Annotated in this window: 742 protein-coding genes, 3 tRNA genes, 1 other RNA gene and 2 pseudogenes (1 of these 748 only partly in view); 405 read left to right on the forward strand and 343 right to left on the reverse strand. The window is 49.2% G+C overall.

Annotation, left to right across the window (positions count from 1 at the left end):
* A partial coding sequence (locus tag ACYVK4_RS11565; protein ID WP_461127669.1) for a beta strand repeat-containing protein occupies positions 1–1,943 on the forward strand: 1,943 nt, incomplete at its 5' end.
* 118 nt (positions 1,944–2,061) lie between these two features.
* On the opposite strand, the gene ACYVK4_RS11570 is transcribed toward ACYVK4_RS11565, so the two are convergent.
* Both ACYVK4_RS11570 and ACYVK4_RS11575 read right to left on the reverse strand, forming a co-directional pair.
* Positions 2,062–2,844 carry a LytR/AlgR family response regulator transcription factor gene (locus ACYVK4_RS11570; RefSeq protein ID WP_461127670.1) on the reverse strand — a complete coding sequence of 261 codons (783 nt, stop codon included), beginning with the start codon at positions 2,842–2,844 and terminating at the stop codon, positions 2,062–2,064.
* A gap of 56 nt (positions 2,845–2,900) precedes the next feature.
* Positions 2,901–4,094, reverse strand: coding sequence for a sensor histidine kinase (locus ACYVK4_RS11575; protein WP_461127671.1), 1,194 nt, complete (start codon positions 4,092–4,094; stop codon positions 2,901–2,903).
* Positions 4,095–4,402: 308 nt separating this feature from the next.
* Here ACYVK4_RS11575 and ACYVK4_RS11580 point away from each other — a divergent pair, with 308 nt between their 5' ends.
* The 7 genes from ACYVK4_RS11580 to ACYVK4_RS11610 all read left to right on the forward strand — a co-directional run bounded on the left by ACYVK4_RS11580 (position 4,403) and on the right by ACYVK4_RS11610 (position 11,021).
* Complete coding sequence (locus tag ACYVK4_RS11580; RefSeq protein ID WP_461127672.1) at positions 4,403–5,236, forward strand: SdiA-regulated domain-containing protein; 834 nt, start codon at positions 4,403–4,405, stop codon at positions 5,234–5,236.
* A gap of 551 nt (positions 5,237–5,787) precedes the next feature.
* Positions 5,788–6,927, forward strand: a complete 1,140-nt coding sequence (locus tag ACYVK4_RS11585) for an ice-binding family protein (protein WP_461127673.1) — start codon at positions 5,788–5,790, stop codon at positions 6,925–6,927.
* Between the two features lie 48 nt (positions 6,928–6,975).
* Complete coding sequence (locus ACYVK4_RS11590; RefSeq protein WP_461127674.1) at positions 6,976–7,113, forward strand: lasso RiPP family leader peptide-containing protein; 138 nt, start codon at positions 6,976–6,978, stop codon at positions 7,111–7,113.
* A 347-nt stretch (positions 7,114–7,460) separates the two neighbouring features.
* Positions 7,461–8,264 (forward strand): sulfite exporter TauE/SafE family protein, encoded by an 804-nt coding sequence (locus ACYVK4_RS11595; protein WP_461127675.1) that lies wholly within the window; start codon positions 7,461–7,463, stop codon positions 8,262–8,264.
* Between the two features lie 171 nt (positions 8,265–8,435).
* Entirely contained in the window at positions 8,436–9,008 is a 573-nt protein-coding gene (locus ACYVK4_RS11600; RefSeq protein ID WP_461127676.1) for a YeeE/YedE family protein, read from the forward strand.
* 4 nt (positions 9,009–9,012) lie between these two features.
* Entirely contained in the window at positions 9,013–9,504 is a 492-nt protein-coding gene (locus ACYVK4_RS11605; protein WP_461127677.1) for a DUF6691 family protein, read from the forward strand.
* A 104-nt stretch (positions 9,505–9,608) separates the two neighbouring features.
* Positions 9,609–11,021 (forward strand): MBL fold metallo-hydrolase, encoded by a 1,413-nt coding sequence (locus tag ACYVK4_RS11610; RefSeq protein WP_461127678.1) that lies wholly within the window; start codon positions 9,609–9,611, stop codon positions 11,019–11,021.
* A 121-nt stretch (positions 11,022–11,142) separates the two neighbouring features.
* Here the strand turns inward: ACYVK4_RS11610 and ACYVK4_RS11615 are convergent, their stop codons facing one another.
* Positions 11,143–12,369 (reverse strand): ABC transporter permease, encoded by a 1,227-nt coding sequence (locus ACYVK4_RS11615; RefSeq protein WP_461127679.1) that lies wholly within the window; start codon positions 12,367–12,369, stop codon positions 11,143–11,145.
* A 408-nt stretch (positions 12,370–12,777) separates the two neighbouring features.
* Between ACYVK4_RS11615 and ACYVK4_RS11620 the strand changes: the two genes are divergently transcribed.
* The 3 genes from ACYVK4_RS11620 to ACYVK4_RS11630 all read left to right on the forward strand — a co-directional run bounded on the left by ACYVK4_RS11620 (position 12,778) and on the right by ACYVK4_RS11630 (position 17,159).
* Positions 12,778–14,844, forward strand: a complete 2,067-nt coding sequence (locus ACYVK4_RS11620) for a sialate O-acetylesterase (protein ID WP_461127680.1) — start codon at positions 12,778–12,780, stop codon at positions 14,842–14,844.
* Between the two features lie 76 nt (positions 14,845–14,920).
* Complete coding sequence (guaA, locus tag ACYVK4_RS11625; RefSeq protein WP_461127681.1) at positions 14,921–16,453, forward strand: glutamine-hydrolyzing GMP synthase; 1,533 nt, start codon at positions 14,921–14,923, stop codon at positions 16,451–16,453.
* A gap of 172 nt (positions 16,454–16,625) precedes the next feature.
* The gene (locus ACYVK4_RS11630; RefSeq protein ID WP_461127682.1) at positions 16,626–17,159 is read left to right on the forward strand and encodes a DUF2911 domain-containing protein; all 534 of its coding nucleotides are present in this window, start codon (positions 16,626–16,628) and stop codon (positions 17,157–17,159) included.
* 105 nt (positions 17,160–17,264) lie between these two features.
* Here the strand turns inward: ACYVK4_RS11630 and ACYVK4_RS11635 are convergent, their stop codons facing one another.
* The 4 genes from ACYVK4_RS11635 to ACYVK4_RS11650 all read right to left on the reverse strand — a co-directional run bounded on the left by ACYVK4_RS11635 (position 17,265) and on the right by ACYVK4_RS11650 (position 21,071).
* Entirely contained in the window at positions 17,265–17,627 is a 363-nt protein-coding gene (locus ACYVK4_RS11635; RefSeq protein ID WP_461127683.1) for a YtxH domain-containing protein, read from the reverse strand.
* 248 nt (positions 17,628–17,875) lie between these two features.
* A complete protein-coding gene (gene glmM / locus ACYVK4_RS11640) occupies positions 17,876–19,288 on the reverse strand; it encodes a phosphoglucosamine mutase (RefSeq protein WP_461127684.1) in 1,413 nt (470 codons plus the stop codon).
* 103 nt (positions 19,289–19,391) lie between these two features.
* Positions 19,392–20,222 carry a transglutaminase family protein gene (locus tag ACYVK4_RS11645; protein ID WP_461127685.1) on the reverse strand — a complete coding sequence of 277 codons (831 nt, stop codon included), beginning with the start codon at positions 20,220–20,222 and terminating at the stop codon, positions 19,392–19,394.
* 105 nt (positions 20,223–20,327) lie between these two features.
* Positions 20,328–21,071, reverse strand: coding sequence for a peptidase (locus ACYVK4_RS11650; RefSeq protein ID WP_461127686.1), 744 nt, complete (start codon positions 21,069–21,071; stop codon positions 20,328–20,330).
* Positions 21,072–21,467: 396 nt separating this feature from the next.
* Here ACYVK4_RS11650 and ACYVK4_RS11655 point away from each other — a divergent pair, with 396 nt between their 5' ends.
* Complete coding sequence (locus ACYVK4_RS11655; protein ID WP_461127687.1) at positions 21,468–21,962, forward strand: hypothetical protein; 495 nt, start codon at positions 21,468–21,470, stop codon at positions 21,960–21,962.
* 175 nt (positions 21,963–22,137) lie between these two features.
* On the forward strand, positions 22,138–24,477 hold the full coding sequence (locus ACYVK4_RS11660) for a T9SS type A sorting domain-containing protein (RefSeq protein ID WP_461127688.1): 2,340 nt from the start codon (positions 22,138–22,140) through the stop codon (positions 24,475–24,477).
* A gap of 99 nt (positions 24,478–24,576) precedes the next feature.
* Here the strand turns inward: ACYVK4_RS11660 and ACYVK4_RS11665 are convergent, their stop codons facing one another.
* Positions 24,577–27,021: a prolyl oligopeptidase family serine peptidase gene (locus ACYVK4_RS11665; protein ID WP_461127689.1), complete on the reverse strand. Its 2,445-nt coding sequence runs from the start codon at positions 27,019–27,021 to the stop codon at positions 24,577–24,579.
* Between the two features lie 72 nt (positions 27,022–27,093).
* Here ACYVK4_RS11665 and ACYVK4_RS11670 point away from each other — a divergent pair, with 72 nt between their 5' ends.
* The 9 genes and pseudogenes from ACYVK4_RS11670 to ACYVK4_RS11710 all read left to right on the forward strand — a co-directional run bounded on the left by ACYVK4_RS11670 (position 27,094) and on the right by ACYVK4_RS11710 (position 34,445).
* Positions 27,094–27,234, forward strand: a complete 141-nt coding sequence (locus ACYVK4_RS11670; protein ID WP_461127690.1) for a hypothetical protein — start codon at positions 27,094–27,096, stop codon at positions 27,232–27,234.
* Positions 27,219–27,284: pseudogene (locus tag ACYVK4_RS11675) on the forward strand (hypothetical protein); the annotation flags it as partial. The gene ACYVK4_RS11670 and the pseudogene ACYVK4_RS11675, both read left to right, overlap by 16 nt.
* Positions 27,285–27,536: 252 nt before the next feature.
* Complete coding sequence (locus ACYVK4_RS11680; RefSeq protein WP_461127691.1) at positions 27,537–27,824, forward strand: YciI family protein; 288 nt, start codon at positions 27,537–27,539, stop codon at positions 27,822–27,824.
* Positions 27,817–28,044: a hypothetical protein gene (locus ACYVK4_RS11685; RefSeq protein WP_461127692.1), complete on the forward strand. Its 228-nt coding sequence runs from the start codon at positions 27,817–27,819 to the stop codon at positions 28,042–28,044. The genes ACYVK4_RS11680 and ACYVK4_RS11685 overlap by 8 nt, the downstream gene beginning before the upstream one ends.
* 32 nt (positions 28,045–28,076) lie before the next feature.
* On the forward strand, positions 28,077–28,757 hold the full coding sequence (gene hxpB, locus ACYVK4_RS11690; RefSeq protein WP_461127693.1) for a hexitol phosphatase HxpB: 681 nt from the start codon (positions 28,077–28,079) through the stop codon (positions 28,755–28,757).
* A 45-nt stretch (positions 28,758–28,802) separates the two neighbouring features.
* A complete protein-coding gene (locus tag ACYVK4_RS11695) occupies positions 28,803–29,624 on the forward strand; it encodes a PhzF family phenazine biosynthesis protein (protein WP_461127694.1) in 822 nt (273 codons plus the stop codon).
* A gap of 417 nt (positions 29,625–30,041) precedes the next feature.
* Entirely contained in the window at positions 30,042–31,166 is a 1,125-nt protein-coding gene (gene hemW, locus ACYVK4_RS11700; RefSeq protein WP_461127695.1) for a radical SAM family heme chaperone HemW, read from the forward strand.
* Positions 31,167–31,260: 94 nt separating this feature from the next.
* Entirely contained in the window at positions 31,261–32,154 is an 894-nt protein-coding gene (mtgA, locus tag ACYVK4_RS11705; RefSeq protein WP_461127696.1) for a monofunctional biosynthetic peptidoglycan transglycosylase, read from the forward strand.
* Between the two features lie 248 nt (positions 32,155–32,402).
* On the forward strand, positions 32,403–34,445 hold the full coding sequence (locus ACYVK4_RS11710) for a beta-L-arabinofuranosidase domain-containing protein (RefSeq protein WP_461127697.1): 2,043 nt from the start codon (positions 32,403–32,405) through the stop codon (positions 34,443–34,445).
* A gap of 319 nt (positions 34,446–34,764) precedes the next feature.
* Here ACYVK4_RS11710 and ACYVK4_RS11715 read toward each other — a convergent pair whose 3' ends face one another.
* The 5 genes from ACYVK4_RS11715 to ACYVK4_RS11735 all read right to left on the reverse strand — a co-directional run bounded on the left by ACYVK4_RS11715 (position 34,765) and on the right by ACYVK4_RS11735 (position 40,303).
* Positions 34,765–36,069, reverse strand: coding sequence for a Gfo/Idh/MocA family protein (locus ACYVK4_RS11715; RefSeq protein ID WP_461127698.1), 1,305 nt, complete (start codon positions 36,067–36,069; stop codon positions 34,765–34,767).
* Between the two features lie 26 nt (positions 36,070–36,095).
* On the reverse strand, positions 36,096–36,872 hold the full coding sequence (locus tag ACYVK4_RS11720) for a 3-ketoacyl-ACP reductase (RefSeq protein ID WP_461127699.1): 777 nt from the start codon (positions 36,870–36,872) through the stop codon (positions 36,096–36,098).
* 3 nt (positions 36,873–36,875) lie between these two features.
* Positions 36,876–38,321, reverse strand: a complete 1,446-nt coding sequence (locus ACYVK4_RS11725; RefSeq protein ID WP_461127700.1) for an oxidoreductase — start codon at positions 38,319–38,321, stop codon at positions 36,876–36,878.
* Positions 38,322–38,350: 29 nt separating this feature from the next.
* On the reverse strand, positions 38,351–39,760 hold the full coding sequence (locus ACYVK4_RS11730; RefSeq protein WP_461127701.1) for a glycosyl hydrolase: 1,410 nt from the start codon (positions 39,758–39,760) through the stop codon (positions 38,351–38,353).
* A 189-nt stretch (positions 39,761–39,949) separates the two neighbouring features.
* Positions 39,950–40,303, reverse strand: a complete 354-nt coding sequence (locus ACYVK4_RS11735; RefSeq protein WP_461127702.1) for a hypothetical protein — start codon at positions 40,301–40,303, stop codon at positions 39,950–39,952.
* A 60-nt stretch (positions 40,304–40,363) separates the two neighbouring features.
* Here ACYVK4_RS11735 and ACYVK4_RS11740 point away from each other — a divergent pair, with 60 nt between their 5' ends.
* From ACYVK4_RS11740 to ACYVK4_RS11755, 4 genes are all read left to right on the forward strand, one after another.
* Positions 40,364–40,825, forward strand: coding sequence for an OsmC family protein (locus ACYVK4_RS11740; RefSeq protein ID WP_461127703.1), 462 nt, complete (start codon positions 40,364–40,366; stop codon positions 40,823–40,825).
* A gap of 115 nt (positions 40,826–40,940) precedes the next feature.
* Positions 40,941–41,114 (forward strand): hypothetical protein, encoded by a 174-nt coding sequence (locus ACYVK4_RS11745; RefSeq protein ID WP_461127704.1) that lies wholly within the window; start codon positions 40,941–40,943, stop codon positions 41,112–41,114.
* Between the two features lie 144 nt (positions 41,115–41,258).
* On the forward strand, positions 41,259–42,155 hold the full coding sequence (locus ACYVK4_RS11750) for a DUF3667 domain-containing protein (protein ID WP_461127705.1): 897 nt from the start codon (positions 41,259–41,261) through the stop codon (positions 42,153–42,155).
* A 5-nt stretch (positions 42,156–42,160) separates the two neighbouring features.
* The gene (locus ACYVK4_RS11755; RefSeq protein ID WP_461127706.1) at positions 42,161–42,955 is read left to right on the forward strand and encodes a thymidylate synthase; all 795 of its coding nucleotides are present in this window, start codon (positions 42,161–42,163) and stop codon (positions 42,953–42,955) included.
* Positions 42,956–43,039: 84 nt separating this feature from the next.
* Here ACYVK4_RS11755 and ACYVK4_RS11760 read toward each other — a convergent pair whose 3' ends face one another.
* Complete coding sequence (locus tag ACYVK4_RS11760; RefSeq protein WP_461127707.1) at positions 43,040–43,342, reverse strand: 2TM domain-containing protein; 303 nt, start codon at positions 43,340–43,342, stop codon at positions 43,040–43,042.
* 124 nt (positions 43,343–43,466) lie between these two features.
* Between ACYVK4_RS11760 and ACYVK4_RS11765 the strand changes: the two genes are divergently transcribed.
* From ACYVK4_RS11765 to ACYVK4_RS11785, 5 genes are all read left to right on the forward strand, one after another.
* Entirely contained in the window at positions 43,467–45,200 is a 1,734-nt protein-coding gene (locus ACYVK4_RS11765; RefSeq protein WP_461127708.1) for a helix-hairpin-helix domain-containing protein, read from the forward strand.
* A gap of 140 nt (positions 45,201–45,340) precedes the next feature.
* A complete protein-coding gene (locus ACYVK4_RS11770) occupies positions 45,341–47,752 on the forward strand; it encodes a TonB-dependent receptor (RefSeq protein WP_461127709.1) in 2,412 nt (803 codons plus the stop codon).
* A 94-nt stretch (positions 47,753–47,846) separates the two neighbouring features.
* Entirely contained in the window at positions 47,847–48,920 is a 1,074-nt protein-coding gene (locus ACYVK4_RS11775; protein WP_461127710.1) for a DUF4249 domain-containing protein, read from the forward strand.
* Positions 48,920–50,014 (forward strand): DUF4249 domain-containing protein, encoded by a 1,095-nt coding sequence (locus tag ACYVK4_RS11780; protein WP_461127711.1) that lies wholly within the window; start codon positions 48,920–48,922, stop codon positions 50,012–50,014. The genes ACYVK4_RS11775 and ACYVK4_RS11780 overlap by 1 nt, the downstream gene beginning before the upstream one ends.
* Positions 50,015–50,066: 52 nt before the next feature.
* Positions 50,067–51,062, forward strand: a complete 996-nt coding sequence (locus tag ACYVK4_RS11785; RefSeq protein ID WP_461127712.1) for a glycosyltransferase family 9 protein — start codon at positions 50,067–50,069, stop codon at positions 51,060–51,062.
* 33 nt (positions 51,063–51,095) lie between these two features.
* Here the strand turns inward: ACYVK4_RS11785 and ACYVK4_RS11790 are convergent, their stop codons facing one another.
* Both ACYVK4_RS11790 and ACYVK4_RS11795 read right to left on the reverse strand, forming a co-directional pair.
* Positions 51,096–52,166 (reverse strand): glycosyltransferase family 9 protein, encoded by a 1,071-nt coding sequence (locus ACYVK4_RS11790; RefSeq protein ID WP_461127713.1) that lies wholly within the window; start codon positions 52,164–52,166, stop codon positions 51,096–51,098.
* 68 nt (positions 52,167–52,234) lie between these two features.
* Positions 52,235–52,840 carry a DUF4254 domain-containing protein gene (locus tag ACYVK4_RS11795; protein ID WP_461127714.1) on the reverse strand — a complete coding sequence of 202 codons (606 nt, stop codon included), beginning with the start codon at positions 52,838–52,840 and terminating at the stop codon, positions 52,235–52,237.
* Between the two features lie 242 nt (positions 52,841–53,082).
* Between ACYVK4_RS11795 and ACYVK4_RS11800 the strand changes: the two genes are divergently transcribed.
* The 9 genes from ACYVK4_RS11800 (at position 53,083) to ACYVK4_RS11840 (ending at position 67,634) form a co-directional block, all read left to right on the forward strand.
* A complete protein-coding gene (locus ACYVK4_RS11800; protein WP_461127715.1) occupies positions 53,083–53,706 on the forward strand; it encodes a TetR/AcrR family transcriptional regulator in 624 nt (207 codons plus the stop codon).
* A gap of 82 nt (positions 53,707–53,788) precedes the next feature.
* Positions 53,789–55,105, forward strand: a complete 1,317-nt coding sequence (locus ACYVK4_RS11805; protein ID WP_461127716.1) for a TolC family protein — start codon at positions 53,789–53,791, stop codon at positions 55,103–55,105.
* A 33-nt stretch (positions 55,106–55,138) separates the two neighbouring features.
* On the forward strand, positions 55,139–56,188 hold the full coding sequence (locus ACYVK4_RS11810; protein WP_461127717.1) for an efflux RND transporter periplasmic adaptor subunit: 1,050 nt from the start codon (positions 55,139–55,141) through the stop codon (positions 56,186–56,188).
* A 159-nt stretch (positions 56,189–56,347) separates the two neighbouring features.
* Positions 56,348–59,512 (forward strand): efflux RND transporter permease subunit, encoded by a 3,165-nt coding sequence (locus ACYVK4_RS11815; protein ID WP_461127718.1) that lies wholly within the window; start codon positions 56,348–56,350, stop codon positions 59,510–59,512.
* Positions 59,513–59,609: 97 nt separating this feature from the next.
* Positions 59,610–59,870, forward strand: coding sequence for an acyl carrier protein (locus ACYVK4_RS11820; RefSeq protein ID WP_461127719.1), 261 nt, complete (start codon positions 59,610–59,612; stop codon positions 59,868–59,870).
* A gap of 426 nt (positions 59,871–60,296) precedes the next feature.
* Complete coding sequence (locus ACYVK4_RS11825; protein WP_461127720.1) at positions 60,297–62,633, forward strand: GAF domain-containing protein; 2,337 nt, start codon at positions 60,297–60,299, stop codon at positions 62,631–62,633.
* Complete coding sequence (locus ACYVK4_RS11830) at positions 62,630–66,349, forward strand: BamA/TamA family outer membrane protein (protein WP_461127721.1); 3,720 nt, start codon at positions 62,630–62,632, stop codon at positions 66,347–66,349. Before ACYVK4_RS11825 ends, ACYVK4_RS11830 begins: the two co-directional genes overlap by 4 nt.
* A 17-nt stretch (positions 66,350–66,366) precedes the next feature.
* On the forward strand, positions 66,367–66,939 hold the full coding sequence (locus tag ACYVK4_RS11835) for an HD domain-containing protein (protein WP_461127722.1): 573 nt from the start codon (positions 66,367–66,369) through the stop codon (positions 66,937–66,939).
* A 188-nt stretch (positions 66,940–67,127) separates the two neighbouring features.
* Positions 67,128–67,634, forward strand: coding sequence for a Pycsar system effector family protein (locus ACYVK4_RS11840; protein ID WP_461127723.1), 507 nt, complete (start codon positions 67,128–67,130; stop codon positions 67,632–67,634).
* 10 nt (positions 67,635–67,644) lie between these two features.
* On the opposite strand, the gene ACYVK4_RS11845 is transcribed toward ACYVK4_RS11840, so the two are convergent.
* Positions 67,645–68,838, reverse strand: coding sequence for a molybdopterin molybdotransferase MoeA (locus ACYVK4_RS11845; protein WP_461127724.1), 1,194 nt, complete (start codon positions 68,836–68,838; stop codon positions 67,645–67,647).
* 62 nt (positions 68,839–68,900) lie between these two features.
* Complete coding sequence (locus ACYVK4_RS11850; protein ID WP_461127725.1) at positions 68,901–69,773, reverse strand: diacylglycerol/lipid kinase family protein; 873 nt, start codon at positions 69,771–69,773, stop codon at positions 68,901–68,903.
* Positions 69,774–69,899: 126 nt separating this feature from the next.
* Between ACYVK4_RS11850 and ACYVK4_RS11855 the strand changes: the two genes are divergently transcribed.
* The 3 genes from ACYVK4_RS11855 to ACYVK4_RS11865 all read left to right on the forward strand — a co-directional run bounded on the left by ACYVK4_RS11855 (position 69,900) and on the right by ACYVK4_RS11865 (position 72,038).
* Positions 69,900–70,895 carry an App1 family protein gene (locus ACYVK4_RS11855; RefSeq protein ID WP_461127726.1) on the forward strand — a complete coding sequence of 332 codons (996 nt, stop codon included), beginning with the start codon at positions 69,900–69,902 and terminating at the stop codon, positions 70,893–70,895.
* Between the two features lie 249 nt (positions 70,896–71,144).
* Positions 71,145–71,561, forward strand: a complete 417-nt coding sequence (locus tag ACYVK4_RS11860) for a BLUF domain-containing protein (RefSeq protein ID WP_461127727.1) — start codon at positions 71,145–71,147, stop codon at positions 71,559–71,561.
* Positions 71,562–71,756: 195 nt separating this feature from the next.
* Entirely contained in the window at positions 71,757–72,038 is a 282-nt protein-coding gene (locus ACYVK4_RS11865) for a hypothetical protein (protein ID WP_461127728.1), read from the forward strand.
* 338 nt (positions 72,039–72,376) lie between these two features.
* Here the strand turns inward: ACYVK4_RS11865 and ACYVK4_RS11870 are convergent, their stop codons facing one another.
* The gene (locus ACYVK4_RS11870; protein WP_461127729.1) at positions 72,377–73,144 is read right to left on the reverse strand and encodes a class I SAM-dependent methyltransferase; all 768 of its coding nucleotides are present in this window, start codon (positions 73,142–73,144) and stop codon (positions 72,377–72,379) included.
* Between the two features lie 199 nt (positions 73,145–73,343).
* On the opposite strand from ACYVK4_RS11870, the gene ACYVK4_RS11875 reads away from it, so the two are divergent.
* On the forward strand, positions 73,344–74,840 hold the full coding sequence (locus tag ACYVK4_RS11875; RefSeq protein ID WP_461127730.1) for a GWxTD domain-containing protein: 1,497 nt from the start codon (positions 73,344–73,346) through the stop codon (positions 74,838–74,840).
* Positions 74,813–75,655: a 23S rRNA (guanosine(2251)-2'-O)-methyltransferase RlmB gene (gene rlmB, locus ACYVK4_RS11880; RefSeq protein ID WP_461127731.1), complete on the forward strand. Its 843-nt coding sequence runs from the start codon at positions 74,813–74,815 to the stop codon at positions 75,653–75,655. The genes ACYVK4_RS11875 and rlmB overlap by 28 nt, the downstream gene beginning before the upstream one ends.
* Before the next feature lie 59 nt (positions 75,656–75,714).
* Here rlmB and ACYVK4_RS11885 read toward each other — a convergent pair whose 3' ends face one another.
* Both ACYVK4_RS11885 and ACYVK4_RS11890 read right to left on the reverse strand, forming a co-directional pair.
* Complete coding sequence (locus ACYVK4_RS11885; protein ID WP_461127732.1) at positions 75,715–76,314, reverse strand: HD domain-containing protein; 600 nt, start codon at positions 76,312–76,314, stop codon at positions 75,715–75,717.
* Positions 76,315–76,366: 52 nt separating this feature from the next.
* On the reverse strand, positions 76,367–76,756 hold the full coding sequence (locus ACYVK4_RS11890; protein WP_461127733.1) for a c-type cytochrome: 390 nt from the start codon (positions 76,754–76,756) through the stop codon (positions 76,367–76,369).
* A 173-nt stretch (positions 76,757–76,929) separates the two neighbouring features.
* Between ACYVK4_RS11890 and ACYVK4_RS11895 the strand changes: the two genes are divergently transcribed.
* Positions 76,930–77,667, forward strand: coding sequence for a class I SAM-dependent methyltransferase (locus ACYVK4_RS11895; RefSeq protein ID WP_461127734.1), 738 nt, complete (start codon positions 76,930–76,932; stop codon positions 77,665–77,667).
* A gap of 263 nt (positions 77,668–77,930) precedes the next feature.
* Here the strand turns inward: ACYVK4_RS11895 and ACYVK4_RS11900 are convergent, their stop codons facing one another.
* Positions 77,931–78,479 carry a T9SS type A sorting domain-containing protein gene (locus tag ACYVK4_RS11900; protein ID WP_461127735.1) on the reverse strand — a complete coding sequence of 183 codons (549 nt, stop codon included), beginning with the start codon at positions 78,477–78,479 and terminating at the stop codon, positions 77,931–77,933.
* A 383-nt stretch (positions 78,480–78,862) separates the two neighbouring features.
* Here ACYVK4_RS11900 and ACYVK4_RS11905 point away from each other — a divergent pair, with 383 nt between their 5' ends.
* From ACYVK4_RS11905 to ACYVK4_RS11915, 3 genes are all read left to right on the forward strand, one after another.
* The gene (locus tag ACYVK4_RS11905; protein WP_461127736.1) at positions 78,863–79,030 is read left to right on the forward strand and encodes a hypothetical protein; all 168 of its coding nucleotides are present in this window, start codon (positions 78,863–78,865) and stop codon (positions 79,028–79,030) included.
* Positions 79,031–79,125: 95 nt separating this feature from the next.
* Positions 79,126–79,593, forward strand: coding sequence for an RHS repeat domain-containing protein (locus ACYVK4_RS11910; RefSeq protein ID WP_461127737.1), 468 nt, complete (start codon positions 79,126–79,128; stop codon positions 79,591–79,593).
* Positions 79,590–82,268, forward strand: coding sequence for a DUF6443 domain-containing protein (locus ACYVK4_RS11915; protein ID WP_461127738.1), 2,679 nt, complete (start codon positions 79,590–79,592; stop codon positions 82,266–82,268). The genes ACYVK4_RS11910 and ACYVK4_RS11915 overlap by 4 nt, the downstream gene beginning before the upstream one ends.
* On the opposite strand, the gene ACYVK4_RS11920 is transcribed toward ACYVK4_RS11915, so the two are convergent.
* Entirely contained in the window at positions 82,162–83,850 is a 1,689-nt protein-coding gene (locus tag ACYVK4_RS11920; protein WP_461127739.1) for a VRR-NUC domain-containing protein, read from the reverse strand. The genes ACYVK4_RS11915 and ACYVK4_RS11920 overlap by 107 nt on opposite strands.
* A 51-nt stretch (positions 83,851–83,901) precedes the next feature.
* Here ACYVK4_RS11920 and ACYVK4_RS11925 point away from each other — a divergent pair, with 51 nt between their 5' ends.
* From ACYVK4_RS11925 to ACYVK4_RS11950, 6 genes are all read left to right on the forward strand, one after another.
* Positions 83,902–84,903, forward strand: coding sequence for a DUF2157 domain-containing protein (locus tag ACYVK4_RS11925; protein WP_461127740.1), 1,002 nt, complete (start codon positions 83,902–83,904; stop codon positions 84,901–84,903).
* Positions 84,890–86,080 (forward strand): hypothetical protein, encoded by a 1,191-nt coding sequence (locus tag ACYVK4_RS11930; protein ID WP_461127741.1) that lies wholly within the window; start codon positions 84,890–84,892, stop codon positions 86,078–86,080. The genes ACYVK4_RS11925 and ACYVK4_RS11930 overlap by 14 nt, the downstream gene beginning before the upstream one ends.
* A 45-nt stretch (positions 86,081–86,125) precedes the next feature.
* Positions 86,126–86,341: a type II toxin-antitoxin system VapB family antitoxin gene (locus ACYVK4_RS11935; RefSeq protein ID WP_461127742.1), complete on the forward strand. Its 216-nt coding sequence runs from the start codon at positions 86,126–86,128 to the stop codon at positions 86,339–86,341.
* On the forward strand, positions 86,338–86,730 hold the full coding sequence (vapC, locus tag ACYVK4_RS11940; RefSeq protein WP_461127743.1) for a type II toxin-antitoxin system VapC family toxin: 393 nt from the start codon (positions 86,338–86,340) through the stop codon (positions 86,728–86,730). Before ACYVK4_RS11935 ends, vapC begins: the two co-directional genes overlap by 4 nt.
* A gap of 84 nt (positions 86,731–86,814) precedes the next feature.
* Entirely contained in the window at positions 86,815–88,002 is a 1,188-nt protein-coding gene (locus ACYVK4_RS11945; protein ID WP_461127744.1) for a phosphoglycerate kinase, read from the forward strand.
* A gap of 52 nt (positions 88,003–88,054) precedes the next feature.
* On the forward strand, positions 88,055–88,759 hold the full coding sequence (locus ACYVK4_RS11950; RefSeq protein WP_461127745.1) for a transposase: 705 nt from the start codon (positions 88,055–88,057) through the stop codon (positions 88,757–88,759).
* Between the two features lie 62 nt (positions 88,760–88,821).
* Here ACYVK4_RS11950 and ACYVK4_RS11955 read toward each other — a convergent pair whose 3' ends face one another.
* The 5 genes from ACYVK4_RS11955 to ACYVK4_RS11975 form a co-directional block, all read right to left on the reverse strand.
* A complete protein-coding gene (locus ACYVK4_RS11955) occupies positions 88,822–90,309 on the reverse strand; it encodes a tetratricopeptide repeat protein (RefSeq protein WP_461127746.1) in 1,488 nt (495 codons plus the stop codon).
* Between the two features lie 126 nt (positions 90,310–90,435).
* On the reverse strand, positions 90,436–91,191 hold the full coding sequence (locus ACYVK4_RS11960) for a zinc ribbon domain-containing protein (protein ID WP_097124584.1): 756 nt from the start codon (positions 91,189–91,191) through the stop codon (positions 90,436–90,438).
* A gap of 17 nt (positions 91,192–91,208) precedes the next feature.
* Complete coding sequence (locus tag ACYVK4_RS11965) at positions 91,209–92,309, reverse strand: Nif3-like dinuclear metal center hexameric protein (RefSeq protein WP_461127747.1); 1,101 nt, start codon at positions 92,307–92,309, stop codon at positions 91,209–91,211.
* Positions 92,310–92,498: 189 nt separating this feature from the next.
* The gene (locus tag ACYVK4_RS11970) at positions 92,499–93,806 is read right to left on the reverse strand and encodes a sialidase family protein (protein ID WP_461127748.1); all 1,308 of its coding nucleotides are present in this window, start codon (positions 93,804–93,806) and stop codon (positions 92,499–92,501) included.
* Positions 93,807–93,839: 33 nt separating this feature from the next.
* Positions 93,840–96,269 carry a TonB-dependent siderophore receptor gene (locus ACYVK4_RS11975; protein WP_461127749.1) on the reverse strand — a complete coding sequence of 810 codons (2,430 nt, stop codon included), beginning with the start codon at positions 96,267–96,269 and terminating at the stop codon, positions 93,840–93,842.
* 621 nt (positions 96,270–96,890) lie between these two features.
* Here ACYVK4_RS11975 and ACYVK4_RS11980 point away from each other — a divergent pair.
* Positions 96,891–97,292: a hypothetical protein gene (locus ACYVK4_RS11980; RefSeq protein WP_461127750.1), complete on the forward strand. Its 402-nt coding sequence runs from the start codon at positions 96,891–96,893 to the stop codon at positions 97,290–97,292.
* A 753-nt stretch (positions 97,293–98,045) separates the two neighbouring features.
* Here the strand turns inward: ACYVK4_RS11980 and ACYVK4_RS11985 are convergent.
* The gene (locus ACYVK4_RS11985; protein ID WP_461127751.1) at positions 98,046–98,603 is read right to left on the reverse strand and encodes an RNA polymerase sigma factor; all 558 of its coding nucleotides are present in this window, start codon (positions 98,601–98,603) and stop codon (positions 98,046–98,048) included.
* Between the two features lie 374 nt (positions 98,604–98,977).
* Between ACYVK4_RS11985 and ACYVK4_RS11990 the strand changes: the two genes are divergently transcribed.
* Positions 98,978–102,250: a ligand-binding sensor domain-containing protein gene (locus tag ACYVK4_RS11990; protein WP_461127752.1), complete on the forward strand. Its 3,273-nt coding sequence runs from the start codon at positions 98,978–98,980 to the stop codon at positions 102,248–102,250.
* A 408-nt stretch (positions 102,251–102,658) separates the two neighbouring features.
* Here the strand turns inward: ACYVK4_RS11990 and ACYVK4_RS11995 are convergent.
* The 4 genes from ACYVK4_RS11995 to ACYVK4_RS12010 form a co-directional block, all read right to left on the reverse strand.
* Positions 102,659–102,735: transfer RNA gene (locus ACYVK4_RS11995), tRNA-Asp, on the reverse strand.
* 187 nt (positions 102,736–102,922) lie between these two features.
* The gene (locus ACYVK4_RS12000) at positions 102,923–104,071 is read right to left on the reverse strand and encodes a glycoside hydrolase 5 family protein (protein WP_461127753.1); all 1,149 of its coding nucleotides are present in this window, start codon (positions 104,069–104,071) and stop codon (positions 102,923–102,925) included.
* A gap of 59 nt (positions 104,072–104,130) precedes the next feature.
* The gene (locus ACYVK4_RS12005) at positions 104,131–105,186 is read right to left on the reverse strand and encodes a glycoside hydrolase family 43 protein (protein ID WP_461127754.1); all 1,056 of its coding nucleotides are present in this window, start codon (positions 105,184–105,186) and stop codon (positions 104,131–104,133) included.
* A gap of 102 nt (positions 105,187–105,288) precedes the next feature.
* Entirely contained in the window at positions 105,289–109,989 is a 4,701-nt protein-coding gene (locus tag ACYVK4_RS12010; protein ID WP_461127755.1) for a translocation/assembly module TamB domain-containing protein, read from the reverse strand.
* A gap of 133 nt (positions 109,990–110,122) precedes the next feature.
* Between ACYVK4_RS12010 and tsaD the strand changes: the two genes are divergently transcribed.
* The 4 genes from tsaD to ACYVK4_RS12030 all read left to right on the forward strand — a co-directional run bounded on the left by tsaD (position 110,123) and on the right by ACYVK4_RS12030 (position 113,546).
* Positions 110,123–111,121: a tRNA (adenosine(37)-N6)-threonylcarbamoyltransferase complex transferase subunit TsaD gene (gene tsaD, locus ACYVK4_RS12015; RefSeq protein ID WP_461127756.1), complete on the forward strand. Its 999-nt coding sequence runs from the start codon at positions 110,123–110,125 to the stop codon at positions 111,119–111,121.
* A 127-nt stretch (positions 111,122–111,248) separates the two neighbouring features.
* On the forward strand, positions 111,249–112,127 hold the full coding sequence (locus tag ACYVK4_RS12020; protein ID WP_461127757.1) for an MOSC domain-containing protein: 879 nt from the start codon (positions 111,249–111,251) through the stop codon (positions 112,125–112,127).
* Between the two features lie 132 nt (positions 112,128–112,259).
* The gene (locus tag ACYVK4_RS12025) at positions 112,260–113,072 is read left to right on the forward strand and encodes a hypothetical protein (RefSeq protein ID WP_461127758.1); all 813 of its coding nucleotides are present in this window, start codon (positions 112,260–112,262) and stop codon (positions 113,070–113,072) included.
* An 81-nt stretch (positions 113,073–113,153) separates the two neighbouring features.
* The gene (locus ACYVK4_RS12030; protein WP_461127759.1) at positions 113,154–113,546 is read left to right on the forward strand and encodes a VOC family protein; all 393 of its coding nucleotides are present in this window, start codon (positions 113,154–113,156) and stop codon (positions 113,544–113,546) included.
* A gap of 54 nt (positions 113,547–113,600) precedes the next feature.
* Here the strand turns inward: ACYVK4_RS12030 and ACYVK4_RS12035 are convergent, their stop codons facing one another.
* From ACYVK4_RS12035 to ACYVK4_RS12060, 6 genes are all read right to left on the reverse strand, one after another.
* The gene (locus tag ACYVK4_RS12035) at positions 113,601–114,569 is read right to left on the reverse strand and encodes an alpha/beta fold hydrolase (RefSeq protein ID WP_461127760.1); all 969 of its coding nucleotides are present in this window, start codon (positions 114,567–114,569) and stop codon (positions 113,601–113,603) included.
* 276 nt (positions 114,570–114,845) lie between these two features.
* Positions 114,846–117,419 carry a penicillin-binding protein 1A gene (locus ACYVK4_RS12040; protein WP_461127761.1) on the reverse strand — a complete coding sequence of 858 codons (2,574 nt, stop codon included), beginning with the start codon at positions 117,417–117,419 and terminating at the stop codon, positions 114,846–114,848.
* Between the two features lie 361 nt (positions 117,420–117,780).
* Positions 117,781–118,248 (reverse strand): peptide-methionine (R)-S-oxide reductase MsrB, encoded by a 468-nt coding sequence (msrB, locus tag ACYVK4_RS12045; RefSeq protein ID WP_461127762.1) that lies wholly within the window; start codon positions 118,246–118,248, stop codon positions 117,781–117,783.
* Positions 118,249–118,491: 243 nt separating this feature from the next.
* Positions 118,492–119,310, reverse strand: coding sequence for an anti-sigma factor (locus ACYVK4_RS12050; protein ID WP_461127763.1), 819 nt, complete (start codon positions 119,308–119,310; stop codon positions 118,492–118,494).
* Positions 119,307–119,861, reverse strand: coding sequence for an RNA polymerase sigma factor (locus ACYVK4_RS12055; protein WP_461127764.1), 555 nt, complete (start codon positions 119,859–119,861; stop codon positions 119,307–119,309). The genes ACYVK4_RS12050 and ACYVK4_RS12055 overlap by 4 nt, the downstream gene beginning before the upstream one ends.
* Before the next feature lie 206 nt (positions 119,862–120,067).
* Positions 120,068–121,105 carry a fasciclin domain-containing protein gene (locus ACYVK4_RS12060; protein ID WP_461127765.1) on the reverse strand — a complete coding sequence of 346 codons (1,038 nt, stop codon included), beginning with the start codon at positions 121,103–121,105 and terminating at the stop codon, positions 120,068–120,070.
* Positions 121,106–121,244: 139 nt separating this feature from the next.
* Here ACYVK4_RS12060 and amaB point away from each other — a divergent pair, with 139 nt between their 5' ends.
* The 3 genes from amaB (at position 121,245) to ACYVK4_RS12075 (ending at position 125,068) form a co-directional block, all read left to right on the forward strand.
* Complete coding sequence (amaB, locus tag ACYVK4_RS12065; RefSeq protein WP_461127766.1) at positions 121,245–122,789, forward strand: L-piperidine-6-carboxylate dehydrogenase; 1,545 nt, start codon at positions 121,245–121,247, stop codon at positions 122,787–122,789.
* Positions 122,790–123,218: 429 nt separating this feature from the next.
* Positions 123,219–123,782 carry a GIY-YIG nuclease family protein gene (locus ACYVK4_RS12070; RefSeq protein ID WP_461127767.1) on the forward strand — a complete coding sequence of 188 codons (564 nt, stop codon included), beginning with the start codon at positions 123,219–123,221 and terminating at the stop codon, positions 123,780–123,782.
* Between the two features lie 98 nt (positions 123,783–123,880).
* Positions 123,881–125,068, forward strand: a complete 1,188-nt coding sequence (locus ACYVK4_RS12075; RefSeq protein ID WP_461127768.1) for a tyrosine-type recombinase/integrase — start codon at positions 123,881–123,883, stop codon at positions 125,066–125,068.
* Here the strand turns inward: ACYVK4_RS12075 and ACYVK4_RS12080 are convergent.
* Positions 125,043–125,300 carry a hypothetical protein gene (locus ACYVK4_RS12080; protein ID WP_461127769.1) on the reverse strand — a complete coding sequence of 86 codons (258 nt, stop codon included), beginning with the start codon at positions 125,298–125,300 and terminating at the stop codon, positions 125,043–125,045. The two genes, ACYVK4_RS12075 and ACYVK4_RS12080, sit on opposite strands and share 26 nt — an antisense overlap.
* Positions 125,301–125,622: 322 nt before the next feature.
* Here ACYVK4_RS12080 and ACYVK4_RS12085 point away from each other — a divergent pair, with 322 nt between their 5' ends.
* The 9 genes from ACYVK4_RS12085 to ACYVK4_RS12125 all read left to right on the forward strand — a co-directional run bounded on the left by ACYVK4_RS12085 (position 125,623) and on the right by ACYVK4_RS12125 (position 132,232).
* Positions 125,623–126,171 (forward strand): NADAR family protein, encoded by a 549-nt coding sequence (locus ACYVK4_RS12085; protein WP_461127770.1) that lies wholly within the window; start codon positions 125,623–125,625, stop codon positions 126,169–126,171.
* Positions 126,172–126,454: 283 nt separating this feature from the next.
* Positions 126,455–126,640 (forward strand): hypothetical protein, encoded by a 186-nt coding sequence (locus tag ACYVK4_RS12090; protein WP_461127771.1) that lies wholly within the window; start codon positions 126,455–126,457, stop codon positions 126,638–126,640.
* Positions 126,641–127,619: 979 nt separating this feature from the next.
* Positions 127,620–128,198: a hypothetical protein gene (locus ACYVK4_RS12095; protein ID WP_461127772.1), complete on the forward strand. Its 579-nt coding sequence runs from the start codon at positions 127,620–127,622 to the stop codon at positions 128,196–128,198.
* Between the two features lie 536 nt (positions 128,199–128,734).
* Positions 128,735–129,262, forward strand: coding sequence for a DUF2306 domain-containing protein (locus tag ACYVK4_RS12100; RefSeq protein WP_461127773.1), 528 nt, complete (start codon positions 128,735–128,737; stop codon positions 129,260–129,262).
* Positions 129,263–129,568: 306 nt separating this feature from the next.
* A complete protein-coding gene (locus ACYVK4_RS12105) occupies positions 129,569–129,817 on the forward strand; it encodes a hypothetical protein (protein ID WP_461127774.1) in 249 nt (82 codons plus the stop codon).
* Between the two features lie 293 nt (positions 129,818–130,110).
* A complete protein-coding gene (locus tag ACYVK4_RS12110; RefSeq protein ID WP_461127775.1) occupies positions 130,111–130,371 on the forward strand; it encodes a hypothetical protein in 261 nt (86 codons plus the stop codon).
* A gap of 313 nt (positions 130,372–130,684) precedes the next feature.
* Positions 130,685–130,948: a hypothetical protein gene (locus ACYVK4_RS12115; RefSeq protein ID WP_461127776.1), complete on the forward strand. Its 264-nt coding sequence runs from the start codon at positions 130,685–130,687 to the stop codon at positions 130,946–130,948.
* A gap of 372 nt (positions 130,949–131,320) precedes the next feature.
* A complete protein-coding gene (locus tag ACYVK4_RS12120) occupies positions 131,321–131,554 on the forward strand; it encodes a hypothetical protein (protein ID WP_461127777.1) in 234 nt (77 codons plus the stop codon).
* A gap of 84 nt (positions 131,555–131,638) precedes the next feature.
* Positions 131,639–132,232 (forward strand): hypothetical protein, encoded by a 594-nt coding sequence (locus ACYVK4_RS12125; protein ID WP_461127778.1) that lies wholly within the window; start codon positions 131,639–131,641, stop codon positions 132,230–132,232.
* Between the two features lie 328 nt (positions 132,233–132,560).
* Here the strand turns inward: ACYVK4_RS12125 and ACYVK4_RS12130 are convergent, their stop codons facing one another.
* A complete protein-coding gene (locus ACYVK4_RS12130; protein WP_461127779.1) occupies positions 132,561–132,707 on the reverse strand; it encodes a hypothetical protein in 147 nt (48 codons plus the stop codon).
* A gap of 1,434 nt (positions 132,708–134,141) precedes the next feature.
* Here ACYVK4_RS12130 and ACYVK4_RS12135 point away from each other — a divergent pair.
* A complete protein-coding gene (locus ACYVK4_RS12135; protein ID WP_461127780.1) occupies positions 134,142–135,728 on the forward strand; it encodes a leucine-rich repeat domain-containing protein in 1,587 nt (528 codons plus the stop codon).
* Positions 135,729–137,007: 1,279 nt separating this feature from the next.
* Here the strand turns inward: ACYVK4_RS12135 and ACYVK4_RS12140 are convergent.
* The gene (locus tag ACYVK4_RS12140; RefSeq protein WP_461127781.1) at positions 137,008–137,145 is read right to left on the reverse strand and encodes a hypothetical protein; all 138 of its coding nucleotides are present in this window, start codon (positions 137,143–137,145) and stop codon (positions 137,008–137,010) included.
* A 79-nt stretch (positions 137,146–137,224) separates the two neighbouring features.
* Here ACYVK4_RS12140 and ACYVK4_RS12145 point away from each other — a divergent pair, with 79 nt between their 5' ends.
* Entirely contained in the window at positions 137,225–137,668 is a 444-nt protein-coding gene (locus tag ACYVK4_RS12145) for a hypothetical protein (RefSeq protein WP_461127782.1), read from the forward strand.
* A gap of 347 nt (positions 137,669–138,015) precedes the next feature.
* Positions 138,016–138,222: a hypothetical protein gene (locus ACYVK4_RS12150; RefSeq protein WP_461127783.1), complete on the forward strand. Its 207-nt coding sequence runs from the start codon at positions 138,016–138,018 to the stop codon at positions 138,220–138,222.
* A gap of 680 nt (positions 138,223–138,902) precedes the next feature.
* Here ACYVK4_RS12150 and ACYVK4_RS12155 read toward each other — a convergent pair.
* Positions 138,903–139,064: a hypothetical protein gene (locus ACYVK4_RS12155; protein ID WP_461127784.1), complete on the reverse strand. Its 162-nt coding sequence runs from the start codon at positions 139,062–139,064 to the stop codon at positions 138,903–138,905.
* Positions 139,065–139,077: 13 nt separating this feature from the next.
* Positions 139,078–139,476, reverse strand: coding sequence for a T9SS type A sorting domain-containing protein (locus tag ACYVK4_RS12160; RefSeq protein WP_461127785.1), 399 nt, complete (start codon positions 139,474–139,476; stop codon positions 139,078–139,080).
* A gap of 541 nt (positions 139,477–140,017) precedes the next feature.
* On the opposite strand from ACYVK4_RS12160, the gene ACYVK4_RS12165 reads away from it, so the two are divergent.
* The 4 genes from ACYVK4_RS12165 (at position 140,018) to ACYVK4_RS12180 (ending at position 143,296) form a co-directional block, all read left to right on the forward strand.
* Positions 140,018–141,010: an aldo/keto reductase gene (locus ACYVK4_RS12165; protein ID WP_461127786.1), complete on the forward strand. Its 993-nt coding sequence runs from the start codon at positions 140,018–140,020 to the stop codon at positions 141,008–141,010.
* 89 nt (positions 141,011–141,099) lie between these two features.
* A complete protein-coding gene (locus ACYVK4_RS12170; RefSeq protein WP_461127787.1) occupies positions 141,100–142,047 on the forward strand; it encodes a helix-turn-helix domain-containing protein in 948 nt (315 codons plus the stop codon).
* A 99-nt stretch (positions 142,048–142,146) separates the two neighbouring features.
* Positions 142,147–142,395 carry a hypothetical protein gene (locus ACYVK4_RS12175; RefSeq protein ID WP_461129589.1) on the forward strand — a complete coding sequence of 83 codons (249 nt, stop codon included), beginning with the start codon at positions 142,147–142,149 and terminating at the stop codon, positions 142,393–142,395.
* A 439-nt stretch (positions 142,396–142,834) separates the two neighbouring features.
* Positions 142,835–143,296, forward strand: coding sequence for a hypothetical protein (locus ACYVK4_RS12180; protein WP_461127788.1), 462 nt, complete (start codon positions 142,835–142,837; stop codon positions 143,294–143,296).
* A gap of 480 nt (positions 143,297–143,776) precedes the next feature.
* Here ACYVK4_RS12180 and ACYVK4_RS12185 read toward each other — a convergent pair whose 3' ends face one another.
* A complete protein-coding gene (locus ACYVK4_RS12185) occupies positions 143,777–146,902 on the reverse strand; it encodes a carbohydrate-binding protein (protein ID WP_461127789.1) in 3,126 nt (1,041 codons plus the stop codon).
* Positions 146,903–147,733: 831 nt separating this feature from the next.
* Between ACYVK4_RS12185 and ACYVK4_RS12190 the strand changes: the two genes are divergently transcribed.
* Positions 147,734–148,078 (forward strand): hypothetical protein, encoded by a 345-nt coding sequence (locus tag ACYVK4_RS12190; RefSeq protein ID WP_461127790.1) that lies wholly within the window; start codon positions 147,734–147,736, stop codon positions 148,076–148,078.
* A 161-nt stretch (positions 148,079–148,239) separates the two neighbouring features.
* Positions 148,240–148,884: a hypothetical protein gene (locus tag ACYVK4_RS12195; protein WP_461127791.1), complete on the forward strand. Its 645-nt coding sequence runs from the start codon at positions 148,240–148,242 to the stop codon at positions 148,882–148,884.
* 319 nt (positions 148,885–149,203) lie between these two features.
* On the opposite strand, the gene ACYVK4_RS12200 is transcribed toward ACYVK4_RS12195, so the two are convergent.
* A complete protein-coding gene (locus ACYVK4_RS12200; protein WP_461127792.1) occupies positions 149,204–150,250 on the reverse strand; it encodes a hypothetical protein in 1,047 nt (348 codons plus the stop codon).
* Between the two features lie 548 nt (positions 150,251–150,798).
* On the opposite strand from ACYVK4_RS12200, the gene ACYVK4_RS12205 reads away from it, so the two are divergent.
* A complete protein-coding gene (locus ACYVK4_RS12205; protein WP_461127793.1) occupies positions 150,799–151,533 on the forward strand; it encodes a 3-keto-disaccharide hydrolase in 735 nt (244 codons plus the stop codon).
* Between the two features lie 3 nt (positions 151,534–151,536).
* On the opposite strand, the gene ACYVK4_RS12210 is transcribed toward ACYVK4_RS12205, so the two are convergent.
* The 4 genes from ACYVK4_RS12210 to ACYVK4_RS12225 all read right to left on the reverse strand — a co-directional run bounded on the left by ACYVK4_RS12210 (position 151,537) and on the right by ACYVK4_RS12225 (position 154,999).
* A complete protein-coding gene (locus tag ACYVK4_RS12210) occupies positions 151,537–152,568 on the reverse strand; it encodes an aldose epimerase family protein (protein WP_461127794.1) in 1,032 nt (343 codons plus the stop codon).
* Positions 152,569–152,747: 179 nt separating this feature from the next.
* Positions 152,748–153,521, reverse strand: a complete 774-nt coding sequence (locus ACYVK4_RS12215; protein WP_461127795.1) for a TIGR02757 family protein — start codon at positions 153,519–153,521, stop codon at positions 152,748–152,750.
* Positions 153,522–153,558: 37 nt separating this feature from the next.
* The gene (locus ACYVK4_RS12220; protein ID WP_461127796.1) at positions 153,559–153,771 is read right to left on the reverse strand and encodes a hypothetical protein; all 213 of its coding nucleotides are present in this window, start codon (positions 153,769–153,771) and stop codon (positions 153,559–153,561) included.
* Positions 153,772–153,778: 7 nt separating this feature from the next.
* Positions 153,779–154,999, reverse strand: coding sequence for a LysM peptidoglycan-binding domain-containing protein (locus ACYVK4_RS12225; protein ID WP_461127797.1), 1,221 nt, complete (start codon positions 154,997–154,999; stop codon positions 153,779–153,781).
* Positions 155,000–155,353: 354 nt separating this feature from the next.
* On the opposite strand from ACYVK4_RS12225, the gene porX reads away from it, so the two are divergent.
* Positions 155,354–156,928, forward strand: coding sequence for a T9SS response regulator signal transducer PorX (gene porX / locus ACYVK4_RS12230; RefSeq protein WP_461127798.1), 1,575 nt, complete (start codon positions 155,354–155,356; stop codon positions 156,926–156,928).
* A 134-nt stretch (positions 156,929–157,062) separates the two neighbouring features.
* On the opposite strand, the gene ACYVK4_RS12235 is transcribed toward porX, so the two are convergent.
* On the reverse strand, positions 157,063–158,295 hold the full coding sequence (locus tag ACYVK4_RS12235; protein ID WP_461127799.1) for an ROK family transcriptional regulator: 1,233 nt from the start codon (positions 158,293–158,295) through the stop codon (positions 157,063–157,065).
* A gap of 779 nt (positions 158,296–159,074) precedes the next feature.
* Between ACYVK4_RS12235 and ACYVK4_RS12240 the strand changes: the two genes are divergently transcribed.
* Both ACYVK4_RS12240 and ACYVK4_RS12245 read left to right on the forward strand, forming a co-directional pair.
* Positions 159,075–162,398 carry a SusC/RagA family TonB-linked outer membrane protein gene (locus ACYVK4_RS12240; RefSeq protein WP_461127800.1) on the forward strand — a complete coding sequence of 1,108 codons (3,324 nt, stop codon included), beginning with the start codon at positions 159,075–159,077 and terminating at the stop codon, positions 162,396–162,398.
* Positions 162,399–162,417: 19 nt separating this feature from the next.
* Positions 162,418–164,010 (forward strand): SusD/RagB family nutrient-binding outer membrane lipoprotein, encoded by a 1,593-nt coding sequence (locus tag ACYVK4_RS12245; RefSeq protein WP_461127801.1) that lies wholly within the window; start codon positions 162,418–162,420, stop codon positions 164,008–164,010.
* 89 nt (positions 164,011–164,099) lie between these two features.
* Here ACYVK4_RS12245 and ACYVK4_RS12250 read toward each other — a convergent pair whose 3' ends face one another.
* Entirely contained in the window at positions 164,100–165,659 is a 1,560-nt protein-coding gene (locus ACYVK4_RS12250; RefSeq protein WP_461127802.1) for an FG-GAP repeat domain-containing protein, read from the reverse strand.
* Between the two features lie 253 nt (positions 165,660–165,912).
* Between ACYVK4_RS12250 and ACYVK4_RS12255 the strand changes: the two genes are divergently transcribed.
* The 5 genes from ACYVK4_RS12255 (at position 165,913) to ACYVK4_RS12275 (ending at position 178,614) form a co-directional block, all read left to right on the forward strand.
* Positions 165,913–168,465, forward strand: coding sequence for a carboxylesterase family protein (locus tag ACYVK4_RS12255; protein WP_461127803.1), 2,553 nt, complete (start codon positions 165,913–165,915; stop codon positions 168,463–168,465).
* A gap of 518 nt (positions 168,466–168,983) precedes the next feature.
* On the forward strand, positions 168,984–172,085 hold the full coding sequence (locus tag ACYVK4_RS12260; RefSeq protein ID WP_461127804.1) for a SusC/RagA family TonB-linked outer membrane protein: 3,102 nt from the start codon (positions 168,984–168,986) through the stop codon (positions 172,083–172,085).
* 88 nt (positions 172,086–172,173) lie between these two features.
* Positions 172,174–173,778, forward strand: a complete 1,605-nt coding sequence (locus ACYVK4_RS12265) for a SusD/RagB family nutrient-binding outer membrane lipoprotein (RefSeq protein ID WP_461127805.1) — start codon at positions 172,174–172,176, stop codon at positions 173,776–173,778.
* A 130-nt stretch (positions 173,779–173,908) separates the two neighbouring features.
* Entirely contained in the window at positions 173,909–177,295 is a 3,387-nt protein-coding gene (locus ACYVK4_RS12270; RefSeq protein WP_461127806.1) for a VCBS repeat-containing protein, read from the forward strand.
* On the forward strand, positions 177,292–178,614 hold the full coding sequence (locus ACYVK4_RS12275; RefSeq protein WP_461127807.1) for a vanadium-dependent haloperoxidase: 1,323 nt from the start codon (positions 177,292–177,294) through the stop codon (positions 178,612–178,614). The genes ACYVK4_RS12270 and ACYVK4_RS12275 overlap by 4 nt, the downstream gene beginning before the upstream one ends.
* A gap of 154 nt (positions 178,615–178,768) precedes the next feature.
* On the opposite strand, the gene ACYVK4_RS12280 is transcribed toward ACYVK4_RS12275, so the two are convergent.
* The 4 genes from ACYVK4_RS12280 to galK all read right to left on the reverse strand — a co-directional run bounded on the left by ACYVK4_RS12280 (position 178,769) and on the right by galK (position 182,779).
* The gene (locus ACYVK4_RS12280) at positions 178,769–179,926 is read right to left on the reverse strand and encodes a glycoside hydrolase family 26 protein (protein ID WP_461127808.1); all 1,158 of its coding nucleotides are present in this window, start codon (positions 179,924–179,926) and stop codon (positions 178,769–178,771) included.
* A 119-nt stretch (positions 179,927–180,045) separates the two neighbouring features.
* Positions 180,046–180,726 carry a cell division ATP-binding protein FtsE gene (locus tag ACYVK4_RS12285; protein WP_461127809.1) on the reverse strand — a complete coding sequence of 227 codons (681 nt, stop codon included), beginning with the start codon at positions 180,724–180,726 and terminating at the stop codon, positions 180,046–180,048.
* A gap of 119 nt (positions 180,727–180,845) precedes the next feature.
* Positions 180,846–181,511: a fructose-6-phosphate aldolase gene (gene fsa / locus ACYVK4_RS12290; RefSeq protein ID WP_461127810.1), complete on the reverse strand. Its 666-nt coding sequence runs from the start codon at positions 181,509–181,511 to the stop codon at positions 180,846–180,848.
* Between the two features lie 92 nt (positions 181,512–181,603).
* Positions 181,604–182,779: a galactokinase gene (galK, locus tag ACYVK4_RS12295; protein ID WP_461127811.1), complete on the reverse strand. Its 1,176-nt coding sequence runs from the start codon at positions 182,777–182,779 to the stop codon at positions 181,604–181,606.
* 266 nt (positions 182,780–183,045) lie between these two features.
* Here galK and ACYVK4_RS12300 point away from each other — a divergent pair, with 266 nt between their 5' ends.
* The 3 genes from ACYVK4_RS12300 to ACYVK4_RS12310 all read left to right on the forward strand — a co-directional run bounded on the left by ACYVK4_RS12300 (position 183,046) and on the right by ACYVK4_RS12310 (position 185,040).
* A complete protein-coding gene (locus ACYVK4_RS12300; RefSeq protein WP_461127812.1) occupies positions 183,046–183,765 on the forward strand; it encodes a tetratricopeptide repeat protein in 720 nt (239 codons plus the stop codon).
* An 85-nt stretch (positions 183,766–183,850) separates the two neighbouring features.
* Positions 183,851–184,201, forward strand: a complete 351-nt coding sequence (locus ACYVK4_RS12305; RefSeq protein WP_461127813.1) for a transmembrane 220 family protein — start codon at positions 183,851–183,853, stop codon at positions 184,199–184,201.
* Entirely contained in the window at positions 184,198–185,040 is an 843-nt protein-coding gene (locus tag ACYVK4_RS12310) for a hydroxymethylglutaryl-CoA lyase (protein ID WP_461127814.1), read from the forward strand. The genes ACYVK4_RS12305 and ACYVK4_RS12310 overlap by 4 nt, the downstream gene beginning before the upstream one ends.
* Positions 185,041–185,071: 31 nt before the next feature.
* Here ACYVK4_RS12310 and ACYVK4_RS12315 read toward each other — a convergent pair whose 3' ends face one another.
* The gene (locus ACYVK4_RS12315) at positions 185,072–185,596 is read right to left on the reverse strand and encodes a DUF7935 family protein (protein ID WP_461127815.1); all 525 of its coding nucleotides are present in this window, start codon (positions 185,594–185,596) and stop codon (positions 185,072–185,074) included.
* Between the two features lie 103 nt (positions 185,597–185,699).
* Here ACYVK4_RS12315 and ACYVK4_RS12320 point away from each other — a divergent pair, with 103 nt between their 5' ends.
* Together ACYVK4_RS12320 and ACYVK4_RS12325 are read left to right on the forward strand one after the other, a co-directional pair.
* Positions 185,700–185,978 carry a HesB/IscA family protein gene (locus tag ACYVK4_RS12320; RefSeq protein WP_461127816.1) on the forward strand — a complete coding sequence of 93 codons (279 nt, stop codon included), beginning with the start codon at positions 185,700–185,702 and terminating at the stop codon, positions 185,976–185,978.
* Between the two features lie 135 nt (positions 185,979–186,113).
* Positions 186,114–189,962, forward strand: a complete 3,849-nt coding sequence (locus ACYVK4_RS12325) for a sensor histidine kinase (protein ID WP_461127817.1) — start codon at positions 186,114–186,116, stop codon at positions 189,960–189,962.
* 27 nt (positions 189,963–189,989) lie between these two features.
* On the opposite strand, the gene ACYVK4_RS12330 is transcribed toward ACYVK4_RS12325, so the two are convergent.
* The gene (locus tag ACYVK4_RS12330) at positions 189,990–190,583 is read right to left on the reverse strand and encodes an HNH endonuclease (protein ID WP_461127818.1); all 594 of its coding nucleotides are present in this window, start codon (positions 190,581–190,583) and stop codon (positions 189,990–189,992) included.
* Between the two features lie 357 nt (positions 190,584–190,940).
* Between ACYVK4_RS12330 and ACYVK4_RS12335 the strand changes: the two genes are divergently transcribed.
* Entirely contained in the window at positions 190,941–191,312 is a 372-nt protein-coding gene (locus ACYVK4_RS12335; RefSeq protein WP_461129590.1) for a CoA-binding protein, read from the forward strand.
* Between the two features lie 157 nt (positions 191,313–191,469).
* Here the strand turns inward: ACYVK4_RS12335 and ACYVK4_RS12340 are convergent, their stop codons facing one another.
* The 7 genes from ACYVK4_RS12340 to selD all read right to left on the reverse strand — a co-directional run bounded on the left by ACYVK4_RS12340 (position 191,470) and on the right by selD (position 197,230).
* The gene (locus ACYVK4_RS12340) at positions 191,470–192,477 is read right to left on the reverse strand and encodes a 3-oxoacyl-ACP synthase III family protein (protein WP_461127819.1); all 1,008 of its coding nucleotides are present in this window, start codon (positions 192,475–192,477) and stop codon (positions 191,470–191,472) included.
* A gap of 100 nt (positions 192,478–192,577) precedes the next feature.
* Complete coding sequence (gene purS / locus ACYVK4_RS12345) at positions 192,578–192,829, reverse strand: phosphoribosylformylglycinamidine synthase subunit PurS (protein WP_461127820.1); 252 nt, start codon at positions 192,827–192,829, stop codon at positions 192,578–192,580.
* 88 nt (positions 192,830–192,917) lie between these two features.
* Positions 192,918–193,619: a CDP-diacylglycerol--serine O-phosphatidyltransferase gene (gene pssA / locus ACYVK4_RS12350; protein ID WP_461127821.1), complete on the reverse strand. Its 702-nt coding sequence runs from the start codon at positions 193,617–193,619 to the stop codon at positions 192,918–192,920.
* A gap of 66 nt (positions 193,620–193,685) precedes the next feature.
* A complete protein-coding gene (locus ACYVK4_RS12355; RefSeq protein WP_461129591.1) occupies positions 193,686–194,333 on the reverse strand; it encodes an MBL fold metallo-hydrolase in 648 nt (215 codons plus the stop codon).
* A 145-nt stretch (positions 194,334–194,478) separates the two neighbouring features.
* Positions 194,479–195,180 carry an SAM-dependent methyltransferase gene (locus tag ACYVK4_RS12360; protein ID WP_461127822.1) on the reverse strand — a complete coding sequence of 234 codons (702 nt, stop codon included), beginning with the start codon at positions 195,178–195,180 and terminating at the stop codon, positions 194,479–194,481.
* A gap of 74 nt (positions 195,181–195,254) precedes the next feature.
* Positions 195,255–196,046 (reverse strand): alpha/beta fold hydrolase, encoded by a 792-nt coding sequence (locus ACYVK4_RS12365; RefSeq protein WP_461127823.1) that lies wholly within the window; start codon positions 196,044–196,046, stop codon positions 195,255–195,257.
* A gap of 92 nt (positions 196,047–196,138) precedes the next feature.
* A complete protein-coding gene (gene selD, locus ACYVK4_RS12370) occupies positions 196,139–197,230 on the reverse strand; it encodes a selenide, water dikinase SelD (protein ID WP_461127824.1) in 1,092 nt (363 codons plus the stop codon).
* A 324-nt stretch (positions 197,231–197,554) separates the two neighbouring features.
* Between selD and ACYVK4_RS12375 the strand changes: the two genes are divergently transcribed.
* The 3 genes from ACYVK4_RS12375 (at position 197,555) to ACYVK4_RS12385 (ending at position 203,128) form a co-directional block, all read left to right on the forward strand.
* Positions 197,555–200,920, forward strand: a complete 3,366-nt coding sequence (locus ACYVK4_RS12375; protein ID WP_461127825.1) for a TonB-dependent receptor — start codon at positions 197,555–197,557, stop codon at positions 200,918–200,920.
* Positions 200,921–200,995: 75 nt separating this feature from the next.
* Positions 200,996–201,862: a glycerophosphodiester phosphodiesterase family protein gene (locus ACYVK4_RS12380; protein ID WP_461127826.1), complete on the forward strand. Its 867-nt coding sequence runs from the start codon at positions 200,996–200,998 to the stop codon at positions 201,860–201,862.
* A gap of 15 nt (positions 201,863–201,877) precedes the next feature.
* Positions 201,878–203,128 (forward strand): ComEC/Rec2 family competence protein, encoded by a 1,251-nt coding sequence (locus ACYVK4_RS12385; RefSeq protein ID WP_461127827.1) that lies wholly within the window; start codon positions 201,878–201,880, stop codon positions 203,126–203,128.
* 2 nt (positions 203,129–203,130) lie between these two features.
* On the opposite strand, the gene ACYVK4_RS12390 is transcribed toward ACYVK4_RS12385, so the two are convergent.
* Positions 203,131–204,126: a patatin-like phospholipase family protein gene (locus ACYVK4_RS12390; RefSeq protein ID WP_461127828.1), complete on the reverse strand. Its 996-nt coding sequence runs from the start codon at positions 204,124–204,126 to the stop codon at positions 203,131–203,133.
* Positions 204,127–204,419: 293 nt separating this feature from the next.
* On the opposite strand from ACYVK4_RS12390, the gene ACYVK4_RS12395 reads away from it, so the two are divergent.
* Positions 204,420–205,394: a polyprenyl synthetase family protein gene (locus ACYVK4_RS12395; protein WP_461127829.1), complete on the forward strand. Its 975-nt coding sequence runs from the start codon at positions 204,420–204,422 to the stop codon at positions 205,392–205,394.
* Positions 205,395–205,456: 62 nt separating this feature from the next.
* Here ACYVK4_RS12395 and ACYVK4_RS12400 read toward each other — a convergent pair whose 3' ends face one another.
* A complete protein-coding gene (locus ACYVK4_RS12400) occupies positions 205,457–206,248 on the reverse strand; it encodes a sterol desaturase family protein (RefSeq protein ID WP_461127830.1) in 792 nt (263 codons plus the stop codon).
* Between the two features lie 206 nt (positions 206,249–206,454).
* On the opposite strand from ACYVK4_RS12400, the gene pafA reads away from it, so the two are divergent.
* Positions 206,455–208,125 carry an alkaline phosphatase PafA gene (pafA, locus tag ACYVK4_RS12405; protein WP_461127831.1) on the forward strand — a complete coding sequence of 557 codons (1,671 nt, stop codon included), beginning with the start codon at positions 206,455–206,457 and terminating at the stop codon, positions 208,123–208,125.
* Positions 208,126–208,166: 41 nt separating this feature from the next.
* Here the strand turns inward: pafA and ACYVK4_RS12410 are convergent, their stop codons facing one another.
* Positions 208,167–208,931: a biotin--[acetyl-CoA-carboxylase] ligase gene (locus ACYVK4_RS12410; RefSeq protein ID WP_461127832.1), complete on the reverse strand. Its 765-nt coding sequence runs from the start codon at positions 208,929–208,931 to the stop codon at positions 208,167–208,169.
* A gap of 114 nt (positions 208,932–209,045) precedes the next feature.
* On the opposite strand from ACYVK4_RS12410, the gene rsfS reads away from it, so the two are divergent.
* Together rsfS and ftsH are read left to right on the forward strand one after the other, a co-directional pair.
* A complete protein-coding gene (gene rsfS / locus ACYVK4_RS12415) occupies positions 209,046–209,441 on the forward strand; it encodes a ribosome silencing factor (protein ID WP_461127833.1) in 396 nt (131 codons plus the stop codon).
* 208 nt (positions 209,442–209,649) lie between these two features.
* Positions 209,650–211,677 (forward strand): ATP-dependent zinc metalloprotease FtsH, encoded by a 2,028-nt coding sequence (gene ftsH / locus ACYVK4_RS12420; protein ID WP_461127834.1) that lies wholly within the window; start codon positions 209,650–209,652, stop codon positions 211,675–211,677.
* 50 nt (positions 211,678–211,727) lie between these two features.
* Here ftsH and ACYVK4_RS12425 read toward each other — a convergent pair whose 3' ends face one another.
* The 11 genes from ACYVK4_RS12425 to ACYVK4_RS12475 form a co-directional block, all read right to left on the reverse strand.
* Positions 211,728–212,219: a metallophosphoesterase family protein gene (locus tag ACYVK4_RS12425; protein ID WP_461127835.1), complete on the reverse strand. Its 492-nt coding sequence runs from the start codon at positions 212,217–212,219 to the stop codon at positions 211,728–211,730.
* Positions 212,220–212,331: 112 nt separating this feature from the next.
* A complete protein-coding gene (locus ACYVK4_RS12430; RefSeq protein WP_461127836.1) occupies positions 212,332–214,041 on the reverse strand; it encodes a fatty acid--CoA ligase in 1,710 nt (569 codons plus the stop codon).
* A gap of 177 nt (positions 214,042–214,218) precedes the next feature.
* Complete coding sequence (locus tag ACYVK4_RS12435; protein WP_461127837.1) at positions 214,219–215,460, reverse strand: NupC/NupG family nucleoside CNT transporter; 1,242 nt, start codon at positions 215,458–215,460, stop codon at positions 214,219–214,221.
* Between the two features lie 213 nt (positions 215,461–215,673).
* Positions 215,674–218,040 (reverse strand): polyphosphate kinase 1, encoded by a 2,367-nt coding sequence (gene ppk1, locus ACYVK4_RS12440; protein ID WP_461127838.1) that lies wholly within the window; start codon positions 218,038–218,040, stop codon positions 215,674–215,676.
* A gap of 69 nt (positions 218,041–218,109) precedes the next feature.
* Complete coding sequence (gene gyrB, locus ACYVK4_RS12445) at positions 218,110–220,110, reverse strand: DNA topoisomerase (ATP-hydrolyzing) subunit B (RefSeq protein WP_461127839.1); 2,001 nt, start codon at positions 220,108–220,110, stop codon at positions 218,110–218,112.
* Positions 220,111–220,581: 471 nt separating this feature from the next.
* A complete protein-coding gene (locus ACYVK4_RS12450; RefSeq protein ID WP_461127840.1) occupies positions 220,582–220,986 on the reverse strand; it encodes a hypothetical protein in 405 nt (134 codons plus the stop codon).
* A gap of 139 nt (positions 220,987–221,125) precedes the next feature.
* Positions 221,126–222,337 carry an alanine dehydrogenase gene (locus ACYVK4_RS12455; RefSeq protein WP_461127841.1) on the reverse strand — a complete coding sequence of 404 codons (1,212 nt, stop codon included), beginning with the start codon at positions 222,335–222,337 and terminating at the stop codon, positions 221,126–221,128.
* Positions 222,338–222,433: 96 nt separating this feature from the next.
* The gene (tsaE, locus tag ACYVK4_RS12460; RefSeq protein ID WP_461127842.1) at positions 222,434–222,853 is read right to left on the reverse strand and encodes a tRNA (adenosine(37)-N6)-threonylcarbamoyltransferase complex ATPase subunit type 1 TsaE; all 420 of its coding nucleotides are present in this window, start codon (positions 222,851–222,853) and stop codon (positions 222,434–222,436) included.
* A gap of 187 nt (positions 222,854–223,040) precedes the next feature.
* The gene (locus ACYVK4_RS12465; RefSeq protein ID WP_461127843.1) at positions 223,041–224,753 is read right to left on the reverse strand and encodes a RagB/SusD family nutrient uptake outer membrane protein; all 1,713 of its coding nucleotides are present in this window, start codon (positions 224,751–224,753) and stop codon (positions 223,041–223,043) included.
* A gap of 93 nt (positions 224,754–224,846) precedes the next feature.
* Positions 224,847–228,185 carry a SusC/RagA family TonB-linked outer membrane protein gene (locus ACYVK4_RS12470; protein WP_461127844.1) on the reverse strand — a complete coding sequence of 1,113 codons (3,339 nt, stop codon included), beginning with the start codon at positions 228,183–228,185 and terminating at the stop codon, positions 224,847–224,849.
* Between the two features lie 200 nt (positions 228,186–228,385).
* Positions 228,386–230,143 carry a phospho-sugar mutase gene (locus tag ACYVK4_RS12475; protein WP_461127845.1) on the reverse strand — a complete coding sequence of 586 codons (1,758 nt, stop codon included), beginning with the start codon at positions 230,141–230,143 and terminating at the stop codon, positions 228,386–228,388.
* 334 nt (positions 230,144–230,477) lie between these two features.
* Between ACYVK4_RS12475 and ACYVK4_RS12480 the strand changes: the two genes are divergently transcribed.
* Together ACYVK4_RS12480 and ACYVK4_RS12485 are read left to right on the forward strand one after the other, a co-directional pair.
* Positions 230,478–231,116: a DUF2975 domain-containing protein gene (locus ACYVK4_RS12480; RefSeq protein WP_461127846.1), complete on the forward strand. Its 639-nt coding sequence runs from the start codon at positions 230,478–230,480 to the stop codon at positions 231,114–231,116.
* Positions 231,117–231,121: 5 nt separating this feature from the next.
* Entirely contained in the window at positions 231,122–231,355 is a 234-nt protein-coding gene (locus tag ACYVK4_RS12485; protein ID WP_461127847.1) for a helix-turn-helix domain-containing protein, read from the forward strand.
* A gap of 7 nt (positions 231,356–231,362) precedes the next feature.
* Here the strand turns inward: ACYVK4_RS12485 and ACYVK4_RS12490 are convergent, their stop codons facing one another.
* Positions 231,363–232,664: a DUF4249 domain-containing protein gene (locus ACYVK4_RS12490; protein WP_461127848.1), complete on the reverse strand. Its 1,302-nt coding sequence runs from the start codon at positions 232,662–232,664 to the stop codon at positions 231,363–231,365.
* A gap of 247 nt (positions 232,665–232,911) precedes the next feature.
* Here ACYVK4_RS12490 and ACYVK4_RS12495 point away from each other — a divergent pair, with 247 nt between their 5' ends.
* A complete protein-coding gene (locus tag ACYVK4_RS12495; RefSeq protein WP_461127849.1) occupies positions 232,912–235,308 on the forward strand; it encodes a TonB-dependent receptor in 2,397 nt (798 codons plus the stop codon).
* Between the two features lie 92 nt (positions 235,309–235,400).
* On the opposite strand, the gene ACYVK4_RS12500 is transcribed toward ACYVK4_RS12495, so the two are convergent.
* The 3 genes from ACYVK4_RS12500 to ACYVK4_RS12510 all read right to left on the reverse strand — a co-directional run bounded on the left by ACYVK4_RS12500 (position 235,401) and on the right by ACYVK4_RS12510 (position 239,856).
* Positions 235,401–236,927 carry a 7TM diverse intracellular signaling domain-containing protein gene (locus tag ACYVK4_RS12500; protein ID WP_461129592.1) on the reverse strand — a complete coding sequence of 509 codons (1,527 nt, stop codon included), beginning with the start codon at positions 236,925–236,927 and terminating at the stop codon, positions 235,401–235,403.
* A gap of 565 nt (positions 236,928–237,492) precedes the next feature.
* Positions 237,493–239,487, reverse strand: coding sequence for a sensor histidine kinase (locus ACYVK4_RS12505; RefSeq protein WP_461127850.1), 1,995 nt, complete (start codon positions 239,485–239,487; stop codon positions 237,493–237,495).
* A 237-nt stretch (positions 239,488–239,724) separates the two neighbouring features.
* Entirely contained in the window at positions 239,725–239,856 is a 132-nt protein-coding gene (locus tag ACYVK4_RS12510; protein WP_461127851.1) for a hypothetical protein, read from the reverse strand.
* A 589-nt stretch (positions 239,857–240,445) separates the two neighbouring features.
* Between ACYVK4_RS12510 and ACYVK4_RS12515 the strand changes: the two genes are divergently transcribed.
* On the forward strand, positions 240,446–242,158 hold the full coding sequence (locus ACYVK4_RS12515) for a hypothetical protein (protein WP_461127852.1): 1,713 nt from the start codon (positions 240,446–240,448) through the stop codon (positions 242,156–242,158).
* A 34-nt stretch (positions 242,159–242,192) separates the two neighbouring features.
* The gene (locus tag ACYVK4_RS12520; RefSeq protein WP_461127853.1) at positions 242,193–243,278 is read left to right on the forward strand and encodes a dienelactone hydrolase family protein; all 1,086 of its coding nucleotides are present in this window, start codon (positions 242,193–242,195) and stop codon (positions 243,276–243,278) included.
* Positions 243,279–243,341: 63 nt separating this feature from the next.
* On the opposite strand, the gene ACYVK4_RS12525 is transcribed toward ACYVK4_RS12520, so the two are convergent.
* The 4 genes from ACYVK4_RS12525 to ACYVK4_RS12540 form a co-directional block, all read right to left on the reverse strand.
* A complete protein-coding gene (locus ACYVK4_RS12525; RefSeq protein ID WP_461127854.1) occupies positions 243,342–244,403 on the reverse strand; it encodes an NAD-dependent epimerase/dehydratase family protein in 1,062 nt (353 codons plus the stop codon).
* 129 nt (positions 244,404–244,532) lie between these two features.
* Positions 244,533–246,476: a KUP/HAK/KT family potassium transporter gene (locus ACYVK4_RS12530; protein WP_461127855.1), complete on the reverse strand. Its 1,944-nt coding sequence runs from the start codon at positions 246,474–246,476 to the stop codon at positions 244,533–244,535.
* 578 nt (positions 246,477–247,054) lie between these two features.
* Positions 247,055–249,652, reverse strand: a complete 2,598-nt coding sequence (locus ACYVK4_RS12535) for a sialate O-acetylesterase (protein ID WP_461127856.1) — start codon at positions 249,650–249,652, stop codon at positions 247,055–247,057.
* A 52-nt stretch (positions 249,653–249,704) separates the two neighbouring features.
* Complete coding sequence (locus ACYVK4_RS12540; RefSeq protein ID WP_461127857.1) at positions 249,705–251,045, reverse strand: Nramp family divalent metal transporter; 1,341 nt, start codon at positions 251,043–251,045, stop codon at positions 249,705–249,707.
* 233 nt (positions 251,046–251,278) lie between these two features.
* Between ACYVK4_RS12540 and ACYVK4_RS12545 the strand changes: the two genes are divergently transcribed.
* The 9 genes from ACYVK4_RS12545 to ACYVK4_RS12585 all read left to right on the forward strand — a co-directional run bounded on the left by ACYVK4_RS12545 (position 251,279) and on the right by ACYVK4_RS12585 (position 261,162).
* A complete protein-coding gene (locus ACYVK4_RS12545) occupies positions 251,279–251,935 on the forward strand; it encodes a metal-dependent transcriptional regulator (RefSeq protein WP_461127858.1) in 657 nt (218 codons plus the stop codon).
* Between the two features lie 107 nt (positions 251,936–252,042).
* Positions 252,043–253,119, forward strand: a complete 1,077-nt coding sequence (locus ACYVK4_RS12550; protein WP_461127859.1) for an LptF/LptG family permease — start codon at positions 252,043–252,045, stop codon at positions 253,117–253,119.
* Between the two features lie 91 nt (positions 253,120–253,210).
* A complete protein-coding gene (locus tag ACYVK4_RS12555) occupies positions 253,211–254,158 on the forward strand; it encodes a DMT family transporter (protein ID WP_461127860.1) in 948 nt (315 codons plus the stop codon).
* Between the two features lie 54 nt (positions 254,159–254,212).
* Positions 254,213–255,643, forward strand: coding sequence for a DUF6056 family protein (locus ACYVK4_RS12560; RefSeq protein ID WP_461127861.1), 1,431 nt, complete (start codon positions 254,213–254,215; stop codon positions 255,641–255,643).
* A 7-nt stretch (positions 255,644–255,650) separates the two neighbouring features.
* Positions 255,651–256,388 (forward strand): glycosyltransferase, encoded by a 738-nt coding sequence (locus ACYVK4_RS12565; protein WP_461127862.1) that lies wholly within the window; start codon positions 255,651–255,653, stop codon positions 256,386–256,388.
* A gap of 433 nt (positions 256,389–256,821) precedes the next feature.
* On the forward strand, positions 256,822–257,100 hold the full coding sequence (locus ACYVK4_RS12570) for a hypothetical protein (protein WP_461127863.1): 279 nt from the start codon (positions 256,822–256,824) through the stop codon (positions 257,098–257,100).
* A 376-nt stretch (positions 257,101–257,476) separates the two neighbouring features.
* Positions 257,477–258,478 carry a glycosyltransferase family 2 protein gene (locus ACYVK4_RS12575; protein ID WP_461127864.1) on the forward strand — a complete coding sequence of 334 codons (1,002 nt, stop codon included), beginning with the start codon at positions 257,477–257,479 and terminating at the stop codon, positions 258,476–258,478.
* A 25-nt stretch (positions 258,479–258,503) separates the two neighbouring features.
* Complete coding sequence (locus ACYVK4_RS12580; RefSeq protein WP_461127865.1) at positions 258,504–259,478, forward strand: glycosyltransferase; 975 nt, start codon at positions 258,504–258,506, stop codon at positions 259,476–259,478.
* A gap of 151 nt (positions 259,479–259,629) precedes the next feature.
* A complete protein-coding gene (locus ACYVK4_RS12585; RefSeq protein ID WP_461127866.1) occupies positions 259,630–261,162 on the forward strand; it encodes an MBOAT family O-acyltransferase in 1,533 nt (510 codons plus the stop codon).
* Between the two features lie 81 nt (positions 261,163–261,243).
* Here the strand turns inward: ACYVK4_RS12585 and msrB (ACYVK4_RS12590) are convergent, their stop codons facing one another.
* The 3 genes from msrB (ACYVK4_RS12590) to prmC form a co-directional block, all read right to left on the reverse strand.
* Complete coding sequence (gene msrB, locus ACYVK4_RS12590; protein ID WP_461127867.1) at positions 261,244–261,756, reverse strand: peptide-methionine (R)-S-oxide reductase MsrB; 513 nt, start codon at positions 261,754–261,756, stop codon at positions 261,244–261,246.
* Between the two features lie 64 nt (positions 261,757–261,820).
* Entirely contained in the window at positions 261,821–262,798 is a 978-nt protein-coding gene (locus tag ACYVK4_RS12595; RefSeq protein WP_461127868.1) for an AAA family ATPase, read from the reverse strand.
* A gap of 136 nt (positions 262,799–262,934) precedes the next feature.
* Positions 262,935–263,783 (reverse strand): peptide chain release factor N(5)-glutamine methyltransferase, encoded by an 849-nt coding sequence (gene prmC / locus ACYVK4_RS12600; RefSeq protein WP_461129593.1) that lies wholly within the window; start codon positions 263,781–263,783, stop codon positions 262,935–262,937.
* 146 nt (positions 263,784–263,929) lie between these two features.
* Here prmC and ribD point away from each other — a divergent pair, with 146 nt between their 5' ends.
* Complete coding sequence (gene ribD, locus ACYVK4_RS12605) at positions 263,930–265,012, forward strand: bifunctional diaminohydroxyphosphoribosylaminopyrimidine deaminase/5-amino-6-(5-phosphoribosylamino)uracil reductase RibD (RefSeq protein ID WP_461127869.1); 1,083 nt, start codon at positions 263,930–263,932, stop codon at positions 265,010–265,012.
* Between the two features lie 40 nt (positions 265,013–265,052).
* Positions 265,053–265,259: a hypothetical protein gene (locus tag ACYVK4_RS12610; protein ID WP_461127870.1), complete on the forward strand. Its 207-nt coding sequence runs from the start codon at positions 265,053–265,055 to the stop codon at positions 265,257–265,259.
* A gap of 92 nt (positions 265,260–265,351) precedes the next feature.
* Here the strand turns inward: ACYVK4_RS12610 and ACYVK4_RS12615 are convergent, their stop codons facing one another.
* From ACYVK4_RS12615 to nagA, 3 genes are all read right to left on the reverse strand, one after another.
* On the reverse strand, positions 265,352–265,861 hold the full coding sequence (locus ACYVK4_RS12615; RefSeq protein WP_461127871.1) for a hypothetical protein: 510 nt from the start codon (positions 265,859–265,861) through the stop codon (positions 265,352–265,354).
* 14 nt (positions 265,862–265,875) lie between these two features.
* Complete coding sequence (locus ACYVK4_RS12620; protein WP_461127872.1) at positions 265,876–268,830, reverse strand: TonB-dependent receptor; 2,955 nt, start codon at positions 268,828–268,830, stop codon at positions 265,876–265,878.
* 744 nt (positions 268,831–269,574) lie between these two features.
* Positions 269,575–270,744, reverse strand: coding sequence for an N-acetylglucosamine-6-phosphate deacetylase (gene nagA / locus ACYVK4_RS12625; protein WP_461127873.1), 1,170 nt, complete (start codon positions 270,742–270,744; stop codon positions 269,575–269,577).
* 107 nt (positions 270,745–270,851) lie between these two features.
* On the opposite strand from nagA, the gene ACYVK4_RS12630 reads away from it, so the two are divergent.
* Both ACYVK4_RS12630 and ACYVK4_RS12635 read left to right on the forward strand, forming a co-directional pair.
* Positions 270,852–272,132, forward strand: a complete 1,281-nt coding sequence (locus ACYVK4_RS12630) for a 3-phosphoshikimate 1-carboxyvinyltransferase (protein ID WP_461127874.1) — start codon at positions 270,852–270,854, stop codon at positions 272,130–272,132.
* Between the two features lie 82 nt (positions 272,133–272,214).
* Positions 272,215–273,024, forward strand: coding sequence for a phytanoyl-CoA dioxygenase family protein (locus ACYVK4_RS12635; RefSeq protein WP_461127875.1), 810 nt, complete (start codon positions 272,215–272,217; stop codon positions 273,022–273,024).
* Positions 273,025–273,065: 41 nt separating this feature from the next.
* Here ACYVK4_RS12635 and ACYVK4_RS12640 read toward each other — a convergent pair whose 3' ends face one another.
* The 3 genes from ACYVK4_RS12640 to ACYVK4_RS12650 form a co-directional block, all read right to left on the reverse strand.
* Complete coding sequence (locus tag ACYVK4_RS12640) at positions 273,066–274,469, reverse strand: sensor histidine kinase (RefSeq protein ID WP_461127876.1); 1,404 nt, start codon at positions 274,467–274,469, stop codon at positions 273,066–273,068.
* A gap of 116 nt (positions 274,470–274,585) precedes the next feature.
* Positions 274,586–275,263, reverse strand: coding sequence for a response regulator (locus tag ACYVK4_RS12645; RefSeq protein WP_461129594.1), 678 nt, complete (start codon positions 275,261–275,263; stop codon positions 274,586–274,588).
* A 699-nt stretch (positions 275,264–275,962) separates the two neighbouring features.
* Positions 275,963–279,061 (reverse strand): efflux RND transporter permease subunit, encoded by a 3,099-nt coding sequence (locus ACYVK4_RS12650; protein ID WP_461127877.1) that lies wholly within the window; start codon positions 279,059–279,061, stop codon positions 275,963–275,965.
* Positions 279,062–279,289: 228 nt separating this feature from the next.
* Between ACYVK4_RS12650 and ACYVK4_RS12655 the strand changes: the two genes are divergently transcribed.
* The 3 genes from ACYVK4_RS12655 to ACYVK4_RS12665 all read left to right on the forward strand — a co-directional run bounded on the left by ACYVK4_RS12655 (position 279,290) and on the right by ACYVK4_RS12665 (position 283,871).
* Positions 279,290–281,149, forward strand: a complete 1,860-nt coding sequence (locus tag ACYVK4_RS12655) for a glycoside hydrolase family 2 protein (RefSeq protein ID WP_461127878.1) — start codon at positions 279,290–279,292, stop codon at positions 281,147–281,149.
* Between the two features lie 157 nt (positions 281,150–281,306).
* Positions 281,307–281,513 (forward strand): heavy-metal-associated domain-containing protein, encoded by a 207-nt coding sequence (locus ACYVK4_RS12660; RefSeq protein WP_461127879.1) that lies wholly within the window; start codon positions 281,307–281,309, stop codon positions 281,511–281,513.
* Positions 281,514–281,519: 6 nt separating this feature from the next.
* A complete protein-coding gene (locus ACYVK4_RS12665) occupies positions 281,520–283,871 on the forward strand; it encodes a heavy metal translocating P-type ATPase (protein ID WP_461127880.1) in 2,352 nt (783 codons plus the stop codon).
* Between the two features lie 91 nt (positions 283,872–283,962).
* Here ACYVK4_RS12665 and ACYVK4_RS12670 read toward each other — a convergent pair whose 3' ends face one another.
* Entirely contained in the window at positions 283,963–284,529 is a 567-nt protein-coding gene (locus tag ACYVK4_RS12670) for a 50S ribosomal protein L25/general stress protein Ctc (protein WP_461127881.1), read from the reverse strand.
* Between the two features lie 98 nt (positions 284,530–284,627).
* On the reverse strand, positions 284,628–285,569 hold the full coding sequence (locus tag ACYVK4_RS12675) for a ribose-phosphate pyrophosphokinase (RefSeq protein WP_461127882.1): 942 nt from the start codon (positions 285,567–285,569) through the stop codon (positions 284,628–284,630).
* Positions 285,570–285,749: 180 nt separating this feature from the next.
* Here ACYVK4_RS12675 and ACYVK4_RS12680 point away from each other — a divergent pair, with 180 nt between their 5' ends.
* The 3 genes from ACYVK4_RS12680 to ACYVK4_RS12690 are packed head-to-tail and all read left to right on the forward strand — an operon-like array spanning position 285,750 to position 288,253.
* Positions 285,750–286,928, forward strand: a complete 1,179-nt coding sequence (locus ACYVK4_RS12680) for an acyl-CoA dehydrogenase family protein (protein WP_461127883.1) — start codon at positions 285,750–285,752, stop codon at positions 286,926–286,928.
* A complete protein-coding gene (locus tag ACYVK4_RS12685) occupies positions 286,909–287,673 on the forward strand; it encodes a PIG-L deacetylase family protein (RefSeq protein ID WP_461127884.1) in 765 nt (254 codons plus the stop codon). The genes ACYVK4_RS12680 and ACYVK4_RS12685 overlap by 20 nt, the downstream gene beginning before the upstream one ends.
* Positions 287,666–288,253 carry a class I SAM-dependent DNA methyltransferase gene (locus ACYVK4_RS12690; RefSeq protein WP_461127885.1) on the forward strand — a complete coding sequence of 196 codons (588 nt, stop codon included), beginning with the start codon at positions 287,666–287,668 and terminating at the stop codon, positions 288,251–288,253. Before ACYVK4_RS12685 ends, ACYVK4_RS12690 begins: the two co-directional genes overlap by 8 nt.
* Here ACYVK4_RS12690 and ACYVK4_RS12695 read toward each other — a convergent pair.
* The 9 genes from ACYVK4_RS12695 to ACYVK4_RS12735 all read right to left on the reverse strand — a co-directional run bounded on the left by ACYVK4_RS12695 (position 288,236) and on the right by ACYVK4_RS12735 (position 296,946).
* Positions 288,236–289,411: a glycosyltransferase family 2 protein gene (locus tag ACYVK4_RS12695; RefSeq protein WP_461127886.1), complete on the reverse strand. Its 1,176-nt coding sequence runs from the start codon at positions 289,409–289,411 to the stop codon at positions 288,236–288,238. The genes ACYVK4_RS12690 and ACYVK4_RS12695 overlap by 18 nt on opposite strands.
* Positions 289,412–289,517: 106 nt before the next feature.
* Positions 289,518–290,093, reverse strand: coding sequence for a phosphatase PAP2 family protein (locus ACYVK4_RS12700; protein ID WP_461127887.1), 576 nt, complete (start codon positions 290,091–290,093; stop codon positions 289,518–289,520).
* Positions 290,094–290,096: 3 nt separating this feature from the next.
* Complete coding sequence (locus tag ACYVK4_RS12705; RefSeq protein WP_461127888.1) at positions 290,097–291,011, reverse strand: sugar phosphate isomerase/epimerase family protein; 915 nt, start codon at positions 291,009–291,011, stop codon at positions 290,097–290,099.
* Positions 291,012–291,081: 70 nt separating this feature from the next.
* Positions 291,082–291,849, reverse strand: a complete 768-nt coding sequence (gene deoC / locus ACYVK4_RS12710) for a deoxyribose-phosphate aldolase (protein ID WP_461127889.1) — start codon at positions 291,847–291,849, stop codon at positions 291,082–291,084.
* A 125-nt stretch (positions 291,850–291,974) separates the two neighbouring features.
* Positions 291,975–292,208, reverse strand: coding sequence for a response regulator transcription factor (locus ACYVK4_RS12715; protein ID WP_461127890.1), 234 nt, complete (start codon positions 292,206–292,208; stop codon positions 291,975–291,977).
* Positions 292,209–292,322: 114 nt separating this feature from the next.
* Positions 292,323–293,300 (reverse strand): tryptophan--tRNA ligase, encoded by a 978-nt coding sequence (trpS, locus tag ACYVK4_RS12720; RefSeq protein ID WP_461127891.1) that lies wholly within the window; start codon positions 293,298–293,300, stop codon positions 292,323–292,325.
* A gap of 112 nt (positions 293,301–293,412) precedes the next feature.
* The gene (locus ACYVK4_RS12725) at positions 293,413–295,680 is read right to left on the reverse strand and encodes an NADP-dependent malic enzyme (RefSeq protein WP_461127892.1); all 2,268 of its coding nucleotides are present in this window, start codon (positions 295,678–295,680) and stop codon (positions 293,413–293,415) included.
* A 216-nt stretch (positions 295,681–295,896) separates the two neighbouring features.
* Positions 295,897–296,127, reverse strand: a complete 231-nt coding sequence (locus tag ACYVK4_RS12730; RefSeq protein ID WP_461127893.1) for a hypothetical protein — start codon at positions 296,125–296,127, stop codon at positions 295,897–295,899.
* A gap of 402 nt (positions 296,128–296,529) precedes the next feature.
* A complete protein-coding gene (locus tag ACYVK4_RS12735; RefSeq protein WP_461127894.1) occupies positions 296,530–296,946 on the reverse strand; it encodes a hotdog fold thioesterase in 417 nt (138 codons plus the stop codon).
* Positions 296,947–297,071: 125 nt separating this feature from the next.
* On the opposite strand from ACYVK4_RS12735, the gene ACYVK4_RS12740 reads away from it, so the two are divergent.
* The 6 genes from ACYVK4_RS12740 to ACYVK4_RS12765 all read left to right on the forward strand — a co-directional run bounded on the left by ACYVK4_RS12740 (position 297,072) and on the right by ACYVK4_RS12765 (position 302,709).
* Positions 297,072–297,707, forward strand: coding sequence for a histidine phosphatase family protein (locus ACYVK4_RS12740; RefSeq protein ID WP_461127895.1), 636 nt, complete (start codon positions 297,072–297,074; stop codon positions 297,705–297,707).
* A 183-nt stretch (positions 297,708–297,890) separates the two neighbouring features.
* Positions 297,891–298,979 carry a sensor histidine kinase gene (locus ACYVK4_RS12745; RefSeq protein ID WP_461127896.1) on the forward strand — a complete coding sequence of 363 codons (1,089 nt, stop codon included), beginning with the start codon at positions 297,891–297,893 and terminating at the stop codon, positions 298,977–298,979.
* 71 nt (positions 298,980–299,050) lie between these two features.
* Positions 299,051–299,788, forward strand: a complete 738-nt coding sequence (locus tag ACYVK4_RS12750; protein ID WP_461127897.1) for a LytR/AlgR family response regulator transcription factor — start codon at positions 299,051–299,053, stop codon at positions 299,786–299,788.
* 67 nt (positions 299,789–299,855) lie between these two features.
* On the forward strand, positions 299,856–300,653 hold the full coding sequence (locus ACYVK4_RS12755) for a DUF3298 and DUF4163 domain-containing protein (protein ID WP_461127898.1): 798 nt from the start codon (positions 299,856–299,858) through the stop codon (positions 300,651–300,653).
* Between the two features lie 332 nt (positions 300,654–300,985).
* Positions 300,986–302,410, forward strand: coding sequence for a hypothetical protein (locus tag ACYVK4_RS12760; RefSeq protein WP_461127899.1), 1,425 nt, complete (start codon positions 300,986–300,988; stop codon positions 302,408–302,410).
* Between the two features lie 2 nt (positions 302,411–302,412).
* Positions 302,413–302,709 carry a hypothetical protein gene (locus ACYVK4_RS12765; RefSeq protein ID WP_461129595.1) on the forward strand — a complete coding sequence of 99 codons (297 nt, stop codon included), beginning with the start codon at positions 302,413–302,415 and terminating at the stop codon, positions 302,707–302,709.
* On the opposite strand, the gene ACYVK4_RS12770 is transcribed toward ACYVK4_RS12765, so the two are convergent.
* Positions 302,706–303,191, reverse strand: coding sequence for a group II truncated hemoglobin (locus ACYVK4_RS12770; RefSeq protein WP_461127900.1), 486 nt, complete (start codon positions 303,189–303,191; stop codon positions 302,706–302,708). The two genes, ACYVK4_RS12765 and ACYVK4_RS12770, sit on opposite strands and share 4 nt — an antisense overlap.
* A 91-nt stretch (positions 303,192–303,282) precedes the next feature.
* The gene (gene ald, locus ACYVK4_RS12775) at positions 303,283–304,413 is read right to left on the reverse strand and encodes an alanine dehydrogenase (RefSeq protein WP_461127901.1); all 1,131 of its coding nucleotides are present in this window, start codon (positions 304,411–304,413) and stop codon (positions 303,283–303,285) included.
* A 174-nt stretch (positions 304,414–304,587) separates the two neighbouring features.
* Here ald and ACYVK4_RS12780 point away from each other — a divergent pair, with 174 nt between their 5' ends.
* Positions 304,588–305,052 (forward strand): Lrp/AsnC family transcriptional regulator, encoded by a 465-nt coding sequence (locus tag ACYVK4_RS12780; RefSeq protein WP_461127902.1) that lies wholly within the window; start codon positions 304,588–304,590, stop codon positions 305,050–305,052.
* 133 nt (positions 305,053–305,185) lie between these two features.
* On the opposite strand, the gene ACYVK4_RS12785 is transcribed toward ACYVK4_RS12780, so the two are convergent.
* Complete coding sequence (locus ACYVK4_RS12785; protein WP_461127903.1) at positions 305,186–306,859, reverse strand: catalase; 1,674 nt, start codon at positions 306,857–306,859, stop codon at positions 305,186–305,188.
* Positions 306,860–306,997: 138 nt separating this feature from the next.
* On the opposite strand from ACYVK4_RS12785, the gene ACYVK4_RS12790 reads away from it, so the two are divergent.
* The 3 genes from ACYVK4_RS12790 (at position 306,998) to ACYVK4_RS12800 (ending at position 310,228) form a co-directional block, all read left to right on the forward strand.
* Entirely contained in the window at positions 306,998–307,966 is a 969-nt protein-coding gene (locus tag ACYVK4_RS12790; RefSeq protein WP_461127904.1) for a Kelch repeat-containing protein, read from the forward strand.
* A gap of 136 nt (positions 307,967–308,102) precedes the next feature.
* Positions 308,103–308,999, forward strand: a complete 897-nt coding sequence (locus ACYVK4_RS12795; RefSeq protein WP_461127905.1) for a 3-keto-disaccharide hydrolase — start codon at positions 308,103–308,105, stop codon at positions 308,997–308,999.
* Positions 309,000–309,058: 59 nt separating this feature from the next.
* Complete coding sequence (locus ACYVK4_RS12800) at positions 309,059–310,228, forward strand: DUF1624 domain-containing protein (protein ID WP_461127906.1); 1,170 nt, start codon at positions 309,059–309,061, stop codon at positions 310,226–310,228.
* Positions 310,229–310,324: 96 nt separating this feature from the next.
* On the opposite strand, the gene ACYVK4_RS12805 is transcribed toward ACYVK4_RS12800, so the two are convergent.
* The 5 genes from ACYVK4_RS12805 to pdxH form a co-directional block, all read right to left on the reverse strand.
* Positions 310,325–310,753, reverse strand: a complete 429-nt coding sequence (locus ACYVK4_RS12805) for a DUF1810 domain-containing protein (protein ID WP_461127907.1) — start codon at positions 310,751–310,753, stop codon at positions 310,325–310,327.
* A gap of 176 nt (positions 310,754–310,929) precedes the next feature.
* Positions 310,930–312,825 carry an acetate--CoA ligase gene (gene acs, locus ACYVK4_RS12810; RefSeq protein ID WP_461127908.1) on the reverse strand — a complete coding sequence of 632 codons (1,896 nt, stop codon included), beginning with the start codon at positions 312,823–312,825 and terminating at the stop codon, positions 310,930–310,932.
* Positions 312,826–313,029: 204 nt separating this feature from the next.
* Positions 313,030–313,248 (reverse strand): DUF6814 family protein, encoded by a 219-nt coding sequence (locus ACYVK4_RS12815; protein WP_461127909.1) that lies wholly within the window; start codon positions 313,246–313,248, stop codon positions 313,030–313,032.
* A gap of 43 nt (positions 313,249–313,291) precedes the next feature.
* Complete coding sequence (locus ACYVK4_RS12820; RefSeq protein WP_461127910.1) at positions 313,292–314,872, reverse strand: MFS transporter; 1,581 nt, start codon at positions 314,870–314,872, stop codon at positions 313,292–313,294.
* Between the two features lie 173 nt (positions 314,873–315,045).
* Positions 315,046–315,693, reverse strand: coding sequence for a pyridoxamine 5'-phosphate oxidase (gene pdxH / locus ACYVK4_RS12825; protein WP_461127911.1), 648 nt, complete (start codon positions 315,691–315,693; stop codon positions 315,046–315,048).
* A 94-nt stretch (positions 315,694–315,787) separates the two neighbouring features.
* On the opposite strand from pdxH, the gene ACYVK4_RS12830 reads away from it, so the two are divergent.
* From ACYVK4_RS12830 to ACYVK4_RS12840, 3 genes are all read left to right on the forward strand, one after another.
* Positions 315,788–318,145: a DUF349 domain-containing protein gene (locus ACYVK4_RS12830; RefSeq protein WP_461127912.1), complete on the forward strand. Its 2,358-nt coding sequence runs from the start codon at positions 315,788–315,790 to the stop codon at positions 318,143–318,145.
* A gap of 287 nt (positions 318,146–318,432) precedes the next feature.
* Positions 318,433–318,516, forward strand: a tRNA-Thr gene (locus tag ACYVK4_RS12835).
* Positions 318,517–318,675: 159 nt separating this feature from the next.
* Positions 318,676–319,920 carry a multidrug effflux MFS transporter gene (locus tag ACYVK4_RS12840; protein WP_461127913.1) on the forward strand — a complete coding sequence of 415 codons (1,245 nt, stop codon included), beginning with the start codon at positions 318,676–318,678 and terminating at the stop codon, positions 319,918–319,920.
* Here ACYVK4_RS12840 and ACYVK4_RS12845 read toward each other — a convergent pair.
* Positions 319,915–320,538, reverse strand: a complete 624-nt coding sequence (locus tag ACYVK4_RS12845) for a laminin B domain-containing protein (RefSeq protein ID WP_461127914.1) — start codon at positions 320,536–320,538, stop codon at positions 319,915–319,917. The genes ACYVK4_RS12840 and ACYVK4_RS12845 overlap by 6 nt on opposite strands.
* A gap of 1,732 nt (positions 320,539–322,270) precedes the next feature.
* Between ACYVK4_RS12845 and ACYVK4_RS12850 the strand changes: the two genes are divergently transcribed.
* Entirely contained in the window at positions 322,271–325,915 is a 3,645-nt protein-coding gene (locus ACYVK4_RS12850) for an MBG domain-containing protein (protein WP_461127915.1), read from the forward strand.
* 656 nt (positions 325,916–326,571) lie between these two features.
* Positions 326,572–327,543: a T9SS type A sorting domain-containing protein gene (locus ACYVK4_RS12855; protein WP_461127916.1), complete on the forward strand. Its 972-nt coding sequence runs from the start codon at positions 326,572–326,574 to the stop codon at positions 327,541–327,543.
* Between the two features lie 681 nt (positions 327,544–328,224).
* Here ACYVK4_RS12855 and ACYVK4_RS12860 read toward each other — a convergent pair.
* Both ACYVK4_RS12860 and ACYVK4_RS12865 read right to left on the reverse strand, forming a co-directional pair.
* The gene (locus tag ACYVK4_RS12860) at positions 328,225–330,705 is read right to left on the reverse strand and encodes a helix-turn-helix domain-containing protein (RefSeq protein ID WP_461127917.1); all 2,481 of its coding nucleotides are present in this window, start codon (positions 330,703–330,705) and stop codon (positions 328,225–328,227) included.
* 80 nt (positions 330,706–330,785) lie between these two features.
* Positions 330,786–331,208 (reverse strand): EamA family transporter, encoded by a 423-nt coding sequence (locus ACYVK4_RS12865; protein WP_461127918.1) that lies wholly within the window; start codon positions 331,206–331,208, stop codon positions 330,786–330,788.
* 147 nt (positions 331,209–331,355) lie between these two features.
* On the opposite strand from ACYVK4_RS12865, the gene ACYVK4_RS12870 reads away from it, so the two are divergent.
* The 11 genes from ACYVK4_RS12870 (at position 331,356) to ACYVK4_RS12920 (ending at position 343,632) form a co-directional block, all read left to right on the forward strand.
* Positions 331,356–333,875, forward strand: coding sequence for a phosphocholine-specific phospholipase C (locus ACYVK4_RS12870; RefSeq protein ID WP_461127919.1), 2,520 nt, complete (start codon positions 331,356–331,358; stop codon positions 333,873–333,875).
* Between the two features lie 78 nt (positions 333,876–333,953).
* A complete protein-coding gene (eat, locus tag ACYVK4_RS12875; protein ID WP_461127920.1) occupies positions 333,954–335,294 on the forward strand; it encodes an ethanolamine permease in 1,341 nt (446 codons plus the stop codon).
* Positions 335,295–335,319: 25 nt separating this feature from the next.
* Positions 335,320–336,699, forward strand: coding sequence for an ethanolamine ammonia-lyase subunit EutB (locus ACYVK4_RS12880; RefSeq protein ID WP_461127921.1), 1,380 nt, complete (start codon positions 335,320–335,322; stop codon positions 336,697–336,699).
* Positions 336,700–336,732: 33 nt separating this feature from the next.
* A complete protein-coding gene (eutC, locus tag ACYVK4_RS12885) occupies positions 336,733–337,512 on the forward strand; it encodes an ethanolamine ammonia-lyase subunit EutC (protein WP_461127922.1) in 780 nt (259 codons plus the stop codon).
* Between the two features lie 150 nt (positions 337,513–337,662).
* The gene (locus tag ACYVK4_RS12890) at positions 337,663–338,685 is read left to right on the forward strand and encodes a Smr/MutS family protein (protein WP_461127923.1); all 1,023 of its coding nucleotides are present in this window, start codon (positions 337,663–337,665) and stop codon (positions 338,683–338,685) included.
* A 172-nt stretch (positions 338,686–338,857) separates the two neighbouring features.
* On the forward strand, positions 338,858–340,153 hold the full coding sequence (locus ACYVK4_RS12895; RefSeq protein WP_461127924.1) for a DUF4403 family protein: 1,296 nt from the start codon (positions 338,858–338,860) through the stop codon (positions 340,151–340,153).
* A gap of 113 nt (positions 340,154–340,266) precedes the next feature.
* An RNA gene (gene rnpB / locus ACYVK4_RS12900) (RNase P RNA component class A) lies at positions 340,267–340,774 on the forward strand.
* Positions 340,775–340,936: 162 nt separating this feature from the next.
* On the forward strand, positions 340,937–341,521 hold the full coding sequence (locus ACYVK4_RS12905; RefSeq protein WP_461127925.1) for a 30S ribosomal protein S16: 585 nt from the start codon (positions 340,937–340,939) through the stop codon (positions 341,519–341,521).
* 147 nt (positions 341,522–341,668) lie between these two features.
* The gene (rimM, locus tag ACYVK4_RS12910) at positions 341,669–342,262 is read left to right on the forward strand and encodes a ribosome maturation factor RimM (protein WP_461127926.1); all 594 of its coding nucleotides are present in this window, start codon (positions 341,669–341,671) and stop codon (positions 342,260–342,262) included.
* Complete coding sequence (gene trmD / locus ACYVK4_RS12915) at positions 342,252–342,929, forward strand: tRNA (guanosine(37)-N1)-methyltransferase TrmD (protein ID WP_461127927.1); 678 nt, start codon at positions 342,252–342,254, stop codon at positions 342,927–342,929. Before rimM ends, trmD begins: the two co-directional genes overlap by 11 nt.
* 70 nt (positions 342,930–342,999) lie before the next feature.
* Positions 343,000–343,632 (forward strand): NAD(P)-dependent oxidoreductase, encoded by a 633-nt coding sequence (locus ACYVK4_RS12920; RefSeq protein WP_461127928.1) that lies wholly within the window; start codon positions 343,000–343,002, stop codon positions 343,630–343,632.
* Positions 343,633–343,899: 267 nt separating this feature from the next.
* On the opposite strand, the gene ACYVK4_RS12925 is transcribed toward ACYVK4_RS12920, so the two are convergent.
* From ACYVK4_RS12925 to ACYVK4_RS12940, 4 genes are all read right to left on the reverse strand, one after another.
* Positions 343,900–344,268, reverse strand: a complete 369-nt coding sequence (locus ACYVK4_RS12925) for a hypothetical protein (protein WP_461127929.1) — start codon at positions 344,266–344,268, stop codon at positions 343,900–343,902.
* A 14-nt stretch (positions 344,269–344,282) separates the two neighbouring features.
* A complete protein-coding gene (locus tag ACYVK4_RS12930) occupies positions 344,283–346,565 on the reverse strand; it encodes a transglycosylase domain-containing protein (RefSeq protein WP_461127930.1) in 2,283 nt (760 codons plus the stop codon).
* A gap of 147 nt (positions 346,566–346,712) precedes the next feature.
* Complete coding sequence (locus ACYVK4_RS12935) at positions 346,713–347,165, reverse strand: GNAT family N-acetyltransferase (protein ID WP_461127931.1); 453 nt, start codon at positions 347,163–347,165, stop codon at positions 346,713–346,715.
* A gap of 79 nt (positions 347,166–347,244) precedes the next feature.
* On the reverse strand, positions 347,245–348,297 hold the full coding sequence (locus tag ACYVK4_RS12940; RefSeq protein ID WP_461127932.1) for an RluA family pseudouridine synthase: 1,053 nt from the start codon (positions 348,295–348,297) through the stop codon (positions 347,245–347,247).
* A gap of 131 nt (positions 348,298–348,428) precedes the next feature.
* Here ACYVK4_RS12940 and ACYVK4_RS12945 point away from each other — a divergent pair, with 131 nt between their 5' ends.
* The 5 genes from ACYVK4_RS12945 to ACYVK4_RS12965 all read left to right on the forward strand — a co-directional run bounded on the left by ACYVK4_RS12945 (position 348,429) and on the right by ACYVK4_RS12965 (position 354,932).
* Positions 348,429–349,328, forward strand: coding sequence for a 1-aminocyclopropane-1-carboxylate deaminase/D-cysteine desulfhydrase (locus ACYVK4_RS12945; protein ID WP_461127933.1), 900 nt, complete (start codon positions 348,429–348,431; stop codon positions 349,326–349,328).
* A 521-nt stretch (positions 349,329–349,849) separates the two neighbouring features.
* On the forward strand, positions 349,850–351,298 hold the full coding sequence (gene gndA, locus ACYVK4_RS12950; protein WP_461127934.1) for an NADP-dependent phosphogluconate dehydrogenase: 1,449 nt from the start codon (positions 349,850–349,852) through the stop codon (positions 351,296–351,298).
* Between the two features lie 663 nt (positions 351,299–351,961).
* Entirely contained in the window at positions 351,962–352,354 is a 393-nt protein-coding gene (locus ACYVK4_RS12955) for a hypothetical protein (protein WP_461127935.1), read from the forward strand.
* A 185-nt stretch (positions 352,355–352,539) separates the two neighbouring features.
* Entirely contained in the window at positions 352,540–353,814 is a 1,275-nt protein-coding gene (locus ACYVK4_RS12960; RefSeq protein WP_461127936.1) for an acyl-CoA dehydrogenase family protein, read from the forward strand.
* A gap of 44 nt (positions 353,815–353,858) precedes the next feature.
* On the forward strand, positions 353,859–354,932 hold the full coding sequence (locus tag ACYVK4_RS12965; RefSeq protein ID WP_461127937.1) for a phosphotransferase family protein: 1,074 nt from the start codon (positions 353,859–353,861) through the stop codon (positions 354,930–354,932).
* Positions 354,933–354,938: 6 nt separating this feature from the next.
* On the opposite strand, the gene ACYVK4_RS12970 is transcribed toward ACYVK4_RS12965, so the two are convergent.
* The 4 genes from ACYVK4_RS12970 to ACYVK4_RS12985 form a co-directional block, all read right to left on the reverse strand.
* Entirely contained in the window at positions 354,939–355,889 is a 951-nt protein-coding gene (locus ACYVK4_RS12970; protein WP_461127938.1) for an L-threonylcarbamoyladenylate synthase, read from the reverse strand.
* A gap of 187 nt (positions 355,890–356,076) precedes the next feature.
* Positions 356,077–356,544 (reverse strand): FKBP-type peptidyl-prolyl cis-trans isomerase, encoded by a 468-nt coding sequence (locus ACYVK4_RS12975; protein WP_461127939.1) that lies wholly within the window; start codon positions 356,542–356,544, stop codon positions 356,077–356,079.
* A 458-nt stretch (positions 356,545–357,002) separates the two neighbouring features.
* The gene (locus tag ACYVK4_RS12980) at positions 357,003–359,453 is read right to left on the reverse strand and encodes an alpha-L-rhamnosidase-related protein (protein ID WP_461127940.1); all 2,451 of its coding nucleotides are present in this window, start codon (positions 359,451–359,453) and stop codon (positions 357,003–357,005) included.
* A 126-nt stretch (positions 359,454–359,579) separates the two neighbouring features.
* A complete protein-coding gene (locus ACYVK4_RS12985) occupies positions 359,580–361,178 on the reverse strand; it encodes a carboxylesterase/lipase family protein (RefSeq protein WP_461127941.1) in 1,599 nt (532 codons plus the stop codon).
* Between the two features lie 227 nt (positions 361,179–361,405).
* Here ACYVK4_RS12985 and ACYVK4_RS12990 point away from each other — a divergent pair, with 227 nt between their 5' ends.
* A complete protein-coding gene (locus tag ACYVK4_RS12990; RefSeq protein ID WP_461127942.1) occupies positions 361,406–362,332 on the forward strand; it encodes a LysR family transcriptional regulator in 927 nt (308 codons plus the stop codon).
* Positions 362,333–362,395: 63 nt separating this feature from the next.
* Here the strand turns inward: ACYVK4_RS12990 and ACYVK4_RS12995 are convergent, their stop codons facing one another.
* Complete coding sequence (locus ACYVK4_RS12995) at positions 362,396–363,406, reverse strand: helix-turn-helix domain-containing protein (protein ID WP_461127943.1); 1,011 nt, start codon at positions 363,404–363,406, stop codon at positions 362,396–362,398.
* A gap of 336 nt (positions 363,407–363,742) precedes the next feature.
* Here ACYVK4_RS12995 and ACYVK4_RS13000 point away from each other — a divergent pair, with 336 nt between their 5' ends.
* From ACYVK4_RS13000 to ACYVK4_RS13025, 6 genes are all read left to right on the forward strand, one after another.
* The gene (locus tag ACYVK4_RS13000; RefSeq protein ID WP_461127944.1) at positions 363,743–364,231 is read left to right on the forward strand and encodes a cyclophilin-like fold protein; all 489 of its coding nucleotides are present in this window, start codon (positions 363,743–363,745) and stop codon (positions 364,229–364,231) included.
* A 58-nt stretch (positions 364,232–364,289) separates the two neighbouring features.
* Positions 364,290–364,937, forward strand: coding sequence for a (2Fe-2S)-binding protein (locus ACYVK4_RS13005; RefSeq protein ID WP_461127945.1), 648 nt, complete (start codon positions 364,290–364,292; stop codon positions 364,935–364,937).
* On the forward strand, positions 364,934–365,989 hold the full coding sequence (locus ACYVK4_RS13010) for an FAD binding domain-containing protein (protein WP_461127946.1): 1,056 nt from the start codon (positions 364,934–364,936) through the stop codon (positions 365,987–365,989). The genes ACYVK4_RS13005 and ACYVK4_RS13010 overlap by 4 nt, the downstream gene beginning before the upstream one ends.
* A gap of 2 nt (positions 365,990–365,991) precedes the next feature.
* Positions 365,992–368,232, forward strand: a complete 2,241-nt coding sequence (locus ACYVK4_RS13015; RefSeq protein ID WP_461127947.1) for a xanthine dehydrogenase family protein molybdopterin-binding subunit — start codon at positions 365,992–365,994, stop codon at positions 368,230–368,232.
* 228 nt (positions 368,233–368,460) lie between these two features.
* On the forward strand, positions 368,461–368,856 hold the full coding sequence (locus ACYVK4_RS13020; RefSeq protein WP_461127948.1) for a (R)-mandelonitrile lyase: 396 nt from the start codon (positions 368,461–368,463) through the stop codon (positions 368,854–368,856).
* Positions 368,857–368,913: 57 nt separating this feature from the next.
* Positions 368,914–369,504 (forward strand): sugar O-acetyltransferase, encoded by a 591-nt coding sequence (locus ACYVK4_RS13025; RefSeq protein ID WP_461127949.1) that lies wholly within the window; start codon positions 368,914–368,916, stop codon positions 369,502–369,504.
* A gap of 78 nt (positions 369,505–369,582) precedes the next feature.
* On the opposite strand, the gene ACYVK4_RS13030 is transcribed toward ACYVK4_RS13025, so the two are convergent.
* Genes ACYVK4_RS13030 through ric form a run of 3 tightly spaced genes read right to left on the reverse strand, consistent with a single transcriptional unit; the run spans position 369,583 to position 371,074 of the window.
* Positions 369,583–369,783, reverse strand: a complete 201-nt coding sequence (locus ACYVK4_RS13030; RefSeq protein ID WP_461127950.1) for a hypothetical protein — start codon at positions 369,781–369,783, stop codon at positions 369,583–369,585.
* A 55-nt stretch (positions 369,784–369,838) separates the two neighbouring features.
* Complete coding sequence (locus ACYVK4_RS13035; protein ID WP_461127951.1) at positions 369,839–370,300, reverse strand: RrF2 family transcriptional regulator; 462 nt, start codon at positions 370,298–370,300, stop codon at positions 369,839–369,841.
* Between the two features lie 42 nt (positions 370,301–370,342).
* Entirely contained in the window at positions 370,343–371,074 is a 732-nt protein-coding gene (gene ric / locus ACYVK4_RS13040; RefSeq protein WP_461127952.1) for an iron-sulfur cluster repair di-iron protein, read from the reverse strand.
* Positions 371,075–371,402: 328 nt separating this feature from the next.
* Between ric and ACYVK4_RS13045 the strand changes: the two genes are divergently transcribed.
* The 3 genes from ACYVK4_RS13045 (at position 371,403) to ACYVK4_RS13055 (ending at position 375,897) form a co-directional block, all read left to right on the forward strand.
* Complete coding sequence (locus ACYVK4_RS13045) at positions 371,403–373,778, forward strand: gliding motility-associated C-terminal domain-containing protein (protein ID WP_461127953.1); 2,376 nt, start codon at positions 371,403–371,405, stop codon at positions 373,776–373,778.
* Between the two features lie 143 nt (positions 373,779–373,921).
* On the forward strand, positions 373,922–374,497 hold the full coding sequence (locus ACYVK4_RS13050; RefSeq protein WP_461127954.1) for a fasciclin domain-containing protein: 576 nt from the start codon (positions 373,922–373,924) through the stop codon (positions 374,495–374,497).
* A gap of 191 nt (positions 374,498–374,688) precedes the next feature.
* On the forward strand, positions 374,689–375,897 hold the full coding sequence (locus ACYVK4_RS13055; protein WP_461127955.1) for a L,D-transpeptidase family protein: 1,209 nt from the start codon (positions 374,689–374,691) through the stop codon (positions 375,895–375,897).
* On the opposite strand, the gene ACYVK4_RS13060 is transcribed toward ACYVK4_RS13055, so the two are convergent.
* On the reverse strand, positions 375,867–376,589 hold the full coding sequence (locus tag ACYVK4_RS13060; RefSeq protein ID WP_461127956.1) for a murein L,D-transpeptidase catalytic domain family protein: 723 nt from the start codon (positions 376,587–376,589) through the stop codon (positions 375,867–375,869). The two genes, ACYVK4_RS13055 and ACYVK4_RS13060, sit on opposite strands and share 31 nt — an antisense overlap.
* Positions 376,590–376,697: 108 nt before the next feature.
* Between ACYVK4_RS13060 and ACYVK4_RS13065 the strand changes: the two genes are divergently transcribed.
* The 4 genes from ACYVK4_RS13065 to ACYVK4_RS13080 all read left to right on the forward strand — a co-directional run bounded on the left by ACYVK4_RS13065 (position 376,698) and on the right by ACYVK4_RS13080 (position 381,076).
* On the forward strand, positions 376,698–377,438 hold the full coding sequence (locus ACYVK4_RS13065) for an EcsC family protein (RefSeq protein ID WP_461127957.1): 741 nt from the start codon (positions 376,698–376,700) through the stop codon (positions 377,436–377,438).
* 394 nt (positions 377,439–377,832) lie between these two features.
* Positions 377,833–378,258: a response regulator gene (locus ACYVK4_RS13070; RefSeq protein ID WP_461127958.1), complete on the forward strand. Its 426-nt coding sequence runs from the start codon at positions 377,833–377,835 to the stop codon at positions 378,256–378,258.
* Positions 378,259–378,520: 262 nt separating this feature from the next.
* Entirely contained in the window at positions 378,521–379,492 is a 972-nt protein-coding gene (rbsK, locus tag ACYVK4_RS13075; protein ID WP_461127959.1) for a ribokinase, read from the forward strand.
* A gap of 21 nt (positions 379,493–379,513) precedes the next feature.
* Positions 379,514–381,076, forward strand: a complete 1,563-nt coding sequence (locus tag ACYVK4_RS13080; RefSeq protein WP_461127960.1) for an ADP-ribosylglycohydrolase family protein — start codon at positions 379,514–379,516, stop codon at positions 381,074–381,076.
* Here the strand turns inward: ACYVK4_RS13080 and ACYVK4_RS13085 are convergent.
* Positions 381,073–381,288: a hypothetical protein gene (locus ACYVK4_RS13085; RefSeq protein ID WP_461127961.1), complete on the reverse strand. Its 216-nt coding sequence runs from the start codon at positions 381,286–381,288 to the stop codon at positions 381,073–381,075. The two genes, ACYVK4_RS13080 and ACYVK4_RS13085, sit on opposite strands and share 4 nt — an antisense overlap.
* A gap of 324 nt (positions 381,289–381,612) precedes the next feature.
* Between ACYVK4_RS13085 and ACYVK4_RS13090 the strand changes: the two genes are divergently transcribed.
* From ACYVK4_RS13090 to ACYVK4_RS13145, 12 genes are all read left to right on the forward strand, one after another.
* Positions 381,613–382,155, forward strand: coding sequence for a DUF3237 domain-containing protein (locus ACYVK4_RS13090; RefSeq protein WP_461127962.1), 543 nt, complete (start codon positions 381,613–381,615; stop codon positions 382,153–382,155).
* A gap of 20 nt (positions 382,156–382,175) precedes the next feature.
* Positions 382,176–382,952 (forward strand): crotonase/enoyl-CoA hydratase family protein, encoded by a 777-nt coding sequence (locus ACYVK4_RS13095; RefSeq protein WP_461127963.1) that lies wholly within the window; start codon positions 382,176–382,178, stop codon positions 382,950–382,952.
* Positions 382,953–383,045: 93 nt separating this feature from the next.
* Entirely contained in the window at positions 383,046–384,857 is a 1,812-nt protein-coding gene (locus ACYVK4_RS13100) for a feruloyl-CoA synthase (RefSeq protein WP_461127964.1), read from the forward strand.
* Positions 384,858–384,970: 113 nt separating this feature from the next.
* Entirely contained in the window at positions 384,971–386,080 is a 1,110-nt protein-coding gene (locus tag ACYVK4_RS13105) for a 5-methyltetrahydropteroyltriglutamate--homocysteine S-methyltransferase (RefSeq protein ID WP_461127965.1), read from the forward strand.
* A gap of 206 nt (positions 386,081–386,286) precedes the next feature.
* The gene (locus ACYVK4_RS13110) at positions 386,287–387,414 is read left to right on the forward strand and encodes an alpha/beta hydrolase family protein (protein WP_461127966.1); all 1,128 of its coding nucleotides are present in this window, start codon (positions 386,287–386,289) and stop codon (positions 387,412–387,414) included.
* A 99-nt stretch (positions 387,415–387,513) separates the two neighbouring features.
* Positions 387,514–388,383, forward strand: a complete 870-nt coding sequence (locus ACYVK4_RS13115; RefSeq protein WP_461127967.1) for an amidohydrolase family protein — start codon at positions 387,514–387,516, stop codon at positions 388,381–388,383.
* 154 nt (positions 388,384–388,537) lie between these two features.
* Positions 388,538–389,836, forward strand: coding sequence for an MFS transporter (locus ACYVK4_RS13120; protein WP_461127968.1), 1,299 nt, complete (start codon positions 388,538–388,540; stop codon positions 389,834–389,836).
* A 184-nt stretch (positions 389,837–390,020) separates the two neighbouring features.
* Positions 390,021–391,508, forward strand: coding sequence for an acyl-CoA synthetase (locus tag ACYVK4_RS13125; protein WP_461127969.1), 1,488 nt, complete (start codon positions 390,021–390,023; stop codon positions 391,506–391,508).
* Positions 391,509–391,573: 65 nt separating this feature from the next.
* Entirely contained in the window at positions 391,574–391,969 is a 396-nt protein-coding gene (gene madL, locus ACYVK4_RS13130; protein ID WP_461127970.1) for a malonate transporter subunit MadL, read from the forward strand.
* Complete coding sequence (gene madM / locus ACYVK4_RS13135) at positions 391,944–392,702, forward strand: malonate transporter subunit MadM (protein WP_461127971.1); 759 nt, start codon at positions 391,944–391,946, stop codon at positions 392,700–392,702. The genes madL and madM overlap by 26 nt, the downstream gene beginning before the upstream one ends.
* A 510-nt stretch (positions 392,703–393,212) precedes the next feature.
* Positions 393,213–393,662 carry a hypothetical protein gene (locus tag ACYVK4_RS13140; RefSeq protein WP_461127972.1) on the forward strand — a complete coding sequence of 150 codons (450 nt, stop codon included), beginning with the start codon at positions 393,213–393,215 and terminating at the stop codon, positions 393,660–393,662.
* A 71-nt stretch (positions 393,663–393,733) separates the two neighbouring features.
* Positions 393,734–394,042, forward strand: coding sequence for an oxidoreductase C-terminal domain-containing protein (locus ACYVK4_RS13145; RefSeq protein WP_461127973.1), 309 nt, complete (start codon positions 393,734–393,736; stop codon positions 394,040–394,042).
* Between the two features lie 59 nt (positions 394,043–394,101).
* Here the strand turns inward: ACYVK4_RS13145 and ACYVK4_RS13150 are convergent, their stop codons facing one another.
* Positions 394,102–394,983 carry a helix-turn-helix domain-containing protein gene (locus ACYVK4_RS13150; protein ID WP_461127974.1) on the reverse strand — a complete coding sequence of 294 codons (882 nt, stop codon included), beginning with the start codon at positions 394,981–394,983 and terminating at the stop codon, positions 394,102–394,104.
* 142 nt (positions 394,984–395,125) lie between these two features.
* Here ACYVK4_RS13150 and pcaH point away from each other — a divergent pair, with 142 nt between their 5' ends.
* The 8 genes from pcaH (at position 395,126) to ACYVK4_RS13190 (ending at position 403,715) form a co-directional block, all read left to right on the forward strand.
* Positions 395,126–395,833, forward strand: a complete 708-nt coding sequence (gene pcaH, locus ACYVK4_RS13155) for a protocatechuate 3,4-dioxygenase subunit beta (protein ID WP_461129596.1) — start codon at positions 395,126–395,128, stop codon at positions 395,831–395,833.
* Between the two features lie 11 nt (positions 395,834–395,844).
* A complete protein-coding gene (pcaG, locus tag ACYVK4_RS13160) occupies positions 395,845–396,366 on the forward strand; it encodes a protocatechuate 3,4-dioxygenase subunit alpha (protein WP_461127975.1) in 522 nt (173 codons plus the stop codon).
* Between the two features lie 14 nt (positions 396,367–396,380).
* Positions 396,381–397,697 carry a 3-carboxy-cis,cis-muconate cycloisomerase gene (gene pcaB, locus ACYVK4_RS13165; RefSeq protein ID WP_461127976.1) on the forward strand — a complete coding sequence of 439 codons (1,317 nt, stop codon included), beginning with the start codon at positions 396,381–396,383 and terminating at the stop codon, positions 397,695–397,697.
* Between the two features lie 44 nt (positions 397,698–397,741).
* Complete coding sequence (gene pcaDC / locus ACYVK4_RS13170) at positions 397,742–398,863, forward strand: bifunctional 3-oxoadipate enol-lactonase/4-carboxymuconolactone decarboxylase PcaDC (RefSeq protein WP_461127977.1); 1,122 nt, start codon at positions 397,742–397,744, stop codon at positions 398,861–398,863.
* Entirely contained in the window at positions 398,860–400,077 is a 1,218-nt protein-coding gene (locus tag ACYVK4_RS13175) for a 4-hydroxybenzoate 3-monooxygenase (protein WP_461127978.1), read from the forward strand. The genes pcaDC and ACYVK4_RS13175 overlap by 4 nt, the downstream gene beginning before the upstream one ends.
* Positions 400,074–401,417, forward strand: a complete 1,344-nt coding sequence (locus ACYVK4_RS13180) for a 3-oxoacid CoA-transferase (protein ID WP_461127979.1) — start codon at positions 400,074–400,076, stop codon at positions 401,415–401,417. Before ACYVK4_RS13175 ends, ACYVK4_RS13180 begins: the two co-directional genes overlap by 4 nt.
* A gap of 117 nt (positions 401,418–401,534) precedes the next feature.
* Positions 401,535–402,743 (forward strand): 3-oxoadipyl-CoA thiolase, encoded by a 1,209-nt coding sequence (gene pcaF, locus ACYVK4_RS13185; protein WP_461127980.1) that lies wholly within the window; start codon positions 401,535–401,537, stop codon positions 402,741–402,743.
* 18 nt (positions 402,744–402,761) lie between these two features.
* Entirely contained in the window at positions 402,762–403,715 is a 954-nt protein-coding gene (locus ACYVK4_RS13190; protein WP_461127981.1) for an alpha/beta hydrolase fold domain-containing protein, read from the forward strand.
* A gap of 98 nt (positions 403,716–403,813) precedes the next feature.
* Here the strand turns inward: ACYVK4_RS13190 and ACYVK4_RS13195 are convergent, their stop codons facing one another.
* Positions 403,814–404,227, reverse strand: coding sequence for a response regulator (locus ACYVK4_RS13195; RefSeq protein ID WP_461127982.1), 414 nt, complete (start codon positions 404,225–404,227; stop codon positions 403,814–403,816).
* 199 nt (positions 404,228–404,426) lie between these two features.
* Between ACYVK4_RS13195 and ACYVK4_RS13200 the strand changes: the two genes are divergently transcribed.
* The 8 genes from ACYVK4_RS13200 to ACYVK4_RS13235 all read left to right on the forward strand — a co-directional run bounded on the left by ACYVK4_RS13200 (position 404,427) and on the right by ACYVK4_RS13235 (position 414,847).
* Positions 404,427–404,810 carry a hypothetical protein gene (locus ACYVK4_RS13200; protein ID WP_461127983.1) on the forward strand — a complete coding sequence of 128 codons (384 nt, stop codon included), beginning with the start codon at positions 404,427–404,429 and terminating at the stop codon, positions 404,808–404,810.
* 253 nt (positions 404,811–405,063) lie between these two features.
* Positions 405,064–405,735, forward strand: coding sequence for a response regulator transcription factor (locus ACYVK4_RS13205; protein ID WP_461127984.1), 672 nt, complete (start codon positions 405,064–405,066; stop codon positions 405,733–405,735).
* A 79-nt stretch (positions 405,736–405,814) separates the two neighbouring features.
* Positions 405,815–407,170 carry an ATP-binding protein gene (locus ACYVK4_RS13210; protein WP_461127985.1) on the forward strand — a complete coding sequence of 452 codons (1,356 nt, stop codon included), beginning with the start codon at positions 405,815–405,817 and terminating at the stop codon, positions 407,168–407,170.
* Between the two features lie 335 nt (positions 407,171–407,505).
* Complete coding sequence (locus tag ACYVK4_RS13215; RefSeq protein WP_461127986.1) at positions 407,506–407,796, forward strand: hypothetical protein; 291 nt, start codon at positions 407,506–407,508, stop codon at positions 407,794–407,796.
* A 55-nt stretch (positions 407,797–407,851) separates the two neighbouring features.
* A complete protein-coding gene (locus tag ACYVK4_RS13220; protein WP_461127987.1) occupies positions 407,852–408,943 on the forward strand; it encodes an efflux RND transporter periplasmic adaptor subunit in 1,092 nt (363 codons plus the stop codon).
* Positions 408,944–408,970: 27 nt separating this feature from the next.
* Positions 408,971–412,174 (forward strand): efflux RND transporter permease subunit, encoded by a 3,204-nt coding sequence (locus ACYVK4_RS13225; protein WP_461127988.1) that lies wholly within the window; start codon positions 408,971–408,973, stop codon positions 412,172–412,174.
* The gene (locus ACYVK4_RS13230) at positions 412,167–413,597 is read left to right on the forward strand and encodes a TolC family protein (RefSeq protein ID WP_461127989.1); all 1,431 of its coding nucleotides are present in this window, start codon (positions 412,167–412,169) and stop codon (positions 413,595–413,597) included. Before ACYVK4_RS13225 ends, ACYVK4_RS13230 begins: the two co-directional genes overlap by 8 nt.
* A 362-nt stretch (positions 413,598–413,959) precedes the next feature.
* Positions 413,960–414,847, forward strand: coding sequence for a dienelactone hydrolase family protein (locus tag ACYVK4_RS13235; protein WP_461127990.1), 888 nt, complete (start codon positions 413,960–413,962; stop codon positions 414,845–414,847).
* A 250-nt stretch (positions 414,848–415,097) separates the two neighbouring features.
* Here ACYVK4_RS13235 and ACYVK4_RS13240 read toward each other — a convergent pair whose 3' ends face one another.
* From ACYVK4_RS13240 to ACYVK4_RS13255, 4 genes are all read right to left on the reverse strand, one after another.
* Complete coding sequence (locus tag ACYVK4_RS13240; protein WP_461127991.1) at positions 415,098–416,993, reverse strand: YgiQ family radical SAM protein; 1,896 nt, start codon at positions 416,991–416,993, stop codon at positions 415,098–415,100.
* Positions 416,994–417,167: 174 nt separating this feature from the next.
* Positions 417,168–417,764 (reverse strand): c-type cytochrome, encoded by a 597-nt coding sequence (locus ACYVK4_RS13245; protein ID WP_461127992.1) that lies wholly within the window; start codon positions 417,762–417,764, stop codon positions 417,168–417,170.
* Between the two features lie 343 nt (positions 417,765–418,107).
* Positions 418,108–419,214, reverse strand: coding sequence for a serine hydrolase domain-containing protein (locus ACYVK4_RS13250; protein ID WP_461127993.1), 1,107 nt, complete (start codon positions 419,212–419,214; stop codon positions 418,108–418,110).
* A gap of 88 nt (positions 419,215–419,302) precedes the next feature.
* On the reverse strand, positions 419,303–419,974 hold the full coding sequence (locus ACYVK4_RS13255; protein WP_461127994.1) for a porin family protein: 672 nt from the start codon (positions 419,972–419,974) through the stop codon (positions 419,303–419,305).
* A 111-nt stretch (positions 419,975–420,085) separates the two neighbouring features.
* Here ACYVK4_RS13255 and ACYVK4_RS13260 point away from each other — a divergent pair, with 111 nt between their 5' ends.
* The 4 genes from ACYVK4_RS13260 (at position 420,086) to ACYVK4_RS13275 (ending at position 425,492) form a co-directional block, all read left to right on the forward strand.
* The gene (locus tag ACYVK4_RS13260) at positions 420,086–421,021 is read left to right on the forward strand and encodes an EamA/RhaT family transporter (RefSeq protein WP_461127995.1); all 936 of its coding nucleotides are present in this window, start codon (positions 420,086–420,088) and stop codon (positions 421,019–421,021) included.
* 137 nt (positions 421,022–421,158) lie between these two features.
* Entirely contained in the window at positions 421,159–422,235 is a 1,077-nt protein-coding gene (locus ACYVK4_RS13265) for a formylglycine-generating enzyme family protein (protein WP_461127996.1), read from the forward strand.
* Between the two features lie 155 nt (positions 422,236–422,390).
* The gene (locus tag ACYVK4_RS13270) at positions 422,391–424,022 is read left to right on the forward strand and encodes an ABC-F family ATP-binding cassette domain-containing protein (protein ID WP_461127997.1); all 1,632 of its coding nucleotides are present in this window, start codon (positions 422,391–422,393) and stop codon (positions 424,020–424,022) included.
* 120 nt (positions 424,023–424,142) lie between these two features.
* Positions 424,143–425,492 carry a dihydrolipoyl dehydrogenase family protein gene (locus tag ACYVK4_RS13275; RefSeq protein WP_461127998.1) on the forward strand — a complete coding sequence of 450 codons (1,350 nt, stop codon included), beginning with the start codon at positions 424,143–424,145 and terminating at the stop codon, positions 425,490–425,492.
* 33 nt (positions 425,493–425,525) lie between these two features.
* On the opposite strand, the gene ACYVK4_RS13280 is transcribed toward ACYVK4_RS13275, so the two are convergent.
* The 11 genes from ACYVK4_RS13280 to ACYVK4_RS13330 all read right to left on the reverse strand — a co-directional run bounded on the left by ACYVK4_RS13280 (position 425,526) and on the right by ACYVK4_RS13330 (position 434,129).
* The gene (locus ACYVK4_RS13280) at positions 425,526–425,969 is read right to left on the reverse strand and encodes a (4Fe-4S)-binding protein (protein ID WP_461127999.1); all 444 of its coding nucleotides are present in this window, start codon (positions 425,967–425,969) and stop codon (positions 425,526–425,528) included.
* 54 nt (positions 425,970–426,023) lie between these two features.
* Positions 426,024–426,449: an OsmC family protein gene (locus ACYVK4_RS13285; RefSeq protein WP_461128000.1), complete on the reverse strand. Its 426-nt coding sequence runs from the start codon at positions 426,447–426,449 to the stop codon at positions 426,024–426,026.
* Between the two features lie 116 nt (positions 426,450–426,565).
* Complete coding sequence (gene pyrE, locus ACYVK4_RS13290) at positions 426,566–427,204, reverse strand: orotate phosphoribosyltransferase (protein WP_461128001.1); 639 nt, start codon at positions 427,202–427,204, stop codon at positions 426,566–426,568.
* A gap of 33 nt (positions 427,205–427,237) precedes the next feature.
* Positions 427,238–428,521, reverse strand: coding sequence for a hemolysin family protein (locus ACYVK4_RS13295; protein ID WP_461128002.1), 1,284 nt, complete (start codon positions 428,519–428,521; stop codon positions 427,238–427,240).
* Between the two features lie 88 nt (positions 428,522–428,609).
* Complete coding sequence (locus ACYVK4_RS13300) at positions 428,610–428,837, reverse strand: hypothetical protein (protein ID WP_461128003.1); 228 nt, start codon at positions 428,835–428,837, stop codon at positions 428,610–428,612.
* A gap of 79 nt (positions 428,838–428,916) precedes the next feature.
* Positions 428,917–431,595, reverse strand: a complete 2,679-nt coding sequence (gene ccsA / locus ACYVK4_RS13305) for a cytochrome c biogenesis protein CcsA (RefSeq protein WP_461128004.1) — start codon at positions 431,593–431,595, stop codon at positions 428,917–428,919.
* A gap of 89 nt (positions 431,596–431,684) precedes the next feature.
* A complete protein-coding gene (locus ACYVK4_RS13310; protein ID WP_461128005.1) occupies positions 431,685–432,125 on the reverse strand; it encodes a cytochrome c maturation protein CcmE domain-containing protein in 441 nt (146 codons plus the stop codon).
* A gap of 62 nt (positions 432,126–432,187) precedes the next feature.
* Positions 432,188–432,442: a CcmD family protein gene (locus tag ACYVK4_RS13315; RefSeq protein ID WP_461128006.1), complete on the reverse strand. Its 255-nt coding sequence runs from the start codon at positions 432,440–432,442 to the stop codon at positions 432,188–432,190.
* A gap of 68 nt (positions 432,443–432,510) precedes the next feature.
* Entirely contained in the window at positions 432,511–433,170 is a 660-nt protein-coding gene (gene ccsA, locus ACYVK4_RS13320; RefSeq protein WP_461128007.1) for a cytochrome c biogenesis protein CcsA, read from the reverse strand.
* A gap of 77 nt (positions 433,171–433,247) precedes the next feature.
* Positions 433,248–433,922 (reverse strand): heme exporter protein CcmB, encoded by a 675-nt coding sequence (locus ACYVK4_RS13325; protein ID WP_461128008.1) that lies wholly within the window; start codon positions 433,920–433,922, stop codon positions 433,248–433,250.
* 24 nt (positions 433,923–433,946) lie between these two features.
* On the reverse strand, positions 433,947–434,129 hold the full coding sequence (locus ACYVK4_RS13330; RefSeq protein ID WP_461128009.1) for a hypothetical protein: 183 nt from the start codon (positions 434,127–434,129) through the stop codon (positions 433,947–433,949).
* A 74-nt stretch (positions 434,130–434,203) separates the two neighbouring features.
* On the opposite strand from ACYVK4_RS13330, the gene ACYVK4_RS13335 reads away from it, so the two are divergent.
* The 3 genes from ACYVK4_RS13335 to feoB all read left to right on the forward strand — a co-directional run bounded on the left by ACYVK4_RS13335 (position 434,204) and on the right by feoB (position 437,468).
* Positions 434,204–434,968 (forward strand): sulfite exporter TauE/SafE family protein, encoded by a 765-nt coding sequence (locus ACYVK4_RS13335; protein ID WP_461128010.1) that lies wholly within the window; start codon positions 434,204–434,206, stop codon positions 434,966–434,968.
* 78 nt (positions 434,969–435,046) lie between these two features.
* Positions 435,047–435,280, forward strand: coding sequence for a FeoA family protein (locus ACYVK4_RS13340; RefSeq protein ID WP_461128011.1), 234 nt, complete (start codon positions 435,047–435,049; stop codon positions 435,278–435,280).
* A gap of 70 nt (positions 435,281–435,350) precedes the next feature.
* The gene (feoB, locus tag ACYVK4_RS13345) at positions 435,351–437,468 is read left to right on the forward strand and encodes a ferrous iron transport protein B (protein ID WP_461128012.1); all 2,118 of its coding nucleotides are present in this window, start codon (positions 435,351–435,353) and stop codon (positions 437,466–437,468) included.
* Positions 437,469–437,842: 374 nt separating this feature from the next.
* Here feoB and ACYVK4_RS13350 read toward each other — a convergent pair whose 3' ends face one another.
* Positions 437,843–439,360: an NAD(P)H-hydrate dehydratase gene (locus ACYVK4_RS13350; protein WP_461128013.1), complete on the reverse strand. Its 1,518-nt coding sequence runs from the start codon at positions 439,358–439,360 to the stop codon at positions 437,843–437,845.
* Positions 439,361–439,475: 115 nt separating this feature from the next.
* On the opposite strand from ACYVK4_RS13350, the gene rplS reads away from it, so the two are divergent.
* The 3 genes from rplS (at position 439,476) to ACYVK4_RS13365 (ending at position 441,728) form a co-directional block, all read left to right on the forward strand.
* Complete coding sequence (rplS, locus tag ACYVK4_RS13355; RefSeq protein ID WP_461128014.1) at positions 439,476–439,850, forward strand: 50S ribosomal protein L19; 375 nt, start codon at positions 439,476–439,478, stop codon at positions 439,848–439,850.
* A gap of 130 nt (positions 439,851–439,980) precedes the next feature.
* Positions 439,981–440,754 carry a diaminopimelate epimerase gene (gene dapF, locus ACYVK4_RS13360; protein ID WP_461128015.1) on the forward strand — a complete coding sequence of 258 codons (774 nt, stop codon included), beginning with the start codon at positions 439,981–439,983 and terminating at the stop codon, positions 440,752–440,754.
* Positions 440,755–440,798: 44 nt separating this feature from the next.
* Positions 440,799–441,728, forward strand: coding sequence for a bestrophin family protein (locus tag ACYVK4_RS13365; RefSeq protein WP_461128016.1), 930 nt, complete (start codon positions 440,799–440,801; stop codon positions 441,726–441,728).
* A gap of 35 nt (positions 441,729–441,763) precedes the next feature.
* Here ACYVK4_RS13365 and ACYVK4_RS13370 read toward each other — a convergent pair whose 3' ends face one another.
* Together ACYVK4_RS13370 and ACYVK4_RS13375 are read right to left on the reverse strand one after the other, a co-directional pair.
* Positions 441,764–442,072, reverse strand: a complete 309-nt coding sequence (locus tag ACYVK4_RS13370) for a rhodanese-like domain-containing protein (protein WP_461128017.1) — start codon at positions 442,070–442,072, stop codon at positions 441,764–441,766.
* Between the two features lie 42 nt (positions 442,073–442,114).
* Positions 442,115–442,492, reverse strand: coding sequence for a hypothetical protein (locus ACYVK4_RS13375; protein ID WP_461128018.1), 378 nt, complete (start codon positions 442,490–442,492; stop codon positions 442,115–442,117).
* Positions 442,493–442,652: 160 nt separating this feature from the next.
* Here ACYVK4_RS13375 and htpG point away from each other — a divergent pair, with 160 nt between their 5' ends.
* The gene (htpG, locus tag ACYVK4_RS13380) at positions 442,653–444,527 is read left to right on the forward strand and encodes a molecular chaperone HtpG (RefSeq protein WP_461128019.1); all 1,875 of its coding nucleotides are present in this window, start codon (positions 442,653–442,655) and stop codon (positions 444,525–444,527) included.
* A gap of 109 nt (positions 444,528–444,636) precedes the next feature.
* Here the strand turns inward: htpG and ACYVK4_RS13385 are convergent, their stop codons facing one another.
* Positions 444,637–445,272 (reverse strand): DUF4126 domain-containing protein, encoded by a 636-nt coding sequence (locus ACYVK4_RS13385; protein WP_461129597.1) that lies wholly within the window; start codon positions 445,270–445,272, stop codon positions 444,637–444,639.
* A 122-nt stretch (positions 445,273–445,394) separates the two neighbouring features.
* A complete protein-coding gene (locus tag ACYVK4_RS13390) occupies positions 445,395–446,888 on the reverse strand; it encodes an ATP-dependent DNA helicase (protein WP_461128020.1) in 1,494 nt (497 codons plus the stop codon).
* Between the two features lie 151 nt (positions 446,889–447,039).
* Here ACYVK4_RS13390 and ACYVK4_RS13395 point away from each other — a divergent pair, with 151 nt between their 5' ends.
* From ACYVK4_RS13395 to coaD, 4 genes are all read left to right on the forward strand, one after another.
* Complete coding sequence (locus ACYVK4_RS13395; protein WP_461128021.1) at positions 447,040–447,477, forward strand: CBS domain-containing protein; 438 nt, start codon at positions 447,040–447,042, stop codon at positions 447,475–447,477.
* 105 nt (positions 447,478–447,582) lie between these two features.
* Positions 447,583–448,086 carry an NUDIX domain-containing protein gene (locus tag ACYVK4_RS13400; RefSeq protein ID WP_461128022.1) on the forward strand — a complete coding sequence of 168 codons (504 nt, stop codon included), beginning with the start codon at positions 447,583–447,585 and terminating at the stop codon, positions 448,084–448,086.
* 72 nt (positions 448,087–448,158) lie between these two features.
* On the forward strand, positions 448,159–449,049 hold the full coding sequence (locus tag ACYVK4_RS13405; protein WP_461128023.1) for a DUF3822 family protein: 891 nt from the start codon (positions 448,159–448,161) through the stop codon (positions 449,047–449,049).
* Between the two features lie 58 nt (positions 449,050–449,107).
* Positions 449,108–449,578, forward strand: a complete 471-nt coding sequence (gene coaD / locus ACYVK4_RS13410; RefSeq protein WP_461128024.1) for a pantetheine-phosphate adenylyltransferase — start codon at positions 449,108–449,110, stop codon at positions 449,576–449,578.
* Between the two features lie 50 nt (positions 449,579–449,628).
* On the opposite strand, the gene ACYVK4_RS13415 is transcribed toward coaD, so the two are convergent.
* On the reverse strand, positions 449,629–450,327 hold the full coding sequence (locus ACYVK4_RS13415; RefSeq protein ID WP_461128025.1) for an NUDIX hydrolase: 699 nt from the start codon (positions 450,325–450,327) through the stop codon (positions 449,629–449,631).
* A 117-nt stretch (positions 450,328–450,444) separates the two neighbouring features.
* Here ACYVK4_RS13415 and ACYVK4_RS13420 point away from each other — a divergent pair, with 117 nt between their 5' ends.
* Both ACYVK4_RS13420 and ACYVK4_RS13425 read left to right on the forward strand, forming a co-directional pair.
* Positions 450,445–451,734: a hemolysin family protein gene (locus ACYVK4_RS13420; protein WP_461128026.1), complete on the forward strand. Its 1,290-nt coding sequence runs from the start codon at positions 450,445–450,447 to the stop codon at positions 451,732–451,734.
* 220 nt (positions 451,735–451,954) lie between these two features.
* Positions 451,955–452,281 carry a hypothetical protein gene (locus ACYVK4_RS13425; RefSeq protein WP_461128027.1) on the forward strand — a complete coding sequence of 109 codons (327 nt, stop codon included), beginning with the start codon at positions 451,955–451,957 and terminating at the stop codon, positions 452,279–452,281.
* 22 nt (positions 452,282–452,303) lie between these two features.
* Here ACYVK4_RS13425 and ACYVK4_RS13430 read toward each other — a convergent pair whose 3' ends face one another.
* A complete protein-coding gene (locus tag ACYVK4_RS13430) occupies positions 452,304–454,064 on the reverse strand; it encodes an ABC transporter ATP-binding protein (protein ID WP_461128028.1) in 1,761 nt (586 codons plus the stop codon).
* A gap of 156 nt (positions 454,065–454,220) precedes the next feature.
* On the opposite strand from ACYVK4_RS13430, the gene ACYVK4_RS13435 reads away from it, so the two are divergent.
* Positions 454,221–455,480, forward strand: coding sequence for a DUF2264 domain-containing protein (locus tag ACYVK4_RS13435; protein ID WP_461128029.1), 1,260 nt, complete (start codon positions 454,221–454,223; stop codon positions 455,478–455,480).
* Positions 455,481–455,539: 59 nt separating this feature from the next.
* Here the strand turns inward: ACYVK4_RS13435 and metG are convergent, their stop codons facing one another.
* Entirely contained in the window at positions 455,540–457,588 is a 2,049-nt protein-coding gene (metG, locus tag ACYVK4_RS13440; RefSeq protein ID WP_461128030.1) for a methionine--tRNA ligase, read from the reverse strand.
* A gap of 243 nt (positions 457,589–457,831) precedes the next feature.
* On the opposite strand from metG, the gene ACYVK4_RS13445 reads away from it, so the two are divergent.
* The 4 genes from ACYVK4_RS13445 to ACYVK4_RS13460 all read left to right on the forward strand — a co-directional run bounded on the left by ACYVK4_RS13445 (position 457,832) and on the right by ACYVK4_RS13460 (position 462,211).
* A complete protein-coding gene (locus ACYVK4_RS13445; protein ID WP_461128031.1) occupies positions 457,832–458,872 on the forward strand; it encodes an NAD-dependent epimerase/dehydratase family protein in 1,041 nt (346 codons plus the stop codon).
* Between the two features lie 112 nt (positions 458,873–458,984).
* Entirely contained in the window at positions 458,985–460,388 is a 1,404-nt protein-coding gene (locus ACYVK4_RS13450; RefSeq protein ID WP_461128032.1) for a tetratricopeptide repeat protein, read from the forward strand.
* A gap of 183 nt (positions 460,389–460,571) precedes the next feature.
* Positions 460,572–461,315 (forward strand): TlpA family protein disulfide reductase, encoded by a 744-nt coding sequence (locus ACYVK4_RS13455; RefSeq protein ID WP_461128033.1) that lies wholly within the window; start codon positions 460,572–460,574, stop codon positions 461,313–461,315.
* Between the two features lie 164 nt (positions 461,316–461,479).
* Positions 461,480–462,211, forward strand: a complete 732-nt coding sequence (locus tag ACYVK4_RS13460) for a BamA/TamA family outer membrane protein (protein ID WP_461128034.1) — start codon at positions 461,480–461,482, stop codon at positions 462,209–462,211.
* A 49-nt stretch (positions 462,212–462,260) separates the two neighbouring features.
* On the opposite strand, the gene ACYVK4_RS13465 is transcribed toward ACYVK4_RS13460, so the two are convergent.
* Genes ACYVK4_RS13465 through ACYVK4_RS13475 form a run of 3 tightly spaced genes read right to left on the reverse strand, consistent with a single transcriptional unit; the run spans position 462,261 to position 465,427 of the window.
* Positions 462,261–463,508, reverse strand: a complete 1,248-nt coding sequence (locus tag ACYVK4_RS13465; RefSeq protein ID WP_461128035.1) for an NAD(P)/FAD-dependent oxidoreductase — start codon at positions 463,506–463,508, stop codon at positions 462,261–462,263.
* Entirely contained in the window at positions 463,505–464,509 is a 1,005-nt protein-coding gene (locus ACYVK4_RS13470; RefSeq protein ID WP_461128036.1) for a 4-hydroxyproline epimerase, read from the reverse strand. Before ACYVK4_RS13470 ends, ACYVK4_RS13465 begins: the two co-directional genes overlap by 4 nt.
* A gap of 3 nt (positions 464,510–464,512) precedes the next feature.
* On the reverse strand, positions 464,513–465,427 hold the full coding sequence (locus ACYVK4_RS13475; RefSeq protein ID WP_461128037.1) for a dihydrodipicolinate synthase family protein: 915 nt from the start codon (positions 465,425–465,427) through the stop codon (positions 464,513–464,515).
* A 137-nt stretch (positions 465,428–465,564) separates the two neighbouring features.
* Here ACYVK4_RS13475 and ACYVK4_RS13480 point away from each other — a divergent pair, with 137 nt between their 5' ends.
* Complete coding sequence (locus ACYVK4_RS13480) at positions 465,565–466,431, forward strand: AraC family transcriptional regulator (protein ID WP_461128038.1); 867 nt, start codon at positions 465,565–465,567, stop codon at positions 466,429–466,431.
* 50 nt (positions 466,432–466,481) lie between these two features.
* On the opposite strand, the gene ACYVK4_RS13485 is transcribed toward ACYVK4_RS13480, so the two are convergent.
* The 6 genes from ACYVK4_RS13485 to ACYVK4_RS13510 all read right to left on the reverse strand — a co-directional run bounded on the left by ACYVK4_RS13485 (position 466,482) and on the right by ACYVK4_RS13510 (position 471,094).
* On the reverse strand, positions 466,482–467,510 hold the full coding sequence (locus ACYVK4_RS13485; RefSeq protein WP_461128039.1) for a LacI family DNA-binding transcriptional regulator: 1,029 nt from the start codon (positions 467,508–467,510) through the stop codon (positions 466,482–466,484).
* 188 nt (positions 467,511–467,698) lie between these two features.
* The gene (locus ACYVK4_RS13490) at positions 467,699–468,331 is read right to left on the reverse strand and encodes an NAD(P)H-dependent oxidoreductase (RefSeq protein WP_461128040.1); all 633 of its coding nucleotides are present in this window, start codon (positions 468,329–468,331) and stop codon (positions 467,699–467,701) included.
* A 140-nt stretch (positions 468,332–468,471) separates the two neighbouring features.
* On the reverse strand, positions 468,472–469,176 hold the full coding sequence (locus ACYVK4_RS13495; protein WP_461128041.1) for a DsbA family oxidoreductase: 705 nt from the start codon (positions 469,174–469,176) through the stop codon (positions 468,472–468,474).
* Positions 469,177–469,194: 18 nt separating this feature from the next.
* Positions 469,195–469,728 carry a YceI family protein gene (locus ACYVK4_RS13500; RefSeq protein WP_461128042.1) on the reverse strand — a complete coding sequence of 178 codons (534 nt, stop codon included), beginning with the start codon at positions 469,726–469,728 and terminating at the stop codon, positions 469,195–469,197.
* 88 nt (positions 469,729–469,816) lie between these two features.
* The gene (locus ACYVK4_RS13505) at positions 469,817–470,413 is read right to left on the reverse strand and encodes a TetR/AcrR family transcriptional regulator (protein ID WP_461128043.1); all 597 of its coding nucleotides are present in this window, start codon (positions 470,411–470,413) and stop codon (positions 469,817–469,819) included.
* Between the two features lie 105 nt (positions 470,414–470,518).
* Positions 470,519–471,094: a DUF6962 family protein gene (locus ACYVK4_RS13510; RefSeq protein ID WP_461128044.1), complete on the reverse strand. Its 576-nt coding sequence runs from the start codon at positions 471,092–471,094 to the stop codon at positions 470,519–470,521.
* Positions 471,095–471,255: 161 nt separating this feature from the next.
* Here ACYVK4_RS13510 and sucD point away from each other — a divergent pair, with 161 nt between their 5' ends.
* From sucD to porN, 8 genes are all read left to right on the forward strand, one after another.
* The gene (sucD, locus tag ACYVK4_RS13515) at positions 471,256–472,131 is read left to right on the forward strand and encodes a succinate--CoA ligase subunit alpha (RefSeq protein WP_461128045.1); all 876 of its coding nucleotides are present in this window, start codon (positions 471,256–471,258) and stop codon (positions 472,129–472,131) included.
* 71 nt (positions 472,132–472,202) lie between these two features.
* A complete protein-coding gene (locus ACYVK4_RS13520) occupies positions 472,203–473,363 on the forward strand; it encodes a DUF4271 domain-containing protein (RefSeq protein ID WP_461128046.1) in 1,161 nt (386 codons plus the stop codon).
* A gap of 95 nt (positions 473,364–473,458) precedes the next feature.
* The gene (locus ACYVK4_RS13525) at positions 473,459–474,241 is read left to right on the forward strand and encodes a uroporphyrinogen-III synthase (RefSeq protein WP_461128047.1); all 783 of its coding nucleotides are present in this window, start codon (positions 473,459–473,461) and stop codon (positions 474,239–474,241) included.
* Positions 474,242–474,425: 184 nt separating this feature from the next.
* Positions 474,426–475,400 (forward strand): PorP/SprF family type IX secretion system membrane protein, encoded by a 975-nt coding sequence (locus tag ACYVK4_RS13530; RefSeq protein ID WP_461128048.1) that lies wholly within the window; start codon positions 474,426–474,428, stop codon positions 475,398–475,400.
* Positions 475,401–475,661: 261 nt separating this feature from the next.
* Entirely contained in the window at positions 475,662–476,789 is a 1,128-nt protein-coding gene (gene porK / locus ACYVK4_RS13535; RefSeq protein ID WP_461128049.1) for a T9SS ring complex lipoprotein PorK/GldK, read from the forward strand.
* An 88-nt stretch (positions 476,790–476,877) separates the two neighbouring features.
* On the forward strand, positions 476,878–477,696 hold the full coding sequence (gene porL / locus ACYVK4_RS13540; protein ID WP_461128050.1) for a type IX secretion system motor protein PorL/GldL: 819 nt from the start codon (positions 476,878–476,880) through the stop codon (positions 477,694–477,696).
* A 131-nt stretch (positions 477,697–477,827) separates the two neighbouring features.
* Complete coding sequence (gene porM, locus ACYVK4_RS13545) at positions 477,828–479,414, forward strand: type IX secretion system motor protein PorM/GldM (RefSeq protein WP_461128051.1); 1,587 nt, start codon at positions 477,828–477,830, stop codon at positions 479,412–479,414.
* 57 nt (positions 479,415–479,471) lie between these two features.
* Positions 479,472–480,530 (forward strand): type IX secretion system ring subunit PorN/GldN, encoded by a 1,059-nt coding sequence (gene porN / locus ACYVK4_RS13550; RefSeq protein WP_461128052.1) that lies wholly within the window; start codon positions 479,472–479,474, stop codon positions 480,528–480,530.
* A 52-nt stretch (positions 480,531–480,582) separates the two neighbouring features.
* Here the strand turns inward: porN and uvrC are convergent, their stop codons facing one another.
* The 3 genes from uvrC to porW form a co-directional block, all read right to left on the reverse strand.
* A complete protein-coding gene (gene uvrC / locus ACYVK4_RS13555; protein ID WP_461128053.1) occupies positions 480,583–482,391 on the reverse strand; it encodes an excinuclease ABC subunit UvrC in 1,809 nt (602 codons plus the stop codon).
* A gap of 134 nt (positions 482,392–482,525) precedes the next feature.
* Positions 482,526–484,883 carry a penicillin-binding protein 1A gene (locus ACYVK4_RS13560; protein ID WP_461128054.1) on the reverse strand — a complete coding sequence of 786 codons (2,358 nt, stop codon included), beginning with the start codon at positions 484,881–484,883 and terminating at the stop codon, positions 482,526–482,528.
* Positions 484,884–484,991: 108 nt separating this feature from the next.
* Entirely contained in the window at positions 484,992–487,244 is a 2,253-nt protein-coding gene (porW, locus tag ACYVK4_RS13565; protein WP_461128055.1) for a type IX secretion system periplasmic lipoprotein PorW/SprE, read from the reverse strand.
* A gap of 116 nt (positions 487,245–487,360) precedes the next feature.
* Here porW and ACYVK4_RS13570 point away from each other — a divergent pair, with 116 nt between their 5' ends.
* The 5 genes from ACYVK4_RS13570 (at position 487,361) to atpH (ending at position 490,805) form a co-directional block, all read left to right on the forward strand.
* Entirely contained in the window at positions 487,361–487,636 is a 276-nt protein-coding gene (locus tag ACYVK4_RS13570; RefSeq protein WP_461128056.1) for an AtpZ/AtpI family protein, read from the forward strand.
* Between the two features lie 432 nt (positions 487,637–488,068).
* On the forward strand, positions 488,069–489,190 hold the full coding sequence (gene atpB / locus ACYVK4_RS13575) for a F0F1 ATP synthase subunit A (protein ID WP_461128057.1): 1,122 nt from the start codon (positions 488,069–488,071) through the stop codon (positions 489,188–489,190).
* Between the two features lie 80 nt (positions 489,191–489,270).
* A complete protein-coding gene (gene atpE / locus ACYVK4_RS13580) occupies positions 489,271–489,528 on the forward strand; it encodes an ATP synthase F0 subunit C (RefSeq protein ID WP_100987219.1) in 258 nt (85 codons plus the stop codon).
* A gap of 235 nt (positions 489,529–489,763) precedes the next feature.
* Complete coding sequence (locus ACYVK4_RS13585) at positions 489,764–490,258, forward strand: F0F1 ATP synthase subunit B (protein WP_461128058.1); 495 nt, start codon at positions 489,764–489,766, stop codon at positions 490,256–490,258.
* 7 nt (positions 490,259–490,265) lie between these two features.
* Positions 490,266–490,805: an ATP synthase F1 subunit delta gene (gene atpH, locus ACYVK4_RS13590; RefSeq protein WP_461128059.1), complete on the forward strand. Its 540-nt coding sequence runs from the start codon at positions 490,266–490,268 to the stop codon at positions 490,803–490,805.
* Between the two features lie 116 nt (positions 490,806–490,921).
* Here the strand turns inward: atpH and ACYVK4_RS13595 are convergent.
* A pseudogene (locus ACYVK4_RS13595) lies at positions 490,922–491,836 on the reverse strand (serine hydrolase).
* Positions 491,836–492,297, reverse strand: coding sequence for a GNAT family N-acetyltransferase (locus tag ACYVK4_RS13600; RefSeq protein ID WP_461128060.1), 462 nt, complete (start codon positions 492,295–492,297; stop codon positions 491,836–491,838). Before ACYVK4_RS13600 ends, ACYVK4_RS13595 begins: the two are co-directional and overlap by 1 nt.
* A 1-nt stretch (position 492,298) precedes the next feature.
* On the opposite strand from ACYVK4_RS13600, the gene ACYVK4_RS13605 reads away from it, so the two are divergent.
* The gene (locus ACYVK4_RS13605) at positions 492,299–493,609 is read left to right on the forward strand and encodes a DUF6786 family protein (protein WP_461128061.1); all 1,311 of its coding nucleotides are present in this window, start codon (positions 492,299–492,301) and stop codon (positions 493,607–493,609) included.
* 79 nt (positions 493,610–493,688) lie between these two features.
* Here the strand turns inward: ACYVK4_RS13605 and ACYVK4_RS13610 are convergent, their stop codons facing one another.
* Entirely contained in the window at positions 493,689–494,354 is a 666-nt protein-coding gene (locus tag ACYVK4_RS13610) for a Rossmann-fold NAD(P)-binding domain-containing protein (protein WP_461128062.1), read from the reverse strand.
* Between the two features lie 74 nt (positions 494,355–494,428).
* Here ACYVK4_RS13610 and ACYVK4_RS13615 point away from each other — a divergent pair, with 74 nt between their 5' ends.
* On the forward strand, positions 494,429–496,900 hold the full coding sequence (locus ACYVK4_RS13615; protein WP_461128063.1) for a TonB-dependent receptor plug domain-containing protein: 2,472 nt from the start codon (positions 494,429–494,431) through the stop codon (positions 496,898–496,900).
* Positions 496,901–496,950: 50 nt separating this feature from the next.
* Here the strand turns inward: ACYVK4_RS13615 and ACYVK4_RS13620 are convergent, their stop codons facing one another.
* The gene (locus tag ACYVK4_RS13620) at positions 496,951–498,384 is read right to left on the reverse strand and encodes a Gfo/Idh/MocA family protein (RefSeq protein ID WP_461128064.1); all 1,434 of its coding nucleotides are present in this window, start codon (positions 498,382–498,384) and stop codon (positions 496,951–496,953) included.
* A 140-nt stretch (positions 498,385–498,524) separates the two neighbouring features.
* Between ACYVK4_RS13620 and ACYVK4_RS13625 the strand changes: the two genes are divergently transcribed.
* From ACYVK4_RS13625 to rodA, 3 genes are all read left to right on the forward strand, one after another.
* Positions 498,525–499,553: an SMP-30/gluconolactonase/LRE family protein gene (locus ACYVK4_RS13625; RefSeq protein ID WP_461128065.1), complete on the forward strand. Its 1,029-nt coding sequence runs from the start codon at positions 498,525–498,527 to the stop codon at positions 499,551–499,553.
* Positions 499,554–499,697: 144 nt separating this feature from the next.
* Complete coding sequence (locus ACYVK4_RS13630) at positions 499,698–501,650, forward strand: penicillin-binding transpeptidase domain-containing protein (protein ID WP_461128066.1); 1,953 nt, start codon at positions 499,698–499,700, stop codon at positions 501,648–501,650.
* 96 nt (positions 501,651–501,746) lie between these two features.
* Positions 501,747–503,027: a rod shape-determining protein RodA gene (rodA, locus tag ACYVK4_RS13635; RefSeq protein WP_461128067.1), complete on the forward strand. Its 1,281-nt coding sequence runs from the start codon at positions 501,747–501,749 to the stop codon at positions 503,025–503,027.
* Here rodA and ACYVK4_RS13640 read toward each other — a convergent pair.
* The 5 genes from ACYVK4_RS13640 to ACYVK4_RS13660 form a co-directional block, all read right to left on the reverse strand.
* On the reverse strand, positions 502,978–503,367 hold the full coding sequence (locus ACYVK4_RS13640) for a hypothetical protein (RefSeq protein ID WP_461128068.1): 390 nt from the start codon (positions 503,365–503,367) through the stop codon (positions 502,978–502,980). The two genes, rodA and ACYVK4_RS13640, sit on opposite strands and share 50 nt — an antisense overlap.
* 266 nt (positions 503,368–503,633) lie before the next feature.
* Positions 503,634–504,524 (reverse strand): hypothetical protein, encoded by an 891-nt coding sequence (locus tag ACYVK4_RS13645; RefSeq protein ID WP_461128069.1) that lies wholly within the window; start codon positions 504,522–504,524, stop codon positions 503,634–503,636.
* Between the two features lie 188 nt (positions 504,525–504,712).
* On the reverse strand, positions 504,713–505,297 hold the full coding sequence (locus ACYVK4_RS13650) for a hypothetical protein (RefSeq protein ID WP_461128070.1): 585 nt from the start codon (positions 505,295–505,297) through the stop codon (positions 504,713–504,715).
* A gap of 29 nt (positions 505,298–505,326) precedes the next feature.
* Positions 505,327–505,797 (reverse strand): lipocalin-like domain-containing protein, encoded by a 471-nt coding sequence (locus ACYVK4_RS13655; RefSeq protein WP_461128071.1) that lies wholly within the window; start codon positions 505,795–505,797, stop codon positions 505,327–505,329.
* Positions 505,798–505,900: 103 nt separating this feature from the next.
* Positions 505,901–508,180 (reverse strand): NADP-dependent malic enzyme, encoded by a 2,280-nt coding sequence (locus tag ACYVK4_RS13660; protein ID WP_461128072.1) that lies wholly within the window; start codon positions 508,178–508,180, stop codon positions 505,901–505,903.
* A gap of 442 nt (positions 508,181–508,622) precedes the next feature.
* Between ACYVK4_RS13660 and ACYVK4_RS13665 the strand changes: the two genes are divergently transcribed.
* Positions 508,623–511,415, forward strand: a complete 2,793-nt coding sequence (locus tag ACYVK4_RS13665; RefSeq protein ID WP_461128073.1) for a substrate-binding domain-containing protein — start codon at positions 508,623–508,625, stop codon at positions 511,413–511,415.
* 4 nt (positions 511,416–511,419) lie between these two features.
* Here ACYVK4_RS13665 and ACYVK4_RS13670 read toward each other — a convergent pair whose 3' ends face one another.
* The 10 genes from ACYVK4_RS13670 to ACYVK4_RS13715 form a co-directional block, all read right to left on the reverse strand.
* A complete protein-coding gene (locus ACYVK4_RS13670) occupies positions 511,420–511,800 on the reverse strand; it encodes a RidA family protein (RefSeq protein ID WP_461128074.1) in 381 nt (126 codons plus the stop codon).
* Between the two features lie 54 nt (positions 511,801–511,854).
* Positions 511,855–512,670: a class I SAM-dependent methyltransferase gene (locus ACYVK4_RS13675; protein ID WP_461128075.1), complete on the reverse strand. Its 816-nt coding sequence runs from the start codon at positions 512,668–512,670 to the stop codon at positions 511,855–511,857.
* Positions 512,671–513,025: 355 nt separating this feature from the next.
* Entirely contained in the window at positions 513,026–513,622 is a 597-nt protein-coding gene (locus ACYVK4_RS13680; protein WP_461128076.1) for a 4'-phosphopantetheinyl transferase family protein, read from the reverse strand.
* Positions 513,619–513,879, reverse strand: coding sequence for an acyl carrier protein (locus tag ACYVK4_RS13685; RefSeq protein WP_461128077.1), 261 nt, complete (start codon positions 513,877–513,879; stop codon positions 513,619–513,621). The genes ACYVK4_RS13680 and ACYVK4_RS13685 overlap by 4 nt, the downstream gene beginning before the upstream one ends.
* A gap of 8 nt (positions 513,880–513,887) precedes the next feature.
* Positions 513,888–515,159: a beta-ketoacyl-[acyl-carrier-protein] synthase family protein gene (locus ACYVK4_RS13690; protein WP_461128078.1), complete on the reverse strand. Its 1,272-nt coding sequence runs from the start codon at positions 515,157–515,159 to the stop codon at positions 513,888–513,890.
* Complete coding sequence (locus ACYVK4_RS13695) at positions 515,152–515,598, reverse strand: 3-hydroxyacyl-ACP dehydratase FabZ family protein (protein WP_461128079.1); 447 nt, start codon at positions 515,596–515,598, stop codon at positions 515,152–515,154. Before ACYVK4_RS13695 ends, ACYVK4_RS13690 begins: the two co-directional genes overlap by 8 nt.
* Positions 515,599–515,608: 10 nt before the next feature.
* A complete protein-coding gene (locus ACYVK4_RS13700) occupies positions 515,609–516,406 on the reverse strand; it encodes an SDR family oxidoreductase (protein ID WP_461128080.1) in 798 nt (265 codons plus the stop codon).
* A complete protein-coding gene (locus ACYVK4_RS13705; protein ID WP_461128081.1) occupies positions 516,400–517,452 on the reverse strand; it encodes a type III polyketide synthase in 1,053 nt (350 codons plus the stop codon). The genes ACYVK4_RS13700 and ACYVK4_RS13705 overlap by 7 nt, the downstream gene beginning before the upstream one ends.
* Entirely contained in the window at positions 517,449–518,162 is a 714-nt protein-coding gene (locus tag ACYVK4_RS13710; RefSeq protein ID WP_461128082.1) for a methyltransferase domain-containing protein, read from the reverse strand. The genes ACYVK4_RS13705 and ACYVK4_RS13710 overlap by 4 nt, the downstream gene beginning before the upstream one ends.
* Positions 518,163–518,238: 76 nt before the next feature.
* On the reverse strand, positions 518,239–519,381 hold the full coding sequence (locus ACYVK4_RS13715) for an NAD(P)/FAD-dependent oxidoreductase (RefSeq protein ID WP_461128083.1): 1,143 nt from the start codon (positions 519,379–519,381) through the stop codon (positions 518,239–518,241).
* Between the two features lie 287 nt (positions 519,382–519,668).
* On the opposite strand from ACYVK4_RS13715, the gene ACYVK4_RS13720 reads away from it, so the two are divergent.
* The 3 genes from ACYVK4_RS13720 (at position 519,669) to ACYVK4_RS13730 (ending at position 523,690) form a co-directional block, all read left to right on the forward strand.
* Positions 519,669–520,994 carry a sugar porter family MFS transporter gene (locus ACYVK4_RS13720; RefSeq protein ID WP_461128084.1) on the forward strand — a complete coding sequence of 442 codons (1,326 nt, stop codon included), beginning with the start codon at positions 519,669–519,671 and terminating at the stop codon, positions 520,992–520,994.
* Between the two features lie 11 nt (positions 520,995–521,005).
* Positions 521,006–521,899 carry a carbohydrate kinase family protein gene (locus ACYVK4_RS13725; RefSeq protein ID WP_461128085.1) on the forward strand — a complete coding sequence of 298 codons (894 nt, stop codon included), beginning with the start codon at positions 521,006–521,008 and terminating at the stop codon, positions 521,897–521,899.
* A 261-nt stretch (positions 521,900–522,160) separates the two neighbouring features.
* Positions 522,161–523,690 carry a glycoside hydrolase family 32 protein gene (locus ACYVK4_RS13730; RefSeq protein WP_461128086.1) on the forward strand — a complete coding sequence of 510 codons (1,530 nt, stop codon included), beginning with the start codon at positions 522,161–522,163 and terminating at the stop codon, positions 523,688–523,690.
* Positions 523,691–523,816: 126 nt separating this feature from the next.
* Here the strand turns inward: ACYVK4_RS13730 and ACYVK4_RS13735 are convergent, their stop codons facing one another.
* Positions 523,817–524,125 (reverse strand): hypothetical protein, encoded by a 309-nt coding sequence (locus tag ACYVK4_RS13735; RefSeq protein ID WP_461128087.1) that lies wholly within the window; start codon positions 524,123–524,125, stop codon positions 523,817–523,819.
* Between the two features lie 817 nt (positions 524,126–524,942).
* Between ACYVK4_RS13735 and ACYVK4_RS13740 the strand changes: the two genes are divergently transcribed.
* A complete protein-coding gene (locus ACYVK4_RS13740) occupies positions 524,943–528,806 on the forward strand; it encodes a PAS domain-containing sensor histidine kinase (RefSeq protein WP_461128088.1) in 3,864 nt (1,287 codons plus the stop codon).
* A gap of 58 nt (positions 528,807–528,864) precedes the next feature.
* On the opposite strand, the gene ACYVK4_RS13745 is transcribed toward ACYVK4_RS13740, so the two are convergent.
* Entirely contained in the window at positions 528,865–529,227 is a 363-nt protein-coding gene (locus tag ACYVK4_RS13745; RefSeq protein WP_461128089.1) for a hypothetical protein, read from the reverse strand.
* A gap of 315 nt (positions 529,228–529,542) precedes the next feature.
* On the opposite strand from ACYVK4_RS13745, the gene ACYVK4_RS13750 reads away from it, so the two are divergent.
* The 3 genes from ACYVK4_RS13750 (at position 529,543) to ACYVK4_RS13760 (ending at position 535,761) form a co-directional block, all read left to right on the forward strand.
* The gene (locus tag ACYVK4_RS13750; protein WP_461128090.1) at positions 529,543–529,929 is read left to right on the forward strand and encodes a hypothetical protein; all 387 of its coding nucleotides are present in this window, start codon (positions 529,543–529,545) and stop codon (positions 529,927–529,929) included.
* A gap of 169 nt (positions 529,930–530,098) precedes the next feature.
* A complete protein-coding gene (locus ACYVK4_RS13755; protein WP_461128091.1) occupies positions 530,099–534,496 on the forward strand; it encodes a CusA/CzcA family heavy metal efflux RND transporter in 4,398 nt (1,465 codons plus the stop codon).
* Positions 534,497–534,522: 26 nt separating this feature from the next.
* A complete protein-coding gene (locus ACYVK4_RS13760) occupies positions 534,523–535,761 on the forward strand; it encodes an efflux RND transporter periplasmic adaptor subunit (RefSeq protein ID WP_461128092.1) in 1,239 nt (412 codons plus the stop codon).
* A 218-nt stretch (positions 535,762–535,979) separates the two neighbouring features.
* Here the strand turns inward: ACYVK4_RS13760 and ACYVK4_RS13765 are convergent, their stop codons facing one another.
* The 3 genes from ACYVK4_RS13765 to ACYVK4_RS13775 form a co-directional block, all read right to left on the reverse strand.
* Entirely contained in the window at positions 535,980–536,732 is a 753-nt protein-coding gene (locus ACYVK4_RS13765; RefSeq protein ID WP_461128093.1) for a LytR/AlgR family response regulator transcription factor, read from the reverse strand.
* A gap of 17 nt (positions 536,733–536,749) precedes the next feature.
* Positions 536,750–537,793 (reverse strand): sensor histidine kinase, encoded by a 1,044-nt coding sequence (locus ACYVK4_RS13770; protein ID WP_461128094.1) that lies wholly within the window; start codon positions 537,791–537,793, stop codon positions 536,750–536,752.
* 78 nt (positions 537,794–537,871) lie between these two features.
* A complete protein-coding gene (locus tag ACYVK4_RS13775) occupies positions 537,872–538,027 on the reverse strand; it encodes a hypothetical protein (RefSeq protein ID WP_461128095.1) in 156 nt (51 codons plus the stop codon).
* On the opposite strand from ACYVK4_RS13775, the gene ACYVK4_RS13780 reads away from it, so the two are divergent.
* The 6 genes from ACYVK4_RS13780 (at position 538,026) to ACYVK4_RS13805 (ending at position 547,809) form a co-directional block, all read left to right on the forward strand.
* A complete protein-coding gene (locus ACYVK4_RS13780) occupies positions 538,026–539,108 on the forward strand; it encodes a DUF5694 domain-containing protein (RefSeq protein ID WP_461128096.1) in 1,083 nt (360 codons plus the stop codon). The genes ACYVK4_RS13775 and ACYVK4_RS13780 overlap by 2 nt on opposite strands.
* Before the next feature lie 289 nt (positions 539,109–539,397).
* Positions 539,398–540,123, forward strand: a complete 726-nt coding sequence (locus ACYVK4_RS13785) for an outer membrane beta-barrel protein (protein WP_461128097.1) — start codon at positions 539,398–539,400, stop codon at positions 540,121–540,123.
* Positions 540,124–540,495: 372 nt separating this feature from the next.
* Positions 540,496–542,979 (forward strand): outer membrane beta-barrel protein, encoded by a 2,484-nt coding sequence (locus ACYVK4_RS13790; protein WP_461128098.1) that lies wholly within the window; start codon positions 540,496–540,498, stop codon positions 542,977–542,979.
* Positions 542,980–543,287: 308 nt separating this feature from the next.
* A complete protein-coding gene (locus ACYVK4_RS13795) occupies positions 543,288–545,729 on the forward strand; it encodes a TonB-dependent receptor domain-containing protein (RefSeq protein WP_461128099.1) in 2,442 nt (813 codons plus the stop codon).
* A 197-nt stretch (positions 545,730–545,926) separates the two neighbouring features.
* A complete protein-coding gene (locus ACYVK4_RS13800) occupies positions 545,927–546,544 on the forward strand; it encodes a hypothetical protein (protein ID WP_461128100.1) in 618 nt (205 codons plus the stop codon).
* Positions 546,545–546,582: 38 nt separating this feature from the next.
* Positions 546,583–547,809: a helix-turn-helix domain-containing protein gene (locus tag ACYVK4_RS13805; RefSeq protein WP_461128101.1), complete on the forward strand. Its 1,227-nt coding sequence runs from the start codon at positions 546,583–546,585 to the stop codon at positions 547,807–547,809.
* A gap of 20 nt (positions 547,810–547,829) precedes the next feature.
* Here ACYVK4_RS13805 and ACYVK4_RS13810 read toward each other — a convergent pair whose 3' ends face one another.
* A complete protein-coding gene (locus tag ACYVK4_RS13810) occupies positions 547,830–548,630 on the reverse strand; it encodes a rhamnogalacturonan acetylesterase (RefSeq protein WP_461128102.1) in 801 nt (266 codons plus the stop codon).
* Positions 548,631–548,859: 229 nt separating this feature from the next.
* Between ACYVK4_RS13810 and ACYVK4_RS13815 the strand changes: the two genes are divergently transcribed.
* Entirely contained in the window at positions 548,860–549,336 is a 477-nt protein-coding gene (locus ACYVK4_RS13815; RefSeq protein ID WP_461128103.1) for a RidA family protein, read from the forward strand.
* 3 nt (positions 549,337–549,339) lie between these two features.
* Complete coding sequence (locus tag ACYVK4_RS13820; RefSeq protein WP_461128104.1) at positions 549,340–550,455, forward strand: D-TA family PLP-dependent enzyme; 1,116 nt, start codon at positions 549,340–549,342, stop codon at positions 550,453–550,455.
* Between the two features lie 485 nt (positions 550,456–550,940).
* Here the strand turns inward: ACYVK4_RS13820 and ACYVK4_RS13825 are convergent, their stop codons facing one another.
* From ACYVK4_RS13825 to ACYVK4_RS13900, 16 genes are all read right to left on the reverse strand, one after another.
* Entirely contained in the window at positions 550,941–552,548 is a 1,608-nt protein-coding gene (locus tag ACYVK4_RS13825) for a DUF5060 domain-containing protein (protein ID WP_461128105.1), read from the reverse strand.
* A gap of 178 nt (positions 552,549–552,726) precedes the next feature.
* Positions 552,727–553,536: a class I SAM-dependent methyltransferase gene (locus ACYVK4_RS13830; RefSeq protein ID WP_461128106.1), complete on the reverse strand. Its 810-nt coding sequence runs from the start codon at positions 553,534–553,536 to the stop codon at positions 552,727–552,729.
* A gap of 234 nt (positions 553,537–553,770) precedes the next feature.
* Complete coding sequence (locus ACYVK4_RS13835) at positions 553,771–554,931, reverse strand: aldose epimerase family protein (protein ID WP_461128107.1); 1,161 nt, start codon at positions 554,929–554,931, stop codon at positions 553,771–553,773.
* Between the two features lie 124 nt (positions 554,932–555,055).
* Positions 555,056–555,754: an L-ribulose-5-phosphate 4-epimerase gene (locus ACYVK4_RS13840; protein ID WP_461128108.1), complete on the reverse strand. Its 699-nt coding sequence runs from the start codon at positions 555,752–555,754 to the stop codon at positions 555,056–555,058.
* 93 nt (positions 555,755–555,847) lie between these two features.
* Positions 555,848–557,389, reverse strand: coding sequence for an alpha-N-arabinofuranosidase (locus ACYVK4_RS13845; RefSeq protein ID WP_461128109.1), 1,542 nt, complete (start codon positions 557,387–557,389; stop codon positions 555,848–555,850).
* A 215-nt stretch (positions 557,390–557,604) separates the two neighbouring features.
* Positions 557,605–559,095 (reverse strand): L-arabinose isomerase, encoded by a 1,491-nt coding sequence (araA, locus tag ACYVK4_RS13850; protein WP_461128110.1) that lies wholly within the window; start codon positions 559,093–559,095, stop codon positions 557,605–557,607.
* Between the two features lie 131 nt (positions 559,096–559,226).
* Positions 559,227–560,861: a ribulokinase gene (locus ACYVK4_RS13855; RefSeq protein WP_461128111.1), complete on the reverse strand. Its 1,635-nt coding sequence runs from the start codon at positions 560,859–560,861 to the stop codon at positions 559,227–559,229.
* A 193-nt stretch (positions 560,862–561,054) separates the two neighbouring features.
* Entirely contained in the window at positions 561,055–561,756 is a 702-nt protein-coding gene (locus ACYVK4_RS13860) for an NUDIX hydrolase (protein WP_461128112.1), read from the reverse strand.
* A gap of 174 nt (positions 561,757–561,930) precedes the next feature.
* Positions 561,931–562,920, reverse strand: coding sequence for an alpha/beta hydrolase fold domain-containing protein (locus ACYVK4_RS13865; protein WP_461128113.1), 990 nt, complete (start codon positions 562,918–562,920; stop codon positions 561,931–561,933).
* A gap of 156 nt (positions 562,921–563,076) precedes the next feature.
* Positions 563,077–563,832, reverse strand: a complete 756-nt coding sequence (locus tag ACYVK4_RS13870) for a rhamnogalacturonan acetylesterase (protein ID WP_461128114.1) — start codon at positions 563,830–563,832, stop codon at positions 563,077–563,079.
* 14 nt (positions 563,833–563,846) lie between these two features.
* Positions 563,847–564,827, reverse strand: coding sequence for a pectinesterase family protein (locus ACYVK4_RS13875; protein WP_461128115.1), 981 nt, complete (start codon positions 564,825–564,827; stop codon positions 563,847–563,849).
* Between the two features lie 81 nt (positions 564,828–564,908).
* Positions 564,909–565,910, reverse strand: a complete 1,002-nt coding sequence (gene fbp, locus ACYVK4_RS13880) for a class 1 fructose-bisphosphatase (RefSeq protein WP_461128116.1) — start codon at positions 565,908–565,910, stop codon at positions 564,909–564,911.
* Positions 565,911–566,031: 121 nt separating this feature from the next.
* Positions 566,032–567,351: an MFS transporter gene (locus ACYVK4_RS13885; RefSeq protein WP_461128117.1), complete on the reverse strand. Its 1,320-nt coding sequence runs from the start codon at positions 567,349–567,351 to the stop codon at positions 566,032–566,034.
* Positions 567,348–568,016 carry a beta/alpha barrel domain-containing protein gene (locus ACYVK4_RS13890; RefSeq protein WP_461128118.1) on the reverse strand — a complete coding sequence of 223 codons (669 nt, stop codon included), beginning with the start codon at positions 568,014–568,016 and terminating at the stop codon, positions 567,348–567,350. The genes ACYVK4_RS13885 and ACYVK4_RS13890 overlap by 4 nt, the downstream gene beginning before the upstream one ends.
* Positions 568,017–568,022: 6 nt before the next feature.
* A complete protein-coding gene (locus ACYVK4_RS13895; RefSeq protein WP_461129598.1) occupies positions 568,023–569,051 on the reverse strand; it encodes a sugar kinase in 1,029 nt (342 codons plus the stop codon).
* Positions 569,052–569,411: 360 nt separating this feature from the next.
* Positions 569,412–570,956, reverse strand: a complete 1,545-nt coding sequence (locus tag ACYVK4_RS13900) for a tagaturonate reductase (protein WP_461128119.1) — start codon at positions 570,954–570,956, stop codon at positions 569,412–569,414.
* A 333-nt stretch (positions 570,957–571,289) separates the two neighbouring features.
* Here ACYVK4_RS13900 and ACYVK4_RS13905 point away from each other — a divergent pair, with 333 nt between their 5' ends.
* Complete coding sequence (locus ACYVK4_RS13905; protein WP_461128120.1) at positions 571,290–572,291, forward strand: LacI family DNA-binding transcriptional regulator; 1,002 nt, start codon at positions 571,290–571,292, stop codon at positions 572,289–572,291.
* Between the two features lie 53 nt (positions 572,292–572,344).
* On the opposite strand, the gene ACYVK4_RS13910 is transcribed toward ACYVK4_RS13905, so the two are convergent.
* The 3 genes from ACYVK4_RS13910 to ACYVK4_RS13920 all read right to left on the reverse strand — a co-directional run bounded on the left by ACYVK4_RS13910 (position 572,345) and on the right by ACYVK4_RS13920 (position 578,149).
* A complete protein-coding gene (locus ACYVK4_RS13910) occupies positions 572,345–575,200 on the reverse strand; it encodes a family 78 glycoside hydrolase catalytic domain (protein ID WP_461128121.1) in 2,856 nt (951 codons plus the stop codon).
* 47 nt (positions 575,201–575,247) lie between these two features.
* Entirely contained in the window at positions 575,248–576,663 is a 1,416-nt protein-coding gene (locus ACYVK4_RS13915; RefSeq protein WP_461128122.1) for a sulfatase family protein, read from the reverse strand.
* Between the two features lie 70 nt (positions 576,664–576,733).
* Positions 576,734–578,149 carry a sulfatase family protein gene (locus ACYVK4_RS13920; RefSeq protein ID WP_461128123.1) on the reverse strand — a complete coding sequence of 472 codons (1,416 nt, stop codon included), beginning with the start codon at positions 578,147–578,149 and terminating at the stop codon, positions 576,734–576,736.
* Positions 578,150–578,674: 525 nt separating this feature from the next.
* On the opposite strand from ACYVK4_RS13920, the gene ACYVK4_RS13925 reads away from it, so the two are divergent.
* From ACYVK4_RS13925 to ACYVK4_RS13940, 4 genes are all read left to right on the forward strand, one after another.
* Positions 578,675–579,067 (forward strand): hypothetical protein, encoded by a 393-nt coding sequence (locus ACYVK4_RS13925; protein ID WP_461128124.1) that lies wholly within the window; start codon positions 578,675–578,677, stop codon positions 579,065–579,067.
* A 213-nt stretch (positions 579,068–579,280) separates the two neighbouring features.
* Entirely contained in the window at positions 579,281–579,910 is a 630-nt protein-coding gene (locus tag ACYVK4_RS13930; protein ID WP_461128125.1) for an MCP four helix bundle domain-containing protein, read from the forward strand.
* Positions 579,911–580,263: 353 nt separating this feature from the next.
* The gene (locus ACYVK4_RS13935; protein ID WP_461128126.1) at positions 580,264–580,956 is read left to right on the forward strand and encodes a response regulator transcription factor; all 693 of its coding nucleotides are present in this window, start codon (positions 580,264–580,266) and stop codon (positions 580,954–580,956) included.
* A 10-nt stretch (positions 580,957–580,966) separates the two neighbouring features.
* Complete coding sequence (locus ACYVK4_RS13940) at positions 580,967–582,331, forward strand: HAMP domain-containing sensor histidine kinase (RefSeq protein WP_461128127.1); 1,365 nt, start codon at positions 580,967–580,969, stop codon at positions 582,329–582,331.
* 61 nt (positions 582,332–582,392) lie between these two features.
* Here ACYVK4_RS13940 and ACYVK4_RS13945 read toward each other — a convergent pair whose 3' ends face one another.
* The gene (locus tag ACYVK4_RS13945; protein WP_461128128.1) at positions 582,393–582,584 is read right to left on the reverse strand and encodes a hypothetical protein; all 192 of its coding nucleotides are present in this window, start codon (positions 582,582–582,584) and stop codon (positions 582,393–582,395) included.
* Between the two features lie 611 nt (positions 582,585–583,195).
* Here ACYVK4_RS13945 and ACYVK4_RS13950 point away from each other — a divergent pair.
* The 5 genes from ACYVK4_RS13950 (at position 583,196) to ACYVK4_RS13970 (ending at position 586,641) form a co-directional block, all read left to right on the forward strand.
* Positions 583,196–583,492, forward strand: coding sequence for a hypothetical protein (locus ACYVK4_RS13950; protein WP_461128129.1), 297 nt, complete (start codon positions 583,196–583,198; stop codon positions 583,490–583,492).
* A gap of 13 nt (positions 583,493–583,505) precedes the next feature.
* A complete protein-coding gene (locus ACYVK4_RS13955) occupies positions 583,506–584,291 on the forward strand; it encodes a prohibitin family protein (protein ID WP_461128130.1) in 786 nt (261 codons plus the stop codon).
* A gap of 15 nt (positions 584,292–584,306) precedes the next feature.
* Entirely contained in the window at positions 584,307–584,702 is a 396-nt protein-coding gene (locus ACYVK4_RS13960) for a TerB family tellurite resistance protein (protein WP_461128131.1), read from the forward strand.
* Positions 584,703–584,749: 47 nt separating this feature from the next.
* Positions 584,750–585,139: a hypothetical protein gene (locus ACYVK4_RS13965; RefSeq protein WP_461128132.1), complete on the forward strand. Its 390-nt coding sequence runs from the start codon at positions 584,750–584,752 to the stop codon at positions 585,137–585,139.
* Positions 585,140–585,588: 449 nt separating this feature from the next.
* On the forward strand, positions 585,589–586,641 hold the full coding sequence (locus tag ACYVK4_RS13970; RefSeq protein WP_461128133.1) for an N-acetylmuramoyl-L-alanine amidase family protein: 1,053 nt from the start codon (positions 585,589–585,591) through the stop codon (positions 586,639–586,641).
* Positions 586,642–586,713: 72 nt separating this feature from the next.
* Here ACYVK4_RS13970 and ACYVK4_RS13975 read toward each other — a convergent pair whose 3' ends face one another.
* Positions 586,714–588,348: a glycoside hydrolase family 28 protein gene (locus ACYVK4_RS13975; protein ID WP_461128134.1), complete on the reverse strand. Its 1,635-nt coding sequence runs from the start codon at positions 588,346–588,348 to the stop codon at positions 586,714–586,716.
* Between the two features lie 404 nt (positions 588,349–588,752).
* Here ACYVK4_RS13975 and ACYVK4_RS13980 point away from each other — a divergent pair, with 404 nt between their 5' ends.
* The 8 genes from ACYVK4_RS13980 to ACYVK4_RS14015 all read left to right on the forward strand — a co-directional run bounded on the left by ACYVK4_RS13980 (position 588,753) and on the right by ACYVK4_RS14015 (position 602,580).
* Complete coding sequence (locus ACYVK4_RS13980) at positions 588,753–589,928, forward strand: esterase (protein ID WP_461128135.1); 1,176 nt, start codon at positions 588,753–588,755, stop codon at positions 589,926–589,928.
* Positions 589,929–589,962: 34 nt separating this feature from the next.
* Positions 589,963–591,108, forward strand: a complete 1,146-nt coding sequence (locus ACYVK4_RS13985) for an esterase (protein WP_461128136.1) — start codon at positions 589,963–589,965, stop codon at positions 591,106–591,108.
* A 167-nt stretch (positions 591,109–591,275) separates the two neighbouring features.
* Positions 591,276–592,151 (forward strand): alpha/beta hydrolase, encoded by an 876-nt coding sequence (locus tag ACYVK4_RS13990; RefSeq protein WP_461128137.1) that lies wholly within the window; start codon positions 591,276–591,278, stop codon positions 592,149–592,151.
* 20 nt (positions 592,152–592,171) lie between these two features.
* Positions 592,172–593,299, forward strand: coding sequence for an esterase (locus tag ACYVK4_RS13995; protein WP_461128138.1), 1,128 nt, complete (start codon positions 592,172–592,174; stop codon positions 593,297–593,299).
* A 35-nt stretch (positions 593,300–593,334) separates the two neighbouring features.
* Positions 593,335–597,438, forward strand: coding sequence for a glycosyl hydrolase (locus ACYVK4_RS14000; RefSeq protein WP_461128139.1), 4,104 nt, complete (start codon positions 593,335–593,337; stop codon positions 597,436–597,438).
* Positions 597,439–597,472: 34 nt separating this feature from the next.
* The gene (locus ACYVK4_RS14005) at positions 597,473–599,014 is read left to right on the forward strand and encodes a carboxylesterase/lipase family protein (RefSeq protein WP_461128140.1); all 1,542 of its coding nucleotides are present in this window, start codon (positions 597,473–597,475) and stop codon (positions 599,012–599,014) included.
* 77 nt (positions 599,015–599,091) lie between these two features.
* Positions 599,092–601,431 carry a glycoside hydrolase family 3 protein gene (locus ACYVK4_RS14010; RefSeq protein WP_461128141.1) on the forward strand — a complete coding sequence of 780 codons (2,340 nt, stop codon included), beginning with the start codon at positions 599,092–599,094 and terminating at the stop codon, positions 601,429–601,431.
* 132 nt (positions 601,432–601,563) lie between these two features.
* Positions 601,564–602,580: a zinc-binding alcohol dehydrogenase family protein gene (locus tag ACYVK4_RS14015; protein WP_461128142.1), complete on the forward strand. Its 1,017-nt coding sequence runs from the start codon at positions 601,564–601,566 to the stop codon at positions 602,578–602,580.
* Here the strand turns inward: ACYVK4_RS14015 and ACYVK4_RS14020 are convergent.
* The 3 genes from ACYVK4_RS14020 to ACYVK4_RS14030 form a co-directional block, all read right to left on the reverse strand.
* On the reverse strand, positions 602,570–603,232 hold the full coding sequence (locus ACYVK4_RS14020; protein WP_461128143.1) for a carbonic anhydrase: 663 nt from the start codon (positions 603,230–603,232) through the stop codon (positions 602,570–602,572). The two genes, ACYVK4_RS14015 and ACYVK4_RS14020, sit on opposite strands and share 11 nt — an antisense overlap.
* Positions 603,233–603,379: 147 nt before the next feature.
* Positions 603,380–603,799, reverse strand: coding sequence for a hypothetical protein (locus ACYVK4_RS14025; RefSeq protein ID WP_461128144.1), 420 nt, complete (start codon positions 603,797–603,799; stop codon positions 603,380–603,382).
* Complete coding sequence (locus ACYVK4_RS14030; RefSeq protein ID WP_461128145.1) at positions 603,768–604,058, reverse strand: YbbN family protein; 291 nt, start codon at positions 604,056–604,058, stop codon at positions 603,768–603,770. Before ACYVK4_RS14030 ends, ACYVK4_RS14025 begins: the two co-directional genes overlap by 32 nt.
* A 240-nt stretch (positions 604,059–604,298) precedes the next feature.
* On the opposite strand from ACYVK4_RS14030, the gene ACYVK4_RS14035 reads away from it, so the two are divergent.
* Together ACYVK4_RS14035 and ACYVK4_RS14040 are read left to right on the forward strand one after the other, a co-directional pair.
* Positions 604,299–605,516, forward strand: coding sequence for a PAS domain-containing sensor histidine kinase (locus ACYVK4_RS14035; RefSeq protein ID WP_461128146.1), 1,218 nt, complete (start codon positions 604,299–604,301; stop codon positions 605,514–605,516).
* Positions 605,494–606,546, forward strand: a complete 1,053-nt coding sequence (locus ACYVK4_RS14040) for a response regulator (protein ID WP_461128147.1) — start codon at positions 605,494–605,496, stop codon at positions 606,544–606,546. The genes ACYVK4_RS14035 and ACYVK4_RS14040 overlap by 23 nt, the downstream gene beginning before the upstream one ends.
* A gap of 51 nt (positions 606,547–606,597) precedes the next feature.
* Here the strand turns inward: ACYVK4_RS14040 and ACYVK4_RS14045 are convergent, their stop codons facing one another.
* From ACYVK4_RS14045 to ispG, 4 genes are all read right to left on the reverse strand, one after another.
* The gene (locus ACYVK4_RS14045) at positions 606,598–607,152 is read right to left on the reverse strand and encodes a tetratricopeptide repeat protein (RefSeq protein ID WP_461128148.1); all 555 of its coding nucleotides are present in this window, start codon (positions 607,150–607,152) and stop codon (positions 606,598–606,600) included.
* Between the two features lie 67 nt (positions 607,153–607,219).
* The gene (locus tag ACYVK4_RS14050) at positions 607,220–607,570 is read right to left on the reverse strand and encodes an MmcQ/YjbR family DNA-binding protein (protein WP_461128149.1); all 351 of its coding nucleotides are present in this window, start codon (positions 607,568–607,570) and stop codon (positions 607,220–607,222) included.
* Complete coding sequence (locus ACYVK4_RS14055) at positions 607,567–607,755, reverse strand: DUF6728 family protein (RefSeq protein WP_461128150.1); 189 nt, start codon at positions 607,753–607,755, stop codon at positions 607,567–607,569. The genes ACYVK4_RS14050 and ACYVK4_RS14055 overlap by 4 nt, the downstream gene beginning before the upstream one ends.
* Before the next feature lie 131 nt (positions 607,756–607,886).
* Positions 607,887–609,917: a (E)-4-hydroxy-3-methylbut-2-enyl-diphosphate synthase gene (gene ispG, locus ACYVK4_RS14060; protein WP_461128151.1), complete on the reverse strand. Its 2,031-nt coding sequence runs from the start codon at positions 609,915–609,917 to the stop codon at positions 607,887–607,889.
* A 267-nt stretch (positions 609,918–610,184) separates the two neighbouring features.
* On the opposite strand from ispG, the gene ACYVK4_RS14065 reads away from it, so the two are divergent.
* Complete coding sequence (locus tag ACYVK4_RS14065; protein ID WP_461128152.1) at positions 610,185–610,556, forward strand: hypothetical protein; 372 nt, start codon at positions 610,185–610,187, stop codon at positions 610,554–610,556.
* Between the two features lie 51 nt (positions 610,557–610,607).
* Here the strand turns inward: ACYVK4_RS14065 and ACYVK4_RS14070 are convergent, their stop codons facing one another.
* Positions 610,608–611,480, reverse strand: coding sequence for a lysophospholipid acyltransferase family protein (locus ACYVK4_RS14070; RefSeq protein ID WP_461128153.1), 873 nt, complete (start codon positions 611,478–611,480; stop codon positions 610,608–610,610).
* Positions 611,481–611,602: 122 nt separating this feature from the next.
* Between ACYVK4_RS14070 and ACYVK4_RS14075 the strand changes: the two genes are divergently transcribed.
* Both ACYVK4_RS14075 and ACYVK4_RS14080 read left to right on the forward strand, forming a co-directional pair.
* Positions 611,603–612,256, forward strand: coding sequence for a WbqC family protein (locus tag ACYVK4_RS14075; RefSeq protein WP_461128154.1), 654 nt, complete (start codon positions 611,603–611,605; stop codon positions 612,254–612,256).
* Between the two features lie 62 nt (positions 612,257–612,318).
* Positions 612,319–614,850, forward strand: a complete 2,532-nt coding sequence (locus ACYVK4_RS14080) for an ATP-dependent Clp protease ATP-binding subunit (RefSeq protein WP_461128155.1) — start codon at positions 612,319–612,321, stop codon at positions 614,848–614,850.
* Positions 614,851–614,942: 92 nt separating this feature from the next.
* Here the strand turns inward: ACYVK4_RS14080 and ACYVK4_RS14085 are convergent, their stop codons facing one another.
* Complete coding sequence (locus ACYVK4_RS14085; RefSeq protein WP_461128156.1) at positions 614,943–616,697, reverse strand: GMC oxidoreductase; 1,755 nt, start codon at positions 616,695–616,697, stop codon at positions 614,943–614,945.
* Positions 616,698–616,784: 87 nt separating this feature from the next.
* On the reverse strand, positions 616,785–617,546 hold the full coding sequence (locus ACYVK4_RS14090; protein WP_461128157.1) for a phosphatidylinositol-specific phospholipase C/glycerophosphodiester phosphodiesterase family protein: 762 nt from the start codon (positions 617,544–617,546) through the stop codon (positions 616,785–616,787).
* A 199-nt stretch (positions 617,547–617,745) separates the two neighbouring features.
* Between ACYVK4_RS14090 and fabG the strand changes: the two genes are divergently transcribed.
* A complete protein-coding gene (gene fabG, locus ACYVK4_RS14095) occupies positions 617,746–618,492 on the forward strand; it encodes a 3-oxoacyl-[acyl-carrier-protein] reductase (protein ID WP_461128158.1) in 747 nt (248 codons plus the stop codon).
* A gap of 75 nt (positions 618,493–618,567) precedes the next feature.
* The gene (locus tag ACYVK4_RS14100; protein ID WP_461128159.1) at positions 618,568–620,700 is read left to right on the forward strand and encodes a VWA domain-containing protein; all 2,133 of its coding nucleotides are present in this window, start codon (positions 618,568–618,570) and stop codon (positions 620,698–620,700) included.
* A 266-nt stretch (positions 620,701–620,966) separates the two neighbouring features.
* On the opposite strand, the gene ACYVK4_RS14105 is transcribed toward ACYVK4_RS14100, so the two are convergent.
* From ACYVK4_RS14105 to mltG, 7 genes are all read right to left on the reverse strand, one after another.
* Complete coding sequence (locus tag ACYVK4_RS14105; protein WP_461128160.1) at positions 620,967–621,494, reverse strand: hypothetical protein; 528 nt, start codon at positions 621,492–621,494, stop codon at positions 620,967–620,969.
* Positions 621,495–622,137: 643 nt separating this feature from the next.
* On the reverse strand, positions 622,138–623,178 hold the full coding sequence (locus tag ACYVK4_RS14110; protein WP_461128161.1) for a hypothetical protein: 1,041 nt from the start codon (positions 623,176–623,178) through the stop codon (positions 622,138–622,140).
* Between the two features lie 102 nt (positions 623,179–623,280).
* Positions 623,281–623,901: an L-threonylcarbamoyladenylate synthase gene (locus ACYVK4_RS14115; protein ID WP_461128162.1), complete on the reverse strand. Its 621-nt coding sequence runs from the start codon at positions 623,899–623,901 to the stop codon at positions 623,281–623,283.
* 90 nt (positions 623,902–623,991) lie between these two features.
* Positions 623,992–624,987 carry a glycosyltransferase family 2 protein gene (locus ACYVK4_RS14120; protein ID WP_461128163.1) on the reverse strand — a complete coding sequence of 332 codons (996 nt, stop codon included), beginning with the start codon at positions 624,985–624,987 and terminating at the stop codon, positions 623,992–623,994.
* Positions 624,988–625,288: 301 nt separating this feature from the next.
* Positions 625,289–626,245, reverse strand: coding sequence for a YihY/virulence factor BrkB family protein (locus ACYVK4_RS14125; protein WP_461128164.1), 957 nt, complete (start codon positions 626,243–626,245; stop codon positions 625,289–625,291).
* 114 nt (positions 626,246–626,359) lie between these two features.
* A complete protein-coding gene (locus ACYVK4_RS14130; RefSeq protein WP_461128165.1) occupies positions 626,360–626,773 on the reverse strand; it encodes an acyl-CoA thioesterase in 414 nt (137 codons plus the stop codon).
* A gap of 135 nt (positions 626,774–626,908) precedes the next feature.
* On the reverse strand, positions 626,909–627,946 hold the full coding sequence (mltG, locus tag ACYVK4_RS14135; protein ID WP_461128166.1) for an endolytic transglycosylase MltG: 1,038 nt from the start codon (positions 627,944–627,946) through the stop codon (positions 626,909–626,911).
* A gap of 136 nt (positions 627,947–628,082) precedes the next feature.
* Here mltG and ACYVK4_RS14140 point away from each other — a divergent pair, with 136 nt between their 5' ends.
* The 7 genes from ACYVK4_RS14140 to ACYVK4_RS14170 all read left to right on the forward strand — a co-directional run bounded on the left by ACYVK4_RS14140 (position 628,083) and on the right by ACYVK4_RS14170 (position 636,387).
* Positions 628,083–628,580, forward strand: a complete 498-nt coding sequence (locus tag ACYVK4_RS14140; protein ID WP_461128167.1) for a YybH family protein — start codon at positions 628,083–628,085, stop codon at positions 628,578–628,580.
* Between the two features lie 104 nt (positions 628,581–628,684).
* A complete protein-coding gene (locus ACYVK4_RS14145; protein ID WP_461128168.1) occupies positions 628,685–629,923 on the forward strand; it encodes an MFS transporter in 1,239 nt (412 codons plus the stop codon).
* A complete protein-coding gene (locus ACYVK4_RS14150) occupies positions 629,923–630,339 on the forward strand; it encodes a hypothetical protein (protein ID WP_461128169.1) in 417 nt (138 codons plus the stop codon). The genes ACYVK4_RS14145 and ACYVK4_RS14150 overlap by 1 nt, the downstream gene beginning before the upstream one ends.
* A gap of 327 nt (positions 630,340–630,666) precedes the next feature.
* The gene (locus ACYVK4_RS14155) at positions 630,667–633,144 is read left to right on the forward strand and encodes a S9 family peptidase (RefSeq protein ID WP_461128170.1); all 2,478 of its coding nucleotides are present in this window, start codon (positions 630,667–630,669) and stop codon (positions 633,142–633,144) included.
* A 212-nt stretch (positions 633,145–633,356) separates the two neighbouring features.
* A complete protein-coding gene (locus tag ACYVK4_RS14160; protein WP_461128171.1) occupies positions 633,357–635,624 on the forward strand; it encodes a S9 family peptidase in 2,268 nt (755 codons plus the stop codon).
* 95 nt (positions 635,625–635,719) lie between these two features.
* The gene (locus tag ACYVK4_RS14165) at positions 635,720–636,100 is read left to right on the forward strand and encodes a hypothetical protein (RefSeq protein WP_461128172.1); all 381 of its coding nucleotides are present in this window, start codon (positions 635,720–635,722) and stop codon (positions 636,098–636,100) included.
* A gap of 104 nt (positions 636,101–636,204) precedes the next feature.
* On the forward strand, positions 636,205–636,387 hold the full coding sequence (locus ACYVK4_RS14170) for a hypothetical protein (protein WP_461128173.1): 183 nt from the start codon (positions 636,205–636,207) through the stop codon (positions 636,385–636,387).
* Between the two features lie 3 nt (positions 636,388–636,390).
* On the opposite strand, the gene ACYVK4_RS14175 is transcribed toward ACYVK4_RS14170, so the two are convergent.
* Entirely contained in the window at positions 636,391–638,772 is a 2,382-nt protein-coding gene (locus ACYVK4_RS14175) for a C1 family peptidase (RefSeq protein ID WP_461128174.1), read from the reverse strand.
* 94 nt (positions 638,773–638,866) lie between these two features.
* Here ACYVK4_RS14175 and ACYVK4_RS14180 point away from each other — a divergent pair, with 94 nt between their 5' ends.
* A complete protein-coding gene (locus ACYVK4_RS14180; protein WP_461128175.1) occupies positions 638,867–640,879 on the forward strand; it encodes a tetratricopeptide repeat-containing sensor histidine kinase in 2,013 nt (670 codons plus the stop codon).
* Between the two features lie 110 nt (positions 640,880–640,989).
* Here the strand turns inward: ACYVK4_RS14180 and hslU are convergent, their stop codons facing one another.
* The 5 genes from hslU to ACYVK4_RS14205 all read right to left on the reverse strand — a co-directional run bounded on the left by hslU (position 640,990) and on the right by ACYVK4_RS14205 (position 645,607).
* Positions 640,990–642,375 (reverse strand): ATP-dependent protease ATPase subunit HslU, encoded by a 1,386-nt coding sequence (gene hslU / locus ACYVK4_RS14185; protein ID WP_461128176.1) that lies wholly within the window; start codon positions 642,373–642,375, stop codon positions 640,990–640,992.
* A gap of 102 nt (positions 642,376–642,477) precedes the next feature.
* Positions 642,478–643,524 (reverse strand): type IX secretion system protein PorQ, encoded by a 1,047-nt coding sequence (gene porQ, locus ACYVK4_RS14190; RefSeq protein WP_461128177.1) that lies wholly within the window; start codon positions 643,522–643,524, stop codon positions 642,478–642,480.
* An 81-nt stretch (positions 643,525–643,605) separates the two neighbouring features.
* Entirely contained in the window at positions 643,606–644,307 is a 702-nt protein-coding gene (locus ACYVK4_RS14195; RefSeq protein WP_461128178.1) for a hypothetical protein, read from the reverse strand.
* A complete protein-coding gene (locus ACYVK4_RS14200; RefSeq protein WP_461128179.1) occupies positions 644,304–645,056 on the reverse strand; it encodes an LVIVD repeat-containing protein in 753 nt (250 codons plus the stop codon). The genes ACYVK4_RS14195 and ACYVK4_RS14200 overlap by 4 nt, the downstream gene beginning before the upstream one ends.
* A gap of 17 nt (positions 645,057–645,073) precedes the next feature.
* Complete coding sequence (locus ACYVK4_RS14205) at positions 645,074–645,607, reverse strand: hypothetical protein (RefSeq protein ID WP_461128180.1); 534 nt, start codon at positions 645,605–645,607, stop codon at positions 645,074–645,076.
* Positions 645,608–645,713: 106 nt separating this feature from the next.
* Here ACYVK4_RS14205 and ACYVK4_RS14210 point away from each other — a divergent pair, with 106 nt between their 5' ends.
* Positions 645,714–647,300, forward strand: coding sequence for an acyl-CoA carboxylase subunit beta (locus ACYVK4_RS14210; RefSeq protein ID WP_461128181.1), 1,587 nt, complete (start codon positions 645,714–645,716; stop codon positions 647,298–647,300).
* A 159-nt stretch (positions 647,301–647,459) separates the two neighbouring features.
* Here the strand turns inward: ACYVK4_RS14210 and ACYVK4_RS14215 are convergent, their stop codons facing one another.
* Together ACYVK4_RS14215 and ACYVK4_RS14220 are read right to left on the reverse strand one after the other, a co-directional pair.
* The gene (locus tag ACYVK4_RS14215) at positions 647,460–648,677 is read right to left on the reverse strand and encodes an aspartate aminotransferase family protein (RefSeq protein ID WP_461128182.1); all 1,218 of its coding nucleotides are present in this window, start codon (positions 648,675–648,677) and stop codon (positions 647,460–647,462) included.
* Between the two features lie 232 nt (positions 648,678–648,909).
* Complete coding sequence (locus ACYVK4_RS14220; protein ID WP_461128183.1) at positions 648,910–649,158, reverse strand: hypothetical protein; 249 nt, start codon at positions 649,156–649,158, stop codon at positions 648,910–648,912.
* Positions 649,159–649,426: 268 nt separating this feature from the next.
* On the opposite strand from ACYVK4_RS14220, the gene ACYVK4_RS14225 reads away from it, so the two are divergent.
* Positions 649,427–650,626, forward strand: coding sequence for a hypothetical protein (locus ACYVK4_RS14225; protein ID WP_461128184.1), 1,200 nt, complete (start codon positions 649,427–649,429; stop codon positions 650,624–650,626).
* Positions 650,627–650,813: 187 nt separating this feature from the next.
* On the forward strand, positions 650,814–651,605 hold the full coding sequence (locus tag ACYVK4_RS14230; protein WP_461128185.1) for a LytR/AlgR family response regulator transcription factor: 792 nt from the start codon (positions 650,814–650,816) through the stop codon (positions 651,603–651,605).
* A 17-nt stretch (positions 651,606–651,622) separates the two neighbouring features.
* On the opposite strand, the gene ACYVK4_RS14235 is transcribed toward ACYVK4_RS14230, so the two are convergent.
* The 6 genes from ACYVK4_RS14235 to ACYVK4_RS14260 all read right to left on the reverse strand — a co-directional run bounded on the left by ACYVK4_RS14235 (position 651,623) and on the right by ACYVK4_RS14260 (position 659,131).
* Positions 651,623–652,672: a sensor histidine kinase gene (locus ACYVK4_RS14235; protein WP_461128186.1), complete on the reverse strand. Its 1,050-nt coding sequence runs from the start codon at positions 652,670–652,672 to the stop codon at positions 651,623–651,625.
* Positions 652,669–653,715, reverse strand: coding sequence for a sensor histidine kinase (locus ACYVK4_RS14240; RefSeq protein WP_461128187.1), 1,047 nt, complete (start codon positions 653,713–653,715; stop codon positions 652,669–652,671). Before ACYVK4_RS14240 ends, ACYVK4_RS14235 begins: the two co-directional genes overlap by 4 nt.
* A 288-nt stretch (positions 653,716–654,003) precedes the next feature.
* A complete protein-coding gene (locus tag ACYVK4_RS14245; RefSeq protein WP_461128188.1) occupies positions 654,004–655,329 on the reverse strand; it encodes a glycosyltransferase in 1,326 nt (441 codons plus the stop codon).
* Positions 655,330–655,465: 136 nt separating this feature from the next.
* Positions 655,466–656,014 (reverse strand): hypothetical protein, encoded by a 549-nt coding sequence (locus ACYVK4_RS14250; protein WP_461128189.1) that lies wholly within the window; start codon positions 656,012–656,014, stop codon positions 655,466–655,468.
* Between the two features lie 205 nt (positions 656,015–656,219).
* Positions 656,220–657,560, reverse strand: a complete 1,341-nt coding sequence (locus ACYVK4_RS14255; RefSeq protein WP_461128190.1) for a sensor histidine kinase — start codon at positions 657,558–657,560, stop codon at positions 656,220–656,222.
* Between the two features lie 41 nt (positions 657,561–657,601).
* The gene (locus tag ACYVK4_RS14260) at positions 657,602–659,131 is read right to left on the reverse strand and encodes a right-handed parallel beta-helix repeat-containing protein (protein WP_461128191.1); all 1,530 of its coding nucleotides are present in this window, start codon (positions 659,129–659,131) and stop codon (positions 657,602–657,604) included.
* 279 nt (positions 659,132–659,410) lie between these two features.
* Between ACYVK4_RS14260 and ACYVK4_RS14265 the strand changes: the two genes are divergently transcribed.
* The 4 genes from ACYVK4_RS14265 to ACYVK4_RS14280 all read left to right on the forward strand — a co-directional run bounded on the left by ACYVK4_RS14265 (position 659,411) and on the right by ACYVK4_RS14280 (position 665,495).
* A complete protein-coding gene (locus ACYVK4_RS14265; protein ID WP_461128192.1) occupies positions 659,411–660,979 on the forward strand; it encodes a serine hydrolase in 1,569 nt (522 codons plus the stop codon).
* A gap of 100 nt (positions 660,980–661,079) precedes the next feature.
* Positions 661,080–662,606 carry a M20/M25/M40 family metallo-hydrolase gene (locus ACYVK4_RS14270; protein ID WP_461128193.1) on the forward strand — a complete coding sequence of 509 codons (1,527 nt, stop codon included), beginning with the start codon at positions 661,080–661,082 and terminating at the stop codon, positions 662,604–662,606.
* Positions 662,607–662,968: 362 nt separating this feature from the next.
* Positions 662,969–663,517, forward strand: a complete 549-nt coding sequence (locus ACYVK4_RS14275; protein ID WP_461128194.1) for a YceI family protein — start codon at positions 662,969–662,971, stop codon at positions 663,515–663,517.
* 280 nt (positions 663,518–663,797) lie between these two features.
* Entirely contained in the window at positions 663,798–665,495 is a 1,698-nt protein-coding gene (locus tag ACYVK4_RS14280) for an N-acyl-D-amino-acid deacylase family protein (RefSeq protein WP_461128195.1), read from the forward strand.
* A 17-nt stretch (positions 665,496–665,512) separates the two neighbouring features.
* On the opposite strand, the gene ACYVK4_RS14285 is transcribed toward ACYVK4_RS14280, so the two are convergent.
* The 6 genes from ACYVK4_RS14285 to ACYVK4_RS14310 all read right to left on the reverse strand — a co-directional run bounded on the left by ACYVK4_RS14285 (position 665,513) and on the right by ACYVK4_RS14310 (position 671,523).
* On the reverse strand, positions 665,513–667,879 hold the full coding sequence (locus tag ACYVK4_RS14285) for a gliding motility-associated C-terminal domain-containing protein (protein WP_461128196.1): 2,367 nt from the start codon (positions 667,877–667,879) through the stop codon (positions 665,513–665,515).
* 219 nt (positions 667,880–668,098) lie between these two features.
* Entirely contained in the window at positions 668,099–669,304 is a 1,206-nt protein-coding gene (locus ACYVK4_RS14290) for a DUF3570 domain-containing protein (protein WP_461128197.1), read from the reverse strand.
* 12 nt (positions 669,305–669,316) lie between these two features.
* Positions 669,317–669,535, reverse strand: coding sequence for a DUF4266 domain-containing protein (locus ACYVK4_RS14295; RefSeq protein ID WP_461128198.1), 219 nt, complete (start codon positions 669,533–669,535; stop codon positions 669,317–669,319).
* Positions 669,536–669,565: 30 nt separating this feature from the next.
* A complete protein-coding gene (locus tag ACYVK4_RS14300) occupies positions 669,566–670,519 on the reverse strand; it encodes an FAD:protein FMN transferase (protein WP_461128199.1) in 954 nt (317 codons plus the stop codon).
* Positions 670,516–670,959: a thioredoxin family protein gene (locus ACYVK4_RS14305; protein ID WP_461128200.1), complete on the reverse strand. Its 444-nt coding sequence runs from the start codon at positions 670,957–670,959 to the stop codon at positions 670,516–670,518. The genes ACYVK4_RS14300 and ACYVK4_RS14305 overlap by 4 nt, the downstream gene beginning before the upstream one ends.
* Positions 670,960–670,989: 30 nt before the next feature.
* Positions 670,990–671,523, reverse strand: a complete 534-nt coding sequence (locus tag ACYVK4_RS14310) for a Rieske 2Fe-2S domain-containing protein (protein WP_461128201.1) — start codon at positions 671,521–671,523, stop codon at positions 670,990–670,992.
* A gap of 416 nt (positions 671,524–671,939) precedes the next feature.
* Between ACYVK4_RS14310 and ACYVK4_RS14315 the strand changes: the two genes are divergently transcribed.
* Positions 671,940–674,417: a glycoside hydrolase family 95 protein gene (locus ACYVK4_RS14315; RefSeq protein WP_461128202.1), complete on the forward strand. Its 2,478-nt coding sequence runs from the start codon at positions 671,940–671,942 to the stop codon at positions 674,415–674,417.
* 91 nt (positions 674,418–674,508) lie between these two features.
* On the opposite strand, the gene ACYVK4_RS14320 is transcribed toward ACYVK4_RS14315, so the two are convergent.
* The 4 genes from ACYVK4_RS14320 to ACYVK4_RS14335 all read right to left on the reverse strand — a co-directional run bounded on the left by ACYVK4_RS14320 (position 674,509) and on the right by ACYVK4_RS14335 (position 679,072).
* Positions 674,509–675,849, reverse strand: coding sequence for a DUF4270 family protein (locus tag ACYVK4_RS14320; protein ID WP_461128203.1), 1,341 nt, complete (start codon positions 675,847–675,849; stop codon positions 674,509–674,511).
* Positions 675,850–675,860: 11 nt separating this feature from the next.
* Complete coding sequence (locus tag ACYVK4_RS14325; RefSeq protein ID WP_461128204.1) at positions 675,861–676,220, reverse strand: DUF4907 domain-containing protein; 360 nt, start codon at positions 676,218–676,220, stop codon at positions 675,861–675,863.
* A 1-nt stretch (position 676,221) separates the two neighbouring features.
* A complete protein-coding gene (locus tag ACYVK4_RS14330) occupies positions 676,222–677,208 on the reverse strand; it encodes a Kelch repeat-containing protein (protein ID WP_461128205.1) in 987 nt (328 codons plus the stop codon).
* Between the two features lie 418 nt (positions 677,209–677,626).
* Complete coding sequence (locus ACYVK4_RS14335; RefSeq protein WP_461128206.1) at positions 677,627–679,072, reverse strand: S41 family peptidase; 1,446 nt, start codon at positions 679,070–679,072, stop codon at positions 677,627–677,629.
* 306 nt (positions 679,073–679,378) lie between these two features.
* Between ACYVK4_RS14335 and ACYVK4_RS14340 the strand changes: the two genes are divergently transcribed.
* The 6 genes from ACYVK4_RS14340 (at position 679,379) to ACYVK4_RS14365 (ending at position 687,329) form a co-directional block, all read left to right on the forward strand.
* On the forward strand, positions 679,379–680,557 hold the full coding sequence (locus ACYVK4_RS14340) for a sensor histidine kinase (protein ID WP_461128207.1): 1,179 nt from the start codon (positions 679,379–679,381) through the stop codon (positions 680,555–680,557).
* Positions 680,529–681,299, forward strand: coding sequence for a LytR/AlgR family response regulator transcription factor (locus tag ACYVK4_RS14345; RefSeq protein WP_461128208.1), 771 nt, complete (start codon positions 680,529–680,531; stop codon positions 681,297–681,299). Before ACYVK4_RS14340 ends, ACYVK4_RS14345 begins: the two co-directional genes overlap by 29 nt.
* 117 nt (positions 681,300–681,416) lie before the next feature.
* Positions 681,417–681,932, forward strand: a complete 516-nt coding sequence (locus ACYVK4_RS14350) for a gluconate 2-dehydrogenase subunit 3 family protein (RefSeq protein WP_461128209.1) — start codon at positions 681,417–681,419, stop codon at positions 681,930–681,932.
* Between the two features lie 93 nt (positions 681,933–682,025).
* Entirely contained in the window at positions 682,026–683,738 is a 1,713-nt protein-coding gene (locus ACYVK4_RS14355; RefSeq protein WP_461128210.1) for a GMC oxidoreductase, read from the forward strand.
* 150 nt (positions 683,739–683,888) lie between these two features.
* Positions 683,889–684,779, forward strand: coding sequence for a sugar phosphate isomerase/epimerase family protein (locus tag ACYVK4_RS14360; protein WP_461128211.1), 891 nt, complete (start codon positions 683,889–683,891; stop codon positions 684,777–684,779).
* A 345-nt stretch (positions 684,780–685,124) separates the two neighbouring features.
* A complete protein-coding gene (locus tag ACYVK4_RS14365) occupies positions 685,125–687,329 on the forward strand; it encodes a penicillin acylase family protein (RefSeq protein ID WP_461128212.1) in 2,205 nt (734 codons plus the stop codon).
* A 627-nt stretch (positions 687,330–687,956) separates the two neighbouring features.
* On the opposite strand, the gene ACYVK4_RS14370 is transcribed toward ACYVK4_RS14365, so the two are convergent.
* A complete protein-coding gene (locus tag ACYVK4_RS14370) occupies positions 687,957–688,823 on the reverse strand; it encodes a M23 family metallopeptidase (RefSeq protein WP_461128213.1) in 867 nt (288 codons plus the stop codon).
* Positions 688,824–689,151: 328 nt separating this feature from the next.
* Here ACYVK4_RS14370 and ACYVK4_RS14375 point away from each other — a divergent pair, with 328 nt between their 5' ends.
* From ACYVK4_RS14375 to ACYVK4_RS14385, 3 genes are all read left to right on the forward strand, one after another.
* Positions 689,152–689,976 carry an SGNH/GDSL hydrolase family protein gene (locus tag ACYVK4_RS14375; RefSeq protein WP_461128214.1) on the forward strand — a complete coding sequence of 275 codons (825 nt, stop codon included), beginning with the start codon at positions 689,152–689,154 and terminating at the stop codon, positions 689,974–689,976.
* A 102-nt stretch (positions 689,977–690,078) separates the two neighbouring features.
* Positions 690,079–690,678 carry a YbhB/YbcL family Raf kinase inhibitor-like protein gene (locus ACYVK4_RS14380; RefSeq protein WP_461128215.1) on the forward strand — a complete coding sequence of 200 codons (600 nt, stop codon included), beginning with the start codon at positions 690,079–690,081 and terminating at the stop codon, positions 690,676–690,678.
* A 63-nt stretch (positions 690,679–690,741) separates the two neighbouring features.
* Entirely contained in the window at positions 690,742–692,364 is a 1,623-nt protein-coding gene (locus tag ACYVK4_RS14385) for an amidase (RefSeq protein ID WP_461128216.1), read from the forward strand.
* A 126-nt stretch (positions 692,365–692,490) separates the two neighbouring features.
* Here the strand turns inward: ACYVK4_RS14385 and ACYVK4_RS14390 are convergent, their stop codons facing one another.
* Positions 692,491–694,962 (reverse strand): TonB-dependent receptor, encoded by a 2,472-nt coding sequence (locus ACYVK4_RS14390; RefSeq protein WP_461128217.1) that lies wholly within the window; start codon positions 694,960–694,962, stop codon positions 692,491–692,493.
* Positions 694,963–695,375: 413 nt separating this feature from the next.
* On the opposite strand from ACYVK4_RS14390, the gene ACYVK4_RS14395 reads away from it, so the two are divergent.
* The 3 genes from ACYVK4_RS14395 (at position 695,376) to ACYVK4_RS14405 (ending at position 699,652) form a co-directional block, all read left to right on the forward strand.
* Entirely contained in the window at positions 695,376–696,899 is a 1,524-nt protein-coding gene (locus tag ACYVK4_RS14395; RefSeq protein ID WP_461128218.1) for a sulfatase family protein, read from the forward strand.
* Between the two features lie 478 nt (positions 696,900–697,377).
* Complete coding sequence (locus ACYVK4_RS14400; protein ID WP_461128219.1) at positions 697,378–697,599, forward strand: hypothetical protein; 222 nt, start codon at positions 697,378–697,380, stop codon at positions 697,597–697,599.
* Positions 697,600–698,257: 658 nt separating this feature from the next.
* Positions 698,258–699,652 carry a DUF3500 domain-containing protein gene (locus ACYVK4_RS14405; protein ID WP_461128220.1) on the forward strand — a complete coding sequence of 465 codons (1,395 nt, stop codon included), beginning with the start codon at positions 698,258–698,260 and terminating at the stop codon, positions 699,650–699,652.
* 256 nt (positions 699,653–699,908) lie between these two features.
* Here ACYVK4_RS14405 and ACYVK4_RS14410 read toward each other — a convergent pair whose 3' ends face one another.
* From ACYVK4_RS14410 to ACYVK4_RS14420, 3 genes are all read right to left on the reverse strand, one after another.
* Entirely contained in the window at positions 699,909–701,567 is a 1,659-nt protein-coding gene (locus ACYVK4_RS14410; protein WP_461128221.1) for a carboxylesterase/lipase family protein, read from the reverse strand.
* A 129-nt stretch (positions 701,568–701,696) separates the two neighbouring features.
* Complete coding sequence (locus tag ACYVK4_RS14415; protein WP_461128222.1) at positions 701,697–702,320, reverse strand: class I SAM-dependent methyltransferase; 624 nt, start codon at positions 702,318–702,320, stop codon at positions 701,697–701,699.
* An 88-nt stretch (positions 702,321–702,408) separates the two neighbouring features.
* Positions 702,409–703,287, reverse strand: coding sequence for a helix-turn-helix domain-containing protein (locus tag ACYVK4_RS14420; RefSeq protein ID WP_461128223.1), 879 nt, complete (start codon positions 703,285–703,287; stop codon positions 702,409–702,411).
* Positions 703,288–703,608: 321 nt separating this feature from the next.
* Between ACYVK4_RS14420 and ACYVK4_RS14425 the strand changes: the two genes are divergently transcribed.
* The 6 genes from ACYVK4_RS14425 to ACYVK4_RS14450 all read left to right on the forward strand — a co-directional run bounded on the left by ACYVK4_RS14425 (position 703,609) and on the right by ACYVK4_RS14450 (position 709,501).
* Entirely contained in the window at positions 703,609–705,066 is a 1,458-nt protein-coding gene (locus ACYVK4_RS14425; protein ID WP_461128224.1) for a subtype B tannase, read from the forward strand.
* Positions 705,067–705,092: 26 nt separating this feature from the next.
* Positions 705,093–706,058, forward strand: coding sequence for a VOC family protein (locus ACYVK4_RS14430; RefSeq protein ID WP_461128225.1), 966 nt, complete (start codon positions 705,093–705,095; stop codon positions 706,056–706,058).
* A 64-nt stretch (positions 706,059–706,122) separates the two neighbouring features.
* The gene (locus ACYVK4_RS14435) at positions 706,123–706,842 is read left to right on the forward strand and encodes a PIG-L deacetylase family protein (protein ID WP_461128226.1); all 720 of its coding nucleotides are present in this window, start codon (positions 706,123–706,125) and stop codon (positions 706,840–706,842) included.
* A 98-nt stretch (positions 706,843–706,940) separates the two neighbouring features.
* Entirely contained in the window at positions 706,941–707,540 is a 600-nt protein-coding gene (locus ACYVK4_RS14440) for a 4-carboxy-4-hydroxy-2-oxoadipate aldolase/oxaloacetate decarboxylase (RefSeq protein WP_461128227.1), read from the forward strand.
* 83 nt (positions 707,541–707,623) lie between these two features.
* Positions 707,624–708,397, forward strand: coding sequence for an NAD(P)-dependent oxidoreductase (locus tag ACYVK4_RS14445; RefSeq protein WP_461128228.1), 774 nt, complete (start codon positions 707,624–707,626; stop codon positions 708,395–708,397).
* A gap of 3 nt (positions 708,398–708,400) precedes the next feature.
* Positions 708,401–709,501, forward strand: coding sequence for a 4-oxalomesaconate tautomerase (locus ACYVK4_RS14450; protein WP_461128229.1), 1,101 nt, complete (start codon positions 708,401–708,403; stop codon positions 709,499–709,501).
* Between the two features lie 215 nt (positions 709,502–709,716).
* On the opposite strand, the gene fsa (ACYVK4_RS14455) is transcribed toward ACYVK4_RS14450, so the two are convergent.
* The 4 genes from fsa (ACYVK4_RS14455) to ACYVK4_RS14470 form a co-directional block, all read right to left on the reverse strand.
* The gene (gene fsa, locus ACYVK4_RS14455; RefSeq protein WP_461128230.1) at positions 709,717–710,376 is read right to left on the reverse strand and encodes a fructose-6-phosphate aldolase; all 660 of its coding nucleotides are present in this window, start codon (positions 710,374–710,376) and stop codon (positions 709,717–709,719) included.
* 92 nt (positions 710,377–710,468) lie between these two features.
* The gene (gene xylA / locus ACYVK4_RS14460) at positions 710,469–711,800 is read right to left on the reverse strand and encodes a xylose isomerase (RefSeq protein WP_461128231.1); all 1,332 of its coding nucleotides are present in this window, start codon (positions 711,798–711,800) and stop codon (positions 710,469–710,471) included.
* 268 nt (positions 711,801–712,068) lie between these two features.
* Positions 712,069–712,770 carry an NUDIX hydrolase gene (locus ACYVK4_RS14465; protein WP_461128232.1) on the reverse strand — a complete coding sequence of 234 codons (702 nt, stop codon included), beginning with the start codon at positions 712,768–712,770 and terminating at the stop codon, positions 712,069–712,071.
* Between the two features lie 213 nt (positions 712,771–712,983).
* Positions 712,984–714,084 (reverse strand): endo-1,4-beta-xylanase, encoded by a 1,101-nt coding sequence (locus ACYVK4_RS14470; protein ID WP_461128233.1) that lies wholly within the window; start codon positions 714,082–714,084, stop codon positions 712,984–712,986.
* A 623-nt stretch (positions 714,085–714,707) separates the two neighbouring features.
* Here ACYVK4_RS14470 and ACYVK4_RS14475 point away from each other — a divergent pair.
* Complete coding sequence (locus tag ACYVK4_RS14475) at positions 714,708–715,727, forward strand: LacI family DNA-binding transcriptional regulator (protein WP_461129599.1); 1,020 nt, start codon at positions 714,708–714,710, stop codon at positions 715,725–715,727.
* Positions 715,728–715,814: 87 nt separating this feature from the next.
* Positions 715,815–716,861: a glycoside hydrolase family 43 protein gene (locus ACYVK4_RS14480; protein ID WP_461128234.1), complete on the forward strand. Its 1,047-nt coding sequence runs from the start codon at positions 715,815–715,817 to the stop codon at positions 716,859–716,861.
* Positions 716,862–717,119: 258 nt separating this feature from the next.
* On the opposite strand, the gene ACYVK4_RS14485 is transcribed toward ACYVK4_RS14480, so the two are convergent.
* From ACYVK4_RS14485 to ACYVK4_RS14500, 4 genes are all read right to left on the reverse strand, one after another.
* Positions 717,120–719,297 carry a glycoside hydrolase family 20 zincin-like fold domain-containing protein gene (locus ACYVK4_RS14485; protein ID WP_461128235.1) on the reverse strand — a complete coding sequence of 726 codons (2,178 nt, stop codon included), beginning with the start codon at positions 719,295–719,297 and terminating at the stop codon, positions 717,120–717,122.
* An 8-nt stretch (positions 719,298–719,305) separates the two neighbouring features.
* Positions 719,306–720,103 carry a polysaccharide deacetylase family protein gene (locus ACYVK4_RS14490; protein WP_461128236.1) on the reverse strand — a complete coding sequence of 266 codons (798 nt, stop codon included), beginning with the start codon at positions 720,101–720,103 and terminating at the stop codon, positions 719,306–719,308.
* A gap of 233 nt (positions 720,104–720,336) precedes the next feature.
* The gene (locus ACYVK4_RS14495; protein WP_461128237.1) at positions 720,337–721,878 is read right to left on the reverse strand and encodes a RagB/SusD family nutrient uptake outer membrane protein; all 1,542 of its coding nucleotides are present in this window, start codon (positions 721,876–721,878) and stop codon (positions 720,337–720,339) included.
* 33 nt (positions 721,879–721,911) lie between these two features.
* A complete protein-coding gene (locus tag ACYVK4_RS14500; protein ID WP_461128238.1) occupies positions 721,912–725,043 on the reverse strand; it encodes a SusC/RagA family TonB-linked outer membrane protein in 3,132 nt (1,043 codons plus the stop codon).
* Between the two features lie 763 nt (positions 725,044–725,806).
* Here ACYVK4_RS14500 and ACYVK4_RS14505 point away from each other — a divergent pair.
* The 5 genes from ACYVK4_RS14505 to ACYVK4_RS14525 all read left to right on the forward strand — a co-directional run bounded on the left by ACYVK4_RS14505 (position 725,807) and on the right by ACYVK4_RS14525 (position 734,684).
* Positions 725,807–726,607 (forward strand): 2Fe-2S iron-sulfur cluster-binding protein, encoded by an 801-nt coding sequence (locus tag ACYVK4_RS14505; protein WP_461128239.1) that lies wholly within the window; start codon positions 725,807–725,809, stop codon positions 726,605–726,607.
* Between the two features lie 11 nt (positions 726,608–726,618).
* On the forward strand, positions 726,619–727,653 hold the full coding sequence (locus tag ACYVK4_RS14510; protein ID WP_461128240.1) for an FAD binding domain-containing protein: 1,035 nt from the start codon (positions 726,619–726,621) through the stop codon (positions 727,651–727,653).
* Positions 727,654–727,673: 20 nt separating this feature from the next.
* The gene (locus ACYVK4_RS14515; protein WP_461128241.1) at positions 727,674–729,800 is read left to right on the forward strand and encodes a xanthine dehydrogenase family protein molybdopterin-binding subunit; all 2,127 of its coding nucleotides are present in this window, start codon (positions 727,674–727,676) and stop codon (positions 729,798–729,800) included.
* A 213-nt stretch (positions 729,801–730,013) separates the two neighbouring features.
* Positions 730,014–734,222 (forward strand): hybrid sensor histidine kinase/response regulator, encoded by a 4,209-nt coding sequence (locus ACYVK4_RS14520; RefSeq protein ID WP_461128242.1) that lies wholly within the window; start codon positions 730,014–730,016, stop codon positions 734,220–734,222.
* Between the two features lie 57 nt (positions 734,223–734,279).
* A complete protein-coding gene (locus tag ACYVK4_RS14525; RefSeq protein ID WP_461128243.1) occupies positions 734,280–734,684 on the forward strand; it encodes an Hpt domain-containing protein in 405 nt (134 codons plus the stop codon).
* A gap of 41 nt (positions 734,685–734,725) precedes the next feature.
* Here ACYVK4_RS14525 and solA read toward each other — a convergent pair whose 3' ends face one another.
* Together solA and ACYVK4_RS14535 are read right to left on the reverse strand one after the other, a co-directional pair.
* Entirely contained in the window at positions 734,726–735,904 is a 1,179-nt protein-coding gene (gene solA / locus ACYVK4_RS14530; RefSeq protein WP_461128244.1) for an N-methyl-L-tryptophan oxidase, read from the reverse strand.
* Positions 735,905–735,935: 31 nt separating this feature from the next.
* Entirely contained in the window at positions 735,936–737,297 is a 1,362-nt protein-coding gene (locus ACYVK4_RS14535; RefSeq protein WP_461128245.1) for a GH1 family beta-glucosidase, read from the reverse strand.
* Positions 737,298–737,430: 133 nt separating this feature from the next.
* On the opposite strand from ACYVK4_RS14535, the gene ACYVK4_RS14540 reads away from it, so the two are divergent.
* Positions 737,431–738,453 carry a hypothetical protein gene (locus ACYVK4_RS14540; protein WP_461128246.1) on the forward strand — a complete coding sequence of 341 codons (1,023 nt, stop codon included), beginning with the start codon at positions 737,431–737,433 and terminating at the stop codon, positions 738,451–738,453.
* Positions 738,454–738,560: 107 nt separating this feature from the next.
* Here ACYVK4_RS14540 and ACYVK4_RS14545 read toward each other — a convergent pair whose 3' ends face one another.
* The 3 genes from ACYVK4_RS14545 to ACYVK4_RS14555 form a co-directional block, all read right to left on the reverse strand.
* Positions 738,561–738,962, reverse strand: coding sequence for a hypothetical protein (locus ACYVK4_RS14545; RefSeq protein ID WP_461128247.1), 402 nt, complete (start codon positions 738,960–738,962; stop codon positions 738,561–738,563).
* A gap of 120 nt (positions 738,963–739,082) precedes the next feature.
* Positions 739,083–740,099: a bile acid:sodium symporter family protein gene (locus ACYVK4_RS14550; protein WP_461128248.1), complete on the reverse strand. Its 1,017-nt coding sequence runs from the start codon at positions 740,097–740,099 to the stop codon at positions 739,083–739,085.
* 88 nt (positions 740,100–740,187) lie between these two features.
* Positions 740,188–741,276, reverse strand: coding sequence for a glutaminyl-peptide cyclotransferase (locus tag ACYVK4_RS14555; RefSeq protein ID WP_461128249.1), 1,089 nt, complete (start codon positions 741,274–741,276; stop codon positions 740,188–740,190).
* A gap of 493 nt (positions 741,277–741,769) precedes the next feature.
* Here ACYVK4_RS14555 and ACYVK4_RS14560 point away from each other — a divergent pair, with 493 nt between their 5' ends.
* The gene (locus ACYVK4_RS14560; protein WP_461128250.1) at positions 741,770–744,139 is read left to right on the forward strand and encodes a hypothetical protein; all 2,370 of its coding nucleotides are present in this window, start codon (positions 741,770–741,772) and stop codon (positions 744,137–744,139) included.
* Positions 744,140–744,184: 45 nt separating this feature from the next.
* Complete coding sequence (locus tag ACYVK4_RS14565) at positions 744,185–744,637, forward strand: RidA family protein (protein WP_461128251.1); 453 nt, start codon at positions 744,185–744,187, stop codon at positions 744,635–744,637.
* 17 nt (positions 744,638–744,654) lie between these two features.
* Here ACYVK4_RS14565 and ACYVK4_RS14570 read toward each other — a convergent pair whose 3' ends face one another.
* The gene (locus ACYVK4_RS14570; RefSeq protein WP_461128252.1) at positions 744,655–748,008 is read right to left on the reverse strand and encodes a methylmalonyl-CoA mutase family protein; all 3,354 of its coding nucleotides are present in this window, start codon (positions 748,006–748,008) and stop codon (positions 744,655–744,657) included.
* 248 nt (positions 748,009–748,256) lie between these two features.
* On the opposite strand from ACYVK4_RS14570, the gene ACYVK4_RS14575 reads away from it, so the two are divergent.
* A complete protein-coding gene (locus tag ACYVK4_RS14575; RefSeq protein ID WP_461128253.1) occupies positions 748,257–749,129 on the forward strand; it encodes a TraB/GumN family protein in 873 nt (290 codons plus the stop codon).
* A gap of 200 nt (positions 749,130–749,329) precedes the next feature.
* On the opposite strand, the gene ACYVK4_RS14580 is transcribed toward ACYVK4_RS14575, so the two are convergent.
* Positions 749,330–749,779 (reverse strand): hypothetical protein, encoded by a 450-nt coding sequence (locus tag ACYVK4_RS14580; RefSeq protein ID WP_461128254.1) that lies wholly within the window; start codon positions 749,777–749,779, stop codon positions 749,330–749,332.
* 290 nt (positions 749,780–750,069) lie between these two features.
* On the opposite strand from ACYVK4_RS14580, the gene ACYVK4_RS14585 reads away from it, so the two are divergent.
* Together ACYVK4_RS14585 and ACYVK4_RS14590 are read left to right on the forward strand one after the other, a co-directional pair.
* Complete coding sequence (locus ACYVK4_RS14585) at positions 750,070–752,826, forward strand: PQQ-dependent sugar dehydrogenase (RefSeq protein ID WP_461128255.1); 2,757 nt, start codon at positions 750,070–750,072, stop codon at positions 752,824–752,826.
* Positions 752,827–752,904: 78 nt separating this feature from the next.
* On the forward strand, positions 752,905–754,224 hold the full coding sequence (locus tag ACYVK4_RS14590; protein WP_461128256.1) for a PQQ-dependent sugar dehydrogenase: 1,320 nt from the start codon (positions 752,905–752,907) through the stop codon (positions 754,222–754,224).
* Positions 754,225–754,307: 83 nt separating this feature from the next.
* Here the strand turns inward: ACYVK4_RS14590 and ACYVK4_RS14595 are convergent, their stop codons facing one another.
* The 3 genes from ACYVK4_RS14595 to ACYVK4_RS14605 all read right to left on the reverse strand — a co-directional run bounded on the left by ACYVK4_RS14595 (position 754,308) and on the right by ACYVK4_RS14605 (position 758,073).
* Entirely contained in the window at positions 754,308–756,500 is a 2,193-nt protein-coding gene (locus tag ACYVK4_RS14595; protein ID WP_461128257.1) for an alpha-galactosidase, read from the reverse strand.
* 34 nt (positions 756,501–756,534) lie between these two features.
* Complete coding sequence (locus ACYVK4_RS14600; protein WP_461128258.1) at positions 756,535–757,152, reverse strand: cysteine hydrolase family protein; 618 nt, start codon at positions 757,150–757,152, stop codon at positions 756,535–756,537.
* Between the two features lie 90 nt (positions 757,153–757,242).
* On the reverse strand, positions 757,243–758,073 hold the full coding sequence (locus tag ACYVK4_RS14605) for a hypothetical protein (protein WP_461128259.1): 831 nt from the start codon (positions 758,071–758,073) through the stop codon (positions 757,243–757,245).
* A 209-nt stretch (positions 758,074–758,282) separates the two neighbouring features.
* Here ACYVK4_RS14605 and ACYVK4_RS14610 point away from each other — a divergent pair, with 209 nt between their 5' ends.
* A complete protein-coding gene (locus ACYVK4_RS14610) occupies positions 758,283–759,821 on the forward strand; it encodes a TolB family protein (RefSeq protein WP_461128260.1) in 1,539 nt (512 codons plus the stop codon).
* 330 nt (positions 759,822–760,151) lie between these two features.
* Here the strand turns inward: ACYVK4_RS14610 and ACYVK4_RS14615 are convergent, their stop codons facing one another.
* The gene (locus ACYVK4_RS14615) at positions 760,152–761,078 is read right to left on the reverse strand and encodes a sterol desaturase family protein (protein ID WP_461129600.1); all 927 of its coding nucleotides are present in this window, start codon (positions 761,076–761,078) and stop codon (positions 760,152–760,154) included.
* 317 nt (positions 761,079–761,395) lie between these two features.
* Positions 761,396–762,217 (reverse strand): alpha/beta fold hydrolase, encoded by an 822-nt coding sequence (locus tag ACYVK4_RS14620; protein ID WP_461128261.1) that lies wholly within the window; start codon positions 762,215–762,217, stop codon positions 761,396–761,398.
* Positions 762,218–762,630: 413 nt separating this feature from the next.
* Here ACYVK4_RS14620 and ACYVK4_RS14625 point away from each other — a divergent pair, with 413 nt between their 5' ends.
* From ACYVK4_RS14625 to ACYVK4_RS14635, 3 genes are all read left to right on the forward strand, one after another.
* The gene (locus ACYVK4_RS14625; protein ID WP_461128262.1) at positions 762,631–763,644 is read left to right on the forward strand and encodes a fasciclin domain-containing protein; all 1,014 of its coding nucleotides are present in this window, start codon (positions 762,631–762,633) and stop codon (positions 763,642–763,644) included.
* A gap of 345 nt (positions 763,645–763,989) precedes the next feature.
* A complete protein-coding gene (locus tag ACYVK4_RS14630) occupies positions 763,990–764,871 on the forward strand; it encodes a sugar phosphate isomerase/epimerase family protein (RefSeq protein WP_461128263.1) in 882 nt (293 codons plus the stop codon).
* 108 nt (positions 764,872–764,979) lie between these two features.
* Entirely contained in the window at positions 764,980–767,436 is a 2,457-nt protein-coding gene (locus ACYVK4_RS14635) for a TonB-dependent receptor (RefSeq protein ID WP_461128264.1), read from the forward strand.
* Between the two features lie 113 nt (positions 767,437–767,549).
* Here ACYVK4_RS14635 and ACYVK4_RS14640 read toward each other — a convergent pair whose 3' ends face one another.
* Positions 767,550–767,732: a DNA-binding protein gene (locus ACYVK4_RS14640; RefSeq protein WP_461128265.1), complete on the reverse strand. Its 183-nt coding sequence runs from the start codon at positions 767,730–767,732 to the stop codon at positions 767,550–767,552.
* Between the two features lie 146 nt (positions 767,733–767,878).
* On the opposite strand from ACYVK4_RS14640, the gene ACYVK4_RS14645 reads away from it, so the two are divergent.
* The gene (locus tag ACYVK4_RS14645; RefSeq protein ID WP_461128266.1) at positions 767,879–769,402 is read left to right on the forward strand and encodes a GH3 family acyl-acid amido synthetase; all 1,524 of its coding nucleotides are present in this window, start codon (positions 767,879–767,881) and stop codon (positions 769,400–769,402) included.
* 61 nt (positions 769,403–769,463) lie between these two features.
* Here the strand turns inward: ACYVK4_RS14645 and ACYVK4_RS14650 are convergent, their stop codons facing one another.
* From ACYVK4_RS14650 to denD, 4 genes are all read right to left on the reverse strand, one after another.
* Positions 769,464–770,099: a hypothetical protein gene (locus ACYVK4_RS14650; protein ID WP_461128267.1), complete on the reverse strand. Its 636-nt coding sequence runs from the start codon at positions 770,097–770,099 to the stop codon at positions 769,464–769,466.
* Positions 770,100–770,196: 97 nt separating this feature from the next.
* Positions 770,197–771,768, reverse strand: a complete 1,572-nt coding sequence (locus tag ACYVK4_RS14655; RefSeq protein ID WP_461128268.1) for a M81 family metallopeptidase — start codon at positions 771,766–771,768, stop codon at positions 770,197–770,199.
* 286 nt (positions 771,769–772,054) lie between these two features.
* Entirely contained in the window at positions 772,055–773,524 is a 1,470-nt protein-coding gene (locus tag ACYVK4_RS14660; RefSeq protein ID WP_461128269.1) for a GntP family permease, read from the reverse strand.
* Between the two features lie 4 nt (positions 773,525–773,528).
* Entirely contained in the window at positions 773,529–774,473 is a 945-nt protein-coding gene (gene denD / locus ACYVK4_RS14665) for a D-erythronate dehydrogenase (RefSeq protein ID WP_461128270.1), read from the reverse strand.
* A 118-nt stretch (positions 774,474–774,591) separates the two neighbouring features.
* On the opposite strand from denD, the gene ACYVK4_RS14670 reads away from it, so the two are divergent.
* Positions 774,592–775,992: a four-carbon acid sugar kinase family protein gene (locus ACYVK4_RS14670; RefSeq protein ID WP_461128271.1), complete on the forward strand. Its 1,401-nt coding sequence runs from the start codon at positions 774,592–774,594 to the stop codon at positions 775,990–775,992.
* 42 nt (positions 775,993–776,034) lie between these two features.
* Here the strand turns inward: ACYVK4_RS14670 and ACYVK4_RS14675 are convergent, their stop codons facing one another.
* The 4 genes from ACYVK4_RS14675 to ACYVK4_RS14690 all read right to left on the reverse strand — a co-directional run bounded on the left by ACYVK4_RS14675 (position 776,035) and on the right by ACYVK4_RS14690 (position 778,503).
* On the reverse strand, positions 776,035–776,436 hold the full coding sequence (locus tag ACYVK4_RS14675) for a hypothetical protein (RefSeq protein WP_461128272.1): 402 nt from the start codon (positions 776,434–776,436) through the stop codon (positions 776,035–776,037).
* Positions 776,437–776,543: 107 nt separating this feature from the next.
* Positions 776,544–776,876 (reverse strand): YegP family protein, encoded by a 333-nt coding sequence (locus tag ACYVK4_RS14680; protein ID WP_461128273.1) that lies wholly within the window; start codon positions 776,874–776,876, stop codon positions 776,544–776,546.
* A gap of 302 nt (positions 776,877–777,178) precedes the next feature.
* Entirely contained in the window at positions 777,179–777,832 is a 654-nt protein-coding gene (locus ACYVK4_RS14685) for a hypothetical protein (protein WP_461128274.1), read from the reverse strand.
* A gap of 317 nt (positions 777,833–778,149) precedes the next feature.
* Positions 778,150–778,503 (reverse strand): single-stranded DNA-binding protein, encoded by a 354-nt coding sequence (locus ACYVK4_RS14690; protein ID WP_461128275.1) that lies wholly within the window; start codon positions 778,501–778,503, stop codon positions 778,150–778,152.
* A 163-nt stretch (positions 778,504–778,666) separates the two neighbouring features.
* On the opposite strand from ACYVK4_RS14690, the gene ACYVK4_RS14695 reads away from it, so the two are divergent.
* Positions 778,667–779,335, forward strand: coding sequence for an SGNH/GDSL hydrolase family protein (locus ACYVK4_RS14695; RefSeq protein WP_461128276.1), 669 nt, complete (start codon positions 778,667–778,669; stop codon positions 779,333–779,335).
* 244 nt (positions 779,336–779,579) lie between these two features.
* Here the strand turns inward: ACYVK4_RS14695 and ACYVK4_RS14700 are convergent, their stop codons facing one another.
* A complete protein-coding gene (locus tag ACYVK4_RS14700) occupies positions 779,580–780,422 on the reverse strand; it encodes a LysR substrate-binding domain-containing protein (protein WP_461128277.1) in 843 nt (280 codons plus the stop codon).
* Between the two features lie 104 nt (positions 780,423–780,526).
* On the opposite strand from ACYVK4_RS14700, the gene ACYVK4_RS14705 reads away from it, so the two are divergent.
* The 3 genes from ACYVK4_RS14705 (at position 780,527) to ACYVK4_RS14715 (ending at position 786,577) form a co-directional block, all read left to right on the forward strand.
* Entirely contained in the window at positions 780,527–781,870 is a 1,344-nt protein-coding gene (locus ACYVK4_RS14705; protein ID WP_461128278.1) for a proton-conducting transporter transmembrane domain-containing protein, read from the forward strand.
* A 27-nt stretch (positions 781,871–781,897) separates the two neighbouring features.
* Positions 781,898–784,192 (forward strand): DUF2309 domain-containing protein, encoded by a 2,295-nt coding sequence (locus ACYVK4_RS14710; protein ID WP_461128279.1) that lies wholly within the window; start codon positions 781,898–781,900, stop codon positions 784,190–784,192.
* Positions 784,193–784,693: 501 nt separating this feature from the next.
* The gene (locus ACYVK4_RS14715) at positions 784,694–786,577 is read left to right on the forward strand and encodes a heparinase II/III domain-containing protein (protein ID WP_461128280.1); all 1,884 of its coding nucleotides are present in this window, start codon (positions 784,694–784,696) and stop codon (positions 786,575–786,577) included.
* A 35-nt stretch (positions 786,578–786,612) separates the two neighbouring features.
* On the opposite strand, the gene ACYVK4_RS14720 is transcribed toward ACYVK4_RS14715, so the two are convergent.
* From ACYVK4_RS14720 to ACYVK4_RS14745, 6 genes are all read right to left on the reverse strand, one after another.
* Positions 786,613–787,407, reverse strand: coding sequence for a DUF2490 domain-containing protein (locus ACYVK4_RS14720; protein WP_461128281.1), 795 nt, complete (start codon positions 787,405–787,407; stop codon positions 786,613–786,615).
* A 38-nt stretch (positions 787,408–787,445) separates the two neighbouring features.
* The gene (locus ACYVK4_RS14725) at positions 787,446–788,585 is read right to left on the reverse strand and encodes a DUF3179 domain-containing (seleno)protein (RefSeq protein WP_461128282.1); all 1,140 of its coding nucleotides are present in this window, start codon (positions 788,583–788,585) and stop codon (positions 787,446–787,448) included.
* Positions 788,586–788,715: 130 nt separating this feature from the next.
* Positions 788,716–790,872, reverse strand: coding sequence for an outer membrane protein assembly factor BamB family protein (locus tag ACYVK4_RS14730; RefSeq protein ID WP_461128283.1), 2,157 nt, complete (start codon positions 790,870–790,872; stop codon positions 788,716–788,718).
* Positions 790,873–790,992: 120 nt separating this feature from the next.
* Positions 790,993–792,468: a DEAD/DEAH box helicase gene (locus ACYVK4_RS14735; RefSeq protein WP_461128284.1), complete on the reverse strand. Its 1,476-nt coding sequence runs from the start codon at positions 792,466–792,468 to the stop codon at positions 790,993–790,995.
* Positions 792,469–792,669: 201 nt separating this feature from the next.
* Positions 792,670–793,443 (reverse strand): SDR family NAD(P)-dependent oxidoreductase, encoded by a 774-nt coding sequence (locus ACYVK4_RS14740; RefSeq protein WP_461128285.1) that lies wholly within the window; start codon positions 793,441–793,443, stop codon positions 792,670–792,672.
* 106 nt (positions 793,444–793,549) lie between these two features.
* Positions 793,550–794,365: a phytanoyl-CoA dioxygenase family protein gene (locus ACYVK4_RS14745; protein ID WP_461128286.1), complete on the reverse strand. Its 816-nt coding sequence runs from the start codon at positions 794,363–794,365 to the stop codon at positions 793,550–793,552.
* Between the two features lie 207 nt (positions 794,366–794,572).
* Here ACYVK4_RS14745 and ACYVK4_RS14750 point away from each other — a divergent pair, with 207 nt between their 5' ends.
* A complete protein-coding gene (locus ACYVK4_RS14750; RefSeq protein WP_461128287.1) occupies positions 794,573–795,682 on the forward strand; it encodes a BamA/TamA family outer membrane protein in 1,110 nt (369 codons plus the stop codon).
* A gap of 115 nt (positions 795,683–795,797) precedes the next feature.
* On the opposite strand, the gene ACYVK4_RS14755 is transcribed toward ACYVK4_RS14750, so the two are convergent.
* The 4 genes from ACYVK4_RS14755 to asnS all read right to left on the reverse strand — a co-directional run bounded on the left by ACYVK4_RS14755 (position 795,798) and on the right by asnS (position 800,194).
* Positions 795,798–796,466 carry a phosphatase PAP2-related protein gene (locus ACYVK4_RS14755; protein ID WP_461128288.1) on the reverse strand — a complete coding sequence of 223 codons (669 nt, stop codon included), beginning with the start codon at positions 796,464–796,466 and terminating at the stop codon, positions 795,798–795,800.
* Between the two features lie 200 nt (positions 796,467–796,666).
* Positions 796,667–797,482: an ion transporter gene (locus ACYVK4_RS14760; protein WP_461128289.1), complete on the reverse strand. Its 816-nt coding sequence runs from the start codon at positions 797,480–797,482 to the stop codon at positions 796,667–796,669.
* Positions 797,483–797,527: 45 nt separating this feature from the next.
* Positions 797,528–798,610: a complex I subunit 1/NuoH family protein gene (locus ACYVK4_RS14765; protein ID WP_461128290.1), complete on the reverse strand. Its 1,083-nt coding sequence runs from the start codon at positions 798,608–798,610 to the stop codon at positions 797,528–797,530.
* 144 nt (positions 798,611–798,754) lie between these two features.
* A complete protein-coding gene (gene asnS, locus ACYVK4_RS14770) occupies positions 798,755–800,194 on the reverse strand; it encodes an asparagine--tRNA ligase (protein ID WP_461128291.1) in 1,440 nt (479 codons plus the stop codon).
* Between the two features lie 260 nt (positions 800,195–800,454).
* On the opposite strand from asnS, the gene ACYVK4_RS14775 reads away from it, so the two are divergent.
* Genes ACYVK4_RS14775 through gloA2 form a run of 3 tightly spaced genes read left to right on the forward strand, consistent with a single transcriptional unit; the run spans position 800,455 to position 801,624 of the window.
* Positions 800,455–800,958, forward strand: a complete 504-nt coding sequence (locus ACYVK4_RS14775; RefSeq protein WP_461128292.1) for a SixA phosphatase family protein — start codon at positions 800,455–800,457, stop codon at positions 800,956–800,958.
* 56 nt (positions 800,959–801,014) lie between these two features.
* Entirely contained in the window at positions 801,015–801,209 is a 195-nt protein-coding gene (locus tag ACYVK4_RS14780) for a hypothetical protein (RefSeq protein WP_461128293.1), read from the forward strand.
* Between the two features lie 4 nt (positions 801,210–801,213).
* Positions 801,214–801,624 (forward strand): SMU1112c/YaeR family gloxylase I-like metalloprotein, encoded by a 411-nt coding sequence (gene gloA2 / locus ACYVK4_RS14785; RefSeq protein ID WP_461128294.1) that lies wholly within the window; start codon positions 801,214–801,216, stop codon positions 801,622–801,624.
* A gap of 148 nt (positions 801,625–801,772) precedes the next feature.
* Here gloA2 and ACYVK4_RS14790 read toward each other — a convergent pair whose 3' ends face one another.
* Positions 801,773–802,969, reverse strand: a complete 1,197-nt coding sequence (locus ACYVK4_RS14790) for an aminotransferase class V-fold PLP-dependent enzyme (protein WP_461128295.1) — start codon at positions 802,967–802,969, stop codon at positions 801,773–801,775.
* Positions 802,970–803,052: 83 nt separating this feature from the next.
* Between ACYVK4_RS14790 and ACYVK4_RS14795 the strand changes: the two genes are divergently transcribed.
* Positions 803,053–803,589, forward strand: coding sequence for a hypothetical protein (locus ACYVK4_RS14795; RefSeq protein WP_461128296.1), 537 nt, complete (start codon positions 803,053–803,055; stop codon positions 803,587–803,589).
* A 219-nt stretch (positions 803,590–803,808) separates the two neighbouring features.
* On the opposite strand, the gene xerD is transcribed toward ACYVK4_RS14795, so the two are convergent.
* Complete coding sequence (gene xerD, locus ACYVK4_RS14800) at positions 803,809–804,735, reverse strand: site-specific tyrosine recombinase XerD (RefSeq protein ID WP_461128297.1); 927 nt, start codon at positions 804,733–804,735, stop codon at positions 803,809–803,811.
* Between the two features lie 101 nt (positions 804,736–804,836).
* On the opposite strand from xerD, the gene aroQ reads away from it, so the two are divergent.
* The 7 genes from aroQ (at position 804,837) to ACYVK4_RS14835 (ending at position 817,682) form a co-directional block, all read left to right on the forward strand.
* Positions 804,837–805,265: a type II 3-dehydroquinate dehydratase gene (aroQ, locus tag ACYVK4_RS14805; protein ID WP_461128298.1), complete on the forward strand. Its 429-nt coding sequence runs from the start codon at positions 804,837–804,839 to the stop codon at positions 805,263–805,265.
* Positions 805,266–805,370: 105 nt separating this feature from the next.
* Positions 805,371–806,381, forward strand: a complete 1,011-nt coding sequence (locus ACYVK4_RS14810) for an aminotransferase class V-fold PLP-dependent enzyme (protein WP_461128299.1) — start codon at positions 805,371–805,373, stop codon at positions 806,379–806,381.
* A 73-nt stretch (positions 806,382–806,454) separates the two neighbouring features.
* A complete protein-coding gene (locus ACYVK4_RS14815; protein ID WP_461128300.1) occupies positions 806,455–807,030 on the forward strand; it encodes a MarC family protein in 576 nt (191 codons plus the stop codon).
* A gap of 330 nt (positions 807,031–807,360) precedes the next feature.
* Positions 807,361–808,395 (forward strand): glutamine synthetase beta-grasp domain-containing protein, encoded by a 1,035-nt coding sequence (locus tag ACYVK4_RS14820; protein ID WP_461128301.1) that lies wholly within the window; start codon positions 807,361–807,363, stop codon positions 808,393–808,395.
* A 126-nt stretch (positions 808,396–808,521) separates the two neighbouring features.
* Complete coding sequence (locus ACYVK4_RS14825) at positions 808,522–810,711, forward strand: glutamine synthetase III family protein (RefSeq protein ID WP_461128302.1); 2,190 nt, start codon at positions 808,522–808,524, stop codon at positions 810,709–810,711.
* A 169-nt stretch (positions 810,712–810,880) separates the two neighbouring features.
* Positions 810,881–812,074 (forward strand): M20/M25/M40 family metallo-hydrolase, encoded by a 1,194-nt coding sequence (locus tag ACYVK4_RS14830; RefSeq protein WP_461128303.1) that lies wholly within the window; start codon positions 810,881–810,883, stop codon positions 812,072–812,074.
* 295 nt (positions 812,075–812,369) lie between these two features.
* Positions 812,370–817,682, forward strand: coding sequence for a DUF7379 domain-containing protein (locus tag ACYVK4_RS14835; RefSeq protein WP_461128304.1), 5,313 nt, complete (start codon positions 812,370–812,372; stop codon positions 817,680–817,682).
* A 17-nt stretch (positions 817,683–817,699) separates the two neighbouring features.
* Here the strand turns inward: ACYVK4_RS14835 and ACYVK4_RS14840 are convergent, their stop codons facing one another.
* Positions 817,700–818,623 (reverse strand): hypothetical protein, encoded by a 924-nt coding sequence (locus ACYVK4_RS14840; RefSeq protein WP_461128305.1) that lies wholly within the window; start codon positions 818,621–818,623, stop codon positions 817,700–817,702.
* Between the two features lie 184 nt (positions 818,624–818,807).
* On the opposite strand from ACYVK4_RS14840, the gene ACYVK4_RS14845 reads away from it, so the two are divergent.
* The 12 genes from ACYVK4_RS14845 (at position 818,808) to bioB (ending at position 831,284) form a co-directional block, all read left to right on the forward strand.
* On the forward strand, positions 818,808–819,371 hold the full coding sequence (locus ACYVK4_RS14845; RefSeq protein WP_461128306.1) for a hypothetical protein: 564 nt from the start codon (positions 818,808–818,810) through the stop codon (positions 819,369–819,371).
* 122 nt (positions 819,372–819,493) lie between these two features.
* Entirely contained in the window at positions 819,494–819,967 is a 474-nt protein-coding gene (locus tag ACYVK4_RS14850; protein ID WP_461128307.1) for a pyrophosphohydrolase domain-containing protein, read from the forward strand.
* Positions 819,968–820,039: 72 nt separating this feature from the next.
* Positions 820,040–821,299: a peptidase T gene (gene pepT, locus ACYVK4_RS14855; RefSeq protein ID WP_461128308.1), complete on the forward strand. Its 1,260-nt coding sequence runs from the start codon at positions 820,040–820,042 to the stop codon at positions 821,297–821,299.
* A 76-nt stretch (positions 821,300–821,375) separates the two neighbouring features.
* Positions 821,376–822,344, forward strand: a complete 969-nt coding sequence (locus tag ACYVK4_RS14860; protein ID WP_461128309.1) for an MBL fold metallo-hydrolase — start codon at positions 821,376–821,378, stop codon at positions 822,342–822,344.
* A gap of 125 nt (positions 822,345–822,469) precedes the next feature.
* Complete coding sequence (locus ACYVK4_RS14865; RefSeq protein WP_461128310.1) at positions 822,470–823,108, forward strand: ribonuclease H1 domain-containing protein; 639 nt, start codon at positions 822,470–822,472, stop codon at positions 823,106–823,108.
* Between the two features lie 138 nt (positions 823,109–823,246).
* Complete coding sequence (locus ACYVK4_RS14870) at positions 823,247–823,960, forward strand: tRNA1(Val) (adenine(37)-N6)-methyltransferase (protein WP_461128311.1); 714 nt, start codon at positions 823,247–823,249, stop codon at positions 823,958–823,960.
* A gap of 84 nt (positions 823,961–824,044) precedes the next feature.
* Entirely contained in the window at positions 824,045–825,040 is a 996-nt protein-coding gene (locus ACYVK4_RS14875) for a glycosyltransferase family 2 protein (RefSeq protein WP_461129601.1), read from the forward strand.
* A 51-nt stretch (positions 825,041–825,091) separates the two neighbouring features.
* The gene (locus ACYVK4_RS14880; protein WP_461128312.1) at positions 825,092–825,694 is read left to right on the forward strand and encodes an inorganic pyrophosphatase; all 603 of its coding nucleotides are present in this window, start codon (positions 825,092–825,094) and stop codon (positions 825,692–825,694) included.
* 118 nt (positions 825,695–825,812) lie between these two features.
* Complete coding sequence (sppA, locus tag ACYVK4_RS14885) at positions 825,813–827,582, forward strand: signal peptide peptidase SppA (RefSeq protein WP_461128313.1); 1,770 nt, start codon at positions 825,813–825,815, stop codon at positions 827,580–827,582.
* An 87-nt stretch (positions 827,583–827,669) separates the two neighbouring features.
* Positions 827,670–828,872 (forward strand): helix-turn-helix transcriptional regulator, encoded by a 1,203-nt coding sequence (locus ACYVK4_RS14890; protein WP_461128314.1) that lies wholly within the window; start codon positions 827,670–827,672, stop codon positions 828,870–828,872.
* Positions 828,873–828,989: 117 nt separating this feature from the next.
* On the forward strand, positions 828,990–830,180 hold the full coding sequence (locus ACYVK4_RS14895; protein WP_461128315.1) for an acyltransferase family protein: 1,191 nt from the start codon (positions 828,990–828,992) through the stop codon (positions 830,178–830,180).
* A 111-nt stretch (positions 830,181–830,291) separates the two neighbouring features.
* Positions 830,292–831,284 carry a biotin synthase BioB gene (gene bioB / locus ACYVK4_RS14900; RefSeq protein ID WP_461128316.1) on the forward strand — a complete coding sequence of 331 codons (993 nt, stop codon included), beginning with the start codon at positions 830,292–830,294 and terminating at the stop codon, positions 831,282–831,284.
* Between the two features lie 93 nt (positions 831,285–831,377).
* Here bioB and ACYVK4_RS14905 read toward each other — a convergent pair whose 3' ends face one another.
* Both ACYVK4_RS14905 and ACYVK4_RS14910 read right to left on the reverse strand, forming a co-directional pair.
* Complete coding sequence (locus ACYVK4_RS14905; protein ID WP_461128317.1) at positions 831,378–832,280, reverse strand: Nif3-like dinuclear metal center hexameric protein; 903 nt, start codon at positions 832,278–832,280, stop codon at positions 831,378–831,380.
* A gap of 135 nt (positions 832,281–832,415) precedes the next feature.
* A complete protein-coding gene (locus ACYVK4_RS14910; protein ID WP_461128318.1) occupies positions 832,416–833,186 on the reverse strand; it encodes a hypothetical protein in 771 nt (256 codons plus the stop codon).
* A gap of 281 nt (positions 833,187–833,467) precedes the next feature.
* On the opposite strand from ACYVK4_RS14910, the gene ACYVK4_RS14915 reads away from it, so the two are divergent.
* Positions 833,468–834,241 (forward strand): UDP-2,3-diacylglucosamine diphosphatase, encoded by a 774-nt coding sequence (locus tag ACYVK4_RS14915; RefSeq protein ID WP_461128319.1) that lies wholly within the window; start codon positions 833,468–833,470, stop codon positions 834,239–834,241.
* Positions 834,242–834,340: 99 nt separating this feature from the next.
* On the opposite strand, the gene ACYVK4_RS14920 is transcribed toward ACYVK4_RS14915, so the two are convergent.
* The 4 genes from ACYVK4_RS14920 to ACYVK4_RS14935 form a co-directional block, all read right to left on the reverse strand.
* Positions 834,341–835,069, reverse strand: a complete 729-nt coding sequence (locus ACYVK4_RS14920) for a carboxypeptidase-like regulatory domain-containing protein (RefSeq protein WP_461128320.1) — start codon at positions 835,067–835,069, stop codon at positions 834,341–834,343.
* 188 nt (positions 835,070–835,257) lie between these two features.
* On the reverse strand, positions 835,258–836,091 hold the full coding sequence (locus ACYVK4_RS14925; protein ID WP_461128321.1) for a phosphatidate cytidylyltransferase: 834 nt from the start codon (positions 836,089–836,091) through the stop codon (positions 835,258–835,260).
* Positions 836,072–836,293 carry a putative signal transducing protein gene (locus tag ACYVK4_RS14930; RefSeq protein WP_461128322.1) on the reverse strand — a complete coding sequence of 74 codons (222 nt, stop codon included), beginning with the start codon at positions 836,291–836,293 and terminating at the stop codon, positions 836,072–836,074. Before ACYVK4_RS14930 ends, ACYVK4_RS14925 begins: the two co-directional genes overlap by 20 nt.
* A gap of 112 nt (positions 836,294–836,405) precedes the next feature.
* A complete protein-coding gene (locus ACYVK4_RS14935; RefSeq protein ID WP_461129602.1) occupies positions 836,406–837,296 on the reverse strand; it encodes a lysostaphin resistance A-like protein in 891 nt (296 codons plus the stop codon).
* A 235-nt stretch (positions 837,297–837,531) separates the two neighbouring features.
* On the opposite strand from ACYVK4_RS14935, the gene dusB reads away from it, so the two are divergent.
* The 6 genes from dusB (at position 837,532) to frr (ending at position 842,439) form a co-directional block, all read left to right on the forward strand.
* Positions 837,532–838,521 carry a tRNA dihydrouridine synthase DusB gene (gene dusB / locus ACYVK4_RS14940; protein WP_461128323.1) on the forward strand — a complete coding sequence of 330 codons (990 nt, stop codon included), beginning with the start codon at positions 837,532–837,534 and terminating at the stop codon, positions 838,519–838,521.
* A 41-nt stretch (positions 838,522–838,562) separates the two neighbouring features.
* Positions 838,563–839,471: a DMT family transporter gene (locus ACYVK4_RS14945; RefSeq protein WP_461128324.1), complete on the forward strand. Its 909-nt coding sequence runs from the start codon at positions 838,563–838,565 to the stop codon at positions 839,469–839,471.
* Positions 839,472–839,509: 38 nt separating this feature from the next.
* Entirely contained in the window at positions 839,510–840,007 is a 498-nt protein-coding gene (locus ACYVK4_RS14950; RefSeq protein ID WP_461128325.1) for a biotin/lipoyl-containing protein, read from the forward strand.
* A 16-nt stretch (positions 840,008–840,023) separates the two neighbouring features.
* On the forward strand, positions 840,024–840,977 hold the full coding sequence (locus ACYVK4_RS14955) for a sugar phosphate isomerase/epimerase family protein (protein ID WP_461128326.1): 954 nt from the start codon (positions 840,024–840,026) through the stop codon (positions 840,975–840,977).
* A gap of 62 nt (positions 840,978–841,039) precedes the next feature.
* Entirely contained in the window at positions 841,040–841,774 is a 735-nt protein-coding gene (pyrH, locus tag ACYVK4_RS14960; protein WP_461128327.1) for a UMP kinase, read from the forward strand.
* Between the two features lie 104 nt (positions 841,775–841,878).
* Positions 841,879–842,439: a ribosome recycling factor gene (gene frr / locus ACYVK4_RS14965; protein ID WP_461128328.1), complete on the forward strand. Its 561-nt coding sequence runs from the start codon at positions 841,879–841,881 to the stop codon at positions 842,437–842,439.
* 91 nt (positions 842,440–842,530) lie between these two features.
* Here the strand turns inward: frr and ACYVK4_RS14970 are convergent, their stop codons facing one another.
* Positions 842,531–842,785 (reverse strand): hypothetical protein, encoded by a 255-nt coding sequence (locus ACYVK4_RS14970; protein ID WP_461128329.1) that lies wholly within the window; start codon positions 842,783–842,785, stop codon positions 842,531–842,533.
* A gap of 105 nt (positions 842,786–842,890) precedes the next feature.
* Between ACYVK4_RS14970 and ACYVK4_RS14975 the strand changes: the two genes are divergently transcribed.
* The 4 genes from ACYVK4_RS14975 to ACYVK4_RS14990 all read left to right on the forward strand — a co-directional run bounded on the left by ACYVK4_RS14975 (position 842,891) and on the right by ACYVK4_RS14990 (position 849,410).
* Positions 842,891–844,087, forward strand: coding sequence for a glycosyltransferase family 2 protein (locus ACYVK4_RS14975; RefSeq protein WP_461128330.1), 1,197 nt, complete (start codon positions 842,891–842,893; stop codon positions 844,085–844,087).
* A 285-nt stretch (positions 844,088–844,372) separates the two neighbouring features.
* Positions 844,373–845,107, forward strand: coding sequence for a TolC family protein (locus ACYVK4_RS14980; RefSeq protein ID WP_461128331.1), 735 nt, complete (start codon positions 844,373–844,375; stop codon positions 845,105–845,107).
* A gap of 9 nt (positions 845,108–845,116) precedes the next feature.
* Positions 845,117–845,485, forward strand: a complete 369-nt coding sequence (locus tag ACYVK4_RS14985; RefSeq protein ID WP_461128332.1) for a hypothetical protein — start codon at positions 845,117–845,119, stop codon at positions 845,483–845,485.
* The gene (locus ACYVK4_RS14990) at positions 845,460–849,410 is read left to right on the forward strand and encodes a non-ribosomal peptide synthetase (protein ID WP_461129603.1); all 3,951 of its coding nucleotides are present in this window, start codon (positions 845,460–845,462) and stop codon (positions 849,408–849,410) included. Before ACYVK4_RS14985 ends, ACYVK4_RS14990 begins: the two co-directional genes overlap by 26 nt.
* A 153-nt stretch (positions 849,411–849,563) precedes the next feature.
* On the opposite strand, the gene ACYVK4_RS14995 is transcribed toward ACYVK4_RS14990, so the two are convergent.
* The 3 genes from ACYVK4_RS14995 to ACYVK4_RS15005 form a co-directional block, all read right to left on the reverse strand.
* Positions 849,564–851,003: an MOP flippase family protein gene (locus tag ACYVK4_RS14995; protein WP_461128333.1), complete on the reverse strand. Its 1,440-nt coding sequence runs from the start codon at positions 851,001–851,003 to the stop codon at positions 849,564–849,566.
* A 49-nt stretch (positions 851,004–851,052) separates the two neighbouring features.
* Positions 851,053–853,383, reverse strand: a complete 2,331-nt coding sequence (locus ACYVK4_RS15000) for a T9SS type A sorting domain-containing protein (protein WP_461128334.1) — start codon at positions 853,381–853,383, stop codon at positions 851,053–851,055.
* Positions 853,384–853,455: 72 nt separating this feature from the next.
* Positions 853,456–854,307, reverse strand: coding sequence for a gliding motility-associated C-terminal domain-containing protein (locus ACYVK4_RS15005; protein WP_461128335.1), 852 nt, complete (start codon positions 854,305–854,307; stop codon positions 853,456–853,458).
* Between the two features lie 202 nt (positions 854,308–854,509).
* On the opposite strand from ACYVK4_RS15005, the gene ACYVK4_RS15010 reads away from it, so the two are divergent.
* The 3 genes from ACYVK4_RS15010 to ACYVK4_RS15020 are packed head-to-tail and all read left to right on the forward strand — an operon-like array spanning position 854,510 to position 856,976.
* Entirely contained in the window at positions 854,510–855,337 is an 828-nt protein-coding gene (locus ACYVK4_RS15010) for a 4'-phosphopantetheinyl transferase family protein (RefSeq protein WP_461128336.1), read from the forward strand.
* A 42-nt stretch (positions 855,338–855,379) separates the two neighbouring features.
* Positions 855,380–856,351 (forward strand): hypothetical protein, encoded by a 972-nt coding sequence (locus ACYVK4_RS15015; protein ID WP_461128337.1) that lies wholly within the window; start codon positions 855,380–855,382, stop codon positions 856,349–856,351.
* Positions 856,329–856,976, forward strand: coding sequence for an acyltransferase (locus ACYVK4_RS15020; RefSeq protein ID WP_461128338.1), 648 nt, complete (start codon positions 856,329–856,331; stop codon positions 856,974–856,976). The genes ACYVK4_RS15015 and ACYVK4_RS15020 overlap by 23 nt, the downstream gene beginning before the upstream one ends.
* On the opposite strand, the gene ACYVK4_RS15025 is transcribed toward ACYVK4_RS15020, so the two are convergent.
* The 6 genes from ACYVK4_RS15025 to ACYVK4_RS15050 all read right to left on the reverse strand — a co-directional run bounded on the left by ACYVK4_RS15025 (position 856,973) and on the right by ACYVK4_RS15050 (position 863,770).
* Entirely contained in the window at positions 856,973–858,151 is a 1,179-nt protein-coding gene (locus ACYVK4_RS15025; RefSeq protein ID WP_461128339.1) for a glycosyltransferase, read from the reverse strand. The genes ACYVK4_RS15020 and ACYVK4_RS15025 overlap by 4 nt on opposite strands.
* A gap of 48 nt (positions 858,152–858,199) precedes the next feature.
* Positions 858,200–859,351 (reverse strand): glycosyltransferase family 4 protein, encoded by a 1,152-nt coding sequence (locus ACYVK4_RS15030; RefSeq protein ID WP_461128340.1) that lies wholly within the window; start codon positions 859,349–859,351, stop codon positions 858,200–858,202.
* Positions 859,335–860,798, reverse strand: a complete 1,464-nt coding sequence (locus ACYVK4_RS15035) for an O-antigen ligase family protein (protein WP_461128341.1) — start codon at positions 860,796–860,798, stop codon at positions 859,335–859,337. The genes ACYVK4_RS15030 and ACYVK4_RS15035 overlap by 17 nt, the downstream gene beginning before the upstream one ends.
* 478 nt (positions 860,799–861,276) lie before the next feature.
* Entirely contained in the window at positions 861,277–861,888 is a 612-nt protein-coding gene (locus ACYVK4_RS15040) for a glycosyltransferase family 2 protein (RefSeq protein ID WP_461128342.1), read from the reverse strand.
* Positions 861,867–863,039 (reverse strand): sugar transferase, encoded by a 1,173-nt coding sequence (locus tag ACYVK4_RS15045; protein ID WP_461128343.1) that lies wholly within the window; start codon positions 863,037–863,039, stop codon positions 861,867–861,869. The genes ACYVK4_RS15040 and ACYVK4_RS15045 overlap by 22 nt, the downstream gene beginning before the upstream one ends.
* Before the next feature lie 239 nt (positions 863,040–863,278).
* Positions 863,279–863,770, reverse strand: coding sequence for a response regulator transcription factor (locus ACYVK4_RS15050; RefSeq protein WP_461128344.1), 492 nt, complete (start codon positions 863,768–863,770; stop codon positions 863,279–863,281).
* A gap of 612 nt (positions 863,771–864,382) precedes the next feature.
* On the opposite strand from ACYVK4_RS15050, the gene ACYVK4_RS15055 reads away from it, so the two are divergent.
* From ACYVK4_RS15055 to ACYVK4_RS15070, 4 genes are all read left to right on the forward strand, one after another.
* Entirely contained in the window at positions 864,383–866,977 is a 2,595-nt protein-coding gene (locus ACYVK4_RS15055) for a hypothetical protein (RefSeq protein WP_461128345.1), read from the forward strand.
* A 183-nt stretch (positions 866,978–867,160) separates the two neighbouring features.
* Positions 867,161–867,604 (forward strand): MarR family winged helix-turn-helix transcriptional regulator, encoded by a 444-nt coding sequence (locus ACYVK4_RS15060; RefSeq protein ID WP_461128346.1) that lies wholly within the window; start codon positions 867,161–867,163, stop codon positions 867,602–867,604.
* Between the two features lie 3 nt (positions 867,605–867,607).
* Positions 867,608–868,051: an organic hydroperoxide resistance protein gene (locus tag ACYVK4_RS15065; RefSeq protein WP_461128347.1), complete on the forward strand. Its 444-nt coding sequence runs from the start codon at positions 867,608–867,610 to the stop codon at positions 868,049–868,051.
* Positions 868,048–869,046 (forward strand): NADP-dependent oxidoreductase, encoded by a 999-nt coding sequence (locus ACYVK4_RS15070; protein WP_461128348.1) that lies wholly within the window; start codon positions 868,048–868,050, stop codon positions 869,044–869,046. Before ACYVK4_RS15065 ends, ACYVK4_RS15070 begins: the two co-directional genes overlap by 4 nt.
* 132 nt (positions 869,047–869,178) lie before the next feature.
* Here ACYVK4_RS15070 and ACYVK4_RS15075 read toward each other — a convergent pair whose 3' ends face one another.
* From ACYVK4_RS15075 to dprA, 3 genes are all read right to left on the reverse strand, one after another.
* The gene (locus ACYVK4_RS15075; RefSeq protein WP_461128349.1) at positions 869,179–869,301 is read right to left on the reverse strand and encodes a 30S ribosomal protein THX; all 123 of its coding nucleotides are present in this window, start codon (positions 869,299–869,301) and stop codon (positions 869,179–869,181) included.
* Positions 869,302–869,390: 89 nt separating this feature from the next.
* Positions 869,391–870,398, reverse strand: a complete 1,008-nt coding sequence (locus ACYVK4_RS15080; RefSeq protein WP_461128350.1) for a glycoside hydrolase family 43 protein — start codon at positions 870,396–870,398, stop codon at positions 869,391–869,393.
* A 118-nt stretch (positions 870,399–870,516) separates the two neighbouring features.
* The gene (gene dprA / locus ACYVK4_RS15085; protein WP_461129604.1) at positions 870,517–871,629 is read right to left on the reverse strand and encodes a DNA-processing protein DprA; all 1,113 of its coding nucleotides are present in this window, start codon (positions 871,627–871,629) and stop codon (positions 870,517–870,519) included.
* Positions 871,630–871,923: 294 nt separating this feature from the next.
* On the opposite strand from dprA, the gene ACYVK4_RS15090 reads away from it, so the two are divergent.
* Positions 871,924–872,394, forward strand: coding sequence for a YdeI/OmpD-associated family protein (locus tag ACYVK4_RS15090; RefSeq protein WP_461128351.1), 471 nt, complete (start codon positions 871,924–871,926; stop codon positions 872,392–872,394).
* A gap of 35 nt (positions 872,395–872,429) precedes the next feature.
* Here the strand turns inward: ACYVK4_RS15090 and ACYVK4_RS15095 are convergent, their stop codons facing one another.
* Entirely contained in the window at positions 872,430–872,825 is a 396-nt protein-coding gene (locus tag ACYVK4_RS15095) for a MerR family transcriptional regulator (RefSeq protein ID WP_461128352.1), read from the reverse strand.
* A 151-nt stretch (positions 872,826–872,976) separates the two neighbouring features.
* Between ACYVK4_RS15095 and alaS the strand changes: the two genes are divergently transcribed.
* From alaS to murI, 3 genes are all read left to right on the forward strand, one after another.
* Positions 872,977–875,634 (forward strand): alanine--tRNA ligase, encoded by a 2,658-nt coding sequence (gene alaS, locus ACYVK4_RS15100; protein ID WP_461128353.1) that lies wholly within the window; start codon positions 872,977–872,979, stop codon positions 875,632–875,634.
* Positions 875,635–875,775: 141 nt separating this feature from the next.
* Positions 875,776–877,188, forward strand: a complete 1,413-nt coding sequence (locus ACYVK4_RS15105; protein ID WP_461128354.1) for an amidohydrolase family protein — start codon at positions 875,776–875,778, stop codon at positions 877,186–877,188.
* Positions 877,189–877,190: 2 nt separating this feature from the next.
* Positions 877,191–878,018 (forward strand): glutamate racemase, encoded by an 828-nt coding sequence (gene murI / locus ACYVK4_RS15110; protein WP_461128355.1) that lies wholly within the window; start codon positions 877,191–877,193, stop codon positions 878,016–878,018.
* A 117-nt stretch (positions 878,019–878,135) separates the two neighbouring features.
* On the opposite strand, the gene ACYVK4_RS15115 is transcribed toward murI, so the two are convergent.
* Complete coding sequence (locus ACYVK4_RS15115; RefSeq protein ID WP_461128356.1) at positions 878,136–879,617, reverse strand: hypothetical protein; 1,482 nt, start codon at positions 879,615–879,617, stop codon at positions 878,136–878,138.
* Positions 879,618–880,101: 484 nt separating this feature from the next.
* Between ACYVK4_RS15115 and ACYVK4_RS15120 the strand changes: the two genes are divergently transcribed.
* Positions 880,102–880,239: a hypothetical protein gene (locus tag ACYVK4_RS15120; protein WP_461129605.1), complete on the forward strand. Its 138-nt coding sequence runs from the start codon at positions 880,102–880,104 to the stop codon at positions 880,237–880,239.
* A 344-nt stretch (positions 880,240–880,583) separates the two neighbouring features.
* On the forward strand, positions 880,584–881,267 hold the full coding sequence (locus ACYVK4_RS15125; protein ID WP_461128357.1) for an SRPBCC family protein: 684 nt from the start codon (positions 880,584–880,586) through the stop codon (positions 881,265–881,267).
* 9 nt (positions 881,268–881,276) lie between these two features.
* Here the strand turns inward: ACYVK4_RS15125 and ACYVK4_RS15130 are convergent, their stop codons facing one another.
* The 3 genes from ACYVK4_RS15130 to ACYVK4_RS15140 form a co-directional block, all read right to left on the reverse strand.
* Entirely contained in the window at positions 881,277–881,801 is a 525-nt protein-coding gene (locus ACYVK4_RS15130) for a GNAT family N-acetyltransferase (RefSeq protein ID WP_461128358.1), read from the reverse strand.
* A 59-nt stretch (positions 881,802–881,860) separates the two neighbouring features.
* A complete protein-coding gene (locus ACYVK4_RS15135) occupies positions 881,861–883,756 on the reverse strand; it encodes a redoxin family protein (protein WP_461128359.1) in 1,896 nt (631 codons plus the stop codon).
* Positions 883,757–883,865: 109 nt separating this feature from the next.
* A complete protein-coding gene (locus tag ACYVK4_RS15140; RefSeq protein WP_461128360.1) occupies positions 883,866–885,329 on the reverse strand; it encodes a sodium:solute symporter in 1,464 nt (487 codons plus the stop codon).
* A 113-nt stretch (positions 885,330–885,442) separates the two neighbouring features.
* Between ACYVK4_RS15140 and ACYVK4_RS15145 the strand changes: the two genes are divergently transcribed.
* From ACYVK4_RS15145 to ACYVK4_RS15180, 8 genes are all read left to right on the forward strand, one after another.
* Positions 885,443–885,721: an ATP-dependent Clp protease adaptor ClpS gene (locus ACYVK4_RS15145; protein WP_461128361.1), complete on the forward strand. Its 279-nt coding sequence runs from the start codon at positions 885,443–885,445 to the stop codon at positions 885,719–885,721.
* Between the two features lie 90 nt (positions 885,722–885,811).
* Complete coding sequence (recR, locus tag ACYVK4_RS15150; protein WP_461128362.1) at positions 885,812–886,423, forward strand: recombination mediator RecR; 612 nt, start codon at positions 885,812–885,814, stop codon at positions 886,421–886,423.
* Positions 886,424–886,616: 193 nt separating this feature from the next.
* The gene (locus ACYVK4_RS15155) at positions 886,617–887,312 is read left to right on the forward strand and encodes a superoxide dismutase (RefSeq protein WP_461128363.1); all 696 of its coding nucleotides are present in this window, start codon (positions 886,617–886,619) and stop codon (positions 887,310–887,312) included.
* 161 nt (positions 887,313–887,473) lie between these two features.
* A complete protein-coding gene (locus ACYVK4_RS15160) occupies positions 887,474–888,430 on the forward strand; it encodes an isopenicillin N synthase family dioxygenase (RefSeq protein WP_461128364.1) in 957 nt (318 codons plus the stop codon).
* Between the two features lie 85 nt (positions 888,431–888,515).
* Complete coding sequence (gene chrA / locus ACYVK4_RS15165; protein ID WP_461128365.1) at positions 888,516–889,718, forward strand: chromate efflux transporter; 1,203 nt, start codon at positions 888,516–888,518, stop codon at positions 889,716–889,718.
* 98 nt (positions 889,719–889,816) lie between these two features.
* A complete protein-coding gene (locus ACYVK4_RS15170) occupies positions 889,817–890,860 on the forward strand; it encodes a cupin domain-containing protein (RefSeq protein WP_461128366.1) in 1,044 nt (347 codons plus the stop codon).
* 19 nt (positions 890,861–890,879) lie between these two features.
* The gene (locus tag ACYVK4_RS15175; RefSeq protein ID WP_461128367.1) at positions 890,880–891,701 is read left to right on the forward strand and encodes an alpha/beta hydrolase fold domain-containing protein; all 822 of its coding nucleotides are present in this window, start codon (positions 890,880–890,882) and stop codon (positions 891,699–891,701) included.
* Positions 891,702–891,718: 17 nt separating this feature from the next.
* Positions 891,719–892,249, forward strand: coding sequence for an FKBP-type peptidyl-prolyl cis-trans isomerase (locus ACYVK4_RS15180; RefSeq protein ID WP_461128368.1), 531 nt, complete (start codon positions 891,719–891,721; stop codon positions 892,247–892,249).
* Between the two features lie 98 nt (positions 892,250–892,347).
* Here the strand turns inward: ACYVK4_RS15180 and ACYVK4_RS15185 are convergent, their stop codons facing one another.
* The 3 genes from ACYVK4_RS15185 to ACYVK4_RS15195 all read right to left on the reverse strand — a co-directional run bounded on the left by ACYVK4_RS15185 (position 892,348) and on the right by ACYVK4_RS15195 (position 896,520).
* Entirely contained in the window at positions 892,348–894,246 is a 1,899-nt protein-coding gene (locus ACYVK4_RS15185; protein ID WP_461128369.1) for an IGHMBP2 family helicase, read from the reverse strand.
* 20 nt (positions 894,247–894,266) lie between these two features.
* Positions 894,267–896,066, reverse strand: coding sequence for an AMP-dependent synthetase/ligase (locus ACYVK4_RS15190; RefSeq protein ID WP_461128370.1), 1,800 nt, complete (start codon positions 896,064–896,066; stop codon positions 894,267–894,269).
* 106 nt (positions 896,067–896,172) lie between these two features.
* Positions 896,173–896,520, reverse strand: coding sequence for a LytR/AlgR family response regulator transcription factor (locus ACYVK4_RS15195; RefSeq protein WP_461128371.1), 348 nt, complete (start codon positions 896,518–896,520; stop codon positions 896,173–896,175).
* Positions 896,521–896,789: 269 nt separating this feature from the next.
* Between ACYVK4_RS15195 and ACYVK4_RS15200 the strand changes: the two genes are divergently transcribed.
* From ACYVK4_RS15200 to ACYVK4_RS15210, 3 genes are all read left to right on the forward strand, one after another.
* Positions 896,790–897,179, forward strand: a complete 390-nt coding sequence (locus ACYVK4_RS15200; RefSeq protein WP_461128372.1) for a hypothetical protein — start codon at positions 896,790–896,792, stop codon at positions 897,177–897,179.
* A 156-nt stretch (positions 897,180–897,335) separates the two neighbouring features.
* Entirely contained in the window at positions 897,336–898,043 is a 708-nt protein-coding gene (locus tag ACYVK4_RS15205) for a hypothetical protein (RefSeq protein WP_461128373.1), read from the forward strand.
* Positions 898,044–898,256: 213 nt separating this feature from the next.
* Entirely contained in the window at positions 898,257–898,580 is a 324-nt protein-coding gene (locus tag ACYVK4_RS15210) for a hypothetical protein (RefSeq protein ID WP_461128374.1), read from the forward strand.
* Positions 898,581–898,600: 20 nt separating this feature from the next.
* Here ACYVK4_RS15210 and ACYVK4_RS15215 read toward each other — a convergent pair whose 3' ends face one another.
* From ACYVK4_RS15215 to ACYVK4_RS15245, 7 genes are all read right to left on the reverse strand, one after another.
* The gene (locus tag ACYVK4_RS15215; RefSeq protein WP_461128375.1) at positions 898,601–899,518 is read right to left on the reverse strand and encodes a PhzF family phenazine biosynthesis protein; all 918 of its coding nucleotides are present in this window, start codon (positions 899,516–899,518) and stop codon (positions 898,601–898,603) included.
* Between the two features lie 120 nt (positions 899,519–899,638).
* Positions 899,639–901,009: a LapA family protein gene (locus tag ACYVK4_RS15220; RefSeq protein ID WP_461128376.1), complete on the reverse strand. Its 1,371-nt coding sequence runs from the start codon at positions 901,007–901,009 to the stop codon at positions 899,639–899,641.
* Between the two features lie 65 nt (positions 901,010–901,074).
* Positions 901,075–902,157, reverse strand: a complete 1,083-nt coding sequence (locus tag ACYVK4_RS15225; protein WP_461128377.1) for a hypothetical protein — start codon at positions 902,155–902,157, stop codon at positions 901,075–901,077.
* A 78-nt stretch (positions 902,158–902,235) separates the two neighbouring features.
* The gene (locus tag ACYVK4_RS15230) at positions 902,236–902,955 is read right to left on the reverse strand and encodes a hypothetical protein (RefSeq protein ID WP_461128378.1); all 720 of its coding nucleotides are present in this window, start codon (positions 902,953–902,955) and stop codon (positions 902,236–902,238) included.
* A gap of 103 nt (positions 902,956–903,058) precedes the next feature.
* Positions 903,059–904,345 carry an adenylosuccinate synthase gene (locus ACYVK4_RS15235; protein ID WP_461128379.1) on the reverse strand — a complete coding sequence of 429 codons (1,287 nt, stop codon included), beginning with the start codon at positions 904,343–904,345 and terminating at the stop codon, positions 903,059–903,061.
* A gap of 191 nt (positions 904,346–904,536) precedes the next feature.
* A complete protein-coding gene (locus tag ACYVK4_RS15240) occupies positions 904,537–905,061 on the reverse strand; it encodes a Fur family transcriptional regulator (protein ID WP_461128380.1) in 525 nt (174 codons plus the stop codon).
* A gap of 101 nt (positions 905,062–905,162) precedes the next feature.
* Positions 905,163–907,448, reverse strand: coding sequence for a RelA/SpoT family protein (locus ACYVK4_RS15245; protein WP_461128381.1), 2,286 nt, complete (start codon positions 907,446–907,448; stop codon positions 905,163–905,165).
* 221 nt (positions 907,449–907,669) lie between these two features.
* Here ACYVK4_RS15245 and ACYVK4_RS15250 point away from each other — a divergent pair.
* The 5 genes from ACYVK4_RS15250 (at position 907,670) to hemF (ending at position 913,171) form a co-directional block, all read left to right on the forward strand.
* Positions 907,670–907,751 (forward strand) — tRNA-Leu (locus ACYVK4_RS15250).
* A 140-nt stretch (positions 907,752–907,891) separates the two neighbouring features.
* A complete protein-coding gene (gene tig / locus ACYVK4_RS15255; protein WP_461128382.1) occupies positions 907,892–909,238 on the forward strand; it encodes a trigger factor in 1,347 nt (448 codons plus the stop codon).
* A 1,308-nt stretch (positions 909,239–910,546) separates the two neighbouring features.
* The gene (locus ACYVK4_RS15260; protein ID WP_461128383.1) at positions 910,547–911,026 is read left to right on the forward strand and encodes a hypothetical protein; all 480 of its coding nucleotides are present in this window, start codon (positions 910,547–910,549) and stop codon (positions 911,024–911,026) included.
* A gap of 579 nt (positions 911,027–911,605) precedes the next feature.
* Positions 911,606–912,232 carry an AlbA family DNA-binding domain-containing protein gene (locus ACYVK4_RS15265; protein WP_461128384.1) on the forward strand — a complete coding sequence of 209 codons (627 nt, stop codon included), beginning with the start codon at positions 911,606–911,608 and terminating at the stop codon, positions 912,230–912,232.
* Positions 912,233–912,253: 21 nt separating this feature from the next.
* Positions 912,254–913,171 carry an oxygen-dependent coproporphyrinogen oxidase gene (gene hemF, locus ACYVK4_RS15270; protein ID WP_461128385.1) on the forward strand — a complete coding sequence of 306 codons (918 nt, stop codon included), beginning with the start codon at positions 912,254–912,256 and terminating at the stop codon, positions 913,169–913,171.
* A gap of 338 nt (positions 913,172–913,509) precedes the next feature.
* On the opposite strand, the gene ACYVK4_RS15275 is transcribed toward hemF, so the two are convergent.
* The gene (locus ACYVK4_RS15275) at positions 913,510–914,025 is read right to left on the reverse strand and encodes a response regulator (protein WP_461128386.1); all 516 of its coding nucleotides are present in this window, start codon (positions 914,023–914,025) and stop codon (positions 913,510–913,512) included.
* A 425-nt stretch (positions 914,026–914,450) separates the two neighbouring features.
* Between ACYVK4_RS15275 and ACYVK4_RS15280 the strand changes: the two genes are divergently transcribed.
* Positions 914,451–915,335 (forward strand): cation diffusion facilitator family transporter, encoded by an 885-nt coding sequence (locus ACYVK4_RS15280; protein WP_461128387.1) that lies wholly within the window; start codon positions 914,451–914,453, stop codon positions 915,333–915,335.
* Between the two features lie 434 nt (positions 915,336–915,769).
* Here the strand turns inward: ACYVK4_RS15280 and ACYVK4_RS15285 are convergent, their stop codons facing one another.
* The 4 genes from ACYVK4_RS15285 to topA all read right to left on the reverse strand — a co-directional run.
* On the reverse strand, positions 915,770–916,210 hold the full coding sequence (locus tag ACYVK4_RS15285) for a response regulator (RefSeq protein ID WP_461128388.1): 441 nt from the start codon (positions 916,208–916,210) through the stop codon (positions 915,770–915,772).
* 927 nt (positions 916,211–917,137) lie between these two features.
* Positions 917,138–917,845 carry an SIR2 family NAD-dependent protein deacylase gene (locus tag ACYVK4_RS15290; RefSeq protein WP_461128389.1) on the reverse strand — a complete coding sequence of 236 codons (708 nt, stop codon included), beginning with the start codon at positions 917,843–917,845 and terminating at the stop codon, positions 917,138–917,140.
* A gap of 65 nt (positions 917,846–917,910) precedes the next feature.
* Entirely contained in the window at positions 917,911–920,193 is a 2,283-nt protein-coding gene (locus tag ACYVK4_RS15295; protein WP_461128390.1) for a glycoside hydrolase family 20 protein, read from the reverse strand.
* Positions 920,194–920,364: 171 nt separating this feature from the next.
* Positions 920,365–922,746 carry the 3' portion of a type I DNA topoisomerase gene (topA, locus tag ACYVK4_RS15300; RefSeq protein WP_461128391.1) on the reverse strand. It continues 294 nt past the right edge of the window, so 2,382 of the gene's 2,676 nt are visible here — the last part of the coding sequence; its start codon lies off the right edge, out of view — the gene reads right to left on this strand; it ends in the stop codon at positions 920,365–920,367.

The following is a 922,746-nucleotide window of genomic DNA, read 5'->3' on the forward strand; positions in this document are numbered from 1 at the left end:
TCAACCCATCGGTGACGGCCACCTTGTCGAGCCTGACGATCTGTAACGGCACCAGCGGTACTTTGACAGCCACGGGTGGCAGCAGCTATGTCTTCTCGGACGGCACCACGACGACTACCAATACGACGGGCTTGCTGACGGTAGCACCGACGGTGAACGGGTCCAACCCCTACTCGGTGACGGTCACTTCGGCCTTCGGTTGTTCGGCGGTGGCCACGGGTACGGTGACGGTCAACCCATCGGTGACAGCCACCTTGTCGAGCCTGACGATCTGTAACGGCACCAGCGGTACCTTGACGGCCACGGGTGGCAGCAGCTATATCTTCTCGGATGGTACCACGACGACCACCAACACCACAGGCCTGCTGACGGTAGCGCCGACGGTGAATGGCTCGAACCCGTACTCGGTGACGGTCACCTCGGCCTTCGGTTGTTCAGCGGTGGCTACGGGTACGGTGACGGTCAACCCATCGGTGACGGCTACGTTGTCGAGTATTACGATCTGTAACGGCACCAGTGGTACCTTGACGGCCACGGGCGGCAGCAGCTATGTCTTCTCGGACGGCACCACCACGACCACCAACACCACAGGCCTGCTCACCGTAGCACCCACGGTGAATGGCTCGAACCCCTACTCGGTGACGGTCACCTCGGCCTTCGGTTGTTCGGCGGTGGCCACGGGTACGGTGACGGTCAACCCATCGGTGACGGCTACGTTGTCGAGTATTACGATCTGTAACGGCACCAGCGGCACTTTGACAGCCACGGGCGGCAGCAGCTATGTCTTCTCGGATGGCACCACGACGACTACCAATACCACGGGCCTGCTGACGGTAGCGCCGACGGTGAACGGGTCCAACCCGTACTCGGTGACGGTCACCTCGGCCTTCGGTTGTTCGGCGGTGGCCACGGGTACGGTGACGGTCAACCCATCGGTGACGGCCACCTTGTCGAGCCTGACGATCTGTAACGGCACCAGCGGCACTTTGACGGCCACGGGTGGCAGCAGCTACATCTTCTCGGACGGCACCACGACCACGACTAACACGACGGGTCTGCTGACGGTAGCACCCACGGTAAACGGGTCCAACCCCTACTCGGTGACGGTCACCTCGGCCTTCGGTTGTTCGGCGGTGGCTACGGGTACGGTAACGGTGAACCCATCGGTGACGGCAAATATTACGGTTAGTAGTGCAACCATATGTCAGGGAGAAAGCACAACACTGGTGGCTAGCGGAGGAAATGGTTATCTCTGGTCGACAGGGGAGACTACACCGACGATTTCCGTAACGGTAAGTGGTACATATTCCGTGACTGTGAATAGTGTAGAAGGCTGCAGTGGTGTAGCCAGCACATCCATAACCGTGAACCCGGCCCCACAGCTTACCATCAACTCCCTTACCTTGTGTACGGGAAGTGCAGCTACTTTGACGGTGAATGGATGTGCAGGTGGCGTCCTGCTCTGGGCAACTGGCGATAATACCGCATCGCTGGCTATCGCGCCATTGGTAACGACAACGTACTCGGCAACCTGTACATTCCCGACTGGATGTACGGCGGCCATTGCAACCACTGTTGTTGTCAATGCGGCACCAACCTACAGTGCATCACCAACCGTAACGGCTGCCAGCTGCACAAACGCAGCGGCTAATAACGATGCCCACATTGACTTCACAACCCTGCAAAATGTCGAAAGGGCTGATATCTCGATGGGTAGCACGTATACAGGTCCAGTCTATGGAGCCGCCAGCAACCAGATCGTTAGTGGTGGAGCCGTAAGCTTTATCAATCTGGCCAACCCAACGGCTCAGCAGACCTACACGGTTCGATTGTACAGTGCTAACGGTACCTGCTTTACGGATATAACGCTGGCACTCAATCCTGCCGATTGTGCCTGCCCAGCGCCTAAGTGCGTACCGATCGTGATTCGGAAAACGAGGTAGTACACAGAGATCGATAAACATAAAAAGTCCCGGCTGCACATTCGCTGCCGGGACTTTTTATGTTTATCGATCTTTATTAAGTGGAACCAGAGACTGGATTCGGAAATCTATCGGAAATCTATTTGCCAAGCCATTCTTTAAACTCGGTCATTCGGTCGCCACTCACGAACACTTCCTGCCGTGTTTTAGGAGTCATATCGAGCTTAAGCTTTCCCGCAGAAAAAGTATGGATCGTTTGAATGGACGGTAACGATACCAGAAACTGGCGACTGATGCGAAAAAACTGCCTTGGGTTCAGAAGCTGCGTTAGTTTATCCAGACTGTAGTCGACGGGGAGCGTCAGTCCATCTTTCGTGACCAGAAAGACGACTTTTTCTTCCAGGTAAAAATAAGCGATATCGTTCGTTTCAATACTTCGGATCTTGGTGCCGACAGTAATCATGAACCGCTCTTTATACTCCGTCTGCTTCGATTTGCCAATCAGATTCAGGAGTGTCTCGATATCATGCGAGGAAGTGGGTGCTGCCTGACCAAACTGTTTTTTCAAGGATTTGAATTTCTCGATGGCCGCTGCCAGTTCATCATAATTGATCGGCTTGAGCAGGTAATCAATACTGTTGACCTTGAAGGCCTGAATCATATATTCATCATAGGCCGTTGTAAAGACTACGGGCGTGTTCAGCTGGGTTTGCTCGAAAATACGGAACCCCAGGTCATCTTCCAGATGGATGTCCATAAACACCAGATCAACAGGTCGTCGGTCAGACTCGCCAAACCAGGCCACCGCTTCCGCCACCGACGGAATTCGGGCTAATACAGTAATGGCCGGGTCGTATTTGTGAAGTAAACTTTCAAGCCGTTTGGCTGTCAGGTTTTCGTCTTCGATAATGACTACGTTCATGTTTTTAATGCGAGGAAGATGGAATAATAGAATGTTTTTTCGCGCTGATCATTTTTTTATGACTTCGCCGATAATACGCCGGTGCTCCGGTCACTCCCTGATTCATTCATTCGCTCATTAAGTAATAATGGAATCTTGATAACAAAGCTGCCTTCGCTCTCCCCAACCCAAACGGGCTGATCGGTGAGGAGGGCATATCGGGTAATGATGTTTTGTAAACCCATACCTGTCGACGTTTCGGACTGCGGACGGGGCTGCAGGTTGTTTCTGATAACTAAACAGTCGTTGTCGAGCTGAATATGTACTTTCAATGGCTCTTTTGTCGACATTCGATTGTGCTTCACGGCATTTTCGACGAGCAGCTGCAGGGTTAACGGAGCAATGCTGTATCGGGTCTGGTCGGCTTCGGGAACGGTGATGAGCACATCGAATTTGTTTTCGAAGCGAATGTTCAGCAGAAAACGGTAGGCCTGAATAAACTCCAATTCTGTTTTCAGCAGGACCCGCTCGTTGTCTTTTTGTTCGAGGATATAGCGGTAAGCTCTGGATAACTGGTCAATGAATTTCTCGGACAACTCGGCATCGGCATGCACCAGCGACGATAAAATACTGAGGCTGTTAAATAGAAAGTGCGGATTTACCTGGCTTTTCAGAGCCGCAAACTGAGCCTGTACGTTCTCTTTTTCCAGCCGTTCGGCCCGGACCTGCACAACTTCCAGTTCCCGGTAGGTGCGTCGGTTAGCCGCCAGATAAAAAGCTGACAGCATGGCCATTACGGTAAGACCGTTGTTTACCCGTCGGCGCTGGTCATTTCGTTTACGGCGTTCTTCCAGAATAGCGGGCGACATGGCCGGGCGCTGCGGGCGTATTTCCTGCTCCCGATTGATTCCAATGTTATTTTCCAGAAAGGTATCCAGCCCCCGCCAGATCATGAAAAATGCAAAATTGAATACAAGGGCCAGGGCGCTGGCAATGGCAAGCGTAGCGAGTTGCGCCGGTATTTTGAACTCGATCAGAAACCCTTCACCAAAATGCTTGAACAAGACTTGCTGCAACCACTCCGTCACGGTGAGCCACGCATAAAAGAAGAGAACGGTCAGGATCGTTTCCAGTATCCAGAAGGGCACATTACGAACCATTAACAACCAACTTAGCGACGATACGTTGACGTACAGGCGAATAGGGAAGTATATAACGAATACGCTGATAGCAAGTTGCCACTTTTGCGAGGTCGTCAGGCGGTAAGTCATGGCACGATAGGGTTTATAAACAAATTTACTTATTCCCTATAGTCAGAAAAAAAGAAACCAGCGGAATGCCGCTTTCGGGAATCTGAATGACGCCATTCAGTTTGTAAACAAAGGCCCATAATAGCGGATGGCCGGGTCAAAAGGATACCCGCTTTGGCATTTCTCCGGCCTGAAAAACATACTCTTTGACGAAGTGGATACGGGCAGATGTTAAACCGTCTGATTTGTCAACCTTTTTCTCTCCTGACTGGCCCAGTTTATTAGGTGATCTGACGCAAATCCATACATTTGCTCAAAACCCCGTAGTTATGAATCGCCTATTCTTTGGATTGTTAATTATACTGGCAGGCTGTGGAACCTCATCGAAAAAAAGCGACAGACCCGAAGCCGAAACACGGGCACCCGACTTCAACCTGCCGTATGAGCTCACGTCCCCCAGTCGGACTTATGAGCTGCCAAAAGAATTGAAGGAAATATCCGGCCTGACCTATTATAAAGATGATAAGCTGCTCTGTGTTCAGGATGAAGAGGCTGTAGTCTATGTGTTCGATACAAAAAAAGGTAAAGTTGTCAAGGATTTTGGCTTTGGCGGCTATGGCGATTTTGAAGGGATTGAATACGTAAACGGGCAGGTGTTTGTCCTTGAAAGTAACGGGACGCTATCTCGCTTTGAACCGGAGTCAACCCAGATTGGCAAGACAAAAACCGATCTGCCCAAGAAAACGGAAGTAGAAGGGCTGGGATATGACCCCAAAACCAAGCGCCTGCTCATTGCCGTTAAAAATGGAGAAGGATCAAGCGACAAAGCGGTGTACTCCTTCGATTTGCTGAACCGGGCGGTGTTTAAAGATATGAGTCTCAACGACGATCAGTTGAAAGGAGCCGGTATCGATCCAAAAACCTTTAAACCGTCGGGCATTGCCGTGCACCCCATAACGGGGGAGTGGTACATGCTGACTTCGGCCGGTAAACGGCTGCTGATCACCAGCCGGCAGGCCAAAATCATCTATTCAGAACCCCTCGACCCAAAAGCCTTCCGACAACCCGAAGGCATTTGTTTTGCCCCCAATGGCGATCTGTATATTGCCAGTGAAGGCAATGGCAAGAAAGGCTACATTCTGAAGTTTGATTACCGGAAGTAAGTACACTGTCCAAATGAAATTGGTAGCCGGTAACCATGAATCGACGGTTATGAGGTCTCCCAGCAACTTCCGTTGTTTTGGCATCGAATCAATTAACAAAATCACCTTTTCCCGAGTCGGCGACTTAGGCAGACGTTTTTAGCAAAAAATGGTATAAGGCCGTGTACCTGTAGACTCGACGATCACCATAAATAACCCGAGAAAATTACGAAGCTTTAAACTGCGAAAATAGATAATCGATATTCATTTTATGAATATGCATAAATTTTTATGCTATTTATATAAGCAAATGTGTAGTTAAAGTAGGTTGGAGTTATATATTTAACGGTATGTAAAAATAATAAATTGACGAAAATGCGAAAAGATTTACTTTTCTAGGTCCATTAAATAATATTGATTAAAACATTTCTTCATTTAAGGATCACCTTTATACGTTGTGAAAACTAGTTCACAATTTGAATTCTAAACGTATGACTATGAAGTTAGTGTTTACGCTGATAGTATGTATCTTTTTTGAATTGCCCAGAGTAGCTTTCGGGCAACCTTCCAGCTTGGGTTCAACTGCTAGTTTTGCTCTGTTCACTGCCAATGGAGCTTTAACCAATACCGGCGCTTCGACTATAGTCGGTGACATCGGTACAAATGTTGGTGCTATTAGTGGGTTCAACACCGCTTCCGTAACTGGCAATACCCGTCCGGCAAATAGCGCGGAGTCTATACAAGCAGCAACGGATGTTGTGGCCCTGTATAACTCACTGGCGTCAAAATCTTGTGGAACTATCATTGCTGCGGAGCTTGGCGGACAAACTTTAAGTTCGGGCGTTTCCTGTCAAAATACAGCTAGTCCCACTACTTTGACGGGTACCCTGACATTAAGTGGGTCTGGCATTTTTATTATTCGGTTAAGCAGTGCGTTAGTGACGGCCACTAACTCCAGCATCGTTTTGACCAATGGAGCCATTGCCAGCAATGTATTTTTTCAGATTGATGGAGCTGCCACGCTAGGAACGGGTTCTACATTTAAAGGGACGATCGTGTCTTCGGGAGCGATCACGCTAAATACAACAAACCTTGAGGGAAGAGGACTCTCAACGACGGGAGCAATCACCGTCAATGCCAGTACAATTAATACGGTAGCAGCCCCCTTGCCGGTTACGCTCGTATCCTTCAGTGCTGAGCCACAATCTGACCGGACTATCCGTATTGGTTGGATAACCTCTCTGGAAACCAATAATAAAAGCTTTCTGGTCGAACGCAGCAAAGATTTAATACACTTTGAAACGGTAAGCCTGCTCAGTGAACTGGCACCAATAAGCAATGCTCTCAAGACCTATCATCTGGTGGATCAAACGCCCTATTCAGGTACCAGCTATTACCGACTGACGCAACGGGATCTGAGCGGTAAATCAACAGTTTATCCAGCCGTTTCGGTTGTACTTCGAGAGAGTGCATATGGAGTGTTTCCAAACCCGGTTGTAAGTGAGGGTCGTTTTTCCCTTCGACTGGATGAGCCTGAAACGGCAACGGTAAGTTTATATGGGGTGGACGGCCGTTCGCATCCTATTGAGAAAGCAGGTGTTCAATCCGGTAATCTATTGTTAAAACCAACGGGCAAACTATCTGCCGGGTTGTACGTACTCACTGTAGAGGAACGGGGTCAGGCGCGCGAGCACCGGATTATTATCGAATAATACTTACCTCTTCCACGATTTTTTATTTACTTAACCGTATCATTGCTCATGAAGACAAAGTCTATTGCAATACATCCCTCGCCTAAAAAGGCATATAAATCCCCTACATTGATAGCGTTGGGTACTGTCAGAAAGCTTACATTAAAATCGGGCTCCGCAGTTGATGGCTTTGGTAGTTTCGCTTAAAGTTACTTTTCACGAGTACTGTTAACGCAGGCGTAGTTTTAACGCACTGGGCAAGACCTGCCCTTTTTACTCTTCTGCTTTGCTGTTCAGCGAGTGTGCGTGTCAGGTGTTTTGCGGGTTTATTTCTTAGAGGCCAGTGCCTTAACGGGCTGGATTCAGTTGATAAGGATGGTCGACAGCCAAATGACCAGACTGATCACCGTATTAAATTGATTGAGAAAGGGCTGCCGCCTACAACGGACAGATTCACCGTCAAATAGCCAGCCAGCTCTTATTCAGGACTTCAGTAACAATTGTCACGGAAGTCCCGAACGGTACTGGCGTATTTCGCTTAAAAAGTAAGCGTTATGACGCTAGTACAGTTTGCAGGCTTCACGGCTTCCCTGTTTATAGGAGTCAGTCTGGGGTTATTGGGTGGAGGAGGAAGTATCCTGACGGTGCCTGTTCTGGTCTATCTGCTGGGTATTAACCCGCTGTTGTCAACCACCTATTCGTTATTCATCGTCGGGACGACCTCTCTGGTTGGGTCCGTTACGTATATGCGGCAGCATCTGATAAACTATAAGGCTGCTTTTCTCTTTTCTATTCCCTCATTTTTAGCTGTTTATCTGACCCGGAAGTTCATCATCCCGAACATCCCTGACCCCGTTCTGTCGACCCACACGTTCGCACTCAGCAAAAGCGTAACCATCATGCTTTTCTTTTCCCTGGTCATGATGTTGGCATCCCTGAGCATGATTCGGGATAAAACTTCCAACGGTCATCAACCCAGTGAAAAGCGTCACTTCCAGCGCCTGCTGATTGCCCTGGACGGTATCCTGGTCGGAATCCTGACCGGTATCGTTGGGGCAGGAGGTGGTTTCTTGATTATTCCGGCTTTAGTGTTGATGGTTCGCCTGCCTATGAAAACAGCAGTAGGGACGTCACTACTCATCATTGCCGCCAATGCGCTGACCGGATTCTGGGGTGGTAGTGCCAATGGGCTTATTGACTGGCCCTTTCTGATCAAGTTTACCACCTTTTCGGTCATCGGAATTATACTGGGCACCTTTCTGGGTCGCTTTATTCCTGGCCAGAATCTGAAAAAAGCATTTGGTTACTTCGTTTTGCTGATGGGTATATACATTATTTTTAAAGAGACCTTATTGTGAAATGGCCTCCATCAGGCGGTGAGACATAACCTGATGTTCCACCAGAGGCATGATCGGAGTCTGGCCTATATGCAGTCTGGTCAGTCGAAAAATAGCGTATGAACTGAGTGTTTATCTTACTGGTTTAGTGATTGTTAAAGTTGTTGATATTGAATATACATACCTTACCGCATGGATTTTTTTGATCTAGTTCGGAAGCCGTGGCCCTGGTACATCGCCGGGCCGCTCATTGGGCTTACCGTGCCAACATTATTATTGATTGGCAACAAAACATTTGGTATCTCATCCTCGCTTCGCCATATCTGCGCGGCCTGTTTGCCTGCCAACCTTCCTTTCTTCCGATACGACTGGAAAAAAGAAATATGGAATCTGCTGTTTGTTTTGGGCATATTCATTGGAGGTTTTCTGGCATCGCGGTTTCTGGCAAATCCCGATGCCTTTCAAGTTGCACCGGCAACGGTAGCGGATTTAACCGCGCTGGGGATCACGGATTTTTCCGGATTAATGCCCGCCGACCTGTTCAGTGTAGCCAACCTGTTTACGGTAAAGGGCTTTCTGTTCTTTGGGGTGGGCGGCTTTTTGGTGGGTTTCGGTACCCGATGGGCGGGTGGCTGCACCTCGGGTCACTCAATTATGGGCCTGTCAACGTTGCAGTGGCCTTCGCTGGTGGCTACCTGCTGCTTTATGGCCGGTGGTTTTACCATGACCCAGTTTATTTTTCCTTACTTACTGAAACTGATTTAAACGAATGGATTACCAACAAAAAGAAGACGATTTCAGCCAATTGGTGTGCGACGCGCCCAACGATATGAAAAATAGAGAAACGGGAATGGCCAACCTCAAGTATATGGTTGTTGGTATCCTGTTTGGGGTGGTGTTCGTAAAAGCTGAAATCATTTCGTGGTTTCGGATTCAGGAAATGTTTCGACTGCAAAGTTTCCATATGTACGGGGTTATCGGTTCAGCCGTGGTGGTTGGCATGATTTCCGTTTGGCTGATCAAGCGCTTCAATATCAAAACCCTGTCGGGTGAAAGCATTGTCTTTCGCCCTAAAACCTTTCACAAGGGGCAGATATATGGCGGTTTTATGTTTGGCCTTGGCTGGGCCATTACAGGAGCCTGTCCCGGCCCTCTGTTTGCTCAGATTGGCAGTGGCTATGGGGTGGTGCTTTTTACGCTGCTGAGTGCAATCGGCGGCACCTGGGTATATGGCCTTTTGTATAATAAGCTCCCTAAGTAAGAAACGTTTGCTGATGCAAATCAACCGGGCTGTGTAACAAATATCACTGAATAAGCTCTGCCAGTCGGCCAACTTTGACCTATCAATTTACTTATTGAAACGTCATGAACGTAGAGCAGATTTACACGGGCTGTCTGGCAGAAGCCGCTTATTATATTGAATCGGCAGGCGAGGCTGCTATCATTGACCCCTTGCGTGAAACCAAACCCTACCTTGACCGGGCAAGGGCTGACGGGGCAGCAATAAAATACGTTTTTGAAACACACTTTCACGCTGACTTTGTATCGGGACATCTGGATTTAGCCGCCAAAACCGGTGCTACTATCGTTTTTGGCCCTACTGCTCAGCCCGCTTATGAAGCCTGTGTGGCCAGCGACGGGGAGGAGTTCAGGGTTGGAAACGTGACCATTCGCGTGCTGCACACACCCGGCCACACCATGGAGTCATCGACCTTCCTGCTACTCGATGAAACGGGTAAAGAAACCGCCATTTTTACCGGCGACACACTATTTATTGGCGATGTAGGGCGCCCTGATCTGGCGGTCAGGACCGACCTTACCCGTGAGGATCTGGCCGGGCATCTCTACGATAGCCTGCACACGAAAATTATGACCCTGCCCGATGATGTGATTGTCTATCCCGGTCATGGTGCCGGTTCTGCCTGTGGCAAGAACATGAGTAAGGAGACAACGGATACACTCGGCAACCAGAAGCGGTTTAACTACGCGTTGCGCGCCCAAAGTAAGGAAGCGTTTATTGCCGAAGTGACCACCGGACTGATGCCCCCTCCGCAGTATTTCCCCAAAAATGCGGTGATGAATAAAATGGGCTATGGTAACCTTGATGCGGTCATGCAGCAGGGAACACTGGCCCTGTCGCCAGCTGCCTTCGAAGCGGCAGCCAACACAATGAGCGCACTGATGCTGGATGTTCGTGAAGCACAACTCTTCGGGAAAGGCTTCATCCCCAACAGCATAAACATTGGGTTAGACGGGCAGTTTGCAGGTTGGGTGGGCACGCTCATTCCTGATCTGAAACAGCCCATTCTGCTGGTGATGCCAGAAGGAAAAGCGGAGGAGGCCGTGCTTCGACTGGCGCGTGTGGGATACGATAATTGCATTGGCTACCTGAACGGAGGGATTACCGCGTGGCAAAGGGATGGCCGGGAAGTCGATACTGTCCAGTCAATTACTGCCGATACATTTACCAGCCTGTTCAGGCAAATTCCGGACCTGCCCGTACTGGACGTTCGGCGGAAGAGCGAATACGAATCCGAGCATATTGTTAATGCAGAAAGCCTTCCCCTGGATTCCTTGAATGATAACATGGCTCTGATCGACAAAGCAAAAACCTATTATGTGCATTGTGCGGGCGGGTACCGGTCAATGATTGCCATCTCCATTCTTAAAGCACGGGGATTTGAGAACCTGATTAATGTGGCGGGTGGTCTGACTGCTCTTAAACAAACCAACAGCCTGCCGATTACCAACTACGTCTGCCCTAAAACATGGCTGTAAGATTGTGTGGCTGCCTGAGCAGAGGGCGTTAAAACGGAAATCAAATTCTGTTCAGACAAGACAAAACATACCTTTGGCGGACCTAAAGGCACAAGCGGTTTTTTTGTAGTGTACTGTCGTGCTATTTCTTAAAGGCCAGTGCCTTAACGGGCTGGATTCGGTTGATGAGGATGGTCGACAGCCAAAGGACGAGGCTGATCAGCAGCACCGTAGCCGCGTTGAGGGCCAGAATCGTTTCCCAGTCCCAGGCGATGGGGACATAGCTAACGAAGTAATTTTTTGGGTCGAGGGGAATTAGCTTGAAACGCTGCTGTAGAAAACAGAACGCCAGGCCCACAACGTTGCCAATGAGCAAACCCCAGCCAACCATGTTGAGCCCCACAAACACGAACATTCGCCGAATGAGTGCGTTAGGGCCGCCAAGCGCTTTGAGCAGACCGATCATAGGTGTTCGTTCCATCATGAGTACCAGCAATACCGAAACCATATTGAAGGAGGCAACGAACGTGATCAGCGTCAACAGAATGATCATATTCCGGTCGAGGAGCAGCATCCAGTCGAAGAGGGGTCTGTATTGATCGGTTACCCGTGTCAACCGCATGTAGGGTGTCATAGCCTCAAAGACATTGTCGACAGCCGATTTCAGCTGGTTGAAGTCATTCACGTAAATTTCGTAACTCCCCACAGAGTCGGGACCCCATCGGTTCAATCGCTGAACGAGCCGGATATCGCCCAGCGCAATGGTCTTATCCACTTCTTCAAGACCGGTTTCGTAAATGCCCACCACCGTCATTTTGCGGGCGCGGGGTGGATTGCCCAGAAAGTAGAGCGGAACAGCATCGCCGACTTTCACCTTTAACTGGTTTGCCATGAGCTGGCTCAAGAGTAGCTGCGTGGAGCCCGAGCCCGTGTCGGCTCCCACTACGGGCACCGTTCCGGCTATCAGGGACTCCCTGAATAAATTCCAGTCATAGTCTTTGCCAACCCCTTTCAGAATCACTCCGGTCAGCTCTTCGGGAGTTTTCAGGATACCCGCTTTCAGTGCCACTGCCTGAATATGCCGAACGCCCGGAATGCGGGTGCTATCCTGGTAAAGGCTGGTTCTAAGCGGTAAGGCTGTTTCTTCGTAGGAAGCATTGTTGGTGAATTTGCTGACCTGTAGATGGGCGCCGAACAAAAATATTTTCTGTTCGATAGTGCGCTTGTAGCCAAACAGAACCGCAAAGGCTACGATCAGAATTGCCAGTCCGAGGGCAATACTGGCTATACCCACGCGCGTGACGGTAGCCGAAAAGCTTCCTTCCGGAGCATGACGAACTTTTCGGGCCAAAAAAACAGGAACGTTCAAAATGAAGTTGTTGATTAGCGGTCAATCGCCGTTGGTCAGGTTTGTACGTTAAATGCCAGTCAGTCTCACAACGCTTGACGGACAACTAACGACGGCTGACAAACAACTGTTCTATTATCTGCCGTAAAAGTAAGAGTTTTACAAAGCGTTATTTTCTCCATGGGTAACAGTACGCTCAAAAATGGATAAAAGACAAACTTTGGCCAGCAGTGAGAAAAGGTTTTAATAGAAGCGACATCCTCAAAAGGATAAGTTGAGAAGTTGCTCTCTTTAAACTGTTTAGAGAAAAAAGGACTACAAGTGGTCGTAAAGTAGCGTGTCATTTTAAAGTAACCTATTTGGTCGGTTCTGTCTAAGGAAAATCAATCGAATCCTGTACATTTGCGCTCTATTTTTGACCGTAATCTTGTGAAATTAGTTTTAATTGGATGGCTTGTTTTACTATTTCAGCCTTTTTATGGCTGGGGGCAATCTGTACAGCTCGATAAATGGCCCGCCAAGCTTCAGCTTTATCCCAGAGACGAAACAAATACATGTACTATAGCAATTGCCGGGCGAGTATCCGGCAGCCAGGTAAAAGCTATATCGCTGGTCGTTTTCAGAGATCAGAAGCGCTGTCAGTATGCCAGAGTCTTGCCTGACTCGATAACCGGTCGTTTCACCTTCCAACCAACCATTGCCGCTGAACTGAATCAGTATTCGTTTCAGGTATTTGCCCATCAGGGCTTACCGGGTGATTCTGTCCTGGTTGCGTTCCGTGATAGTATCGTTTGTGGGGATGTTTTTCTGGTTATGGGTCAGTCAAATGCTATTGGACGTTTTGACGACAAGTCACCACCTGATGTGTTTAGCCGTACGTTTGGTGTTAATAACGGTAACCAGAATTATAATGCTGCTGATACGGTCTGGTGCCTGACCAACACAAGCGAAGGATTAAACTGCCTGTGGAGTGTGGAATTACAGCGGTACATCAGAGAGCAGCATAAGATACCAACGGCGGTCATTAATGGGGCCGTTGGCGGAACCGATATTAACAGCCACGCCTATCGGGATGCGAGCCAGCCGGCTTCGCTAAATAACCTCTATGGTCGTTTATTGTATCGAGTAACCAAAGCTGGTGTAGCCAGCCAGGTTAAAGCCATAATTTGGCGGCAGGGAGAAGCCGAAGCGGCCAATGACCCGTCGAATTACGAGAGGGTTTTCCCGCAACTGTATAAAAATTGGAAGAAAGATTACCCCGGCCTCAAAAAGATATATCACTCACAGATCAATCTACTGACGAACAATGTCGTTACAGCGGGGACTTTACGTGATTTCCAGCGTCGGTCAAAAAAGTTATTTCCTGATAACGAGCCCATCGCTACGGTTGGCTTAGCCGGTTACCAGGGCCTGCATTATGATGAAGCGGGTTACCGGCAATTTGGTCTGGAGTTATACCGGCTGGTCGCTGGTGATCTGTATCAATCGGCTGATACCAGTAATATTCGCTCACCGAATATACAGCGAGTCTTTTTCAGCACACCTGAACAGAACGAGATTACCCTCGAGTTCGAGCCTGGTCAGGAAATGAAATGGCCCGCCGATACGATCATCTTGAATCCGGCAACCGGTATTCGATACACACAACGGCTATCAGACTTTTTTTATACGGATTACCCAACGGGCGAAAGCGGTCTTATCAAATCGGTGACCGAACAGAAGAATCGGCTGATCTTAAAACTGACCAAGTCAGTACCTGCCAGTACCCTTACATACCTGCCCTCTTCTTATACAGATAAGGAAGCAGGCTTTTACGTAGGGCCCGTTATCCGTAATCGCAGGGGTATGAGGGCCTTGACTTTTTATAAGGTTCCCATTGCTGCTTCACTACCTACAGCTGCAAATGTATGGGCTGCTTCAAAAGACACAACGGCGATAAGACTCAGCTGGAATTCAAAATCAGATAGTGTTACGCAATGGGTTATTGAACGGGCCGATACCAGTGGTCAATTTAAGTTGATTGCGACTGTACCAGGGAGTGTTAACTCGTTTGAGGATGTGCGAATGGCGAAACCGACCGAAACCCTTGCACTGGGGAAACTGTATGAATACCGGTTGCGGGCTTTGGGCCGACAAGCGGAGTCCATCTATTCCGACATTGTGAAGGCCTCATTACAGCCAATTTTACCTGTAAAAGAAAAGCCGGAACTGGAGTTGGTGAATACGGGATTATTGGTCAACCCGGGTGCATTAGTATTCCCTAACCCAGCCAGTAATCTGGTCAACGTTCGGCTCCCTTTAGACTGGAGTGGCGATGCTGTGTGGTTCAAACTAACAAGCGAAAACGGAACGGTTGTGTTACAGCGTACAAGTCAGATACCCGCCAGTACGCCTTATCTAACCTTTTCAGTGGCCTCCATTCCGACCGGCACGTATATGCTGACAATGCAATACCAATCGAGTCGATTGCAGTGTCGATTATTGATTATGCAGTGAGTATTCCTTGTTAAGCACACTTGATTAGGGCATTTTTAGCAAAAATGCCCTAACTTTGTACTTTAGAGACCTATTCATGGCCACCGAACAGATTCTGATTCTGGATTTTGGTTCGCAGTACACTCAACTCATTGCCCGCCGGGTGCGCGAACTGAACGTTTACTGCGAAATCCATCCATATAATCATCTCCCAACCATTACGCCCGATGTGAAGGGCATCATTCTCTCGGGTAGCCCGTCGTCCGTCCGCGATGCCGACGCGCCCGAAGTTCATCTAGCCGCTTTTCGGCATAAGCTGCCTATTCTGGGCGTTTGCTACGGAGCGCAATTACTGGCTCATACCAGTGGTGGCGAAGTGAAAGCATCCGCTATTCGCGAATATGGCCGGGCTAAGCTTGGTACAGTCGATGGCGAAAATCCATTGATGAAAGGCATCGATCAGCACTCACAGGTATGGATGTCGCATGCCGATACCATCACGAGTGTTCCCGAAAACTTCAGCATTATCGCGTCGACGGATACCGTTCACGTAGCGGCTTTTCAGGTTGATAATGAACCCACGTTTGGGATTCAGTTTCACCCCGAAGTGACGCACTCGCTGCAGGGCAAAATGCTGCTTCAAAACTTCATCGTCGATATTTGTGGTTGTTCGCAAAACTGGACCGCCGAGGCTTTTGCCGAAACGACCGTTGCCAACCTGAAAGCCCAACTCGGCGATGATAAAGTGGTGCTGGGACTATCGGGCGGGGTCGATTCGTCGGTAGCTGCGATGCTGATTCATCAGGCGATCGGCAAGAACCTATACTGTATTTTTGTGGACAACGGCGTTCTTCGAAAAGATGAGTTTTCGGGTGTGCTGGAGTCCTACAAAACGCTGGGGCTGAACGTGAAGGGTGTCGATGCCAAAGATCAGTTCTATGCAGCCCTCGCCGGGTTAAGCGATCCGGAGGCCAAGCGCAAAGCGATCGGACGGACGTTTATTGAGGTGTTTGACCACGAGGCTCATCTGATCGAAGGCGTGTCGTGGTTGGGGCAGGGGACCATTTATCCGGATATTATTGAGTCTGTTTCGGTAAAAGGCCCTTCAGCAACGATCAAGTCGCACCATAACGTAGGCGGTCTTCCCGACTTTATGAAACTGAAAGTGGTGGAGCCGCTTAATACACTGTTTAAAGATGAAGTGCGTGCTGTCGGCCGAACTTTAGGGCTGCCCGAAGCAATTCTGGGTCGGCACCCGTTCCCCGGTCCGGGTCTGGCTATTCGTATTCTGGGCGATGTAACCGCCGAAAAAGTAGACATTCTTCAGCAGGTTGACGCCCTGTTCATCAATGGCTTAAAGCGCGAAGGTCTATACGATAAAGTATGGCAGGCCGGCGCTATGCTGCTGCCGGTGCAATCGGTTGGCGTAATGGGCGACGAACGTACCTACGAACGGGTAGTTGCGCTGCGCGCGGTAACGAGTGTGGACGGAATGACCGCAGACTGGGCACATTTGCCGTATGAGTTTCTGGCCGATATATCGAACGAAATAATTAACCGCGTCAAAGGGGTTAACCGCGTGGTGTACGATATCTCGTCGAAGCCACCCGCAACGATCGAGTGGGAGTAAGCGCGAACAAGGTGCTTATTTATTATGGTTTTAAGACGACAAAACGCCCGGTACTGAACCTCAGACCGGGCGTTTTTGATGCGCGGGGTAATCACAAATAAACCGGATCCCCCGTTACTGTTTTGATTTCCTAATGCTTACTTTTATTATCAGTACCTAACTGTTTTAACAAATGAGCATAACGCATACCAATCGAGTGATAACATTGACACTGGCGGGCGTATTGATAAGTTTGATAAGCCTGGCTCAGGGCGGACAAACTAATCGGCCCAGTCCCCCGGCCATTGCCAGCGGGAAAGTAAAAGAGGCAACGATCTCCATTCATTACGGAAGTCCATCTGTGAAAGGACGGGACGTTTGGGCAGCTACCGGTGCCATTGCCCCTTATGGGAAAATCTGGCGATCGGGTGCCAACGAAGCGACAACGTTTGAAACGGATAAGGCCATTTCGGTAGAAGGGAAGACGCTACCCGCCGGCAAGTATGGTTTCTTTACAATTCCCGACGAAAAAGAATGGACTGTTATTTTCAATAAAGTATCCAGCCAGTGGGGAGCTTTTAAATACGATCCGGCACAGGATGTTCTTCGCGTAACGGCGAAACCCAAAAAGTCGGCTCAAATGAATGAGCGGCTGGTATATGATGTAACGGGTAAGGGCATCGTTCTCCGTTGGGAAAATATCGAACTGCCCATTGCTATAGATTGAGTATCTTTTCTGTTGTTACCTCTGCTACGGTATCAGATATCATAAAAAAGGTGAGCCCTGTTTTTCAACCAGGCTCACCTTTTTTACTGTTTACTTCTGGCTGAACTAGTTCAGTTTGAGTGCGTCTTCAACGGTGTTTACACCCGATTTCGCTGCATCGGCAGCGTCGTCGACTGAATCGTTGTAGTTGGTTTTTGCCCGATCTTTATTCTGGTTATAAGATGATTGGGCTTCATCCTTATACTGATCGAATTTGTTTTCGGCCTGATTAGCGTACTTGTTTGCCGTCGACTGTGCGTTGCCAACTAGTCTATCAACCTGCGATTTTATTTGAGATACGCCTTCTTCCCACTGACTTTGCAGATCGTTGACATTTTGGGTCAGCTTATCGCGGGTTTCTTTGCCGCTGCGGGGTGCTGTTAGATAACCAATAGCCAGACCTGTTAATACTCCTCTTATAAAGCTCATGATCGTGTTAGTTTGAATTTCGTTCTAGGTTTTCACATCTTGTCTAAAAACTATGCCATCTTCACCATTGTTTTATTAATTGACTGACTGGTAAGGTAGTGTACTCCGGTATTTGGTCTTGATGGCTAATAGCCAACTATTTACTGAGTAGTTTATTCTACAGGATAGTGGTTAGAGATGGGCAAAAAAAAGGCCGGTCTCTACAAACCGGCCCGAATAAAGAAGGCTTTATCAAACTGAAGAAAGACCTACAACTGACGGTTTTCGGCCAGTACTTCCCGAATGTCGTTGATAATCTTGCCCGCCAGATGGTCAGCGGTAGCGAGTGTATCGGACTCCGAATAAATGCGGATGATCGGTTCCGTGTTGGATCTACGCAGATGAACCCACTCTTTATCAAACTCGATTTTAACGCCGTCGATGGTATTGATAGGGTTCCTGGCGTATTTCGCCTGAATCCGATCCAATACGGCATCGACATCGATGTCGGGGGTCAGTTCTATTTTATTCTTTGAGATGTAATAGTTAGGGTATGTCCGGCGAAGCATGGATGCCGATTTGCCCGATTTAGCCAGATGGGTCAGGAAAAGGGCGATACCGACCAGCGCATCTCGGCCATGGTGCAGATCCGGGTAAATGATGCCGCCGTTGCCTTCACCGCCGATAACAGCCCCTTTTTCTTTCATCATCTCAACCACATTGACCTCCCCAACGGCCGACGCAAAATGCTGACCGCCGTACTTCCGGGTAACATCCCGAAGGGCAACCGTACTCGACATATTAGAGATGGTGTTGCCCGCATTGCCTTCAGGTCCGTTCTTCAAGACATAATCGGCTACGGCAACAAGCGTGTATTCTTCACCAAAAGCCGAGCCGTCCTCGCAAATGAGCGCCAGACGATCCACATCAGGATCAACAACAATACCCAGGTCGGCATTGCCTTTTTCCATCTCTTTAATGATGTCGCGCAGGTTTTCGGGCAGTGGTTCCGGATTGTGCGCAAAGTTGCCCGTTGGCTCGCAGTGCAATTTGGTGATGTGCTCGACCCCGAGCGCTTCCAGCAGCATGGGAACGGCAATGCCGCCCGTTGAATTTATTGCATCGACTACGACCCGAAAGTTGCGGGTTGCAATGGCCTCCCGATCAACCAGGGGAAGCGCCAGTATTTTGTCGATGTGTTTTTGAAGCCAGGTGTCGTCCGCTTTGTATTTTCCCAGTTTGCGCACCTCGGCAAAGTCGAATGATTCACTTTCGGCAATGTCAAGCACCTCGGCACCGTCCTGAGCGGAAATGAATTCACCCGTTTCATTGAGCAATTTAAGGGCATTCCACTGAATTGGGTTGTGGCTGGCCGTCAGAATGATACCCCCGGCGGCTTCTTCGCCCGTAACCGCCAGTTCAACGGTAGGCGTTGTGGAAAGGCCAAGATCAATTACGTTGAGGCCAAGCCCCTGTAAGGTAGCGGTTACAAGTTTGGACACCATTTCGCCCGACAGGCGACCGTCCCGGCCAATCACAACAGACTGCCGTTCCGGATTGCGCTGCCGAAGCCACTGGCCAAAAGCGGCCGTAAATTTAACTATATCTAAAGGGGTCAGTCCGGTTCCGCTGCGCCCCCCAATTGTTCCCCGAATACCGGAAATAGACTTAATTAATGCCACGTTTTGGGTTGATAAGTAATATTTGATAAGTTACAAAGATAGTCGATAGACGGTCAGCAACGGGTGTTCGTGGAGGGTAAAGTTCAACCAGCAAATAAGTACTTTAGAGAAAGGTAAGTTCAGATCGCAGGGTCGAATTAGCCCGTCCGCGAAAGGTCCCGCTGATGGGTGCCGCCAGTTCGGGTTTGGCGGTCGATGTTAAAAAAATGTGTCGGTTTACCACCAGTGATCCTTCTGTCGGGTCGAAGCCGCGCCAGCCTGCGCCGGGCAGATACACTTCCACCCAGGCATGGAGCTGGTGCTCCTGTTGCGGATTGCCAAACAAATAACCACTCACAAAACGGGCTGCCAGACCCAGGCTTCGGCAAGCGGCCATAAATAAAGTTGTGTAATCCCGGCACGATCCCTTATGCAGTGTCAACGTTTGTTCGGGGGGGAAAGGTGCCCCCACTTCCCGAATCTCGTAGGTAAACTTTCGAATGGCCTGATTCAGTGCAATCAGAAAACCGGTTGTTTTCCAGTTGGCTCCGGCGGCTAGCTCCCGTGCCCAGCGTTCTACCAGATCCGAAACGCCTACTCGTTGCAGGTAAGGCTGAAGCAGATCGTCGATTGGTTTGGGATACCGAAAGGGTACGCGTTTCGTATCGAAGGGAAATAGCACAAAGTCAAACGAATTGAACTCATCGGACTGGAGCTCCATCTCAACCGAAACCCGAAGGTGAGTAGTTGGCCGATTGAAATAGACCATCTGCTGAACATTTCCTTCGACGTCCACATTTCGTACAATTCGTGCCGGTTGCGGATCAATCAAAAGCTCATAATTCAACAAACGCTGGTACGGGTAGGCTCGTGGATACAGATAGAGCGTTTGCGGCCCAAGCGCAACCGGAAAATCGTATGTGTATTCGGATTCGTGCCGAACGTGAAGCTGCATAAGTTGAGAGTTAAGATGTATGATATAGGATGTATGAGGAATTACTGGTATTGCGAAATACCATTTTATTGGCTAGCTCAACAGAATATATCCTACACCTCTACGTCAATCCTGCTTTTTGCTGGAGCGCACCTTCTCAAAAATAGGGTCCATCCAGTAGGTAGGTACTTTGCGAACGGAGTTACCCAGCAGCGCACTCCACTGATGAGAAATTTCGTCCATATCCTCTTTTTCAAGTCGGTATTCGGTCATGTGAAAACTATCCTTTGGGTAGATCACAACATCCAGCGGGTAATCAACATCATTGGCACTCACCCGTGTCGCATCGAAGGCCAGAAAGCCGATTTTCAAAGCATCGGCCATGCTGGATTCGTAAGACAAGTTTCTGAATAACAAAGGCTTGCCGTAACCTGAATTTCCAATTATTTTAAAAGGCGAACCCTGGTCAACCTCCACCCAGTTTCCTTCCGGATACAACATGAACAGCTTATGTTCTTCATCGTCTTCCAACTGGCCGCCAACAATTGCATTCAGATTAAAATTTAAACCGCTGGCAACAATAGATGTTTTGTCTTCCTGAGCTACCCGCTTTACCTGCTCGCCAAATGCGTTAACGGCTTTGTATAATTTGTTGAAGGAACGGTCCTGCTCGGCCAGTACTTCTTTGAAATACGTGATCGCTTTATCGCGAACGGACCGCAGGCCGGATGTCATAATAAACAGCGAGTGATTCTCGACTTCATGAACCGATATTTTTCGATTCGACGACACTTCAGAGCCCGAGGTCAATCGTCTGTCGGCGATGGCAACTAAGCCCGACGCGACTTTAATTCCTAAACAATACGTCATTCTATACAGTGGGAAAAGCGACTGGTAAACCCAACAAATATACAGGATGCCTCCGTTTTTGTTCGAGTCAGGGGGCGGTTTTCTCCAAAATGCTGGCCTTTGGAACGTAAATTCCGAAGGTTAGTGACTTAGGATAAGCGATTATTGGCTTTATTAGGGGAGATAAGCACATTTTGCCATAACGAGCTTTTATTGCCGGAAAGCAGTATTAACTGTTTGTATTAATGTATACTCTAACGTGTTGATGAACATAGTTTTGTAAATCAGCAAAGGGGCATTTAACTGCTTCACAGAGAGGCCGACAGATAGCTTTTTGACGGATAAAGGTTTGTTTTTGGCTGGCGATTGTGTTACTTTGGCAACCAGAAGGTGTTTATTCCCTCTGCCCATTTTACAATGAACTTTGACGACGAAGACGACGACGATAGCTTCATGGATTGGGATGGTTTCGATGAGGACTACGACCCTGAAGAAGCCCGTGCCGAGATGGAAGCCGAAAATCGGCGTATAAAAAATCTGCCAATTTTACGAAAGGCTAACGAATTAATGGAGCTGACGCAAGCTATTGTCGAAACCATTAATAAGGAAGACGATGTGCTGATGATGCATGAGCAGATGCTGGCAAACGCCATGATGCTGGCTCCTAAAATTGTTGGTGCAGAAGGGGGAGATTTATATACGCTCCGGATGGAAAATGCGGTCATTATCAAGATGCACGCGCGTGAACTTCTGGCCCAGACCTCGTATTGCAAAGCCGAAAAGCTGGCCCAAACGGCTTATCTGAACGTATTACGGGAAGAAATAGAGCAATTTCGACTTCTGTTCGTTGAATGGGTGAATAGCTTCGATAAAGACAACGACGCTCCGGATGACTGGGGCCTGTTTTATTGATCAATGAATTTCGTTTAGCGTAAATTTGACGCATGACTACCTGATAACAAGGCCACTCAGCAATTACCTGAGTGGCCTTGTCGATTTAAGCCGTTTTAGATAGCTGACAAGCCAATTTTGGCGGAGCATGATTGGTTCTGTTGACCTACCTTTGCAAGTAACCTAATGTCTGCTTATGCCTCACTATCTACACGCGCTCCTTCAATCGTTACGGCCAACTGGTCAAACCGCCAGTATTTGTTTAGCCCTGCTGGTTGGTATTCTGGTCACTGCACAGGCTGCCCCCAAAATGTCGACGCAGGCCACCCCGACGGTGCTTACCGTATCCGTAAGTTCAGCATCGATATGTTCCGGAACCAGTGCCACCCTCACGGCCGCCGGTTGCCCTGCAACGGGTACTGTTCGATGGTCGGGTACACAAACGGGCGCGTCCATTACAGTGGCACCCGTACAAAGCACAACATACACGGCTATTTGTGAGGTAACCAGTACCTCAGTAGCCACCTCTACGGCCGTAAGTTCAACAGCTACCAGTGCAACCAGCATTGTAACGACCGTTACGACCACCTCTGCAAGAGCTGCAGTTCTGGTGTACACGCCAATTGTTCTGACACCAACGTCATTATCTACCTTATGTAATGGGGGAAAGGATGGCCAGATAAGTATAAACGCCACGGGTGGTGTCGGGAAGCTTCAGTATCAGTTCGGTGATCAGCCTTTTCAGTCAACCAATACGGCATTTGGCAACCTGACGGCAGGAACGTATGCCGTTGCGGTTAAAGATGAAAAAGGATGTACGGTGCAATCGACCAGTACGGTCAGGCAACCCCCTGCCTTGAGTGTGGGTATCACAACCAGCATCCCGAAGTGTGTAGGCGGATCGGATGGTGCCCTGTTTGCGGTAGCCTCGGGTGGTGTAGGCGATTACCGATATATTCTCAACGCAGGCACCCCACAGGTGAGTGGGGCGTTCACAGGCTTAAAAGCCAATACCACGTACATGCTGGCAGTTACTGACAAAAATAGCTGTATCGTCTCTCAGTCGATCCTCATCGGTTCAGTGACTCCGTTTGATATTAAACTGGCCACCAGACCTGCTCGTTGTGCTGGCTCGGCCGATGGGACAGTTACGGTTGCGGCCACCGGTGGCTCAGGGGCTTATCTGTACCAGATTGGGTCCGGGGCCTTTCAAAGCGGCACTTTATTTACAGGGCTGGCTTCCGATACATATGAAGTGACAGTTCAGGATGCCAATGGTTGCCAGGGAAAGCAGACGGTGTCTGTTGGCCAGCCCACCCCTTTACAATTGACCGCCATTACCAAAGCGGTCAATTGTAAAGGAGCAAATAGTGGCTCAATCACCGTTACAGCTTCCGGAGGGACTGGTGCCGTGCAGTACCAGATTACCACCGGTAGCGCCCCGCAGACAAGCCCTACGTTCAGCGGGCTGGCGGTTGGTGACTACACCATTGTCGGGACGGATGCCAATGGCTGCACAAGTCTGGTATCAGTACCTGTTGGGAAAGCAGAGCCCTTGAAAGCGCAGGCTGTTTCCATTGCCGCTACCTGTTGCGTATGCCCTACAGGAGCTGTTCGGTTGATCACAACGGGTGGCACTGGTACAGCCAGGCAGTATCAGATAATTGGGCAGCCTTTTCAGTCCGGTAGTCAGATCAGTGGTCTACGCCCGAATACCTATCGCCTTCGGGTAGTTGACGAAGTAGGTTGTGCCGATTCGACCATTGCCGTAGTTACCGATGGAAACGCTATATCGCTGACGACGGGTACTATAAAAGACGTTACCTGCGTGGGTGGAAAAGACGGTGAAGCAATAGTTCGAATAGCGGGAGGAAAACAACCCTTTACGGTATATTGGGCAACCGAACGCCGGGATACCCTGAAAACGTTTACGGTTTCTCAGACTGGTCTTTCAGAAGGGACCTATACTGTAAGTGTCATTGATAGCAATCGTTGCTCAGCATCAACCCTATTTGTTTCGGTAAAAGCAAAGAGCCCGGTCCCCCCTAAACCAACGGTCACGCAGACCGGTAGTAGCACCCTGCTGGTTGATCAGTCGGCGGGAATACAATGGTATGTCCGACTGGGAAATGATCCGGGGAAGCCTGTTTCCAATGCAACTGAACCAACGTTAGTGCCGTTTCAGAGTGGTCAGTACTATGTTATTGTTACGGTTAATGGTTGCGCGTCGCCCCCGTCAGATGCGGTAAATTTTATACTGACGGCCTTAGCCGAACCCGTTTCCGGCCTTTCGGTTCGGCTGGTACCAAACCCTGTACGTGATCGGTTACGGCTGGAGGTTGAGCAGGTAGAACGGTCGGTGGTTCTGATTCAATTGCTCGATGCCTCCGGGCGAATTGTTTTGACCGGTCAGATACCGGCTTTTACGGGTAAAAAACAGGCCGATTGGCCATTGACCGGTATAACGACGGGTAGTTATTTGTTGAAAGTAAACACCGATTCGCGCCAGTCGATGAGCCGGGTATTCGTGGAGTAAAAAGGGTTGTCACACCGAGAGGCCCGGAGGTTAAAGGCGATACGCAGAATTTTTGTGTATCGCCTTTAACCTCCGGGCCTCTCGGTGTAACAACCCTATCTATAATCGCTCATCAAAGAGCTTCAAGATTCGCTTATATTCATCCATCCAGCTTGTCGGCTCCACAAACCCGTGGTCCTCGACAGGGTAGGGGGCTAGCTCCCAATTCTCTTTTTTGAGTTCGATGAGTCGCTGGGCTAACCGGACGGCGTCCTGAAAATGAACGTTTACATCGACCATGCCGTGGCAAATGAGGAGATGGCCTTTCAGTCCTTCGGCAAAATTTATGGGTGACGAACGACGATAGGCCAGCGAATCGGTTTGGGGTTCGTTCAGGATATTGGCCGTGTACGGATGGTTATAGGCGGCCCAATCGGTTACGGGTCGGAGAGCGGCTCCTGCTTTGAAGACGTCGGGTGTCGTGAACATGGCCATCAGGGTTATAAAGCCACCGTAAGAACCACCATAAATGCCAATCCGCTTGGCGTCAACCCCCTGCGTTTGAACCAGCCATTTAGCCGCGTCGACATGATCTTCTAAATCTTTTCCGCCCATAAACCGATAGATGCCCGTACGCCAGTCGCGGCCATACCCGGCACTTGCCCGGTAATCGATGTCGAGCACCGTATACCCTTTGTCGACCAGCAGATTATGGAACATGTATTCCCGGAAATACTGGCTCCACCATTTGTGGGCGTTCTGTAAGTAACCGGCACCATGTACAAAAACCACTGACTTTCCGTTCGGAGTGGCGGGTTTGTATAACCGGGCGTAAATCAACTGGCCATCCCGGGCCGGAATAGTGACGAGGGAGGGCTCCCGCCAGGGGTAAGCTTTGAAGGCGTCGGAGAGGGAATTTGTCAATTTAATAGCCGTTCCGGTAAGTGCTGTTTTCGCTGTCTTCGCATCGCTGGTGGGCTGGCCAAGATCCGTCACATACAACTCCCACGGCTGGTTGGTTGAAGAGTACCGAATGGCCATCCGGGTTTCATCGGGCGAGAGGGTCACATCATTGGCCCCGGTCATGGTGGTCAGGCGAGTCCGTTCTCCTCCGGTTGTCGACATCCGGTAAAAATGCTGCTCGCCGGGATGAACTTCGTTTGTTTGCAGATAAAAGTATTTTTTATCTTTTGACACCTGCACCTGCTGCACCTCGAACTTACCCGACGTGAGTTGCTTCTTCTCGCCGTTGAGCACATTGACGGTGTAGATGTGCGAGTAACCATCGGCCTCCGATTGAAACCACAGCGTTTGATTATCGCCCAGGAAACCCATGCTGCCCGGCGAGTTGGTCGAGCCAATGCCGGGGCCACCAATCCATGTATCTTCGTGCTGGCGGTCGAGTAGGGATAGCTTCAGCGTTTCGGGCTGAAGCCGCATGATCCAACGATCTTTGTTGTCCAGCGACCGAACCACTACCACACACAATTTGCCGTCCTCCGACCAAACGGGGTTGCTAATGGAAACCGGACGTACTTTTTTGGCTGTATCGGCCTTGGTTGTTTTGGCCGACTGGAGATAAGCAGGCTTGTCTGTGATCCCCGGAATGTCCTTTACCGAAACCGTCCGAACGGTGTCTTTTGCGATGTCATACACATAAAACTCCTGGCTGGCAACGGGAGCGCCTACTTTTGTCCGAGCCGGAATCTCCTCCGTGTAGCCCGATTCGGTTATGTAGTTGGGCACCTGCGCCGTTTTGGCATTGGTGGGGCGTTTGGTGAGTCGGTAGGTGATGAAGCGGCCGTCGGGGCTTAGCGTTGGACCGATAACCGTTTTATCATCCAGGTAAATCTCTTTGGCTCGTTTGGGCTGATCGGCTTTGTTAATGCGCTCGGCTTCGTCCTTTTTTTCTTTCCGTTCTTTCAGTACCGACGACAGGCGAAGCTGGTCCTGTTTCAGAAATTTCTCTTCATCCGTTAGTTTGGCCTCGGCTTTTTTTGTGCCTGCTTTGAAGTCGGTGAGTTGGGTGAGTTCGCCGGTTTTCAGGTCGATGCTGAATAAGTTGGAGCCGCTTCTCCGGAAAATAACCTGCTTTTGATCGCCCGAAAAAACGGGGTCCATTTCCGTTTCGCTGGTATTGGTCAGTTGCCTGACGGCTCCTGATTTCAGATCGAGTAAAAACAGGTCGCCCTGCCGGTCGAATACCCGTTGGGTGTAGGCGACGTTGAAGGCCGAAACCGGGGGCGTGGGCAACGCCCGGCGTTCCGCTGGGCTCACTTTTACGGGTGACGAGGCTGTCAGCGTTTTGGCCCGGCCAGCCCGAACGGGCGTCGTGGTAAATGTGACTTTATAGAGGGAATCCCCAAGGGTACGGTCGGGGTTCCAGCTAAAATAGAGGGTTTTGGAGTCGTCGGACCAGAAGGGATTGGAAGGGGAGGTACCTATCCAGATCTTCGGGTCCTGCATAATAGTTTCGACGGTAAGCGTTGTCGGTTTCGGCGGGGTAGACTGCGCAAAAAGGGATGCACTGATTAACAGCGCGAGCAAAGTAAAGAGACGATGCATTGACGAATGAAGTGAGAGAATGAGCCAAAACCGGAAATTAGGAAGAAAACGCCGAAAGACTTACTTTTCGACATGAAAACGCGCATTAATCCGCCCATCGAACCCATCGTTCGGAAGTTTAATGCAGCTTTACCGGCCCTGTACGGCGACCGGTTGGGCACTATCGTTCCTACGCCCGTGGCGACTACGATGAGGCATCCGACATTGACCTGATGGTTTTATTAAACGATGAACAGGTGGCTCCAGAACAGGTGGATACATAGGCTGAGATTTTTCGTCTGAGTGATTTCACGATGGACTTTATCCTTCGGTATGGCAAGGCTACATCTGTCTGCCGGTACCCGCTAAGCGGTATCAGCAGTCGTTTGATCCGGTTTATCAAAACGCACGTCGAGAGGGTTTAGCTGTATGAAAGAACAGGTCGACCATTGCTTATTTTACCCAAAATCCAGTAAAGTAGTATTGGCTGGACAGGGAAAGATGGTATCTTGCTTAACCAACTTACAATCCATTCGATGAAGTACGTTATACATGCTCACGATCATACCGATGCCGATGCACTCGCCCGGCGTATGACCGCTCGCCCTGATCATTTTGCTTATGTCCGTCAATTAAAAGAAAAGGGACAGTTCATACTGGGCGGGGCGCTCCTCAATCCTGAAGGGACCATGATCGGGTCGATGCTTCTTCTCGAAATGGAAACGGAAGAACAACTTCAGGAGTATCTCAAATCAGACCCGTATATCGTGCAGGGTGTTTGGGATAAAGTGGATGCGAAGCCATTTCGTCAGGCCGATGTATGACCTGTTACGCGACAACGTGCTCGTGAAAAAGAGTACACTTCCTCATCGTTTTTTTTGCCCGCTGGGTGTTGCGCTCCTCCTGATCGGGAGCCTGTCGGCCTGTGGGCAGCCTACAGAAACAAAAACAGTAACCATCCCCGTCGATACGACGGTGGTAGATGATGATACACTGGAAGTCAGCGACACGACCCGTTTTAAACAAACGGAGCATGCCCGTTGATTAAATACGTGTGAACCTAACATGAATTAATTTTGATAAACGCAGCAATATTTGATATGGATGGGCTGCTGGTGGATTCTGAACCCCACTGGCGTGCTATGGAACGAGTTGTATTTGCCACCGTTGGCCTGCACCTAACCGACGATGAGTGTAAACTGACCACCGGGCTGCCAATCCCGGACGTAATTCAATACTGGTATACCCGCGCGAGCTGGACACAGGAGGCCGCGGCCGGTCGTACGCATCAGGATCTGGCCGATGCCATTACCGACGGCGTTCATGAACGAATCGCCAATCTGGCCGAGCCGATGCCCGGTGCCATCGAAGCGCTGCGTTTTTTTGCTGATCGGGGTATTCCAACCGCTATTGCTTCTGCTTCGCCAATGAGCCTGATCGAAGTGGTTGTCGATCGGTTAGGTATTCGGGATTTACTAACGCTCTGGCACTCGGCCACGCTGGAAGCCCGGAATAAACCGGCACCGGACGTTTATTTAGGCACCGCCCGGAAACTCGGTGTGCAGCCCGCTTCCTGTATCACCTTTGAGGACTCCGGAAACGGATTGAAGTCGGCCTACGCAGCTGGTATGCATACGGTAGCGGTACCTGCCGAATTTGAATACAACGATCCGAAATTTGCGATTGCCGACCGCAAAATCCCCTCTTTAACCGCATTTTCATCCGTTATTTTTGATGACTTTCTGGCCAAAGAGTAGTCTATAGTAATTCCTAAACCGTGCCTTGTGCACTCGAAAAAACCTATGAAAATTTACCAACTTGATGCCTTCACCGACAAGTTGTTTGCGGGAAATCCGGCCGCCGTTGTTCCTCTTGATGCGTGGTTGCCGGATGAACAAATGCAGCGGATTGCGGCCGAGAATAATCTCGCCGAAACCGCTTTTTATGTTAAAACCGATCAACAGGATACCTATCATATTCGGTGGTTTACGCCCACGGTAGAGGTAGATCTGTGTGGTCACGCTACGCTGGCTACGGGCTATGTGGTCTTTTACCTGGAAAACGGCCCGTTGGAAACAGAGCATGTTTATTTTAATTCCCGCAGTGGTCCGCTGAAAGTGTGCCGGGGAGAAAACGGCTGGTTAACGCTCGACTTTCCGGCCGACGTGGTGCAAAAAGCCAACGTACAGCCACCAGCTCTGTTGTCGAGTATGAATGAGAAACCGGTGGCTATTTTTAAAGGCAAAACGGACTATTTGCTGGTGTATGAAACGCAGGCGCAAATTGAAGCGCTGACTCCTGATTTTAGGGAAATGAGCAGTGTACCCGCACGGGGCGTTATTGTAACGGCACCGGGTAACGCCGATGGCGATGCCGTCGATTTTGTATCAAGGTTTTTCGGTCCGCAATCCGGTATCGATGAAGACCCGGTAACAGGGTCGGCGCACACGACCCTGGTGCCTTACTGGGCTGATAAGCTTGGCAAAACGGAGCTTACCGCCCGCCAGTTATCAAAACGGGGTGGGTATCTGCGCTGTAAGCTGAATGACAATGGTGAAACCCCGGCTCGGGTAGATATATCCGGACAAGTGCAGTTGTATCTGACCGGAGAGATATTCCATTAAAAATGATAGAAACACGAACTGTACGGATATACCGGATTAAGACAGATTTTAGCCGTACTTACCCGTCTTATCCGTACAACTCGTGTTTCGTTCTAATTTTAATTTGTATTAATTCTAAACAAGTGTAATTTTACATACGTAAACAACGCTTGTGAATGACTATTGACTTTAATAACCAAGAATGTTCGGTTGCCCTGAACAATGCCAAAACGCTCCTGCAAACCAACCCTTTTTTGGGTAATGAGTGCATTTTGAAAAAGTGCTGCAAAAAATATAAAAAGGGGAAACGCTGCAAGAAGTGCCCGGATTGAACGCCCCCATCTTTAGTCTTCCGGATTCTGTTGATCAACTGTTGGCCAGTTGCACAACTTCACCGATTACTGAACCCAACGGACTGCTTTGTTGTCATTAGGATAGATGCATCTCTATCTACATATACCGTTTTGTAAGCAGGCCTGTCATTACTGTGATTTCCATTTCAGCACCAATCTGGAGCAAAAGTCAGCTTTAGTTGATGCGATTTGCCAGGAAATAGTGCTGCAAAAGGACTACCTGCCCAACCAACCGCTGGAAACGATTTATCTGGGCGGAGGCACTCCTTCGTTATTGACTGAACGGGAGCTAGAGGAAATCTTTGCGACGATTCATGCCCATTTCACCGTAACGCCAACGGCTGAAATTACACTCGAAGCTAACCCTGATGACTTACAGCAGGAAAAGCTCCAATTACTTCGCCGGTACGTCAACCGGTTGAGTATTGGTATCCAGACCTTCGATGAAGCGACTTTGCGCTGGATGAATCGGGCGCACTCGGCCTCCGAAGCCGAAACCTGTGTCTTGATGGCACGGGAAGCGGGTTTCAACAATATGAGCGTTGACCTGATCTATGGAATTCCCAACCGGGATAGGATACTATGGCAGCAGGATCTGCAAAAAATTCTGGTCCTCGATGTGCCCCATCTGTCGGCCTATGCGCTGACCATTGAGCCGGATACGGCCTTTGGCCGATGGCAGAAAAAAGGTAAACTACCACCCGCCGATGAGGCTATTGCCGCCGATCAATTTGACGAGTTGGTGCAAACGCTGACCGGAGCCGGTTACGAACATTACGAAATCTCGAATTTTGCTAAACCGGATCAGTATGCCCGTCATAACAGTGCTTATTGGCAACGGCGACCTTACCTGGGCATAGGCCCGAGTGCTCACTCCTATAATGGCCATTCGAGGCAGTATAACCTGGCTAATAACGCTCGTTATACAGCCGCTGTTAAACAGGATGAAATACCCGCCACTATCGAGCTATTAACCGTAGCCGATCAGGTAAATGAATACTTATTAACCGGCCTACGGACAAAATGGGGCTGTTCGCTTACAGAGCTTGACACCTTATTAAGGACTAGTTTCGTTGAGAGACAGGCGCGTGACCTCCGTAAAATGTATGCAACGGGCTGGCTGTCAAGAGAAGGGGATCGACTGCTGCTGACCCAAACCGGTAAGCTTTTTGCCGACCGGGTGGCCGCTACCTTGTTTGTGGAAGAATAGCCGTGTCTCTTTTTTTGAAATTTAGTTGTTAAATCGGAAGAAAAATGTGTTTCCTTCTGATGGACTGTTATTTTCGCAGTATGACAACTCCCCTATGAATCCACAGCGCCCGCAACGTCCAGTCAATACTTTCCGCACGTCACCAGCTCCCACGCCTGTTCCACGACCAAAGGCTGAGAAGTCGTCGACGCAGCGGACGCAACCTGCCGTGCGTAAGCCATCCCCGGACAAAAGGTCGTCGGGCGGGGGAGGAGGTCGTTGGCAGCAGGCGCGTCGGTTCATCCGTGAACGGCCGTTGCTGGAGCGTGTGTACTGGTTTTTGGTGAAAGCTTTTCTGTGGCTTTTCTTCGGCTCTATTGTTTCTGTGATCGTGTTAAAATACGTGCCGGTTTGGGTAACGCCACTGGTTGTTTCGCGCTGGGTGGATACGTTTGGGACTGATGAGAGCAGTCATGTTTACAAAAAATGGCGGCCTTATGAGAAAATTAGCAAGGAAGCTGCGCTGGCCGTCGTTTCGTCGGAAGATCAGGCTTTCCCCACACACTGGGGGTTTGACTTCGACGAGATCCAGGACGCTATAAAAGAAAATCAAACGCGTAAGCGGCCACGCGGAGCCAGTACCATTTCGCAGCAGGTGGCCAAGAACGTATTTCTCTGGAACGGCCGCAGCTACATCCGAAAGGGTCTGGAGGTGTATTTTACCACCCTGATCGAGCTGGTCTGGGGTAAAAAGCGCATACTGGAAGTGTATCTGAATGTGGCCGAAACAGGCCCGATGACGTTTGGTGTAGAGGCTGCCTCGCAGCGCTATTACGGGCACTCGGCTTCATCACTTTCGCGCGATGAAGCCGCTCGCATTGCCGCCGTGCTGCCCAACCCACGGTTGTTTTCGATCAAAAAACCATCAAACTACATCCAGCGCCGAACCCGGCAAATTGCCCGACAGATGCGTTATCTGGGTGGACAGAAGTACATTCGGAATTTGTAAGCGGCTGGCTGTCGTTGATTAATCACATCCGAATAACTCCCAAAACAGCGGTTTGCCACGGATGCTTGTTGATGCATAGCTATGGCTTATCAACATAGTATAAAGCGATAGTCGATAGCCTTTGACAGAAAACGGGAACGCTTTTGCTTACTTTCTTCGTGCGGGAAATAAACAACCCGTATTCCCTGTAAGCTTCGGGATAAAAGCACCCGTAACCCGTCATCGTTCTCAGCCCGCAATCCTACAGTATGCGTATACACGTTTTGGTTGTCATATGCCTTAGCCTGGCTATTCAGACAACGGCTCAAACGCCAGCTATAAAAAAAGATATTCCGCCAGGTTTGTACCAGAATAACCGGAAACCGCTCCGCCCAAATCCTTACATCGAGTTGCCACTTGGCGCCATTAAAGCACAGGGCTGGCTGAAAGAAATGCTCTTACGCCAGAAGAGTGGTGCCTCAGGCCATCTCGACGAACTCTATCCGCTGGTGATGGGAAAGCGAAATGGCTGGCTGGGGGGCGATGGTGACCAATGGGAGCGGGGGCCTTACTGGATTGATGGACTCCTGCCGCTGGCCTATCTGCTGGATGATAAAGAACTAATCGCTAAAACAAAACCCTGGATCGAGTGGGCTCTTAACAGCCAGCAGCCCAACGGTTATTTTGGACCCCAAAAGAATTATACACCTGAACCCGGCGTCCAGCGCGATAATAGTGAAGACTGGTGGCCCAAGATGGTGGTGCTGAAAATCCTAAAGCAGTATTACACGGCAACAAACGATCAGCGGGTTATTCAACTGATGACCCGTTACTTCAGGTACCAGCTTCAGCAGCTACCCACGCATCCACTCGATCACTGGACCTTTTGGGCACGCTACCGGGGTGGCGACAACCTTATGATCGTTTATTGGCTGTATAACCAGACCGGCGATGCTTTTCTGCTCAAACTGGCTGATCTGATTCACAAACAGACATTTAATTATACCGACGGGTTTTTGAAGACAACCATGCTTTCGCAGCAGGGAAGCATTCACTGTGTCAATCTTGCTCAGGGTATAAAAGAGCCATTGATCTATTATCAGCAACATGCCGACTCAAAATACCCGGAGGCTGTCAACAAAGGCTTTGCCGACATTCGTCGTTACAACGGCATGGCGCATGGGTTGTATGGTGGGGATGAAGCGCTGCATGGCAACAACCCAACGCAAGGGTCGGAGTTGTGCTCGGCTGTAGAGATGATGTTCAGTCTGGAGAGTATACTGAACATTACCGGCAACGTTTCTTATGCAGATCAGTTGGAGAAGATTGCGTTCAATGCCTTACCCGCCCAGGTTAGCGATGATTTCATGGGTCGACAGTATTTCCAACAGGCCAATCAGGTGATGCTTACCCGACATATTCGCAATTTTGACCAGAATCACGGCGGTACCGATGGGTGTATCGGCCTGTTGACGGGGTATCCCTGCTGCACCTCCAACATGCACCAGGGGTGGCCCAAGTTTACCCAGAATTTATGGTATGCTACCGCCGACAAAGGTCTGGCAGCTCTGGTGTATTCGCCCAGTGAAGTGAAAGCGTACGTAGGCGGTGGCAAAGAAGTGAAGGTTATTGAAGAAACCAACTACCCTTTCGATGAGACGATCAGGTTTACGCTAACGATGGATAAGACGATTAAGTCAGTTGCCTTTCCTTTTCACCTGCGTATTCCGGCCTGGTGTAAACAGGCAAATATTTTGATCAATGGCCGGTTATGGAAGAATGTGGCGGGCAATCAGGTCGTACAGATAACGCGTTCATGGACGTCCGGTGATGTAGTCGAATTGACGCTACCGATGCATGTTTTTAAAAATCAGTGGTACGAAAATTCGGTTTCTGTGGAGCGTGGCCCCCTTACGTACGCGCTGAAAATGGGCGAGGAGTCGACGACTGTCAAGAATGAAAAAGACCCCATCCAATACGGTGATCAATATATTGAAGTGCGTCCTACCACTCCCTGGAACTATGGTCTGGTCGATGTACCGGATGCAAAGCTGGAGCAGGCCGTAAAGGTGATAAAAAAAGATCGGGTAACGACTTACCCCTGGAATCTGGACAACGCGCCTACCGAAATTCGGCTGAAAGCCAGACAGATTCCTTCCTGGCAATTGTATAACGAAATGACAGGTCCTATTCCCTACAGCATAACCAATGGCCTGATAACAAACCCAAAAGAAGAGGAGATTACACTGGTGCCTTACGGCTGTACGACCCTTCGGATTTCTCAGTTTCCGGTGGTAGAAAAAAGAAACTAAGGCGCAGGCATCGTACCCGTAAGCTTACTTTTGTCAAGACACGCTACAGCTCTCGGGATAAGACAGCTTTGATTTCCTCGTGTCAAAATGGTTTTCGATTAGCGTTTGGGGTAACGCAGTGCTGTTCACTCTAAAACCCGAAGGGATGACAGGATTATAAAAAGAAGGGTAAAATAATGTCACCCTTTCAGGGTTCTAAAAAAAATGGATATACGTTTTTCTATAATCCTGTCATCCCTTCGGGATTAATACTTAAAAGCGCTACGGAGTGGAGGGGCCACGAACCCGCCACTCCGCAAGACAATCGAAAATGTCGGTACTACACCTTCTCCGGCACCACAAATGGCGCGCGGTATTTACGGGTGAGCATTTGGTTCGCTTCTTTGTCGCCGACGAATACTTCGTTCTTCGGGTCGAAATGCAGGGTGCGTCCTAAGCGGTAGGCGATGTTGCCGAGGTGCGCAATGCCCGAGGCAAGGTGTGCTGTTTCGACGGGTCCGTTCTGTTTTTTGGTATCCCTCGCCCGAACGGCTTCGATGAAGTTCAGGTAGTGATCGCCCCCTTCATTGCGGGCCGGGCCGGGTGCCCGTTCTTTACCCAGGAACGTTTTATAATCCGAATAGCCGTTAATGACCATGTAGCCTTTGTCGCCGTAGAAGATGTTGCCGATTTCGACACCGTCCTCCTTATTGGTCATCCAGGGGCGAACCTCAAACTGAATCACTTTGCCCGACGACGGATATTTATACACCGATGTGAGGGTTTCGGGGGTTTCCTTGCAGTCGTTCCAGAGGAATTTACCACCCGCCGAGGTGATCTCTTCGGGGAGGCCTACGTCCAATCCCCACATACACAGGTCGGTTTCATGGATACCCTGGTTACCGATGTCGCCATTGCCATAATCCCAGAACCAGTGCCAGTTATAGTGGACGTAGTTTTTACTGAATTCTTTCGCCTGGGCCGGACCCTGCCACATGTTCCAGTTTAGTTCGGCCGGAACGGGAGAAGGCCCTTGATTGCCAATGTCCGGACGCCACTTATACACCAGCCCTCTGGCCATATACACCTTACCAATCAGCCCGTCGCGCAGGTGTTTGATAGCCTCCTGAATCGCCACCGAACTCCGTAACTGCACACCATGTTGCACAATGCGGTTGTAATGATGGGCCGCTTCGACCAGTTTACGTCCCTCACGAAGGTTGTGCGCGCCGGGTTTCTCAACGTACACATCCTTACCGGCCTGACACGCCCAGATAGCCGCCAGCGCGTGCCAGTGGTTTGGGGTGGCAATGCTCACAACGTCGATGTCTTTGTCGTCGTAGACCTGCCGGAGGTCGGCTATGGTCTTCACTTTTTTGTTGTATTTCTTCTCGAAATCGGCAGCTCCTGCCTGGAGTACATTGCTGTCGACATCGCAGAGCGTAGCGACTTCCACATCTTTCAGGCGAGAGAAGCCCTGAATGTGGTCTTTACCACGGCCGTTGATGCCAATGACGCCTACGCGCACCCGGTCATTGGCACCGAACGCACGCGCCGGAACAAACGTCGGCATACCGATTGCTGCTAGTGAACTGACCGCCCCCGCCTTGAGGACGAACCGCCGGGAAACTTGTTTTTCATTCATGATTTAGAACAGGTTTAGGAAAGGGTTTATAATCTCGGTATCGTCAATCCTCCATCGACCAGAATGACCTGTCCCGTGGAATATGGGAAATCACCTTTGGCAAGGGAAGCAACGGCGCGACCCACATCGTTAGGCAGCCCCCAGCGTTTTTGTACGGTTAATCCACTGTCGATCAGTGCATCGTATTTGGCGGTTACCCCCGCCGTCATGTCTGTTTTGATAACACCCGGCCGAACTTCATAAACGGGAATATTATGCTCACCAAGTCGGGTGGCAAAAAGTTGGGTTGTCATGCTCAGCCCCGCTTTCGCCACGCAATATTCGCCACGGTTCACCGACGCCACCGTGGCTGAAACGGATGATACGTTGATGATACAGCCCCAGAAATCAACCTGATCAGCGCGTTGGGCAATCATCCAGTTGGCGGTTGCCTGGGTCAGGAAGTAAGCTCCCTGCAAGTTCGTAGAGAGCACATACTGAAAACTTTCTTCGGTGGCTTCCAGAATATCCCGCCGTTCTTTGGGTGCTACGCCCGCATTGTTCACCAATACGTTCAATCGCCCGAAATGACCTTTTATGGCCTCAATCATCTCAGCACGTGCCTCGCGCGAAGCAATATCGCCAGGGCAGTAGAGCACATCACTTCCCCGACTTCGTAACCCATCTAAAGCGTCCCGTACGGCGTCTTCCGGCCGGACGCCATTGATGGCCAGATCGAATCCGGCATCGGCCAATTGTTCGGCAATGCCGTAGCCAATACCACGGCTACCTCCTGTTATACATGCTACCGGACGGCGTTTCATCGTTTACAGGCTTTCTTTGATGGCTTTCAACTGTTCGGCTTCGGGACTTTTCTTGTAGAGCGTGTCCAGCGGATAGCAGCCCGAAATCAGGCCATTCCGGGGAGCCGTCGTACAGTCCGAGAAGGTGCGGCAGATGAGGTTACGGACGAGCGACTTGCCCGCCAGCATATCGGCGGGCATGGTCGGGTAGGAGAGTACCATCCGGCCAAAGCCTACGCTATCGGCCATGCCTTTCTGCAATACCTGCTGCGCTACGTTGGGCAGCCATTCCTGCAAGTACGAATAGCCCGAGCCAATAAAAACCAGTTCAGGGAACGCCTGCTTTAACTCACTTGTCACGTCGATTTGCCGCTTCACACCCAGTAGCGGGTCTTCCGGTGGCAGGTAGCCATCCGAAGGAGGGAACAGGGCGGGCCGCATCAGGTGAGGGTTGTAATACGGACTTCCCCCGGTAATGCACACCAACTGAATGCCGAGCGATTCGGCCAGCGCCAGAAAGGCTTTGGTCTCTGTCAGGTCAAGCTCTACGCCATTTTCTTTTCCGCCAAAGGCAAACGGGTACTGTTCCATGGATTCCGGGATTCCCGCCCCTGCCGGTCCTTTCTTAAACGGCAGCATATCGAAGGCACTCAGGCGAATACCAATGCCCAGCCCCGGAGCGGCTTCCCGAATACCCGCAACGATGTTCCGCAAGTAGCGCGTACGGTTTTCAAAGGAACCCCCGTAACGTCCCTCACGGCTAACCGCGCTGAGAAATTCGTGGCCCAGATAGCCGTGGCAGTGTTTTATATCGACAAAGTCATACCCGGCTTTCTGCGCCAGCACAGCCGCTTCTACGTACTGCTCGATGATCCGGTCGATCTCATTATCTGTCAGCGTAGGGTAATCGGCCTCCATACCGAATTTACTATTCAGAAAGGGGTGGCTGTATAGGATTTTTGATTCAAACGCTTTGTGGCTTTTCGGTTTGCAAAAACGCCCTGAGTGCGTGAGTTGAAGGCCAATGACTAAATCGTCCGTTTGGCCGAACGCTGCGGTATGCTCATCGAGGAGCAACTGCCGCAGTTCGACAAAATCGGGGAATGTTTCATCGTTCATCACCAACTGGTTCGGGTTGGCCTTCCCGGAATGGCAGACCGCCACCGCTTCGCAGCCAAAAAGCAGCTTAGCTCCGCTAATGGCAAATTTCTTCCACCGATTCCGGGTGAAGTCAGTGGGTCGGCCATCGAGGGTGCCATCCCAGCCTTCCATAGGTAAAATACAAAGGCTGTTGCCAATGGTCTTCCCTGACTTAAGGGAAATGGACCGGTTGAACGGGCTTTCGGCCGGGGGTAATAAGGTATCGTCGAACGGCAGGTCGATGTCGTTTTTTGTCAGGTAGTTGCGCAGGTCATCAGCCGTTTTCAACTGGGCCATGCGGGGGTAGGCGGGTTTGTATTTTTCACTCATTGCGGTAAAAACGGGTATTTATCCTTCAGTTAGTCATTCTGGGGTTCAGCGATCCGATTGAAGAATGTGTAGTAAGGTTCGTTACGGATAATTCGTTGCAGGTAGAGGGCCACTTCGCGGGCGTGGTAGTCGCCCCACATGCTCGACTCGCCATTGGCAATCTTGCTGCCTGCTGGTACATAATCCCAGCCATTAGGCTGATGATAAATGGAGTGAAGCAGTAAACCCTGATGGGCTGGGTCGGTGCTTAGATACGGCTCATCAAACAAGGTGTTCAGTACCGTTAGGCCCGCCTGATAATACCGTTTTCCAGAGTCGGAGTTCCCTTTTTCGGTCAGGTATTTTCCTAATCGAAGCAGCCCCTGCGCACCTATGGCAGCGGCTGAGCTGTCTACCGGTTCGAAGTCATTGTAAGGGTCGGCGGGGCGGTTGAGGTAATCGCCCAGACGGTGCAGGTTGGGCGCTCCTGTGTCCCAATACGGTATGCCGTCGGTTGGTGTATGGTCAATGTAGAAATCGCAGGTGGCGGTTGCGGCTTTAAGCATATAGGCTTCAATGTGCGCCCGCCCGCCAAACGCATCCAGTTCGGCATCGTCGCGGGTGGCGAGCCACTCGAGTTGTTCAGGGAAGCCGCACATGGCCCAGGCCAGGCCGCGCGTCCAGGTAGTAAAGCCCGAATAGCCCTGTTGTGAATTGGGACAGCGGAAGTTGCCGTCTCGCACGTTAAACACGCTTTCGTGCGCCGTGCGGCCCCATATGTCGTACGAATCGCGGCCTTCGCCATAAAAGACCGAGTAGTCGGCGGTGGCTTTTATGTGCTGAAGCGCCCGGTCGAGCAGGTTGATTTTTACATCACCTTCGCCCTGAAAGACATGGCCCAGCGAATGGCTCAGGACCAGCGCCCGGCATGAACGAATGGTATCTACAAAGAGCGAGTGCGGACCGTTGAATGAGCTAATAAAACCGGCTGCGCCATCCGGGCTGTTTTTGATAGGCGTCCAGCGGCTGGCCTGTACAGCGCCGGATATCTTGAGGGCTAGTTCGTACAGGTTTTTCTCCCATTCATTAAAGTCTATTCGCCCTTCCCGCATTAATCGAAGCAGGTTCCCGTAGGTGCTGACATTATTAAACCCGTGGTCGTGAACGCCGATATGGCTGATGTGAGGAGCCATGACCGTCAACGTTTTCTGACGGCCGGCTTCCAGAAATTCCGTTTCGTTGGTGGCGTCGAACTGTAGAATCGAAGATCCGAACTGAAAGCCCTGTGTCCACTCGGTCCAGCCGCGCGTGGTGTATTTTCCCTGAATGGTAAAAACGGGCGATCCTTTACTTACATCGTACTCGTTGTCAATGAGTTGTATTTTCTGGCCGGAGAGTGTCCAGAAGCGGTTAAGTTTAGCAGAAAGGTCGGCAGCTTGTAAGGATTCGTTAATCAGCATTGAATGGGGGCTTTTCCGGTTTTCAATTGGTACGGGTTTATCGGGAAATAATCTAAACCAGAAAGAGCCGGAAGTCGGAACGCTACTGTACAGCGTGCCCGAAAATGTTTATTCAGACAAACAGGAACCGGCTCGACAGTATCTGCCGACCGATGAGATAAGACATGAGAAGCAAATGCTGCGAAAGAACTAGAAAAGACCCTGCCCGAAGAAAGCCGGTATCGACACGGGCTTGTTATGCAGGATAAGGAAGTAAACCAGCCCGGCCAGGACTAAATAGCTGAATGCCAGCCATTTTCTCTTTTGGGCGAACTCCATAGGGTGATGGTAATAATCATAAATCATGGAAGCCGATAGACCCATGACCATCAAAAAGAACGAGAACACCCCAAAATCTGTTCGGTACATGCGCACAGACTGCATAAAGGTTGCCCCCGAAACGATGTACAGCAGCCAGGCCGCAAATCCTGCCCGATACAGGTAAATGCTGAGCCGCCGGTCGTTTTTAAGGTCGAAAAGGTCGTCTGTGAATTTCTCGGACATGATTTCTGCCGTTTGGGCAGGTGAAAATACGAATTCTTTACTTTAAACGCAAAAAAGACAATGCTTGATACACAACCGGTTGAGACCACTCAGGAATTTAATACCATGCAGGTTGAACTGGTACGCGTCGACGATGGGTTTCATTTTGAAGCAATTGGAAAATCGGGCGTAGCCCAGCACATTGATGCGGCCACCGATATTGGCGGGCATAACGCCGGGGCTCGCCCCATGGAAATGTTATTGATGGGTCTGGCCGGTTGCTCGGCCATCGACGTGATCCTGATTCTCAAAAAGCAGAAACAGGTCATTGACGATTTTCGTCTGAAGGTGGATGGCTTGCGGGAAAAGGACGCGATACCCGCTCCTTTCAAAAAAATTCACATTACTTACCTGCTAAAAGGCCAGCTGAACGAGGATAAAGTGAAACGGGCGATTGATCTGTCGATGGATAAATACTGTTCGGCAACGGCACAGTTTCGCCCATCGGTCGACATTACCTATTCATTTGAGATACAGGCGTAAGTAAGCCTACAAGGCATCGAAAACTTTATAGGTTTGTTTCATAGATGGCGTAGTTTTTGCATAGATTCTGGTCATGCGCGTTAATGCGTCAAGAACCTTAATCACTGCATGTATCATGAAAAAAGCCATTCTGGGTCTTGCCCTGCTGACCACCCTGACAACGATGTCATTTGCCGGTGAAATCCGCAAAGAGAAGAAAACAAAAAAAGCGACTACGACAAATTGTGAGAAAACATCCTGCGATAAGGGTACTACTCATGCCTGCTGCATGAAAAAGGCGCAGGCGTAACCGCTGGCTATTCATAAAAAAGCCTCGCGCTGATCTTATAAATGATCAGCGCGAGGCTTTTTTATGAGCTGAATCTTATTTTTCTGGATTCGTGCCGTTTCGTGTTTACATCATGAGTATTTTTGAAAAAAGCAGAACGTACTGATGACTCCTTCTCCCATTGTCGATTCGAACACACCCCAAACCGACGAGCTGGCAGCCTGTCTGAATTGTGATCACCCGCTCACTGGTCAGTATTGTAAAGAGTGTGGCCAACAGGCTGACACACGTCGTATCAACTGGTACTACCTCTGGCATGAAGTTTCGGAGAGCATGTGGGGCATCGAGCGGGGTATCTTATTTACCCTACGCGAACTCCTCGTTCGGCCGGGGTATACGATCCGCGAGTTTCTGGCCGGGAAGCGGATTAATCATTATCGACCGCTGGCCTTACTACTGATGCTGGGTGCTATTTATGTGTTTGTGTCGCAAGTGCTGCACGTTGACCTATTAAAAGCAAGCCAGCAGGTATATAGCTATCCCGAGCCTAAAGCTGATTCGTCAGGTCAAGCAAAGGAAGTTCTAACTAAATACTTTCAGGTTCTCGATGAAAATCAGCAGTTTGGTGACCTGTTCATGGTGCCATTCATCGCCTTCTGGTGCTGGAGACTGTTTCGGCGAAGCGGATATAACTACCCCGAAATGTTGGTTGCCCAAACATTTATGGCCAATTTTGGCTTGTTTTTCTCCCTGGTCATGCTTCTTGCTTTTTGGGTACTGGGCGACTCGGCTACCATATTGACAGGCATCATGAGCGTTAGTATGCTAATACCGTTAGCCTATAATGCCTTTGCCCATACGCAACTCTTTAAAGGTAAACTAAGACCATTGAGTATTGTGCTGCGTTCTGTAAGCGCTTATTTGCTGGGCTATATAAGCCTTTTACTCGTTATGGGGTTTATTTTGTTTGTATATACCATCATCTTTCTTGTCAGCACTGATCAACACAAAGCACTGCCCAAAAAAACTAAGCCCGCAGTGAGTCAGCATGCCCACTCTTAATACATATGCAACAATACCACGACCTGCTTCGCCACATTCTGGCCAACGGAACCCGCAAAACTGATCGAACCGGTACCGGCACCATCAGCGTATTTGGCTATCAGATGCGTTTCAACTTACAGGATGGGTTTCCATTGCTGACTACTAAAAAAGTCCATACCAAGTCAATTATTCATGAATTGCTGTGGTTCATTAAAGGTGATACCAATATCAAATACCTGAAAGATAACGGGGTTTCGATCTGGGACGAATGGGCCGACGAAAACGGCGACTTAGGGCCGGTATATGGCAAACAGTGGCGCAGTTGGGCCGGTCCGCAGGGGCAGGTGATCGACCAGCTGCAGGATGTGTTGCGTCAACTTAAAAACACGCCTGATTCGCGAAGGATCATCATTTCGGCCTGGAATCCCGCCGATGTGCCCAGCATGGCCTTGCCACCCTGTCATCTGTTGATGCAGTTTTATGTAGCCGATAACAAGCTGTCCTGTCAGCTTTATCAGCGGAGTGCCGATGTGTTTTTAGGGGTTCCGTTCAATATTGCCAGCTACGCGCTGTTGACAATGATGATTGCGCAGGAGTGCGGACTGGAGGCTCACGAATTCATCTGGACGGGGGGCGATACCCACCTGTACCTGAACCATCTGGAGCAGGTAGAAACCCAACTCGCCCGCGACTTCAGGCCCCTGCCAACCATGCGGCTAAACCCCGATGTCCGTTCGGTGTTCGACTTTACCTACGCCGATTTCACCCTCGAAAATTACAACCCGCATCCAGCCATCAAAGCGCCGGTAGCGGTATGAGATTTGATAGAACACAGATCTTTAAGATTGTTATGATAAATAATGATAACCTCAAAAATCATAACAATCATAAAGGTCTGTGTTCTATTGGTTTACCAGCTTCTGGTACTCGCGCTCGATCATGTCCCGTTCGTTGCCGTAATGAATGGCCAGGTAGTGGGAGACCAGCCCGATACCCCAGCCTAACATCGGGAAAACTGGCCACGGAAAAAGAGTATTGGCATGATCACTCGTGGTATTGATAATAAACGCACTGAAGGCCCAGATAAGCCATAGTCCGCCGTTGATAATTAAATAGGCCTGTAAGTGAATCCGAAAACCGACACGGGCTTTCGCTTGTTTCCATAAATAAGGGTCGCGTTGGGGTGTATGCTGGTTCGGTTCCATCGTCGTCTTTGCTAAAGGTTTATTGTCGTTTTGAATTGACCTGACAAAGATGCTCTACCCAACCAACGCGTTTCCCTGAAATCTGACCAATTGCCTAACTTGCGGAGTGAATTCCCCCTTAAGCATGACCAATTCTGAAATCGTTGACCTGCTCGAACTCACCGGCCGGTTAATGGAACTCCACGACCGCGATGCGTTCAAGACGCGCTCTTACCAGACAGCTGCGTTTAACCTCGATAAATCCACTGCCGACCTTGCTAACTTGCCCGTTGATGAACTGGTGAAGCTACAGGGCGTTGGTAAATCTGTTGCTCAGAAAATTCGCGAGATCGCCGAAACGGGTCGCCTGACGGAACTTGATGAATTACTGGCCCAAACACCCCAGGGGGTGCTGGACATGTTTCGCATAAAAGGACTAGGTGTCAAGAAGGTGCGGACCCTCTGGCATGAGTTGGGTATTACCAACCTCCGTGACCTTCAGTTGGCAGGCGAAAACGGTCAGATTGCGAAGATCAAAGGCTTTGGCGCCAGCACGCAGGAGAAGATTCTGGCGGCTCTGGAATTCCTTCAGGAGCAGCAGGGTAAAGTTCGGATGGACAAAGCGGCCATGATCGCCAATAGGCTCGTGGAACAATTGAGTGCCCATTTTGAGCGGGTAGAAATTAGCGGTCAGGTACGACGGAAAGCGCAGGAAGTCGATGGAATTCAACTGCTCATTCAAACCAGCGATCCGGTTTCGGCCATGCTGACGCTGAATGGTTTTGATAATCTGGTGCAGGATGTTCGTGAATCATCGCCGTTTGCGTGGCGCGGGCACCTGACCGGTTTCGACGTGCTGGTGGAACTGCTGTTTTATCCCGCCGAACAACTGAGTCGGCAGTTGTTTATTCAAACGGCCACCGAAGCGCATTTGAAACAAGCCGGGAATGGGGGCGTTCCGTTATTGCAAGTCGCCTATGCCGGTGTTTTGCCCGAATCAACCAATTCTGCCGATGTAACGCAAGTTGAAACAGCTATCTACGAAAAAGCTGGTTTGCCGTATATCGTGCCCGAAATGCGCGAGGATGACTTTGCGTTTCGCTGGGCCAGTCGCTATAAACCTGAAGAACTTGTCACCTGGGACGATCTGAAGGGAACGCTGCATAACCATAGCACCTGGTCGGATGGGAAGCAGTCGGTGGCAGATATGGCCGCCTACTGCCAGAAGCTGGGACTGACGTATTTTGGTATTGCCGACCACTCCAAAACCGCTTCGTACGCGGGTGGACTGGATGCTGAGCGCGTTCGTCAGCAGCAGCTGGAAATTGACGAAATCAATAAAACGTTCGGGGCTGATTTTCGTATTTTCAAAGGTATTGAGTCGGATATTCTGGGCGATGGTTCCCTGGATTACGACGATGAGACACTGGCGACGTTCGATTATGTCGTGGCCTCGGTTCACCAGACACTGACCATGACGCAGGAGAAGGCAACGAACCGGTTGCTTCGGGCCATTGAGAATCCGTATACGACTATTCTGGGACATCCAACGGGGCGGTTGCTCCTTGCCCGCGAAGGTTATCCCATCGACCACCGGGCTATCATCGACGCCTGTGCGGAGCATAAGGTCATCATCGAAATCAACGCCAGTCCGTATCGGCTCGATATCGACTGGCACTGGATCGAATACGCCATGCAGCAGGGCGTCATGCTGAGTATTAACCCCGACGCCCATGATTTTGCCGGTTTGCTTGACATGCACTACGGAGTAGCCATCGGCCGCAAAGGCGGATTAACCAAAGCCATGACCTTCAATGCGCTAACCTTAGCCGAAATGACGGCGTATTTGGAGCGACGACGGGCGGAGATACGCAGGTGAATGCAGGGAATTGGGATAAAGAGGGATTAATTGTTGGTTAATGAATATAGGAAATAGGGTAAATACGTCGCCGTCTCTCCTTAAATCATTATCTTTCAGTTTCATAACTACCCCTTTCCGCACGCCCTAAACCCGTCTCTATGCGTTTTCCACTTTTACTGCTATTTTCCCTTTGTGTACTCAACGGGGCTGTTGCCCAACAACGAACAAATTCCGGAGCCAACCCGGTTACGTTTTCTGCAACGGGTTATGTGCGGGATGCAAAAACGGGTAAGCCGATTCAGGGCGTTAATATTGTCGTGCTAAACGTATCGAAGGGGTACGTGACGGCTAAAGATGGTTTCTACACGATACAATTACCCGTCGGGGATTTTGTTCTTCGCTTTTCACACGTAGGCTATCGTGCCAAACAGGATACCATTTCCCTGCAAAGTACGCTCTTCCGTGAGGTTACGATGGAAGATGATGCCAAAGACCTCGAAGAAGTGGTCGTGACCAGCGAGTCGCCCGATCGTAACGTTCGTAAAGTCGAAATTGGCGTTTCTCAACTAACCATTCGCAGCATTCGGCGGATTCCGCCCCTGATGGGTGAGGTCGATGTGCTGCGGTCGCTGCTCCTTCTGCCGGGGGTGACAACCGTGGGCGAAGGAGCCCCCGGCTTCAACGTCCGGGGGGGCAGTGCCGATCAGAATCTGATCCTGTTCGATGAAGCGCCGGTATTCAATTCGAGCCATCTGATGGGCTTTTTCTCGGTTTTTAACCCCGATGTCGTACGCGATGTTACGTTGAACCGGGGTGGAGTGGCCGCTGCGTTTGGCGGGCGGGCGTCGTCGGTGCTGGATGTGAAAATTAAAGAGCCCGACGCCCAGAAATGGGGGGTCAATGGCGGAATCGGCATTATTTCGAGCCGCCTAGGTATTGAGGGGCCCATTATTAAAAACAAATTATCCTTTCTACTGGCCGCCCGCGCGTCGTTCAACGACTTTCTCTTTAAGCTGGCTCCGCCGAATCTGAAAGGTACACAGGCCAATTTTTATGATCTGACATCGAAGCTCAAATACCAGCCCAACGAAAAGAATACCATAACGCTTACCGGCTATTTGAGCACCGACGTCTTCAAACTGGCATCCGACTCGCTATCTGGTCAGGAGATCAATGCTTCATCGACGAAGTTCAACTACCAGACCATGAACGCCGTGCTGCGCTGGAACTACTTCATGAGCAAACAGGTGAATCTGGCTTCGTCCGTTATTTTCAGCCGCTACCAGGCTGATCTTTCGGCGCCCGATTCGGCCAACGCGTTTCAGCTGAAGTCGGGGGTCTTGCATCGGCAGGTTAAATCCGATCTGACCTTTACACCTAGTGAAGTGCATCAATGGCAGGTGGGAGTCAGCGCTATTGACTACTTGATACAGCCAAATACACGGATACCGGGACCGTACTCCAACGTGTTGCCCGTTGACCTCGCCCGCGAACGGGCCTATGAACTGGCGGCTTACATTCAGGACGAATGGAAACTGAATACGAATGTGGCCATCATTGCCGGGTTACGCTATTCGGCCTTGCTGAACCGGGGACCTGCCGCCGTTCGTACTTATCAGGAAAACGGTCCTAAAGAAGATGAAGCGGTTACGTCGACAAAAACCTACGAAGCCGGGAATGTTTATCACTCAGCGGGCGGCCTGGAACCCCGCCTGGCTATACGCTGGACGGTGGGCGACGGGAAGGCCATCAAAGCGGGGTATAGCCGATTGCGACAATATATTCAGCAGGTAACAAACACGACAGCGGCTTTGCCCACGTCGCGCTGGCACCTGAGCGACATGTATACCAAGCCCGTTATTGCCGATCAGTGGTCGCTGGGGTACTTCACCAACACCACCGATAACGCCCTTGAAGCATCAGGCGAAGTGTATTACAAAACGTTAAACAACGCCATCGACTACCGCGATGGGGCCGAGCTGCAACTGGCGCAGGCCGTTGAAACGCAGATCGTGCAGGGGAGCGGGCAGGCTTATGGTTTTGAGGGATTGCTGCGAAAGAACAAAGGCCGCTGGACGGGCTTCATGAGTTATACCTATGCGCGTACATTTCTGACGATGAACAGCCCCTATGTAGCTGAGCAGGTGAACAACGGTAATCCGTATCCGGCCAATTACGATAAGCCGCATACGCTGAATATTCTGGCCACCCACCGCCCAACAACCTGGTTTAGTATGTCGCTGAATTTTACCTATAGCACAGGGCGTCCTACCACCCAACCCTCCGCCGTGGCCCGCGTAGCCGGGGTACTCATTCCCATCTACCTCGACCGGAATCAGCAGCGCGTACCTGATTATCACCGGCTCGACTTTTCGATGACTTTTGAGCAGAACCCCCTCAAGAAAAAGAAGAATCAGAGTAGCTGGGTCTTCTCAATTTATAACGTGTATGCCCATAAAAATGCCTACTCGATCTTTTATAAGTTGAGTCCGGCTTCGCTCTCGGATGCGTATAAGCTGTCAATTTTTGGAACCGCTTTCCCATCACTGACCTACAATTTTAAATTCTGAGGAAAGGCCGCCAGCCGCCCCAAACGGTGAGTGTCGTCTGGCCCGTTGGTTCGATTGCGCTGGCTGATGCCAATAACGATAATCTCCTGCGTTTATGGGAATACGAAATGACATACTCAGATTAGGGAAATACATGGGGGTGCTGCTTATGCTGCTCGTAGTTTCGTGCGTGACCGAATTTCAGCCGGATACGGTTAGTCTACCACCTTCCCTGATTGTAGAAGGACAGGTAACCGACCAGCCGGGGCCCTACAGCATCAAACTTACCCGCAGCGCCGACTACTCATATAAGAGCCTGAACCTGCTGGAAACGGGCGCCACGGTGACTATTTCGGATAACCTGGGTAATCAGGAAACGTTGAAAGAACAAGCGCCGGGGGGAACCTACCAGACCAATGCCACCGGTCTTCGGGGCGTGGTTGGGCGTAGCTACAAGCTCACGATACAAACCAAGGCCGGCAAACGGTACGAGTCCGATGTGGAAGTGCTGCCCGCTGCGCCACCGATTCTAAAACTGTATTATGAATATACCAATGAGTCCGGCGGGCTAAACCCGGCAAAAAGTCAGGGTTGGGATGTGTATCTGGATACGAAAGACCCGGAAGTAACCGGCAATTATTACCGCTGGACATGGACGCACTTTGAGTTCACCGATGTCTGTTTCAAACGTGAACTGGCCAACGGTTCCCTGACCGGGTTGGGGTGTTGTACGAATTGCTGGGATATAACCCGCTGTTACAACTGCATCAGCATCAGCTCGGATGTGAACATTAACGGGCAGGCAATCAGTCGGCAGTTTATTAGCCGCGTACCGTATAAATCCAAGAGTAAGTATTACCTGGAAGTGCAGCAGCAGGCAATCAGTAAAGGGGCCTATGATTTCTGGAAAAGCGTTCGGCAGTTGACCAGCAATACGGGTGGATTGTTCGATGCCGCACCGTCAATTGTTCGGGGTAATATTCACTGCACAAGCAATCCTGCCGAAAGGGTATATGGGTATTTCGGTGCTACCGGCTTATCGGAACAATACATTTATGTTGACCGAATTAATGGTCAGGGCGTTCCGGATCTAGATCCTCCGGTTTTGGTACCCCAGCCTTCAACTTGCGTTCCCTGCGAAAACAGTCTCTATCGAACACCTAATAAGCCACGCTGGTGGCAGTTTTAATGACAACTGAAAAAACAAAAAATACACGCCGGTCGGTAAAATACGGCATTTTCCTGATCGGGCTAACCGCTTGCCTGGTAGGCTGCATAACACCTTTTCAACCGAATGCCGTTAGTGTATCGCCCCTGTTGATCGTCGATGGTCAGATTACGGATCAGCCGGGCCCTTACACGATCAGGCTTACCCGCACCTCCGATTATACAAATAGAAGCCTTAATTTGCTGGAAGCAGCCGCTACCGTTAGCATTTCAGATAACCTGGGTAACCAGGAGGTACTGAAAGAGCAAGCACCGGGAGGTGTGTACCAGAGTAGTATCAACGGCATTCGAGGGGTGCCGGGTAGACGGTATAAGCTAACCATTCTGACAAAAGCCGGGAAGCGCTACGAGTCCGAATCCGAAGTATTGCCTGCTGTTCCGCCTATCCAGAAGGTATATTCGGAGTCGAATTATACACCGGCTACGGGTACGACCCCTGAAAACCAGTCCTGGTCCGTATACATCGATACCAAAGACCCTGATACATTGGGCAACTATTACAAATGGAGCTGGACGCATTACGAAGTGCCGACGGCCTGTCGGAAAACGTTTGTGGCCGCCAGAAGCAACTATACCGGCATCTCCTGCTGTACAGACTGCTGGGATATAACCCGTTGTTACAATTGTGTAAGTATAAACTCGGATGTAAATATCAATGGGAACGCCATTAGTCGTCAATTTATAGCCGACGTTCCGTTTACGTCGCTGAGTCGATACTATATAGAAGTAGAGCAGCAGGCCCTTAGCAAACGGGCTTATTTGTTCTGGAAAAGTGTTCAGCAGTTGACGGGTAATACGGGTGGCTTATTCGACGTTGCGCCTTCTTCAGTGCAGGGAAATATCAAGTGCATCACTACGCCCGGAGAACCAGTGTATGGGTATTTTGGTGCGGTGGGGCTGTCGGTCAACTATTTATTGGTTGACCGAATCAATGGAAAAGGATCTCCAAAACTCGATTTTCCGACAGTGATTCCGTATCCAACAAACCCGGGCTGTGTTGTTTGTGAAAACAGCCTGTATCGAACACCTAATAAGCCTCGTTTCTGGACTTATTAACTGGTTTGGTGGGGTCGTATAAATAAAATAGCTTTGTGAAAATGACAGTGTTATGGGCTCTACGGTGAAAGTATTGGTTCTTCAATTTGCATCCATTGGCGATGTCGTACTGACATCGCCCGTTGTACGTTGTCTGAAACAACAACTCCCGAAAGCTGAAGTTCATTTCTGCACACGGCTTGATTACCAGTCTGTTATCGCTCATAATCCTTATATTAAGGAGGGACACTTCCTGAACAATAACCTCTACAGCTTAATCAGGCAGCTTAGGGCCCAGCAGTTCGACTACGTGGTCGATCTGCAGAATACGGTTGTCACCAAGTTGATCAAGGCTGCGCTGGCAACACGTTCTTACAGCGTCGACAATCAATTATTCCGGAAATGGCTTTATGTAAGCTGGAAAATCAATGCGCTCAATGAGCAACACATCGTTGATCGCTACCTGGCTACGGTACAACCCCTGGGTGTGGGCAATGATGGTCGTGGGTTGGATTACTTCATTCCTTATAAGGATGAAGTCGAATTTGACTGGTTACCGGACAGTCATCAAAATGATTTTGTGGCTTATGCCATTGGCGGTCAATACATGACCCGGAGGCTCCCAACGGCGCGCATGATTGAGCTGTGTCGGAAGATCAACTACCCAATTGTCTTGCTGGGCGATAAAAAGGACCGTCAGATTGGCGATGAGCTTGTGAAGGCACTGGGTGAAAAATACATTTATAATGCCTGTGGGCATTATAATCTGAACCAGTCAGCCTCCCTGATTCAGCGGGCGCGTGTGGTGTTTAGTCACGATACCGGACTGATGCATGTTGCGGCTGCTTTCGGAAAAAAGGTATATTCCATCTGGGGCGGTACCACCCCCCAGTTTGGGTTTTATCCCTACAAAACACCACACGTACGGCTCGAAACGACGGGTCTGGGTTGTCGCCCCTGTTCCGCTACCGGGCTGGATAACTGCCCCATGAAGCACTTTAAGTGCATGAACGAGCTATCCTTCAACTTCGATGTCAAGGAGTTGCGGTTCAAGAAAAAGAATTTTTAGAGAACTTTGCTACCTTCGCTGAATCGACAGGCGCTAGGGCGCTAATCGGGTTGTCTGCTTTTTCAACATTTGCCGGACCCGTTCAGCGACAGCGTCCACCGAAATCTCATACAAGCAGGCCAGATCCCCCCGCCAGCACGGTTTGTTGCCAAAGACCGAACAGGGACGACAGCTAAGCTCCGTTGGTGGTATCTGGAGAATAGCTTCATCTCCCTGCCCCCACGGCCCAAAGCCAGCGTCGGGATGTGTGGCGCCCCAGATCGACAGGACTGGTACACCGCTCAGGGCCGCCAAATGCATGTTTCCTGAATCCATACAGAGCATTCCATTCAGCTGACGAATGAGCAGCAGTTCGGCGGCCATAGGTAGTTGGCCCGCTACCAGAATAGCCTGTGGAAATTGTTGCTGCAGTGTTTCCAGTTGGGCAATCTCTGCCGAACCGCCCCCAAACAGAAAAATGGTTAGTGGCTGGTGACCGTACAGTTTAGCCAGCAGGGGGGCGAACCGTTCGAAGGGCCACATTTTCTGAGCATGTTGAGCGAAGGGAGCAATGCCCAGCCAAGGACCTTCCAGTCCGGGACCCTCCAGTCCGGGACCCTCCTCTGGTAGTGCCTGTTGACTCAGAAATTCTGAAAGTTGTTCCTGACTACGGGTAAACGGTGCAAACTGAAAAGGCTTTGCTGGTTTGATCGCTAAGCCAGCCGCGTCAAATACCCGGGCATAGCGGTCAACACTGTGTGTTAAGGGTTGACGAATCTTGTTGTTCGTTCGCGTCAAGGCCTTTTTTTCAGCCCGACCTTTATCAATGGTGAAGGCCGGTACCCCAACCAGCCGGAAAAGGCTTTTGATAACGGCCGAGCGAACGTTCTGATGCACGTCGATAAGCACATCGAAGGCCGCTAATTGCCGTAATTCATTAAATAACTTAAATAATCCCCTCAGCCCGTTATGCCGTCCGTCGAAGTCGGCTCCTACCACGCGTACATTGGGAAATTGTTCGAAGAAAACGGCAAATTTAGCCCGTGTTACCAGGGTAATCCGGGTCTCCGGATAGCGTTGCGTAAACGCCTGCACGACGGGAGCCAACAGTGCAACGTCGCCCATAGCTGAAAACCGAAGAAGAAGCAATTGCCTCATACACGTACTAGTGGGGGAGGAAATGGACGTGAGGTTTATTTGGCCTCACTATAAAGCACCGGGTTCAGAGTTGGGTCGTTGTACATTTTCATTTGCCGATACACTTTCATGTAACGGTCGCCATGGCGAATGTCTTCCAGCAGTTCATCGAAGCACTGGGCCAGGTCGCCTTCCTGCTCCAGCAGTACCGTCAGTTTTTGCCGGGCTTTCTGGCGGTGCTCGTCGGAGGCCGAAGGCCGGTCGGACTGTTCCTGGAAGTGGTAAATCTTTAGTTGTAAGATCGACATGCGATCCAGCAGCCAGGCCGGGGTTTCGGAGTTTAGGCGTGCACCTGGTTTGGGACTGATCTTATGAAACTGCTCAAAGAACCAGCCATCCATTTGCTCGACGGTATCGGTCCGGTCCTGGTTCGATTGGTCAATACGACGCTTAACCGCTACCAGTTCATCGGGCCGTATGGTTGGGCTCCGAATAATATCTTCCAAATGCCATTGAACCGTATCGATCCAGTTTTTTTGATAGAGTAGGAAAGCAATATCGGCGGACGAATACGCGTTACTTATGGGTGTGTCGACATGGTCGGTCAGGTGGTAGTCCTGAATACTCCGACGGAAAATACTGTTGGCGAAAGTGGCGTTCATAAGCGGTCAATCAATCGCAAAGATAGTCGATTTAACTGGGAATGCCCGAATCAGCAGACATGAGCCCTTGTCTCTCAACCGTTAACAGACCGTAGGTAAGGCATATATTCTTGGAGAATATGATTATTTATACTTAAATTTGGCTGATTTTTGGAATTTAAACAATTGTTTAAAAAAACCATTTGAAGTTTTTGTTTGTTAGTTTAGCACAACATACTTTTGAGCATTAAATGAAAAATAAAATGGAGTGTTTCTCATCGAAATCAACAGAAGAACGCATTCGGGAAGCCGCCAAGCGGGTTTTCCTCGAAAAGGGATTCGATGGGGCCACATCACGAGATATTGCCGAAGCTGCCAGTATTAACATTGCGTTGACAAACTACTATTTCCGCAGTAAAGAGAAGCTGTTCATGCAAATCTTTGAGGAGATGATTCAATTGTTCTTCAATGGAATGGTTGAGATCATGAACAAGCCGATCAGTTTGCGGGATAAAATTGCGGAGTTGATCGAGCACGATTTTCAGCTGTTAAAGGACAACCCGAGCCTGTCGAATTTTATCATGAATGAAATTCACCGGAATCCGGATCGGATGGTAAGTTGTATTGGTTTGATGAAGGAAATTCATCACTCCGTGTTCGAACAGCAGTTACAGCATGAGATAAGCCTTGGTAACGTTCGGCCCATAAAAGCACTGCACGTTATGCCCATGGCGTTTGCCAATATTCAGTTCCTGTTTATTGGCAAAGCTATGCACATGAAAATGTGGCATATGGATGAGGCTGATTTTGAGAATTTTATTAATCAGCACAAGCAGATCGTCATAGACATGGTTACGACCTATTTGTTTGATTTTAAAAAGGAGTAATCCTTTTTTTTGCCCATTAATTAAACAAATATTTAAAATGTAAAATTAATAATCTCATTTAAAACGAAACAATTAAAATGCTATGAAAGTCTTTCAATGGTATGTTTCCACTGCCCTGTTGCTGGGTTGCTCAGTCGTTAATGCGCAGGATGTTACGCTGGATCAGCTGGTCAGTAAAGCATTGACGGGTAATTACAGTGTTCAGGCAGCCCGACTGGACGAACTGAAAACCGATGCGCAGATTGCAGAAGTAAAAGCGAACGCCCGTCCGCAGGTTAACCTCACCGGCGATTACAAACGGTACCTGAAAATACCGGGTCAGGTGGTACCCGCTTCGGCTTTTGGCGGTCCCGAAGGATCTTATTCGGTATTGGCTTTCGGGTTGCCCTATAATTTCTCCACCAGCGTGCAGGCGTCGCAGGCGCTATATAACCAGTCGCTCATGATCGCGACGAAAGTGGCTAAAACCAGCCGGGATTTATCGGCACTGCAAACGCAGAAGATTAAAGAAGACGTAGCCTATAACGTATCCGCTACATACTATAATCTCCAGACCACGGCTCAGCAGATTGCCTTCCTTCAGAAAAACCTTACTTCGACTGAGCGGCTCATTCAGATTACCGATCTGCTTCGGCAAAACAAGCTGGCTAAAGGTGTCGATGTCGACCGGCTGCAGTTAAGCAAAATATCCTCCCAAACACAGATTGAATCGCTTCAGGCAACGTATAATCAACTGCTGAACACGCTGAAACTGTTAACCGGTATGCCCCAGTCCGATTCGCTCGCCGTTCGAACGGTTGTTGACGAGACGGTTCCTGTAACGCCCGCCAACGAATACACCATCAACCGAACCGACCTTCAGCTACTCGATCGCCAGAAAGACCTGAACGGGCTGGAGCAACGCAACATTAAAGCCGGTTTTGTGCCGACCGTTTCGGCTTATGGCATAGCAAACAGCACGGTATACGCCGTTGGCGGAGATAATTCCTACATCAAGAATGTGCCCGGCTACTGGCTCGGCCTCCAACTCAACTGGAGTGTTTTTGACGGTATGGCCCGCAAGGCCAAACTGGGACAAAAGCGCCTTGACGATCAGAAACTGGACGTCCAGCTTCGCCAAACGCGCGAGTCGATTTCGATGGATATCGCCAATTCACGGAACCAGTTTCTGGTACAGCAGCGCAATCTGGCTACCAACCGGGGGCAGGTGGCCCTGGCCGAAAAGGTATACAACCAAACGCAACTACAATTTAAAGAAGGTACCGTCGACATTACCGACGTGGTGCAGGCCGAAAACTCCCTCCGCGAAGCACAAAATAACTTCCTCAACACACTGGTCAGCCTGCGCACCGCCGAACTCGACTGGAAAAAGGCGACCGGCAGTCTCATCAACCAATAATTGACTCACACACAACCAGAATCACGAAAAGTTATGAAACGAATTATCACAGTACTCGCGCTCGTTGCCACCCTGGGCTTGACGGCCTGGACGTTGGTCAATAACAAAAAAGAAGTTGAAGAAAAAGTTTACAAACCCAACCCCGACCAGAAAGTGGGCGTTCGGACGGCGGTAGCTGCCCTGCAGAACCTGTCGCAGGAAACGGAATTCCTGGGTTCGTTCTCGCCAAATCGGGAAATCGAAATCCGGCCACAGGCGGGTGGCCAAATTGTCTCGCTGCCCATTGAAGAAGGGCAGACCGTTGGAGCCGGTCGCCTGATTGCCAAACTGGACGACGAACAGTTACGGTACCAGATTGAAGGGTTGATGGTGACGCTGGAAGGCTACCAGAACGATCTCAAACGTTATGAGGTGCTGGTGAAAGGGGATGCTACGCCTGCTATCAATCTGGAACGCACGCAGTTGAGCATCCGCTCGACCCAGGCGCAGATCAAACAGCTTCAAAAACAAATAGCCAACACCACCGTAACGACGCCTTTCTCGGGTATCGTCACCGATAAAATGGTTGAGAAGGGCTCTGTGGTTTCGGTAGGATCGCCGATTGCCAAAATAACGGACATCTCGACGCTTAAGTTGGTCGTTCAGGTACCTGAAAAAGCCATCAATCAGTTTCGCGTGGGGCAGTCGCTGCCCATTACGACAGAAGTCTATCCTGATGCCCGCTTCGTAGGTCGTATCTCGATGATTGCCGCTCAGGGCGATGCCGCTCATAATTACCCAATTGAGATCACAGTGCCTAATTCGGGCAAAAATCAGTTGCGGGCGGGTATGTACGGCTCCATTGCCAATACCAACAAGCTGAAAGGACAAACGCTGGCCGTGCCGCGTCAGGCCATTGTCGGTTCGGAAAAACAGCCGCAGGTGTACGTGATCGAACAGGGGAGAGCCGTACTGAAACCGGTAAGCATCGGAACCACTACCAACGAGTATTACGAGATAACGAAGGGGCTAAACGCTGGTGATCAGGTGGTGACCAGCGGTCAGATCAATCTGCAAAACGGCACGCCGGTAATCGCTCAATAAACTAAAGAGTGAAAGAGTGAGATAGCGAAAGAGCGAATGTTCCTGCCTCTAGACCATCCTCTCTATCTGTCACTTAGTAGAAGATTCAATTTGATAGAACTGCTTGGCTAACGCACTCGTTCGCTCTTTCGCTCATTCACTCTTTCGCCCCCTACACGTATGAAATTTGTTGAAACCATCATAAAACGCCCCTCGCTCATTATCGTGTTGTTCGCGATACTGACCATTGGCGGCCTGTTTTCCTATCGGTTGCTGAGTTATGAGTTGCTGCCGGAATTTTCAACGCCGGTCATTACCATAACGACTATTTATCCGGGTGCCGCTCCGTCGGAAGTGGAAACGGAGATCAGTAAAAAGATTGAAGATGCCGTATCAGGGCTGGATAACCTCGACGATGTGAAGTCCAACTCCTTCGAAAACGCATCGGTACTTGTGGTTCAGTTCAAAGCAGGAACCGATATTGACCTGGCCTTGCAGGACGCCCAGCGGGAAATCGACAAAATGGTGAGCGATCTGCCGGATGATGCCGAGCAACCGTCGCTGTCGAAGATATCGCCCAGCGATCAGCCCATCATGCAGTTGCTGGCAACGTCTACGCTGCCCAACGAAGTATTCTACCAGCAGGTTGAAGATAAGTACCTGCCTGTTTTCCAGCAGATAAAAGGTGTTGCCGATATTTCCATGGTGGGGGGCGATAAGCGTGAGATCCGTATCAACGTCGACGATGATAAACTGAACTACTACGGTTTGTCGCTGCTTCAGGTATCGCAGGCCATCAACCAGGCTAACCTCGATTTTCCGACCGGGAAAGTGAAAAGCACGAGCGAGAACATGACACTCCGGCTGGCTGGCAAATTCAGCTCACTGGACGACATTCGGAAGCTGGTCATTGCCACCCCACCCAATGGCAGCCCCATTCGTATCAGCGACGTGGCCAAGGTGACCGACGGATTGACCGAAGCCACCAGCATCAGCCGATTTAATGGACAGGATGGTATCGGGTTGTTCATTAAAAAACAGTCGGATGCGAATGCGGTGGAAATAAGCCGGATCGTACAGGAGAAGCTGGCGCAGATTGAAAAAGAGAACGCGAAGGATAAGGTTCAGTTCGCCATCGCCTACGATAGTAGTGTGTTCACGCTGGCGTCTGTCGAAGCCGTAACCCACGATTTGTTGCTGGCCGTTGGGCTGGTGGCCATTGTGATGCTGCTGTTTTTGCACAGCTTCCGGAATGCGTTCATCGTTATGATCTCGGTACCGGCTTCCCTGATTTCGGCCTTCCTGTTCATGTATGTCATGGGGTACTCGCTCAACCTCATGACCCTGCTGGCACTCTCGCTGGTAATCGGGATTCTGGTCGATGACTCGATTGTGGTCCTCGAAAACATCCAGCGACACCTCGAAATGGGGGGGCCGGCCAACCGGAAGGACCGCTGGCATGCCACCCTCGACGGGGTAAGTGAAATCGGCTTTGCGGCCGTTGCCATTACGCTGGTAATTGTGGTGGTTTTCGTGCCCATCACGTTCGTAAACTCGGTTATTGCAGACTTACTGCGCCAGTTCTCGCTCACGGTAGCGTTTGCCACGATGGTCAGTTTGGTGGTCAGTTTCACGCTGACGCCCTGGCTGACGTCGAAAATGGCCCGGTTGGAACATCTGAATCCTAAAAATCCATTCCAGGCCTTTTTGCTCTGGTTCGAGAAGGGACTGACCGCGCTGACCAGTGTCTATCACCGCAGTTTGGGTTGGGTGTTAACCCATAAACTGGCCTTCACGGGTATACTGGTCGCTATTTTCGTCTTCACCGGTTGGGTCATGAGCTTGGGAATCATCGGCTCGGAATTCGTGGCGCAGGGCGATCAGGGCAAATTCCTGCTCACGATGAAACTCGACAAGAGTGCGTCCCTTCAGCAAAACAACCTGATGGCCCGAAACATCGAAAACTACCTTCGGAAGAAGCCGGAAGTCGAAACGATCTTCGCCAACGTCGGGGGTGCCAGTACGGGTATGAACAGTACCGGGCAGGGCGAGACCAACCGAACGGAACTGACGGTTCAGCTCGCCGATGCCAGTGAACGCCCCGGCCATAAACTCACCGAACAGTACATGATCGACGTACGGCAGGAGCTTGAGAAACAGTTTCCGGCCATTGAATTTAACTCTTCGGTAGTGGGTATGGTCAACTCCGGTTCGGCCCCGATCGAGATTTTCCTGAGCGGGAATAACGTGAGCGAGAACCTGGCCGCTGCGGAGGAACTGGCGAACCGAATCCGGAGAACGCCCGGTGCCAACGACGTAAACGTATCCGTCGAATCGGGTAACCCTGAAGTGCGGGTCGATATTGACCGGGAAAAGATGGCGAAGCTGGGGTTGACGATACAGACCGTTGGCGGTACGCTGCAAAATGCCTTTGCTGGTAACGACGACTCCAAATTTCGGGATGGGGGCGAGGATTACGACATCCGGGTAATGCTCGATGCCTTCGACCGGAAGAACCCCGACGATGTCAAGAACATTAACTTCTTTAGCCCGGCTACCAATCGTCCGGTACGGCTGGCGGAGTTCGCCAACGTTACCCTGAGCAACGGCCCGTCGCTACTGGAACGGAAAAATCGCCGGTCGTCGGTGACAGTAACGGCCAACACGCTGGGCACGGGCTCAGGTACGCTGACCAGCGTTATTCAGGCCGATCTGGCTAAACATCCGCTGCCTGCCGGGGTAACGGTAAGCTGGGGGGGCGACGCCAAGAACCAAAGTGAAGGTTTTGGCTCGCTCGGAATTGCTATGCTGGCCGGTCTGATGCTCGTGTACTTCATCATGGTGCTGCTTTACGACAGTTTCGTTTATCCATTCGTGGTGCTCTTCTCGGTACCGGTCGCCATTATCGGAGCCCTGTTGGCGCTGGCATTGACCTCCTCCAACATCGGTATTTTCGCCATGCTGGGTATGCTGATGTTGATCGGGCTGGTCGTGAAAAACGCCATTCTGATTGTCGACTTTGCCAATCAGCAGAAGGATCAGGGCGTTCCATTCCGGCAGGCGATCCTGCATGCGGGAGAGGAGCGACTACGTCCGATCCTGATGACGACCATTGCCATGGTGATCGGGATGATTCCGATTGCCACGGCATCGGGGGCCGGTGCCGAATGGAAAAATTCGCTGGCCTGGGTGCTGATCGGCGGCTTGAGCAGTTCAATGTTGCTGACCATCTATCTCGTTCCGATGATGTATTATGTCGTCGATCGGATTGGAGAGAAATGGGCCGCTTTTCGCTCAAAAAAGCAGGTCAATGCACCTGTTTCAGCGGCTGAACCGGTTCATTAGACCAGGCTGATCTGACCCGGCTACGGCTTGCTCAGTGGCTGGGTCAGATCAGTTGACGCTCGTACAAGTATACGTGTAAACCTAAAACCATAAAATCATGACACTTTCTCAACTAAACGATCGCCTGCTCAACGTGCTGACGGAGATGGGGATCAATCAAACTGCCTTGACCGATGGCGCTCATTTTAGCCGTGACTTAGGCCTTGATTCACTGGACATTACGGACCTGTTGCTTCAGGTAGAAACGTATTTTGGTATTCGTATTCCGGACGAAGATTTCTGGAAACTGGAAACCTTCGGGCAATTAAAAACATACGTTGCCGGCGAAGTATTCCTCGATGGACGTCAAATCGCTTAACAAAGGCATGGGTACGACCGGTCAGGACGTATACACTTTATCGTTGCTCTGTCGTAGCGCGGACCGTCCGCGCTACGTCACTTTTGTCAGTCCAAAGTCTTCTATATCGGTATTCTTAGTCAATTGTTACGAACTACCGCAGGCTTACCGGTGTTGAAAAAATAGACTTATCTCGCCCGCTATCCAGGCCCGATCCTTACATACCGCTGGACGCCCGTAAATCGGGTCATTCGATTTTTCGTAGGCCGGTCAACAGGCTCGGTGCCAGGTCGTTTGATAAGTCTCTTTATTCAGTTTTTATAGTGGAGTTTTGGATACCGAAAAGGGTTTGTAGCTTCGTTTAGCTCAGAGCGTTGCCGTATTGCCGACCGATACTTTATTCCTGACGAGGGTATTGTATCCGCTCTCCACAGATGTTTATTTGGTATGGAAACAACCTTTACACTGCCTAGATTAGATAAATTATTACTCCACTTCCGGCTATCGTTCAAGCCTTTTGTGCGCTTTTTGAAGGAGCAGCAAACCCTTGTCGCAACCGAAGGGCTCACCGACTTGTACGCTTACCTGATCGACCAGTTTACGTCGGCCGTCGTCCAGGAAGATACCCGCGAGCCCGTTGACGAAGCCCGGCTGAAACACCTTTTTCAGTTGGCTACCATGGCCGTATTACCCTTGAATCACACCCGGCGGGAAATTTCATATGCTTTCGGTATTCCGGTTCCACTGACCTTATTTCACTATTCACCGGCATTTGAGCAGTTAATTCAGCAACATCCTGATTTCCTGATTGACCTGCCCGATCAAATTACGCAGCTTGATCGGCAACAGCTTGCCTATCAGATGATACTGGAAAAGTGCTATGCCGTCAAATTGGATCATTCAGTTGGACAATCATTTCAATTCCAGAAACGATTGAACGGCGTCACAAAGTTTTATCGGCTTGATATCAACAATTCATTCGTTCAGCCCCAGGCAGGTCTGATGCTGCCGCCCTTAAAACGGATCTGGGTCGATTTTGCCAAGGGCCAGGGACCGTTGCCGGTAGGAGAGGAAGCGTTGCTATTGGATCAGTTTACGTTTGAAGGCTTCGCATTTTTTCAACTGGAGGATGTAACGGAGGCTGAAACCGTCAGGCAGCTGCAGGATGTTTTTGTACACCTGCACTCCGATACCGAACCGATGATCTACCATCGGTTCGAGTCGGCCCTGCGCAATCTCTGTGGGCAGGCCGATGCGCAGATCGGCATTATACCCATGCCGCAGGTAAATGGTCATTTTGTGTATCCGCCCAATAGCAAAAGCCGAAGCATTTTCTTTCAATATGCCGGTGCATCTGATATGGATTACAAAGACCCGATGGCACAGAAGATGGTCCGGAAAATAGCCGGCAGCGCGGTGCCGTATCTGTTCCCGGACCTCGCGGGCCTGCCCGATCCGGTTCAGACGGCACTTATCGGAAAGGGCATAAGGAGTTTCCTGCTGTATCCTGTCGTGTCGGGCACCGACGTACTGGGTATTCTGGAAATGGGAAGCCCGCATCCTTTTGCTCTGAACGAAGAGGTACTGACGAAAATTGAGAATATCCTTCCTTTGATTCAGGAGTTACTACGTTACCAACTCAATCAGTTCAACAATAATCTGGAGCAACTTATACGCAAAAAATTTACATCCCTTCAGCCCGCCGTCGAGTGGAAGTTTTACGAAGCCGCCTGGGCATACCTCAATCAGGAACAGCGGAGTGGCAGCCAGAACGAAGCCATTCCAGTCCGTTTTCCGCAGGTGTACCCCCTTTATGGCGCGGTCGATATTCGGAACTCATCAGTTGAGCGACACAAGGCCGTGCAACAGGATCTGTCCCGGCAGATCGCAGCGGTTGACGCTATATTTTCACTTCCCGAATTTCCCTCGAACGGGTCCCGTCCCGAAAAGCTGAGGGACGAGAATTTCGACTGTCAGCACAAGTTAGTGGCCGGACTTCTACCCGACGATGAGCAAACCGTTTCCCTTCTGCTGACCGACGAGGTGAACACTTATTTCCGGTATCTGTTGCTGCACCAGCCCCTGCTCGAAGCCCCTATTCAGGCGTATTTTGCCCAGACAGACCCCGCAACCGGCCTTTTTAATCTGGCGCTGAAGCGCTACGAACGGAGCATGGACTGGCTCAATGCAGCGGTGAATGAGTACATTGACGAAGAAGAAAAGAAGCTTCAAACAATTTATCCGCACTATTTTGAGCGGTATCGAACCGATGGCACCGAGTATTCGATCTATCTCGGCCAGTCCATTGCTCCCGATATGCCTTTTACGCCCGGTATTCGCCTGCGCTTGCTTCAGTGGCAATTAACGTCCATGGTCGAAGTGGCGCGCCTGACGCATCTGCTTTTATCCAGTTTACCGCTTCCTTTACAAACCACCCAGTTGATTCTGGCCTACGCCCAGCCGGTCGACATTGGGTTTCGGCAGGACGAGCGTCGATTCGATGTGGAAGGGTCGTACAGTATCCGGTATGAGGTGCTGAAGAAGCGGATCGACAAAGCGTACATAGAAGGAACGCAGGAGCGGCTTACTCAACCCAATACCATTGCCATTGTGTACAGTCATCTATCGGAAGTGACAGATTATTTACCCTTTATTGCCGACATGCAGGCCCGTGGGGAGCTGCAGCCCGATCTGGAATACCTCGACATCGAACCCCTGCAAGGCGTTCTCCATCTCAAGGCGCTTCGCGTTCGTATCAACTACACAGACTCTGCGAAATTATGAAATATCTGCAGGCAGTAGGGTATTGGCTCATCGGGGCATTCAGTTTCATCAGCAGTCTTATCACGGTATCGGGGCAGTCGGTTCCTGCCGATTCCATTCGGCATCGGGTAATTTTGATTGGGGATGCCGGTCGGTTACGAAACGGTAAGAATCCCGTAGTAGACGCGGTGAGGGCTCGGTATGATTTTAATAATTCGCGCACGACGCTGTTGTATCTCGGCGATAACATTTACCCACACGGGCTATCCGACGAAAGCAGCCGCGATTACGATTCGCTGGTCGCCATCCTGAAGTATCAGGTGAGTCCGGGGTTGCCAATGTCATCAGGCCGGACCCATCCAGGTCGGACCCATCCAGGTCGGACCCATCCAGGCCGGACCAATCCATCGAAAGTTTTGCTCATTCCCGGTAACCATGATTGGGGCAAGGGGCGGCCGGATGGCTGGGAACGGATTGTTCGGCAAGGGAAGTGGATCGACAGCCTGAACGCACCGAACATTCAATTGTTGCCGACGGGTGGGTGCCCAGGCCCGGAAGAGATTCTGCTTAGTGATAACCTTCTGTTGGTCATCATGGACACGCAGTGGTGGCTTCATCCGTATGCGAAGCCGGGTGTCGACTCCGATTGTGGTTGTAAGAGTCAGGACGAGGTCATTGCCCGGCTGTCGGATATTGCGTATCGGAACAAAGGCAAGGCGATCCTCGTGGCGACGCATCATCCCTTCAGGAGTTACGGCATTCATGGCGGCTATTACACCCTCAAGCAGCATATTTTCCCGCTGACGGAGTTTTCTTCGAAGCTGTACATTCCCCTGCCTGTAATCGGGTCTATTTACCCGCTGGCACGTGGGGTATTTGGGAATATTCAGGATTTACCCAACCCGACCTACAAACACATGGTTCAGGTGATGGAAAAAGCCATGGCTCCTGCGCCCAACGTGGTGTTTGTTTCGGGTCACGATCATGCCATTCAGCACATTGTCGATGGTACCCGAAATTACATTGTGAGCGGTTCGGGCATCAACCGCGAGCGGGTGAAAAATGGTGACCTTGCCCGCTTTGTGAGTGGAGAGTGGGGCTATGTCGTCCTGGATGAACTGGTGAACGGGCAGTTGAAAGCCACTTTCTATACCATCGATGAAGCGGCTACGGCTACCCAGGCTCATGCCGCTACACTCTTCACCGTACCTGCGGCTGTCGATTCGGCAAGGGTAAAAGCGCAAATGCCAGCCTGGCCGGATAGCATACGGGTAGCCATTGCACCGGCTTACGACAGCGTTAGTCAGGTGCATCGCTGGTTGTTTGGTACCAATTACCGACAGGAATGGGCTACCCCCGTTACGCTGCCCGTTTTTGATCTGACCCGTACCAACGACGGATTTAAGATTTTACAGCGGGGGGGCGGGCAGCAGACAAAATCGCTGCGGCTCGAAGATGTCAGTGGGAAAGAGTGGGTGTTGCGGAGTATCCAGAAAGATCCGGCCGGAGCCTTGCCCGCTCCCTTGCGCGAAACCATTGCTAAAGATGTGCTGCAGGATGAAATTTCGGCCGGGCAACCTTTTGCGCCCCTGGTGGTGCCAACGCTGGCACAGGCGGCTGGCATTCCCCACGCGAACCCGAAACTGGTTTATGTACCCGACGATCCGGCTCTGGGCATCTATCAGGCCGACTTCGGCAAAACCGTTTGCCTGTTCGAAGAACGCAATCCTGTCGATGGGAAGTCGATCAGTACCGTAAAAGTTCTCGAAGCCCTCGAAAAAGACAATGACGACCGCATCGACCAGCGTGCCGTCTTGCGCGCCCGCATGCTCGATCTGTTCATTGGCGACTGGGATCGGCACGAAGACCAGTGGCGCTGGGGGAGCCGGAAGTCGGCAACGGGCAAAATCTATTACCCGATTCCGCGCGACCGGGACCAGGTGTTTTTTCGGGCGGGGGGCTTATTTCCCGCCATTGCGTCGGTGCCCTGGATACAGCCTAAATTCCAGGGCTTTACGACTAGACTCGGCAATGTGAACGGCTTTATGAATAACGGTCGGTTCTTTGACCGGCTCTTCTTGCATGCGCTTAGCGTTCAGGATTGGATGACCGAAATCACCGCTCTCCGTGACTCGCTCACCGATGATGTGCTGCAACGGGCCATCAATCAACTCCCCGACACCATCCGGCGGGAGTCTGGCAATCAAATACTGGAAACACTTAAAGTCCGGCGGGGCTGGCTACTGGAGAAAGCGCTGGAGTACTACCGGTTTCTGGCCAAAGCGGTCGACATTCCCGGTTCAGACAAAAAAGAACTGTTTCAGATTCGACACCTGAACGACGATCAGTTGGTGGTTTCTGTGTTCAAGCTAACCAAAGACGGGGCTGTTGGTCAGCCGATGTACAGCCGTACGTTCGATGCGTCGGTTACTCGTGAGATTCGGTTGTATGGGCAAAAGGGAGACGACCGTTTTGAGGTGAGCGGTCCCGAAGCCGCCAATATTACGGTTCGACTCATTGGCGGGAAAGGCAAAGATGCCTTTACGGTGGATGGCCATTCGGGCAAGCCGTTTATTTATGACCTGAGTACAGAGGAAAATATTTTACCGGCCCCGCATGAATCCAGATTGCGTTTGTCGACCGATAAAGTCGTCAATCAATATGATCCGCATGCATTCAAATACGATCGGTTACTGCCGCTGGCTACCGCCGGTTATAATCTGGACGATGGCGTGTTGCTGGGCGTGGGCGGTCAATGGATAAAGCAGGGTTTTCGGAAAGCACCTTATGCGGCCATGAATCGCCTGATGATTAGCCGGGCACTGGCTACCGAAGCGCTGTCCATCAAGTACGATGGTATTTTTACCGATGTCATCGGCAGAAATGACCTCTGGGTGAATGCGTCCGTTAAAGCGCCCGATAATGTAACCAACTTTTTTGGTGTCGGCAATGAAACAACCTACGAGAAAGAACGCCGGATTCGCTATTACCGCACGAGATATGATCTGATCAATTTGGCTGTTTTACTAAAACGGGATGTTGGCGCACACATGCAGGTGTCGCTGGGTCCGGTTTTTCAGCAGTTTAGTCTGGATCTGGATGGCAACGAAGGGCGCTTTATTGAAACGTATGTTAATCAACTGCCCCCGTCAGAAAAGTTTCTGAGACGCGAAAGTTACGGTGGACTACAGGCTGGCCTTCAAATCGATAACCGAAACAGACCCGTCCAACCGTCCAGAGGATTCTACTGGAACACCACCTGGCTTGGCCTTCAGGGATTTAGAGAACAACCGAATCATTTCTCGCAGTTGCGTTCGGAACTGGCGGTATATACCAGTTTTAGTCAGGCGGCTAATTTCGTGCTCGTCAACCGGATTGGTGGGGGAGTGACGTATGGAAATCCAGCGTTTTATCAGTTACTTTATCTGGGCGGACAGGATAATCTTCGGGGTTTCCGAACGTATCGGTTTGCGGGTAACCATCTGTTCTATTATAACCTTGAAGCTCGTTTGAAGCTGTTCGATTTTCAATCGTTCCTGTTTCCGGGTAGCGTGGGCCTGTTGGTTTTCAACGATGTGGGGCGGGTATGGGCAACCGGCGAAACGTCTAAGAAATGGCATGACGGCTATGGAGGTGGCTTTTATGTAACACCCGCCAGCTTGCTGCTGGTAACAGCCTCCGTTGGGTTCTCGGAAGAAGGGGCACTGCCGTATGTGTCGCTGGGCTTCCGCTTCTGATACTAACCGTTATTTGTATGACTACCAAGCTTATCCACCAGATCGAGACCTACGTTGTTTACTATTTTAAGGAGCATCCCCGCCCCGATCTGACGTACCATTCCCTCGCCCATACACAGGGTGTTGTAAAGGCCGCTGAGCAGTTGGTCCGGCATTATAAGCTGAAAGAAACGGAGGAGTTGGTGGTTTTGGCAGCTACCTGGTTTCATGATGTGGGGTATTTGAGCGGATCGCCCGAAAATCATGAAGAGCGAAGTGCTGACCTGGCTGCCAGTTACCTGATGGAGTTACATGTTTCCAGTGAGCTGATTGAGCAGGTAAAAGGCTGTATCCTGGCAACCCGATTGCCGCAGTCGCCCACAAATCGGCTCGAAGAAATCGTTTGCGATGCAGACATGTTTCACCTGGCCAGCGATGAGTATACAAACAAAAGCAGCTGCGAAAAGAGAAGGAGAGCCTTACGGGGGTCTCTATTTCGGGTAGCGACTGGCGGCAGCAGAACATTGCCCTCCTCGAATCGCACACCTATTTTACCAAATTCGCCCGGAACCTTCTGGAAGAAGGCCGCGCCAGTAATCTTCGTCGGTTAAAAGAAAAGCAGGCGGAAAAGAACAGCGATAGTAAGCCGTTCGCAGACCCGGCAGCGGTCCTCAGTCCCGCGCCTGACCTGATTCCGGAACCGGTTGGTCCCCTTGACCCATCGCCTATTCCGTTCCCGGCACCACCAACGGACAAAAAAAAGAACAAAGACAATAAATCAGACCGGGGTGTTGAAACAATGTTTCGGACGACATCGGCCAATCATCTGCGGCTAAGCGAAATTGCAGACAGTAAGGCCAATATTATGATTTCGGTGAATTCGATCATGGTGTCCATCCTCGTTTCCATTCTGCCACGTCGAATCGAAGAAAATCCGCACCTGATGATGCCGACGGCCCTGTTCCTGACCACCTCTGTGCTGACCATTGTGTTTGCTATTCTGGCCACCCGACCCAATGTAACCCAGGGAACGTTCAGTCACGAAGACATCCAGCAAAAAAAAGGCAACCTGCTGTTCTTTGGTAATTTCCACCGCATGAGTCTGGGTGAGTACGAATGGGGTATTCAGGAATTGATGCAGGATAGCAGCTACCTCTACGGCACCATGACCCGCGATATATATTATCTGGGCCTTGTGCTGGCGAAAAAATACAAACTGCTTCGGGTTGCCTATACCATTTTCATGTTTGGCTTTGTCACGTCTATCCTGGCTTTCCTGGTGGTATTTCTGTTCTTCGGAAAGTGAAAACAAGATACTAACGGGTTTCCCAGATCTGAAACACATCACCCGCGTCAAATACCGAGCGGTCGGGGGGGAGCTCCATAAAAGCGTTGGTGGCTAACAAATTAGCAAAGTCGGCGGAGCCGGAACCGGGCAAAGGTTGGGCCATCGTTTTGCCGTCGGGGGCCGATGTCAGATGAACGGGCAGGAAATAGGTAATACTTGGTTCGAATCGCACTGTTTCCGCCAATTGTGCATACCGAACGGGAGCCGCCGGTAAGCCCAGTGATGTTTTTACGTACGGTAGCACGTAACGATAGGCGCATAAGACAGTCGATACCGGATTGCCGGGTAAGGCAAAGACCGTTTTGCCAGGGGCCGTTCCGAACCAGAGCGGTTTGCCCGGTCGCTGTTCAATTTTGTGAAAGAGTTTTTTTACCCCTAACTGAGCCAGAACAGCCGGTACAAAATCAGCTTTCCCGGCCGAGACACCCCCGCTCAGGATCAGCATGTCGTTGTCGGCAAGCAAGGTTGCCAGCCGATCCGTTAAAACAGTTTCATCATCCACGATGTGGTGTAACGTAGCCGAAATGCCCAGCGTTGCCAGCGCGGCCCGGAGCATATACGTATTCGACCGGCGAATCTGGTAGGGGAGTGGTGTATCGGCAATATCGACCAGCTCATCGCCCGTTGACACGAGCGCTATCCGGGGCATCGCCGTTACCGTCAGGGTTATCTGGCCCACCGAAGAGGCCACCGCCAATTCGGACGGGCCGATCCGCATGCCTACGGATAGGAGCTCATCACCCGCCCGGCGGTCGATAGCCTGGGGGTGAACATTCAAACCCTGCGGTACATCCTCAATCGTAATTGTCGCCTGCCCATCCGAACTGTCAATATCCTCATACCGGATAACCGTATCAGCGCCCATGGGTAACATGGCCCCCGTCATCACTTCCAGACAGCTATTTTCCTCGGTTAGTGATTGCTGGGGCTGACCGGCACGTTGTACACCTGCGATACGGAAGGTTCGCTGACCGGCTGCAAAATCAGCCTGCCGAATGGCAATGCCGTCCATAGCCACACGGTTAAACGGCGGGAAGTCGCGATCGGCAAAGACCGGGGCCCGCAACACCCGGCCCAGGGCTTCGGTGAGGTGAACCGTTTCGGTAGGGAGGGTCAGGAAATGTTGTTGAGTAATGGCGAAAGCGTCAGCAACGGAAAGCATGGGCGAAAAGTGAAAATTGGCCTGTATAGGAAGCCCGAATGTACGATAAAAACGAATGGCCTCTATGCTTCATTCGGCACCAGTAACTGAAGAGCGCCCGGTTTGATCTCCGCTTTTAAGGAGGTAATACGCCCCCGATATTCACCATCTACCTGAAAGTAAGCACGTCGGTGCATCTCTATATCGACGGACGTAGCCGGATAGATCTCGATTTTATGGGGGTCGAATGGTTTGTATTGCCAGAAAAGCTTAATGATTTCCCAGAACGATAACCGACGGAAAATAACTACTTCAAATTGCCCGTCGAACGGGGTGCCTTCGGGGTTGATCACTGCTCCGGTGCCATACATACGGGCATTGGCCAGCACAACCATAAAAGCGGCCCGTTGTATGCATTCATCCCCTACGGTGATGGATACCCGCAGGAGCCGACGTTTACGAAGAACTTGCACCACGCCCCGCAGATAGCCAAGTTTGCCGCGTAGATTATTTCGCTCGTAGTACCTGACCAGTTGGGCATTCAGGCCAATGTCGCTCAAGTGCAAACAAACGTCTCCATCATTAATGGATAAAATATCCGTTGCTCTGGACATCCCGTTTACCAATACATCCAGGCTGCCCGCCATATCCGCTGGAATGCCCAATTCACGGGCCATGCCATTTGCGGAACCGGCGGGTAGTACCCCCAGGGGAATATCCGTATTCAAAAGGGCTGTTGCCACGATCTTAATGGTGCCGTCGCCCCCAACAGCTACAACCCGATCAGGCTTGTGCTGGTCGATCTGCTGGCGTATGGTTTCTTCATCCGTTTTCCCGTTCAGATGAAACGTATGAACGCGATGGGGTAAGTTGGCAAAGTGATTGTGGATGCCTTCTTCCCAACTGGTTTTGTCTGTGCCCCCCGAAACAGGGTTTATTGCGAATAAAAATGTCAACTTATGAGCAAATTATAGGTTATGAATGGCGAGTCCTGATTGAATGTTATGAAAACGAATCAACCTGTTAATAGTGATAAACAAAAAATAACCCTGAAGGGTAAGGTGAAGCGTTATTTCTTAACAATGCTTCGACTAACCGATCAGCCGGTTGTGAAAATTTACCGGGGTTTTGGCAACGATGCCACCCTTACTGTTTACGGTCACGTTTTTCGTCGAAGCGCCTTGCCGAGGAAAAATTACCGCGACATTGACTTTGTCAATCTGCTGGCCGTGATCCGGTTATTCCTGGTGAAGCCCTATCCCGAAGCAACTGTCCGGCTGCGGTTTGGCGATCAGGTTATGCAGGTTCAGGCTGACGCCGATGGTTGTTTTCAGGCCGATTTACCCCTAACAAATCCGTTGGTGCCGGGCTGGCATACGGTACATGCGCAACTGGTGTCGCAAACGCTAACCCCCGAAGTGGTCCTTGCTGAAAGTGAAGGGGAGGTGCTGATACCTCACCCCACCCGGTATATCTGCATTTCTGATATTGACGATACTTTTCTGGTTTCTCACTCGGCCACAATTACCAAACGGTTGCTGGTACTCTTGACCGAAAACGCACACAGTCGAATTCCATTTGAGGGTGTGGTCGCTCATTATCAACTGCTTGCTGAGGCAGACAGCGGAGAAAATGCCTCGAACCCCTTCTTTTATGTGTCGAGCAGCGAGTGGAACCTGTACGATTACATTGATGAGTTTTCCAGAAAAAACGGCTTGCCCAAAGGCGTATACCGCCTGAGCAGACTGAAACGATTGTCGGAGGTGCTAAAGACAGGAAGGGGTAAGCACCATACAAAGTTTGACCGAATTGAACAGATCATGGACATGTATCCGAAGCAGCAGTTCATTTTGCTCGGCGACGACTCCCAGCAAGACCCTGTTATCTATGAATCAATCGTACAAAAATACCATCAGCAGATACGTTGCGTCTACATCAGGCAAATCCATGGAGAGCACAAAGCCCGAACGGAGAGTTTAATGGCCATGATACAAGCCAGGGGTGTTTCCGCCTGTTATTTTGCGCACAGCGCTGAAGCCCGACAACACTCAATTTCTGTTGGTTTGACTGCTTCCTGAACTCATTTATAGGGATTTTGAAGGTGTTGATTTAGTAAATCAAAAGTATCTGTTAATGTAATAGTGTATTTCTCTAATTTATTTTTAATGCATTTTGGTAAAATATAAGAAACACTTTAGTTGCTTACTTACTATTTTTGGAAACACAACTTCTGACGTTACTCATACATTTGTGTGATGGAAGTCAGATGGTGGTAACCGGTCGATCTCTAGTTTTGAGCCAGCAATTTAGCTTCCTCAACTTATCAGATGGACTATTGTATTGTTTACCTCAGTTCGTTTTTACTCCCCGATGAGGAGTTGTTTCGTGTCATGCAAGAGAGCAAAAGAAAAAATCGTGCTTTAGGTATTACAGGAATTCTTCTCTATTTCAATGGGAGTGTTATTGAAGTACTGGAGGGGCCGGAAACAAACGTAAAAAATTTGTATGAAGCGATTCAGCGGGATCAGCGACACAGGCAGTTGATTCAATTGTACGCATCAACTATTGAGGAACGGTATTTTCCGGATTGGTACATGGGGTATAAAGCCTTATCTGCGGTTGAGTTCGAACGGCTAAAGACGCTCATCCAACTCGAAGATAATCCTTCTTTACAAGTGCCCAATAAGGACAATATTATCCTCGCATTGGTACAGCTCTTTTATAAGAATAACTTTCGGAATTGACCTATAAAGAAGAATTCGTTAAGACCCGATTATTGATTTAGAAGAAATTTTGGTTTTCTGGGATTGGCTTGAGAATGATGGTAAAAACATAAATACATTTTTGTGTTGAACTGAATTTAACTTAGATTTAGTCGGGCAACAGCCTGTTTATCCGTGATCTGTAACAAGTATTTAACCTTTTAACCTATCGTACCAATGAATATGTCTCAGTTCAACCAGTTTTCCCTCCCGGAGCAGGTGGTATTAGTGCCTATAAAGGGAAGTTTTGTGGCCGAACGACAAAGTATGAGTCAGCTATTCAGACTCTATTACTGGGGTGATCACTTTATTGAAATTTATTACCAGTGGCCCGCCGGGCGGGGTGTTGGCGCCCAATGGGAACCTTACTATGTGGGTACATTCACGGATGGACCTGGTTGCTCAGAGCGTTTGATGACCTATGTAGATCATTTGAAATTAGATGCGTGTTGTAATTAAATAGGGATAATTAGTAAAAGTAGGGTAGTCAATAGAGAGCTGATTTTTATGTTTTTAGTGTAAAATAATGTTTCCACCGTTGTTCTTGATTCCTGTTAAAATTGTCGGAAGCATAAAAGTCAGCTCGGGCCGCTAATGGGCGGTGCTATTGAGTAATCATAGTAGTAGTCATACATAGTAGTCTAGTCGTATTCTAAACCGTACCCGCTCATCTATATGCCATGAGCGGGTACGGGTATTTTTGAGCCTATTGAAGCAAAATAACGAATACGTTTTTATAGAAATAGGGGGCCGCAGAATGGGGCCGTCAAGCCAATGCCGATTGCCTGTTGAGGGATTTATTTTGTTGCTACATAAAAGAAATCGAGGCTGCCGGCGGGGTCTTTGCTCACCAGATAATCGGTGTAGTTGATTTCGGCGGCTATACCATCGGCCTGCAGCAGGCGGTTTCGGTTCAGGCGGTTCATCAGGTCGTAAGGAACCTGAAGCAGTCGGCGGGGGAGCCGGTATTGCAGGTTGAAAATATCGAAACGGGTCAGTTTCTTCACCGATTCTTTATTCTGCTCGTAATAGGTCATTACTTTTTTGTTGCCGTGAATGCCCCGGGTGTCAACGACTGGGAAGTACTTCGCCATGAGCGATTTCAGGCCATCGGCATAATATTCCCGCACGTGCCACGGATTCCGGGTAAGCGAAAACGTTTTGTTGACCGTCGTCAACAGCAGTTTGCCGCCCGGCTTCAGGACGCGGTGCGCTTCCTTGATAAACAGATCGTCATTTTCGATGTGTTCGATGACCTGAAACGTTACGATATAATCAAACGTATTGTCGGGTAAGCTTCTCAGGGGGGGGATATTGGCCGCGATGAAGGTCGAGTTGGGGTATTCGGCACTGAGTCCGGCAATCAACTCCTCGTTCTTATCGATACCGGTATAGTGATTGGCTGCTTTGGTGAGCAGTTCCAGCCCCCGCCCCCAGCCACACCCAATTTCGAGTACTTTGCCGCTTACCATAGCAGCCGCTTCGACATACGGGAACAGAAGTCGTTGATGAACCGGGTTATCCGAAGCGATTTCGGCGGAGGTAATTTCAGTTGTCTTATACATGCGTTTGCAATTCAATGGGCAAAATTACTCTTTTGCAGTAAGTAAAGAAAAATGAACCGCCCGGGTAGGCCAAAAGAGGTATTTTTTTCGTTATTAGTGAACCATCTTAAATCAGACAAATTAACCTGTAAGGTTAGTGATGCGGCTACAGCGGCCCGGCTTACAGATTGACGAGGTTATAGATTTTCCATCGTTGTTTATGCGTATTCTATCTGCTTTACTTTTTATTTGTTTTGTAGCGGCTTGTTCCTCCAGCAAAAAAACGCAACAGGCCCGGGCCAACGCAGCGTATGACGCCCGTACGGAAGCCCAGCGAAATCAGCCCAGCCGACCGGCCGTTCGTCCTGACGATACCCAACGGAATAACGCCACAACGCAACGGGATGATACAAAGCGTGCCGACGATTCCCGATCTTCGGAACGTTCGGGTGGTTCGCGCCCAACGGTGACGACCGGGCAAACGCCCCCGCCGGTAAAGACCATGACCGATGGCCCCGCGCTGGGAACGACACCAACCGTTTCGGCTAAAACAGCCGGCGAATGGGTCGTGACGTCCATTAAGGGTAAGTTTCTGGCAACCGACACGACCAGCGTTCGGGTGTACATGGATATAACGGCCCGGACACCTTCGGGTGAGGGGATGGTTAGTCCCACCGACTTCGCCGAGCATTTTCTTATCGCCTATGTGATGTATCCCGACTATAACAACCGGGAACGGCTGGGGTATGGCGTCGTGCCGCTGAATGCCCAGACAGTTGGAGTGCAGGGCGATCATTTGACGCTGACGTTCGACGTAAAACGGCCAAAAGATGCGCTTAACGCTGTTCTGCTTACAGAAATCACCGAAACGACGAACGGAACTAAAGCGCGCAACGACCTTGCCCTGCGGTTTAAAGCGACAAAGCTGAGTGACCGTTTTACGCTGTTCGACAAAGAAGGTAAGCAGCCCCAGTTGCGGAATTATGTGAACATTGGTGATACCGTGGTTATCCGGGATGTGAACGGCACCGTAAAAAAACTGTATGGGTTTCGCTACCGGCATGATTTTGAAGCCGCTTCATCGCCCATGAATACGTCTCCCCGTCCAGCGGCTAAGTCTCTGTCTGAAGACTCAACCCTGAGCGTCATGACCAACACGCCGTTCATCATTCCGCGTGAGGGACTCTATTATTTTCTAGAGGACACGACGGAGACCTCGGGGATTGGCCTGGTGGTCGCTGATAAACGGTTTCCGAAACTGACCCGTCCCGAGAAACTGATAAAACCTGTGCTCTACATGAGTACCAGTACCGAAATCGGCGAGTTAAATCAGGCGCAGGACACCAAAAAAGCATTTGACCGGTACTGGCTGAGTTTAATGTCCGGGAATGAAGAGGTCGCCCGTAAAACGCTAAAAGCCTATTTCGACCGGGTTGAAGAAGCCAACCGGCTGTTTACGAGTTATAAAGAAGGCTGGAAAACCGACAAAGGGATGATCTACATTGTACTCGGCGCACCCGACCGCGTACAACGGAACCGGGAACGCGAAGTGTGGGTTTATAATCGCCGGGCCAATGTCTCGGAAGTAAACTTTACCTTTACGAAAAAACCGAATCAATTTGTCGAGGATCATTACGAACTGGTGCGCTTTATTGAGTATCAGCCGGTTTGGTACCCGATTGTGGAAGCATGGAGAACCGGAACAATTCGCGAGTAAATCGCCCTACTAACTCCCGTCCTGGCGGGAACCGGAACGGTGGGTCAAAACCACAGTTTCGGCCCGAACCAGACGAGATGGTGTTTGGCATTCAATCGGTGATCGAGACGCTCAAGTCCGATCAGCAGATTGATAAATTATATATGGAAAAAGGGTTGAGTAACCCCGATATCCAGAATCTGGCTTTTCAGAAGCGGGTAACTATTCAGCGTGTTCCCGTTGAACGGCTGGACCGGTTTACCCGGAAGAACCACCAGGGTGTCGTTTGTCTGATCGCTCAGGTCCAGTATGTTAAACTGTCGAACGTGATTGCCGATGTCTTTGAGCGGGGGGAAGTTCCCTTTTTCCTCTTGCTGGACCGCATTACCGACGTTCGTAACTTCGGCGCGATTGCCCGAACGGCCGAGTGTACCGGCATTCAGTGCATTGTCATTCCCGGACGGGGGGCTGCGGCCATTAACTCCGATGCCATGAAAACGTCCTCCGGGGCGTTGAACCACATCTCCGTTTGCCGCGAGCCTGACCTGACCGAAACGGTAAAATACTTGCAGGAGTCAGGTATTACGGTTGTGGCCTGTACCGAGAAATCGGCCCGCGACTTGTATGAACGTACTACCGATCTAACCGGCCCAATGGCTATCATTATGGGATCGGAAGAAGATGGTATTTCTCCTGAATTACTTCGGATGGTTGATACACACGTGAAAATCCCCCTATTGGGCGCTGTCGGTTCGCTGAATGTATCCGTGGCTACGGGCGTGATCTTGTATGAAGCGGTGCGCCAGCGAAGTTTGCCGGTTGAAGTAGCGGGATAGTCAATAAAACAAACGGAGCTGCTACGTTGCCGCTCGACATTTTATGTAATCATGGGGGCTTATGCCCCCATTTTTTTTAGGATTCCACGATCGACACTATCGTTCAGTAGTTGCTTGGCATACTGCCAAATCCGGGTAGACCCATTTTTGATAACCTGCTTTTTGGCGAAAACCTGCGCATAGTCAACATCGAATTCCTTCCAGGTTCCTCCTTCATTTGATGCGTTCTGAAGCAACGGCTCCAATCGGTCCATTGACCGGGCAAACCTGGCTTCGGGCGTTTGGCTGGCTTCAAATTCTTCCCAGACAGCAATAAACTCAGCGGCCTGCTCGGCAGGCAACAGGCCGAAAATGCGTTCGGCAGCCAATCGCTCCTCATCGGTATTATCGTGGCTTTTTTGCGTATCGTAAATAAACGTATCGCCGGCGTCGATCTCGACAATGTCGTGTATCAATACCATTTTCAACACTTTTAGTAGATCAATGGGCGTATTGGCGTGGTGCGACAGAACGATAGCCATCATGGCTAGATGCCAGCTGTGTTCGGCATCATTTTCCTGTCTGTCGCTGTTGAAAAGCCGTGTCTTTCGCTGAATGTATTTGAGCTTATCGATTTCTTTAATAAACTCAATTTGCTTGATCAATTCATCTGGCTGCATGGTATGCGGATCAGTATAAAAAAAACACCGGATACTCTCCGGTGTTTCTGTGTTATGATTTTTTGCTTTTGCTTTTTGCCTTGCCAGATCCTGGTTTCTTGGCTGGGGAATCATCCAGCGAATTAATCCAGACTGCCAGTTTGGTCGCGTCTTCCTTTGGAACCTGTTTCATCGGCGCCATTGGGGGATAGCCCGGCCAGTGTGATGGAATCGGGTTATAGATCAGATTGACGATTTCCTCTGTCGAGTATTTCTTCTTGGCTACATCGGCATAGGCTGGACCTACTAACCGTTGGTTAGGGCGGTGACAGGCGATACAGGTGTATTTCGTCATCAGAGCATTCATGTCCGCTGGAATATCGGATGGCGCCTGAGCGTTAGCGTCGATAGAGGCAACGGCAAGCGAAGCCGAAGCGATGAGTATGCCAAATAATTTTTTCATGTGAATCGGGTAAACGGTAAAAAACAAACTGATTGAATGACGGCAATAAGTCAACCTCGCAAAAATAGATGGTTTGGGGTGATAACCCAATTTCGCCAAAGGTTTTTCCTATTAAACCACTGTTTAGACAGTTGTTCTTAAAAAACGTTTAAAATTGCCGAAAAGAAAATTTTATGCAACCACTCGACCGCTTCTCGGGCCATGCCAATCTATACGCCCAATACCGTATCGACTATCCCGCCGAACTATATGATTTTGTGCTACACGACTGCCCCGGTCGGCAGCGGGCCTGGGATTGCGCTACGGGAAACGGTCAGGTAGCCGGTGCCCTGGCCGAGCTATTTGAGCAGGTCGACGCCACCGATATCAGCGAGACCCAGCTAATTCTGGCTGTAAAAAAGCCTAACATCCATTACCAGCTAAGTCAGGCCGAACAAACGCCGTTTGCCGATAACTCCTTCGATTTGATCACCGTGGGTCAGGCCATCCATTGGTTCGATGTACATGCTTTTCATCAGGAAGTTCGACGAGTGGCCAAGGCCGGGGCCGTCATTGCCGAGTGGGGGTATGGGCTCGTACGGCTTGGCGCCGGTCTGGATGCGATCATGCTCGATTTTTACCGAAACCGTGTAGGACCCTATTGGGACCCGCAGCGAATGCACATCGACAATCGGTATTCGGCTTTGCCTTTTCCATTCACTAATGTTAAGCAATCAACGTTCATTGCCAAAAAAAACTGGTCGCTGGAGCGATTCCTGAACTATTTGCGTACCTGGTCGGCGGTGCGGCAATACATTCACGAAAACGAAGAAGATCCCGTCATTGGGTTGGGAGAGGAGCTAAAACCGATTTGGGGTGAAGCAGAACGCGACGTGGAGTTTCCGGTCTTTCTGCGATTGGGTGTGGTGTAATGAGTTATAATTAATTCTACTTAACGTGAATAACGGGGCTGCACCCAGGTTAGATCAGGTTCGTCATTCACGCTTAATTTGTGTTAAATCAATTAGGTATACAATACGAACAAGAACGGCGTATGAGCTAAATATGGATCTGGTCAACCCATTATTCACGTTACTTACACATTTAATCCTATTCATGTTGCGAGATAGTAGCATAGCAACGAGATGTTTATAGGAAAGGCTGTATCGACTATTTTGATCTAGACTTGATTAACTCACTCCTTAACTAAACGGACTGTTCGGGTTATCGTGCCTGTTTTCATCTCTAGCAAATAGACGCCGGTAGGCAGGTTAGTACCCTCAAGTGTCCACTGATGAACGCCGGGCTCCTGCACTATCTGGCTTCGTTCACGCCGAAACACATGGCCATTGACACCCAGCAAGGCCCATTCGATGGTGTTGACGGTCTGCAACTGGCAGGTGATTGTGGCCTGTTGCAGAATCGGGTTGGGAAATACTACAACAGCCAGACTATTGTCTGCCAGGAACCGGATGGGACGAATCTGAGCTTCGAATTGGGCCGCCCTACGCGTATCGAAGCCGGGCAATAATTCGACGGATTGACCCGCCTGATAGTGAACTCGGGCCTGCGCCCCGATTTGGTTCGTAGCCCATAGAAACCGGACGGCCTGCTGGTTCTCCATACCACCCGATTCAACTGGTTTGGTCAGCCACAGTTCATCGGCGAGTGGCTGAGCCTGTGTGGATAAAGAGCGAAGCCCGAATGCCAATACTATGAAATAGGCAAGTAGTCGTAGTCGCATGGTCGCTCGTTTTAGGGTTGTTTATGTTTAGCCTGACGTACTTCTAACTGGCGGATACGGGCCGTTTTTAAACGATCCTGTCGGCGAAGACCAACCACTTCCTTTTTCAAATCGAGGAGATAAAGGGTTAATTCTTCGATTTTTTGAAGTAATAGTGCGTCGGTACGTCCCAGGTCATTGCCCTGTTGTACGATCTGCTGCGCACTCGGTACATCGGGTAGATGGCCATGTTGCCGGATGTACTGGCTTACCGATGAGAGGGGGCGCAGTCGAAAGCCTGATTCGAAAACTTTATCGCTCCAATCGGCGCTGCTGGCTACGGCGACTTTAACCCGTTCGGTCAGTACACCTTTGGCTACATACAGGCTATAGCCTGCCGGGGTTTGGCTTACGTTGCCAATGGCGACGGCACCCTTATTCGCATTACGGAGGAGTTCGCCTTCGGCGGTCCAGCTCCCGTCGGTATGGCTGGCGGTTGCTACGCTGCCCAGAACTACGTTGCCCGAGGCATCGACCGTAAGGTAACGTCTATAAACCTATCGAGACGGTAAGCTTCCGGCGCGAAACGCTGACAGCCGCCAAGGACTACAAAACCGGGCAACTCACTACCTATGCGGCCGTATCGCTCAATGGTCAGTTAACGGCATTGCCCGGCAATATTTACTTGCTGGAGTCGGTGCCGGGTACCTTTACCAGTGCACCCTACGTGTCGTCGCCCAGCCGCTATATCGCCCTGGGGTCGGGCAATACCATTGGCTGGAATGTCAACTACGCCCTTCGGCTGACTTTCAATCAGTACAATGCCAATGGCTACCTGCTTCGCTACAGTGTTTCCGATGGCCCCAGCACGGCCTACCAGTATACGGCCTACGCCCCGGCGGGCGGAATTCCCTTCTCGCTGGTGACGACTCAGATCACCAACGATGGCCTGGCCACGGCCCAGTCTACAACGTATGGCTACCAGCAACCCATGCTGGGGCCGGCCACGGTGACCGACCCCCGTGGCGTGATTACCCGCTACCAGTATGACACGTTCGGGCGGTTGCTGAGCATCAGGGACAAGGACAATTACATCCTTAAAAACTACACCTACCACTATCCCACCGGCCAATGAACGCTCAATTCTTTCGTTTTCTTTGTTTGCTACGGGCCAACGGGGCCTGGCCGTGGCTGTCTGCGCTGTTGCTAAGCGTGCTGGTGCCACTGACAGCCCAGGCTCAACTGACGCCCACGGCTACCTACCCCTATGTGCTGGAACAAACGCCCCGCACCCCTCAGGCTACCGTAACGCGTACCAGCTCATATACCGATGTGCCTGCTACCATTGAATATGTCGATGGGCTGGGCAGGCCCCGCCAAACCATTCAGGTGCTGGGAGCAGGTAATGCCGGACTAGACGTAGCTACGACCTTTACTGAATATGACCCCTTTGGACGACCTATGCAGGTCTATAAATCCATGCCGGGCCTTAACCAGGGCGGTAGTGCATGGGGAGGCTTCCAGTATGATCCTTACGGGTCTGCCACGGGTTTTTACAAAGATGCTTATCCATTTAATCAGACCTATTATGAAAGCTCACCCCTGGACCGGCCCGCCAAGACAATTGGCGCGGGCGTTGCCTGGCGACCGGGCGATAATGGGGTGAAAACCAGCTATGGGGTGGCCACTGCCAATACGGTCATTCGCTTCAAGGCCGATCTGGTGGCCAATAAACTGTATGCCTACCCGGCTTCGGGTGCGGGCTCGGTGGAGTACTATAGAGTCAATGACATCAGCCGACGCGTCATTACCGACGAGCAGTACAACCAGCTTATCGAGTACACCGACCTGCAGGGGCGACTCATCCGGCGCGATGTGCTGACGGGTGCCCCTCAGAATCAGACCCTGACCACCGCCTATGTCTATGACAGCTACGAGCGGCTGGCGGCCGTGATTCCGCCCAAGCTCTATGACTACCTAGTGACCAATGCCCTGACGACGGATTTTCTGTTCTTCACCGATGCGGGCTTCACCACGCCCAACCCGGTCTTTAAAGACAACGGTTATGCCTACCAGTACGACGCCCGGGGGCGGCTGATTCGCAAGCATGTGGCCTCGGCGGGCTGGACCTTCCTGGTGTATGACAAACAGGACCGGCTGGTGATGAGCCAGGACGAGCAGGACCGCCCGGCAGGCAACCCCCAGAACAGCACCTACTGGCGGTATACCAAATACGACAGCCAGAATCGGGTAGTCAGCACGGGCCGCACCGTGCTGACTACCGATGCCGCTACGTTGCGGACGGCTTTTGCCGGGCAGTCGGGCAATGCCTTTCCGGCGGTGGTGCCCAACAATGCCACCGATGTGCTGACCCAAAACGTGTATGACAGCTATACAGGTAATCCGTTGCCCTACCTGACCAGCAACCCCCTTCCGCTGGGCACGCCCTTTCCCTCGGCTGCGGCCCCAAATGCCACGGGTTTGTTGACCTATAGCTACCGGCGCGACCTGGTGACGACTACCAGCAACTATGCCTCGGCCTACTGGTACGACGACAAAGGGCGTATTGTGCAGAGCCGCAGCCAGAATCACCTGGGTGGGGTAGACCGCACCGACAACCAGTTCCGCTTCAACGGCGAGTTGCTCAAGACCGTGCTCACCCACAGCCTGGGGAGCGGAGTACCCCTGTCGCCCATTACCAAAACGTTCACCTACGATCACTGGGGCCGGCCGCTGGGCATCACCCATGCCATTGGCACCAACAGCCCGGTGCGACTGGCCAGCTATGCCTACGACGGCATTGGGCGGCTGATTCAGAAGCAGTTGCAGCCGCCTTCGGTGGCGGGCGCGCGGCTGGCCGCTACCAGCCAGAGCATCAGCCGATTGGGCAGTAAAGGACTGGTGCTGCCCACTGAGGATGTAGCCCCGGCCTATATTGACCTCAAGCCCGATGGGCACTACGTGGACGTGAGTGCGCCGAGCGCGGTGGCCACTGGCTATCAGGCGCGGCTGGCGGCTACGGCGGGAGCCTTGCAGGTGCTCGATTACAGCTACAATGTGCGGGGGTGGCTGCGGGGCATCAACGCGGCTGATTCGATCAACCCCTACGCCAACGGGCGGGGGGATGTGTTTTACCTGGTGCTGGACTATAACCAGATCAACGGCACCTTCAACCGCTACGATGGGTCAATCGGCCGGATGCGGTGGGGCGGCAACCGGGACTACTTTTATGGTCGGGTGTACGCCTACGGCTACGACGGGGCGGGCCGCCTGAGTGGCAGCGAGTACACGGGCAACACGGGGGAGGACTACAAAGTAAGCAACCTCACCTACGACCGGAATGGCAACCTGCTGACTCTCCGGCGGGGTGTGAGCGGGGGCATCGACGCCTTAACCTACAGCTACAGTTCGGGCAACAGCCTTTTAAGCGTTACTGATGCCAGCCCTAACACGGCGGGTTTTAGCGACGGCAACAAGACGGGGAATGATTATACGTATTGGCCCGATGGAAGCCTCAGGAGCGACTTAAACCGGGGCATTACGCAGATTCAGTACAACCACCTGAAACTACCCAGCCAGCTTAGTTTCAGTAGTGGTAAGGTGGTGAGCATCCGCTACGATGCTAGGGGAGGTACTAAAGCCGATTTGGGGCGATGGCGAGCGGGAAGTGGCGTTCCCGATATTTCTTCGGCTGGGGCAGGTTTTATAACTCCCAGATCACCCGCACGACTTTGCCCCGCACACCAATGGTCTGGAAAAACTCCAGCCAGTGCAGTTGCTGCGGACCGAGGTGGTCGGTGGGGGATTTGACTTCCACAAAGTCATAGTCTCCCTGGTCATTCCAGACCAGCAGATCCGGAAAACCACGCGTGTGCTCGCGGACATTGCGGGCCATTTCGAGCAGAATCAAACGGAGTTGCTCAACATCCAGTAACTCGATCATCTGCTGCACCAGTCTCAATAACTCATCCGACCAGTCGACCAGTACGTTGGTGATGCCGTACTTGGCGTTGAACATCCGGCCCGTATGGCGTCGCCAGTCATCTTTCGTATCGAGTTCTACCAGCCGTCTTTTTAACAGGTCCTCCCGTTTCACGTAAAAATCGGGCAGGTAAAAGTCCGACGGAGCGCGTTGCAGCGGGTGGTGAATGGCCGATACATTGGCGTCGTAAATAATATCCCAGAAAACCAGCCCGAACAGGCCGCGCCAGGGGTAGTTTTCGGTAAAGGCCGCGTCGAAATCGTTCTCTAAATAATAATTCATCACCCCCGCTTCGACATGGTGGCGATAGGCGGCCGGGATATTGACGCTTTCGGCATCGGATAAGAAGCGCGTCGTGGCCTTACGGGTACGTTTCTTTTCGCTCAATCCCAGTATTTTCTCCCGAAAATCGGTAGCAAAATAGCGCTCCTCCGCATTCAGGGGATTGACCGCTATTTCATCGCACAAGGCCAGGGCTTCCTCGACTGAGCCGTTTTTGAAGAGCAACCGAACGCGTCGTTCCCGCGCCGGAACCCGGTCGGAGAGTTCATAAACGGCCAGCGCCTGATCGGGTAGCTTTTGCCGCTCCAGAAAAGCCCCAACGCGGCAAACCAGTTTCTGATAACCCGGAATCGCAATTTCAGTTAATTCGGGGCGGGTTTCGTTCCAGTTCAGGAACCAGTTATAAATGTCATCGGCGGGCGTTTCAGCTTCTTTAAGCTCGTAGAACTCCTCGTTCGTAAGCGAGATCAGCAGTTTATCTTCTACCTCTTTACGGGTACGAAAGCGGGCCGTAAGCTTGCTTTCGTCGTACCGCTCGAAGTTGACCATGCCCAGATCACGCACCACAAATTCGGTCATGTTGCTGCCCCGGTTGCCAAAAAACAGGTACTTGACCATCATACCTTCGGCTTCGAAGTTCATCTTCACCACCGTTTCGTGCGTGGTCAGGCTGGTCACGATTTCGGCGAAATTGAGCTCATGGATAGCGTATCGAACAACACCTTCCTTTTTCTCTTTCGCCAGTGGCCGACTTTCTTCCGGTTCAAGTGGCAGGAGGTTCAGGAGTTCCGGTTTCGTGAAAACACCCAGGGCCGCTTCGCCCATAATCTCATGGTGAGCGGACAGCCGCTCAACAAATCCGGAAGATATTAAGGCACCCACAGCCGCCGGGAGGTCAGATATTTCGTTATACTGTAGTTTAGTAGTTCGAAAAAAGAGTCCTTTACGGTTACTAAACCGTACATACAGACATTGAGCGTCGAGGCTCAGAGCCTCAAACCGATGTATAAAATCCCATTCGGCATCATTTAATAAGTTGCCGTACAGCCGTTTAACAAAGTCCAGCACGTAGCGGAAATTGTCGAGGTAGTAATGGGGGGTAAGGATAATCTTTTGTCGTCCAACCATGCTGTAAAGTGGGAGGGAACCCACATATACATAACAAAAAAACAGGCATTTATGTCCCCAGACGACGTTCTGAATACACTACATAAACAAGGGCTTTTGTCAGCTGATCAGCAGTCGAAAATTGCCGAAATTGAGCGAGGTAAGCCATTTTCCCTACATTGGGAATTACGCTCCATGTTGTACATCGGTATTTTGCTGACCAGTTCCGGGCTGGGGTTGCTGGTCTACGATAACTTCGATCAGATTGGTCAGGGAGCGCTGCTGGCGGCTATTGCAGCTGCCTGTGCCGGTAGTTTTTATTTCGCCTGGCGGAATCGTCCCGTATGGACACCGGCCCAAACGAAGAGCAGGTCGACGTTTGGGGACTACGCCCTTATTCTGGCCTGCCTCCTCTTTTTGACCCTCGAAGGCTATGCCCAATATGCTTATAACGTGTTTGGATCGCGTTATGGATTGGTCACCCTGCTGCCTGCTGCTCTGTTTTTGCCACTGGCCTATCGGTTCGATCACAGGGGCGTGTTGAGCATGGCCTTAACAGCCCTGATCTCGTGGGTGGGCGTAACGGTACGCCCGCTCGAACTCTATTTCAAAACCAACTTTTTTGATCAGGCGACGGTTCTTTCTGCCATTGTGCTGGCGCTTGTCCTCATTGGCGGTGCTTTCGTGCTGGAGCAACGGCGCATTAAACCCCATTTTACCTATACCTACCTGACCATTGCCGGTAATCTGTTAATGGTCGCTTTGTTGGGTGGATTGTTCAACTTCAACGATGTACGGCTGTGGTTTGCCGCGGGGCTGGCCGTCGCTTGTTTTGTTTTTGATCGGTACACGCGTCAGCAGCGTCAGTCGGCCAGCGCGTCGGAAGGATCGTTTCTATTCCTGTTGATGAGTAGTGTATACGGGTACATCGGCATCACGTACCTGTTCTTTCATTACCTACGCCCCGATGGTGACGATGTATACTACTGGTATTTTATCGTGACCGGCATTGGATTTGTGTATTACCTCATGAGCCAGTTACCCAAAGGCAATCGAACGAATGAAAGCATATAACGAACAATGGATTTATAACCGGGATGTTCTGATGCAGTCGGAGCGATGGCATCGGCAGGGCCTGTTGTCCGATGAGCAGATGGAAGCTGTACGGAAGTCCTACCCGGTGGAATTTCGCCGGACAAATGGATTTATTGAGATCGGCCTATTTCTCTTTACAACCGTTGCCATACTGGCCTGTTACCTGCTGCCAGCCAGTATTTTTTCCAGTATGATGGACAGTCCAACGGCCTATGGCGTCTTCAATATTGCCTTTGGTTTCGGTGTAGGGATTGTTGGCGGGTTTTTAATCAATCGTCGGCTGTTGTACCGGAATGGTATCGACAATGCCTTTGTGGTTACCCTTACGGGCTTTCTGGCCTTTGGTTTCAATCAGTTTTTTCCCGACGGCCTGTCGCTGGCGAAACATTGCCTGCTTACTTTACCGCTTCTGCTGTTGGTGCTCTGGTATTATGGCGATACACTGATTGCGTTCTTCTCGCTGGCCGCTTTCTACACCGCTATCTTCGACAGCCTACTTAAGGTTAGCGGAGGACGAGACGTAATCCCCTTTGTCATGATGGGCGTTTCGTTGTTGCTGTACATCGGGGTTAGGCAGATCGTTAACCGAACGACTGACCAATCGTATTATTTCGACCCGCTCAATCTGGTGCAGTGGCTGTCGCTGATTATCCTGGCAGCCAGCGGTAACTATTTTATGGTGCGCGAACTGAACGGGCTCCTGCTCGAATCAGGTCCGGGCCGACCTGTTCTGACGGATGCTCCTCAAATCGGATTGCCCGTCCTCTTCTGGATACTGACGTTTGCCATTCCGATCATCTATTTATGGCAGGGATTGACGAAGCGAAACCGGATGCTGATCATCCTGGGTACGCTGGGCCTGATTGCCGCATTTATGACGGTCCACAAATACACAGCGCTCGTGCCGCTGAATGTTGCCCTTACCATTGGCGGACTGCTCCTGATTGGTTTGGCCGTGGCCGGAATTCGTTACCTGTCGACCCCTAAACAAGGCTTTACGGATGCACCCGACGACGATTCGCCAAACGATTTGTTTACCAATGCGGCCAGTATTGCTGTCGTTCAGGCTACCAGTTCTATACCCCACGGGCCGAAAGATGACCTTCAGTTTGGCCAGGGTGATTTTGGTGGGGCGGGGAGCGAAGGGAAGTATTGATGTGTATGGAAATGAATATATTTGTGTATAAACTGGCAGCCAGTTATGCGAACGAATATTGATATAAACGATGAGCTGATTCAACGGGCAATGGAAATTAGCCATTTGAAGACAAAGAAGGCCGTTGTCGAACTTGCTCTTCAGCAGTATATTGAACGGCAGGCCCGACAAAATTTGCTTTCCCTGTTTGGCAAGGTTCAATGGGATGGGGATCTGGAGAAAATGCGTACGGACACTACGCCCAACGACTGGGACCGATGATTGTAGATACATCCGTTTGGATCGATGCATTTCAGCATGCCCAAAGCGAACAGGCTCGTTTAGTAGCTACTTATCTAACGGCTGACAGACAGATTTACATTACGCCAACAATCTTACAGGAGGTTCTACAGGGCGTACGAGCAGAAGATCAGTATGCACTTATCAAAGAAGGCATGTTAGCTCATTCTATGCTCCGGCTTGATCCCGTCGAAGCCGCCATTGGTGCGGCTGATTTGTACCGGTCTCTTCGTAAAAAGGGCGTTACAATTCGCAAGCCCAATGATTGTCTGATTGCGCATTACGCCATTTTCTTCGATATACCGGTCCTGCACCGTAACGTAGACTTCGACCAGATTGCCAGCCATACCGCTCTCCGACTTGCGGTTTAATGCCAACTCCCGCAAACTTACCGCTCGCGTCTGCTAAAAAACCGCTAAGTTTGGCCTCGCAAACCAACGACCATACGCAGTCGCATGAAAACCGTAGATACCTACAATTTTGCCGGTAAGAAAGCCCTCGTTCGGGTAGACTTCAACGTGCCACTCGACAAAGAGTACAACATTACGGATGATACCCGCATTAAGGCAACCATCCCAACCGTTTTAAAGATCGTGAACGATGGTGGTTCGGCCATCCTGATGTCGCACCTCGGCCGACCAAAGGGCGGTCCTGAAGAGAAATATTCGCTCAAACATTTATTACCTGCTCTAAAGGAAGCCTTTGGCCGTGACATTAAATTCGCGGACGACTGCATTGGTCAGTCGGCGACGGATTTAGCCGCCAGCCTGCAACCCGGCGAAATCCTGTTGCTCGAAAACCTGCGTTTTTATAAAGAGGAAGAGAAAGGCGATGTTGCCTTTGCTGAGAAATTGGCTAAACTGGGTAACGTATGGGTGAACGATGCCTTCGGAACAGCTCACCGCGCCCATGCTTCCACAGCTGTCATGGGCCAGTTTTTCGAAGACCGCGTGGCCGGTTACGTGATGAACGCTGAGTTAGCCAACGCCAAGAAGATTCTGGAAGAAGCCGAACGGCCGTTTACCGCCATTATGGGTGGTGCCAAAATCTCCGATAAGATCCTGATTATCGAGAAACTGCTTGATACCGTCGATAACCTGATTATCGGTGGCGGTATGACTTATACCTTCACCAAAGCCCAGGGCGGCAACATTGGTAAATCACTGCTCGAAGCCGACAAGCAGGAACTCGCCCTCGAACTGCTGAAAAAAGCAGAAGCCAAAGGCGTAAAGATCTACATGCCCGTCGACAACCTCTGTGCCGACGACTTCTCGAACGATGCCAACAGCCAGGTGGTACCAACCGGTCAGATTCCTGACGGCTGGGAAGGGCTGGACATCGGTCCGAAAACTATTGAATTGTTCAAAGAGGTTGTGCTCAAGTCGAAAACCATCCTATGGAACGGCCCGATGGGTGTGTTTGAATTTGAAAACTTCGCTCATGGTACCAACGCCATTGCCGAAGCCGTTGTGAAAGCGACCGAAGAAAACGGAGCCTTCTCGCTTATTGGTGGTGGTGATTCGGCATCGGCTGTCAATCAGGCAGGCTACGGCAACCGCGTTAGCTATGTATCGACCGGGGGCGGTGCCCTGCTGGAATACATGGAAGGCAAAGTATTGCCCGGTGTAGCGGCACTGGCTTAGTATAAATTAGACAAGTGGTAAAAACAAAAAACAAACGCCATATCTCCAAGATATGGCGTTTGTTTTTTGTTTTTACCACTTGTCTAATTTATTAGCTATTTTGCTTACAAAAAAAGTGATGTCGGCTTATCGTCAGGAGTACTTTCCGCCTTTGATTGAAGATTGTTTCTACCATATCTACAATCGGGGCAACAATGGTAATAACATATTCTTTGAGCAAAGAAATTATCAATACTTCTTGAAAAAGTATGATTTTTATTTAAGCACCTACCTCGAAACATACACATTCTGCCTGCTGCCCAATCACTTTCATTTACTGGTACGGGTCAAGAATTTTGCTAATCTACCAAAAGAAAGTCAGTCAATTTTGCATGGCAAGCAGATTATAACCTCGCTTGAACGAATCATTAGTGAGCAATTCAGACGTTTCTTCGTATCCTATGCTAAATCTGTAAAGGTGCAGGAACAACGAACAGGTAGTTTGTTTGAGAAGAACTTCAGGCGGAAACGGGTCGATTCTGAGGACTATGTTACAACCCTGATCGCCTACATCCATCGAAATCCGCAAACGCATGGTATTTGTGCTGACTTCGAAACGTATCCGTATAGCTCGTATTCAAAAATAATGAACCCGGCGAGTACCCGATTAAAGAAAGCTGAAGTACTGTCTTGGTTCGGAGGACTAGACGCGTATCAGCAGGTTCATCAAAATAGTAAAGAAACAGCGTCAATCAGCGATTTAATTTTTGAGTCCTAAGTAGTTTGTAGGAGACTAAAACAAATGCCATATCTTGAAGATATGGCATTTGTTTTAGTCTCCTACAAACTACTTAATCCTGCCTTCGCTTTATTATCCACGCTGTTCTTGTATTCGTGGCGTTTAAAGCTGAGGGCTTTCTGAAAAAACGACCGTGCGCGAGTGCGGTCGTTTTTTTGCTGGTAGATATACCCCAGCTGAAGGGCAGCTGTCGCTCCAAACGAAAGCTGGTCGGGTTCGCTGAGCGTCAGGGCGCGCGTTAGCCAGGGGATGGCCGCATCGGGATCATTTCGGCGTTGGAAAATACGGCCCAGGCGATAGGTGTACTCCGCCTTTTCGGGTATGGTGTAGAATTTATTTTCGCTGTAAGGGCGCAAATACGCGAGGGCACTGTCTGTAAAGCCACCGTCTGAAGCCAGTCGAGCCCGCATGAGCACTTTCTGATTGACGGATGCACCTTTGGCTAAATACGACTCCACAAACTTCTGGGCGGCTTTATCCGACTCAACCGTAGTACGGCCAATGGTGATCACTTTTTGGAGAAAAGGGCGGGAAGCCGCATCGGGTTGACCAGCCAGCCAGTGACAAAGAAAGAGTTTATAATAGGAGTCTTTTAAGAAATTCCGGCCTTTATAGGAAGTCAGAAACTGTTGGAAATGCGTTGTTGCAGTTGCGTATTCGCCTTTTTGGAGGTAAATGTCCCCGAGAATGTTTTCAATAATCGGAAGCGCCAGATACTCTTTACCATCAGGGCGACTGGATAGATACATAAGCGCCTGTTCGCTATGGCCATTCTTCTGTTCGATAGTGGCTCCGAAAAAGTGGAGAAGCAGATTATCGGGATGGGCGCTGATGAGTCGTTGCAACGTTTTTCCGTCGGCATCAGTGAACTTAAGTACATAAGCGCGCACCATCAGGTCAATAAGCTGGGCTTCGAGGCCAAAGGTTGAGTCAGATCGGGCACGCTGAAGCTCCTGCTGTCCCTGCTGAATATTGCCGTGTAAGCCCAGCAGATTGGCTACCCAGCTATAACTGTCCGGGACGGAGCCAATCATGATATGAAGCGTACCCAGCGATTTATAGGTTGGCAAAAATGTCGGAAATCGTTTCTGATTCTCGGCCAGTAGTTTATACGCCCGAATCACATCCCAGCTCGCACTTACTTCCTTCCCAAATTTCAACTTGATAAATGCCCAGTGAAGCCGTACTTCGGCCATCAGTACCCGTTGCCAGGGCGACGAGTCGTCGAGTTTTTTAAGGGCATCGAGCCGCTCATCTTCCCGGTCGCTGATCGACGCAAACAGCCGGTCGTCGTCGGAGGTTGCCAGCAGAAGCATATCGGCATAATCGTCGACGAAAATCCGAACTCCATTGGTTGCTGATTCTGCCGCCAACACCTGCCGGGCCGGTTGGACCGCCAGTTTTTGCAGGTCGGCATATGCCCGGTGCAGGCCCGGTGTCCAGACAAAATCCTGTGCGATGCCCACGCGTGGGATGAGCAACAGGATAGAGGCTGTCAAAAGGACAAAGCGGCCTATGAATGTGGGCATGACTGAGACTGAATGGTTGCCGGAAAGCTTGAATAAATAGGACAACAAAGTAACGGTAAACGGCAGGTGCTGCTATAAAAAAAGGTCGCCAGAAGACGACCTTTTTTAACATTAGTTTAGACATGACTACCGACCACGGCCCGTTGGTGCTGGCTCGGGAACACCCTCTACATCGGCAAAAATCCGTCCGCAGTGTTCGCAAACGATGATCTTCTTCTTGTCTTTGATGTCAGCCTGACGCTGGGGCGGCACTACGTTGAAGCAGCCCCCGCAGGCACCACGCTTCACCATCACAACGGCCAGACCGTTCAAGGCGTTACCACGAATTTTTTTGTAGGAATTCAGCAAACGGGGCTCGATGGTCGTTGCCTGCTCATCGCGTTGCTTGATGATCTCCTTTTCTTCTTCCTGGCTCTCTGAGGTAATCTGGTCGAGTTCCTGCTTTTTTGCTTTCAGGTCTTCTTTCCGTTCGTTAAGGGCAGCTGAGGTCGTTTTGATCTCCTCTTCTTTGCCCCGCACCCGGAATTGAGCTTCGTTAGCCCGTTTTTCAACCAGTTCAATCTCAAGAGACTGTAACTCGATTTCTTTCGAAATGGCGTCAAACTCGCGGTTATTACGAACGTTCATCTGCTGATCCTTGTACTTGGTGATCAGCTTTTCAGCGTCCTTTTTAGCCACGCGATTGCGCTCAATTTCTTCCTCCAGCGTCTTGATTTCCGCCTGGAATTTCCCAATCCGGGTTTCAAAACCTGCTATATCGTCTTCAAGGTCACGGACTTCTTCGGGCAGACCACCACGAATTTTGATGAGTTCGTCTAGTTGAGAATCCAGGGATTGCAGTTTGAGAAGAGCGTCTAGTTTTTGCGCAATCGTCAGTTCCATTCGGAATGTAGTTAGTGCTATATGAAGTACCGAACCGGATTCGTGTCCGTTTCTGATAAAATTACCGCAAAAGTAGTGAATTTTTTTGCCAAATGCCCGCAAATCAAGTCTTTCGTATATACTTCGCTTTCATAATGTCCAATATCGCAGATACCAATGCGATTTTCGGCGTCAAAAAACTCGTGGTACTTGTAATCCGCTGTGACAAAAACATCGGCTCCAGCGCGAATGGCATCAGTTAATAGAAAGCTGCCAACACCTCCGCAAACCGCAATCCGGCGGATTGGCCGGTCGGGGAGGGCCGTATAACGAATGAGGTTTAAATGCATGTGCTCTTTTAAATAAGCCAGCCAGGTGGCCCCTGCTAAGGGTTCGGGTAGATCACCAACGGCTCCTGAGCCAACTTCCTGATGCTGATTGTCCAAACCCATCAAATAATAAGCGACTTCGTCATACGGATGAGCCTGCCGAAGTGCCGCCAGTACCTGATGTTGCTGGTGGGTTGGAATGATCACTTCCAATCGATTTTCCGCTTCTTCGTGGTACTCGCCAATGTCGCCAATGACCGGTTGGGCGTTCTCGCCGGGTTGAAACGTGCCCGTGCCGCTAACTCGAAAACTGCAATTCTTATATTCGCCAATTTGCCCCGCTCCGGCGGCATACAGCGCGTCCAGTACCCGCTGGGTGTCGGCTATGGGCACGAACGTGACCAGCTTGGTCAGGACTTGAGTCTTAGGCGCTAGAATCGTTACGTTGGAAAGATTTAGTTTTTCGGCAATTTTAAAGTTTACCCCTCCGGCCACATTGTCGAGATTGGTGTGGGCGGCATAGATGGCAATATCGTTCTTGATGGCTTTAATGATGGTGCGCTCTACATAAGTCTTTCCATTCAGTTTTTTTAATCCCTTGAATAGAATCGGATGATGCGCCACGATGACATTGCACCCTTTGGCAATGGCTTCATCCACAACAGCTTCGGTCACATCGAGCGTAACCAGAACGCTGGTAATTTCCGTCGTTGGATCGCCTACAAGTAAACCGACATTGTCGTACGATTCCTGATAGGCGAGCGGTGCCAGAGCTTCTATATGGGCAGCGAGTTGACGAATTTGCGGCATAATGACTGATAAGTCTGACGGGTTAACGAAACAATACCCCGCAAATTACGGAATCTGCCGGTTGAAAAGACTCAGTTCAGGAATAGATAAAACAACAAAAGCCCCGACATGGGTGTATGTCAGAGCTTTTGCTGATTGATTCAATTGACAAAGAAAAAGAGAAAGGTAATGGGCGACGCGCGTAAATGCCTACAGGTCGATCTGAGCCACGGCCACTGAGTTTTTGTTGTTGGCGTGCTTAACTTCATAAGCCACCAGCAACTGATTGTCGACGATCAAACCGCTCGCGTTGGTTCCATTGATGGCGTTTTTCACCAGCTGCGTGGCCGGATTCTGTTCGGTCTTGATGTTTTTATACGCGATGACCGAGCTTATGCCTGCTTCGGAAGTCTGGTTTTGTTCCCAAAGTAATACGGATGATTTTGGTGCTGCTACCAGATAGGCATTTTTAGCTGTCGGTTCGTCCAGAACGAACAATCGTTTGCCCTGCTGATTCACTACCCGAATCCCCGGCGATTCCTGCGTACCCGAAAACCACGCAATCAAATTCGTGCCTGCGCCAGCGCTGGACGTTGGACCTGAATGAGGGCAACCATTGATCTGCCAGTTGTCCTTGAATAAAATCTCTGATTTGGTGAACGAGGCACCATTGTCCTTCGAACTCATTTTAGCCATATCGCGAATATTGTCCTGATTGTCGCGGTAGTACAGGTTCAGCGTACCCGAATTGTCGACCAGCAAACTGATGTTGCAGCAGTCGCAAACAAACGGATCAATGATGCGCTCACTGCTGAACTGATTGCCTTTCGAACTAACAAACCGCATGTCGCGCTGGTGTTGCTTTCCTTCAATATCGTTGAGGTAGGCGACACCTATTTCGCCGTTGGGCAGTACGGTGGCATCAAAGAAGCCACGGACAATATTGGGTGTTTTATCCGCATGAACCGGCGCTGGCTGGCTCCAGGTTTTGCCCTGATCGTTCGAATAGCTAAAGACAATCTGTAAATCGCTGGGGCGCCCACCACCGCGTGGAGCACTTTTTGCCGGGCCTTCCTTTGGCGCAGCGCCGTGGTCATGTCCGGCCGAAGCCGATTCGTGGTTTGCGTGAGCAGGTTCCGTTTGAGGTGCCTGTGCTGCGGCCTGGGGAGCACCGGGACCCCGCAGCGCAAAAACGGCCACGGGTGTACCGTCTTTTTTGAAGAGCAGTTTAGGCCGCATCAGTCGGGAGTTACCAATGCCCGCCGAGGAAAAGATGAGTTTCCTGTCGCCAAAAGTCTTGCCCTTGTCGGCCGATTCGGCCCAGTAAAAGTACACGACGCCATCGGGGTCTTTCTCCGTCCACGACAACGCAACGGCACCTTTGGGCGTTTTGGTTAGCGTTGGGACCGCATAAGCCCGGGTTGTGTCGCTGAATTTTCCGCTATCAGTTGCGTATCCAGTCAGGCCAACGGTTAAAAGTGCGCCGAAGCAGACGAATGTTCTTACCAGCTTATTCATAGCTAAGTTTAATTTGTGGGTTAATGTCAGAAGTTAAAAACGATAGGAAAGTGTTGTGACAAACTGCCGGGGCGGGATTGGCATAATGCTGTACCGGTCATGAATCAGGTAGTTCAGCTCGTTGGTAATGTTCGACACCTTCGCCAGCAGCGACACTTTACGATAGGTATACCCAGCCGACAGGTCGAATGTGGCAAAACCGGTTAGCGGAATGAGCCGGCTGAACTCCGGCGTTTGGCCGTACGTATTGTTGTTTCCGCCGTAGCGGGCGCCCGTGTAAAAGGCGGAAGCACCTAGCTTAAGGCCACGTAACGGCGACCGGTCAACGGTATAAAACAGGGTGAAATTGGCCGTGTGAGCAGGGTTGTTTGTTAAGCGTTCTCCTTCAATAAATGATCCTTTCACCTGCGTTGTTTTCGTATACCGCATGTAGTTATAGCCATAGCCAGTCATGAAGTAAACGTTTTTCGATAGATTTCCCGTCACGTCTACCTCCAGACCATCGCTGGTGGTCTGGCCGGTAAACTCTTTCACATTTGTGTCAATATTGGGGGAGCCGTCCAGTCTGAACGGGGCCATCAGGGCCAGGTTGCTGTTCACAATGTGATACACGCCAATATTAGCTGTGATTCGTCCATTCAGGAATTCATTCTTAATACCTGCTTCGTATTGGTCAACAATAGAGGGCTTCAAGATTTGCCCGTTTATGTCGACGCCCGTGTTGATGGTAAAGTTATTCGCGTAGCTTCCAAAGAACGAGGTCCCTGTGGTTGGCTGATAAATCAACGCCACTTTTGGCGACAGGGCGGCATCTATTTTGGTTTCCGCCGGTCCCCGCGTTTCAGCCTGGGTTCGTAGATCAAGGAGGGTCGTTTGTATTGTTCTTTGCTGCGACCAGCGTAAGCCAGCCAGTACTTTAAGTTTATCGGTCAGGCTTATTAGATCCTGAGCATAAAAACCAAGGCGGGCAGATGGGGAAGTTGTGCGGGTAATAGCTCTGGTATCCGGAACATCGGATCGGGTTTCGTACTTGCTCGGGTCCAGTATGTTTATTTTGTCGTAGGTGGTTACGGCAACGCCATTGCTGGTGATGGTAAACGCGTTACTCTGGCTAACAATACCTACCTGGTCCGCACCAACCAGTATCTGGTGACCGATGGCCCCCGTATGGAAACGGCCGTTGAAATTTAGTTGACCGGTGTAGTTGTTCTCAACCGTTTTTGTGCGGCTCAGCGACCGATTCCAGTCACCGTTTGCCGCTACGTTATTATTAGGGACACCAGCGCCATAAGCCGATACATGGGTATTCTGGGCTGCGGCAATAAAGGTCAGTTTCCAGTTGTTGTTAAAGGCATGATCGAAGTTCAGTGAGCCACTGGTCTGTTCGACGTTGTTGTAGGCCCAATTCGTATTGATGAATCGGGAACGGGGCACATTCGGTATAATGGCATCCTGGTTAGCATTCAACGAACCAATGCCGTTGTCGGGTGTCAGGTTCGACTTCAGGTAATCGCCCTGAAACAGGATAGCTGTTTTCTGACCAATCTTGTAAACCAATGACGGGTTTACATAAACCCGGTCGGTCTTAACTACATCGCGGTAACTTTTTGCATTTTCAACCGTACCAATTACCCGATAGGCCAGATTTTTTGACAGGGGGCCATAAACATCAACAACTGGTTTCAGCAAGCCAAAGCTCCCCGCCCGCATAGACACTTCGCCCCCGAATTCAAACTTCGGTTTTTTGGTTACCATATTCACAATCAGCCCACCCGATACATTGCCGTACAATAAGGACGAGCTACCTTTCAGCACTTCTACTGATTCCAGCGTGCTTGCTTCGGGAAAGCCCATGGTGTTCGTGATGACCCCATTCTTGAAAATGCTCCCTCCGGCACCAGCAATACCAATGCTATAGCCGCGGGCCGAAAACGTTTCGGCTACTCCACCCCGCTGCTGGGTCAGCGATACACCACTTACATTTTTAAGGGCGTCGCCAAGGCGGGAAATTTGCTGGTTCTCAATAACAAGGCTACTGACAACGCCTGTCATTTGAGGCAGATCAAGGGCGGCAATGTTCGCTTTCCCAAGGGTAACGGCTTTGTTGGCACCCACAACAACAACTTCACTTAACTGAGCGGTAGTCTCAGTCAAAACAAAATCAACAGTTGTTGGCTGGCCTGCTTTTACCGTTATGAGTTTCTCTATTGTTTGAAGCCCTATAGAAGTGACACGTAACGTATAGGAGCCCTCGGTAATGCCTTTTAAGTGGAATGAACCGTCTTCTGCCGTGGTAGAGCCTTTGCGAATCTCCTTTATGCCAATCGAAACGAAAGGAGCTGGATGGCCATCGCTCGTTCGTACGACGCCTGTAAGGGAGCCCTGGTTTTGCGCTTTTAAGGAGTGAGTCAATAGGCTTAGAACGGCCAGGATATATAGCGAGCGAGTAAATAGTGCTTTCATTTATTTAGAATAATTATAATTAAGAGCAAAGCTATAGCTCCTGTCCAACATTGCAATACTTATTTATAATTATTCTTGATAAGGGTGGGATTGTCAAATTATTTCTGTGGATTGTCTTATTGAGTTTATGAAAGAGGAATTGTGCAGTTATTGAGTACCGGGGGATTAAAACATTGCGTTTATTAGTGTGTTCCACTAGTATGCATAAAGCAACTATAGGTGTATAAGGCCAGCCGGAAGCGTAAACAGGTGTCGACCCTAACGAAATGGTTACTCAAAAAGCGACTGACCTGCGTGCTTTGACAAGATGTATAAGAGATGCCTTCGTGTTAACCGTAATTGATTTTCTGTAGCACCTGGCTAACCGCTTACTAACTATATGGAAGTGAGATATTTTAATTTCTTTAATTCCTGTATATATGTCAAAGGTTTACGGATAGTGCCTGTAGATCAGTTTGTTCCGTTGAGCTGATACAGGCGGCCTTTTGATTTGAGGCAGTTAGGTTGCCGGTGTTTTTTACCTGCCGGATTTGTTTGGCGTCAGCTTTCCCTGGTGGAAGGAGAAGGTTTGGTTGACGATACTTGCTTCTTTTTATTTAAATTCTAACGTTCAACGTAATTATGAATACGCAACAGAAAAACGATGTTTTTACTACCATTGAGGTAGCCATCAAGAGGCAGCAGGTTATTCAAATCAAGCATTTTAACACCTGGAGAACAATAGAACCCTATCAGTTGGGGATACACTTCCGGGGTCAGACATTGGTCGTGTATGGGTATTGCCGGGATGTAATTCCCGCACATATAAAGCAGAGCAGATGGCAGGTTTTTAACCTTGAGGAAATTGCTTCTATTGAGTTGACGAATTATTCCTTCCAGACTCATATAGATTATAAAGGGCAGTACAACTTCATGCAAAGCGTTTTTGCCAAGCTAAGGCCACAGTGGGAGCGGTTAGCGCAAGGTTATCTTCCTGTTCGAATGATGAATTATAACACGAAGAAAAATCGGTTTATGAGGTAGGCTTTAAAGAAGATTAATGAGCTGGTCTGGTAGCAGACGGCAAGAAGTTGATAGGCCCGGGGAGTTAATACATGTCGTATAACAAATCAACCGGCCTGCAACAGCAGGCCGTTGAAAACCTTCCTCTTTTTATCCATAAGTATATACGGGTGACAAAAGGGGTTGGATTTGTAAACCCATTGAAAATTTCTGGTTTTCCAGTTAGTGGGGATGAGCCTTATCTTGTTGGCATGCAACACACGTATACGCCGGTAAGAATACACGATGGAAGTAGCCAACCCGTTATTTCCTTGTACTCAAGGAAAACGGCTTCTGGCTTCTAAAAAGACCTTTTTCTGAATGAGTAGCAACGCTTGGTTGACGCCCCGTTGGTAGCTAAGCAATAAGCCAGGTTATAAAGCCTACATAGGTGGTGATCAGACTGGTTAATAGCGCTAGTATTGTTAAACAAGCCGGTACCGATTCTTGCCGTTGCTTTTCACTCATATCCGGATGAAAGGAAACCACTGTTTCTATCAGTTGACGGACTAACCCCTTGCCCAAGATTGAATATGTTACCATACCGATTACTGTTAATATTTTTTATTACCATTAGACGACGATAATTACAAAAAGCAACAGTTTCATAGGTGTTTTGTTTTATTTTTTCATGCTAGAGTCCTTAATCTCTAGTTTAGAAAAAATAATTATGGCTACTTATCTGGTCATTAAGCCCTTATAAGTAGCCAGGGATAGTGAGTATCATAATCAGTTTTATAGATGGCCTTCGTAGTGATTTATACACAGGCGGTGAATTTTCTCCCTGCTGCGTTTTAGTCTCATCTTAACAGCACTGGTCTTGATGGTGTATTGCTGGGCAATTTGCTCAATACTTAGCCCGTCTTCATACTTCAGGCTCAGGAGTGCTTTTTCTTTGTCCGTTAACGTAGACATGGCCTGATTAACCAACTGCAACGTTTCTTCATGAAGCTGAGCCTCTGTCGACTCAGGAATATCATGTCCGGCAACATCATCCAGTGGGCTAAAACTTAGTCGCTTGGCGATTCGTAGCTGGTCTGAGCAATAGTTGAAGGAGATTGAGTAAAGCCAGGTGGAAAAACTCGATCGTTCCTGAAATGCATCCAGTTTATTAAATACCTTTAAAAAGATGTCCTGAGTAAAATCTTCCGCTTTCAAAGGATCCTTTGTCATGGACAAACAGCGCCGATAAACTTTGTTGACATATCGTTTATACAACGTTTCGAAACACTGAGACGATTGATTGATCCGATATTGCCGAATCATCTCTTCGTCGGTTAATGACGTATTCATGAAGTGGAAATAAATTTATTGTTTCTCTATGGGTTCTCTACAGTAAGACAATATGAAGCGTATTTGGATACTGAAAATATATTAAACGGCATATAAAGTAGATTATCTATGGATGGGGTTGACTAAGCGATCTTATTAAGTTTCTTGTTACGAAGCCCTGTCAGACAGATCACGAGTGAAACACAACTAATTAAGGAGTTCATCAATGAAAAAGCTAGTCAAGTAGTGACCTTGTCTGACCTGAAATAAGTATGTGCTTCGTTGATTACTATTTTAGTTACCATATACGACAAAAGCTTATCTATATAGTTGTCAATTAATAAATATTACTATATTTAAGAGATTTTTACTCTATCCGTACCCATCCCGTTTCAATGCTTGTTCGTACACTCAGCCTACTGGTGGTCGTGTTCTGGTTTGTGCAGCGAAGTCAAGCTCAGCCATCAAATGCACGATTTACCTTCCTGACGACCAATCAGGGGCTATCCCAAAACAATGTCACCTGCATTTTACGCGACCGGAAAGGTTTTATGTGGTTTGGTACCCGGGATGGGCTTAACAAGTTTGATGGTTATAATTATACGGTATACCGAAACGACCCCTTTAAGCCCACGAGCCTGAGCGATAGTTTTGTTCATACTTTATTTGAGGATAACAAGGGTCGTTTATGGGTAGGCACCGATAACGGGGGGCTGAGTTTATTTGATCCGGTTTCGGAAACGTTTACCAATTATACACACGCGGCCAATCGACCAGCAAGTCTGATCCATAATAAGGTAGTAGCCATTGCTCAGGATACCACCGGTACCCTATGGGTGGGAACGGGGGGCGGGGGACTGGAGCGATTCGATAGTCGGCAAGAAATCTTTACTCATTTTGTCCATCAGTCAGACCGGCCTGGTAGTCTAAGCCATAATGAGGTAAGTTCGGTCCTGATTGATCGTGATGGGATCATTTGGGTGGGTACGTTAGGGGGCGGCCTGAATAGACTGAATCCGTCTACCTCAACGTTTACTCACTTCGTTCATAACGGACTTGATGATCAATCACTAAGTCAGAATCGGGTTACCGCGTGCCTGGAAGACTCGAGGGGACGTTTCTGGGTAGCTACCGAAGGTGGATTAAACCTGCTGGACCGGCAGAAGGGTACTTTCACGCACTATTTACAGGCTTCCGGTCTACTGAGCCATGATGATGTTAAAGCGCTGGCCGAGGACTCAAACCAAACTTTGTGGATTGGTACCCAAAACGGGGGCATCAATCTGTTACATGCCGACGGTACCTTTTCTTACTACTCCTATCAAGTCGACTCGAATTGGGGACTCAACAGCGGCTCGATTTATTCCCTCTATCGGGACCCGCTGGGTACTATGTGGATTGGTACCTTTTCGGGTGGAGTGAACAAGCTTGATGCGACACCGGTCAAGTTTGATCTCTATCAGCGTTCACCGGGTAACACCCATAGGTTAACGAATAATAATATACTGGCGGTTCTTCAGGATCATCGGGGTGATTTATGGCTAGGTACCGATGGGGGAGGAATTAACCGGCTTATAAACGGAAAAACGGCTTTTAAGGCCTATCAGGACACGGGCCCCTTAGCGGCCTCAACTAGTTATAACTTCGTCTTAACGATCTATGAAGACCGGCAGAAGCGGCTTTGGACCGGTAATTATAAAGGTGGACTTAGGCTGTATAATCCGCTAAAAGATACCTTTGAGCCAAAGGGGAATTTTAGTCCGCTGAGTATCAGCACAATTTTAGAATCCCGTTCGGGCACGCTGTGGCTGGGCACTTACGAGGAAGGATTGATTCGGTATGACCCGGCAACGGGTTCGGTAGTCCGGTATCGACCTCACCCTACTCAGGCAGGCCAGTTGACTTACCACACGATCACCAGTTTGTGGGAAGATCGGCAGGGCAACATCTGGTTGGGTACCGACGGCAGCGGGATCAATGTTTTTCACCCGACCCAGAATAGGTTCACTCAATTTAAGCAGGAGAGCTATAAGACCAGTAGTTTAAGTAACAACCAGGTTCATTGCCTGTATGAAAGTTCCACCGGCCAGCTTTGGGTAGGCACGAATGGTGGCCTTAACCGCTATGATTCCCGTACGCAAACGTTTAAGGCCTACCGTCAGAAAGATGGCCTGGTCAATGAGGTGATTCAGTCTATTGTGGAAGATGAGCGGGGACGTTTGTGGCTAAGCACCAATAAAGGGCTAAGCCGTTTTGATACCAGGACGGGCCACTTCCGACACTATGATGCCCGCGATGGCCTACAGGATAGCCCCTTTAACCAGAAGGCCTGTTTTAGAAGCCCCCGTGGCGAACTATTCTTTGGGGGACAACGAGGGCTGAATCGATTTTATCCCGATTCGATACGGGATAACCCAGTCGTTCCACCGGTTTATCTGACGGACTTTCAGTTGTTCAACCGATCGGTTCAGGTGCAGGATACTCTTTCCGTGCTGAGCAAGCCCATTGGCAATACGCATGACATCACGCTGTCCTACCAGCAATCGGTACTTAGCTTTCAGTTTACCGCCTTAAATTATACCGTTTCTGAAAAGAATCAATATGCCTACAAGCTGGAAGGATTCGATCATGACTGGATCCAGGCGGGCACTCAGCGTATGGCGACTTACACCAATCTCGACCCGGGAGATTATGTATTCCGGGTCATAGCCTCTAACAATGACGGGATATGGAATCGGAAGGGTACCTATGTAAATGTACATATTAAACCTCCTTTTTGGAAAACAAGCTGGTTTGCCGTTTTGGTGATCCTGATGCTGGTAGGGAGCTTGTCCTGGCTTTATCATCTTCGGATAAAGCGTATCCAGGCCACCCAGATCGCTCTTCAGGATCAGTTGATGCTGCAAACCCATCAGGCTAACCAACAAAAAGAATCGCAGCGCATCCTCCAGCAGTCCTTGAATCAGGAAAAGGAACTGAATCGGCTTAAGTCGCAATTTGTTTCCACGGCCTCTCATGAGTTCCGTACCCCGCTGGCGACGATTCAGTCCAGTGTCGATTTAATTAAGCTCTATCTGACTCCCGCTGTGGGGAGTGCGATGGTTTCGGCTCATAAACATCTGAACATCATTGAAAAAGAGATTTTTCAGTTTAATGACCTGTTGACCGATATCTTACTGCTTGGCACAATTGAAGCGGGGCGAGTAAAATTTGTGGCCAGTCCGGTCAATCTCATGGATCTGAGTGAACGCCTAATTAGCACTCATTTTGCAAACCAGCCGGATCAGCGCTGTGTACAGCTACGGGTTGAAGGGGCACCCCGCCTGATTAGTTTAGATGCTAAGTTGATGAATCACGTCCTGGTGAATCTCTTATCAAATGCCTTTAAGTTTTCCACCCGAACGTCTCCTGTGTTAACTCTACGATTTGGCCCTGAGCGTGTGGAGATTCAGGTAACTGATACAGGCATTGGTATCCCCGCCGGTGATTTATCGACATTGTTTCAGGCTTTCGTTCGGGGCAGTAACACCAATGGGATACCCGGCACCGGTTTAGGCTTGGTTATTGTTCGGCAGTTTATTGAACTGCATGGTGGACGTCTCAGTGTTGAGAGCCAAGAGATGAAAGGAACGACTTTTTACATTGAACTGCCTGTTACCCCCAACTGACTGTCTGCTGATCGACAGGCAGCGTACACCCTCACTATGGTACAGGTAGATGTGGAAACTTCTGGCTTAGGCTTTTAAAGGATCAGGTTTAAAAGGCGTGGAGCTACCTGGATAATGAGAATTATTGAGTTAGCGAGTATGGGAAGAATGCCACATGGCAAACCTTACGAAATTGACTCCTGAATGCTTTATACTGATATTAAATGATTCAGCCGAGCCATTCGGGCTTGTGAAATTAGTTGAGGATGGTATACGTAATATGCATGTCTTAGGCTAAAGAAATACAACGCTTTACACATCTGTTGGTGTTGATACATTGATGCCCACACGTCAACGAGCTTTAATTGGATTAGATTTACTACAAACGAAAAAAGCACTTACCATTTCTGATAAGTGCTTGATTTTCAGTGGCGGTCCGGACGGGGCTCGAACCCGCGACCCCCTGCGTGACAGGCAGGTATTCTAACCAACTGAACTACCGAACCAACTTTTGGACTTTCGGTTGACGTTGCCGTCTTCCTTTATCGTGGCACAAAAGTAGGCGTTTGATATATGCTGCGCAAGGGGTAGCCTGAAAAAAAATGTTATTAAATTCAGTGCTGGATGGCTATACGTTGGAAATCAGTTGGTTCGTGGCTCAAAAATTTTTAAATATTTTTTGAAGCCTGAGCATTATTTACCGGTTGCCTGTTTAATCGCGGTAATTTCGTCCGGATCATAAGGGGTACCATCCTGCTTGAAGACTTCATGGAACCACACGGAGGGTTCCCGACCATTCACATAGGGTTTCTGCCAGCTATCCCAGGGCATGAACGTCTGGGTCTTACCAGCCACAAAACCCCAGTTGATCATCCCAATCTTAGCTTTTTTCGCCAGGGGAAGGTGAGTTTGAAATTTGCTGGCTACACCCCGGGCCATGTATTCTGTACATATTACGGGCCGCCCAAATGAAAGCATGGCAGGAATCGTTTTCTCAAACGTTTCAGCGTTAGAGTACTGATGAAAAGTAATAATGTCCGAGTACTCCATTTGTACTTTCTCCATAGGTGTCCATTTGGTCGGGTTTTGCCAATCTTCCGGTGTGCGATATACCCATATGCCGGATGTGAGCGGCTGGGTGGCTCCAGCCGCCCGCGCCCACTCAAAAACGTGTGGTAACAGCTTGGTCACAATGGCTATTTTTCGGGGCTTAGGGACTTCGGTTTTAATCGTGTGGTTCTGGCCATAACTGTTGTCGTTCGTGTTGTCTGGCTCGTTCCAGACATCCCAGGCCAATATACGCTTGTCTTTCTTAAAAGCTCCGACAACCCCTTTTACGTACGCTTCCAGGCGCGGGTATTGCGATACATCCGTCAAGGCATCGGCACCGGGGCTTTGTACCCAACCCGAATTGTGAATACCGGGCGTTGGCTCATGCTGCTTGCCCAGCTTTGGATAAGGGTCCCAGCAGGAGTCGAACAGGACGAGCATGGGACGAATTTTGTGTTTAGCACAAATGGTCAGAAACTGGTCGAGCCGTTTGGTGAAACCGGCAGGGTCCTGCCACAGCAAATCATGCAGGAAAACACGCATGGTATTCATGCCGATACGTTCGGCCATAGCCAGCTCTTTATCAATGGTTGCCGGATCGAAACTTTCTGCCTGAAACATTTCCAGTTCATTGATGGCATTGGCGGGCGCATAGTTGGCCCCCACCAAAAAGGGCTCTTTGGCATACCAGGCGTTAGCTTTGGCCGCCGACCAGCGGTTGGGTCCGTCCGATTGCTGCGCCAGGGTGAAAGTCGAAAAGAACAGCAGTACTAAAAAGGATAATCGATTCATGAGGAATAAATTGGGTATTTAACAAATAAGTGATCCATGTAAACCAGGCCGCAGCCAAACTATTCTCCCGGCACAGGCATGGGTGTTTTGGGAAGTGGTTTGCCAAAATTGGGAGTCCCGTCGGGGTTCCAGGAAAAGGGTTGGATATAAGGGGCGCGTTTATTGCCGCAGCCATCCGTTGCCGAAGGATTCGCGTGGTAGATCATCCAGTCCTGTCCATCAGAAGAGCGGAAAAAGCCACCATGTCCGGGTGCCCATACATCGTTTTCAGGAGCCTGCTTAAAAACGGGACCATCACTCTTTTTCCAGTTTTTAGGGTTGAGCAAATCGCCTTTGCCCGTGTAGGTTAACAAGCCTAAACAGTAGTCGAGCCAGCAGGCATTCGCAGAATAAGCGATGAATAGGCGGTCGTTGTGCATTAGAAATTCAGGGCCTTCATTGACATAAATTTTGGGAACTTCACCGTTCTTTTGCCAGGCCTGCGGAACATCGCCGTGCATCTCCCAGGGTTGGTCAGGTTGTGAAATTTTTACCCGCTTGCCTTCTATCGTCCATGGATTTTTGAGTTTGGCCATGAAAATGTCCTGCCTGCCATTGGTGTTTCCCTCCCAACCCGACCAGGCAGCATAGAGTTGGTCTTTGTACTCAATCACCGACATGTCTATTGCCCAATGGTTGTCCTTATCACCTATTTTGCCCTTCATAGTCCACTCGCCCTGCATCGGATCGGGCGATGGGTTTTCGATGACCCACACCCGGTGGGAGAGGTTATTGAGTGAGTCGGCCGAAAAATAAATGTACCAGCGGGCAGTTCCCCGAGCATCTTTAAACGAGTGAATTTCGGGTGCCCATAGATCCCGTGAATAGGGTAATCCAGCTGGTGGTGTATAAATAACTTTGCTTTCTGCCGTAGACAGATCGGCTATGTTTCTTGTTTTCCAAAGAGTCAGGTTGCTGCCAGTAGTATTCATGTAATAATACCAGCCGTCCTTCTGTATCACCCACGGGTCAGGCCCCGATGGTTTAATGGGGTTCGTGAAGGTTCGCTGGGCGAGCAGAACATGCCCCGTAACAAGGAAATAGGCAACGAGAAAAAGCCGTTGAATGAGATTCATTGAGTCGTAGAATAGTACAAAAAGATAAAGGAAGAAAGTATCTTTTTTAACCCTCAACAGCCAAAGAAATATTTTGGATAAGCCGCCTGCCGACTTATAAGGCTATCTAAATCCACCCCGTCCCATTATACCGAGGATTGGAGTAGGGCTAGGAGAAGAGACGGGCTCTTCGGCGGGTTTGGTTGGTACCAGGCCGGGCGTGGTTCGCTTGCCGCCAAACAGGTGGTTGAACGAACGGGTATAGAGTAAACTCATACCACCGCCTGTTGTAATCGTGCTGTTGAAGCTTGTCTGGCTGAGTATGCTTTGCTGATTTCGGTTGTAAACTTTTGCCCGCAAGTGACCATCGGCGGTTATAAAATATTCAAGGGTCCACTCGCCCAATAAACTGGCTGCGTTATACTGACTTTGTCCATACGTAAAGCCCCCATCGCGACTGATGCGCAGTCGATCATTCAGAAGTCGATACGAAAAGCGGAGCTGTAGATTATTCAGCAGGTTCTCATTCTGGGTACCCGTCGTGAAGCCACCAAAGGAAACGCCGACGTCTAGTTTCTCGTTGAGGTTGGAGGCTAATCGGCTAATCTGGTTGGAAAGCAATTCACTTACACTGTTGGCAACCCCCGTGTTGACCTGACCCTGATCGAATAGGTTTTGGCCTTCTGACAGCAGCTGATTGAACAACAGAACGCTGCTTACCTGCCGGGTCAACTCCTGATCATTGCTCTGAATACGCGACTCAAATGCCGTTACCGCCTGCCGGAAGTCAGATGAAGAGGGGTACTCCTTAATGTCCAGACCATAGTTAATGGCGGGGGCTCCTAATTCACCATTCAGTTTGATCACCAGATCGACAGGGTACCGGCGGGTCTGGTCAGTCCGGTTGTTGGTTGTCGAACTGTTCGTGGCAAGCAAAGGAGCCAGTGAGGTGTATTGAGTGTACGCGGCCGTCACGTTCAGCAGGGCACCGTAAGGATCACCCGTCCAGGTAATTCGGCTGTTCGGGCGGATTTGGAACCGTTTGTTAATGATGTTCTGAAAGGTAAACGTATACTCTCCTTTCTGAATTTCGTAGTTACCCGTCATGGTAAAGTCGCCCTTGGTATCCACTTTCATGGCTAGCCGTCCCTGACCATACGCACTGATAATATCCCCCGTTTGGCGATCCAGCTGAATTTCGCAGTAAGCATCGGGTGTGATGTCGAAGTTGAAATCCATTTGAACGCTGGACAAGTCAATCTCTCCGTCCGATTTGGCGGCCGTTTGACTATTGGGTTTGCCTGGTGTGCCACTTGGTATGCGATTAACAAACCGAATTTGATCATCAGCCGCTACAGATGTGGCACCATCCAGCGGAATATAAATGCGGGTGCCTTTGTTACTGGCTACATTAGCCCGAACCGTTAAGTTATTGATGGGACCATACAGTTCGGCCCGCCCTGTCACAACTGCCTGGCCATAAAACGCATCGTTATCGCTGGCCAGCGTATTCATGATTTTAAAATTCTTCAGGTCAGCGTCGAAACCCAGGGTGAAGTATCGGAATCCATCATGATACACGCCCCCCCGGAGCAGGGCTGTATTACCCTGAGGGTCGCGGAGGGTAAGCTGGCGGGTAATGATCTCATTCTCGCCAAAATAGATCTTATCATCGAACGTAAAGTCTGCCTTTAGGTAATCGAATCGGCCGCGGCCGCCCTTTATTGCAACTTCTCCTTTTAACAGTGGACTTGCGGGTTTGCCGGTAACGGCTACCACCCCGCTGGCAATACCGCCCAGGTTGGAAAACAGCCCTTTTGTGAAGGGCTCCAGCAAGGCTAAATTAGCATCGTTGACGGTAGCCTTCAACGCCATCGGATTGCTTTTCTGCTGAGGGGTAATGGTTCCAGTCAGTGTGACCACATCCGCTCCATTACGATTGACACGGGCGTCGACATTAAGTCGTTGTTCCGCCTGATCCCATTCGCCCTGTCCGCGTATATCGCCGATCAGCGCATCCTCGTAGGAGAGTGCCCGGACGGACAAGGCACTTTCAAGAATGGGGGTTTTATACACATTTCGAATGGCCATAGACCCGTTTAGAACACCGCCGAGTTTGGTGTTGAGGAGCGGGTTGAGAGACGCCAATAAAAAATTCTGCGCTTCGACCGCCAGATGTTCGGCCGTGTCGGCCGAGATCTTGCCTGATGCTTGAATCAGTTGATTTTCGTTGAGCAGTGAGAGGTCGCGGATGGTATATTCATTCCCTACTTTCCGGATCAGGCTTTGTGGGTTTAGTGTCCAGTCGCCGTCCAGAACGCGAAGCTTGGACTGGCGAAACGTTAAGTCGATCGCATCGCCTTTAAAACGCATTTCGCCGTTGAGGTCGGCCCTGTTTACAAACCGGCCGTTGCTGTCGGCCTGCTCAATACGACTGGTGAAATCAATATGATCAACTTCCCAGGAGGCTTCTGCCTGTAGGTTACGTGTGGGTAGGACAGACGTAAAACGCTGGCGTTTGGAGGATATAATTGCCGATGCCAGCACGTCCTGCCCATAGGTAAACTTAGAGGTGGTGAGGTCCATGTCGCTGGGTCCGAAGCTGATTTTGCCAAAGCGCAGCGAGTCTGTTTTTACCGTAGCTGTCAGAAAAGAGGTGTTGTCGACTGTAAAACGACCTTCAAGCCGGGTGGCGGGTGCCATGTAAACAGATGATCCCAAAAAGGCCAGCAAGGGGATACTGTTCTTTGTGATTAATTGGTAATCAACCCCATATCGCTGGGTTGGCCCGGCATAATTAGGCTGGGCCATTCGTTCGGCCTGATGCCGTTTCTGCTCATAGTAGGCCTTCATACCAGCAGCATCACCCGCAAAGTAGAGGGTATATTCTTTGGCTAGTCTGGTCAGGTCGTCGATCGTTCGCTGGGGCTGGAAGGTGCCTTGCAAGCGTGTTGTCAGAAAGTCAGAGTCAAGGTCGAAATAACGTTGCGTTGCCGCTGAATCTGGTTTTCCTCCTCCCCGTTGTTCAATGGTTGAGGCCAGGGTAAGCTTATCGATAACCAGGTTCCGTTCGGGTCGGTTGAGGGTTAGTAGGGCGTCGGTGAATACCGCATTACCGACAATATCGTCAAGCTTGCTACCCTCCAGCTGCACGTTCAGGGTTGTTTTCACGACGAGCGAATCCTTCAGAAACCCCAGTTGCCGAAGGTCGGCATGGTCCACGATGCCGCGTAGATCATAATGATTGCGAGGCCCTCTCAGGTTAAATTCACCATCGAGTTTAAAGGAGAGATTCGGGTCTTTGATGGTCAGAAGTCCCTGGAAAAGAGCTTTCTGGAGATTGCCGTTCGCTGTTACATTCTGGTAGGTATAGCGTTGCCACCCAAATTGCCTGAACTGTCCGTTTATGTCCACAGTAGCCCGCTTCAGGTCTGTACCCTGCCCGGCTATCCGTCCCTCGCCATCAAGTTTGCCAAATTCATCCGGTTGATTTATCAGCTTACCCAGATCCAAATTCTCGCCTTTCAGATTGGCCGTGTAGGTTGTCAAATTCGAATTGTCTGCCAGCCTGAGAGCCAGATCGCCGGTGACATTACCAATAGCCGTAGTGAAAGTTCCTTTCGTCTTAAAATCGTCAAATGCGCCTACAAAGGTGGCGTTGAAGCCAACCGTACCTAACTTCTGAATGGTTTTGTTAAACGATGAATCCGGATAATACTGCCGAATATCGGCCATGTTGACGAGCGAAGGCGTAAACGCAAAGTTGACCGTCGTTTTGTCCATGTCGGGCAATCCTTTCCAGCCCATGTCGCCAGCAAGCTTACTGCGGCCGTTAAGGCCAAAGCGCAGGTCGGTGCGCTGGAGCTGAAAGTCTTTGACGGTACCTCGAAAAATGCCGGTGAGCAGCCAGGTTTCGTTCAGGCCGCGTAAGTATTCCGAAAAGAAGCCAAGGTCTTTCGACTCTACTTTGCTGTTTCGGAAGTTGGCGAACAAAAACACCCGGCTGTTAAAATCACCAAAGGCTGACGGTTTATCATACGAAAAAATCAGCTCGTTTCGGATAATGGAATTGCCGATATGGGCGTATAAACGACCCAGTTCCATTTTGGTGTTGCAGTACAGAAAGCGCGTGTCGAGCTGCCTGATCTTTATTCTGGAGTCACGATCAATACCCGAAAGGCCCTTTGCTTCAAAAGCAATGGTATCACCCAGCACCAGAAAATCACTCACTTCAGCGGTGAGGTGCTGAAGCGTAAAGTGATTATAGTCAAAGCTGGCCCGGTCGCGCATATACGGCTCACGCGGGTCTTCGAGGGTGTAGGCGCCGTCTACCAGATGAATGTGGCCAATGGTGAAGGGTACATTCTGATTTGGAACGCTCGGCTTGGTGGGGTCGGAGGTTAGCTCTTCAATCCGGGCAATGAAGTCATCGAGGTTGGTATCGCCATTGGTCCGGTTTTTAATCATTCTGACATCAGGCTTGTACAAGACCACTTCATCCAGATGAATGTTGTGCGCTGATGAATCGAGTAGATTTTTGAGATTATAGTCGGCATCGAGCCGGTTAACCGTGATCATGGGGCGCCCCTGCCGGTCGTTGATATGAACCCCTTCGAGGGTCAGGGAGTCGAACCACTTGATCGAAACACCATCAATGGTAACTGGAAAGAGAAGTTTTTCGGAAAGCCAGTCAGCGCCTTTCTGAGCCAGTCGCGTTTGGACCGCCGGGAGCTGCAAACTCAGCAGGATGCCCAATGCCAGCCCTACTACCGTGAGTACCAGGTAAAGCAGCGTTTTGAGGAATATGGCGAAAAACTGACGCATTCAGGGTGGAAATGCCTAATCTACAACTATTAGTGGAAACAATGTACACTTTAGACACTACAAACCAGTGAACGGTTTAGTTACAACTTCCATTGTTGTTTTAGTAGAAATCATTATCCATTAGTTTTGTACGGTGAACATTTTAGCCATTGAATCTTCCTGCGACGAAACGTCGGCGGCTGTTTTAGCGAACGGGCATATCCTGTCGAACGTAATTGCTACTCAGTTAATTCATGAACAATACGGGGGAGTTGTGCCCGAACTGGCCTCAAGAGCGCACCAGCAACATATTTTGCCCGTGGTCGAGCGGTCTTTAGCCGATGCAAATCTACCGAAAAATGAGTTATCGGCCATTGCTTTCACGCGTGGACCGGGCCTGCTGGGGTCGTTGCTGGTAGGAGCGTCCTTCGCCAAGGCGCTGGCGCTGGGTCTCAATATTCCGCTTATTGAGGTAAACCACATGCAGGCACATGTACTGGCCCACTTTATTGAGGCTCCCAGGCCAGTATTCCCCTTCTTATGTCTGACGGTCAGTGGCGGACATACGCAGATCGTGCGAGTCAATGGGCCGTTCGATATGGTGGTGCTCGGGCAAACGCAGGACGATGCTGTGGGCGAAGCCTTCGATAAATCTGCCAAGTTGCTGGGACTGCCGTATCCCGGTGGACCGTTGATCGACAAACATGCCAAAGAAGGGAACCCACTGGCATTCCGGTTTCCAATGAGCGAAATGCCTGATCTTGACTTTTCGTTCAGCGGAATAAAAACCGCGATCATGTATTTTCTGCGTGACAATACGAAAAACAACCCGGAGTTTATCGCCCGGAATCTGAACGACATCTGCGCCAGCATCCAGCATACGCTGGTGCAAATGCTGCTCGCCAAGCTGAAGCGAGCCGCCCGGGAAACCGGGATCAACGAAATCGCGATTGCAGGCGGGGTGTCAGCCAATAGCGGCTTACGGTTGGCACTTAGCGAACTTGGTCAGCAGGAAGGTTGGCAGGTTTATGTCCCCCGTTTTGAGTATTGCACCGACAATGCCGCCATGATTGCCATGGCGGCTCAATTCAAATATGAACAAGGAGATTTTACGCCCCAAACCGTTAGCCCATTGCCGCGAATGAGCATGTGATATTAGTCAATAAGTCAGTAAGTCAGTAAGCGGCTTCGCCTAAGTCAGTAAGTGGCAGACTTACCGACTTACTGACTTAGGCGAAGCCGCTTACTGACTTACCGACTTACTGACTTACTGACTAAAAATGACTATCTCCGAACTCTATATTTATCCAATAAAATCACTGGGTGGTATCTCTCTGACCGAAGCGGTTGTGGAAGCGAAGGGACTGCGGTATGATCGACGGTTTATGCTGGTCGATCCCGCGGGTGATTTTATGACGCAGCGAACCAATCACCAGATGGCTTTGCTCGATGTCGCCATTGAGCCAAACGAGGTGTTGCGCGTTTGGCATCGGCAACGTCCCGACGATGTACTGGAACTTCCGTTAACACTTCCGGAGCAGGATGTAACCGGGGACCGCGCCGTACTCAAGGTTAATATATGGGACAGCACCGACGTGTCAGCTTTGACGGTAAGTGACGAGGTTGATCGCTGGTTTACGCGAGTTCTCGAAACGTCGTGTCGCCTGGTGTTTATGCCCGAAACAACGCATCGTGCGGTTGATCCGGCCTATGCCCGTCAGAACGATGCCGTTAGTTTTGCCGATGGGTATCCGTATCTGCTCATCGGCCAGGCATCGCTCGATGACCTGAACCAGCGACTGGCTGAACCAATCACCATGCAGCGCTTCCGACCTAACATTGTCGTTGCCGGTAGTTTACCGTATGAGGAAGATACCTGGCAGCACTTTCAGATTGGCGGAATGGACTTCTTTGGCGTTAAGCCGTGTGCCCGATGTGTGTTGACAACCCTTGATCCTCAAACCGGTCAGTCAGGCAAAGAGCCGCTTCGTACGCTGTCGACATACCGGAAGTGGAAGCACAAACTATTGTTCGGGCAAAATGTGCTGGCTGCGCAAACGAGTGCGCTGGGGGCGGGTGTTTTGCGGGTTAGCCAGTCTATTGAGGTGAGTGAGCGGCAGGAACCCTGGCTGAAGCCGCCCGTTTCCGAAATAAATTAATTTTTTTAATGGCAGACCTTCGGCCCAATTATCGGTTTATAACCGGGAAAGGTGCCGGCTCATAAGTTCATGTAAAAGCCGCTTTATTACGAATTACAGCCATTGCTTACTTATCTGCGTACTGTTTACTATTTGAGTTTCCCCGTTGTGATCGGGGCCGTATTTTCCAATCGCATGGCCGCGCGCCTGTCCGATGTTGATCCCATACACTGGGCAACACCGGTTATGCTGGCGCTGGTGGTCTTCATTATTTACACCGTCGATCGGTTGCTCGACGTTCGAAAGTATCGAATAAATCCGGCCAGTCAGCCCCTTACCGCCCGGCATGCGTTCCATCTGCAACACGCTGCACTCCTGTGGAAAATCGTCATCGGGGCCACGATTCTGGCGTCCATGCTCACATTTTTTTTGCCGGTCAGTGTCATTAAGTTTGGACTTATTCTGGGATTTATCTGTGCTGTGTATGTTGGCGCCGTTTTTCGGTTGCCAGCGCATCATCCGGCCCTGCTCCTGAAAGAGCCTGTGGTGGCTGTGTTCTATGCGGCCGGTATCTGGGGGAGTGTTTGGGTACAGCGACCTTCGGTCAGTATTACTGAAATTGTTCAGGGCATTATGTTTATGGGTATAGCGTTTCAGAATCTGTTGCTGTTTGCGGTCATGGAGCAACTCGAAACCCCTGAGCAGCCAACTTTCTCCCTGGCTACAGCCTGGGGACTTGCAAGTTGTGATGCCATCCTTCGCTGGATGATGTGGATCATCGTTCTGGCGGGGTTGATAATTTGTTTTGTCGCGACAGACCGGTTCGCGCAGCGATCGGCAATCATGCTTTCGCTCATGAGCCTGATGCTTTATTGTATTCAGCGTTATCCAGATTATTTTCTCGAAAACGAACGTTACCGATGGCTGGGCGATGCGGTTTTTTGGATGCCTATACTGGTGTTGTGATGCCAGTTCCGAGCTCCGGCCTGCCTTTCAACCTATATAAAATAATCGCCAAAGGGGGCTTTGCCCTCACACAGATAATCAATGAACATCGACCATCTTGCTATTTGGGTTCGTGACCTCGACCGGATGCGGAGCTTCTACGAAACGTATTTTGCCGCTACCGCCAATGAAAAATATACGAACTCGAAAAAAGGCTTTTCATCCTATTTTCTGACATTTCCAGATGGAGGGACGCGTCTGGAAATCATGCAGATGGACAGCATTCCTGCATCCATGAATGACGCACTGGCTCAGTTTACGGGGCTCATTCATTTCGCTGTGTCGGTTGGGAAAGAAACAGCGGTTAATGAATTGACCAACCGACTTCGGGAAGATGGCTACGCTGTTGTGGGTGAACCCCGACGAACCGGCGATGGGTATTATGAAAGTGTCGTCCTGGACCCGGAAGAGAATCGTATCGAGATTGTTGCGTAACGGCTACTAGTCTGCCAGTTGAATTGAGCTATAAGAAGCTTTTGCAAGTAGTCTTTACAGGCTGCTTGTCTCCGTTTGTTTGGCTTTTACCGCAATCGCTTTGGCTTTCACCGTTTCCTTTACATCGCGTTGGGTCAGGATGTTCAGGATGATCTCCGTCATGTATTCACGCTTATTGAAGACAATGTCGTGCCGGTTCTCGGGAAGTAAAAACTGCTTGACTTCAGCGTTGACCAGATGATTCTGCGCAAAAGAAACGTTGGTTGGATAGACCAGTTCGTCCCGTTGCCCATGCAGCATGGTAATACTGGCCCTGATCTTGGGCCAGTCGGGCAAAATGGCTTCCAGTGCGCGACGATGAGCCAGTTTCTCATCATTGGCCAACCGCAGCAGGGGAGGGACTCCCCAGTGGATTAGCGGACTATCGGCGAAATAACTGATTGGATAGGTGCGCTCAAGACCCGGTCCCAGTGCCGACGATACAAAAACAACGTGGTCGACGATATCCGGGTTGTTCATGGCCAGCCGCGCCGACACCGACCCGCCATAGGAGGAGCCAACGACCATTAAATACGGTGCTTTGCGATACCGATCAATGAGCGGTTGCAACAATTCTGCCTGCCGGATAATCGATGTTTCGACCCGTCCAAAATCGGAATACCCGTAACCGGGCCGATCTACAGCAACGAGCCGGGCACGATTGAGGAGCATCGTATCTTTAAAAAACGCGTTGAAGAAAGAGAGTGAACTGGGTGCCCCATGCACAAAAATGACCACTGGCAGTGTGGAGTCAGCGGGCGAGACCGGAGTCTCCATGAACCGAATAGTCCGCGGCTTTTTGCCGCCCTTTTGGTTCACACGGTAGTAGTGTATGCTAGGATGAATACGCTGATTTCTAAACTCATGGGCTAATTCCTGATCACTCTGGCGTGAATCGACGAACCAGGCAATGACAACCGCACCGACCGCTAATATAAGAACGATAAAGGCTGACCAGCGAACAACGTTTAAGAATAACTTCATAACAAACCTTTGAGTATTTATAACTCCGAATACCCGGTTAAAAGTTTTAAGAATCGATGCACTTATAAGTAGAGCTTATCTATTGGTACACAACCTATACGTTTACTAGGGCAATAATCGAGCCATCCATCAGGTCAGTTCAATCGTTTTTTGAGCGTAAAGACCCCCGTTTTTAGGCGAGTTAAGGAAAAGAAATGCCCTGGTCGGGTCGTGTATTCCGGACGTAAACACCGGAATACACGACCCGACCAGGGCATAAAAAAAAAGACAAGTTTATTACTGATTTCGGACGGTATCCGGTGGCGTCGTTTGATCGGGAACGGGTGCTGCCGGGACAAATGTCGAATCGCCTACCTCTGAAATATCCGTAGAGTCTGACTCGGGTGTTGACTCTTCGTCGCCCGAGTAACCACAGTTCATGTATTCTTTGGTGATGCCGTCGGCTTTTGGAAAAGGTCCCTGAAGGTTCTTGAATTTTGGGTCCCGGTACACCTTTTCCAGAAAGCTGCCCACCAGGGGTAAAGCCGTTTTGGCCCCTTCGCCCAGATCTGTCGATCGAAAGTGAATACTTCGATCGTCGCCACCAACCCAGGCTCCCACAACAAGATTGTTGGAAACGCCTACAAACCAGCCATCCGAGTTGTTGGAGGTTGTGCCTGTTTTACCCCCCATTTCGTTGTGGTTCTTGAACAGATCAAACGACCACAGATTTTGGGACGTGCCACCGGGCTCCTGCAAGCCTCCCTGAAGCATGTATCGCATCAAAAAGGCGGATTCTTGACTAATGGCGCGTTTATGCTGACTGGTAAAGGTCTCGATCACGTTGCCATCCCGGTCTTCAACACGCTGAACGATCATGGGTTCGGTTGATTCGCCGTCGTTGACAAAGGTGCAATAAGCCCCCACCAATTCGTAGAGCGACACGTCCGAAGAGCCCAGGCCAATAGAGGGTACTGCTTCGAGACGGCTCTTGATCCCCATTCGATGGGCGTATTGAGCGACCCGTTCGGGTGTTACGCGGTCTGTCAGCTGGGCGGTAATCGAGTTTACGGAGCGAGCCATAGCCCGGCGCAGGGTCATGTTCGAGTAGGAGTAATAGCCGGTTGAGTTTTTCGGCTCCCATATCTTATCCTCGCCATTTTCGCGGTATTCTTTTCGGAATGGCCGGTCCTGAATACGATCGCAGGGGCTGAGGTTTATCAGGCTGTCGTCAATGGCTGTTGTGTACACAAATGGCTTGAACGTAGAACCCGGCTGGCGCCTGCCCTGCTTAACGTGGTCGTATTTGAAGTAGTCGTAGTCCAGGCCACCCACCCAGGCACGTATGTAGCCCGTTCGTGGGTCCATGGCCACCATGCCCGACTGCAAAAAATGCTTGTAATAGGCAATGGAGTCATAAGGCGTCATTTCAACCGTTTCGTACCCTCGCTTATTGTTCCAGCTAAACACCCGCATTTTGTACTTCACGTTCTTCATGTAGTACATGATAGAGTCTGGATAGAGCGGCATAAAACGCTTTTTGAGGGTCTTATAGCGTTCGGTGCGGTGAGCGACAGAATCAATAAAGCCCGGAAGTTCCTTTCCGTCTTCGTCTATCCAGGGGTTTCGATCCCGCCAGTGATTATCGAAAGAGCGCTGGAGTTGCTTCATCTTCTCGCTGGTTGCCTCTTCTGCATATTTCTGCATGCGCGAGTCGATGGTCGTTACTATACGCAGGCCATCCGTATAGAGGTCATATCGGACGCCCTCTTTCTCTTTCTCCTCTGCCCACTTTTTTACATAATCCAACACCACATTTTTGAGGTAACTGGCCGGGCCTGAATAGGGGTTTTCAGGGGTAAATTCAGTTACCAGAGGCAAGGCACTAATGGAGTCGGCCTGGCCTTTGGTTAAAAATTTATATTTAGCCATTTGCGCCAGTACAATGTTCCGGCGTTCGCGGGAGCGCTGGGGATTCTTAAGCGGGTTATAGCTGGTTGTGGCTTTCTGCAGGCCCACCAGAACAGCACCTTCCTGTACGTTCAGGCTGTCAGGAACCTTGTTGAAGAACGTCCGGGCGGCTGTTTTCAGACCGAAGGCATTGCTGCCAAAATCCACGGTATTGAAGTAATAGGTAATGATATCTTCTTTCGAAAAATTGCCTTCCAGTTTGAGCGCCATGAGCCACTCTTTGGATTTGTAAATGACTTTTCGAATGAGTGGAATTCGGGTTAGAATGCCAGTGCTGGTTTTCTGACGGGTTTTAAAAAGGTTTTTCGCCAGCTGCTGGGTAATGGTCGAGCCACCGCCATCGCGGCCGAAACTAATGACAGCCCGTCCAATTGCCCGTGGATCGACCCCGCCGTGGTCATAAAAGCGTGCATCTTCGGTCGCAATAAGTGCGTTGATCAGCTGTTTAGGGATATTCTCGTACTTAATAGGCGTTCGGTTCTCAGCATAAAACTTACCGATCATCACCCCATCCTGCGAATAAATTTCTGATGCCTGATTCAGTTTTGGATTTTTTAATTCCTCTACGCTAGGCATCGCCCCGGTCAGCCACAGGAAATTGTAGTTCAGAACAAAAACATACAGCCCCAGGGCCAGAAAGGTCCACAGGAATCCTTTTATAGCGCCTTTTATGTACGGATAGTACCAGGATTCAGGATCAATATACCGATGAACGAAGGTGCGAAACTGATTGCGGCTGGAATTATACCCGTTCACCCATGCGTTGACGCGCTCTTCGCCAGCAACCCGAACGATGTGGCGGCCTACTTTACGCCTGACATTGCCTGCTAATTTCTGACGTAGTCGAAATGCGCCAAAAGCGTGCCGAACAGAGCGAAATCGCTCCCTGTATTGACTCATGCGTTAATAGTCGAAGATAATCTGATAACTACCGCTTTAGCCTGCCGGAAGGCTGCTAATTTACCCGTATTCAACGGGTCCGGACTACGGATCTGCTTCTGCTCACGAACCAGGCTTATGGCAGGCCTTTGTTCATTCGCATCCGTTTAATCCAAACCCGGCATGGCAGACCGGGTGTATCCAGCCAGGTGTATCCATACCGGGTCCATCCAGAGCCGGGCTTCAAATATAACGTATTTTCGACCGATGTGATATACGAAAACCGGGCCGCTTGCGCAGCCCGGCTGATTTTGACCGGGTTATTTTTAAGAAAAATCGGAAGCAGAGAATTGCGAGACCGCTCTCGGCCGGTTCATGTTCCTTATTTCTTCTCAAACGTCATCGCTACGCCATTCATGCAGTAACGGAGTCCGGTCGGTTTTGGACCATCATTAAAGACATGGCCCAGGTGACCGCCACAAACGTTACACAGCACTTCAGTGCGAACCATGCCGTAGGTCTTGTCTACATTTTCCTTAACGGCCGTTTTAGCAATAGGTTGATAAAAACTGGGCCAGCCTGTTCCCGAATCAAACTTGGTGTCGGATGAAAACAAAGCCGTATGGCAACCGGCGCAGTAAAAGACGCCATGATCATGAATGTCGTTAAGCGGGCTGGTAAAAGCCCGTTCTGTACCATGTTCGCGCAGAACAGCGTACTGGTTAGGGGTTAAAATCTTCTTCCACTCGGCATCCGTTTTTACCACCCGACGGGGGGGCGTGTCATTAGAGGTAAATGCCAGTGAAGCAAACAGACAGGCCGATAAGGCCAGAGACAGGATGAGTTTCATATCGTTTTTGCTGTAATGATTTGATGTTGATTTTTTGAATGAAAGCGTGATTTCGCTATCAGGAATGACCTATATACGGTTTATCCCCCGGGTAAGATTGATAAACTGAAAGTGAACCGTAACTCCTTTACGCATGCGGGCATTCATTGTGATTGAGCGCGTACCTCACAACAGGGTTACTTTCCCGATCACACGGCATCGGAAAAGTAACCTCCTTAAAAACAAGAAAAAAAAGTATAACGTTCAGGCGTTAATGGGGGCCATTGCCAGTAAGGTAGACAGGGTAGGTGTAGGACTACCGCCCCGCTTTTCGACCGTAACAGCGAAGGCTTCTGCCCGTGCTACCGTGCGATTCATTCGCTGCACGGAAGCAGGCGACACATCGAAAACACCGGCATCGACGGGCTTTCCATCCACCATCGACCAAAGCTGGTACTGTTTGTCGGCTGGCAAGGGGGGCAACGACGCTACCTGAACCGCTACATGATGGGTTTGGGTATTCCAGAACACAAACATCGAACCCTGCGGTGCTTTGTCATTTCCTTTCAACTCCAGAGTTCGGGTGCCCGGTTGACGAACTACAGCCAGAGCCTCATCGGCCTGGGTTACCTGATCACGCAACTGACGTACCTCGGCCACCATTTTGGTGTTGTCGGCCCGGATCGACGCCAGTGCCTTCTGATTTGTGCGTAGTTGTGAAAGCAGAAAAAACGAAAATAACAGCAGCAACAGACCCATTGAGGCCGCCACAATCCAGGTAACCCTAAAGGTAGGTGACGAGTTTGTCACGGATGTATCGACCGGCATGGGCCGAACAATGGTTTCCTTCACAGGTTTTTCGAAGTCAAGCTGGTCGAGTAATTTCGACTTGATCGACTCGGGTGGTTCGACACTGTGCGAGAGGGCATAGTTCTCAAGAACCTCCGATAGTTGATCGAGTTCGCGCCGTATGTCCGGATAAATAGACGATAGGCACTCGACCTCGCGTCGCTCCTGGTCGCTAACCGCACCCATGACGTAAGACTCCAAGATACCAGATGCTATGTATTCCGTAACGTTCATGATTTAAATAGTTGCTTGAGTTCCTGCAAAGCTGCCCTCACTCTGGTCTTAACCGTTCCCAGCGGCAGATTCAGTTCTTCGGCAGCTTCCTCGTGGGTGTAGCCGCCAAAATAGACAAGGTCAATTAACTGTTTTCGCTCAGGGCGCAACTGGTTCACAACTTCCTTGATACCGATATGGTCAGGATTTGGCTGTTCCGTGTTGTGTTGCCGATCGATAATATGTACGTTTTCTTCGTCGGTTCGGATTGCCGAAGCAGGTTGTGTTTTACGGGAACGCAGGGAGTCAATAGCCGTATTGCGGGCAATATTCAGCATCCAGGTAAACAAACGACCCTTTGTGGCATCGTAAGCATCCAGATTCTTCCAAATCTTGACAAATATATCCTGTAAGAGATCGGCGGCCTGTTCATCATCGCGCACAATCCGCAGGACAACACCATAGAGAGCAGGCGAATATTGATCGTATAGCCAATGAAAAGCCTGCTGATCGCGCTGGGTAAGCTTTTCAATCAGGATACTTTCCGAAACTAAAGAAGACTGGCGTTTCACAAGGGGGGTGTTAAGTGAGCCAAATATATAGAGAATTTTAAAAAATGAGCATTTCTGCCCCTTATAATGTGAAGCTATCGTAACCTAAACGCTTTGTTTCGATCCTTACTGTACACGCTGTCATTAAATTTACACAGGGCGCCGAGCGTCAATGCGTGCTCCGGCGCCCTGTGTATCCGTATTCTTTGAAGGAGGTAGGATGGGTTTTATCGAAACGCATCAACACCTGTTTTAGGCATTAATACACTGTTTATGGAGTAAACAACGCCATTCGATTGCGCATTTTCCGTCCCATCGATGGTTGCCTTGTTCCCCTGTTCGTCGGTTACCGTGAGCTGTCCATTCGATTCCTGAAGCATCAGCGTCGAACCTGCCAGTGTTTTCAGGCTGGCCTTTCCGTTACCCGCCTTAATTTGGCTACTTAACGCCGAAGGGGTCATGGAACCACTTACCACATGGTAGGATAGAAGCTGTTTTAAGGAGGCCCGGTTACTGCCTTCCAGCAAGGCTCCCTGGGCTTTAGCCGACAACTTCTTGAACGCAGCATTGGTAGGCGCAAAAACCGTGTAGGGGCCGCTGCCTTTCAGGGTTTCCCATAAATCGGACGATTGCAGGGCGTTCTGAAGGGTAATGAAGTTTGGCGATGACGATACGAAATCACCAATGCTGGTGTTGCGAACGGTACTTCCTGCTTTTACGGCCGGCTCTTTACTGTTTTTTTCGCCCGACACGGCTGCGGCTGTGCCCGCATTTGAATCGGCGACGCCGGTATTTGTCGAGTAACCACTACCCGAACTGCCCGATGAACTGCGGACGGCACTGTTATTTTGTCCGTTGCTTACCTGATCAGCGGGAGTTGGCGATGCGGTGGTGCCCATCGAGTTCGGGTTGCTGCCCACGCCGGTCGGCGATGTCACTACGTTGTTACTGTTGTAGTTGGTTGTGTTGCTGTTGTTAACAGCCGTGCCAACGCTGGAAGAACTCTGCCGGTAAGCAGCATCCTGGGAGGAGGTGTTGGTCGTTGTTCCCGCGCTGCTCCCTTTCTGGTTGGTCATGCGTCGGTTCCGTTTCATGGCTCGTTTTTGTTCCCGGGAGGGTTTGGCCGGTACGGAATCCGCAGCAATGGCTCCCTGCGGATAGGTTGTTGATGTAGCTACGCCTGTCGGCGTTGTTTGTGCCAGACTGGTGGTTGCGATCAGCGCTGTTCCTAACGCTAAAAGGCTAATGGGTTGCTTGATTTTCATAACGTTGTCAGGGGATTTATCCATCAATAATAGATCATGTTTTAACCGAATAGACCACAAAAAGTTTGGTCCGGGCGTTCATAGTTTGCCCAAAGGCGGGTAGCTTTGCTTTCGTCACAACAAACCAGATAAGCCGTTTATGCAATCGATTCTTCCATTACCGACTCAACCCGTTAAGCCTGGTACCAGTACCGGCCAGCACTTCTGGCACAGCCACGATGGATCGACAGACTACAGCAGCAACAAAACAATTGATTCATACTCTCCGGCCGATGGCCAGCTCATTGCCCGTGTAACGCTCACCAGCCGGGCTGATTACGATCGGGTTGTTGAAACGGCAAAGGCCGCTTTTGCCGAGTGGCGGCTGGTGCCCGCCCCCCGACGGGGCGAAATTGTTCGGCAGATGAGTGAACAGTTTCGGCGATACAAACGCGAACTGGGTACGCTCGTCAGCTACGAAATGGGTAAGTCGCTGCAGGAAGGCCTTGGTGAGGTGCAGGAAATTATTGACATCTGCGATTTTGCCGTGGGTCAGTCCCGGCAATTGTATGGACTCTCCATGCACTCCGAGCGGCCGGCTCACCGAATGCTGGAGCAATGGCATCCACTGGGTGTCGTTGGTATCATCTCGGCCTTTAACTTTCCGGTGGCTGTCTGGTCCTGGAATGCCATGCTGGCGTGGGTCTGTGGCGATGTCTGCATCTGGAAGCCTTCTGAAAAAACACCCCTCACGGCGCTGGCCTGTCAACAGATCATTGGTGAGGTGTTACGGAACAATGATGTGCCGGAAGGCGTGTCGTGTCTGGTAACGGGCGGTCGCGATGTGGGCGAATGGCTGGCACGCGACCCGCGGGTTGCCCTTATATCGGCAACGGGCAGTACCCGCATGGGAAAAGCCGTAGCCGAAACGGTGGCCGGTCGGCTGGGTAAAACGCTGCTTGAACTGGGTGGAAACAACGCCATCATCGTTTCGGAACATGCCGACCTCGATCTGGCCATTCCGGCTATTGTATTCGGAGCCGTGGGGACCGCCGGTCAGCGGTGCACCAGCACACGCCGGGTTATTGTGCAGGAAAGTATCTATGACGATGTGAAGAACCGACTGAAAAGTGCCTATGCACAACTACGTATAGGCAATCCGTTAGATGAGTCATTTCATATGGGTCCGCTCATTGACCAGGCGGCCGTTCAGAATTACCAACTGGCGGTTTCGGAAATTCGTAATGCAGGCGGACAGTTTTTGGTTGAACCTGGATTAATTGACGGGTTGGGGTTTGAGTCGGGCTGTTACGTGAAGCCCTGTATCGCCGAAGCTGAAAACGACTGGCCGGTCGTGCAACGGGAAACGTTTGCCCCGATTCTATACCTGCTCAAATACAGTACCCTGGATGACGCCATCCGTCAACAGAATAATGTGCCCCAGGGGTTATCATCCGCCATTTTTACCCTCAACATGCGGGAAGCCGAGCGCTTTCTGGCTGTATCGGGCTCCGACTGTGGCATTGCCAACGTAAATATTGGCACATCGGGGGCCGAAATTGGCGGGGCTTTCGGGGGCGAAAAAGAAACCGGTGGCGGTCGCGAATCCGGCTCCGACGCCTGGAAAGCTTACATGCGCCGACAAACCAATACCATCAACTACGGCACAACCATGCCCTTAGCGCAAGGGATTTCATTTTTTTAGTCAGTAAGTTGGTAAGTTGGTAAGTTAGTAAGTCAGTAAGTCAGTAAGTCAGTAAGTTGTAAGTCGGTAAGTTGGTAAGTCAGTAAGTCAGTAAGTTGGTAGGTTGGTAAGTCGGTAAGTCAGTAAGTCAGTAAGTTGTAAGTAGCTGGTGCGAAAGTGAGCCATGCGTCTGCTACTTACCGACTTGGGCGAAGCCACTTACTGACTTACTGACCACTTCATTACCACTCATATACTCCCTTTTTTGGTCTCCAGGTTAGCCGTCCAGATGCTGGATGGGCGGGGTTCTTTTGTGTTATTTCTCTTAGATTCTGCTCCTTAATTTCCGTTTTTCTGTCAACTTTTTTCTGACTTTTCAAATGAAAAAAAAGCGAAAAAATATATGTATTATTAGTTGTATATAAGTATTGTTTGTATTATATTTAATACATGAAAATGACCGAAAAAACAGCCAAAAAGCACATTGATTTGGGGCAAATTCTGGATAGCGAAACGCTCTTTCAGCCTCATCCGTGCATCTATTATTTGATTGATGCCGAGAATAAAGTTGTCTTTGTTGGGCAGGCGCTCAACCTGCAGTCGCGGCTGCTGGAACACCGGATGGCCGGGGTGAACTTTGTTCGTTTTCGCTATTTTACCTGCGATGGGTCGGATCTGGATCGGCTGGAGCAGGAAGCCATTGCGCGGTTTAATCCGGCTCTTAATAAACCATCTAAACCAAAGTCGACGTCGGGGCTTTTGAGCAAGCAACTCATTTGTCTGAAGCACAACATCACGCCTGTTGCCTTCGAGCGGCTGCGGGATGCGTTCGGCTTAAAACCAGCGGGGTCGTTCGGGAACGCCCGGTTCTACAAACCTGAGGATGTAGATAGCTGGCTCAGGCGTTTCAAAGGGCTGGTCGTATCGGGGCGGCATGTGTTGCAGGACAAGCCCACGTATCTGGCCGTGGGTATCAGCAGTCGTACAAGGCAAATTCAGCTTTTTACCAAATGATCAGTAAGGGGGGGACTTTATCAGATCTATATAGTGACCGATCCAGGCTTTTTGTGTCCATGTGAAATTATTCATTGCCATAAAAAGCCTGGATTCCCATGATTACCATTCGTATAGATAACCGAGATGCTTCCCTGCTGGCAGTTTCATTTCCTGAAGATCCTACAGGTAACGACCTCATCCGTCAGGTACCGGGTCGTCGGTTTAGCCGTTCCCGCCGGTGCTGGCTGGTGGATAACACCCGTGAATCTGTCGTGAAGATTGGGCAACTATTTGGGCGGTCATACTGCCGTTTCGACGAAGCAGTGGTGCATTTGTATAAACCTGATGCTACCCCCGTCGAAATCCAACTGGCAACTACCCCAGTGTGGCCACCCGTCGGCAAGGATAATGTTCGGAAGTCGTTTCGGTATGCTCCACCTTTGCTTGCCTACGACCAGCACCCCGTTATTGTTGCTCTTTGCAACACCTTACAATTGCACCAATACAGTTATAAAACACTGAAGAATTATAAACAGGCCGTTATCGCCCTCATCAGGTATATTTCACCCGCATCAGTTGATGAACTAACTAAACAGCAGTTTCAAAAGTATCTGCTTTTTCTGATTGTGAAAAAACGGTTCAGCAGCTCTACCGTCAACGTTCATATCAACGCCTGGAAGTTTTATTGCGAGAAGGTATTGCTGCGCGACAAAGCATTTTATGACCTTGACTATCCACGTACTCCAGGCAAACTGCCCACCGTTTATAGCGTAACCGAAGTAAAAGCTATTTTCAGGGCAGCGACCAGTTTGACATACCGTACGCTGTTCCAATTGGTGTACGCAACGGGTTTGCGCTTAAATGAAGTAGCTCATCTTCGCCTGGCCGACCTTGACCGTGCCAGGCGACTTATTCATGTTCGGGCTGGTAAGGGAAAGAAAGACCGGATTGTCATGTTTAGTGTTAAGCTTGAAACTATATTGGATGTCTATCTGGCCCGCTACCAGCGTACAGAGGGGGCTACCCAAATCTATCTTTTTGAAAATTCGGAGAACCACGAACCGATCTCGAACCGAACCATTCAGATGGTTTACAGCGACACCGTACGTTTTGCCGGTATTCAAAAAAAAGGGGGCATCCATACATTAAGGCACAGTTTTGCCACTCATCTGCTTGAGTCGGGGCAGGACATTCGTACTATCCAGGTCTTGTTAGGGCACACAAGTATTCTGACAACTATGCGCTATACCCATGTTTCGGCAGACAGGATTAGTTCCTTTAAAAGCCCATTGGATGATCTTTAGATGGCTCGTCCGGGTTATGCCGTCGGAGCATCGGTCGAAGTTGCGACAGGCTGTAGAATCGGCTTTTCAGGACATACCCCTGGGTATATCGTTTCACTGCACGCTTGAGGAGTACTACTTCTCCACGTAGGTTGAAGCGGTAGAATGCCCCTGTTGCATCAAAGAAATAAGACGGGTATCCGTCTATGTCCCAAACTCGATTGACATTAACAATAACCTGCCTTGTTTTCATCTTTTTTTTGTCACTATTAATTGCAGTTAAGGGATATATTTTATTACTTGCTAGCGACCATTGCATTTGCCGGAGAATTTAGCGACTGCGGAATTAGTCATTGCTGATTGATAAGCGCTTGCAGTTCCGCAAGTTCGCGCCCATATATATGTTGGGTGGCCCGGCCAAAATGTGAGTGTAAGGCGGGTTATCGGAGACAGGGGAATCGCCCCGACAGGCCAGTTTTGAGTTTGTTAGTCCGCTTCCGGTTGACAAGCCCAGCGCCTTAGCTTAGAAACTTGACATTATTAGGTAAGTATCCTGCGACAGGAGAATAATTCCAATGACATACAGTTTAGAGTGGCTTATCGAGAATTTTGAGCGGGGAAAACGAATAAAGTACCTTTTCTTTTGGGGGCATCAAAAAAGCAAAAGCGGTGATTTAACCGCTTCTTGTTTCAGTCAGTGGTGGACTTCGCCGTTTACAGTTGACAAGGTCAAGTACAACACAGCTGAACACTGGATGATGGCTCAAAAAGCTTTGCTATTCGGTGACAAAGAAGTGTATGACAAAATCATTGTTGCCAAATCCCCAGCTGAAGCCAAAACATTGGGTAGGCAAGTGCGTAATTTTGACGAAGCTACTTGGAATGCCAAACGCTCTGAAATAGTAGTTCAAGGTAGTTTACAGAAATTTACTCAGCATCCCGACCTCAAGGAGTTTCTACTCAATACCAAAGAACGGGTGTTAGTGGAAGCTAGTCCAGTGGACAAAATTTGGGGCATTGGACTAGCCGCTGACAGCGACAAGGCAGAAAACCCAAAACGTTGGAACGGACTGAATTTGCTTGGTTTTGCCCTAATGGAAGTCAGGGACATACTTAAAAAGTAATCTCTTCATGGGTAGTTGTCTGGCGACAGGCAGCGCGTCCCCAGAGGACAGTTTTCAGCCCAACAGGCAGGGGGTGTAAAGGTTCAAGTACGTTTGTTCAGTTAAGCGACTCCCTCACCCATCAGCCCCCTGGGTCGTTGGGTGAACTAGCTAAAAAGTTGCTTCCATTTCGGGGTTCCGTGCGACAATATGAACGCCCCGGTCGGGTGTCTTTTGGGCTTCCACTTTTGGGTCTCCGCTGACAAGCTACCATCCCTCTTAAGAAAATCAAATTTTTGATTATATGAAAAGAATAGAACTCATTGGAATTGCTTTTACCCTACTTGTCGGCATTGCCAGCCTATGTGCTATTGTCTATTACAAACCCGATCTCCTAATTACCTCGCTATGGGGCTATGGTGGAGTTAGTTGCATTTATTACGGGGTCAAAAACATTGTAGCTTTTCAACAAAAGAGAGAAACGGAATAAAAAACGGTTTTTGTTTTGTGCGCGCTCCGCGGGGGTTGGCCTCTGGCGACAAACAGGATGCACGTCTCGAAGGAGGGTTTGCAGCCCAACCACCACCGTGTTCTAGCGAACAAGCCCCCAACAAATGCAATGTTTCTGTTGGTTGATTATCAGTACGTTAAAAACATTGCATACATCCAAACAGGGGTGTAAAGGTTCAAGTGGCTTGTGTTCAGGTCAGTTGCTCAATCACCATCAACACCCGTTGGCGTTGGGTGAGAGTCCATGATGGGCGTTCAAGGCAGGGTTGTGGGTGACAAGTAGGGCGGTTCGACAGGCCAGCGTTTGGCTTTCATTTCGGCGTTTCGTGCGACAAGTTAAACGACCCCGTTGGGCAGGTTTGAGCTTTCAGTTGGGGGGGGCGGCTGACACGAGAAACACCCCGACAGGCAAGGCGTATTAACAGATGTCAGATTTAATTCTACACTAAAAAACACTTTACAATGAATAAATGGATTTCCTTACTCTTAACCATCGGTTTTGCAATTGCAGGGATTGTTGCCTTTAGGTTAGCTGCGCCGATGACCGAACCGAGCGAAGCGACTACTTACACTGTGTTACGACTTGGCGGACTAGTCTGTATGATAATAGCCGCCTATTCACTGCGTACATACTTTAAGCAAAGTCGTAGTTAATCTCGCTCCGCGTGGGGTCGCTTTCGGGCGACAGGCCGCCCGTCCCGCAGGCGAGTCGACAGCCCAACATAATGAGTGTGTAAAGGTGCAAGTGCGTGAGTTCAGTCAAGTTATGCCCTCACCATCAACACTCATTGGCGTTGGGTGAACCGGCCAAGTCGGTGGGTACTTCACGTAACGGTCGACAGGTTAACTAATTGATAGTGAACGATATTTAGCTGGTTTGCCACGCATTTGTTGACAGGTTAATACTCTTTCGATAGCATGTTTTTTGATAGTGGATTATTAAGTAAAACCCTCGTACAATGATCTCTGAGAAGGACATATCAAAAGCTCTACAAATCATCCTATACACAGCTTTTCTTGTATTTGTGCTGTTTTATGAGCTTCCGAAAGTACTTGATGAACAGTTGAACACGGCAAATGCAAAGTTCTCTTACAAAGAAATTAGCAACCTTTTTGAGATTTTAGGCGTCGTACTTTCTTCGTATACTTTATTAATATCGTTTCGTTCTCGTTGGCTACTCAAACTCATTTTACAGGATGATTTTATAGACGGTAGTTATGAAGGACATTCTTACGAAGAAAACAATACGAATAGACAGATTGAAGTATTCAATATTAAACAGACTTTGATAAGTACTACTATTCATGGTCAATCATTTAAGAACGAAAATTTTTATTCTTCCTGGCAAGGAAAACTAATTGAGTATACAAACAGTGAATACAAATTCTTGGTACACCTAAATACTCCAAATCGGAATAATGCCCTAGAGTATCTCGTGCTATCAATTCAAGGCGATCAATGTAATGGTTTTGGTATACTCATTGAAGGTGGAACTCGAACTCCATCTGTTATAGAAGCTAAGCTTAAATCGGCTTAACATCTGGGGACAGAACGCTGACAACACGTTTCGGCCGACACAGGAACGTACCTGAGTGCTACGGTTTGACAGCCTCGGTTTGTCTGCTTTGGCCTCTCTCGGCTTAATCGGATTGTGTGTTGTTGGTCAGCTTTGCAGGGGCCACTCGCGTTGGACAGGAAACTGTCCGGCTAGCCTAACCCGCACCCAACGTGGGCAAAGGTGTAAAGGTAGCAACGTGCCTGAGTTTGATCTATCTTGCTTCATCCATCAGCCTTTGCGGTCGTTGGGTGTTCGCTTATCAAGTATTTATTTGCCAGCTTGCGGGCGACAGGAAGCGGGCTGCAGAGGTCAGGTTTTGGCTTTAAAGTCCAGCGTCTGGGCGACAGGAAGCAACCCGCAGAAGTCAAGTTTTTTGCTCGTTCGGCGGGTTGCGGTTGACACAAGAATCAGTTTGACAGACAACGTTTTATGGCGGCTTCTTGGCGACAAGCAACACGTCCCGACAGTCAGGGTCTCAGTCTGATATGAAATTGTAAGCTTTTAAAAAATCATATATGAACACGCTGGTAGGAGATAATATTGGATTGACACACCTTATCTCAGGAATCTTTGCGCTTGTCTTTGGGCTTGCTGTACTTGTCATGAAAAAAGGCACCCAATTGCATCGGAAAGTTGGATATGCCTATGCGATAAGTATGCTAATCTTGATTGTTAGCTCTTTCGGAGTTTATCGCCTGTTTGGGAGATTTGGGTTTTTTCATGTCTTGTCGTTGGTTTCTACTTTTTCACTGGTGGCTGGTATGTTGCCGATGTTCCAGAAACAAAGAACGCCCAGTCATTATGAGACTCATTTCAAACGGATGTATTTTTCCGTTGTCGGTTTATATGCTGCGTTCGCTGCTGAAAGTTTTGTGAGGATTCCTAAGTTCGGTAGCTTCTGGCAAGCGGTGGCCTGGGGTTGTGTGTTGATCTTCGTCGTCTGTTTTGTCGGTTTCATACGTATGAAACCTGTTTGGTCGGCCAAATTTGGGAAAGGTCGCGCTCAGCCTGGCATAGCCGCAGCTCCGCCATCTACCCTCTGAAAAACAAAGCGTTGGTGGTTCGCTCCGCATGGGCGTGTCTCCGGCGACAGGCAGCACGCCCCCGAAGGCAAGGCGTTCAGCCCAACGTGGGCAGGGGTGTAAAGGCTCGCTACACTCCCCATCAACCCCTGCGGGCGTTGGGTGAACCAGCCATAAAGTGCTTGCAAGGCAGCTTCCAGGCGACAGGTTACAGGCCAGAGAGGTTAGGTTTCTTGCTGTTTCGGCGGGTTTCGGTTGACACGAGAAACACCTCGGTTTGGTGAATTCAGGCTTGCAAAGTGGTTGAGTAACCATTAAAATATTCCGATGGCTGAAGTTCCTTTAAAGCCAATTGACGATTGGCAAGCTATTAACGACGAAATATCTATCACGCTGTTGGAAGAGATGCTTCTAAACTTGGATAATGATGAATTACTGGAAATAAATGGCGAAGCAATCGAGAAAAGGTACAGAAAACCAACGGGAACAGTCCTGGATTACATTTTCCATGAGGCCATTTTGACCAGTAAGGATTTGCTTACCGAATTGAAGAAGGACACGGTGATATATCTTTGAAAACTGTTTGTTTGGCTTTGCTTGGGCGGCTGTCCGGTGACAGGCAACACGTCCCCGCTGGAAAGTTGGCAGCCCAACAAGCAGGGGGGGTAAAGGTGCAAGCGGCTTGTGATCAGTCAATTTGCGTCCTCATCCATCAGCCTTCTGGGGCGTTGGGTGAACCGGCCATGCTGGGAGTCAAAGGCGGGTCACGGGCGACAGGTTTCACGGCTCAAAAGATTAGCTTTTGGCTCGTTAGGCGGGTTGTGGCTGACAGGGGAACGCCCCGGTAAGGCAGAAAAACTAGTAATCTAATGAAACGACTAAACTTGCGACAATTTGTAATTCGCTACAGCTCTTTGTTGGTGGTGGCGTTCGCGTTCTTACTCATTTCACAAAATTGGGAGATACTCGCCAAGGGCTACTACCAAAAACCAATTTTACTCAGAGGCTTGGGCGGTCTAACACTGTCGGTGCTAAGTGTTGAGTTAGTCGTGCTTTTTAGTGCTTCGTTGGTGATTGGAATTGGAGCAACATTCATGATGTGGATGTTCTACCAAACCCGAACCGACTGAAAGACTTTCTAATGTATCGGTTCCGTGCGTTTGTGTCCGCTCCGCACAGACAGGCTTCCGCTGACAGGCAGCTCGTCCCGCAGGCAGCTCGCAGCCCAACAGAATGAGTGTGTAAAGGTGCAAATACATTTGTTCAGTTGAGGGGCTCGCCCACCATCAACACTCATGGGTGTTGGGTGAACCGGCCAGGATAGGAGTTATATGCAGGTTACCTGCGACAGGGTGCACGGCTTAATAAGCAGCCTTTGGGCTCGTGAGTCGGGTTCCGGCTGACACCAGAAACGCCCCAATAGGAGAACCAAAATATTCAAGAATGGAAGTTGAGTTGATTGAATGTAACGAACATGGAAGCTTACCAATAGCATTTGTCTGTCAACATTTGTTTCACGGTGAGCATTTGGGCTTTCATCAAGGCTACGACGAAGATGATGAACCGACGTTATCAGGCTGGTGTGACAAATGTGAGGAAGTAAGAGCAAAAGACCATGAATGGAATGATGATAACATGGCTTTTGCCGCAATAAAATTGGTATGTTCAAAGTGCTTTGAAAACATAAAGACTATCAATTTGCAGTAACAATCGGACCGTGCTTAGTTGTGCGCTCCGCGTGGGCAGGCACCCGCTGACAAGAAGCCCGTCCCGCAGGACAGTCGGCAGCCCAACATGATGAGTGTGTAAAGGTCGAAAGTACGTGCGTTCAGTTGAGTTATGTGCCCACCATCAACACTCATGGGTGTTAAGTGAACCAAACAAAAAATAGAAGTCAAAGGCGAGTTACCTGCGACAGTATTTACGTCTTATTAGGAAAGTTTTTCATTTATTAGTCGACTTGTGGTTGACAAGTCAAACGTCTAACTAGGAGGCCTGCCCAGATTTATTTTAATTATTAAGTCATTGAGCTTGGTGCTCAATTTTTAATTTATTTTAACCGTAACTCCAACTTTACTCATGATTCTGCTCGCTATTCTCATTCCTGGTCTCTCTTTTATATTGAGAGGAAAGTTCATCTCTGGTATTGTCGCTCTTCTTCTTCAAGTTTTAGCCGTCTTTACTTTTCTAATATTCGGTTTAGGCTTTTTCATTTGGCTTGGTACAGCCGCTTGGGCAGTTATTTCATATAACAACGGAAAGGCTGAAAAACGAAATAAAGAATTAATATCAGCTTTGAAAAGTCAACAATAAAACCAAGCTTAGCCTTAATTTTATTAGGGGTTATTGTAAAAATAATATTGGTTTTTTTTATAATATTTTTAGTCAAATTTTACTATGGTTTTCAATAATAAATTTTATTCCTTAGGAATAGTAGTTTTCTTAATCTTGATAATTTCTTCTTGCAGTTCTAAGGAAACTGAAATAACGTCTGATGAAACGGTTCTAGTTAATTCAGCCATTCCTTCAAATTATTTAGTTGGAACTTATCCCGTGACTTTTATTGGATGGACCACTCCTTCGCTGATAGGTCAATTGGAAGGGGTGAAGCCTAAGTATTCTGATGCGAATGCGTTTAGCTCTTCAATCTATACGTTAACTCCAATGACCAGTCGTTACAACTTAATTGTTGAGCATGGGTTGAGTCAAGACTCTATTCGGGTGTATATTGATGGTTTAGGTCGGGGCCCTGTATTTACTCATAAGTTTCTAGGGGCATACAAAGTGTCTACACCATATCAAGCCGTTTACTTGGTTCAGGATAAATATTATGGGTTAGACTTCTCTCTGAAAGGCACGAGCCAAACTAATCTTGCAATTGCTCTAACTCGTCGGGACTTCACTGATCGTACAGAATTTTCTTTAAATCTTGTAACGAAAGAAGCAGGCTTTTTTTCTACTCGTAACTCATTAGGAATAGTTAAACATTAAAAAACATATTAACTGTTTTAGTATTCAATTTGTCATGACAAGGGTTAGCTTCCCGTCGACAAAGAGCTTGTCCCGCAGGCGAGTCGGCAGCCCAACCAAACAGGTGTGTAAAGGTGCAAATGACTCGTGTTCAGGAAAGTCGTCTAATCACCATCAACCCCTGTGGGTGTTGGGTGGCCCGGCCAAGATGGGCTTACTAGGGGCGTTACCTGCGACAGTTTTCGCGTCTCATTAGGCAAGCATTAGGCTCGTTAGGTAGCCTCCGGTCGACAGGCCAGCCGCCCCAGGGGTTTACTTTGACCGGGGTAGGCGGGTTTCGGTCGACAAGTCAACCGCCCCACAAGGATAGTTGGGCAAAGCGGATGAGGTGCGTGGTTGAGCCGGTTCGCCGGTGCGATTCGCCCGTCGGTATAAAAATCGGATTGTGCGTTGTTGTCCGCTCCGCGTGGGGTCGCTTTCCGTCGACAGGCAGCACGTCCCGCAGGGAAGAGGCAGCCCAACCAAACGGGTGTGTGAAGGTGCAGGTACGTTTGTTCAGTGGAGTTGTGCGCTCACCATCAACACTCAGGGGGGGGTGGGTTCATAGCACAATCATAGGAGTTCAAGGCGGGTTACCGGCGACAGGTTGCATGTCCCAGCGGTCAAGTTTTTAGGCTCGCTGGTCAGGTTTCGGTTGACAGAGGGAAGGCTAGGTTGGACAAGTTTATAAAAACAAATCGTTTGGCTTTCGGTCGACAAGCTGAAGGTCTCAACTGGTCAAGTGGTAGAAAAAACTCGGTCGAAAACGCCAACAAAGACATAGAGCTATGGGAACGACTTTTGTTGTAGTGTTGATCATTTTGGCCGCTGGCTTGGGGGCCAGAGCCCTCAAAAAACGCAATCCTTTATTGTAATCAGGTTTCGACCGTTGGTGCTGAAATCGGAAAGTGCGTTGCTGTCCGCTCTGCGTGGGATAGCTCACCAGCGACAGGGCGCACGTCCCGAAGGAGAGTCAGCAGCCCAACAGGATGAGTGTGTAAAGGTGCCAATTGCTCGCATTCAGTTAAGTGACTCGCCCACCATCAGCCCCTGTGGGCGTTGAGTGCATAGCCAAAATGGGCGTGCAAGTCGGGTCACCAGCGACAGGGTTCACGGCTCGACAGGCAGGTTTTAGGCTCGCTAGGCGGGTTACCTGTGACAGCTTGTAGGTCTCATGCGTAAGCTTTGGGCTCGTTAGTCAAGTTCCAGTTGACAAGGCGCACGTCATGGCAAGAATAAATTTAGAAAACCACTGAAAACCTTTTAAGTCTTTGTAGTGATGAATAAATTATTTTTTGGACTCTTTATTTTGACTTGTCACCGAAGCGCAGCTCAAATGATGACAGGTAGACCAGTATTACCTGATACGTCTAAACACTCATCTATACTGATTGCGCCAGTAAAGCCAGTCTCGCTCAATGTTTATCCAAAGCTTACACCTAACAAAACAATTCGAACTTTGGGATGGGTTGGATTAGGACTTATGATGGTGAGTACTTCGGTTGTTCGACAAAATAGAGAATTAGGGCAAGGAGTGTTTTTAACAGGCGTTGCTATGGGACCCACTGCCCTAAGTTTGGCCATTCGGAATCGGAAGTTACAGCGTCAACGTTCCGTGCGTGGGGTAGCTTCCCGCTGACAGGGAGCCCGCCCCAGAGGGGTGTTTGGTAGCCCAACATGACGGGTGTGTAAAGGTTCAAGTGGTTCGTGTTCAGGTGACTAATTCGCTCACCATCAACATCTTTGCGTTGGGTGCAACATATAAAGTAGTGTCTGTATTTCCGGAATGCGGGCGACAGGTTAAGGGTCGCAGCGGTCAGGTTTGGATCATTTGGCAGCTTTCGGATGACAGATTGACGTACAAGTAAATTGAAATCAAGGAGCAATAGTCATGAGAAATGTAGAAATTATTTTATGCCTACTAGTAATTGCACTTTTTGGCTGTAAGAGGGAAGACATTGAAAGTAAACCCATAGAGCCTTTTACCGTTAATGCCGTCTTAGAACCGAACGGTAAATACGTAAAAGTTAGTTGGGTTCCTACGAGCTACTCTGGTGGAAATGTTCTAAACTACCGCTTAATTGGTGTTGATACAGTTTATATTTCACCATCCGACTTTGATTTTAATAGTGGGACGTATTCATATATATTGAAAAATATTCCTTTTAACACTGAACTGAATGGTAAAGTAATAGCGTGTGACTCGAAAGGTAACTGTGCTGAATCGTCGTTTAAAGTTAGAACGTCAGCAGAAATAAAAATTGCAGACAATGTTCTTGAAAACTTCTTGATTGCAAAAGGGATAGATAAAGATGGAAAAATCGATGGGCTAATTAGTAAAGCTGACGCTGACAAAGTTGTTAACCTTATGCTTGTAGCTTTCAATGATGAGTTAAAAGGTCTACAAGATTTGAGTGGAATTGAACTGTTTCCAAACCTTGAAACTTTATACATCTATGCCAATAACTTGAAGTATGTTGATTTGTCATTTAATACAAAATTAAAATCTTTAAGAATAACGGATGCATCCATCGACAGAATTAATCTGTCTAAGAATTTACTACTTGAAAATCTTGACTTATCAGGAAATGAAAGACTTAAGGAAATAGATATTACAAAAAATCTAAAATTGAAGCGCTTTTTCTTTGGAGGATGTGCCGTTACAAAAATAGATATTTCTAAAAATATTTTAATAGAAGATTTGGGGTTTGATTTGGCTCTGAACGATATAGATTTATCAAAAAATGTAGAACTCAAAAATATTGGCAGATCATCTTATCAAACGACAATTGAAAATCTATCGTATGGATTAGGTAATAATACCCAATCAGGTAGTTTCAATCTAAAAAAAATAGACTTTCAAGCTAATAAAAAACTTGAAAAAATATATTTGGATGGTTTGACTCGTTCTGACAATAATTTATTGATAGAAGTGAACTTATCAAATTGCCTGGAATTGAAAGAACTCGATATGATGAACTGTTCTTTCAACACAATTGATCTTAGTAAAAATATAAATCTTGAACTATTGAATCTTAATAATTCAAAGCTTACCTCAATTAATTTAACTTCTAACACCAAATTAAAATATGTTAGAATAGAGAAAAACTCTTTGGAAAGAATAAACGCTGAGAAACTGAACGAATTAGTTTTATTGGATGTATCTCAGAATAATATTTCAGAAATCATACTGCCCAAAAGTCTTAAATCTTCGCTTTATCTTAATCTTTCTAAAAATAAAGTAAAGAATTTAGATTTGGCAAACACTACGTCGTTATTCGGATTAGAATGTGAGGAAAATAGTATAGATAATATAGACATATCAAGGGTTCGAGATATAGAAAATTTCAGATTATATTGTAGTAAAAACCCTAACCTAAAAACCGTATGCGTTTCTGATGTAGAAAAAGCAAAAAAAGCCTCTTATACATATAAATGGAGAGTAGATTCACAAACAGAAGTAAAAAAATGTAATTGACTTTAAAGTTTCTTTGATATTGTGTTGGTTATTTTTGACCCCGGCAACAGGAAGCGAACAGAAACGTGGAGGTTTTTTGCACGTCAGCAGTTCGGGCGACAGGCAGTAACCCGTAGGGCAACGGTCAACCGGTTTGGATGTTCATGTTGGTGTTTTAGCGCTGCCTGGGCCGCTTTGGTCGACGTGAAGCGGGCAGCGAGGTTAGGTGGGCAGCCTAACATCCCATGTATGTAAATGTCTCGCACGCTCGTCATCAGCTCTTGTGGTTGTTGGGTGGCCCATCTAAGTATATTCTCGGGGCGGCTTCGTGCGACAGACAGCGCGGCTCAGAAGTTAAGATTTAAGTATTCATTTCCCAACCTCGGCTGACAGAGTAAACGCCCCACGGGTTTGGCTTTGGTTGGTTAGGCAGGTTCCGCTTGACAACGCGAACTCCTACTTGGATTGCTACACCACAGTAATTATCTTCTACTTCCTTGCCGATATGCCTGATTCTTTTTCGTCTAAATCATCCTCAGAAATAAGCTTAGAAAGGCTTCAATCCCGAGCGAACCTACTCAAAGCACTTATCTATTTATCTGCAATCTTTATAATTGCGACCATAGGGTATGCTCTTTACCGGCTTGTATCTCACCAAGTCGATTCCATCAGTGAGTTGATAGGCAGAAACAGTTTATCACTGGCTGGGTTTGGGGCTTGCCTACTTCTGTCTACTTCTGTCTTAAAAAAGACTAAAGCCGAAATAAACGCACGGGAGGAGAGAAAAACCAACAATTAACCTTGTTAGGGTCGTGTTGTGGGCGACAGGCCGCCCTAGGGGTCAGGTATTTGTTTAATCGGCAGGTTACGGCTAACAAAATGAACGCCCTGGTTATGCAAGTTTGGGCTTCCATTTTCAGATTGTGTATCACAGTGGGTATTACACTGATTGGTAGAACAACAATAACCGCTTCCGTGAATAAAACACGCACTACTTCAAATTTATAACTTCCATGAAGATCACAAATTCGGTTGTCATCTTATTGTAGTCATTCTGAGTTTGTTAATTCTGTATATGATGGTTGTCAGTACGTACTCATGGCTGCTTCGACTCAGTTCGCTTGGGGTATTGACCTTGATCGGTATGACAGTGCGGTCATTGTCTAAAAAAACAGGAGAAACACATGTAGAGTAATCCGCTCCGCGTGGGCGGCTGTCTGCCGATGGTTAATACGCCCCCGTAAGACGGTTTTGCAGCCCAACATGATGAGTGTGTAAAGGGGCAGATATGTGTGTTCAGTCAAGTGGCTCCCCCACCATCAACACTCATGGTCGTTGGGTGAGGGTCCATTAAATGCGTGAGTGCAAACGTTCCGGCGACAGGCAGCACTTTCCTGAGGTAAAGCTTCTTGCTCGTTTGGCAGGTTACGGGTGACACGAGAATCTATTTAGTTAGGTGCGTTCGACAATAGTTGGGCATGTTTTCTCTGACAAGTAAACTTTGACGAATAGGGGTTATGAAACAGTTGGTAATGTTTTTTCTACTTTTTATCAGCAATGGTCCTTCTGCTGCGGTCTGTGATTGCCTAATGACTCCAGTCGAGAATCATTTTGAAAGTACTAAATACATCATTACTGGCACCGTTGTTGATTTATTAGATACCGAACAAGAGAAAGAATATCAGTTAATAAAAGTGCCTAACACAGCCTCGCGCGTTAAGATTGAAGTGATGGATAATTTCAAAGGGCCTCTTACAAAAGGACAGACCATTGAGATTGATTCAGATTTTAGTAATTGTTCACTCTCCTTTGTAGACAAGTCCTCCTATTTGCTCTTTATCGAAGAGCGTGATGGGAAGTATTACAATCGTTCTTGTTCCTATAGTGATCGGCTAGAAGTAGCACAACAAACGCTAACAAAACTGAAAAAGTGGGTAACACAACGTCAAAAGCATAAGTAAGTCAATGGTTATTGTGTATTGTATCGCTCTGCGTGGGACAATTACCGCTGACAAGACGCTCGTCCTAAAAACAAAATCTCAGCCCAACCAAATGAGTGTGTAAAGGTTCAGGTACGTATGTTCAGGTAAGTTTTCGCCCACCATCAACACTCATAGTCGTTGGGTGAACCGGCCATGCAAGTGGCGCCGGGCGCGTATCGGGCGACAGGATAAGTAACTGACAATGAGTGTTCTTTTGCTGGTGTTTCGCATTCCGGTCGACAGATTAAGTAATTGATAATGAACGATACATCGCCTGCGTTGGGCTGATACTTCCCCTGACAGGTGGGCTACCTGTCGCACAAAAAGTGAAAAACCTTCTATTTTTCTGCCTCTTGCTGGCCGGTTGCCAAGCCAAGAACGAGCAACAATCAAAAGAGCAACCATCAAGCGTCACCATCAACGGCAAGGAATACACCGATTCCGTAGCAGTCGATTCTGCTGGGAATCAAGTTCGGGTTAAGTCTGGTAGTGTCGAGGTGTCGGGCAGTGGTAACAAGGTAGATATTAAGTAGTAGTGTCTTCATGCTCGGCTTGCTTGGCTATGTTCGTTGTTGGTTGGCTCTGCTTGATCCACTTACCTCGGACAGGAAACTATCCGGCTAGCTAATGCGGCACCCAACGTGGCAGAGGGTGTAAAGGTTGTCACGTACCTGACCCGACCGTGAAAACCAGCAGGCTATGAGCCGTTAAGTTTTCCAGTAATAACCATCGCTCCAAGGTTTGTTGGTCAATTGTGAAACCCGGTGTAGTGTTCGTTCAGCGACTTGCTGAATGACAGCCATCTCTTTAAATGATAATTTCAGCAGCTCGGCTCGCTGATCCACTTGCTGAGTTAGCGCGCCCTTTTGGACCTGTTCGAAAGGCGAAGCTAGTGGCTCGCTAAGGTTGGTAAAGGGTCGTTGCTGGCCCGGCTGGTTGAGAAACGCGTGGCTTTAGCGAAGTAGGTGAGGAACCCTGATCAGGCGGCTGAAAGAGAATAGCCATAGAAATAATTATGTACCAATAGTGGTACAGTAAGTCAACTGCAAAAAAGCAGTACTACTGCATGAATAGTCGTTCGAGAGAGATTCTCTTTGAAACGAAAAACGGCTATTTATATCTGCTTCAAAAGCCGGGCCTTTTATCGATCGTTTACAAACTATAGGATCACGAAAACCTGGTTTATCTGACCACTCAGTTGAAACGTGAATGGTCAGATAAACCAGGTTTTCGTGATCAGTTGCCGGTTCCTGCATCGGTTCTCCGGGAAGAAGCCCATCCGAAAACAGGCTTTCGATTCACCCGGACCGATTGAGTACCCCAACCCCGTGTCAGCTGGGAAATCGGCCGGTGCGGGCGGGTTGACGAAGAGCAAGGGTTGCAAAGGCTTAGTTCAGAGCCACCAACCGGTCCGATGTTGCCACCGGCTGGCTTGAGATCGTAACGGAGCGGGTGGTGACGTCTCTGCCATTGGAAATGACCACCTGATAGGCGCCATCGGACAGCTCACTCAGATCAAGCCGCAGACGAGCAGATGTTTGTTGCTTCCCGATTTGTTGATCAAAAAGGACGTCCCCTTTCTGATTCACCAGGCGAACGGTTAGGGCCCCGCCGGTTTGTTTATCGAGGGCAATTTGAAGCTTGCCTTCGGTCGTAGTATAGATACCCGTTTGGTAAGTGGCCACCTGGGTGGGTTTACGAGCAGGTTGGTTTTCGGCCTGGGTAACCGAGGAGCTGGTTGCCGTTAAAGAAGCCGCCAGAAGCAGGGTGGTGAGGAGCGTTTTCATGAGCAATTAAGTTTGGTTGTTTTTATCCGTTTTGGATGAATCAAAGGTCGCTCCGAGGCTCAGAAGAGGCTGTCACAAATGAGTCAACTACTGGTAGTTTTGTGCCATGCGTAGTTGACGATGGTGTTTGGCAATCGTTAAAAAGGAATCGTCAACAATGACGCCCTCAATAGACTTCGACGATTCTACTGTCACAATTGGGCCGTTTGAAAATACGCTTTCATAAAAGGTAGTCTGGGGCTGATATTGGCATACACAAAAAGGACAGGCCGCCCCTGTGGTAAAATTCCAACCACAGCGGTGGGCCGAACCTATCTAAAAGGTGAACGATGTTATTTAACATAAGACACGTTTACTAAAATAATCACTCCTTTTCACTGGCTCACCTCAAAGGGTTCAGGACAGTCTGCTTTGACATATCTGTCTGGATTCGTTGCCGGTGCCACGTTTTGTATTGCATAAACCGCATTTCGTGTAGCTGCTACCGAGGGCCTTCCCCTGACCTTTGTCGTGTAATTAACCAGTCAAACCACAAGACGATATGAATAAGTTAACCAAAGTAGCGCTCGGTAGTCAGGGTTTAGAGGTCTCCGTACAAGGCTTGGGCTGTATGGGCATGTCTGACTTCCCCGGCGGCACTATATATGGTACGCCCGACGAACTCGAAAGTATTGCCACGATTCACCAGGCGCTTGAGCTCGGGGTAACCATGCTCGACACGGCAGACGTGTACGGCCCCTTTACCAACGAACAGCTAGTGGGTAAAGCGCTGGCGGGTAAACGCGACCAGGTCACGATTGCCACTAAGTTTGGTTTCGAAGTTGACGATGCGGGTACGATTACCTACGCGTTTAATGGCCAGCCTGCTTACGTCCGAAAGTCCATTGAGCGATCATTGAGGAACCTCAAAACGGATTACATCGATCTGTTTTATTTGCACCGGTTAGATCCTAATACCCCTATCGAAGATACCGTGGGTGCCATGGCCGATCTCGTGCAGGAGGGTAAGGTTCGCTATTTGGGCTTGTCTGAAGTGCCCTCCGATATTATCCGGCGGGCGCATGCAGTACACGCCCTTACGGCCATCGAGAGTGAATATTCGCTGTTTGATCGGGGCGTAGAAATAACGGGTGTGCTGGAAACAACGCGGGAACTGGGTATCGGCTTTGTGGGCTACTCGCCTTTAGGACGTGGATTTCTGTCTGGTGCGATTAAATCGCCGGATGATTTCGAACCCAATGATTCACGCCGAATGTTTCCCCGCTATCAAGGCGACAACTTTTACAAGAACCTGGAGTTAGTTACTAAGCTGGAATCAATGGCCGAAACCAAAGGGGTTTCCGCTTCGCAACTGGCCCTGGCTTGGGTACTCGCTCAAAACGTAGTGGCTATCCCTGGAACGAAAAGACGGACATACCTGGAAGCGAACGTAGCCGCTGCCGCTATCACGTTGAGCCCCTCGGAGCTCGACGAAATCGATGCGATTCTGCCGGTGGGCAGTGTAGTGGGCTCTGCCTACCCCGTTTTTAGCTAAACTGGAAATTCCAGTTTCGGGTTGTCAGTGAACCCTGTCAGGAAATCTGACAACCCGAAATGGATTGTAATACATGGTGCTATTTACGGATGAAACAAAAGACCAACGACATTCAGACGCTGCACACCGTCACTGAGTATACCCGGTTTTACGGTCTGCCCGCCCCCACGCATCCGTTGCTGACCCTGATTGATTTAGGAGCGGCTAACCAACAGGCGGTGGCCCGGGGTGGTAAGGTGGTACCCAATCCGGTAGCCCTTCGGTTGTATACGATTTTTTTAAAGCGAAATCTGAACGGTTTGCTATACTATGGGCATCGCCCCTACGATTTTAGTGAGGGGGTCATGGGCTTCTCGGCGCCCGGTCAGGTATTCGCGGTCGATCCGTCCCTGGACACCACTCAGGTGACCGGCTGGATGCTGGTATTCCACCCGGACTTGCTGAGGAAATACCCAATAGGCAAACGAATAGGTAGCTATGGCTTTTTCTCATACGCCGTGCATGAAGCCCTCCACATATCGGAGCAGGAAGAGGTTCAGCTTAGCCGATTGCTCGACAACCTGCGGGCGGAGTGCGAACGACCCATCGACGCCTTCAGTCAGGACGTACTGGTAGGCCAGATTGAGTTGCTGTTGACCTACGCCGACCGCTTCTATACCCGTCAGTTTGTTACCCGGCGTTCCGTTGAGCACGACCGTGACGAAGGATCGGTATTGAGCCGATTTGAGACTTTATTGACGGACTATTTCGCACAGGAGGCTGACCAGCCTTTACCAACCGTTCAGTTGTTTGCCGATAAGCTGAACGTATCCCCTGCCTATCTAAGCGATCTGCTGCGCGTGCTGACCGGTCAGAACACGCAGCAACACATCCACCAGGCGCTGATCGAAAAAGCTAAATTGCTGCTGCTGACAACGTCGCTGTCGATCAACGAGACGGCGTTTCAGTTGGGCTTCGAATACCCACAATATTTCAGCCGACTGTTCAAAAGTAAGACGGGACTCAGCCCGGTAGCCTATCGTTTCTCGGTGCAGTAGAGATCGGGTACAAGCAACAACTAACGCATATAATGACCCTGACTGATTACCGCGCACTGGGTCGCTCCGGCCTAGTGGTGACCCCTTTATACCTGGCTTCTGGCCAAACCCGGTGTTGCCGCGCCGATCCTGGGAATTCGCCAAATTGAGCAGCTCGCAGGTAATCTGTTGGTACTTACCACGCAGTTTACGGCTGATCAGCTTGCAGCATTGGAGGCCGTTTTCAAACTAAACCTATTTTGTACGCCAGGCCTGAAAAGATGCTTTTCGGCGGAGAAACGTTCAGGCATGGCCGTAAAAAGCTTTTCATATGCGATGGTTTGCTTTAGTTTGACAGAGATTAACTAGTTAAGGCCTCTTAAAACGTTTCAATCGTTTGACATTCGTCGCATGCCCGTACGAACTGTTTGTAATCTATCAAACTCAATCCATCACTTACGCTACGTTCGCTGGTAGGGCCACGGGCACGGTTATGATCCTATATACTCCCTCTGTCGGGTAACCGGGAGCATATTTGGCTGTGGGCAAACAGCCTAATAATCGCCGTTGTATAAAGGAGTAAGTTATAATCATTTAGTATTATAACTAGTTTTTTTTATCTAGTTTTAGAGTGGTGGATAATCGGCTATAATTCCTATTCGTATGGTTGTCTAATATAAGATTTTTACGGGGGTAGCCTACTGCCGACAGGGTGAAGTTGCTATGATATCAATTCCTTTAATAACTTACTCCATTAGAAAGCCATAACGAATAAATTAATCTTTTAACAAGTAAGAAGAACTTCATCATGACTGACCCTCTCTACCTGTTGGCCTTGGTCGGATTCGCGCCTGCTTTGGTGAGTGTTTTAATTGCCGTCCTGTTTAAATATTATATTAAGCCCCATAAGCCTGATACCTTCAAACAAACGCTCAAATTTGGATTGCTGGGCACACTTCTTGGGCTAGTGATCTTTGGCATCCTCTGGACTATCCACAAAAACGAAACCAACAGCTGGGCAGCACCCGGCGATATCTCCATTATCCCATTTTATACGATGTTGGCCGGTGTCATGTTGGGCGTTTATTTGACCAATCGGACCGCTTTTACTACTGGTAAGGCCAGCAGCTATGGCGCCCTGGGTTTTGTCTATTTAGTTCTGGGTATTGGGTTTGATAATCCTTATTCTAAAGCAGTCTTCCTGATTGTTTCACTCCTGTTCTTTGGCCTTGCCCTCCGTGTACGCCTGAAGAATAAAGCAGCGTCATGAACCCGCTTAGCCAGCCCCACAAGAACAACATCTTTCGAAATGCAAGCTCAAAAGTAGGTGAGGTACCATCGTAAAGCCGCGCCGACTGGCAGACTTCGGGCCCATTGGTGAGTATTCCCATTGATAGGTTAAACGCCCGTTTCGGGATGTTTGAACGGGTGGGGCAGGTTGCGTAAAAACGTAACTGTTTGTATGTTTAAAAAAATACAATGAGTGTTTTGTTCTCACGAGCGGTGTATCGCCAATAGGAAATTACTGGAATGGTAGGGTACATAAACTCAAAACCGATATTTTTTAAAAACCTGAGTCCGGTTGAATACAGGGATACTGTATTCAACCGGACTCAGGTTTAATTCAATGTACTTGTTCAGTGGTCCCTGTAGCACACGACCTTTACCTGGCTGGAGCCAAAGGGTAAAGAAGGGAATTTAGGGTGCTAACCTATGTCGATGACAACGATAAAACAGGTGCTGAAGGTCGTTATTGTACTTTTATCATTTTTCGATATTCAATATTATTACCCTGCTTGATTTCAACGACATAGAGACCAAAGGGTAACGCGTCAATCGAGATTTTTTGAACAAGTGCCGAATCTGATTTTAACAGACTGTGCTGTTGGTGAACCCGCCCGGTGCCTGTATCCAGTATTCGTACCTCTAAGTTATCCACGCTGCCATTGTTCAGGGAGATGGTCACTTCGTCGACAGCTGGATTTGGGTAAAGCTGAAGCGTCTTGAGGGAACGATCAACATCATCTACGGTGGTTTCGGCCACCCGGCCACTGCCCGTCGACGGGATAACAAAAATTGGTGTTTCGGTCACCGTCAACGTTACAGTTCCATTTGAGACGGGAACTGACCGGCTAGCCATCTGGTCACTGTTGGCAGTTGGCGTATAGACGGTAGCGGTTGTCACCGTTGAACCCAGGTTGAGGGTGTAGTTGGCAGCTCGTCCTTTTTCATCCGGCACCACCAGCGCGTAGGCCGATTTGCCGTTCAACTCGTAGCGGTCCACTACCGGATCATTATTAATCGTTTCCTTGAAATTGTATTCACCCAGCAGCTTGTTGGTCTGGAACATGTAAGTGGCTGCCAGAGTAGGAGTTCTGTCAGAATTGATCAAGCCCTGCGAACCGAATCGGGTTTGGCTGGTTGGATCATCGGAATACATCTGGTAGAAGAATACTTTATCGATACCCAGTCGTGCGTATAATAGCGCTGTGCGAAGAATCCAGTCGGCCTGCGTTTGTTTGACTGTCTTATTGCCAACGGCAATTGCCCGTAAGGGGCTGCCCTCGTTCACATCATATCCTGTTTCAGTCACCCAAACAGGCATGTCGTAGGAAGCGTCGTGTGCCAGTTTGAGAAACTTCCTGGCTACATTGGGTACCAGGCTTATTTCAGGGGCTTCACCCCGGGTACCATATCCACTCTGGGTCGAGTTGGCATCATCGGGGTAGAAATGGTAATTGATAACATCCCAGCAAAGATTTACACTGCCATCTGCCTTGTAACCCCGGTATTGCTTGCACCAGTCAATCATCCCGGCAATGTAATCGGTTCCGGTTGTGGCCAGTGCCAGTCCCCCAATAACGACTTTCATGTTGGGATCAGCGTTCTTTACGCCAATCCCACGACCCATCGTGTTTTTGTGGCCGTCGTAGAACGCCGACAGGTTAGCTGCATATTCGCGGGCAGTCTGGTACGCCTTACGGCCCTTCCACCATTTATCGCGTTCGTTATCGCACTCGATGTATTTAACCAGATCCAGACCAATTTTGACCGTGTTGGGCGGGTCGTTCGTCCAGCGTGATTTGGAATTAACGCTCAGCAGCGAAGGGTCCACATTCTTATTGCTTCCGTAACGGGCTGCGTATTGAAAGCCCAATTGTGCCTGCTCCCAGTAAGAATATGGATCGGTAAAACTCTTTCCATAGCGAACCGGTACATTCTCGCTGTCTTTCTCCGAATCCGGATAGGTGTTGATCATCCAGTCGGGCATGGTTTTCAGGCAAGCCAGTACAACTTTTCCCTCCGCTTTGCAGCGCTCATAAATCGCATCGAAGTTCCAGCCACCACTGTAGGAGGGATTGTAGGTAAAGCTGCCAGGGGTCGATTCCAGCTTCTGCCAGTCCAGATAATGGCGAAATCCCGTAAAGTATTTAGCTGCCTGCCATCGATTTTCATCAATTTGAGTTGGGGTGTTGGGGTGCTCAAAATCCCACTCAAAAGCGTTAATGCCAAACATGTCTTTCAGCTTGACGGATTTTCTGGGAACGGGAGTTGGCTGTTTGCCGGCTACGTACGAGCCATAAAACTCAATTTCGGTTGGATAAACGTTGTTGGTGGTTGTGAGCACCAAATAGCGAGCGTTTGTAACGTTTATATCTAATTTATAGAGCGCATCGCCACTTCGCTGCCGGTTGAGGTACGGTCCCATCCAGGTGTTATACTGACCACCTACGTAGTTTGCAATGACCGTACGCTGCCATTGATCATTGATGACCGACAGGACCATGGGTGTTTCAGCTGCCCCTCCCTGACCGCTGTAGAGCCGGATGCTTTCAATCGTCATTGACTCGCCATCTGCCAGTGGGTAAAAGGCGTCAAAGCTAGGCAGTATTTTACCCCAGCCGGTTGTTACGCCCACATCGGTCTTCCCGTCGAATAGGCCTTCCAGTCCATTACTGGTATTGTTGAGCTGGTACCACCGGGAGCCGTCAATGGGAATTTTACGATTCGCCGTCAACGATGTTGCGGGTAACATGATCTGCATCCGGCTCACAGGGTTAGCATCCAGATACGTATCGTTGCCGAGTTGAGAAGCCGTTATAATGGCTGATCCGGCTGATACGGGAGTTGCTTTCCAAACGCCCGTAGCATCCGAAACGGAAACAACGGCTGGGTTCGATGAGCTGAAGGTAATGGGCGTTGCGGTATTGTTGCTGGTCGCTACCAGGTTGAACGGTGCCGCATTGAAAGGCTGATCGACCAGTGGGTCAAAGGTAATGGTTGCTGGTGTCGTGGCGAGCCGACCACTGGTGACGTTCATCCAGTTGAAGTTGAACAACCCTCTGACGGCGTAAACACGCAGCGTTTGTGTACCGGCGGGCAGGTTAGCTGTGGCATTAACGGTTTTCCAGAACTGAAAGCCACCGGTCAGGGGCACATCAAAGCCGAGTAAAGGGCCGCCGTTGGCATTACGCAATTCAATTCGGCCATTTCCATAGCCATTGGCAACGCGAAACTGAAATGTGTAAAGTCCGGCTGCCGCTACATTGACGGTATAATCCATCCAGTCGTTATCGTCGATCCATCCTACGTTAAGTCCCCCGCCCGCATCGGTGGTTGTTTCGGTCTGGACTCCTTTCATCGCACTGTAGCCTTCCGCTTCGATTTTACCGGGAATATTGAAGGTTGCTGTGGGAGCTAACTCCTTCTGGCTGGACTGAACGAAGGATGTATGCGTCTGATGACTGTTACTGAAAGGCTCGCTTATGAATTGCGCAATTGGTTTTGGCAAACTGCCATTACCTGATTTTTGTGTTGATACACCTAAATTTAGAAAGTATAACGCGAAGGCTAAATAAAAGGAAGTTACGTTCATGAATCGTTACAGTGAGGGCTGGTCCCTTCATTAAGTAGTTGGAAAAATCAATTGGAAAGTACGTGGGAGAACGACTAGAAATGGGTCTGGCTTTTAGGTAATAAAGCACAGACTTTAGCAGTTTTAGAAGAGCGATTAATGTAACGTCAGATCAGTACGGTATACAATCAAGAGGACTGTAATTAGCTAACCAGGAATGATTGGAAGGGATAAGGCCAGACGAATCGGTCAGGCAACTTGTTGCATTAAGGTAAGAATAGTGGTAATTCATTGGATAAAAATAGAGATTGATAGTTAATAGGTTATACCATTTAATCAACAAATATAGGGAGCTGGACTGAGACTGGATTAATAAAAAATGAAACTCTATTAAAGATTTATTTGAATAGTAGTTTAGTAAACTTAGTGTGTTGTAAATATGTATATCTATAAATCTTATAAGGCATTTTTTGTATATAAAAGAGTCAGTTGTTGTCATATGGTAATATCAAGGTATTAGTACTCATGAGGTTAGGTTTGGTAAAAAGGTGGGTAATTACGGCCTTGTCGTCAAACGGATACCTATATAGGTAATGGTGCAAGTTTGACAAAAACTAAATGGAGAAAATCAATAGACATTACAGCCAGGCATTTAACTAGGTTATTCTGAAGTTGCCAAATGCATCTATTTCGTTGCCTTAATTAAGTCTATATTTGTGGTGGACCGTTTGCTTACAAAAGCAGTGTTTTAAAACAGTAATTTCTCCTCTACAGTACTCAAGTGACAGTTAAGAGTCGGTAATAGCCTTTAAGTGTAGGCTTTGAAATGAATAACAACAGTTAATTAATAACATGCCACAACCAACCCTTGAAACACCGATAGCTACTCAATCTGAATGGAAAGTTGGTGATTTGCTCCACGTTCAGTACACACCCTCCCCAGCGTTGAAGATTGCAGAAGTAGCCGAAAATGGAATTGTTTATGCCATCTATGATGATGATGATACCGATCATCCTGTTGGTATCCTGACCAGGTCAGGCCGGATTATTCGTATGCCAGGTTCAGGCGACAAAGTCAGGTTTATTAAAACGACATCATTCGATTATCCCTTTACAGATTTACCGCAATTAAGAGCCGACTGGAAGAAAGGGATGTTTGATGGCTACTTTGGCGAGGAGGATGAAAGAAGTGAATAAGGAAGTGTTAGCAGTTCTATCAATTCTATAAGCAACCCTGCTCCAACAACTGAGATACACTTTTTTCGGGTAAGCCTTAGGTGGCCAGTACCTTGAACGGGAAGCTACATTTACATTCATTTGTCATTCGACTGTTTATCCGTAAAACGTGTATTTCCATCATGCGCTTCCCTTCTATCATTGCGGCCCTTGTTCTGGTCACCGGCCTCTCGTGTGCCTCCCGGGAAAAAGAATCATCTCGTTCAGTAAATGCTATTACGGCGACAACCGCCGATAATATCGTGCAGACCATAGCAGCTAAATCTGTTTCGAATAAGCGGATTAGTAACGAGACGGGTGTGCTCAAACAAGTTGAAGACTCAGGCTACCCGCTTGCCACGCTGACGATCGAATCCCCCGACGGGAAATCGACTGAAGAGTTTACGGTAAATATGGAAGAGGTAGAGGGGGCTCAGTTGCCCACCCTTACAGAGTGGGTAGGTAAAATCGTGTCTTTCACCTACACCAGTGAGCCTGTCAATGCGTTGCTCGATCTACAGGTGGGTGGGAAGTCGATACTGAAGGACAACGATGTGAGGATTGATGCGGATACGAAAAAGATAGCAGGAATACTTAAAGGAGCCGATGAAGAAACAGCGGGGGATCTTCCGGGGATGATTACCATTACCACTGCTGCCAACCTAACGCTGCGCTTTCCCTTTTTCATCACGAAAGAGCTCGTAGATGCTAACGGGTCTGTTGTGGTGGGTTTCTATGAAGAGCGTACGGAGAATACCATTACGGCTATTAAGTTGGTGTCTAAGTAAGTAAGGGGGATCTTGTCGTATTATTCCTGAGATTACGTATCACACCAATCGACTTTAAGTATGTATCAAAAAATAGCTTTTGTGCCGGTTTAAGTATATTGATTCTATACGGGAATGATATAATTTAAAATCCAGTTTTACTCCCTAAAAATGAATGCTGGTTTCGTATTCATTTATTTCAGAATGTATGATAGTACTTATAACGTATAACTGTCCTGCCTGAAAAACGTGAAATTTTAAATAATAATATCTTTCAAGAATTAAGCACAAAACAACTAAAATTCAGTTGAGTTGTTTTGTGCTTAATTCTTGAAAGATATTACTGATTCTGTCCGTTACAACCTGGAGTTACAATATTGATACTACTAGTTACACTGAAGCCTATATCTGCAGTTGCTGAATTTCCCTTTATTTTCCCAGTAAGGTTAATCGTATGGGCACCTTCTCCCAAAGAGTAAGGAATTGCATCTACTAACGCAGAAGCTAAGTCTTTACCACCAACGCCACCATTATTATTACCTGGCTGAGAGTCGTTATTTAAAATAGATGTAGCATCGCCATCTACAAGAAGGCTTGTAGTTCCGTTTGAGCCTGCGTTTGTTACATACATAAAGTTCTGACCAAATACGAGGTGTGAAGACACACTTGTGGGCACGCCATCGACAGTAAGAACTAAATCCTGGACACGACTAATCGGGTCGCCATTTATATCCACGCCTTCGTCCAAGCTGAAAGAATATTTTTTAGGAAATTGTTTCGACGACATAGCCGATTCCCCAGCAATGGTTGCACTGACTGGAATTGTTGCTGTTCCATCAGTATTGTCTTGAAATAAAGGCCATGCTGTGTAGGGTGCAACGGGGTCACTAGTGGTAGGGGCGATTGTATAAGTAAATGTAAATTCAAAATTTCCTCTGCCATTCAAACCAGCAGCTGTTTCAGTCTGTGTGTATGTGGTACCTGATAATGTTGCACCACTTAGAAATCTGCATTTGTTGTCGCTGATTAGAGCTTTAAGTTTATTGACATTAGGGGCTGGAGCTAATGGGGCTGCTGGTGTGTTTGAGATGTTGCAGTTGGTTGGGCTGCCATTACAGTTTGTTGGTACGCCTGGGCTGATAGTTGTGGTGAAATAAGTTGCGGCAGCAGTCTCATCAAATTTGTAAACTTTTGATCCAGATACTGAGTAATCGCCGGATGCGAGCAATTTAACCATAATTCCTTGGCCCGTACTTGTGCCGCCACCACCAGCGGCAGCTACCCGGCCTGAACCGGTTGCTTCATCTGTTGGTAAGTTCTTCTCACAGGAAAGGAAGCTAAGGCAACAAATGCCGATAGCCAGGGCGGGGATAAAATTAACCTTCATATTTATTATGCGTTTTAGTATGATACCAGCATACAGTGTCTGGTTTACGTTATGAAGTAAGCTGTATTGTCCAACATATTATAAGGCTATCATTTCTGTAGATAAAGTATTATTTATTATAAGGTTATTTATATATGACTTGGAGTATGTATATATTATATGTAAAAATGGTTTATATATTTAAAAAGTAAAGTTTATATTTATTAATTAACTAATAGTAAACTATTAGTTAATTAAATATTCAATATGAAAAATTATTTATGTGATTAAAATATTATTAAAAGGTAAGTGTTTTTTTAAATTTTAATTACTTTTTAATGTGACTAAGGGTATTTATTGGCGTGTTAAAAAAGCTAAAATTCCTGTTACTTTTTTATAAGGAGTAAATAGTAAATCTTTGCTTTACTGTCTTATATCAAATGGTTAGCTTCGGGAAAGTGATTTTACATACGGATTAATCGCTTCACGTTCTATGTATATAAAAATTGCCATATAAGGAGTTATACAGTTTATGTGTCTTTTGTTCGCTTAATACAATCCAATTTATCATGCTCCCCAAGCTCATTTCTATCAGCTTTTTGTTATGTCTCTTCATTATAAGTACACAGGCCCAGCCGCTCAATACGTTGTCGGCCCAGGAACAAAAGGAGGGCTGGAAACTCCTGTTTAACGGTCGTGATCTATCCGGCTGGCATAAATACGGTGCCAAAGGAGCCAAAGTGGGAACATCCTGGAGAATCGATCAGGGAGCTTTGAATCTGAACGTGCCCAACCGGGTAGGTAACAAAGCGCCTGATGGGGGCGACCTGGTGACGGATGCTGTTATCACCGGTGATTTTGAGCTCAAGGCTGAGTGGAAAGTAGAGCGGTTTACCAATAGCGGTATCTTCTTATTTGTTCAGGAAGAGCCGCAATTCAAAAATATTTTCGATACTGGTCTGGAGCTTCAGGTGCTGGACGATGCCATTTATGAAGGTGCCGATGAAAACAAGCACCGGGCGGGTGATTTCTTCAGTGTGGCCAATGCCCGTGTGCGGGAGTTACAACCGGTTGGTGGCTGGAACAAAGTGCACGTTGTCGTTAAAAAGAACAAACTGACCGTTTCGCTGAATGGGTTCAGTATTCAGGAACACGACCTGACCAGTGCCGAGTGGAAACAGCGTGTTGCTTCCAGCAAACTCAAAGATGCCCCAATCAGTAAAGGTCGCTTTACCGGGCGTATTGGTTTACAGGATTGGGGCAGCAGTGTCTGGTTTCGAAATATCAAGATGCGCTCGCTCTGAAGGTTAGTCGAGTCGCACCCAGATCGTACCCGAAAGGGCTTCGCCGGGGTTCAGGATAACAAGTCCGTCGCCATTGTTGAAGGCGTCGACATTGGCCGTAAGCGGTTCAATGGCAATGCCATCGCGCCGTACGGGGGTAAAACAAACCAGGTAGTTGAGTTTCCCTTCACCGGTTTCCTGCCCAACAATCAGGCGAACGCCTGTGCTGCCTGACGTAAGAACCGTTTCGGCGAAAGATTCAGGACTGGCCGGGTCGCTGGTTGGTTCAATGGCAAACGCCGTGTCCAGCTTCTGGTCGCGCAAACTGATCTGACCTGCCTGTTCGGTTGCCATCTTACCGTCCGGAATCATTCGCTCGTTGAGGATAACCGGCGTACGGGTTGGTAACGATAAACTCATCTCGTCGATCAGCTCTTCGGAAAGTGAGAAGTAGGGATGCCAGCCAAAAGCGGCCGGACAACGCGTAGTGCCCGTATTGATGGCCGAATAACTAACCTCCAGCGCACACATGCGGTCGTCGGCAGCTGCGCTCCCACGCGCCAGCAGATTGGCCTGAACTAGTTTATACGAAACAGTCAAAATAAACGGGAAAGGATAACCAACGGTATCTCCTTTGTAAGTATACCGAATAACCAACTGGGCGTAGGTCGACGTAACTTCCTGACTGATCACCGAAAAATCGCGGCCGTGCACAAAGCCATGCAGGGCGTTATCATGCTTTACCTCATTCAGCTTTAATGCGTAATCTTGCCCTTCGAAGTGGTAGATACCATGCCGAATGCGGCTTGGAAACGGATACATCAGGGCACTTGCGTAGCCTTCGTCGGTAACCAACGCCTGTGGTGAATCGGGGGCGATGATCAGGGGAAGGAGGTGCTTTCCCTTTCGCAATACCAATCGGCGGAGAATACCGCCATAGCCCGGTAAAATTGTGATAAACTCACCCGTTTCGGTATGTTCGAGTATATATTCTTTGAGCGGTTCGGTAGCGGAAGGCAGTGTGCCAAACGGCTGGGTTGATATCTGAAAGGGCATAAGATATACGTCACAGTCTGAAAAAACAGGTCTTATGCCGGAGCACCAGACCACTTAAGCTTATCAAAGATAGATCGTCGTCTCAAACGAACGTCTGACAGGATAATCGGTTCGGCCTGTGTATTGTTTAATTAGAAGACTCAAAAATATCTACTGACCCGCTGGTTTGTGCCGGAATCTCACAGTTCGCCTTCTACACCTAAACCAAAGAGGGCAAAGTCATACCGAATAGGGTCAACAGGGTCGAACTGACGTAGAGTTTCGGTGAGTTCGAGCGCGGCTTTCCAGTCGGTTTGCGGACGGTTGAGCAATTTTAAATGGCGCGCCACACGGTTTACATGCACGTCGATCGGAATGACTAACTGATCGGGGCGGATTCGGGACCAGATCCCAAAATCAACTCCCCGGTCGTCCTGCCGCACCATCCATCGCAAAAACATTAATAAACGCTTGCAGGATGAGTTTCGGGCGGGAGTGGCAATGTGTTTGCGGGTACGCTCCGGAAAGAAATCCGTTAAGCCACAAAAACGGTCATGGAAAACAATGAGCGCAGATTCGACGGTTTGGCCTTCGTTTGTTGTCAGAAAGGCATCTTCCAGGGAGTCGTGTTGCTGGAAATAGTGTCTGAAGAAGTGAATAAAATAAAGCGCGTCGGTGGCGTTGAACGTTCGGTGTTTGAACTGGAGAAACCGCTTTACGTCGCTTTCTTCATGATGCCGGATGAAGTCGAACGGAGCGCCATCCATCAAGTCGACCAGCTCGGCGGCTTTCTTCAGAATAACGGGTCGCTGTCCCCAGGCGAGTACGGCTGCCCAGAAGCCCATAATCTCAATATCCTGTTTCCTGCTAAAGCGGTGGGGAATACTGATCGGGTCGCGATCAATAAATGAAGGCCGATTGTACTGATCGGCCTTCTCATCTAAAAAGTCTTTTACGGATTGGATTGTCTGCATGCACGCGTAGGTCACGACTGGAACACCAGCGTCTGGATCATTTGCTTTTCCCCCCGCTAACGATCCAGGCCAGTCCTCGCGAAATGCCCGAGAATGTGGCTAACAGCGTCGACATGATAAACGTGAAGACCGCAATGAATGGATAAGCCAGCGTGAACATAATGCTGAAGGTCAGGTAACCAGGGGTGGCTTTCATCTGGGCGTCACGTTCCCGATGACGACGGGCAATACGTTCTTCTTTGGTTTCCATGATTGAGCTATCGAACAATGTAACTAACCTCAGCTCGAAAACGCCGATCTTCGGGTGAAAGTTTCGCGAAGGCCTGCTTCGATAATTTTATTAGAATCTTGTCATTGACGCCTGTGTCGGGTAAACGACCGATGACTTTAACCCAAAGACTCTGGTTATTAAATTCGTTTCGTACCTGAACCAGTGTCCCGATGGGGGCAGTACGGTGTAGCGCCAGGTATTTGCCCGAGCCATCGTTTCCATCAATTATTTCGGCTATACCGCTGTTCGAAATACGATGACCACGGGTTGGCATAGGCGCGTCGTTGCCGGGGCGGGGCGATTCAATGACCTCAACTGGTTTCTCCGCGACTTTCTCCGTTGGTTTCTCCGTCACTTTTTCTGCCGCTTTTTCCGCAGGCTTTGCACTGCTCCGATTCTCTGAATCGGTGGGTTTGGGAGCAGACGCTATGTCGCGGGGATGCTCGGCTTTGGTTTCTGGGGGTGTCGACGGGCGAGGGTCACTTGTGCGGGGTTCTGCTGGTCGAACGGCTACATGCGGTGCCGCTTCAGCATCGGCCCGGTGGGGGACTGGCTCTGGTGTCTTTGTCGTTGAAGCGGGTTGAGGGGTCGATGGCATCCGGGCCTGATAGGCCTTTTCGGAAACAATAAGTGCCTGGCCGATCAATACATTATTGCCGGGAAGGTTATTCCATCGACGAATATCAGCCTGCGAGATGCCGTACCGGCTGGCCAGACTATATAACGTTTGTTTGGGCTCCACCACATGAATACCTGCTTTGGCCGGGTCGTCTGCTTTCAGGATTTGTTTGTCGGCGGGTTTTGTAGTCACCGGTTTTGAGGTGTCTTTCTCGGCCAGCTTTGCTTCTTTCTTCTCAACTTTTTCCTGTTTCCTGATCGCTTTGTCAATTACTTTTTCCTCTTTCCGGCTTAACGCACCGTCCGGAATGGGAACTCTGACAATCTGAGCATATTTGACGGCATCTTTCAAGGTAGGGTTGGCGGCTCTTATATCGGCAACAGACCGCCCATATCGCCGGGCAATGGCGAAGAGTGTCTGGCCCTCATCGACACGATGGAGGATAAATCGTTTCCCATCTTTTTTTTCAACCCCAACCGAGTCGATCAGGGAGGTTGGTACAACTTTTGCCGAGTAGGCATCAACAGGGTGTATATGCAGTATACCGCCGAACAGCAAAAAAGCGGCACAAACAGGAAATTTCTTCATGGGTTCTTGATAGCCAAAAATGGTCGGACGCATAAGCAACGACCACCTATACTAACGGCGTATAGTCTAAAATTGAGGTAAAAATAGGTCTGTTTTTGTCAGTAACGCACCTTATTGGCTTGTCTTCTCACAGTCAGGGATCAAATAGAGTTAACTATTTTGACTTGGGTTTGACTAAAAAGTCTTTTTGAGCTGTTAAAAAACCTTAACGTAGAACCACCTGAACAGAAGCGGGCGTTTGATGTTTAACTATAAAGTAGTGAAAGGGTAGGTATGACGGGTTGCCAGAGTCATTTAATACAGGCGCCCGTAACGCCAGATGCCACGCAACACGCTTCCAACTCCTTACTAATTATGCAAAATTATTCGATACTTTGGGCCGACGACGAAATTGATCTTCTAAAACCCCATATCCTGTTTCTGAAAAATAAAGGATACGATGTTACGTCTGTAAATAGCGGGGCTGATGCACTCGATCAGGTTGAACAGGCGAATTATGATGTTGTGTTTCTGGACGAAATGATGCCGGGTATGACGGGTCTTGAAACGCTCGCCCAGATTAAGCAGGTACGGCCTAATCTACCCGTCGTTATGATTACCAAGAGCGAAGAGGAGCATATTATGGAAGAGGCCATCGGCTCCAAGATCGCTGATTACCTCATCAAGCCCCTCAACCCGAATCAAATTTTGCTGTCCGTAAAAAAGATACTCGATAACAAGCGGCTCGTGACCGAGCGGACCAACATCGGCTATCAGCAGGATTTTCGTAATATATCTATGCAGTATAACGACCGCATGGATTTTGACGAGTGGGTCGATGTTTATAAGAAGCTCATTTATTGGGAACTGGAACTCGACAGCTCTCAGGATAAGAGCATGTCGGAAGTGATGAACATGCAGAAGAGCGAAGCCAATTCGGAGTTCTGTAAGTTTGTGATCGACAATTATGAAGACTGGCTGAACGACCCCAAAACGGAAAGCCCTATCATGTCGCATCAGCTGATGCGTAAAAAAGTATTTCCGCTGGTCGAATCAACTCCTGCCTCGTCGGGCTCGGCTCCGCTGTTCTTTATACTGATCGATAATCTGCGGTACGACCAATGGAAAGTTATTCAGCCGTTGCTGGCCGAGTACTTCACCGTTGAGGAAGAGTCGTCGTATTATTCGATTTTGCCAACCACGACCGGTTTTGCCCGTAACGCTATTTTCTCCGGCATGATGCCCAGCGATATGGAAAAGAAGCATCCTGATTTGTGGGTAAATGACGACAGTGAAGATGAGGGTTTGAATAACCACGAAGAGGAGTTTCTGCGTCGACAGCTCGACCAGAGCCGCCTGAATATCAAGATGTCGTACCACAAGATCCTGAATGTAAACCAGGGTAAATCGCTGGTCGATAACTTCAATAACCTGTTGCAGAATCAGCTGAACGTAGTGGTTTATAACTTCGTGGATATGCTCTCCCATGCCCGTACAGATATGGCCATGATCAAGGAGCTGGCTCCTGACGAATCCGCTTATCGGTCCATTACCCGATCCTGGTTTCTGCACTCGCCTTTACTGGAGTTTGTGCAAAAAATAGCCTCCAAAGGGGGACGGCTGATCATCACGACCGATCACGGTATGATTCGCGTCCAGAAACCCGCTAAAATTGTCGGCTACCGCGAAACCAACACCAACCTTCGGTATAAGCAGGGGAAAAATCTGGGTTTTGATGATAACCACCTGTTCGTTGGTCGTAAGCCTGAGCGGTTGTTCCTGCCGAAGCCACACGTGTCAACGGCTTACGTCTTTACGCTGGAAGACTACTTCTTTGCGTACCCCAATAATTACAACTATTACGTAAATCACTACCGCAACACCTTCCAGCACGGCGGAGTGTCGCTGGAGGAAATGATCATTCCATTCGCCTATCTGAAAGCAAAGTAGGGGAGTCGTTAATGAGTGAAAAGTGAAGTGGGTGGCGTAAGTGCAGTGAGGAAAACAGATAGAACTGATTTCAGCGACTACACTTACTCCACCCACTTTACTTTTCACTTACTGCACAAACCCCACCCACTTCACTAATAATTGGCGAAAATGTCTTCCATCATGTAGGCATGCGTGCCGAGCCATTTAGCCGTGCCGTTAAGCTGGGTTACTTCAATGGTCATATCGTTTCTGAAGTCACTCAGGCAGTATTTGCTAATGGCCTGTTCAATGGTGTTCAGGATAAAGGCGGCTGCTTTTGACAGAACCCCATCGACAATAATGATTTCGGGGTTGAACAAACTAATGGCAATAGCGAGGCCTTTGCCCAGCTGGTAGCCCGTTTCATGCAAAATATCAATGGCGTATGAATCGCCGGAGTGGGCGGCATTGATGATTTCGTCGATTTCCAATTGATCGATCTGATCCCGGAAGGACGCCAGTTTAGACACCTGGCCCGCCATAATATCCCGCTGAGCCCGTTTAACCAGCGCCAGGGCCGATGTGATGGTGCTCAGGCAACCAATTTTGCCGCAGAAACATAACTCGCCGTCCGGGTCGACCTGAATATGACCTAATTCACCTGCAAATCCACTGGCTCCCTGAAATACTTCGCCATTAACAACGATGCCTAAACCGACACCCCAGTCGATATTGATGGCCAGCACCTGCTTCTTGCCCTGGGCACCGCCAAATCGACTTTCGCCTAATACAGTGGCTTTGGTATCGTTGATTAAATAAACGGGCTTGTTGAGCTGGCTGGATAGCCATTGAGTGAGAGGCTCGCCCGTCTGATTCAAATTCTTGTAAGTCAAGTTCAACCCCCTGCGGGCGTCTACGAGGCCCGGCATGGAGACACCTACCGCAATCAGATCATTTACATCGATTTCCGAGTCGACCAGGGCGTTGTTAAAATAATGAGCCAGTGATGCGAGAAAGCCCGGGTTGTCATCTAACCTTAGATCATAATCTCCTCTATAAATAACTTTCCGCTGCACATTCATAAAGAGGATCTTGGTATCATGAGTGCTAACATCCAGTACCGCAACGTAATTGCTCTTTGTATTCAAACCGAACAAAACAGGCCGGCGGCCATTGCTCCCTGTAGCTGTGCCGATAGGAGTTACCCATTGATTGTCAATGAGCTCTTCGACCAGACTGGTAATTGATGGTACGCTGCTGTGTAAGATCTTGGTAAGGTGAGCCAGTGTACAAGTACCCTCAGTATATAGATGGGCGAGCACTTTCCGTTGTTTCTGATTCTTTTTGTAATCAACAACCGACTGAGAGGCTGGTGTTTCTTCGTCAATGGTAAAGGATGTATTCATTTCAAAGGGACATGAAATAGTCGTTACGGTAAGTACAGATGTACAGCAGGATAAAGTTTAGTTTTAAAGCATAGGCTATACTTGAACTACTTATATAGATGTTGGCTAATTATTTTAAGAACTAATCTATATAATGATGTAAGCCTTGGGTAATGGTATGTAATTAATAAAAAAATAATTAAAGTAAGTGATATTTCTATTTGTTGGATTTATATGCTGGCTACTAGGACTTATTTACCTGGTAGGCTGGATTACTTCCTGAGTAGACCTCTCTTCCTCTATCTGCCGGTCAGACAAGTGAGTGGAGCCCGGCCAACCAGATCATAAAATACGGTAAATCAATTGAATTATAGGTAATACATATTAAAACGAAATTTGGTTTTACTGATCTAATGCGCTGCCCGAAGTAAGATCATTGACCTTGTGTTTTACAGTCAAACGGTGTGCATCTCTAGAAAGTATAGAAAATTACCCCTTGATGAGTGTGAGCCTATTTTGATGATTAGACAGAAAAATATTTTATAAATAATAAAGATTGACATATAAAATATACTCTTACTGGCATTAATATTAAAAAAAATTATAAATATGATTCTTGAATTTATATATTTGTCAAAAGGATAATTGAGTATAAATGCTGGTTTAAAAGCGGCACCAGCAGAAATAGGGATACGGTTTGGGGATCCATTTACAAGATATAATAAAATAGACCTCCAACAGTAATCCTATGCGTTTAATTATAAAAAATTCTCCCTAATGCAGTTTAAACGAATAATTCTATGGCAAAAAGTTTACAAAGGCTTATTATCTTGATGTGGGTGATAAGTACCCCCGTATTCGCTCAGACGATTTCGGGTAGGGTTACGGCAGCCAATGACGGCCAGCCACTACCAGGAGTCTCCATTCTGGTAAAAGGAACAAACTCAGGTACAATTACCGATACCGACGGTAAGTACACCATCTCTGCGGCCAGGGCCAAAATACTGGTATTTTCGTTTATTGGTTACAAGAGCAAAGAGGTCACTGTGGATAACAAATCAACAGTCGACGTTTCATTAGACGAAGATGCGTCTATGATCAATGAAGTTGTTGTAACGGCCCTGGGTATTCCTAAAGAGCAGCGTGCCCTTGGTTATGCCACAACGGTTGTCAATAACGAAGCACTGATAAAAACGGCTACGCCGAACTTTGCAACAGCCTTATACGGTAAAGCTCCCGGCGTAACAATCAATGCCACACCGGGTGGTGCTACCAGTGGAGTGAGTATCAGCATCCGCGGGTTAAGCTCAATTACGGGCAACACTCAGCCCCTTATCGTGATGGATGGTATCCCCATCCGGAATGGCGAATCCCGGAACAACGACTTCTGGGGCGATCAGCGTATACGAGGTAACGGTCTTCTGGATCTGAACCCCGCCGACATTGAGAACATTTCTATTCTGAAAGGAGCATCTGCTGCGGCTCTCTATGGCTCGGAAGCCGTGAACGGGGTTGTACTGGTAACCACCAAAACCGGTAAAGGAAAAAAAGGTCTGGGTGTTGATTTCAGCGCGAGCTACAGTAATGATAAAATAGCCTACCTGCCCCGTTACCAAAATGTTAGAGGGCCCGGCTATTTCCAGAACTACGCAAACGGCGGTCAGGATGCTAACGGCTTCATCTCATACGACACGGATGGCGACGGCAAAGGGGATACCCGCGGACTGCTGGGGGCTACGGTTAACTTCGGTCCCAAGTTCGATGGTCAGCCGGTTATGGCCTTTGATGGTGTTATTCGGCCTTATGTAGCCTCTAATAACAGCTACGCCAACCTGTTCCAGAACGCCAACAGTTCAAACATCAACCTGGCAGTATCCAAAGCAACGGATAATTCGACGATTCGCTTTTCGTACACGCGGCAGGATAATGGCATGATCAGCTATGCGGCAAAGAACGAAAAGAATATCATGAACCTGAATGCCAGCTTTAAGATCAACAATAAGCTGACAACGGATCTGATGGTCAACTATGTGAATCAGTACACGCACAACCGGCCGTACAAAGTGGATCGTATGATCAACAACTTTTCGGGGATGATGAACCGGTTTGAATCGGCGGACTGGTATTTCGATAAATACCAGACCAGCCAGGGCTACAAATACGTAACCGGAACGAACCAAAGCCTCACACCTAAAGAAAACATCATTCGAAATGGTTTCAAAGGGGACATTGGTGATTACGTATGGAGTACACGCGCTAATACATACGATGAATATAGTAACCGGGTCATTGCCAGCATTACGCAGCATTGGCAAATTCTGGACAACCTGAAACTTAGAGGCCGGATTGGTACCGACCTGACTTCAGAACGAATCGAAGACAAGCAGCGGAGCGCTATCCCGCTGGCCTTTGGCTATTCAGGTTCCTTCGCTATGAACAACAACCAGTATAGCAATGTATATGGTGATGTCCTGCTTACATACACGAAAAAACTGAATCCTGATGTGACCGTAATGGCATCGGGCGGGTATACAGCTAACAAAATGCTGAATACCTATGTAGGCCGTTCGACTAACGGTGGACTAAGTACGGAGAACTTCTTCGATATCTCAGCGTCGGTAAACACACCGGGAGGTAGCAACAGTCGCGACAAGTCAATCCGGGACGCTTTCCTGGGTACGGTGAATTTTGATTACAAAAACTTCTTCTTCATTGAAGGTACCCTCCGCCGGGACCGTACATCTACCCTTGCGCCGGGCAACAACGCTTTCGTTTATCCGTCTTTGAACTCAAGCCTTGTGTTCAGCGATATGTTCCGGTTACCCGCCGTTATCAATTACGCGAAACTGAGAGCTTCCTGGGGAATCGTGGGTAACTACCCGCTTATTTACAGCGCCAACAATGCTTACAACCAGGGTAACCTGAGTACGCAGCAAACCGGTGGTAGTTCGGTATTGTATACCAACATCAGTGGCGATTATGGTAATGATAAAATCCGGCCCGAGCAGAAGCATGAATTTGAATTCGGTCTGGAGACTAAACTGTTCAGAAATCGCCTGGGTGTAGACCTGTCGTATTACAACGCACAGATCGTTGATCAGATCCTGCCCCTAACGATTGCTGCTACTTCTGGCGCCCGGTCAATTCTGGCCAATATTGGTACGCTGAGAAACCAGGGTGTAGAATTAGGGTTGAACTTCTCGGCCTTGAAAAGTGCGGACCTGAACGGCCTGAACTGGGATATAACCTTGAATCTGGCCAAAAACAGCAACAAAGTAGAGAAGTTGACAAACAACTCGACCGAACTGTTGCATGCTGACTACGATGGTAATGCTGCTCAGTTGCGTTCGGTAGTTGGCCAACCAATGGGTGACATTTATGTGCACGGTATTTTAAAAGACGCCAGCGGCCGCAATATTGTTGGACCGAACGGTATTTACCAACTCGATGGTGCCAACTGGATAAAGGCCGGTAACGCCATGCCTAAACTGACGGGTGGTTTCATCAACAGTATTGGCTATAAAGGCTTCAGTCTGGACGTGGTCGTTGACTTCCGGTATGGTGGATCGATCATGCCCACGGGTATCAACTGGCTGACATCGCGGGGTCTGACTGAAGAAAGTCTTACGGCAATGGATGCCGAGCGTGGTGGTCTTCGGTATTACCGGGATGCCAACGGCAAAGGTATTCAGACAACGGCCGCTGCCGGACCAAACGGCGAAGTTGTTTATAACGATGGTATGCTGATGAGCGGTGTACTGCCAACGGGCGAAGCCAATACCAACGTCATCTCGCAGGCAGTTTATTACAACAGCACTTATAACTGGGGTGGGCCTCAGTACAGCAGCTCACGGTACGAGTTGTATGTGAAGGAGAATACCTACGTCAAAATGAGAGAGCTCTCGCTGAGCTACCGAATTCCGGCCAGCCTGACTCGCAAAATCGGTACCCAGAATCTGACCCTGTCGGTGTTTGGCCGTAACCTGTTTTTCATCTACAGAACCATCAAGGATATGGATGCCGAACAAGCCAACTCAAGTACGCGCTGGGCTGAAAACATTAGTAACGCTGGTAACAACCCATCGTTCCGTACCATGGGGGTAATGCTGCGGGCCAGTTTCTAATCCTAATTCAATCATGAAAATGAAAAAGATATCTTTCCTTTTATTCGCGGGGCTGTTTGTAGGGAACATCTCCTGCAAGGAGGCTGAGTTCACGGAAGCTTACCCAAACCCGGCCAAGATTGCTGAAACAACCGTCGAAAAACAATTTACCGGCGTTCTTTTTGCTAACAAAGATTACGTACTTCCAGCCTACCGGCATTATTTCGTTACGCTGAGAACCTCCCTGAACCACTATAATCAGGCTACGGGCTGGATCAATTCGTCCGGGCAATATGTGCCGGGTTCGTCGGGGGTAGAGGATGTGTGGTACAACTACTACAATATGCTGGCGCAGTACCGCGAACTGCAAAAAGTGTACGCATCGAGACCCGCGGATCAACAGGCAGACCGGAAAATATTCATGCTGACAGCGGCTGTCTACGTGTATGATTACACCCAGAAGATGGTCGATGTGCTGGGTGCTATACCGTTCAGTGCCGCCGGGATGCTTAGTACAAACGGGGGCGACTACCTGACGTCCAGCGCCAAATTTGATACGGCCGAAGGCATATACACCTTCCTGCTCGATGACCTGAAGCGTATTTCAACGGAGCTGAATGGCATTACCTTGAATGCCGGTTATCAGAAATCGTTCACCACGCAGGACTTCGTCAATAAAGGCGACTTGACAGCCTGGAAGCGGTATTGTAATTCACTTCGGCTTCGGTTGTTAAACCGGGTTTCGGATGTGGAGAGCTTCAAAGCCAGATCCAGCGCCGAAATGGCTGAGATTCTGGGTAATGCAACGACCTTCCCAATCGTTGAAACCAATGCACAGAACATCCAGATCAATGTCTTTAATATCAACACAGACATTAACTCGAAAGGGTTTCAGGATGGGTTAGAGTCGGCGGGCTGGTTTGGTAACACGGCGGGCAAGGCAATGATCGACAACATGAATGCGAACAACGATCCGCGTTTACCACTGCTTTTTGAGCCAGGGGCAAATGCCGGAGGAAAGTACATTGGTATTGATCCGACTGCTACAGAGGGTGCACAGACAACGCTCTTCAACGCGGGCCAGGTAGCAATTTATAACCGCTATACGTTGAGCCGGAACCAGTTTTTCCCCGGTATTCTGATCAATGCTTCGCAAATGAATTTGATCAAAGCAGAATATTATCTGAGAACAGGTAATGACGCGCTGGCGAAAACGTCGTACGAAACGGCTATAACGCAATCTGTGCAGTTCTACAATGGTCTACTGGCGCTATCTAACGCCACGGGTCTTACCGCGATTCCAACGGCGGCAACACCAGCTTCCATCAGTACGTACATTGCGAATCCGGCTGTAAGCTGGAGCAGTGCCACAACCGGCGCCGATAAACTGAAGCTGATCGCTACGCAGAAATGGCTGCACTATAATCTGGTTCAACCCTATGAAAACTGGGCCGACATCCGCAGACTGGACTTCCCGGTGCTGAGCTTCCAGGTCGATAATGCGAATAATCAGACCGTGCCTCCGGTCCGGTGGACGATTCCAGGCAACGAGGTAACGTACAATGCAGCCAATTACGCAGCTGTAAAAGCGACGGATAACCTGAAGACTAAAATTTTCTGGGATGTGAAGTAAGGGACGGCTCTGTTCTAAACTCAGCGTTCGATTAGCGTAATACAGAGGAGGCAGGCCAGTTGGTTTGCCTCCTCTTGTGTTATAACGATCTATTTGCTCTGGTTTTCCAGCACCAGCAGCTGCGGAAAGGAAGTTATACCTTTGAAAAGTAACTGGGTCATCTCGCCAACCGTGTGAAAATAAGAACCCAGGATTAGGTCTACATCGCCGTCCCGGTCAAAATCGGCGGCTTCCATCGTCAGCCATTTCCCGCCCGCACCGGCGGGAGTACTAAACGGTGTAAACGTCAACGAACCCTGGTTGGCTAAGTAAATAAAGCCCTGCTCCGGTTGTTCCAGAGTGGTGTAAAAAGAGGTAGCCGCTATATCAAGATCGCCATCCTTGTCGAAGTCGCGGGCAATGGCTTTTGCTGCTCCATACATCGGGTAAAACCAGGCTTCTTTAAAGTTATCCTTCCTGTCGTTGAGGTATATACGAACACCATGGTAGTTTTTATGGATGGAAGAATAATCCCAATTGTCGCCGTTGGTCAACAGGATATCCTGAAACCCATCTTTATTAAAATCAACCAGTTCAAAATAGCTGGAGCCAAACAGGGGAGAGAATTGCAGAATGGTCTTCTCTTTGAATTTGCCGTTCCCCAGATTGTAAAAGATAGAAACCTCTTCCCTCGCCTGAGCCATCAGGACCATAATGTCGGGCTTTTTGTCGTGGTTGAAATCCGCGATTTCGACTTTTCTGGCTCCGGGAAATGCTTTCAACACGTGTTCTTTAGCCGGGTCTAAGCCGTCGTACCAGAATAGTTTCCCGGCATTGTTGCCAAACCCGCAGACGAGTGCATCCTCTTTCCCGTCGCTGTTAAAGTCGCTTGTCAGAAACTGAACAGGGCGGGGTAGCTGCCGGATATTGACAGGTCTGGAACCCGGTTTGGCAGCCCTTTCCAGCGTCATAAGTCGGCCGAGGTGCTGGTCTGACGGGCTAAAAATGCCGATAGTGAGTAGCCGTGGTGCGGCATTTTTCGGGAAGTCGATATCCGTTGGGGGGGTGTCTATCCACCATGTATCAGCCAGTTGAAGCTGTGAGTTAAGAACATACAACGCATTTTGTGCATCGCCTACATAGAGCTGACCGCTTTGTGCATCGTATTTCAGCAAGGTTGTTTGTGGCACAGGTTTATCGCCAATTATCACTTCTTTGGCCGCAAATAAGGTAAGTTCATTGGTTACCGGCGTATGAGATTTCTGCGGAATCGGTACTTCGGGAGCCATCTGTTCGTAGTATTGAACGATCTTCTCCCAGTCGGACAGGGATAAGGCAGCTGTTTCGGGGTAAATCTGCAGCTGGCTAATGGCTTTTTCTTCTTCGGGCGAAAGTGACTTCAATGTATCCTGTCCCGGTAGCTTGAGACCAAGGCGCATGGCCATATTAGGCAGCACCCCCGTAACCCAGGTCTTTTTGTCCAGAAGTTCGGGCTCTGGAAACAGGTGACAGCTCCCGCAGTATTGATGCGCCAGTTGCTTTGGCGTGGGGTCGCTTTCGTTTGCTTTACCGTTGGCAGGCGTTCTATCCGTTTCCTGTTTTGACGGAATAGAAAACGAAGCGATAACCAGAAAGAGCAGCAGAAGTAACCCGGTTCTAAGCGATGGCATTGGCGATGAATTGACTGTATAAGAAACGAAACGAACCGGGAACAAGGACGAAGTGCGTCTACCGGAATGTACAATGTACGCCGAATATACTAGATGTATAGAAGGTATTCCGCCAACTAATCCCGCACTTATCAATTATTTTTGCAAAATAGAGTCTGTATTTTTAAAAAATTAAAATAACTATATCTTTGTTAATCTCTCATTTTTCAATGAGCTGGTAACTCGTCATTAGCCAACGTTCAGGCCATTCATTATGCGTACATCTTTTACCATACCTGTCCTCTTCTTACTGTCGGTTAGCTCTCTGCTGGCTCAGCAGACTCCCGGAACAACTCGCCCTAAGTCGTATGCGTTTACAAAAGGGCTGGTGGCGCTGACAGGTAGCCGCTACGGGCGCGAAGCCATTTATACTGATCCGCTGGCCTATCAACTATATACCGGTTCACTCAAACAACCCGCCGAAGGTGCAGTGTTTGGTAAAGATGAACAAGGCGGGGATATTAAATGGATTGCAGTAACGGCCGATAGCCTCAACCGGCTTCGGCTGCGGGGTGGTTTTCGGGGTAATGGAGGTGCTCCTGCGGGCCCCGGCGTAGTAGCTGGCAGCTTCCGGGGAGGTATTGGTGGGGGTGGGGGGTATACCTACCTGACTTATCCATCGGCGCAGGAACAGATTGCCCTGCTGAATATAAAAGGAAACAGCAATGTCTACGTAAATGGCGAGCTGCACATGGGTGACGCCTATAGCATGGGGTATCTGCACATCCCTATAAAGCTTAGGAAGGGCGTAAATGAGTTTTATGTACGGGGTGTCATGATTACCGCCAGCCTGAGCTTTCCGGACAAATCCGCTCTGCTGGCTACCGATGATCCAACCTTGCCAAGTATTCGGTTAGGCGAACCGAACACGTCGCTCCAGGGAGCGGTGGTGGTCGTCAATACGTCATCGACACCGCTGCTGGGTCTGCAACTTACCAGTAAGCTGGCCGGTAAGACACTGGTTACCCCGGTACCCGTTATTCCTCCCCTGTCGAGCCGGAAAGTTGCGTTTATGTTCGACGGGAGCGGGGTTAACCTGAAAGGTGCACAGTCCTGCGAATTAACCCTCGTTCAAAAAGGCAAATCGCTTGATGCCGGAACCATTTCGGTGGATGCCGTTCCGGCCGGGGCATCCTATAGCCAAACGTTTATCAGCCATATCGACGGTAGTTTACAATACTATGCCGTTACCCCCCAATCATCAGCAACGACCGCGCCTTCAGCCCTGTTCCTGTCGGTGCACGGCGCGGGCGTGGAAGCCAGCGGACAGGCTCGGGCTTACAAACCAAAAGACTGGGGCAATTTGGTGGCCGCCACCAATCGCCGGCCACGCGGCTTCAACTGGGAGGACTGGGGCCGGTTAGATGCGCTCGAAGTACTGACTATTGCCAAAAACCGATTTAAACCCGATCCGCAACATATTTATTTGACCGGCCATTCCATGGGTGGGCATGGCACCTGGTTTCTGGGCGCTACCTACCCCGATAAGTGGGCGGCTATTGCCCCCTGTGCGGGTTACCCCACGCTTAAGGAATACGGTTCTGCCGATGGAGTGATCCCCGAAACCAGCAATGATCCATTGGAACAGATGCTATTAAGGGCCGGTAATCAAAGCGATGTATTGAAACTGACAAGCAACTACAAACCGCTGGGTGTTTACGTCCTGCATGGCGATGCCGACCGAACGGTTCCCGTAACGTATGCGCGACAGATGCGCAAGCTGCTGGGCGAATCGCAGCCCGATATGAGTTATTATGAATATCCCGGCGGCAGTCACTGGTTTGGTGATGAGAGTGTTGACTGGAAGCCACTATTCGACTTCTTCAAATGGCACCGGATTGCCGTGGACTCGACAGTGAACGACATTGATTTTATAACGGCTAATCCGGGTATATCATCTGCGTTTCGCTGGGCCGCCATTGAGCAGCAAAGGCAGCCACTGCTTTACAGTCGGATGCAGCTCACTCGTCGGGGAAAGACGATTAGCGGTACAACATCGAACATAGCCCTCCTAAAGTTGGCGCTCAATGCCTTTAATGCCAAAACACCGGTGACAGTTACGCTGGACGGCTCCCCGGCAATCACTTACACGACTAGCAGTGCGCAGGACACGCTGTTCCTGAGCCGGGAAAACGGGCAGTGGAAGCAGACACAACGGCCTGCCGTCACCCAAAAAGGCCCCCATCGGAATGGTACATTCAAAGATGCGTTCAATAACCGGATGGTCTTTGTGTACGGAACGAAAGGTACAAAAGAAGAAAACGAGTGGAACTGGCAGAAAGCACGTTACGATGCTGAAACCTGGTATTATCGGGGTAATGGGGCCATTGATCTCATTCCGGATAACGATTTCTCATTGGCAAAATACACGGATCGGGGCGTTGTACTGTTCGGCAATGCAACCACTAACGGAGCCTGGAAGTCACTTTTGGCCGATTGCCCGATCCAGATGGAACGTAACAGCATTCGGGCGGGCGACCAGCAATGGCAGGGTGACGATCTGGGTGCGTATTTCGTCTGGCCCATCAAAGGCTCGGCTGTAGCATCGGTAGCGGTCATTGGCGGAACGGGTCTGAAGGGAATGCGGGCAGCTTCCGCCAATCAGTATTTTGCCGGTGCCAGCGGTTTCCCCGACTTCATGGTTTTCGGTCTTGACATGGTTCGTGAAGGTAGCAAAGGAGTTCGAATGGCGGGTTTTTTCGACAATAATTGGAAACTGGTTCCTGAACACGTAGTGGTAAGCCGTCAGACGAACGGTACAGAATAAGGACATTGATGGCCGATCGTAGGTACGACCACATGAATTTGAAAAAGTAGATCTGAGTGTGCAGTTTTATTACTAAAAAATATAATAAAAATACTTATTGGCTCAGTGTGCACGAAAAGTTTCAGACCAGTTAGTGTTCTTGGTAAAATTCATTAAATGAATGAATGATTGTATAATTGTTGGAAAGAATTATATTACCTGAAGGTGCAGTAGTTATTAAGATTGATAGTGTACATTTGTTTAAAAGCAATCTTAAAAAATATTACAAACTTAGTCGTTCAGTCTATATATTTGTCAAAGTAAGTGCATGAGTAAAATAGCTCTAACTGAAAGGAAGGCATTGCCTTATTTTATTTGGTAAATAGCTGATTTTAAACGAATATTTTAACTGTGCTTATTGACGGGATATAGTCAGACTGGTACTCTTCATGCCTTAAAGCCGCCTTGGCGGTGATCACTACCCCACCACTTATCTCAAAACAATGCGTTTTATTAACTTAATCAAGTGTCAAACTACTATGAAATCAAAATTACGTAGGGCCATTCCAGGGCTATTACTCTTTTTGGGAGTATGGATTTTCGGAGCTGTGTCTACCGCCTTCGCTATCGATAGTGAAGTAACGGGACGGGTCTCCGACGAGAAAGGAAATGACGTTGTTGGTGCATCAGTCACCATTAAAGGAACGAACCGTGGTACCAACACAGATGCCAGCGGTAAGTACAGAATTGTCGTGCCCAATGGAAGCGCCGTTCTGGTGTTTTCATACATCGGCTACAACAAGCAGGAAGTAACGGTCGGCAACCGCTCGGTTGTCGATGTAAAGCTGGAGCCAGGCAGCTCGGTTCTCGACGAAGTGGTCGTAACCGCCTTAGGGGTATCGAAAGAAGCCCGGAAGGTAGGTTATGCTGTAACCACCATCAATGGTGATGCCTTAACAAAGGCACGGGAAACGAACGTTGGTAATTCACTGGCAGGCCGGGTTGCCGGTTTGAACGTGAAAGGTACCAGCGGTGGTCCCGGCGGTACGGCCAAAATTCTGATGCGGGGTATGCCCAGTATCAACTCGGCCGGTTCGCCCCTGATCGTCCTGAACGGAATACCCATCGACAATACCCAGCGCGGTAGCGCCGGTGAGTGGGGTGGTGCCGATGGTGGTGATGGTATTGGTAACCTGAACCCGGACGATATTGAAACGATGACCGTTCTGAAAGGACAGTCGGCTTCGGCCCTGTACGGCGCCAGAGCGTCTAACGGGGTTATTCTGATCACGACCCGCAGAGGGAAGAAAGGTGATTATGCTATCGAGTATAACACCAACCTAACGGCCGATAGCCCGGTTAACTTCACGGATTTCCAGTACGTATACGGACAGGGAACGGGTGGTACCAAGCCAGCTACGATAGCCGCAGCGCAACAAACGGGTCGTTTTAGCTGGGGAGCGAAACTGGATGGTTCGCCCATCACACAGTTTGATGGAAAGCAGTACGCCTACTCGGCTCAGAAAGACAATATCAAAAACTTCTACCGGACAGGCACTAACTTTACGAACACGGTTTCGGTAACGAAAGGTGGCGACAACGGATCTTTCCGCCTGTCGCTGTCAAATCTTGATACCAAATCCATCGTACCGAACAGCGGACTGGCTCGTAAAACATTCAACCTGACGGCAGATCAGAACATCACGTCGAAACTGAGCGTAAGTCTGCTGGCTAATTATATCGACGAGAAGATCACGCTGAAACCGCAGTTGAGCGATGGTCCAATGAACGCCAATAACGGTTTGTTCCTGGCCACTAACATTGATCAGCGGATTCTGGACCCCGGTTACAATACGACAACCGGTCGGGAAATTATCTTCAGTGATGACGAATATGTAACGAACCCATATTTCGTTATTAATCAGTATGTCAATGATGTAAGCCGGAAGCGGTTGATCTCCATGATTTCGACCAAGTATCAGTTCGCTCCCTGGCTCTATGCGCAGGGACGGGTGGGTTACGACAACTCGAATGACCGGACATTCCGCGTAACACCTTGGGGAACGGCTTATTCGCAGGATGCCAAAGGTGGATTAGACGAACAGTCGACGGCTCAAACGACAGAATTGAATATCGACGGATTGATTGGTGTGAACAAGGCTATCACGCCTGACTTCACGATCGACGCTATCATTGGCGGCAACATCCGGAAAAATAACTACGAGAAAATTGGTATTGGTGGTGGTCCATTTGTATTGCCTTACCTCTACAGCTACAATAACGTGGTGAACTTTAACCGGAGTTATGGCTTTAATAAATCGGAGGTTCAGTCGGCTTATTACAATGTCGACTTCAGCTATAAAGGCTTCCTGAACATCAGTACAACGGGTCGTTATGATGCGTATTCGACCCTGCCCAGCTCGGCACGGAGCATTTTCACACCATCGGTTACAGGATCGTTCATCTTCTCCGATTTCCTGAAAGTACCCAACCTGAGCTTTGGTAAATTACGGGCTGCTTACGCTGTAACCAGTGGTGAGCCAACGACGGCTTATGGAACCAGTGTTTATTATGGTGTAGGAAGTGCGCTGAACGGTGTGCCAACGGGTAACTTCAGCTCCAGCCTGCCAAACCTGTTCCTGAAGCCATTTACGAAAAGCGAGTTTGAGGTTGGTTTAGAATTGAAGTTCTTTGGTAACCGCTTAGGGTTCGACCTGGCCTACTACGACCAGAAGACACAAAACGAAATTCTGCCTGCTAACTATAGCCCGGCAACCGGCTATACAAGTGGTGTGGTGGCAACGGGTTCTACCCAAAACCGTGGTCTGGAAGTACTGGTAACCGGTACCCCGATTAAAACGGCAAAACTTGGCTGGAATGTTTCGTTCAACCTGACATCGGTGAAGAACAAAATCCTTCAGACGGACGCCAACAACAACCCGATCGGACTGGGATCAAACCGTGCGACACTGGGCAATGCGACCACCGCTTTCGTCGTTGGTGAATCAGGTCCACAGATCCGGGCGTACGACTACAAATATGCGTCGAACGGACAGATCATCGTGGATGCATCCGGCCTTCCGGTTCGGGGTAATTTGATCAATATGGGCTCGGTGCTGCCAACACTCTATGGTGGATTGAACAACGAATTTACGTTTGGCAGTTTCAACCTGGCGTTCCTGGTTGATTACAACTACGGAAACAAGATTCTTTCGGCTACCGAAAACTACGCGTACCGTCGTGGTCTCCATCAGGCAACCCTGGTTGGCCGTGAAGGTGGAATTACCACGGGTGTTGTAGAAGGTGGTGCTGCCAATACGGTTACGGCTACTGCTCAGAACTACTACACCGCGCTGGCCAACAACGTAACCAAGATCAGCGTAGTGGATGGCGATTTCATCAAGATGCGTCAGCTGACGTTTGGTTATAGTGTTCCTTCAGCGCTGTTAACGAAGGTGCCTCTGATTCGTGCGGTGAACATTTCTTTTGTGGCTCGGAACCTGTTCTACATCATGAAGAAAACTACCAATATCGATCCTGAAGCAACATTTGGCGCTAACTTACGCTACGCAGGTATTGAAGGTACCAGCCTTCCATCAACGCGTAACTACGGGGTTAACCTCAACATCCGGTTCAAGTAAGGTATTCCTTTAATTATTTCGGTGGATCATACATGCCGGAGAACTCAGTAACATTCTCCGGCATGCACACCCAACAAAGACAAGAATCATGAAAAAAAGACTGATAGCATTAACCCTTTTAGCGGGGTCTCTACAGGTTTCGTGTACCGATAATTTTGATGCGATAAATACCGACCCGACCCGTGCTTCGGCGGCTACATTCGATCCAAACCTGTTGTTGCCCAGTGTCCAGTTTGGCCACGTGAGTGCCCATGCCGGGTACAGTGGTCCAATTTTGTTCCAGAGTATGTGGGTGCAGATTTTTGCGTCGACATCATCCGGGGCGGCCAACTACTACTCCAACGCCGATAAGTACGTCATTTCGAGCAACACGAACTCATACCTGAGTAGCACCTGGAATGGTGATTATAGTGCGGCCAGCTATGCCTATGAGATGGAGCAACTCACCAATGGCAAACCAGCCCTGGCCAATCTGAATAATATCGCCAAAATCATGCAGGTGCAGTGCCTGTCGGCTATTTCGGATACCTACGGTGATCTGCCTTATTCGCAGGCACTACAGGCCAAAGCGTCTGGTACGACTTTGCCGGTTTATGACACCCAGGAGAGCGCCTATAAAGCCATGCTGGCCAAACTCGAAACGGCCACAGCAGCCCTGAGCCCAGCTACCCTGCTGCCAACCAATGATGCGTTTCCTTACAAAGGTGACGTTACCAAGTGGAAAAAATATGGCTATTCGCTGATGCTAAAGCTGGCTATGCGTTTAACCAAAGCTGATCCGACGACGGCTAAAACATATGCCGAGAAAGCGGTTGCCGGTGGTGTGTTCACGAGCACGGATGACGATGCCTACGTTATGGCCGATAATGCCAACGGATACGGAAATGGAAACGGCGCTGCTCTGAGTACGCTCGCTGACATTTATCAGGTTCGGTGGAGCAAAACCATGATCGACTATCTGAAATCGACGAACGACCCTCGCTTGAGCGTAGCGGCAGAAGTACCTGCCGATGGCCTGGCCGCCAACCAATCGATCACGGCAGCCGGTAACACAACGCCAAGTGCACAAATTGGCCTGCCCAACGGCTATGACCTGAATGGGGGTGCTACGGATATCACCAAATCGCCCGGCTATCCCGGTGGAACAGGCGCAGGCGCTGATGCTACGCCTATCGGTAAGTATTCGCGCCCAACGCAAATTTATCGCAGCCGTAACGCTCCGTTGTTTGTGTTGACCTATGCTGAAGTTGAATTACTGCTGGCAGAAGCCGTTACCCGAGGTTTCTCGGTAGGCGGAACAGCCGCTGGTCACTACAAAAATGGTGTTGTGGCTGGTATTACAGCCTTGTCGCGTTATGGATCGGCTGCCGCTATAAGCGCAGCTACAGCAAATGCCTATGCAGATGCCAACCCACTCGTGGCTGCCAACGCGCTGAAACAGATCAACGAGCAATACTGGGCAACTACCGGTCTGTTCCTGAATTTCTCAGAAGCCTGGAACAACTGGAAACGGTCGGGATTCCCGGTCTTGACACCGGTGAACTACGTGGGTAACTTCTCGAACGGAGCCATTCCCCGTCGTCAGCCTTACCCAACGGGAGAGGCTACCCTGAACTCAGCAAACTACGCTGCGGCAGTAGCTAAACTGTCGGGTGGCGATACCTGGACAGCCCGCACTTTCTGGGATAAGTAAATCGATTTTATGCTCAAAAAAGGTAAGATGGCATCGTGCTATCTTACCTTTTTTGGCTTATATTGACTGGCTAAAATGATGAATACTACTGCCGGTTCGTGGTTACTCCACGTCGAAAACCGATTAAGTGATGAATAGTCGATTTCTTCCTAGTTCGTTTATCGCCCTGATACATTTACTCCGTGGTTCAGTGCGTTATTTTACGCTACTGCTGTGCCTGTGGCATCCGACTGCGTTTGCGCAGAGTCCACTCTTTCAACTCCTCGCCCCCAAACAAACCCATATTGATTTCCAGAACGACATTAACGAAAATGAAAGCCTGAATGTACTATCCTACGAATACTTTTATAACGGTGGGGGCGTAGCTGTTGGCGATATAAACAATGATGGCTTACTGGATTTGTTCTTCACCGCCAACTTAAAATCGAACAAGCTTTACCTTAACTTGGGCGGGCTGACCTTTAAAGATATTACAAACGATACCGGCGCCGAGCTGGGCGGACGGGCCGGTGGCTGGAAAACCGGCGTGAGCATGGCCGACGTGAACGGCGATGGTCTGCTCGATATATACGTTTGCTACTCGGGGAAAGGCGATGAAAGCAAGCGCCGAAACCAGTTGTTTATCAACCAGGGAGTCGGGCCAAAAGGAACGGTCCGGTTTGTGGAGAAAGCGAAAGAGTATGGCGTCGATGATAACGGCTATAATACACAGGCTACCTTTTTCGACTACGACCGGGATGGGGACCTCGACCTGTTTTTGCTGCACCATAATGTTAAAAAATACGACAATATGGAGCTTGCCAAACTGCACGGCGAAACCGACCTGCTGGCAGGCAATAAGCTGCTGGAAAATAGAAACGGCCATTTTGTCGATGTCTCCCAGAAAGAAGGCATTCACCAATATCCACTTACGTTTGGGCTGGGAATGGCCGTTGCCGATGTTAATAAAGATGGCTGGCCGGATATTTACGTAACCAACGATTATAACGAACCAGACTACCTCTACATCAATCAGAAAGGAATCGATCTGGCAGCCCGGCGGTCGGGTGGGCCCGCTTTCAAAGATGAGACGGAATCGTACTTTCGGCACCTGTCGCAGTTTTCGATGGGGGTTGATATTGCCGATTATAATAACGACGGCTTACCCGACATCATGTCGCTGGATATGCTGCCAGAGGATAACCGGCGCCAGAAATTGTTGCAGCTTCAGGAAAATTACGAGTCGTTCGAGTTGATGCAGCAGCAAAAGCTACAGCGGCAGTACATGCGGAATATGCTGCATCTCAACAACGGAGATGGCACATTCAGCGAAATTGCCCAGACAGCGGGGGTGTCGAATACGGATTGGAGCTGGTCACCTTTGCTGGCCGATTTCGATAATGACGGCTATAAAGATCTGTTCATTACAAACGGTTACCTCCGCGATTATACCAACAAGGATTTTTTGAAATACTGGGGCGACTACAAGATTCGGAAAGCGATTGACAGGGAACCCGTCCAACTGATGGATCTGGTGAAAGCCATGCCATCGACCAAGATTCCCAATTACATCTTCAGCAACAACCACGATTTAACCTTCACCAACAAACAGCGCGACTGGGGGTTTCAAACACCCGCTATTTCCAACGGGGCCATTTACGCCGACCTCGATAACGATGGCGATCTGGAACTCGTTGTTAATAACATTAACGAACCGGCGTTCGTGTATAAGAACATGAGCCGCGAGCAGTCCAAAAATGGCTACCTGCAGCTCAAACTGGCTCCTTCAAAAAACAGGACGGCCGTCGGTGCCAGAGTGACACTCTATGCCAACGGAAATTTGCAGTATCAGGAGGTTAACCCCATACGTGGATACCTGTCCAGCCAGCCGCAGACGCTCAATTTTGGGGTAGGTATGGCAACGAAAATTGACTCTCTCACCATTATTTGGCCCGACCAAACGGTGCAGAAACTCACCAATGTGACTATCAACCAGCAACTGGTCGTCCAGCAAAAGGGAACACCACCTAACGCTGATGGGGCATCGGCACTAAAAAAAGCACCGGCTGTTTTCGCCAAAGTAGAGCCGGTACTATCCCATACGCATGACGGCTTCACCGAAAATGATTTCAAGCGTCAGCCCCTCATGCTCTGGATGTATTCGCATACGGGCCCAATTCTGGCAAAAGGAGATATTAATAAAGATGGCCTGGAGGATGTGTTTATCAGTGGCGACCAAAGCAAGCCCGCCGGTGTCTGGATGCAGCAGCCGAACGGTACCTTCAGACAAAAAGAGGGGTTGGTCATTGGCGACGAGTCGATTTCATCCATTTCGGCCGCTGTCTTTTTCGATGCCAACGGCGATGGCTTCGATGATTTGTATGTAGCGAAAGGAGGCTATTCACTTTTCGAGGTGAATACCACATCTTTTCAGGATGAACTGTACATGAATGATGGAAAGGGGAATCTGTCAGTAGCAAAAACAGCCCTGCCCAATTTGAGTGCCAGCAGTAAATCTTGTGTTCGGCCCTGTGATTATGATGGCGATGGTGACCTCGATTTATTCGTTGGTGGCCGTGTTGTGCCTGGACGCTACCCCGAAGCGCCGGTTTCCTACTTACTTCAGAATAATGGCGCAGGCCAGTTCAAAGCAGTACCCATTCCTTTTGCCAAAATAGGCATGGTAACCGATGTGAAATGGGCCGACATGGATAAGGATGGCCGATCGGATCTGATCTTGTGTGGCGAGTTTATGCCCATAAAAATCTACCTGAACACGAAAGACGGCTTCGTCGATCGGACCAAACAGTACTTCCCGGAAGATGAAAAGGGCTTCTGGCTCTCGCTAACCATTGCGGATGTGAACGGGGATGGTCAAAACGATATTCTGGCTGGAAATCTGGGCACGAATTCGCAGATCAAGTTTTCGTCGAAAGAGCCCGTTGAGCTTGTCTATGCTGATTTTGATGACAACGGGTCCATCGATCCCTTTTTCAGTTTTTATGTGCAGGGAACGGCTTACCCGTTTGTGAGTCGGGATGAACTGAACGACCAGATTTACGGGATGCGAAAGAAATTCGCCTTCTATAAAGATTACGCGAACGCAACCATCAGCGACATTTTTCCAGCCAGTGATTTATCCGGGGCACAAAAGCTGACCGCATCGGAGTGCCACTCGGTCTGTTTCCTGAATGAGAAAGGTAAGTTTGTAAAACGTGAGTTACCAATTCAGGCCCAGTTTGCACCCGTAACAAATATTCTATGCGATGATTTTGATCAGGATGGTCAACTGGATGTGCTCCTGCTGGGCAATAAGTCGGATAACCGCTTGAAACTGGGTAGCATGGATGCCAACTATGGCTGTCTGCTGACAGGAAATGGCAAAGGAGACTTTACGTATGTCAGCCAGCCTACTTCAGGTCTATCGATTATCGGCGATGTGAAATCGGTCATTGACATTGGGATTAACAAAAACAGATATCTGCTGATTGGCGCCTTCAACCAGCCCTTACAGGTTTACAAAATGCAAAAGCCATGAAACGGATTCTATTTGTTTGTTTATGGCTATGTTTGGGTCAGTCAGGAAAAGCTGGTGATCGCAAACCGGACCTGGGTCATCACCTTCAGCCAACGGTTTTTGCCGTAACCATGGTAATGATCCATGATGTGGTGAACCCACCCGCAGCCAGTCGATTCTACACCTATTGTTTACTGGGAGCTCACGAGATTGTCGCTCAGCATCAGAAAACAACAGTGTCCCCATCCGCTTTTGTCCAAAGTTTAGGAAAGGTAAGTCTGGACGTTCCCAAAGCGGATAACTATCAGATCGCTGCTCTTTACTGCATGCTGGAAACGGGACGACTGATTCTGCCGTCGGGCTACATGCTGGAGGAGGAAGAAAAAAAGTTGGTTGATCAGCTACGTAAGGAAAAATACACCGAATCGGTTATTCAGCAATCGGTAGGGGTGGCGCAGGAGATGGCCAAAAAGATACTGACGTATGCAGCCGCTGACAATTATCGAAACCTGAGTGCCCGCACTCGCTATCGACCCAGCAAAGCCGATGGTTTCTGGTATCCAACGCCACCTGGCTATATTGAAGCCATTGAGCCCCACTGGCGCATCATACGCCCTATGCTGATCGATTCCTGTAGTCAGTTTAAACCCCGGCCACCAGTGGCTTTCAGTAAGGACAGCACCAGCGCCTTTTACAAACTGGCCAAGGAAGTGTTTGACATAGGCAATCAACTCACCGACGAGCAACGGTTCATTGCCTCGTACTGGGATTGCAATCCATTTGCCATCAACACCGCGGGGCACATGTCTATTGGATTTAAAAAAATAAGCCCCGGTGGTCATTGGATGAACATTACCAGTCTGGCCACCACGAAAGCCAAACTGTCGTTCGATCAAGCAATAATGGTTCAATCACTGGTGGCTATGACGTTGATGGATGCGTTTATCAGTTGCTGGGATGAAAAATACCGCAGTAGCCGAATTCGCCCCGAAACGGTTATAAATCGACAAATAAGCTCGCGCTGGCAGCCGCTTTTGCAAACGCCACCCTTTCCGGAATATACCAGTGGGCACAGCGTGATTTCTACGGCCGTGTCTGAACTATTGACCTACCTGATGGGTGATAATTTTGCTTTTACTGACAATACAGAAGTGATATTCGATTTGCCGGAGCGCTCGTTCAAGTCCTTCCGGCAGGCAGCCGCTGAAGCCGCTATTTCCCGACTATACGGCGGCATCCATTACCGGGACGCCATTGAAAACGGCCAGGAGCAGGGCAAAGCCATCGGTACGTTTGTCATTGACCGATTAAAGAAAGCAGGGGTCAAACCAGTTTTTTGAAAGCTACTTGGCCAATGCGCCTGTAGCGTTTGAATGAACTCTGTCTGGGCCAAGCTCCAGCTTGGCCTTTGAATTCCATAAGTTGACGGCCAAGCTGGAGCTTGGCCCAGACAGAGCCACTAGCTTTTAATAAACGCCCTATTTCAGAAAGGTACTAAAACAACCCTCTCCGTTTATACATGCTCGGTAAATCATTTTCGAACAGCGTATACGGGTCCTGATAGAATTTAAGGAAGTCAGGAACGCTGGCCTGACCGGGGTAGGGAGCGTAATAATGGGTGGCACTTTGCTTATCATTCCGCCAGACAAGTACATACGAAAGCTTCATTTTCTCCGACTTTAATGCTTTTAGCAGCGTGTTGGTCCACCAGGTGGTATCCGGAATCGACTCCAGACCCGTTTCGGTAAACGCGGCCAGTTTACCGGACTTCTCGGCGTAATCCGAGACGATCTTTAGTTTTTGAATCCCAGCGGCCATGTTGTATCGTCCATTACGGCCAAAATCGGCATAATTGTCTACGCCAAGCATATCGACCCACTCATCACCCGGAAATCGCTCCAGGTAGTCAGCTTCGGTCTTGAACAGGCAATCGGGTGAGAAGGCGTAAATGAAATTATGTACCTGAAGGGTATCGCGCAGATAAGAAACCGTAAACTGCCATAGTGAAATAAAATCTTCCCGTTTGCAATGGGGCTTTCCCCACCAGAACCACCCCCCGTCGAATTCGTGGTATGGCCGAAAAATCATGGGTGCCAGCGTACCATCTTTTCCTTTCACTGAGTTAGCCAGATCGGCAATGGTGCGTAGGATTTCTTTATACTGCTCGTGGTGAGAGCCACCAGGTATCAACAACGAAACAGCAGGCACCGAAACCGTATCGACCCAATAGAAGCCCCCTTTTGAGGCCGGGTTCGAAAAATGCCAGGCCACGGTCGTAACACCGCCCCGGTCATACGTATCAATGATCTGTTTTCTAAGCGACTCTTTGGCCGTTTCAATAGCAGCAGGCGGCCTACCCGACAACCCACTGAAGTCGACCCCAATAACAGCCGGATGTGACCCACTCACAGACTTAACATCGGAGCGATTAACGTCGCCCGCCCAGCCATGCCCATATTCAGTAGCATGCTGATGACCGAAAAGGATATGCTTTTTGGCCAGTCTGTGTAAATTCCGGTAGAGCGCCTTTGTCTCCTTTGTGGCTTTTGGATCGACGAGTTTATTTTTGACGTTGTCGGCAACGAGTGTTGTTGTGCCTAAAAGAGGTACAAGAAGAAAGCACAAGGCAACCCGCCCAAGATGTACGTACATGCTGACTGTATTTTGACGATTCGGGATTTAAAACTCCGTAGTAATTATCAAAAATAAGCTGGCAGTGCGTGTCTTGATTATGGGTAGTTGAAAATTTGGGGTTTATACTAGGGGAGGGGTTACCCTTTCAATTCAATAACCTGTCCATCCTGGCAGCGAAGTACGCGGGCCGGATATTTATTCAACAGGTCGTAGTTGTGAGTAGCCATGAAAACAGCCGTTCCTGAATTATTGATGGCTTGGAAGACCTTCATGATCTGATCGGCCACCGAGGGGTCCAGATTGCCGGTAGGTTCATCAGCAATAAGTATTTGGGGTTCGTTCAGCATGGCTCGGGCCACCACCACCCGCTGTTGTTCGCCCCCGGAAAGTTGATGGGGCATTTTCTTTTGTGCAGTACCAAGTCCCACCTGCATGAGCACATCAGCAATGCGGTTATTCATGTCCGTCTTATTGCTCCAGCCGGTTGCTTTCAGCACGAACTTCAGGTTGTCCTCAACGGAGCGGTCGAAGAAAAGTTGAAAGTCCTGAAATACGATACCTATTTTTCGGCGTAATTGAGGCACGTCACGCGGTTTGAGCGCATCCAGCGCATAACCCGCCACCATCCCTTTGCCGTTTTGCAGCCAGAGATCAGCGTATAAAGTTTTCAGCAAAGACGTTTTACCACTGCCCGTTCGGCCAATAAGATAGGCGAAATCGCCTTTGTTAATCTGAAAGGATACGTCGCCCAATACCAACTTTTTACCCTGGTAAATGTCGGCATGAGTAAGCGTAAGAACGGGTTCCGTCGAAAACATAGATGGGTATGGGGTTTATGGTGGTCAGAATATGGTATGTGGTTTATAGTTAGCTGACGCAAAATTACTTGCTCATCAGCTAACTATAAACCACAATCAGTAAACCGTATACCGTAAACTTATTTTACAGGAAGATTGGCTTTCTCGTGGTCGGCCAGAAATTTAGCCAGACCGCTGTCCGTCAATGGGTGGTTGAGCAACTGCTTCATAACACTCAATGGAGCCGTCATAATATCGGCACCAATCTCAGCGCACTGGATCACGTGCATCGGGTGACGAACAGAAGCGGCCAGCACTTCGGTGGTATATCCGTAGTTCGTGAAGATCGTAACGATCTGTTCGATCAACGCCATACCGTCGGTCGAAATATCGTCTAACCGGCCTACGAATGGAGAAACATAGGTAGCCCCGGCTTTCGCGGCTAACAACGCCTGACCCGCTGAGAAAATAAGGGTACAGTTGGTGCGGATGCCTTTTTCGGAGAAATATTTGATGGCTTTGATGCTATCACCGCTCATGGGCACTTTCACAACGATGTTCTCGTCGATATCAGCCAGTTCTTCGCCTTCTTTAATCATCTCATCGTATTTTACGGAGATAACTTCGGCGCTGACATCGCTCTGCACGATTTCGCAAATCTGTTTGTAATGGCGCATTACGTTGTCTTTGCCCGTAATACCTTCTTTCGCCATCAGCGAGGGATTGGTGGTTACACCGTCAAGAATCCCCATATCCTGGGCTTCGCGAATGTCAGCCAGATTGGCTGTGTCAATGAAAAATTTCATGGTTAAACAGTTATACAGTTAAACAGTCGAGTTGTCAATCAGAGGAGTCTGGTTTGATTGTAAAAGAAGAGTTACCTACTCAAACTACCTGACTACCTGATTACATTCGTCCCGTCCTGGATTTTGCAGACGTGAAGGTACGTATCTTTCCCCGTTCGGGCTTTATATTGTTCGGTAATCAGGTTTGTAAAATCATCAAGGGCCTCTTCGCGGACCAGATTTATGGTGCAGCCACCGAAGCCGCCCCCCATCATCCGGGCACCAAGTACACCGGGGTGTTGCCGGGCAATATCCACCAATATATCTAACTCAGGACAACTAACTTCATACCAGTGGCTTAAACCCTCATGAGAGCCGTACATAAGCTGACCAAAGGCGTGAAGGTCATCGGCTTCCAGAGCAACAACTCCGTCGAGCAGGCGTTGATTTTCCTGTACGACATATGCGCACCGACGATAGATGAGTGGCTCTGTATCACGAAGATGCTGATCCAGCATCGGCATGGTTACGTCGCGCAGGCTTTTAATTTCGGGATAAAACGTTTGTAGAAATCTTACACCCGCTTCGCATTCGGCCCGGCGCGTGTTGTATTCTGAGGTTACGAGCGAGTGCTTCACGCGTGAATCGCAGAGGACGATCCGGATACCGTCCATTTGCAGGGGGGCGTATGTATACTCAAGCGAGCGGCAATCGAGTTTGATAACATGATCGGCTTTCCCCATCATGCTGGCAAACATATCCATGATACCGACTTTAGCCCCCACAAAATCATTCTCGGCCCGCTGAGATAGTTTCACCAGTGTGATGCGGTCTACCCCCAACTGAAAAAGTTCGTTCAGGGCGAAACCAACGCCATTCTCCAGCGCTGCCGACGATGATAGTCCCGATCCCATTGGAATGGTACCGCCAAATACACAATTGAAACCGCCCATTTGGTGACCTGCCAGCCGAAACTGGGCAACAACACCAAGCAGATAGTCGGCCCAGGTATTCGTCGGAGTCAGCTCATTGATTGAACCCTGGAAGGTTTTGTTCAGGTCGTGCGCTATAAAATGAAGTTCATCATCTGTGCGGGGACCAACGGCCAGATAAATCGCTTTATCGATAGCGGCCGGAAGAACGAATCCCTCATTATAGTCGGTATGCTCACCAATGAGGTTGACACGACCGGGAGAGCAAATCAAAAGGGGGAGATTCGTCTGCTGGTCGGAAGATTCCGCCGGAAAGGCCTGCTGATAGGAATGGGTGAGCTGACTGAGTAGGTCCATGTTAGGCTTGGGAAATTTAGCGGTTTACTACAGCTAAACGCATGACCCGCTAAACAGGGTAACCGTGCCGGAAAATGAAACCTTACGGGACGGAAACAAAAAATGGCAAACCAATGTCTCACCGCTACGACCACCTACCCTTGCTTCGGTCAAGACCTGGGGGATTCAGCAGGAGCTGGTAGCACCGATTTGCCGATGCAAAGTTAAGTAATTCTTCGTCAAACGACCAAATTTCACCCGTACCTTTGCTGGCAAATTAAGAAAGTATGAAGCGTTTAGTTGTTGTGTTGGCCAGTATTGTATTCAGTATCAGTGCCTGTAGTTCTTCCGATAAATATGTAGAACAGGGCCGAAATTATTTAAAAGAGGGTAAATTCAGAGAGGCTGTGCAGGTTTTGAACCAGGCGATCGAGGCTGATGACAAAAATGTTGAAGCATTTAACTCGCGGGGGGTGGCTTATTTTGAGCTGAAAGAATACGCCAATGCCACGCTCGATTATGATCAGGCCATCAAAATCAAGCCGGAGTTTTATCGCCCTTATTACAATCGCGCCCTCCTGAAAATAGCCCAGAATGACCAGGCCGGGGCGCTGAAAGACTACTCAGACGCCATCCGGTTCGTGCCGGATACGAGCCGGGCAATTGGGGCCGAACTTTATCTGAACAGGGGACAGTTGTTTGCCACACAGGGGCAAATTCAGCCTGCTCTGACTGATTTTACAAAAGCCATTTCCCTTAACCCCAATAATTCGCTGGCGTTGTATAACCGGGGTAATTTGCGGTTTAAAGAGAAAGATCTGGCGGGAGCCATTGCCGATTTTCAGGAAGCTGTTCGGGCCGATCCAAAGTTTGGTAAGGCTTTTTACGGATTGGGGATAGCGCAGATGATCAATAACGAACGGGAAAGCGGCTGTTTGAGTCTAAAGCAGTCCCAGACATTAGGGTATGCTGATGCAGCAACGGCGGTAGCTGAATATTGTCAGTAAGGTTTTGGTGAATCCGATACGTTAAATTCAGTAAGTCGGTCGTTTTAAGTTCTTATAAAGGCGAATTTATCTGTTATCCATTCAAATGAAAAAGACGTTTTCAATCGTTTTTGGCCTGCTATTTATTCTGTTTGCCGCTTTTCAGTACAACGATCCCGACCCGGAGGTCTGGATTCCGATTTATGGAATGGCGGCCGTGGCCTGCTTTATGGCCTATGCCGGCGTAGGTAAATGGTGGTTTTTTGTGGGTATGGCGCTATTGTTCGTGGTGGCTGCCGTGTATCAATGGCCTCCCGTTTTCGAGGGGTTTCTGTTCAGCGAAGTAGGAATGCGCAGCATGAACATTGAAATGGCCCGTGAGGCTGGCGGTTTAGCCATTTGCGCGGCAGTGATGGCTATTCTGGCTGTGCTCACACGTCAACCCGTCCGGGCATGAAACTAATTGAGTGCCCACGCGATGCCATGCAGGGACTGGCTCATTTCGTACCAACGGACTTGAAGATCCGTTACCTGAACGCGTTGTTAGTGGTCGGCTTCGATACCCTCGATTTTGGCAGTTTTGTGTCGCCCAAAGCCATTCCACAAATGCGCGACACGGCCGAGGTGCTGGCTGGTCTGGACTTAACCAAAACTAATACAAAGCTACTGGCTATTGTTGCCAACACACGCGGAGCCGCTGAAGCTGTAGCCCATCCGCAAATTCAGTACGTGGGCTTTCCTTTATCAGTGTCAGAAACGTTTCAGCAACGAAATACCAATAAATCCATTGAGCAGGCTTTTACGGAGGTGGCCGAAATGCAGTCCCTATGCATTCAGACTGGAAAACAATTGGTGGTATATCTGTCGATGGGCTTCGGAAATCCTTATGGCGACGCGTACAGTCCTGACCGGGTGGGCGACTTTACTGACCGATTAAGCCAGTTAGGTATTCAAATCATTGCGCCTTCCGACACGGTTGGCACATCGACGCCCGAAGCGATTGAAACCTTGTTTCGCCAGTTGATTAGCCGATTCCCACAGGTTGAGTTTGGTGCCCATCTGCATGGTCTGCCGGGTGAAGGACCCGCAAAGGTCCGGGCGGCATGGCGGGGGGGTGTACGTCGTTTGGATGGTGCCCTTCGGGGCTTTGGCGGCTGCCCAATGGCGACTGACCAACTCACCGGAAATTTGCCAACCGAGGAAATAATACAGACCCTGGCTCAGGAAGGTTTAAGTCTGCCAATTAATCAGGAAGCCTTTCAGAAAGCCCTGACCTTATCAGCAGGCGTGTTTTAATGTAGCGCGGGTGAAAACCCGCGCTACTCCGTTACATAAACATCACCTGAATTTCTTCTTTTACGGCTTTTAGGGCTTCGTAAGTAGGCTGTTTGTCGGTTTGGATTATCCGCTCGAAAATTCGCTTGGACAGTTCAAGGGCCGGAGCATCGGGGCGCGTATCTCCCGAAGCCTGATTGATCAGGATCATTACGTCGTTCATGGCTGCCTGAATCTGGTCCCAGGTTGCCTGGCTCATGTACACCTGCTGCGACAGGTTATGGTTATACTCATCCCGAATTTCCTGTAAGAGCCGCTGCTGCAACTCCAGTACAGTTGTTGAACTTCCCCCCAAACGCAACAATAAGTTGTTAGGGCTAATACGTTCCAGAAATAGCACCATTCGTTCGAAAGCCTGTAGCCGAATTGGAACGACCGTTTCAGTGTAACGGTTTTTTACTTCGTACTGGTGTCGGCTGGCTTCGCGATCAAGTAATAGTTTAACGGTCAGGTACATGCCATATAAGACCAGCGAAGCTGGTACAATCAACTTTAAAAAATCACTTACTAGCTCCATAAAAAGGGAAATGTTGTTAAAGGAAAACGGTAATTTTAAAGATACTTACTACTGCCTGACACTTTTTTTGGTCTAAACAGGTGCTTACTTCGTACGTTTTGCTATGCTTGAAAATCCTGTTCTTGTTAAGCCTGAAGCGCGTCAACAGATTATCGACACCTTACAGGCGAATAAAATTCCCGGCGAATACGGCCTGCGTGTTGGTATTCGGGGGGGAGGTTGTGGTTCATCCTGGCTATTGGGTTTCGACCTTCCAGGCCCCGCCGACGAAGTCTATAACGTGGAAGGTGTACAGGTCATTATTGATAGAAAACATTTACTCTATGTGCTTGGGGCAGAAATTGGCTATGAAACGGGAGGGTTTACGATCGAAAAGGTTTGATAATTAGTTGCTTATCAGATTTTCCTGCAAATTTAGTTACGACGCCAGTTTATTGAGGACTGTCAAATATACCCGAACGTCAGAAATTTTGGCACGATTTTAGGACTATTAGAACAAAGCCATTACCTACGTTTTGTGAAGCGCATTGAAGAACATATTTTCTTACTCTTAGCTGTATTAGCAGTAGCCTTATCGGTTATTTGCTTCTTCCTGTTGGAGCAAAACGCCCCAGGGGCTACAGATGAGCAGTACATAAGTGCTGTTCAGCAACGCGTAAAAGAAGAGCTCCAAACCAGCGCTACTGAATTGGACAGCGTATCGGCCTTACTAAAGCGAAAACCAAAACCCACATTTGCTGATTTAAGCGTACCTACCGAATATCCTTACTTCATTTTTCGAAACGAGAAGCTCGTTTACTGGTCCGACCATCGCTTTATTCCCGAGTATAGCCGACTTTCGTCGGTGACGACGCCGAAGCTGGTAAGTCTTGGAAAAGAGCGATACATCGTTAGTCAGCATCGGGTAGCCAATGGCTCCGAACTACTCGAAGTATTTTCTCTAATCAACATCTACAGGTATTATCATAGCAATAACACCTACCTGCAATCCGGCTATAATCCAGATTTATTTTCCCTCGACCCGGTCGGCCTGTCAGATCAAAGGCTAAACACATTCCAGGCGATTTATGATAATGACTCCGCCTTTTTATTTTCGGTCGTACCGCCCAAGGTAGAGGCTTACCGGAATCATTCAACGCCCGTCAACACAGTTATATTAGCCACATTAGGCATAATTTTCCTGGGCCTGTACATCATTCAACTGATGTTTCGGTTGGAGCAAAAACGAAAATTTGAAGCAGGCTTCATCTGGTTAGCGGCTTACCTGCTCCTGCTACGGGCCGTTATGCTGTATTTTGGCGTACCATTTTTGTTTATTGAGTCAGATCTGTTCAATCCCAAGTTCTACGCATCGTCCATACTGGTTCCGTCGCTGGGTGATCTACTCCTGAACGCACTTGTTATTGTAGCGCTGGCTTTTTACTGGGTCAGGCATTATTATCATTCGCGTATCTATGCCTACTTTCTGGTCTTGCCAGTGTGGCTGAAAACAATTATCTCAATTGTTTGTGTCGTTGTCAGTTATGCGGTATTTACGCTTTGCTACATCGAACTGAATAATATTTACGAAAAGTCTCAGTTTACACTTGACATCACGCTTAATATTCGGTTCTCGTTCCTGAAAATAGTTTGTCTGATCGTTTTCATCACGATCTCGTTTATCTATTTTCTGATTACGCACCTACTGGCGAGTTTATTTTTACGATATAATCGCAAACAGGTTGGCATGGGTGTCATCCTGATTTTAGCAGGCACACTCACGTCAGCAGGGCTATGGTACTTGATAGGCTGGCCGCTCAACAGTGTCTTTCTGCTGAATGGCCTTTATTTTCTTATCGTTTTTGTCAGTCAGTTCACAAAAACGCTTTATGTATTTCGGTATAAAACGTCAATATACTTTTTTCTGTCTGCTTTTATCTATGCAGTTATGACAGCCTATGTTGTTTATAATCAAGAGATTAAAAAGCAATTGATTCATGAGCAGGAGTTTGCTGCTCAGCTTCTGGCCGAAAATGATGAGTTTGGTGAATTCCTGATGAGTAAAGCCCAGGAGTCTATCCAGCAGGATGATGACATAGGCCGTGCTCTGCAAACCGACACGCTGCTTGTTCGGGAGCGTATTCAACAGCGGGTTAAAAGTGTACACCTCGACAAATATTTTGACAAATACGATATTCAAGTCTTTTCGTTTCGTGCCAACGGGCGTCCACTCGACATTAGTCCCAATGCCGTTTCATTTGCCGGCTTTGCAAGCAGATATCGCCAGGCTGATTACCAGACTGAATACCCTGGCGTTTATTTCGTCAATGAGGCTGGTAATGAATTTGTTAAGCAATACCTGTGCTTTATAGCGATTCGAAGGGCTGGCCAGGAATTGCAACCGGCTCATTTACCGGGAACCGTCTCATCGGATACATTAGGTTATGTGGTTCTGGATCTTCGCTTGCGAAATGAGCGACCTAAAAGTGTGTATCCCGAACTTTTGGTCGATACAAAATTTACCCAAAATCCCGACACCCAGGCCTATAGTTACGCCTTTTTTAGCGGTACTCGTCCTGAAAACCGCATGCCGGGTCGGGCCGATAAGCACCAGTTGCTGTATAGTGCCGGTAGCTACAATTATGATCGGAAGTTCGAATTTCCATTCCTAAATAATTCCAGCCTCTACGAAAATGGCATTTCGAGCAACGGGTATCAACACGTAGCAAAGCGGGGGCAGGATGGACGAATTGTAGTTGTCTCGTCGGCCGAATATCCATTTCGGAATATATTTTCCAACTTCTCATTTCTGTACCTTTTGCTGGTGCTAACAGTCATCACGGTCATACTTGGTTATGCTATCAACTACGGGTTTTCGCAGTTTAGCATTAACTATTCGACCCGGATCCAGATACTGTTGAATGTGGCTTTCTTTCTGCCTTTGTTGTTCGTTATAGTGATCATTGTCAACGTGATCGGCTCCAATTACATCGCTAATCAGGAAAGTACCTATATCAGTAATACCCGAAATATTGCAGCTAATTTCCTGACCTATCTGGACGAACATCTTCATGAGAAGAAACGCAGCAAAGCTTCGATGGAGGAGGAGCTAAGTAAAATTGCCCGGGATGCTGATATTGATATAAACCTGTTCGATACACAGGGGCGTCTATATACATCTACCCGGCCGCTTATTTACGAAAGCGGTTACCTTTCCAAATACATAAATCCGGAGGCTTACATTCATATTATTGAGGACAAGGAAAACGAGCGGCTGCTGAATGAATCGCTGGGTAGTAAACAATATCGAACGGCCTATGCAGGTATCAAATCATACGATGGCCGACTTCTTGGCGTGCTTAGTATACCTTATTTTTACGCGCGTCCTGAACTTGACCGCCAAATAATTGAAGTGATTGCTTCGGCGCTGAGCATTTTTACGGCCCTGTTCCTGTTCTTCCTTATCCTGTCCTATTTCGCGTCGCATGTCCTGACAAAGCCGCTTCGTTTATTAACGCAGAAAATACGAAAAACGAACCTTGAACTGCCAAACGACCCTTTGCACTGGCAGTCGGACGATGAGATAGGCTTGCTCATTCGGGAATATAACCGGATGCTGGTCAAGTTGGAAGAGAGTAAATTGGCCCTGGCACAAACGGAGAAACAATCGGCCTGGCGGGAAATGGCAAAGCAGGTTGCTCACGAAATCAAGAACCCGTTAACACCCATGAAGCTTACGCTGCAACATTTGCAGCGAACGTTTCCGAATCCTAAAGAGTCAACGGGAGAGACAAATGATCCGGCCCGCCGAATCATGCTTCGGACGTTTGATTCGCTGTTAGATCAGATAGATAACCTCAGTGACATTGCCACGTCTTTCTCGGAGTTTGCGAAAATGCCTTTGCCTAAAAAAGAGGTTTTCGAGGTAACGGGGGTATTCAATAAAACGGCGGATCTGTATGCTGATGATAAACGAATCAAGCTGAACCGACAAATAACGAATGGCCCTATTATGGCAGTCGGCGACAGGCAATTAATTGGCCGCATTTTGACCAATTTGCTGATCAATGCCATCCAGTCTGTTCCACCCGGACGGAAACCTGAAATTGATCTTAAATTATACACGAACACCGACGCGGTACAGATTGAGATTCACGACAATGGAGCCGGAATTCCCGAAGCGATTCGAAGCAAAGTGTTCCTGCCGAATTTTAGTACCAAGCGGGGTGGTTCCGGTTTGGGTCTCGCCATTGCCAAACGGGGAATTGAACATGCGGGCGGCACGATCTGGTTCGAGTCTACCGAGGAGGTAGGTACTTCCTTCTTTGTGTCGCTTCCTTTGGCTGGTGTTCCCGGGCCCTTGGTTGGCGAGTCAGTCAATTATTGACACAACGATTAGATACCGTTGAACGGATCAATCAATTTTAACGTGCTTCCAGTTTTCGCCCGAGCGGATTCGGTTGAGCTGAGTGTGGGTAATACCAAATTGCTTGGCAATCATTTTCAGCCTGTTCTTATCGTTAAGTAACAGCTTCTTGATGATCCTGACTTTACTCTCGGTTAGCTTATAATTTCGGGTTTGCCGGGGCAGTTGCCGGTTTTTGAGACTAGGATTATTCCGATTGTGTTCAATCATTTCATCCTTCGTTACCCACCGAAGATTCGGGTAATAATTATTTTTTTTATCGTGGTCGACATGAATAACGAAGATCTGTTCTGGTTGATCCCTTTTCACGAAGTGTTCCGCTACTAGTTTATGAACATACCGGTTCAGGGTTTTCCCCCCTGAGCGTATATTCAGAGATCTATAGCCTTGAATGACAGAGCCTTTTATGAATTTGCTGGTTGGTTGACTTGGGCTAACACCAGCGCGGGTAGCCGATGCTGATTGAAAACTACGTAAGCGACCGTAGTTCGAAACCTCATAATGAGGTGGATTTTCAATTCCTTCAAACAGAATAGGTACCCACTTCTCATTCCAATAACTTTGGCTCTCTTTAGCATTCATGAATGAAGCAAATTTCAGGCGTAGCTATTTACATAACTTACTGCCAATCTAAATAAACGTACTTACTTACAGGCAAAAAAGAGTCAGGCAGACAATATACAAAAATCATTAGTATGTAGAACTCCGCTTGCCGCTTCCCCTCCCTATCTTACAGATGGATTCTTAACTAGAATAAACTGAAATGGTTATTAAGGTAACTGAAATAATACGGAAAATTGACTACACAATGACTCATTTCGATCATGAGATGAGCGCCAATTTCAGTAAAGTGCCTCTGGTTTTAAACTGCTTGCATTCTGTTTTTGTTAACGATAGAATGGAGCTTTACGGGTAACGCGTACGGCTTTTACCAGTATGATGGAAAGAGAACTTAAAAAGACGGTCATTGTGGGGGCCACGGAGAAATCGGGCCGATACGCTAATCTGGCTGCTTATAGCCTCCTACGACACGGCCACGATATTGAATTGATCGGCTCCCGGGAAGGGGAGATCGAAGGGCGTCCGATTCAAACGGGTCAGCCGGAATTGGTGGATGTTGACACGGTAACCTTGTATGTGGGTCCGCAGAACCAGCCACCCCTTTACGACTACATCAAGAGCTTAAAGCCAAAGCGGGTCATCTTTAACCCGGGTACCGAAAACCCTGACTTTGAACGCCAGCTACAGGCCGAAGGCATTGAACCTCTCGAAGCGTGTACGCTGGTTATGCTATCTACAGGAACGTATTGACATAGAGTTGGTAAGTTGATAAGTCGGTAAGTTGGTAAGTCAGTAAGTGGCTGACGCGAAAGCAATCTATCGCGTCAGCCACTTACTGACTTACTGACTTACTGACTTATCAACTTACTGACTTGCCAACTTAGGCGAAGCCACTTACCGACTATTTTCACCACTTCATCAAGGCCGAAGCCCAGGTGAAGCCGCTGCCAAAGGCGGCTAGGCAGACCAGATCACCGGGTTTGATTCGACCTTGCTCGAAAGCTTCGGTCAGGGCGATGGGGATGGAGGCTGCCGTGGTATTGCCGTACTGCTGAATGTTATTAAATACCTTTTCGTCGGGCAAATTCATTTGTTGCTGCACATAGCCCGAAATACGAATATTTGCCTGGTGGGGTACCAATAATGAAAGGTCATCGGGTTGGAAACCATTGGCCGTCAGACTTTCATTAATCACTTCCATAAATCGAACGACCGCATGTTTGAATACGGCATTACCATTCATGGTAACGTTGTAATTTCCCTCTGCTACGGTTGCTTCGGTTATCCACTGACCATCGCGGCTACTACCGGGGTCACGTATATAGAGTTCCTCGGCGTATCGTCCATCAGCATGGAGGTGAGTCGAGAGAATACGGTGCTCAGGATCAGTGGTGGCTTGTACAACAGCAGCACCCGCTCCATCGCCAAAAATGACGGCTACCCCGCGACCTTCATTACTTTTGTTGAGTAATGAAGACTGTATTTCTGAGCCAACCACCAGAATGGTTTTGTACATGCCCGTTCTAATAAACTGATCAGCTATAGAAAGCGCATAAACGAAACCGGAGCACTGGTTGCGAATATCAATCACACCGATGCCATCCAAGCCTAACTCACGCTGCATCAAAAAAGCCGAGCCCGGAAAATAATAGTCCGGCGTTATAGTGGCATAGACAATGAGGTCAACCGCTGAAGCCTCCAACCCGGCTCGGTCGAGTGCCATACGCGATGCGGCCGTAGCCATGCTGGCATTTGTGTCTTTTCCGTATGTAAAATACCGCCGTTGTTTGATACCCGTTCGTTCCTGAATCCAGGCGTCGGAAGTATCCATATACTGGGTCAGGTCATCATTCGTGACAACATTATCTGGCACGTAAAAGCCTAGCCCTTTAATACTGGAGTAAACCGTATTCATTTTCAACTTGTCAAATAGATCGTAAACGTAGCACTTTTAGGGCAGTAAGCAGCCACAATAACAGAGTTGCCCGTTAAACGAAAACAAAACCACGACCTGATTAAGCCGTATGGAGTTCAAAAGAATACTCCTCCATAATCAAATTAGCCAGCAATTGACGGCAGGCAGCATCGACTGTGGTACGGGCTTCCTCTTCACTGGCGGCATCTACTTCCAGGCGAATGTGTTTGCCAATACGAACATTGTCGATTGTATCCATGTGCAGGTTATGAAGTCCCAGTTTGACAGCTTTGCCCTGGGGGTCCAGGATCTCCGAGCGAGTCATGATGTTAATTTCAGCGATGTATTTCATTATAAAGAGTAAAAGAGCGAAAGGCTGAAAGGGTAGAAGAGTGAAGGAGCGAAAGAATAAAAGCTATTTAACTTATTTTCTCGCTTCTTCACTCTTTCACTCTTTCGCTCTTTCGGTCTTTCGAAAAAAGTGAAACAAGAATGTAAAGAAGAATAATTAATGGAATGGCTGCAAAGTGCAAAAATAGCAATAGCAACGCGGAAGCTATCAGAAAACTGAATTTAATGCGGTTTTCGGCCCAGCCAAAGGTCTTAAATTTTAGTGCAAAAAGGGGAAGTTCCGATACGAGCATGAACGAAAAAGCGATCATCATCCCCAGGGCAATGTCATTTTTCCAGATTGAATCGAACTGAGGCTGATAGCGTTCCATAAGGGGGAAAGCACCAATGAGCATGGCATTGGCCGGAACCGGCAGGCCAATGAAGGATTCCGACTGACGGGTGTCGATATTGAAATTGGCCAGCCGTAAAGCCGACAAAACCGCAATCAAAAAAGCACCGTACGAAATGGCTCCCAAGTCCTGAAACCAGCAAAGTTGAAAAACGATCATGGCTGGGAGGGCACCAAAGGTGACGACATCAGCCAGGGAATCAAGCTCTTTGCCAAATGGGCCGGAGACCTTTACCATTCGGGCTACAAACCCATCGCCAAAATCAAGAATAGCGGCTAATCCAATTAACCAGGCAGCTGTATCCAGATGACCTCGCAGGGCCATTACCATACCGATACAACCACACAGCAAATTGCCGCAGGTCATGGCATTGGGAAGGTGTTTGAGTAAGGCGTTCATAAATGAAAAATGAAGATTTATACATGAATACGGGTCGAATGCCGATTTTACTCGGTAACCCTCATTTTAATTCTTCATTTCTTTAACAAAGGGGTTCGTGCGTTTCTCCTGACCAATCGTTGTTGGTTCCATGTGGCCTGCATACACCACATAGTCGTCAGGAAGGGTGAAAAACTTGGTTCGTATGCTGTTGATGAGGTCGGCGTGGTTACAGTATGGAAAGTCGGTGCGGCCAACACTTCCGTTAAAGAGAACATCTCCACCAATTATATACCGTTCTGCATGGTTGACAAAAGCCACATGACCCGGCGCGTGACCCGGTACAAAGAGAACATCTAAAACCGTATTACCAAACGTAAACTGATCACCTTCTTTTATATGCCCGTCGATGGTCGATGGCTCGTAGCCACGCAATCCATAAATCGCACAGCGAGTCGGCACATCATTAAAAATTACCATGTCAGATTCGTGCAGGTAGGCTTTCACGTTGAATTTTCGCTTCACATAGGCTACGCCAAACACATGGTCCAGATGGGAATGTGTGAGCAGGAGGTACTTAATGGTGAACTTATGGCTATCAATAAACCGACCGAGTGCTTCCTTTTCAGCCTGTTCATAACAACCAGGGTCAATGATGACGGCATCACCTGTTGTATCGTCAGCAATGACGTAGGTGTTTTCGTGAAAAGGAGAGAATTCGAAGGTTTGAATCATAAAGGAGTTGGTAAGTCGGTAAGTCGGTAAGTCGGTAAGTCGGTAAGCGGCTTCGCCTAAGTCGGTAAGTGGGCGATGCACGGGTTGCTCGTAGCCTATACTTACTGACTTACCGACTTAGGCGAAGCCGCTTACTGACTATTTATTACAAAAGTAGAAACACCGTTGGTTTTTTGCGTAAATCGGGGACCTGTGTTTTCCATTCCTTTATTGTCATCGTACGAACGAATGCGTCAGGAGCGGTGAGATTACAGGCGACACACAAGCGGGTATTACCCTGACAATTCGCCAGGGTATCGGCAAAAAGGGCATCGTTCCGGTAGGGCGTTTCCATGAAAATCTGGGTCTGCCGACGTTCCAGTGCTTCTTTTTCCAGAAAACGTATGGCGCGGGCTCGGTCCTGCCGTTCGATGGGTAGGTACCCATGAAACACAAAGGACTGTCCGCTCATGCCCGAGGCCATCAGGGCCAGTAAAATCGACGATGGGCCAACCAGTGGCTCTACCCGCCAGCCCAGTGTGTGCGCCATGGTTACAACCACAGAGCCAGGATCAGCAACACCAGGGCAACCCGCTTCCGACAAAACACCGGCATTCCGTTTTCGCTCCATCAGCTCCTGAATCTGCCGCCGGGTGTCGGCAGCGGGGGTGTCTTTATCAAGATCGAAAAATGTTGTTTCGTCAATGACGCGGCTAGTCTTCAAACCACTGATAAACCGACGGGCTGAGCGGGCGTTTTCGACAAAATAGGCGTCCGTTTTTTCGATAACGTTCCGGATGTGTGGCGGAAGCACCTGCTCGGCGGTATCATCGGCGAGTAGAGTAGGAATGAGATATAAAGTTGGCATATGATTTAACGCAAAGAGCGCAAAGGTAAGCCGCACCGGCCATAAAGAATACGCTGGCTTGCAATACGTCTCGCTTATGCCTTTGCCGCCTGATTATTGGAGTGGATAAACGTCATCAACATATCAACAAACTCAGCGGGCTTTTCGGCCTGTACCCAATGGCCAACACCCTGAATGGTTTCGATCCGGGCGTTTGGGAAAATGCGCTTGATGTTGGGGATGTCTTCGTCCAGAATGTAAGGCGATTCGCTGCCCCGGATAAATAAAGTAGGATCGTTTACGATACTGGGATTGGTCAACTCTTCGCCTATGCCATGCAACTCCCGTTCGATAACGGGGATATTCAGTCGCCAGTCGAACACGCCCTGATCGTTTCGGTACAAGTTTTTGAGCAGGAACTGCCGAACGGATAAAATAGGTTCGTAGGCCTGTAAAACAGCATCGGCCTCCGTTCGGCTTTTGATCCCCAATAAATTGATCGCTTTCAACCCACGGATAAGCTCAGCGTGATGGATCGGGTAAAATTTGGGCGCAATATCGACCACAACCAGTTTATCGAACGAGTGCGGGTACGACATGGCGTATTGCATAACCGTTTTACCCCCCATCGAATGACCAACCAGAATGGGTTGCTCAATTTGATGATCGATCAAAAACTCATGCAGATCGGCGGCCATATTCTGATAATCCTGATCATCGGCGCGGGGCGATTGACCATGATTTCGCTGGTCGATAAGAAACACGCGATACCCTAGAGCGGCAATCGTTTTGCTGATGGTCAGCCAGTTATCTGAGGAACCAAAAAGACCGTGTAAAATAACAATGGCCGGCCCGGTTTCGCCGGTTTGACGGAAGAATAATTTCATCGACTTCAAGAGTGAAAGAGTGAAAGAGTGAAAGAATGAAAGAGCGGTCTGATGCATATATCCGCTCTTTCATTCTTTCGCTCTTTCACTCTTTAATGTACATAAACTACTTTTTCACGTTGCTCAATCAGTTCACCGAAGCTTTTCAGGTCGAAGCCGTTTTCGCGGGCTACGCGTTCAAACTCGGTTGAACTGCCGGATTCAACCGCAATTAATAACCCGCCCGATGTTTGAGGGTCGGCGAGCATATATTTCTGGGTCTCGGTCAGTTCACTGATCTTGTGGCCGTAACTGTCCCAATTGCGAATTGTGCCGCCCGGAAAACTTTTCTGAGCCAGGTATTCCTCGATCATCGGTAGGCGGGGTACATCTTCAAAAGAAAGAACAGCACTCAAGCCAGCGCCCTCTGCCATTTCGGTGAGGTGCCCCAGTAAGCCAAAGCCCGTTACGTCGGTAAGGGCTTTTACATAGGGGAGTTTTCCCAGGACCGCACCAAAGCTATTGAGCTTTACCATTTGGTTGGGGGCTATGTCGGCATGTTCGGGTTTCAGAATTCCCTTTTTCTGAGCTGTTGTCAGAATGCCTACACCAACTGGTTTGGTCAGATACAATTTACAACCCTCCGTTGCGGTATTATTCTGCTTTAGATGATCGAGCCGGACTCGTCCGGTAACAGCCAGTCCGAAGATGGGTTCGGGGGAGTCAATGCTATGGCCCCCGGCCAGTGGAATGCCAGCTTCGCGGCAAATGGCTCTGGAGCCTTCGAGAACTTGTGCGGCCACTTCGGGCGGGAGTTTATCGAGTGGCCAGCCCAGAATAGCAATGGCCATAATGGGCTCGCCCCCCATAGCGTAGACATCGCTGATGGCATTAGCTGATGCAATTCGTCCAAAATCATACGCATCATCGACGATGGGCATGAAAAAGTCGGTAGTACTAATAATGGCCTCTCCATTACCGATGTCGAGTACAGCGGCATCATCGCGGGCGTCGTTTCCCACCAGCAGCGTAGACGGAGTAGGGGAGGGTGTCAGCAACGAGATGGAATCGGCGGTTGCGCTGCTGGGGCCACTTGTTTGGCCGTGCAGAATCTTATCCAGGATTTTGGGCGAGATCTTGCATCCGCAACCCGCTCCATGACTGTATTGGGTAAGCTTAAAAGCTGTTGTTTCTGTTAACATCATAACGAGACAAAACTAAGATAGAATTAGGAGATAGACGCAAGGAACGGCTCATAGATGTACATCACTTTAAGCGGAATGGTTCTGTAAACGCATGAAGCTATGTGAGTGGTTATGTGGGCTTAACAATTTAGTAATAGACTATTATAGAATGTATTTTAACTATAATTGGGTTATTCTTAGAATTTAGTCTATAGTCTAGTAAATAGTGGTACTTTTTTAAGACTACCTATTAAACAGCTCAAAAAAATGACTCATATTTGTCGTTAAATTAGAAACGTAACGAAGCGAATACCTTCAAGAATTTAACAACTAACAAACACTTCTATGTCTAAAAAACTACTGCAATTTCGAGTAGCATTTTTGCTGATCGGCAGTATTCTAATGGCGGTGCTCGGTGGGAGCAATGCCATGGCTCAGGTAACGACATCCGTTATTAATGGCCTCGTAACCGATGATAAGGGCGGAGTTTTGCCGGGTGCTACGGTTGTAGCCATCCACGAACCATCGGGTAGCCGCTACGGTACAACGACCAACGCATCCGGGCGTTATACCCTTCCCGGCGTTCGCGTAGGTGGTCCGTTTAAAGTGACAGCCACGTTTGTAGGCTTCAAAGATCAGGTTGTAGAAGGTGTGTTTACAAACCTGGGTACTTCATCCGACGTCAGTTTTAAAATGGCTGATAACAGCACACAGTTATCAGAAATAGTTGTTTCGGGTAACCAAAATGGTATCATTAGCTCGAACCGTACGGGTGCCGCTGCCTCATATGGCCGGGCAACGATCAATACGATCCCAACCCTTGGCCGTACCATTGCTGACATCACCAAGTATAACGCGTATGGTAACGGACAGTCGTTTGGTGGTCAGGATGCCCGTTTTAATAATATTACGATTGACGGCGCTGTATTCAATAACGGTTTCGGTTTAGGTAACAGTGCCTCAGCTGGTGGCCGGACAGGTACAACGGCCGTATCGCTCGACGCGCTTGACGAAGTTCAGCTGAACGTAGCGCCTTTCGACGTTCGCCAGACCGGCTTCTCGGGTGCAAGTATCAACGCTGTAACGCGTTCCGGTACGAATGATTTTTCGGGCTCTGTTTACCATTTATTCCGCAACAATAGCCTGGCAGGTAAGCAAGCGGATGGCAAAGATCTGCCTCCGGTAACGATTGACCAGAAAACAACCGGTTTCCGGATTGGTGGTCCAATCATCAAAAACAAACTGTTCTTCTTCGCTAACGTGGAGCAGTTCAAAAGCAGCCAGCCTGCTCTGGATTGGGTAGTTAACCGTGGCGCAGGAACGACCGGTAACGTATCTCGGGTAACGGAAGCTGATTTAACGGATCTGAATCAGTTCATGCAGTCGAAATTCAATTACTCACTGGGCGCTTTTGATAACTTCAATAACGAAGTAAAAAGTACAAAAGGGTTGATTCGTCTGGATTATAATATCAATGACAACCACAAATTGTCGGTACGTTACTCGCACCACGATTCGGAGTCAGGACAGATCATCAGCAACAGTAACAGCAGCAACACGGCTGGTAATGGTAACCGCACCAACTCACAACTGGCGCTTTCTGCCGAAAATACGGGTTACATCATTGCTGACAACACCCGGTCTATCGCAGCTGAGTTAAACTCTACCTTTAGTGGTAAGTTTGCCAACAAACTGGTGGCAACCTACAACAAGCAGATCGAAGATCGTACCTATAAGACGGCTGTATTTCCAACAATCGATATCCTGAAGGACAATACAACCTACACGACGGTTGGTTTTGACCCGTTCACGCCGAACAACAAGCTGAACTATTCGACACTGAATATCACGGATAACTTCAGCTATTTTGCGGGTAACCATACGCTGACGCTGGGCCTTTCGTACGAGAAGTTTACATCGAACAACGTATTCTTCCCGGCTTCGAACGGCGTGTATGTATACAACTCGATTGCCGATTTCAAAACTGCAGCGCAGGCGTTCCTGGACAACCCAAATGCAACGACTTCGCCTGTATCGGCAGCTCGTTACAACCTGCGTTATTCGCTGCTACCCGGTGGTGCTGAGCCGCTGCAAACGCTGAACCGGAACACTTATAGCGCCTACATTCAGGACGAATTCCAGGTACGGCCAAATTTCAAACTGACGGCTGGTGTTCGCGCTGATATCTTCGCCTACGATAATTCGACGGCTAAGGATTTCTACAACCCGGTGGTTGGTGCCCTTAATTTCCGCGATGAGAATGGAGCCAATTACGGTATCAACACCGGTGCTTTTCCAAAAGCTCGTTTGCTGATTTCGCCCCGTGTTGGCTTCAACTGGGACGTAAAAGGTGATAAAATGACCCAGCTGCGTGGTGGTAGTGGTTTCTTCGTATCCCGTATTCCTGAAGTGCTGGTATCGAACCAGTTGGGTAACAACGGTGTGAACACAGCTGTTATTAACGTTACCAACACAACGGCTTACCCGTTTACCACGGACCCAAGCCGATTCGTGCCTAATACGACCGATATTACAAAACTGCCTCCTTACGTTATCAACGCTACAGACCCGAACCTGAAATACCCGCTCGTGTGGAAAACTAACTTGGCTATTGACCAGCGGTTACCATGGGGCTTAGTTGGAACGCTCGAAGTGATTTACAACAAAACGCTTCAGGGTCTGCGCTACATCGATGCCAACCTGAAAGCGCCGGATCGTACATTGAGTGGTGCAGATACGCGCGGTCGTTTCCCTGCATCCGGCGTTGCCAGCTCGGGTTCGGGTGCTAACAACACGGTGAACATTGCCCGTTTCTACAACACCGCAGTTACGAACGCCTTTATTCTGAAAAACGCGAATCAGGGTGATGCCTATACCTTCACAGCTAAACTGGAAAAACCAACGTCGAATGGCTTTGGCGGTATGCTGGCTTACACGTATGGTCTGGCCAGAGATTTACAATCGGTTGGTAGCACAGTACAGGCCAACATTCCTGGCGTACAGGGTCAAAACTATTTGGGCGTTTCCTTTGCTGATAATGACCTGCGCCACCGGATCATCGGTTACGTAAACTACCGCCTGAACTACGGTGGTAAGTTTGGCGGATCAACGACCTTTACCCTAGGTACACAGTCGACCAGCGGCTACAAAGTATCGTACGTAGTGGGTGGTGACCTGAACGGCGATGGCCAGACAACAAATGATCTGATCTATGTACCTAAGAGCGCTTCGGAACTCACCTTTTCACCGCTTACTGTAGGTTCGGGTGCCGCAGCACAGACGTTCTCGCCAGAACAGCAGCAAGCCGCTTTTGATGCCTACATCGAGAATAACGACTATTTGAAAACTCGTCGTGGACAGTACGCTGAGCGAAATGGTGGTTATGCTCCCTGGCTCACCCGTTTCGACTTCACGGCAATTCAGGAGTTTTACATTGCAACCGGAGCTAAAGGTACGCGTCATACGATCCAGTTCCGTGCCGACATCCTGAACGTTGGAAACATGATCAACAACAAGTGGGGTGTAGGTAATGCAAATACATCTACGCAGCCTATTTCTTTGGCAAGCCTTAGTGCTGCTGGTGTTCCTTCGTATCGTCTGGGTACGCAGAATATCAATGGTAGTACTGTTCTGTTGAAAGATTCATTTGTGAAAAGTATTACGATCGATAACGTTTGGCAGGCTCAGCTTGGCGTTCGTTACTCGTTCTAATCATTTGCTGATTTATGCAAAAATCCCCCGCACAGTAATTGTGACGGGGGATTTTTTGTTTCCCGCAAGAGCCGTATGAAAACGTGTTTAGTCTTATTGTTAATGGCCCTCATCGTAAATGAAGGCATGACACAATCACTCAATCGGTTTAACAACAGTCAGTCGATTGATGCTTTCTTCTCTCCCAAATCAGTTCGTAAGCATCCGCTTATTCTCGCCCATCGGGGTGGCCCAGGGGCGACAGATACTGAGAATTCCATTGAAACTTTCGAGAAGGTGGCGAAGATTTTGCCCAACGCTATTATCGAAATGGACGTACGAATGACCGTGGATAGTCATTATGTGTTGCTGCACGATCCAACCCTGGATCGGGAATCGGATGCCAATGGACCGGTAGCCCAAAAAACTATCCAGGAACTGAAAAAAGTCAGGCTGAAAACCCTGTCCGGCGAACAGACCCATCAATCAATGCCAACCTTTGACGATGTGCTCCAGTGGAATAAAAACCGATATATGCTGGCGCTGGATATTAAGCCGGGTACCGACCCGCTACAGGTCATGCGTATAGTAGAGATGAATCGGGCTGTACATTCCGTCTTTGTCATTTGCTATTCCATGGCAGAGGCTCAGCGTATGCGGGATCGGTACCCTACGCTCTGGTTAGCTGTTGGTGTAAACAACATGGTTGATCTGGAGCGGCTTGAAGGTAGCCCCTTGTCGCAGGGACGGTTGATAGCACTTACACCCCAGAAACTTCAGCCGATCTCCTTTTACGAACGCTTGCATAAATTGGGCATACTTGCTTCTGTGGGTACGTATGGAAAGGATCAGTTAGATGAAAAACCTATGACCGATGCCGCCACTGGGTACCGGGAGATAGTTCATCAGGGCGGTGATATTCTGACCACTGACCGACCAGTTGAGGTCTCTGCTTTATTTTAAATGAGCTGTGTTCAAATGCATATTGTCAAGCTTCTTCACCTGTGTTTTCTAGCCTTATTAAGCCTCCATGTCGTCGGGCAGCAAGTCGGGAAGCCGTTGCCCGGTTGGAAGGAGGGTCAGCTGGACATTCACCACATCAACACCGGTCAGGGGAATGCCTCATTCATTGTCTTTCCGGATGGCACAAGTCTGCTGATTGACGCTGGAGCCATTAATTCGTTGGATTGGCGAACCAGTAAGCCCCGGAATATTCCGGTTAAACCTGGCTCAGATCGCCAGGCGGGCGAATGGATTGCCCGCTATGTCCGCCATATACTTCGTTTCCAGCCTCGCCCGGCTATTGATTACGCTATTATTACCCATTTCCATGATGATCATATGGGAACGCCCCTGAACGTAACGAAACGGGCAAGTGGCGGATATGTGCTGGCAGGTATTACGGAAGTTGCGGAATATATCCCGATTCGAAAAATAATCGATCGTGGCTGGCCGGACTATGCCTATCCGCGCCCATTCGTTGGCGATTCGATGGTGATGAATTACCGTAAATTCCTTGATTGGCAAATAGCGAACAAGGGTCTGCAAGTGGAGCGGTTTGTAGCGGGCCGAAATCAACAAATCTCCCTTCTGAAAGATCCTGAAAAATATCGGGTGGAGGTTCGGAATCTAATGGTGAACGGTGACTTATGGACAGGTAAGGGGAATACTTCCCGGCAGCTTTTCCCGGAGTTAGCTTCCTTAAAAGCAGCAGAATTTCCGAACGAAAATATGTGCAGTATTGCCCTTCAAATCCGGTATGGCGCTTTCGATTACTTCTCTGGTGGCGATATTCAAGGGGTATTGCAGTATGGGGCACCTGCCTGGCATGATGTAGAAACTCCATTGGCTACCGTAGTGGAGCCGGTAGATGTTCAGTTGGTTGATCATCATGGCTATGCTGATTCGCAAAATGGAGCACTTTTGGCAAAGTTGAGACCGCGCGTTTTTGTCATTCCTGCCTGGGCGGCTTCACATCCGGGTCGCGAGGTGCTGGAACGTCTCCTGTCGGAGCAGCTTTATCCAGGCCCCCGAGATGTCTTTGCTACTAATCTGCTGGAGGAGGCCAAAACTGGAATCAGTGATTTATTGACCAGTTTAAAAAGCCAGGCAGGTCATGTGGTTGTTCGGGTTGAACCTGGTGGTAAAGTGTACCGGGTAATCGTTTTGGATGATAATGATGAGCGGAACAATATAAAATTAATAGTAGGACCTTATCAAGCCAGATAATTTTAGTGCAAAATCGATGTACTACCGTCCTGTCTGTTTTGCTTAAGTTTATCCGTACCGGCCTGATAGCCCTGCACGATCATTCGGCCAATATCGTCGGAGGTAAACTTCATCATGTTCAGGAAAAGCGGTTCTGTTGGACGGATGATCGTTAAGTCGAGGTTGCGGCCATTAAGGTGTTCGCGATTGGCAAAGCGTTCGGCCCAGGCAATGTCATTATTGACCAGTTGATTGACCGTAATATCTTTCACCCGATCCATTAGGTTGAGCAGGTTCCGGTAGTTGAATTTTTCGTTGTAAATTTTTTTGGCATGGCAGGCGACACAGGCAATTTCAGTAGCCCCATCTTCAATGGCCACCCGAAGGGGAGCCACTTCCCGTAAGCCGCCGTCCAAAAAGGCCCGCCGGTGATCGCCCCCTATCTGAACCGCAGGCATCAGAAACGGTAGTGAACTACTGGCATACACGAAATCAAGAAAGTGAGGATCATGGGCGTCGGCATAGAACATATCGCCTTCAATAATATCGACTGCCCCCACCTTGATCTTCACAGGTCCGTTCTTAATGGCTTCCAGGTTAACATGATGGCGAATGAGATTCTGAATGGGCGAATTATCCAGCAATCCATCGAACCGGCTCATCAGGGTATTGTATCCCATGCGAAACCGTGACCGGATTACGGCAACATCATCCGGTTTCGTGATGTTGCGAATCCAGAATTCAATCAAATATTTGCCGATTTTTACCCAATCGACCTGGCCTGTTTCTGTTTGCTGGCGGGCGGCTTCATTGGCCATGAACGTAGCATTGAGACTCCCTACGGAGATGCCATACAATTGATCTGGAACGAACCCCGACTCGAATAGGGCCATAGACGCCCCTACCTGAAAGGCTCCCTTGAGCGAACCGCCCCCTAACACCAGGGCCCGTTGAGGAGTATTGGCAGAAGCTGGATGAATGGCAGGACGTGGAAGTGAGGGGTTGGGGTTATCAATCATACGAAGTATATCAAGTGACGTTAGTAACACTCAATTGCGGAAAGTTGACGTTTTTCGCTCAATAAACAAACGAAATGGCTGAGGCTATAGTTATGAAATGGACGTCTGGTTTTCTAAACGGCTTTTCGGCGTCTGCTCATTCCTTAGTATACTTGCCGGAAATTTAGTTGGTAAGGTTAGTCAGTGAATACAGCAATACGTAAACAGAATAGTGTACTAATTACTTGTTGACTACACGAGCGGTCCCGTTATCAGCCCATTAACGTATCAACCCACCGACTTATTAACGCCAAATGCCTCTTACCGTCGCCGATATACAAGCCCCGATTGCTGCTGAAATGGAATTGTTTGAGCAGAAATTTAAAGGGCAAATGAAAAGCGATGTTATGCTGCTCGACCAAATCATGAACTACATCGTGAAGCGGAAAGGCAAGCAACTGCGTCCCATGTTCGTTTTTTTAATGGCAGGTGTATGCGGTTCCATTTCAGAAGCTACGTATCGGGGGGCCTCTCTGATTGAGTTGTTGCATACGGCCACCCTCGTTCACGACGACGTGGTGGATGAATCCAACTACCGGCGCGGTTTTTTCTCTATCAATGCCCTCTGGAAAAATAAAGTCGCCGTGCTGGTAGGTGATTACCTCCTTTCTCGCGGCTTGTTACTTTCCGTCGATAACAACGATTTCGATTTGCTTCGGATTGTGTCGACGGCTGTTCGGGAGTTGAGCGAAGGCGAACTGCTACAACTGTACAAAGCCCGTCGGCTGGACATCACGGAGGATATTTATTACGAGATTATTCGGCAAAAAACGGCGTCGCTCATTGCGGCCTGCTGCGCCGTTGGGGCACGGTCGGTAGGAGCAGCCAAAGAGATTGTTGAACAGGCACACGCTTTCGGGGAGAAAGTAGGCATTGCTTTTCAGATAAAAGACGATCTGTTCGATTACGGAACGGCCGAAGTCGGAAAGCCGCTGGGCATTGATATCAAAGAGAAGAAGATGACGCTACCGCTCATCTATGCGCTTAACAAGAGCGGGTTTCTGGAAAAACGACGGATCATCAACATCATCAAAAATGAGAGCGAGAAGCCAAAGAAGGTCAATGAAGTGATCGCCTTTGTCAAAAACTCGGGTGGTATTGAATACGCTACCCAAGCCATGAATCAGTACGTTGCCGAAGCCCAGACCCTCCTCAATGCCTTCCCGGAATCCCCTTACCGGCAATCCCTGCATCAGCTGGTGCAGTATACGATTGACCGGAGCAAATAAACGAGTGAAGAATGTAGAGTGAAAAGTGAAGAATAATTACTGGACAAGTTACTCTTCACTTTTCATTCTACATTCTTCACTCGTTTATTTGTTTTCTCCCCAAACAGTCGGTGAAAATCCGGGCTTTCGGTATTCATCCACTTATCCCAAAAGGTAAAATAAAGACCGTAATTAAACCGGAATTGAGTGTGGTGGAGGCTGTGGTGGGTAGCGCCGATAAGCCAGCGGCCCAGCCAGTGCCGATTGAAATCCTGGGGGTAGATCTCTGTATTCAAGTGATTGATGGCACTTGATAACGTCATAATTATTAAGATCAGGCCAACCGCCGAAATGTGCAGCGGCAACACAAATGTCAGGGCCGGAATCACAATCGCTTGTAACGTACTCTCTGTCGGGTGGAAGGAAAAAGCCGTCCAGGGTGACGTAGTGATACTATCGTGATGTGTTTTGTGGACCAGTTTATAAACACCGGGTCGATGCATCCAGCGGTGAAGCCAGTAGTAATAGGTCTCGTGAATGAAAAGCACAACGATGATGCTGATAGGGTACCAGATCAATGGGTACGCGTTGATGTCGGTATAGATTGCTGTGTAACCCGCCTGATAGGCCAGTATGACGGCTAGAGCAATACCCGTAAAAATCAGCGAAGTAATGACCGACCAGCCAATTTCCCGCCAATCCTGACCGGCTTTGCGGGGACGAGTCTGTACGGCCCTGTGAGCAAACTGGTCTTTTAACGAAACGTTGAAAAGCCACCAGAAGCCAAGAGAGAACAAAACATATCGTCCAAAAATAGCTACGAAGAAAAGCAAGGCTGTGATTCCTAACGTAGCCGGGTTGGTAATCTCAATCATAAGATACTATAAACTGATTCGGTATTGAGTCAACTTGAATAAAACAACATTGTTGCCAATATCGACTGTTAATTAGGAATACGAACTTTCATGGTTTCTGGTTTCATTCAGGTGTGTTCATATTCCCTTAATTTACGGGTTCGTTGACCTGTCAATTTGTTTGTACCTTTGCGGCCAGTACTCATATTTCAATAATAATGGCTTTTATGCGCCTATTCTTTTCCATTCTGGTCGTGGCATCGGTCCTGACTGCCTCCTACGCTCAACCAAAGAAACCCATAAGCGGTGCTCCCAAAACCATAAGTCAAGGGCAGGGGCTGCCTAAACCAAAATTAGTAGTTGGCATTGTCGTAGACCAGATGCGTTATGATTATTTGTATCGCTATTACAACAAGTTCAGCACTGGTGGCTTTCGCCGGATGATGGATGGCGGATTCAATGCCCGCAACAATCACTATCATTATGCAGCAACGTATACCGGTCCTGGGCATGCTGCGATCTACACCGGATCGGCACCAGCCCTGAATGGTATTGTTGGTAATGATTTCTATGAGCGGAACATTGGGCGGTTGATGTATTGTGCCGAAGATACAACGGTGAACACCGTTGGAAATACGGGAACGGCCGGTAAAATGTCGCCCAGAAATTTGCTCGTTACTACCATCGGCGACCAACTTAAACTGGCTACTGATGGACGAGCAAAAGTCATTGGGATAGCTCTGAAAGACAGGGGGGCTATATTGCCCGCCGGTCATGCTGCCAATGCTGCCTATTGGTACGATTCGAAAGATGGTAACTTCATCAGCAGCACATTTTATCAAAATGAATTGCCCAAATGGGTGCAGGATTTTAATGCCCGTAAGTTATCAGATCAGTTTTTGGCGCAAAAGTGGGAGCCTTCACTGCCCATGAATCAATATAGCGAAAGTACGGTTGATGATGAACCGTATGAATCGGTACTGGCGGGGGAGACGAAATCCGTTTTTCCGCACACATTTGCCATTCAGGCAGGGGGTAGTAAGTATGAGCCACTCCGTACCAGTCCTTTTGGTGATTTGATCACCAAAGAATTTGCACTGGCAGCCCTTAAAGGCGAACAATTAGGCCAGCGGGATGTGACAGACATGCTTTGTGTAAGCTTCTCCTCACCTGATTATATTGGTCATGCATTTGGTACACACGCTATTGAAACTGAAGACCAGTATCTCCGTCTGGATCTGCAGTTGGCCGAACTGTTTAATCAGTTGGATGCAACGGTTGGAAAAGGACAATGGGTGGCGTTTCTGTCAGCCGACCACGGCGTAGTCGATTCACCGGGTTTTCTGCAGCAGAACCGGATTCCGGCGGGCTTTCGTGGGTACGGTGAAATAGGTGAATCAATAAAATCAACTCTCGAAAAAGCTTATGGGCCGGGTCAATGGATGCTTTCTTATTTTAATCAGCAGGTGTATCTCAACCATACCCTGATGACGGAAAAGAAAATAGCCATGCAGGACGTGTATGAATTGCTGCGGACAATGCTTTTGAAGCAGAAAGCCATCGTCAACGTAGTGAACTTGCACAACCTGGGTGCCGAAGCGTTGCCGACCTTACAGGAGAACTTATTCCGGAATGTGTATCACCCAAATCGAAGTGGAGATTTCTATGTGATGCAGCAGCCGGGCTGGCTTGAGGGGCGCAGTAAAGGTACCACCCACGGTACCACCTATGCCTATGATACGCACGTACCCTTTTTGCTGTATGGATGGGGTATTAAACCCGGTCAAACACTCCGCCGGACCCATATTCATGATATTGCCCCAACTATTACAGCCCTGCTCGGCATCCTTGAACCCAGCGGCTGTATCGGCGACCCGCTGGAAGAAGCGATTAAATGATATAGGATATATGATGTAGGATGTATAGACTACTTCCTACATCATATAGTGAAACTTACTTCTTTAAACCCAAAGTACCTTACTTGGCCCTCGGTGCTAATGGCTAATCGTCCGTTGGCATCAATGCCGCAGATGGTCCCTTTGAAGGGCTTCCCCTCGCTTTCAAACGTATGTTCTTCCTGGTAGCGGTATAAGATTTGCAGGTAATTAATCTTTAGGGCTTCACGCTGACCGGAGAGAAGTTGAAGGTATCGTTGCTCCAGCGTTTCGCACAGTCGACTGAGTAAGCCGGGCAGATCGTATGTGTTGGGTAAAGGCGACTCATTTTGCAGGGAGGTTGCAGTGCCATAACCGAAGGCTGTCTGGTTGACGTTCAGTCCAATGCCCACGATCGACCAGGCAATGCCGTACCCGTGTAGGGTATTTTCGATTAGAATGCCGCCTAGTTTTCGATCATCTACATAAATATCATTGGGCCATTTTATACGAAGTGAAGAGCCTACGAGCGGTTGTAATGTATCGTATATACCCAGCGAAATGGCCATATTCAACCAAAACTGGTCTGTCGCCATTAAGAAAGCCGGCTTGAGAATCAGCGAGAATGTCAGGTTTTCGCCCGGTTTTGCTTCCCATTGATTGCCCCGCTGTCCTCGCCCAGCCATTTGATTATCGGTTATGACAAGTAGTCCTTCGTTAGGGTCTTTTTGCGCAATCAAAGCAGCCGCTTCGTCGTTAGTTGACTGACAGCTTGGCAGATATTGGATTATTTGTCCAATAAAAAGCGTTTTGGGATAGATTTTGTACAAAATATTGTATAGTTTAGTAGTAGAGAGTTAATGAATGATACGGTGGGCTATTTTACTTGGCCCTTTGGCAACGTACCCGCTGATTGGCTTATCGTGCAATGTTAAACCGAAAGCATGAGAATTAACAAGAACAATGAGTTTACCGCCGAGCAGATACGTGATTTCGTTGTGCGCGGTATGCAAGAGAAAAAAGCACAGGATATTGTAGTGATGGACCTGCGCAAAGTTAAAAATGCCATCTGCGATTATTTTGTTCTTTGTTCGGGTAATTCCGACACACAAATAGACGCCATATCAACGTCTGTTGAGGAGGAAGTCTACAAGGCAAGTAAGCAGGATCCGTGGCATAAAGAAGGAAAATTAAACCGGGAGTGGATTTTGCTTGACTACGTTGATGTAGTCGTTCACGTGTTTAAAAAGGATCGTCGATCGTTCTATGACCTTGAACAACTTTGGGGAGATGCTGAAATTCAGGTCATTGAAGACAACGACTTTGCCGTAGCCTCCTAAGCGTGAGTGTTTGGTTAAATGCCTTTTCTTAAAAGACTGATTGTCAATAAGCTTTTAACCAAACACTTCATAAACAGTTATATATAGAAAAGGCTCTTTTAGGGCCGCTTGTGGGGCTGACAAACCGTTTGTCCTAACCTACTCGCCGTAGAAACAATCATTCGTGAAACGGTGTTACCCTTGAAATCCGTTAGTACAACCTGAGGAAATGGCAGAAAATAATAAAAATCCGTTAGTACCCCGTGGTGGGCCACGTAAGCCCAACTTTCAGGGCTGGATTGTTGCAGTGCTGATTGCCGCCATTCTTGGCATTACATTTTTTAACCGAAGCTCAGCTACCCAAGAAATCTCGCAGAAGCAGTTTGAGCGAATGGTGAAAGACCATGAGGTCGCCGAAGCTATCGTCGTTAACGACAAAATTGCTGAAGTGACCCTCACGCAGCAAGCTGCTCAGAGCCCAAGATATAAGAGCCGGTTTGCCGACAAACCGTATTTTGGAACTGGTCAGGGTCCGCATTTCCAGTTTCAGATTGCTTCTGGTGAAACGTTCAAGAAAGATTTGGATCAACTTCAGCAGAACCTTCCTGACAATGAAAAAATCGATCTTAAGTTTGAAACCCGAAGTGACTTCGGCAGCATAATCAGCACATGGGGCTTCCTGATCGTTATGATCCTGGCCATGTATTTTCTGCTGGGTCGTATGTCTGGTGCCGGTGGGCCAGGAGGGCAGATCTTTAATATTGGTAAATCCAAAGCTGCACTCTTTGATGCTGACAATAAGGTGAAGATTACCTTCAACGATGTGGCTGGCCTGGACGAAGCGAAAGAAGAGATTAAGGAGATTGTCGATTACCTGAAAAATCCAACCAAATTTACCAAGCTTGGTGCTAAAATACCGAAAGGTGCTTTATTGATCGGCCCTCCGGGTACGGGTAAGACGCTTCTTGCAAAAGCTGTAGCTGGTGAGGCCGGTGTTCCGTTCTTCTCGCTGTCAGGCTCTGATTTTGTTGAGATGTTCGTCGGTGTAGGCGCTGCCCGCGTTCGTGACTTGTTTAAACAAGCCAAAGAAAAAGCACCCTGTATCATCTTCATTGATGAGATTGATGCCGTTGGTCGTTCACGGGGTCGGGGTTCTATGCCCGGTGCCAATGATGAACGCGAAAACACACTCAACTCACTGCTCGTCGAAATGGATGGTTTTGCAACCGATTCAGGCATTATTATCCTGGCAGCAACCAACCGCCCCGACGTACTGGATACAGCATTGCAGCGTCCTGGCCGTTTCGACCGTCAGATCAGCATTGACAAACCCGATATTATTGGTCGGGAAGCGATTTTCCGGGTTCACCTAAAGCCAATCAAATTATCGGCTGATGTTGATCCGAAAGAATTAGCGGCTCAGACACCTGGATTTGCCGGTGCTGAAATTGCCAACGTTTGTAACGAAGCGGCTCTTATTGCAGCCCGTAGTGATAAAGAGGCCGTTGATATGAAAGACTTCCAGGATGCGATGGATCGCGTCATCGGTGGTCTGGAGAAGAAAAACAAGATCATCTCGCCGGAAGAAAAAGAGATTGTCGCTTATCATGAGGCCGGGCATGCCGTTGCGGGTTGGTACCTGGAACACGCTGATCCACTCGTTAAAGTAACGATCGTGCCCCGTGGTGTTGCCGCTCTTGGGTATGCCCAGTATCTGCCCCGCGAGCAGTATTTATACCGGACCGAACAGCTAATGGACGAAATGTGCATGGCACTAGGAGGCCGAGCTGCTGAAGACCTGATCTTTGGTAAAGTATCGACCGGTGCCCTGAGCGATCTGGAACGTATCACCAAACTTGCCTACAGCATGGTAACCATGTATGGCATGAACGATAAGATTGGTAACGTGTCATTTTATGACTCCAAGCAGTCAGACTATAACTTCAATAAGCCTTATTCAGAAGAGACGGCCAAGCATATTGACGACGAGGTTCGTAAGATTGTTAGCTTGGCTTATGAGCGTACAAAAGGGCTGTTGAGCGATCATAAAGACGCTCTGGAGATTTTGGCCAAGGAACTACTTGAAAAAGAAATTCTGTACCAAAATGATCTGGTTCGTTTGATTGGCAAACGCCCATTCGAACGCGAGACCGTCTATCAGGCATACAAGAACAAAGGTGTTGCCGAAGAGGTGAAGGAGCAAATTGGTACGGAATCAAAGCCTGCCGAAACGGAGCCCGAATCGCTGCCGATCTAATGTGGTTAAGTAACAAAAAAAGGGACGCCCAAACAGGTGTCCCTTTTTTGTTACTTCTTGCCAAGCTCAATAACCTGCATATCCATGATTCGACCATCATCAAGTGAAAACCGGATGGCTGTCCGCATTTTGTGAAAACCGGTTTTGCCTGCTGCTCCGGGATTGATAAATAACAGGTTTTTTAAGGCCGGGTCCCGAACAACTTTGAGGATGTGCGAGTGCCCGCAGATAAATAAGTCGGGTGGGTTCGCTTTTAGAAGGGGCCGGGTAACCGGATTATAATTTGGGGGCGTTCCTCCTATATGCGTCATCCATATATCGAGGCCTTCAAGGGTAAACCGTTGATTGAGGGGAAGCTCATTACTCTCGGAATCAATGTTCCCACTGACAATACGTAGGGGCCGAAAGTTTCGTAACTCGTCGGCTACTGTCAGTAACCCTACATCTCCGGCATGCCACACTTCATCACAGGCCTCAAAATGGTTAAAAATCTGCGGGTCCAGATAACTATGGGTATCGGATAAAAGGCCAATGCGTGTCATGAGAGAGTAGATAAGTTAGTCAGTAAGCCAGTAAGCGGCAATGCCCAAGTCGGTAAGTGGCTGACCCAAGAAGTAGGCACGCTTACTGACTTACCGACTAAGGCGAAGCCGCTTACTGACTTATTGACTCATTTCGCCCTAAAATTAAGTCCTTCATGTCGATACGGATTTTCTTTTTGTCAATTTTCCCGACACTGGTTTTAGGAATTTCCGGTACAAATACGATTCGATCCGGGACATACCATTTATGTAGGTCACCCCGCTCCACTTTTGCTTGCAATTGAGCTTTTATACCGTCAGCCGTTAGCGAATAACCAGGTTTCTGAACAATGAGGGCATGCGGCCGTTCGCCCCATCGGTCGTCAGGCAGGCCAACCACAGCGGATTCCGCTACTCCTTCAATTTGAGACAATACATCTTCCATATCCAGTGAAGAAACCCATTCGCCACCCGTCTTGATGACGTCTTTCGTTCGGTCGGCGATGATGACCCAATAGTCAGATGTAATGCTGGCAACATCGCCCGTATGCAACCAACCGCCTTTCCATAAATCACCGCTCCGTTCCGGATCATCATAATACCCTTGCGTGAGCCACGGACCACGGGCTACAATTTCACCTAATGAATGCCCATCATGCGGGACAAACTGGCCGTTGTCGTCCATTAAGCGCATTTCGATAAAAGGGGATATACGACCAGCCCGGGTGCGAAGCTCAAGTTGCTCTTCCGACGAAAGCGCTTTCTCCTGTTCGTTTAGGTAACCAACGGCCATAACCGGGGCGGTCTCTGACATGCCATATCCCGACATGACCGTTATACCTAACTCAGTAGCGGCTTTGGCCAGACCTTTGGTGAGTGCAGAACCCCCGATCAACACCTTCCAGCGACTAAGATTTTCTTTGAACTTCGGAGCCGCCGGACTGCTGACCAGCATATTTAAAATGGTAGGTACACAATGCGACAGCGTAACGCCTTCTTTAATGAGCAGCTTGAGCAGTAGTTCGGGTTCATACCGCCCGGGATAAACCTGCTTGGCCGACATCATCGTGGCTAGAAACGGAAAACCCCATGCGTGGACATGAAACATGGGCGTAATGGGCATATATACATCCGAAGAGCCTTTAAATGGCATGGCCTCATAGCCTATAATGTAGGTGAGAAGTCCCATCGTGTGCATGAACAACTGCCGGTGGGAGAAGTAAACCCCTTTCGGGTTGCCCGTTGTGCCTGTTGTATAAAAGGAAGTCGCCCAGGTATTCTCGTCGAAGTCAGGGAAATCGTAGGCAGCTGAAGCGCTTAGTAACAAGGCTTCATATTCGCCCGCAAAACCATCTGGAAGTTGTTCAAGGGGTATTATGTCGTTAGAGCCATTATATACTTTATCGCTCAGGACAACAAATGTTTCTACAGTTGTCAACTGATCTTTAATAGCTGACAGGATGGGCAGGAAATCTTCGTGAATCAGGACAATCTTATCTTTTGCATGATTCATAGTGTATAATATCTGCGCGGGCGATAAGCGAACATTTACCGTGTGCAGGATGGCCCCAATACTGGTTACCCCAAAGAAGCATTCCAGGTAACGGTGGCTATCCCAGTCGAACACCGCCACCATATCGCCCGGCTTTATAGTTAAATCCGTCAATACATTAGCTAACTGCCGAACGCGTTGATTAAAGCGCGTGTAATCCATTCGGAACAGGTCCCGATAAACGATCTCGCGTTTTGGTTCATATTTAAGTGACTGCGCCAGCATGTTTTTTATAAGCATTGGTGGCTCGTGAGCGTCCGGGGTACGGGGAATGAGCTTTGTCTGAATCATAGTGAGATGACCGTAGTTGATGGGAACCAATAAATCGAAGGTATAATTGAATAATGGAAAGAAAAAATAGTACCCTATAAAATTAGCCCGGCCTCCATTTAACTGGAAACCGGGCTATATATTGTTTGAACTGGCTACATCAAGGTTTGTGCTGGACGAGTTTTCCCCGTATGTATTTTACAACAGCAACCCTGCAATTGTCGCAGACATATAACTGGCTAGCGTACCACAAATTAGTGCTTTAAAGCCAATTCGGGCCAGATCGCTTCGACGCTTAGGGGCCAGCTCACCAATGCCGCCTACCTGGATGGCAATCGAGCTGAAATTAGCAAATCCGCAAAGGGCAAAACTGACAATTGCGATGGTTTTCGGGTCGAGTGTCTGCTTGATCTTAACCAGATCGAGGTAAGCAACAAACTCGTTGACAACCATTTTTGTCCCCATCAGGGCACCCGCTGCCTGAATGTCTTTTGCAGGAACGCCCATTGCCCAGGCAAATAGAGAAAAGAACTTGCCAAGTATAAAATTAAGGCTCAGGTAGTCAACATTGAAAATGTAAAAGCCAATGCGAAACATGATACTGTCGAGTAGCGCAATCAGAGCGATAAAGCCAATCAGCATGGCAACTACGTTGAAACCTACTTTCAATCCTTCACTGGCACCAGCGGCAATGGCGTCGAGTAAATTGGCATAAATCTTTTTTATTTCCACTTTCACCGTTCCCTGCGTCTCTGATACCTGTGTTTCGGGCATTACTATCTTACTGATGACCAATGCACCGGGTGCCGCCATGATACTGGCCGCCAACAGATAAGGGGCTGGAACGCCCAGCGAAATGTAAACCGCCAGAACCCCCCCGGCTATACAAGCAAAAGAACCCGTCATGCTAGCCAGTAACTCGGAGTTAGTCATGCCGTTTAAGTACGGCTTGATCATAATCTGCGCTTCTACCTGACCAACAAATGTACTGGCTACATTAGAAAGGGCCTCTGCTCCACTAACACCCATCAGCCATTTCATTGCCTTGGCCATAACAGCTACAATCCGCTGCATTATGCCAAGGTGATAGAAAATATTGACCAGCACGGCCACAAAAATGATGGTTGGAATGACTTTGAAGAAGAAAATGAAGCTGTTTTCCGGTCCGAAAGCTCTGGTCAGTACGTCAGGTCTGACAAGCGATGAAAAGACAAATTCGGCCCCGATGTTGGCCTTTTGAAGTAACCGGTCAACGTAGTAACCAAGGCCCTGAAATAGATTTTGGCCAACATCAGTCTTCAGGACAAACACCGCTAACCCAAACTGAAGGGCTAGCCCAACACCTACAGTACGATAATTTATTGCTTTACGATTATCAGAAAGGGCATAGGCGATACCCAGAATCAAAACAACGCCAATTAATCCAGTAAAACGCTCCATTCAGTGACGACACAATTACAGTTAGGTTGGCGAATATACAAAAAGAAGGGATGGAACGAACCCATAAAAAAACGGCGTAAAGGAAAACCGGCTGATTCAACAAATCATATTCGTTGAATCAGCCGGTTGTTTATGTTAAAATTTGTTTAGACGACGCTTGTCAGATCGAGTACAAAATTCGGGAATAGATCTACCTTCGACGACATGTTTACGTCAAATATCAGCGATTGCCCGTTCGGCACCTTCCTGAAATTCCTCCTCAATTTGCGCTATATCAGCCGGTTTAGTTTCTTTATCGAAAAGGCGGGCTTCCATGGCTTCTTTTTCCGTTATGTCGAAGAAGCGCTGATGCATATTAAAGGGCGCATCACCTTCAGCTACTTCACATTTCTTGAAACTACCATCTTCCTTCAATTCATAAGCATTGATATTGTCGAGCAGGTTATCCTTCAAAATCAGGATCGCTTGTTGCTTGACTCGTTTGTCTGCCAGAATAAATAAAGACTCGATGCGTCGGTCAAAGCTCCGTACCATGACATCGGCGCTTCCGCCATACACTTTAGGGTCGCCGTTGTTGTGGAAGTAATAAATACGAGTGTGTTCCAGAAAATCGCCGACAATGGATCGAACTGTAATGTTATCACTCAAACCAGCTCGGTGTGGACGTAGACAGCAAATGCTGCGTACGATCAACCGAATAGGGACACCCGCCTGCGAGGCTTTGTATAACTCGTCAATCACCTGCTTGTCTTCCAGCGAGTTAACTTTAATACAAATCCCACTCATCAAACCGCGTTGTGCATTATCAGCTTCTATGCGAATGAGTCGCAATAACTGCTCGCGCATGTCGCGGGGGGCCGTAATCAGGTATTGGTACTCGTTTGGGACTGAGTGACCGGTAATTACATTGAAAAACTCGGAGATATCGTGCGTATACGTCTCATTGGTTGTCAACAGACCGATGTCGGTATACAATTTCGACGTGTCTTCATTGTAGTTGCCGGTAGCCATATGGGCATAGCGAACTACGCGGCTCCCTTCGTTTCGAACAACCAACAGCAGCTTGGTGTGGGTTTTAAATCGGCTGATGCCATAGATCACGAAGCAACCGGCTTTTTGCAGACGTTGTGCTTCCCGAATGTTATTTTCCTCATCGAAGCGCGCCTTCACTTCAAACAGTACCGACACGTGTTTGCCATTCTCAGCGGCTTTCAGCAACGCTTCCGTGATGCGTGATCGTTTGGCCAATCGATAGACTGTTATCTTGATCGCCAAAACGTTCGGGTCTTCGGCTGCCTGTTCGAGCAGCTGCAGCACCGGTTCAAAGTTATTGTAAGGATGGTGCAGGAGTAGGTCCCGCTGCTTGATCAGCTCAAAAATGTCATCGGTTTTGTCCCGACTCACACCCAGCGGTGGAACCGGCGAATGGGGTAGGGGCATATCATCCTTAAACTCGGGATTCCCGATAATCTGCCACATGGACGAGAAATCAAGGAGCGTATGTGATTCGAAAATATTTAGATCGTCAATTTCCCAACGCTTCTTTAACAAATTCAGCATCCATGGAGAAACCAGTGTAGACTGGCTGTCGACCCCACTGCCTTTGGTTTCAATTTCGAGTCGGGTAACCCGTCCCAAACGTCGGTTTTTAATTTTCTGACGAACCTCATCAATAAAATCAACTTCGTCATCATCGTTTTCATCGAGGGTGAAATCGCCATTCCGGGTGATACGGAATAGGTTTACTGACAGGATTTCGACATTCCTGTACAGTTTTTTGATGTTCTCCCGAACGATTTCCTCGATTGGTATAAAGACAATGGTGTCCTCACGTTCAAAAGAGATAAAGCGGGGCAGGTTGGCGGGAATTTGAACGAAGGACAGCCGCTGACGGTCGTCTTCGTCTTCAGAGGGTAAACTTTTCAGTTCACTTTCGTCCGGGTTTTGCGTAACAACCCCAAAAATCAGCACTTTCGCCAGTAGCACCGGAAATGTATGTGTATAGTCATACAACATGGGTGTCAGCGTTGGATAGATAGCCCGGTCGAAGTAGTTGGTTGCTTCAGCCTGCTCCTCCGGTGCCATGCTGGCATAGGTGACCAGTTGAAGGCCATTTTCGGGAAATAACGGTAGTAGTTGCTCCGAAAATACTGCTTGCTGCTCCTGAAAAAACTGGTGAGCTGTGGTATATAACGCCTTTCGAAAAGGTACTTCCCGTAAGCCTGAGTAGTCAACCCGTTGTTTGTGGTAGTCCAGATAATTGTACAGGCTCCCCACCCGAATCATGAAGAACTCATCCATGTTTGAGGCTGAGATGGCCAAAAACTTCAGCCGCTCCATCAGGGTACGATTATCCAGCGGAGGCTTGGTCGTACGGGCCTGGTCAAGCACCCGCTCATTAAATTTAAGCCAGCTCAAATCGCGGCTTAAATAATCGCTCTGGTCAATAACGCTGGTGACTTTTTCGCTAACCTTCGCCAATTTGTCTGTTCCTTGAGCAGGAGCACTCGCCTGCCGGTTGGTGAAACGGGAAACCAAGTTTCCTAATATGGTGCGGTTTGAGTTTAGGGGATAACGCATACGCTTATTGAAAGGTTGAAGTACAACAAAAAAGCGGACTAAAAAAGCCCGCTTTATGTTATCATTCGGTTAAACATCCACACGGGCATATTTCGCATTTCGTTCAATGAACTCGCGCCTTGGTGCCACTTCATCGCCCATCAGGGTTGAGAAGACGTGGTCAGCGTCGGCCGCTGACTCAACCGTTACCACTTTCAGCGTTCGGCTGTCTGGGTTCATGGTGGTGCTCCACAACTGTTCGGCGTTCATCTCGCCTAAACCTTTGTAACGCTGAACACCCACATTTTCTTCTTTTCCGCTACCGGCGAGTTCTTTTACAGCCGCTTCACGCTGGGCTTCGGTCCAGCAGTAGCGTTCCTCTTTCCCTTTTTTAACCAGGTATAAAGGCGGTTGGGCAATGTAAATGTAGCCATTGTCGATGAGCGCCTTCATGTTGCGGTAGAAGAGCGTCAGGATCAACGTACGGATGTGACTGCCATCGACGTCGGCATCAGTCATGATAATGATTTTATGGTACCGGAGTTTATCCAGATTCATCACTGTCTCATCATCTTTCTTTTCGAGTCGTACGCCGAGTGCTGTCCAGATATTCTTGATTTCTTCGTTTTCGTAGATACGGTGTTCCATGGCTTTCTCTACGTTCAGGATCTTACCGCGAAGGGGAAGAATCGCCTGAAACGCCCGGTTCCGGCCTTGTTTAGCCGTTCCACCAGCCGAGTCACCCTCTACAAGATACAGCTCACATTTCTCCGGATCCGTATCCGAGCAGTCGGCTAACTTGCCGGGAAGCCCCATGCCGCCCATGAAGTCTTTCCGCTCGGTCATAATGCGCTTGTAGGCCAGATCAGCCGCAATACGCGCCTGTGCCGATACAAGCACTTTCTTGACAATGCCCTTCGCTGTATTAGGATTCTCTTCCAGCCAGGTTTCGAGCAGGTCGGCCATTGCCTGACTCACCGCACTCACTACATCCTGGTTACCTAATTTGGTCTTTGTCTGCCCTTCAAACTGAGGCTCAGCCACCTTTACCGAAATTACAGCGGTCAGGCCCTTGCGGAAGTCCTCTCCGCTGAAAGTCACCTTCCCCGAATTCTTTGGAAGAACGCCCGGGTTCTTGTCTGCATAGTTTTTCAATACCCGAGTCAGCGCTGAGCGGAAACCCTGTACGTGCGTACCACCTTCGTGGGTATTGATGTTATTTACGTACGACAGTACGTTTTCACCAGCTTCATAGTTGTACACCAGGGCGACCTGAACAGGCGTTGATCCTTTCGTGCTTTCCATGTAGATTGGCTTCATGCCATCGAGGGCAGGTCGTGTCTGATCCAGGTATTCAACGAATTCAACCAGACCACCCTGCGAGAAGAAATCATCTTTCCGGAGGGGTTCGCCGTTTTCGTCCAGCTCACGCATATCCGTGAGGAAAATATGAATGCCTTTATTCAGGTAAGCCAGTTCACGCAGACGACCAGCTACGGTGTCGTATTTGTAGACTGTTTCGGTGAAAATGCTGGCGTCAGGCTTGAAGTGTACGGTGGTGCCGGAATCTTCAGCGGTGCCAATCAACCGAACGGGATACTGCGGATGGCCGGTTTTATATTCCTGTTCAAACACCTGGCCTTCGCGGTGAACTTCTACGCGCAGGTCGGTCGACAGGGCATTCACGCAGGATACACCAACGCCATGCAACCCACCGGAAACTTTATAGTTGTCTTTATCGAATTTACCACCAGCGTGCAACACGGTCATAACCACCTGAAGCGCCGACACACCCATTTTTGTGTTGATACCCGTCGGGATACCCCGGCCGTTGTCCTGCACAGTAATGGAATTGTCTGGATTAATCGTGACGCTGATCTTGTCGCAGTAGCCCGCCAGTGCTTCGTCGATAGAGTTATCGACAACTTCCCAGATAAGGTGGTGGAGACCGCGTGTACCAACGTCGCCGATGTACATAGATGGGCGTTTGCGGACGGCTTCCAGGCCTTCCAGCACCTGGATGTTATCAGCACCATAATTGCTTAACGCGGTTTCAATAGGAGCATCTGCTTCAATAAGTTCGTTGGTCATATCAGAATGGGAGCGTGTCAGAAATTTGTTGTTTCAAGCCCGAAAACAGGCTGTTTGTATGGGTCTAACAGATTGTAAAAATACAAAAAAAAATCATCTTTTCCTACCCCTTTTTGCGGAGATCAGCTGAAGAAGTAAAAAAACAATTCAATCCGAAATATACTCTTTAGGGAGGGCGTTTACGTTTGTCAGATGCCCTTTCCGTGAAGTTTTTAAGGCGTATTTCGTTTGCCTGACTAATTCATAAAAGACAAGTTAAGCGGCCTGTCTGCTAAAAGAGTGATTTCCCGAAAAAGTATCATTAAACGGGACAAATCATTTAGACCATTTAGCTTGAAAACAAGCTACAACATGGTCTTGTTCAGTGACAAACGGCTGTTGTCTACTGACTGATTACGCCTAAACCAGTGACAAAAAGAAAGGCCGAATCGAATCGATTCGGCCTGGCGCAGTACGGGTAAAAATAGTGTGTTAGTCTTCGGGAAATGGGATATACACAAAGCCCGCAAAATCACCATGAACAACGAATAAACAGCAGTATTCGTCAGCCGCCTTATAGTTCTCTTTCCATAGATCCAGTGACTCCGGGCCGATCAATTCGCGCTGAATGAACTCGTCAACGAACGAAGCTCTATAATTCCACTGGTTCTCCAACTCACTGGCGGCAATCAGCAGTTGGCCCAAAGGAACTTCGCGCCGGGACGCTACAAAAATCGGAAAATCGGAAAAGCCGCGTTTCCTGATCTGATAGGAGGCTTCTTTTAACTGGTCGGCCACCTTTACGAAATCGGATGAGATCATACCCATCAACTCTTTATTGACGTCATACGAATTGGCATCGTCGAGCAGGGTATTTTCGTTGCTGTGGTTAATCATATTTTTAGTTAGTGAGTCGGTAAGCGGCTTCGCCTAAGTCGGTAAGTCAGTAAGTGACTAAAGTCTGCATTCTTGATGCGCCAGCCACTTGCTGACTTACCGACTTAGGCGAAGCCGCTTACTAACTTATTGACTTTGTTCAAAACCTCGCTGCCAGCAGGAGATCCAGATCTTTGAACCGCATGTTGAACTTGCGGGCGATATAGGCGTTGGTCAGCGTGCCCTTGTGTGTATAAACACCTTTCATAAACCAACGGTTCGCATACATCATCTGTTCAATGCCACCAGTTGTACCGGTTTCCAGCAAAAAAGGCAGGAATATGTTGCTGAGGGCCATACTTGCCGTATAGGCCACCCGTGCAGCAATGTTGGGTACGCAATAATGGATGACACCCATATGCTTGTATGTAGGTTGTTTATGAGTTGTCATCCGGGACGTTTCAAAGTTGCCGCCCTGATCGATCGACACGTCAATAATGACGGAGTCGGGTTTCATGCGACCAACCATTTCTTCGGTCACCACAACCGGGCTCATAGCATCTTCAGCGCGCATGGCACCAATCACAACATCGGCCCGCTGAATGGCTTCGGCCAGTGTGTCGGAATCGATAATGGACGTGTAGACGTGTTGCCCAACGGCGTATTTGAGCCGCTGGAGCTTGTATAAATGTTTGTCAAAAACTTTTACATCGGCACCCATCCCAATGGCTGTTCGGACCGCATATTCCGTAACGGTACCAGCACCGAGCATAACTACTTTGGTGGGTGGAACGCCCGTGATCCCACCCAGAATAATGCCCCGCCCGTTGTCGGCATTGCTGAGGTACTCCCCGGCAATAAGCATGACCGTACTCCCGGCAATTTCACTCATGGAGCGAATGACGGGCAGGTTACCGCCCTGATCTTCAATGAATTCGTAGCCGAAAGAAGTCAGGTTCTTGCTGTTGATCTTCTCAAAATAAGCGCGGTCATGAACGGGCAGGTTCAAGGCTGAAATGACCGTACTTCCTGATTGAACATGCTCAAACTCATCGTCGACCAGTGGCTCAACTTTCAGGATCAGGTTGGCTTCGTAGACTTCTTTTGGCGAGCGCGCTATCTGCGCGCCGGCCTCGCTGTACTCGGTATCCGAAAATTTAGCTTTCTCGCCGGCGCCCTGTTCAACGATTACATTATGCCCATTCCGTACCAGGATAGCAACGGCTTCGGGTGTGAGTGCAATCCGGTTTTCCTGCAGCGAAACCTCTTTCGGGAGACCTATCAGCAAGCTGTTCCGATTGGTCTTTACGGCCAGTGGGGCTTCTTTTGGGTATAGGGCCGTTTGCTTGGCCAATTCCTCAAATCCAGTCATTCGTTGTCGTTCCAAGTTCAGGGTTCCATGTCCAATGTTTCATCTTCGCAAGCTTAAAATGGCTTGGCAGGAACCTGAAACCTGACACCTTTAGCATTAAATAATTTCCGCTTCTATTGTTCGACTGCCGTCTGCATCCACCGAAATATGAACCTGATAATAGGTAGTCGGCCAAAGGGATGAAATGCGCTCGGGCCATTCAATGAAACAGTAGCTGCCCGAATCCATATACTCCTCCAGGCCAATGTCCAGAGCTTCGGCCTCATTGCGAAGCCGGTAACAATCGAAATGATAGACCGAATGCCCTTCGTGGGTGGTATACTCATTAACAATCGAAAACGTTGGACTTTGAACCAGGCTTACCACACCCAGTGTCCGGCAGATTGCCTTGATGAGCGTGGTTTTTCCTGCTCCCATATCGCCTTCAAACAACCAAACCGACCGCTCCCGACCCGTTGCCAGCAGTTGGCGGGCTACCGTATCAAGTTCGTCTATGTGGTCAATATAAAGAATCATAGGACATTGTTCGTAACAGCTCGCAAAGATAGGGATTTTTGAGCGGTCCATTTGGGTTGAATGCCGACTTACTATCTACCAGGCCCATTACACAAAATAGGTGGTCGGGCAACAAGTGTAACTTGCTGCCCGACCACCTATGAAACAGTGCCTTTAAAGAAAGACAGCTGCAGTTGTTCTGGAAAGATTAGTAGTTCGGATTCTGCTTGAGTACGGGCTTTCCATTGATCGCGCTGTTGGTGATTTCGAGAAGCGGAATTGGGTAATACTCATGCTTCCCTTTTATGAATGTAGCTCCGGTAAAATATGGGCGTAACCGCGCTTCTCTCTGCATGTAAGCGTTTAACACCTGGTCCGCAATGCCCCACCGAACGAGGTCAAAAAAGCGATGTCCTTCCAGTGCCAGCTCCAGACGAGTTTCGAAACGGAGAGCGTTCCGGGCTATGGTGGCATCGGTCCATGGAGCTGTATACTCATTGATGACGTAATTGGCCGCGTTGGTGCCATCCGCTTTCTTTACAAAACCGTCGGGGTTCGCTGCCCGCTTCCGGACCTGGTTTACAAGTGCGCGGGCTGGTTCCAGATTACCCAGCTCAATTTCGCATTCGGCCAGCATCAGCAACACGTGTGCGTACCGGATTAGTCGGGTGTTGTTGGCATTCAGGCGTGAGTTGTTGGCAAAGGTGTTGGTGCCCACATCCGAGCGATAGAATAAGTGTTTTTTAGCGATGTATGGACCACCGTTGCCCTGATCGCGGATCCAGGGTTTACCCGGCATTAGCCCCCAGTCAAGAAAAGGGATATCCCGGCCCCCAACTGTCCAGTCTAAACGAGGGTCCAGATTACCGGTAAAGGCTGTAAATGGCTGATTTCCTTCTACGCCCTGGTCACTTGTTACGTCCGACTCGTTGAAATTAGTGAGCAGCGGCAGGCCATTTGCATTCGTTTTGTAGGCATTGACCAGGTTCTGCGAGGGCTGGAAGAAACCACAACAGGTAGTTGGCCCGGCATAGGGGTAGTTCAGGGTAGCCCCACTGTTTCCATTTTCGCCCCCGCCAGCCCCATCATTTACCGAGTTTTGGGCTTCCAGAATCGACTCTGCATTGTTGTTCATGGAAGCGCGGAAATTATCGTGATACCGCTCCATCAGCCTGTAGCGGCCACTATTGACAACGGCCGTTAGTAAGACCTTTGCATCGGCCCAGTTCTTCTGATACATTTCAGCTTTAGCAAGCGAAGCAGCAGCAGCCCATTTGGTAGCTCGGCCCGGTTGAGACTGGGTACTGGGCAGGTTATCGTAGGCAAACTTGAAATCTGCTTCAATATTGGGCCAGATGTCTTTATCATTCGGGATTTTGGTACTGTTCGGGTCTTCCGGATTATATATTTTTTCGTCCAGGTACGGCACCTGGTTAAACATCCGTTTGGCTTCGAAGTGATACCAGCCGCGCAGGAAACGAGCCTGTGCCCGAATCTGTATTTTCTCGGCATCGGTCAGGTCTGTTGCTTTGTCAACAACACGCAAGACGTCATTGGCTCGGGCTACTCCATCGTAAACGGTACGCCACTTACCCCGGAAGTGTGAATTATCAGATAATATATTTTTTATCTCGATAAACGTAATTTCCGGTTGGTCGCCGGAGGTTGACCCCTTATAGGCGTCATCTGAGGCTACACTGCCATAAATCCAGTTATCGGCCGAGCCATGCCATGAGGTGGCACCGGATCCAACACCGTCGAGCAAAGAGTAAGCACCAATAAGGAGGAAGTTGACGCCCGCCCGATTTTGTAATCCGCTTTCATCGAAGACAGCCGGGGGTTTTACGTCCAGAAATGTTTCTTTGCAGCCTGTCACCAATAAGGCTGTCAGTAATGCAGAAGTTAGAATTGTCTTTTTCATTAGAGTAAAATGAATGTATGACGAATGATGTACTGGAATGACCAGGCCCTTCAGGACATAGTCATCTTCGTGTTACATTGTGTTTTTCTTGGATTAAAAGCTTAAGCTCAGACCAACCAGCACCGTTCTGGCCACTGGATATAAGCCTTCGTCGACGCCAATCTGGCGATCCTGATTCTGGCCCGCTGTGGTGCCGGTGTTCCCCGAAACCGCGCCCTGGGAGTTACGCACGTTGATTTCGGGGTCCATACCTGTGTATTTGGTGAAGGTGAACAGGTTCTGTCCCTGAATGTACACCTGTGCGGCACTCATGCCCATTTTGTTCATCACCGTGCGCGGTAGGTTGTATAACAGTTGAATATTGCGCATACGCAGATAAGAACCGGATTCCAGGTAATAGGTCGATGGTACCGAACTTACGTTGTCGGCTGCCCGCACAATGGGGAGCATGGCATTCGAGTTGTCTGCACCCGGCCTCCATGATTGCTCGTACATACGCAGGCTGCGGTTACCGCCAAAGGTTGGGAAATCGGTCCAGTAGCGAACGTAGTTGAACAACTGGTTACCCTGAACCCCCTGGCCAAACAGCTGAAGGCCAAAGTTTTTATAATTGACATTGATGTTCAGACCGTAGCTGAAATCGGGGTGAGGTGAACCAATCACCCCGCGGTCGGCTGGGGTGATGAGCCCGTCACCGTTGAGGTCCCGATACCGAAACGTACCCGCTCCAACAACGCCGGTGCCGTTGGCCTGCCGATAGGTAACAACATCATTATAGCCTCTCCAGATGGGGCCGGATGCAGCCTGCTCGGGTGTGTTGTTGATACCGTCGATGGTGTAACCGTAAAAGGCCGAAATGGGATAACCTTCCTGGGTGACAGTCATAGCAGGCAGACGGGTAGCGAAGCCGAAATACTGGGTGTTTGGGTCGCCATTGGTAGTCAGTACCATGTTCCGATAGGTTGAGATATTACCGGACAGCGTGTAGGTCAGTTCATTGTTTAACGCTTTGCCGTTATACGACAGGTTGAGTTCAACGCCCCGGTTGCGAAACGAGGCAATGTTCCGGAAGGGGTTGGTGGCGTTACCTGCCGTAAAGGGTAGATCGACCGGGAAAAGAGCATCCGTAGTAACGCGGTTAAACCAGTCGAAGTTGACATCAACTTTACCTTTCAGCAGCGAAGCATCAAACCCGAAGTCGGTTTGGGTTGTGGTTTCCCACTTGGCCTGTGCGTTACCAAACTGAAATAGGTCGTAACCTTGCAAAGCCGACGTACGTGAGCCATTTAGGTCGTAAAAACTATTGGCCGGGCTGGTACCATAGAACGTGTAAGGGTTGAAGTTACCGATTTCCTGGTTACCCGTTTGACCCCAGCTTGCCCGAAGTTTCAGGTCATTAAGCCAGCCCGATGTCGAATTTTTCAGAAATTTTTCTTCCGAAAGGCGCCATCCTGCTGATATAGCCGGGAAATAAGCGATGCGATAATCGGAGGCAAAACGCGACGACCGGTCACGGCGCAGCGTACCGCTCAGCAGGTATTTTTCATCGAACGACAGGTTTGCTACGGCAAATTCAGACGCTAAGCGCCAGTATGTTGCGCTACCATCGTTGGTTTGTGTTCCGGCATTACCGGCGGCCAGATACTGGTTGTTGATGTCGTCGGAAGCAAACCGGCTCCGAACGGCGTTCACAAATTCGTAATAGTTTTTGATCGACTCTGTTCCCAGAATGGCACTCACCCGAAGTTTATTAAATAGGGTTGTGTTATAGCTCAGTGTGTTGGTCCAGGTCCAGGTTGCTTCGTAATCGTTACGGGTTTGCAACTGGTTGGTGCCGGCTGATTCTGACGATTCAAAATCGCGTGGGGTGTATACGCGAACGTTGAACAGGTTGTAGTCGATACCGAAGCTTGTGCGGGCCGTCAGGTTTTTGGCCAGATCCAGTTCTGCATATGCATTGCCAAACAATCTAATTTCTTTGTTGATATTTGTTCGGTTGCGATATAGATCGGCCACCGGGTTACGGGCATTATCGAGGTCACCGCCTTTGGTTCCGGCAAAGTTTCCGGCAATATCATAGACCGGAACAATTGGCTGAATCCGATAGGCAAACGAAACGGCGTTGCTCTCACTCTGATTGCTGGCAATACCGCGGGTCGAGAAGGGACCACCAATACGTTCGGCATAGGCTACCTGAATGTTTTCGCCGATGCGAACACGTTTGTTGACATTAAATTCAGTGTTGGCACGGGCTGAGTAGCGTTTGTAGCCTGTGTACTTCATGATGCCTTCCTGGTTGAAGTAGTTAAGGGAGATGGCGTAACGTCCCCCTTCTGTACCACCCGAGACTCCTAACTGGTGATTCTGGATAGCGGCAGGGTTGAAAATCTCCTCCATCCAGTTTGTGCCTTCTTTGTTGGCCTTGGTAATCAGCCATTTACTCCGGCGGAAATCTGACGCATCAATGTCAGTCGAATAGTTGGCGGGGTTAATACGTGGGTCGCCTTCCATAGCCCCATCCGGGAAAATATAATCCGGGATTACCGGGCGTGGGCCATTGCCAAACTGAGCATTTCGTGGGTTGCCGTTGACCAGTACACCCGAGTTAATGCGCGATTCCCACCATAGGTCTGCATACTGCTGGGTATTGAGCAGGTCGAGGAGTTTACCGCGTTTTTGTGTACCATAATAGGCGTCGTAAGTTAGTTTGGGCTTACCGGCTTTCCCTTTTTTTGTCGTGATGATAACCACGCCATTACCGGCGCGGGCACCATATTGGGAAGCTGCTGCAGCATCTTTCAGTACTTGAAGTGATTCAATATCGTTTTGGTTGATGGTATTCAAGTTTCCTTTTGTGGGTACTCCGTCAATGATATATAAGGGTGAATTATCGTTGAGTGTACCGAAGCCCCTGATACGAACGATAACTCCGCCACCGGGTGAGTTTTCGTTACCAACCGAAACGCCAGCTACACGACCCTGGAGAGCCTGAGCCACGTTGGTGGCGGGAACGGATAATAATTCCCGTGTGCTTACTGTGGCGATTGCTCCGGTTATGTCTCGCTTGGACTGGGCACCGTAACCTGTTACTACCACTTCATTCAGGGTTTTGATATCGGCAACCAGTGCAACGTTCACTTCACTTCTATTGCCAATTGTAACATCCTGGGATGTAAATCCTATGGCTGAGATGGTCAGCACATTCTGCCTGGCGGGTACAGTAATTGTGTATTGTCCATTGGCATCGGTAACCATACCGGTTTGAGTGCCCTTAATGACAACGTTGGCACCAGGCAGGGGGCTGTTTTCTGCACCATCTGTAATTCGGCCGGTAATCCGGCGATCCTGAGCGATGATAGTCCCTATGCATACGAACCAACTGAGCAAAAGCAGCAAGGGTATGCGGTAAACTTTTGGGTACGCATTTTTCATGATAAACTGATTAGATTAGAAAGGTGATGAGTGATTTTTGCAATGAGTATTAATACTCATTGCAAATAAAAATGCTTTTAATCTAATTTTAATCAGTTTTTGGAGAATATTTTTATTTAAACTACGTATAGTGCTGAAAAAGCCCCTCAATTGGTGTTGAGGGGCTTTAATTACTTAGTTAGAAATTGAGTAATTCTGTTTTAATTTAAGTTTAGCTCGTCAATGACGCGCTGTACTTTCGCCTTTAGCTGAGCGTACGTATCATCAAAGGCTTCTTTGCTTTCAAGTGGCTCGACCACACTAACATAAAACTTGATTTTAGGCTCAGTACCCGACGGACGCGCCGATACTTTAGTGCCGTCTTCCGTAAAGAATTGGAGCACGTTCGATGATTCAATTCCCATCTTGCCCGCTTCAATAACCGATGTTTGTCCTGTCGATGGGTCAAGCCGGCTGAGTGCTTTATAATCATCAACCCGCACAACGGCCGAACCGGCGATGGATTTAGGTGGGTTGGCCCGGAAGTCGGCCATCATCTGCTGAATTTCTTCGGCACCCGATTTTCCCTTTTTCGTGAGCGACACCAGGGCTTCGTAGTAAAAGCCATTTTCCTGATACATCGCCATCAGCATGTCGAACAGGCTCTTGCCCTGATCTTTGGCATAGGCCGTCAGTTCGGCGATAATGGCGCAGGAAGCAATGGCATCTTTATCTCGAACGAAATCGCCGATGAGATAGCCATAGCTCTCTTCGCCACCGCCGATGAATTTCTCCTTGCCTTCCAGCTCACGAATGACTTCGGCAATGTATTTAAAGCCCGTCAGGGTATTGTAACAATTCACCCCATAGCGTTCGCACATCTTGTCGATGAGGTCGGTGGTGACGATGGTTTTGGCCACAAACTCTTTGCCTGTCAGTTTGCCTGCATCTTTCCAGGCATTGAGCAGGTAATAAATGATCAGGCTGGCCATCTGGTTGCCATTCAGCAACTCGAATTCGCCGTGGTGATTGCGGGCTCCGGCACCCACGCGGTCGGCGTCGGGGTCGGTGGCCATCACGAGGTCGGCGTTGATGGAGTTGGCCAGATCGAGAGCCAGTTGCATGGCGGCCCGCTCTTCAGGGTTTGGCGATTTCACCGTGGGGAAGTTGCCATCGGGAGTTGCCTGCTGCTCAACGATATGCACGTTGTTGAAGCCAAGTGCATCCAGTACGCGGGGTACGAGCGTTATGCCCGTTCCGTGAATAGGCGTATACACGATGTTCAGATCGGCCTGGCGCTTGATAACATCCGGGTTTACGGCATTGGATTTTACCCGCTCCACATAAGGCGCGTCAATTTCCTCGTCGATCATGTGGATTTTTTCGGCCACACCCTCAAATTTAATATCATCGACGGAGGTGATCTTGTTCACCTCGGCAATAATGGCTTTGTCATGGGGGGCCACCACCTGACCGCCATCGTTCCAGTATACTTTGTAGCCGTTGTATTCGGGTGGGTTGTGCGAGGCCGTCACGACAATACCGCTCTGGCAGCCCAGTTGACGAATGGCAAACGAAAGCTCGGGTGTTGGCCGTAAGCTGCTGAAAAGGTACACCTTAATGCCGTTGGCCGAAAAAATATCGGCAACCAGCCGGGCAAACTCCGGGCTCATCCGGCGACTGTCGTGTGCGATGGCGACACTGATGTCTTCGCCTGGAAACGCGGCATTGATGTAATTGGACAGCCCCTGTGTGGCGGCACCAACGGTGTAGCGGTTCATGCGGTTTGAGCCAACGCCCAAAACGCCCCGCAGGCCACCCGTTCCAAACTCAAGATCGCGGTAGAACGAGTCGGTGAGTTCGGTAATGTTGCCTGAGTCGATCAGGTGTTGAATCGATTCTTTTGTTGCGGCATCGTAGTTGCCACTGAGCCACTGATCAACGCGTTGCTGAGTAGGGGAGTCAAGGGAAGTAGTCATCGTATGTTTACCGGACTGGAATTAGATGTGAGTAACGTTCATTGTTGCGTTACAAAAGAAAATTATTTTGCCAATACATTAACAACAATATTAATAAAATCAGGAACTGATGTAACAAGGAGTTACTCGTCTGCTTGCTGATTATAAATAACGTTGTCGACTGTTTTAAGCTAGTTAGTGTTTGCCGGTCAAAATTACAATTATACCACTACGCTGCAAACACATAGAATAGATAACATATTATTGAGAATAATACTTTCGATATACAGCAATTATTTATTGATAAACAATAAATAATTGCTGTTATTTGTAAGGCACATTAACCTTTATCATTATGTATGTATCTTACGTTAAGCTGTTGAAATTCGTTGTGGCGTTTATTTATTATGCCAGCCTGTGTCTGATTGTAGCAGGGTTAATTACTATGATCTACATTTATTTTTGGCCGCTCGAACAGTATAAATTGTTCGTAACCGTGCCTATTCGATTAGGAGAGGAGGTGGTCTATGGGGATAAAGGCTTTGTGGTTACGACGAACAGTTTATATCAGTCTTCACTTAGTTTTATATATTTTAATACACCGTTTATTCAGGATAATGCCGGTCTGTATTGGAAAACTGTCAGTGGATATTTCTTGGGTGTAATCATCATTACGATGATGTTGCACCAGGTAAAACGAATTGTGGACACGATTAGCACAGCTAATGTATTTAGCCGTTCCAATGTGCTGCGGATTCGCAGGTTAGGGGGGCTTTTATTACTCGATAACTTAGTAGACCCCTTACGATGGCTATGGATAAAGGACGATGTTATTACATTACTGAAAAAACATTACGTTGCCTTTGAACTTGGAAGCTACGGAATACTGGCATTTCTGACTACCAGCTTTTTTATTGGCTTTTTATTATTCGGCCTAGCCGAAGTATTCCGTTCCGGGTTATATCTTAAAGAGGAACAGGAGTTAACTGTCTAACTACCATGCCGATAGTTGTAAACGTAGACGTTATGATGGCCCGACGGAAAATGTCGCTGACCGAACTGGCCGAAAAGGTAGATCTGACATTAGCCAATCTATCTATCCTAAAAACAGGAAAAGCCAAAGCCATTCGTTTTGGTACCCTGGAGGCCCTATGCCGGGCGTTGGACTGCCAGCCGGGCGACTTGCTGGAATATGTGCCTCAAACGGAAAGTCGTCAACTGGATTCAGTATGATCGAATTTTACTCTTGCCAGCCATCGGGCTTATAGGGTGTTCGGCTATCGCTGGGAACACAGATCGCCGTGACGGGTCGGGGAGGTCCACCCCAGATGCGGATGTTCGGATACGGATAGGTGGGTTCGGGGATGGGTTGTCGCTGATTGAGCGAATAAAACAACTCCGAACCCGTTAATATCGATTTGCCCACCGGGTCGGTCTGGCCATAGGGGAGACCAACGACATCATTCCGGTCGAGCCAATACCGGACGCTTGACACTGCTGAGGCCGTAAAATAACCCACCACGGACTCTCGCTGATTATTCATATTCCTGATATTGCCAACCACCGCCGATGGGGGAGAATCGGCCAGTCCATTCACGTTTTGGGTCTGGTTCTGGAATTTGCTGAAAAACGAATAAGCCGTTTGGGGTAAGGATAGCTGCCGAATTTCGACCAGAGCAGCTGTGCTGTCGTAATAAGGAATCTGAGCTATTTTTCGATTGGTGATCTGCCCGCCATTGCTGTATTGATCGTCGAACACGTTGAGGGCTGAGCTGTAAATAATCTCCCAGCACTGCGTTCGGCAAGGGTAGTCATAGACAAATAGACCACTGGGTATTGGAGGCTGGGCTGCATCAACATTTTTTATCGGGACGAAACAGTTTTCAAACGGTTCGCTGCCTGACACGTAAAAAATTCTGTCTTTATATACGTTACCCGGAATGGTATTAACGGCGTAGACGCCCTGCTGGCAACTTCGGCACCAATTCTGTTTTTCGTAAAGTTTCCATTCCCATCGGTAGTAATTGTGTTGATTGCCAGGGTCATTCCAGTCGATGGAAATGTCGTGCCCACCCCGGTAGCCACCGGGCAATTGTTGTTCGACGGGCAGACTTGCAGAATTGAATTTAGCTGTAACCCGGCTGATGGGCGGTACCGGCTGCATAATTTGCCGAGTTGACATATACGGAGTGCCATCTGAAAGGGTAAACCGTAATTGATACGCATGGCCAACCTGCCCTTTAAAATCGGTGGGTAATTGGTACGTGCCGTCAACGGTTTCGTGGCAGGCTATGCGTTGCGTTGAATCAACAAGTACCTCGACGGCGGCTTTGGTGATGGGCGTAGTCCCGAAACGGCCGGTCAGGGGGTCAGATTTGGAGCGATTTAAACGGATTAGCTGCGGTTCAGGAAGGTTCGTAATGGTGCCGTCAACGACCAGAATATCGACCGATTCAGAGAGGGTCAGATCAAGAGGGTCCACACAGGCTGTCAATAAAATTGCCATGAGTAAGCTACCGAAGGCAAAACGTAAGGAACGCATAGAATCTCAAAAGAGTAATTTAGCCAGTGTATTTTGAAAATCATTAGGTCGGCCTTCACTACCAGAATGCCAAATTGGTTTCAATATACTTGTAGGCAGGTAGATATAGTATAGATACGTTTTATACTATATACTCAACGTATACAATGGTAGCTGGCAGGGTTTTGATATAGTACTGTGTTTAGGCTAACTAAAGCCTGCAGAACTATGTTAAGATGGGCTGGCCAGACCTTTGTATTTTCTTTTCATGAACCGACTTTTACTCACTGCCTGGTTCCTCTTATTGGCGGGCCCTCTTGTTCGTGCTCAACTAATATATACGCTTTCGGGAACCGTTCGGGATTCATCGACGCGGCAACCCCTTGTTCGGGCCGCTATAGTGATCGACTACGAAAAGTCAACAACTGGTACGTATACCGATACGGAGGGTAATTTCTCCATTAAAATCCAATCCGGGCAGCATGTGCTGGTTGTCCGGAATGTTGGTTTTGTTCCCTTCAGGAAAACGATCTACATTCGGGGCAATACCACGCTTGATGTTGGGCTACCCTCCGTCGCCAGTCAGTTAGAGGAGGTCGTCGTAACGAGTAAAGGCTACGATCGCAACATTCGGCAGTCGCTGCTGGGCGTAAGCCAGATCAATATGGCGACTCTCCGAAAAATGCCTGCCGCTCTGGGTGAGACCGACATTCTGCGGAGCCTGCAAATGCTGCCGGGCGTGACGAGCGTTGGGGAAGCGGCCAATGGGGTGAACATTCGGGGCGGTACGACCGACCAAAACCTGATCCTGCTCGACGATACGCCGATTTTCAACCCAACGCATATGTTCGGACTGTTTTCGGTTTTCCCCCCTGATGCCGTAAGTGGCCTGGATCTCTATAAGGGCAATGTACCTGCCCGCTATGGCGGACGAGCGGCCTCGGTACTGGACATCAGCCTGCGCAATCCCGATCTCAATCAGTTTCAGCTGAGCGGTGGAGTGAGTCTGGTCGCCAATCGACTCACCGTTGAGACGCCGATTGTGACAGGTAAACTGGCCTTGCTGGTATCGGGTAGGGGAGCGTTCAATGACTTTTTGCTACGCGCCGTTTCGCCCCGGTTTGAGAATATCCGGGCCAAGTTCGGCGATGGTACGGCCAAACTTTTCTGGCGGATCAACGATAAGAATACGGTTACAGCTATGGGCTATTATAGCCAGGATCTGTTCCAGACCAATCTGCTGGGCACTTTAGCCAATGTCAATGCGGTGAATACTCAATACGCCCAGCAAACGGCCAACGGCATGGTGCGCTGGTTTCATGCGGTCAACGACCGGGTGAACATTCAAACCACCGCCCTGGTGGCTCAGTACATTCCCCGCATTCTATCGACCGAAGACAGCACCAATAACAAAGTAATCCTGAAGCAATCGCTGCTGCAGCGGCAAATCAAGTCGAACCTGAATTATCAGCTCGATAATCAGAAGATTGAGGTGGGCATCAGCGGCACCCATTACCGGCTCAACCCCGGCGAGTTGATTCCGGGAAGTAGTCTGGCCGTCAACTACCAGAAAACACCCATTGAGAACGCGCTGGAATTTGCCGTCCATGCCGAAGACGAGCTTAGTTTGTCGGAAAAAATGGCCGTGTCGGCCGGGTTGCGGTACTCGCATTTCCTGGATCTGGGACCTTCTGTGGTACGTCGGTATTCGAACGGCGAAGTGCCCGATGCCACGACGGTGGTGGATTCGACGGTGTTTGGCCCCGGTCAGGTAAGTAAGCAATATGGCGGACTGGAGCCCCGCTTAGGGCTGCGGTATGCCCTGACGCCCAATTCGTCCATTAAGCTGGGTTACAACCTGATGCGGCAGTATTTGCAGGTAATCACCAACACCACTACGCCTTTGCCTACGTCCCGCTGGAAAACATCCGATGCCCACATTCAACCGCAGGTGAGTCAGTTATGGTCGGCGGGGTATTTTCGGAATTCGAAGAACAATATTTTCGAACTGTCGGCGGAAGTGTACTGGCGGAGTACGCAGCATATTCTGGATTATAAGCCGGGAGCTGATTTCCTGCTGCAACAATACCCCGAAACGCAACTGCTGCCGGGCAGAAGCAAAGCCTATGGATTGGAATTGATGGTGTCCAGGAAAAAAGGCGAGCTAACGGGTTGGATCAACTACACCTACGCCCGAACACTGAACCAGGTAAACGAAGGGGTTGATTTTCAGCAGCAGATTAACGGAGGCAACTGGTACCGGGCTAATTACGACCGGCCGCACAGCCTGAATATGAGCCTGACTATCAATCAGGGCCGAACCCATAGTTTTTCGTTCAATTTTGCTTACAGCAGCGGGCGGCCTTATACAGCGCCGGAAGGATTCATTCGGTATCAGGGTCGCACGTATCCGTATTATGACGAACGGAATCAGTATCGGCTGCCCGATTACCACCGGCTCGATTTTGCCTGGAATATCTATCGGCCGAGTCTGAAGAACCGGCGGTGGCAGGGCCACTGGACCTTTACGGTTTACAATATCTACGGTCGAAAAAATGTGTATTCGATCTTTTACCGCACCGAAGGGCAGGCCACGAACCCCTACCGACTCAGCATATTTGGCGCGCCCATTCCGAGTTTGACGTACAATTTCGATTTCAGGTGAAATAACGTTATTCCTGGAGTCAATTGATTAGCTGGCATGCTTATACTTGCCTACCTGCCGTGCTTTTTCTGCCCTTAGCCTGCGACCTGATGCTATGGCGTACGGTGTGTTGGCAATGTCACGATAAATTCAGTGAAGAGAAATGTTTCAGTCAGCACGTTCAGCGTCCCCCCGTGCCCTTTGGTGATGATGTCATAACTCAAACTCAGCCCCAGGCCCGTGCCCTCGCCCGTGGGCTTAGTAGTGAAGAAAGGTTGGAAGATCTTGGCCCGAATGGTATCAGGAATCCCAATGCCATTATCGTGCACACGAATAACCAGCCGCCCCGGCTCTTGCCGGGTACTCACCCTGACGCTGGGTTGGTAGTCCGGCTCGGCCAGTTTGACTCGCTGCTGGACGGCATAAAAAGCGTTGTTGTACAGATTCAGCAACACTCGTCCAAGCTCCTGAGGGACTACGTTTACCAGGCTCAAGTTAGGATCGAATTCGGTTTTGAGGTCAGCGCTAAAATCCTTGCTCTTGGCCCGGAGCCCGTGATATGCCAGTCTTAAGTACTCATCGGCCAGCGCGTTGAGGTCGGTGGGGGCTTTCTCGCCCGTGCTGGTGCGGCTATGTTCGAGCATGCCCCGTACAATGCTGCTGGCTCGCTGGCCGTGGTGGGTAATCTTTTCCAGGTTTTGTTTGAGGTCCCCTAAAATTTCGGATTCGAGTTCGATGTCCCGATTGGGCTTTTGCTGCTCATCTTCGAGTTCGGTGACCAGCTCGGTGCTTACTTCGGAGAAGTTGTTAACGAAGTTGAGCGGGTTCTGTATCTCGTGGGCGATGCCTGCCGTCAGCTCGCCCAGGCTGGCTAGTTTTTCTTTTTGAATGAGCTGGGCCTGGGAGGCTCGTAGCTCGGCGGTGCGCTGTTCGACTTTTTCTTCCAGCACCCGGTTCTGCGACTCAACGAGTTGTTCGTTTTCTTTGGTTAGCCGTAGCTGTTGCTGGATGGCTTCGTCCTGGTGCTTTTTGAGCAGGTTGACTTTGTAGGTAAGGCCAAAGGTAAATAATAGAATTTCCAGAGCTGATGCTATCGGAGCACTATTGAGGGACCAAAATGTTAACGGAATTGTCAAGGTTACACAAACAATTTGTACTAAAGAAATCAGGTAATAAGTTATCGCGCCGAAGAGAAAATACCAGGCCGGGTTAAAATTCTGACGAATAGCAAGGATGCTCATGACGAGGCTGTAAAGAACTTGGATTAACCCCAGGCCCAGATTTATACCCCAGTTTGGGGAGTAAATAGAGTAGATTAGTGATCCAACCATAAAGACTAGTATGAAGATACTCGCTCGATACATGCCCTGTGATCGCTGGCGGACTTGTAAAAAATGAATCGCGAAGCCCATATATAATATAGGAGCTAAACCAAAAAGGTTAATCAAGTAAATGAATAAGAGCTTGTATAAAGGGAGCGACCATTCGGCTAATAGCCCAAAGGAGATAGCAGTGGTGATCGAAAGTATTAATATCCAGACCGTATACAGCAGGCTTTCCCATTCCCGTAGGCGAACAAACAAGGATAAACTGTAAAGGCTGATGAGCAATACTAAGCCGTAATAGAGGCCAAAAAACATATCTTGATGGTGCAGACTTACCAGTAGCCTATCAGTAGTGGCAACAGCAACAAACGTTATGGTTGAGTAATACTCACCGCTTATTTTTATATAAAGAGTGCACCGCTTGTTGGGCACTTTATGCAAGGCATAGGCCCGCCTGTGTTGTAGATGCCCATTGGCCGTATCTGTAATTCCATCCCTATAATGAATGGTTTGCAGAAGTCGGCCGTCGGCTATCTGGTAAACAACATTAGGTACAATGAGAGGTATATCCGACCATAAATATAATTGAGCGTTCAGTTGATTAATCAGCTCAATACGGAGCCAATACTCATGATTTCCGTTTGGGTATTGGCCCGAATTCTGCGCATGAAAGCGGTAATGGTCAGGATGTTGAAGTAAAGAGTCTATGGTGACTGAACCGGGCTGGACTTCGAGTACAGTGCTCAGATGAAAAGGGTAATAAGTCTGGTCGGGGTCGCTAATCACAACCCGCTGGGCATAAGAAACCAGGCTTAGCAGATTGAGTACTAGAAAAAGTATTAGTGATTTTATCAAAAATGGTGGGTTGTATGGATACTCATTAACAAGGCAATTGAATCACAAACTCGGTTCCTTCACCCTCTTTACTTTCCACCGACATCGTGCCGCTGTGGCCTTTGGTCACAATATCATAACTGAGCGATAGACCGAGCCCTGTACCCTCACCGGTGGGCTTGGTGGTGAAAAAGGGCTGAAAAATTTTTGCTTTTACCGATTCGGGAATGCCCGTTCCGTTGTCTTTTATCCGAATCTCGACTGATCTTTCCAGTCGGTGAGTGCTGACCCAAACGGTGGGTACATACGTTTCGTCGGCTGCTACAGTCATTGTTCGCTTGCTGAGCGCATAAAAGGCGTTATTAAACAGGTTCAGCAACACCCGGCCCAACTCCTGGGGCATAACCTCAATGGCTCCTAAACGAGCGTCAAAGTTCGTCACCAGTTCATAGTTGAGGTCTTTGTTCCGTGCTCTGTTACCGTGGTAAGACAGTCGGAGGTATTCCTCGGCCAGGGCATTGAGCTCGGTGGGGCGTCGCTCGCCGGTGGAGGTGCGGGAGTGTTCGAGCATGCCCCGCACGATGCTGCTGGCTCGCTGACCATGGTGGTTAATCTTTTGGAGGTTTTGTTTAAGATCGCCCAGCAGCTCGGCTTCAAGGTCGGCATCACGATGTGGCTTCTGTAGTTCATCTTCCAGCTCAGTGACAAGTTCGGTGCTCACTTCGGAGAAGTTGTTGACGAAGTTGAGGGGGTTCTGGATCTCGTGGGCGATACCGGCCGTGAGTTCCCCTAAACTCGCCATTTTCTCTTTCTGGATCAGTTGGGTCTGGGTGGATTTGAGTTCGGTAAGGGCTTTTTCCGCTTTATCCCGTTGTAGATCTATTTCCTGTTTCTGACGGTGAAGTAGTTGGTTTGCTTTGTGTTTATTTTTGTTGTTCCGATAAAGCAGGAGCGCTAAAATAGAAAGCCCTACCAATACGCCCAAAAGCACATAAATTTTAACTTTATTTTCAAATTCAGATTGGTGAGCTTCAATTCTTCTTTTTGTGCTTTTTTCCCGTTCCTGCTCTTCAAAGGCGAGATTATCTAACTGTCTTATTCTATCCTGACTGAAAAGGCTATCTTTTGTTGCATTGGCCAGTAGAAGATATTGGAGTGATTTAGCTGGATTTTCTTTTCTGTACAAGTCACAAAGCAAGGTCAGCGTTTCAATCAGTTGAAAATTAGTTTTTGCAATTTGCATGGCGTCCAAGGATCTTTTAGCATATATTTTTGCTGAATCCGGTTGATTTTTGTCTTTGAAAATTAAAGCCATGTAGCGATCGCAAAAACCCGGTTCTTCTTGATAAGCTGTTGACGCAATGGCTTGACGAAAATAACTTATAGCCGTGTCAAGCTTCCCCATTTTGTGATAGACTCGCCCAATATGCCTTAAATGTTGAATAGGGCTGTATGGGGCACTTTTGGACTTTTGGGCATGTTGGTAGCTTTTATTGATGTAAAAAAGAGCGGAATCCAACTTATCTTTTTTGTTAATGTAATTAAGGCCAATATTTATATCCGGGCTTAAATCCTCGGATACCCCTTCTTTTTCTATCAAATTTTTTACCTGAAAATAATAGGGCAACCCTTTCTCACTATCAAATTTGCTATACGCATAACCTAAGCAAAATAAAGCAGTCGCTAATCCTTTTTTGTCTTTGCTTAGTTCCGCTGCCCGCTTAGTGTCAATTATAACAGGTATAGCTCTATAATACTCTTGATGTGCTAAAGCATAACCCAGTTGATTACCACAACGTATAATTCCATTGTTATACCGAATTCGCTTGGCGAGATTAAAGCCTTGCCAGCCGAACTCAATCATTTCTTTATTATAGTTATTCGTAACGGGTACGGCATTCATTAATTTTTCATAAATCAAGACACGCATCGTGTCGCTGGTGGTACGGGTGAGTTCAAGTTTCAGGCTGTCCAGTTGTTTGGACTGCCCAAAAGAGAACCGGCATGTGAGGAGGCAAAGGGATAACAGGAGAATTTTCATGGTTTTAGGGCATTCCTTTAGGATACATCGAATCTCAGCAACTATTTAAATTCACGTTAGCAAATGCACAACAAACTCGCTCCCTTCTCCCTCATTGTTTTCTACTGCCATCGTCCCCCGTGTCCTTTTGTCACAAATCAAAGCTCAACCCCAATCCCGTGCCCGCGCTTGGTGAAGAAGGGCTGAAAAATCTTATTCATTACCGCATCCGAAACGCCTGTACCATTGACTTTGACCTTATTCGTTCATGATGCCATAGCGTTGCAGCAGTTTCCCATCCCAAAAGACTTCGGATGCCCCAATCTGACTGATAGATAGTGCAAACTCCGTGGAGGCCGGAACCCGAATCCGCCATTGAAACCAACCCATTTGGGCTTTACGGATTTGGGGTAAGTCATGAATACCCTGCGTTGGATTAATACCCTCCCAGGCGGTATCGACAACCTCAGGTTTGGCTTAGTCAGGGTCATCGCCAGAGTGTCATTGGCGGCCTATATTGAGAAGGGCGCCTTGTTGGGGAATGGAATATTCGAAAAACTGATTGAGCCCGTATGGTACAGCATACAGTAAGCAGTACTACCCAAATAACGTGTTTCAGCATGGTATACCGGCAATAGCCAGTTCACGAAAAGTGAATGATTAGACCATTACGAAGACGTTGAGAAACATTCAGACAAAGAGTCTGTTTGCTGGTTAACAAGGAGATAGATAATAAAAATTGGTAAAGGCGAGAATATCCTGCCAAGTTAGCGTTTTAAAGTGTATTGCCTAACAGGCCGTGTGACTTCTTCAGTAGCCCCTTTTCGGGACTCGATTATACGGGAGTAGGATAGAGGTTTTTTCCATAACAAGTTGATCGTGGCTACCGACTTTTAGACGCGCTACGTTAAATTTGCTTCCTTTAGGTTAAACCTGCGAATGTGCTTGTGAATCTTACTTTTTGTCATTGAGTCAACCCATGCCTACCAGAAGCTTACCTTTTCTCCGTTCACAATATGTTACACCTTTCCTGATTGCCTTACCAACGTTCTGCTTTGTTTTGTTCGTTTGGAAATATGCCGTCAATGTGCCCTGGTTCGATGATATCGATGCCTTTCTGGGATTTACCCTGGCCTATTTGGATTCAGCGACCCTGTCTGATAAAATTTATAACATTTTTGTTCCTAACAACGAGCACCGAATTGTAGTAGCCAAACTGATTACATTAGGCATGTATTACCTGACGGGCCAGGTCAATTTCAGGTGGCTTATTCTTATTGCGCTGCTCTTCATTCTGGGTACGTTGATTCTATTCAGTCAGGTGTTTCGGTCCATACGCGTATCCTGGCTGTTATTTGTGCCGGTTCCCTTTCTGATGCTGCAACCACAATATTACCTGACAAGTTTGTGGTCCATTCCGGGTCTTCAGCATCCAGTTGTCATCTGCCTGACGTTGTCTTCGCTGTACTTACTTACTCAATCCGGCAAAACTCAATTTGCCGGTGCCGTCGTGATGCAGGTATTGGCTACTTTATCCATGAGCAATGGATTGATGGGATGGGTAGCGGGAGGGATTGTTCTGGCTCTGCATAAAAAATGGTATAAACTGGCCGGATGGATTGCCGGTAGTGTGGTGGCGGTTGTGCTGTACTTCTATAATTTTCAGAGTGCAGGCCGTACCGGCGATAGTCTGGCCTATAGTTTTGCCCATCCAGTACAGGCCTTTTCGGCTTTTTTTACGTTCACGGGCGGCCTGTTCGACTTTGTTCCGTTTGTTAATACAAACTGGCGGTATGCGCTGCCAACGGCTGGCGGTATGATGCTGGCGGCCATCGTGCTGGTGTTACTTTACCGGATGAACCGGGGGCTTTGGCAGGCAACGGCTCAACGGGTAGATGATGGCTTAAGAAAACGACGTTTGTTTTTCAGTGGGGCCTATGTCTTCTTATACGGAAATGCCGCGATCATCGCGCTTCTCCGGCTTCGTTATGGGTACAATGTGATGGTGGTCAGCAACTACATGATCTATCCGGCTATGCTTACGGCACTGGTCTACCTCAACGTGTTAAGCGAATGTGCAACCATGCAGGCGCAGCACAGGAGCTTTCGGGTAGGTTTAATCGGTGGATTGGTTATCTGGGTGTTTGCTTATGGGTATTATTTACCCAAAGCAGCCTTTCGGAAGCAGATGTTACTGACCAGTGCCATGAACCAGAAACATGCTGATATTGGTCTGGGGGCTACCTGGGGAACTCCTTTCGCCAGCATTGCCAGCTCAATGATGCGGAAATCGGTAGAGCGGGGTATATACCACTACCCCGAGAGTTATTTAACACCCGTTGAGCCCTTGTTAAAGTCGATGAACAGTGCCGCAACGGATGGGCCTTGCCTGCCTATGGACTTAACCGGTGGCGAAGTGATCTATATAACAAAAACGGCTCCCGATGCCTACACAACTAAGCTGGACCAGGCGGCCATTTTCGTAAAGTCGACAAACCACACAATTTTATACGCATCTGAAACGCCTTTTTCATTCGTTAATTTCTGGTTGAATAGGCCAATAACGTCGGCGTACTCAGAGTTTCTTACCATTGTGCTGGCGCCGGGGCGGTACCAGATCGGGGTATTGACTCCCTCGCAACCCAGCCGCCCAATTCGGTTCAGTTGTCAAAGCCTGACTATTCCTGATTAATATAAAATCGATATCCCTTATCCGGTAAATATGTATGGCAAACGTTCCTTTTGATCCCGGAAAACAGACGAATCGACGTGATTTCATGAAGGCCCAGCTTGTTAGTGGGCTCAGTGTACTAACAATCAGCCCAGTGCTGGCAGGAACTGACTCTATGAACCTGAATATACCCGCCAGTGCTGAATCGTTAGCGTCCGATACGCTTCGAGAAAAGTACCAGGCATGCCTGGGTGGGCCTTTTCCTGCTGCCGTGCCGCTGCAACCCAAACTTCGGGAAACCATGCAAAAGGATGGGTATCGGGTGGAGTCCATTACTTATCAAACCCAGGCGAACGATCGTGTGCCCGCCTTACTATTGGTCCCAAATAGCGTAACGGCAGCCAAACCAGCTCCCGCTATTGCGGTCTGGCATCAGCACAATGGCGAGTATCACTTGGGGAAATCAGAGCCCGCCGGGCTGGCTGGTAACCCCATGCACCATACGGCCGTAGCGCTGGTGAAAGAAGGCTATGTAGTGCTCTGTCCTGACGCGATCTGCTTTGAAGAGCGACAGGACCCCACCGGAAAGCTAAAAAACGGTGATTATGAACGGTTTGAATTCCTGAGGCAAGTGGTGCGCGGACGAAGTATGGCCTGGCAAAACGTGCTGGAGATGCACCGGGCTGTGGATTACCTATGCTCCCGCCCGGAGGTAGTTGCCACCCGAATTGGATGCTATGGACACTCGATGGGGTCAACCCATGCCTGGTTAGCGGCACCCCTTGATACCCGGATCAAATGCGTTGTCGGCAATTGCTGCCTGCCCACCTACGAAGCTATTGAAAACGAACGTCTGCTGCATTGCTTCCCTAATTTTGTTCCCGGCTGGTCTCAGTTTGGCGATACCCCCGACATTGCCGCGCTCATTGCTCCCAGAGCACTGCACCTGAATTTTGGCGATCAGGACGGCGGTTCACCCATCGACTTCGTTCGGAAAGGATTGCCCCGTATTGCGCAAGCGTATAAACAGGCGGGTGTCCCCCAGAATTTTACCTCGTTCATTGAGGAGGGTAAAGGGCATGTGTTGTCGGAGGCTATGTGGGAACAGGCGAAAGGGGTCTTTAAACGACATCTTACGTAATTGTCAATACCTAATAAGCTCCCGGCTCTTAATAGAATCGGGGGCTTTTCAGGCATTAATTGATTACTTCAAAATCGGTTCCAGCGCGGCCCGGTTCTCCTTGAGCCAGTCGTGAATGTCTGTGACAATCTCGCGTATGCCGAGTTGGGGTTTCCAGCCGGTCAGATTGGTGACGTTGGTATTGTCGGTGATGTACAGTCGAATATCAGCGGCCCGGTTTTCGGCAACCTGGTTTATCGGTATCGTTTTTCCCGTTACTTCCTGACAGATTTTGGTCAGCTCCTGCAATGAGGCACTGCTTTCTACGCCACCACCCGCATTCAGAATTTTACCGTCGACCTTATCAAGGTGATGCAGTTCCCAGTCGATGAGCCGGTAGAGGTCGGCGATGTGGAGCATGTCGCGGGTTTGTTTACCGGTGCCACCGTACCCAATATACGCCAGTTGCTGTTCGAAGAAGTGTTTGGCAATCCAGAGCACCATCACGCCCTGATCGACCTTACCCATTTGCCACGGACCCGTGATTACACCGCAACGGTTAATGACCGTTTTCAGGCCGTAAAATTCGTTATATTCCTGAATGAGCAATTCCGACGCCAGTTTGGTCGTGCCGTAGAGTGAGCGGGCACCGTCGAGGGGGAAATTCTCGGCAATACCCCGCGACGATACACCCGGCACGGGTTGGTCATCGGTCAGCACAAAACGCGTATCGGCTTCCTCGAAATTGAGGGTTTCGATGGTTTTGATTGGATACACGCGGCTCGTCGACAGGAAGATGAAGTTGGCTTTATGCTTCAACGTGTAGTTGAGACAGTTTACTGTACCGAACAGATTAGTATTGATGAGGTAATCCGGTGTGCCGTCCAGACCGGCTAGTACCGATGGTTCTGCAGAAGCCTCAATGACGGTATCGACAGCAGGCAAGGCGTCAAAATCTTCCTTATTTCGAATGTCGCCATGCAAAAACTCGATACCCGCAGCTTTCAAACGAGCGAGACTCAACTCAGAACCACGACGTTTAAGATTATCCAGCGCATAAATCTGGTACTGCGGATAATTCTGTTTAAGCGAAATGGCGAGCGATGCGCCAACAAATCCGGCACCGCCGGTGATGAGAATTTTCATGAACAAGTTGGTAAGTTGGTAAGCGGCTTCGCCTAAGTCAGTAAGTCAGTAAGTGCTGTCGCACTATCATTGCTTGCGCGGCAGCACTTACTGACTTACCGACTTAGGCGAAGCCGCTTATCGACTATTTTAAGAAGTAATACGTTTTAGTTGAATGTTCTCGACGGGGCGAATAACGAGGGGTACTTTTTCGATCTTGACCGAACTACTGTCCAGACCAAACCAGCGATCTTCGGGTGTTGTAAAGCTCTTGATCGCAAAATAAATGTTCATAATGAATCGCTCACGGGCGGGCAGTTCATTTTCGAAAGACAGGAATTTTTCCAGCACCACGAATCGGAAATCACCAATAACGTTCTGTCGACTAAGAGATTCGTAGCGGCTGGTGATGTCCACTTCTTTGTTTTTAACCATGTCTTCGATCACTTTCCGGAAGAATAGGTTAATGCGCTGTTCAACCCGGAAGCCCAGCTTAAACGTAACTTTATAAGCATCGTCCGGTGCAATCGTGTTCACCTTGTATTCCATTGTATATGGATCATCGGTCGTATCGACGTGCACGAACCAATAGATATCGGCTCGTTTGGGGCGTTTCTGGAAAATCGAGTAAATAATCTTTGACTCGATTTCTGATTGCCGGGCCGCATTGCTCATGAACACAATGTGGGTAGCATATTTTGGGATGCTTATATCCCGGCTGAGTTCTTTGATGGCCTGTATGTAGTTATCGATTCGTACATATTCGGTCAGGCGAAGTTTAATCTGGAAGGCCCTCAACCAAACAATCATAACGGAAGCCATCATTCCGGCAATCAGAATTGATACCCAGCCGCCATGCGTGAACTTAGCCAGGTTAGCTACCAGGAAGCAACTCTCCAGGGATAAATAGAAAATAAGGAAAAAGACGGTCAGCCAGGCATTGTATTTGTGCGAGTACAAATAATAGCTGAATAATATAGTGCTCATCATCATGGTCAGGGTAATGGCTAACCCATAGGCTGCTTCCATTCGCGAAGAATCCTGGAAATAGAGCACAACACCAACGCAGCCTGCGAAAAGCAGCCAGTTAATGCTGGGTACATACAGCTGACCTTTTTGATTCGACGGATAGCGAAGCCGGACCTTTGGCCAGAAGTTAAGCCGGATAGCTTCACTTATTAATGTGTATGCTCCCGTCAGCATAGCCTGGCTGGCGATTACGGTAGCTGCCGTGGCAACACCAATGCCAATCAGCAAAAACCACTCCGGCATGAGCCCGTAAAAAGGATTTCTCTCGCCTAACGGCTGACCAACCAGACTTTCGACGAAAGCACCCTGTCCAAAATAGTTAATCATCAGGCAGGCTTTGACATACACCCAACTGACCCGAATGTTGGATCGACCGCAGTGACCCATATCGGAATAAAGTGCCTCTGCTCCTGTAGTTGATAGGAAAACGGCTCCCAATAACCAGAATCCACCCGGATATCCCGTCAGGAAATCGTAGGCATACAAGGGGTTGATTGAAGCTAAAATGGTGAGATCATCGATGATGTTGATGATACCAAGCGTGCCCAGCATCGTGAACCAGACCAGCATAATGGGGCCAAAGGCTGTGCCAACCACACTGGTACCGAAGGTCTGAATCAGAAAAAGAAAAGCCAGAATACCTAACACAATGGGCACTGTTGGAATATCGGGGTAGATAATCCGGAGTCCTTCTACGGCCGATGAAACAGAAATTGGGGGCGTAATGATGCTATCTGCCAGTAGTGAACTCCCGCCAATAATAGCTGGAATGGTTAGCCACTTCGCGTGTCGGCGTACCAAAGCATAGAGGGCAAAAATTCCTCCCTCGCCCCGGTTGTCGGCACGTAAAATCAGGATAACATACTTTACGGTGGTTTGAAGGGTAACTGTCCAGAAAATACAGGAAAGCGCTCCTCGAACAACTTCAGCTTTGATGGGCTCAGTGGTACCTACAATTGACCGGAGAACATACAGGGGCGATGTGCCAATATCTCCATAAATAATGCCCATTGCCACCAGCAAGCCGGCAGCGGTAACTGTGTCTAAACGTTTCTTATCTTCCATAAAATAGGCTAACGCCTTCTTGCTTTACAAGCGGGTCAAAACGGCGCAAAGATAACCTTTGTTTACACCGTTTTAATGAAAGCACGACTGAAAGTTACGGGCAAATGATGTCTGAACGTGGGGCAGGGCCCGTAGTGCCAAGTTATCAGTTAATTGTCAAAGCGAAAGGGGACTAGTAGCGGCCTTTCGTAATTGGAGAAATTCGTGGGCAGATGAAAACACCGATCAGGTAATCCTCAGAAAATCATTCGACTAGGTGCGGTGTTTACTACAGGGTACTATGAGGCACACTAATCTGCGTTCATGAAAATAATACCCTAAACTGTAAAACTAAAATGTTATCAACATCGTACATAGTATACTAAACATGGTTGCCGGTTGTGGAGTTTTGTTTAATTAGGTGTGTTTAGTAGATGGCCCGTTAGATTAGCGGGCTATCTCTTTGAGGATGAGTTTGTCGGCACATATTAAACAGTGAACCCTTTTTTATTAAGGGAATAACGGGGGCTGTGTGGTATCTACAGAGAGAACCAGGCGTTGCCGCTGGCAGCCACATCATAATCGACCACTAAGAAAACTCAACGCACCCGAAGCGTTAACCGGACGGTATCGTCTTCGCCATTGGTAAAGCCGTTGCCGGGCGTGGAGTCCGGGTCTGCCGGGGATGCCTGACTTATTTGTGCCTGATTGACCAGATACCCTGTCCGGATGGCACGAGCAGTAAAGACGAAGCTTCGGCTGTTTCCTGTCAATAAATTCGAGAACTGTACAGATAACTGCTGTCCCGCAACTTGCCAGCCGGGGGCGTCCACTATGGCTAGTTCGGGAGGGAGTTGATCTAAAAGTGTGATGGTTGTCACCTGTTCAGCACCTGCATTGTCGACAGTTAACGTAAAGCTAACCAGTTCATTAAGGGCAGGCGCCAGCGTGCTGCTCTGCATGCGCAGACTTAGATCTGCTTTGCCAGTAACCGCTGCAGGTTGATTGGGTTGTACGACCGGCAGGGTACGTGGATTAGGATTGGGTGATGCAAACACAGTATTGGTAGCGGTAGGCGTTGTGCGTAAATCTGCCAGGGCCATGTCATCTTCGCCATCAGATGTGCCGCTACCGGCTTGAGAATCAGCGTCCTGTTGAGCACATTGAAGTACCTGAGCGGCCATAATGTAATTTCCCGGTTGCTGTGCGTTGGCAACATATGTCCAGCTAATGGATCCGCCTGGTGGTAATGATGTGACTGAAGCGGCTACAACACCAGCCGAATAGGTTGTTGTGTTACCGGCTAAAAATTCCAGATTAGGGGGTAGTCTATTTTCGATTTTAACCTGAGTGGCTGTGGCTGGTCCACTGTTCGTTAGGGTTAGGGTTACCTGAAAGGGTAAACCAATAGCCGGAACCCGCAAGGATGTTAGAAGTGACAGCTGTAGGTCGACAAGGTCAAGATTCGCCGTTTCCACGCGGACAGCCGCGCTCAATGGCGATTCAGATACTGTGCTGGTGGCTCGTAACCGATAATAAACAATGGTTGGCTGTCTTGGCAGTGTAACATCCATGTAACTGGTAGCCTGTCCGTTGGCACGGCCAATTATAGAATACGGTCCGTTTGGGCTAGTCGCGCGTTCAATGTCATATCCATCAAGCTGACCAGAAGGGGCTCGCCAAATTAACTGGACCTGGTTATTGGCTAATACGTTGATTGATTCAATAGCAACCCTGGGCAGTTCATTGGCTATGCCAACATTTTCGAATGTAAATGCGCGCATCCCTCGTCCATTTTTTAGGTGAACACCGTCGTAATAGGCTATATGTTCATCTCTAAAATAAGAGGGAAGATACGTAAGAGACGTCGCGGATACTGGGGTCACAAGGGCCAGTGAAACGCGGTTTTGGTTGGCAAACCCGTTCCTGACCAGCCCTGACAGACCATCCAGATAGATAAAATCTTTCAGTTTGCGCTGATAGGGCATACCCGTGTTTATGTCGTTTATTGTTGAGTCTGCAGGCCATACCATCTTCATGGTTGGCTCAAAAACCATAGTAAGGGTGTCGCGTCTGGCGTTGAAGTAAGCTTTCTGAATCGATGGCGAATTGATCTGTACGGTGTCTGGGGCCTTGTAAATGTCGCGGGCAATTTGTCTAAAAACTTCATAGGCTATCCGCAGATTGCCTTCTGTGGAATAGTGGACACCGTCAAAACCAGGGGCACCAACGGTAGCAATAGTTTCGAGATTAGCGTATAGGGATTTTGTACGACGTTGAAAATCCCGGACGCTTCCTGCTCCACTATTATTCTCCGGTAGAAAGTTTATCTGGCTAAGGTAAATAGGTACCCGGTTTCCGTAATCCTGTCGCCACTGTTTGTATAATTTGTCAAACATCTGGCTATAGTAAATGCCATTCAGATAAGCTCCCCCGGCTTCCGTTTCTCCCTGTTTCCAGACAATAGCACGGACTGAGGAAGCGGCCTTTGCCATCTGGTGACGGTAAAGTGTCTGGCCGTAAGTAGTGTTCAGGTCGGCTGGGTTGTTGGGGTTACGATTACTGAGCAGGTCAATACCAGCTCCCCCCACAGCGCCATTGATTATACAGGTTGGTATACCGAACTGTTCCAATATTAACTCCTGTAACCGCCAGCCAATTAACCCAACAGAGGTATACGGCTTTTTTGACGGAAACCAGGTAACCTGACCGCTTGTCGGGGAGCTGCCTTCTAAAAAGTCGAAGTTGCGTAAATATGTATCGTCTATCGGATAGTCAGGAAAAAAGCCGATCGCATTCGATTGACCGTAGATCTGGATGTAATCGCCACAAACGATGCGGGTGCGTTCGGCTATCAGGACAGAATCAGCTCCTTTGTGAGCATAGACAAGAACCGAATACTGATATTTACCTGCCTGTAGCTGAACGCCGATCGTAAAGGAACTAGGCCGATTTACGCCCAGAGCGGTAGTCTTCCAGGCCCAGGGCTGCCCTTGCCGTAAAACCTTGACGGATACCCGGTCGCTTCCTGTTGTTGTGCCCACACCTTCGACCGAAACGGTTGCCCTATTGGTACTATCTCGGGCGAAAAGTTGAAAATTACTCGGGAGCTGACTCAGGGTCACACCAGTTTGGCAATATGCATGCTGGGTGAGAGTCCACAGAACTGTGAGGAGTACAAATGATCGGAAGTGCATGGCTTATTGGTGAGGACAATAAAGCCAGGTTAACTACGAAATTTGTGCCAGTTTAGTTACTTAGAACGGTGTCCCATAATAAATATCCATTTAAGCCAATAATTAGTACAGCAACAGCCCAGGAGATTATTTTCATCCAGACAGGGTTAACGAATTTCCCCATTTTCAAACGGCTATTGGTGAATAATACCAGCGGGACAACGGCGAAACTTAGCTGTAATGACAGAACCACCTGACTGAGCACAAGTAGTTCGCTAGTGCCATGCTCTCCGTATAAAATGGCGACGATCAACGCCGGAACGATAGCTACTAAACGCGTAATCAAGCGACGGATCCAGGGCTTTAGTCGGAGGTTTATAAAGCCCTCCATCACAATCTGACCCGCCATGGTACCCGTCAGGGTTGAGTTTTGCCCTGAAGCCAGCAGGGCAACGGCAAATAAAATACCCGCCACCTTAACGCCCAGAATCGGATCGAGTAAACGATGCGCATCGGTAATGTCAGCGACCTCTTGATTACCGGAAAAATGAAAAGCCGCGGCTGATAAGACAAGAATGGCTGCGTTGATAAAAAAGGCCAGAAACAGCGATACGGTTGAGTCGATAGTGGCAAATTTAATGGCCGATTTTCGGCCAATGTCATTTCGGCCAAAATCGCGGGTTTGTACGATGCTGGAATGCAGGTACAAATTATGCGGCATGACCGTAGCACCAAGTATACCAATGGCGATATAAAGCATGCCGGGGTTGGTTATTATTTCCGTTCTCGGTACCAGACCCGCAACAACCTCGGCTATGTCAGGTTTAGAAACCAGCAATTCATACCCAAAGCAACCGACAATCAGGAAGATAAGACTGGCAACTATTCGTTCGATGAGCTGGAAACCTTTGTTTTGGAGGTATAGCAGCAATAATACGTCTAGGGCGGTAATTAAAATACCAATCGTGAGCGGTAAGCCAAACAACAGATTGAGCGCTATGGCAGAACCGATAACTTCAGCCAGATCAGTGGCCGCAATTGCAATTTCTGCCAGCAGCCACAGACCAATGGACACCGGTTTGCTAAAATGATCACGACAGGCCTGGGCCAGATCGCGGCCGGTGGCAATACCCAGTTTAAGGGCCAAATGCTGAAGGAGTATGGCAAATAAATTGGAGATAAGCACGACCGACAACAGTTTGTACCCGTATCGGGCACCACCGGCTATATCCGTTGCCCAGTTGCCGGGGTCCATGTACCCAACGGCTACCATGAGTCCGGGACCTGCATAAGCCCGAAGTGTTTTAAAAAAACCACCTCCAATGGGTACATGAACGGAACTGTGTACGTCGGCCAGAGATTTATTCTTGTTTTCCTGCCGCCAGCCTTTCATTGACGTATTCGTTGCTTCCATACGTTTCTCCTGCACGTTGACTTCTTACTCAAGTACTGTTAGTTGATTACTCGTTGAGGCATTCCCCGATTGCCAATCGAATGGATCAGATGTATAACGCAATAAAGATAAGTATTGTTGAAATAAAAATTTAGGCATCCCTAAATTTTTAGAAAGTTTAACATTAAAACTACCTTTGCAGGTCGATTGTTTTGTTTAGTTTAGCCGTTACCAAGTAAGCAGCCATTAAGTACATGCATTCCTTCACTGAAGAAAATTACCTCAAAACCATCTATTACCTGGCTGCTCGTCAGCAGGGTGAGGTCAGTACCAACGCGCTGGCAGAGATGACGGCGACGAAGGCTGCTTCCGTAACGGATATGCTGCGTAAACTGGCTGATAAACAGCTTATTCATTATAAAAAATACCAGGGTGTTCGCCTGACAGATGAAGGGGAACGACTGGCTTTGCAGGTTATTCGGCGGCATCGGCTGTGGGAGGTTTTTCTGGTTCAGAAGCTTGGTTTTAGCTGGGATCAGGTTCATGAAATTGCCGAAGAACTGGAACATATACGGTCTGAAGAACTGGTTTCCCGCTTAGATACGTATTTAGGCTGCCCACAGTTTGATCCGCACGGCGATCCAATACCAACGCAAGCTGGTCAGATGCCCGAAATGGGCTACCGGAAACTGTCGGATGTGAAAACGGGTGAAGACGTCTGTTTGATGGCCGTTCTCGAACACTCGACCGAATTCCTGAAACACCTCGATCATTCGAATTTAACCCTTGGTTGCACCGTTACGGTCAATGAGATCAATGCCTTCGATAAATCGGTGCTGGTGCAGATCGACACGGGGCGAACGGTATTCGTGAGCTACGAAGTCGCGAAGAATTTATTAGTGAGTCAATAAGTTGGTAAGTAGCTGATGTCCGAAACAGTTTACGCGTCAGCTACTTACCGACTTACTGACTGACCAACTTACCGACTTAGGTGAAGTCACTTACCAACTTACTTTGAATGAAACTCTTAGACGCCTACATACTCAAACGCTTTCTGCAAACATACATCTTTGTGGTGTTGGTTATTGTGCTGGTGGTTGTGATGATCGATTATACCGAGAAGGTCGATAACTTCCGCAAAACCCACGCCCCCGGAAACGAAATCCTTTTCAATTATTACCTCAATTTCGTACCCTACTGGGCCAATTACATTAGCCCCTTGATGGTATTTATTGCCACGGTCTTTCTGACATCACGGCTGGCGGCCCGTACGGAGATCATTGCTATACTCAGTAGTGGTGTCAGTTTTGTTCGGTTGCTGCTGCCTTATGTGCTCGGTGCGTCGGTGTTGGCCGTTGCTACGTATTTTATGGTCAACTACGTGATACCGAAAGCCAATAAAACCCGTATTGCCTTTGAGATAAAGTACATTAATGATGCCTACACCTACTCGGGACGCAATGTTCATTTGAAGATCGCTCCCAACGTTTACGCCTATCTCGAAAGTTATAATAACCAGAGTAATATCGGCTATAAGTTTACGATGGAGAAAGTGGAAGGTAATCAACTCAAACAAAAACTGTCTGCCGACCATATCGAATGGGACGCCAAGAAAAAAAAATGGGCGGTCTATGATTATAAGATACGAACCATAAATGGACTACAGGAGACATTAACACCCGGCGCCCGGATTGATACCACACTAAATTTAAAACCTGACGACTTCAGCTCGGATTTTAATCTGTACGAAACCCTGACCCGACCGGAACTCAATCGGCACATTGAGTTGCTACAAAGTCGTGGTGCTGATGGAGTTGAAACCTACCTTCTCGAAAAATACAGCCGCGATACCCGACCTTTTGCCATCATTATCCTGACCGTCATTGGGGTCATTATGTCGGCACGCAAAAGTCGCCGGGGGGTAGGCTGGCAGGTGGCCCTGGGCTTCTTTCTGGCGTTTACCTATCTTTTGTTCTTTATGCTGGCAAAAGGCATCGCCGAGTCGGGGAACCTGAACCCAGTAGTGGCAGTCTGGTTACCAAACGCTATTTTTGCAGCTGTTGGTGTGCTTTTGTACAACACTATTCCAAGGTAAAAGGAATGAGGGACGGAGCGCAGGGAGCTATTCAGTTGTAATTTTATTCATCAGATGGCTCCTGGCTCCCCATTCCTGATTCCTCGCTGCTATGCAAAATAAGGCTTCATTTACAGATTATCTACAACTTCATTTCATTGTTCTGATCTGGGGATTTACGGCCATTCTGGGCAAACTGCTTCAACCGCTCGATCCGTCGGCGGTCGTTTTGTTTCGGACATTGCTGGCAGTTTTAGGAATGGGGGTTGTATTGCTCGTTCGCAAACAAAACATTCGCGTATCGAAAGACGATTTCTGGAAACTGCTGGGTACGGGGGGGCTTATTGGCCTTCATTGGGTGATGTTTTTTCTGGCGGCCCGTTTGTCTAACGTGTCTGTATGCCTGGCTGGCATGGCCACAAGCTCGCTCTGGGCCAGCGTTCTGGAGCCCATATTATTGCGCCGGCGGGTGCGTCCTGTTGAGGTTGCACTGGGAGCCGTTGTCATGGGCGGGCTATACCTTATTTTTCGATTTGAGTTCGATAAAGTCATTGGGCTGGCCGTTGCCGTCGGATCAGCCATGTTATCTTCTCTGTTCACCATCATTAACAGCCGTTTCACACACCGGTATGATGCCATCGTTATCTCATTTTATGAAATGAGTGGCGCTCTGCTGGGTGCCATGATCCTGTGGCTAACAGCGCAGCAGATCGACGCCCCAAGTTCAACGTCTGTTGTTGAATACATCCCCCACACACTTCTTCAGTTTTTCTGGCTGCTGATATTATCGTTGGTCTGCACAGTATATGCCTATACCGTGGGCGTGAGTCTGTTACGAAAATTTTCGGCTTATCTGGCCATATTAACTGTAAATTTAGAGCCGGTGTATGGCATATTATTAGCCCTGTTAATTTTTGGCGACACCGAGCACATGACGGAGGGCTTTTATATCGGTACGCTTGTTATTCTGATCGCTGTATTGGCCTATCCATTTCTAAATAAACAGAAGCCAACATCAACCACCCCTACCGGGGGAGATTTGGAAATTGACTTACATTAATAAAAGAACAAGGGCATTGCGAATGGCCTGACTTTTCTCTGTCCGAATTTTTGCATGAAACATCCGCTTATTGACCGGTTAGCGACCATCATCGTTATTCTTTTATTTCTATTGGCTTATCTGCCAATCGTTCTGCTTTCCTTTCATAATCATCCATCAGCCGCCGACGACTACTGTTTTGCTGATACGGCCCTACGCTATGGGTTCTGGCAGGGGCAGAAATTTTATTATGATGGATGGACAGGCCGCTACTTTTCCAATATGCTGGTACATGGTAGTCCACTGGTGTGGGGCTGGTATGATGGGTATCGGTTTATTCCGGTATGCATGGCTACCGCTCTCGTCGCATCGATTTATGCCCTGATGAATGAAATGTTGCGGGGAGAATCCCTGCGCAATCGGTTGATGGCTACAGGCGTGATCTTTTTTATGGTCGTTCTGGCTCTTCAGAGTACAGTAGAAGCCTTTTTCTGGACGGCTGCTATGGCTACGTATACCGTTCCGACGATACTGACCATTTACCTGATAGCGGTCATTATCCAATGGTATCGATTGCCGGATGGCCTGCACAAAGGGTTAACGGCTGTCTGGGCGGGCTTTCTGGTATTTGCCAGCGTTGGATCGGGCGAAACGAATCTTATTCTGCTCATTCTATTGCTGATCACCATACTTGGTTATCGGCTGGTGTTTCTTCGTCGATTCGATCCGTTATTACTCTGGCTAGTGGGAGTGTCTCTGGTGTCTGCGTGGTTGTTGTTCCGAGCACCCGGTAACGCTATTCGTATGGGTAGTAATGAAGCAAAAGCGGGGGAGTTTCTAAAATCAATCGGAATGGCTTTTATCTGGTTGGGCCGTTCCATAGGGGAGTGGCTGATAAAAACGCCGGTTATTCCTTTTTCACTTCTTTTCATACCCATTGCCCGCCGACTGGTTCGACATGGAAGCCAGGTGCGCGAGTTATTCCTGCTGCCCGCTGGCCTGCTAACGATCGTGTATTTGGGCTTGCTGGCCGCTGCCATATTCCCATCTTACTATGGGTTGGGCATCGCTCCGTTTGCCCGAACCATGAATATCCTGTTTGTTTTTTTTATACTTGGCTGGTTTTTTGTACTTACGGTTTGGGTAGGCTGGCTGGAACGACGGGGCCGCAGCTTAACACTCGTTCAGAAATGGCCCGCGCCGGTCTGGTTGTTTACCGGGGTTTGGCTAGTGGGCAGTGTGTTTTTCAGCAAGCCGATCCGGGAGATGAGTACGGATCTAATTAGTGGTAATGCTGCGACGTACGATCAGGAAATGACCGAGCGGCATCGTCAGCTTCTGGCATCGGCTGATACCGTTCGTTTACGACCCATTAGTGTTTATCCCCCCAGCCTGTTTGTTGAAGACATAAAAATTGACCGAAACCATTGGTGGAATCGCTGCCAGTCGGGCTATTACGGTCATAAAGTGCTTGTTCTGGATTCTACGCTCACCGTCACTCGTTAAAGGTTGTATGTCTTCCGTCTGTATAATTATTCCCTGTTACAACGAAGCGACCCGGCTCCCGGTCGACGCCTTTATGACGTATATGCAGCAGAGTACGAATATAAATTTCTGCTTCGTCGATGATGGAAGTACCGACGACACTAAATCGGTCCTGCAAACCATGCAGGTTCGGTATCCGGAGTACGTCAGTACGTTGATCTTACCTCAGAATATGGGGAAGGCGGGGGCTGTTCGGGCAGGTATGTTACATTGTGTTGATAAGTCATTCGATTATTTAGGGTTTCTGGATGCCGATCTGGCCACACCCCTGACAGCTATTCCTGATTTGACGGCTGTACTGGACGCCAACGTGGCTTTGGACATGGTTTTAGGATCACGTATAAAGTTTCTGGGTGTCGATATTCAGCGAGACCCGTTTCGCCATTATGTTGGACGGGTAATTGCTACGCTCATCAGTAACATTCTGAAACTACCGGTATACGATTCGCAGTGTGGTGCCAAGCTGGTTCGATCAGGATGCGTTGTCAACCTGTTTCAGGAGCCATTTATTAGTCCGTGGCTGTTCGACGTCGAGTTACTTGCCCGTCTTACGCGTACACACGGCCGACCGGGCGTACTCGGTCATGTTGCTGAGTACCCACTCCGGCAATGGATTGAGAAGAGTGATTCACGCATCAGTTCCAGCTATGTTTTCAGGATGTGGTATGAACTATACCGGATTCAACGAAAATATAGACACGTATGATAATGGAAAACAAGGCCTATTCGTGTAGAACCTGAGCAATCACAGACGCTTCTGCCCAAATGTCAAAAAACCGGGAGTCGTGTGGGAATTCTTCTTCACTACCCTTGTATTGGGTTTTTTGGCTTAGTGGCTTATTTGATTTTTTCCTTTTGTTCCTATTGTATGGCGTCGTGTTTTGCCAACCCTGATGGGAGGGGTTTTGATGGAGGCCTTATCATGGTTGATAGGGCGGCTGAATAAGTCGATTATGCCGAAGATGTCCGACAAAAGCGACGTTATTTCTTTACCGGCTGCTTTACCTTTCTTCCACTCAATGCCACCATAGTTGCCCTCCTCAGGCCCCGGTTCGGCTACTATGTTATGTTGGTAAGCAACTACATGATTTACCCGGCTGTTCTGGTGTCACTCCTTTATCTGACGGTATTAAGTGAACTTGAAACGCTGGACATTGTCCGGATTACTTGTCAGTGTAGGAATCTTTGTTTTCTGGTACGCCGTGCGTCTGCCAAGAATTTCGTTTCGAAAAGATAAATTGCTAACTGCTTCTTTTAATAAAAAATATAATGAAACAGGTGTGGGCGCCAGTTGGGTAACGCCTGTCGCTAGCTTATTTTATCGAGCAATGAATGAAGCGGTGAAACGAGGATTTTATGTGTATTCGCTTACTTATTTAACCCCATATGAAAAAGTACCATTGTCATCCAGACATTAATGGCTTCTCCTGAACTTAGTTTTCAAATTTCCTCACAGAAACCAACCATAGCGTGTATTTCCATCCAATTAGTGTGCAACAGTTGTAGTTCAATCGGATTAACACACTTATTTATTCCCCTCTGAGCTGCCATTTACACTGGTAATGTTTTATTTGCGCCGACTGGTCAGAGCGGTCAGAGCTTATGTAGGAAAAGCAGCACAACCCACCATGTACTATCCTGTTGGCGTTCAGAGTTTGTCCCCAAGCAACCAGAATGTAATTCGTTTTAGTCACCGGTCGCTCGTTGTTCACTGAGAAAAGATAGGGATGGTATAATTTCAACATCAAAAACATTTATTTTTGCCAATTACGCTTTTGATTCAATTTAATTGTTTTGTCGAACCCACAGATTTCTATAATAGCGCCACTTTACAACGAAGCTGAGTCGTTACCACGTCTGGTTAACCGCCTGAATGCCGTAATGGATAATTCGCCACTGGCTATTGAGGTTGTTTTGATTGACGATGGAAGCCGTGATACGACGGCGATTCTGATGCAGCAGTTGGCCCTAACAGACGCTCGCTATCAGTGTGTGTTCTTATCCCGTAATTATGGACATCAACTGGCACTTACGGCAGGCATTGCGTCAGCTAGTGCTACAGAAGCGTTATTTATCATCGACGGTGATTTGCAGGACCCCCCCGAATTACTGACCGAATTTTACCAGAAATTTCAGGAAGGGTATGATGTCGTGTATGCGATCCGCAAAAAACGCAAAGAGAGTTGGTTCAAACGAACAGCCTATGCGATGTTCTATCGACTCATGCGTTCAATTTCCTACGTCGACCTTCCATTGGACAGTGGTGATTTCTCGCTCATAAGCCGCCGGGTAGCTGATGTACTCAAACAGATGCCGGAAGAAAGCCGGTTTATTCGAGGCATGCGCAGCTGGATAGGATTTAACCAGATCGGTGTCGAATACGAGCGGGACGCCCGTTTGGAGGGCGAATCCAAATATTCATTCAGTATGCTCCGGCGACTGGCTTATAACGGTATTTTTAATTTTAGTGAATACCCCGTCAAGATTATTACCCGAATGGGAATGGTCACCATTGGGGTTGCCCTGGTGTATCTTATTCAAACGTTAATAAAACGGTTTATCTATCATGATGTACCACAGGGGTTTACGGCTCTGTTGTTCGTCATTGTTCTTTTTAGTGGAGTACAACTCATTGCCCTCGGATTGATTGGGGAATACGTGCTGCGCATATTTTTTCAGGCTAAAGGGCGACCACTTTATGTGGTTCGGGAGATTATTCGTCAAAAAAAGCGACAACCTTTGCCAACGATAAAGCCTTACGGTTCTCCTGATCCTGCTGTTAACCCCACCCACTAAGTACTATTAATTGTCACCAACCCTGATGGTATTAGAAAACAGTTCACCCACCTATCCCGACCGCATTAATATCGTCATTCCTTTATTTAACGACTGGCAGGCGCTGGGGCTTTTGCTGGAACGTATTCGTGACGTGAACGAGCCCGGCCTTACCAATCGCCTGTTCTTCCTGGTTGTTGATGATTGTTCATCAACAAATTTCGAAACGTTGCCCACCAGGGTTGGCCAGTCGCTGTCGGTACTTCGCCTGTTTCGGAATGTCGGCCACCAGAAAGCCATCGCCCTCGGTTTATCCTATCTGGCATCACTGCCCGATCAATACCCGACTATTGTCATGGACTCCGACGGGGAGGACAGACCGGAAGATATCCCCCAATTACTACAAACCGGTGCGAACAACCCCGGACGAGTGGTTTTTGCTCACCGCGCCAAGCGGCACGAGAGTGTGGTTTTTCGCCTGTTTTATGAAGTATACAAGGCCGTTTTCCGGATGCTCACGGGCAAAGTCATCACCTTTGGGAACTTTAGCCTGATTCCGGCCCAGCAACTGCGGAGGCTAACGCATGTCTCCGAGATCTGGAACAACTACCCCGGTGGCGTTATCCGGTCCCGATTACCCTACACAGCGGTGCCGCTGGAACGAGGCCGCCGGTTAGCGGGAGAATCCAAAATGAACTTTGTGTCGCTGGTCCTGCACGGGCTTAGCGCTGTTTCGGTATTGATGGATACGACCGCCGTTCGATTGGCATTGTTCTGCGTCATCATGGTTGTTGCATCCGCTTTCGGTATTAGCGTAGTGGTTGCCCTTCGTCTGTTTACCGATACCGCCGTGCCCGGTTGGGCCAGCTATTTAGTTTTTTCATTTCTGATCGTTATCCTTCAGGCTTTCCTGATTTCATTATTGTTGGTATTTATTGTGCTGTCGTACAGAACGCAGGTACAGTTTATTCCGGCCCGCCAGTTTCAGGACTTCGTTGAAAAGGTTGAAAAGGTATATTAATATAGTTGGTAAGTCAGTAAGTCGGTACGTTAGTAAGTGGCTGACGCATGAACGTTGCGTAGGCCAATCCACCGTCTACGAATGCGGTCAGTTACTGACTTGCTGACTTATCGACTTGGGCGAAGCCGCTTACCGACTTACTGACTTAACAATGCTCTTTAATTCATTACAATTTTTATTATTCTTTATTGTCGTTACGCTTAGCTACTTCAGTTTGAAGTGGCAGGGGCGGTGGATGCTGTTGCTGGTGGCCAGTTGCTACTTCTACATGGTATTTCAACCGGCCTATATAGTTATCCTCTTTCTGACTATTGTTATCGATTACATTGCCGGAATCTGGATTGAAAAATCTTCCGGTAAAGCTCGTCGCTGGTTGCTTATCCTGTCCCTGATTTCAAATCTCGGGATTCTCGCCTTCTTCAAATACTTAGGTTTCTTCACTGAAAACCTGACGTTATTATTTGAGAAATTAAGCATGCCAGGTGTAGCCGAAACCGTTTCAGAACTGGTAAATCGGATATTTGTGAAGGTGCTCCATGTGTTCGGGCAAAGTGGAATTTCGTCTTATAAAGACAATATGAGCATCCTGCCCATCGGCCTGTCGTTCCACACGTTTCAGGCCATGAGCTATACCATCGAAGTGTACCGGGGTAATCAGAAAGCCGAGAAACATTTTGGTATCTATGCCCTGTATGTCATGTTCTACCCGCAACTGGTAGCTGGTCCGATTGAACGTCCTCAGAATGTACTCTGGCAGTTCCACGACTACTTTAAATATGATGCCGAGAATGTAAAAGCGGGCCTGATGCAGATGGCCTTCGGCTTATTCAAAAAACTCGTTATCGCCGACCGGTTAGCCATCCTCGTTGATCATGCGTATGCCGACCCGGCCCAGCAAAATGGTCTGACGCTGCTGATAGCTACTTTCTTCTATACATTCCAGATTTACTGCGACTTTTCGGGGTATTCCGACGTGGCCATTGGAGCCTCGCGGGTGATGGGTTTTACGCTCATGGAAAACTTCCGGACGCCCTATATTGCCCAATCCGTTTCGGAGTTCTGGCGACGCTGGCATATCTCGCTATCGACCTGGTTTCGCGATTATTTATACATTCCACTAGGAGGCAATCGCAAGGGCGAATTTCGACAGTATATAAACATGCTGATCGTTTTTCTGGCAAGCGGGCTCTGGCACGGCCCCAATTGGACCTATGTAATTTGGGGAGGATTGAACGGTATTTATCAGATTCTGGCAGTACTTCGGGATAAACTCCTGGCGAAGATGGGGTTTTCCAGCACGCCCCCAAGTTTGGTCACGTCACCGGTTCATGATCGCCAAAGCCGGAAGTCACCTGTGCGGGTAGTCGTCAATACGCTGATTACCTTTGTGCTAATCATGCTGACCTGGGTGTTTTTCAGAGCCCGCAGTGTGAGTGATGCGTTACTGATTTTAAAGCGCATTCCAACGCTGTCGTTCAGTGATTCGATTGATAGTCCCATGAACTCGACCGAAATGTGGTTCAGTATGTTTCTGATCGTGTTTCTGCTGGTAAAAGAACAGTTCTATCTTGCCATTCCCACACGCAATACAGTACGTTTTGCCGCACTTTTCGTTCTGATCACCTTTGTTACCTACCTGTTCGGCGTTTTCTCTTCCAATCAATTTATCTATTTCCAGTTTTAGCGGTTTAAGTAGTGTCTAAGCGCTTGGTGTGATAGTTGAAAATTCACACTGGGCTCCTGGAAGGTTTGTTATATAAAGACTTTACGGCTTTAGCTGCGCAAACGTCATAGCCTCGCCGTTCATGCAGTAGCGCAAACCAGTCGGTTCAGGACCATCTGGAAAGACATGGCCCAGGTGCGCGTCGCAAACGGAACAGCGAACCTCCGTTCGGTTGCCGTCCGGTTCGGTATAAACCGCATTGGTAACGATAGGTGCGAAGAAGCTAGGCCAGCCGGTGTGAGAATCAAACTTGGTCGTTGATGGGAACAACGGATTATGGCAGCAAACGCAGCTATAAACGCCCGGGCGTCGCTCATGTGTAAGCTCACTACTGTTGGGCCATTCGGTGTCGCTCTTGCGGGTTATGTTGTACTGGGAACGCGTCAGGAGCTTTTTCCAATCTGCGTCCGGCTTCTCGACCCGTCGATTATTGGGTGAAGTTGCACCGGGCGGTCGTTGATGTGGAGGCCTTGGTTTGGCAACAAACGTGCCGTACGCCCACAAACCACTCGCCAGAACAAGGGCAATCACGATGAATAACCTGTTTTGCTGCATACCAACTGATTTTACAATCTCTGGTTACAAAACACAAAACGGATACTATCTCGTTCACCACCGTTTAACGGCCAATGGCAACTTTCCGGAGAATGGAGTCAATGACTTGTAAGGTGGTCACACCGTCGGCTTCAGCTTCGTAATTGAGCATGATCCGGTGATTGAAAACGTCAGGCGCTACTTCTTTGATGTCTTCAGGCAACACATAGTCACGACGATCGAAGTAGGCAAGCGCTTTGGCGGCCAGGTTCAGGTTGATGCTGGCTCGTGGCGAGACCCCAAACTGAATATAACGAGCTTCGTCGCGAAGGTTGTACTCCAGTGGGCGTCGGGTCGCAAAAACCAGTTCAATGATATAGCGCTCCAGCGTTTCGGAAATAGTGACGCTGTTGATTTCATTGCGAATGGCCACCAGCTCCTGTTTGCCTAATACTGGCTGAACCTCATAATCGAAATTCATATTCGACATTCGACGCATGACTGCCAATTCGTCTTCCCGGTTCAGATAGTCGACGAACACTTTCATCATGAATCGGTCTACCTGCGCTTCGGGTAGGGGGTAGGTTCCTTCCTGCTCAACCGGGTTCTGAGTGGCGAGCACCAGAAAGGGGCGATCCAGTACAAAGGTCTCTTCGCCGATCGTTACCTGTTTTTCCTGCATAGCTTCAAGCAACGCAGCCTGTACTTTAGCGGGCGAGCGGTTGACTTCATCGGCCAGAATCAGGTTGGCAAAAATAGGCCCCTGCTTCACTTCAAATTCAGCCGTTTTCTGGTTGAAGATCATCGTGCCGATCAGATCGGCGGGAAGTAGATCGGGGGTGAACTGAATTCGCTGAAAATCCAGTTCCAGTACTTTTGCCAGCGTATTGATGGTTAACGTCTTGGCTAGCCCCGGTACCCCTTCCAGTAAAATGTGCCCACCCGTAAACAAGCCAATGAGCAGCCGATTGAGCAGTCGGTCCTGACCAACCACCACCTGGCTCATCTCGCTGAACACATCGCGGATTTTGGTATGGTAGGTAAACGAGGTTGATGGTTGCATGAAGAGAATTAGTCAGTAAGTCAGTAAGCGGCTTCGCTTAAGTCAGTAAGTCGGTAAGTGGCTGACGCATGAGTTTTGCTCGCGCGTCAGCCACTTACCGACTTACTGACTTAAGCGAAGCTGCTTACTGACTCTTTTAAAACGTTATCCGAATACTTCGGTCTTTGCCGTGAATGTCTTTGAACATCTGTATTTTGGTGAACCCTCGTTCGGCAAATACCTGCCGGGTGGCTTCGCCAAATCGTTCGTTGATTTCTACATAACAGGCTCCATCTTTTGTCAGGTGCCGGACGCAGAAATCAGCAACAGCTTTATAAAAAACAAGCGGGTCGTTATCATCAACGAACAGCGCCAGATCGGGTTCGTAATCCAGCACATTGCGGTCCATATCGGCCGCTTCTGAACGCGTAACATAAGGCGGGTTACTAACGACACAGTCGAACCGCTTACTGAAATCGGCGGGAACATTCAGAATGTCCTGAATGGCAAATTCCACATCAGCATGAAGATTCTCGGCGTTATGGCGTGCCAGGGCCAGCGCTTTCTCGGACACATCCCAGCCCGTCACAACCGACTGGGGCAGGAAGCGAGCCATCGTAATGGCGATACAGCCGCTGCCCGTACCGATGTCCAGAATGGGGACATCGTCAAGGCGGTCAGCAAAATCGTGCATGATGAGCCGAACCAGATCTTCCGTTTCGGGGCGCGGAATCAGTACATCGGGTGAAACCTCGAACTCTAAACCGCAAAAAATCGTCGTGCCAATAACGTGTTGAATCGGTTCCTGACGGTTAAGGCGTTCAAGTATCTTAAACCAGTCGGGTTCCGTTCGGTTAGGAGGAAGCGGTTTATCCGTCAGCACATCCGTTTTGCGGAAACCAAAATAATGGTCGAGCAGCATAAACGCCATTTCGCGAGCTTCTTCGGGCGGATAAGCCGTGATGTTTTTACTGAGTCGTTCGTATAGGGGTTTGGCAGTAGCCATTTGAGTCGGGACAAGTAATTTTGCCAAAAATAGGAAAGTTTAGGCGGTTCGATTATCCACCTGGGCCAGATTAACCAAATATCATCAACCGTAAGCAGATGTGACTTGCTGTTGAAGAGACTAAAATCACAAATAGTATACCAATCATGACCGCAGAAAGCTTCATGCAGCGCGCCCTCGAACTGGCCTCACTGGGTAGGGGCCATGTCAGCCCCAATCCCATGGTTGGCTGTGTCATTACCCATGAACCGATGGGTGGGAGCCCGCGCATCATTGGCGAAGGGTGGCATGAACGATATGGCGAGTGGCATGCCGAAGTGAACGCTGTCCGGTCCGTACGAGCCGAAGATACCCATTTACTGGCTGAGGCAACCGTTTATGTTACGCTGGAACCCTGTTCGCACTGGGGTAAGACGCCACCCTGCGCCGATTTGCTGATTGCCAACAAGGTAAAGCGGGTCGTATGCTGTAATGATGACCCCAATCCACTAGTAGCCGGACAGGGGTTTGCTAAATTAAAGGCGGCTGGCATTGCCGTCGAAACAGGCCTTCTGGCAGAGCAGGGGAGGGCCTTGAATGCCCGTTTCTTTACATTCTTTGAACAAAAACGGCCCTATGTTCTCCTCAAGTGGGCTGAAACAACAGACGGTTTTATAGCCGGTGAGCAGAGCAAACCGGTAAAAATAAGTGGCGATCCGGCCCATCGGCTGGTACACCGCTGGCGAAGTGAAGAAGATGCTATTATGGTGGGCACCAACACCGCCCGTATCGATAATCCCCGGCTGAATACCCGGTTGTGGCCCGGAAAAAATCCAACGCGTATCGTTTTGGACAGAAACTTGACCCTGTCTGATGAACTACACCTGTTCGATGGTTCACAGCCGACGATTATTTATCACCAGGTTGACGAGGCAACTAATGGACCTGTTCTGGAACGGCTTAATGTACAGTATACCCGTTTAAATGGTAGTGCAGCTTCGCCAGATTACGTGTCTATGCTTACTCCACTCTTGCAGGATTTGTATGAACGTAGGATTCAGTCCGTATTAGTGGAAGGGGGGGCGAGCCTGCTACACTCATTTATTGAAGCGGGGCTGTGGGACGAAATGCGGGTTTTTCGAAGTCCGTCAATGCTCGCAACAGGAGTGAAAGCACCCACTGTACGGGGTCACATACACAGTCGGGAACGAGTGGGTCATGATGAATTAACAATCTACATGAAGCTATGAGTGAAATAATTTACTGCATCGCCAGGCTCAGTCTGGTCTTTTGCCTGGGACAACTATCCGCTACACACGGCCGATCAGGACAATAAGCTGGACATTACTGTATACTGTATGCAGCAGCGCCAACAAGTATAAGACCTATGCGTTCGATGGGGTTCGCATCAACCGATTCAACACATTGTTGCCCATCACCAAACCCATTAAGCGGGGTGCGTATATGGGTAGTCATTTCGACGGAGTATATAAGTGAAACCACACAAAAAGGCTCCGGTTGGTCGAAACATACGGATTACATGATCCAGATACGTTTCAACCAGCCGGAGCCCGTCAATTTTCAGTATATCAATTCCCCTGCGCTACGGGGGTGGCATTTGCGCCGATATTACCACTGGCCATTAGGCTTGTGCCCGACATCACTTTCACGTTCGCATTGTAGCTGGTTAACTTATCGTAAAAACCGGCTTCGTTGATAATGAAGAATTTACTGGTGGTGAACTCACCAGTGGCACCACTGATCGCATCGAGCGGTTTCAGCGCCTTCACGGTAGCATCCGTCGCTTTTCCTTCATAGATAGATGAGGTATAGGACGTTCCTGCCACCGTATTGTAGAGACCAATCTCGACCAGTGTAGTGGTCGTATTGTACTTGTAAAACACCACCCGTCCATACACTGTGGCACCGCTAGCCGATGTTAACGTATAGGACTTGTAGGTCGTTACCGTGCCGCCACCGGGGGCCGCGCTTGTGTTGGGCTCATATTTATTCTGCTCACAAGCGCTCAGGAAGATAAGCATGGACAGAAACAGGCCAATGGCAGGAACAACGCTTCTTTTATTGAAAAATAGATTCATAGCTGGAGTGACAATTAGAAGTTGAACATCAAACGGCCGTAGTAGTAAGCCCCATTGGATCCTTGCTGATTGTTGGAGTAGAGGTAAAAGCCCTGATTCTCCGGACGAAGAATTTGTGGGTATTTATCAAAGATGTTGCTACCCCCAATCGACACTTTCACGTTACGGCTCAGATCGTAGCCGAAGCTCAGGTCAAAAACGGCCTGACCCGAGAAGGTCTGATCGTAATAATTGCCGTCGTTGTCAGCCGAAACAGACCGCTCAGTGACCGACCCAAAGTAAGTGCCTCTCAGCATTGTGTTGAATTTGTTCACCCGATACGTAACCGAACCGATCAGCTTTGTGCGGGGCGTTCCGGTTTCGAACTGGCCGACAAGGTCCCGACTGAGGTATTTGCCAACAATTTGCTCAGGGGTAAGATTAGCGACATTCAGAGGAAGAACTTTACGGTTGAGCACCGTATTCTTGCTGAGAATAGTGGCAAGGCTAAATGTAATACTTTTGCCTTTTTGTAAGTTGAGCGTGTAATTACCAACGGCTTCAAGACCTTTAGAGCGTACATCCGCACCATTCACGAAGAACTGAGCTTCGCCCTCACCGATTACTTCGCCATAGTTATTGCCAACTTCTGACGCGTTGAAATAGCTGGTTCTGAAGATACGGTTGTCTACGTCGATCTGGTAGGCATCCAACGTTACTTCAAACCCTGGTGCTGGCTGGTAGGTAAGTCCCAGACCATAGGTACGGGATTGCTCCTGTTTCAGCCCTTTGATACCCAAAACCCGGGCCGCTGTACTGTTCGTTGGGTAGGTCGTAACATCCAGGGGCTGCGGAATGCCATTTCTGTCCGGTACGAAAGCCGTAGCCGTGTGGGTGTAGTTCAACTCCTGAAGAGAGGGAGCCCGGAAGCCCGTGGCAATCGACCCGCGCAGAGACAGGTTTTTCGTTATCGAATAACGGGCGGCCAGTTTACCGATCGTCACGCCACCAAAATCAGAGTAGTTCTCTAACCGGAAAGCACCGGCGACCATGAATTTCCGGGAAACTTCCAGTTCTGCGTCTACATAGGCAGCCATAGTCGTTCTGAATTCGTTGCGCTCATTTTTGGGACCGAAACCAGCAAAGCACTGGCAGTTCGACGACAGCGATTTAACGGTAACCTGCTGCCCGGCCGTAACGGCCACTGGATTGCCATTGGCGTCAACAATCGGTTGGCTGCTGCCATTTTCCAGGGGTTTGCCATCCGGACCAACCAGCAAACCATCTTTAACGACAGTGAGGACACCGGCCGAACCGTATGTATAACTTTCTTCCTGCCCTTTCATGATCTTGTAATTCTCAACGCGCATTTCAGCCCCGAAGGCGATGTTCAGTCCATTCATTACCCCTTTAAAATAGCGTGACATGTCGAGGTTGGTAGAGTTCTGGCTGAACTCGTGCGTACCCAGATTCATATTCACCGGGGTATTGGAACCCAGGGAGGCATTCATGGTATTGATCATTCCCAGGCGCATGGTGTTTTTGCCAAAGGTGTTGCTGAAGTCAACACTAAATTCCCCGATTTTGCTCTTCAGACCTACTGTATTTGAGATGTCGGAGGTGTTAGACGTCATCTGAGGTCTGAAACCATTTGGATATAGGAGGTAATTGAATCGGTCCGTTTGAGCAGGGCGACGGAAGTAGCAGGAGAACCCTTCCAGATATTTATAAGAAGCGCCCCCAAAACTATAGACGCTGGTATTGGCGTTTATCTCATAACCTGCATTATAAAATGTGCTTCCCAGAGTAATGGCCGGCATACCGGCATATACCGCGAAATCGGCTTTGGTTAAGCCCCGGGCACTCATTAAACCGGCTTCCGTGGTAACAGATGCGATCTGGGCCGCATTACCGGATGCCTGTGCGGTGATCAATTCAGGATTGGTGATGACAGGGTTACCGTTCTTGTCCGTTCTGAGGTTGTTCAGATAGGTTTTGTCATAAAAACCCCAATCGTTTACGAATGGACGAAGGGTGGGGCGACGCTGTGTGATCTGACCCGACAGGTTGAAATAGCCTTTATCGCCAATTTTGAAGCCATAGTTGGCATCGAACTGGTAATTGAAGCCATCGGGTTTGCCCGATTTTGTGAGCGCGCCCGCCTGACCGCCCGTGTTGGCGTAGCCGCCACCCGTCAGGTTTGCCGTCAATTTGTTGGTACCTTTTTTCAGGATGATGTTGACCACACCGGCTACGGCATCGGAGCCATACTGGGCAGCAGCACCATCACGTAAAATTTCAACCCGATCAATGGCTGCTACCGGAATTGTCATTAAATCAACGGTGGTTGATGGGCTTCCTACTGCCGTTTCGGTGATGAGCAGGGCCGACGTGTGGCGTCGCTTGCCGTTTACCAAAACAAGTATTTGGTTGGGAGCCATGTTCCGAAGCTGAACCGGGTCAACGTGCGAGTTTAAGTCCCCGCCCTGCGACCGGACGGCGTTGAAGCTGGGGGCCACAAAGGCCAGCATCTGTGCCAGATCGATTTGTGGAAGCTCTCCCATAATGTCTTTGATCGAAATAACATCGACTGGAACGGGTGTTTCCAGAATAGTACGACCCGTATTGCGGGAGCCGGTTACGATCAATTCCGTTAGTTGAGTGGCATCCTCATCCAGTAAAATATTGAAGTTGGTTTCCGAGCCTACTTTCACCTCTTTCGACTTAAAGCCAATGAAACTGAAAACCAGTACATCATTGGGGGTTGCTTCCAGCGAAAACTTCCCTTCTGCATCTGTGACGGCTCCCCGGCGGCTATTTCCCTTAACCAAAACGTTGACTCCCTGAATTATTTCGGAGTTAACCGTAGCGGCTACTTTTCCGGTTATACGCTTACTCTGAGCCAAAGCCGTCATGGGGCATAAGGCTGCCGTAATAAACATGGCAACGAGTGCGGGGATGATGTGATACTTACGTAGTTTTTCTTTCATGTTTAGTGCTTGAATACAGTTTAACTGATTAGTTGTTAGCGTATTACGACATTCTTATTTAAGTGATTTGACGTTGGATGTTGCACTGTGCATTAAAAAGACTGGGCAAAAGACTTCCACAAGCCGATTTTTTCGGCTTCAGCAAACGAGAAATGAATACGTAGAACTTCGTTGTGATCAGGCCAATGGTGATAGACAGGCTGATCACAAGCTTCCTGAATAGGCGACTCTCTACTAACTATCCGTGCGCACGAACTGAGAGTATGTTTTGTTGTACTTTGTCAAATATGCCAATTATAATAATGAAGTCAAATAGAAAAGTAGAATATAATACGGTAATATTAGATAAGTGAAAGATATAGTTGTTTTCAAAATATTTTTCTGAAAATTTTCTTCAAAAACGTGACATAACCAGGTGATTCTTCGATCGTAAAAGCCTGTGGTTATCACTTGATTTAGGCATTATGAACAAACATATATGCATTTTTTAGCTTACGTACGTCTGGTAAAATGCTATAAAATAGGCACTTAACAGAATATATTCGTATCAGCATATCTTAAAGAGTAGTGGGGCATAGGGTAAGGTTTCATAAATCATTCATGACTTGTGAGAGTTGGATTGATCCCTTGAGTCAATCAAAGCAGGTTTTCTAGACATATACCTAAAAAAGGAGTGGCCTCAGATAAGTCTGAAGCCACTCCTTTTTTAGGACTGCTTTACAAAGTTGGTTTGAACAGTAAGTATCAGGCAAACAACTCGCCCGATGTCCATACGCTCTTTACCCGCAGAGACGCGTCCAGCCGAACCACGTTTGCTACATAGTTCGGCTGGATTTTTCCGATCTGATGATCCATGCCAATGATTTCTGCTGGCACCGCAGAGGCCATCCGTAAGGCACTGGTCAAGGGAATTCCTGCCTGTTCAACGGCAATTTTGACACAATCCACCAGCGTAATTGCGGAGCCAGCCAGATTTCCTTCATTATTTACATAGCGACCCGGCCCATTCGGGTCGGCTTCAAAATGAACGATGAATTGCTCAAGTTCAAAGGTAGAACGGGGCGGATTGGCGAATAGGGCATCGGAGATAAGAAATAACCGTTCCCCCAGCAGTCGGTAGGCAATTCGGATGGCTGTAGTGTTGCAGTGATAACTGTCGGCAATGATACTGGCTCGCACCGTTGGGTGATCAAATACGGCGCCTACCACACCCGGTTCCCGACTTTCGTATCCTCGCATGGCATTATATAAATGCGTTGCCAGCGGAATGCCCTCATTGAAGGCTTTCGTGGCCTGCGTATACGTGGCGTTACTGTGGCCCAGAGAAAGCAATGTATTGGCATGTTTTAGTCTCTGTATCGTCGCTAACTGATCGTCGGTTAGTATTTCGGGAGCCAGCGTTAGGATGCGGATGACGTCGGCATTGGTGCTGAACAGGGCTTCCAACTCGCCTTCGGCAGGCGTTCGAACATAGGCCGTGCTGTGCGCCCCCCGTTTAACCGGATTAAAATAGGGACCTTCGATGTGAATACCCGGTACGCCCAACGGATTCTCTGACCTTACCACCTGCACTGCTGCCATCGACGTCCGCATAATGGCGAGCGAAGTTGAATGTATGGTGGGCAGTAAGGTTGTGGTGCCGTTTTTGGCATGCGACCGGTAAATATGCCGAACCGTTTCGGGAGTGGGCTGGTCGTTCAGAAACAGGTTAGAGCCACCATATAGTTGTAAATCAATGAAGCCCGGTACAAGATAGTCGCCGTTGAAATCGATTATCTGAACGTTCTCATCGGTAAAGTCATCGGTCGAAGTGGGGCTGATTCGGGCAATATGTCCGTTTGTGATGTAGACCGAACTGCCGGGTAACCAGTCAGTTCCGGTAAAAACGTGGGCATTTATAAGATTATATGACATTTGGGTCAGGACGGAATTCTACCAGGTCAATCAAATGATGACCGGAATGTAGCCGATTTTTCGTTTTTTTGCGAACTATTTCAAGTCAGTACCAACCTGTTTTTCTTTTGAACGCCGTTCGTTTAACTCCCCCCGCCACGCTTACACAGTCCGGACTGGAGGGTCCAGGAATTGTTCAGGCTACCATTCCATTGGCCTCGTCGAAAAGTGAAAGTAATCGTGCTTTAATTATTGATGCACTTACGGGCTTTCGCTGCGATCTGCAAAACCTGTCAACCGCCCGGGACACCCAGACCATGATCAGGTTGTTGAAGTCTGATGATCCAACGGCCGATGTCCTGGATGCGGGTACGACCATGCGTTTTCTAACCGCCTACTTCAGCATTACCGGACAGAAAAAAGTAATGACCGGTACGCCCCGCATGTGCGAACGCCCAATTGGTATTCTGGTGGATGCGTTGCGGGTATTGGGTGCTGACATTACCTACCTGAAAAATGAAGGGTATCCACCCTTGCAGATCAACGGTTTTTCGGCCGTTGCGGAATCAACGCCAACCGTTAGTATTCGTGGAGATGTCAGCAGCCAGTATATTTCAGCACTCGTCATGATCGCCCCCTTGTTGCCTGCCGGGTTGACCCTGCAACTGACAGGAGCGGTTGGTTCGCGTCCGTATATAGAAATGACGCTGGAACAGATGCGGTATTTTGGTGCCGATGTGCAGGCAAACTGGGAAACGAAGACGATTACGGTGGCCCCGCAGCCTTACACACCAAAACCTTACGCGATTGAATCTGACTGGTCCGGGGCGAGCTATTGGTATAGTGTAGCCGCTTTGGCGAAGGATGAAACGGCCGAAATAAATTTGCTTGGGCTTAAGGTGAAATCTCTACAGGGCGACAGTGCGATCGTGTCCATCATGCAGGCGTTAGGAGTAGAGAGTACATTCACCGATTCGGGCGTTCGGCTAACAAAATGTCCGGTCAGTGAATCGCTGGCATGGGATTTCACCGACTGCCCTGACCTGGCGCAGACGGTAGCGGTTTGTGCAGCCATGAAAGGCGTTATTCTACGACTTACCGGTATCGAAAGTCTGAAGATCAAAGAGACTGATCGGGTGGCTGCCCTCCAGGCCGAGTTGCAGAAAATCGGAGCTGAATTAGTAGAAATAGAGTCTAATCACCTCTACGAAGTGCATCGGCTTGACAACGCACCAGCGTCTCCGGCAGTCATTGACACCTACGATGATCATCGGATGGCCATGGCGTTTGCCCCCGTAGCCATGCAGCAGGAAATTATTATTGATGAACCCGGTGTTGTGGCTAAATCATACCCGTCGTTTTGGGATGACATGGCCCGCGTGACAACTGTTGAGTTCATAAAGGAATAAACTATTCGTTAATTTGTACTTGTGTTACCCCAGCCAGAACGCAGGCATGGATACGGAACACAGGGTATATAACTTACACTAGATGATGACACGTCGGGAGCAATTTGAACAACAGGGCTACCTCATTGTCCGCAATGTTTTTACCCCCGAAGAAGTAACTGCCTTACGGAAGTCGGCCTATGAGCACCGGGACCGGCAAAAAGCGCAGGGGCTGGTGGCTCAGGTCAAGCAGGCAGCCTCCGTTAAGGGCGACCTGCTGAGTAAGGACGGTTTGGGGTGGGTCATCTACGACACCCGCATCGTATCGGTTGCCTCCGAATTGTTAGGCGACGCACCCGTTTATTTTTCTGACAGTACTTACCAGATCGGAACCGGAACGCGGGGGTTTCACCGCGATAATATTGACCGGTACCAGTTTGGACAGGGAGCCGATTGGGAGGGTAGTTACCCACTCATTCGCTTCGGTATTTATTTGCAGGACCACGACACCTATAGTGGGGGCATCCGCTTTAAAGAAGGGACGCATCGGGCCGCCGATGGGGCCGATGTTTTTGCCGATACCCGTGCGGGTGATATTGTCGTCTGGAACATGCGGACGCTTCACAGCGGTAATGCCCGCCGAATGAAAGTTCTCAACAACCTGCCCCTGCACGTCGGACTGGAGAACCGGTTGCCGGATTTCCTGTTTCGTGAGCAACAGGGCGAACGGGTTTCATTATTTTTCAGCTACGGACTGGAAGGCAAACACCTTGATCGGTACCTGGAACAACACATACAGAAGCGTGCCGACATGCAGGAAAATGTACGGCTATCGATTTACAGCCCCGAAACGCTGAAGAAAGCTGAACAAAGTAACGTGAAAGTACTGGATGTGAAAGGCCTGCTGAACTAAGTAGAGGGTATAGCCAACTCGAAAAACAGGCTTTGAGCAATCTATTCTGACGTGATGCTATCGCCGGACTTATGCGTGTCGCCCGATGGTGTTTTGTTTAGTTTAGGGAGAGAAATACGGAAAATGGTGCCTTCTCCAACGCCCGATTCAACCATGATACGACCTTTGTGTAATTCAATGATCCGTCGGGTCAGCGCCAACCCAATGCCGTGCCCATTAATTGTCATTGTCGATTCCGACCGGTAGAAAGGCTCGAAAATATGCGCCAAATCACTTTCCGGAATGCCGTAACCGTGATCGCTGAACGTCAGTTTTATCTTTCCGGATGTGAATAGAATGCGTACCGACATCCGGCCGTCCGGTGAATATTTACAGCCATTCTCCATCAGATTTTGAAACGCCGTTTGCAGAAGTGATTCTTCCCCGATGATGACCAGATCCTCTTCCTGAGCTGGAAGATTATCAAAATCAATGTCGATCTGATAATTGGGCTTTTTGCTGACGATCTGGCTTTGGGCCTGCCATAATAACTCATCAATGCGGACTGGCTGATAGTTCAGCGTAACCACATCCGAACTGGCTCGTGCCAGTTCGAGTAGCCCATTGACCAGCCGAATCATACTTTTCACTTCATCGAGCAAGGCGTCGAATGCAACTTCGTATTCCTCCGTCGAACGTGCCTGCAACCGTGTCACTTCAATCTGCCCCATCATGACCGTTAGCGGTGTGCGGAGTTCATGGGAGGCATGGGAAACGAAACTTTTCTGGAGAACAAAAGCCTCTTCGAGTCGAATCAGGAGATTATTGAAGGTACGAGCCAGATCGGCGAGCTCGTCGCGCTGGCGACCCACGCGCAATCGCTCGTGTATGTTATTGGCCGAAATTGCGTTGACCTGTGTGATTAACTCCGCCACCGGTCGCAGGGCGTCAGTCGCAAACAGATAACCGGCAATACCCACAATGACCAGGCTGAGTAACCAGCCTGAAAACAGGATTTCGCGCAGGCGATCTAATTTTGTTAAACCGTACCGGTCATTTCCGGAAGCAACAATAATTAGCGGTTCGCCCCTTGCATTAAGATGCAGGACGCCAACTGCTTCCAGATCACCAATTCGGATATATTGAGATTGGCGAAGGGTAATTTTTTTTAGAAAATCCGGCGTTACCGGAAACCGGGGCCGTTGATTACCCTGATTAAATAAAACTAGGCCCGATTTGTTATAGACCGTAACCTGTTCGTCAGTGATAACGGGCAAGTCGGCCTGCGGTACTTCGCCAACATCCTCCCGAAGCCGAATTGTGGTAAAAGCTTTTTCCTGGAGACGCTGCTGAAACTCCTGTTCCCGAAACTGATCGTATAAGTAGTAGACCGAAACCGTAAAGAGGAGTACGATCGAGGCAACGAGCAATACGAACAGCAAGGTCAGGCGAGTACGGATATTCATTGTCTATCAGGAGCTAGAAGTCAGAAGCGAGGAGGCAGGAGTTGCTGACGCAGCACATAAAAACAACTGCGTCAGCAACTCCTACCTCCTCGCTTCTGACTCCTATTACTAATATATTAGTCTTCCTTCAACATATAGCCCATGCCAATGACGGTATGGATAAGTTTTGTTGGAAAATCCTTGTCAATCTTTTTGCGAAGAAAATTGACGTAGACATCGATCACATTGGTGCCGGTATCAAAGTGGATATCCCAGACTTTTTCGGCAATGTCTACCCGGGAAACGACCCGGCCCCGGTTGCGCATCAAGTAATCAAGCAAGCCAAATTCCTTGGCTGTCAACTCGATCCGCTTGTCGCCCCTCCGGGCAATCTTTTCATTAAGGTCTAATTCGAGGTCGGCGACTTTCAGTACATTCGACTGCATGCCTGCATCACTGCTTCGTTTGGTGAGTGCCCGCAAACGAGCCATCAGTTCCCGAAACTCGAATGGTTTTACTAAATAATCATCCGCTCCGGCTTCAAAGCCCGTCAATTTATCATCGACCGAGCCCATGGCTGTCAGCATCAAAACGGGGGTTCGATTTTTTTCCTGTCGAATCGACTGGACGACATCGAAGCCGTTCATTTTTGGTAGATTAATATCCAGCACAATCACGTCGTAGAGGTTATTGAGAGCCATATTTCGACCCACCTGCCCATCATAGGCAACATCTACTTCGCAGGATTGCTCCTCCAGCCCCTTTTTGACGAAAGAAGCCAACTTAGGCTCGTCTTCCACTACCAGAATCTTCATATCGGCAACATACATAGCTATTGGCTGATTTAAAAACGGCAGAACAAATAATTATTAAAAAAATAGACACACAGCCTAGCGCAAAGTGCCAAAAATGAAATTGGCAAATGTCTTCCGGGTTGAGGCCATAAAACTCGGATGGTCACCTTAAAAGGGCTTGAAATTAAAATTAAAAGGCTGTTAAATTAACGTGAATGATGGCTGTATCTAGGTTAAAACGGGTCCGTTATGTACGCTTAATGCAATATTTTTTAACCACAGAGGGACAAAGAGGACAGAAGTTGATGGGGAAGAAAGTACCCTAATCAACCGCTGTCCTCTTTGTCCCTCTGTGGTTAAAAAAAAGATCTATTAGCTATATGTATGAGCTAAATTTTGATCGAGCCAACCCATTATTCAGGTTAAATTAAGTGGGAGCAGGCTGGTAGACTAACAAAAAAGCCGCTCCGAACATCGGGGCGGCTTTCCGCTTCTATCCACACCATTTCAAGACTGACGACCGGGCGGCCGCCAAATCTTGATGTTCAACCTTCCCTTTGTAAAGGATTGTTATGCTAAAAGTAAGCAATTTCTTTTATACACACAGCAAAGTGACCTCTTTTTGTGTGTAAGACACTGCAAATGTTGCAACATCTTTCTAGAAAAACGTAAAATGTCAATTAAAATTATTTAACGTAGCACAAATGATTCCTCTGCCCGTTAATTATCGCTGAATTTGTGTCGATAAAACACATAAAAAATAAGCGGAAATATAAATAGTGTTAACAAAGTGGCGGTAATAAGGCCACCAATTACGACAATGGCTAGTGGTTTGGCTGTTTCGGAGCCTATCCCATGCGATACGGCTGCCGGAATGAGGCCGATCCCCGCCATCATAGCGGTCATCACAACAGGTCGAATACGGGAAATCACGCCATCGCGTATCGCGTTGTTCAAGGGTATGTTGTTGCGTAAGTTCTTCTTGAAAACAGAGATGAGAATAACGCCATTCTGAATACAAATGCCAAATAGGGCAATGAACCCGATACCAGCCGAAATACTGAAATTTACATGGGTGATGAGCAGGGCGGCAATGCCACCAATGATGGCAAAGGGAACATTGAACAACACCAGACCAGCGTCTTTCACATTGCCGAACAGGACGAAAAGAATAAAGAAAATGGCCAGCAAACTGATCGGAACCACCTGCGCCAGTCGGGCGGTGGCACGTTGCTGATTCTCGAAATCGCCGGCCCATTTAGCCGTGTAGCCCGTTGGAAGTTTTACTTTCGCCAGCACTTTTTGCTGCGCTTCGGCCACGGCGCTACCCATATCGCGTCCACGGACGGAGAACTTAACGGCCCCATACCGTTGACCTGCCTCCCGGAATATAAGAACCGGACCCGTTTGGGTATATACTTTGGCAATCTCTTTGATCGGGATCATAGTACCATTTTCGGTGGGCACCATCAACTGACTGATCTGAAGTTCACTGGAACGGAACGGCCGATCGTAACGAATGCGGAGGTCAAATTTTCGCTCACCTTCGTAGATCTGTGTGGCTGCTTTACCACCGATGGCCATTTCTATGACGGCTTCGGCATCTGACTTGTTGACGCCATACAGCGCTAGTTTCTGCTCGTCCAGCTCAATACGCATTTCCGGCTGACCCGTGGTCCGAATCACACCGAGGTCTTCGATGCCCTGAACGGTAGCCAGTTGGTTGCGAATCTCATTCGCTTTTGCTTCCAGAATCGTCTGATCGGGTCCGTATATTTTAACGGCAATGGACCCTTTTACGCCTGATACAGCTTCTTCCACATTGTCCATTATGGGTTGCGAAAAACCAAAATTCACACCAGGAAAAATGCTCAGTTTTTTCTGCATGTTTTCGATTAATTCTTCCTTGCTCAGCCCGCTTTTCCATTCGTCCTGCGGGTAGATATCAACCAGAAACTCAATGTTATAAAAGCCTGTTGGATCGGTGCCGTCATTGGGTCGGCCGGTTTGCGAAATAACCCCTTTAACTTCCGGAAACTGGTCAAAAATATGGCGCATCTGAACGGTCTGTTTTACCGATTCGGGCAGCGAAATACTCATCGGCATAGTAGCCCGAACATAAATGGAACCTTCATTCAGCTCCGGCAGAAATTCAGTGCCCAGCAATGAAAAGCCCGACAAGCCAACCACTACCAATAACCCCGTTAATAGAATACTGATTTTTTTATGCGCATAGGTGAAATTGAACACCCTTGTTGAGAGATTTGTCACAACATTGACGAATGGATTATGCTTCTCGCGAACGTTCTTTCTGAGCAATATGCTGGACAGAACCGGTACCAGCGTCAGAGTGAAAATCAGCGCACCCAGCAAGGCAAAGCCAAGGGTCCAGGCCAGGGGGGAGAACATTTTGCCCTCTACTTTCTGAAAGGAAAAGATAGGGATCAGACAGGTAATAATGATGGCTTTTGAGAAGAAAATGGCCTTACCCATCTCGGTACCCGTCCGTCTGATCAGGCCCAGTTTAGACAGGCGGTTGAACTTTGCCATGCCCTGCTGGTGAGCCAGTTCGTCGAGGGTGACGAAAATGCCTTCCACCATCACTACGGCCCCGTCCACGATGATTCCAAAGTCGATAGCACCCATCGACAGCAGGTTGGCCGACATTCCCTTAAGCCGCAGGCAGATAAAGGCGAACAACAGTGCCAGCGGAATTACAATGGACACCGTTAGGGTAGTGCGCCAGTCGGCCATGAACAGGAACACAATGACCGTTACGAAGATAATGCCTTCGATCAGGTTATGCGTAACCGTATGGGTTGAGAAATTGATGAGCGTCTCGCGGTTGTAGAAGGTGTTGATCTTAACGTCGCTGGGCAGAATGCTGGTATTCAGCTCGTTAATTTTGGCTTTTACCCGTTCAATTACTTCGCTTGGGTTTTCGCCCTTGCGCATAACGACAATACACTCCACCTCATCGTCCTGCTTATCGCGGCCGGCCTGACCCAGTCGGGGTAGGGCCGACTCGGATACCTGGGCTACGTTATGAACCGTTATGGGTGTTCCTTTGATATTCTTGATGATAATATTCTGAATGTCCTGCTGGTTTTTGAGGAGGCCAATGCCCCGGACCACATAAGCTTCCGAATTTTTTTCAATGACATCACCACCTACGTTCACGTTGGCGTTGGCTACTGCCTGGTACAGTTGCAGCGGGGTAATGTTGTAATCGATTAATCGGCGGGGATCTACCGAAATTTCATAGGTTTTTACCTCTCCTCCAAAGCTAACCACGTCAGCCACCCCGGCCACACTTTTCAACTGGCGGTCGATGACCCAATCCTGAATAGTTTTGAGTTCGCGGGCCGTGCGGGTGGGCGACTGGAGGGTATAGCGAAAAATTTCGCCGGTGGGGCCATAAGGGGGTTGTACATCAGGCTTAATACCTTCGGGTAGTTCGACCCCGTTCAGCAGGTTGTTGACCTGCTGGCGGGCAAATGTGTCATCGACGCCATCGTCGAACAGAACCTTGACTACAGAAAGACCAAACAGCGAAGTCGAGCGGATATCTGTCCGTTTTTGAACGGAGTTCAAGCCGATTTCGATGGGGATGGTCACGAACTTCTCCACTTCCTCCGCCGAACGACCCGGCCACTGCGTGATAAGCGTAATCTGGGTGTTGGTAACGTCGGGGAATGCTTCGATCGGCGTATTCTGGTAACTGATGATACCGGCTACGACGGACAGTCCAGTCAGAAAAAAAATGAAAAATTTATTCTTCAGCGAGAAGGATAAAATGCTTTTGATGAATTTATTCATACCGTTTACGGCGCAGACTTTGTTGCCCACAAATGTGCTGGCATGAACTTAAATTGGGCTTAAGCCCCGGTTAAAAGTGCGTTAAATAAACAATAGAGGCTATTAAGTTTAGAAAGGTCCGGTTTTAGTCGGCAAATATGTGGAAGTGTAAATTTTTAGATCATTCTTCCGTTTGATGCGTTTAGTAGTTACCTAACATAGTTACAGCTCTTAATTTTCTCAAACGTTATGTCCGAAATCCAATCAAATTTTGGTTTTGCCGGCAGTAAAGAAGAACCTGCTTTAGTAGAAGAACCGATCAACCCGCTCCCCAGAGCTGTTCTGCGCCCGAATACGCACTGGCTGCTGGATGGCGAATGGCATTTTGCCGTTGACTCCAATGATGCCGGTCTGCGCGACCGGTGGTTCCTGGGTTACCCGTATGAAGATACGGCGGAGTGGCCCGGTTCCATTGAAGCCCATATGGCCCAGGCCAAAGGGCAAGTCAGCCCGGCTCTCTGGCAGGACAAAGTAATTGCCTGGTATGAGCGGGAGTTCGACATGCCCGAGCGAACGGACCCCACCGCCAAGTCGATCATTCAACTGACATTCGGGGCCTGTGGCTACGAAACCCGGGTATGGCTCAATGGACATCCGCTCAATACTATCGAAGGAGAAGCCGTTCACTATGGTGAATATACCTCGTTTTCATACGAACTCGCCGACGAACAACTGCGGCCCACTAACCGGCTGACCGTTCGGATTGCCGATACTATGGATGCCGAAACGCCACGGGGCAAGCAGGAGTCGCACGTGTACAAGCGGGGGGGTATCTGGTACCAAACGTACACGGGTGCCGTCCGTTCGGTATGGCTGGAAACGGTGGAGCGAAACCGCTTGCGCTCCAGAGTAGGTGTTGTCAGTACTATTGAAGACCATTTATTACGCTTCACCATAACGACCCGAATCCACGACCCCGGCGATTATACGCTACGGCTTCAGGTTTTTGAGCGAAAAGCTGCGGAGTCCGATCTCCCGATTGCCACGTCTGACTTCCCGCTTCGCCTTGAAGCGGGTCAGAAACAGCAGCGCGTTTCACTCGAAGCACCTAATACAGAACTCTGGTCGCCGGAAACGCCGATCCGCTACCGGCTCGTGGCGCAACTCATCGACCGCGACGGTTATGTGGCACAGATCGAAACACAATTCGGTCTGCGGAAAATTGAAGCCCGCGGCCGACTGGTTTACCTGAATAACAAGCCTATCTACCTCGACGGTATTTTGTATCAACCCGGCACGGCCACCTACGACGAGATGAAACGGCATATGAAGGCGATGAAAGAACTGGGTTGTAATCTGGTTCGGGTACACATTGCCGGCATTGACCCGCGTATCTACAATCTGGCCGATCGGCTGGGGCTGTTGCTTTGGGTTGAGGTGCCCAGTCCGCACAGCTCCACATCGCGAAGCCGGCATAATCACCAGGCCGAATTACTGCGTATGCTGGCCCTCATTGGGTCGCATCCCTCAGTGGTGATCTGGAGCCTGTATAATGAAGACTGGGGTGCACAGGATATTGCTACCAATCCCGGAACCCGAGAATATATTACCAATATGTACCATTTTATGCAGCTGGCCTACCCGCAGTTTCTGGTGGTCGATAACGATGGCTGGCAGCATATTTCGTTTGAAGGACGTCTGAAATCAGATCTGCTGACGGCCCATCTATACACACCTGATCCCGGACATTGGCGTTCTCTCCTCGACCGGCTGGTGGCGGGTGATCTGGATACGGTAGCCGCTTTCCCACTGGTCGTTGGCGATCCGTTCTTTTATCGAAAACAGGTGCCGCTGATTGTGAGTGAGTGGGGCGGTTTCGGCTTCGCTAATTACGGCGGTCCGCAGGGAGCCGAAGATCGGGCCGAACGAATCAAGCTGTTCAAAGACGAAATGCGGAAACGTCCGATTGCCGGGGATGTGTACACCCAGGCAACGAATATCGAAGATGAACAGAATGGCCTGATCGATCCACATACCGGTGAATTGTCGGTACCGGCCGGTCTGTTGGCATCGGGTGGTTATGGGGATGGGTCCGGGCCATCGCTTTAAACGAAAAAGCAGCACCGCAGGCAACAGGATATCCTGTTGCCTGCGGTGCTGCTTTTTCGTTTCAGCTGTAATTCTGTACGGCTCACCAGTAATTCTATAAGCCGGAATGGATGCTTCTGCATCAACTTTGTGTTATACTACTAAAGACATCAGAATCATGGAAACAGTAAAGCTTAAAACCAATATAAAATGCGGTAACTGCATTGCCACCGTCACGCCGTTCCTAAACGACGCCGTGGGCGAAGGAAACTGGCAGGTGGATATTAAAGACCCTAAAAAAGTACTGACAGTGGAAAACGCTTCTGTAGATCAGGTCAGGCAGGCCGTCGAAAAAGCAGGCTACAAGGCCGAATTGCTAAACTAAACGATCATGCGTGCTATAACTGCTGCGTCAGACAGGAAAACCGGAAGAAGCGGTGCTGCATCCGAAATTCGGCAAACCTACCCGGTTCTGGAGATGAGCTGTGCCGCTTGTGCCGTCAGTGTCGAGTCGATATTGAAACACACGCCGGGCGTTAGCGATGCGGGTGTCAACTATGCCAATCAATCGGCCTGGGTACAGTTTAACCCCACTGTTGTTAGTCCGGCAGCTTTGCAGGAGGCCGTCCGCGAAATGGGCTACGACATCGTGATCGAGACCGAAGAATCGGGGCCTGATCCACGACAGGTGCAGGAAGAAGCGCAGCAGCAGAAGACACAGCAACTGAAGCAGCGTACCATTTGGGCGTTGGTATTGTCGGTGCCCATTGTGATGATCGGCATGTTCTTCATGGAGCTGCCCTATGGAAACTATATTATGATGGCGTTGGCAGCACCGGTCGTTTTTGGTCTGGGGCGCTCCTTCTTCGTCAATGCCTGGAAACAGGCCCGGCATGGTAAAGCCAACATGGATACGCTGGTGGCACTGAGCACCGGCATAGCGTTCTTGTTCAGTGCCTTTAACACGCTTTATCCGGAGTTCTGGCATAGGCGGGACGAATCCGCATCGGGCTTGCATCCGCACGTTTACTTTGAAGCAGCTGCCGTGGTCATTGCCTTTATCTCACTGGGTAAGCTTCTCGAAGAACGGGCCAAGCTGAACACCTCGTCGGCCATCAAAAAACTGATGGGCCTGCAGCCTAAAACGGTTCGGCTGGTTGAGGGGGATTCCGAACGTGATATACCGATTGCCGCCGTTCAGGTGGGTAATGTGCTGCTGGTACGACCCGGTGAGAAAGTTCCGGTCGATGGTCGTGTTGCCTCCGGGCAGTCGTATGTCGATGAGAGCATGATCAGCGGTGAGCCTGTAGCCGTCGCCAAACAAGCGGGGGATGCTGTCTTTGCCGGGACTATCAATCAGAGAGGAAGTTTTCAGTTTACCGCCGAAAAAGTTGGGGCCAATACGTTGCTGGCACAAATCATTCGTATGGTGCAGGATGCTCAGGGAAGCAAGGCACCGGTGCAGCGGGTGGTCGATCGCATTGCCGGAATTTTTGTGCCCGTTGTTCTGGGCATAGCCATTCTGACGTTTGTTGTCTGGCTGGCTTTCGGGCATTACCTAGCCCCGGACAGCGACCCATTTACCACGGCTCTGCTCACGTCCCTCACGGTGCTGGTCATTGCCTGCCCCTGTGCACTGGGCCTGGCAACACCGACCGCCATTATGGTAGGCGTGGGGAAAGGTGCCGAAAACAACATCCTGATCAAAGATGCCGAAAGTCTGGAAATTGCCCATACCGTCAATGCCGTTGTGCTCGACAAAACCGGCACAATTACCGAAGGTAAACCCGTTGTGACGGATATACAATGGGTGACCGGACTTGCAGAACAGGCCTCGTTAAAGTCGATCCTGTATGCGCTGGAAAAATCATCCGAACACCCGCTGGCCGATGCCGTGACGGCTTTTTTATCAGACAGCACCCCCATTAACCTGCACGCCTTCGAGAGCGTAACCGGACAGGGCGTCAGAGCTGAGTTTCAGGGCCACATTTACCTGGCGGGTAACCAGCGGCTGGTGGGCGATAACAATATCGTGCTTCCCGACGTACTGGCCAACCAGGCTGAAGCATGGCGAAGTCAGGCCAAAACAGTTATTTACTTCGCCCGGCAAATAGCAGGAGGACAGGCGGAAACCGGTCATCTCGCAGCTGACGCAGCCGGACAGGTGCTTGCTGTGCTGGCCATTACCGACCCGGTCAAGGCGACATCTAAAGCGGCTATTGCAACCCTACGCGAGCAGGGTATTGAGGTGCATATGCTCACGGGCGATAACCGGCAAACCGCAGCAGCGGTGGCTACGCAGGTGGGTATCGACCAGTATAAAGCTGATGTAATGCCTGCCGACAAAGCCGAGTTTGTCAAACAATTGCAGACCGCGGGTAAAGTTGTGGCCATGGTGGGCGATGGCATCAATGACTCACAGGCACTAGCCCAGGCCGATGTCAGCATTGCCATGGGCAAAGGGTCTGACATCGCCATGGACGTGGCCCGAATGACGCTCATCACCTCCGATTTGACCAGTGTACCGAGGGCGCTGAATTTGTCAAGACAAACCGTGCGTGTTGTTCGGCAGAATCTGTTCTGGGCATTTATCTATAACCTGATCGGCATACCCATTGCCGCCGGACTTTTGTTTCCAGCTTTCGGCTTTTTGCTGAGTCCAATGATCGCCGGAGCGGCCATGGCGCTCAGCTCTGTTTCCGTTGTGAGCAACAGCCTTCGATTGCGGGGGATGAAGTTATAAGGTATAAATCAACTGTATTTATACAGGAACGCCCCGCCAGAAATCTGGCGGGGCGTTTGCATTAAATCTATTAGTTGTAAAAACGGTAACCTTATTTGCCTACCGTTCCGCGCAGTGCACGTGGGATTTCGATGCTGGCAACCGGGTTCGAGGCTTCTTCAAGCATCTCGAGGTTGTTAACGACAATTTGACCGACACGAACAGATTTGCCAAGGTCCAGACCCGATACGTCCACGTCAATAAAGTCGGGGATGTTTTCGATAGCACCTTTCACACGCAGTTTCCGAACGCGGGTTACTAATTTACCACCTTTCTGTACACCTGGGGCTGTACCGACCAAACGTACGGGAACAGCGATTTTAACGGGCTTTTTGTCCGTGATTAACAGGAAGTCAGCGTGTAAAAGAACATCGCTAACAGGGTGGAATTGTGATTCCTGAAGGATGGCCCGATACTCGGCACCTTCAATGTTCAGGAGGACTTCAAAAATATTGGGCGTATAAATTAAATCGCGGAACAGGATCGCTGGCGCATAGAAATGCACCTGCTCTTCTCCACCATATAACACGCATGGAACATTGCCCTCGGCCCGAATCGCCTGTGATTCCGTGCGGCCGAGATTCGCTCGTTGATACCCTACAATCTCGAGTTTTTTCATGGTTTTAATTTTAAAATGTAAAGAGTGAAAGAGCGAATTAGCGAAAGTGTGAAAAATATAGAGGCTTAATTCCGCTCTTTCACTCATTCGTTCGCTTTTCAGTATTTTATAAAAAGTGAACTAATAGATTCATGATCACGAATGCGGCCAATGGCTTTAGCAAATAACTCCGCCACGGACAGCACTCTTATTTTGTCGTTCAGTTGCTGCATCGGCAACGTATCGGCAACAACCAATTCATCCAGTACCGAATTGGCGATATTCTCATGAGCTTTGCCCGACATGATCGGGTGCGTACATACGGCCCGAACCGACAAAGCGCCTTTATCCATGATGATCTGAGCCGCTTTTGCCATTGTGCCGCCTGTGTCGATCAGGTCATCGACCAGCACAACGTTGGCGCCTTCCACATCGCCAATCACTTGCATCGAAGCAATTTCGTTGGCCCGTTTACGGTGTTTATCACACAGGACAATGTCGGCGTTGAAATGTTTCGCAAAGGTTCGGGCGCGATTGGCACCCCCCACGTCCGGCGAGGCAACGACCAGATTTTCCAGGTTCAGGCTCCGGATATACGGTACGAAAACCGATGTTCCTTCCAGATGGTCGACCGGAAAGTCGAAAAAGCCCTGAATCTGTCCGGCGTGCAGGTCGATGGTCATCAACCGGTCAACACCCGAAGCCGCCAGCATATTCGCTACCAATTTAGCGGCAATGGACACGCGCGGTTTATCCTTCCGATCCTGACGGGCATAGCCGAAATAAGGAATAACCACCGTAACGTAGTGAGCTGAAGCACGTCGGGCTGCATCCACCATAAGCAGTAATTCCATCAGATTATCGCCCGGAGGAGGGGTCGACTGAATCAGAAACACATCACAGCCCCGAACGGATTCCTCAAAGCTGGGAGACATTTCGCCATCGCTGAACCGCCGACAGGTGTAACCGCCCAGGTCTTTACCGTAATAATGGGCAATTTTTTCTGCCAGATACGTGGATTGACTACCAGAAAAAATCTTGACGGGATTAAACGAAGCCATGAGTGCCAGACAAATTTCCCGCAAAGGTACGGAAAAAAGGGTCTGGTTCGTAGTGCACTTCTAAGTTTATTCGAATAAAAGCCGACCTGACAATCAGATGGCCAAAATAACGCAGGCACCAATCCCCATGTCAGGGAATAAATAGCTAAACAATTCTGTAAAACTATAGCTTAATTAGAGATGGACACGTCTTTTTCTTCACCCACCATGGCGTCTTCGACCAGGTTGTCGCTGGCTGTTGATACGGATCAAATAAACACGTTGCTAAAGCAGATTGCCGATGTTGCCGCCCAGACAGACGATGATAAATCGTTTCCTGAAAAAGCATTTGGCTGGCTGGCGGATGCCGGTTTCCTGGAAATAACCCTGCCCGGCAGGCAACTCGATTACCAATTGCCCAAAACCGGGCCGCTTTTAAGTTGGCTGAAACGGGTTGGAGCGGCAAATCTGGCCGTGGGGCGGGTGTATGAAGGGCACATCAATGCTCTGAACCTGATCGACATTTACGCAACGAAGGAGCAGAAGAAAGGATGGTATGCCGATGTGACGCAACAGGCCCGTTTGTTCAGCGTCTGGAACACACAGGCAGTTGATGGGGTAAAAATTCACTCGATCGGTAATGGCCGTTACCAACTCGAAGGGTCGAAGACGTTTTGTTCCGGATCGGGATTTATCGAGCGGCCCTTGGTGACGGGCCAGTTGCTGGGCGCCCCAAAACAGGGGTGGCAGATGTGCATCATTCCCACCGAGCGTGTCAGGCCTATTCCGCAGGACGATAGTTTCTGGCAACCGCTTGGTATGCGGGCGTCCATCAGTTATAAGCTCGATTTCACCGGCGTTGAGCTTGACGAACAGGATTTGTTGGGTCAACCCGATGACTATTACCGTCAGCCTTATTTCAGCGGGGGAGCCATACGATTTGCTGCGGTACAGTTAGGAGGAGCCGAAGCACTCTTTGAGGCAACCCGGAATTTCCTCGCATCCATGGGCCGTATGGACGATTCTTTCCAACGGACGCGCCTGGCCGAAATGGCCTGCCTGATCGAATCCGGAAATCAGTGGATCAGTACGGCCGGTGCCAAAACGGATGCCTGGCTATCGAGTGGGAACGAAGCCGAAAAGATCGTTGCCTATGCAAACATGACCAGAACGGCAATCGAAGAGATTTGCCTGCGGATCATGCCACTGGCCGAACGGTCTGTGGGTGCCCGTGGTCTAATGCGACCGCTGCCGTTCGAGCGAATTCACCGGGATTTGACATTCTATTTACGACAACCCGCCCCGGATGCTACCATCCTGGATACTGGCCGGTATGTTCTCGAAACCAAAAAAAGTGCCCATGAGCTCTGGAACTACTAAAGCCCGGGCATTGGAAGAATTAGCCCGCCCGGCCGATCTTGATCAGATTGGAAACGTACTGGTGGTGGCACCCCATCCTGACGATGAATCGCTGGGTTGTGGGGGCACTATCGTGCTGCTGCGGCAACGGGGCTATTCCGTGCATGTGCTGTTTGTGAGTGACGGAACCATGTCGCACCCGAACTCGCCAACGTACCCCGCTGATCGATTGCGGGCTGTGCGGGAGTCCGAAGCGCTGGACGCCCTGCAACGCTTGCAGGTGCCCGCCGAACAGGCTGTGTTCATGCGACAGAAAGATACGCAGGTAGCTACTGCGGATAGCCCTGATTTTGATAAAGCTGTAGATTTTATCCATACGCTGCTTACGAACCTGCAACCCCAAACGGTACTGGTGCCCTGGCGACGGGACCCGCACCGGGACCATCGGGCGTCCTGGCAATTAGTAAATGCGGCTATGGCGAAGTTGCCCCATGCCCCCAGACTTCTGGAATATTTGATCTGGCTTTGGGAGCTTGGCAAGGAAGAAGATATGCCCCGGCAGAACGAAATGACGGTTTGGCGCGTGCCGATCGAATCGGTTATTGAGCAACGAAATCAGGCCGTTGCGGCTCATCGGTCGCAGGTGAGCCGTATGATTGACGACGACCCAACGGCTTTTTATTTATCGCCGGAACTGCTGATGCACTTTGATAATCCGCGTGAATTGTTTCTGGAAGAACTGACAAACAACCCCGACAATGCCTGACGCAAGCCTGCCTGTTACTTACTTTGACGATGTATATCGCGCCAACGACGATCCGTGGTCGTTTGAAACAAGTCCGTATGAACGCGATAAATATGCTGCTACAATGGCTGCACTGCCCAACGGGAAATATGCCAACGCGTTTGAAATTGGTTGCTCCATTGGGGTCTTGAGCGAGATGATGGCTCAACGATGCGATCAGTTACTGGCTGTTGACGCCAGTGAACTACCCCTTGAAGCCGCCCGCAAACGGCTGACGCCGTACCCACACGTGACGGTTCATCAAATGAGCATCCCCAACCAGTTTCCTGATGATCTGTTCGATCTGATCCTGATGTCGGAAGTGGGGTATTATCTGGTGCAGGACGATCTGAACCGAGCCCGCCAGCTAATGCTTGACCATCTGGAAACCGATGGACACTTGTTACTTGTGCATTGGACCCCCTTTGTTCACGACTATCCGCTCACAGGCGACCAGGTCCACGAACAATTTATGGAATTGGCGGGAGAGGAGAAACCCCTCCGGCACCTGCTGGGCCAGCGAACGGATAAGTACCGGCTGGACCTATTTCAGAAGCAATAGTGGTTCAATACTCAACTGGTTGCGCAGATCGTGAATGGCTTCGGTAATGGGAACGGGTTGCCAGGCATTTGCCCAGGGACCCGTCGCCATTTTTTCTTCGACTTTTTCCCAAAGAAGGCCAAAGAAGCGGCTCTGACGGATTTCAGCCGCGAGCCAGTTGGGGTCAATGAATAATTGATTGGCAATTGTTTGCAGCAATTCGGTGGTAACGCCCTGCAGTCGCTGCTGCCAGCATAGGCGCAGTTGCTGTTTGTTGCGGAGCTGGATGATAACCGCTTCGGCAGGCTGCGCCAGTTGACATTTATTTGATTTTGTCATGGTCGACCAGTACCGCAACTGCTCGGAAAAACCCACCGCCACACGACCCTGGGTGCGAGCAGAGGTGAAAACCTTGACAAGCGGACTTTTGCGAACCCGGGCATCCATGCGCATCAGGGCCCGGTAAAAGGCTTCATCTTCCAGAAATGGCTTTTCCGGCATTCGCCCTACTTCATCATACATTCGGCAGGTAACGGCAATACTCGCCCCAAAATGCTGGAAATGACGCGGCCATGGGTCGTGAGGGTAGGGGTCATACAGCGCTTCGGCTTTGGCTACCAGCGTACGGTACATAACATCGCGCAGATGATACAGGCGGACATTACTTTTGTCCGGGTGGGTTAAAATGCGCCCACCCACGGCATCGTTGCCATTGGCGATCTCAAGCATGATGTTAAAAATCCATTGCCTGTCCACCATGGTATCGCCATCAGTGGAGGCAATAATACCGTCCTGTCGGCCAACCCCGGTTAACCGTCGGTAAGCTTCATCCATAAGCAGCCGCCTGACGGTGCCGATGTTAGCTTTTGCCGGTGGGAGGTGAATCTGGGCAACGTGCAGGGAGAAGTCAGGAAATTGCTGCTGATACTGTATGGCAACTTCGTAGGAATAATCGGTACAGTTATTCGCTAACAACAATACTTCATACAGGCTTTTGTCCAGGGGCAATCCGGTGCTGGAAAGCTGTTGCCGGAGGGCGTCAAGTGTATCCGTTAAGTGTGCTGCCTCATTGCGTACCGGAACAATTACGCTTACCCGTAAATTTGAGGATGGTGCTGTTTGGTTGAACAAACGGTGTGGTAATGTAGCGGAATCCGTTCCGTTAATGTCAGGTTGCATAGGGTTCTCCGACCCGATTGCGTATTCAGTCAACCGGTGCCGTCTACTACAACAGAACGTACGGATGATTGTTGCCCAATTTGAGTAAGTTCCGGACAGAAGTGTCTCAACCTATTTTACGGATTGCCGAGCGGTATTGGATCTTTTTCAGCATAAACACGCAGATGGTAGCGGATAAGACACCAACCCCAGTACCGGCCAGCACATCGAGCGGGTAGTGGGCGGCTACGTAGATTCGGCTATAGGATACCACGGCAGCCCATAAAAATCCCCACCGAAGCCAGCCATGTTTGTTTCCCAGCATGAGCCAGAGACTGGCTGCCAGCGCAAACGTAGTCGAAGCATGGGAGGAGCAAAAGCCATATTGCCCCCCACATTCGAGCACGGGGTGAATGAGCTTCTGAAGCGACAGCTCATGGCACGGACGTAAGCGGTGGGTGAGGGGCTTTATAACCGATGAGGCTATCTGATCGGCCAGAGCAACTGACGCAATAATTGTTAGAATGAAGCCAATCGCTTGCCGGCGATACTGATAAATCAGCCATCCAATGAGCAGGGCATAAAAGGGTATCCAGCTGTTCCGCTCCGTGATCCAGATCATGATCGGATCGAGCCAGGGCAGGTAGCGGCCGTTGAGCCACAGAAATAGGTTAATGTCGAACTGGTTCAGCTTGTCAATCATGTATTACAACACCAAAAATTGACTCAGATAGTTACGGGCGGTCAGGATAGCCGTTTTGACATCCTCCGGGTGACTTTCGTAGGCCTTATCTTCTACCTCAATGCAAACCGGACCCCGGTACCGAACATCGGTAAGAGCCGCAAAAAAATCACGCCAGCGCACATCGCCCAGGCCGGGCAACTTTGGTGAATGATACTCCAGCGGATTGGCCATAATGCCCACCCGGTTCAATTTGTCACGGTATAATTTTACGTCTTTCAGGTGGATATGGTGCAGCCGGTCGCGGTAGTCGTAAATGGGTTTCACTTCGTCCATCATCTGCCAGATCAGGTGGCTTGGGTCATAATTGAGACCCAGCGCCCGCGAAGGGATAATCTCGAACATCCGGTCCCAGATGGCGGGTGTGGTGGCGAGATTTTTACCGCCCGGCCACTCATCGTCCGTAAACCACATGGGGCAATTTTCGATGCCAATTTTAACGTTACACTCCTCGGCGACCTTAACAATGGCAGGCCAGTGTTCGGCATACAGCTTCAGGTTGTCGGTAATACTCAGGGACGGATTTCTGCCGATAAACGTATTAACGACGGGTACGCCCAGCTTTGCGGCTGCCCTGATGATTTGCTTAATATGCTCACGATAAAATTCAGCCTGTTCCGGGTTCGGGTCCAGCGGATTCGGGTAATATCCCAGACCCGAAATGGAAACATGATACATCCGGGTCAGCGTATGGATCTGATCGACATGCAGGTTGTTCACATCGATGTGGGTAACGCCCGCATACCGGCGCGCATCGGCATTGCCGGATGGCCAGCACATCAGTTCAACGCATTTAAACTGATGTTCAGAAGCAAATTTCAATACGCTGTTGAGATCATAATCGGCCAGAATAGCCGAAACAAAACCGAGATTAAGCATAAAAGGAAATAGGAATAAAGGATGTTAGGACATGTATTAACCACTTGCCTGCCCACAAATGGACGACAACTCAATAGCCGCTTAGTTCAATAAAGGAGGGGGAGGCTGGATTTAAAGGCACTTTACCCGAACGACGGTAGGCCTCGTTCATGATCTCTGCCGTTGAGGAGGTGCCCACGCGGGAAACACCCATATCTTTCAGCCTGAGCACGTGGTCCAGCGTGCGAATGCCGCCCGAAGCTTTAACGCGTACATCGGGTCCTGCCTTGTCGATCAACAGACGAACATCGTGGTCCGTGGCGCCTTCATAATTATAACTACCATCAGCACCTTTCACAAAGCCGAAGCCCGTCGACGTCTTAACAAAAGCAACGCCCACTTCGGAACAAATTTGACAAAGCCGGATTTTAACAGCGTCGCCCATCAAAAAGTCAGTCTCGAAAATTACTTTCAGGATCGCTCCTTCCGACTGGCAGGTGTACTGAATGGCCCGAATTTCATCGGTTACGTAAGGCCAGTCTTCCCTGACTACTTTGCCAATGTTAACGACCATATCAATTTCAGTGGCCCCATCGCGGCACGCCTGTACGGTTTCTGCAATTTTAACGGGAAGGGCATTGCTGCCGTGGGGAAAGCCAATCACCGTTCCCACCCGAACGCTGGAGCCCGCCAGCATGTCTTTGGCCAGCGAAACGGCATACGGCTTGATGCAAACGGAGGCTACGTCGAAAGCCAGTGCCTGCTGGCACCCTAAGCGCAAATCGACATCGGTAAGGGTGGGGTGCAGCAAGGCATGATCGATCAGCTTTGCAATTTCGTAGATGGGTAGTGAGTTCATAGCTCCGCAGGAATTGTGGATGCGAAGATACGTGCTTGGACAGTATTTGAAGCGAAAGCAAAGAATGAACTTGTCCGTAGTAAACAAACGTCCTCCCATCGGGGCGATGGGAGGACGTTTGAATTTTATAAGGTGACAACACCCATGCGTAAGGCTGAGAGAACCAGGCCAACGCGGCTTTTTACCTGCAGCCGCTCGAAGAGTGTTTCCCGATAGCCGTCAACGGTGCGCGGACTGACACACATTTTGTCGGCAATTTGAACATACGTTAAATCGGAGCAGGCCAACTGTAGAAAGTGGCGCTCGCGGTGATTGAGCTGAATTGCGTTCAGGTTGAACGAAGGCGATAGACTGTTCATGGTGATAGGATATGCTTAAACATTTATTGGCTGAGTAGCGAACTAACCAAAAATAAACGAATAGACATATTATTTTCACCCGATCTGTGTAAACGGTAGTTTTCTGGCTGACAATCAGTTAAATCCCAGTTTTTCCCGCACTCTGTCAATCGTTTTACCCGCTACGGCGCGGGCTTTATCTTCTCCTGCCCGTAGTTCTGCTTCCAGTGCGTCGTTGTTAGTCATATAGTAGTTGAAGCGCTCCCGCTCGTTGGCAAACTGGGCCAGAATGAGTTCATAAAACGCTTTTTTGGCCATGCCATAGCCATAGTTCCCCCCTTCATACAAGGCACGCATCGCTGCTGTTTGTTCGGGGGAGGCCAGCAGGGAAAAAAGCTGAAACGTAATGTCCGTATCCGGGTTCTTCGGTTCTTCGAGCGGGGTCGAATCCGACTTGATTTTTTTGATCACTTTCCACAGCTCATTCTCCGGCAGGAAAATGTCGATGTAATTGTTGTACGACTTACTCATTTTGGCCCCGTCGATGCCCGGAATCGTCATGAGCCGATCGTCGATACGGGCTTCGGGCAATACGAATACATCTTCGTTATATTCCCGATTGAAGGCACTGGCAATATCGCGCGTCATTTCGATATGCTGCCGCTGGTCTTTGCCTACTGGGATTAATTCGGCATCATACAGCAGGATATCAGCCGCCTGCAAAACCGGGTACACAAATAAACCCGTATTGGTCGGACCACTGGAGCGCTCCGACTTTTCCTTGTAGGACGTCGCATTGTTGAGCATCGGCATGGGCGTAAAGCAGCTCAAATGCCAGGCGAGTTCCGTATGTTCGGGTACACGCGATTGACGCCAGAATGTATTCTTTGCGGTGTCTAAACCAAAGGCCAGCCACGTAGCCGCCACAGCCCGCGTAAACTCCCGACGCGTAGGACCATCTTTAATGGTCGTGAGCGAATGAAGATCGGCGATGAATAAAAATGACTCGTTACCGGGCTGTTTCGATAAGTCGATGGCGGGTTTGATAGCCCCCAGAATGTTTCCCAAATGCGGGCGCCCGCTGCTCTGAATACCTGTTAAAATGCGTGACATGGTTTTTTATAGGAGTGAGGAGCGGAGAGTGAGGAGTGAAGAGGACTGGCGCATGTTTTTTGCTGGTGCCAGCCCTCCTCACTATTCACTCCCCGCTCCTAATACTAACTTCTCATTTTCCTTGTGCTTCAACGACCGCAATGGCGACCATGTTGACAATTTCGCGCTCCGATGAACCCAACTGCAAGACATAAACCGGTTTACGGATACCCAGCAGTATGGGACCGATGGTATCAAAACCAGCGGCTTCGCTCATTAAGTTATAGGCGATGTTAGCAGCCGAAAGGTTGGGGAAGATGAGCGTATTGGCACCTTCGCCAACCAGTTTGCTAAACGGGTGATTTTGCTGAAGCAACTCGGTGTTGAACGCCAGGTGAGCCTGAATTTCGCCATCCACGACCATGTCCGGGTGCTTTTGCTGTAAAATCTCAACGGCGCGGTTCATTTTTTCGGCGTCCTCACCCTGCGCACTGCCGAAGTTGGAGTAAGTGACCAGCGCAATGCGGGGTTTAATGTTGAACCGTTCTACCGTCCGGGCTGTCAGCTCGGTAATCTCGACAATCTCTTCGGCGGTTGGGTTGAAGTTAACGGTCGTGTCCGAGAAGAAAAGCGGCCCGCGTTTGGTCAGCAGGATGTACATACCCGCCACCCGTTTAACGCCCGGCTCTTTGCCAATGATCTGAAGCGCTGGTCGAATCGTTTCAGGATAGGAACCCGTCAAGCCCGAAATCAGCGCATCGGCTTCACCCGTTTCCACCATCATAGCCCCGAAATAGTTGCGGTAGTACATCATCTTCCGCGCTTCGGTCGGGTTGACGCCTTTGCGTTTGCGTTTGTCGAAGTACACATTCGCAAAACGGTCGATCAGACTTGCCTGTTCGGGAGCGCGGGGGTCGAGGATGGGAATTTGGCCCAGATCGAGGCTATTTTCCTGAATAAGCTGCTGGATTTTTGTCCGTTCGCCCAGAAGAATCGGGTAGGCAATACCCTCGTCGCGAACCTGTTGAGCGGCTTTTAATACTTTTAAATTCTCCGCGTCGGCAAATACCACCCGTTTGGGATTGGCTTTTGCTTTGGTCAGGATCACCCGCGAAATCTGGTTGTCCTGCCCGAGTCGGCGGGCCAGCTGCTGTTCATAAGCTTCCCAATCGGTGATCGGTAACCGTGCCACGCCCGATTCCATAGCCGCTTTGGCGACGGCTGGCGCTACTGTGGAGAGCAAACGGGGATCAACCGGCTTCGGAAGAATGTAAGTACGACCAAAAATCATGTTCGATTCGCCGTAAGCTAGATTAACCAGGTCAGGAACGGGTTTCTTGGCCAGATCCGCCAGCGCGTAGGTAGCGGCCAGCTTCATGGCTTCGTTGATTTCGGTAGCCCGCACATCGAGTGCCCCCCGAAAAATATACGGGAAGCCCAGCACATTGTTTACCTGGTTAGGGTAATCGGAACGCCCCGTTGCCATAATAATATCCGGACGGGCCGCCATGGCTTCGTCATAGCCAATTTCGGGCGTTGGGTTCGCCATGGCAAACACAATGGCATGGGGCGCCATTGACCGAATCAGGTCCTGGTTCACAATACCGCCTTTCGATAAGCCAACGAACACGTCCGCATCGGCAAAGGCATCGGCCAGCGATCCTATTTCCCGGCTCGTGGCAAAGGGGCGCATCAGGTCGCTGAGGTCCGTACGATCCTGCCGGAGGGGGCCATTCACATCGAACATCACCATGTTCTCGTGTTTCGCCCCCAGCGCAATGTATTGGCGGGCGCATGAAATGGCCGCAGCACCAGCACCCAGAATCACGAACCGAGCCGTTTCGATGGGCTTGTTCACCAGTTCGAGGGCGTTGAGCAGGGCGGCTCCGCTCACAATGGCCGTACCATGCTGGTCGTCGTGCATGACCGGAATGTTCATGTCGCGCTTGAGCCGCTCTTCTATCTCAAAACATTCAGGAGCCTTGATGTCTTCGAGGTTGACACCGCCAAAGGTCGGCTCCATGATCTGCACTGTCCGGACAAACTCGTCGATGTTCTTGGTATTCAGCTCAATGTCAAATACGTCGATGTCGGCATATATTTTAAAGAGCAACCCTTTCCCTTCCATCACGGGCTTACTGGCTGCGGGGCCAATATCGCCCAGGCCAAGCACGGCAGTACCGTTACTGATGACGGCAACGAGGTTCCCTTTGGCGGTGTACTTAAAGGCATCGTCAGGGTTGGCTTCAATGGCCAGACAGGGTTCCGCTACGCCGGGTGAGTAGGCAAGGGAAAGGTCGCGCTGGGTGTTGTACTCTTTGGTTGGAATAACTTCCAATTTACCCGGACGCCCTTTGGAATGGTAATCAAGGGCATCTTCGCGCCGGATTTTCTGATTCATACGATTGATGTTGATGATTTTCTTCGCTCAACGGTTGGGAGCGCGAAGGTACGGAAAAAGTGAGCCGCGTGGCGAATCAATCTGCGTCGATAACCGGTTGCTGCGCTCTATACATCCAACCGACCCAGCCTGGAAGCTGTAAAAAGCCGGACAGGAATGTACGCTGGAGCGGGTTGGTGTGGACTGGCGCCCGAACAGCGGTGGAGTTTGGTGTTATCATACGGACGGAGTTACCCTGGTCAAGCCCAAAACCGGAATTTCTGTATGACGAACGTACTTATCACCGAAGGTAAGGGGCACGGCCTGCCCATACTGCGTGAAGGTCTTCTTCAGGTATGAGTAGTCAGAAAATTCAATGGAGCCAATAATAAACCAGTTATCGGTCAGGTAAATCGTTAACTCCATCGAGGGTACCCACTTCGATGCACCGGGCCGCTCATTGTGCATTAAAATAGTGCTAAAGAGGTGACTGATCTCTTTATGCCCTGACTTAACGTGAATAATAACGGCGTATAAGATACTTTTAAGCAAGTCAGCCCATTACTCTCGTTGACTTATTGATACTGAAAAAGGTGTCATCGAGCAATTGTATGTCGGTCGTCTGCCAAATGGACTACACCAACCACATCAATAGCACAAAGCCCCCGATCAGATAGAAGATCAACAGCCTGTTTCAGTCGGGATAATAGGGCGTAGCTAGAATTGACAGGGTAGGCCTGACCACGGTTACGACTAACAGGAGCAGGAAAGGCCCCAGCGAAAAAACGTATTGATGGATTTAACGTAGAAAGCCTTCTTGTACGGATCACTCATTAAAACCGGTTTGACGGAGCTGGGTATATACTCCGATTAACTCCCGATTACAGCAATAGTCAAGCGGCTAACGCAAACAAGTTTGTCTTGCTCGTCGGTAATGCGAATGTCCCAGACGTGGGTAGTGCGACCCGTGTGGAGGGGCGTACAGCGCCCATACACCCAGCCATCCCGCACCGGACGAATGTGGTTCGCGTTGATCTCCAGGCCCACGGCGCGCTGTTTAGTAGGGTCGTCAAGAATCATCCAGGAAGCCACGCTCCCCAGCGTCTCGGCCAGCACCACCGAGGCCCCGCCATGCAGAATTCCGAAAGGCTGCTGCGTCCGTTTGTCAACAGGCATACGGGCCGTCAAGAATCCGTCGCCTGCTTCGAGAAACTCAATGCCGAGGTGTGTACCAATGGATTCGGCATGGATGATGGCCAGTGAGGACAGGTCGTAGTTCGCTTTCATGCAGATTCATATAAAAATGTGTCGGCTGCCCGGTCAAACGATTCATCCGGGACAGATAAATGCGGTCTTTTTTGTAATTTTGCACTCAAATTTGGAAAAATTTGCCAATAGGCAAGGTAACAGGCTTGACACAAAAAACAATTTATCTGATTCGCCACGGCGAAACCGACTACAACCGGCGGGGGGTTGTGCAGGGCAGTGGCGTTGATTCGGACCTCAACGACATGGGCCGGGCGCAGGCACAGGCATTTTTCCATGCCTATCAGCATGTGCCTTTCAATAAAGTGTATATCTCCGGACTGAAACGCACTTACCAAACTGCCGAACCCTTTATCGAACTGGGCATACCGTTCGAAAAGCTCACCGGCCTCAATGAGATCAGCTGGGGAGTGATGGAAGGGAAAGCCCCCGGTAATCTCGATAATGAATACTATCGGTCGCTGATTGAAGCCTGGGAGTCGGGCGACAGCTCTAGGAAGACCGACGGTGGCGAGAGCCCGGATCAGGTGGCCACCCGACAACGCGAAGCTATTAATACCATCCTGGCGCACCCGGAAGAAGAAATTGTGCTGGTCGCTATGCATGGTCGGGCTATGCGAATTCTGCTTTGCTGGATCACGAACCAGCCGCTTGCTAAAATGGATCAGTTTGAGCACAGCAATCTTTGCCTGTACAAACTCCAATATGACTACGATACGGCTGTGTTCACTATCGAACTGGCAAACGATACCGCTCATTTACTGTCGCTTGCCATTGCCTGATCAGAACCCGGAGGTAATCACGGTCCGGGCTGAGCCGTGAAGTGAGAGCCACACGATTTTCACTTCTTCCGCCTGGTTGCCCGACCTTCCTCCTTTTTTTCCATTGGTGTAGTATATCCTGCCCATCTGTTTCCTATTTCTGTATCTTCGTTTTTTACTGAATAGGAGACCCCGGCACTGAGCATGTCTAAACAAAGAATATATTGGTTTTGTCAGTTATTCGGCTGGTCGCTCCTCATCGTTGTGGAGTACACCGCCTACTTGCTGGAAGATGGCTTTGACCCGGACACGCTCTACTTAGCCATTGCCAATATTTTTCTTGGCATCACCCTGACGCATCTCTATCGGCTGATGATCCGTCGGTGGAACTGGGTGCGTTTACCCTTCTTTCGGCTGGCTCCCCGGGTGCTGCTTTCCGTTTTTGTTCTGGCGCTGATCATGACGATGGTTAACCTGCCCATGGATCGGCTGATTGTGCCCCAGCATTTAGTTGATGAACCCTGGCCGCTATTTGGTTATATCATGACCTGGGGAAAAACCATGCTGGCCTGGGTGCTGAGCTATACGGCGTACCACTATGTGGAGGAAAATCGCAATGCTGAAATTGAGAAAATCCTGTTGAAAACAAGCATTCGGGAAACAGAGGCCAAAGTGTTACGGTCGCAGCTAAACCCGCATTTTGTGTTCAATGCCCTAAACAGCATTCGGGCGCTGGTGTATGAAAACCCAACCAAGGCGCAGCAGAGTATTACCCAGCTTTCTAATTTACTGCGCAATTCACTGCTGGCCGACCGCCGGAAAACCGTTGAATTACGCGAAGAGATCAAAACCGTTGAGGATTACCTGGCCCTCGAAAAAGTTCGGTACGAAGAACGCCTTCGGTCACACATCGAACTCGACGGCCGGACGTTGTTCTGGCAAGTGCCGCCCATGATGTTGCAGACGCTGGTCGAAAATGCCATTAAACATGGTGTATCAACGGCGGTTGGCGGTGGATTCATTGAAGTAAAGTCAAGCCTGATAACCGATAAACTGCATATAACCATCCGAAATACGGGCATACTGGGCGATAAAAAAGCGTCGGGTGGTTTTGGACTGGCTAACACCTCTCAGCGCCTTTCGCTCCTCTACGGCCCTGAAGCCGAATTCCATATTTATCAGGAAGATAACACCCCCAACGACGAACCTATTGTGTGTGCCGACATTGTCATTCCTGCCCAGTCGGAGGGCCTATTCCGAAGAAAGGAGGTAAGCGTAAAGGTTGACGAGTAAGAACCCGGCATCGCCTGTTCCAAAACGCTTTTCTGAATACGTCTTTCTCCCACTGTCAAACTCCCAAAAAAATGAAAACCCTGATCATTGACGACGAACGTTTAGCGCGTAACGAACTGCGCCGACTACTCGAAAACTTTCCGAAAATTCAAATAATCGGCGAAGCCGCCAATGCGGATGAAGCCTTGCCTATGATTGATGAGCTGGAACCGGAACTACTCTTTCTGGATATCCAGATGCCTGGTAAGAATGGATTTGAATTGCTGCAATCCATTGAAGGCAAGACACCAGAGGTAATTTTTACCACGGCTTTTGATGAGTATGCCATAAAAGCCTTTGAATTCAATGCCCTCGATTATCTGCTCAAACCGGTTGAACTGGCCCGATTATCAGAAGCTATCCATCGGGTTGAAGAGGAGCAGCACAGTCAGGAAACGACCGGAGCCACCATGCCGGGGTTATCTACAAAAATACTGGGAGAAAATGACCAGGTATTTGTGAAAGATGGCGAAAAGTGCTGGTTCGTTAAATTGGGTAAAGTACGCCTGTTCGAATCCATGGGGAACTACGTCCGGTTGTACTTTGATGATCAGAAGCCGCTGGTTCTCAAGTCACTGAACGCACTGGAAGACCGCCTGAACCCGGCCACTTTTTTCCGGGCTAACCGGAAGCATATTATAAACTTACAGTGGATCGAAAAAATTGAACCCTGGTTTAGTGGCGGACTTCTGGTTACACTTCGGGGGGGAGATAAAATTGAAATTAGCCGCCGACAGGCTATTCGATTTAAAGATTTGTTAAGTTTGTAGTAATTGACATTTGGTCTATCGGGTAATTCTGTCCGGTAATCAGGTGCCAGATTAGTACACCTGATTCATGAGGAATTTTCAGGCCCTGTTTTTATTGGGCTCACTATATATCGTTTCGGCTTGCCATTTTACGGATTCAACGCCACCCGTTTTAGAGAAGCAGCAGTACAAGTTTGTTGGTTCCAATCGGTGTGATACGGCCAAAAACAGTGGTGTCGATGTTTCGGTCGCTTACTTTCTGTTGAAAGACGATTCGGAGGAAGCGCATAAAATAAATGATAGCCTGCGCCGTCTGGCAGTGAACAGTATTCTGGGCTGGCTCGATAGTGAATCGGTAGCCAGGCATCCGGATGCCCAAACCGACCTTGACAAAGCGGCCAGCCTCTTTGCGTCAGATTATGATCTCATGCGCAAAGACATGGGTAATCTGGGCGGGTGCTGGGAAGTGAAAACTATGGCTGATACGCTCCATGCGAGTCCAAAGGCCCTGTCTGTCAGATATGAGACGTTTTCCTATACGGGGGGAGCACATCCAAACTCAAGCGTATCAATCTATAATTTTGACCGAAAAACGGGTCGGACGCTAACGTTGGGAGATGTTGTGTCGGATACAACGGCCTTGCGGAATCTGGTCGAGAGTATATTCCGAAAACAGCAGGAAGTAGCACCGGGCAAGAACCTTGAGGAGAAAGGCTACTTTCTGCACGATGGCCAATTCTTTCTGCCAGCTAACTTTGGTCTGGGTGCTCAGGGACTCTTGTTCTACTATAATCCGTATGAAATTGCCGCCTATGCCGTCGGGCCTATTCAGGTTATGGTGCCTTATACCCAGCTCGACGGAGTGTTACGAAAAGAGTGGCTTTAAGCACTTTTGGGTTGGTAAATGGTCAATTATGTCATGCGCTTTTATATTGTATTTCATACAGGAACAACCCATTATCTGGTTGTTCGATGACTAATCAACGACTACATTAGCCCCCTTTTTTGCTATTTTTAGGGTTGGGTCGATTTTTCTGGCCATTTGTAATTATGTATGTTTGCTGCTTTCTATGTGTTTACCAGTACCCGATTTAGGTTATTTGCCTGCCTATGAGAACTAAGTGGATTGTTCCGATTGGAGCAAGTAGCCTGTTTTTACTTCTTTTTTTCTGTTTCAAAGTTCTCCGGTTTCAAGGGTTATATTATACCTTCAACGACATGTATATCTTTCTACAGTCGTCCTGTAGCTGGATAAACGGTCGCCCCTTACTGTATGAAAATATATGGGGATACGACGACCGAATTCATAATAATTACGCCATGCTGCTCTGGGGGCCACTCATCTATGCAGGTGGGGCTTACGGAGCATTTGTTGTTCAAGTAGGGCTGTCGCTCATCAGTTATACCCTGTTGTTACGGTATTGCAGTCGCCACCTGGCAAACTGGGCAGTTTGGCTCATCCTGATCGTTTTGCTCATCGGCCCCGTCTGGTTTTGGTTGAATGACCACCCCGGTATAGGGTGGCATCCCGAGCTAACGTATTTTCCCCTGTCGATCCTGTTTGTTTTGACGCTGCTGAGCAGGGCGACCATCTGGTTTTGGGTTACGGCCGCCTTAATTGTTCTCGTTAAAGAAGATGGAGCCCTGTTAGCCGGAGCGATTCATCTGGCGTTTGTCTGCATTATGTATCTCGTTCGAAACCGGCAACGGTCAATTTTTGGGGTGCTCACTCAGCCAAAATTCTGGATTACGCTGGCGGGATGGGCAGCCGTTTTTGTGCTTGGGATGGCCTTTCTCTCGTATAAAAATAATGCCGTGGAACCGGAACCACGGCTTCAGCAAGCCCTCAATGCCATTGGCTCGGGTTTGCATGATCGAGTCTTTATCCGGAAAAATCTCTTGCTGGTTTTCCAAACGGTTTTGTTGCTGGCACCGTCCATGGGTGTATTGCTTTATGGTGTATACCAGGTGGGCTGGCGACAAGTCGGGAGTGTGCTGTTAATTTACGCTGTGGCGCAATTGGCTCTTTTGCTGTCGAACTGGGTGCAGGGAGCTACCTACTACGGCACCAATGATTTTTTCGACCTCGTCTCACTGACCTGGCCCCCCCGTTTTGTCCTCGTTTATACGTTTTCGGTCGTGTATACCATTCTGGTTTGGTTGCTGTTCGAGGCTGGGAAACAACCTGAGCGTGATTGGAAACAACTAGCCTTTTGTATCGTTCTGTTTTTTATACAATGGCCAATTGTTGAATATGCCCGGCCTGATTTTCGTCTGATTCCGACAGTTACGAATCTGTTCAGACATCGGTTTGACCCGGTAAAAGAATCGTTGTTGCCCGCTTCGGATGTGGCCGTCGTTAAGCAGATTGCCCGAACAATTCCACCGCGTTCCAATGTGTATATGTTTGATTTCCTGATTCCGTTCTTTCACAAACACTATAACATTTGGCCAACCGAAAAGCAGTGGGAAGATGCTGATCTGGCGATTATTCCTAAAAATGATTTTCAAAACCTTCGTTCACATCTCTCCAGGGTCATGAAACACCCGTATCGAACGATTGAGTTACGTACGTATACTATTTTTGTTACACCCGCTTACGAGCCTTATGTGAAGGCTTCGTTAGCCGGAAAAACGCTATGAACATGACGCTGGAACAATTCACGACCTACCTGTCACAGGCCCAGCCACCGGCGCAGCTGCATCCGGTGCTGACTGGCCTCTGGTACGATGCCAACGATAACTGGGAGCAGGCACATAACGTTGCCCAAAGTCGGGAAGGGGAACAACCCTACGATCGGCTGCATGCCTATCTTCATCGAAAAGAAGGCGACCGGTTCAATGCTAATTATTGGTATCGGCGGGCCAACGCTCCGTTTTTCGACGGGTCGCTGGAAGATGAATGGCGGGTTCTGGTAAACCAGTTTTTGAGAGACCTTTAAGGAAGGTAGGGGCCGCCCGTTTCGCCCCACCCCCAGGTTGGCATAGGTGCATCGAGGGGTTCGTTTACAACATCCACTTTCGAGTTGATGACCGCCAGCCGGGAGCCCCACTCCAGGTAACCGACCAAAGCTGAGCGAAACTCCGGATCGTCAGGAAGACCGACTACATCAGCCGTATCCAGAATAAGGCCAATCCAGCGCTGACGCTGGGCTTCGGTCAGGTGTTTGCCCAGGTGGTGGTGAATCATATCGTAGTGACTTCCCCCTTCCTGGCTGTATGTAGTCGGGCCACGGAATACTTCGGCAATAAAATGGGCTACATGCCGCGCATGATCGATCGACATACCCCGGAAAACGGGCTCCAGCACCGGGTCTTGATGAACCCGCTGATAAAATAAAGTAGTCCAGGCTTCAAAATTTTCCATGCCGCCTGCCCATTCATATAGGGTGGGGATAACGGGTGCCGACGCTTGCGGGTTCATAACGGTAAGTCGTTTGTCCAGCGTTAATTTACAAAAAAAGGCCGTATCCTTGCGAATACGGCCTGCGTCTGTCGATGAATAAGTAAGATTGTTATGCCAGTTCTGCTTCGGTAAGCACGGTGCTTACATCGGTCAGCGGCAGATTGAATGCTTCGGCAACTCCTTTATAGACGATCTTGCCATCCACTACATTCAACCCAAGTTTCAGGTCTGTATTGTCGCGGCATGCCTGCTGCCAGCCTTTGTTGGCGAGTTGCAGGGCATAAGGCAAGGTTGCGTTGGTCAGCGCGAGGGTGCTTGTGTACGGAACGGCACCGGGCATGTTAGCCACACAGTAGTGAACAACACCATCGATGATAAAAGTTGGATTCTCGTGCGTGGTTGGCGAACAGGTCTCAATGCAACCACCCTGGTCTACAGCTACGTCGACCAGAACGGTACCGGGACGCATTTGCTTCAGCATTTCGCGGGTGATGAGGTGTGGCGCTTTTGCACCGGGAATCAACACGGCACCAACGATCAAATCGCATACTTTGATCATCTCCCGAATGTTGTATTCGTTCGACATCATCGTTTGTACGTTCGGCGGCATAATGTCCGACAGGTAACGCAGACGAGCCAGACTAACATCCATGATCGTAACGTGTGCACCGAGTCCGGCAGCCATTTTTGCCGCTTGCGTACCAACGATGCCACCCCCCAGGATCAAGACGTTGGCAGGCTTTACGCCCGGAACACCACCGAGGAGAATACCACGACCTTTCAGTGGTTTTTCAAGGTACTTAGCCCCTTCCTGAATGGCCATGCGGCCCGCTACCTCCGACATAGGCACCAGCAAAGGCAGACTTCTGTCCGGACGTTCAACGGTTTCGTAGGCCAGACAAACGGCTCTCTTGGCCAGCATGGCCTGAGTTAGTTCATCGGAGGAGGCAAAGTGAAAATAGGTAAACAGCAACTGGTCTTCCTTGATCAGGTCATATTCAGCCGCGATGGGCTCTTTCACCTTCATAATCATTTCGGCAATGCCATACACCTCTTCAATAGTGGGCAGCATGACGGCTCCAGCCGCGATATATTCTTCATCTTCAAAACCGCTTCCCTCGCCGGCATTTACCTGTACATACACCGTATGGCCATGCTTACGTAGTTCGGTTACCCCCGCCGGAGTTAACGCAACGCGGTTTTCGTTGTTTTTAATTTCTTTTGGAACACCAATAACCATGATGGATAAATGGGTTTGAAGGTTGCTTACTTCGTTAATACAAAGGTAAAGCCACTGCCTTACTTTTCTAATAGAAAGCGGTTATTAAGGATAAAAAACTAATGATTGCCTATATTGGCGGAAATAAATCTATTATTTCGCTAATAAACGGTTGTAAGCCGTAAAAATGCCGCCATGGAAACGCTGGACAAAACAGACCGTCGAATTCTAACGCTCTTACAGCAAAATGCCCGACTGACCATTCAGGAGATTGGGCAAAAGATCAATCTTTCGAAAACGCCCGTTCACGAACGTATCAAGCGATTGGAACGGGAAGGGATCATTGATCGCTATGTGACAATTCTGGACCGAAAAAAGCTGGGCAACCTGCTGATCGTTTTCTGTCAGATAACCCTCGACAGACAAACGCGCGATGCCTTTGCAGAATTCGAGAATGCCGTTCGGCTGCTTCCAGAAGTGCTGGAGTGCAACCGGGTATCGGGAACGTTCGATTATCTGCTCAAGATTGTCAGCCGTGATATGGATACTTACAACTACTTCTATCAGGAGCAACTGTCCGTTATTCCCGGTACGCTGCACATCAGCAGTTTTTTTGTGATGGCCGACGTTAAAAACTCGACGGTTATCCCGGTTGAATAAAAACAAAGGCTCTCGCATCTGTTGATTGAGAGCCTTTGGTCATTTTGCGTTTGGTAACATGACGTGGCAATTGATTCCTCCCTGAAAAACGGGTTGCTCGTCAACTATTTTCAGCTACCCATTATACCTGGTATTAATAGGCTTTGGCATCGTGGGCCATTTCTTCGGCCTGTACCACGGCTTCGTGGCCAGCCTGGGCATTAGCCTGGCCGTGGGGTTCTTCGCCGGTACCATTGGCAACTTTCTTCAGACCTTCCCGCACCCGCCGACCATAATCTTCGTCGCACTGACTAAACAATTCGATCATCTTGTCCTGCACATTCTGCTGAGCACCTGAGAGGGCATCGACCAGATTGTTGATCAGGTCGTCCCGCTCCCAGTCTTCAAACGTCCGGTAGCGTTCTCCAGCCTGTTGGAAGTTGTTTGTCCGATCGATAGGCTGACGCATTAGGTTACCCGCTATATAGGGCTGGTTATCGGGGTATGTCCGGGGAGCCTCTTTCAACCCATTCATCGACGAGGGCTCGTAGTTAACGTGCTTGTTCTGTCCCGGTGCCGTATCGACCCGATACTGCATCTGACCATCGCGTTGGTTGGTCGCTACGTGTTTCTTCGGCGCATTGATCGGCAACTGGAGGTAGTTCGTGCCAACACGATACCGCTGTGTATCCGAATAGGAGAACGTCCGTCCCTGCAGCATTTTGTCGTCGGAGAAGTCCAGCCCGTCGACCAGAACCCCTGTACCAAAGGCCACCTGCTCAACCTCGTGAAAGTAATTCTCCGGGTTCTTATTGAGCGTCATCATGCCGACCGGGAGCCAGGGGAACTGATCCTGCGGCCACAGTTTGGTATCGTCGAGCGGATCGAAATCGAGTTCAGAATGTTCATCGTCGCTCATGATCTGCACCAGCAATTCCCACTGGGGAAAATTGCCGGCCTCGATGGCATCATATAAGTCCTGCGTAGCATGATTGAAGTTTTTGGCCTGGATCTGCTCAGCCTCGGGCTGGGTCAGGTTTTTGATGCCCTGCTTCGGCTCCCAATGGTATTTTACCAGCACCGCTTCACCTTTATCATTAACCCACTTATAGGTGTTTACGCCCGATCCCTGCATTTGCCGGTAATTGGCCGGAATACCCCAGGGTGAGAACAGGAACGTAATCATATGGACCGACTCGGGCGTATTGCTCATGAAATCAAAGATCCGTCCACCATCCTGCCGATTCGTGATCGGGTCTGGTTTGAGGGCGTGCACCATATCGGGGAATTTCATGGCATCCCGAATGAAGAACACTTTGAGGTTATTGCCGACCAGATCCCAGTTGCCATCTTCGGTATAAAATTTCACCGCAAAACCGCGTGGATCACGCAGCGTTTCCGGCGAGTGTCCGCCGTGGATAACCGACGAAAACCGAACGAAAACCGGCGTCTGTTTTCCTTTTTCCTGGAATAATTTGGCTCGGGTGTATTTGGAGACGGGCTCATTACCCACAGTTCCATACGCTTCGAAAACGCCGTGTGCACCGGCACCGCGTGCATGCACCACTCGCTCGGGAATCCGCTCCCGGTCAAAATGACTAATCTTTTCGAGGAAAGCGTAGTTCTCCAGCGTAGCCGGTCCCCGGTTTCCCACGGTTCGGATGTTCTGGTTATTGTTTAGGGGATGACCCTGCCGTGTGGTTAACGTCTGGTCTGTGGGTTGGTCTTGTGACTGGAGCCCGGTGGCACCGAATTCGGGTCCGGTTGTGTGTCCGTTTTGACCGCCTTCCTGATCAGCAGACAGATTGCCGTTTTGGTTGTTTTCCATAACAAGGTTTATAGGTTAACTAGAGAAGTGAACCGTCTGTACGGCAAATGGTTTGGTAAAAAGAGGATTAATTAGAGTAGTATCGAGCCGGATTCTGATTTATTGATCAGTCATTTTATTTCTCCATCCTCTGATTTTATGAAGGTACAGTACCTCTGTTTTTTAGGCCTGTTCACAGCCGGGTTTTCGGCACAGGCGCAAAGCTGGGAGCCCGTCACAACCCAAAACACCTGTTCAACCCGACACGAGAATGCTGCTACACTAATTGGCGATAGTCTGTATGCCGTGGGTGGCCGCGGCATGAAACCGCTGGAGGCATTGAATCTCAAAACGCTTGTTTGGCAAACCCTGCCCACACCGCCGGTCGAGATGAACCATTTTCAGGCCATTACCTATAATGGTGAACTCTACGTGATGGGTGCTTTTCAGGGAAAATATCCGCACGAAACGCCACTGCCGAATATCTATATCTACAGCCCCAAAATGGGCAAATGGCGCGTAGGGCCCGAGATTCCCAAAGAGCGGCTTCGTGGTTCGGCAGGGGTCGTGGTGTATAAAAATAAGATCTACGTTTCCTGTGGTATAATCGACGGCCATTATGATGGGCATGTGGCCTGGCTGGATGAGTATGACCCGAAAACGAACACCTGGAAACGCCTGGCCGATGCGCCACGCACCCGCGATCATATTACAGCGGCCGTTGTGGGCGATAAAATGTACCTTGCGGGTGGACGCAACTCGACGGCCCGGATCAACAAAGTTCTGGAAACGACCATTCCCGAAGTCGATGTCTATGATTTCAAAACGGGACGCTGGGAAACGTTACCGGCCACGTCAAATCTTCCAACCCAGCGGGCGGGCGCTACGGCCGTAACCCAGGGCGGCAAGGTCTGGATCATTGGGGGCGAAACCGTGCAGCTGCTGGCCCACAATGAAGCCGAAGCCCTCGACCCGAAAACCAACAAATGGACGACTCCCGGCCCAAGGTTGAAACAAGGGCGGCATGGCACGCAGGCCATTGTGTACAAAGACAAAATCTACATCGTAGCCGGTTCTGCCAATCATGGTGGAGGCCCGGAACTGAACACTGTCGAAGTTTTAAAATAAATTAGACAGGAACACGGATGAAACGTATTGAAGGGATTTCCAACTGAATTTATTGTTAAGATTTATCCGTTTTGAACCCCTTTGAGCCGTTCCATCCGCGTTCCTATCCATTCCCTTCACTATCCCTCTTCCTACTATGAGAAACGCATTACTTCTGCTCCTAATTTGCCTGTTTACGCTACCCGTATCGTTTGCTCAGAAGGCAGCCGACAAAGAAGAATGGGTCCGGATTTTTAATGGCAAAGATTTGAAAGACTGGGATATAAAAATTGCCGGACGGCCGTTGAACGATAACTATCAGAATACATTTCGGGTCGAAAAGGGCGTGCTGCGGGTGATGTATGACCAGTACAAGACCTTCGATTTTAAATACGGCCATATTTACTACAAAAAGCCTTATTCGTACTATCGGGTGCGGTTTCAGTATCGGTTTTTAGGGGATCAAACACCCGGTGGCGACTCCTGGAATGTACGCAACAGTGGGATCATGCTCCACTCGCAGTCAGCCGAAAGTTTGTCACTCAATCAAACGTTTCCTGTTTCTTTGGAAATGCAGTTGCTGGGTGGCCTGGGAAAAGGGGAGCGGCATACGGGAAACCTGTGTACTCCCGGCACACAGGTTTTTATTGGTGACCAACTTCGCCCTGAACACTGTACAGACTCCAATTCGAAAACGTACGACGGTGATCAGTGGGTTACTGCCGAAGCCATCGTGATGGGTGATTCGATCATACATCATTTGATCAACGGTGAAACCGTGTTAACCTACCAGCGGCCGCAAATTGGGGGTGGGTTTGTAAGCCCGACCAGTGATTGGGATTCGGGGCGGTTCGGTGCCAATGCCGCGAATCACTGGATCAGTCAGGCGAACACCCCGCTTGGCAGTGGGTACCTTGCTCTTCAAGCCGAAAGTCATTCCATTGACTTCCGCAATATAGAAGTGCTTGACCTGAAGGGCTGCATGAATCCCAAAGCCCTGAACTACAAATCGTATTATGTCAAAGCCGATAATACGAAGTGCCGCTATAAATAAGTAGTGTCGAGGGCGGCACTACAAAAGACTGCACGCAACCAAGAAAGTTTAATTTTCTGATGAAGCGAGTAACCGCCATTGATGTAACCCGGGGGCTGGTCATGATCATTATGGCTCTCGACCACGTTCGCGATTTGCTGCATACCCCCGCGTTGACCCAGAATCCCACCGATCTGTCAACGACTACACCGGCTGTTTTCATGACGCGGTGGATCACTCATTTGTGTGCCCCCACATTCGTATTCCTGTCCGGTACATCGGCTTATCTATCGCTTCGAAAGCAGGAAGCGAACGGCAATAGAGGGGCCGCCAGACGATTTCTACTGAAGCGTGGCCTGGTCTTGATTCTGCTCGAACTTACGATTATCAACTTTGCCTTCTGGTTTGATAGTCACTTTCAGTCCCTGATGCTTCAGGTTATTTATGTCATCGGGGGAGGTCTGATGATTCTTTCACTACTGGCTAAATTACCAACCAAAATGGTCGGTATTATTGGATTGGTGATCGTCTTCGGACATAATATACTTCAGCTCGTCCCTCCGTTTACGAATCCAACGGCTAAGCTGGTATGGGCTTTATTCTTCCGGACAGACTTTTTTTCGGTAAGTCCGCACTTTGCCCTATTGGTGGCTTATCCGCTGATTCCTTGGCTAGGCATTATGCTGGTGGGCTTTTCGTTTGGTACATTGATGGAACGCCCAATGGAACAGCGGAAGCCGCTGCTGTTACGGTTTGGTCTTGTCAGCCTACTACTGTTCGTATTGCTGCGCTACCTGAATAGCTACGGCGACCCGGCGCCCTGGTCGGTTCAGAAAACAGAATTATTTACGTTTCTTTCCTTCATCAACGTCACTAAATACCCGCCCGCCCTGCTGTATGCCCTGGTGACGCTTGGCCTGATGTTCCTGTTCTTATCGATTGCTGACGGGAAGGCAAATTCAATCACGCGAGTGTTGATGGTTTACGGTAAAGTGCCCATGTTTTACTACATCATCCACTGGTATCTGGTCCATCTGTCCATGATCGGGATGGCGCTGCTACAGGGTTATTCGTTAGCCGATCTGCCAAGCGGGCCGCTCAATTTTGGCCGGCCGCCGGGCGCAGGTATCTCGCTCGAAGGGGTCTATGTCGTCTGGCTGGCGCTGGTTATATTCCTGTATCCCCTGTGTGTATGGTATGGACGCTATAAAACGGCCCACCCTGAAATTGGCTGGTTACGGTATGTGTGAACTGGTAAGAGGCTAAGCGTTTACAGTCCTACGTTTTTCGGTCTGGAAACATTTAGCCTCTTACTATTTTCTATGTTCATTTGAAGTCGGACCATATTAGAGCCGATTCAATATCTCTATCGTTTTCTGATCTTTTTTGCCGTTATAAAACTTTTCCAGTACAGCCTGGAAAACAGGGTCTGTGTTCGGGAGCGACCCAAACAGGGTCATGCAGGATTGAAGCTTCATATCGTCTGGACTGCCTAAAACCTGGTTGGCTGTTTTTCCATCGATTGCCAGCATGGCTTCGCTTATGTCGATGAGTCGTTTCCCCAGCAACGGATGGGCAAAGTACGCGTTTGCTTCGGCTAGATCGTGAATGGAGTAATATTTAGCCGTTTCGCTGAAACCCAGCCCGGTAATTTGCGGGAAGACATACCACATCCAGTGCGTCTGTTTTTTGCCTCGTTTTATTTCGGCCAGCGCATCGGTATAATTGGCTTCCTGCGCGTCTAAAAAGCGTTTTAAGGTATTTTCGGTTGGCATACGTTGAAAAAATTAGGGGCGTAACGTTACCTTGTCACTGTATCCGACAGCAGAATGCTGTCGAGCCGTTAGGTTAAAAAGATGATTCGGAATCGATTTGATCTTGTCAAAGTCTGATAACAATAACGCGCCGGCCATTACTGACCGGCGCGTTTGAAACGCTAAGCAGCCAGCGTTTAGAGTGCCCCCGCCTTGATTTCGTCAACCACAGCCGGGTCGAGCAGGGTGGAGGTGTCGCCAAGGTTGCTGGTTTCCCCCTCAGCAATTTTGCGCAGAATACGACGCATAATCTTGCCGGAGCGGGTTTTGGGTAAGCCCGTCACAAACTGAACTTTGTCGGGTTTGGCAATGGGACCGATCACCCGCGTTACCGTCGCCAGAATATCGCGCTTGGTCAGGTCGGCGTCGTGTCCTTCGGGGAACTGGTCTGTAATGATATATGCATAAATACCCTGCCCTTTTATATCGTGCGGGTAACCGACTACGGCGCTTTCAACAACGCCCGTGTGCATGTTAATGGCATTTTCGACTTCGGCGGTGCCTATGCGGTGGCCCGAAACGTTCAGCACGTCGTCCACACGGCCGGTGATACGATAGTAGCCATCTTCATCACGCATACAGCCGTCGCCGGTGAAGTACAAGCCCGGATAGGTGGCAAAATACGTCTGACGGCACCGTTCGTGATCGCCATAAGTGGTTCGCAAAATACCTGGCCAGGGGAACTTCATGCACAGGTTGCCGCTAACCCCGTTGCCCGTTATTTCGACCCCATTCTCGTCGACCAGAATCGGTTGCACGCCCGGCAGGGGGAGAGTGGCGTAGCTGGGTTTGGTTTTGGTAATACCGGCCAGGGGCGAAATCAGTACACCCCCCGTTTCGGTTTGCCACCAGGTATCGACAATTGGGCAGCGGTTCTTACCGATATGATCGTCATACCAATGCCAGGCTTCCTCATTGATGGGTTCGCCTACCGAACCAAGTACTTGTAGGCTGCTTAGATCGTGGTTCTCTACTTTGTCCAGACCAAAACCCATGAGCGACCGAATGGCCGTTGGGGCTGTATAGAGTGTATTGACTTTATGTTTGTCGACAATATCCCAGAACCGACCAGCATCGGGATACGTTGGAACGCCTTCAAAAATCAGAGATGTAGCACCACAGGCCAGTGGCCCATACACGATGTAGGAGTGACCGGTGATCCAGCCAATGTCGGCGGTACAGAAGAACACCTGCCCCGGCTCGTATTGGAACACGTTCTGGAAGGTGTAAGCGGCATAGACCATGTATCCACCGCAGGTATGCACCACGCCTTTGGGCTTACCCGTTGAGCCGGAGGTGTAAAGGATAAACAGCATGTCTTCGGCGTCCATCTCTTCGGCGGGGCAGTCGGCAGTTACCTGCTTCAGTTCCTGTTCCCACCATACGTCGCGCCCTTTCAACATCGACACTGGTGTGCGGGTCCGGGTCAGCACGATGACTTTCTTCACACTCGGGCAACCGATCAACGCATCGTCGACCGTGCTTTTCATGGGTATTTCTTTATTGCCGCGATACGCCCCATCTGACGTAATGATCAACTTACACTGGGCGTCGTTGATGCGATCGGCAATGCTCTGCGCCGAAAAACCACCGAAAACTACTGAGTGGATCGCCCCCAGACGAGCGCAGGCCAATACGGCAATGGCCAGTTCGGGAACCATCGGCATATAGATACAAACGCGGTCTCCCTTCACCACGCCATTGCGTTTCAGTACATTGGCAAACCGGCAAACCTGATCGTGGAGCATCTTGTAGGTCAGCGTAACGCCAGCTTCGTTGGGGTCATTCGGCTCCCAGACAATAGCGGGTTGATCAGGCTGGGTCAGCAGGTGCCGGTCGAGGCAATTTTCCGTAATATTGAGTTTTCCACCCGTGAACCACTTTACGCTTGGTTCGGTGAAATTCCATTGCAGGGTTTTCGTCCAGGGTTTACGCCATTGAAATTCCTGGGCTATTTCGGCCCAGAAGGATTCGGGGTCTTCTACACTCTTTTGGTAAGCTGTCTGGTATTCGTCAAAGGTTCGGATACGCATGGGTTTGTGACGTTATTGAGGAATTGTTGCATTCGGCCGTTAAAGGTAAAACGCTCCTATGAATTTTTGCGTACGTAAGCTCCGTAATGTTACTTATTCGCTGTATTAGGCCGGTTTTGTGGTCAGGTCAGGCCAGGATAATGCGCTCGCTGACCGGGTGTTTTTGGTCAGAATGGCTAAATCACCGCTGCTAAAACAGGGGTTTCAATCATCGTATTCGCCCTGTAATGCATAAAGCCCAAAGCGGGCCAGACCGCCTACGATGAGGGGCATCAGAATGAAAACGATGATAAGCCCAAAGACGAGGTCGTCGGTTTTGCCGGAGGTTAATTTGGGAATGCCCAGCGTTGTGATGCCGAAATAACCGGCGAGGGCAGCCAGCCCCAGCCACAGAATGCCCAGGTATCGTTTTACTGCGTTCATAAGCGAAAATTGGTAAGGTTGGTTAAAGGAACGTCCGGAGAAATTAGTCGACTACCTGCGCCCGGTTTTTGATATAAACAAGCCCGATGAGCAAACTGACAGCCGCTACGATAATAGGGTACCAAAGCCCTTCCAGATAGGGCGATGCGTAGGGGAGAGCAGCCCCCGCTTTCTCGGCGGCCACATTGGCCTCCTTCGCCCCGGTTGCGAGGTACGTGGCTACCGCCGGCAGCAATCCGCCGAAGACACCGTTACCGATATGGTAGGGCAGCGACATCGACGTGTAGCGAATCTTGATCGGGAACATCTCCACCAGGAAGGCGGCAATAGGACCGTACACCAGCGTTACAAAAATGACCTGAATGAACACCAGCCAGATCAGCGACCAGCGGTCACTGTCGTTGAGCTTCACGGTCTTTTTTACGTCCGGCCGGGCGGGTTCGGCGGTTGGTGATGCAGCAATTTTGAGCTTCGTAACCTCCGTGAGGGTGGTACCGTCGGTATAGGCGCGGTTGATAGTCTTCGTCAGGATCGACCCACCCGCTACTTTTGGGTCAGGCGCGACCACAGAATCGGCGGAGAAATTCGCAGCCACCTCCTGCTTGTTCTTCATATTGGTGATCTGGTACATCTTCTCGTAGATGGTCCGGTAGGAGAGAATGGCAACCAGCATGCCGAACATCATGATGCCCTTACGCCCGATCTTGTCCGATAGCCAGCCGAACACGACGAAGAACGGAGTACCCATCAGCAACGCCACCGTCATTAGCTCATCCGACTGAATGGCATCGACATTACAGACTGTTTTAATAAAGTTCATGGCGTAAAACTGGCCCGTATACCAAACCACACCCTGCCCCATGGTGGCCCCAAATAACGCCAGCAGTACAAACTTGAAATTATATTTATTACCGAAGCTCTCTTTCAGCGGGTTGGTAGAAGTTTTGCCCTCGGCTTTGGCTTTGGCAAAGAGCGGAGATTCGTGCATGTTCTTCCTGATGATATAGGAGATCAACACCATCAGGATCGAGACCAGAAAGGGCACCCGCCAGCCCCACTCGTCAAATTCATCTTTCGACATCGACTTGCGGGTCAGCAAAATCACCAGTAATGAAACGAACAGACCAATCGTAGCGGTGGTCTGAATCCAGGATGTCCAGTAGCCGCGCTGCCCAACGGGCGAATATTCTGCTACATAGGTTGCCGCCCCGCCGTATTCGCCCCCCAGCGCCAGGCCCTGCAGGAGTCGCAGGACGAGGACCAATGTGGGCGCCAGATATCCGATGGTATCGAAGCTCGGTATCAGACCGATGAAGAATGTAGCGCCCCCCATCAGCATCAGGGTTACCATAAACGTATATTTCCGGCCAATCAGATCGCCTAACCGGCCAAAGAAAAGGGCACCAAATGGACGAACAATGAACCCGGCCGCAAAGGTGGCCAGCGTCGACAGAAAGGCAGCCGTCGGATTACCTTCAGGGAAGAACTTAGTGGCCAGTACTGTAGCCAGCGACCCGAAGATGTAGAAGTCATACCACTCGATGAGCGTTCCGACCGATGAGGCCCCGATCACACTAATCAGGCTGCGTGTGCTGCTTTTAACTGTAGGCACTTCTGAAGTCATAGTTGGTAATTGGTTGTTTTTGGACAAGTGGCGTGGTTGATGAGTGGAGTGAGTTTCGACGGCGACCTCGACCCACTCCACCCAACAACCACGCCACTAACTCCACCAAAACCATCCTTGCCGTACTTCCTACTGATGCCGGTTGTTGCTGTTTCGACGAATATACGCTAATCCTAGGGCGATAGCCGGTCAATGACCCAGGTCTGGCCTCCTTCTGTAAGACTGTAGCGAATGCGGTCGTGCAGGCGGCTGGGACGGCCTTGCCAGAACTCCAATACGTCGGGCACGACGCGGAACCCGCCCCAGTAGGGGGGGCGCGGAACGGGCTGACCGGCAAACTGGTCCTCCAGTTCGCGCTGACGCTGTTCGAGTACCTCCCGGCTGTCGATCACCGTGCTCTGGTGCGAAACCCAGGCCCCAATCTGGCTGCCACGCGGACGGACGTTAAAATAGGCGTCGGATTCTTCGTCACTAACTTTTTCTACCGTTCCTTCAATGCGGATTTGGCGTTCGAGCTGGGGGTAAAAGAACGTCAGGGCGGCAAAAGGATGATCGGACAGTTCGCGCCCTTTTCGGCTTTCGTAGTTCGTATAGAAGACAAACCCGGCCTCCGACATATCTTTGAGCAGCACGATACGCCCATCGGGTCGCCCCGATGCCGTCACCGTACTGATGTGCATGGCGTTCGGCTCCGGAAGGCCCGCAGCCAGGGCTGCATCGAACCACTGCCGAAACTGAGCAAACGGGTCTGGTGAAACATCGGTGCTATCTAACCCGTTAAGGGTGTATTCATTTCGTAAGTCGCTGATTGCTGAAGGCATTAGATAAGTGGCGTTAATGGCTTTTCCATGACTGTGCTACAAGAAAATCCGCATATTGTCGTACTTTTGCAAAAGTAATCGGTACGTTCCCAACATGGCAAACCAAGAACAGGAAATTAACCAGCAGCCAGAAAACCAAAATCAGGTTACTGACGCGCTGGCAGTCAATACCCCCGACGATATCTCTCCCGCATCGGAAGCATCGGAAACGTCATCTACTCCGGAATCAACGGCCGAAGTTTCTGACGCGTCGACGCCCGAAACCGCTGATGCCGCTGCCGCACCTGTTGCGACTTCGGAAGAGACGCAGCCCGAAGCGATGGATACGATCGAAACAAACGAGCCAACAGCCGAATCACCGGTTGTGGACCCAACTCCGGGGATAGCCCCCGTAGAGGCTATCGCTGTGTCTCAAGAGCCAGCCCAGGGTGAAGCCGATACGCCCGAGTCAACACCAGTTGCCGACCCTGCCGGGGAAGAGCCTGTTGCTGAAACAGCCGTGCCTGAACCCGTCGAATCCGAGCCTGTTGCCGAAGCGCCTGCCGCTGAATCAACTTCGGAAGCCGTCGATAGCGCCGAAATAACAGCTCAATACGCTGATATTCAGGAGCAGGAAGACGAGCCCGTTGCTCAGGCGTCGGTCGACTATAGCCAGTTCACCAAACAGGATTTCGTCAATCTGCTCGAAACCCAGATGGCCGCTACCAGCCTCGCATCCGTTACACCCGGCGACTTCAAGAAGGCCGACCAGGTATTAAAAGATGTGAAGCCGCTGTTCGACCAGATGAAGCGGGCCGAGCGGGAAGCTGCGCTGCAGGCGTATGTAGCCGAGTCGGGTGCTGAAGAAGGCTTTGATTATAAATATGACGATGCCGTTCAGCGGTTCGACGAATTATACAAGCTCATCAAGAGTCAGAAGAACACGTATTTCCAGAATCTGGATAAAGCGAAAGACAGCAACTTTGCCTCCAAGACGGAGCTGCTGACCCGCCTGCGTGAACTGGTGGAAACCGACGAGAACAATGCCGGTGATCCAAAGGTGAGCTGGAACGAGTTCAAGAAAATACAGGACGAGTGGAAGGCTGCCGGGAACATGAACTCCCCGCATAATGCCACCCTTTGGGCTACCTACCATGCCCTGGTGGATCGGTATTACAGCAACCGGAATATTTATTTTGAATTAAAAGAGCTCGACCGCAAGCGAAATACGTCCCTTAAAACGGAAGTGATCGAAAAAGTTGAAGCCATGGCCAAAGCCGCTGAGGAGTCGCCCGTGACTCGGCAGACCATCGACGAAGCCAACGCTCTCTTTGAAGAATATAAACACATTGGCCCAGCCCCCAAGGCTGAGCAGGAAGTGCTATGGGGTCGCATGAAAGCCGCTCTCGATGTGCTGTACGACAAACGTCGGGGACAGACCAACGAACAGCGGAAAGAATCGGCTCAGCTTTATGAAGAGAAATCAGCGATCTATGAGGAGCTGGTACCCATCACGTCTTTTGCGTCAAACAGCATCAACGACTGGAACGACAAGACGAAGGCTGTTATGGCCCTTCAGGATCGGTGGAACGCTATTAAAGGGCCAATGCCTCGCGAAGAAGGCAAAGAGCTAAGCAAGAAATTCTGGGCAGCGCTGAAAACATTCTTCCATAACAAAGGTGAGTTCTTCCGCCAGCTCGAAAGCAAGCGCGAAGAGAATCTGCGGGCTAAAACCGAACTCTGCGAACAGGTAGAAGCTATCCTGGCCGCCGGTGAAGAGTCGCCCGAGATCACCCAGACGGTAATTGAATTGCAGCGCCAGTGGAAAAATATCGGTCAGGTGCCCGAAAAACAGAAGAACACCATCTTCGACCGGTTCAAAGCGGCCTGCGATGCGTTCTTCAACAAAAAACGCTCGAAGAATCAGGAAACCGAACGCGAATTTGAAGGCAATCTGGCCAGCAAAATCGCTCTCATCGAACGGATCGAAGCTGCTGCCACCGCTAACGCAGACCTATCTCAATTGAACGAGTTCAAGAAAGAGTGGAACAGCATTGGGTTTGTGCCGAAAAAAGACATGCAGACGACCCAGAAACGCTACATCAACGCGGTTAACGCACTGGTTGGGGCAACGGGTAAAATTCCGGCCAAAGATAAAGAGCGGATCATGCTGCAAAGCGAAGCCGAAGCCACCCGCCCAGGCGGCCGTGGTGATCGGAGCGACCGGGGTGATCGCGGTGATTACAACCGGGGCAATCGCGACGGGGGTAACCCGGATAATAAGCGCGAAAGCGATATCCGCCGGCGTATCACGACCATTGAGAATGACATTGCCACCTATCGCAATAATATTGAGTTTTTTGCCCGTTCGAAGAACGCGGATAAACTTCGGGCCGACATCGATAGAAAGATCGCGGATGCCGAAAAACAACTGGACGATCTTCGTCATCAGTTACGGGTAGCGCAGGCTTAGAATTTTAAACGTAAAGACCCAAGGGATAAGCACAAAGGCCGCAAATGAGATACTCATTGCAACCTTTACGCTTGTCCCTTGCGCTTTTTTCAATCTAAGAATAATCATTTTCATTTCTTAACGCAAAGGCGCAAGAGGCAGGTACTAAGCACGTAACGAATACATTTCTTTGCGCCATTGCGTTTAAAAATAGCTTTTACGTTTAAAAAAATACGTCATCCCTTGCATTGAAAGGCTGAAAATCCTACTTTTGCATCACGATTCAGAAACGGATCAAATAAGGAGTCGCCAGTGTCGGATAGCGGTCGATTCCGCCTGATTTGTAATCAGGATGCGCAAGCGCGTCGGGGGTTCGAATCCCTCCACTGGCTCACTTAAAATCAAAAATTCAAAAGCCGCCTTCAGAAATGTTGGCGGCTTTTTTGTTGCCAAGGCAATCTCTCCCTCCCTTAAAAAAGGAGAGGCCATATGTAATGAAAACCTAATGCCAAACCGCCCCTAACCGGACTTACAACCAATACCATTCTTCAATGACGCGCAGTCGACGCCTTTCGCTAATTCTAATCCTGGGGTCCATGACCGCTCTTGGTCCTTTTTCCATCGATATGTATCTGCCGGGTTTTCCGGCTATCGCTGATGACCTCCACACCTCCGTGCCGCAGGTAGCCCTCTCGCTGTCAAGTTTTTTTATTGGTATTTCTGCGGGGCAACTTTTATACGGGCCGCTGCTTGACCGGTTTGGGCGCAAAAATCCGCTTTATGTTGGGCTGAGTGTCTTTATTCTTACCTCCATCGGCTGCATTTTCGTGACGCAGATCGACTGGCTGATCGCGTTGCGGTTTTTGCAGGCTATCGGGAGCTGTGCCGCTGGCGTGGCGGCTGTGGCGATGGTGCGCGATCTGTTTCCTGTCAATGAGAACGCTAAGGTTTTTGCTCTGCTCATGCTGGTACTGGGTCTATCGCCCCTGCTGGCCCCCACGCTGGGTGGTTACGTCACAGCGGCTTTTGGCTGGCAGTCGGTGTTCATGATTCTGGCGGGCATGGGCGTGCTACTGCTGCTGGCCACCCGCTTTGGTTTGCCCAACGGGTACCAGCCAGACACGACCCTATCTCTTAAACCATTGCCCATACTGACCAATTTCCTGGCCGTCCTGCGCGTTCGCCAGTTCTCGACCTATGCCTTCACCGGAGCCGTATCCTTTGCGGGTCTGTTCGCCTACGTAGCCGATTCACCCCTGGTGTTCATGGACATTTTCAAGGTGAGCGGACAGGTCTACGGATGGATTTTTGCCGGCCTGTCCATCGGACTCATTGGAGCCAGTCAGGTAAACAGTGTACTGCTCCGTACTTACCGAAGTGAGCAGCTGATTTTCGTGGCCCTGCTCTGTCAGGTGGGGATCACACTGACTTTTCTGGCGCTCACGGCCTTGGGTTGGCTGGGATTGGTGGGCACGCTGGTCATGCTGTTTGCCTTTTTATGCTGCCTCGGCATCGGTAGTCCCAATACGGGTGCCTTATCGCTCGCGCCCTTCACCAAAAATGCGGGAAGTGCGTCGGCGCTGATGGGAGCTTCCCAGATGGGGATGGGTGCTCTGGCATCCGTAAGTGTAAGTCTGCTAAATAACCATACCGCCTTACCAATGGTAAGTATAATGGCGGCAACTTCTCTATTGGCTTTGTTGATTCTGGTTGTCGGTCGCAGGAGTATCAAACAGCAGGCAAGTCAATCCGACGCAGTACCTATAGAAAAAGCAAATAGACGTCCGTTACTATAGCGAAACATTATCCAATCCACCAATATCGGGACCGGCCCGGAATTCACCCCGGATGTGAAGTGCTTTAAGATTTTTCAATACCGCTTGTATATCTGCCTGGGTAGCTTTGGTTTTTCCTTTTTTCCAGCCCTGGCATTCATCTAGCTTAACGGCATAATGTGTCCAGGTTGTTTTAGGGTGATCAGGTGTGTTGAATGTTAGCGTAGTCAGGCTATCCGTAAGAATGAGATCGGCAAAATGCACCTGGTCGTCGGTAGCCGATTGTTTTAAGTCAAAACTCAGCGTACGACCATAGCTAAATTTAGCCTCATTGATAAAGCGGGTAGGGGCAACAAAATACCAGGCATTTTCTCCCGTGTCAATACCTTCTAAATAACCATCCGGATTTCCTCCTGTTGAGCTATACCGTGATTTCCCGCCTTTACTAACCTCCCAGTCCTCATTGTCTTTTTCAAAGCCACTAAAGCTTGGAGATGGGATTGTTGTAATGCCAAAGTTTGAGCACCCTACCGTTAAATGAACAAGCAGTAATGCTAACACACAAATTCTGACATAATCAAACTTTATGAATTGGTAGCAGGTCAGAAAGTACCATAATATTTGTATTACAGATTTCACATTTTATATAAGATGAATACTAGTAGTTTGTTAAAATATTCACTTGTTCAATAAAATTAAAACTTATGTTTTTAAAAAAATGAAAATGACAATAAAAGTTCAAATATTTTACTGATAGTGTTAAAAACTGTAGGGCTAAGTTGTTAGGGTTATCCTAATGAGCGACACCCTTATATTACCTTCTGTAGCAACCGTAAAACTTGCCTTAATTGATGTTAAGTCTATTTTGAATTTTATTAATCAACTCCCTTTTTATATTAAAAATTAGTACATCTCTATTTCCTGAAAGACTTGAATAGATTATAAATAAATGAAGAACCAGGCAATCGAGATGTTCATATAAGCTACAAGAAAATGCTTCTACGAATCACATAAAATTGCAGTACTGTAGTTTGTAATTGACGTATTAAAAACAGATCTCTATTAAAAAATTTTAATCTTATTTTAATGAAACTTAAAACATATATAAATTTACAATAAATATATAAATAATGATTAAGGGTAACTATAGGGATTAATGTATTAAAATAGAATTATATATAAATAACATTAATCTGAAAGTATAAACACAAATTAATATAGTAATTTATAAGTATAGCCTATGGAAAAAATAGTATCTTAAAAGGTAAAGGATATAAATATATATTTGTGCTATCATATTTCTGAAATCATATTTTTTAGTTAAAGAATTCTATATTTCAGCCACATACACACCATGAAACACAATCTACCTCCCCTGAAATGTAATTACTCGAAATTACATGTGTTGTTATCTCTCCCGGAATTAAAATAAAGTTTTAGCAGAAAAACCTGCTAAAACTTCCCTGTTGGCTTACCCTCGTTTTCACAGGGGCCGAACAGCCATGCCTGAGCTTTTGTAACTACAGCTCAAAAATTCTGAGGTTTTCTGCATTTAAATGAGCAAAGTTAAACCCGCCTTTTAAGCCATCTCCGTATCTGTTCACCATAGGTTCAGTAAAGTTAATACGAGTAAAGTTTGTCAATTCACCCTAAATACAATAAACGATTACATATGAAACACCTTGACTTTTTTAAGAGCTTCTGGCTTCTGACTTTTTTAACACTAATAAATTTCTGGAGTGCACCTGTATGGGCTGAAGTAGTTCCTGCAAGCATTTCGGTGGGAGCTCAAAGTGGAGCAGCAATAATGGGAACGGCCACAACTGTGGAGTTCCCTTTAACAATTGCTCGCAATACGAGTGGAGCTGGGGGGTCATCGGCCTTTAATGTAACTATCTCAGTAGGCTCTCTACCAACAGGGGTCAGTTTTACAGGACCGGCTACAATTCCTTATCCGTCAGGAAATACCACACTGACTGTTAATCTTACATTAACAGTAAGCTCAACTGCAGCCCCGGTGACAGCAAATCAATTCACTGTCAATGCAAGCGCGATACCACAGAATGGGAGTACTCCTGTAACTGTGTCGGGAAATGGTTCTCTGACGATTAGTGCCAGTAAGGCTAATCAGACAATCACTTTCGGAACGATTCCAGCAAAAACATATGGTAACGCGCCCTTTACTTTAAGTGCTTCAGCTACTTCTAATTTACCCGTTACATTTAGCGTTGTCAATGGACCAGCTACTATTTCAGGGAATACTCTTACAATAACGGGGGCCGGAACGGTACAAGTGAGAGCTTCACAATCGGGGAATCCCAGCTTTAATCCAGCCTCTGATGTAGATCAAAGTTTCCTAGTTAACAAAGCGGTGGCAACGGTAAACGTAGTGGGTTACACCGGTACGTATGACGCACAGGCCCATGGGGCTACAGGCACCGCTAAAGGAGTGGGTGATGTAAATCTGAATAGTTCACTTAACTTGGGCGCTACCTACACCGATGCACCGGGCGGCACAGCCAGCTGGAGTTTCGCTGGTGGCACCAACTACACTGACCAGAGTGGTTCAGTGAACATTGTGATCAACAAAGCGGTAGCGACGGTAGAGGTATCGGGTTATACGGGTACGTATGACGCACAGGCCCATGGGGCCACCGGCACCGCCAAAGGGGTGGGTGATGTAAACCTGATCAGTTCCCTTAACTTGGGTACTACATTCACTGATGCACCAGGTGGCACAGCCAACTGGACGTTTACGGGGGGCACCAACTACACTGACCAGAGTGGTTCGGTGAACATTGTGATCAACAAAGCGGTGGCAACGGTAGAGGTAACGGGTTACACGGGTACGTATGACGCACAAGTCCATGGGGCCACCGGCACCGCTAAAGGGGTGGGGGATGTAAACCTGATCAGTTCCCTTAGCTTTGGCAGCACCTACACCGATGCACCAGGTGGTACAGCCAACTGGATGTTTACGGGGGGCACCAACTACACTGACCAGAGTGGTTCGGTGAACATTGTCATCAACAAGGCGGTAGCAACGGTAAACGTAACGGGTTACACGGGTACGTATGATGCACAGGCCCATGGGGCCACCGGCACCGCCAAAGGGGTGGGTGATGTAAACTTGACCAGTTCCCTCAGCTTTGGGAACACTTATACCGATGCACCGGGTGGCACAGCCAACTGGAGTTTCGCTGGCGGCACCAACTACACTGACCAGAGTGGTTCAGTGAACATTGTGATCAACAAAGCGGTAGCGACGGTAGAGGTAACGGGTTACACCGGTACGTATGACGCACAGGCCCATGGGGCCACCGGCACCGCTAAAGGGGTGGGTGATGTAAACCTGATCAGTTCCCTTAACTTGGGTACTACATTCACCGATGCACCGGGTGGCACAGCCAGTTGGAGTTTCGCTGGTGGCACCAACTACACCGATCAGAGTGGTTCAGTGAACATTGTGATCAACAAAGCGGTGGCAACGGTAGAGGTAACGGGTTACACGGGTACGTATGACGCACAGGCCCATGGGGCTACAGGCACCGCTAAAGGGGTGGGGGGTACTGATGTAGGTACGCTGTCACTGGGCGCTACCTACACCGATGCACCGGGTGGCACAGCCAGCTGGAGTTTCGCTGGCGGCACCAACTACACCGATCAGAGTGGTTCAGTGAACATTGTCATCAACAAAGCGGTGGCAACGGTAGAGGTAACGGGTTACACGGGTACGTATGATGCACAGGCCCATGGAGCCACCGGCACCGCTAAAGGGGTGGGGGGTACTGATGTAGGTACGCTGTCACTGGGCGCTACCTACACCGATGCACCGGGCGGCACAGCCAGTTGGAGTTTCGCTGGTGGCACCAACTACACTGACCAGAGTGGTTCAGTGAACATTGTCATCAACAAAGCGGTGGCAACGGTAGAGGTAACGGGTTACACGGGTACGTATGATGCACAGGCCCATGGAGCCACAGGCACCGCCAAAGGGGTGGGGGATGTAAACCTGATCAGTTCACTTAACTTGGGTACTACATTCACTGATGCACCAGGTGGCACAGCCAGCTGGACGTTTACGGGCGGCACCAACTACACTGACCAGAACGGTTCGGTTGCTATTGTGATCAACAAAGCGGTAGCAACGGTAGAGGTAACGGGTTACACCGGTACGTATAATGCACAGGCCCATGGAGCCACAGGCACCGCCAAAGGGGTGGGGGATGTAAACCTGATCAGTTCCCTTAGCTTTGGCAACACCTACACCAATGTGCCAGGTGGTACGGCTGACTGGACGTTTACGGGGGGTACCAATTACACTAACCAAAGTGGTTCTGTGAACATCGTGATCAACAAGGCAACGGCTAGTGTCACACCGACGGCAAAATCAAAAGTATATGGTACTAATGATCCCGTCTTAAATGGTTCGTTTGCTGGATTTGTAGGTAGTGATGGCATAACTGCCAGCTATAGCCGTCAGGCTGGTGAACTCGTAGGCAGCTATACAATCAGTGCTACTCTGAGTCCAACCGGCCCCCTTAGCAACTATAATATTACGTATAACACCGCTGAGTTAACCATTACTAAGGCCGTCCTGACAGTCACTGCTCAAGACAAATCGGTGCAGTACAGCGATATTATACCTGCTTATACTGCATCCTTTACTGGTTTTGTAGGAGTGGATAACGCTGGTAACGCTGTTAGTGGCTTACCTGCCTTCACGACAAATGCCAATGTTGGTGGTAATGGAGCGATGCTTAGCGGGCCTGGAGTTTATAGTATTGTTCCTGGTTTAGGAACACTGACTGCAGCAAACTACTCGTTCAGTTTTGTAAATGGGATTATGACTGTCACGAAAGAAAATTCTGATCTGAACTATTCAGGTGCTGAATTTTTCTCAACAGGCTCGTCGACATCTACCCAGGCAATAATTGCTCTCTCGTCGACGATTACTGATAAAAATGACGGTAATAACGGTGATGTTCGTAATGCCAAAATTGATATGACGGGCGTAACGGGTGGAACCAATCTCAGTGTTGGCTTGGTGAATCCGAACGACACACGGGTAGGTACCGCTACGTTGAGCAATATAAACGTCTCACTTAGTAGTAACGATCTGGCTAATGGAGGAAAAAGTTTAGAAGTGACAATGATTTCAAACGGATTCTACACATCAGATCAGTTAACGCAAGTTGTAACAATTGGTGTTCCAGGTGCCGACTTCGTAACGGGCGGGGGCAATCAGGTGATGGGTTCTTCTGTAAATGGCGAATTTGCCGGAACGCCGGGTGCCAAGATGAACTTTGGCTTTACCATGAAATATAATAAGAGTGGTAAAAACTTGCAGGGACAGATAACGACAATCTTCCGTCGTTATGAGACGATTGATGGTGTTGAAGGTTGGTATACGTATAAAATTAAAAGCAATGCCATCAACTCACTTGCTGTAACAACGGCCGGAGGGTATCGAAAAGGAGTGATTAGCACCAAAGCTAATTTGGATCGGACGAGCCCGTTAGGAGTGGTTACATCTCTGGGAGGCAATCACGATCTGGTCCTTGAAGCGTGGGAGTCTACCACAAACGGTGTTCCGCATCAGATTGGGGTAATACTACGTCGGAGCAATAATGGAGGGGGTGTTTTGTTCTGTAACAACTGGACAGGAACAACTTATGCTGTTGCGCCTATCAATGGTGGTAATATCAGAGTACTGAATAGCGCCGGTGCCCGGGTAGCTGCTGAAGAACCTGTTATGGAACTGGCCGTTGAGGCATCGCCAAACCCAACCAATGGCTTGCTGAAGTTGAGCGTAACGGGAGCCGGTGAACAGCCAACCGTTCAGGTGAGACTGTACAACCTGATGCAACGAGTAACACGTGAATGGACACTGGACATTGAGAACGGAAAAGGTGAAAAGACCATCGATATGCGCAGTGCAGAAGATGGAATCTATCTGTTGTCCGTAGAAGGTGACCAAAAACGGGCTGTTAAACGAGTAGTGAAAGCCAATTAAAATAGGCAAACAGCCCTAAATTTAACGTGAATAATGGCTAAATGCTGGTTAGCATTCGTTTAACTGAAGATCAGAATCCAGGCTAGATCAAAAAGATATAACCACAGAGGCACAAAGAACACAGAGGTTGATCAGGGAATAAAGTTTCCTGATCAACCTCTGTGTTCTTTGTGCCTCTGTGGTTATATCTTTTTGATCTAATCGCTGTATAACGTGGGTGATAACTGCGTATAAGCTAGATTTTAAGCTAATCAACCCATTATTCACGTTAAACTTATTTTTAGGATTGTTGATACAGGATTTCAAATTTTAGTTAAAATTCAACATTGTAGATATATTCGTCGAAAATTAACTACTTAGATTTGATTCTATGAAGTTAAGTTGAACAAGAGATTAATTAAGTAGCGTGTATATCTTACTAAATACTTAATTATGATTACTAAAAAGTTCGTAGTGGTTTTTAAATGTATTTGTATGTTAACTACTTACAGGAAAAAGAATAAAGAAATTCCTGAGTAAACGTGGGTTTAAAACACGTCTGCTGCTTGCTATCTGATCACAATAAACACCTTTTAATGATGTATGGGGGGCATCTTGTTGATTCTTTGTTGCTTTAAGTTTTTACCAAAAATCTCTTCACCAATTAATTCCTTCTTATGAAAAAAATTCTTCTTTTTCTGACACTTTGCTGTTTTAGCCAATGTTTTGCGCAACCGACAGACTGTGTAACGACAGCGAGTTATACCTTAACCTATCAATCCACTAGCGGAGGTAACTGTACATTTCTTTTTACACCCAGGGTAACTGTTGCCCAGTCCGGAGCTTCTGTTAAACTGGCACGTTATACATTCACCGCCGGTGCTACGTCGGTAAGTGTTTGCTATTCCGGTAATCCTGCTGCTGTTGTCAACTGTTCCGGGTCATTTACTGATTTGCCTAGTGGGACGAATTTGCTATTTCCAAGTGCTACGGTCGTTTTGCCATGTGGAAATGGAAGTGTAACGCTAACGGGTAGTACCTCTGGGCAGGGGACGAGCACCTGCACGACACAAAGTGTATTTAGTGGCCCACTTCCCGTTAAGCTATTATCGTTTACCGGTGAGTCGCGGCAGGAGGGAATCAAGTTGAGTTGGGCAACAGAATGGGAGTCACACAACGATGGGTTTGACATTCAGAAAAGCACAAATGCCCAATCATTTGAAGCTGTGGGCTCGGTAAAAGGTAACGCCACTACTGATAAATTGTCTACCTACGAATTTGTGGATAAAGACGTCCTGGCTGGCCAGTTGTATTACTATCGGTTGAAACAAAAAGATGTTGACGGAGCCGCAGATTACTCCCGAATAATAGCCGTCCGTCATACGCTTGGGACGGAGATGCCTGCTAAAGTATTTCCAAACGCCAATTCGGGTGGTAGTTTTATGCTATCTATGTTAGGTGCTCAATCAGCGTCCATCAACTTATATAATCAGGCGGGGCTCGAGATACCCGTACTTGTGTCAAAAACTGGTGATGCTAATCTGGTTTCTGTTTCTGCCAGAAATTCCTTGCCGAGTGGTATTTACATATTGAAGGCGTTGAGTGCCGATAAAGCCGTTCAGCAATCACTCAAGGTAATTGTGCAATAAAAAATGGCAGGAATAATTTTCCTCCGGAATTGATTAACTCCTTTATCTACTTGTGTAATGAATAAAATACCTGTCAGTAAAATGGTTTCTCGTCCTAAAAAGACATATAATACGCCCAAAGTGAACTTACTGGGTAACGTTAAAAAACTGACCTTAAAATCAGGTTCCGCAACCGACGGTTTCGGATCGTTTGCTTAAAGCTACTAAAAGTGCGAAGCGAAGATGTGTCTTCACTTCTTGGTTGGCAAGTAAGGCGATGCGCTATTTTTTTAGCGATCAATGATAATACGTAAAGGCTTGGTTAAAAATAATTTATCGTGATTCAGGAAGGTGATGATATTGGTCAAATCGCTACGATTGCAGCCATGCTGATAGCTAAAATGAGTCCGCTAAATGGCGTTTAACCAAGACATGTTTCAAAAAGATCGACCGTCCGGCTTAAACCGGACGGTCGATCTTTTTAAGTCTGAATAGAATAGTTAGTAGCAGTCATCGGAGGAAGCGAGCTTTTTTTAATGCCCGTTCACGGATCAAAAAAAGGATAGGGCGCTATTATAGGTGTTGCCGAATCGAACCTGCCAACTTGATTGCAAGGCTTGAACAGCTTACTGATAATTCAATTAGATACCTAATGGCTTCCTGTTTGCGCTTTATCGTATCGAATCATCAGTTGTGGTAGATTCACTCGTCACTTCCCACACCGGCTTCAGCCCGAAGCGCATACTGCACAAATCGGATGTCGCTAAAGGATATATCACTACCAAGACCTTGCCGCACTTCGTTGAGCGATTCTGCGGGGTAGGATTCAAGGTAGGCCCGGATGCTGGCGATTTTCTTTGGTGGCAAAAGGGTATCGACCGTCAACTCTCCTGTGCCGACATAGCGAACCAGATGGCTTTCGACCGTCGAAACCGCCAGGCTGCGTTCGGATGCGATCTCGGCAATGGACTTCCCCGACTGGAAAAAAGCCAGCGTAATGGCGGGGGAAAGCTCTTTGGGTGCTTTGGCCTCCTTCGGTGCTTTTGGTGTTTTTGCTTTAGGTGTAGACGACCCCGCGGAGCGTCCGGCCGGGTTCTCCTGAACAATGCGCAGAATCTCCGCGCCGATCTGCCGCACTTTAGTTTTACCGAAGCCTTTGATGGCCAAAAGCTCTGCCTCCGAAGTGGGCCGGACGCGCGCCAGTTCAACAATAGTCTTTTGCGGAAGTACCATGAAGCCTGAGGTATTGTGTTCGCCCGCCATGTCATTCCGCCATTTCATCAGGGCACCGTACAGCCCACCGCGTGAAGAACCGCCTTCTGAACCGGACGTTTCGGCCACCTGAGGTTCGTGTTTTTTGCGTTCAGGCACAAAGTCGAGTTCAGCGCGGTTACGGGCCTGCAAATAGGACAGCGCATTGAACCCATCCTGACAGCTCTCAAAACTGCGCAGTTTGCTGAACAGCTCTTTCTCCAGTTCGTCCAGCGCTTCGAGCAGAAGGTCACGCACTTTCTTGTTGTCGCAGTCTGTAGGAAAGCGATGGAGGAGGGGAAGCAGTTCGGCACCCATGAGCGCCTGGAAGTAGGTGCCTGCTTTGCGAACCCGTTCCTGAAGGGCAGGGTTGTGCTCCGGCAGGTTGTCGCTGGCGAAGTAACTCGGTAACTGCTGTTGAAAACGTCCAGATACATCGCTGGCTTTCTCGCGTAACCGGTTGGTAAGCTCCGTCAGGATAGGGGAACATTCGTCGTCTAAACTACCGGCATGTTCATTAACGACCCGGCGGCAGCGGTAGAGTAGGGAGTTGGCCCGCTCAAAAGAAAACAACTCGCGCAGGAGGTGCTGCTGGTTCGTGAGTTTAGCCTGGTGCAGGTGCTGCTCATTCGGTGTTTCCCGTTGCACCTGCTGATGAAAATCTTCCAGTTCGAGTTCCGATTTAATACTATGCGACGGAATGGGGGACCTCAGCACCAGCCCGTCGAGGGTTTTGCAACGGCTCAGGGCCACATAAACCTGCCCATGGGCAAAGGCAGACGACACGTCGAGGATGGCTTTCTCGAAGGTAAGCCCCTGGCTTTTGTGAACAGTAATCGCCCAGGCCAGCTTAAGGGGTATTTGCCGGAACGTACCAATCGGCTCACTCTTGATCTCTTTGGTGGTGGGGTCCAGTGTATATTTGATGTTGGTCCAATCAACGGGGTATACCACAATGTCTTCGCCATCCTGCTGGCTCCGAACGTAGATCGCCGACTCGTCCATATCGGTAATCCGCCCGATCTTGCCGTTATAATACAGTTTGTCGCGGGAGATGTCATTTTTGATGAACATTACCTGCGCGCCCACTTTCAGCTCCAGACTCGCTTCAGTGGGGTAGGTATGCGCCGGAAAGTCCCCTTCGATGGTAGCTGTAAACGTGCGGGGTTTCCCTTTCAGTGCCTGCAGCTTCTGGCTGTTGATCTGCTGAGCAGCCGTGTTGTGTGTCGAAAGGGTAATATAGCCTTCATCGTCGCCGGGTGCGAAGTCGGGAATGTACCGTTGGTTCAGGTTGTCGAGCTGAGCCCTGGTGACATTTTTCTCCCGGATACTGTTGAGCAGGCTGATAAACCGCTCGTCGGATTGCCGGTAGATGTGTGTCAGTTCAATGGGAACGTAGGATGTTTGCCGGAGGGCTTTGCTGCCGAAAAAATAGCCGGTATCGTAATAGGGTCGTAGCAACGCCCAGTCATCATCTTTAATAACCGGCGGAAGCTGCTGCATGTCGCCGATAAGCAACAGCTGCACACCGCCGAACGGGGCCGAACTGCTGCGGTATCGCCGGAGAACTTCATCGATGCCGTCGAGCACATCGCTTCGGACCATACTGATCTCGTCAATCACCAGCAGGTCGAGGGTGCGGAGTAAATTAATTTTTTCCTTGTTAAATTTCTTGCCTTCGCGTTGGGTGGTTCCCGGCGTTAAGGGGCCAAACGGTAGCTGGAACAAGGAGTGGATGGTGACCCCTCCTGCGTTAATAGCAGCTACACCCGTGGGCGCTACTACGGCAAGACGCTTGGCGCTCAGTTGCTTGATCTGCTGGAGAAAAGTGGTTTTTCCGGTGCCGGCTTTCCCCGTCAGGAAGATATTCTGATTGGTATGCAGGACAAAGTTATGGGCGAGGTCAAGCTTCTCGTTAACGGAAACGGTCATAAAAACGCACAGAGATTATAGACAAATATACTCGTTTTCCAGACGAGTAGTGACCGTTTTCGTCATCTTCTGGTGGGTATTTAATCCCGGGAGATCGCAATCATCACGGCACCAATCCCCATCAGCACCGCCCCGGCAATGACCTGCCAGCTGAGTTTCTCTTTCAAAAAAACGGCTGCGAGTACCACGGCAAACACCAGCGAAAAATTCGTGAGGGGCGACACCTGCGAGGCATTTCCCAGTTTCAGCGCTCTGAAGGATAACAGCGATGACACACAGGTAAGCACCCCCGCAGCCACGAGGTAGATCCAAACCTTTCGCTCGATCCGCGCTACATCGGGCAGGTTTCCCTGGCTGATCACAACCGTCCAGGACACGATCAGAATAAGTACCGACTGTACGGCGAAGGCCAGGCTGGAGTCGACATCTTTAATGCCTGCTTTTGATAAGGTAACCACCACGGAGGCCGACAGGGCAGCCAGTAGAGCAAAGAGAATCCACATAACGTTGAGGGAAAGGAATTGATATCCTTGTTAGTGTAAAGCGAAAAATGAAACAAAATGATTTAATAATCTGACAGAAAGGTATTTTGACCGGATCTCGTTTATTTTTGGCCTGTTAATCCGCGAACCCGTTCCATCACTATACCTATGGATTCCAGAAGGGACTTTCTCAAAAAAGCAGCGTTGTTGTCGACCGGCCTGTCAGGCGTGCTGCCTGAGTCGATTCAAAAAGCCTTTGCCATCAATCCCCCCGCCGGGACGACTTATCTGGATGCCGAGCATGTGGTGATCCTGATGCAGGAAAATCGTTCATTCGATCACACTTTCGGGGCGCTTCAGGGCGTTCGGGGCTTCAACGATCCCAGAGCCATGACGCTGCCTAATAAAAACAAAGTCTGGCTGCAGACCAACGCGGCCGGGGAAACCTATGCCCCCTTTCGGCTGAATATGCGCGATACGAAAGCCACCTGGATGAGTTCGCTACCCCACTCCTGGGAGAATCAGGTCGACGCCCTTAACGGGGGTAGACAGGACAAGTGGCTGGATGCCAAGAAGTCGGGCCGGAAAGAATACGCCGATATGCCCCTAACGCTGGGTTACTATAACCGCGACGACCTGCCTTTTTACTACGCGCTAGCCGACGCCTTTACCGTCTGTGATCAGAACTTCTGCTCGTCGCTCACGGGCACGACGCCCAACCGCCTGTTCTTCTGGACGGGCACCCTCCGCGACCCCCGCGACCCGAAGGCGATGGCCAACGTGCGCAACGAAAACGTCGATTACGGGGCTGAAGCGAGTTGGAAAACATTCCCCGAACGATTGGAGGAAAATGGCGTTTCCTGGAAGATCTACCAGAATGAGATCAGCCTGCCAACGGGCCTGGAAGGGGAGGCTGACGGCTGGCTGAGCAACTTTACCGACAACCCCATCGAGTGGTTTTCGCAATACCGGGTTCGGTTCCACCCCGCCTATTACCGGCATATCCAACAGGAAGCGAAAGCCCTTCCCCAACGGATAGAGGCCATCGACGCTAAACTCAAAACGCTTTCTGAAAGCGATACCGACTATGCCAAACTAAAGAAGCAACTGGCTGGCCAGCAGTCGTGGCAGAAAATTGTTCAGTCGGACCTGGTCAACTTCACGCCTGAAACGTTCAACCAACTGTCGCAGACGGAGAAAAACCTGCATCAAAAAGCCTTTACAACCAATATCGGTGATGCCGATTACCATGCACTGGCCACCCTGGTGTATGAAGATGGCAGCACCAAACGGACGATGCAGGTGCCGAAGGGCGATGTGCTGCACCAGTTCCGGCAGGATGTCAAAACGAAAAAACTACCGACGGTCTCCTGGGTGGTTGCCCCCGAAAATTTCTCCGATCACCCGTCGTCGCCCTGGTACGGCGCGTGGTACATCTCCGAAATGCTGGACATATTAACGCAGAATCCGGAGGTCTGGAAAAAGACGATCTTCGTACTGGCCTACGACGAGAACGATGGCTATTTCGACCATGTGCCGCCTTTTCTGCCCGCCCACCCCGATCAGCCGGAAACGGGGAAAGTCAGCCAGGGAATCGATACCCGTTCGGAGTTTGTGACGAACGAGCAGGAAGCAAAGCGAAAGAATGGCGGTCGGACGGGTCCGGTTGGCTTAGGGTTTCGGGTGCCGCTGCTGATTGTGTCGCCCTGGAGCCGGGGTGGCTATGTGAACTCGGAGGTCTTCGACCACACATCGACCCTGCAGTTTCTGGAGAATTTCGTGAGCCACAAAACAGGCAAAACGATCAAGGAAACGAATATCAACAGCTGGCGTCGGACGGTCTGTGGCAACCTGTCGTCGGTGTTCAGGCCCTATACCGGCGAGGCCATCAAATTGCCGAAACCGGTAGATAAGGCTGCTTTTATCGAAGGCATTCATAAAGCGCAGTTCAAAGCCGTGCCCACGAACTACAAGCGCTTGTCCGAAGCTGATGTGAAGCTATGTGCCGAAAATCCGGCGGAGTCACCGTATTTGCCCCGCCAGGAGGAGGGCGTTCGGCTGTCGTGCGCATTGCCCTATGAACTGCAGGTCGATGGCCGGGTGGCTAACCGGCAGCTGTCCCTGACACTGGCGGCTAAAAAGGAAGCCTTCGGTAAGCGATCGCTCGGGGCTCCTTTTCAGGTTCATCAGCGAACCGGGGGCGATCTGTCCATTCGTTCCTATACCGTGGCTGCCGGCGATGAACTTCGCGATGCCCTACCCATCTCCAACGATTATCAGGTCAGCGTATATGGCCCCAACGGATTTTTTCGGGAATTCAGCGGCAGTGCCAACAACCCGGCCATTGAGGTCGTGTGTACGTACGAAAAAGATCTGAGAAGAAGGCCGACGGGTAATGTGCTGGTGAAGCTAAGCAACACCGATGTGGCTAACACGTACTCGGTTCAGTTACAGGACAATGTGTATAACGCTAAAAAACAACGGGTTGTGCTGGCTAAAAAAGGGGAAGCCGGGGCACAGCAAACCGTGGTGCTTTCTTTGAAAGACAGTCATAACTGGTATGATTTCAGTGTCAGCGTAACGGGCTTTGACGATTTTGAGCAGCGGTATGCCGGTCGGGTCGAGACGGGGAAAGACGGTTTTACTGACCCTTTACTGGGAAAGGCGGGGGCACTGGCAAGCCGGTAACTGATAAATTCGTAAGTTGTACCCTGGAGTCGGGTTCTTAGCCCAAGACGGCCTGGATACAACTTACGAACGATACGGATGCCAAAAGATGCCCCAACACTCAAAAAAGCGTTGACGCCGGTTCATTTATGGGCTATTGGCGTTGGCCTGGTCATCTCCGGTGAATACTTTGGCTGGAACTACGGCTGGGGTGTTGCCGGAACGGTGGGCCTGCTCATCGCCACGCTGATCATTACGTTACTCTATTTTACGTTCATTTTCAGTTTTACCGAACTCACCACGGCTATTCCCAATGCGGGTGGGCCCTTTGCCTATGCCCTGCAGGCCTTCGGTCCTTTGGGCGCTTTGCTGGCGGGTTACGCTACCCTCATCGAGTTTCTGTTTGCTACTCCCGCCATTGCGCTGGCACTGGGCAGCTACATTCACTTTCTGTATCCAACGGTGCCGGTGGTCTGGAGTTCGGTTGGTTCGTTTGTCGTCTTTACGCTCATCAACCTGCTGGGCATCAAAGAAGCAGCCTGGTTTTCGCTGATCATGACCATCATCGCCATTGGCGAACTGCTGCTGTTCATCGGCGTGGTCTATCCGCACACAAGTTTTGATACCTTTTTGCATAACCCTATGCCCTTTGGCTGGTCGGGGGTGTTTGCGGCTTTGCCATTCGCCATCTGGCTTTTTGTATGCCTGGAGGGTATAGCTATGGTGGCCGAAGAGGTGAAAGACGGCAAGAATACCATTGCCAAAGGGTACATCTCCGCGGTGCTGACATTAACGTTTCTGGCCCTCACGGTCATGATCAGCGTGGGCGGCATTACCCAATGGGAAAACCTCGATCACCTGGATTACCCCATGCCCGAAGCCATTGCAATAGTGCTGGGGCGGCAAAATCCACTCACGAAATTCTTTGCCAGTGTGGGCCTCTTCGGGCTGATCGCGTCCTTTCACGGCATCATCATCAGTTACTCCCGCCAGATTTTCGCCCTCGCCCGGAGCGGCTACCTACCCTGTACTTTGGCGCAGGTCAGCCCAACGCGGAAAGTGCCGGTCTGGGCACTGCTGGCCGGGGCTGTGTTTGGCATCGTCGCGCTGCTGTCGCTGGATACCAGCAAACTGGTGATTCTTTCCACCATTGGGGCGGTGGTTGTCTACATCATCAGCATGCTGTCGTTGTTTCGGCTTCGGCAAACGCAGCCCGGCTTGCCGCGTTCCTTTAAAGCACCCTTGTACCCGTATTTTCCGGCGGTAGCCCTGCTGCTGGCTGTAGTTACCCTGTGTGCCATGATCTACTTTTACAGCTGGCTCAGTCTCCTGTTTTTCGGCGGACTGGTTCTGATCATGGGCGTCTTCTACCTTTCCGGGCGGTACGGAAAAATCAGGCAGGCCTGGGAGGAAGAAATGAGCGTGAAGGTAGTGGAATAGGGGAAAGACTGTAAACAAGCGAAAAATGGCCTATCCGTTTACTATTGGCAATTTCACATATCGGTTTGCCGACCTGAAAGAACTGCTGGCCAAAGCAAGTCCGCTGCGGTCGGGCGATGTGCTGGCAGGGCTGGTGGCCGATAGTTACGAAGAACGGGTTGCCGCGCAAATGGCGCTGGCCGATGTACCACTGTCGACGTTTCTGAACGAGGCTGTCATTCCTTACGAATCGGATGAGGTGACGCGCCTGATTATGGACGCGCACGACCGGGCTGCGTTTGCTCCGGTGAGCCATTTTACCGTTGGCGAACTGCGCGACTGGCTGTTGAGTGATGCCGCCAGTACGACGGCTCTGCAACAACTCGCCCCCGGTCTAACACCCGAAATGGTAGCCGCCGTGTCGAAGCTGATGCGGAACCAGGACTTAATTCTGGTTGCAAAAAAGTGCGAAGTGATTACCCGGTTTAGAAACACCCAGGGGCTGAGGGGTCATCTGTCGGTCAGGTTACAGCCCAATCACCCCACCGACGACGCCAAAGGGATAGCGGCCAGCCTGATCGACGGCCTGCTGTATGGGAGTGGCGATGCGATGATCGGCATAAACCCAGCCACCGACAGCCCGGCGGCAACCGCCCGTTTACTTTACATGCTCGACAGCCTGCGCGAACGGTTCGACATGCCAACCCAGAACTGCGTGCTGAGCCACATCACCACCACCCTGCAACTGATTGAACAGCAAGTGCCCGTTGATCTGGTTTTCCAGTCCATTGCCGGTACCGAAAAAGCAAACGCCAGTTTTGGGGTTTCGCTTTCGCTATTGCAGGAAGCCTATGAAGCGGGTCTTTCGCTTAACCGGGGTACGGTGGGTAACAATGTTATGTATTTTGAAACGGGGCAGGGGAGTGCCCTGTCGTCGGGTGGGCATCATCAGGTCGACCAGCAAACCTGCGAAGCCCGCGCCTATGCTGTCGCTCGCGCCTACCAGCCGTTTTTGGTGAACTCCGTGGTTGGGTTTATCGGCCCTGAGTATTTGTTCGACGGGAAACAGATCATCCGAGCCGGGCTGGAAGATCATTTTTGCGGCAAACTGCTGGGTTTACCCATGGGCATGGATATTTGCTACACCAATCACGCTCAGGCCGATCAGGACGATATGGATACCTTGCTCACGCTGCTGGGCGTGGCTGGTATCAACTTCATTATGGGGATTCCGGGTGCAGACGACATTATGCTTAACTACCAGTCGACCTCGTTTCACGATGCTCTCTACCTTCGGCGGGTACTGGGATTGCGGCCGGCTCCTGAGTTTGAAGAATGGCTCCTTCGGCAGGGAATCATGGATAGCATCGGAAACCGCCTGTCAGGTGGTCAACAAAAACAACTTCTTGCCGCCCTTTACCCATAACGCTATGCACCTGGCCCATTACCCCATTACCCGATGACAAAAACAGGTATTGAAACCGATGAGTGGGAGTCGCTGAAGCATTTTACCAATGCGCGGATTGCCTTGGGGAAAACCGGCGTCTCTGTGCCATTGAAAGAGTCTCTGCTGTTCAAATTGGCCCACGCCCATGCCAAAGACGCTGTTTATTCCCAACTGGATACGGACGCATTAACGACGACGTTAGCACAAACAGGTCTGCCAGTGTATAAATTGCGAAGCCAGGCGGCCAACCGCGACACTTACCTCCAGCGCCCTGATTTTGGTCGACAGTTGGCACCGGAGTCCGCCGAGCAGCTTCGACAGCTCGACAGCTCCCCGGCCGATATTAGCCTGATCATTGCGGATGGCCTTTCTGCTACGGCCATCATGAAAAACGCGGAACCTGTTGTTCATTTACTGGTCGAAAAAATACGGGAAGCGGGTTATTCGCTGGCTCCGCTGCTGGTGGTCGAACAGGGGCGTGTGGCTATTACCGATGCCATTGGTGAATGGCTCAAACCCCGCTTAGCCATCCTGTTCATTGGCGAGCGGCCGGGGCTCAGCTCATTCGACAGCATGGGCGCGTACATTACCTACGCTCCCCGACCCGGCCTGACCGATGAACGCCGGAACTGCATTTCGAACATCCGCGAACAGGGTTTATCCGCCACCCTAACCGTCGACAAGCTTATGTACCTGATCCAGTCGGCTTTTCGGCTGCAGCTGACCGGTGTGGCGTTGAAAGATAATAACGGTATTGAGGGGAGCGAAGAGCCACTGCGGCTGCCCGACTAGTACTGAGGACCTGCCTTTTGGGGAGACTGGAGACGGGATGTGAAATGATTTTAGCTGAAAAAGGAAGGGATTTTTGGTTAGATGCGTTATACTTTTGACGAGTCATTGTCAAAACAAGTCGTTGACACGTGACGTATAGCCATTGATTGTATGAATATAGGGGATAAAGTCCGGTTACTCCGGGCAAAAGAACAAGGAGTCGTGTCGCGTTTTCTGGCCGACGGCATGATTGAAATCGAGATTGAAGATGGTTTCCGCATTCCGGTAATGCGGTCGGAGCTGGTGCCGGTGTCGCCCCTGGAATTTGAACGACTGCTCAAAAGCAGCTCTTATGCCCCCCAGAAGACGGTAGAGCCCAAAGCCCCGGCCATTCTGTCGAATCAGGGAATCTATCTGGCCTTTATGCCCGTCAATGACCGGGAATACACGCTCCACCTGATTAATAATACCGACTGGGAATTTGCCTACGTGCTGGGCGAAGAATCGGCGGGGGCTGGGGGCGGAGTTCAGTTTCGGGGATTGCATAGTGGCTTGCTGAAGCCGAAGTCGCAACAGAAAATGAACGACATGTACACCCACGCTGCCTTCGAAAGCTGGCCTACGTTTGTGGTGCAGGGGCTTTGGTTCAGAGCCGGGAAATCCACCCTACGGGCACCGCTGGTAAAACGGTTCAAGGCACGTGCCACAACATTCTTCAAAAACAAAACAACGGCACCGGTGCTGAACCAGCCCGGTTTTATGACGCAGCTGGATGCCGAAAGTGAGCAGCCTCAGCCAGCAAGCCCGAGCAGTAACCGTGCTCAGCCGAAAACGATCCATCCCGATGAGCTAAGGGCCGAAATGCTCAAGTCAAAATCTGATTCGGAACGTGCCGTGTCCATCGAGCGCCCTACGGCCGTTGTCGATCTGCATATTGACGAACTCCTGCCCAAGGGAACGGGCAACCGCAATCCGGCAGAGTTGCTCAAACTGCAGCTGGATACCTTTGAGCGGACGCTTGAAAATGCCATTGCCAGCGGTATGAGCGACATTACGTTTATCCATGGCCTGGGCAGCGGCTCCCTGCGAACCGAACTTCACAAGCGTTTAGGCCAGCATCCGAACGTTAAATTTTTTGAAGACGCCCAGAAACAGAAGTTTGGTTATGGTGCCACCAAGGTTACGCTTAAATAAGGCTGAAATAGCGCAAGGCTCCGGCCTTGTGTCGACTATTCACCATCCGGGGAACCACCGTATTGCTCTGTGCCTTCTTAGTGTATTTCTGTGGCAAACGTTAATATCTTGTCAGCCATCCGGTAATCGACTGAATCCTAAAGCGCCTAAAGAAGTTTATAACACCACCCGAATGGAAGTGCAGAATGAACGTTTTTTATCAACGGCCCATGTTCCCGTTTCGATTGCGCTGGGCGATGTTGAACGACAGATCAATGCACAGGTCAGTGGTCTGATCTATGAGGATAACAGCCTCGACGATAACAATCATGACCAGTTCATGACGAAGGTCTGGAAGCGGGGCACCATCCTGGTCAATGCGCAGGATAGTCTTTTTCATTTTACGGTGCCCCTGCGTATCTGGGTCAAAGCGGGCGTGTCGGTGCTGGGCTTCACTCAATATAAAGAGACGGAATTTGAGATCGATCTGCGCTTTAAAACAAAGTTCGATCTCGATAAAGACTGGTCCGTCAACACGCATACCGAACCGGATGGGTACGGGTGGGTACGCCGACCGACGGTGAGTTTTGTTGGTGTGAATATCCCGATCACCAACCTCGTTGGCCGGATGATCGACAAAAACCTGGGCAGCATTACCAAAACACTCGATCAACAGGTGCGTCGGAATGTCGACCTGCGAACACCGGTTCTGAAAGCCTGGAATTTACTTCGGGAGCCGTATCTGCTATCGGAGAAGTACCGGACCTATTTGCAGGTCGTTCCCAAACGGGTACTGATTACACCCCTTCGTTTCGAGGGGCACGTTATCCGGTCGACCATTGGTATTGAAGGGTTTGCGTTGACCACGACGGGTGCTAAACCAGAGGTGAAACCCGCTGTGTCGCTGCCCGACCTCACGGTGGTGTCGCAGGTAAAGGATGATTTTCGGATCGGCCTGCTCAGCGAGGCCAGCTATTCCGAAGCCGCTAAACTGGCGGGCGATGAATTTATCGGGAAGTCGTTTTCGTTCAGCGATAACCGCTACTCCATCACCATCACCAGTATGGATATGTACGGCCAGAACGATAACCTGATCATTAAAGCGGGTTTGAAAGGAACCATCAACGGCGATATCTATTTGAGCGGGCGTCCCTACTACGACCCAGTCGAGCAAACAATTTCGCTGAAGGAGCTAAAATATGATCTGGATACCCGGAATATCCTGCAGCAATCGGCGAGTTGGTTATTGAAAGGGACCTTTGCCCGGACGCTAGAAAAGCAGCTGACGATACCCGTTGGCTCTCAGCTGGCCGATATGCAGAAGGTGTTGCAGGAAAGCCTTAAAAATAATCAGGTTGTAAAAGGAATCACGATCAACGGGCGTATCGACGAAATCAAACCGGATCAGGTATATCTGACGCCCACGGCTTTACTGGCTGTTGTAAATGCTCGTGGCCGAATCAATATAAAAGTCGAGGGGTTGCAGTAGGAGTGGTCCCGATTCAGAAGATTTACCCCAATAATGAAGCATCTGAAGCGGGCAAAGTTACGACTATCCCCAAATTTTATTCGGGGATAGTCGTAACTTTGCCCTCCCTAAGCAACACGAGTCGGCTTATCGCGTCTGAGCAATCAGGCGAGGAAAGTCCGGGCAGCGCAGGGCACCCTACTTCCTAACGGGAAGGCGGACGATTGGGAACGACCGTTCGACAGCCAGTGTCACAGAAAATATACCGCCAATTTTTAATGGTGAATGAGTGAATGAGCGAATGAGTGAATAGCTGGCGCAAGCTTTTATTCACTTACTCATTCATTCGCTCATTCACTCACTAGAGTTGGTAAGGGTGAAAAGGTGGGGTAAGGGCCTACCGCCCGGTGGGTGACCAGCGGGGCAGGATAAACCTTAGGGGCTGAAAGACCAAATAAGCGTCGGACGTGGGGCGGCCCGTTCCCGTTGCAGATCCATCCTCCGGGGGCGATTTGTATACCGACGCGGGTAGGTCGAACGAGGTGGTTGGTGACAACCATCCCAGATAAATGATAGGCCGTTGGGTAAGGTTTTAAAGGCTTTACCGGATGACAGAACCCGGCTTATAGATTCGTGTTGCGAAGGTTTTTTACGTTGAGGTTTCAGGATCAATGTTTTAGGTTTACCGGACAAATGTTCGTAAAAGCCTGAAACATTGATCTTGAAACCTCAAATTTTTTTCTTACCTTTGCGGCCACGTTTTACAAGGGGGATGCGTCTCCCGTCAAAAACAAACAAGCACAAATGGCTGTTAAAATTCGTTTAGCGCGTCGTGGACGCAAGAAAATGGCGATGTATGACATCGTGATCGCAGAGTCAACCTCTCCTCGCGATGGCCGGTTCATTGAGAAAATCGGTTCATACAACCCCAACACCGACCCTTCGACGGTCGTATTGAAGTCGGAACGGGCTGTTTACTGGCTCATGGTTGGTGCTCAGCCGACGGATACCGCTCGTTCGGTATTGTCGCACGAAGGCATCATGTATCGCAAACACCTGCAGGTAGGCGTTAACAAAGGCGCTATCACACAGGAACAGGCCGACGAGAAATACGCGACCTGGAAAGGCGAGAAAGAAAACCGGAAAACCAGTGCTGCTGACACCAAATCGCAAACCAAAGAACAGTCTCGTGCTGCTCGTCTGGAAGCGGAGAAAAAGGTGAACGAAGCACGGGCGGAGGCAATCGCTAAGAAAAACAAGGTAGAAGAGCCAGTTGTTGAAGCACCGGTCGCTGAAGAAGCAGCCCCTGCTGTTGACGAAACGGATGCCCCCGACGCTACGCCTGTAGCTGAAGAGGCTCCTGCAACGGACGCTCCTGCTGCGGAATAATTTTTCGACGGAAACTGTTATGAAAGAGCCTGTTCACCTATGAGCAGGCTCTTTCTATTAACTAACGTGACTAACCGGTAAACCGCCGGAGAAATCCATTTTGCTTTAACACACGAGATTCCCACCGGCACACCAGCCGCTTTATATATGACTAAAGACGATTGTTATCAGGTAGGACATATCACCAAAACGCATGGCGTTAGTGGTGAGCTAGTACTTTTTCTGGACGTAGATAATCCGGCCGAATATGCCGATCTGGAATCTGTGTTGCTGGAAGTAAAGGGAGAATTGATCCCATATTTTATTGAATCCATCGCTATCGTAAAAGGTAGCCGTGCGATCATTGCGTTTGAGGATGTCGATACCATTGAGCAGGCCGAGCGACTGATCAACTGTGGTGCTTTTCTGCCCCTGGAAGAGCTGGAGCCTATTACAGATGAGACCCGGTTCTATTTTCACGAGATTGTCGGTTATCAGGTCGTAGATGCCGAAGCGGGTGAGTTGGGTGTTGTGCGGGGTGTTTACGCCATGAACGCTCAGGATCTGATTGCCATGGATTATCAGGGGAAAGAGGTGCTTATTCCCATTAACAGCGACATTGTACGGACCATTGACCGGGCCACCCAGCGGCTCAACGTAGCCTTGCCCGATGGTCTGCTGGAGATTTACATGGAAGATAACAGCAAGCCCGGCGAGGGCGAAGAGGTGAACGGCGACCAGGACGATACCGATGAGGATTGATATAATTACCTGCCTGCCCCGCCTACTGGATAGCTTTTTTGCCCATTCTATTTTGCAACGGGCTCAACAGGGGGGCTACGTGGAGGTCGTTGTCCACGATCTTCGCGACTATACCGCCGATAAGCACCGGCGCGTTGATGACTATGCTTTTGGGGGCGGTGCCGGTATGGTTATGCAGATCGAACCCATTGCCCGTTGTATTCGGTCGTTGCAGGAGGTTCGGTCGTATGACGAGGTGATCTACATGACACCCGATGGCGAGCGACTCAACCAGCAAACGACAAATACCTTATCCTTGCGGCAGAACCTGATTATCCTGTGCGGGCATTACAAAGGCGTCGACGAGCGGGTTCGGGAGATGTTCATCACGAAGGAAATCAGCATTGGCGACTATGTGCTGTCGGGGGGGGAGTTGGCGGCCTGTGTGCTTTCCGATGCGATCATTCGTTTATTGCCGGGGGTTTTGAACGACGAAACCTCGGCCCTCACGGATTCTTTTCAGGATAACCTGTTGGCACCACCCGTCTATTCCCGTCCCGCTGAATTTGAAGGTCATCGCGTTCCGGATATTTTGCTGTCCGGTCACGAAGCAAAAATAGATGAATGGCGGCATGAACAGGCCCTTGAGCGAACGAGAACCAGGCGCCCCGATTTGCTGGATCTGTAGGTGAACCACGAATAAATAAACTGGATGGCTGGTTTTGAGGTTGTATAACTACTCAAAACCAGCTTTTTTTATGCAGTTATTAGTCATTGGTGCTACCGGTGGAACCGGTCGTCAGGTGGTTGAACAGGCGCTTCAGCAAGGCCATTTCGTAACCGCCTTTGTGCGCGACCCCGCTAAACTGACAAGCCAGCACCCGAATCTGACGATTATTACCGGCGATGTGCTCCAACCCGAAACATTGCTGCCGGCCGTTCGGCGTCAGGATGCAGTCATCTGTTCGCTGGGTAGCCGACCTGGCCAGAAAGATGAAGCTGTAGCAATAGGTACTAAATATCTGATTGACGCCATGACGAAGGCGGGTATAAAGCGGCTGCTCGTTGTGTCGTCGCTGGGCGTCGGTTCGAGTTATGAAGAAGCGTCGCTGCCAACCAAACTGTTTGTGAAAACGGTGTTGAGTGGCGTGATAGCCGAGAAAGAAAAGCAGGAACAGTTCGTCAGGGAGAGCAACCTCGACTGGACAATCGTACGGCCAACGGGTCTGTCAAACGGACCCATAACCCGAAAATACCGCCTTGGCGAGCATTTGCCCTTTACTCTTTTCGACATTCCCCGGATCAGCCGGGCAGATGTAGCCGCCTTCCTGCTCGATCAACTTGACAAAGAAGATTTCCGGAAAACGGCCGTGACGATTACGGGGCGATAGAGGAAGGCATATACATCATCCGACGCTAATGTATAAGCCTGAACGATATAGCTGGTTGTACACAGGTTCGGCTCGTCATGCCGCCGTCAGTCTGATTTCTGCATTCGAACACCCCTAAAACTTCGCCATTTCCATTGCATCCGCCGATCGCAGAACAAGTTGGTTTGGTAACACACTCTCCTGATCGTAGGAAATCTGGTGTTTTATCGCTGGTTAAGGCCTCTGTTGAATATAAATAAGCTTCAACAAATACACGACACTGGTCTCTTATTCCGGTTGGGAACTAACGATGGTACAATCACAGCGTTTGGTGCCAGCGGGCAAGGTGACGGGCTTATCGTAATAGCTGTTGGGCAAAAGTGTCCGAGAGAATGTTGTGGACTTTTCTTTCAGGACCTTACCGGCCTCATCGAAGGCAACAATTTTCACAGATATGCCGCTGTGAGAACGGAAGGAGTGGTTTTTAACTTCGACGTTCACCGTTGAGGTAACCAGTACATTCGTTATATCCGAACAGTTAACGGCCAGGTCGATTGTTTTGGGTGATAGCGACGTGTTGTTGTAACGGGAAACGGCATACAGGGCAATGCCGCCCAAAACCAGGACGATCAAGAGGAATCTGATAAGCGCTTTCATAGATTGAGTATATACTAATTAAGGCGTTCCATGGCCTGTTGCGTTTCTTTTTCACGCCGTTTGCGCTCCCGTCTTTCCTGTCGAAGTTGCTTTCGGGTTTTAACCGTGTCGGCCTGCACAGCTTCACCGGGAATGGCTTCGGGCGTTGTTCGACGTTCGGGCTGAACCGTCGATTGATCATCGGTGCTGCTCTTATCGTCAGTTTTCTTGCCTTTAAACAGCCTACGGAAGAAGTTGCCAATACCCGTTCCGCCTTCCTCTTCATCGTCTTCTTCAATATTCGGGTTGGCGGGGTCGGTGATCAAGCTATCACCCTGAAACAGGGAGTCGAGCGGAGCCACCTCCCGACGGAGACCCTGACGAAGTCGCACATCGTAGAAGCCATAAGCGCCCGAGTCGGGTGTCGTCAGGCCACGGCGGGCCATGATACGGCCAATCAACTTAAAGTAGCCGCGCACATTGCGTACCTGAAGGGTGCCATCCGGAACGAACCAGCTTAACGCTGCTTTTGGGCGTGGTACAACGAACGCCAGGAAGATGCTCTCACCCAGATTGAGTTCGGAAGGGGTTTTGGCAAAATAATAGCGGGCGGCTTCGCCAATGCCATAAATGTTCTTACCCCACTCAATGATGTTCAGATACACCTCATACATCCGCTCTTTGGGTACGATGTGTTCGTTTTCGATCAGCCACACAATAAGGATTTCTTCGACCTTACGCGACAGGGTTTTATTCCGGTTCAGAAACACGTTTTTAACGAGCTGCATCGAAATGGTACTGGCGCCCCGTTTGAATGATTTTTCCTTGAAGTTAGTCGCAATGGATACCCGAAAGGCTTTTTCGTTGAATCCATTGTGGGTAAAGAAGTTGTAATCTTCGGATGTTAACAGGGCATTCCGTAAGTCGGGCGAAATCTGATTGATCGGGGTATAGTCCGGGTTTTCGGGGCCAACTACAATGTTTCGAACGGGCTTGCCTTTTTCGTAAGGGGTATAGACAAACGGGCGGTTGATGGCTTCGAAGTCGGTCTGGCCCATTTTAACAATTCGGAAGTTGTCCTGTGTCAGGCCGGAATTGAATTTTACCGAGTCGGGAAGTGCCGTATCGAAATGAAAGGCCAGGTCGTACTTGATTTTTCCGGCCACCTGCATGCCCTCCAGCGACTCAAACAACCCCTGCGGAAAGGAGTTAAAAACGGCCTGTGCATCCATTGGGGCGGTATGCAGCTGCAGGTCATACACCTTTCCCTGATCGGGTATGGCCGGGTCGGGGAGGGTGTATTTTAGGAAAGGGTGGGCACTGACCTCGCCCAGATGCAGGGTGGAGGTACTATCGACACCCACATAATTTTCACCCACAAACAGGTTGGCATCCATGGCCGCCCGGCTGACCAGCACATCGGTACGCGCAATGGCCGGGTGATTGATCCGCAGGTTTCGTACTGAGCCAGCCCCTTCGAGCCGGAACTCGCCACCCGACCGATCCACATCCCGCAATTCGGCCCGCAGCGTATCGGCCTGTACCATCAGGTTGTATTTCTTCTGAATATAAGGCAGTTCAATAGGTCTGGGACGACCATTCTGCCCTTCGGCATAGAGAGCCAGGTTATACTCCCGATCGCTGGGGTCTGCCGTACCGGCGAGGTGCCATGTGGCCTGATTGCCGTTCAACTTAATGGTTGACGTGACATTTTCATTGTCGATCGTAGCCGTTTGCGTAAGCAGGCTAAGGGTATCATTTCCAATGTCAACGCCCCGGAATTCCAGATTGTTGACATGAAGATCATCGGGAATTTTAGACAGGATATTGTCGATAAGATTCTCGGCAACATCGGCCAGATTTGTCCGCCGACGTGTTTCGGAAGCCGTGTTGTCAACCGCTGTGGAATCCCGTTTCCGGTGGAGTAGGAAATCGATGTTGGTGAGTGAGTCGCGCTTGATGACCTGAATCAGCCCATTGTCGAGGGTCATACCCGACAGGCCAATTTTGCCCGCCAGCAGAGGCCAGAACCGAACGTTCAGCTCCACCCGCTGGATTCGGGCCAGGCTATCCCGATCTTCGGGAACTACACTAATGTCAGTGAAAGCCAGCGAACTCAGCCCGGTAAATTTGGCTGATCCGATCCGAACGTTGAGGTTATAATCCCGTTTAGCCTTCTTAATTCCACGTTCGAGCGCTGTTTTTAACAGGCTTTCCCGTTTAACGTAGGCAATGCCAGCTCCAACGAGAGCCAGTAAAAAAATACTTAAAAATACCCATCCCGCGATGCGGACGGCTTTCCGTTGACGATACGTCATGCTAACAGTCTATGCTCGAAAGGCAAAGATAAGGTATTCGTGGCAGTAATGGGAGCAGGGAGCGAGGAGAGCTGACGCGAAAGCAATACATGCGTCAGCCCTCCTCACTCCTCGCTCCTAATACTAATACTAAATATCAATACCTCCTTAAAAGTCCAGGTGGCAGTTGGTCCAGCCGTCGTCGAAACGGGTGCCGAACTGTTTATAGAAGCCAATGGCGGGTTCGTTCCAATCGAGTACCTGCCACATCATGCCCGTACAACCGGTTTCCCGAGCCGTTTCAATGGTGGCGTCCAGCAACAATTTGCCAACGCCGTATCCCCGGAAGGCTTCGGTGACAATAATATCTTCCAGATAAAGCCGCTTGCCTTTCCATGTCGAATACCGAAAGAAGTAAAGCGCCATGCCGACAATTTTTTTACTATCGGAGTCTTCGGCCATAATCATACCGAACAGAGGGTTGGGGCCAAAACCGTCGATGGCCATTTGCTCGACGGTATTGGATACCTGGTCAGCGGCCCGTTCGTAAATGGCCAGTTCGGTAACCAGTTCGTAAGCTTCAGGGATGTCTTCGAGGGTGCCGGGACGAATTGAAATCATGGAGTAGGCAGTGAATGTGGTGAACTAAAAAGGGTGAATAATCAGGAAGTGCGTTGAGAAAGAGATCGAAAATGCTGAATTATTGATTATCCATTTGGGATGAACGATTTTCCATTTTACCTCTCCATTTCGTCAGAGCTGCCTGGAAATCGTCCGGTAGGTCTGAATCGAACTGGAGCCACTCTTTGGTGCGGGGATGGGCAAATCCCAGCGATTTGGCATGTAAAGCCTGCCGAGGCAACAACTTGAACGCATTTTCGACGAAGGCTTTATAACTGCCAACGGGTGTGCCGCGCAGAATTCGGTCGCCCCCGTACATGGCATCGTTAAATAATGGATTGCCGATGTGCTTGAAATGCGCCCGGATCTGGTGGGTTCGGCCCGTTTCCAGTTTGCATTCCACTAAAGCCACATAGCCCAGTTCTTCCAGCGTGGTGTAGTGAGTGATGGCCCATTTCCCTTTCGATTCATCATCGTAAATAGCCTGGACTTTCCTGTCTTTGATCGACCGCCCGATGAAGCCTGTAATGGTACCGACAGGAGGGTTGGGAACTCCCCAGGTCAGGGCATTATACGTTCGTTCGATGGTGTGCTCAAAGAATTGCCGGGCCAGGTAGGTCATGGCAAATTCGGTTTTAGCAATCACCATCAGGCCCGATGTGTCTTTATCGATACGGTGTACCAGACCCGGCCTGATTTCACCGTTTCGGGAGGTAGGCAAATTCTGGAAGTGGTAAACCAGCGCATTCACCAGGGTACCATCCCAGTTGCCGTGGGCCGGGTGCACAACCATACCGGCTACTTTATTAATCACCACGATATCCTCATCCTCAAAAACAATGTTGAGCGGAATATTCTCCGGCTTGACATCCGTTTCGCGGGGCGGGTGGGCGAGGGACACGGTAATAACATCCAGCGGTTTAATCTTGTAGCTGGCTTTAGTCGGCTTGTCGTTCACCCGAACCGATTCGGCGTCGATAGCGGCCTGAATTTTGGTGCGGGTGGCATTCTGTAGTCGATCCATGAGGAATCGATCAATGCGCAGAAGACTCTGGCCTTTATCCACCACAATCCGGTGGTGTTCATATAATTCGTCGTCTTCGGGTAATTCGTCTTCCGTTTCCGCTACCATTTTCTCAGATTTGCTGACGTTAAGCGGCCGGGATGCTGGTTGATGGGGGCTGTTTTCCAGCTAAAACCAACCGGCTGCTTCGCGGCTTTTCAGCTCCGCTCGTCAATCATTTACCTACAAAAATACAGATTATGGGCGAACTTGCCCGAAAACTCGCCAACTTGGCTCAAAACTCGCCACTTCAACGGCTGGTTGATCCGTTTCCGGAACCGGTAGCCATCAAGCTGTCGATTAAGCGGGATGATCTGCTGCATCCGCTGGTATCGGGCAATAAGTGGCGTAAGCTCAAGTACAATTTGCTGGCTGCGCAGGAGCAGGGTTACTCGACAGTATTGACCTTTGGCGGAGCTTTTTCCAATCATCTGTACGCCACCGCTGCTGCAGGCCAGACTTTCGGTTTTCAGACGATTGGCATCGTGCGGGGGGAGGAACTGGCCGGAAAACCGTTGAACCAAACCCTTGCCTTTTGTCAGTCGTGCGGCATGTCACTTCATTTCGTGAGCCGGGAAGTATATCGACAGAAAGAAACTCCTGCCTACCTGACTCAACTAATCGACCCGTTTGGTCCCTGTTATGTCGTTCCGGAAGGTGGCACTAATGAGCTGGCTGTTCAGGGTACCGCCGAAATTATCCCCGAAATTACAAGCCAGTTGGGTATGGTTCCCGATTACGTTTGCTGCCCGGTTGGCACTGGAGGGACGTTGGCGGGTTTAGTAAAATCCGCAACGGAACAAACACATGTGCTGGGATTTCGGGTATTAAAAGGATTCGACGCTGATGGGGCAACCCTTTTTAATTATCACCTTGGCGGTTATGCCAAAACGACCCCGGAGCTACTCGATTTTATTCGATCATTCGAGCAGAAAACGGGTGTGCTGCTGGAACAGGTTTACACCGGAAAGATGCTCTACGGCATTTACGACCTCGCCCGACAAGGGTACTTTTCCGAAGGTGCGACCGTTGTAGCAGTGCACACCGGGGGTTTACAGGGCCGAAGCCAGGAACTGGATGGCGGTCCTGATAAGAACTAATTCGGCAGCAGGCAGACACACATTTAGACCTGTACGAAGCTAATTGTTCGCGAATCGTAAACCTCTGTTCGTGGCCCTCAAAGCTATTCTGTTCGAAGTGGTTTCGGCATAGATCATGAGCTCGTACTGAATCGCATACGGATACGTGGCTCGATGAGGAGCCGGTTGACCATCTTTATCAAACAATCTGCTTTTTTCGCCCGTTCCTAGTTGGGTGTATCTGCTTTTTCTGCCACAGCGCCCGCTTATGGCCCGATAGGCAAGCCGCGAAAAATAAAGGATTTACTGGCGTTCAACGTGTATACTTGCGTCGTTTTCTACCTTGTCGTTCAGGAATTGACGCTGGAACAATTTGCCAGGCGGCTTTACGGAACTAAAAAAGACAGCATACAAAAAGTCTAACTGTACCTTTGTGCCAACACAGCTAAACGTACTCCCTGGTTATGGACTGGACTGATGACCGAAAGGCCGTCGAGTTGATAAATTGAATTCATTACATTTAAACCGTTTTTCTCCTGCGTATGAACACTAATTCTCCCACTGACCAATTCACATTTGGCATGATTGGTCTTGGCACGATGGGTCGCAACCTCTTACTCAATATGGCCGACCACGGATTTGCTGTGGCTGGTTACGATAAAAATCCGGCCCAGTCGGTATTGTTGGAAACAGAAGGAGCCGGGAATCAGGTTAAAGGTTTCTCCCAGATTGAGCCGTTTGTGGCCAGCCTCAAAAGTCCGCGGGTAATTATGATGCTGGTGCCTGCGGGTAAGATTGTGGATAGCGTGATCACCGAACTTGTACCCCTGCTCGACAAAGGTGATATTATTATTGACGGTGGCAACTCCCATTTCACCGATACGACCCGCCGGGATGCCGACCTGCAGACAATAGGTCTTCACTTCTTCGGGATGGGTATTTCCGGTGGAGAGGAAGGCGCACGCCGTGGGCCGAGTATGATGCCCGGGGGCGACAAAACCGCCTACCAGTACGTAAAACCGGTTCTGGATGCGGTGGCGGCCAAAGTGAACGGTGATCCCTGCGTGACCTATATTGGACCCGGAGCGGCCGGGCACTTTGTCAAAATGGTCCACAACGGAATCGAGTACGCGATTATGCAGCTTATCGCCGAAACCTACGAAGTGCTGCGTAAAGGCTTGAAGCTGGATAATGAGGCCATCGGTGCTGTTTTTGCCGACTGGAATGCGGGCCGGCTTCAATCGTTCCTGCTGGAGGTAACGAGCGATATTTTCGCTTTCCGCGAGCCGGGTACCGATCACCTCCTGCTGGACATGATCCGGGACGAAGCGCGCTCTAAAGGCACCGGGAAATGGACTTCACAGGTTGCCATGGACATGGTTACGCCCATCCCGGCCATTGACAGTGCGGTTTCGATGCGTGACCTTTCAAAATACAAGTCCCTGCGGGTTGAAGCCGCCGGTATTTACGGTGATGACATACAGACATTAGCTGTCGATCGGGATACATTCCTGAAAAATCTGGAACAGGCGTTTTTCTTTTCTATGATTACGACCTACGCTCAGGGTATGCACCTGCTCTCGTCGGCATCGGTTCAAAACGCTTACGACCTGAATCTGGAGGGTATTACCAAAATCTGGCGTGGGGGCTGTATCATCCGGGCCGCGTTCCTCGAAACGATGCTACAGGCGTACACGGCAAATCCTTCACTGGAACATCTGCTGGTAGCGCCCAGTGTGGCCGATCTTATCAAAGAAACTCAACCGGGAATTCGTACAGTCGTCTCGACGGCCCTATCGGCGGGGATCGCTTTGCCAACGTATGCCGCCACGCTGAGTTATTTCGACGCGTTCCGGTCGTCCCGGATGCCCTCGAATCTGATTCAGGCCCAGCGCGACTACTTCGGCGCGCATACCTATGAACGGATTGATAAAGACGGGGTTTTCCATACTGAATGGCAGGGTGAAGCATCCGTCGAGCCAATAAAATAGACGAGTATTTACATTAAAGAGCCCCTGGTAGTGCGACTATCAGGGGCTTTTATGTTTGTAGCGTTGCCCGGCTGATTCGCGATGCTACCGTGTTAGGGGAAGGCGTTCGTATCTTAAACTTATGAAAAACGGTTGGCTGATGGATCGAATAAAAAAACGTGGCACCCGCGAAATAGGCTGCTCCATCACAAACATCAGCAATGCCATAAATTGAGTAACCAGGTAACATCACCTCAAATAAAAACAGTAACATAAAAAGCTACGAACATGACAAATGATAAGTAATAATAATGCGTCTCATCATGTAGAATAGAAGAACGCGTAATAGTTATAGCTATAGGGCAAATAACAGGCGCAAAGCAGAAGTCGGTCAGCCAGCCATTAAGAAAGGGCAATGGATAAGCCCACACAGCCTGAATAATTGATTTACCACTCAGGCCAGGACATAGCTGATGAAATACGTATCGAACAACCGTCTGGCTACATCATTAACAAGACGACAGCCACTTAGAAGAATATTAGAATCGCCTGAAAAAATATACACCCATTTGCTACAGTTCAGCGAACACTCTAAGATTATAATCTCCCCATATTTGGGGATTGTGATAAGGTATTGAATAATGGAGCTTTGCTACATATCCATACCACCCCAGTGTAATGATCATGAGCCGTCCTACTTTTCTACTGATTGCTGGTATTTATAGTGCCTTATTGGCCTTTTCTATGGTGTTTACTCCTGAAATGGCTCTCAAAAACTATGGTGTACCCCGTGTTGACGTATCACACATTTCAATCATGCAGTTTTTAGGCATCAATATTGGAAGCTTTGCAATACTGCTGTTTTTGAATCGAAATACACCTACTTCATATACTTTACGTACGCTATTACTGGCTGAAGCTGTAAATGTTCTGGCAGGTATAATACTTGGCATATACCATGTGTACGGGCTAAACGTACCTTTTAGTGCTTTCTTTGTCGGTGATACAATCTTCCGATTTGTCTTGGGCATTGGTTTCTTGTATTTCTATAACCAGAAGCCAGACAGATCCTGGTAAACCGGTTGGGTACTAAAACGGGTTCTCATCTACGAAGGCAAAGCAAGTCATGAAGCGAAAGTTGCCCCGGAGCTTCATACCGGAGTATTTATATGAAAGTTGATCAATAAGTTAAGTTCAACAGGCGGGTTCTTATTTTAGATGGGAAAAATACCATAATTTGCCAATCGTAAGGTAGACAAACTATGGATACTATTTTCACTACAGCCCGCGTCAGGCCTTTGCTGGCCAGGGTACGCGACTTTGTCGAAACCGAACTGATTCCGCTCGAAGAGGGCTTTTCGCATAATAAACTGGCTGAACTCATTCCTGTCCTTGACCAAAAACGCAAACAGGTGAAAGCGGCCGGTTTGTGGGGGCTACACCTTTCCGAAGCCGAAGGAGGGCATGGACTGACACTCTGTGAGTTTGGGCAAATCAGCGAAGCACTGGCCCATGCGCCGTTTTTTGGCCACTATGTATTTGGCTGTCAGGCTCCCGATATTGGGAATACAGAGTTACTGCACAAATTCGCTTCCGAAGAGTTACAGGAGCGCTACCTGAAGCCGCTCATGGCGGGTGAGATACGCTCCTGTTTTTCGATGACCGAACCGGATTTCGCCGGGTCTAACCCAACCCGGATGGCCACGATGGCTGTTCGGGATGGCGATGAGTATGTTATTAACGGCCGTAAATGGTTCACGTCGTCGGCCGATGGCGCTGCGTTTGCCGTTGTGATGGCCGTGACGAATCCCGAGGCAGCACCCCACCAGCGCGCCAGTATGATCATCGTGCCAACAGACACACCCGGCTTTCAGATCGAGCGCAACATTCCCGTCTTTGGCGAAGCCGGGGAGGGCTGGTTCAGTCATTCTGAAGTGACCTACACCGATTGTCGGGTGCCGGTGTCGAATGTGATTGCTGGCGAAGGCATGGGCTTTCGGCTGGCGCAGGAACGGTTGGGGCCGGGTCGGGTGCACCACTGTATGCGCTGGATCGGCAATGCCGAAAAAGCGCTGGACCTGATGTGCAAACGAGCCGCCACCCGCGAGATTGAAGAAGGTGTTATGCTGGGCGAGAAGCAGTTTATTCAGGATTTTATTGCCGAAAGCCGGGCCGAGATTGACGCCAGTCGGCTTTACGTACTTAACACGGCCCATATGATCGATACGGTTGGCGTGAGCAATGTTCGGGATGCTGTGTCCGGTATTAAGTTTTACGTAGCCAATGCCTTTTTGCGCGTGCTCGATCGGGCGATTCAGGTGCATGGAGCGCTTGGCGTAACGGACGACACCGTCTTATCGGCCATGTACCGCCATGAGCGGGGTGCCCGTATCTGGGACGGGGCCGATGAGGTGCACAAACAGAATCTGGCGATGAGTATCCTGAAGAACTACGGGCTCGACATTAAGCAGAAGGTAAAAGAGTTACGGCAATTCCGGAAGATGATGGACGCTGAAAAAATGCACTCCAATGTTTGACGCAGAATGTATGGTATTCACCCGGTTTTATCTGTGTATTGACCATGATTAGTCCTGATAGGCCACAGGCTGTTCGGTCGGGTGAAGAGCTTGACCTGGTTAAATTGAATACGTTTCTTCAGGCCCGCAGGCCGGATATAGGGACGGTGCTGGATGTCCGGCAATTTGCAGGTGGTTTCTCGAACCTGACGTATCTGCTCAGAACCGGGGATCAGGAATTGGTGCTGCGCAAACCTCCCTTTGGTGCCAATATAAAAGGTGGGCACGATATGGGGCGAGAATTTCGGGTGCTGTCGTTGCTGACAGCACACTATACCAAAATTCCCGAACCGGTAGTCTTCTGCGAAACGGACGATGTGCTAGGCGCACCGTTTTACATCATGACCCGTATTTCAGGGGTTATTCTGCGGGCGTCGATGGCACCGACGCTCGATTTGGCACCCGACAAAATGCGGCAATTATCGCAAGCGTTAGTCGATAATCTGGTCGCTATTCATCACCTCGATCTCGAAAAAACCGGTCTGATTCAGTTGGGAAAACCGGAGGGATATGTTCAGCGGCAGGTGGAGGGCTGGATCAAACGTTACCGTAATGCTGAAACTGACTCTATTTTGGCCATGGACCAGATTGGTCATTGGCTGCTGGACAACTTCCCGCTTGAACAGCCACCGGCTTTTCTGCATAATGACTACAAGTTCGATAATGTGGTATTTGCCACGAATGAAACAACAGGCGAGCCGCTGTCTGTACTAACAGGTGTGCTGGATTGGGAAATGGCCACCGTGGGCGACCCGCTTATGGATCTTGGGGCTACACTAGCCTACTGGTCGGAAGTCGGGGATAGTCCGGCCTACAAGAATTTCAATCTGACCTGGCTTCCGGGCAATCTAACCCGGCAGGAGGTCATTCAGCGATACGAAGAGAAAAGTGGTCGCGACCTGAGCCATATCCTCTTTTATTACGTGTTTGGGCTTTACAAAAATGCGGTGATAGCCCAGCAGATCTACGCGCGCTGGAAACAGGGACACAGCCAGGACGCCCGATTTGGTCACCTCTTGCCGATGATTATGGAACTGGCCAAAAAGGGGGCTGATGTCTTACAAAGCCGGCAAATGTAAGTAAGTCTATTGCACGCTGGCCCGTTTGAGCCGGTCGTTCATAGCCCAGCCCAGCCCCTGATTGGGTAACGGTTCGGCATAGATAATATCAATGTCCAGACTGTCAAGCGCCCGCAGGTGAGCAAACAGGTTTTTGGCCGCTTCGTTGAGGTCGCCGGTAGGAGAGAGGACCCGCTGGTTTTGGTACTGAATACCGCCGAATGGTTCGCGAAAGGCCAGCGCACCTACTCGTTCACCCGGTTCCGGGCTCTGGCCCGGCTGTAGAAGAAACAGGGGTTTGCGGGGAGCATAATGGCTGCTCAGCATGCCCGGTGCGTTGGGGTTCGACGTAGAGTGTGTCCGAACGGAAACCGGGCCGATGACCGCTTCGATCTGTTCCAAAGCCATACCGCCCAAGCGGAACACGGTAGCGTTGCCATTCTCAAACCCAACAATGGTCGATTCTATACCGATACCGGCCGGGCCACCATCCAGAATATATGGAACCTGATCGCCTAGTTGATCGGCAACATGCCGGGCGGTCGTTGGGCTGATATAACCGAATGGGTTGGCGCTGGGGGCGGCTAATGGGAAATCGAGCGAGCGAAGCAGGGCGAGGGTAAGGGGGTGGTTCGGGATGCGAACGGCCACCGTAGGCAGGCCCGCCGTGACCAGATCAGGGATGAGTTCCCGCTTAGGGAGAAGGAGAGTAAGCGGACCCGGCCAGAAACGTTCAGCCAACTGCCGGGCGAGGTCGGGGATATGAGAAACAAACTGATTGAGTTTCTTGAACGAGTCGGTATGAACAATCAGTGGATCGAAAGAGGGCCGGTTCTTTACCCGAAAAATAGACAGAACCGCATCGGGGTTCAATGCATTCCCGGCTAATCCATAAACGGTTTCGGTAGGAATACCAACTACATCCCCTGCTTCCAGAAATTCTTTTGCCGCTCGTTTGTCTGTACCTATTTGTGCCATGATCTGTGGTACAAAGATAGATAGAAGAGGGGAATAAAGGGATGAGAAGGAGTAGAGGGATGAGGGGGAGTAGAAGGATGAGGGGGAGTAAGGGGACGAGAGGGAATAAAGGGATGAGGGGGAGTAAGGGGAAAGTATTATACCTCTTTTCCCTTTACTCCCCCTCATCCCTTTATTCCCTCCTCTGTTAATGCGCTCCGCCGGGACCGTGAACGTGGCCGTGTGAGAGTTCGTCTGATGTGGCATCGCGAACATCAACGACTTCCACGTCAAAGTGCAGACTCTGGTCGGCAAGGGGGTGGTTCGCGTCAACGGTTACGGTTTCGGGACCTACGTTGGTAACGGTAATTACCTGACCATCATTCGCTTCAAATTGCATGCCCACCTCAATGGGTTGACCGCCAAAAGCCCGCAGGGGAACTTCTTCAATTAGTTGGGGATCACGCTTGCCATAGCCTTTTTCGGGAGCAACGTCGAGTTTCAACACGTCGCCTTTGGCGCGGCCTTCCAGCCCTTCTTCCATGCCGGGAATCAGGTTATTGGCCCCATGTAGATAGTATAATGGATCACGCCCCTGGCTTGAGTCCAGTACGTTACCGTCGCTATCGCGCAGGGTATAATGGATGGCGGCAACTTTGTCTTTAGTGATATTCATGATAAATTCTGCCCTTGAATGTTTCTGTACGTATAACAAGTGAACGGGCAAAGTTGCTGTTATTTTTTGGTTTATTTGGCAAAGGGGCCCCTTTGGATGGATAAAGCGTAATGACCTTAAATGAACTTGACGTCCGCTTTTATCCTTATCCGGGTAAAATTCATCGGCAAACCAGACGTCGTTCAGCCAATGAGAAAAATGTTGTAGCTTGGCTGATAAATCACGTCGGGTAGGCCCATGGCCAGACATTAGTATCTTTATTTTATGAATGAGCGGTTCAGATATTGGCTCAAGCGACTGGGTTGGGGCGGTTTCCTTTTCTTTCTGATCAAAGGGCTATTGTGGTTGTTGATTCCGTACCTCATTGCGAAAGGAATACTGTCCAAATAACATCACAAGGGCACAAAAAAACCGACTATCAGGAACTGACAGCCGGTTTTGCACGAGAGTAAGGAATTTTACAGCGCCAGCGTGTTTTTTCCGGTTTTGAGTAAATGGGTCTTTCCTTTCCAGACAAAACTTCCGGTAGTTTTTGGCGGAAGGGTTACGTCAGCCCGTAGCGCTCCTTTTTGTACGACATAATTGACGGCAACCTTTCCATTGGGATGGGGGATTTCACCGCTGATTGTATTGATCGTACCCAGGTGGGGTGTAATGCGCACACTGGAAAAGCCGGGAGCCGCGCTTTCAATGCCAAGGATGGTCCGGAAGAACTCGACGTTCGGGCTGGAGCCCCAGGCATGACAATCCGAACGCGACGTATTCACATCCGACGTTTCTGCCCAGGTCGATAGCCCCATATTTATATTTTCCCGCCATTTGCCGAGCCAGCTCATGTAATCGTCGCCCATCCCCGCCTTCACCAGGGCCTGATGGAGGTAAAATTTGAAATAGATAGAGGCCGGTGCCAGAGTCGTATCGGTCAGCATTTTGCCGGCAATTTTAGGGACCTGATCGGCGGGAGTAATTCCCGACAGGATGGCCAGTGAATTCGCATGTTGCGAATAAGTGTCCTTTGCTTCGGTATCGGCATACAGGTTGCGGGACCCATTCCAGTATTTGCGCTGGATGGTCTTGCTCAACAGATCGGCCCGGTTGTTGTACTGCCGCGCCAGGTCTTTCAGGCCCAGTTTATTCTCCAGTTCGGCGGCTAATCGGTAGGTCCACAAAAGCTGCATGTCGAGTACGGCCGACTCTCCTTTGGCGCCGATGGGGGCCATGCCAAAGTCCCACCCCTTGCCCTGCGTCCAGTCCGTAAATACCCAGTAAGGAACGTTCTTTAACGACCCGTCTGGCTGCTGATAGCGCTCAAAGAACGATAATACCTGTCGGGCACCGGGCAGCTTATCTTTAATGAACAAACTATCGGGTCGGTACATGAAATAATCGTGGAGCATGGCCACCCACCAAAGAGAGAACGTCGGAATCTGCTGATGTAAATCGGTGGGGTAGCGGCTCAGGGTAATGCCCTCGGCAAGTCGGGAGTGGTCCATGAGCGTGAGCCCGTATCGTACCAGCCGGTCATCACCCGCATAATAGAGCGATACCAGCGCCTGTATCCGGGCGTCGCCAATGTATTGCAGTTGCTCGTAATATGGGCAATCCATGTAGGTTTCAAAGGCGCAAAGCCGGGCTGTCCGCCAACCAATGTCGAGCATCTGGCCCATCTCGGGGCTGGCGCTCTGTAGTTTGGCCTGAGCCACAAACGGGTAACCCGTAAACGTGCCATACAGGTCATCAATGACCAGGGGCTCTGCCTTCGTTTTTACTACCAGCCGAATGTAGCGGTAGGTCCGCCACCAAAGCGGGGTGTACACTTGATTGGCGGCTCCATCCGACAGCAGACTGTCAGTTTTGCCAATGAATGTCTTTCCCGCAATGTCGTTTCGATTGCCTTTGGACAGCGCCGGCATTCGTCCCCCTCCGGAAGTGGGCGCATTAGCGCGGGGTGTATACAGGGCTTCGGCGTATCCCATCGACAGGGTGGCCTGTTTGCCTCCGCTGAACGCGAGAGTAGGATAGGCGTTGGTCAGAAAGCCCTGATCCACCAGAATCGTTGCGCTGGAATTGGCGGGTATGGTCACTTTCGTTGGGGTGGCAGGAAAACCAGTTGGAACAGTGATTCCTTCTGCCTGACGGGTAGAGGCCAGTCGTTGGGTCGTCATTTCCATGGCGGGCAGCACCGACGGAACCAGCATCCAGCCTGTCGAGTTGACGGCCGCGTCTTTGGTGACGCCGGGGCCAATTGTACGGGCTTTGACCCAGTTGCTGTCGTCGAAACCGGTGTTTTCCCAGCCTTTCACCTGCTTGGTCATGTCGACTAGCTCAGAGGGTCCGGCTACGTAATAGCCCGGAACCCGAACGGGCAGGGGTTGGTAACTCTCATCTTTAATCGTTTTCCAGCTATCATTCGTGTTCAGAATTTCTTCCGCAGCCGTATCGCCCTGTAAAATGAACGCGGTCAGGAATGAAATCTGGGCTTCGGGTTTCAGTCGACCATCGTTCCAGACAACCGCCGACACTGTATTACGTCCTGCTTCCAGATAAGGAGCCAGATTCAGCGTTTCGAAATTCCAGAAGTACAAATCACCCCGAGCGGGTCCCTGGGCGATTTGCTTCCCGTTCACAAAGAGCTTGTACCGATTGTCGCCCGACACATGGACGACGAACGAAGCCGGTTTGCTGGCTAGCTCAATGGTTTTTCGGAATTTAAAAACGCCATAGTCCTTCAGGCTAAGGTCTGAACTGGCCGTAAACCGGTTGATGGGTCGGCCCGGCCCCGTGATCCACTGGGCTTTCCAGGGCTTCTGCATCAATTCTTCCCGAATTTGCTGAGCCAGCAGCGGCCGGGCTGACAGACAAATAACGGCTATAAACAGGGTAAAAACGGCTTTACGTACAGGTTTCATTGACGTGGAGTAGGAGGTTTGGGAAAAGGCGTGGCACATCAAGAACAAATTTCCTGATGTGCCACGCTGGATGTATTCAGCAGCGATAGCTATTCAGCTGTTTTTGGAATGAGATGTAATCAGGTATTATAACTTTCCGACAGCTCGCCAGACGGCCAGCTCCTGACTGAATCGGTTATCGATCACCTCGCAGGTCGTATCGATCCGCATGGTTGGTCGGGTCTTAAGATTATAAGCTGGCCACTTGGGAACGTCTTTGGCGGCTGGCTTGCCGGTCCGGGCGAACGTGGTCCACAATTCAGCGAAGTGATGCGAGGCCGTAAAGCGCTCAGGTCGGTTGCCGCCGAAGAAGCTTTCTTTAGGGGCAGAACCGTCGCGGGGTGGAATTTCATTATTGAACTTGAACGAAATGTCCATGGCGTGGGGAGTACCCATCGGATAGTCAATACCCGGAATCTTCTTCTCCGACTTATACCCGAAATTGTACAGATAAACCGGTGCTCCACCCTGTTTCACCTTTTTCTCCGCAATATCGACAGAGCCCAATCCCATCATCGTAATGGAAGATATGGCCATAAAAATTTGCGGTGCTGTGGCATCAGGATTTGCTTTCCGATAGGTATCAATGATTTTGGCCGTGTCCTCGCCGTACTGGGGCTCCAGTTTTTTCGACAGGCTGTCGAAGTCCAGTTTGGCAAACTCGGTGTCTTTGCGTTCCCAGGCGAAAAAGGCGTATTCGTCCTCATTCCAGCCAACCAGCAACGGTTTATTCCGCGAAATAGCCGGGGCTGTTGGATCAAAAGGATGATGAGGCAGCACAACGCCATCGACGACCGGCCCGAAGCCCCCGTAGTTTCGGCGCATCATGCCCAGGTTCTTGTTCTTTTCAATAAACGGGGGGACAAACGGCAGCTTGGCCTGCATAGCGAGCAAGTCCGCAGCCGGTATATCCAGCAATTTTCGCCAGTCTTTGGGGGCAATATTCAGTTCTTTCAACAGCATGGCCGTTGTTTCGGCCGCTACTTCTTTGGGCGTCATCCGAACACCCGGCCCGCTCTCAATGGAAGCCTTATTGAAGTAGGGGGCCGCTTCGGGCATGGCATACAGACAGGAGGTTTTGGCCCCACCGCCCGATTCACCCCAGATCATGACGTTGTTCGGGTCGCCCCCAAACTGCGCAATGTTGTCGTGCACCCACTTCAGGCCAGCGGCAATATCCAGCATGCCCATGTTGCCCGAACCGGCATAGTCGGCCCCACCAAGTTCATCCAGATACAGGAAACCCATCAACCCTAAACGGTGGTTGGTTTCGACGACTACGACATTGAAATTCCGAGCCAGGTTTGAGCCATCCTGCCCCCCAGCGGCTCCTGAACCACCCACAAAGCCTCCACCATGACTGTAGAACATGACCGGCCGCTTCTTATTGTCATTGGCGGGCGTCCACACATTCAGGAACAGGCAGTCTTCCGATGGGGCTGGCTCGTTCCGGCGGGGTGGCTGAATGGCGGGGGCACCGAACTGTAACGCATCCCGCACACCAGTCCAGGGTTCGAGGGGAGCCGGCCGCCGGAATCGCCGGTCGCCGGAAATGCGGCCGCCATACGGAATACCTTTGAAGAGGTTGACGCCTTCGTTTTGCAACCCCTTTATTCGGCCATAGGTTGTTTCTGCCTCAACAAATGAGTCGGCTTTACTATGGAAGGAAAAAGCATGTCTGGGCACAGAGACTGCAGCTGTTGCGAGTGCTAATTGAGCTAAAAAATCCCGGCGGTGTATCCTGTTCATCTGGTAGCTTTTCTTTTTAGTACGTGCTTTCCTGCAAAAAGACAGTTTTAACCTTAATTTATCTAATTATATTTTCTTACTTACTAATAAGTAAAACTAATTACTATGAACGCTTCGTCTGGCATCCTTTCAATGGTATTAGACAGGTTATAAAGGGATCGTATATGGAATTACGACAGTTGAAATATTTTGTCGGGGTGGCAGAAGCGTTGCACTTTGGCCATGCAGCCGGGCAGTTGTTCGTAACCCAATCGGCCTTGAGTCAACAGATCAAGTTGCTGGAGGGGGAGTTGGGTGTAGAGCTCTTTGTGGGCGTAAAGCGTGCCCGGTGGCACAAGGTCGAATTGACCGAAGCGGGAGCCCTGTTTCTGGTAGATGCCCGGCGCATTCTGCAGCTGAGTGAGCAGGCTATTCAAAACGTGCGACAGGCAGGGGCCAAAGCGTCGGCTGTGACTCTGGGTGTTTTCAAGCTGATTTTGCCCGAACGAATTATGGGCATGCTGGAGCTTTTTGGGAATCACTACCCAGCGCTACCCATTAAACTGATTGAGTTGCCCGACACGACACAGGTACAGGAATGGGTAGCTACCGGTCGGGTAGACCTGGGTATGACAGTGCTGCCGTTAGTCTACGATGGATTGACAGCAACGACCTATGCCGAGGTCAATTACACGATTTTGATGAACAGAGACCACCCGCTGGCCAATCAGGCGGGTATCCGGCTGGAGGAACTTCGTGACCAGAAATGGGTCGATGTTGGTCGGGAAGCGGGTGTCTTTTTCGGGCATGCCGAGGAAATTTGCCGTCTGGCAAACGTAGACCGCGAAGCCAACATTGTGCAGCGTGTTCCTTCCTTCGAACTTCTGAAAAGTATGGTTCGGCTGGGAAAGGGTATCTCGTTCATACCGGCATCGCTCGATATACAGCAGGAACCCAATATGTTATCGATGCCTATTCTGAACAACGACGGAACGCCGTTCAATAAAGTCCGGATTCAGCACGTGGTGATCTATAAAACGGAACAGCCCAAACCGCTTGTGCAGGAATTAAGTGGCCTGGTGAAGCTACCCGGTTCAACACCCAATCCATGATAAGCCCATTGGCAATTTTTGACAAAAGCTGCGGGAAGTCATGGAGATGGAATACGGGCTGGTCTATATTGTCAGTTCTATCTGGCTGGGCTGCGCTGGGCCCTCAAAATCGGGAGAGATGGGAGCACGCCGGAACTCATTGGGCGTTATACCCACATATTTTTTAAAGAACTGGCTAAAGTTTGGCTGATCGGCAAAGCCAATGATCTGACTGATTTCCTGCAACGTCCAGTTCGTTTGAACCAGCAATGCCTTACTTTCCTCCAACAACCTATTTTTTATGAGCGTACTGATAGGTTGGCCGGTATGCTTTTTCACGAGCCCGTTCAGATAGCTCGGGTTGAGATTCAGTTTCTCGGCGTAGTCTTTGGCCGAGCGCATTCGGATGGGGTTATCCAGATTCGCCAGGTTCGTTTCCTTTTCCAGCAGTTCGAAAAACGCATATACATGGTGATAATCACCGGTAACCTCTCCATTTGGTTCATAATCGGTGCCTTTTAGACTCTCAATCAGAATGAGTTGAACATAGGCTTGCATGGCTTCTTCCGCTAATTCCCCGCCCAATGTTGCTTCTGCCTTCATCTGAGTTAACAGGCTATGAATCATCCGGGTTGACTGATCGGAGAGCCGAAGAATTTTCTTCCCGGAAAAAAAACGGTACCGATCGATAATCAATTTCAGTGAGGGGTGCTGATCCAGATACCGCTTTTTGAACATGCAGAAAATGCCTCCGCCCACCGTAGGGCTTGCATTGCGCCAGCATACAATTTCGTTGGGATGCAGAAAGAGAATGGTTCGCTCATCAATGAAGTACTGGTTTTTGCCCATTGTTTTCAGACCCGTGCCGCTGGTCATGAGCATGATTTTGTAGAAGTCGCGCCGGTTAGGTGACAGGTAGTTGTCGCATCCGCTTTTCTCCCGATCAACAACCTTTATATTCCAGTCTTCGTAGTAAATCCTGCTTACCGGCGTTGTGCCGGGTGGGAGCAAAGATGGCATATCATACACCATCGTAATGGGCTTGGGCTCACCGGTTCGTCGGAACCCTGCTCTCTTTGATGGTTGTGTTTTCATATTGGCAATGGGGTATGTTTATGCTCAAAAGGGTATCTGGATGTTGGTCTTTCTGCCAGATTTATAGATAACAACGTTTCAGGCTAGCCTTTGGTGCTCAAAAACCAGTAACTCATTATTCTGTCAAAAAATGCGCTTTTCATAAAAAGTGCGCTGATTTCGCTATAAGATCACCCAACGGATTGGGATAGTTTTGTTGTAAAACTTATTCAGATGACAGCGTACGTTAGACAATGAACCAACGCGATTTCCCATGCCGATGTGCGCCCCGTTTACTCACTTCGCCAGGTATGTCAAGCAATACGTGTTCACGGAACTAAGTCAAAGTCAATCAACATGAGAAAATCAGTCATGGCCCTGTTGCCTTTTATTCCGTTTTTCGTTGGCATCATGGCCTGCAAAAAGGATGACTACGGGTTTGATGCGGCCTTTGAGACAAATCGAAATGACACCCTAATGAGCCATCAACCGATTGGCGGCACGATCAAGATCAGGATTGGCTCCCAAACGTTTAACGCCACTCTCTTCAACAACCCAACCGTTACGGCGTTCAACGCCTGGCTTCCGATGACGCTTTCGATGATTGAGCTGAATGGTAACGAAAAGTATTATACCCTCTCAAAAGATCTGCCCATGAACGCATCGCTCCCCGGAACGATCCAAACGGGCGATCTGATGCTGTATGGTGCCAACACGCTGGTGATTTTCTATAAATCGTTTTCCACATCTTACAGTTATACAAAGGTGGGACGAATCAATAATCCGGAGGGGCTTATGGCCGCCCTGGGTTCCGGACATGTAACGGTCACTTTTGAGGTAGAGTGATTTTTATGATTTTGTCATCCATCGTACTCGTTTCTCAACGTTTGCCAAAACTTGCTTTATGGATCAATTTGAACACTTTAGTGATGAGTCAGGCTCCTCTGATTCATCCCGACGAAACTTTTTAAAGCAGTCCTCAGCCCTCGCTGCGCTGGCACTGACGCCATCTGCCGCCAAGGCTGCCGTTGATCAGGGACTTGATGAAAAAATGGCGGCTGCCTTTGAGCAGATGCCGCTTCAGGTTAACATCAACGGGACGATGCGGCAGTTGTCCATCGAACCGCGGGTCACCCTGCTCGATCTCCTGCGTGAACAGCTTCACCTGACCGGTACCAAAAAAGGGTGCGACCACGGCCAGTGCGGAGCCTGCACCGTTCATGTCGACGGCGCACGCGTCAACGCCTGCCTGACGCTGGCCATGACCACCGAAGGTTGTCAGGTAACGACCATTGAAGGACTGACAGAGGGCGACCCGGCAACCGCCCGGCTACACCCAATGCAGGAAGCTTTCATCAAACACGACGGTTTTCAGTGCGGGTACTGCACCCCCGGCCAGATTATGTCGGCGGTGGCCTGCATCCGCGAAGGGCACGCCAATAGCCCCGACGAGGTTCGCGAATATATGAGCGGCAACATCTGCCGGTGCGGGGCTTATGCCAACATTGTCGATGCCATCATGGATGTAAAAAAAGGAGGGGCCAAGGTATGAATCCGTTTCAGTTTACGCGGGTTACGACCCCCAAAGCCGCCATTGCAACGATCACAAAAGAAAGTGGCACGTACTTTCTGGCAGGTGGCACCAATCTCATCGACCTGATGAAGCGCGAGGTCATCATTCCCGAACGGCTGGTCGATATTAACAAACTGCCCCTGGCCACAATTGAAAAAACGGCCACCGGTCTGCGGATCGGGGCTATGGCCAAAAACTCGGCCGTAGCCGATAATGAGCTGGTGAAGAAACATTTCCCGCTCCTGTCGCAGGCGTTGAATGCAGGTGCTTCGGCGCAGCTTCGGAACATGGCCACCGTGGGCGGCAACATGATGCAGCGTACCCGATGTCCGTATTTTTACGATACCTCGATGCCCTGCAACAAGCGCAGCCCGGTACAGGCGGGCCCTGATAAAGGACAGCCCAACGGACCAGCCGGATGTGGCGCTATTGGCGGTCATAACCGGATGCACGCCATTTTCGGTACCGAAACGGGGCAATCCGGTCGATCTGACAAGTGCATTGCCGTTCATCCGAGCGATATGTGCATTGCACTCGTGGCGCTGGATGCAACCGTAAATGTATCGGGCCCCAAGGGGGATCGAGTTATTCCGTTCATTGACTTCCATCGGCTCCCCGGCGATATGCCGCAGAAAGATAACACCCTGCAGCCCGGTGAATTGATCATGTCGGTAGATCTGCCAACAAACCGATTTGCCGATAATTCGCACTATCTGAAAGTGCGGGATCGGGCCTCGTATGCCTTTGCGCTGGTGTCGGTAGGTGTTGGAGTGAACATGAAAGGTAACCGTGCGACGGACCGTATAATTCAGGATGTTCGGCTGGCGATGGGCGGTGTGGCTCACAAGCCCTGGCGACTGACAGCAGCCGAGGAGTTTCTCAAAGGGAAGCCCGCTACCGAAGCCAACTTTCAACAGGCGGCCAAGCTGGCCATGCAGGGCGCTAAGGGCTACGGTGAGAATGATTTCAAGCTTATTCTGGCCCCCAATTCAATTGTTGACGCCCTTAAAACGGCCACTAAAATCGCCTGATCATGACAAATAAGACAAAAAATCCACCGATCGATCGAATTGATGGGCGGATGAAAGTGACCGGTGGGGCCAGGTACTTTGCCGATTTTGAACTACCCAATACAGCATATTGCGTCATCGTCGGCAGCGAGATTGCCAAAGGAACCATTGGTAGCCTGGATACCAAAAAAGCACTGGGCGCGCCGGGTGTGCTGGGTGTATTCACCCATCAGAACATGCCGCCTATTCCGGGGTGGGACGCTCCCGTTGGCGGTGAAGCCGACGGACCCGCTCCTAAACCCAAAACCGAGGAGACCTATCGGATACTGAGTAGTCCTAAAATTTTATTCGACGGGCAACCCATTGCCATCGTCGTTGCCGACAGTTTCGAGCGGGCCACGTCTGCGGCTTCACTCGTCAAGGCGACCTACACGAACGGAAAAGCCCGCACCGACTTACAGAAGCACCTGTCGGATGGTGTTGCGCCCAGAGGGGCTGATGGTGGTAATTATTTGCGGGGCCAGGCCGACGGCTACAAAACAGCCCCGGTTACACTGGAAGCCAACTACACCATTCCGGTGGAAGTCCATAACCCAATGGAGCTGCACGGTATTCTGGCCCATTGGACGGGTGCCAATACATTGATGATCTATGCCAAAACGCAGGGCGTAAATGCTACCCAGCAGGCCATGGCCGAAGCGTTCAAAATCGACCCGAAGAACATTCACGTGCATACGGAGTTCATGGGGGGCGGATTTGGGATGGGGCTGCGGACGTGGCCGCAGGAAACGGCCGTCGTCGCAATTGCCCGGAAAATCAACCGGCCTCTGAAACTGGTGGTGAACCGAAGCCAGATGTTCACGCTGGTAGGGCACCGGCCGTATACGGTACAGACGATTAATATGGGTGCCGACCAGAACGGTAAACTGATCGGTATTGCGCACGCGGCCACCGCCGAAACGGCCAGCTATGAGGACTTTACCGAAGCGACCGTCAACATGACCAAGTTTCTGTATGCCTGTCCAAACGTGAGTACCCGTTACCGCATCGTGCGGCTTGATCGCAGTGTACCGATCTGGATGCGGGGCCCTGGAGAAGCAACGGGTGCGTTTGCATTGGAGTCGGCAATGGACGAGATGGCCCATAAGCTGAACCTGGACCCCATCGAGTTCCGACTGCGCAACTACACTGAAACCGACCCCGAACGAAACCGACCTTACTCAAGCAAAAACCTGAAAGAAGCGTATCAACGTGGGGCCGAGGCCATTGGCTGGAACAACCGGAAACTTCAGCCGGGTAGTTCAAGCGATGGTGATTGGCTCGTTGGGTACGGCATGAGCACGGGAACGTTCAATGCCTTCCGCTGGGAGGCAAGCGCCCGGGTCTTATTAAACGTCGATGGGTCATTGATCATCCAAAGCGCGGTAACCGATATTGGACCCGGTACAGGAACGGCTCTAACCATGATCGCACACAACGTGCTGGGGGTGCCGATGAACCGCATTAAGGTGGAATACGGCGATACATCGTTACCCAAAGCTCCTACGCAGGGCGGCTCGGCCATTGTCTCGGCCGTAGGCTCGGCGGTATACGAAGCCTGCACCAGTGTCAAAGATGAACTGATCGAACTGGCTATCAAAACGGGTGGCCCGCTGGCCGGTCAACAGGCTAATGAACTGGTTATGGCCGATGGCGTCTTATCGGTCGAAAAAGAGTCGAGAAAAAAGGTAGCGGTCAGTGACCTGATGCAGGCGAATAAACTTACTACAATCGACAAAACGAAGGACTCGAAAGGCGGTCCGGAACAGGAGAAGTATTCGATGTATTCGTTCTCGGTGCATTTCGTACAGGTTCGGGTCAATCCGCTGACGGGTGTTGTTCGCGTTGCCAAAGCGGTTAGCGTGGCAGATTCCGGCCGTATCGTGAGTCCAAAAACAGCTGCTAGTCAGATGATTGGCGGGGTGGCCGGTGGTATCGGCATGGCCCTCACCGAAGAAGCGGTCATTGACCACCGCTTCGGTCGTTTCGTGAATAACAACCTGGGCGATTATCACGTTGCGGTTCACGCGGATGTACCCGCCATCGAAACGATTATGATCGACAAACCCGACCCAATCATCAATCCGATGGGTGCAAAAGGTATGGGCGAAATTGCCCTGATCGGGTTTGCCGCAGCCGTCGCCAATGCTGTTTTTAACGCCACCGGTCAGCGCGTCCGCGAACTACCGATTACGCCGGATAAACTACTGCAAAAACAGGTATAAGCTAGTGATGACCTGATCTTTGGTACGAACCTGTTTAAACGTATAAAATCGCCCGCTAACCGAACGTTTAAACAGGTTCTGCCTTTTTTTAGAAGTTCTACTAAGTAGTAAAGATTACCAACGAAGTTAGTTGCGCTGTTTTGCGTGCTTGAATAACGAGCTCCTTCTGTTTGAAAAATACAGGTTTTAACGGCTATAAGGCTGTTGTTTAAGATAAAGATTCTTTAAATGGAAATTACACGAGTAGGTTCACAGGCTTCGGCTAAAGGGCCGGAAGACTGGTTTACCGGCGCCGTTCGAATTGATCCCTTATTCAGTGCCAATGAAGCAAGGCGGGCAGCAGCCGCTATGGTTACATTTGAACCCGGTGCCCGAACGGCCTGGCACACGCATCCTCTGGGCCAAACACTATTTGTAACTGCCGGGTGTGGCTGGGTGCAGCGGGAAGGGGGGCTGGTAGAAGAAATCCATCCCGGCGACATTGTTTGGTTCGAACCCAACGAAAAGCACTGGCATGGCGCTACAGCATCAACCGGCATGACCCATATTGCCATGCAGGAAAACCTGAACGGTAAAGTAGTGGACTGGATGGAGAAAGTAAGCGATAGCGACTATTCAAAATAAGAGTAACAGCTGTAAACAAAGCCGTGCCGTATGCGGTGACCAATTGAATACCGAAACATGAGTGAAACGAACCCGAAACAAATAGTTGCCGGTAGAGACATTTTTGAACGGCTACAGGCTGGCGAACTCCTGCGAAAGGATGATCCGGAGTACGGAAAATTTGGTGAGGTCGTTGGCCGCACCATCCGATTATGCGTCCAGATGAATGCGTCGGCAACGGACGTTGATCAGGTACGCAGTCAGCTAAGCACAATCATCGGTTCGGAGATCGATAAGTCGACGACGATTTTTCCGCCCTTTCATACCAACTTTGGTCGGTTCATTCGGTTGGGTAAAAACATTTTCATCAATCATGCCTGCTCGTTTCTGGACATTGGGGGAATTACCATTGAGGATGATGTTCAGGTTGGGCCCCGCGTTAATTTAACGTCAGAAAATCACCCCCTGGACCCGACCGACCGAACGACGCTGATACCCCGACCGATCGTAATTAAACGCAATGCCTGGATCGGCGCCGGTGCTACTATTCTGCCCGGCGTTACGGTGGGAGAAAATGCTATTGTGGCCGCCGGTGCCGTTGTGAGCCGCGATGTGCCCGCCAATACCGTTGTGGCTGGAATTCCCGCGAAAGTGGTCAAGACAATTTAACGTCAACACGTAATCGTTAGGCAAGGGAGTTAATGACTGGAAAAACTGGCGCTAAAAGAGATTTTCCGGCAAGAGTGGTTAAGGCATGGACGACAACAAAGCTGCGGAGGAGCGGGGTGGTCGTTGCTTGAGCCAGAGCAGCAACACGCCAACAGATAGGAGTAACAGCCAGTCGCTGCTGTGAGGTAAATAGCTGTCGGACTGTTGCCAAAGGGAGTCGGCCACCAACACGCTTTCAGTTAGTATGAAAAACAGGCTGATCAGGTATATGCCTGGCATACCGAAGGTAACCCTGTTGAAATGTCTATGCCAGTATAAGGGGTTTGAAAGCCTGTCATACCGCGTCGTTTGTAGAACGTTCGGGAAGTCGTTTTAACACGGACAAGCCGCCTTCTACATCCAACACCATATCATGCACCATCAGGCTTTCGAGGGAATGCTGAAGCGAGTCACGAAGACCAATAACATGATGATGCAGGGGGCAGGGCTTTTCACGGTTGCATTCGGGTAAACCCAGAAAACACCGGCGAAACATGCCCAGGCCGTCAATGGTGTCCACGATGTCAATAATAGGCGTTATAAGTGTCTGTTCGTTGATGAAAAAACCACCGTTAGGCCCTTTCGCAGAACTGATGATGTCTCGCCGGACAAGGCCCTGCATGATTTTCCCCAAAAACGGTTGAGGCACGTTCAGTTCAGCCGCCAGTTCATGAATACCCACTTTGTGAAGATTCGAGCTTTTTAAGGCCAGATAAACCAGTGCCCGGATGGCGTAACCACTTGTTTTTGAAATCATTGGCGTGTGGGGTTGTTGTGCAGCAGATGATGGTTTATACGACTACGCTTGTTCAAGGGCGATGGCCTTCGGAAACAGGATATTATTTTCGAGGTGAATATGCTGCATCAAATCCGCTTCGAGCTCGGCGAGTTTGGCCAGCATCAGGCGGTGTGAGCTACAGGCATCTGGCGGGGCAGTGTAATCATTGGTCAACTCCCGAAGCTGAAATAGCAGTGATCCAGCGAACGCATGTTCGTGTTCCATACAACCGACGGGTGCTTTGATGGACAGGGGCTGTCTGGCGGGCGGAGTGGATTGGTTTTGTTTGGCAATGGCCAGCTGTTTTATAATCGGGAATAACGCAATTTCTTCTTTCTGCAAATGAGCCAGAAGATCGGCTTTCAGCGCTAAAAAGGCTTGCTTAACAAAATGAAGAGTTGGGTACCGGTCGCCGTGTTTGGCGGTTACCTTTAAAACGAGCTCTTCGATAAATGGCAGACTTCTGTACAGGTATCCATGGTGAACGGTTAAGACGTAATCAGCTAAAAATCCCAACTCCCATTTGTCGAATTGTTCAGCAGACCGAGGGGCTTCGGCGGGTAGGCTGTGAAGAGCTTCTATAACCGTTTTGATGGGTACATCAGCCCGGACGCAGGCTTCGAACAGGGTCCTTTTACCATTACAGCAAAAATCAATTCCCAATCGTTTAAAGACTTCCGCCGTTCGAATGTCGGCGGCTACGATCTCCCCAACAGTCAGCGCGGGCGTCTCAAAATCAAAAGCCATTTCCATAGTATATCCAGTAGTTAAAGCTAAAAATGAGGTACTGATCTGGATATAAAGATAACGGGGTCCTTTATTCTGAATATTGACAAATCAACATGTGCAAACTGATTTTTGTCATGACCTGAAATTTAGAGAAAGCGTTTACCGGGAAGGTACCGGGTCCGGTTCGTTTTGCCAGACAAGTATTCCCATTAAATAGATAGCTGGGTTTGCATAGAAGACTCATCCGGTTAATAGCAGTATATTCAATATGAATTTTTATTAAGCGACTGAATGAATCAGATTTATTGACAAGAGTATGGAAGGGGCGGGGCGAAACAGAGTTTCCTGTTTAATGAAAACAGGGCTGGTGATGATCGGAAGTATGTTCTTATCCATTTGTGCGCAGGCAACACACATTATTGGGGGCGACATGAGCATGCGGGCCGTAGGCACGACGCCCGGCCTTTTTTTATTGCAGTTGAACCAGTACTGGGATGAGACCAAAACTGTGCCCGGACCCAATGGCAACCGGGATGGCTCCGTGATACTGCTGGTTTATCGAAAACAAAACCCGGTTCTTGTCGATCAGATTACGCTTCAGCTCAAAGAAACGCAGCCGCTGACGTTTGATAATGAAGCCTGTGCTTCACTGCGCCAGCTGAGCTTTACCCAGGCCAACTATTATGGTAATTATCAGTTCGACCCAACTAAATACACCGATCCGGGGGGCTACTATATCGTTTGGGAGCGATGTTGCCGGAACGACAACCTGACAAACGTGAATAGCGCTTCGGCCGATGGCGTAGGCATGGTGTTTTACCTGGAATTTCCGCCCATGACGAAAAATGGCCTGTCATTCAGGAATTCGGCCCCCGACTTTCGTTTGCCGAATGGGGATTATATCTGTATCAACAAATCATTTACGTTTAATGCGGGCGCGACAGATGTTGATGGCGACCAGCTTACCTATTCGCTGGTAACTCCTTTGAACGGCTATACGAACCGTAATCAGCCGAATAGTACTAGTTCTGTCCCGCGAGCCAGTTATCCAGCCATTTCGTGGTCGCCGGGTTATGGGTTAACAAACATCATCCCTGGCAATCCTGCTTTGTCGATTAATCCGACTACCGGTCAGTTAACCGTTCGGGCAACGCAGGCGGGTCTTTACCTGTTCACGGTCCAGTGTGAAGAGTTTCGAAATGGGCAGCGTATCGGTGTTGTTCGGCGAGATTTTCAATTGCCGGTGGTCGACTGTTCAAAAAATACACCCCCTCCGGCGGTAGTCATGGCCAATGGAAAGCCGGTGTCGGAGCTAACCTGGTGCGCTTCGAATCCGTTGGTGCTTACGGTCGACAGAAATGCTGTATGGGCCTACCAGTGGCAAAAAGACGGAGCAAATTTGCGGGGGTCTACGGGCGACACACTTCGGGTGACCGAATCAGGCGTTTATACCGTTGTGAAAAGCCAGGCCAACGTTTGTGCCAATGATACGTTATCACAGGCGGTGAAGGTTACGCTTGCCACATCGCAACCCGTAAATCTATCAGTTAGTACGCCGTCTCCTTATTGTGTCGGTGATACGCTGACACTTCAGGCCGATGAACGCCCCGGAACTACCTATCAGTGGCGCCGGAATGGACAAACTATTGTTGGTGACCGAGCCAGCATCAGGGTGTACCAGTCTGGTATGTATCTGGTGAACACAACATCGTCCGAGGCCGGTTGCGATGGGTTGGATAGCCTTCAGATAACGGTTAATCCTGCGCCGGTTGCAAAAATACAGGTATCCGCTTCCAGTGTCTGTCCTGATTCATCGATCCGGGTAACCGCGGTAAGTGCCCCTGGGTACAGGTATGTATGGCAGCGGAATGGCGCAAAATTAGCCGATACGGTCAGCGTGGCTGTGGTGCGGCAGGCGGGCACGTATCAGTTTACAGTAACCGCGCCAACCGGCTGCACGGCCTTGTCCGATAGCGTAACGATCGGGCAATTTGATCGGCCAGTCGTTGAGTTCGATTCCCTGGACCCGGTTTGCGTCGCCAGTCCATTACTCGTTGCCCTGAAGGGTCAGCCGGCGGGGGGTATTTATGCCGGAGCCGGCGTAACGGGTGATCAGTTCGATCCCGTGGCAGCGGGAGTGGGCCAGCACACACTTACCTATACGGTCACTTCGTCGTATGGCTGTCGGGCTACGCAAAAGCGGTCGGCGGTTGTGCTGGCAGGGCCTACGATCAGCGGGCCAATGACCTATGGCATTATAAAGGGTAGTAGCGTTGAGCTGGTGACCCGGACCAATGAACCTATTCGTCAATATCAGTGGGAACCACCAACTGACCTGAGTGAAACGGATGTGGCGAGCCCGCGGGCCAGCCCACGAGAAACAACCGCCTATCAGCTTACGGCCGTTAGTGCGGCCGGGTGTCCGGCAAGCTTTACGACTCTGGTTGAGGTAGTCGAACCCCTGTTTATTCCTTCCGCTTTCTCGCCCAATGCCGATGGGCTGAATGACGCCTGGGTTATCCCGAACATCAGCGCATTTTCTCAGGCTGAAGTCTCTATTTATAATCGCTGGGGCGAACTGGTCTTTTTCTCGAAAGGTTACGCTCAGCCCTGGGACGGCACTTACAAGCAGAACGTTGTTCAGACGGGGGTATATACCTACCAGATCAGGGCCGGTCATGGTTCGCTCGTGACAACCTATCGAGGCCAGCTGACGGTTATTCACTAACTCATTTTGTCCCTTTGGCTCAATTTCTTTCTGAAGAGGGCAATTTACAGCCGTGATTTGACCGTTTAATCAACAAATCGGTGCGATTGCTCCGGGTTTGTCTACAGGACAAGTCATATGTTTCATTTTCAACTACATTCAAAATGAAGAGTAAATCTTATGTTGGCCTGGCATTGTCACTTACCTTACTGGCTGGTGCGTTCTCGAATAGTTTGGCGCAAAGTCAAAATTCGGCTGCCGAATCTAGTGCAACAACGACAACCGTAAAAACAGGGTCGTCGACCGGAAAGGACCTGGCCATAAGTGCGGCCAAATCAGCTTCGCATACCATTTTGTTTCGGGCATTGCGGGTGTCGGGTTTAACCGAGCAGGCCAGTGGAAAAGGCCCCTACACGGTGTTCGCCCCAACGAACGAGGCTTTTGAGAAACTCCCAGCCGGAACAGTCGATGAGTTCTGGAAGCCAGCGTCCAAAGCTAAACTGGTGAAATTACTGGCCTATCACGTAGTCAAAGGAAAGTATACAACTGATCAATTGCAGGAAGGTCAGAAGCTGAAAACCGTAACGGGCGGTACGTTAACTGTGGGTAAACAAGGCGAAAATATTACCATAACGGATGGTGCGGGCAATACTGCTACCATCAATCAGGCCGACGTGGAAGCCACCAATGGTATCGTTCATTCGGTCGATACGGTACTTATGCCTTCAGCCTCCAAGTAGACCGGCGTTCACTATAAAGCGATGCCACGGCTCCAGACCGTGGCATCGCTTTATAATAGGGTACATCGATACCTGCTCTGAATTGCTGATTACAAGTAAGTTACCAAAAAGTAAAATACTGATAGAAAATGCTTCACAACTAATGAGTGGGTTGAGTTGTTATAGAATAAGAACTTACTCAACAAATGAACATGAATACACGAAGAATAGGAGTAGGCATCGCAGTGGTAGTGGGTCTGATCATTCTTTTCTTTGTTGGACGGTATTTTATTGCATCTAGTACTGAAAAGACGAAGCAGGCCAAGGCCGAAAAAGACAGAAAAGAACGTTCGGAAGCCGAAGCTCGCCAGATAGCTCAGTCTTTACATCAGGCCTGCCAATATGCTTATTCAGTTGGCATTGATACAAGCCGCTACGGGCTGGAAGCCGATGCTGCCGATAACGAAACCAAACTGGCAAATCTCTTTCTGGAGATTCGCTACGGCAAAAAGCCCTCACGGATGGAGTTCGATGGCTTAACCGAATCCGTTGACTCGGCCTGGGCGACAAAAGCTACTGTCAGCACATTGGCGGATATGTCCTCGTTTGGTCCCTACAAGCAGTTGGCGGGCCATTATAATCGCTTGCAGAAACTTGGTAAGTCGAACCCGGCTCTGGCCGATTCACTGCGACTGATTCGCCAGACGCTCAATTTTTACCGATATATCAATCGGTTCGATTCAGAAAAGTTTTTGATGGTTAACATCCCGGCGGGTGAACTGAACGTGTTTGACCGAACGGGTAAGCGACTTTTGCCAATGCAGGTGATTGCCGGTAAACCGGATAAGCGGACTCCTTGCATGGCGACTTACATTCAGGATATTGTAATGTATCCGTATTGGAACGTACCCAAAAATATTGCGATCGATGAGATGTTGCCGCGTATGAAACGGGACTTGTCGTACATCTACAACCAGAACCTGCAGATTCTGGACGAAAAAGATAAGGAAGTCGATCCGGAAGATATTGACTGGGATTCCCTGTCGGAAACCAATTTCCCCTACCGCGTAAGGCAGGCATCGGGTTGTGAGAATTCGCTGGGTTTATTGAAATTCAACCTGGTCAATCCGCTGGCCATCTACCTGCACGATACAAACAGTCGCGATCTGTTCAAAAAGACAAATGACCGTTGGCGGAGCCACGGCTGTGTTCGTGTTCAGAAGCCGGTCGAGCTGGCCAATCTGATACTGGGAGCGAAAACGTTCGATGCTGACTTTATGAACAAGTGCCTGATCGATCAAAAGCCAAAGACACTGCCCATTCCGAAGAAATTTCCGGTATTTATTACCTACAACGTAGCGGATGTTGATGCTACCGGCAAACTACACTTCTACAACGACGTGTATTCGCTGGATAAGTAGGACGACTGCTTCAGGTAATCGGGGTTTGGCGAATACACGAATAGGCAAGAGCCGCCTTTAACCGCCTGTATAATACCTTTTGAGTCGGCATATGGCACAGCCGGGCACCCCTGGCTGCGGCCTAGCCGACCGGTTTTACGAATAATATCTTCGCAAACGTAATCGGCACCGTGCAACACGATGTTGCGGTTAAATACATTGTCGTTGAAACCTTTCTCCAGACCTTTCAACTGCAGCGATAGGCCGTGTTTACCCATATAGGTGTTGAGGGTCTGGTAGAAACCAAGGCTGCTCTGAAATGATGATTCGGTGTTGGAGAACCGATTCGCCATCAGATCGCCGGAATTACGCCCGTGTGATACGTAGGTGTTAAAAAGTAGCTTCTTGTTGAACAAGTCGACCACATACAACCGTTTGTGAGAAGAAGGCTGGCTTAGATCAACGATGGTCAGCATGGCTTTGGCTGTATCAATTTTTTGCCAACCGCGCAGTGCATATTCAAAAACGCTTTTCTTTAACCCGGCTTTGCTTAGATTTAGCTGGTCGTAGACGTCTAGATGGGCTATCGACTTGCCTTTGGCAGGGGCCATAACAGCGGCTGTTCGGGCGGGCGGGTTCGGTATGCTTTTAGATCCCGTGCCGGCAACGTAAACGAATACCAGCGCAACCGTGACCAAAAGAACACTCATCATACCTACAAACTTTCGATGTCGGGATTTATGAGGACGCATATAAACTCAACAAGCTTACGGTTATTTTGATTCGATGAAGATACCACTTTTTTGTCAAATATAGGTACTATGACGCCTTACGAACAAGCTGTTCAGACAGAACTGGTGCGCTGGCAGCAGGCTATGATCAAGCCACCGTCTAAATTCGGACGGCTCTCTACCAACCTCCAGAATCGGATAAATCGTATTATTCCGGACAAAGTACACGCCATTATTACGGCTGCCATTAAGCAAATGACACGGGCCGTTTTGTTTGGGGCCGAATTCCTGAACCGAGCCCCTATCCTGGGCCAAACGCTGACCCAGCGCGATGCCGCCGTGGCCCGACGAATCGAGTTTTATAAAAAAACGAGTGCGGCTGAGGGGGGTGTGACGGGCGCGGGCGGCTTTTTGCTCGGCCTCGCTGATTTCCCGATACTCCTCAGTCTGAAAATGAAAATGCTGTTTGAAATAGCCAGTCTGTATGGTTATTCGGTGAGCGACTACCGGGAGCGGGTGTTTATCCTGTATGTTTTCCAACTGGCTTTTTCCAGTCAGGAGCAGCGCCAGATTGTGTATCAACACATCGCCAACTGGCCCGAACACAGCCGTTCATTACCCGAAGATATCAATCAGTTCGACTGGCTCACGTTTCAGCAGCAGTACCGGGATTACATCGATCTGGCCAAAATGGCGCAATTAATTCCCGGAATCGGGGCTGCCGTGGGTATTGTTGTCAATTACCGGCTCGTCAATCAACTTGGCCGTACGGCAATGAACGCCTACCGCACACGGTTGATACAGGATAAACTCGCCTTAACTGCAGGGTGATGGTCGGTAGGACTAGGGAAATAGCTTACTTCGGAGTAATCCATGACGTTAACGCTTAACGCGGAAGCAGGTAAATAGCCGAAACGGAACGTTTCCGATCTTTAAGTAAGTCGTTTAAAAATCATGCCTAACCAATCACTTTATCCTTCAGGGGACGTTCAGTTTTTTGGTGAAAAAGGTAAAAGCTGCCCGATAGTCTGTTTTAAGGATAATCATTAACAACCTCAGTAGTTGCCGGGTCTTGCCAAATGCCAGCCAGAAGCCGTAGTTTCTCCTTAAATGATGGACGTCATTGTTTAACCAACTAGATATTGTGTGTAACTTTCGGCCGAAACACCAAAGTTAAATGGGTGCTCGAGGTCATGTTTTCCCGCGTACTCTGTTGCCTGATTAAATGACTCGAAAAAGAAAGATTCTCGTTATAGAAGACCAGATAGATCAATGGAGATTGATTCGCGCATCAATTGAAAAAAACATGCCTAACACGGAGGCTGTTTGGGCAGAAACGATTACTGATGCCTTCACTTACCTGCAAACCGGCTCCGGACTGATGTTGCCCAACCTGATTCTATTAGACTTATACCTACCGAAACCAGAAGATGGCTGGCAATTCCTGGAAACGATCAAACAAAATAAGCTTTACCTCTTTTTGCCAATTGTTATTTTTAGCCACTCCGATTCCGCCGACGATATAAAAAAATCCTACGATCTGGGGTGTGCATCGTATGTGACCAAGCCTCGATTGGGTGAAAACTGGAATAGTTATTTCGTTACGTTATACAACTACTGGTGTCTGACGGCCATGCTTCCGCCTAATTAAGTAAACCTTTCTGATGAAATGACGGCCAATGGTGAGCGGACGAGCGACAATCCATCAGGGTAATGGCCATGAAGTCAACGAATTTCGCTTACATCAAGCGCTATTTAACCACCTTGCCCAACGAGATGATGGGGTAGATTTTCGTGGATAACGGGTTGGCCTGCGCTCGTCCCGTAGACAGTAATAAGGGTAAATTATTGACAAAGGAATTTGATTGATGCAATTCTTACATAGTTTTGTTCAATAGGATATCTCTTTGCATATGGCCTCGTTTGTTTGTGTGATTGGTAGCTCGAACACCGATATGGTGGTTAAGGGCAACAAGCTCCCCGCCCCCGGCGAAACGGTACTGGGTGGTACATTTCTTATGAATCCCGGCGGCAAAGGGGCTAATCAGGCCGTTGCGGCTGCCCGGTTGGCACTCCCTTCTGCAACCAGTTCAGAAGCTTCCATTTCCCCAGCGACAGTGTCATTTGTTGCCACAGTTGGAAATGATATTTTTGGCCAGCAGGCACGTCAGCAGTTCGAGCGGGAAGGTATCCGAACAGATTTTATCACGACCGATGCCAACGAACCCTCGGGCGTTGCCCTCATCGGCGTTGACAGTAAGGGGGAAAACTTTATCATGGTGGCGTCGGGGGCCAATGCTCGGCTCGGGCAGGAGCAAGTGGCCAGTGCCCTGGCCGCCGAAAAGGATGCCCGCAACACGGTTGTTCTCATTCAACTGGAAACACCCATGCCAACCGTCGAATTCGCGATTCGGGAAAGTTACGAACGGGGGATGCGCGTAGTCCTGAACCCCGCTCCGGCGCAGCCTATTGCTCCGGGGGTATTGGCCTGTTTGTTTGCAATCACGCCCAACGAAACCGAAGCCGAACTACTGACGGGTGTTCGTGTGACCGACGAGATCACCGCGAAACAGGCAGCTCAACACCTTCACGAAGCAGGCGTACCAAATGTGGTGATTACGCTTGGTTCGCGGGGGGCTTACCTTTCCACAGCTTCCGGGGCGTCGATGGTTGCCGCCCCACCCGTATCGGCCGTTGACACCACAGCGGCCGGTGACTGCTTTAACGGGGCCCTTGCCATAGCCCTTGCCGAAGGCCGCGACCTGTTCGATGCCGTCGCATTTGCCTGTAAAGCCGCGTCGATTTCAGTGACCCGCCTGGGAGCTCAGGCATCCATGCCGTACCGTCATGAAGTCGATGCTTTATCTCTCCCGACCATTCAATAACTCCTGACGACCCTAAACCCGATGAAAAAACGCTATTTACTCCTTTCACTAATCGCTCTGACGGCCTTTGGGCCGGCCCCGACACCTGGCAAAAAAGCACCTGCATCCATAACGATGGCCCGGGCGACTCTGCAGGACAAGATTAAAGGGGGCTGGGCCGGACAAGTAATTGGCTGCACGTTTGGCGGACCAACGGAATTCAGGTTCAATGGGACGATGATGAACGATTATCAGCCTATTCCCTGGTATGATGGGTACATCAAAAAGACGATGATCGAGAACTTCGGGCTGTACGATGACCTATACATGGACCTGACGTTTGTGGACGTATTTGAGAAAAAAGGGCTCGATGCGCCTGTCAGTGAACACGCTAACGCGTTTGCCAAAGCCGATTATATGCTTTGGCATGCCAATCAGGTGGGTCGTTACAACATCCTGAACGGCATGAAAGCCCCTGAGTCAGGACACTGGCTCAATAACCCCCATGCCGACGATATTGACTTCCAGATCGAAGCTGATTTTTCGGGACTTATGTCCCCTGGAATGCCCAATACCGCCGTTCAGATTGGTGATCCCATCGGGCATATTATGAATTACGGTGACGGTTGGTATGGTGGCGTATATGTAGGGGCTATGTACTCGCTGGCCTTCGTTAGTAATGACGTCAATTACGTTGTCCGGGAAGCCCTTAAAGCCGTGCCTAAGCAGAGTACGTTTTATCAATGTATTGCCGATGTGATCAAATGGCACGACCTGTATCCAACCGACTGGAAACGAGCCTGGCTCGAAATACAACGCAAGTGGTCGGATGAAGTGGGCTGTTCCGACGGGGTATTCGCTCCGTTTAATATCGACGCCAAAATCAACTCAGCCTACATCGTGCTTGGATTACTCTACGGACAGGGTGATTACACCAAAACCATGCAGATCAGTACCCGCGCCGGGCAGGATTCCGATTGCAACCCGTCGTCGGCAGGGGGGATACTGGGGACCATGCTGGGCTACAGTAAAATACCGGCCTACTGGAAACAGGGACTTGCCGAAGCCGAAGATATCGACTTTAAATACACGACTATGTCGCTCAGCGATGTGCATACTATCGGTATGAAGCACGCCCTTCAGGTCATTGAACGGAATGGCGGTAAAGTCAATGGTGACAACGTTACCATTGCGGTACAAACCCCGAAACCGGTCCGCCTGGAACAGGCCTTCACTGGCCACTTCCCAACCGAAAAACGAAGTATCAATAAAGACCTGACCGGTTTGGGGCAAGCAGATGAGTTTACTGCTACCTTCGATGGGGTCGGATTTATTATGGAAGGTCAACCCGTGCCGAAGGCCAGTGGTCGTTACGACGGTGATTTTATGTACCGGTTGGCCGTCTATGTGGATGGTCAGCAGATGGAGACCGTTAGCATTCCAGCCGGTTTCACCCGCCGACGCTACGACCTGACCTGGAAGTATCAACTGACACCCGGTACCCACACGGTGAAGCTTAAACTGCTAAATTCCGATAAAGACTTCACACTGCGTCTGCGCAATCTGATCGTTTTCGGGAATAAACCGGTTCTGGCCCGTTATTAAGTACTGCTGCCGCTGGAGTTCGTTAAGGTCGTTGCTAACCTGCTGTAGATCAAGCAGGTATTCCGTTTGTTCGACTGCCTATTCGGGACCAGCGACGTGCTGTTGGATGATGTGTCGGAAGTGAAATTGGTTGCCTTTCCGGCGTATTTCAGGGGCGCATCATTAGCCATCCCGCGGAGAATGTTGTCGAGCAAAGTGGTTTGAATCGCCACTGACGTTGATTGAGCTGGTGCTGTAATAAGAAGCTGAGAACCCGGCCAATACTGTAGGTCAAGCCAACCCTTAATTCAGTAAAGTCGCTATCGACCTATCATTAGATGCATTCGATAGCGAGTCCGGTTTATGATTTACTGATAAGCATTACCTATCAGTAAATCATAAAAAACGATTAGACTTTAAGTATATTTTTTTAGACTATTGTAAGTGTGAAAAGTACAGACACTCGTTAAAGTGTCCCTGGTGCGCTCACATACTTCGCTATAAATCAGGTTAAATGCCTGATAGACTATACCCGATCAAGCAACACCCATTCTACGATGAATCGTCTGATAAAATCCGGATATATCCTGATCCTGTTGATCATTTTCAGCCATCAGACTTTTGCACAAAACAGTAAGACACCACCCGCGCCGGGGCTGTCGTTTGTGGGTCAGTTGAATGTAAAAATCGGGAATGCCTATGTTGTCGGTGAAACACCACATGGTCTTCGTCGAATCATTCCTATCCTGGGGGGTACGGTGGAGGGTCCCGATCTGAAAGGTGAAATTCTGCCCGGCGGTTCAGATTGGCAGGTTGTCCGAAAAGATGGCGTTGCCGAACTGGAAGCGCATTATCAGTTCAAAACCGACGATGGAGTTATTATCTATATAAAAAATGTGGGTTTACGCGTTGCCACACCCGAAGTTGCCGCCCGTATTGGCCGGGGTGAACAGGTAAGCCCTAATGAATACTACTTTCGGGCCATCCCCAGGTTCGAAGCGCCTGCCGGTAAATACGCCTGGATGAACAATGCCATTTTTATCTGTACCGCCTTTCGTAATCCTGAAAATGTGGTGATTCAGGTCTGGAAAGTCCTTTAAACGCCATAAACTCTTTTATTATGCCCCAACCATCGGCATGGCTGAACGTTGAGCAGCAAGACGAATTGTTGATCGTTACCATAAATCGCCCCGAAAAACGGAATGCGATCAATGACAGCCTTTTGCTAGGTCTGGAGACCATATTTTCGACCGTACCGGAAGGGGTAAAAGCCGCTGTTTTATGCGCTGAAGGTCCGCATTTCAGCGCGGGTCTCGATTTGTCGGAGTTGCAGGAACGGGATATAGTCGCTGGGCTGCACCATTCGCGTATGTGGCACCGGGTACTGGATCGCATTCAATATGGTACGGTGCCCGTGGTGGCTGTGCTGAAAGGAGCCTGCGTAGGTGGGGGACTCGAAATTGCATCGGCCTGCCACATCCGGGTAGCCGAACAAAGTACCTTTTATGCCCTGCCCGAAGGCCAGCGGGGTATTTTCGTGGGTGGTGGTGCCTCGGTCAGGCTGCCCAAATTAATTGGTATGGCCCGCATGGCAGACATGATGTTTACCGGGCGGGTTGTCTCGGCTGACGAAGGAATTTGGATGGGGCTATCGCAGTATGTCGTGCTGGATAACGACGGTCTGGCGAAAGGCATTGAACTGGCGAAACGAATCGCCCAGAATGCACCCATGACCAATTATGCGCTGATGCACGTGTTGCCCCGCATTGCGGATTCCGCCCAGTCGGAGGGGTTATTGATGGAGAGCCTGATGGCGACCATTGCCCAGTCATCGGCCGAAGCAAAGGATAGACTCCGCGATTTTCTGGAAGGACGGGCGAAGAAGGTAGGCGAATAAACGTTAGCCCGCAGCTTTGTTAACTGAAATCATCGAATGAAATAAGGTTCAATTCAGAAATCGGCTTTTTGCTTCTCATACACCTCCAAGCCCATGTCGTTCAAGCAAGTTCAATTTGGCCCCACCCGAACCCGTAAAACGGTGCACTCCGATGGGTCTATTCGATTACGCCTTGAACAGCCGTTGAACGATTACCCTGAAAAACTGACCGAGAAGCTTGTCTTTTGGGCGGAAACACAACCACACCGCCCGTTTATAGCTCGCCGGAATAAGGGCGGGGAGTGGGTCCGTTACTCGTACGAACAAACGTTGACTGCGGTGAAAGCTATTGCTCAGTACTTGCTTGATCAACATCTGGGTCCAGAGGATACGCTGGTTATCTTATCCGAAAATAGCCTCGAACACGCCCTTCTGGCACTGGCGGCTATTCATGTGGGCATTCCTTTTTCGCCCATATCGCCCCCGTACTCCCTAATTTCTAAGGATCTGGGGCGGTTGCAGCATTGCCTCGAATGCATGACGCCCAAAGTTGTCTTTGCCCAGGATGCTCATGTATATAGCCGGGCACTCAATCTGACGAAGTCGCTGTTTCCGGAAGCTATCATCATCACCACTACTGCTGATAGTCATGACGTTAAATTTGCCGACGTCCTGACCACGGTACCAACTGACGCCGTAGAACGGGCTTTTGACAGGGTCACACGCGATTCGGTGGCGAAAGTGCTGTTCACCTCCGGGTCGACGGGGCTACCAAAAGGGGTTATCAATACGCACCGGATGTGGTGCGCCAATTTGCAGCAGATCACGCAGGTGTTTCCTTTCATGCAAACCGAACCACCCGTAATGATCGACTGGCTTCCGTGGAATCATACCTTCGGCGGGAACCACAATGTAGGCCTGGCGCTCTACAACGGCGGTACCTTGTATATTGATGATGGTAAACCCACTTCGGCGGGTATTGAAACAACGGTGCAGAACCTGCGGGAAATTTCGCCGACGGTTTACTTCAATGTGCCCAAAGGGTTCGAGATGCTGATCCCGTATTTTGACCGTGAGCCCGAACTACGTCGAACGTTTTTTGCCCGATTGAATATGCTGTTCTATGCCGGGGCGAGTTTGGCGCAACCCATCTGGAACCGGCTGGAAGAACTGGCGATGGAAACCATCGGCACACGAATTCCGATCATAACGGGGTTGGGTTGTACCGAATCGGGGCCATCGGCCATGTTTGCCAACTGGGGCGGTAGCTTTTCGGGCCTGCTGGGGGTGCCGGTAGCGGGCATGGATGTGAAACTGGTTCCCGACGGTGATAAACTCGAAGCGCGGTATAAAGCACCAAATGTTACGCCCGGTTACTGGCGGCATACCGAAGCCACCCTTACCGCATTTGATGAGGAGGGCTACTACAAAACGGGGGATGCCGTGCGCTTTCTGGATCACAACGACCCCGACAAAGGCTTGATTTTCGATGGCCGTATTGCCGAAGATTTCAAGCTTTCGACCGGTACGTGGGTCAATGTGGGCATTCTGAAAGCGAAGGTCATTTCGGCTGGAGCACCGATCGTGCAGGATGTGGTCATTACCGGCCTCGACCAGGCTCATGTTTGCGTTCTCCTGTTCCTGAACGCCGATGCCTGCCGGCGCTTAGCCAGCTTGCCGGTGGATTTGCCCGACAAAGAAGTGTTTAGGCATCCGGCAATTAATGATTTTGTCGATGCGCTGCTGATCGTTCTTAACAAAACCGCCAAAGGCAGTTCAGAACGAGTCGAAAGGGCCCTCGTCGCCGTCGATCCGCCCTCCATTGATCTGGGTGAAATTACGGATAAGGGTTCTCTGAATCAGCGGGCTATCCTTAAACACAGAGCCGATTTAATAAACCAACTGTATTACCAACCTAACATTTAAACCGAAGAATGAGTGAAGAATATAGCAGGCTGATTGCTCTGAAAAACGATTCATTCACCTTTCCGTTTCTGCTTTATTCTTCACTTTTCACTTATCACTCTTAATTCTTTATCATGAAAACCCCTCCTTTTCGCGCCGACCATGTTGGCAGCCTGTTGAGAACTCCCGACGTGAAAGATAACCGTCTGAAATGGAAAAAAGGCGAGATATCGGCCGAAGAACTGCGTGCCATTGAAGATGCAGCCATTGCCGAAACCGTGAAAAAACTGGAATCGACCGGTATGCGCTCCATCACGGATGGCGAGTTCCGTCGTGATTATTTTCACCTCGATTTTCTGAGAGAACTATCGGGCGTCACGGTTACGGGTGGTATCGACGCCAACCCGAACGCGAAAGCTGCTTCCGACGGCTTTACGCCCCCGGTATTGAGTGTAACGGGTAAGCTCAAGCACGTGAAAGACATTCAGGTAGCCGATTTTAACTTCCTGAAATCCGTGACCACACAAACGCCCAAAGTGTCGATTCCATCGCCGACAATGATTCACTTCCGGGGTGGCCGAAAATCCATCGACATTAATTCTTACCCGGACATGGATGAGTTCTTTCACGATCTGTCCATGGCGTATCGGGAGGAAATCGACCATTTGTATAAGGCCGGCCTTCGGTACCTGCAACTGGATGACACGAACCTGGCCTACCTCTGCGACCCAAAAATGCGGGCGGCTGCCGTGGAGCGGGGCGAAGATCCAAATGAACTGCCCCGAACCTATGCCGCGCTGATCAACTCGGTCATCGACAACCGCCCCGACGACCTGACAGTGGGCATTCACCTGTGCCGGGGTAACTACCGCAGCACCTGGTTTGCCGAGGGTGGCTATGAGCCTGTAGCGGAAGTACTCTTCAACGAAATCAACGTCGACGCTTACTTTCTGGAATACGACGACGAGCGCTCCGGCGATTTTGCGCCCCTCCGCTTTGTGCCCAAAGACAAAATGGTTGTACTCGGTATCGTATCTTCCAAAGTTCGGGAGCTCGAATCCATTGAAGACCTGAGCAAGCGCATTGACGAAGCCGCCCAGTACATGCCTCTCGATAACCTGTGCGTGAGTCCCCAATGTGGCTTTTCGTCGACCCACCACGGCAACGACCTGACGCATGACGACCAATGGAAAAAGATTGAACTGGTCGTCAACACAGCCGTGAAGGTTTGGGGAACAGCGTAGGTAGTGCCGACCGTCCCGGTTGGTAGAGAAAATACGCTACCGGGGTGTCATGTTCTAAACCTGAAACGGTGAGGTTTCTCAAAACCTAAAGTCACAAGGTTTTGAGAAACCTCGCAGCGTCGGTTATAAGTAACCGACACCACAGAACCAGGTATTGCCACACACCATACTCCACACTATACGGTACTAACTACCCGATAAAGAACATGAAATACTATTTCAGCCTGTTGCTGGCGTTAAGTCTTGTCACCCGATCTGTTGCCCAAAGCCCCGTCGCTAAAGTTGATTCGGGCAGTTTGAAAGGGGCCCGGTACGTCATACTTTTCCCGCCAAACTGGAAAGGGAAACTGGTCATGTATGCCCACGGCTACGAATTCATGGGCGCGAAACCCCGACAAAGCCAGAATCCGGGGTTTTCGAATAACATGAAGCCGTTTCTGGAACGGGGTTTTGCCGTAGCCGCATCAGACTACCAGTATCAGGGGTATTCATTGCCGCAGGGTGTTGACGATACCGAATCGCTGCGACAGTTTTTTATAAAAACCTACGGAAAGCCGGATACCACCTACATGGTCGGGCATTCGCTGGGTGGGGGAGTTACGCTGGCAACCATCGAGAACTTTGGGGCAAATTACAACGGGGGGCTTCCCCTCTGTCCATTGTCGAGCCGACCCTACCTTCAATGCCGGAAAGAATTCGACATGTATGCTACGTTTAACGGGCTATTCCCGGGTGTTGTGCCCTCGTTGACAACTATTTTCGATCTTTCGAAACCCTATCAGGCTCAGCCGATGCAGGCGATGGTGTCACAGGCCATGGCGATAAAAAAAGCTGTTCTGGCTAAAGATTCCGTGTTGGCCGTAGCCTTTGCCAAACGATTTGATTTAAAACTGGAAGATCTTCCCTTTTCCCTATTCTTCAATGAGAACGTCCTGCGCGATCTGGCTCAAAAAGCCAAGGGAAATCCGTTCGACAATACCAACACCGTGTATACCGGCTTCCCGGATAACCTGGTTGTCAACCAAAAAGCGGAGCGCCTGCCCGCCACCGTCGATGCGAATCTGGTTTTTGGGAAATACGACCGAACCGGTAAAATTGACAAGCCTGTCGTTTTAGTACACACCATCTACGATCAGCTTATCCCGCCAGCCTATGGGGTCGTGAATTTCGAAAATATGGTGCATCAACAGGGGAAAGATCAGTATTTTACGGTCAAATACACCAGCGGGCAGGGTCATTGCAACTTTACACCCCAACAAACAGGACAAACGTTCGACGCCCTCCGAAACTGGGTAAAAAAAGGTACCAAACCAACTCCCGGATTTATAAATTAAAGAGCGAAAGTATGAAAGAGTAGTATGCTATCATGAAAGACAACGCTCTTTCGCTCCGCACCGGCGGCCGCTCTTTCGCTCTTTAACTCTTTCTCACTTATGATCGACCTCGATAAAATACGTGCCATTGATGTGCATACCCATGCGGAAGCCTCTTGCTGGCATCCGCATGACGATTTTCGGCCGGAGCTGGACGAGGCTTTTACAAAATTTTTCAAGTCGGACCACCGGCCCACCATTCAGGAAACGGCTGATTATTACCGGGAGCGGAACATGGCATTCGTGATGTTTACCGTAGACTCCGAGTTCAACGTGGGTAAGCGCCGTATTCCGAACGAAGAAGTGGCCGAAGGGGCGCAGAAGAACGCCGATGTAATGATTGCCTTTGCCAGCATCGATCCGCACAAAGGCCGAATGGGTGCCCGCGAGGCCCGAAATCTGATTGAGAATTTTGGCGTCAAAGGGTTTAAATTTCACCCGACCGTTCAGGGTTTCTACCCCAACGACCGCATGGCGTATCACCTGTATGAAGTCATTGCGGAGTATAAACTGCCGATGTTATTTCATTCCGGCCATTCGGGGTTTGGCTCCGGTGTTCGTGGGGGAGGAGGAATGCGACTCGAATATTCCAATCCCATTCACCTCGACGATGTGGCTATCGACTTCCCCGACAATCCTATCATCATTGCGCACCCAAGCTGGCCGTGGCAGGATGAAGCCTTGTCGGTAGCCATGCACAAACCCAATATTTATATCGACCTCAGCGGCTGGTCGCCGAAGTATTTTCCGAAGCAACTGGTGCAGTATGCCAATACCATGCTCAAAGACCGGGTGTTGTTTGGCACTGACTTTCCGCTCATCACGCCCGACCGCTGGCTGAAGGATTTTGAGGAGGCCGGCTTTAAGGAAGAGGTGAAGCCGCTCATTTTAAAAGAAAATGCCATTAAGATGCTCGGTTTAAGAAAGTAAAAGAGCGTTGGCTTTTGCTTCGTCTCTTAATGTAGCACGGGTCAATAGCCCGCGTAGTCAAAGGCTAACAAATTCAATAACCTATTAGCCTTCGGCTAGGCGGGCTACAACCCCGCGCTACGAGATAAAATCCCCTTAACTTGAATTAACCTACATGGAAGTAAGTGCCAAAACCCTGATTGACCAGCGACCTCTTTCGCAGTTACAGTACGCCACTATCATCGTCTGCTTCCTGATGAATATGCTCGATGGCATGGACGTCCTGGTGATCTCGTATGCGGCTCCGGCCATTGCTAAAAACTGGAGTATAGGACCGGAAGCGATGGGCGCCGTCTTTAGCTCCGGGTTATTTGGCATGACCTTCGGCGCACTTTTTCTGGCTCCCTACGCCGATCTCATTGGGCGAAAAACCCTGATTCTCATTAGCGCAGCGATTATGGGCATCAGTATCTACCTGACTTCCTTTTCGACCGGTCTCCTTCCATTGATCGTGTTCCGGTTCATCAGCGGGCTGGGGATCGGGAGCATGCTGGCGAGTACGGCCGCGCTGGCGGCCGAATACACACCAAACAAAACCCGTGATTTCTGGGTAAGCTTCGTCGTGTCGGGCTATCCGGTTGGGGCGGTGGTGTCAGGCCTGGTAGCGGCCAGGATCATACCCGTTTCGGGCTGGCAAACCATGTTTCAGATTGCGGGGGTGACTACTTTTCTGGCGCTGCCATTAATTCAGTTCTTCCTGGCGGAGTCTCTGGATTTCTACCTCAAATCGCAACCGGATCAGGCACTCGGGAAAGCGAACGGTATTCTGGGGAAAATGGGACATTCGCTCATTGATGCCCTGCCCCACAAACCCGCGAAAGGCAACGGCATTCCCATTAAATCGCTGCTCGAAAACGAATACAAAATACCGACCATTCAGCTGTGGACGGCTTTGTTTCTTTCCTTTGCCACGCTCTATTTCCTTACCAGCTGGATCCCAAAACTGGCAACCAATGCCGGTCTCCCGATTGAGTTGGCTATTTACGCCGGTACCGTCTTTAATGTAGGGGCGTTTTTTGGCATCACAGCTCAGGGCTATCTTTCCAGTCGTTTCGGCCTGAAGCGAACGATTGGTCTATTTCTCATCATGACGGGCGTTGTCATGGCGGCTTTTCAGCTTTTTATGGGTTCTTCTACGCTACTGCTGGTCTTTGCCGTGCTTGGCTTTGGTATTCAGGGTGGTTTTGTTGGCCTCTACGCGGTAGCGGCTCGCATGTACCCAACTGAATTCAGAACGACGGGTGTTGGCTGGTCTATTGGCATTGGCCGACTGGGGGGGATCATCGGTCCAGCGGTGGGGGGGATACTGATCGGGATGGGTCTGTCGATGGTGACGAACTTCCTGATTTACGCCGTCCCGACCATCTTCGCCGGCATCATGACGATGTATATTTCGTCGAAGAAGATAAGTTAAAGAAGTTGGCCAATACTGTGATTATGAGTGGCACCGGCCACCTTACCTGTCAACACCCATTAGACCACGTCTACCCATTGATCTATTGGATCAAAGAACCATTGTCAGATAGCTAGAATACCGAATCTAACACCTCGTTTTTTCTGTGTTCTCTATGCCTCTGTGTTAATTAATTTTGCTTATCATGCTTTCACTTGTCCATAACGCCACCCGGAACGTTGACTTAACAGCCATCGTTTCCGAAGGCCACTCTCACACGTATCAGCAGTTACTCGACTCATCCGACGCGTTTGCTTCGCTTCTGCTAAACGGCGCTACCGATCTCAACGAAGCTCGGATAGCCTTCATGGTAGCGCCTGGATTCGATTATGTGCGGGTGCAGTGGGGTATCTGGCGGGCCGGTGGCGTCGCTGTACCACTGGCGTTATCTTACCCGTTGCCATCGCTGCGGTACGTAATCGAGGATACCGGAGCCCAAATTATTGTAGCCGACCAAACCTTCGCCCCGTTGCTGGCTTCATTAGCAGACGAAAAGGGCTGCCGATTGATTATTCTGGGCGAAGAAGGAGAAACGGTCAGTACCCAATCACTGCCCGAACTTACACCAAGTCGCCGGGCGATGATCCTGTACACGAGCGGTACCACCAATCTGCCCAAAGGCGTTGTCACGACGCACGCTAATCTCGACGCCCAGATTTCGACCCTCGTCAACGTGTGGCAATGGTCGTCCAGCGATCATATATTATGTGTACTGCCACTGCACCACGTCCACGGAATTATCAACGTAGTCAGTTGTGCACTTTGGGCTGGCGCCACCGTCGAGTTTCAGCCTAATTTCTCTGCCGAAGCCATTTTTGCCGCCTTTCAGCGCGGGCAGATCAACGTCTTTATGGCCGTGCCGACCATCTATTTCAAGCTGATTGCTTATTGGGAAGGTCTACCGGACGATCAGCAACAACAGATCACCGAAACCCTTGCCAGATTCCGGCTTATGGTGTCGGGATCGGCGGCTTTACCGGTGTCGGTAATGGAGAAATGGAAGACCGTGAGCGGTCACACCTTGCTCGAACGCTATGGCATGACCGAGATAGGCATGGGTATCAGCAACCCCTACGACGATGAACGACGAGTTGGTTATATCGGCAAACCTCTTCCGGGTGTGAGTGTCCGGCTGGTGGATGAAAAGAACATCGAAGTCGTAGACGGGTTGCCGGGAGAGATTCAGATAAAAGGGGCAACCGTTTTTCTGGAGTACTGGAACCGCCCTGAAGCCACTCAAAAAGCCTTCACGGACGATGGCTGGTTCAGGACAGGTGATATCGCCGTAGTCGAAGATGGTTACTACCGTATGTTGGGCCGCGACTCCATCGACATCATCAAATCTGGGGGCTATAAGATTTCGGCCCTCGAAATTGAAGAAGTGCTTCGGACACACTCCGCCATCAGCGATTGCAGTGTGGTTGGAATTCCCAATGAAGAATGGGGTGAATTGGTAGCGGCAGTGCTTATCCTGGCCGATAAGACGGTGTCGCCGGAACAGATTAGTAGCTGGCTGCGCGAACGGATGCCTGCCTATAAAGTGCCCCGACAATACCGCGTTGCCGAGGAACTGCCCCGTAACGCGATGGGAAAAGTGACCAAGAACGACCTGAAGCCTTTATTTAATTACTAATGGATAATGGACAACGGTCTATCTATTATCCATCGTGCGTTACCCTTTACCAAACTTGTATTTAAATGATTATATACGGTGTGGCCATCCTGGCCTTTTGCTATGTCATCGGTCAGTTGGCCGGTGAACTACTCGGCCGACTGATTGGCGTCGATGCCAACGTAGGGGGCGTTGGCTTTGCGATGCTGCTGCTGATTTTTCTAAATGACTGGTTCACGAGAAAAGGATTATCCGATAAACTTACTGACCGGGGTATCGAGTTCTGGAGCCAGATGTACATTCCGATTGTAGTGGCTATGTCGGCGGTTCAAAATGTAAAAGTGGCCGTTTCCAGCGGTTCTATGGCGCTTTTTGCCGGAATCGTTCCGGTATTGATCTGCCTGTCTGTGATTCCCCTGCTTGCCAAGTTTGCTAAATCCCAACCCGTCGACCAGAATGGACATTATAACCCGGTTTCTTGAAAAAAATGGGTTGGTCGTTGCCTTTCTGGCTGTCGGGATCATGATGTATGTGTCGTCCGTTATCTCCAATCGACTAACCAATAAAAAAATCCCTGCATCGGCTATTGCCATCGTCATGGGACTGGTGCTGGCGTATGTGGGAGGCATCTATTCAGGGGGCGAAAAAGGCATTGCCGATGTGAAAGTCTTTTCGGGTTTCGGGCTGATGGGCGGGGCCATGTTCCGCGACTTCGCCATTGTCTCGACCGGTATGGGAGCCAGCTTTGTCGTCATGAAACGTACTGGCTGGATTGGTGCGGTTTCGCTGTTTCTGGGCATTGTGCTTTCATTCATCGGGGGCGTTATTGTGGCACTTTTCTGGGGGTACACCGACGCCGTTAGCCTGACAACCATCGGAGCTGGTGCCTGCACGTATATTGTTGGACCGGTAACGGGTGCGGCCATTGGGGCCAGTTCCGATGTTATTGCATTGAGCATAGCCGCCGGTGTCGTGAAAGCGGTTTTCGTGACCATCGGCACTCCTTTCGTTGCCCGGTACATCGGCCTCGACAATCCGCATACGGCTATGGTCTACGGCGGACTTATGGGCACGACCAGCGGTGTTTCGGCCGGTCTGGCGGCTACCGACCCTAAATTAGTCCCGTATGGTGCCCTCACCGCTACATTCTATACCGGATTAGGCTGCCTGGCGTGTCCGTCGGTGCTGTACCTGCTGATGCGGGTGGTCTTTTGAGAGTTGGCTGTTGCTCAATCCATGAAAATGCCAGTATGAACCCCGCTCGTTCCGACGCTAACCTCTGCTGTCCTCGTCAGGCATCATTTCGATCCTGATTTGGATTGGATGCACACGCTACGGAGCGATTACCACCTGTTTCGTATTAACCGGGTAGAGACGTACAGGCCCCATTTGACCTTCCCGCTGTCGTCCTACCGGAAAACGGTTTTTGACTTTATTTAACGTGAATAATGGGTTGATTAGCTTAAAATCTAGCTTATACGCAGTTATCACCCACGTTATACAGCGATTAGATCAAAAAGATATAACCACAGAGGCACAAAGAACACAGAGGTTGATCAGGAAACTTTATTCCCTGATCAACCTCTGTGTTCTTTGTGCCTCTGTGGTTATATCTTTTTGATCTAGCCTGGATTCTGATCTTCAGTTAAACGAATGCTAACCAGCATTTAGCCATTATTCACGTTATTTACATGACCCAAGGCTATTCCATCCGCGCCATATCCCATGAAAGCATTCATCAAAGACAACGCCCTAAAATCAACATTGGCGAATCTGATTATCGGTGCGGTAATTCCTTCACTGGTCTTGCGCTCGCATTCGGTCGTGCACATACAGGGATCAACGCCCAATTTGCTGTCTGTCCTGTTGCCGGGGGTGTTTATGGCTGCATTCATGACAACGATCATCACCTTTGGTGTGATGACTAGCCAGCGAAAAACCGGGAAACTGACGCCCGGTTTAAGACCATCAACTGGCTGGATCCTGGTTGCCCTCCTGAATGGTATTGTCATTGGGCTGCTTTTTGCCCTGCCCGCTCTGCTGATCATAAAGATTGTAGAGAGGGTGGTAGCCGATACGTCGCTTCCCAAATTGTCGGTCATCCTGCTCTCGGCCCTGATCAGCGCCTTGACAGGCTTCCTGTCATCTTTTGTGGCTGTGAAACGGGCAGTTTAACGTTGTCGGTCCCGAGTGTCTGTACTGTTGGCGATTGCGCCAATCCCTTTAACCCCTCTGGTCAAAATCGAATGCGCCTGAAATTGGTACTAAACGCCGTCGATCAGGCCAAAACGGCCGTGAGTCTTCTGCTTAACCAACCAAAACCCTATCGGGCGGTGCCATGGTTCAGAACCAATCAGTACCCGCTGAAACTCAAAGTGGCAGGAGTGTCGCCCGGGTTCGATGATTATTTGATTCAGGGAGACCAGACTACGGACAAATTTTCGGAGTACCATTACAAAGCGGGCAATCTAATCGGAGTTGATTCACTCAAGCGCCCCGCCGACCACCTCAACGCCCGAAAATTACCCGAAGCGGGCGTTAGCCCCAATCAATAACAGACCAATGACCTGAGTTTTAACTTGAACGCTTTGCTGGTTTGGTAACCATTTTTCGTCTACATCTTTCCCAGTTTTCGAAACTGACCGGGCGAAAGCCCGGTTTGTTTTTTGAAGAGCCTTGAAAAATAAGCCGGGTCTTTGAAACTCAGCACATATGATATTTCGGACAGTGAATACGAGGTGTTGAGCAGGTATTTCTTGGCTTCATTGGTCAGGTTATCATGGACAATTTGCAGAGCCGACTTCTTGACGACCGACTGACAAATTCGGTTGAGATGCACGGCAGTGATGTTCAGCGCACCGGCATATTCCTGAATCGTTTTGAGTTCGTGAATAGACTGCCGAATCAGCTTCTGAAAGGCGTTGAAGTACTGAAGCGTCCGATTCGTTGACAGAGAATCTTCAATACCCGAATCCTGCCGCATTCTGTACAGGCTGATCAGCATCAGTTGAAGTAACGACTGAAGCTGTGCTTTTTTCTCCACTTTGTCTTCATTCACTTCCCGAATCAGTTGATCCTTAATCCATTGCAACTTGTTAAATTCCTCCGCAAGGCCCTCAAATGGATACTGACTTAATTGATTGATCTCCAGAAAAAGCTGCGGCATTGCTTTGGAAAAAATATCCAGCGATTGCTCAGCAATGGTAAAAACCTCCCCAGCCATATTTGATTCGAAGGCAAACCCATGGAGTGTATTGGCCGGAATCAGCAGCACGCAGGGGGGAGTTAGGGTAACTCTGCGCAGTTCGGAGATAAGCACGCCATTACCCGAGGTGAAGAAGAAGAGCTGGATCAAATCGGTGTGCAGGTGCTCATCGATGTCCCAGTCGTAGAGCTGGCTACGAACTTCCAGCAATTCATGATGGATGAACCCGTCGGTAAACGGTTGGCGACTATCGCCATATAATCCCTCGAAGTTGCGAAGATAAATGGACATCTATGTTTAAAATAGCTAAAAAATGACCTAAAAATGGAGGTAATGTTCGATTTGTACAAGCCTTATTTTTATTAATCCAAGATAATTTATGACCATGCCTATAGCTTTGCTGAACAAATCCTTAACCAGCCACACGTTCGGCATGAGCGACCTTATCTATAATCACTTTGATCGGGAGGTACACCCGCCTTACATCTCTCCCGCCTATACATCAACGGTTTTACGGGGTCCAACGAAGCCACTGATCGTTATTAAACAGTCGCTTTCGGAGCTGACCGGCCCCGTTTTTGGGGAAATGAACCTTGGCCCACTCGACCATGATCTGACAAAAAACTCCGTTCGGAACGGTGAGCCGCTGGGCGAACGGATCATTGTGCATGGCAAAGTAATGGACGAGAACGGTCGGCCGATTCCGCACACACTGATCGAGATATGGCAGGCCAATTCGGCAGGTCGCTATGTACATAAAGTAGATCAGCACGACGCGCCTATCGACCCTAATTTTCTGGGTGCCGGCCGCGTACTGACCGATGCCGAAGGCAACTACCGATTCTATACGATAAAGCCGGGAGCCTACCCGTGGGGCAACCATTACAATGCCTGGCGGCCTAATCATATCCACTTTTCGCTGTTTGGGCCGAATATCACAACGCGTTTGGTTACCCAGATGTACTTCCCCGGCGACCCGCTGTTGCAGTACGATCCTATTTTTCTGGGCGTTCCTCCCAAAGGCCGGGAATTATTGATTTCCCAGTTCGACTTAAGCGTTACCGAACCCCATTTCGCCCTGGGCTACCGATTTGATTTTGTCTTGAGAGGCAACAACTCAACGCCATTTGAAACGGCCTAACCATCGACTCCATGCCTTTACAAACACCTTCACAAACCGTTGGCCCTTATTTTGCGTACGGCCTGACGCCGGAGCAATACGGGTACGATTTCAAAAGTCTGATAGAAAATCAGTTGGTGAATCCACTTGATCAGGCAGATACCATCACTATTTCCGGAAACGTCTTTGATGGACAGGGAGTGATTATTCCCGATGCCATGATTGAGATCTGGGACGCGCAAAACAAGCGCTTCGGTCGGATGGGGACGGGTACTGACGTTCAGAACCGGTTTGTTTTTCATGCGTTGAAACCCGAATCTGCAGATGGGCAGGCACCTCATCTGTCGGTCATCGTTTTCATGCGCGGACAGCCGATTCATTCCTACACCCGGCTGTACTTTCCCGACGAAGCTGCTGCCAACGAAACGGACCCGGTTTTAACGCTTGTCCCTGCCGAACGACGCCAGACGCTCATTGCTCAGAAAACGACAACCGGTTATCTGTTCAATATATACATGCAGGGTGAACAGGAAACCGTATTTTTCGAGGTCTAACCCTTAACCTGACCATGAGCCTGTATTCCAGCCTGTTTTATAGTTCTGATGTCCAATTAATACTGTCCGAAGAAACGACCGTTGCAAACATGCTTCGGTTTGAAGCAGCATTGGCTACGGCTCAGGCAAAAAGTGGGTTAATTCCAACCTCCGCAGCCGAACAGATAGCCGCGTGCTGTGCCGTTGATTTGCTGGATTGGGAACGACTCAAAAAAGACATTGCCCTGAGCGGGAATGCGGCCATTCCGCTGGTCAAACAGCTCACCGGCATTGTCCGAAAACAGGACGAAGAAGCGGCTGGATTTGTGCATCTGGGGGCTACGAGTCAGGATGTGGTTGATTCGGCAACTGTATTGACAATCAAAAATATCCTTGACTGGCTGGACCATAAAATTGCGGCTCTGGTAGATAAACTGATTGCTTTGAGCCGACAGCACCGCGAAACCGTTATGATTGGGCGGACACTGCTGCAACAGGCCAAACCGATCACCTTTGGTCTCAAAACGGCTTTGTGGCTGGATGGACTTTGTCGCAGTCAACAACGGCTGGCCGAGTGCCGGAAGCGAGTGCTGGTTCTGCAACTGGCGGGGGCGGTGGGTAGTCGAAATACCTCGATTCCAGCTTCGGTACATCAGGATGTTGCAGACCAATTGGGGGTAAAGCCATCCGTTTCCTGGCACACGCAACGCGACAATCTGGCTGAATATGCCGCCGTTCTGGGTATTCTCTCGGGTAGCCTGGCCAAGATAGCGAATGATGTCATGTTACTCATGCAGACCGAGATCGCCGAAGTGCTGGAAGGAAAAGCAGCAGGCAAAGGTGGTTCGAGTACGATGCCGCACAAACGTAATCCAGTTACCACGACGGCCATTCTGGCCAACGCCAATCGGGTGCCGAACCTGGTAGCTACAATGCTCTCGGCCATGCCGCAAGAGCACGAACGGTCGGCCGGGCGCTGGCATTCGGAGTGGGACGTGCTCAGCGACATCATGCAACTGACCGCCGGTGCGGTCGAGCGCAGTCTTGAGTTGTTCGACAATCTGGAAGTGGATTCGCAACGAATGCGTCAGAACCTCGAATTGACCAACGGACTGATTTACGCTGAAACTGTTTCACTGGCGCTGGCCCCCAAACTGGGCAAAGCCAACGCCCATGAACTGGTCGAAAAGGCGTGTGCAGTGGCTGTTTCAGAGCACAAACACTTAAAAGAAGTCCTTAGCGGCCAAGCCGTTGAGGTGCCTGACCTCGATGCACTTTTTCAGCCGGAAAACTCGCTGGGGCAGGCGTTGGAGATTATTGATTCGGTTTTGCAAAAACATACTAAACTTTAAAGAAAGGGCCCCAAGTAACGTAAAACACTCTTTCGCTATTTTTTATGTCCACCAACCATAAACTTCAGGGATCTCCCAATAGTCCTGTCCTTATCTTCTCCAACTCCTTAGGTGCCGAGATGATGATGTGGGATGAACTGCTGCCTTTTTTACTGCCTTACTTCCGGGTGCTTCGGTACGATACGCGCGGGCAGGGAGGAAGCGAGACCACACCGGGGCCATATACCCTTGACCAGTTAGGGCAGGATGTGATTGACCTCATGGACAGCCTGAACGTCGAACAGGCGTATTTTTGTGGTTTATCGATGGGTGGGTTAGTGGGCCAGTGGCTAGGCATCAACCAGCCCCACCGATTTAAGAAAATCGTTCTGAGTAATACCGGTGCTAAGATTGGCAACGACGAACGCTGGAATGGGCGAATTGCCACTATCGCCGAGCACGGTATGAAGGCCATCGTAGATGATACCATGGAGCGCTGGTTCACGGAAAGCTTCCGTACGAAAAAACCTGAGCGAGTGGGTCAGACGAAAGCTATGTTTCTGCGGTCGCCAATTGAAGGGTATTCTGCCTGTTGCGCGGCCATCCGCGATGCCGACTTTCGGGAAAAACTAGGTCAGCTTTCTGTAAAAACGCTGATTATTGCGGGCGAAGAAGACCCCGTAACGAACATTGAGCAGGCTGAATTTCTCCGGGATAATATCCCCTATGCCCAACTGGCCATCCTGCCCGCCCGACATTTGGCAAGTACCGAACTGCCGCAGGAATACGCACAGGTACTCATCAATTTTCTGGTCGGTGAATCAACGTTTGATAAGGGTATGCACGTTCGGCGGACGGTGCTGGGCGATGCCCACGTCGATAAAGCCAATGAGCAGATCACCGAGTTCAACGCCGACTTTCAGCAGTTTATCACCAACTACGCCTGGGGTGAAATCTGGACCCGGCCGGGCCTTTCCAAACACAACCGAAGTTTGATCACGCTGGCGATGCTGATCGCGCTTAACCGAAAAGCAGAGTTTCAAATGCACGTCCGGGCCGCGTTAAACAACGGTGTCAGTGCGGCCGAAATCAAAGAAGTTATCATGCAATCAGCCCTGTATTGTGGTTTGCCAGCCGCTAATGAAGCCTTTCACGCTGCCAGCGAAATCCTAAACCAGCAACCATGACCCATCACACACAAGTCGGTATTATCGGGGCCGGACCCGCCGGATTATTGCTCGCACAACTATTGCATCAGCAGGGCATTCGTTCCGTGGTACTCGAGAACCGGCCACGGGAACGGGTCGAGAGCCGTCAGCGGGCGGGCTTACTTGAACAGAACACCGTTGACCGGCTTCGTCAGGCTGGGGCTACCACCCGGCTGGATCAGCAGGGACTCGTGCATGACGGGGTAATTCTAAGTTATAACGGCCAGCGGCACCGCATTGACCTGGCTGGGTTGACCGGCGGTTCACGCGTGACCATCTACGCCCAAACCGAAGTCGTAAAAGACTTGATTCAACTTCGATTGGATACGGGCGAACCTATTTTATTCGAGGCCGAAGCTACCTCCGTCGACGGGCTGAATACGAGTACGCCGATGATTCAGTATATCCAAAATGGCGAAGCTCACACCCTGGCCTGCGATTTCGTGGCAGGTTGCGACGGCTTTCACGGCATCTCCAGAAAGACCATACCGGAGTCTCTGACTACCGTTTACGATAAAGTTTATCCGTACTGCTGGTTGGGTATTCTGGCAAAAGTGCCGCCTTCCACCCACGAATTGATCTATGCGTACCATGACCGGGGGTTTGCGCTCCACAGCATGCGCTCACCCGAAGTTTCCCGGCTGTATGTGCAGTGCAACCTAACCGATACGCTGGACGACTGGCCCGACGAACGCATCTGGGCAGAACTTCAAATTCGGTTGGGTACAACCGGCTGGACGTTACACGAAGGCCCAATTATGGAGAAAACCATCACGCCCATGCGGAGTTTTGTGAGCGAACCGATGCAGTACGGACGCTTGTTTCTGGCGGGGGACTCCGCGCACATTGTCCCGCCAACGGGTGCCAAAGGGCTGAACATGGCCGTGGCCGATACAGGCCAGTTATTTGATGCGTTAATGGCCTGGTATCAGCAGGGCAGCGCCACTGAACTGGCCGATTATACCGCCTGCTGCATGCGTCGGGTGTGGCGGGTGCAGGAGTTTTCCAACTTCATGACGGAGCTGCTTCATCATAATCCCGACAAGTCCAGTTTCGATGCTCATTTACAGGCATCCCGTTTCAACCAACTCATCACCAGCCCGACAGCCTCGACCGTTGTCGCTGAAAATTATGTAGGTCTGGCGGCCCAAAAAGCCAGTCAAGCATTTCAACCTGTACTGACTTACCCATGAAAACAGTTCCAATTTTAGACGTGCATACGGCCGCTAACCTCGTGAAAGAAGGCGATACGCTCCTGCAGGGCGGGTTCGGTATGACCGGAAATCCTGTTCACCTGATGCACGCGCTGGCTGAAATCGGCACCAAAAATCTGACGTTCGTAGGCAACAACACCGGCGAAACGGGTTTGGGAGGAGGGCGTCTGCTGCGAAATGGGCAGCTCAAAAAACTGATCGGCTCCTTTTTTACATCCAATCCCGATGCCGTAAAAGCGGCTCAAAACGGTACAGTCGATTACGACTTACTACCGCAGGGAACCCTGGCCGAAGCCATTCGGGCGGGTGGCGCGGGTATTGGCGGTTTTTATACGCCAACCTCTGCCGGAACACCCCTGGCCTTGGGTCGGGAGACCAAAGTCATCGACGGTGTCGAGCAGGTATTTGTTAAGAGCATTCGGGGCCATGTGGCATTCATTCGGGCCTGGCGGGCCGATACCGCCGGGAACCTGCAATACCGGATGACGGAGAATAACTTTAACAAAGCGATGGCTACGGCCGCCGATCTGGTCATTGCCGAAGTAGAGGAAATTGTGCCGGTAGGCGAAATAGCTCCCGAGTTCGTTCATACGCCGGGTTGCTTTGTTGATTACCTGGTGCAGGCCACCCTGACGTTGGAAGACCTCGGCAGCTCAGCCTCGGTATCGTCTTCGAAGAAAGTAGATGAGTCCCGCATGAACATGGCGCGCCGGGCGTTGGCCGAGCTAAAAAAAGGTGACGTGGTTAATCTTGGAATCGGCATACCGACGCTCGTCGCCGATCTGATTACCGACGAACATGGTATTATCCTGCATACCGAAAATGGTATGCTGGGCGTTGGGCCGGTGCCGGCAGATGGGGGTGGCGCGATGGATTACCCCGTTAATGCCGGCAAAATTCCCGTAACAGCCCTGAAGGGCAGCAGCTATTTCGACAGTGCCGACTCCTTCGCAATGATTCGGGGCGGTCACATCGACGTGGCGATTATGGGTGGCCTCGAAGCCGATTCATCGGCTAATCTGGCGAACTGGGCGGTTCCCGGCAAACCGCTATTAGGTGTGGGTGGCGCGATGGATCTGGCAAAAGGGGCCAAGCGACTGATCATCACCATGACCCACACCAATCCCGATGGATCGCCCAAGATCGTACCACACTGTACGCTGCCACTCACCGCTACCGGCGTTGTCGACATGGTCATCACCGATCTGGCCGTCTTCGGCTACCCAAATGGAAAACTAACGCTACTCGAACTCATGCCCGGCGCTACGCTGGAAGAGGTACAGGCTAAAACAAGCGCGAAATTTTTAATGAGTGAATGAGTGATTGATAGAATGATTGAATAAAAAAAGGGATTCCTTTTTCTGAATTGACCCCTACATATTTGATCACTTTCTTCCATTCACTCATCCGCTCATTCACTCATTCAAAATTGATTCATGTCCGACTCATTCATCATCGACGCTATCCGTACGCCTATTGGCAGTTTTGGGGGTAGCCTGTCGCCCATACGTGCCGACGATTTGGCGGCTTTACCGATTAAAGAACTTCTTTCGCGCAACCCCAATATTCCCGCCGATGCCATCGACGACGTGATACTCGGCTGCCACAACCAGGCGGGGGAAGACAACCGCAATGTAGCCCGAATGGCACTGTTGTTGGCCGGATTGCCGTATACGGTACCTGGCGAAACCGTTAACCGGCTCTGTTCTTCAGGGATGTCGGCGGTTATTCATGCCAACCGGGCCATCAAAGCCGGGGATGGCGATGTGTTTATTGCAGGCGGTATGGAGCACATGACCCGCGGACCCTGGGTTATTTCCAAAACGTCGAAACCGTTTGGCAACGATGCCCAGATGTTCGATTCAAGCTTCGGCTGGCGGTTTGTAAATCCTAAAATGCACGCGCTTTACGGAACCGATGCCATGGGTACAACGGCCGAAAATCTGGTCGATATGTACGGGATCAGCCGGGAAGATCAGGATTTATTTGCCTATAACTCCCAGCAAAAAGCCGCTCAGGCACAACAGTCGGGCCGCTTGGCCGAAGAAATTATGGCTGTTGAACTTCCGGCGAAAAAGGACCCGGCTACTATTTTCGATACGGACGAATTTGTAAAACCCCAAACCTCCCTCGATGTGCTGGCGAAGCTAAAGCCCGCATTCAAAAAAGAGGGCGGCACGGTGACGGCAGGTAATGCCGCCGGACTGAACGATGGAGCCGCTGCCCTGTTCATTGCCTCCGACGAAGCGGTTAAACGCTACAACCTCACCCCCCAGGCTCGAATCGTAACCTCGGCGGTGGTGGGCGTTGAACCGCGTATTATGGGCATTGGCCCCGTTCCGGCGACCGAAAAAGCCCTAAAAAAAGCAGGTCTTAAGCTCGACGATATCGACGTTATTGAACTGAACGAAGCCTTTGCGGCTCAATCACTGGCCTGTATCCGGGCGCTGGGACTGGCTGATAATGACCCGCGTATCAACCCGAATGGGGGAGCCATTGCCCTGGGGCATCCGCTGGGCATGTCGGGAACCCGGCTGGTGCAAACGGCCGCTTTGGAATTGGCGAAGCAAAACAAATGCTACGCCCTGGCCACCATGTGCGTTGGCGTTGGAATGGGCTATGCGGTTATCATTGAACGAATCTGATTTGACCCCAACTGACAGATGAAACAAGTAATAGCTCTATTGTTGATCTTAGTGACCGTTAAGGGTATGGCGCAGAATCAGGAAATTGACGCTGGAAAACTGGCAATTGAATCATCCAGATACTGGCTGGATCTTGACTACGTTGGCGACGGTATCGTGGGTCATAAGCTGGATATTCATTTGCCCAAAACCGGGAAAGCCCCTTATCCGGTAGTCATTTGTATTTACGGAAGCGCCTGGCGGGCCAACTCCTGGAAAGCCAATACCTTTAACGATGGCGGTTTAGGGCAAGCTGTACTAAACAAGGGCTTTGCTGTGGTCAGTATAAACTATCGATCAAGTGCTGATGCCCAATTCCCTGCCCAGATTCAGGATGTGAAAGCAGCCATTCGTTATGTTCGGGCCAATGCACCCAAATTTGGATTGGACAACTCATTTATCAGCGTTACGGGCTGGTCGTCTGGCGGGCATCTGGCAGCTATGGCCGGTACAACTAATGGCCTTAAAAAAACGAAAGTAAACGAACTGGATGTCGATATAGAAGGTGCCTTGGGAAAATTTACCCAGGTGAGCAGTCAGGTCAATGCCGTGGTCGACTGGTTCGGCCCTACCGATTTCCTGAGTATGGATGCCTGCGGCAGTACCATGACGCACAACGATGCCAAATCGCCGGAGTCGATACTGGTCGGCGGTCCCATTCAGGAAAATAAAGACAAAGTGGCGCTGGCAAATCCTATTAGTTATGTCCGGAAAGACAACCCGCCATTCCTAATTTTCCATGGTGATAAAGACCCACTGGTCCCCCACTGTCAGAGCGAAAAACTATTTGAGAAGCAACGGGCAACTGGTGTAAAAAGTAAATTGGTTATCATACCCGGTGGCGGACATGGGCCAGGGGTCATGATTGATGTCTACTATAATCAGGCCCTGGCGTTTCTGGAAAGTCAGCTTAAAGCCAGTAAAACAAAGTAGCCGTTAAAAAATTTACTGGTTGATCACGCGTGACGAGAAGCAACATAACGTATAGCCTGCCCGTTGGAGTGGACATTGTTTCGCATCTTCTGCATCGTTCAGCTACCCGGCGTTTGGGCAATATCAAACCAATAATGGCTCAATAAGCCAAGCCGATGCTGTAAGTCAGTGAAGGTTATGGGTTTGGTTACGAACCCATTTGCGCCTTGCTGGTACGACCTGACTATGTCGGTCCGTTGTTCGGATGCCGTAAGCATGACTACAGGAATGGCCTTGTAGCGATCCGAGCTTTTCAACGTGCCCAATACCTCAAAACCATTGGATCCGGGCATTTGAATATCTAATAAAATTAACGAAGGACGTCGATTGGTTTCTAACCAGACAAGCAGATCGTCTCCTGTGTTCATTACTCGCAAATCACAGCGAGGGTTATTTACCTGTATGGCTTCCTGTACCAGATAGATATATTCCTGGTCATCATCGACTAACAGTACCTGTTTCTGCTTATTCATCGGTTTATTAAGTAGGGTTGAAGGTGGAATGAGGTTGTTCCTTTTGCTCAAAAAAGATCAATGCTGCAATGTACACCATTGATCTGTTAAATTGAACAATTGGTTTTTCAGGTATCGACCATAATAGTCCTTTCGGGATTTTACGAATCGACGTATTCTATCATGAAAGGTATATTAGATCAAATAGGTAGATTTGCAGGTGAATTCACGCATACGCTCCGATGATCTCGAACATTCACCCTACAAAGAAGTAGTTCAATCGCTAGTGTATCAGTGGGTACGTGCTGAATTGCCCGCCCACGGACTAACCTATCTGGATTACACGATGGTTGTGAAAACACTTTTATTGACTACCCAAAATCCGGACTGGACATCGACTGTCGTTCGGGCGGTTCTGCGCCAGGCGTTAACTCTTCGTAAAACGTCGGCCTGGGTTGAGCAGGAACTCAAGTTTGAAGGGATGATTGATGGCGTTGACCGGGCAGACTTCCTGCTACTCGATCTTCAGCAGGCCGATACACTTGACGACGCTTTGCTGGATAGCTATAATGAACGGATGAATCGGTTTACTGCGACGGACTAAGCGGCCAGCAGTGAAATGCCGCTGAATGTTCAGGAGATTTTCGATAAATCAAGCCTCACCTTCAGTGAACCTAATTTGTGTTACAACCATTCAGAAATGTAAACATGTTCTTTGCAAGCACGTTTTATCTGAATAGATAATAGGCTTTTAATGACCGGCTACGCACATAAACTGGCGAAAACCAACTAACGCTTTGGAGCAATCGTGTTGGGTTAACCTGACACTAGTTTCGGGCACTACTCAACAAAAATTCATGAAAATCCTTTTAGTAGAAGACGAAGAGCGCCTGGCCTCTTTTATCCGCAAAGGTATGTCGGCCGAAGGCTACGAGGTTGAGATCGCTCACGATGGACGTACCGGTCTGTCATTGTTTCGCCGGGATATTTATGATATCATCATTCTAGACGTCAACCTCCCACATATAAATGGCTTCGACCTGTGTCGGTACATCCGGTCTGAAAATGAGGCTGTCCCGGTACTAATGCTTACCGCACTGGATAGCATGGCCGACAAGTCGGATGGCTTCAACGCCGGCGCCGACGATTATCTGGCTAAACCCTTTGAATTTCAGGAATTGCTGCTTCGAATTCGGGCCTTGACGCGTCGAATCGGCTCCCGACCGAAACAAATACTCCGACTGGCGGATCTGGAACTAAATCTGGATACTAAAGCGGTCACGAGGGCAGGCAAACGTATCGACCTGACAACTCGGGAATACGCCCTTATTGAATACATGATGCTTAATAAAGGGAAAATTATTTCGCGGGTAGACATTGGCGAGCGTGTCTGGAGCCTCAATTTCGATAATAACAGTAATGTCATTGATGTATATGTCAGCTACCTGCGCAAGAAGATAGACAAAGGTTTCACGCCTAAACTATTGCACACCATTGTGGGTATGGGATATGTTCTCAGAGAGGATTAATCCTATACCGAAGATTTCTATCTGCAGGTCATAAAAACAAGATGCGTACTCAAGTCCACGTTATGGAAAAAGTCAAAAAATGCTGATTCGAAATCGCCTGACCATCATTTTTACCTTGTTGGCTACGGCTATCCAGCTTACACTGTCGTTGCTGGTGTGGTACTTTTATTCGCTATATCGGCAGGAAGAATTCTATAGCCGGTTGGAGTCAAAAGCCCGTGTAGCCGGACGGGTATTGATTTCCCGACGGCATTTGCACGATGACTTCTTTAAAAATATGGTGCGTACCGACCTGCTCACAATCGTGGAAGAGCAGATCAGCATATACGATAGCCGTCATAATCTGGTCTTTACCAACCGAACCCTCAAAGAGTCTGAATATTATAAAGAAAAAATACCCCTGCTGTCCACGGATCCTTTGTTTGAGTTTAGAAGCGGACATCTGGAGTCCATTGTGATACCCTACCAGGACAGGGGGCAGTTATTTTACATTTTTGCCTCTGGTTACGACCGTATCGGCTTTGCCAAGCTGAACACCTTGCAAAAAATCATGCTGCTGGCTAATCTGTTTGGTTTTACACTGATCGTCCTGGCTGGCTGGTATTTCTCGGGACGGGTGCTGAAGCCCATTTCCCGAATAGTAGACGAAGTAGAGCAGATAACCGCTACGGAGCTGCACAAGCGGGTGAATGAAGGGAATCGTCAGGACGAAATTGCGCAACTCGCCATGACCTTCAATCAGATGCTTTTCAGGCTGGAAGATGCCTTCGTTTCCCAACGCAGCTTTGTGGCTCATGCCTCCCACGAACTCCGTACCCCATTGACCAACACACTGGGTACCCTGGAAACTTCCCTTCGGTACGACCACAACCCCACCGACTGGCGCGATAGCATGGAAGTGGCTGTTGAAGAACTAAAAAAAGTAATTGCGTTGACGAATGGTTTGCTGGGGCTGGCCAAAGTTACGGATGGGACGGTTGCCCTAACGGCCGTTCAGGTGGACGACTGCCTGCTCACCGCCATTGGACAGGTACAAAGCAAGTATCCGGGCCGGAGCCTGCCGCTTCAGTTTAAGGCCGATGACGAAGCATCGTTCACGGTAAAAGGCAGCGCCACGTTGCTGACAACGGCCTTTTTGAATGTGCTCGACAATGCGTGTAAGTATTCAGCCGAAGCGGTTTCTGTAGAGTTAAAAACAAAATCAGACCAGATCACCGTACGTGTAACGGATCAGGGGCGTGGCATTTCCGAGGCCGATTCAGCGCATATTCTCGATCCGCTTTATCGGGGTAATAATGTTGAAGGCGTGCCGGGTTATGGCATTGGTCTGGCTGTAACGCAGAAAATCATAGATCTACACTTGGGTACCCTTCAGATTAACTCAGCTGTAGGCAAGGGTACTACCGTCACCATTCAGTTACCAGGTACTGTGTGAGTAGGCGGACTTACTCAAGGACGATTGCCCGAAGTCTCATTCCTTAACCTGGCAGGACGAAAAATCACCCCATAAAGTCTACAGAATCGATTTTAATCGCTTTTAAATTTGACTCTCTAGTATATTAAATAGTATTATTTTTATATAATTAACTGAATTTAATATAGGTATCTAATAATTAAATTAATTAAATTGCTTGTTATCAAATAGTTAGAATAAATACGGAAATTATCAATTAATAAAGGGTTGGATAATTTTAATGCGTTCTAATTTCCTTCTCACACCGTTTTAATGTCACGGGGCTTGTTTTGTGTCAGGTAATAAGGACACAAGTTATGCAACGCCGAAATTTCCCCTCGATTTTGCTCTATGGTTTTGGACTGGCGCTGGCGCTTTCGCTGGGGTTCAACGGCTTTTTGCTGTACGAGCAAAGCCAACGTCTGAGTCTCTACGAATACGAGGCAGGCTACTCCGCTCATCCGGTCGATATGATGGTCTGGCAACAGCAGCTCTCTGACTGCAAACGAGCGAACGAGCAAAAAGACAGCTTGATCAGCCATTTGGAGAAAACACCTAATGCACCTCCTGATCAGGCAGCCGTCGTTCACCAGATGTCTTCAAGATAATATCATCAAAGCTTTTAAAATCACCAAAATAGGTTCGTGTAAAACGTAAAAAGTTATGAAAAGAAATCACATTCTCATGGGCTTGATCGCTGTATTTGCCGTTTTCGGCATTGCAGGCTGTTCATCAAATGCAGAAGAAAAGAAAGAAGAAGAGGTCAAGTTTTTAGTCACGAGCCCTTTGCTGAAAGATACACTGGCCACCAAAGATTATGTGTGTCAGGTGCATTCAATCCAGCACATTGAAGTAAGGGCGCTGGAAAAAGGCTACCTGCAAAAGATCTTCGTAGACGAAGGGCAGTACGTGCAAAAGGGACAGCTTATGTTCCAGATCATGCCCGTGATCTACAATGCTGAACTCCAGAAATCGCAGGCTGAAGCTAATTACGTAGGTATCGAATTGCAAAATACCAAGCGGCTGGCTGATAGCAATATCGTATCGAAAAATGAACTGGCGCTGGCCAAAGCTAAATTCGATAAGGCCAACGCCGATGTGACACTGGCGAAAACACATTTGCAGTTTACCGAAATCCGCGCGCCGTTTAGCGGGATTATGGACCACTTTCAGGTACGGCTGGGTAGTCTTCTCGATGACGGCGATTTGTTGACCACTCTGTCAGACAATAGCAAAATGTGGGTGTACTTCAACGTGCCGGAAGCAGAGTACCTGGATTACAAAGCTCACCATGATGAAAACATGAAGCATGTAAAACTGGTGATGGCCAACAACGAACTGTTCGACCAGCCGGGCGAAGTGCAGACGATCGAAGCGGACTTTAATAACGAAACCGGCAACATTGCTTTCCGGGCCACTTTTCCCAACCCAAAAGGTCTGCTGCGGCACGGCGAAACGGGTAGCGTGCGCATGACAGTTCCCCTCAAAAATGCCCTGATCATCCCTCAGAAAGCCACCTTCGAAGTATTGGAAAAGAAGTATGTCTATGTGGTGGATAAGAACAACACGATCCGGTCGAGGGAGATCACGATAGCCGCCGAAATGCCGCATATTTTTGTGGTGCAGTCTGGTTTGAGCAAAGGCGATAAGATCCTGCTGGAAGGCTTGCGTCAGGTTAAGGAAAACGAAAAAATCCACTTCAACTACGTACAGCCTGCTTCTGTCATCTCGAATCTGGGTCTATACGCCGAGTAATCAACCATTCTAAAAAACGGAGAAGACATGTTCAATAAATTCATACGTAGACCAGTATTCGCTATCGTGATTTCGATCATGATCGTGTTTGTTGGTATACTGGCAATCAAGAGCTTACCCATCTCTCAGTTCCCTGATATTGCCCCCACTACAGTAAACATATTCATTGCGTATCCCGGAGCCAGTGCTGACGTACTGGTAAAATCAACGCTCATCACGCTGGAGCAGGCCATCAACGGGGTTCAGGACATGCGTTACATCGCGACGGATGCAACCAGCGCCGGTGAAGCTACCCTCCGAATTATTTTTGAGCCCGGTACCGACCCCAACGACGCCGTTATCCGGGTAAAAACAAGGGTGGACCAGGTTATGCCGCTTCTGCCCGAACTGGTACAACGCGAAGGGGTTATTATTACGCCTATTCAGCCCAGTATGCTGATGTACGTCAACCTCTATTCCAAGGAGAAGAGCATTGACGAAAAATTCCTGTTTAACTACGCTACCGTAAAAATGATCCCTGAGATCCAGCGGACCAAAGGGGTGGCACGGGCGCAGATCTTGGGTAGCCGGCGTTATGCGATGCGCGTTTGGCTCAACCCCGAGCGCATGCGGGCCTACAATATTTCTACCGAAGAAGTGATGAAGGCGATAGGTGAGCAAAGTATTATTGGTCGGCCGGGCCGGATCGGGCAAAGCTCCGGTATAGCCGCCCAGTCGCTGGAATACGTACTTACCTACAAGGGCCGGTATAATAAGCCGGAAGAATATGAGGGTATCATTATCCGGGCCAATGCTGCCGGTGAAAGTATTCACCTGAAGGACATTGCCCGCGTGGAGTTGGGAAGTGAATTCTTCGACATCTACTCCAACCTGGATGGCAAAGCATCAGCTGCTATCGTATTGCGGCAAAACTATGGCAGTAACGCCAGTGACGTTATTGAAGAGGTGAAACACAAACTTGAGATTATGAAAGCCTCCTTCCCGCCGGGGGTTGACTATAAAATCAGTTACGACGTATCGAACTTCCTGGACGCGTCGATCGAGCAGGTAATTGACACGCTGCGCGACGCCTTTATTCTTGTGGCTCTGGTCGTATTTATATTCCTGGGCGACTGGCGTTCAACGCTGATTCCAATTCTGGCGGTTCCGGTATCGCTCATTGGTGCCTTCTTTGTCATTCAGGCGTTTGGGCTATCCATTAACCTGATTACCCTTTTCGCCCTCGTACTGGCCATCGGTATTGTGGTCGACGATGCCATCGTGGTCGTGGAAGCGGTACACGCCAAGATGGAAGAAGAACCGCATTTAACCCCCTTCAAGGCGGTTCAGAAAGTACTTGGTGAGATCAGTGGCGCTATTATCGCCATTACCCTCGTGATGGTATCGGTATTCCTGCCCATCTCGTTTATGTCGGGCCCGGTGGGTACGTTCTACCGGCAGTTCTCCATCACCATGGCTAGCTCCATCGTAATTTCGGCGCTGATCGCCCTGACGCTGACGCCTGTGCTGTGTGCCATGCTGCTGAAAAACCATCATGGACATCCGCCCAAGAAAAACATTCTGACCCGCTCGCTGGACCGCTTCAACCAGGGCTTCGATAAAATGACCGGTTGGTATGTAGGCTTGCTGAAATTAATTGTCAGCCGTCGGTTTGTTACGTTCGCCATTTTGGTGGGTTTCTGCGCAGGAATCGTTGTGGTAAACAAGATTCTGCCCGCTGGCTTTATTCCCAACGAGGACCAGAGTACGATCTACGCCATTATCCAGACGCCCCCGGGCTCCACGCTCGAAAAAACCAACGAGGTGTCGCGACGGCTTCAGAAAATTTGCGAAGAAGTGCCGGGAATCGAGTCGGTATCGTCTTTGGCCGGTTACGAGATCATGACGGAAGGTCGGGGCTCCAACGCCGGTACCTGTCTGATCAACCTGAAAACATGGTCGGAGCGCGACAAGAACGTGAAGGAGATCATGGAAGAACTGGAGGAGAAATCAAGAAATCTTGGCGCGACAGTCGAGTTCTTCGAACCACCCGCTATTCCTGGTTTTGGTACCTCAGGTGGTTTCTCCATGCGTTTGCTGGATAAAACAACTGATACGGATTACAGTGAGTTTGACAAGATTAACAAGCAGTTCATTGAGAATCTAAGCAAGCGTAAAGAGCTTACGGGCTTGTTTACCTTCTTTGCCGCCAACTACCCACAATACGAACTGGAAATCGACAATAAGCTGGCCATGCAGAAGGGTGTGTCTATCGGCAAAGCGATGGATAACCTCAACATCATGATCGGTAGTACCTACGAACAAGGGTTTATCAAGTACAACCAGTTCTTTAAAGTGTACGTGCAGTCGGACCCAAGTTTCCGTCGGCTTCCGACGGACTTGCTGAAGCTTTTTGTTAAGAACGATGAGGGTGAAATGGTGCCCTACTCGGCCTTCATGCACCTGAAGAAAGGGCAAGGACCTAACGAGATCACCCGATTCAACCTGTACAATTCGGCCGCTATCCAGGGTCTGCCGGCAAAAGGCTACACCACCGCCGATGCCATTCAGGCCATTCGGGAAGTGGCTGCCCAAACGCTGCCGAAAGGGTACGACATCGCTTTCGAAGGTCTTTCGTACGACGAATCGATACGGGGAAATGAGGCCCTGTATGTATTCCTGATCGTGTTGTCTTTCGTGTATTTCGTGTTGGCTGCCCAGTATGAAAGCTTTATCATTCCACTGGCCGTTGTGTTCTCGCTGCCTGTTGGGGTGTTTGGCTCGTTCCTGGTACTCAAGATGATGGGGCTGGAAAACAACATCTATGCCCAGATCGGTCTTATCATGCTGATTGGTCTGCTGGGTAAAAACGCCGTGCTGATCGTGGAGTTTGCCGTTCAGAAGCGACAGCAGGGCGAAACGATTCTGAATGCCGCCATTGAAGGGGCCCGGGTCCGTTTTCGACCTATCCTGATGACCTCCTTCGCTTTCGTAGCCGGTTTGATACCGCTGATCAGTGCATCGGGAGCCGGCGCTATTGGTAACCGGACTATTGGGGCGTCGGCTCTGGGGGGTATGCTTTTCGGAACCATTTTCGGGGTCATTATTATCCCCGGGTTGTACTACATATTCGGGAGTTTAGCGGATGGCCGTAAGATGATCAAAGATGAAGAGGCTGATTCGTTGACCGAAAATCTGGTCCATCAATTAGACGCTTTTCCTGTAACTGAAGAAAGCACGAACCATGTTTAAAAAACTAATCTATACAGGGATGGCCGTAGCCTGCATGACGTTAACCATAACGTCATGCAAAACCCCCTCCCTGGTTACACGAACAGAGAACCGGACCGTTCCAGTCAGTTTTAATACAGGTCAGGACACACTCAATACCGGGAAGGCCGGTTGGCGGGAGTTTTTTACCGATCCGCACCTAGTTGCTCTGATTGATACGGCACTTGGCAACAACCAGGAACTGAATATTTCGTTACAGGAGATTCAGGTTGCCCAGAATGAGATACGCGCCAGAACGGGGGAGTACCTGCCATTTGTGGGTTTGCAGGCGGGGGCCGGTATCGATAAAGTTGGGCGGTATACCCGATCGGGAGCCATTGAAGAGAGTACGGAAATTCGGCCCGGCCACAACTTCCCCAACCCTCTGCCTGATTTTCTTCTATCGGCCAATGCCTCCTGGCAGGTGGATATATGGAACAAGCTGCATAACGCTAAACGAGCGGCAGCTCTCCGGTATCTGTCGTCCATAGAAGGAAAGAACTTCACGGTTACGAATCTGGTTGCCGAAATCGCTAACTCCTATTACGAATTGCTGGGGCTCGATAGCCAGCTGGACATCGTTAAGCGAAACATTGATATTCAAACCAATGCGCTGTCCATTGTTCGGATGGAGAAAGAGTCGGCCAAGGTAACTGAACTGGCCGTACGGCGATTTGAAGCACAGGTGCTCCGCACCCAAAGTCTTCAATTCGATATTCAGCAGCGCATTACGGAAACAGAGAACCACATTAATTTTCTGGTGGGACGCTTTCCGCAGCCGGTTTTGCGGAGTTCCCAGGATTTCAATACGATAATCCCTGAAGGCCTGCATGCCGGTATTCCGGCGCAGCTTATCCAAAACCGGCCCGACATTCGACGGGCTGAGCGCGAACTGGAAGCCGCCAAGTTGGATGTTCAGGTGGCCAGAGCTAATTTCCTTCCCTCGCTGGACCTCTCAGCCGCTGTGGGTTTCAATTCTTACAAACCCACTCTGCTGTTAACGCCCGAATCATTTCTGTATTCGTTAGTGGGTGGTTTGGTACGGCCGTTGGTCAATCGGAATTCGATAAAAGCAGCGTACTATAGCTCGAATGCGCGACAAATTCAGGCTGTTTATAACTACGAACGGACCATTCTGAATGCCTACATCGAAGTAGCAAATCAGATAGCGAATATCAATAACCTGCAAAAGAGTTATGATTTAAAATCAAGGCAGGTGGAAGCGTTGATTCAGTCGACCAACATTTCAAATACGCTCTTCAAATCAGCCAGAGCCGATTATATGGAAGTGTTACTGACCCAGCGCGATGCACTGGAATCCCGATTCGACCTGGTTGAAACGAAAGTGCAACAACTGAATGCCATGGTGAATACGTACCGGGCATTGGGTGGCGGCTGGAAATAAAACGCGACTGCAACAACGCAGATGAAGCGCCTGGTAGTCATTGCCGGACCGTTTGCGTAAGCTATTGCAATTGTATTCGTGAAGAAGTGATAACTGATTTATCTACAGCGTAGCGAGTTAATTGACTTACGAAAGGGGTGTCATGGTTCAAACTGTGGCGCCCCTTTTTTGGTGTTACTTCCCTAGGGTTGACGTTAAATTAACGCTATCCATTGCTTGTCGATAATCGGGAAAAGTACACGACAGGTAGGCTTCGACTTAAATAATAAGGACTTCCGCCAGGATATTCGGGTATTTAACCAGCTTGATTTTTTACTTCTGGAAATAGTCGATAATTTTCCTGTAAAACGTATATAACTACCATGGACAACATCAAAAAGGACGACATCAAACAAGAAGTGTTTGATATCTATGACGACTATGCGCATAATCGGATTGATCGGCGCGACTTTGTACAGCGGCTGTCTACGTATGCCGTTGGTGGCATTACGGTAGCGTCTTTGATGAGTTTCCTGATGCCCGATTATCAGGGGGCTGTTCAGATCAAAGAGGATGACCCGCGCATTAAGTCAACGTATATCACCTATCAGTCGCCAAAGGGGGGCGGGCCCATCAAAGCTTTATTGTCGATGCCCGCCGATACGAAAAAGAGACTTGGCGGTGTCGTTGTTGTTCATGAAAACCGGGGGTTAAATCCGCACATCGCCGACGTAGCCCGCAGAGCCGCCCTGGCGGGTTTCGTTTCCCTCGCGCCCGACGCCTTGAGTCCTTTAGGCGGTTATCCGGGTAATGACGACGACGGACGCGCCCTGCAGAGCAAACGCGACCGCAATGAGATGCTGGAAGATTTTATTGCGGCCAACGACTATCTGAAAACCCAGAAGGACTGTAACGGGAAAGTGGGTGTTGTCGGTTTCTGCTTTGGTGGCTGGATCGCCAACATGATGGCAGTGCGCATCCCCGAGTTAGCGGCATCTGTTCCCTTTTATGGTGGGCAGCCTACGGGCGACGATGTGGCTAAAATTAAAGCGCCCCTTCTTCTGCACTTTGGCGAACTGGACAAAGGTGTCAATGCGGGCTGGCCAGCCTATGAAGCGGCCTTGAAACAGCAAAATAAGCAATATACGGCGTATATATATCCGAATGCCAACCATGGCTTTCATAACGATACCACCCCGCGTTTTGATAAAGAAGCTGCCGAATTGGCCTGGAAACGAACCGTTGACTTCTTTAAAGAGAAGTTAGCGTAATCAGGTCAGATAGCTCATTCTTGGCCAATAAACTTACGTGCTTATCTGCTTTAGGATTGGGCAAGGAGGAAGACAAGGTGTACGCTCAAACGAGTAAGGCAAGTTTTGGACTAGATGTCTGCGTCCAAAACTTGCCTTATAAATGGTTAGGAGATCTATAACCGTTTATTCTTCAACACAGACCCAATAAGGGTGGCTAAGTTGATGAAGTCGGAATATCCGTTGGGATCGTTCCCGACAAAAAACTGAATTAACGTTTCTTCTTTCCTGAATAGTGTCCCTGATATTTGTTCTTGCCGGAATTCTCATTCCTGGCGCTGCCCAGCAGGCGCTCAGCTAAATCCGGGCGGTTAAGTTTTGTTAAGCGCTTACGAATCCAATCTTTATATTCGGGTTTGTACCAGAAGAAAAAGTTGTTCTGCGCCTGCTTCTCTTCCCGTGTTTTCGCCGTTTTGACTGGCTTAAGTGTATAAGGGTGAACGCCCGAGTAATAGATCACCTCAGCCACTGTCATGGGCGTGGGCGTAAAGTCCTGCACCTGTTCAAGTTGGAAGCCCAGATCTTTGGTTTCAGCCGCCAGATTAGCCATATCCTGCTCCTCGCAACCGGGGTGCGACGAAATGAAGTACGGAATCAGAGGTTGTTTGAGGTTGTACTTCTCCTGAATCTTGTCGTACTTCTGCTTGAACAGCTTGAAGTACTTAAAGGACGGCTTACGCATCACCCGGAGGGTATCGTCCGATGTATGCTCAGGGGCCACCTTCAGTCGACCCGATACATGGCGCGTAACCAGCTGCTCCATGTACTCGTCGTGGTTACCGTCGGCGTTATTCTTATTGAAATCGTCGACCAGCAAATCGTACCGGACACCGGAGCCGACAAACGCTTTTTTAACGTTCGGATTGGCGTCGACCTTGCGGTACAACTCCGTCATAGGCTTGTGCGACGTGTCGAGGTTCGAGCAAATGACCGGGTGAATACAGCTTGGACTTTGGCACCGGGCGCAGATCGACTCATCTTTGCCTTTCATCTTGTACATGTTGGCCGAAGGTCCGCCCAAATCTGAAATGTATCCCTTAAACTCGGGGTGCTTCGTGATTTCGTCCACTTCTTTCAGTACCGATGCTTCACTTCGGGAGGCAACGAATTTGCCCTGGTGAGCTGAAATGGTACAGAAACTACACCCCCCAAAACAGCCACGGTGCATATTGACTGAGAACTTAATCATGTCGTAAGCCGGAATCGGGCCGCGCTTCTTGTATTTGGGGTGGGGGAGACGCGTATAAGGTAAGTCGAACGACTTGTCGATCTCGGCCTCTTCCATCGTTTTGAACGGCGGATTGATGACCAGCACCTGATCGCCTACACCCTGAACGATGCGATTGGCCTGCCACTTGTTCGACTCTACTTCAACGATCTTGAAGTTAGCCGCATATTTGATTTTGTCTTCCAGACAAACCTCATGACTTGCCAGCTCAACAGTGCTCCAGTTGTTATAGTCGCGCAGTTCTTCGCTGGCATCGTGCATAAACGCCACCTGATTAACATTCCGCATCGACGAAAACGGCACGCCTTGCCGAGCCAATTTCAAAATTTCGCGGAGGGGTTGTTCACCCATGCCGTAGACCAACATATCAGCCCCGGCGTCGACCAGAATAGAGGGCATCAACCGATCCTGCCAGTAGTCGTAGTGCGTTACCCGACGCAACGACGCTTCGATACCGCCGAGCAGTACCGGTACGTCTGGATACAACTCTTTTAAAATCTTGGTATAAACGATGGTGGCATAGTCGGGCCGAAAGCCCGCTTCACCACCGGGTGTATAGGAATCATTGGACCGTAAACGTTTGTTGGCCGTGTAGTGGTTGACCATGGAGTCCATGCAGCCAGCCGTGACGCCAAAGAAGTATTTAGGCTTGCCAAATTTCTTAAAATCGCGCAGATCGTCTTTCCAGTTCGGTTGAGCAATAATGGCCACGCGAAACCCTTCGCTTTCCATTATGCGGCCAATCACAGCCGTGCCAAAAGCTGGATGGTCGACGTACGCGTCTCCGGAAACGAGAACGATATCAACTTCATCCCAGCCTCTTTTCTCGACTTCTTTCATCGTCAGAGGCAACCAGTCTGTAAGGGGTCTTTCAATCATGAGTACGTGAAATTTCTACCTCAAAAACACCGAATATGGGAAATGATTCACTTAATGAACAGGAATCGCGAGGCTTTATGCTTTTTCCAGCTGAAATGGACAACGATCAGCCATTGACAAACGGCCTTTTCGACCCATTGGTTGACTAAGCCGAACTCATGCCTTTATGTAATTCTATAATTTGTCAGGGCCAATGGGTTGTGGAACCAGGTTCTCGATGGGTTTACAACTTTTCATGTATGCAAAAATTGCTACCAGGTCTTCCCTTTTCATGTTCGCGTAGTTAGGCCAGGGCATAGGGGGCAGGAGGGGGCGTGCCGTGCGAATACCCTTACTTTTTCCCTCCGTCAGCGCAAGGATGAACTGCTCTTCCGACCAATTGCCAATACCGGTATGGGAAGGGGTTAAGTTGGCTGCAAACGATACCCCCCAGGGACCAACGGCTATGGTATTCATCGGGTTAAATAATACCCAGTCGTTCAGTACATGTTTGGCTACTTTGCCCATCGGCACTTTAGCCGGGTGGCCTGATAAACCCAGGGCCGGGTCAGGAATGGGGCCCTGAGCGGTCATCGTTTTAGGGGCATGGCAGTCAGCACAGCCCATAATCTTAACCAGATACTGGCCTTTCTCTATCTGCGCTTTGGTGTAAGGTGGCTTTTTCGTTTCCCACCTAAGCGCAGTAGGTTCGGGTTTTGCCGTAAACGATACCAGAAGAGCGGTACTTAGAAACAGGATTGCTGCAACAACGAGTACATATTGGTTTTTCATGGTGTTTGGTTAGGATGATTAGTTGGTGAGTGAAGTTTTAGGGCACAATTATTTTGCGACGACAAGCCATACACAATTTCCACAACCGATTAGCCCTTTTGCAAGTAACAGGTTAAGGCTGGCTTACTTGCTGAGTGCTCGATAGCGTAAAAAAACGTTGATGTTGGCTAAGTAGTAATTTTCTTAAATAAAGCTGTCTAAAACAAGGAAATAGACAATTATTCTGGTAAAAGAACCAGTCTTTAAAATACTAATGATGGAATCAGGGAGGTTTGATTAAGACAAACGTATTCCTGTTATGAATACTTACTGGTAGCTGAAAAGTTTTGTTAAACTCCTCTTCTTAAGGCTTATATCCCAAAAAGGTGACGGTTGTCGTGTTGAACCCCATGAACCGGCGGGTCATGTCAGCGATCAGGCCCAATCCATTTTCTGAATTGGTGAAGTAGATGACGGCATCTCCGCGCTGACGATTACCTACTACGTAACATTTGAACGTGCCATTGTCTCCCCAGTGCCAGAAATAATCACCGTTGGTTGTCTGTTCAAGGCCAAAGCCTAAACCCCAGCCGAGCGTAAGGGACAGCGGTTCACCACCTGAAAACGTTTTGGGTAATTTCCCCTGAGAGGACAGCATCTGGTCGACGGTTTCCGGTTTCAGGCCCTGCGACGTCATGACCGCCATAACGAAACGGGCGTAATCATCGGCCGTCGTTTGCAGGGAGTAGGCTGCATTTGCCTGACCGGACTTTGATTTCTCTTCCGCTTCACCCTCCTTAGTGTGCGGGAACGCGAAATCGGTGTCGAACGCTGGACGCCATACGTAACTACTACGAGTCATATGTAAGGGGATAAATACCCGCTCGGTCATAACCTCATCTAACGACTTTCCCGTTACTTTTTCTACAACTTTTTGAAGGTAAACATACCCCTCGCCCGAGTACCCAAATCGTTCACCGGGAGCGGCAATCATGGTTAGTTGGGGTAATCTTCTGTTTTTTCGCCAGTTTGGAAAACCCGTTCGGTGGCTTAATACCATACGCGTTGTAATTTTTTTGTAACGTTCATCTTTCGCAACATCGGGGTAGGGCAGGTATTCGCATAAAGGCCTGTCCAACTCGATCAGTCCTGCCTCAATCAGTTGCAATACGGCATAGGCAAATACGGGTTTGCTCAGGGAGGCCGCATCAAAAACGGTTGCAGACGTGACGCGTTGGGTTGAATCGACTCTAGTCAGGCCATACCCCTTGCTGTAGTGTAGGGTATTGCCCCGAATGATTGCGAGGGATAAACCCGGTATGTGTGTACTATCCATAAGCCGGGTGATGAACGCATCGGTCTGTTGGTTTGACAGTACGGGTTGTAAACGTTGGGAGTTAGCCGAAAGCGTTGAGAGCATAGCCATCAAAAAACCAATCAGACTGTTGGTTCGACTATAGAAAGAACCCATAGAGCAGCGTTTTTTAAATGACAGGATACGAAGACAGGTGTTGCATAAGTTGTTACTATTCGATCGGTATAGTGCGCAGAAAAACCTTCTAAAACGAATAAGCCAGTTGGGTCTGTAGACTCAGTTCAAACGAGGAGTCATTGGTGCTGGCTCCGCCTAACTGCCCCATCTTATACGTCCAGGCGGGTTGAGCCACAAGATTGAACTGGCTCGTCAATTTGTACTGTATTCCGGCCCCCACTAGTAGGTTGAAGATAGGTCGGCGGTTCAGTTCGAGCCGTAAGTATTGGGTTGACTCGCCCGTTCGATCCACTACCACGCGCGACGGAACGGGAATGTCGGTCAGCAGACCGAATGAGAAATAAGGAGAAAGTCGATGAGTAGAGGAGGCATAGTTTAGCAGGATCGGAATACGAACAACCCGTTTTCTAAGGGTAACCGTGCCCTCACCTGCCATCGCTTGTCGGGCCTGTTGGGTGGTGAGTTCGTTAAACCATACCCCCGACGATACCGACCAGCCGGGCGCATAGGTATAATTGAGTGACACCCCCGCCGAGTAGCCCGCCGACCATCGTCGGCCATTCAGGAAAACCGGCTCCACGATCTGCCCATCACTGTTGGGGTAAAAATAGCGCGCACGATACAGGGTGCGGGAAACTGTAGGGACTACCGTTGCCGAAACGGAAAGCGCTTTCTGGCCAAAGGCAAGTGTAGCGGGAATCCATGCAAGCGCGAGAAAAAGACAGCGGATCAGGTGCATACTAGAGCGACCATTTTGAACAGAGTCGATTAAAGAGCCACTAAAGATAAGCGGGCAATGGAAGCGTACTGTAACTTAGCCACTAAATTTACCAACCCGTCACCCCCGCTCATGCTCTTCTTAAGCCTTAGCATTTTGCTTTCGGTATTGCTGCTGCTGAATTTTCGGCTGTTCCCGCGCTATGATATTGACACGTTTCAAGCCATCGTCTTCAATTATCCGGTCTGTTTCATCACAGGATTCCTGCTGTTACCGACTGGTCAGTCGTTTTCCATTGATTTCTCGCAGACATGGACCTGGCTGGCGCTTGGGCTGGGAGTGGGCTTCATTCTGACCTTTCTTTTGTCGGGAGCTTCCACGCAGCGGACGGGCATTACGGCTACGTCACTCGCCAATAACCTGTCGCTGGTTATCCCCGTGTGTTTTAGCCTGTTCGTTTTTCAGACGGGCCGGGCCGGGGCATTCGATGCACTGAACTATCTTGGTCTGTTGCTGGCCCTGATAGCGGTAGGGTTGAGTACCTATAAAAAAGAAACGCCTGCTGACCCGGTGGAAGGCCAGATGGTGCCAACACCAAAGCGACTAGGAATAAATGTGCTGTTGCCGGTTGCCGTATTTCTGTTTTACGGCGCCACCAACACGATGATTAATTACATGAATCTGCGCTTTATACCCTCTGCCGACAAAACGGTTCAGGTGACGCTAACTATGGTTGTTGGCGCCATTGCCGCCGGACTGGTCATGCTGGGCGTACGGATAATCCAGGGCAAAGAACGAATTCAAATCAGGAGTCTGGTTGGTGCAGTAACCCTCGGCGTGCCTAATTTTTTGAGTTTTTATACCCTGTTACTCGCCTTGTCAGCGTTTGGAAGTAACGGGGCTTTTGTTTATCCAATTTATAATATTGGTGTTATCCTGCTGGCTGCACTTGTCGCGGCTTTGTTCTTTCGGGAGCACTTATCGACTGCCAACAAGCTGGGTCTTGGTCTGGCCGTGGTAGCCATCGGCTTAATTTCGTGGCAGGAACTAGCCAAAGTTTTAGCTTAAGAACTAGTAGACCGTAGTGCTTCCAAAAGTAAAAAATACCTGGAAAATCGCTTTGGGCGATGATGATACGGAGGAAAGAGAGGATGTTTAAGGAAGAGGAGACGCTCTTCGTAGCCTGGAAAGTAATTTGTAAGACTATGTTGAAGACCTGTACGGGCCTGGTGCTTTTTGCCGGGCTGATGGCGTGTAACTCCAATAACGAATCGGCAGCCGACCAAAAACGGGCAGCTGATTCAGCGGCTGCCTGTGTGGCCAAGGGAATGCCCTCCCGGTCGGCCGCTATTCGTCAGTCAACAGTTGGTACGGTAGCGGGCCCTGGCAGCACAGCTGGAATGGTTCTGATTCCCGGCGGTACATTTTTGATGGGCGCCGATGAGTTTCCCGATGCCCGGCCCGTCCATTCTGTAACGATAAACGGTTTCTGGATGGATGAGCATGAAGTGACCAATGCTGAATTTGCCCGCTTTGTGGCCGAGACACATTACGTAACCGTGGCTGAACGTCCACTGAATCCGGCCGATTATCCTGAAGTTCCGCCTGAGCAACTGGTGCCGGGTTCGGCGGTCTTCACACCACCATCTCAGAAGGTATCGCTGGCTAATCCGCTGCAGTGGTGGACCTACGTAAAAGGCGCTAGCTGGAATCAACCCTATGGCCCTAAAAGCAGTATAAAAGGGCACGAGAACGAGCCGGTCATCCATGTGAGTTATGAGGATGCCAGCGCCTACGCTAAATGGGCTGGAAAGCGTCTGCCTACTGAAGCCGAATGGGAGTTTGCCGCACAGGGCGGAAAAGGAAACCGAACCTATTATTGGGGTAATGACTTAAAGCCTTCGGGTAAGTGGATCGCCAATATTTATCAGGGCGACTTTCCGGCGAAGAACACAACCGAAGATGGATTTGCCGGTGCTGCCCCAGTGAAATCATTCCCCGCCAATCCGTACGGGCTATACGATATGGACGGGAATGTATGGGAATGGTGCCAGGATTTATACCGTCCTGATTATTACGCTAAATCACCCAAAAATGATCCGCAGGGGCCAACGGATAGTTATGACCCTGAGGAGCCGGGTGCCGTAAAGCACGTTCAGCGGGGCGGCTCTTTTCTGTGCAGTGACCAGTATTGTATTCGCTATAAAGCCGGAAGCCGGGGTAAGGGCGAAGTTGCCAGCGGAAGCAATAACCTCGGTTTTCGCTGCGTACGGGATAAATAAAAGAAGGGAACACAGCGGAGACAGATGCTTATGATACGCACTAATAAAAGCCGTGTAAATCATAAGAATCTGTCTCTGCTGTGTTCTATATTTTACCCCGGATTCCCGCCAAAATTTCGTATCTTTGCGGCTCAATCTGAAAAGGGAATTACAACATGGTATCGGTTCAAAACGTCTCACTGCGCTATGGTAAGCGGGTGCTTTTCGATGACGTCACTATAAAATTTACATCCGGCAACTGTTATGGCGTCATTGGCGCTAACGGAGCGGGTAAATCAACGTTTCTGAAAATATTATCGGGCGAAATTGAGCCACAAACAGGGTCAGTATCCATGACACCCGGCGAACGGATGTCGGTGCTGAGCCAGAATCAATCCGCCTTCGATGAGTTTCCGGTTCTGCAAACCGTCATCATGGGCAACAAACGCCTGTATGACATCATGCAGGAAAAAGATATTCTTTACGCAAAAGAAGAGTTTACGGATGCCGACGGTGAGAAAGCCGCCGAACTCGAAACGGAATTTGCGGAAATGAACGGCTGGGATGCGGAGTCGGATGCCGCCAGCCTGCTGTCGGGACTTGGTATCAAGGAAGACATGCACTATACGTTGATGAGTGATATCAACGGCTCGGAGAAGGTTCGTGTGCTGCTGGCACAGGCCCTGTTCGGTAGTCCCGATGTGCTGTTGCTTGACGAGCCGACAAACAACCTCGATGTTGAATCGGTGTTGTGGCTCGAAAACTTCCTGGCTAATTTCAAAAACACGGTCATTGTCGTTTCTCACGACAGGCACTTCCTGGATCAGGTCTGTACGCAGATCGTAGACGTCGATTTCAGTAAGGTTAAGCTCTTCGCCGGTAACTATTCGTTCTGGTATGAGTCGAGCCAGCTGGCCCTGAAACAACGGCAGGATCAGAACAAGAAGACTGAAGATAAACGCAAAGAACTGGAGGAGTTCATTCGTCGGTTCTCGGCCAATGCATCGAAATCCAAGCAGGCTACCAGCCGGGGCAAGCTGCTCGAAAAACTGACGCTTGAAGATATTCAACCTTCGTCGCGCAAGTATCCTTACGTGAACTTCAAGGCAGAGCGCGAGCCCGGCGACCAGATCCTGACGGTCGAAAACCTGACCTACACCGCGGAAGACGGCACGAAGCTGTTCGAAAACCTGTCGTTCACCATGAACAAGCAGGATAAGATTTTCCTGTTCAGCCGCGATGGTCTGGCCGTTTCGGCGTTGCTGGATATTCTGGCTGGCGAGCGTAAAGCTGACTCAGGAACGTTTCGCTGGGGAGTTACCATTACGATGTCGTATTTTCCAACTGATGCTGAAAAAGAGAAATTTTTCCAGACCGACCTTAACCTGGTCGATTGGTTGCGGCAGTATTCGGTGGAGAAAGATGAAAGCTTTATCCGTGGATTCCTGGGCCGTATGCTATTCTCGGGGGAAGAGTCTCTCAAGAAGGCTACCGTATTGAGCGGGGGTGAAAAAGTGCGCTGCATGTTATCTCGCATGATGCTGTCGGGCGCTAACCTGCTGATGCTCGACGAACCAACGAACCACCTCGATCTCGAATCCATCGAGTCGCTTAACAACGGTCTGATCGACTTCAAGGGGCCAATCTTGTTTACGTCACACGATCACCAGTTCGTGCAGACGGTTGCAAACCGCATTATTGAGATCACCCCGGCGGGTATTCTGGATAAACTCATGACCTACGATGAGTACCTCACAGACGACCGTGTAAAAGCGCAACGCGAAGAGTTGTACGAGGCTGTGGCCTAGACTGATATATAAATATATTTGGGTAAAACGTGGCTGGTTCATTCGAATCAGCCATTTTTTTTAGCCGGTGAGGCAGGTTTTGGTGTTATATCCATTTACCATTCACTCGTTTTTATTGCTATGCCTGTTTTTGATTTGATTGTTATCGGTACTGGTTCTGCTGGTTCCACGGTTGCCCAAGCTGCCCGCAAAGCCGGTAAATCGGTGGCGATCATTGATAAGTTACCCTTCGGCGGAACCTGCTCCCAGCGGGGATGCGACCCCAAAAAAGTACTTGTGGGCGCTGCTGAGCTGGTTGCCCGTTCTGAACAACTGACGGGAAAGGGCATTGATAAGCCGGTAACCATCGACTGGTCTGACCTGATGCGCTTCAAAAAAACGTTTACCAATCCGGTGCCCGAACGAACACAAGTGAAATTCTCTGATCTGGGTATTCAGACGTTCCAGGGCAGCGCTTCGTTCGTATCTGCCAATACAGTTCGTGTCAATTCAGAGGAGTTAACGGCCAAACACATTGTTCTGGCAACCGGTCAGCGACCTCAACCGCTCAATATACCGGGTGAGGAGCTGCTTATTGACAGTACCGGATTTCTCGATTTACCGAAACTCCCGGCTAAACTTGTTATGGTGGGCGGAGGCTATATTGCCTTTGAGTTTGCTCATATTGCCGCTCGTGCAGGTGCCCTTGTCACGATCATACACCAGGGAAAACATCCACTGGAGGGCTTTGACGTCGATTTGGTGGAACTATTGGTCAAGGCTATGGAATCCATTGGCATCCGTATTATTCTGGAAGCAGAGGTTAAGGCCGTCAAGAAAAAAGCTGGTGGTTTGACAGTTGTTTATACGCAAAAAGACAAGCAGCACAGCGTCTCGGCCGAAGTGGTCGTTCATGCCGCCGGACGAGTAGCCGATGTCGCTGAACTGGAGCTGGATAAAGCGGGTGTTTTGATGGGGAAAAAGGGAATTAGTGTTAACGAATACCTGCAAAGTACGTCCAACCCAGCGGTTTATGCCTGTGGCGACGTGGCCGAAAAGGGATTACCCCTTACGCCACTGGCTTCTTATGAAGGAAATATCGTAGCTGAAAATATTCTCCACGGTAATTCCAAAACATACGAAGACAGGCTAACCCCAACGGCTGTCTTTACCATCCCAACTCTGGCTTCGGTTGGCCTGACCGAAGAACAGGCCCAAGAAAAAGGGATTGACGTAAAGGTGGCCTTTCAGGCAACGAGTGACTGGTATACCAGCAAACGTATCAACGAATCGTATGCTGCTTTTAAAACACTGGTCGATCCCCAAACGGATCAACTAATTGGTGCCCATTTGCTGGGTGCAGGCTGTGAAGAAGTCATCAACCTATTTGCTCTGGCCATGAGTCACCAGATTACAGCTAAAGCTCTGGGAAGTACGCGGTTCATTTACCCCACCCATGGGTCAGACCTCAGTTCAATGCTGCCTGAGTGATGATATCTGGAAATTGAAATAAGGATCCAGCTATCAGCCAACAAATCCAATTTTTAAATGTGACCCATCGCAGTAAGGCTTATTGCTGCTGGCTCCACATCGGCAGAAAGCGGTAACCTTATTTTTCTTCGTTTCCTGCCCGTCAGCACTCTTAACGGTTAAATTACCATAAACCAGCAGTGGTCCATTGGGCATGGGTTCCACCAGACTTTCGGCTTGTATTTGTTCGGGTTGCACATTGGCTTCGTTACGAAAATAACTTAATGCCTTCGACGGACATCGGTCAACCTGCCCGGCGATTCGCTCGGTGGGGGCTCCCTCCATCTTCACCCAGGGCCGATCCCTCGGGTTAAAGACTTCGGTCAGTTGCGTCCAGCATAGCTTCGAGTGAATGCAAACAGCGGGTTTCCAGACCACTGTAATCTCGCCGTTGGTGTACGTTTTCGTAATGTCGGGGGTTGGGGTTGAGTCAGCCATAAGAGGAGAGCTATAGGTATATCGGGCGGCAGGAACGTATCAGGCCAACGAACATTAATCGGATACGTCTGGCTGTTGGGCTATATTCTCAATGATAATCGTCTCAAAATCAATTGGATTCTTCAGCGTACGATGAACGGGGCATCGGTCGGCTATCTCTACCAACCGGGCCCGTTGCTCATCGGATAAGTCGCCGTTCAGAATTAGTTTCATGACAAAGAGCGACCGCTGCTGGACCGTGTCGCTGGTGAATTCCACATGGGCAACGGCAGACTCAAGCGGCCACCCTTTTCGGTCGGCATACATGCGCACAGTCATAACAGTACAGGCCGCCAGAGAGCCAGCTAATAACTCACTTGGCCCCATACCCCGATCCTGACCACCTAAGTCTGACGGTTCATCGGCGACAATCACCTGCGAAGACGTTGACAGATGCGTTTCGTACGGAATTCGTTCGATTCGGGCGGTTATCAGGGCCATAGCCTTATCGTTGTTTATATTAAACCTATTGGTTGAGCATGTTAAACGTACTGACTGGAGACTGTCAGACAGTCCTCGTCACCCATTCCGTTCATGTAACACCCATTACCCAATCACTACTGGCCCCACTGTGCCGGATTCTGCCGCCACGCGGCCAGCGACTCCATCGCTTCGTCCGGAATATAATCCAGTGCTTTGGCTTCCAGCAGGAGGGCGTCGTAGTTGCTCAGACAAATGAGCGGTACGTTCTTATTGGCAAAATTCTGATCGGCAACCGGGAAGCCATAGGTAAAGATGGCAGCCATGCCCAGCACCTCGGCACCTGCGGCCTGTAGTGCATTTACCACCTTTAGGGAACTGCCACCCGTAGAAATCAAATCTTCGATAACGACTACGCGTTGACCACTCGTTAAATGCCCTTCAATTTGCTTGCCCATCCCGTGCGATTTTGGCTCGGGCCGGACATAGCAGTAGGGGATACCCAGTACATCGGCAACTAATGCACCTTGTGGAATGCCTGCGGTGGCCACACCGGCGATGACTTCAACAGATGGAAAACGCTGTCGTATGGCGTCGGCCAGTGCATTTTTGATATAAGTTCGTACTTCAGGGTAAGCCAGCGTAACCCGATTGTCGCAATAGATGGGAGATTTCCAGCCCGAACTCCAGGTAAACGGTTCGTTTGGCTTAAGCCGGACAGCCTGTACCGCCAGCAAATGCCGCGCTACGGTTCGTTGAATAGACGATTGACTCACGAGTTAACAATAAAAAATAAACGTAATGGTGGATTATTCTTTGTTTATATGGACTTTCACGGTATCGATCCGGGTGCCGTCCATCGAGACAATAGTAAATGTAAAAGGTGCGAATTCAATAACTTCACCCACTTGAGGGACATCTTCGTGGGTCTCCAGAATCAACCCACCAAGTGTATCGTATTGGGTCGACTCGGGTATGCTCCAGTCATAGGTTTTGTTCAGGTCTTCAATTTCATGCCGCGCACTTAGCAACCAGTTTGATTCATCGAGCTGCTGGTCGACCCAGTCTTCGTTGGTGTCATACTCGTCCTGAATCTCGCCGAAGATCTGCTCAACCATATCTTCAACGCTTACGATTCCCGCCGTCCCGCCAAACTCGTCGACAACGAGGGCCAGACTTTTGCGTTCCGATAAAAAGCGCAGCAGTAAATCCTGAGCAGGCATGGTCTCCGGCACGACAATAATCGGGGTGATGATCTGTTCGACGGTGGCAGGTTTTTTGAATAGCGCCAGGGCATGGCAGTAGCCAATAACATCGTCGATCGTGTCCCGATAAACAACAATTTTGGAGTGACCGCTGTCCTGAAAAGCCTGTCGTAGTTCTTCAACGGTATCATCCACGGCGATGGCCGTAATTTCGGTGCGTGGGACCAAACAATCCCGCACGCGAACATCCCGAAATTCGATTGCGTTATTAAAAATCTGGGTGTCTACCTCTACCTCCTTTTCAGCATCCTGTTTTTGGTTGAGCTGCTGTAAGTAATGGTTAAGGTCGGTGAGACCGAAAACAGGTCGGATTTCCGGATTCTTTTTGCGCAGGACATACCGGATAAAAAAACGTGCTGTGCCAACCAGCACGCGCACAATTGGGGCAATCATTTTGAAAATAACCCAAAGAGGTACGGCCAGTGCTTCCAGAAACCGATCGGGGTGAATAAGGGCCAGACTTTTAGGGATGTAGTCCGCTAAGGGAAGGAAGATGACCGTCAGGATGATGGTCTCAATGCCAATAAAGACAAACTCATGAGCGGCCCAACTGGCTGGTAAAACAACCGCCAGCAGTGGATTGAGGACCGTTACGCCCAAAACCGTATACAGCACCAGAAAAAGCGTATTGCCGGTCAGCGTGGTTCCGACAAATAAAATGGGGTTTTTTAGGAAACTGGATACGAGCTTTTCACTTAACGGCCCCTGTTTGCTGTGTAATTCAAAATATAACCGGTTTACAGATACATAGGCCATTTCAACTGCCGAAAAAAAACCGGCAAGTACGAGGGCAAGCAAAGCACCGAACAAAAGGGCGTATGGTTCCAACGGGGGGTTAAGGTTTATACATGAAGTTTACCGGTTGGAGTCAATAGATGCGCCAGCGTCTAAAAACCTTAAGCGGAAAACCAGTTCACTATTTCTTTTTCTTCTTTCGATTGTCGATCATCTGCTTGATGGTGGGCGAAACCGCTTTCTCCCGCTCCAGTCGTTTGTTGCGAACATACTGAAAAGCCAGCAGGAACGACAAAAACATCATAAGTAGCCAATAGCTATCGCCAAAACTGGTTCGTTGGTATTCGGCGATCCAGATGACCAGAAAACCAGCGGCAGCCGCCAGGAGGAGAATTTCCGGAAGTTTCATAAGGTCTATTTACAAATTCACGGTATTGGGTTTACGGACAAAATTAACCGTAAACTCAATACCGTGAACAACCCATTCGTTAGGCGGTCTTGCTGCGCATCTTGTTAATTTCCCGATACCGCCGAATGGTGGCAATCAGGAAGCCAATCACAACGATCAGAGTACCGATCCAAAGAATGTTGATAAGCGGTTTTTCAATGGCTTTCATGACGATGTAGTCACGTTGCGTTCGGTTGACGGCAAAGGTGAATTTTCCTGTGCGGGGGTCAATTTCGTTCAGCTGAATGCGAACACCCAACTCATCACTTACTTCGGCGGGATGGGCCACCATTCGGTCTTTGATAACGAAAGCCGGATTGAGTGTGTATTCGCCATTCTTGTCAAACACCCGAACCTTGGCGCGGACGGCTGCATCGGCATCACCAATCTGCATACCTTCTACTTCATTCGTTCGGGCTACATCGTCCAGAACGGCTACGTAGTCATTCAAAAAGAACGTGTCTTTAATGGCAACGCTAAACGTCTCTGTCTTCTCCCAGGTGTTCTCGGCGTCAGGATCCGGTACCGACGATACGTATGTATACATATCCCGGTCGGTCTTGTGCCGGATATCCGGAGAGGCTAGCAGACCCATGCGTTCGTTTACCTGAGCACGTGGGTAAAGGCTAAAGGTTTTTCCACTCGGTTCACGGTACTCGACTTCGTAGTATGTGTTTTCCGGATATAGTGCCAGGGTGTCTCCTTTTTTGTGGTACACTTTCCCGTTCTGCTCAAGGTCGCGCAGGGCAACACCGTGGAAATCTCCCTCAATTACCTCGACATCTTTGCGTGGGATATAGCCCGGCATATCGCGGGCTTCAATACGCCGACCGCGGTAGGTGAGCTGATAAGGACCCATTTGCTCGGATTGATTGAGCCAGAGAAGCTTGTTCTCCTTATTCTGTTTGTTGTTATCTTTCGTAAACTCTTCCTGTTTTGAAATAAGCAGACCGCTGTTATTTATCGATACGACTTTGGTGTAGCCCGACGAGTACAGAATGCCTATGAGCATCAGCGCCATGCCAATGTGCGAGATGGCCCCGCCCGACAGTCGGTAGTTACCCCGCACAACGTCCAGAAGAATTGCTCCATTGGTCATCAGTGCAAAGACCGAAGCCACCAGCAACGCCATATAAACCGGGTTCTTCATGCCGCCAAACGTGATCAGAGCCGCACTAAGCAACAATGTCAGAATGCCCGGTGTGATGAGGGAATCCCATTTTTTATTCTCCAGCTTACGCCACCACATATACTGACCAACGCCGGTCAGGAGGGCGATAGCCACAAAGAACCAGATTTGAAATTTGCTGTAGTGACTGACCTGATCGGCGGGGAGCGCCAGGTTCGACACTTTACCGAACGATTCCAGGATTTTATTATAGACCGGGATCGAGGTTGTGGCTATGACCTGAAAAGCGGCCAGACAGAGCACGGTAGCGCCAATAAACACCCAGAATTCTTTCGTATAAACAGACGCTTCTTCTTTGTCAGCCGGTATATATTTCCACTTACTGGCTGCCAGAATTACCGCCAGGACGACGAAGGCCAGGAGGTACAATAATAGCTGTCCCGACAAACCTAAGTCGGTGAAGGAGTGAACGGATGCATTGCCCAGAATACCGCTTCTCGACAAAAACGTCGAATACAGAATCAGGATAAACGTAGAGATCGTCAGGATAATCGCCATTTTGAGGCCCGTCGAACTACGTTTGGCAATGAGCATGGTATGGAGCGCGCCCACCAGCACAAGCCAGGGGACATACACGGCATTTTCGACCGGGTCCCAGTTCCAGTAGCCTTCAAAGTTTAGGGTTTCGTAAGCCCAATAGCCACCCATCATGACACCAACGCCCAGCACCATGCCGCCAATGAGCGTCCAGGGAAGAGCAGGGCGAATCCATTCGAGGGGTTGGTTACGCCACAAGCCGGCAATGCAATAAGCAAAAGGCACCAGACTCAGGGCAAAACCAAGGAAGAGTGTTGGCGGGTGAATGACCATCCAGTAGTTCTGAAGCAGCGGGTTAAGCCCATTACCGTCTTTGGGGACGAACGTTGGATCGGCCGTAAAAATGGGCGCATCGGGCATCGCTTCTGTCAGCAGCAGAAACGGCGAGGAACCCACCTTGAACGTATCGCCAAAGATCACCCCTAAAATCATGGAGGCAAGAAACGCCTGTACCAAGGCGAAGACCGCCATCATGGGCGCTTCCCACTGTCGTGACAAGGCATTTTTGCCACTGGTACGAATCAGAATTGCCCCAATGACGGCATTCCAGAATAACCAAAGTAAGAAAGACCCCTCCTGTCCCTCCCAGAAACATGAAATCATGTACTGAACCGGCAAGGCCAGCGACGAGTGACTCCAGGCGTAGTGGTATTCGAAGTAGTGGTTATAGATGATATAAAACAGGCTCGATGCTACTCCAATGACTGCCGCACCGTGAATATAGAAAGCCCATCGGGCCAGCGTGCGCCAGTCGTCCTTATCGGCCTGGGCTGACTGAATTGTTCGGCTGGCCGGGCTTTTGTGTTTGGCTTTTTTATTGCCCAAAGTGGCTTCACCGGCATAGGCCAGTTGCGGCTCTTCAATGGCTTCAACGCCTGCCGTTTTACCCCAGCCTAGTGCTGAGAAGAAATAGGCGACCGTTGCCACCAGAGCGGTAACAAACGAAAGAATAACGAAAAAATGGCCGAGTTGCCCGACTGTGGTATGTATCATGAATTGAATGAGAGAATCGTTGAGTGAATGAATGAGCGAATGCACTGACTCACCGCCGGAGCGGAATGGTCATTCAATCATGCAGTCAATTACAATTGTGCCGTTTTCGCTTCGTGTTCAGTTGTCTCCAGCTTGCCATCCTGGTATTTGGATGGGCACTTCAGCAAAATCTTGTTGCACTGGAAGTGATCGCCCTGCATGGCACCAATAATGACAATCTGCTCTGATCGATCGAAATCCTGCGGTTTCGGACTGTTGAAGACTACTTTTTGGGCCCGGTTGTCATTATCAACGAGTGTGAACTCGAAGTGATTCGGGTCAATGGCCGGATTGTAAAGCATATCGGTGATCCGGCCCTGGGCATCTTTTTGAACCTTGCCTACCACGTGAATCATTTTATCGTCGCCGTCTTTGGCAAGCTCAGAAGCCTGTTTGAACGTAACGTAGGAACTCGCGTCACCCGCCGTGGCAACAATGATACCGATAGCTAAAGCAATGACGACAATACCGAAAATATGGGAAAGTTTCATATTGGTTAAACTGGTTTTCAGACGGTGACCTGTCGTTTTAACGGCTAGCCACAAAAAATGAACTACAAACTATAATCCTTCTTTTTTTCCTTTACTTCTTTTTCAAGTTTCCCAATCTGGCGGTCAAGGCGAACCAGATACGTGATAATGCCAATGAATACCGCCGATATGACGGCTACTACCACCCAGATCTTACCATCGGCACGAAGCCGGTCGGCCATTTCGACACCCGACGAAGCCGGTTGTTGCGCCATGATGGTTTGGCTTATCAGTAACAGAGTTGCCAGAAGGGAACAGAATCGGGTAGGCAGTCGCATTGTCGTACGAAGTAGTTAGAAAAATAACGCAAAAGTAAGGGTAATCATTCCGAAAATAGCACATGACTTTAGTCATCCAAAGCAGCTTTCATTCGTCGGTACCGAACGCTTAATTCAGATATCCAGACGCCCATGAGAATGAAGCCAATAATGGCCGGATAGAAAACCATCCGCATCCGATTGTCCATATCATATTTGCCGAAAGCCGGGTTGCCACCGTTGCCGGGATGCAACGAGTCGGTCAGGCGCGGAACGATAAAAATAAGGGGAATGAAAACCGCAAAGGCGAAGATGTTATAGACCGCCGATATCCGTGCCCGTCGCTGCTCGTCATCAAATGAGCCGCGTAGAATCAAATAGGCCAGATACATGAGCATACCAACGGCCACACTGTTTAGTTTGGGGTCGTTGGGCCAGGGCTCCCCCCAGGTGAAGTTAGCCCAAATTGAGCCGGTCAGGCAACCCAGTAGGCCAAACAGGATGGCTGTATTGGCAAATTCAACCGCCACCAGGTCATCGTCTAAACGACCACTCCGCAGGTATCGGATGGAATAAACGGCTGATGTTAACAGTAGCACGAGCATGCTGAACCAGAGAGGTACGTGGAAATACACGTTACGGATACTCTCATTCAGAATAGGCTGACGGGGAACAACGCCCAGGAGCCCCTGCAAAATCACATACGTCAGAATCAGGACGGCCAGTGCCTTCCACCAATTTTTTTTCATTGTTCAGAGCGGGTGAACCCCCACTTTTTAAGTCACAAAAGCGGGTTTCCCCGCAACCACGGGCTGCCCGCCATACATTAGCTCCGCCATAAAAACGGAAATAACAACCACGAAAGTGTCAGGACAATAGCATCAATGGCCAGTATGGTGCCCATTTCGCTCCAGCTTACACTTCGATCGAGGCCATCGAGGGCATTTTTCGATACCTTAAGCAGCATTAATAAAAGGGGCAGAATGATCGGAAAGCTGAGTACCGCCATCAGCGTTGCCGGGTTTTCTGCTTTGCTGGCAATGCCCGAAACCAGCGTTAAAGACGACGCAAACCCAATAGCTCCAAGCAGTAGGGTGAGCAAATACAGCGGCACATCCTGCACCAGATTGCCGAGAACAAAGGCGTAAACACCAAATCCCAAAAAGGCCAGAGCCAGCATCAGAACCGTATTGTAAAGAATCTTCGAGAGAATAATCTGCTGCGGACTGGCCAGGGTGTAATAATACAATTGGCGTCCGGCGCGCTCCTGAACAAAACTTTTGGCGATGGCATTAATGGCCGTAAATAGTAAGATGATCCAGAAAAGTGTATTCCAGACAATGGGTGTCAGTTGACCACGCCGGGCGTTAAAGCTCAGGTAACAGACAAATACTGCTCCTACTATATATAACAGCATACCATTGAGCGCGTAGCGTTGCCGCCACTCCAGCAGAAACTCTTTCCGCATCAACGCGCTCAACTGCCGTACCGATTCTGTCATGCTTCGTCTAGTAATGCTGCAAATTTACGGTGCAATGCTGATGCGAAAAAGAAATAGTTTCAGGTTATGATCAGCAAACATGTCGTTTGGCTGGTATTCAGCCTGAAGCAGACTTCGTGCAGCGTCTATACGGTCTGCTTCATCTTTATTGATTATTTCAGACGGCTGATGCGTATTTTTGTGCTTTCCAGAATGGCGGGCTGTCATGAACAAGTTGGAATGGCTACCCAACGTGCTGCCCATACAGGATTGTTATACAAAAGAAGAATGCACGTTTTTTAATGGATTATTCGACTGTTCTGGTGCTTTGCGGGTTTTCGTTTCTGGCGGGTTTTGTCGATGCAATTATTGGTGGGGGAGGGCTGATCCAGACACCCGCCATGCTTTTTACGCTCCCGCAGTATCCGGTGCCTACACTCATTGGTACCACAAAAATTCCTTCTATGTTTGGTAGCCTGATGGGGGCTTTTCAATACAGCCGACGGGTAGCGGTTGCCGGTCGATTCGTTGGTCCCATGATGGCCATTGCTTTTGGTGCTTCCTGGCTTGGCTCCTGGACACTCAATCGGGTACCCAACACTTTCATGAAACCACTGGCGCTGATCATTCTCGTTGGCGTCTTCATCTATACGTTCCTCAAAAAAGATTTCGGTCAGGTATCCCTGGGGATAACAACACCTGCTCAGCAACGGGCACGGATGTGGATTATGGGTGTTTGTATCGGGTTCTACGACGGTTTTTTCGGCCCGGGCACCGGGAGTTTTCTGGTACTGGGCTTCATTACGCTGATTGGTTTCGATTTCCTGAAAGCCAGCGCCCACGCCAAACTTGTCAATGCATCTACCAATCTGGCTAGTACGCTATTTTTCGTAAGCGAGGGAAAAATTTTATATCAACTTGCATTTCCAATGGCTTTTGCCAACCTGTCAGGGGCGTTCCTGGGGGCAAGACTGGCGATTTTGAAGGGGAACCGGTTTATACGGGTGTTCTTCCTGATCCTGATTGTCCTGACGATTGTCAGGTTTGCGTATGATTTGATGAGATAGATTTGCATGAATAAACTTTCCGTTGTAATCTTGTGTTAATTAAACTGAATCTAAATAAAGATTAGCCTCATTAAGACCATGAGCAGACGTAGCGTAGCGGACCTGAAAATTGGAGAACGAGCCACCATTGAGTCGTTCAATAATCAATTGATGTCGCTTAAACTGCTCGAAATGGGCTGCTTACCCGGCGCGGAAGTGTGCTTGCACAGCAAAGCACCGCTCGGTGATCCCATCTGTCTAAACGTAGCCGGGTACTGCCTGGCCATGCGGAAGTCTGAAGCGGCCACCATCCTGATTCAGAATGAGGATTAATTGTATTTAATCGTGCGGATGGCACCGCCCTGATGCGTACTGTTTGGGTGGCCTCGTCTAAACCTGCGTCTTGAAATCGTCTCCTACTATTGCCCTCGTTGGCAACCCCAATGCCGGTAAATCGTCTTTATTCAATCAACTGACCGGTCTGCGTCAGAAAACCGGTAATTTTCCCGGTGTCACCATGGATAAAAAGTCCGGAACGTGGCCTCTGGATACCCAGACTACGGCTACGGTTATTGACCTCCCCGGCGTTTATTCCATCTACCCAAAGTCACTCGACGAGCAGATCGTTACTGATATTCTTGCCAATCCCGAGCATCCCGACTATCCGGATGTTGCCGTAGTTGTTGTCGACGCATCTAACCTGCACCGGAATTTGTTGTTGTTTACCCAAATTACTGACTTGGGGGTGCCTACGGTTTTAGCCCTGAACATGCTTGACGTAGCGCAACAGCAAACCAAGGTAATTAACGGGGTTCGATTAGCCATGCGACTGGGGGTTCCCGTAGTGCGTATCAATGCGCGTACCGGCGAAGGTGTCGATCTGCTTAAACGAGCGGTTCAGGAGCAGATACAGCAGCCCACTTTGCCCGGTAAACTTTTCTTTGATCCGGCCGATGAAGCACCTGGGCTCATTGCAGAAACCAAAGCCCAATACAACCTGGATAATAATTACCTGGCCCTTCAGTATATTATCCAGCATGACGGGGTTTCGTTTCTGGACCGACAGCAGCAGGTAGGGCTGGATGCCCTGATTGAGTCCCATCAATTTAATGTAACAACCTTTCAGGCGGGTGAAACCATCACTCGTTACAAACGTATAGCCGCCGTCGTAACGGAAGTTGTTACTGACAAACGGCCTGTCAATCAGCCAACCTGGAGTCAGAAACTTGACCGGGTATTGCTGCACCCGGTTTGGGGATATGCTATTTTTGGATTCGTGCTGTTATTGATCTTTCAGGCCATTTTCGCCTGGGCACAGCCATTCATGGATGGTATTGATACGGGAGTGGCCTGGCTTAACGGGCAGCTCAAAGAAAGCTTGCCAACGGGCCCGCTAACCGATCTGCTTACTGATGGTATTCTGACGGGCATTGGCGGTATTCTTGTTTTTATCCCTCAAATTGCCTTCCTGTTTTTTCTTATCGCCCTGCTTGAAGAATCGGGGTACATGTCGCGGGTGATGGTCATCATGGATCGGATCATGCGTAAATTCGGCCTGAATGGCCGGAGTGTCGTGCCGCTGATTTCGGGGGTTGCCTGTGCCGTACCGGCCATTATGGCAACGCGCAGCATAGGCACCCGGCGCGACAGGCTCATCACCATTCTGGTGACGCCCCTCATGAGTTGTTCGGCCCGCCTGCCCATTTATACGATCCTGATCGCTCTGGTAGTACCAAGTCAGCGAGTGCTGGGGGTGTTCAACCTTCAGGGACTGGCCCTGATGAGTTTGTATCTGCTGGGGTTGATCAGCGCTCTGCTGGCGGCTTATGTCTTGAAGCTCTTTCTAAAGACAAAAGAGCGTGGCTATTTTATTATGGAGTTGCCAACGTTTAAACTACCCCGTTGGAATCACGTGGGCATAACCGTTTGGGAAAGCGTACGGTCATTTGTCTGGGAGGCCGGGCGGGTTATTCTGGCTATTTCTATCGTTTTATGGGTGCTTGCCAGCTACGGGCCCGGCGACTCGATGGATCAGGCAGAGACTCGGGTTCGTCGGCAGAATCCTTCATTAGCTGCTGATGTGCTTCAAAACCGCATTGCATCCGAACGAATGGAAGCCTCTTATGCCGGGAATTTCGGCCATTTTATCGAACCCGTTATTCGTCCGCTAGGCTACGACTGGAAGATAGGTATCGCTCTTTTAAGCTCCTTTGCCGCCCGTGAGGTATTCGTTGGCACCATGTCAACCATTTACAGCATCGGAAGTGGCGACGGGGATGAGGGGGTAACGATTCGGGAGCGACTTCGGCAAGAGCGGAACCCCGAAACGGGAGGTGCTATGTATACGCCCGCTCTTGCCTGGTCGTTGCTGGTGTTTTATGTGTTTGCCATGATGTGTATGAGTACACTGGCGGCTACACAACGCGAGACCAAAAGCTGGAAATGGCCCGCTGTTCAATTGACCTATATGATGGTGCTTGCCTATGTAGCGGCTTTTGCTACCTATCAACTTATGAAGTAAGTTGCTTTAAGGATTACCACAGTAAGCCCTTGGCAATCATTGGGTAAATAAAGTAGTAGAGAATATAGGCAAACAGGGCCATGGTTAGCCCGCCCATAGCTGTAGTTTGATCAAAATTAACCCGGTTCTTACGCGATGACCGGCTAGTTCGCCAATCCCTATTCGCTGTGTGTTTCATGGTGTGCAATATTATTTTTAATAATACTTACACAAATTTGGGGCCTGTATGAAGGCTTAGTTAGAGCAGAAACACGGAAATTGTTGATTACGTAAAAATACTCGAATCAACAATTTCGTAAGCGGTAGGTTGTCGTGAGAACATAACTATAGAATTTATGGACTATGTGGAAAAAAATACACACAGTTCGGGAAGATTATTCCCACTGTAACCTGTCGATGACATCGGAAGCCGTCATACCGATGGGTCCCCGCTGCTCGGCGGCTTTATCACCTGCCAGCCCATGGGCAAAGACGCCTAATACGGCTGCTTCAACAGAATCGTACCCCTGAGCCAGCAGGGCCGTTAAAATACCTGTCAACACATCACCGGTTCCCCCGGTACTCAAACCCGGATTTCCTGTTGAGTTGAAATGGATTTCACCATCAGGAGTCGCCACGGCTGAAAAAGCCCCTTTTAAAACGACGACGACGCGGTATTTTTTCGCAAACTCACGGAGTATATCCAGCTTTTCGTAATCCGTTGTCCATTTCGTTGTTAGTCGCTCAAACTCTTTTGGGTGCGGAGTCAGAATGCTGTTCGCGGGAACATGATTCAATAGCTCGCGATTTTCGGCCAATAGATTCAAGGCATCGGCGTCGATAACGATGGGCTTTTTCAACGTCGGTAACAGGCCTTTCAGCATCGCCAGTGTTTCAGGCGCTTTGCCAATACCGGGGCCAATACCAACCGTTGAGTAATCGGCCGGATCAGGACTTTCCTGACTTGGGTAGCCTTCTATGGCAGCCCCCGTCAGAACGTTCTGATGCCGGTCGGGACTGCACATCGCTTCCGGCACAGCAGCTTGCAGGATCGTATAGCCACACTGCGGCACCTGTACGGTTAGTAAGCCTACACCGGATCGCAAACAGGCTTTGGCCGCCAGCACAGCCGCCCCAATCTTACCATAACTTCCGGCCAGAAGAAGCGCATGGCCAAACGAACCTTTATTGGAAAATCGAGCTCGTTTGCGAAGGAGCAGGCGGGCCTCATGAGGTTGGGTAAAATAATAGGACGTCGGTGCCTGATCGATGAAGCGCTTGTTAAGCCGAATGTCTAATAAATGCCATTCACCAACATACGGGCCATTTTTTGGTAGAACCAGTGCCAGTTTTGGCAACTGAAACGTAAGCGTATAATCCGGTTCAATAATGACATCGGTTGGCTCATTGGGTTGATCGGTGTAGAGGCCGCTGGCAATGTCTACCGAGACAACTTTGGCTGGTGCCCGATTAATTGCTTTGATGGTATCGCGCACGATGCCATCTGTAGGGCGGGAGAGTCCTGAACCAAGAATAGCATCAATGACAACCTCATTGTGGCGGATCGTCGGAATGTCGGATGGGGCCTCAATGTAATGAATCGACTCGACCAGAATCTTCAGCCGCCGATGGTTGTGCATGAAATCATCCGATTCCCGTGGTGCATATCGTACTACGTATACATCGATCGGGTATTCATGCTCCAGCAACAAACGGGCAATTGCCAGACCATCGCCCCCGTTATTTCCCAGCCCGCAGAAAATTTTAACAGGTGTCGAAATGGGAAAATGATCAACGAACCACTCAACAAAAGTGAGGGCAGCTCGCTCCATTAAATTGATGGGTGCTATTGGCTCATGTTGAATAGTGGCTTGATCTAAGGAACGAATTTGGTCTGCATTCAGAATTTTCATGGGTTTGGTCGTTGATACCAGCGCTTAATTTCACAAAAGTATTTTCTGCTACTGAGAAAATTACTATCTTTGCGGCTCATTTCGCAAATAGTTATCTGGCGATTTATATACGGTCATGAGCGAGTTAATCAAATTAGTGGAGGCAGACAACGCGCAACGTCGCGCCGAGTTGCCCACGTTCCGGGCGGGCGATACGGTGAATGTACACGTCAAAATCCGCGAAGGTAATAAGGAACGCATTCAGGTATTTACAGGAACGGTCATTCAACGCCGGAATCCAAGCACCGGTGGTGAGACATTTACTGTCCGCAAAGTATCCAATGGCGTTGGCGTAGAACGGATTTTTCCGCTACTGTCACCCAATATCGACAAAGTCGAAATCGTTCGTATGGGCAAAGTGCGCCGGGCGCGTTTGTTCTACCTACGGGGTCGTCAGGGTAAAGCTGCTCGGGTTAAAGAGCGGAAGCCTAAAGTTACCGCAGCAGCTTAATCGCTTTTGTTGCAAGCCATTTTTGAAAGAGCTGTCTGTCTGGACGGCTTTTTTCGTGTTAACGGCAACAGGCTCCGGCTGTTGCTTCGAGTGAACGGGCAATAGCCGGAGCCTGTTGCCACCCGCTAATATGGAGTTTTACAAATACCAGGGTACCGGCAATGATTTCGTGCTGATCGATGATCGTGACCAGCAATTTTCTGTTTCTAATCAGGCCCTCGTTGAGCAACTATGCCACCGACGGTTTGGTATCGGGGCTGATGGCCTGATTCTGCTTCAGACGGATGCAGCATACGATTTTCGTATGGTGTACTTCAATGCCGATGGTGCCGAAGGGAGCATGTGCGGCAATGGTGGTCGCTGTATTGTACGATTTGCACACGATCTGGGTATTTTTGATAAAGAAACCCGTTTTCTGGCCGTCGATGGCGAGCATAGGGCAGTGGTTACGGAAGACCGGGTTTCCCTAAAAATGAGTCCCGTGTCAGGCATTGAGCAGCGTGGCGGCCTGACGTTTCTCAATACAGGTTCGCCCCACGTTGTTCAGTTTGTCGACGACCTCGAATCGCTCGACGTTGTCGCCGAAGGACGGGCCATCCGCTACAGTGACGCCTTTAAGCCAGGCGGCACAAACGTTAATTATGCACAGGTACTGGATGATAAGACCCTGTTCGTCAGAACGTATGAGCGGGGTGTCGAGGATGAGACTTACTCCTGTGGTACGGGCGTAACGGCGGTTGCGCTTGTAGCCCATCTGCAATTGGGAATGACTGGTCCTGTAGCTATTAAAACCATCGGAGGAAACCTTAGCGTTTCATTTAATCGTCGGGGCGATGGCGGTTTTGATGATATTGATTTGATTGGTCCGGCCAAACGCGTTTTTACCGGAAACATAACCGTTTAGGTATTTGGTGAGTTAATCATGGAACCATCCACTGATGATTTCGAATGATTATCTACAAGAATAAAGGCTTGCTGCCATCTATCTGGCATTTTCATACAGGGCCTACGGCCAGAGCACTGGTTCGTCGGTTAGTTGTTGTAGCCATCTACGTAACCCTCGTTACGGTGGCTGAAATGAATTACATTGACCTTCGCCTTAAAGATACCCCGGGTTCGTTTCTGGGGGCTATGGGTATTCTGCTCAGCCTCCTGCTGATTTTCAGGACCAACACCGCCTACGATCGGTTCTACGAAGGCCGACGGGCGTGGGGCGTCTTAGTAAACAATTGCCGGAATCTGGCCATTTACTTCAATGCCGTTTTGCCGGAAGGCGATACCAAAAGCCGCAGTTTCTTTGCCAAATCCATCTCCAACTTTCCTTTTGCCCTTAAAAACCACCTCCGCGATATAGCTGATGTAAGCGAACTCGATATGGTTGAAGAAGGTGTGCGACGGGATCTCAGAAATTTCGATCATAAACCTGCCGGAGTATCCAACCAGCTGTGGGTAAAGACTGAGATTTTGTATCGGGAAGGGCATATTTCTGAATCCCAGCATATCAACCTGAATCAGTATTTAACCACCCTGATGGACGTTTGTGGGATTTGTGAACGTATAAAAAGCACTCCAATTCCCTTCTCTTACACGCTTTTTATAAAGCTGTTTATCATGCTTTATGTGATTTTACTGCCCTTTACGGTCATAACAGCATTCGGTTACCTGACCATTCCGGCTGTCGTGCTGACTTCTTATATATTGGTTGGGCTGGAAATGATTGGTGAAGAAATTGAAGAGCCGTTCGGGTTTGAGCGGAATGATCTGCCACTAAGTCAACTCAGTCAGCTCATTCGGGTGAATGTGCATGATATTCTCCAGATCTTTCTGCCGCATGTTGAAAAACAAGCTGCAAAACCCGGTTTTACGATCGTTACGTAGAACAATAACGAGACAATCACTTTGACTAGGAAACCCTAATCAACATCGTCAACTAAGCCGCCGTGCAAATGGTAGATCGTCTTATGTTGGAATTCGGGTTGGCGAAGTAAATCTTTAGCCGCAACCCGGCTTCGAACCCCATTAGTACAAATAACAATCAGTGTCAAATAGGGAAATAGCTCCGCTTTTCGGCTGCGGATGTCAGGCAGGGGGATGTTTAAGCCTCCCAGATTGAATTCGTCAAATTCCCATTCATCACGCACATCAACAACGACTGTTTCGGGTTGTTGGCGCAGATTTTCCAGTTCAGCCAGACTTATGTCGGTATACGTGTGTGTTACCATATGCTGCCATAACAGCTACGCCGTGAAGCGTGTTCGTTTATGTCATCGTTTTGTTATGGCCAGCACGTCAATCTCCGAAACGGTAGGACTTACCCAGCCGCAATGAACGACAACTTGTTTACCCGTCGTTTGAAAGCGTATTGAAATTGGGAGTAGAAGTGGAACGGGCTGGCCGTTTGATAGTTGAAGCTGCGCTTTCTTGACCAGAAACAGTGTTCTTGCAGAAGGATTATACTGAACCGGGTTCTTTTGTAAGCTTAAACTGTCTGTAGCCTGTATAATATGAAGCTCACAGCCGTCGGCATAAACACTGCTATTGTCTATAAATGCTGCGATAGTCTGCTCAGGGCCTATGCTGGAATCCGATTTCAGTTGGCAGCTCACCAGCGAAATGAGAAAAAGACACAAGAGGAGTCTCATAAGTGGGGTAGTCCTTTTACCGGATGACCTAATTCTGACGAAAACCGTTGGAAACCCGCGAGTAAATAGAAAAAAACTGTCAATCTGTCATAAACAGGTAGGCTGGAACAGGATTTGACGCCACCCAAGCAGACTCATAATCTCATTTTACTATTAACTTATGGAAGCAGTACAAAACGAAAAAGGCGAGTCCACGCGGGGCGAATCCACGCAGGGCGAATCCACGCGGGGCCAGATCTCGATCCATACCGAGAATATCTTTCCTATAATTAAGAAGTTTCTCTATTCCGACCATGAGATTTTTCTGCGTGAGTTGGTGTCAAATGCCGTCGATGCTACGCAAAAGCTACGTCAACTATCTTCATTCGGTGAATTTGGGGGTGAGTTGGGTGATCTGAAAGTGACCGTCTCGCTTGATGAGGAAGCAAAAACAATCACCATTTCGGATAATGGTATTGGCATGACTGCCGATGAGATAAAAAAATATATCAACCAGATCGCCTTTTCGGGAGCAACCGACTTTCTGGAAAAATACAAGGATAAAACGGATGACAAAGGGCAGATCATCGGTCACTTTGGCTTAGGCTTTTATTCGGCCTTTATGGTCGCCGAGAAAGTAGATATCGTAACGAAATCGTACCGTGACGGTTCAGAAGCTGTTCGCTGGACTTGCGATGGTTCGACGGAGTATGAATTGTCACCAGCCGAACGGGCAGATCGCGGAACCGATATTATTCTGCACATCGCCCCCGATTCGGAGGAGTTTCTGAACAAAGGCCGCTTGCAGGGAATACTGGACAAGTACGCCCGTTTTCTGCCCGTTCCGGTTGAGTTCGACGGAAAAGTTGTCAATAACACAACACCCATCTGGACGAAGGTGCCATCGGAATTGACCGATGAAGATTACAAGAATTTTTATCGGGAGCTGTATCCAATGGGCGAGGAGCCTCTATTCTGGATTCATCTCAATGTTGATTATCCGTTCAACCTGACCGGTATTCTTTACTTCCCCCGGGTTAAAAACGAATTACGCTTCCAGCGGGAGAAGATCCAGCTTTATAGCCGTCAGGTGTTCATTACTGATGAAGTAAAAGACGTAGTGCCCGATTTCCTGATGATGCTGCACGGCGTGATTGACTCGCCCGATATTCCGCTTAACGTATCGCGCAGCTTCTTACAGGCTGATTCCAACGTTAAGAAAATTAATGGCTACATCACCCGGAAAGTTGCTGATAAGCTAAATGAACTGTTCAACGCTGACCGTAAAGGGTTCGAAGAGAAATTTGATGACATTGGTCTGTTTATCAAATACGGTATTTTAAGCGATGACAACTTCTGGGAGAAAGCCAAAAACTTTGTATTGCTGAAGAACACAGAAGCCGAGTACGCCACATTGGATGAGTACCGGGAAAAAGTTCAGGCAAACCAGACCGATAAGACAGAAACGCTGGTACTGCTTTACACCACAGACCGCAAGCAGCAGGACGCCTACATCGAATCGGCCAAACGGCGGGGCTACGATGTGCTGCTGATGGACAATGTTATTGATGCACACTTTATCAATGCCCTTGAGCAAAAGCTGGAGAAGGTTCATTTCCAGCGTGTAGATGCCGATACGCTCGATAAATTGATCGATAAAGGACTGAGCAACGAAAGCGTATTGTCGGAAGATGACAAAACGAAGCTGAAGGAGGTATTCGATCAGGTGCTGGACAATAAGATGCTGAACGTAAGCGTAGAAGCTCAGCCAAGCGACGAATTGCCGGTTACCATTACATTGCCCGAATTTATGCGTCGGATGAAGGATATGTCGGCGCTGTCTGGAGAGCAATCGTTTTACGGCAACTTACCCGTTACTTACAACGTCGTTGTGAACGGCAACCACCCCCTGATCGGTAAAATTCTGGCTGAGTCAGACGATACTGCTCAAAAAGCGTTGGTCAAGCAGGTGTATGATCTGGCTTTACTGTCCCAGAACATGCTCACCGGTGCTGACCTGACCGCCTTTGTGAAGCGGACCGTGGCCACGCTGTAATTTTCTGACCGGGATTTTATCAAGATTAAAAGGATTCAACAAGATTGAACAATGGCTGTTTCGCAGCCGCAATCTTGTTGAATCCTTTTAATCTTGATAGAATCCCGGTTTAGATTCTCCCGTTACTGCTTCGGGGAACTTGACTTATTGTTCCGCCAGCGGGTTTGTTGCCAGGTCGGGTAAACCAGACTTTTCGTTTGGCAATCAGGCGTCCGATAATGAAAATCAGGACGAGTGCGATGATGAACATCCCCACAATCGGGAGGAAAATAGTGAAAATAGACAAGCCCAGAGAGGCAACATTTTCTCCGGTTGCCACAACAGGGTTAGCAAGCCCACCGGTTGTGGCTGTGGATCCAAGTCTTAGTAAACTTGTACCTGCCTGAACAATCCCTGCTGAACTTCCGCCCAGCATCAACCCAAGTCCCCACTGAATGACGGGATTATCGATCTGCAAAAAAGAGGTGCTCAATATAGTGCCGGCAATGATGGAGGTTGGGGTGGCAATGGTATCGAGGAGATTATCTAACCAGGGGATATAGTATGATCCGACCTCAAATACAGTTGCTACCGTGAGTCCCAGTAAAGCGGGCCAGGTGCTTAACCACTCAAAGCCGGCCATAGTACCAATGATGCCAAGTTTGGTAGCCGCGCTGGCAATCAGCATAGGGACAAAGACCCGGAACCCACAGCAGGCAGCCAGACCCACGCCAATACAGGCACTCATAATCCAGTCGAGGGACATATTCATCAACGGTTTACAGGTTATTAACAAGTGTTTTGACGGCTGCATTTAGCTTGCCCGGAAATGCTGAAAGTGCTCTACAAACACCCTCAACTAGAAACTGCAAACCGGAAACGATAGTTTTAGCCAAAGAACTGCGGATTGAAATTCATCAGGAAAGCTTCGTCTGTTGCACGGGTCAGGGCCGTATACAGCCAGCGTACAAACTCATCGTTCACCTGACCTTCCGGCAGAAACCCCTGGTCGATGAAGACCGCGCTCCACTGGCCACCCTGCGCTTTATGACAGGTCAATGCATAGGCGAATTTTACCTGTAATGCATTCAGATAGGGGTCACGTCGAATGGCTTCGGAACGCTCCTTTTTGCTTTTTATGTAGAAATAGTCTTTCGATACACTCTCATACAATGCCTTGTACTGATCGGAGGACAGAGAAGGTACGGGCGAGTGCAGTGTGTCGAGCATGATTTTGGCATCAAAGTCGGGCTGTTCCTCGTAGTCAACTAACCGAAGGGTGACGGTTGCAAAGCGGAAACCGTGCATTTCTTCTTTGTTGCGGATTTTCTGAACTTCGGCAAACTCTCCATTGGCCAGGAAACCCGCCGGGGAGTCTTCCTCAAGCACAGTATAGTTGTTTCGGGCAATCATCAGCATATCACCCGCGTCGAGTTCCTCTTCGCACTGATCAATCATCCGACGCACAAACTGATTATACTGCACCGCTGATTTGTTGGACCGGCAGATGATGGCCGTGTTCTCACGGCCATACTTGTCATAAGCATACCGAACGCCGTCTTCCAGTTTCATCAACGGCATTTTGTAAATATCCGTAAACGAGCGTACATTCAACTGGATAGGGGGTATCTCTCCTGAGGATGCAGAAGACCCTCCATCGGTAAGCAGCGCATCGAACCCCACGGCTTTGGGCGTTGCCGAAACACCATCCAGCAGCATCCTCAAGCCCGTAGCATTATATAAAATGCCGGATTCTTCGTCCTGGCGCATGACCTCGGTCAACTCCTGTTCATATACGGTCATGTCAAAAGCACTGGCCAGAAAGCCCCGATCAAGGGCAGGGCTTAATTCCCGGCCAATTGGAGGCAACTGAGCAGTATCACCAACAAGCATAAGCTTATTGCCGGGGTTCTCGAACACATAGTCGATCAGGTCTGTGAGCAGGCCCTTACCGCCAAAATCGGCTTCGTCTGAGATCATAGAAGCCTCATCGACGATAAAGAGCGTGTCTTCATGGTAGTTCTTTTGCCGTTGAAAGGCCAGATTCGCCGAGCCGGGGTCTGCTACCTGTCTGTATATTTTGCGGTGAATGGTCTGCGCCGGTTTTTTGGCGTAGTTGGTCATCACTTTGGCCGCCCGACCGGTAGGAGCCAACAGAATGGATTTATAACCAAAACGGGGCAGTACTTTTATGAGCGTACCAACGAGCGTCGTCTTACCCGTTCCGGCGTAGCCACGAAGCAGAAAACAGTCGCGGTAATGTTCAACTTCCTGGGGAGTAATAAACTGGCCGATCTGTTCGAAAAACTGTTCCTGACCGGGCGTAGGTTTAAAGGGGAAACGTTTGGCCAGCAGTTCGGCGGCCGTATGGGTTTCGTTCATGGTACTAATTTACGAAAAAATGAGGAAAGGGGAAAGCGAAAAAAATAGACAGGAAATGGTCACTTTTATCTTTTTTTAATCCTTTTCTGACCGACCCTTTCGTCCTGAATTCCTTTTTCTTATATTCACCCTCGACTAAATCTCTCCTTCTATGAACATCCGACAAATACTTCAAGGAAAGCGTGTTAATGCACTTTATAGTGTGTCCTCAGACCATACTGTTCTTGATGCGCTTAAGGTAATGGCCGACAAAAATATAGGCGCTTTGCTGGTTGTTGACAAAGGCGTTCTGTCGGGTATATTTTCAGAACGGGATTATGCCCGTAAAGTAATTTTAAAAGGTCGGCATTCAGACGATACCCGTATTGCCGATGTAATGACGGCAAATGTGATCACGATTGAACCTGAGCAGTCTCTGGAAGACAGTATGATCATCATGTCTGACCGGCATATCAGGCACTTACCCGTTATGGAGAAGGGTGAGTTGATCGGTATCATCTCGATCAATGACGTAGTCACGGCTATCATCAGAGACCAGAAGACCCGCATTGACTCGCTCGAAAGCTATATTTCTGGAAGCCCATATTGATATTTGATGTATGAAGTAAGATGTATTTAATCGACTATACGTCTTACATCCTACTTCATACATTAAAAAACAGTTACCTTTGCGTCCCCAAATACGCAAAATACTGTGACGCAACTAGCTGACGCTGACAAGCCTCGTGAAGAAGTGCTTAAATTGTATGGAAACCGCCTTCGACTGCGGGTTTGTGGTCTCTATCGGGAGGGCGACCAGCTACTGATGGTTCGTCACCGGGGAATTGGCCCGACTAATGTATTCTGGTGTCCGCCGGGTGGAGGAGCCCAGTTTGGCGAAACGGCCCCCGATGCCCTTATTCGGGAATTTGTGGAGGAAACTGGTCTGGAAGTTGAGATTGGCGATATGCTGTTTGTCAACGAGTTTATGCAGGCACCCCTTCACGCGTTGGAGCTGTTCTTTCAGGTGCGAGCAACCGGCGGCCAGCTAAAGCAGGGTATTGATCCTGAGATGAGCACGGAGGGGCAAATAATTCAGGAAGTTCGTCTGATGAGTTTTGACGAGATCAAAAGTTACCCCCCTGATGAAGTGCATGCGCTGTTCCGCTATTGTGATTCGATCGATGATGTTTTTTCATTAAAAGGCTACTTACAATAAACATCGTGTTCGAGTAACCCGTTTTTAATTTAATCTGGCCTGCCAAACTTTTAACTTTAGTTGCCCGACATTGTGCAAATCGCTGTGACCCTTACGCCAACTGTATCTATTGGATCTGACTCATTCAACCCCGGCCTTACCGATAAATCGGTGTTAAATCTGGAAGTTGGCCGAGACCGGTTCCGGTTTATGGTGCAGGATAAGCGGGGTAGCGGGCTCTATTTAAACGATTACACATTCTCGTCCCTGCTAACCGATCGGGCCATCACGGGTATCTTGCCGGATGTATTTCGGGAACATCCGGTGTTGTCGGCCGGGCCATGGCAGGAAATTCGAATTGCCGTTAATTCACCGTCGTTTACGCTGATTCCAACGCCACTGTTTCGGAAAGAATATGCCAGCAGTTATCTTGCCCTTATGCGGGGTAGTGCACTGGCACCCCACGAGTTTGCGCAGTCATATCTGCACAAAGACGAAGGGTTTCTTTCCGTCTTTAGTCTGGAACACCCACTCGCCGATTTCTTTTCAGAAGTGTATCCACTGCAACCGGTAACGTTTGTTCATCAGGTAAGCGCTCTCATCAAGGCTACGGCCGACCTGGACCGTCATGCTTTAACGCCAGAAAATATTTACTTGTTTTTTGAAGACGAATTTGTGACAATCGTTTACCGCAGTAAGCATCTAATTCGGTATTGCAATCGGTTTGGCTATAAAAATGTACAGGATCTTGCCTATTACATCCTTTATGTACTAAATGAGCAAACCCTGAGTCCCGACTCAATCTGTGTGTCGCTTTTTGGGGAAATTACCCCCTTTGCCGAAGCCTATTCAGAATTAAGTCGTTTTTTTGCCAATCTGAGCTTTGGTCAGATCCCTCCCGGCTTAACCTTATCTTCCGAATTTTACGACCTGCCCGACCATCGCTATTTAAGTCTTTATGGATTAGGCTTGATGAGTGACTAGCATAAGCACAGAACTGTGCACTTACCCTTGTTCACAACTGGTCACTAATTCACGATATATGAAGCGCATTGCTCTATTCCCCGGCTCATTCGACCCATTTACCAAAGGCCATGAAGATATTGTGTTGCGTGGTCTGCAATTATTCGACGAAGTGGTCATTGGTATTGGGCGGAACGCTCAAAAGGTGCGCTATTTCCCGCTTGAACAAATCACTGAACTGATTGAAGGCGCATTTCGCGATCAGCCGGCCGTCAGTGTGATCAATTATGATGATCTGACTGCTAACGTTGCCCGAAATATCGGCGCCAGATTTTTATTACGGGGCCTGCGAAATACAACCGATTTTGAGTACGAGAATGGTATCTCGCAAGTAAACAGATACGTGTATGAAGACGTTGAAACGGTTTTTCTGATCACCTCTCCGCATCTTGCCCCTATCAGTTCAAGCATTATTCGCGATTTACATCGATATGGGCAGGATGTGAATGCATTCCTGCCTTATCAATTGAGCAGGGTTGAGAAAAAATAACCCTACCTGCACGACCAGGTAGGGTTGACGGTAAAAAATGATTTGCCGTTTTATATTTTGGCCGCTTCATCCAGCACGAAGCGAATCGAGCTAAATGAATTCGTCATCGCCAGTTTCATTTCCCGGCGATCTGCCCAAACGAGTTTTTCAATATCTTCTTCGGCCTGTGGAGCCATCCGGCTATCATCAATCAGAGTCATTTTGTACCACTTGGTTCGCTTTAGAATTCGGTTACCGTTCAGATTATAGGTATGCCATGTCGTACAGATACGATTGCCTACCGACACCCGAACTCCCGTTTCCTCGTTGACTTCGCGGGCGGCTCCCTGGCGCGAGGATTCGCCTTCATCCAGCTTTCCTTTCGGCAGGTCCCACACACCACGACGGAACATCAATAAGACTCTGTCGCCGTTAAAGACGACTCCTCCACCCGCTTTAATGATCTTAAAGGGCTTTTTTATGGCATCTTCGCAATCTTTTTTATCGAGACAGCCTAATGTTACTGACAGCAGATCATTTAAATCATTTTTCTGAAGAAGAGCGAGCAATTTGCTTACGGTAGATGGGGTCGCATTCAGTATGAGTAGATGCCCCTGCAACACATCCGGCTTAAGAGCCTCCAGGCGAGCATCGGTTATCTGGTCATATTCAATCAATTCCGTGTTATTGGCTAATACTGGATTAGCTAATTGAGCAGCGGCTTTAGGGCTAACGAGCCGTATAGGCCGGTCATTAATAAAAACAATCATCGGGAATTATGCAGTTCAAAGCGTAAAAGTAACAAAACAGACGGTCTGTCGCACGGTTGTAGCTGTTGCAAACCAGTTCCATTTCCATATTTTTGCAACGGGCCAATCATCCTCTTCGTGGAACTCCTTATTATATTCCTTCTGACACTGCTCAACGGTGTGTTTTCAATGTCAGAGATTGCATTAGTATCTTCCCGTAAATCCAAACTAGAAACAGCGGCTAAAAACGGAGATCGTCAGGCGCAGGTGGCCCTGGACCTGTCTAATTCTCCCAACCGGTTCCTGTCGACTGTTCAGATTGGCATCACCCTGATCGGTATTTTACTGGGTATATTCTCGGGCGATAAACTGACAACCGATCTACAGGGCTATGTGTCTCAGATTGATATATTACGGCCCTACGCGCATTCAATAACCGTTGTGCTTGTATTGCTTCTGCTGACGTACCTTTCGCTTGTTTTTGGCGAGTTAGTACCCAAGCGAATAGGGCTCTCAAATCCGGAAGGGATTGCCAAAACGATGGCCGCTCCCATGATTTTTCTGTCGCGGCTAACCTCTCCATTTATCGCTTTATTGACCATTTCCAGCGACTTATTGCTTAAGGTACTTAACATCCGGCCAAACGACAGCGCTGTAACGGAAGAGGAAATCAAGAGCTTGATTCAGGAAGGTACATCGGGCGGAGCGATTGAAGAAATCGAACAGGAAATTGTGCAGAATGTCTTCCAGCTTGGTGATCGTAAGATTACCTCCCTGATGACGAACCGGCAGGAGATCGTTTACCTCGATATGGAAGATGATCCGGCCGATAACAAAGCCCGCATTCTGGAACACAAGCATTCCGTTTACCCGCTTTGTAATGGGGGCGTCGATGAGGTAGTAGGCTTAATTTATACAAAAGATTTCTTGGGTAGGGATCTAGACAACGAGCTTCTCCATTTAAAAGATATGAAGCGGGACGTCCTCTTCATCCCCGAAAACAACAAAGCGTATCAGGTGCTGGAGCGCTTTCGGGAACGTCGGCAATACGTTGGCGTTATCGTTGATGAGTATGGCGGTGTGTTGGGGGTAATCACTCTAAATGACATTCTGGATGTGCTTGTCGGCGATATAAACGACGATGTGCATTCGGACTATGAGATTCGGGAGCGTGACGATAACACGTTCCTGATCGATGCCCAACTGCCCTTTGACGATTTCCTGTCGTATTTCTCCATCAATATCACAGCCCAGGCGCGTCGTGAACTCACGGGTTTCGATACGCTGGGTGGGTTTGCGCTTCACATCCTGAAAGATATTCCCAAGGAAGGGGAGTCATTTGTTTGGCATGGCTATCGGTTTGAAATTATCGACATGGACAAAAGCCGGATTGATAAAATTCTGGTAAAGAAACTAGGAGAGGAGTAAAAATCATTCAGGCATCATCAAGCTGTTTTTCTCATACGAATTGCGCGTGTTCGTCCTCATTAAGCCTGTCCCCAAACACGCCTGCTAGGGGTATTAGTAAGACAATAGCCCAGACAATCGGCTGGCAAATGGTAGCCGCTTTTCGTGTACCCGGAGAGTAAACACCTAAACAACAGCATCACTTTAAGGGTTATGGATGAAAATAAAATCATCAATGCCCATGCGAAACTTCAGCCCCGATTCCAACGAATTGACCGGCGGTTCGTCCAGCCGAGTGCCATCTGGAATGGACAATGATCCAAATGCAGATGAAGAAGTGATTGATCAAAATGCAGGGGATCCGTCGTCGAGGGAAGCGTATCCAAAACCCACTGAACGGTCAGCGAAGATAGCCCCCGATGATCTCGCGGCTTCGATTGCTTATGCCCTTGATGGTAGCGGCCCCGGCCCAACGAACGACACCCCGAACGTGTCAGGGCATAAAGTGATTACGGAAGGCATTACCGGGGCGGGCCCCGAAGAGGAAGAAGAGAACTTACGGGCGTAGGTTATAGCTCGAAGACTGTTCCTTATACCACTTCTTTGTATTGCATTCTGTACAGGTTGGCGTAGAAGCCTTCCTGCTGGAGTAACTCCTCGTGATTACCCTGCTCAACAATTCGGCCTTTATCGACCACAATAATCTTATTTGCTTTTTGGATGGTCGAGAGACGATGCGCTATGACAATGGCTGTACGGCCTTTCATCAGTTTACTGATAGCATCCTGAATCATCTCTTCGGTTTCAGTATCGACTGAGGAGGTAGCTTCATCGAGCACAATGATTTTGGGGTCCTGGACCATGGCCCGAACGAACGAAATCAATTGCCGCTGTCCCACAGATAGTGTCGATCCACGCTCCATAACGTTGTAATCGTAGCCACCCGGCAAACGTTCGATAAACTCGTGTACACCAACCAGCTTGGCGGCTTCCACAATCTTGTCCCGGCTAATTCGCTTGTCGCCAAGTGTGATGTTGTTTTCGATGGTGTCCGAAAAGAGAAAGACATCCTGCAAAACGACACCGATATTCCGGCGAAGATGACCAAGTTCATATTCGTGAACATCGACCCCATCAATCTGTATTTCACCTTCGTTAATATCGTAAAATCGACTCAACAAGTTAATAATCGACGATTTGCCGGCTCCTGTAGCGCCTACGAAAGCGACTGTTTCACCCGCATTGACTTTGAACGAGATGTCGCGAAGTACCCAATCTTCATTATTGTAGGCAAACCATACATCCTTAAAGTCAACTTCGCCCTTTATGGCTACGGGAGCAAAGGTGCCGTTGTTGGCTGTAAATTCATCGCTGTCTAACAGCTTCAGAATTCGGTCGGTGCTTACAATGCCCATTTGAAGCGTGTTGAACCGATCGGCCAGCATGCGGATGGGGCGGAAGAACAGGTTAATGAACATCACAAAAGCCGTGACAGTCCCGAAGGTAACATTGGAACTGATGATTTGCTGGGCACCATACCAGACGACCAAACCAACAGCTACGGCCGAAATAATATCAGCCACCGGATAGTAGACGGAGTAATACCAGATGGAGCGAATGTTAGCCGCCCGATGTTCTTTGTTGATAGCCCGGAACTTCTCGGCTTCAATTTTCTCACTGCCGAAAATCTGAACAATGTTCATGCCCGTAATGTGTTCCTGCACAAACGAATTTAAATTCGCAACGGCCGTTCTGACCTCGTTGAACGACTTTTTTATCTTTTCCTTGAAGACATAGGTGCTAAACAGCATCAGCGGTATCGTCGACAGGCTAATAGCCGCCAGCCGCCAGTCGGTGTAGAACATAACACCGATAATAAGCACCAATTGCAAAATGTCCCCTGCTATGGCTGCCATACCTTCACTGAACACATCGGCTAAGGTTTCTACATCCGAGATAGAACGGGTTACTAATCGGCCTATGGGGGTGTTGTCGAAGAACTTAAGCCGGAGATGCAGTATTTTCTGATACAGTTGAACCCGGATGTCGCGAATAACATATTGACCAAGCCAGCCCGAGAGGTACGTATTCATAAACTGAATGATAGCCTGTGCCACGAGCACACCGATCATAAGAAACAGCATGGTGGTCAGGCGCTGGTAATCGCCCATCGCAATGACATTGTCGATGGTATAACGGATCAACAGGGGCGTTAGGGGGGCCAGGCAGGCCGCCAGCATAATGATGCCAACAAGGGCATAAAAGCGCACCTGGTAAGGTTTTATAAACGCATATAATCGTCGGAGGATGGCTAGATCGAATATTCGACCGGCCTTCTGTTCTTCGTTCACGGGGTAACCAAAAGGGCAAGTTCAGAAGGGTAACAGTGTTTTTAGGCCGAACGTTTCAGACTAAAGCCGATTTGCCGGGCTTCGATTCGAATTTGAAAACAGTAAAAAAAGAAGTAAGTCACTTTACCTGAGAAATACCTGATTTGAAAACGATTTATGAAACGGCGTGTGTTTACCCGACTGATGACGGCCTTGCCCGTGAGTCTGGGTGTTGGCGGAACAAGTGTAGCAAAAAATATACCGCAAGCGGTGTTGACCCCGCAGCTGGGTAATGACGACCGGGCTTATTGGCTGCAAACCCTGACGAAGATTGCCGATCCTGTGCTGTCAGCTCTGGCAAAAAATCGGTTGAAGGCAACCATGCCGGTTGAATCCGCACCCGGTCAGCAGCCAGGGAGACTAGTGGTGTCGCATCTTGAAGCACTGGGACGGACGATGGCAGGGCTGGCCCCCTGGCTCGAACTAAGCGCCGACGATGATATGCAGGAAAACCTGTTGCGGCAACGGTACCTCGACCTGTCCCGTCAGGCTATTGCCAATGGTGTCGATCCTAAATCACCGGATTATCTGAATTTTACCAAGAATAGTCAACCGCTGGTCGATGCCGCTTTTCTGGCGCATGGCCTGGTGCGCGCGCCAAAGTTGTGGCATGCGTTAAGTACGACTGAGCAGGCAAATGTCATAAAGGCACTTCAGGCCAGTCGGGTCATCAAGCCGGGCTATAACAACTGGCTGTTGTTTAGCGGTATGGTCGAAGCCGCCCTGCTAAAATACGCTGGTGCAGGCGATGAACTACGGATGGATTACGCCATTCGGCAGCATCAGGCCTGGTACAAAGGGGATGGTGCCTATGGCGATGGCCCCGATTTTCACTGGGATTATTACAACAGCTATGTTATTCAGCCCATGTTGCTGGATATAGTGAAGACGCTTGCCGAGGCAGGCAAAGCTGAAAAAGGATTATTGGAAACGCTTATGGCCCGTGCTCAACGGTACGCGATCATACAGGAGCGCCTGATTAATCCGGATGGTTCGTTTGCTGCTTTTGGCCGGTCATTGGCCTATCGGTGTGGGGCGTTTCAGTTGCTGGCCCAAGTGGCTTTGCAGAAGAACCTGCCTCCCGAGTTATCGCCTGGTCAGGTACGGTCGGCACTGACGGCAGTCATTCATCGCACGATGGATATGGATGGCACATTTGATGCAAAAGGATGGCTTCAGATTGGCCTGTGCGGCCACCAACCGGCTATTGGAGAGACGTATATCTCGACGGGAAGCTTATACCTGTGCTCAGTCGCGTTTTTGCCGCTGGGTTTGTCGGCTATTGACCCGTTCTGGTCAGCCCCGGCAGCCGACTGGACTTCGAAAAAAATCTGGTCGGGTCAAAACGTGCCGGTAGATCACGCTATAAAGGGTTGATAAAACAAGGAGCCGGAAACTGTCGTCTCCGGCTCCTTGCGAAATTGTCTCTGAGTGGTTTAGCTTACCGTTCCGCCATTCCAGACAGCGTCGCCGGGTGCAATGAGGGCCAGTTTGCCATCCCGGTCTTCGGCCATCAAAATCATCCCCTGCGATTCGAAACCCATCATTTTTCGAGGGGCCAGGTTTGCCAGAAAAGTTACCTGCTTGCCGATGATTTCTTCAGGAGAAAAATGCTTGGCAATACCGCTCAAAATCTGACGTCCGCCCAGGCCGTCGTCTACTTTTAACTTCAATAGTTTATCACTTTTTGGAACACGCTCGGCTTCGGTAATGGTACCAATGCGGATATCCATTTTGGCGAAGTCATCGTATGTAATTTCGTCCCGAAGAGCGGGAACGGTCTTTGTTTCTAACTCATTCATGCGTTTGGCATTCAGTAATTTCTGAATCTGTTTATTGATCTCGTCGTCTTCAATTTTAGCGAACAGTAACTCACCTTTTCCCAGTTCGGTGCCTTCAACCAGCAAATCGGCCCGGCCTGCGTTGGTCCAGTTGAAATGCTCAGTGATGCCAAGCTGCTTCCGCAGTTTTTCGCTGGTGAACGGCAGGAACGGCTCACAGACAATACTCAGGTTAGCTGCGATCTGCAGGGAAATATTCAGGATGGTATTCGCCCGGAGTGCATCTGTTTTTACAACTTTCCAGGGTTCTGTTTCGGCCAGGTATTTATTGCCCAGGCGCGCTAAGTCCATCAAGTGCCCCAGTGCTTCGCGGAATTTGTAATTCCCAATCGACTGCCCGATTCGATCCGGAAAGAGAGCCAGTTCATCGAGCACTTGTTGATCATAGTCCGTTAGCTCACCAATGGCAGGTATTTTACCATCACAGAATTTCTGGGTTAACACCACCGCCCGATTTACGAAATTCCCGAATATACCCACCAGTTCAGCATTATTCCGGGTCTGGAAATCTTTCCAGGTAAATTCGCTATCCTTTGTTTCGGGGGCGTTGGCTGCGAGCACATAGCGCAGAACGTCCTGTTTGTCGGGCAGTTCCTCCAGGTATTCATGCAGCCAGACCGCCCAGTTGCGGGAGGTACTGATTTTATCCCCTTCCAGGTTCATGAATTCGTTGGCAGGTACGTTGTCTGCCAGGATAAAACTTCCTTCGGCCATCAGCATCGCCGGGAAGATGATACAGTGGAAAACGATATTATCCTTGCCGATAAAGTGCACGAGTTTGGTATGCTCATCGCGCCAGTATAGTTCCCAGTCTTTTCCCTGCTCCGCGGCCCATTCCTTGGTCATGGAGATATAGCCAATAGGGGCATCGAACCACACGTAAAGGACTTTGCCGTCTGCATCGGGGAGGGGGACTTTGATGCCCCATTCCAGATCGCGGGTCATGGCGCGGGGGCGTAATCCTTCCTTGAGCCAGGACTGGCATTGCCCAAAAACGTTTGTTTTCCACTCCGTATGGCTGTTGACGTACTCCTCAATTTTAGGCTGCATCCGGTCGAGCGGCAAAAACCAGTTCTTGGTAGAACGTAAAGTGGGTTTGGAGCCCGATAGCATGGAATGTGGTTCGATCAGCTCGGTAGGACTTAGGGCTGTGCCGCAGCGTTCGCACTGGTCACCATATGCATTGGGGTTGCCGCAAACGGGGCAGGTACCAACAATGTACCGATCGGCCAGAAACTGCCCGGCTACTTCATCAAAATATTGCTCCGTAACTTCCTCATCAAAGTCACCCTTTTCGTAGAGGTTTGTAAAAAACTCCTGCGACGTTTCGTGGTGAATCTGATTAGACGTTCGCGAGTAGATATCGAACGAAATGCCAAAGTCACTAAACGCCTGTTTGATCTGGCCGTAGTACTTATCGACGACCTGCTGGGGGGTAATCCCCTCTTTTTTTGCTTTGATCGTGATGGGTACGCCGTGTTCATCGGTGCCGCTAATGAAGGCAACATCTTTACCCGTCGACCGGAGGTAGCGTACATAAATATCGGCGGGCAGGTAGCATCCGGCAATATGGCCGATGTGAATCGGGCCATTGGCGTAGATCAGAGCCGCCGTTACGGTATAGCGTTGGGGATTTTCTAACATAGTCAGTGGTTAATGATTAGTGGCTGTTGCATCGTTCTGGCGTCTAAAGAGTAAAGCCAGCCAAACGCATGAACCACTAATTGGCCGCAAAATTAGCAATTCAAGGCCGAACGTTGTTATGTTTACACAAACAGATGGCGCAGGATAACCCACACCGAGGCAAGAAAAGAGCCTCTCTGCAGTAGAGAACACCATGCTGAATATGAATAATTTCCTCAACTGGGTCGAAATCAAAAACTTCAATTGACATCATCACTACTTAATAAAGTTTTCATTACCGGGGCGACGGGGTTCATTGGTTCGCACATTGCCCGGCGGTATCTAGCCGATGGTTATGCCGTTTCGGCACTCTTCCGCCCGGCAAGTGGCTATGGAATGCTGGCTGACGTAGCCGATAAAATTACCTGGCATGAGGGCGATGTACTGGATATTCCTTCACTGGAAGCAGCCATTCAGGCCGGGAAATCCGACGCTTCAATTGATGTGATCCATGCGGCTGCCATTGTCTCGTTCTTGCCGAAAGACCAGCGTCGGATGGAGGCAATCAATGTAGAGGGTACAGCCAATGTCGTTAATGTTTGTCTGCGGGCGGGCATACGAAAACTGGGTTATGTCAGCTCCGTAGCGGCCCTGGGTCGACCGGCCGCCAAAGGGGGCAAAGCCAACGAGCCCATCCCGATCAATGAAGAACAGAAGTGGGAAGAATCACCCAACAATTCACATTACGCTAAAACAAAATATTGGGCTGAACTGGAAGTCTGGCGGGGCGTTGCCGAAGGATTGAATGCCGTAATGGTCAACCCGAGCATTGTGCTGGGCGTGGGTGACTGGAGCCGGAGTAGCCTTCAGTTAATCAAGTTTGTACACGATGAACGACCTTTTTATCCCGCAGGTCTGGTGAACTATGTGGACGTGCTGGATGTGACCGATGCCCTGGTGAGACTGATGCAGTCGGAGGTGAGGGCGCAGCGGTTCATCCTGAATGGGGGCACCATTCCGTATCGAACTTTGTTAGAACAGATAGCTATGGTACTGGAAAAGCGGCCACCGAGGCTACAGATTTCGCCCGTTTTAACCCGTTTGCTCTGGCCTGTCGAGGCTGTTCGGGCGTGGATGATGGGGAGGGATCCGTTGATTACAAAAGAAACAGCCCGGTCGGCAAGTTCGTTATACCAGTATGATGGCCGTAGCGTTGAGAAGGTGCTTGATTTTCAGTATCGAGCACTGAGCGAGACACTGAAGCGTGTGGCAGCGGCCTTCAGGCAACCTCAAAACGGTTTGTAAATTTTCGGTTTTGGGGTTGGAGTTTTGCTTTTTTGAGTTTATATTTCACTGCCAATGGATAAATCGCACCCATGGTGCGGCCCCTATCCGCCCACATTTTGAAGGCAATAGCATGGAGCAAGAGTTCGAAGAACGAGAAGGCGATATAAAAGAATCAATCCGGCGTTTTGAGCAGATGCTGGACCAGCAACAAAGTCAGTTTTTCGACCTGGACGTCTATGAACAAATGATTGAACATTATCTCAATCAGGGTGATTTAGACAAGGCGTTCAAAGCCGCCGAAGCTGGTCTGGAAAACTTCCCTTATGCGCTGGAATTAATGCTTGATAAAGCCCAGATACTGGCTAATTTTCAACGGTTCGACGAGTCTCTGGATCTGCTGGAACGAGCTTCTTTGTTTAACCCCGGCGATTTGGATGTGCCCTTTATGCAGGGATCCGTATTGAACATGGCTGGTCGTTATGAGGAGTCTATTCAGGTACTGGAAACACTACTCGACCGGGCCGATGAAAAAGACGATATTCTGTTTCAACTGGGTCAAAGTTATCAGAACTGGGGTAAATACGATGAGGCCATTACGCAATACAAGAAGTCTATTGCACTGAATATCAACAATGAAAATGCGCTGTATGAATTGGCTTTTTGTCTGGATGTCACCGGCGAATTAGAGAACAGTCTCTCGTATTATCAGCAACTCATCGATACGGATCCTTATTCGTACAATGCCTGGTACAATATTGGCATCGCTTACAGTAAGCTAGGCCGATATGCCGAAGCCGCCGAAGCCTACGATTATGCAGTCATTATCAAGAATGATTTTGCGTCCGCACATTTCAACCTGGGTAATACATACATGAACCTGGGCTTATTCGAAAAGGCGGAAGTATGTTATCGGGAAACACTTAAATTCGAAGAAGCCACGGCTGATACATACTGCCATCTGGGAGCTAGTCTGGAGAAACAGGATCGTATTACCGAAGCCATTAAAGAATACCGCGAAGCCATTAAGCTGGACGCTCAGTGGGACGAAGCCTGGTACGGTATCGGGGTTTGTCTTAGTGAATCCGGAAAGTGGTACGAAGCGCTGCCATTTCTGCAAAAAGCGGTGAAGCTCAGCGACCAGAATGGCGAATATTACCTTGCAGTTGCCGAGACCGAATATAAGATCGGAAATGTGTTATCGAGTGTCGAGGCATTTGAGAAAGCTGCAGAGGTAGATTCTGAAAACCCGGACGTATACCTGACCTGGTCGCTGGTTCCGTTCGATCAGGGTGACTTTCTGCGGGCCAATGACATCATTCAGTCGGGTATTAATGATATGCCTGCCGAAGCTGATTTGTATTATCGTTCGGCAGTTTACCTGATTCATGCCGGCCATTACCGTGAATCGTTGATTCAGCTCGAAGCCGCACTTTCGCTGGATTATGATGCTCACGTTCAATTGTTTGAGTTTTTTCCTGAACTGGAGAAACAGAAAGCACTGTACAAGATTATTCAGCAATACAAGAAAGAGTAAAGCTCGTATATAACACCAGGCGTAAAGTCGCTCTCCGAATCGGGGAGCGACTTTTATTTTTATAAGGCTTTCAGTTATCAACTGACAAAGAGCTGCCATTTCATGGCCCGAAATTTGATTACGTATAGACAAAAAGGCGATAGCCGATTCGTTTGAATGTTTAATTTTTGGGTATATAAACACATGAATTTCAGCAACAAAGCTTTCTGTACAGCCTTCCTGATGATTAGTTTCACCGTTTGTCAGGCGCAGCAGGTTCGATTAATACGCTCTCAGCCTGGTGACGTTCGACGGACAGAGCAAGTGGCTTTGATCACCAATCAGGCCACTGGTGAGAAGATAACCATGGAAAAGTACGGGGAATTGAGTAAGACCGATCCGTTTGCCTACCATCTGGTTCCCACTTATAATGAATTCGGGGATCCTACAGCCTATCTAATGCGGCCGTCTACCCCCGAAGAGCACGAAACTCATCGGTTTCGGGATCGCGACCCCGCCAAGCAACCTAAGGCAGGACAGGTAATGGCTCCTTTTGTGATGACTGGGCTGGACGACAACGTGTACCGATCTTCAGGTATGATTGGTAAAGTTGTTGTGCTAAACTTTCTGGTTGGCCTGGATAAAACTTTATGGAGTGATCAACAAAATGAAGAACTCACGACGATCCTGAAACCTTATCAGGGTCAGAATGGCTTGATTGCTTTAGGCGTATTAAACAGCGAGCAGGCGAAACCCGGTAAAGCGGTAAAACAACACCCCTGGCCTTTTATACCCGTACCCAATGGATATGGGTTTCATAACAAGTACCACATTACCTCCGTGCCAACTTTCGTTGTCATCGACAAAACAGGACGTGTCGCGGCTACCGTACAGGGGGCGGGGAGTGCCGAAAAACTGAAGCAGATACTTGCCGAAGTTATTCGTTAATAATGTGCAGAAATAGGCTGCATGGTGTTTGCGGAACGGAATAGCAGGGGAATAGGTTGGTTTCTGCAATAGGTTACATGATCCAATCTATCCTGCCTTTATGAACAAGCAGACTAACCGTCTGAAAAGAATAGTTATCCGTGCAAGTTTGTTCGTTCGTTTTCTTGTGTCTCCGGCTGCACCAGGCTGTTTTGCGGCAGGTAGCGCCAAACTTATCGGTTGGAATCGGGTATTCACTGGATTACCACTGGAATATTCGTGATGAGAACAAGACCCCTCAGCTGAATGATGATTATCAGCGCTATAGCTCCAGTGATCGTTCGATTTCTTCCGGGCCAACGTTAGGATTACAATACATCAGTCGTCGAAATCCGAACAACCCGCAAAGTGGATTTTTTGGTAGTGTCGTCGTTCGGCCAAATTTGCGATGGCTGGGCAGTGATGAAAACTGGCAGTCGGTGGTAGCGGATTTTCGAAAATATGTGCCGTTGTCCAGAAGCGGACGGCACATACTTGCATTTTGGAGTATGAACTGGCTTAGCTTTGGCGGGCAGGCACCGTATCTGGATTTGCCCAGTACCGGGTGGGATACCTACTCCAACCTGGGTAGAGGCTACACGCAGGGCCGATTCAGAGGCCGAAACCTGATTTATCTGGAGGCTGAGTACCGGACAGAATTGTTAAACAATGGTTTACTGGGTGGTGTAGTATTTGCCAACATGCAAACCTACAGTGACTATCCGGATACGAAGCAATTTGGGCGGTTGCTGCCTGCCGCCGGGGTTGGTCTACGGGTAAAAGTAAACAAGCACTCGAACTTGAATCTGGCCATCGACTACGGCTTCGGCATTGGCGGGTCTCAGGGCTTGTTCCTTAATTTAGGTGAGGTATTCTGACGCATTAGTCAGCTACACGGCTCCGTCAGAATACCTCATTTCTAACATCTTACGAAAATCGATCCGGGCTAAACGCGGCAATGTCCATACTATCAGCTTCCCCTTTAATTAATTCGCTGACCAGCTTGCCGGTAGCCGGCCCCAGGCTCAGGCCCATCATGCCGTGACCAGTAGCTAATACAACGTTTGTGTACTTTTCTGTTCGGCCAATATAGGGTAAACCATCCGGGGAGCAAGGGCGTAAACCACGCCAGACGGTTTCAACTTCAGGCATCGTGACCGGAACATCAGGGTAATAATTATTGATGGACTGCACGATACCCCGCACCCGATTCATGTTAACAGTCATATCCGTGCCCGCAACCTCAAGGGTTCCCGCAAACCGAAGGTCGTTATTCATGGGAGTTGCTGTGGCACGGGCTTCGAGCATGATGGCCGGAATCCGTACATTGTTTTTTAGATTCCTTAGAACAAAGCTATATCCTTTGCCACCTTGCAGAGATAGGTTCATATCCAGCATAGTGGCTAATGTAGGTGACCAGGCCCCCCCGGCAATAACTAATTCATCAACCGGAAAGCTCCCGTGGTTCGTCAGGACGGTGGTTACCCGATTGTACGCTTTAGTGATGCCGGTTACGGAATGGTTTTCCAAAATAGTAACCCCTTCCTTTTGAAGAAAAGCCGCAAGTGACCGGACCAACTCGCCCGGATTCAAATGGGCATCGCCAGGGTAGAATACACCCCCCCGTACATCGACACGGGTGTTCGGCTCCATTTCCTGAACTTGCTGACCGCTCAGTAATTTCGCTTCGATGCCCGCCCGATTGGCAACGTCGGCTTCCTCGGCCATTTCATGTTCAGCTGAAGCCGATTTGTACAACATAAACAGCCCGCGTTCCTGCCATTCAAACTCCAGATCACCATTGGCCGCCAGATCCTGATAGAGCGTTTTGCTTAATAAACTAATGTCGCGCAAAACCGGTATGGACCGCTGAACGTGTTCATTGGTTGAGTGACGATAAAAAAGCCACCCCCAGCGGGCAAGATCAAGATTCAGGCGCGGTTTTACGTAAAAGGGACTCGTGGAATTCAACATCCACCGCATCCCTTTGGCAATCATTCCCGGCTGCGCCAATGGAATAATATGACTGGGAACAATCATGCCGGCATTTCCGAACGAACAACCGTCAGAAATAGGGTTCTGATCAAACAGCGTCACCTTATGGCCCGCTTTGTGCAGGTAATACGCGGAACTGAGTCCGATAATACCCCCGCCAACAATCCCGACATGTGTCATATCACCTGAAATCCAAATACGTAAGGGTCCTCTTCATCCAAAATAAGGTGGTTGTAGCCATGAATTCGGGCCCATCCTTCAATACTTGGTACAATAGCCGGTTGATTCGCCAATTCTGTTTCAGCCTCGATACGGCCGTTGAAAATTGACCCGATGATACTTTCATGAACGAAGGTCTCGCCCGGTTTTAACCGACCCTGAACATACCACTGGGCCATCCGGGCCGATGTTCCGGTGCCGCAGGGCGAACGGTCGATGGCTTTGTCTCCATAAAAAACAGCGTTGCGGGCCGTTGACGTTTCCTGAATGGGTTTGCCCGTCCAGAGAATATGGCTCAGTCCATTAATCGTCGGGTTTTCCGGATGCACAAATGTATATTGTTCATTCATCCGCTGCCGCATCACCCGGGCCCAGCCAATTAACTGCTCGGCTTTATAGTGCTCAAGACCGGGGAAATTGGGTTGCGGGTCGACAATAGCGTAAAAATTTCCTCCGTAGGCCACATCGACTGTGAGTGTGCCCAAATCCGGGCACTCGACCGTTAGTTTTTCGGCCGCCAGATACGATTTGATATTCGTAATTTTCACCGATGTTACTTTCTTGCCTTCCTGCTGGTACTCAGCCCGAACCAATCCGGCAGGTACTTCCAGGTTCAGGACACCAGGTGTTTTAGGGCGAATCAGGTTTTGCTCGATGGCTACGGTTACGGTGCCAATGGTACCATGCCCGCACATGGGCAGGCAGCCAGATGTTTCGATGAACAGCACACCGGCATCGTTTGCCGGATCGGTAGGCGGGTAAAGTATGCTCCCGGACATCATGTCGTGGCCGCGTGGTTCAAACATCAATCCTTTGCGAATCCAGTCAAACTCGCGCAGGAAATGCTGCCGTTTCTCACTCATACTTTCCCCCTGAAGGAACGGTATGCTCCCGCCCGTAACTACCCGAACCGGGTTGCCGCAGGTGTGGGCATCTATGCAGAAAAAATGATATTCCGCCATGTTTTAGTGGGCCGGGGTTAGCACTGGACGGTTTGCCAGAGCTGTTTGAATAACCTGCAATACCTGTTCGCGTTCTGCACCTATCAGCGTCAGCCGGGGAGCCCGAACGTATTCGGAGCCAATGCCCGTAGCGGTGGCTGCCAGTTTAATGTATTGAACCAGCTTTGGGTGAATGTCCAGTTCGAGCAGGGGCATGAACCAGCGGTAAATGTCCAGTGCCTGAGCGACCTGACCTGCTTTGGCCAGCTCATAGATAGCCATCGTTTCCTGCGGGAACGCATCCACCAATCCGCCAACCCAGCCATCACACCCCAACAGCAGGGCTTCCAGCGCGAGGGTATCGACTCCGCCCATTAGCTTGAAACGGTCGCCAAAGGCATTCCGCATGCGGGTAATATTTGTTAAATCCCGGGTCGATTCTTTTACGGCCTGAATGTTGGGTAACTCAGCCAGTTCGGTAAACATCGCTACGGTCGTCATGATTTTGTAATCGTAGGGATTATTATAAATCATGATAGGCAGCGATGTTTCTTTTGCCACCGACATAAAGAAGGTAACCGTTTCGCGCGCGTCGGCGGGGTACCGCATGGGAGGGAGGAGCATTAGACCATCAGCTCCGTTGGCTTCGGCTTCGTGAGCCCTAGCAATGGCTTGTTTAGTGCCCTGCTCGGCAATGTTGACCAGTACCGGCACACGACCCTGGCAAACACCTAAAGCGGAAGTAAGCAGATCAATTTTTTCCTCATTGAGAAGCGTGCTGGCTTCTCCCAGTGAGCCGCCAATAATGAAACCATGTACCCCTGCATCCAGCTGAGCATGGAGGTTTTTCTCAAAAAGAGGTATATCCAGATCATCGCCGGATGTAAATGGAGTTAGTAGCGCGGGATAGACACCTTCCCATTGTACGGGTACATTCATTGGCTTAGTAGCGTTTATCGTGATACCCCAAAGTTCTTCAATTTATGGGTATGGCCCTTGCCAAAAGTTCATGAATTCTAATACTTATTTAACTACATTAGATTCAGATTCGCAAAAATGACGTTAATTAGGTATTGATGAAGCCAATCCTCTTTCGGGTTCCTACCGTAGATGACCGCTCCTTTCGGACTGAGCAAGATAGTGCCCCTCACTTTTACGGGCATCTGCATTTTCATCCTGAGATTCAGTTGACCTTAATTCAGCAGGGAGAGGGAACGCTGATCGTAGGCGATAAGATTGACCGTTTTTCTCAGAACGACATTTTATTGCTAGGAGCTAATCTGCCCCATGTGCTGCGTAGCGATCCGGATTATTACCAGCCTGATTCCACTCGGTTGGCCGCTGCCGTAACGGTTCTCTTTAGACCCGAAGATCTGGAAGCAACGATGTTAAGTTTACCGGAAACGAAGCACCTTGGGCTTTTACTGACAGAGGCCCAACATGGGGTTCGACTGCGTTGTAGTAAGGGAGATGCCGTTACCAGTCAACTAGAAAGTCTGCCAAAGCAACGCCCGTTTGAACAGTTACTTAGCTTACTTCAGTTGCTCGACAATCTGTCCACGAACCCCCAACGGGAGATACTTTCGGCTACTGCCTACACGCGGCCTCAGCGTCCGGACGATCAACGACGGCTGGAGCAGGTTTTCTCCTACATTCTGCAGCAATATGCTTTGCCTATTTCGCTTAATGATGTCGCCAATGTCGCCAACCTGACACCCGGGGCCTTTTGTCGTTTTTTCCGGCAGCATACCCGCAAAACATTTTCGCAGTTGCTGAACGAAGTACGCATTGAACACGCCTGTCGGCACCTGCGCGAATCGCAGGAGAACATCAGCCAGATTGCCTTCCGTTGTGGATATACGAATCTGTCAAACTTTAATCGTCAGTTTAAAGAGGTTGTCGGAATGCCTCCGGGTGAGTATATCAGAAACTACCGAATGTAAGGCCATAACGTTGATACCTTCACATGACTGGAGGACTGACCGGGCGCTTTTTAGTTGATTGACCGCAACGACGAGGCCCGAATGATCAGCTGGGTTTCCATGACTCTGGTTTCCTTAGGAGCCGGGTGGTCGGGGGCATTCAACTGATTTAACAACAGGCGTACCGTTTCGGTACCCATCTCCTGAATTGGCTGGCTAACGCTGCTTAAAGCGGGAGAAAAAAAAGCGGAAACCGGTTCATTATTAAAACTCACCACAGCCACATCTTCCGGAATACGAAGACCTTTTTGTTTCATGGCGTAGATGGCCGGGTAGGCTACCCGATCGCTGATCATGACAATACCATCTGGCGGCTGCGGTAGGCTGGTCAAAGCCAGCGTTTGCATAATGGTGTTTTCCTGGGTGTAATCGCAATGTAAAATATACTGGTCGCTAACCGGCAAGTTGTGTTTGACGAGCGCTGACTGGTATCCTTTAATGCGCTGGTTGCTCAATAACAGTCGCGCCGGACCAGCCAGAAAACCAATCCGCCGACAACCGTTTTCAATCAAATGCTCAGTAGCTTTAAAGGCAGCAGCTTCGTTGTCAACGATCACCTTCGACACATCAATGCTCTCGACATAGCGGTCAAATAATACCAGCGGAATATTTTTCCGGGCCAATCGCTCAACGTGCTCATAATTATCCGTATCGCGTGATAGTGAAATGATAAACCCTTCTACCTGGCTTCTTAGCAGGTTCTGAATGTTGGTGGTTTCGCGCAGGTAGGATTCGTTGGTCTGACACACCAACACACTGTACCCAGCCTGCAGAGCTGCCTCTTCAATACTATTCAGCATTGCGGAGAAGAAGTGATAGCTCAGGTTAGGGACAATTACACCAATCGTTTTAGTGCGGCTCTTGGCCAGGTTCTTCGCAAGTTGGTTGGGTTGATAATCGAGTTCTTCGGCTAATTTAACAACAGCATTACGAGTGTCTGGATGAATCTCTGGTAACCCACGTAACGCCCGTGAAACGGTCGAAATGGAAATGTTCAGCGTGCGGGCAATATCCTTAATCGTAACGGGTGTATTCTTCATCCTGTAAGAGCCTGATTGCTCACCTATATTTTTAAAAGATACGCTAATTTCGGAATCTCCTCTCCAAAATCGGCACGTGAGAACCAACCAAAGTGGAATAAGTCAGTTTTTTGTCAAACCTGGCAATAACATAAAACCCCGCCGTTTTTAGAACGGCGGGGTTAGGAAGTAGATAAAGCTTGGTCTGCTTAAGCCATCTCTACAAACAATTCTTCTTTAGCCCGACGTACTTTGGGGGCTTTTGACAAAAAATCTCTGGCTTCATCGCGGTAACCAAGTGCGAGTAAGGCAACACTATGCAGCTGTTTTGCTGGCAGACCCAGTAGCTCATCAAGAACAGTGGCGTTAAAGCCTTCCATAGGCGTTGCATCGATATGTTCCGTAGCGGCTGCAATCAGACCGGTGCCCAGGGCGATGTAAGCCTGTCGGGCAGCCCAATTGTCAAGCTCTTCCGTTGTTTTATTTAACAGATTCCCTTTGATGGATGTAGCAAAAGGCGTTAGGGATTCGATAGTGACACCGCGCGTTTTGGCAATCAACTGGATGTATTCGTCAACTTTAGCCGCGTCTATTCCCGTCCAGGAAGCAAAGATCAATAGGTGAGATCCTTCCACAACTTGCGGTTGCGGGCAGGCCTGCTCATGGATTTTGCCCTTTAATTCGGGGTTGTCGATCACAAAAACCGTATAAGGTTGCATGCCCACCGAGGAGGCCGATAGCCTGATCGCTTCCAGTATCGTGTTGATTTTTTCCACCGGTATCTTCTGACCGGTCATTTTTTTGGCAGCGTACCGCCAGTTCATCGCTTCAAGTAATTCCATAGGTAGGTAATGATGAAACACCGATCTTCATGAATTTTATGTAGCTACTAATTATAGATGTTAGCATTACTTACCCAACCCCTCCGTTGAAGAGTGAATAAGGCTACTACTAAAAATCATTAAAATCGGTGTTCAATGGTTTAACAGATTTCGCCGGGTGAACAGGCGGGACCATCGACGGTTGTGCCGGATAAAACTGGATTGGCTTTTTCCCATTCCGCCCAGGCTGTATTGAGCGCGCTCAGAAAGGTTTCGGGTTGTTGGGCGCCCGACACCGCGTATCGACGATCAAGAACAAAGAAAGGAACTCCCCGCGCGCCAACCTGCTGGGCTTCATACACATCCTGATTTACGTCTTCAGCTAACTGATCGGTTGCCAGCAATTGCTGAACTGCGTCGGGGTCGAGGCCAATTTCAGTTCCTAATTCAAGTAAGGTAGTATGGTCAGAGGTGTCGCGACCTTCAGTAAAGTAGGCCTTAAACAGGCGTTCTTCAATGGCATCACCCAGGCCATGTTTTTTAGCAAGCTGTATCAATCGGTGAGCATCCCACGAATTAGCGACAACTGCTTTGTCGAAATCGTATGTAAGCCCAACTTCCTGAGCCATCGCCGTAACGCGGGCGTTCATGCTTTTGGCCTGGTCAAGGCTCCAGCCTTTTATATCAGCCAGATACTGATTGATATTTTTGCCAGGCTCCGTTTTCATATCGGGGTTAAGCTGAAAGCTCTTCCAGACCACGTTTACCTGATCTTTATGCGCAAACTGATCGAGAGCGTGCTCGAACTTGCGCTTTCCGATGTAGCAAAACGGGCACATGACATCACTCCAAATTTCTACGTCCATGGATGTATTGGTTATATGTTAGGCTGCCTGAGCAAGCTGTATATTGGCAATTAGTTTGACGTCTTCGCCAAGAGCTAGACCACCCGTTTCTGTAAGGGCATTGTAGGTAAGACCAAATTCTTTTCGGTTAATCTTTCCGGTGACTTCAAATCCCAGTTTCTGATTACCATAAGCATCTTTGGCTGTACCCCCATATTCCGCTTTCAGGATTACTGGCTTGGTAATGCCTTTCATCGTTAGATCACCCGTCAGTTGGTATTCGTCGTCGTCAACTTTCTTAAATGAAGTTGACTTAAAAGAAATCCTGGGATACGTTTCTGCCTCAAAAAATTCGGATGACTTCAGATGGTTGTCCCGCATTTCCTGATTGGTATCAAGGCTATCCACTTCTAAAGCAAAATGAACCTCCGCGTTGTTAAAGTCGTCATGCTCTGTTGTCGCCCCACCTTCAAAACTGCGGAACGTACCGGTTACTGTAGATATAACCAGGTGTTTAATCTTGAACTGGACTTCTGAGTGCATTGGGTCTATTACCCATTTAGTTGTTGCCATGAGTTGAGTTACTGAATTTAATTAATGTAAGCTGGCTGGATTTTACAATGATATAAATAATAACACTGTTAGGGTATAGCCAAAAAAATTACCCGTTTAAAGATTTTATGAATCCACCAATGGCATCTTTCAACACGAGTTGGCTCCAGGGGTTTTCTTTTCGATTCATCATTTGTATCGAAACCAGTCCGTGTAAAATAGACCAATACATATGAAATTTGAGGAAAGCATCTACCTCAGTCTGGTTGCTGTTGTTGATCGCTTCCTGAATGACCGAAATTAGAATATCCGAAAACTCCTTCATTTCGGCCACCTGATTAACTTGCTCACAGGCAGGAATACCAAGACCGAACATGAGCTGATAATACTCTTTATGCTCAAAGGCAAAGTTCCAGTACCCCTCCGCCATAGCTTCCAGTTGCCGACTGGCCTCTGGTTTCCGGTCTCGCTGCCGAACGATCTCCTCGGTTAGTAACCGGAAACCTTCTTTCGTGAATTCAAGTAAAATAGCGTCTTTATTATCAAAGTGACTATAAATGACCGGTACGCTATATTCAATAGCATCCGCAATTTTGCGAATAGAAAGCGCCTGCCAGCCTTCTTCCAGGACTAATTGCCAGGAAGCTTGTAAGATGCTGGTTCTGACTTCAACTTTCTGCCGTTGCCGACGCTCAAGAATTCCCATACGGAATAGTGGTATGCTTTATAACAGTGTTAACTATTCTAACAACCGTAAAGTTTCCCTTTTTATAATTTATTGAAAATTGTTGTTTAGGTCATTAGACAGCACTCAACGCTTGGCTGCCTGCCCGAAAAACCACAAGGCAAGCGTGGTGGCATAATGAAAAAAATCGATTGGGTGAATAAAGTTGCCGAATGATTCAGATTTAGTCGCGAGTCCAAGCATCATGGCCGCCAGCACTACCCAGAGACCCCGTTTATTTCGTTGTAATAGGGAGAAAACGGCCAGCAGCATCAAAATCAGGATGCCAAGTGAAGGAACAATAGGGGTAAAGACACGTGCGTCGGGAAGGAGCAGTGTAATGAATAAAAACAGACCCAGGATCACGGTGGCCAAAAAGGTGATGATTGACAGGGTGCGTTGGTTCAAAAGTGCGTGGACCGCTGTTACTACACACACAACTCCCAGTGAGTCAGAGAGTACGATCATGGACTGGTGGATAGGCTCAAGGAATTCATTCCCCGCAAAATGAAGAACACCAATAAGCGCTGCAATGGATGTTGTGAGCAAGTAGAAGCCCCAAAGCAGCCGGTTAAACAGAGAAATGCGTCCAAAAAAGTGCCAGAACACCCCGACGCCCGCCCCGGCCAGAATGGAGCCGGAAAGGATGTGCGAAAAAATCATCACGTAATTTACGAAGTTTCGGCTACTTTTGCCCAACTTTTTAGATGAGGCAAGACTACAGCCAAACAGGGAAATAAGGGAATCATTTGCGAAGTATTTCCCTGTTTGTTCAGTAGCCTTGTTGTATAATTAACCGTATCGCCAACGATTTACAAACCGTCATGAGTGTTTTAGTCAACAAAGACTCCAAAGTTATCGTCCAGGGCTTTACCGGCTCGGAAGGCAGTTTCCATGCCCAGCAGATGATCGAATATGGCACCAACGTGGTTGGAGGTGTTACGCCTGGTAAAGGTGGTCAGACTCACCTGGACCGGCCGGTATTCAATACCGTTCAGCAGGCTGTAGAGCAGGCAGGGGCTAACGTTTCCATCATTTTTGTGCCGCCGGCTTTTGCTGCCGATGCCATTATGGAAGCCGCCGAGGCTGGAATTAAAGTTATTATCTGTATCACCGAAGGAATTCCGACAGAAGATATGGTAGCCGTTAAAAACTACCTGTCAGACAAGGACGTTCGGCTGATCGGTCCTAACTGTCCTGGTGTAATGACCGCAGAAGAGTGCAAAGTGGGTATTATGCCTGGTTTCATTTTCAAGAAAGGTACCATCGGTATCGTTTCTAAGTCAGGTACATTAACTTACGAAGCCGTTGACCAGTTGACGAAAGCCGGTTTAGGCCAATCGACTGCTATCGGTATTGGTGGTGATCCAATTATTGGCACTACAACCAAAGAAGCCGTTGAACTGCTGATGAACGATCCTGAAACGGAAGCTATCGTGATGATCGGAGAAATCGGTGGTGGTATGGAAGCAGAAGCGGCTCGCTGGATTAAAGCCGATGGTAACCGGAAGCCTGTAGTGGGCTTTATTGCTGGCCAGACCGCACCGAAAGGTCGCCGGATGGGCCACGCGGGTGCCATCGTTGGTGGCGCCGACGATACGGCCGCTGCCAAAATGGCCATCATGCGCGATTGTGGTATTCATGTTGTTGAATCGCCCGCCCTGATTGGTGATACTATGTTGAAAGCATTAGGAAAATAAAATCAGTGAAAAAGCGAAAAAGCGAAAGAGTGAAAAGAATTGTAACGAGTACCAAAGCCATCCCTGTGGTAATGCTCTTTCATTCTTTCGCTTTTTCGCTCTTTCTTTTCCTATCCGTTTCAGCACAGCCCCGCGCTACCGGTATCGGGCCTGAAGGACGATACTATCCCATACATGACTTTCGCGATGATTTTCAGGTATATGACGAAGGTGCGAAAGCGTATATCCCCTACATTGCAGAACAACATGCCGATCGCACAGCGTTGAGTGCATACATCGATCTGGAGAGCAATCGTCATTATAGTTTATTGATCTCCACCCGTCGGGATGGCTATCTGTTTATCAATGCAGCGCTCAAACGTAAGCTCCGGGCCAATCAATGGCAGGTGCTAAGTATTGACAGTCTGTTTCGCGTGTATCGTCAGCCGGAAATCTTTTTAACGGTTTACGGAGCCCCCGGCCTCAATGATAAAAGTCTCTTTATTGGTTATCCGAAATCGACAACGCAAAAGCAAGTTGTTCTGAGTGATGATAATCTGAGCGTCCGGCCCCGCCCCAAAGCTATTTACGATAATTTTTTAGGCCTGGCACTTTTATTTTTGTTAGCCACCCATGCCTTTTTATATGCCTTCTACCACCGGGCCTTTCTTCGATTCTACAGCCTGCGTGATCTGATGTCCTTACGGGCGCAGGAGGAGTCTTTTCTGATTAACAGGCCTCTAAGCAGCACAAATATGCTGTTTACGCTGAACATAAGCTTTGTCATCGCTTATCTGATCATCTTCGTGCAAAGCCGAAATCTCGATGTGTTCGCTTCCCGAACATTGTTGCTTGGCGAACAGCATTTTGGCTGGTTGGTAGGAGAATTTTTTCTGGTTGCCGCCCTGGCATTTATGAGCCTGGTGGGTAAGTATATCCTTCTTGAAATTATGGGAGGCCTCTACAAATTACAGGACATTACGCAGGTACAATATTTTAAGATTCTGCAGTCATCATTCCTGTTTTTTACCGCATTAGCACTTTTGGTATCCCTTATCAGCTACAATGTGCCGACCTTAGTTTGGGTACCTAATATGTTGCTGGTACCGCTGGTTGGGTTTTATTTGGCAAGGCTGATGCTGCTCTACCTGGTAGTACGCAGTTTAGAGTCTATCAAGAATCTTTATTTATTTTCGTACCTTTGTATCGTTGAGTTGATTCCACTCATAATCGGGTTGCGGTTTGCACTTTGAGGAGTGGGCATTGATAAGTTAGCTGCATCTACTGGAAAGGTTACCGTTTAAATGACCGAAGGTTGAAAACAGCTGTTGAACCTAGTAAAGATTCAATGAACGAAATTAGTATGCAATCCACGGAAAACCGGCTCACGAAAGTAAACCGGCTGTTAGTGACCCAATCTCGACCCGCCGACGAAAAATCTCCTTATTTTGATTTGGTTAGCAAGTATAATCTTCAAATAGATTTTCGCCCATTTATTCAGATTCAAGGCGAATCGTTTAAAGATTTCCGTCGGCAAAAAATCAATATCCTGGCGCATACGGCGATCATTTTTACAAGTCGAAATGCAATCGACCACTTTTTCCGGATCTGTCAGGAGGGTAGAGTCGATGTGCCTGCCGATATGAAGTACTTCTGCATTTCGGAGCAAACAGCCAACTACCTCCAGAAATACATTGTCATCCGGAAGCGCAAAATCTTCAACGGTACAAAGACAGCAACCGAGCTTTTCGATCTGATCAAAAAGCACAAGAACGAGAAATTCCTTTTTCCCTGCTCAAACATCCGTCGGAACGATATCCCTGAGTTCATGGATACCAGTGGTCTGCACTTTACCGAAGCGGTGATGTATGATACGGTTCCTACTGATTTGTCAGATCTGGATATTGAGAGTTATGACATTATTGCTTTCTTCAGTCCATCCGGAGTAAGTTCGCTGTTGAGCAATTTCCCTAACTTTAACCAGAACGGTACCCGCATGGCTGCTTTTGGACCTACAACTGCCAAAGCCATTAAAGAGGCCGGTTTAACTCTCGATATTGAAGCGCCACTTCCCAATGCGCCATCTATGACGGGAGCACTGGACCTGTACTTAAAAAAAGCCAACAATTAAGATAAAGTGGCCGTTATACGAAGGCTGGATATCGGAACCAAGTTTATAGCTTCATTTCCGGCATCTGGCCTTTATTTATGAGCCAATAATTTGTCTATGCGGGCGTTAAGTTGTAAACTGTAATATTGTTTACGGGAACGGGCTTCTGCTTAATGGCAACTGTTCTGAATTTTGGTTAGGTCGTATGATTCGCACTCTTTACGTTTTTGCTTTTTTTCTGCTGACGACTGTTGCTCCAACCGCCTTTGCTCAGCAGGACCCACAATTTAGTTTGTATATGTACAACCCACTCTATTACAACCCGGCAGCTGCCGGGTCGGAGGGAGTGTCACGTTTGCAACTCACCCACAGAACACAATATCTTGGGTATCAAACGTCGGGCTCGGGGGATCAAAGTGCGGCACAGAGCACTCAAATGATATCCTTTAACATGCCGTTAGCTAAACTAAAGAGTGGCATTGGCATTTACGCCCTGAATGATAAATATGGCCCATCCATTAATCAGGCTGTCCAGATTTCTTACGCGTATCGATTGGCATTGAAAAACGGAACCTTGTCGGTAGGTGTGCAGGCGGGCATGTTCAATAGAGGATATGATTTTAACCAGTTCCGCCCCAGCGATCCTGGCGATCCGCTTTTGCCGAGTGGTCAGATTAATCAATTCAAACCCGACGTAGGAGCTGGCGTATATTATAATACGACTGATTACTGGTTAGGGGTTAGTATGACACACTTAAACAAGGCAAAATACAGTTATATAGCTGACCGGTTCACAGAACCATCGGATAGTAAAGCCTACTTAACGGCAGGATATCGGCTTGGTATGGGGTATAACATTGACCTGCAACCTTCGATACTCGTTCAGTATAGTACGATGGCAGGACTTCCCGGATCGACCGTTGCCTTGAATTTATTGGGTACTTATGATAACCGGATTTGGGCCGGGCTTGGGTATCGTTTCAAAGATGCGTTGATGGCAACGGCAGGGATCAACCTGATGCGGAACAATGCCCTGCGGGTTGGTTACGCCTTGGACATTGTTACCAGTGGAACACAAGTGAAAAGCGCAACATCGCATGAGATATTATTATCGTATGCTTTACCAGCGCCCGATGTTCGGAAGAAGCCCATAATTAGAACCCCGCGTTTTCGTTATTAGGTTAGCCTGACGAATTAAATTTTGGCGCTAAATGTCAAAAAAAAGCCTTTTTGGCAATATTCTTGTTAGGCTGTTTGCAGTGGGAACCTTATTTTTGAGGAAACAGACGCTGGTTACGCTGTAATAGCCATTTAAATAAAAGTCAGTTCGAAGAAAGGCAGTATAGAAAATACGCCCAACACGAATTTTACATACAATATCCAAACAGATTTTCGTTTTTAGTCTGGTCTCGCACAAGAAGAAGGTAAAAGTTCGACAACGATGAAGTATAACTGGTTAACAGTCAACGCAACCCGGGTAGTGATGGGCGCAGCAGTATTACTGCTCTTGCAAGGTTGCGGGTTTCTGAAGTCAAAATTTGGCGGTAAAAGTGGTAAGGGTGGTGAAGTCGGCGTTACGAATGGTGAAATTACAGCCACCGGTCGTAAGGGATGGAAACAACCTACACCTTATGGCATGGTATTAGTACCGTCAGGTTCATTTATCATGGGGCAAGCCGACGAAGATGTGGCGGCTACGCAAATCAACATGAACCGGCAGGTAACGATCAGTTCGTTTTACATGGATGATGCCGAAATTTCTAACCACGAATACCGGCAATATGTAAATGCCTTGCTGGCTGATTCCGTCTCAACCCTGGGCGAAGAGGAGATCATGTCTAAATTTTATCCAGATACAACGGTTTGGAAAAATGACTTTACTTATCACAATGGTGATCCAATGCTGGAGCATTACTATGGACACCCTGCATTTGATACCTACCCGGTTGTTGGTGTAAGCTGGATTGCTGCCAAGCATTTCTGTAAGTGGCGTACCAATACTCTCGACGATTTCCGGACAAAAGACGGCGGTTATAAGTCATTTGGATTCCGCCTTCCTTCAGAGGCTGAGTGGGAGTGGGCTGCCCGGGGTGGTAAAAACGGAGCCAAATACCCATGGGGTAACCCGTATGTGGCAAACGGTAAAGGATGTTACCTGGCTAACTTTAAGCCACAGCGTGGTAATTTCGACGCAGATGGCTACCCGTACACAGCACCGGCAACCGCCTACAACCCCAATGATTATGGTTTGTATAACATGGCAGGTAACGTAGCCGAATGGTGCCGTGATGCTTATGCAGACAACACGAATGCCATTGTATGGGACATGAACCCTGACAACCAGAATGCTGACGAGCCACGCAAGGTAGTTCGTGGAGGTTCCTGGAAAGATATTGCTTACTATCTGGAAACGGGTACCCGGTCGTACGAATACGAAGACCAGAAACGCTCTTATATCGGTTTCCGTTGTATCATGGATAACCTGGAAGGTCGTACCGCTTCGGGTCGTGTAGGGGGGGGAAGCAGCAAGAGTAAGAGCCCTAAAAAGGCTTCTGCCAAAAAAGCTTAAGCAAATTTCTGAACAGCACAGTGAACATCCAGCAATAAAACAGTACCCACCCTAGTTAATTACCTATTCCAACCAATAATAGCTTATCATGGCAGCAGCAAAGTCTTCCAGTTTTTTTTGGGATCGTTTAGTACCAACAATCTACAGTGCCGGAGCGGCCGTCGTAATTGCCGGAGCCTGGGCAAAAATTACACACAATGAACAATTCGGCTGGTTACTGACCGCCGGTCTTTTGACTGAAGTTGTTATTTTCCTATTATACGCTATTCAGAGTTTCACCATGCCAGCCGCAACAGGTGATGACGGCTACGCCTGGGAGCGCGTTTATCCGGAATTAGCAGATGATTACAAAGGTGAAGCCCGCAAACCGGCTCCACAGGCTAATGGACTGACGGGTAGCATGGATCAAATGCTGGCTCAGGCCAAGGTGACGCCTGATGTTTTTGAACGTTTGGGTTCTGGCTTCCGCAATTTGAACGATACCGTTTCGAAATTAACGGATCTTACCGATGCTACGGTGGCTACAAATGATTATGCCCGCAACGTAAAATCAGCTTCGTCTTCGATTGGTGAAATGAATAAATCGTATGGTACAGCCATCTCAGCTATGAATTCGATGGCTGATGCTACAACCGATGCGAAAGATTACCGCGATCAATTCCAGAAAGTGACTAAAAACATGGGCGCTCTTAATGCGGTCTATGAACTGGAATTGCAGGATACCAATAAGCACCTGAAGGCCATGAACGCATTCTATGGCAGCTTAACAGCGGCTATGGAGAACATGAGTGATGCCAGCCGCGATACCCAGCAGTTTAAAAATGAGCTGGCAAAATTAACAGGTAATTTGGCCTCCCTCAATAACGTATATGGCAGCATGTTAACTGCCATGCGGGGTAATCAGTAATTTAATCGTAATAAATTACATTGCCGGTTATGGATCAGATAGCTGTAACCGGCAATGTGAACATTACTTTACTCAATAATTTAACCGCTAAGGCGGCCTTTCCACAACTTATATTATTACTACCATAGTTTATGGCAGGCACAAAAGAGACACCCCGTCAGAAGATGATCGGGATGATGTATCTGGTTTTGACCGCATTACTGGCTCTGCAAGTCACGTCGGCCATTCTGGAGAAATTCGTTTTAATTAATAACAGCTTAGAGCAGTCTATTGGAGCCGTCAGCAAGGTCAACCAGTCTACGTTTGATAACATTCGCGGAACGGTTGAGAAGTCTGGTAACCGGGCCGCCGATCTGGCTATTGTCAAACAAGCCGATGAGGTTCGTAAGTTAACGGCTGAAATGAGTGGCGAAATCGATAAGCTTAAAGACCAGATCGTCGATGCCAGTGGTGGTCGCGACGAATCAGGAAATATCAAGAATCTGAGCGAAGAAGAATCGGTGGCGCAAACGATGATTGGCACAAACCGAAATGGTGCTGCCTTCAAGTTGAAAGACCAACTGAACGCTTACGTTGATAATCTTTCCAGACTATCGGGTAACAAATATAGCCCAATGGCACTTGATGGCAAAGATGACCCAATTGCCAGCCGGTCTCCGGATCAGAAGAGAAAAGATTTTGCCGAATTGAATTTTGCCCAAACTCCTGTTCCCGCAGCCCTCGCCGTATTGAGTCAAAAACAGGCGGATGTTCGTCGCCTTGAAGGTGAAGTACTGGATGTACTTGCCAGCAAAGTAGGTGCGCAGGACGTTAAGTTTGACAAGATTATTGCCATGCTCAGCATGGACTCCAAAGTTGTTGTTGCCGGTACGAAGTTTAAAGGTCAGATGTTTCTGGCTGCTTCGTCGTCGGGTATTCAACCGCGCATGAGTCTCAATGGTGGCGCGGTTCGTGTTCAGGATGGACAGGGTATCATTGAGTTTACAGCACAGGGTGGCGCCTACGACAAAAATGGTCTGGCACGTCGGACGTTGACAGGTTCTATTGCTTACCAGACGGCGGCCGGCCTTAAAACCGTTCCTCTTTCGGCTGAGTACTATGTAGCGAAACCATCCTATCAGATTGAAACAGGAACGTTACCTCCATTATACCTGGGATGTGCAAACAAATTGAGCATTCAGAGTCCTCAATTAGGCGCATTGTGGAATCCTTCCTTTTCAGCGGATGGAGCCGCAGTCATCACTTCGGGTGAAAAAGGTAAAATCACTGTTGTGCCGAGTGCCGCCAGCATTTCTCTTAATATCAGCAACTCAGGTAGTCTGTTGGGAACGGAACGTTTTCGCGTAAACAAAGTGCCCCGTCCCACCTTGCAGATTTCTGTTGGGGGTGTACCGGCCAATGATCCTCGTGGAGTACCTGTGTCATCGGCAAGAAGTGTAAAAATTCAGGCAGTAGCTGATCCAAGCTTTGCTGCTTTCTCTCCGGATGATGCTCGTTTTCGGACAACGGGTGCTACTGTATCACTGGTTAGAGGTACCAAGCGTGTTACATTCGTAACTGTAGGAGCAGGTGGTGGTTCAATTGCTTCCTTAGCCGCTGAAGCCCAGCCCGGCGACCGTCTGGTTATCCAGGTTGACGGGGTACAGCGTCAAAACTTTAGAGGTGAAATCAGTGACGTACCCATGGGGAGCCCACTTCAGCAGGTTTCGCTGTATTAGATGTACTAAAGCGGTTTGTTAACCGTTAACATACTGAATTGACAATAACTAGTAGCCATGACACAAAATAGGACGATACGATATGCTGGTGCACTGGCTTTAGCAGCGCTGGCTCTGGCAGGAGGGGAGGCTTTGGCTCAGGAGAAAGCGAACAGTGGCGTTAATGCAAATTCTGTTCGTGGCATTAATGAGAACGACATTATGATGAAGAAGACCCTTTGGCGTCGTATCGACCTGAAGGAGAAACAGAATCAGTCAATGTTCTCGAAGAACAATGAGATCTCCAAATATTTGATTGAAGCCGTAAAGGCAGGGTTGATCGATGCGTACACGAGCGATTCGTTGACGACAAAGATTTCTCCCGAAAAATTCCACGAAAACATGCTGATCCCGAATACGGGAGGAGGCTTGTCGGCGGAAGAGAAAGCTGCTGGCTTTACGGAAGATGGCAAAACCGCCGGAGCTAGCGATGGCTGGGATGCGCCTTCTAAAGACAAGAAAAAGCCAGTTGATGATGGTTGGGGAACGCCCAAAAAAGCGGCAGCTAAGGCTGAACCTGCCGACGATGGTTGGGGAGCGCCCAAAAAGAAAGCTACTGTAGCCAAGAATGCAAAAGGCAAAAAAGGAGCCAAAGCCAAAGTAGTTGAGCCAATTGTAGAAGCGCCAAAAGATACGGTTGCAGCTGCTTCGGCCTTCTCGGGCGATGAATACTTTGCGAAAGAATTGAACATTCTGGAAGTTAAGGAAGATTGGATTTTTGACCGCAAGCGTTCACGTTTGTACTATGATATTCAATCAGTAACTTTATTGCTGCCAGCGGATAAAAACCAGGCAGGTTTTGAAAAGCCCATTGCCTCGTTTAAGTACAAAGATCTGGATAAGCTGTTCCGGTCTGACCCGAAGAAGTTCATTTGGTACAACCCGCAGAACCAGGCGCAACACAAAAATCTGGCTGACGCTTTTGACCTGCGCTTGTTTTATGGCCGCATAACGAAAGTAGCCAACCCGGGAGATACGGATTTGGTAGGTATGTATGGCGATCGTGAAGGTCTGCTGAAGTCTTACCAAACAGAATACGAACTGATGGAGACTGAACATGGTCTTTGGGAATACTAAGAATAAAAAAAGCGGCTTTGAAGCCGCTTTTTTTATGTCTATAGGCTAACGATTACTGCTCAATCGCATCAAAATATTCTTTGAGCTTAAGGGCCCGGTCTTTACCGACGATTTCGGCTACTTCATCAAATGAAGCTTCCCGAATTTTAGTCACTCCCTTAAAGTGTTTTAAGAGTTTCGCTGCTGTTTTTTTGCCAACACCTTCTACGTTTTCCAATTCGCTGATTAAACTGTTGCGACTGCGTTTGTCCCGGTGATACGTAATGGCAAATCGGTGGGCTTCATCACGGATACGCTGGATCAATTTTAGTGATTCAGACTTCTTATCAATATAAAGCGGCAGGTTATCCTCGGGGAAATAGATTTCTTCCAGCCGTTTCGCAATACCAATAATGGGCACTTTGCCATACAGATCGAGAGCTTTCAGGGCATCACAGGCAGCACTCAACTGGCCCTTGCCGCCATCAATAACAATCAAATCGGGTAGGCCGGTGTCCTCCGTTAAAACCCGTGAATAACGACGGGTGACCACTTCGTACATGCTGGCGAAGTCATTGGGTCCAATGACTGTCTTAATTGAGAAGTGACGGTATTCCCTATTTGCTGGTTTTCCGCCAATGAAACAAACCATGGCCGAAACCGGGTTGGTACCCTGAATATTGGAGTTATCGAAGCACTCGATCCGGTTGGGTAATGATTTAAGCTGTAAATCTTGCTTTAAACGAATCAAAACCCGGTCTTTTTTACTGGCGTTGGCGGTCGCTTCGGCCGCTGCCCGATCCTGACGTTCGCGACGGAAGTACAGAACATTCTTGAGCGACATGTCCAGCAACTTCTTCTTATCGCCAATCTGCGGAACCGTCACTTCGGCTTTCAGATCAACATCAAGAGGAATGTTGGAAATGATCTCTTTAGCCTGACTACCATACTGATCTCTAAACTCGATGATCATCATGGCAAGCAAATCAGGGTCTGTTTCATCCAGCTTTTTCTTAATTTCCACCGTGTGGGTCTGCACGATCGTGCCGTTCACCACCTTCATGAAATTGATGTAAGCGGCCGTTTCATCGGAGGCAATTGAAAAGACGTCGGCGTCTGCAATCTTCGGGTTAACAACCGTAGACTTACTTTGAAACCGCTGTAATACGTCCATCTTCTCTTTATACTTTTGTGCCTGCTCAAAGGCTAGATCATTGGCAGCCTCCACCATCCGGGCTTTGAAGTACTCCTGAGCCGGCTTAAGATTCCCTTTCAGAATGTGATGTATCTGCTCAATGTCACTGTTATAATCCTCCTCCGCCTGTTTCCCTTCGCAGGGGCCTTTGCAGTTGCCAATGTGGTATTCGAGACACACTTTGTATTTACCGGCTTCGATATTCTCGGGGGCTAGATTATAATTACACGTACGAATGGTGAATAGCTGGCTGAACATATCCAGCACCGTATACATCGGTTTCAAGTTCGCGAATGGCCCATAAAAAGTGCCCAGCTTACGATCAATTCGTCGGGTGGTAACCACCCGGGGGAAATTCTCATTAGTGACACATACAAACGGGTAGGTTTTGTCGTCCCGAAGGAGAATGTTGAACTTGGGCTGATACCGCTTGATGAGCTGATTTTCGAGCAGCAGCGCATCGAACTCAGTGTGAACGATGGTAAACTCAATTTTTTGTATCTGGCTAACCAATCGTAATGTCTTTCGATCATGGCCTTTCGAGTTGGTGAAATAGCTGCTAACCCGATTTTTTAAGTCTTTAGCCTTTCCAACGTAGATGACCTCCCCCGAAACGTCGAAATACCGATAGACGCCCGGTTCGTGTGGTACCTTGCTTAACTCTGTTTTATAGTCGAATTCAGGCATACTGTTCTACCCGCCGGGATGGCTGGCCAGTTAATGGGCTAGTCGTTAGTTAGTATTAGAAAACAAGTTACGAGGGCTAAAGGTTGCTTTTCGTCAGGCCAAAAAAAGGCCAGCGTGATGCTGGCCTTAACATATTACTGAAGAATCTCGTCTTCATCTTCCGGTACAACTTTGGGTGGAATATACCGCTGAGAAGAGTCTATATGATACCCGCCACAGTCAATTTTGAAATTATTCGGTTTGCGGAATGGCTCAGGTCGGTATTGTGTCAGCGTCGGATCTTTGTAGATCTTTTGCATGTACATGGCCCAGGCAGGCATGGCTAACCGGCCACCCTGACCGAGTTCAATGTTTCTGAAGTGAATGGGGCGATCATCACCACCGACCCACAAGCCGGAAACAAGGTGCTGAGTCATACCCATAAACCAGGCATCTGAATAATTAGATGTCGTTCCGGTTTTTGCGGCAATCTCATTGCCACCTTCCAGCAGTTTGTATTGTGTACGTAACCGCTGAGCCGTACCGTTGGGGTCTTCAACGGCACCCCGCATCAGGTGAAGCATTTCATAGGCCCGATTGGCGCTGATCACCTGTTTTGCATCGGGCGTGAAGTTCTTCAGTACATTTCCGTTTTTGTCCGTAATCTGAATGAGCATCATTGGCCGAACGCGTGTACCACCGTTGGCAAACGCACAATAGGCGGCCACCATTTCGTAGACAGATACGTCGCTTGTTCCCAGGCAAAGGGTTGGATCTTCCCGCAGGTCCTTGCTTTCGATACCCATATCGTGGGCGTACTTGATGACGGCTGCTGCCCGGGTCTTTTTGATCAGCTGCGCACTAACCGTGTTAATAGATTGGCCCAGCGCTTCCCGCAGCGACAAGCTTTGACCACTATAACGTCCCGTCGAATTCTTGGGCATCCAGGGTGGCCCGTTGTTGTTGTCTTCCCCATGGGCAAATACGGTTGGCCGATCTGTAATGTGGCTACAGGGTGTTACAAAGCCCTGATCCATAGCGGTGAGATACACGAACGGTTTAAATGTCGAACCCGGTTGCCGACGACTTTGGCGAACGTGGTCGAACTTCATGTACTTGAAGTTGATACCGCCCACCCAGGCCTTTACATAGCCGTATCGTGGGTCCATCGACATAAAACCTGTGTTGAGCAGCCGTTTATAGTACTTGATTGAGTCTAGAGGACTCATGGTGGTGTCCTTATCGTTTCGCTTGCCACCATACACGAAAACCTTCATTTTAATGGGTTTTCGCATCTCGCGCCAAATGGCGTTCTCATCGTCACCATAAGCCGCCTTGAATTGCTTGTAGCGCGTTGTTCGTCGGGCCACCGATTCAATGAAGCCGGGAATTTCTTTGTATTTTTTAGTTCGGGGATCCTTCTGTACCCATGGATTTCGACCACGCCAGTGTTCATAAAACTTCTTTTGCTGATCGCGCATATTAGCCATAATAGCTTCCTCAGCGTAAGCCTGCATGCGGGAGTCGATCGTCGTATAAATTTTTAGGCCACTGGTGTAAAGGTCAAGCTCCGCACCCGGATTTTCTTCGTTGTACTGCCTGATCCAGCGTTTAATATCATCCCGAATCACCGACCTGAAATAAGCCGCCATCCCCGTATTCTGGTTCTCGACGCTAAAGTCGAGTTTTAACGGTTTGCTTTTGTACGCCTGAAACTGATCTTCAGACAGAAACTTATATTTTTTCATCTGCCCAAGCACCACATTCCGGCGTTCCCGGGTGCGGTCTTCGAAAAGGCGAGGGTTATAAAAGGTCGGGTTTTTGAGCATGCCCACCAATAAGGCGGCTTCGTCTACATTCAGGTTCCAGGGCTCTTTACTGAAGTAGGTTTTGGCGGCTGTTTTAATGCCGTACGTATTGTTCCCGAACGAAACGGTGTTCAGGTACATCATCATAACTTCCTGCTTCGTGTAATTTCGCTCAAGACGTACGGCCAGAATCCATTCCTTTGTTTTGGCAATTATCAGACTGATAACCGGAATATGGCCAAGTACACCCCGTAGTTCTTCCTGGCGGGTGTCAAATAGGTTTTTGGCCGTTTGCTGGGTAAGCGTACTACCACCACCCGAACTCGACGCATCCTTAAAGGTAAGGAAACCACCCACTGCTCTGAATAGCGACCTTGGATCAATACCCGAGTGCTTGATAAAGCGGGCATCTTCCGTAGCCAGCAGGGCAGAGGTTACGTTAGGCGACACCTGCGAGATTTCGATGGGGGTGCGGTTCTCAACGTAGTACTTACCCAGTAACTGGTTATCGGCGGTATATACTTCAGACGCTTCTTCACTTTTTGGGTTCTCAAGCGCTTTGAGGCTCGGCATTCCCCCGAAAAGCCATAAAAAGTTATAACTAACAGCCACCACGTACAAGATCAACAGGATAATACCAAGCAGGGAGTATCGCCAGATGCTGCGGATTATCTTCCGGTAACGGCCAGGAGCAAATTCAATCATTATTGATTCTTTTATTTCAGTTTTTAGTTGGTGCGGTTAAGCGTGCCGGATTACCGGCTGGCCGTTTGCTGCTACATCGATGGCTCGACTAAGAAGCAAACAAGGCTTTTATTTTCGTTTCGCCGTTACCTGGTCGGCAGCGGTCTGCATTTCTTTGACGCGGGGCAGCAGTTGACTGCCCGGATAATCGCGGACAAACTCCGTTAACGCTTTCCGATAATCGTCTACTTCTTTCACCTTGCCAATCAGAATAACACGCAAAAGGGCCAGTTTGTCTTCCAATTGCGTGCCAGCGAAACTGCCTAAGGCATTCTCCGCTTTTGAAAGGGCTTCGGCATTGTTGTTGGCTTTATACAGATCATAAATGGCGGCATAAGCTGCTGAGGCCTTAGCTTCCGAATCGCTCGACTGAGCTACGGCACGACCCGTTAAACGGGCATAAGACGTGTTTGGGAACTCAGCCAATAGTTTATCCTTCCAGGAAGATGTTTTGCCTACTTGCTCATTGGAGAGGTAAAGCAGGTAGTAAACTTCGGGCTTTTGAAGCGTATTCGGATAACGGGTTAATAACTGCTCGAATGTTGGAATGGCGTCGGCAGGCTGATTGAGGTCAAATTTGTACAGCTTGCCCAGCTTATACAAAGCGTTCTCGATGCGCTGGTTAGCCAGCGCCTGCGCTTCCCGGGTGAACGGAATTTTAGCCATCATGGCATCTTTCTGCGCTTTCCGGGAAGACGCCGGACTATTCAGCGCAACCGGTACCGCATTGGCGTCTGCTGGTTGTAAGGGTGCATTTGGGTTGACCGAATTAGCTGGCGAAACCCCATTGAGCGGACTGTTATCCGCGGCAATGGCTCCCGAAGATTCTTTATTGCTGCGTCGCCAGTTGTCTTCAAGCGGCCGGTTTCCCCAGCGAACGGCAAATTCCTGTTTACCCTGACTCAGAGCAATGGGGTTATACAGTACCCAACGTTCATTTGGTTGCAGGTTTGAGTTTGTCGCACCGGGCAATGCGTTGCTGTTCCCACCCTTTGCCCGATCAATAATCTGTTGAGCCAAAGCGGCCTGTGCTTTATCTTCTTTCTCCCGCTGTTCGATAACTTTATCGAGTGCTTTGTCGAGGGCTGCCGGTTCCATTTTGGCCAATACCAGCAGGCTATCGTCTGTCCGGATGGTGGACTTGTACTGAACAAAATCATCGAGCGTCTTTTTGCGGGTCAGCAGGGCTGCATAATCGGGAGATTGCTTGGGCAATAAGGCCAGCGCACTGTCGTAGTAGACCTTCGCCTGTTCGTAATCTGCTTTTTTCTCAAAATACAGCTTTCCAATTTCCAGATAGGTATACGGTACCTGCGTTGTATTAGTGCCTGCTGCCTGAATGGATTGGCTGTAATACTTAATTGCCTTGTCGATACGCCCGCTCCGCGCTTCGAGCAAGCCCATAGTAAAGTAGACTTTATCCTTAAGGTCGACGTTCTTCCGGTCGTTGAGCAGATTTTCAAACGTTTCGGCTGATTGAGCAATTCGCTTCTGGTCGCCGGTTAAGCCATTGCTTTGAATGGCAAACAAATTCGCATAAAAGGACTGATCGTAAGTTGGTCGTGATTTCAATACCTGCCGGTAGTGATCGACTGCTTTGGCAGGCTGGCCAATGAGATCATATAATTGACCTGCAATCAGATGAAGCCGGGCTGTTGACTCGTCCTTTTTTAAGGCCGGAAAGGTGGCGTCCAATATACCAACAGCTGTCGCTAGTTCGCCCTTGCGTTCGTGGAGGTAAGCTTTCGTTAAATAGAAATCGCGGGTGTTGTCTTTGTTGAGCGGCTGATTGCGCAGGTACTCGGCTACGTTGAGGGCATTGGTATAATCGCTCGCTTCGACATAAGCACGCATGAGGCCGACAAGGGCGGTATGCTTATCGTTTTCGTTGGTTCCTTTCGTATTTACATACTTGAAAACCTCGATCGCGTTGGGTAGATCCTGTTTTAACAGGCGGGCGCGACCAATCAGAATATAGGCATTATCGAGCCATTTGCTGTTCTGGTGCCGTTCGGGGATAAGGGACGCTTTTTTGATAGCATCATCCAGTTGCGGTTTCACCGGCTGGATCAGCATGGAGTCGATGGGTAGGAGAATGGGCATCAACTGGTTATAATTCTCCTGCCTTGTCTTAAACAGATACTGTTCTGCCTGACCAATCTGGTCGCGGGCAATCACATAGGCATTAAAGTGAGCCGTCAGGTTGTGATACCCCTTACTCACGGCTTTCGTACTGTATTGAGAACACGACACCAGCCCGCCAGTCAGTAAACAACTGACTGTAACAAATAGAAAGAATGAATTTTGTAAATAGCGGGACATTCGTCAAGAACACGTGGTCACTCGTATTAAAACGTTTCTACACGGGTTGATAATATGGAACCTTAGCCCAAATTAACGAATTTTGCACGGCATATAACACCACAGCGACTAATTCTATGGAAAACTACCCCGACCAACCCGATGCGCAAGACCCAGATAAATGGGGTCGGGGAAACGAGCCAGTAAAAAAAGTAACGGAGAAAACTACTTCGTTTGTGCAGTTCAGTGGTATTGCCTTTCAAATGCTGGGTACCATTGGCCTGGGTGTTTATGCCGGGATGAAAATCGATGCCTGGCAGAATAATCATCGGCCTATCTGGACAATTGTATTATCCCTTATGGCGATTGGTGCTTCACTCTATTTATTCATTCGGCAGTTGACGAAAAAGTAAGATTTTTACATAGTATTTTAACTGCCTTCAGTTATGGCTGACAGCCCAATATGATTCGACTTTTTTTATTTACTTTCATTCTGGCAATTGCATTTTTTTTAGCCGAACGATATTCGGTTACTCCCTGGCTACATGCCAGCTGGAAGGTTCTACTGGTTTTCTTTTTAAGTGTCTCCTTTCTGACACACCGGCTGGTAGAGTCTGGTTTACAGGGCAATCAGGAACGATTGATACCCCTTTACATGGCTGCCACCGTCGGCCGGTTAATCCTGGGATTAGCTTTCGTTGGTTTCTTTTTATTCAACCACGTTGAGGATAGACGAACGTTCATATTGGACTTTCTTGTCCTATATATATCTTATACAGGCTTTGAGATTTGGACGCTTACTCGTAACTTGCGACGCGATTCGTAAAAACGATTTGTCACATCATATGATGCGTTCGGCTATTAATAAGATTTTGTTTGCAACGGCTCTCATTTTGAGTTCGTTAGTAGGTGCCCAGGCACAAGAGCATGCCCACGAGGGTGAAGCGCATGCCAATCAGGAAGGCGAAGCTCACGCCACCAAGGAAAAATTTAATGTGGGAGAAATGATCATGCACCACATTAAAGATGACCACGGCTGGGAGTTGGCTCATGGTGTTACCATTCCGCTGCCAGTTATTTTATACTCGAAAGACCGCGGTCTGGAAGTATTCTCATCGTCGCGTCTGGCACATGGGGCTGAGTATAAAGGCTATAAAACGGAACACGGTAAAATTCACCGGGTAAACGAAGCCGGAACGGTTGATCATGAATCGAAACTCTACAACTTCTCGATCACCAAAAACGTAGCGTCGCTTCTGTTAAGTGCCGTAATTATGCTGCTGATTTTTCCGGCAGTGAGTCGGGGATACGCCAAAAATAGAGGCAAGGCACCTAAGGGTCTCCAGTCGTTTCTTGAGCCAATTATCCTCTTTGTTCGGGATGAAATTGCCAAGCCAAGCATCGGGCCGAAATACACAAAGTACCTCCCTTATCTGCTGACCCTGTTTTTCTTCATTCTGGTTAATAACCTGCTGGGTCTGTTGCCCGGTGCTGCCAACCTGACCGGTAACATCACCGTCACACTGGTATTGGCTGTGATTACCTTCCTGATCGTTACGTTCAGCGGTAACAAGCATTACTGGATGCACATCCTGAAACCGACTGGCGTTCCTGTAGCCTTGCTGCCGATCATGATTCCGGTTGAGATTGTTGGTGTATTCATGAAGCCGTTATCGCTCATGATCCGATTGTTCGCCAATATCACCGCTGGTCACATCATCATCCTGAGCTTGCTGGGACTGATTTTCATGGCCAACAACATGGGTGGTGCTACGACCAGTGTTGCCATCAGTCCGGTTGTACTCTTCTTTACCCTGTTCCTGAACCTGATCGAATTGCTGGTTGCCTTCCTGCAGGCTTTCATCTTCACGCTGCTGACAGCCATGTACATTGGCAGTGCTGTTGAAGAACACCACGAAGCGGATCATGGCATTGGCTATGAAGGTACTACGTCAGAATTAGGGTAACCCTGGTGTTATCTGATCGTTTCAGATTATCGATTTTCAATTGCAATCTTTTGTTTCACTAATAAATACGTTTGAAGTTTATGTTCGCAATGTTGTTTTCTCTGCTGTTAGAAGCTACGGGTAGTGTTTCGGTTATGGGTGCTGCTATTGGTGCCGGTTTAGCCGCTATCGGAGCTGGTCTGGGTATCGGTAAAATTGGTGGTAGTGCCATGGAAGGTATTGCCCGTCAGCCAGAAGCGGCTGGTCGTATCCAAACTGCCATGCTGATCATCGCGGCTCTGATCGAGGCCGTAGCTCTGTTCGCAGCTGTTATTTGTCTGCTGGTTGCTACGGCTTAATAAAGCCCGACCTGGCAGATGCTAAGTTTGAGCAGGCTGGTTGCATTAGGCACTGGCATCCCTGCTCGCCTGATTAAAGGAAAACGTTCGCCCGTTTGGGGTTGCCGACGGGTGAACGTTCTTCAACAAAAGATTGAATGCTTTTAAGCAGTACGTTGAACATACTTCGGTAGGTTAGTACACAAGAACTTTAACATCAAAACTTGAAATCAGCCGCTCACGCGGTCGTAAATCCATGGATTTGCTCACACCCGATCTTGGTCTTTTATTTTGGCAGGTAGTGGTTTTCCTCGGCCTGTTTCTTATTCTGCGCGCTTTTGCCTGGAAACCCATCACAGAAAGCCTGAGCGAACGCGAAAACAATATTCAAAGTGCGCTTGATCTGGCCGAAAAGACCCGGCTCGAAATGACAGCACTGAAAGCCGATAACGAAAAGTTGCTGGCCCAGGCCCGTACCGAACGCGATGCTATCCTGCGGGGTGCTAAAGAAGCTGCCGACAAAATGGTAGCCGATTCCCGTGAAAAAGCCGCTATCGAAGGGCAACGTATTCTGGAGCAGGCTCGTGAGTCGATGCAGAACGAACGCCAGGCACTCATCGCCCAGATGAAAAAAGAAGTCGTCACCCTTTCGCTCGACATTGCGGAGAAAGTGCTTCGTAAAGAACTGAGCGACAAGTCATCGCAGGAGAAACTGGTGACGGATCTAGTCTCTAATTCACACCTAAACTAATTCGATTATGGCAGTTGCTACTGTTGCCGCCCGCTACGCCAAATCGCTGTTAGATCTGGCGCAGGAACAAGGCCTGACCGAGACCATGTATAAGGACATGATGTTCTTCAAAAATACAGTGGCCCAAAGTCGGCCATTGATGTTGATGCTGAAGAACCCCATCGTTCGTGCTGAAAAGAAAAGTGCTGTGATCAAGGCGGCCTTCACCGGCCGGGTTAATCCGGTGACGATGGCTTTTTTTGAGATCATCGCTAAAAAGAATCGGGAAGGGATCATGGATGCCATCGCCGACGAGTTCGTTAGCCAGTATGACAAATTGAAAGGTGTTCAGCGGGCAAGTGTTGTTACAACGGTGCCATTAACCGCTTTGCAGCGCGATCAATTTAAAGCCATGGTTATGAAAACGACTGGTTGTAAACTGGTTGAGCTCGAAGAAAAGCTGGATTCAAACCTGATTGGCGGATATGTTCTGAAACTTGGCGATCGTCAGGTTGATGGTTCAATTCGCAGCCAGTTGAACGATCTGCGATTGAAGTTTCTGAATTAAGATAAATAGACCGCAGCAGGAATCCACTGAATTCATTATTCCGGGCTTCCATACGTGGTACTTAAACATAAGAAAGCCGGTTCTTCTTTTGACGAACCGGCTTTTTGTTTTACCAACTACCACCATTTTTCATAGCCTTCGGCTGGCTTCCAGTTGGATTTGGGTTCAAAATGGTGCCACAGAATAGCAGAAACGGAGCGTAATAGGGCAAACCCTTCATTGGCTCGTTCCCAGCTCTCATCCTGCTGGTTTTTGGTGATGACACAGTATACGTATTCACCGTGTGGTGCGTGCACGAACACAACCTCCGATCGTGACTGATTGACAGCTCCGGTCTTACAGGCTGTCTTAACCTCGGGTGGAATTTGGGATAATCCATCATTATCCCAGAACTGACGGCCCAGATTTCGATACATTTCTTCGCTGGCATCCGGGCTAACGGCGCGCCCCTGCCGTATGTGTGTCATCAGATCGGCCATTTCGCGGGGGGTAGTTTGTCCCCAGCCATACTGGGTTCAGTTGCCCTCACGACCGGGCGTTCTGGAGTTGACCCGCGTCTGGTGAAAGCCGTTTGTTTCCAGCCAGGCGTTGATTGCTGCCCCGCCCCCGGCCAGCGCCTGACACCACAGACTTCCGGTGTTGTCACTCACCGTCTCCATGAGCATAACCACTTCATTGAGTGGTATTTTGGCTCCATCCCTAAGCGAACCGACAATGCCATCATCGTAATGCAGCGAATCTTTATAAATGAGCGGCTGATCGTATTTTAACTCGCCTTTATTAATCTTGTCAAATAACCCGCACTGAATCGGAACTTTAATAGTGCTGGCAGTAGGGAAAAGGGTATCCGCGTTGATAGCCACGGTTTTGCCAGTTCGAAGATGTCGAACATAAATACCCGCCTTGCCTTTAAAACCGGCAAAAACCGTCCTGATTTTGCGCTCAAGTGCGGCATCGTTTGACGGGAAAGTCTGACCTGTACTGTAAAACGAACAAAGGAGAAAGAGAAAGAAAAAATTCGTTGTGCGCATTAATAAGAGAGAGGTTTAACTAATTTGATATGTGTCGGGGAGAAGGCTTCCCGTTCGTAAAATCGAATGGTATCAGTACGTTTCCGGTTAGTTGTTACTTCGAGATTGACGAAGTTTTCCTGTTTTGCCAGGGTATTGAGTGCTTCAATGAGTTGATGGCCGATCAACTGATTTCGAACCTCGGGGCGTACGAACAATTCCTGTATTTCGCCCACCTTGCCCGTATGATGCAATAAATGCTGAACATGACAGCTGACAAAGCCAAGTACCGCTCCCGACTGTTCGGCTACTAAATAATAAATTAAGGGGTTTTGAAGATTAGTAAGAAAAACCGTAGCAAAGGCATTCTTATCAAGCGTAGATTCTTCCAGTGAACAGATGAAGTCATAAATAAACGGCGCGTCGCTTTCTAAAGCAGGGCGAATGGTAATGTCAGTGCGTAAAGTAGATTGACCAGGCACAATGATTTATAGCCTTATACGGCTCAGGGCTAATGAGAAGCTCAAGTTCGGTATTTTTCGTCAGGCTACTTACATGATCATGTACAAAACCATCACCTTTGTTTTCGTTTGCTTACTATCGGCCTGTTCGGGTCGAAAATCTGAAACAAACACTGCACAAACCAATACATCATCCTTGGAAAGCCAATCATCTGTCAGCAACGAAAGCAGCCCATTTGTTAAAGACCGCCAGTTTTTGAAAGAACATCACCCTGATTTGGTTGAATTACGAAATGGTGACGCCCAGGCACTTATTTGCCCGGCCTATCAGGGACGGGTCATGACAAGTAGCGCCGACGGGAAAGCCAGCTATGGGTGGATTAATTACGACCTCATTAAATCGGGAAAATTGCTTCCGCACATGAATGCTTTCGGGGGCGAGGATCGGTTCTGGCTCGGGCCGGAAGGCGGACAGTTTGCTCTGTATTTTAAAAAGGGCGACCCCTTCGATGCTGATCACTGGCAAACCCCGGCAGCTATTGACTCCGAACCGTTTGCCCGTACCAACAGCACAGAAACCTCTGCTACGTTTACCCGTGATGTAGCGCTGACGAACTATACAGGAACGCGGTTTGACATAGGTATAGAGCGTACGGTCCGTCTCTTGACCAACGAACAGATTGCCCGCCAGCTATCCGTCACGATAGATTCACTGAAGATTGTTGGTATCCAATCAGACAATAAAATTACCAATAAAGGAAAGCTTGCCTGGACTACGGAGACCGGTATGCCGTCTATCTGGATCCTGGGCATGATGAACGCATCGCCCAAAGCAACTATTATTGTCCCTTTCAAACCGGGCGATGGTCAGCCCATCAACGATGCCTACTTTGGGAAAGTACCTTCTGAGCGATTAAGAACCGGAAAAACGTCGGCTTTATTCACGGCCGATGCCCGTTACAGAAGTAAAATAGGGGTGTCGCCCGATCGGGCGACCGGCTGGATTGGTAGTTATGATCCCACAACCCGGACCTTGACGCTGGTGACGTATGATGTTGATCCGACGAATCAACAATACGTAAATTCGGCCTGGGAGCACCAGAAAGAACCTTTCTCGGGTGATGTTATAAACGCCTATAACGATGGCCCTATGAAGCCGGGCCAGTCTCAGATGGGACAATTTTATGAGCTGGAGTCCTCTTCGCCAGCCGCCAGATTAATGCCTGGGTCTCAACAAACGCATCGGCATACAACGTTTCATATCCAGGGTTCAGAAGCGTCCCTGACTAAGCTCGCCAGACAATTTTTAGCCACTGACCTGTCACAGTTATAAAGTCGTTCGTGAGTTCGTTTCGAGGTAAGCGTGTAGTGGCTGGCTAAATTGGTTTTCGGGAGATACAGGAATCTTTCGTTTAAAAGTCCTGTAGCGCATCAGATTCGAAAATATGTTTGCCGGTTAAATTCTCCTGAGCGGTGACCAGCATGGCATTGGCTACTCTGGCTGCTTCAATAGCTCTATACCTGGCAGGAATCAATGGTTTGAACAGGCGCATGGCCCCTTCGGCAATCCGTTCGCCCAGACGGGTTTCCTGCTGACTGCCTGTCGACCGATTGCCCAGCAGGAGAGAGGGTCGGAAAATGAGTAAGGTGGGAAAGGATAACAAAGCCAGATCGCGCTCCACTTCACCTTTTACCCGGTTATAAAAGAAAGAGGATTCACTATCAGCCCCCATCGATGTTACAATAGAAAACTGTTGTGCCCCATTCGCCAAACTTAACCGGGCAATGTCAAGCGGATATTTATAATCTACTTTTTGAAACGCATCTTTCGAACCCGCCTTTTTCATGGTTGTGCCGAGACAGCAAAATATATCATCAGCCTGAGTCAGCAGCCCATTCGGATGATCGAAGTCAAACTGAACCTCCTGTAGACGAGGATGCTGCCAGCCTAATGATTTACGAGCGAGTACTTTAACCGTAGTATAAACCGGCGATTCGACAAGTTGATGGGTTAATAAATTACCAATGAGGCCTGTTGCACCGATTACCAGGGCCGTTTTTTGAGTGGGTTTAGTCATGTTTAAAAGAGGGTATTTTGCTAAATTAGTCACTCCATACATAAGGGAAGGCACTATCCACAAAATTCTAATTTATGTATTCGACTGATTTTCGCGTAGCGCGGCTGTTTAGTTTACTCATCGTTACATTTTTCATCTCATTTCGTTCGGATGATGATGAATTTATTAAACGATTACTTGAACAGTTTCGTAACTACAGCCGACAGCAACCCATCGAAAAAGTTTACATTCATACCGACCGGGATACCTATCTGACTGGTGAAACCGTGTGGCTGAAAGGGTATATCGTTAATGGCAATACCCAGGAGGCAGATACCATTAGTGGTGTAGTATACGCTGATCTGGTTGATAACAATACAAAACGGGTTCGTCTGCACACTCAGCTGCGGGCTACGGCCGGGTACGCACCTGGTCAATTCGTCTTAGCCGATTCCGTGCCTGCGGGTTCCTACCAACTTCGCGCCTACACCAACTTCATGCGGAACTACCCGGAGGCTTATTACTTTTCGAAGACCCTGACAATTTTGAGTACGGAAACCAACAAAATCAACGATGGTGTACAGTCAACAGCAACACGACCCGACGTGCAGTTTTTACCCGAAGGGGGCCAGTTAGTGAACGGCCTGACCAGTCGGGTTGCGTTTAAGGTCATCAGCACGACAGGTCAGGGAATAAATACGAAGGGGTTTGTGCTGGATGCGAAAAAAGATACGGTCATCGGCTTTTCAACGACCCATTTGGGTATGGGCTATTTCATGCTTAAACCCGAAGCCGTTCAAACCTATACCGCCTATATCTATCTGGCCAATGGAACGCTGGCTGCTTACCCAATACCTGCCGCGCAGGAAAAGGGGGTGGTGATGCAGGTAGAAAACCAGACGAATAAAGATAATGTGCTAGTGTACCTGTTGCACAACAGGGAGTCTTCAGATCCATCCGCAAACCTGACACTCATCGCACAGGCTAAAGGAGACATTATTCAGACAGCTAAAATACCAGTCAATCGAAAGTCAGCGATGGTGCGTTTGCCCCGTGAGCGGTTTCCGGAGGGAATAGTCCAATTGACCGTTTTCGATGAAACCCACAAACCGGTTTGTGAGCGCCTGGTGTTCATTGACAAGAATGAGCAAATGAACGTGAATGTCGTGGCGGACAAAGCAACGTATAAAAATCGTGAACAGGTTACCCTAACCCTTTCGACTACCAGCGAAGAAGGTAAACCTGTTCCGGCTAACTTGTCGCTGGCTGCCGTCGATAACCGATTAGCCCCGGAAACGGATTCGAATGGAACTACGATTCGATCGCACCTCTTATTGACCTCCGATCTGGTGGGCGCTGTGGAACAACCGGATTACTATTTCAATCCCGACAAAAAAGACCGTCGGCTGCATCTGGATATTTTATTGATGACACAAGGCTGGCGACGCTTTACCTGGGCTGATGTAATTTCGGGCACCGTTCCACCCCTAAAATACCCCGTTGAAAAGGGGCTATCCCTGACAGGACGAGTTTTGAGGCCTAATAATAAAGACATCGGTGGCAAAGTTAACCTCACCTTTATTATCGTTCGGAAAGACAGTACCCGGCAAATTCTGGCTGGTGAATCAGATGAGGCCGGAAACTTCTGGGCCTATGACCTGGACTTCACCGATACAACAACCGTTTTTATTCAGGGGGTGAAAGGGACAGCCAATCGAAACCTGGTTATCTCGCTCGATCAACTGCTCAAACCAACCGTTACCTTTATTCGGTCACCCTACAACCCCATCGAGTTTAATCGCGATGACTATGATGAATTTATCCGGCGAACGAAAGAGTACCAGGAAATAGAGCGCCAAATAAAACGAAATGGAGAGGTATTGTTGCAGACGGTTACCGTGAAGGCCAAAAAATATGTGGAGCGGGATTCGCGGGTTATTTATGGGACACCAGACGCCACCGTTAAATTTGATCAGATGAATACCGCTGGCCGAATGACAATTCTGGATGTTATTCAGGGGCGTATACCGGGCGTGCAGGTAACGGGGAATGGGCTGAGTGCCAAAGTTCAGATCCGGGGTGCCGTCAACTTTAATGGCCCTGTAGAACCGCTGTTTGTACTGGATGGTATGCCCATGTACTTGCAGTCGATCATGGGCGTTTCGGTACAGGACGTAGACCGGGTCGATGTGCTGAAGGGAGCGTCGGCAGCGATTTACGGATCACGGGCATCGGGTGGTGTTATTTCCATCTTGACCAAACGAGGAAAGTCGGTCGACGATCTTCCCAAAGTGGCTCCTCCGGGTACGCTACTGGCTAAGTTACCCGGCTATGCCCCTATTCGTGAGTTTTATGCACCCCGGTACGATGTTAAAAAGCCGGAGCACATCCGGCCCGATTACCGAACCACCCTTCATTGGGCGCCTATGATTCAAACGGACAAAGATGGGAAAGCAACAGTTTCGTTCTTTGCCTCCGATGCCAAAACAACCGTGCGGATTCGGGTAGAAGGCGCCACGGTATCGGGAATGCCGGGTGTGGGAAAAACTACCATTCGTGTTGATTAAAAAAGGGGCTTCAATACGTTGAAGCCCCTTTTTTAATCGAATCCAAAAGTTTAAACGGCACCCAGAATCTTCATGTTGATAGGGTCCCAACTGACAGCCCGCTTCTGGGCAAAGCTCATGTTGCCGCACTGAGTTGGTCCGCAGGCGCGCAGCCCGAAGGTGGCGTCTTCTACGTTTGGCGTTTGCGACCGGACCGAGCTGAAGAAGTTGACAAAGTGCTCATACCGGTCTCCCTTGTAATCTTTTGGGAATGAATATTTGAACTCTTTGGGCCCTTCCAGTTCAGGGCGTGAAGGATATAACTTGTTGTATTCCTTCACATACATCTCCTTCTGGTCTTTCGGGAAGTTATCAATGGACATGCCCGGTGCCTTTGGGAACTTGTTCCGGTGAACGGTCAGGCTATCGAAGCCGAGGGACAAGTCGCCCTCCGTACCCACGATCCGAACCAGGTAATTACCACCTCCACCATCCACGAAGTTAGATCGGGTGGTCAGGTTAAACTCCGGATGTTCGGCCGTTTTGGGGTAATCGTAAATGCTAAGCTGAATATCCGGGACATCCCGACCGTCTTTCCAGTATCGGGTGCCTCCGCTCGAATACACACGATTTGGCCCTTTCGAACCCGTAATGCAGTGCAGGGAGGTCAGCAAGTGAACATAGAGATCACCCGCAATGCCGGTACCATAGTCCTGGTAGTTGCGCCACCGGAAAAAACGGAGTGGGTCCCACGGCCGTTTCGGGGCGCTGCCCAGGTAGGTGTCCCAGTCAACGGTTTGGGGCGATGCATCCGGCGGAATTGAATATTGCCAGGCGCCCTGTGCACTATGGCGGTCGTAGATGGCTTCGGCAAAGACAAGTTCCCCGATATCTCCTGCCTTCAGGATCTCGCGCGCTTTGGCAATCAGCAGCGAGCTGGCAAATTGGCTACCTACCTGAAAGACTTTACCCGTTTCTTTCGATACCTTGATCAGTGTATGGCCATCTTCAACTTTCTGGACCATCGGTTTCTCGCAGTAGACGTGCTTCCCTTTCCGCATGGCATCGGACGATATTTTTTCGTGCCAGTGATCGGTGGTCGCGTTGATAATGGCATCGACGTCTTTCCGTTCCAACAGCTCGCGGTAATCTTTGGTAACGGAAAGGCCGTCGCCCCAGAGTTCTTTGGCCCGGCGCAAACGACCATCATACAGATCGCAGGCGGCAACCATTTCAATTCCGTCGACCATCAACGCCGTTTGCGTATCGCCGATACCCATACCACCCGTGCCGATAAGCGCAAGACGGATTTTGTCGTTAGCGGCCGTGCTGGAGTGACTGCGCACCAGGTTGAGGTATTGCGGAATACCCTTTGAACTGGTTTCGGCAAAGGCAGCAGGAGCAGTGGCGGCAGCCGTGCCAGCCAAACCAAGGGTCTTCAGAAATGACCGCCGGGATTTATTTTCCTGGCTGTCTGACGAAGTCTCTCGTTGTTTATCGTTCATAGCAGAAACAGATTGGGGGTTGAAAACCCACTTAATAAGAAGCGAAGTTGTAAGTATAATTAAAAAGAACACTCAATCCACTTTCTCATCTTGTGTCACGCTAAAAAACGTCGTAGCATTAACACTTATTCCTAAAATCCATGAAACAAAAGTCTATTTTTTTTGCCAGCCTGCTTCTGACAGGGCTTGCCTCTGCTCAGGCCCAGACCACACCTTTTCCATCCATTGGCCAGATAATCCGGGTTGATCCCCGGCTGGATAAACTCATTCCGGCTGATAGTAAAGTTGACGTACTGGCCAGTGGGTTTATGTGGACAGAGGGACCGGTCTGGGTGAAAGATCAGGCGTTTTTGCTCTTCTCAGATGTTCCACAGAATACGGTTTACAAGTGGACGGACAAAGAGGGGGTTACCCCATTTCTGAAACCCTCTGGCTACACGGGTGTGGGCGCCTATAGCGATGAGCCCGGCTCCAATGGGCTGACGATAGATCGACAGGGGCGGTTAATTTCCTGCGAACACGGTGACCGACGGGTTACGGCCATGCCGTTGAATGGCAGCGGTGGCAAACGTACGCTGGCGGATAATTACAACGGCAAACGATTCAATAGCCCAAACGATGTGGTGGCCCACTCCAATGGTAGCTATTACTTCACGGATCCACCCTATGGCATGCCGAAAAAAGAGAAAGATCCGGGTCGCGAAACGGATGGGTGGGGCGTTTATCGGATAGCTCCTGAACGCGCCGGCCTGCCCGGTGCCGTAACAATCATCGTAGGTGACATGACACGTCCTAATGGAATTGCCCTGTCGCCCGATGAAAAAACGTTATATGTGGCTCAGTCTGATCCACTACGTCCTTTGCTGATGGCCTACCCCTTGCAGGCGGATGGCTCAGTTGGGAAAGGGCGTACGTTATTCGGTGCAGAAGGGATGAAGAAATTAGGGCTGGAAGGCGGTTTCGACGGCATGAAAGTCGATCGGGCGGGAAATTTATACGTAACGGGTGGCGGTGGCGTTCTGGTATTATCGGCCACGGGCGAAACGTTAGGGTTTATTAAAATTGGTGTGGCCACGGCAAACTGTGCATGGGGAGATGACGGTTCTACGTTGTATATCACCTCCGACATGTACCTCTGCCGCCTGCGTACCCTGGCCAAAGGCTGGTAATAGTCAATGAAGAATGGACAGTGAAGCGTGTGCGCAGCAGTTATTTTCTTATTCGTTATTCTCCATTTTCCATTCTTCATTCTTCATTAATTCGGCTAACTTTGTAGAGAGTACACGTAGCTTGATTGAACGGATTTTATTCTCATGTTAGAGAATCGCAGGTGGGTTATTATTGGCGTCTTTTGCCTGGTTGGATTAACGTATCTGGCCCGATTGTTTTATTTACAAGTTTTAGACGACACGTATTCACTGGGTGCGTCGAAAAATTCCATTAAGCGGGTGGTCGAGATTCCTTACCGGGGGCAGATCTACGACCGCAACAACCAGCTGATCGTATACAATACGCCCGTTTACGATCTGTACGTTACTCCCAAACAGGTCAAGATACCGGATACGGCGGCTTTTTGCCGGATGATGAATGTGAGCCGCCCGGAATTCGATAGTATTATGGGATTGGCGAAGAACTACTCGCCGGTAAAACCATCGATTTTTTTACGACAGCTTTCGAAAGAGGATTTTGCCCGTATCCAGGATGCCCTGGTCGATTACCGTGGGTTTGAGCCGGTTATCAGTTCCATGCGCACTTATCCCGCGCACACCTTATCCAACGCCCTCGGCTACGTTAGTGAAATCAGTAAAAAACAGCTTGATAATCAAGATATTCTGTACTACCGGCAAGGCGATTACATAGGCCACAACGGCCTCGAAGAGCAATATGAAGAGCAGCTTCGGGGTAAGCGGGGTGTTAAATTCATGATGCAGAATGTACGGGGTGTTAACAAAGGCTCCTGGAAAAATGGGGAATTTGATACGCTGGCCGTAGCCGGTCAAAATCTGATTACCGGTATTGATGTTGAAGTACAGAAATATGCCGATAGCCTGATGCAGAATAAAGTTGGGGCGGTTCTGGCCGTAGAACCGGCAACGGGCGAAATACTGGTATCCGTATCTGCGCCGACCTATGACCCGAACTTGCTGTCGAGTCGTTTCTTTTCGAAGAACTACCGGGCCTTACTCCGGAATCCTTATAAGCCCCTGATCAACCGGCCGGTTATGTCGAGTTATCGTCCGGGTTCAACGTTTAAGCTGATCCAGGCACTGATCGCGCAGCAGCAGGGATCGCTGTTACCCAATACGGTGTATGGACATGCAGGTTCACCCATGCGTTGTCACTGCCGGGGTGGCAATAACCTGAGGGGGGCGGTTCAGAACTCATGCAACCCCTATTTTTATTACGTTTTTCGGAAGTTTCTTTACTTCAATGGAGAGCACAACACGTTCAAAGCGTCGGCCATTGGTCTGAGGCAGTGGCACGACATGGCCGAGAAGTTTGGTATCGGCAGTAAGCTGGGTGTCGATCTGCCCTCGGAACGGAAAGGGAATCTGCCTACCCCGGAATATTACGATAAGGCTTATGGCGGTACACTGAGATGGAAATTCTCAAATGTTTACTCGTTGAGCATTGGTGAAGGTGAATTGCTGATCAGCCCGTTGAAACTGGTTAATCTGGCCGCCACCATTGCTAACCGGGGCTGGTATATTACCCCGCACTATATTAAGGGGTTTGGTAAACCAGGTGCCGGTTTGCCGTCCGAATACCTCGAACGGCACGAAACAGGTATCGATTATAAATACTATCTGCCGGTGATTGACGGGATGCGGGGCGCTGTGGCACACGGCACTGTAACGCCCCTGGCCAATATTGCGGGTATCGATTTATGCGGGAAAACGGGTACCTCGCAGAATAACAAGTTCGGTCATAAATTTGACCACTCTATATTCATCGGCTTTGCACCAATGAACAACCCCAAAATCGCCGTCGCTGTGTTTGTCGAAAACGCTGGTTGGGGTGGTAAAGCGGCCGCTTCGGTAGCAGCCCTGGTTGCCGAGCGATACCTTAAGCGGAAAACGGAAGCTAAAAAGCTGGATGAGCAGGTAAAAGCATCCAATTACTTACCACCAGTCAGCAGCTTGCCGGGAAATAAGAAGCCTGTAGCGCCTAAAAAAGATACAACACAGCAGAAGGCGGCTCCCAAGCCTATGATGACCGCTACCAAACCCAGACCGGTCATGGCAACCATCATAAGCGGAAACTAACTGTTGAAAGATGTATGCTGTAGGGGATATGACGATTCATTAAAGTTATACCTTCTATAGCATACACAATATATCATATATCATACATAAATTACTTTGGCCCGTAACAACGACCCATTTTCACAAAACATTGACTGGCTCACGCTGCTGCTTTATTTCGGCTGTGTAACGATGGGCTGGCTGAATGTATATGCCGCTGTGTATAGTCCCGAAGATCATACCAGCTTGTTTGATATGACTACCAATGCCGGGAAACAAATGATGTGGATCGGTACAACAATCATTCTCATTATCTGTATCCTGGTCGTCAATCACACCTTCTTCGATACATTCGCTTTCGTTTTTTACGGTTTTATGATTATGGTGCTGATTCTGGTTCTCTTTGCCGGGTCAAACATCAATGGATCGAGGTCGTGGTTCAAGTTTGGCTCAGTTTCCATTCAGCCAGCCGAGTTTGCTAAGGTAGCCACGGCGCTGGCACTGGCTAAATACCTCGATGTGCCGGGCATCAACCTGACAAAGCGAAAAGACCTTATGTTCATTGGCGGCATCATTGTGCTGCCCTGTATTCTGATACTGGCTTCAAACGAAACGGGCTCAACACTGGTTTTCGCGTCATTTGTTATCATGCTGTATCGGGAAGGGTTACCCAGCTGGATTCCGGCAGTAGGTATCACGGCAGCGGCCTTGTTTGTACTGGCGCTGGTGTTTCCCAAGCTCTATATTTTTATCGGTATTCTAGGATTGATCGGGTTAATCGTACTGCTTATGCCGCGTTATAATCGTACGTTGGTCAATTTGTTGTCGATTGGGTTGATCGGTATCGTTATGGCCGGGTACGTAACAGGAGTTGATTTCTTCATAAACAACGTCCTGCAAAAGCACCAGCGCAACCGCATTAAAGTACTGGTCGATCCTAAAATTGATCCGCTGGGTGTAGGCTGGAACGTAACACAGGCCAAAATAGCCATCGGGTCGGGGCGACTTCAGGGCAAAGGTTTTCTGGAAGGCACACAAACCAAATTTGACTTTGTTCCAGAGCAAAGCACCGACTTCATTTTCTGCACCATTGGCGAAGAACATGGGTTTGTCGGCGCCCTGGTCGTTATTGCCCTGTTTATTGGGCTGGTCTCCCGCATTGTGATTCTGGCCGAAAAGCAACGCACCAAGTTTGCCAGGGTATATGGGTACTGTGTAGCCGGTATCATCTTTTTTCACGTCATGGTCAACATCGGTATGACGATCGGTTTAATGCCCGTGATTGGGATTCCGCTGCCATTTTTTAGTTATGGAGGGTCGTCACTCTGGTCGTTCTCCATTCTGCTGTTCATTTTCCTGAAGCTCGACTCCCGCCGAACGGCGCTGACCAGGCGGTAATTGCTGATTGACAATCGGGAGGAATACCGGCGCTACCGGGAAAATCATTACTTTTTCGTAAAGTGGTAACCCCCTTTATCAGATTGCCGTTGGCGTCAGACTTGCTGGTATTGCCATAAAAGTGGTTCCTGTTCTGGGCGCTGTACGTATTCAGCCTTAGAAAGACAAGCGGTTCTGGCAGGGTAGGGGCCGTCAGGGTAAGGGTTCCATCATCTATGTCGTTATCGGTTCCACTTACTTTTGTGACGCTTAACGCCCAGCGGCCTGGCTTATTGGTAGTACACTCCCAGACACCCGATGTGCCCGACTGACCGGCGTTATCCCAATCTGAACCCGGCAATAGGCAGCCATCATAAGCGCCATCATCATAAAAAATAAAGGCTAAGCCGGGTCCGGAGCGGTCAATTTTTCGTTCAGGGCTGTCATTATCCAGGGCGAAAATAACGGCAGTGTCAAGCTCCCAGCGTCCAATCAGTGATGCTGGTTTATCAGGGTCTTGCTACTACAGCCTGCCCCCGTGTTCAAAAACAGGACAATGGCCAAAAGCCCATAAGCAACTACGATTTTCATGATACTGGGCGAGAGGTTAGGTGTAATGAAATGCTATTATTTGCCAGCATTGTAAATGCTCAATAAAAAGGCTTTGCTAATACGTTGTCCGGCTTTTTTGCCCAAATGGCCCTGACCGTCGCTGGTGTCGACGCCGTTGACATCGGAGGGATCGGCAGTGCTGGCTCTATTTTCGGCGCAGATCAGGGGCGTATTGTTTTGCTGGCAGGCTCCATTATTGGTTTCAATTTCCTGCAAGTCAAAAATCACATCCGTGCTGCCATAAGTGGTTTTCATCCATTGGCCAATGGCTATTCTAGCCAGATTCCCCTCGTTGGGGTCAGTTGAGTAAACAAGTGGGGGCGTGATATGAACAAAGCGAATTCCCTTGATTTGGGCTCGCAATTCGTCGACAAACGTTTTGTAGGCTACCTTAACCTGTTCCTGATTGTCGTTCTTTATATCGGCGTAGCCAAACTTGAAAACGGCGATCTGAAGAACATCTTTACTTCGCAGAACACTCTCTTTAAAGACCCGGATCTTATCAAAGGGATTCCCGTTGGCAATGCCGCCAACATCAACAAAAATTCCACCCCTGAGACCTCTATCCGCAACATCAGCAGGCCCGAAGTACACGAACGGATACCCGTTTGCTTTGGCACCCTCTTCCAGGTCCTGACCAACGGACTGGTGTAGAAACAAGGTATTCCATAGCGTTATACGGTTCTTTTCTGAACTGGGTAGTTTGTCCCAGGCCTCAATACCGGCCAGACCAACAGTGCCAGGCTGGCCTTTTCCCAAAGCTGATGAAGTAGAGCTGGCTGTGCCGTTGCCCGGTGTACCAACCGTACCGCCAGGGTTAGGATCATCAGGATTTGTTGATGAACTACAGGCCTGAAGAATGAGTAGAAGGCCGATAAAAAGAAGTGAATGGATAGGAGCTTTCATGCCTTGAGAAATAAGATGTGATGAATCCGTACCAACCAGCAGTCCGCTGTAGAGTCATGGCAAAGTTCAGGACGCCAATCCAGTCGTTACATGTAAAAAAACGACATGTGAACGAATGGACGACGCACGATTATTTCCGGCAATTTGTGCGTAAAACAACGAGGTTTAGTGGTAAAAATCAGCCATTTTCAGGCGGTAATCCGGTGTAGCGATACCTTGACTTTTTTGGAATATTTTGGATCAGCACTGTTCCAAAAAGAAGAGCCATCGGCACGACGGAAACTAAAAGAAAGTTCCAGCGTCATGGTATCGTTTTTCCAGGAATTTTGCTTCGAATCGGTGAGGTAGAAGTTTTCACGACGTATTTGCGTTTGATTGGTTGTCCGATAATTCAGACTGAATGTATGGTAGTCGTCGGCACCGACACTCCCCCATACTTCGTAAAACTCATTGCCTCGTTTGCTGGAGATGGCTGCGGTACCGTCGAAGGCCCGCTTGCTGCTGAATGACCGCCGGCGTTTGCTGAAAACCTTTCCAAGCCGTTCTTCGTCGGTGGTGGGGGGGACAATGTCCACGACCAACTTTTTGGTTATGCCTTCCGGGTCTTTGAATTCTCCCTGCCAGCGCCCCACTAAAAGTGGCTCCGTTTCGCTATAGGCCCAGGGACGCTGGTACCGATCGAAGAGTTTGCCCCCATAAAACGAAATGGAGCCGAAAACGACAACAATGATAAAAAGAATAGCCAGGTAATACAGACAGCCTCTTGAACGCATTGTAAGAAAACTATGTGAATGGGTTATTTTCAGAGTCGTTGATACACCGTTGTCAGGCGAAGTGCCTTGGTAGGGTTAGGTGTTTTAGGGTTTTCGCTATATGTAAACACCCAAGTCATGGTATTGCCCTGAATACTGACATCATACATAGACGGTGGAATTTCTTTAATGGTCGTGGTAACGACTATTTTTCCGCCATTCGCTGTCCACTTACTTTTTGCATTCATATCTTCGATCGTTTTTTTCATGGCACCGCACGCATCCGGGACATTACTTTTCATCTGACCATCGCCCGAAAAGGTGTAGGTAATATCTTTCAAACAGGGCATGGACTTGTTTAGGGTTGCATTCAGATCCGTTGTTTTACCACCGGCTTCTACCATGGTCATGGCCGTACGTTTCCAGTTTCCTGAAATGTCGACAGCAGCAGGGTGGGAAACAGGCCGGAAAGCCGCTGCAAATAAACAGATTACGATGATAAAAATGGGTAAGCGACGCATACGTAAAGGTGGTTAAGGGTTTACGCCAGCAAGCTAAATCGCCGTTCATCACCAGGTCGAAACCTTTGATTGAACGGCGATTGTGTTTGATCAAGTGGTTTTTCTAACTTACCCCCTGTGCTTCTACCACGGCAATGGCCACCATGTTAACGATCTCCCGCTCCGACGAGCCCAGTTGCAAAACGTATACCGGTTTGCGCATACCCAGCAGAATTGGGCCAATGGCGTCGAAGCCAACTGAGCTTGGTCCGGCAGCCTCCCGCATCAGGTTATAAGCAATATTAGCCGCCGACAGATTGGGAAAAATGAGCGTGTTGGCTCCCTCGTCTACAAGCTTACTAAGGGGGTAGTTTTGCCGTAACAAATCTACATTGAATGCAAGGTGCGCCTGCATAGACCCATCGACAACCATATCGGGGTGTTTGGCCTGCAAGATGTCGGTAGCCAGTTGCATCTTGTCGGCATCTTCTCCTTTGGCGCTGCCAAAGTTTGAGTACGTAACAAGCGCAATGCGCGGCTTGATATTAAACCGCTCCACGGCCCGGGCGGTCAACTCGGTAATCTCTACGATCTCCTGCGCCGTGGGGTTCATGTTGACGGTCGTGTCGGAGAAAAACAACGGTCCCCGGTTGGTCAGCAGAATATACATTCCCGCCACTTTCTGAACTCCCGATTCTTTCCCAATCACTTGTAAGGCAGGCCGAATTGTATCCGGATAATTATGGGAAAGCCCCGAAATCAAGGCGTCAGCCTGTCCGGTTTCGACCATCATTGCTCCGAAATAGGCGCGGGAGTACATGCGCTTACGGGCATCAGCAGCACTAACTCCTTTTCGGTGGCGGTTCTTGTAGAACAGATCGCCAAACTGCTCGATAAGCTCGGGTTGCTCCCGCGGATCAATAATGGGGATATCACCCAGATCCAGGTTATTCTGGTTGATAATAGCCTGAATAGTGGCTTTCTCGCCCAGCAGAATGGGGTGAGCAATGCCGCTATCTTTCACCTGCTGAGCCGCTTTCAGCACTTTCACGTTTTCGGCATCGGCAAAAACAACACGTTTGGGGTTGGTTCGGGCTTTGTTATTGATAACCCGCGAAATGCGCGTGTCCTGCCCTAACCGGCGGGCCAACTGGCTTTCGTAGGCTTCCCAGTCGGTAATGGGTTGTTTGGCCACACCGGATTCCATGGCCGCTTTGGCAACGGCCGGCGCTACGGTTTCCAGCAAACGCGGATCAACGGGTTTCGGAATGATATAATGGCGGCCAAACATCAGGTTATCGGTTCCGTATGCCATATTGACCAGGTCAGGTACCTGTTTTTTAGCCATATCGGCCAGCGAGCGTACAGCTGCCAGTTTCATCGCTTCATTGATTTCGGTGGCGCGTACGTCGAGCGCACCCCGGAAAATATATGGGAAGCCCAGAACATTATTCACCTGGTTGGGGTAATCGGACCGGCCGGTAGCCATAATAATATCGGGACGGGCAGCCGTAGCTTCTTCGTAACTAATTTCGGGTGTTGGATTGGCCATGGCGAAAACAATCGGGTCACTGGCCATGGACCGGACCATATCCTGACTCACGGTATTGCCTTTCGATAACCCTACAAATACATCAGTCCCCACAAAAGCTTCTTCCAGCGTATGCAAATCGCGTGAAGTCGCAAACAGGCTTTTTCGCTCGTCGAGGTCGGTTCGGTCGGCCCGGATAACGCCCTTACTGTCGCACATGACGATGTTTTCGACGTTTGCACCCAGAGACACATACAACTTAGTGCAGGAAATAGCCGAAGCCCCCGCGCCGTTGATCAGAATTCTGGCATCCTGAATGGTCTTGCCAACGATTTCCAGGGCATTCAGCAAGGCGGCCGCTGAAATGATGGCGGTACCATGCTGGTCGTCGTGCATGATCGGAATATTCAGTTCAGCCTTCAGTCGCTCCTCGATCTCGAAGCACTCAGGCGCTTTAATATCTTCCAGATTGACCCCGCCAAAGGTAGGCTGGAGGATTTTGACCATCCGCACAAATTCGTCAACATCTTTGGTGTCCAGCTCAATATCAAAAACGTCGATGTCAGCGTAAATTTTAAAGAGCAAGCCCTTACCTTCCATGACAGGCTTGCTGGCTTCGGGCCCAATATCACCCAAGCCGAGCACGGCGGTTCCGTTGCTGATCACAGCGACCAGATTGCCTTTGGCGGTGTATTTATAGACGTCTTCTCGATTTTCGGCAATGGCCAGACAGGGTTCCGCAACGCCGGGCGAGTAGGCGAGCGACAGGTCGGCCTGGGTACTATACTCTTTGGTTGGAATAACTTCTAACTTTCCCGGACGACCTTTGGCGTGATAAGCAAGCGCATCTTCACGACGTATCTTTTGTTGCATAAATTCGTGTTTTAATTATCTTTTATCGGCTGGCAAGTTAAATAGAGTTCTTAAAAAGCGCGTTGAGCAAAGGGGATATAATTTACTGTGGGGAATTTGCCGGAAAGCTATTGATAGAAACAAACATAGTTAATTGGCTAAACTATAGGCGATAAACGATACCTAAACGCCCTTTATAAAATTGACTCAACGGGGATAATTACCAAGCAGTCAGGGTTAATACGGTACACCAATGAATGAAGCTGGGTGTCAACTGACGAAAACTCAGAATCCAGACACGGAAGTTGACTAATTGTGTTGTTTTCAGGTTGCGTGGGTGTAGCATTTTGTCGTTTACCTGCGGGTTTGACCTATTTGTATGCAATTTCTTATACATTATCTTTGAACAGTGCTGAAAATACACTCGTCCTTCATGAATTATAGGTTTTCTCCCCACTCAACTGTGCGTTTGACTGCTTCTGTCAGGTCTTCTTTAAGGAAAAGAGCCTTTCAGGGACTGCTGCTTTTTCTGGGTTGGTGCCTGTTGGGAGGGTGTCAGGTGGAACCGAAGACGAAGACATACCGAATCGGTTTCTCGCAATGCACAGGAGCCGACGAATGGCGAAAAACGATGCTCAACGACATGAAACGGGAATTGACGTTTCATCCGAATTACACCTTGCTTTACGAAGATGCAGGCAATAGCACTACCCGGCAGATCAGCCAGATTCAAGCGCTGGTCGATCAGGGCATTGACTTGTTAATTGTTTCCCCCAACGAAGCCGCGCCCTTTACCAAGGTCATCGAAAGCGTATTCAGGAAAGGCATCCCGGTTATACTCCTCGATCGAAAAATCGAGACGGAGTCTTACAACGCCTACATTGGGGGCGATAATGTCGAAATTGGCCGATTGGCCGGTATGTTCATCGGGAATCATCTCAAAGGAAAAGGACGGGTGGTAGAAGTATGGGGTTTGCCCAGTTCATCCCCCGCTCAGGAACGTCACCGAGGTTTGCTTTCCGAATTGAAGAAATACCCTGGCATACAAATCGTCAGGCAATTGAATGGTCAATGGGAGCGGGACACGATTCGCCAAGTGGTGGCCGCTGAATTAAAATCACTTAGCGAGGCCGATCTGTTATTTGCGCATAATGATGTGATGGCGCTGGGCGCTTATGCGGTTTTTAAACAGAACGGACTCGAGAAGAAACTCGATTTTGTCGGTATAGACGCCCTCCCCGGCCCACACGCGGGTATGCAGGCAGTTACGGATGGTCTGTTAAAAGCCAGCTTTTTGTACCCGACAGGGGGCGAAGAGGCCATTGAAACAGCCACCCGAATATTGGCCGGAAAATCGGTAAAACGGGAGCAGATACTCAATTCCATTCAGGTGGATGGATCGAATATCCGGGCCCTTAAAGCCCAAAGTGATAAGCTACTGGCGCAGCAGGCCGACATTGAAAAACAAAGCCAGCGTATTGACACCTTAACGCAAACCTACGCATCGCAGAAAAACACGCTCTACATGACCCTGGCAAGCCTGATGGTTGTTATGTTGCTGGGTGCCTGGGCCCTTTACCTGTATCGATCAAAACAGATAGCCTACCAAACCCTTGAGCATCAAAATGAAGAAATACGGGAGCAAAAAGACAAAATAGAAGCCGTTTCGCAGCAGGCACGACTGGCAACGGAAGAGAAGCTCCGCTTTTATTCCTACATCTCTCATGAGTTCAACACTCCCCTAAGCCTTATTCTGACACCGACAGAAGATTTGCTGACAAAGAAGTCCGTTACCCCGCACGACCTGAAAAGTAACCTGACGCTGATTCAGAAAAACGCATACCGATTGCTACGGCTTATCGATCAGATGCTCGATCTGCGCAAAACGGATGCCGGCAAGCAACGGCTTCGTACGTCGGAGCAGGACGTCGTCGCCTTCATCCAGGATATCGTGCAGGATTTTAAACGAAAGGCCGAAAAACAACGCATCGACCTTCAGTTCATCCCCTCGAAACCCAGTCTTTCGCTCTGGTTCGACAGCGAAAAGCTGGATAAGGTAATTGTCAATCTGCTGTCTAACGCTTTTAAGTACACGCCCAAAGGGGGGCTTATTCACATTCGGATGGAGGAACTGGAACAGCAGGTCCGCATTCAGGTGCAGGATAATGGCGAGGGCATGACGCCCGAAGAGCAGGACCACGCCTTCGACCTGTTCTATAGTGGTACCCGTCCGTTTAACCTTTCAAAAGGGTTGGGACTCGCCCTGTCGATGGAGTTTATTCAACTCCACCAGGGCGAAATCACGGTACAGTCGGAAAAAGATAAAGGGACAACCTTTACGATTTTATTACCCCTGGGCCATACCCATTTGGCCGAAGATGAAATGGACGCTTCGGGAACAGCGCAAACGCTAAGGCAGGGCTCATCGTTAGACCCCCGTTTGCTGATCGAAACCGAAGAGGACGAAGTTGTTGTTTCTGCTGAATTAACCGCAATCCGTTCGGGGACGATTTTGGTTGTGGAAGATAACGACGACATCCGGACATTTTTGACTACCCGTTTGGGTAATGAGTTCGATATCATCGCCGAAAGTACGGGCGAGCAAGGGTGGGAACGGGCCATTGATGTTATCCCCGACTTGATTATCAGCGATATTATGCTTCCCGGTATGGACGGTATGAAGCTGACCCAACGGGTAAAAACCGACCTACGTACCTCACACATTCCGGTCGTGCTGTTAACCGCTAAAGGGCAGATGGAACAGCGAATCGAAGGCACACGGGCGGGCGCTGACGCCTATATTACAAAGCCGTTCAACACCACCTACCTCCTCGAAGTGCTGCGGACGACACTGGCTAACCGGGAGAAGTGGCAACGGCGGTATGCGTCTGACTTTCTCTCGCAGGCTGGGTCCGGAAATCGGCAGGACAAAAAGTTTCTGAATGAACTGACCGGCCTTATCGAACAAAACCTGACCGATCCGGATTTCGGCGTTGAGAAACTCAGCCGCGACATGGGCCTGTCGCGGGTGCAGCTCTACCGGAAAGTACAGGCCTTGCTAGATATGAACGTGATTGATTACATCGCGGAGATACGCTTGAAAAAAGCCCGGCGGCTGCTGGCTGAAAGCACCAAAACGATGGCCGAAATCGCCTATGAAACGGGTTTTAGTTCACCAGCATACTTCACCACATTTTTCAAGCAGCACACCCGAAAAACTCCTTCCGAATATCGTAAATCGCCCGCTGGTGTGTAAAACATTAGTCAATTACGGCAATGGCTTCGATCGAAATCTGAAAACTGGTTTTAGGTAAGTTCACGATAGGCGTAGAACGGGCGGGTGGGTTGGTTGAAAAATATTCTGCATACAACTGATTCAGCTTATCGAAATTAGCGGCATCAACGAGCCAGATGGTCGTTTTGGCAACTTTAGCCAGTGTGGATCCACCTGATTCGAGCACGCTGGACAGATTGGTGAATGCCTGCCGGGCCTGAGTTTCGAAGTCCTCTGAGATCGCCCCAGTACTAAAGTTAACCCCGGCCTGACCAGAGACAAAGAGTAAATTACCCACCCGGACCGCTTGCGAATAAGCCATCGTTGGGTGGGATAATTGAGCGGAATCGAGCGCAGTAAGGGGCATGTATGATTGGAAAATTAAATGAACAAAGTGAGGGGGGCTAGGACTAATTCGTCATTAACACGTTACAGTTACTCGGAGAAATGACGCCGGAATGGACGTAGAATTCTTATCGCCACTCTGATTTTGATTCGTAAACAATGTCTCTAACTCCTGGTGTAGCGCAGGGGCATCACCATTTTTTTCGGCCGCTTCAAAAGCATTCATGGTTGGGCCATAGTACGTTCGGAAACGCTGGAAGAATTCTGACGGGGGAAAGGGAGCCTTAAAGGTAAACGTGTCTTTAACGAAGGAGATATTTTCTTTGGGAATGCCCGCTTTGACAAAACGTTCCGTGACATGGTCTTCCATACCCCACAACATTGGACTTATGAAGCCTTCGGGCGGTGCCGGGGTGTAGGCAGAACTGATTTTTAATGTTTGTGCTACCAGTGTTGGGTCACCCGGAATCCAGTTGCCCATCACGATCCGGCCACCGGGTTTGGTCACACGAACCATTTCACTAGCCACATCAAAGGGTTTTGGGGCAAACATAGCCCCGAATATGCTGACGACAAGATCAAACGAATGGTCGGAAAGATCGTGCAAATCGGTTGCGTCGCCTTCCTGAAAGGTGCAATTGGAGAGTCCTTTGGCCTGTGCCCGCCGGTTACCGGCCTCGACCAGATTGCTGGCGATGTCAACACCCAGCACCGTAGCACCCAGTTCGGCCTCGGGGATTGCGGTGGTCCCATCGCCACACCCCAGATCAAGAATAGTCATACCCTTCGTGATACCGAGTTTGGCCACCAGTTCGATACCGCTTTCCCGCATAGTTTGGGCAATTTGAGTAAAGTCTCCCTTTTCCCACAAGGCTTTGTTTGGATTCATCATCGTATTTGTAAAAATGAACTGAAAATTATGAACGGTTTATTGCGCGACTGGTTATCAGCTGGTTATTTGCTGATTTGGCCCAATTAGCGATGGGTATAACCTCTGCTGCTGTCGAGAGTGGGGTAACGGGTGTGACCTGATTTAGGTCAATCAAAGATGAAGATTGAGCCGCGAGTTCCTGCGTTTGCTTTACTAACCGGTAATAATGAGTTATTAATCGACCCGACGGAGACGAACGATGAGTTTATCTTTTCAATGTGTTAGGCTGATTGCGCTTTCCCGTGGGCAGGCATCAGGTTAATAAGTGAAGCAATCGGAAAAATGCACGTCATTAGATGGGCGCGAACAGCTGCGTCTAACGATTAGTCAGGCTAATCACAAATGCGCCAAAATGCCCGTGATGGCTGAGGCTGACCGGTCGTTCTCCTGCTCCCCGAACCATTATGACCGGCGCACCAATGCTATCTTTCCGCAGGTGGATTTCCTGATCATCGAGATTAAACAACCTGGCAGCGTGTTGTCTGATCTTCTTACGAATCATATCCTGTTGAGCCAGAACAGAAGTTGTCTCAAAGGGGAGAATCACCTGATTATAGACGGGTATGTCATCTGCTGAAAAGGCTATCGTGCTGACATAGGTACTCGTAAGGGTTGAAATGGTATGGTACCATTCCTCATAGTACACAAAGCCGGTCGAGCATTTAGAAACAGGACCGGCCAATTCACAAGTAATTCTGCCGGGGGCGAATACCCGATTTCGGGTTCGCCGTACCGCCAGTTTGTACACACTCTCTTTCATGCTCCAGAGCAGCCAGACCAGTTGGTCAGGATCGGTGGCTGTCTGGATGAGTTGTTGTTCATGAGGAGTGAAGATTTTGTCCAGGTAGCCCCTTCGTTGCCAATTGCTCTCGCGTTTGGCTTGGGCCAGATCGACAATATCATTCCCGATCATGCTTTTTCGGCCAGTTTTTGGGTAATGATGTCAATGGATGAGCCAACGGTCAGCATTCGCTCCATGGCTTCGTTATCGATCACAATGTCGAATTCCTCTTCAACATCGAGCGCAATATCGACCAGATTGGCAGAATTGATTTTCAAATCATTGATAAAATCGGTTCGCTCGGTTACCTGTTCAAACGCCTGTTCATCCTGAACATACGGTTTAACGATTTTTTTTAATGTGGTAATTAACTCGTCCTTCGTTTGCATATGACTGTTTAAGAATAAAACGTCTTCAGGATAACACAGGCATTCACGTCGCCGAACCCGAAGTTGGCCTTCGCAAGTACGGTACTATTTTGCTTAATTACCCGCTGTGGTACTTTGTCCGGAGCAATCAACGACGAAATTTCCGGATGGAGATCGTCGCTGTTGATCGACGGATATATAAATCTGTGGTGTAATTCCAGAACTGCCGCTACACATTCGATACTCCCGGCCGCGCTGAGGCAATGACCCACCATAGATTTTAACGAGTTAATATACGGAAAATCTGCTCCCCGACGACCCAGGGCTTCGCACCAGGCCGTCACTTCCGCCGAGTCTTTTATGGTAGCCGTTAAATGGCCGTCAATCAGGTCGATATCTTCCGGCTGGATACCTGCCTGCCGGATGGCTTGCTGAATGCATCGTTGCACGGCTTGCGCGTTAGGGGCCGTCATGGAACCACCGCCCCGTTGTCCACCTGAATTCAGATGCCCGCCCAATACTTCGGCGTAAATAGGGGTCTTTCGTTCCAGGGCCGACTCCAGGGATTCAAGCACCAGCGCACCCGCTCCGCTACCCGGCACAAATCCGCTTGCTGTAGCGCTGAGTGGCCGCGATGCCCGTTCGGGGTTGTTATTGAACTGGTATGGCATGACGCGCATGGCGTCGAACCCTCCCCATATATACGGGCCGTGGTCGCTGCAACTCCCGGCCAGCACCCGTTTTGCCTGTCCATTAACGATCCGTTCATAGGCCAGCAAAAGTGCTTCCGTACCTGTGGCGCAGGCCGAGGAGTTCGCCGAGAGTTGGTTGCCGCAACCAATCATACCCCCCAAAAACGCGCTTACGCCACTGGTCATAGTTTGCAAAACAACCGTACTCCCCAGTCGTCTGACCTGTCCCTCATCCACCTTATAAATGGACTCCCGGAATTTGTCGATCCCCAGAATTCCGGTCCCAAACACAATGCCACTATCCCAGTCCGGTTCGTCGGCGGCAATGGCTAGTCCGGCATCCTGCCAGGCTTCCATGCCCGCGATCACGCCGTAAATAATGCCGCTGCTGTTTAGGTTTCGGAGTTGTAACTCGCTAAAATATTGATGTTTAATGGCTTCTGTAACGGGCGGAATGCCGCCAATCTGGCAGGAGAAATTCAATGCCGCCAAATCGGGTTGAAACGCAATGCCACTTTTACCGGCCTGTATAGCATCCAGAAACGAAGGCACTCCGATACCATTGGGGGCTGCCACCCCTAGACCCGTAATAACAACTCGGTTACGCATACGTAGTGGGTTTCATCATTCCCGAAAGAGTGCCCCGGCAAACCAGTTGGTTCCGCTCATTCAGCATCTCGACTTTACACTTCAACTTATGAAATCGAAAATACTCTTTTGACGAACGAACGATGACAGTCTCGCCGGGAAAAACGGGGATATAAAAATCAATTTGCGAACTTGTCATCGCAATGGCAACGTCTTCGGTCAGCTCATCGGCGAGCAGGAAAATGCCCAGACAGACAACACCAATCTGCGCCATTACTTCGGTCAGGATAACACCTGGCGTCACAGGGGTCTGGTTGAAATGGCCCAGGTAAAAGAATGAATCTTCGGGGAATGTATACCTGCCTTCAACGCCGTTTTCGTCAACATGATGCAGGGTATCGACAAACAGGAATGGTTTGGTGTAAGGAAGTTTTTCGAGTATAGACGTAACGTTTTGCAAGGCTATGAATTTATTGAAGATGTTCACCACCATTAACCGAAATAACGGTGCCGTTTATCCAGGCCGCTTCGTCTTTACAGAGTAAGTATACGACATTGGCTACATCCTCCGGGGTTGTAAGTCGGGAAAACGGATTCCGTTCAAGGCTGTGCGAACGGAGGGAATCGGCCCCCGGAATCATGCGAAACGAAGCGGTGTCGGTAACCCCCGCCCTGATGCAGTTGGCACGAATACCCAAAGGGGCCATCTCCAGGGCCATGCTCCGGGAAATGGCTTCAAGGGCAGCTTTGGCGGCCGAAACAGCCGCGTAATTAGGCCATGCCTTTTGACTGCCTTCGCTGGTGAAACTAATAACACGGGCATCGGCTGCGAATAAACCGGCCGTTACAAGCGCTTTTGTCCAGTCATACAAGCTAATGGCCATCGCGTCGATGGTGAGTTGAAAATCATCGTGCTGGAGCGTACGTACATGTTCGTCGACCATCGGTTTCAGGTTTCCTTTGGCAAGGCTGTGTACGAGGACCCTGACTCGTCCACCTATTCCCATAGCCTGCTGCAACGTTGTGGTCACTTCGGCCCGCTTGTCTGGGTTGGTGGCATCGACATTGTAGTGCCTGAGCAGAACGCCTTCTGCTTTTATTCGGGCAAATGCTTCTTCCATATCGGGAAGATCGGTTTTGCGGGTGCGATGCACAATGCACAGGTTCATGCCGTGTTTGGCCAGCTTCTGGGCCGTAGCCAGTCCTAATCCTGAACTTCCGCCCAGAATAACCGCCCAATATGACCTGTCTGTGAATTCGCTTACCACTGTAACAAAACGCGTTGTGCCGTAAAACCGGGACCGAAACTTAACATAAGGCCATAATCGCCTTTCTGGAGGGGCCTGTCCATGAACCGTTCCAGCACATAAAGGACTGTTGCGCTCGACATATTACCATACAGGCGCAGTACTTCTTTCGTATCGTCGATATTCTTACCCAGCTTCCCGAACAATTCCTGCACAACTTCTACAATCTTTCGTCCGCCGGGGTGAAAAATCAGGTGCGAAATATCGTCAATAACCAGCCCATTCTTTTTTAGAAACGGGTGAATAATTGCCGGGAAGTGTTCTGCGATGTTATCCGTTACGGCTTTATCGAGCACCATCTGCAAACCACTGTTTGTCAGGTTGAAGCCCATCATGTGCGTGGCATCGTAGAAGTGGTACATTTCTTCCGATACCACTTCCGGTCCTTTGTCGTCTTCGTGCGAAGAGAGCAGCACGCAGGCGGCCCCATCCCCAAAAATGGCTGCGCTCACGATGTTGGCCATCGAGTAATCATCTAACTGAAAGGTAGCCGTTGGGGATTCGACCGCCAGAAGGGCCGCCCGTTTACCCGGATTCGCTTTGAGGAAATTCTTGGCGTAGATAATGCCCGACACCCCAGCTACGCAGCCCATTTCCGTAACCGGCAACCGGACCACGTCCTGCTTCATCTGCATGCTGTTGATCAGGTAGGCATCCAGCGACGGAATCATGATGCCGGTACAGCTTACGGTAATCAGGTAGTCAATATCCGTAGTTTGCCAGTTAACCTTGGCCAGTGCTTTGGTGAGCACATCTTCGCCCAGTTTGATGCATTCCCGGCTGTATATGGCGTTTTTATCCTCGAACGAAGTCATGGAGAAAACCTCCGTTGGGCTCATGACGGAGTAGCGCCGGTCAACGGCCGCGTTCTCAAAAATTTTCTTTACTTTTCGTTGAAAGCGGCTTTCCTGACCATCCAGCCACGCATCCAGAAACGGTAAAATATCATTCGTATCCCGCCAGTTTGCCGGTAAGGATTTTGCAACTGCTGCAATTTTTACACTCATAGGGTTTCAATAATCCATTGGTAGCGAAAAGCCCATCGCCAGTTGATATGATAGCTTTTTAAGACTAATTGTTTCGAGAATGCGACGAGTTCCTGTTTTTTAAATCCCCTCAAAATGGATGTCAGGCCATCTTCCCGCGAGAGTTTATTGAGCCGGAAGACAAAGCAGATGAGTTGGAAGAGCCGATAAGCGAGCGCTGAGCGTTGTAAGTCATTGATAACTACTCCTATTTTCGCCTTCCGAACCAGAAGGCTCATCAAAGACAGGATTTCGGCGTCCATAAAATGGTGAAGTGTCAGGGTACACAACGCAATATCGTAATCGACAGATGCAAATGGCTCGTCGAAAATATTTTGAGTGTCATACCGGATGGCTGGGTAAGCCGCCGAACTGGCCCGGGCATGGTTGACCGTGTAATCGTTGGCGTCGATGCCGAGTACGTCGACCTGAAAGCCTTCCTGTTGGGCGAAATCGCTTACTGCCCGGCACATGTCGCCGTTGCCGCAACCAATATCAACGATGGTAATGACACGATCTTTGGGCTGTTTCCTGAGCAGTTCCCGAATGCCATCGAGCGTAACCCGGTTGCCGCCCAGCCATTGATTAATAATAGCGATTTTGTCCAGGGCATCCCGCAACTCGTCGCCTTCCAGCGAGAAATCATCCAGGTATTCTTCTTTTGTAGTACGTTGCGTAGTGCTTAAAGACATTCGATTTGTGATAGGCTATTTAGTGTCGCGCTGCCCGTGGGCGTAATGACCGTTGGCACGGCAAACTATAAACGAATTAGACTTCCAAGGGTTTACCGTGTGTCTGTTTAATGATAATGGGCAAAAGACTCGGTGTTCGTTGTAAGCTTTTTAAAACGAGGGTGGTAATTTTTGGATGCAACAGGACTGACTGGACAATACGGCCGGTCATTAGTCGGGATGTAAAGGCTGATGACCACTGATGGGCATATTGCTGTTCCAAAGTAGTCCGATTCACAAGTTTACCATTTAAAAACTTAACCACTAACTCAGACACCAGTTTAGCACTGTGAATGGCCATGGCCATACCATTGCCGCAAAGGGGATGGATCAGTCCGGCAGTATCCCCACACATCAGCATATGGTTTTCGACCGGGCTTTTTTTGTCGAACGAAATCTGGCTGATCGTTACTGGCTTCTCGAATAGGGGAGTCGCGCCAAGGAAAAAATCCTTCAGGAATGGATTTCGGCCCATCACCTGTTGTTGAAAAGCTTCAATGTTTTTGAAAGCCTTAAAACTTTGATAGTTGGCCAGATAACAAACATTGACAATGCCATTTTCTACCTGAGAAATTCCGCAATAACCCCCATCGAAATTATGCAGGGCAACCAGATCGTTTGGAAAATCGGCTCGATAGTGTGCTTTCACACCAAGCCAGGGCGACTCCCGCTGTGTAAAGGGTCGGTTTAGCCGCTTATCCAACTGAGAGCGTTTGCCGTAAGCCCCCAAAACTAGTTGAGCGGTATAGGTCTGCCCGGTTGACGCTTGAACGATAAACTGATCGTTCGCAAACTTAACATCCGTTACATCTGCCTGAAGAATAGTGAGCCCAGCTTCCATAGCCTTACTCGCCAGATACGCATCGAGTGCAAAACGGCTTACTCCGAAGCCGCCCAGGGGTAAGGGGCTTTCCACCGTTTTCCCGACCACGGTACTGAGTAAGAAACGATGGATTCGGGAGGGGGCCAACTCGTCGACTCTGAGACCCAAATGACGAAGGTAGGGTAATACTTCATTGGAGATGTACTCGCCACAAACTTTATGGTGCGGGTAGGTATGTTTCTCCAGCAGTAAAACCTGAACGCCAGCCCGGGCAAGATGAATGCCTGCGGTTAGTCCGGCCAGACCACCTCCAACAATAAGAACATCGGCTTCATGGTTCATTCGGGTGGTCGTCATGGCAGGAAAACGAGAGTTTAAGGAAATTGGTTTTGACTGTTTTCGCTGGAACTCGTTGCACGAATGTAACGAGTTCCAATCGCCAGAGCGAATGTATCAAATTCATAAACAAGCGTATCAAAATCGAAAGTCTGTGGGCTCATATACGTACTTAAATGACTGGTTGTCAATTGTTTGGATAATTATATTTATTTGAAACTATTTGAACAATTACCGAAAGTCAGCTTTCAGCGGATTGGTGTAAATTTAGTTCGACGTTGATCGTTAACCGTCCTTTCCCATTTGTTATGAGTCAGAAACAACGCATCTTTTTTTGGTCCATTACAGCTGCTCTGGGTGGGTTTCTTTTCGGGTTCGATACCGCTGTGATTTCCGGTGTTGAGCAGTCGCTACAAACGTTGTGGCATCTCAACGTATGGGAGCACGGATTAACGGTTTCTATCGCCCTGATCGGCACCGTCCTAGGCTCTATGCTGGGGGGCATTCCGGCTCAGCGACTTGGCCGCAAAAAAACGCTCTTCTGGATTGCCATGTTGTATTTGGGGGCTTCGCTTGGCACAGCCCTGGCTACAGGATGGAGTGTATTCCTGGTCTTTCGTTTTTTGGGTGGTTTAGGCGTAGGGGCCTCGTCCGTAGCAGCTCCCATGTATATCACCGAGATCTCACCGGCCAAATCGCGCGGTAAGCTGGTGGGGTTATTCCAGTTCAATGTGGTACTGGGCATACTAATCGCTTATCTGTCCAACTTTCTGCTACAGGGGCTTGGTGATGACTCGTGGCGTTGGATGCTGGGTGTACAGGCCTTGCCGTCGCTGATTTTCCTGATTGCTGTTCTGAATATACCAGAAAGTCCACGCTGGTTGCTGTTGGCAAAGGGAAGGGTGGAAGATGCCCATGACGTATTGAAATTGATTGATCCGGAAACGGCTGATTCAACACTGCTGGCTTTGCAGGATAGTGCTGAACATCAGAACAAACGGGCAAGATTGTTCTCGGGTCAATATAATACACCTGTCATGCTGGCGGTGCTGTTTGCCGTATTTAACCAGGTATCGGGCATCAATGCCATTATCTATTATGCGCCCCGAATTTTTGAAATGACAGGGTTAGGCAAGAGCTCGGCGCTTTTATCTTCGGCAGGAATAGGCCTGGTCAATTTGATTTTTACGATGATTTCCATGAACCTTATCGACCGATATGGTCGTCGGACACTGATGAAAATAGGGTCGGTGGGGCTGATTATCACGCTGGCGTTGGTGGCACGGGCTTTTTATGTTGAAGATTTTAGTGGCCTTACCGTACCGCTGCTGTTGTTCGGCTATATCGCTTTCTTCGGTTTCTCGCAAGGAGCTGTTATCTGGGTGTTCATCTCCGAAATTTTTCCAAATGAAGTACGCTCTGGTGGGCAGGCGCTGGGAAGTTTTACCCACTGGTTTATGGCTGCCATTATCACCTTTTCATTTCCCTACCTGGCTGAACATTTCGGGGGGGGGAACACGTTTCTCTTCTTTACCATCATGATGGTGTTACAACTGCTGTTCGTGATCCGGCTCATGCCCGAAACCAAAGGCACCAGTCTTGAGAAAATCGAAAAAACATTCGTCGCTCACTAATCCTATTAACTATGAATCCAATAATAACCTGTTTCGGCGAAATTCTCTGGGATGTGCTGCCTACCAGTAAACAACCCGGCGGAGCACCCATGAACGTGGCTGCTGACCTGCGAAACTTTGGGGTTAATGCTCAACTCATCAGTCGGGTCGGAACGGATGAACTGGGGAGTGAACTGCTCGAATTTCTGGGTCAGATCGGCCTGCCGCTGGATCTGGTACAGATTGGTCAAACTCATCTGACGGGCGTGGCCAAAGCTAATATTTCTGATTTGAACGAAGTAACCTATAAAATTGTCCAGCCGGTTGCCTGGGACTATATTCAGCTGGAGTCTGCCTTATTGGATACGGTCCGGCAAAGTGAGTTCTTCGTGTATGGGAGTTTGGCGGCCCGTAGTCCCCAAACTCACGAAACCCTGCTTGCCCTGCTGGAAATAGCCCCTCGCAAGGTATTTGACGTAAACCTTCGGGCGCCCCATTTTACCCGTGCAACGGTTGAGGAATTGCTCTCGAAGGCGGATATTGTTAAGCTGAACGAGCACGAACTGGTCGAGTTATCCAGCTGGTACGGCGAAGAAAATGACCTGCATCGGGCTATGTATCAGCTCCGGAGTCAGTATAAGCTTGACAAGCTGATCGTTACCCTGGGCGAACATGGGGCCGTGTTGCTGGACAGAGCCGGGCTGCATAGCCAGGTTGGTTTTCCGGTTGAGGTAGCCGATACCATTGGCAGTGGAGATGCCTTTCTGGCTGCTTTCCTGTACAAAACCCTAAAGGGCGAAACACCCCAAAAAACACTGGAGTTCGCCTGTGCTACCGGCGCGTATGTGGCTGGTCAGCGGGGTGCAACACCGTCATTCAACGAAGCAACGATCATCAATCAGTATTTACTAACGACCAGGGTTTGACTGTCTGCCCTTCAGCGTCTAGTAGGCCGTCTGAAGCTTGTCTTGAGGTGTTAATTCAATCGCCGGCTACAGGTAAGCGTTGAAATCGTGGACATGATTCGTCAATCCTGATTTGAATGAAGTGAAGAGAAAAGCCTTTGTTAAGTAAAGAATAGTAGGCTGACGCCTAGTATAGGTTGGTAATGTAGTTTATTTTGGGGGGCGGTCAGTCGTTGACTGATCCCCCACTATACTTCCCTAAGCCCTGATCTGTAGATAATTATGCGACATTTAGTAAAGTACCTTGTTGTTTTAGCCTTTGCCACACACGTCTCTTTCGGGCAGACAACAGCTGATTCGAAATCGGACGTCTATCGGCCCCAGTTTCATTTCTCGCCCAAAGCACACTGGATGAACGACCCCAATGGAATGGTTTTCTGGAAAGGAACCTACCATCTGTTTTTCCAATATTACCCAGACGGTACGACCTGGGGACCCATGCACTGGGGGCATGCCACCAGCAAAGATATGATTCGCTGGCAGGAGCAGCCCATTGCCTTGTACCCGGATAGCCTGGGCTGGATTTTCTCGGGTAGCGCCGTGATCGATGTGAAGAACACCAGCGGATTTGGCAAAAATGGACAAACACCGATGGTCGCCATTTTTACGCACCATAATGATAAACTGGAGAAGCAGAAATCAGACAGGTTTCAATACCAAAGTCTGGCCTATAGTCTCGACGAAGGTAAAACCTGGACCAAATACGCCGGCAACCCGGTACTGCCAAACCCCGGCATTGTTGATTTTCGTGATCCCAAAGTTCGCTGGTACGAGCCACAGCAAAAGTGGATCATGACGCTGGCAACCAAAGACCGGATCACATTTTACTCATCGCCCGATCTGAAAAACTGGAAAAAAGAGAGTGAGTTTGGGCATAATTTAGGCGCACATGGGGGTGTCTGGGAATGTCCGGATCTGATTCCGATTGATCATAATGGTAAAAAGAACTGGGTGTTGCTGGTCAGTATTAATCCGGGTGGTCCAAACGGAGGGTCGGCAACCCAATATTTCGTGGGTGATTTTAACGGGTCGACTTTTACCCCTTATTCAACAGAAACCAAGTGGATGGATTATGGTACGGACAATTACGCGGGCGTAACCTTCGCCAACACGGGCGACCGTACCATTCTGATGGGTTGGATGAGCAACTGGCAATATGCCAATGTTGTACCCACTTCGCCCTGGCGGAGTGCCAATACGGTTCCCCGCACGCTGGGCCTGCAAGCCGTGAACAAGGAACTGTATTTAACGTCAACACCCGTGCAAGAATTGAATGTGCTGAAAGGTGAATCTGTTTCGATAAAGAACCTATCCGTAAAAGGACAGTATGACCTGACGGCTAAGACAAAAAATAATTCGGGTCTATTCAAATTGGATCTGACCACCCGAAACACCGCTGATTTTTCGGTTGTGCTGACCAATGAACAGGGTAATGAAGTGGTTATCGGTTACGATAAAGCGGCCAACGAATACTATATAGACCGCAGCCATTCGGGCAAAACGGACTTTGAGAAAGGGTTTGGGAAACGGCATACGGCCCCGCGCTTGTCCATGGGTAATCAGATTTCGCTAAGCCTGTTAGTCGATGCAGCCTCTGTCGAATTGTTCGCTGATAATGGCCTGAGCGTTATGACTGACATCTTTTTTTCTGACAAAACACTAAACAAATTGCTTATCAAGTCAGCTCAAGGAATATCGGTAGATAATCTGACCTATACAAAGATGACTTCTGCTATGCAGAAGGGACTCTGATGCGCACAAAGACATAACCTATGATAAATGACGAATGATGCCAGCGAGGTCTGCGTAAGATGATGATAAGTTGGCTTTAATTGAAATCGGTATCGAGCGCTCTCGATACCGATTTTGTTTTGTACTTCACGTATGGAGATAAAGTCTATTGTCCATTTGCGACTGCCCGGTCTGAGTTTGTAGACGTAGGGCCTGGGAAATTCGAATGATCTGATCGGCCAGTTTGCCCTGTTCTTCAATCCGGGCTTTGTTGTATTCGAATTGGCGTTGGGGTTCCCAGTAAAAAAGTTCTGTTTTTGCATCGTAGATGCCAATAGGTGCATGCCCCTCCAGTGTAAACAAATGCTCCAGAACGGATATTGCTTCTGAGTTTGTTCGGCAGCAAAGATGGTAGTACTGCTTTCTGAGCAGATAGACGACTGAATACCGATTCATGAGGTTAAAAAGTTAAGTTACGGTGGTTATTTTGTTACAGACAGTATGTTTATGAAAAACACCAGCTACAGTTATGCAGACAATTTGCCGTTATGGAAGCAACCATTAGTCAGGTACTGTATAAATTAATGGCGCTGTTCATCCTGGAAATATACGAATTGATAGATATTATTACTAAATATGTTTATTTGTTATAATTTTTTTGACAAGTATATATGAGTGGAAAATTTGTGAACAATACCTGAAAAATGGATTGTTGTTGATTTGTTGAAGCTCAATCGCTGTTTGATTAATGGAGCTTATGGAGTAAGAATATGGTCATTCCGTCAGCATTTAAGTAACAACATATCTTGTTTTTGAAGGGGTTTAAAAAGGATGTTATAATTTATATCCAAAGTTGTTATATTCTTATAATATAAACAAATTATTTACTAAAAATAATAAACGTAAACATAATTGGCCGTGAAATTAAATGGCAATTGTCTTTTTCAGGCAGAGATCGATCAATAATCCGGCAGACTCACCAACTAGTTTCTACGAGTGCCTAGAGCTAATATCGTTTTAAGGGTAAGTATGTCAAATTGATTTCAAAAGCCTTTTTGCTTGCTAAAATAATGTCTGGAGTTAACGACTACCCTTTGTAAAGTAAATAAAAATGAAACAGTAAAACCCTGACTTTTAGCTTATTGTTATTAGGTAGGCGGATAATACCTTAGTGGTTAACGGAATCTTAAGGTCGCGCATAGATCAACATGTTTTAGATTCATTAATTTTAGGGATAGGAGAGGAATTTATTCAAGATTGTACCGGAAATCCATTGACAAACGATGTAGTAACGACCAGCGAACTTTTTGATTTGCTGGCTAAGGCAACTTGCGATGCTGTTTGGCATTGGGATCTCCATACCAACACGGTGTGGTGGAACGAAGAGTTTACGACGCATTTTGGGTACAACCTAGCTGTAACCGACCACCAGCCATCGTCCTTCTACGACCATATCCATCCTGACGATAGAGCACTTGTTTTAAAGGGGCTCCAAATAGCAATTGAAAAAGGCGAGGCTGGTCTATCCGCTCAATACCGGTACTGTCGGAAAGATGGTTCCGTTGCTGTCGTTTCTGAAAAGCGGTACGTGTTAAATCGAGATGGCCGCCCAAGCCGAATGATTGGGGCGATGCAATTGGTAACTGAACAGGAGACTCGGCAAAAGGCGCAGCACGAAAGCGAAGAACGGCTTCGTCTGGCGTTGGAGTCGGCCCAAATGGGTATCTGGGAGTTTGACCCCGTTCGAAACATATCCACCTGGGATCAACGCTGCGAAAAATTATTGGGTTGGGTTAAAGCGGGGCTGACCTACGAGGAGGGGTTAGCGAATATCCATCCTGATGATCGTGAACGCGTTAGCCAGGATGTGAAGTGGGCGTTAAATCCGAAATCAGGAGGTGTTTATTCCTCAAGTTTTCGCACGGTTGGCGCGCAGGATAAACAGCAGCGATGGGTTCGATTTGTAGGACAGGCCTATTTCACCCAGTCAGGGGAAGCTTATCGACTTGCCGGGGTAGCTCAGGATATTACCGCCGAAATTGTAGCGAAGGAGAAAGCCATTTTAGCCGAACAACAGGCTCGAATGGTCATTGAAGGCTCCGGCTCGGGTTCGTTCTCCCTGGATATCGACACAAATCAAATGCTTTTTTCGCCCTCCTTAGCCCGGCTCTTCACGGGTGAGGAGTCGGGCAATGTGAACAGGAATATATTTATTGATCATCTGCATCCTGATGATCGCTCCATTCGTGACCGGGCCTATGAGCTGGCAGCCCAAACGAATGCTATAAATTACGAAGCCCGATTTATTTGGAAGGATAAATCTGTGCATTGGATCAAGGTGATAGGCCAGTACTTGTTTAATTCCGCTGGTCGGCCGGTGACGCTCTCCGGAATTGCCCTGGACATTACCGAACAGAAGGAGCAGGGTAAAGCCCTCCGTGAAGCAGAACAGCGGTTTTCGATTGCCTTTAACAATGCCTCGATAGGCATGACGTTTACGGATGAACAGGGCAATTTTACCTTGCCAAACAAAGCGTTTGCTCAGTTATTGGGCTACTCTGTGCAGGAGCTAACGGGTGTTAATTTTTTGGCGATGACGCATCCGGAGCATGTTGCGGAAAACAAAAAGCTATTCGATGAGATCATCCGCGGAGAAAGACACTTCTTCAATTTTACAAAACGATATATCCGGAAAGATGGGTCAGAACGTTGGGTGCAGCTAAACGTCACCCGAATCGATGAAGCGCTGAACACTAAGCACGGTGTACTCGTCATTGCTCATGATATCAATGTGGAAATGACGACCCGGAAGGCCCTCAGCGATAGCGAAGCGTTATTTCGTAACATTACAAATGCCTCTACAGCCGCGTTATGGATAACGGATGAACAGGCTGCCATTACTTATGTGAGTCAAAAATGGGTAGATTGGACCGGCGCTCCCCTCGAAGAACACCTTGGTACTGGGTGGCTGCAGTTCGTGGATGCTCCAGACAGACAGAAGGCTTCTGCCCAACTAATGGCAGACATCGATGCTTACAGATACCATGAAAGCCAGTTTCGGGTGAAGCACATCGATGGCACTATTCGCTGGGTGGTTTGCACCGGAACACCACAATATTCGTCTGCCGGGAAATTTGTCGGCTACGCCGGGGCAATTCTGGACATTAGCGACCGCGTTCGGACGGAAGAGAAGTTACGAGCCAGTGAAGAGCGCTTTCGCGGTATGATCAACCAGGCACCGGTGGCCATTGGTATTTTGAATGGACGTGATATGACCGTGGAAACGGCGAATCTGCCGATACTGGACATATGGGGAAAGGACGCGTCTATTATTGGGCTTCCATTGGCACAGGCACTTCCTGAAATAGTTGGTCAGGGTTTTCTGGAATTATTGGAAAATGTATACGATTCAGGAATTGAGCACTATGGGTTTGAAACCCTGGCGTGGCTGCATCGCAAAGGAAAACTTGAAGAAGCGTATTTTAACTTCGTGTACGCGCCCGTTCGCGAAGATTCGTCTACAATTAGTGGGGTTATTGTCATTGCTACCGAGGTAACACAGCAGGTAAAAGCCAAGAAAGCACTGCAGGAAAGCGAACAGCGGTTTCGTAATCTGATTGCGGAAGCTCCGGTTGCAACGAGCTTATTCTTGGGCCGGGAGCTGATCATCGACATGCCAAATGAAGCGATGATAAAGTTTTGGGGAAAAAATACCAGCGTAATCGGCAAACCACTGCGTGAAGCGCTTCCCGAACTTCAGGGTCAGCCATTTCTGGATATTCTGGACGACATTTACTCAACAGGTATTGAATACAGCGCTCAGGAGGCCAGAGCCGATCTGGTGGTTGATGGACGACTACAAACATTTTATTTCAATTTTACGTACAAGCCATTACGAAATGCATCCGGCGATGTGTATGCTATTCTGGACATGGCAATTGATGTGACGGATCAGGTTATAGCGCGCCGTTCCATAGAAGAAAGTGAGCTGCGTTTTCGGACGCTCATGGAAGCAATTGCCCAGATGACCTGGACGAATACGCCAACGGGAGAAATTAACTTTTTTAACCAGCGCTGGTATGATTACACGGGTTTGAGCATGGAGCAAACCAAAGAAGGAGATTGGGAGTCCGTTATCCATCCCGACGACCTGGAGCGCACGAAGGAGGTATACGCCAACTCACTGAAAGAGGGAACTGTCATTGTAATTGAAAATCGGTACCGCCGTGGCTCCGATGGTATGTACCGCTGGCATTTAAACCGCTCTATTCCCATTCGGGATGATGCCGATGATATCAGGCTCTGGGTTGGAACGGCTACCGATATTCATGAGCAAAAGCAGCTGGCGGCCAATCTGGAAGAATTGATCCTGGCCCGTACTCAGGAACTGGAAGCGTCTAACTTTGACCTCCGTCGCTCCAACGAAAATCTTGAGAAGTTTGCCTACATCGCCAGCCATGATCTGCAGGAGCCACTTCGAAAGATTCAATCTTTTGGAGGTATTCTGCGCGATCAATACGCCAGCAATTTAGGCGAAGGGGCCGATCATCTTGATCGAATGCAGAAAGCTGCTGGCCGCATGTCGCTATTAATCAAGGATTTGCTGACTTTTTCGAGGATTTCAACTCGTCAGGAAGCGGCTGCTCCTATAGCGTTGAATAAAGTGCTGGCCGAAGTACTCGAAGATCTGGAAGTAACCGCCCAGCAGGCGAGAGGACAAATAATTGTCGGTGAGTTGCCCACCATATTAGGTGATGCGTCGCAGTTACGACAGCTATTTCAGAACTTGATCAGCAATGCATTAAAGTTTCGGAAAGCGGGTGTCGATCCGATTGTTCGGGTTCAGAGTCGATCAATGCTGAAAGAAACTTTACCCCGAAGTATTCGCCCGGCCCGATCGGCTTCCATGTACTACTGCATCAGTGTAACCGATAATGGTATTGGCTTTGATGAGAAGTACATTGATCGAATATTTCAGGTCTTTCAGCGCCTGCACGGACGAAATGAGTATGCCGGAACTGGTATAGGACTGGCCATCTGTGAAAAAGTAGTGGCTAATCACGGGGGCGCCATAACGGCCGAAAGCCAACCCGATAGAGGGGCTACATTTTTGATCTACCTGCCAATAGGCAAATAAATAATAAGGCAAAGCCGACAGGTATGTTCTCCCAGTCGGCTTTGCCTTACGAAAAAATTTAGCTGGCCAGAAAGTTGACCGCCTGTTTTAAGGTGCGCTCATTATGACTTTCGGGATCCGTGTAGGAACGTTCACCCACCTCAATCGTCAGCTCTTTACCCATGAGTTGTTTCGTGTCCAGGTCTTTGCCCTCCTGAGCGACTACCCCTACCTGCTCAAACAAGCTGATGATGGCTGGCATGCCGGCTGGGGATTGATAAAATCGATGCGATACATATCCATCTTCATTTTCGAAACGGACAGCGAAGAAAGGAATGCCTTTGTACTCACTGGACCCTTCCTCAATGTGTGTGATGGTTACCTGTTGTTCCCCATCGGGCAGTAAGGTTTTATCCTGCCCTTTTTCAACTGCGATTTTCATGATGTTGAGTTTATGTTTTATTTGTATTATAAACGATTCCTCTGCCTATTTGTTTAGTAAAAAATTCAGTGAATTAGTGCTTCCGGGATACTATTGCCCTTATCTTAGGGTTGAGGTCTGAACTGTAACAGCCAGTTGTACTAATATAGTTATATTATAAGAGTGGTTTAATGCGTTCGTATTGAGGATAAATTTTCCAATAATTATATTTCTGTCAGACATTTAGCGTTGGATTCTTTCTAAATTAGAGGCCATAGTCCGTGTTCAGAAACTTTAGTTTTCTGGCAGCGTTAAGGGTTTATCAGGGTAGGAGGCATGAAATCATTTGTTGTATTAGTATTGGCCGGTCTAATGTTAGGGAGCAGTTTGCTGCCCGGCTTTAGCATTGACCAATCGGCCAAATGGGTCGAATTACTACAACATTATGACCAGCACCGCCAGACCGATAGCCAGCTGGGATTTCTTGACTTTCTCGAAATGCATTACGGTGCCAATTCAGAGCACCAGAAACACCCGAATCACAGCCACCAGAACCTGCCTGCGGCCGGTCACACTGTGCCCGTGTTCTCGTCAAGCACCATTCGGCTCCATTTCTGTACGGAGGTAGGGGCTATCCTGTCCAATAAAGCCGACTTTTTTAGAAAGGCCGATCTCTATTCCTTTCTCCGCGTTTTCTCGCTCATTAACCCACCCAGATACTAAGGGTTGCTATTTGAGTACCCGTGTGCCCTTTTGGGTATATCATCTGCCCTGTTTGGGCCTTATTTCCTATTTTCTCAGATCGTAACTAACGTTTGTCGCGTTAGCGGCCTTTTGCCGTATGCACCCGACTACCCTGTTGGATGGTGCTTTTACACGTTTATCTTAGCTCATGTTAAACGCAATTATTCAATTCTCCATCCGAAACAAGCTAATTATCGGCCTGTTTACCCTCGCGTTAGTGCTTTGGGGAGGCTGGTCGGCTACGCAACTGCCGATTGATGCTGTCCCCGACATTACCAACAATCAGGTGCAGGTGATCACCAGCAGCCCGTCGCTGGCGGCCGAAGACATCGAGCGGTTGGTAACGTTTCCCGTCGAAGTTAGCTTGTCCAATATTCCGAATCTGGTCGAGATTCGCTCGTTTTCACGCTTCGGCCTTTCCATCGTTACGGTCGTTTTTTCTGATGCGACTGATGTTTACTGGGCGCGCCAGCAAATTGCCGAACGGTTGCAAAATGTAATCGGTCAGATTCCCCCCGGTGTCGGTACGCCCGTCATGGCTCCGGTGACGACGGGTCTGGGTGAAATTTTTCAGTATACCGTAACCCCCAAAAAAGGATATGAGTCGAAATATTCCTTGACGGATCTTCGCACCATTCAGGACTGGACCATCCGTCGGGGCTTACTGGGTACGCCCGGCGTGGCCGACGTAAGCGGTTTTGGTGGGTTGATGAAGCAGTATGAAATTGCTGTCGACCCCGATCGGCTGCGCAGTGTAGGCATTACCATTACCGAAATTTTTGCCGCCCTTCAGCAAAATAACCAGAACACTGGTGGTGCATATATCGACAAGAAACCGAACGCCTATTTCATCCGATCTGACGGTCTGATCAATTCGGCTGACGATATTGGCAATATCGTTATTCACCTGAATAATCAGGGATTACCGGTACGGGTGCGTGATGTGGCGCAGGTAACGGTTGGGTCTGCTGTACGCTACGGGGCTGTTACGCGGAATGGACAGGGCGAAACGGTAGGAGCGCTGGTGATGATGATCAAAGGCGAAAACTCGTCAGCAGTCATTAAACGGGTAAAAACTAAAATTGCTGAAATCCAGAAAACGTTACCCGAAGGCGTTGCGATCGTGCCTTTTCTGGACCGCACCAAAATGGTGAACAGCGCCATCGGGACTGTAGAGCGTAACCTGATCGAAGGAGCTATCATCGTTATTTTCGTACTAGTGCTGCTGCTGGGGAACTTCCGGGCGGGCTTTGTAGTGGCTTCGGTCATTCCGTTGGCGCTGCTGTTTGCTATCGCTATGATGAACCTGTTCGGTGTGTCGGGTAACCTGATGAGCCTGGGAGCCATTGACTTCGGACTTATTGTGGATGGGGCCGTTATTATTGTCGAAGCTACGCTGCACCACATCACCCTGCGCAACAAAGACAAAACCCTGACCCAGGCAGAAATGGATGAAGAAGTGTTTCTGTCGGCAGCACGAATTCGCTCCTCGGCAGCGTTTGGAGAGATCATCATTCTGATCGTATACCTGCCAATTCTGGCCCTGTCCGGTATTGAAGGAAAGATGTTTCGCCCAATGGCCCTGACCGTGGCTTTTGCCATTCTGGGGGCGTTTATTCTGTCGATCACCTATGTGCCCATGATTTCAGCCCTGATGCTGAACAAGACGATCGTTCATAAGGAAACCTTCTCCGATAAGATCATGAAGCGTATCTATCGCTTTTATGAGCCGGTTCTACTGCGTGCCTTAAAACACCGCGTACTTGTCCTGGGCACTGCCGTAGCCTTGTTGGTCGTTACGGTATTCATGTTCAGCCGAATGGGAGGTGAATTTATTCCTCAGCTCGACGAGGGCGATTTTGCTGTGGATACCCGGACATTAACCGGTAGCTCACTGTCTGAAACGGTGGACGCGACGCTGAAAGCTGAAAGAATTTTGCTCAAACAATTTCCGGAAGTGGAGCAGGTGGTGGCTAAAATCGGTTCCGGCGAAATCCCCACCGATCCCATGCCCATCGAAGCCGCTGACCAGATGGTCATTCTTAAACCAAAGGATAAGTGGACCTCTGCAAAGACCCGCGATGAACTGGCCGAGAAAATGGCTGAAGCTTTGTCTGTCATTCCAGGTGTGACCTTTGGCTTTCAGCAACCCGTGCAAATGCGGTTCAATGAACTAATGACCGGGGCTCGTCAGGATGTGGCGCTCAAAATTTATGGAGACGACCTGAAGCAACTGACCCAACAGGCCGAAAACGTGGGCCGCATTATTCGTACGATCGAGGGCGCGCAGGATCTTTACGTTGAGCAGGTGGGCGGATTATCCCAGATTCTGATCAAACTCGACCGGGCCCAGATTGCCAAGTTCGGTCTCAACGTGAACGATGTGAACCGGGTCATCAACACGGCTTTTGCCGGACAGTCGGCCGGGCTTGTTTTCGAGGGGGAAAAGCGATTTGATCTAGTCGTTCGATTAGCCGCTGACAAACGCCAGAGCGTAGAGGATATTCGCAATATGTACATTGCTACACCTACGGGCTCGGGTGGGCAGATTCCGCTGGGCCAGATCGCCACGGTTACAATGGAGCAGGCGCCGAATCAGATTCAGCGCGACAATACCCACCGGCGCATTACCCTGGGTTTTAACGTTCGGGGGCGCGACGTGGAAAGTATAGTGGCGGAGTTGCAGCAAAAAGTTGAACAAAAAATCAAATTCCCCCCCGGTTATTACATCACCTATGGCGGGCAGTTTCAGAACCTGGTCGAGGCTAAAAAGCGGTTAGCGATTGCTGTCCCGATTGCACTTGGACTCATCTTTGCGCTGCTCTTCTTTACCTTCAACTCCGTCCGTCAGAGTTTATTGATTTTTATGGCCATCCCCATGGCGGCTATTGGGGGCGTTTTTGCGCTGTTACTGCGCGACATGCCCTTTAGTATTTCGGCAGGTGTGGGCTTCATTGCGCTGTTCGGGGTCTCGGTACTGAACGGAATCGTGCTGATTGCAGAGTTCAACCGACTTCGCCATGAAGAGGGGCTAACGGACATGAACGAAATTATTCGGCTGGGCGCCGAGGTGCGTTTACGTCCGGTCATCATGACTGCGCTGGTGGCATCGTTTGGTTTCATACCGATGGCCATTTCTAATTCGGCTGGCGCGGAGGTGCAGAAGCCGCTGGCCACCGTTGTCATTGGAGGGCTGCTCACGGCGACGTTACTTACCCTGATCGTCCTGCCTATTCTCTACTCAATCATGGAAAGAAAAGCCGTTGAAAAAGAGGCAAAAAACGCAGGGAGGAAACCCGCAATCATTGCTTCTGTCGTTCTTTTGAGTTTGTTAACGTTCGGCCGTCAATCGCAGGCACAAGGTATACAAATACAAACCATCACCCTCGAACAGGCGCTTCAGCAGGCAGGAACCCGAAATCAACAGGTACAGATTGCCGGTCTGGGCGTTACCCAGCAGCAGGCGTTACGCCGAACGGCCTACGATGCCGGCCGGTTGTCGGTCACGGCGATGCTGGGGCAGTACAACAGCCGCCGGTTCGATAACAACCTGACGGTGACGCAGACGATTCCGAATCCAACTTTAATGCGACGACTGGCCGAGCTGAATGACCAGACGGTTGCCAGTCGGGAGTCGGGTGTACTGGTGACGCGCAACCAGATTCAGTATCAGGTCAAGTCGGCATATTATGATCTGAGTTATCTGTTTCAGAAAAGTAAACTGTTCCGGCAGCAGGATACGCTCCTGAGTGAGTTTGTGCAGGCGGCCAATCTTCGCTTTCGCACCGGCGAAACGGGTAGTCTGGAGAAAGCCACGGCTGAAAGCCAGCTGGCCGACCAGCGCGTTCGACTGGCTCAGAATGAAGCAAACCGGATAGCGGCCCGCACCCGGTTGCAGACGTTGCTGAACAGTTCAACGTCCGTCGATGCATTAGATCAGCCGGTAATGAAATTATCCCTGCAATTACCTACGGATACCGCTAGCCTGAAGCAAAACCCGCTCCTGCGCCAGCTCAGCCAGCAGATACAGGTTGCCCAGCAGACGCGTTTAGTGGAGCAGGCAAGGTTGAAACCGGATTTTATGGTCGGCCTTTTCTCGCAAACACTGATCGGTAACCAACTGATTAACGGTCAGGAACTTTACTTTGGCCCGGGCTCTCGTTTTACGGGGGGGCAGCTTGGTATTACGGTACCCTTGTTGGGACAGGCGCAAAAAGCACGGGTCAATGCCGCCCGAGTGGGTGAACAGATTGCCCAAACCGAATTGCAGCAACAGCAGTTTGCGCTGAATCAACAGCTAACACAGGCCGTGCAGCAATATGAGCAATACCGGAACGCGCTGACATACTACGAGCAAAATGGCTTAAATCAGGCTGGACTAATTCAGAATAATGCCCGGCGGGCCTTCAGCAGTGGGGATATTGGCTATGTGGAATTCTCTTTAGCACTCCAGCAAGCCCTTACCATCCGGTCGAACTACCTCGATCTGCTAAACGAGTTTAACCAATCGGTTCTTTACATCAACTTCCTGCTGGGTAATCCCTAATCCCACCGTCTTTCACTCGAAATCACATGAATTTTTTAAAAATAGGTAAGACATCGGTTCCCTTAGCTGCTTACACGGTGGCTATATTAACGCTTCTCTCTGCGTGCCAGTCGGGTAATTCAGCAGAAGAGGAACAAACGAACGCTGAAGCCAAGACGGCAGCAGCGGTTAACGATACGGCTCAAAAAGCAGCTCCCGACGGTCCGGTGGTAGTTTCGCTGAGTCAGGCGCAATACAACATGGCGGCTATTCAGTTGGGTCAGCCAAGCCTTCGGTCACTTAGCACGACGCTAAAAGTAAATGGTATTCTGGATGTGCCCGCTCAAAATCTGGTATCCGTGTCGGTGCCGGTTGGCGGATACGTACGCCAGATTCAACTTGAGCCCGGCATGCGCATCCGAAAAGGACAAACGCTGGTTGTGCTGGAAAATCCCGAATTCATTCAACTTCAGCAGGACTACCTCGATACCAAAGCGAAACTGGAATATGCTGATCTTGAATTTGCCCGCCAACAGGAACTGAGCCGGGATAACGTCAATGCCTTGAAAATATTCCAGCAGGTTCGGTCCAACCGACAGAGCTTACAGGCTCAACTGGCGGGGAAAGCGCAGCAACTGGCCATTCTGCGAATTAACGCCACTACACTAACGCCCGAGCGGATGACCCGGACCATCACCGTGCCCTCTCCCGTGGCGGGTTATGTGACGGATGTTCCCGCCAACAATGGTCGTTTTGTAAACCCTTCCGATGTGCTCGTGCAAATTACGAACGTCGACCACCTGCATGTTAAGCTAAGCATATTTGAAAAGGATATAACCAGCATTCACACGGGGCAGCTTGTTCGCTTCGGCATGGGGGGCGACGCAACGCTGGAGCACCAGGGGAAAATTTTCCTGATTGGTAAATCCATCGCTGCTGACCGTACAATCTCGGTCCTGGTTCATCCCGAAGGGAACGCTGATCATTATATACCGGGGGGCTATATCACGGCGCAGGTAGATATAAAAACGCAGCCTTTACCCGCCTTACCCGAATCGGCGGTCATTAATTATGGCGGCAAGTCATACGTGTATGTGCTTGAACGTAAGGATGCCAAAAACAGCGAGTATCATTTTCGGCAGGTAGAGGTGAGGACGGGCGTTCACGAGAACGGCTACATCGCCGTTACATTGCCGAGTGATATTGATCCGCAAAAAACACCCATTGTCATCAACGGCGGCTATGGATTATTGTCGAAGCTGAACAACAGTGAGGAGGAGGAATAGAGTCGGTAATAAACCCCACGGCAACGGCCGACCGCCCCGGCTCCTCCCTGTTTTCAGAGGAAGAGTGGATGACCCGTAAACTAAGCAATCACATAAAATTTATTTAACCACAGAGGCACAAAGGACACAGAGCTTGGCCAGCCACAATTTAGCTAGCCAAGCTCTGTGTCCTTTGTGCCTCTGTGGTTAATAAAATCTCATTCTGCGTGAATCCTTAATTACCCTTCAATCAGCTTATAAAACCCATCCCGATAGGTGTCGCCGATGGGGATGACCGCCTTTTTGATGAAGATTCGGTTGCGCTCGATGGATTCGATACGGTTGAGGGCAACGATATATGACTTGTGAACGCGGGCAAACTGACTGGCCGGGAGTTTTTCGTCCAGACTCTTCATGGTTTGCAAGGTTAAAATACGCTCGGTTGGCGTGTAAATAGAGACGTAATCTTTCAACCCTTCGCAATACAGAATTTCACTCAGGTCTACCCGTTGCAAGCGATATTCGGTCTTGACAAAAATAAAATCTTTGGCAACGGGTTCGGGCTGTACCGTCGCGCGGACATTATCCGGCTCGACAGTCATTGTGGTCATTTCAGCCCTCTCTGCCTTGATTGGCGGGAATAGTTTTTGAACAGCTTTATAAAACCGCTCGAACGAAATCGGTTTGAGCAGGTAATCGACAACATTGTGCTCATACCCTTCCAGGGCATATGTCGAATAGGCCGTCGTCAGAATGACCCGGCATTTGCTCTCACTGACCGCCCGTTCAACCAGTTTCAGAAACTGCATGCCGGTGAGTTCCGGCATTTGAATATCCAGAAAAACGAGGTCGACTTCACCGCGCTGAACTTGCGTGAGGGCATCAATTGGGCTGGTGGTAGCGCCGATTAATTCCAGAAAAGGTACTTTACGGATATAGTCGCTCAGAATAGCATGGGCGAGGGGTTCATCGTCAACAATCAGGCAGCGCATAGGAGAGTGGGAGCAGATTATAAACTTAATTCCAACGAACAGGCATAGCTATCTGCTTCATCGGTAATGTGTAGTTTGTGTTGATTGGGATAAAGTAATGCCAGTCGGCGTCGCACATTGGCCAGCCCAATCCCGCCAGCAGCATCTGTTTGACGGCTCGTCTTTTTGTTAAGCGTATCGAAGCGCAACGTACCGTGTTGAACGCTTAGGTCAAGTACTAATGGATGACTTTGATCGGTTAAGTCACCATGTTTAAAGGCGTTTTCAACAAACGATACCAGTAAAAGCGGTTCAATTCGGAAAAGATCGGTATTGCCCTCAACGGTGAACTGAACATTTGCATTCGCCACTCGAAGTTTCTCCAGCTCAACATAGTTTTTAAGGTAATCAACCTCTTTCGTCAGCGGCACACGTCCCGTTTCGCCCTCCTGCCCGTGGCTGTCATACAGCATATACCGCATCAGCTCCGACAGTTTTAGTATGGCCCCCGGTGCTGCATCCGACTTGGTGTAAGCCAATGAATAGATATTGTTGAGCGTATTGAACAGGAAATGCGGATTTACCTGCGATTTCAGAAACGCCAGTTCGGCCGTGTTTCGCTCCCCAACAAGTTCAGTTCGTTCCTGCTGGTGTACGAACCAATCCTCAATAATTTTGAACGCCAGGCCGAGGCCAATGGCAGGGAAGGCAAAATATAGATTATCCTTTGCGTAGTAGTAAAGGGGAGTTTCGGGATCATAGTTCGTAAAGCCAAACAACTTCCAGAAAATAACCTGCTCCAGCAAATACCGAATGCCAATAAAGCAAAACACAGATACAAGTGTTCCGACCAGCGCCCATATGATTTTTTGGGGAGTAAGAAAATGGGTAAGGATACGTGCATGCTCAAACCAGATGGTCAATACAAAGGCGGTGCTGAATGACATCTCGAGTGGATTGAAATCGAACGTATGTTTTTGGGGTTCGTAGGCATTGGTAATAACCAGAATGCTCCAAAGCAACACGTAAAGCAGGTTACGAACGCGGGAGCGATTGGTTAACAGGGAGACACGCAGGGCCATGAGGAAACGGGTTTACTGGAGTGTGAAATAAGGAAGTACGACGTAAAGCCCCAAACTCAGTCGACAAACACCCGCTTTTTACCGATCAACGGGTTTTCGGTACTGGCGGGGTGTTGGTCGGGTCAGGAGGCCGTTAGCCGATGAGAAGGCAGAGTTGGTCGAAAAGAGATAAATGGGCAGCACGACAGGCTGCACCTTTGACCTATCATTCAAAAACGCAAACACGACAACCATGAACTACTTTATTACATGCCTGCTTCTTTCGATTTCCTTTCTGACGAACGCCCAGTCAACGGTCCATACTCAGCCGCTTGAAGTTCTGTTCATTGCCGCTTCGCATGAGTACGGGACCAAAAGTGTTGAAGATTTCTCGTATCCAATCAACAAGGCACTGGCGTTTAAACCGGATGCGGTATTTGGAGAAAACCTCTCACCGGGCGATTACAACGCCCTGGACCGCCATTGGAATAAAGAAGCGATTGACAGTCGACTGGCTTATCTTACAAAAATTGGTTATGCATTGCCCCGGAACCCCCAAGCCTTTATTGCGAAGCAGTACAAGCTTCTACAGACGTACCCCTATTATCATCAGGAACGCATGAAACTCGCGCATGCCTTATTCCTGACGCATGATTTTGGCAATGCGTCCTACCAGTTTTACCTGCTCGATAAAATGCGGCCCGCCTTCGGGAAAGAAGAAATAGCGGCATTCACGCGGATACTTGGCCCGGTTGATTCCCTGAAAAACCTTGGTTTTCGCCGAACCAATGAATATTACAACATTTTTCATCCTATTGCGCAGAAGCTGAAAATGGAGCGGATCATGCCAATGGATTGTCAGAAGTTCAACACACCCTGGAGCGAGGCCTGGGGTAAAACCGATTCCCTCTACAAAGTATTTGAAACTGCCATTGAAGCGGATACTACCTCTGGCGATTATCGAAAATATGCAGCCTTGATGAACGAGAATAACGCACTGCAGAAGCGCATGAATGCGGCTGTTCGGGCGGGCAAAGGAACAGCATTCTTTAATACAGCCGAATGGGATAAACTGACTGATTTTGGCAATTTTTATGGCAATCGATACCTGTTTGGTTTGCCGAACTTCCCGGAAAGCGGCATTCGCGATATGCTCAAATACTGGACACTCCGCAATGAAGGAATGGTTCAGAATATTGTCAGCCGGGCCCGGGAAATAGGCGCTAAACGGGTAGTTGTTGGCGTGGGTGCTTCCCATCGGGAGTTGATGGTGAAGTTATTGAAGGAGACCCCCGGCGTAACCGTCTATACGCTGAACGAGTATCAACCGGAATAAAGATTGCCGTCGGAGGAACAAACAGGCACCGACATGACATACTCGGAAGTGTAATAGCATACTACTTCTTGTAGGCCATGTCGGTGCTATTTTTTTTAAAAGATAAACTAATGAATATCAATATTTTGAGCTGTTATTGATAGGGGGCAAAAATAATTTTTAATTTTTTTTGGCTCGACATGCAACCTCCTAAGGCACTTCCAACATCTTCCTGTCAAATAACACAAGGAATACAACCTCAAGAAACGACAACTTCAATTTTCCTAAACCTTTAATCTTGACTACAACCATGAAAACGTTCAAACACCTCCTAACCTCAGCCCTCATCGCTTCATCTGTCGCTTCTTTTGCTCAGACAACTACCGTCACCATCACCACCGATTCGACCGTATCAACGGTTCGTTCCCGCCGATCAGTGGAACGCATTACCTCGGATTTCAGCATCTACGTTGGTCTCAATAACTTCGGCGGGTCGCTGCCTGCCGGGTATGATTTCCGGCCGATCGGATCACGTTTTGTGGCCCTCTCCTGGCAAAAACGAATTCCACTTTTAGTGAAAGGTTCGACCAAACTCCGGCTGGTGACAGGCCCCGAAGTTGCCTGGAACAACTTCATGTTCGAGCAGAACGCCGAATCGGGCCGCAATATGCTGGTGCAGAAAAATAATCAACTGGTTATCGAACAGGCCGACGTTGACCTTCGCAAATCGAAACTGGTAACGGCCCAGCTTAATTTGCCAGTGATGTTCAACCTGTCATTCCGGTCGGGTTTTACGCTAGGCCTTGGCGCGTATGCCGGTATTCGGTTAGACAGCTACACCAAAGTGAAACCTGAGGGTGGGTCATCTGTTCGAACACACGGTTCCTACAGCCTGAACCCTGTCCGCTGGGGCCTCACCACCGAATTAGGATTCCGGGGAAGTTCGAAACTGTTCTTCCGCTACGAACCCAACAGCCCCTTTAAGGCAGGGCAGGGGCCAGATGCCAGTGTGTGGGCGGTAGGGGTTAAAATCTGAACCAGGATTTAGGTGATTCTTTTGATTGACTGTGATTACTTCTATTGCAAGTGGAGTTGGTCAATAGAAAATTCGCTCTGGTCGTGCTACGGTTACTATGACGATGAATAGTAGGTGTGGCGCGAGCAGAGCGAAGTCTTGATCATATCAATCAAAAAAATCATAAAAATCTCGGTTCGGATATGCAACCCTTCCGTATTTGCCTGTGTCTTTTGCTTGAATTCGTTCCCATCTCAATAATCCCCCGCTAAAATCCGCTTATCCTGCCGTTCAGACCGCTTGTGTAAGAACAGGTACTTTGTGATGCCCACTACCTACCTTTGCCATGTACTTCAGAAACGAAGTACTGCACCTCCTGAAAAGACGACTATTATGAAAACTATTTTATCGGCCTCTCTTTTAATTCTATTTGCTCTATCAACTTCGTTTGCACAAGTGCTGACACGAGGTACCGTCAATGGACAAGTAGGGTCAGTTGCCGGAAAGCCACTTGAGTTCACCACCATGATGCTCCTGAAAGCGAAAGATTCGACGCTGGTGAAGGGCGCAATCAGTGACGTTGACGGGAAATATGCCTTTGAGAACGTAGGGGCTGGTAACTACCTGATAGCCGCTCAGCAAATTGGTTACCGTAAAACGTATAGCGCACCGTTCGCAGTCGATGAGGCCCATCCTGCCATCAGTGTTCCGAATCTGGCAATGAGCGACGAGACCAAGAGTTTGACTGAAGTGAAGGTTGTGGCGACGAAGCCTTTCATCGAACAGCAGGTCGACCGGACGGTAATGAATGTGGAGAACAGCATTGTCGCCAGCGGCAACACAGCACTGGAAGTCCTCGAAAAAGCACCCGGCGTCACCATAGACCGGCAGAATGACCAGATTCAGCTGAAGGGGAAAGCAGGTGTAATTGTCTACATCGACGGTAAGCAAACGTATCTCTCGCAGCAGGAAGTATCGAACCTGCTGAAAAACACGCCCAGCGATAATATTGCTTCGATCGAAATTATTACCAACCCAGGTTCTAAATATGACGCGGCTGGTAACTCGGGGATCATCAATATAAAGATGAAGAAGAATAAGAATTTTGGCACCAATGGTACGTTCATCGTTGGGACGGGTTACGGCTGGGTGAAGAATTTGCAGGGTGCCCGCGACGACCTGCCGAAATTCAACTCATCCCTCAACCTGAATCACCGCGAGGGTAAGCTCAACGTTTTTGGCAACTACAGCTATGTGAATCGGGAAAGCGCCCAAACCAACGAGATCAACCGGGCTATTCCCTATAACGGCAAGGTTACGTATTTTGATCAGAACTCGTTTCGTCCAAACCAGTTCACGGGTCATTCCTACAAAGCCGGCTTGGACTATTATATTAACAAGAAAAGTACTGTGGGTGTATTGTTCAATGGGTTCTCGAACGACTGGAGGTCGGGTGGGCAGAATAACACGCTCATCAGCGACGAAAATCGCCGGTTAACCAGCCGCCCCACCACCAAAACAGACGCTCGTCAGTTCATGTCGAATGTGACCGGCAACGTCAACTACAAATATGATTTTGATGGCAAAGGCCGCGAGTGGACCGTTGATGCCGACTACGTTCATTACGGTGGCAAGAATAACAATAACCTGAGTACGGTTTATTATAACGCGGATAATTCGCTGACCCGCCCGAATCAGGATGTACGCAATAGCATGCCATCTGAGATTAACATCATGGCGTTTAAGACGGACTATGTGCATCCCCTGAAGAATGGAAGCAAGGTAGAAGCGGGTCTGAAAAGCAGCTTTGTCGATGCGGATAACAACACCATCTACGATACGCTGCAGCAGGAAACAAAACAGTGGCTGTTCGATGCCAGTCGGTCTAACCAGTTCAAATACAATGAGAATATCAACGCGGCCTATGTTAACTACGCAGGTAAGTTCGGGAAACTGAAAGTGCAGACGGGACTTCGGGCGGAGCATACGCATTCAACGGGCACGTCGGTAACGCTTAACCAGACCGTAGACCGCAACTACCTCAACCTGTTTCCAACGGTGTTTTTGTCGCGGCAACTGGATACGAATAACGTGCTGAATATGTCGTACAGCCGCCGGATCGACCGCCCGGATTACCAGAACCTGAATCCATTTGTATTCTATCTGGACCCATACACTTACCAGCAGGGTAACCCCTTTCTGCGGCCTCAATATACCAATTCGGTTGAGTTGACGCACGTATACAAAGGTGCTATTTCAACGACACTTGGTTTCAGCCGGACCACGGATTTTATTAACCAGGAAACCCCCCGCCAGATTGCCGCACAGAATATTACCTATGTAACACCCGAGAACCTGGGTCATCTGGATAACCTGAACCTGAATGTCAGTTTCCCGGTGCCGGTTGCCAAATGGTGGCGGATGCAGAATAACGTGAACACATACTATCAGAGCTACCAGACGGTTTATTCCGGAACACCGTACGAAGTAAAACTGGTGGCTTTCAATCTGTACACGTCGAATAATTTTACCCTGAGCAAAACCTTGTCGGCCGAAGTATCCGGCTGGTTTAATTCGGCATCACAATATGGTTTCTACCGGGCTCAGCCCATGGGTGGTTTCAGCATCGGTGTGCAAAAGAAGGTGATGGAAGGCAAAGGCAATATCAAACTGAACGTGAATGACCCTTTCTGGCTGAATCAGTTCCGGGGACGGGCAATGGTTCAGGACATTGACTTCCGGGTTGGGTCGCGCTGGGAAAGCCGCCAGATCAGGCTGACGTTCACGTACCGCTTCGGTAACCAGAACGTAAAAGGTGCCCGCGATCGTAACTCAGCTACCTCGGCCGAACAGAACCGGGTGAAAGGAGGAAACTAGAAGAAAGATGTATGATATAGGATGTATGAAGTATTGTGTTTACGCCAGCTATATCATACATCATACATAGTAATGGACTTAGTTTAGGTTAAGAAAATGGGAAAGCCAGTCTCCGCTTGAGGACTGGCTTTTTTGTGTTTTGACATTTTATAAGCCCGGCCGCGTTCCTATTCTGTTTTAGTCATTAAGTTGAAAAAAGCCTTAAAGGCTCAATTCATGATTTGGGCCGTCTCAAATCTTTTTTGGGGCGAAACAGGGGATACCGATCAGCCACCTTTGGGTCATCAATGACAAAACAACTCCGCCCAATGGTACGCTACTGTATACTCCTTCTTCTTTTACTCGCAGGCCGAATAAGTACAGGACAATCATTGTCCGGCTCAGTACTTGACGCTTCCCGCCAGCCAGCACCTTTCGCCGTAGTTAAACTACTCAAGGCTTTGGATTCGACACTTGTAAAGGGAACGGTCACAACCGAAGCCGGCCAGTACGCGTTCACAAACATTGCTGACGGAAACTACTATGTGCAGGCATCGAGTGTGGGCATGGCAAGTGCGATGAGTCCGGTAGTGACGGTTAAAAATGGCATGCAGGTAAGCGTGGTCTCACTGCTCCTTGTAGGTATTGAGCAAATGCTTACCAGTGTTGAAGTCCGTACCAAACGGGGCCTGGTTGAACAGCAAGTTGATAAAACAGTAATGAATGTAGCGGCCGATGCCACGGCACAGGGCAAGACGGCTTATGAGCTGCTCCAACAGGCGCCCGGCGTCATTATTGATCCGAATGACAACATACGGATGGCGGGCAAGCAGGGGGTCAACGTGTTTATCGATGGGAAACCGACAAATCTTTCCGCCAACGACCTTGCCAATCTGCTCCGGGCAACCCCCGCTTCGGGCATTGATAAAGTAGAGTTAATTACCAACCCCTCCGCCCGATTCGATGCCCAGGGTGGCGCTGGTATCATTAATATCCGGTTCCGGCGCAATAAAAGCCTGGGTCTAAATGGAAATGCATCCGCTGGGTACGGGCAGAGCGATCACTATCGGGCCAATGCCGCCATCGACCTGAACTACCGCACCCGGCAACTGAACCTCTTTAGTAATGTAGCCGTAAGTGATAACTATCAGATTACGAATGTCCGGCTCGACCGGCAAACGGGAGGAGGGCAATTTCTCCAGCGGGGCTACGACACCGATGGCACCCAAGCGGTTGTTTATAAAGCCGGTGCCGACTTTATCATCGACAGCCACCAGGCTGTACCCAGGCAAACGATCGGACTGGTCGTGTCGGGGAATGTATCGGGCAACCGGTTCGGTACGTTCACCACCACCCAACTCATCAATAGCCGGAATGGGCTGGATTCGAGTATCGTGAACCGGGCAACGAACGGAACATCGGCTCAACCCGCCCGAAATAACCGGACCAACGCGTCCCTGAATTACCGCTATGCCGATACGCTGGGAATGGAGTTAAACCTCGATGCGGATCTGACCTACTTTCAGAACACATCGCCCAACTTTATTATAAGTGATTACTTTAACGCTGACGGCCAATCCCTTTTTCAACGCCAGCGCCGGTTCGATGCCAGTACAAACATCAAAATTGGTACGCTGAAGGGTGATTTCGTAAAAGAGTATAAAGGGCATCATCTTAAACTCGAAACGGGTTTGAAACACACGGATGTCTCAACTGATAACGATTTGCTGGCATTTACGGGGTCAGCGCCCGAAAAGCCAGATGTAAGCCGGACGAATCGGTTCACTTACCGGGAAATCGTGAATGCGGCTTATGCATCGCTGAACCGTTCGATGGGCAAATGGTCGATGCAGGGTGGGCTTCGGATAGAACATTCCTCCGTGAATGGCCGGTCGACCGATTTGCTTCAGCAGACGGTTCAGCGACCGGATACGACCTACCTGAACTTGTTCCCAACGGCGTTTGTGCAGTATCGGGCTACTGATAATAGTCAGTTTGGTGTCAATTACGGACGGCGCATCGGGCGGCCCAGTTATCAGGACATGAACCCCTTTATTTACCAGATTGACCCCTACACCAGCCAGCGCGGCAATCCTTATTTACGTCCCACATACACCCACACCCTCGAAGCCAGTTACACGTACAAGTGGGCGTCGACGGTAAAGCTGGCGTACAGCCATACCAATGATTTTACAATGGATGTAATCCGACAGGAGGGCCTGACCGCTTATCAGACGGTGGCCAATGTGGGTCAGGTCGACGCGCTGAATCTGTCGGTCAGCACGCCCTATCAGTTCACGAAATGGTGGAGTACATACAACTATGCCGGGGCCACCTGGAACCGGTTTCGGGGGAGTCTGTCACCCTCGGAGCGTTTCGACCAGCGGACGTTTGCGTTCGAGGGCTATATGCAGCACTCGTTTACCATCTCGAAAGTCTGGTCGGCGCAGGCGTCGGGGTTCTGGAGTGCGCCTACGCAGCAGACGATCTACCGCATTGGTGGCCTGGGTGCGTTGAATCTGAGTGTGCAAAAGAAAGTCATGCAGGAACGTGGTAAGCTTACGATCGGTGTTGATGATGTGCTGAATACCATGCGCTGGAGACAGTCAGCTGATTTTCAAACCCAGCAGTTTGCCATTGATCGTAAATGGGAGAGCCGCCGTGTCAGCATTCGGTTCAGCTATCAGTTTGGCAGCAAAGACATCAAAGCCGCCCGTGACCGGGAGACGAACAGCGATGGGGGCCGAATCAAAGTAAAAGGGAATCTATAAACTAAAATAGGAACGCGGATCGAACGAATTTCTACGGATAAAACCTATGACTGTCTATTTAATCCGTTCGATCCGTTCGATCCGTTCCCTCCGTGTTTCTATTATTTTATTATAAACTTCTGGTTTTCAGTAGTTTTTGGAAACCGTTTGTCCTGATTCAATAATTTTCCATTCATATTTTTTACACGAATAAATCAATGAAAGCGACCAAATTCCTACTGGCTATTTTGCTCGTTTCGAGCGTTATGTCGACCACTATTGCTCAAAGTTCAGTACCGGGCGAGCCGGTTGCCCGTGTGGCCTTCACCCTGCGCAATAACCTGGGCTATCACCGCATGTTCCGGGCAGAGGGTCCGGGTATGGCTTATGGGTTTACCATGAATCGCAATGAATCGACGCCCAAGAATTGGCCGGTGGGCGGCAAGCTCTATTTCAGTACAGATGGAGAAACGACTGAGAAGTTGATTTTTACGGTGACAGCCGAAGACGCCGGTAAAACGCTCCTGACCGATCCTAAAACTACAGCCCATGCCGCATCCAATACCGTAACAGTCCGTTTTCGGAATAATAGCCTGCTGCCCCATAAAGTGATGCTCATTACGTATCGACCCGACGAGCCCGGTAATGGCACACAGGGAATTATGTTAATGCCGTACAGTAGTACGTCGCAGAAACTACCGGTAGGTACAAAAGTATATTTTGCAGATAGCCGACAGGTTGATGTGGTCATGAGTGGAAAACGTATCGACGAAGGCAAGCCGTTTATGACCGTTCAGAAAAGCGACGATGGGAAGTCGTTCAATATTTTTCAGTAAAGAAACAGACTGTATCTTGCCCGTAAATAGTGTCACCGATGACGTTTGACTTCAATCCCTATTCATCCCCCTTGTTATTTGGTTTTGTGCAGGGCTGGATTTATGCCGCTTTGTTGTGGGTACGGGCCCGGCGTGAAGAACGACTGTCCGACGGGTTGCTCGGTTGGGTGCTGGTGGGGATGAGCTTCAACATTTGGGAGTATATGCTGGGGTTTGGTGGCATTGAAATCCTCTGGCGCGAGCTGGAGTTTTTCCCCCGATCCCTCGGCTATCTGTTTCCGGCTCTGTGCTATTTCTACCTCAAAAGCCAGGTGAACGCCGAGTTTCGGTTCTCTCGACGCGACATCTGGCATGCGGTTCCATTTCTGGTTCAGGCTACCTATCACCTCAGTGTTTTTTCGATGGGCCACGAGTTTGTCGAGCGCTGGAAAACAACGGTACAATACCCCTATCATCTGGAGGATGTTGAGTTTTTTATTGGTGTAGGTCTGGAAGTATATTACCTGATTTTGTCCCTTAGCCTGTATCGCCACTACCGGGCCTGGATCAAGACGCAATTTTCCGAAACCGAAACCATTAGTTTCCGATGGTTCCGTAACTTTCTGGTTGCCCTCACGGCCACCATGTTGTTCAGTCTGTTAATGACGTTGATTAGTGTGACGTTCAGCCTTGATTTCTGGCAAAACTGGTGGGACAAACTGGCGGGTGTCGTCCTGATTTATTACGTGAGTATTCACGGTTACGCACAGGCACAACCCGGTCGGCGGCTAACGTTTTATCCGGTGCCGGCGGAGGAACCGTCTGTGCTAGCCGAGCTGTTACCTGACAGTGCCCGCTTCAGGCAACAAGAGCCTGTGTTGGTGAATCAAGCCGTAGGTGATCAACTGATAAAAACGTCGACGGGTTTAACAACGGATTTGATCCCGTGGCGGGACACTTTACTGGCATATATGGAAAACGAACGCCCATACCTGGACCCCGATTTGTCCCTGATTGATCTCGCTCGTCGACTCAAAACCAACGCATCGGTCTTATCGCCGGTCATAAATGCCGGAACGGGAAAAAACTTCAATGATTTTATCAACCAGTACCGGGTCGATGATTTTAAACGCCGGGCCCTCGACCCCGCCAACAGTCATTTGAGTTTACTGGGTATCGCTCTCGAAAGTGGTTTCAACTCGAAAGCGACGTTTAACCGGGCATTCAAAAAACTCAGCGGACAGTCGCCCAAAGAGTTTATTGAGTCGGAGGGAAGGACTGTATAATTCCTGAACGGGACGAAGGCTTACTCGTTCAGGTACTTGGTTAGCGGGCAGGTTTTTAACTGCTTTAAGCCTTCAATGACAGAGGCCGCATTGACTTTGGCTCCGGCGGCATTGGTGTGCGTGTGGTCCTTGACGAAGTAGGTGGCCTGAAGGAGTGTAGAGTCACCTACAACATCGTATTTGCGGGCCACCAGTTCATTCAGGTCAATAAAGTAGGCACCGTTCTTGCCGCCCGATTCGGCTTTGGCCACCTCGGCGGCCCATTTGCCATAGTCGTCGTCTCCACGAACCACTTTTTTGTCCTTCCACGCATTTCGCGGCACCAGTGACAAAACGATGGGTGTAGCTCCTTTTGCTTTTGTATCGGTTACGTATTTGCGGATGTACCAACCGTAGCTATGTACTACCTCATGTTTTTTCGTGATCAGGTTGTCGATTTCCTGGGTTTCGTCGCCCGTGCCTTTGATCGTTCCGCGAGCCCGCAGGGTATCATTGACCGGGCTGGCATCGTTATGTCCGAACTGCATCATCACATAATCGCCCGGCTTTAACGCTGCCTTGATTTTATCCCAGCGTCCTTCGGTCAAAAACGTCCGGCTACTACGGCCACCAATCGCGTGATTTTCGATCTGAATGCGGGTCGTATCAAAATAAGACTCGATAAAATGCCCCCAGCCCCACATGCCCCCATCGCCTTTGTCGTTGGAGTTCTTTACCGTCGAATCACCAATCAGATAAAGGGTTGGCCGTTGGGGGAGGGTTGCGGCAATCCAGAGAAAAGCCACCAAAAGAATCAGGGTACTGGTTACGATACGTTTCATACTTTTTTAACGCCAAAAGGCAGCTATTTGCTTCTCGCCTGCTTTTACCTATCTCACACAAATCGGGCAAAGCTAGAGCTTAAACCTGACGAATTTATTCTTGTTGTTCAGTTAACCCGATAGTTTCGGTTAAGTTTGCGAATAGACTATTCAGGAGCGTGTCCGTTCTGGATTACCCAAACACGACTCCGGATGTTTTGTTTTTTGACTAAACTTCTTTCGATTTTTTATGCAGTCTGAACTCGTATCTCCCGAAAAAGCCTTTGCCGAAACCGGCCTTTCCCTGCCACCCGCTCCCCAGCCGCTTGGCGTCTATAAACCATTCCTGATCGACGGAAAATACCTATATGTATCGGGACATGGGCCGGTGCAGGACGATAAAAGCCTGATCGTTGGGCGCGTAGGTGCTGATCTGGATAAAGATCAGGGCAAACGGGCGGCTCAACAGGTGGGGCTTACCATTCTGTCCACTATTCGTACCAATCTGGGTAGCCTCGACCGGGTAAAGCGGGTTATCAAGGTGTTGGGTATGGTGGGCTGTACCCCCGATTTTGAGGAGCACCCTTATGTGATCAACGGATGCAGTGAACTGTTTTCGGCCGTTTGGGGACCAGATAACGGAATCGGTGTTCGGTCGGCGGTGGGCATGGGCTCATTGCCCGGCAATATCCCGGTTGAAATTGAAGCGTTATTCGAACTGGTCTGATCCATGGAACAAACGCCCTGGTATTTGATCAACGATATCGACCAACTCGATACGCCCGCTTTGGTGATTTATCCGGATCGGGTGAAACAGAACATTGCTTTTCTGATCAAAGGAGTCGATAAGGTCAGTCGGCTGAGGCCACATGTGAAAACCAATAAGTCGCGGGAAGCCTGCCAGTTGATGCTGGATGCAGGCATCACAAAGTTCAAGTGTGCCACCATTGCCGAAGCCGAAATGCTGGCCATGATTGGTGCCCCCGATGTGCTGCTGGCTTATCAACCCAATGAAGCTAAAATGCATCGGCTGCTGAGCCTGATGAACGCCTATCCGGAAACGAAATTTTCCTGCCTGGTCGATAATCTGGCGACCGCCGGGAAGTTGTCTGAGCTGGCCATCGCTTTTGATCAAGTCGTGCCCGTGTACATCGATTTGAACGTGGGTATGAATCGAACGGGTATCGCTCCGGGCGGTGCCGTGCTGACATTATACGCTGAACTGGATACGCTGCCGGGTGTGCAGCCAGTGGGGCTCCACGCTTACGATGGCCACCTGCGCGATCCGGATATAACGGTTCGTACCACCCAGTGCGATGCGGCCTTCTGGCCCGTTCAGTTAGTAAGCGAGACGCTCACCTCGCAGGGGTATACCAAGCCGGTTCTTGTTGTTGGGGGTAGCCCTACTTTTCCAATCCATGCCAAACGACCTGAGGTAGAGTGCAGTCCCGGCACGTTTATCTACTGGGACAGAGGCTACCAGAGTGTGTTAACCGAACAGCCATTTTTGACGGCAGCGCTGGTCGTCTCCAGGGTTATTTCGCTGCCTGATGCCACGAAAGTTTGCCTGGATCTGGGTCATAAATCGGTTGCGGCTGAAGGTGATTTGGCCCAGCGGGTTACCTTTCTCAACGCCCCGGAGCTAAAAGCTATCGGGCAAAGTGAAGAGCATTTGGTGGTCGAAGCCCCAACTGGTCATTCGTATCAGGTAGGGGACGTTTTATATGGTCTGCCGAACCACATATGCCCAACGGTGGCTTTGTACGAACGGGGTTACTCCATTGAAGACGGCCGTGTCACTGAGGAGTGGCGAACGATTTCCAGAGACCGGATCATTACCGTTTGATATTGGGAATGTGAATGATGGGTATTATTTGAAAAATAAGTGACTTACAATCAGCTATTAAGATGATGTCTATTTAACGTGAATAATGGCTAAATGCTGGTTAGCATTCGTTTAACTGAAGATCAGAATCCAGGCTAGATCAAAAAGATTTCACCACAGAGGCACAAAGAACACAGAGGTTGATTAGGAAACTTTATTCCCTGATCAACCTCTGTGTTCTTTGTGCCTCTGTGGTGAAATCTTTTTGATCTAATCGCTGTATAACGTGGGTGATAACTGCGTGTAAGCTAGATTTTAAGCTAATCAACCCATTATTCACGTTATTTAGCCATCCCGACCGTAGGAGGGATCTTCGGATAAGACGGAATGTGCCCACTTATAGAAGATACCCCTGCGGCCGGAATGACTAAAACTCATTATTCACGTTATCTTTATTCATTATCCGAACCTGTATTTATGTTGAATTGTAGGTGCAGCTAATGGGGCTATTCCTTGATTTCGGTTATCCGAAGGGCCATGTAGGGCTTGGCCGGTAGCCTGACTTTCTTCAGGTCTTTATCGTAGAGCCGATAGTCGTTCTCTTTGGCAGTTTCGAAAATCTGCGGATTTGTCTGTATCGTCATCTCTCCAGTGTCGATCACCTCAACCTTGAATCGGGTTCCGGCTGTTAGCTTTCGATACGAGGCATTTTTAACCGGGAGGTTAAACAGCCAGCTCTCGTTCACGTCCTTCCCGAAATACACCAGATACTGACCTTCACCGGCCGTGGCTGTGAAATTATCACGGCTAACGTCCGACAGGCAAAGTGGGTTCGGGAAAGCTTCGACGATGGTTCTCAGAAAGGCGATTCGTTTCCAGCTTGTCCCTTTCCATTCGCCACCTTTTGCCCAGAAAATGGTGTCCGTCGGGTTGGTCATGTAGCATTCGCCGTGTGTAACATAGGTGCCGCCCAGTACGCCGTTCCAGACCAGATGAGTCATCTCTTCGGGGCTATACCGGCCCCAGCGCGATTTTAGATTACCTTCGTAACCGACCTCATCCAGCACAATGGGTTTGTGGTAAACATGCCTGAGCAAGGCGGCTGCATTGGGCGACTGAACGGGGGTTTCGTCCTGTATGCTCACATGCGTAAATTCCGGTTTCCAGTAGTCGTAGTAGGTGGCTGTAGCGCCATGTATCGAGCACAGGTGCTTGTAGGGGTCATTCCGGGCGATGGTTTTAGCCAGTATGTCCCAGTCGCTGACGGTCTTACTTTTGACATAATCCCATTCATTGGCCAGTGACCACCAGACGTTTCGGAAGGAGCCAACGCGGGCAATCAGGTACTTGAGGTAGCGGATATTCACCTCGTTAGGCATAGCATCGAAACCCCATCGGCCTTTATCGTAAGGATGAAAGAGGATTAAGTCGGCTTCTATGCCCAGTTTATTTAAATCGTCGATTCGTTTCTCGAGATGCTGGAAAAAAGCCGGGTTAAACGTGTCAAAATCCCAAATCGTAGAGTCTTTGCCCGCCCGGTTCTTTGTAATTTCCTTTACCGCAAATGGAAACAGGGGTGGTTCCTCAGAAACCAGCTCGTAATTCTTGGGGAAAATGCACATCCGTAGCTTGTTGAAGCCCGATTTTTTCAATGAGTTGAGCGTGATTTCCTGTGTACCCGCACCCATATGTGTCCAGGCGTAGGCCGTCGTACCAAAGGGGTAATAGTGTTGCCCATTCGCATAGCGGAACGCATACGTGTCGCTAACCCGAACGATACCGGAATGGCCATTGGTAGCTTTCACGCACGTGAATTCCCCTTTCCGATTGTTGAGTTCGGCTACATTGCTGGTGGTTTTATACTGCCACTTCCCCGTTTGCTGTGGCATAAACCGAATCCTGAAAGTGTCGTTTCCATCGTAGAATCCCGAAACGGAATACGAACTGTCGGCGCTTGAAAAAACGGCTGTTAACGTCACCCCGGTGAACGGTTTCTTCTGAGGTTTGACTATGAAGCTTTTCTCAAAGCGGCCCCACTGCTCTATGTCCTGCGCATGGAGAGATGTTGAAAGCAACACAGACAACAGAAAGAGGAGCAGCCGTTTGTACGTCATTGGCAGGATTTATAAGCAGAGGCTAGTGTATAAAAGGTCGATAAATGTTTTAATTACCTAACCGGTCGCCCAGCTTGTCGAGCGAAATCATCTTATTCTCTTTTTGGAACGTGCCGGAAAGTAAAGGCTGGGTTTGACACACCTATAAAGGGAACAGGCTGCTTAGTGCGTTTGCCAACTAAGCAGGTTGATGTCCTTCAACGGCTAGTAGATACACCGTCATCGACTCACCAACGGCGGCAATCCAGTGGTCGTAATCTGCGATAGCCTGTTTCCTCTGATCGTCGGTGATGTACCCGGCAATGACCAGTTGGGGACCGCGCAATTCGGCAACTTCGGCCCATAATCGGCTGGCTGTGGCAAAGTCAGGGTCATTTCGGTGAGTTAGTTCGAACTGGTTTTCTACCTGTACTGTCTCGAAGCCAACGGTATGCATCATTGCTTCCAGATGGTCGGCGATGGCATTGTCGAAACCGGCATCCTGTCGCCATTGCAGAAACGCATCGTAAAAGGTCCGCATGGATATGGGTGGCTCGGGTGTCCAGCTGATTTTCTCGTGATTAAAGTCAAGAATAGCCAAATGGCCACCCGGCTTCACGAACCGCTTCATGTTTTGGATGGCTGCTTCGGGTTTTGCCAGCCATTGCAGCGTGCGGGCGCAGGTTACCAGATCGAATCGCTCTGCAGTATCAAACGAATACACATCACCCTGCTGAAAGGCAATACCAGGCGTATCACCCGCCTGCTGGTTGGCCTGATTGATCAGACTCTCGCTGGGGTCAATGCCCAGTACCCAACCAGTTGAACCGGTTATGTGAGCAATACTGCGCGTAATAGCCCCGGAGCCACACCCCACATCGAGTACGGACATGCCCGGACGCAGGTATTTGAGTAAATTTCGGTTTGCGTTTTCAACGGTTCGGCGTTCCAGAACGGGGTTGAATGTTTCGGGCATTTTTGCCCGGTCAGTAATGGGTTGATCAGCCATAATAGAATGAAAAAGGTCGTGACACATGGGCTGTTGGCACGACCTACCATAAAGATTTTTTTATCAACCACAGAGGCACGGAGGCCACAGAGATTCTCACCTCGGCAGATCTCTTTGACCTCTGTTTCTTTGTGGTTAAAAACCTTTGCAATCTAAAAGCACGGAGGTCACAGAGAATCTCACCTCGACAATTCTCTGTGGCCTCCGTGCCTCTGTGGTTAAAAACCTTTTTGCCTATTTCTTCGTCGAAAACTGGTAGATGGTTGTGCTTTTGTACGTTTCGCCGGGTTTCAACACCGTGGTTGGAAAAGCCGGGTGGTTTGGCGAATCGGGGTAATGCTCCGTTTCCAGACAAAGGGCAAACCGTTTTTTATACGGAAATCCTTCGCGACCTGTTACTGAACCATCGAGGAAGTTACCCGTGTAAAACTGAATGGCGGGTTCCGTTGTCTTCACTTCCATTACGCGGCCCGAAGTGGGTTCGTAGACAGTAGCAGCCAGCTTCAGTTCGTTGGCGGGTCCGTTCAGTACCCAGCCGTGGTCGTAGCCACCGCCAAATTTGATCTGCGTATCGGTAGAATCGTTGATGCGTGAACCAACTACCATCGGCTTCAGGAAGTCGAAAGCTGTACCGGCAACCGGTTTCAGTTCGCCGGTTGGAATCAGCGTCTCGTCGACGGCGATCAGCTTATCGGCATTGAGGGTCACCACATGATCGAGGACGTCGCGCTTGGCACCACCCGTCAGGTTGAAATACGTATGGTTGGTCAGGTTCACCACCGTTGGCTTATCAGTTGTTGCCTTGTAGTCGATCTTCAGGGCATTGTCCTTCTGCAACGTATACGTCACTTCCACCGATAGGTTGCCGGGATAACCTTCTTCACCATCCTTCGAGGTATAAGCGAGTTTAAGCGCTGGTTCCTCCCCCTCGACCGGGGTTGCTGTCCAGAGAACCTTGTCGAAACCCACTTTTCCACCATGCAAATGGTTGCCCATGTTGTTGATGAACAGGTTGTAGGTTTTGCCGTCGAGGGTGAATTTGCCTTTGGCAATGCGGTTGCCGTACCGCCCGATCAGCGCCCCGAAATAGGGGTTGTTTTTGACATAGGCAGACAGTGAGTCCTGACCCAGCGTGACATCTTCGAACTTACCGTCTTTGTCAGGAGTTTCGAGCGCCACGATAATGCCGCCGTAGTTCGTGATTTTTGCCGTCATGCCGGAAGCATTGCGCAGGGTGAACAGGTCGGCGGTCTGGCCGTCGGGCAGGGTGCCGTAGGTTGTTTTTTCAATACCCGGCTTTTTGTCGTCGGATTCTTCTTTCTTGGATGAGCAGGAGGTCATAGTTAAGCAACTGGTTAACAGAGCCAGGGATACGAGTTGGGTCAATAACTTCATGAACTATTGAGGATTTAGGGGTTTTGTCAAGGGGTAGACACAGAGATACACAGCGTTTTTATATCTCATTGGTGTGAGCCCTTTCAGTAAAGAATGACGAGTCTTATTCATACCCTACGCAGTGTTAACAACCCTGGCCGTAGTAGGCGTTTTTGCCGTGTTTGCGCTCGTAATGTTTCAGGCGAAGCGTGTCTTTGATGCGGGGCGTGTTGGGGTTGATCTGTAAGGTCAGGTAGGCCATGCGGGCGAGTTCCTCCAGAACAGCCGAATTATACACGGCTTTTTCGGCCGATTTGCCCCAGGTAAACGGACCGTGGTTTTGCAGAAGGACCATCTCCATCTCGGTATTGATCAATCCTTTTTCGGCAAAGCAGTTGAAGATCTGATGACCTGTTTCGTGTTCATAATCGCCCTGAATCATCTCGTCGGTCAGGGCAGGAGCACAGGGAATGTCCTGGTGGGTGTGGTCGGCGTGGGTTGTCCCGAAAATAGGGATGTCCATACCCGCCTGTGCCCAGGCCACCGCATGGGTGCTGTGCGTATGCGAAATGCCACCGATGGTATCCCAGGTTTTGTAAAGCAACGCGTGGGTTTTCGTGTCCGACGAGGGCCGTAATTTGCCTTCCACCACAAGCCCATCGTAATCACAAATCACGATGTCATCGACAGTCAACTGCTCGTAAGGGACCCCGCTGGGCTTGATGGCAAACACCGCCCGGTCGCGGTCGACCGCGCTCACATTGCCGAAGGTAAACAGTACCAGCCCCAGTTTAGGAAGCTGCATGTTGGCCTCGTAACATTCTTCTTTTAGGGATGTATACATGGTTAAAGAGCGAAAGAGTGAAAGGGCGAAAGAGTGAAAAAGTGAAAGAAGATAGCAAATTTTCGCTCATTCACTCTTTCACTCTTTCACTTATTATAGTTCCAGCACCACGACCGATACCGGCGGCAGGCTTACGGTTAAGTTGTCGCCGTTTAGCTTGGCACCATTAAAGGCAACCGGTTTGATTTTGTTCAGATTCTCGAAGGTGTTGTGGTCCCTGACGTTGGCAGACGTTAGAATGCGTCCGGTTACGCCAGCCGCTTTAAGACCTTTCAAGTCCACCGAAATCTCCTGAGGTTTTGTTGGATCGATGTTTACCAGCGAAATATGAACCTTCCCGGCTTTGTCGCGGGAGGCCGATACCGATACGGCGGGCAGCTTCTCTTTTTCGAAGGTGAAATCCTCCGATTTAACATTTACCGGCAACAGCGTCGCGTCCTGGTGCACGTTGTACATTTCCAGCACATGATACGTTGGCGTTAACAGAATCTTGTCGCCTTTGGTCAGAATCACCGATTGCAGTACGTTGATGGCCTGGGCCAGATTTGCCATGCGCACGCGTTCGGCGTGTTTGTGGAAAATGTTGAGCGTGGCTCCGGCCAGCACCGCATCGCGTATGGTGTTTTGCTGATACAGGAACCCCGGATTGGTACCCGGCTCGACATTGTACCAGCCGCCCCACTCATCAACGATCAGGGCCACTTTTTTCTCGGGGTCGTACTTGTCCATAACCGCCGAATGCTTTTCGATCAGTTCGTCCATCAACAACGCCTGTTGCATAATTTTAAAGTATTCTCTGTCGGTAAACTGCGTGGCGGAGCTTTTCTTACCTGCGTCCCACGATAGCACTGAATAGTGGTGCATGGCCAGCCCTTCCATCATTTTCGACGGAATATTCTTCATCAGCGTTTCGGTCCAGTTGTAATCATCGTCACTGGCTCCCGACGCAATCCGGAAGATCTTCTCTTTACCCACATTGGCGTTCATGAACGTGCTGTACTGGCGATACAGGTTGGCGTAGAAATCCGGCTTCATGTTGCCCCCGCAGCCCCAGGCTTCATTGGCTACCCCCCAATACTTTACATTCCAGGGAATCTGGCGTCCGTTCTGCTGGCGCAGGTTCGACATAGGGCTGTTCTTCTCGAAGTTGACATACTGCACCCAATCCGACAATTCCTGCACGGTGCCACTGCCCACGTTACCGGCCAGATAGGGCTCAGTGCCGAGTAGTTCGCACATGTTCAGAAAATCGTGGGTACCGAAGCTGTTATCTTCCGTAACACCACCCCACCAGGTATTCACGATTTTGGGCCGTTTGGCTTTGGGACCAATGCCGTCTTTCCAGTGGTAGGTATCAGCAAAGCAACCACCCGGCCAGCGGAGATTCGGGATTTTTAGCTTCTTCAAAGCGCTGACCACATCGAGTCGTACCCCGTTTTTGTTGGGGATCTTCGTGTTGCCTTCACCTACATAAAAGCCATCGTAAATACTGCGGCCCAGGTGTTCGGCAAAGTGACCATAAATGTGGCGGCTAATGATGGTTTTGCCGTCTCCGGCATTGAGCGTCACTTTGTTCTGCGCTGAGGCCAGAAGGCTCAGGCAGGCAAAGGAAAGGGTTAGGATTTGTTTTTTCATAAAAGTTCGTGGTCTCAAATAGAAGGTCAGGCTGAGCTAACCCTTCGTGATGCTGTCTGGGTCAAGCTCCAGCTTGGCCGTTGCGTGTAAAACTAAGGCCAAGCTGGAGCTTGACCCAGACAATGAAGACGCAGACCATGTATTACACTTAAATGCGATGTAGTTTTAAAACTAACTCCACATGCAGTCTACGTTGTTGGTCTCGTTTCACTCGTCTACTTATAATACACTTCACTCCAGCGCAATTCGTTTTTCAACTGACGAAGGTTCGTGTTACGGTCAATGACAACTAATTCGACACCAAACATATCCGCAAAATCCTCGATATGGTCGGTTGTCAGGTTCTGGCTGTAGACCGTGTGGTGGGCACCACCGGCCAGAATCCAGGCGGCACAACCCGTTTGCATATCGGGCAGGGGTTTCCAGATGGCACGCGCCACGGGTAGTTTGGGCAGCGCTTCGGGTACCGCTACGGCTTCGACTTCATTGACCAGCAAACGGAATCGGTTGCCGAGGTCAATTAAAGAAACGTTGATGGCCGGGCCAGCGGGCGCGTTGAATACCAGCCGCACCGGATCGGCTTTGCCGCCAATGCCCAGCGGATGGATTTCGCAGGTGGGTTTGTCCACGGCAATGGACGGACAGATTTCGAGCATGTGAGAACCCAAGACCAATGGGTTAGCCGGATCGAAATGGTAGGTGTAATCTTCCATGAACGAGTTGCCGCCTTTCAGACCCGACGCCATCACTTTCATCGTGCGTACCATCGCCGACGTCTTCCAGTCACCCTCACCACCGAAACCATAGCCCTCGGCCATGAGCCGCTGGGAAGCGATGCCCGGCAGTTGGGTCATGCCGTGCAGGTCTTCGAATGTGTCGGTGTAAGCCGAGAAATTACCGTCTTGTAAAAAAGCCCGAAGCCCAATTTCGATTTTGGCCGCATCCCGAAGTGAGCTATGCTGCGCCCCACCGCGCAGGAGGGAGTCCATCAAGGTATAGGTATCCGCATATTCGGCTACCAGCTGGTCAATTTCCGCGTCCGTCACCTGATTGATCACCGCTACCAGATCACCAATGCCGTGCGTATTTACCGACATTCCGAACGTCATTTCAGCGGCTACTTTATCGCCATCCGTGACAGCGACCTGCCGCATGTTGTCTCCGAACCGAACCACTTTCATGGTTTTCAGTTCATAAGCGGCTACCGACACCCGACTCCAGTCAGCAATTTTCGTCAGCACATCTTCCTGTTCCCAGTAGCCGACCACGATCTTACGGTTGAGTCGCATCCGCGACATGATGAACCCGAACTCCCGGTCGCCATGAGCCGACTGATTGAGGTTCATAAAGTCCATATCGATCGAACTCCAGGGAATATCGCGATTGAACTGCGTATGCAGATGAAGCAATGGCTTTTTCAGTATCGTCAGCCCGCGAATCCACATTTTGGCGGGTGAGAATGTGTGCATCCACGTAATGATACCGACACAGTTGGGGGCCACATTGGCTTCCTGGCAAATGGCATAGATCTCGTCCGGCGTTTTGACCACCGGCTTAAAGATGACCCGAACGGGAATCGACGACGACTGATCGAACGACCGGGCGATGATTTGTGAATGTTCGGTCACCTGCCGCAGCGTTTCTTCGCCGTACAAGTGCTGGCTACCCGTTACGAACCAGACTTCAAATTGTTTCAGATTGAGCATTTTTAATATGTAATTATGTGTCGTCAGTCTCTTAAAACTGACGTGTGCGGTTTCTTAAAACCGCGTTTTAGTCTCTGAGCGTGTTGTCGGGTCCTCAGACCCGACAACACGTAACTCCGTTATACAGAACCTTACTTATTCTCGACAAACGCGCCTAATGCCAAATACCGCTGATACAGCACTTCATAGGTAGCAACGTGTTCCGGGCGTGGGTGATACTCGGCATCGAAGCCCGAACCCATCGCTTGCTGAGCCGCTTCCATAGAGGGATGAACGCCAGCGGCAACGGATGCACACATGGCCGCACCCAACGCACAGGCCTGATCGGCGCTGGCAACCTGAATGGGCTTGTTAAGCACATCGGCGAGGGTTTGCATGACGAAAGGTGATTTTTTGGCAACACCTCCAATGGCAATCACCTTTTTGATCGGGACACCCTCTTCAATGAATCGGTCGACAATGCTGCGGGAACCGAAAGCCGTTGCCTCCACGAGTGCCTTGAATACTTTAGGCGCGTCGGTACCGAGGTTGAGCCCGGAAATAGCGGCCTTGAGGGTGTGATTAGCGTCGGGTGTCCGCCGACCGTTGATCCAGTCCAGCGCAATCAGGTCGTTTGGTGTGATCGGTAACTGAGCAGCCTGTTCGGATAGATGCGGGATGAGTTTTTGACTCATCGTATCGGCCGCTTCATTGCCCAGCAACTCGCGGACAGGGCCGGTAATCAGGCGGGCAAACCAGGCATATACATCGCCGAACGCCGATTGTCCAGCTTCCAGACCGAGCATTCCCGGTGCTACTGAGCCATCGACCTGGCCGCAAATGCCCCGGATCAGCCGGTGGCCGATCTCTTCGTTCGGGGCCATCAGAATATCGCAGGTCGATGTACCGATGATCCGGACGAAGGCGTAGGGCTCAATTTCGGCCCCAATGGCGCCCATGTGCGCATCGAAGGCACCCACACCTACAACAACCTTGGTCGATAATCCTAACTTCTCTGCCCATTCGGCTGAGAGATTACCCATTGGCAAGTCGGAAGTATAGGTATCCGTAAATAACCGATCGCGTAGCCCGCTTAACAGGGGGTCGAGCTTGGTTAGAAACTCTTCAGACGGCAGGCCGTCGAATTCGCTATGCCAGAGGGCTTTGTGACCAGCTGCACAACGCGACCGGTGTAAAGCCAGTGGATTTGTGTTGCCCGTAAGCACCGCCGACATCCAATCGCAGTGTTCGATCCAGGAGAAGGCGTGTTGCCGGACGGCCTCATCGACGCGAAGGGTTCGCAGCATTTTGGCCCAGAACCACTCCGACGAATAAATGCCCCCAACATATTTGGTGTAATCCGTATCCCAGTGGTGCGCCAGCGTGTTGATCTCCTCGGCTTCGGCGTTGGCCGTATGGTCTTTCCAGAGAATGAACATCCCGTTGGGATTCTCTGCAAAATCGGGGCGCAGGGCCAGCGGAAGTCCGGTTTCATCAACCGGGCCCGGCGTTGATCCGGTTGTATCAATGGAAATACCAACAACCTGGTCTCGAACTCCGGAAGGAGCCTGTGCCAAAGCACCCGTGATGGTGGCTTCCAGACCTTCCAGATAGTCGAGTGGGTGCTGCCGAAACTGCGACGTTGCCGGGTCGCAATACAGGCCTTTTTTCCAGCGGGCGTACTCATGGACGTGCGTGCCCACTGCCTGGCCGGTATGTGCATTGACGATCAGGGCTCTGACCGAGTCAGTGCCGAAGTCAACACCAATAACATAAGCATCAGTCATGTTGGAAAAGAATAGCGCCGGATACTGTTTTGAGGACTATCCGGCATTTAAAGAAAAGTGCGTTTATGGAATAGTGTATAACTGACACAATACTACTATATTATTAGCTATTTCCATGACAAAACGTAATTATTTTTCTACCTGTAACGGCTCGATATAGCGCTAACGGATTGACAATGAGTAGTAAAGTGAACTACGCCAAAGTCAGTTCAGGGAAGAAACTAACGTAATCGGTGAGGTATTGCTGATATTTTTCTGCGTTCAGTCGGTAGAGCTGCCCCTTTTTTGTGGCCGAAACCGTATCCTTTTCGCCGGTATTGATCAATAGGTCCGTAGAGAGAATTTTGCGGCTGAAATTACGGCGGTCGAGTTGTTTGGTGTAAATGGCCTCGTACACTTTCTGAAGTTGCGGAATCGTGAATTTTTCGGGCATAAGTTCGAAACCGATGGCGTGCAGGGCCGCTTTGTACCGGAGCCGGTGCAGGGCCTGATCAACCATGGCGTTATGATCGAAAATGAGGTTCGGTTTTTCGCTCAGGCCGATCCAGGATGCGTTGTGTGCCCGAATGGCGTTGATATCCTGATCCTGAATGTTGACCAGTGCGTAATACACAACCGAGATGGTCCGTTCAACGGGGTCGCGGTTCACGGAACCAAATGTTTGCAGTTGTTCGAGGTAGGTATTCGTCAGGCCGGTGAGATCGTATAAAATGCGTTGCGCAGCTGATTCGAGATCTTCTTCCTCCTTTAGGAAGCCGCCCATCAGCGACCAGCGGCCTTTTTCCGGTTCAAAGTTGCGCTTGATGAGCAGTAATTTAAGCTCTTCACCATCGAATCCGAAAATGATACAATCCAGGGCAACAAGTATTCGATTGGGATGGGTATAGTGAATCATTCGCCGTTATGTTCTTGCTAAGGTCAGGTGTTTACAGGTGGTTATCCTCAGTTTACCCATTTTTGTCGCTAAATAGGGATAAATCTGTTTTTTCGAAAGCATTGTCGGTAACTTTTACTTACGTGCCTGCGAGCAGGCTCAGTAAGCTGGCGCAGGTCCATAGGCTGGCCGGATTTACTTTTTAAGCACTTTATTCAGAAAATTTACCGTATACCTCATCGTCGGCTCAAACCAAGGATGATATAGCCAGAAAGGGTGTGGTGCATCGGCAAATGTATGCGCTTCGGAATAAATACCGCGCGCATCGAGTTGTTTGCGGAGGTCATCGCGCCCGGCATGCATACGCTCGGCTGAGCTATTCAGGAAAAGGATAGGGACGGTTTGCTGCTTGGCATAAGTCAGGGCCGACGCTTCATGCCATAATTCCAGCGTTTGTTCTTTTGGCCCACCAAACCAGTACGTAGCCGCCGAAATGGACTTGCTGTCGTTGCCTTCTGCCGATTCGGGGTGGTCGAACGCCAGCACCCCATCAACGTCTACAATAGCCTGCACATCGCTCGAATGGCCGTCCGCACAACCCTGTCCTTCCAGTTTGGTAACCCCATTCGTGGCTCCCAGCAAAGCGGCCAGTTGCCCCCCTGCCGAACAGCCCAGTACGGCAATCTTAGTCGTGTCGATCCGGTATTCGGTGGCATGAGCCCGCAGCCAGCGAATAGCCGCTTTCAAGTCGTGAACAGCCGCCGGATATAGAGCTTCGGTCGAAAGCCGATATTCGGCCGTAACGGCTACGTACCCATTGGCAGCTAGTTGCTGTGCCATCGGAATCTGTTGCGAACGGTCGCCCGAACGCCAGCCGCCCCCGTGAATGAGCAATACCGCGGGCAGCCTTTTTTTAGTGTTCATCTTGGTCGGAAAATAGGCATCCAGGTACAGGGATCGGCCATTGCGCTCACAATAAACCACATTGGTGGCGGCTTTAACACCCGTAGGGAGCGTCGGTTGCACAATCTGAATGGCCGGGTATTCCCTCTTCAGTTTTTGATACGTTCCCCAAACGGTGAAGGACGTGTCGCGAACGCCCGTCAGGCCATCGACCGACTGCGCCAATGTGTACTGTGCGGTGGTAATGAATGCCAGCAGAAGGAGGAAAGCGGCTTTACGCATTTGAGGAGATATAAAATAGAAATGAAGTCTTTTTGCTGAATAATTAAAACACGCCTTAGGCTGCCAGTGATGTTAGGTTGCGGCTATGTAGCATGGATTGGTATGCCGTGCTACATAAGTAAGCCATAATCAGCGAAACGTAATGCCCTATACAATTTACTTGCTAGATTGTGGTTTTACGATTCGGTCGGCCAGGTCCAGCTTTTGGGATTTGATGTTTACCAACACCAGTTCCGCCATCTTTCGGGCACCGAGTTCGTTAAAATGGGTGTTGTCATCTTTACCGTCGGGGTAATTGGGGTGTTCACCCGGTGCCAGTTGAAGGAAGAGAAGTTTGGAGTTTTCAGGGCCGAACTGCTGCAAAAGCGCCTGGCTTTGGGCGTTCATGTCGATCAGTGGCGCATGGGCATCATTGGCAACCCTGCGCGTCAATTCAGCATAAACGGCATGCGTATCCTGAATTTTACCCCCTTCATCAAATTGTCGACGGGCTACCGGTGTCAGCAAAATGGGAATGGCTTTCTTGTCCCGACTTTCCGTGATGAACCGGCTTAGGTTTTTCTGAAACTCGGCTTCGGTCGTGTAGCTTTTCTTAGTCTTCACTTCGTCATTATGGCCAAACTGGATAAAGACATAATCGCCCTCGTGCAGGTTATCGACTACCGACTGCCACCGATTTTCTTCGATGAAGGTTCGGGTGCTGCGTCCGTTCTGTGCCCGATTATCGACGGTGACGCTTTCATCGAAGAAGTGGGCAAACGGCATTCCCCAGCCCGTCTCGGGGTATGCGCGAACTTGCTTGATCGACATGGTCGAATCGCCGATCAGGTAAACGGTGATGTGACCTGGAGGGCATACGAAGGCCAGCAGACTCAGGCAGCTTAAAAAGATGATTTTTTGTAGGCGAGGCATGGGTAAAGGGTTGGTTATAGCGTTGGTTTCCAGTGATCATCTCCGGCCAGAACACGTTGAACCGTATACGCTTTCGCGTCTTCTCTGGAAAGCTGCTTCGACCAGCCGACGCGTTTCATGGGATTTGCTCCAGGACCTGAACTCTCGTATTCAGCGTAAACGCTTGTCTTTTCAGCCTGGGGTTTGTCCCAGTTATGCCAGCCTTCGGGCTTTATATGGGCACCCAGTTGACAGCGAATAAAAACTGTTTTGGCAAAATCCCGCCAGGGACGACCCAGATAAACACTTGCCGGTTGGGCCTGACTCGAAAGCTGGCAATCCATAAAGACGAAACCATAGCGCATTCCCTCGGGTGTAGCCGCAGCTGTAATATAGGTTTCCTCTTTTTTGCTGAAAATAGTACAGTGCTCGAACACTGCCGTTGCCGACCCGAAAATGAAATCGACTGTCCCTTCGATGTAGCAGTCTTTGTAATATTGCCGGGCGTGGTGGTCGGGCATGCCCGTGTACAATGTATCCTGGAAGCCCAGAAAACGACAGTTGATAAAGACCGCCCGGTCGCCGGTAACATACAAAGCTACCGCCTGGCCTACCGGCCCCGATGTGTTTTCAAATGTCAGGTTTTCAGCCCGAAAGTCATTTCCGAAAATAGAAACCGAACTCGACGTGAACGTCCGAAACTTGACCCCATCAGGCCCGACTTTACCCGAATAGTCGTCATACGTCAGAATAGTCGAGGCTTTATCGTCGCCGATAAGCGTTACCAAATGCTGCGTCGAATCCAGTTTCAGTTTTTCTTTGTAAACGCCTTTCCGGATACGAATCACGATACGGCTTTTGTTGTTTGCCGGAACCGAATTCAGGGCTGCCTGAACGGTCGTGAAGTCCCCATGGCCGTCCTGCGCTACTGTGATCTGCTGCCTTTGCGCGAACGTTGATTTCGCGAGCGTTAAAACCGTTATGAACAGGAGCGTAAATCGGGCGGTACAGATCATAATAGAGAAGAAAAGAAGGGTATTTTATTGTCGTTCCGAGTGTCGGATCAGTCGACCGGCCCGACATTCGGAACGACAGATCTAGTCCAGCAAACTCACCAGATGTTCAACCATTACCGGCGAGCCAATGAATAAAGGTGTACGCTGATGCAAACTGGTGGGTTTTACATCCAGAATGGACTGGTGTCCCGAGGTGGCTAAACACCCGGCCATTTCGGCCAGAAAGGCCAGCGGAAAAGCTTCATACAGCATACGCAATTTGCCGTCGGGGTTCTTCTTGGTCGCCGGGTAAAGATATATGCCGCCCTTGAGCAGGTTACGATGGAAATCGCCAACCAGCGAACCGATGTATCGGGCGGTGAACTGCTTGTTGCGGCAGTCGGTCAAATACCTACAGACTCCGTCCTCATAGCCATTCCAGTTTCCGTCGTTGCAGGAATAGATCGTTCCATCGGCCGGGCTATGAATGTCGGGGTGGGAGAGGATAAACTCACCTAATGAGGCATCGTACGTAAAGCCGTTGGCACTGTGGCCGGTGGTGTACACCATGATGGTCGAGGAACCATATAAAATATACCCGGCCGCCACCTGTCGTCGGCCACCCTGAAGAAAATCCGATAGTTTCGGCTCGGAACCGATGGGGGTGACGCGCCGGTAAATGGAGAAAATAGTGCCGATTGACACGTTAACGTCGATGTTGGATGACCCATCCAGCGGGTCAATGGCAACAACGTATTTGCCGTTATTATTGCCCGTATAGATAATGTCTTCGTCTTCTTCGGAGATGATGGCGCAGGCTTCACCACCATTTTTCAAGGCGCGTCCAAATCGGATGTTGGCAATCATGTCCAGCTTCTGCTGACTCTCACCCTGAACGTTCTGGACGCCCATGCCACCCGTTAAGTCAATCAATCCAGCCCGGTTTACTTCCCGGTGGATGATTTTTCCCGCCAGGGCAATGTCACGCAACAACTGGGATAACTCGCCCGTGGCGTAGGGGAAGGCCGTTTGCCGGTGCATGATGTACCGGTCTAACGTTACCCCGACCGGTAAGGCTAAGGGGTGAGAAGCAGTGATCTCCATAATACATATTATTAGAGGTATAAATGATAAGTAGTTCGTTCTATATATAGGTTATCTAAGTACTTATAAATGAATATCTTAAAAAATCCGATAAGGTCTTAGAAACCTTATCGGATTAGTTTTATGCAACGGGCTCTGGCTCTGTTTCATTGAGTTGCACAGGTTGCATTTTGGGAGCGAGCAGGTGCATCACCACCCAGGCCAGCATATAGGCCGAGCCGCACATTAAAAAGATAATACCGTAGCCCGTTTGCAGATCACCGGCCTGTTTGTAGTTATCCAGAATCCGGCCTACGATCTCGGGGAATATGATGCCGCCAACCGATCCGGCCATGCTGCCAATGCCTACGATGGAGCTAACGGCACGTTTGGGAAACATATCCGAAGCGGTCGTGAAAATGTTGGCGCTCCACGCCTGGTGGGCCGCCCCCGCCAGACCGATCAACGCCACCGTTGTCCAGATATCCGGGCCATATCGAACCGCAATGACCGGAATCACCAGCAGGGCGAAAATGAACATGGATGTCTTGCGGGCTCTCCAGACACTCCATCCCCGGCTGATCAGAGCCGACGACAGGTAGCCGCCACCAATACTGCCAATGCTGACGAGCGTGTAGAGCACGGCCAGGTATAGGTTGGGCTTTTTAGTATCGAGGTGGAAGGTCGTGGAGAAATAATCCTGCAACCAGAACAGGAAGAACCACCAGATGGGGTCGGTCAGCATTTTGCCGAATACGAACGCCCAGGTCTGGCGAACACTCAACAGTTTTCCCCAGGAAACGGGCTTGCCGTGGTCGGCAACGTCGTCGGGAGTGGTTTCGTTGTCGCTATGAATGTAATCGAACTCGGCTTTGGATAACTTGGCCTGTTTGGCGGGAATCTCATAGGTAAAATGCCAGACCACCAACCAGACAAAGCCAACGGCTCCGGTCACGATAAACGCCATTTCCCAGCCGTAAATGCCTAAAATCCACGGCACCAGAATCGGAGCGACAACCGCGCCGATGTTGGCACCTGAATTGAAGATGCCCGTTGCCAAAGCCCGTTCGCGTTTGGGAAACCATTCCGCTACCGTTTTGATGGCCGCCGGGAAGTTACCGGCTTCTCCCAGTCCAAGGCCGATCCGGGCGAAAATAAAACCGAGTGTACTGGTGGCCAGCGCGTGGCCCATGGCGGCCAGACTCCAGAAAACAATGGCAATCGTGTAGCCCATTTTGGTGCCGATCCGGTCCACAAAGCGACCGAATACGAGCAGACCAATGGCATAAGCCGCCGAAAAAACCTGAATGATGCGACTGTAATCCAGCTCCGACCAGTTAAACTCTTTTTCGAGCGTCGGCTTCAACAAACCCACTACCTGCCGGTCGAGGTAGTTGATCGTGGTTGCGAAGAAAAGGAGGGCGACAATTGTCCAGCGGTAATTACCAAGGGGCTTGTTCATGCTGGCTTAGGCGTAAAGGTGGAAACGAGTTGAACGAGCGAAGCCACCCGGTCGCGCAGGGCTTCGGGTGAGGAATTCTGGCCGGAAAACAGCTGAGAGCCGATACCAACCGCCGTTACGCCCGCCCGGAACCAGGCCGACAAGCTGTCGATGGTGGGTTCAACGCCCCCCGTTACCATAAGCTTAAGTTGAGGCATTGGCCCTTTGACGGCCTTAATGAAATCAGGGCCGACGACATTGCCCGGAAATACTTTCACCAGATCGGCACCCAGTTGAATGGCGTTATAAATTTCGTTCAGGGAAGATCCCGCTGGTACCCAGGATACACCCCGTGCCCGGCAAACGTCACCTACTTCGGCCGTTGTTACGGGTTGCACGACAAAGTCAGCGCCAGCATCCAGAAACCGTTCGGCATCCGCACCCATCAGGATGGTACCGATACCCATGGCCATATCGGGGCAGTTGGCCCGCACATAAACGACTAACTCGGTGAATACCGACAAGGCCATGTCGCCCCGGTTGGTGAATTCAAACACGCGTAATCCGCCATCGTAACAGGCCTGAACAATGGCCTGAGCATGAGCCAGATCGGGGTGGTAAAAAACGGGAACAATCGGATGATTGATGACTAAATTCAGAATTTTTTCAGGCGTAAAAGCTGCCATAAGATTTTAGGATAAAGGAGTTAAGGTATAAAGTCGTTTTGTAATGTCGGAAACTGTCTGGCCAGTGGCATCGCCCAGTTCCTGAAGTTTGCCAAAGGCCGCTTCGGCCGCGAAATTCACAACTTCCTGGGGTGGTTGCCGGGAATAGAGTCCATAAATCAGACCTGCCATAAAGCAGTCTCCACTGCCAACCCGGTCAACGACCGAATTAGTTGCCAGTTCGGGCGAAACATATTGCTGACCGTCGACAAACAGGGTCGTGTAATAACGCAGGCCTGTGGGTGGTGTATCGAATCGGAACGTGTTGGCGACCACTTTTACGCGCGGGAACCGCTCCTGAATAGCTTTCGACGTGGCTAACGCATGGGCTGTATAATCTGAGGGCTGCCCTTTGGCATGGATGTCTCCATCGACCGGGATGCCCAGCAGCGCATTGGCGGCCCAGATATTACCCATCACCACGTCGCAGTAATCGACCAGACCGGGCATGATGTCGGTGGGGTCCATACCGTATTGCCAGAGCCGCGCCCGGTGATTCAGATCCATTGAAATCGTAATTTCTTTGGCCGATGCGACAGACATCAACTCCTTACAGGCTTCGGCCACCTGGGCACTAAGGGCCGGACTGATGGCACTAACGTGCAGCCAGCTTGTCCCTTTCAAAACTTCTTCCCAGTCAACTTTGCCGGGCGCCAGTTCGGCAAATGACGAGTGAGCACGATCATAAATCACGCCCGCATTTTTAAGGTCAGATCCTTGAGGGAGGTAGTAACTGCCCACCCGGCTTCCGAATCGAAGAATACCCGAAGGGTCAATTCCTTTTTGGTCGACATAGGCTATAATGTCGTCGGCTAGGGAGTTTTGTGGCAGAACCGTACTGTATTTAACCGGAAGACCCCAGTTAGCAAGGGCAGTGGCCACATTCAGCTCAGCTCCACCGATATAGACCGGCATGGAGGCCTGACGAATCCATTCGCCCTGGGCAATGGGTGAAAATCGTAATAATAGTTCGCCGAAGCAGCAAATTTTGGTCATAAAAGGTAACATGTGGTGTCGGGAAAGTTTTGATCTTTTGATCGTCGAATCAATAGAAACGCATTATAGCGGCTCTAATTCACAATAATCATAGCTTTCAGCTACCGGCATAAGTGAATAAATCAGGAAACGTTTGTTTAAACCTAGACAGAAAAGAGTATTGATTTCCCGTTTTATACCCAATTATAAATGGCAATTTAAGCTGCGAGATACATTTCTGTTCTCGTCTGTTAGCGGTTATTGTACAACGGGCGGCCCCGTCCGTAGTACAATGACAGGCCATCTCGCAACTTGTATAAATGACAGTCAATACAAACTGATTTCGCTTCGGAGAGCAAAGCGCTGTTGAAGCCCCGTCTTTCAATTAACTTCGGTTTCTGAGGGCTCAACCAGCGCGGACAGGGTTGTTAGAACACCCGTTTCCAGGAGTTGAGTCAGATGTTGGCTCACGGCATTTGCGAAACCCGGCAGCTGACTTAGATCATGCCCCCACAAGGTTGAGTTCGTCAACACGGAGTGTACAAGTTGGTCTGGGGTCTGCTTGCTCCACAGGTTGGCAAAGTAGCCAGCCTGCGCATCATTGATGGGGTAGGCTTCCCCGTTTCGTTCACCATACCAGATATCTTTCTCTTGTTTCACTCCCCGCATAAATAGCAGGTAGGCTGCAAACCCGAGTGAGAAGTAGGTGGGAATTGCCTGATCCTTCGCAGCCATTTTCTCGTAGAAATGAAGCAGCGTCGCCACATTGCGCATCTGCATCTTGGCCGAATATTGCATGGTAATCCCAATCCATCGGTGCTCGATAAAGGGGTTACGAAACCGATCCAGTACCTGAGCGCCAAACCGCCGGGCGTCGGCCTCATTGACGTCGTACGGAATGCCCGGAATCAACTCGTCAAGCATCACGCGGCTGATGAACGTCGATAGAATTTCATCTTCCATCGCTTCCCGAACGGTAGTAAAACCACCCAGATAAGCCAGTCCGCAGCTCAGCGTGTGGGTGCCATTCAGCAGACGTAGTTTCAATTCGCGGAAGAGATCGATATTGGGGCGGATGAAAATGTTATCGTCAGCCTGGTGAAAGGAGAGGATGTTTTTGACGTGTTCATTCGGGGCCTGAATGGCCCAGAGCCGGTACACTTCTGATACCGTCAAGAGCTCATCCTGGTAGCCAAGCTGTTCGGTAATCGACTGCTGAGTGGCCGCATCCGGCCGACCCGGTACAATGCGGTCAACCAGCGAGCTGCAAAACGTATTGGCGGTTTCGAGCCAGTCTATAAAAGCGGGATCGAGTTCATTGCGATGCGCCAGCTCAAGAACGATCGACTCCAGTTTCGTCCCGTTATCCGAAATAAGTTCGGTCGGGACAATGACCAGGCCTTTGTCGGTTGCGCCATCAAAGGCCTGGTAGCGAGCGTATAGGACCGCGAGGAGTTTTCCGGGAAACGACTCGGGAGGAGACTGCCGAATATCATCCTGCACCAGTTGAATACCGACTTCTGTTGTGTTTGAAATAACGATTTGAAGATCGGGGCTGGTGGCCACCCGCAAAATGTCGGCCCAATGCTGTTTTGCCGATAGTACCCGGCTGATGGCGGAACAAACAACATTTTCTTCGACAGTCTGCCCGTCTTCAATGCCGCGAATGCAGAGGGTGTATAGATTGTCCTGCGCAGCAAAGGCCGACATGTCGCCACCATCGGTCGATTTTACCACCACGATACGACCGTTAAAAATTCGCTGCCGATTGGCCTTGTCGATAAAGTAGTCGGGAAGGCCGCGTAATAAAACACCCGTTCCAAATTGAAGAACGCGTTCGGGAAGCTGTTGCCAGTTTTCGACAGGAAGGCTGACCGCCAATGGGGGTTGAACGAGCGGCAACGACTTGACGGATAGGGAATGCATAGGGTTTCAGGAGTAGGCCGACGAGCGGCATGGCTAACGTTTTGTTGTCGGTGTAAACATGAAGGTAAACGAGGCCAGAAATTATCTTTTTCGTAGAGAAGACAGCTTTATTGGATACGTTTATTCAGAGATGACCTCCATAAGAATAAGCAACCAGATTGGTACTAAGAAGCTTTTTTACAGATTTATTCATGCAAACGTTCTCGGGAACGTTGCCGTTTTTTTGGTCTGCGGATAAATGGCTTGCGTTTGAGTAGTTGCCCCACAATCTATTCTTATAACTGAAGACGGCGAGCTGCCTCTTGTCTTATTGCACTTTACGAATACACGGGTTTGGATACGATTACAATAAAAGATATTGCCAGGGCATTAAATCTTTCTACTTCGACCGTTTCGAGGGCGTTGCGGGGTAGCTATGAAATTAATCCCGAAACCAAACGAATCGTTACCGAATACGCCGAGCGGCTTAATTATCGCCCGAATCCAATTGCCCTCAGTTTAAAGGAAAATCGAAGCCGGGTCATTGCAGTCATTGTACCCCAGATTGCCAATAATTTTTTTTCGCAGGTGATTAATGGTATCGAAGCCGTTGCCTACAATCGGGGTTATCACGTAATCATTTTTCAAAGCCACGAGTCGTATGAACGGGAGATGCTGACGGTGCAACAGGCGGTAGCCCGGAAAGCCGATGGACTGCTTATTTCTCTCTCCAGTGGCACGCATGATATTGCCTACTTACGGGAGCTTCAGGCCAAAAAACTGCCGATCGTCCTGTTCGATCGTGTTTCAAAAGAGCTGGATACATCCAGTGTTACCGCTGATAATTTTGGGGGGGCGTTTGCCGCTACCGAGCATCTCATCAAAGCAGGTCGGAAACGCATCGTGCACCTCACCATGCCCGCCCATATTTCCGTTACGCAGGAGCGACTGGCGGGCTATCGGGCTGCACTGGATCAATACGGCGTTCCCTACGACGAAAACCTGGTGCGTTATGGCGCGTTTAGTCAGGAAGAGGTCGAACCCCTTGTCGATGAGCTACTGAAGCAGTCGCCGGACGCTTTCCTGGCTGCTGGCGACCGGATGGCGATGGGGTGCCTCTCGGCACTCAAAAAACGAAACATTGCCATTCCGGAAACGGTCTCCCTGATCGGCTTTACGAATATTACCGTGGCCGATTTGCTGGCTCCACCCATGACCACGGTTGAGCAGCCTGCGCTGGAAATCGGGCAACTGGCGGCTGGTGAGTTAATTAATTTAATCGAGTCCAAGCAGGCTTTGCCGCCACCTCAGTCGACAAAAATGCCAACCCGGCTCGTCGTGCGAGCATCGTCGTAGGGAAATAGAGTAGCCGACAGCAGGCCGAATTATGCTGTAAGCTACAATCCATTTTAGTTTACAGCACTGAATTGATAGGTTCCTGAACCAACATTCACTTGTACGTATCCGTCTCTAGAACCAATCACCCGGATGTCTGGGCTGGCTGCCAGGGCTTTATTGCTTTCCAGAACGCTACCCGGCTTGGTGGTTGGTATAAAAACGGTGGCTGTCGTGTTTACCGGAACGACAACCTTGAAGTGAACGCGATTGCCCACTTTTTTCCAGGACGACACGATCCTCCCATTGATGGAATGGTAGCTGGCGTTTACGAAGGTTATGCCTTGCCGGGCAATCTCTGGTTTAATGCTGAATGTCCGGTACCCCGCTTCGTCTCCTTTTATACCGGCGGCATTCCCGAACAGCCACTCGTTCACCGACCCGAAGGCGTAGTGGTTGAAGGAATTCATGCCCGCATTGTTTTCAAAGCCTTTTCCTTTAACGTAGCTATTCCATCGCTCCCAGATCGTATTGGCTCCATTGACTACCTCAAAACCCCAGGATGGGTACTCAGTGCTCAACAAAAGTTGGTAGGCCACATCCGTGTGCCCGGTTGATGACAGGGCCGGTAACAGGGGCTTCACACCCAGAAATCCCGTCGAAAGTTTGTTGTCGTTCGCTTTAATCAGGTCGGCCAGCCAGTTACCTGCTTTCGGGGTTATATCGGGATCGATCATGTTCATATAAATGGCGTTGGCATAGGCCGTTTGGGTGTGCCCTTCGAAGCCCATTTCTCCATCGACGTAGCCTTCTCCAGTTCCGTAAGCGGCACTGTTGGTTTTAAATCGCCCGTCTTTGTTCGCATAATGGGCCAGAAACGCCCGTTTGACCTTCGTAAAAACATCTTCGTAATAGGCCGATTCCTCCAATTTGCCAATCGCCTTGGCCATGTCGGCCATCATAGAGGCTGCGTAGCCGTAATACATCGTTGCCAGCATATCAGGGGGCGTTTTCTTGCCGACCGAGAGCCAATCGCCGAACCCACCCTTTGGCGAAACTTCAGCAAAAGAACCTTCTTTGTAAACATAAGTCCCCTTGCTTTTAGCCTCCATAAACGTAAGATACGCCACCATGTTCGGCCAGAATTTCCGAATCACGCGGGTGTCGCCGTAGGTTTTGTAGATGGTGTAAGGGCAGATGATTCCGGCCTCCGACCAGCCTGGAGAATAGGTATCCGTTTTGCGGACATTAGGCGCAGGGGCGTAGATCGGGTAGGCGTTGTCAGCTCGCTGGGCATCGTTGAGATCCACCAGCCATTTGGCAAAAAACGCTGAAATATCATTGTTGAACGTGGCCGACTGAATGTAGGCCTGAGCGTCGCCTGTCCAGCCTAGTCGTTCGTCCCGCTGCGGGCAATCGGTAGGTATCTCAAGGTAATTGGAGCGCTGCGTCCAGACAATATTCTGATATAGTTTATTAATCAGCGAGTTGTCGGTTACGAATGAGCCGACTTCGGGAGTGGCAGATGTGAGGACGATGCCGGTAATGGCGTCTGTTGTCGGGGCTGTTCGGAAACCGGAGACGTCTACATATTGAAAACCATGGTAGGTGAATGTAGGCGTCCAGGTTTCACCCTGCGGATCACCGTTGAGTATATACGTGTCGGTGGCCCGGGCTTTTCGCAGGTTTTCGGTCATGATGTCGCCATTGGGGAACAGCACTTCGCCAAAGCGCAGCCGGATGGTATCCCCTTTGTTGCCTTTCACCCGCAGCCGAACGACCCCTGCAAAGTTCTGCCCGAGGTCGAACAGGTAGTGCCCGCCCGCTTTGGGTGTGACTGATTTCGCTTTCAACTCCTGAAACACTCGAACCGGATTACCGGGATAAGCCTCGATCTGGCGTTCAGCTTTATCGGGGAAAACGGTACTGCTTTTCCAGTCGGCGTCGTTGAAACCCGTTCTGCTCCAGCCATTAAAGGCCAGATTGGCATCGTAGGTCTCCCCGTTCAATAGGTCGGCTTCCAGAATGGGGCCGTGGTTGGTCTTCCAGCTTTGATCGGTAGCAATGACTTCTTTTTGGCCATTTGTATAGTCTACCTCCAGCTGGGCTTTCAGAAGAGGAACATTTCCGTAAAAGTTTTTCACAACCGGGTTCCCAACGAGAAGAGCATAGCCCAGATAGCCCGCATACCAGCCATCGGCCAGGATAGCCCCGAGCGCATTTTTGCCGGTCTTTACGTCGGCAGTCACGTCGTAGGTCTGGTAATAAACCCGCTTGTTGTAATCGGTCCAGCCGGGGGTAAAGTAGTCATTCCCGATCCGTTTGCCGTTGATCTGGAATTCATACAGACCAAGCGCAGTCACGTACAACCGCGCCCGTTTGATCGGAGCTGTAAGCTGTACCTCTTTTCTAAAAAAAGGCGATGGGGGTAAATGGTAGGTTTTTCCTTTGCCTAACGCGGTCAAATCGTTTCCGATCCAGTCGGCTCTCCAATCGGCATTAGTAAGCAGCCCCATTTCCCAGGTCGCCACGGTACTCCAGGGGCCGGGCTGACCATTTTTGTCCCAGCTCCGAACTTTCCAGAAACAGGTGGTTTGGGCGTTCAGCGCTTTTCCTGCGTACTCAATTTGATTAGTGGCATTACCCAGGACCTTGTTGCTTTGCCAAAGATCGGGCTTCCCGGTATTCAGTAACGCCAACGATGAGGCCACCATGATCTGATAGCCCGTTTGCACCTGGCCTTTGACGGCTGAGGTTAGTTCCCAGCTCAGTCGGGGAATAACAACATCGATCACCGGGTTTGCCCGGTATTCTGTTCGCAAATGGACGGGCGTGAGATCGGCGGTCCGGGCCCACGATTTAAGGGGTGAAAGCGTATACAGGGACATTATTAACCATACGGTCAACGTATTCAACCGAGAGAATTTCATAGAGTGAATGGGTATAGGTGTATAAGAAGCAACACACAGGCGGTGAACTACTTATAATACGGATTGCTGACGGAGTCTATATAGGCCCATGGATAATTCCACTTGTCCATGTACACATTCCCGGCTGCGAAATTATCATGGGCACCCTGAAGTTTTTTGGTCAGAATGGCCTCAAGCTGTTTCTGTATTTTCGCCATTGGGAGGGTATTGGCCAGATTCATGAGCTGGTAGGGGTCCTGCAGATTATCGTACAGCAGCCAGGGCCCTTTCAGGTCGCGCACGTAGGTATACCGCGCCGTGCGGATACCCCGAAATTCGCGACCCCCTTTCCCGTAGTTCCATTGGTGGAACGGCACGATACAGGCAATCATCGCAGCATCGTCTGGCCGTGGCGCACGGGGTTTGCGGATCAGGCCGGCAACGTCTTTCCCCTGTACACTGGCCGGTATAGTCTGGCCGCTCAGCGATAATACTGTGGGCATCACATCTGTAAGGGTGATGGGTACATCCAGTGTGCGGCCTTTACGACTCAGTCCAGCGGGGTACTTGAGCAGAAAAGGGACACGGATGGACTCGTCCCAGGGCTTTTGCTTGTTGATCTGGTCATGCGAGTACAGCATATCACCGTGGTCGGAGGTGAAAAGGAAGATGGTGTTTTCGTCTAGTTTAGCCCCTTTCAGCGCGGCCTGTAATCGGCCAATACAATCGTCCAGAGCGTTAATATGGGCATAGTACCCTTTCAACGCCCGGTTGGCTTCCATGGTGTCGTTAGCAGGAACATTGGGACGCAGGGAAAGGGATTTGCTGGCGTACCGCTGGCGATATTCTTTCGGGGCTGTCTGGTAGGGGTCGTGCGGTGGTCCCCAGGCCAGCACCAGCAGAAAAGGCGCTTGGCGTGATTGGGTCATGAATGAAATGGCCGAATCGGTTTGGCTAATGGCGTCGTACTGTTGCCAGACAAACTGCTTGTTAATCTCGTTATAATAGGGCGAGTTATTGTAATCGTGGGTACATTCCAGCCCCCGCCAGTACTCGAAGCCCTGCCGACGGTCAGCCGGAACCGGTGCCAGTCGACCGGCCGCGAAATCTTTGGCCAGACCGCCGTTGATATGCCATTTGCCGATGAAGCCGGTTTTGTAGCCGTTCTGCTGGCATACTTCGGCCAGGGTGACGGCTTCGTTGCGCAGCGGACGGTCGTTGTAAAATACACCGTGGGTGGTGGCGTGCTGACCCGTTAATAAACTGGCCCGGCTCGGCGAGCAAACCGGCACTTCGGCCACGCACAGGCGGGCATTGACAGACTCCAGGGCCAGCTTGTCCAGATTAGGCGTTACCACGTCTCGATTGCCTGCGTAGCCGAGGTCCTGTGCCCGCCACTGGTCGGCCATCACAATCACGATGTTGGGCCTGCGGACACCGGCCTGACTGCGCTCGGATCGGAGAGGGCGACGGTTTCCAGGCAATCAGACCGGTTAGCAGCGCACCGGCTGCGCAGAGCGTGACATACTTCATAACTGGTTTTCGGGTGGGTTTTTAACGGGCTGCGGCTTTAAGGCGGTCGAAACTAGGCAACAGTGACTTCTTTAATGCTTTCCCCGGCGGCTCGACAGCCAGATTACGGAGTTCCATCGGGTCGGTTTTCAGGTTGTACACTTCCTCATAGCTATCCGCCGGTTCGCGGAGGTTGTAGTAATGGACGTACTTCCTGTCGGCACTTAGCACGCCTTCGGATTGGGGGATAAACACCCCTGGCGTATTAAACACGTGCTCAAAATAGAACTCCGTTCGCCAGGGTGTACGGAGCGATGCGTCATGGCGATTGTCCATGAGTTGCGTAAGGCTTCGGCCCTGCATCCGACCCGGTACCGGCACCCCCGCCAGCGTGAGCAGGGTAGGAGCCACATCAATGTTAAGCGTATACCGGTCGGTGGTGCGGCCTTTCCGGTCCGGTCGGCGGGGATCATAAATGATGAGCGGCACCCGGATCGACAACTCGTGGCCATACCATTTATCGGCAAATCCATATTCGCCCTCATAAAACCCGTTGTCGCTGGTGTACACGATGATGGTGTTTTCGGAAAGTCCCCGTTCCTGAAGGGTACGGCGGAGGTTGCCCACTACGTCGTCGATGCCCGTGATCAATCGGTTATACGACTTGGTTGTCTGCTGAAACATGGAATCCGTAGCGAACCGGCGGCTCCAGCGAATGCGGGACTCATTCTGGTCGTTGTGCCGGAACCAGTCTGGAAACTGTCGGTAGTATTTGTCTTTGGCGGCTTCGGGGCGCTTTAGCGTCTGATGGCGGTAGAGGTCGTTGAATCGCTCGGCGTAGGGAAATTCGGGATTGGCTCCGTCCTGTGCATGGGGTGCTTTGAAGCTCACCGACAGACAAAACGGTTTTCCGGCCGGATTGCCCTGAATGAACTCGTCCATTTGCTGACCCATTAAATCGGTCAGGTGAATCGGCTTTCCGTGCGCATCCCGGGCCGCATAGTTACCCTGCCCGTCGAAACCGCGCCAGTAGTCGTATTCACTAATGGGCATTACATTGCCCACACCATATTTACCGATAAATCCCGTTCGGTAACCGGCTTTACGGAGCAGTACCGGATATGTCTGTGCCAGAGCAGAATCCGTAAAAGGCGTCACAAAATCCACAATTCCATGCCGACGGCTGTACTGCCCGCTCAGGATACTGGCCCGGCTGATGCAGCAGATGGGCGTCGTGACGTACGAGCGCTTAAAATAAAACCCTTCCTTAGCCAGCCGATCAAGGTTAGGCGTCCGGATACTGGTATTTCCGGCAATACCCAGGGCGTCCCATCGCTGGTCGTCTGCCAGCAGGAAAATGATATTGGGGGGCGAGGGTGGGCGCAGGGCCGGGCCAATCGGCCAACGAAGGCCGAGCGTTACAGCCAGCACGATAACGAAAGGCAGGAATCGTGTCAAGGTTTTAGGAAAGGGTTGGGAGTGAGATTGTTGGCTTGAAGGTAATAAAGCTTACGGGTATTGAAATGCCCCGTTCGCAGTCGCTATGTTATGTAGTCCATTGTAGTCCATTTCGACTATCGACAACTCATTGGTAACCTTTGGCGCCAGGAACCTGGCTGGGCTGAATGCTTTGAATCCAGGTATTCAGTGCAGAATTCGACCTGTCGTTTCTTTGCAGTGAGCAAATGCACACTGGCGTTGCTGAGCCCGGTCAGCGGTTAGGTTAGTCCAACGCGATTGCGGATCTACTGTACAAAGAAAGGGCAGAGCCTCACGCCTTCTACCCAATTCAGTTGATTGGTTGCCCAACCTGAACATATCCTATCTGGCTGAATTAATTAGGCTATAAGTTTTCTAATCCTTTTCTAATCTGCCGCTAACACCGGCCTAACGGGGGGGCAGCACCTTTGTAAAGTCAACCAGGCGATGAATTTGAAACGCACCGTTTCAGTCTGGTTCAGACGCTAAATGACAAAACAAACCATGAAAACATACCTGTTTATCGTCGCTTTCAGCACCCTTTTTTTCTTTACTGCTTCGGCCCAGGATGATCGCAAATTACGCAACGACCATACCTATTCAACGCACAATTATAAGCATATGAACAAAGCCACTACGGCTGGATCCTGGAAAAATCAGGCTGGCGTTGTGGTTCGTGCTCCCGGATTCAGCCAGACCTCAGTTGCCAATTACAAACATTCGGTACCGGGTAAAGTGCCCACCGGTGGCGTCACACTACCGCATACTCCGGATATGGACGTAGCTGTTCGGAACTATAAAATTCAGCAGACGAATGTGATCAGAACGACCAGTCAGCCTGCTTCTACGGTAGTTGAGCGATTATCTGTTCAGTCGAATGTAACTGGTAATCAGTAAGTAAAGCCTTAGTTTGCCGCATTTGTGGCATCGTGTGAACGGTTTAATGCTACCTTTAGTCCCGATTGGACGTTGCAAAACGTCCAATCGGGATTCAAACTTTACTATCTTGTTCGTGATTACCTTGTAAACAGCCAGGGTGTTTAGCAGTAAGAATGTTCGGCTGACGCTACAGGTAAAGTTCGTTTGTCTCTTTTAGTCTGACTTCACTATATGCCTCAAACTAAGTATAGCCCACTACGTTCCGGCCTCCTTGTCATCAGCTTACTGGCCTTGATCCTGACAAGTATTTTTCTAAGCCGACGCAATACGCAAAAAATTCAGGAGGAGTCCGTATCAATCTACAAAGACCGGCTCGTACCAACCGCTATTCTGGTTAATTTGATGTCAACGATCTACAAAAAGCGGATGCTGCTTGAAACCACTCTGCTGGCTTCTAAAACAGACAATATAAGTCAGTTGGAACCGAGTTTGAATCAGTTTGACCGTCGGACCGACTCACTGCTAACAGAATTCGAGCGGACTAAACTTACCGTTAAAGAGGTCGAATGGCTCAAGTTGTTTAATCGTAAGTTCGTCGTTTATAATCAGCTGGAAGGTGAACTGACAACCAATTTCCACCGTTTGCCGAAGGAAAAACAAGTTCAGCTTGCCGCTTCGGCCAGCGCGGCCTTTGCCGAGATCATCAAGACCCTCAACGAATTATCCAGCCTTCAACTCACGGTAGGTCAGGAACTACTCGAGGAGTCGAGAAGGCAAACAAACGATGTCTTTGTCTTAACAGCTTTACAAATCGGCCTGGTTCTGTTTGTGGGGTTAAGCTTATTCTGGCATCGTTTTTAAGTATCTGTGCCGTAGTAATCAGGCAAATGGCGGGCTAGTTAAATCGCTGCTAATTAGTAATTTGTGCGAGGGAGACTAGTTTATTGATTAGCTGTTTACAAATCAACTACTTCTTAAGGTTGCGTTATATTCCAGAAGGTTAAAAAACCTTCATAAGAACGGGTTTGATCGTACCGGTATGGTTTGGGGATAGACTACCCATTCGTTGGGTATGAAGGCTCGAAGGTTGCTTCGTGAAGCAACGCTGGCCCATATTTTGAAAAATTCAGAACCGAAACGCTTTTCAATTCAATAAAGGTAGCCGCCCAGGAGCAGGTACTTTTTAATTTAGTAACAAGCGACAGCCATTAACCATGAGCACCCAAAAACCGAGCATATTAGTTGTAGAAGATGAGGCAAAAGTCGCCCTATTCCTCAAAAAAGGGCTCGAGACCCAGGGATTTAACATCACTGTGGCCGCCGATGGACGGGAAGGGAAACGACTGGCCGGAACCGAACGCTTCGATCTGATCATCCTCGATGTAAATTTACCGTTCGTTAACGGTGTGGAACTGGCTCAGTATATCCGTACCAAAAACGCTCACCTCCCGATCCTGATGCTAACAGCACTCGATTCAACGACCGACAAGCTGATGGGCTTTGAAGCAGGTGCTGACGATTATCTCATAAAACCGTTCGATTTTCTGGAGTTAGTGGCCCGAATCCGGGCGCTATTGCGCCGGGTGGCTCCCCCGGAAGAGGCCCAGGGTGTTCTGGAACTGGCAGATCTTGAGCTCGACCTGAACGAGAAAGTGGCCCGGCGCGGGGGAGAAACCATCGACCTCACAGCCCGCGAGTTCGCGCTGCTTGAATACCTCATGCGCAATCAGGGGCGGGTAGTCTCTCGAGTCAACATAGCTATGCAGGTGTGGGACCTTAATTTCGATACCGGCACCAATGTTATCGATGTGTACATCAACTACCTGCGCAACAAAATTGACAAGGACTCCCCCGTCAAGTTGATTCATACAGTCGTAGGTCTGGGGTACGTGCTGAAACAAAAGTAATTTCTACCCGATGACCATTCGCAACCGCCTGACCTTACTGTTCACGGCCATCGTATCGAGTTTACTGCTGGTGTTCTGTCTGGTCAACTACCTGGTTGCCGAAAGTCACCGTCGTAACGAATACAGCGAACGCCTGCATGCCGAAGCTCTCACCTCCGCAGAACTCCTGTTTGGACCTGACTCTGTAGGCCGGCAACTCTACAAACTACTGGACAAGAACCACATGACGGTGCTTAACCAGGAGGAAATTATCATTTATAATTACCGCAATCAAATCGTTTATGAAAGCGGGACAGACTACCTGAACGTTTCAAAAAACCAACTCGACCAGGTGCGGTTGCGGGAGCGCACTTATTGGCAAGTGGGGGACCGCGAAGTGGTAGGGGTACGGTATTTGAACCATCATCAACCCCTGGTGGTGCTGGCCTCGGCGGTTGATAAATACGGCTTCAGTAAACAGCGTAAACTGGCTGGTATGCTGGCTGCTGGCTGGCTACTGGCTACAGTAGTCGTTTTCGGGGCCGGTTACCTCTACGCCGGGCGAGCCTTGAGGCCCATTCGCCAAATCATCAGGCAGATTGATACCATCACGGCTTCGCAGCTGGCTCAGCGGCTGACGGAAGGGGCCAGTCCGGACGAAATTACACAACTGGCCCAGCGGTTCAACCGGATGCTGGCCCGCCTGGAAGACGCGTTTCAACTTCAGCGTAATTTTGTTTCCCACGCATCCCACGAACTACGAACCCCGCTGACGGCCATCACCGGACAGCTTGAAGTAGCACTCCTGGCGGAGGAGGACCTCGACGAACTGCGGGAAACCATAGGCTCCGTCCTGGACGATGTGCGCGATCTTAACCGGCTCACTAATGGGCTGATGAGTCTGGCTAATTTGGGCGTAGATGAGTCGGCGGTGGTCATGGGACCGGTTGATATGGAGGACCTAACCGAGTTGGTCAGGGCTGAACTGGGCCGCCTTCGACCTGAGTTCATCATCACACTGTCGGTTGATCCGCCGGAACAGGGCTCGGTTGGGTTTGGTATATTGGGGAGTGAGGCCCTGCTGAGAAGGGCTGTGTTCAATTTGATGGAAAATGGGGGAAAATTTGCTTCTGACCACCGGGTACAGGTAAAAATAAGCGCAGACCGGGATACGGTTAGTCTAACGTTCAACAACTACGGCCCATCCATTGACCCCAGTGAACTGGCCGACATCTTTAAGCCCTTTCGGCGTGGAACCAACGGCCGATCCTTACCCGGCCATGGCATTGGCCTTTCACTCACCCAACGCATCGTACAACTGCACCGGGGCCGTATCACGGTTGAATCGGATGCGATAAAGGGAACCACTTTCCAACTGATAGTACCCCGGCAATAGGGGTGGCTCATGGTGGATTCTAATCGATTTCTAATCTGCGGCTAATTGGGCTTTAAAGTCGTCAGATCACTTTTGTGCCGACAGCGGGTATCCGTGCACAGCCATCGTTCATACACGGAAAATCAGGCCATCGGTTCTCACCGGAAAGATCGTTTAGCGCCAGCCCGGTCTTTTGGGTAGGGTCGGGGTACATGATTTGTCGGGTGTATACGCCACCCCACCACGTATGCCCGTTGTTTTTTCGTTTTATCAAGTCATGTCAGCCTCCTCGGCACGACGCGAAAGAAATCATGGGAGGTGACCCCCATTACGTTTATGGTAAAGCCCAGCACAAGAAATATTGTTAGTTGGTGGTTCGCTGTGGATACCCCGATCCGCCGGTATAAATTAAGTTTAAATCCTCCGTTAAAATTGGCCTGCGAGCAAGTGAGCCGCGACTTTGTACCCCCTTCCGGAGCCAGGGATATAGCGAAATATCGCCGAGTCGATAAACTGGCTTTTGCGCGGGCGGTTCAACAGAGGCTCAGGGAAAACACGGCTACGGGGGCTTCCCATTCGGTTTCAACGGAAGTCTGAACCGACTCGAATTTTTCTAACCGTATTCTAATTCGGACTTAATACGACTCTTAAGCCACCTCGTCACCTTTGTATTGACAATGAGGTACTTCGGGTGGGCAGCACCAACAAAACGGCTCCTGAAACCCATTGGCAAGCTTACACTTTAACCATCGGTATTATGAAAACACGTTCTGATCTTGCTTATCAAACGGGTCGCCTGCATCGAATCCAACGGTTGTGGCCCTTGCCGCATCATCGGCAGGGTAGGTTACAACGCCACGTTGAGTTCCTAATCCCAGCAACGCCATGAACCGCTATACCCTCGACTACTCCGGACCGGTGGGTACGGGCCCACCCACCCCCAGCCGCTGGCCACGACGCCGTATGTATCGCACCTTTCGCCAGATGGGCGCTTTGCTCACTGCCTTAGTGGGTGCCATCGTCCTGGTTGGACTGCTGAGCCAGCACGCCCAGATCAAATCACTTCGCGAACGCTCCGAGACTCAGGCCCTTCAGTACGATTCGCTGCTGTTGGCCAAAGGCGAGGCCGACCGACAACTTGACATACTCCGCGCTCAACTGATCAAGTATCATCAACCCTAATTGATTAACGCTCATGAACCGCTCCACTTATTTCCTGCCATTGCTGACCCTGGCCCTAATGAGTAGTTGTACCGTTGTCCGCCAGGGCGAAGTCGGCGTCAAACGAACGCTGGGAAAAATTAAAGCTCAAACACTACCTGAAGGCGTTCAGGGATTCAACCCGCTGCTGACGCGCATCATTAAGATTCCAACCCGCACGGTCAATCTCGAAGTGCGCGCCCCGCTGCCTTCCAAAGAAGGACTCACGGTGCAGTCGGATATATCGATCCTGTATCGCGTTGAAGGCACCTTTGCGCCCAAAATCGTTGAGCAGATTGGGCCCAATTACGACGATGTAGTCATTCTGCCCGTTTTTCGCTCTGCCGTCACGGATGTGTCTTCACGTTACTACGCCAAAGACATGCACACCGGTCAGCGGGCCGAAATCGAAAAGTCGATTCGTGACGTGATGATGACCCAGCTCAAAGAACGGGGCTTCGTGATCGAGTCGGTACTGCTCAAAAGCATCGCCCTGCCGGCGGGTCTGACCAAAGCCATTGAGGAGAAACTCGCGGCTGAGCAGGATGCCCAGCGGATGCAGTTCGTGCTTGACAAAGAGCGGCAGGAAGCCCAGCGCCGAATCATTGAAGCAGAAGGTACGCGCGACGCCCAGAAGATTATCAATGAAGGGCTGACCCCTATGCTTATTCGATTCAAAACCATCGAAGCCTTCAACCGGCTGGCTCAATCGCCCAATAGCAAGATAATCATCACCAACGGCGACTCTCCCCTGATGCTTAATACCGACCAAATCCAGTAATTAAACCAAACTCCGATGAACACACCTGAATTAGTAACCCGACCAAATGACCCGGCTAATGAACTGGCCGCCCTGTACATGGGCCTTGGCAGCATTGCCTATGCACTGGCTAAAGTAGATGGCCGGATCCAGTTAGCCGAAATGCAGCTGGTTAAAGAAATGCTGGCCAATGTACCACATGGCGACCTGGCGATGTACGCATTTCTGCTGCGGGAAAACGTCGACCAGACCGTCGAAGAAGCGTACGACTTTGGTCTGCGCTGCTTTACCAACAACCGCAAGGCCCTGACCGAGGTCCATAAAAAGCAATTCGTTCATATCCTCATCAGGATCGCTCAGGCCCATGACGATACCTCCCGCAAGGAGCAGGATCTCATCAAGCGATTCCGTCGTGACCTCCGGCGACTCTAACTTCATCTTAATAGCTTTCACCATTCGTATAAACCAGGTTATCACCCGTGAAAACGTTCAAATTTGCGCTGCTCCTGGCTTTTTTGGCCAGTCCCATTTTTATCTTTTCAAACTTCCGCCCCAAGAAAGACCAGCCAGTGCAGGCGTCGATTCAGGGCGATGAGACGCAGAATCGACTGCAGGTGGCGCTCGTTAAACCGCCGAATACGCCGGTTACCCTTCGCGTACTGGATTCCGATGGTTGCCTGCTACATGAAGAGTCGATTTTGGACGGCTCTTCCAGCGTTCAGGCACAATTTAACCTGTGGGGTATCCCCAATGGTACGTATCGGGTAGAGGTTTGTGACCCCAAGCGGTCACAAACCCATCTGATTCAACTCGCTTCCACAAAGTATCCTACGTTGAAGCGGCAGATTATTATCCAGCCTGCTGAATAAAGGTGGTTGTGGCCCCCGCTCTATCGGGCGGGGGCTACGGTAATACGTCCACTCGAAAATCAGATGTAATGCTCTCCATTGGAGATCAGGCAAACAGATATGATCCTGATCAGTACGAAGCCAGAACGCATCGGGTTGTGAGATAAAAATTGGCTGGAAAAGGAGGGGGATTGCAGCTGATCGCATACCCGCCCAGGCAGCAAATTGCATTATTAGTAGAAACTTGTAAATCCCTTTAAGACCAGGCATACCAGTGGGTAATATTTCCACCGCAATGTTCTTTAAACGAGTAATGGGTATGAACTTTACGCACCACCAGGCGTTGGGCTTTCGTTGTGAAGAAGAGGAACGAGGGCCGGCGCCGGGTGACATTGACCATCTGTTTTCGTCCGAATAGAAGCTCTTTCGTGAGACGGTTGTCCCGATTACTTCATTGTTAATTTAGTCTTTTGCATCTGTTAGCCCTGTTTTTCGTTTACCTGACGCTCTCTGGAATCACCTCTCCGGTAGCTTTTTCTATTTCGTCGGTTGTCAAACCGAGTCTGCGGTTCAGCCAGCAACCCCGTCAAAAAAAGAAGCCTGTTCGCGCGCCCTCCCGGCAGAAGGCTAAAAAGCCGAACGTTCATGCTGCCGCTAAAAAGCATGTCAGGAAAAAACCTGCATCGAAAAAGCTCCTTTCGTCCGCTCGATCTGTCAAACGTAATCGTCCAGTGATCACAGGCAGGAAAAAAAAGACCATTACCAGGAAAGTGGCCTTGCCCGTAAGTCGTCAGCTCGCCATCATGGGCAGCGGATACGCAACTATCCCCATTCTCGACGGTCAGCTTAGCGGAACCGTATACTACCTGGCTTCCGGGCACGGTGGTCCCGATCCAGGAGCCATTGGTCGTTTTGGAAAACAACTTTTGCCTGAGGATGAGTACGCCTATGATGTGACTTTACGGCTCGCCCGGCTGCTGATTCAGCACGGCGCTACGGTGTACATGATCGTGCAGGATCGAAATGACGGTATTCGGGATGCCGCTGTATTGCCCATTGATTACGACGAGGTAGCTTTCCCAAATCAAACCATACCCCTCAACCAGACAAATCGACTGCATCAGACAACAACGGCAGTGAACGGTCAATTCTCCCGCCATAAAGAGAAATACCAGCGATTCATTACCATCCACGTCGATAGCCGGAGCAGGGGCGAAACGACGGATGTGTTCTTTTATCACCACCCCCAGAGTAAAGTCGGGTTGCGACTGGCGAGGCAGATTCATAAAACGTTTCAGGCCATGTACCGACGGCATCGGCCCGCCCGCCCTTATATGGGTCGGGTGAGCAGCCGGGGGACCTTATACGTCGTGAAAAACTGCCAACCGCCCACGGTATTTATTGAACTGGGCAATATTCAGAATGCACTCGACCAGCGTCGTTTCTTGCAGGCGCAAAACCGACAGGCACTGGCCAACTGGATGTGTCTGGGTATGCTGACGGATTATAGGGCCAGTCGTTAAATTGTAGAGGGATTGATTAGTTTCTGGTAAACGCTATGGCTAACCGCGAATAAACGCATTTCCTTATCAGGTCTATTCTTTCATGGTCAGGATATTAGCCGGGACAGATGGGTCTGTCTCAACCTGTTTACGTGCCCGTGTCGTATCTGTGTTAAGGAGCCGTATAGCCTTCGACCGGTCGCCCGCGATGTGTAGCAGCAAATCTGCAGTCGGAGTATATACGATATGGTCGAGGGTAATGTTCCGGCTATTCTGCACTTGCATAATCGTTTTACTACTGCTGAGCAGCGACACGTTTTTCAGCCGTATGTTCTCCGCTTCGATACATACCAGCCCTTTGTGACTTTGCAACACTGCATTTTCAATCAGAATATCCTTCACCGCCATTTCCGGTAAACCCCGGATCAGAATGGCCGTTTCGGCTCCTTTACAGGTGACGTTCCGGATCTGGAATGATCGGAACTGGGGGGTTGCCTCTGAAAGCGGCTGAGCTGGAATTACGGGCAGTTCATTGCTTTCTCCCTGCTGAGGTACGGGGTCTTTGGCGGCATAATACATGTCGAAAAGTATGGCTTCCCCGGCAATATTGGTCATGTTGATACCATCTACAAAGATATTTTCGACCACGCCACCCCGGCCCCGTGCTGTTTTGAACCGCAGCCCAACATCGGTTCCCATGAACGTACAGTTCGACACATAGAGATTTTTTACCCCACCCGACATTTCGCTGCCGATCACAAAGCCACCATGTGCATGATAGACGCGACTATTACGAACCGTAATATTTTCGGTAGGAACGCCCCGTTTACGGCCCTGTTCATCGCGCCCCGATTTGATGCAGATCCCATCGTCCCCGACGTCAAAGGTGCAATCATCCACCAATCCATTTCGGCAGGATTCCAAGTCCAGCCCGTCGCCATTTTGGGCATACCAGGGGTTTTTAACCGTAACCCGGCGAAGGGTAATATCCTCGCAAAGAAGTGGGTGAAGGCACCAGGCGGGCGAGTTTTGAAAGGTAACTCCTTCCAGCAGAATACCCTTACAGCGAGTCAGACTGAGCATATTTGGGCGCAGGAAATCCTTAATACCTTCATAATACGCCATTGGCTGCCCGGCTTTTATCGGTTCGCCGGCCCCTTTCAGCGACTGTGCAGTTGGATACCAGGTATCCTGTTTATCATTTAGCACCCCACCGGAAGCGACCAGTTTTTTCCATTGATCAGCAGTGAGTTTACCCTTTTTAACCATTCGCCAAACTTCCCCGGCACCGTCCAGAATCCCTTCACCCGTGATGGCAATATGTTGGAGGCCAACTCCTGAAATAGGGGCCTGATTACGAATGGCTTCTTCCCCTTCCCAAGTCGTGCTTACCAGAGGATAGACCTCCCGACGATTCGTGAACTGGAGTAAGGCACCTTTCTCCAGATGTAAGTTGACGTTACTTTTCAGCGTAACCGGACCCGTCAGCCATAGTCCGTGTGGAATGAGCACGACACCCCCGCCCGCCTGGCTGCACTGGTCAATGGCTTTGTTGATGGCGACCGTATTTAATGTTAAGCCATCAGCAACCGCTCCCAGCTTCCTGATCGAAATGGTATCTTTCCGAAAGGTGGGGGTAGGTACTTTTGGCAGATCAGATGGGCTTCCCATAGCCAGCTGAAAGGTGGTCAGACAGCTAAGCAGGGTTGAGGCAGTACGTAGTTTCATGCGGGTAAGGATAAGATTAAATCCACCTGAATGGCAGCATATAGGGTCGACAGGTGATTAGCTGACCAAATTTGACTTAAAGTGACCGTAAAATTGGCTCTGATTCAAGCTGCAATTGACTTTTATTTCTGCAATCGTTCCCGGTAACGATGCCACCAACTGAGAACGGGATGTAGTCAAGGCTAACCCTGAAGTTATTACTTAGGCTGTAGACGCATTCGAGCGAATTTTCTGCCGTCCGTTCTGGGCTTTAACCGCTCCTTACCTCATAGATAAGCGCGTTTATCTGTAGAAGCCCTCTAAATCGTTCTAGTAAGTCCTGAAAAATTTACAAAAACGAGGGCTTTATGGCTTTGCAAATGGTAACTTTATGTACTTTTGACACAAAGAAAAATCGAATGGCGATGAATCGAGTTACCAGCCTGATTATACCTTTTTTGCTGACGGGCAATCTTTGGGTTCGGGCGCAGCAGGCGCATGTTAACCTTGACTGGAACCCCCAGAAAAACACACAGAATCTCCTTCCGTTTGGAGCCAATGTAATCTCTCCGGAGGTGCGGGATGACCATACCGTGACCTTTCGATTGAAAGCACCCGATGCAAAGCAGGTCCTACTGACGGGTGGTCCGATGCTGCTGGCCTTACGGGCTAAAGATCCCATTCCTTTTCAGAAAGATACGGATGGTCTTTGGTCGCTTACGGTAGGACCCGTGAAGCCGGACATGTACGTCTATAAATTCATTGTCGACGGGGTAACGATTGTTGACCCAAACAACACATTGACGGGCTTTAATGACCAGCCCGGTTATAGCAACCTGGTCGTTCAGGGCGATGGTCCGGCCTATTACGATGCAAAATCAGTGCCCCACGGAGCCGTAACCCGCCACATCTACCACTCGGATGTACTGAAAGGGGAACGCGAGATGTTTATTTACACGCCCCCCGGCTATACCCCAAAAAAGAAATATCCGGTGCTGTATCTGATGGGGGGCAGTGGTGAACTGGCTTCCGGCTGGGCACTCGACGGACGGGCCAATTTCATTGCAGACAACCTGATTGCTGAAGGAAAAATGGTGCCGATGCTGATCGTGATGCCAAACAACCAGGTGGTGCACCGCTCTGATCCGGCCCATACCGAAAAAACATTTCCTCTTTTGGAAGAAGAGCTGAAAAAACAGATCATTCCGTTCGTGGACAAAACCTACAGTACCCGTGCCGACCGCAAAGGGCGTGCGCTGGCGGGGCTGTCGATGGGGGGAAGGCACACTCAACTGGTTGGTTTAACGAACCTCAACCTGTTCAGTTCGTTTGGCGTGCTGAGCGCGGGAGACCTGGAAACGGAAAAAGTAAGTGCGGCTTTTTTAACCGATCCGGCGGCTAATCAGAAAGTAAATTACCTGCTGGTAGGGCAGGGAACCGGCGAAGTAGAAACGATTGGCAAGCGGGCGGTAGCCCTGCACGAAGCCTTGCAAAAACATAACATCAAACATGATTACTACGTGGGTGGCGACGGAGCGCACGACTGGGGTACCTGGCGTCACCTGTTGTATTTCAAACTGTTGCCTAATCTATTCCGATAGCTACAACCATAACCCTTAAACACTCAAAATCAATATGACCACTTCCCGATTTTTACTAGCCCTCTGCGCAACATTTATGGCGGCAGGTGCTATGGCTCAGGCACCTCAGCGGACGCCTACCCCAAACGACACCCTGAAGTCGCCCAGGGTGCTGGACGATAAACGCGTAGTGCTCCAGATTTATGCACCCAAAGCCAGCGAAGTGACCGTTTCCGGTGATTTTATGACGGTCTTCAAACCGCTGAACCTGACCAAAAATGAGCAGGGCGTATGGTCCACAACCATTGGACCCCTCCGGCCGGACTATTATTCGTATACGCTCCTGGTAGACGGTGTCCGGACGATGGACCCTAAAAATCCGATCATTAAGCAAGGCATCAGCAGCCTCGAAAACATGATGGCTGTTCCGGGCGCTGAAACGGCTTTTGAAGACAACAAAACTGTGCCGCATGGCGAAGTACGGGAGGTCTGGTATCCATCGGGAACGTTGAACATGATGCGCCGGATGCACGTATACACACCACCGGGTTACGAAAAAAGTTCGACAAAGTATCCGGTTTTCTATCTGCTGCACGGTGCCGGTGATGATGATTCCGGCTGGAGTACCATTGGTCGGGCGGGTTTCATTCTGGATAATCTGATCGCGGCCGGTCAGGCTAAGCCCATGATTGTCGTTATGCCAAACGGCAGTATGCCTATACCGCCCAATGCGGCCTTTGATGCGCAGATGATGAGTAAGATACGCTCCATGTTTGCCGATGACTTTCTGAACGACGTTATGCCGACTGTCGAGAAAACATACCGGGTAATGACGAACCGGGAAAACCGGGCATTGGCGGGCCTGTCGATGGGCGGTTTTCAGACACTGGACGTGAGCCTGACGCGGCCCGAACTGTTCAACTACGTGGGGGTGTTTAGCTCGGGATTCTTTGGCGCATCCATCGACGAAGCTGAAACCAAATATGCTAAAGCGCTGAACGACCCTTCCTTCAACAAAAACAAAAAGCTGTTCTGGGTGGGTATCGGCAAAGATGATTTCGTGATGGACGCCAACAAGAAGACGCTTGCCCTCCTCGATAAACACCAGATCAAGTACCAGTATAAAGAAACCTCAGGCGGGCACACCTGGATCAACTGGCGCCAGTACCTGAATGAATATGCGCCCATGCTGTTCAAGTAAGTGAACGTTGTTCTTTGTGGTAAATGACCCCACCCCAACCCCTCCCCTAAAAAAAGGGGAGGGGCATAAGAACAACCAACCCTTTTTCTAGCCCCTCCCCTTTTTTTAGGGGAGGGGTTGGGGTGGGGTCATTTCTTTTTAACCATATCCCTTCGATAACCTGTTTTATGAACCTAATTCGACCGCTTCTCTTATTTTGCCTGCTTAGTTTTTCCGCCCGTTCGTTTGCCGCTAAAGTTGACTCGCTGGATGTGCCCTCGGCCGTGATGAAGAAGAACCTGCGGGCGGCTGTCGTTCTGCCAAACTCGTATGCCAAAGGGAAAGCGAACTATCCCGTTTTGTACCTGCTGCATGGTGGGGGCGGCAAGTTCAACGACTGGCTGAATAAAACGCCCGACAAAATGCTCCTGCATAACCTGGCGGATCAGTACAATATCATTATTGTGACGCCGGAAGGGGAGCCTCTCAGCGGTTACCTCGACAGCCCTGTTCAGAAAGACAACCTTTTCGAGACCTACATTACCAAAGAAGTGGTCGAGAAAATTGACAATACCTACCGCACCATCCGCGACCGGAAAGGACGGGTCATTACGGGGCTTAGCATGGGTGGTCACGGGGCTTTGTATCTATCGGGACGCCATCCGGAGCTGTACTGCGCGGCTGGCAGCATGAGTGGAGCGCTCGACCTGTCGACCACGCACTGGAAAATTACGCCCGAGTTTGCGAAACAGATTGCGCCGGGTTTCACCCGCATTTTAGGTCCGGTAGGAGCAACACCTGATTTATACGCGGCAAATTCGGTTGTGAATATGGCTGACAAACTGAAAGCCAATGCCTTGCCGCTGATCATTGATTGTGGGGTCGATGACTTCCTGATCGAACCCAATCGGGAATTGCACCGGCGACTGGTGTACAATCAAACGCCCCACGATTATACGGAGCATCCAGGTGCCCATACCTGGGACTATTGGGAAAACTCACTCCCCTCGCACGTCCTGTTCTTTAGCAAAATTTTAAAGCAAAACGGAGTGGTTGTCCCCTGATCCGTCTACCCGTAATTTGAATGAAAAATAGTATCCTCCTCCTCAGCCTGCTGATTACCGGACTGGCGCAGGCACAGAATTTCCCGGCTCGGACCCCAACGCCCAACGATACGCTTGTCTCGGCCAGAGTTTTGCCGGATAACCGGATTCGCTTCAGTATCTATGCCCCCAAAGCCACGGAGGTTACGGTAGGTGGAGACTTTTCGACCACTCCCTCTCCCACAAAATTGACAAAGCAGGAAAATGGCGTCTGGTCAGCCCTGGTCGGACCACTCACTCCCAACCTGTACACCTACGATTTTTCGGTGGATGGTATCAAAACGTTTGATCCTAAAAATCCAAGGTTTAAGGAAAGCCTGAACGGTTTGTCGAATCTGGTGGAGATGCCGGGTCAGTCCGTCGATTATCTGTCCCTGAAAAATGTGCCGCATGGTCGTGTCGAACTTGTCTGGTACCCTTCGTCATCTCTGGGCATAACCCGACGAATGCACGTTTATACGCCACCCGGTTATGAAACGTCGACCGCTAAATTGCCCGTGCTGTACTTACTGCATGGCGGGGGCGATAATGATGCAAGCTGGATGACAGTTGGCCGGGCCAATTTCATTCTGGATAACCTGCTGGCTGAGGGAAAAATAAAGCCGATGCTGGTTGTGATGCCCGCCGGACATACCCCGGTTCCGGGGCTTCATATGGGGGCTGGTCCGGAACAGGATCCGTTCTGTCAGGATTTTCTGGGGAGTGTTATGCCCTATATCGAAAAAAACTTTAGGGTGTCGACCAAACGCAACGATCGCGCTATTGCGGGCCTGTCGATGGGCGGTGTTCAGGTACTCAACATTGGTTTGTGGAACCCTGAAAAGTTTGGCTATATCCTGCCTTTAAGTACGGGTTATTTCCCGCCGGTCATTGACGAACTGGCAACGAAGTACCAGAGCGTGCTGAAAAATCCGGAGATCAACCGCCTGAAATTATTCTGGCTGGCAATGGGCGGGCCCGCTGATATCGCTTATCAGAACAATAAGAATATGATGGCGCTATTCGATAAATATGGTATCAAATACCAATACACCGAAGTGCCGGGCGGGCACACCTTTCTGGCCTGGCGGGACAATCTCCACGCATTTGCGCCTTTGTTATTTCGTTAGTCCAACTGACTCACCGCTGACTTGTCCAAAACTAGATGAAAAGACGAACGTTCTTAAAAAACAGCTCCAGTGCTGGTTTAGTAGCACTCATTACGCCATCTGGCATCATTAGTATCAATAAGAAACAGGCCGCTCCGACTAACGGAGCGGCTGACTCATTTGTAGACGCTTTCCTGAATCCGCCAACGTCGGCACGGGCTCAATGCTGGTGGCACTGGATGAACGGTAATGTTACCGCTGATGGAATCACCCGCGATCTGGAAGCGATGAAGCAGATTGGCCTCGGCGGTTTTCAGAATTTCGATGCCGGAACGGGGATTCCCAAAGGCCCCGTCGTGTACCTGAGCCCCGAGTGGCTCAAACTGAAAGAACATACCATCAAGGAAGCCGAGCGGCTGGGCCTGGAGTTTACCATGCACAACTGCCCCGGCTGGTCGTCGAGTGGCGGGCCGTGGATTACCCCTGAACTGGCGATGCAGGAAGTGACGTGGAGTGAAACCTACGTCACGGGCGGTAAGGCCGTAGTGAGTGCATTGCCCAAGCCCATGAACAAGCTGGATTTTTATCGGGATGTGGCCGTTATTGCGTTCCCGTCCCTTCCTGGCGAAGCAAGTTTACAATCCCTGATCAGCAAGGCGACGGTAAATGGCACTAATGCCCCGGTATCACTCGATCAACTGGCCGGAAATAAAGGAGTGAGCATTTCGCCCGTTGAAGGAAGCAAATCGGCCTACCTACAGGTCGAATTTAGTCAGCCCTACGAAGCCCGGTCCATTGCGTTTTTGAGTAAACCGGTTGGCGCGTCTTCTGGTGGTGGCGGTGGCTTCGGTGGTGGTCCGCAACTAGTGCTGGAGGTGTCTGATGACGGCACGACGTTTCGGAAGGTATCGACCATCAGCACCGGTCGATCATCGGAGAATTCGCCCAGTTTAGGCGAGTTTGTCGCAACGAAAGCGAAGTACTTCCGGATTACTTCGCCCGGAGCCAGGCAGTTTTCACAGATGCAGTTTTCGAGCTCTGCCCGGCTGGCCGACTGGAAGAAGAAAACAAACAACACTTTTGCCGTCATGGGTGTCACGCCCGATCAGGAGGGCAACGAAAAAACGGCTATCAAGCTGAATACCATCGTGGATGTTACCCGCTTTATGGATAAAGATGGGGTACTCAACTGGAACGCACCGGCGGGAAACTGGACCATTTTACGGGTAGGGTATACCCCGAAAGGCGAACTGAATCGGTCGGCGCCCGATACCGGTATTGGGTTGGAATGTGATAAATACAACACGGCGGCTATTGACTTCCATTTTAATAAAATGATGGAGCAGCTGTTGCCTACCCTGAAGCCATTAACCAAAAAAGGGGGCGTTGGCTTATTGATCGACAGCTACGAGGTGGGTATGCAGAACTGGACAGCCCAGTTTCCACAGGCATTCGAGAAACGCTCTGGTTACTCGCTGATCAACTACCTGCCCACGCTAACCGGCCGTCTGGTTGACAGTGTCGATACAACCGAACGGTTCCTCTGGGATTTTCGCCGGACTCAGGCCGATCTCATGGCCGATAATTACTATGGCCGTTTTACGGAGCTCTGCCACCAGCACGGCATCGTGGCCTATACAGAACCCTACGACCGGGGACCCATGGAAGAAATGCAGATTGGCGCACGCGTTGATGTGAATATGGGTGAGTTCTGGAACGGACTTTCGTCTATTTTTCAGAACAACCTGACCATGCGCCGGACCACTAAGCTGGCGGCTTCCATTGCCCACATCAACGGTAAAACGGTCGGGGGGGGCACTCCGGCTCGTCCGCAGGTAGTGGGTGCCGAAGCCTTCACGGGCGAACCCGAATCAGCCCGCTGGCAGGAATACCCATTTGCCATGAAAGCCCTGGGCGACAAAATGTTTACGCAGGGCCTGAACAAGATCATTTTCCACCGGTACGCCCACCAGCCACATCCAACCGCCGTGCCGGGCATGACGATGGGACCGTGGGGAATTCACTTCGACCGGACAACGACCTGGTGGAGCCAGGGGCGGTCGTGGCTGGATTACATTGCCCGTTGCCAGACCTTATTACAACAAGGTCTGTTCGTGGCCGACCTCGCTTACTTTACCGGCGAAGATGGCAACCAGTATGCCAGGGTAGAACCCCATGAGCTAACGCCAACCCCGCCCGAAGGGTATGATTATGATCTGATCAACGCCGAAACGATCATCAAACGGGCGGTGATAAACAAGGGTAACCTTACCCTTCCCGATGGCATGAGTTACCGCGTACTGGTACTTCAGGATCATAAAGCGTTGAGTATCGAGTTGTTACGCAAACTTCGTGATCTGGTGAATAACGGCCTGGTATTGGTGGGGAATAAGCCTGTCACGACGCTTGGATTACAGGCGCATGCGCAGGGCGGTGCCGAATTTCAAAAGCTGGTTACTGAAATTTGGGGGAAGGAGGCAACTGGAACGGAACACCGGTTGGGAAAAGGGCGTGTGTTTGGGGGGCAGCCGATTCAAGCGGTGCTGACAACACTGGCTATAAACCCTGATGTTGAGATCACATCTCGTTCAGGCGATGCGCCCGTCACCTACATTCATAGACGAATCGGGAATACACAGGTCTATTTTCTGGCTAACCAACGCCGAATGCGTGAAGAACTGGTTTGTACATTCCGCGTCGATGGCCTGAAGCCGGAATTGTGGGATGCGGCAACGGGAAAACAGACGCCCGTTGCTATGTATGCTACCACTAATGGACGAACCCAAGTCGCTGTACCGCTCGAATCGGCGGGGTCGGTATTTGTGGTGTTTCGTTCGCCTGCTTCGCCAAAGCGGATACAGGCGGTTAAGCTGGGCGGTGATGTGCTTCTATCGTCAAAGCCTTTTCCCAGTCCGGACCGGAAGCTATATAAGGACGTCACGAACAACTTTACGATCAGCCTGTGGGCTAAGCCAGAACTGAATATAATGTTGTCGACCAATGGGTTACGGGAGGCAGTTAGGAATTCCTGGACGGATAATTATGCGATCTATCCACCATCGGGAACCAGGTTATATGGGGCTGGACACGCCACTTGCGGGCTGGCTATTGGGCGAAATGGCGTAGCCGTCTGGGAGCGTTCAGACGGAAGTCCCCTGTTCAAAATGGCAGCGACGGTGGGACTGTCAGGGTGGAACCATATTGCCCTTGTCTATAGAGACGGTGCACCGACGGTGTTTGTGAATGGACAACGGGTGCAGCAGGAAAAGGGCAGTTCCGACATTATTCACCCCGGTTTAGGGCAAGCTTACCTACCCGACGGGGCGTCATTTTACAACGGCGATTTGAGCGAACCCCAACTGCTACCCGAAGCGCTCAGTGAAGATCGGATAAGGCAGCTGGTGAGTCAGGCACGGCCTCAGGCGGCTGATCTGCCAACCGTCGAGCTGGCGAAAGATGGAAAATCGGCGCTTCGTTTCTGGCAAAATGGCCGCTATTCGGTGCTGGATTCCACCGGTCGGGAAACAGCGCTACCCATCACCAGCCTGGAGTCACCCATGGAATTGGGCGGTTCGTGGCAGGTGAGCTTTCCGCCCAATTTGGGTGCACCGGCACAAATTACCCTTCCAAAATTGATGTCCCTGACGAACCACGAGCAGGTGGGTGTCAAATATTTTTCCGGTACGGCAACGTACACCAAAACATTTACTGTCCCGGTTAGCGCTAAAGCCGCTGGTAAACGGCTATTTCTCGATCTGGGTCGGGTTGAGGTGATGGCTGGCGTAATCGTCAATGGAAATGACCTGGGGGTTTTCTGGAAGCGGCCTTACCTGATCGATATAACTGATTCGGTGAAAGCCGGAGCCAATACGGTGGCAATTCGCGTAACGAACCTCTGGCCGAACCGGCTGATTGGTGATGAGCAACTACCTGACCCTGACAAGTTCACACCGGGAGCCGGATCGAGTGGTTTTGCCAGTCTGAGCGGGGGGGGCATTGTCGAGTTACCAACATGGTATAAGGAAGGTAAACCCAAACCAGCCGATGGTCGGGTAACCTTCACAACCTGGAAGCATTACCAGAAAGATTCTCCCCTGCTTGAATCCGGCTTAATTGGTCCGGTCGTAGTGCGGGTGGCGGAAGATAAACCCATTCTTTAATCGATGATTGCTGGAGAACACCAGCTTATAGCTAATGAAAAAACTCGCTTTCATATTCCTGTTTGCCACTTCACTGACCACCTTCGGCCAGGCGGTGGTCATTAAAACAGAAAACGGGCGGATAGAGGGCTCGACCAACAAAGCGGGCGACGTTCGGATCGTCAAAGGTGTTCCGTTTGCGGCTCCCCCGGTTGGTAACCTGCGCTGGAAAGCCCCACAACCCGTGGAAAACTGGACCAATGTTCGAAACTGTAAGGCGTTTGGGCCAAGTCCGATGCAGGGCAAACCCGCCCCGTTTATGTATTGGTCGTCGGAGTTCCTGATTCCGGCAGAACCGATCAGCGAAGATTGTCTGTACCTGAATGTCTGGACCGGGGCAAAATCGGCTACGGAAAAACGTCCGGTCGTGGTTTATATTCCCGGTGGCGGCTTTCGTAGCGGGGGAGGAGCCTGCCCCATTTACGACGGCGAGGCTATGGCCAAAAAAGGGGTCGTTTTTGTTACTATCAACTACCGGCTCGGCGTTTTTGGATTCCTGGCTCACCCTGAACTATCGCAGGAGTCGGGACATAATGCTTCGGGAAATTACGCCCTGCTCGATATGATTGCCGCGCTCAAATGGGTTCAGAAAAATATCGCGGCCTTAGGTGGCGATCCGGGTAATGTCACCATTGCCGGTCAGTCGGCGGGCGCGTTTGCCGTAAACTTTCTGACGGCGTCCCCCCTGGCAAAAGGGCTGTTTCAAAAAGCTATCGCCGAGAGTGGGGGAAGTTTTGTCGATAGCCCCCTGCGTCCCAAACTGACCTTGTCCGGAGCCGAGCAGCAGGGAGTTGCTTTCGCCACATCGCTCAAGGCATCGTCGCTGGCGGAACTACGGGCCAAATCGGCTGAAGAGATTCTGAAAGCGACCGGTGGACTCAGTGCGCCGGTGGTTGATGGCTATGTGGTACCCGTATCGGTGATGAACATATATGCCCAGTCAAATCAAAACGATGTTCCACTCATTGTCGGGTGGAACCAGGACGACAAATTAACGGGCCCACCTGCCAAAGCAGATGCGTATCGGGAAAAGGTGAAAAAACGATTTGGCGATAAAGCAGACGCTTTTTTGGCACTTTACCCAGGACAGACCGATGATCAGGCTGCTCAATCGGAAGGCAATAGTAATCGGGATGAAACCTTTGGTATTCAGGATTATACCTGGGCGAAAATGCAGCATAAAACCGGGAAAGCTCCGGTCTATGTCTACAATTTCAACCGCAAACTGCCTGCATCCAGTCCAGACTCGCAATTTGGGGCGTTTCACTCTGGTGAGATCGCTTACGCGTATAACAACCTACACACGCTTAACCGTCCCTGGGAGCCCGTCGATCAGCACATTGCGGATGTTATGTCATCGTACTGGGTCAATTTTGCTAAAACCGGTAATCCAAATGGGAGAGGGCTGCCGAACTGGCCGGTCTATACGCCTGAAGCGGAGCGTGTCATGATCCTGGATAAAGCGATTAGTAGCCGCCCGCTTCCGACAAAGGCCCAAATGGCTTTCTGGGAGGAATACTACGGCGTGAGAAAGTAGTGCCGACAATGGCTATACGTTAAGGGATGGCTAATTAGTCAGGTTGAACGGCCAAAGTTGAATAATTAATAAAGACTATGATAAAGAGGACAATTTACATTGGTTTGCTGAGCACGATCTCAGTCTCCATGACGTTCGGCCAGAACTGGTCGGAGGCAACAGTAGGTAACTGGATAAAGGTCATTAACAAAGGCGGTCAATCGCTGGGATATTCAACTGGTTCAGGGGTGAAGCTGGTAACCGATAAAGGCTTTGCCTTTAAAGACCTGAATAAGAACGGGAAACTGGACAAATACGAAGACTGGCGGTTACCGGCCGATGTGCGGGCCAAAGATCTGGCGTCTAAAATGACGGTCGAGCAGATTGCCGGACTTATGCTGTACAGTAAACACCAGCCCATTCCGGCAGCGGCCGGTGGCCCATTTGCCGGTACCTATAACGGTAAGATATTTGCCCAGAGTGGCGCAAAGGTCTCGGATCTGTCGGATCAGCAACGGGAGTTTTTAACCAAAGATAACCTCCGCCACGTCCTGATCACGTCCGTTCAAAGTCCAGAAGCCGCTGCCCAATGGAATAATAATGCCCAGGCCTTGGCTGAGGGTCTCGGCCTGGGTATCCCCATAAACAGCAGTTCTGATCCAAGGCATGGCACCCGTGCGGATGCCGAATTTAATGCCGGGGCAGGAGGAGCAATTTCTATGTGGCCCGGTTCGTTAGGATTGGCCGCTACTTTCAATCCCGAGCTGGTGCAAAAATTCGGGCAGATTGCCGCTACCGAATACCGTGGATTGGGCATTGCCACGGCCCTCTCTCCGCAGGTAGACCTGGCTACAGACCCACGCTGGAACCGGTCCAGCGGCACCTTTGGCGAGGACCCTAAACTGGCTACCGACATGGCCCGCGCTTACATTGATGGCTTTCAAACATCAACGGGGGCTAACGAAATTACGGGCGGCTGGGGGTATGCCAGCGTTAACGCCATGGTGAAACACTGGCCGGGTGGTGGTTCTGGAGAAGGTGGCCGTGACGCCCACTATGCCTATGGCAAATATGCCGTTTACCCGGGTAAGAATTTTCAGTCGCACTTTTTACCCTTTCTCAATGGCGCTTTCAAGCTAAAAGGGAAAACAGGAATGGCATCTGCAGTGATGCCGTATTACACCATTTCCTTTAATCAGGACAAGAAGTATGGCGAAAACGTGGGTAATAGCTACAGCAAATACATCATACACGACCTGCTCCGGACGAAATACAAGTATGACGGCGTCGTTTGTACCGACTGGCTTATCACGGGCGATGAAACGGCTGTTGATGTGTTCCTGACCGGCAAATCATGGGGGGTAGAGAAAATGACCCTGGCCGAACGGCACTACAAAATTCTGATGAATGGCGTCGATCAGTTTGGTGGGAATAACGAGGCTAAACCCGTCACTGATGCCTACCAGATGGGTGTTAAAGAACACGGTGCGGCCTTTATGCGCGCCCGGTTCGAGCAATCAGCCGTGCGGTTACTGAAGAATATTTTCAGAGTGGGCCTTTTCGAAAACCCTTATTTAGACCCGCAGGTTGCTTTAAAGTCGGTTGGTACTGCCGAGTTTATGAAAGCGGGTTACCAGGCCCAGCTTGAATCGGTGGTGATGCTTAAGAACAAAGCCAGAGCCTTACCACTTTCAAAAGGAAAGACGGTATACATTCCCAAACGCTTTACACCGGCGGGTCGTAATTTTCTGGGTATGGAAATTCCTGAAAAGCTGGAATATCCCGTAAACCTGTCTGTGGTTAAAAAATACTTTAACGTGACTGAAAATCCTGACGAGGCTGACTATGCACTTGTCTTTATTCAGAGCCCTAATTCGGGTGGTGGTTATGATTCGGGCGATGCCAAAAAAGGTGGTACGGGCTACGTGCCGGTGAGTTTGCAGTTTGGTGATTATACGGCGCAGGGCACCCGTGACCCGAGCATTGCCGGTGGCGACCCGCTGGAGAAATTCACGAACCGGACCTATAACGGTAAAACAGCCAAAACGATCAACAGTTCCGACTTGAAAATGGTGACCGAGACCTATGCCAACATGAAAGGCAAGCCGGTCATCGTGTCGCTGCAAGTGTCGAACCCAACCGTAGCGGGTGAGTTTGAAAAGCAATCGAACGCTATTCTGGCCCACTTTGGGGTACAGGATCAGGCGTTGCTCGACATCCTTACCGGTGCGCATGAGCCATCGGCTTTGTTGCCTATGCAGTTCCCTGCCGACATGAAAACCGTCGAAGCGCAAGCCGAAGACGTTCCCCGCGATATGACGCCTTATGTCGATGCGGATGGAAACAGCTACGACTTCGGCTTTGGCTTGAACTGGAAAGGCGTGATTAACGACGCCCGGACGGCCACCTATAAGAAATCTGTCCTGAGCATTCGATAAAGAAAAGAGAAACGTGTACATTGGCTTGCCGACGGAAAAAATGTCCCGATCAATACCCGCTAAAGTGGGTTAGGTGGCAAATTTCAGTCGGTAAGCCAATCTGTATATTTGGCAAACCAATACAACTCGACTATGGAATCATTGGTGTGTACCACCCCCGGAACGCTAACCTATCAACCAGCCGAAAAGCCAGTACTAACTCCTGGTCAGGCAATTATTAAAATCCGCCGAATCGGTATCTGCGGTACCGATCTCCATGCTTTTGAAGGAACACAGCCCTTTTTTAACTACCCTCGTATTCTCGGTCATGAGCTGGCCGGTGATCTGGTAGAAGCCGACGGAGCTCCCGATTTTCAGCCCGGCGAAGCGGTTACCTTTATTCCGTACTTCAATTGCGGCCATTGCATAGCCTGCCGCTCCGGTAAGCCCAACTGTTGTGTCCAACTGAAAACGGTTGGGGTCCATATTGATGGCGGCATGGTTGAATACCTGTCGGTGCCGTCGTATTCCCTTGTGCATGGCGATGGCTTAAGTCACGATGAACTGGCCCTGGTTGAGCCGCTGGCCATTGGCGCCCACGGCGTTCGACGGGCCGATATTCAACCGGGCGAGATGGTGCTGGTAGTGGGAGCAGGCCCGATTGGCTTAGGCACGATGGAGTTTGCCCGGATTGCGGGTGGAACGGTCATTGCGCTGGATATAAACGAAGGACGACTCGCCTTTTGCCGCGAGCGACTGGGTGTTTCGCATACCATCAATGCACAGTCACCCGATGTTGTGGAGCAGCTTGCGGCCATTACCCATGGCGATATGCCAACCGTAGTGATTGACGCAACCGGGAGCCTGCGGGCCATTAACACCGCGTTTTCCTATCTGGCGCACAGCGGTCGGTACGTGTTGGTGGGTTTACAGAAGGGTGATATCAGCGTCAGCCATCCCGAACTTCACAAACGGGAAGGCACCCTGATGAGCAGCCGGAATGCCACCCGCCCCGATTTTGAACACGTTATCGCGAGTATGAAGTCGGGTCAGGTCGACCCAACTACATACATCACGCACCGGGTTCGGTTCGATCAAATAGGAACGGAATTTGAAAGTTGGCTGGACCCCGCCAATGGGGTTATCAAGGCAATGGCCTCTATGGGGTGAGTTCTGGATACGAGATTTCCGGGTGAAGGCTATAAATGCTGTATAGGCTGGAGAACTCCTTTACCATATCCAGCTCCAGATCGATTAGTTTGCCGGTTCGTACATCGAATACCCAACCATGAATCTTGAGTTCACCGTTGGTGGCATGCCAGGCTTTTTGCACGTGGTCGATTTTAATGATGTTGATGCACTGCTCCCGCACATTAAGTTCGACAAGCCGGTCGAACTTTTGCTGAGCGTCCGCAATCGCGTCCAGCTCGGCCTGGTGTAAGCGATACACATCCCGCAGCGTTTGGAGCCAGCTGTTGAGTTGGCCCATATCGCTCGGGTTCATAGCTGCTTTGACACCACCGCATTCATAATGGCCACAAACGATAATGTGTTTGACTTTGAGGTATTCGACTGCATACTGCACCACGGCGTTGAGGTTGTTGTCGGTACTCACAACAAGGTTGGCAATATTGCGGTGAATGAACACCTCGCCCGGCTGAACCCCCATCAAATCTTCAGCAGTTACCCGGCTATCACTGCAGCCAATGTATAAGCATTCCGGATGTTGGCCTTTGGCCAGATTCTTAAAATAGTTTGCATCAACGGCCAGCTTTTCTGAAATCCAATCACTGTTTTTGTCGAATACCTGCGTTATATCCATCGGGTTATTTAAAAAGTAAGAGTAGATAAAAAGGTGTGGTTAAATGTCGTAATAAGTTGCTGCTAAACAAAAAGTCTCGATTGACCGGTAGGTACGTACCCACCGGTCAATCGAGATCATAAAGAAAAAAGAGGAAAAGTTGGTAGGCTATAACAGATTCAAGCTCATCATTCCGGATAGGAATTGTAAACAACCGTCTTTAACGCGGGAAAAATCATTGATTACTTTCGTGGTATGCCGCTCTATGGTCGTCGATATGCCGAATCGTGCGTTGGTGCAGGTTAAATTTCTAACAGGATTCAGGCATTCCGTACTCTCGCAGATCATTGTCTGCCGCAACTGCTTTATGTCAGATTGTAGATGGTTCAGCGCCTGGTCATAATCGACAGCATCGTACTGAAGACTGCGGTAGTTATGTTGCTCCATCACATCGTGTAATAGCGAACGAAGCTGGCTTATTTCTTCCTCCTGCCGACGAATGATTTGTTGCCAATATTGGTGGTCCTGATGACAGCCTTCGATAGTTGCGGACAAATTAGCTGGGTTTAGTACTGTCGTCTGGTTCATATGTAGGGATTGGTAATGTTTTAAGGAATGCTTTCGGTATCTGATTATATAGATGACTGAAAATTTCCGGCTTATCAAGGGCACCCGTGTAGTGCCATATCTCCTGACCCTGTTGCAAAAGAGCGAGTGCTGGCAGCGAGGCAAAGTTAAAACTACTGACCACCTCAGGATGGGTTGCTTCACTCACCTGTATTGTTCGCACAGTTGAATGTAAAACAGCCTGAATCTTATTCAATAACTGCTCTAATGCGTCGCTCATAGTGGGAGTAGTCGGGGTGAGAACGAGCAGTACAGTTGATTGAGAAGACGCTGTCAGCGACGGCGAATGAGTTACCATGACAATAAACCGGGTTAATAGCTGTAAAGATGGCAGGCATCTTCCTGTTCGGCATTGAGTCAAGTCAACCAAAAAACTGATTAATATCAGTTTTTTGGGGGGCATTTGTCAAGTACTGCACAGATTTTCATTGTTACATTGCAGCCTTAAATAGTGAATTGTATGACTGGTTACTCATTTGAAGCGGTTTTTACCCACGCTACAATTGCAATAATTGTTTCGGATGAGAATGGTATTATTCGGTCAGCTAACCAATTTGCCCAGCGGCTATTTGGGTATGAGGAGTCAGAAATGACTGGTTTGTGTATCGATGCTCTTGTTCCAAAAAATGTTGAGCATCAACATAAACAGCTAAGGGCTTCTTTTACGTCGAATCCGCAAGTCAGGGCCATGGGCCATGGGCGGGATCTATACGCGAAACGGAAAGACAATTCCGTTTTTCCGGCCGAAATCAGCCTGAGCTACTTTCGCCAGTCTGATACATTATACATTGCTGCTTATATACTCGATATCAGTTTTAAGAAGGAAGCGGAGCAGGCACTTCTTGAGCAAAAGAGTCGGATCGAGCAACTCAACAGTGAGCTTGAGCAAAAAGTCGTTAACCGGACAAGAGCCCTCATGGCCACCCTGCACCAGCTCGAACAGTCCAAAGATGAACTGGCAAAAGCACTCGCCACCGAGCGGGAGCTGGGGGAGTTGAAATCCCGATTTGTGTCAATGGCTTCGCACGAATTCAGGACGCCCTTAAGTGCCGTGCTGACCTCCGCATCGCTAATTGAAAAATACCCTGAGCTCGATCAGCAGGAAAAACGGCAACGGCACATTCTTCGGATCAAGTCGTCAGTAAACCATCTCAATAACATCCTCGAAGAGTTTTTGTCCGTTGGTCGGCTCGAAGAGGGGCGTATTGAGGCCCGATCCGTATGGGTCAGTGTTCCCTCGCTCGTCAATGAAGCGTTGGCCGATTTGCAGGGCATGTTAAAGGAAGGGCAATATTTTCAAACGGAATTCGAGTGTACACACCCTATTCTCTCAGACCCCTCGCTTCTGCGAAAAATACTGGTGAATATCTTGACCAACGCGATCAAGTATTCATCAGAAGGTCAAGGTATCCGGTTAAGACTGGATTGTAAGGATTCCGTGTTGACGATCATCATCATCGATCATGGCATTGGCATATCCGCTGACGATCAGAAACACTTGTTCGAGCGGTTTTTTCGGGCCAAGAATGCGACCAACTTCGAGGGTACCGGCCTCGGCTTACACATTGTTGCCAAGTATATTGAAATTCTAAAAGGGACCATTAACCTGTACAGCGAACTGGGCGAAGGTACCACCGTAACAATCCAACTCCCTTATGAAAACCATTCTAATAATTGAGGATAACACCAATATTCGGGAAAATACGGCCGAAATACTGGAACTGGCTGGCTACCGGGTCATCACTGCCGAAAACGGAAAGGCGGGTGTCGAACGGGCACTGATTGATAAACCCGATCTAATAATCTGCGATATCATGATGCCGGTTCTTGATGGGTATGGTGTCTTGCATATCGTTAATAAAAACCCGGTTCTATCGGGTATTCCCTTTATTTTTTTAACGGCTAAATCCGAACGGATGGACTTCCGCCGGGGGATGGAGTTGGGGGCCGATGACTACCTGACTAAACCGTTTGATGAAAGTGAATTATTGAGTGCCATTGAAGGACGGCTTAACCGGTTTACCAACCTGCGGATCGAATCCGTTGACAACCACGCTCAAAATCCAACCACAATGGATAATGGGCAGCCAGACGCTGGTCTATATGCATTACCCGTTGACCGAAAGGTACATCGGGTTCATAAGAAGCAATTTGTATACAGCGAAGGTGATGATCCCACGAGGCTTTATTACCTTAAACGTGGTCGGGTGAAAACCATCAGGACTAACCATGATGGCAAAGAGCTGGTAACGGGTCTGTACGGTGCCGATGAGTTTTTTGGCTATCTGGCTTTACTGGAAGGAACAAACTATACGGACTCTGCCGTCACCCTGGACGATTGCGAACTGGTCTATATTCCTAAAGATGATTTTTTGCAGTATCTGGCCTCCCGTCCCGCGGCCGGGCGGCAGTTTGTCAGTTTACTGGCCGGACACGTTAGTGAAAAAGAGGTTCAGTTGCTGAGCATGGCGTATGGCTCCCTGCGTCGGAGGGTGGGCGATACATTACTGCGGTTGAGTCTATCACCCACTGGTGAACCAACCATGCGTATTAAACTATCGCGGGATGATCTGGCCGCTGTGATTGGAACAGCAACGGAGTCACTCATTCGAATACTGACCGAGTTTAAGCAGGACAACCTGATTGAAATTGGAAGCGACGGTATTCGGATACTGGACCCGAACAAATTAAAACACGCCAACTGGTAGCGAAACGTATACAGCCTGAAAAGGTCTGGTTGGCACTACCTATCAAAAACGTTATTTCTGTTGATAGACCGGACGAGTAAAGGGGGGCTGAAGTAGTATATGAAAGGAGTTCTCATCACCTAACGAAACCGCCCGGCGGAGATCATTTTCCGCCTGGGGAAGTTGACGAACCTGAATGCGAGCTAAGGCCCTCCAGCGATAAGCGTCTGGCTTTTCATCCCGAAAATGCCAGACAGCTTTGTCAAATTCCCGAAATGCCTGCTGGTAGTCGGCAGTATGATAATAGGCAATACCCCGATCCAGGTAGCATTCAGCCAGAGTATTATCCCGGTTGATAGCCTGCGTCAAATCATAAATGGCCGAATAGTAATTCTCCTGAACGAGCTGGCATTTGCCCCGGTAAGCATAGGCAATGGCTGATTTCGGATACTGGCGGACTATGTCATCAAAATAATGATGAGCATCCACGAATTTCCGGGTTTCTACCAGTTCAATGCCTTTCTGAAATCGTTTTCGGTCTTTATCAGACGGGCTATCATGGTCCATCAGGAAGAAACGGATGGTCAGATACATTCCGAAAAGCAGACTTAAAAGTACAACTTCCATAACCGATTCTAATTTTTGCTACCCTTGCGAAATTAACTGTTTGGGGCTGTTCCGGCAAGTGATTGATTTAGATAAGTTCTGCCTGAACAGCCTTTGGCAAACTCTTTTTAATGAGGTCATACGAGTGGTCTATCCACTCCTGAATGTCGGTTGTGCGCACCCGGCTGTCGATCGTAATCGTGTTCCAGTGCGTCTTGTTCATGTGATAGCCCGGCATTACTGCGCTATTCTCTTCCCGCAGTTGAACTGCCCGCTCGGGGTCGCATTTTAGGTTTATTGTCGTTGGCCGACTTTCGAGGGCCAACAACGCAAAAACTTTTCCGCCTACCTTAAAAACCAGCGTTTCGTTCCCGAAGGGGAAGGATTCGGACGCACCGGGTTTTCCCAGACAATACTCACGCAGTGTTTCTGTATTCATCGAACACAATGGCGAACGGTGTACACAATTATAGCCATCAAAAACATCAGTATCGAAATGCGATTGATACCGTGCATCATCCGAAGATTGACGCTTGTTGGATGGTTTGGATCGGGTTTACGGAATACGCGCAAAAAATAAGCGAAAACAGGCCCGATCTTTAAATAATCAATGAATCTATTCACAAGCTAGAGTGGCTAAACCACCGTTTAACGGGTGCTGAATGACAAAAAGACAAGAATAAGTCGAACGCAATTGTTCTATTTAAGAACAAATTAATTCGCCAAAACATTACCTGTTTTACTGATAAAACTTGCTAAAGCGCATTCTCAAGTGTGGGCTCCAGCCACCGGTCGTCCTCCCGGATTAACTCGATCAGTTCATCGACGGCCCGGTCGGCAGGAACAGACTTTTTGATGACCTGCTGGCCGCGGTAGAGGGCAATCTTATCGCGCCCAATGCCTACATACCCATAGTCTGCATCGGCCATTTCGCCCGGCCCATTAACGATACAACCCATAATGCCAATTTTAACCCCTTTCAGGTGATCGGTACGCTGGCGTATTCGGGCGGTTGTCTCCTGCAGATCGAACAAGGTACGGCCGCAGGAGGGGCAGGAAATGTATTCCGTTTTGGTGATGCGGGTGCGGGCCGCCTGTAAGATGCCGAAGGATAAACTGTTGAGTCGCTTTAACTCGTCGGCTGAGGAATTTGCGGATGAAAGCATGATGCCATCACCCAGTCCGTCGATCAGTAACCCACCCACATCCGTTGCGGCATACAGCGGCAAGTCTTCGACCGATAAGCCGGGGTAAGATCGTACTACAACGACCGGTGTTGTAATATCCCTGTTTATGAGTTCGACAAACAGTCGGCGCAGTTCCGGCATGGCGTGAGCATTGTCCGTCGAAACGATCAGGACAACGGTCCGGTCAGTTTTCAGTGCACTTAGCAGGTCTTCGGAAAGTTCGGACAGTGATGCCCGAACGAAATTCAACCGGGGCTGTAGCTGGGTTGCCTTCGCAAGAGCCTGGAAATAGTCAGTCGTTGTCAGTACAGGAAATATATTTGCCTGGTCAGCACTGGTTTGCCAGACGGCAAAATCCTGAAGTTGTTTCAGACCATTGGGCAACATGAACTGGGCAGGTGTTGAACCTGTATAGATATAGTCCGCTCCCAGGTCGTTCATGCGCCACTTATCGGGCTCAGGCAGATAAAAATGCCCGATAGGATGCAAATCTTTATGTTCTGTAACGGCAAGCTGACTAAAATCTGCGATAACGCGTGGCACATTTTGTCCCCCGAAATTGGCTACTTCATGGGTTTGTCGGCGGCTGTACTGAAATGGATTGATCGGATACGTGGTGATGGCAAGAATCGGTTGGCTGGTGGCCGCCCGGTTTGTATACCGGTCGACCAGCGCTTTGGCTACGGGCGCTTCGCGTTCGGGTTCTTCGGTTAGCGACACACGAACGGTATCACCGATACCATCTTCCAGCAGGGTGCCAATGCCCAACGCCGATTTGATTCGCCCATCTTCGGCCTCACCCGCTTCAGTTACGCCGAGGTGTAGCGGATACGGTTTCAAACCTTCCTGGTCCAGTCGTTGTACCAGCAGTCGATAAGCCTGCACCATCACTTGCGGATTGCTGGACTTCATCGAAAGGGTAATGTTATAATAATTTTCGGCTTCGCAAATACGAAGAAATTCCAGCGCCGATTCAACCATCCCAACGGGTGTGTCGCCATAGCGGCTCAGAATCCGGTCGGAGAGGGAACCGTGGTTAGTGCCGATACGCATGGCTGTGCCGTACTCTTTACAGATCCGAATCAGCGGTAAAAACTTATCCCGAATCCGCTCCAGCTCAGCCGCGTAAGCCGCATCCGTATAGTCGATGAATTCGAATCGTTTCCGGTCGGCATAGTTGCCGGGGTTGATCCGCACTTTTTCAACAATACGAGCCGCCAGTTCGGCAGCGTTGGGCGTAAAGTGTATATCAGCCACCAGGGGCGTTGTGTACCCCCGGGCTCTGAGTTCCTTACGGATATTTTCCAGATTCTGCGCTTCCTTCACGCTGGGGGCGGTAATTCGCACGTACTCACAACCGGCTTCAATCATCCGGATCGTTTGTTCGACAGAGCCTTTCGTATCCATCGTATCGACCGTTGTCATAGACTGAATTCGAATAGGATAATCGGAACCCATCGGCACATCGCCAATCGTAACCGTGCTGGTTTTCCGGCGAATGTACTGGGTTAACGAAGAGGTGTACAGAACAGGTGAATCAGATTGTGCCGGCGAAGCGGTTATGGCTGATGATGAAGGTGAAAGCAGTGAATCGAGCATACGGGTAGCGGCAAGGCCGTTTGGTCGGGTAAAGGTACTGAAAAAGCACTTTCCCGCACATTGCCCGCCTGACTACAAAACGATAGGCTGATCGTAAATGTTCGCTTCCAGTTTTTTATTCAAGTGTGAGTCAATCGGTTGTATATGAACAGGTTAAGTTGCTTTGTATAAACAAACCATCGGGAGAATCGGTTAAAAAGACAGAACTACAGGCCTGATCAATCAGGTTACTACCACTATACAACCCATTTCAAAAAAGAAGACGTTATGAAAAAGAGCCTATTAAGTGTTTTAGTCGTTACACTGTTCTTAAGCGTTGGTGCCTATGCTCAGGACACAACGGCTATGAGCAGGAAAGAAATACGTCAGCAGGAACGCGCTGAACGGAAAGCACGCGTAAAAGAAGAATTGAAGAACGCAGGACAAAGTGTTGGCGAGGCCGCAAAAGAAGTAGGCAAGGGGGCAAAGGAAAAGGCAAAAGTGGCGGATGAAGCTGTAAGCAAAGGCGCGAAGAAAGTAGGAGAAACCGTCAATAAAGGACTTGATAAGGCTGAAAATGCCATTGTTACGGAAGGCGATAAATTAAAAGCCAAACGCGACTCTGCACGAACTGAAAAAGCCCGAAGAGACACGTTATAGGCTGATACGAATGACGAATGCCCGATACAAGTCTGTATCGGGCATTCATCGTTATTCAAGCTTGGCGCTTACACTCGCGTATTTGCCTCGCCAGTGCTTCCAGCGTTTGTGCGACCACAACCAGTCGGAAGGATTTCGGCGGATGGAGGCTTCCAGGGTGTCCCGGTAACTCTCGACAATGCCGCCCAGCGGTACATTATCATAGGGTGGTTCCGCAATAAGTCGGCAGGTCACTTCGTAATAACTGCGCCGTACCCGTACCATGTCGAAAAAAATGACCGACTTTTTCTGGGTTCGGGCCAGTCGTTCAGCGCCGGGATAGAACGGTGAGTCACGATGTAAAAAGTCTGTCCAGTAAGCTTGTTCAGGTACATCAGGAACCTGATCGGCAATCAGGCCGATAACGCGGGGAATATGACGGCGAAGGACCATCTGACGGGGCAGCAGATTCATAGGAACCAGCACCTGTCCGATGTGCGAGCGGATGTGGAGCATCAGCTTCTCGAAAAACGGACTGGTAAGGGGTTTATAAATGCTGTCGACGGGGATATCATTTTGAATTAAAACGGCAGGAATCCATTCCCAATTGGCTTGGTGAGAGCTCATGCCGATGACAGTCTCACCCGCTAAGATCTTGTCTTTGAGGAGTTCAATGTTTGTGAACTGAACATGCCTGGCAAAAAACTCGGGAGGTAAACTGGCTTGTTTGACGGTTTCAACAATCGTATCGGCCAGATTTTTATAGAAGCCTCTGGCAATTTTCCGAATGGCCTCCGGTGACTTTTCGGGAAAGGAACGAGTCAAATTATCGAGGACAACTTGACGACGATACCGGATAACGTGCAACAGCAAAAAAGATAAAACATCGGAAATGCCATATAATACAGGAAATGGCAAACGTGATAGGAATCGAAAAAATATCATTTGACGAGTATAGGACGAACGTAAGCATAAAGAGACGTTTGCCGGGAAATTAAAAAAATACTAAATTCAGTTGTTAGTATCGCTTTTTTGCGTTAATTGTGAACGGATACAAATTAGTTTAATTGAAACGAAACCAATACGAGTTCAAGGGAAACGAGTTGCTGATAGAACTGCACTATTTACCGGGCATTGACTACTTATCGGGGTTAATGCAGTTTGAGAAAGTGCAAATCGAGGCTCATGAACATTACCAGAAGCAAAGTTACAGAAATCGCTGCTACGTTCTGACGGCTAACAAAGTGGATGTCCTGACAGTGCCTGTTAAGCAGGGGACCCACCACCAGCCAATTCGCGAGTTACGGGTAGTCAATGACCAGCCCTGGCAACTGAATCACTGGCGATGTTTGCAGGCGGCTTACGGAAAGGCACCATTTTTTGAATTTTACGCTCCCTATTTTGAACCGGTTTATCAAAAAAAATGGACTTTTTTGTTTGATTTGAATCTGGAGCTTCTGACAATTTGTCTGAAATTGATTCGGTTGAATCGGGGGTTAAACCTGACAGAATGGTATGAGAAGGTTCCTCCGGTCGGCCTATTTGACGCCCGGTCGATGTTAAATCCGCGAAATGAGCCGGAAACTTATATATTCCATCATCCTGTAGCGTACCAACAGAATTTTGGCCAAGATTTTGTACCAAACTTAAGTATAATAGACCTGTTGTTTTGCCAGGGACCGACCGCTTCGGACGTGTTACTGGCCGGCCTTCAGGAGTGAACAAATCCTTAAAACTCTTCGTTAGGCCTATAGTACGGTTACCTAAGGAGACCCTAAAACGAATGGAAGCAAAATTCTCAAACCGCGTCAAGGAAGTTATCACGCTGAGTCGGGAAGAAGCCTTGCGCTTAGGCCACGATTACATCGGCACAGAGCACCTGTTGCTGGGTATGATTCGTGAGGGTGAGGGTGTAGCGGTCGGGTTGCTCAAGAAACTTGGCATCTCGCTCGACGAACTCCGGGTTACTATCGAACAGGCAACGAAAGGAACAGCCACCAACAACGTAAAAAATCTGGCCAATATCCCCCTGACCCGTCAGTCGGAGAAAACGCTGAAGATTACGTATCTGGAAGCTAAGATTTTCAAGAGCCCGTTAATCGGTACGGAGCACCTTTTACTGTCGATTCTGCGCGATGAAGACAATGTCGCCACGCAGATTCTGAACAAGTTTAATGTTAACTACGAAGTCATTAAAGAGATGCTGGAATATCAATCAACCGGAACCCGCCCCACCATGGCAAGCGATACCGACGATGACGATAATGACCGGGGCATGTTTGGTGGCAGCAGCAGTTCCAGCTCAGGGAAAGACCCTAAGGGCACCGAGAAATCGCGCACGCCTGTTCTGGATAATTTTGGCCGTGATCTGACCAAACTGGCTGAAGTTGGCAAACTCGACCCCATTGTTGGTCGTGAAAAAGAAATTGAACGCGTTGCTCAGATCCTGAGCCGCCGGAAGAAAAATAACCCGATCCTGATTGGTGAGCCTGGCGTAGGTAAAACGGCCATTGCTGAAGGTCTTGCCCTGCGTATTGTGCAGAAAAAAGTATCGCGGGTGCTCTTCGGTAAGCGCGTTGTTACCCTCGATCTGGCATCGCTGGTTGCTGGTACTAAATACCGGGGCCAGTTTGAAGAACGGATGAAAGCCGTCATGAATGAACTGGAAAAATCGCCTGAGGTGATCCTGTTCATTGACGAGCTGCATACCATTGTGGGTGCAGGCGGAGCATCCGGCTCGCTCGATGCATCGAATATGTTCAAACCGGCATTAGCGCGGGGCGACATTCAATGCATTGGTGCCACAACCCTTGATGAATACCGTCAGTATATCGAGAAAGATGGCGCTCTGGCCCGTCGTTTCCAGATGGTGATGGTCGATGCAACATCGATCGACGAAACCATCGAAATTCTGAACAACATCAAGGATAAATACGAAGAACACCACCACGTCAACTACACCAAAGAGGCCATCGAGGCCGCGGTGAAATTGTCGGAACGGTATATATCTGATCGTTTTCTTCCTGATAAAGCGATCGACGTCATGGACGAAGTGGGTGCCCGCGTACACATTTCGAACATTACGGTTCCTGAAGATATTCTGAAGCTCGAAGAGCAGATTGAAAATATCAAGAAGGAAAAAAATCAGGTTGTCAAAAGCCAGAAATACGAAGAAGCGGCCCAATTGCGAGACAAGGAAAAGCGTCTGATCGATCAACTCGATCGCGCCAAACAGCTGTGGGAAGAAGATACCAAGAAACGTCGCTATACAGTCAACGAAGAAAACGTTGCCGAAGTCGTAGCCATGATGACTGGTATTCCCGTAACCAGCGTGTCGAATGACGAAGGTAAGAAGCTCATCAACATGGGCGACGAACTGAAAGGCCGCGTAATCGGTCAGCAGTCGGCCATTGACAAACTGGTGAAAGCCATTCAGCGGACACGGGTTGGGTTGAAAGATCCCAAGAAACCAATTGGTTCGTTTATCTTCCTGGGACCAACCGGTGTCGGTAAGACGGAGCTGGCCAAAGTACTGGCCACGTATCTCTTCGATAAAGACGATGCACTGGTACGTATCGATATGTCGGAATACATGGAGAAATTCAGTGTAAGCCGTCTTGTTGGTGCACCTCCGGGCTACGTTGGTTACGAAGAAGGTGGTCAGTTGACAGAAAAAATCCGTCGGAAGCCTTACAGCGTTGTGTTGCTTGATGAGATCGAGAAAGCCCATCCGGATGTATTCAACATCCTGTTGCAGGTGCTCGACGATGGTATCCTGACCGACGGTCTGGGTCGCCGGGTCGATTTCCGGAACACGATCATCATCATGACCTCCAACATAGGGGTGCGTGACCTGAAAGACTTTGGTGCCGGTATTGGTTTCGCTACCAAGAAAAGTGCCGAAACCCAGGATGAATTGATGAAGAGCACCATTCAAAGCGCGCTTCGGAAAGCATTCTCCCCTGAGTTCCTGAACCGTCTTGACGATGTAATTGTGTTCAACTCGCTGCAACGCGAAGACATTCACAAGATCATCGACTTGATGTTAGGTAAACTCCTGGGCCGGGTTACCAACCTGGGTTATACCGTAGAGCTGACCGAGAAGGCGAAAGACTTCCTGGCCGAAAAAGGGTACGATCCACAATACGGTGCTCGTCCGTTGAGCCGTGCCATCCAGCGCTATCTTGAAGATCCCGTTGCTGAAGAAATTCTGAAGGGCGAACTGAAAGAAGGTGATGTGATTCTGGCCGACTACAGTGGCGAAGGCGAGAATCTGACTATAACGGTCAAGAAGCCCGAAGTGGCTGTTGAATAGCCATTAACTAGTCAAAATATAAAGCGGCCTGACTCGGAAAAGTCAGGCCGCTTTTTTATGAACTTAGTTATAGCACGGGTAACATTACCTATCTAAATGCTCTTTGCCTTCACCAGATCAATGTAATACTGCGAGGTACGCATGGCGCTGGCAAGAATCGTCCAGGTTACGTTTTTGTCGCCCTGAGAAACGAATGGAGCGGCATCGACCACGAACAGGTTCTTAACATCGTGTGCCTGCTGGTACTTATTTAGAGCTGACTTTTGTGGGTCATTGCCCATTCGAACGGTACCTACTTCGTGAATAATACGTCCGGGAGCCGCCAGTCCGTAGCCGTGGGCGGTATTCGGTCCGGGTTTCGGGCCTAAAGCAATGCCACCCATGGCATGGATAATTTCTTCGAACGTATCCTGCATGTGTTTGGCCTGCTTCACTTCGTAATCCGACCATTTATAATGGAATCGAAGAGTCGGAATACCATATTTATCAACGGCATTAGGGTCTATTTCGCAGTAGTTGCTCTCGAGTGGGACGGGCTCACCTCGTCCCGACATACCAATGTAGGCTCCGTAGAATCGGCGATAATCGTCTTTCAGGCTGGCTCCGTAACCACCGCCTGTTTTCATCTTCCCATCACGACCCGGAACGAGGTTGTTCATGGATTCCATACCACTGCCGAAGCCATACCCTGGCATGCCCATGCCGCCACCGTACTCAATATGGTAGCCCCGTGGGAAGTCCAGTTTCTTGTTGTCCAGCCACCAGGGTGTAAACACGTGCATGCCGCCAACGCCATCTTCGTTATACCGCTTACGATCCATCAGGGCCGGTATAAATCCGGAACGACTGGCACCGGTGGAGTCGTTTAAATATTTGCCGACCACACCACTGCTATTGGCCAGACCATTCGGGAAGCGTGACGATTTGGAGTTTAGTAAAATGCGTGCCGACTCACATGTGCTCGCTCCCAGCATAACCGCCTTGGCCCGAACCGTTATTTCTTCCATGGTTCGGTTATTCACGTAGCTAACGCCCGTGGCAAGACCGGTTTGCGGATCGGTGAGGACTTCGCGCACCATAGCGCCATTGATCAGGGTAACATTACCCGTCTTGACGGCCGGTATACAGAGTACCGACGACGCCGAGAAGTCAGCATACGCTTGGCAACCCCGGTTACACTGATGGCAATAAAAACAGGAACCACGGTCTTTATTGATGGGCTTGGTCAGGATACTCAACCTTGATGGAATGACCGGAATACCAATACTTCTGGCACCCTTACGAATCATTAACTCATGCAAACGGGGCTTTGGAGGAGGTAGGAAAATGCCGTCGGGTTCGTTTGGGAAATTCTCTACAGAACCAAAAACACCAATAAGCCGATCTACTTTATCATAGTACGGTTTAAGGTCATCGTAGCCAATAGGCCAGTCATCTCCAACGCCTGAAAGAGAGCGACGGCGGAAATCATCGGGGCCAAAGCGCATCGAGATACGCCCCCAGTGATTGGTGCGTCCGCCCAGCATACGGGAACGGAACCAGCCGAATTCAGTACCGGATTTAGCGGAATAAGGCTCTCCATCAATCTCCCAGCCTCCCCAGGCTGCATCGAAATCTCCGCCTGAACGGGCTTCGGTACTGGCACCCCGGCGCGGTGATTCGTAGGGCCATTTTAACTGCGTAATGTATTTCGGATCGGCGGGGTCATAATAGCCACCTGCTTCGAGCAAGACAACCTTGGCGCCTGCTTTGGCAAGCATGTAAGCGGCCATACCGCCACCCGCCCCTGAGCCAACAATCGCAACGTCGTACGTAAGGGGGGCTTTTTTAATTTGAGGAATATCCATCCGGTAGAATCGTGTTAGGTAAGGCAGAATACGTTAATTTACCTAATAAGCCGAATGGTGCGCTTGTTTACTGTAAACGCCCGCAACTCACCGCATTGCTTTCACTGCTTCGGCCACTTTATCGGTGTTGATAATATCGACTCCCAGTTTTTTTAGTTGCTTCCAGGCGTTTGGTGAATCGGGAATGGCCCAGAAACGAAAGGGTTTATTATCGCTGTGTGCCCGTTTAATCACGCGTTTAAGTTTATCCCGGTCGGCATCGGGAATATCGCCAAGACCATTCCACCGGGAGTAGGATTGAAAACTATCACTGATCATTGCTACCCGCTGCAGCGTCTCCTGGTCATACACTTCGCTGGGCCGACCATCGAACTGAAGCATTGGATAATCGAGGTAGGTGACAATTTTTGGACGATCCCCGCTGATGACAACCTGAATCGCTTTCGTGTTTGACGATCGGTTGAAACAAGTAATGTTCTCCTTTAGCTTTTCCATCAGTTTGGGCAACACTTCGGCAGGGTTTTCTTTAATATCGATGACCAAGGAAAAAGTATAATCCCGGTCAGAACTGGGTTTGTCCTTGTACTGGTTAAATAAGTGTACGATAGGTTGGAGGTATAATGAGTCGAGCGTTGGTGGAATTACCTGTGGTGTGTCTTCCGGTTTCTCATGCGAAACGACCAGCTTCCCGTTACGCAACCACACATCGGCTTCAATAAAGTCAGCTCGTTGCTCATAAGCCTCTACAAAGGGACGGACTTTGGCATAGTCGTTGTGTGAATGGATTTTCTGAGCTCGTGTCATCGAAACCGACGACAGGAGTAAGGCCAGGATAAGACGATAGTTCATAGTGGATTATCTGTAGTTTCGACAAAGTAACACAGCTTATCGGCGAAACCAAAACCTATTCGTATCTTGTCGTTTTCAGCCAATCCACTATTTTTGGCTAAATTTATTTGGTGATGATACCCAATAAATTCAGTTGAGTGGCTTTTACCATTTGTAAAATGATCTACTCTTCATCTTCTATTAATCATTACCCCCTACAATGGATTTACTGAAAGGAAAAGTTGCTCTGATTACCGGTGCGTCGCGTGGAATTGGTCGGGCTATGGCTCAAAAATTTGCCGAAGAAGGTGCCCATGTTGCATTTACGTATCTGTCGAATGTAGAAAAAGGTCAGGCGCTGGAGGAGGAGCTGCGGGCGTTTGGTGGTCAGGTAAAAGGTTATCGCTCCGATGCATCAGACAACAAAGCGGCCGAAGAACTTATTGCTCAGGTACTGGCTGATTTTGGTAAACTGGACGTACTTATCAATAATGCTGGTATTACCAAAGATGGTCTGCTAATGCGCATGACCGAAGAGCAATGGGATACGGTAATTAACGTTAATCTAAAGTCGGTCTTCAACCTGACCAAAGCGGCCATCAAAACCATGATGAAAGCCAAATCAGGCTCAATTATCAACCTGACATCCGTAGTGGGTATTCGGGGTAACGCTGGGCAGGCTAATTATGCAGCTTCTAAAGCAGGTATCATCGGTTTCACCAAGTCGGTGGCTCTTGAACTGGGTTCCCGCAATATCCGTTCGAATGCCATTGCACCAGGTTTTATTGAGACCGAGATGACCGGTGAAATAAATGAAAAGGCGCTGGAAGATTGGAAACAGCAGATTCCGATGAAACGTGGAGGCCAACCTGAGGAAGTAGCCGATTGTGCTGTCTTCCTGGCCTCCGACCTCTCCCGCTACATCACCGGTCAGGTGCTGCAAGTGGATGGAGGAATGCTTACTTAGTCGTAGAAGCGAGGAGTTAGCCTGTCTTTGGTACCCTCCTGACTCCTCGCTTCTCGCTCCTCATCCCTTATCAGAATGAACTTCATTTTTCAATCGTCCCCCTGGTGGATTCTGGTGTGCCTGCTCGTTGGGGCCGTCTATGCGTTTGCTATGTATCAGCCATTGCCACGCTTTGCCGGTAGTGGTACCGCGAGTAGTGGGTTTGATAAGCGAACGACTTATGGGTTGGCCGCTCTTCGGTTTGTGGTCGTCAGTTTCCTGGCCTTCCTGCTGCTGAATCCGCTCATTCGTAGTTTGCGGACGCTTACAGAAAAACCAAAAGTCGTCCTGGCTATCGACAACTCGGAATCGGTGGCAGCAGCGGGTCGCCCTCAATTGACGAGTGCGCTGGCTAGTCTGCAAACGCTCAAACAACAGTTGACTGATAAGGGGCTGGATGTGTCCATTCATACGTTCGGGGGAGCCAGTACGGACGATCCCGATGGAACAACCGACCTCACTCAAATTCCATTTACCCGGCGTACCACCGATCTTTCGGGGTTGTTATCCGGCATTCGGTCGGACTATGAGGGGCGCAACCTGACGGATGTTGTGCTGGTGTCGGATGGTATTTTTAACCAGGGCCTTTCGCCAACCTTTGGTCAATATCCGTTTGCCGTACAGTCGATTGGGCTAGGTGATACCATTGCCAAGAAAGACATTCAGTTGAGAGGTATTATCGCCAACCGGATCGCCTATCTGGGTAACCAGTTTCCGGTGAAAGCCGAAATCGTGAGTAATGGATTTCAGGGCCGTTCTGCAACGGTCGTCCTTCGACAGAACGGAAAAGAACTTGGTCGACAATCGGTCAGTTTAGGGAAAAATGATACGTTCGATCAGGTAACTTTTCAGACAACCGCCACGCAAAAAGGGGTTCAGCACTATGTGGTTGAGGTGTTGCCACAGGCAGGTGAATTCAGTACGCGAAACAATCGGCAGGACGTGTATCTGGATGTCATCGACGGGAAAGAGAAAGTACTGTTGCTGGCTTTATCCCCTCATCCGGACATAAAAGCGTTGCGGAATATCCTGGAGAGAAATCAGAATTACGAAGTTGATGTCCGGGTTTTGACCGGTACCCCCGCCGAAGCAACGCCACCGGCCGATAAAACCTACGACCTGATCATCCTGCATCAGATTCCTGACAATGGTGGAGTCGGTACACCGCTGCTTCAGAAATACCTGGCTAAAAACACACCCGTGTTATTTGTTCTGGGCAATCAGTCATCAATGGGCCCATTCAATACGTCGAATCCGGTCGTTCAGATCAATGCACAGCCAAACCAGAGTGATAAAGTAACGGGTGTTTTCAACGCTGAATTTAAGCAACTAAATCTTGATCCCGGCAGGCTTGACATTCTGTCCAAACTGCCGCCAATGTTGGTACCCTACGGTGAGTTTCGACTACAGGCGGGTTCTGAAGTTGTTCTCTGGCAGCAGGTGGGTAGCGTTCGTACAACCAAGCCGTTGCTGGCCCTGAACGTAACGAGCCCTCGTAAAACGGCCGTGTTGGCTGGTGAGGGCCTATGGGCCTGGCGTTTGGAGGAATACGCCCTGACCGACAAGCAGGAGGTAGTCGATGAACTGATTCAGAAAGTAATTCAATTAATTTCGGTGAAGGAGGATCGCCGTAAACTGCGGGTCTATCCAATCCGTAATGAATTTGTGGCAGGGGAGAAGGTAATTTTTGAAACGGAGCTGTACAACGATATTTACGAACGCCTGTTCGACAAGCCCGTCCGTTTGGAAATCAGTGATGAAAAAGGATTGACACGCACCTTCAATTATACGCCTACCGACGCTAATAGCCGCTTTGAGATCAGCCGATTGCCCGAAGGTGCTTATCGGTTCCGGGCCAGTGTAACTGTAAATAACAAGGCTGAACAGGCATCCGGACAGTTTGTGGTGCGCGACCTTCAACTGGAGGCCTTGAATACAACCGCCGATCATGGGTTGCTTCGGCAACTCTCACAGCAAACGGGTGGTCAATTCTATAAAGCCAATCAAACCGACGAACTTGTCCGCACCCTGACCAATCGTCCGCACCCCGCCCGCCTGACGAGTACTGAAGAAATGAACGAACTCATTAACTGGCGCTGGTTATTCTTTCTGGTCCTTACGCTGGTTGCGATTGAATGGGGACTTCGTAAGTTTTATGGTGGGTATTAACTAACGATACTTTAGCAGTCAGGTCAACCGGTCCTGAAGCAAAAAAGCCGTGTTACCCTTTCGAGCGGTGACATGGCTTTTTTTGCTTCAGGACCCCGCGAAAAAAATGTTGTATCTGACATAAAAAAGCCTGTTTTGGAATGTGGGCGTGCCCACATTCCAAAACAGGCTTTTGATTACTGGGAAAGCGGTTCGATTACGTTGAAGTGATGACAAATACCGAATGCCTTCGTATGGCCCGTTCATGAGAAGACCGTAGACGAACGCTACTTCACCTTTATAATCTCCCCGAAATAGTTCATCGTTACCAGGTAATCCAAAGTTTGTCGGCTGGTTGGATCGATCAGGTGCATGGTGAAGGTGATAAATTTCAAGCTGTTAAAGGTAGGCTTGTAGGTAGCCGATTGCAGAACGGCTTTCTCAATGTCTTTGTCGCTTTTGACAAAATAAAGCAGATCGTCTTTTAATAGCGTACGCTTAAAAACCTGACCACCTGCCTTTTTGGTTGCCATTACGGTAATCGAATTGTTAAAGTAACAACCGTTGTCAAGTACTGTTGAACTGGTATCCTGCTCGATGGTAATCGATACCTTAATTGGTTTGGCTGATTCCTGATACACGTCGGCTTTGCCTAATTTGGCGCCCGTATCAACTGTCTGACAATCCTTAGGTTGGGGAGTCTTAGCTGCTGTTGTGTCGGGTTGACGTTGAGTGCTTTGATCTTTTGCTTTTTCGGATTGGCCGCACGCAACCAGTAGACAGGTAGTCAGAATCAATATCAATGTGCTTTTCATTGGGTAAATTTCGCATTTATCCGGTATTGACAAACATTTATTAGTGCGTCCTTTTTATCACTATTGACGAATTTGGAATAAGTGCAGAATGCGTTTAATTTACGCATCACTAATTTTTATTTACTAAGAATTAAAAAGAAGGGTTAACTGACAATACCAATAGCCGGTTTTTTTGAAATAAAAATGATTTAATTGTAAAATATGTATGATTATTTGACTTTATTGAATAATATTACCAAATAATTGTACTTGCATGAAACGATTGCGTTCGGTCTCGCTCGATCCTATCAATACGATAGCCTGGTCAGGTATCCTTCTAATTTCTTCTTTTTTTGCCTACGGACTTTTCAAAATCCTGTTCTAAGCAATTAAACCAACGCCTGTTACGGGTACAATACGCTCGCTAGTCCAATAGCTATTCGAGTGATAGTTGTTTCGGTTATACTTCGGGCACTCATCTCTGGATTAACATTATTCCGTGAAAGCTGTAATGTTTGTCAGGATGTCTTAATGACATTTTCTTGAATTTAAAAAGCATTTCTGTTGCCGATGACTGTTGTTTCTAAATGGAATTAACCACTATAAAATAAAAACGGGAGATGCTCTACAGCGTCTCCCGTTTTTGTTTCCGGTTTTCCTGAAGTTACTGGTACTGAATATACATCGGTTTTGGCGTCAGGGCTAAAACCTCAGCAGGGGTCATAATTCGTGAGCCTGGTTTCCGGAAGTCGTTTTCGTAGAAGAGCTTGAAGCCCGTATACTGAACCGGTTCTTTTTGAATGTAATCGTGGTATGAATCCTTTTTAAGTACCGGCGGTCCCCAGCCATCCATATCCATTACGATCTGGACATTCGGGTCGAGTTTGATATTTTTATAGTTCTTGATCATTCCCTGCGTAAAGCGGTGAACGACTAACACTTTAGGGGGCAGGTTATTTTCCTTAACAATACGACTCAGAAATTGAACGGCCTGGTTGATATCAGCCGCGTCGTAACTACCAATTTTTGTTCCTGGTTTCGCCCCGGTTACCATCGAAAATTCGGGGTCTATACCCAGGTGAACAAACGGCAACTTGAGGTATTTTTCCATATAGGCCATTTCCGGACCCAGGGGCGCATGTCCCCGCTGAATATCCAGAAATACAACAGATTTGTGTTCATTGCCCCACTTCAGGACTTTCTTTATGGTTTTATCGGACATACGCATCCGATAACCACCATCTTTGCCGGGCGCTCCCTGGGCGGATGTGGCCACTAAATGAAGAGCGGGTTGAATAGGCGTTGATGGGTCAGCTTTTTGCCAGTTCTTGATCTCGTCATCCATCCGGCGAAGCATTTCTTCTTTTGGATATTTACCTAACGCGCCCATTTTCTTGGAGTGCGGATTGCCATAATAGGCGAAGATCCGGTACTTCGGCAGAAGCGCCCCAGTAGGTGCATACGTAAGCGAATCCAGGGTAGAGTCACCCGTTGAAACTCCGCGCGATGGGGTAGCCGTAGAGGGCGGTGTTGCTGATGTATCGGATGAGTCAGCATCAGTAGTCGCTTTCGACGGACTTTTCGCTGATGCTTCAAGAGCAATGTTACCCGTTTTGGACGATTCTTCCTGCTTCGATTGAGTGGAGGAGCAGCCAGTGAGGTGGCAAAGAGCCAGCACAGTAAGTGCGGCTAAATAAGGACGCATATGGACTTGGTTGAGTAACGAAATGATCGCGAAAAAAGGGTTACATCCCGTTTGTGAGGAATGATAACCCTGAGTGCAAGTATAAGACCATATCGTTACTTTTCAAAGCATTAGTTCGCCCAGGCCCTGACGTATGATCGAAAAATCGTCGTCAGTAGCGTCCACTATGGTCGATGCCACGTTTCCGCCATACCCCCCATCAATAACAATATCTACCTGATTCTGAAACTTCTCGAATATCAGTTCGGGATCGGTTGAATACTCGATAATTTCGTCCTCATCCCGAATGGAGGTTGTTATGATTGGGTTGCCCAGCAGGTGTACCAGTTGACGGGGAATATCGTTATCCGGAATACGGATACCGACCGTTTTTTTGTTAGAATTAAGAATTTTAGGGACGTTGCCGGTCGCTTGAAGTATAAAGGTGAAAGGCCCCGGCAATACACTTTTCATAAGTTTAAAGGCCTGGTTACTAACCCGAGCATAATCGGCAATGTGGCTGAGGTCGTAGCATATAAATGAAAAATCATTCTTAGCCGGTTTAATGCCTTTGATTCGGGCTATCCGCTCAACCGCCCGGGTATTATGAATGTCGCAACCCATGCCATAGATTGTATCCGTTGGGTAGATGATGACAGCGCCATCGCGCAGGGCCTTTACGACGTGCTCAATCCGTCGGGGATCGGGGTTTTTAGGGTAAAGTTTAATGAATTCGGCCGACATGGTAATGGATTAACGATTTCTGGTTTACCATCAGCAACCAGCTTCAATTGAGTAGCTGATAATACTCCTAATCCTATAACTATAAACGGGCTAAACCAGTTTCGGCCAACCACTGGCCCGATAAAACTTAATATACTGGCGGTAGAGCTTATTGACCGGGACTTGAAGGCGGCACAAGCCTAAAATAAAGCTACTGGTAAATCCTGGCTGTTCGATTTGCCGTAAAAGCTCTCCAAACTGCAGAGCCAGGTCAAACTGTTCAGCATAAAATGATTTACGAATAAAAGTGCGAAGTCGCCCGGCTAATGCCTTAAACTCGTCGGGCGTGTGGCATCGATCAAAGGCTTTATTGCAAACTGTGAGGGTAGAGTCCAGCAGTTTGTTCTCCGGCATGACGACTTGGGCTGAGAGTGAACTGGCGACTTGTCGTTTATGTGTCAGAACTTTATCCAGGTAGGCGTAGTGGTAGAGCCGCGCCGAACGAACCCAAAAATCAAAGTCCTCATAAGCAAGTGTTTCATCGTAACCACCCAATTCGTTCAACACGTCCCGGCGCATCATCATGGTGGGGGTACAAATGAAGTAGGATTCTAAAATGGGTTGAAACACATTGCCGGTTGGAACGGGAGTCAGAGCGTGGCCCTGCTCATCAGTTGGATAGTGTACAGAGAGTATTGTACCAGCGTTATCAATATAAGCCGCATTTGAAAACACGACCGCATAGGGGCCGGCCAGCTCCTCAAAATACGCTACCTGATCGGCAATTCGTCCGGGAAGCAGGACATCGTCGGCAGAAAGATCAATGATGTATCGACCCTGGGCAAGGGCCAGTCCCTGGTTAAAGGCACGGTTCAGCCCAACATTAGTTTGGTTCAGGATCAACTGAACGGCCGGATGTCGCTCCTTAAATGCCGTAAGACGCGTTGCCGAATCATCCGTACTGCCATTATCAATGACGATCAGCTCGACATTCGGGTAATCCTGGTCAACAACCGACTGAAGCGCTTCATCGACGTATTCTTTCTGATTATAATTCGTGCAGATGACGCTTACCCAGGGCTTGATCTGATTAAGAAAAGGGCTCATGGGAAGCGGATTGGACTGTCCGGTGACAGAAACCATAAAAAAATAAAATTGGCCTTTATTATAACTAAACTTTCAACCGGATTGTCCGGTTTATGCTATTGGTTAAAATAAAACCTATTTGTTACCGGATGATGCTATATTCTTATCAAGTGGTAAAAAGAGAGCGTTTCTGAAGAGCGAGTTATGAGATTGGCCCGCTTTTTGCAAATTCTCGAGAGAACACATTTTGGGGTGGTTAACTTTATTACCACGTCCGAAATTGTGCCTTTACATTTATGGGTTAGGTTTTGCAAACGTCATCTCAAATCTCCGGGGTGGCGTTTGTTGTTTTAGCCTCAACGCTTGGATTCGCGTCCCCCTCCAGGTTATACAACGCTACATTCATCTCAAAACCAAGTATGAGCAGTAGCGATATAAGGTTGATCCATATCATCAGTGCAATCAGTGTGCCAATTGATCCATAAACTTTATTGTAAGAACCAAAATTGGATACGTAATACGAAAAGCCAAGGGTGGTTAGGACAATAAGTAACGATGCGGTTACGGAACCGGGAGTAATGAACACCCATTTCATTTTTACATCCGGTCCATACCGGTAAATGATCGATACGGCGCCGACAAAAACGGCAAACACCACAATATAGCGTCCCAAAGCGAGCAGGTTAATGAAAAGGGCATTATTGAGCAGGCCAAACCGAAGCAGAAAGTCACTGATTATACCCCCAATAATTAAAACAACTACCGCCAGAATGAGGGCAAACGCCAGGGTGAAGGTTAAGCCAACGGCAACCAGCCTGACTTTAAAAAAGCCACGCCTTTCATCGAATTGATAAGAGGAGTTGAATGCCTGCATCAAAGCTACCAGCCCGCTGGTGGCCGAATACAGAGCCAACAAGAAACCAAAGGAAAGGACACTGCTTCGCGGCCGGTTGATGATGTCGCGAATGGTAGTGTCCACTGCACTAAACGTATTACCCGGCAACACGCGCTGAAAAAATCCCATGATCTGATCTTCCAGATTGGGGATGAAAGAGACGTAGGGTATTAGGGTAAAGAAAAAAATGATTGTCGGAAAAACGGCCAGAATCAGACTATAGGCAACGGAAGCTGCTCGCTCACTGGTGTTGTTATCCGTGATTTGGGCCAGCATTTTCGATAAGAAGTCGTACCAGCTTATGCGTGAGTTAAAGGGCTGGTGTTCCTTTAACCAAATACGTGTACGCTTTACGACTTGAACATTTGATAGCTTGTCAAACATAGCGGGCATCGTTAGCCATTAGTAGTTTCCGAAGAACAAGTACCCTTGGTTGTCCAGAGCTGTTTTTGAGAACTGCCTGATATGTTTTCCATCAACGGCCAATCACATTTTAACCTACTGGTCAAAGAAAGGTTTAGTCGCTTCAATTAAATCTGCCGGGGCAGAGCAGGGGCGACCTGTTTCGGTACGAACAAAGACGAGGGTAGTTTGTCCGGTATTGAGTAGTTGACCGTGTTGATTGTAAATTTCATAATCGAACATCAACCGGGTCTTAGGAATTTGTGGAATGGTAACCCGGAGAGTCAGCAGATCATCATATTTTGCCGGACGGATGAAACGGGAAGTCAGGTCATAAACGGGCATCGAAATTCCCGTTTCTTCGATTTCTTTATAACTCAGGCCCAGGTTGCGCAAGGCTTCGACCCGGCCGATTTCATAAAAACGGGCGTAGTTTCCATAATACACGATCCCCATCTGATCGGTATCATAATAGCGAACCCGAATATTCGTAACGTCGTAGGAGTACATGGTAGTGGGTGGGATTTTTTGTTGATAAGCGGCTTCGCCTAAGTCGGTAAGTTAGTAAGCGGTTTACGGAAGAGATTATTCGCATCAGCTACTTACTAACTTACCGACTTAGGCGAAGCCGCTCACCACCTGGTATTACTTCATAATCTTCATTTTTGTCAGCGCCTGCTGGTATAGGCGGGCGTTGGCGAGGTGTTCGGACAACGTTTTTGAGAATGTATGGTAGCCGTTGAAACGGGCGTCGACGACAAAGTAGAGGTAGTCGTGCTGTTCGGCGTTCAGAACGGCATCGATGGTGGCGGGTGCCGGTAAGTTAATTGGTCCCGGTGGCAATCCAGTGTATCGGTAGGTATTGTACGGCGAGTCAACCGTTAGCTGTTTATTGAGCAGCCGCCGGATGCCAAAATCACGAAGGGCAAAAATTACCGTTGGATCAGCTTCGAGTTTGATGCCCTGTTTCAGTCGGTTGAGGTATACACCGGCCACCCGGGGCTGTTCGTCGCGCTTGTTGGTTTCTGCCGCAACGATAGAGGCCAGCACTTGCGTCTGGGTTTGAGTCAGGCCCAATGCCTTGGCTTTGGCCTGACGTTCGGGCGTCCAGAATTTCTTGTATTCGGTCCCCATCCGTTCCAGAAAAGCTTCGGGCTTTATGGTCCAGAAGAACTCGTAGGTGTTGGGTAGGAACAGGCAAACGATCGTTGTTGTGTCGAAACCGAACTTCTGGCAGGTTGCCGGATCGTTCAGGAGTTTTCCCAGCGCGTCGGAGCCAAACTCGAACTTACTGCCGAGCCGTTGAATGAGGTCACTTTTTTGCCGCATGCTGTTAAACGTAACCGGCATCGGGTCCTGGCTTCCGTTGCGCAGTTTAACCAGAGCCTCGCGATTGCCCATTTTTGGCTTTATCTCGTATCGGCCTTCTTTTACCCGCTCCGTGTACTTCATCATCTTGGCCAGGAACCGGAAGGAGGTTTCATCATTAACTACTTTATGCGTCTTGAGTGTGTCCATTACTGACTCAAACGTAGACCCCTTTGGAATGAGCAGGGCAAAGGTCTTGTCTTCGTCCTGAACCTGAAGGTTTGGACTCTTAAACACCTGCCAGAAATAAAACGTGAAGGTCGTGAGCAGGATGGAAACGGTGAGAAACAGGGCAATTTTTAAATTTTGAGACATAAACAGTTAACGAATGAGGACGGATGAATAATAAATGTGGTGGCATGAATTGAAAAATAATTCATCATCAATTGGGCATCATTCATGATTCATTCTGCAAATTTACGCCAAAACTGTACGAATAACCCTACCGAACATGAAGTACGTATTGTCTCTTTTTTGTGTTATCGCGACTTTGTCGTCCTGCCGCACGCGGGTAGAAAGCCCCCGATCCATGAATCCAGCCGCAGCAACCCGTCAGAAGGCTATCGATGAAATTCGGGAAGCTGACCAGAATTTCAGTATTATGTCTGAAAAACAGGGAATGGCGAAAGCGTTTACAACCTATGCCTCCGATGATGTCATTAAATTAAACGATGGTGCCGCGCCAACGGTGGGGTTCGATTCCCTCCGGGCGCAAATGAGTCGCCTTCCCGCCAATGGCCCAGTGTTAACCTGGCAGGTACTCAAGGCCGATGCCGCCCAGTCTGGCGAACTGGGTTATACTTTCGGTCAATGGATGTTAACCAAAAGGAGTGAAGCGGGTAACCGATCGGCTACCTATGGGGTATACATGACCGTTTGGAAACGCCAGCGCAACGGGCAGTGGCGGTTTGTGCTCGACGGGGGAAATTCTACACCTGAACCAAAATAGATGGTAGAGACCTACAAGATGGCAAAACCTTATGGGTCTCTGAAAAATGAGTCGTAAATTTGAGCGAACCAAATCCAGTTATTTTGGACGTTCGCTCAATGTTTATGCGCCGGTCTTCAAACGGCCCTTCACTGTACACCCTCTCGTTCTGGTTACTTTGTGTCAGTAACTTTTTGTTTTCTGCCAGTTTTCAGATGATGATTCCTGAACTGCCAGCTTACCTTACCGAACTGGGTGGCCGGGAGTACATCGGATTCATTATTGCCCTGTTTACCCTTACCGCGGGATTCTCGCGGCCTTTTAGCGGTAAAATTACCGACACCGTTGGCCGGGTTCCGGTAATGGCCTTCGGGTCAATCGTCTGTTTCGTTTGTGGTTTTCTGTACCCTTATCTGCTGACCGTTGGAGGCTTTCTGACACTTCGGCTCATACACGGTTTCTCAACGGGTACCAAACCTACAGCGACCTCCGCTTATGTGGCCGATATTGTTCCCTCTACCCGACGGGGTGAGGCTATGGGTACTTTGGGGCTATTTACGGCCATGGGCATGTCGCTTGGGCCTGCCATTGGGAGCTGGCTCGCGCATAGCTTTTCGATGAATGTGATGTTCTGGACATCTTCGGCCTTTGCGCTGCTCTCGATTGGTATTTTGCTGCAAATGCCTGAAACGCTTGTTCACACACAACCCTTTCGATTTAGCTTGCTTCGGCTCAAAAAAGAAGAGATTTTCGATAAACAAGCCCTGCCGCCCTTTATCGTCCTATTGTTACAATCCTTCTCGTCGGGCGTGGTGCTCACCGTCATTGCTGAGTTAAGTACACCCCTCGGGATTACCAATAAAGGATTATTTTTTACGGTTTATACCGTGGCTTCGCTGGTGGTTAGACTGGTGTTCAGCCGCACATCGGACCGTTATGGACGAATCCCCGTATTGTTTGTCTCAACCATTGTACTGGCGATTTCAATGGGTATGCTGATTCTAACGGATTCCCAAACCTGGTTTTGGCTTTCGGCCATATGTTACGGGATGTCCTGGGGGATGAATTCGCCAACGGTAACGGCCTGGACGGCCGATCTAAGCGACGAAAAAACGCGGGGTCGGGCTATGGCTACCATGTATATAGCGCTGGAAGCCGGTATTGGTCTTGGGGCCTTAGCTGCGGGCTGGCTTCATAATCATTTTGCCGGAGAAACCGGTATCGATGCTTCGTTTGCCATTTCGGGTGTGCTGGCGCTCATGGCCGTTGGCTATCTGGCATGGTTCTGGCAGAAATCCCGGCAACTTCGTCATCATGACATGGATGAGTCCGACGAAGTTGCGCTACTGGACGGAGAACCCTGATGGATACGATAGAGCCAAAAATCTACCCCCTGGTGGCTGCTCTTACGGCAACAGGACTGGTCCGCACCTTTTCGAGTTGCGAAGGCCATTTTATGCCCGAAGAACAGACATTGGTCGATCGCAATCAGGCCGAAGTCAGGTTTGTTCCCGCCGATGGAGTTGAACTGGGAGCTATTGAAAACATGCTGGCGTATTGTCTGACCCGCTTCAAAGCCCGCCATGGATTGCTTCCGGTGAAAGTAACGGCCTTTAAACTTTACACACCGATTGAGGACGATGTTGTGGAAGAAACCTTCGTTCTCGAATTGAAGCCCTTCAATCGCTTCGACTCACCGGATCGGAAACGCGCTGACACTGACCGGGCAATTGAGCAACTGGTTCGACTGATTGAGAGCTTGATGGGTAGCCACCTCTAACTTGCCGATGCCATGCTTTCCTCTAAAATTGGCACATGAATGAAACGGATTGAACGGAATCTGGCGTCAACAACTACCGATAACGACTCTACCTATCAAAATTCATTCTGTGCTAACTGTGTTTATATAGGAAATAATTTTTGTAAGAGTACTTGACAAAACGTAAATAAATCCTGATTAGTAGCCTGTAAATACGGCTTAACGGTTACGATTTGAGGGTATTCAACAAAAACTCAGTGATTACTTTATTATCTCGCTGAAAAACTGGTAATTACCAATTGAACTGTTTTTCAAGTGTACTTCACCGTAACTTATTTGTCAACAAACATGAGACGAATTCTGGTGCTACTTTTTATTAGTACGGCACAACTGTGTTTTGGGCAGTCGACACCCAGGGCAAATTACGCCTTAGCTGCTCGATACGCTCCCAAAAAATTGGATAAAATGGTGTTTAGCACCCTTGTTGAACCTCATTGGCTCAAAAAATCCGATCGGTTCTGGTACGTATATGAAACACCGGCAGGCAAGAAATGGTATTTGGTCGATCCGGCCAAAGGTGAGAAAAAAGCCCTGTTCGATAATGCTAAACTGGCCGCCGAAATTTCAAAAGTGGTGAAAGATCCGTTCGATGCGCTCCATACCGGAATTGATAGTGTACAGTTCGTAAAGGACGAAAACTGGATTCAGTTCGAGGTGAAGAGCAGTATCGACGTTGTTAAAAAAGACACCACGGCTAAAAAAGATGCGCCACCGGCCAAAGAGAAGAAGATGTTTTACTTCCAGTACAACCTTCTGACCGAACAGCTCATCGCGCTGCCGAATCACAAAAAAATTAAGAAAGCGCCCCGCTGGGCGTCGATCTCGCCTGATAGTAACTACGTTGTTTTTGGTCGGAATTTCAATCTCTACTGGATGAATAAGGCCAACTACTTGAAAGCGATCGCCAATGAAAAAGACAGCACCATTGTCGAAACAAAATTGACGACGGATGGGGTTGAGAACAATGGGTATACCAATTCACAGGGAGAGACGAACATTGACCGGGAGAAGAATAAAAACAATCGGAAACCAGTGAATATTTTCTGGTCGCCCGACTCCAGGAAGTTCTCAATGGTTCGGGTTGACAATCGGAAGGTAAAGGACCTGTGGGTAATCAACAGCGTTGCGGAACCCCGCCCTACGCTGGAAACGTATAAATACCAGATGCCCGGTGAAAAAGAGGCACCGCAGCATCAGTTACTGCTGTTCGACATAGTGGCAAAAAACCAAACCAAAATTCCGCTGGATCTGAGCCGGGATCAGTCTGTTGCCATTTGGAATGCCCCCGATTTGGCCAGTGCCAAAGACGATCGCTACCAGCCCGAGGTATGGCATGGCACCCCGGACAAGTTTTACTTCACCAAAACCAGTCGTGACCTGAAGCGCATTGTAGTTATGGTTGCCAATGTAAAGAGCGGCACAGCCAGCCCGTTGGTAGAGGAAAGTATGAACACCTATGTTGATGTAACCCGGATAGGTCTGGTCGATGATGGGAAGGAGTTTGTCCAGTGGAGCGAGCGGGATGGCTGGGGTCATTTTTACCTATATGACGAAGCGGGCAAACTGAAGCAGCAAATCACTTCCGGCTCGTTTCACTGCGAAGACATTATTGGGATTGACTCCAAAAAGCGAATCCTCTATTTTACGGCCAACGGCCGCGAACCGAATGAAGATCCCTATTACTCCCACCTTTACAGTGTTAAGCTAGACGGAACACTCCTCAAAATGCTCAATCCGGGCGATTATGACCATGCCGTGGTTATGAATGATAATCAACGGTTCTTTGTCAATAACTTTTCCCGGGTCAATACTGTCCCTAAATCAGGGCTGTATGGTTCCGACGGACGGAAGATCATGGACCTGGAAACCACTGATCTGAGTTCACTGTTCGCCACCGGATATAGGTTTCCAACGCCGTTCAAATTCAAAGCAGATGATGGTATTACGGACCTGTATGGAGTCATGTACAAACCATTCGATTTTGATTCAACCCGTAAATATCCGCTCATCCAGTATGTGTATCCGGGACCGCAAACGGAAGCCGTAAATAAGGCCTGGGGTAAGGGCATGGATCGGATTGACCGGTTGGCCCAACTGGGCTTTATCGTAATCACCATTGGCAACCGGGGTGGGAGTCCGCGCCGGAGCAAGTGGTACCATAACTACGGCTATGGCAACTTAAGAGATTACGGCCTGGCCGATAAGAAAGCTGCCGTTGAGCAGTTAAGTGACCGGCACCCATTTATTGATGCGAACCGGGTGGGTATACATGGCCATTCGGGTGGTGGATTTATGAGTACAGCCGCTATGCTGGTCTATCCCGAGATTTTCAAAGTGGCCGTATCATCGGCGGGTAATCATGACAACGCCGTATATAACCGATGGTGGAGTGAGAAGCACCACGGGGTTAAGGAGGCCATTTCCGAGAAAGGCGACACGTCGTTTGTGTACACCATTGAAAAAAATCCGGAGTTAGTGAAGAACCTGAAAGGCCACTTATTGCTATTGCACGGCGAGATCGATAACAATGTACACCCGGCTAATACTATACGGATGGTGAATGCCTTAATCAAAGCCAACAAGCGCTTCGACATGATCATCCTGCCCACACAGCGGCATGGCTTTGGCCCAATGACCGAATATTTCTTCTGGAAGATGGCCGATTATTTTTCCATGTACCTACTGGGTGACACATCAGAAAGGGGCGTGGATATTAAAGAGCTTAATCAGGAAATTGAACAGGGAAACAGAACAGCGAGGCAATAGAAGCGAACGAAATGGACCGTAATTTAGCTATGGTCTCATAGCTGTGTACGCGTAAAAACCGCTGTATGGATGCTTTCTACTATCAAAGCATCCATACAGCGGTTATCGCTCATACTTCGGTTTTTGATTGAATAATGCCTGGTTAATGGCTTACTAGTTAATTATTTACGTGAACTGTGCTCAACGACTACTTAAATAGAAACGGAATGTTTATGAAACAGTTGTTTACCAGTCTGTTGGTCTTCGTTAGCCTACCCGCAATTCTACAGGCACAGGGTCGACTCGACGATTTTAGGCGGGCCGAAAAGCTGAAGACCCAATTACGCTCAACCGTATATAACGCCCCTGCCACAATAAGTTGTTCGGCGGATGGACGGATGGCCTGGTATATGATTCGTACTCCGCGAGGAAAGGAGTTTATAGCAGTTGATGTACGGCGGAAAAGCCGACAACCGGCTTTCGACCATGAGCAACTGGCCCAAAAATTAGCATCGGCAACGAATAAGAAGGTACTTCCGTATGAGTTGCCTTTCTCAACGTATACCTATAACACCAGGAGTCAGGAAATTGAGTTTAACGTTGAAAACGCCACCTGGATCTATGGACTTGAGACAAATTCCCTTCGGCTGAAAGAAACCGCTAAAGAGCAACGCTATTGGGGTGAGATCGGCACCGACCAGTCCGATAAGCCCGTCCAATCGCCGGATAGCAGCTGGACGGCCTATGTTAAAAATAACAATCTTTTTATCCGGTCGGTCAAAACAAAGCAGGAGACCCAGCTAAGCTTCGATGGGTCGGCAGGTGATTTTTACTCTGGGTATGTCCAATGGTCGCCCGACTCTAAAAAGCTGGTAGCCAACAAGGTTCGCCCTGGTCAGAAGCGAACCATGTATTTTGTTCGATCGTCTCCAGAAGATCAATTACAACCTAAACTCGAAAGCCGCGATTACCTGAAACCGGGCGACACCCTGTCTGTTGCTCAACCGCAGTTATTTTTAATTGCCGAACGAAAACAGATTTCGGTGAATAATCAGCTCTTTCCTAACCCATATCGACTCACGCGGGCTGAGTGGCGAAAAGATAGCCATGCCTTCACGATAGAGTACAACCAGCGTGGCCATCAGGTATATCGGGTACTGGAGGTGAATGGAACAACCGGCAATGTACGGACACTTGTCGATGAACAGTGTAAAACGTTCTTCACGTATAGCCCCATTTCGAACTCTGGAAAAAAGTTTCGTTTCGACATTGCGGATGGTAAGGAGATCATCTGGATGTCGGAGCGTGATGGATGGAATCACCTGTACCTCTATGATGGCGCGACGGGCCGGGTCAACAATCAGATTACGAAAGGGGAGTGGGTTGTGCGGGATGTACTTCAGGTTGACGAAAAGAAACGCACCATCCTCTTTGCGGCCAGTGGCATGACACCGGGCCAGGATCCGTACTTTGTGCATTATTACCGAATCAACTTTGACGGAAGTGGGCTCGTGTCCCTAACCCCCGAAGCTGCCAATCACACGGCCTATATCTCGCCGGATAAACATTGGCTGATTGATTCATACTCGCGCGTCGACCAACCTCCCGTAACGGTTTTACGTTCGACGGAGGATGGTGCGGTGCAGATGAACATGGAAAAAGCCGACATTTCTGAATGGGAAAAAGCAGGATGGCACGCGCCGGAATCCTTCACCGCAAAAGGTCGGGATGGCCAAACGGACATTTGGGGGATAATTATTCGCCCATCGACGTTCGACCCGGCCAAAAAATACCCGGTTATCGAGAATATCTATGCAGGACCGCACAGCTCTTTCGTGCCTAAGTCGTTTATGACGAACAACACCTCCATGTTTGAGTTGGCCGAACTGGGCTTTATTGTGGTGCAGATAGATGGCATGGGGACTTCTAACCGTTCCAAAGCCTTTCACGATGTATGCTGGCAAAACCTGAAAGATGCCGGCTTTCCCGATCGTATTGCCTGGATGAAGGCAGCAGCGAAGCAGTATCCATCGATGGACCTGGTGCATGTTGGTATTTACGGAACCTCGGCCGGGGGGCAAAGCGCTACGGGCGGGTTACTATTTTACCCGGAATTTTACAAGGTCGGGGTTTCATCTTGTGGTTGTCACGACAATCGAATGGATAAAATCTGGTGGAACGAACAGTGGATGGGTTACCCCATTGGGCCCCAATATGCCGACTGTTCCAATGTGACCCATGCGGATAAATTACAGGGTAAGTTGCTTCTGATGGTAGGTGAAGTAGACGACAATGTGGACCCGGCATCGACGCTTCAACTGGTGAATGCGCTGATCAAAGAAAATAAGGATTTTGATTTTCTGATGGTGCCGAACATGGCCCATTCCAGCGGGGGCGAGTATGGTGAACGCAAACGACGGAATTTCTTCGTACGTCATCTGCTGGGGGTTGAACCACCAGCTTTTCCATTAAAACAGACAGTTAGTAAGGAGGTAAAATGAGGTGACGCTCACCTGAGTTAACGACAAATTAATTTGTGTGAATAGTTTTCGGGACTAATCCGGGTTGTATCCAACGACTTTTATCCATTAAGCTGATGAATATTTCCCTCTCATACATTTCGTTAGCCGCCGGTATTTTTATGTGTGCAAAGACAGCCCATTCGCAGTCGATACCGGTCGAACGGGTTACAATGCCCGATGTTGGAAGCGGTAGTTTTTTCATAATCGAAGAGCGGGATACCGCCGGGTTTTATCGGCGCACCTACGTAGTGCCTGGTGATTTACGTTCAGTGCCGCCCGTTGGTAAAATAATGCCGAAAGCTAAACAAGCCACTCTACATAAAATGGATCCTGTAAACCATACCCATCAACCCGAAATGGGCGAATTTATGCCTGATTTGGCCTTCCCTGGCCCTTTTATGGGAAAGCCTGTTAATCGTCCGCCCTGGTTTGGGCCATCAATGCCTTTTAAATAAAATATTCACGGAGCGTTCGGTTATAACCTTTCAGCGGCAAATGAGGATTTCCGCTTTAGCTTGTATACATTTAGACTTCTCTTAACTATTTCATTCACTGCATCATGAAAAAAATTATTTCTGCAGCACTTTGCTCAATTGCAGCACCCGTATTGGCTGCTGGACCCGATCAGGCCGGCGGTCGTGATGGGGGTGGACTAATGGGTAATCTGGATATTGTTTCTATCTTGATTGGTCTGGTGATTGGCGTCCTGATCGGATATCTCGTCTGGGGTCGAAAAAAATGACGTCTAGGGGCGGTGATCGATCGTCACTAAAACCGGCACAATGAGTTTGTTCTGTGACCAAATTACTTTCGGGTTTACAGGATGCAAAAAGCCTATTTTCTTAAGCTTAAAGTTTGTCCTTACGGCTGAGGCCATTGGCCCCCCCAAATATTGGGTGCCTGAAGGATCGGCAAAGCGTTGAGAGAAAGGGCTTTTTTGTGTTTGCTGGAGCCAGCGTCTGTAATCATCCAATTGCTGAGCGGGAATTTCGGAAGAGGAGAAAAGAAACAGCAGGAATTCCTTACCTGGGGGGCCCTCTGGCCTCAGGAAGTCTTTTTCCGGGTAAACCATCTGGTTTTTTGCAGGAACAAGAAGCTTATATCCCTGTGAGGGCATTTGCTGAAGAACCGTGTCGGTTGTGGAGCTGGCCGAGATCAGGTACAGATAAGTGGGACGGTTCGTTTTGATGCTGAACTTAAACTTTTCATTGGTGCGCATTGGCCTGGCCAATGTGTAGTTTGTATAGTTATTACGCAGTTTTTCGGTGCGGAAAGGATATCGACTCTGCTGGTCTATCCCCGAAAAAATGGCCAGGTCAACGTCAAAGGATTTGGTGGTATAATCACCAGCTGGCGGTAAGTAGGCCTGGTACCCATATTTGGCAAACTGCCCGAAATTCTGGTAGGACATCCAAAAATAGCCATTGTCGCCCCACAGTTTTCCCCAACTATTTATGATCTTGAAGGCTCCCTTCCCGTTCAATATTTTATCGTCATAGCCTACCACACACATGGCATGACCGAAAGAGAGTGAGTTAGCGTCGAAAGGCTTCCAGGAGCTGGCGGTACGGGTGCTGCCATCGTTAGAGATCAACTCCTGAACGCCCCTTGCCAGGTTTTTTAAAGCCGTCCTTCGAAAAGCCAGTTCCTGCATCGAGTTGGTGGTTTGGATACCTACCACCACCGGCGCATTCTCGGCCAATGCCTGTTTGGTGATCCGAATTTTAGTGGCCTCGTCTTCCGTAATCCGGAATAGTTTTACATAATCCAGAATACGGGCTGAAGACTTGGCAGCTTGTAGATTTGGCCGGTCTTTCAGGCAGAGGTTAGGGTCCTGAAACCGGGCGTCTGAAAAAGGAGGTAAACCATAATTTTTGAGGTAATCCAGCACTGCCCCCGCATCTACGCCAAACGTACAATTTTGGTCATAATAGTCTTTAACCTGATTGTACAGGTAAAAAGGCGAGTAACTTAATTTCAAAATCTCCGCTTTGTTCGTCAGATTTCGCCGATGGGCCTCCAGGATAGACCGCATGTAGTAGCCAATTGAAATGGCCACACAAGTAGCTTTGTCGCCCTGCGAAATAACCGGTGGCGCGTAGGCCGAAAGGTCTTTTCGGACAGGAATGATTTTGGCGTTCAGAACGGGTACTTTCTGAGGCAGAAGACCATACGCTTGCTCATCGTCCAGTAGACCCTGCCAACGGGCCGCTGCCGACGCGGCCTCTGTCGTTTGGATCAACGATGCATTCAGGAATTGGCTGTTACTTGAAGGTTGCCTTGTCGGTTGTCGACTGGTTGACGAATTTGATGACGGACACAATCGCTCGTCAAGCACTACGATTTGTTCATAAGGGTCATTGATGGACCTATTTACGTACATTTGTGTCTTGCTCTTCCAGCTTTTAAATGAAAGGGTGGGTAGTTCACCAGGATTCATTTGACAAAGATCCTTTAATGCCAAACTTAAGCTCCCCGCAAAGGCTGAACTGCTAATTTCCTCCAGGTTGGCCCCAGTCCCTGCACTTTCCGGCGGGCCAATCCGCATGTAAGAAGGTTTTGTAGAAGCCGCACTGCCAAACACCACCAAACCACAAGTGCGGACAAACAACTGCCGTAGTACTTCCCGACTCAAATCGACGGTGCGCCCCACCAAGGCCATGGCTTGGTATGTTTTGACTGCTTCCGGGCTGTAGTCGGCAAGGATCAACCCTAAATGGGCCGACTTAGCCCGCACCCAGGCTGCGACCGAATCGACAGGAAGGCCTCTCTTAAGACCATCGTTCAGTTGCCAGTTGGCAAATTGGTTGGCCGCATTACCCGATGGTAAACCATGACCGCTATAATAGACAATGATGACATCCCGCGGGTGGGTATTTAGTCGGCTCAGCGTTTCCTGAACAGCCTTTTGGGTAAAGCTGTTTGGGGAAAGTCGCGTGATGGTCATTGAAAAATTTAGCCCCCTCTGGATCGTGTGGACCATATCCGTTATCAGTGTGTCATTTCGTAAATTGATGAGCCCCATGCTGACATCATCCGGCTCCATTATATAAATGACGTGAAGCTTCTGGGCGGTGGCTACACTGGAAAAAAGGCTGAAAAGTGTCAGAAAGAGGATGTGTTTCATAGAAGGAAGTCTTTGAGGCTGAAACAAATATAGTCAGATGGGGCTGTCTAAGTCTATACTTGATTTATCTTTGGCCACTACACGATCTCCTCTTATGCGTTCCTACCTGATTTTTGCCTGTTTTTGCCTGTGGTGCCGGGCCGCTACTGCCCAGCAAAGTCTGTCCGACAGTCTCCAGAAACGTCTGAGTCAGCCCCTGCCCGACACTACCCGCGTACTCATACTTGAACAACTAGGCCGTACCCTAATGTATTCGCAACCTTTTATTGCAATGCAGCATAGTCAGGAGGGGTTACGGATAGCGCAGAAAATTGGTTACCAGCGAGGTGAAGCGCGCGTGCTCAACCGGATAGGAACAATTTTTAGAATTACGGGCAACTATGACCGGTCACTGCAGGCGCACCTGGCCGCTATTAGTGTTGCCGAAGTGCAAAATGATCTGGAAGTGCTTGCCCGAACTTACAACAACATGGGTAATCTCTACGTAGAGCAAGCCAATTGGTCAAAATCAATTGAGTATTTCAACAAAGCCCGGTTTTTCGCCGATCAGTTAAACAATGACGAACTACGTCAGATGGCTATTTTAAACCTGGGCTATAACTATGCCAATCAGACCAAACTCGACTCGGCCTTAAAGTACGACCAGCTAGCGTACGGTCTGGGCGTCAGACGTAACAGCAAGGACATTTATATTGAACTGTCGAATTTGGCTAACGTCTATAAGCAGATGGGGCGGTATCCGCAGGCATTGAATTATTACCGACGTAGTATTCCGGCCTGCACGGCCCTTGGCGACAATCGCCTGCTGAGTCAGATGTATTATGAACTGGCCGAAGTTTTTCAAAAAACAAATCAACTCGATTCTGCTATCCATTATGCGAGTAAGTCCTTGCAGGTGGCTAAATCGAGCCACTTGCTGAGGAAAGAAGCCAATGCGTATGCATTTTTGTCGGAACTGCACGAGCCGACCAACCCACGGCAGGCTTTGGCCGATTTGAAGCTTGCCATTACTGCCAAGGACAGTCTGATCAATGAGGAAAAGGTTAAAAACTTCCAAAATATCGAGTTCGCTGAGAAAATGCGTCTGGAAGATGCTCAGCGTCTGGAAGAGGCTTACCGGATCCGTATGACCCTATATGCCCTCGCCGGAAGCATTTTTGTTCTGGTGCTTGTTGCACTGATCCTTTACCGCAACAATAGACAGAAACAGAAAGCAAACGGATTACTCCAGAAACAACGCGACGAAATCAGTGTGCAACGGCAAAAAGCAGAGAACGCGCTTGTCGAGCTAAAATCTACCCAGGTCCAGCTTATACAAAAAGAAAAACTCGCCAGTCTGGGTGAACTCACCGCCGGTATCGCCCATGAGATTCAGAATCCGCTCAATTTTGTCAACAACTTTTCTGAAGTGAGCGCTGAGCTCCTTGAGGAACTACAGGAGGGGCCACTGGAGCAGCTACCCGATTCGGATAAAGAAAACGCTCAGGAAATTGTGGTAAACCTGCGGCAGAATTTGAAAAAGATCACGCATCATGGTCAACGAGCGGGGGCCATCGTGCGAAGCATGCTGGAGCACAGCCGTGCCAGTACCGGCGAGAAAGGTCCTGCCAACCTCAACGCTCTGGCCGATGAATATCTGCGGTTAGCCTATCACGGTATGAAAGCAAAGGGTAATGATGATTTGCCTATACCGTTCAACTGCCGGCTTGTTACTGACCTGGATGCCAATCTGCCGTTGGTCGACGTAGTGGCGCAGGACATGGGACGGGTATTTTTGAATCTTTACAACAACGCTTTTTATGCCATTCGCCAGCGCCAATTTGAAGGAGAAGCCGACTACGATCCGACCATTTGGGTGAGTACGCAGATTGTGGGGAAGCAGGTTATAATACGGGTACGCGACAATGGTACGGGCATTCCAACCTGGGTTGTTGAGAAAATTTTTTATCCCTTTTTTACAACTAAGCCAGCTGGTGAAGGAACAGGACTTGGGTTAAGTCTGAGCTATGATATTGTAACCAAAGGTCATGGCGGAGAGATGACCGTGGATACCAAGGAGGGGGAAGGAAGCGAATTTATCATAAAGCTTCCTGCTTCAGCAAGATAATCCGGTGCCTATGGTCAAAAATTCACCCTGATGATCGCGATCATCAGGGTGAATTTTCACAGGTATAAAAAAGCTCATCTACCTGCTGTTGTTGACAATTTCACTCAGTTCTATAAAATAAATTGACTCAAATCCCGGTTTTTCACCAGACCATTCAGTTTTTCGTTAACAAGCTCTTTCGTTACGACCACATGAGCGTTGGCGCCAATCACATCGGGGATGTCGAACATAAAGTCGTTCATCAAATGACTCAACACCGTTTGCAACCGACGGGCACCAATATTCTCCACGTCACTATTTACCTCAAAGGCAATCCGGGCCAGCTCGCGCAAAGCATCGTCCTGAAAGGTGAGGTCGACGTTTTCGGCCTGTAGCATCGCTTCATACTGCTTCGTTAGGGCATTCTTGGGTTCTTTCAGAATCTGATAGAAATCATCTTCCGAAAGACTTTGCAACTCCACCCGAATCGGAAAACGACCCTGTAGTTCAGGAATCAGGTCGCTGGGTTTGGCTACGTGGAAAGCCCCGGCGGCAATGAACAAAATGTGATCGGTATGAATAACGCCATACTTGGTGTTCACGGCACTGCCTTCTACAATGGGCAACAGATCGCGCTGAACACCTTCACGACTCACATCAGGACCGCCACCGCCATTACCTGATCGGGCGGAGGCTACTTTGTCGATCTCGTCGATGAAGATGATGCCGGCATCTTCAGCCTTACGGATGGCTTCTTCCTTCACTTCATCCATGTCGATAAGCTTGGCCGCTTCTTCTTCCAGCAGAATTTTGCGGGCCTCGGCAATGCTTACTTTGCGCTTTTTGCCTTTTTTGGGCATCATGCCGCCAATCATCTCCTGAATGTTCATCATTGACATGTCGTCAATGGCTCCGCCCATGATACCGATGTTGGGTGTCTGGCTTTGCTGCACATCGATGTCGATTTTGCGGTCGTCCATCTCGCCGGATCGGATTTTCTCCCGGAACCGTTCGCGGGTGCGCTCGTTCAGTTCGGTATCGGCATCTTTTTTCTCGTTCTCGAAGCCCATTTGGCCATTGACAGGCTTAACAGGGGGGATCAGTATATCCAGTATTGCATCTTCTACCAGCTGCTGCGCTTTAACCTGAACAGCCTCTTTCTTGGCGGCCCGGACCATATTGACAGACTGTTCAACGAGATCGCGCACCATGCTTTCGACGTCGCGGCCAACGTAGCCTACTTCGGTAAATTTGGAAGCTTCAACTTTTATGAACGGGGCATCGGCAATTTTGGCTAACCGACGGGCAATTTCGGTCTTACCGACACCCGTAGCGCCAATCATCAGGATGTTGTTTGGCGTAATCTCGCGCTGCATATCGGCTGCGCTATTCATTCGGCGCCAGCGATTGCGAAGGGCGATGGCTACATTCCGTTTAGCGTCGTGCTGGCCGATGATGTACTGATCCAGTTCGGCAACTATTTGCCGGGGAGTAAGGTCTTTGAGTAATTGGGTCATTGAAAATACGGAGCAAGTTGAGCGCTCCTCCGTAAAGAAACGCAGGAAATTAAAAAATGGCTCAATAGCGAGCGAAAATCTACCGGTAACCCAATCCATTCCTTACCGCATCAATCGTTCCAGATCTATTCGTAAAGACAACTGACTGGTGCCCGCCGTGGGGGCCGTGGTGAATCGTCCGTAGGTAAGCTGAAAGGCCTTTGCCTGTACCGATGCCCCAAAGGAAACACCGGCACCGGCACCGGCTGTCGTTAATTTACCTTCCTGATGTTTCTGATGATTATAACCAATTAACAAATGAACGTTTCGATGAATGAGCAGTTCAGCCCCAATACTTAAGTGACGGGCTATTTTCTCCGTTACGCTTGTGGTTGGAGGAATTGGGTTGCCGCTCAAATCATAGCGAATGTTCAGGTTGGGGTCGGTATAGCTAATATCAAAACGCTGAAGATGATGGGCCGTCACCGTTAAACGAATGGGTGCGTGTTCGGGCTTGATGGTCACGCCAGCCTGTAAATCGAAAGGGAGGTCGGCATCCAGCGGGCCGTAGTTTTTTAGGAGGTAGCCAACGTTTTTGGCTACCAGGCCAAACGTCAGGTTCTTTTTAGGGTGCCGCCAGATGCCGCCAATATCGGCTAGAATACCAAACGCTGAATAACTTTCAATAGATGAGCCAACCGCTTTGATGGTTGCCCCAAGCGTGAAATTGCCTTCTGTGCGTGCGTGGCTCAGGCTTAGCGCATAATCGTTGGCCGAAAAGGTCCCCAACGTATTGCCCGTCGGGTCGGTGAGGGCAAACTGTCCGTAACTCAGATACTGTACCCCCAAAGCCCAGCCCGAAAACCGATCTGTTCCCTTTCGCTGGATCGGCAGGCCGTACTGAAGCGTATAATATTTGGATGCGGCCAGATAAGGCATCAGGCTTATCGACAGTTGGTTTTTTTCGACAGAGTCGGCCAGGGCCGGGTTGTTCAGATGATAGGCTCCATCCGGCCGGGTGGCCGTGGCAACCTGCCCACCCAGAGCCGCTACCCGGGCGTGGGTCGGCAGGTCGAGAAACGAAAAGATACGTTGCCCACCCAGCGGCTGAGCGACCGTTAGAACAGGCCACAGAAAGACCAGAAGCAACAAAACGGTACGGACTCTCAAGCGGAAATCTGTCGAAGTTTTTGCAAAGAAAGTCATTTTTTGCCCAGAGAAGGCTTGCTGTCCAATCAATGGGTTAATTGACTAGAAGGCATAGCCAAGCTTTATACCGTATGAAAGGCTGATGATTGGATAGGGAGAATTGGTAAAGGGGTCAAACAGGGTAAAACCTCTGGATTCGTAATAATAATAGTTTGCTGGCTGGACATACCGATCAAGACTACGCCAACGGACCCCCAGACCACCGTAAAAGTCGCCCACCAGCCGATGGTTCGGAGAAAGGAAAAACTGCCGGCCGAATTTAACGTGACCGCCCCAAACGTGTTTGGTAATGGGTGAAGAGAAACGCTGATAATACTGGCAGTCTCCCAGATCGCACCCAACGCCAACTGTGCCCTGTTCACGGGCGGTAACTTGTTTGAAAAGTCCCTCCATTGCCACGTAGGGGCCAATAGGTCCGCCCCGCCAATAGTACCGCCATTCGATGCGGCCGCGCCAGTTTTCGGTGTTTGTATACCGGGTGCTGGTAGACGTCTGCCAGAGATTCATTCCCTGCCAGCCATAACCCGCTTCAATATGAATCGACTGCCGCTGACCAATCATGCGTTCAACACCGAACTGAATGGTATTGCTGGGGTCGAATAAGCTGAGTGGTGCGAACTGAACAACCCACTTTGGCTCGCGTTCGGTCTCTAGCGTGGGCAGCCGGGAAATGGGTTGAGCCAGTAGAGACAGGGGGCCCGCGCTCAAAAGGGTTAGCAAAGCAACCAGGCGTGACATTCTCATGGCTGAACAGGGATGGTGCTGAGCAGTTTCAGTTGGGTGATGTCGGCGTAGCTGTACTGATAGATACCCTCGGGACCCGTGACAATCAGCTGTTTTTTTGCCGGTATCACGTCGTAGGTTTTTGTGTTGTAAAAGTATTCCAGTTCCTTCATGTTCATCGGGTCGCTAATGTCCAGCACCCGAAGGCCGTAATCACCCTCGCCCACAAACAGCAGATTGCCATCGACACCCAGGCCGTGTGGATTGGTCATTGGATAACTTCGCACCAGTTTTGGGGCGGCCAGATTGCTGATATCAATGATATCCAGATTGTTGACGGAAACCGACTGATTGCGGCAGTTGGTGCCGCTCCGGGTGGTTACATAGGCATAATTTCCCTGCACAACAACGGGGTCGCAACTGAGCACATGGGTATACAAACCCACTGATTTAGGGGCGTTGGGCTGGTTAATATCATAGATATACATACCCGTCTGGGTGCCAATGAACAGGTTGTTCCGGTAGGGGAATATTGTTTCGACGCCAAAGCCGAGGGACGTTTTGCTGCCCTTCTGGGGTACGCTGCTTGTGGTAATATCGTAGGCTTGCAAAGCCGTGTTGCTAACGGTATACAGGGTGTTGCCGCTGATGGTAAAGCGGGCTGTGGACCCACCAATGCCTGAACCCGGCGAAGGGGCGTCGCTGCCGCTGTCTTTTGAACAGGAAGCCAGCAACCCCAGAAGTGTGAACAGGTAGATGAATTGTTTCATGCGTGTGGCGTAGTTGTTTACCGATAACATTGTGGGTTTGCGAGGGTAGTTTTCTCCCAACGGATTACCGCACCTTTAGTAGGGTCAGCGCATTCAAAACGAATGTTGGTCGCCAGCGGATAGGCGTTATAGTCGAAAGCGTTTTCGATCCGTTTCACCATCCGCACATTGGCCGGATTAGCAATGTTGAGCGCAACAAGGTCCGTCACGTTGTCGGCGTAGAGAACGCTGTCCTTTATTGCTAATTCCTGATTACCCAGAATGGCAATGAATGATAAGTTGACTGGCTTTTCAGGATTGCTATTATCCAGAATATGAATACCCCGGCCTGGCTCATTGATGAAGAGATATTTGTCTTTGACATAAATTTTGCCCACGTTTTTCAAGGGCTGTGGGGCCAGCGTCTGTATCGAACGGACGTCGGCAAAAGGCGCATAGACCGGCCGGTACACATCGCCGGTAGTGGGTGGAGTAGGCGCATAAGGGCGACCACAACTGTCGAGGAGGAAGCAAGCGGTCAGCCAAAAGTACGGGTGTAGATATCGGTTCATGAACGTAGTCTGATAAATAAATACAGGAGACAAGAACAGATGAAAACGTTGGAATCCGCAAGAAAAATTAACTTTGTTCCTACTTGATTTCGATACCGAAAACCTCATGCAGACTGAAACCCGTCCTGATACGCATTCCGACATAAATCCAAAACTGTCAAAAACTGAAATTCTGGCCAGCAAGAATGCCGAAGCTGAACTCGGTGGCGGACAAAAACGGATTGATGCTCAACATAAAAAGGGGAAACTCACCGCTCGGGAACGGATTGCGTTGCTGATGGATGAGGGCTCGTTTGAAGAAATCGGTAAGTTCGTTATGCACCGCACCCGCGACTTTGGCATGGACAAAGAGCACTATTTAGGCGACGGCGTTGTAACGGGGTATGGTACTGTCGATGGCCGCCTAGTGTACGTTTTTGCGCAGGACTTTACCGTGTTCGGTGGAGCGTTGTCAGAAACCCACGCTGAGAAAATCTGTAAGCTGATGGACCTGGCTCTGCAAAACGGTGCCCCGTTGATCGGGCTGAACGATTCGGGGGGGGCGCGTATTCAGGAAGGTGTTTTGTCGCTGGCGGGGTATGCGGATATTTTTTATCGCAACACGCGGGCGTCGGGGGTTATCCCGCAACTATCGGCCATCATGGGTCCCTGTGCGGGGGGCGCGGTTTATAGCCCGGCTATCACCGACTTTATTTTTATGGTCGAGAATACCAGCTACATGTTCGTGACGGGGCCAAACGTAGTAAAGACGGTTACGCATGAGTCGGTTACCGCCGAGGAGCTGGGAGGAGCCAGTACGCACAGTACGAAATCGGGCGTTACACATTTTTCCTGCGCCAATGAACTGGCCTGTATTCAATCGCTCAAGCAGCTGCTGAGTTATATCCCGCAAAACTGCGAAGATGAACCGCCGATGTTGGCCTACGAACCCGCCAACGAACTTCGGTCGGCGCTGAACGCTATCATTCCCGACAATCCGAACCAACCCTACGACATGCGTGAGGTGATCGAGGAACTGGTCGATACAGGCAGCTTCATGGAGGTTCACAAGAATTTTGCCGAAAATATTGTTTGCGGGTTCGCCCGGATCGGTGGCCGGAGCATTGGTATCGTTGGAAACCAACCGGCGGTGCTGGCGGGTGTGCTCGATATTCACGCCAGTACAAAAGCCGCCCGTTTCGTTCGCTTCTGCGACTGCTTCAACGTGCCGCTTCTGGTGCTCGAAGATGTACCCGGTTTTCTGCCCGGAACTGACCAGGAATGGAACGGAATCATCACCAACGGCGCCAAACTACTATTTGCTTTCTGCGAAGCCACGGTGCCGCGCGTCACGGTAATTACCCGCAAAGCGTACGGTGGGGCCTACGACGTCATGAATTCCAAACACATTGGTGCGGATATGAACTACGCCTGGCCATCGGCTGAAATTGCCGTAATGGGAGCCAGCGGAGCTGCTGAAATTATCTTCAAACGCGAAATCGCCGAAGCAGAAGACCCTCAGTCGAAATTGCAGGAGAAAGTGCTGGATTACACCGAAAAGTTCGCTAATCCCTATCGGGCCGCACACCGGGGCTACGTCGATGAAGTGATCATGCCCGACCAGACCCGTCAGAAACTGATCCGGGCATTTAAGATGCTGGAAAATAAAGTGGCTACCTTGCCGAAGAAGAAACACGGAAACATTCCGTTGTAAGGCAGCCGCCCGATTTTCTTTTCTAACTCAGAATAAAACGAACTCTATGACGAATTCAACCCCCAAAAAGTCGGGCAGTATTGTGAAAACCGCGCTGATTGGTTTATTGATCATCTTTGGCATTGCACTGCTGGTAGGCACCCTCACGGTGCTGTTTCCTTAGGCCTTTGTCACAGGATCGATGGCCTCAAGAATCACTGAGCAGGCTTCTCTGATTTCAGCTTCTGTAATAATGAGTGGCGGGGCCAGGCGCATTGAGTTGTTGCAAAACAGAAACCAGTCGGTGATGACGCCCCCTTCTATAGCGCGGTCGATAACGGGTTTGAGTACATCGAATGAATCAAACTCAACCGCCAGCATCAGCCCTTTGCCACGAATCTCCCGGATAGCCGGGTGTTTGAGTAACTGCCGGAACAACTGACCTTTCCCTTCAGCTTGCTCATGTAATTTTTCGTCAAGAATAACGCGTAACGTGGCCAGCGACGACGCACAGGAAACCGGATGCCCGCCAAAGGTGGTGATGTGGCCCAGAATGGGATTATTTCTGAAGACGTTCATGATGGCTGCCGAGCTGATAAACGCCCCAATAGGCATACCACCGCCCATGCCTTTCGCGCAGAGTAAAATATCGGGCTGAACGCCAAAGCCCTCAAACGCCCAAAAAGTACCCGTCCGGCCAAAACCAGTTTGTATCTCGTCAAAGATCAACAGCGTACCCGTTTGGGTGCAGCGCTGGCGGACCGCCCGAAGGTACTGCGCATCGGGAACGCGTACGCCCGCTTCGCCACCGATCACCTCCATCACTACAGCCGCTGTCCGATGAGTGATCTGATCAAGTTCGGGTACATTGCCAAAATGAATATGCCGAATATCGGGTAGGAGCGGACGGTAGTTGCGTTTGAAATTCTCGTCGCCCGACAACGAAAGGGCGCCCTGGGTTGATCCATGATAAGCGTTGAAACAACTGACGATCTCGGTGCGCCCGGTGTATCGTTTGGCCAGTTTCATGGCCCCTTCAACCGCTTCGGTGCCGGAATTCGTAAAATAGACGGTGTCCAGGGGGGATGGTAAGGTTTGGACCAATGCCTGAGCCAGCTCGGTCTGTGGCGTCTGCACATATTCGCCATAAACCATCAGGTGAAGGTACTTGTCCAGCTGGTTATGGATAGCTTCCAGCACACAGGGATGCCGATGGCCGACATTACTGACACCAATTCCCGAAATCAGGTCCATATACGACTTCTGATCACCTCCTCTATAAAGGTATATACCCTCGGCCCGCTCAATTTCCAGCGCTAACGGGAAATCGGAGGTCTGAGCGATGTGCTGAAAAAATAATTGCCGGTTGGTGACCGTATGTGTGACAACAGGACTCATGAGCGTACTTACGTTTACTATCATCGACTCAATACTGGGCAAACTCCGTATAAAGATTCGTTTGCCAGGGGCTGGATAATCTGCCTGAGTGATTGATAAAACCACTGTTACGTGGCTTTATTGTTAATGATTTGATTTCCCGAAGGGTTCATTCAGGCAGTAAAAAAGCCCGGTCAGTGTGACCGGGCTAGGGGTATTCATTGAGTTAATCAAGTGGATATGCTGTCTAGTATCAGGCCATAACAGCCTCGTCAAATCGTGTTTTAAGCTTTTTAAAATGCTTGAAAGAGAATGACTTGGCCGCTTTCTGACTAGGATGTAGTTCAGATTCCTGGTAGTGTCGGCCATTCGTAAGCAGATAAAGTGTGGATAGGCCATCGTTATTTATCCGGGCGTCAATATCAATTATCTCGTCAAGGGTTGGCCGAGACTGATTATCGATAAAGATCACCTGATCACCGATGTGGTATTTGTGCTGCATAGTATTATGTGGAGATTAAAAATAAAAAGATGTTGATATTTTATACAATTTACGTAAAGACGTGTAATTCCTAGTTAACCTTTAGACTTTCTTTTTTACGCAGGTAACGCAAATTTATTTTTTGGTAGGAAAGCCAATTCTCTTACAGCAATAAGGATATAATTTCAAACCTGTGTACAACGGTTTAATGGTAAATAGGGTCTTTTGACCATCTTTTAACCTGTATTAACTGGTGACCCAGTAATTGGGAATCCATGAACCACTCCATATGAAAAAAGCGCTCCTTTTATTGCTGCTGAGCCCGAGCCTACTTTTTGCTCAACTTTTAAAAATTACCCCACAGGATACGCAGCGAAAGCGTTCATATCTACTCATGCGAGACGGAAGTTTCTTGCAGGGGCGCGTCATACGGCAGGATAGTTCGATGATTGCCGTCCGGAAAAACGATGGGTATCTATCCTTTGTTGAGGCTGATCAAATCGTGCGTATTTCAGCCACCCGGCCCAAGGAAACGGCTAACCTGGCCGAACTCCCGGTTACTACGGTGTTTATCCTGAAAGATGGTTCCCGGCTTGAAGGGAAATTCATCCGGCGCGATAGTACCATGATTACCGTTCGTAAGTCAAATAACCAGCTAACTTATTTCGAGCCTGAACTACTTGTGCGAGTGGATACGCTTCGGGAGGGGCCAACGGGTCAATTTGCGGCTACCGATCGGGTTTACGCCAACCAATTCTCGCCCTGGTTGTTGACCGGGCAAACCGCCTTTACTCCCGAAAAAGGACAAGTGTATTACCGAAACACATTAGTGGCCCTCAATGAAATTAGTTACGGGATTACACGTAACTGGAGTGTAGGAGCTACTTTTTTAACCCCGGGGACTTATGTGTATCTTCCTGACTTTTATGCAGTCAATGGGTTTTTGCCCACCTATTCCCAGCTTTTTTCAACGCTTAGACTTCCGATTGGTGATCGATTCCGGTTTGCTGTGAACGTAACCTACCTGGACAGATACGCCTTAAGTAGCAAAAGACGGGGTGCGTTGACCTACAAGGCACTGGCGACAATTGGGACAAGCCAGCGAAATGTTACGCTTGGCGCTGGTCTTATCAACCGGGGAAACATCCGTTATTACTATGGCCAACCTATTTACTCTTCGTCAATGCCTTCCTATTTTGATGTTAATATTCCGGATCAGGTATTTTTCACCCTCGGTATTATGCAGAAAATCTCACCCCTTCTATCGCTGATCAGCGATACCCAAATCAACCTGGGAACGAATAACTTTTACTACGATGACCATTCTGAATGGTCATCTTTTTCGTTTGCCTTACGACTGGATCGTAGTCGGCACGCCTTTGACCTGGGGTTATACAGCCTTTTATACGGACATAACAATGCCTATAACGGACAGCGGTTTCGCTTTTTGCCTTATCTGGGGTATAATGTTCGTTTTGGTAAAAAATAATTCCCAATCAGTACCTTCTGACGGGATGAAAGGTTGTTTGATGGACTTATTGTATACAGTTCATGGCAACTTCGTGCTGGTTCAACCGCTACTTTGTCGGTTTGATGACGGGTGCTCTTGGGCCTTTGTCGGATGATTTGCTAGATTTATACCATTTCGAGTGCGTATAGATAGACCTAAAGGCGGCATGAACGTTTTGATAATTGAAGATGAAGAACTAGCGGTTCGCAAACTGACAAAACTGCTTCAGGATGTTGACCCGACCCTGAAAATTGTGGGAACAGCTGCCAGCGTAAGGGCTTCTGTCAGTTGGCTTCAGGCCAATTCGCCCGGGAAGCCATCGGCCCCGGATCTGATTCTGATGGATATTGAACTGGCGGATGGCCAGAGCTTCGAGATTTTTGAGCAGACCACGGTAACGGCTCCGGTTATCTTTACAACCTCCTACGATGAATATGCGCTGAGGGCCTTTAAAGTGAACAGCATTGATTACCTGCTTAAACCCATCAAACGACATGAACTCGAAGCCAGCCTGGAGAAACACAAGCGGCTGAGTACCGGTTATACTCCCGAAGCCGCCCCGCAGCTCTCTATCGACGCGCTGGTGCAGCAACTCCGACAGCAGGTAGCGCCCGCCGAACACCGACGCCGGTTCCTGGTGCGTCACCTGTCGCAGTGGGTGCCCATTGAAGTTAGTGACATTGCCTACTTCCATTCTGAAGAGGGGATAAGCCTTTTCCGCACCCGAACCAACCAGAAGTTTTCGGTGGATTACACCCTCGATGAACTGGAAGCCATGCTCGATCCGGCACAGTTTTTCCGGGCGAACCGCCAGTTTATCGTCGATATCAATTCAGTGCAGCAGATACACCCTTACTTTAATAATAAACTAAAGCTTACGCTCAAGCCCAATACCGATGAAGAGGTACTGGTTAGCCGGGAGCGAGCCACGGATTTTAAGAAATGGATGGGGAAATAGGGGTTGTTGCCTGCTGTTTATCCTGCTTCAGTCATTGTTCCCTCTTGTATAAGTGGCAACCCGACTGTAAACCAGCCGGACTGATCTTCAATTTCCATCTCCCCCTGACTCAACAACTGGTATCGGGTAGCTAAATTATCCAAACCTGATCCCATGGTGTCGACCCGTATGATCTTGGGCTGAAGCGTATTGGCGACGTGCAGTCGCTGATCGGACGTGGTATAAATACGTATATGCAGGGGCTTATCGGGTAAAATGACATTGTACCGAACGGCATTTTCGACCAGAACCTGAAGTGTAAGAGGTGGTAAGCACAGTGCCATGTGTGCCGGGTCGATAGCCAGTTCCAGCACCAGACCAGTTCGGTAGCGGGTTTCCAACAGATGAAAGTACGAGCGGATAAAATTTACTTCTTCGGAAAGGGTTACCAACTGTCGTTCGCTGGCCTGCAGCAGGTAGCGAAAAACAGAGGTCAGCTCGTCCAGAAACGTATCTGCCTGACCAGCATTCTCAGCAATTAATGAGGAGAGTGAATTGAGGCTATTGAACAGAAAGTGCGGGTTTACCTGGTGCTGCAACGATGCCAGCTGACTTTGGAGCGACACCTTTTCGAGCGTGTTCGTTTCGATCGTTTCCCGTTTCCATTGCCGCAAAATGTACAACCCTTCATAAACGGCAAAATAGATGAAATGGTAAAAGATCTGGATGCCGATGTTTCGGCTTAACTCAACAGCACTGCTGAAATACAGAAACTTTCCGTCGATCAGGAAGCGGGCCGTAAGTCGGATGACCCAGGCGAAATTGACCAGAAACGGGAGCGCGATGGCCAGCCAGAGCAACCGCCGTCGGGTGTTGGCCAGGCCCGGGTTGCGGTGTTGGATCTGCAAAACCACCCAGCGGGCTATCTGCCAGCAAATTATCCCCATTGTCAGGGCGATGGCGTCGTTAAAGAGCGATGTTTTGGGTGGTAATTTGAAATACCAGTCCAGACGGAAAAAAAGGGCTACGAAGAGATAAAGCCCCACCGGGCCAAGCAGACGGAGTCGGAGGTCGGACGTCGGTTTCATGAGGCAGCGTTGGGCTCGGCTTGGCTGGAAAGTAACGGAAGTGTAATCGTAAACTGGCCATCCACTTCCTTGATTTCGACCTCACGCTGCCCCAACAGTCGGTATTTGGTGGCAATGTTTGCCAGCCCTACTTTATTGGAAGGCACCGCTGTCTTTTTGCGTTGTAAATTGTTCTGCACAACCAGCGTCTGCCCCTGCGTTCGAATCGTAACCACTAACGGACTTTCGGGTAAAATGACATTGTGCTTAACGGCATTCTCGACCAGCAACTGTAACGTCAGCGGTGGTATTTTTCGCTCCATCTGCCAGTCATCGACCTCAATTTTCAGGTCGATCCCAACTCCATACCTGGTTTTAAGCAATTGAAAATAAGAGCGAATGAACTGCAATTCTCTGGCCAGTGGTGTTAACTCCTGTTCGTTGGCCCGCAGCAAATACCGATAAACGTTACTGATCTCATCCACAAAGTTTTCTGCCTGCCGGGGATTCTCGTAAATGAGCATCGACAGTGAATTGAGGCTGTTGAATAGAAAGTGAGGATTGATCTGGCTCTTTAAAGTATCGAGCTGATGCTTTAGCTTGTTTTTCTTCAGCTTTTCATTTTGCTCATACGTGAATTGCCAGGCCCGCATCACATAGCTGCCTTCGTAGATCACAAAATAGACACAATGGTAAAAAATCTGAATACCCAGGGCGTAGGTATAGGCGGGTAATGTCGGCCAGATAGCCGCACCATTCACGGTGATTTGAGCACATTGCCGGACAAACCAGGCAATATTGACCAGTATGGGCATAAGTACCCCCATCCAGAACAGCCGTTTGCGCGTGTTGGCTAATCCGGGATATCGTTGCTGAAGTTGTTTGACCGACCAGCGGGCCAGGTTCCAGCAGAAATAACCAGCTGAAATCGCGATCAAGTCAGAATAGATCAATTCGTCGACCGGTAGTTCTAAATACCAGTTCAATCGAAAAAAAAGCGTACCCACGAAAAACAGGATCAGTGGGCCAATGATGCGTAACTTTCGGTCGTTAATGATCTCCACAGAATATAGCTGGCGAAATAAAGCAACAATTTCAGGTATTCTGCTCAGGAAAAGGGCTCAAGTCTTCCGTCATAAACATGGCAAGGTTAACTGTACGTAACCAATTGTCATTCAGTATAGTCAAGTAGGCAGCGCGTTAATTTTTTGAGTAAATATACTAATCAAATAAACACATCAACACGTATGTCAAGTCTTCGGTCGGGGAGAGCAGACGTAGGTATTGATGTGTTTGACAAAATCGGTTTTTGATAATTTTTCTGTTCCGGTCAGGATAACGATCAGAACCTTTTATAATAGGCTTACCAGCTCAGGTTCAGCCAGTGGGGCCAGAAGCGTATGTATGTATTTCTCCGCCAGTTTGTTGGGCTTGTAGCTGCTAAATTCCTGACTCATCTTACGGACGTTCTGGCGATAAGTTTCGTCCCGTAATATGGTCTCAACGGCTTTGCGAATGGCGTTGGGCTTCGGAGTTTCGGTCTTCAGGTCGATGCCGACTTTACAGTAGCCAATTCGGGCGGCTATCTCATTTTTCCCTTCATGAACCCCGGCCGCAACGATGGGTAGATTGTGTTGAAGGCCCAGCATAACTCCGCCGTAGCCCCCATTCGTTACATATACGTGTGCATAGGGCATTACGGCAGTAAAGTCGATGAAATCGTCGATGATGATATTTTCCTGAGGGAAACGACCACGTAACTCCGCCGTTCCGGAGCCGCCCGTTGTGGCAATGACCAGCGTGTCGGGATCATTCTTGAAGGCTTCCAGGGTTGGAACAAGTAATTTTTCGGTGTTGCGCTCCACGGTTCCCTGAGTGACTAAAATGACTCTTTCGTACGTCAACGCTTTTGCCGCGTACTCGAAGGCGTGTTTTTGTGACTTGCTGTAGGGCAGTAAAGGACCAACAAAGCGGACATTCGGACTGATTTTTTTGCGCGGGTATTCCAAACTGGGTACGCCACTTTGCAGGTAAACGTCCGCCGTCCGCACCACCGAATCGAACAGGAATCCGGTGTCAGGCTGTAAACCATAGGTCCGCCGAATCTGGTTATGTAAGTCGGTGGACGGTTTGAACATGACTTTCTGAACCAGATAGCGCAATGCTTTTTGTGCCAGACCGCCCACAATACCGGTCATGGGTTGCAGGCCCAGACCCGAAGGGGGCAGCAGTTCATCCGTTTCCACAAGCGGCACCACACCCACCGAAACGGTTTTTACATGGAAACGATCCTTTATAAACGGCCCTGCAAAAAAAGCGACATCATGGACCAGCAGATCGAACGGCCAGTCCTGTTGGATGTTGGTCAGGTCTTCGATGAACTCCGGAACGCGGAGTAAGAACAACTGTTTTATGTCGAACTGTAATTTGGCAATTGTCCCTTTAATGTTGTCCCGTTCCGGAAAAAGAGTGTCTATGTTTTCCTGATTGACCGTTTGGGCTTTGACAAACGGGTAGTGGTGCAGGCCAAGTTTACGAACTTTCTCGCCATAATGGCCGCCCACATACCAGCGGACGTCGTAGCCAATGTTATTCAGGTGAACGGCCAGGCTGGTAAGCGGACTAAAGTGGCCATCCATAGGCATGGTAGCAAAAAGGATACGTTTTGATGTTTTCATGAGTAGTTGTTGTTTTTGTTAAGCAAAATTGGGTTGTCGGGCGTATTCACTCAATCCTAAAGGGGTTGAAACGTAAAAAGCCGCGGATGAAGCGGCTTTCATTTGGCAATCCACCGCTCCAACGCTTACCTCTTCGTTACCAGGAAGTCGGCAGGAACGTGCTCACGGCGGTATCGTTGCGATCGAAGCGCACAACCAGGTTTTTCTTGTTATTACTGCCCGTTCCCAGGGTATAATAATAAGTCTGGGTTTTCATCTCTGAGCGTTCCATTTTCCGGTTTATATTCTTACTGGGAACACAGGAATAAAACCCCCGATAGCTGCCTTCCGCCGAAACGGTTGTGAATGACCTATCGGCTTCATCGAAGGTTACCCGGCCTTTTTCGTACGTAAATGCCTGTGTCTTGCAAGTTGAATAATCGAGTGCCGATGCTACAAAATACTTTTCATACGTCCCGTTTGACTTAAAATCAAATACCACCGCGAGTTCAAAGGGGTTACCCTGGTAGCGCCCGTCATAACTCCAGAATTCGCTCATGGAAAATGACCCGTACATCCATTTCCCAGCTACCTGGGCAGGGACGTAACCGCCGGGTCCTTCATCAGGGTTGACCACATCGTTTCCTTTCTTGCAGCTTGTACTGAGCAATGCGATCGACAGCATTGCCATGACTAATTTTTTCATTGGTTTAAAAGAGGATTTGTTGGTTTACTGATCACTAATTAGCTGAATACCCGTTCGTATTTTCTCGAAAAAGGGGATGTACGCACGGCTTTTTATCGGGAAAACTGTTTATGCTGATCACGACTATGCCAGTCAGCCAACCCGAATCGGCTGCTGTTCATGAAGGACATTTCTATAAAGGGTTAAACGGATGGGCTAGGTGCGTTTACACCTGCTCTGCCGTTTCGATAAGCGGCAGGGTAATCTCGAAATGTCCGTTGGCTTCGGAGATGGTAGGGGTTGGCTGGTTAAGCATCTGATATTTTGACCAGATATTTGCCAGACCAACCCCGTTAGAAGCCACCCGCATACGCTTTCGCTGGATGTTGTTCCGAACGATCAACCGATCATGCCCTGTTGTATTGATCGAAATCATAAGGGGTCTGTCGGGTAACGCAATGTTGTGTTTCACCGCATTTTCAACCAGCAATTGCAGCGTAAGTGGCGGCAGCTGCCAGTTGAGCAGGGGCGGATCGACCTCATAAACCACCTGAAGGGCGTTGCCATGCCTGGTTTGCAGTAGATGACAATACGACTGAATAAACGCCAGTTCTGAAGCCAGGGGTGTTAACGCCTGGTTATTGGCTCGCAGCAGGTACCGATACACCGAACTTAGTTCGTCCAGAAAAACACCCGCCCGCTGCGGATCATCGTCAATGAGCGCGCTGAGGGAATTGAGGCTGTTGAACAGGAAATGGGGGTTCACCTGTGCCTGCAGGGCCCGGATATGAACCTCCGTTTTTTCCTGTTCCAGTCGCTGCATTGCCAGTTCGGCCTCTAGCTGATCGCGGTGATGGCGTTCGCGTTCGTGCTTCAATTCCTGCTCGACCACGGCATTTCGAACCGCTGCCCGCCGTTGCCGATAGCTTAACCCCAGCGAAAAACAGACCAGCTCGGCAATGATACCAATCTGCATATACGTCAGAGATACCCTCCAGAACGTGCCTGCCCAGTTTTCGTGGGGCCAGGCCAGCGACATGAACATAGCCGTCAGGCCGCCCGTCAACAAAAAAGCCGTACCAATGGCGTAGGCGCGCGAGACGATGTCGCCCAGGGTGAGCATTTGCCGAATGCCATACACACCCAGTGCTGCCATTGCCAGCCGCATCGCAACGAAGGTGAACTCATATACATCGGGCTGCCAATCGACCAGGTAACAGAGAACGAATTGAACGAACACATAGATTAGAATGCCTACTTTTATGGCCTGCAGCTGCCGAAAAAAAACGGGTAAATGCCGTCGTAAGTCCAGAATAGCATCGGCAAAATCGAAATAGATATAATATGCGCCCATGGGCGCGGCTGCTCTGACAAAGTAGTTTGTTTCTGTCGAAAACCAGTCACGAAACGCATAGACCCGTAAGCCGAAATAAAACAGCCAGGCCATCATGTAAAGCGTATACAAGCCGTAACTCCGATCGCCGTACATAATCCACTGTACTACGTTGAGTAACATGATCGACAGGACCATGCCTGTAAAAACCGCTCCCCAAATCTGAAAGGTCATGAATGGTATACTGGTCAGGTGAACGAAATGGGCAAATGGTACTATCGCTCGATCAGCACATTCGGCTGGGTATTGGTGTCGAACGTGTTAGCCGTTGTGAGATCGGTATTGGCGGAAGCGCCATAGGCCACAAACACCCCGTAGCCACCGCTGCCCATAATGCGGGTGTTCCGGATCGACATGGCGGCTTTAGTACCGTAAATGGCCACGTTCGCTTTCTTACCCGACACAATGGCAATGCTGCCGGCGTTGCTTACTTCTGCATTTTCCAGACTGTTTTTGGCATCCTGAGAATAGCAGATAATGCCCCGCCAATAGGCGGCCTGCCGCTCTGCGCTGGTGAACGTCACCGGCTGGGTGGCGGTACCTTTCGCCATCAGATACCCGCTGGTATTGACCCGGATGACGGCATCCCGATTCATCTCGACCACCACGCCCGGATTCACCTTCCAACCCGTATTGACCGAAAACTCACCGGTGATCCGATACGGCGATTTATCGTCGAAACCAGTCCAGTTCACTTCGGTGGTCCCCGTCAGTCCGGAGGGGGTGATCTCGACCACATTCCGGCCGTTCCCGTTGGTGAAGGTCGAGGCCCGGTCCAGTTTGGCAACGTTAAGAGCGTCGAGTAAAATGCCGGCTTCCGTGTTGTTCGAGAAGGCGTTCTGAGCAAACTCGCGAAGAATACCACCTTCGTATACATAGATCCCGTACCCATCATTTTGCGCGAACGAGCAGTTTTTAAGGGTAATCTGGGACTTACTGCCACCCGATAAGAACAAAGCTGACTTCGTGGTGCTGTAAATGGGGCGGCTGCCTGCGTTCTGTACATCGACATACTCAAGCGTATTGGCGTTGCTGCCCGAATAATGGGCTATGCCGACCCAGTAGCCTTTGGTGCGCTGCACGCCCACAAATCGGATACGTTTGTCGGCTTCTCCTTTGGCAATAAGCAATCCGCCCCCGTCATTCACATTTACCCGAACGTCGCGCTCGAATGCAATGACCACGCCGGGATTTATGGTCAGCTCGTTGTTGACATCGATGGATTTTGTAACAATGTAATCCGGTAATTCGGGGTTGAGAACCCGGTCGATCAACGTAGTTTTTACCGTGATGTTGGCGGTAATGGCAAGAGGTTCGGCCACAGAAGCCGTCACGAGTACTTTATCGGTGCTTTTGCCATTGGCACTGGAAACGGCAAGTCCCAGCTCATATTCGCCAATCTCATCGGGTTTAAAGGTGGGCTTGAACGATGTTGGCTCGGCCAGGACAACCGTACTTTTGGCTGGCTTCCGGAGCAGTGTCCACTGGTAGGTCAGGGGCTTGCCCTGGCTGTCGGTCGAGGATGAGCCGTCGAGGGTGACAAGCTGCCCTACCTGCACCGATTGATCGGGGCCGGCGTTGGCCAAAATATTTCCTGCCGGATTGACATCGGTTTCTTTTTTACAGCTGGATAGCAGGAATAAACTGCTTAGTAAGGTTACGAACAGCCATTTAGAGGCCACTGGCATTAGTACGCCAAGGTGTTGGACACGGAGGTCCAGGGGGATGTATGTTGTTGGTTTCATGAAAAGAGGAAGTTGTATTTGTTGTTTACTGAGGTCAAAAGTATCCGGTCCGTTATGAGTGTACACGGCCAAACTGGATGAAACGGAAAATGCCCGCTATGAACTGTTAAAATAGTTGTCTGGCAGGAATGCGCTTCTGGGGTTCAGTGAGGAATCGGTTTCGCCCTTTTTAGTCGCTTACGAAGGTGTCGAAGTAGCGGGTACAATGACGGTATGAAATACTGATTATTTCGCGCATATACGCATAAGGCCTTATATTAGAGCTTTAAATGACCCTTCATGAAAAATAATCTTCTACTGATTGCTGTATTTTCCATTGGCTGTCATACATCTCCGCTTCTCGCTCAATCAAAAAAGAACGCTGTCGATCCGGTCGCTCGCTATGAAACGTATGTTCAGCAGGCCGTTCGGGAATGGAAAGTGCCGGGCCTAACGGTCACCGTCGTTAAAGACGGTAAAGTGTTATCCAAGAAGGGGTACGGCATTCGCGAACTCCCAGCCTCCCCGGCAATCAAACCCGAGTTGGTCAATACCCAAACGCTTTTCGCCATGGCGTCGACGACCAAAGCGATGACAGCCGCCTGCCTGGGCATGATGGTCGATGAGGGAAAACTGCATTGGGACGATCCGGTTATCAACTACCTGCCTGAATTTCAGTTGTATGACCCCGCCGTTACGCGGGAATTGCGGGTGCGTGATCTGCTGATTCATAATACGGGTGTTGGAAATGCCGATGTTTTCTGGGCTGCCATGAAGATTCCGAGCGACGAAATTTTGCGCCGGATGCGGTTCGTGAAACCATCTTACTCGCTTCGGGCGGGGTTTATTTACCAAAATATCATGTATCTGGCTGCTGGTAAAGTGCTGGAAAAAGTGAGCGGTATGCCCTGGCATGTGTTTATCCGGACCCGCATTTTTGAGCCGCTGGGCATGAGCCGGACGCGGGCGCTGTTTGGTGAAGTGACAGACCCAAATCGGGCTAAACCGCACGTGGAGATGAACGATGTGATTCGCGCCGTAAACAGCCGGGAGGAAGAAGGGCTTGTCGATGCCGTTGGGCCTGCCGGGTCGGTCTGGACCTGCCCCGATGATGTGACCGCCTGGATGCAGTGCATGCTCGATAGTGGCCGTTATCAGGGTAAAACCCTGCTGAAACCCGCTACCTGGGCCGAACTGTTCAAACCCCAGACGCTGGTGACTGACAGCGAATTTTACCCAACACAACTGTTAACCAAACCCGTCTGGAAAACCTACGGCCTCGGCTGGTTTCAGCAGGATTATCGGGGGCATCGCATTAATTTCCACACCGGTAGCCTGACCGGAATGATCGCCATTCACGGGCAATTGCCCGATCAGAAATTGGCCGTTTACATTCAGGGTAATCTCGACCATGCCGAACTGCGCCACGCGCTAATGTTCCGGGCGTTCGATGAGTTTGCGTTGGGCGTAGACCACGACTGGAGTGTGGAATTACTCAAATTATACGGAGGATTTAAGCAAAAAGCCCGGCTAGCCGAACGCAAAGCCGACAGTACGCGGGTGCTGAACACCAAACCATCGCTGCCTTTGACCGCCTACACGGGCGCGTACACCAGCCCGGTTTACGGTAAAGCCGAGGTGAAGGTAAAAGACGGAAAGCTACACATCTCGCTTAATGATGTCATGTCCGGACAGCTCGATCATTGGCATTACGACACCTTCCGTTTAACCTACGATCAGTTCTGGAATGGGAAAGATCCCCTAAACTTTCTGCTCGATACGCAGGGGAATGTAGCCAAATTGAGCGCTTTCGGTTTGGAACTGGCAAAAGTGCCGAACACCAGCGCGAAAGGTGTAGCCGAACGGTAGAGAGCAGCTTATTAATTTTAACCGTTTTTGACAGATTTATAACTTAATGACCTGAATGTTAATACCCACCGGAATGCGAATGAATCAACAACTGCGCATAATGTCTATTAAATCGATTCTCTTTTTGGCCGTCATGGCAACGCTTAGCGTTGAGGCCCAAACGACGCAGCAGCGTGTCCGCCAGTTTCGACAGGCCCAGGAAACGGCGCTGATAGATGAGTACCGGGAGTTTCTGGCTATTCCAAACGTTTCGGCCGACTCGGCCAACATCCGGAAAAATGCGGCTTTTATTCTTCAAATGATGAAGAAGCGCGGTATTGCCGGACAGTTGCTGGAGGGGCCAAATCCCGGTACAACACCAGCCGTGTTTGGCGAGGTTAAGGTGCCGAATGCCAAAAAAACGATCATCTTTTATGCGCATTACGACGGCCAGCCGGTAAACCCCAAACAGTGGGGTGAGGGCCTGCAACCCTTTGTGCCCGTATTCATAACAGCACCCATTGAGCAGGGCGGTAAAATCGTGACTACCTATACATCAGGACAACCCATTGACCCAGCCTGGCGACTGTCGGGGCGGGGGAGCGCCGACGATAAGGCAGGTGTCATGACGATATTGAATGCCTACGATGCACTGGTAAAGAGCAAGATTCCTTTAACCGCCAACCTGAAATTCTTTTTTGAGGGGGAAGAAGAAGTTGGTTCGACACATCTGGGAGAGATTTTCGATAAGCACCGCGATAAGCTGGCCAGCGATCTCTGGATCATTGCCGATGGTCCCCGGCACGTGTCCGGTAAGCCCGTTGTGCAGTTTGGTGTCCGGGGCGACGTGAACATGCAGTTGACCGTGTATGGCCCCAAACGCCCCCTTCATAGCGGCAACTATGGCAACTGGGCACCCAATCCTGCCATGCGCCTGGTGAAATTACTGGCCAGTATGAAAGACGACAATGACCATGTGGTTATCAAAGGATTTTATGACGATGTGGTGCCGCTAACGGCCAGCGAAAAACAGGCGATGGCCAACGTACCGAATATGGAAGCCGCTCTTAAAAAGGAGTTGGGCATCGCACAGCCGGATGGCAACGGTACCTCATTTGTGGAACTGCTTATGCGTCCGACGCTGAACATTAATGGTATGCAAAGTGCGAATGTCGGTGCCATGGCGGGGAACATCATCCCAACAAAAGCCGAGGCCGTTCTTGACCTCCGACTCGTTCGCGGTAACGACGTAGCTCGTCAGATCGGGCGCGTGACGGACCATATTCGTGCGCAGGGGTATCAGGTGATCGACCATGAGCCAACGGATGTGGAACGGCAGCAGTACCCGAAGCTTATCAAGATTACATCGGGGCATGGGTACAACGCCCAGCGAACGCCCATGGATCTGCCCATTGCTCAGGAGGTTATTGCCGCCGTGCAATCGACCAGTAAGGAACCCATTGTTCTATCCCCTTCATCGGGAGGGAGCTTACCGCTCTTTCTTTTCGAAAAGGTGCTGAAAGCGAATGTTGTATCGGTGCCCGTGGTGAATTATGATAACAATCAACACGCCGAGAACGAGAATGTGAAGGTTCAGTACCTCTGGGAAGGAATCGAGATCATGGCCGCTATTATGCTGATTAAGTAGTGACTCGGCCATGAATGAATGGCCCTTTACGAAGGATTACCTACGCAAATTAATTGAACACAAAGAATCAGGAGTCGACCTGAAGACGCTAGATTCTTACTACCCCTGTGTTCAATTAATTTGCCCGGTTCCTAAAATCGCATGTCTAAAAAAGGCGGGCGGTATTTCTTTCAACGCTCAGTCATCCGTGTTCGAGTTGCCTGGCAGACCTGTATCACCTACGTGCGTAAAATTGTGATCGGCATAAATTTGGAATATCGATTTTAGTTCCTGTTTTATTTTTTTTCAAACGAATGAAACGAATCGCTAAAATTAAATGTATATACATCAAATACTTCAACACGTAATAACATACGCACACAATGGAAGCACAACCCGCAACCGCAACAACCTGGTCTATTGACCCTACCCACTCCGAAATCCAGTTTAAAGTCAAACACCTTGTAATCTCGACCGTAACGGGTTCGTTTGGTCAGTACGAAGGTCAGGTTGAATCCTATGGCGATGATTTCAGCGATGCAAAAATCTCGTTCTCTGCCGACATCAACAGCATCAGCACCGGACAAGAGCAACGCGATGGTCACCTAAAATCTGCTGACTTCTTCGATGCAGAACAGCATCCTAAACTGACGTTTTCGTCAACATCCATGACGAAAACGGGTGACGATACCTATAACCTAACGGGCGATCTAACCATTCGTGGCGTCACCAAGCCTGTAACCTTAAAAGTGGAACATGGTGGTCAGATGGTTGATTTCTACGGTCAAACCAAAGCTGGTTTTGAAGCCAGTGGCACCATTAAACGGAAAGAATTTGGGCTGACCTGGGATGGCGTTACCGAAGCCGGTGGCGTTGTGGTTAGTGACGACGTAAAGCTGGTTCTGAACATCCAGTTGACCAAGCAGGCCTAAGTACTTGTGCCGTAGTAAGTAGGTTAACTGCCGGACCGCTGGAGCGGTTGATTAGTTAAAAAATGGTACTCTATTAGGTATGTGTAGAAAACCAGTCAACGGATTGCCTGTTTGCTAATCCGCTACCACTTACTTTAGACAGCACTTATATAAGATAATTTCTAATACCGGGGTGAACCAAATTTTTGGTTCACCCCGGTATTTTTTATTGATAAATGGCGAAATGGCTATCAGGCGTTTGTCAGTCAATTGGTATATTGACCAACCAAAACCGTACCCCATGCGCGCGCTCCTCACTCTTTTTTTACTACTCACCGGCTGTAACTGTCTTTGGGCTCAGTCGGCGAAAACCACCGCTACTTCTTTTGATATTCTGATTCGAAACGGACTCATCTACGACGGCTCCGGGAAACCCCCTCAGCCGGGTGACGTGGGTATACGGGGTGATCGTGTCGTAGCTGTCGGCAAGTTGGCGAAGGCCAATGCAATCACGGTTATTGATGCGCAGGGTAAAGCAGTGGCGCCCGGTTTTATTAATGTGCTGTCGCATACGGGGCTTGAGCTGCTGCACGATGGTCATTCGATGAGTGATCTTAAACAGGGTATCACAACCGAGGTCTTTGGCGAGCTTTCCTGGGGGCCTATCAACACCGACGCCATGCGGCAGCAGGTGAATATGAATCTGAAGCCCTATAACCTGACCAGCAACTGGACAACGCTGGCCGGGTTCATGGACAGGCTGCAGCAAAAAGGCATAACGCCTAATATTGCCTCGTACCTCGGTGCCGGACAAGTGCGTGAAAGTGTACTGGGCGAAGCGGATGTAAAGCCAACGCCCGGGCAATTGAGGCAGATGCGGGCTATAGTCCGCAAGGCGATGGAAGAGGGGGCGTTGGGAATCACCACCGCCTTGATTTACCCGCCCAACTCATTTGCGACTACCGACGAACTGGTGGCTCTTTGTCAGGAGGCCAGCCGGTTTGGCGGACGCTATATTGCCCATATACGCAGCGAAGGCGACCGGCTGGACGAAGGCGTTAGTGAGTTAATAAAGATTGGCCGCGAAGCGAAACTACCCGTCGAATTGTATCACTTCAAAGCGTCCGGTCAGCGGAACTGGCCACGGATGGAATCGGCCATAACGCTCATAAACAAGGCTCGGCAGCAGGGGCAGGATGTAACGGCAAACATGTACACCTATACCGCCGGGGCAACTGGTCTCACTTCCTGTCTGCCGCCTTACCTGTTTAACGGGGGCTTTATGGCGGGCTGGAAACGATTGCAGGACCCGGCTACGCGCCAGAAATTAATGGCCGAAGTGCGGCAAAGTGGAAACGACTGGGAGAACATGTTTCAACTGGCGGGATCGACGGATAACATTCTGTTAACCGCTTTCGAGGTGGATTCGCTCAAGAAATACAATGGCAAAACACTTGGCCAGATGGCGGCCATCTGGAAGAAAGACCCCATTGAAACCGTTATGGATTTGATCGTCGCCGACAAAAGCCGGGTCGAAACAACCTATTTTCTCATGTCGGAGGAGAATGTCAGGAAAGGTATAAGTCAGCCGTGGGTGTCGTTTGGCTCCGATGCTGCGTCGATTGCTGAAAATCGAAACGACATTGGCGTTGTTCATCCCCGCACGTTCGGTAATTTTGCCCGGCTTCTGGGTAAATACGTTCGGGATGAGCATGTTATGCCTCTCGAAGAAGCCATTCGTCGGTTAACGAGTTTGCCCGCTACGAATCACAAATTACCCAACCGGGGCTTATTGCAGGTGGGCTATTTTGCTGATCTAGTCATATTTGATCCGGCAATCATTGCCGATAAAGCCACATTCGCGTCTCCCTTTCAATATGCTGTGGGGGTTCAGCATGTGTTTGTAAATGGTCGGCAAGTATTGAAAGACGGCGAACATACCGGCGTTTTTCCGGGTCGTGCCATCTGGGGACCGGGCCGCAAAAGTCGTACGCCCTGATTACACCGAAAACAGGTTTATCGAATCAAGACCAGTCTCCCCCGCATCACGGGCTTCTCAGGTACGGTCGAGAGTGTGTAGGCATACACGCCCGTTGGCAATGAGGTTCCGTTGAGTGTTCCATCAAACGGGTTTTTGTAGCCTTTGCCCGATGAGTAGATGACCTCACCCCAGCGGTTAAAAATGGTGATGATAGCGTCCGGAAAAGCCTCAATGCCCGGTAGTTCCAGCACATCGTTGACACCATCGCCATTCGGTGAGAACGCGTCGGGTATCCAAACCCTGGCAAATACGGTGATGTGAATCGTGTCTTTAACGGCACAGCCTGTACTGTTTTGGGCATCAATCGTATACGTTATGTCGTCGCCAATGTTATTAATCGTTGGATTGGCGGCCGTTGGGTCGTCCAGGTAAGTTGATGAAGTCCACAGAAACTGATTGGGATTCCCGGTGTAGACTGGATTCAGGGAAAATGTGTTACCCGTGTAAGTCGTAAGGGAGTCGGCCAACTGAATAGTTGGTATGGGAGCCACCACCGCAATGCGCCGGGCCACCGTTCCGGCGCATTCGGGAGCGGCTTTCACTGTATAGGTCAATTCGTGGTTTCCAATATCAGCTGCTTTGGGACTAAACGTGTTCGATTCCACGCCGGTGCCGCCATATTCGCCCCCCGGTGGCGCACCGAACAGTGTATAGGTAGGATTGTTTGGACCACAAACGCCCGGAATAGAATCGAGTGTTACCGTAAGGGCAGCCAGTTGCGTAATGATTACCGGCGGTGACGTACCGACGCACCCAAAGCCATCCGTAGCCGTTAGTACAAAAGTTCCGGGCTGATTGGTCGAATACTCACCGCTGCTGGTCCCTACGGTTACACCATCTTTTTGCCAGTTGTAACTGACACCACCACTACCGGTCAACGGCAGTGACGCATCAGGACAAATGCGATTTTCGCCAGATGACGACTTGATGAGGGCGACAACGGCCGCCGACCGTTCGAGCAACGTAGTGTCGCTATTCGTTTTGCAACCGAACGCAATGTTAGTCAGAACGGCCCAGAACTTTCCGGGTTGTGTTGTCGATACCGTATCGGCAGTTTGACCGGTCAACGGCTGACTATCGCGATACCACTGATAGCGCACAGCCGTTGGGCCTACCGCCGTCAGACGTACCGTTCCGGTTGTGGCACATAAGTGGCCGCTCTCGTACAATTTTGCTTTATTTTCGACTATACTAACGGTTACATTCTCGGAGTTTCCCACCTTACTGCAGACGGCTTTCTGCGAAACAACCACCATGTATTCACCGGCACTACCAACTGCTATGGATGAGTTGGTCGCGCCCGTTATGTTGATTCCGTTCTGGCGCCACTGATAATTCCAGTTTGGGTTAACAGCCGCCTGAAGCACAACCGATTCACCCTGGCAGATAGTTGTCGATAATAAAGCTGGCTTATTCTGAATTTGTACGGCGGGATCGGGTGTCGTTTGGGGGGGGCAGTCGATGACCAAAAACTGGAAATCACGCCGTACTTCGCCGATTTTTACCCCGTTTCGAAACTCCTCCACGTTCACGGCAAAAACGTATAATCCCAGCTCAGTAGCGGTGACGGATAATTCGCCGGTTTGCGAGTCTATGCTCAGGGTTGGACTGCCTGGAATAGCCTTGTTCGCATCGAATCCAGGCCGCCAGGTTATGTCAGGATAGGGGCCACCCGATACCGTATTCTGTCCGTTTCCTTTCTGATTCAAAGGAGTTATCATCGAGTACCGCAACTCGTCGCCATCGGGGTCTTTACCGCCAAAGGGAAACGTAAACGGCGAACCCAGACAAATGTATTCACCGTTAACGGTGCCAAAACGGGGAGAGGAATTGGAAACGAGTTGCCCGTTTTGCTGAAGTGCCGGAAATTCCAGGTAGAAGGTAAAGCCGGTCTGATCGGGGCTACTGATATTATTGATGCCTGCATTCCGGTTGCGGGTCTGGTAGGAAATATAGTACCCCTGAGAATCACTATAACTGCCGGGAGCCAGCTGAATAGTGGCTTCATACGTCCAGACAACGAAGTTTAGATTACGTTGGGAGGCACAAAAGGCATTGGCATAAACAACCTGTTCTTTTGCACCGGTTTGGGTAACCGTGAAGGTCGTCATCTGTACATCATCGCGTTTGCGAAAAATACCGACAACGCCCGTACTCAACTGGCGGGCAATGCCCTGTGTGCCATTCTCCAGATAATTAGTCACTATGATCCGGTAATGCCCCGGCACATCGCCAATAGCCCTCATTTCCAGCTGTCCGCCAACCTGGTGTGTGGCCAGTGCAGGGATAGCTGGTATCAGTATTAAAAGCCAGAATACACACTTAAGGGTAAAAAGCCGCATACGCAAGTCGTTCAATTTACCTGGTCATTCACTCAATACGACTGTAGTAGAAGAGAATTCTGATCGAAACGTAAACAAAAAAAAACGCCGGTGTCAGTACGTTATCGTTTTGTTTAAGATCAGGTTATCAGTGAGCTACTCCATATAGAGCAAAGAGTAACGCACTGATTTTATACGCATTCGTTCCTGCTTTCCAGCATGCCCGATTCTTTAAAAGGGTTATTTTATTTTTGCCAGCAGCGTAATGTTATTGGCAACCATACCTGTACTTCGGATATAGTGCCCAAATCGTATCTCGGCGCTTTGCCAGTGGCCCATGCCAAACAATCCGCCCGGAGGGGCCATTCTAAGACCGGTTCCCAGAAACTGGCTGGTGAAACCAGATATGTCATAGTCGCTGGTGTAATACTTGTCCGTTGACTTATGTTGCTCATAGGGAGCAAAATACCGAACGGCTGTTTGATGACTGAATCGGTAAAACGGGCTGATCGATACAAACGAAGTAAGCTTAATGGGCGTTTCCAGATTAACCGTATGTGCCTGCATGCCCCAGTCGTCGATGTAGTAGCGATAAAATGTACGGATCACAACCCGATCACCCATGAAGTAATGCAGTCGAAGACCGATGGGCAACTTCAGGCGACTGCCGGGGAGTCGTTCCACCGTTTCGGCACCATCCTGAAAATAAATTCGATGGAAAGGCGTGCTGAGTAACCCCTGCTGATAGGCCGGTTCGACGGTGAACAGCATCTGTAATCGCTTGTTGATCACCTGCGAAAACGACAGGCTTACGTTATACGAATTTCGCGGCTTGTAGTCAACAGGGTCCCGATCGCCATGAGCCCCCGAGCCATACCCTTCCGGCCTTAATTCGGGCGGCAGAATGGCTTTCCAGGTGTCGAAGAAGGCTCCTCCTTTCAGGCTTATTTCCCGGTTGTTATCCGCCGATGCTTTGGCAAAGCTAAAGTTGATACCGTATGATTTATAGTCATATTCCGTTGAGTAGGAGAGGGCAACCCCGTGTGTGGTACGACTGTCGTTATTGTGGACGCTCCAGGCAACAGAGGGATAAATGTGCGTATCGCTCCGAGAAGCGGAAGATACCGTCAGAGGGTCGATGTTATCGGATGACGCCGACGTGTAATGGTCGATGTTGAAATCAAACGAGAGCGTATGCTGTCGATCGTGCCGGTCCGTCGTTTTAAGAACCAGATCAATTGACTGAGCGTAATCAGTCAGATGTTCGGTACCAATGCCTCCAGTAACAGCCGAATTGTTGCCATTCTGCTGATAATAGCTGGAGACAAAGTTAACTTCTTCCAGTTTAAGCTTTCGGTTTTCGTAAGCGGGCTTATCGAGGGATTGGCTATAGCCGGCACGCCATAAACTAAGCAATAGTCCAACGGAAATACAGATTTTTTTCATGGTCAATAGTGCTTAGTTACAGCCACAGCCTCCACCGCTCTTGCCTCCATTAGCGCCGGCAGCCCCTTCGCGATAGAGATAAAAATTCTGCTCGAACTTTTCCGATTTTCGAGCCGATAATTCCATTTCGGCGTCGTTGATCCGGCTTTTCTGGTACTCTTTTACCGTCGTGCATCCAGATAAACCCATCAGGGTAATGCCGACAAGTAGGATGATCTTATTTGTTTTCATTCCAGTGTCCAGTGGGTTGAATAAATGCAGTCAGGCCATCGCAGGCGACTTAATTCGGATGTTGGTCGATGTGAAAAGTTTATCGGTGTCATCGATAATAATGCAGGCTACATGCTTCATCTGATTGATCAGGTTTAACCCGACCCGTACGCCCATAACCATCACGGGTGTTGCCAGCGCATCGGCTAGTTCGGCATTGGGCGCAATGATGGTTACACTTTTTATACCTGATACCGGATAGCCGGTTTTGGGATCGATGGTGTGGGCATATCGTTTGCCGTTGATAACCGCATATTTCTCGTAACTACCCGATGTTGCTATGGCCATGTCGCTGATAGCCAGATACGAAAAGGCCTCATGAGAGCTTAGATTCGGATCCGCAATGCCAATGGTCCAGGGCTTCCCGTTGGGTTGGGCGCCCCAGGTAGTCAGGTCACCAGCGGCATTGACAATGCCGCTTTCTACGCCCCCAGCCTGTAATACCCGTTTGGCCTGCTCAGCCGCGTATCCTTTTCCAATACCCCCAAATCCGATGCGCATGCCCTTTTCCTTCAGGAACACCGTTCGCTGTTCGGCGTCCAGCAGCACATTGCGGAAGTTAATCAGTTTAACCATACTCCGTGCCGTTTGGAGGGAAGGTAAGGCCGTCATGGCGGTATCGAAATTCCAGAGCCGCTTATCAATAGAGCCATAGGTGATATCAAAGGCCCCTTGTGTGAGTGTCGACAACCGTAGCGATCGTTCGATGAGCGCAAACACTTCTTCATCCACATGTACGGGTCGAATGCCGGCATATTCATTGATCTGATTCGTCTGACTATCGTCCTTATACGTTGTCAGTAACCGTTCGATGCGGCTAATTTCCGAAATGGCTGCATCAAGGCGTTCATTGGCCCAGCCAGCGTCGGGGCTGACAACACTCAGCTCAAAGCGGTTACCCATAAGCCGCTGGACCCGTTTATGAATAAGGGGTGGTACCGTCATTTGGCCGTTGTGCTAACCGATTCGATGGTTTCGATAAAGGACGCTACGGTCAATGATTGCGGAAAACCGTCCCACTCTTTCAGGACCTTGCCGTTGGCGTCGAGCAGCACGGTAAAGGGAAATTTACCCTGCTTGTTATATTTTTCAGCAAGAGCTTCGTTATGTGCTGTCTGACGGGCATCTAACTGATTCTTTGACAAGCGGGGGAAGTCGGCCCGAACCAGCACCAGATGGTCGTTGGCATACTGGCCAAAATCAGCCGACTCAAAAATAGTTTTCTTAAGTTTAATGCACGGGCCGCACCAGTCGGAACCCGAAAAGTTGAGAAGAATAAACTTGTGCGATTGGGCGGCTTCTGCTTTTGCCTGGTCAAAATTTAGCTGCCAGGCAGGTGCCGTTGCCAACAGGCAGCATAGGAGCGAGATCAGTGTGAGTTTCATTATACGTCTCTGTGCTTAGGTCTGAATGGACTAACTATAAACGACCAGTGTTTTACCATCGGTGGCGGTCTTGTAAACAGCCAGGCCCTTACTTCCGAAACTGTTCAGGCCTTTTCCCGCCAGGTTAAATCGAGCGCCGTGCTGGGTGCAGTAAAACTCTGTTTTATTAAAGATAATGGCTTTTTTAGGTTCGTGACTACACGTTTGCGTTACGGCTACATAAGTGCCTGAACTTACCTGTGCAACGACAATACCACTTTGCGCTATATACCCTCCCACCGCTTTGAGGGCTGCAGCGGCCGAACTGGTTAGGTCGATTGTGAGCAGGCGATTGGTTATTTTACTCAGATCCGTGCCATTTGTCGTGGCCGTGGAAGTCGCTGGTGTTGTCGTCGTACCAGAGCTGGTCGTGGTCGAAGTGGGTGGCGTTACGGTGCTGCTCTGCGTTCCGGGTAGGGTAAGCGCGTTTACGACGGTATCTTCGTCCCGAACGCAGGAAGTTAATGCCGCCATCAGGGCTGCCCCGGTAAAACCCATTGATTTTAAGAACTCGTAGCGTGTCATTGCTGGAAGTGGGGGTAACCCTTTATCTGTTTTTTAGTCCTTACGCTGTGTCAGTCGAAAACGTGGCAGTGTTAATCCGCTTTTAATCTTAAAGTTAGCGCTTAGTGTTTACAGCGTAAGTAACTAAGATAACGCTAATGACTAGCTGTTCGTGTGAATTTGTCATGGCTAAACCGATTATCTTTTAATCTCAATACGTCCAATCCGTTTGAACGACAAACGTACCCGCCCTTGAAAAAAGGTATTCCTGATGACCTGTTCCAAGGGGGGATGAATGCAACCGATTGCGGATCTAGTAAATACAATCATCAATTCTTGCTAGTCATTCAGGATATAATCGACTATCTATGCTTTTTAAAGAGAGGTTAATATGCGTACTCTATTGCCTTTTGTTGATCGAAAACATCTAAAAAAGTATGCTTAGAAATTATTGGTTATTCCTGTGCCTTTTCCTGTCAAGTCCGCTCTTTGCTCAATCGAATCTCAAGCTCTGGTATAACCAACCAGCCTCTGTATGGACCGAGGCCTTACCGGTTGGAAACGGCCGTATTGGTGGGATGATTTTCGGTAAAGTAGATGAGGAGCTTATTCAACTCAATGAAAGTACGCTCTGGTCGGGTGGTCCGGTATCGGGGCGTGTCAATCCCGAATCACCATCCTATCTGCCAAAGGTGCGGGAAGCGATTGAACGGGAAGATTACAAGCAGGCGATTGAACTCGCAAAAAAGATGCAGGGACTTTATACCCAATCGTATCTGCCCCTGGGCGATCTGGTCCTGAAACAGGATTTCAAGGGGGTAACACCGGTTAATTATTACCGGGATCTGTCGCTCCAGAATGCCGTAGCGACGACCCGATTCACCCTGAATGGCGTCGTCTATACCCGGGAAGTATTCGCATCGGCACCCGATCGGTTGATGGTTGTCCGGCTTACCGCCAGTAAACCCGGTCAGCTAAGTTTCGATGCGTCGACCAAAAGCCAGTTACGCTTTCAGAACACGACCAACCCTAATGGTGAACTGGTGATGAAGGGAAAGGCACCGAGTCAGGTCGATCCCAATTACTACAATCCCAAAGATCGTGAACATGTCATTTATGCGGATGCGTCGGGCTGTAAGGGAATGCGGTTTCAGTTACGGGTAAAAGCACTGAACAAAGGCGGAAGTGTTCGGACTGATACGGCGGGTATCCACGTTCGCAACGCAACCGAGGTGCTGCTGCTCGTAGCGGCCACAACCAGTTTCAATGGCTATGATAAATGCCCGGATAAAGATGGAAAGGATGAAAACAAGCTGGCCGAAGATATCATTAATCAGGCATCGGCTAAAGATTTTACCACTTTACTGGGACGACATAAGGCCGATTATCAGGGCTTCTTTAACCGGTTCTCGTTTAGCATCACTGATACAACGAACGCCAATCCCGGCCTGAACCTGCCTTCTGACCAACGATTAATTCGCTATAGCCAGGGAGCCTATGACCCTGGTGTCGAAACGCTGTATGGGCAGTATGGGCGCTATCTGCTGATTTCAAGTTCGCGGGTAAATGATGTACCTGCTAACCTTCAGGGCATCTGGAACAAGGAACTGCGGGCACCCTGGAGTTCGAACTACACCATCAACATCAACACCCAGATGAACTACTGGCCGGTGGAGGTAACGAACCTCTCCGAGCTGCACCAGCCACTGTTCGGATTAATCGGTGAACTGGCAAAAACGGGGACCGCTACCGCCAAAGAGTTTTATAATATGAAGGGTTGGGTCGCTCACCATAACACCGACATTTGGGCTATTTCCAATCCTGTAGGCGATCGGGGAGAGGGTGACCCCAAGTGGGCCAACTGGAATCAGGCGGGTGGCTGGCTGAGTCAGCACCTGTATGAGCACTACCGCTTCACGGGCGATAAGAAATTTCTGACCGAAACGGCTTACCCTATCATGAAAGGGGCAGCCCAGTTTTACCTGGACTGGCTCTATCCTGACAAAGACGGCTATCTGGTAGTGGCGCCGTCGGGGTCGCCGGAAAATGACTTTATTGATGCGAAAGGCCAACCAGCTTCTATCTCCAAAGCCACCACTATGGATATGTCCATCATGTGGGATCTGTTCACCAACCTTATCGACGCGTCGACAGCACTGAATACCGATGCCGAGTTCCGCCAGCTACTGATTGACAAACGGGCCAAATTTTACCCGCTGCACATTGGTCATAAAGGAAACCTTCAGGAATGGAGTAAAGATTACGAGGACGTAGACCCCCAGCACCGGCATGTCTCGCATCTGTTTGGTCTGCATCCGGGTCGTCAGATTTCACCCATCAGCACCCCTAACTTTGCCGCTGCTGCCAAAAAAACGCTCGAGCTGCGGGGTGACGCTGGCACAGGTTGGAGCCGCGCCTGGAAAATAAACTTCTGGGCCCGCTTGCTGGATGGTAATCACGCTTACCTCCTGCTCCGGGAGTTACTGCGGTTTACCGGCCAAACGACAACCAGCTATGTCAGTAAAGGTGGGGGAGGTACGTATGCCAATTTCTTCGATGCACACCCACCGTTCCAGATCGACGGTAACTTCGGTGGTATGGCGGGTATGGCTGAAATGCTGATCCAGAGTCACCTGAGTGATATCCATTTACTGGCAGCTTTGCCCGATGCCTGGAAAGAAGGACGTGTTACTGGCCTGAAAGCGCGGGGTGGTTTTGAAATTGATATAAACTGGCAGAATCACCGCTTGAGCACAGCCAGTGTTAAATCGTTAAACGGGGAACTTTGCCAAATCAGAACCAGTCGTCCCATACGTGTGAAGGGTGCCAAAGCTGAGTCAAAACAAACTAGTATGGGGTATCTGACTACATTTGCCACGCAAAAAGGAGCAACATATTCGCTCACGGGTTTATAACTGCATGTCCTGAATGGATCACTGATAAAACGAAAAAGGGGGTCGCTTGTACAAGCGACCCCCTTTTTCGTTTTATCAGTGGCGTGTCAACTTAAGACCCTGATGTATTGGATGTCATAAACAGCTTCAACTGCATTTTGTCATTCTGACGTTGCTGGTTACCCAAGGTTACCCGCTGAATCAACTGGCGTAAGGTATATATCCCACCGGAAGGAGTTGGAATCGTAAGCAGCAGCGGGCGGCTGGTGGCTTTCTTTTTAATGATTTGCCCTACGTAATAGGTTAAATCAATGGTGTAGCTGTCAACCGGTAAGATAGAAGCAACCTGTGAATTTTGATCAGCCACATAGTTCCCTGATGCCTGTTCAGTGCCGGTTGGGCCACCCGGAACGGTTGAGATGAACTCATTGATGTTGTTCGTTCCATACAATTGCAGCGAAGACGGCGGGTTCGCATTATCCCGCGTATTCGTTCGAACCGGACTGATCACTAACAGGGCACGATTTAAATCAGCAAATGTCTGAGGGCGAAAAAAGTCGTTCAAATAAGGGAACTCGACACGAGTTTGCAGGCCGGCACCAATGGAGATAATCGTTGTGTTGTCGGTCAAACGACTACTAACCGCATCTGAACGCTCCTTCAACGCACTGAGGGGTGTCCCGGTACGATCGTTTTTTAAGTTCGTAAAGTGAAGCGACGAAATGGGAAATAGGAGAGTCGACGCCGTCCGGTTAATATCGGTATCGTGATAATACATTCGTAAACCACTTACGGTCGTTCTCGTTGTCAACCCGAGGAAGGTGTTCGTGGCGGATTTACCTGCCAAGACGAAGCCGGGCAGAAAATCATTTAGCGTAATATTATCCGTTATCTCGCCACTGACAATTTTGTCGTACAACGTTTGCGCCAATTGCGCCGGTAAACGGATCTGAATCAGTCGGTTACCACTGTTCTGTTGAGGAACAAACCGTTGTTGAATCAGTGGATCAACTGCATACGGTACGGAACTTGTATTGTAATAGAGCTGGGCCTGGAGCGGTCGGTTGATCTGGTACACCCCCAGGTCAAACGTAGAAGTAGTGTCTCCGTAGGTGAAGGAGTACCCTAGTTCGAGAACCAGCGAATCCAGCCGCAAATTAGTCTGGGAAATCAACGAATTGGATGGATAGTCGATGGCTGCAAAAGCCTGCGCTGTCTGCTTGCCAGTAATCGCATCAGTCCATTGCCCTACAACCATATCCGCATCGGCCGATGTTACGAACGAGTCCGCCCGCATGACCGTCGACGTTTCAACCGTCATGGTATCAACCGATTGAACCTGCAATTGAAGCGGGTTGATAACCGATTGCCCAACGTTGAGATCGCCCGATTGGCAAGCAAATAGCACTATACCGGCCAGCCAAAGCAAACCGGCGTACCAGAGAGTACGCATAAGCAAAAAATTCAGGGGATTTTTACGCCCAGTTGGCGTAGTTCTTCACTCGTCAGGGTAGGCAGAGCCTTTTCCTGTTGTATTTTCTCCACCACCCGTTCACCAACCCGCTGGGCTTCTGCTTTGGAAGCAAAGCCTACTAGCCCGGGCTGACCCGGAATAGTAGGCTGATGAATAAATGGCTTTCCGTTGTCTAGTATTGAATAACCCCAACCACCCGACGAGGCAAAAACCTCTACCGAATAGGGATGTTGCCGCTGGTAAACGAGCCGGACCGTAAGGACGGCCAGCACCAGTAACACCAAAATCAATCCCTTTCGAATCAACTTCGTACGCGACGATTGGCCGGTGTTTGTTGCGGCATTCTGCACCTTACAATACCTGTTCTTTAGTTGGATCGAAATCCCACAGGTCATCGAATGGCGTTGTGCCGTTCAAGCCTGTTGTCACATATCCTTTGTTGCCAATAGCAAAGCCAACGGCGTAACTACGTGGCGAGCCTTCAAATGAACCCAACGATTTCCAGGTATCGTCTGCGGGGTTATACTCCCAAACGGCTGTGTTGGCATCCCCCAGCGTAACGTATCCTTTGCTACCGATAGCGAACGCTACCGCGTTGCTGCGTTGAACGGCATTTTCCGTCAGGAAATCAAGTTTTTGCGTCCATACGTCCGTTGCCGGATCATATACGTACCAGTCGCGCTGGGCTGTTCCGTTGTTATTGCCTGTTCCGGCATAGGCCTTTCCATCAATAACGAATGCCACACCACTCACCCGTTTTTCGCCACCGTAGCTGGCCACTTTCGTCCAGGCGTTGCCGGTTGGGTCGTAGGCCCACATGTCTTTTAAATAGTTACCATCGTTGCCGGTACCCACATAACCTTTGTTTCCAATGGCAAATGATAGCGCACCATAGCGTGCCGTACCACCAAAATCAGCCACTTTCGTCCAGATGTTGGTCGTTGGATCGTAGGACCAGAAATCTTTCAGCTTATCGCTGTTTACGTTGATACCGGTGCCAATATAGCCTTTGTTGCCTACGGCAAAGCCAATTCCTGAATACCGGGCAACACCGCCGTAATTCGCTTTTTGCGACCAGGCATTTTTGGCCGGATCATATGCCCAGAAATCCTGGAGCCGCTGGTTGCTGGCATCCCGGCCAGTACCCATGTAAGCAATGTTATTAATAACGAAACTGGACGCACCCGAGCGGCTTACGCCTTCGAAGGCTGATTTTTTTGTCCAGTCTCCTAAAACTGATACTGTCGTGTTAGTACTGCAACCGACCAGCAAACCCGCCCAGCCAATCGCAAGAGCACCCAGTACCCAGTTCATGCGTTGCGGATTCTTGGTTTTCATAGTTACGGGAGAGAGCGAGGTCTCTGGAGTTACAGATTGCGGCTGGGAGTCAGTTGCCGAAGAAAATCGAAATGGTAAATGAATCATGAACAAGAGCGTAAACGAACGAACTAAAACGTAAAGTTATACCAATTTGAGTTAAGAACGACGGTTTGCCCATCCGTATTGGGATGAGTAAGCCCGGAAAGAAGCTATAGGAGGTCACATAGGGTTCAGCCTGCCGGCCGAATTGGTGAAATGAGTTCTTACAATCGTTCCGCAAAATTACGTCAATCAGGCCTTACTTACCAACGTACCTGATTCATAAAAATTCTTAATTGTTGCCATTTAAATGAAGCAGTAGCTGAAAAGTAAAACGACTATATCACAAAGACCCCCTTTGTGATATAGTCGTTGGAATGACATGGAAGAAATTAACTTAAATCTTCAGTGTCTTCAGCGCCCGAATCATGGACTGCCCACCAGCCTTACGCTGAATAGACGATCCCATCTGCAAAAGTGGGTTCCGAACCGCGGCTTTACGGCCATTTGCACTGTTGCCGGTGATTTGGGATAAAGCCGTACCTAACAAAGGCTCATTGACATCGCCAAGCGGAAGAAGATTAATGGGTTCTTCCACTTCAATGCTTGGGGTGAAGCCAGTTGAATAATCAGACTGCCCGGCGCTGTTGTAGGATTTAAAGACAATGGGCTGCATCCCCCACTTGATCTTGCCCGTATCGTCGGATATGGTAATGGAGCCCACGTTTTTGCCATAGGTGGTGGTGCCAATTGTGGTTACCGTCATGTAGGGCCGCAGTCCGTTAATAATCAGTTCGCTGGCAGACGCCGTATGGTCCGTCGTCAGAACGAACACCCGCGACAGGTTACTGCCAATATTCTGCGATTTGTCCAGGAAGTTCTGTACGAAGAAGCTGCTGCCGTATTCTTTCTGCAAAAGCGGTGTAATCGTTGTGTTCCACTCTTCGCGGAAATAAAGATTATTGGAGCTGACGCCTTTGCCGATCAAACTGGCCAGATTAGCCGAAGAAGACGTATAGCCTCCCGGATTATACCGCAGATCCAGTACCAGTTCATTGACGCCCTGTGCTTTAAATTTGGCGAAAACGGCATCCATTTGCGCATCATATTCATTGGCCTTACTGCCGTTGGCACCCGGAACAAATTGATTATAAACGAAGTAGCCAACTTTCTTGCTGCCCAGAGTATACACAGAATCCTTGAAGACCGGATTCTCCTGGAAAACAGTAGCCGTGACAGTGCGCGTCTGATCTGAGTCTACTACAGTAGAACCGTTAGGCGTGGCCAGTCCATACGTGAATGTAGTGCCTGTATAAAGCAGGTCAGAATAGTTCGTCGTATTTAATAACGTTCCATTCACTTTCGAAATAATATCTCCCCGCTTAATGCCCGCTTTCTCGGCTGGAGAGCCCGGTAACACATAAAGCACCTGCGCAATTACGCCCGTTGACCCCGAAGCCCGTAAGTAGAGATTATACTCCATACCCGTTGTTGTCGATTGACCGCTCAACTCAGCGGATAAAGCATCGGCGTCGTTTTCAATCCAGGAAAAACGGTCGCCGGTCGGGTTCGTCGTGGCGTTGTATTTATACAGGATCGAGTCGAAGAAAACGTCAGGCGCTAATGTCGTATCCGGATTGGCCGGTATCTTGTCGTTCCAGTAATACACTTCACGCATGTTGCTCAAAATCCAGTTATCAACCGTTTGGTTTTCCTTCGTCTGAGGATCAATGGTGGTTGGGGTCGTTGGTTGGGGGGTAACATCATCTGTCGTTTTCTTGCAGGCGGAAAGCGATCCGATAAACCCGGCAATCAGCACCCATTTAACTGTCGTTTTTCTCATAGAATTCGTTGTTGAAGGCACGCGTTGAGTTCGATTAATAACTTGTTGTTCCATAGATTTAGTAGCTAAACGAAAAAAAGCTTATCTACATTAGTTTACGATAATAAAACACAGAATGTTGCAGGCAGATTCAATATAAATAGGATTTAATGGCCATTTAATCAGGAATATGAAACTGCATCTACGCAGCAGATAACGGTCTTGTTGTCAGTTTCTTTTCGTATAAATTGTGAAATATCTGATTCGTGTCGACACTCTGCTTACCTAGCCAAAGACTCTATTCGAAAGAATCGTATTTTCCCAACTATGAAATTCTTTGATCGTTATCAGGTCTGGTTGCACATACTGGGGTGGGTGGTTCTGATCAGCCTTCCTTTTCTGACTTTACCAGATTCTCTTTGGAACCGGCAGGATCTCATCAGTCTGGGTACCGCCCAGTTGGCAACCAGCGCGTTCACCATCGTTTGTTTTTACGTTAATCTTCATACATTGACGCCCACCTTACTACGGGAGAAGAGCACCCAGCGGTTTCTGTTCATTGTAGTGGGTATGCTTATTACGGTGGTGTGCATTCGGTTTGGTCTTTACCAGATTTTTCCACCCGCGCCAATGGGAGTGCCACCGTCTGGCATGCGTGGTTCCCTAATGCCCCCTCCGGACTGGCAAACGGGTAACGGCGTCAGAAATAGTCCATCCCTCGGCTCGCATAGTCCCTGGCCAGGTGCCCTTGGGTCAGCATTCTCGCTGGGGTTTGCCCTGATAGTCAGTTCACTGATTGCGTTATTTCGTCATCATGCCCGTACGCAGGAATCGCAGCAGCAAATTCTGCTGGAAAAAGTATCGGCCGAACTCGTCATGCTCAAACTACAGGTGAGTCCGCATTTTCTGTTTAACACCCTTAATAATATTCGCTGGCTGGCTCGTAAGAAATCAGACCAGACGGAGTCGGCCGTTGTTGCGCTGGCTCAGTTGTTGCGCTATATGCTGCATCAGGCTCAGCAGGATTGGGTTCCGCTTCGTCAGGAGGTACAGCATATGCGGGATTATATAGATTTGCAACGGATGCGGTTAACCAGCAGCCATGCCGTTATTTTCGACTGTGATGGAAATATCGATGATTATCGAATCGAGCCCTTGTTATTTATTCCATTCGTGGAGAATGCGTTTAAATACGGGATACATAGTCTGACCAGAAGTAGAAACGGGGACGAAGCTCTCCTGCCGGAATATATAAAAATCAAGCTGAGTGTCGTTGGTAATACGCTGATCTTCTGTACAGAGAATCCATCCCGTGAGAAATTGAATACGCCGGGTGCAGGAGGAGACGAAGATTCGTCAGGTATTGGGATTTCGAACGTCAGAAAGCGGCTGAATCTTCATTATCCAGGGCAGCATGAGCTGCTGTTAACGAACGAAAACAATATTTTCAGAGTGGTTTTAACGTTACACATGCCTCATGACCAAGCTGCGTTGCATCGCCATTGACGATGAACCCTTTGCTCTTGATATTCTGGCCGATGACATCAGTAAGGTGCCTTTTCTGGATTTGGTTGGACGGTATTCCAGTCCGCTGGATGCCCGAGAGGCTCTGGAGACGGATAGGGATGCCATTGATCTGATTTTCCTGGATATTCAAATGCCAACGCTCACGGGGGTTCAGTTTTTGCGAACCCTCAGCCAGCCACCAATGGTCATTTTAACTACCGCTTTCGAGCAATATGCACTCGACGGCTTTGAACTGGCCGTAGTCGATTACCTGCTCAAACCCATTCCCTTCGAACGGTTTATGAAAGCCGTCCATAAAGCTTATGACCTGTTTTCATTACGGCAAAAGGGATATTCGGGAATTAGGGTTGATGAGCCAGCCCCGGCGCTAGAGCCATCACCTGCTCCGGAGCGGGATTATTTTTTCATCTTTTCCGAATACAAGGAAATCAAATTGTTTTACGAGGAAGTGCTGTACGTAGAGGGACTGAAAGACTACGTTAAGATATATACAACGCAGCTATCCGCATCCGGACTGAATAAGCCATTTCTGAGTCGACTTTCGCTAAAGGCTATGGAAGCTAAACTACCCGAAGAGGGGTTCTGCCGGGTTCATAAATCGTTCATTGTTGCTTTGTCGAAGATCAGTTCTTTTCAGCGGACACGGCTTTTCATTGGGAAACAGGAAATACCGGTTGGCAGCAGTTATGTGGCGGAGTTTCAACGAAAATATGGCGTATAGTGAACACAGATGGATAGGGTTTTCCCTATAACCGATCAATGATAATTTTGTAACTTTGGCATAATAAATTCAATTGTAGTAACTATTCCTGTGGAAAGACGTAATGCGTTAAAAACAATGGCTGGGGCCGTCGGTGGTCTCATCAGCCTCCCAGCCTGGGCCAACGGCTGGACAGCCGAAACGGTCCGTTCAACTCAGCAATTTCTAACCCTCAGTCAGGCTGATCTACTGGCCACCATGGTCGAAACCATTATTCCGGCAACCGATACACCAGGCGCCAAAGCCCTGAACGTGCATCAGTTTGTCCAGAAAATGGTGATGGACTGCTACGACAAAGCGGCTCAGGACAATGTGTCCAAAGGATTGAATTCGCTGGATGGCCTTGCGAAGACCGCCTACAGCAAATCATTTGCCGATGGGGATACCGCACAGCGTACGGCTTTATTGACCCAACTGTCTAAATCGGACGATAAAGCCCAGAAGGATTTTTATTCGCTGGTGAAGAACCTGACGATTCGTGGCTATATGAGTTCGGAATATGTCATGACCAACCTAACGCACTACCAGTTTATCCCCGGCCATTATTATGGCTGCGTACCCGTTCAGGCGAAAGCCGTATCACAGGGAAAATAAGGTTTGCGGCTTTGGGTTTATGGATCCTGGGCGGGAGCCTAACACTGTAAACCGGGCTTTGTAGACCGTGAACCAACAAAACTCACTTTCGACATGTCAAATTTCAATATAGATGCTCAGGCGCTGAATACCTACGATGCCATCGTGGTCGGTTCGGGCATTAGTGGTGGCTGGGCTGCCAAAGAATTAACGGGTAAAGGATTACGGACACTGGTTCTCGAACGCGGCCGTGATGTTCGGCACGTGACCGACTACCCGACCACCAACAAACAGCCCTGGGAGTTTGAGCACCGAAACCAGCTCAAAAAAGAGGTGAAAGATGCTAATCCCATTATTAGCAAATGCTACGCTTTTTATGAAGGCACGGAGCAGTTCTTCGTAAAAGATGCCGAACACCCCTACATTCAGGAAAAGCCCTTCGACTGGATTCGGGGCTATCAGGTAGGTGGTAAATCACTCATGTGGGCACGTCAGACCCAGCGCTGGAGTGACTTTGATTTTGAAGGACCGGCCCGCGATGGGTTCGCTGTCGACTGGCCCATTCGCTACGCCGACATTGCGCCCTGGTACAGCTATGTCGAGAAATTTGCCGGGATTTCGGGCAATAAAGATGGCCTGGCTACGCTGCCCGATGGCGAGTTTCTGCCGCCCCACGAATGGAACTGCGTGGAGAAACACTTTCAGAAAAAAGTGGCAGGTAAATACAACGACCGGCACGTGATTATGGGTCGGGCGGCTCATATAACGCAGCCCAAACAAGTGCACTTTCAGCAGGGGCGGGCGCAGTGCCAGCACCGCACCATTTGCGAGCGGGGTTGCCCTTTTGGCGGCTATTTCAGCAGCAATTCGTCGACTATACCCTGGGCGGCTAAAACGGGTAAAATGACCCTGCGGCCAAACTCCGTTGTGCATTCGATCATTTATGACGAGAAGAAAGGCCGGGCTACCGGTGTTCGGGTGGTGGATGCCAATACAAAGCAAATGACGGAATACTACGCCCGAATTATTTTTCTGAATGCCGCTGCCCTGAACTCGAATCTGGTTTTATTGAACTCAACCTCGCACCGGTTCCCGAACGGACTAGGAAACGACAGCGGTGTGCTGGGCAAATACGCAGCCTTCCATAACTACCGGGCCGGGATCTCGGGTGAGTATGATGGTAACCTCGATTCAACCACCGACGGGCGTCGGCCAAACAGCCCGTATATTCCGCGATTCCGCAACGTGTTGAAGCAGGAAACTGGCTTCCTGCGGGGCTATGCCGCTGGTTTCTCGGCGGGGCGCAGCTCCAGTGCCGACCAGAGTGGTGTGGGTGCCAGTTTGAAGGAAAGCCTGCTGAACCCGAAACTTGGCGGCTGGTATGTTGGCTCGCACATGATGGGCGAAACCATTCCGAAAGAAAGCAACTTTGTCGCGCTCGATTCGTCACAAAAAGATCCGTTTGGTATTCCGCAACTGAAAATCTCGATCGCCTACGATGACAATGATGATAAAATGGTAAAGGATTACCAGGAGCAACTGACGGAAATGTTTACCGAAGCGGGTTTTAAAAACATCCGCGTTCGCGACAGCCACGCCAGCCCCGGTCTTGATATTCACGAAATGGGTGGCGTCCGGATGGGTAAAGACCCCAAAACCTCGATGCTGAATAAATGGAACCAGTTGCACGCCGTTAAGAACGTCTTCGTAACGGATGGTTCCTGCATGACCTCCACCTCCACCCAGAATCCATCCCTAACGTACATGGCCCTGACGGCTCGTGCGGCCGATTACGCGGTGAAAGCGATGAAACAGGGTCTCGTTTAAACGTTAAAGTTCGCCGGCAACGCCATTCCGTTTAAGGAATGGCGTTGTGTTTTTAATTGATTTTTTATGACGGAAGACGTCTGCTTCCGTACCTTTAGACTTTGAAGGCATGGGTACTTTGCCCATTGCTTATTAACCGACTTTTCTCTCATGAATCAGTCCACCAAAATTTCCCGCCAGCAGTTTCTAAAGCTTAGTGCTTTAGCATCCTCGGCGGTTTTTCTGCCGCAACTGGATGCCTTTGCAGCCTCGTCCAAAAAAGTTGGTTTGCAGTTGTATACCCTGCGCGACCTAATGGCGAAAGATCCGGATGGAACGCTGAAAAAGGTAGCGGCTATTGGCTACAAAGAAGTAGAGCCTTTCGGCTATTCGGATGGCAAATTTTTCGGTAAATCCCCTAAAGAATTTTCCGTTCTGTTGAAAGACTTAGGTTTATCGGTTCCCAGCGGGCACTACATGTCGGGTAAAACGATGCCTAACATGAAAGGAACGCTGACGAACGATTGGAAGCGGGCCGTTGATGATGCGGCTGCCATTGGGCAGAAGTACATGGTCTGTGCCTACCTGTTCCCCAATGAGCGTACTAAATTGGACGATTACAAAGCGTTTGCTGATCTTTTCAACAAATCCGCCGAGGTTTGTAAAGCGGCTGGTATCCAGTTCTGCTACCACAACCACGACTTTGAATTTAAAGAGCTGGGCGGCAAAATGCCCTATGACGTTATCACCAGCGGCACCGATAAAAACCTGGTAAAACTTGAGCTGGATTTATACTGGGCAACCATGGCCAACCAGGACCCTGTCGCCCTGTTCAAAAAGCACCCCGGCCGGTTCCCGCTCTGGCACGTGAAAGACATGGAAAAATCGGCCGATAAGGCGTTTGCACCCGTGGGCACTGGTTCGATCGACTTCCAGCGTATTTTTGATGCCCGCAAAACGGCAGGCATGACTCACTACTTTGTCGAGCAGGATGTTTGTAAGCTGCCGCCCCTGGAGTCCATCGCCATCAGCTATAAAAACATTGAGAAGCTTAAAGTATAAGTTTAATTACAGTAGTGATCAGGTAATTGGTTGATCCGATGTTGCCTGGCCGTTTACTCGTAAATACTGGTCAGCGCCCCAATGGTGAATTAACTACTGTTCTGTCAAAGTGAAACAGGTACGGCCTGAACTGTCTTTTACACGAGACAGTTCAGGCCGTACCTGTTTTGATGGAAAGCTGTTTTATATGGCAATTGGGTCGATACATCGACGTTTTTTTTGCAGATTATGAGAGATATGGAGTGGCAAGGGTACCTTGTTGTTGTAGATGAGTGTCTTATCAGTATCTTGTGATTGACACCTAAGAAAATAGGTCCGCGTACCCTCCTGTAACACTCCGTCTCCATGAAGTTAACCCATCTGTTCGTGCTGACCTTTATTGGTCTAATAAGTATCCCATTAGCCATACAGGCTCAATTTTCTTCTCAGGAAGCCAGTGCATTAGCCGTACAAGCTAAGGGTGTTGACATTGTTAAAGACACCTACGGCGTTCCGCATGTGTACGCGAAGACTGATGCCGATGCCATATTTGGCCTCATGTACGTCCAGTGCGAAGAGTTTTTCGATAAAGTAGAAGCGTCGATCATTGGCCGTTTGGGGCGTACCGCCGAACTCGAAGGCGAAGCGGCTATCTACCGCGATCTCTGGACACGCATGTACATCGACTCCGCTCAGGCCGTTCTCCTGTACCAAAAGACGCCTGGCTGGCTTAAGAAACTCTGCGACGGCTATGCCGGTGGAATCAACTACTACCTCCTGACCCATCCGGCTGTAAAACCCAAACTGCTGACCCGCGTTGAGCCCTGGATGATCCTGATGAACAACATCCCCGCTATGGGTAGCAGCAACGTTAGTGAACCCGATTTCAAAGCGTTTTACCTGAAAGAGATGGCTCAGGCTGCTACCGGAAGCCGGAGCTTTACGGCCGAGCCACCCAAAAATGATGGCTCCAACGGCTGGGCGCTGGCCCCGTCGCGAACAAAGAATAAGAAGGCCATTCTGCTCATTAACCCTCACTCGGACTATTACGGCCGACTGGAAATTCAGATGGTGAGCGATGAAGGGCTGAATGTGTACGGTGCGCCTTTTCTGGGACAGTTCAATATTTTTCAGGGCTTCAACGAATTTTGCGGCTGGATGCACCCCGTTTCGTTGTCGGATGCCAAAGATTTGTATGCTGAGACTGTAGAGCGCAGGAATGGCAAACTGATGTATCGGTACAATGGTGCCTGGAAACCAGTCGACAGCACTACGCATGAACTTCGCTATAAGAAAAAAGGGGGAGGGCTGGCGACGAAGAAGTTTGTTACCTACCGTACCCACCACGGCCCAATCGTATATGCCACCGCCACCCGCTGGATTGCTCTCAAGACTTATGAGCCCAACATCGATCTGCTGGCCATGAACTGGCTGAAAACGAAGGCGCGGAACCTCAAAGAGTTTACGACGGCCATTAACAAACGGGCTATGGTGGGCAGCAACATCGTGTATGCCGATAAGGCCGGGAATATTGCTTACTGGCATGGCAACTTTGTGCCGAAGAAAAACCCACTCCTCGACTGGCGACGCCCCGTCGACGGGACCACGTCGGCGACGGAGTGGCAGGGGACACACGAACTAACCGATCTTCCGCATTACCTGAACCCCGCCAACGGCTGGATTCAGAACTGTAACTCAACGCCCTTATACGCCATTGGTAAATTGGATACGGTTATGTTGAAGCTGCCATCCTACATGCTTCCCGATGGGCACACCCCGCGGGCAGTTCATGCCGTTCGGGTGCTGACACCCCTGAATAATGCGACGATGGATGATGTCATCTCGGCATCTTACGACAACTACCTGCCCAGTGGAGAACGATTTATCCCAAGTTTGATTGCCGCCTACAACACCCTGACGTCTGACTCCATCCGCACCAGGTTGGCCCAGCCTATTGACGTGCTGAAGCAATGGAATTTCAGGACGGATACCAGTTCCATAGCCACTACGCTGGCAGTACACTGGCTGGAAAAAATAATTCAGCTCGACATGGCCCGACTGGCAAAACCGGCCACAACGGAAGAACAATACGCATTGACCAACGGGGCGGCCATCACTACCGAATTCATTTCGCCCACCGAGCAGGTTACGGCATTGGCCCAGGTTGTAGCCGAACTCGAAAAGGAGTTTGGTACCTGGCAGGTTGCCTGGGGAACCGATAACCGGTTCCAGCGGACGGCCGATAACGAACCCAGCGATGACAAACCAAGCTGGGCCGTGCCTGCAACACCTGGCTTTATGGGATCGCTGAACGCTTATGTGAGCCGAAAGACACCTAAAACGCACAAACGCTACGGCATTACCGGCAATACATTTGTAGCCGCCGTCGAATTTGGCGACCGACTCCGGGCGAAGACGATTCTAACCGGTGGAGCCAGTACCGACCCCAACTCTGCTCATTATCTGGACCAGGTAAAAGGCTATATTGACGGTACCTACAAAGAGATTTATTTCTACAAAGAGGAGGTTTACAAGCACGCCGAAAAAATATACCATCCAGGTGATCAGTGAGGACCAGCTACTGATCTTGACTATCTATATGCGAAGAACAAGACCGCTGTCCTTCTTAATGGCCTATCGGACTTCTTTCATCAACCCGACCAGGTGTTTCTTAATAGCGTGTCAGGAAATACCTACTATATGAGCGGCCTCTGCATAGCTTTATCTGTTGGCGATGGAGTTTAAATACTGTTCGGCTTTGTGGTGAAAAGGTATCGAGGGTGGCTTGCAAAAACTGCTGGTATTCCTTAAGCAGAAAAGACGCTTCGGTATCACTCTCCGACAGGCAGGAATGACTGCCGTGATTCTTGATCCGATCTTCGAAGGCTTCCCGCCAGGAAAATTTAACGCTTGATTCCTTGTGATGGTCAACAGATCGGCACGTAACGAGTGAATTTTTTGGATTGTCCAGGGGTTTTCCCAGATCTTCATGAATACCTTCTGGCAAGTATCATTAAAGACGTCTTCAGACCTAATGAATTAGCCGAAATACCGAAAGAGGAAGGGGTAATAAAGGTAATCATTCAGGCAGGAGTTTCTGCCAAAAAAATAGGTGGACTTACCTGATGTAAGTCCACCTGTAAGATTAATTTGGTGGTATGCTAAATGAGGATTAGCTTGTTCAGCTAACAAGTGAATTTATTGTACCTGTACCATGTCGGAGGGGTCGATTAGCAGAAAGCCGGGGTTCACACAGGCACCATGCCACCGCACCCCAAAATGAAGGTGAGGGCCTGTTACCCGTCCCGTTTCACCTACTACGCCAATCTTCTGCCCTTTTGTGACGGTTTGGTTGGGCTTTACCGAGTAGCTCTTTAAATGGAAATACTCACTGATCAGGCCATTGCCGTGGTCGATAAAAACTGAGTTGCCGCTGTAAAACAGGTTAGCCGCTAACAACACCCGACCGTTCCCCGCACTCAAAACGGCGGTCCCCATTCCTACGGGATAATCCTGCCCGGTATGTCGGTCGCGTGGTTGACCATCGAACGTACGGCAGGCGCCAAAGTTGCCTTCTCCTTTTGGCAGCGGGTTTGCTGGTTTTGCCAGGGGAACATCGAAAACCGCCGGGCGAACCTCTGCTTTGTAGCTGATCAGTGGATTTACCCGAGCGGCTTCCTGAGCGGCACGAGCCTGATTTTTTGCGGAAACATTCACATATTCCTTCTTGGGAAAGTCTTTAATATCTTCCTGAAGGCAGGGTTTTTCAGTAACCGTTAATTTTGCTGATTCCAGTTTTCCTCCCGTTGTTCGGCGGGAGATGGTGTACGCGCCGGGCTTCATATCCATATCGACCGGATAGTAGCAGGTGCCGTTTACGGCCGACCAGGCTCTTTTTTCAAAACTACAGCGCTGGCAGTTACCGGCCCACCGAGCCACTTCGCCCTGAGCAACGCTCACTGATTTTGTCGTTTCTGTTGATGGAGTCGTTTTTCGGGTTTGAGCTATTGACGCCGGCAGGCTCAGGCTGAAGCTGATCAGCGATAAGATGGTAAATTGATTCATATTTGTTTAGTAGGCATGTTGAGTTGGAAGTACAACTACTCATTTGCCTGCACTGTTCTAAATCTTTATCCACGACAATTGTCTGAAAATCTTAGCTTGCTTATCAGCATGTATTCAAGGCATTGTTTGCTCCTAAAAAAGCCTTTCTTGTTGTATCGAACTGAAAAATAGGCCTCTGATCGGTAAAAAAATGAGGCAAAAGACTTAGTTTGAAACGGTAGGAACGGCGTGCAGGAAAAGCAGTTTATCGACCATAAAACGTGACTGCCGTTCATTCTTTTTCAAGGCAACTACTTAAGCAGGCATTATTGATTAGCTGGTGAATTCAATGAAAAAATACTTTTTACTACTGACCCTGGTCTTTTTATTTAGTTCCTATGCACCCAGAGACATAAGCTGGACGGCCATTGGCGACTCCATTACGTACTTGAACGAGCATCTGGATGAAACCGGAAACCGGGTTACCAAAGGGTATATGACGCGTGTGACGGAGAAACTTCCTAACGTTCATTATATTAATCAGGGGCACAATGGCTGGAAATCGGGGGACATCGCGTCGGCCATTGACAAGTTGGGTTTAGTGAAATCAGATGTCTATTCGATCTTCCTCGGAACGAATGACTGGTGGGGGGGGCGACCGTTAGGTACGCTGGAGGATTACAAAGGGAACACCGGTAATGGAACGGTGTATGGCTCGTTCCGAATCATTGTCAATAAACTTCGTGGTCTGAACCCGGAAGCACCAATTATTTTAATTACACCCATGCAGCGGGTCGATTTTGTTTATCTGACCAATTTTAAAAACAATGCCTATGGCTCTTACCGGGAAAAAAACGGCCAGTCGCTCGAATCGTTTGCTAATGCTATTGAATCTATAGGTCGTTTGGAGAATTTTCCGGTTGTTGACCTGTACCACCTGAAGGGTTTACAGGCAAAGAAACTCGTCAAATTCAAGCGTCTGAAAGATCCACAAACAGGTCAGTGTAAGAATTACCGGTTTCCCGAGTTTATCGATATTCCGTTTAATCCTGAAACAGACGAATACCCATATCCAGTGGAGGCTATCGATAAAACCTATGATGGATTACACCCATCCGACAGCGGTTATGAGTTGATCACGCAAAAACTGTTAAAGATCTTCAAACGCTTTTGATGATGGGGGCGTTGCCTAACATTCCCGGATTTCGTATCGGATTCGCCATGGGCTGTTGTACATTGGAATCAGGAGACATGTTCAACTAACCGAAGAAATCCCATGAAACGATTGTTCATTGGCATTGCCCTATTCATCAGCACTACATCACCCTCTTTTGCCCAACAGGCAGGGGCAACAACGGCACCGGCAGCCCCGCCCATGCGGCTGACTAGCAGTGCTTTCCCGGATGGTGGTATCATACCCATCAAGTTTACACAGGCAGCCCCGGGAGCGGCACCGGGTGGAGGTACGTCGCCCGCGCTAACCTGGACTGATGTTCCACTGGGCACACAAAGCTTTGTCCTGCACATGCATGATGTGGACGTGAGCCGCAATAGGTCCACCGATGACAACCTGCACTGGCTCGTCTGGAATATACCCGCCAGTGTAACCAGCCTGCCTGAAGGGGTTCCTGCCGGGGCTCAACTGGCAGATGGAAGTTATCAGATGAATGTATTTACGCCAGCCTATCGCGGACCGGGCGCGGCTGCATCCGGGCCCCTGCATCATTATGTATTTGAGGTGTATGCACTGGATACCAAGCTCGATGTGAAGCCCGGAGCCGAAGGGTCTGGCACGCGAATGAATGTATTGAAGGCCATTGACGGGCATGTATTAGGAAAAGCAGCCTATGTTGGCTTATTTAAACGTCCGCAATAAGACTCCATTACCGCATAAGAGCGGTCACTTTTTGCGTACCCACCACTTTATCAAATCAATTTCATGAACAGACGAAGTTTTATCAAAAGTAGTTCGGTTGTCAGTATTTCAGCCACAACCCTCACGGCAGCAGCCTGCTCATCACCCAAACAGACCTCAACCGAAAAGGAACCGGAAACGTTTACCGATGAGTTTGAACTGAACGAGGTAACCATAGGGGAATTACAGGAAAAAATGAAGTCGGGCCAGTACACGTCGGCCGCCATTACGCAACTTTATCTCGACCGGATCGATGCCGTCGATAAAAAAGGCCCGGGGCTAAATTCGGTTATCGAAATCAATCCCGATGCCATTAAGATTGCCAAAGCCATGGACGACGAGCGAAAAGCTGGTAAAGTTCGCGGGCCCATGCATGGTATACCCATTCTGATTAAAGATAATATTGACACCGGCGATAGCATGATGACTACGGCGGGTGCTCTGGCCCTGGAAGGTCATAAAGCATCCAAAGACGCCTTTGTCGCCAGGAAACTGCGGGATGCCGGAGCGGTCATTCTCGGCAAAACGAATCTGAGTGAGTGGGCAAATTTCCGGTCGACCCGGTCGAGTAGTGGCTGGAGCAGCAGGGGCGGGCAAACGCGAAATCCGTTTGTGCTGGATCGAAGTCCATGTGGATCCAGTTCGGGTTCAGGGTCGGCGGTTTCGGCTAATTTGTGTGCGGTGGCCGTGGGTACTGAAACCGATGGATCGGTTATTGCGCCTTCGTCTTTCTGTGGGCTGGTCGGTATCAAGCCAACTGTCGGTTTGGTGAGCCGGAACGGAATTATTCCAATCTCGAAAACGCAGGACACCGCTGGGCCGATGACCCGAACGGTGACTGATGCCGCCATCTTGCTGGGAGCCATGACCGGCGTCGATCCGGATGATGCCGTTACCGACGAAAGTACCGGGAAAGCAGCCGCCGATTATACAACCTTCTTACAGACCGGTGGCTTGTCGGGCAAACGCATTGGCGTAGAGAAATCATTCCTGAAAGGGCACGAAGGTGTTGTCGGGTTGTATAAAGAGGCCCTCGATGTATTGAAAAAGCAGGGAGCCATCCTCGTAGAAGTCGATCTGCTCAAAAGTCTGAACGATATTGGCGGGGCGGAGTTCACGGTCCTGCAATACGAATTTAAGGAGGGTGTAAACAAGTACCTATCGACGGCTAATGCGCCGGTGAAAACCCTGGCGGATGTCATCGCTTTCAACAAGAAGAATGAAGCCAGAGCGATGCCTTTCTTCAAGCAGGAAACCCTCGAAAGCAGCGACGCTAAAGGTAGTTTGGAGAGCAAAGAATACACTGATGCGTTGGCGAAAACAAAGGGCGTGCGTCAGATCATCAACAAGCTGATGACGACCAATAAACTGGATGCCATCTGCGGAACCAGTATTGGCTTCGCGGGCTGCATCGACCTCATCAATGGGGATTATGACACGGGTTTTTACTTCTGTCCGCCAGCTGCTATGGCTGGATATCCGCACATAACCGTTCCCATGGGCAACGTACACGGGTTACCGGTAGGGTTTTCGTTTATTGCCGGTGCTTACCAGGAAGGACCGCTCCTGACAATAGGATACGCGTATGAACAGGCATCAAAAAAACGGGTTAGACCTGCGTTTAAGAAATCCCTGATTCCGGTTTAGTCAGAGAGGCAAATAGTGAAAGAGCGAGAGAGTGAAAGAGTGGAAAATTGCCCTTTATAACAATCACTCTTTCACGCTCTCGCTCTTTTGCCTTTAGAAAGGCGCGTGCCTTACGCACGACTGTTTCTAATTACTAAAGTCCACATCGGGTCGTTCCATTTTGCGCTGGTTGCGTTTGGCCGTGTCGCTGCCCAGCGGCAACTGAATGGAGAGCTTGTAAAACCGAACCTCCCGGCGATTCATAGACACCTGATAGGCACCCGGCTGGTCGTAAATACTGATGTACCGCCGGGAGTTGAACAGATCGTTAATGGTAAACGTGATACTGGCCCTATTAGCCCGGAAACCTTTTCGAATGGCGAAATCGACACCCCGTACGGCCTGTCGATACCCCTGCAACGAGGGTGCCTTGCCATCGTTGGTACCGGTCAATTGCGCCGATAGATTGGCTGGTAACCGGTACGTCAGGTTTAGTTTCGCGTTGTAGGAAACTAACTGGTTTCGTAAATCAACCGATTGGAGTATAACATTGAATACGTTGAGGTTAGCTACCGCGCTCAGGTTTGGCCCAATGTTCATTTTCAGCGTGTTATCGAATCCGTACCGAATGTCGGCTTTAACGTTAATGAAGGTCGTGACCAGCACCGATGAATCGGTGGCCGAAGCCTGTGTGAACGGTTTGATGGTGTGATCTTCGTAGATATAATAGGCTGAAGCCAGCCAGTTTACACCTCCCCAGCTACGGTTGTAGTTTACTTCGGCCGTGTTGACGAACTCGGGCCGAACGGCGGGGTTGCCAATCGTGATGTTTTGCCGGTCGTTGGCCTGAATACCAATAAACAAATGCCGGAAGTTCGGGCGACCTACCTTTCGGCTAAGGCTCAAGCCAATTTCGGAATTTTCACTGATCTTTTTAGTGAGGGCAAACGAAGGAAAGAACGACTGAAACAGATTCTGACCGCTGGCGGATGGGTAATCGTAGCCAAAGGTCGTTTTGTCGAGCCGGGAGCTGCCGTGCAGACTCGACTGTTCCAGGCGTAAACCCGCCTGCATGCTGATGTTTCGGCGAAACTGCCGTGTATAAAGGACATAAATGGCATTCACCGATTCGGCAATTCGTGCGTCTTGCGAGTAGCCGGGCAGCATCTGATAGGCCTGCGTATCATTATTGAGTTTGTTGAAAAAGTACTGCTGATCTCGAATGTACGTGAAGGAGCGAAGGCCCATTTCCAGCTTAGCCGAATCGCCAAGCGGGTGCGTATAGTCGAGTTGGGCAATGAGCTGGTTACCTAGGGTGCGGCCCGTGATCTTGTCTATTTCCGGGAAACCAGGTTGCGGTACGGGTGGCGTTGATCCCGACCCACCGGTCAGTGCTGTGGTCAACCAGTCGGCTGCATTGGACAGGTGGTTGCGGCTGTACGACGTAACCAAACTCAGTTCCTGTCCCTTCCGGCCAAATTGGTGCTTCCAGTCGAACTCCAGACCAATGTTCGTAAAGGTATTGTGTGGTACCGTTCTTCGATTGCCGGAACTGGTAGTGGTCTGGTTTAAATCACGATACTCGTAAGGCTGTGAACTTACCGTGTTGAAGGCACCACCTACAACGGTTGCCGCCAGGGATAAGGTGTTTCGATTATCTAATGCATAATCTGCTGCCAGCCGTCCACTCTGAAAGGTATTGTTGAGGCTGATGCTCGTATTCTGACTGAAATAATTGATTGGGGTTCCGTTGATCTGCCGGTTGGTGCGATACACATAGCCGGTCACTGGGTTTTGGGTGGCGTTGATGGAATAAAAACTGGTTAGGTTCCACTTTCCTTTTCGCCAGTCTACATTCAATGTACCATCGAAGCGCGAGTTGTTACCAATACCGGCACTGACTATGCCGTTATAACCGGGAAGCCGGTTTTTCTTGAGCACCAGATTGACGATACCCCCCGAGGTTGACGCGTCATAACGGGCTGACGGATTCGAAATGACTTCCACAGATTCGATCTGGTTGGCCGGAATCTGGGCAAGTGTTAACTGAGTGGGTTTGCCATTGACATAAATGGCCGTGGCCATATTACGAAGGCTTGGATTACCGCCTTCGTCCAACGTGATGGATGGCACATTTTTAAGGACGTTTTCGGCTGTACCACCAATGGTTGTCAGATTTTTGGCCACAGTAAATGTCCGCTTTTCCATCGTCATGTCAATGCCGCTTTTTTCACCCGTTACCTTCACTTCATTCAGTAGGCTGGCATCGGGTTTGAGCGATATGACGTTAAGTGTTGTCGGAGACTGATTTAGTTGAATGGTCTTCTCGAGCGTCTGATAGCCAACAAATGTGACGCGTACGGTCAATGATCCTAAAGGCAGATTGGTTACAACAAACACCCCCTGGTCGTCCGTCTGACTGCCTGTCATCAGACTATCTTTATCCTTTTTTTTGGCAAAAACGGCAACGGAGGCATACGGTAGCACCTTGTTGGTGGTAGCATCCCGAACGGTACCGGTCAGGCGATTGGTACTTGATGAAACTGGCTGCTGGGCAAGTAGATAAGTCGTTTTTAGAAGAAAAAGTAAAAGGCTAAGCAGGTAGATTTTTGACATCATAATGCCCTAAATCTGGCTATAAATCATGAGGTAACCCGGAAGATTAAAGAGATTTAATTCGTAACTACAAACAGTACAAATTATCCTATACTTCGTTATAAAATAATGCCATTTTACTATACTGATGAGATGGGAATACTGTCCCTTTACCCTTACCAGTTGATTATCAGTATGTAAAAGAAAAGTTGAAAAGCTCAATTTTACCGTTGATTAATCTTCCTCAGCATCGTCCGTAACGGCCTATACGCACCACTGTTTTTGGTAGGTAGAATGGTATGGCCAACGGCTTTTCTAAAATGTCAAACGCATCCCCTGGTATAAAGACCACTATTTTGACGGCTGCCCCGGCACTACCCGTCAGAGAATCTATTTAATGTTACGTTTTGAATTCTGTGCCCAAACCAAACCTGCTCATGATGCGAAGAATAACCGGTATTATTCTGTCGATTTTAGTTGCTTTCCCTAGTCTGGTTGCTGCGCAGACGAAGCCGAATATCATTCTCATTTATGCCGATGATCTCGGATATGGTGACCTCAGCTGTTACGGAGCTACCAAAATCAAAACGCCTAACATCGACCGTGTCGCCACGAATGGACTTCGCTTCACCAATGCGCACGCCACTTCGGCGACCTGTACGCCATCCCGTTTTTCGTTATTGACGGGGCAATATGCCTGGCGAAAGACGGGTACTGGAATTGCTCCCGGCGATGCTGCTCTGCTCATTCCGACTGATAAAATTACGCTCCCTGAAGTATTGAAAAAAGGCGGATACGCTACCGGTGCTGTCGGGAAGTGGCATTTGGGGCTGGGGCCGAAGGGTGGACCAGACTGGAATAGTGATATAAAACCGGGGCCGCTGGAGATTGGGTTTACCTACTCGTTCATATTGCCTGCTACGGCAGACCGGGTGCCCTGTGTGTATGTAGAGAACCACCGCATTGTTGGTCTGGATCCTAAAGACCCCGTTCAGGTCAGTTATAAAGGCCCCATCGGAAATGAGCCCACCGGAAAAGACAACCCGGAGTTACTAAAAATGAAGTACTCACATGGGCACGACCAAACGATCGTTAACGGCGTCAGTCGAATTGGTTATATGAGTGGGGGCAAGTCGGCCTGGTGGGTCGACGAAGATATGGCCGATGTGCTGACGGGCCGGGTAACCCGTTTTGTTGAAGAAAATAAAGCCCGCCCTTTTTTCATGTATTTCGCTACGCATGACATTCATGTACCTCGAATGCCGCATTCCCGCTTTGTCGGTAAGAGCGGGATGGGGCCAAGGGGAGATGCTATTCTGCAATTGGACTGGTGCGTGGGCGAAGTAATGAAAACCCTTGACCGACTAAAGCTTACCGATAAAACTATGGTCATTATCACCAGTGATAACGGTCCAGTCGTTGATGATGGCTATCAGGATGAGGCTGTCACGAAGCTCAATGGTCACACCCCGGCCGGGCCGTTGCGTGGCGGTAAATACAGTGCGTTTGATGCGGGGACCCGCGTGCCCTTCATTGTGAATTGGCCTGGACACGTAAAGGCCGGGGTATCCAATTCGCTGTTTAGTCAGATCGATCTGCTGGCTTCGTTGGCTGCCCTGACCAGCCAGAAACTAACCTCGGCAGATGCTACGGATAGTGTTAACAGCCTGGATGCGTTGTTGGGCAACAAGAACAAAAACCGGGCTTATGTTGTAGAACATGCCTTGAATGGAACCCTGTCAATCATTAAAGACAACTGGAAATACATTGAGCCCAGCAATGGGCCAAAAATTGGTCGGGATGTCAAAATCGAAATGGGAAACGACCCCGCCCCGCAACTCTATAATCTGTCAATTGATCTAGGGGAGAAAACGAATGTGGCTGGCCAAAATGCTCAGAAAGTGAAGGAGTTGTCCGATCTATTGACGCAGGTGAAAGGTGAGGAGGGAAGCCACCGGTAAACGAATGACAAACCGAAATAACCGGTTAACCCGTGTTCATCTGGTTAAATAAACATGAAATTTTCCCGCAAAAAGCTTACGCCATAGAAGTTTGACCTCTCATGTAGAATTTACTCAAAAGCTCGAATTGTAGGATATTTAGCCTTTAAAGTAATTCGGGTCACAATACTTGGAAATTCAAACCAGCTTACTTGTGATTGGATCGTACAATGAGGAAGAGCTGATCAGGCCGCTCAGGTGAAAGCGGATAACCTTTAATTGAGGTCATTAAGCTGAAAAAGACAGGTTTGAATCATAAAAAAATCATATTTAAACTAGAGAAAAAATAGACTACTAAAAATCAGGCACAATTTATAATATTTTATGACTTTTCTAGTACAATTAATACGGATACACCCATTCAGTAACTTTTAGTAATTAAATAATTTGGTCGTTGTTATATTGAATCACTATTGATCTAACCAACGTTGATTTGATTATGGCAAAGTCAGCCGAAGAACTTATTCCTCTTTTACGAAATGCACAAAATGTAATTATTCTGGCAAAGGATTATCAGACCGGTCATATTATCACGATGCTCCGGAACATGGGGGATCAAACCAAGATGACGATCCGGGGCGCGTCTACAAAACCGGTGGCGGATCTTGTCAGAATCGCGCAGAATGCACCGCCAGGCACCGTTACGTTTGACTTTTCCTAAGGTGTCCCCTTGTGGATTTTAAGATCAAACGGCTTCATTAACAACTTTATTCTTTAAGGTATTTCTAACTAAACCAGAAAGGGAAGCGTATATGTAAGTAAATTTTACAGTTTTTGAGCGAAGCATGACGTAAGGCCATCCTTGTGTATTTAGATTTTGTGGCTTTTAACGTCATGCTTCGCCTGCTTAATTCAAGTCATTCATTTTCGTGTATGGGTTCCATTATAAAGTGGAACCCATTCGGTTATGCACGGCCATCCACTGACAGACCGATTTTTTTCATTTATCCAGGCAGTAGGGACAGAACGTCTCACCCGGCATCCTCGATTTATATTCCCTTCACTGTTTGGGTATCCTTCCTTTCTAAGAAACAGGTTTATTGGGTTATCACCTTTTCCGGTGTTCAGCATTTACTAAACATAGACGTTTAGCCAGGGAAAAGCGGTAGGCTTATCCGATTCTGTGCTTCCCATTCTCTTTCTACGCGCATATATCCTGTTCAAAGTGCTGAGTTCTCCTAAATGGATAGACTGCTCAGGCGCTTTTACAAAGTGGTTCTAAAAGTATCCGATCGTGTTCGATATGTATCTATTTGAGGTGCAACAATAACGTTACACCATTCGTAAAGATAGGTAACTTAACTTCGAACAAGTAACGTATGCGTATCCCACTCACTTCGATTGGTATTGCCCTTCTACTGGGACTGCTGATGATCGTCTCGTGTCAAAAAAATGAAACAACTGTAACACCACCCTCTGCTGCAGTTACTGCTCTTTCCTGCGGATCGGCAACGTTTTCAACGTCGGCAGTTAGCGGCACTACGTATACGGGCACCGCTACTGTGCCGTATACGGGAGGAAATGCAGCTGCCTATACCGCCGGAAGTGCTATTGCCTCAACAGGTGTGACGGGTCTTAATGCTACTTTACAGGCCGGTACCCTGACTTCTGGGGCCGGTACACTGTCCGTAGCCATCAGTGGTACGCCTTCTGCGGCTGGTACGGCTACTTTCCCATTCACATTTGGCGGGCAGAGTTGTAGTCTGGCTTTGACAGTAAGCTCCACCGGATCCGCTACGTCTGTCACCACCAACTGTTCATCGGCAACCGGATTGGCCCAGGTGGTCTGTCTGGCCGAAGCCTTTAAAGCTACGTTGACTGCTACGCAACTGGCTACCCTGCAATTAACCTATACCAAAGCCAACGCCGTCCGTTGGTCGAACCTGCCCGAAGGACTCTATAAAAATCGGGTTGGTATTAGCTGGGGCTCCCTCTCAGCTACTCAACTGACAGCAGCCAGAGCCTTGATGGCCGTGGTGCTGGCACAGGGTGTCAATAACGAAGGGTTCGACGAGATGGAGGGTAATTTGGTCGCTGATGATTACCTGGCTGCCAACGGGGGTGGGGCAGACTATGGACGGGGCAATTATTATATGGCTTTTTTAGGTACACCCAGTACTACTGGTCTATGGGAGTTGCAATTCGGCGGTCACCATTATTCATTTGCCAATACGTACAACAGTGGTAAAATAACCGGCGTGACGCCTTCTTTTCGGGCCGTAGAGCCAATGGCTTCGGTTACGGCCAACAGCCGAACGTATCAGCCAGTCGAGCAGGAGCGTCAGGCGTTCGCGACACTTCTGGCAGCACTAAGTGCCAGTGAGCAGACAGCGGCCAAGCTCTCCTCGTCGTTTACGGATATTTTGCTCGGACCCGGTAAAGACGGACAATTTCCGGCTACCAAGTCAGGGCTAAAGGCAGGTAATCTGGATGCCGCCAAGAAGGCACTCGTCCTGAATGCCATTAAGTTGTACGTGAATGATCTTGACAGCGAAACAGCCGCAACAGTACTGGCGAAGTACACGGCGGATCTGGATAATACATATATTGCTTACTCGGGCACCGGCACCATGTCTACTCAGAATGACTATGTACGGCTCGATGGGCCAGGCATCTGGATCGAATATTCTACTCAGGGTGGTATTGTTATTCGGAATACTCCTCACCCGCACTCGGTCTGGCGCGATCATACCAGCGATTACGGTGGCAACTAACATAATTGACTAGTTTATGAGGGCTATATCTCGTTTAGTCAATTATCCTGCCTAAATGGAGATAGCCATTGCCATGGACTAACTCTTCTATGTCATATCAACACGAATCAGGTTTAGGGTTTTGCTGGGATATCATTGATTAACAGCGCTTTTAATTAAAACGGCTGGTTGGTTATCTTCTGATTTTTAGAAGATAACCAACCAGCCGTTTTGTTTACCTAGACGAGTGAACGTTTTGAAAAGGCGATTTCGCCACCTACGCCAGCGCCTTCCGGGCCTCGCGGTCGGGGTCGTTGACCAGAGCGGGCGTATCATCCAGAATCATCGTCTCTCCATTCTGGACTGTGTAAGGTTTCCAGTTGGGTAAACCACCCCCGTTTGGATTACCGGTTTTAGCGAAATTCAGGAAGGAACCCGCCATTTTCTCGGATAAGGCTCTGGGGCGTTTGCCGCCACCCGTATGGGTCAGCATTAAATCGGTGTTGTAAAACCAGAAACAGATGTCGTCGCAGTGGAACGCCCGCATCCGACCGTCGAAGAGGGGAGGCTGCCAGCCAAACCAGGCCACATACACGGGCGCTTTCTGCCCCGACGCTTTAGCATCGGCAGTAGCAATGGCGCCTTTCCGGTTGGAGACGATCAAGGCCCAGATCTCGATGGGTCGCGCTTTGGGGAAGTTTCGGGCGTAAGCATCTACGATCTCACCCGTCTTGTCGCCAAAGCGGGGCTTGATTTTTTCTTTTACCCCATCCAGCGTAATGCTCTCCAGCGACGCATCGGTGCGGTCGGGATTTTGCTCGTGGAAGGTGGAGCAGATCATCAGCGGGATATTGGCCGAGAAATGGTTTGGATCGGAGAAGAACGGCCCTTCGTTCATGGTGACGCCATCGCTGACAGGAGCGTAGCCACCCCGTTGGATGCCCATTTTTTTGGCTTCGTCGGCCATTTTCTCGACGGCCCGATTTGCTATATCGATGTACTGCCGCCAAGGAATCTGCTGAAGCTTGTCGATTTCGCCGGGTTTGAGGCCAGCCTCTTCCAGTACTTTCAGGCCAAGCTTTTCTGCATATTCCTTATTAGTGCCCGACAGCGAACTGCCGCTCAACGCAACCGCCTTATGAAACAGTCCTTTTGCCGAGGGCATATTCATCAGGGTAGTCACTTTGGCACCACCTCCCGATTGACCGATGATGGTTACGTTATTCGGATCTCCGCCAAAATTAGCAATGTTGTTTTTTACCCATTCCAGGGCTGCAACCATGTCCAGATTGCCCACGTTGCCAGATGCTGCATGGCCGCCAGCCGCTTTCAGGTCACTGTAACCCAGGGCGCCAAGCCGGTGGTTAATGGAGCAGAAAACGACATTACCCAGACGGGAAATATTTTCGCCGTGGTACCCATCCTGTTCAATCGCGTTTCCGTTGACAAACCCGCCCCCGTGCAGCCACACAATGACCGGCCGTTTCTGGGTATCCAGCGCCGGGGTCCAGACGTTCAGTTTCAGGCAGTCTTCCGATACGTCGTCGTAATTCCAATGGTCAACAAAGGACGCATATACATTGGCATACCGTTTCTCCATAATCTGGGGAGCCGAGTTGCCCCACCAGAGAGCCGGACGAATGTCGGTCCAGGCTGCGGGTTTTTGCGGAGGCATAAAGCGATTCTTACCAGAGGTATCAGCGCCGTACGGAACACCCAAAAACTGGTGAATACCCCGTAGAATGAATCCCCGAACCTTTCCATGTTCCGTTTTGGCAATAGCGATATTGTCGCCTACGAATAAAACCTGATCGTCGGCGGCTGGTTTTACTTTTTTAGGCGGTATCGAACCAGCTGCGATGGATTGTTCAGCTACGCTCAAGCTGGCCACGCCAACACCGAGTGATTGTAAGAAATTACGTCTTGACGGTTTCATTGTCTGATGTCTGTTAAAGGTAAAGGGGCACTCCACATATGAGTTAATGTAAAAGGGACATAATGAAGAGTTTTACTATTCTCTACCAACAGATTTAACGCTGATTGTCAGGAGGTCGGGGAGCAAAACTTATTTCTTCCTTCCGACAAAACGGATGACAGCGCCAAGGCCATTGTGAAAGAGCCCTTCACTCCACTCGATTTCTTTTTCGGCTAATTCGATAATGTCATAATTGGGAAAGTCAGCGGTCAATTCCTCAATGGAGAATAGCATGGCTACCTCTTTGGGACCGCCTACCTTCTCATCCCTGGCAATGTAGTCAATGTGTTGTTTACTGAACGCTTCAAAAATAATTAATCCACCCGGCCGCAAATACGTGTCAAGCAACCTGTGGATGGATGATTTAATAGGAGCAGGGAAGTGGGCATAGATCAGGGCAATGGCATCAAATTGCTCGGCCTGGTAAGTCAATGTTTGCAGCTCGCCAACTTGATAGTCGATCATTACGTTGTTGGCTGACGCTAACCGCAGGGCTTTTTCTTTGCCTGCCAGGCTTATATCAAACGCGTAGACTGTCCAGCCCAGCTTCGCGGCATACACGGCATTGCGCCCTTCCCCTTCAGCTGGAAAAAGTACGGTGCCAGTCTTTACTTTTTCCAGTTGTTCTTTTAAATACTTATTCGGTTGTTCGCCGTACGCAAATTCAGCACCACGGTACCTGTCATCCCACCGCCTTACCCAATTTTCATCCATAGACTTGCGTGTCCATCAAGGAATACTATCCCTGGTGGACAGATTTTAGTTGGCCTTGTATATTGAATTCTGTCAAATCTAAGCTGTTTTACACCTTTGTCTGCTTTTCCCTGAATTCGGTTGGTGATAAATGCATGTGTTTCCTGAAAAACTTGGCAAAATAGTTTGGGTACTCGAAATGGAGTAGATAGGCAATCTCCGAAACCGAATAGGTGGTGTAGGTCAGGTATTTACGGGCTTCGTCGAGAATGTGCTCCTGCACCAACTGACTGGCCGATTTGCCCGCTACAGACTGGCAGATACGGTTTAAATGGACGGGCGTAATGGCCAGATCGTCGGCAAACTGGGTAATTGTGTGGCTGGTTCCTACCTGCCTGACGCGCTGTTGAAACTTGCGAAAATATTGGAGCGATAGGTTATTCACCCCTAACCCAGTCACCTGACTTTGTTGCCACAGCCGGTAGGCAACCAGAAAAAACCGTTGCAGACAAACCTGTAGCATCACCCGTTTTTCGGGTTGATCGTCAAACAGTTCGTCGTCAATCGTTTTAATTAGTTCAATAATCTGGTCAGGTGAATAAGGTTCTTCAACTGGCAGGAGGCATTGCAGACTACTCAGCATCGTCGAAAGGGGTGATCCGTTCGGAAATAAGGTATCGACCAACGCATCCGACAAGGTCAGAATTCGGCCCCGTACGTTAGCATTGTAGATGAAACCATGAAGTGCGGTGGGTGGAATCAGCAACAGGCAAGGCCCCGTCAGTTGCCGGGTACGGGTAGCTTCCTGAAAGGCAAACTGCCCGGTTTCAATGAAAAAAACCTGAAACAAACGGGCATGTATATGGGGCTGAATAACCCAGTTAAAGCTCTGGCTTCGCGTTTCCAGCAGTTCGGAAAATAGATACTCAGCGTCTGGTCTGGCGGTAGCTTCTCCGTAAAGACCGTCGTATTGGGTTATTCGGTGCACAGGCGATACGTTTACTTTGTTTCCGGTATAGTCCGTAAATCGTCTTTCGATTTAACGCTTACACTTTTATATACTGACTCGGAAAAAGAATACCTATAAGAGGTTAATTACTATTTCAGTGTCTTATGTTACTAAATAGACGAGTAAGTGAGACCAGTAATATTACGTCACACAGCTTAAATAATTAATCAGGACTACCCTTTATGTTCGATTTGTTTCCATTAAAGAAAGAAGTGTTTCAGCCTGAAGCTTCGGGGGGGCGGTACCTTTGTTTCGGTATAAAGCCCAACTGAAAAAAACACGTCTAAGCACAGCTTTTGTATGAAGAAACTATCGGCAGCCGCATTCGTCATGTTGATGGCAGGCTATACATCGGCGTCTACGGCGGGGACTACTGTCGACGATCCGCTTAAGTTTAATCCAAACCGAAAACCAACCGAAAATACGCTTACATTTCTGGATGGTAAAACAGTCAAATACCGCGCCTATGAAACGATCTATTATGTCGCCAACGTAGCCGATTCGTCGTATGAATATTTGAATCTGTATGTTCCCGAGTCAGCATTCACGAACAACAGCAAAACCCCCATTTTTCTAAGAACCTACGTGGGTGGCTACATGGCGGCTAAGGCGGGGCCTCCCTCCAATACCGATGCCACCGGGCGGGCTTTGCAGGAAGGCTATGTGGTCGTTATACCCGGTGCGCGAGGCTCGAACGCCAAAATCACGAAGCCCGATGGCCGTACAATTTTCACCGGACGGGCACCCGCCGGCATTATCGACCTGAAAGCCGCCGTTCGGTACCTTCGCCATAATGACGCGGTGATGCCCGGCAGTGCCGAACGGATTATTACCGACGGTACCAGTGCGGGGGGAGCCATGTCGGCGCTACTCGGTGCCACCGGGAACCATCCGGCTTACGAGCCTTATTTGACCGCGTTGGGGGCTGCCAACGCCCGGGATGACGTTTTTGCTACGGTTAGTTTTTGCCCCATCATTGACCTGGACCATGCCGATATGGTGTATGAGTGGATGTATGCTGGGGTAGCCAGGGTACGCTCATTACCAGAAGCGCAGGCTGCGGTATCGGGCGAACTAGCAGCTCAGTACCCGGCTTATCAGAGCAGCCTCGGCCTCAAATTACCTAATGGAACGCCCCTGACGGCTGATATTTACCGCGATTACCTTAAATCATTCCTGATTCAGTCGGCTCAAAAGGCACGAAACGCGGGCTCGGATATACCCCCTGCTGCCGGGGTGAAACTGAATACCGGCTTCCGGGGTTCGCCGGGCGAATTTGTTACGGATATCGATCTGGATACATATCTCAACTACGTCGTTTCGAAAACGCCCCTCAAATCGCCACCAGCCTTTGATAAAATGGGTGTCGTTGATCCGGGCCAGACACCGGAAAACATGCTTTTTGGCGACCAGACCGGCAAATCCGTGAACTTCACCGACTTCAGTCTACAAAAGGCTACCGGCAACCCATCGGCTACGGTTGACAAAACGGTTAAAGACCGGGCTTTTCTCCTCAATCCAATGAACTTCATTGGCGATGCGAAGGCTGTCACTACAAAAAACTGGTACCTGCGCCACGGTGCCCTGGATCGGGATACGGGCTTTCAAATTCCCATTAACCTGTACACAAAGCTGACCAACAAAGGGTACGACGTGAACTTCGCACTGCCCTGGAACCGGGGCCACAGTGGCGATTATAATCTGGACGATATGTTTGCCTGGATTGCCAATGTGGTAAAAGCGGCAGGAAAACGATGACGTCGATAACCAACCCTGAACCCATCATGAACGAACCGATCTGGGATCTGGCCCACCTGGGCCATGTCGAGATGTTGACGCCCAAACTAGACGAAAGCACCCGTTTTTTTACGGAACTCATGGGCATGTCGATCACGGCTACCGCCGGCGACTCTGTTTATCTGCGTGCCTATGATGATTACGAGCATCATACACTTAAGCTCACCGCGAGTCCGCAAGCCGGCATGCGTCATTTTGCCTGGCGAACCCGTAGTCCGCAGGCACTGGCCCGGCGGGTGGCCGCCATTGAAGCTACGGGCCTGGGCATTGGCTGGAACGAAGGCGATTTGGGGCATGGCCCGGCATATGCGTTCTACTCACCCGACGGTCACCTCACCGAACTGTATTTCGAGAGCGAGAAATACAGCAGTGGGCCACATGATCAATCGGCACTTAAAAACACCGCAAGCCGGTTTCCGGGACGGGGTATGAATGTTCGGCGTATCGATCACCTCAACTTGTTTTCCAGCGACGTTCGGGCTTTTCGCGATTTTCAGATACCGACTTTAGGCGGCATCCTGACCGAAAGTATAGTCGATAATCTCGACGATATGAATCCGCAGGCTGTTTGGTTTATGGTCAATTCGAAGTCCTATGACCTGGCCGTTACCGTTGACCACATGGGTATGCGGGGCCGTTTTCACCATGTGACATATGCCGTTAACAGCCGCGAAGAAGTGTTGATTGCGGCTGATATTTGCCTCGAAAACGGAATCAAAATCGAAACCGGACCGCATAAGCATACGATTCAGCAAACTTTTTTCCTGTACGTGTACGAACCCGGCGGCAATCGCGTCGAGATCGCCAACACCACTGCCAGACTGATCACTGATCCTGATTACAAAACAGTTTTCTGGACCCTGGAAGAACGTAAAAAAGGCCAGGCCTGGGGCTTGCCCACCATTGCCAGCTTTCACACTCAGGGCACACCCATGCCAATTTTGAATGAGTGAATGATAGAATGGGTTTAAAGCGCTCTAGTATTCATTCTATCATTCACTTATTCTATCAGTCAAAATGAATAAAAAACTCCTCATTATCGGTGCGCACTCCGGCGATTTTGTCTGGCGGGCGGCTGGCACCATTGCCAAGGCTCTGGAAGAAGGGGCCGAAACGCTTGTTGTATCTCTGTCGTATGGCGAACGGGGCGAATCGGGCGAACTCTGGAAAGAAGACCCGAACCGCAGCGTTGAGAGCGTTAAGTTGATTCGCCACCAGCAGGCGCAGCAGGCCGCCGACATCCTGGGTACGCCCATTCAATTTCTGGATTGGGGCGATTACCCTATGATCCTGACTGATGAACGGGTAGAACAACTCACGAACCTCATTGGCGATTTTGAGCCGACGGTTATTTTGACACACAGCGAAAAAGACCCATTCAACCCCGACCATCCGCTGGCGTTTCAGGCGGTTCAACGGGCACGGTTGCTGTCGTCGGGGGCGGGTGTACCCAGTGCCTTCAAGAACATCGACCCGCCCGTTTGGTACTCATTTGAGCCGCACCAGCCCGAATTGTGTGGGTTCGTGCCGGATACCTTCGTAGATATTACGTCGGTGATGGAGAAAAAGAAGGCAGCTATGGCCTGTATGGGTGCACAAACGTACCTGCGCGACTACTATGCTGAACTGGCCTCCCGACGCGCCAACCACGCCCGACGAATATCGGGACAAAAGCACATCCAATTCGCCGAAGCCCACCAAAGTCAGGTGCCAAGGATAACAGCGAGTATTTTTTAAAATTATGCCGCAGATCGAACCGCTGAAGCGGATTCGCTGAGACGACACCAGGATACACAAAGAAATAGCTTTAAAATCTCCGTAAAACAACTTTTAAAATGACTCATGCAGCACTAGCAAAATTTTCGGCGGCTACCCTCCACGAAGCCCTCGGAAAAGTGGGGAATCTGCCTTCGGCCATCAAACCGATTGCGCCCGGCATGAAGATCTGTGGACCCGCCTATACCGTGCAGACGATACCCGGCGATAACAAAATCCTGCATCGGGCCTACGCGTATGCCCAGCCGGGTGATGTGCTCGTCGTGCATTGCTCGGACTACTATGAAGCTGGTTACTGGGGTGATTTAATGAGTTTGGGTGCTAAAACAAAAGGCATCGCCGGTCTGGTCATCGACGCCTGCGTTCGGGATGCCGACGATATTGAAGCGATGAACTTCCCGGTTTTCAGCCGTGGATTGTGCATTAAGGGTACATCGAGTATTGAAGGCGGCAGCCTAAATCAACCCATTATCATTGGTGGACAGATCATTTATCCCGGCAATATTATCGTGGGCGACCGCGACGGTGTAGTGGTCGTGCCGAAAGGTCGGATTCAAGAAACCGTCGAAAAAGCCATTGCCCGTGAAATCCGCGAAGAAGCCATCCGCGAACAACTCCGGCAAGGCAAAACATCCATTCAAATTTACGGGTGGGAATGAAGTGAAAGAGCGAAAGAGCGAAAGAATGAAAAGCTAACACATTCACTCTTTCGCTCTTTCACGCTCTCACTCTTTCGCTTACGATGAAGATAGCAATACTTGGTTTGGGTGAAGCGGGGAGTCGCTTTGCTACTGATTTGACTGCTCTAGGTGTAGAGGTGACCGGGTATGACCCGGCGCTCAAACGGGCTTTATCACCCGCCGTTAAGCTGGCCAACAGCAATGCCGAAGCCGCCCGAAACGCCGATGTCATTCTTAGTGTGAACCTGTCGGCGGCAGCGGAAACTGTTGCGGCCGAGGTATTGCCGGTTCTGCGGCCGGGGCAACTATATGCCGAAATGAACACCGCTTCGCCCGAGACCAAACGGCGTGTCGAAGCCATTGTTAGTCCGACCGGCGTTCAGGTCGTGGACGTTGCCATTATGGCTCCTGTCCCACCCAAAGGCATCCTGACGTCGTTTCTGGTATCGGGGCCGGGTGCGGCTTTGTTTGCCGAAAAACTACTGCCCTTTCAGCTTGACATTCGCATACTAAGCGATCAGGTGGGTGAAGCGGCCACTCGCAAGTTATTACGCTCTATTGTGTATAAAGGAATTGCAGCCATCATTGGTGAAGCCGTCGAAGCCGGTCGCTCGTTTGGGCTGGAGCCGTACATTCGGGAACAGATTTTGTCTGTTGTAGGTGGCAACGACGCCCTGATCGACCGCTTTCTGGAAGGCAGCAAGACCCACGCAATTCGTCGTAGTCATGAGCTCGACGCTGTTGTGGCAATGCTGACCGCCCGGGACATTAACCCCGTGATGTCGCGGGCCACACTAAAAAGCCTCGAAAATTTAATTGACCATACCCAGCAGTAAGCCATGCCACAACATGTCATTCCGGTTATGCAGTTTCGAGGAGGTTCATCGAAAGGGTTATTCTTCAGGGCGTCTGACCTTCCTGCCGACGAAACCGAACGTAACCGGTTGATTCTGGCGGCCATGGAAGGCGTTGGTAGTGGCGATCCTCGTCAAATCGATGGACTGGGTGGCGCTACGTCACTGACCAGCAAGGTTGCGGTTGTTAGCCGCTCAGACAAGCCCGACGCGGATTTGGACTATTTGTTTTTGCAGGTCGTTGTCGGGGCCGGGCGGGTGTCGGCCGATCAAAACTGTGGCAACATGCTGGCAGCCGTTTTACCCTTTGCTATCGAGTCAGGTTTGTTTCCTGCCAGCAGCCCAACTACTTCGGCCCGTATCAACATGGTAAATTCTGGGGGCATTTGCGAAGTAACGGTCCATACTCCCGGTGGGGTTGTTGAGTATGCTCCCGGTCTTTCTACAGGTTTTGCAAAGGTTGATGGGGTGCCAGGACTGGGTGCTCCGATTCTCTGTAATTATCTGGACATTGCCGGGTCAACCTGCGGTGCGCTGCTGCCTACGGGACGAGTGCGGGACGTGGTAGACGGAATTGAGGTGACCTGTATTGACAACGGTATGCCGGAAGTGATTCTTCGGGCTGAAGAGGTGGGAGTAACGGGTTATGAGTCACCCGCTGAACTTGAAGCCAACGAACGGCTTAAACAAACTCTGGAACGTATTCGGCAGGCTGCTGGCCCGCTCATGAATCTGGGCGATGTGACGAACAAAACGGTACCAAAGATGTGTTTGATTTCGCCACCCGCAAAAGGCGGCATGATTAGCACACGAACGTTCATTCCACACCGGGTTCACGAAGCCATTGGTGTGCTGGGAGCCATTTCAACCGCCACGGCATGCCTGCTACCCGGCTCTGTGGCTGAAGAAATTGCTGTATTTCTTTCAAGCCCTGAGCTTGGTTACTCTGTAGAGCATCCCACCGGGGAGTTTACGGTATTGCTGAATCAACGTGTTCAGCATGGAAGGGTAGAGTTTGGTAAGTCGGGGGTTGTCCGTACGGCACGGCTGCTCAGTCGGGGTGAGGTACTGGTACCTGTAGTATAATTACCAGATTTGTGTTTTTTTAAAAGAATAACTTGACCAAAAGTTTACCTATGTAGGTGGGTCATGCTATAGCACGGCCGTTGACTTCGCAGGTAGACGGTGATATTTTGAGTGAGTTTCTGCCTCTCCGGGCTATAAGCGACAATAAAAAGCCTCAGCGGGTAGACCACTGAGGCTTGTCAGTCCAAGAATTTACAAAGGTAATCTCTGATGTGTTAGACATTTACCTTTTTGTAGTCGCTCAGAAATTTTGCCAGACCACTATCGGTTAAGGGGTGATTCAACAGAGCTTTAATAGCACTCAGCGGACCTGTAATGACATCGGCTCCGATCTCGGCGCATTTAACAATGTGCATCGGGTGCCGCACCGAAGCGGCCAGAATCTGCGTTTCGAAACTGTAGTAATTACTGTAAATAGTATGGATCTGAGCAATTAGTGCCAGCCCATCTGTGGATATATCGTCCAGGCGACCAACAAACGGCGACACATAAGTGGCACCGGCTTTGGCTGCCAGAATGGCCTGACCAGCCGAAAACACCAGAGTACAGTTTGTACGTATGTCTTTTTGTGTGAAGTATTTGATAGCTTTAATGCCCTGCTCGATCATCGGAACTTTCACGATGATGTTGGGATGCAGATCCGCCAGCGCTTCACCCTCCCGCACCATGCCTGCGAAGTCAGTAGCAATTACCTCGGCCGAAATAGGACCGTCTACCAGTTCACAGATGTCTACATAGTGTTTCAAAACTCGGTCCTGTCCCACAATGCCCTCTTTGGCCATCAGGGATGGATTGGTTGTCACGCCGTCGAGAATACCTAGTTCGACGGCTTCCTTAATTTCGGCCAGATTAGCCGTATCAATGAAGAATTTCATAATCTATACCGGCAAGGAATAAGGGTGGAGATATACATTGGCTGCTTTCTGCCTGAACAAATCCAGGCAGAAAGCAGCTTGAAGAAAAACGCTTAAATGTACTGATTGATAATGCTTTCGAGCCATTCCTGCTTACCGCTACGGAGCTGGGGCTCACCATTTTCCATGGTGTAGCTGCGCAGATCTTCCAGCGTTAATTTACCTTCTTCAAACGCTTTTCCCTGTCCGGCATCAAACGAGGCATAGCGATCGGTGCGGAATTTGAGGTAGTCTGAATCTTTCAGAATGGCATCAGCCACGATAAATGAGCGGGCAAAGGCATCCATACCGCTAATGTGGGCTACGAAAAGGTCTTCAAGGTCGGTTGAATTCCGGCGAACTTTAGCATCGAAGTTGATGCCTCCGGGTTTGATACCACCAGCCTGATGAATCACAAGTGCAGCTTCTACCAGTTCATATAGATTGATGGGGAATTGGTCGGTATCCCAGCCATTCTGGTAATCACCCCGGTTGGCGTCGATGCTGCCCAGCATACCGGCGTCGGCGGCTACCTGCAGTTCGTGATCGAAGGTATGGCCCGCCAGTGTAGCGTGGTTTACTTCAATATTTAACTGAAAGTCTTTATCCAGGCCATACTGACGAAGGAAACCAATAACCGTGGCCGCATCGTAATCATACTGGTGCTTGGTCGGCTCCATTGGTTTTGGCTCAATGAAAAACGTACCGGTAAAGCCCTGTTTGCGGGCATAATCCCGGGCCATGGTCAGGAACTTAGCCAGGTGTTCTACTTCGCGCTTCATGTTGGTATTCAGCAGCGACATGTAGCCTTCGCGGCCTCCCCAGAATACGTAATTTTCACCACCCAGTGCAATCGTTGCGTCGATTGAGTTTTTTACTTGTGTACCGGCATAAGCCAGCACGGCAAAATCAGGGTTTGTAGACGCCCCGTTCATGTAACGAGGGTTTGAAAATACGTTGGCCGTGCCCCACAAAAGTTTCACACCACTTTCCTTCTGCTTCTGCTGGCCGTACTCGACAATGGCCTGTAGACGTTTCTCATATTCAGCCGCAGTGGGGGCTTCATCGACTAAGTCCACATCGTGAAAGCAATAATAGGGAGCGCCCATTTTAGTGATAAATTCAAAGGCGGCATCCATCTTCAATTTGGCCCGCACAACGGCATCGTTGTCCTGATCCCAGGCGAAAACGCGTGTACCGGGGCCAAAAGGGTCACCACCAGTTCCCGTAAAGGTGTGCCAGTAACTAATGGCGAAACGAAGCTGCTCGCGGAGGGTTTTTCCGCCAACGATCAAATCCGGATTATACCATTTAAAGGCAAGTGGATTTTTAGATTTAGGGCCTTCGTAGGCGATAGGGCCAATACCGGTGAAAAATTCCTGGTTACCCAGCGTGACAGTTGACATGAGTTGAGAGTTGATTATGCGTTGATAGGTTCAATTTTATCTGGATAAGAATCTGGCTGAATGGTCCGGTAACGAGCCTGTTCCTGCAAAATACCGGCTGATTAATTCAGACATGTCCCCGACCTGAGACCAGGTTAGTTTCAGTAGTGTAAAGTTGACACTTATTATTTAAATGTCAAGTTGACACCTACTATTTTTTTACAAGTAAGGATGGCACCAGAAAGGTGAAGCCATAAAGTTGATAAACCAGAACTCAGGGAGTTGTTGGCTACAGAATGGTGTCTGAATTGGGGATAAAATTCAGAAAGGAGGAGGTAAGCTGCTGATATTTAGCCATGTCTACCTGATAATAAAAAGCGCCTTTTCGAGAAAAGCCTTTTTGCTTTTCATCCAGTTTGATGAGCAAATTCGTTGAAAGGATTTTGCGGCTAAAGTTCCGCTTGTCGAAGTCAGTATTGTAGATTGCATCATACAACTTCTTTAGCTGGGGGAGAGTAAACTTTTCTGGCAGCAGTTCAAAGCCAATGGGGTGTTGGGCGGCTTTATAACGAAGTCGTTTAATTGCCAGATCAACCATATCGCCGTGGTCGAAGAGTAGGGGTGGGAGATCATAAATAGAGAACCAGCGGGCCTGAAAGGTCCCGGAAATCTTGGATTCGTAATCCGCCACCTTAACCAGCGAAAAATAGGCGACCGATATAGTACGTACAATTGGGTCCCGATCAGGTTCGCCGAAGGCATACAACTGTTCCAGATATACATTGGTCAATCCGGTCAGGTCAAACAGAATTCGGGCGGCAGCCTGCTCCAGACTTTCGTTAGGCTGAAGCCATCCCCCCATTAAAGACCAGGTTTTTTCTTCAAGACCCCGCTTAACCAGCAACACTTTTAAACTCTCTCCATCAAAACCAAAAATGATGGAATCTAAGGCCAGCAAATACGGGTGCTGTTGTTTGTACTGTTCAACCATTGACAACTGCCTGCGAGTTACGATAATAAAATTGCCTGCAAGCTACATAATTCATGTATTTCGTCCGTCAATCAGGCAGTTCATTTTCATAAAGCAAAGGAGATTGGTACGGATATGTCAAAATCTTTACCCAAAAAAAGGCCTGCTTCTAAGTCGGAAGCAGGCCTTTTTTTGGGTAGGCAAACCTGGGCGAATTGTTTGTAAGCAAGTTTATTAAAACTTCACAACGCTATAGAATGCTTTTTTAGGCTGGTAATTCTGATCGAATAACAGGGGATAATCCTTGCGGCCCGGAACGGGGAAATTATCAAGCCAGGTCGTTTTGTCGGATACATTCCAGAAGGTAACGTTTGTGATGGTTTTCTTATGTTTCCGGAATACATCAAATAGCATCTTGTAGTGAGCCGCCTGCTTTTCATTCATTTCGGGGGTAAATTCGCTAATGTCCGTGGGTCGCTTTTCGCGACGTTCGTGCTCTTTGGGATAAACGGATACATCTAGTTCCGTTATCTGCACGGCCAAACCCAGACTGGCAAACTGCTTGATGGACGTCTCCAACTCCTGAATGGTTGGTTCATAAATGGACCAGTGCCCCTGCAGGCCAACGCCGTGAATGGGAACACCTTTACTTTTCAGTTTCTTCACCAACTGAAAGATCTTCGCCCGTTTTGCCGCATTTTCGGTATTGTAATCATTATAGAACAGGCGGGCGTCCGGATCGGCCTGGTGCGCGTATTCAAAGGCTTTCTCAATGTATTCTTCCCCCAGAATTTCGTAAAATTTAGATTGGCGATAGACGCCTGTACCCGTATCAGGCACAGCCTCGTTAACAACGTCCCACGCATATATTTTCCCTTTGTAGCGGGTGGCGACATCGATGATGTGGCGTTTCATCCGGCTTAAAAGCAACTCCTTACTAACCTGCTTTCCAGTCGAATCCGTAAAAAACCAGCGAGGTGCCTGGCTATGCCAGCATAAATTGTGGCCACGTACTTTAATTCCATTTTTTTGGGCGAAGTCGACAATGGCATCGGCATCCCGCCAGGAATACCGATTCTCTTCAGGGTGAATGGGCCCCATTTTCATGGCATTCTCGGGTGTAATACTATTGAATTGCCGGATGATTAAGTCAGCATCCGTTCCCGTTAAATTGCGGGGAGCAACGGCCACGCCAATCGGAAAGTATTTTTTATAGGCATCTTTTAGGGATACATCTGCCGTTGGTTCGGGACTAAGCCCGGTTCCGATGAAGGCCATGCTGCCGAGGAGCATCGATAAACCAAGTTGGTTTTTTAATCTAACCAGAGTTTTCATGCGTATACGTTGTTAGTTGCTGATGTCCAGGTGATCAACATGTTCAGATTTTTGCTGATTAATAAATGGGCCTGCTGAGCGGAGCGCCAACTCCAGAAAATAGTTTCGCCAGCACTGTATAAAAACAATCCTCCTGCCAGATAGCAGGAGGCTGTAGTTGTTACCTATGATAAAGAGGGAAAAATTTCACTTTGGCAATTCCAAACTAAGACGGGAAGATGTTGGGAAAAAATCAGCGTCTTATTTTGAGTCTAAAGTTCCTGATAATTTTTATAATTGCAATCGGTTGCAAAAGTTTTTCAAAAAAATTATAGATTTACACCCTGATCCTTTATCTACGTTTGTAGTTGCCTGATTAAATAACGGACATCGGGTTTTGGTCAGTTCGGCGGTATAAAGTGTTGTCGTTTGATAAAGTAAGCGTCCAATTTAGCTGGCAAATCGGGTACGAAAACTAAGAAATAACGTTAAAATGGGGGTTGGTTTTTAGGCAATTTGTCTGCTTAACCTGATTTTTGTGTGTTTTAGGACATCTTGCGATTCAACCGATTGCATTAGTTACTCATACAGTGCCCGATTTTAACAGGTACGGTATGACACGGAAACCCACTGCAAAGCCAATTATGGAGAAAGAAACCACTATTTATGATATAGCCAAATTACTGAATCTGTCTCCGGCTACGGTGAGTAGAGCGCTGAATGATCATCCGGCTATCAACAGCAACACCAAGCAACTGATCAGCAGTAAAGCGCTGGAGATGGGTTATCGCTCCAATACATTTGCCAGTAACCTGCGCCGACAGCAGACCAAAACGATTGGTGTTATTGTCCCGAGGCTGGACAGTGCCTTCATGTCGACGGTACTGGCGGGTATGGAAAAAGTGGCAAACGAGGCTAATTACAATTTGATCATCAGCCAATCCCTCGAATCCTCGAGAAAGGAGATGGCCAATGCGAAAACGATGTACAACAGCCGGGTCGATGGATTACTCGTATCGTTGGCAGCAGACACGGATAACCTGGATCATTTTAGTACATTTTTTCGGAAAGGCGTTCCCATTATCTTATTCGATCGGGTCATGCAGCAGAAAAACTGTACCAATATTGTGATCGATAACCTAAAGGCCGGGTACGACGCAACCACTCATTTGATCCAGCAGGGTTGTAAGCGGATCATGCACGTAACCGGCAGTATCAAACGAAATGTGTATGCCGATCGGCTCAAGGGATATAAAATGGCCTTGCTTGAAAACGACCTTCCCATTGAAAACGATCTTATCAGAATGACACAATTTACCCGTCAGGACGGTCTTGACGTTGCTAATGACATTGCTAAAATGGCGACACCGCCCGACGGTCTTTTTGTGTCCAGTGATATTTGTGCCGCCAGTTGTCTGGGCGGGTTACGAAAAAACGGCTTCTCGATACCGGGGGATATTGCGGTAGTAGGTTTTAATGATGATCCCGTTGCGCTTCTGGTCGAGCCCAACCTCACAACCATTCATTATCCCGGTCAGGAAATGGGCGAAATTGCCGCCCAGAGTTTAATTAACCATCTGAAAGGACAATTGCGGATCAGCACGACAAACACTATCTTATTGAATTATGAACTGATTGTCAGAGAGTCGTCCCGACGTACGTAGTTGACCTGTAGGACAAACACACGAGCGGCTTCTGCCAGACTCGTTTTTTAATTTTTGAACATCGCTATTTTACTTACCCTGTTTTCTATGTTTACCTCAACTAAAATTACCCTTGCTGCCCTTGCGCTGATTGGTATTGGCATTAACGATGGTATTTGCCAAAGCCCGGCCGCCAAACCAAAGCCGCTGGTTACGGATCTGTATACGGCAGACCCGTCAGCGCACGTCTTTAATGGAAAAATCTATATATATCCGTCGCATGATATTGAAGCTAACGTGCCTGAAGACGACGAAGGGGGCCATTTTAACATGCGCGATTACCATGTTTATTCGATGGACAACATCAATGGCAAGGTAACCGATCATGGGGTAGCTCTGGATATTAAGGACGTTCCATGGGCGGGCCGACAGATGTGGGCCCCCGATGCGGCTTACAAAAATGGAACATACTACCTGTATTTTCCGGTGAAAGATAAGCAGGATGTTTTCCGGATGGGCGTAGCGACCAGCAAATCGCCAACGGGGCCATTTAAAGCCCAACCAGCCCCCATTCCGGGCAGCTACAGCATTGACCCGGCCGTTTTCACGGACACCGACGGCACCACGTATATGTACTTTGGCGGCATCTGGGGCGGTCAGCTTCAGCGCTGGGCAACCGGCAAGTACAACAAAGCGTTGAAAACTGATTTAGGAAAAGATAAGGAGCCAGCCCTCAGTGCCAAAGTTGTTCGGATGAACAAAAATATGCTCACTTTCGACGAGCCCGTGAAGGATGTGAAAATCATCGATAAAAACGGGAAGCCCCTGTTGGCGGGCGATCATGATCGGCGGTTTTTCGAAGGTGCCTGGATGCACAAGTACAATGGAAAATACTACTTTTCGTATTCAACAGGCGACACGCACTTTCTGGCCTATGCAACCAGTAGCTCACCCTATGGTCCCTTTACGTATCAGGGCACATTCATGAAGCCCGTAACCGGCTGGACAACCCACCATTCCATCGTAGAATTCAAAGGGAAATGGTACATCTTTTACCATGATGTGGAGTTGACGGGTAAAACACACCTGCGCAACATTAAAGTGCGAGAGTTGAAGCGCAATCCCGACGGGTCGCTGGAGATGATCACGCCGTAAGTACTTGTGCAGAAGTCATCAGGTAAATGGTTGATTGGTTAAAGGATTGATAGTCAGTAATCTGTTCGTCGGAGACCTGTTGGCAGATTACCTGTTTACGAATTAAAGCCTACTTGTGAGATGCCATCCTTTACCAAACAAAAAGCTCCTTCAGGTTTGAGGGAGCTTTTTGTTTGGTGTTAGTTTACTGAGTTCGTATGATGTCGGGCACTCAGACCTGACATCGCGGAAATAACAAAAGCAAGCGACTGGAATTCATCATTTTTTCCCCGTTGACTCCTCTTTTTCGGCCATCTCTATGTCCTTTACAACGTCAGGACGAAGTTTTGTCCAGTGAAAGCGGAGTTTGTTGTTTTCCTCCCAGGTGTGTCCCTTTTGTTCGGTCAGATGCACCAGAGGCATCTCGTTATAAAGCGGTTGGGTAATGGATATGACGGCATCCCAATAGCGGAGAGCCTCTTTCAGATGTTGAATAGCCGACTGTTTTTGGGCTTCCTGCCCCGTGCTGCGGTATGTTTGCAAGGCCACAGCAGCTTTAAGCTTTTCGGCCAGATGGAGTCCCAGATTGGTCCAAACCTTCACATCGGACACTTCGTACAGCAGCGAGCGACTGCTTTTTACGTTGATCGTTTGGACGAGTTGCAGGGCTTTCCGGCAATCGGATTCCAGCAGGCCAGCTAACACAGGGGGCGTAATTTTTTCAGAACCAAATACACCGCCTGATGCAGCTGCTTTTACATAGTCAGTGACCGACACGAAATTCGGGTCCAGCGTTGGCTGAGTGATTTGTTGGTTGACCGAGATGTACGCAACATTCTTCTGCGCATCGAAAGCCATCATCCCTTCGCTGTACAATGAAAAGTCCCAAGTGAAATCAAACGCCGATGCCAGCCGTAAGGGTGTGGATGAGGCCAGGGAATAAGCCTCCAGTAAAGGCGCTGCCGGGGCACCGTATCGACGGACAAATTCAGCCTGGAAAAGAGCGTCGGGGGTGGCGGGGTTGTAGAGCAAACGGCCCCATAGTTTATAAAACAACCATTGCCGTTCAAAGGCGTATTTCCAGACGACCGGCCCGCCCGGTTTCGTAAAGTAATCTTTGGCCGGAATATAAGTCTCCGAACCCAGGAAATAGCCCCCCACATACGACTGGTTATTGGCGGCAACATGCGCCCTTACAAAGTTGGGAACGCCCCACCGCAGGCAGAAAAAATCTTCGTTTCGAACCGTCCAGGTAATTTTGTAGGCCGATGGGTCGGGTTTGAAATACGTGTCGTATAACTTGCCGCCATGTACTTTAACGAGTGTAGGGGTGGAGTGCCCGTGCGACCAGTTGTACTTTAAATCAGCCCATATTGGCCCTTCAATGAAGTCCAGTGCGCCTTCGCGTTCAATTGATTTCCGCGTCAGCTTTTCGGTTTCGATGCTGGTAACGCCCAGTGAGCCGGTTGTACTGGAAAATGGAATTCGGTGAATGAGCTTTGTTTTTCGTCCGGCCTGCCGCATCCCATCAAGAATCGTCGCTTTCATCCAGTCTTCGCGCTGCTGGGGAGTCATGCCGCCCATGGCCTCACCCAGCGTCAGGCCAAAGCCGGTGAGTTCGGGGTATTCCTGAAGGACCTGCGTCACGCATTCGCGCGTGTATCGCTTTACGATTGCCGAGGTGTCGCCGTCGATAAAATGGACATGCTCGAGGTTATTTAATTTGGGGTTAATGTTGTAGGCTTTCGAGAATTCAGGACTGGTGAAAATATTGAAAGGGACCAGATAGGTCTCGATTGCCCGCTCATTAGCCATCCGGAAAATGGCATGAAAAAGGGATTGCCACTCAGCCAGCTGCTGATCGTTGAAGGGAGTAGCCGCCGGAAAGTTGGTGGGCCTGATCATGAACGTATACGGATGCAGGTTCCATAAACTCAGGGCATTAAATCGGTTGACGACCATCATATCCAGAAACGCCTTCCAGTAAAGGGTGTCCCGGCAGGTTTCGTAATGCAGATCGAGGGCGGCACTGTGTCGATACGTATCCCAGGGTAAGTCAAACTTGATGGCGCGCAGGGGCAGATGAGGTTTCTCATTTTGAGGGTTCAGATTTTCTAATGAACCCCCATTTTGGATGGACTCGACGACCGAAAGGCTACCGTAAATAAGCCCTCTGCTATCGCCACCCGTAATGGTTACCCGATTCCCCTGCCGACCAATGGCATAGGCTTCGCTGTCTAGTTGCCGGTTATCTGTGGCCAAACGAATGATATAATCGGATTTTCCAGCCCTGGCAGCTACTTTGTAATGGCGGGCGGTAAGCGCCTGGGTTAGTTGCATGGCTGCGTACCTGCTTTGTATAGACGGGTTGACTTGCTGGATCACCACGCGTTGTGCTGCAAGACGGTACCCCAGGCTTACGAATAGGAACAGCAGAAGAAGAAGCTTATCTCTCATGGGCGAATCTATTTTTGCTTCGGTTGGTGGGCCTTTGCGAATTGAACCACCTCAAGGAACGGCGCTACCCAGATACCGGATTGATTTTGCTTTAGGTACCGGACCAGCTTATTATGCTCCTGCAGGGCGACATTCAGCGAGTGCCCCCCACCAACCCCGTGAAACAAAAAGACCAGTACCGAATTGGTTGACTGTGCCTGCTTTACCAGTTCGATCAGTTGCTCGCCCGATTCTCCGTTGATCGCGTATGAGCCGATCTCGGCAAAGTTGAGATCGGTAATTTTCTTCATCTCACTTTTGGTCCCCCGAGCCGCAACGAAATCGCCTTCCGTTGTTTTGTAATAATCGACGTCACCAATTTTCGTGTCGCCACAAGGGTAAGCGAAGGTGCGGGCTGACTGCCCGTCGAGGGTTTTAAGCAGGACATTGGTCATTCTCATTTCAGCCGTCATTCGCTGAACAGTGTATTTGCTCAAATCCGTTTCGGGCTTTACCCAATCGCGCCCCGGTGTATTGCCAATGCAGGGATGAAACAAGGTGTGATTGGCTAGCTCATGTCCGTTTGTAGCCGCTGATCTCCAGCGGGAAATGTTGTTGACGAAGCCCGGAAAATAGCCTGACAGATAAAAAGTTGCTTTTAAGCCAGCCGAATCCAGAACCGGAATAACATTGTTCAAGTGCACATCCAGGGCATCGTCGTACGTAAGGACAACGGCACACCTTTTTCCATTCCAGACGGTAGCGTTTTGGGCTACTGAAAGCGTGTAGGTTAACAGGGACAGGCTGAGTAAAATTGCTTTTTTCATAAATATAAATGTTTTGTCCTGGCAGGGTGGCTATAGTATTAACCGGGGTGCCGGACGTTCGGAAAATTCTACCAAAGCAGTCAAAAATAACCATTCGTTCATAGAATTCAGGGGTTCGTATTGGAGAAAGTATGTCGTTTGAAACGTCTACAATTGGTATAGAACCCTTTATTACAACAATGACACCGGAATGCTCCGGTGTCATTAGCAGTCTATTCTCTATTAGTATTCGGTTAATAGCCAGGATTTTGGCCTTTTATACCCACATTTGGATTATTGTCAATTTCCTGCTGGGGAATGGGTAACAGCTCATGTTTTCCCTTCTGGAAATAAGCAAACGGCTCCGTTTTCAGCTTACCCTGTTTACGCCAGCGCAGGATGTCCCGGTTACGAATCTCTTCACCGTTCAATTCAATCCGGCGTTCGTGTACAATGGCCGCGAATACCTGGTCTTTTGTCGAGGTCGGATAGTTGGCCGTCGGGTAAGCAGGCATGGCAACACTTGGACGGGCCCGAACCAGGTTCAGGTAGTTGACGGCACTGGTAGTATTGCCCAGTTCGTTTTCGCACTCAGCCATGGCCAGCAGGGTTTCGGCATAACGCATAATGCGCTGGTTAATACCACCCGTGGTGGATACACCCGCCTTGTACATCAGCGTAAATTTCCGCCAGCTTACTTTCTGCTCCTTACCGTCAACCATGGAGCTGAAACCATTCTGCTGGGCATCGGTCAGTACGTTTTGGTCCCTGTTGTATTTATCGCCCGTAGTATACACCGATTTGGCATAACGAGGATCGGTTTTTGTGTCGCCCTTGCTGGTTTTTTCAAATTCCGCCAGCAGGCTGTTTGAAGGAATAATATTGCGCCATCCGATACCCGAATACTCCTGGGTACGAACGGTTTCTTCGCCAGCCGAAGCGCCATCCGCATCGCCATTCCAGTTAAAGGAACCGCCCGATGGCAGGAAGTTTACCTCCCAGATCGACTCTTTGTTGAATTCGCCTTCCTCCGTAAAGTTGTCGTTGTATTCATCGACCAATTGATAGAGTCCGGAACTGATGATTTTCTGGAGTTCCGTTTTAGCATTGGCAAAATCGCCCTGTTGCATATACACCCGAGCGAGCAGCATTTGGGCAGCACCTTTCGTAGCCCTTCCCTGGTTCGACGCATCATAGGTAGCAGGCAGCGCATCCTGGGCAGCTTTCAGGTCCGACACGATGAAGGCATACACATCAGCCTCGGGCGATCGGGGGGCAGAAGCCGCCAGCGAGGTGACGTAGGTTTTGTACAGCGGTACTCCACCCCACAGACTCACCAGATCGAAATAAGACCAGGCGCGCAGAAATTTAGCTTCGGCAACCGCTTGATTACTGACCGCCGGTGTCAGCGTGGCCGCAGAGGCAGCCGCCTTGTCGATAACGACGTTGGCCCGGTGAATAACCCGGTAGTCACCCGTCCAGACGGAACTTACCAGCGAGTTGCCGGTGTCGTGAACACCGGTCAACAACTGATTGCGTGGCGTTTCTAGCTGACCACCACCAGAGGCTACATCGTCGGAACGCAGATCGTGCGTAAAAAACCATTCACGGGCAACCAGATTGGTCGATTGAAGAGCGGCATAAATACCATTTGTGGCACTTCGTATCTGTATATCGGTCTTAAAATAACTATCCGTTGTAACCGCATTGGGATTTAGCTGATCCAGTCGCGATTCATTACACCCCACGGTCAATCCTAAAAGCAAAGCGCTGATTAATATATAGTGTCTTTTCATGGAAAGAACAGATTTTGAGATTGTCAAAAACAATTAAAACGTTAGCTGAAGACCGGCCAGAAAGGTGCGTGCCTGCGGATAGTTGGCATAGTCGATACCACTCCGAAGCAGGGTTCCATTACGGGAGCCAATCTCAGGGTCATAGCCCGTATACTTGGTCACGGTCAACAGGTTTTGGCTCGATACATATACCCGCACTTTGCTAACTACGCCACTTGTCAGGCCACTAAGCGTTTTAACCGGTATAGTGTAGCCAATGCTGAGGTTTTTAACCCGCAGGTAGGACCCATCTTCAATAAAGCGGTCGGAGGTACGGCTGTTGTTGTTGGGGTCGCCACTAACGGCCCGCGGGACGTCCGTATTTGTATTGGTTGGCGTCCAGGCGTTCAGGACGGCCGTTCCGGCATTGAACAACCGCAGCATACCCTGGGTAACGACTTTCGTGCCGTTATAAATCTTGTTGCCCTGAACACCCTGGAGATAAAGTGTAAAGTCGAAGTTTTTGTAGGTGCCGGAGAAGTTAGCGCCGTAGTTGAACTTCGGCAGGTAGCTACCCAGATATGTCCGGTCGTTGGCATCAATCTTACCATCGCCGTTGATATCCTTAAAGCGAATGTCGCCCGGTGCCGCTTTATCCTGGTACAACGTTTTGTCGTTACCATCGAGGGCGTTTGCGGCATTGATTTCGGTCTGGTTCTGGAAAATGCCATCGACTTTCCAGCCGTAGAACGATTGAATTGGCTGACCAACTTCGGTCTTGGTAATGTCAAATCCGCCGTAGTCAGCATTCTGACCGGCATAGATCGAAGCCGTTGGCGTAGCCAGACTCAGCACCCGGTTGCGGGTAATGCCGATGTTGGCCGAAACATTTCCCCGGAAATCACCCTTGGCGATGTTATACCCCGCCTGGAATTCGTAACCCCAGTTTTTCATGCTGCCAATGTTGGCAACGGGGGCGGCAGAATAACCAATCGAGTTTGGAATGGGCACGGCCAGAATCAAGCCGTCGGTGAAGCGGTTGTACACTTCAGCCGAGAAGGTAAACTTATTATTGAACAGGCCTACATCAACACCTACGTTGACCATGTCGGTGGTTTCCCACTTCAGGTCGGTGTTACCCAGCGCGTTGAAATAAGATCCCAGACTGTTGGCACTACCGAATGGATAGGCCGTGGCATCGGCCTGCACCAGTGACTGCCAGGCGTAGTTGTTGATGCCGTTAAAGCCCGTACGGCCATAGCTGGCGCGAAGTTTCAACTCCGACAAACTGGGGAGTCCTTTCATGAAGTTCTCCTGATTGATACGCCAGCCCACCGAAGCCGAGGGGAAGTTACCCCACTTATTACCAGGTGCAAACAGCGAAGAGCCATCCCGACGAATCGAAGCGCTTAAGAGGTACTTGCCGTCAAAGTCGTAGTTGATCCGGCCAACGTATGAAATCAAATTCGTTTCAGCCCGTGTGCTGGTGATGGCTGGGTTACTTACCCCCTGGATAACATCCAGGTCGTTGTTGGGCCGGTTGCCCGAGCCTGTTAAGCCGGTCGATAGTACTTTCTGTGTTTCAGCAACGGCCAGCGCGCTCAGGTTATGCTTGCCAAAGGATTTGTCAAACGACAGCTGATTGGTGATAACTTGGGAGATGTTTGTATTGCGCACCTGCGAAACGGTGGCCGAAGCGCGTTGTCCGTACCCATCGTTATAGATTGGATTAAAGGTGCTGCCATTGTTGAAACCCAGGTCAACGCCGTAGTTAAAGCGGTATTTAAGGAAGCTGGTTAACCGGATATCGGCGTAAACCGTAGCAAAGGCTTTGAGGAATTTGGTCCGGGTAACGTCGATGGACGGAGCACGAAGCGGATTTTCCGGGTCAGAGCCGTCAAGCGCCGTTGGGGCACTAAAACCACCCACTTTCGTCGGGTCCGTTGTAGGCCAGTAAGGCATCATCCGAATGGCGTGCATCATCTGCGAGCGATCGCCGTTGGTCTCGTTGCGCTGGTTGCTATAGGCTGCCGTCAGGGTTTGACCAATGGACAGAAACTTGGCCACCACGTGGTCGGAGTTGAGTCGAAGCGAACCCCGCTCAAAGTCGGTACCCCGCATAATTCCATCCTGTTTGAAATAGCTGCCCGATGCGAAGAAGCGGGAAGCGCTATTGCCGCCCGATAGCGAAATCTGGTGCTGGGCAATGGGCGCATTGCGGAAAAGCTCATTCTGCCAATTCGTTTCGGTCTGGGCAAAGGTTTGTGTTGCCCCGGCATAAATAGGCTGGTTCAGGTCGTTCAGACGACCGGGTACCGGAATCCCTGCGTTCGATGTGAGGGCTTTGGCGTATTGTACGTACTGATCGCGATTGAGGACGTCTATCTTGCGCCAGGCGCTTTGTGTGCCAACATATGAGTCCAGCGTAATACGTACTTTATTATCCCGACCTCCTTTTTTGGTTGTAATCAGGATAACACCATTTGAGGCTCTCGACCCATAAATGGCCGCTGAGCTGGCATCTTTAAGTACTTCCAGCGACTCAATGTCATTGGTATTAAAGCTGTTAAGGTCGCCTGTGGGTACGCCGTCAATAACATACAGCGGCCCTGATGCGTAGTTTATCGACCCAATTCCCCGGATCTGTACGATAGGCGAGCTGCCTGGGCCGCCATTGTTCACAATAGAGACCCCCGGAACGCGACCCTGCAGCGCAGCGGCTACGTTCGGTACGGGTAAGGCCGTCAATTCTTTTGGCGTTACAGTCGATACCGCTCCGGTGAGCGACGAACGCTTTTGGGTGCCGTAACCAACAACCACGACTTCTTCCAGCGCACCGGCATCCGTTTCCAGCGAAACGTTGATGATCGACTGATTGCCAACGGTTATTTCTTTTTTACGATAGCCGATGTAACTGAATACCAGTACTGAATTGCCATTCGGTACATCAATTCGGTACGTGCCCCGGGCGTCACTGGCGGTGCCGCGGGTTGTGCCTCTGATTTGAACGTTTACTCCGACCAGGGGAGTACCTTTTTCATCGAGTACGGTACCCGAAACGGCCTGATCGGCCCGCGCATCGTGCGTGAAAGCGAACGTTGAAAAAACAACGATAAGTATGAGTTGGTAAAGTCCTTGTTGCAGGGAAATGCGCAACAAGCTACGTAACTGTAGTTTTTTGGACATAATTCTGATGGTTTTCGATCTGGAAAGGCAAAAAAGTCCCTGTATCCGAAATCGGATAGTTTTTTTACAGGAAAATGAGGATTGAAATCGTACGTCAGTGATGGGCCAACATCACTGGCAGTTTTTGTGAGAATCGGTTTTTGTCATAGGCATTTGGCTGGATGGGTAGGCGGTTGATTTAAGAAGAGTGTGATTTTATTGGTCAGGCCAGTAAGTATAAAGAGTCGTCCTCGAAGAGGAGTACTGTTAATATTTTACAGAGTTGAGAACCTGGAATTTGCAGCGGGTTCATAAAGGGAAATACCTATGGCAAAGGGCGAAACTATAACAGGCATCTTATGTTCAAACTCCTCGTTCGGTACTATTATTACTCTTATAAATACAAATATCACATTTCCATTTTAATTTGCAATCGGTTGCATAGTTTTTATGTAAATTATATTTTTTCCATGTTGGCGATGGAATTAGTAATATTATTTACAATTATTTTTATGATTAATAAATACGTACCGATTTAAGTAATCCACTGTCCTGATCTGGCTTTTGCTGCTGTATGAAAATGATTTTCCAGAAGCAGGACTAAGTATATGTACGATCGTTCACCCCTCTTCTTCTGAGAAGTTCCTCCCCTCAGTTTAGCTGTAAATCTCATAACATAAGGCATCTGCAAGCCGTTACATCAACTTGAGATGGCCCGTTTGGCACACTTATATTGCCTTATAAAAAATGTCTCTATTGGTCAATCGCCCCAACGAACTAGATAATGGACGTGAACGAAACTCCCGATCTGTCGGACGACGAAAAGAAACTGTTCGAGGATCTGATGCCGGAAGACCTGGCCGAAATTCTGGACACTGGCGTTAACCGACGTCATTTTTTAAAATTGATGACGCTGGCTAGTGGAGGTGTTTTGGCTGCCCAGTCAGCGGTTGCCGAGCAGCTGTTCATTAAGCCCGTTACCGGACCTGCTCCCGCGGTTATTTCTCCGGCAACGATCGAAAACGGCGTTAACCTGTCGGTAAAAGTGAACGGTTCAATCCGTAAGCTTCTGGTTGACTCGCGAATGACTTTACTGGATACGCTGAGGGAGCGGCTGGAGCTGACCGGTTCTAAAAAGGGCTGTGATCATGGACAGTGTGGAGCCTGTACGGTATTGGTCAATGGCCACCGGGTTTTATCCTGCCTTACACTGGCTGCCAGTTGTGAAGGGAAAACCGTGCAAACGATCGAGGGACTTGCCACGGAAAGTAACGGGCGAACCGCAAGGCTTCACCCTATGCAGGAAGCATTTCTGAAACATGATGGTTTTCAATGTGGGTTCTGTACCCCCGGGCAGATCTGTTCGGCGGTGGCTCTGCTGGAGGAAGCCAGAAAAGGCGATGCCAGTTACGTAACGGAAAATATACGCAAACCGACGGGGGCGGTTCAGCTTTCAGCCAACGAGATTCGGGAACGGATGTCGGGAAACCTGTGCCGGTGTGGGGCCTATCCCAATATAGTTGCCGCCATTCAGGAAGTACACAGTGGAAAACCCATTGAACAGACGTTTCGATTTTCTGCTTAACCCCCCAATCCATGAGACCTTTCACGTATACCCGTGCAAAAGATTCGGCTTCCGCCATTCTTCAATTGGGAGGAGACCCAAAGGCGAAATTCCTTGCCGGCGGCACCAACCTGTTGGACCTGATGAAGGAAGATGTAGAGCGACCGGATGCCCTAATTGATATTTCAGAACTGAGTCTGACTCAGATCAACGCCATAACATCTGGCACTAACAAAGGCGGTGTGTCCATTGGTGGGCTGGGAAAAAATACCGAAGCCGCTAATCACCCCCTAATCCGACAAAACTACCCACTCCTGAGCCAGGCTATTCTGGCGGGGGCGTCGGGTCAGATCCGAAACATGGCCACTAATGGGGGGAACCTCATGCAGCGCACCCGATGCCCGTATTTTTATGAGGTGTCAATGCCCTGCAACAAACGCGAGCCAGGTAGTGGTTGTGGGGCGCTGGAGGGCATTAATCGGTTACACGCCATTTTTGGCTGGTCCGACAAATGTGTTGCGGTATACCCGTCTGACATGGCTATTGCCCTGGCTGCGCTGGACGCCGTCGTTAAGGTTAAGACCGCCAACGGTCAGGAACGAAGCATCCCTTTTACGGAATTCCACCGGCTACCCGGCGACACGCCCGAACGGGATACGAACCTGGCGCATGGTGAGTTGATCACCTCCATTGAGATTCCTCAGAACCAGTTTGCCGACAAATCCTATTACCTAAAAGTACGCGATCGGGCCTCGTATGCGTTTGCCCTGCTCTCCGTAGCTGCCGCTCTGGAAATTCGCAAGCCCGATGGTTCTCGGTCGGACGGTTCGGGGAAGATCGCGCAGGCAAGAATTGCCATGGGTGGGGTATCGCACAAACCCTGGCGCGCGCTAAAAGCTGAGCAGTTTTTGGTTGGAAAAGAGGCAACGGAAGCGAACTTTAAACTGGCTGCCGAAGCCGAAATGGCTGATGCAAAGCCATTGGCCCACAATAAATTTAAGGTAGAGCTGGGCAAACGAAGCATTGGGCTCGCCTTGCAAATGGCCATGAATGGGGGTAAAGCCTGATCGTAACGTCACGACATTCCATGAAAGACACAACTAAATTTATTGGCACGCCCGTCAGCCGTATCGATGGCCTTGCCAAAGTGACCGGGAAAGCGACTTATTCGACGGATTATCCGGTTAAGAACCTTGCCTATGCGGTACTTTTCAAAAGCACTATTGCTGCCGGGACGGTCCGTAAGATCGACGTGGCTGCGGCTGAGAAAGCACCCGGAGTACTGGCCATCATTACGCATATGAATGCCCCAAAGCTGAATGTGGATGGGGGAATTCGGGGAGGTGCGCTGCTGCAAAGTCCGGAAATAGAGTTTTACGGGCAGAATATTGGCCTGGTCGTGGCCGAAACCTTTGAGCAAGCCCGGTACGCAACCCATCTGATCAATGTTACTTACGACAGGAAGGAGCCGAAAGTAGATTTCGAAAAGCTGTCGAAGGAGGCTGTGGTGCCAAAGGATAAAGAGAAGGCAGATGCGATTCGCGGAGATGCTAAAGCTGCTATCCGAGAGGCCGTCATAAAGGTAGAGTCCGTTTACGAAACGCCTATCGAGCATCATCATCCGCTGGAACCTCACGCTACCATTGCCGAATGGAATGGCGACCATGTAACCCTGTACAACAGTTCACAGATTGTGAACGGTGCTCAGAGTGCTGCGGCTAATACCCTGAAAATAAAGCCGGAACAGGTTCGTATCATCACCCCGTACATTGGGGGCGGCTTTGGCTCAAAAGGTGGACAGTGGGCCAATCTGGTGCTGACGGCAGTAGCGGCCAGACAGGTGAATCGACCGGTAAAACTGGCACTCACCCGCCAGCAGATGGTAAACTCGGTAGGACTTCGACAACGGAACCTCCAGAAGGTGAGCTTAGCGGCTACCAAAGATGGTAAGTTGACGGCCCTGGCGCACGAGATCACAACGCATGGAGCCATTAAAAACGAGTTTATTGAACCTTGCGGTGATTGCTCAAAAATCATGTATGAGGTGCCTAACTCGCTCATTACCTACCGGACGGTGCCGATGAACGTGATTCTGCCGACTTACACCCGTGGTCCGGGCAAATCGACCGGGAGTTTTGCCCTCGAATCGGCAATGGATGAACTGGCCCATACCTTAAAGATGGACCCGATAGAGCTTCGGCTTAAAAATGAACCCGAACGAGACCCGTCCAATGGCAAACCCTGGTCGTCGCGCACCACGGTTCAATGTTTACAGACTGGTGCCAAAGCGTTTGGCTGGGAAAAACGAAAAGCGGAGCCCCGCCAGAACCAGCAGGGAAATTACCTGATCGGGTATGGCGTATCGTGCGGAACATACCCCGCCCATCAACGGCCTACCTCCGCTATCGTAAAGTTAAAGCGTACGGGTAGTGATGTCACGGCTACGGTTGAACTGGCCGCTGCTGATCTGGGCACGGGCACCTATACAATTTTAACGCAAACAGCTGCCGATGCACTGGACTTGCCCATTCGTAATGTAAAAGTCGTTATTGGCGACTCCGATCTTCCTCCGGCAGCTGGTGCAGTGGGTTCGGTGGGAGCCTCCAGCTACGCTAATGCGGTAAATGATGCCTGCGAGAAAATTACGGATGAACTGCTCGCCCGATCGGGTAAGCAATTTTTTGCCAGACCAACGGCCTCCCAACTCATGATTTCGGAAAAGATCACCGAATTTAAGACCCGGGTCGATGCCAGGCCGCTGGAGAGTGCCGAGGCTTATTCGGCGCACAGCTTCAATGCCAACTTTGCTGAAGTCGCCGTTAATCGGTTCACGGGCATGGTTCGAGTGTCGCGTTTTCTGGCGGTGACGGGTGCCGGAACTATTCTCAATCCAAAAACAGCCCGTTCGCAGATTATTGGTGGAGGTATATGGGGGATTGGCATGGCACTCACTGAAGAATCGATTGTTGATCCCCGCTGGGGTAATTTTGTAACCCGATCCTTTGCCGATTATCACGTGCCTGCCAATCTCGATATTGGTGATATGGACGCTATTTTCATTCGGGAAGATGATCAGCGCGCCAATCGACTGGGCGTGAAAGGAATTGGTGAGGTAGGTATTGTGGGAGTGGCTGCCGCCGTTGCCAATGCTGTCTTCAATGCCACTGGTAAACGTGTTCGTGAGCTTCCAATTACACCGGATAAGTTGTTGTAAAACTAACCTGTAGTATAGTTAAAAGCCCCATATGACCCCGAATTCGGGGTCATATGGGGCTTTTAACTATTTCAAAAATGTTTAAAAGGCTTGTTCAATCAGATAATTGGCAAATACTATAAATTGTTTAAATATTTTGTTACTATATATTAATATGATTAATAATATGTTACTACATTTGTGTTTATAGGACCGTAACCTGTCTGGGCAAGAATGTATGTTCGTTTTATTTACATACTAATAGTTTGGCTATTAGGTAATCAGCTAGCCAGCGCACAGCAGGCGAATACACGATTCAGTTATCTGACGACAAATCAAGGCCTTTCGCAGAACAACGTGACCTGTATTTTGCAGGATAGACGTGGTTTTATGTGGTTTGGTACGCAGGATGGCTTAAACCGTTTTGATGGATATACCTACACACTTTATCGACATGACCCGAAAAAGGCTACCAGCCTGAGCAACAGTTATATTCATACAATTTTTGAGGATAAGCAGGGTCAGCTTTGGGTTGGAACCGATGATGGTGGCTTGAGCCTGTTTGATCGTAATACGGAGACATTTACCAACTATCAGCATATTCAGGGTGTGAACAATAGCCTGAGTCATAACAAAGTTATGGCGATTGTTCAGGACACCCAGGGCTACTTATGGGTAGGTACGGCTGGTGGCGGACTGGATCGGTTTGATCCCCGTCAAAGAACCTTTACCCATTTCCGACATGAGTCGAACCAGCCGGGTAGTCTAAGTCATAATAAAATTAGTTCAGTTGTCATCGATCGTACCGGGGTGATGTGGATTGGTACGGATGGGGGAGGGTTGAATCAATTCGATCCGGCACGACGTATTTTCATTCATTATCAACATAATCCAACCAATCCGCATTCGTTAAGTAATAACCGAATAACAACCACATTTGAAGACAGCAGGGGGCGTTTTTGGGTGGGGACAGAAGGGGGTGGTTTAAATCGTTTTGACCGAAAAACCGGTTTCTTTACCCGCTTTCAGCAAGAATCGGATCAATCTGCTCAGCTAACGCATAATAATGTGATGGTGCTGGCCGAGGATAAAACGCACAGGCTGTGGATTGGCACACGGAATGGCGGTATTATCTTACTGAATGCCGACAGTTCACTAGCTTATTACACGTACAGCGAAATTCCTAATCAGGGACTCAATAACGGGTCTATTTATTCAATGTATCAGGATCGGGTAGGGGCCATGTGGATAGGCACCTATTCGGGTGGCGTCAATAAAGTAGATGCCGCTCCGCTCAAATTTACGCTCTTTCAACGAAACCGGGTTGGTAGTACGAACCTGACACACAACAACATTTTAACCGTTCGGGAGGATCACCGGGGGGATTTGTGGTTGGGTACCGATGGCGGAGGTATCAGCGTTTTAAAGAAAGGCCAATCCGTTTTTACACCCTATCAGGATAATAGTCGGAATGCTTCCAGCTTTAGCCGGAATTACGTTTTGGCTATTTATGAAGATGCCGACCGGCAAATCTGGACCGGCAATTACAAAGGCGGCCTTCGGCGGTTCAATCGGGCCACCAACACCTTTGAGCAAAAGGGAAAATTTGATCATCAGAGTATCAGTGCTATTCTGGAGGATAAACGGGGCATACTCTGGCTGGGTACATTTGAAGATGGTCTCATTCGGTATGATAAACATAGCGGTGCTTTTAAACGGTATCAGGCCAACTCATTGCAGCCCGGCCAGTTAAACTACCCAACCATTACCACGCTATGGGAGGACCCTTTCGGAAACATCTGGATTGGAACGGAAGGGGGAGGGGTAAACGTATTAAATCCTGCTAAAGAAACTTTTACTCAGTTTGTACACGAACGGCAGAATGACAAAAGCCTGAGTAATAATCTGGTCAATGCATTTTGTGCAGGCAGGGATGGGCAACTATGGATTGGTACAAACGGAGGATTAAACTGCTTCGACCCTAAAAAACAAACGTTTAAAGTCTATCGACAGCAAGATGGCCTGTCGAATGAAGTGATCCAGGGAATCCTGGAAGATGAAAAGGGTACGCTGTGGCTGAGTACCAACAAAGGGCTCATTGCTTTCAACCCTAAAACACATTCAATCCGGAGTTTCGATACGAGTGACGGGTTGCAGGGGAGTACCTTTAATCGAAGCTCCTGTTTTAAAAGCCAGAATGGTTACCTGTTTTTCGGTGGCCTGAGCGGTCTCAATAGTTTTCATCCCGACAGCCTTCGTTACAATCAGTTCATACCTCCTGTTTACATCACTGACTTTCAAATCTTCAATAAACCGGTCAATGTACAGGATGAGCAGTCACCGCTGGTAAAGTCCATTATCGAAACCCGCTATTTACCCCTTTCCTACAAGCAGTCTGTCCTTTCCTTTGGATTCGCTGCGTTGAATTACACCTTTTCAAGAAAGAATCAGTACGCCTACAAACTTGAAGGATTCGACAAGGATTGGATCAAGGCGGAAACAAAGCGGACGGCAACCTACACGAATTTAGATCCGGGTGATTACGTATTCCGGGTTAAGGCGTCCAATAACGATGGGGTGTGGAATGAGACTGGAACCTATCTGAAACTCCATATCATACCGCCATTCTGGCAAACCTGGTGGTTTCGAGCCCTTGTTATACTGGCCTGTAGCTGGAGTGTGTTCATGATTTTCCGGCTTCGTGTAAGAAACATCAAAACACAGCAGATCCTGCTTCAGACGCAGGTCGATGAGCGCACAAAAGAGGTTACCCAGCAGAAACAGGCGTTGCTGGACCAGGCGAATTACCTTCGTTTGCTGAACGAAAAACTGGAGCAGCAAACGGTTCAGGAACAACAGGCCCGGCTGGAGGCCGAAAATGCAAACAAGGCCAAGAGTGTTTTCCTGGCCACCATGAGTCATGAGATTCGCACGCCGATGAATGGTGTTATTGGGGTGACTTCGTTGCTGGAAGATACGGACCTATCGGCAGAGCAACTGGAGTACACCAACACCATTCGCAGTTGTGGAGAAAGCTTACTGGGTGTGATCAATGATATTCTGGACTTCTCCAAGATCGAGTCGGGTCACCTGGAACTGGAGCAGCAGCCCATCGATCTGCGGGATTGCATTGAGGGTGTGCTGGATATGTTTGCGAGTAAAGCTGCCGAAATTGGTTTGGATTTGATTTATCAGATTGCCCATAATGTGCCTACCCAGATCATAACAGATGGGCTGCGGCTGCGGCAAATATTGATTAATCTGCTGGGGAATGCCATTAAATTCACCCAACAGGGAGAAATCGTTATCAGCGTGGTACTGGCCTCTCAGCCATCTGACCAGACGGTTGAACTGGCATTTTCTGTGCGGGATACCGGTATTGGGATTCCTGCCAGTAAACTCGACCGACTCTTTAAAGCGTTTTCGCAGGTAGACTCATCCCATGCGCGTCAATATGGGGGTACCGGTTTAGGGCTGGTAATCAGCCAGCGGCTCATTGAACTGATGGGAGGGAGCATCCGGGTTGAAAGCGAAGAAGGTGTAGGCACTACCTTTCATTTTACCCTCCAGACACAGGTAAGCCAGCAGGGTAAGCGTCAGTATGTATATCTCCACGCGGGCGATAATGATGGCAAGTCCGTGTTATTGGTGGATGATAATCAAACCAATCGGATGATCCTGAAAGCGCAGCTGGAGCAGTGGCAGTTGCGGCCAACGGTTGCCAGTTCAGGAAAAGAGGCTTTGGAAATACTGGCCCGGCATACGCCGTTCGATCTGATTATAACCGACCGCCAAATGCCGCAGATGGATGGTATTGAACTGGCCAAAACCATAAAAGCCAGCTATCCCGGAGTACCGATAATCCTTCTCAGTTCAATGGGCGACGAAAGCCGAAAAACCCATGTCAGCTTGTTTACGGCAATTTTAACTAAACCTGTTCACCAGCAGCATTTCGCTCAGGTGATCCAGCAGGCGTTAAAGGCGCAGCGCCCGGCCGACCAGGTGGCGGCCCCGCGTTCCGAATCGCTATATGCGCCCGATCTTGCCGAAAGATTCCCCTTGCGAATTCTCGTAGCGGAAGACAACCTGATTAATGTTAAACTGATGGTCAGGGTATTGAACAAGCTGGGGTATTCGCCGGTCGTGGCCAACAACGGGCATGAAGTACTCGCGTGCCTGCCACAGGGATTTGACCTGATTTTGATGGATGTGCAAATGCCGGAGATGGATGGGCTGGAGGCAACCCGCTTGATTCGTCAGCAAGCTATCCCTCAGCCTTATATCATCGCGCTGACAGCAAATGCCATGCAGGAAGACCGTGGAATTTGCCTGGAAGCAGGCATGGATGATTATGTGACGAAACCCCCGGATATTGGCCTGTTGACAAAGTCTTTTCAGCAGCTAAGTCTGAACATCCGTAATCGGGAAGTGTCGATTGGATAAGTCCTGATGACGAAATAGGTTTAAAATGAGAGTTTAATTTAAAAACAGTTTTTGCTTATGAGTACTTCCGCTTCGTTTGCCGCAGCATGGGGAAATCCCGCCGAATCAGGAGCTGATTTTTCGTTGGAAACGTTATTGGAATCGGTAGACGATGACCGGGAATTTGCCTCTGAACTGCTGGAATTATTTCTGGCCCAAACCCCGGACCAGATTCAGCAGATCCGGCTTGCACTGGAGAAGCATGACTTTGTTGCCATTGGTCGCATCATTCACGCTCAGAAAGCCCCATTTCCAGTGTTTGGGCTCACCCAGGTGGCTGCTGCAGGCCAGGCCGTTGAAGCACATGTAGCCGGAAATATTGAAATCAATAAGGCATCTCAGCTGGTTAGTCAATACATGGAAACACTCATGGCTGAACTACCTCTTATGCACGTGGCCCTGAACAGCATGGCTCAGTCCTAGCGCAGGGCACAAAGGTCTATCGTAATACAAAATTGGCCACTTCAGGAGGACTGAAATTGACTGAGTCTGAAATGACTGATGTCGAAATCCGTCTGATCCTGTAAGGCCAGTTCAGACAATATCTGACCAACGGCAGCTGAATGCTTGAACCCGTGCCCTGAACAGGCAGATGCCAGCAGAACATTCGGATTGTCGGGGTGGGCGTCAATGATAAAATCGCCATTGGGGGTCATCGTATCCAGGCAAACGACCGATTTAACCGCCTGAGAACCAACGCCGACAAAATTAGGCGCGATGTGTTGTTCGTACATGCGTCGCGTCTCTGCTTCGCTTACCGTTCGGTCCACTGTCTGGGGCGTTGTTGACTGCTTATACGTTTCGGTGGCAATTTTGATCCCTCCATCAGGACCGCCCACGGCCGGAAAGCCGTACAAATCCCGGTCACTCAGAATGAATACCGGCAGTTTATCGGGTGTATACTGAGTATAATCGCCGTCGATGCCAAACCAGTACAACACTTGCCGATACACCGTCAGTAAATCTTGATAGGGCGTGTGGCGTAAAGATTCCCTTATCCAGGAGCCGGTTGTTAAGATCAATTTACGCGTCTGGTACACTCCCTGCTCCGTCCGAACGGTTAGCCCGGTTTCAGAGTTGATATAGTCAAGCATTCGCTCATTCGTCCGGACGATAGCTCCGTTCCGACGAGCCTGATCCAACTGCACAGAAATACAGCGTTCAGGGTTCAAAAAACCGGCTTCTTCCTCAAAATACCCTACGTCGCCGGTGCGATACTTAAATTGAGGAAACTCCCGTCGAAGCGTATCCCCATCCAGCATCCGATGGGTAATCCCAAACTGTTTGGCAGCTTCGATCGTGGTTGTGAGCCAGCCCGGTTTGTTATGCATCTGGATGGGCGAATGCTCCTGCCCGATAAAAAGCCCGCCCGTAATGGTTAGCAGCTGTTCACCCGATAGCCGTTCGAGTTCCCGCCATATCGCATGCGATCGGATGGCCAGCGGAACAAAATAGGCACCTTCCCCAATCGCCTGCCGCGTAATGCGGGTGTCGCCGTGGGTAGATCCCATCGTGTGGGAAGGAGCCAGCTGGTCAAGGCCCAGCACGTTGGGCGTCTGTCGGGAAAGTTGATATAAGGCCGCGCTGCCCATGGCCCCCAACCCAACAACAATGGCATCGTAGCTATTTTTTCCGGCTAGCAACTGAGAAAGACGTTTAGGGATTGAAAAAATATTAATAAAGGTGCGGTACTTGTGTCGACAGCATTTGCTGAAACCAGCGCCCGGAGGCTTTCACAATTCGCTGTTGCGTTCGGAAATCGACATACACCAGGCCGAAGCGGGGCCGATAGCCTTCGGCCCATTCAAAATTATCAAGAAATGTCCAGGCGAAATAGCCTTCCACCGGAATACCTTCCTGTTTGGCGCGCAACACTTGTCGCAGGTAGTTCTGATGATACGCTGTCCGGGCCGTGTCATTCACCGAGCCCTGTTCCACCTGATCGTAAAAAGCAGCACCGCTTTCGGTTATATAGATCTTTTTGACGCCTTCATATTGGCTGAACTGCCGGATAATTCGGTACATACTTTCGGGGTAGACTTCCCAGCCCATTTCCGTAATGGTCTGCACATTCCGACGCAGGGGCGACACGTCCTTCGCCCAGAGATAGGGCATAAAATAGGATTGCTCTACCACCGCCCGAAAATAGTGCTGTAACCCAATGAAGTCGAAGTCGAACGCCAGTTTTTCCATGTCGCCCGGTTTCGCGACTTTTTTGGCGATACCAGCCAGAAAAGGCAGGTCCTGCGTTGGATACCCCAACCCGAGTGTTGGTTCGAAAAAAAGCCGGTTAAGCAAAGCGTCGACACGCACAGCCGCGCCCTGATCGCGGGGGGTAAACGGATCAATTGGCGAACAGGAGAATGTTGTGCCCACCTGCGCATTGGGTACATTCTGTCGGACTACCCGACCGCCTTCGGCCTGCGCCAGCGCAGTGTGGTGAATGGCCGGTAACAGGTTCCGAAAACTGCGCCGACCGGGGGCATGCTGACCCGTAAAATACCCTAAAACGGAAGAGGCCAGGGGTTCGTTGAGGATAAGCCAGTGTTTGACTTTATGGCCAAACGCTTTGGTACAGACATCTACATACTCGGCAAACCAGTCGACAATTTGCCGATTGGGCCAGCCGCCCCTGTTTTCCAGCTCCTGGGGTAAATCCCAATGGTAGAGCGTGATCCAGGGTGTAATGCCAAGCGCAAGGCAATGGTCGATCAGGCGGTCGTAGAAACGGACACCAGCCTCGTTGATTCGTCCCCCGTGCCGCGGGCCAGTGCCTTCGGGCAAAATACGCGACCATGACAACGAAAACCGGAAAGCATCGAATCCCAGTTCCTTATGCAACTGAAGATCAGATTCATACCGGTCGTAGAACGCACAGGCGATGTCAGCGTGTTCGCCGGTTTTAATTTTTCCCTTTTGATGGCTGAATGTATCCCAGATGGATGGCCCGCGCCCGTCGCGGTCGACAGCACCTTCGATCTGAAAAGCTGCCGTGGCCGTTCCCCAAACAAAATCGGCTCCGAAACTGTGTTTCATTCAATAGGGATTAATGGTAGAAGAAGAGGTAAGTTGTCGGATCTAACGATTGACCACCAGTTTACCTGAATCGCTTCTGTAAATGTTAAACGGATAAATTACCTTTAAGACGAAACTACCTCACGGATTGAGTATGCCGATTATCAGTCGAAAAAAGCAGATTTATTCAATTGGGAAACCACTTCGATCGTATCTGATGCAGTACAATCGGGAGCATCCGTTGCCGCTTCAATACCGGGACCTGCTTCGATACGATAATTCCGTTACGCTCTTCGACAAACGAGACCGTGATACGCTCTGGGAAACGGTTTTCTATCCAGCCTCCGAAGTAAACGATATTCTGCTGGCTCTCAAAACGATCTATGCCATTCTGAAAGCCGATGGCGATATGTCGGTAACCGGGCACCTGACAATTGATCGGGTCGACCTGTGCTCGTATGGAAATACTATGCCTTTCCGGGTGCGGGTACGGAACCTGGTGAACGATAACTTCGATTACTTCTACATCAAGAATGCCGACGCGTCGCGCATCTATGGCCTTGAGTTAGAACATATTCTGTCCCCTAATCGGATCAGTTACCTGACCAGCGGGCAAACCCTGATCGAAGAGCATATTGCGGGCATTCCCGGCGACATGTTCTTTGAACAGCAGATGCAGGATGCCGACCGGAACGCTGTTCGGCTATGTAAAGAATTTGTGAAGTTTAACGAACGCTGCTTTGTGCGCCTGTTGGGCGACATGCACTCCAGCAATTTTGTGGTCGATATTACGCCTGATTTCGACGAAGTATATTATCGAATCCGGGCCATCGACTTCGATCAGCAGTCGTACGAAGGACGAAAATCAGTGTACATGCCGCAGTATTACCGGCAGAATCAGCCCATAATTGACCTGGGTACGGTATGCCTGACCCCGGAGAGCGTTCGTCAATACCAGATCGAGGAACGCTCGTTGGTAGCGGGTCGGCTGCGGGTGGAGCAGATACGGATTCGGGATTTGATGGCCGCTATGCGGAAGGACACAATCTCCCCGCCGGGAAACGTCGATCAACTGGGAGCCGCATTGAATCGACATTACCATACCCGAAGTTTCGACGGCTGCCATACCATGGGCGATCTGGTGTGGCGGAGCCTTGAAGTTGTATCGGCCCATTAATTGGTGGAGGTGTTGATTCGTTAAGGAAGTAAACTGGTGGCGTGGTGAAGTAGTTAACTGAAACAACTACATCACCACGCCACCAGTTTACTTATTACACTAAAACCTTATCCCCGGCGGCCGTAGGGGGCCGGGCGGTTATTGAATCGGTTCGTTTGCGTGGCAGCAAACAACCGATCCCGCTGGGATGAGGTGAGCACGGCCAATATGTCCTGGCGTTTGCGTAGCAGCGTCTGGCGGTAACCGTCGGGGGTCATGCGGGCAGTCGCCATCAAGTTGTCGTAATTATTTTCAATTTTACGGATCTGCTTCTCCTGCCGACGGCTTAAGCCGACGATAGCGTCGATCCGGTCAATTTTCAACTCGTCCTGTACCTGGTCGTTGTTATAACGCTGGTTTTGGGCCTGTGGCGAACGGTTGTCGAAAGGCCTTGAATAGACGCCCTGGGCAAAGGTTACCGTGGTGGCGAGACTGAATAAAGTAAGGGCGGCTGCGATTGTCTTTTTCATGATCAAGTGGTTGTTTTTATGTGTTACTTGATCGTTAGAGGCTAATCAACCGCCAGCGTTTAACCGGGTAATAGGACCCACTTGCTGAATGCCCATTTAAGCGGACTGAACCCACCCAAATTACTCCTGAATGGCCTTTTCTTTTTCCAGTTGCCGGTGGGCCATTGCCTGAGCAATGATACTGGCAACAATCAGTTGAAGCGCATGGTACATCATGATGGGCAGGAGAACCACCCCGGCAATGTTTCCCGGAAACAGTACGTTGGCCATGACACTGCCCTGAACAAGTGATTTTTTCGATCCGCAAAACAGGGCTGTAATGCGGTCTTCCCGGTTAAAATTGAGCAGACGGCTGACTAAATGGACAAAGCCGAAAATCAGAAAGAACAGGCCCAGCATCATGCCCGCCAGTTCCAATAAATCGGCGACCGAATAACTGGCAAACAGATTAAGTGAGAACGACTCGCAGAAAGCCGTGTAGACAATGAGCAGAATCGTCAACTGATCGAAATAACGCAGATATCCTTTATAGCGATCCGCAAACCAGCCCAGTTTTCGGTTAAGAATCAATCCCAGTACCACTGGCACGATAACCTGAATAGTGAGTTTGCCAATGACGTTATTCAGATCGTACTGGCCATCGGTACTGGTCAGTAAATAGCTCATCCAGAGGGGTGTGATGAATACCCCGATAAGGCTGGAAATGCTGGCATTGAAGATGGCTGCCGGAATATTGCCCTCTGCAATGGATACCATCACTACCGACGACGATACCGTGGAAGGCAAAGCGGCTACGTAAAAGATTCCCAGCCAGAGCAGTTCTGTGTCGGGCGTCATCAGCAGGGTACGTGCGCCCAGCACAACCGCCGGAAAAATGACAAACGTTGTCAGGTGAATGACGAGATGGAGTCGGTAATTACGCAGACCTTCTTTAAGCTGGCTGACATTCAGGCGCAGTCCGTAGAAAAAGAAAATCAGCGAAACACCGTAACCGGCAAAGGCCGATAACGAAAACGGGCCCTCCTGAACTCCGGGGTCTGGCCATAATTTGGCCAGACCGATCATGGCCAATAGTGCCAGAATGAACCAATCGAGGCCGACGCGAGCCAGTAGGGAACCTAATGATGTTTTTGCCATAGGGGTAGTAACTGACGGGAAGCGGGTTTCGTTTGGTGCTTTATTCAGTCAGGGCGGGTTATAGGCATGAAAGAATTGCTGTCATCAATTAGCGAACGGCCAATGTTCTGTTCTCCGTTCCCTTGCGTGCTGGCTTGAGTTGAATTTTGTAGAGCGTTGGCCAATTCTTGCCCGTTACATAAAAAGCATTTTCTTTTGGCTGAAACGCGATACCATTCAGCACGTTTTCCTGTGTGTCAATCGAGGTAGGTAGTATCCGTTCCATATTCAGGTTTCCGACGACTTTGCCCGTTGCCATGTCAATTTTTACGATTCGATTGGTTTTCCAAATGTTGGCATATATAAAGCCATCGACGTATTCCAGCTCATTCAAATTCATGACAGGTCCGGTATTATCGTAGACGCTCAATTCGCCTTTTGGCTGAAAAGCGGGGGTTAAAAAAAACAGCCGATTCGACCCATCACTCAAAATAAGCGTTGTGTCGCGGTGAGTGAGGCCCCAACCCTGGGTGTGGTAGGTGAAGGTTTTATCCATCGCAAAATTCAGGGTATATCGAAAGCAAATCCCTGACGTCCAGGTAAGCTGGTAAATTTTATCGTTCACAATCGTGATGCCTTCCCCGAAATATTGGTCAGACAACGGGACAGCCTTCTGAATAGTGCCCGTTTGTAGATCGACCTGCATCAGCCTGGATTTACCGTTCAGGCCTGTGCTTTCGTACAAGTTACCTTTATAAAATTCAAGTCCCTGGGTAAAGCTGCCGGGCTGGTGCGGATATGTTTTTAATACCGAATAGTCCAGATTCTGTGGTTTTATATCCGACCAAAACTCAATGCCCAGGGTATCGGAAACCGGTACTTTCTCGCGTGTGATACCGCGGATGATGAGCTGATGCAAGCCAACCGTTGCCAATTGGCTGCTTATCCGAATCGTGCTATCCAGTTGCTGAATAATAGGTGCGGGCTTCTCATCAATCGAGATGCTCACCTGCGAGAGGGGCTGCCCTACCTGAAGGGTAATAGTGTCGCCCACCGTGTAGGTTGTTTTGAGCAGCGTTGCCTGAACTGGTGGAGAAGTTTGGTCGAGGTCTGTTTGAGCCGCCTTCTTTTTCTGGCAGCCCGTGAAGAACAGAACGGCCAATAAAAGAGAAGCCGGGAGATATATACGACGTTTCATTCGAAAACTATCAGTAACGTGAGGGGAACGTTGACAGGTTTTAATGCGGATGTGAAACTACACAGTCCCGTTGGATTTCCGGCGTTCTAGAAGCCGCCATGTCCGGCGAATCACGGCTTCCTATAAGCCAGACGTCTGGTTACAGCACTTTAGGTCACTCTTATGTAATTAAAATATATATATAGGTCTATCTCGAATAAATGATTATTTATTCAATCAATAAAGGTATAGTTATTGCTTAGTTCATACTAGTGAATAAACCTGTTAGGCACTGAACAGTAAAATTATAATTCCTGGAATTGATTCGGTTTTAACGAACCTTCATCATCTCGATTAGAATCAGCAATCCACCATGCGAAGTTTTATAGATTCCACCGAAGAAATGAGCAAACCTTTGATGAAAAGTATATCTACCAATCTATTATTTATCTGGAGTATTATCTTCCCCTTCTCTGTTTTGGCTCAACTAAAAGTTACTTATCCTATAAACAGGATGGTTGTTCAGCGCGATGCGGCCAATAAGGCGACAGTACAGGTGGCCGGTAGTTTTAGTCAGCCATTAGATTTCATAGAAGCGAGGGCCGTTGTCCGCGTCGCCGGGCAGGGAACGACCACGGCTTGGTCGACCATTGATACGAATCCATCAAATGGCCAGTTTAACGGGAGTTTTAACGTAGCTGGCGGGTGGTATAAGATTCAGGTACGGGGTTCGAAAAGCGGTAGAATCGTAGCCGCTGATTCCGTCGAACGATTTGGGGTGGGGGAGGTCTTTGCGATTATGGGGCACTCAAATGCACAGGGGTCGAGTTGTATTATCAATGGGGAAAACAAATGTCCGACCATTGATGGCGCATCGGATGAACGGGTAAATGTAATTGCTGTGAATCAAAAAGGGGCAACTGCAATTCAATACCTGAACACGGCCGACACACACGATTTACCCGGGTTGACATTCAGTCAGTTATTACTCAATAGTGGTACGTCGCCATTTGCCGAGATACCCTGGTTGTGGGGGCATATGGGCGATGAATTAGTGAAGCGGATTAATGTACCTGTTTTGCTCTATAATGCCGGATTTGGCGGATCTACCATGCAGTATACCTATTGGTCGGCCTATGACATACCTTTTTATCACTCATTTGTGCGCTATGACCTGCGAATGCCATTTGTCAACGTACGCAATCTCATGAATCTCTATGTACCTACAACGGGTATTCGGGGGGTTCTGATCCAGCATGGGGAGAACGATCGGGGCAATCCAACCGACTCGACTTACAAATATTATACCAAGGTAATCGATAAAATACGAACGGAGTCCAATAAGCCTAGTCTGGGGGCTATCATTGCCTTGTCATCATATGTTGGTGCCCGTTTTGATAATGTACGATCGGCCCAGTTTCAGGTTATAAACCGATCCAACTACAATGCTTTCTTAGGGCCCGATCTGGATAACATCAATTCTTTTGCAGATCGTCCGGACGGCTTACACTTTTCGCCATCCGGTCAGATGAAGGCGGGTGAATTTTGGGCGGCCGCCATTCAGGCGGTAGTGCTTTCGCTCACGCCTTACTCCGCCGAGCAGCAACCCCTGGCCAGCTTAAGTTGTGCCAGTAATAATCAATTGACATTGAGCCAGCCAACCGGCTACCAGTATGAATGGAATACAGGTAGTACAGCCCGAAGCCTGACAGTGGGAAGCGGTACCTACTCTGCCCGGCTGAAAAACGCGCAGGCTAAACTATTTTTCCCCCCCGGTATTGTGGTTCCGGCCACTGTTCAACCCGATCCGCCGGTAATTACAACCAGCAATGGAACCTGGAATATCTGTCGAACCACGGGATTGCAGCTTGCGTCGTCCTATGCCGGCGTGAACAACTGGAGTACGGGTATAAGCTCGACTTCCATAGTCGTAACACAGCCCGGAGTGTACACCCTTCAGGCCAAACATCCGGTATATAGCTGTTTGTCGAATGTCGTTTCACAAACGATTGGCCTGTCGGGAGTCTCGCTGAGCCTATCCATGGAGGCTTCCAGGCGAGTTGTGGCCATTAATAATCCTACCCAATTTCGACTGTTTGTACGAAATTCAAGTGAGTGCGATGCCGGGCCAGTCACAATAATTAGTCGTCTGCCGCCCAATGTATCGATCGTATCAATAGGCTCCAGCACCACAGCAAATAGCGATATGATTCGAACTATAATACCGGCATTGCCGGCAGGCTCCTTAATGAGCCAGGACTTTACCGTTAGGATGGATGCTGCTGGAAACTACCGAACCTCTGCCGAGATCATAGCAACAGCCAATACGGCTCTGAACGCGACGCTGAATAACGGAACCGGGAATGGAGAGAGCGATGAAGCGCAGATCGACTTAAGAACGATGACTTACTCACCAGCAGTCTATGAATCACCTAATCCCAATCAAGTCAGCTTGCCGATCGTTAGATCGAATCAACCTGCGCCAAACCCGGCGAAAGCCGATCTGAGTTTGCGGATACAGGCGACCCGCCAGGTGGCAGCGGTAAATCAACTCATTGACTTTACATTGGTTGTCGAGAATCAGGGGGGCTTGGCAGCAACCAATGTAGTCCTGCGTAACCTGCTTCCTGCCAATTTACAATTCGTGTCGTCGGCCTCAGGCATGAGCCAGAATGGTGCTGTTGTTAGTGCCACCATTAGTCAGATCGCGAGTGGTCAGACGGTTCGTGTTACATTTACGGCAAAAGTCATTAACAACGGGGTGATTACCAATCAGGCTCAGATTCAGAGTGCTGACCAATCGGATCCGGACTCGATACCGGGCAATGGGTATACGAATGGAGAAGACGATCAGGCAATTTTGATTTTGCGTACCTCTGAGTAACCTCTATATTTATAGAACGGACATCACTCATAAATCCTCATAAACATGTTTCGATTAATCTTTACGTTTCTGGTGGTAGCCGTACTGGCTTCCTGCGGCCAGGCCCAACCGGGTGATACCCCCCAGCTTTCGTCTGGCTATCTGTATAAGGTTGTACCCGGGATCGCCGGGAAAGAAGTATACATTTGTGGCCAACGGCCATTTAATGCCCAGGGGGAACTGGTGGGTGACGGTAATCTGGGACTGCAAACGAAACAGGTTTTCGAGAATCTGACAACCGCCCTGAAAACGGTGGATATGACCCTTCGTAACGTAACCCAGATTACGTACATGATCAAGAATGCCGCTCCTAAAGTTGATTCCGCTCAGGTAAAGGTCATCAACGCACAGGCGGCCAACCATCTGACGCAGGCCCCGGGACTTATAGAAATGAAAAATGTTGCCCAGAATGTGCGGGATGATGTGTTGATTGAAATTGAAGTCACCGCCGTCAAATAACCCATCGAACGAAGGGGCTACATGTTACGCCGGTAACGACCCCCTACGGCATACAGCGCGTTGGATAACTGACCCAGAGAGCAAACTTTGGTGGCTTCCATCAAACTGTCAAAGACGTTCCCGTTTGCCAGCGCTACCGCCTGCAAGCTGGCCAGCGCAGCACGGGCTCCGGCGCGGTTGCGTTCCTGAAACACCCGGCAGGCATCAACTGCGTACCGTTTTTCGTCGTCCGTTGATCGAATGACTTCGGCAGGTATGACCGTTGGTGAACCGGCTGGGTCGAGAAACGTGTTGACACCCACGATAGGCAGGTCGCCGTTGTGTTTCAGGGTCTCGTAATACATCGACTCCTCCTGAATTTTGCTGCGCTGGTACATTCGCTCCATAGCCCCCAGCACCCCCCCACGCTCGTTGATGGCCAGGAATTCCTGGTAAACGGCTTCTTCGACAAGTTCCGTTAACTCCTCAACAATAAAAGCACCCTGCAGCGGATTCTCGTTTTTTGTCAAGCCAAATTCGCGATTGATAATCAGCTGGATAGCCATGGCCCGCCGAACGGATTCTTCGGTTGGCGTTGTGATTGCTTCGTCGTAGGCATTGGTATGCAGGGAGTTGCAGTTGTCGTAAATGGCGAGCAGTGCCTGCAAGGTGGTCCGTATATCGTTAAAACCAATTTCCTGAGCGTGTAAACTTCGGCCGGAGGTCTGAATATGGTATTTCAGCTTTTGCGAACGGTCGTTGGCCTTGTATTTAAAGCGCATCGCCTTCGCCCAAATTCGGCGGGCTACCCGCCCCATTACGGTGTATTCGGGATCCATGCCATTCGAGAAAAAGAAGGACAGGTTGGGGGCGAAGTCATCAACGTTCATGCCCCGACTCAGGTAGTATTCCACAAACGTGAAACCATTTGAGAGGGTGAATGCCAATTGCGAAATCGGGTTGGCGCCTGCTTCGGCAATGTGATAGCCCGAAATAGAAACAGAGTAAAAATTCTGAACCTTGTTATCGGTAAAATACTGCTGAATGTCGCCCATCATTTTGAGCGCAAATTCGGTGGAGAAAATGCAGGTATTCTGTGCCTGATCTTCTTTTAGAATATCGGCCTGCACTGTTCCGCGCACTTTCCGAAGTGTTTCGGCTTTAATCTGCTGGTACACGTCCGGCGGCAGAACCTTATCGCCCGTGGTGCCCAGCAGCAGCAGTCCCAGTCCATCATTCCCTTCGGGCAACTCGCCCTGGTAGTTCGCTCCGGTGTTCAACAACTCGTGCGTCCTGCCTTCCGCTCGCAGCCATTTCTCGCACTGCTGGTCAATGGCAGCATTCAGGAAAAAGCCCAGCAGCATGGGCGCAGGGCCGTTGATGGTCATGGACACCGATGTTGCCGGGTCGCAGAGGTCGAAGCCGGAATATAATTTCTTGGCATCGTCGAGGGTGCATACACTAACGCCCGAGTTACCTACTTTTCCGAATATGTCGGGACGCATGGCCGGGTCTTCTCCATACAACGTTACCGAATCGAAGGCTGTTGAGAGCCGCTTGGCTGGTAGACCGTTCGATACATAATGGAACCGCCGATTGGTGCGCTCCGGTCCGCCTTCGCCCGCAAACATACGGGTGGGGTCTTCACCTTCCCGCTTGAGTGGAAAAACACCGGCAGTAAAGGGAAACTCACCCGGTACGTTTTCGGTCAGAAGCCAGCGCAGTACATCGCCCCAGTCGTGGTATTTAGGCAAGCTTACTTTCGGGATTTTGAGGTGGGAAAGAGTTTCGGAGAACAGCGGCTGGCGAATAACCTTGTCACGAACAGTAAACTCATAAAAATCGGCGCTGTATCGCTGCTGCATGGCGGGCCACTGCTGCAGCAGGGCGCGACAGTGGCTGTTTAGCTGCCCGTCCAGGCTGGCGATCAGTCGTTGTACTTCCTCTTTTCCTGTTCCGTCGGTCAGCAGTTGCAGCGTTCCCTGGAGTTGGTACAGTTGCCGGGCAAGGGCCGTCTGCTCGTTTACAAACGCATCGTACCGGCGGCTTTCCTCTACTATCTCAGCCAGATAACGGACCCGATCGGCCGGGATGACCGGGCTTGGTGCAGGCGTTGTGATGTGGGGTAATGGTGTACGCTCGTTTGTCTCAGGTGCCATGCCCAACACGGTCATCAGCCGATCGAACAAGGTGTTCATACCCGCATCATTAAACTGCGAAGCAATGGTGCCCAAAATAGGCAACTCATCATCGGCAACATCCCACAAATTGTGGTTGCGCCGGTACTGTTTTCGCACGTCGCGGAGGGCATCGAGCGAGCCGCGTTTATCGAACTTGTTGATGGCAATGACGTCGGCGAAATCGAGCATGTCGATTTTTTCCAGCTGCGTAGCCGCGCCATACTCTGCCGTCATCACATACAGGGTTTTATCGGCATGATCGGTGATCTCGGTGTCCGACTGTCCGATACCGGATGTCTCGACAATAATGAGATCAAACGGAGCTGACTGACATACATTAATGGCATCCTGCACGTGGCGGCTCAGGGCCAGGTTCGACTGCCGGGTGGCCAGCGACCGCATGTAGACCCGGCTGGGTGAATCTGCCTGGGGCGAAATGGCATTCATCCGAATACGGTCACCGAGCAGTGCCCCGCCCGTTTTTCGTTTCGATGGATCGACTGAAATAATGGCGAGTGTTTTATCGGGGTAGTTTCGTAAAAAACGAAGCACCAGTTCATCGACCAGCGATGATTTTCCGGCCCCTCCGGTCCCCGTAATACCCAACACGGGCGTAGGGGGCAATAGCTCCGAAGTAGAAAGCGACGGGTTCTCAGTCCGGGTGAACGCGTCCGAAAACTGCCTGGGAAACTGGTCCGGGTGGTTCTCAGCGGTCGTGATTAAGCGGGGAATAGTCGTTTCATCCGGCGACAGATCAAAATCGCACTGTCGAAGCAAATCATCGATCATACCCTGTAAGCCCATTGCCCGACCATCATCGGGCGAGTAAATCCGGGCAATGCCATAGGCATGGAGTTCGTCAATTTCAGAAGGGAGAATGGTGCCGCCCCCGCCCCCGAAAATTCGGATGTGCCCGGCGCCCCATTCGTTCAGCAGATCGTACATGTACTTAAAAAACTCCACATGCCCGCCCTGGTAGCTGGTTACGGCAATGCCCTGCACATCCTCCTGAATGGCACAATCCACAATGTCGACCACCGATCGGTTATGGCCTAGGTGAATGACTTCGGCACCGGAGGCCTGCATAAGCCGACGCATTAAATTGATAGCTGCATCGTGCCCGTCGAACAAAGAGGCTGCCGTGACAATGCGAATTTTATGGGTAAAGAGCTGCGTTGAAGACGAAGCCGCTTTGGTTTTTTGCGCGATCATAAAGTAAACAAATGCGGCCAGAAAACAGAATGAATCGGTGGATGAACGGCCCTGTTAAAAGGAATTTGGATAAGTGGTATACTCCGTTTTCTGCCAGTGCCAAAGGTACGAACTCCCCCGGAAAGCCATCTATCCGACTTGATCTTACCGTTTATCCAGTAAAACGAAGTTGTGGTGTTATTTTTTATAAATGGACGATCAAAACGAATAGCTTTGCTTTTGATCGTCCATAAATTGTGGATATGTGTATGAAGAAAAGACTGATTGCTCAACTGATTTTGGCGCTAACGGGCTCGCTGACCATGGCGGCATTTGCGCAGGATAAAGCCTTGCTGTATGAATTAACCGGCCCCGGTATTGCAAAGCCCTCGTATTTATATGGCACGTTCCACCTCATTTGCCCCGCCGACCTCCAGATTACGGATGTCATGAAGAAAGCCATTGGCGACGCGCAACAGGTGTATCTGGAGCTCGACATGGACGACCCCGCCATGATGGGCAGCATGCAAAAAGCCATGCTTCTGCCCGGTGGGCAAACGGTTAAGGATTTGCTTAAACCGGAGGACTATACTGTTCTGGATACCTATCTGAAACAGAAAATGAATATGGGTCTGGCGCAGTTGGGTATGCTTAAACCCATTGGCCTGATGTCGATGATGTACATGACGATGCTGCCCTGCCAGCCTGCTTCGTACGATATGACCTTTGCGCAGATGGCCGCAGCCGAGAAAAAAGAAGTACTGGGGCTCGAATCGCTGGAGGCAGAACTGGCCGCTCTGGATAAAATACCCCTGACCGAACAATTGAAAGGCCTGGTCGACATGGCGAAAAACCCGGATGAAGCCCAGAAGGAATTCAACGATCTGATTGCCGTTTACAAAAGCCACGACATTGGCAAGCTGATGCGTACAATGAATACCAGCAAATTCAGCGGGGGCGATTTCACCCAGTTTGAAGAAAGCCTGCTGGGCGAACGAAACGCCAACTGGATTCCGGTGATCGAAAAAGCCGCCAAAGAAAAACCGACCTTTTTTGCCTTCGGTGCCGGGCATCTGGGCAACGAAAAAGGGGTCATCAACCTGCTCCGTAAAAAAGGATATACCGTTAAGCCAATGCAGTAGTAAGAGTGTATTCTTTTCAAAAAGCTGATTAGGCCAGACAAGCTCAACGGTTGTCGGTCTAATCAGCTTTTTGCTTAAAATCAGGTTCGCCTTTTTCAATCGTCTGCAAGACAGAAGAAAAGGGCGGCTTGTTTATTCGCTTCGTTAAGAACGTCTGGTAAGTGAGTTTGTCGTCTACTCGTCGAATAGGGCGGGCCTGCTCACAGCCTTTTTAACTTGAAAAGCGTTTCCCGTGGCTGACCTGCTGGCGAATAAGCATAGCGGAACACATTCTCTTCCTCACAAGTCATCGTCATAATATTCGATGGCTGTCCGGGAGCTAACTGGATAGCATAGCTAACACAGCCCTTTCTAAAGCTGGTGATACTTAACTGCTGGGTAATACTAGCATTTAAGTAGGTAAGACTATCGACCGTTTTGCCCTGTAGGCTGGTCCGTAGCTGCACCGTCACAGTATTCGTAGTGACTCGATCAATCGTCATCGAAATAACATCAAACTGGCCCTGAGAAGCCGGTACTGTAAGCCGGGCTTCATAACGCCCTGCCAACGTAACGGCGGGCTCGGGCGGATTAAATGTGTTTTTTGTGCACGACAGGCTACCGGCAAGGGCAAGCAGTATAAGACCACGACGACAGTTGAGATTTCTCATGTTTGAATGTGAATATATTCAAGCTTAAAACGTGAAATCTGCCGTTCTTTATATAGAATCCCGTCTCGTTTTCAAACGTCGCAAAAGCATATACTGATCAACTGAATTGCACGAGTTGCCCGTTGGTCGCGAATCTGGAAACAGGTTAACGGTACTAAAAATAGCTGACGACAGTTGATGTCAAAGCTTTTTGGGTAGTAACGATTAGACCGGGCTGGCAGATTGCTTTCAATAGGAAGGTCTCGTATGATCAACTTTCTTTAATGCCTGAATAAATCTCTACAAACTTCATGGTTTCTTTAATCAACTATTTATCGCTGGGTGGCGCGTTTGCCGGTGTACTGGGTTTGCTGGGTTGCTGGACGGGTGAGCCGGAAAAGCCCCGAGCTACCATCAGGGTCGAACAGATCGATACCACCAACCGTCCGGAGGAAAACCGCTTTACCAAAACAGTTTTGTCCAATGATCTCAATGAGCCCATGGAACTGGCTGTTGCTCCCGACGGGCGCGTATTCTTTGTCGAACGGGGTGGTAAATTTTATATGTACGACCCGGTTCAAAAGAAAACCCGGCTGCTCTACGATTTCCCGGTAAAAGCCGTCGACAAGTATCTCAATGGGTTGCTGGGCATGACCATCGATCCAAATTTTGCCAAAAATCACTACCTCTATTTCTTCTATACCATTCAGGATAAGGAGGATACCCGGCAACGTATTGCCCGGTTCGTCATGAATGATGACAACACCCTCGATATAGCCAGTGAAAAGTCCATCATCGAATTTCACATCGATCTGGAAGTGAGTGCCCATACGGGTGGGTCGATGGCCTGGGATACCCACGGCAATCTCTTCATTTCCACCGGCGACAATACGGTACCTTTCGAGTCGGCAGGTTTTGCGCCCATCGATGAGCGGCCCGGACGACTGACGTTCGATGCCCAGCGGTCGGCGGGCAATCCCAATGATTTGCGGGGTAAAATCCTGCGTATCCATGTTGAAGCCGATGGCTCATATACTATTCCCGACGGCAATCTATTCCCGAAAGGAACGGCTGGGACTCGCCCTGAAATTTATGTGATGGGTTGCCGTAACCCCTACCGTATATCGGTCGATCCGGCCACATCGATCGTCTATTGGGGAGAAATTGGGCCCGATTCCGGCACTGATGGGCCGCAGGGGCCACGCGGGTATGATGAATTCAACCAGGCAAAAAAAGCCGGAAATTACGGCTGGCCTTATTTTGTGGGTGATAGCAAAGCCTATCACCAGTATGACTTTGCCAGCAAAGATGTGGGCTCGTTATTCAACACCATGGCACCTGTCAATAACTCGCCCAATAATACCGGGGCAAAGCAGCTGCCGCCAACCACGAAAGCGATGGTCTGGTACCCCTATAATAAGTCGGATGAGTTCCCCGAACTGGGGGTTGGCGGACGCTGCGCTATGGGTGGCCCGGTCTACCATTACAATGCCGCGCTTCAATCCAAAACGAAGATTCCGGCCTACTATGACAAAGCGTTGTTCATGTATGACTGGATGCGCAACTGGGTCTTCGCCGTGCGCCTGGACGATCAGCAAAACTTTAAGGGAATGGAGCGCTTCATGCCGGCTACGGGTGACTTCCGTCGGCCCGTCGATATGGAGATCGGTCCCGAAGGATCGTTCTATATGCTCGAATACGGTTCGGTTTATGGGATTGATAATGACGATGCCCGTCTGGTTCGGATTGACTTCAACCCCGGCAACCGCGCACCCGTTGCCAAGGTGACGGCTAAGGACACTATTGGTCTGGCCCCGCTGACAGTAGCGTTTACGAGCAAAAGTTTTGACTTCGACAAAACGGATAAGCTAAAATACCAGTGGCGTTTTGAGGGAAATAAAGTGGCCTCTTCCGAAGCCAATCCAACCTACACCTTTCGTAAAAATGGTATTTACACAGCTTCGCTGACCGTAACCGACCCATCGGGCAAGTCCAGCACATCGACCCAGACCATTAAGGTTGGAAACAACATGCCGCAGGTTGCTATAGCCACGTCTGACAACAGTACCTTCTTCTTTCCGAACCAGATGCCCTTTCACTATTCAGTGGCGGTATCGGACAAGGAGGATAAGGTCATTGACAAGAAAAAAGTAAACGTGGCGTTGACGTACATTCCTAAAGTAGCGGGGAATGACCAGCAGATGGGCCATCAGCAGATTTCGGCATCGTATAATTTAGGGAAGTCGCTGATTGCCGGAAGTGACTGTAAAGCCTGCCACCAAATAGCCGCCAAGTCGGTTGGCCCTTCGTTTACGGATGTAGCGAAGAAGTACCACGACGACAAGACCGCCGTTGCCAAGCTGGCGAACAAGATCATCATTGGGGGTGGGGGCGTTTGGGGCGAACATGCCATGAGTGCTCACCCGCAGCTGTCGCGGGAAGAAACGACCGAGATGGTGAAATACATTTTCTCCCTCGCCAATCAACCCACCGATAATCGGTTGCCGCAACAGGGTAGCGTGGTTCTGAAAGATCATGTGGGCAACGAGGCATCGAGCCGCTATATCCTGACCGCTTCCTATACCGACAAAGGTAGTGTGGGCGCTCCGCAACCGAAGCTAGCCCTCGCAAAAAGCGATGTTTTGGTCTTGCGCCCGTCGAAAGTGCTGGGCGCCGAGGCCGACTCGCTGAATAATATCTCGATACAGGGGAAGCGGCTGGGGAACATCCATAACCAATCGTTTTTTGTGCTGAAGCGCATTGACCTGAAAGATATAGATCGACTCACCTACCATTATGCCTCGAAAGATCAGAATGCCACGATTCGCGTTCACACCGATTCACCGACGGGACCTGTTATCAGCACTGTAAATTACACGGCTACCGGTGATTGGAAGAACTTTTCCGATGTGAGTGCGGCTATTCAGAATCCAGGCGGTAAGCACGATCTGTATTTCGTATTCGAAAAAACAGAAGGCCCCGGCAAGAATCTGTTTTCCCTGGAATGGGTGCAGTTTCAGGGAAAAGAAATGGCTGTCAACCAAAACGCGAAGCAATCTGGGAAGTAAAATGGAAGCCCTGATCCTTTTTACACACAATGTTGCCACTTTTAGTAAAAATCAAATTATACTGATTACCCCAAATTCATGACTAAATCGTATGTTTTTATTGCCTGTCTGGCTACCGCTCTGCTTTCGGGTGAGGGATTTTGCGGACAGACCAGCGTTCCGCCGATAAAGGCCAAAAGTCCGGTTAAACCATCCATAACGGGGGCCGAAGTAAAACTGCCGTCGGGCTTTGCCGCCACTGTTGTAGCGGAAGAAGTGGGGGCTGCCCGACATATTGTGGTCACTAAAACCGGTGATATTTATGTGAAGCTGGCCAAGCTCAAAGATGGTAAAGGTATCTATCGACTGCGCGATACGAACAAAGATGGCGTCGTTGACGAACGGATAGGCTTTGGCGATTATCCCGGAACCGGTATTTTTATTCGGGATGGATATATGTATACCTCGTCCAACAACAGCATTTTTCGATATAAACTGAATGAAAATCAGGAGGTCGTCAATCCGGATGCCCCGGAAAAACTAGTCTCCGGCCTGCGGGAGAAAGACCGCGATAAGTCGAAGTCAATTGCGGTGGATAACAAAGGAAATATTTATGTGAACATTGCGTCGGACAACGATGCCTGTCGGGTGGCGGGTACGGGAAAGGGCATGATGCCTTGTCCGCTGCTCGATTCGGCAGCGGGTATCTGGCGGTTTAAAGCCGATGTGCCGGATCAGCCGTTTGACAAGGGCGTCCGGTATGCCACGGGCCTGAAAAACGTGGTGGGCCTGGATTGGAACAGCAAGACCAATTCCCTGTTTGTTTTGCAGCACGGCCGGGGTAAGTTCGATGATTTCTACCCGCAATATTACACGCCCAAGCAAAGTGCCGAGCTGCCCGCCGAAACCATGTTTGAAGTCCATCAGGGCGACGATGCCGGCTGGCCCTATATCTATTATGACCATATCCAGAAGAAGAAAATTCTGGCCCCAGAGTACGGCGGGGATGGTAAAAAGACCGGAACGGCTAAGACCATCGACCCGGTGGCTGCATTCCCCGCGCACATGGGACCGAATGGACTGTTGTTTTATACGGGAACGGCGTTTCCGGCCAAGTACCGGAATGGGGCGTTTATTGCCTTCCATGCCCAGTCGCAGGAGTTGCACAAGGGCTATTTAATCGGGTTTGTGCCTTTTAAAAACGGCAAGCCATCGGGCCCCTGGGAGATTTTTGCGGATAACTTTGCCGGGACGGATCTGGTGAAGCCAACCGGCCCGGTTCAGCACCGCCCCTGCGGACTGGCACAAGGACCGGACGGGTCATTATATGTAACGGACGACCTGAACGGTACGCTGTTTAAGATCAGCTATCAGGCGCAGGCACCCGCTAAAAAAATGACGGCTTCGCAGGGTAAATAAGTACGACTTATACGAATTTTGTTTAACGAATAAAGGCCATCAACTTGACGTTGATGGCCTTTATTCGTTAAACAAAATGCTGTTTATTTTGCCTCACTCACTTCCAGCACAACACTCGTCCGACGGGTGTCGACTTGCGGGTTGAAGCCAATGGTCATCAGGTAGTTACCCGAATAAGTAGCCGGGGTTGCATTGATGCGGGAGGTTGTGCCCGGATAAACATTCAACTCCTGAATGCGGTAAGTTTTAGCCGGGTCCAGACCGTTGAGTTTAATGGGAGCCTGACTACCGGCTTTATAGCGGGAGTTGACCAGATAGGTGAACCATACGGCCCGATCGCGGGACTCGCTAACGTACACAGAGGAAGCCACATCATTGGTGTATGGCGATGAAAGCCGGTACAGATCTCCCTTCCAGATGACATTTTTAATGCTCTCATAAGTCTTTAGTGCCTGCTGGCTAAAGGCCAGTTCAGGCTCAGTCAGTTTGCTTACCACAATATCGTACCCAAGTTTTCCCATCATAGCCACGTCCGTACGGAACTTGATGGGCTGTTTGCCCCAGTCCGTCACGTGGTTGCAACTGGCAATAGACGGGAAGAAATAGGAGTAATTCCACTGGATGAAAATCCGTTCCTGCGCGTCGGTATTGTCGCTGGGCCAGTATTCGGTAAAGTATTTCAAGGCACCGTAATCGACCCGGCCACCGCCACCGGAGCAAAGCATCATGGGCAGGGTAGGGTACTTGGCCCGAAGCCGGTCAAGCACTTTGTAAAGCCCCTGAACATAGTCGACGTAGAGGTTCGACTGGTTCTGAATAGTAGCCGAATAGGCATTGTAAATAACGGCGTTACAATCCCACTTGATAAACCCAAGTGTTGGGTTTTTGGTCATCAGATCATTTACGACCCCATAAACGAAATCCTGAACCTTCGGATTTGATAAATCCAGCACCAGCTGATTGCGGAAATAATACTCCGACCGGTTTGGTAATTTAATCACCCAGTCGGGGTGCTTCTCGTAAAGTTCACTTTTAGGACTCACCATTTCCGGCTCCAGCCAGATACCAAATTTGATGCCGGCGTTTTCGGCTTCTTTAACCAGATAGCCGAGTCCATGTGGCAATTTCTTTACGTTTTCCTGCCAGTCGCCTAACCCGGTCTGGTCATTGTTTCGCGGGTACTTGTTTGCGAACCAGCCATCGTCGAGCAGAAACAGGTCGACACCCAGCTTTTTGCCGTCCTTGAACAGTTCACCGAGTTTCTGTTCGTTGAAGTCGAAATAGGTGGCTTCCCAGTTGTTGAGCAGTGTCAAGCGGTTGCCTTCACCCTGTGGAATACGGTGTTTGCGGGCCCAGCGGTGCAGACTCCGGCTGGCACCCCCTTTGCCCTGCGTGGAGTACGTAAACAGGAATGCGGGGGTAGTAAACTCGGTGCCGGGGGCCAGCGAATAAGCCGACGCATAGGGATTGATTCCGGGAATGATGCGGAGGTTATGCAGGGGATCGACCTCAAACGCAAGCTGGTAGTTGCCCGACCACGAAAGCGTTCCGGCAATCACCTCACCCTGTTCTTCTTCGGCGGGTTTGTTCATCGAGACGAGAAAGGAAGGAGGCTGAAAAAGATCCGCGCGGGTGCCTAGTTTCGAGTCCAGTATTTTAATGCCCTCGGTAAGCGGTATCTCACTCGGGTTCATCTCATTGGCCCAATCGCCGTGGAAGTGCGTCAGGTAGTAGTTTTGGGCCGGAATATAAAGATTCGCCGAGGCATACTTATGTAGTGTTACCGGCTTCTTTTCGGTATGCCGGATGGTGCTCCATTGCTCGATCACGTCTTCATTCTGGTACGCTTTATAATAGAGCGTTACCTCAAATGGATACTGGGGGTCTTTGAGGTAGACTTTGGTTAGTACCACCCCGTTGGCCATCGACTGGCTTTCATGCCGAACGTATTTCAGATCGAGTGATGGGTTTCCATCGGCATGGGTCACCTGAATGGCCGGCTCCAGCAGGTTGCGGCTACCGGCAGGGGTATAGGCTGAATTATAAATTTCCGTGTAATCTTCCCCGCGTTTTCCCCGGGCCGGGATGGCTGCATACTCGGCTGTATTTTGCAGTTTAGGCCCCAGATGAACTAACGTCGGCAGCTGGTCTTTATCGATCCGGATAACGAGAGCTGTCTTCTGAGTTTCGATGGCAATGTGCGTGTCGCCGGGGGCGGCAAGTGTCGAACAGGCGACGAACAGGCAAAAAAATAGGGACAGACAGCGCTGTTTCATTCGTGAGTGGGTAAGTAGTGAAAAGTCGGTAAATTTACGTAACACGTTCCATCTCCTGACAAAGTGCAGCCAGATCAATTTTGTCGGAGGGTGTCGTATCGGCCTGAAGTACGCGTTTCATATACGCCAGGGCATCGTGGGAATGGTCCGGATTGATTGACGCTACACAATCGGAAGGGATCGAAATCTTTAAATCGCGCATATAGGCGTCATTCGCCGAAAAAAGCACACAGGAGTCAGTACTCAGCCCCGTCATGATCACGTGCTTCACCTGCAAATACATAAGCAGCATATCCAGCGTGGTTTCATAAAAAGCAGAATTTTTAGGTTTGAGGACAAAGTAATTGTCTTTGTCGGGCTGTAGCCGTTCCGCCAGATACTGCCCTCTAACCCCATCGTTCAATACATGTTCGACTACCTCATTAAAATCTGATCGCCATTTACCAAAGTTGTCATTGGCATAAATGATTGGAATATTCAGTTCCTGGGCGCGTTGTTTCAGCCGGGCAATAGAATCGGCTACCCGACTGGCAGGCTCCAGCAATTTATCCCCACCCGGAAATTCCAGGTCATTGATCATGTCGATTATCAATAAGGCAAGGGGCGAAGAATCAGGCGCATTGCCGTGTAAGTCGTCCTGTTTCGTTTTCATGGTGGTTCGCTGAACGGTTGAGTTCGTTTAGTTTACAGTTGTAGTTAAACAAATTCAGAACCGTTATTTCCCACCCAGGCCCCTGGATAATTAGTTGGCGGGCTTCGTCGTGTACTCCATAAACCGGTATACTTCCTGCCGTGTCACATCAAATAACTGGGCTGTCTGACTACGGAGTTGCTTATAGGCCGGAGCCGACATAATAGGGGTAGGTGTATCGGCCAGCACCGGGTTGGCAACGGCTCCCAGACTGGTAACATACTGGGCAATACTGAATTCATAGCCCTTTTCGCTGCCATTGGGAATCACCAGCGACGAAAAGTCCCAGCCGAGTAGGTTGCCACGTTTGATACGTTCCTCACTTAACTTCTTTAGCTGGCCAACAACACCATCATAATCAGCTCCCGGATTCCGACGCTTAATTCGCTCTATAATCATGAACTGGGTGCCGTCGGGAGCAAACTTTGGCGCAAACGTACCATCGGTTATTTCCCAGATTTCGATCTTTACGACAGGCGCTGTCTGGCGGTCCCGTTTTTGCAGATCAGCCATTTTAATTTGGACACTATCACCGTAAATGCGGGCCATGGCTTCCGGCGATGCGCCTTTAATGGCCATTTCGGGCGTCACGATTCGGGTCACATAGTCGTATTCCGTTTGATTTGGATTAGAGGTAAACTGCTTGACGGTCATGTACCAGCCTTCCAGTTTGCCTTCGTCTACGGCCGCCTGATTAATCTTTCGCCATTCCCGTTCCACGGGTAACGCATCCTGAATGGTTAGCCCCGGTGATAACTTATGGTATATCAAATACATGTACTTTTTCTGCGGGACTTTGGCCTGTGCCTGCCCGAGATTGGGTACCAGGATGAGTGCGTTGAACAGAAATGTAGTGGTTAGCAAATGGACTAAACGGATCATTGACTGAATTGGTTAGGGACGGGATTTCAGGGATGCAAGTAATCCAAAAAGGCCATTTGAAGAGAATATACTACCGTATCGGGTGTAAACCGGCTATTCAGGAGGTGGCAGGAAGGTCTTTAATTCTGTTTTAATCGGTAGATTGTTCAGTGAGCCGCTTTCATGTGTATTCCTACATCTAAATAAGTTGCCATTAGATAACCTACTTGATGAAAAATCGACCATTAACCCTGCTCTCTTTTTTAATCAGTTTAACCGTACTCAACAGTATAGCTGCGCTGGCTCAAAAGCAGAATCTTGGCCTCTTTGAGGGGCATGAGGACATTGGCGCCGTGCTTAAGCCCGGTTCGGCGATGTACAATGCCAAAACGCACGATTACGAACTCTCCGGGTCAGGTTACAACGTCTGGTTCGACCATGACGAGTTTCATTTTATGTGGAAACGCATGAAAGGTGATTTTGTCCTGTACACACGAGCGTCGCTGATAGGCAAAGGGGTTGACCCGCACCGGAAAGTTGGCTGGATGGTACGAACCAGCCTCGACCCCAAATCTTCCCATATCAACGCCGTGACCCACGGCGATGGACTGACATCCCTTCAGTTCCGACGAACCAATGGTGCGAATACGGAAGAAGTGCGCTCGAAATTGACTGGGGCCGATGTTATTCAACTGGAGCGAAAAGGCAATACATACACCATGCGGGTGGCTAAATTCGGTCAACCCTTCGTCACAGAACAGGTGGCAGATCTGCCACTGGGAGAAGAGGTATACGTTGGGCTGTTTATCGGGTCGCATAACAAAGATGTGCTTGAACGGGGTGTTTTCCGCGATGTGCGCATCAGTACCCCCGCCTTCGATGGGTTGGTACCGTATCGTGATTACCTGGGCAGTAATCTTGAAATTCTGGATGTGACAACGGGCGATCGGAAGGTTATCTACAACTCACCTAAATCGCTGCAGGCCCCCAACTGGATGCCAAACGGAAAAACCCTGCTGTACAACAGCGATGGCCTGATCTATACGTTTGACCTCGCCAAAGGAAAACCCTCACTGCTGAATACGGGTGAAGTGAAGAACAACAATAATGACCACGTTTTATCTTTCGATGGAAAGATGCTTGGTCTGAGTAGCGGGGTAAAAGAACTGGGAGGATCTATTGTTTACACCGTGCCCGTAACGGGAGGAAAACCTAAACAGATTACACCCATAGGCCCTTCCTATTTGCATGGCTGGTCGCCGGATAAGAAGACGTTGATTTTTACGGGCTCACGGAATAATGAGTATGATATTTATGGCGTACCATCTGCCGGTGGGCCTGAAGTTCGCCTGACCGAAGCGAAAGGCCTGGATGATGGGCCTGAATATACACCCGATGGCAAGTACATCTATTTCAACTCGACCCGAAGCGGTAATATGCAGATCTGGCGTATGAAAGCTGATGGCAGTGAGCAGGAACGGGTAACGAACGGGGAATTTCACGACTGGTTTCCACACATCTCACCCGACGGAAAATGGATTGTGTTTGTTTCCTTTTTGCCGGAAGAGGTGAAGGCGGATGAACACCCGTTCTACAAGCACGTCTACTTGCGGATGCTGCCTATCTCGGGCGTAGGTGAGCCCAAAGTGATCGCGTACATATACGGTGGCCAGGGGACTATCAATACCCCGTCGTGGTCGCCGGACAGCAAAAAAGTTGCCTTTATCAGCAATTCTGGTGAGGCTAGCCTCAGCCCGGTAGAGAAATAAGGTTTCCGTTTGCTGCGTATTATAGATGTCGCAGACATCCTGAACAAAGGGCAGGTATCTCAATGGGTAATAAAAACAGGTTGGGGTTTTGGGGCAGTTATCAAGACTGCCCCAAAACCCCAACCTGTTTTTATTAACATCAAAAGCCTTGGCTTACAGCGGCCCTGTTGACTTATTTACGCCTTCGGTCATAACCTGCGTCCACCGACCTTTTGTAAGCCTTAAGATATTTCAGCGAAGTGAATCAAGCCTCTTGAAAAACTAAAAAGTCAATAAAAACGGTAAGATTGCGCAAGCTGCCTAATTAAATTGCCTGTGATACAGCCAGTTTTAACGAGCCGTTAGTTCTGGATTTTCATTGATCAACTCTTGCTTTTCCTGGGCAATTTTCACTGGACTTCCGAAAATAAAAAACAGTTTTCGGCGGAAACCACGAGCCTTTTTGACGTCGGCAATGATATCTGCCACCTCGTGAAAATTGATCATGAGCGGATTGGCTTTTTGGGTGATATTCGTTGTAATGCCGTAGATAGGTGCTTCTTCTTCAGGCTGATAGGTGCCAAACAGGCGATCCCAGAAAATGAACGTAGCTCCGTAATTTTTATCGATATACTTAGGCTGCGAACCATGATGTACCCGATGGTTGGAGGGTGTCGCAAAGATGTATTCGATCCACTTTGGTAAACGGCGAATGTATTCAGTATGAACCCAGAACTGGAACAGGACAGCAATCTGGTTCGTCGTGAAGAAAATAATCGGATGAAATCCCAGCAAGGCTACGGGTATGAAAAACACTGTTTTCAGGTTCTGAATCCAGCTCAGCCGGAAGGAAACGCTCAGGTTATAATGCTCTCCCGAATGATGAACCACATGGGTGGCCCACCAGAATCGCTGTTCATGGGAAGTACGGTGTGCCCAGTAACTGGCTAGGTCGAAAAGGATATAGCAGGGTATGAACGTCCACCAGTTTAAGGCCATCCGCCAGGGCAGATGATTGTAGATCCAGACAATGCCGTACAGGAGCGCGAACTTGATCGCTAAACCGATCGCCACGGAACCGATACCCACCAGCACAGACCCAATAGTTTCCTGCTTATCGTAATAGGGTTTTTCCTGTTTATAGGTGATGTACATTTCCAGGCCCGTAAAGAAAAAGAGCACAGGGGCAGCCCAGAGAATTAAATTAGGGGCAGCTTTTTCAATCGTTGAGAGATGCTCCATCGGAATTTGGGGAGCGCCAAAAAAAGATTCATCCATCATTTGCCAATACGATACGAGCTTCCCCGGTCCTGGTCGTTACCGTTCACCTACACTGAAGGCGAAAACACTAAGAATACTCTGTTGATAGGGTATTAAGCAAAAGTGCTACTGACTTGTTAGAAAGAACTTATATAATTCTTAGATTTTGCTTAGGAACATTCCAGGTGGGGGGCTGCACTCGAAACGAATTACAGGAGCTGCATCGGAGATACTTGCTGCCTGGCTGATCATAAATCAGACGAAGTAAGCCCCGGTCCTTATGTCCAAAAACCGGGGCTTACTTCGTCTAGTTTGCAAAACTTATAGAAAGCGGATTACGATTGCACGAATTTAAGCAAGTCGGCATTAATCGTGGCGGCTTCGGTTGTTGGCATCCCATGCGGAAATCCGGGGTAGGTGATCAACTGGCCATTTTTTAGGAGCTTAATGGCTTTGTGGGCAGTAATCTGGATCGGTACGATCTGATCATCTTCACCGTGTAAAATCAAAACGGGTACATCGATGCTGGTTAGAACATCGGTAAAATCAGTTTCTGAAAACGCTTTGATTCCATAATAATGCGCATTGATGCCGCCCATCATTCCCTGTCGCCACCAGTTATCCCGTACGCCCTGTAGGGGCGTTGCACCGGGCCGGTTGTATCCGTAAAAGGGCAGGGTGAACTCATAAAAATACTGCTGACGTTTGGTTGCGGTTCCTTCCCGAATCTCATCAAACACCGACATCGGAACCCCATCCGGATTTGACTCGGTTTGTACCATTAATGGCGTTACGGCACTAATAAGCACTGCTTTGGCCACCCGACCTTGCCCATATTTTGCTACGTAATGAGCCACTTCTCCGCCACCCGTAGAGTGTCCGATGTGAATGGCATCGGTAAGGTCGAGAAATTCGTAAAGTTCGGCGGCATCGGCAGAATAGGTGTCCATGGTGTGCCCATTCGCGGTTTGGGTAGAGCGACCATGGCCCCGGCGGTCATGCGCAATAACCCGGTACCCATGTTCCAGAAAGAACATCATCTGAGCATCCCAATCGTCGCTGGACAATGGCCAGCCGTGGTGAAAGACAATGGGCTGGCCTGTCCCCCAATCTTTGTAATAAATTTCGGTGCCGTCCTTAAGTTTCAGCGTAGGCATATTAGGTAGTTTTTAGAGTTAAAAAGAATGCCGGAGAGGGCAAGAGCTCTTCGATTTGCTGCTACAAATTTGGGGAGACGTGGAGTAGGGATAGCGGTAAAAATCGCGGATAATGCAGTATTATCTACGGTTCTTTCGTGCCTGATGCAGGCAGTTAAGAAACAGCCGAACGCCCTATGGATGGTCGACTCCCCCCGGCCGGTGTTTTGCTGCTAAGAGGGTTCGGTTAAAGCCCGGCTATTGGGGTAAAGAATACGGCTTTGAGTCTGGAATAATAAATAACTGATTGGGCCTTACAATAAGGTTGGTAGTTTTTTCACATTCTTATAAACAATAAAAATAAACATGAGCTTGTTTTTAATGTGGTTTTAATGTCAACCCATTATCTATTTTTCAACAAACCTCAACCATTTATGAATAACAAGACAATTCAATCAAGTCGTCGGGTAGCTGGTATCTTAGCCTTTCTGTTAATCGGTTTTTCGTTTACGCTTACTTCCTGTAAGGACGATGAAAACCCGACGACAACCCCTCCGTCAGGGTCCTCTACCATTACTGACCTGGTTGTTGCCAGTGACCAATTCACCTTTCTGGAAGAGGCTGTGAAAAAGGCCGGTCTGGCCACCACGCTGTCGGGTACGGGTCCATTTACGGTATTTGCCCCAACGGATGATGCGTTCCGGGCCGCCGGTTTTGCCAATGCCGCAGCCGTTAGTGCAGCCGCGGATACCACCTTGCGCCGTATATTGTTGTACCACGTCTTGGGTGGTTCCTATCCGGCATCAGCCATTCAGGCTGGTCAAACCGGCTTGCCTACCTCGCTCAGCGTAAATGGCACAACGTACGTGAACAAGGCTACAGCGACAACCGGAACAGGTGTATCGGTAAATGGGGCGCGGGTGATCACGGCCGATGTACAGGCCACTAACGGTATCATTCATGCCATCGATCGGGTATTGATGCCCCCAACCGGTAACGTCCTTCAGGTTGCCCAGGCCGATACAACGCTGAGTTTGCTGGGTGCTGCGGTGGCTCGTGGTGGTGCGGCTGTGGTATCTGCTTTGTCGGGTTCAACACCCCTAACGGTGTTTGCGCCAACCAATGCAGCGTTCCGGGCAACGCCCTATAACACAGTGGCTGCCATCAATGCGGCTCCAGTGGCAGCCCTAACGGCAATTTTGACGAATCACGTTGTCGTTAACCCCGGCAGAGCTTATTCACCTACCCTCGTTAGTGGCCCAATCACCACGTTTGGTACGGGCAGCGTAACGGCGACAGTAGGAACTGGAGATGCCCTTACATTACTAAGTCCGGGTAATAGCGGTCAGGTATCAAACGTTCTACCAAACACTGCGGGTGTTCAAAATCGGGATATTACAGCAACCAATGGCGTTATTCACAAAATTGACCGGGTATTACTACCATAAGTTAGTATAAACGTGAAGCGGTGGACTAGTAAGATTTGTGGTCTGCGGCACGCTAAAACAGGTTGAACACCGAGACGGTCCGCCGTTTCGGCACAAAGTGTACGGAGGTTTCCAGGTGAAGTCCTCTGTACACTTTGTGCCGAAACAGCGGACCGTCTCGTTGGTTAATATTCTGTACTGCCTATCTCAATAAATGAATAAGACATATAGGTAACCCTAAAATTGTGAGAAAACCCTGATTGAATGCACTGTGCCCGGTTGGCAGCGTTGACAAGTAGCAATGGAAACCAATAAACTTTATCCACTAGCTAAGTAGGTTCAATCACTCCGGACACCCCGCGTATCATGCCTTCAATCAATAGAAAAACCTTTCTTAACCAACTTTCCCTGATGGCGGGTGCGTCTTTGCTGACGGGACCGGCTTTTGCCGCAGAAACGGCGCGGGCTAAATCAGCCATTAAGTTGGGCTTCGTTACCTATTTGTGGGGTAAAGACTGGGATTTGCCTACCCTCATTAAAAACTGTGCAGATTCCAATATCCTTGGTGTTGAACTGCGCGTCGAACACGCACACAATGTCATGCCCGAACTCAACGCAACCCAGCGCCGGGCGGTGAAGAAGCGTTTTGCCGATAGCCCAGTCAAACTCATTGGATTAGGCACGAACCAGCAATTCGATTTTATAGACCCGGATAAACTGAAAGCCTCCATCGAACGCACGAAGGAGTTCATCCGGTTAAGTGCAGATGTGGGCGGAACAGGCGTGAAGGTGAAACCAAACGCCCTCCATAAGGAGGTGCCCGTTGACAAAACGGTCAACCAGATTGGCGAATCCCTCAACGACCTTGCCCGGTATGCGGCTGATTTCGGGCAGCAAATCCGGCTCGAAGTTCACGGCGAAGAAACGCAGGAACTACCCATGACCAAACGAATTATGGACGTGGCGACTCATCCCAATGCCACTATCTGCTGGAACTGCAACCCCCAGGATTTAAACGGCAAAGGCTTTCAGGCCAACTTCGACCTCGTTAAAGATCGCTTCGGTGCCACCTGCCATGTTCGTGAACTCGACCGAACGGACTATCCGTATCAGGACTTGTTGAACAATCTGGTGGCCATAAACTACAAAGGCTGGGTCCTTCTCGAATGCCACACTGATCCGGCCGATAAAGTAGCGGAAATGAAAGTGCAGCGGGCCGTATTCGATCGGATGATTCGGAAAGTGTGAGCGCTCATAAATCTAACTTTATGGCAGCACAATGAGTATATCGTACTGAAAATCGGCCTCACCAAATAGCGTCATCCTGTCGAACGGTCGGGAATGACTGATACCTACATGCAACAAAAAACTTTACTTACACTAACGCTGACACTGGTTTGCCTGATATCGGCAAACGCCCAAACCCTCGTTAACGGGCGAATCCTTGATAAGACTACCAGCCAACCGGTTCCGTTCGTAAGTGTGGCTCTGTATCGTCAGCCCGATTCGGTGGTGGTGAGCGGGGCAATTACAGACTCCACAGGTCAGTTTAGGATTACTGATACAAAAGCCGGGATTTATACGCTCCGCACGTTTTTTGTCGGCTATAAACCTGTTTCGGTTCCGGTTTCAATTGTCCGAAACCAGCCGCTCGATGTGGGTTCACTACTGCTGGAAGGCGATTCCAAATTACTCAACGAAGTTCGGGTAGCCGGGCAGCGTTCCGATGTTGTCATGCAGGCAGACCGCCAAACGTACCGGGCTGCCCAGTTTCAATCGGCTGCTGGCGGAACGGCTACTGATATTCTTCGCAATCTACCCGGTCTGAGCATCAATGCGGAAGGCGATGTGAGTTTGCGGAGAGCCAACGGTTTTCTGGTGCTGTTAAACGGAAAGCCTGTTCAGGCCAATCTGGGGACGTTGCTCAATCAGATGCCCGCTAACAGCATCGAGTCGATTGAGGTAATCACCACACCGAATGCCCGTTACGACCCCGATGGGAAAGCGGGTATTATCGCCATTATGACCAAGAAAGGTGTCGATAATGGCTGGTCGGCGCAGGTGAACGGGCTGATAGGCTTGCCCAGCACGAACGCCTTTGGCAATGCATATAACCCCGTTCGCTATAGCCCGGACGTAACGCTTAACTACCGTTCGGCCCGTTGGGATGTTACGCTAAGCTCCGCCTATATCCGCAACGACATTGCCGGACGGCGGGAGGGTGATGTAAACACGACCATCGGTAATCGCTTTACCCGGTTCCCGTCAACGGGTGAGCGGAGTTTCGACCGCTACACTTTTACTAACCGACTGGCTATTGCCTACGCCCCCAATAAGTCGACCACCTGGACCTTGGGCCTGTATCAGAGCCAGCGAACCGAAGACCGGCTGGCCGATATTTTTTACACGAATAGTACAACCGATCTATTAACGGGACAAACCGTGAATCGGCGGGCGTATTTCAACAGCAACCTCGTGCGGAAAGGGGGGCGGTTCTACACGGCCAACCTCGATTATGCCCATACTTTTGCCAATAAAGGCACGTTGAGTGTGGGGGCCTTGTATGAGTATGACCTGATTGACGGGTTCACCAGCAATCGCAACGTAAATCGGAACAATTACCGGGATACACTACAATATTCCTACTCGACCACCGATCGTCCGATTCAAAACCTACGGGCCAATGTCGACGGTAGCGTGCCTTTTCTCGGCGGCAAGCTGGAAGGTGGCTATCAGTACCGGTATCAGGAAGATAGGGGCGACTACCGGTATCGACAGCAGGATGGCAATGGGTTGCCGCTGCTGGTGGTTCCGGCTTTCACCGGTACTACAGCCATCAACAGCCGCATTCATAGTGTGTACGGGCAGTTTGGGGCAGTAGCCAAAAAACTGGAGTATACGATTGGGCTGCGCTATGAACATTCCGTGCGCGAGGTGTTATCGCTGCCCCGTAACCAGACGTATTCGCTCACGCTGAACAACCTGTTTCCGTCATTCAATATGCTCTACAAACCCAAAGGTGGACTGGCCTTGCGGGCAGGATTCAGTCGGCGGGTACAGCGAAACAGTAATTTTGCTTTGAATCCGTTACCCGAACGCGAACACTCCGAAACCCTCGAACAAGGCGATCCGAACCTACTGCCTGAATTTATCAACTTGGGCGAACTGGGCATTAGTAAGGATGTAGGCCGGAGTACACTGCTGGCTACGGTTTATTATCAGGGCGTTCAGAACACCATTAATCGGGTAAACCGGGTGTTTGCTGATACAATCTTAAGCCGCATCTATACGAATGCCGGCTTAACCCAGCGACTGGGCGTTGAATTGGCAACTGATCTGAAACTGACCAAAAGCTGGAAGGTATACGTGGGCGGCACGGTCTACCGGTTCACTCAGGCGGGCCAGCTGTTTCAAAACGAAGTTATTTTCGACAGGGCGGCCTGGGTGTACTCGGTCAACGCCAATTCGACTGTGCAGATTAGCCCTACGCTGGTCTGGCAGGCCAATGTAAATTACCTGTCCCGGCGCATTACAGCCCAGGGTGAAGATTCCCGGTTTTTAATCCCTACTATGTCGGTAAAAAAGAGCCTGATGAAGAATCGCCTGACGGTGATGGCGCAGTGGCAAAATATTGGACTTGGCTTTTTGCCAACGAACGAACAGCGGATTACCACCTCTGGGAAGGATTTTTACACGACAACGAATTACATACAGGAGAAGGATATTTTCCTGATCAACCTGAGCTATTCGTTCCGGCAGGTCAGCAAACGGGCAAAGCTGCCGGGTAATGAGTTTGGTGAAAAGGAGTTTTGATACGTAAGGAAGGGGGAAACCCGCCAAGCCAAAGGCTAATCCGTAATAACCTGTCTTGTCTTCAGCCTGGCGGGCTCCGGCCCACGATACGTTCCGACGGGATGCGTGATCTATTATTGTCGTCGTGCCTGATACGCGCGCAAAATCTGTTCCCGGATCACCTCCGTTCTTCCGATCCGTTCACTCGTTAACCGACTCTGATCAATGTAGCTTTTCAATCGCCCAACTGTAATGTGTAACTCCTGGGCCGCTTCCCGAATTGTATAAAATAATGTTCCTTCGATTGATTTAGGCATACCTCAACGAATTTGATTATTCCATCCTGCCGGTATAGACAGGTAGTCTACTAAGAATCTGTTGAAGAATAATGTTCTTTCTTCACCAACAAAGCCCACCCGATCAGGTTTATTAAGAAACAAATACTAATCGATAAAGGGTCCATATGGCAGTTTTTGGTGAATTAATCAAGAAAGCAATTGATGTTTACGGCTTTGTAACGTCGGAGCCTGACCCGGCAAAAGCGCAGCGGGAAGTACTACAAAATCTGTTAACCAAAGCTCGTCTGACGGCTTTTGGAAAGAAGCATAATTTCACTGAGTTGCTCAATAGTCCTGATATTGTTACGGCTTTTCAGGCGTCAGTGCCTGTTTATGATTACGACAAACTGCATAATGACTGGTGGCACTATTTGCTGGAAGGGCACCAGAATGTGACCTGGCCCGGTGGACAAAACTATTTTGCCCTGAGCAGCGGAACTACAAGTACCAGCAAAGCCATTCCGGTGACGGACGACATGATCGATTCGATCCGGAAGTCAGGCATCCAGCAGGTCATGAGCCTGAAAAACTTCGACCTCCCTTCCGATTTTTTTGAAAAGCAGATCATGATGCTGGGCAGCAGCGTCAACCTGATTCAAAAAGATGACCACCAGGAAGGCGAAATCAGCGGTATTAGCGCGGCCAATATTCCGGCCTGGTTTCGGGGGTATTACAAGCCCGGTATCGAGATTGCGTCGATCACCGACTGGGATGAAAAAGTGCATCAGATCGCTAAAGAAGCACCAACCTGGGATATCGGAAGCCTGAGCGGTATTCCGTCCTGGATCGAAATGATGCTGAAAGAGGTAATCCGCTACAACCGGCTAAACACCATTCACGACATCTGGCCCAACCTGCATGTCTACACGTCGGGTGGGGTCGCCTTTGAACCTTACCGGAAAAGCCTCGAAAACCTACTGGCCCGGCCCCTCACGTACATTGATACCTACCTAACATCGGAAGGGTATCTGGCTACGCAGAAACGGCCGGACACTTCCTCGATGAGCCTGATCCTCGACAATGGCATCTTCTTCGAATTTGTTCCGTTTGTGGAGGAGAATATGGATGAGGAAGGCCGGGTGAAACAGGAGGCCACTGTTCTTTCGCTGGAGCAGGCGGAAGAAAACGTTGATTATGTCTTACTGATCTCGACCGTTTCGGGTACCTGGCGTTACATGATCGGTGATACGGTCATGATTACCGATAAGCAACGGTCCGAAATAAAGATTACCGGCCGGACAAAGCATTTCCTGAATGTCGTGGGCGAACAATTGTCCGTTCACCAGATGAACAAGGCGATGCAGACCATGCAGAAACGCTACGATATTGAAATAAAAGAGTTCGTTGTGTCGGCGATTCGCAAAAATGGGGAGTATATCAACAAATGGTACATCGGCTCTAACAAAGAGGTGAACAGTAACGAAATGGCCGCTGCGCTGGATAGCGAACTTTGCGACAACAACAAAAACTACAAGGTAGCCCGGAGTAAATCGCTGAAGGGTGTTGAAGCGGAGGTAATACCCGTTGAGAAGTTCTACCGATGGAGCGAGGATTTCAAGAAGCTGGGCGGTCAGGCTAAAATTCCAAGAGTGATGAAGGAGGAGGATTTCCTGGAATTTGAAGAATACGTAAGTCAGGTAGTCCTATAAAATGATACTTTTTCTATGGTGACGTCAGATAGACCTATCTGACGTCACCATTTTATTTCTGCTACAATTCCCGGCGCTGCCAATCCAGCTTTTCTTCTTCCAGCCGCTTCACCTGTTCCGTTATCTCTTCAGGTGAAACATAAAGCCGCGCTATTTTGTCTTTATACGTTTGCGGTAGTTCGGCATGATCCAGAATGAACCGCTTCGTCTCAATAAGGTATTTACCCAACCCATGCCGAACAGCGTGTCCATCAGCGATACGCTCCACCTTTTTGACATAATCAGCAGAAAAGACATAGCCCAGGCCGAAACGGACCATATCCAGATTGCTTCGGCTTTCATAATCCATAACATGTCCCAGCTCGTGACCGATCCAGCCAATCATGATGGCTTCGGGCAGTTGATGGATGGGAATGGCGGTGTGCGTCAGTTTGAACATCGAGCTGATATTAATTCGGTAAGCTCTGGATTTTCGGCCCATAAGTATGGTGCTGAAAACCGGCTGAGCCTGCATCACCGACGATTTTATTGACTGCTTGAAGATAAACTGAATGTGCGTTTCAGCCAGTTCCGGGTAAAAAGAAAGAGCCGTTAAAACGCTGTGTTCGATGATCGACGGTATCGTTTTATTCGTTCGAAACCGGGCCAGTGCTGGCGTGATTTCAGAAGATTGGGCGTTAATTCCGGATGCCAGCATAAGAAATCGAATTTAAACTATCTCTTTTCTTAACGTGCTGGAAGGAAATTGGTTTGCCTGTAGTCCCGGAACGATACTCGGTACTACAGGCTCAATACTACTTCGTTCCGGACAGCGGCACTAACTGCGCCGACAGGTTCGGCTTGCTCATGTCTTTGTCGAAGGGGAAGATGGGATGCTTGATGCGCTTGTAAGGTAAGCTGGCCAGATCCTGATTGACCCCACCTGGTGTAAGCGCCATGATCCAGCCCTGTTGCATAGCGTAGAGTTCGGGTTCGAGGTAGCCAATTTTGACTACCACAATGTCTGCTTCCCGGGGTTTGAGGCCCAGTCGGGTAAAGTCGATTTCTTTGTGATAAGGCTTGCGTTTCTGCGTCACGATCACGTGTATACTGCCCACTTTCACCACGACTTCGACCTCCGCGTCTTTATCTCCTTTCACAATGGATTCAACGGTTCCTTTAAGCTTGACCGGTAGGGCAAACCGTGAATCTACGCGCGCACCGGCTACTCCGTCAACCTGCCCGCCAACGCCAACCGCCATGGCTTTTTTGACCAGTTCCGGGTCGGGAATGGATGCGTAAATCAGCGAGGGTCCATTGGCCTTAAACTCCGGACGAGCCAGCAACTGAGTCAGCGTCCAGGTAACATCGCCCGCGCCACCCGCCGTTGGATTGTCGCCGGTATCGCTTATGAAAAAGGGGTGTTTTTTACTGGCAAAGGCGTCCGACAGGCATTTTTCCAGCGTGCCTGTTGGCGCAACAAAATCAAATTGGTGGCGGACGTTCCAAAAGTCGAGCGCCAGTTTCTCGGCGGTCTCAGTCACTTTACCCCTGTCATCGCCGGTCACCATCACAACGGCGTGGTTTCGGGGTTCATCGGCCCAGGCATAGCCAATCCAGATTGCCGCATCGACGATCCCTTCCCGGTGGTCAGCCAGCGGTTCGACCTGCTTATAAAGACTCTTGCCCGGCTCGATGCGGGTACTCGTTTTTTCGCCCGGCAGCAGGATCGGGACGGGTATCCAGGCTTTATAGGCTGGTTTGCCTTTGCCGCTTTTGATGCGTTCGATCAGATTAACAACAGCCCGTTCTTTGGTCTGCATGGCATCTTCATGGGGGGCCATACGGTAGCAGGTAATCAGATCTGAGTTTTCCGCCAGTCGCCACGACACGTTGCCGTGCAGATCCATTGAGGTGGAGACAAGGGTTTTATAGCCGATGACTTTCCGGATACGAGCGAGGAAATCGCCTTCGGGATCGTCGAGCCCCACAACGCTCATAGCCCCGTGGATATCGAAATACAGCCCATCATACGGGCCGTATTTTTTAAGTGAGTCCAGCGTTTTGCTGACCAGCGATTCATACGCCTGCCGGGTTACGGCCCCACCCGGCAGCGATTTTCCAACGATGGTGGGCAGCCACATCGCCTGTTTGCGCAGGGGTGAAACGGGCATCATAAAGGGGTAGGCATTGAATACTTCCGGGCCATACCGAGCATGAAAGGCTTCTTCCTGCGTCAGAGCGGGTGAGAAGGTGCTGGATTCGATTCCCAGCCCCGCAATGGCGATTCTCGGTAAGCTCGTTGACGAGGTAGGGGTGGCTGATTGCGAAAAGCCACAACTTATGGCGAAAATCCAGGCGGTAATCCCAAAGATGATGTGTTTCATGCCCACAATTTAGTCCAATCAAGGCAGTAGGCAAGCATTCTAAGGGTAAGGTCTGATGGAGGTACTAAATCTAACAGTGTTAGATCATGAAGTGGGCTATAGAAAAATGGAATCCAACTTGACCTTTCGTTTATGAATCCACTCTATTGGGAAATTCCTCAGACTAGGTGTTAAGAGAGGAAACACGTTCTTAAATGCGTAAGCAAAGCATTAGAAGCGCAAACCAAATTTAGGTTTGGCCGTCTGTGCTCTTCCAAAAAATGCCGGAATTAATTTGCCAGGCGGGTTAGGCGCGTTGTCTTTTACGAAGTGTCACCAAAATAAGCGTCAGGCCAGCTAGTGGGATGAGCGGATCAAGCAAGGACCCGCCGTTGCCAAAGATCAGGTTCAACAACGCAATCAACACACCGCCCACCGCCCAGCTAAGGCTGGTGGGGATAGACCAGGTCATGATCTGCTGGTTCACATCAGCAATGCCCATCATCCGGTTGACGACCCAGAACAAACTGTCGTTAAAGTAACTGAAAAACAGTGAGCCAATGACTGCGGCCTGTGCGGCCAATAGCATATTCATACCCGGCACCTGCGCGAGGATGGGTGCCGTAATAGAAGCCGCCGTGATCATGGCTACTGTGCCGGATCCCTGAATCAGCCGAATGACGGTAGATACCAGGAACGGAATCATAAGGGGAGAAAAAGGAAGCTGGGCAATGAGTCCTGCCAGTTGGGCTCCCGTGCCCGTTTCCCGAACCACAAAGCCCAGAGCACCACCCGCCCCGGTTACCATGAGAATGATGCCTGCCGATTGAAGCCCCTCTTCCAGACGGGCCGACGTCTGATGACGATCCAGTGAGGGTACTAATGTATATACGGCGAGTAAGGTGCTGATGCACAGCGCAATTATGGGTGTGCCGATAAACAAAATAAGCTGCCCGATCCAATGCCAGACTCCCGACTCATTCCCAATGGTCGGAACAATCATGGTTAAAATCGCTTTGGCGAAAATCAGGAGTATAGGGACCCCGATTGGTAAAAGAGAATTGGTTAATGAAGGTAACAAACGTTCTGTTTTTTCAGCGCTCTGTTCTTCCTTTCTAAATGTTACGCTGTTGTCGGGAATTAGTTGTTCGGCTGACGCCGGGTACCTTTTACCCAGCCATTTCGCGTAGAGGATAAACGTAAGTGTGCACGGAACACCCAGCCCCATGCCCAATAGCATCATAGCACCAACATCGACGCCAAACAGGCCCGAAACACCCAATGGACCGGGTGTGGGCGGCACCATTGTATGCGTCACTACCAGCCCACCTGCCAGAGCAACGCCCAGGGTGACCAAAGGTCGTTTGCCTTTCAGGGACAGGGCTTTGGCTATTGGAAAAAGAATGACAAAGGCAGAATCGGCAAAGATTGGGATGCTGATAAAGTAACCCGTGAGGGCCAGTGCCCATTCTTCCCGCCGGTTTCCCAGCCAGTTGATAAACGAATAGGCGATTTGCTCGGCCGCTCCCGACACTTCGAGGATACGGCCCATCATAACACCCAATCCAATGATTATCCCAATATTGCCCAGGGTCGAACCAAATCCTTTGGTGATGGCATCGAGCGTTTCGCTTACCGACATGCCGCCCGTCAACCCGGAAATACACGCTGCCATGATCATGGCGATCAACGGGTGTACTTTGGTGCGTAACACCAGAAAAATAAGCACAAAAACAGCAACGGCCAGCCCAATAATGGGAATGGAGGAATGAGGCATCCGGCTAAGGCTTTGGTTGGGAAATGAATTGTCGGATGAATTCGTCAAAATGGCTGTCCATTGTGAACCCAAGTTGCAGCGCCCGGGTGTTGTCAATTTTACCCGGCCAACTGCTCACAATGGCGTTGATGGCTGGATCGGGCCGAAACTGAACCCGGTTCCGCGTTTCTGTATCGGTCATGCGCTCAAGCGAGTCCAGCATCTGCTGAACGGTAACACTGATGCCGGGCAGGTTTACCGTTCGCCAGTCGCCGAAAGCTGTACCATTCAGATGAGCCGCCCGGATAATATTTTCGATAATCGTTTCCGGGCTCGATAGCCATAAGGGCAGGTCAGGGGATACAGGGCAAATGGCTTCTTCCCCATGAATAGGCTCCCGAATAATGCTGCTGACAAAGGAAGAGGCTGCCTGATTGGGCCGGCCGGGACGAACGCAGATGGTTGGTAATCGCAAAACGCGTCCATCGACATAATTCTTCCGGGTATAATCGTTAACCAGCAGCTCGCCCATGGCTTTCTGGGTACCGTAAGAGGAGCGGGGGGTAATTACGGTCATGTCATCAACAAGGTCCGGTAACGCTCCGCCATACACAGCAAGCGAACTGGCAAACACAAACCGAATGCCCGAATGTTGATGGCGACAGGCCTCCAGTAGTTGACGGGTTATTTCCAGGTTGACGGCCCAGCCCAGATCAAAATCTTTTTCGGCATGGCTGCTGACAACGGCCGCCAGATGAAAAACAATAGCTGTTTTGCGGGTGATCAGGTTTTTTACTTCGTCTGCTATGGATAAATCAGCCTGTTGGCAGATTACCCGGCCGTCGGCAATAGCGGGGGGCATCAGCACATCCACCAGGACCAGTTCATCGAAAGTAAGTGTACTGTTCAGCAAAGCGTTTGCCAGTCGTTGCCCCAGGAAGCCAGCCCCTCCCGTTATAATTAGTTGCATAGATTTGGCGTCTTACAAAGTAGGTTCAACATGAAATCGTCTATTGACGTCAGTATAGAATGGCTAATCGTCCGATTTTTACTCTAACGAGGGCGGTTCGCTTTGTAAAGGAATGGATATGTACGAGAATTTAAATCAGATGATGGCCAAATTGCCACCAGAATACAGCGAAAACCTGCTTCCGGTCATTCACGAGGAATTTAGTGAAAGTGGCAAAACCATTATCGTACTTGATGATGACCCCACCGGCACCCAAACAAGTTATGATGTAACGGTGCTGACAACCTGGGATGTAAGCCTGATGGCGGACGAGTTAAAGAAAAAGCCAGCTGTATTGTTTATTCTGACAAATTCGCGTAGCCTGACTGAACAAAAGGCGGTTGATCTTGCCCTCGAAATTGGCGCAAACCTGAAGCAGGCGGTTGCGATTGCCCAGCGGGAGATTGTGGTCATCAGCCGGAGCGATTCAACATTGCGGGGGCATTTCCCGGCTGAAGTAGATGCCATTGCCCAGTCGATGGACATGATAGAGGCTGTTGTGGTTCTGGTACCCGCTTTTATTGAGGGGGGGCGAATTACGGTTGATGATGTTCATTACCTTATCGAAAATCAGGAACTGGTGCCTGTGTCGGAAACCCCTTTTGCGCGGGACCTGGTATTTGGCTATAAAAACGCCAATCTGAAGGCATGGGTTGACGAGAAAACGAAAGGGCGTGTCCGGGCATCGGAGGTGCAGTCAATATCGATTGACGATATACGAGTGGGCGGTCCGAAAGCCGTGTGCGATACGTTGAAAGCCATGAAGGACGGGGCCGTTTGTATTGTCAATGCGGTCAGTTATAGAGATCTGGAAGTCGTTGTTATGGGGTTGCTGGCAGCTGAAAAAGGTGGCAAAAAATTTCTGTACCGCAGCTCGGCAACGCTGGTCCCCCTCAGGATTGGGGTGGAGAGTGGTAAACCTTATATTCCTGAACCAGAGAAAGAGCCTTCCTCAACCGGTGCGTTGGTCATTGTAGGTTCTTACGTGCCTAAAACCACTAGTCAGCTGACCTGGCTGCTGCAAAGCGGGAAGTATTTATCCATTGAGATACAGGTTGGAATGCTGCTGAACTCGGTCGACGCAAATTCGTTGGCTGAAACGATCAGTAAACAAACCGATGAGTGGCTGGCTGCCGGAAAGGATGTTGTCATCTATACAAGCCGACACCTGGAGGTTGGTCGGGATGAGGCAAGCAACCTGGCCATTAACGCACAAGTATCAGAATTCCTTGTGACCATCGTGAAAAACCTGAAAATAAGGCCCCGTTTTATGGTGGCTAAAGGGGGTATTACGTCCAGCGACCTGGCATCAAAAGGCTTGTCAGCCGAGAGAGCCCATGTCCTGGGTCCTATATTAGCTGGCGTTCCAGTGTGGCGGATGGATGAGAAAAGTAAGTTTCCAGGTATCCGTTATGTTGTGTTTCCCGGGAATGTGGGTAGCGAAACCGCCCTGGAAGAAGTATGCCGGGCGCTGGGTTGACTCCCAATTGTGGGTGAAGACAACTTATGCGCCGGAAAACTGTCAGCTGCTGAATAGGACCGTTTTGCCTCGTTTCAACACATAACCCGTTCCCTTACGGAGGGTTAGGTCACCGCTTCTCCAGCTGTACTTACCGGCTTTCCCCACCCGGCTCATCAGAATACCAGAAGGAGTACCGGCCATGAAAACCTCTGCTTTTTTGTTGTTTTTACTGAAAACAACGGCGGCCATAGAGGTATATGAACCAGTAGGGTGCATTTCTTTAAGTTGTACTTTCTGTTCAAATACCCGTATACAATCGTTTTTGAGAACTGAAAATGTGTAGCCCGCCGAGCCGATACAACCGTGCGAATCTTTATCGTTGCCAACTGTGAGGCCTGTTTGGCCGGATGCAAGCGCACTGATCAACAAAAAAAATGAACTATAGACTAATCGATTATACATGAATAAATGACGTTAACGCTACGCAAACTATACCCTGTAAACGTCGGGAAGCCGATAAGACAACGAGGTATGTAATCTCTGTCTATCGGCTTCCTGATTCCCACTAACTACTCTGTCTGGTCATCGACATTGGCGTCGGCTGCATTGGTCTTTACCGAGGCTATGCCATTGTCGCGCGAGGTTTCACTCTCATACATTTCGCTGGAGCCGATGATTTGGCCGTTGCCAGCTTTTAACGTAAAATAAGGCTTTCCACCGGAAGACGTCTTTCGGTCAAATCGGGCATCATCCTGCGAATTGGTCTTAACCGATTCGATGCCGTTCAAGCAGCTTGCTTTCGATGAGTACCCTTCACTGCTCAAAATGACCTGCCCATTCCCGGCTTTGAGATTGAACTGAAATTCTCCGTTTTTTCGTGTCGTAATAACGAATTTACCCATTGGTGGTTCTGTTTGACTGGTGGAAAATTAGTGGTATGAAGTACTAAAGTGTTTTAAAGGAAGGCTGATCCATGCGGCTTACACAATTACTGTTTATTGTAAAATTGATAAGAGAAGAAAACAGTTGATTTAATCGCTCTACCCGGATGATAATGGCCTTGCTGAGTGCTAATGTACTTAATATATTTTATTTGTGACAAACTTAAATGAGTAGGAAGTATGCACTTTAACGGATTATTCAAAATAGTTTGGTTTCCTTATTTATTGATTTTAAAAGTTGAGTTACTAGCCTATTTTGTTGGTCAATTTGATGGAATAAAATTTGTTGGATCAAAGCCCTGTAAATATGAAATTTGCCAAACGCCATTGCTTTTTTTTGCTTTCACTTTATAAATAGAGTCATCGCCCCAGGTCCAGCCAAACGTAGCCTTATCGTTGTCTATATTAAGATTGATTAGGGCCAGCGTTTTCCAATAGTTCTCTGGGCTATCCTGGCAGTTGCACCATGGATTTGAATCATTTCCAAAAGGGGGCATGTCGCCAACTGACCACTCCAGTTGCTTGTTTTTAAGTTTCCCGTCCAGGGTCAGGCCAATGCTTTTATAATTATCAAGAAATGAGCCATCGAAGTAATTGGTCGCTTTGAGTTCGTTTAGCCGATTATTGAGCTTCTTTTTGTCAATACCCATGTAGCGAATTTGCTGCTTATCAGCAAGTGGATCAAAATCATCCATCGAGCTTTTCGTTTCATGCCACTCATAAACGCTCCTAACTAACTTTTGAAGCTGCGCTTTATTATCTGTTAAACCAAGCGTAGCTTTTTTATAAGTAGTATCTGTTTTTGGGTTTCTTACAGATGCTGATATTGTTGCTAACGCTGATGTCTTTTCGCTTTTAGGCTGGTTACATGAAAAACAAATCAGACCAATAAGCGCAGCAAGTTTCACTTGTTTCATATACAATACTAAACGTCATCTTTTTGAATTGACTTTTTGTAAGGCTTTTGATTGGAATAAAGTTCGGTCTATTTAGTATTGAAATTATTTCCAATTTAATAAATGGATAAAATAGACTACTAAAAAAGTAAAATCTATATTTAATCTTATAGTGCTCGATGGGAGAATCAATTCAGCTATAAAAACTGATTTTTTTATAATTTGAATTGGTCACAAGTAATAAGCACCTTAAGTTCGTTGTACTGCCTTACTAATCTGCCAGAACAAGGAAAATGAGGTGCTTATGCTCAATGAACCGATAAGGTTGGTATATTTATTTAGTCTTCAGTTTGAATGTCGGTTTTCCGGTCCAGCATGATGAAGCTCTCACCAATAATTTCGGTCACATACTTTTTATTTCCGTTGGGATCGTCATAGGACCGCGTTTTTAACTTGCCTTCCAGGTAGATCATACTTCCTTTCTTTAAATACTGCCCGGCCAGATCGGCGAGTCCTCTCCACACCACAACCGTGTGCCATTCAGTGTTAGATTGCGTCTGCCCTTTGTCATCTTTATAACCCTCAGTTGTTGCCAGCGAAAACTTAGCGACACTAACGTTGCCTTCGAGTTGCTGAACCTCCGGGTCTTTGCCCAGATTGCCCAGTAGAGTAACTTTATTTAATCCTCTCATTGATAATGGATGGTTGTCTGAAAGCAGGTGTCCCTGGTTTTAGAATGATAAATGCGTTAACTCCCCTGAGACGTTAAATAGTCTATATGGTTACCTTCGTTTACTTAACTTAAAAGTGGCTTTTGCTTTGAGTATTGCGAATTCGTATGTTGCTTTAAGCGTTATGACAACTAGTATTCGCTCTCTGCTTTTTCTTTTGACTGCCGGTTTGCTTGCCATGAGTGCCGCAAAACCCACCCGTGTCGTTTTCTTTGGCGATTCCATTACCCAGGCCGGGGTTAATCCGGGTGGTTATATTGACCGCCTGAAAAAAATGCTTCCTTCCGATCAGTTCGAACTGATTGGTGCCGGTATTGGCGGTAATAAAATTTATGACCTGTTCCTCCGCATGGACGAGGATGTACTGGCTAAGCAACCCGATGTGGTGATTGTTTGGGTAGGTGTCAACGATGTCTGGCACAAAGCCTCTTATGGCACCGGTACCGATCCGGACAAGTTTGTAAAATTTTACGAAGCGGTTATTAAAAAACTTAAAGCCGCCAACGCCCGCGTTATGTTATGTACCCCTGCCGCCATTGGGGAAAAAACGGATTTTAGTAATCAGCAGGATGGCGATCTGAATCAGTACAGTCAGCTCATCCGGGATCTGGCCAAACGGCAGAATATACCCGTGATCGATCTTCGGAAGGCTTTTTTGGAGTACAATTTGAAGAATAACCCCGAAAATAAGGAAAAGGGGATTCTGACAAACGACCGCGTTCACCTGAATGACGCCGGCAACGAACTTGTGGCCGAGCAGATGAAGCAGGCATTGACCAATGCCGTGAAGTAATCGTTTGAATACTAAACCAGTTTAAACTTTCTTTAAATAATGTTGAATGAGTGGTAGTTTCCGGCTGTAGGACAGCCCGGAAACTACCATTTTATTTTATCGGTCAAATGAATTGAATTTATATCATTCCGACGATAGGGGAGCGTGCTGAGTCATGATAGAAACCCCAATAATTCACAGCCCATTTGACAGGTTTAAACGGAACCGATCTTACTATTTCCTTAGTGTAGTGAGTCGCTCAACGTTAGTGTTTGAGTCTGCGAAGAACAAACTCTTCGAGGGTATTGATGGCTGCATTATTGGCTATGTGCTTAATCAGCGATATATGCGTGTCGGCTAGCTTTGGCAAGAGAGCCGCATCAATGGCCTGCAAATCTTCAGGAATCATGGTTTGGGGCATAACAGAAATGCCCATTCCCGCCCTAACAGCCGCCACCGCTCCGGTATAACTGGGACTGGAAAAGACAAGTCGCCAGGGCCTGCTGGCCTGCTCCAAAGACTCAACCGCCGAAGCGCGGTACACACAGGGCTGGGGAGCCAGAACGAGCGGAACGGGTTTTTTTGCATCAATCAGGCTGGCATCGCCTACCCATTTGAGTGGCTCTGACCATACATCCAGGCCGTTCGGAAAATCCTCTGGCCGGTTCATCTTCACCAGTACCAGATCAAACTCATTCTTCTTGAACCGATCGAATAGATTGAGTGTCAGATCACATTCGATATTCAGCAGTATTCTTGGGTGAATACGTGAAAAATCGGCCAGCACCTCCGATAGGTAGACACTGGCAAAGTTCTCGGGGAGTCCAAAGCGTACTTCTCCTTCAAGGTCAGGTTCTTTGAACCGGTCGAGCGCTTCCCGGTGAAGCGCAAAAATCCGACGCGCATATCCCAGAAAAATTTCACCTTCAGGCGTCAGCGTGAACGCTTTTCCACGAATCAGCAACAACTTTCCCAGTAGGTGTTCCAGCTTGGTTATCTGCTGACTAATGGCCGATTGGGTGCGGTTCACCCGTTCGGCAGCTTTGGTAAAGCTCCCTGTTTCGGCAACCGCGATAAAGCATTGTAAGGCGATGGTATCAATATTCATAAGAATTTCTAATGTTAAGTATTAGAATTTCGAGCTTTTCTAATATTAGAAAAGCTAATACATTTGAGCGCTGAAACAAATATAACTTATAAAGGTAATATCAAATGAATCTATTTTTACTCGATAAACTGTTCCATATCGATAGATTGTCCATAACCATGATGGGGCTGGTTGCCTTCATTGGTGTGTGTGTTGGCAGCTTTGCCTATCGTTATCTAAAAGGTGATGCCCTATACCGACAGTTTTTTATTCGGCTGGTGGCACTAATCGTCTCGGTCATGTTTATGGTCAGCGCAGATCACTTGCTTCTTTTATTAGGAGCCTGGTGCCTGAGTAACGCCCTGCTGGTTCGGTTAATGATTTATAAGACGAGTTGGAAAGCCGCAAAAGCCGCCGGACTTCTGGCAACAAAAAATTTCGTTTGGGGAGGCATATGTGTAGGGAGCGCCTTCTCAATCCTATATGCCGAAACCGGTGAAACCAGCATTCAGGCGCTTGTCCACCAGCCCACATTTTCATCCACTACAATACTGGCTCTGGGGCTGCTGCTGATGGGTGCCATGACTCAATCGGCTATTTGGCCCTTTCATCGCTGGCTGCTCAGCTCACTCAATTCCCCCACGCCCGTATCGGCTATCATGCACGCGGGCCTGATTAATGGAGGAGGGTTTTTGCTCGCCCGTTTTGCACCACTTTATCTGCAAAGTCCGGCTCTGTTAACGTTTCTGATTGTCATTGGATTCGGCACCGCTCTGCTGGGCACCTTGTGGAAACTCATGCAGCCCGATGTAAAACGGATGTTGGCCTGCTCAACAATGGGGCAAATGGGTTTTATGTTTGTACAGTGTGGCCTGGGGTTGTTTCCTGCAGCGGTTGCCCATTTGGTCTGGCATGGCATGTTTAAAGCGTATCTGTTCCTGTCAAGTGGGAGTGCCGCTAAAGAAAAACGAGTCGATCAGGGCTATCCGCCAACCTCAATTGCCTTTATTTGCTCGCTTCTATGCGGGTTAGCGGGCAGTTTCAGTTTCGCTGTTTCGAGTGGCAAAACCTGGGCAAGTGGCGATACGACACTGGTATTGATCGTCGTAGCTTTTCTAACGGCCAGTCAATTCGCCCTGCCCATTCTACAATCGAAAACGCTGCGAATGTTGCCCCTGGCCTTGATGGGTACGGGACTCTTTGGACTCGTTTATGGCGGCAGTGTTCAGCTGATTACCTGGTTTATGGCGCCGATGGAGTTGATGCAGCCCCAACCCCTGAATGGCTTTCACATGACTGGCATGCTGGCCCTAACGGTGGCATGGCTGTCCAGACTGTTCCTTCGAACTCCCGAAAAAGCCAATTCGTCGCCAGAATGGATGTTGAAAGGATATGTAACGGCACTTAATGCAAGCCAGCCACATCCCGACACTATAACCACACACCGTAATCAGTATCAGTATCAATAACCCCACCTTCTCACTACCTCCCCAGTCATGAATACTCCTTTCGTGAATACAGCCATCGTGGAAACAGCCATCGTGGATACAGCCGTCGTGGAAACAGCCGTTTTAATCGAAGCAGACAATCAAATTTTACGGCTCACCGAAAAGTTGGGCAGTGCACGTATAGCCGATCTGGTCGCGCAGAGTTTCAAAATAATAGCGCCTTTCTGGCCCCTAAAAAACCTGATTGCCGTTAATCCGCTTCAGGGACTTGAGGATTTACCGTTTGAAGAAGCCCTGCCTTTAGGCAGCGCCTATTTCCAGCAGGCTACCTTGCCGGAGCCCATGGCAGCCGTTAATCGTCAAACCATCAAATGGTTACAGGCGTATTTTGACGATGGGCAGGCAACCCTACCTATGCCACTGCGTCAGGAAGGATTGTATGCCGCCTGGAGACAGCTTGCCATGCATGATGCGTGTCTGCATGGGAACGATGCGCAAAAGCTGGAATGGTTGAGTGCTCTGCCCGAAAATCCCGTTCAGGCCATTCGGGAGTTCCTGCTTCGAGCAGCCATTGCTCCGGCCGATCACGAGCAATTCCTCACCCTGCTGCTCACCACGCTGCCGGGATGGGCATCGTATATCCGGTACCGTACAGACTGGGCGGGACTCGATTCCAATCATTGCCATCCGGTAACCCAGGTCGAGTATCTGGCCTTGCGGCTTATCATCACCCATTTGCAATGGCCGGATGCGAAGGAGTTGGTAAACTGGCATCATGCAATTCTGCAAAAGAACCAATCGAAATCAAACGTGCTGACGCAAATTCAACAGGCCGAAAGCACGTACCGACTGCCGCTGCTACAGCAGCTAGCCGCCCAGCCTCTGAAGGAAGCACGCACCCCAGACGCCCAGCTTGTTTTCTGTATCGATGTGCGTTCGGAACCGTTTCGTCGGGCACTGGAAGCGACGGGCGATTATCAAACCCTGGGTTTTGCCGGTTTCTTTGGTGTTCCGGTCCAGATTACGGATACCGTAACGGGCGAAACCCATGCTTCCTGTCCGGTGCTTCTGTCGCCCAAATATACGGTCCATGAATCGCCATGCTGTAGCCCGGCAGAACAGGAAAATGATCGCAGGGCGTACGGTCGTCAGACGAAGTTCAAGCAGCTCTATCAATCCCTAAAGTATAGCTTTACGACCCCTTTTGCGCTGGTCGAGAGTTTGGGGCTGGCCAGCGGTACCTGGATGGGATTACGCAGCCTGGCACCTGGCCTGGCCTCCCGGCTCAAACACAGTGTCAGCCAGTCGATCCGCAAACCAATGGCCGTGGAGTCATCATTGGCGACACTTCCTTTGGCCGATCAGTGTGCTTTTGCCGAAGGGGCGCTGCGGTTAACAGGGCTGACCCATAATTTTGCGCCCCTGGTCGTATTCTGCGGGCATGGAAGTACTACCCAGAACAATGCCTATGCAACAGCGCTCGATTGCGGAGCTTGTGGTGGACGACACGGAGCCCCCAACGCCCGCATTCTGGCGGGACTGCTAAATACCACGGAGGTAAGAACGTATCTTGGCCAGAAAGGGATTTCGATACCTGACACGACCCGTTTTAGGGCAGCCGAGCACAATACGACTACGGATGAAGTCTCTCTTTATGGTGATGACGCATCCGAAGCGTGTCAAAAGCTGATAAAGGATCTGGCAAAAGCCCGGCAGGTGAACAGCACTGAGCGACTGAAGCAGATGCAAAAAACGGCTGTCCAAAACGGTGGGGCACAACAAACCTGGCTTCGGTCGCAGGACTGGGCTCAGGTTCGTCCGGAGTGGGGATTAGCGCGGAATGCGGCCTTTATTGTCGGACCCCGTGACCTGACAGCCCCCCTGAATCTGCAAGGGCGTACTTTTCTGCACTCGTATGACTTTACGCAGGACCCAACCGGCTCGTCCCTCACCACGATTCTCACGGCACCCATGGTGGTGGCCGAGTGGATCAATACACAGTACCTTTTCTCTACGCTGGACAATGTAGCGTTTGGTGGAGGTAGTAAAATAACGCAGAACATTACCGGCAAGATCGGTATCATGCAGGGAAATTCAAGCGACCTGATGACCGGCCTGCCTTTGCAATCCGTTTATGCCAGTGATGAACAGGCCTATCATCAGCCCCAGCGATTGATGACGGTAGTCTATGCTCCCCGGCCGTTAATTGATTCGGTTATTCAGGCACAAGCGGTGTTGCAAAAACTGTTTGGAAATGGATGGGTGCAGCTTGCCTGTATCGAACCGGAAGATCGCCAAACGTATTTACTAACCCGTAATCTGCTTTGGCAGAAGGTGGAATAAAACGCCAGTCCGAGTAATGATGAAGCTGAGTTAGTTTCACCACCACTCGGACTGAATCGATTCCATTACATTTTTTTAGCATAAAGCCGGGAGCTGATAGGCGAAAGTTTGTGGTAAGGCTGGATTTGACGCACTAGTTGTTCAACACCGACTCACCCAGCTTTCCAATATATCCGCTCCCGGTAACTTATCGCTCAATTCCTGCTTTTTGCCTGATTGTTGGAAAGTCGGAAAGCTGGTTTAGAAATAACTGGAAGCGGAGCAAACGAGAAAATTCACTGTATTGCCCTGTAGCGGTGCGTTTGACGCCTTGGAAAGTAGGAAAATGGCCATGATTTACTTTGACTTGGGTGTAGCAATTGCCGCGGGAGACCAGCTTAGGCTAAGAAAGGCTCGCTAAAGAGTCGGAACGTAAGGTAAACCTGTTCGCTTGCCTGATCTGCCTGCATACACTGATGAAAAGTAAATAATTTGTCTAGTCAGATTTAGCCAAGCCCCGTCATGCCGTCTTTTCGCCTTCTTACTACGTTACTAGTCAGTCTACTACTTTCTCCGATAGCCCTGGCACAAACGGTCTCGCCCAACGCTTTTGCAAATGTGACCGGACATCCGAGATTACTGCTGCTAAAAGGGGAGGAGGAATCGATAAAAAAAACGGTTAGTCGGGATAAAGCCTGGCAAAAACTGCATGAGGCTATCCTGACCGAGTGTGATGGCATGATAGAGGCCGCCCCGCTCCAACGCATCCAGATTGGACGACGGTTATTGGATAAATCCCGGGAGGCTCTGCGCCGGATCTTTTATCTGGCCTATGCCTGGCGAATGACCCATGAACTGAAATACCTGCAGCGGGCCGAAAAAGAACTTTTGGCCGTTTCGGCATTTTCAGATTGGAATCCCTCTCACTTTCTGGACGTAGCCGAAATGACAATGGCCGTTTCAATTGGCTACGACTGGCTATACAACGATCTGTCGGACCAGTCACGTTCAATTATTAAGGAGGCCATTCTGAAAAAAGGCATCGAGCCGTCGATGGACCCTAAACACAATAGTTGGCTCAAGAGCAGTAATAACTGGAATCAGGTATGTAATGCCGGAATTTCCTACGGGGCTATAGCCATCTTTGAAGACCAGCCCGAGCAGTCGAAAGCCTTGCTCAGTCGGGCGGTGGAGTCGGTGGTACTGCCCATGGACGATTATAAACCTGATGGAGCTTACCCGGAAGGATACAGCTACTGGGGCTATGGCACGAGCTTCAATGTGATGTTGATCAGCGCGCTGGACAAGCTTTTTGGCCGTGATTTCGGCCTTTCTCAAAAGCCCGGTTTTTTGAAAACGGCTGGTTATCTGGAGAATATGACCGGTCCGTCCGGAAACGCCTACAATTATTCGGATTCAGGATTGAGTGGCGAATTGCAGCCCGCTATGTTCTGGTTTGCCAAAAAGCTGAATGACCCATCGTTGCTGTGGGTAGAGCGCAGTCGGCTGATGAACAGCGAGGGCAAAAAACATGTTCGGGATCGACTGTTGCCAGCTGCCCTGCTGTGGAGTAACGGGGTGGGACTCTCGCAAATGAAACCTCTCCAAAATACCATGTGGGTAGGAGCAGGCAAAACCCCCGTTGCCTTGATGCGATCGTCCTGGACTGACCCTGCCGCTATTTTTGTGGGCGTGAAAGGGGGTAGTCCGTCGAGCAGCCACGCCCATATGGATGTAGGCTCGTTCATTATGGAAGCCGATGGGGTTCGCTGGGCCATGGATTTCGGGATGCAGGAGTATGAATCGCTGGAATCCAAAAAAGTTGACTTGTGGAATATGCGGCAGGATTCGCAACGCTGGCAGATATTTCGGTACAACAACTTTACGCACAACACCCTGACGATTAACGATCAATTGCAGCGGGTAGCGGGCAAAGCACCCCTTATCAGCCACTCGGCTCAATCCGACTTTATGCAGGCTACATTCGACCTGACAGATGTATACAAAGAGTCAGTGGCAAGAGCCAGTCGGGGTATCGCCCTGATCGATAAAGCGTATGTAGTTGTTCGTGATGAAATCGAGACATTATCCACGGAGACCAACGTTCGGTGGACGATGCTCAGCCCGGCATCGGTAAAATTGGTAGGTACGAACAAGGCCATTCTAACAAAAGATGGCAAAACACTGACCCTTGAAGTTAAAGAGCCCGCTACGGTGGAGATGAAAATCTGGCCAACGGAGCCTACTCACGATTACGACGCCCCCAATCCGGGTACCGTACTCGTTGGTTTCGAGGTTAAACTGCCGCCGAATGCGAAGACGGCCATCAACGTATTGCTCACACCCGGAACGGGCACGAAATCAGCCGTTACGTCAGTCGTACCACTGGCGAAATGGCCTCGGTGATGGGCCGAATAGCGTTGCCATATCGGTAGAATTCTCTAATTTTTACTGAAATCCAGATCATACGTTACATTCAGACGAAACCCGTTATTCATTTCAAAAACGGGCTTTTGGGTGATGGGTTCCAGTTCAGGGTGCTGTGTAATCTGATTGAGGTAGTTTAACTCAATCTTGAAGGCGTCACTGAATTGGTACCCGACCCCCCCCGAAAGTCGATTCTGGTTGAATACATTCTGCGCTACGTTCCGACCAAAGCCAATGAAAATTTCGTCGAAGAAGTTGGCGTAAAACTCCCCATCATCGATTGTCGTTCCTTTGAGCGGAATCGTGCCCGAAAGCTGATAACGTGTGCGGTTCTGATATTCCCAGTGTTCAACATGGCGGGGATTGTCGTCGGCCCCGATGCCCAACCAACGCTGTTCAAGCCTGAAACGGTGGCTTAGTTTCACGATGCCTGTATTCGAGCTTAGCTGAATATCCTGATGGGTACGGCTCTCGATCGTGGGTACGCCTGCATCGGCAACCGGATAATCTCCGTAAGGAAAAGTCGTAAAAAAGGTATAGCCACCGGCCAATTTAACCTGATCAGTTAGCGCGTAAACCAATCCGAGTCGGGCCAGCGACTGTTGCCAGGATTGTATTAACTCCACACGTCGCCATTGGTATTCGGTATGTAGTGCCCAGCGTTTGCTCAGTTTGTGATCACCATTGTACGTATACCAGCCGATGGCGTTTCGGTCGATGATCCGGTTTTGCTGTCCGAAACCGGTTGCAGAAAGAAGTAGAAAGAAAAGCAGGTAGCGGAGCCCCATTCGGTTGAGTTGCCTATTCATTAACTCAATAAGAACTTTCCTGCCGGTTAGGTTTGAAATTAATACCGATTGGTTGTCGGATGGAAGGTTTGCCAGCTATGCCAGAATTCCTGATGTGCCTGCAGGCGACTTAAATTCGGGCCAGGGCTCAGGGAGCGTCCGGAAAGGAGAAAGGGTTGATTTCCTGTTTTGAGGGTTTCATTGTTCAACACGAATCGGGTAGAAGCGGTGGGCCGCTCGAACGCAAAAAAAGACCGGTTGTCCTTTGCCAACACAAGCAGGACCGGGTGGCTCCCCAGTTCGTCATGAATGATCCGTTCCCGTTTCAGACGATTCCAGTCATACGCTTTAGCGACTTTGCCAACGACGAGCCCTATGACCCACGATTTATCCCGCCAAGACAGGCTGTCCGTCCGGGTTAGGTCACTGCTGCCTTTCCCAGTTTCATAGGTCGACATTTTGGTATAACGCTCATTGAAGGCAGCATCAGGCTGCATGATCCGGCTATCGGGATGTAGCGCCAGCCACTGTTTCAGGGTCATTTGCTCACTGAACACTTCGGGTAGGGTATCGCCTTTTCGCTTACCTGCTATCGCTTCGCCATTGGCTTGTCGCCACCAGCTACCGGTGGTCGAATCCTCAAACATCGCGTTGAAATGGTCCATGCCCACGAGCCGGAATGTTTCCGGCTTCCCCTGCACCAGGGGCTTAAAAATTCGGCCGGTGCGGCAAACCGTGCAATACGTAACCATAATGGGCTGACCACCCAGTGTGTCCAGTACCTGATGATGATACCCGATAAATTGTATTGGATAAGCTTTGGCCTGACCGTTCAATTCCACACCCAGTATCTCGCGGTCGGGTTTTACCGTATTTTGACTGGCCGGGCGAAGTTGAACGTTACCGGGCTGGTAGAACATATGGTCGGCGGCCATCTGAAAATTAAAGGCATACCCAACCCCTGCAACCAGCACTAATCCCATCAATGCGACCCATTTCGAACGTCGGTAAGCAGCCAGAAGCTCAGCAAAAATCAGTAGGCTCAAAACGGTCCGAAACACCCAACGCCATGAATACAGAAAATAAGCCATATCCAGACTTTGCATACGTTGGCTGCCGGGCATGGGCATAATGAAATAGACATTGGCTATTTCGAACAGTATCAACCCAACGATACCGATGTAAAAAAGTCTTCTCATGGTGCCGGTAATTTAAAATGGTAAAGCGCTGATTTTTATGAACTGTAAGGCTCATTTATGATTCTATACAAATAAGCAATTTGTACGTCATTATTGGTCCTGAAGATCATGAAAATCAGCGTTCCATTTGTTAGGGAAGGGCGAAGGCTACATACTGATTCCCTTTTTTTGCCCCTAGTTTTCCCCCACCGCACGCAATGACTACGTACTGTTTGTTGCCAACCTGGTAGGTTGCGGGGGTAGCAAATCCAGCCGCTGGCAGCGTTGTTTCCCAAAGCTGTTTGCCGGTTTTCCTGTCGAACGCCCTGAATTTCTCGTCTTTCGTTGCGCCGATGAAGATCAATCCGCTGGCCGTTACAACCGGGCCACCATAGTTTTCAGAACCAGTATTTCTGATGCCTTTCTTTGCAAGCTCGGGTTCTTCCCCCAATGGGATTTTCCACAGGTATTCACCCGTATTTAAATCAATGGCGTTGAGCGTTCCCCAGGGTGGCGAAATACCCGATAAGCCCTTGCTGTCCAGAAATTTGATGTAGCCCGAAATTTTGTAGGGAACATCCGGTGCCTTGCTTCCTTTCGTGACCTTTCCACCCGCTTCTATTTTTTCATCGTCGAACAGAAAACCTACCAGCGCCTGTTTTTCCGATGCCGACAACTGAGTAAATCCCGGCATCATCCCTTTGCCGTGGCTGATGACCTGCGTCACATACCCGCGGTCTTTTCGTTGACCAATGTTCACAAGCGAGGGGTATCCACTGGCCGGATTCCCTTTCCGTTCGGGGCCGTGACAGCTGGAGCAGGTCGTCGTGTAAAGTCGGTTGCCGAGTGTTAGATGAGCCAGATTATCCTGCTTAGGGGCAAGGTTGAGCGCAATGAGCCAGGCTGCTTCGTTGGCATTTACATACATAATCCCGTTCGGATCCGTAGCGGCACCGCCCCATTCGGCACCCCCATCCAGTCCCGGAAAAATAAACGTGCCCTGTCGACTCAATGGCTGAAATGTGCCCTTGCGACTCCGACGATATTGAGCCAGTAAGGTGTCGCGGTCTTCGGAGTAGGGGTTCAGATCCGCTTCGCTGAAGTTTTGCCGGGCAAATGGTGCGGGCTTTGTGGGAATGGGCTGCGTAGGCCAGGCTTCTTCACCGGGGACGTCCGATTTGGGCATCGGCATTTCTTTTATCGGGAAAAGTGGTTTGCCGGTAACCCGGTCGAATACCAGCACATGGCCTGACTTGGTTACCTGGGCGACGGCGTCCACGCGCCGGGGCCGTCCGTCGGGCCCTTTGCTGGTAACGGTCAGCAGGTTTGGTGGAGCCGGAAAGTCGCGGTCCCAGATATCATGGTGAACGGCCTGAAAGTGCCAGAGCCGCTTGCCCGTTCGGGCGTCGAGGGCCAGTAAACAATTGGCAAACAGGTTTTGCCCTTTTCGATTACCGCCGTAAAAATCGAAGGCTGCGGAGCCGGTGGGTACGTAAAGAATGCCGCGAGGCCGGTCAACCGACATCCCCGACCAGTTATTCGCGCCACCCACATCGGTATTTTTATAAGTGTCTTTAGGCCAGGTGTCGTAGCCATATTCGCCGGGTTGCGGTATGGTATGGAACGTCCAGACGAGTTTGCCCGTGCGAACATTAAAGGCACGAACGTGACCCGGTGCCGCATCAGCTCCTTCAGACAGACGGACGGGCATGATGATGAGGTCTTCGAAGATAGTGCCGGGTGTGTTTGAGATGACGAACTTTTCTTTCGCCTGCGCGCCGAGCCCTTCGTGAAGATCAACATGACCGTTTTCTCCGAAGGCAGGAATGGGCTTTCCCGTTTTGGCATCCAGCGCATAAAGCAACGATCCGACCGTATATAAAATCCGCGCTTCGGTCTCGCCACTGCCGTTGGGTTTGTTAGACTGCCAGTAGACAACTCCCCGGCTGGTGCTGAGCGATTGTTTCGTTGGGCTACCAAATTTCCAGATTTCCTTACCCGTAGCGGCATCGAGCGCAATGGCCTGTACGGTTGGGGTAACGCTGTAGAGCACGCCATCAACGATAATGGGATTTGCCTGAATCTGTCCGCTGTCGGGAGTGGCATAGGTCCAGGCGACTTGAAGATTCTTGACGTTATCAGGTGTTATCTGCGTCAGGGCCGAATAATGACTACGGTCGGGCCCACCAAGGTATTCGCCCCAGTTGGTGTAGTCATTTGGTCGGGTATCTGTAGGGTTCTGGCTCAATTGAGACCACCCAATGGCCAGTATCGCCAGTCCACTGAGCGCAAAAAATAATCGTTTCATGAAGCTAAAGGAGTAGTCTGACAAATCTACATCAAAAGCAGCAACGACGGGTTCTCTACGCAGTTCGGACACACCGGCTCTAAAACAAAAAAGCCCCGGATGTTGTCCGGGGCTAATCGCTTAATAATTTTTATCCGTGCTGGAATTGCTGAATCGACTGTTTCCAGTGCCTCGGCTTTGGGGCTGCGAAGGTCGGCTGCTGGGCCGTTTCGGAGCGCTGTTTTCGTCGCGACGGTATGAATCACCTGACGCTCCCGGAGTTGATGACCGTTGCTCTGTCGAGCGTGAGGGACCATTACTGTCGACTCGGCGGCTATTACCGCCATTTCCGTTCCGACTAAATGAGCCGGAGTTCCCCGAACCATTTGAACGTCCACCACCCGAACGATTTCCGTTGTTGCCATTCCGGCCCTGACCCTGACGGACAGGCGCGGGCGTAACCGCGGCTGTCGAAATGTCGAGTACATACGGATGGTTATCGATCACCGGAACACGCTTTCCAATCAGTTTATGAATGTCGCGCAGGTAATCGGTTTCTTCAGCATCGCAGAACGACAGCGCAATGCCATCGTGACCCGCACGACCCGTCCGTCCGATCCGGTGAACATAAGTTTCGGGAATATTGGGTAGCTCGTAGTTAATCACGTGCGACAGTTCATCGACGTCAATGCCGCGAGCGGCAATATCCGTTGCGACCAGCACCCGGGTTTCGCGGCTCTTGAAGTTCGAGAGGGCGCGCTGGCGGGCGTTTTGTGACTTATTGCCATGAATGGCCTCTGCACCGATACCCGCTTTCAGAAGGTCTTTAACGACCTTGTCGGCTCCGTGTTTGGTGCGGGCAAAAACCAGTGCCGATTTAATGTTTTTGTCGTCAAGGATATGCACAAGCAGTTTGCGCTTGTCGTCTTTCCCAACGAAGTACATTGCCTGCTCAATCGTGTCGGCGGTCGACGAAACGGGTGTGACTTCAACCTTGGCCGGATTATTCAAAATCGTATCCGCCAGTTTAGCCACATCGGGGGGCATGGTTGCTGAGAAAAACAGCGACTGGCGGTTCGATGGTAATTTGGCGATGACTTTTTTAACGTCGTGGATAAAACCCATATCGAGCATTCGGTCGGCTTCGTCCAGGACAAAGAACTGAACATCGCGCAGGGAAATGAAGCCCTGGTTCATCAGATCGAGCAAACGGCCAGGGGTGGCAATCAGCACATCGATACCGGATTTCAGTGTGTTAACTTGCGAATGCTGCGAAACACCACCAAAAATAACGGTGTGGCGTAGGTTCAAATGACGACCATATGCTGTAAAGCTTTCGGCTATCTGAATGGCCAGTTCCCGGGTTGGGGTCAGTACCAGTGTTTTAATACGACGGGGACCACCGGTACTTTTGCTGCGTTCTTCACTTAACAACTGGAGAATGGGGATGGCAAAGGCGGCCGTTTTGCCAGTCCCGGTCTGAGCACAGCCCAGTAAATCACGGCGGTTCAGTAAGATGGGAATAGCTTGTTCCTGGATAGGGGTAGGGTTGGTATATCCTTCTTCAGCAAGTGCCTTCAGGATAGGATCAATCAATGATAAATCAGAAAATTGCATGTGTTGGCTGGACGTCGGTAGGCAATGGAATAGGGTAATGAAATAGGTCCAGCATCCAACGTCTTTATAAAGTTATATGTGTACAACGGTCTTGTTGCAAATAAAGTGCCATTTATTGGCGGAATACAATTTATCGTTACAACAGGAAGGGTGCCAACGTCGAGTCAGCACCCTTCCTGTTGTAACGATATTGTCAATTGGTTACTCGTAAATGCTGCCGGCTGTCTGCTCGACAAGTCCTTTCGGGAGGAGCCAGGCCATGAATTTACCGGCTTTGTTGAGGAATCCCGTCACGACTTCAGTTTTACCCGCCAACGTGGCCTCAACAGCCTGTCGAGCCACTTCTTCCGGTGTCATATTAACCTTTTCAGCTGCCTTTCGGCCTTTATCGCCCACTTGTGCCCGATCAACAAAGTTTGTATCCGTTGCCCCTGGACAGACGCAGGTTACGGATACCGTCGACCGTTTTAATTCTTTATGGAGTCCCCGGCTGAACTGTAGGACAAATGATTTGGAAGCCGAATATAAACTTAGTCCGGGTATAGCCTGATAAGCTGCTGAACTACCGATATTGAGGATGTACGCTTTAGGTTGCTGCTTAAGCTGCGGCAAAAACAAATAACTCAATTCGATAAGTGCCGTCATATTGACCGACATCATGCTCGTATGTTCGGCTAACGAATGCTTTTCGAAAGGGCCGCTCAGGCCGTACCCGGCATTATTGACCAACATCTGAACCCCGTACCGCTTTTGGCTGCACCAGTCGAAAACCTGCTTTGCCGCACCACTTTCGGCCAGATCAACCGCCAGAAAATCGGTTTTAATGCCGTACTCTGCGGCTAACTGGCGGGCAATCTGCTCCAGCAGCGATCCTGAGCGGGCCACCAGTAATAAGTCGAACTTTCGTTTGGCCAGTTCCTTCGCAATGGAAAGCCCGATGCCTTTACTGGCACCCGTAATTAAGGCGTAGCCCATATTAGAATGAGTAGTAAGTGGTAAGTTCTTAAGTAATAAGTGGCTGACACATATTGTTAAAGATGCGTCAGCCACTTATTACTTAAGAACTTACCACTTACTACTATTAAATGTTTACTTTCGAGATAAAGCGGTGGTAGAACGGGGTTTTGCTGTTGGCGTGTTTCGGCATGTATTTGCCGGTTACAACCGGAACATACATTACCCGCCGACGGCTGGCTTCTCCAACAAATGGAGACTGCTGTGCCCGGTGCCAAAGCCGACCGTCGTGAACCGACAGATCGCCCGCATTGATATCGAAACCAATTTCGTGCTTATCGGGGTCGTTATCAACGAAGTACTTTTTACGGAACAGCATTTTAAACAGACCCTGCTTGTGGGTGCCCGGAATAACCCGCAGGCCACCGTTTTCGTACGGTGTTGCATTCAGGTGAATACCTACATTTAACATAGGCATAATTCGCTGACCCAGGAAAATGTCACGAGGGCTATCGGTATGCCAGCCCATCTGAGAGAACTTGCTGTTCGGGGTGCGAACATAGTGGTTCATGATAAGGCCATCTTTCTCGATCTCGGCAATCCGACCTTCATAGGGCTGAAGCAGATCGACCACTGCCTGAAGCCGTGGATCCTGTAAAAATTCGTGAAGCGCTTTGCTGTGTTGGGATAGAAAGCACATGCGTTGGATCATCGGATTCCCTTCTTCATCCTGACCAAATTTTAAAGGTACCCCATTGACCTTATCCCGACCTTCGTCCAACCATTCTTTCTCGATTCGCTCAACCTCACTAATGAAAAGTTTTACGGTTTCGGGGTGGATAAAATTACGAAAAACTATAACACCGTTCTTGTTGAAGAACTGACGTTGTTCGGGGGTAATCGTTTCGCCCAGCGTAAAGGGCGGCAAGTTAATTTTGCTCATATCGGTGGTTTACAATTCGGAGGTTCCGTCCTTGATGCCGACCGGCGACCGCGCTCTGACCGATGGGCGCAAGTTTCACGGTTTAATAAAGGCTCAAATCTACGAAATTTACAATTTTAGGATTACTTTGCCGCAATTTAATTAATGCGACTTTAATTAACGGTCATTCAGATTGTTGTGCATATTCTCTTAAAAAGTAGGTCGATTTTGCTGTTAATCAGCCTATTAGTTGCTCGTTTTGGTACGTTGCGGGCCCAGCCAGATAGTCTTCCAATACCCCGGCAACCTGTCCCCAATCAGCTCATAAAAACCAGAAATACCCTAATTCTACCCTTAATTGCCCGGTCAATTGAAACGGACTGGTCGGTGGGGCTTGCCGGTTCGTTTACATTTCGATTCAATCGGCATGATACACTAACGCGTACTTCAAATGCGCAGGTGCTGGCGTTGTACTCCCTCCGAAAACAATTTATTGCCGCCATCAACGGAACAACTTATTTTCCAGGAGAACGAATTATCCTAAATTACCAGCTATCCTACAGCAATTTTCCAGACAAGTTTTGGGGGTTAGGTAAAGATGCCCCCAATGACCATGAAGAACCTTATTCATTTCAACAATATTATATTTATCTGCATGCTCAGCGGAAACTTCAGGATCGGGTTTTTGCCGGGCTACTTTATGAATACCAGCGGTTACTGGCGGTGGATTATGAGGCAGGTGGCCTCTTCGATCAATTGAGTGTTCCAGGACGCAAACCGTATCATATTTCGGGGGCAGGCCTAAGCCTGACCTACGATTCCAGAAATAACGCTTTCGCACCCGACAAAGGAGGTTTCCTGCAGGTCTTCTTCAACCATTTTTCACCTGCCTTTGGTTCAGACTTTAAGTACACGAATTACGTCGTTGATTTTCGCCGTTTTTTACGCATCTACAACCAGCAGGTGCTGGCCATTCAGGCATATGGCTTTTTTAATTCGGGGGATGTGCCACTCCGAAGTTTGGCAAGTTTTGGTGGTTCTAACAGTATGCGGGGGTTTTACGACGGACGGTACCGAAGCAAAAACCAGGTGGTAGCCCAGGTTGAATACAGATTACCTCTGTTCTGGCGGATTGGCGCGGTTGGGTTTGCCGGTATCGGAAACGTAGGTAACCGATTCAACGACCTGAATTTCCAGGAACTGAAATATTCCTACGGCGGAGGTTTACGGCTGGCCCTTAACCGAAAAGAACGCTTAAACCTGCGTGTCGATTACGGTTGGGGAATTGGTCAGGGCCCATCACACGGGCTTTATTTTCAACTCGGCGAAGCGTTTTAAGTCCTGATTATTTGTGTTAATGTTAATAAATAACCGGTCAGTTATAAGTCAGCGATCGCTTTGGCACCCTTCCTGGTTAATTAATACTTGATATGTTCGGCTCAGTTATTAAACTTTAATTCTGTTCTTTTTCGACATTATCCCAACCCGAGAGGGCAAACTTCTTGCCTAGCCAATAAAGTGGATAGGTGAAGGTAAATGCGCCCAAAACATCAATGGTATAGTGCACATGCTGTACAAGTAGTAGAACTCCCACGACAAGGGAGCCTATCAAGGCAAACAACCGGTCCCACCGCCGACGCAGGCAGAGAAACATCAGGAAAATGGAGGATGTATGACCGGAGTAGAATAGGTCTTTCGTGATGTAGGTCTTGCCATAAAACGCATTACTGATCGGGTCGATCAAGGGAATCAGCCCAACCGGTGGGTCAAGCGGAAACAGGTTGATGCTCAACATACGCGACAGACTAACGATGATGTAGCCATAGACAAACATCATAAAGACAGCCGGGCTGTATCGGGCACGAATCAATAACAGTAAAGCAGTGGCCCAGATCGTCAAAAAGATTCCCAGTGATACATCCTGTGGGGGGAGCTGATTGAGTACCCAGTCATTTAAAACGGGCCCTGAATGATGCTCGATCGTTTGGAAAAAACCAGGGAAGGTAAACAGGAGAGCAATGACGGCCAGTAGTCCTAGACTAAATTTCCAACGAAACACGCTTGACTTCCAGGCTTTTTGCCAGATCAGGTCACTGGTTGGATTAGGTGTGAGAATTGACATGTAAAACTGTAAAAGGCCGCAAATTTACGAATAAGAAGGATAATGTGAAGACCTCTCCAGTAACGAACTCGACTGGGCAGTAATAGTTGGCGGTTTTATGGTGAATTAAGTTTTGGCAGCTCGGCCGTTTAGTGCAGTACCCAGAAAACGAATGTGACAGGATGTGAAAAGTTTTTTTATTGAAACAGTGCCCTTTAAGATTACAGCATGGCTCCACAGTATTTGCAGTGAACGGCATCCGGGTCGTGCCCCTGACGGCTGCAATTAGGACAGGCCTGGGTGGAGATGTCGTGCTTTTTACTAGCCGCAGTCAGACTCACCGCCACAATGCCGGTGGGCACCGCAATGATCACATAACCGAGGAGCATGATAATCGTAGCGATGAACTTACCCATAGCGGTACTCGGCACTATATCGCCATAGCCAACCGTGGTGATGGTGATGACCGCCCAGTAAATACTGAGCGGAATGCTCTCAAACCCGTTTGCATGCTCTTCAACAACGTACATCATGGCGCCAAGCGTAATGACTAACGTAAAAATTGCGACGAAAAAGACGGTGATTTTGGCACGGCTTTCCCGCAGAGAATAGGCGAGAAGGGCAGCCGCCGAGGTGTATTCACCCAGTTTCAGAATACGAAAAATACGGAGCAATCGCAAAATTCGGACCGCAGCCAGTTCGTGTGCCCCAAACAGAAACAATCCAAGGTAACTTGGTAAAATAGCTAACAGGTCGACCAGGCCAAAAAAACTGGTCATATACCGGAGGGGTTGTCGGATGCTGATAATCCGAAGGATATATTCTACGGTGAAGAGTCCGGTAAAGAGCCACTCGATCTTATCGAAAAAATGACCGTATGGCCGTGCTAGAGACGGAACACTTTCCAGGATGACGGCCAGCACGCTCAGGACGATTAAGAAAAGTAACGTGATGTCAAAAGCACGTCCGGCCCAGGTATCTGCTTCAAAAACAACCTCGTGGAGCTTATGCCGGAAGCGTTGCCAGTTGGAGTTCATAAGCCTACTCGTTAGTACAGTTGTTAGATGGGGTCTTATGGCGTCCTACACCATCAGTAAGCGCCAAATGCCCGAAATCAGCAGGAGAACGAGACCAATCGGGGTCAGAACTTTCCAGCAAAGAAACATCATTTGATCGACCCGAACCCGTGGGAATGTCCAGCGCACCCACATTTGAACGAGAACGGCAAAAAATACTTTCGACAATAGCCAGAAGGCACCGGTCAGATTGCCCCAGATCGTACCGGGGGCTCCACTCGTCCAGTCGGCCAGCCTGACGGGCCCCATGTTCGGAAAGGGGGTATTCCAACTGCCCAAAAATAGCACAGCTCCCAGAAAGGAGACCAGCAGCATCATGGCGTACTCGGAAAGATAAACCAGTGCAAACCGCATTCCTGAATACTCCGTATGAAATCCGGCAACAATTTCCGATTCGCCTTCGGGTAAATCAAAAGGTGCCCGGTTGCTTTCGGCCAGGGTACAGATGAAAAAGACGATGTAGGCAATGAGTAAGAACGGATTTCGTAGGATGTTCCAGGCGAAAATACCTCCCCAGTGCGTAACATCAATGCCCAGTCCTTTTAGTCCGAAGAGGTAATTGTTCCTGGCTGAAAAGATGCCCTGCTGAAAACTGATTTCCTGTAAATTAAGGGTCTGGCAAATCATCACCACGCAGAGAATGGTCAGCCCCAGTGGGATTTCGTAGGAAATGATTTGCGCAACGGACCGCATAGCGCCAAACAGGGAGTACTTGTTGTTCGATCCCCAACCGGCCATTAAAATACCGACTACATCGAACGAAACGATCGCCATCAGATAGAAAACACCGACAGCTGCCCCCGATCCCTGCAAGTCGGGGGTAAGGGGCAATACCGCAAAGCCCGCAAATACTGATGCAAAGATGAGTGCCGGTGCCAGCAGAAACAGATACCGGTCAGCAGCCGTGGGCACGATATCCTCTTTCTGGAGCAGTTTAAGCAGATCGGCAAACAACTGAAGTAATCCCCATTTTCCGGTTTCCATCGGACCAAGTCGGTCCTGCATAAAAGCAGAAACCTTCCTTTCCGTATATACACCCACGACGACAAAGCCGGATGCCAGCGCAAGAAAAATGGGAAGTGCAAGCATGGAGAAGTTGGTAAGAAGTCAATAAGTTGGTAAGCGGCTTCGCCTAAGTCAGTAAGTCGATAAGTGATCTGAGCGAAATCAACACTCATGCGTCAGCCACTTACCGACTTAGGCGAAGCCGCTTACCGACTTACTGACTTACGATTAAAATTCTGCCGTTTTAGGGGCGCGTGGGAAGGGGATGACATCGCGGATGTTGCCCATGCCCGTAACGAAAAGAACTAGTCGCTCAAAACCAAGACCGAAACCGGCGTGGGGTGCCGACCCAAACCGACGGGTATCCAGGTACCACCATAAAGTTTCAGGGTCAATGCCTACTTCCTGCATACGGGCAGTCAGTTTGTCGAGGTCGTCTTCCCGTTGAGATCCCCCAATGATTTCGCCAATGCCCGGAAACAGAACGTCCATGGCTCGAACTGTACGTCCGTCAGGATCCTGCTTCATGTAGAAGGCTTTGATCTCCCGGGGATAGTTCGTCAGAATCACCGGCTTCTTAAAGTGTTTCTCTACTAAATACCGCTCGTGCTCCGATTGTAAATCCACACCCCAGCTTACTTCGTATTGGAACTGACCTTTTTTGGCGGGTTTCGAATTGACCAGAATGTCAATAGCCTCGGTATAGGTTAGCCGAACGAACTCATTACTGATGACAAACTGAAGTTTTTCGAGCAAACTCAGTTCGCTTTGTTCTTCTTTCTTTTTTGTTTTCTCTTCTTCCTTCAGGCGGTTATCCAGGAAGGCAAGATCATCGGCGCAATGCTGCAGGGCATAGCGGATAACGGTTTTTACAAAATCCTCGGCCAGATTCATGTTATCTTCCAGCTCGTAAAAAGCCATTTCTGGCTCAATCATCCAGAACTCAGCGAGGTGCCGGGTCGTATTGGAGTTTTCGGCACGGAAGGTTGGTCCAAACGTATAGATCTTGCCTAAGGCCAGGGCACCCAGTTCACCTTCCAGTTGGCCCGATACCGTCAGATTGGTTTCTTTTCCAAAGAAATCCTGGCTGTAGTCAACCTTACCCTCTTCGGTTAAGGGTGGTTTGATGGCGTCGAGGGTCGTGACCCGAAACATTTCGCCCGCCCCTTCGGCATCCGAAGCGGTAATGATAGGCGTGTTCAGGTAGTAGAAGCCGTTGTCATTGAAGTATTTATGAACCGCAAACGCCAGGGCGTGACGAAGGCGTAAAATAGCACTGAAGGTATTTGTTCGGGGTCGCAGATGAGCAATTTCCCGCAAAAACTCCAATGAGTGACGTTTGGGTTGAAGGGGGTATTTGTCTGGATCGGCGGGACCGTAAATAAGCACATCAGTGATCTTTACTTCAATGGCCTGTCCAGCCCCCTGGGATTCAACCAGCTGACCTGTGATGGACAGACAAGCCCCGGTAGTAATCAGTTTCAGTGTTTCGTCAGGAAGTTGACCCGCTTCGGCAACAGCCTGAATATTATTGATGGTCGAGCCGTCGTTGAGGGCAATAAAGACTGCGTTTTTGCTCTCGCGCTTGGTGCGGACCCAGCCCTTAATCGTCACGTCTGTGCCAGTTTGGGCGGCTTTTAATACCTGTTGAATGGATTGATAACTCATACTAAAACAGCGACCTGATAGTGGTTGTGGGCGCAAAAGTACGGATTGACAGCGAAACGCCCAGTAGTGATTTCTTTACATTTGCTGTTCAAGAGCAAGAAGCTTTCCGGCCTATCTATTAATTTATGCTGAAGCGGGTAGGTATTACCGTTGATTTTAGGGATGTACTTATAAAATCGGACAGAAAATGTAAACTTGTGCCTAAAGGGGTAATCACGTGCCCATTCCAGCCTTATTTTTGCAGCCAATCCTTCTCAGTTATGTCAATCATACTTTATATAGTTCGTCACGCAAAGGCAGAGGACCGGGCTACTTTTATGGCCGATCATGATCGTCAACTTACATCGGACGGCATTATGGCCGCTGCCCGTATGGGTCGTTATCTGCATGATAAAGCTATTTTGCCCGATGTGATGATCAGCAGTACGGCTCCCAGGGCTAAGGACACTGCTAAAGTGATGGCTGAGCAAATGGGGTACGAACCAACAAAAATTGTCCTGGATGAGCGGTTGTTCGATGGTGGTCCCAAAGCCTATCTGGCAGCCATTAACGCCGTGCCCCAAACTGCGCGTACCGTTATGATCGTGGGGCATAATCCCGATGTATCGTACCTTGCTGAATACCTGACGCACGATAGTATAGGCTCCATGAGTAAAGGGGCGGTGGTGGCTATTACCATTGATGACTTAAACTGGGCCGATGTATCTGGTCGAACGGGAAGTCTTTCGTTTGAGATTAGCCCAAAGCAACTGCCCCACGACTAATCGATTTACATCCGGTTTGGGAAAGCACCTGCACGCCTAAAATTGATAAAACTTGTATGAACCGCAATCGTAAAATCTTCATTACCGTCTTTATCCTTTTCACCACTATTATTATTCTAATTGCCATTGACATGGGCAGTCGTACCACCGCGCCCTGGAATAAACGGAGAGAAGTTGAACGGGCATTGCCTACCGCAAAAGATGGGGTAATTGTCGATACAATGGCAACCGACACGCTCCTTAGACCTTAGAATAATGCTCAACCTGTCGTCGGTACACCACATTGCGCTTATATGTTCAAATTATGAAACTTCAAAGCAGTTTTATACGGAAGTATTAGGCTTGACAATCCTAGATGAGCACTTCCGGGCCGAACGAAAATCTTACAAACTCGATCTGGCCCTTAATGGTCAATATATAATTGAGCTATTTTCGTTTCCTGATCCACCCAAACGCCTGTCCAGACCAGAAGCCCTGGGATTACGTCATTTGGCATTTGCCGTTCCTGACCTCGATGCAGCCATCGCGTTCCTGCATGAAAAAGGCGTTCAAACCGAACCCGTTCGTATCGATGAACTGACGGGTCGTCGATTTACATTCTTCGCCGACCCCGACGATCTACCTCTGGAGTTTTATGAAGTTGAGTCAGTAAGCGGCTTTGGCTGAGTCGGTAAGTCGGTAAGTCGGTAAGTCGGTAAGTCGGTAAGTCGGTAAGTCAGTAAGTCGGTAAGTCAGTGGCTGGGCCAGATAAACACATCCGTCAGCCACTTACTGACTTACCGACTTACTGACTTAGGCGAAGCCGCTTACTGCCTTACCGACTCAACACCTTCGTCAGCACCCGAACCAGGGCTTCCGCATCTTCGGGCGTATTGTAGACGTGCGGGGCAATTCGGAGGGCCTGTCCTCTGGCCGATATGGATACTTTTTCGGTCTGTAGGGCGTGTTGAATGGCCATCGGGTCAGCGCTCTCCGGCAACCACAGACCAACCAGGTGGTGGCATCTTCCCTGATTGCCATTTACGGGTTCAACCCGACAACCGACTTGTTCCAGCGCGGGCCAGGCGTCTGCCATAAGCGTTTTTGTGTACTCCTGTATGCGTTCGGGCTGCCAATCGAGCAGTTGGGTTAACGCAGCTTCCAGCATCGGCATTTGAAGGAAATGCGTGTGTTCACCAACATTATACCGATAGGCTTTGGGGCGGTAAACCGGTTGATAATCCATCAGTTTGTGAAACTGGTTGCTGTCAAGACGGTTCATCCAGCCCTCCTCCAGTGGAATACCATCATCAAAGGCGGGCCCAAAATACGCCAGCCCCAGTGAGTAGGGGCCCATCAACCATTTGTACCCGGCACAGATCAGCGCATCGGGCTGGATATGAGAAACATCGAAGGGTAATGCGCCAATCGCCTGCGTGCCATCTACGGCAAACCAGGCTCCGACTTCCCGAGCCCGTTGGCCAATGGCCTCCAGATCAAAGCGCACGCCATACATCCAGTGAATGGGTGGAGCGATCACCAGAGCCGTATCAGGACCAATGGCGTCCAAAACCCGCTCATTCCAATGCGCACCTTTCGGAAATTCATCTGGCATGGAAACCGTCGTAACGGTAAGGCCCAATTCCTGGCAAACACGGTCCCAGGCGTAGACATCACTGGGAAATTCACTGCCTACCAGCACAATTCGTTGGCCAGGTCTGATGCCAGGTTTGTTTACAAGATTACGGGCAACAACGGCCATTCCATACGATACGGATGGAATAATGGCAATCCGATCGGCATCAGGGTTATGAATAAGGTCAGAGAATAGGGATCGGATACGAATGGCCCCACTAAAAAAATCGTCGGGGCGTAGCCCAAATGGGTTGATATCCCGACGAATGGCTTCATAGCCAGCCTGTTCGGCCGTTTTACTTAATGGAGCTCGGGTGGCGCAGTTTAGATAGTGAATTCCTTCAGGTAGGGAGAACTGGTGTTTTTGGCTGAGAAGTGTTGAATTCGAAGCGATCATTTTTAGGAAAAAGTAAAACGGTTTATTTAGTCTGGCACGAGGTTTGTTTATATTTTTTATAATTCTTAAACAACCTGGTTTTTATGACTACCCTGTTGGGCATTGGTTCACGCATTCGGCACGAGGAGTTTGGTAGTGGAGTCATTATCAATCTGAAAGCAAACGGCTATATCGTTACCTTCCACGATCATGGGGTGAAGATACTCAAATTCGATGCACCCGTTACCATTGTGGAAGCGATAGAACCCGATGGGGATATGGTGAGCCTGTTCGATGTAGAGCAGTCGATTACCCGTGTGCTTCAACGATGGGTGGATCAAACAGAGATTGTGCCGCTTGGCGATAAATGGAAAGGGGGTAAACTGATCCTCAAGCCTGGACGAGCCGATTTATCATCGAAAGAAATGCCGATCGATGCGTTCTTCCACAAAATTGTCATGGTTCGGGATCGCCTTCGGGTGCTCGAACAACGCGTCAATGCGAGTGGCATTGATGACGAAGAGAAGGTTAATATTCAACAATACATTACCCGGATTTACGGAAGTCTGACGTCGTTCAACCTGCTGTTCAAAAATCAGCAACAACAGTTCGTCGGTGAAAAAAGTACCGCAGACGCGTAGTCCGCAGACGCGTAGTCCGCGAAAGGCAGTTTAGTAAGTTTTTTCATACAGTTTTGGGTTAGTTAGATTTGGGGCTCCCCGCCATTTATATAAATGGCGGGGACTTTTTTTGACCAGGATTTTTTGATTTAGCAGATTCAAAATGTACCCTTCATCACTTTTCTCCCAAACCTTGATTAACGTAGTGCCAAGCGTCGGCCCGGCGGCTTAAATAAAGGGTCAGGATGTCCGATGAGTTCTGGGGTGATTCCGGGCTCTTGGGTGATACTCTTTGAGAGTTTGCTGTAAATAGTCCCGGTCGAGGTGAGTGTAAATTTCAGTGGTTGTAATGGATTCATGGCCAAGCATCTGCTGGATGGCTCGCAGGTCGGCTCCCCCTTCAATCAGATGGGTTGCAAAAGAGTGACGGAAGGTGTGCGGACTTATTGTTTTTTTGATGCCGACTTCGGCTGCCAGCTTTTTAATGGTCGTAAACACCGAAATCCGCGAAAGCTGTTTGCCTCGTAAATTCAGAAAAATAGTATCCTCATCGCCCTTCTGAACTTCGAGCTTCTGACGAACGTGCTCGATGTAGATACGCGTATAGTGCATGGCATCTTCGCCAATAGGTACTAACCGAACTTTATCGCCTTTACCAAGTACCCGAACAAAGCCTTCTGCAAAAAAGCAGTTTGTCAAGCGAAGGTTTAGCAATTCGGAGACCCGTAAGCCTGAACTATACAACACTTCCAGCATGGCCCGATCGCGGGTGCCGCCGGGAGTCGACAGATCAATGGCGGCCAGAATGTCTTCAATCTCGGGAAAACTAAGCGTGTCAGGAAGCTTTCGCCCAAGTTTAGGGGCTTCCAGTAATTGAGTAGGGTCGCGCTGGATTAATCCTTCGAGCAGCAGGTATTTAAAAAATGACTTTATACCAGACAACATCCGGGCCTGGCTATGGGCAGAGAGCCCTAATTCGCCCAGGTACTTTAAAAAGTTCATCAACTCTTTCTCCGTCACCTGTATGGGTGTCTGTTCGGGCGATGTCAGGATTATGTATTCGTACAGTTTCTCCGCATCGTGGAGGTACGCTTCAACTGAATTGTCGGATAACGACCGTTCCAGTTTAAGATAGTTCTTAAAGGCGTTTATATAACTTTGCCACATAGTAAGCGAATGAGTAATGTAGGCTGATTAATGGATAATGGTAGCGTAGTTCAATATTCCTTTGGTTCATCCGGCATTATTCATTAACCAGTTCACATGATATGAAACAACTATTGATCATTAACGGCCCTAACCTCAACCTTTTAGGGAAACGGGAACCAACTATTTATGGAAATCGCTCCTTCGTCGACTACCTGGAAACGCTCGAAGCCAAATTTCCTGAGGTGCAACTTCGCTATTTTCAGTCGAATCACGAAGGCGAACTGATTGATAAAATCCACGAACTTGGTTTTGATGTCGATGGCATCGTCATCAACGCCGGTGCCTACACGCATACCTCCATAGCGATTGCCGACGCACTATCTGCCGTAACAGCGCCAGCCGTCGAGGTGCATATTTCCAATGTGCACGCCCGTGAGTCGTTCCGTCATCACAGTTACTTATCCGCCAAATGCAAAGGCGTTGTTGTTGGTCTGGGTCTCATGGGATATGAAATGGCGGTGCGGTACTTGTTGATGTATGATGTATGATGTTGGATTTAAGTCGTATGCAAAGGAGTGGCGACTTACGTTTCGCACTTAAAACTGCCGGCACTTCAGTTGCTTCTTTTTGCTTCTCGCTCCTAATACTAAAATATGATCACCTTCTACCCCGGTCCGTCGAAAGTTTACCCGCAGGTGGCTGACTATGCGGCCGAAGCTGTTCGTCAGGGCATAGTCAGTCTGAACCACCGAAGTGCCGGTTTTATGGAGATTGTGAAAGAAACCGTCAGGTTACTTCACGAGAAGCTGGCTATTCCGGCAGACTACCATATTGCCTTCGTCTCATCGGCTACGGAGTGCTGGGAAATCGTAGCACAGTCGCTCACGGCGGTAGCCAGCCTGCATCCCTACAATGGTGCTTTTGGGAAAAAATGGGCCGAGTATGCCTATAAAATTAAGCCACCTGTCAGCCTGAGCGACGCTGATGTATTGTGTATCGTTCAAAACGAAACATCGAACGGAACACAGGTTAACATGGAAACGCTGGCTCAATTCAGGCGGGATTTTTCGGCGCTGATTGCTGTCGATGCCGTTTCATCCATGGCTGGGATTGCCTTCAATTGGTCGCTGGCTGATGTCTGGTTTGCTTCGGTTCAAAAGTGTTTTGGCCTTCCGGCTGGTTTAGCGGTCATGGTTTATTCTCCGGCGGCCCTTAAGCAAGCTGAAGAAATAGGGGAGAACGCCCATTACAACAGCCTCCTGTTCATTCACGAGAACTTCTCAGCGTTTCAAACGCCGTTTACACCCAATGGTCTGGGTATTTATATGCTTATGCGGGTATTACAGCAAATACCGTCCATAGGGGTGGTCGATGCCACAACCAGAAAGCGGGCAAACGAATGGTATACTTTTTTTGAACAGGAAATGGCCTCATCACCTTTCCGATTGCTTATCAATGACCCGGCAACCCGGTCGGATACCGTTATTGCCGTACAAGGGTCAGCGAATGATATCAGTATAATTAAAAAAGCGGCTCAGCAAGAGGGTATTACGTTGGGCAACGGCTACGGCGACTGGAAGAACACAACCTTCCGGATTGCTAACTTCCCTGCTATTGCTGACGAAGAGATTGGAACCTTAAAGCAATTTCTTCGGTCATATTAAGGCATGAATAAGCTACGGGTATTCATGGTTTCTGAATAAGTAGACAACAGCCGAAGCCTGTTTACCCTTTGTCATGGTAAGTTTTAAAGAAATCGTCTCGGTCACGCTTATACTCTTCTCCGTCATCGACGTGGTAGGATCGTTGCCGGTAATTATTGATCTGCGTAAAAAAGCCGGTAAAATAGAGTCAGAACGCGCAACGTTCGCATCGGGTGTGTTGATGATCGCGTTTTTGTTCGTTGGTGAAAAGATTCTTAAATTATTTGGGGTCGATGTGCAGTCGTTTGCTGTTGCGGGGGCGCTGATTATCTTCCTGATTGGACTGGAAATGATTCTGGGCCGCACAATATTCAAGTCAGAAGAAACGGCTGGCGGGGCCACGCACATCGTGCCCATTGCTTTTCCGTTAATTGCCGGAGCGGGTACCTTGACAACCATCATTTCATTACGGGCCGAGTACCAGACGGTTAACATAGTTATCGGAATAGTACTAAACCTGATATTGATTTACGTCGTGCTCAAATCGTCCGGGTGGCTCGAAACGCGATTGGGAACCGGCGGGCTGGCCGTGTTGCGAAAAATCTTCGGAATTATCCTGCTGGCTATTGCTATTAAGCTCTTCAAAACGAACCTTATACCCGGTTTTTGAGCCTGATCGGGCATTTTTTATGGGTTGGGCAAAAAGTTGTTTTGTCCAAAAAAGTCTGTTTTTTACGAAAAGTGCCTGTAATCTTTATCTACAATTGAGGTTACAGGCACTTTTTCGTTAATTAAGACTTCAGATTATAATCTTATAAAAAATTAGGGCTAAAAGTTGTATTTTACTGTACTGAACGAATTTTAATTATAATATTTCCATAAAATCAGTAAGAAATACCGTTAAACCCCCTTGACGCATTTATTTTTTATTGTAAACCCGTACTATATTTGCTGAAAGTATTGTGACAAAACCCCTATTCAATTAATCCACTTGTACATCATGGCAAAGGCGAAATTAGAATACATCTGGCTCGATGGCTATAAGCCCACCCAAAGCTTACGTTCTAAAACAAAAATTGAAGCTGATTTCTCGGGTGAACTCGACGATTGCCCAATGTGGTCGTTCGACGGTTCGTCAACCGAACAGGCTGAAGGCGGTTCTTCTGATTGTTTGTTGAAGCCAGTATTCATCTGCCCTGATCCACAACGTAAGAACGGTTATCTTGTCATGTGTGAAGTGCTCAATGCCGACGGTACGCCACACGTTACGAATGGCCGTGCTACGATTGAGGATGATGATAACGATTTCTGGTTTGGCTTTGAGCAGGAGTACTTCCTGTGGGATATGGCTATCGATAAGCCACTGGGCTTCCCGGCTGAAGGGTTTCCATCTCGTCCGCAGGGGCCTTATTACTGCTCGGTAGGTGCTCAGAACGCCTATGGCCGGTACATCATTGAAGAGCACCTGGACGTATGTCTGGAAGCTGGCCTGAACGTTGAAGGTATCAACGCGGAGGTAGCTACGGGTCAGTGGGAGTTCCAGATTTTTGCTAAAGGTGCCAAAGCTGCCGGTGACCAGATCTGGGTTGCCCGTTATTTGCTGGAGCGCATTGGTGAAAAGTACAACATCTCGATCAACTGGCATTGCAAGCCCCTGGGTGCTACCGACTGGAACGGTTCGGGTATGCACGCTAACTTCTCGAATACCGCCCTGCGTACATCGGGAAGCAAAGAAGTATACGACAAAATTTGTCAGTCGTTCTCGCCAGCTGATGTCATCAAAGCACACATCGCCGTTTACGGTGCCGACAACGAGCAGCGTCTGACGGGTAAGCACGAGACCCAGTCGATCGACCAGTTCTCGTATGGTATCTCTGACCGGGGTGCTTCGATCCGTATCCCCATCGCTACAGTAGAACGCGGCTGGAAAGGATGGTTGGAAGATCGTCGGCCAAACTCAGCGGCTGATCCTTATAAAGTAGCGGCTGTGATCATCAAAACTGTAAAATCAGCTGACGTTCTGGAAACAGCTTAGTCAGTATAACTACATACGAAAGCCCGGCCGCGAAAGTGACCGGGCTTTTTTGTTCATGCCATTGTAATCCGACTGGAAGGCGTGTATGTTTGGCAAAATTTTGAACCTAAATCCTATCACTTTTCAATGTCCAATCTTCGTTTTAAAGCCCTTGAAGTGGCCCAAAGTCGGCATGCGTTACCCGTAGCGGCACCCACCGAGCGTGTAGGTGATTTTTTTGGGAGCTATACCTTCAACAGCGAAGTCATGCGGGCCCTGCTTTCGCCCGAAGCGTATCTGAAAGTTACCGAGGCCATTAACACCAATGGTCAGATCGATCGAAACATTGCCGACGAAGTGGCCGGTGCTATGAAATCCTGGGCAACTTCAAAAGGCGCTACGCATTACACCCACTGGTTCCAGCCACTGACGGGTGAAACCGCCGAAAAACACGACGCATTTTTTGATATTACGCTGGATGGTAAAGCCGTCGAAAAGTTTAAAGGCAGTGCGCTGGTACAACAGGAGCCCGATGCCTCCTCATTTCCCAACGGAGGTCTCCGCAATACCTTCGAAGCCCGTGGGTATACCGGCTGGGACCCGTCGTCGCCTGCCTTTCTGATGGATAACGGGGCAGGAGGGAAGACACTTTGCATTCCCTCTGTCTTCATTTCCTATACCGGGGAAGCACTGGATTATAAAACACCGCTGCTCAAAGCGCTGAATGCACTGGATAAAGCGGCAACGGCCGTTTGTCAGTATTTCGACCGCAACATTACCAAAGTGACCCCAACACTTGGACCAGAGCAGGAATATTTTGTTGTCGATCGGGCGCTGTTCTATGCCCGGCCGGATCTGGTTCTGGCAGGCCGTACCGTATTTGGCCATTCTCCCGCCCGAGGGCAGCAACTGGATGATCACTACTTTGGGTCTATTCCGCCCCGGGTCAATGCCTTCATGGTCGATTTTGAGTTTGAGTCGATGAAGCTGGGAATGCCGGTACGCACACGTCATAATGAAGTGGCGCCCGGTCAATTTGAAGTGGCCCCAACCTTCGAAGAGGTCAATCTGGCTGTTGACCATAATGCGCTGCTGATGGATTTAATGGAGAAAGTGGCCGAGAAACACAACCTGAAAGTGCTTTTCCACGAAAAACCTTTTGCCGGTGTCAATGGCTCGGGTAAACACAATAACTGGTCAATGGGCACCAATACCGGTGTAAACCTGCTGGCGCCCAGTACCAAGCCGAAGGAGAGCTTACGCTTTCTAACCTTTCTGGTCAACGTGATCAAAGCCGTTCATGACAACGCCGACCTGCTGCGGGCCAGTATTGCCTCGGCGGGTAATGAACATCGGCTTGGGGCCAATGAAGCACCCCCGGCTATCGTCTCCATATTTTTAGGTGAATCGCTGACACAAGCCCTGAATGATCTGGAAACAAAATCGGAAGTGACCGTTAATAAGGGCGATAACGTTTATTATAAACTGGGTCTGAATCGAATTCCAAGCCTGATGCGCGACAATACCGATCGCAACCGGACGTCTCCCTTCGCGTTTACGGGCAACAAATTCGAGTTTCGCGCGGTGGGTAGTTCGGCTAACTCGGCCTCAACCATGACCGTGCTGAACGCCATTGTAGCCGATCAACTCAACAAGTTTAAAATTGATCTGGACATGCGGCTGGCGCGGGGTGAAAAGAAAGAACTGGCCATTGTCGATATTCTGAAAGAGTATTACGCTAACTCAAAACGGATTCTGTTTGAAGGCAACGGGTATTCCGACGAATGGGTGGAGGAAGCGGCAAACCGGGGATTGTCGAACATCAAATCGTCGCCCGAAGCGCTGGGCGTTTTTGTGCAGCCTGAATCATTAGCCCTTTTCGAGCGGACGGGTGTAATGAACCATGCCGAAGTCGAATCCCGCTACGAAATTGAACTGGAAAAGTACATCAAAAATGTGCAAATCGAATCGCGCGTGATGGGCGATCTGGCCATGAATCACATTGTATCGACCGCCCTGAAGTACCAACATAAACTGGCCGAAACGGCCCGAAACCTGGTAGAATTGGGCATGACTGCCGAAGCTGATCCGATCAAAGATATTCTCCGGGAAATTTCGACCCGGGTCATCGTCATCAAGAAGGGCGTCGAAGCGATGATTGAGTCGCGAAAAAAAGCCAATAATGTAAACGACATGAGCGAACGGGCTAAACTGTACGCGACGGAAGTAAAAGATCATTTTGATTTAATTCGCTATGAAGTGGACAAGCTCGAAGAAATCGTTGACGATGAAGACTGGCCACTGGTGAAATACCGGGAAATGCTGTTTATTAAATAGATCGACAGACCGCTGAGGGTCAACAGTTAACAAATGGTCGTTTTCCCCATTTGTTAACTGTTAAGACTGCCAAGTCATTACCAAATTAGTTTAGGCCCCTTTGATGGGGCGGGGCGTTATGACTTGGCAACCCATAACTTGTCGAAGAACCAGTTCACCAGCTTAAAGAATGAATAGCAATCAGGGCCGTCAAACGGTCGGGGCAATACTCGAAGCACTCACCGCTTTCCCCCATCGGGGGGCTGCCACCGAGAATGAACGGAAGGCCGCCGACTGGCTGCAAAATTACCTGTCTGAGTTAGGGGCCAGTGTTCGAAAAGAGCCTTTCCAAACCCCTAAAACCTATGCTACCATTGTTTACTGGATCATTGGTGGGTTATTGACGGGTTTGGCGTTGCTTCCGGTTACGGGTGTTGCCATTGGGTTGGTCTTTTATTTCATTTGGCTTGGCTGGCTTTATTTTAATTGGCGCTATTCATTCATAACCCGGTTTCCGGCACAACATACCGCCTATAATGTACTTGGTCACTGGTCCGCTTTGGGTACAGAAAAAGCAACCAGAAAGGTAATTTTGATGGCGCATTATGACACTGCCCCTATATCCTGGCTGTACGGTCCGAAACAACAGGCAAACTTCCGATTATCGCTCATTATTTCGTTATGGCTGATGCTGCTGTCCGGTGCCACCGCCCTGCTGGAAGTGGCCGGTACAGGCTTGCCTTATGTTTCGTACCTGCGGTATGGGCTGATGGCTTATTTCGTGGTTCAGGCCGTGATCGGGACGGCGGGTTACTGGCTCAACGGATATACCAATGGTGCCAGCGATAATGCCACCGGGGTTGCAGCCGCGATACTTACTGCCAGTCAGCTACATCAGCAAAATCTACCGGATGTCGACATTGACATTGTGTTAACCAGTGCCGAAGAGGTGGGAATGATCGGTGCCTATCACTATGTGGAAGCGCGTCGGAAGAAATGGAATCCATCGCAAATGCTGGTCATTAACTTCGATACCCTCGGGGCCGGCACGCTTACTATTGTGGAGGAAACCGGTACTGCTGAGATTATCCACTATGATAACATTGCCACCCGACTGGCCCGCCAGTTGCTCGAAACCGAGAATTTCCGAAACCGCGCACAGGTAGGGCAGTGGCACACCGCCGACTTTGATAGTGTCTGGTTTGTACGCAACAAAATCCCGGTGCTGGCCTTGTGTTCCCTGGATGAGAATGGTACAATGCCGCGTATCCACCGGGCCGACGATACCCTGACTCATGTGGATCGGAACCCGATCTATACCGCCATTGAATTAGCTGAAGCAGTTGTCTGGAAATGGATGTCAGATGAGGGGCGGGAAGGCTGAAAATCGTATGAGCAATAGGCTGTTCAACCCTATTTCAGTAAAGCCCTTTTCTGATAAATAGGGTGATTGACGTACGCTTTAGACCCTGTTTCCTCTAATCCGTTGTCGAAACAAACGATCTTTTTTAGTGGGGTGGATTACAGCACTTTAATAGCTTGTACGCCTTGATAACTAGTTGTTTAGCAATTAAAGCCGCTCGATAAAGTAAAGGTATCAACTAGTGAATATTTAGCTTGATTAGTGTCGATTCTTCCCACTAAATAAGCCACGAGTTTTTTCGAGCTGAACCTTTTCTATGAAAATTAATAAACTGGTTATTAACGGCCTTCAGCAGTCAGTTGAGAAAGTACCCAATGATTTCTTAGCGCTGGAGGAGTCGTACGTAGTTGGTCAGTCTACCCGGGGTAGTGCCAATGAACAGGTTATCGACTTGAAGGATGACCAAATTGTTGAATTGATTTTTGAGGATGGTACCGTTTGGTTAAGCAGTAATGATACACTGGACGATGTATTTCCCGAAGCGAATTTTTCAAACCGGTCTGCAGACGGTGCTTTTTCACTCCCGCTGACGGTGAGTAACGGGAGTAATGACCGGGGCATAGTTGATACCGTTGCGCTTAAAATTGTCAATATTTTCACCAAAAAAGCCGTTGGAAACCTGATCCGAGACGCGGCCGCCGACCTGGAAAGGAAACAGCTTGAAAACCTCAGCGGCCTGTACCGTCTGACCCCCGCCTTTCAGTTTGAAGAGTTCAGGCCACAGCTAACTGACAAACCTTACCTGATTTTTCTGCATGGTACGGCATCCTCTACCCGCGGGTCGTTTGGTGAACTGGTTACCACCGATCTGTGGACATTTGTTCACCAGACCTACCCGGGCCAGGTTCTCGCTTTTCAGCACGAGACGCTGACTAAAAGTCCGTTACAAAATGTTGCGGAACTCATTGAGCAATTACCCCAGAACAGCTCCCTCCATTTAATCAGCCACTCGCGGGGTGGGCTCGTTGGGGATATACTTTGCCGTTTCTGCAGCAGTGATGAGAACAACAGAGGTTTTGATGATAACGAAATGGCGTTGCTCAAAAAAGCAGACAGGCCCGACGACCTGAACGCCATAAGGGCCATTTTCCACTCATTGGCGGCTAAAAAAATTACGGTTAACAAATTCATTCGAGTGGCCTGCCCGGCAGGAGGTACCATTCTGGCCTCTACGCGCCTGGATAACTTTTTTAATATTGCCTTTAATCTGATCCGGCTCGGAACGGGGTTGGGGGCGAGCCCGATTGGGACCGCTTTCAAAAATTTGATTTCGGCTACCATCAACACCAAAAATGATGTAAGTGTGCTGCCCGGACTTGAGGCTATGAATCCTGAGTCGCCCTTTATCAAAGCCCTGAATAACCCAATTACCCGGGTGGCTATTGACAAACCCGTCATTGTCGTTTCAGGAAACTGTAAAATAAAACCGGACCTCAAAGCGCTGCTGATTATTGCCAGTAAGTTGTTTTTCTTTCGCGACAATGATCTGGTAGTAAATACCAATTCCATGTATCTGGGCACGAGACGGTCTCGAACCATGCAGTACTTTTTCGATGAGGTTGGGGATGTTGATCATTTTCATTATTTCAAAAATAAACGCACCAACGATGCCATCACAGACGCTTTAAAAGCGACGGGTGATGGTGTGATCAGCAACTTTAAAGAGGATCCACTTGGCTTATTGGGCGATGGCGAGCGTAATGCCGCGCTGGGCATCGACGGGGGGCAGGTATTCTTCGATACCGTGACCGGTATGAAGCCCATAGTTATCGTTTTGCCGGGAATTATGGGTTCCAGTCTGGCTCAAAATGGGGATGTGCTTTGGATAAACTATCCTCAATTCATCATCGGCAACCTGACAAAGCTCAACATTCAATCGAGTGGTTTTACTGCACCTTCTTTAATCAGGACCTCTTATAAGCGGCTGGTCGACCATTTGTCGGATACCTACGACGTGGTCACTTTCCCCTTCGACTGGCGACTGGATTTGCCGACCTCGGCAGCACTCTTTGACGCTAAAGTCAAAAAACTGTTGGACTACCGACAGCCTATTAAAATTGTGGCGCACTCCATGGGCGGGGTTCTTGTGCGGGATTTTATCCTTAATCATCCTCAAACCTGGCAGCAACTCAATCAATCGTCGGGTTTTCAACTAACCTTTCTGGGCGCGCCGTTGGGTGGGTCGTTTCGGATTCCGGCTGTTCTGTTCGGCCTGGACTCTATTATCAACAAACTCAGTAAAATCGATATTTTTCATACAAAGGAAGAATTACTCAATGTGTTCTCGAAGTTTCCGGGTTTGTTGAATCTACTACCACTGGCCAAAGACGCTGAAAATGACTTTGCCAATCCCGCAATCTGGGAAAAGATGGCGAGTACGCTCGGCCCTGACTGGCCGTTGCCAACCAAAGACAATCTGAAAGATTTCGGGAACTACCGCGACCATATCCTTCAGCATCTTGACAGCATCGACTATTCTAAAGCGGTATACATTGCTGGCCGGGACACGCAGAATTCAACGCCCAGCGGCTACCGGATCGATACGACAAATGTTGGTCAGGAACTGGTCATCCTGGGCACCATGGCTGGCGATCAAAGCGTAACCTGGGAGTCGGGTATTCCCAAAAAAATGATCGAATCCGGGTCTGTTTATTACGTAAATGTATCGCACGGCGCACTGGCCAGCGACAGTTCCTTGTTTAGAGGAATTTCCGAAATCCTGGCTACGGGCGCTACCGGTTCATTCAGTAAAACCAGACCGGTTGTTCGCGGCTCTGAAAAAGAAATCAAACGCATCGAACAGGAAGACTTCGATCTTTCGCCGGGTGGCATCGAGAAAACGCTGCTTGGGATATCCAGTCAGGAAGACAATACCGTCAGTGACCACCCACTGCGTGTTTCGATCAGCAATGGCGATCTGCGTTATGCCTCTTACCCTGTTATCGTTGGCCACTTCAATGGCGATGGGATATTGTATGCCGAGAAAGCCGTTGACTACAACCTGAAGGGCGGACTGACTCAACGGCATCGGCTAAAACTGTATCCGGGAGAGATTGGCAGCAGTGAAGTGATCGTCAGGCAGAACGACAATTTTAAAGGGGCAATTATTGTCGGTTTGGGTGATTTTGGCAAATTGACCGCCTTTCAACTGACACAAACTATTGAACAGGGCGTCGCAAAATACCTGCTTGATATTAATGGTAACAGTACTTCCGCCGGGAGGACGGACGAGATTGGCCTGTCGCCCCTGCTTGTTGGGGGGAGTTACGGCGGATTGTCGGTCGGGCTTTCCATCCGATCCATCATTCAGGGTGTTCAGAATGCCAACGAAAAAATTAAAATGTTGTATGGCAAAGCCGCCAATACGGTTCGGAACATCGAGTTTATCGAGTTGTATGAAGACACGGCCCTCAGTTGCCTCTACGCCCTGAAAAACATTGAAAAGGAAGAAAATAAAGCATTCAATATTACTTCCGACAGTAAAAAAATAAAAAAGTTATTCGGCTCAAAAAGACGACTGTCTTCCCAGGCGACGGCAGAATGGTGGAAACGAATAACTGTAGACTTCAGGGAAGATGCCGCTGATGGTATCCGGTATCTGGAATTTAGTTCATCGACGGGTGCCGCCCGTGAGGAGCAACGAAAGCTCTATAGCAGTACAGACATTATCGAGCAGTTTCTCAATCCTATTTCGGTCGACAATCGCTGGTCGCCAGCCCTGGCCAAAACGATGTTTGAACTGCTCATACCCAACGATTTTAAAGAACAACTCAAAGTTCAGTGTAATATAAACTGGATACTCGATACCTATACCGCTGCGTACCCCTGGGAGTTGTTACAGGACACGGATAACGAAGGCAAACCCCTCTGTGTCAATGCAGGCATGATTCGGCAACTCACTACCCAGGAGTACCGACTGAATATCAAGGCTGTGACCACCCATAACGCTCTGGTGATTGGTGATCCTGATTTAAAAGGATTTTTGACTCAGTTACCAGGGGCCTTTAAAGAAGCCGAAATGGTGTCGGCTACACTGGTAAACAACGGCTACACCACGAACACTGTATTGCGGGGTAACGTACCATCCATCATCCAGGCACTTTTCAGCGAGGATTACAAGATCATTCACCTGGCTGGACATGGACTCTTCAACGCAAAATCGCCTGAAAGCTCCGGAATGGTGATAGGCAATAATGTCTTTTTGTCAACCCGGGAGATTAGCCAGATGAGCACGGTTCCCGAATTTGTTTTTGTGAATTGCTGCTTTCTGGGCCAGACCGACGGTGTTGCCGAATCCTACGTCAACAACCGATATAAACTGGCCGCAAACATCGGGACGCAACTTATTCAGAATGGCGTAAAAGCGGTCATCGCGGCTGGTTGGGCCGTTGATGATGCGGCAGCCCTTTTGTTTACCGATGTGTTTTATGACGCCATGTTTCACGGTGAGGAATTTGGTAACGCAGTTCAGAAAGCAAGGCGAATGGTATTTGAGAAGTATAAAAACGAGAACAATACCTGGGGTGCCTACCAATGTTACGGTGATCCATTTTATAAATTCAGAAGCAATGAAGTAGGCGGCAAAACATATAAACCCAGTTTCATGATTGTTGAGCAGGCGGAGGTCGAACTCTATAATCTCCAAAATGAGCTGCAAACGGGAAAATATACCTTAGAGGAGTCTCTAAGTCGCTTAGCGGCCATTTCTGAGGCCGTCGATATGGCTGGTATCCGGACGGCTGGTATAACCGAAAGCGAAGCCAATATATACGTGGAGTTATATGAATACGAGCGGGCCATTGCCAAGTTTGAGAGCTTACTCGCCATTGAAAAAGCCGCTTTCACAGTGGCTACGCTTGAAAAGTATTGCAATGTCCGGGCAAAAAAATGTGTGATCGATTATCAGCAAAATCCGGCGGATGAGCCAGCGATTCTGCAAAGGATCAATAAAGTCGTTAAAGATCTGCAAGTGCTGCTAACGGTTAGTCCGACGGCTGAACGCCATAATCTGCTGGGAGGCACTTTCAGGCGACTGGCCTTTACTACGTCTGCTAAATCAGATAAAGAGAACGCGTACCTGTCTGCTACGGCCAGTTACCTGCGCGCTGAGTCGATTGAACGTAATAACTTCACCGTATATACGCGGACAAACTTGTTGGAGCAACTGAGTTTATTGGTACAGACCGGTAAGTATAGTTGGGGAGAAACGATAACGATTGAGGATCAAACTTATACGTTGCCGTTACTGGCTGACGTCATCAAGGAACTGACCAGTAAAGTAAATTCATTCAGCTCCTCACCAGACTCCATGGACTATTGGGACCTGGTGGGTGCCGCCAATCTCCGGCTCTGCCTGCTAATCGTCACGACATCGACGGCTGAAAGACAAAAATACGCTGAAGATTTGCAGGAAATCTACCGAAACCTCTGGAATAGGGCAGGCACCAAAGGAAAAAAACAGGCTGAAATCGAACACCTGGATATAATTCTGGATGCTTTACCGACGACTAAAAATACGCTTCGAAAAATAATCCTGACCTTAAGAAATGATCTTAAAGTGATGCTCTAGGCTGGTCGACTCGTAGTTTAGTACCCCGGAATAATCGCCTTTGACTTTTTGACTTCGTACTGTCGGCCATAGATGTAACGGAGCGAAAGGCCAAGGCCCCAGCCCGATCCATCGGCCGTTATAGTGGCTTTTTGTTGTGATGTATTGTTGACGGAGTACAGAAGCTCCGACTGAAGGGCTCGCCCTAGTCCCCAATATTTGCGCAAAAAGAAGCCCATTTCCAACTGAGACGAAAGCCGCGTGGTGTAATCGATGCCTAGTTCTGCCAGACCGGTCATGCGGTTAGAGATCATGGCTGTATTCGTCAGCCTTATTGTGTCAGTTCGGTTTCGACCCCGGGCGGTATAGCCAATCAGCTCAAAATCACCCGTTTGGCCCGTTCCGTTTGGGATGAGCCAGGCCGCTCCCGTGAGCCAAAACCCGGTTCCGTTTGCGGCTCGGTTAACTGAACCGATCCGACGTTTTAGGCGCAAAGGAATACCCATTCCCGAATTCTGATAGGTATAGTTCAGTGGATTCGATCCGTTGGTAATTGAAATGGACAAATGAATAGGTGTGTGCGCGTAACCTGTTTCGAGGGTCCAGGCGTTACGGTGGGTATAGCCCAGGAGTATGCCCCACACCGCTTTCGTTTGCGTGGGATTGCTGACCAATCGGTTGAGCGTGTTATCAAGCCGGCTTACATCGGTTCGTAAACCCGTTTCAGCGCTCAAGTGCCAGGTCTGTACCTCATCCAGTTGATCAAGTAATTCGCGCCGTTTTTCGGCCCGCCGACGGGCTCTGGAGGAATTCATGTTTACGTTCTGGTCGGGATCTGCCATGAGCACACGTCGACGTACAACCGGCGGAGGGGCGTAATAACTGGTATCGGGCACAACCTCCTGAGCCTGCACTGGCCCTGATAGGAGGAAAAGAAAAGAAAGAAGCGAGAGGTGTTTCATGGTGGGGCATTTTCAACGTAACAGCGGGTGATCCCAAACCAGTTACGCAGGCTTCAGGCTTTTTGTTGCTCAGTAAAAATTCTTGACCTATAAAATTGTGTGCTGGTGTAGTACTTATCCAATGGCCACCCCTTCAAAGTAGGTGTGCATAGGGTTTCTAACATAGAAATAGTAGCTTTGTCCCATGGCAAACTACAAAAATGAAGGGTACGACCCTGAGGAGATCAGCGCACTCAAGGACGAGTGTAGTCAGGAAGGTAAATCATTTATTTACGTAGAAGATGACGATCTGGACGTACTGGAAGAAGGCGAATGCCGCCATATTCAGTTTCCGGGACAGTATCAGGGACAGGAGGTAATTTTCGATACACTGGTCTACACACTGCGTTTGCACCACAGCAGTTTAGTGTACGAAATGGCCGTTGAAGAGGTTCAAAAAACCTTTCCGACGTATGTACCACCCGAAGAGCGCAAACCTAATTACAAAATAGCGCCCGAACTCGAAGAAGAAGCCGAAACGGCACTGACTGAGATTATCGAAGAGATTGAAGAAACCGAAACGGTTAAAGTACAGGAGCACGTTGAAGTTGATTTGGAATCCGATTATGGCATTGCGCTGGACGTTTGTCTAAACGTAGACGAAGTAACGGATGAGGTCATTGAAGACTTTATCGGTAAATTCAAATCAAATTCTTTGGCTCTGGACAATACCCTTTATTCGTTCAGCAGCGACGAGGAGGAAGATTAGTTTTTTCTGCAATTGAGAATGAATCAGGAATAAGGAGTGCAGCGTTCGTGATGAAGAATAGTTCCAAGGAAAGTTATTCTTCGTTATCATCGCTGCACTCTTCATTTTTCACTACAACCCCTATGCAACAGCCGGACTCACTTAACCAGGTTGCGGAATTCCACCGCACCTTTCATGCACCTATTTTAGAGGCCCCACAAATTCCGTCTGAAGCCCGTAGCCAGCTGCGGGTTTCATTACTCGCCGAAGAACTGGACGAACTTAGGGAAGCGATTGCCGATGGAGACATTGTTGCCGTTGCCGATGCGCTCTGCGATTTACAATATGTTTTGTCGGGAGCTGTACTTGAGTTTGGTCTAGGCGACTCATTCAAGACGCTTTTCGATGAGGTACAGCGCTCCAATATGAGTAAAGCCTGCCTGACCGTTGACGAAGCTGAGGCTACGGTGGCCCAGTATCAGGCAAAAGGAGTACCCTGCCATTTTATTGAATCCGATGGCAAATACCTGGTTTACCGGGATGCAGATCATAAGACACTGAAAAGTGTCAATTACTCCCCCGCTGATCTGGCCGGAATTCTTCAGATTGCCCTTTAAGAATCAGCCTACAAAAAGACATTAATCAGTTCATCGAGGAGGTAAAGGCTCCCAAGTTAAAGGAGTTAGTCAATGAAAGATAATTCATTTGCCGAACGGACCGGAGCCGTTGATCGCTTTTTACGGTACGTTCAGATCGATACTCAGTCGGATCCCCAGTCAACGGCCAACCCGAGCACGGAGAAACAAAAAGACCTGAGCCGCTTGCTGGTTCAGGAACTTCTCGAAATGGGTATTTCCGATGCCGAAATGGACGAATGGGGCTACGTATACGCAACCATTCCGGCAAATTCAGATAAGCCCAACATCCCGACAATCTGTTTCTGCTCACACGTTGATACATCTCCCGACGTAACAGGCGAAGGGGTAAAGCCAATCATTCACCGGAACTGGGACGGCAGCGATCTTGTATTGCCCGATGATCCGAACCAGCAAATTCGGGTAGCCGATCATCCCGATCTGAAAAATCAGGTTGGCAATGACATCATCACCGCCAGCGGCACGACGCTGCTGGGTGCCGACAATAAAGCCGGATTAGCCGAAATTATGGATGCTGCTGAATACCTGCTAACACATCCCGAGGTGAAACACGGCCGTATTCGGTTATTATTTACTCCTGATGAAGAAGTGGGTCGCGGAACCGAAAAGGTGAACATCCAGAAACTCGGCGCCGATTTTGGATACACCATCGATGGCGAGTCTCTGGGTACGCTCGAAGATGAGACATTCTCAGCCGATGCCGTTAAAATCACCATTCATGGCGTAAGTACGCATCCCGGCTTTGCCAAAGGAAAACTGGAGAATGCCCTGAAAATTGCGGCCGATGTACTGGCTGTACTACCCAAAAATGCGCTTTCTCCCGAAACGACCGAAGACAAAGAGGGGTTTGTCCATCCAACCCGAATGGAAGGTAATCAGGACAAAGCCGTACTGGAATTTATCATTCGCGACTTCACCGAAGTTGGCCTTCAGGAAAAGGAAACCTATCTTCAAAATCAGCTTACCGATGTGCTGGCCAATTATCCGGGGTCGACAGGGGAGTTTGTGGTAAAAGAGCAGTATCGTAACATGAAGGACGTACTTGACCAGCATCCCGCCGTAGTGGATAACGCCCTCGAAGCCATCCGTCGTGCCGGACTGACGGCCAAACGGCGCAGTATACGGGGTGGTACAGACGGTTCACGATTATCATTTATGGGCTTACCCTGTCCAAATATTTTTGCCGGAGAGCATGCGTTTCATTCACGACAGGAGTGGGTTTCGGTACAGGACATGCGGAAAGCGGTAGAAGTCATTGTCAATGTAGCCAGGGTGTGGGAGGAGCAGAGCTAAATGCATCTTCACTTGGATAGATAATCTAACAATCTATTGAGTCTATGGGTTGAGTTGTAAATCATATTCAACCCTTATGGAAACTCACTTTGAAGTAGATGCGCCAGTAGAAACAATCGGTAAAACACCGTATGATGTAACGACTGACGTAGCGGGTATAAAAACGTTATTCGTTAATGTTTTTTTTATTGGCACACCCGGCAACGGAAACCCATGGGTGCTGGTCGATGCCGGCTTTATGGGCTATGCCAGTCAGATAAAAAAGCGGGCTGAAGAGTTGTTTGGCCCCGGTACCGCACCCGACGCCATTATTCTGACGCATGGCCACGCAGATCATACCGGCTCTTTAAAGACACTCCTGAAGGACTGGGATGTGCCTGTTTATGCTCACAAACTTGAGCTGCCCTATTTGCAAGGTAAATCAAGCTACCCACCACCTGACCCGGCCATCGGTGGAGGTGGTATGTCATACATGTCGTGGGTGTTTCCCATCGGGCCAATGGATTTTGGCGACAAAATCAGGGTGCTGTCAGATGATGGAAAGATTCCCGAGTTGCCCGAATGGCGGGCCATTCATACGCCAGGCCACGCGCCGGGCCATATTTCTCTCTTTCGGGATAGAGACCGGACGCTTATAGCAGGTGATGCGTTTGTGACAACAAACCAGAACGCCATTTCGGCAGTGGCATCGCAACGGGAAGAATTTCATGGGCCACCGGCTTACTTTACCTGCGACTGGGAAGCGGCAAAGCAGTCGGTTATAAAGTTGAACAACCTGAACCCGAAAGCAGCCGGCACCGGTCATGGCGTTTCGGTGCGGGGACTCGACCTTGAGCTGGGGTTAAATAAACTGGCGCACGACTTTGAAGCCCGGTCCATCCCATCGGAAGGCCGCTATGTGAAGCACCCGGCTATTACCGACGAGAATGGCATTGTCGACATGCCAAGTCCGACGTCTTTTCACGTAGCTCGTTCCATCGGTCTGGGCATGCTGGCTGGTCTGGTTGGCTATGCCATTTGGGCCACTGTGAAGGGGAATAAATAACCTTTCAGAAATAGAGTGCTGAAAAAGCCCTGAGTTATCAGGGCTTTTTCATTTTAGGTACAATTCAGGTTGATGAGTTTTGCAAACGTAGTTATGTCCTTACTTTTGCAGAAAGTTATCTCTCTATGGCTCAGAAAAAGCCGAAATTTTATGTAGTCTGGCACGGTCGAAAGCCTGGCGTTTACGATACCTGGGATGAAGCCAAAGCTCAAACCGACGGATTTGCCAAACCATTATTTAAATCGTTCGACAGCAAACCGGAAGCAGTAAAAGCCTTCAAAGAGAAACCCCATGCCCATATTGGTCAGGGGGGTAAACCCGCAGGTAAGCAGGGACGACTGACCGAATTGGTCGGTTTGCCCATTCAGGATAGTTTAGTGGTCGATGCCGCCTGGAATACAGCAACCGGCGATATGGAATATCAGGGGATCTATCTGGCAACTAAGCAGAAACTATTCCTGAAAGGTCCATACAGCGATGGGACAAACAACATAGGTGAGTTTCTGGCCATAGTACATGCTCTCGCGCTACTCCATCAAAAGAACAGCAACATTCCGGTTTATTCAGATTCAAGAACGGCTATCGGCTGGGTAAAAAAGAAAAAAGCTAATACTAAGCTGGAAGAAACATCCCGCAATGCCGAACTGTTTGAGCTGCTCGACCGGGCCGAAACCTGGCTGCAAACCCACCGATTTGCCAACCCGGTTCTGAAATGGGAAACCACCGTTTGGGGCGAAAATCCCGCTGACTTCGGCAGAAAGTGAAAAGGATATATGATGTATGATGTATGATGTATGATATTTGTTCTTCCTGATTACCAATTATAATTTTTAAATTGTAATACATCATACATCATTTTGTTTTCCTTCAAGCAATTTACCATTCAGCAAGATCGTACGGCGATGAAAGTCTGTACGGATGCCTGTATTTTGGGTGCCTACGCTGACGTAATCGAAGAGGGAACGAGTGCAGATCGGGTTGACCAAGAATTTCGTATTTTAGATATTGGTGCCGGTACGGGTTTGCTGGCGTTGATGGCTGCTCAACGGAATCCTAGGGCTTTACTAGATGCAGTTGAGGTCGATGAGGCCGCCTTTGGGCAGGCAACTGAAAACGTAGCGGCTAGTCCGTTCGCCAGTCAGGTTAAGGTCAGGAGAGGACGTATTCAAGACTATCAGCCAGGTCTTCGGTATGATCGTATCCTGACTAATCCACCCTTTTATACCAACCACCTCCATTCGCCCAATATAGCAGTAAACCGGGCCTTGCACACTGATGAACTATCATTTTCGGACTTGATACGGGCTGTGGAGAGACTGATGAAGCCCTATGGCCAGTGGTGGGTTTTATTACCCCCCTACGAAATGGAAACCCTGACGGGCCTGGCTGCTCAAACGGGTTTATATCCATTTAGGCACCTAAGGGTGAAACATAACGCCGAAAAGCAAGTTTTCAGGCATATTACAGGTTTTTGCTTCGAAAAAAGGACAGTTGACGAAGAAACACTGGTCATTTTCGAGCAATCAAAGACAGCAATTGGGGCAGAAAAGCAGCCTAAAGAGACCTATACGTCAGAATTCAGCATATTACTCCGCGATTTTTATCTAATATTCTGAAAACTCTGCGACCTTTGTAAAAATCTTTGCGCCAGTTTCGTTCAGGGTATACCCGGCCGTTCAATGTTGCGCACGGAAACCTATATGCCCGAATTGCTTCAATTAACCGTTTTAATTCCGCTCTATAACGAAGATGAGTCGCTGCCCGAGTTGCACGACTGGATTGTGCGGGTCGTAACGGAGCATCATTTTAGTTACGAAATCCTATTCGTTGACGATGGCAGCACCGATGATTCCTGGTCTGTTATTGAGCAACTGGCGGGTCGTAACCCGAATGTGCGGGGAATTCGGTTCAACAGAAACTATGGCAAAACAGCGGCCTTACAAACCGGTTTTCTGGCTGTGCGCGGGCAGGTTGTCATTACAATGGACGCCGACTTGCAAGACAGCCCCGACGAGATTCCGGAGTTGTACCGCATGATAACGGCCGAAAAATATGACCTGGTGTCGGGCTGGAAACAGAAGCGATATGACCCAATTACCAAAACGCTTCCCACCAAGTTGTTCAATGCCGTATCCCGCTGGATTTCGGGGGTTCAGCTCCACGACTTTAATTGCGGACTAAAAGCTTACCGGCAGAAGGTGGTAAAAACCATTGCACCTTCCTTGTATGGCGACATGCACCGGAATTTGCCGATTATTGCCAACTGGGATGGATTCAGCCGAATTGGAGAGAAAGTCGTTCAGCACCGGGCCCGAAAATACGGTACAACGAAGTTTGGCCTTGAGCGATTTGTAAATGGTTTTCTGGATGTACTCGTCATTGGCTTTGTACATCGGTTCAGCAAACGTCCCATGCATTTTTTTGGCACGTTCGGAACCCTCTCGTTCTTTGTAGGTTCGCTATTGGCCATCTGGCTTATTATTGAAAAGCTTATTAATATTTCGCAGGGTGTTAAGTTTCGAAATGTAACGGATAACCCGCTGTTCTTCTTCGGGTTAGTCGCTATCATCCTCGGTGTTCAATTGTTTTTGGCCGGGTTTCTGGGCGAAATGCTGGTTCGGCAAAGTCTTAACCGGCCTACTGAACAATTGGTGGCGGAGAAAATAGGGTTTTTAGAAAAGAACGTAACCGTATAGATAACAAACGAATTTATCAACGTATCAATTAAAAAGTAATACAACCAACAAATGAAGAGTAATTTTAAAGCCCATCCATGGCATGGCATTCCGATTGGCGAGCTAGCCCCCAAACAGGTTACCTGCTTTATCGAGATTGTACCGACAGATACCGTTAAGTATGAAATTGACAAAGCTACGGGCTATCTGAAAATCGATCGCCCTCAACAATATTCAAACGTGCTGCCAGCTTTGTATGGCTTCATCCCGCAAACCTATTGTGGTGACCAGATTGCCAAGCTAGCCAGCGATAAATCGGGTAAAGTCGTTGAAATGGGCGATGGTGACCCCCTCGACATCTGCGTACTGACCGAACGCGAAATCACACACGGTGACCTGATTCTTCAGGCTATTCCCATCGGTGGCTTCCGCCTGATCGACAAAGGAGAAGCTGACGACAAAATTATTGCTGTGCTGAAAGGTGATGCCATGTATGGCCAGTACACCGAATTGTCTCAACTACCCGAAGCAGTCGTGAAGCGGCTTCGGCACTACTTCCTGACCTACAAGAACCTGCCCGAAGAGCCAGCCGTAATGGAACTGGCAAATATCTACGGACAGGCCGAAGCGTGGGAGGTTATTCAAACATCCATTAACGATTATAAGCTAATGTAAGGTTTACGCCTTTCGTCCGGCATTTTCGTACGCTTAACATTTATATAGCCCGGGAACCTAGTTCCGGGCTATATTTGTATAAGGCCTGTTAAACAAGGTCAAACACTCATAGGTATTCATGGTACAGTTTCTTAAATATGTTCTGGCCACCATTGTTGGTCTAATCCTGTTTTCCTTTGTCGGTTTTATACTCCTGATTGGTGTTGGGGCAGCCTTGTCCTCCACCGACAGCAAGACGACGGTAAAGGAAAATACGGTGTTGAAATTAGAGTTAGACAAACCAATTGAAGAGCGGAGCGTCAACAATCCGTTTAACGGCTTTGGCCCAATCAGCAGCTCCGGCAATGCCATAGGGCTGGTTGAACTTAAACGAACATTGAAGGCGGCCAAAGAGGATGATAACATTAAAGGTATCTACCTTCAGACCGAAAACCCGATGGGTGGCTGGGCATCGCTGGAAGAAGTACGCGACGCACTGATTGACTTTAAAGGGTCTAAAAAGTTTGTGTATGCCTACGCTGAAACGATGAGCGAAAAGGGGTATTACCTGGCTTCAGTGGCTGATAAGATCTACCTTAACCCGGCAGGGGATCTGGAATGGAATGGCCTGAACGCTGAGTTGACGTTTTTTAAAGGGACGCTGGATAAGCTGGGTATAAAGCCGGAAATCTTTAAAGTGGGTGATTTTAAAAGCGCGGTCGAGCCATTTATCCGCGAGAACATGAGCGACCCGAACCGTCTTCAGGTGAACTCATTTCTGAACTCAATTAACAACCAAATGCTGGCTCGTATTGCCGAAAGCCGGGGTATACCTGTCGATTCGCTGAAAAACTACGCCGATAACCTGACCATTCAGAAACCTGCTGACGCACTTCGTACCAAACTGGTAACGAACGTTGGCTATCAGGATGAACTGGAAAGCGTTATGAAGAAACAGCTTGGCGTTGATGAAAAAAAGAAGATCAACTATGTGTCGTTGAGCAAATACGAAAATGCGGATCAGAAAACGGACGATACGGAAGGCAGCTCCAAAAATCGAATCGCTGTCATTATCGCATCGGGCGACATTCAGTCGGGTAAAAGCGGGGATAATAGCATTGGCTCCGAGACAATAGTGGAAGAAATCCGTAAGGCGCGGCTGGATGATAAGGTAAAGGCCATTGTCCTGCGGGTAAATTCGGGAGGTGGCAGTGCGCTGGCGTCGGATGTCATGTACCGGGAGGTTCAACTGGCGCGAAAAGCCAAGCCGGTTATTGGTTCAATGTCTGACTACGCAGCTTCAGGAGGGTATTATATGCTTATGGGTTGCGACAAAATTGTGGCTCAACCCAATACGATCACGGGTTCTATCGGGGTTTTCTCGTTGCTGTTCAATACCGAAAACCTTCTAAAGGATAAACTTGGAATTACTTTCGATCGGGTGAAAACGAACACCAATGCTGATTTTCCGACAACCACGCATGAGATGACGCCGTTTCAGAAACAAACGATGCAAAAAGCAACTGAACGGATTTATGCCGAGTTTACCAGTAAAGCCGCTGCGGGCCGTAAGCTCCCGGTTGATAGCCTCAGAGCCATTGCCGGGGGGCGTGTCTGGACGGGTACACAGGGTAAAGCCATCGGTCTGGTCGATCAGCTTGGTGGTCTGGACGATGCGATAAAGCTGGCTGCTCAATTGGCAAAGCTGAAAACGGGTGACTATCAGTTGAAGTATCAGCCCCGCAAAAAAGAATTCTTCGAACAACTGATGAGTTCAATTAGCGATAGTGAGGACACTAAAATTCAGGAACAACTTGGTGAGTTGGCTCCTTATGTAAAATACATGAAAAAGTTAAAAACGATGGAAGGTATGCAGATGCGGATGCCTTTCGAGATAGAGGTTCGCTAATTTAAGTTGGTTCACCGAGTGCAGACCTATGCGATTTTACAGTCGTATAGGTCTTTTTTTTACCTTGCATAACGCAACGTTTTTCTGATGCAGACGCTTCCTATTCACCTCGATTTGTTTGCCCTTGTTATTTTGCTTGGTATAGCACAGGGTATTTTTCTGGGTGTATTCTTTCTGACAGGTGATCGCGCCCGACAAGTGGTAAACCGGTGCCTTGGTCTGTTCATGCTGGTTTTGTCGGCCATTAGCGGGGAAATTTTTCTGAATTACACCAATTACACATTCAGCCTGTTGTGGACGGTTGACTTTGCTGAACCCTTTAATTTCCTGCTTGGCCCCCTTTTTTATTTCTATGTGTTCAGCCGTGTGCAGAAACGGTTGCCTCACCGGTGGGTCTGGCATCTGGTGCCGTTTGCTATCTGGTTGGCAAACGCTTTTAGTTGGCTCTATCAGCCAATTGAGTGTAAGTACAACGCCTACATCAATTCATGGCATCCTGAGTTGCCGTTTATACACCAGAAACCTTACTGGGAGGATGATTTTACGGGGCTTCGAGATTATATCAATGAACTGACGCTACTAAGCTGTGTCATTTATGCAGTGTTAGCGTTGGTTACCATACGCCGGGCCAGACGGGCAGGAGAGCAATCGACGAATGCCGGTTCAGCGTTCTCCGAACTTCGCCTGTTAAGCTGGCTTTTTGCGTTGGTGCCTTTCCTGATCGTACTGGTGAAGCGGCAGTATTACCATGACGTTGGCGACTATTTACTGGCTACCTACATGGCTGCCACCATATACACCACCAGTTTTCTGGTGATGCGGGGTTCCGATTTTTTTCATAAGCTTCCCGAAGGCCAGCCACAAACGCCTGAACCATATCTGCCCGTTGAGGTCAAAAAAAAATATGAAAAATCGGCATTGTCCGAAGAGGTGGAAGATGCCGTACTGGGTAAACTTAACCGTTTGCTGGAGTCCGAAAAGCCGTACCTCGACAGTGATCTGTCACTGCCAAAACTGGCAGCCCGCCTGGATACCAGTCCGCATAATTTATCGCAACTGCTTAACGACCGGCTCGGTCAAACGTTTTTCGACTGGCTGGCTATGTACCGAGTTGCTGAGGCCCAGCGACTGCTCAATGAATCGGCAACGGCTCACCTGAAAATCGACGAGATAGCCGAACGGGTTGGCTATAATTCAACCTCTGCGTTTCATACGGCGTTCAAGCGACTAACGAACCAAACACCGGCACAGTATCGGGCAAAACGTTTGGGGCAGGGGGCAGAAAAATAATCGAAAAGGCAACCTACGACTTCATCCCGGTCGGCGCGAACTTCTCTCTTATCGGGAAATAGGGGTTACAGCTGGTTAAGAGGCAATTTTGGGCCATCGAACCAAAAAACTCTGTCTATGCATCCGACTCCATTCGTTGTACTTCCCGAGGCAGCTTCCGCGCCACAATTTACCCGTCGCTATGATTTGGACTGGCTCCGGGTAATTGCTATTTTGACCCTGCTCTTTTACCATACGGGCATGATTTACGTATCCTGGGGATGGCATATTAAAAGTGCCGAACACAGTCAGCCAATGGAAGAGGTCATGCGGTGGCTCCACCGCTGGCGAATGCCGCTGTTGTTTTTCATCTCGGGAGCGGGGACATTTTTTGCGCTTATAAAACGGTCATTTGGGGCGTATGCCGGTGAGCGGGTCCGACGGTTATTTGTTCCGCTTGTTTTTGGCATGTTCGTCATTGTACCGCCACAAATCTATATCGAATGGTTGTTCCGGGGGAAGTTTTCGGGTAGTTATTTCGACTTCTACCCCGCCGTATTCAACTTTCAACCGTATGAGGATGGCGGAACAGGGGGGGCATTCAGCTGGCATCACCTCTGGTTTATCTGTTACCTGTTTTTCTATTCACTCCTCAGCATTCCGGTATTTCGGTGGTTAAAAAGCGAACCGGGGCAACGCTTCCTTGATCGTATTGGCCATTTGATTGCCCGGCCGGGCGGAGCGCTTTGGCTGGTTGGTTGTCTTTTACTGAATGACGTTATATTGGGCGGTTTCTTTCCCCACGAAACCCATGCCCTGATCAATGACTGGGCTTATTTCATGAGTAACCTCCTGCTCTTCTGGTTGGGCTATATCCTCGTTAGCAGATCGGTTTTTTGGCAGATTATGGCAGACCAGCGTCGCTATTATGTAGCGGCAACTCTTGTCTGTACGGTCATTATGTATGGCTACCGGTTATTCATCAGTAATGATACCATTGAGTTATCGAAGCTGCTGACCACCTTATTCAGCTTAAACCGACTTGGGCTAACATGGTTTTCCGTGTTGGCTACCATTGGGTATGGCTATCGGTATCTTAACGTGAACCACCCGGTTTTGCCGAAGCTTAATAAAGCTGTTTATCCGTTCTATATTCTGCATCAAACTGTTATTGTGCTCATTGGCTACGCTATTTTAACGCGCACTAACCTGGGTGTTTATGATGGTTTTTTAGTCGTAAGCCTTTCATCGCTACTTACTTGCGTCGTTATCTACCTGCTGCTCATTCGCCCATTTAAGCTGACGAGGTTACTGTTTGGGATGAAATGATGTTGGTTTCTGCCAATTGATTTGCGATTTTTGACTAATCATTGAGCTAATGTTAAGCTTTTCATTGCTCTGTGCTTGCCGCGGAGCGCTTATATAAAAAATCGTATACCCATGCGTACCGACTGGACTCGCGCTGAAATCGCCGAAATCTTTAATTCACCCGTTCTGGACCTGATGTATCGGGCCGCCACTGTTCATCGTGAGCATCATGACCCACAGGAGGTACAGGTTTGTACGCTGCTGTCAGTTAAAACAGGGGGTTGCCCTGAAGACTGTGCCTATTGCCCGCAGGCTGCCCGCTACCATACGGCCGTGAAAGTGCATAAATTGATGGAGGTAGATGAGGTGTTGACCGCTGCTCAACGGGCTAAAGACACCGGGAGTACTCGTTTCTGTATGGGAGCCGCCTGGCGTGAAGTGCGGGACAACAGCGATTTCGACAAGGTGCTCGACATGGTGCAGGGCGTAAACGAAATAGGGTTGGAAGTCTGCTGTACGCTCGGTATGCTGACCGAAACGCAGGCTCAAAAATTAAAAGATGCCGGTTTGTACGCCTATAATCACAACCTCGACACCAGCGAAGAATATTATGGCGACATCATCAGTACCCGAACCTACGACGATCGGTTAGATACGCTGGGCCATGCCCGTAAGGCAGGTATCTCCGTGTGTTCGGGGGGGATAATTGGTATGGGTGAATCGGAGCAGGATCGGATTGGTATGCTTCATACATTGGCGACATTGCCACAACATCCCGAATCCGTGCCGGTCAATGCGCTGGTGCCGGTAGAAGGCACGCCCCTGGAAGATCAGCCTCGGGTATCGGTTTGGGAAATGATCCGGATGATTGCTACGGCCCGGATCATCATGCCAAAAGCCATGGTCCGCCTGTCGGCCGGGCGGGTGCGGATGAATACCGAAGAGCAGGCGCTTTGTTTTCTGGCGGGTGCTAATTCCATCTTCGCCGGGGATAAGCTCCTGACAACGCCCAACCCGAATGAAGATGCCGATCAGCAACTATTTCAAACCCTGAACATCAGACCACGTAAAGCATTTAAAGATGCCAGCAAGCCTGCTGTTGTCTTCGAACAAATACCGGTTTAGTCGACGTTCAGTAAGTAATTTCACACAATGAGAACAGGCAAAAAGGCGAGCCATGGTGGCTACCGTGGCTCGCCTTTTTGTATAAACAAAACGTTACAGATAGGTAAACTCATTACCAGAGGGTACATACGAAATTTTTAGGCCGGGGAGTTGGGGCTTCAGCCACGAAACGACCCACTCCATTCCAGGGGCTTCGCTCATGATGTGGCCCAGAATCACCAGCGACAATTTTTTTCCCTGAAGTCGGGCGTCGCGAACATACTCAGGTGTTTCCCATTCGCTGGTTTCGCCACAGAAAATGACATCAGGCTTCTCCTTTTCAATGGCGCTAATCTGACTGCGCCCACCCGATGCACCCGGCATGAATAAAATCCGCTGACAGGATTGAGCGGGATCACCGACAACCCGAACCATTTTTATTCCCAGCTTACTCTTTGCCTGGTTGATGAGTTGACTCAACGGGGTAGCAGGCATAGTCAGGATGTGGGCGTTCTCCTTGCTGGCAAATTTCGTCCAGCCCAAAGTCGCCAGCATACCGGCCTGAATGCCATCGGGACGGTGGGAGTGGAGGTAATCGTGAAAACGCCAGAGGGCAATTCCATTTTTTGTCAACAGGTCATGTTTGTAACGAAAAACGTCACTGCTCTCGAGCCAGTCAGTTTCGTCGGCATGGTTGTAAAACGTTGGTTCGTGGGCAATGATGAAATTGGCGCCCGCAGCAATAGTTTTCCTAATAACCTCAACTGTGGCGAACATGGTCGAAACGATGCCTGTCACTTGCTGTGACGCTGTTCCGGATTTGAGGGTATCTACCGTTTTGGGAAAAGGCGCGTTCGGAATCGTTTTGAGAATTAGATCCATGATCTGCCCTACCGTATAGGATTGCTGGTCAGTTGGTACGAATTGAGTAAGATCCAGCGTGGGCAGAAGGAGAGAGCTCCCAACTGCTTTCGTTACTGTGCGTACAAATTCTCGTCTGCCGGTTAATTCCTGCATGGTTATTCGTTTTTTGAGTTAACTGTCATTAAAAGAGAATGTCTTGGTTTTACTATCGACTTGATGGGGGTTTTGCATAAAAAAAGGGTAGCAGACACAGCCGCTACCCTTTTTTTATGCAAAACCAGATTTCGATTACAAACGCTTCGTGTATTCGTTCTCGGCAATTTTATCGATCAGCACTTCGGCCAAACTTTTCGCATGTTCTTTCCGAACTTCAGCTTTGTCTTTGGTTTCAACCGTCACATTGATGATGTGATTGTTGTAAAGAACGTGCATCGCACCCGACTCAGCATCCCATACGGCTTTGTCTCCTACGTTTGCAACAGCCTCATAATTGGCTGTGCTAACGGCCGCTTTGGTCAGGTGTGGGGTAGCAGCCGTAACACCACCATGCTGAGGGTGATTGTCGGCGGTAGAATGCGTAGCCTCCTCAGAAACCGTAGCTTTCGCTGATGTTTCAGCATTTGTGCCTTCTGTTTCAGGGCCGCTGGTTGTGGAGTCATTCGCAACTTCTACAGGCTTCATGGCAGCCGCTTCTGATTTGCCCTGATACATCTTGTCGAAGATCGACTCGGCAAGGTATATGGACGAGTAGGGTCTTCTTCCGCCAAATGAAACAAGTACTTTATTGCCTGCCCATTCGAATTCACAACCTTCCTGCTCGTGAACTTCTTCCAACTTTGCCGTTTCATCTAAGTTGAATGTCGTGCGGACGTACTCTTCGCCCAATATATTACAGGGTTCATCGTAGTTGGCATCGGTCGACAATGCATTGACACCAACAACTTGTTTGGCCACCAGCGGGCTAGCGTCAGCCTGGCTGGCAGGATCGGAGGTAGAACTGGGGCTGCTGCAGGCTAAACACAGAACAGGAAAAGCCAGTATCAGTGATTTGATTTTCATGATTTGATTTGAGAAAAGCCAAAATTAGCGTTTTCTTAAATACCAGATGTGTAAGCAGGATGTTTTTGCCTTTGAACTTGATAAATTCAATGTAAAGTTATTCGGGTACATACAACTGGCATGTCTGTTAAAACCGCAAAATCAATGTCCGTTGAAGGTGATTTTTCGCCTTGGCAACGTCGTGATAAATAGGATATGCTATGGTTTAACCGGAGTTCAAACGTCTTTTTTGTCCGGGAACGGCATTCGTTATGTAATTTTGCAGGAGATTTTCCTTTTGCATGTCCGATATAGAGATCATTCCACTTGCCGCTGGCCGTCATGTTTATTTCGCTTCCGATTTTCATCTCGGCACTCCATCCATTGAAAAAAGCCACGAACGCGAAAAAGTCATAGTTTCCTGGCTGGAGAGTATCCGAGCGAAGGCTGATGTCATTTTTTTGGTGGGTGATGTGTTTGACTTCTGGTTTGAATACAAACACAGTATTCCAAAAGGGTTCATTCGGCTTCAGGGAAAACTGGCTGAGCTTACCGATGCCGGAACGCGCGTTATTCTATTCACCGGCAACCATGACATGTGGATGAATGACTATTTTACCCAGGAGTTAGGCATTCCTGTTTACAGAAATCCACGCCGGTATGACATTGGTGGAAAGCATTTTTACATTGGCCACGGCGATGGACTTGGCCCCGGTGATTTCGTGTATAAACGACTTAAAACGGTCTTTGAGAGTGGGCTGGCTCGTGGATTGTTTCGCTGGGTTCACCCCGATGTGGGGATTGGTCTGGCGCAGGCCTGGTCGAGAAGCAGTCGCGCCGGTAATCAGGAAAAAGGGGAAGATGAGTTTTTAGGCGAAGATCGGGAGTGGTTGATGCAGTACTGCCGCGAAGTTGAAGCGAAAGTACACCATGATTTTTATATCTTCGGCCATCGCCACCTGCCGCTCGATCTGGCGGTGTCAGCCAACAGTCGCTACATAAATCTAGGCGAATGGGTATCCGCCAAAACATTCGGCGACTTTGACGGGAAAACAGTAAGCCTGGAAAGGTGGTGAGGAAAAAATGAAACGGAATCGTCTTTTTTGACAAGGTGGGATGGGAGGACTTTCTGATAAACCGTTTTATCCTTCTGAAAGCAACCGTTTTCCAATTAGTCAGTTCCCCTCCTGTAAAATATCTTTTCGGGAAATGTTTTCGCGGGGGGCTTTGTTCAGCTCGCTCCGCCATTCCTTGTTCTTTAAATCGCCCCGCTTTACGGATCGGATAAAGTTAGCCCAGGCGAACGGGTTGGTAAAGGCAAACGTAGGCGTGGCACTTCGACCAATGAGCGACTCCCGACCAAAAAACTGCTGATTTACGAAGTTCTGGTGATTGGCAAGTGCCCCCATTGGCATGGTAGCCGCCTGACGCATCATCGCTTCGGGACTTGTATTGCGGGCTAAATTCTCCCGTTCTTTTTCATCAGGAAGCTTCAGATTAACGAAAGCTTCCTTAAATAATTCTTCAGTGGCGTAGGGGTAGACTTTTACTTCAGCCAGCGTTTTTACATCTTCCTGCAACGCTACAACAGCTGAATACGTAAGGTCAGTTAACCGCCGGGGAATAATGTGGTATTGTGTCCTGAAGCCTACGTAACTGAAAATAACGCTATCGCCGGGGAAAACAGGTAAGGCAAAGTACCCGTTGGGAGCGGCTAAAACGCCTTTACCCGCCTTTGGGATGTAGATGTAAGCACCCGGTAAGGCTTCGTTACTTTTACCCCCGGTGATAAAGCCCGTAAACGTTATCTGCCGCTCCTGGCCCTGTGCCCGTGCGGTAGAAAAGAGTCCCGCAAGCGCAGAAATCACCAAAATAAAGACAAATAGCGTCAGTAACTTCTTCATAGACAAAGTGACCATACTACAACGTAAACGAGGAAAAGGCAGGTTATGGTTTCTGTTACCCTACTAATTGCTGAATAACTGAACGAAACCACATGTACACAAATTTACGCATTCCCCCCGAAACCAGACCGCTTGAACCCGGATTTAAGAATATTTAGGGTTTTAAGCGCTTAACAATAAGCCCAAACTTAGGCAAATAACTTCAGGAAGGTGATAATAAAAGGTGCTGCCAAGAGTAACCCATCAAACCGATCCAGAAAACCACCGTGTCCCGGGATACTGCTTCCTGAGTCTTTAATAGCAATGCTGCGTTTGAACAACGATTCAACCAGATCGCCATAGGTGCCGGTCACAACGATAATACCGCCCACACAATACCACTGCCAGGGGCGTAGTTCGGGAGCCCAGAAGGTAAGTCCTAGAGCAACAATACCAGCCGCAATGGCACCTCCTACACTGCCTTCCCACGATTTTTTAGGGGATACCCGTTCAAACAGCTTACGACGGCCAAATTTGGTGCCGGCAAAATAGGCGCCTATGTCACTTGCCCATAAAAGCAGCAGGCAACCCGTGATGATCATCGGGTGAAACTTTCCCCCCTGCAACGCCAGAATGATCAACAGCGCGAAAGGCATTGCTACATAAATAATGCCCAGAAAGGTGAAACCGATATTGGTAAATGGCTTCATATCTTTCTTTTTGTACAGCTTGATCAAAAAGATCATGGACGTGGCGGGGCAAATTAAAAAGTAATTCCCAGTGCCAATCTGGTCTGTTTCGACAAAATAGGCCAGCACACAGATCATAGTGCCAACAACTGTCCCATAGGCCGTAAGGGGTTCAAAACCATCTAAACCCAGAAGCCGGTAAAACTCCCGCTGGGTGAGGGCACTCACCAGACAAAACAGCAGCGCAAAAGTCCAGGAATCATACCAGATCATGAACAGAATAAATGGAACGCCTGCAACGGCCGCGATGACCCGTTGTTGAAGATTCGACAGATTAGCTAAACGTTGCTTCATTCTCAAGGATTACTTTAGCTAAGATAGCGTCCTGGGCCAGTACATGAACCTCACTTTTTCCCCAGCCAATGGTTGGATAACTACTACTTTGTTTGTTAATAACCACCGCCGAAATCTCATGTTCGAGCAACAGCGCTTTGGCCAGCTCGGCCCGGTGGGGCAAAGGTGTTGAATAAATTACTTCCCAGTTTTCTGCTGTCATATAATCAATGCGTTAGGTTTCAGGACTGCTGACAAATAATAGCTTGGCAATGTCGGGATGGCCAATTTCCGCTTAGGTCGACAAATGACAACAGCCTGACATGTGTAAATGCTTACAGGTTTACCTGTTCCTTGTCGTTACTTCGCTTAAAGTAAAGCAGAAGTCCTACTGTTAATACCCCAGATAGTACGGCACCTGTTATCGGGATTGCTTCGGTACTTTCAATGTCTACAGAGACCATTTTTTGCTGATGCAGGTAAACCATGAATACGGTAAAGCCATTATTGACAAAGTGAGCCAGAATGGGCACCCAGAGATTACCCGACCATAAATACAAGTAGCCAAACAACGCCCCTAATAACATTCTGGGGAAAAAGCCAAGAAACTGTACGTGGATGGCGCTGAATATCGCAGCGGCCAGCCAGATGCCTATGTGTGGATTCCGGGTCCATATCGTAAAATTTCGCTGAAGAACCCCCCGGAATAACGTTTCTTCGCCAATGGCCGGGATAATTGCTATAACCAGTAACGCCACGAGTAATTGCCCGGTGCTGTTGAAGGTTGTCAGGTATTTAGTAATGCCTTCCAGCCCTTTTTCTTTCGCCCGAATCCACTGCTCGATCGGAGCCATCGTTTCAGGTAAGTGCAGGTTCTGGTTCCACTCGATGATGAGTCCATCGAAAGGCATGAACGTTATCACAATAAGGGTAACGAGGCTGATACCAGCCACTGCCGTAACCGGCTGCACGCTGAATTCCGACCAGGTTCGATGTTCAATAAAGTACCAGTAAAAAAGGGCAGGCAGAAAAAATGTACCCAGGTGATTGACTGCCTGGAGCAGCATCAGTTCATACCAGCTGCCCGCTGAGGCGGAGGGATTTGTGGCTAGATTAGACAGGTAGGTTTGTGCTTCAGCAAACCCCATGCCTTTGACAGCCGCCATGATGGCGAAAAGCAGCAGTGTACTGATAACGCCCCCAATCAGCACAAAACCGACAAGCATAGTCAGTCCGCCGATGGTTGGTGGTCGTGAAGAAGCGCCCCGGGGCGAGTAAATAGGTTGCATAATTTCGTGTAAATTTACAGACTAGTTCCCAGAATTCGTGCAGGGGAACCAATTCGGCCTTCGTATTGTGCTAATTCCATACAGTTACTAATGCGCGGACCTTTTGATCCGAAACCAGTTACGTGATTTTTTGTGCCCGTTTTGGGGTACGTACATTTGAAATTTCAAGACAATGGTCAACATTGGCACCATACAACTACCAGATTTTCCGTTACTGCTTGCTCCTATGGAGGACGTCAGCGACCCGCCATTTCGGGCGGTTTGCAAAGCGAACGGAGCCGATCTGATGTACACCGAGTTTATTTCCTCCGAGGGACTCATCCGCGACGCGGCCAAAAGCGTTCAGAAACTGGATATATTTGAGTACGAGCGGCCCATTGGCATTCAGCTGTTTGGCTCCGACGTGGAAACAATGGGGGAGTGCGCCCGCATTGCCAGCCGCGCCAATCCTGATTTGATCGATATCAATTACGGTTGTCCGGTAAAGAACGTGGCTTGCCGGGGGGCGGGAGCTGCCTTGTTGCAGGATATTCCCAAAATGGTTCGTATGACCGATGCTGTTGTCAAAGCGACACATCTGCCCGTAACCGTAAAGACTCGGCTGGGCTGGGATGAAAGTACCAAAAATGTAGGTGAAGTGGCCGAGCGCTTACAGGATATTGGCATAAAAGCCTTAACCGTTCATGGGCGAACCCGCGTGCAGATGTACAAAGGTGAAGCCGACTGGACACTCATTGGCCGAATTAAAGAAAATTCCCGCATTCAGATTCCCATTTTTGGAAATGGGGATATCGATACCCCCGAGAAAGCATTGGAGTACAAAAATCGGTACGGTGTCGATGGGGTAATGATTGGCCGGGCCAGTATCGGTCATCCCTGGATATTTAACGAAATCAAACATTTTGTGAAGACCGGCGAGCATCTGGCCGCACCGACCGTTGCCGATCGGGTTGCCGTGTGTCGTCAGCATCTCGACTTCTCCATCCGGTGGAAAGGCGAAATCGTTGGGCTGTTCGAAATGCGACGCCACTATGCCAATTACTTTAAGGGATTGCACGACTTCAAACCGTATCGTATGCGTTTGGTGACCACGGATTCCTATAACGGGGTAAGCGACATCCTCGACGAAATTCAGGAGAACTATATTGTAGAACTTGTTTAACCAGTAGCGCCAGACCAGCCGCGTTCCTTTCCCGATTGCCAATGACTATTGACGAACCGGTTGTTATTCCTCAAAGACGGCCCTTGATGGCCTGGGTGTTGCTTTGTTTACTGGCTCTGGTCTGGGGAAGCTCGTTCATTCTCATCAAACGAAGCCTGAGTGTGTTTCCGCCGGAGCAGGTGGCCGCGGGGCGACTGGTGTTTGCGCTATTGTTTTTTAGTCCATTTTTGGCCCGCCAAAGTCAGCAACCCGACGTTCGGGTGGCTGTTCGGCATCGGTGGGTAGCCTTACTGGCTTCGGCTATTATCGGGTTTGTTATCCCGGCCTTTCTTTTTGCTGAAGCGGGGGCCCACCTTAACAGTTCGCTGGCGGGTGCACTCAATTCCCTGAGCCCGTTATTCACGCTGATTTTGGGGGCGGTATTTTTCGGACAGGCGCTTAAGATAAGACAGGTAGCCGGTATTTTTCTGGGGTTAATGGGCTCTCTGCTCCTGGTTTTTTTTAGCGCAACGGGTTCGTTTGACATTAACGGCTACGCCCTGCTCGTGGTGCTGGCAACGGTTTGTTACGGCCTCAACACGAACCTGATTGGGCGGTATCTGAGTCATTTACCCGCCCTGGTGTCAACTGCCTGGCTGTTTGCCTTTGCGGGGCCGATCGCCATGTTGACGCTGGCACCCACCGATTTCTTAAGCCGGGTTATCGAAAGTCAGAACAGTTGGGGACTTTGGGCGCTGGTCACCCTGGGCGTGTTTGGGTCAGGCCTGATGTCGATTTTCTTCAACCGCGTCATGCAACTGGCCTCTCCTTTATTTGCGGCTTCGGTTACCTACCTGATACCCATTGTTGCCCTTTTATGGGGTGTCCTCGATGGCGAAACGATCTATATTGTTCAATTTGCTGGTATGGGTGTCTGTTTATTGGGTATTTGGTTAGTAAATAAATCGTAGTTTGCAACCGGTTTCAATCTGATGAAACTGAAAAGCGCATGTTCCAAACAACCATCAATGACCAAATCCGTACCGTTGATTTTACGGCTGACGGCCCATTCGTGAACAACGAGCTTTTCAATTGGGATCTGGTTAAGCTCTCTGATCGCAGCTTTCACATACTTCATCAGGATCGCTCCTACACGGCTGAACTGCTCGAGGTGAATGTGGCTGACAAATTGGTGACGTTGAAAATTAACGGCCATATTCACCAGGTAAGCGTAAAAGACCGCTTCGACCTGCTGCTCGAAAAAATGGGTATGAGCAACGTTGCCGGTACGAAGCTCAATGAGTTAAAGGCCCCCATGCCAGGGCTTATCGTGGGCATCAGTGTGCAACCAGGCGATGTGGTCAGCAAGGGCGATAGCTTATTGATACTGGAAGCCATGAAAATGGAGAACAATCTGAAAGCGCCCGGGGAAGGAACGGTGAAAGCGATCCGTGTCGGTAAAGGGGATCGGGTCGAGAAAGGACAGGTGCTGGTAGAATTTGCCTAGACTGCCTTTTAGGCATATGGACCAATCGAATTCCCGACGACATTTTCTGAAAAAAACCGCCGTTCTAACCGGTAGTCTGCCCTTTTTGCCCTTATCCCTTTCTGCTCTGGATAATTCTATGGGTAATCCACTTCCCGAAGTTCACATCTTCTCTAAGCATCTTCAGTTCCTGAACTATGCTGATATGGCCAATGCAGCTGCTGAAATGGGCTTTAAGGGCGTCGATTTAACCGTAAGGCCCGATGGTCACGTACATCCGGATCGTGTTGAGGATGAACTCCCCAAAGCGGTTGAAGCGCTTAAACGGGCTGGACTATCGACGACAATGATGACGACGGTTGTGGGTGACTCAACCCATGCGGTAGATATTCGGGTACTGAAGGCAGCCTCTAAAGCCGGCTTTCAGCTGTATCGGATGAAATGGTACCAGTACGATGAAAAAAAGTCCATCCCTAATTCCATACTTGGCTTCCAGCAACAACTTCGTGGGTTAGGCGAACTGAATAGACAACTAAATTTGACGGGATGTTATCAAAATCATGCCGGTTTACTGGTTGGCTCATCCGTATGGGAACTATGGGAAATGCTAAAGCTGGCTGATCAGCAGCATATGGGTGTTCAGTATGATATTCGCCATGCTACCGTAGAAGGAGGTCAATCGTGGCCTAATGGACTGCGGTTAATTAAGCCTACTATACGGTCCATCGCCCTGAAAGATTTTGTCTGGTCAATAAAAAATGGAGTGACAAAAGTAGTTGACGTTCCTTTCGGAGAGGGTATGGTTGATTTTAAGACTTACTTTGCTCTGTTGAAAAAATATGATATACAGGTGCCTGTATCTCTGCATATTGAGTATCCGATGGGTGGGGCAGAGCACGGGGCTACGAAATTGACTATTCCCCAAAATGAACTTTTTGCCGCTATGAAACGGGATCTGAATCGGCTGATGACGCTCTGGAAAACGGCCTGATTGCAATTTTACTGGTCTCACTCTCGACCTTTTTCTTATCTTTGCCCGCAAAATTTCCCTTCATGACATCGCAAACAAAGTATAAACGCATCCTGCTCAAACTGAGTGGGGAGGCTCTTGCTGGGCCTAACGGTTATAATATTGACCCGGCTGTACTGGAACAATACAGTCAGGAAATCAAGCAGGTCGTAGATCTGGGCGTTGAGGTGGCTATTGTCATCGGCGGGGGCAACATCTTTCGGGGTGTTTCCGGCGAACGTTCGGGTATTGATCGCGTTCAGGGCGATTATATGGGCATGCTCGCCACCGTGATCAACGCTATGGCCCTGCAAAGTTCATTTGAAAAGCACGGTATGTACACCCGTGTAATGTCGGCCATTAAAATGGAGCAGGTTTGCGAACCCTATGTTCGTCGTCGGGCCGTCCGCCATCTCGAAAAGGGTCGTGTGGTTATTTTTGCGGCCGGCACGGGAAGTCCTTACTTTACAACCGATACGACTGCCAGCCTTCGTGCTATTGAAATCGAGTCCGATGTCGTTCTGAAAGGGACAAAAGTCGATGGTGTTTACACCGCCGACCCAATGAAAGACAAAACGGCTACCCGATATACAAGCATTACCTTTGAGGACGTTTACGAAAAGAAACTAAGTGTGATGGACCTGACGGCCTTTACGCTTTGCCAGGAGAATAACCTGCCGATCATCGTGTTCAATATGAATACAAAGGGTAGCTTACTCAAACTGGTACAGGGCGATGGCGATCAGGGTACCCTCATCACTATGAAAATAACGGAATAAAGAATCTGAACTAACAGATTGGCTGATTAAGCGATTGAGTGGGTTAAGGAACAATTTGCTTACCCGCCCAATCGCTATTCATTCACTCATTCAATTATTAAGAAATGGAAGAAATTGAGTTATTTCTCGACGATGCAAAAGATACAATGGAGAAGGCGCTCAAGCACCTGGCCATTGAATTGACCAAGATCCGCGCTGGAAAAGCTAACGCGGGTATGCTCGACGGGATTCAAGTAGAGTATTATGGAGTGCTATCGCCCTTACACACGGTGGCCTCTGTCAACACGCCCGACGCAAGGACCATCGTTATCAAGCCCTTCGAGAAGAAACTCATCGGCGAGGTAGAAAAGGCGATTCGTAACTCGAACCTTGGTCTTAACCCAAATAACGACGGAGAACAGATTCGCCTGAGTATTCCACCCCTGACCGAAGAACGTCGTCGTGATTTGGTGAAGAAAGTAAAGCAGGAAGTGGAGACGGCAAAAATCAATGTTCGTAACATCCGCAAAGACACCAACGACGATATTCGCAAACTGGTGAAAGACGGTGTTTCGGAAGATGCCGTGAAAGTAGGAGAGGAGCGAGTTCAGAAGCTTACCGATGCCTTCATCGCCCGGATTGACGACGTATTTGTTGCCAAAGAAAAGGATATCATGGTGGTATAATATTGTCCTTTGCCTTAAAGCAGAAAAGCCGCTTACTCTCGAGAGTAAGCGGCTTTTCTGCTTTAAGGCAAAGGCTGGATCCCAAGGCCCTTCATCTCGTTTGCCGGATTGCTGCACTAATATAATCTTTCGCTGTACGGCTAATCGTTTCTTCATCGACAGACACGACAACATGGCCCCTGTGTTCGTAGGGATACACTTCGCCGGTCAGGACATCAAAAATGCCGTAGGGTAGCAAATCGTGTTCTTCGTAACCCCAAAATAAAAAATCGACTGCATCAGCAGAGTGATCGAATCCTACCGCATAACCAATCTCCTGCTGAGCGAATACAACGATATAGCGCATGTCCTCCAATACGAAAGATCGCTGGTAAGGGTTGCGTCGTTTTTGTGACCCATACTTAATATGCCGGTCAAAAATACCTGAATACCACCATATCAGTAAGGGTTAATGATGATCATCTTTTATTACATGTTCCTGATCTTATCAGGAATTCTTACCCTCAATGTTCTTTACTGGCTTATCTTTTCCATAGCCGGTCGATTGGGCCACGCCGATGATAACGAAACTTCTGCAAAGCCATTCGTTTTAAGGAAAATTGGCGTTTTGATTCCGGCGTATAAAGAAGATGCTGTTATAATTGACTCGGTTACCGAAAATTTAAAGCAAACTTATCCCGCAGACCGGTTCGAGCTCATTGTTATTGCGGATTCCTTTCTGCCCCAAACCCTGGCTACTCTGGCTTCCATGCCCGTTCGGGTCCTTCAGGTTTCATTTGAGGTGTCGACCGTAGCTAAAGCATTAAACGCTGCTATGTCGCGATTGTCCCTAAAAGACTACGACATTTTGGTCGTGTCGGATGCGGATAACCATATGGCACCGGATTTTCTGGCTCGAATCAATCTGGCTTTCGACCAGGGCTGGCGGGCCGTACAGGGGCACCGGGTGGCTAAAAATGTAAATACCAGTATGGCAGTTATGGATGCCATCAGTGAAGAAATAAACAACCATATCTTCAGGAAAGGCAGCCGGGTTTTAGGGTTGTCTTCTGCAACAATCGGGTCGGGTATGGCGTTCGAACCAGCCTTGATGCAAGCGGCTATGTCTACTCAGAATACAATCGGCGGATATGATAAAGAGTTGGAAACCAATGTAGTGCTGAGTGGATATAAAATTGCCTACCTTGAAAATGCGTACATCTACGACGAAAAAGTGGCCAATCGGGCTGTGTTCGAAAACCAGCGTACCCGTTGGGTAGCTGCCCAATGGCAATTCGTTAAACTCTACTTTTGGAAAGGCATTTTGGAGTTACTGAAGGGTCAATGGGCTAGTGGATTCAAAGTTTTACAAGCCGTTTTCCTGCCAAAAATTCTCCTGCTCGGCCTTTTGTTTCTTTCTGTGTTCTTAGGCACGCTTTCAGGCAATGCATTCCTATGGCAAACACCTCTTGTGCTGTTAGGGGTACTAAGCTTTAGCCTTATTATTTCGGTTCCGGGCTACTTATGGAAGCGCATTACCATTCGGGAATTACTCCTGATTCCCTTATTGCTTGTAAGCTTTCTTCGGGCAGTGCTGAATATGCGAAAAGCGTTTAAACGATTTATGCATACACCGCATACAAGCACAAGTCGCCAGGGTGTTTCTTAAATGTTTTCATTTGTGACAAAGTGGAAATAAAACAGTCTTAATCTAGTAAATCTAACTGTTCAATTGGTAATGTAATTAAGCTACGCAATACAGTTAGTTAGATAAGTCTGTAGTAGTCTATTTAGGATTTTTCGTTACTTAATTTTGGTTTAAAAAACGCAGTTGAGAGGGATATAGATAAAGGGCACTATCAATATGTATAAGGTAATCCGCAGCCAAAATTTCGCCGTATCAATTCAGTCATGTTTTTTTATAGTCGTTGGCTTATTTTTTTTCTCGCAGAGTTTGGCCCAAAGTAAAGGGGCACGTGGCTTGGTTTCCTTTGGGACATCAGCTGGTTTAGCCGATGATACGTTGTACCTTGATATCAATCAGGACATTGCCGTACAGCTGTTGCCTTTTGAAGATATTATGAAAGTGGCCGTTGCCCACTCGCCACTCATTCGTTATCAAAATGAGGTGTCCAATTCCCTAAGTTCTTCGTACGAAGTATCAAAGCTTCAGATCTTGCAGAACATAGGCGGATTCGCTAATTATTCAAGTGGCAACCAATCCATTATATCATCCGGAACGACAACCATAACCGGCCGGGATGCCCTCGGTCAGATCGCCAATGGATACCGGGTTGGCGTAGATGTCCGACTCCCCATCTATGAACTGTTCGGGCGCAAACATCAGGTTCGACAGGCGTATTCGAATTACCGGGCATCCGTAGTTCAGCGGGAGGTCGTTGAACTGCAACTCAAGCGGGATCTGATTGGTATTTATCAGGATATGATTACTACCCAGCAGTTGCTGAAAGTTAATCTGATTGATGAACAGGCTTCCCTTACGTCACTCAGAGTGGCAGAAGTCGAGATTCAGAAAGGACGCATAACGGCTGAAACCATGGCGACGATAACCAGTCACTATGTTCAGGCGAAAAATGCGTCTGAGCAGGTAAAAGGGAGTTTTCTGAAGAATGTACACTATTTCGAAGCGTTGGTCGGTATGCCTGTTCAACGGTTGAAACGTAATTAATAGAATTGTATGTCAGTCGATGCCTTTTTACGCTTACTAAAACAGCATATTCTGTGGTTTTTACTAATACCTGCGGTTACTGCCGGGGTGGCGTTTTACATTACCCGGAATGAAATCAAGGTGTATAAATCACAGGCAACGTTGTATACGGGCCTGGTGTCTCGCTATTCTTTACTCTCAGATAAGCAGAATTCATTTACCGATCGGTCGGCCAGTGCTTTCGATAATATCCTGACCACGCTGAATTCAAGGGAGACCTTACTACAGATCGGTATTAGCCTGCTGAGTAACCATATGCGTCTGCGCCAGCCGGATTCACTCTTTCTGGGCAATTCGGGTTTCCAGAAATTGCATCTTTGGTGGAGACGACGCGAATAGGGGCTTTAATGAATCTGTTTCGCTTTCGTTCACCGGGTTCTTAAATCGGTCAGCGCTGGAGCGAGCGTGGCAGGATTTGATAGGTCGGCATGAGTCGCTGCATGCAGCCTTTAGCGCCGATGGAAGACAGATGTGCATTCTGTCCGAGTTTTCGTCCAGGATCACGTTTCTTGATTGCTCCGACCGTCGTAGCGAAGATGGCCAAAAAGCCATTCAGGAGTGTGTATTACAGGATGCACTTCATGTATTTGACCTTCTCAATGGTCCTTTGATCAAAGCCTGTCTGATACGGCTGTCGGATACGGCGCATCATTTAACCCTAACGGCTCATCACATCATTTGTGATGGTTGGTCGCTGGGCATCCTGTTGCAGGAACTGGGCGTGCTTTATTCAGCCTATTCAACGAACAGCTTACCTGTACTGCCTGATGCACCGTTATTCAGCCAGTATGCCGTGCAGCGGTCAGCGTTTTTATCGGGTGCAGACTACCAATCCATTGAAACGTTTTGGGTTAACCAATACCGAGGAAGCATACCGATACTCGACCTGCCCACGGATTTCCCCCGTCCAGTCCTGCGCACCTATGCCATTAATCGACGGGATATCCAATTGAATGAGTCGCTGGTTTTGGCTGTAAAGCAGATGAGTCAACAAAACGGGTGCAGTTTCGTGACATTACTGATAGCCGCTTTTGAAGTGTTTCTTCATCGGTTAACCGGTCAGGAGGATCTCGTTCTTGGGCTGCCCACTGCTGGTCAGTCAGTGTCAGGCCAGTTTGGTGTGGTGGGCCATTGCGTAAATCTGTTGCCTTTGCGCAGCTTTCCGCAGGCTCAAAAAAGTTTTCTTCAGTATTTACTACAGCGAAAAGAGGAAATTCTTGATGCGTTCGATCATCAGGAACTCACTTTCAGCAGCTTGCTCAAAAAACTGCCCGTTGCGCGCGACCCGGCCCGGGTACCCATGGTACCCGTACTTTTTAATGTAGACATGGGCCTTGGGGATGGTATTTCTTTTGAAGGGCTTGATTTTCGGCTAATAAGTAACCCCAAAAAATTCGGAACTGTCGAGCTGTTCCTGAATATTACAGGCTCCGCCCACGAGGGCTCTTTGACGTTTGAATGGTCGCACAATACCAAACTCCTGAAGAAGTCAAGTATTGACCGGATGATGGTTGAATTTAGCTCCCTTCTCAGGGAAGTAGTAGCTAATCCTGCCATTCCGTTAGGGCAAATTCCACTTTCTGATTTCACCCAGCATCATCAGAAGCTGAATCAGTGGAATGCAACACAGGCTCCCTATCCAAAAGATGCGCCATTAACAGAGTTGCTATCGCAAACGGCAGTTCTATTTGCTGATAAAACAGCACTGGTTTTTAACGGACGTTCGATAAACTACCGGGAACTGGATGCCGTTTCGACACAAATAGCGCATGCAATTCAGCGGAATGGCATCGGTCCGGGCCATGTTGTGGGGGTTGTGCTCGACCGGAACCCCGAAATGGTGATGGTGCTCCTGGCTATTTTGAAGGCTGGTGCTGCTTACGTTCCCATTGACCCGACCTATCCACATGACCGTATTGCATTTATGCTGGCCGATTCATCGGCTAATATGCTGATTACGTCGAAAAAATATCAGGGCGGTGGTCTTACAACTCATTACACGTCGGGCCGGGTTCGCAATGAAACGTCCGTATTATTGATCGAAAACGTACTGGCTCAGCTTGATATGTTTCCCAAAACAGCCCTGCAAACGGTTGTTACGGGCGATGATCTAGCCTATATACTATATACGTCCGGATCAACGGGACAGCCAAAGGGCGTTTTGATTGAACATCATAATTTGGTTAATCTGCTGGTGAGTATGATCACCATGCCCGGGATAACAAAGGCAGATTCGTTGCTGGCCGTTACAACTATTTCCTTCGATATTGCCGGTCTTGAGCTGTTTCTTCCCCTTTTGGTGGGAGCAACCCTTGTGCTGGCCGATACCGAAACGACGAAAGATGGACGAGCCTTACTGGAGGTCATACAGGAACAGAATATAACGATGATCCAGGCTACACCAGCGACATACAAACTGATGCTGGCTGCTGACTGGGAGCAACGCTTTGACCTGAAAATACTCTGCTGTGGCGAGCCATTGTCAAAGGATCTGGCCCAAAAACTCATTCCGCGTTGTGGCTCGCTATGGAACATGTATGGTCCAACGGAAACAACGATCTATTCTACCGGCAAGCAGATTCTGGCTTCAGATGAACTCATTACAATTGGCAGACCGATCCATAATACCCAGGTGTATATTCTCGATGAGCACTTGAATCCAGTTCCGGAGGGTATTGTCGGCGAAATTTATATTGCCGGGGATGGAGTCGCCCGTGGGTATCTGAATCGGCCGGAATTAACCCGGGAAAAGTTCGTAAACGATCGTTTTTCTACAGAGCCCAATCGATTGATGTATCGGACCGGCGACTTGGGTAAATTTATGCCGGACGGTGAAATTCATTGCCTGGGGCGCATTGATAACCAGGTAAAAGTCAGAGGATATCGAATTGAGCTGGGTGAAATCGAGCATGCTCTGGTTACCAATGGGGGAGTGAAAGATGTTGTGGTTGTGGCAAGAGAAGATCGGCCCGGCGATCAGCGTCTTGTCGCTTACCTCGTTACGAATCCACCCTTGTATAATGGTGCATTTATTGAGCAGGTGCCGGTATGGCGAACCAAACTTCGCACGGTATTGCCCGATTATATGGTCCCTTCGGATTTTATAAATCTGGAACAACTACCGATCACACCCAATGGAAAAATTGATCGGAAAGCCCTCCCTAAACCAGAAGCCTGCTTATCCCCAAAAAAAGGTAATCAGAAACCTGGTACCGATTTAGAGAACCTTATCTGTGGAATTTGGCAAAATGTCCTGGGTATGGAGTCAATAAGTGTAGACCATGATTTCTTTGAACTGGGGGGGCACTCCATGATTGCCGTTCAGATGATGACCCGCCTTGAAAAGGAAATTGGTCGGCGTTTGCCTTTATCGACCCTACTCATCTATCCCACGGTTCGAAAATTAGCGCGGTATCTGCTGGTCGATGAAAAGTCAGTTACATGGAAATCGCTGGTTCCGATCAAGCCACAGGGAAAAAAAGTGCCCATCTATATTATTCACGGCATTGGGCTCAATCTGCTGAATTTTAGTAGCCTGATAGCCTATATGGACCCTGAACAACCCATTTATGGATTGCAGGCGCTTGGACTGGATGGGAAAGATGAGCCACTGGATAACATGGAGGCCATTGCGGCACATTACCTGACTGAGGTAATCAACCAAAATCCAAATGGGCCTTATGCAATTGCCGGTTATTCGTTTGGGGGCTATGTGGCACTCGAAATGGCCCGGCAACTTAAAGAGATGGGTAAAGAAGTGAAAATGTTGGCCATGTTCGACACCAATGCCCAGGAATCGGATACGCATGTAAACCAAACCCAGCTTACCCGATTTGGGCGTAAAATAGTACGTCAGTTTCCTAAACTGATGTGGTTTACCCGTTCGTTGATTCAACACCCCGCAGAAACGTTGCAGCATCAGCAACGCTACCTTAAGCGTCAGTTAAATACCGTCTTTAAGCGGAAAGGCTTGTCGGAGCCTGTTGTCGAGGATAATCCACTCGATCATATGGGTCGAATCATGCAGAAACACGAAATTGCCTTTCATGCCTATACCATGAAGCCATATGATGGTATAGTCGATCTGTTCAAAGCGCAGTTTCGTATTTACTTTGTCGATGACAGCAAATACCTTGGGTGGAAAAAGTACGCCTTGAAAGGAGTTCGGGTACACGACGTACCCGGCGACCACGAAAAAATGCTGTTACCGCCTAACGACAAGATCTTTGCCGAAGCATTACAGCGAGCACTGGATAATTGCTAACGATTTCTCTTGTTGATATAACGAAACCGTCCCCTGATAATCAGTCATCCGATTATCAGGGGACGGTTTCGTAACGGCCGGTTAAGAAATTATTCATCTGCCTGATGATGAGGGCTTAAGTATTTATAGGATCGACTTTTTTAATTACTTTCCTTACAGAATTGCCTGCCGGTACGCTTTAAGCTCGGCGAATGAAAGTTTATAGGACAGGGTCAGCAAGGCATACGTGCCACCTCCAAGTGCCACTTCTACCAGCGTATTGATTAAACCTGTATTGCCAACGAGCAGTTTGTAAGCGTAAATAACACCCATCATAATAAGGCAGAATACAATAGGCTTAATAATGTCCCGTCCAAAATCCCCAACAAAATCCCCAATCAGCGAATGGGCAATTATAAAGTTGGCGATCATATTCAGGAATGTGGACAGCAAAAAAGCCAGAGCAACGCCCGTTACGCCCCAAAGATTGCCAAACACGTAAACCAAAGGTAGTTTTAAGAGCAAGGTACCCAGGTTGAGGTAAAATAATAAACTTGGCTTGCCTTTGGTAAATACCAGCGTATATAACGGATGGCTTAGGCAGGTAAAAATCCCAACGAAGACAAAAATGTGAATCAGGTCAATTGTCTTTTCCCATCCCGGCCCGTAGATCAGGGGGACGACGCTATCAGCCGTAATGAACAACCCTGCTAGCAAGGGTAGATTGCAATAGCTTATAAAGTCAAGTATCTTTAGGTAAGACTTTTTCAATTCGGCCGTATTATCTTTCATTTTGGCCAGAATAGGGTAAGCGACCTGAAGTATTATAGGGTTTAGTTTCGTAATTGGAAAGATCGCCAGCTGGTAAGCGATGGTGTAGTACCCCAGCATCTTGACGCCCAGCATGCCCCCAATAAAGATATTGTCGGAGTTAAACTGGACAAAGCCCAGAAGCCCATCGCCCATGTTATAAAGGCCAAATTGGAGGTGCTCCTTAACGCTGGTCAAATTGAACGACCAGGCAAGTTTTAAAAGTGATCGGCCAAACAAGATTTGCAAAGCCGATTTTACCACCTGCATCACCAGGGAGCCAATGATTAGTGAAAGCTCACGATAACCACTGTATGCCAGCGAAACCGTTACCACGGTACCGGCAATTGTCCCAGCAATGTCGATTAAGGCCACGGATTTAAACCGAAGTTCTTTTTCCAGCAAAAACAGATAAAGCTGCCCCAGATAAGCAATGATAAAATAGAATGAAGAGAGGTTTAGTACCTGCTGGAGCTTAGGTTCGTCGTAAAACGAAATAATGAATGGAGAAAAAGCATGAATGACTGCAAATGTGATAAAGCCAATACATACGTTCAGGTAATACAGCGTTGACAGGACATTTCGATCGCTTTCCTGCTTATAGATTATGGAATTTGAGAAGCCAAGATTAGAAATTATTTGAAAAAAACTGATGATCAGGTTGCTGACGCTGACAATCCCAAAATCCGAAGGGTCTAACAATCGGGCTAAAACAGCAACTTGCAGGAACTGAAAAAGAGTAGAAATGGCGGTGGAAACCGTGATCCATTTTCCGCCGTTCATTGCCTTCGCTCTATTACTCATTAGGGTACTCCATTGACTCGTGTATTCGCTTAATGGGCTCGTTAAAAATTCACTGAGTTCTAATGATTTTTATTGAACGCCTGACCTTTCCGTGCACCACGTCCAGTAAATAAGTGCCCGGTGTAAGACTGCTCAGATCCACTTGCCCGTTAAAAATGCGGTCTGATTTGATGAAGCTTGTCTGGTTTATCTTTCGACCTGACAGGTCATAAATAGTCACAGCAACGTTACCAAGACCGCCGTTTTCGAGGGCTATTTTTACGTAGTCTGCTGTTGGATTTGGGTATACCTGTAAGCTGGCGAGGCTATTTTTAGCTTGTTCATTGGCCTCCCGAATGGGCATAATAAAAACAGGGGTTTCACTCACGGCGATTTGAATTGAGCCGGTTCGACTGGTTTGCCGTACCCCCGTCATGTCGTCCCAACCAATGGCTGGCGTGCAGATCTGAACAGTATCGCCCGGAGCAACTGGCAGGCTGAATGTGCCTGTCCGTCCGCGCTCATCCGGTATGACAAGCACATAAGCCGAAAGACCGTCCAGTTCGTATCGGTCTACCAGCGGGTCTTTACTGATCGTCTCCTTATACCGATAATCTCCTAAAAGTTTTTTGGCCTGCATCAGGTAATCAGCTGCTGGCTTGCGAGTTTTCCCTATTTCGTTCAGTAACCCCATGGAGGCAAACTGTGTAGGGTTCTCTATATCAAAATCATAGGCCTGAAAGTAAAAAACCCGGTCGACGCCAACCCGACTGTAGAGCAGAGAGGTTCGAAGTATCCAGTCGGCCTGTGTTTCCAGCACGGACTTGCGCCCGATGGGGATGGCGCGGAATGGACTTCCCTGATTTATATCATAGCCGGCTTCGGTAATCCAGACGGGCATCCCCTGGCAATACTGGCGGGATAGTTTCACAAACTCAGCCGCCTGCTCGCCAACCCCAGCGAGTTCGGGGGCAGCCCCCCGGGTGGATCCTCCATTTTGGGACGATTGGGCATCATTCGCATATAAATGCTGATTGATAACATCCCAGCATAAATTTACCGAGCCATCCGGACGATACCCCCTGAATTCCTTGCACCAATCGATCATTGCCCGGATGTAATCGGTAGTGGGCGTCGACATACCTCCCATAACTACCGTGATGGATGGGTCTGCGTTTTTTACACCAACACCGGGGCCCAGGGTATTTTTATGCCCATCGTAAAATGCCGAAAGATTCGCAGCGTATTCGCGGGCAGACTGGTAGCCATTTCGCCCTTTCCATGTTTTATCCGGTTCGTTGTTACACTCGATGTATCGAATCAGTCCCAGGCCAATTTTAACGGAATTTACACCGGCCCAGGTAACTTCCGGACTGACGCTAACGAGAGCGGGGTTAACGGATTTATTAGAACCATATCGAGCTACATACTGAAAAGCTACTTTGGCATGCTCCAGGTAAGACCCCGGTAATGACCGATCACTGCCATACCGAGCCGGGGCGTTGCTGTAGTCACGACCCTCCTCGGGATAGGTATTCTCCATCCATTTGGGCAGGGTTTGCAGGCAGGCCAGCATCTCAACACCTTCTGCCTGAAGGCGTTCGTACATTCCGTCGTATGTCCAGCTACCGCTAAACGTTGGATTGAAGGTATAACTCCCTTTCTGCGCTTCCAGTTTGTCCCAGTCTATATAATGCCGCATGGACGAAAAGCTCTTCAGGGCATTGATTCGCGTGTCTTCCACTTCGCGCAGTGCCGCTCCAGTGGTTGGGTCTTCAGCATCCCATTCGAATCCATTAATACCCAGTGTATGCCGAAATGGGTACGTTGATTTCGGGGTCAAATCGGGTTCACGGCCACGCTCGTAAGTGCCATAAAGCTCGAGTTCAGTCGGATACATTCCGGATGAATTGAGGACCAGATATCGGGCATTCATGACAGGATTTTTTAAGGAAAACTCCGTTGGTTGTTCAGGATTTGGCCCTACCCAGATCTGGTAACGGTTTCCCAAAAACGTGGCTATAGGAATACGCTCCCAGGTATCAGTAATAACGGATAAGGTCAGCGGTTGATCGATATTGGTACCAGCACCATCGTACATCCGAATGCCGCTGATCGTAATTTTTTCACCTTCCAGCAACGGATAATAAGCATCAAAATTGGTCAGTATTTTTCCCCATCCGGTATTAACGCTTTCGTCCGTGACTCCATCAAACAGGGCGTCAAGCCCGCTCGTGGTGTTATTGACCTGATACCACCGTTTTGGGTCCAGAACTAGTTTACTGTCTGCTTTCGTACGAAAATCCTCTGATACAGACCAACGCAGTTTAAAGCATTCAGTCTGGTCAATGCCTAACAGGGTTACAGAGAATAGGCTGAAGATAAGCAGTGCTTTGAGCATCAGAAAGAAAGGTCAAATTCAAAAAACAAAAACAGGACTAGTATTGTAAAGGGAAGTCAAAACGAAATCAAGTCAGCGTAAAAGCAGTACATGGCCCGACTGCGAATATTCAACCAGTTCATTGGCGGCTTGTACGGATCGGTAGGTGATCACCCATGTATAGTCGCCCGTGGCACATGGATTGCCCCCGTAGGTGCCATCCCATTTATTGTTTATATCGGTACTACTGAAGATTATATCCCCCCAGCGGTTATACACGTTCAGGGTATAGGTGGTTACTTTGGGTAAAAAGACGGCTAGTACATCGTTTTGACCATCGTTATTTGGCGTAAAGGCGTCCGGAACATAAACCTGATCTGCCGCACAGGCATCACATTGTCGCAATTGTATGTCGTCGATAACCATGTCGTTGCCACAGCCGTAATCCCCCTTGGTATTAACCAGTTTGATAACAAGTGCTTCGGTCGTCCTAGGGGCAACAAACAGGGCCTCATACCGTCGCCAGAGTGGTTTATCTGCGAGCTCGATTGCGCCAAGGGGTGTTGAACTTAACGTATGCCCACTTTTTGTTTCAATCGTTATGGTTAAATTCGGTATTAGTGGAGTGGGGCATATACCGGGTTTAAGCAGGTTAATGGCCCAAAGGGAAATTTCATAGGTAGTGCCCCCACAAAGTCCTGAAACCGTTTGCTGGTAAAAAGTACCTGCAGTATTGGCTCCATTGACAATCATCATATTGCCGTTCACATCGCCGGAAGTGTGATCTTCAGCGACCGCAAACCAGGTATAATTGAAGCAACTTCCGTCAATTGTTTCGGTTACCGTAAATTGTCCGTCTGCCGGGCAGGTAGGGGGTACATACTGATAAGGTGTAAACCCGGCAAATGATGCGGGCTGACTGGCCGTACCAAACGTTTGATCCACAACTAGAGGTCCCGACGGATTTGAACATACCTGAGCGTGTATCGGCTTGCAAAAAGTAATTGACAGCGTGATAAGACAGCTTAAAGTAAATATTTGCTTAACCCGCAGCGGGTAATTCCTTTTTGCGTGACGTGATCTGGACACCATGATTGTATATTTAGACCTATATTCAACAACCCGGTCACCGTGATTTTCTAGAGAATTGCTTAGTGATCAATTGGTTAGTGGAAGGCATACGATAGTCAATAATGTTGCTTGTATGGTGGGAAGTCACATTTCCTGTGGAGTTTTTGACAAGGTGCCCTGGTTAAACTGGCAGGACTGTACCTATACGGATCGCCTGGCTGTATTTCGATTTCAATGGGACAGGAACGAACATGGTTTTTCCTACTTAAGCTCGCTCTTACAGCCGGACGAGATTCTGCGGTCACAGCGTTATTTTAGGCTGGAGGACCGCCAGCGTTATGTATATGGACGAGCCATCCTGCGAATTTTATCCGGGGCGTATATAGGGCAGCGTCCCGATCAAATCAGGATCGAAACTGGACTGAATAAAAAGCCAATTGTAGTCAACGACGGCGGGTGGGGTTGTAATCTATCCCATTCGGGCAATTGGATAGTCCTTGCTATTGCCCAGGGAGATGTCGGAATTGATATCGAACACCTAAAGCCTGATTTTCCTTTTTATGACCTTTTCTCCACCAGTTTTAGTCAGTCCGAACAACAGTTTATCGAAGCCGGCACAAAGCCCGGCAACCGTTTTTACCAGTTATGGACGCGTAAAGAAGCACTTATAAAGGCATCCGGAAAGGGTATTGATGAAGATTTTGTTCAAATACCCTCCCTTGCCGGACAGTATGAAGTACCCGACAACCTGCTTGGAAAAGCTGAAAATTGGGAAGTGAACAGCTTTTCCATTTCATCTGATTATGCCGCAGCCGTTGCATATTCGTTAACGCTCGTTAACCCAAAATTTTATACGCTAAACAGTGTCTTATTTGATGAGACTGAGTCAAAATGGAGAATTTGATTCACATCTTTTAAAACGAGTTACTTAACTCAGTTGGCGCGTATGCAGCAAGTGATGCTGAAGTTTCTGTATGTGGTGGTGGCAATGCGATACACCGGTCTCCGGCGGGATCTTCGCTACTTTATTCGGGATAATTATTTTGCCCGATTAAATCAAATTCGATTTATTAACCAAGACTACGTCGCCAAAAAGAAGTACAAGGTCATTGATTATCATGGTGAGTTCGATCAGGAATTACGCTATGTTTTGCCCTTTGCGTATTGGCATTACCTCAATGGTACGCTTAAGCAGACCGTTTCGAGTACGAACACAAAGCCCTTCTATTTTTTTAGTGATAATCATACGGAGAAGTATGACAAACGGGAATGGCAGGCTGGCTATGGCTATTATGATGTGCCGAACATGACCCATAGCCCATCCTATAGTTTTAAAAAATGGGTACAGGTACCCTTAAAAAAGCACTATCAAAATGACCGGTTCGTTTTTGATAAACCCATACTTGTCATCGCCAACAAATACAATATTGAATGGGACAAACCACCCGTTAATTTCCTGGATATACCCGCCCTTGATAAAATACTTACGGTCTGCAAACGTCAGTACCAGATCGTGTATAATCGGCCCTTGTCTTCACAAATTGTCTTGGACAACAGTGAGATTATGGACTTGAATGAACACGACTGGATTCGGGAAAACCACCCTGAGGTTATTCTTATGAATGATCTGTTTGAGGAGCACCGTGATTCGGTTGATAATTTTAACCACCTTCAACTGCTTGTGTACGCCAACGCTGAACGGTTTATTTCCATGCATGGGGGGACGGCTGCGTTAGCCAGCTATTTTGGCGGGACAAACATAATTTTATCGCATCCGGGTGGAGGCATGGAACATCATTTTGATGAATATAATACGATTTTTCCGGCTTTGTCTGGAGCCAGGATCTATCACGCCAGACATATAGCCGAGGTGTTTCATTACCTGAATACATACTATGTCGATAAAGAGCCAGCTTGACCGCCATCCCGCCCTTAAGAAATTTATTCACTGGCTATTGATTCCCCGTCATGAAGCCAGACCGCGTCTTTGGGTAAGCTGGCTCGTCAATCCCTTTGTTCATAAACGGCACCGAACCTCAATTGTCAGGTCCAGTGTACGGCTGGATGTCTTACCCTTCAATGGGTTTATAATAGGCGAACGAAGTATCATCGACGATTTTAGTGTCATTAATAACGGAGTTGGTCAGGTTCAGATCGGCAACGATACACTGATTGGTATTGGCAGCGTGGTGATTGGGCCGGTTACCATTGGAACCCAGGTTATTCTGGCTCAGCACGTTGTCCTGTCGGGCCTCAATCATTCATACGAAGATATTCAGTTACCCATTCGGGATCAGCCTGTAACCGTGCGGCCAATAACCGTTGGCGACGCCTGCTGGATTGGGGCGAATGTGACTATTACGGCCGGAGTAACAATTGGTCGTCATTCGGTTGTGGCTGGTGGCAGTGTAGTTACCCGCGATGTTCAGCCCTATACGGTTGTTGGTGGAAATCCGGCCCGTATGCTCAAATATTATGACGAGTCAACGAAGCGCTGGGTAAAAGCCGACTCGAAGCATTCTGAATCCCTTCCAAAGGGTTAGAGCCGCTCAATAACCGACTCGAATTCTTCGGCACGTTTTTTCCATGAGTTCGACTGAGCCATAGTCACACGCAGGTTAATCCGTTCGGGAGCAACATCGGTTAGGGAATGCCGAAGGGCTTTGGAAAAATCAGCAGGAGTAGCTGCCATGTCAACTACCTTTTTGAACTCATCGAGAATAGAAAAGGGGGTTGATACGACCGGCAGTCCGGCTGCGAGGTATTCGTTAATTTTCAATGGATAAATGGTGTAGGTATGCGGATTGCATACAAACGGTATCATTGCTACATTCATTTTGGCCAGAAAGGCGGGTAAGTCGGCGGGTTGATGCGGAGGGATAAACTCGACATTCGGGTAGGAACTCAGACGATGCGTGATGGCGGGCTCTTTCACCTCCCCTATGAACTGAAACAACACATCGGGCAGTTTTTGAACGCAATATTCCACCAGGTCCAGATCAATCCGGTTATCGGCAGTACCTAAATAGCCAACGATAGGCCGGGTGGGTGAGGTAGTGTCCGCCAATTGACGTGCCTGGTTGAATAGTTCGAAATTGACCCCATTTTTAACGCAATACGTATTGGGCTGCGCAATTGATTTTGCCATGCGAAGGGCCTCAGACGTAGTAACAGTGGCGGTTACTTTGTTGAGATAGGCCGCTTCGTACCGCTGGCCATGTCGGCTGATCCAGGTGGCTGCGGTTATCTCATCAAAGCAATAATATATGGTGGCAAATTCGTTGAGTTTGTGCAACATCGAAAGACCCAGCACCGGATTAAACGCATTCACGACCAACGGCTTCTTCATGTCCAACTCGCGCATGACCGACCGAAGGCCGCTAACGATACGTCCTGTATTATACCGCATCAGAAAGTCATGCGGTTTAACGGGCAGCCAGTTGATGGGCAACACCGGGGGAGGTGTCCAAACATAAACAAAACTGCCGTTTTCCAAAGACTTCCTGATGAGCGGATTTTTAACCCGCATCAACTCCTGCACAGGCACATCGAGCCGACCAATAAGACCCATAGCCAGATCCTTAAATGTATTCTGATAATCGACATAGAGGACCCGGTGACGAACCCCTAATTCGGACATGAGCTGGACGACAGCCTTTTGAAAGTCACCCTTCCAGTGTGTTTGTCCGATGCAGATTATACTATCAAATTTTTCCATAACGGTGGGCATAACAAGCCATTTCAGGCTAATTTGGCAGTCAACTCATTAAAAAGCCACCTGTAATGGCTGAGGTTGCAGGACGTCCGAATACACATCCAATAATTTACCTGTTGCCGATTGCCAGGAGAAAAGTGCAGCCCGCTCTAATCCTTTTACCCGTAATTCTGCTCTTAGCATCGGGTCTTGAAGCATGTTACTAAGCTGAAGAGCCATGTCCTCCGCCGATGTTGGGTCGACCAGCAATGCAGCATTGCCGGCCACTTCAGGCATTGCGGACGTATTGGAGGTGATGACGGGGGTACCGCAGGCCATGGCTTCTAAAATAGGAAGCCCAAAACTTTCGCGTAGAGATGGACACAGAAAAACGGTAGCGGCATTATAAATCAATGGTAAGATCAGGTTAGGGACATACCCGCATAGTATAATATCATCGGCAATTAGCTGACCGTTGATCTCCGTAAGCATAACCTCTAAAGCCGCTGCTGATAAGTTGGAAATGACAACTGGAAGGCTTAGCTCACCCTGTACTTTGAGTAGCATCAGCGCCTTCAACACCCCCCTGACATTTTTTTTAACGTCAGTATTGCCCAGGAAAAAGATGAACTCCTCGGGTAAGTTATATTCGGCCCGTATTGATTCGATCTGACTGTTATCATCAATAATCCTGAACTGGCTGCTTACGGCATTCCAGATTGTAGTAACCCGATCTGGGTCCAGCTTGAAATGGTCGACAATTCTATGCCGCTCAAAGTCAGAAACGGTTATGATTCTGTCACACTTAGAAACGATTTGCGGAACGTTCCATCGACGGTATTGATTGCCAAAGCGCTGGTACCAGCTACCATGCAGCATGGGCTGGCTCTCCAGAAAAATAATGTCATGAAGAGTTAGGACCAAAGGCGCAGCACAGCGCAGGGGAGCGGTATTGGCAGTACAATGGAGAATATCGAGACCGTATTTTTTGACAGCCTGGGGCAAAACATACTGTTCCCAAATGGGATATGGACGGCCAGACAGTTCCACAAATTCCAGATTAGGCGAAACGGGTAGGCCATCACGATCGGTGTCGGGCTTTACAAAAACGACAAACTCATGCTGCTCCGACGTTGCCAAAGCCCGAATTGTTTCCATTGCCACGATATCCATACCGTGCTTATGTGGCTTTAGGAGCCGCTGCGCTTCAATTCCGATTCGCATAGTGTAAGGGCTTTGGCGTATCCCAACGATTACAGGTGGTAAATAAGATTGTATTGATGAAGATGATCGTGCTGGTGGGAAACTGACCCAGGATTGGATTCGTGTAACTGACGACGGCTATCCCGACAAACTCGGCCAGGAGGGCAATCATCAGGGTAGTCAGCGCAGGATCATTGAGCTGCCAGATCCTGTTGATTCCAATGAGGAGTATACCCGCCAGTACTAATAAATACACGACAAGTCCCACAAAGCCTGTTTCAATCCAGAGTTGTACGTACCAACTGTCGGTAGGTATCTGAGCAGCAAAATGGTTTGGCGAAAAACGTGCACCGGCTGCTGAAGAAGTACCTATTCCGGCGCCAAAAGGCTTGTCCTGTAAATAGGTGCGCAACTTCTGCTGGTTTTCCAGACGGACAAGAAAAGAAGCATCTTCCGTTGGACGCAAAGCCGAGCGAATCCGATAAATCTGATAATTTGAATCGCCGATTGAGGTAAATAATAGCAGAGCCAAAATGGGTGCGGCAACCATGACACCCCGGATTATATTGAAGACGTTACGACTTAAAAAGAGATAGGTTGGATAGCCTGCAAGAATCACAAATAAGGCACCCCGCGTTCCGGAAACAGCAAAGCCCCAAAAAATGATGATGGCCAGCACCAAGAAAAGTGCCCGTTGCCGTAAGTTATTACCATTAAAGAAGTATATGAGGCAAAGTAAAGTAACGCCGGCCATTTCAGAACCAAACTGACCCGCATCAGTATAAAAGGAGAAGCTCCGAAGCTGCCCCCATAAAATATGCGTTCGCTCACCACCCGCAGCAAGCCAGGCTAGTTCAGCAGATTCCAACCCAATATATTGTTGCTTAAAACCCCAAAGGGCACCAAAAAGCGACCAGCCCAGCCACATAATAATGTACAGGCGAATATCATTTCGGCTAATTGGATTGACTAAAACTACGATGGCCATTAAGAACCAGCTCAACGAAAAGGAGCGGACATTATAAAACCAGGCTGGTGGGTGAGGGGCTTCTGGATTGAAATATTCAAGAATAGTATACGCCAGCCAACACACCAGCAGCCAGAAAACGGGCTGTTTTAGTTGTTTCCAGTTCATTCGCTTCCCATTCAGGAATGTACCTACCAGACTTAAAACAAGGAGGGCGTCCAAACCCGTACCCAGCGGCAAATCGGGCGGAAGAAAGCGGTTAAATCCGATTAGAAAACTTAGGGTCACATAAAATAAGAGACCGATCTTTGGTTCAATTAAAATGCTGACCACTACGCATAGGCCAATGGGGGCTATAATCATCATACCACCACCTATTGCCCCCCAATTGCCCACAAGCCAACCAGCTACTACGGCAATTAGTAAGCCAAGCGTGCCGAAGAAAAAAGGGTTTTCGCGCCATGGGTTAGCGATGTAATGCGGGCGGTTCAATAAATCCATGATCAGTAGTGATGTTGTTTTTTTGGTCAATAGCTACCACTTGCACCCAGGTTCTTGAAAACCCGGATTCAGGCTGTATTCTGAATGATCAGCTACGCTCAAAAAAGCGCTTAGAAAAACTTACTCTCTTTTATAAGTAATTGATAATGAGGTGAAAAATCTATACTGGAGAGGCACTCGCCGACGTGAAATGCCAGGCTGTGCCACTTAAAAAAGCTTTTGCATGCTTTAGCTCACCGTTAAGTATATACGAAGCCATATGCTTGGGAAAAACACACAGGCCAAAAAACAGATAAAATACAAAGCGTTGAAAGGTCGAACAATGACGACGCATGAACAGAATCCGGTTACGTGTCAGGTAATAGGTTTTTAATGGACTGTTTGGGCCCACAGATATTGACTCTTTATGAAGAATGGATGCCGAGGGTTGATAATAAATCAGGTAACCCGCATCCCGAATCCGTTGTGACCAGTCGAGTTATTCGTAATACAGAAAAAAACGCTCGGCAAATCGCCCCACCCGGTCAACCACCTCTCTTCGTATCATCATTGCGCATCCATGGGCAAAACTGGTCGGATGGGGTTCATCAAACTGACCGTTATCCACTTCGTTAAAGCCAATGGATGTAGCCGTGCCCGTAAACATATTTATTGGGTTATAACCAGCATACTGAATAAGTTGGGGAGAATCAAAAAACCTAATTTTAGGGCAAACGACGCCTATTTCAGGGTTTTCAAAAAAAGGGTTTAATAAGTTGTTGAGGAGCCAGGGAGATAATTCCGTGTCATTATTCACGATAAAAAAATAATCACCTTTAGCCTCGTCCATTCCCAGGTTATTACCACCCGTGAACCCCAGATTAGTTTCTGATCGGATGAGCTTCAGATTGGGGAACTCTCTGCAATTGATAGAGTCATGAAAAGGATCTGTCGAGCCGTTGTCAATGACTATAATCTCATAGTTTGGGTACTTTAAAGATTTTGAGGATTCAAGAAATTGACGCGTAATTTCTGCTTGATTAAAGTTTATGGTGATAATGGAAACAAGATTGCTCCTGTTAAATGACGTTACACATTCTCCTTCTGCCATATGCTAAAAATTGTCTGCCAGATAATTTGAATATCTGTTCTGAAAGAGAAAGAGGATGAGTATTCAATGTCGAGTAATGTCCGTTCTGTGTCAGACATCGCCGTTTGGCCCTTACCCCGCTTTTTGACTTGCCAAAGGCCTGTTAACCCTGCTGGACCAGCAAATCGCCTGGCGAACTCATTCGATGTTAATTTTTCTGCTTCATATAAGGGTAAGGGACGATTACCGACAATTGACATATCTCCCCGCAGTACATTGAACAGTTGTGGAAGCTCGTCAATGCTACTATTTCGAAGGAAAGTGCCCAGGCGGGTAATTCGCGGGTCATTTCGGAATTTTATGAACTTGGCCGAATCGTTACTTTTTTGCAAATACAATTTTTCGCAAACAGCCTGATCATGTGTGATTAATGGTTGCTGACACGGTAAGTTCTCCTCCGTGCAAGTGTCGCATAGAAATTCCAGGCCGGATTGACTGCTGGGCGTTAAAGAGGGTGTTTGGTAAATGTTATGCGATGCCAGTTTGCCTAGGAGTTGATCTGCTTCAACGGTCATGGTTCGAAATTTGTACATCTCGAACACATGGAAATTAGTGCCAGCTCGTTTGGATTTATATATGGCAGGGCCTTTCGAGTCTATAATTATCAATATAGCAACAAGAACAAGCACAGGCGCCAATAGAAGAAGTAGTGAAGCGGATACGACCACATCGATCATTCGCTTCCAAAAGGGTAGTTTGAATGACTTCTTAAAAGCTGTTTTACCGGTCAAATAAAAAGGTTGTATATAGGCCGTAAGTGTCAGGTAATAATTGATCTTAGCCTGAATACGCTGGTTATCTTCATTAATAATGAGAATGTCAGTTATGCCTTCATTTATGGCCAATTGCTCCACTGGAGGTTCACCAAAACGAGCAGTAATCAGAAAAGGTACCAGCTTATAATCCGGTTTATTACGAATCGTGGTAGCCATTGAATAACCGTTATTTCTGTCGGCAATAATCAAGTCCACTTTTTGACCATCTGTTAACCACATTTCCGCTTCTTTGGCATCCTTAAGACGGATAATCGAAAAGTCTGGCCTTATTAATCCCGCAATACGATTGGCGATTAAATCGTCTTTTATGGTCAATAAGACATAATTGGTTGACATCTGACGGCGTAAAATAGAGCTGATTAATACCAAACTGGTATAGGTATATTGCCTGGCTTAAAAAAAGCCAATACAGGAAAATCAGTAAGCTTGTTTTGAGACCTAGTTGGTAGTGCTTAGGTCGATGAGTTTCTGCCTGCTTAAAAAAGCATTTCAGATGTTCGGCCCTATGCTGCTAACTGTATTTGATTGGGACAACTAAAAAAACATCTATCGAAGAGGTTTTAATAATGATAATGTCAGGAAATAGCGTAGTTACCTAAAAAAGTGGCAAGCATGCGAAATCGTTGAGTCCAGAACGACTTAGATCCCTTTTCAAAATGGATTGGTAGTGGCGTTTGACGAACCTTATTTGGTGCATCGGCACGACGGAGGAGGGCAAAAATTTTAGCTTTTATTTCAAGCGGGTTAAATGGTTTTGATAGAAAAGAATCTGCCCCTTGTTCGAGACAACTAATCCGTGTTCTGCTATCCGAAACGTTAGAAGGAACCATGACAGGAGTTTGCGATGAAAGCCTGCTCATGCGGATGAGTTTGATTAATTCAAGCCCACTAAATAGGGGAAGTTCAAGTTCAGTCAGGACAATGTCAAATCGATTTCCCTGGACCAGTAAACGGGCTGCATATTGCCCACTGTCAGCTACTGTAATCGTAAAATCCTGAGAAAGTGTTTGGACGAGGATATTAACAACGTACGGGTTATCATCAACGATGAGTATGTGACGCTTCATATCGATTTGTGGGTACTTTTTAAGTATTTATGGGGTATTATTTGAGGTTTTAGACTAGAGCCCCCTACCATCGGTTACTAAGCTTCAGTAAAAAAAAAGCTCCGTTTCGTGTATAAATAGAGCGCTATATGAGCGCCTTAATGATATTAATAAAATTATAATTATGTTTAAAATGTTGATTATGAGGTATTTGTTCTATGGTAAATAAAAGATTTTGGCCTTTTAAATCGTACCTGGCAAAGCAAAAGAAATAAGTCAATTTTACTAAAAATTGATTAAACTGTACATAAATGGTATCAAGTTTAGTCAATAGATTGCTTAAGTAAGAAAATAGCTTAGTTGGGGAATATAGGAAATGTGTAAACTAAAAAACTTTCGTTAGTTTAAATTATAAATTAAGAGGTTGTTTAATGCAAATAAGGTAACATTTTATCTATATGTCACCAAATGTAGAAATCTTTTTAACAGAATAGTACAATAGCTATCATCAATATATCTGACCTGTTCAATAATTATGCCATTTATGTACTTCGGTTGTCAGCAACAATCATCTTCTCAAACTATCCGTTTTAGGACAAAGCCGTATATTTGGGCTACGTACCAGTTGAATTTATGAACCAACCAACTTTTTTTCAACGCTTTCGCCCACACTTATTTGCCGTGTTGGGTTTACTTGTCCTGGCTATTGTGTACTTCTCGCCAGTTATGTCGGGTAAAACGCTTTCCATGCATGATGTGCAGGAGGCTTCTGCATCGGCTCGTGAAATTCGTGAGATAGCTAAGGAAACAGGGGTAAAACCGTTATGGACTGATGCTGTTTTTAGTGGTATGCCCGGCTACATGATCGATTTCAATTACCCCTACATTCTGGTTTATAAGGCCGTAATGGCTGTGGTCAATGTGCTCCCCAATACGGCCAGTATCGTATTTATGGTCATGTTGAGTATGTACATTCTAATGGTTGTTTTAGGGTGTAATGCCTGGCTATCGGCTTTAGGAGCTGCGGCATACGGTCTGGGTACATTCGGAATTGTAAGTCTGGAAGCTGGTCACGTGTCAAAACTTTTTGCTATGGCCTATGGGGCAGGTATGCTGGCAGGCGTGATCATGGCAATGAGAGGGCGTTATTGGCTGGGGGCTGCGCTACTTGGCTTTTTTATGTGTATGGAACTGGGAGCCAACCACATCCAAATCACATATTACCTTTTCATGACCATCGGCTTGTATGTGTTGATCGAAGGGATTGCCCTGATTAGAGATGGTAAATCCCGACAACTGGCTCTGGGATTGGCCACATTGGCGGTTGCCGGGGCTTTGGCCGCTGGAAGTTTCGGAAAACGTCTCTTAGTGCTGAATCAATACACAAAAGAAACGATCCGGGGCAAATCTGAATTAACTGCCAAAACCACAAATCCAGACGGTAAGACCCCCAGTAGTGAATCAAAAGGGGGATTGGATAAAGATTATGCTTTCACATACAGTTATGGTAAAGCCGAAACGCTAACCTTATTGATTCCTAATGCGTTTGGTGGTGCTTCGGGTGGTGGACTGACCACCGATTCTGAATTTTACAAAGCCATGACCAGTCGGGGTGTTGAGCCTGGAGCGGCCAAACAAATGGCTGAGCTTGGGGCGCCAACCTATTGGGGCGATCAGCCTATGGTTGGTGGTCCAGCCTACGCAGGAGCAGCCCTATTGTTCCTGTTTATCCTGAGTATGTTCATCATACGGGGAACCGTGCGTTGGTGGCTGCTGTCCGCAACGCTCCTCATGATCATGCTGGCCTGGGGAAAGAACCTACTTTTCTTCAATGAATTTCTGTTCGACAATTTACCCTACTTGAACAAGTTCAGAGCCATGACTATGGCGTTCTGTCTGGCTCAGCTGTTCATTGCAGCCGGTGCGGCTTTAGGTATCCAAACGATTGTTAGTCAAAAACTTAGCTTCGGCCAGCTAAAGCAGCCGTTATTGATAAGTTTCGGACTGACGGCTGGTCTGGCGGCACTTTTAGCGCTTTTGAGCGGTACATTCTTCACGTTTCAGGGGGCGAATGATCTGGGCATTTTATCCCGATATTTTGGCGAAGCGGCCAAAGAGTTCGAAACCGCGCTCATTCACGACCGGCAGAGTTTATTCCGCGCTGACGCCTTCAGATCGGTTATCCTGATCACGCTCGCTGGGGGTGCCATCTGGTTGTTCTTGACCAATAAGATTAAAGCGGGAATTTTGTATCCGCTGATTTTGGCTATTGTCGTTTTCGATTTGTTTTCGGTCGATAAGCGTTTCCTGAACAGTGAGGACTTTATCTCTAAAACCCAGGCCAGCGTCCTGTTTGAACCCACCTCGGCCGATCAACAGATTCTGCAGGATAAAGCATTAGGATACCGGGTGTTCGACCAGACCGGGTCTTTCATGGAAACGAACCGGACATCGTATTTTCACCGATCCATAGGTGGCTACAATACCACCCGGCTTCGGCGGTATAATGAACTGATCAATTTCGCTTTTCAGTCCAATACGCTCAACATGCTGAACATGCTGAATGCGAAGTACGTGATTCAGAATGGCCAGCCAAATCCCAATGATCCCCAACAGGCACCTGCCGGACCAGTTGCCTTACCTAATCCTGAGGTGATGGGACCCGCCTGGTTTGTCGGTAATGTACAACAGGTAGCGAATGCCGATGACGAGATGGCTGCTATGAAAACCCTGAATCCACGTGATTCGGCAGTGGTCGATAAGCGGTTTGCTGCCCAACTGGGAAATTTACCATCGAAAATGGACCATACGGGAAGTACTATCGAATTGACAAGTTACCGGCCCGATAAGCTAATCTATACGGCTAACGCAGCTCGGGATGGGCTGGTCGTTTTTTCGGAAATTTATTACCGGGGAGAAGAAGACTGGCAGGCCTTTATCGATGGAAAACTGGTGCCGCACCTTCGGGCAAATTATGTGCTGCGAGCGTTGCGGGTACCGTCAGGAAAGCACACGATCGAGTTTCGGTTTGACCCGCCACTGGCGCATATTGGCGATACGATTGATTTGATTTGTAATGTGCTGCTGCTTCTATTGATCGGATTTGTTATTTTTCATGAAGGCCGGAACCGAAGTACTAAGCAGGTGAGCATGCCCGAGCCTAGTGAACCAACGGCACCTTCAGTTATAGATCCAACCGTGAGAACAACTAAAGCCAAAACAAGATAGGGTAACGCTCATCTTTTAAACCAGGAAAAAGGCCCCTAACCGTGTCGAAAAGCGTATTGATTCGACACGGTCAGGGGCCTTTTTCCTGGCTTTTCTCACATCGTCGACAATTAATATCCAGTACCTACAAACTTTTTTAGATTTTGTCTGGTTAATATATTGTGCACAATATAATTGTATGCAATGGATAAGTTAATGCTTGCCAGTCAACTCTGTTTTCCACTCTATGCCTTGTCAAGACAGGTGACCGCCCTCTATCGGCCATTGCTTGAAAAGCTGGATTTAACGTATCCGCAGTATCTGGTCCTACTGCTGCTTTGGGAATCCGACAACCGAACCGTGGGTGAGATCGGTGATCGGCTTCTACTGGACTCTGGAACGTTAACGCCCCTGTTAAAAAGGATGGCACAAAAGGGTCTTCTAACCCGGCAACGCAATCCGGCTGATGAGCGGGAAGTAACCATTCAACTTACGGAAAGTGGGGTTGCCTTACGTTCTCAGGCTGTTGACATTCCCACCCAGTTACAGGAAAATCTGAAGCTGAATGATCAGGAAATTGTACGTCTGCGCAATGAACTGCAGGCACTTCTCAATCAATTAACGACAACAGACAAATTAAAAGAATAAATCATGTTTCAATCTTTGTATACCGCCCAGGCTACTGCCACTGGCGGGCGTGACGGTCGCGTTACGTCGTCCGATCAAGTTCTGAATCTCGATGTTCGTACTCCCCGTGAATTGGGTGGGTCGGGCGGTGCCTATTCAAATCCTGAGCAGTTATTTGCGGCAGGGTATGCCGCCTGTTTCGATAGTGCGCTTAATCTGGTGTCCCGTATGGCTAAAGTCAAAACGGGAATGACCAGCGTTCAAGCCGACGTTAGTATCGGTAAGCTGGACGATGGAGGCTTTGGTTTAGCAGTGGGGTTGGCGGTCAATATTCCGGGTGTGGATCAGACTGTGGCTGAAGAGTTAGTCGCAAAAGCCCATCAGGTTTGCCCTTACTCAAACGCTACCCGCGGAAATATTTCGGTAACTATTGTTGTCACTACACTTGAATTAACTGCCTCAATATGAACGATCAACAAATAATACTGGTGGCTCGACCAAAGGGATTGCCAGACGATAAAACATTTTCGATGGTAGCGGCTTCACTTCCCGAATTGAAAGAGGGACAAGTCTCTGTTGAAGGAGTCTATTTTTCAGTCGATCCATACATGCGGGGCCGTATGAACAGCTCGAAGTCGTATGTCGCTCCTTTTGCCGTGGGTGAACCGCTATCTGGTGGAGCCATTGCCAAAGTGATAGACAGTAAAGCAGAGGGTCTGCAGCCCGGTGATACGGTTGTGGGTAACCTGCCCTGGGCAACCCGCTCAGTTGTATCGGCGAAGGGCCTTAAAAAAATAGATACCAGTCTGGCTCCGGCAAGTTACTATCTTGGCATTCTGGGTATGCCCGGTTTGACCGCTTATTTTGGTTTGCTCGATATTGGCGCGCCTAAGGCAGGCGAAACTGTTGTGGTATCCGGAGCTGCCGGAGCCGTTGGGTTGATTGTTGGGCAGATCGCCAAAATAAAAGGTTGCCGGGTTGTAGGAATTGCCGGGTCCGATGATAAAGTAAAACTGTTAACTGAAGAGTTTGGCTTTGATGCAGTCGTGAACTACAAAACGGCAACTGATCTGGCCCAGGCGATTGGTGATGCCTGCCCTAAAGGCGTTGATATCTATTTTGACAATGTTGGGGGCGAGGTCTCGGATGCAGTGATCAGCCATCTTAACTTCCATGCCAGAATACCCTTATGCGGTCAGATTGCACTGTATAACACCACCGAAGTCCCCACAGGTCCGCGTATACAGCCGATGTTGCTGACAAGAAGTGTACTGATGAAAGGATTTATCGTTGGTAGTTATCAGGCACGCTATGAAGAGGGAGTTCATCAATTGGCTGCCTGGCTAAAAGAAGGGAAACTTCACTACACCGAAACGACTTTAAAAGGATTTGATAAGTTACCTGAAGCCATGCTTGGGCTTTTCTCAGGTCAAAATACCGGTAAAATGATTGTTGAAGTGTAAAGGAGCTACAATTCTCGAGAGCTTACCGTTTAACGGTTACTCTATTGAGTAACTTGTATGGGGAACATTTTTACCATAAAAAAAGCGTCGGTACCTACATGGAGATACCGACGCTTTTTTTATGATCAAGTATTAAGCGTTAGACTCTACCGTTGGTTTGGGAGCCACATGTTTGGCAATTAGCCGTGGACGGGTAACACCGTAAGATCCTATTGCAATCTTACCTTTTCGCGTTTTGAAATCGCCTTTACCCATAATTGAAACTGTTTTAGTTGACTATATCCAATCATGACGTATAAATGGCCGCGTTCGTTCATTCGACCTGTTGCCGGTATTAAGTGCATTTACTTTAATGCTCTTGCTTCAACGCCATTAGCTGTAATTTTAACGGGTTTGATGAAACCATTTTCGTCAAAATACATATGATCGACGCAGGTCTCCCGATGGTTACCGTCCGTTTCGGTTAAGGGGCGACGGTGGTAAACAATATACCAGTCGTCGGTATTAGGTACCTGAATAACCGAGTGGTGACCCGCTCCGGTAGCCACGGCGGGGTCCTGTTGTAAAATCTTGCCAACTCGTTCAAACGGACCAAAGGGTGAATCGGCTACGGCGTAGGCCACTGAGTAGTTGGGACCTGTCCAGCCGCCTTCCGACCACATAAAATAATACTTGCCCTTGCGGACAAACATGGTTGGGCCTTCTACATAACTCTTCGGCGTAATTTCCCGATAGGTTGTTCCATCCGGAAAGGGTATGAAGCCTGTGAAATCGTTTTTTAGGTGGGCAACGTTGCAATGTCCCCAACCCCCATAGAACAAATAATATTGTCCGTCTTTGTCTTTAAAAACGTACTGGTCAATCGGTTGAGCGCCATTATGAATTTGCCCTACCAGTGGTTTGCCCAGGTAATCACGAAATGGACCGGCTGGATTATCTGCCACGGCAACACCAATACCGCCCACCTCCTTTTTGTCGTCGTGGATATCATTTGCACCGAAAAACAGGAAAAACTTACCGTCTTTTTCGATGATTGCCGGAGCCCACATGGCCCGTTTTGCCCATTTTACGGCGGTAGAATCAAGGATTCGGCTGTGCTTGGTCCAGGTTTTCAGGTCGGGTGATGAAAATGCGTCGAAAAACACCTGCTTTTCATAAGGTGCGGAGTATGTGGGGTAAATCCAGTACTGTTTACCAAATATGACGCCTTCGGGATCGGCATACCAGCCCGGAAAGACAGGATTGCCACTACCTTTAATGGCTGACTTTGATTGAGCCAAGCCAGAGAAACCAATCAGTGAAAAAGTAAATAGTAAAAAATACCGTTGATAAATAGAAAAGCAACCAGTCATTGTTAGGGAGTAGTATTTAGTTTAAGCTGTAAAAGTAGGGAATATTGCTTGTGTCAACGAAGGTATAGGTGCCTGATTTATCGTTCATTTATTGGTACTGTAGCTCGGTTGCCTAGGCTTATATATAGACTATCGCATATTTCTTTCCCGGTAATGACCGAACAAACCCTTGAAACTCCAGCGTGAGCAGTAAGGAGGCAAGTCGTCCCATTGGAATCTGACTTTTCCAACTTAAGTCATCTACATGCAGATCTGAGGATTGGCGAAGCAGGGCTAAAATCTGACTTTCATCTGCTGTCAGGTTGAGCGGTAATGGAGGGGTTATGGTTTTTGTGGAAACCGAGGCTTTGTTAAGGTCCCAGTTCAGCGCTTCAATAATATCGGCAGGACTCGTATAAATCTGGGCTTTATTCTCCCGAATCAGCTTGTTGCAACCCGCCGAAAAAGCCTGGTTCAACTGACCGGGTACGGCAAATACCTCCCGATGATAATTGTTGGCGAATTCGGCCGTAATCAGTGCGCCACCTTTTGCCGCTGCTTCTACGACCACGACCAAATCACTCAATCCGGCTATAATGCGATTTCGGGCCGGAAACAGGTGGGCATCGGGCTTTGTACCGGGCCTGCTCTCAGTCAGCAAACCACCTTGCTGCAGCATTTCGCCCGCTGTTTTTTGGTGAACATTCGGATAAATGACATCCAGACCACTTGCCATAACGCCAATGGTCGGCAACCCACTGTTCAAACTTGACCGATGAGCGGCAATGTCGATTCCATAGGCCAGGCCACTAATAATACTACTGCCGAACGGAGTGACGGCTTCAATAATTTCATTAGTTATGCGTCGGCCATACTCGGTTGCCTGCCTGGTTCCAACAATACCTATCGTGCGTGAAATATTTAAATTGCCATTTCCCTGAAAGTATAGCAGGGCAGGGGAGTCATAAAGAGTCTTCAGTCGGGTGGGGTAGTCTTTGTCCGTATAAAACAGAGCGGTAGCGCCCATTTTTTCCAGTCGCTTACCTACTTGTTCGGCTTCCTGCAAGGGACCGGACTTTAAGATGGCCCGGGCTGTAACCTCACCAATACCGGGTATCTTCATCAATCGAGCCATGGGGGATCTAAATACCTCGGTGGCGGAGCCGCAGTAACTGATTAATTGTCGAATCAGGACACTTCCTACACCGGGAATAAGCGTAAGAGCAATTTGGTGGTGAGTGTTGGTGGACACGAAATCGCAAACTGGTTTTGTAAACGAAATAAAGGAAAGAATGACTTTTGCAAGCTTACCATTTTCTTCCCGAAAAAACCAATTCAACAGGTCAATGTATTGCCGATCAAAAATGAGGGGGAGGTTGACAATGAAGAAAGCGTTTAAATCGCCGAGATTGATTGACCTGTTCATTAAAGCAGGTAGTTTTCTTCTAGATAGTTTTTTTACAACTCTAACATACGCTGGTAGGATGGTAGCTGGAAGGCCGTTCGAAAGGTCTTATGTAGATTTGCTAAATGCAATGTAACAGCTATGGAACAACCTATACTAACGGGCACCTATACCCTGGAAAAATTTCCCGGTAAGGGGGGATGGACGTATGCGGCAATTCCCGAGATATTGCCAGATAAGCATTCATATTTTGGATGGGTTCGGGTCAGGGGAACTATCGATGGTATCGAACTCGGTAGCGCTAAACTCATGCCTATGGGTAATGGCATTCTTTTTCTGCCGGTAAAAGCGGCCTTCCGTAAAAAAATTGGCAAAGAAGCCGGTGATTCTATTCGGCTGGTGCTTTATGCTGATGCCCTCCCAGCGGAATTGCCCGACGAATTTCGGCTTTGTTTACTGGATGAACCATCGGCTTTTCAGGCATTTTTGTCTTCTGCCGAAACCGAACAAAAAGCATTGATTCATTGGATTTATTCGGCCGCGAGTGAAGACGTTAAAATTGACCGAATGGCAAAAACCATTGATAAGCTGGCACGTCAGCAAACACGGTAATCCGCAAGAAAACACTTTGTTTCGGAAGAGACACTTTACTCCTCATTTTCATCTGACGATAACTCATAGTTGATGGCTGTCTGATCATCTGCCAGTTTTTTTGGTTTATCCAATTCAGCCCGCAACTTCTCCAGCCCTACCTTAATTCGTTTCAATTTGTTAATATAAACTGCGTGCTCCCGACGGTTCGCATCGCGGGATTTCAGGTACTCCCGTGCGCCCGGTAGGGTATATCCTTTTTCGTTGGTTAGTTCGAGAATTTCTTTGAGATGGTCGATATCCGACTGGGTGTAAACCCGGTCGCCGGAGCGATTCTTTTTGGGTTGTAGGGTCGGGAATTCTTTCTCATAATAGCGTAGTTTCGACGCGTTGATCGTAAACATCTCCGCTACTTCCTTAATCCCGTAATACAACTTACCTCCGTTTTCCATACTGCAAACTTGGAAAGCTGTCTGAATAAACGCAAGTTTTGCCGTAAATTTGCAGAACAGTCAGTAAGTCAGTAAGTCAATTAGTCGGTAAGTAAAGGTCGGCGCGGTAACTTACTGACTTACCGGCTTATTGACTTACTGACTAAAAAAAATGACTTCCCACGAAATACGTCGGCATTTTCTCGACTTCTTCCAGTCCAAACAACACCTGATTGTTCAATCGGCTCCGCTGGTCGCCAAAAACGACCCGACGCTGATGTTTAACAACTCAGGCATGGCGCAGTTCAAAGATTTCTTTCTGGGTAACGGTACGCCCCCGTCCAAACGGGTTGCCGATACGCAGAAGTGCCTGCGGGTATCGGGGAAGCACAATGACCTGGAAGATGTTGGGTTTGATACCTATCACCACACCATGTTCGAGATGCTTGGCAACTGGTCGTTTGGTGATTACTTTAAAAAAGAGGCCATCACCTGGGCATGGGAACTGCTGACAGAAGTGTACCAATTACCTAAAGACCGGCTTTACGTTTCTGTATTTCAGGGCGATACCAAAGATGGCGTTCCCTTCGATCAGGAAGCGTTCGACCTTTGGAAACCCATCGTGGGTGAAGACCGGATCATTTACGGTAATAAGAAAGATAACTTCTGGGAAATGGGCGATACGGGTCCGTGTGGTCCCTGCTCCGAAATCCATATCGACTTGCGGTCGCCCGAAGAAATTGCAGAAAAGTCGGGAAAGGAGTTAGTCAACGCCGATCATCCGCAGGTGGTAGAAATCTGGAACCTGGTGTTCATGCAGTTCAACCGGAAAGCCGACAGCTCCCTGGAGCCGCTGCCCGCCCGTCACGTCGATACGGGTATGGGTTTTGAACGACTCTGCATGGCCATCCAGAAAAAACGCTCGAACTACGATACTGACGTCTTTACGGGTACGATCCGTGTCATCGAAGAGCTGTCCGGTACAACGTATGGCGGCACGATGGATAAAGCTGACGTGGCCATGCGCGTAATAGCCGACCACATCCGGGCTGTATCCTTCGCCATTGCCGACGGATTGGTGCCGTCAAATGCCAAGGCAGGCTATGTGATCAGACGGATTCTGCGCCGGGCTATTCGGTACGGGTACTCGTACCTGAATCTGACCGAGCCGTTCATGACCAAACTCGTGCCCACCCTGGCTTTACAATTTGCCGATGTTTTCCCTGAACTGAACGCCCAGCGCGATTTTGTCGCTACCGTGATTCGGGAAGAAGAAATCTCGTTTCTGCGCACCCTGGGAACGGGCCTGGGCCGTCTGGATCAAATCATTGGTCAGTTAACCACTGAAAATAAATCTGAAATTCCCGGAGAAACCGTTTTTGAGCTGAACGACACCTTCGGCTTCCCTGCTGATTTAACGGCTCTGATTGCCCGTGAAAAAGGCCTGTCTATTGATGAGGCCGGTTTCCAGAAAGCCCTTCAGGAGCAGAAAGCCCGGTCCCGTAAAGATGCGACCTCATCGGCCGGTGACTGGATAGACGTGAACGAAACCGAACGCGTTGAGTTCGTTGGCTACGACCAACCGGAAGCCTATGCGAACATTGTGAAGTATCGTAAGATTCAAAACAAGCAGGGAACGCAGGTGCAGGTTGTACTTGACAAAACGCCTTTCTACGCTGAATCGGGTGGACAAATTGGTGACACTGGCGTACTGGAACTGTTCAAAGGTTCCGATCAGATCGGAACGCTGACAGTTCTGGATACGAAAAAAGAAAATGATCTGAGTATTCACATCGTTCAGGACGTGGCTGGTATTGATGACCTGCTAACCGAAGCCGATTCGGTTTATGCCGTTATCAACACCGCCCGGCGCGGATTAACCAGCAGCAACCACTCGGCCACCCATTTACTGCACTCAGCGCTCCGCGAGGTATTGGGAACGCACGTTGGCCAGAAGGGCTCGTATGTTGGTCCCGACGCCCTGCGCTTTGACTTCTCGCACTTCAGCAAAGTCACCGACGAACAATTGGCCGAAGTAGAGCGCATCGTAAACGAGAAAATACGCGAAGACATCAGGTTGGATGAGAAGCGGAACGTTCCCATTGCCGAGGCTAAAGAATTAGGAGCTACAGCCTTGTTTGGCGAAAAATATGGGGATTTTGTCCGGGTCATTACCTTCGATCCCAACTACTCAGTCGAGCTTTGTGGTGGTACACACGTTCCGGCAACGGGCCACATTGGTTTGTTCAAATTCACCGGCGAAGGCTCCGTGTCAACGGGTATCCGTCGGGTAGAAGCTAAAACTTCTGCAGGAGCTGAAGCCCTCATCAATGAGCAAATGGCAGTTGTGAGTGAGCTTAAAGAATTACTTAAAGCACCGAAGGACGTTGTGAAAGCCGTACAGGCTTTGTTGGATGAACGGGCAGCTCTGCAAAAGCAGGTTGAAGCACTTCAGAACGAAAAAGTGCAGCAGTTGAAAAACGAGTTACTCACCAAAGTACAGGCTGTAAACGGGCATATGGTGCTTGTTGAGCGCGTGGAAGTGCCATCTGCCGACGCCCTCAAGCAACTGGCTTATGATTTGAAAGCGAAAATTGACAACCTGGCCGTGGTGCTGGGTGCTGACGTCAACGGCAAGCCGCAACTGGCTGTCATGCTGCCCGAAGTGCTCATTCAGGACAAGAAACTGAACGCTGGTCAGGTGGTGAAAGAACTGGCAAAAAATATCAAAGGCGGTGGCGGGGGCCAACCTTTCTTCGCCACAGCAGGCGGTACGGATCTATCGGGTCTCGATGCGGCCCTGGCGCAAGGGAAAGAATTACTGGGATAACCTGTTTATTAGTGCCTATTATTAGTAGACAGAGAAGCACGGAGTAAAATGGAGATGCATAGAGATTTTCTATTAATTTCTCTGTGCATCTCCATTTTACTCCGTGCTTCTCTGTCTACTAACCCATAACCTCCACCTTTCATGCGAATTCTTCTCTTTTGTTTCCTGATAACCAACATCGCGTTGGCCCAAAAGCAAAACGTTGATGTTCTGATAAAATCGGGAAACCTGATCGATGTACGAACAGGCCACGTTCTGACGAAGAAAATCATTGCCATTCGTGGGAAAACGATTGTTGGTGTTTTTAAGGAAGCACGGCTTAAAAACTTCCGGGCAAAAACGATTATCGACGCCACGGGAAAATTCGTTATACCGGGCCTTTGGGATATGCACGTCCACTTTGGCGGGGGCGATACACTTATTGAAGAGAACAAAAACCTGTTCCCTTTATACATCGCGCAGGGCATTACGGGCATTCGGGATGCGGCTGCCGACCTAAGTACTAACGTACTAAAGTGGCGGGATCAAATCTCGTCGGGAGAATTAGCGGGGCCTACGCTGTTTACATCAGGCCCGAAACTGGAAGGCTATAAGTCGACCTGGATAGGCGATATAGAAGTCAGCACGAACGAAGAAGTCGATAAAATGCTCGATTCCTTACAGGGATTAAAAGTAGATTTTGTGAAGATTACCGATAACGCGATCAAGCCCGACATTTATCTCTACATTCTTCAGGAAGCTAAAAAACGGGGTTTAAAAACATCGGGCCACGTGCCCTTTGCCCTCAGCATGGATGAAGTTTCCTCGGCTGGCCTGGGGTCTGTTGAGCACATGAGTTACGTACTAAAGGCGGGTTCCATGCGCGACAAAGAAGTAGCCGACAAAGTTCGGACAGGCCAGCTGACCACCCGAATAGCCGCACCAATGATTGCCCAGAGTTTTGATCAAGCCACCGCCCTGGCGGTCTATCAGCGGATGGCCAGAAACGGTACGTTTGTTGTCCCAACACTGACAATCAGTCGAACTATCGCTTACCTGGATCAGGATAACCATACGCAGGACAGCTATCTTCAATACATCGGGCAAGGACTGAAAAATACATATGCGTGGCGGGTGAACCGAGTGGCCAAAGACAGCCCCGAAGCTATTGCCGAGCGTCATGCCACTTATGAGAAATCGGCCGCTTTGCTTCCCCTTTTGCATAAAGCCGGGGTGACAATTATGGCCGGAACGGATGCCGGTTTTCTAAATTCGTATGTTTATCCTGGCCTAGGCTTACACCACGAACTTCAGTATTTTGTAAAAGCCGGACTAAAGCCATTGCAGGCCTTGCAGTCGGCCATCATTCCGGGACCTGTCTTCCTGGGCAAAACCTCGTTATTTGGCAGTATCGATGCCGGGAAAAGTGCCGATATTGTCCTGCTCGACAGAAATCCAACTCAGGATATTGCCGCCACGCGGGCCATCCATGCGGTCATTCTGCGCGGAACCGTGTACGACAGAAAGGCGTTGGATAAATTACTGGCCGAAGTAAAAAGGAAAGCCAGCCAATAAGAATGTCAGTAAGTTCACAACCCATTGGCGTATTTGATTCCGGTTATGGTGGCTTGACCGTCTTGCGTGAGATTGTCCGTAAACTACCCCAATACGACTACATCTACCTCGGAGACAACGCCCGTACACCCTATGGAACGCGCTCCTTCGAGACCGTTTACCACTATACCCTCGAATGTGTTCAGCATCTGTTCGACCGGGGCTGCCGTTTGGTGGTGCTGGCCTGCAACACGGCATCCGCTAAAGCACTTCGTAACATCCAGCAGCTCGACTTGCCTGCGCAACACCCCGACCGGCGGGTGCTGGGTGTCATACGTCCCACAACCGAAGTTATAGGTCATTACTCCAAAACCGGTAATGTTGGTGTGCTGGCGACACGAGGAACCGTTACATCCGAGTCGTACCTGGTTGAGATTGAAAAATTCTTTCCTCAGCTGAACGTTTATCAGGAAGCCTGCCCCATGTGGGTGCCGCTCGTTGAAAATGGGGAGTACAAAAGCCCTGGCGCCGATTACTTTGTGAAACAGCACCTTGATCGCCTGCTGAACCAATCGCCCGACATTGATACCATTCTGTTGGCATGCACGCACTACCCGTTATTGCTCGATAAGATCCGGCAATGTGCTCCACAAGACGCGACTATTCTTAGTCAGGGGGGCATTGTAGCCGACAGCCTGGCGGACTATCTACAGCGTCACCCTGAACTGGAAGCGCAGTGCAGTAAATACGGTCAGCGCATCTTTCTGACCACCGACTCAACGGAGGATTTTAACCGGCAGGCGACCGTTTTTTATGGGCAACCCGTTCAGTCTGTGCATCTGGCGTTGTAGCCTGTACACCGGAGTGGTACTCCGGTGTAGCCGCCATAGCGGCTAATCGGTAGCTAAAACTAAGCCTAAAGGCTTCAGCGGAGCACCAGTTCTGTGTACAAAACAGAGCCATTCAAACTACTTCAAATTAAGTTTGAGCACCTGTTTTAGCAACGTTTCCAACTGAGCTTGCTTTTGTTTGATGGCTTCCAACTCCGTAGTCTGTTTCTGGTTTTGTTTTTCAAGTTGAATGGAGTAAAGGGTCAGCTCCTCGACCTTCTCTAGCAGCAAGGCGTTCATCTTCACCAGATCGACCCCCTCCCGAACCATCTCCCCGGCCGAGGGTATCCCTGGCAAATGACCATGCTGGCCCACATACTGCGCCACACTGACCAACGGCCGTAGCGTATAGGTCGGCGAGAAGACCTTGTCACTCCACTCACTTGCCTGACTGATGCGCAATTGATAGCGGGCTTTGACAACATCGCCCAGTTCGTTAACGGTCAGAAAGGCATCGGCCAACTGGCTGGGTTTGCTCTGGCTGGTGAGCCGGGACAACCTTAGGCCACTGGCCTCGGCCGTGGGACCCACCACATCCAGCCGGGCCTGGGGAGCCGAGGTGCCGATGCCCACATTAACCTCATTACCCAACACCAGGGCATTGCTCACGGTAACGGTGGCCTCGGCCCCGATGGCGGTGGCATGGTGGAGAGCCATCGACTCGGCGCGGGCCTGATGGCCGATGAGCGTGTTGCTATTGCCAGCCCAGTGTCCACCACCGGCGTCTCCACCGATGATGGTGTTATGATCGCCCTGCCCGGCGCCGGTTTGGGAGTTGAGGCCCATAAGGATGTTATCGTTGCCGGTGATAGTGGCTGTACCGGAGTTGGGGCCAATGATGATGTTGTTTGTGCCTGTGGTGTTGTTAAACCCGGCTTTAGTGCCTACAAAGGTGTTGTTGGAAGCCGTGTTGCTGTATCCTGCCGAGTCGCCCAGGGCAACGATGTTGTGACCAGTTTGGTTAGTGAAACCTGACCATACCCCCATATATACGTTGGAGTAACCTGTAGTGTTAAAAATGCCGGACTGGTAGCCCACAAATGAATTATTGTAACCAGTACTGTTTAGGGTACCAGCCTGATAGCCCAGGATAGAGTTGTTTGAGCCCGTGGTATTGAAATAGCCTACAAAATTTCCCATGAACGTATTTGACGTACCTGAAGTATTACCGTAGCCTGCTTGTAAGCCCATGAAGGTATTTGAGTACCCCGAAGTGTTGTTAAACCCTGATCTTGTGCCTACAAAGGTATTGTCGAACCCAAAAGTATTGGCATTGCCTGCCTGATAGCCTACAAAGGAATTATTTACACCTGTGGTGTTGGCATAGCCTGCCTCATCGCCAATGAAAGAGTTACTGGTGCCTGAGTTGTTAAAAAAACCTGCCTGAAAGCCAACAAAGACATTTTGTACGCCTAAAGTGGTGGATGAACCGGCCTGAACACCCACCATGGTGTTCTGTCGGCCGGGCGTAGCTGAAACGGGAGAGTTGGCTACATAGTTATTTTGAGCCAGAAGTGTGTTACTAAACAGTACGAGTAAGAGGAAGTAGAGATATGGCATAAAATTAATTGGAATGTGTCGACTTATGAATATGCAATCATGTCGAGTTTTTTTATGGTGAACAACAGCAAAAAATTAGCCAATTCAATAAATTATAGGTTAACTTTTTTATTTCTAACCCACCCATTCCAACAGAAAATCAAGTGTAAAAACCCAACATGGTTAATGGTTTTGACTATCATTTCACCAGTTAGGGTTTTTAGCCGATGGCTTATGTTTTGTCAAAATGCTACCCGATAGTTCAAGACGAGTATCAGACCGGTGGCATAATAGGACTCTACGGTACTTCTTGCCGGATCGAAATAACGGTTGTAGACGTTCTGCCGATTGATGGCATTTTGTAAATCGAGGGATAGGGTGTCGGTGGAGTGGGGCGGTTCTTCTTCCAGCTAAGCCGAACGTTCGGTAATACTATGCGCCCCTTTGCCGGTATGACCGCCAGCTATTGCCCAGCCCCGACTAAGCGGAAGAAGAAGTGCAGGGTATGTTTCTGGCCGTTTGGGAAAAAGGAGAGGATTTATTCATATCGGCTTCTTTGAAGTCATACCTCTACCGTGCCGTGCATAACCGCTGCCTGAATCACATCAAACAGGCAACCATACGTGACAAACATCGGGATTAAACAAGGTATGTGGGTGATCTTCATGTTGAGTCGCCCTTGCAACTCGTGCTGGGCGATGAGCTGGCTAACCGGATGCAGACCGTTACAGAAAAAATTGCCGGAAAAGTGTCGTCTGGCATTTAGTACGTCAGTTTTATACCATCCTATCAGCGGGGAATAGCTTTGAGCGGGCAGGGAGCCCTAAATTAAGTACGGCTTATAGACCCAGTACAGCCTTTATTCTCTCAAAAGCCAGCCTACCCACACTGATTAAAGTATAGCTTACTAATGGTCATCTGTTAGGAAAAGTACTTAACAAAATCTTGCAGCGTTATGTTAGATATATGGAATAAGTAGGGATTTTGATGAATTCGCAAAAAGAGAGGATGAAGGTATTTCGGGTGCGGCACTTTTGGGTGTGGTTGATCAGTTGTTTAGGACTGACCATTCTTTCTGTTCAGGCGCAGGATGGATGGCGTTTAGCCAAAGATAAAGACCAGATAAAAGTCTATACTCGAGATGTGCCCGGTAGCCGGTCGACAGAAATAAAGGTAGATTGTCTGATGCCCGGTACACAGAATCAACTGGTCGCCATGCTGTCAGATATTGCGAACTACAAGAATGTAATGTACAAGACAAAAGCGGCTAACCTTGTTCGGCGGGTGAGTGAAACGGAACTTGTCTACTACGTGGTGACGGCATTGCCCTGGCCAGTCAGTGACCGCGACATGAGCGTTCAATTAACGTTCGCGCAAGACCCTGTTACGAAAGTCGTGCAGGTTAAGGGGGTAGGAGTGCCTAATATGGTGGCTCCCCGTCCAAATACTGTTCGCATTGCTGACTGGCTGGCTGTTTGGCAGATTAAACAATTGCCGAGGCAACAATTGCAAGTCATCTATACCTGCCGCGTTGATCCTGGTGGCGATATACCCGCCTGGCTCGATAATATGGCGGCTGCTAACAGTGCGTATCAATCATTTACGCTGATTCGCAACAGCATCTCTCTTCCCCGTTATCAGGGAAAAACCTATTCTTTTTTAACCCAGTAAGCATTAGGATTAGGACTTTTGTCCAGCGGTTGGAATCAATTGCTTTTCGTACGCCAGAAATTTTAGGCCCGGACGGAAACTTAGCGTAATGTCGCCCGCATATCGGTAACCAAGCTTTGGGAAAAGCGTTTGGGTAATCTGGTTTTCGGAGTTAGTATCGATTCGCAGAAATTGAATACCTCGTTCTACCGCAATCTGCTCTGCCTGATTTAGTAAGGCAACCGCTACGCCCCGTCCCCGAAAAGCCGGGTCAACGGCCAGCCGATGGGTTACAATTGCCCGTTGGCTCGCATCGAAGCCAACCTGTGCGTATTCAGGCTCCTGATCTTCCGTAATGGCCGCTACCCCGGCCAATAAGTCGTCTACGTAAGCGACCCAAAGTTGGTTTTTGGCAATATCATTGGCAAATACATCGTGATTTGGGTAGTGTTCATCCCATTGGAAATTGCCTGCCTGGCGCATGAGCGGCACGACATGGTGAATCAGGTGCATTAAAGCGGGTAGGTCGAGGGCAGTTGCGGGGCGAACGGTCATTCTTGATCAGCTATTAATTTGGCGCAGAAACGGTTTATGTCGAGTCGTAGCGGCTGCTTTTATTTTCCTTCTTTTAGCATTTCCACTACAAGGCTTAGTTCATTGACAGTCGATTCAGGGTCGCCGGAGTAGCCAATGGTTCGGTAGCGAATACGACCGTCGGGACCAATCACCACTTTTGTTGGAATACCCTGCACCTTATATGCATTTGCTACTTTCTGCTGACTGTCAATGGGCACCACAAAGTTGTAGGGATGCTTATCCATAAAATTATAAACCCGCTGGATAGGCCCGCCTTCGCGGGTATTGACGAACAGAAAACGGACATTTGGGTCGCTTTGAAAACGCGATTGGGCTTGTTGCATGGCCGGGAACGACGCAATGCAGGGACCACACCAGGTCGCCCAAAAATCCAGCACGATAACTTTCCCTTTAAATGCCGTTGATGAAATCGTGCGGCCCTGTAGGTCGGTAAGGGAAAAAGCCGGGGCGGGTTCATTGATGAACAGTTGCCGGAGCTCATCCCGTTTTTCGGCTCGTAAATCGGCTTCCAGATCGCTTACATATACGTCTGCTTTGGCCACGGTATTGCCGGGTTGTCTGGCATACCAATCGCGGAGGGCAGATTTTAACGCTGGTGTCGATTTGCCTGCCTGAATGGCCGATTCGGCTATTAAACGAGCTTCTGGGCCGTGGTTGGTGCGAACCGCACAGGAAAAGTATCGCTCATTCAGACGAGGTTCATTGGTAAGGGCATTTTCAGGACTCATAAATGCCTGGTACGTATTGTAGGCTTCACCAAACTTGCCTTGTTGTTCAAGGGTGCGTGCGTAGGTATTCAACAAGGCATGTTGCCTGGTTTGTTGTTCTTGCTGCCAATTGGTCAAACCTGTTTTTGGTTTAGGCTGAGTGGCAAGTACGTCCATCGCCCGCTTGATTAACTGCTCAGCTTCGGGGAGCGACCGTCGTTCATCAGCTAACTGAAAAGCCATCGTGTTGAGCATCAGTACATCTGTTTGTGATGCGGGTTGCCGCTCCACAAATGTCAGCAAGCCTTTTATGTCGTTATTTTTGAAATAGCCATCGGTCATTAAAACCGTTAAGGCAGGCAACTGCGGGGAGGTAGGAAATTCAGTCAAAAACGACTGATAAGCTGCTTTCTTGCGAGTCCAGTCTGGCTCATTTCGAATCGCCATCGCGCGATCTTTCTGTACAAATGAACCCGCAGGCTCTACTTGTTTCTGGCGTTCGCGAACGGCTTTTGCTTTGGTAAAATCCCCTAATTTTTCATAAAGCTGAGCAGCCGTCGTTAACTCGGCGGGGGTAAGGTTTGGGGCTGAGGCTAAATATGCATCAATCCCGGATTTTACTTTCGGAATATAGCCCGGCTTTTTTTGCTTGATCTGGGCGGCAAACAAGTCGGCCCAATAGCTGGTGCGTAGGGTAGGGTTTTGCGAAATTTCGTGCTCATATAAGGTGACAACCCAAGTCGGGTCGGGTCGGACGCCTGATTCGTAAATGAAGTTAGTCCGGGTAAATACAGACGCCTGTCCGCCCGTGGCATGGGGGATAATCCGGCCATTGGCATCACAGACCGGAATGACATAAAACTGTCCTTTATTGCCATCCGTGCGTTTGGGCTGGCGGCTATTTCGGAAAAGGATCATTATCCCTGCCACATCGTTCTTCGGAAGCTTCAGCTCCCCCACATAGTCAGGTCCCGAGCGTGCCAGCGTAAGACTGGCCGGTTGGCTGTGGTGCATAACATTAGGTGCTCCATATTGTACGTAACGCCCCTCAAGCGTGCTGTCGAGAGCCAAAGGTGTCGTTTGGGGGGTGTACGTAAACGACACCACTTGCCCAACCTGAGGTCGTTCCGGCGAAAAACAAAACTGTGCCTGAGTGTGCAGAGACACAAAAACAGACAAATAACAGATGAGAAATCGATAGTGCATAACGTTACTGGAAAATAGAACCGCACCAATACCTGGTCTTTGATCCGAGCCTGTAAACGTGGGCGGCAAATCTACAGAAGCATCCTGGTCGCTTGGGTTTACTGGTTTATTAAACCGGTATACCTTCTTTCTTTACAACGGGTTTCGAAACGGCCCAAAGACCCAGAAAAGTAAACAAACCATTGAGCAGTAGCCGCTCGAATCCAAACTGATAACCGCCGAACCACGCTGCTGAATTCTCATTAACGTAGTAGGTGAACAGGGGAGAGGCCAGACAAATCCAGGGTACAAAACGGTCCATAACCGGCCGTTTGTTGAAAATGCCAAAGGCATACAGCCCCAGCAGCGGCCCGTAGGTGTAACCGGCAATATCAAAAACTGCGGTAATTACTTCTTTACTATTAACCTGCCGGAATACAATGATGACGACGTAAAACAGAATCGAAAAACCAATATGAACGATCTGTTTGATACGCGCCCGCTGGGTTTCCGGTCGATTTTCTACATTCATGAAATCGACACAGAATGAGGTGGTTAACGCTGTTAAGGCCGAGTCGGCACTGGCATAGGTAGCGGCCGTGATGCCTAGCAGAAACGTGATGCCAACCAGCAGCCCCAGGTGGTTAAGGGCGAGCATTGGATACAGGTCGTCAGTGCGGGCAGGAATCTCGATGCCTTCCCGTTTTGCGTAAACGTAGAGCAATACACCCAGCGAGAGGAACATGAAATTGACGAAAACGAGCGTAACCGTAAACCAGAACATATTTTTCTGGGCTTCGCCAATGTTTTTGCAAGTCAGGTTTTTCTGCATCAGGTCCTGATCCAGACCCGTCATGACAATAGCGATAAAAGCCCCCGATATAAATTGCTTAAAGAAGTTCTTCGGGTCGTTGGCATCCCAGTAAAACACCTGCGACATTGAATTGTCCTTCACCGTGGTGACCAGCCCACTGAACGATAGGCCCAATTCCTTGGAGATCAGGACGATGGTCAGGACAACGGCCGTTACCAGAAATACAGTTTGGAGGGTGTCGGTCACGATGATCGTTTTAACACCGCCTTTAAACGTATAGACCCATATAAGGGCGATCGTAATCAGGACTGACACTTCAAAAGGAACACCAAGCGGGGTGAAAAGGGCAATCTGCAATACCCCGGCGGCAACGTATAATCGCACGGCTGAGCCAACTGTGCGGGCCAGTAAGAAAAAGCCGGCTCCTGTTTTATAGGACCAGAAGCCAAAGCGTTTTTCGAGATAGCCATAAATGGAGATCAGATTCAGCCGGTAATACAGCGGCATCAGCACGGAGCCGATCACGAAATAACCAATAATATAACCCAGAACGACCTGAAAATAAGAAAAACCGATCTTCCCAACGGCACCCGGTACCGAAATGAACGTAACCCCGGACAACGAGGTGCCAATCATGCCAAAAGCTACCAGCCACCAGGGCGACTGCCGGTTAGCTGTAAAAAAAGCATTGGTGTCGGCTCCCCGGGCGGTATAGAAAGAAACGGCAATCAGCATCCCGAAATAAGCGATCAGAATGACTAAAGCGAGGGTGGTATTCATAAACAAACAGGCAACTTTTCAGGCCGAAATGGAGTTCTATTAGAGCACGGCGAAGGCTTTTTTTAGTGCCCATTTTGCCGTAAATTTGCTAAGTAAACACCATTTTATCTCCTATGCAACCTTTTGAAGAAACCGTTGTGGACGTGCTCGACGAAGTCGTTGAAACCGACGTTCATAACCTTGTGGTCTTCAACGACGATGTCAATACGTTCGAGCATGTCATCGAAACGCTGATTGATGTTTGCGGACATACGCCCGAGCAGGCTGAGCAATGTACGCTGCTCATTCACTATAAAGGAAAATGCTCCGTTAAGAACGGGTCATGGGAAGAACTCGTGCCAATGCGCAATGAAATCTGCCGACGCGGCATCTCTGCGGAGGTACTCAATTAATAGTGAAAGAGCAAAAAAGTGAATGCGCCAAAGTGGATACGCAGGCACTTTTTTGCTCTTTCTCTCTTTCGCTCTTTAATTTAACTGAAATTGGAATACCCATCCAAACTCATAGAAGACGCGGTGAACGAGGTGTCGAAGCTGCCTGGAATCGGTAAGAAAACTGCCCTCCGGCTGGTTCTGCATCTGCTGAAACGCGATGAAGAACAAACCGAAACGCTGGCCCAGAGTTTGACGGCCATGCGGACAAACGTTAAATACTGCACCAAGTGTCATAACCTCTCGGACCACGATATTTGTACCATCTGTGCCAGCAATAAACGGGATCAGTCAATTATTTGCGTAGTTGAAGATACGCGGGATGTCCTGGCTATTGAAAATACAGCGCAATTCAAAGGGCTATATCACGTGCTGGGTGGAATTATTTCGCCGGTTGAAGGGATCGGGCCGAGCGATTTGCAGATCGACTCGCTTATAAATCGTTTGCGGGGATCGGAGAGGGAACAGGTCCGCGAAATAATTCTGGCCATAAGTCCTACCATGGAGGGAGACACAACGGCTTTTTATCTTCAGAAGAAGCTCAAGCCGTTCAACCTCAAAATTTCTACCATCGCCCGAGGCATTCCAATCGGGGGAGATCTGGAATATGCGGATGAAGTGACACTTGGCCGAAGTATTCTGAGCCGGATTGCTTACGATTAAAAATTACCAATAGCCACTCTACGTTGGGAGCTCGTAGTAACATAAAGACAGCATCTTGCTGTCAGATACAAAAAACTCGTTTCTTTGCGTCTATGACCTACCGCTCAGTGAACATTCACTCTTCTATGGTGTTTTGTTCATTGACCCCCTGGGCTGTAGACGCATTTTTATTTCCGTACTAACCAACATTCGCATGAATCGCTCCGAGTTTTTGAAATTGGCCTTTAGTGCATCAGCCGGTTTGGTAGCTGTCCGTTCGTTCGGATTTTCGCCTGCGCAGGCTGAAGGACCGTTTAAACTGGCTCCTTTGCCCTACGACGCTGGTGCGCTCGAACCACACATCGACAAGATGACGATGGAAATTCACCATGGCAAACACCATAAAGCCTACGTTGATAACCTCAACAAAGCCGTTGCTGGTACCGATATGGCTAAGATGGACATCGACGCGTTAGTGAAAAGCGTAAGCAGTTCGACGCCGGCAGCCGTTCGGAACAATGCCGGTGGCCATTGGAACCATACATTCTTCTGGAATATAATGGGTCCCAACGCGGGCGGTGCGCCCAAGGGTGCTCTGGCCGAGGCAATTAATAAGAAATATACCTCGTTCGACAACTTCAAAGCCGAGTGGGCTAAGGCCGCAACGGGTCGATTTGGGTCTGGTTGGGTGTGGTTAATCAAAAATGGCAACGATGTTGATATAATTTCAACGCCGAATCAGGATAATCCATTGATGGCACTGGCTGAGAAAAAAGGTACGCCAGTGCTGGGTCTCGACGTGTGGGAGCATGCGTATTATTTGAAATACCAAAACCGCCGTCCCGAATATGTTACCGCCTTCTGGAACGTTATTGACTGGAATAAAGCGGGTAAAAACTTCGGAGCCTAAATAGAATACCAATTTGAGGAAGGGTAGAAAGTGTAGGTTTACCACTTACGCATTCTACCCTTCTTTTTGTACTGTTTTGTTACCTCGAATGACCCAGACTGATGAACGACCAACCGGCAGATTAAGCAATCTTTCGTATTTTTGTGAAAATTGACTGTTCAATGGTAGGAGAAGAATTATATAGTGAAATTCCGTCGTTGGATCTGGCGGACTTTACCTCAGGTGACCCGGTGAAAAAGGCTCAGTTTGTTGAAAATCTGGGCCGTGCGTTTAATCAAATTGGCTTTGTCGCTATTCGTAATCATGGGTTAACGGGTGAGTTAACGAAGCGACTGTATGATTCGGCTCAGGGGTTCTTTTCATCTCCCGATTCGCTGAAACAGAAGTATGAGCGTCCGGATCTCAATGGTCAGCGAGGGTATATAGGGAAAGGAAAAGAGACGGCAAAGGGCTTTAAAGTCGCTGACTTAAAGGAGTTTTATCACATTGGTCAGCCGGAGCCCGAAGGGGAGATGCCTGCCAATGTACTGCCCGAAGAGTTTCCGGATTTTAGTGAAGCCACCCTAACGGCATACCGAACACTTGAGCAGGCTGGCAAACAACTTTTGCGGGCCATTGCTTTGTATCTTGACCTCCCCGAAAATTATTTCGATGATAAAGTTAGAAATGGGGACAGCATTCTGCGGGCGTTACACTATTTCCCGCTCGATCCGGATTCGACGCCCGATGGCGCTGTCAGAGCAGCTCCCCATGGCGATATCAACCTGATTACCTTGTTGATGGGTGCATCGGCCGATGGCCTCGAAGTACTCCGGCGCGATGGCAAGTGGATTGGAATTACGGCCTTGCCCGACCAGGTTGTCGTAAATGTTGGCGATATGCTCGACCGGTTGACCAATCACAAATTGAAGTCGACCATTCACCAGGTGGTGAATCCACCCCGCGAGAAGATGAACCAGTCTCGTTATTCTATTCCGTTTTTCATGCACCCACGCTCCGATATGGACTTGACAAGCCTGGAAAGCTGCATTGATGCTCAACACCCGAAAATATACGTCGATATGACGGCCGGTGAATTCCTTAACGAACGTCTCATCGAACTCGGTCTTAAAAAGTAGCTTTCCCTGATTGAATAGGTAGTGATTGATTGGCGTGCCCAATGTGTTGTGAACGGCAATCAATCACGCTACATGTTCCTCCTGTATGCTTCCATACCTGTCCACTGCCCAACCCGTACGCCGAATTCGCTTCATCATCTTTCTTAAAGATGTGCTAATTCTGGCGCTGACAACATTTGGCGGTCCTCAGGTACATTTGTCCATGTTTTACGATCGTCTGGTCCAGAAAAGGCGCTACCTGACCGAAGAGGAACTGCTTGAGCTGAATGCACTGGGTCAGGTTTTGCCGGGACCTACGTCCACCCAAACGATAACGGCAATTGGCTTCAAAATTGGGGGACCAAACCTTGCTTATATCACCTTGCTGGTCTGGGTTTTACCTGCGGTTAGTATCATGACAGCCGCCGGGATGGGGATTTACTACCTGGAACAACAACACTTATCCCTTCAATTCACCCGCTTTATTCAGCCGATGGCGGTGGGTTTCATGGTAGTAGCCGGATACAAAATCGGCCAGAAAGTGATCAAGAACCAGGTTAGTTTGGCCTTGGCGTTAACGGCCGCCATGGTTGCCTATGTGTTCCGGTCACCAGTGATGACTCCCATTGTTTTACTGGTGGGCGGACTTACTACGGCCCTTACCTATCAGCAGCAGGAGCGGATGACGAAAAAGCCGCTGCATGTCGAGTGGTCTAACTTTTTTCTATGGTTTGGGGTATTTATCGGGGCCGCTGTTTTAGGGGCCTACACACAGTTACTACCCGTTCGATTATTTGAAAACTTCTATCGGAACGGCAGCTTTGTTTTTGGGGGCGGCCAGGTGTTAACGCCAATGCTCTACAATGAATTTGTTGCCTTTAAACATTACCTTACCCGAGAGGAGTTTCTGTCCGGGCTGGGACTTGTTCAGGCGTTACCGGGGCCTGTTTTTGCGTTCGCTTCCTACATTGGCGCACTTTCCATGCGCGAGTCGGGTCTGAGTGGGCAGTTTTGGGGGAGCTTTATTTCGACTGCGGGCATTTTTCTGCCCGGTACATTTCTGATCTTCTTTGTGTATCGATTTTGGGAGCAGTTAAAGCGCTACCGGGTTGTACGGGCTTCTCTGGAAGGCATTAATGCCGCCAGCACGGGATTAACGGCAGCGGCTGCCATTGCCCTTTTTGAACCCATGGCCCCACACTGGCCCTCGGTGGTCGTCATCGTGTTAACCATTGGTGCCCTTTTATATAGCAAGATTCCACCCTATTTATTGATCATTATAGGTTTGGTGGCCGGAGCGGTATTGTGAATCGATCATTCAGGATTAATCTTGTGTAAAATTTGCTTTTTCAAGGCATCATTTAGTAAAACAGATTGAATCCGATTGTCAAACCCCATCGTACCAAAATGACCCTAAAAGCCACACCTGCCTATTTATCACAAGCTGGCAAGCGGCCTGTTGTTACATTTAACGGCGCCGAAATCTCGCTGGTTGCAACCCGCGAACAGACGGGCGAACTCATCGAAGTAGTCGAAATCCTGGCGCCCGCCGGATTTAAGCTGCCACCCCACAGGCACACAAAAACGCATAAAAGCTTTTACGTGATCCAGGGCGAGATACGGGTGTCGTTTGGGGATAAGACCTATCACATGAAGGAAGGCGATTTTGCCCACATTCCTGTGGGTGTGGACCATCAGATCGAATATGTGGCAACATCCACAAAAACGCTGTACTTCTCGGGAGCAGGTGCGTTAACGTCCGTATTTTCGGCACTCTCTAACCAGGAAAACGCCGGAGACGGACATCTGTATACTTTTTCCGATGCCGTTGATTTTCAATTAGCGCCTGATTTTGTGCCCGCGAAGACCGTTGACGTGGCCATAAAATCAGAACGTCCCGATGGGATCCTGCCCTATGTGATTGTAAAAGGTGGTGGGGAGCATATGATCGTAGAGGACCAGCTGCAAACATTTCTGGTACGCCAAAACAATACCGGGGGGCAGTACCTGATCGTTCTGACCGAAGGACCCAAAGGAAACGCGATCATCCAGCATTACCATAAGCTGCATACCGAATGTTTCTATTCCCTGGAAGGGGATATGAGTATGTGGAATGAAGGACAGATAACGCCGTTGACACCAGGCGATTTTTTACATGTGCCCGCTTTCACAAAGCATTCATACAGGCTGGACAGTCCATATACCAAGTTTATCGGGATTTTAAGCCCCGGTATTTTTGAGCCTTTTTTTGATGCCTTATGCACGCCCTACCCGGAGCAAACCCTCCCCGAGAAACCAGGTCCTGCCCGTATCGATCGGGTATTGAAAAATTACGATAAACTGGACCTTTACTTTGTATCGCCCCCTCCCGATAAATCCATGAATCCTGTTCAGGCAACCATGGTTCGCTTCTCCTTCTGGCTGGCCGGAAAACTAACCGGTAAAAAGTAAACGATGTTTTGGTCAAATTATGGACAGTCAGACGTACATATTGCATAAAGATATTCCTTACCTCCCGGGTGGTCATGAACGCCAGTGTCTGGATTTATATTTGCCGCTGGCTGGCCGTCAGTTTCCGTTGATTATCTGGTTCCATGGGGGAGGTTTTCAGCGGGGAACAAAAGAACCCAGTGAACGAAATCAGGTTCCGCTTGACTACATTGCGAACGGCTTTGCCGTAGCGGCAGTAGGATACCGATTAAGTCCTGAGACCCTATTTCCGGGCGCTGTCCATGATGCCAAAGCCGCTGTGAGCTGGCTTCGACAGCATGCCGGTGAGTACCACCTGGATTCGGAAAAATTTGTGGCTTGGGGACATTCGGCGGGTGGGTACTTGAGCGCCATGGTTGGCCTGACCGGCTGGTGTGAACAGTTGTTGGGGGTACCATATACACCGTTCCTATCGAAGGTAGCAGCCGTTATCGATGAATCCGGTCCTATCAATTTTTTGACGATGGATGAGCAGCGACTGTCCGACGGTTTAGCTCATAACATACCTGATTCCGCTGAGTCTGTATTTATGGGAAGTCCAATTCAGCAGATACCGGAAAGGGTGAGAATGGCCAATCCACTTCACTATCTGAACGCCGACTATGTGCCTCGGTTTCTCGTTTTTCATGGAGATCAAGATAAACACGTTCCCTATCAGCAAAGTATTGAGCTTGTCAATGCCTTAACACAAAGCGGAGCCGATGTTGCGTGGCATCAACTGAGCGGTGTCGGACATTTTGATATAGATCGGCATGAAACTAAACCGCTGATTGAAGCCTTTCTAGCCGATCGAACCCATTAATTTTTTTAAACTTTAAGATGAATTACAGACGTTTAAGTATTCTGTCAGACAGTGAGTTACTTGTTTCTGGGCGACTAAAAAAGTGTGCGTTTGCTCTGATTCTCCTGACGATTTTTGCGGTTGGTTGCCAACAAACGGACCGCCCCTGTACAGAACCTGTTGTTACGATCAAAGCACCCGAAACAGAGGTTTTAGCCTTGAAACAGTATATCGACTCGAATCATATTGCGGCCAAAGCTGATGACCGCGGGTTCTTTTACACCATAGATGCCCCCGGCGCGGGCGTAAAGCCAACGGCCTGTTCCAACGTGACGGTTAATTACACGGGTAAGCTGACCAATGGGAAAACCTTTGATAGTGCTTCGGGCATCAGTTTTGGATTGAATCAGCTCATTTTAGGCTGGCAGGAGGGTATACCCTTGGTGGCACCCGGTGGCAGTATTACGCTCTATCTGCCTCCCAGTCTGGCGTATGGTTCGCAGGATCAGAATGAAATACCGGGAAATTCAATTCTGGTGTTCAAGATTGATTTGGTTAAGATTAATTGAAAATTTTGTCGTGATTTTTTTTACGCGGAGATCGCAACAGGCCTACCTGATCAGGTTTGCCCGTCGCGATCTTCGCGTTTCTGGTTGTTGTTAAAAAATTACATCCACTCCCAGGCGCTTTGGTAAGCGTTGAGTTTTTCGGCGTAGGTGATGAAGTCGGCATAAAAGGGCAGACCTGCCAGTGTCGCGCTATCGCCGACAACGACTAACTTCTTGCGGGCCCTGGTCATGGCCACGTTCATCCGGCGCACATCCGATAAGAAGCCAATGTCTCCCTGGTCGTTGCTGCGGGTCATGGAGATGTAGACAATGTCACGCTCCTGCCCCTGAAAGCTATCGATCGTATTTACCGCAATGTTATTTCGGTAGGGTTGCAGCTCCGGGCTGTGATGAAGTTGTTCCGTCAGTATGTTGAGCTGCTGTTTATAAGGCGAAATGACGGCAACACTCGGGAAATTCTCCGGGCTGTAGTAAGGGGCCAGTTCGGTAACTACGTGCGTTAGGTGTTTCATCAACAGAGCGGCTTCTTCGGGGTTCGTGGAACTGGTTCCTTCCAGCTTTTCATCAAATCCGCAACCGGCTGTGTCAATAAATAACAGCGAGCTATCGCCCGAAAAAAGCGAATGGGAAGCTACAGATGCATGCGCCCGCAACCGGTTTTCGTAAAAAACCTGCGATGAGTACCCCATAATGTTCTCGTGCATCCGATACTGTTCCTCCAGCAGGGTGACCGCTTCCGGGTGGAGGGCCACGCACTTTTCAAGCAGCGTAATGCTCAGGCCTTTTCGAGCCGCTTCATTCGATTTTATGGTGGGTGATAACTGGCAATGATCACCCGCAAGAACCAGCTTTTGACCTTTCAGGATTGGTATCCAGCAGGCAGGCTCCAATGCCTGGCCAGCCTCGTCGATGACAACGGTTTGGAACGCCAGATTACGAATCATGTACTGATTGGAACCAACCAGGGTGGCCGTGATGACCTGGGCTTTGGCAATGAGATCGTCAATGATGTATTGTTCCGTATTGCCAACATCTTTCATCATGCGGTGAGCCTCGTCGAATAGCGCTTTTCGCTGGTCACGCTCGGCCTTCCCAAAACTTCGCTTGTACTTATGAGCCATGTTCTTGAACTCATTGGCCTGCTTCTTTAGCTTCTTTGCCTCTTTCATAAGGCTGTGTTCCGCCATCTTATGATCGAGCGTGAGGGCCATGAGTCGATCTGAAATCCGGGCTGGATTACCAACGCGAAGAACATTTAAGCCTTCTTCATGCAACTTCTCACTCAACAGGTCGACAGCCGTGTTGCTGGGGGCAACTACCAGAATTTTTTTGTGATCCTGTTTGTGAAGTGCCTTTATTGCCTGAACCAGCGTAGTAGTCTTACCGGTGCCGGGCGGGCCGTGAACAATGGCCAACTCGTTCGCAACCAGAATTTTTTCAACGGCCCGTTGCTGACTTTCATTCAAACGAGGAATAGAAAGGGAGGGAGTATCAGGATGAAAAGTAGGGGAAGCCTTGCCGGTCAGCATGTTCACCAGCCGATTTTTACCCTCTTCACCGAGTGTATTGGCCGTTTTGAGGGCGTCCTGCATCTCATCGTAACTCTTATCATCGAATAACATTTCGACGCCAAGCTTCCCATCGCGCGACCATTCCGGCAATTCGTCCGTCAGTAAGGTAATCTTAAGTCGGTTTCCGCTCTGGTACGAAATAGTGCCTTCTACCCGGTCCGTTTTTGGGTCATGATTGCTGAAAAACAGGGCGGGCATACCCGTTCGCAGCTGGTGGGAAATATCCTGATGGGTAGTTCGTTCAACGTCAACCGTAACATAGTCGCCCCGGCTCATTTCGGAACCCCGAATGGCAATTGGATACCAGGTAAGGCCGTTGGCACGGCGTTCGGCAATGGAAGTCGTTTCGGTGAGTCGTCGGTATTGATTGCGGTCTTCTTCTCGTTCTGTTTTTAGTAAGTCGAGTAGATTTTTAAAATAATCCATGCACAAAGGTAGCCAATTCATCAGGCTACCTGACTTGAATAAAGGCTGTTAATTTGGCTCTTGTATCGATCACGGATAACTTTTCGCTTCAGCTTTAGTGTTGGGGTCATTTCACCTTTTTCAACGGTCCATTCGGCAGGTAGCAGGGCAAATTTCTTTACTTGCTCCACATGGTTGAAAAATTGGTTGTACTCGTCAATTTCTTTAGTAAACAAGGCCAATATGGCTGGTTCTGAAAGAATGGACTCATTTCCAGGGTATGATTTACCCTGGTGTGTATACCACTCGTTCAATGCCTGAAATGCCGGAACGATCAGGGCACCAACAAATTTTTCCCCTTCCCCAACTACCATGATCTGCTCGATCCATCGGCTTTCGACCATCTTATTTTCGATCGGTTGAGGGGCCACGTATTTCCCGCCACTGGTTTTGAAAAGCTCTTTTTTACGATCGGTTATCTTCAGGAATCTACTTTCAACCAGGGTGCCGATATCGCCCGTATGCAGCCAGCCGTCAATGATGGTTTCGGCCGTTAGGTCGGGTCGTTTATAATAACCCATCATAACGTTCGGGCCTTTACAAAGTATTTCGCCGTCTTCGGCAAATGACACCTCCACGTCTTTAAGAAGCGGTCCAACCGTGCCAAACCTTCGATTTTGATAGCTATGTCGGTTGCCGCTGATAATGGGCGACGTTTCGGTAAGGCCATAGCCTTCCATTACCACGATTTGGGCCGCTCCAAAAATTTTCAAAAGTCTAATCTGACAGGCAGCAGCACCCGTAATGATGGCGCTAATTTGCCCGCCCAGCGCTTCGCGCCATTTGCTGAAAACAAGTCGATTGGCAAGACCCAACTGAAGACGGTAACCCAGTGACTGGGGGGCGTTAAGTTCATAAGCTTCTCCCAGTTTAAGGGCCCAGAAAAAAAGGCGTCGTTTAATTCCCTTTAGTTCGGCACCTTTCGCCATGATACCTTCGTAAACTTTTTCGAGCAAACGGGGAACTGTGGTAAAGAGCGTGGGGTGAACCTCCCGCAGATTGTCGCCGATCGTGTCCATGCTTTCGGCGTAGTAGATGGACGCTCCACAATAAAAATAGCAGTAAGTGGCCATGCGCTCGAAGGCATGGTTCAGGGGAAGAAAACTTAGGGCTTTCTTTCCCTGAATACCGATTTCCTTAAGCAGGAGCGAACTGCTGAACACATTACTCAGCAAGTTCCGATGCGACAGCATAACGCCCTTAGGTGTTCCGGTTGTACCGGACGTATATAAAATGGTCGCCAGATCAGAAGGTACGATTGACCGCCGTTGTCTACCGAGATTAGCATCTGCATCAGGGGTCAGTTCGACCAGCAACTCCCGCCAGTGCCGGAAGGTGTTAACCTGATCAAAGGTAAAAATAGCGTTCAGTTCGGGAAGCGAAGGCTGAAGGGCGGCTACTTTGTGAGCCAGTTTTTCATCGCCAATAAAGAGTACCTTAACGGCCGCATCCTCTAAAATAAATTGAAGTTCTGCCGGATTAATGGTTGGGTAAATGGGCACAGAAACCGCACCAACCTGCTGAATGGCCATGTCGACCAGCATCCACTCAGGACGATTGGCGCTTAAGATGGCAATTTTATCCCGGCCTTCCGGGGTTCGGTCACCAGCGTGTATGCCCAACTCAAGAAGCCCGGCACTCAACTGGTTTACCAGTTTGCTCACTTCCGGGGTGCTATATGTTCGCCATTGGCCAGCTTCTTTGGCGCAAAGCATGTCATCTAGCGGGAAGTTCTCCAATTGAAAGGTAAGGCACTCAAATAACAACGTTGGTTCGTTCATCGAAACCCGGATTTATGCTTCGTTTCCAGTAATAACGATTTTCGGGTGAAGAATGATTTACACAGCTACGAATCCACGAACCCATGTTTTGTGACTATCTGACGCTCTAGCAATTAGCGGCATACAAAGGGAACGAAGCCAGCTGGGGCCGGAGCCGTTTGGTTTGCCGACGGGAGATTGTGAGTTGGCGGTCTTTAGTCAATTGAACGAAGGGTGAGATCGTAAAACGTGTTTTGTAGGCAACGATATGCGCTGGATTAACCAGGGTGCCTTTGTGAATGCGCAGGAAACTGGGTAGCCGCTCCGATAATCGTTTCAATGTGATGGCTACAACCATCGGTTTCGAACCAACCAGGTGAACGGTCGTATAATTTCCCATTGCTTCCAGGTATTCGATGGAGGCTACTGGAACGGATCGCTTTGTGGTAAAGTGGGGAAGAAGTAATGTTTCCATAGGGCGTGATTGACTGAATAGAAAGTTTAGCGAATTATTGTGCTTCAGGTGCTTACAAAACTAGCGTACTATCATCTCAGGCAATTGTCCGTTCGTATGAACCGTAATAAAAGAAGGGTGAATCGTTTTAAATTGTCGATAAACTGGAGTGCGTATTCAGCCAGTAGAGTCAGAGCAGATAATAATTGAAAAAGAATTCGACCAATTAACGGGAGAATTCCAACGAAAGCGCAAGAATTGGGGTCCTGTTTGTGGTAGCCTGATCTGTTATGAAGCTTTTTATTATTTCAGTTGTATTTGCCCTTACACTATCAACCTGTCGATCGAAACCTGACATAATTCCCAATACAATCTGGTCGTCGGGATGCATCGAGTTGCGGCCGGAGCAGGGTCTTTATCAGTTGGATGGTATGTGCTGCGCGTATGTACTGATGCCACCCGTCGACTTAAGCATAAGCCATTCAATGGCTGTACCGGGAAGTTATCATTCCTTCACCGGTGCTGGTTTTGATAGTACGGCAATAGAGGTCTTCTTACAGGTTTCCACGAACCCTCAAAGGGTATTTCTTAGCTATACCCTTCCTAATCAGTTTACTGCTCAGAACTGGGTGCTGGCTCCGGGACCGGCAAAATTAGCCTGCCAGTGCGGGTGTGACTGAGTCCGATAGTAGTAGAATGTACCTGTAAACAGCTTCCCATTTAAGTGATTATCTATTAGACAAATGAGGTCATAATTAAACATTAAAGGAACACCTGTTCTCCTTTGCTGACTCAAAATAAGTGAATGGTTATTTTTCGGTTAACCAATTATAGGTATGAAAATAGGTGTGTTTTGGGTAGTTATTTTTATGAGTCAGGCAACTCATCTATTAGCTCAGGACAACCCGTACTACCGGTTGAAAAGCGGAACCGATCTTGCCAAGTCATTACCTGCCAAAGAAAGGTATCAGTATCCTGCCTTTTTGCCCGGTAAACTCTATTTTAAAAATGGTAGTTTCTCACAGGGTGTATTTAATTACAGCAGACTGCTGGGAGAAATGCATTTTATAGACGGGAGAGGTGATACACTCGCACTTACAAAAGACCCAGCTATTCAATTCGTAAGTTTGGGGCAGGATACGTTTTATTTTGACTTTCCTAAAACATTCTGGCGTATCATAATCGAATTTCCGACGGTCAAACTGGTTTCTAAAGAATTGCTGGTGGTAATTGACACCGAAAAACAGGGAGGTTATGAACAATCGACAGGGACTTCAGCCATCCGTAACACATCGTACGTAAATAATGGCAATGGTTCGCTGGCCAGGTTAAATGTTCAGTCAGATATTCTTTTAGCTAAAAAAGAGGCCTTCAGTATTTTAGACCAGAATAATCGATTTTATGTACCTAAGCAGAGCGTGTTTTTGAATTTGTTTCCAGAAAAAAAGCTGGAGATAAAAAAATACATTCAGGAAAATTCAATCAATTTCAACGTACTTCCCGACTTACAGAAACTTCTCAGCTTTTGCAGTGAGATGCCCTGATATTGTGTTGACTCTCTGATCACTTTTTACAGATGTTACCGGTATTATGAGGTAGCAAACGTCTGACTGCTATACGAACAACGCTATGGCTCATTTACATACCCAGAGAGCAAGCTATGCTTATTTATTAACCCTTTTCCAACACTCTGCATTTTATTGGGTTTTATGCCTGGTGGGAGTACTGACTACTCTAAACAAGGCAAAATAAATAGTATGACGATCGAACTGTATTCAAGTCCCCAGGTTGCTGAAGAAGCGGAGGTACCAGAAGCGCCTGTTTCAAACTTAAACGGAGAATTGCCTGATGCGGAACCAGCGTTGGATCTGGGCGATCTACTCGGCACTTTTGACTCCCGTGAAGAAGCCATCGAATTCTTGACAAATCAGGCCAAAGAACAGCGCCAGGTCGTCATTGACAGCCAGAGTGCCCCTTTCAGTGATTACACACATATCGAATGGTTGAGCCTTATCCTTTCAAAGGATGGACAGGAAAACCAGAAAAAAAGCTACTATCTGGTAACGGATGAAGGGTATTAGATCACTTGAAATGGCCTAAGCTAAACGTACCAGATTCCTTCTGAGATCAACGTAGTATGTCCCCCTACATTGATCTCAAAGCGATCATTCTCCAGGGTGCCGTTTAGATGTATATAGGACCTACGGCCAAGCTGAAATCCCTGTTCGACAATGGCTTCAATAGGGTTGTTTTGGTATTTTAGAAGGTAAGCCAGTAAACACCCATTGGCACTTCCCGTCGCTACATCTTCAGCTAATTTATTGTTCTCGATAAGCAGCATTCTGGCGTTGAATGCATGATCGGGTTCGTACGCTTCATTGGTAAAGAAGAATAGAGAAGTGGAATGCCCGGTCTGGCTGTTTGTTCTATATTTATTCCGAGCCAGTAAAAACGATTTTAAAGATTCATAGGTTAGTTGAAGGGTATCTATTGCCGCCCTGCTTTTCAGCGGGATAATGATATAAGGAAGGCCGGTACTGACTTCCTGAATTGGCAAATCGTCGACCAGATCATCCATCGGTATCAATAACTCATTAGCTATTTCTGCTTTTGTAAATGTAGCGTTAAACGTTGGTTGAGTCTGACGCATATATAGGAGGCTTTCTTCCAGATTGCCAGGCTCCAGAATGGAGATGTCGATATCTGAATGTGCCAGGGCAAGCGTTAATTTCTCAGGAGCTTGAGGTAGGATAAATTTTGCAATAATATAGCTTGTACCCAGCGAAGGGTGGCCCGCAAAGGGGACCTCGTGCTCCGGGGTAAATATCCGTACGGGAAAGCGTAGTTTACTGCCGTGCCCTTTAATAAATGTTGTTTCGGCAAAGTTTATTTCCAGCGCAATTTGCTGCATTTGATCGTCAGATAGTTCATCATTCAAATCCAGAAAAACAGCTAGTTGATTTCCTTCATATCTGTTTTTTGCAAAAACATCAACAATGTAAAATTTTATTGATTTCATATATCTTTTGATGGATTTTACAAATTGGTTGTGTCAGAGTTTAAACGTTTGTACTACTAAAAAAAAGTGCCCTCCTGGAGTCGAATACGGGAGGGCACTTTTGCAATTCATAAACCTGTTTTACAACTCGTCAGACAAAAACTTTCGGATCGTCTGATGAGGACGAAGTGGCGCTTTGCCGTTCACGTTATTGTTTGGGGGCGTTCCGTTTGAGCGGGCTTCATTAGAACGGTTACGATTGCTATTTTGGAGTGCGAGCATTTCTTTACGGAGTTGCCGCTGTTCTTCATCACTCAACACAGTGCGTGTTGCTTCTCCCTGGCCGTATCCGTCATTGAAGTTACTGATGCGGCTATCCGTTTGTGCTAATTTCAGCTCAGCCAGTAGTTCATTAAGTTCCGCCGTTATCGTTTGGCGCTGCTCTTTCAACTCACCCAGGTCGGGTATTAAATCGATGTTGTGTTGCAGCACGTTTTGCTGGGTCCGCTGTTGAGCGAGTTCAGCTTCAACCGGAGCAATTTCTTTGTCAAGGCGCTTTAACCGACGGCGTAATTTCCAGAGCTTTATATCCGCCTGTAACCACCGGAACCAGAAAGCCGAAATGACGGGTAGCGCAATACCCAGGCATACCGCACCCGCCAGTGCAAACAAAATGCCACTCAAAACAAACGACAAAAGTGCCCACGGACTATTGACCAGCGCCAGATTTAATTCACTGGATTCACTTAGCTGCTTTTCTATTTTGTTGATGGTGGATGCACTCAGCGCCTGGTTTGTAGCTGTCGGGTCGGTATTTAGCTGAAGTTGCCGAACAGACTTGTTAATGGCTGACTTTAGCTGGTCGGTTCGGTAGGCCTCATAGCGAAACCAGCCTAATACGGCAAGTGTCAGTACGGCAAATACCGCCAGGGCCATTTTAAACCGCCCGTATTTCTGTCCGTTTTTTTCGGGATCTTCCTGGTAGGGTTTTTCAATCAGCCGGTCATATACGGGTTTCAACAATATCGACACCATCGCCAGACCGACCGCAAATGCCCAGGCTTCGTTGGTATCACGAATATTCAGCGCATACGCCACGATTTCGTGCGAAATAATCAGATCACCCGCCAAAAATGAGATACCTGCCACCAGAAACAACAGGCCGGCAAAGAGAGAATAATCCGGAGATGCTTTGGCACGGCGTTCGCGCAGGCTGGACCGATCTGACTCAATTACCTGCCGGTCGCTTTCCAACTGCCCGAGCCGCCTGGCCAGTCGATCGACCTGGAGAGTATGATTTTGCAGGTTGGCAAACGACGTTCTGTTGGCTTCTGTTGCCTCGGCAAGTTGCTGATTAACGGTCGTTATATCGACACGTTTTTCCTCGATACGTTCTGATAGCCAGTCGGTGTTGATCTGACTCGATAAATATCCTTCGTATGTTTCCCGGTTAACGCCTTCAACACCGCTGGTGTAGCCATGCTGAAAGTCCTGGTTGTTTGTTGGCTCCATAATCAGTGATTACTGGTGAATATTGAATATGATGAACGTGACAGGCCGAGTCTATGAACCGGATATCATTCATCATTCAGTATAATAGTCCGCTGTTGCTCGGAGAGCCGGTTGCGGAGGCTGCGGGCAAGGTCAAACTCACTCACAAACAAGTTAACAAGTTCATCGCGTTTGGTGTTCAGCCGGGCAATATCGGCCTCAAGACGATTGAGGGTTGATACAATTGGCCACTTCTGTATTCGGAGAGCATCGACTTCATGGTTAAGCCGTTCGATTTCTCTTTCCCAAATAGGAAGTTTATGTACTTTGTCCAGTGTTAATTGGCGGTTTAATTCCATGTTCCTTAGATCAAGTTGCAGACTCGTTAAGTTGCTTAAAAACAGATTACCCGCTAACAAAAACAAGAAAAAGGTAAACATGAATAGGGCAACTGCCGGGCCTGTTGCCTGGTTTTGCAGCGCGTGAACAAGAATAAAGACCGAAGCGGCCAGTGGTAAACCAACCTCTGCCACGACACGGCGAACGGATAAACGGGTGCCTTCCTCATAAAAGAACGACATACGGCTAAACAAATTGAACATACCGGCCAAAAAAACGCCCAATCCAATAAGTCGATTCGGAAAAAAAGGCCGCAGAGTCTCGTCGACCAAATAAAAATTGCAGCTGCATAGAATGATAGAAAGCAGCAGACTGACTATGGTTTTGGGCAGATTATTTGGGGTCGGTTCGCTTGAAAATAAATCGCTGATCTGGCTTCGGAGGGTGCTTATGCTCGTTTCGCGTTGTTCGATTAATAGATTCAGTTCGCCTATTTTCTCGGTATTTTCGTCTACTAATACAGTGAGTGTTGCCGTTTGCCGAGAAAAAAAGGCGCGGATCTGGTTCACTTTCCCATCGGGGCGGGCGTCGGACAAGCCGAACAGAACACCCTCGTCACGAAGGGAATCTTCATCGGCCAGCCAGTGGGGTAATGGTTCAGTTGACTGGGTCATTGCGGGCATTAGGGCTGCGGGCTCGATCGATGATTTTGTGACGACAGGCGGTTCTGTTTGCGTTGGCAAGAACTGCAGACCCATGGGCACCTCAAAGGGATGGGTTGATGGCGACGAACTGGAAAAGGCCGCCCGTAATCGTTGGAAGAACGTCATTGGTAAAAGCTGACGAAAGGGTCGAATTCTATGAAAGGTAATGAGACCATTTGTGGTGGTCACAGGTCTATTTGCTGATTAGAGCCGAAAAACGCGTTGTAATGCACCCCAGAGACGTTTTTTTAACGCCTGGTCGGCCTCGATGGTTGGCAGCGAGTCGGCCATCAAGAAAGTGATGCCTTCAAACCGAACCGGCGAATAACGATCCATCATAATATCGAGGTTGATCCGCTCGAAAGGCACACCAAACGTGATGAAATGATTGATGTACTTACCTCTCAACAACTCGGCAAAGTCCATACCCTGGACACCATGAAGATTGAGCAAATCTACCCCGTCGATGTTCAGGTTAACAGCCTTCAGGATTTTCTCCAAGAAGAGAATGTTGCTCGGGTCTAAGGCTTCATCGGCCAGTAGTAAAACTTTATGATTTAGTTGGGGCATTCGGGTCTGTAGCTGGGCGGGGGGTAAAATGGATGGCGTTGTTGGCCGCGGTGGTGATTGTGGCAAAGGCTCGGGTGTAGTAATGACCAGAGCAGGGGTTGGTTCCGGCGTTATGGCTAAAGGTACCGTTTGATTTGTATCGACCAGCAAAATTTTTTCCGAAACGATGGGTTTACCTGCCGACAATTCGTCCAGTTCAGCCAGTAAATCAATTGTGTCCGGGCTATCGGCCGTGATTGAAGGTTCGACACGATCATGGCTGGCTGGCTGGGCCATTGTTTCCCAGGGTTCGCCAGCTACCCGGAAGAGGGTATCGGTTTGGTAAAGGGTCTGATAAAAATTCTTTACTGACATAAGTGAACGAGCAACTCCGATTCAATGTATCAAAAATAGGCAAAAAAGCCGCCCCTACCTGTATGGCGGGGCGGCTCCTGGGTATTTAGTTGCCGGAAGTAGATCAGGCAATCACTGCCTGCCGATGAATAATAGCTTCCCGGTCGGGGCTGGTCGAAATAAAGTTGATGGGTAAGCCAAGCGTGTCTTCTAAGAAATACACGTAATCAGCCAGTTCGGTTGGAACATCCACAAACGAACGAATATCGGTCAAATCTGTCTTCCAGCCTTTAAACGATTTATATACAGGCACTACGTCTGTGTCGCACAGGTCATAAGGCATTTGTTCAGTCAGCGTTCCATCGGGCAGTTTATAATGCGTACAAACGTTGATCTCATCGAAGATATTCAGTACATCGACTTTCATCATTACGAGCTGTGTTACCCCGTTAATCATGATCGCGTATTTCAGCGCGGGGAGGTCGAGCCAGCCGCATCGGCGCGGACGTCCGGTAGTTGCGCCAAATTCGCGGCCTTCTTTCCGAATCAGTTCGCCGGTTTCATCAGCCAGTTCGGTTGGGAAAGGGCCACTGCCGACACGGGTGCAATAGGCTTTAAATATACCGAATACTTCACCTATTTTCCGGGGAGCTACACCCAGGCCCGTACAGGCCCCTGCTGCCATCGTGCTGGAGGAGGTAACAAACGGATAGGAGCCGAAGTCAATATCGAGAAGAGAGCCCTGGGCACCTTCGGCCAGTACTTTCTTGCCACTCTGAATGGCTTCGTTTACGGCATACTCACTATCGGTCAGTTCATATTGCTTCATAAATTCGACAGCGCTAAAGAACTCTGCTTCTGCCTGAGGCAGCACGCTTGCGTAATCGAAGTTATTCTGTTCCAGAATGACCTTATGAACGGCCACAAGCTTTTCGTACTTTTTTGAAAAGTTAGGCGATTCGATGTCGCCAACCCGCAGGCCCAGCCGGGCTACTTTATCCTGATAAGTAGGTCCGATCCCGCGTAGTGTCGAGCCTATCTTCGATTCACCTTTTGCCTGTTCGTAGGCAGCATCCAGCAGCCGATGGGTGGGCAGGATTATAGATGCTTTTCGGGAAATCTGTAGATTTTCAGTTAGGGCGAGGTTGTATTTAGCCAGTCCGTCAATCTCCTTTTTGAACACAATTGGGTCAAGGACAACGCCATTGCCAATAATATTCAGGATATCATTCCGAAAAATGCCGGAGGGAATCTGGTGCAGCACGTGCTTGAACCCATTAAACTCGAGGGTATGCCCGGCGTTAGGACCACCCTGAAAGCGGGCCACAACCTGATATTGAGGAGCCAGTACGTCCACAATCTTTCCTTTACCTTCGTCGCCCCACTGGAGGCCTAATAAAACATCGATCATTATAAAAATGAATTTGGATCGCGCTCAAGGAAGCGCTTCCGGTCATTGAAACGAAAAATAGAAGCTGTTACTTTTCCTGTGTGGAGCACATCCACAGTTAGTTTGCTCAGCCAGTTGATGAATGGTATTAATAGGTCAACTAAATCGGCCTGACCCGGGTGATTAATGTCCGGCGCGGGCATTAGTCAAACTTAACCTTCAACGGGCATCTGTACCGAATCGACAGACCGCGCCTGTTGATCCTTTTCCGTAATCTGTCGGTTTTCACAAACGTCACGGGCACAGGAACCGTAAAAGATCAGCGAGTGGTGCATTACATTAAACTTCAGCATATCACCAACCATGTTCTGAATATTCTGGACACGGGGATCGCAGAACTCCATTACTTTATGGCAATCCGTGCAAATCAGATGGTCGTGCTGGCGGTATCCGTACGACTTCTCATACTGTGCCAAATTGCGGCCGAACTGGTGTTTAGTAACCAGATCACAATCGACAAGAACATCCAGTGTATTATAGACCGTTGCCCGGCTAACCCGGTACTTCTTATTTTTCATGGAGATATACAGCTCGTCAACATCGAAATGGTCCTGACGATTATAGATCTCTTCTAGTATGGCAAACCGCTCGGGTGTTTTTCGCAGGCCTTTCCGTTCCAGATAGGCCCGAAAAATCATTTGCGCAGCATCTAAATTTGTTTGTGTTGGAGCAGGCATTTCGCAAAATTAGTGAAGAATGAAGAATGAACCGTATAGAATAAAGAATAAGGTTGGCACGCAGACATATTCTTCACACTACACATTTCATTTTTCTCTAGTTATGAGTCAAACCGAACCACTTCAAAAACCCCCTGAACCCGTTCAAGTTTTTGCATCAGAATTTCGAGGTGGCTGGTGTCGTGAACGTACAAGCGAATATTTCCCTCAAAGATACCGTCTTTCGAGTCAATCGCCACAGAACGCATATTAATGTGAAGCTCATTACTGATTACCCGGGTGACATCGTTAATCAAGCCAACACGGTCGGTGCCCGTAATGCGAAGGCCAGCCAGAAAGGCCAGCTCTTTCTGGGACGTCCATTTCGCTTTTATAATACGGTTGCCATGATTCGACATCAGTTCAACGGCGTTTGGACAGGTAACCCGGTGAATTTTGATGCCGTCATTAATCGTGACAAAACCGAATACATCGTCGCCAGAGATTGGATTACAGCATTTGGAGAGCGTATAATCGATCTTATCCATGTCCTCACCAATGAGAAGCATGTCCGCATCGGCCCGCTCGCCATGGATTTTCTTCAGCTCCTTGACAAAGGCTTTAGCGTCGGGAATGGCATCGGTATTGAGCTTATTGGCCCGATTTTCTTTCGCTTCCTTATCAGATTTGAACTTCTTCAGCTCACCAACGTCGATATGGCCTTTGCCAATTCGATAGAAAAAATCATCCGTCGTTTTGGATCCAAAATAGGCTCTTAACTGATTGATGACCTCGTTGGTCATTTCCATCCGAAGTACTCTCAGTTTTTTCTGAACCAGGTCACGCCCGTCGGTAACGAACCGTTTGTTTTCTTCCTTTATTAAGTCTTTGATCTTGGTTCTGGCCTTCGACGTAACAACAAACCGAAGCCAGTCTTCGCTGGGCTTTTGCCGATTCGATGTGATTACCTCGACCTGGTCACCATTTTGAAGCACATAACTCAGCGGCACAAGGGTGTTGTTTACCTTAGCTGCCATGCAGCGTGCCCCAATTTGAGTGTGAATATCGAAGGCAAAATCAAGTGCTGTTGCCCCGCGCTGCAATACCTGAAGATCGCCTTTAGGCGTAAATACAAAAACTTCTTCGCTGTAAAGATTACTTCTGAAATCGTCGACGAACTCAATAGCTGCCTTCTTGTCGCCACTACCAGCCGACTCGATCATGTCACGCACCTGACTTATCCAGGCTTCAATACCGGCACCCGTCTGCGTGTCGTTGCCTTTGTATTTCCAGTGAGCCGCATAACCCTTCTCGGCAATTTCATTCATCCGCTCCGTCCGGATCTGTACCTCTACCCACTGCCCCAATCGACTCATTACGGTTGTATGAAGTGATTCATAGCCGTTTGTTCGGGGTGTGCTGATCCAGTCTTTCAGACGGTCCGGATTGGGTTTATAATGATCCGTAACAATTGAATAGGCGCGCCAGCAAGCTGCTTTTTCTTCATCCTGAGGAACATCCAGAATAATACGGACCGCAAACAAATCATAAATTTCCTCAAAGGGCTTTTTCGATTTATTCAGCTTGGTCCAGATCGAATAAATGGATTTTGGTCGACCTTTTATTACATATTTGATGCCGGTTTCAGCCAGATCTTTTTCGATAGGTTCAATAAACCGTCCGATAAAGCGATCACGGGCCAGTCTCGTTTCCCGAAGTTTCTTGGCAATGTCTTTGTACGCTTCGGGTTCTACGTGCTTCAGATACAAATCTTCCAGTTCCGATTTGATACTATATAAACCCAGTCGGTGAGCGAGTGGGGCGTATATATATATCGTTTCAGAAGCTATTTTCAACTGCTTATCGCGGGGCATGGAGTCCAGCGTTCGCATATTATGCAGCCGATCAGCGAGTTTGATCAGGATGACCCGTACATCATCTGATAAGGTCAGCAGCATCTTACGGAAGTTTTCAGCCTGCTGAGACGTGCCGTATTCAAAATAGCCTGAAATCTTCGTAAGACCATCAATGATTTTGGCCACTTTAGGGCCAAAGGCTCGGTCTATATCGGCAATGGTAGTGTCTGTATCCTCAACAACATCATGAAGTAAAGCGGCCACTATGCTTGTTGTACCTAATCCAATTTCCTCAATGGCAATCTGGGCAACGGCCAGCGGGTGATAGATATAAGGCTCACCGGAGCGACGACGCATATTTTTGTGCGCTTCGGCGGAGGTATTAAACGCTTTCTTAATCAGCTTTGCGTCGTTTCCTTTCAACATGGGCTTTGCAGCGCGTAGTAAGCGACGGTACCGTTTCAGTATTTCCTGCCGTTCTAACTCCAAATCAATAACGGGTTCGTCCGTATTGCCGGGTTGGTTGGCTTGATGCTCAATGGCATTCATCATAGTGGCTTCTTTGCAGTAATTGCCTGTGGGTTGTACTCTTACTACAAGTTAACAAATTATTAATCGAAATCGGATGAAAAAAGGACTAAAATTAAATCGTTTTACATAATCGCTTGGAGCATTCAAATCTTTTTGTACTTTTGCACCCTGAAATGTCTGAAACACCTGGTTGATTCAACACATTCAGCGAGCAAATCAAACCTGTTCGAGCCATATAATTTGCGGGCGTGGCGAAATTGGTAGACGTGCCAGACTTAGGATCTGGTGCCGCAAGGCATGGGGGTTCGAGTCCCTCCGCCCGTACTAAAGTTTAAAAGCGAAAGAGTGAAAACCGGGCCGCCGGAGCGGAGCGAAAGAGTGTTGTCTATAACAATTCGCTCTTCGCTCCGCTCCGGCGGCTCAGTTTCACTCTTTCGCTCTTTCAGTTTTAAACCGATACAAACGTGGATATTACCTTAGAAAAAGCCAGCGATACCAATGCCTCGCTGAAAATTACGCTAACCCCAGCCGACTATAAGCCAGAAGTTGATAAGAAGTTGAAAGACTATGGCCGTAAAGTACAATTGAAGGGGTTCCGCCCTGGTCACGTACCAGCTTCGCTTGTGCAGAAAATGTATGGCAAAAGCATTCTGGTTGACGAGATCAACTCGATGCTGAGCAAAACGGTAAGTCAGTATATCCGCGAAAACAAATTGCAGGTTGTTGGCGATCCAGTTCCAAACCGGGAACAGGCTGATGCTATTGATTGGGACAACCAATCTGATTTTGCTTTTAGTTATACGCTGGGCCTGGCCTCGGAATTTGATATTGATTTTGCCGATTTGCCAAGCGTGACCCAATATGAAATTCAGGCTGGTGAAACTGAAATCAATTCGACCATTGCCGATTTGCAACAGCGTTTTCATACCCATGCTCACGGGGAAGAAGTGAACGATGGCGATACCATTTATGGGGAATTGAAGCAGGTTGAAGGCTCATTTACGGCAAAAACCGCGTTCCCAACGAACCAAATGGCTGAGGAAGCTAAGGGGCAATTTGTTGGCAAGAAAAAAGGTGATGTTATCACGTTCGTACTGGAGCAGGCTTTCCCCGATGAAAAAGCCCGGGCCAATGCAACTGGCGTGAAAAAAGAGGAAGCTGCTGAGCTAACCGGTGAGTTCACCTTCGAGGTGGACGATATTACCCGCCACGAGCCTGCTGAATTAAATCAGGAGTTTTTTGATAAAGTGCTTGGCGTAGGCGCTGTTTCGGATGAAGAGCAGTTCCGGGTTAAAGTAGCTGAGATCATTAAAGGGAACTATGGTCGTGAGTCAGCTCAGTTACTTCGGTTGGATATTGAAAAAACACTAATCGACAATACGCCAATCCTGCTGCCCGATGAGTTTCTGAAAAACTGGTTGCTGGAAGTCAATGAAGGTAAGTTTACGCCTGAGCAGATTGAGGAACAGTACAGCGATTTTACGAAGTCGGTAAAATTACAGCTGATCAAAAACAAGATTGCTGAAAAAGCAGATATCAACGTTGAATTCGATGAGGTATTGGCGGTTACCCGTTTGATGGTTCAGGAGCAATTTGGCTTCATGGGTAATGAAGACGATGAAATGAACAAAACCATTGATCGCATCGCCCGGAATTATCTGATGGATGAAAAGAACAACGGACAGAATTATACAAGCACTTTTAACCGTGTGTTCGATGACAAAGTAATTGAGTTCGCGAAAACCCAATTAACTGTTGTTACGCAGGAAATCACCGTAGATGAGTTCAAAGCTTTAGTTGAGAACCGATAAATCACTTGAAGTTTTGGCAAAAATAAAAGGCCGGTCACTGACCGGCCTTTTATTTTTGCCAAAACTTTTTAGTGCCAAGCCAGCGATAGTGGAAGAGTTAGTTTAATATTGATTCGAAAGAATTCAAAAACATTAAATTGTATATTGATACCTGATATTGCATTTCTCATTATTTGACTAGAATTAGGCATTAACTAGCGCCCAGGTAGATCAAATTTCTGACATCAATTTTTACCGATGGTTTGAAAAAAAATTATATAAATTCATGACGAATGTTTACAACTGCCTGATTTATAGTTGGTTATAGGGGTATATCGTCGTTTTTAGAACCTAGGCTAACGATTGATTTATACTGGCTGAAGAAGTAAATAGTGGATAACCTGATTTTATTACTTACCCAAGGAATAAGAAATTAGAATAAAAAACATAGTAATTCAAATTTTGCTTACTTATTTACTAATTAAATAGTTGATTTTTATTTCATTAGATATCAAAAGGTCTGTATTTTTTAGAATTCAATTGGTAATCGTTTTAGATTAATTACAGCTAGAAAAGCATGTACAATTAGCTATATCAATGCATAAATTTTCTTGAATACATTTTAAATTTCTTATTAAGTTAAGGTCTGAAAGTCAGGGAATGAAATTCTGACGCATAAAATCGAATTCTCAATACAAAGGTTTTTTATAGTACCAAACAGATTGTCATTTTTGGCTTCTGAGGGCTCGCATGTTTAAAAGTCACTTGCTTCAAATGAATATCGAACGCTAAGTATGATGATGTTAGAGAATAGTATAGCCGTTACGACACGAATAAGCATATAGAGGATGAATGAAGTAAAAGGTTAACCAATGTTGAATCAATCAATTATTTTAAAAATGGGTTGCGCTTAAATGATGACGTAGTTCTAATGGCTGGATGAAAAATTTATCGCTTTATAGTCTTAAGAGACATTTAGCTGGTTTTGTGCATATAGGCTAGCGAGGATATATTGTATATGATGAACTATTAATAATAAAGAGAATGCTGTAAAAATAAGTTGATTAATGTGTGATGGTATACCTTGACAGGTTAGTTTAACCATAGATTTCAATCCTGAACATTAGTAATAGAGTGGGATAAATTGAAACACTAAAAATTCAAATTATACTTTGCCCGTCAGTAAAAGGGATAGTTACATTGAAACCAAGATGAAAAATAGTTTCTTGTAAAATAATAATTGTATTAATATTTTGAATTTCTTTTTTTGAAAAAGAGACTTCTTATATTTGCGTTGTCTGTATCTTATAATTAATCCATATATTGTCAATGAAAGCTAAGCAAATTCGATTCTTTTCTCCTGAAGAGAACAGTGAATCCAAGAAAAAAGCGGAAAAAGTTGTAGCCAAGCCATCACCCGTAACCGGTTATATCTCATCAACTGGTAAGTTGGTTCTGCCTGCAAAAGCGATTACTCAATTAGGCTTCGATCCGAATAATAATCGTTTTAAAGTAGGTACACAGGATGGCAAGCGGAAGATAAAATCGCTTTTCCTGATTCCCGGAGATGAAGAAGATCAAACATTTGAACTAGCCCAGGGAGCAAAAAGCTACGCTATTTCGTTACCCTTTATTTTACAGAAAGGAGGCATCGATTTTGCTGAAACAAAATATAGCTTCGTGGTTAAGCCATTTGATTATGACAATGGCATCACAGGCTATGAGTTAAAATTATCAACCGACAGTGTTAAACCTGAATACACGGGTAAACCCCGCGGTCGCAAAAAACAGAGCAGTATATCCGAATAGTACATTTGTGCTTGTTGAGCGATCATTGTCAAATAAACCCTATTCCAGTAACGACAAAAGCGGGCCATAAAGTCCGCTTTTGTCGTTACTGGAATAGGGTTTTACTGGCTGTACTCCTCTAAATTTATAGGTTGTTGTTTTCGTACTTTACCTTTGCCAAACCCAAACCTGTCGATAATGGTTGTATAAAAGAAAATTTCTTTACGGCTGTATTAAGTAATAATATGAATGTAATAACATGTCAGCTGCTCAAAGGATTTAACTTGCTTTATTTGTTTTAAAACAGGTTTTATGTGAGAGAATAATGTGTTGACTGCCCTGTTAAAAGTAGTCTAAAGCGGCAACTTCAGAAGACGTTATTTTTATGTACTAATCGCTACTGCTATTTTTCGTCGCCTACGTTAGGATAATGAGGGTTTAGTAACCAATGCATTGCATTACTCTGTGCAACTAAGGTGATTGGTCAATGATTAAGAAGCGTATAGAAAGATGTATGAACTTGAAAATAAATTATGACTTTGGTCCCTTAAATGGATCAACGCCATGCCCAGCAGATAATTAAGTGATCAAATATTAATTATGACTCGAAATCAACTTGATGATTTAATTGGCCAGGGTGAACACGTCAGGCTGGAATTTAAGCGATCACTTTCTTCTGCTTACCGAATAGCCCGAACACTGGCTGCATTTGCCAACACATCCGGTGGAACATTACTTATTGGCGTAACTGATGCTGGTAAAATGGTAGGTGTTCCATCCGAATTTCGGGAGATGGACAAAATAGAGGTAGCAACCGATAAATTGATCGAACCAACCTTAACAATAAGTTACGAAACCTTGTCACCGGATGGCCGTTTGATTTTGATTATTTCCGTCCCGGAAAGTGGCGAGAAACCGCATTATGTAGTTGATGAATCAGGAAAGCGAACAATTTATGTTCGTGCAAAAGACAAGTCGATGCCAACAAGCAAGCTTATAATCACTCCCGAAATGGCAGATCGTGAATTATTAAAATCGCCGATGGCCAGGACTCTGATTCAGTACCTTCGAAAAAACGACTATATAACAGCTGATAAATTTGGCAAGCTAATCAATATATCAAGTTACCGGGCTGGTAAGTTGTTGAGGCAGCTGGCGGAGCGTGGTTTACTGGTTTTAATTGATAAACCACTTCCAGTTCGCTATGCGCTTAAACTGGCAGAATAATCCTTGTTGTATCTTTGAGTTATGATACCGCAGGATGTAATTGTGACGAAAGAAGTAGTCACCAACTTTTTCAAGGATCTTCAGGATCGAATTTGCCAATCTCTGGAAGTGGCCGATGGTGGGGCAACATTTAAGGAAGACGACTGGCAACGGCCAGGTGGGGGTGGGGGGCGTTCTCGGCTGATAACTAATGGCGCCGTTATTGAAAAGGGGGGAGTAGGCTTTTCAGCCGTGCACGGGGAAGCCACAGAAGCAACACTCCGCACGCTTAATCTGACCGAGCCTGCTGAATTTTACGCGACTGGTGTGTCTATTGTGCTTCATCCTCGAAATCCGATGGTCCCTATTATTCATATGAATGTAAGGTATTTTGAGATGAGCACTGGTCATAACTGGTTTGGGGGCGGAATCGATTTAACGCCACATTACATTAATGTAGAAGATGCCCGCTGGTTTCATGAATCGCTAAAAAGCGTGTGTGATCGACACGATGCAAACTATTATTCCAAGTTTAAGCCGTGGGCTGACGATTACTTTTATATTCCGCATCGGCAGGAAACGCGGGGCGTTGGTGGAATCTTTTTCGACTATCTAAAGCCAACGGACAACGCCCATAAAGCAAGTTTGTTTCGTTTTGTGCAGGATATTGGTAATGCCTTTGCGCCAATTTATACACATTTCATGGGGCAAAACCGTGATCTTCCGTATGGAGAGCGCGAAAAAAACTGGCAATTACTTCGCCGGGGCCGTTATGTTGAATTTAATCTGGTTTGGGATCGGGGAACTAAATTCGGACTTGAAACAAATGGCCGTACCGAGTCCATTTTAATGAGTATGCCCCCTCAGGCGAACTGGATATATGACTTTCATCCTGAAACTGGAAGTCGCGAAGAACAAACGCTAAAGTCGCTGCAAAAAGGTACTAACTGGGTGAAGTAGGTTTTTAATCAAACCGGCACGTGATCCGAAAATATTGACAAAAACGACAGCTTCATTTTCACCTGCTACGCCATCATGCCTGCTTCTTAAGCACATTGTAACGTTGTAGCCTTTATCGCATCCACCTCAAACTGTCGATGAAAAGAGATACGTGATTACACGGCAAGGGCTGACGTGGTATTTTTTTCATGAGTGTGTTGTTCTGCGAAAGCGATCGTGTCCTATGACCAACCCATGCAAAACAACGTCGTATCTCCTGATTTGTAAAAGAAATTCCAACGGGGAGGTGTTTACACCTGGTATCCGTATACTTTGTTAAAGACTTAATGGTGAACGACTCATTTATCGCACCACGAAGTCTTAAGCGTTCTAACCAGACTGACCAGATCTTTATAACTACTGGGTTTAGTATAAAATTGATTGGCACCTAAGGACAGTGCTTTTACACATTCCTCATCTGAAGTTCCTGTTGAAGTTGTCAGAATGACAATGCCTAACGCATCAAAATTCTTATTTCTACGTAACGTGTGTAAAGCGTCAAATCCGTTAACACGTGGCATATTCAGGTCCAAAAGCAAAAGCTTAGGGTAATCCTGTGTCTGTGCAATCCTTGAAAGGAGGGATTCTCCATCGTTAAAGGTAGAAATTGGCATATCAGGGCATATGCTTTTAAAGGCAACTTTTATGAACATCTGGTCATTCGGATCATCGTCTACTACCCAAACATCATCCAATTGCCGCCCCACCATCGACGTTAACTGGCTCTCTACGGAGTAGGGGAGTTTATAAACTCTATTGACCTGCTTAATATAAGTTCGAAATAGTTTATTGATCCGTTCGAAAGAAGCGTCCATGGAGTTAACTTTTTTAAGTAAAAATACTTAACAACGAAAGCGTTTGAGCCGTTTATCTGCAATTTCTATTAAATGGATCAAATAATAAAGTTGTTAAAATAAATCTATAGAATAAGAAGGCATTTGAATTGTTAGTTTCTTTAAGAAGCAGGATTCATTTAATCACTCGGAAAACCACCCGTATAAACGTATACCTTTTCTTAATGATGAACTATCAAAAACCATAAGCCAGAAGACGTGTTAGGCAAGAGAGAAATGCATCGTGCCAACAATATGCTTAAGAGGTAGACAAAGTGTCGACTTGGTAGGGCAGCTCAATCGTTAAAAAACAACTTAGTCACTGAAAAATTGCCCTTTAAAAAACCACTTATTTATCTGAGTGTCATTAATGGGCAATTAGTTAAAAGTTGTACATATACATAGAAATGGAGCAACAAATAAAACCTCATCCGTCTGAAAGAGGAAAAAAGACAACCTTAATTGGAATCGCAGTTAACATTTCACTGGTAATTGTAAAGGGGTTGGCGGGGTGGTTTGGCCATTCTTACGCCTTAATAGCCGACGCTATGGAGTCTGGCACTGATATCGTTACATCCGTTTTCGTTTGGTTGGGATTGCGGACAGCGTCAAAGGCCCCCGATCAAAACCATCCATACGGGCATGGTAAAGCTGAACCACTTGCCGCAATTGTGGTGTCTATGGCTTTGGTGGGAGCGGCTATATTGATCGCTGTTCAGAGTATTCGAAATATTCAGCAACCCCACGAAATTCCGGCCCCATTTACGCTGTTCGTCCTGGCTGGAGTTGTTTTGGTTAAAGAAGTGTTGTTTCGGCGTATTGCCAGAGTAGGGGAAGAAACGGAAAGCAGCGCTGTTAAGGCCGATGCCTGGCATCATAGAAGCGATGCTATCACTTCCTTAACCGCTTTTGTTGGAATTAGTATTGCTCTCATTGGAGGGCCGGGCTACGAAAGCGCAGACGACTGGGCTGCCCTTCTTGCCTCAGTGGTTATCGTTTTTAATGCGTACTTGATTTTCCGACCATCCTTTGGGGAGATTATGGATGAAACACCCGCGGGAGATTGGCGGAACGAATTGAATGTATTGGCGCTAACCGTGCCTCAGGTAAAGGGAATCGACAAATTCCGGGTTCGAAAAACAGGGTTTGAATACTTTGTGGATTTACATGTGCTCGTGCCGGGAGATTTAACCGTGAAAGAGGGTCATGATATTGCCCATGCAGTGAAGACGGCCATTTTACAGGACAAACCATCTGTTTATGATGTTTTAGTGCATATCGAACCCGTGTGAGTTGACTCAATCAGGCAATTCTTTAGTGGTAAAGGCACAATCAGCGTTTAAGTTGATCGAGGAATTCTGTCTCCGGCTTAATCGCAAATGATCCTTTTCGAGCGTTAACAACTTCGTTTACGTAAACGGGTAATGCTTTACTAACTAACGTGAATAATGGGTTAGCTCGATCAAAATTTAGCTTATACGTACAGCTAGTGGATCATTTTTTTTAACCACAGAGACGGTCCGCCGTTGCGGCACAAAGTGCACAGAGGTTTGTTAGGTAACTTTTTGCCCCATCAACCTCTGTGCGCTTTGTGCCGCAACGGCGGACCGTCTCTGTGGTTAAAAAAAGTTTTAAACTTGTTTAATAATCTCAATTCAACATACATACAGCCATTATTCACGTTAACTAGAAAATAATCTGGCAGGTGCTTCGCCTGTAAGACTTTTTAAAACATCCTTTTGAATTTTATTTTCGGAATAGAAACAGTTTTAAACCAATAGCGCCGTAGTGAACTTAAATAGGTTACCCACGCATCAAAATTACCTGGTTTTATAGTAAATGAGGAAGCGCCTTCATAATAGGCCTGAACGATGTTGGCGTGCGATTGCCCAACTGTAAGAATAACGACCGGGAGATAGCGCGTTTCTTTTTGAGACCGTAAGAACGATAAAAAGTCTAGCTCATTTCCATTGTCCTGTAAATAAAAATCCAGTAAAACCAGTTGTGGGCCGTATCCCTCCAGTCCTTTAATGAAGGCGATAGCCTCTTTGCTCGAGTGAACCTGGGTAAAGGAAGCTTCCGGAAAGCCAGAAAAAGAAGCCTGCGTTAAAATATCTGAAAGCAGCGGGTCATCATCAACGATCAGTATTGAAAATTTCGAATGCATGTGGACAAGGATGGTAGGTGGACGGTAAGTTACTGAATGGTCATGAGATGTGATAGGATGTTTTGACCAAATGTGATAAGATCCGCCTAAGTCCTAAAGATTTTTACTAAACCGAATGCAGCCGGTTTTTATGAAGGCTAATGAGACAAATTTCCCAAGTAAACCAAACACGAATACTCCATCAATTGAAACGAGCCGTAAAAGTAGTCGGCGATTGCCGGATAGGAGATTTGAAAACATGAAACCCAACCCTTATACGGCCCTCCATCTGGACGTTTTGAAAACGGCATACGCTCCACCATCAATACTTACTGTGCAGGAAGATAAGCCTCACTGTTAATTTGCCTGAATCAATCAGGATCATTAATACAAACGGGGGCGATAAAGTAATGGGAATTGAACGGGTTCATAGTCATGTTAATAATACCCATTACAGCTTTTACAGTCGCTGAATATCATAGAATTACATGACAATATTCGAAGACATGCTTAGGGGCAGTTGGGACAATAACAGGAATTGACAAACCGAGGGGCGAAAGGGACTAGATCAAATAGAGGCAAACATAAAATTCATTCGCTCAAAAGGTTTGAGCGGTTTTAACCACAGAATTGTCACTAACTTTCAACCGCTTGCGGTTAGGCGATTAACTTATACAGGCTAAACCAGAATAATGCCGTAGATGAGAGGAGAATGAACCAAACTACTGCATTCTTAATATCCGATAGGGTAAGATTCGTTGTAATTATAATTCGGATTCTCATTTAGATGGTTCATTGGTTATAGACAACTAATTGGTAGCAAAGTCCGTACCAAACCCCCCGCCTGCTATTCACTAATCAGAAAATTACCATTGTCTATTTTACCCATTGACCGAATAGGAGTTCATTAACAGCCGACTCGGTTTCAGTTGAGAATCTTTATCAAAATCAGGCTTCGTCCGTTTTTTCCAACAGTTGATTCACTAACGTTGTGAGGCCAATCGTGGCGGGTTCAGCAATGAAGGTGACGTTGCTTTTAGTATGTATGGTGGGACTGTTAGGGTCTACAACATAAACCGGTACACCAGGCCTTACGGCATAAACCAGTCCTGCTGCCGGATAGACATTTAATGAAGTACCGACAACAATCATCAAGTCAGCTGTTTGGGTGATGTCCAGAGCTACGTCCATCATTGGCACAGCTTCGCCAAACCATACAATATGAGGTCTTAACTGCGACCCTTTTTCACATAGATCACCTTCGTTTAGCTCCCAGCCATCAATAGCATATATGAGTGACTCATCGACGGTAGAACGGGATTTAAACAACTCGCCGTGAAGATGAATTACCAGGGTGGAGCCCGCTTTTTCATGCAGGTTATCAACGTTTTGGGTGATTACCGTAACGTCGAACTTTTCTTCGAGTTTTACCAGCGCAAAGTGCCCGGCGTTTGGTTCAACGCTGAGGGCTTGTTTTCGTCGCTGGTTATAAAAATTCTGGACCAGGGCGGGGTTGCGTTTCCACGCGTCCGGGGTGGCAACATCTTCAATACGATGGTTTTCCCAAAGTCCGTCCGATGCCCGAAAGGTTGGTATGCCGCTCTCTGCACTGATACCGGCACCCGACAGAACGACAATTTTTTTACGTGTTTCCATGAGTTTAGCGTTTCGAACAGTTGCCTGACGAATGCAAAAAGTCTTCTTTCCCCCAGTTAGATAGTCTACTCCACAACTATTTCGTCGGTTGCCAGCCAGGTTTTCTCTCCTGCATTTGGATGGCTAGTTGGACAAACACCAGCATTCTTTGCCCGTACCCGAACATAACGTGCACGGGCGGTTTTGAAGTCGGCCACAACGGGTAAAATATCCCACGGACCCGATAAATCATATTTTACGGGTTGAGCAATCGCTTCTTTAAAGTCTTTACCATCTCTGGATAGCGCAATCTCAACTGTACCCGGTGGAAATCCTTTCTCTAAAATAACTTTCAAAAAGCTTAACGAAACTTTGGTAACTGGAGTTACATCCCCCAGGTCGATGGTCAGGTCCATGTCAGTTCCATAAAAGAATACCCATTCCCGACGGCTGCGTGGCGTGTCGCCCCGAACGCCGTCGGTAAGTTTGCTGGTTTTAGGATCACTGGTCTGTTCAGGGGCCAGCGTATAGGTATACTGTTTATTTTTTCCTTTATGAAGCGTGAACGTCTGGGTCAACCGCCCGCCCATAGGTGTCATAGCCCGAATTGTCGACGTTTTAGTCAAACTGATGGGGCCTATGTAGGCTGTACTTTTATCCGTTGGCTCTTTCCCGGTGAGTGTATAAAATATCTGACTATCGGAGTCAAGCTTTTTGAGGACAACCTGAAGCTGCCCCTGGTCATTCGCCTGTGTACTGGCCGAAATATCGTATAAGCGCTTGGCATAATTAACCGCCCCCAGCCTGGGCAAATGATTTTTAAGGCGTTGGGCAAAATCCTCGAAATTATGCACGCTGGGTTGCATCCAGGCGACTTCTGCCAAAGCAATTGCCCGTGGGAATGCCATGTATTCGACATCTTCGGGAGTGGGAATATACTCTGTCCAGATGTTTCCCTGCACACCAAGCACATATTTCTGCTCAGCTGGAAGTAGTTCAGCGGGCATGGGCTCGTATCCATAAACTTTATCGAGGGGTAAGTAACCGCCAATGGCTAATGGTTCGGTAGCTGGATTACCCTGATACTGGTCGAGGTAGCAGGTGCCGCCGGGTGTCATAACGACCGTATGCTTTTGTTTCGCTGCGGCAATACCACCTTCGGTACCACGCCAGCTCATAACCGTCGCGTTGGGAGCCAGACCTCCTTCCAGGATTTCGTCCCAGCCAATGATTGACCGACCTTTGCTGTTCAGAAACTTTTCGATTCGACGGATGAAATAACTTTGGAGTTCATGCTCATCTTTTAAGTTATTTTTCTTCATTAGCTCCTGGCAAAACGCACTTTGTTTCCAGGCTGTTTTGGGGCATTCGTCGCCACCAATATGAATGTATTTTCCGGGGAAAAGAGCAATAACCTCTGTCAGAACATCCTGCAGGAAACTGAAGGTTTTTTCTGAAGGGCAATACACATCTTCAGAAACCCCCCATTTTGTAAATACCTGGTACCCCCTGGCTGGGTCGCAACCTAATTCCGGATAGGCCGCCAGGGCTGCCTGAGCATGGCCCGGCATTTCAATTTCAGGTATGATCGTAACAAATCGGCTTTGTGCAAACCGAACGACATCTTTAATTTCCTCCTGGGTGTAATAGCCGCTAACGGGTTTGCCATCAAACTGCTGGGGGTAATTCTGGTAGTACTGACCAACAATCGACTCGGCCCGTTTGCTGCCTATTTGAGTCAGTTTAGGGTATTTTTTAATGTCGATCCGCCAGCCCTGATCATCTGTCAAATGCCAGTGAAACGTATTTTGTTTATGCATCGCCATCAGGTCAATAAATTTCTTGACGAAGGGAACGGGCATAAAATGACGACCTACGTCGAGCATTAATCCCCGGTAGCCAAATCGGGGTCTGTCGGTAATGGCGCAGGCAGGCATGCTGAGTGTACCTGACGAACCCACCGGAAGCAACTGCCGCATGGTTTGGGCCGCGTAAAATAACCCCTTGGATGTCGATGATTCGGCAACAACCCGGCCGGGAGTAACCGTTAATTTGTACCCCTCATCACCCAAATTCAACTTCTTGTTCAGCTGAAAAAAGATGTTTGCCCCTTTCTGTAAAGCGGGTGTGGAAGGTACAACCGTCAGATTCAGATCATGGGCGACCTTAACCTGACCAGCAAAAGTTTGGGCTACCGACTTCACACTGGCATCAGTAGCTGGCATTATCACGATTCGGGTGTTGGGTGCTAATGTAAACTGTCCGTTTTGTCCGGAAAAGCGGGCTGGAAAAGGAATCAGGTTATACTGGTTATCAGATTGGGCGAGAACGGTGGTTGAAAGAAAAAACAAAAAAAGCAGGTGTTTCATAGGGGAAGGAAACATCGTAACGATGGTTTAGCTGGCAAAATACTAAGGATTTTAATTAATGTCGGCCAAAAAACAAAAACCTTCCTGAGCAGGAAGGTTTTTAGGTTTTAGAAAGCTCGTTCAGGCCATTCAAAAAACTTTATGGTCGCATAAATGTCCAGACGGATGCCTTTATTTCTTTGAAACTGCTTTTTTCGCCGTGGCAGAGGGTTTTTTGGCCACTGCCGTTGCCGTTTTTGCTTTAGCAGCCGGGGCCTTGGCGGGGGCTTTCGCAGCCGCTTTTTTTGCCGGCTTGGCGGCAGGGTCATCCCCACCGAGTTTCAGGCAATCCTCAAGCGTTAGCGTTGCCGGGTCTATGTCCTTTGGAATCTTTACATTTCGTTTTCCAATGGCCAAATAGGGGCCGTATTGGCCGTTGATGACTTTAACAGCCGGATTTTCCGGAAATTCCTTAATATATTTATTGGCTTCAACCAGTCGTTTTGCCTGAATCAGCTCTATCGCCCGCTCCAGCGTTAAACCAGCTAATGATTCATTGCGGGGAAGCGACACGTACTTATCTTCAAACTTAACATACGGACCAAAACGTCCTTTACCCGTACTGACGATCTTGCCCTCGAACTCACCTAAGGCTTCACTAACGGCCTCGGCGCGTTTCTGTTGGATCAGTTCTATAGCCCGACCCTCATCAATGGTGTAGGGGTCGTCTTCCTTCGAGAGTGACACATATTTGTCATCGTGTTTCACGTAAGGGCCGAACTTGCCAATACCGATGATCATGGGCTTATCTTCAAAGAAACCAACTTCCCGCGGCAGGGAGAACAGGTCAAGTGCTTCCTGTAGGGTGATCGTCTCAATCAACTGACCGTCGCGCAGGTTGGCATATTGTGGTTTTTCGTCGTCCGTCGATTCGCCAATCTGGGCATAAGCACCATACTTCCCTAAGCGAGCCGATATTTTTTTACCACTTCGGGGGTCCAGTCCCAGATCGCGCGCACCGGTTTTAAAGGACACGATCGAAGAGCCCTGTATATCTTCAATGTTTTTATGGAAGTCCCCGTAAAAGCCCTGAAGCATACTCTGCCAGTTCATTCGGCCATCGGCAATCTCATCAAAATCCTTCTCGACGGTTGCGGTGAACTTATAATCCACAATATCGGGAAAGTATTCGACCAGGAAGTCGTTGACCACAATACCCGTGTTTGTTGGGAAAAGCTTGGCTTTTTCGGAGCCAAATGTTTCTTTACCACTGGTTTCACTGATCTGGTCACGTTGCAGCGTATACTCAATGTATTTACGCTCCTGACCGGGCTTATCCTGCTTGGTTACGTAGCCCCGGTTAACGATCGTGGAGATCGTTGGCGCGTAGGTTGACGGGCGACCAATACCCATTTCTTCCAACTTTTTTACCAGAGAGGCTTCGGCATAACGCGGTTGTGGCCGGGTAAACTTCTCCGTAGCTTTCATCTGTCCAAGGTTCAGTCCCTGCCCAATGGTCAAAGGCGGTAACATTCCCTTTGCGTCTTCATCGTCCTCGTCGTCTTTCGACTCGAGATAAACGCGCAGAAATCCATCGAACTTAATAACCTCGCCCTGAGCTACCAGCTCATTTGGGAAAGACTGCGTTTTAGCGGGGGTGACGGTTTCCGCAAACGGACTATCGTCAATATTTGCCTGAATGATCGTGGTTGCACCGTTAACAAACCGAATGCCTATGGTAACGGTTGTTCGTTCGAGCTGGGCATCGGCCATTTGCGAGGCAATAGCCCGTTTCCAGATCAGTTCATAAAGTCGTTTTTGATCGCGATCGCCACCAGCATTTCGATCATTGAAATTTGTTGGTCGGATGGCTTCGTGCGCTTCCTGAGCAGATTCGTTTTTTGTTTTGAACTGCCGGGTTTGAATGTATTTCTCGCCAAATTCCGACCCAATCTCCGCCACTGCCTTGTCGATAGCCTCCTGAGAGAGGTTGGTCGAATCGGTACGCATATAGGAGATTTTACCCGCTTCATATAGGTTCTGGGCAATTCGCATGGTCCGATCGACCGAATAGCCCAGTTTACGGGATGATTCCTGTTGTAAGGTAGAAGTGGTAAAAGGTGGTGCCGGTGATTTTTTGGCGGGACGCGTTTCCAGATTTTTGATGGTGAATGAAGCACCCACACAGGCTTCCAGAAAAGCGCGGGCTTCTCCGGCAGTCGCAAAATTCTTGGGAAGTTCAGCGTTCAGCACTTTATTGCCGTCAACGATAAACTGGGCGGTCACTTTAAACGATGACTTAGCCGAGTGTTTATCGATTTCGCGTTCGCGCTCTACCACCAATCGAAGGGCTACCGACTGCACACGTCCTGCGGAAAGGCCCGTACTGCCTCCTTTAATTTTACGCCACAGGACCGGAGAGAGCTCATAGCCAACCAAACGGTCAAGAACGCGCCGTGCCTGTTGGGCATTGACCAGATCAACATCAATCGTCCGGGGCGATTTGATCGCGTTCAGGATCGCGTTTTTTGTGATTTCACGAAAAACAATGCGTTTGGTATTATCCCGAAGGCC

The organism is Spirosoma aerophilum (genome assembly GCF_054782495.1).

Coding starts and splice junctions, on each gene's coding strand:
- ACYVK4_RS15220 (WP_461128376.1), bottom strand. CDS start 901,009: ATGGAGCCAACAAACAACCAGGACTTTCAGCATGGCTACACCAGCGGT.
- ACYVK4_RS14280 (WP_461128195.1), top strand. CDS start 663,798: ATGCGCGCGCTCCTCACTCTTTTTTTACTACTCACCGGCTGTAACTGT.
- ACYVK4_RS13435 (WP_461128029.1), top strand. CDS start 454,221: ATGAAACGGCGTGTGTTTACCCGACTGATGACGGCCTTGCCCGTGAGT.
- ACYVK4_RS14695 (WP_461128276.1), top strand. CDS start 778,667: ATGACAACTAGTATTCGCTCTCTGCTTTTTCTTTTGACTGCCGGTTTG.
- xylA (WP_461128231.1), bottom strand. CDS start 711,800: ATGTCAACTGTCACGCTGGGTAACCAGGAATTTTTCACCGGTATTGGC.
- asnS (WP_461128291.1), bottom strand. CDS start 800,194: ATGAGTTATCAATCCATTCAACAGGTATTAAAAGCCGCCCAAACTGGC.
- ACYVK4_RS13505 (WP_461128043.1), bottom strand. CDS start 470,413: ATGGGAATTCTTGAGCGTCGGCAACGGCAGAAAGTTGAAGTCAGAACC.
- ACYVK4_RS12385 (WP_461127827.1), top strand. CDS start 201,878: ATGCATATTGTCAAGCTTCTTCACCTGTGTTTTCTAGCCTTATTAAGC.
- pcaH (WP_461129596.1), top strand. CDS start 395,126: ATGAGCGACCTTATCTATAATCACTTTGATCGGGAGGTACACCCGCCT.
- ACYVK4_RS12945 (WP_461127933.1), top strand. CDS start 348,429: ATGGGCGAACTTGCCCGAAAACTCGCCAACTTGGCTCAAAACTCGCCA.
- ACYVK4_RS13855 (WP_461128111.1), bottom strand. CDS start 560,861: ATGACTGATGCTTATGTTATTGGTGTTGACTTCGGCACTGACTCGGTC.
- ACYVK4_RS11805 (WP_461127716.1), top strand. CDS start 53,789: ATGAAAGTCTTTCAATGGTATGTTTCCACTGCCCTGTTGCTGGGTTGC.
- ACYVK4_RS12125 (WP_461127778.1), top strand. CDS start 131,639: ATGGTTTTCAATAATAAATTTTATTCCTTAGGAATAGTAGTTTTCTTA.
- ACYVK4_RS13280 (WP_461127999.1), bottom strand. CDS start 425,969: ATGGCTGACTCAACCCCAACCCCCGACATTACGAAAACGTACACCAAC.
- ACYVK4_RS12240 (WP_461127800.1), top strand. CDS start 159,075: ATGGCAAAAAGTTTACAAAGGCTTATTATCTTGATGTGGGTGATAAGT.
- sppA (WP_461128313.1), top strand. CDS start 825,813: ATGGTACAGTTTCTTAAATATGTTCTGGCCACCATTGTTGGTCTAATC.
- pyrH (WP_461128327.1), top strand. CDS start 841,040: ATGACATCGCAAACAAAGTATAAACGCATCCTGCTCAAACTGAGTGGG.
- ACYVK4_RS12145 (WP_461127782.1), top strand. CDS start 137,225: ATGAAACAGTTGGTAATGTTTTTTCTACTTTTTATCAGCAATGGTCCT.
- ACYVK4_RS13425 (WP_461128027.1), top strand. CDS start 451,955: ATGCGAAACTTCAGCCCCGATTCCAACGAATTGACCGGCGGTTCGTCC.
- ACYVK4_RS11950 (WP_461127745.1), top strand. CDS start 88,055: ATGGCGTTTGTTTTTTGTTTTTACCACTTGTCTAATTTATTAGCTATT.
- madL (WP_461127970.1), top strand. CDS start 391,574: ATGATTATATACGGTGTGGCCATCCTGGCCTTTTGCTATGTCATCGGT.
- ACYVK4_RS12895 (WP_461127924.1), top strand. CDS start 338,858: ATGGAAGTGCAGAATGAACGTTTTTTATCAACGGCCCATGTTCCCGTT.
- bioB (WP_461128316.1), top strand. CDS start 830,292: ATGCGTACCGACTGGACTCGCGCTGAAATCGCCGAAATCTTTAATTCA.
- ACYVK4_RS15185 (WP_461128369.1), bottom strand. CDS start 894,246: ATGGATTATTTTAAAAATCTACTCGACTTACTAAAAACAGAACGAGAA.
- ACYVK4_RS14685 (WP_461128274.1), bottom strand. CDS start 777,832: ATGAAACAAGTGAAACTTGCTGCGCTTATTGGTCTGATTTGTTTTTCA.
- ACYVK4_RS12215 (WP_461127795.1), bottom strand. CDS start 153,521: ATGCAGACAATCCAATCCGTAAAAGACTTTTTAGATGAGAAGGCCGAT.
- eat (WP_461127920.1), top strand. CDS start 333,954: ATGCCAAAAGATGCCCCAACACTCAAAAAAGCGTTGACGCCGGTTCAT.
- ACYVK4_RS14450 (WP_461128229.1), top strand. CDS start 708,401: ATGCCACAACATGTCATTCCGGTTATGCAGTTTCGAGGAGGTTCATCG.
- ACYVK4_RS11630 (WP_461127682.1), top strand. CDS start 16,626: ATGAGCATAACGCATACCAATCGAGTGATAACATTGACACTGGCGGGC.
- ACYVK4_RS14350 (WP_461128209.1), top strand. CDS start 681,417: ATGGCTGGGGCCGTCGGTGGTCTCATCAGCCTCCCAGCCTGGGCCAAC.
- ACYVK4_RS12695 (WP_461127886.1), bottom strand. CDS start 289,411: ATGCAACCTGACATTAACGGAACGGATTCCGCTACATTACCACACCGT.
- frr (WP_461128328.1), top strand. CDS start 841,879: ATGGAAGAAATTGAGTTATTTCTCGACGATGCAAAAGATACAATGGAG.
- ACYVK4_RS15115 (WP_461128356.1), bottom strand. CDS start 879,617: ATGCCATATCTCTACTTCCTCTTACTCGTACTGTTTAGTAACACACTT.
- ACYVK4_RS14850 (WP_461128307.1), top strand. CDS start 819,494: ATGCAACAGCCGGACTCACTTAACCAGGTTGCGGAATTCCACCGCACC.
- ACYVK4_RS13050 (WP_461127954.1), top strand. CDS start 373,922: ATGAAGAGTAAATCTTATGTTGGCCTGGCATTGTCACTTACCTTACTG.
- ACYVK4_RS12165 (WP_461127786.1), top strand. CDS start 140,018: ATGAATAAGTTAACCAAAGTAGCGCTCGGTAGTCAGGGTTTAGAGGTC.
- ACYVK4_RS15245 (WP_461128381.1), bottom strand. CDS start 907,448: ATGATGAATGCCATTGAGCATCAAGCCAACCAACCCGGCAATACGGAC.
- ACYVK4_RS14950 (WP_461128325.1), top strand. CDS start 839,510: ATGTTCCAAACAACCATCAATGACCAAATCCGTACCGTTGATTTTACG.
- ACYVK4_RS14550 (WP_461128248.1), bottom strand. CDS start 740,099: ATGGCAAAAACATCATTAGGTTCCCTACTGGCTCGCGTCGGCCTCGAT.
- ACYVK4_RS12495 (WP_461127849.1), top strand. CDS start 232,912: ATGAACCGACTTTTACTCACTGCCTGGTTCCTCTTATTGGCGGGCCCT.
- ACYVK4_RS14400 (WP_461128219.1), top strand. CDS start 697,378: ATGGCAAAGTCAGCCGAAGAACTTATTCCTCTTTTACGAAATGCACAA.
- amaB (WP_461127766.1), top strand. CDS start 121,245: ATGCAATCGATTCTTCCATTACCGACTCAACCCGTTAAGCCTGGTACC.
- ACYVK4_RS14725 (WP_461128282.1), bottom strand. CDS start 788,585: ATGAGAAGACTTTTTTACATCGGTATCGTTGGGTTGATACTGTTCGAA.
- chrA (WP_461128365.1), top strand. CDS start 888,516: ATGCTTCCATACCTGTCCACTGCCCAACCCGTACGCCGAATTCGCTTC.
- ACYVK4_RS12655 (WP_461127878.1), top strand. CDS start 279,290: ATGTCCGAAATCCAATCAAATTTTGGTTTTGCCGGCAGTAAAGAAGAA.
- gyrB (WP_461127839.1), bottom strand. CDS start 220,110: ATGACCAACGAACTTATTGAAGCAGATGCTCCTATTGAAACCGCGTTA.
- ACYVK4_RS14560 (WP_461128250.1), top strand. CDS start 741,770: ATGGTTGTTCAGCGCGATGCGGCCAATAAGGCGACAGTACAGGTGGCC.
- ACYVK4_RS11885 (WP_461127732.1), bottom strand. CDS start 76,314: ATGCAGCCAGATGAATTGATCAAGCAAATTGAGTTTATTAAAGAAATC.
- ACYVK4_RS14365 (WP_461128212.1), top strand. CDS start 685,125: ATGAAGTTAACCCATCTGTTCGTGCTGACCTTTATTGGTCTAATAAGT.
- ACYVK4_RS13780 (WP_461128096.1), top strand. CDS start 538,026: ATGAACTACTTTATTACATGCCTGCTTCTTTCGATTTCCTTTCTGACG.
- ACYVK4_RS15275 (WP_461128386.1), bottom strand. CDS start 914,025: ATGGACGCTTCTTTCGAACGGATCAATAAACTATTTCGAACTTATATT.
- ACYVK4_RS13830 (WP_461128106.1), bottom strand. CDS start 553,536: ATGGCTGATCAACCCATTACTGACCGGGCAAAAATGCCCGAAACATTC.
- ACYVK4_RS13585 (WP_461128058.1), top strand. CDS start 489,764: ATGGATTTGCTCACACCCGATCTTGGTCTTTTATTTTGGCAGGTAGTG.
- ACYVK4_RS12260 (WP_461127804.1), top strand. CDS start 168,984: ATGAAATCAAAATTACGTAGGGCCATTCCAGGGCTATTACTCTTTTTG.
- ribD (WP_461127869.1), top strand. CDS start 263,930: ATGACCGCAGAAAGCTTCATGCAGCGCGCCCTCGAACTGGCCTCACTG.
- ACYVK4_RS12425 (WP_461127835.1), bottom strand. CDS start 212,219: ATGACACGCATTGGCCTTTTATCCGATACCCATAGTTATCTGGACCCG.
- ACYVK4_RS13870 (WP_461128114.1), bottom strand. CDS start 563,832: ATGCCTCGCCTACAAAAAATCATCTTTTTAAGCTGCCTGAGTCTGCTG.
- acs (WP_461127908.1), bottom strand. CDS start 312,825: ATGCGTATCCGAACCTTTGACGAATACCAGACAGCTTACCAAAAGAGT.
- ACYVK4_RS15225 (WP_461128377.1), bottom strand. CDS start 902,157: ATGACGTTCTTCCAACGATTACGGGCGGCCTTTTCCAGTTCGTCGCCA.
- ACYVK4_RS13065 (WP_461127957.1), top strand. CDS start 376,698: ATGACGCCTTACGAACAAGCTGTTCAGACAGAACTGGTGCGCTGGCAG.
- ACYVK4_RS13865 (WP_461128113.1), bottom strand. CDS start 562,920: ATGCGTAAAGCCGCTTTCCTCCTTCTGCTGGCATTCATTACCACCGCA.
- ACYVK4_RS13810 (WP_461128102.1), bottom strand. CDS start 548,630: ATGAAACGTATCGTAACCAGTACCCTGATTCTTTTGGTGGCTTTTCTC.
- murI (WP_461128355.1), top strand. CDS start 877,191: ATGTCAGTAAGTTCACAACCCATTGGCGTATTTGATTCCGGTTATGGT.
- ACYVK4_RS14245 (WP_461128188.1), bottom strand. CDS start 655,329: ATGAAAACATCAAAACGTATCCTTTTTGCTACCATGCCTATGGATGGC.
- ACYVK4_RS14925 (WP_461128321.1), bottom strand. CDS start 836,091: ATGAAGCAACGTTTAGCTAATCTGTCGAATCTTCAACAACGGGTCATC.
- ftsH (WP_461127834.1), top strand. CDS start 209,650: ATGGCAGAAAATAATAAAAATCCGTTAGTACCCCGTGGTGGGCCACGT.
- gndA (WP_461127934.1), top strand. CDS start 349,850: ATGAACACTAATTCTCCCACTGACCAATTCACATTTGGCATGATTGGT.
- ACYVK4_RS12665 (WP_461127880.1), top strand. CDS start 281,520: ATGCGTGCTATAACTGCTGCGTCAGACAGGAAAACCGGAAGAAGCGGT.
- ACYVK4_RS12275 (WP_461127807.1), top strand. CDS start 177,292: ATGAAACGGATTCTATTTGTTTGTTTATGGCTATGTTTGGGTCAGTCA.
- nagA (WP_461127873.1), bottom strand. CDS start 270,744: ATGTCATATAATCTTATAAATGCCCACGTTTTTACCGGAACTGACTGG.
- ACYVK4_RS13940 (WP_461128127.1), top strand. CDS start 580,967: ATGACCATTCGCAACCGCCTGACCTTACTGTTCACGGCCATCGTATCG.
- ACYVK4_RS11720 (WP_461127699.1), bottom strand. CDS start 36,872: ATGAAACGCCGTCCGGTAGCATGTATAACAGGAGGTAGCCGTGGTATT.
- ACYVK4_RS14690 (WP_461128275.1), bottom strand. CDS start 778,503: ATGAGAGGATTAAATAAAGTTACTCTACTGGGCAATCTGGGCAAAGAC.
- ACYVK4_RS14410 (WP_461128221.1), bottom strand. CDS start 701,567: ATGAAACCGTCAAGACGTAATTTCTTACAATCACTCGGTGTTGGCGTG.
- ACYVK4_RS13895 (WP_461129598.1), bottom strand. CDS start 569,051: ATGACCAAAATTTGCTGCTTCGGCGAACTATTATTACGATTTTCACCC.
- ACYVK4_RS13010 (WP_461127946.1), top strand. CDS start 364,934: ATGAATCCGTTTCAGTTTACGCGGGTTACGACCCCCAAAGCCGCCATT.
- ACYVK4_RS14415 (WP_461128222.1), bottom strand. CDS start 702,320: ATGGATGAAAATTGGGTAAGGCGGTGGGATGACAGGTACCGTGGTGCT.
- ACYVK4_RS12210 (WP_461127794.1), bottom strand. CDS start 152,568: ATGCCCTTTCAGATATCAACCCAGCCGTTTGGCACACTGCCTTCCGCT.
- ACYVK4_RS13375 (WP_461128018.1), bottom strand. CDS start 442,492: ATGAGACTCCTCTTGTGTCTTTTTCTCATTTCGCTGGTGAGCTGCCAA.
- ACYVK4_RS12940 (WP_461127932.1), bottom strand. CDS start 348,297: ATGGTAGCGGAAACGGAAGACGAATTACCCGAAGACGACGAATTATAT.
- ACYVK4_RS13795 (WP_461128099.1), top strand. CDS start 543,288: ATGGTACGCTACTGTATACTCCTTCTTCTTTTACTCGCAGGCCGAATA.
- galK (WP_461127811.1), bottom strand. CDS start 182,779: ATGGACCTACTCAGTCAGCTCACCCATTCCTATCAGCAGGCCTTTCCG.
- ACYVK4_RS11685 (WP_461127692.1), top strand. CDS start 27,817: ATGTATGACCTGTTACGCGACAACGTGCTCGTGAAAAAGAGTACACTT.
- ACYVK4_RS12990 (WP_461127942.1), top strand. CDS start 361,406: ATGGAATTACGACAGTTGAAATATTTTGTCGGGGTGGCAGAAGCGTTG.
- ACYVK4_RS12765 (WP_461129595.1), top strand. CDS start 302,413: ATGACGCTGGAACAATTCACGACCTACCTGTCACAGGCCCAGCCACCG.
- mltG (WP_461128166.1), bottom strand. CDS start 627,946: ATGTCTCAAAATTTAAAAATTGCCCTGTTTCTCACCGTTTCCATCCTG.
- ACYVK4_RS13500 (WP_461128042.1), bottom strand. CDS start 469,728: ATGGCAACAACTAAATGGGTAATAGACCCAATGCACTCAGAAGTCCAG.
- ACYVK4_RS13670 (WP_461128074.1), bottom strand. CDS start 511,800: ATGCCCCTTACTGCGCTCGATTCCGCTCAATTATCCCACCCAACGATG.
- ACYVK4_RS12220 (WP_461127796.1), bottom strand. CDS start 153,771: ATGGAAACCAAAGAAGAACGTATTGCCCGTCGTCATCGGGAACGTGAC.
- ACYVK4_RS12725 (WP_461127892.1), bottom strand. CDS start 295,680: ATGAATCAGAAAATCCGGCGCGAAGATGCCCTTGATTACCATTCCAAA.
- ACYVK4_RS12020 (WP_461127757.1), top strand. CDS start 111,249: ATGACTATCTCCGAACTCTATATTTATCCAATAAAATCACTGGGTGGT.
- pcaB (WP_461127976.1), top strand. CDS start 396,381: ATGAGCCTGTATTCCAGCCTGTTTTATAGTTCTGATGTCCAATTAATA.
- ACYVK4_RS15045 (WP_461128343.1), bottom strand. CDS start 863,039: ATGTCAACCAATTATGTCTTATTGACCATAAAAGACGATTTAATCGCC.
- ACYVK4_RS12800 (WP_461127906.1), top strand. CDS start 309,059: ATGAAGCGAGTAACCGCCATTGATGTAACCCGGGGGCTGGTCATGATC.
- ACYVK4_RS14660 (WP_461128269.1), bottom strand. CDS start 773,524: ATGCCTCATTCCTCCATTCCCATTATTGGGCTGGCCGTTGCTGTTTTT.
- ACYVK4_RS12870 (WP_461127919.1), top strand. CDS start 331,356: ATGGATTCCAGAAGGGACTTTCTCAAAAAAGCAGCGTTGTTGTCGACC.
- ACYVK4_RS14145 (WP_461128168.1), top strand. CDS start 628,685: ATGCGCCGGTCTTCAAACGGCCCTTCACTGTACACCCTCTCGTTCTGG.
- ACYVK4_RS12730 (WP_461127893.1), bottom strand. CDS start 296,127: ATGCACAATGAGCGGCCCGGTGCATCGAAGTGGGTACCCTCGATGGAG.
- ACYVK4_RS13520 (WP_461128046.1), top strand. CDS start 472,203: ATGCTCTTTCATTCTTTCGCTTTTTCGCTCTTTCTTTTCCTATCCGTT.
- ACYVK4_RS12650 (WP_461127877.1), bottom strand. CDS start 279,061: ATGAATAAATTCATCAAAAGCATTTTATCCTTCTCGCTGAAGAATAAA.
- ACYVK4_RS11985 (WP_461127751.1), bottom strand. CDS start 98,603: ATGAATACGTCATTAACCGACGAAGAGATGATTCGGCAATATCGGATC.
- ACYVK4_RS11810 (WP_461127717.1), top strand. CDS start 55,139: ATGAAACGAATTATCACAGTACTCGCGCTCGTTGCCACCCTGGGCTTG.
- ACYVK4_RS14585 (WP_461128255.1), top strand. CDS start 750,070: ATGGTTTCTTTAATCAACTATTTATCGCTGGGTGGCGCGTTTGCCGGT.
- ACYVK4_RS11600 (WP_461127676.1), top strand. CDS start 8,436: ATGGATTTTTTTGATCTAGTTCGGAAGCCGTGGCCCTGGTACATCGCC.
- ACYVK4_RS14865 (WP_461128310.1), top strand. CDS start 822,470: ATGGCTCAGAAAAAGCCGAAATTTTATGTAGTCTGGCACGGTCGAAAG.
- ACYVK4_RS14870 (WP_461128311.1), top strand. CDS start 823,247: ATGAAAGTCTGTACGGATGCCTGTATTTTGGGTGCCTACGCTGACGTA.
- ACYVK4_RS11975 (WP_461127749.1), bottom strand. CDS start 96,269: ATGAAAGCACTATTTACTCGCTCGCTATATATCCTGGCCGTTCTAAGC.
- ACYVK4_RS14715 (WP_461128280.1), top strand. CDS start 784,694: ATGCCGTCTTTTCGCCTTCTTACTACGTTACTAGTCAGTCTACTACTT.
- dusB (WP_461128323.1), top strand. CDS start 837,532: ATGGTCAACATTGGCACCATACAACTACCAGATTTTCCGTTACTGCTT.
- ACYVK4_RS13770 (WP_461128094.1), bottom strand. CDS start 537,793: ATGGCCCTGCGTGTCTCCCTGTTAACCAATCGCTCCCGCGTTCGTAAC.
- ACYVK4_RS15190 (WP_461128370.1), bottom strand. CDS start 896,066: ATGAACGAACCAACGTTGTTATTTGAGTGCCTTACCTTTCAATTGGAG.
- ACYVK4_RS13690 (WP_461128078.1), bottom strand. CDS start 515,159: ATGCGTAACCGAGTTGTTATTACGGGTCTAGGGGTGGCAGCCCCCAAT.
- ACYVK4_RS14195 (WP_461128178.1), bottom strand. CDS start 644,307: ATGAGAATGTCACGCCTGGTTGCTTTGCTAACCCTTTTGAGCGCGGGC.
- ACYVK4_RS12090 (WP_461127771.1), top strand. CDS start 126,455: ATGAAAAGAATAGAACTCATTGGAATTGCTTTTACCCTACTTGTCGGC.
- ACYVK4_RS12680 (WP_461127883.1), top strand. CDS start 285,750: ATGGACACGTCTTTTTCTTCACCCACCATGGCGTCTTCGACCAGGTTG.
- ACYVK4_RS14330 (WP_461128205.1), bottom strand. CDS start 677,208: ATGAAAACCAAGAATCCGCAACGCATGAACTGGGTACTGGGTGCTCTT.
- ACYVK4_RS14580 (WP_461128254.1), bottom strand. CDS start 749,779: ATGAGAAATCTCAACTGTCGTCGTGGTCTTATACTGCTTGCCCTTGCC.
- ACYVK4_RS12675 (WP_461127882.1), bottom strand. CDS start 285,569: ATGGCTTCGTTTAATCCCGTCAAGATTTTTTCTGGTAGTCAATCCACG.
- ACYVK4_RS13805 (WP_461128101.1), top strand. CDS start 546,583: ATGACGTTTGACTTCAATCCCTATTCATCCCCCTTGTTATTTGGTTTT.
- ACYVK4_RS14970 (WP_461128329.1), bottom strand. CDS start 842,785: ATGCGCTATATCGTTGTATTCGCTCAGCAGGAGATTGGTTATGCGGTA.
- ACYVK4_RS12965 (WP_461127937.1), top strand. CDS start 353,859: ATGATTAGTCCTGATAGGCCACAGGCTGTTCGGTCGGGTGAAGAGCTT.
- ACYVK4_RS14440 (WP_461128227.1), top strand. CDS start 706,941: ATGACTCATGCAGCACTAGCAAAATTTTCGGCGGCTACCCTCCACGAA.
- ACYVK4_RS14235 (WP_461128186.1), bottom strand. CDS start 652,672: ATGAAACCGACGTCCGACCTCCGACTCCGTCTGCTTGGCCCGGTGGGG.
- ACYVK4_RS13225 (WP_461127988.1), top strand. CDS start 408,971: ATGTTCAATAAATTCATACGTAGACCAGTATTCGCTATCGTGATTTCG.
- ACYVK4_RS12040 (WP_461127761.1), bottom strand. CDS start 117,419: ATGAGTCAATACAGGGAGCGATTTCGCTCTGTTCGGCACGCTTTTGGC.
- ACYVK4_RS14625 (WP_461128262.1), top strand. CDS start 762,631: ATGAATAACAAGACAATTCAATCAAGTCGTCGGGTAGCTGGTATCTTA.
- ACYVK4_RS15260 (WP_461128383.1), top strand. CDS start 910,547: ATGAAAGCTAAGCAAATTCGATTCTTTTCTCCTGAAGAGAACAGTGAA.
- ACYVK4_RS14065 (WP_461128152.1), top strand. CDS start 610,185: ATGAAAAAGAGCCTATTAAGTGTTTTAGTCGTTACACTGTTCTTAAGC.
- ACYVK4_RS12735 (WP_461127894.1), bottom strand. CDS start 296,946: ATGAAAGCGAACTACGACCTGTCCTCACTGGCCATCATCCATGCCGAA.
- ACYVK4_RS13455 (WP_461128033.1), top strand. CDS start 460,572: ATGAATTTCAGCAACAAAGCTTTCTGTACAGCCTTCCTGATGATTAGT.
- ACYVK4_RS11900 (WP_461127735.1), bottom strand. CDS start 78,479: ATGCGACTACGACTACTTGCCTATTTCATAGTATTGGCATTCGGGCTT.
- ACYVK4_RS12760 (WP_461127899.1), top strand. CDS start 300,986: ATGTATATCTTTCTACAGTCGTCCTGTAGCTGGATAAACGGTCGCCCC.
- ACYVK4_RS12670 (WP_461127881.1), bottom strand. CDS start 284,529: ATGAAAAAACTCGAGATTGTAGGGTATCAACGAGCGAATCTCGGCCGC.
- fabG (WP_461128158.1), top strand. CDS start 617,746: ATGGATTTACTGAAAGGAAAAGTTGCTCTGATTACCGGTGCGTCGCGT.
- ACYVK4_RS12880 (WP_461127921.1), top strand. CDS start 335,320: ATGGCCTATCCGTTTACTATTGGCAATTTCACATATCGGTTTGCCGAC.
- ACYVK4_RS14600 (WP_461128258.1), bottom strand. CDS start 757,152: ATGAAAACGAAACAGGACGACTTACACGGCAATGCGCCTGATTCTTCG.
- ACYVK4_RS11770 (WP_461127709.1), top strand. CDS start 45,341: ATGCGTTTTCCACTTTTACTGCTATTTTCCCTTTGTGTACTCAACGGG.
- ACYVK4_RS14125 (WP_461128164.1), bottom strand. CDS start 626,245: ATGTTTGACAAGCTATCAAATGTTCAAGTCGTAAAGCGTACACGTATT.
- trmD (WP_461127927.1), top strand. CDS start 342,252: ATGAGGATTGATATAATTACCTGCCTGCCCCGCCTACTGGATAGCTTT.
- ACYVK4_RS14390 (WP_461128217.1), bottom strand. CDS start 694,962: ATGATGTCAAAAATCTACCTGCTTAGCCTTTTACTTTTTCTTCTAAAA.
- ACYVK4_RS12750 (WP_461127897.1), top strand. CDS start 299,051: ATGAAAACCCTGATCATTGACGACGAACGTTTAGCGCGTAACGAACTG.
- ACYVK4_RS12925 (WP_461127929.1), bottom strand. CDS start 344,268: ATGAAAGCGCTTATCAGATTCCTCTTGATCGTCCTGGTTTTGGGCGGC.
- ACYVK4_RS14425 (WP_461128224.1), top strand. CDS start 703,609: ATGAAGAAACTATCGGCAGCCGCATTCGTCATGTTGATGGCAGGCTAT.
- ACYVK4_RS11820 (WP_461127719.1), top strand. CDS start 59,610: ATGACACTTTCTCAACTAAACGATCGCCTGCTCAACGTGCTGACGGAG.
- ACYVK4_RS14380 (WP_461128215.1), top strand. CDS start 690,079: ATGAAACGATTGTTCATTGGCATTGCCCTATTCATCAGCACTACATCA.
- ACYVK4_RS15050 (WP_461128344.1), bottom strand. CDS start 863,770: ATGAAGCGTCACATACTCATCGTTGATGATAACCCGTACGTTGTTAAT.
- ACYVK4_RS12685 (WP_461127884.1), top strand. CDS start 286,909: ATGAGCTCTGGAACTACTAAAGCCCGGGCATTGGAAGAATTAGCCCGC.
- ACYVK4_RS12995 (WP_461127943.1), bottom strand. CDS start 363,406: ATGAAAACACAACCATCAAAGAGAGCAGGGTTCCGACGAACCGGTGAG.
- ACYVK4_RS13415 (WP_461128025.1), bottom strand. CDS start 450,327: ATGATTGTTTTTATTAATGACCGGCCTATACGGCTCGTTAGCCCTAAA.
- ACYVK4_RS15135 (WP_461128359.1), bottom strand. CDS start 883,756: ATGCACTATCGATTTCTCATCTGTTATTTGTCTGTTTTTGTGTCTCTG.
- ACYVK4_RS15125 (WP_461128357.1), top strand. CDS start 880,584: ATGAATTCGCAAAAAGAGAGGATGAAGGTATTTCGGGTGCGGCACTTT.
- ACYVK4_RS13955 (WP_461128130.1), top strand. CDS start 583,506: ATGAACCGCTCCACTTATTTCCTGCCATTGCTGACCCTGGCCCTAATG.
- ACYVK4_RS15240 (WP_461128380.1), bottom strand. CDS start 905,061: ATGCCTGCTCCAACACAAACAAATTTAGATGCTGCGCAAATGATTTTT.
- ACYVK4_RS13980 (WP_461128135.1), top strand. CDS start 588,753: ATGAATCGAGTTACCAGCCTGATTATACCTTTTTTGCTGACGGGCAAT.
- ACYVK4_RS14710 (WP_461128279.1), top strand. CDS start 781,898: ATGAATACTCCTTTCGTGAATACAGCCATCGTGGAAACAGCCATCGTG.
- ACYVK4_RS14110 (WP_461128161.1), bottom strand. CDS start 623,178: ATGCGTCCTTATTTAGCCGCACTTACTGTGCTGGCTCTTTGCCACCTC.
- ACYVK4_RS14840 (WP_461128305.1), bottom strand. CDS start 818,623: ATGAAACACCTCTCGCTTCTTTCTTTTCTTTTCCTCCTATCAGGGCCA.
- ACYVK4_RS14255 (WP_461128190.1), bottom strand. CDS start 657,560: ATGACCTTTCAGATTTGGGGAGCGGTTTTTACAGGCATGGTCCTGTCG.
- ACYVK4_RS13885 (WP_461128117.1), bottom strand. CDS start 567,351: ATGAACAAGCCCCTTGGTAATTACCGCTGGACAATTGTCGCCCTCCTT.
- ACYVK4_RS11715 (WP_461127698.1), bottom strand. CDS start 36,069: ATGAATGAAAAACAAGTTTCCCGGCGGTTCGTCCTCAAGGCGGGGGCG.
- gloA2 (WP_461128294.1), top strand. CDS start 801,214: ATGCTCAACCTGTCGTCGGTACACCACATTGCGCTTATATGTTCAAAT.
- ACYVK4_RS12955 (WP_461127935.1), top strand. CDS start 351,962: ATGAGCCGTCCTACTTTTCTACTGATTGCTGGTATTTATAGTGCCTTA.
- porM (WP_461128051.1), top strand. CDS start 477,828: ATGGCAGGCACAAAAGAGACACCCCGTCAGAAGATGATCGGGATGATG.
- ACYVK4_RS12245 (WP_461127801.1), top strand. CDS start 162,418: ATGAAAAAGATATCTTTCCTTTTATTCGCGGGGCTGTTTGTAGGGAAC.
- ACYVK4_RS14545 (WP_461128247.1), bottom strand. CDS start 738,962: ATGAAAAAGACAATCGCAGCCGCCCTTACTTTATTCAGTCTCGCCACC.
- ACYVK4_RS14305 (WP_461128200.1), bottom strand. CDS start 670,959: ATGAAACTCACACTGATCTCGCTCCTATGCTGCCTGTTGGCAACGGCA.
- ACYVK4_RS14955 (WP_461128326.1), top strand. CDS start 840,024: ATGGACCAATCGAATTCCCGACGACATTTTCTGAAAAAAACCGCCGTT.
- ACYVK4_RS12700 (WP_461127887.1), bottom strand. CDS start 290,093: ATGATTGACAAGCTGAACCAGTTCGACATTAACCTATTTCTGTGGCTC.
- ACYVK4_RS11915 (WP_461127738.1), top strand. CDS start 79,590: ATGAACGCTCAATTCTTTCGTTTTCTTTGTTTGCTACGGGCCAACGGG.
- ACYVK4_RS11765 (WP_461127708.1), top strand. CDS start 43,467: ATGACCAATTCTGAAATCGTTGACCTGCTCGAACTCACCGGCCGGTTA.
- ACYVK4_RS15145 (WP_461128361.1), top strand. CDS start 885,443: ATGCAACCTTTTGAAGAAACCGTTGTGGACGTGCTCGACGAAGTCGTT.
- ACYVK4_RS14480 (WP_461128234.1), top strand. CDS start 715,815: ATGTTTACCTCAACTAAAATTACCCTTGCTGCCCTTGCGCTGATTGGT.
- ACYVK4_RS13340 (WP_461128011.1), top strand. CDS start 435,047: ATGAGCAGACGTAGCGTAGCGGACCTGAAAATTGGAGAACGAGCCACC.
- ACYVK4_RS12470 (WP_461127844.1), bottom strand. CDS start 228,185: ATGAAAAATGCGTACCCAAAAGTTTACCGCATACCCTTGCTGCTTTTG.
- ACYVK4_RS11755 (WP_461127706.1), top strand. CDS start 42,161: ATGCAACAATACCACGACCTGCTTCGCCACATTCTGGCCAACGGAACC.
- ACYVK4_RS15015 (WP_461128337.1), top strand. CDS start 855,380: ATGCAGCAAGTGATGCTGAAGTTTCTGTATGTGGTGGTGGCAATGCGA.
- hslU (WP_461128176.1), bottom strand. CDS start 642,375: ATGACCCAATTACTCAAAGACCTTACTCCCCGGCAAATAGTTGCCGAA.
- ACYVK4_RS14320 (WP_461128203.1), bottom strand. CDS start 675,849: ATGCGTACTCTCTGGTACGCCGGTTTGCTTTGGCTGGCCGGTATAGTG.
- ACYVK4_RS14290 (WP_461128197.1), bottom strand. CDS start 669,304: ATGAAAAAAATCTGTATTTCCGTTGGACTATTGCTTAGTTTATGGCGT.
- ACYVK4_RS14535 (WP_461128245.1), bottom strand. CDS start 737,297: ATGAAACACAGTTTCGGAGCCGATTTTGTTTGGGGAACGGCCACGGCA.
- ACYVK4_RS13745 (WP_461128089.1), bottom strand. CDS start 529,227: ATGAAAATCGCAGTTGAAAAAGGGCAGGATAAAACCTTACTGCCCGAT.
- ACYVK4_RS13560 (WP_461128054.1), bottom strand. CDS start 484,883: ATGATTGAATTTGCTCCTGGCCGTTACCGGAAGATAATCCGCAGCATC.
- ACYVK4_RS13240 (WP_461127991.1), bottom strand. CDS start 416,993: ATGATTGAAAGACCCCTTACAGACTGGTTGCCTCTGACGATGAAAGAA.
- ACYVK4_RS15020 (WP_461128338.1), top strand. CDS start 856,329: ATGTCGATAAAGAGCCAGCTTGACCGCCATCCCGCCCTTAAGAAATTT.
- ACYVK4_RS12035 (WP_461127760.1), bottom strand. CDS start 114,569: ATGAAGTTATTCTTAAACGTTGTTCGCTGGTCAGCCTTTATCGTTCTT.
- ACYVK4_RS14810 (WP_461128299.1), top strand. CDS start 805,371: ATGATCACCTTCTACCCCGGTCCGTCGAAAGTTTACCCGCAGGTGGCT.
- ACYVK4_RS12960 (WP_461127936.1), top strand. CDS start 352,540: ATGGATACTATTTTCACTACAGCCCGCGTCAGGCCTTTGCTGGCCAGG.
- ACYVK4_RS12480 (WP_461127846.1), top strand. CDS start 230,478: ATGTATGTATCTTACGTTAAGCTGTTGAAATTCGTTGTGGCGTTTATT.
- ACYVK4_RS11970 (WP_461127748.1), bottom strand. CDS start 93,806: ATGAATAAGCTGGTAAGAACATTCGTCTGCTTCGGCGCACTTTTAACC.
- ACYVK4_RS14780 (WP_461128293.1), top strand. CDS start 801,015: ATGAACCGCAATCGTAAAATCTTCATTACCGTCTTTATCCTTTTCACC.
- rsfS (WP_461127833.1), top strand. CDS start 209,046: ATGAGAATTAACAAGAACAATGAGTTTACCGCCGAGCAGATACGTGAT.
- ACYVK4_RS11845 (WP_461127724.1), bottom strand. CDS start 68,838: ATGCTTTCCGTTGCTGACGCTTTCGCCATTACTCAACAACATTTCCTG.
- ACYVK4_RS14630 (WP_461128263.1), top strand. CDS start 763,990: ATGCCTTCAATCAATAGAAAAACCTTTCTTAACCAACTTTCCCTGATG.
- ACYVK4_RS14595 (WP_461128257.1), bottom strand. CDS start 756,500: ATGAAACAGCGCTGTCTGTCCCTATTTTTTTGCCTGTTCGTCGCCTGT.
- porW (WP_461128055.1), bottom strand. CDS start 487,244: ATGTCCCGCTATTTACAAAATTCATTCTTTCTATTTGTTACAGTCAGT.
- ACYVK4_RS13935 (WP_461128126.1), top strand. CDS start 580,264: ATGAGCACCCAAAAACCGAGCATATTAGTTGTAGAAGATGAGGCAAAA.
- pepT (WP_461128308.1), top strand. CDS start 820,040: ATGAAAGATAATTCATTTGCCGAACGGACCGGAGCCGTTGATCGCTTT.
- ACYVK4_RS14620 (WP_461128261.1), bottom strand. CDS start 762,217: ATGCCTACGCTGAAACTTAAGGACGGCACCGAAATTTATTACAAAGAT.
- ACYVK4_RS13395 (WP_461128021.1), top strand. CDS start 447,040: ATGAACATCCGACAAATACTTCAAGGAAAGCGTGTTAATGCACTTTAT.
- ACYVK4_RS13995 (WP_461128138.1), top strand. CDS start 592,172: ATGAAAAATAGTATCCTCCTCCTCAGCCTGCTGATTACCGGACTGGCG.
- ACYVK4_RS13450 (WP_461128032.1), top strand. CDS start 458,985: ATGGAGCAAGAGTTCGAAGAACGAGAAGGCGATATAAAAGAATCAATC.
- ACYVK4_RS14915 (WP_461128319.1), top strand. CDS start 833,468: ATGTCCGATATAGAGATCATTCCACTTGCCGCTGGCCGTCATGTTTAT.
- ACYVK4_RS14880 (WP_461128312.1), top strand. CDS start 825,092: ATGAAGAGTAATTTTAAAGCCCATCCATGGCATGGCATTCCGATTGGC.
- ccsA (WP_461128004.1), bottom strand. CDS start 431,595: ATGATACATACCACAGTCGGGCAACTCGGCCATTTTTTCGTTATTCTT.
- atpB (WP_461128057.1), top strand. CDS start 488,069: ATGATGCGTTCGGCTATTAATAAGATTTTGTTTGCAACGGCTCTCATT.
- ACYVK4_RS11990 (WP_461127752.1), top strand. CDS start 98,978: ATGCTTGTTCGTACACTCAGCCTACTGGTGGTCGTGTTCTGGTTTGTG.
- ACYVK4_RS12060 (WP_461127765.1), bottom strand. CDS start 121,105: ATGAAAATCAAGCAACCCATTAGCCTTTTAGCGTTAGGAACAGCGCTG.
- ACYVK4_RS13495 (WP_461128041.1), bottom strand. CDS start 469,176: ATGGACGTAGAAATTTGGAGTGATGTCATGTGCCCGTTTTGCTACATC.
- ACYVK4_RS12905 (WP_461127925.1), top strand. CDS start 340,937: ATGGCTGTTAAAATTCGTTTAGCGCGTCGTGGACGCAAGAAAATGGCG.
- ACYVK4_RS13180 (WP_461127979.1), top strand. CDS start 400,074: ATGAAAACAGTTCCAATTTTAGACGTGCATACGGCCGCTAACCTCGTG.
- ACYVK4_RS14590 (WP_461128256.1), top strand. CDS start 752,905: ATGACTAAATCGTATGTTTTTATTGCCTGTCTGGCTACCGCTCTGCTT.
- ACYVK4_RS14180 (WP_461128175.1), top strand. CDS start 638,867: ATGCGTTCCTACCTGATTTTTGCCTGTTTTTGCCTGTGGTGCCGGGCC.
- ACYVK4_RS12365 (WP_461127823.1), bottom strand. CDS start 196,046: ATGAAATTATTCTTCCGTCAAACCGGCGAAACCGGGCCGGCCATTGTT.
- ACYVK4_RS14045 (WP_461128148.1), bottom strand. CDS start 607,152: ATGGAAGTTGTACTTTTAAGTCTGCTTTTCGGAATGTATCTGACCATC.
- ACYVK4_RS13985 (WP_461128136.1), top strand. CDS start 589,963: ATGACCACTTCCCGATTTTTACTAGCCCTCTGCGCAACATTTATGGCG.
- ACYVK4_RS14495 (WP_461128237.1), bottom strand. CDS start 721,878: ATGAAAAGACACTATATATTAATCAGCGCTTTGCTTTTAGGATTGACC.
- ACYVK4_RS13125 (WP_461127969.1), top strand. CDS start 390,021: ATGCTTTCACTTGTCCATAACGCCACCCGGAACGTTGACTTAACAGCC.
- ACYVK4_RS13975 (WP_461128134.1), bottom strand. CDS start 588,348: ATGAAACTACGTACTGCCTCAACCCTGCTTAGCTGTCTGACCACCTTT.
- ACYVK4_RS14165 (WP_461128172.1), top strand. CDS start 635,720: ATGAATATTTCCCTCTCATACATTTCGTTAGCCGCCGGTATTTTTATG.
- ACYVK4_RS14515 (WP_461128241.1), top strand. CDS start 727,674: ATGAAAGACACAACTAAATTTATTGGCACGCCCGTCAGCCGTATCGAT.
- ACYVK4_RS12075 (WP_461127768.1), top strand. CDS start 123,881: ATGATTACCATTCGTATAGATAACCGAGATGCTTCCCTGCTGGCAGTT.
- ACYVK4_RS15210 (WP_461128374.1), top strand. CDS start 898,257: ATGACGATCGAACTGTATTCAAGTCCCCAGGTTGCTGAAGAAGCGGAG.
- ACYVK4_RS12205 (WP_461127793.1), top strand. CDS start 150,799: ATGCTCCCCAAGCTCATTTCTATCAGCTTTTTGTTATGTCTCTTCATT.
- ACYVK4_RS13845 (WP_461128109.1), bottom strand. CDS start 557,389: ATGAAAAAACAAATCCTAACCCTTTCCTTTGCCTGCCTGAGCCTTCTG.
- ACYVK4_RS12340 (WP_461127819.1), bottom strand. CDS start 192,477: ATGAATACGGTTTACTCCAGTATTAAAGGGCTAGGCTTTTACGTGCCA.
- ACYVK4_RS13890 (WP_461128118.1), bottom strand. CDS start 568,016: ATGGCAGCTTTTACGCCTGAAAAAATTCTGAATTTAGTCATCAATCAT.
- ACYVK4_RS12330 (WP_461127818.1), bottom strand. CDS start 190,583: ATGAATGCTAAAGAGAGCCAAAGTTATTGGAATGAGAAGTGGGTACCT.
- ACYVK4_RS12535 (WP_461127856.1), bottom strand. CDS start 249,652: ATGCACTTCCGATCATTTGTACTCCTCACAGTTCTGTGGACTCTCACC.
- ACYVK4_RS13725 (WP_461128085.1), top strand. CDS start 521,006: ATGAATCCAATAATAACCTGTTTCGGCGAAATTCTCTGGGATGTGCTG.
- ACYVK4_RS12030 (WP_461127759.1), top strand. CDS start 113,154: ATGAACATCGACCATCTTGCTATTTGGGTTCGTGACCTCGACCGGATG.
- ACYVK4_RS15290 (WP_461128389.1), bottom strand. CDS start 917,845: ATGGAAACACGTAAAAAAATTGTCGTTCTGTCGGGTGCCGGTATCAGT.
- ACYVK4_RS13300 (WP_461128003.1), bottom strand. CDS start 428,837: ATGAAACTTCCGGAAATTCTCCTCCTGGCGGCTGCCGCTGGTTTTCTG.
- ACYVK4_RS14005 (WP_461128140.1), top strand. CDS start 597,473: ATGAAAAAACTCGCTTTCATATTCCTGTTTGCCACTTCACTGACCACC.
- ACYVK4_RS11570 (WP_461127670.1), bottom strand. CDS start 2,844: ATGAACGTAGTCATTATCGAAGACGAAAACCTGACAGCCAAACGGCTT.
- rimM (WP_461127926.1), top strand. CDS start 341,669: ATGACTAAAGACGATTGTTATCAGGTAGGACATATCACCAAAACGCAT.
- ACYVK4_RS12540 (WP_461127857.1), bottom strand. CDS start 251,045: ATGGAAGCAACGAATACGTCAATGAAAGGCTGGCGGCAGGAAAACAAG.
- porX (WP_461127798.1), top strand. CDS start 155,354: ATGCAAAATTATTCGATACTTTGGGCCGACGACGAAATTGATCTTCTA.
- ACYVK4_RS13145 (WP_461127973.1), top strand. CDS start 393,734: ATGCGCCTGAAATTGGTACTAAACGCCGTCGATCAGGCCAAAACGGCC.
- ACYVK4_RS11960 (WP_097124584.1), bottom strand. CDS start 91,191: ATGGAACTGACGATTGCGCAAAAACTAGACGCTCTTCTCAAACTGCAA.
- mtgA (WP_461127696.1), top strand. CDS start 31,261: ATGAATCCACAGCGCCCGCAACGTCCAGTCAATACTTTCCGCACGTCA.
- ACYVK4_RS12640 (WP_461127876.1), bottom strand. CDS start 274,469: ATGAATATCCGTACTCGCCTGACCTTGCTGTTCGTATTGCTCGTTGCC.
- ACYVK4_RS13485 (WP_461128039.1), bottom strand. CDS start 467,510: ATGAAGAATACACCCGTTACGATTAAGGATATTGCCCGCACGCTGAAC.
- ACYVK4_RS11875 (WP_461127730.1), top strand. CDS start 73,344: ATGCGTATTCTATCTGCTTTACTTTTTATTTGTTTTGTAGCGGCTTGT.
- ACYVK4_RS13235 (WP_461127990.1), top strand. CDS start 413,960: ATGGACAACATCAAAAAGGACGACATCAAACAAGAAGTGTTTGATATC.
- ACYVK4_RS14735 (WP_461128284.1), bottom strand. CDS start 792,468: ATGCAATTTTCTGATTTATCATTGATTGATCCTATCCTGAAGGCACTT.
- ACYVK4_RS12300 (WP_461127812.1), top strand. CDS start 183,046: ATGAAGCGTTTAGTTGTTGTGTTGGCCAGTATTGTATTCAGTATCAGT.
- ACYVK4_RS14070 (WP_461128153.1), bottom strand. CDS start 611,480: ATGATATTTTTTCGATTCCTATCACGTTTGCCATTTCCTGTATTATAT.
- ACYVK4_RS14505 (WP_461128239.1), top strand. CDS start 725,807: ATGGACGTGAACGAAACTCCCGATCTGTCGGACGACGAAAAGAAACTG.
- ACYVK4_RS11965 (WP_461127747.1), bottom strand. CDS start 92,309: ATGCCGCAAATTCGTCAACTCGCTGCCCATATAGAAGCTCTGGCACCG.
- ACYVK4_RS14655 (WP_461128268.1), bottom strand. CDS start 771,768: ATGAAACACATCATCTTTGGGATTACCGCCTGGATTTTCGCCATAAGT.
- ACYVK4_RS14200 (WP_461128179.1), bottom strand. CDS start 645,056: ATGAAACAATTCATCTACCTGTTCACACTTCTGGGGTTGCTGGCTTCC.
- ACYVK4_RS14230 (WP_461128185.1), top strand. CDS start 650,814: ATGAACGTTTTGATAATTGAAGATGAAGAACTAGCGGTTCGCAAACTG.
- ACYVK4_RS14265 (WP_461128192.1), top strand. CDS start 659,411: ATGAAAAATAATCTTCTACTGATTGCTGTATTTTCCATTGGCTGTCAT.
- ACYVK4_RS13730 (WP_461128086.1), top strand. CDS start 522,161: ATGCGACATTTAGTAAAGTACCTTGTTGTTTTAGCCTTTGCCACACAC.
- ACYVK4_RS13490 (WP_461128040.1), bottom strand. CDS start 468,331: ATGGAATTACTTGAAGCGATGAACTGGCGGTACGCTGCCAAAAAAATG.
- ACYVK4_RS15000 (WP_461128334.1), bottom strand. CDS start 853,383: ATGCTCAAAGCACTGCTTATCTTCAGCCTATTCTCTGTAACCCTGTTA.
- ACYVK4_RS15075 (WP_461128349.1), bottom strand. CDS start 869,301: ATGGGTAAAGGCGATTTCAAAACGCGAAAAGGTAAGATTGCAATAGGA.
- denD (WP_461128270.1), bottom strand. CDS start 774,473: ATGCAACTAATTATAACGGGAGGGGCTGGCTTCCTGGGGCAACGACTG.
- ACYVK4_RS13875 (WP_461128115.1), bottom strand. CDS start 564,827: ATGATCTGTACCGCCCGATTTACGCTCCTGTTCATAACGGTTTTAACG.
- ACYVK4_RS13275 (WP_461127998.1), top strand. CDS start 424,143: ATGCCTGTTTTTGATTTGATTGTTATCGGTACTGGTTCTGCTGGTTCC.
- ACYVK4_RS12525 (WP_461127854.1), bottom strand. CDS start 244,403: ATGAAAATTCTCATCACCGGCGGTGCCGGATTTGTTGGCGCATCGCTC.
- ACYVK4_RS13325 (WP_461128008.1), bottom strand. CDS start 433,922: ATGACAGAATCGGTACGGCAGTTGAGCGCGTTGATGCGGAAAGAGTTT.
- deoC (WP_461127889.1), bottom strand. CDS start 291,849: ATGAACTCACTACCCATCTACGAAATTGCAAAGCTGATCGATCATGCC.
- ACYVK4_RS12135 (WP_461127780.1), top strand. CDS start 134,142: ATGAGAAATGTAGAAATTATTTTATGCCTACTAGTAATTGCACTTTTT.
- porL (WP_461128050.1), top strand. CDS start 476,878: ATGGCAGCAGCAAAGTCTTCCAGTTTTTTTTGGGATCGTTTAGTACCA.
- ACYVK4_RS13525 (WP_461128047.1), top strand. CDS start 473,459: ATGAACGAAATTAGTATGCAATCCACGGAAAACCGGCTCACGAAAGTA.
- ACYVK4_RS12005 (WP_461127754.1), bottom strand. CDS start 105,186: ATGAATCTCATTCAACGGCTTTTTCTCGTTGCCTATTTCCTTGTTACG.
- ACYVK4_RS14090 (WP_461128157.1), bottom strand. CDS start 617,546: ATGAACTATCGTCTTATCCTGGCCTTACTCCTGTCGTCGGTTTCGATG.
- ACYVK4_RS13625 (WP_461128065.1), top strand. CDS start 498,525: ATGAAACAAAAGTCTATTTTTTTTGCCAGCCTGCTTCTGACAGGGCTT.
- uvrC (WP_461128053.1), bottom strand. CDS start 482,391: ATGCCTGAATTCGACTATAAAACAGAGTTAAGCAAGGTACCACACGAA.
- ACYVK4_RS13790 (WP_461128098.1), top strand. CDS start 540,496: ATGAAAACTATTTTATCGGCCTCTCTTTTAATTCTATTTGCTCTATCA.
- ACYVK4_RS13095 (WP_461127963.1), top strand. CDS start 382,176: ATGCCCCAACCATCGGCATGGCTGAACGTTGAGCAGCAAGACGAATTG.
- ACYVK4_RS12815 (WP_461127909.1), bottom strand. CDS start 313,248: ATGAACGCAGTAAAACGATACCTGGGCATTCTGTGGCTGGGGCTGGCT.
- ACYVK4_RS14030 (WP_461128145.1), bottom strand. CDS start 604,058: ATGAGCGACGCATTAGAGCAGTTATTGAATAAGATTCAGGCTGTTTTA.
- ACYVK4_RS12550 (WP_461127859.1), top strand. CDS start 252,043: ATGAAACTCTTAGACGCCTACATACTCAAACGCTTTCTGCAAACATAC.
- ACYVK4_RS13775 (WP_461128095.1), bottom strand. CDS start 538,027: ATGGTTGTCGTGTTTGCGTTTTTGAATGATAGGTCAAAGGTGCAGCCT.
- ACYVK4_RS12585 (WP_461127866.1), top strand. CDS start 259,630: ATGCTCTTTAATTCATTACAATTTTTATTATTCTTTATTGTCGTTACG.
- ACYVK4_RS14355 (WP_461128210.1), top strand. CDS start 682,026: ATGTCAAATTTCAATATAGATGCTCAGGCGCTGAATACCTACGATGCC.
- ACYVK4_RS14570 (WP_461128252.1), bottom strand. CDS start 748,008: ATGATCGCGCAAAAAACCAAAGCGGCTTCGTCTTCAACGCAGCTCTTT.
- ACYVK4_RS12770 (WP_461127900.1), bottom strand. CDS start 303,191: ATGAACCCGCAAGCGTCGGCACCCGTTATCCCCACCCTATATGAATGG.
- ACYVK4_RS13800 (WP_461128100.1), top strand. CDS start 545,927: ATGAAAGCGACCAAATTCCTACTGGCTATTTTGCTCGTTTCGAGCGTT.
- ACYVK4_RS15295 (WP_461128390.1), bottom strand. CDS start 920,193: ATGAAACACCTGCTTTTTTTGTTTTTTCTTTCAACCACCGTTCTCGCC.
- ACYVK4_RS14175 (WP_461128174.1), bottom strand. CDS start 638,772: ATGAAACACATCCTCTTTCTGACACTTTTCAGCCTTTTTTCCAGTGTA.
- ACYVK4_RS12935 (WP_461127931.1), bottom strand. CDS start 347,165: ATGATTTCAATTCGTCCCGGCACCCTCGAAGACATCCCTGAAGCTTAC.
- ACYVK4_RS12805 (WP_461127907.1), bottom strand. CDS start 310,753: ATGCCAACCGAAAATACCTTAAAACGCTTTTTAGACGCGCAGGAAGCC.
- ppk1 (WP_461127838.1), bottom strand. CDS start 218,040: ATGCGTTATCCCCTAAACTCAAACCGCACCATATTAGGAAACTTGGTT.
- ccsA (WP_461128007.1), bottom strand. CDS start 433,170: ATGAAAAAAAATTGGTGGAAGGCACTGGCCGTCCTGATTCTGACGTAT.
- porN (WP_461128052.1), top strand. CDS start 479,472: ATGACACAAAATAGGACGATACGATATGCTGGTGCACTGGCTTTAGCA.
- ACYVK4_RS14140 (WP_461128167.1), top strand. CDS start 628,083: ATGAAGTACGTATTGTCTCTTTTTTGTGTTATCGCGACTTTGTCGTCC.
- ACYVK4_RS12200 (WP_461127792.1), bottom strand. CDS start 150,250: ATGAAGGTTAATTTTATCCCCGCCCTGGCTATCGGCATTTGTTGCCTT.
- ACYVK4_RS12305 (WP_461127813.1), top strand. CDS start 183,851: ATGAAAAAGACGTTTTCAATCGTTTTTGGCCTGCTATTTATTCTGTTT.
- ACYVK4_RS13475 (WP_461128037.1), bottom strand. CDS start 465,427: ATGAATGTACCCGTACAATGGGAAGGTGTCTATCCCGCGCTACTAACT.
- ACYVK4_RS13825 (WP_461128105.1), bottom strand. CDS start 552,548: ATGACGTACAAACGGCTGCTCCTCTTTCTGTTGTCTGTGTTGCTTTCA.
- ACYVK4_RS13140 (WP_461127972.1), top strand. CDS start 393,213: ATGAAAGCATTCATCAAAGACAACGCCCTAAAATCAACATTGGCGAAT.
- ACYVK4_RS14760 (WP_461128289.1), bottom strand. CDS start 797,482: ATGAACTCCAACTGGCAACGCTTCCGGCATAAGCTCCACGAGGTTGTT.
- ACYVK4_RS13630 (WP_461128066.1), top strand. CDS start 499,698: ATGTTAGAGAATCGCAGGTGGGTTATTATTGGCGTCTTTTGCCTGGTT.
- araA (WP_461128110.1), bottom strand. CDS start 559,095: ATGCTCAATCTGAAACAATTTGAAGTCTGGTTCGTAACGGGTAGCCAG.
- ACYVK4_RS15200 (WP_461128372.1), top strand. CDS start 896,790: ATGAAGCTTTTTATTATTTCAGTTGTATTTGCCCTTACACTATCAACC.
- ACYVK4_RS13055 (WP_461127955.1), top strand. CDS start 374,689: ATGAATACACGAAGAATAGGAGTAGGCATCGCAGTGGTAGTGGGTCTG.
- ACYVK4_RS11930 (WP_461127741.1), top strand. CDS start 84,890: ATGAAAGCATATAACGAACAATGGATTTATAACCGGGATGTTCTGATG.
- ACYVK4_RS15285 (WP_461128388.1), bottom strand. CDS start 916,210: ATGCATTCGAAATTTTCAATACTGATCGTTGATGATGACCCGCTGCTT.
- ACYVK4_RS15070 (WP_461128348.1), top strand. CDS start 868,048: ATGAACGATCAACAAATAATACTGGTGGCTCGACCAAAGGGATTGCCA.
- ACYVK4_RS12485 (WP_461127847.1), top strand. CDS start 231,122: ATGCCGATAGTTGTAAACGTAGACGTTATGATGGCCCGACGGAAAATG.
- ACYVK4_RS12250 (WP_461127802.1), bottom strand. CDS start 165,659: ATGCCATCGCTTAGAACCGGGTTACTTCTGCTGCTCTTTCTGGTTATC.
- ACYVK4_RS11710 (WP_461127697.1), top strand. CDS start 32,403: ATGCGTATACACGTTTTGGTTGTCATATGCCTTAGCCTGGCTATTCAG.
- ACYVK4_RS12335 (WP_461129590.1), top strand. CDS start 190,941: ATGGAAAGAGAACTTAAAAAGACGGTCATTGTGGGGGCCACGGAGAAA.
- ACYVK4_RS13960 (WP_461128131.1), top strand. CDS start 584,307: ATGAACACACCTGAATTAGTAACCCGACCAAATGACCCGGCTAATGAA.
- ACYVK4_RS15160 (WP_461128364.1), top strand. CDS start 887,474: ATGGTAGGAGAAGAATTATATAGTGAAATTCCGTCGTTGGATCTGGCG.
- ACYVK4_RS11780 (WP_461127711.1), top strand. CDS start 48,920: ATGACAACTGAAAAAACAAAAAATACACGCCGGTCGGTAAAATACGGC.
- ACYVK4_RS12715 (WP_461127890.1), bottom strand. CDS start 292,208: ATGAACAGTCTATCGCCTTCGTTCAACCTGAACGCAATTCAGCTCAAT.
- ACYVK4_RS14975 (WP_461128330.1), top strand. CDS start 842,891: ATGATGATCATCTTTTATTACATGTTCCTGATCTTATCAGGAATTCTT.
- eutC (WP_461127922.1), top strand. CDS start 336,733: ATGACAAAAACAGGTATTGAAACCGATGAGTGGGAGTCGCTGAAGCAT.
- ACYVK4_RS14635 (WP_461128264.1), top strand. CDS start 764,980: ATGCAACAAAAAACTTTACTTACACTAACGCTGACACTGGTTTGCCTG.
- ACYVK4_RS12070 (WP_461127767.1), top strand. CDS start 123,219: ATGAAAATGACCGAAAAAACAGCCAAAAAGCACATTGATTTGGGGCAA.
- ACYVK4_RS14150 (WP_461128169.1), top strand. CDS start 629,923: ATGGATACGATAGAGCCAAAAATCTACCCCCTGGTGGCTGCTCTTACG.
- ACYVK4_RS13015 (WP_461127947.1), top strand. CDS start 365,992: ATGACAAATAAGACAAAAAATCCACCGATCGATCGAATTGATGGGCGG.
- ACYVK4_RS14405 (WP_461128220.1), top strand. CDS start 698,258: ATGCGTATCCCACTCACTTCGATTGGTATTGCCCTTCTACTGGGACTG.
- ACYVK4_RS14640 (WP_461128265.1), bottom strand. CDS start 767,732: ATGCCTAAATCAATCGAAGGAACATTATTTTATACAATTCGGGAAGCG.
- ACYVK4_RS12270 (WP_461127806.1), top strand. CDS start 173,909: ATGAATAGTCGATTTCTTCCTAGTTCGTTTATCGCCCTGATACATTTA.
- ACYVK4_RS15230 (WP_461128378.1), bottom strand. CDS start 902,955: ATGTCAGTAAAGAATTTTTATCAGACCCTTTACCAAACCGATACCCTC.
- ACYVK4_RS13705 (WP_461128081.1), bottom strand. CDS start 517,452: ATGAGTGTAAAAATTGCAGCAGTTGCAAAATCCTTACCGGCAAACTGG.
- ACYVK4_RS14020 (WP_461128143.1), bottom strand. CDS start 603,232: ATGGATATAACGCAGGTATTCGACAAAAACAGTGATTGGATTTCAGAA.
- ACYVK4_RS13390 (WP_461128020.1), bottom strand. CDS start 446,888: ATGAACGAAACCCATACGGCCGCCGAACTGCTGGCCAAACGTTTCCCC.
- ACYVK4_RS11655 (WP_461127687.1), top strand. CDS start 21,468: ATGAACTTTGACGACGAAGACGACGACGATAGCTTCATGGATTGGGAT.
- ACYVK4_RS14430 (WP_461128225.1), top strand. CDS start 705,093: ATGAACGAACCGATCTGGGATCTGGCCCACCTGGGCCATGTCGAGATG.
- ACYVK4_RS12010 (WP_461127755.1), bottom strand. CDS start 109,989: ATGCGTCAGTTTTTCGCCATATTCCTCAAAACGCTGCTTTACCTGGTA.
- ispG (WP_461128151.1), bottom strand. CDS start 609,917: ATGCTCGATTCACTGCTTTCACCTTCATCATCAGCCATAACCGCTTCG.
- ACYVK4_RS12430 (WP_461127836.1), bottom strand. CDS start 214,041: ATGATTCAGACAAAGCTCATTCCCCGTACCCCGGACGCTCACGAGCCA.
- ACYVK4_RS12465 (WP_461127843.1), bottom strand. CDS start 224,753: ATGAAAAAGACAATTCTAACTTCTGCATTACTGACAGCCTTATTGGTG.
- ACYVK4_RS14875 (WP_461129601.1), top strand. CDS start 824,045: ATGCCCGAATTGCTTCAATTAACCGTTTTAATTCCGCTCTATAACGAA.
- ACYVK4_RS14845 (WP_461128306.1), top strand. CDS start 818,808: ATGGCAAACTACAAAAATGAAGGGTACGACCCTGAGGAGATCAGCGCA.
- ACYVK4_RS15155 (WP_461128363.1), top strand. CDS start 886,617: ATGAATCGCTCCGAGTTTTTGAAATTGGCCTTTAGTGCATCAGCCGGT.
- ACYVK4_RS14540 (WP_461128246.1), top strand. CDS start 737,431: ATGCCGATTATCAGTCGAAAAAAGCAGATTTATTCAATTGGGAAACCA.
- ACYVK4_RS11830 (WP_461127721.1), top strand. CDS start 62,630: ATGAAATATCTGCAGGCAGTAGGGTATTGGCTCATCGGGGCATTCAGT.
- ACYVK4_RS12360 (WP_461127822.1), bottom strand. CDS start 195,180: ATGCCAACTTTATATCTCATTCCTACTCTACTCGCCGATGATACCGCC.
- ACYVK4_RS13115 (WP_461127967.1), top strand. CDS start 387,514: ATGATCGACCTCGATAAAATACGTGCCATTGATGTGCATACCCATGCG.
- ACYVK4_RS14745 (WP_461128286.1), bottom strand. CDS start 794,365: ATGAGCAAAATTAACTTGCCGCCCTTTACGCTGGGCGAAACGATTACC.
- ACYVK4_RS12320 (WP_461127816.1), top strand. CDS start 185,700: ATGCTTGAAAATCCTGTTCTTGTTAAGCCTGAAGCGCGTCAACAGATT.
- ACYVK4_RS14155 (WP_461128170.1), top strand. CDS start 630,667: ATGAGACGAATTCTGGTGCTACTTTTTATTAGTACGGCACAACTGTGT.
- ACYVK4_RS14490 (WP_461128236.1), bottom strand. CDS start 720,103: ATGAAAAAAGCAATTTTACTCAGCCTGTCCCTGTTAACCTACACGCTT.
- ACYVK4_RS15170 (WP_461128366.1), top strand. CDS start 889,817: ATGACCCTAAAAGCCACACCTGCCTATTTATCACAAGCTGGCAAGCGG.
- ACYVK4_RS12355 (WP_461129591.1), bottom strand. CDS start 194,333: ATGATTCAAACCTTCGAATTCTCTCCTTTTCACGAAAACACCTACGTC.
- ACYVK4_RS11835 (WP_461127722.1), top strand. CDS start 66,367: ATGACTACCAAGCTTATCCACCAGATCGAGACCTACGTTGTTTACTAT.
- ACYVK4_RS13835 (WP_461128107.1), bottom strand. CDS start 554,931: ATGAAGTTATTGACCCAACTCGTATCCCTGGCTCTGTTAACCAGTTGC.
- ACYVK4_RS11650 (WP_461127686.1), bottom strand. CDS start 21,071: ATGACGTATTGTTTAGGAATTAAAGTCGCGTCGGGCTTAGTTGCCATC.
- ACYVK4_RS13100 (WP_461127964.1), top strand. CDS start 383,046: ATGTCGTTCAAGCAAGTTCAATTTGGCCCCACCCGAACCCGTAAAACG.
- ACYVK4_RS11815 (WP_461127718.1), top strand. CDS start 56,348: ATGAAATTTGTTGAAACCATCATAAAACGCCCCTCGCTCATTATCGTG.
- ACYVK4_RS13650 (WP_461128070.1), bottom strand. CDS start 505,297: ATGCGTTCAAGAGGCTGTCTGTATTACCTGGCTATTCTTTTTATCATT.
- ACYVK4_RS13060 (WP_461127956.1), bottom strand. CDS start 376,589: ATGATGAGTGTTCTTTTGGTCACGGTTGCGCTGGTATTCGTTTACGTT.
- ACYVK4_RS14275 (WP_461128194.1), top strand. CDS start 662,969: ATGGAAGCACAACCCGCAACCGCAACAACCTGGTCTATTGACCCTACC.
- ACYVK4_RS14315 (WP_461128202.1), top strand. CDS start 671,940: ATGCTTAGAAATTATTGGTTATTCCTGTGCCTTTTCCTGTCAAGTCCG.
- ACYVK4_RS12865 (WP_461127918.1), bottom strand. CDS start 331,208: ATGTGGATTCTCTTTGCTCTACTGGCTGCCCTGTCGGCCTCCGTGGTG.
- ACYVK4_RS15130 (WP_461128358.1), bottom strand. CDS start 881,801: ATGACCGTTCGCCCCGCAACTGCCCTCGACCTACCCGCTTTAATGCAC.
- ACYVK4_RS13820 (WP_461128104.1), top strand. CDS start 549,340: ATGGAACAAACGCCCTGGTATTTGATCAACGATATCGACCAACTCGAT.
- ACYVK4_RS14080 (WP_461128155.1), top strand. CDS start 612,319: ATGGAAGCAAAATTCTCAAACCGCGTCAAGGAAGTTATCACGCTGAGT.
- ACYVK4_RS12855 (WP_461127916.1), top strand. CDS start 326,572: ATGAAAAAAATTCTTCTTTTTCTGACACTTTGCTGTTTTAGCCAATGT.
- ACYVK4_RS13035 (WP_461127951.1), bottom strand. CDS start 370,300: ATGATTTCAAAAACAAGTGGTTACGCCATCCGGGCACTGGTTTATCTG.
- ACYVK4_RS13605 (WP_461128061.1), top strand. CDS start 492,299: ATGATTTATAGCCTTATACGGCTCAGGGCTAATGAGAAGCTCAAGTTC.
- ACYVK4_RS12620 (WP_461127872.1), bottom strand. CDS start 268,830: ATGAAAGAAAAACTACGTAAGTATCACATCATCCCCGCACTCGTTGCC.
- ACYVK4_RS14755 (WP_461128288.1), bottom strand. CDS start 796,466: ATGTCAATTCTCACACCTAATCCAACCAGTGACCTGATCTGGCAAAAA.
- ACYVK4_RS13230 (WP_461127989.1), top strand. CDS start 412,167: ATGTTTAAAAAACTAATCTATACAGGGATGGCCGTAGCCTGCATGACG.
- atpE (WP_100987219.1), top strand. CDS start 489,271: ATGTTCGCAATGTTGTTTTCTCTGCTGTTAGAAGCTACGGGTAGTGTT.
- ACYVK4_RS12745 (WP_461127896.1), top strand. CDS start 297,891: ATGTCTAAACAAAGAATATATTGGTTTTGTCAGTTATTCGGCTGGTCG.
- ACYVK4_RS13930 (WP_461128125.1), top strand. CDS start 579,281: ATGCCTCAAACTAAGTATAGCCCACTACGTTCCGGCCTCCTTGTCATC.
- ACYVK4_RS14910 (WP_461128318.1), bottom strand. CDS start 833,186: ATGAAAATCAAATCACTGATACTGGCTTTTCCTGTTCTGTGTTTAGCC.
- ACYVK4_RS13105 (WP_461127965.1), top strand. CDS start 384,971: ATGAAAACCCCTCCTTTTCGCGCCGACCATGTTGGCAGCCTGTTGAGA.
- ACYVK4_RS12120 (WP_461127777.1), top strand. CDS start 131,321: ATGATTCTGCTCGCTATTCTCATTCCTGGTCTCTCTTTTATATTGAGA.
- ACYVK4_RS14170 (WP_461128173.1), top strand. CDS start 636,205: ATGAAAAAAATTATTTCTGCAGCACTTTGCTCAATTGCAGCACCCGTA.
- ACYVK4_RS12115 (WP_461127776.1), top strand. CDS start 130,685: ATGGAAGTTGAGTTGATTGAATGTAACGAACATGGAAGCTTACCAATA.
- ACYVK4_RS12400 (WP_461127830.1), bottom strand. CDS start 206,248: ATGATTGAGATTACCAACCCGGCTACGTTAGGAATCACAGCCTTGCTT.
- ACYVK4_RS13385 (WP_461129597.1), bottom strand. CDS start 445,272: ATGTCCCTCGACTGGATTATGAGTGCCTGTATTGGCGTGGGTCTGGCT.
- ACYVK4_RS12920 (WP_461127928.1), top strand. CDS start 343,000: ATGCAGTTATTAGTCATTGGTGCTACCGGTGGAACCGGTCGTCAGGTG.
- ACYVK4_RS11955 (WP_461127746.1), bottom strand. CDS start 90,309: ATGCCCACATTCATAGGCCGCTTTGTCCTTTTGACAGCCTCTATCCTG.
- ACYVK4_RS13245 (WP_461127992.1), bottom strand. CDS start 417,764: ATGAAAAACCAATATGTACTCGTTGTTGCAGCAATCCTGTTTCTAAGT.
- ACYVK4_RS14815 (WP_461128300.1), top strand. CDS start 806,455: ATGGTAAGTTTTAAAGAAATCGTCTCGGTCACGCTTATACTCTTCTCC.
- ACYVK4_RS15180 (WP_461128368.1), top strand. CDS start 891,719: ATGAATTACAGACGTTTAAGTATTCTGTCAGACAGTGAGTTACTTGTT.
- rplS (WP_461128014.1), top strand. CDS start 439,476: ATGAGCGAGTTAATCAAATTAGTGGAGGCAGACAACGCGCAACGTCGC.
- ACYVK4_RS14310 (WP_461128201.1), bottom strand. CDS start 671,523: ATGACACGCTACGAGTTCTTAAAATCAATGGGTTTTACCGGGGCAGCC.
- ACYVK4_RS13365 (WP_461128016.1), top strand. CDS start 440,799: ATGATTATCTACAAGAATAAAGGCTTGCTGCCATCTATCTGGCATTTT.
- ACYVK4_RS12285 (WP_461127809.1), bottom strand. CDS start 180,726: ATGTTTTCGACGGAACCCGTTCTTACGCTTACTCATGCCGACATTTAC.
- ACYVK4_RS14465 (WP_461128232.1), bottom strand. CDS start 712,770: ATGGTTGAACAGTACAAACAACAGCACCCGTATTTGCTGGCCTTAGAT.
- sucD (WP_461128045.1), top strand. CDS start 471,256: ATGAGTGTTTTAGTCAACAAAGACTCCAAAGTTATCGTCCAGGGCTTT.
- ACYVK4_RS13710 (WP_461128082.1), bottom strand. CDS start 518,162: ATGTCTTTAAGCACTACGCAACGTACTACAAAAGAAGAATACCTGGAT.
- ACYVK4_RS12780 (WP_461127902.1), top strand. CDS start 304,588: ATGGAAACGCTGGACAAAACAGACCGTCGAATTCTAACGCTCTTACAG.
- ACYVK4_RS12890 (WP_461127923.1), top strand. CDS start 337,663: ATGAATATAGGGGATAAAGTCCGGTTACTCCGGGCAAAAGAACAAGGA.
- msrB (WP_461127762.1), bottom strand. CDS start 118,248: ATGAAACTCATCCTGTCTCTGGCCTTATCGGCCTGTCTGTTTGCTTCA.
- ACYVK4_RS12455 (WP_461127841.1), bottom strand. CDS start 222,337: ATGACTGGATTTGAGGAATTGGCCAAGCAAACGGCCCTATACCCAAAA.
- ACYVK4_RS13860 (WP_461128112.1), bottom strand. CDS start 561,756: ATGATTCACTATACCCATCCCAATCGAATACTTGTTGCCCTGGATTGT.
- ACYVK4_RS15105 (WP_461128354.1), top strand. CDS start 875,776: ATGCGAATTCTTCTCTTTTGTTTCCTGATAACCAACATCGCGTTGGCC.
- ACYVK4_RS13750 (WP_461128090.1), top strand. CDS start 529,543: ATGAAATCATTTGTTGTATTAGTATTGGCCGGTCTAATGTTAGGGAGC.
- ACYVK4_RS15035 (WP_461128341.1), bottom strand. CDS start 860,798: ATGGATTTATTGAACCGCCCGCATTACATCGCTAACCCATGGCGCGAA.
- ACYVK4_RS12225 (WP_461127797.1), bottom strand. CDS start 154,999: ATGAAGAAATTTCCTGTTTGTGCCGCTTTTTTGCTGTTCGGCGGTATA.
- ACYVK4_RS14830 (WP_461128303.1), top strand. CDS start 810,881: ATGAATAGCAATCAGGGCCGTCAAACGGTCGGGGCAATACTCGAAGCA.
- ACYVK4_RS11605 (WP_461127677.1), top strand. CDS start 9,013: ATGGATTACCAACAAAAAGAAGACGATTTCAGCCAATTGGTGTGCGAC.
- ACYVK4_RS14485 (WP_461128235.1), bottom strand. CDS start 719,297: ATGAGAGATAAGCTTCTTCTTCTGCTGTTCCTATTCGTAAGCCTGGGG.
- ACYVK4_RS11575 (WP_461127671.1), bottom strand. CDS start 4,094: ATGACTTACCGCCTGACGACCTCGCAAAAGTGGCAACTTGCTATCAGC.
- ACYVK4_RS11945 (WP_461127744.1), top strand. CDS start 86,815: ATGAAAACCGTAGATACCTACAATTTTGCCGGTAAGAAAGCCCTCGTT.
- ACYVK4_RS14015 (WP_461128142.1), top strand. CDS start 601,564: ATGGAATCATTGGTGTGTACCACCCCCGGAACGCTAACCTATCAACCA.
- ACYVK4_RS13840 (WP_461128108.1), bottom strand. CDS start 555,754: ATGTATACATCCCTAAAAGAAGAATGTTACGAGGCCAACATGCAGCTT.
- ACYVK4_RS13110 (WP_461127966.1), top strand. CDS start 386,287: ATGAAATACTATTTCAGCCTGTTGCTGGCGTTAAGTCTTGTCACCCGA.
- ACYVK4_RS11645 (WP_461127685.1), bottom strand. CDS start 20,222: ATGCAGCTTCACGTTCGGCACGAATCCGAATACACATACGATTTTCCG.
- ACYVK4_RS13175 (WP_461127978.1), top strand. CDS start 398,860: ATGACCCATCACACACAAGTCGGTATTATCGGGGCCGGACCCGCCGGA.
- ACYVK4_RS13270 (WP_461127997.1), top strand. CDS start 422,391: ATGGTATCGGTTCAAAACGTCTCACTGCGCTATGGTAAGCGGGTGCTT.
- ACYVK4_RS11750 (WP_461127705.1), top strand. CDS start 41,259: ATGACTCCTTCTCCCATTGTCGATTCGAACACACCCCAAACCGACGAG.
- rlmB (WP_461127731.1), top strand. CDS start 74,813: ATGGAGAACCGGAACAATTCGCGAGTAAATCGCCCTACTAACTCCCGT.
- ACYVK4_RS14615 (WP_461129600.1), bottom strand. CDS start 761,078: ATGGATGAATCTTTTTTTGGCGCTCCCCAAATTCCGATGGAGCATCTC.
- ACYVK4_RS14555 (WP_461128249.1), bottom strand. CDS start 741,276: ATGAAACGTCGTATATATCTCCCGGCTTCTCTTTTATTGGCCGTTCTG.
- ACYVK4_RS12930 (WP_461127930.1), bottom strand. CDS start 346,565: ATGACGTATCGTCAACGGAAAGCCGTCCGCATCGCGGGATGGGTATTT.
- ACYVK4_RS13190 (WP_461127981.1), top strand. CDS start 402,762: ATGAAACAAGTAATAGCTCTATTGTTGATCTTAGTGACCGTTAAGGGT.
- xerD (WP_461128297.1), bottom strand. CDS start 804,735: ATGTGGCAAAGTTATATAAACGCCTTTAAGAACTATCTTAAACTGGAA.
- ACYVK4_RS11895 (WP_461127734.1), top strand. CDS start 76,930: ATGCAACCACTCGACCGCTTCTCGGGCCATGCCAATCTATACGCCCAA.
- ACYVK4_RS13465 (WP_461128035.1), bottom strand. CDS start 463,508: ATGACACATGTCGGGATTGTTGGCGGGGGTATTATCGGACTCAGTTCC.
- ACYVK4_RS14680 (WP_461128273.1), bottom strand. CDS start 776,876: ATGGGTAAATTCGTTATTACGACACGAAAAAACGGAGAATTTCAGTTC.
- ACYVK4_RS13205 (WP_461127984.1), top strand. CDS start 405,064: ATGAAAATCCTTTTAGTAGAAGACGAAGAGCGCCTGGCCTCTTTTATC.
- ACYVK4_RS12180 (WP_461127788.1), top strand. CDS start 142,835: ATGACTGACCCTCTCTACCTGTTGGCCTTGGTCGGATTCGCGCCTGCT.
- ald (WP_461127901.1), bottom strand. CDS start 304,413: ATGGTTATTGGTGTTCCAAAAGAAATTAAAAACAACGAAAACCGCGTT.
- ACYVK4_RS12315 (WP_461127815.1), bottom strand. CDS start 185,596: ATGGAGCTAGTAAGTGATTTTTTAAAGTTGATTGTACCAGCTTCGCTG.
- fbp (WP_461128116.1), bottom strand. CDS start 565,910: ATGGAGATCACTGCTTCTCACCCCTTAGCCTTACCGGTCGGGGTAACG.
- ACYVK4_RS11725 (WP_461127700.1), bottom strand. CDS start 38,321: ATGAGTGAAAAATACAAACCCGCCTACCCCCGCATGGCCCAGTTGAAA.
- pcaG (WP_461127975.1), top strand. CDS start 395,845: ATGCCTTTACAAACACCTTCACAAACCGTTGGCCCTTATTTTGCGTAC.
- ACYVK4_RS15205 (WP_461128373.1), top strand. CDS start 897,336: ATGAAAATAGGTGTGTTTTGGGTAGTTATTTTTATGAGTCAGGCAACT.
- ACYVK4_RS13260 (WP_461127995.1), top strand. CDS start 420,086: ATGCTCTTCTTAAGCCTTAGCATTTTGCTTTCGGTATTGCTGCTGCTG.
- ACYVK4_RS11735 (WP_461127702.1), bottom strand. CDS start 40,303: ATGTCCGAGAAATTCACAGACGACCTTTTCGACCTTAAAAACGACCGG.
- ACYVK4_RS15030 (WP_461128340.1), bottom strand. CDS start 859,351: ATGCGAATCGGAATTGAAGCGCAGCGGCTCCTAAAGCCACATAAGCAC.
- ACYVK4_RS14670 (WP_461128271.1), top strand. CDS start 774,592: ATGTACGAGAATTTAAATCAGATGATGGCCAAATTGCCACCAGAATAC.
- ACYVK4_RS13045 (WP_461127953.1), top strand. CDS start 371,403: ATGAAAACAGGGCTGGTGATGATCGGAAGTATGTTCTTATCCATTTGT.
- ACYVK4_RS14300 (WP_461128199.1), bottom strand. CDS start 670,519: ATGACGGTACCACCCCTTATTCATAAACGGGTCCAGCGGCTTATGGGT.
- ACYVK4_RS13925 (WP_461128124.1), top strand. CDS start 578,675: ATGAAAACATACCTGTTTATCGTCGCTTTCAGCACCCTTTTTTTCTTT.
- ACYVK4_RS11595 (WP_461127675.1), top strand. CDS start 7,461: ATGACGCTAGTACAGTTTGCAGGCTTCACGGCTTCCCTGTTTATAGGA.
- madM (WP_461127971.1), top strand. CDS start 391,944: ATGGACATTATAACCCGGTTTCTTGAAAAAAATGGGTTGGTCGTTGCC.
- ACYVK4_RS11775 (WP_461127710.1), top strand. CDS start 47,847: ATGGGAATACGAAATGACATACTCAGATTAGGGAAATACATGGGGGTG.
- ACYVK4_RS11730 (WP_461127701.1), bottom strand. CDS start 39,760: ATGCTGATTAACGAATCCTTACAAGCTGCCGACCTTTCTGCTAAACTT.
- ACYVK4_RS12435 (WP_461127837.1), bottom strand. CDS start 215,460: ATGGAGCGTTTTACTGGATTAATTGGCGTTGTTTTGATTCTGGGTATC.
- ACYVK4_RS13900 (WP_461128119.1), bottom strand. CDS start 570,956: ATGCATTCCCTATCCGTCAAGTCGTTGCCGCTCGTTCAACCCCCATTG.
- ACYVK4_RS13480 (WP_461128038.1), top strand. CDS start 465,565: ATGAAGCCAATCCTCTTTCGGGTTCCTACCGTAGATGACCGCTCCTTT.
- ACYVK4_RS13220 (WP_461127987.1), top strand. CDS start 407,852: ATGAAAAGAAATCACATTCTCATGGGCTTGATCGCTGTATTTGCCGTT.
- ACYVK4_RS14105 (WP_461128160.1), bottom strand. CDS start 621,494: ATGAAAAGCACATTGATATTGATTCTGACTACCTGTCTACTGGTTGCG.
- ACYVK4_RS12185 (WP_461127789.1), bottom strand. CDS start 146,902: ATGAACGTAACTTCCTTTTATTTAGCCTTCGCGTTATACTTTCTAAAT.
- ACYVK4_RS13660 (WP_461128072.1), bottom strand. CDS start 508,180: ATGCAACAAAAGATACGTCGTGAAGATGCGCTTGCTTATCACGCCAAA.
- ACYVK4_RS12515 (WP_461127852.1), top strand. CDS start 240,446: ATGCCTACCAGAAGCTTACCTTTTCTCCGTTCACAATATGTTACACCT.
- ACYVK4_RS14205 (WP_461128180.1), bottom strand. CDS start 645,607: ATGAACCGATATCTACACCCGTACTTTTGGCTGACCGCTTGCTTCCTC.
- ACYVK4_RS11660 (WP_461127688.1), top strand. CDS start 22,138: ATGCCTCACTATCTACACGCGCTCCTTCAATCGTTACGGCCAACTGGT.
- ACYVK4_RS15065 (WP_461128347.1), top strand. CDS start 867,608: ATGTTTCAATCTTTGTATACCGCCCAGGCTACTGCCACTGGCGGGCGT.
- ACYVK4_RS15195 (WP_461128371.1), bottom strand. CDS start 896,520: ATGGAAACATTACTTCTTCCCCACTTTACCACAAAGCGATCCGTTCCA.
- ACYVK4_RS12555 (WP_461127860.1), top strand. CDS start 253,211: ATGCAAAATAAGGCTTCATTTACAGATTATCTACAACTTCATTTCATT.
- ACYVK4_RS12110 (WP_461127775.1), top strand. CDS start 130,111: ATGAAACGACTAAACTTGCGACAATTTGTAATTCGCTACAGCTCTTTG.
- ACYVK4_RS13255 (WP_461127994.1), bottom strand. CDS start 419,974: ATGCACCTGATCCGCTGTCTTTTTCTCGCGCTTGCATGGATTCCCGCT.
- ACYVK4_RS12705 (WP_461127888.1), bottom strand. CDS start 291,011: ATGCTTAATCTCGGTTTTGTTTCGGCTATTCTGGCCGATTATGATCTC.
- ACYVK4_RS14295 (WP_461128198.1), bottom strand. CDS start 669,535: ATGAAAACAAATAAGATCATCCTACTTGTCGGCATTACCCTGATGGGT.
- ACYVK4_RS11855 (WP_461127726.1), top strand. CDS start 69,900: ATGCTTCGACTAACCGATCAGCCGGTTGTGAAAATTTACCGGGGTTTT.
- ACYVK4_RS15140 (WP_461128360.1), bottom strand. CDS start 885,329: ATGAATACCACCCTCGCTTTAGTCATTCTGATCGCTTATTTCGGGATG.
- ACYVK4_RS13120 (WP_461127968.1), top strand. CDS start 388,538: ATGGAAGTAAGTGCCAAAACCCTGATTGACCAGCGACCTCTTTCGCAG.
- ACYVK4_RS13655 (WP_461128071.1), bottom strand. CDS start 505,797: ATGCGTCGCTTACCCATTTTTATCATCGTAATCTGTTTATTTGCAGCG.
- ACYVK4_RS14765 (WP_461128290.1), bottom strand. CDS start 798,610: ATGCTTGCACTTCCCATTTTTCTTGCGCTGGCATCCGGCTTTGTCGTC.
- ACYVK4_RS13000 (WP_461127944.1), top strand. CDS start 363,743: ATGAGAAAATCAGTCATGGCCCTGTTGCCTTTTATTCCGTTTTTCGTT.
- pafA (WP_461127831.1), top strand. CDS start 206,455: ATGCGCCTATTCTTTTCCATTCTGGTCGTGGCATCGGTCCTGACTGCC.
- ACYVK4_RS14040 (WP_461128147.1), top strand. CDS start 605,494: ATGAAAACCATTCTAATAATTGAGGATAACACCAATATTCGGGAAAAT.
- ACYVK4_RS14115 (WP_461128162.1), bottom strand. CDS start 623,901: ATGTCGGCCGAATTCATTAAACTTTACCCTAAAAACCCCGATCCCCGA.
- ACYVK4_RS13030 (WP_461127950.1), bottom strand. CDS start 369,783: ATGCCAGGCATATACCTGATCAGCCTGTTTTTCATACTAACTGAAAGC.
- ACYVK4_RS13570 (WP_461128056.1), top strand. CDS start 487,361: ATGGAAAACTACCCCGACCAACCCGATGCGCAAGACCCAGATAAATGG.
- ACYVK4_RS12050 (WP_461127763.1), bottom strand. CDS start 119,310: ATGAACGTTACGGAATACATAGCATCTGGTATCTTGGAGTCTTACGTC.
- ACYVK4_RS11610 (WP_461127678.1), top strand. CDS start 9,609: ATGAACGTAGAGCAGATTTACACGGGCTGTCTGGCAGAAGCCGCTTAT.
- ACYVK4_RS12255 (WP_461127803.1), top strand. CDS start 165,913: ATGCGTACATCTTTTACCATACCTGTCCTCTTCTTACTGTCGGTTAGC.
- ACYVK4_RS14520 (WP_461128242.1), top strand. CDS start 730,014: ATGTATGTTCGTTTTATTTACATACTAATAGTTTGGCTATTAGGTAAT.
- ACYVK4_RS12390 (WP_461127828.1), bottom strand. CDS start 204,126: ATGATTGATAACCCCAACCCCTCACTTCCACGTCCTGCCATTCATCCA.
- atpH (WP_461128059.1), top strand. CDS start 490,266: ATGGCAGTTGCTACTGTTGCCGCCCGCTACGCCAAATCGCTGTTAGAT.
- ACYVK4_RS12490 (WP_461127848.1), bottom strand. CDS start 232,664: ATGCGTTCCTTACGTTTTGCCTTCGGTAGCTTACTCATGGCAATTTTA.
- ACYVK4_RS11670 (WP_461127690.1), top strand. CDS start 27,094: ATGAAAACGCGCATTAATCCGCCCATCGAACCCATCGTTCGGAAGTTT.
- ACYVK4_RS15280 (WP_461128387.1), top strand. CDS start 914,451: ATGGAGCAACAAATAAAACCTCATCCGTCTGAAAGAGGAAAAAAGACA.
- ACYVK4_RS13025 (WP_461127949.1), top strand. CDS start 368,914: ATGAGTGAAACGAACCCGAAACAAATAGTTGCCGGTAGAGACATTTTT.
- ACYVK4_RS12635 (WP_461127875.1), top strand. CDS start 272,215: ATGATGACACGTCGGGAGCAATTTGAACAACAGGGCTACCTCATTGTC.
- ACYVK4_RS14920 (WP_461128320.1), bottom strand. CDS start 835,069: ATGAAGAAGTTACTGACGCTATTTGTCTTTATTTTGGTGATTTCTGCG.
- pcaF (WP_461127980.1), top strand. CDS start 401,535: ATGTCCGACTCATTCATCATCGACGCTATCCGTACGCCTATTGGCAGT.
- alaS (WP_461128353.1), top strand. CDS start 872,977: ATGACTTCCCACGAAATACGTCGGCATTTTCTCGACTTCTTCCAGTCC.
- ACYVK4_RS13510 (WP_461128044.1), bottom strand. CDS start 471,094: ATGATTTTTTCGCACATCCTTTCCGGCTCCATTCTGGCCGGGGCGGGC.
- dapF (WP_461128015.1), top strand. CDS start 439,981: ATGGAGTTTTACAAATACCAGGGTACCGGCAATGATTTCGTGCTGATC.
- ACYVK4_RS14790 (WP_461128295.1), bottom strand. CDS start 802,969: ATGATCGCTTCGAATTCAACACTTCTCAGCCAAAAACACCAGTTCTCC.
- ACYVK4_RS14285 (WP_461128196.1), bottom strand. CDS start 667,879: ATGCGGCTTTTTACCCTTAAGTGTGTATTCTGGCTTTTAATACTGATA.
- ACYVK4_RS14085 (WP_461128156.1), bottom strand. CDS start 616,697: ATGGATATTCCTCAAATTAAAAAAGCCCCCCTTACGTACGACGTTGCG.
- msrB (WP_461127867.1), bottom strand. CDS start 261,756: ATGCAGCAAAACAGGTTATTCATCGTGATTGCCCTTGTTCTGGCGAGT.
- ACYVK4_RS13950 (WP_461128129.1), top strand. CDS start 583,196: ATGAACCGCTATACCCTCGACTACTCCGGACCGGTGGGTACGGGCCCA.
- ACYVK4_RS11740 (WP_461127703.1), top strand. CDS start 40,364: ATGCTTGATACACAACCGGTTGAGACCACTCAGGAATTTAATACCATG.
- ACYVK4_RS11860 (WP_461127727.1), top strand. CDS start 71,145: ATGGACTATTGTATTGTTTACCTCAGTTCGTTTTTACTCCCCGATGAG.
- ACYVK4_RS11920 (WP_461127739.1), bottom strand. CDS start 83,850: ATGGTTGGACGACAAAAGATTATCCTTACCCCCCATTACTACCTCGAC.
- ACYVK4_RS14820 (WP_461128301.1), top strand. CDS start 807,361: ATGGCAAAGGCGAAATTAGAATACATCTGGCTCGATGGCTATAAGCCC.
- ACYVK4_RS12595 (WP_461127868.1), bottom strand. CDS start 262,798: ATGCAACCATCAACCTCGTTTACCTACCATACCAAAATCCGCGATGTG.
- ACYVK4_RS11980 (WP_461127750.1), top strand. CDS start 96,891: ATGAATACGCAACAGAAAAACGATGTTTTTACTACCATTGAGGTAGCC.
- ACYVK4_RS15095 (WP_461128352.1), bottom strand. CDS start 872,825: ATGGAAAACGGAGGTAAGTTGTATTACGGGATTAAGGAAGTAGCGGAG.
- ACYVK4_RS14525 (WP_461128243.1), top strand. CDS start 734,280: ATGAGTACTTCCGCTTCGTTTGCCGCAGCATGGGGAAATCCCGCCGAA.
- ACYVK4_RS13080 (WP_461127960.1), top strand. CDS start 379,514: ATGAAAAAACGCTATTTACTCCTTTCACTAATCGCTCTGACGGCCTTT.
- ACYVK4_RS14435 (WP_461128226.1), top strand. CDS start 706,123: ATGAATAAAAAACTCCTCATTATCGGTGCGCACTCCGGCGATTTTGTC.
- ACYVK4_RS14340 (WP_461128207.1), top strand. CDS start 679,379: ATGAAATTCTTTGATCGTTATCAGGTCTGGTTGCACATACTGGGGTGG.
- ACYVK4_RS11925 (WP_461127740.1), top strand. CDS start 83,902: ATGTCCCCAGACGACGTTCTGAATACACTACATAAACAAGGGCTTTTG.
- ACYVK4_RS11580 (WP_461127672.1), top strand. CDS start 4,403: ATGAATCGCCTATTCTTTGGATTGTTAATTATACTGGCAGGCTGTGGA.
- ACYVK4_RS14445 (WP_461128228.1), top strand. CDS start 707,624: ATGAAGATAGCAATACTTGGTTTGGGTGAAGCGGGGAGTCGCTTTGCT.
- ACYVK4_RS12795 (WP_461127905.1), top strand. CDS start 308,103: ATGAGAAACGCATTACTTCTGCTCCTAATTTGCCTGTTTACGCTACCC.
- ACYVK4_RS12840 (WP_461127913.1), top strand. CDS start 318,676: ATGACGCGCAGTCGACGCCTTTCGCTAATTCTAATCCTGGGGTCCATG.
- ACYVK4_RS12830 (WP_461127912.1), top strand. CDS start 315,788: ATGGCAAACCAAGAACAGGAAATTAACCAGCAGCCAGAAAACCAAAAT.
- ACYVK4_RS14270 (WP_461128193.1), top strand. CDS start 661,080: ATGTCTATTAAATCGATTCTCTTTTTGGCCGTCATGGCAACGCTTAGC.
- ACYVK4_RS12980 (WP_461127940.1), bottom strand. CDS start 359,453: ATGAAACCTGTACGTAAAGCCGTTTTTACCCTGTTTATAGCCGTTATT.
- ACYVK4_RS13310 (WP_461128005.1), bottom strand. CDS start 432,125: ATGAAACTTTCCCATATTTTCGGTATTGTCGTCATTGCTTTAGCTATC.
- metG (WP_461128030.1), bottom strand. CDS start 457,588: ATGTTAGAAAATCCCCAACGCTATACCGTAACGGCGGCTCTGATCTAC.
- ACYVK4_RS12580 (WP_461127865.1), top strand. CDS start 258,504: ATGGTATTAGAAAACAGTTCACCCACCTATCCCGACCGCATTAATATC.
- ACYVK4_RS15080 (WP_461128350.1), bottom strand. CDS start 870,398: ATGACTGGTTGCTTTTCTATTTATCAACGGTATTTTTTACTATTTACT.
- ACYVK4_RS15025 (WP_461128339.1), bottom strand. CDS start 858,151: ATGGAAAAATTTGATAGTATAATCTGCATCGGACAAACACACTGGAAG.
- ACYVK4_RS13910 (WP_461128121.1), bottom strand. CDS start 575,200: ATGAAATTCTCTCGGTTGAATACGTTGACCGTATGGTTAATAATGTCC.
- ACYVK4_RS14650 (WP_461128267.1), bottom strand. CDS start 770,099: ATGCTGGCATCCGGAATTAACGCCCAATCTTCTGAAATCACGCCAGCA.
- ACYVK4_RS14385 (WP_461128216.1), top strand. CDS start 690,742: ATGAACAGACGAAGTTTTATCAAAAGTAGTTCGGTTGTCAGTATTTCA.
- selD (WP_461127824.1), bottom strand. CDS start 197,230: ATGATGTTAACAGAAACAACAGCTTTTAAGCTTACCCAATACAGTCAT.
- ACYVK4_RS14575 (WP_461128253.1), top strand. CDS start 748,257: ATGAAGAAAAGACTGATTGCTCAACTGATTTTGGCGCTAACGGGCTCG.
- hemF (WP_461128385.1), top strand. CDS start 912,254: ATGATACCGCAGGATGTAATTGTGACGAAAGAAGTAGTCACCAACTTT.
- ACYVK4_RS13680 (WP_461128076.1), bottom strand. CDS start 513,622: ATGATCGGGAATGATATTGTCGATCTGGCCCAAGCCAAACGCGAGAGC.
- ACYVK4_RS14720 (WP_461128281.1), bottom strand. CDS start 787,407: ATGAATAGGCAACTCAACCGAATGGGGCTCCGCTACCTGCTTTTCTTT.
- ACYVK4_RS13150 (WP_461127974.1), bottom strand. CDS start 394,983: ATGTCCATTTATCTTCGCAACTTCGAGGGATTATATGGCGATAGTCGC.
- pdxH (WP_461127911.1), bottom strand. CDS start 315,693: ATGCCTTCAGCAATCAGCGACTTACGAAATGAATACACCCTTAACGGG.
- ACYVK4_RS15120 (WP_461129605.1), top strand. CDS start 880,102: ATGTTTCTGGCCGTTTGGGAAAAAGGAGAGGATTTATTCATATCGGCT.
- fsa (WP_461127810.1), bottom strand. CDS start 181,511: ATGAAATTTTTCATTGACACAGCCAATCTGGCTGACATTCGCGAAGCC.
- aroQ (WP_461128298.1), top strand. CDS start 804,837: ATGAAACAACTATTGATCATTAACGGCCCTAACCTCAACCTTTTAGGG.
- ACYVK4_RS12755 (WP_461127898.1), top strand. CDS start 299,856: ATGAGGAATTTTCAGGCCCTGTTTTTATTGGGCTCACTATATATCGTT.
- ACYVK4_RS14605 (WP_461128259.1), bottom strand. CDS start 758,073: ATGATCCGTTTAGTCCATTTGCTAACCACTACATTTCTGTTCAACGCA.
- ACYVK4_RS13250 (WP_461127993.1), bottom strand. CDS start 419,214: ATGGGTTCTTTCTATAGTCGAACCAACAGTCTGATTGGTTTTTTGATG.
- ACYVK4_RS13315 (WP_461128006.1), bottom strand. CDS start 432,442: ATGCGACTGCCTACCCGATTCTGTTCCCTTCTGGCAACTCTGTTACTG.
- ACYVK4_RS12100 (WP_461127773.1), top strand. CDS start 128,735: ATGAACACGCTGGTAGGAGATAATATTGGATTGACACACCTTATCTCA.
- ACYVK4_RS14370 (WP_461128213.1), bottom strand. CDS start 688,823: ATGAATCAATTTACCATCTTATCGCTGATCAGCTTCAGCCTGAGCCTG.
- ACYVK4_RS14050 (WP_461128149.1), bottom strand. CDS start 607,570: ATGAATACAGAAACACTGCGTGAGTATTGTCTGGGAAAACCCGGTGCG.
- ACYVK4_RS11790 (WP_461127713.1), bottom strand. CDS start 52,166: ATGGGCGACGTTGCACTGTTGGCTCCCGTCGTGCAGGCGTTTACGCAA.
- ACYVK4_RS13720 (WP_461128084.1), top strand. CDS start 519,669: ATGAGTCAGAAACAACGCATCTTTTTTTGGTCCATTACAGCTGCTCTG.
- ACYVK4_RS14935 (WP_461129602.1), bottom strand. CDS start 837,296: ATGCTTGTCGGTTTTGTGCTGATTGGGGGCGTTATCAGTACACTGCTG.
- ACYVK4_RS13685 (WP_461128077.1), bottom strand. CDS start 513,879: ATGCAAACGAAGGACGAGTTAATTACCACATTAAAAAAAATCGTTAAA.
- ACYVK4_RS14565 (WP_461128251.1), top strand. CDS start 744,185: ATGTTTCGATTAATCTTTACGTTTCTGGTGGTAGCCGTACTGGCTTCC.
- ACYVK4_RS12545 (WP_461127858.1), top strand. CDS start 251,279: ATGCATTCCTTCACTGAAGAAAATTACCTCAAAACCATCTATTACCTG.
- ACYVK4_RS11745 (WP_461127704.1), top strand. CDS start 40,941: ATGAAAAAAGCCATTCTGGGTCTTGCCCTGCTGACCACCCTGACAACG.
- ACYVK4_RS14250 (WP_461128189.1), bottom strand. CDS start 656,014: ATGAAAAAATTAGTCATGGCAATGCTGTCGATCGCATTGCTCAGTACA.
- ACYVK4_RS12645 (WP_461129594.1), bottom strand. CDS start 275,263: ATGAAGATTCTGGTAGTGGAAGACGAGCCTAAGTTGGCTTCTTTCGTC.
- ACYVK4_RS14995 (WP_461128333.1), bottom strand. CDS start 851,003: ATGAGTAATAGAGCGAAGGCAATGAACGGCGGAAAATGGATCACGGTT.
- ACYVK4_RS15040 (WP_461128342.1), bottom strand. CDS start 861,888: ATGGCAGAAGGAGAATGTGTAACGTCATTTAACAGGAGCAATCTTGTT.
- ACYVK4_RS11635 (WP_461127683.1), bottom strand. CDS start 17,627: ATGAGCTTTATAAGAGGAGTATTAACAGGTCTGGCTATTGGTTATCTA.
- ACYVK4_RS12560 (WP_461127861.1), top strand. CDS start 254,213: ATGAAACATCCGCTTATTGACCGGTTAGCGACCATCATCGTTATTCTT.
- ACYVK4_RS14360 (WP_461128211.1), top strand. CDS start 683,889: ATGAATCAGTCCACCAAAATTTCCCGCCAGCAGTTTCTAAAGCTTAGT.
- porK (WP_461128049.1), top strand. CDS start 475,662: ATGAAGTATAACTGGTTAACAGTCAACGCAACCCGGGTAGTGATGGGC.
- rbsK (WP_461127959.1), top strand. CDS start 378,521: ATGGCCTCGTTTGTTTGTGTGATTGGTAGCTCGAACACCGATATGGTG.
- ACYVK4_RS14100 (WP_461128159.1), top strand. CDS start 618,568: ATGAACTTCATTTTTCAATCGTCCCCCTGGTGGATTCTGGTGTGCCTG.
- ACYVK4_RS12975 (WP_461127939.1), bottom strand. CDS start 356,544: ATGAATATCACTAAAGACAAAGTTGCCGCCATCCATTATACCCTGCGC.
- ACYVK4_RS14500 (WP_461128238.1), bottom strand. CDS start 725,043: ATGTCCAAAAAACTACAGTTACGTAGCTTGTTGCGCATTTCCCTGCAA.
- ACYVK4_RS13645 (WP_461128069.1), bottom strand. CDS start 504,524: ATGAAAGCTCCTATCCATTCACTTCTTTTTATCGGCCTTCTACTCATT.
- htpG (WP_461128019.1), top strand. CDS start 442,653: ATGGAAGCAGTACAAAACGAAAAAGGCGAGTCCACGCGGGGCGAATCC.
- ACYVK4_RS11800 (WP_461127715.1), top strand. CDS start 53,083: ATGGAGTGTTTCTCATCGAAATCAACAGAAGAACGCATTCGGGAAGCC.
- ACYVK4_RS12510 (WP_461127851.1), bottom strand. CDS start 239,856: ATGGGTTGGTTTCAATGGCGGATTCGGGTTCCGGCCTCCACGGAGTTT.
- ACYVK4_RS12235 (WP_461127799.1), bottom strand. CDS start 158,295: ATGAATACATCCTTTACCATTGACGAAGAAACACCAGCCTCTCAGTCG.
- ACYVK4_RS11890 (WP_461127733.1), bottom strand. CDS start 76,756: ATGAAAAAATTATTTGGCATACTCATCGCTTCGGCTTCGCTTGCCGTT.
- ACYVK4_RS14375 (WP_461128214.1), top strand. CDS start 689,152: ATGAAAAAATACTTTTTACTACTGACCCTGGTCTTTTTATTTAGTTCC.
- ACYVK4_RS12080 (WP_461127769.1), bottom strand. CDS start 125,300: ATGAAAACAAGGCAGGTTATTGTTAATGTCAATCGAGTTTGGGACATA.
- purS (WP_461127820.1), bottom strand. CDS start 192,829: ATGAAATACATCGCTGAAATTAACATCATGACTCGCTCGGAGATCCTG.
- ACYVK4_RS11870 (WP_461127729.1), bottom strand. CDS start 73,144: ATGTATAAGACAACTGAAATTACCTCCGCCGAAATCGCTTCGGATAAC.
- ACYVK4_RS15090 (WP_461128351.1), top strand. CDS start 871,924: ATGGAACAACCTATACTAACGGGCACCTATACCCTGGAAAAATTTCCC.
- ACYVK4_RS14930 (WP_461128322.1), bottom strand. CDS start 836,293: ATGACAGCAGAAAACTGGGAAGTAATTTATTCAACACCTTTGCCCCAC.
- ACYVK4_RS14160 (WP_461128171.1), top strand. CDS start 633,357: ATGAAACAGTTGTTTACCAGTCTGTTGGTCTTCGTTAGCCTACCCGCA.
- ACYVK4_RS13615 (WP_461128063.1), top strand. CDS start 494,429: ATGTATTCGACTGATTTTCGCGTAGCGCGGCTGTTTAGTTTACTCATC.
- ACYVK4_RS11680 (WP_461127691.1), top strand. CDS start 27,537: ATGAAGTACGTTATACATGCTCACGATCATACCGATGCCGATGCACTC.
- ACYVK4_RS13470 (WP_461128036.1), bottom strand. CDS start 464,509: ATGGCGGAATATCATTTTTTCTGCATAGATGCCCACACCTGCGGCAAC.
- ACYVK4_RS15215 (WP_461128375.1), bottom strand. CDS start 899,518: ATGAAATCAATAAAATTTTACATTGTTGATGTTTTTGCAAAAAACAGA.
- ACYVK4_RS13370 (WP_461128017.1), bottom strand. CDS start 442,072: ATGGTAACACACACGTATACCGACATAAGTCTGGCTGAACTGGAAAAT.
- ACYVK4_RS13195 (WP_461127982.1), bottom strand. CDS start 404,227: ATGAATAAGCAGAAACAGGTACTGTTAGTCGATGATGACCAGGAATAT.
- ACYVK4_RS13330 (WP_461128009.1), bottom strand. CDS start 434,129: ATGACAGCCCGCCATTCTGGAAAGCACAAAAATACGCATCAGCCGTCT.
- ACYVK4_RS14700 (WP_461128277.1), bottom strand. CDS start 780,422: ATGAATATTGATACCATCGCCTTACAATGCTTTATCGCGGTTGCCGAA.
- ACYVK4_RS12375 (WP_461127825.1), top strand. CDS start 197,555: ATGTCTAAAAAACTACTGCAATTTCGAGTAGCATTTTTGCTGATCGGC.
- ACYVK4_RS14035 (WP_461128146.1), top strand. CDS start 604,299: ATGACTGGTTACTCATTTGAAGCGGTTTTTACCCACGCTACAATTGCA.
- ACYVK4_RS13815 (WP_461128103.1), top strand. CDS start 548,860: ATGCAGTCTGAACTCGTATCTCCCGAAAAAGCCTTTGCCGAAACCGGC.
- ACYVK4_RS14945 (WP_461128324.1), top strand. CDS start 838,563: ATGACTATTGACGAACCGGTTGTTATTCCTCAAAGACGGCCCTTGATG.
- ACYVK4_RS12450 (WP_461127840.1), bottom strand. CDS start 220,986: ATGATTAACCACAGCAACGAAAATACCCTGCTCGACGATGCCAATTCG.
- ACYVK4_RS13285 (WP_461128000.1), bottom strand. CDS start 426,449: ATGGCCCTGATAACCGCCCGAATCGAACGAATTCCGTACGAAACGCAT.
- vapC (WP_461127743.1), top strand. CDS start 86,338: ATGATTGTAGATACATCCGTTTGGATCGATGCATTTCAGCATGCCCAA.
- ACYVK4_RS12280 (WP_461127808.1), bottom strand. CDS start 179,926: ATGTACGTACATCTTGGGCGGGTTGCCTTGTGCTTTCTTCTTGTACCT.
- ric (WP_461127952.1), bottom strand. CDS start 371,074: ATGGAAATGGCTTTTGATTTTGAGACGCCCGCGCTGACTGTTGGGGAG.
- ACYVK4_RS12085 (WP_461127770.1), top strand. CDS start 125,623: ATGACATACAGTTTAGAGTGGCTTATCGAGAATTTTGAGCGGGGAAAA.
- ACYVK4_RS13335 (WP_461128010.1), top strand. CDS start 434,204: ATGGATTATTCGACTGTTCTGGTGCTTTGCGGGTTTTCGTTTCTGGCG.
- ACYVK4_RS13620 (WP_461128064.1), bottom strand. CDS start 498,384: ATGAACGATAAACAACGAGAGACTTCGTCAGACAGCCAGGAAAATAAA.
- ACYVK4_RS14835 (WP_461128304.1), top strand. CDS start 812,370: ATGAAAATTAATAAACTGGTTATTAACGGCCTTCAGCAGTCAGTTGAG.
- ACYVK4_RS13350 (WP_461128013.1), bottom strand. CDS start 439,360: ATGAAAATTCTGAATGCAGACCAAATTCGTTCCTTAGATCAAGCCACT.
- ACYVK4_RS13530 (WP_461128048.1), top strand. CDS start 474,426: ATGATTCGCACTCTTTACGTTTTTGCTTTTTTTCTGCTGACGACTGTT.
- ACYVK4_RS12380 (WP_461127826.1), top strand. CDS start 200,996: ATGAAAACGTGTTTAGTCTTATTGTTAATGGCCCTCATCGTAAATGAA.
- ACYVK4_RS12000 (WP_461127753.1), bottom strand. CDS start 104,071: ATGAATCGATTATCCTTTTTAGTACTGCTGTTCTTTTCGACTTTCACC.
- ACYVK4_RS15060 (WP_461128346.1), top strand. CDS start 867,161: ATGGATAAGTTAATGCTTGCCAGTCAACTCTGTTTTCCACTCTATGCC.
- ACYVK4_RS12785 (WP_461127903.1), bottom strand. CDS start 306,859: ATGGAAAACAACCAAAACGGCAATCTGTCTGCTGATCAGGAAGGCGGT.
- ACYVK4_RS14825 (WP_461128302.1), top strand. CDS start 808,522: ATGTCCAATCTTCGTTTTAAAGCCCTTGAAGTGGCCCAAAGTCGGCAT.
- ACYVK4_RS14210 (WP_461128181.1), top strand. CDS start 645,714: ATGCAGACTGAAACCCGTCCTGATACGCATTCCGACATAAATCCAAAA.
- ACYVK4_RS11865 (WP_461127728.1), top strand. CDS start 71,757: ATGAATATGTCTCAGTTCAACCAGTTTTCCCTCCCGGAGCAGGTGGTA.
- ACYVK4_RS14215 (WP_461128182.1), bottom strand. CDS start 648,677: ATGAGTCCTGTTGTCACACATACGGTCACCAACCGGCAATTATTTTTT.
- ACYVK4_RS14475 (WP_461129599.1), top strand. CDS start 714,708: ATGGAGAAAGAAACCACTATTTATGATATAGCCAAATTACTGAATCTG.
- ACYVK4_RS13005 (WP_461127945.1), top strand. CDS start 364,290: ATGGATCAATTTGAACACTTTAGTGATGAGTCAGGCTCCTCTGATTCA.
- ACYVK4_RS11825 (WP_461127720.1), top strand. CDS start 60,297: ATGGAAACAACCTTTACACTGCCTAGATTAGATAAATTATTACTCCAC.
- ACYVK4_RS13755 (WP_461128091.1), top strand. CDS start 530,099: ATGTTAAACGCAATTATTCAATTCTCCATCCGAAACAAGCTAATTATC.
- ACYVK4_RS12970 (WP_461127938.1), bottom strand. CDS start 355,889: ATGGCACAAATAGGTACAGACAAACGAGCGGCAAAAGAATTTCTGGAA.
- ACYVK4_RS12790 (WP_461127904.1), top strand. CDS start 306,998: ATGAAGGTACAGTACCTCTGTTTTTTAGGCCTGTTCACAGCCGGGTTT.
- ACYVK4_RS14730 (WP_461128283.1), bottom strand. CDS start 790,872: ATGAAACGATTATTTTTTGCGCTCAGTGGACTGGCGATACTGGCCATT.
- ACYVK4_RS14675 (WP_461128272.1), bottom strand. CDS start 776,436: ATGTATAATCGATTAGTCTATAGTTCATTTTTTTTGTTGATCAGTGCG.
- ACYVK4_RS11935 (WP_461127742.1), top strand. CDS start 86,126: ATGCGAACGAATATTGATATAAACGATGAGCTGATTCAACGGGCAATG.
- ACYVK4_RS14895 (WP_461128315.1), top strand. CDS start 828,990: ATGCATCCGACTCCATTCGTTGTACTTCCCGAGGCAGCTTCCGCGCCA.
- ACYVK4_RS12500 (WP_461129592.1), bottom strand. CDS start 236,927: ATGTTTTTTGGCCTCTATTACGGCTTAGTATTGCTCATCAGCCTTTAC.
- ACYVK4_RS13070 (WP_461127958.1), top strand. CDS start 377,833: ATGACTCGAAAAAGAAAGATTCTCGTTATAGAAGACCAGATAGATCAA.
- ACYVK4_RS13090 (WP_461127962.1), top strand. CDS start 381,613: ATGAATCGTCTGATAAAATCCGGATATATCCTGATCCTGTTGATCATT.
- ACYVK4_RS14000 (WP_461128139.1), top strand. CDS start 593,335: ATGAAAAGACGAACGTTCTTAAAAAACAGCTCCAGTGCTGGTTTAGTA.
- ACYVK4_RS14120 (WP_461128163.1), bottom strand. CDS start 624,987: ATGAGCCCTTTTCTTAATCAGATCAAGCCCTGGGTAAGCGTCATCTGC.
- ACYVK4_RS14345 (WP_461128208.1), top strand. CDS start 680,529: ATGACCAAGCTGCGTTGCATCGCCATTGACGATGAACCCTTTGCTCTT.
- ACYVK4_RS11665 (WP_461127689.1), bottom strand. CDS start 27,021: ATGCATCGTCTCTTTACTTTGCTCGCGCTGTTAATCAGTGCATCCCTT.
- ACYVK4_RS14220 (WP_461128183.1), bottom strand. CDS start 649,158: ATGCAGCACAAATACCACATCGGTGATCAGGTGATCTTTATCGATAAT.
- ACYVK4_RS13215 (WP_461127986.1), top strand. CDS start 407,506: ATGCAACGCCGAAATTTCCCCTCGATTTTGCTCTATGGTTTTGGACTG.
- ACYVK4_RS13610 (WP_461128062.1), bottom strand. CDS start 494,354: ATGACTAAACCCACTCAAAAAACGGCCCTGGTAATCGGTGCAACAGGC.
- ACYVK4_RS14510 (WP_461128240.1), top strand. CDS start 726,619: ATGAGACCTTTCACGTATACCCGTGCAAAAGATTCGGCTTCCGCCATT.
- ACYVK4_RS12310 (WP_461127814.1), top strand. CDS start 184,198: ATGAAACTAATTGAGTGCCCACGCGATGCCATGCAGGGACTGGCTCAT.
- ACYVK4_RS11840 (WP_461127723.1), top strand. CDS start 67,128: ATGTTTCGGACGACATCGGCCAATCATCTGCGGCTAAGCGAAATTGCA.
- ACYVK4_RS12195 (WP_461127791.1), top strand. CDS start 148,240: ATGCGCTTCCCTTCTATCATTGCGGCCCTTGTTCTGGTCACCGGCCTC.
- ACYVK4_RS12170 (WP_461127787.1), top strand. CDS start 141,100: ATGAAACAAAAGACCAACGACATTCAGACGCTGCACACCGTCACTGAG.
- ACYVK4_RS14985 (WP_461128332.1), top strand. CDS start 845,117: ATGTCAGTCGATGCCTTTTTACGCTTACTAAAACAGCATATTCTGTGG.
- ACYVK4_RS13735 (WP_461128087.1), bottom strand. CDS start 524,125: ATGAATCGGTATTCAGTCGTCTATCTGCTCAGAAAGCAGTACTACCAT.
- ACYVK4_RS13020 (WP_461127948.1), top strand. CDS start 368,461: ATGGAAATTACACGAGTAGGTTCACAGGCTTCGGCTAAAGGGCCGGAA.
- hemW (WP_461127695.1), top strand. CDS start 30,042: ATGCATCTCTATCTACATATACCGTTTTGTAAGCAGGCCTGTCATTAC.
- ACYVK4_RS13210 (WP_461127985.1), top strand. CDS start 405,815: ATGCTGATTCGAAATCGCCTGACCATCATTTTTACCTTGTTGGCTACG.
- tsaE (WP_461127842.1), bottom strand. CDS start 222,853: ATGATTCTTTATATTGACCACATAGACGAACTTGATACGGTAGCCCGC.
- ACYVK4_RS12095 (WP_461127772.1), top strand. CDS start 127,620: ATGATCTCTGAGAAGGACATATCAAAAGCTCTACAAATCATCCTATAC.
- ACYVK4_RS13760 (WP_461128092.1), top strand. CDS start 534,523: ATGAATTTTTTAAAAATAGGTAAGACATCGGTTCCCTTAGCTGCTTAC.
- ACYVK4_RS12530 (WP_461127855.1), bottom strand. CDS start 246,476: ATGGAAGATAAGAAACGTTTAGACACAGTTACCGCTGCCGGCTTGCTG.
- prmC (WP_461129593.1), bottom strand. CDS start 263,783: ATGGCTACTGCCAAACCCCTATACGAACGACTCAGTAAAAACATCACG.
- ACYVK4_RS14905 (WP_461128317.1), bottom strand. CDS start 832,280: ATGCAGGAATTAACCGGCAGACGAGAATTTGTACGCACAGTAACGAAA.
- ACYVK4_RS13990 (WP_461128137.1), top strand. CDS start 591,276: ATGAACCTAATTCGACCGCTTCTCTTATTTTGCCTGCTTAGTTTTTCC.
- ACYVK4_RS14645 (WP_461128266.1), top strand. CDS start 767,879: ATGGCAGTTTTTGGTGAATTAATCAAGAAAGCAATTGATGTTTACGGC.
- ACYVK4_RS13715 (WP_461128083.1), bottom strand. CDS start 519,381: ATGACGACCACCCGAATGAACCATGAAGCCGATGTTCTTATTGTTGGA.
- ACYVK4_RS12395 (WP_461127829.1), top strand. CDS start 204,420: ATGCCTCTTACCGTCGCCGATATACAAGCCCCGATTGCTGCTGAAATG.
- ACYVK4_RS15055 (WP_461128345.1), top strand. CDS start 864,383: ATGAACCAACCAACTTTTTTTCAACGCTTTCGCCCACACTTATTTGCC.
- ACYVK4_RS14225 (WP_461128184.1), top strand. CDS start 649,427: ATGAAAAAAGCGCTCCTTTTATTGCTGCTGAGCCCGAGCCTACTTTTT.
- ACYVK4_RS14335 (WP_461128206.1), bottom strand. CDS start 679,072: ATGAGAAAAACGACAGTTAAATGGGTGCTGATTGCCGGGTTTATCGGA.
- ACYVK4_RS14860 (WP_461128309.1), top strand. CDS start 821,376: ATGGAAACTCACTTTGAAGTAGATGCGCCAGTAGAAACAATCGGTAAA.
- ACYVK4_RS15175 (WP_461128367.1), top strand. CDS start 890,880: ATGGACAGTCAGACGTACATATTGCATAAAGATATTCCTTACCTCCCG.
- ACYVK4_RS14795 (WP_461128296.1), top strand. CDS start 803,053: ATGACTACCCTGTTGGGCATTGGTTCACGCATTCGGCACGAGGAGTTT.
- ACYVK4_RS12190 (WP_461127790.1), top strand. CDS start 147,734: ATGCCACAACCAACCCTTGAAACACCGATAGCTACTCAATCTGAATGG.
- ACYVK4_RS12265 (WP_461127805.1), top strand. CDS start 172,174: ATGAAAAAAAGACTGATAGCATTAACCCTTTTAGCGGGGTCTCTACAG.
- ACYVK4_RS15265 (WP_461128384.1), top strand. CDS start 911,606: ATGACTCGAAATCAACTTGATGATTTAATTGGCCAGGGTGAACACGTC.
- ACYVK4_RS15235 (WP_461128379.1), bottom strand. CDS start 904,345: ATGATCGATGTTTTATTAGGCCTCCAGTGGGGCGACGAAGGTAAAGGA.
- ACYVK4_RS11695 (WP_461127694.1), top strand. CDS start 28,803: ATGAAAATTTACCAACTTGATGCCTTCACCGACAAGTTGTTTGCGGGA.
- ACYVK4_RS14025 (WP_461128144.1), bottom strand. CDS start 603,799: ATGAACCAGACGACAGTACTAAACCCAGCTAATTTGTCCGCAACTATC.
- ACYVK4_RS11590 (WP_461127674.1), top strand. CDS start 6,976: ATGAAGACAAAGTCTATTGCAATACATCCCTCGCCTAAAAAGGCATAT.
- ACYVK4_RS14260 (WP_461128191.1), bottom strand. CDS start 659,131: ATGAAACCAACAACATACATCCCCCTGGACCTCCGTGTCCAACACCTT.
- ACYVK4_RS14130 (WP_461128165.1), bottom strand. CDS start 626,773: ATGTACTCCTACGACGTTACGAATATTCGGGTTCGCTATTATGATACC.
- ACYVK4_RS12860 (WP_461127917.1), bottom strand. CDS start 330,705: ATGACCGTTTCCGTTAACGAGAAGCTTGACCTCGCCCATAACTTTGTC.
- ACYVK4_RS12660 (WP_461127879.1), top strand. CDS start 281,307: ATGGAAACAGTAAAGCTTAAAACCAATATAAAATGCGGTAACTGCATT.
- ACYVK4_RS12690 (WP_461127885.1), top strand. CDS start 287,666: ATGCCTGACGCAAGCCTGCCTGTTACTTACTTTGACGATGTATATCGC.
- fsa (WP_461128230.1), bottom strand. CDS start 710,376: ATGAAATTCTTCATTGATACGGCTAATCTGGCCGAAATTAAGGAAGCC.
- ACYVK4_RS12520 (WP_461127853.1), top strand. CDS start 242,193: ATGGCAAACGTTCCTTTTGATCCCGGAAAACAGACGAATCGACGTGAT.
- ACYVK4_RS14395 (WP_461128218.1), top strand. CDS start 695,376: ATGATGCGAAGAATAACCGGTATTATTCTGTCGATTTTAGTTGCTTTC.
- ACYVK4_RS14470 (WP_461128233.1), bottom strand. CDS start 714,084: ATGAAAACTCTGGTTAGATTAAAAAACCAACTTGGTTTATCGATGCTC.
- ACYVK4_RS12475 (WP_461127845.1), bottom strand. CDS start 230,143: ATGACTACTTCCCTTGACTCCCCTACTCAGCAACGCGTTGATCAGTGG.
- ACYVK4_RS12105 (WP_461127774.1), top strand. CDS start 129,569: ATGGCTGAAGTTCCTTTAAAGCCAATTGACGATTGGCAAGCTATTAAC.
- ACYVK4_RS11795 (WP_461127714.1), bottom strand. CDS start 52,840: ATGAACGCCACTTTCGCCAACAGTATTTTCCGTCGGAGTATTCAGGAC.
- ACYVK4_RS12160 (WP_461127785.1), bottom strand. CDS start 139,476: ATGAAAACGCTCCTCACCACCCTGCTTCTGGCGGCTTCTTTAACGGCA.
- ACYVK4_RS11760 (WP_461127707.1), bottom strand. CDS start 43,342: ATGGAACCGAACCAGCATACACCCCAACGCGACCCTTATTTATGGAAA.
- ACYVK4_RS12615 (WP_461127871.1), bottom strand. CDS start 265,861: ATGAATCTATTTTTCAATAAAAGAAGCGTTGTTCCTGCCATTGGCCTG.
- ACYVK4_RS13785 (WP_461128097.1), top strand. CDS start 539,398: ATGAAAACGTTCAAACACCTCCTAACCTCAGCCCTCATCGCTTCATCT.
- ACYVK4_RS14740 (WP_461128285.1), bottom strand. CDS start 793,443: ATGGGCTACGCCTTAATTACGGGTGCCAGTAAAGGCATCGGGCTTTCC.
- pssA (WP_461127821.1), bottom strand. CDS start 193,619: ATGAACGCCTTACTCAAACACCTTCCCAATGCCATGACCTGCGGCAAT.
- ACYVK4_RS14610 (WP_461128260.1), top strand. CDS start 758,283: ATGAAAAATCGACCATTAACCCTGCTCTCTTTTTTAATCAGTTTAACC.
- ACYVK4_RS14775 (WP_461128292.1), top strand. CDS start 800,455: ATGTCAATCATACTTTATATAGTTCGTCACGCAAAGGCAGAGGACCGG.
- ACYVK4_RS12820 (WP_461127910.1), bottom strand. CDS start 314,872: ATGACTTCAGAAGTGCCTACAGTTAAAAGCAGCACACGCAGCCTGATT.
- coaD (WP_461128024.1), top strand. CDS start 449,108: ATGAAGCGCATTGCTCTATTCCCCGGCTCATTCGACCCATTTACCAAA.
- pcaDC (WP_461127977.1), top strand. CDS start 397,742: ATGTCCACCAACCATAAACTTCAGGGATCTCCCAATAGTCCTGTCCTT.
- ACYVK4_RS14705 (WP_461128278.1), top strand. CDS start 780,527: ATGAATCTATTTTTACTCGATAAACTGTTCCATATCGATAGATTGTCC.
- ACYVK4_RS12505 (WP_461127850.1), bottom strand. CDS start 239,487: ATGAAAATTCTCCTGTTATCCCTTTGCCTCCTCACATGCCGGTTCTCT.
- ACYVK4_RS12565 (WP_461127862.1), top strand. CDS start 255,651: ATGTCTTCCGTCTGTATAATTATTCCCTGTTACAACGAAGCGACCCGG.
- ACYVK4_RS13265 (WP_461127996.1), top strand. CDS start 421,159: ATGTTGAAGACCTGTACGGGCCTGGTGCTTTTTGCCGGGCTGATGGCG.
- ACYVK4_RS14010 (WP_461128141.1), top strand. CDS start 599,092: ATGATAAAGAGGACAATTTACATTGGTTTGCTGAGCACGATCTCAGTC.
- ACYVK4_RS11785 (WP_461127712.1), top strand. CDS start 50,067: ATGGGCTCTACGGTGAAAGTATTGGTTCTTCAATTTGCATCCATTGGC.
- trpS (WP_461127891.1), bottom strand. CDS start 293,300: ATGTCACGCATTTTAACAGGTATTCAGAGCAGCGGGCGCCCGCATTTG.
- guaA (WP_461127681.1), top strand. CDS start 14,921: ATGGCCACCGAACAGATTCTGATTCTGGATTTTGGTTCGCAGTACACT.
- ACYVK4_RS14890 (WP_461128314.1), top strand. CDS start 827,670: ATGCAGACGCTTCCTATTCACCTCGATTTGTTTGCCCTTGTTATTTTG.
- ACYVK4_RS13765 (WP_461128093.1), bottom strand. CDS start 536,732: ATGCGCTGCCTGATTGTTGACGATGAACCCCTCGCCCATGCTATTCTG.
- ACYVK4_RS13675 (WP_461128075.1), bottom strand. CDS start 512,670: ATGATGAATCCAAACAAAGCCTTGTGGGAAAAGGGAGACTTTACTCAA.